The sequence below is a fragment of the Labrenzia sp. THAF82 genome (assembly GCF_009363435.1).
Taxonomy (GTDB): domain Bacteria; phylum Pseudomonadota; class Alphaproteobacteria; order Rhizobiales; family Stappiaceae; genus Roseibium; species Roseibium porphyridii.
The window spans coordinates 4,823,226-5,745,971 of the sequence record NZ_CP045354.1 but is presented as its reverse complement, the minus strand read 5'-3'; the positions used below and the strand labels follow the sequence as shown (position 1 = coordinate 5,745,971).

816 protein-coding genes, 3 tRNA genes, 1 other RNA gene, 36 pseudogenes and 3 riboswitches (2 of these 859 running past the window's edge) are annotated in these 922,746 nt (G+C 55.2%); of the genes and pseudogenes, 482 read left to right on the top strand and 374 right to left on the bottom strand.

The annotated features are described in order from the left end of the window. The 4 genes in view from FIV00_RS26390 to FIV00_RS26375 are tightly spaced (at most 59 nt apart) and all read right to left on the bottom strand, a layout consistent with a single transcriptional unit that may run on beyond the window. Positions 1–258, bottom strand: partial view of an FAD-dependent oxidoreductase gene (locus FIV00_RS26390; protein ID WP_152503499.1) — the beginning only. Its footprint begins 1,110 nt before the window's first position; the window shows 258 of its 1,368 coding nt (coding positions 1–258); its start codon is at positions 256–258; its stop codon lies off the left edge, out of view. Between the two features lie 47 nt (positions 259–305). Next, the gene (locus FIV00_RS26385) at positions 306–1,049 is read right to left on the bottom strand and encodes an ABC transporter permease (protein ID WP_247649448.1); all 744 of its coding nucleotides are present in this window, start codon (positions 1,047–1,049) and stop codon (positions 306–308) included. A gap of 59 nt (positions 1,050–1,108) precedes the next feature. After that, on the bottom strand, positions 1,109–1,930 hold the full coding sequence (locus tag FIV00_RS26380) for an ABC transporter ATP-binding protein (RefSeq protein ID WP_152503497.1): 822 nt from the start codon (positions 1,928–1,930) through the stop codon (positions 1,109–1,111). Beyond that, positions 1,908–2,939: an ABC transporter substrate-binding protein gene (locus FIV00_RS26375; protein ID WP_152503496.1), complete on the bottom strand. Its 1,032-nt coding sequence runs from the start codon at positions 2,937–2,939 to the stop codon at positions 1,908–1,910. The genes FIV00_RS26380 and FIV00_RS26375 overlap by 23 nt, the downstream gene beginning before the upstream one ends. A 135-nt stretch (positions 2,940–3,074) precedes the next feature. Between FIV00_RS26375 and FIV00_RS26370 the strand changes: the two genes are divergently transcribed. Next, positions 3,075–3,980, top strand: a complete 906-nt coding sequence (locus FIV00_RS26370; protein WP_152503495.1) for a LysR family transcriptional regulator — start codon at positions 3,075–3,077, stop codon at positions 3,978–3,980. 321 nt (positions 3,981–4,301) lie between these two features. On the opposite strand, the gene FIV00_RS26365 is transcribed toward FIV00_RS26370, so the two are convergent. Further along, a complete protein-coding gene (locus FIV00_RS26365; protein WP_209006718.1) occupies positions 4,302–6,413 on the bottom strand; it encodes a mechanosensitive ion channel family protein in 2,112 nt (703 codons plus the stop codon). 360 nt (positions 6,414–6,773) lie between these two features. Here FIV00_RS26365 and FIV00_RS26360 point away from each other — a divergent pair, with 360 nt between their 5' ends. The 3 genes from FIV00_RS26360 to FIV00_RS26350 are packed head-to-tail and all read left to right on the top strand — an operon-like array spanning position 6,774 to position 9,010. Next, entirely contained in the window at positions 6,774–7,199 is a 426-nt protein-coding gene (locus tag FIV00_RS26360) for a DUF805 domain-containing protein (protein ID WP_209006717.1), read from the top strand. A gap of 42 nt (positions 7,200–7,241) precedes the next feature. Next, a complete protein-coding gene (dapE, locus tag FIV00_RS26355) occupies positions 7,242–8,417 on the top strand; it encodes a succinyl-diaminopimelate desuccinylase (protein ID WP_152503493.1) in 1,176 nt (391 codons plus the stop codon). An 11-nt stretch (positions 8,418–8,428) separates the two neighbouring features. Then, complete coding sequence (locus tag FIV00_RS26350) at positions 8,429–9,010, top strand: hypothetical protein (RefSeq protein WP_247649447.1); 582 nt, start codon at positions 8,429–8,431, stop codon at positions 9,008–9,010. Between the two features lie 63 nt (positions 9,011–9,073). Here the strand turns inward: FIV00_RS26350 and dapD are convergent, their stop codons facing one another. After that, entirely contained in the window at positions 9,074–9,925 is an 852-nt protein-coding gene (dapD, locus tag FIV00_RS26345; RefSeq protein ID WP_152503491.1) for a 2,3,4,5-tetrahydropyridine-2,6-dicarboxylate N-succinyltransferase, read from the bottom strand. A gap of 264 nt (positions 9,926–10,189) precedes the next feature. Here dapD and FIV00_RS26340 point away from each other — a divergent pair, with 264 nt between their 5' ends. After that, on the top strand, positions 10,190–11,095 hold the full coding sequence (locus tag FIV00_RS26340) for a DMT family transporter (RefSeq protein ID WP_152503490.1): 906 nt from the start codon (positions 10,190–10,192) through the stop codon (positions 11,093–11,095). Here the strand turns inward: FIV00_RS26340 and FIV00_RS26335 are convergent. Continuing rightward, the gene (locus tag FIV00_RS26335; protein ID WP_152503489.1) at positions 11,079–12,305 is read right to left on the bottom strand and encodes an MFS transporter; all 1,227 of its coding nucleotides are present in this window, start codon (positions 12,303–12,305) and stop codon (positions 11,079–11,081) included. The genes FIV00_RS26340 and FIV00_RS26335 overlap by 17 nt on opposite strands. Next, positions 12,302–12,712: a VOC family protein gene (locus tag FIV00_RS26330; RefSeq protein ID WP_152503488.1), complete on the bottom strand. Its 411-nt coding sequence runs from the start codon at positions 12,710–12,712 to the stop codon at positions 12,302–12,304. The genes FIV00_RS26335 and FIV00_RS26330 overlap by 4 nt, the downstream gene beginning before the upstream one ends. 96 nt (positions 12,713–12,808) lie before the next feature. Between FIV00_RS26330 and FIV00_RS26325 the strand changes: the two genes are divergently transcribed. Beyond that, a complete protein-coding gene (locus FIV00_RS26325) occupies positions 12,809–13,651 on the top strand; it encodes a LysR family transcriptional regulator (RefSeq protein WP_152503487.1) in 843 nt (280 codons plus the stop codon). A gap of 81 nt (positions 13,652–13,732) precedes the next feature. On the opposite strand, the gene FIV00_RS26320 is transcribed toward FIV00_RS26325, so the two are convergent. Continuing rightward, positions 13,733–14,560: an NAD(P)H-binding protein gene (locus FIV00_RS26320; RefSeq protein WP_152503486.1), complete on the bottom strand. Its 828-nt coding sequence runs from the start codon at positions 14,558–14,560 to the stop codon at positions 13,733–13,735. Positions 14,561–14,665: 105 nt separating this feature from the next. After that, entirely contained in the window at positions 14,666–15,703 is a 1,038-nt protein-coding gene (locus tag FIV00_RS26315; protein WP_209006716.1) for an AraC family transcriptional regulator, read from the bottom strand. 263 nt (positions 15,704–15,966) lie between these two features. Between FIV00_RS26315 and FIV00_RS26310 the strand changes: the two genes are divergently transcribed. Together FIV00_RS26310 and FIV00_RS26305 are read left to right on the top strand one after the other, a co-directional pair. Beyond that, a complete protein-coding gene (locus tag FIV00_RS26310) occupies positions 15,967–19,224 on the top strand; it encodes a hypothetical protein (RefSeq protein WP_152503485.1) in 3,258 nt (1,085 codons plus the stop codon). 160 nt (positions 19,225–19,384) lie between these two features. Further along, complete coding sequence (locus FIV00_RS26305) at positions 19,385–20,014, top strand: class I SAM-dependent methyltransferase (RefSeq protein ID WP_209006715.1); 630 nt, start codon at positions 19,385–19,387, stop codon at positions 20,012–20,014. Positions 20,015–20,048: 34 nt separating this feature from the next. Here the strand turns inward: FIV00_RS26305 and FIV00_RS26300 are convergent, their stop codons facing one another. Next, positions 20,049–21,071: a permease gene (locus FIV00_RS26300; protein ID WP_247649290.1), complete on the bottom strand. Its 1,023-nt coding sequence runs from the start codon at positions 21,069–21,071 to the stop codon at positions 20,049–20,051. Positions 21,072–21,158: 87 nt separating this feature from the next. Between FIV00_RS26300 and FIV00_RS26295 the strand changes: the two genes are divergently transcribed. The 3 genes from FIV00_RS26295 to FIV00_RS30625 all read left to right on the top strand — a co-directional run bounded on the left by FIV00_RS26295 (position 21,159) and on the right by FIV00_RS30625 (position 24,449). Next, positions 21,159–22,019, top strand: a complete 861-nt coding sequence (locus FIV00_RS26295) for a LysR family transcriptional regulator (protein ID WP_152503484.1) — start codon at positions 21,159–21,161, stop codon at positions 22,017–22,019. Positions 22,020–22,294: 275 nt separating this feature from the next. Continuing rightward, the gene (locus FIV00_RS26290; protein ID WP_152503483.1) at positions 22,295–24,010 is read left to right on the top strand and encodes a methyl-accepting chemotaxis protein; all 1,716 of its coding nucleotides are present in this window, start codon (positions 22,295–22,297) and stop codon (positions 24,008–24,010) included. A 121-nt stretch (positions 24,011–24,131) separates the two neighbouring features. After that, positions 24,132–24,449 (top strand): WYL domain-containing protein, encoded by a 318-nt coding sequence (locus FIV00_RS30625; protein WP_371419556.1) that lies wholly within the window; start codon positions 24,132–24,134, stop codon positions 24,447–24,449. A 143-nt stretch (positions 24,450–24,592) separates the two neighbouring features. Here the strand turns inward: FIV00_RS30625 and FIV00_RS26285 are convergent, their stop codons facing one another. Together FIV00_RS26285 and FIV00_RS26280 are read right to left on the bottom strand one after the other, a co-directional pair. Next, the gene (locus FIV00_RS26285) at positions 24,593–25,009 is read right to left on the bottom strand and encodes a DUF6855 family protein (RefSeq protein WP_152503482.1); all 417 of its coding nucleotides are present in this window, start codon (positions 25,007–25,009) and stop codon (positions 24,593–24,595) included. After that, complete coding sequence (locus tag FIV00_RS26280) at positions 25,006–25,425, bottom strand: SRPBCC domain-containing protein (protein ID WP_152503481.1); 420 nt, start codon at positions 25,423–25,425, stop codon at positions 25,006–25,008. Before FIV00_RS26280 ends, FIV00_RS26285 begins: the two co-directional genes overlap by 4 nt. Positions 25,426–25,498: 73 nt before the next feature. Here FIV00_RS26280 and FIV00_RS26275 point away from each other — a divergent pair, with 73 nt between their 5' ends. From FIV00_RS26275 to FIV00_RS26260, 4 genes are all read left to right on the top strand, one after another. Continuing rightward, positions 25,499–26,116: a YafY family protein gene (locus tag FIV00_RS26275; protein WP_152503480.1), complete on the top strand. Its 618-nt coding sequence runs from the start codon at positions 25,499–25,501 to the stop codon at positions 26,114–26,116. A gap of 209 nt (positions 26,117–26,325) precedes the next feature. Continuing rightward, positions 26,326–27,000: a hypothetical protein gene (locus tag FIV00_RS26270; protein ID WP_152503479.1), complete on the top strand. Its 675-nt coding sequence runs from the start codon at positions 26,326–26,328 to the stop codon at positions 26,998–27,000. Positions 27,001–27,077: 77 nt separating this feature from the next. Beyond that, positions 27,078–27,428 (top strand): hypothetical protein, encoded by a 351-nt coding sequence (locus FIV00_RS26265; RefSeq protein WP_152503478.1) that lies wholly within the window; start codon positions 27,078–27,080, stop codon positions 27,426–27,428. Between the two features lie 93 nt (positions 27,429–27,521). Then, positions 27,522–28,199, top strand: coding sequence for a DUF2161 domain-containing phosphodiesterase (locus tag FIV00_RS26260; protein WP_152503477.1), 678 nt, complete (start codon positions 27,522–27,524; stop codon positions 28,197–28,199). Between the two features lie 93 nt (positions 28,200–28,292). Here FIV00_RS26260 and FIV00_RS26255 read toward each other — a convergent pair whose 3' ends face one another. Next, positions 28,293–29,477, bottom strand: coding sequence for a multidrug effflux MFS transporter (locus FIV00_RS26255; protein ID WP_152503476.1), 1,185 nt, complete (start codon positions 29,475–29,477; stop codon positions 28,293–28,295). Positions 29,478–29,846: 369 nt separating this feature from the next. Here FIV00_RS26255 and FIV00_RS26250 point away from each other — a divergent pair, with 369 nt between their 5' ends. Together FIV00_RS26250 and FIV00_RS26245 are read left to right on the top strand one after the other, a co-directional pair. Beyond that, the gene (locus FIV00_RS26250; protein WP_152503475.1) at positions 29,847–30,611 is read left to right on the top strand and encodes an SDR family NAD(P)-dependent oxidoreductase; all 765 of its coding nucleotides are present in this window, start codon (positions 29,847–29,849) and stop codon (positions 30,609–30,611) included. 118 nt (positions 30,612–30,729) lie between these two features. Further along, positions 30,730–31,197 carry a MerR family transcriptional regulator gene (locus FIV00_RS26245; RefSeq protein WP_152503474.1) on the top strand — a complete coding sequence of 156 codons (468 nt, stop codon included), beginning with the start codon at positions 30,730–30,732 and terminating at the stop codon, positions 31,195–31,197. Positions 31,198–31,293: 96 nt separating this feature from the next. On the opposite strand, the gene FIV00_RS26240 is transcribed toward FIV00_RS26245, so the two are convergent. From FIV00_RS26240 to dctP, 6 genes are all read right to left on the bottom strand, one after another. After that, positions 31,294–31,824, bottom strand: a complete 531-nt coding sequence (locus FIV00_RS26240; RefSeq protein WP_152503473.1) for a YbhB/YbcL family Raf kinase inhibitor-like protein — start codon at positions 31,822–31,824, stop codon at positions 31,294–31,296. 102 nt (positions 31,825–31,926) lie between these two features. Continuing rightward, complete coding sequence (locus FIV00_RS26235; RefSeq protein WP_152503472.1) at positions 31,927–32,748, bottom strand: AraC family transcriptional regulator; 822 nt, start codon at positions 32,746–32,748, stop codon at positions 31,927–31,929. A 54-nt stretch (positions 32,749–32,802) separates the two neighbouring features. Then, the gene (locus FIV00_RS26230; protein WP_305773827.1) at positions 32,803–33,588 is read right to left on the bottom strand and encodes an Asp/Glu racemase; all 786 of its coding nucleotides are present in this window, start codon (positions 33,586–33,588) and stop codon (positions 32,803–32,805) included. 23 nt (positions 33,589–33,611) lie between these two features. Then, positions 33,612–34,928, bottom strand: a complete 1,317-nt coding sequence (locus FIV00_RS26225) for a TRAP transporter large permease (RefSeq protein WP_152503471.1) — start codon at positions 34,926–34,928, stop codon at positions 33,612–33,614. Positions 34,929–34,930: 2 nt separating this feature from the next. Further along, entirely contained in the window at positions 34,931–35,479 is a 549-nt protein-coding gene (locus FIV00_RS26220; RefSeq protein WP_152503470.1) for a TRAP transporter small permease, read from the bottom strand. Between the two features lie 69 nt (positions 35,480–35,548). Further along, positions 35,549–36,529 (bottom strand): TRAP transporter substrate-binding protein DctP, encoded by a 981-nt coding sequence (dctP, locus tag FIV00_RS26215; RefSeq protein WP_152503469.1) that lies wholly within the window; start codon positions 36,527–36,529, stop codon positions 35,549–35,551. A gap of 131 nt (positions 36,530–36,660) precedes the next feature. Between dctP and FIV00_RS26210 the strand changes: the two genes are divergently transcribed. Further along, positions 36,661–37,308 carry a GntR family transcriptional regulator gene (locus FIV00_RS26210; protein ID WP_152503468.1) on the top strand — a complete coding sequence of 216 codons (648 nt, stop codon included), beginning with the start codon at positions 36,661–36,663 and terminating at the stop codon, positions 37,306–37,308. 57 nt (positions 37,309–37,365) lie between these two features. Here the strand turns inward: FIV00_RS26210 and FIV00_RS26205 are convergent, their stop codons facing one another. From FIV00_RS26205 to FIV00_RS26195, 3 genes are read right to left on the bottom strand one after another with little or no spacing between them, the layout of a single operon-like run. Beyond that, a complete protein-coding gene (locus tag FIV00_RS26205; protein ID WP_152503467.1) occupies positions 37,366–37,971 on the bottom strand; it encodes an ATP-dependent Clp protease proteolytic subunit in 606 nt (201 codons plus the stop codon). Between the two features lie 44 nt (positions 37,972–38,015). Next, positions 38,016–38,402, bottom strand: a complete 387-nt coding sequence (locus tag FIV00_RS26200) for an SRPBCC domain-containing protein (protein WP_152503466.1) — start codon at positions 38,400–38,402, stop codon at positions 38,016–38,018. Next, the gene (locus FIV00_RS26195; protein WP_152503465.1) at positions 38,399–38,713 is read right to left on the bottom strand and encodes a helix-turn-helix transcriptional regulator; all 315 of its coding nucleotides are present in this window, start codon (positions 38,711–38,713) and stop codon (positions 38,399–38,401) included. Before FIV00_RS26195 ends, FIV00_RS26200 begins: the two co-directional genes overlap by 4 nt. 304 nt (positions 38,714–39,017) lie before the next feature. Between FIV00_RS26195 and FIV00_RS26190 the strand changes: the two genes are divergently transcribed. Together FIV00_RS26190 and FIV00_RS30620 are read left to right on the top strand one after the other, a co-directional pair. After that, positions 39,018–39,482: a DUF302 domain-containing protein gene (locus FIV00_RS26190; protein ID WP_152503464.1), complete on the top strand. Its 465-nt coding sequence runs from the start codon at positions 39,018–39,020 to the stop codon at positions 39,480–39,482. A 254-nt stretch (positions 39,483–39,736) separates the two neighbouring features. Then, positions 39,737–40,072: an NUDIX domain-containing protein gene (locus FIV00_RS30620; RefSeq protein ID WP_371419597.1), complete on the top strand. Its 336-nt coding sequence runs from the start codon at positions 39,737–39,739 to the stop codon at positions 40,070–40,072. 218 nt (positions 40,073–40,290) lie between these two features. Here FIV00_RS30620 and FIV00_RS26180 read toward each other — a convergent pair whose 3' ends face one another. Beyond that, entirely contained in the window at positions 40,291–41,019 is a 729-nt protein-coding gene (locus tag FIV00_RS26180; RefSeq protein WP_152503463.1) for an MOSC domain-containing protein, read from the bottom strand. A gap of 236 nt (positions 41,020–41,255) precedes the next feature. On the opposite strand from FIV00_RS26180, the gene FIV00_RS26175 reads away from it, so the two are divergent. The 3 genes from FIV00_RS26175 to FIV00_RS26165 all read left to right on the top strand — a co-directional run bounded on the left by FIV00_RS26175 (position 41,256) and on the right by FIV00_RS26165 (position 44,062). Beyond that, positions 41,256–41,816, top strand: coding sequence for a GbsR/MarR family transcriptional regulator (locus FIV00_RS26175; RefSeq protein WP_152503462.1), 561 nt, complete (start codon positions 41,256–41,258; stop codon positions 41,814–41,816). 72 nt (positions 41,817–41,888) lie between these two features. Continuing rightward, complete coding sequence (locus FIV00_RS26170) at positions 41,889–42,557, top strand: DUF4166 domain-containing protein (RefSeq protein WP_247649289.1); 669 nt, start codon at positions 41,889–41,891, stop codon at positions 42,555–42,557. After that, the gene (locus FIV00_RS26165; RefSeq protein ID WP_152503461.1) at positions 42,557–44,062 is read left to right on the top strand and encodes a TIGR01777 family oxidoreductase; all 1,506 of its coding nucleotides are present in this window, start codon (positions 42,557–42,559) and stop codon (positions 44,060–44,062) included. The genes FIV00_RS26170 and FIV00_RS26165 overlap by 1 nt, the downstream gene beginning before the upstream one ends. 239 nt (positions 44,063–44,301) lie before the next feature. Here FIV00_RS26165 and FIV00_RS26160 read toward each other — a convergent pair whose 3' ends face one another. The 3 genes from FIV00_RS26160 to FIV00_RS26150 form a co-directional block, all read right to left on the bottom strand. Continuing rightward, positions 44,302–45,066, bottom strand: coding sequence for a hypothetical protein (locus FIV00_RS26160; protein ID WP_152503460.1), 765 nt, complete (start codon positions 45,064–45,066; stop codon positions 44,302–44,304). Positions 45,067–45,367: 301 nt separating this feature from the next. Further along, the gene (locus FIV00_RS26155) at positions 45,368–45,880 is read right to left on the bottom strand and encodes an aggregation factor core (RefSeq protein ID WP_152503459.1); all 513 of its coding nucleotides are present in this window, start codon (positions 45,878–45,880) and stop codon (positions 45,368–45,370) included. A 102-nt stretch (positions 45,881–45,982) separates the two neighbouring features. Then, positions 45,983–46,363 (bottom strand): hypothetical protein, encoded by a 381-nt coding sequence (locus tag FIV00_RS26150; RefSeq protein WP_209006713.1) that lies wholly within the window; start codon positions 46,361–46,363, stop codon positions 45,983–45,985. Positions 46,364–46,586: 223 nt separating this feature from the next. Between FIV00_RS26150 and FIV00_RS26145 the strand changes: the two genes are divergently transcribed. Continuing rightward, positions 46,587–47,378, top strand: coding sequence for a ChbG/HpnK family deacetylase (locus tag FIV00_RS26145; RefSeq protein ID WP_152503458.1), 792 nt, complete (start codon positions 46,587–46,589; stop codon positions 47,376–47,378). Between the two features lie 144 nt (positions 47,379–47,522). On the opposite strand, the gene FIV00_RS26140 is transcribed toward FIV00_RS26145, so the two are convergent. From FIV00_RS26140 to rpmH, 8 genes are all read right to left on the bottom strand, one after another. Then, a complete protein-coding gene (locus FIV00_RS26140; protein WP_152503457.1) occupies positions 47,523–48,386 on the bottom strand; it encodes a LysR substrate-binding domain-containing protein in 864 nt (287 codons plus the stop codon). A gap of 71 nt (positions 48,387–48,457) precedes the next feature. Continuing rightward, positions 48,458–49,207 carry a pyrimidine 5'-nucleotidase gene (locus tag FIV00_RS26135; protein ID WP_152503456.1) on the bottom strand — a complete coding sequence of 250 codons (750 nt, stop codon included), beginning with the start codon at positions 49,205–49,207 and terminating at the stop codon, positions 48,458–48,460. After that, on the bottom strand, positions 49,204–50,091 hold the full coding sequence (gene argB, locus FIV00_RS26130) for an acetylglutamate kinase (protein ID WP_152503455.1): 888 nt from the start codon (positions 50,089–50,091) through the stop codon (positions 49,204–49,206). The genes FIV00_RS26135 and argB overlap by 4 nt, the downstream gene beginning before the upstream one ends. Positions 50,092–50,209: 118 nt before the next feature. Beyond that, the gene (gene yihA, locus FIV00_RS26125; RefSeq protein WP_152503454.1) at positions 50,210–50,857 is read right to left on the bottom strand and encodes a ribosome biogenesis GTP-binding protein YihA/YsxC; all 648 of its coding nucleotides are present in this window, start codon (positions 50,855–50,857) and stop codon (positions 50,210–50,212) included. 10 nt (positions 50,858–50,867) lie between these two features. Continuing rightward, positions 50,868–51,548, bottom strand: coding sequence for a CatB-related O-acetyltransferase (locus FIV00_RS26120; RefSeq protein WP_152503453.1), 681 nt, complete (start codon positions 51,546–51,548; stop codon positions 50,868–50,870). A 201-nt stretch (positions 51,549–51,749) separates the two neighbouring features. After that, positions 51,750–53,585, bottom strand: a complete 1,836-nt coding sequence (gene yidC / locus FIV00_RS26115; protein WP_152503452.1) for a membrane protein insertase YidC — start codon at positions 53,583–53,585, stop codon at positions 51,750–51,752. Between the two features lie 6 nt (positions 53,586–53,591). After that, positions 53,592–53,993 carry a ribonuclease P protein component gene (gene rnpA, locus FIV00_RS26110; RefSeq protein ID WP_152503451.1) on the bottom strand — a complete coding sequence of 134 codons (402 nt, stop codon included), beginning with the start codon at positions 53,991–53,993 and terminating at the stop codon, positions 53,592–53,594. 59 nt (positions 53,994–54,052) lie between these two features. Then, positions 54,053–54,187 (bottom strand): 50S ribosomal protein L34, encoded by a 135-nt coding sequence (rpmH, locus tag FIV00_RS26105; protein WP_006934271.1) that lies wholly within the window; start codon positions 54,185–54,187, stop codon positions 54,053–54,055. Positions 54,188–54,520: 333 nt separating this feature from the next. Between rpmH and FIV00_RS26100 the strand changes: the two genes are divergently transcribed. From FIV00_RS26100 to FIV00_RS26070, 8 genes are all read left to right on the top strand, one after another. Next, the gene (locus tag FIV00_RS26100) at positions 54,521–55,330 is read left to right on the top strand and encodes a TVP38/TMEM64 family protein (protein ID WP_152503450.1); all 810 of its coding nucleotides are present in this window, start codon (positions 54,521–54,523) and stop codon (positions 55,328–55,330) included. A gap of 135 nt (positions 55,331–55,465) precedes the next feature. Next, positions 55,466–56,899, top strand: coding sequence for an NAD(P)/FAD-dependent oxidoreductase (locus FIV00_RS26095; protein WP_152503449.1), 1,434 nt, complete (start codon positions 55,466–55,468; stop codon positions 56,897–56,899). Between the two features lie 51 nt (positions 56,900–56,950). After that, positions 56,951–58,423, top strand: a complete 1,473-nt coding sequence (locus FIV00_RS26090) for a sensor histidine kinase (RefSeq protein WP_152503448.1) — start codon at positions 56,951–56,953, stop codon at positions 58,421–58,423. A gap of 229 nt (positions 58,424–58,652) precedes the next feature. Continuing rightward, positions 58,653–58,729, top strand: a tRNA-Arg gene (locus FIV00_RS26085). A 297-nt stretch (positions 58,730–59,026) separates the two neighbouring features. After that, the gene (locus FIV00_RS26080) at positions 59,027–60,085 is read left to right on the top strand and encodes a DUF4917 family protein (protein WP_209006712.1); all 1,059 of its coding nucleotides are present in this window, start codon (positions 59,027–59,029) and stop codon (positions 60,083–60,085) included. A 118-nt stretch (positions 60,086–60,203) separates the two neighbouring features. Beyond that, on the top strand, positions 60,204–60,908 hold the full coding sequence (locus FIV00_RS26075; RefSeq protein WP_152503447.1) for a hypothetical protein: 705 nt from the start codon (positions 60,204–60,206) through the stop codon (positions 60,906–60,908). 53 nt (positions 60,909–60,961) lie between these two features. After that, a complete protein-coding gene (locus tag FIV00_RS29980; RefSeq protein WP_173006166.1) occupies positions 60,962–61,135 on the top strand; it encodes a hypothetical protein in 174 nt (57 codons plus the stop codon). A 133-nt stretch (positions 61,136–61,268) separates the two neighbouring features. Next, positions 61,269–62,422, top strand: a protein-coding gene (locus tag FIV00_RS26070; protein ID WP_371419551.1) for an IS3 family transposase whose coding sequence is annotated in 2 segments (ribosomal slippage) — positions 61,269–61,515 and positions 61,515–62,422 — 1,155 coding nt in all. Because the reading frame shifts where the segments join, the coding sequence is not laid out codon by codon here. A gap of 318 nt (positions 62,423–62,740) precedes the next feature. Here the strand turns inward: FIV00_RS26070 and FIV00_RS26065 are convergent. From FIV00_RS26065 to FIV00_RS26035, 7 genes and pseudogenes are all read right to left on the bottom strand, one after another. Continuing rightward, positions 62,741–63,343 (bottom strand): 7-cyano-7-deazaguanine synthase, encoded by a 603-nt coding sequence (locus FIV00_RS26065; protein WP_152503446.1) that lies wholly within the window; start codon positions 63,341–63,343, stop codon positions 62,741–62,743. Continuing rightward, positions 63,340–64,569: a PfkB family carbohydrate kinase gene (locus tag FIV00_RS26060; RefSeq protein ID WP_152503445.1), complete on the bottom strand. Its 1,230-nt coding sequence runs from the start codon at positions 64,567–64,569 to the stop codon at positions 63,340–63,342. Before FIV00_RS26060 ends, FIV00_RS26065 begins: the two co-directional genes overlap by 4 nt. After that, entirely contained in the window at positions 64,569–64,934 is a 366-nt protein-coding gene (locus FIV00_RS26055; protein ID WP_152503444.1) for a hypothetical protein, read from the bottom strand. Before FIV00_RS26055 ends, FIV00_RS26060 begins: the two co-directional genes overlap by 1 nt. A gap of 30 nt (positions 64,935–64,964) precedes the next feature. Then, on the bottom strand, positions 64,965–65,720 hold the full coding sequence (locus FIV00_RS26050) for a hypothetical protein (RefSeq protein ID WP_152503443.1): 756 nt from the start codon (positions 65,718–65,720) through the stop codon (positions 64,965–64,967). A 631-nt stretch (positions 65,721–66,351) separates the two neighbouring features. Then, positions 66,352–66,606, bottom strand: a pseudogene (locus FIV00_RS26045) (ATP-binding protein); the annotation flags it as partial. A gap of 71 nt (positions 66,607–66,677) precedes the next feature. Further along, positions 66,678–67,265, bottom strand: a complete 588-nt coding sequence (locus tag FIV00_RS26040) for a mobile mystery protein B (protein WP_152503442.1) — start codon at positions 67,263–67,265, stop codon at positions 66,678–66,680. After that, entirely contained in the window at positions 67,262–67,720 is a 459-nt protein-coding gene (locus FIV00_RS26035; RefSeq protein ID WP_152503441.1) for a mobile mystery protein A, read from the bottom strand. The genes FIV00_RS26040 and FIV00_RS26035 overlap by 4 nt, the downstream gene beginning before the upstream one ends. 714 nt (positions 67,721–68,434) lie before the next feature. On the opposite strand from FIV00_RS26035, the gene FIV00_RS26030 reads away from it, so the two are divergent. From FIV00_RS26030 to FIV00_RS26005, 6 genes and pseudogenes are all read left to right on the top strand, one after another. Continuing rightward, positions 68,435–69,391, top strand: coding sequence for an ArdC family protein (locus FIV00_RS26030; protein WP_152503440.1), 957 nt, complete (start codon positions 68,435–68,437; stop codon positions 69,389–69,391). Then, positions 69,388–69,792 (top strand): DUF2958 domain-containing protein, encoded by a 405-nt coding sequence (locus FIV00_RS26025; RefSeq protein ID WP_152503439.1) that lies wholly within the window; start codon positions 69,388–69,390, stop codon positions 69,790–69,792. The genes FIV00_RS26030 and FIV00_RS26025 overlap by 4 nt, the downstream gene beginning before the upstream one ends. 117 nt (positions 69,793–69,909) lie before the next feature. Then, on the top strand, positions 69,910–70,398 hold the full coding sequence (locus FIV00_RS26020; RefSeq protein WP_152503438.1) for a RadC family protein: 489 nt from the start codon (positions 69,910–69,912) through the stop codon (positions 70,396–70,398). 270 nt (positions 70,399–70,668) lie between these two features. Beyond that, positions 70,669–72,775 (top strand): annotated as a pseudogene (locus tag FIV00_RS26015) (ParB/RepB/Spo0J family partition protein). 177 nt (positions 72,776–72,952) lie between these two features. Continuing rightward, entirely contained in the window at positions 72,953–73,993 is a 1,041-nt protein-coding gene (locus FIV00_RS26010; RefSeq protein ID WP_173006165.1) for a toprim domain-containing protein, read from the top strand. A gap of 322 nt (positions 73,994–74,315) precedes the next feature. Beyond that, on the top strand, positions 74,316–75,242 hold the full coding sequence (locus FIV00_RS26005; protein WP_152503436.1) for a DUF2493 domain-containing protein: 927 nt from the start codon (positions 74,316–74,318) through the stop codon (positions 75,240–75,242). 548 nt (positions 75,243–75,790) lie between these two features. On the opposite strand, the gene FIV00_RS26000 is transcribed toward FIV00_RS26005, so the two are convergent. Both FIV00_RS26000 and FIV00_RS25995 read right to left on the bottom strand, forming a co-directional pair. Then, a complete protein-coding gene (locus tag FIV00_RS26000) occupies positions 75,791–76,459 on the bottom strand; it encodes a phosphoribosyltransferase (RefSeq protein ID WP_152503435.1) in 669 nt (222 codons plus the stop codon). Continuing rightward, a complete protein-coding gene (locus tag FIV00_RS25995) occupies positions 76,434–77,339 on the bottom strand; it encodes a DNA-processing protein DprA (protein ID WP_152503434.1) in 906 nt (301 codons plus the stop codon). Before FIV00_RS25995 ends, FIV00_RS26000 begins: the two co-directional genes overlap by 26 nt. A gap of 714 nt (positions 77,340–78,053) precedes the next feature. Here FIV00_RS25995 and FIV00_RS25990 point away from each other — a divergent pair. The 13 genes from FIV00_RS25990 to FIV00_RS25935 all read left to right on the top strand — a co-directional run bounded on the left by FIV00_RS25990 (position 78,054) and on the right by FIV00_RS25935 (position 86,518). Continuing rightward, positions 78,054–78,395, top strand: coding sequence for a hypothetical protein (locus FIV00_RS25990; RefSeq protein WP_371419555.1), 342 nt, complete (start codon positions 78,054–78,056; stop codon positions 78,393–78,395). 578 nt (positions 78,396–78,973) lie between these two features. Then, positions 78,974–79,297: a DUF736 domain-containing protein gene (locus tag FIV00_RS25985; protein ID WP_152503433.1), complete on the top strand. Its 324-nt coding sequence runs from the start codon at positions 78,974–78,976 to the stop codon at positions 79,295–79,297. A gap of 179 nt (positions 79,298–79,476) precedes the next feature. Next, positions 79,477–79,737, top strand: a complete 261-nt coding sequence (locus FIV00_RS25980; protein ID WP_152503432.1) for a helix-turn-helix transcriptional regulator — start codon at positions 79,477–79,479, stop codon at positions 79,735–79,737. 132 nt (positions 79,738–79,869) lie between these two features. Then, complete coding sequence (locus FIV00_RS25975; RefSeq protein WP_152503431.1) at positions 79,870–80,133, top strand: DNA -binding domain-containing protein; 264 nt, start codon at positions 79,870–79,872, stop codon at positions 80,131–80,133. A 122-nt stretch (positions 80,134–80,255) separates the two neighbouring features. Further along, positions 80,256–80,552 carry a transcriptional regulator domain-containing protein gene (locus FIV00_RS29975; protein WP_173006164.1) on the top strand — a complete coding sequence of 99 codons (297 nt, stop codon included), beginning with the start codon at positions 80,256–80,258 and terminating at the stop codon, positions 80,550–80,552. Between the two features lie 124 nt (positions 80,553–80,676). Then, positions 80,677–81,024 (top strand): DUF2285 domain-containing protein, encoded by a 348-nt coding sequence (locus tag FIV00_RS29970; protein WP_173006163.1) that lies wholly within the window; start codon positions 80,677–80,679, stop codon positions 81,022–81,024. 127 nt (positions 81,025–81,151) lie between these two features. Beyond that, a complete protein-coding gene (locus tag FIV00_RS25965; RefSeq protein ID WP_152503429.1) occupies positions 81,152–81,427 on the top strand; it encodes an AlpA family transcriptional regulator in 276 nt (91 codons plus the stop codon). 18 nt (positions 81,428–81,445) lie between these two features. Beyond that, positions 81,446–82,582, top strand: a complete 1,137-nt coding sequence (locus FIV00_RS25960; protein WP_152503428.1) for a replication initiator protein A — start codon at positions 81,446–81,448, stop codon at positions 82,580–82,582. Further along, the gene (gene parA, locus FIV00_RS25955) at positions 82,579–83,244 is read left to right on the top strand and encodes a ParA family partition ATPase (RefSeq protein ID WP_152503427.1); all 666 of its coding nucleotides are present in this window, start codon (positions 82,579–82,581) and stop codon (positions 83,242–83,244) included. Before FIV00_RS25960 ends, parA begins: the two co-directional genes overlap by 4 nt. Beyond that, positions 83,241–83,477, top strand: a complete 237-nt coding sequence (locus FIV00_RS25950) for a hypothetical protein (RefSeq protein WP_152503426.1) — start codon at positions 83,241–83,243, stop codon at positions 83,475–83,477. The genes parA and FIV00_RS25950 overlap by 4 nt, the downstream gene beginning before the upstream one ends. Then, a complete protein-coding gene (locus tag FIV00_RS25945; RefSeq protein ID WP_152504453.1) occupies positions 83,477–83,995 on the top strand; it encodes a DUF2840 domain-containing protein in 519 nt (172 codons plus the stop codon). The genes FIV00_RS25950 and FIV00_RS25945 overlap by 1 nt, the downstream gene beginning before the upstream one ends. Then, on the top strand, positions 83,992–84,498 hold the full coding sequence (locus FIV00_RS25940; protein ID WP_152503425.1) for a S26 family signal peptidase: 507 nt from the start codon (positions 83,992–83,994) through the stop codon (positions 84,496–84,498). The genes FIV00_RS25945 and FIV00_RS25940 overlap by 4 nt, the downstream gene beginning before the upstream one ends. A gap of 259 nt (positions 84,499–84,757) precedes the next feature. After that, positions 84,758–86,518: a DUF3363 domain-containing protein gene (locus tag FIV00_RS25935; protein WP_152503424.1), complete on the top strand. Its 1,761-nt coding sequence runs from the start codon at positions 84,758–84,760 to the stop codon at positions 86,516–86,518. 57 nt (positions 86,519–86,575) lie between these two features. Here the strand turns inward: FIV00_RS25935 and FIV00_RS25930 are convergent, their stop codons facing one another. Together FIV00_RS25930 and FIV00_RS25925 are read right to left on the bottom strand one after the other, a co-directional pair. After that, a complete protein-coding gene (locus FIV00_RS25930; RefSeq protein ID WP_152503423.1) occupies positions 86,576–87,655 on the bottom strand; it encodes a DUF3800 domain-containing protein in 1,080 nt (359 codons plus the stop codon). Between the two features lie 106 nt (positions 87,656–87,761). Beyond that, positions 87,762–89,141 (bottom strand): hypothetical protein, encoded by a 1,380-nt coding sequence (locus FIV00_RS25925; protein WP_152503422.1) that lies wholly within the window; start codon positions 89,139–89,141, stop codon positions 87,762–87,764. Positions 89,142–89,501: 360 nt separating this feature from the next. Between FIV00_RS25925 and FIV00_RS25920 the strand changes: the two genes are divergently transcribed. Then, a complete protein-coding gene (locus FIV00_RS25920) occupies positions 89,502–91,487 on the top strand; it encodes a conjugal transfer protein TraG (RefSeq protein ID WP_152503421.1) in 1,986 nt (661 codons plus the stop codon). A 10-nt stretch (positions 91,488–91,497) separates the two neighbouring features. After that, positions 91,498–91,929 carry a CopG family transcriptional regulator gene (locus FIV00_RS25915; RefSeq protein ID WP_152503420.1) on the top strand — a complete coding sequence of 144 codons (432 nt, stop codon included), beginning with the start codon at positions 91,498–91,500 and terminating at the stop codon, positions 91,927–91,929. 115 nt (positions 91,930–92,044) lie between these two features. On the opposite strand, the gene FIV00_RS25910 is transcribed toward FIV00_RS25915, so the two are convergent. Continuing rightward, positions 92,045–92,821 carry a hypothetical protein gene (locus tag FIV00_RS25910; protein WP_152503419.1) on the bottom strand — a complete coding sequence of 259 codons (777 nt, stop codon included), beginning with the start codon at positions 92,819–92,821 and terminating at the stop codon, positions 92,045–92,047. 452 nt (positions 92,822–93,273) lie between these two features. Between FIV00_RS25910 and trbB the strand changes: the two genes are divergently transcribed. The 11 genes from trbB (at position 93,274) to FIV00_RS25855 (ending at position 102,782) form a co-directional block, all read left to right on the top strand. Beyond that, positions 93,274–94,257, top strand: coding sequence for a P-type conjugative transfer ATPase TrbB (gene trbB / locus FIV00_RS25905; protein WP_152503418.1), 984 nt, complete (start codon positions 93,274–93,276; stop codon positions 94,255–94,257). Between the two features lie 50 nt (positions 94,258–94,307). Then, a complete protein-coding gene (locus tag FIV00_RS25900; protein WP_371419596.1) occupies positions 94,308–94,586 on the top strand; it encodes a TrbC/VirB2 family protein in 279 nt (92 codons plus the stop codon). Continuing rightward, a complete protein-coding gene (locus FIV00_RS25895) occupies positions 94,586–94,846 on the top strand; it encodes a VirB3 family type IV secretion system protein (protein WP_152503416.1) in 261 nt (86 codons plus the stop codon). Before FIV00_RS25900 ends, FIV00_RS25895 begins: the two co-directional genes overlap by 1 nt. A 9-nt stretch (positions 94,847–94,855) precedes the next feature. Continuing rightward, complete coding sequence (gene trbE, locus FIV00_RS25890) at positions 94,856–97,297, top strand: conjugal transfer protein TrbE (protein ID WP_152503415.1); 2,442 nt, start codon at positions 94,856–94,858, stop codon at positions 97,295–97,297. Then, positions 97,294–98,052, top strand: a complete 759-nt coding sequence (trbJ, locus tag FIV00_RS25885; RefSeq protein WP_152503414.1) for a P-type conjugative transfer protein TrbJ — start codon at positions 97,294–97,296, stop codon at positions 98,050–98,052. Before trbE ends, trbJ begins: the two co-directional genes overlap by 4 nt. A gap of 8 nt (positions 98,053–98,060) precedes the next feature. Next, entirely contained in the window at positions 98,061–98,333 is a 273-nt protein-coding gene (trbK-alt, locus tag FIV00_RS25880) for a putative entry exclusion protein TrbK-alt (RefSeq protein ID WP_152503413.1), read from the top strand. A 3-nt stretch (positions 98,334–98,336) separates the two neighbouring features. Further along, positions 98,337–99,590 carry a P-type conjugative transfer protein TrbL gene (gene trbL, locus FIV00_RS25875; RefSeq protein ID WP_152503412.1) on the top strand — a complete coding sequence of 418 codons (1,254 nt, stop codon included), beginning with the start codon at positions 98,337–98,339 and terminating at the stop codon, positions 99,588–99,590. Further along, a complete protein-coding gene (trbF, locus tag FIV00_RS25870) occupies positions 99,590–100,273 on the top strand; it encodes a conjugal transfer protein TrbF (RefSeq protein ID WP_152503411.1) in 684 nt (227 codons plus the stop codon). The genes trbL and trbF overlap by 1 nt, the downstream gene beginning before the upstream one ends. Continuing rightward, positions 100,270–101,373, top strand: coding sequence for a P-type conjugative transfer protein TrbG (gene trbG / locus FIV00_RS25865; protein ID WP_152503410.1), 1,104 nt, complete (start codon positions 100,270–100,272; stop codon positions 101,371–101,373). Before trbF ends, trbG begins: the two co-directional genes overlap by 4 nt. A gap of 65 nt (positions 101,374–101,438) precedes the next feature. Further along, on the top strand, positions 101,439–102,551 hold the full coding sequence (locus tag FIV00_RS25860) for a TrbI/VirB10 family protein (RefSeq protein ID WP_152504452.1): 1,113 nt from the start codon (positions 101,439–101,441) through the stop codon (positions 102,549–102,551). A gap of 3 nt (positions 102,552–102,554) precedes the next feature. Continuing rightward, positions 102,555–102,782 (top strand): DUF2274 domain-containing protein, encoded by a 228-nt coding sequence (locus FIV00_RS25855; RefSeq protein WP_152504451.1) that lies wholly within the window; start codon positions 102,555–102,557, stop codon positions 102,780–102,782. Here FIV00_RS25855 and FIV00_RS25850 read toward each other — a convergent pair. Further along, entirely contained in the window at positions 102,730–103,710 is a 981-nt protein-coding gene (locus FIV00_RS25850) for a LysR family transcriptional regulator (protein ID WP_152503409.1), read from the bottom strand. The two genes, FIV00_RS25855 and FIV00_RS25850, sit on opposite strands and share 53 nt — an antisense overlap. Before the next feature lie 254 nt (positions 103,711–103,964). Here FIV00_RS25850 and FIV00_RS25845 point away from each other — a divergent pair, with 254 nt between their 5' ends. From FIV00_RS25845 to FIV00_RS25835, 3 genes are all read left to right on the top strand, one after another. Beyond that, entirely contained in the window at positions 103,965–104,726 is a 762-nt protein-coding gene (locus FIV00_RS25845; RefSeq protein ID WP_247649288.1) for an ATP-binding cassette domain-containing protein, read from the top strand. 5 nt (positions 104,727–104,731) lie between these two features. Then, the gene (locus tag FIV00_RS25840) at positions 104,732–105,781 is read left to right on the top strand and encodes an ABC transporter permease (RefSeq protein ID WP_152503408.1); all 1,050 of its coding nucleotides are present in this window, start codon (positions 104,732–104,734) and stop codon (positions 105,779–105,781) included. Positions 105,782–105,865: 84 nt separating this feature from the next. Next, positions 105,866–107,011: a substrate-binding domain-containing protein gene (locus FIV00_RS25835; protein WP_209006711.1), complete on the top strand. Its 1,146-nt coding sequence runs from the start codon at positions 105,866–105,868 to the stop codon at positions 107,009–107,011. A gap of 382 nt (positions 107,012–107,393) precedes the next feature. Here FIV00_RS25835 and FIV00_RS25830 read toward each other — a convergent pair whose 3' ends face one another. Next, a complete protein-coding gene (locus FIV00_RS25830; protein WP_152503407.1) occupies positions 107,394–108,398 on the bottom strand; it encodes a LacI family DNA-binding transcriptional regulator in 1,005 nt (334 codons plus the stop codon). Positions 108,399–108,644: 246 nt separating this feature from the next. Here FIV00_RS25830 and FIV00_RS25825 point away from each other — a divergent pair, with 246 nt between their 5' ends. The 10 genes from FIV00_RS25825 (at position 108,645) to FIV00_RS25780 (ending at position 119,055) form a co-directional block, all read left to right on the top strand. Beyond that, complete coding sequence (locus FIV00_RS25825; RefSeq protein WP_152503406.1) at positions 108,645–109,628, top strand: substrate-binding domain-containing protein; 984 nt, start codon at positions 108,645–108,647, stop codon at positions 109,626–109,628. A gap of 109 nt (positions 109,629–109,737) precedes the next feature. Continuing rightward, positions 109,738–111,240, top strand: coding sequence for a sugar ABC transporter ATP-binding protein (locus FIV00_RS25820; protein WP_152503405.1), 1,503 nt, complete (start codon positions 109,738–109,740; stop codon positions 111,238–111,240). Continuing rightward, entirely contained in the window at positions 111,233–112,270 is a 1,038-nt protein-coding gene (locus FIV00_RS25815; protein WP_152503404.1) for an ABC transporter permease, read from the top strand. The genes FIV00_RS25820 and FIV00_RS25815 overlap by 8 nt, the downstream gene beginning before the upstream one ends. Next, positions 112,267–113,259, top strand: coding sequence for an ABC transporter permease (locus FIV00_RS25810; protein WP_152503403.1), 993 nt, complete (start codon positions 112,267–112,269; stop codon positions 113,257–113,259). Before FIV00_RS25815 ends, FIV00_RS25810 begins: the two co-directional genes overlap by 4 nt. A gap of 1 nt (position 113,260) precedes the next feature. Beyond that, positions 113,261–114,109, top strand: a complete 849-nt coding sequence (locus FIV00_RS25805; protein WP_152503402.1) for a sugar phosphate isomerase/epimerase — start codon at positions 113,261–113,263, stop codon at positions 114,107–114,109. A 67-nt stretch (positions 114,110–114,176) separates the two neighbouring features. Next, positions 114,177–115,019 (top strand): carbohydrate ABC transporter permease, encoded by an 843-nt coding sequence (locus FIV00_RS25800; RefSeq protein WP_152503401.1) that lies wholly within the window; start codon positions 114,177–114,179, stop codon positions 115,017–115,019. Further along, positions 115,019–116,035: a carbohydrate ABC transporter permease gene (locus FIV00_RS25795; protein WP_152503400.1), complete on the top strand. Its 1,017-nt coding sequence runs from the start codon at positions 115,019–115,021 to the stop codon at positions 116,033–116,035. The genes FIV00_RS25800 and FIV00_RS25795 overlap by 1 nt, the downstream gene beginning before the upstream one ends. A 26-nt stretch (positions 116,036–116,061) precedes the next feature. Beyond that, the gene (locus FIV00_RS25790) at positions 116,062–117,501 is read left to right on the top strand and encodes an extracellular solute-binding protein (RefSeq protein ID WP_152503399.1); all 1,440 of its coding nucleotides are present in this window, start codon (positions 116,062–116,064) and stop codon (positions 117,499–117,501) included. Between the two features lie 73 nt (positions 117,502–117,574). Then, the gene (locus FIV00_RS25785) at positions 117,575–118,636 is read left to right on the top strand and encodes an ABC transporter ATP-binding protein (RefSeq protein WP_305773826.1); all 1,062 of its coding nucleotides are present in this window, start codon (positions 117,575–117,577) and stop codon (positions 118,634–118,636) included. Between the two features lie 209 nt (positions 118,637–118,845). Next, positions 118,846–119,055, top strand: a complete 210-nt coding sequence (locus tag FIV00_RS25780) for a tripartite tricarboxylate transporter permease (protein ID WP_152503397.1) — start codon at positions 118,846–118,848, stop codon at positions 119,053–119,055. A gap of 159 nt (positions 119,056–119,214) precedes the next feature. Here FIV00_RS25780 and FIV00_RS25775 read toward each other — a convergent pair whose 3' ends face one another. Then, positions 119,215–120,513, bottom strand: coding sequence for an integrase family protein (locus FIV00_RS25775; protein ID WP_152503396.1), 1,299 nt, complete (start codon positions 120,511–120,513; stop codon positions 119,215–119,217). 245 nt (positions 120,514–120,758) lie between these two features. Next, positions 120,759–121,118 (bottom strand): cytochrome b, encoded by a 360-nt coding sequence (locus FIV00_RS25770; protein ID WP_152503395.1) that lies wholly within the window; start codon positions 121,116–121,118, stop codon positions 120,759–120,761. Between the two features lie 235 nt (positions 121,119–121,353). On the opposite strand from FIV00_RS25770, the gene FIV00_RS25765 reads away from it, so the two are divergent. The 3 genes and pseudogenes from FIV00_RS25765 (at position 121,354) to FIV00_RS25755 (ending at position 123,058) form a co-directional block, all read left to right on the top strand. After that, the gene (locus FIV00_RS25765) at positions 121,354–121,743 is read left to right on the top strand and encodes a transposase (RefSeq protein ID WP_152499389.1); all 390 of its coding nucleotides are present in this window, start codon (positions 121,354–121,356) and stop codon (positions 121,741–121,743) included. Positions 121,744–122,074: 331 nt separating this feature from the next. Continuing rightward, positions 122,075–122,179 (top strand): annotated as a pseudogene (locus FIV00_RS30370) (IS630 family transposase); the annotation flags it as partial. 240 nt (positions 122,180–122,419) lie between these two features. Then, the gene (locus FIV00_RS25755) at positions 122,420–123,058 is read left to right on the top strand and encodes a DsbA family protein (RefSeq protein WP_152503394.1); all 639 of its coding nucleotides are present in this window, start codon (positions 122,420–122,422) and stop codon (positions 123,056–123,058) included. Positions 123,059–123,108: 50 nt separating this feature from the next. Here FIV00_RS25755 and FIV00_RS25750 read toward each other — a convergent pair whose 3' ends face one another. Next, positions 123,109–123,312, bottom strand: coding sequence for a hypothetical protein (locus FIV00_RS25750; protein ID WP_209006710.1), 204 nt, complete (start codon positions 123,310–123,312; stop codon positions 123,109–123,111). A 308-nt stretch (positions 123,313–123,620) separates the two neighbouring features. On the opposite strand from FIV00_RS25750, the gene FIV00_RS25745 reads away from it, so the two are divergent. The 6 genes and pseudogenes from FIV00_RS25745 to FIV00_RS25720 all read left to right on the top strand — a co-directional run bounded on the left by FIV00_RS25745 (position 123,621) and on the right by FIV00_RS25720 (position 130,184). Continuing rightward, positions 123,621–123,935: a LuxR C-terminal-related transcriptional regulator gene (locus tag FIV00_RS25745; RefSeq protein WP_152503305.1), complete on the top strand. Its 315-nt coding sequence runs from the start codon at positions 123,621–123,623 to the stop codon at positions 123,933–123,935. Between the two features lie 49 nt (positions 123,936–123,984). After that, complete coding sequence (locus FIV00_RS25740; RefSeq protein WP_152503306.1) at positions 123,985–124,233, top strand: hypothetical protein; 249 nt, start codon at positions 123,985–123,987, stop codon at positions 124,231–124,233. A 627-nt stretch (positions 124,234–124,860) separates the two neighbouring features. After that, positions 124,861–125,809: pseudogene (locus FIV00_RS25735) on the top strand (IS630 family transposase). A gap of 347 nt (positions 125,810–126,156) precedes the next feature. Further along, a complete protein-coding gene (locus FIV00_RS25730) occupies positions 126,157–127,194 on the top strand; it encodes an IS481 family transposase (protein ID WP_152503393.1) in 1,038 nt (345 codons plus the stop codon). A gap of 739 nt (positions 127,195–127,933) precedes the next feature. Next, a pseudogene (locus FIV00_RS25725) lies at positions 127,934–129,161 on the top strand (IS256 family transposase). Between the two features lie 57 nt (positions 129,162–129,218). After that, on the top strand, positions 129,219–130,184 hold the full coding sequence (locus FIV00_RS25720) for an IS481 family transposase (protein WP_152503368.1): 966 nt from the start codon (positions 129,219–129,221) through the stop codon (positions 130,182–130,184). A 563-nt stretch (positions 130,185–130,747) separates the two neighbouring features. On the opposite strand, the gene ssrA is transcribed toward FIV00_RS25720, so the two are convergent. Beyond that, positions 130,748–131,045, bottom strand: a transfer-messenger RNA (tmRNA) gene (gene ssrA / locus FIV00_RS25715). A 447-nt stretch (positions 131,046–131,492) separates the two neighbouring features. After that, positions 131,493–132,598, bottom strand: a protein-coding gene (locus tag FIV00_RS25710; RefSeq protein ID WP_371419595.1) for an IS3 family transposase whose coding sequence is annotated in 2 segments (ribosomal slippage) — positions 131,493–132,355 and positions 132,355–132,598 — 1,107 coding nt in all. Because the reading frame shifts where the segments join, the coding sequence is not laid out codon by codon here. On the opposite strand from FIV00_RS25710, the gene FIV00_RS30365 reads away from it, so the two are divergent. The 3 genes and pseudogenes from FIV00_RS30365 to FIV00_RS25700 all read left to right on the top strand — a co-directional run bounded on the left by FIV00_RS30365 (position 132,539) and on the right by FIV00_RS25700 (position 134,866). Next, positions 132,539–132,721, top strand: coding sequence for a hypothetical protein (locus FIV00_RS30365; RefSeq protein WP_247649287.1), 183 nt, complete (start codon positions 132,539–132,541; stop codon positions 132,719–132,721). The genes FIV00_RS25710 and FIV00_RS30365 overlap by 60 nt on opposite strands. A gap of 359 nt (positions 132,722–133,080) precedes the next feature. Further along, on the top strand, positions 133,081–133,299 hold the full coding sequence (locus tag FIV00_RS25705) for a hypothetical protein (protein WP_152503391.1): 219 nt from the start codon (positions 133,081–133,083) through the stop codon (positions 133,297–133,299). Between the two features lie 225 nt (positions 133,300–133,524). Next, positions 133,525–134,866 (top strand): annotated as a pseudogene (locus tag FIV00_RS25700) (IS701 family transposase). A gap of 961 nt (positions 134,867–135,827) precedes the next feature. Here FIV00_RS25700 and FIV00_RS25695 read toward each other — a convergent pair. Continuing rightward, positions 135,828–136,660: pseudogene (locus FIV00_RS25695) on the bottom strand (IS3 family transposase); the annotation flags it as partial. 152 nt (positions 136,661–136,812) lie between these two features. Next, positions 136,813–138,071: pseudogene (locus FIV00_RS25690) on the bottom strand (IS110 family transposase). Between the two features lie 138 nt (positions 138,072–138,209). On the opposite strand from FIV00_RS25690, the pseudogene FIV00_RS25685 reads away from it, so the two are divergent. Next, positions 138,210–138,503, top strand: a pseudogene (locus FIV00_RS25685) (transposase); the annotation flags it as partial. Positions 138,504–138,813: 310 nt separating this feature from the next. On the opposite strand, the gene FIV00_RS25680 reads toward FIV00_RS25685, so the two are convergent. Then, positions 138,814–139,623: a hypothetical protein gene (locus FIV00_RS25680; RefSeq protein WP_152503389.1), complete on the bottom strand. Its 810-nt coding sequence runs from the start codon at positions 139,621–139,623 to the stop codon at positions 138,814–138,816. A gap of 5 nt (positions 139,624–139,628) precedes the next feature. Then, the gene (locus FIV00_RS25675; RefSeq protein ID WP_152503388.1) at positions 139,629–140,432 is read right to left on the bottom strand and encodes a hypothetical protein; all 804 of its coding nucleotides are present in this window, start codon (positions 140,430–140,432) and stop codon (positions 139,629–139,631) included. 270 nt (positions 140,433–140,702) lie between these two features. Here FIV00_RS25675 and FIV00_RS30460 point away from each other — a divergent pair, with 270 nt between their 5' ends. The 12 genes and pseudogenes from FIV00_RS30460 to FIV00_RS25620 all read left to right on the top strand — a co-directional run. Then, positions 140,703–140,828: a hypothetical protein gene (locus FIV00_RS30460; protein ID WP_256366670.1), complete on the top strand. Its 126-nt coding sequence runs from the start codon at positions 140,703–140,705 to the stop codon at positions 140,826–140,828. A gap of 272 nt (positions 140,829–141,100) precedes the next feature. After that, positions 141,101–141,217, top strand: a pseudogene (locus FIV00_RS25670) (transposase); the annotation flags it as partial. A 291-nt stretch (positions 141,218–141,508) separates the two neighbouring features. After that, complete coding sequence (locus FIV00_RS30615) at positions 141,509–141,715, top strand: hypothetical protein (protein ID WP_152503387.1); 207 nt, start codon at positions 141,509–141,511, stop codon at positions 141,713–141,715. A gap of 15 nt (positions 141,716–141,730) precedes the next feature. Next, complete coding sequence (locus tag FIV00_RS25660) at positions 141,731–142,042, top strand: transposase (RefSeq protein ID WP_152503298.1); 312 nt, start codon at positions 141,731–141,733, stop codon at positions 142,040–142,042. 102 nt (positions 142,043–142,144) lie between these two features. Then, a protein-coding gene (locus FIV00_RS25655; protein WP_371419554.1) for an IS3 family transposase occupies positions 142,145–143,298 on the top strand; the annotation gives its coding sequence in 2 pieces (ribosomal slippage) (positions 142,145–142,391 and positions 142,391–143,298; 1,155 coding nt in all). A 791-nt stretch (positions 143,299–144,089) separates the two neighbouring features. After that, positions 144,090–144,656 (top strand): tetratricopeptide repeat protein, encoded by a 567-nt coding sequence (locus FIV00_RS25650; RefSeq protein ID WP_152503385.1) that lies wholly within the window; start codon positions 144,090–144,092, stop codon positions 144,654–144,656. Between the two features lie 38 nt (positions 144,657–144,694). Continuing rightward, positions 144,695–145,714 (top strand): hypothetical protein, encoded by a 1,020-nt coding sequence (locus FIV00_RS25645; RefSeq protein WP_152503384.1) that lies wholly within the window; start codon positions 144,695–144,697, stop codon positions 145,712–145,714. Positions 145,715–145,753: 39 nt separating this feature from the next. Then, positions 145,754–146,965: a hypothetical protein gene (locus FIV00_RS25640; protein ID WP_152503383.1), complete on the top strand. Its 1,212-nt coding sequence runs from the start codon at positions 145,754–145,756 to the stop codon at positions 146,963–146,965. Between the two features lie 109 nt (positions 146,966–147,074). Further along, positions 147,075–147,548, top strand: a complete 474-nt coding sequence (locus FIV00_RS25635) for a hypothetical protein (RefSeq protein ID WP_152503382.1) — start codon at positions 147,075–147,077, stop codon at positions 147,546–147,548. A 333-nt stretch (positions 147,549–147,881) separates the two neighbouring features. After that, a complete protein-coding gene (locus FIV00_RS25630) occupies positions 147,882–148,340 on the top strand; it encodes a hypothetical protein (RefSeq protein ID WP_152503381.1) in 459 nt (152 codons plus the stop codon). 205 nt (positions 148,341–148,545) lie between these two features. Then, positions 148,546–149,277 carry a hypothetical protein gene (locus FIV00_RS25625; protein ID WP_152503380.1) on the top strand — a complete coding sequence of 244 codons (732 nt, stop codon included), beginning with the start codon at positions 148,546–148,548 and terminating at the stop codon, positions 149,275–149,277. Positions 149,278–149,414: 137 nt separating this feature from the next. Next, positions 149,415–149,867, top strand: a pseudogene (locus FIV00_RS25620) (IS5 family transposase); the annotation flags it as partial. Positions 149,868–149,906: 39 nt separating this feature from the next. Here FIV00_RS25620 and FIV00_RS25615 read toward each other — a convergent pair. Further along, positions 149,907–150,874, bottom strand: a pseudogene (locus FIV00_RS25615) (IS3 family transposase); the annotation flags it as partial. A gap of 67 nt (positions 150,875–150,941) precedes the next feature. Between FIV00_RS25615 and FIV00_RS25610 the strand changes: the two are divergent. Then, positions 150,942–151,955: pseudogene (locus FIV00_RS25610) on the top strand (IS110 family transposase). A gap of 248 nt (positions 151,956–152,203) precedes the next feature. On the opposite strand, the pseudogene FIV00_RS25605 reads toward FIV00_RS25610, so the two are convergent. Both FIV00_RS25605 and FIV00_RS30610 read right to left on the bottom strand, forming a co-directional pair. After that, positions 152,204–152,320 (bottom strand): annotated as a pseudogene (locus tag FIV00_RS25605) (transposase); the annotation flags it as partial. Between the two features lie 383 nt (positions 152,321–152,703). Further along, a complete protein-coding gene (locus FIV00_RS30610) occupies positions 152,704–153,054 on the bottom strand; it encodes an RT0821/Lpp0805 family surface protein (protein WP_371419594.1) in 351 nt (116 codons plus the stop codon). Positions 153,055–153,870: 816 nt separating this feature from the next. Between FIV00_RS30610 and FIV00_RS25595 the strand changes: the two genes are divergently transcribed. After that, complete coding sequence (locus tag FIV00_RS25595) at positions 153,871–154,260, top strand: transposase (protein WP_152499389.1); 390 nt, start codon at positions 153,871–153,873, stop codon at positions 154,258–154,260. 1,491 nt (positions 154,261–155,751) lie between these two features. Here FIV00_RS25595 and FIV00_RS25585 read toward each other — a convergent pair. The 10 genes from FIV00_RS25585 to FIV00_RS25545 all read right to left on the bottom strand — a co-directional run bounded on the left by FIV00_RS25585 (position 155,752) and on the right by FIV00_RS25545 (position 167,777). Then, a complete protein-coding gene (locus tag FIV00_RS25585) occupies positions 155,752–156,054 on the bottom strand; it encodes a hypothetical protein (RefSeq protein WP_209006707.1) in 303 nt (100 codons plus the stop codon). Between the two features lie 234 nt (positions 156,055–156,288). Next, positions 156,289–157,374, bottom strand: a complete 1,086-nt coding sequence (locus FIV00_RS25580) for an AraC family transcriptional regulator (RefSeq protein ID WP_152503377.1) — start codon at positions 157,372–157,374, stop codon at positions 156,289–156,291. 2,108 nt (positions 157,375–159,482) lie between these two features. Next, on the bottom strand, positions 159,483–159,731 hold the full coding sequence (locus tag FIV00_RS25575; RefSeq protein ID WP_152503376.1) for a hypothetical protein: 249 nt from the start codon (positions 159,729–159,731) through the stop codon (positions 159,483–159,485). A gap of 792 nt (positions 159,732–160,523) precedes the next feature. Continuing rightward, complete coding sequence (locus FIV00_RS29960; protein WP_173006158.1) at positions 160,524–160,907, bottom strand: CesT family type III secretion system chaperone; 384 nt, start codon at positions 160,905–160,907, stop codon at positions 160,524–160,526. A 94-nt stretch (positions 160,908–161,001) separates the two neighbouring features. Then, on the bottom strand, positions 161,002–161,535 hold the full coding sequence (locus FIV00_RS29955; protein ID WP_173006157.1) for a hypothetical protein: 534 nt from the start codon (positions 161,533–161,535) through the stop codon (positions 161,002–161,004). 368 nt (positions 161,536–161,903) lie between these two features. Next, a complete protein-coding gene (locus tag FIV00_RS25565; protein WP_152503374.1) occupies positions 161,904–164,276 on the bottom strand; it encodes a secretin N-terminal domain-containing protein in 2,373 nt (790 codons plus the stop codon). Positions 164,277–164,320: 44 nt separating this feature from the next. Further along, positions 164,321–166,336, bottom strand: a complete 2,016-nt coding sequence (locus FIV00_RS25560) for an EscD/YscD/HrpQ family type III secretion system periplasmic domain-containing protein (protein ID WP_152503373.1) — start codon at positions 166,334–166,336, stop codon at positions 164,321–164,323. Between the two features lie 142 nt (positions 166,337–166,478). Further along, positions 166,479–166,802 (bottom strand): EscF/YscF/HrpA family type III secretion system needle major subunit, encoded by a 324-nt coding sequence (locus FIV00_RS25555; protein WP_152503372.1) that lies wholly within the window; start codon positions 166,800–166,802, stop codon positions 166,479–166,481. Positions 166,803–166,842: 40 nt separating this feature from the next. Further along, complete coding sequence (locus FIV00_RS25550) at positions 166,843–167,085, bottom strand: EscE/YscE/SsaE family type III secretion system needle protein co-chaperone (RefSeq protein ID WP_173006156.1); 243 nt, start codon at positions 167,083–167,085, stop codon at positions 166,843–166,845. Between the two features lie 2 nt (positions 167,086–167,087). Then, the gene (locus FIV00_RS25545) at positions 167,088–167,777 is read right to left on the bottom strand and encodes a Crp/Fnr family transcriptional regulator (protein ID WP_152503370.1); all 690 of its coding nucleotides are present in this window, start codon (positions 167,775–167,777) and stop codon (positions 167,088–167,090) included. A 1,381-nt stretch (positions 167,778–169,158) separates the two neighbouring features. Between FIV00_RS25545 and FIV00_RS25540 the strand changes: the two genes are divergently transcribed. The 9 genes and pseudogenes from FIV00_RS25540 to FIV00_RS25500 all read left to right on the top strand — a co-directional run bounded on the left by FIV00_RS25540 (position 169,159) and on the right by FIV00_RS25500 (position 174,445). After that, positions 169,159–169,488 (top strand): transposase, encoded by a 330-nt coding sequence (locus FIV00_RS25540; RefSeq protein ID WP_152503369.1) that lies wholly within the window; start codon positions 169,159–169,161, stop codon positions 169,486–169,488. 80 nt (positions 169,489–169,568) lie between these two features. Next, positions 169,569–169,880 (top strand): transposase, encoded by a 312-nt coding sequence (locus FIV00_RS25535; RefSeq protein WP_152503298.1) that lies wholly within the window; start codon positions 169,569–169,571, stop codon positions 169,878–169,880. Positions 169,881–169,949: 69 nt separating this feature from the next. Next, a pseudogene (locus FIV00_RS25530) lies at positions 169,950–171,291 on the top strand (IS701 family transposase). Between the two features lie 82 nt (positions 171,292–171,373). Further along, complete coding sequence (locus FIV00_RS25525) at positions 171,374–172,339, top strand: IS481 family transposase (RefSeq protein ID WP_152503368.1); 966 nt, start codon at positions 171,374–171,376, stop codon at positions 172,337–172,339. A gap of 16 nt (positions 172,340–172,355) precedes the next feature. After that, entirely contained in the window at positions 172,356–172,469 is a 114-nt protein-coding gene (locus tag FIV00_RS30605) for a hypothetical protein (protein WP_371419553.1), read from the top strand. Positions 172,470–172,473: 4 nt separating this feature from the next. Next, on the top strand, positions 172,474–172,644 hold the full coding sequence (locus FIV00_RS29950; RefSeq protein WP_173006155.1) for a calcium-binding protein: 171 nt from the start codon (positions 172,474–172,476) through the stop codon (positions 172,642–172,644). A 160-nt stretch (positions 172,645–172,804) separates the two neighbouring features. Further along, entirely contained in the window at positions 172,805–173,098 is a 294-nt protein-coding gene (locus FIV00_RS25510) for a M10 family metallopeptidase C-terminal domain-containing protein (RefSeq protein WP_152503367.1), read from the top strand. 423 nt (positions 173,099–173,521) lie between these two features. Next, positions 173,522–173,698 carry a helix-turn-helix domain-containing protein gene (locus FIV00_RS25505; protein ID WP_247649285.1) on the top strand — a complete coding sequence of 59 codons (177 nt, stop codon included), beginning with the start codon at positions 173,522–173,524 and terminating at the stop codon, positions 173,696–173,698. Positions 173,699–173,713: 15 nt separating this feature from the next. Further along, entirely contained in the window at positions 173,714–174,445 is a 732-nt protein-coding gene (locus FIV00_RS25500; RefSeq protein ID WP_152503365.1) for an IS30 family transposase, read from the top strand. Between the two features lie 261 nt (positions 174,446–174,706). On the opposite strand, the gene FIV00_RS25495 is transcribed toward FIV00_RS25500, so the two are convergent. From FIV00_RS25495 to FIV00_RS25485, 3 genes are all read right to left on the bottom strand, one after another. Next, positions 174,707–175,858, bottom strand: a complete 1,152-nt coding sequence (locus FIV00_RS25495; RefSeq protein WP_173006154.1) for an ATP-binding protein — start codon at positions 175,856–175,858, stop codon at positions 174,707–174,709. Between the two features lie 342 nt (positions 175,859–176,200). Continuing rightward, positions 176,201–178,090: a CHASE2 domain-containing protein gene (locus FIV00_RS25490; RefSeq protein ID WP_152503363.1), complete on the bottom strand. Its 1,890-nt coding sequence runs from the start codon at positions 178,088–178,090 to the stop codon at positions 176,201–176,203. Then, positions 178,087–178,596 carry a FecR domain-containing protein gene (locus FIV00_RS25485; RefSeq protein ID WP_152503362.1) on the bottom strand — a complete coding sequence of 170 codons (510 nt, stop codon included), beginning with the start codon at positions 178,594–178,596 and terminating at the stop codon, positions 178,087–178,089. The genes FIV00_RS25490 and FIV00_RS25485 overlap by 4 nt, the downstream gene beginning before the upstream one ends. Positions 178,597–179,550: 954 nt before the next feature. On the opposite strand from FIV00_RS25485, the gene FIV00_RS25480 reads away from it, so the two are divergent. Next, the gene (locus FIV00_RS25480) at positions 179,551–180,069 is read left to right on the top strand and encodes a hypothetical protein (protein ID WP_152503361.1); all 519 of its coding nucleotides are present in this window, start codon (positions 179,551–179,553) and stop codon (positions 180,067–180,069) included. Here the strand turns inward: FIV00_RS25480 and FIV00_RS25475 are convergent. From FIV00_RS25475 to FIV00_RS25420, 11 genes and pseudogenes are all read right to left on the bottom strand, one after another. Further along, positions 180,046–181,387, bottom strand: a pseudogene (locus tag FIV00_RS25475) (IS701 family transposase). The gene FIV00_RS25480 and the pseudogene FIV00_RS25475 sit on opposite strands and share 24 nt — an antisense overlap. A gap of 583 nt (positions 181,388–181,970) precedes the next feature. Continuing rightward, positions 181,971–182,204 (bottom strand): hypothetical protein, encoded by a 234-nt coding sequence (locus FIV00_RS25470; protein WP_152503360.1) that lies wholly within the window; start codon positions 182,202–182,204, stop codon positions 181,971–181,973. A gap of 155 nt (positions 182,205–182,359) precedes the next feature. Then, complete coding sequence (locus FIV00_RS25465) at positions 182,360–183,289, bottom strand: helix-turn-helix domain-containing protein (protein WP_173006153.1); 930 nt, start codon at positions 183,287–183,289, stop codon at positions 182,360–182,362. A gap of 404 nt (positions 183,290–183,693) precedes the next feature. Further along, a pseudogene (locus tag FIV00_RS25460) lies at positions 183,694–185,035 on the bottom strand (IS701 family transposase). A gap of 69 nt (positions 185,036–185,104) precedes the next feature. Further along, complete coding sequence (locus tag FIV00_RS25455) at positions 185,105–186,382, bottom strand: hypothetical protein (RefSeq protein ID WP_152503357.1); 1,278 nt, start codon at positions 186,380–186,382, stop codon at positions 185,105–185,107. A gap of 517 nt (positions 186,383–186,899) precedes the next feature. Further along, a protein-coding gene (locus FIV00_RS25450; RefSeq protein WP_371419552.1) for an IS3 family transposase occupies positions 186,900–187,987 on the bottom strand; the annotation gives its coding sequence in 2 pieces (ribosomal slippage) (positions 186,900–187,726 and positions 187,726–187,987; 1,089 coding nt in all). Continuing rightward, on the bottom strand, positions 187,932–188,543 hold the full coding sequence (locus tag FIV00_RS30160) for a DUF6880 family protein (RefSeq protein ID WP_371419593.1): 612 nt from the start codon (positions 188,541–188,543) through the stop codon (positions 187,932–187,934). The genes FIV00_RS25450 and FIV00_RS30160 overlap by 56 nt, the downstream gene beginning before the upstream one ends. A 627-nt stretch (positions 188,544–189,170) precedes the next feature. Next, positions 189,171–189,896: a 7-carboxy-7-deazaguanine synthase QueE gene (queE, locus tag FIV00_RS25435; RefSeq protein WP_152503355.1), complete on the bottom strand. Its 726-nt coding sequence runs from the start codon at positions 189,894–189,896 to the stop codon at positions 189,171–189,173. After that, positions 189,893–190,276, bottom strand: a complete 384-nt coding sequence (locus FIV00_RS25430) for a 6-pyruvoyl tetrahydropterin synthase family protein (protein WP_152503354.1) — start codon at positions 190,274–190,276, stop codon at positions 189,893–189,895. The genes queE and FIV00_RS25430 overlap by 4 nt, the downstream gene beginning before the upstream one ends. Beyond that, a complete protein-coding gene (queC, locus tag FIV00_RS25425; RefSeq protein ID WP_152503353.1) occupies positions 190,269–190,958 on the bottom strand; it encodes a 7-cyano-7-deazaguanine synthase QueC in 690 nt (229 codons plus the stop codon). Before queC ends, FIV00_RS25430 begins: the two co-directional genes overlap by 8 nt. 1,168 nt (positions 190,959–192,126) lie before the next feature. Beyond that, on the bottom strand, positions 192,127–192,549 hold the full coding sequence (locus FIV00_RS25420; protein ID WP_152503352.1) for a DUF1499 domain-containing protein: 423 nt from the start codon (positions 192,547–192,549) through the stop codon (positions 192,127–192,129). A 555-nt stretch (positions 192,550–193,104) separates the two neighbouring features. Here FIV00_RS25420 and FIV00_RS25415 point away from each other — a divergent pair. Further along, positions 193,105–193,554, top strand: coding sequence for a MucR family transcriptional regulator (locus FIV00_RS25415; RefSeq protein WP_152503351.1), 450 nt, complete (start codon positions 193,105–193,107; stop codon positions 193,552–193,554). Between the two features lie 520 nt (positions 193,555–194,074). Continuing rightward, entirely contained in the window at positions 194,075–194,794 is a 720-nt protein-coding gene (locus tag FIV00_RS25410) for a response regulator transcription factor (protein WP_152503350.1), read from the top strand. Positions 194,795–194,919: 125 nt separating this feature from the next. Here the strand turns inward: FIV00_RS25410 and FIV00_RS25405 are convergent, their stop codons facing one another. Both FIV00_RS25405 and FIV00_RS25400 read right to left on the bottom strand, forming a co-directional pair. After that, complete coding sequence (locus tag FIV00_RS25405; protein ID WP_152503349.1) at positions 194,920–196,014, bottom strand: hypothetical protein; 1,095 nt, start codon at positions 196,012–196,014, stop codon at positions 194,920–194,922. 448 nt (positions 196,015–196,462) lie between these two features. Beyond that, positions 196,463–197,449 (bottom strand): hypothetical protein, encoded by a 987-nt coding sequence (locus tag FIV00_RS25400; RefSeq protein ID WP_152503348.1) that lies wholly within the window; start codon positions 197,447–197,449, stop codon positions 196,463–196,465. Positions 197,450–197,669: 220 nt separating this feature from the next. Here FIV00_RS25400 and FIV00_RS25395 point away from each other — a divergent pair. Next, positions 197,670–198,815 (top strand): annotated as a pseudogene (locus tag FIV00_RS25395) (IS3 family transposase). 100 nt (positions 198,816–198,915) lie between these two features. After that, on the top strand, positions 198,916–199,209 hold the full coding sequence (locus FIV00_RS25390) for a hypothetical protein (protein ID WP_152503347.1): 294 nt from the start codon (positions 198,916–198,918) through the stop codon (positions 199,207–199,209). Positions 199,210–199,424: 215 nt separating this feature from the next. Here FIV00_RS25390 and FIV00_RS25385 read toward each other — a convergent pair whose 3' ends face one another. Next, complete coding sequence (locus FIV00_RS25385; RefSeq protein ID WP_152503346.1) at positions 199,425–200,411, bottom strand: hypothetical protein; 987 nt, start codon at positions 200,409–200,411, stop codon at positions 199,425–199,427. A gap of 591 nt (positions 200,412–201,002) precedes the next feature. Here FIV00_RS25385 and FIV00_RS25380 point away from each other — a divergent pair. From FIV00_RS25380 to FIV00_RS30600, 3 genes and pseudogenes are all read left to right on the top strand, one after another. Then, positions 201,003–201,951, top strand: a pseudogene (locus tag FIV00_RS25380) (IS630 family transposase). 123 nt (positions 201,952–202,074) lie between these two features. Then, positions 202,075–203,135: pseudogene (locus FIV00_RS25375) on the top strand (IS630 family transposase). Between the two features lie 334 nt (positions 203,136–203,469). Beyond that, on the top strand, positions 203,470–203,706 hold the full coding sequence (locus tag FIV00_RS30600) for a transposase (RefSeq protein WP_152504446.1): 237 nt from the start codon (positions 203,470–203,472) through the stop codon (positions 203,704–203,706). A gap of 233 nt (positions 203,707–203,939) precedes the next feature. On the opposite strand, the gene FIV00_RS25365 is transcribed toward FIV00_RS30600, so the two are convergent. Then, positions 203,940–204,647, bottom strand: a complete 708-nt coding sequence (locus FIV00_RS25365) for a Crp/Fnr family transcriptional regulator (RefSeq protein WP_152503345.1) — start codon at positions 204,645–204,647, stop codon at positions 203,940–203,942. A gap of 630 nt (positions 204,648–205,277) precedes the next feature. Between FIV00_RS25365 and FIV00_RS25360 the strand changes: the two genes are divergently transcribed. Next, positions 205,278–207,530 carry an autotransporter domain-containing protein gene (locus tag FIV00_RS25360; RefSeq protein WP_152503344.1) on the top strand — a complete coding sequence of 751 codons (2,253 nt, stop codon included), beginning with the start codon at positions 205,278–205,280 and terminating at the stop codon, positions 207,528–207,530. A 197-nt stretch (positions 207,531–207,727) separates the two neighbouring features. Here FIV00_RS25360 and FIV00_RS25355 read toward each other — a convergent pair whose 3' ends face one another. From FIV00_RS25355 to FIV00_RS25340, 4 genes are all read right to left on the bottom strand, one after another. Next, a complete protein-coding gene (locus FIV00_RS25355; protein ID WP_152503343.1) occupies positions 207,728–208,543 on the bottom strand; it encodes an extracellular solute-binding protein in 816 nt (271 codons plus the stop codon). 171 nt (positions 208,544–208,714) lie between these two features. Beyond that, positions 208,715–211,837, bottom strand: coding sequence for an efflux RND transporter permease subunit (locus FIV00_RS25350; RefSeq protein ID WP_152503342.1), 3,123 nt, complete (start codon positions 211,835–211,837; stop codon positions 208,715–208,717). After that, a complete protein-coding gene (locus FIV00_RS25345) occupies positions 211,834–213,198 on the bottom strand; it encodes an efflux RND transporter periplasmic adaptor subunit (RefSeq protein WP_152503341.1) in 1,365 nt (454 codons plus the stop codon). The genes FIV00_RS25350 and FIV00_RS25345 overlap by 4 nt, the downstream gene beginning before the upstream one ends. A gap of 514 nt (positions 213,199–213,712) precedes the next feature. Then, the gene (locus tag FIV00_RS25340; RefSeq protein ID WP_152503340.1) at positions 213,713–215,074 is read right to left on the bottom strand and encodes a hypothetical protein; all 1,362 of its coding nucleotides are present in this window, start codon (positions 215,072–215,074) and stop codon (positions 213,713–213,715) included. A gap of 411 nt (positions 215,075–215,485) precedes the next feature. Here FIV00_RS25340 and FIV00_RS25335 point away from each other — a divergent pair, with 411 nt between their 5' ends. From FIV00_RS25335 to FIV00_RS30155, 15 genes are all read left to right on the top strand, one after another. Next, positions 215,486–215,884, top strand: coding sequence for a hypothetical protein (locus FIV00_RS25335; protein WP_152503339.1), 399 nt, complete (start codon positions 215,486–215,488; stop codon positions 215,882–215,884). Positions 215,885–215,996: 112 nt separating this feature from the next. Next, the gene (locus FIV00_RS25330) at positions 215,997–217,742 is read left to right on the top strand and encodes a hypothetical protein (protein ID WP_152503338.1); all 1,746 of its coding nucleotides are present in this window, start codon (positions 215,997–215,999) and stop codon (positions 217,740–217,742) included. 344 nt (positions 217,743–218,086) lie between these two features. Further along, positions 218,087–218,467 carry a hypothetical protein gene (locus FIV00_RS25325; RefSeq protein ID WP_152503337.1) on the top strand — a complete coding sequence of 127 codons (381 nt, stop codon included), beginning with the start codon at positions 218,087–218,089 and terminating at the stop codon, positions 218,465–218,467. A 3-nt stretch (positions 218,468–218,470) separates the two neighbouring features. Further along, a complete protein-coding gene (locus tag FIV00_RS25320; RefSeq protein WP_152503336.1) occupies positions 218,471–218,836 on the top strand; it encodes a hypothetical protein in 366 nt (121 codons plus the stop codon). Between the two features lie 246 nt (positions 218,837–219,082). Continuing rightward, positions 219,083–219,652 (top strand): SH3 domain-containing protein, encoded by a 570-nt coding sequence (locus FIV00_RS25315; protein WP_173006152.1) that lies wholly within the window; start codon positions 219,083–219,085, stop codon positions 219,650–219,652. 198 nt (positions 219,653–219,850) lie between these two features. Further along, positions 219,851–220,342 (top strand): type III secretion system chaperone, encoded by a 492-nt coding sequence (locus tag FIV00_RS25310; RefSeq protein ID WP_152503334.1) that lies wholly within the window; start codon positions 219,851–219,853, stop codon positions 220,340–220,342. A gap of 803 nt (positions 220,343–221,145) precedes the next feature. Further along, positions 221,146–221,331, top strand: a complete 186-nt coding sequence (locus FIV00_RS25305) for a hypothetical protein (RefSeq protein ID WP_152503333.1) — start codon at positions 221,146–221,148, stop codon at positions 221,329–221,331. 493 nt (positions 221,332–221,824) lie between these two features. Then, positions 221,825–223,984, top strand: coding sequence for a SulP family inorganic anion transporter (locus tag FIV00_RS25300; RefSeq protein ID WP_152503332.1), 2,160 nt, complete (start codon positions 221,825–221,827; stop codon positions 223,982–223,984). A 485-nt stretch (positions 223,985–224,469) separates the two neighbouring features. Beyond that, positions 224,470–225,492 carry a fatty acid desaturase family protein gene (locus FIV00_RS25295; protein WP_152503331.1) on the top strand — a complete coding sequence of 341 codons (1,023 nt, stop codon included), beginning with the start codon at positions 224,470–224,472 and terminating at the stop codon, positions 225,490–225,492. Between the two features lie 6 nt (positions 225,493–225,498). Continuing rightward, the gene (locus FIV00_RS25290) at positions 225,499–226,431 is read left to right on the top strand and encodes an ornithine carbamoyltransferase (RefSeq protein ID WP_152503330.1); all 933 of its coding nucleotides are present in this window, start codon (positions 225,499–225,501) and stop codon (positions 226,429–226,431) included. Between the two features lie 139 nt (positions 226,432–226,570). After that, positions 226,571–227,197 carry a LysE family translocator gene (locus FIV00_RS25285; protein WP_152503329.1) on the top strand — a complete coding sequence of 209 codons (627 nt, stop codon included), beginning with the start codon at positions 226,571–226,573 and terminating at the stop codon, positions 227,195–227,197. A 293-nt stretch (positions 227,198–227,490) separates the two neighbouring features. Next, on the top strand, positions 227,491–227,946 hold the full coding sequence (locus FIV00_RS25280; RefSeq protein ID WP_152503328.1) for a hypothetical protein: 456 nt from the start codon (positions 227,491–227,493) through the stop codon (positions 227,944–227,946). A 1,345-nt stretch (positions 227,947–229,291) separates the two neighbouring features. Further along, the gene (locus FIV00_RS25275; protein WP_152503327.1) at positions 229,292–229,789 is read left to right on the top strand and encodes a hypothetical protein; all 498 of its coding nucleotides are present in this window, start codon (positions 229,292–229,294) and stop codon (positions 229,787–229,789) included. A 120-nt stretch (positions 229,790–229,909) separates the two neighbouring features. Then, entirely contained in the window at positions 229,910–230,068 is a 159-nt protein-coding gene (locus FIV00_RS29940) for a hypothetical protein (RefSeq protein WP_173006150.1), read from the top strand. A 478-nt stretch (positions 230,069–230,546) separates the two neighbouring features. After that, the gene (locus FIV00_RS30155) at positions 230,547–230,696 is read left to right on the top strand and encodes a hypothetical protein (RefSeq protein WP_209006706.1); all 150 of its coding nucleotides are present in this window, start codon (positions 230,547–230,549) and stop codon (positions 230,694–230,696) included. Between the two features lie 482 nt (positions 230,697–231,178). Here the strand turns inward: FIV00_RS30155 and FIV00_RS25270 are convergent, their stop codons facing one another. The 6 genes from FIV00_RS25270 to sctV form a co-directional block, all read right to left on the bottom strand. Then, entirely contained in the window at positions 231,179–232,186 is a 1,008-nt protein-coding gene (locus tag FIV00_RS25270) for a DMT family transporter (protein ID WP_247649284.1), read from the bottom strand. 140 nt (positions 232,187–232,326) lie between these two features. Continuing rightward, the gene (locus tag FIV00_RS25265) at positions 232,327–233,049 is read right to left on the bottom strand and encodes an HAD family hydrolase (RefSeq protein ID WP_173006148.1); all 723 of its coding nucleotides are present in this window, start codon (positions 233,047–233,049) and stop codon (positions 232,327–232,329) included. Positions 233,050–233,125: 76 nt separating this feature from the next. Further along, positions 233,126–234,319, bottom strand: coding sequence for an L-tyrosine/L-tryptophan isonitrile synthase family protein (locus FIV00_RS25260; RefSeq protein WP_173006147.1), 1,194 nt, complete (start codon positions 234,317–234,319; stop codon positions 233,126–233,128). 683 nt (positions 234,320–235,002) lie between these two features. Next, a protein-coding gene (locus FIV00_RS25255; RefSeq protein WP_371419551.1) for an IS3 family transposase occupies positions 235,003–236,156 on the bottom strand; the annotation gives its coding sequence in 2 pieces (ribosomal slippage) (positions 235,003–235,910 and positions 235,910–236,156; 1,155 coding nt in all). A gap of 77 nt (positions 236,157–236,233) precedes the next feature. Beyond that, on the bottom strand, positions 236,234–237,025 hold the full coding sequence (locus tag FIV00_RS25250) for a hypothetical protein (RefSeq protein ID WP_152503323.1): 792 nt from the start codon (positions 237,023–237,025) through the stop codon (positions 236,234–236,236). 572 nt (positions 237,026–237,597) lie between these two features. Next, entirely contained in the window at positions 237,598–239,667 is a 2,070-nt protein-coding gene (sctV, locus tag FIV00_RS25245; protein WP_305773825.1) for a type III secretion system export apparatus subunit SctV, read from the bottom strand. Between the two features lie 237 nt (positions 239,668–239,904). Here sctV and FIV00_RS25240 point away from each other — a divergent pair, with 237 nt between their 5' ends. The 13 genes from FIV00_RS25240 (at position 239,905) to sctU (ending at position 250,174) form a co-directional block, all read left to right on the top strand. Continuing rightward, on the top strand, positions 239,905–240,360 hold the full coding sequence (locus FIV00_RS25240) for a hypothetical protein (RefSeq protein ID WP_152503322.1): 456 nt from the start codon (positions 239,905–239,907) through the stop codon (positions 240,358–240,360). Between the two features lie 130 nt (positions 240,361–240,490). Next, the gene (sctI, locus tag FIV00_RS25235) at positions 240,491–241,081 is read left to right on the top strand and encodes a type III secretion system inner rod subunit SctI (protein WP_173006145.1); all 591 of its coding nucleotides are present in this window, start codon (positions 240,491–240,493) and stop codon (positions 241,079–241,081) included. An 81-nt stretch (positions 241,082–241,162) separates the two neighbouring features. Further along, positions 241,163–241,915 carry a type III secretion system inner membrane ring lipoprotein SctJ gene (gene sctJ / locus FIV00_RS25230; RefSeq protein ID WP_173006144.1) on the top strand — a complete coding sequence of 251 codons (753 nt, stop codon included), beginning with the start codon at positions 241,163–241,165 and terminating at the stop codon, positions 241,913–241,915. Positions 241,916–242,105: 190 nt separating this feature from the next. Continuing rightward, a complete protein-coding gene (locus FIV00_RS25225) occupies positions 242,106–242,861 on the top strand; it encodes a hypothetical protein (RefSeq protein WP_152503319.1) in 756 nt (251 codons plus the stop codon). Further along, positions 242,858–243,529, top strand: a complete 672-nt coding sequence (gene sctL, locus FIV00_RS25220) for a type III secretion system stator protein SctL (RefSeq protein WP_152503318.1) — start codon at positions 242,858–242,860, stop codon at positions 243,527–243,529. The genes FIV00_RS25225 and sctL overlap by 4 nt, the downstream gene beginning before the upstream one ends. Next, the gene (sctN, locus tag FIV00_RS25215; RefSeq protein ID WP_152503317.1) at positions 243,526–244,908 is read left to right on the top strand and encodes a type III secretion system ATPase SctN; all 1,383 of its coding nucleotides are present in this window, start codon (positions 243,526–243,528) and stop codon (positions 244,906–244,908) included. Before sctL ends, sctN begins: the two co-directional genes overlap by 4 nt. After that, positions 244,905–245,384, top strand: a complete 480-nt coding sequence (locus tag FIV00_RS25210) for a YscO family type III secretion system apparatus protein (protein WP_173006143.1) — start codon at positions 244,905–244,907, stop codon at positions 245,382–245,384. The genes sctN and FIV00_RS25210 overlap by 4 nt, the downstream gene beginning before the upstream one ends. Then, positions 245,384–246,175: a hypothetical protein gene (locus FIV00_RS25205; protein WP_152503315.1), complete on the top strand. Its 792-nt coding sequence runs from the start codon at positions 245,384–245,386 to the stop codon at positions 246,173–246,175. The genes FIV00_RS25210 and FIV00_RS25205 overlap by 1 nt, the downstream gene beginning before the upstream one ends. After that, positions 246,175–247,260: a hypothetical protein gene (locus FIV00_RS25200; protein ID WP_152503314.1), complete on the top strand. Its 1,086-nt coding sequence runs from the start codon at positions 246,175–246,177 to the stop codon at positions 247,258–247,260. The genes FIV00_RS25205 and FIV00_RS25200 overlap by 1 nt, the downstream gene beginning before the upstream one ends. 22 nt (positions 247,261–247,282) lie before the next feature. Then, positions 247,283–247,921 carry a type III secretion system export apparatus subunit SctR gene (gene sctR / locus FIV00_RS25195; RefSeq protein WP_152503313.1) on the top strand — a complete coding sequence of 213 codons (639 nt, stop codon included), beginning with the start codon at positions 247,283–247,285 and terminating at the stop codon, positions 247,919–247,921. Positions 247,922–247,937: 16 nt separating this feature from the next. Further along, positions 247,938–248,207: a type III secretion system export apparatus subunit SctS gene (sctS, locus tag FIV00_RS25190; protein ID WP_152503312.1), complete on the top strand. Its 270-nt coding sequence runs from the start codon at positions 247,938–247,940 to the stop codon at positions 248,205–248,207. A 6-nt stretch (positions 248,208–248,213) separates the two neighbouring features. Continuing rightward, positions 248,214–249,062, top strand: a complete 849-nt coding sequence (gene sctT, locus FIV00_RS25185; RefSeq protein ID WP_152503311.1) for a type III secretion system export apparatus subunit SctT — start codon at positions 248,214–248,216, stop codon at positions 249,060–249,062. Further along, positions 249,059–250,174 carry a type III secretion system export apparatus subunit SctU gene (sctU, locus tag FIV00_RS25180; protein WP_152503310.1) on the top strand — a complete coding sequence of 372 codons (1,116 nt, stop codon included), beginning with the start codon at positions 249,059–249,061 and terminating at the stop codon, positions 250,172–250,174. Before sctT ends, sctU begins: the two co-directional genes overlap by 4 nt. Before the next feature lie 421 nt (positions 250,175–250,595). On the opposite strand, the gene FIV00_RS25175 is transcribed toward sctU, so the two are convergent. Then, positions 250,596–251,087 (bottom strand): type III secretion system chaperone, encoded by a 492-nt coding sequence (locus tag FIV00_RS25175; RefSeq protein ID WP_152503309.1) that lies wholly within the window; start codon positions 251,085–251,087, stop codon positions 250,596–250,598. A 559-nt stretch (positions 251,088–251,646) separates the two neighbouring features. Further along, a pseudogene (locus tag FIV00_RS25170) lies at positions 251,647–252,789 on the bottom strand (IS3 family transposase). Between the two features lie 98 nt (positions 252,790–252,887). Between FIV00_RS25170 and FIV00_RS25165 the strand changes: the two are divergent. After that, a pseudogene (locus tag FIV00_RS25165) lies at positions 252,888–253,004 on the top strand (transposase); the annotation flags it as partial. A 247-nt stretch (positions 253,005–253,251) separates the two neighbouring features. On the opposite strand, the pseudogene FIV00_RS25160 reads toward FIV00_RS25165, so the two are convergent. After that, a pseudogene (locus FIV00_RS25160) lies at positions 253,252–254,265 on the bottom strand (IS110 family transposase). Between the two features lie 67 nt (positions 254,266–254,332). Between FIV00_RS25160 and FIV00_RS25155 the strand changes: the two are divergent. Further along, positions 254,333–254,680, top strand: a pseudogene (locus FIV00_RS25155) (DDE-type integrase/transposase/recombinase); the annotation flags it as partial. A 237-nt stretch (positions 254,681–254,917) separates the two neighbouring features. Here FIV00_RS25155 and FIV00_RS25150 read toward each other — a convergent pair. After that, on the bottom strand, positions 254,918–256,174 hold the full coding sequence (locus FIV00_RS25150) for an IS110 family transposase (RefSeq protein WP_152503308.1): 1,257 nt from the start codon (positions 256,172–256,174) through the stop codon (positions 254,918–254,920). Between the two features lie 136 nt (positions 256,175–256,310). Here FIV00_RS25150 and FIV00_RS25145 point away from each other — a divergent pair. From FIV00_RS25145 to FIV00_RS30590, 5 genes and pseudogenes are all read left to right on the top strand, one after another. Beyond that, a pseudogene (locus FIV00_RS25145) lies at positions 256,311–256,601 on the top strand (transposase); the annotation flags it as partial. A 141-nt stretch (positions 256,602–256,742) separates the two neighbouring features. Further along, positions 256,743–257,803: pseudogene (locus FIV00_RS25140) on the top strand (IS630 family transposase). 716 nt (positions 257,804–258,519) lie between these two features. Further along, positions 258,520–259,296 (top strand): annotated as a pseudogene (locus FIV00_RS30355) (IS481 family transposase); the annotation flags it as partial. A gap of 36 nt (positions 259,297–259,332) precedes the next feature. Beyond that, the gene (locus tag FIV00_RS30595; protein ID WP_371419592.1) at positions 259,333–259,791 is read left to right on the top strand and encodes a transposase; all 459 of its coding nucleotides are present in this window, start codon (positions 259,333–259,335) and stop codon (positions 259,789–259,791) included. Between the two features lie 21 nt (positions 259,792–259,812). Beyond that, the gene (locus FIV00_RS30590) at positions 259,813–260,217 is read left to right on the top strand and encodes an IS110 family transposase (RefSeq protein WP_209006704.1); all 405 of its coding nucleotides are present in this window, start codon (positions 259,813–259,815) and stop codon (positions 260,215–260,217) included. A 248-nt stretch (positions 260,218–260,465) separates the two neighbouring features. On the opposite strand, the pseudogene FIV00_RS25130 reads toward FIV00_RS30590, so the two are convergent. The 6 genes and pseudogenes from FIV00_RS25130 to FIV00_RS25105 all read right to left on the bottom strand — a co-directional run. Next, positions 260,466–260,582 (bottom strand): annotated as a pseudogene (locus FIV00_RS25130) (transposase); the annotation flags it as partial. A 542-nt stretch (positions 260,583–261,124) separates the two neighbouring features. Beyond that, positions 261,125–262,102 carry a diaminobutyrate--2-oxoglutarate transaminase gene (locus tag FIV00_RS25125; protein WP_247649282.1) on the bottom strand — a complete coding sequence of 326 codons (978 nt, stop codon included), beginning with the start codon at positions 262,100–262,102 and terminating at the stop codon, positions 261,125–261,127. 65 nt (positions 262,103–262,167) lie between these two features. Then, positions 262,168–262,416 (bottom strand): hypothetical protein, encoded by a 249-nt coding sequence (locus FIV00_RS25120; RefSeq protein WP_152503306.1) that lies wholly within the window; start codon positions 262,414–262,416, stop codon positions 262,168–262,170. Between the two features lie 49 nt (positions 262,417–262,465). Beyond that, positions 262,466–262,780: a LuxR C-terminal-related transcriptional regulator gene (locus tag FIV00_RS25115; protein WP_152503305.1), complete on the bottom strand. Its 315-nt coding sequence runs from the start codon at positions 262,778–262,780 to the stop codon at positions 262,466–262,468. A 334-nt stretch (positions 262,781–263,114) separates the two neighbouring features. Beyond that, positions 263,115–264,456 (bottom strand): annotated as a pseudogene (locus FIV00_RS25110) (IS701 family transposase). Positions 264,457–264,525: 69 nt separating this feature from the next. Continuing rightward, positions 264,526–265,359, bottom strand: a complete 834-nt coding sequence (locus FIV00_RS25105) for a pentapeptide repeat-containing protein (RefSeq protein ID WP_152503304.1) — start codon at positions 265,357–265,359, stop codon at positions 264,526–264,528. Positions 265,360–265,669: 310 nt separating this feature from the next. Here FIV00_RS25105 and FIV00_RS25100 point away from each other — a divergent pair. The 4 genes and pseudogenes from FIV00_RS25100 to FIV00_RS25085 all read left to right on the top strand — a co-directional run. After that, positions 265,670–266,695: pseudogene (locus FIV00_RS25100) on the top strand (IS110 family transposase). Positions 266,696–267,030: 335 nt separating this feature from the next. Next, positions 267,031–267,783 carry an IS6 family transposase gene (locus tag FIV00_RS25095; protein ID WP_152503303.1) on the top strand — a complete coding sequence of 251 codons (753 nt, stop codon included), beginning with the start codon at positions 267,031–267,033 and terminating at the stop codon, positions 267,781–267,783. Between the two features lie 244 nt (positions 267,784–268,027). Beyond that, the gene (locus FIV00_RS25090; protein WP_152503302.1) at positions 268,028–268,684 is read left to right on the top strand and encodes a hypothetical protein; all 657 of its coding nucleotides are present in this window, start codon (positions 268,028–268,030) and stop codon (positions 268,682–268,684) included. A gap of 181 nt (positions 268,685–268,865) precedes the next feature. After that, positions 268,866–269,937: pseudogene (locus tag FIV00_RS25085) on the top strand (IS701 family transposase); the annotation flags it as partial. Positions 269,938–269,975: 38 nt separating this feature from the next. Here the strand turns inward: FIV00_RS25085 and FIV00_RS25080 are convergent. After that, a pseudogene (locus FIV00_RS25080) lies at positions 269,976–270,254 on the bottom strand (transposase); the annotation flags it as partial. A 132-nt stretch (positions 270,255–270,386) separates the two neighbouring features. Between FIV00_RS25080 and FIV00_RS25075 the strand changes: the two are divergent. Then, positions 270,387–271,645, top strand: a pseudogene (locus FIV00_RS25075) (IS110 family transposase). 234 nt (positions 271,646–271,879) lie between these two features. Here the strand turns inward: FIV00_RS25075 and FIV00_RS25070 are convergent. Together FIV00_RS25070 and htpG are read right to left on the bottom strand one after the other, a co-directional pair. Next, positions 271,880–272,694, bottom strand: a pseudogene (locus FIV00_RS25070) (IS3 family transposase); the annotation flags it as partial. A 138-nt stretch (positions 272,695–272,832) separates the two neighbouring features. Continuing rightward, a complete protein-coding gene (gene htpG, locus FIV00_RS25065) occupies positions 272,833–274,698 on the bottom strand; it encodes a molecular chaperone HtpG (protein WP_152503301.1) in 1,866 nt (621 codons plus the stop codon). A 567-nt stretch (positions 274,699–275,265) separates the two neighbouring features. On the opposite strand from htpG, the gene FIV00_RS25060 reads away from it, so the two are divergent. Continuing rightward, entirely contained in the window at positions 275,266–275,550 is a 285-nt protein-coding gene (locus FIV00_RS25060; RefSeq protein WP_152503300.1) for a DUF1467 family protein, read from the top strand. Positions 275,551–275,659: 109 nt separating this feature from the next. Then, positions 275,660–276,244 (top strand): recombinase family protein, encoded by a 585-nt coding sequence (locus FIV00_RS25055; RefSeq protein WP_152503299.1) that lies wholly within the window; start codon positions 275,660–275,662, stop codon positions 276,242–276,244. On the opposite strand, the pseudogene FIV00_RS25050 reads toward FIV00_RS25055, so the two are convergent. The 8 genes and pseudogenes from FIV00_RS25050 to FIV00_RS25015 all read right to left on the bottom strand — a co-directional run bounded on the left by FIV00_RS25050 (position 276,235) and on the right by FIV00_RS25015 (position 285,192). Beyond that, positions 276,235–277,576: pseudogene (locus FIV00_RS25050) on the bottom strand (IS701 family transposase). The gene FIV00_RS25055 and the pseudogene FIV00_RS25050 sit on opposite strands and share 10 nt — an antisense overlap. A gap of 69 nt (positions 277,577–277,645) precedes the next feature. Beyond that, a complete protein-coding gene (locus FIV00_RS25045; RefSeq protein ID WP_152503298.1) occupies positions 277,646–277,957 on the bottom strand; it encodes a transposase in 312 nt (103 codons plus the stop codon). 80 nt (positions 277,958–278,037) lie between these two features. Then, complete coding sequence (locus FIV00_RS25040) at positions 278,038–278,427, bottom strand: transposase (protein WP_152499389.1); 390 nt, start codon at positions 278,425–278,427, stop codon at positions 278,038–278,040. Positions 278,428–279,481: 1,054 nt separating this feature from the next. Continuing rightward, complete coding sequence (locus FIV00_RS25035) at positions 279,482–280,534, bottom strand: TRAP transporter substrate-binding protein (protein ID WP_173006140.1); 1,053 nt, start codon at positions 280,532–280,534, stop codon at positions 279,482–279,484. 64 nt (positions 280,535–280,598) lie between these two features. Beyond that, positions 280,599–280,820, bottom strand: a complete 222-nt coding sequence (locus FIV00_RS25030) for a DDE-type integrase/transposase/recombinase (RefSeq protein WP_209006703.1) — start codon at positions 280,818–280,820, stop codon at positions 280,599–280,601. 623 nt (positions 280,821–281,443) lie between these two features. Further along, positions 281,444–281,953, bottom strand: coding sequence for a GrpB family protein (locus tag FIV00_RS25025; protein ID WP_152503296.1), 510 nt, complete (start codon positions 281,951–281,953; stop codon positions 281,444–281,446). A gap of 462 nt (positions 281,954–282,415) precedes the next feature. Beyond that, positions 282,416–283,063 carry a rhombosortase gene (gene rrtA / locus FIV00_RS25020; RefSeq protein ID WP_152503295.1) on the bottom strand — a complete coding sequence of 216 codons (648 nt, stop codon included), beginning with the start codon at positions 283,061–283,063 and terminating at the stop codon, positions 282,416–282,418. After that, positions 283,060–285,192 (bottom strand): VIT and VWA domain-containing protein, encoded by a 2,133-nt coding sequence (locus tag FIV00_RS25015; RefSeq protein WP_152503294.1) that lies wholly within the window; start codon positions 285,190–285,192, stop codon positions 283,060–283,062. The genes rrtA and FIV00_RS25015 overlap by 4 nt, the downstream gene beginning before the upstream one ends. 140 nt (positions 285,193–285,332) lie before the next feature. On the opposite strand from FIV00_RS25015, the gene FIV00_RS25010 reads away from it, so the two are divergent. Beyond that, entirely contained in the window at positions 285,333–285,953 is a 621-nt protein-coding gene (locus FIV00_RS25010) for a TetR/AcrR family transcriptional regulator (protein ID WP_173006139.1), read from the top strand. Positions 285,954–286,139: 186 nt separating this feature from the next. On the opposite strand, the gene FIV00_RS25005 is transcribed toward FIV00_RS25010, so the two are convergent. The 7 genes from FIV00_RS25005 to FIV00_RS24975 form a co-directional block, all read right to left on the bottom strand. Further along, the gene (locus FIV00_RS25005; RefSeq protein WP_173006138.1) at positions 286,140–286,997 is read right to left on the bottom strand and encodes a GyrI-like domain-containing protein; all 858 of its coding nucleotides are present in this window, start codon (positions 286,995–286,997) and stop codon (positions 286,140–286,142) included. 367 nt (positions 286,998–287,364) lie between these two features. Beyond that, the gene (locus FIV00_RS25000; RefSeq protein WP_152503291.1) at positions 287,365–288,276 is read right to left on the bottom strand and encodes a calcium/sodium antiporter; all 912 of its coding nucleotides are present in this window, start codon (positions 288,274–288,276) and stop codon (positions 287,365–287,367) included. Next, positions 288,276–288,875: a histidine phosphatase family protein gene (locus FIV00_RS24995; protein ID WP_247649281.1), complete on the bottom strand. Its 600-nt coding sequence runs from the start codon at positions 288,873–288,875 to the stop codon at positions 288,276–288,278. Before FIV00_RS24995 ends, FIV00_RS25000 begins: the two co-directional genes overlap by 1 nt. Further along, on the bottom strand, positions 288,875–289,933 hold the full coding sequence (locus tag FIV00_RS24990) for an ABC transporter ATP-binding protein (RefSeq protein WP_152503289.1): 1,059 nt from the start codon (positions 289,931–289,933) through the stop codon (positions 288,875–288,877). Before FIV00_RS24990 ends, FIV00_RS24995 begins: the two co-directional genes overlap by 1 nt. Positions 289,934–289,942: 9 nt before the next feature. Continuing rightward, complete coding sequence (locus tag FIV00_RS24985) at positions 289,943–291,688, bottom strand: iron ABC transporter permease (RefSeq protein WP_152503288.1); 1,746 nt, start codon at positions 291,686–291,688, stop codon at positions 289,943–289,945. Positions 291,689–291,765: 77 nt separating this feature from the next. Beyond that, positions 291,766–292,803, bottom strand: a complete 1,038-nt coding sequence (locus FIV00_RS24980; protein ID WP_371419591.1) for an ABC transporter substrate-binding protein — start codon at positions 292,801–292,803, stop codon at positions 291,766–291,768. A gap of 110 nt (positions 292,804–292,913) precedes the next feature. Then, positions 292,914–293,750, bottom strand: coding sequence for a MurR/RpiR family transcriptional regulator (locus FIV00_RS24975; RefSeq protein WP_152503286.1), 837 nt, complete (start codon positions 293,748–293,750; stop codon positions 292,914–292,916). A gap of 202 nt (positions 293,751–293,952) precedes the next feature. Between FIV00_RS24975 and FIV00_RS24970 the strand changes: the two genes are divergently transcribed. The 6 genes from FIV00_RS24970 to FIV00_RS24945 all read left to right on the top strand — a co-directional run bounded on the left by FIV00_RS24970 (position 293,953) and on the right by FIV00_RS24945 (position 299,855). Then, the gene (locus FIV00_RS24970; RefSeq protein WP_152503285.1) at positions 293,953–295,308 is read left to right on the top strand and encodes an aspartate aminotransferase family protein; all 1,356 of its coding nucleotides are present in this window, start codon (positions 293,953–293,955) and stop codon (positions 295,306–295,308) included. Continuing rightward, positions 295,305–296,387 (top strand): anhydro-N-acetylmuramic acid kinase, encoded by a 1,083-nt coding sequence (locus tag FIV00_RS24965; protein ID WP_152503284.1) that lies wholly within the window; start codon positions 295,305–295,307, stop codon positions 296,385–296,387. Before FIV00_RS24970 ends, FIV00_RS24965 begins: the two co-directional genes overlap by 4 nt. 31 nt (positions 296,388–296,418) lie before the next feature. Then, entirely contained in the window at positions 296,419–297,780 is a 1,362-nt protein-coding gene (locus FIV00_RS24960) for an FAD-dependent oxidoreductase (protein ID WP_152503283.1), read from the top strand. 82 nt (positions 297,781–297,862) lie between these two features. Further along, positions 297,863–298,480, top strand: coding sequence for a GntR family transcriptional regulator (locus FIV00_RS24955; protein ID WP_152503282.1), 618 nt, complete (start codon positions 297,863–297,865; stop codon positions 298,478–298,480). 179 nt (positions 298,481–298,659) lie between these two features. Further along, the gene (locus FIV00_RS24950; protein ID WP_152503281.1) at positions 298,660–298,881 is read left to right on the top strand and encodes a hypothetical protein; all 222 of its coding nucleotides are present in this window, start codon (positions 298,660–298,662) and stop codon (positions 298,879–298,881) included. After that, a complete protein-coding gene (locus FIV00_RS24945) occupies positions 298,878–299,855 on the top strand; it encodes a nuclear transport factor 2 family protein (protein WP_152503280.1) in 978 nt (325 codons plus the stop codon). Before FIV00_RS24950 ends, FIV00_RS24945 begins: the two co-directional genes overlap by 4 nt. A gap of 105 nt (positions 299,856–299,960) precedes the next feature. Here the strand turns inward: FIV00_RS24945 and FIV00_RS24940 are convergent, their stop codons facing one another. From FIV00_RS24940 to FIV00_RS24930, 3 genes are all read right to left on the bottom strand, one after another. Next, on the bottom strand, positions 299,961–300,980 hold the full coding sequence (locus tag FIV00_RS24940; RefSeq protein WP_152503279.1) for an adenylate/guanylate cyclase domain-containing protein: 1,020 nt from the start codon (positions 300,978–300,980) through the stop codon (positions 299,961–299,963). A gap of 12 nt (positions 300,981–300,992) precedes the next feature. Further along, positions 300,993–302,387 carry an L-serine ammonia-lyase gene (locus FIV00_RS24935; RefSeq protein ID WP_152503278.1) on the bottom strand — a complete coding sequence of 465 codons (1,395 nt, stop codon included), beginning with the start codon at positions 302,385–302,387 and terminating at the stop codon, positions 300,993–300,995. A gap of 239 nt (positions 302,388–302,626) precedes the next feature. After that, the gene (locus tag FIV00_RS24930) at positions 302,627–304,753 is read right to left on the bottom strand and encodes a bifunctional diguanylate cyclase/phosphodiesterase (protein ID WP_209006702.1); all 2,127 of its coding nucleotides are present in this window, start codon (positions 304,751–304,753) and stop codon (positions 302,627–302,629) included. A 616-nt stretch (positions 304,754–305,369) separates the two neighbouring features. Here FIV00_RS24930 and FIV00_RS24920 point away from each other — a divergent pair. The 11 genes from FIV00_RS24920 to hemP all read left to right on the top strand — a co-directional run bounded on the left by FIV00_RS24920 (position 305,370) and on the right by hemP (position 315,895). Then, a complete protein-coding gene (locus FIV00_RS24920; RefSeq protein ID WP_152503277.1) occupies positions 305,370–306,140 on the top strand; it encodes an ABC transporter ATP-binding protein in 771 nt (256 codons plus the stop codon). After that, positions 306,137–306,844: an ABC transporter ATP-binding protein gene (locus tag FIV00_RS24915; RefSeq protein ID WP_152503276.1), complete on the top strand. Its 708-nt coding sequence runs from the start codon at positions 306,137–306,139 to the stop codon at positions 306,842–306,844. The genes FIV00_RS24920 and FIV00_RS24915 overlap by 4 nt, the downstream gene beginning before the upstream one ends. A 5-nt stretch (positions 306,845–306,849) precedes the next feature. After that, positions 306,850–307,722, top strand: coding sequence for a branched-chain amino acid ABC transporter permease (locus FIV00_RS24910; RefSeq protein WP_152503275.1), 873 nt, complete (start codon positions 306,850–306,852; stop codon positions 307,720–307,722). A gap of 14 nt (positions 307,723–307,736) precedes the next feature. Further along, complete coding sequence (locus FIV00_RS24905) at positions 307,737–308,702, top strand: branched-chain amino acid ABC transporter permease (RefSeq protein ID WP_152503274.1); 966 nt, start codon at positions 307,737–307,739, stop codon at positions 308,700–308,702. A gap of 94 nt (positions 308,703–308,796) precedes the next feature. Continuing rightward, a complete protein-coding gene (locus FIV00_RS24900) occupies positions 308,797–310,002 on the top strand; it encodes an ABC transporter substrate-binding protein (RefSeq protein WP_152503273.1) in 1,206 nt (401 codons plus the stop codon). Positions 310,003–310,139: 137 nt separating this feature from the next. Next, positions 310,140–310,661, top strand: a complete 522-nt coding sequence (locus FIV00_RS24895; RefSeq protein WP_247649280.1) for a GNAT family N-acetyltransferase — start codon at positions 310,140–310,142, stop codon at positions 310,659–310,661. 84 nt (positions 310,662–310,745) lie between these two features. Continuing rightward, positions 310,746–311,924, top strand: coding sequence for an NAD(P)/FAD-dependent oxidoreductase (locus tag FIV00_RS24890; protein ID WP_152503272.1), 1,179 nt, complete (start codon positions 310,746–310,748; stop codon positions 311,922–311,924). 99 nt (positions 311,925–312,023) lie between these two features. Next, the gene (locus FIV00_RS24885; RefSeq protein WP_152503271.1) at positions 312,024–313,079 is read left to right on the top strand and encodes a LacI family DNA-binding transcriptional regulator; all 1,056 of its coding nucleotides are present in this window, start codon (positions 312,024–312,026) and stop codon (positions 313,077–313,079) included. 62 nt (positions 313,080–313,141) lie between these two features. Then, the gene (locus FIV00_RS24880; protein WP_152503270.1) at positions 313,142–314,755 is read left to right on the top strand and encodes a glycoside hydrolase family 43 protein; all 1,614 of its coding nucleotides are present in this window, start codon (positions 313,142–313,144) and stop codon (positions 314,753–314,755) included. A gap of 103 nt (positions 314,756–314,858) precedes the next feature. Beyond that, entirely contained in the window at positions 314,859–315,323 is a 465-nt protein-coding gene (locus FIV00_RS24875) for an Rrf2 family transcriptional regulator (protein WP_152503269.1), read from the top strand. Positions 315,324–315,682: 359 nt separating this feature from the next. Beyond that, entirely contained in the window at positions 315,683–315,895 is a 213-nt protein-coding gene (hemP, locus tag FIV00_RS24870) for a hemin uptake protein HemP (RefSeq protein ID WP_152503268.1), read from the top strand. A gap of 61 nt (positions 315,896–315,956) precedes the next feature. Here the strand turns inward: hemP and FIV00_RS24865 are convergent, their stop codons facing one another. The 4 genes from FIV00_RS24865 to betI form a co-directional block, all read right to left on the bottom strand. Further along, positions 315,957–317,240: an adenylate/guanylate cyclase domain-containing protein gene (locus tag FIV00_RS24865; protein ID WP_152503267.1), complete on the bottom strand. Its 1,284-nt coding sequence runs from the start codon at positions 317,238–317,240 to the stop codon at positions 315,957–315,959. Positions 317,241–317,380: 140 nt separating this feature from the next. After that, positions 317,381–318,844 (bottom strand): betaine-aldehyde dehydrogenase, encoded by a 1,464-nt coding sequence (betB, locus tag FIV00_RS24860; protein ID WP_152503266.1) that lies wholly within the window; start codon positions 318,842–318,844, stop codon positions 317,381–317,383. Positions 318,845–318,892: 48 nt separating this feature from the next. Beyond that, a complete protein-coding gene (betA, locus tag FIV00_RS24855) occupies positions 318,893–320,551 on the bottom strand; it encodes a choline dehydrogenase (RefSeq protein ID WP_152503265.1) in 1,659 nt (552 codons plus the stop codon). Between the two features lie 19 nt (positions 320,552–320,570). Beyond that, positions 320,571–321,173: a transcriptional regulator BetI gene (gene betI / locus FIV00_RS24850; RefSeq protein WP_152503264.1), complete on the bottom strand. Its 603-nt coding sequence runs from the start codon at positions 321,171–321,173 to the stop codon at positions 320,571–320,573. A gap of 192 nt (positions 321,174–321,365) precedes the next feature. Between betI and FIV00_RS24845 the strand changes: the two genes are divergently transcribed. The 3 genes from FIV00_RS24845 to choV all read left to right on the top strand — a co-directional run bounded on the left by FIV00_RS24845 (position 321,366) and on the right by choV (position 324,272). Next, a complete protein-coding gene (locus tag FIV00_RS24845; RefSeq protein WP_152503263.1) occupies positions 321,366–322,310 on the top strand; it encodes a choline ABC transporter substrate-binding protein in 945 nt (314 codons plus the stop codon). 79 nt (positions 322,311–322,389) lie between these two features. Continuing rightward, positions 322,390–323,232: a choline ABC transporter permease subunit gene (choW, locus tag FIV00_RS24840; RefSeq protein WP_152503262.1), complete on the top strand. Its 843-nt coding sequence runs from the start codon at positions 322,390–322,392 to the stop codon at positions 323,230–323,232. Beyond that, positions 323,229–324,272: a choline ABC transporter ATP-binding protein gene (gene choV / locus FIV00_RS24835; protein ID WP_152503261.1), complete on the top strand. Its 1,044-nt coding sequence runs from the start codon at positions 323,229–323,231 to the stop codon at positions 324,270–324,272. Before choW ends, choV begins: the two co-directional genes overlap by 4 nt. A 128-nt stretch (positions 324,273–324,400) precedes the next feature. Here choV and FIV00_RS24830 read toward each other — a convergent pair whose 3' ends face one another. Then, positions 324,401–324,613, bottom strand: coding sequence for a cold-shock protein (locus FIV00_RS24830; protein ID WP_141188395.1), 213 nt, complete (start codon positions 324,611–324,613; stop codon positions 324,401–324,403). 376 nt (positions 324,614–324,989) lie between these two features. Between FIV00_RS24830 and FIV00_RS24825 the strand changes: the two genes are divergently transcribed. Continuing rightward, a complete protein-coding gene (locus FIV00_RS24825; protein ID WP_152503260.1) occupies positions 324,990–325,331 on the top strand; it encodes a BA14K family protein in 342 nt (113 codons plus the stop codon). 168 nt (positions 325,332–325,499) lie between these two features. Here FIV00_RS24825 and FIV00_RS24820 read toward each other — a convergent pair whose 3' ends face one another. Continuing rightward, positions 325,500–325,955, bottom strand: coding sequence for a YaiI/YqxD family protein (locus FIV00_RS24820; protein ID WP_152503259.1), 456 nt, complete (start codon positions 325,953–325,955; stop codon positions 325,500–325,502). After that, positions 325,952–327,175, bottom strand: coding sequence for a TIGR03862 family flavoprotein (locus FIV00_RS24815; RefSeq protein ID WP_152503258.1), 1,224 nt, complete (start codon positions 327,173–327,175; stop codon positions 325,952–325,954). Before FIV00_RS24815 ends, FIV00_RS24820 begins: the two co-directional genes overlap by 4 nt. A 217-nt stretch (positions 327,176–327,392) precedes the next feature. On the opposite strand from FIV00_RS24815, the gene FIV00_RS24810 reads away from it, so the two are divergent. Continuing rightward, complete coding sequence (locus FIV00_RS24810) at positions 327,393–328,586, top strand: HD domain-containing phosphohydrolase (RefSeq protein WP_152503257.1); 1,194 nt, start codon at positions 327,393–327,395, stop codon at positions 328,584–328,586. Here FIV00_RS24810 and FIV00_RS24805 read toward each other — a convergent pair. Continuing rightward, positions 328,583–329,371: a glycosyltransferase family 2 protein gene (locus tag FIV00_RS24805; protein ID WP_152503256.1), complete on the bottom strand. Its 789-nt coding sequence runs from the start codon at positions 329,369–329,371 to the stop codon at positions 328,583–328,585. The genes FIV00_RS24810 and FIV00_RS24805 overlap by 4 nt on opposite strands. Before the next feature lie 80 nt (positions 329,372–329,451). After that, positions 329,452–331,122 carry an alpha-glucosidase gene (locus FIV00_RS24800; RefSeq protein ID WP_152503255.1) on the bottom strand — a complete coding sequence of 557 codons (1,671 nt, stop codon included), beginning with the start codon at positions 331,120–331,122 and terminating at the stop codon, positions 329,452–329,454. 603 nt (positions 331,123–331,725) lie between these two features. Between FIV00_RS24800 and FIV00_RS24795 the strand changes: the two genes are divergently transcribed. From FIV00_RS24795 to FIV00_RS24765, 8 genes are all read left to right on the top strand, one after another. Continuing rightward, positions 331,726–332,892, top strand: coding sequence for an acetyl-CoA acetyltransferase (locus tag FIV00_RS24795; RefSeq protein ID WP_152503254.1), 1,167 nt, complete (start codon positions 331,726–331,728; stop codon positions 332,890–332,892). 322 nt (positions 332,893–333,214) lie between these two features. Continuing rightward, positions 333,215–334,396, top strand: a complete 1,182-nt coding sequence (locus FIV00_RS24790; protein ID WP_152503253.1) for an AraC family transcriptional regulator — start codon at positions 333,215–333,217, stop codon at positions 334,394–334,396. 66 nt (positions 334,397–334,462) lie between these two features. After that, entirely contained in the window at positions 334,463–335,845 is a 1,383-nt protein-coding gene (locus FIV00_RS24785; RefSeq protein WP_152503252.1) for a S41 family peptidase, read from the top strand. A 277-nt stretch (positions 335,846–336,122) separates the two neighbouring features. Further along, on the top strand, positions 336,123–337,028 hold the full coding sequence (locus FIV00_RS24780; RefSeq protein WP_152503251.1) for an AraC family transcriptional regulator: 906 nt from the start codon (positions 336,123–336,125) through the stop codon (positions 337,026–337,028). A 116-nt stretch (positions 337,029–337,144) separates the two neighbouring features. Next, the gene (locus FIV00_RS24775) at positions 337,145–337,435 is read left to right on the top strand and encodes a putative quinol monooxygenase (protein ID WP_152503250.1); all 291 of its coding nucleotides are present in this window, start codon (positions 337,145–337,147) and stop codon (positions 337,433–337,435) included. Continuing rightward, the gene (locus tag FIV00_RS29915; RefSeq protein WP_173006136.1) at positions 337,435–337,773 is read left to right on the top strand and encodes a hypothetical protein; all 339 of its coding nucleotides are present in this window, start codon (positions 337,435–337,437) and stop codon (positions 337,771–337,773) included. Before FIV00_RS24775 ends, FIV00_RS29915 begins: the two co-directional genes overlap by 1 nt. A 5-nt stretch (positions 337,774–337,778) precedes the next feature. Next, the gene (locus FIV00_RS24770; RefSeq protein WP_173006135.1) at positions 337,779–338,234 is read left to right on the top strand and encodes an SRPBCC family protein; all 456 of its coding nucleotides are present in this window, start codon (positions 337,779–337,781) and stop codon (positions 338,232–338,234) included. Then, on the top strand, positions 338,231–338,671 hold the full coding sequence (locus FIV00_RS24765; protein ID WP_152503248.1) for a DUF3995 domain-containing protein: 441 nt from the start codon (positions 338,231–338,233) through the stop codon (positions 338,669–338,671). The genes FIV00_RS24770 and FIV00_RS24765 overlap by 4 nt, the downstream gene beginning before the upstream one ends. 22 nt (positions 338,672–338,693) lie before the next feature. Here FIV00_RS24765 and FIV00_RS24760 read toward each other — a convergent pair whose 3' ends face one another. Further along, the gene (locus tag FIV00_RS24760) at positions 338,694–339,785 is read right to left on the bottom strand and encodes a hypothetical protein (protein WP_152503247.1); all 1,092 of its coding nucleotides are present in this window, start codon (positions 339,783–339,785) and stop codon (positions 338,694–338,696) included. Between the two features lie 130 nt (positions 339,786–339,915). Then, entirely contained in the window at positions 339,916–340,272 is a 357-nt protein-coding gene (locus FIV00_RS24755) for an invasion associated locus B family protein (protein ID WP_247649279.1), read from the bottom strand. A 432-nt stretch (positions 340,273–340,704) separates the two neighbouring features. Here FIV00_RS24755 and cysG point away from each other — a divergent pair, with 432 nt between their 5' ends. From cysG to FIV00_RS24720, 7 genes are all read left to right on the top strand, one after another. Next, the gene (gene cysG / locus FIV00_RS24750) at positions 340,705–342,168 is read left to right on the top strand and encodes a siroheme synthase CysG (protein ID WP_152503245.1); all 1,464 of its coding nucleotides are present in this window, start codon (positions 340,705–340,707) and stop codon (positions 342,166–342,168) included. A 21-nt stretch (positions 342,169–342,189) separates the two neighbouring features. Then, positions 342,190–342,489, top strand: coding sequence for a DUF2849 domain-containing protein (locus FIV00_RS24745; protein ID WP_152503244.1), 300 nt, complete (start codon positions 342,190–342,192; stop codon positions 342,487–342,489). Positions 342,490–342,544: 55 nt separating this feature from the next. Continuing rightward, a complete protein-coding gene (locus FIV00_RS24740; protein WP_152503243.1) occupies positions 342,545–344,203 on the top strand; it encodes a nitrite/sulfite reductase in 1,659 nt (552 codons plus the stop codon). Beyond that, on the top strand, positions 344,190–344,951 hold the full coding sequence (locus FIV00_RS24735; protein WP_152503242.1) for a phosphoadenylyl-sulfate reductase: 762 nt from the start codon (positions 344,190–344,192) through the stop codon (positions 344,949–344,951). Before FIV00_RS24740 ends, FIV00_RS24735 begins: the two co-directional genes overlap by 14 nt. Positions 344,952–344,985: 34 nt before the next feature. Continuing rightward, the gene (locus tag FIV00_RS24730) at positions 344,986–345,519 is read left to right on the top strand and encodes a DUF934 domain-containing protein (RefSeq protein WP_152503241.1); all 534 of its coding nucleotides are present in this window, start codon (positions 344,986–344,988) and stop codon (positions 345,517–345,519) included. A gap of 373 nt (positions 345,520–345,892) precedes the next feature. Then, positions 345,893–346,495 (top strand): TetR/AcrR family transcriptional regulator, encoded by a 603-nt coding sequence (locus FIV00_RS24725; RefSeq protein WP_152503240.1) that lies wholly within the window; start codon positions 345,893–345,895, stop codon positions 346,493–346,495. A 1-nt stretch (position 346,496) separates the two neighbouring features. Next, on the top strand, positions 346,497–347,378 hold the full coding sequence (locus tag FIV00_RS24720) for an SDR family oxidoreductase (RefSeq protein WP_152503239.1): 882 nt from the start codon (positions 346,497–346,499) through the stop codon (positions 347,376–347,378). A gap of 189 nt (positions 347,379–347,567) precedes the next feature. Here FIV00_RS24720 and FIV00_RS24715 read toward each other — a convergent pair whose 3' ends face one another. The 7 genes from FIV00_RS24715 to FIV00_RS24685 all read right to left on the bottom strand — a co-directional run bounded on the left by FIV00_RS24715 (position 347,568) and on the right by FIV00_RS24685 (position 354,028). Further along, on the bottom strand, positions 347,568–347,975 hold the full coding sequence (locus tag FIV00_RS24715) for an MAPEG family protein (RefSeq protein ID WP_152503238.1): 408 nt from the start codon (positions 347,973–347,975) through the stop codon (positions 347,568–347,570). 57 nt (positions 347,976–348,032) lie between these two features. Beyond that, complete coding sequence (locus tag FIV00_RS24710; RefSeq protein ID WP_152503237.1) at positions 348,033–348,416, bottom strand: VOC family protein; 384 nt, start codon at positions 348,414–348,416, stop codon at positions 348,033–348,035. 110 nt (positions 348,417–348,526) lie between these two features. Beyond that, entirely contained in the window at positions 348,527–349,774 is a 1,248-nt protein-coding gene (locus FIV00_RS24705) for an RNA polymerase sigma factor (protein WP_152503236.1), read from the bottom strand. Continuing rightward, entirely contained in the window at positions 349,743–350,135 is a 393-nt protein-coding gene (locus FIV00_RS24700; protein ID WP_152503235.1) for a YciI family protein, read from the bottom strand. Before FIV00_RS24700 ends, FIV00_RS24705 begins: the two co-directional genes overlap by 32 nt. A gap of 175 nt (positions 350,136–350,310) precedes the next feature. Next, on the bottom strand, positions 350,311–351,705 hold the full coding sequence (locus tag FIV00_RS24695) for an aspartate aminotransferase family protein (RefSeq protein ID WP_152503234.1): 1,395 nt from the start codon (positions 351,703–351,705) through the stop codon (positions 350,311–350,313). A 42-nt stretch (positions 351,706–351,747) separates the two neighbouring features. Further along, positions 351,748–353,154, bottom strand: coding sequence for a glutamine synthetase family protein (locus FIV00_RS24690; protein WP_247649278.1), 1,407 nt, complete (start codon positions 353,152–353,154; stop codon positions 351,748–351,750). Positions 353,155–353,320: 166 nt separating this feature from the next. Beyond that, positions 353,321–354,028, bottom strand: coding sequence for a GntR family transcriptional regulator (locus tag FIV00_RS24685; RefSeq protein ID WP_209006701.1), 708 nt, complete (start codon positions 354,026–354,028; stop codon positions 353,321–353,323). Positions 354,029–354,192: 164 nt separating this feature from the next. Between FIV00_RS24685 and FIV00_RS24680 the strand changes: the two genes are divergently transcribed. From FIV00_RS24680 to FIV00_RS24660, 5 genes are all read left to right on the top strand, one after another. Then, positions 354,193–355,581, top strand: coding sequence for a glutamine synthetase family protein (locus tag FIV00_RS24680; RefSeq protein ID WP_152503232.1), 1,389 nt, complete (start codon positions 354,193–354,195; stop codon positions 355,579–355,581). A 148-nt stretch (positions 355,582–355,729) separates the two neighbouring features. Continuing rightward, positions 355,730–356,824: a polyamine ABC transporter substrate-binding protein gene (locus FIV00_RS24675; RefSeq protein ID WP_152503231.1), complete on the top strand. Its 1,095-nt coding sequence runs from the start codon at positions 355,730–355,732 to the stop codon at positions 356,822–356,824. A 210-nt stretch (positions 356,825–357,034) separates the two neighbouring features. Further along, positions 357,035–358,153: an ABC transporter ATP-binding protein gene (locus FIV00_RS24670; RefSeq protein ID WP_152504440.1), complete on the top strand. Its 1,119-nt coding sequence runs from the start codon at positions 357,035–357,037 to the stop codon at positions 358,151–358,153. 4 nt (positions 358,154–358,157) lie between these two features. Beyond that, positions 358,158–359,087 (top strand): ABC transporter permease subunit, encoded by a 930-nt coding sequence (locus FIV00_RS24665; protein ID WP_152503230.1) that lies wholly within the window; start codon positions 358,158–358,160, stop codon positions 359,085–359,087. Further along, the gene (locus FIV00_RS24660; RefSeq protein ID WP_152503229.1) at positions 359,084–359,908 is read left to right on the top strand and encodes an ABC transporter permease; all 825 of its coding nucleotides are present in this window, start codon (positions 359,084–359,086) and stop codon (positions 359,906–359,908) included. Before FIV00_RS24665 ends, FIV00_RS24660 begins: the two co-directional genes overlap by 4 nt. A gap of 10 nt (positions 359,909–359,918) precedes the next feature. On the opposite strand, the gene FIV00_RS24655 is transcribed toward FIV00_RS24660, so the two are convergent. Beyond that, entirely contained in the window at positions 359,919–360,161 is a 243-nt protein-coding gene (locus tag FIV00_RS24655; RefSeq protein WP_152503228.1) for a DUF6460 domain-containing protein, read from the bottom strand. Positions 360,162–360,461: 300 nt separating this feature from the next. Here FIV00_RS24655 and FIV00_RS24650 point away from each other — a divergent pair, with 300 nt between their 5' ends. Beyond that, a complete protein-coding gene (locus FIV00_RS24650; protein ID WP_152503227.1) occupies positions 360,462–361,157 on the top strand; it encodes a CoA transferase subunit A in 696 nt (231 codons plus the stop codon). 12 nt (positions 361,158–361,169) lie between these two features. Then, positions 361,170–361,796 carry a CoA transferase subunit B gene (locus FIV00_RS24645; protein ID WP_152503226.1) on the top strand — a complete coding sequence of 209 codons (627 nt, stop codon included), beginning with the start codon at positions 361,170–361,172 and terminating at the stop codon, positions 361,794–361,796. Positions 361,797–361,984: 188 nt separating this feature from the next. Here the strand turns inward: FIV00_RS24645 and ftsH are convergent, their stop codons facing one another. From ftsH to FIV00_RS24625, 4 genes are all read right to left on the bottom strand, one after another. Beyond that, positions 361,985–363,811: an ATP-dependent zinc metalloprotease FtsH gene (gene ftsH, locus FIV00_RS24640; protein ID WP_152503225.1), complete on the bottom strand. Its 1,827-nt coding sequence runs from the start codon at positions 363,809–363,811 to the stop codon at positions 361,985–361,987. Positions 363,812–363,910: 99 nt separating this feature from the next. Further along, positions 363,911–365,599, bottom strand: coding sequence for an iron ABC transporter permease (locus tag FIV00_RS24635; RefSeq protein ID WP_152503224.1), 1,689 nt, complete (start codon positions 365,597–365,599; stop codon positions 363,911–363,913). A gap of 111 nt (positions 365,600–365,710) precedes the next feature. Then, entirely contained in the window at positions 365,711–366,754 is a 1,044-nt protein-coding gene (locus tag FIV00_RS24630; RefSeq protein WP_152503223.1) for a Fe(3+) ABC transporter substrate-binding protein, read from the bottom strand. A gap of 483 nt (positions 366,755–367,237) precedes the next feature. Next, positions 367,238–371,749 carry an ATP-binding protein gene (locus FIV00_RS24625; protein ID WP_152503222.1) on the bottom strand — a complete coding sequence of 1,504 codons (4,512 nt, stop codon included), beginning with the start codon at positions 371,747–371,749 and terminating at the stop codon, positions 367,238–367,240. A 267-nt stretch (positions 371,750–372,016) separates the two neighbouring features. Here FIV00_RS24625 and FIV00_RS24620 point away from each other — a divergent pair, with 267 nt between their 5' ends. From FIV00_RS24620 to FIV00_RS24595, 6 genes are all read left to right on the top strand, one after another. After that, complete coding sequence (locus tag FIV00_RS24620) at positions 372,017–372,403, top strand: phasin family protein (RefSeq protein ID WP_152503221.1); 387 nt, start codon at positions 372,017–372,019, stop codon at positions 372,401–372,403. A gap of 367 nt (positions 372,404–372,770) precedes the next feature. Then, on the top strand, positions 372,771–373,283 hold the full coding sequence (locus FIV00_RS24615) for a phasin (RefSeq protein WP_152503220.1): 513 nt from the start codon (positions 372,771–372,773) through the stop codon (positions 373,281–373,283). A 191-nt stretch (positions 373,284–373,474) separates the two neighbouring features. Further along, positions 373,475–373,551 (top strand) — tRNA-His (locus tag FIV00_RS24610). A gap of 164 nt (positions 373,552–373,715) precedes the next feature. Then, positions 373,716–375,164, top strand: a complete 1,449-nt coding sequence (locus FIV00_RS24605) for a c-type cytochrome (protein ID WP_152503219.1) — start codon at positions 373,716–373,718, stop codon at positions 375,162–375,164. Between the two features lie 320 nt (positions 375,165–375,484). Beyond that, on the top strand, positions 375,485–375,910 hold the full coding sequence (locus FIV00_RS24600; RefSeq protein WP_371419550.1) for a globin family protein: 426 nt from the start codon (positions 375,485–375,487) through the stop codon (positions 375,908–375,910). A gap of 188 nt (positions 375,911–376,098) precedes the next feature. Further along, a complete protein-coding gene (locus FIV00_RS24595; RefSeq protein ID WP_152503218.1) occupies positions 376,099–376,584 on the top strand; it encodes a hypothetical protein in 486 nt (161 codons plus the stop codon). A 45-nt stretch (positions 376,585–376,629) separates the two neighbouring features. Here the strand turns inward: FIV00_RS24595 and FIV00_RS24590 are convergent, their stop codons facing one another. The 3 genes from FIV00_RS24590 to FIV00_RS24580 form a co-directional block, all read right to left on the bottom strand. Beyond that, complete coding sequence (locus tag FIV00_RS24590) at positions 376,630–376,935, bottom strand: GNAT family N-acetyltransferase (RefSeq protein ID WP_152503217.1); 306 nt, start codon at positions 376,933–376,935, stop codon at positions 376,630–376,632. A 144-nt stretch (positions 376,936–377,079) separates the two neighbouring features. Then, positions 377,080–377,784 carry a pirin family protein gene (locus FIV00_RS24585; protein ID WP_152503216.1) on the bottom strand — a complete coding sequence of 235 codons (705 nt, stop codon included), beginning with the start codon at positions 377,782–377,784 and terminating at the stop codon, positions 377,080–377,082. 131 nt (positions 377,785–377,915) lie between these two features. Next, on the bottom strand, positions 377,916–378,482 hold the full coding sequence (locus FIV00_RS24580) for a DUF3291 domain-containing protein (protein ID WP_152503215.1): 567 nt from the start codon (positions 378,480–378,482) through the stop codon (positions 377,916–377,918). Positions 378,483–378,653: 171 nt separating this feature from the next. On the opposite strand from FIV00_RS24580, the gene FIV00_RS24575 reads away from it, so the two are divergent. From FIV00_RS24575 to FIV00_RS24565, 3 genes are all read left to right on the top strand, one after another. Beyond that, on the top strand, positions 378,654–379,502 hold the full coding sequence (locus FIV00_RS24575; RefSeq protein ID WP_209006700.1) for a sulfite exporter TauE/SafE family protein: 849 nt from the start codon (positions 378,654–378,656) through the stop codon (positions 379,500–379,502). A gap of 119 nt (positions 379,503–379,621) precedes the next feature. After that, complete coding sequence (locus tag FIV00_RS24570) at positions 379,622–380,323, top strand: AzlC family ABC transporter permease (RefSeq protein ID WP_152503214.1); 702 nt, start codon at positions 379,622–379,624, stop codon at positions 380,321–380,323. Next, positions 380,316–380,651, top strand: coding sequence for an AzlD family protein (locus tag FIV00_RS24565; RefSeq protein ID WP_209006699.1), 336 nt, complete (start codon positions 380,316–380,318; stop codon positions 380,649–380,651). Before FIV00_RS24570 ends, FIV00_RS24565 begins: the two co-directional genes overlap by 8 nt. Here the strand turns inward: FIV00_RS24565 and FIV00_RS24560 are convergent. Next, a complete protein-coding gene (locus tag FIV00_RS24560) occupies positions 380,648–382,198 on the bottom strand; it encodes a bifunctional aminoglycoside phosphotransferase/ATP-binding protein (RefSeq protein ID WP_152503213.1) in 1,551 nt (516 codons plus the stop codon). The genes FIV00_RS24565 and FIV00_RS24560 overlap by 4 nt on opposite strands. A 128-nt stretch (positions 382,199–382,326) precedes the next feature. Here FIV00_RS24560 and FIV00_RS24555 point away from each other — a divergent pair, with 128 nt between their 5' ends. Next, a complete protein-coding gene (locus tag FIV00_RS24555) occupies positions 382,327–382,707 on the top strand; it encodes a hypothetical protein (protein ID WP_152503212.1) in 381 nt (126 codons plus the stop codon). Positions 382,708–382,928: 221 nt separating this feature from the next. Further along, positions 382,929–384,596, top strand: a complete 1,668-nt coding sequence (locus FIV00_RS24550; protein ID WP_152503211.1) for a thiamine pyrophosphate-binding protein — start codon at positions 382,929–382,931, stop codon at positions 384,594–384,596. 32 nt (positions 384,597–384,628) lie between these two features. On the opposite strand, the gene FIV00_RS24545 is transcribed toward FIV00_RS24550, so the two are convergent. The 3 genes from FIV00_RS24545 to FIV00_RS24535 form a co-directional block, all read right to left on the bottom strand. Further along, positions 384,629–386,158 (bottom strand): MFS transporter, encoded by a 1,530-nt coding sequence (locus FIV00_RS24545; protein WP_152503210.1) that lies wholly within the window; start codon positions 386,156–386,158, stop codon positions 384,629–384,631. 98 nt (positions 386,159–386,256) lie between these two features. Further along, the gene (locus tag FIV00_RS24540; RefSeq protein WP_152503209.1) at positions 386,257–388,980 is read right to left on the bottom strand and encodes a bifunctional acetate--CoA ligase family protein/GNAT family N-acetyltransferase; all 2,724 of its coding nucleotides are present in this window, start codon (positions 388,978–388,980) and stop codon (positions 386,257–386,259) included. 135 nt (positions 388,981–389,115) lie between these two features. Beyond that, the gene (locus tag FIV00_RS24535; RefSeq protein ID WP_152503208.1) at positions 389,116–389,949 is read right to left on the bottom strand and encodes a universal stress protein; all 834 of its coding nucleotides are present in this window, start codon (positions 389,947–389,949) and stop codon (positions 389,116–389,118) included. 155 nt (positions 389,950–390,104) lie between these two features. On the opposite strand from FIV00_RS24535, the gene FIV00_RS24530 reads away from it, so the two are divergent. The 5 genes from FIV00_RS24530 (at position 390,105) to FIV00_RS24510 (ending at position 396,653) form a co-directional block, all read left to right on the top strand. Beyond that, entirely contained in the window at positions 390,105–391,892 is a 1,788-nt protein-coding gene (locus tag FIV00_RS24530) for an ATP-binding protein (protein ID WP_152503207.1), read from the top strand. Further along, on the top strand, positions 391,889–393,286 hold the full coding sequence (locus tag FIV00_RS24525; protein ID WP_152503206.1) for a sigma-54 dependent transcriptional regulator: 1,398 nt from the start codon (positions 391,889–391,891) through the stop codon (positions 393,284–393,286). The genes FIV00_RS24530 and FIV00_RS24525 overlap by 4 nt, the downstream gene beginning before the upstream one ends. Before the next feature lie 256 nt (positions 393,287–393,542). Further along, positions 393,543–394,559, top strand: coding sequence for a C4-dicarboxylate TRAP transporter substrate-binding protein (locus FIV00_RS24520; protein ID WP_152503205.1), 1,017 nt, complete (start codon positions 393,543–393,545; stop codon positions 394,557–394,559). Between the two features lie 85 nt (positions 394,560–394,644). Then, positions 394,645–395,286, top strand: coding sequence for a TRAP transporter small permease subunit (locus tag FIV00_RS24515; RefSeq protein ID WP_152503204.1), 642 nt, complete (start codon positions 394,645–394,647; stop codon positions 395,284–395,286). Continuing rightward, positions 395,283–396,653: a TRAP transporter large permease gene (locus FIV00_RS24510; protein WP_152503203.1), complete on the top strand. Its 1,371-nt coding sequence runs from the start codon at positions 395,283–395,285 to the stop codon at positions 396,651–396,653. The genes FIV00_RS24515 and FIV00_RS24510 overlap by 4 nt, the downstream gene beginning before the upstream one ends. A gap of 89 nt (positions 396,654–396,742) precedes the next feature. Here the strand turns inward: FIV00_RS24510 and FIV00_RS24505 are convergent, their stop codons facing one another. Further along, positions 396,743–397,354, bottom strand: a complete 612-nt coding sequence (locus tag FIV00_RS24505) for a DUF805 domain-containing protein (RefSeq protein ID WP_152503202.1) — start codon at positions 397,352–397,354, stop codon at positions 396,743–396,745. 168 nt (positions 397,355–397,522) lie between these two features. Further along, positions 397,523–399,088 carry an exodeoxyribonuclease VII large subunit gene (gene xseA, locus FIV00_RS24500; protein ID WP_152503201.1) on the bottom strand — a complete coding sequence of 522 codons (1,566 nt, stop codon included), beginning with the start codon at positions 399,086–399,088 and terminating at the stop codon, positions 397,523–397,525. Positions 399,089–399,343: 255 nt separating this feature from the next. On the opposite strand from xseA, the gene FIV00_RS24495 reads away from it, so the two are divergent. The 4 genes from FIV00_RS24495 to FIV00_RS24480 all read left to right on the top strand — a co-directional run bounded on the left by FIV00_RS24495 (position 399,344) and on the right by FIV00_RS24480 (position 404,302). Continuing rightward, positions 399,344–400,102 carry a 16S rRNA (uracil(1498)-N(3))-methyltransferase gene (locus tag FIV00_RS24495; protein ID WP_152504436.1) on the top strand — a complete coding sequence of 253 codons (759 nt, stop codon included), beginning with the start codon at positions 399,344–399,346 and terminating at the stop codon, positions 400,100–400,102. 4 nt (positions 400,103–400,106) lie between these two features. Then, positions 400,107–401,870 (top strand): adenylate/guanylate cyclase domain-containing protein, encoded by a 1,764-nt coding sequence (locus FIV00_RS24490; protein ID WP_152503200.1) that lies wholly within the window; start codon positions 400,107–400,109, stop codon positions 401,868–401,870. A 146-nt stretch (positions 401,871–402,016) separates the two neighbouring features. Beyond that, positions 402,017–403,390, top strand: coding sequence for a glutamate--cysteine ligase (locus FIV00_RS24485; RefSeq protein ID WP_152503199.1), 1,374 nt, complete (start codon positions 402,017–402,019; stop codon positions 403,388–403,390). A 147-nt stretch (positions 403,391–403,537) separates the two neighbouring features. Beyond that, positions 403,538–404,302 (top strand): DUF937 domain-containing protein, encoded by a 765-nt coding sequence (locus FIV00_RS24480; RefSeq protein WP_152503198.1) that lies wholly within the window; start codon positions 403,538–403,540, stop codon positions 404,300–404,302. A gap of 141 nt (positions 404,303–404,443) precedes the next feature. Here the strand turns inward: FIV00_RS24480 and FIV00_RS24475 are convergent, their stop codons facing one another. Then, positions 404,444–404,764 (bottom strand): DUF1127 domain-containing protein, encoded by a 321-nt coding sequence (locus tag FIV00_RS24475; protein WP_152503197.1) that lies wholly within the window; start codon positions 404,762–404,764, stop codon positions 404,444–404,446. A 265-nt stretch (positions 404,765–405,029) separates the two neighbouring features. On the opposite strand from FIV00_RS24475, the gene FIV00_RS24470 reads away from it, so the two are divergent. Together FIV00_RS24470 and FIV00_RS24465 are read left to right on the top strand one after the other, a co-directional pair. Continuing rightward, positions 405,030–405,905, top strand: a complete 876-nt coding sequence (locus tag FIV00_RS24470; protein ID WP_152503196.1) for a LysR substrate-binding domain-containing protein — start codon at positions 405,030–405,032, stop codon at positions 405,903–405,905. Between the two features lie 158 nt (positions 405,906–406,063). Continuing rightward, entirely contained in the window at positions 406,064–406,954 is an 891-nt protein-coding gene (locus tag FIV00_RS24465) for a LysR substrate-binding domain-containing protein (protein ID WP_152503195.1), read from the top strand. Between the two features lie 39 nt (positions 406,955–406,993). On the opposite strand, the gene FIV00_RS24460 is transcribed toward FIV00_RS24465, so the two are convergent. Then, positions 406,994–407,911: a DMT family transporter gene (locus FIV00_RS24460; RefSeq protein WP_152503194.1), complete on the bottom strand. Its 918-nt coding sequence runs from the start codon at positions 407,909–407,911 to the stop codon at positions 406,994–406,996. Positions 407,912–408,066: 155 nt separating this feature from the next. Next, positions 408,067–409,044 (bottom strand): threonine dehydratase, encoded by a 978-nt coding sequence (locus FIV00_RS24455; RefSeq protein ID WP_152503193.1) that lies wholly within the window; start codon positions 409,042–409,044, stop codon positions 408,067–408,069. 163 nt (positions 409,045–409,207) lie between these two features. On the opposite strand from FIV00_RS24455, the gene FIV00_RS24450 reads away from it, so the two are divergent. Further along, positions 409,208–409,978: a helix-turn-helix domain-containing protein gene (locus tag FIV00_RS24450; RefSeq protein ID WP_152503192.1), complete on the top strand. Its 771-nt coding sequence runs from the start codon at positions 409,208–409,210 to the stop codon at positions 409,976–409,978. Between the two features lie 30 nt (positions 409,979–410,008). Here the strand turns inward: FIV00_RS24450 and FIV00_RS24445 are convergent, their stop codons facing one another. After that, positions 410,009–411,145, bottom strand: a complete 1,137-nt coding sequence (locus FIV00_RS24445) for an alpha-hydroxy acid oxidase (RefSeq protein WP_152503191.1) — start codon at positions 411,143–411,145, stop codon at positions 410,009–410,011. Positions 411,146–411,164: 19 nt separating this feature from the next. Beyond that, positions 411,165–411,941 carry a FadR/GntR family transcriptional regulator gene (locus FIV00_RS24440; RefSeq protein ID WP_152503190.1) on the bottom strand — a complete coding sequence of 259 codons (777 nt, stop codon included), beginning with the start codon at positions 411,939–411,941 and terminating at the stop codon, positions 411,165–411,167. A gap of 196 nt (positions 411,942–412,137) precedes the next feature. On the opposite strand from FIV00_RS24440, the gene FIV00_RS24435 reads away from it, so the two are divergent. Continuing rightward, the gene (locus FIV00_RS24435) at positions 412,138–413,436 is read left to right on the top strand and encodes a DUF3422 family protein (RefSeq protein ID WP_152503189.1); all 1,299 of its coding nucleotides are present in this window, start codon (positions 412,138–412,140) and stop codon (positions 413,434–413,436) included. A gap of 59 nt (positions 413,437–413,495) precedes the next feature. Here FIV00_RS24435 and FIV00_RS24430 read toward each other — a convergent pair whose 3' ends face one another. Beyond that, positions 413,496–413,891: a cytochrome c family protein gene (locus FIV00_RS24430; RefSeq protein WP_152503188.1), complete on the bottom strand. Its 396-nt coding sequence runs from the start codon at positions 413,889–413,891 to the stop codon at positions 413,496–413,498. A gap of 178 nt (positions 413,892–414,069) precedes the next feature. Then, complete coding sequence (locus tag FIV00_RS24425) at positions 414,070–415,011, bottom strand: LysR family transcriptional regulator (protein ID WP_152503187.1); 942 nt, start codon at positions 415,009–415,011, stop codon at positions 414,070–414,072. 153 nt (positions 415,012–415,164) lie between these two features. Between FIV00_RS24425 and FIV00_RS24420 the strand changes: the two genes are divergently transcribed. Genes FIV00_RS24420 through FIV00_RS24410 form a run of 3 tightly spaced genes read left to right on the top strand, consistent with a single transcriptional unit; the run spans position 415,165 to position 418,264 of the window. Beyond that, on the top strand, positions 415,165–416,661 hold the full coding sequence (locus FIV00_RS24420; protein WP_152503186.1) for an FAD-linked oxidase C-terminal domain-containing protein: 1,497 nt from the start codon (positions 415,165–415,167) through the stop codon (positions 416,659–416,661). Positions 416,662–416,669: 8 nt separating this feature from the next. Then, positions 416,670–417,860: a glycolate oxidase subunit GlcE gene (gene glcE, locus FIV00_RS24415; RefSeq protein ID WP_152503185.1), complete on the top strand. Its 1,191-nt coding sequence runs from the start codon at positions 416,670–416,672 to the stop codon at positions 417,858–417,860. Between the two features lie 44 nt (positions 417,861–417,904). Next, entirely contained in the window at positions 417,905–418,264 is a 360-nt protein-coding gene (locus tag FIV00_RS24410; RefSeq protein ID WP_152503184.1) for a DUF4870 domain-containing protein, read from the top strand. 73 nt (positions 418,265–418,337) lie between these two features. On the opposite strand, the gene FIV00_RS24405 is transcribed toward FIV00_RS24410, so the two are convergent. After that, entirely contained in the window at positions 418,338–418,967 is a 630-nt protein-coding gene (locus FIV00_RS24405) for a hypothetical protein (RefSeq protein WP_152503183.1), read from the bottom strand. A gap of 246 nt (positions 418,968–419,213) precedes the next feature. Here FIV00_RS24405 and glcF point away from each other — a divergent pair, with 246 nt between their 5' ends. Next, positions 419,214–420,551 carry a glycolate oxidase subunit GlcF gene (gene glcF / locus FIV00_RS24400; protein WP_152504435.1) on the top strand — a complete coding sequence of 446 codons (1,338 nt, stop codon included), beginning with the start codon at positions 419,214–419,216 and terminating at the stop codon, positions 420,549–420,551. A 10-nt stretch (positions 420,552–420,561) separates the two neighbouring features. Here glcF and clcA read toward each other — a convergent pair whose 3' ends face one another. The 3 genes from clcA to FIV00_RS24385 all read right to left on the bottom strand — a co-directional run bounded on the left by clcA (position 420,562) and on the right by FIV00_RS24385 (position 423,718). Continuing rightward, positions 420,562–421,917 carry a H(+)/Cl(-) exchange transporter ClcA gene (clcA, locus tag FIV00_RS24395; protein ID WP_152503182.1) on the bottom strand — a complete coding sequence of 452 codons (1,356 nt, stop codon included), beginning with the start codon at positions 421,915–421,917 and terminating at the stop codon, positions 420,562–420,564. A 175-nt stretch (positions 421,918–422,092) separates the two neighbouring features. Continuing rightward, entirely contained in the window at positions 422,093–422,848 is a 756-nt protein-coding gene (locus FIV00_RS24390) for a L,D-transpeptidase (RefSeq protein ID WP_152504434.1), read from the bottom strand. 249 nt (positions 422,849–423,097) lie between these two features. Then, positions 423,098–423,718 carry a DUF2927 domain-containing protein gene (locus FIV00_RS24385; protein WP_209006697.1) on the bottom strand — a complete coding sequence of 207 codons (621 nt, stop codon included), beginning with the start codon at positions 423,716–423,718 and terminating at the stop codon, positions 423,098–423,100. 378 nt (positions 423,719–424,096) lie between these two features. Between FIV00_RS24385 and FIV00_RS24380 the strand changes: the two genes are divergently transcribed. After that, positions 424,097–424,846, top strand: coding sequence for a protein phosphatase CheZ (locus FIV00_RS24380; protein WP_152503180.1), 750 nt, complete (start codon positions 424,097–424,099; stop codon positions 424,844–424,846). Positions 424,847–424,993: 147 nt separating this feature from the next. After that, a complete protein-coding gene (locus tag FIV00_RS24375) occupies positions 424,994–425,668 on the top strand; it encodes a DNA-3-methyladenine glycosylase I (protein ID WP_152503179.1) in 675 nt (224 codons plus the stop codon). Between the two features lie 12 nt (positions 425,669–425,680). Here FIV00_RS24375 and hisG read toward each other — a convergent pair whose 3' ends face one another. The 3 genes from hisG to hisS are packed head-to-tail and all read right to left on the bottom strand — an operon-like array spanning position 425,681 to position 429,277. Next, positions 425,681–426,649: an ATP phosphoribosyltransferase gene (hisG, locus tag FIV00_RS24370; protein ID WP_152503178.1), complete on the bottom strand. Its 969-nt coding sequence runs from the start codon at positions 426,647–426,649 to the stop codon at positions 425,681–425,683. Positions 426,650–426,652: 3 nt separating this feature from the next. After that, complete coding sequence (locus tag FIV00_RS24365; protein WP_152503177.1) at positions 426,653–427,807, bottom strand: ATP phosphoribosyltransferase regulatory subunit; 1,155 nt, start codon at positions 427,805–427,807, stop codon at positions 426,653–426,655. 3 nt (positions 427,808–427,810) lie between these two features. Continuing rightward, positions 427,811–429,277 (bottom strand): histidine--tRNA ligase, encoded by a 1,467-nt coding sequence (hisS, locus tag FIV00_RS24360; RefSeq protein ID WP_152503176.1) that lies wholly within the window; start codon positions 429,275–429,277, stop codon positions 427,811–427,813. 399 nt (positions 429,278–429,676) lie between these two features. Between hisS and FIV00_RS24355 the strand changes: the two genes are divergently transcribed. From FIV00_RS24355 to FIV00_RS24340, 4 genes are all read left to right on the top strand, one after another. Then, positions 429,677–430,807, top strand: coding sequence for a glycosyltransferase family 2 protein (locus FIV00_RS24355; protein ID WP_152504433.1), 1,131 nt, complete (start codon positions 429,677–429,679; stop codon positions 430,805–430,807). Between the two features lie 22 nt (positions 430,808–430,829). Further along, positions 430,830–432,317, top strand: a complete 1,488-nt coding sequence (locus FIV00_RS24350; RefSeq protein WP_209006696.1) for a glycosyltransferase family 39 protein — start codon at positions 430,830–430,832, stop codon at positions 432,315–432,317. Between the two features lie 102 nt (positions 432,318–432,419). Further along, on the top strand, positions 432,420–433,217 hold the full coding sequence (locus tag FIV00_RS24345) for a ChbG/HpnK family deacetylase (RefSeq protein WP_152503174.1): 798 nt from the start codon (positions 432,420–432,422) through the stop codon (positions 433,215–433,217). 198 nt (positions 433,218–433,415) lie between these two features. Continuing rightward, positions 433,416–434,105, top strand: a complete 690-nt coding sequence (locus FIV00_RS24340) for a Crp/Fnr family transcriptional regulator (protein ID WP_152503173.1) — start codon at positions 433,416–433,418, stop codon at positions 434,103–434,105. Here the strand turns inward: FIV00_RS24340 and FIV00_RS24335 are convergent. Continuing rightward, positions 434,102–434,536: an Rrf2 family transcriptional regulator gene (locus FIV00_RS24335; protein WP_152503172.1), complete on the bottom strand. Its 435-nt coding sequence runs from the start codon at positions 434,534–434,536 to the stop codon at positions 434,102–434,104. The two genes, FIV00_RS24340 and FIV00_RS24335, sit on opposite strands and share 4 nt — an antisense overlap. Positions 434,537–434,674: 138 nt before the next feature. Between FIV00_RS24335 and FIV00_RS24330 the strand changes: the two genes are divergently transcribed. The 3 genes from FIV00_RS24330 (at position 434,675) to FIV00_RS24320 (ending at position 435,922) form a co-directional block, all read left to right on the top strand. Continuing rightward, positions 434,675–435,121 carry a group III truncated hemoglobin gene (locus tag FIV00_RS24330; RefSeq protein WP_209006695.1) on the top strand — a complete coding sequence of 149 codons (447 nt, stop codon included), beginning with the start codon at positions 434,675–434,677 and terminating at the stop codon, positions 435,119–435,121. Further along, positions 435,115–435,336, top strand: a complete 222-nt coding sequence (locus FIV00_RS24325; protein WP_152503170.1) for a hypothetical protein — start codon at positions 435,115–435,117, stop codon at positions 435,334–435,336. Before FIV00_RS24330 ends, FIV00_RS24325 begins: the two co-directional genes overlap by 7 nt. Positions 435,337–435,577: 241 nt before the next feature. Further along, positions 435,578–435,922, top strand: a complete 345-nt coding sequence (locus FIV00_RS24320) for an acyl-CoA thioesterase (RefSeq protein WP_152504432.1) — start codon at positions 435,578–435,580, stop codon at positions 435,920–435,922. 6 nt (positions 435,923–435,928) lie between these two features. Here the strand turns inward: FIV00_RS24320 and FIV00_RS24315 are convergent, their stop codons facing one another. The 5 genes from FIV00_RS24315 to FIV00_RS24295 form a co-directional block, all read right to left on the bottom strand. Beyond that, positions 435,929–436,225 carry a hypothetical protein gene (locus tag FIV00_RS24315; RefSeq protein WP_152503169.1) on the bottom strand — a complete coding sequence of 99 codons (297 nt, stop codon included), beginning with the start codon at positions 436,223–436,225 and terminating at the stop codon, positions 435,929–435,931. A 41-nt stretch (positions 436,226–436,266) separates the two neighbouring features. After that, a riboswitch (SAM-I-IV-variant riboswitch) is annotated at positions 436,267–436,391 on the bottom strand. Positions 436,392–436,492: 101 nt separating this feature from the next. Further along, the gene (locus FIV00_RS24310; RefSeq protein ID WP_152504431.1) at positions 436,493–437,182 is read right to left on the bottom strand and encodes an ABC transporter ATP-binding protein; all 690 of its coding nucleotides are present in this window, start codon (positions 437,180–437,182) and stop codon (positions 436,493–436,495) included. A gap of 20 nt (positions 437,183–437,202) precedes the next feature. Continuing rightward, a complete protein-coding gene (locus tag FIV00_RS24305; protein WP_152503168.1) occupies positions 437,203–438,441 on the bottom strand; it encodes an ABC transporter permease in 1,239 nt (412 codons plus the stop codon). Further along, positions 438,438–439,451, bottom strand: coding sequence for an efflux RND transporter periplasmic adaptor subunit (locus FIV00_RS24300; protein ID WP_152503167.1), 1,014 nt, complete (start codon positions 439,449–439,451; stop codon positions 438,438–438,440). The genes FIV00_RS24305 and FIV00_RS24300 overlap by 4 nt, the downstream gene beginning before the upstream one ends. An 82-nt stretch (positions 439,452–439,533) precedes the next feature. Beyond that, positions 439,534–439,746: a SlyX family protein gene (locus FIV00_RS24295; RefSeq protein ID WP_152503166.1), complete on the bottom strand. Its 213-nt coding sequence runs from the start codon at positions 439,744–439,746 to the stop codon at positions 439,534–439,536. 206 nt (positions 439,747–439,952) lie between these two features. On the opposite strand from FIV00_RS24295, the gene FIV00_RS24290 reads away from it, so the two are divergent. After that, on the top strand, positions 439,953–440,657 hold the full coding sequence (locus FIV00_RS24290; protein ID WP_152503165.1) for a glutathione S-transferase N-terminal domain-containing protein: 705 nt from the start codon (positions 439,953–439,955) through the stop codon (positions 440,655–440,657). A 32-nt stretch (positions 440,658–440,689) separates the two neighbouring features. On the opposite strand, the gene FIV00_RS24285 is transcribed toward FIV00_RS24290, so the two are convergent. After that, entirely contained in the window at positions 440,690–442,480 is a 1,791-nt protein-coding gene (locus FIV00_RS24285; RefSeq protein WP_152503164.1) for a DCC1-like thiol-disulfide oxidoreductase family protein, read from the bottom strand. Between the two features lie 123 nt (positions 442,481–442,603). Here FIV00_RS24285 and FIV00_RS24280 point away from each other — a divergent pair, with 123 nt between their 5' ends. The 4 genes from FIV00_RS24280 to FIV00_RS24265 all read left to right on the top strand — a co-directional run bounded on the left by FIV00_RS24280 (position 442,604) and on the right by FIV00_RS24265 (position 445,496). Beyond that, positions 442,604–443,242, top strand: a complete 639-nt coding sequence (locus tag FIV00_RS24280; RefSeq protein WP_152503163.1) for a VOC family protein — start codon at positions 442,604–442,606, stop codon at positions 443,240–443,242. A 165-nt stretch (positions 443,243–443,407) separates the two neighbouring features. Beyond that, complete coding sequence (locus tag FIV00_RS24275) at positions 443,408–443,917, top strand: SRPBCC family protein (RefSeq protein ID WP_152503162.1); 510 nt, start codon at positions 443,408–443,410, stop codon at positions 443,915–443,917. Positions 443,918–443,946: 29 nt separating this feature from the next. Beyond that, positions 443,947–444,300, top strand: coding sequence for a YciI family protein (locus FIV00_RS24270; protein ID WP_152503161.1), 354 nt, complete (start codon positions 443,947–443,949; stop codon positions 444,298–444,300). Beyond that, positions 444,297–445,496 (top strand): RNA polymerase sigma factor, encoded by a 1,200-nt coding sequence (locus FIV00_RS24265; protein WP_209006694.1) that lies wholly within the window; start codon positions 444,297–444,299, stop codon positions 445,494–445,496. Before FIV00_RS24270 ends, FIV00_RS24265 begins: the two co-directional genes overlap by 4 nt. Positions 445,497–445,599: 103 nt before the next feature. Here FIV00_RS24265 and FIV00_RS24260 read toward each other — a convergent pair whose 3' ends face one another. The 9 genes from FIV00_RS24260 to FIV00_RS24220 form a co-directional block, all read right to left on the bottom strand. Further along, positions 445,600–446,577: a TAXI family TRAP transporter solute-binding subunit gene (locus FIV00_RS24260; RefSeq protein WP_173006132.1), complete on the bottom strand. Its 978-nt coding sequence runs from the start codon at positions 446,575–446,577 to the stop codon at positions 445,600–445,602. Positions 446,578–446,594: 17 nt separating this feature from the next. After that, positions 446,595–448,724 (bottom strand): TRAP transporter fused permease subunit, encoded by a 2,130-nt coding sequence (locus tag FIV00_RS24255; RefSeq protein ID WP_173006131.1) that lies wholly within the window; start codon positions 448,722–448,724, stop codon positions 446,595–446,597. A gap of 1 nt (position 448,725) precedes the next feature. Then, on the bottom strand, positions 448,726–450,366 hold the full coding sequence (locus FIV00_RS24250) for a sulfatase-like hydrolase/transferase (protein ID WP_371419590.1): 1,641 nt from the start codon (positions 450,364–450,366) through the stop codon (positions 448,726–448,728). 116 nt (positions 450,367–450,482) lie between these two features. Then, positions 450,483–451,376, bottom strand: a complete 894-nt coding sequence (locus tag FIV00_RS24245; RefSeq protein ID WP_173006130.1) for a LysR family transcriptional regulator — start codon at positions 451,374–451,376, stop codon at positions 450,483–450,485. 116 nt (positions 451,377–451,492) lie between these two features. Further along, complete coding sequence (gene groL, locus FIV00_RS24240) at positions 451,493–453,136, bottom strand: chaperonin GroEL (protein ID WP_152503156.1); 1,644 nt, start codon at positions 453,134–453,136, stop codon at positions 451,493–451,495. Between the two features lie 55 nt (positions 453,137–453,191). Beyond that, the gene (gene groES / locus FIV00_RS24235; protein ID WP_152503155.1) at positions 453,192–453,479 is read right to left on the bottom strand and encodes a co-chaperone GroES; all 288 of its coding nucleotides are present in this window, start codon (positions 453,477–453,479) and stop codon (positions 453,192–453,194) included. Between the two features lie 299 nt (positions 453,480–453,778). Continuing rightward, on the bottom strand, positions 453,779–454,354 hold the full coding sequence (locus tag FIV00_RS24230; protein WP_152503154.1) for a hypothetical protein: 576 nt from the start codon (positions 454,352–454,354) through the stop codon (positions 453,779–453,781). A gap of 108 nt (positions 454,355–454,462) precedes the next feature. Beyond that, complete coding sequence (locus FIV00_RS24225) at positions 454,463–455,950, bottom strand: sigma-54 dependent transcriptional regulator (RefSeq protein WP_152503153.1); 1,488 nt, start codon at positions 455,948–455,950, stop codon at positions 454,463–454,465. Positions 455,951–456,138: 188 nt separating this feature from the next. Then, positions 456,139–456,903 carry a hypothetical protein gene (locus tag FIV00_RS24220; RefSeq protein WP_152503152.1) on the bottom strand — a complete coding sequence of 255 codons (765 nt, stop codon included), beginning with the start codon at positions 456,901–456,903 and terminating at the stop codon, positions 456,139–456,141. Between the two features lie 358 nt (positions 456,904–457,261). Here FIV00_RS24220 and FIV00_RS24215 point away from each other — a divergent pair, with 358 nt between their 5' ends. Beyond that, entirely contained in the window at positions 457,262–458,788 is a 1,527-nt protein-coding gene (locus tag FIV00_RS24215) for an EAL domain-containing protein (protein WP_152503151.1), read from the top strand. A 24-nt stretch (positions 458,789–458,812) separates the two neighbouring features. Here FIV00_RS24215 and FIV00_RS24210 read toward each other — a convergent pair whose 3' ends face one another. The 5 genes from FIV00_RS24210 to ileS all read right to left on the bottom strand — a co-directional run bounded on the left by FIV00_RS24210 (position 458,813) and on the right by ileS (position 466,066). Next, positions 458,813–460,138 carry a pitrilysin family protein gene (locus FIV00_RS24210; protein WP_209006692.1) on the bottom strand — a complete coding sequence of 442 codons (1,326 nt, stop codon included), beginning with the start codon at positions 460,136–460,138 and terminating at the stop codon, positions 458,813–458,815. 2 nt (positions 460,139–460,140) lie between these two features. Next, a complete protein-coding gene (locus FIV00_RS24205) occupies positions 460,141–461,532 on the bottom strand; it encodes a pitrilysin family protein (RefSeq protein ID WP_152504428.1) in 1,392 nt (463 codons plus the stop codon). Between the two features lie 232 nt (positions 461,533–461,764). Continuing rightward, complete coding sequence (locus tag FIV00_RS24200) at positions 461,765–462,469, bottom strand: hypothetical protein (protein ID WP_152503150.1); 705 nt, start codon at positions 462,467–462,469, stop codon at positions 461,765–461,767. A 76-nt stretch (positions 462,470–462,545) separates the two neighbouring features. Further along, positions 462,546–463,082 carry a signal peptidase II gene (lspA, locus tag FIV00_RS24195; RefSeq protein ID WP_152503149.1) on the bottom strand — a complete coding sequence of 179 codons (537 nt, stop codon included), beginning with the start codon at positions 463,080–463,082 and terminating at the stop codon, positions 462,546–462,548. Between the two features lie 23 nt (positions 463,083–463,105). Further along, entirely contained in the window at positions 463,106–466,066 is a 2,961-nt protein-coding gene (ileS, locus tag FIV00_RS24190; protein ID WP_152503148.1) for an isoleucine--tRNA ligase, read from the bottom strand. A gap of 370 nt (positions 466,067–466,436) precedes the next feature. Between ileS and FIV00_RS24185 the strand changes: the two genes are divergently transcribed. Continuing rightward, complete coding sequence (locus FIV00_RS24185) at positions 466,437–467,723, top strand: glycosyltransferase family 87 protein (protein WP_152503147.1); 1,287 nt, start codon at positions 466,437–466,439, stop codon at positions 467,721–467,723. An 82-nt stretch (positions 467,724–467,805) separates the two neighbouring features. Here the strand turns inward: FIV00_RS24185 and FIV00_RS24180 are convergent, their stop codons facing one another. After that, positions 467,806–468,804 carry a bifunctional riboflavin kinase/FAD synthetase gene (locus tag FIV00_RS24180; RefSeq protein WP_152503146.1) on the bottom strand — a complete coding sequence of 333 codons (999 nt, stop codon included), beginning with the start codon at positions 468,802–468,804 and terminating at the stop codon, positions 467,806–467,808. Positions 468,805–468,980: 176 nt separating this feature from the next. After that, positions 468,981–469,427: a MaoC family dehydratase gene (locus FIV00_RS24175; protein WP_152503145.1), complete on the bottom strand. Its 447-nt coding sequence runs from the start codon at positions 469,425–469,427 to the stop codon at positions 468,981–468,983. A gap of 253 nt (positions 469,428–469,680) precedes the next feature. Between FIV00_RS24175 and FIV00_RS24170 the strand changes: the two genes are divergently transcribed. Continuing rightward, positions 469,681–470,064, top strand: a complete 384-nt coding sequence (locus tag FIV00_RS24170) for a response regulator (RefSeq protein ID WP_055675225.1) — start codon at positions 469,681–469,683, stop codon at positions 470,062–470,064. 184 nt (positions 470,065–470,248) lie between these two features. Further along, positions 470,249–470,914 (top strand): chemotaxis protein, encoded by a 666-nt coding sequence (locus FIV00_RS24165; RefSeq protein WP_152503144.1) that lies wholly within the window; start codon positions 470,249–470,251, stop codon positions 470,912–470,914. Between the two features lie 197 nt (positions 470,915–471,111). Here the strand turns inward: FIV00_RS24165 and FIV00_RS24160 are convergent, their stop codons facing one another. Continuing rightward, positions 471,112–471,987, bottom strand: a complete 876-nt coding sequence (locus FIV00_RS24160) for a TIGR01459 family HAD-type hydrolase (RefSeq protein ID WP_152503143.1) — start codon at positions 471,985–471,987, stop codon at positions 471,112–471,114. Between the two features lie 113 nt (positions 471,988–472,100). Between FIV00_RS24160 and mutL the strand changes: the two genes are divergently transcribed. Continuing rightward, entirely contained in the window at positions 472,101–474,011 is a 1,911-nt protein-coding gene (gene mutL / locus FIV00_RS24155; protein ID WP_152503142.1) for a DNA mismatch repair endonuclease MutL, read from the top strand. A gap of 65 nt (positions 474,012–474,076) precedes the next feature. Further along, entirely contained in the window at positions 474,077–474,955 is an 879-nt protein-coding gene (locus tag FIV00_RS24150; protein WP_152503141.1) for an alpha/beta hydrolase, read from the top strand. Positions 474,956–474,984: 29 nt separating this feature from the next. Here FIV00_RS24150 and FIV00_RS24145 read toward each other — a convergent pair whose 3' ends face one another. Continuing rightward, positions 474,985–475,458, bottom strand: coding sequence for a nucleoside deaminase (locus FIV00_RS24145; RefSeq protein WP_152503140.1), 474 nt, complete (start codon positions 475,456–475,458; stop codon positions 474,985–474,987). A gap of 134 nt (positions 475,459–475,592) precedes the next feature. On the opposite strand from FIV00_RS24145, the gene FIV00_RS24140 reads away from it, so the two are divergent. Together FIV00_RS24140 and rsmD are read left to right on the top strand one after the other, a co-directional pair. Next, a complete protein-coding gene (locus FIV00_RS24140; protein ID WP_371419549.1) occupies positions 475,593–476,999 on the top strand; it encodes a pseudouridine synthase in 1,407 nt (468 codons plus the stop codon). Continuing rightward, complete coding sequence (rsmD, locus tag FIV00_RS24135) at positions 476,996–477,553, top strand: 16S rRNA (guanine(966)-N(2))-methyltransferase RsmD (RefSeq protein ID WP_152503139.1); 558 nt, start codon at positions 476,996–476,998, stop codon at positions 477,551–477,553. The genes FIV00_RS24140 and rsmD overlap by 4 nt, the downstream gene beginning before the upstream one ends. A gap of 1 nt (position 477,554) precedes the next feature. On the opposite strand, the gene FIV00_RS24130 is transcribed toward rsmD, so the two are convergent. The 7 genes from FIV00_RS24130 to FIV00_RS24100 all read right to left on the bottom strand — a co-directional run bounded on the left by FIV00_RS24130 (position 477,555) and on the right by FIV00_RS24100 (position 486,727). Further along, positions 477,555–478,415, bottom strand: coding sequence for an MBL fold metallo-hydrolase (locus tag FIV00_RS24130; protein WP_209006690.1), 861 nt, complete (start codon positions 478,413–478,415; stop codon positions 477,555–477,557). A gap of 213 nt (positions 478,416–478,628) precedes the next feature. Continuing rightward, positions 478,629–478,970 (bottom strand): hypothetical protein, encoded by a 342-nt coding sequence (locus FIV00_RS24125; RefSeq protein WP_209006689.1) that lies wholly within the window; start codon positions 478,968–478,970, stop codon positions 478,629–478,631. Positions 478,971–479,085: 115 nt separating this feature from the next. Then, the gene (locus FIV00_RS24120; RefSeq protein ID WP_152503138.1) at positions 479,086–479,937 is read right to left on the bottom strand and encodes a patatin-like phospholipase family protein; all 852 of its coding nucleotides are present in this window, start codon (positions 479,935–479,937) and stop codon (positions 479,086–479,088) included. An 82-nt stretch (positions 479,938–480,019) separates the two neighbouring features. Then, positions 480,020–483,199, bottom strand: coding sequence for a bifunctional diguanylate cyclase/phosphodiesterase (locus tag FIV00_RS24115; RefSeq protein WP_209006688.1), 3,180 nt, complete (start codon positions 483,197–483,199; stop codon positions 480,020–480,022). A 272-nt stretch (positions 483,200–483,471) separates the two neighbouring features. Next, entirely contained in the window at positions 483,472–484,377 is a 906-nt protein-coding gene (locus tag FIV00_RS24110) for an alpha/beta fold hydrolase (RefSeq protein ID WP_152503137.1), read from the bottom strand. A gap of 80 nt (positions 484,378–484,457) precedes the next feature. Further along, positions 484,458–485,735: a phosphoribosylamine--glycine ligase gene (purD, locus tag FIV00_RS24105; RefSeq protein WP_152503136.1), complete on the bottom strand. Its 1,278-nt coding sequence runs from the start codon at positions 485,733–485,735 to the stop codon at positions 484,458–484,460. Positions 485,736–485,932: 197 nt separating this feature from the next. Continuing rightward, a complete protein-coding gene (locus FIV00_RS24100; protein ID WP_152503135.1) occupies positions 485,933–486,727 on the bottom strand; it encodes a PEBP family protein in 795 nt (264 codons plus the stop codon). A 216-nt stretch (positions 486,728–486,943) separates the two neighbouring features. Between FIV00_RS24100 and ubiA the strand changes: the two genes are divergently transcribed. Beyond that, positions 486,944–487,888 (top strand): 4-hydroxybenzoate octaprenyltransferase, encoded by a 945-nt coding sequence (gene ubiA / locus FIV00_RS24095; RefSeq protein ID WP_152503134.1) that lies wholly within the window; start codon positions 486,944–486,946, stop codon positions 487,886–487,888. Between the two features lie 63 nt (positions 487,889–487,951). On the opposite strand, the gene FIV00_RS24090 is transcribed toward ubiA, so the two are convergent. Next, a complete protein-coding gene (locus FIV00_RS24090) occupies positions 487,952–488,542 on the bottom strand; it encodes a DUF6101 family protein (RefSeq protein ID WP_209006687.1) in 591 nt (196 codons plus the stop codon). 430 nt (positions 488,543–488,972) lie between these two features. On the opposite strand from FIV00_RS24090, the gene FIV00_RS24085 reads away from it, so the two are divergent. From FIV00_RS24085 to lpxK, 6 genes are read left to right on the top strand one after another with little or no spacing between them, the layout of a single operon-like run. Continuing rightward, complete coding sequence (locus FIV00_RS24085) at positions 488,973–490,316, top strand: TldD/PmbA family protein (RefSeq protein WP_152503133.1); 1,344 nt, start codon at positions 488,973–488,975, stop codon at positions 490,314–490,316. Continuing rightward, positions 490,303–491,121 (top strand): 3'(2'),5'-bisphosphate nucleotidase CysQ, encoded by an 819-nt coding sequence (locus tag FIV00_RS24080; RefSeq protein ID WP_173006129.1) that lies wholly within the window; start codon positions 490,303–490,305, stop codon positions 491,119–491,121. The genes FIV00_RS24085 and FIV00_RS24080 overlap by 14 nt, the downstream gene beginning before the upstream one ends. A 32-nt stretch (positions 491,122–491,153) precedes the next feature. Then, a complete protein-coding gene (locus tag FIV00_RS24075; protein WP_152503132.1) occupies positions 491,154–491,393 on the top strand; it encodes a DUF4170 domain-containing protein in 240 nt (79 codons plus the stop codon). 26 nt (positions 491,394–491,419) lie between these two features. After that, positions 491,420–492,118 carry a lysophospholipid acyltransferase family protein gene (locus tag FIV00_RS24070; protein ID WP_152503131.1) on the top strand — a complete coding sequence of 233 codons (699 nt, stop codon included), beginning with the start codon at positions 491,420–491,422 and terminating at the stop codon, positions 492,116–492,118. Continuing rightward, entirely contained in the window at positions 492,111–493,409 is a 1,299-nt protein-coding gene (locus tag FIV00_RS24065) for a 3-deoxy-D-manno-octulosonic acid transferase (RefSeq protein WP_152503130.1), read from the top strand. Before FIV00_RS24070 ends, FIV00_RS24065 begins: the two co-directional genes overlap by 8 nt. Further along, on the top strand, positions 493,406–494,428 hold the full coding sequence (gene lpxK / locus FIV00_RS24060; RefSeq protein WP_152503129.1) for a tetraacyldisaccharide 4'-kinase: 1,023 nt from the start codon (positions 493,406–493,408) through the stop codon (positions 494,426–494,428). Before FIV00_RS24065 ends, lpxK begins: the two co-directional genes overlap by 4 nt. Before the next feature lie 15 nt (positions 494,429–494,443). Here the strand turns inward: lpxK and FIV00_RS24055 are convergent, their stop codons facing one another. The 3 genes from FIV00_RS24055 to FIV00_RS24045 form a co-directional block, all read right to left on the bottom strand. After that, positions 494,444–494,659 (bottom strand): DUF2093 domain-containing protein, encoded by a 216-nt coding sequence (locus FIV00_RS24055; protein ID WP_152503128.1) that lies wholly within the window; start codon positions 494,657–494,659, stop codon positions 494,444–494,446. Between the two features lie 98 nt (positions 494,660–494,757). Then, the gene (locus FIV00_RS24050; RefSeq protein ID WP_152503127.1) at positions 494,758–494,985 is read right to left on the bottom strand and encodes a hypothetical protein; all 228 of its coding nucleotides are present in this window, start codon (positions 494,983–494,985) and stop codon (positions 494,758–494,760) included. After that, entirely contained in the window at positions 494,982–495,209 is a 228-nt protein-coding gene (locus tag FIV00_RS24045) for a hypothetical protein (protein ID WP_152503126.1), read from the bottom strand. The genes FIV00_RS24050 and FIV00_RS24045 overlap by 4 nt, the downstream gene beginning before the upstream one ends. 277 nt (positions 495,210–495,486) lie before the next feature. On the opposite strand from FIV00_RS24045, the gene tldD reads away from it, so the two are divergent. The 3 genes from tldD to FIV00_RS24030 all read left to right on the top strand — a co-directional run bounded on the left by tldD (position 495,487) and on the right by FIV00_RS24030 (position 499,632). Beyond that, positions 495,487–496,911 carry a metalloprotease TldD gene (gene tldD, locus FIV00_RS24040; RefSeq protein WP_152503125.1) on the top strand — a complete coding sequence of 475 codons (1,425 nt, stop codon included), beginning with the start codon at positions 495,487–495,489 and terminating at the stop codon, positions 496,909–496,911. Positions 496,912–496,925: 14 nt separating this feature from the next. After that, on the top strand, positions 496,926–497,540 hold the full coding sequence (locus FIV00_RS24035) for an HAD-IA family hydrolase (RefSeq protein ID WP_152503124.1): 615 nt from the start codon (positions 496,926–496,928) through the stop codon (positions 497,538–497,540). Positions 497,541–497,844: 304 nt separating this feature from the next. Next, on the top strand, positions 497,845–499,632 hold the full coding sequence (locus tag FIV00_RS24030; protein WP_152503123.1) for a monovalent cation:proton antiporter-2 (CPA2) family protein: 1,788 nt from the start codon (positions 497,845–497,847) through the stop codon (positions 499,630–499,632). A gap of 64 nt (positions 499,633–499,696) precedes the next feature. On the opposite strand, the gene FIV00_RS24025 is transcribed toward FIV00_RS24030, so the two are convergent. Beyond that, positions 499,697–500,257, bottom strand: coding sequence for an invasion associated locus B family protein (locus tag FIV00_RS24025; RefSeq protein ID WP_371419548.1), 561 nt, complete (start codon positions 500,255–500,257; stop codon positions 499,697–499,699). Positions 500,258–500,772: 515 nt separating this feature from the next. Here FIV00_RS24025 and coxB point away from each other — a divergent pair. From coxB to FIV00_RS23990, 8 genes are all read left to right on the top strand, one after another. Further along, positions 500,773–501,723 carry a cytochrome c oxidase subunit II gene (coxB, locus tag FIV00_RS24020; protein WP_371419547.1) on the top strand — a complete coding sequence of 317 codons (951 nt, stop codon included), beginning with the start codon at positions 500,773–500,775 and terminating at the stop codon, positions 501,721–501,723. 78 nt (positions 501,724–501,801) lie between these two features. After that, a complete protein-coding gene (ctaD, locus tag FIV00_RS24015) occupies positions 501,802–503,397 on the top strand; it encodes a cytochrome c oxidase subunit I (protein ID WP_152503122.1) in 1,596 nt (531 codons plus the stop codon). Between the two features lie 144 nt (positions 503,398–503,541). Continuing rightward, on the top strand, positions 503,542–504,477 hold the full coding sequence (locus FIV00_RS24010; protein ID WP_152503121.1) for a heme o synthase: 936 nt from the start codon (positions 503,542–503,544) through the stop codon (positions 504,475–504,477). A 4-nt stretch (positions 504,478–504,481) separates the two neighbouring features. Continuing rightward, complete coding sequence (locus FIV00_RS29910) at positions 504,482–504,643, top strand: hypothetical protein (RefSeq protein ID WP_173006127.1); 162 nt, start codon at positions 504,482–504,484, stop codon at positions 504,641–504,643. An 11-nt stretch (positions 504,644–504,654) separates the two neighbouring features. Beyond that, positions 504,655–505,257, top strand: coding sequence for a cytochrome c oxidase assembly protein (locus FIV00_RS24005; protein ID WP_152503120.1), 603 nt, complete (start codon positions 504,655–504,657; stop codon positions 505,255–505,257). Between the two features lie 49 nt (positions 505,258–505,306). Further along, a complete protein-coding gene (locus FIV00_RS24000) occupies positions 505,307–506,179 on the top strand; it encodes a cytochrome c oxidase subunit 3 (RefSeq protein WP_152503119.1) in 873 nt (290 codons plus the stop codon). Positions 506,180–506,264: 85 nt separating this feature from the next. After that, positions 506,265–506,654 (top strand): DUF983 domain-containing protein, encoded by a 390-nt coding sequence (locus tag FIV00_RS23995; protein WP_152503118.1) that lies wholly within the window; start codon positions 506,265–506,267, stop codon positions 506,652–506,654. 29 nt (positions 506,655–506,683) lie between these two features. Continuing rightward, positions 506,684–507,433, top strand: a complete 750-nt coding sequence (locus FIV00_RS23990; RefSeq protein ID WP_152503117.1) for an SURF1 family protein — start codon at positions 506,684–506,686, stop codon at positions 507,431–507,433. Between the two features lie 47 nt (positions 507,434–507,480). On the opposite strand, the gene FIV00_RS23985 is transcribed toward FIV00_RS23990, so the two are convergent. Both FIV00_RS23985 and FIV00_RS23980 read right to left on the bottom strand, forming a co-directional pair. After that, complete coding sequence (locus FIV00_RS23985; protein ID WP_152503116.1) at positions 507,481–507,969, bottom strand: peroxiredoxin; 489 nt, start codon at positions 507,967–507,969, stop codon at positions 507,481–507,483. Positions 507,970–508,091: 122 nt separating this feature from the next. After that, positions 508,092–508,913, bottom strand: a complete 822-nt coding sequence (locus FIV00_RS23980) for a protein-disulfide reductase DsbD domain-containing protein (RefSeq protein WP_152503115.1) — start codon at positions 508,911–508,913, stop codon at positions 508,092–508,094. Positions 508,914–509,094: 181 nt separating this feature from the next. Here FIV00_RS23980 and FIV00_RS23975 point away from each other — a divergent pair, with 181 nt between their 5' ends. The 5 genes from FIV00_RS23975 to FIV00_RS23955 all read left to right on the top strand — a co-directional run bounded on the left by FIV00_RS23975 (position 509,095) and on the right by FIV00_RS23955 (position 516,182). Further along, the gene (locus FIV00_RS23975) at positions 509,095–509,691 is read left to right on the top strand and encodes a YqgE/AlgH family protein (RefSeq protein WP_152503114.1); all 597 of its coding nucleotides are present in this window, start codon (positions 509,095–509,097) and stop codon (positions 509,689–509,691) included. Positions 509,692–509,881: 190 nt separating this feature from the next. Continuing rightward, the gene (gene thrC, locus FIV00_RS23970; RefSeq protein ID WP_152503113.1) at positions 509,882–511,288 is read left to right on the top strand and encodes a threonine synthase; all 1,407 of its coding nucleotides are present in this window, start codon (positions 509,882–509,884) and stop codon (positions 511,286–511,288) included. A 4-nt stretch (positions 511,289–511,292) separates the two neighbouring features. Further along, positions 511,293–512,582 (top strand): pitrilysin family protein, encoded by a 1,290-nt coding sequence (locus FIV00_RS23965; protein ID WP_152503112.1) that lies wholly within the window; start codon positions 511,293–511,295, stop codon positions 512,580–512,582. A 20-nt stretch (positions 512,583–512,602) separates the two neighbouring features. Beyond that, positions 512,603–513,241: a GNAT family N-acetyltransferase gene (locus FIV00_RS23960; protein WP_152503111.1), complete on the top strand. Its 639-nt coding sequence runs from the start codon at positions 512,603–512,605 to the stop codon at positions 513,239–513,241. A 106-nt stretch (positions 513,242–513,347) separates the two neighbouring features. Continuing rightward, on the top strand, positions 513,348–516,182 hold the full coding sequence (locus FIV00_RS23955; RefSeq protein ID WP_173006261.1) for an EAL domain-containing protein: 2,835 nt from the start codon (positions 513,348–513,350) through the stop codon (positions 516,180–516,182). 41 nt (positions 516,183–516,223) lie between these two features. Here the strand turns inward: FIV00_RS23955 and FIV00_RS23950 are convergent, their stop codons facing one another. From FIV00_RS23950 to ispH, 4 genes are read right to left on the bottom strand one after another with little or no spacing between them, the layout of a single operon-like run. Then, on the bottom strand, positions 516,224–517,147 hold the full coding sequence (locus tag FIV00_RS23950) for a diacylglycerol kinase family protein (protein ID WP_209006685.1): 924 nt from the start codon (positions 517,145–517,147) through the stop codon (positions 516,224–516,226). Positions 517,148–517,178: 31 nt separating this feature from the next. Further along, positions 517,179–517,634: a ribonuclease HI gene (rnhA, locus tag FIV00_RS23945; protein WP_152503108.1), complete on the bottom strand. Its 456-nt coding sequence runs from the start codon at positions 517,632–517,634 to the stop codon at positions 517,179–517,181. Continuing rightward, entirely contained in the window at positions 517,631–518,596 is a 966-nt protein-coding gene (thrB, locus tag FIV00_RS23940; RefSeq protein ID WP_152503107.1) for a homoserine kinase, read from the bottom strand. The genes rnhA and thrB overlap by 4 nt, the downstream gene beginning before the upstream one ends. A gap of 4 nt (positions 518,597–518,600) precedes the next feature. Continuing rightward, complete coding sequence (gene ispH, locus FIV00_RS23935) at positions 518,601–519,599, bottom strand: 4-hydroxy-3-methylbut-2-enyl diphosphate reductase (protein WP_152503106.1); 999 nt, start codon at positions 519,597–519,599, stop codon at positions 518,601–518,603. Between the two features lie 191 nt (positions 519,600–519,790). On the opposite strand from ispH, the gene FIV00_RS23930 reads away from it, so the two are divergent. The 8 genes from FIV00_RS23930 to FIV00_RS23895 all read left to right on the top strand — a co-directional run bounded on the left by FIV00_RS23930 (position 519,791) and on the right by FIV00_RS23895 (position 527,276). Then, positions 519,791–520,375, top strand: a complete 585-nt coding sequence (locus tag FIV00_RS23930) for a hypothetical protein (RefSeq protein WP_209006684.1) — start codon at positions 519,791–519,793, stop codon at positions 520,373–520,375. Between the two features lie 143 nt (positions 520,376–520,518). Then, a riboswitch (glycine riboswitch) is annotated at positions 520,519–520,611 on the top strand. Between the two features lie 176 nt (positions 520,612–520,787). Next, positions 520,788–521,939 (top strand): glycine cleavage system aminomethyltransferase GcvT, encoded by a 1,152-nt coding sequence (gcvT, locus tag FIV00_RS23925; RefSeq protein WP_152503105.1) that lies wholly within the window; start codon positions 520,788–520,790, stop codon positions 521,937–521,939. A gap of 27 nt (positions 521,940–521,966) precedes the next feature. Then, on the top strand, positions 521,967–522,338 hold the full coding sequence (gene gcvH / locus FIV00_RS23920) for a glycine cleavage system protein GcvH (protein WP_152503104.1): 372 nt from the start codon (positions 521,967–521,969) through the stop codon (positions 522,336–522,338). A gap of 3 nt (positions 522,339–522,341) precedes the next feature. Beyond that, positions 522,342–522,827 (top strand): OsmC family protein, encoded by a 486-nt coding sequence (locus tag FIV00_RS23915; protein WP_152503103.1) that lies wholly within the window; start codon positions 522,342–522,344, stop codon positions 522,825–522,827. A 247-nt stretch (positions 522,828–523,074) separates the two neighbouring features. Then, entirely contained in the window at positions 523,075–524,421 is a 1,347-nt protein-coding gene (gcvPA, locus tag FIV00_RS23910; protein ID WP_152503102.1) for an aminomethyl-transferring glycine dehydrogenase subunit GcvPA, read from the top strand. Further along, entirely contained in the window at positions 524,418–526,010 is a 1,593-nt protein-coding gene (gcvPB, locus tag FIV00_RS23905; protein ID WP_152503101.1) for an aminomethyl-transferring glycine dehydrogenase subunit GcvPB, read from the top strand. Before gcvPA ends, gcvPB begins: the two co-directional genes overlap by 4 nt. Positions 526,011–526,132: 122 nt before the next feature. After that, positions 526,133–526,600 (top strand): MarR family winged helix-turn-helix transcriptional regulator, encoded by a 468-nt coding sequence (locus tag FIV00_RS23900; RefSeq protein ID WP_152503100.1) that lies wholly within the window; start codon positions 526,133–526,135, stop codon positions 526,598–526,600. A gap of 22 nt (positions 526,601–526,622) precedes the next feature. Further along, the gene (locus FIV00_RS23895) at positions 526,623–527,276 is read left to right on the top strand and encodes a cysteine hydrolase family protein (RefSeq protein ID WP_152503099.1); all 654 of its coding nucleotides are present in this window, start codon (positions 526,623–526,625) and stop codon (positions 527,274–527,276) included. 51 nt (positions 527,277–527,327) lie between these two features. On the opposite strand, the gene FIV00_RS23890 is transcribed toward FIV00_RS23895, so the two are convergent. Then, complete coding sequence (locus tag FIV00_RS23890) at positions 527,328–527,996, bottom strand: glutathione S-transferase family protein (RefSeq protein WP_152503098.1); 669 nt, start codon at positions 527,994–527,996, stop codon at positions 527,328–527,330. Positions 527,997–528,091: 95 nt separating this feature from the next. Here FIV00_RS23890 and FIV00_RS23885 point away from each other — a divergent pair, with 95 nt between their 5' ends. Continuing rightward, positions 528,092–528,544 (top strand): MarR family winged helix-turn-helix transcriptional regulator, encoded by a 453-nt coding sequence (locus FIV00_RS23885; protein ID WP_152503097.1) that lies wholly within the window; start codon positions 528,092–528,094, stop codon positions 528,542–528,544. A gap of 222 nt (positions 528,545–528,766) precedes the next feature. Then, positions 528,767–530,044, top strand: a complete 1,278-nt coding sequence (gene tyrS, locus FIV00_RS23880; RefSeq protein WP_152503096.1) for a tyrosine--tRNA ligase — start codon at positions 528,767–528,769, stop codon at positions 530,042–530,044. Between the two features lie 5 nt (positions 530,045–530,049). Here tyrS and FIV00_RS23875 read toward each other — a convergent pair whose 3' ends face one another. From FIV00_RS23875 to FIV00_RS23860, 4 genes are all read right to left on the bottom strand, one after another. Beyond that, positions 530,050–530,610 carry a DUF4166 domain-containing protein gene (locus FIV00_RS23875; protein WP_152503095.1) on the bottom strand — a complete coding sequence of 187 codons (561 nt, stop codon included), beginning with the start codon at positions 530,608–530,610 and terminating at the stop codon, positions 530,050–530,052. Between the two features lie 154 nt (positions 530,611–530,764). Beyond that, positions 530,765–530,968, bottom strand: a complete 204-nt coding sequence (locus FIV00_RS23870) for a 4-oxalocrotonate tautomerase family protein (protein WP_152503094.1) — start codon at positions 530,966–530,968, stop codon at positions 530,765–530,767. A 3-nt stretch (positions 530,969–530,971) separates the two neighbouring features. Continuing rightward, the gene (locus FIV00_RS23865; protein ID WP_152503093.1) at positions 530,972–531,358 is read right to left on the bottom strand and encodes a nuclear transport factor 2 family protein; all 387 of its coding nucleotides are present in this window, start codon (positions 531,356–531,358) and stop codon (positions 530,972–530,974) included. Next, on the bottom strand, positions 531,355–531,969 hold the full coding sequence (locus FIV00_RS23860) for a glutathione binding-like protein (RefSeq protein ID WP_152503092.1): 615 nt from the start codon (positions 531,967–531,969) through the stop codon (positions 531,355–531,357). Before FIV00_RS23860 ends, FIV00_RS23865 begins: the two co-directional genes overlap by 4 nt. 160 nt (positions 531,970–532,129) lie before the next feature. On the opposite strand from FIV00_RS23860, the gene FIV00_RS23855 reads away from it, so the two are divergent. Together FIV00_RS23855 and FIV00_RS23850 are read left to right on the top strand one after the other, a co-directional pair. Further along, positions 532,130–532,504 carry a helix-turn-helix domain-containing protein gene (locus FIV00_RS23855; RefSeq protein ID WP_152503091.1) on the top strand — a complete coding sequence of 125 codons (375 nt, stop codon included), beginning with the start codon at positions 532,130–532,132 and terminating at the stop codon, positions 532,502–532,504. Between the two features lie 15 nt (positions 532,505–532,519). Continuing rightward, complete coding sequence (locus FIV00_RS23850; protein WP_152503090.1) at positions 532,520–533,236, top strand: alpha/beta fold hydrolase; 717 nt, start codon at positions 532,520–532,522, stop codon at positions 533,234–533,236. Here the strand turns inward: FIV00_RS23850 and FIV00_RS23845 are convergent. After that, positions 533,233–533,844 (bottom strand): TetR/AcrR family transcriptional regulator, encoded by a 612-nt coding sequence (locus tag FIV00_RS23845; RefSeq protein WP_152503089.1) that lies wholly within the window; start codon positions 533,842–533,844, stop codon positions 533,233–533,235. The two genes, FIV00_RS23850 and FIV00_RS23845, sit on opposite strands and share 4 nt — an antisense overlap. Before the next feature lie 58 nt (positions 533,845–533,902). On the opposite strand from FIV00_RS23845, the gene FIV00_RS23840 reads away from it, so the two are divergent. After that, positions 533,903–534,370 (top strand): nuclear transport factor 2 family protein, encoded by a 468-nt coding sequence (locus FIV00_RS23840; protein ID WP_152503088.1) that lies wholly within the window; start codon positions 533,903–533,905, stop codon positions 534,368–534,370. Further along, positions 534,360–535,193: an ergot alkaloid biosynthesis protein gene (locus FIV00_RS23835; protein WP_152503087.1), complete on the top strand. Its 834-nt coding sequence runs from the start codon at positions 534,360–534,362 to the stop codon at positions 535,191–535,193. Before FIV00_RS23840 ends, FIV00_RS23835 begins: the two co-directional genes overlap by 11 nt. Positions 535,194–535,343: 150 nt before the next feature. Here the strand turns inward: FIV00_RS23835 and FIV00_RS23830 are convergent, their stop codons facing one another. The 4 genes from FIV00_RS23830 to FIV00_RS23815 form a co-directional block, all read right to left on the bottom strand. Next, complete coding sequence (locus FIV00_RS23830; RefSeq protein WP_209006683.1) at positions 535,344–536,483, bottom strand: site-specific DNA-methyltransferase; 1,140 nt, start codon at positions 536,481–536,483, stop codon at positions 535,344–535,346. A gap of 140 nt (positions 536,484–536,623) precedes the next feature. After that, positions 536,624–537,301, bottom strand: a complete 678-nt coding sequence (locus FIV00_RS23825) for a DNA-3-methyladenine glycosylase I (RefSeq protein WP_152503086.1) — start codon at positions 537,299–537,301, stop codon at positions 536,624–536,626. A gap of 194 nt (positions 537,302–537,495) precedes the next feature. After that, entirely contained in the window at positions 537,496–538,302 is an 807-nt protein-coding gene (locus tag FIV00_RS23820; protein WP_152503085.1) for an amino acid ABC transporter permease, read from the bottom strand. A gap of 148 nt (positions 538,303–538,450) precedes the next feature. Then, positions 538,451–539,251, bottom strand: a complete 801-nt coding sequence (locus FIV00_RS23815; protein WP_152503084.1) for a transporter substrate-binding domain-containing protein — start codon at positions 539,249–539,251, stop codon at positions 538,451–538,453. Positions 539,252–539,448: 197 nt separating this feature from the next. Between FIV00_RS23815 and FIV00_RS23810 the strand changes: the two genes are divergently transcribed. Beyond that, positions 539,449–540,960, top strand: coding sequence for an AMP nucleosidase (locus FIV00_RS23810; RefSeq protein ID WP_173006126.1), 1,512 nt, complete (start codon positions 539,449–539,451; stop codon positions 540,958–540,960). A gap of 112 nt (positions 540,961–541,072) precedes the next feature. Here the strand turns inward: FIV00_RS23810 and bfr are convergent, their stop codons facing one another. The 3 genes from bfr to mutY all read right to left on the bottom strand — a co-directional run bounded on the left by bfr (position 541,073) and on the right by mutY (position 543,636). After that, the gene (gene bfr / locus FIV00_RS23805) at positions 541,073–541,558 is read right to left on the bottom strand and encodes a bacterioferritin (protein ID WP_152503083.1); all 486 of its coding nucleotides are present in this window, start codon (positions 541,556–541,558) and stop codon (positions 541,073–541,075) included. Between the two features lie 221 nt (positions 541,559–541,779). Continuing rightward, a complete protein-coding gene (locus tag FIV00_RS23800) occupies positions 541,780–542,262 on the bottom strand; it encodes a fasciclin domain-containing protein (RefSeq protein WP_152503082.1) in 483 nt (160 codons plus the stop codon). Positions 542,263–542,568: 306 nt separating this feature from the next. Further along, entirely contained in the window at positions 542,569–543,636 is a 1,068-nt protein-coding gene (gene mutY / locus FIV00_RS23795; RefSeq protein WP_152503081.1) for an A/G-specific adenine glycosylase, read from the bottom strand. Between the two features lie 205 nt (positions 543,637–543,841). Here mutY and FIV00_RS23790 point away from each other — a divergent pair, with 205 nt between their 5' ends. From FIV00_RS23790 to FIV00_RS23755, 8 genes are all read left to right on the top strand, one after another. Next, on the top strand, positions 543,842–544,369 hold the full coding sequence (locus tag FIV00_RS23790; RefSeq protein WP_209006682.1) for a DUF721 domain-containing protein: 528 nt from the start codon (positions 543,842–543,844) through the stop codon (positions 544,367–544,369). A 198-nt stretch (positions 544,370–544,567) separates the two neighbouring features. Further along, entirely contained in the window at positions 544,568–545,203 is a 636-nt protein-coding gene (locus FIV00_RS23785) for a thioredoxin domain-containing protein (protein WP_152503080.1), read from the top strand. A gap of 87 nt (positions 545,204–545,290) precedes the next feature. After that, the gene (gene smc / locus FIV00_RS23780; protein WP_152503079.1) at positions 545,291–548,749 is read left to right on the top strand and encodes a chromosome segregation protein SMC; all 3,459 of its coding nucleotides are present in this window, start codon (positions 545,291–545,293) and stop codon (positions 548,747–548,749) included. 369 nt (positions 548,750–549,118) lie between these two features. Then, positions 549,119–549,505: an AtpZ/AtpI family protein gene (locus FIV00_RS23775; protein WP_152503078.1), complete on the top strand. Its 387-nt coding sequence runs from the start codon at positions 549,119–549,121 to the stop codon at positions 549,503–549,505. Between the two features lie 55 nt (positions 549,506–549,560). After that, on the top strand, positions 549,561–550,310 hold the full coding sequence (locus FIV00_RS23770) for a F0F1 ATP synthase subunit A (protein WP_152503077.1): 750 nt from the start codon (positions 549,561–549,563) through the stop codon (positions 550,308–550,310). Between the two features lie 72 nt (positions 550,311–550,382). Next, positions 550,383–550,607, top strand: a complete 225-nt coding sequence (locus FIV00_RS23765) for a F0F1 ATP synthase subunit C (RefSeq protein WP_055111220.1) — start codon at positions 550,383–550,385, stop codon at positions 550,605–550,607. Between the two features lie 82 nt (positions 550,608–550,689). Next, positions 550,690–551,241, top strand: coding sequence for a F0F1 ATP synthase subunit B (locus FIV00_RS23760; protein WP_152503076.1), 552 nt, complete (start codon positions 550,690–550,692; stop codon positions 551,239–551,241). Positions 551,242–551,251: 10 nt separating this feature from the next. Further along, on the top strand, positions 551,252–551,731 hold the full coding sequence (locus FIV00_RS23755; RefSeq protein WP_152503075.1) for a F0F1 ATP synthase subunit B: 480 nt from the start codon (positions 551,252–551,254) through the stop codon (positions 551,729–551,731). A gap of 82 nt (positions 551,732–551,813) precedes the next feature. Here FIV00_RS23755 and FIV00_RS23750 read toward each other — a convergent pair whose 3' ends face one another. After that, on the bottom strand, positions 551,814–552,473 hold the full coding sequence (locus tag FIV00_RS23750; RefSeq protein ID WP_152503074.1) for a ribonuclease HII: 660 nt from the start codon (positions 552,471–552,473) through the stop codon (positions 551,814–551,816). Positions 552,474–552,518: 45 nt separating this feature from the next. Continuing rightward, positions 552,519–553,652, bottom strand: coding sequence for a PA0069 family radical SAM protein (locus FIV00_RS23745; RefSeq protein WP_152503073.1), 1,134 nt, complete (start codon positions 553,650–553,652; stop codon positions 552,519–552,521). Positions 553,653–553,763: 111 nt separating this feature from the next. Here FIV00_RS23745 and FIV00_RS23740 point away from each other — a divergent pair, with 111 nt between their 5' ends. Together FIV00_RS23740 and FIV00_RS23735 are read left to right on the top strand one after the other, a co-directional pair. Beyond that, entirely contained in the window at positions 553,764–554,456 is a 693-nt protein-coding gene (locus FIV00_RS23740) for a glycosyltransferase (protein ID WP_152503072.1), read from the top strand. 456 nt (positions 554,457–554,912) lie between these two features. Continuing rightward, a complete protein-coding gene (locus tag FIV00_RS23735) occupies positions 554,913–555,725 on the top strand; it encodes a 2-keto-4-pentenoate hydratase (protein WP_173006124.1) in 813 nt (270 codons plus the stop codon). Between the two features lie 64 nt (positions 555,726–555,789). On the opposite strand, the gene FIV00_RS23730 is transcribed toward FIV00_RS23735, so the two are convergent. After that, positions 555,790–556,707, bottom strand: coding sequence for a DMT family transporter (locus tag FIV00_RS23730; RefSeq protein ID WP_152503071.1), 918 nt, complete (start codon positions 556,705–556,707; stop codon positions 555,790–555,792). A 234-nt stretch (positions 556,708–556,941) separates the two neighbouring features. Next, complete coding sequence (locus tag FIV00_RS23725; protein ID WP_247649276.1) at positions 556,942–558,231, bottom strand: D-alanyl-D-alanine carboxypeptidase/D-alanyl-D-alanine-endopeptidase; 1,290 nt, start codon at positions 558,229–558,231, stop codon at positions 556,942–556,944. Positions 558,232–558,580: 349 nt separating this feature from the next. Between FIV00_RS23725 and FIV00_RS23720 the strand changes: the two genes are divergently transcribed. Beyond that, positions 558,581–559,777: a hydantoinase/carbamoylase family amidase gene (locus FIV00_RS23720; protein WP_152503070.1), complete on the top strand. Its 1,197-nt coding sequence runs from the start codon at positions 558,581–558,583 to the stop codon at positions 559,775–559,777. A gap of 339 nt (positions 559,778–560,116) precedes the next feature. On the opposite strand, the gene FIV00_RS23715 is transcribed toward FIV00_RS23720, so the two are convergent. Continuing rightward, positions 560,117–560,548 (bottom strand): GrpB family protein, encoded by a 432-nt coding sequence (locus FIV00_RS23715; RefSeq protein ID WP_152503069.1) that lies wholly within the window; start codon positions 560,546–560,548, stop codon positions 560,117–560,119. Between the two features lie 122 nt (positions 560,549–560,670). On the opposite strand from FIV00_RS23715, the gene FIV00_RS23710 reads away from it, so the two are divergent. After that, positions 560,671–561,117, top strand: coding sequence for a VOC family protein (locus tag FIV00_RS23710; protein ID WP_152503068.1), 447 nt, complete (start codon positions 560,671–560,673; stop codon positions 561,115–561,117). Between the two features lie 322 nt (positions 561,118–561,439). Here the strand turns inward: FIV00_RS23710 and FIV00_RS23705 are convergent, their stop codons facing one another. Further along, the gene (locus FIV00_RS23705; RefSeq protein ID WP_152503067.1) at positions 561,440–562,327 is read right to left on the bottom strand and encodes a LysR substrate-binding domain-containing protein; all 888 of its coding nucleotides are present in this window, start codon (positions 562,325–562,327) and stop codon (positions 561,440–561,442) included. A 325-nt stretch (positions 562,328–562,652) separates the two neighbouring features. Here FIV00_RS23705 and FIV00_RS23695 point away from each other — a divergent pair, with 325 nt between their 5' ends. Next, positions 562,653–563,513, top strand: coding sequence for an SDR family oxidoreductase (locus tag FIV00_RS23695; protein WP_152503065.1), 861 nt, complete (start codon positions 562,653–562,655; stop codon positions 563,511–563,513). A 270-nt stretch (positions 563,514–563,783) separates the two neighbouring features. Here FIV00_RS23695 and FIV00_RS23690 read toward each other — a convergent pair whose 3' ends face one another. Further along, positions 563,784–564,668, bottom strand: a complete 885-nt coding sequence (locus FIV00_RS23690; protein WP_152503064.1) for a hypothetical protein — start codon at positions 564,666–564,668, stop codon at positions 563,784–563,786. A 408-nt stretch (positions 564,669–565,076) separates the two neighbouring features. Between FIV00_RS23690 and FIV00_RS23685 the strand changes: the two genes are divergently transcribed. After that, positions 565,077–566,399 carry an adenylate/guanylate cyclase domain-containing protein gene (locus tag FIV00_RS23685; protein WP_152503063.1) on the top strand — a complete coding sequence of 441 codons (1,323 nt, stop codon included), beginning with the start codon at positions 565,077–565,079 and terminating at the stop codon, positions 566,397–566,399. Between the two features lie 269 nt (positions 566,400–566,668). On the opposite strand, the gene FIV00_RS23680 is transcribed toward FIV00_RS23685, so the two are convergent. Next, a complete protein-coding gene (locus tag FIV00_RS23680) occupies positions 566,669–567,865 on the bottom strand; it encodes a CynX/NimT family MFS transporter (RefSeq protein WP_152503062.1) in 1,197 nt (398 codons plus the stop codon). Positions 567,866–567,978: 113 nt separating this feature from the next. On the opposite strand from FIV00_RS23680, the gene FIV00_RS23675 reads away from it, so the two are divergent. Then, positions 567,979–568,890, top strand: coding sequence for a LysR family transcriptional regulator (locus tag FIV00_RS23675; RefSeq protein ID WP_152503061.1), 912 nt, complete (start codon positions 567,979–567,981; stop codon positions 568,888–568,890). Between the two features lie 265 nt (positions 568,891–569,155). Here FIV00_RS23675 and FIV00_RS23670 read toward each other — a convergent pair whose 3' ends face one another. From FIV00_RS23670 to moaB, 3 genes are read right to left on the bottom strand one after another with little or no spacing between them, the layout of a single operon-like run. Continuing rightward, on the bottom strand, positions 569,156–570,124 hold the full coding sequence (locus tag FIV00_RS23670) for a glutathione S-transferase family protein (RefSeq protein WP_152503060.1): 969 nt from the start codon (positions 570,122–570,124) through the stop codon (positions 569,156–569,158). A 42-nt stretch (positions 570,125–570,166) separates the two neighbouring features. Continuing rightward, positions 570,167–570,667 (bottom strand): GNAT family N-acetyltransferase, encoded by a 501-nt coding sequence (locus FIV00_RS23665; RefSeq protein ID WP_152503059.1) that lies wholly within the window; start codon positions 570,665–570,667, stop codon positions 570,167–570,169. 3 nt (positions 570,668–570,670) lie between these two features. Beyond that, positions 570,671–571,228 carry a molybdenum cofactor biosynthesis protein B gene (gene moaB, locus FIV00_RS23660; protein ID WP_152503058.1) on the bottom strand — a complete coding sequence of 186 codons (558 nt, stop codon included), beginning with the start codon at positions 571,226–571,228 and terminating at the stop codon, positions 570,671–570,673. A gap of 187 nt (positions 571,229–571,415) precedes the next feature. On the opposite strand from moaB, the gene FIV00_RS23655 reads away from it, so the two are divergent. From FIV00_RS23655 to FIV00_RS23630, 6 genes are all read left to right on the top strand, one after another. Next, the gene (locus tag FIV00_RS23655; RefSeq protein WP_152503057.1) at positions 571,416–572,642 is read left to right on the top strand and encodes a PLP-dependent aminotransferase family protein; all 1,227 of its coding nucleotides are present in this window, start codon (positions 571,416–571,418) and stop codon (positions 572,640–572,642) included. Between the two features lie 38 nt (positions 572,643–572,680). Then, positions 572,681–573,325, top strand: coding sequence for a ceramidase domain-containing protein (locus FIV00_RS23650; protein WP_152503056.1), 645 nt, complete (start codon positions 572,681–572,683; stop codon positions 573,323–573,325). Positions 573,326–573,436: 111 nt separating this feature from the next. After that, positions 573,437–575,728: an NADP-dependent malic enzyme gene (locus FIV00_RS23645; protein WP_152503055.1), complete on the top strand. Its 2,292-nt coding sequence runs from the start codon at positions 573,437–573,439 to the stop codon at positions 575,726–575,728. Between the two features lie 87 nt (positions 575,729–575,815). Continuing rightward, positions 575,816–576,133 carry a chorismate mutase gene (locus FIV00_RS23640; RefSeq protein ID WP_152503054.1) on the top strand — a complete coding sequence of 106 codons (318 nt, stop codon included), beginning with the start codon at positions 575,816–575,818 and terminating at the stop codon, positions 576,131–576,133. A gap of 99 nt (positions 576,134–576,232) precedes the next feature. Continuing rightward, positions 576,233–577,354: a PQQ-dependent sugar dehydrogenase gene (locus FIV00_RS23635; RefSeq protein WP_209006681.1), complete on the top strand. Its 1,122-nt coding sequence runs from the start codon at positions 576,233–576,235 to the stop codon at positions 577,352–577,354. Between the two features lie 338 nt (positions 577,355–577,692). Further along, positions 577,693–578,988 (top strand): DEAD/DEAH box helicase, encoded by a 1,296-nt coding sequence (locus FIV00_RS23630; protein WP_152503053.1) that lies wholly within the window; start codon positions 577,693–577,695, stop codon positions 578,986–578,988. Positions 578,989–580,208: 1,220 nt separating this feature from the next. Here FIV00_RS23630 and FIV00_RS23625 read toward each other — a convergent pair. Then, complete coding sequence (locus FIV00_RS23625) at positions 580,209–581,885, bottom strand: electron transfer flavoprotein-ubiquinone oxidoreductase (protein ID WP_152503052.1); 1,677 nt, start codon at positions 581,883–581,885, stop codon at positions 580,209–580,211. 310 nt (positions 581,886–582,195) lie between these two features. Here FIV00_RS23625 and FIV00_RS23620 point away from each other — a divergent pair, with 310 nt between their 5' ends. From FIV00_RS23620 to FIV00_RS23600, 5 genes are all read left to right on the top strand, one after another. After that, on the top strand, positions 582,196–583,089 hold the full coding sequence (locus FIV00_RS23620) for a uracil-DNA glycosylase family protein (protein WP_152503051.1): 894 nt from the start codon (positions 582,196–582,198) through the stop codon (positions 583,087–583,089). Positions 583,090–583,344: 255 nt separating this feature from the next. Beyond that, on the top strand, positions 583,345–583,983 hold the full coding sequence (locus FIV00_RS23615; protein ID WP_152503050.1) for a PilZ domain-containing protein: 639 nt from the start codon (positions 583,345–583,347) through the stop codon (positions 583,981–583,983). Positions 583,984–584,171: 188 nt separating this feature from the next. After that, entirely contained in the window at positions 584,172–584,795 is a 624-nt protein-coding gene (locus FIV00_RS23610) for a PilZ domain-containing protein (RefSeq protein WP_152503049.1), read from the top strand. A gap of 121 nt (positions 584,796–584,916) precedes the next feature. Continuing rightward, a complete protein-coding gene (locus FIV00_RS23605; RefSeq protein WP_152503048.1) occupies positions 584,917–585,774 on the top strand; it encodes a S49 family peptidase in 858 nt (285 codons plus the stop codon). Between the two features lie 48 nt (positions 585,775–585,822). Further along, entirely contained in the window at positions 585,823–586,008 is a 186-nt protein-coding gene (locus tag FIV00_RS23600) for a hypothetical protein (protein WP_152503047.1), read from the top strand. A 46-nt stretch (positions 586,009–586,054) separates the two neighbouring features. On the opposite strand, the gene FIV00_RS23595 is transcribed toward FIV00_RS23600, so the two are convergent. Then, positions 586,055–587,446 carry an MATE family efflux transporter gene (locus FIV00_RS23595; protein WP_152503046.1) on the bottom strand — a complete coding sequence of 464 codons (1,392 nt, stop codon included), beginning with the start codon at positions 587,444–587,446 and terminating at the stop codon, positions 586,055–586,057. A gap of 343 nt (positions 587,447–587,789) precedes the next feature. Between FIV00_RS23595 and FIV00_RS23590 the strand changes: the two genes are divergently transcribed. The 4 genes from FIV00_RS23590 (at position 587,790) to gltS (ending at position 592,751) form a co-directional block, all read left to right on the top strand. Continuing rightward, a complete protein-coding gene (locus FIV00_RS23590; RefSeq protein ID WP_152504412.1) occupies positions 587,790–588,731 on the top strand; it encodes a glycine--tRNA ligase subunit alpha in 942 nt (313 codons plus the stop codon). 215 nt (positions 588,732–588,946) lie between these two features. Further along, entirely contained in the window at positions 588,947–589,501 is a 555-nt protein-coding gene (locus FIV00_RS23585; protein ID WP_152503045.1) for a LemA family protein, read from the top strand. 12 nt (positions 589,502–589,513) lie between these two features. Continuing rightward, on the top strand, positions 589,514–591,448 hold the full coding sequence (locus FIV00_RS23580; protein WP_247649275.1) for a DUF2207 domain-containing protein: 1,935 nt from the start codon (positions 589,514–589,516) through the stop codon (positions 591,446–591,448). Between the two features lie 82 nt (positions 591,449–591,530). Further along, positions 591,531–592,751 carry a sodium/glutamate symporter gene (gltS, locus tag FIV00_RS23575; RefSeq protein WP_152503044.1) on the top strand — a complete coding sequence of 407 codons (1,221 nt, stop codon included), beginning with the start codon at positions 591,531–591,533 and terminating at the stop codon, positions 592,749–592,751. A 46-nt stretch (positions 592,752–592,797) separates the two neighbouring features. On the opposite strand, the gene FIV00_RS23570 is transcribed toward gltS, so the two are convergent. Then, positions 592,798–594,333 (bottom strand): bifunctional diguanylate cyclase/phosphodiesterase, encoded by a 1,536-nt coding sequence (locus FIV00_RS23570; protein ID WP_152503043.1) that lies wholly within the window; start codon positions 594,331–594,333, stop codon positions 592,798–592,800. A gap of 262 nt (positions 594,334–594,595) precedes the next feature. On the opposite strand from FIV00_RS23570, the gene glyS reads away from it, so the two are divergent. Beyond that, positions 594,596–596,683, top strand: a complete 2,088-nt coding sequence (glyS, locus tag FIV00_RS23565; protein ID WP_152504410.1) for a glycine--tRNA ligase subunit beta — start codon at positions 594,596–594,598, stop codon at positions 596,681–596,683. Between the two features lie 48 nt (positions 596,684–596,731). Here glyS and FIV00_RS23560 read toward each other — a convergent pair whose 3' ends face one another. Continuing rightward, on the bottom strand, positions 596,732–597,967 hold the full coding sequence (locus FIV00_RS23560; protein WP_152503042.1) for an MFS transporter: 1,236 nt from the start codon (positions 597,965–597,967) through the stop codon (positions 596,732–596,734). Positions 597,968–598,345: 378 nt separating this feature from the next. Here FIV00_RS23560 and nadA point away from each other — a divergent pair, with 378 nt between their 5' ends. The 4 genes from nadA to FIV00_RS23540 all read left to right on the top strand — a co-directional run bounded on the left by nadA (position 598,346) and on the right by FIV00_RS23540 (position 602,607). Continuing rightward, on the top strand, positions 598,346–599,428 hold the full coding sequence (nadA, locus tag FIV00_RS23555; RefSeq protein WP_152503041.1) for a quinolinate synthase NadA: 1,083 nt from the start codon (positions 598,346–598,348) through the stop codon (positions 599,426–599,428). Positions 599,429–599,541: 113 nt separating this feature from the next. Continuing rightward, positions 599,542–601,143, top strand: a complete 1,602-nt coding sequence (locus FIV00_RS23550; RefSeq protein ID WP_152503040.1) for an L-aspartate oxidase — start codon at positions 599,542–599,544, stop codon at positions 601,141–601,143. A 12-nt stretch (positions 601,144–601,155) separates the two neighbouring features. Beyond that, entirely contained in the window at positions 601,156–602,019 is an 864-nt protein-coding gene (gene nadC, locus FIV00_RS23545; protein WP_152503039.1) for a carboxylating nicotinate-nucleotide diphosphorylase, read from the top strand. A gap of 81 nt (positions 602,020–602,100) precedes the next feature. After that, a complete protein-coding gene (locus FIV00_RS23540) occupies positions 602,101–602,607 on the top strand; it encodes a YqhA family protein (RefSeq protein WP_209006679.1) in 507 nt (168 codons plus the stop codon). 18 nt (positions 602,608–602,625) lie between these two features. On the opposite strand, the gene FIV00_RS23535 is transcribed toward FIV00_RS23540, so the two are convergent. From FIV00_RS23535 to FIV00_RS23515, 5 genes are all read right to left on the bottom strand, one after another. Further along, a complete protein-coding gene (locus FIV00_RS23535; protein WP_152503038.1) occupies positions 602,626–603,873 on the bottom strand; it encodes a cell wall hydrolase in 1,248 nt (415 codons plus the stop codon). Between the two features lie 274 nt (positions 603,874–604,147). Further along, positions 604,148–605,134, bottom strand: coding sequence for an NAD regulator (locus tag FIV00_RS23530; protein ID WP_152503037.1), 987 nt, complete (start codon positions 605,132–605,134; stop codon positions 604,148–604,150). 2 nt (positions 605,135–605,136) lie between these two features. Further along, positions 605,137–605,652: a tyrosine phosphatase family protein gene (locus FIV00_RS23525; RefSeq protein ID WP_152503036.1), complete on the bottom strand. Its 516-nt coding sequence runs from the start codon at positions 605,650–605,652 to the stop codon at positions 605,137–605,139. 52 nt (positions 605,653–605,704) lie between these two features. Next, positions 605,705–606,367, bottom strand: a complete 663-nt coding sequence (locus FIV00_RS23520) for a YfbR-like 5'-deoxynucleotidase (RefSeq protein ID WP_152503035.1) — start codon at positions 606,365–606,367, stop codon at positions 605,705–605,707. Between the two features lie 24 nt (positions 606,368–606,391). Beyond that, entirely contained in the window at positions 606,392–607,282 is an 891-nt protein-coding gene (locus FIV00_RS23515; protein WP_152503034.1) for a folate-binding protein YgfZ, read from the bottom strand. Positions 607,283–607,453: 171 nt separating this feature from the next. Here FIV00_RS23515 and FIV00_RS23510 point away from each other — a divergent pair, with 171 nt between their 5' ends. The 4 genes from FIV00_RS23510 to FIV00_RS23495 all read left to right on the top strand — a co-directional run bounded on the left by FIV00_RS23510 (position 607,454) and on the right by FIV00_RS23495 (position 612,342). After that, positions 607,454–608,785 carry a dihydroorotase gene (locus FIV00_RS23510; RefSeq protein ID WP_152503033.1) on the top strand — a complete coding sequence of 444 codons (1,332 nt, stop codon included), beginning with the start codon at positions 607,454–607,456 and terminating at the stop codon, positions 608,783–608,785. A 229-nt stretch (positions 608,786–609,014) separates the two neighbouring features. Next, the gene (locus FIV00_RS23505; protein ID WP_152503032.1) at positions 609,015–610,241 is read left to right on the top strand and encodes a L,D-transpeptidase family protein; all 1,227 of its coding nucleotides are present in this window, start codon (positions 609,015–609,017) and stop codon (positions 610,239–610,241) included. A 157-nt stretch (positions 610,242–610,398) separates the two neighbouring features. Beyond that, a complete protein-coding gene (locus FIV00_RS23500) occupies positions 610,399–611,661 on the top strand; it encodes a DUF3419 family protein (RefSeq protein WP_152503031.1) in 1,263 nt (420 codons plus the stop codon). Between the two features lie 21 nt (positions 611,662–611,682). Next, on the top strand, positions 611,683–612,342 hold the full coding sequence (locus FIV00_RS23495) for a class I SAM-dependent methyltransferase (protein ID WP_152503030.1): 660 nt from the start codon (positions 611,683–611,685) through the stop codon (positions 612,340–612,342). Between the two features lie 39 nt (positions 612,343–612,381). On the opposite strand, the gene FIV00_RS23490 is transcribed toward FIV00_RS23495, so the two are convergent. From FIV00_RS23490 to FIV00_RS23470, 5 genes are all read right to left on the bottom strand, one after another. Continuing rightward, a complete protein-coding gene (locus FIV00_RS23490; RefSeq protein WP_209006678.1) occupies positions 612,382–613,908 on the bottom strand; it encodes a caspase family protein in 1,527 nt (508 codons plus the stop codon). Continuing rightward, the gene (locus tag FIV00_RS23485; RefSeq protein ID WP_152503029.1) at positions 613,898–614,974 is read right to left on the bottom strand and encodes an OmpA family protein; all 1,077 of its coding nucleotides are present in this window, start codon (positions 614,972–614,974) and stop codon (positions 613,898–613,900) included. The genes FIV00_RS23490 and FIV00_RS23485 overlap by 11 nt, the downstream gene beginning before the upstream one ends. Before the next feature lie 174 nt (positions 614,975–615,148). After that, a complete protein-coding gene (locus tag FIV00_RS23480; protein WP_152503028.1) occupies positions 615,149–616,222 on the bottom strand; it encodes an agmatine/peptidylarginine deiminase in 1,074 nt (357 codons plus the stop codon). A gap of 89 nt (positions 616,223–616,311) precedes the next feature. Continuing rightward, complete coding sequence (locus FIV00_RS23475; protein WP_173006121.1) at positions 616,312–616,905, bottom strand: GNAT family N-acetyltransferase; 594 nt, start codon at positions 616,903–616,905, stop codon at positions 616,312–616,314. A gap of 67 nt (positions 616,906–616,972) precedes the next feature. Next, a complete protein-coding gene (locus FIV00_RS23470; RefSeq protein WP_152503026.1) occupies positions 616,973–617,917 on the bottom strand; it encodes a homocysteine S-methyltransferase family protein in 945 nt (314 codons plus the stop codon). Between the two features lie 185 nt (positions 617,918–618,102). Here FIV00_RS23470 and FIV00_RS23465 point away from each other — a divergent pair, with 185 nt between their 5' ends. After that, the gene (locus tag FIV00_RS23465; RefSeq protein WP_152503025.1) at positions 618,103–618,720 is read left to right on the top strand and encodes a TetR/AcrR family transcriptional regulator; all 618 of its coding nucleotides are present in this window, start codon (positions 618,103–618,105) and stop codon (positions 618,718–618,720) included. An 89-nt stretch (positions 618,721–618,809) separates the two neighbouring features. Here the strand turns inward: FIV00_RS23465 and FIV00_RS23460 are convergent, their stop codons facing one another. After that, positions 618,810–620,144, bottom strand: coding sequence for an MFS transporter (locus tag FIV00_RS23460; RefSeq protein WP_152503024.1), 1,335 nt, complete (start codon positions 620,142–620,144; stop codon positions 618,810–618,812). Positions 620,145–620,244: 100 nt separating this feature from the next. Beyond that, positions 620,245–620,895 (bottom strand): hypothetical protein, encoded by a 651-nt coding sequence (locus FIV00_RS23455; protein WP_209006677.1) that lies wholly within the window; start codon positions 620,893–620,895, stop codon positions 620,245–620,247. A gap of 182 nt (positions 620,896–621,077) precedes the next feature. Between FIV00_RS23455 and FIV00_RS23450 the strand changes: the two genes are divergently transcribed. Then, the gene (locus FIV00_RS23450; protein ID WP_152503023.1) at positions 621,078–621,716 is read left to right on the top strand and encodes a LysE family translocator; all 639 of its coding nucleotides are present in this window, start codon (positions 621,078–621,080) and stop codon (positions 621,714–621,716) included. Between the two features lie 74 nt (positions 621,717–621,790). Here FIV00_RS23450 and FIV00_RS23445 read toward each other — a convergent pair whose 3' ends face one another. The 5 genes from FIV00_RS23445 to FIV00_RS23425 all read right to left on the bottom strand — a co-directional run bounded on the left by FIV00_RS23445 (position 621,791) and on the right by FIV00_RS23425 (position 624,778). After that, on the bottom strand, positions 621,791–622,063 hold the full coding sequence (locus tag FIV00_RS23445; RefSeq protein WP_006933467.1) for a hypothetical protein: 273 nt from the start codon (positions 622,061–622,063) through the stop codon (positions 621,791–621,793). 189 nt (positions 622,064–622,252) lie between these two features. Then, complete coding sequence (locus FIV00_RS23440; RefSeq protein ID WP_152503022.1) at positions 622,253–622,663, bottom strand: TIGR02301 family protein; 411 nt, start codon at positions 622,661–622,663, stop codon at positions 622,253–622,255. A gap of 38 nt (positions 622,664–622,701) precedes the next feature. Continuing rightward, complete coding sequence (locus FIV00_RS23435) at positions 622,702–623,805, bottom strand: DUF3179 domain-containing protein (protein WP_247649274.1); 1,104 nt, start codon at positions 623,803–623,805, stop codon at positions 622,702–622,704. 32 nt (positions 623,806–623,837) lie between these two features. Continuing rightward, a complete protein-coding gene (locus FIV00_RS23430; RefSeq protein ID WP_152503021.1) occupies positions 623,838–624,260 on the bottom strand; it encodes an NUDIX hydrolase in 423 nt (140 codons plus the stop codon). A gap of 26 nt (positions 624,261–624,286) precedes the next feature. Further along, positions 624,287–624,778, bottom strand: a complete 492-nt coding sequence (locus tag FIV00_RS23425) for a hypothetical protein (protein WP_152503020.1) — start codon at positions 624,776–624,778, stop codon at positions 624,287–624,289. Positions 624,779–624,924: 146 nt separating this feature from the next. Here FIV00_RS23425 and FIV00_RS23420 point away from each other — a divergent pair, with 146 nt between their 5' ends. Both FIV00_RS23420 and FIV00_RS23415 read left to right on the top strand, forming a co-directional pair. Further along, positions 624,925–625,677: an SOS response-associated peptidase gene (locus tag FIV00_RS23420; protein WP_152503019.1), complete on the top strand. Its 753-nt coding sequence runs from the start codon at positions 624,925–624,927 to the stop codon at positions 625,675–625,677. A gap of 60 nt (positions 625,678–625,737) precedes the next feature. Further along, the gene (locus FIV00_RS23415; RefSeq protein WP_152503018.1) at positions 625,738–626,595 is read left to right on the top strand and encodes a methyltransferase; all 858 of its coding nucleotides are present in this window, start codon (positions 625,738–625,740) and stop codon (positions 626,593–626,595) included. 11 nt (positions 626,596–626,606) lie between these two features. Here the strand turns inward: FIV00_RS23415 and FIV00_RS23410 are convergent, their stop codons facing one another. The 4 genes from FIV00_RS23410 to FIV00_RS23395 all read right to left on the bottom strand — a co-directional run bounded on the left by FIV00_RS23410 (position 626,607) and on the right by FIV00_RS23395 (position 633,233). Beyond that, positions 626,607–628,373 carry a caspase family protein gene (locus tag FIV00_RS23410; protein WP_173006120.1) on the bottom strand — a complete coding sequence of 589 codons (1,767 nt, stop codon included), beginning with the start codon at positions 628,371–628,373 and terminating at the stop codon, positions 626,607–626,609. A 200-nt stretch (positions 628,374–628,573) separates the two neighbouring features. Beyond that, the gene (locus tag FIV00_RS23405; protein ID WP_152503016.1) at positions 628,574–629,005 is read right to left on the bottom strand and encodes a glyoxalase superfamily protein; all 432 of its coding nucleotides are present in this window, start codon (positions 629,003–629,005) and stop codon (positions 628,574–628,576) included. Positions 629,006–629,337: 332 nt separating this feature from the next. Continuing rightward, positions 629,338–630,798: a chromosomal replication initiator protein DnaA gene (dnaA, locus tag FIV00_RS23400; protein ID WP_209006676.1), complete on the bottom strand. Its 1,461-nt coding sequence runs from the start codon at positions 630,796–630,798 to the stop codon at positions 629,338–629,340. A 1,022-nt stretch (positions 630,799–631,820) separates the two neighbouring features. After that, the gene (locus FIV00_RS23395; protein ID WP_152503014.1) at positions 631,821–633,233 is read right to left on the bottom strand and encodes an FAD-binding oxidoreductase; all 1,413 of its coding nucleotides are present in this window, start codon (positions 633,231–633,233) and stop codon (positions 631,821–631,823) included. A 170-nt stretch (positions 633,234–633,403) separates the two neighbouring features. Between FIV00_RS23395 and fabI the strand changes: the two genes are divergently transcribed. From fabI to FIV00_RS23380, 3 genes are all read left to right on the top strand, one after another. After that, positions 633,404–634,222, top strand: a complete 819-nt coding sequence (gene fabI / locus FIV00_RS23390; RefSeq protein ID WP_152503013.1) for an enoyl-ACP reductase FabI — start codon at positions 633,404–633,406, stop codon at positions 634,220–634,222. 85 nt (positions 634,223–634,307) lie between these two features. After that, positions 634,308–634,952 carry a histidine phosphatase family protein gene (locus tag FIV00_RS23385; RefSeq protein ID WP_152503012.1) on the top strand — a complete coding sequence of 215 codons (645 nt, stop codon included), beginning with the start codon at positions 634,308–634,310 and terminating at the stop codon, positions 634,950–634,952. 198 nt (positions 634,953–635,150) lie between these two features. After that, entirely contained in the window at positions 635,151–636,320 is a 1,170-nt protein-coding gene (locus FIV00_RS23380) for a DUF3095 family protein (RefSeq protein WP_209006675.1), read from the top strand. A 6-nt stretch (positions 636,321–636,326) separates the two neighbouring features. Here FIV00_RS23380 and FIV00_RS23375 read toward each other — a convergent pair whose 3' ends face one another. Then, complete coding sequence (locus FIV00_RS23375) at positions 636,327–638,603, bottom strand: bifunctional diguanylate cyclase/phosphodiesterase (protein WP_152503011.1); 2,277 nt, start codon at positions 638,601–638,603, stop codon at positions 636,327–636,329. 296 nt (positions 638,604–638,899) lie between these two features. Here FIV00_RS23375 and aroC point away from each other — a divergent pair, with 296 nt between their 5' ends. Continuing rightward, complete coding sequence (gene aroC / locus FIV00_RS23370; protein WP_152503010.1) at positions 638,900–639,985, top strand: chorismate synthase; 1,086 nt, start codon at positions 638,900–638,902, stop codon at positions 639,983–639,985. A 21-nt stretch (positions 639,986–640,006) separates the two neighbouring features. On the opposite strand, the gene FIV00_RS23365 is transcribed toward aroC, so the two are convergent. Further along, positions 640,007–640,768 carry a sulfite exporter TauE/SafE family protein gene (locus FIV00_RS23365; protein ID WP_209006674.1) on the bottom strand — a complete coding sequence of 254 codons (762 nt, stop codon included), beginning with the start codon at positions 640,766–640,768 and terminating at the stop codon, positions 640,007–640,009. 95 nt (positions 640,769–640,863) lie between these two features. On the opposite strand from FIV00_RS23365, the gene FIV00_RS23360 reads away from it, so the two are divergent. Both FIV00_RS23360 and yghX read left to right on the top strand, forming a co-directional pair. Then, a complete protein-coding gene (locus tag FIV00_RS23360; protein WP_152503009.1) occupies positions 640,864–641,727 on the top strand; it encodes a LysR family transcriptional regulator in 864 nt (287 codons plus the stop codon). A gap of 163 nt (positions 641,728–641,890) precedes the next feature. After that, positions 641,891–642,778 (top strand): YghX family hydrolase, encoded by an 888-nt coding sequence (yghX, locus tag FIV00_RS23355; RefSeq protein ID WP_152504403.1) that lies wholly within the window; start codon positions 641,891–641,893, stop codon positions 642,776–642,778. Positions 642,779–642,828: 50 nt separating this feature from the next. On the opposite strand, the gene FIV00_RS23350 is transcribed toward yghX, so the two are convergent. From FIV00_RS23350 to FIV00_RS23270, 18 genes are all read right to left on the bottom strand, one after another. Next, positions 642,829–644,361 (bottom strand): MFS transporter, encoded by a 1,533-nt coding sequence (locus FIV00_RS23350; RefSeq protein ID WP_152503008.1) that lies wholly within the window; start codon positions 644,359–644,361, stop codon positions 642,829–642,831. A 22-nt stretch (positions 644,362–644,383) separates the two neighbouring features. After that, positions 644,384–645,271, bottom strand: a complete 888-nt coding sequence (locus FIV00_RS23345) for an alpha/beta fold hydrolase (RefSeq protein ID WP_152503007.1) — start codon at positions 645,269–645,271, stop codon at positions 644,384–644,386. A 63-nt stretch (positions 645,272–645,334) separates the two neighbouring features. Next, on the bottom strand, positions 645,335–646,438 hold the full coding sequence (locus tag FIV00_RS23340) for a patatin-like phospholipase family protein (protein WP_173006119.1): 1,104 nt from the start codon (positions 646,436–646,438) through the stop codon (positions 645,335–645,337). A gap of 188 nt (positions 646,439–646,626) precedes the next feature. Further along, positions 646,627–647,148, bottom strand: coding sequence for a hypothetical protein (locus tag FIV00_RS23335; RefSeq protein ID WP_152503005.1), 522 nt, complete (start codon positions 647,146–647,148; stop codon positions 646,627–646,629). A 58-nt stretch (positions 647,149–647,206) separates the two neighbouring features. Then, a complete protein-coding gene (gene ribB / locus FIV00_RS23330) occupies positions 647,207–648,526 on the bottom strand; it encodes a 3,4-dihydroxy-2-butanone-4-phosphate synthase (protein ID WP_152503004.1) in 1,320 nt (439 codons plus the stop codon). A gap of 72 nt (positions 648,527–648,598) precedes the next feature. After that, positions 648,599–649,711: a class I SAM-dependent methyltransferase gene (locus FIV00_RS23325; protein ID WP_152503003.1), complete on the bottom strand. Its 1,113-nt coding sequence runs from the start codon at positions 649,709–649,711 to the stop codon at positions 648,599–648,601. 3 nt (positions 649,712–649,714) lie between these two features. Continuing rightward, positions 649,715–650,947 (bottom strand): class I SAM-dependent RNA methyltransferase, encoded by a 1,233-nt coding sequence (locus tag FIV00_RS23320; protein ID WP_152503002.1) that lies wholly within the window; start codon positions 650,945–650,947, stop codon positions 649,715–649,717. A 136-nt stretch (positions 650,948–651,083) separates the two neighbouring features. Then, positions 651,084–651,452: a VOC family protein gene (locus FIV00_RS23315; RefSeq protein WP_152503001.1), complete on the bottom strand. Its 369-nt coding sequence runs from the start codon at positions 651,450–651,452 to the stop codon at positions 651,084–651,086. A 57-nt stretch (positions 651,453–651,509) separates the two neighbouring features. Continuing rightward, positions 651,510–652,250, bottom strand: coding sequence for a TlyA family RNA methyltransferase (locus tag FIV00_RS23310; RefSeq protein ID WP_152503000.1), 741 nt, complete (start codon positions 652,248–652,250; stop codon positions 651,510–651,512). A gap of 62 nt (positions 652,251–652,312) precedes the next feature. Beyond that, the gene (locus FIV00_RS30455; protein WP_256366668.1) at positions 652,313–652,447 is read right to left on the bottom strand and encodes a hypothetical protein; all 135 of its coding nucleotides are present in this window, start codon (positions 652,445–652,447) and stop codon (positions 652,313–652,315) included. A 27-nt stretch (positions 652,448–652,474) separates the two neighbouring features. After that, positions 652,475–653,101, bottom strand: coding sequence for an SCO family protein (locus tag FIV00_RS23305; RefSeq protein ID WP_152502999.1), 627 nt, complete (start codon positions 653,099–653,101; stop codon positions 652,475–652,477). A 24-nt stretch (positions 653,102–653,125) separates the two neighbouring features. Further along, positions 653,126–653,632, bottom strand: a complete 507-nt coding sequence (locus tag FIV00_RS23300) for a copper chaperone PCu(A)C (protein ID WP_152502998.1) — start codon at positions 653,630–653,632, stop codon at positions 653,126–653,128. A gap of 494 nt (positions 653,633–654,126) precedes the next feature. After that, positions 654,127–655,551, bottom strand: coding sequence for an MFS transporter (locus tag FIV00_RS23295; protein WP_152502997.1), 1,425 nt, complete (start codon positions 655,549–655,551; stop codon positions 654,127–654,129). A 166-nt stretch (positions 655,552–655,717) separates the two neighbouring features. Further along, complete coding sequence (gene dxs, locus FIV00_RS23290) at positions 655,718–657,637, bottom strand: 1-deoxy-D-xylulose-5-phosphate synthase (RefSeq protein ID WP_152502996.1); 1,920 nt, start codon at positions 657,635–657,637, stop codon at positions 655,718–655,720. Between the two features lie 391 nt (positions 657,638–658,028). After that, complete coding sequence (locus FIV00_RS23285; protein ID WP_152502995.1) at positions 658,029–659,192, bottom strand: helix-turn-helix transcriptional regulator; 1,164 nt, start codon at positions 659,190–659,192, stop codon at positions 658,029–658,031. A gap of 312 nt (positions 659,193–659,504) precedes the next feature. After that, positions 659,505–659,753: an exodeoxyribonuclease VII small subunit gene (locus FIV00_RS23280; RefSeq protein ID WP_152502994.1), complete on the bottom strand. Its 249-nt coding sequence runs from the start codon at positions 659,751–659,753 to the stop codon at positions 659,505–659,507. Between the two features lie 140 nt (positions 659,754–659,893). Then, positions 659,894–660,823, bottom strand: a complete 930-nt coding sequence (locus FIV00_RS23275; RefSeq protein WP_152502993.1) for a histone deacetylase family protein — start codon at positions 660,821–660,823, stop codon at positions 659,894–659,896. A gap of 541 nt (positions 660,824–661,364) precedes the next feature. Then, entirely contained in the window at positions 661,365–662,366 is a 1,002-nt protein-coding gene (locus FIV00_RS23270; protein WP_152502992.1) for an L-threonylcarbamoyladenylate synthase, read from the bottom strand. Positions 662,367–662,591: 225 nt separating this feature from the next. Here FIV00_RS23270 and FIV00_RS23265 point away from each other — a divergent pair, with 225 nt between their 5' ends. From FIV00_RS23265 to FIV00_RS23245, 5 genes are all read left to right on the top strand, one after another. After that, positions 662,592–664,373, top strand: a complete 1,782-nt coding sequence (locus FIV00_RS23265) for an acyl-CoA dehydrogenase (RefSeq protein ID WP_152502991.1) — start codon at positions 662,592–662,594, stop codon at positions 664,371–664,373. A 23-nt stretch (positions 664,374–664,396) separates the two neighbouring features. After that, entirely contained in the window at positions 664,397–665,140 is a 744-nt protein-coding gene (locus tag FIV00_RS23260) for a crotonase/enoyl-CoA hydratase family protein (protein WP_152502990.1), read from the top strand. A 67-nt stretch (positions 665,141–665,207) separates the two neighbouring features. Then, on the top strand, positions 665,208–666,071 hold the full coding sequence (locus FIV00_RS23255) for an NAD(P)-dependent oxidoreductase (RefSeq protein ID WP_152502989.1): 864 nt from the start codon (positions 665,208–665,210) through the stop codon (positions 666,069–666,071). Between the two features lie 188 nt (positions 666,072–666,259). After that, a complete protein-coding gene (locus tag FIV00_RS23250; protein WP_152502988.1) occupies positions 666,260–667,780 on the top strand; it encodes an ankyrin repeat domain-containing protein in 1,521 nt (506 codons plus the stop codon). Positions 667,781–667,946: 166 nt separating this feature from the next. After that, entirely contained in the window at positions 667,947–668,753 is an 807-nt protein-coding gene (locus FIV00_RS23245) for a mechanosensitive ion channel family protein (RefSeq protein ID WP_152502987.1), read from the top strand. A 35-nt stretch (positions 668,754–668,788) separates the two neighbouring features. On the opposite strand, the gene FIV00_RS23240 is transcribed toward FIV00_RS23245, so the two are convergent. Both FIV00_RS23240 and FIV00_RS23235 read right to left on the bottom strand, forming a co-directional pair. Next, entirely contained in the window at positions 668,789–671,635 is a 2,847-nt protein-coding gene (locus FIV00_RS23240; protein ID WP_209006673.1) for a cation:proton antiporter, read from the bottom strand. 66 nt (positions 671,636–671,701) lie between these two features. Next, positions 671,702–672,631: a DMT family transporter gene (locus FIV00_RS23235; protein WP_173006117.1), complete on the bottom strand. Its 930-nt coding sequence runs from the start codon at positions 672,629–672,631 to the stop codon at positions 671,702–671,704. 223 nt (positions 672,632–672,854) lie between these two features. Between FIV00_RS23235 and FIV00_RS23230 the strand changes: the two genes are divergently transcribed. Beyond that, positions 672,855–675,014, top strand: a complete 2,160-nt coding sequence (locus FIV00_RS23230; RefSeq protein WP_152502986.1) for a malate synthase G — start codon at positions 672,855–672,857, stop codon at positions 675,012–675,014. A 208-nt stretch (positions 675,015–675,222) separates the two neighbouring features. Here the strand turns inward: FIV00_RS23230 and FIV00_RS23225 are convergent, their stop codons facing one another. Next, positions 675,223–675,855, bottom strand: a complete 633-nt coding sequence (locus FIV00_RS23225; RefSeq protein WP_152502985.1) for a hypothetical protein — start codon at positions 675,853–675,855, stop codon at positions 675,223–675,225. A 214-nt stretch (positions 675,856–676,069) separates the two neighbouring features. On the opposite strand from FIV00_RS23225, the gene FIV00_RS23220 reads away from it, so the two are divergent. The 4 genes from FIV00_RS23220 to FIV00_RS23205 all read left to right on the top strand — a co-directional run bounded on the left by FIV00_RS23220 (position 676,070) and on the right by FIV00_RS23205 (position 679,329). After that, positions 676,070–676,630 (top strand): TetR/AcrR family transcriptional regulator, encoded by a 561-nt coding sequence (locus FIV00_RS23220; RefSeq protein WP_152502984.1) that lies wholly within the window; start codon positions 676,070–676,072, stop codon positions 676,628–676,630. A gap of 81 nt (positions 676,631–676,711) precedes the next feature. Beyond that, positions 676,712–677,530 carry a PHB depolymerase family esterase gene (locus tag FIV00_RS23215; protein ID WP_152502983.1) on the top strand — a complete coding sequence of 273 codons (819 nt, stop codon included), beginning with the start codon at positions 676,712–676,714 and terminating at the stop codon, positions 677,528–677,530. 35 nt (positions 677,531–677,565) lie between these two features. Further along, a complete protein-coding gene (locus tag FIV00_RS23210; RefSeq protein ID WP_152504401.1) occupies positions 677,566–678,474 on the top strand; it encodes a carbohydrate ABC transporter permease in 909 nt (302 codons plus the stop codon). Positions 678,475–678,477: 3 nt separating this feature from the next. Next, the gene (locus FIV00_RS23205; RefSeq protein ID WP_152502982.1) at positions 678,478–679,329 is read left to right on the top strand and encodes a carbohydrate ABC transporter permease; all 852 of its coding nucleotides are present in this window, start codon (positions 678,478–678,480) and stop codon (positions 679,327–679,329) included. A 36-nt stretch (positions 679,330–679,365) separates the two neighbouring features. On the opposite strand, the gene FIV00_RS23200 is transcribed toward FIV00_RS23205, so the two are convergent. Further along, on the bottom strand, positions 679,366–679,995 hold the full coding sequence (locus FIV00_RS23200) for a cysteine hydrolase (RefSeq protein WP_152502981.1): 630 nt from the start codon (positions 679,993–679,995) through the stop codon (positions 679,366–679,368). Between the two features lie 427 nt (positions 679,996–680,422). Between FIV00_RS23200 and FIV00_RS23195 the strand changes: the two genes are divergently transcribed. Continuing rightward, a complete protein-coding gene (locus FIV00_RS23195) occupies positions 680,423–680,779 on the top strand; it encodes a GNAT family N-acetyltransferase (protein WP_209006672.1) in 357 nt (118 codons plus the stop codon). Positions 680,780–680,786: 7 nt separating this feature from the next. Here the strand turns inward: FIV00_RS23195 and FIV00_RS23190 are convergent, their stop codons facing one another. Then, the gene (locus FIV00_RS23190) at positions 680,787–681,239 is read right to left on the bottom strand and encodes an Lrp/AsnC family transcriptional regulator (protein ID WP_152502979.1); all 453 of its coding nucleotides are present in this window, start codon (positions 681,237–681,239) and stop codon (positions 680,787–680,789) included. A 117-nt stretch (positions 681,240–681,356) separates the two neighbouring features. Here FIV00_RS23190 and FIV00_RS23185 point away from each other — a divergent pair, with 117 nt between their 5' ends. From FIV00_RS23185 to FIV00_RS23170, 4 genes are all read left to right on the top strand, one after another. After that, complete coding sequence (locus tag FIV00_RS23185; RefSeq protein ID WP_152502978.1) at positions 681,357–682,328, top strand: nucleoside recognition domain-containing protein; 972 nt, start codon at positions 681,357–681,359, stop codon at positions 682,326–682,328. Between the two features lie 919 nt (positions 682,329–683,247). Then, positions 683,248–684,273, top strand: coding sequence for an ABC transporter substrate-binding protein (locus FIV00_RS23180; RefSeq protein ID WP_152502977.1), 1,026 nt, complete (start codon positions 683,248–683,250; stop codon positions 684,271–684,273). Positions 684,274–684,279: 6 nt separating this feature from the next. Next, entirely contained in the window at positions 684,280–686,490 is a 2,211-nt protein-coding gene (locus tag FIV00_RS23175) for an iron ABC transporter permease (protein WP_173006115.1), read from the top strand. Next, positions 686,487–687,560: an ABC transporter ATP-binding protein gene (locus tag FIV00_RS23170; protein WP_152502975.1), complete on the top strand. Its 1,074-nt coding sequence runs from the start codon at positions 686,487–686,489 to the stop codon at positions 687,558–687,560. The genes FIV00_RS23175 and FIV00_RS23170 overlap by 4 nt, the downstream gene beginning before the upstream one ends. Before the next feature lie 107 nt (positions 687,561–687,667). Here FIV00_RS23170 and FIV00_RS23165 read toward each other — a convergent pair whose 3' ends face one another. Beyond that, positions 687,668–688,609, bottom strand: coding sequence for a LysR family transcriptional regulator (locus FIV00_RS23165; protein ID WP_152502974.1), 942 nt, complete (start codon positions 688,607–688,609; stop codon positions 687,668–687,670). An 85-nt stretch (positions 688,610–688,694) separates the two neighbouring features. Between FIV00_RS23165 and FIV00_RS23160 the strand changes: the two genes are divergently transcribed. The 4 genes from FIV00_RS23160 (at position 688,695) to FIV00_RS23145 (ending at position 691,108) form a co-directional block, all read left to right on the top strand. Next, a complete protein-coding gene (locus FIV00_RS23160; protein WP_371419546.1) occupies positions 688,695–688,922 on the top strand; it encodes a DUF1127 domain-containing protein in 228 nt (75 codons plus the stop codon). Between the two features lie 404 nt (positions 688,923–689,326). Further along, positions 689,327–690,568, top strand: coding sequence for an MFS transporter (locus tag FIV00_RS23150; protein ID WP_152502973.1), 1,242 nt, complete (start codon positions 689,327–689,329; stop codon positions 690,566–690,568). Further along, the gene (locus FIV00_RS29895; protein WP_173006114.1) at positions 690,561–690,713 is read left to right on the top strand and encodes a hypothetical protein; all 153 of its coding nucleotides are present in this window, start codon (positions 690,561–690,563) and stop codon (positions 690,711–690,713) included. Before FIV00_RS23150 ends, FIV00_RS29895 begins: the two co-directional genes overlap by 8 nt. Positions 690,714–690,757: 44 nt before the next feature. Then, positions 690,758–691,108, top strand: coding sequence for a putative quinol monooxygenase (locus FIV00_RS23145; protein ID WP_152502972.1), 351 nt, complete (start codon positions 690,758–690,760; stop codon positions 691,106–691,108). Between the two features lie 34 nt (positions 691,109–691,142). Here FIV00_RS23145 and FIV00_RS23140 read toward each other — a convergent pair whose 3' ends face one another. The 3 genes from FIV00_RS23140 to FIV00_RS23130 are packed head-to-tail and all read right to left on the bottom strand — an operon-like array spanning position 691,143 to position 695,464. After that, entirely contained in the window at positions 691,143–692,354 is a 1,212-nt protein-coding gene (locus tag FIV00_RS23140; RefSeq protein ID WP_152502971.1) for a mandelate racemase/muconate lactonizing enzyme family protein, read from the bottom strand. A gap of 9 nt (positions 692,355–692,363) precedes the next feature. Continuing rightward, positions 692,364–693,851 (bottom strand): aldehyde dehydrogenase family protein, encoded by a 1,488-nt coding sequence (locus FIV00_RS23135; protein WP_152502970.1) that lies wholly within the window; start codon positions 693,849–693,851, stop codon positions 692,364–692,366. Further along, on the bottom strand, positions 693,851–695,464 hold the full coding sequence (locus tag FIV00_RS23130; RefSeq protein WP_152502969.1) for a GMC family oxidoreductase: 1,614 nt from the start codon (positions 695,462–695,464) through the stop codon (positions 693,851–693,853). The genes FIV00_RS23135 and FIV00_RS23130 overlap by 1 nt, the downstream gene beginning before the upstream one ends. Positions 695,465–695,649: 185 nt before the next feature. Here FIV00_RS23130 and FIV00_RS23125 point away from each other — a divergent pair, with 185 nt between their 5' ends. Continuing rightward, on the top strand, positions 695,650–696,537 hold the full coding sequence (locus FIV00_RS23125; protein ID WP_152502968.1) for a LysR substrate-binding domain-containing protein: 888 nt from the start codon (positions 695,650–695,652) through the stop codon (positions 696,535–696,537). 23 nt (positions 696,538–696,560) lie between these two features. Here FIV00_RS23125 and FIV00_RS23120 read toward each other — a convergent pair whose 3' ends face one another. Together FIV00_RS23120 and FIV00_RS23115 are read right to left on the bottom strand one after the other, a co-directional pair. Beyond that, positions 696,561–698,930, bottom strand: a complete 2,370-nt coding sequence (locus tag FIV00_RS23120; RefSeq protein WP_152502967.1) for a fatty acid cis/trans isomerase — start codon at positions 698,928–698,930, stop codon at positions 696,561–696,563. Between the two features lie 7 nt (positions 698,931–698,937). Beyond that, positions 698,938–699,168, bottom strand: a complete 231-nt coding sequence (locus FIV00_RS23115) for a DUF3329 domain-containing protein (protein WP_209006670.1) — start codon at positions 699,166–699,168, stop codon at positions 698,938–698,940. 199 nt (positions 699,169–699,367) lie between these two features. Between FIV00_RS23115 and FIV00_RS23110 the strand changes: the two genes are divergently transcribed. The 5 genes from FIV00_RS23110 to FIV00_RS23090 all read left to right on the top strand — a co-directional run bounded on the left by FIV00_RS23110 (position 699,368) and on the right by FIV00_RS23090 (position 704,360). Continuing rightward, on the top strand, positions 699,368–700,693 hold the full coding sequence (locus FIV00_RS23110; protein ID WP_152502965.1) for an FAD-binding oxidoreductase: 1,326 nt from the start codon (positions 699,368–699,370) through the stop codon (positions 700,691–700,693). A 1-nt stretch (position 700,694) separates the two neighbouring features. Beyond that, entirely contained in the window at positions 700,695–702,029 is a 1,335-nt protein-coding gene (locus tag FIV00_RS23105) for an FAD-binding oxidoreductase (protein ID WP_152502964.1), read from the top strand. Positions 702,030–702,280: 251 nt separating this feature from the next. Further along, the gene (locus tag FIV00_RS30585; protein ID WP_371419589.1) at positions 702,281–702,652 is read left to right on the top strand and encodes an N-acetyltransferase family protein; all 372 of its coding nucleotides are present in this window, start codon (positions 702,281–702,283) and stop codon (positions 702,650–702,652) included. A gap of 72 nt (positions 702,653–702,724) precedes the next feature. Then, positions 702,725–703,225 (top strand): ClbS/DfsB family four-helix bundle protein, encoded by a 501-nt coding sequence (locus FIV00_RS23095; RefSeq protein ID WP_152502963.1) that lies wholly within the window; start codon positions 702,725–702,727, stop codon positions 703,223–703,225. 103 nt (positions 703,226–703,328) lie between these two features. After that, the gene (locus FIV00_RS23090) at positions 703,329–704,360 is read left to right on the top strand and encodes a VOC family protein (protein WP_152502962.1); all 1,032 of its coding nucleotides are present in this window, start codon (positions 703,329–703,331) and stop codon (positions 704,358–704,360) included. Here the strand turns inward: FIV00_RS23090 and FIV00_RS23085 are convergent. The 3 genes from FIV00_RS23085 to FIV00_RS23075 are packed head-to-tail and all read right to left on the bottom strand — an operon-like array spanning position 704,357 to position 705,904. Continuing rightward, complete coding sequence (locus tag FIV00_RS23085; protein WP_152502961.1) at positions 704,357–705,055, bottom strand: GNAT family N-acetyltransferase; 699 nt, start codon at positions 705,053–705,055, stop codon at positions 704,357–704,359. The genes FIV00_RS23090 and FIV00_RS23085 overlap by 4 nt on opposite strands. 1 nt (position 705,056) lies before the next feature. Next, on the bottom strand, positions 705,057–705,380 hold the full coding sequence (locus FIV00_RS30345; protein ID WP_152502960.1) for an antibiotic biosynthesis monooxygenase: 324 nt from the start codon (positions 705,378–705,380) through the stop codon (positions 705,057–705,059). After that, entirely contained in the window at positions 705,377–705,904 is a 528-nt protein-coding gene (locus FIV00_RS23075) for a MarR family winged helix-turn-helix transcriptional regulator (RefSeq protein WP_152502959.1), read from the bottom strand. The genes FIV00_RS30345 and FIV00_RS23075 overlap by 4 nt, the downstream gene beginning before the upstream one ends. Positions 705,905–705,992: 88 nt before the next feature. Between FIV00_RS23075 and FIV00_RS23070 the strand changes: the two genes are divergently transcribed. Together FIV00_RS23070 and FIV00_RS23065 are read left to right on the top strand one after the other, a co-directional pair. Continuing rightward, a complete protein-coding gene (locus tag FIV00_RS23070; protein WP_152502958.1) occupies positions 705,993–706,355 on the top strand; it encodes a helix-turn-helix transcriptional regulator in 363 nt (120 codons plus the stop codon). A gap of 3 nt (positions 706,356–706,358) precedes the next feature. After that, a complete protein-coding gene (locus FIV00_RS23065) occupies positions 706,359–706,856 on the top strand; it encodes an SRPBCC domain-containing protein (RefSeq protein WP_152502957.1) in 498 nt (165 codons plus the stop codon). Between the two features lie 63 nt (positions 706,857–706,919). Here FIV00_RS23065 and FIV00_RS23060 read toward each other — a convergent pair whose 3' ends face one another. Next, the gene (locus FIV00_RS23060; RefSeq protein WP_247649272.1) at positions 706,920–707,282 is read right to left on the bottom strand and encodes a helix-turn-helix domain-containing protein; all 363 of its coding nucleotides are present in this window, start codon (positions 707,280–707,282) and stop codon (positions 706,920–706,922) included. A 68-nt stretch (positions 707,283–707,350) separates the two neighbouring features. Between FIV00_RS23060 and FIV00_RS23055 the strand changes: the two genes are divergently transcribed. After that, complete coding sequence (locus FIV00_RS23055) at positions 707,351–708,244, top strand: DMT family transporter (protein ID WP_152502956.1); 894 nt, start codon at positions 707,351–707,353, stop codon at positions 708,242–708,244. 77 nt (positions 708,245–708,321) lie between these two features. Here the strand turns inward: FIV00_RS23055 and FIV00_RS23050 are convergent, their stop codons facing one another. After that, positions 708,322–709,308: a J domain-containing protein gene (locus FIV00_RS23050; protein ID WP_152502955.1), complete on the bottom strand. Its 987-nt coding sequence runs from the start codon at positions 709,306–709,308 to the stop codon at positions 708,322–708,324. Between the two features lie 199 nt (positions 709,309–709,507). Further along, positions 709,508–709,975: an RT0821/Lpp0805 family surface protein gene (locus tag FIV00_RS23045; RefSeq protein ID WP_152502954.1), complete on the bottom strand. Its 468-nt coding sequence runs from the start codon at positions 709,973–709,975 to the stop codon at positions 709,508–709,510. An 81-nt stretch (positions 709,976–710,056) separates the two neighbouring features. Between FIV00_RS23045 and pdxH the strand changes: the two genes are divergently transcribed. Next, positions 710,057–710,692, top strand: a complete 636-nt coding sequence (gene pdxH, locus FIV00_RS23040) for a pyridoxamine 5'-phosphate oxidase (protein WP_152502953.1) — start codon at positions 710,057–710,059, stop codon at positions 710,690–710,692. Positions 710,693–710,708: 16 nt separating this feature from the next. On the opposite strand, the gene FIV00_RS23035 is transcribed toward pdxH, so the two are convergent. From FIV00_RS23035 to FIV00_RS23030, 3 genes are all read right to left on the bottom strand, one after another. Then, the gene (locus tag FIV00_RS23035; protein WP_152502952.1) at positions 710,709–711,683 is read right to left on the bottom strand and encodes a magnesium transporter CorA family protein; all 975 of its coding nucleotides are present in this window, start codon (positions 711,681–711,683) and stop codon (positions 710,709–710,711) included. 149 nt (positions 711,684–711,832) lie between these two features. Then, positions 711,833–711,976, bottom strand: coding sequence for a hypothetical protein (locus tag FIV00_RS29890; RefSeq protein ID WP_173006113.1), 144 nt, complete (start codon positions 711,974–711,976; stop codon positions 711,833–711,835). A gap of 285 nt (positions 711,977–712,261) precedes the next feature. Next, a complete protein-coding gene (locus FIV00_RS23030; protein WP_152502951.1) occupies positions 712,262–712,666 on the bottom strand; it encodes a hypothetical protein in 405 nt (134 codons plus the stop codon). A gap of 230 nt (positions 712,667–712,896) precedes the next feature. On the opposite strand from FIV00_RS23030, the gene FIV00_RS23025 reads away from it, so the two are divergent. Further along, entirely contained in the window at positions 712,897–713,880 is a 984-nt protein-coding gene (locus tag FIV00_RS23025; protein ID WP_152502950.1) for a DUF1499 domain-containing protein, read from the top strand. A 1-nt stretch (position 713,881) separates the two neighbouring features. Here FIV00_RS23025 and FIV00_RS23020 read toward each other — a convergent pair whose 3' ends face one another. Next, positions 713,882–714,784, bottom strand: coding sequence for an MBL fold metallo-hydrolase (locus FIV00_RS23020; RefSeq protein WP_152502949.1), 903 nt, complete (start codon positions 714,782–714,784; stop codon positions 713,882–713,884). Positions 714,785–715,008: 224 nt separating this feature from the next. Between FIV00_RS23020 and FIV00_RS23015 the strand changes: the two genes are divergently transcribed. The 8 genes from FIV00_RS23015 (at position 715,009) to phoB (ending at position 723,763) form a co-directional block, all read left to right on the top strand. Next, positions 715,009–715,488: an SRPBCC family protein gene (locus tag FIV00_RS23015; RefSeq protein WP_152502948.1), complete on the top strand. Its 480-nt coding sequence runs from the start codon at positions 715,009–715,011 to the stop codon at positions 715,486–715,488. Between the two features lie 189 nt (positions 715,489–715,677). Next, positions 715,678–717,033 (top strand): ATP-binding protein, encoded by a 1,356-nt coding sequence (locus FIV00_RS23010; RefSeq protein WP_152502947.1) that lies wholly within the window; start codon positions 715,678–715,680, stop codon positions 717,031–717,033. Between the two features lie 473 nt (positions 717,034–717,506). Beyond that, entirely contained in the window at positions 717,507–718,544 is a 1,038-nt protein-coding gene (locus FIV00_RS23005) for a substrate-binding domain-containing protein (protein ID WP_152502946.1), read from the top strand. 83 nt (positions 718,545–718,627) lie between these two features. After that, positions 718,628–720,100 carry a phosphate ABC transporter permease subunit PstC gene (gene pstC / locus FIV00_RS23000; RefSeq protein WP_152502945.1) on the top strand — a complete coding sequence of 491 codons (1,473 nt, stop codon included), beginning with the start codon at positions 718,628–718,630 and terminating at the stop codon, positions 720,098–720,100. Beyond that, on the top strand, positions 720,100–721,449 hold the full coding sequence (gene pstA / locus FIV00_RS22995; RefSeq protein ID WP_152502944.1) for a phosphate ABC transporter permease PstA: 1,350 nt from the start codon (positions 720,100–720,102) through the stop codon (positions 721,447–721,449). Before pstC ends, pstA begins: the two co-directional genes overlap by 1 nt. Positions 721,450–721,496: 47 nt before the next feature. Further along, a complete protein-coding gene (gene pstB, locus FIV00_RS22990; RefSeq protein WP_247649271.1) occupies positions 721,497–722,258 on the top strand; it encodes a phosphate ABC transporter ATP-binding protein PstB in 762 nt (253 codons plus the stop codon). A gap of 34 nt (positions 722,259–722,292) precedes the next feature. Next, positions 722,293–722,991: a phosphate signaling complex protein PhoU gene (gene phoU, locus FIV00_RS22985; protein WP_152502942.1), complete on the top strand. Its 699-nt coding sequence runs from the start codon at positions 722,293–722,295 to the stop codon at positions 722,989–722,991. A gap of 73 nt (positions 722,992–723,064) precedes the next feature. Then, on the top strand, positions 723,065–723,763 hold the full coding sequence (gene phoB / locus FIV00_RS22980) for a phosphate regulon transcriptional regulator PhoB (RefSeq protein WP_152502941.1): 699 nt from the start codon (positions 723,065–723,067) through the stop codon (positions 723,761–723,763). 83 nt (positions 723,764–723,846) lie between these two features. On the opposite strand, the gene FIV00_RS22975 is transcribed toward phoB, so the two are convergent. After that, positions 723,847–724,383: a GcrA family cell cycle regulator gene (locus tag FIV00_RS22975; RefSeq protein WP_152502940.1), complete on the bottom strand. Its 537-nt coding sequence runs from the start codon at positions 724,381–724,383 to the stop codon at positions 723,847–723,849. A gap of 440 nt (positions 724,384–724,823) precedes the next feature. Here FIV00_RS22975 and FIV00_RS22970 point away from each other — a divergent pair, with 440 nt between their 5' ends. The 5 genes from FIV00_RS22970 (at position 724,824) to FIV00_RS22950 (ending at position 732,986) form a co-directional block, all read left to right on the top strand. Continuing rightward, positions 724,824–726,023 (top strand): aspartate aminotransferase family protein, encoded by a 1,200-nt coding sequence (locus FIV00_RS22970; RefSeq protein WP_152502939.1) that lies wholly within the window; start codon positions 724,824–724,826, stop codon positions 726,021–726,023. After that, positions 726,020–726,949, top strand: coding sequence for an ornithine carbamoyltransferase (gene argF, locus FIV00_RS22965; RefSeq protein ID WP_152502938.1), 930 nt, complete (start codon positions 726,020–726,022; stop codon positions 726,947–726,949). The genes FIV00_RS22970 and argF overlap by 4 nt, the downstream gene beginning before the upstream one ends. Positions 726,950–726,961: 12 nt before the next feature. Beyond that, the gene (locus FIV00_RS22960) at positions 726,962–727,936 is read left to right on the top strand and encodes an Hsp33 family molecular chaperone (RefSeq protein WP_152502937.1); all 975 of its coding nucleotides are present in this window, start codon (positions 726,962–726,964) and stop codon (positions 727,934–727,936) included. 218 nt (positions 727,937–728,154) lie between these two features. Next, on the top strand, positions 728,155–729,570 hold the full coding sequence (locus FIV00_RS22955) for an efflux RND transporter periplasmic adaptor subunit (RefSeq protein WP_152502936.1): 1,416 nt from the start codon (positions 728,155–728,157) through the stop codon (positions 729,568–729,570). Between the two features lie 11 nt (positions 729,571–729,581). Beyond that, a complete protein-coding gene (locus tag FIV00_RS22950) occupies positions 729,582–732,986 on the top strand; it encodes an efflux RND transporter permease subunit (protein WP_152502935.1) in 3,405 nt (1,134 codons plus the stop codon). Here FIV00_RS22950 and FIV00_RS22945 read toward each other — a convergent pair whose 3' ends face one another. Further along, the gene (locus FIV00_RS22945) at positions 732,987–733,628 is read right to left on the bottom strand and encodes an alpha/beta family hydrolase (RefSeq protein ID WP_152502934.1); all 642 of its coding nucleotides are present in this window, start codon (positions 733,626–733,628) and stop codon (positions 732,987–732,989) included. A gap of 112 nt (positions 733,629–733,740) precedes the next feature. On the opposite strand from FIV00_RS22945, the gene FIV00_RS22940 reads away from it, so the two are divergent. Further along, positions 733,741–734,592 carry a sterol desaturase family protein gene (locus FIV00_RS22940; RefSeq protein ID WP_152502933.1) on the top strand — a complete coding sequence of 284 codons (852 nt, stop codon included), beginning with the start codon at positions 733,741–733,743 and terminating at the stop codon, positions 734,590–734,592. On the opposite strand, the gene FIV00_RS22935 is transcribed toward FIV00_RS22940, so the two are convergent. The 5 genes from FIV00_RS22935 to FIV00_RS22915 all read right to left on the bottom strand — a co-directional run bounded on the left by FIV00_RS22935 (position 734,586) and on the right by FIV00_RS22915 (position 740,003). Then, a complete protein-coding gene (locus FIV00_RS22935) occupies positions 734,586–735,437 on the bottom strand; it encodes a transporter substrate-binding domain-containing protein (RefSeq protein ID WP_209006669.1) in 852 nt (283 codons plus the stop codon). The genes FIV00_RS22940 and FIV00_RS22935 overlap by 7 nt on opposite strands. Before the next feature lie 149 nt (positions 735,438–735,586). Then, a complete protein-coding gene (locus tag FIV00_RS22930) occupies positions 735,587–737,053 on the bottom strand; it encodes a M81 family metallopeptidase (RefSeq protein ID WP_152502932.1) in 1,467 nt (488 codons plus the stop codon). 89 nt (positions 737,054–737,142) lie between these two features. Beyond that, positions 737,143–738,183, bottom strand: a complete 1,041-nt coding sequence (locus tag FIV00_RS22925) for a DctP family TRAP transporter solute-binding subunit (RefSeq protein ID WP_152502931.1) — start codon at positions 738,181–738,183, stop codon at positions 737,143–737,145. Between the two features lie 30 nt (positions 738,184–738,213). After that, entirely contained in the window at positions 738,214–739,497 is a 1,284-nt protein-coding gene (locus tag FIV00_RS22920; RefSeq protein WP_152502930.1) for a TRAP transporter large permease, read from the bottom strand. Next, positions 739,497–740,003, bottom strand: a complete 507-nt coding sequence (locus FIV00_RS22915) for a TRAP transporter small permease (protein WP_152502929.1) — start codon at positions 740,001–740,003, stop codon at positions 739,497–739,499. Before FIV00_RS22915 ends, FIV00_RS22920 begins: the two co-directional genes overlap by 1 nt. 183 nt (positions 740,004–740,186) lie before the next feature. On the opposite strand from FIV00_RS22915, the gene FIV00_RS22910 reads away from it, so the two are divergent. Next, the gene (locus tag FIV00_RS22910; RefSeq protein ID WP_152502928.1) at positions 740,187–741,113 is read left to right on the top strand and encodes a MurR/RpiR family transcriptional regulator; all 927 of its coding nucleotides are present in this window, start codon (positions 740,187–740,189) and stop codon (positions 741,111–741,113) included. Positions 741,114–741,250: 137 nt separating this feature from the next. On the opposite strand, the gene FIV00_RS22905 is transcribed toward FIV00_RS22910, so the two are convergent. Next, positions 741,251–741,703 carry an Lrp/AsnC family transcriptional regulator gene (locus tag FIV00_RS22905; RefSeq protein WP_173006112.1) on the bottom strand — a complete coding sequence of 151 codons (453 nt, stop codon included), beginning with the start codon at positions 741,701–741,703 and terminating at the stop codon, positions 741,251–741,253. Positions 741,704–741,852: 149 nt separating this feature from the next. Between FIV00_RS22905 and FIV00_RS30580 the strand changes: the two genes are divergently transcribed. Continuing rightward, positions 741,853–742,131, top strand: coding sequence for a DUF1127 domain-containing protein (locus FIV00_RS30580; protein WP_152502926.1), 279 nt, complete (start codon positions 741,853–741,855; stop codon positions 742,129–742,131). On the opposite strand, the gene FIV00_RS22895 is transcribed toward FIV00_RS30580, so the two are convergent. Next, positions 742,120–742,193, bottom strand: a tRNA-Gly gene (locus tag FIV00_RS22895). The two genes, FIV00_RS30580 and FIV00_RS22895, sit on opposite strands and share 12 nt — an antisense overlap. Before the next feature lie 157 nt (positions 742,194–742,350). On the opposite strand from FIV00_RS22895, the gene FIV00_RS22890 reads away from it, so the two are divergent. Beyond that, positions 742,351–743,151, top strand: coding sequence for an ion transporter (locus tag FIV00_RS22890; RefSeq protein WP_152502925.1), 801 nt, complete (start codon positions 742,351–742,353; stop codon positions 743,149–743,151). Here the strand turns inward: FIV00_RS22890 and FIV00_RS22885 are convergent. Beyond that, positions 743,148–743,696: a YigZ family protein gene (locus FIV00_RS22885; protein WP_152502924.1), complete on the bottom strand. Its 549-nt coding sequence runs from the start codon at positions 743,694–743,696 to the stop codon at positions 743,148–743,150. The genes FIV00_RS22890 and FIV00_RS22885 overlap by 4 nt on opposite strands. A gap of 6 nt (positions 743,697–743,702) precedes the next feature. Continuing rightward, positions 743,703–744,839, bottom strand: a complete 1,137-nt coding sequence (locus tag FIV00_RS22880; RefSeq protein WP_152502923.1) for a 2'-deoxycytidine 5'-triphosphate deaminase — start codon at positions 744,837–744,839, stop codon at positions 743,703–743,705. A 129-nt stretch (positions 744,840–744,968) separates the two neighbouring features. Beyond that, positions 744,969–745,048: riboswitch (SAM riboswitch) on the top strand. 44 nt (positions 745,049–745,092) lie between these two features. Between FIV00_RS22880 and FIV00_RS22875 the strand changes: the two genes are divergently transcribed. Both FIV00_RS22875 and FIV00_RS22870 read left to right on the top strand, forming a co-directional pair. Beyond that, complete coding sequence (locus tag FIV00_RS22875; protein ID WP_152502922.1) at positions 745,093–746,292, top strand: O-succinylhomoserine sulfhydrylase; 1,200 nt, start codon at positions 745,093–745,095, stop codon at positions 746,290–746,292. Between the two features lie 206 nt (positions 746,293–746,498). After that, positions 746,499–747,299, top strand: coding sequence for a Stf0 family sulfotransferase (locus tag FIV00_RS22870; RefSeq protein WP_173006111.1), 801 nt, complete (start codon positions 746,499–746,501; stop codon positions 747,297–747,299). Between the two features lie 54 nt (positions 747,300–747,353). Here FIV00_RS22870 and FIV00_RS22865 read toward each other — a convergent pair whose 3' ends face one another. After that, positions 747,354–747,962 (bottom strand): CDP-alcohol phosphatidyltransferase family protein, encoded by a 609-nt coding sequence (locus tag FIV00_RS22865; protein WP_152502921.1) that lies wholly within the window; start codon positions 747,960–747,962, stop codon positions 747,354–747,356. A gap of 148 nt (positions 747,963–748,110) precedes the next feature. Here FIV00_RS22865 and apaG point away from each other — a divergent pair, with 148 nt between their 5' ends. Further along, positions 748,111–748,512, top strand: a complete 402-nt coding sequence (apaG, locus tag FIV00_RS22860) for a Co2+/Mg2+ efflux protein ApaG (RefSeq protein ID WP_152502920.1) — start codon at positions 748,111–748,113, stop codon at positions 748,510–748,512. 41 nt (positions 748,513–748,553) lie between these two features. On the opposite strand, the gene FIV00_RS22855 is transcribed toward apaG, so the two are convergent. Together FIV00_RS22855 and FIV00_RS22850 are read right to left on the bottom strand one after the other, a co-directional pair. After that, the gene (locus FIV00_RS22855) at positions 748,554–749,630 is read right to left on the bottom strand and encodes a S9 family peptidase (protein ID WP_209006668.1); all 1,077 of its coding nucleotides are present in this window, start codon (positions 749,628–749,630) and stop codon (positions 748,554–748,556) included. Positions 749,631–749,648: 18 nt separating this feature from the next. After that, positions 749,649–750,062: a tellurite resistance TerB family protein gene (locus tag FIV00_RS22850; RefSeq protein ID WP_152504394.1), complete on the bottom strand. Its 414-nt coding sequence runs from the start codon at positions 750,060–750,062 to the stop codon at positions 749,649–749,651. 216 nt (positions 750,063–750,278) lie between these two features. Here FIV00_RS22850 and FIV00_RS22845 point away from each other — a divergent pair, with 216 nt between their 5' ends. After that, a complete protein-coding gene (locus FIV00_RS22845) occupies positions 750,279–751,937 on the top strand; it encodes a lysine--tRNA ligase (RefSeq protein WP_152502919.1) in 1,659 nt (552 codons plus the stop codon). Between the two features lie 57 nt (positions 751,938–751,994). Here the strand turns inward: FIV00_RS22845 and FIV00_RS22840 are convergent, their stop codons facing one another. Then, positions 751,995–752,894, bottom strand: a complete 900-nt coding sequence (locus FIV00_RS22840; protein WP_152502918.1) for a thermonuclease family protein — start codon at positions 752,892–752,894, stop codon at positions 751,995–751,997. Between the two features lie 297 nt (positions 752,895–753,191). Here FIV00_RS22840 and FIV00_RS22835 point away from each other — a divergent pair, with 297 nt between their 5' ends. Continuing rightward, the gene (locus FIV00_RS22835; RefSeq protein ID WP_152502917.1) at positions 753,192–753,536 is read left to right on the top strand and encodes a DUF952 domain-containing protein; all 345 of its coding nucleotides are present in this window, start codon (positions 753,192–753,194) and stop codon (positions 753,534–753,536) included. Then, positions 753,533–754,627 carry a quinone-dependent dihydroorotate dehydrogenase gene (locus FIV00_RS22830; RefSeq protein WP_152502916.1) on the top strand — a complete coding sequence of 365 codons (1,095 nt, stop codon included), beginning with the start codon at positions 753,533–753,535 and terminating at the stop codon, positions 754,625–754,627. The genes FIV00_RS22835 and FIV00_RS22830 overlap by 4 nt, the downstream gene beginning before the upstream one ends. A 2-nt stretch (positions 754,628–754,629) precedes the next feature. Here FIV00_RS22830 and FIV00_RS22825 read toward each other — a convergent pair whose 3' ends face one another. Further along, positions 754,630–755,982, bottom strand: a complete 1,353-nt coding sequence (locus tag FIV00_RS22825; protein WP_152502915.1) for an MATE family efflux transporter — start codon at positions 755,980–755,982, stop codon at positions 754,630–754,632. A gap of 155 nt (positions 755,983–756,137) precedes the next feature. On the opposite strand from FIV00_RS22825, the gene FIV00_RS22820 reads away from it, so the two are divergent. Then, positions 756,138–757,106, top strand: coding sequence for a histone deacetylase (locus tag FIV00_RS22820; RefSeq protein WP_152502914.1), 969 nt, complete (start codon positions 756,138–756,140; stop codon positions 757,104–757,106). On the opposite strand, the gene FIV00_RS22815 is transcribed toward FIV00_RS22820, so the two are convergent. From FIV00_RS22815 to FIV00_RS22785, 7 genes are all read right to left on the bottom strand, one after another. Continuing rightward, positions 757,033–757,311, bottom strand: a complete 279-nt coding sequence (locus FIV00_RS22815; protein WP_152502913.1) for a DUF6460 domain-containing protein — start codon at positions 757,309–757,311, stop codon at positions 757,033–757,035. The two genes, FIV00_RS22820 and FIV00_RS22815, sit on opposite strands and share 74 nt — an antisense overlap. Before the next feature lie 499 nt (positions 757,312–757,810). Then, on the bottom strand, positions 757,811–758,947 hold the full coding sequence (locus tag FIV00_RS22810) for an AraC family transcriptional regulator (RefSeq protein WP_152502912.1): 1,137 nt from the start codon (positions 758,945–758,947) through the stop codon (positions 757,811–757,813). Positions 758,948–759,102: 155 nt separating this feature from the next. Further along, a complete protein-coding gene (locus FIV00_RS22805; protein WP_152502911.1) occupies positions 759,103–761,313 on the bottom strand; it encodes a 3-hydroxyacyl-CoA dehydrogenase NAD-binding domain-containing protein in 2,211 nt (736 codons plus the stop codon). 19 nt (positions 761,314–761,332) lie between these two features. Then, complete coding sequence (locus FIV00_RS22800) at positions 761,333–761,713, bottom strand: cupin domain-containing protein (RefSeq protein ID WP_152502910.1); 381 nt, start codon at positions 761,711–761,713, stop codon at positions 761,333–761,335. A 3-nt stretch (positions 761,714–761,716) separates the two neighbouring features. After that, entirely contained in the window at positions 761,717–762,925 is a 1,209-nt protein-coding gene (locus tag FIV00_RS22795) for an acetyl-CoA C-acetyltransferase (protein ID WP_152502909.1), read from the bottom strand. Positions 762,926–762,952: 27 nt separating this feature from the next. Next, positions 762,953–763,591: a glutathione S-transferase family protein gene (locus FIV00_RS22790; protein ID WP_152502908.1), complete on the bottom strand. Its 639-nt coding sequence runs from the start codon at positions 763,589–763,591 to the stop codon at positions 762,953–762,955. A gap of 105 nt (positions 763,592–763,696) precedes the next feature. Then, entirely contained in the window at positions 763,697–765,493 is a 1,797-nt protein-coding gene (locus tag FIV00_RS22785; RefSeq protein ID WP_152502907.1) for an acyl-CoA dehydrogenase C-terminal domain-containing protein, read from the bottom strand. A gap of 293 nt (positions 765,494–765,786) precedes the next feature. Between FIV00_RS22785 and FIV00_RS22780 the strand changes: the two genes are divergently transcribed. Beyond that, a complete protein-coding gene (locus FIV00_RS22780; protein WP_152502906.1) occupies positions 765,787–766,530 on the top strand; it encodes a VOC family protein in 744 nt (247 codons plus the stop codon). A 79-nt stretch (positions 766,531–766,609) separates the two neighbouring features. Further along, entirely contained in the window at positions 766,610–766,930 is a 321-nt protein-coding gene (locus FIV00_RS22775; RefSeq protein WP_152502905.1) for an EthD family reductase, read from the top strand. A 117-nt stretch (positions 766,931–767,047) separates the two neighbouring features. On the opposite strand, the gene FIV00_RS22770 is transcribed toward FIV00_RS22775, so the two are convergent. Beyond that, on the bottom strand, positions 767,048–767,509 hold the full coding sequence (locus FIV00_RS22770) for a MerR family DNA-binding transcriptional regulator (protein WP_152502904.1): 462 nt from the start codon (positions 767,507–767,509) through the stop codon (positions 767,048–767,050). Between the two features lie 481 nt (positions 767,510–767,990). On the opposite strand from FIV00_RS22770, the gene FIV00_RS22765 reads away from it, so the two are divergent. The 4 genes from FIV00_RS22765 (at position 767,991) to FIV00_RS22750 (ending at position 775,185) form a co-directional block, all read left to right on the top strand. Beyond that, complete coding sequence (locus FIV00_RS22765) at positions 767,991–772,094, top strand: peptidoglycan-binding protein (RefSeq protein ID WP_152502903.1); 4,104 nt, start codon at positions 767,991–767,993, stop codon at positions 772,092–772,094. 159 nt (positions 772,095–772,253) lie between these two features. Continuing rightward, the gene (locus FIV00_RS22760) at positions 772,254–773,183 is read left to right on the top strand and encodes a sulfite exporter TauE/SafE family protein (RefSeq protein WP_152502902.1); all 930 of its coding nucleotides are present in this window, start codon (positions 772,254–772,256) and stop codon (positions 773,181–773,183) included. Further along, positions 773,180–773,959 (top strand): TIGR02186 family protein, encoded by a 780-nt coding sequence (locus FIV00_RS22755; protein WP_152502901.1) that lies wholly within the window; start codon positions 773,180–773,182, stop codon positions 773,957–773,959. The genes FIV00_RS22760 and FIV00_RS22755 overlap by 4 nt, the downstream gene beginning before the upstream one ends. Positions 773,960–774,069: 110 nt before the next feature. Beyond that, a complete protein-coding gene (locus tag FIV00_RS22750; protein ID WP_152502900.1) occupies positions 774,070–775,185 on the top strand; it encodes an AI-2E family transporter in 1,116 nt (371 codons plus the stop codon). A gap of 173 nt (positions 775,186–775,358) precedes the next feature. On the opposite strand, the gene FIV00_RS22745 is transcribed toward FIV00_RS22750, so the two are convergent. The 3 genes from FIV00_RS22745 to FIV00_RS22735 are packed head-to-tail and all read right to left on the bottom strand — an operon-like array spanning position 775,359 to position 779,195. Next, the gene (locus FIV00_RS22745) at positions 775,359–775,946 is read right to left on the bottom strand and encodes a hypothetical protein (protein WP_152502899.1); all 588 of its coding nucleotides are present in this window, start codon (positions 775,944–775,946) and stop codon (positions 775,359–775,361) included. Positions 775,947–775,956: 10 nt separating this feature from the next. After that, entirely contained in the window at positions 775,957–776,694 is a 738-nt protein-coding gene (gene pdeM / locus FIV00_RS22740; RefSeq protein WP_152502898.1) for a ligase-associated DNA damage response endonuclease PdeM, read from the bottom strand. Next, a complete protein-coding gene (locus FIV00_RS22735; RefSeq protein WP_152502897.1) occupies positions 776,691–779,195 on the bottom strand; it encodes a ligase-associated DNA damage response DEXH box helicase in 2,505 nt (834 codons plus the stop codon). Before FIV00_RS22735 ends, pdeM begins: the two co-directional genes overlap by 4 nt. A gap of 117 nt (positions 779,196–779,312) precedes the next feature. Between FIV00_RS22735 and FIV00_RS22730 the strand changes: the two genes are divergently transcribed. The 4 genes from FIV00_RS22730 to FIV00_RS22715 all read left to right on the top strand — a co-directional run bounded on the left by FIV00_RS22730 (position 779,313) and on the right by FIV00_RS22715 (position 783,499). Next, on the top strand, positions 779,313–780,527 hold the full coding sequence (locus FIV00_RS22730; RefSeq protein ID WP_152502896.1) for a DUF4189 domain-containing protein: 1,215 nt from the start codon (positions 779,313–779,315) through the stop codon (positions 780,525–780,527). Between the two features lie 71 nt (positions 780,528–780,598). Then, positions 780,599–781,621 (top strand): ligase-associated DNA damage response exonuclease, encoded by a 1,023-nt coding sequence (locus FIV00_RS22725; RefSeq protein ID WP_152502895.1) that lies wholly within the window; start codon positions 780,599–780,601, stop codon positions 781,619–781,621. Between the two features lie 41 nt (positions 781,622–781,662). Continuing rightward, a complete protein-coding gene (locus FIV00_RS22720; protein WP_152502894.1) occupies positions 781,663–782,106 on the top strand; it encodes a DUF4440 domain-containing protein in 444 nt (147 codons plus the stop codon). Beyond that, entirely contained in the window at positions 782,099–783,499 is a 1,401-nt protein-coding gene (locus FIV00_RS22715; protein ID WP_152502893.1) for a right-handed parallel beta-helix repeat-containing protein, read from the top strand. Before FIV00_RS22720 ends, FIV00_RS22715 begins: the two co-directional genes overlap by 8 nt. On the opposite strand, the gene FIV00_RS22710 is transcribed toward FIV00_RS22715, so the two are convergent. Then, the gene (locus FIV00_RS22710; protein ID WP_152502892.1) at positions 783,442–784,119 is read right to left on the bottom strand and encodes a TetR/AcrR family transcriptional regulator; all 678 of its coding nucleotides are present in this window, start codon (positions 784,117–784,119) and stop codon (positions 783,442–783,444) included. The two genes, FIV00_RS22715 and FIV00_RS22710, sit on opposite strands and share 58 nt — an antisense overlap. Before the next feature lie 287 nt (positions 784,120–784,406). Here FIV00_RS22710 and FIV00_RS22705 point away from each other — a divergent pair, with 287 nt between their 5' ends. Next, complete coding sequence (locus tag FIV00_RS22705; protein WP_152502891.1) at positions 784,407–785,258, top strand: MipA/OmpV family protein; 852 nt, start codon at positions 784,407–784,409, stop codon at positions 785,256–785,258. A 92-nt stretch (positions 785,259–785,350) separates the two neighbouring features. On the opposite strand, the gene FIV00_RS22700 is transcribed toward FIV00_RS22705, so the two are convergent. Continuing rightward, on the bottom strand, positions 785,351–785,989 hold the full coding sequence (locus tag FIV00_RS22700; RefSeq protein ID WP_173006109.1) for a PAN domain-containing protein: 639 nt from the start codon (positions 785,987–785,989) through the stop codon (positions 785,351–785,353). Between the two features lie 92 nt (positions 785,990–786,081). Further along, positions 786,082–788,145, bottom strand: coding sequence for a DEAD/DEAH box helicase (locus FIV00_RS22695; protein WP_152502889.1), 2,064 nt, complete (start codon positions 788,143–788,145; stop codon positions 786,082–786,084). A 310-nt stretch (positions 788,146–788,455) separates the two neighbouring features. On the opposite strand from FIV00_RS22695, the gene FIV00_RS22690 reads away from it, so the two are divergent. The 3 genes from FIV00_RS22690 to FIV00_RS22680 all read left to right on the top strand — a co-directional run bounded on the left by FIV00_RS22690 (position 788,456) and on the right by FIV00_RS22680 (position 793,211). Further along, complete coding sequence (locus FIV00_RS22690) at positions 788,456–790,777, top strand: methyl-accepting chemotaxis protein (RefSeq protein ID WP_152502888.1); 2,322 nt, start codon at positions 788,456–788,458, stop codon at positions 790,775–790,777. 90 nt (positions 790,778–790,867) lie between these two features. Beyond that, the gene (locus FIV00_RS22685) at positions 790,868–792,523 is read left to right on the top strand and encodes a cisplatin damage response ATP-dependent DNA ligase (RefSeq protein ID WP_152502887.1); all 1,656 of its coding nucleotides are present in this window, start codon (positions 790,868–790,870) and stop codon (positions 792,521–792,523) included. 148 nt (positions 792,524–792,671) lie between these two features. Further along, a complete protein-coding gene (locus tag FIV00_RS22680; RefSeq protein WP_152502886.1) occupies positions 792,672–793,211 on the top strand; it encodes a hypothetical protein in 540 nt (179 codons plus the stop codon). 44 nt (positions 793,212–793,255) lie between these two features. Here FIV00_RS22680 and FIV00_RS22675 read toward each other — a convergent pair whose 3' ends face one another. Continuing rightward, positions 793,256–794,125: a thioesterase family protein gene (locus tag FIV00_RS22675; RefSeq protein ID WP_152502885.1), complete on the bottom strand. Its 870-nt coding sequence runs from the start codon at positions 794,123–794,125 to the stop codon at positions 793,256–793,258. Positions 794,126–794,581: 456 nt separating this feature from the next. Between FIV00_RS22675 and FIV00_RS22670 the strand changes: the two genes are divergently transcribed. Together FIV00_RS22670 and FIV00_RS22665 are read left to right on the top strand one after the other, a co-directional pair. Further along, the gene (locus FIV00_RS22670; protein WP_152502884.1) at positions 794,582–795,268 is read left to right on the top strand and encodes a response regulator transcription factor; all 687 of its coding nucleotides are present in this window, start codon (positions 794,582–794,584) and stop codon (positions 795,266–795,268) included. 209 nt (positions 795,269–795,477) lie between these two features. Beyond that, positions 795,478–797,970 (top strand): bifunctional diguanylate cyclase/phosphodiesterase, encoded by a 2,493-nt coding sequence (locus FIV00_RS22665; RefSeq protein WP_152502883.1) that lies wholly within the window; start codon positions 795,478–795,480, stop codon positions 797,968–797,970. A 29-nt stretch (positions 797,971–797,999) separates the two neighbouring features. Here the strand turns inward: FIV00_RS22665 and FIV00_RS22660 are convergent, their stop codons facing one another. Beyond that, positions 798,000–801,521: a PAS domain-containing hybrid sensor histidine kinase/response regulator gene (locus FIV00_RS22660; protein ID WP_152502882.1), complete on the bottom strand. Its 3,522-nt coding sequence runs from the start codon at positions 801,519–801,521 to the stop codon at positions 798,000–798,002. Between the two features lie 275 nt (positions 801,522–801,796). Here FIV00_RS22660 and FIV00_RS22655 point away from each other — a divergent pair, with 275 nt between their 5' ends. From FIV00_RS22655 to FIV00_RS22630, 6 genes are all read left to right on the top strand, one after another. Continuing rightward, positions 801,797–802,969: a pyridoxal phosphate-dependent aminotransferase gene (locus FIV00_RS22655; protein WP_152502881.1), complete on the top strand. Its 1,173-nt coding sequence runs from the start codon at positions 801,797–801,799 to the stop codon at positions 802,967–802,969. Between the two features lie 61 nt (positions 802,970–803,030). Next, positions 803,031–804,224, top strand: a complete 1,194-nt coding sequence (locus tag FIV00_RS22650; RefSeq protein ID WP_335343006.1) for a PAS domain S-box protein — start codon at positions 803,031–803,033, stop codon at positions 804,222–804,224. A gap of 19 nt (positions 804,225–804,243) precedes the next feature. Continuing rightward, complete coding sequence (locus FIV00_RS22645) at positions 804,244–804,849, top strand: response regulator transcription factor (RefSeq protein WP_152502880.1); 606 nt, start codon at positions 804,244–804,246, stop codon at positions 804,847–804,849. 144 nt (positions 804,850–804,993) lie between these two features. Beyond that, positions 804,994–805,335, top strand: coding sequence for a response regulator (locus FIV00_RS22640; protein ID WP_152502879.1), 342 nt, complete (start codon positions 804,994–804,996; stop codon positions 805,333–805,335). A 251-nt stretch (positions 805,336–805,586) separates the two neighbouring features. Further along, positions 805,587–806,300, top strand: coding sequence for a Crp/Fnr family transcriptional regulator (locus tag FIV00_RS22635; protein ID WP_152502878.1), 714 nt, complete (start codon positions 805,587–805,589; stop codon positions 806,298–806,300). Between the two features lie 124 nt (positions 806,301–806,424). Beyond that, complete coding sequence (locus tag FIV00_RS22630; RefSeq protein ID WP_152502877.1) at positions 806,425–807,507, top strand: MerR family transcriptional regulator; 1,083 nt, start codon at positions 806,425–806,427, stop codon at positions 807,505–807,507. Between the two features lie 48 nt (positions 807,508–807,555). Here FIV00_RS22630 and hemN read toward each other — a convergent pair whose 3' ends face one another. Then, the gene (gene hemN, locus FIV00_RS22625; protein WP_152502876.1) at positions 807,556–808,920 is read right to left on the bottom strand and encodes an oxygen-independent coproporphyrinogen III oxidase; all 1,365 of its coding nucleotides are present in this window, start codon (positions 808,918–808,920) and stop codon (positions 807,556–807,558) included. A gap of 102 nt (positions 808,921–809,022) precedes the next feature. Here hemN and FIV00_RS22620 point away from each other — a divergent pair, with 102 nt between their 5' ends. Both FIV00_RS22620 and FIV00_RS22615 read left to right on the top strand, forming a co-directional pair. Further along, positions 809,023–809,763, top strand: a complete 741-nt coding sequence (locus FIV00_RS22620) for a glutathione S-transferase family protein (protein ID WP_247649438.1) — start codon at positions 809,023–809,025, stop codon at positions 809,761–809,763. 112 nt (positions 809,764–809,875) lie between these two features. Further along, complete coding sequence (locus FIV00_RS22615) at positions 809,876–810,925, top strand: AbrB family transcriptional regulator (RefSeq protein WP_152502874.1); 1,050 nt, start codon at positions 809,876–809,878, stop codon at positions 810,923–810,925. A 132-nt stretch (positions 810,926–811,057) separates the two neighbouring features. Here the strand turns inward: FIV00_RS22615 and FIV00_RS22610 are convergent, their stop codons facing one another. The 4 genes from FIV00_RS22610 to glyA all read right to left on the bottom strand — a co-directional run bounded on the left by FIV00_RS22610 (position 811,058) and on the right by glyA (position 816,381). Continuing rightward, positions 811,058–813,385, bottom strand: coding sequence for a methyl-accepting chemotaxis protein (locus FIV00_RS22610; RefSeq protein WP_152502873.1), 2,328 nt, complete (start codon positions 813,383–813,385; stop codon positions 811,058–811,060). Positions 813,386–813,420: 35 nt separating this feature from the next. Continuing rightward, on the bottom strand, positions 813,421–813,789 hold the full coding sequence (locus FIV00_RS22605; protein WP_152502872.1) for a response regulator transcription factor: 369 nt from the start codon (positions 813,787–813,789) through the stop codon (positions 813,421–813,423). Positions 813,790–813,823: 34 nt separating this feature from the next. Further along, positions 813,824–814,957 carry a nitrogen regulation protein NR(II) gene (locus tag FIV00_RS22600; protein WP_152502871.1) on the bottom strand — a complete coding sequence of 378 codons (1,134 nt, stop codon included), beginning with the start codon at positions 814,955–814,957 and terminating at the stop codon, positions 813,824–813,826. A 101-nt stretch (positions 814,958–815,058) separates the two neighbouring features. After that, positions 815,059–816,381 carry a serine hydroxymethyltransferase gene (glyA, locus tag FIV00_RS22595; RefSeq protein WP_152502870.1) on the bottom strand — a complete coding sequence of 441 codons (1,323 nt, stop codon included), beginning with the start codon at positions 816,379–816,381 and terminating at the stop codon, positions 815,059–815,061. 104 nt (positions 816,382–816,485) lie between these two features. Between glyA and FIV00_RS22590 the strand changes: the two genes are divergently transcribed. Continuing rightward, complete coding sequence (locus tag FIV00_RS22590; protein ID WP_152502869.1) at positions 816,486–817,379, top strand: LysR family transcriptional regulator; 894 nt, start codon at positions 816,486–816,488, stop codon at positions 817,377–817,379. Positions 817,380–817,403: 24 nt separating this feature from the next. On the opposite strand, the gene FIV00_RS22585 is transcribed toward FIV00_RS22590, so the two are convergent. Beyond that, positions 817,404–818,297: a DMT family transporter gene (locus FIV00_RS22585; RefSeq protein WP_247649437.1), complete on the bottom strand. Its 894-nt coding sequence runs from the start codon at positions 818,295–818,297 to the stop codon at positions 817,404–817,406. A gap of 359 nt (positions 818,298–818,656) precedes the next feature. On the opposite strand from FIV00_RS22585, the gene ccoN reads away from it, so the two are divergent. The 9 genes from ccoN (at position 818,657) to FIV00_RS22540 (ending at position 827,449) form a co-directional block, all read left to right on the top strand. Beyond that, the gene (ccoN, locus tag FIV00_RS22580) at positions 818,657–820,312 is read left to right on the top strand and encodes a cytochrome-c oxidase, cbb3-type subunit I (RefSeq protein WP_152502868.1); all 1,656 of its coding nucleotides are present in this window, start codon (positions 818,657–818,659) and stop codon (positions 820,310–820,312) included. A gap of 13 nt (positions 820,313–820,325) precedes the next feature. Then, a complete protein-coding gene (gene ccoO, locus FIV00_RS22575) occupies positions 820,326–821,060 on the top strand; it encodes a cytochrome-c oxidase, cbb3-type subunit II (protein WP_152502867.1) in 735 nt (244 codons plus the stop codon). A gap of 5 nt (positions 821,061–821,065) precedes the next feature. Then, the gene (locus FIV00_RS22570) at positions 821,066–821,221 is read left to right on the top strand and encodes a cbb3-type cytochrome c oxidase subunit 3 (RefSeq protein WP_152502866.1); all 156 of its coding nucleotides are present in this window, start codon (positions 821,066–821,068) and stop codon (positions 821,219–821,221) included. A gap of 3 nt (positions 821,222–821,224) precedes the next feature. Beyond that, positions 821,225–822,103: a cytochrome-c oxidase, cbb3-type subunit III gene (gene ccoP / locus FIV00_RS22565; RefSeq protein ID WP_152502865.1), complete on the top strand. Its 879-nt coding sequence runs from the start codon at positions 821,225–821,227 to the stop codon at positions 822,101–822,103. Between the two features lie 189 nt (positions 822,104–822,292). After that, positions 822,293–823,756 carry a cytochrome c oxidase accessory protein CcoG gene (ccoG, locus tag FIV00_RS22560; RefSeq protein WP_173006107.1) on the top strand — a complete coding sequence of 488 codons (1,464 nt, stop codon included), beginning with the start codon at positions 822,293–822,295 and terminating at the stop codon, positions 823,754–823,756. 7 nt (positions 823,757–823,763) lie between these two features. After that, on the top strand, positions 823,764–824,279 hold the full coding sequence (locus FIV00_RS22555) for a FixH family protein (protein ID WP_209006667.1): 516 nt from the start codon (positions 823,764–823,766) through the stop codon (positions 824,277–824,279). Between the two features lie 10 nt (positions 824,280–824,289). Next, positions 824,290–826,539: a heavy metal translocating P-type ATPase gene (locus FIV00_RS22550; protein ID WP_152502864.1), complete on the top strand. Its 2,250-nt coding sequence runs from the start codon at positions 824,290–824,292 to the stop codon at positions 826,537–826,539. Between the two features lie 5 nt (positions 826,540–826,544). Beyond that, complete coding sequence (ccoS, locus tag FIV00_RS22545; protein WP_152502863.1) at positions 826,545–826,694, top strand: cbb3-type cytochrome oxidase assembly protein CcoS; 150 nt, start codon at positions 826,545–826,547, stop codon at positions 826,692–826,694. Positions 826,695–826,780: 86 nt separating this feature from the next. Continuing rightward, positions 826,781–827,449: a class I SAM-dependent methyltransferase gene (locus tag FIV00_RS22540; RefSeq protein ID WP_152502862.1), complete on the top strand. Its 669-nt coding sequence runs from the start codon at positions 826,781–826,783 to the stop codon at positions 827,447–827,449. 35 nt (positions 827,450–827,484) lie between these two features. Here FIV00_RS22540 and FIV00_RS29885 read toward each other — a convergent pair whose 3' ends face one another. Next, complete coding sequence (locus FIV00_RS29885; protein WP_173006106.1) at positions 827,485–827,634, bottom strand: hypothetical protein; 150 nt, start codon at positions 827,632–827,634, stop codon at positions 827,485–827,487. A gap of 359 nt (positions 827,635–827,993) precedes the next feature. On the opposite strand from FIV00_RS29885, the gene FIV00_RS22535 reads away from it, so the two are divergent. Then, positions 827,994–828,479 carry a response regulator gene (locus FIV00_RS22535; protein ID WP_247649435.1) on the top strand — a complete coding sequence of 162 codons (486 nt, stop codon included), beginning with the start codon at positions 827,994–827,996 and terminating at the stop codon, positions 828,477–828,479. 35 nt (positions 828,480–828,514) lie between these two features. On the opposite strand, the gene FIV00_RS22530 is transcribed toward FIV00_RS22535, so the two are convergent. Then, positions 828,515–828,739 carry a hypothetical protein gene (locus FIV00_RS22530; RefSeq protein WP_152502860.1) on the bottom strand — a complete coding sequence of 75 codons (225 nt, stop codon included), beginning with the start codon at positions 828,737–828,739 and terminating at the stop codon, positions 828,515–828,517. A 199-nt stretch (positions 828,740–828,938) separates the two neighbouring features. Between FIV00_RS22530 and aroQ the strand changes: the two genes are divergently transcribed. Beyond that, the gene (aroQ, locus tag FIV00_RS22525; protein ID WP_152502859.1) at positions 828,939–829,385 is read left to right on the top strand and encodes a type II 3-dehydroquinate dehydratase; all 447 of its coding nucleotides are present in this window, start codon (positions 828,939–828,941) and stop codon (positions 829,383–829,385) included. Between the two features lie 46 nt (positions 829,386–829,431). Here aroQ and FIV00_RS22520 read toward each other — a convergent pair whose 3' ends face one another. From FIV00_RS22520 to urtA (FIV00_RS22490), 7 genes are all read right to left on the bottom strand, one after another. Further along, entirely contained in the window at positions 829,432–830,145 is a 714-nt protein-coding gene (locus FIV00_RS22520) for a sugar transferase (RefSeq protein WP_247649270.1), read from the bottom strand. Between the two features lie 273 nt (positions 830,146–830,418). Beyond that, positions 830,419–831,726: a UDP-glucose/GDP-mannose dehydrogenase family protein gene (locus FIV00_RS22515; protein ID WP_152502857.1), complete on the bottom strand. Its 1,308-nt coding sequence runs from the start codon at positions 831,724–831,726 to the stop codon at positions 830,419–830,421. Between the two features lie 171 nt (positions 831,727–831,897). Next, a complete protein-coding gene (gene urtE, locus FIV00_RS22510; protein WP_152502856.1) occupies positions 831,898–832,593 on the bottom strand; it encodes an urea ABC transporter ATP-binding subunit UrtE in 696 nt (231 codons plus the stop codon). A gap of 3 nt (positions 832,594–832,596) precedes the next feature. Further along, positions 832,597–833,343 carry an urea ABC transporter ATP-binding protein UrtD gene (gene urtD, locus FIV00_RS22505; RefSeq protein ID WP_152502855.1) on the bottom strand — a complete coding sequence of 249 codons (747 nt, stop codon included), beginning with the start codon at positions 833,341–833,343 and terminating at the stop codon, positions 832,597–832,599. Between the two features lie 4 nt (positions 833,344–833,347). Then, the gene (gene urtC, locus FIV00_RS22500; RefSeq protein WP_152502854.1) at positions 833,348–834,592 is read right to left on the bottom strand and encodes an urea ABC transporter permease subunit UrtC; all 1,245 of its coding nucleotides are present in this window, start codon (positions 834,590–834,592) and stop codon (positions 833,348–833,350) included. Further along, positions 834,589–836,211 (bottom strand): urea ABC transporter permease subunit UrtB, encoded by a 1,623-nt coding sequence (urtB, locus tag FIV00_RS22495; protein ID WP_152504389.1) that lies wholly within the window; start codon positions 836,209–836,211, stop codon positions 834,589–834,591. Before urtB (FIV00_RS22495) ends, urtC (FIV00_RS22500) begins: the two co-directional genes overlap by 4 nt. 228 nt (positions 836,212–836,439) lie before the next feature. Further along, positions 836,440–837,723 carry an urea ABC transporter substrate-binding protein gene (urtA, locus tag FIV00_RS22490; protein WP_152502853.1) on the bottom strand — a complete coding sequence of 428 codons (1,284 nt, stop codon included), beginning with the start codon at positions 837,721–837,723 and terminating at the stop codon, positions 836,440–836,442. Between the two features lie 358 nt (positions 837,724–838,081). Between urtA (FIV00_RS22490) and FIV00_RS22485 the strand changes: the two genes are divergently transcribed. From FIV00_RS22485 to FIV00_RS22470, 4 genes are all read left to right on the top strand, one after another. Beyond that, positions 838,082–841,471, top strand: a complete 3,390-nt coding sequence (locus FIV00_RS22485; protein ID WP_152502852.1) for an ATP-binding protein — start codon at positions 838,082–838,084, stop codon at positions 841,469–841,471. Continuing rightward, the gene (locus FIV00_RS22480) at positions 841,461–842,375 is read left to right on the top strand and encodes a DNA-binding response regulator (RefSeq protein ID WP_152502851.1); all 915 of its coding nucleotides are present in this window, start codon (positions 841,461–841,463) and stop codon (positions 842,373–842,375) included. The genes FIV00_RS22485 and FIV00_RS22480 overlap by 11 nt, the downstream gene beginning before the upstream one ends. 131 nt (positions 842,376–842,506) lie before the next feature. Continuing rightward, a complete protein-coding gene (locus FIV00_RS22475) occupies positions 842,507–843,229 on the top strand; it encodes a FadR/GntR family transcriptional regulator (protein WP_173006105.1) in 723 nt (240 codons plus the stop codon). Positions 843,230–843,349: 120 nt separating this feature from the next. Then, positions 843,350–844,552, top strand: a complete 1,203-nt coding sequence (locus FIV00_RS22470; RefSeq protein WP_152502849.1) for a DegT/DnrJ/EryC1/StrS aminotransferase family protein — start codon at positions 843,350–843,352, stop codon at positions 844,550–844,552. 65 nt (positions 844,553–844,617) lie between these two features. On the opposite strand, the gene FIV00_RS22465 is transcribed toward FIV00_RS22470, so the two are convergent. Further along, complete coding sequence (locus tag FIV00_RS22465) at positions 844,618–847,053, bottom strand: FAD-dependent oxidoreductase (protein WP_152502848.1); 2,436 nt, start codon at positions 847,051–847,053, stop codon at positions 844,618–844,620. A 185-nt stretch (positions 847,054–847,238) separates the two neighbouring features. Between FIV00_RS22465 and FIV00_RS22460 the strand changes: the two genes are divergently transcribed. Then, a complete protein-coding gene (locus FIV00_RS22460) occupies positions 847,239–848,756 on the top strand; it encodes a trimethylamine methyltransferase family protein (protein WP_152502847.1) in 1,518 nt (505 codons plus the stop codon). Positions 848,757–848,795: 39 nt separating this feature from the next. Here FIV00_RS22460 and FIV00_RS22455 read toward each other — a convergent pair whose 3' ends face one another. From FIV00_RS22455 to FIV00_RS22440, 4 genes are all read right to left on the bottom strand, one after another. Further along, positions 848,796–849,770, bottom strand: a complete 975-nt coding sequence (locus tag FIV00_RS22455) for a LysR family transcriptional regulator (protein WP_152502846.1) — start codon at positions 849,768–849,770, stop codon at positions 848,796–848,798. A gap of 125 nt (positions 849,771–849,895) precedes the next feature. Further along, complete coding sequence (locus tag FIV00_RS22450) at positions 849,896–850,903, bottom strand: YeiH family protein (protein WP_152502845.1); 1,008 nt, start codon at positions 850,901–850,903, stop codon at positions 849,896–849,898. 80 nt (positions 850,904–850,983) lie between these two features. Then, complete coding sequence (xsc, locus tag FIV00_RS22445; RefSeq protein WP_152502844.1) at positions 850,984–852,765, bottom strand: sulfoacetaldehyde acetyltransferase; 1,782 nt, start codon at positions 852,763–852,765, stop codon at positions 850,984–850,986. A gap of 31 nt (positions 852,766–852,796) precedes the next feature. Further along, positions 852,797–854,413: a GMC family oxidoreductase gene (locus FIV00_RS22440; protein WP_152502843.1), complete on the bottom strand. Its 1,617-nt coding sequence runs from the start codon at positions 854,411–854,413 to the stop codon at positions 852,797–852,799. 127 nt (positions 854,414–854,540) lie between these two features. Here FIV00_RS22440 and FIV00_RS22435 point away from each other — a divergent pair, with 127 nt between their 5' ends. The 5 genes from FIV00_RS22435 (at position 854,541) to FIV00_RS22420 (ending at position 858,865) form a co-directional block, all read left to right on the top strand. Further along, on the top strand, positions 854,541–855,773 hold the full coding sequence (locus FIV00_RS22435; protein WP_152502842.1) for a TRAP transporter substrate-binding protein: 1,233 nt from the start codon (positions 854,541–854,543) through the stop codon (positions 855,771–855,773). A 122-nt stretch (positions 855,774–855,895) separates the two neighbouring features. After that, positions 855,896–856,024, top strand: a complete 129-nt coding sequence (locus FIV00_RS30450; RefSeq protein WP_256366665.1) for a hypothetical protein — start codon at positions 855,896–855,898, stop codon at positions 856,022–856,024. Then, entirely contained in the window at positions 856,021–856,686 is a 666-nt protein-coding gene (locus FIV00_RS22430) for a TRAP transporter small permease (RefSeq protein WP_152502841.1), read from the top strand. The genes FIV00_RS30450 and FIV00_RS22430 overlap by 4 nt, the downstream gene beginning before the upstream one ends. A gap of 12 nt (positions 856,687–856,698) precedes the next feature. Then, on the top strand, positions 856,699–858,060 hold the full coding sequence (locus FIV00_RS22425; protein ID WP_152502840.1) for a TRAP transporter large permease: 1,362 nt from the start codon (positions 856,699–856,701) through the stop codon (positions 858,058–858,060). A gap of 31 nt (positions 858,061–858,091) precedes the next feature. Beyond that, complete coding sequence (locus tag FIV00_RS22420; RefSeq protein ID WP_152502839.1) at positions 858,092–858,865, top strand: IclR family transcriptional regulator; 774 nt, start codon at positions 858,092–858,094, stop codon at positions 858,863–858,865. 90 nt (positions 858,866–858,955) lie between these two features. Here the strand turns inward: FIV00_RS22420 and FIV00_RS22415 are convergent, their stop codons facing one another. Next, positions 858,956–859,582, bottom strand: coding sequence for an HAD-IA family hydrolase (locus tag FIV00_RS22415; protein ID WP_152502838.1), 627 nt, complete (start codon positions 859,580–859,582; stop codon positions 858,956–858,958). Positions 859,583–859,950: 368 nt separating this feature from the next. On the opposite strand from FIV00_RS22415, the gene glp reads away from it, so the two are divergent. Continuing rightward, positions 859,951–861,210 carry a gephyrin-like molybdotransferase Glp gene (gene glp, locus FIV00_RS22410; protein WP_152502837.1) on the top strand — a complete coding sequence of 420 codons (1,260 nt, stop codon included), beginning with the start codon at positions 859,951–859,953 and terminating at the stop codon, positions 861,208–861,210. A 108-nt stretch (positions 861,211–861,318) separates the two neighbouring features. Here glp and FIV00_RS22405 read toward each other — a convergent pair whose 3' ends face one another. Together FIV00_RS22405 and FIV00_RS22400 are read right to left on the bottom strand one after the other, a co-directional pair. Continuing rightward, a complete protein-coding gene (locus FIV00_RS22405) occupies positions 861,319–861,816 on the bottom strand; it encodes a plastocyanin/azurin family copper-binding protein (RefSeq protein ID WP_152502836.1) in 498 nt (165 codons plus the stop codon). A 134-nt stretch (positions 861,817–861,950) separates the two neighbouring features. Then, on the bottom strand, positions 861,951–862,730 hold the full coding sequence (locus FIV00_RS22400) for a Crp/Fnr family transcriptional regulator (protein WP_152502835.1): 780 nt from the start codon (positions 862,728–862,730) through the stop codon (positions 861,951–861,953). Between the two features lie 280 nt (positions 862,731–863,010). Here FIV00_RS22400 and FIV00_RS22395 point away from each other — a divergent pair, with 280 nt between their 5' ends. The 5 genes from FIV00_RS22395 (at position 863,011) to FIV00_RS22375 (ending at position 871,019) form a co-directional block, all read left to right on the top strand. Further along, positions 863,011–864,084, top strand: coding sequence for a cytochrome-c peroxidase (locus tag FIV00_RS22395; RefSeq protein ID WP_152502834.1), 1,074 nt, complete (start codon positions 863,011–863,013; stop codon positions 864,082–864,084). Between the two features lie 12 nt (positions 864,085–864,096). Beyond that, on the top strand, positions 864,097–865,239 hold the full coding sequence (locus FIV00_RS22390) for a cytochrome-c peroxidase (protein WP_209006666.1): 1,143 nt from the start codon (positions 864,097–864,099) through the stop codon (positions 865,237–865,239). Between the two features lie 11 nt (positions 865,240–865,250). Then, positions 865,251–865,847 (top strand): arsenate reductase (azurin) small subunit, encoded by a 597-nt coding sequence (locus FIV00_RS22385; RefSeq protein WP_152502833.1) that lies wholly within the window; start codon positions 865,251–865,253, stop codon positions 865,845–865,847. Positions 865,848–865,858: 11 nt separating this feature from the next. Next, a complete protein-coding gene (locus FIV00_RS22380) occupies positions 865,859–868,534 on the top strand; it encodes an arsenate reductase (azurin) large subunit (RefSeq protein ID WP_152502832.1) in 2,676 nt (891 codons plus the stop codon). A 94-nt stretch (positions 868,535–868,628) separates the two neighbouring features. Beyond that, positions 868,629–871,019 carry a HEAT repeat domain-containing protein gene (locus FIV00_RS22375; protein WP_152502831.1) on the top strand — a complete coding sequence of 797 codons (2,391 nt, stop codon included), beginning with the start codon at positions 868,629–868,631 and terminating at the stop codon, positions 871,017–871,019. Between the two features lie 70 nt (positions 871,020–871,089). On the opposite strand, the gene mog is transcribed toward FIV00_RS22375, so the two are convergent. The 10 genes from mog to urtA (FIV00_RS22325) form a co-directional block, all read right to left on the bottom strand. Then, positions 871,090–871,611 carry a molybdopterin adenylyltransferase gene (gene mog / locus FIV00_RS22370; RefSeq protein ID WP_152502830.1) on the bottom strand — a complete coding sequence of 174 codons (522 nt, stop codon included), beginning with the start codon at positions 871,609–871,611 and terminating at the stop codon, positions 871,090–871,092. Positions 871,612–871,615: 4 nt separating this feature from the next. Further along, positions 871,616–872,632, bottom strand: a complete 1,017-nt coding sequence (moaA, locus tag FIV00_RS22365) for a GTP 3',8-cyclase MoaA (RefSeq protein ID WP_152502829.1) — start codon at positions 872,630–872,632, stop codon at positions 871,616–871,618. Further along, positions 872,625–873,170, bottom strand: coding sequence for a DUF2478 domain-containing protein (locus FIV00_RS22360; protein WP_152502828.1), 546 nt, complete (start codon positions 873,168–873,170; stop codon positions 872,625–872,627). The genes moaA and FIV00_RS22360 overlap by 8 nt, the downstream gene beginning before the upstream one ends. Before the next feature lie 124 nt (positions 873,171–873,294). Beyond that, complete coding sequence (locus FIV00_RS22355; RefSeq protein WP_152502827.1) at positions 873,295–873,669, bottom strand: zinc ribbon domain-containing protein; 375 nt, start codon at positions 873,667–873,669, stop codon at positions 873,295–873,297. A 10-nt stretch (positions 873,670–873,679) separates the two neighbouring features. After that, positions 873,680–874,909, bottom strand: coding sequence for a formamidase (fmdA, locus tag FIV00_RS22350; protein WP_152502826.1), 1,230 nt, complete (start codon positions 874,907–874,909; stop codon positions 873,680–873,682). Between the two features lie 50 nt (positions 874,910–874,959). Then, the gene (gene urtE / locus FIV00_RS22345) at positions 874,960–875,649 is read right to left on the bottom strand and encodes an urea ABC transporter ATP-binding subunit UrtE (protein ID WP_152502825.1); all 690 of its coding nucleotides are present in this window, start codon (positions 875,647–875,649) and stop codon (positions 874,960–874,962) included. Between the two features lie 9 nt (positions 875,650–875,658). Next, positions 875,659–876,414: an urea ABC transporter ATP-binding protein UrtD gene (gene urtD / locus FIV00_RS22340; RefSeq protein WP_152502824.1), complete on the bottom strand. Its 756-nt coding sequence runs from the start codon at positions 876,412–876,414 to the stop codon at positions 875,659–875,661. Positions 876,415–876,423: 9 nt separating this feature from the next. Then, positions 876,424–877,587 (bottom strand): urea ABC transporter permease subunit UrtC, encoded by a 1,164-nt coding sequence (gene urtC / locus FIV00_RS22335; RefSeq protein WP_152502823.1) that lies wholly within the window; start codon positions 877,585–877,587, stop codon positions 876,424–876,426. 10 nt (positions 877,588–877,597) lie between these two features. After that, the gene (gene urtB / locus FIV00_RS22330; RefSeq protein WP_152502822.1) at positions 877,598–878,524 is read right to left on the bottom strand and encodes an urea ABC transporter permease subunit UrtB; all 927 of its coding nucleotides are present in this window, start codon (positions 878,522–878,524) and stop codon (positions 877,598–877,600) included. A gap of 168 nt (positions 878,525–878,692) precedes the next feature. Next, positions 878,693–879,862, bottom strand: a complete 1,170-nt coding sequence (gene urtA, locus FIV00_RS22325) for an urea ABC transporter substrate-binding protein (RefSeq protein WP_247649434.1) — start codon at positions 879,860–879,862, stop codon at positions 878,693–878,695. Positions 879,863–880,395: 533 nt separating this feature from the next. Between urtA (FIV00_RS22325) and FIV00_RS22320 the strand changes: the two genes are divergently transcribed. The 30 genes and pseudogenes from FIV00_RS22320 to FIV00_RS22175 all read left to right on the top strand — a co-directional run. Continuing rightward, complete coding sequence (locus FIV00_RS22320) at positions 880,396–883,797, top strand: ATP-binding protein (protein ID WP_152502820.1); 3,402 nt, start codon at positions 880,396–880,398, stop codon at positions 883,795–883,797. Next, a complete protein-coding gene (locus FIV00_RS22315) occupies positions 883,784–884,713 on the top strand; it encodes a DNA-binding response regulator (RefSeq protein WP_209006665.1) in 930 nt (309 codons plus the stop codon). The genes FIV00_RS22320 and FIV00_RS22315 overlap by 14 nt, the downstream gene beginning before the upstream one ends. Positions 884,714–884,948: 235 nt before the next feature. Further along, positions 884,949–886,202, top strand: coding sequence for an ABC transporter substrate-binding protein (locus FIV00_RS22310; RefSeq protein ID WP_152502819.1), 1,254 nt, complete (start codon positions 884,949–884,951; stop codon positions 886,200–886,202). 84 nt (positions 886,203–886,286) lie between these two features. After that, entirely contained in the window at positions 886,287–887,438 is a 1,152-nt protein-coding gene (locus tag FIV00_RS22305) for an iron-containing alcohol dehydrogenase (protein WP_152502818.1), read from the top strand. Beyond that, positions 887,438–888,868, top strand: coding sequence for an aldehyde dehydrogenase family protein (locus FIV00_RS22300; RefSeq protein WP_152502817.1), 1,431 nt, complete (start codon positions 887,438–887,440; stop codon positions 888,866–888,868). The genes FIV00_RS22305 and FIV00_RS22300 overlap by 1 nt, the downstream gene beginning before the upstream one ends. Positions 888,869–889,012: 144 nt before the next feature. Continuing rightward, a complete protein-coding gene (locus FIV00_RS22295) occupies positions 889,013–889,852 on the top strand; it encodes an AraC family transcriptional regulator (RefSeq protein WP_152502816.1) in 840 nt (279 codons plus the stop codon). Between the two features lie 206 nt (positions 889,853–890,058). Further along, a complete protein-coding gene (locus FIV00_RS22290) occupies positions 890,059–891,072 on the top strand; it encodes a branched-chain amino acid ABC transporter permease (protein WP_152502815.1) in 1,014 nt (337 codons plus the stop codon). Between the two features lie 3 nt (positions 891,073–891,075). Then, entirely contained in the window at positions 891,076–892,143 is a 1,068-nt protein-coding gene (locus tag FIV00_RS22285; protein ID WP_152502814.1) for a branched-chain amino acid ABC transporter permease, read from the top strand. Then, positions 892,140–892,955, top strand: a complete 816-nt coding sequence (locus FIV00_RS22280) for an ABC transporter ATP-binding protein (RefSeq protein WP_371419545.1) — start codon at positions 892,140–892,142, stop codon at positions 892,953–892,955. The genes FIV00_RS22285 and FIV00_RS22280 overlap by 4 nt, the downstream gene beginning before the upstream one ends. After that, complete coding sequence (locus FIV00_RS22275) at positions 892,942–895,113, top strand: ABC transporter permease (protein WP_209006664.1); 2,172 nt, start codon at positions 892,942–892,944, stop codon at positions 895,111–895,113. Before FIV00_RS22280 ends, FIV00_RS22275 begins: the two co-directional genes overlap by 14 nt. Before the next feature lie 2 nt (positions 895,114–895,115). Next, positions 895,116–895,943 carry a phosphoenolpyruvate hydrolase family protein gene (locus FIV00_RS22270; RefSeq protein WP_371419544.1) on the top strand — a complete coding sequence of 276 codons (828 nt, stop codon included), beginning with the start codon at positions 895,116–895,118 and terminating at the stop codon, positions 895,941–895,943. Between the two features lie 21 nt (positions 895,944–895,964). Next, positions 895,965–899,453 (top strand): flotillin family protein, encoded by a 3,489-nt coding sequence (locus FIV00_RS22265; RefSeq protein ID WP_152502811.1) that lies wholly within the window; start codon positions 895,965–895,967, stop codon positions 899,451–899,453. Then, entirely contained in the window at positions 899,454–899,891 is a 438-nt protein-coding gene (locus FIV00_RS22260) for an SRPBCC family protein (protein ID WP_152502810.1), read from the top strand. Positions 899,892–899,927: 36 nt separating this feature from the next. Next, a complete protein-coding gene (locus FIV00_RS22255; RefSeq protein WP_152502809.1) occupies positions 899,928–900,386 on the top strand; it encodes a nuclear transport factor 2 family protein in 459 nt (152 codons plus the stop codon). Between the two features lie 18 nt (positions 900,387–900,404). Next, positions 900,405–900,848, top strand: a complete 444-nt coding sequence (locus FIV00_RS22250) for an SRPBCC family protein (protein WP_152502808.1) — start codon at positions 900,405–900,407, stop codon at positions 900,846–900,848. A gap of 3 nt (positions 900,849–900,851) precedes the next feature. Next, on the top strand, positions 900,852–901,655 hold the full coding sequence (locus tag FIV00_RS22245; RefSeq protein ID WP_152502807.1) for a xanthine dehydrogenase family protein subunit M: 804 nt from the start codon (positions 900,852–900,854) through the stop codon (positions 901,653–901,655). Further along, positions 901,655–902,137 (top strand): (2Fe-2S)-binding protein, encoded by a 483-nt coding sequence (locus FIV00_RS22240; protein ID WP_152502806.1) that lies wholly within the window; start codon positions 901,655–901,657, stop codon positions 902,135–902,137. The genes FIV00_RS22245 and FIV00_RS22240 overlap by 1 nt, the downstream gene beginning before the upstream one ends. Then, positions 902,137–903,594: pseudogene (locus FIV00_RS22235) on the top strand (xanthine dehydrogenase family protein molybdopterin-binding subunit); the annotation flags it as partial. The gene FIV00_RS22240 and the pseudogene FIV00_RS22235, both read left to right, overlap by 1 nt. A 431-nt stretch (positions 903,595–904,025) precedes the next feature. After that, positions 904,026–905,048 (top strand): xanthine dehydrogenase family protein molybdopterin-binding subunit, encoded by a 1,023-nt coding sequence (locus tag FIV00_RS22230; protein ID WP_152502804.1) that lies wholly within the window; start codon positions 904,026–904,028, stop codon positions 905,046–905,048. A gap of 3 nt (positions 905,049–905,051) precedes the next feature. Further along, positions 905,052–905,933 (top strand): MoxR family ATPase, encoded by an 882-nt coding sequence (locus tag FIV00_RS22225; RefSeq protein WP_152502803.1) that lies wholly within the window; start codon positions 905,052–905,054, stop codon positions 905,931–905,933. Next, positions 905,930–907,033 (top strand): VWA domain-containing protein, encoded by a 1,104-nt coding sequence (locus tag FIV00_RS22220; RefSeq protein WP_152502802.1) that lies wholly within the window; start codon positions 905,930–905,932, stop codon positions 907,031–907,033. Before FIV00_RS22225 ends, FIV00_RS22220 begins: the two co-directional genes overlap by 4 nt. Then, on the top strand, positions 907,030–907,905 hold the full coding sequence (locus FIV00_RS22215) for an amidohydrolase (RefSeq protein ID WP_152502801.1): 876 nt from the start codon (positions 907,030–907,032) through the stop codon (positions 907,903–907,905). The genes FIV00_RS22220 and FIV00_RS22215 overlap by 4 nt, the downstream gene beginning before the upstream one ends. 44 nt (positions 907,906–907,949) lie before the next feature. After that, positions 907,950–908,798 carry an N-acyl homoserine lactonase family protein gene (locus FIV00_RS22210; protein ID WP_152502800.1) on the top strand — a complete coding sequence of 283 codons (849 nt, stop codon included), beginning with the start codon at positions 907,950–907,952 and terminating at the stop codon, positions 908,796–908,798. Between the two features lie 62 nt (positions 908,799–908,860). Beyond that, the gene (locus FIV00_RS22205) at positions 908,861–910,471 is read left to right on the top strand and encodes an isochorismatase family protein (RefSeq protein ID WP_152502799.1); all 1,611 of its coding nucleotides are present in this window, start codon (positions 908,861–908,863) and stop codon (positions 910,469–910,471) included. 68 nt (positions 910,472–910,539) lie between these two features. After that, positions 910,540–911,262 (top strand): SDR family NAD(P)-dependent oxidoreductase, encoded by a 723-nt coding sequence (locus FIV00_RS22200; protein WP_152502798.1) that lies wholly within the window; start codon positions 910,540–910,542, stop codon positions 911,260–911,262. A 1,706-nt stretch (positions 911,263–912,968) separates the two neighbouring features. Then, positions 912,969–913,481: a GNAT family N-acetyltransferase gene (locus tag FIV00_RS22195; RefSeq protein WP_152502797.1), complete on the top strand. Its 513-nt coding sequence runs from the start codon at positions 912,969–912,971 to the stop codon at positions 913,479–913,481. 89 nt (positions 913,482–913,570) lie between these two features. Continuing rightward, positions 913,571–914,008 carry a hypothetical protein gene (locus FIV00_RS22190; protein WP_152502796.1) on the top strand — a complete coding sequence of 146 codons (438 nt, stop codon included), beginning with the start codon at positions 913,571–913,573 and terminating at the stop codon, positions 914,006–914,008. Further along, complete coding sequence (locus FIV00_RS22185; RefSeq protein ID WP_152502795.1) at positions 914,005–916,167, top strand: Hint domain-containing protein; 2,163 nt, start codon at positions 914,005–914,007, stop codon at positions 916,165–916,167. Before FIV00_RS22190 ends, FIV00_RS22185 begins: the two co-directional genes overlap by 4 nt. A 221-nt stretch (positions 916,168–916,388) precedes the next feature. After that, the gene (locus FIV00_RS22180) at positions 916,389–916,682 is read left to right on the top strand and encodes a hypothetical protein (protein ID WP_152502794.1); all 294 of its coding nucleotides are present in this window, start codon (positions 916,389–916,391) and stop codon (positions 916,680–916,682) included. Positions 916,683–917,693: 1,011 nt separating this feature from the next. Further along, positions 917,694–922,746, top strand: the 5' portion of a protein-coding gene (locus FIV00_RS22175; protein ID WP_173006101.1) for a DUF4214 domain-containing protein. It continues 3,212 nt past the right edge of the window; the window shows 5,053 of its 8,265 coding nt (coding positions 1–5,053); it begins with the start codon at positions 917,694–917,696; its stop codon lies beyond the right edge, outside the window.

The window sequence follows — 922,746 nt, the reverse complement described above, 5'->3', positions numbered from 1 at the left end:
TTCGCTCACAATTCCGGTGGTGACGATCTCGTTGCCTTCGTTGACCATATCGTCGAGCACAAGCACCATTCCGCCGGAGGCCATGCCGCCCAAGTGGTGATAGCGCTCAAGTAGGGTGACGGACGCACCGTTGCGCGCGGCAGACACCGCTGCGGCATGACCGGCAGGGCCTGCGCCAATCACGACGACATCACAGTCTGCAACCACGGGGAGTTGCGCCCCTTCCACCTGTACGGTTGTTGTATGACGTTCTGTCATAAGCTTGTTCCTTGTTTCACATTCTGAACAGCTGATGCTTCGAGCAGCTACCAGCGAATGACGAGTTTCTCTGTGACCGAAACGGCAGTGAACAGCAGCACCGACAGGCCCGAGGAAACGAAAACGGTTGCGTATAGAAGCGGAGAACGGAAATTGAACGTGCTGTCGATTATCAACGCACCGAGGCCGACATCAGCCCCGATCCATTCGCCAACGATTGCACCAATCACGCAGGTTGTTGCCGCGATCTTCAGCGCTGAAAACAAAAATGGAAGCGATGACGGCAGTCTCATCTTCCAGAACACTTCTGCCTTGGATGCCGACAATATCCTGGCCAACTCCAAGGTCTGAGGGGATACGGCTTGCAATCCCCGAACCATATTGACCAAGGTTGGGAAGAAGCAGATCAAAGCGGCAATCACCACCTTGGCAGTCATGCCCGCACCGAAAATCAAGACCAGGATCGGCGCAATGGCCAGGATCGGGATCGTGTTGATGAAGACGGCAATCGGGAAGAAGGCCCTTTCGACGGTCCGGCTGTGAACAAATGCAACTGCAATCAGGATCGCTGCCAAGTTCCCCACGACAAACCCTGACAGGCTTTCGATCAAAGTCGGCCAGAAGTTTCGCAGAAGCAGCGAAAATTCGTTCACAAACACAGCCAAAACATCTGTCGGTGCAGGCGCGATATAGGTCGGAACTTCAAACAACCGGACACCGAGTTGCCAAATCAGCAACAATGAAACTGCAGTGCCGAGCGGAATGGCAACGTTGCCCGCGCGTTTGCGCATCTCGTTCAGCCGTTCAGCTCTTTCTTCGTCAGCATCCAGAGATATCTGAACCAGGGACATCAGCAGTCCTCCAGAAGTTGCCGAAGCTGCCCGCAATAGCGGTTGAACTCCGGTGTCTCACGCAAGGCGATCTGACGTCCATCCGGCAGGTCGATGTCGACAACCTCCTTGACCCGGCCAGGGTTGGCGCGCAGCATCAAGACCTTTTGTCCGAGGAAGACAGCTTCGGGTATCGAGTGTGTCACGAACAAAATGGTGACGCCTGTTTCCCGCCATATGTCACGCAGCTGAATGTTCAGATGATCGCGCGTCATTTCATCAAGCGCGCCGAAGGGTTCGTCCATCAGTAAGAGCTTTGGTTTGCAAACCAATGCGCGCGCGATCGCAACGCGTTGACGCATGCCTCCGGAAAGCTCATGGGGCAACGCATCCTCACGGCCCTTCAATCCGACAAGTTCCAGAAGCTCGCTTGGACTCTTGTCAGATTTGGGTAGTTGAACGCCCCGCTTGCGGCCAATTTCCAGCGGCAATTGCACGTTTTCGATCGCACTGCGCCAAGGCAACAAGGTTGCGTCCTGGAAAACAAAGGCGAATTCCCGAGCCAACCTTGCCTCTTCAGTGGTTTTGCCGAGAATCTCAACATTGCCTTTTGCAGCAGGGACCAAGTCGGACACCAACCTCAACATGGTTGATTTACCGCATCCTGATGGTCCCAATATTGTCCAGAATTCGCCTTCGCCGATTTCCAGGCTGATGTCTTCAAGGGCAGTGAAACGTCCGAATTTCACCGAAGCGTGGGAGAGGCAGGCCGCAATCTCGCGGCTTGCCAAATCCTGTTGCGGCTCAACGGCCGCAACCTTAGCCAAATGTTGGACGGACATCTTTGGTGGCTTCCAGAATGTCCAACGTCATGATGTCTGACAGTTCCGGCGCACCGTTGGTGAATTGGCCCAGGCTGTCGTAGGTATCGATCTGTTCCTGCCAGTTATCTGCACTCATGATGCCCCAGCCGCCAGCCTTCGTCTTGTCGTTGAAGGAGAAACCAAGGACGAGGTCGACCGCGTTCATTTCGCTGGCCTTGTCGAGATTTGGATACCGTTCGACAAGCGCATCGACGCCGGCTGTCGGATCTTCATACACGGCACCCCATCCCTTTGAGATGGCCCGAATAGCACCGACGATTTTGTCGCTGTTTTCCTGCAGTACGCTGTCGGTCGTGTAGTAGGGATTTGCGTAGAGCTGGATACCGGCATCCCAGAGTTTCATATCCACGCGCTCGTCTCCAAGCACGGAGAGCGCGCCAACATTGGTTTGCCACCCGGTTGCCACGTCGACCTGCCCAACCTTGAGCGGCGCCATGTCACCGCCCATGACTGAGACTTCAACCTGGCTCTCGTCAATGCCGTTTTTGGCCAGGAGCGCGCGCAGAAGGATGCGTGCGGTTCCTTGAGTAGCCACCTTCTTGCCTATCAAGTCTTCCGGTTTGCGCACCGGATTGGCTTCCATGGAGAAGTAAGTGAAGGGGTGTTGCTGATAGCCAGCCGCGACACATTTGATCGGCAGTCCCGCGGAGCGCGCCAGCATCAGAGACGGAGAGGACGAAATCGAACCGAAGTTGTTCGCGCCCGAAGCAACCGAAGCCACACCATCAATGTTTGGGCCGCCAGGAACAATTTCCAGTTCGAGCCCCTCCTCGGCGAAATAGCCAAGTTTGTCGGCCATCACTTCGCCGAGAATACCGTTGGATGCAAGCCAGCCGAGTTGCATCTTGATTTTGAAGTCGGCTGCCGTTGAAGGGCCGATTGAAAGAAATGTTCCCGTTGCCGCCAATCCTGCGGCTGTGCCAAATCCCTGAAGAAGATGCCGGCGGTTTAGTCCCCTGTTCGTCATGTTTCCCGTCTCCTGGTAGGTAATTTTTGTATCTCCCAGTTTTCTTTTCAGCCTAGACGGAGCGTTAGCGCTGCGAATAGAATTTGTTTCGGCGCATAGCGATGCCTTTTTTGCATCACCTAAGGACCTCCTCGAATGCACAGCAAGTTTTTGAGCTATTTTGATGAAGTCGCTCGGCAAGGATCGATCCGGCGGGCTGCAGCTGTTCTGCACGTGTCCTCGTCCTCCGTTAATCGCAAGATCCTTGATATCGAAGAACGATTGGGGGTCAGATTGTTTGACAGGCATGCAGAAGGTGTTGAGTTGACAGCGGCTGGTGCTGTCGTGCTGGAACACTGCCGACAAACAATCTTCGACTATGAAAAGATCATGCATGTCGTCGCCGACATTCGAGAGATGCGCGCAGGGCACATCGATATTGCATCCTTGGACTCTGTAGCGCTCAGTTTGTTGCCTTCAACGATTGATCAATTTTCCCGTGACTATCCGAGCATCACCTATACGATCCGCACGGCTCAGCCGGACAACATTGTCCGGGCCGTTGCGGAAGGAGAGGCGGGGATCGGCATTTCATTTAGCAATGACCTGCACCCCGGTGTCCGCGTGCACACTGAGAAATCTGCACCGATTGGCGCGATACTGAACAACGACCACCCGCTTGCAGAACGCGATGCGCTGGAAATCGAAGATCTCATCCCATTTCCTTTAATACGGTCCTACGACGCGCTGTCGGAACGATCCCTGGTCAATCTTGCTCTTGCCGACAATACCATCCCGCTCAAGACGGCCTGTTTCACGAATTCGCTTCCGCTCGCAAGGTCGATGATCTTGAAGGGTCATGGCATTGGGCTCTATTCCAAGATCGGTTTTCTGGATGAAATCGAAGCAGGAAAACTGCGTTATATTCACTTGAAGTCGAACTTCTTGAAGGACCTGAAAATCGGCCTGCTTATCCCGTCGCGCAGCAATCAGACGCCTGTCGAAAACGCGCTTTGCCGGATACTCTCCAAGTCTCTTAGAATACTTCGTTTGGACTCTTAAGCTCTCAGAATTTGCTTCTGCAGCCAGCTCAAATGTCGAAACTGAAAATGTGCATCACCAGCACATACGAAAAGATATCGATCTCTCTGCAGATAACCGGCTAGAAGTTTTGTTTTGACGCTTTTTCCCAAAATACAACAGGCTGCATCCGGCTTCAAAGTTGTCGACAGAATTTGACCCTAACGCGACCGCATCAAACGTCGCATGGGCATTCTGAGGCATAGGTCACCAATTGCAGATCCTGAATTGGTGACCAGTTTGGTTCGAACAAACGCTGCTGTCGCTACAGTCCGAGAATTGGGCTGCCTTGAACCCGCTGCGCTATTGTGCTGCGGGTTTCGTTTCCGTGGCAGCGGCGGCTGCGGCACCGGCGGCGACGGCTTCCTTCTGCTTGTCGTCCAGGTCCGTGTTTTCGGGTAGCTGTACACGCACTTCCTTGCGGGCAAACTGGATGCCGTTTTCCTCAAAGACCTGTTGGACGCGTTTGTAGATCTCCTTGCGCACACCGAACTGCTTGCCGGGTTTCGTGGTGAACTTGCCGCGCACGACGATGCCGACATCGTCGACATCGGCAACGCCCTGGCCTTTGAAAGGTGCCAGAATGTCTTCTTTGAACTCCTCCATCTCCATGATGTCCTGGCCGATCCGCTTGAAGAGCTTGCGCACCTTTTCAACGTCCGTATCGAAGGGCACGGTGAATTTCAGCTTCATGATCACCCAGTCGCGGGAGAGGTTGGTGAGTTTCGGAATCTCGCCGTAAGGGACGATATGAACCGCGCCGCGCGTACCGCGCAGTTGCAGCGAGCGGATCGAGATCTTCTCGATGGAACCCTGGGTTCCGCCGGTGTCGATGAACTCGCCAAGACGGAATGCATCGTCCATCAGGAAGAAGATGCCCGAGACCACGTCCTTGACCAGTGTCTGTGCGCCAAACCCGACCGCAAGACCTACGACACCTGCACCCGCCAGAAGCGGTGTGATGTTGATGCCGAGCTGACTGAGGGCCAGCAATGCCGTCAGGACCAAAATGGTGATCTGCAGGATAATCCGGATGAGCGGCAGGATGGTTGCTGTGCGCGACTTACCGGCTCCTCCCATTTCGGCGTCGTCATCTTCCGACTGGGCCGGCGGCGAGTCCTTGGCCAACTGATGAGCAACCCAGAGATTGGTGATCTCCCAGGCGAGATAGCCCGCGGCAAGGATCAGCAGAAAGATGACGCTGTTGCGCGCAACGGCCGACCCGTCATTGGCACCGAGTGCCAGAAGGTTGAGACCGTAAATGCGGCCGACCATGAGAACTAGGAATGCAAGGAGTGCGACACGGGCAATGCGAACATAGCTGTGCCGGGTCTGCATGTGTGCGGCCTCGGCGACCGGTCCGTCACCCTGCATGGGGGGCACGACATGAGAGACAATGCCGCGCACCATCGTGTCAAGGAAAGGTGCAAAGACCACAAGCGCGATTACGGCCAGCGAGCGACCAGCGGTGAGGGCTTCGACACCCATGCTGGCTGTGAACTGAACAAGAAGCCAGTTGAAGGCGATAAAGGCCATGGAAAAATACGGCCAGAACCGGGCCATGCGTTCCAGGCCGGACGTCGCGTCGCCGTCATCGCCAAGGATGATGTTGGTCAATCCGTGACGCGCTTTCCAGATCACGGCAATGATCCAGGCGTTGACACCGAAACCGACAAAAAAGCGGAAGGTTCCACCGGCATCTTGCCCTGCGACCTGCATGATGTTGCGCAGGAAAAAGGCAACGCCGACCACGGCAAAGAGTGTGGTGAAGCTGCGGTAAAGCGACTTGGCTGTTTCGTCGTCTGCGGTCACGAGGCGCAACTCGCTTCTGTGTGGCGCGAGTGCGAAACGCAATAGTGCGGCTACGAGGCGCGGCAGGAAGACGATCCAGAAAACGGCTTGCAAGGCAACGCTGCGCGTGGCCGGATCAAAGACGGCCGCGCGCGCAACGATTACGGCCACGATTGCAAAAACCAGCAAGCCGCCGAGATCGAGCCCTGCACGCGTCGACACCAGCTTCACGGTTTCAAAAAGACTTTCCGGTGACCGTGCCTGGATTTTGTCGCGCCGGGCGGCGGTAAGGCGGTTGACCAGAAACTCTGCGGCAAAGCCTGCGGCGAGGATCAGCGCGATAGAGCCGATCAGGATATGAATAGGACCTCCGACGGATCCTGCGAGCAGCGCCGCGATGCCTGCAAAGAGACCGGTAAAGAGAGACGGAAGGTTTTTGAAGTGACCCAGGACCATGTCACCGAATCCGCTGAACGCTGATTGAAGCTGCTCGAGCAGACTTGGTTGAGGTTCACCCAGTGATGTGACCGAGGTCTTGTTGGCGGCACTTTCTTGCAACAGCAGCATCAGATCGGTGAGGGCTTCCACCTGCTCGGGGTCGAGATCCGAAACGAGTTTTTCCATCGCCGTTGGCTGCAGTGGTTCAGGCAGCGACGAGGCTGTGTCCTGGGCGTGTGCCGGTAAACTGGTAAAAAGAGCGATGGTGAGAAAAAGTGTGAGTGCACAAGATGTTATTTTGGCTTTCCAGACGCCGGTCATAAGCATACCCCCTCGGTGGCTCTGACTGTTATGCCTACAACTTAGACATGCCCGATCAGCAAAATCCATAAAATTTCCCTCGCGTTATTCCCCTGATCGACATTTCTTTGCCTGCGGATCGGCGACGGCCTCGGAAATGCCGCAGCAGGATCGCATGACAGAGCTTGATCCGGGCAGCTTATGCGTCTACCTCCTTGCCAGAACGATCAATGAAAGCGGCACTGAATGAACACCCCTCCGCGGAGCGCTAACATAACCCCCGGCCCGATCTGGGCACTGTTAAGTCCAATCGGGCGTATGGGACGGGAACCCTATTGGCTCAGCTTTGCGCTGGTGTGGATCATCATCGGCATCGCCATCCGGCTTTGGTGGATTTCCTCGCTTGTCGAAATCACGCCTGAAACGGTATCGCCAGCTGCCTTTGCGGAATCAAATGCGCTGTTTCCAATTCTCTTTTTCGTGTTGCAATGGTTCGAGTTGGCACTTGTGATCAAGCGGCTGCAAGACATCGGTCAAAGCGGGTTCCTCGCATTGCTGATCTTCGTACCCATTTTGAACGTGCTCATGGTGGTCTTCTTGGGGTTTGTTCCAAGTCAGTCAGACGCAAACCGCCACGGGCCGTTGCCAAACAGCTATTGGCGCAAAAGCTGACTATCCTCGATGACACCGAATTGACAAAAGAGCCTGAATTCCATGCCTTCCAACGCCGTCGCCATTGCCCAGGATCTGATCCGTTGTCCTTCGGTCACGCCAGCTGAGGGCGGGGCCTTGACGACACTTGAAAATCTGCTGACGTCGGCCGGGTTTGAAGTCACTCGGGTCACCTTTCAGGATGAGGATACGCCGGACGTCGAAAACCTTTTCGCAACGATCGGTTCCGGGAAACCGCATTTCGTGTTTGCCGGGCATACGGATGTTGTGCCCGCCGGCGCCGAAAATGACTGGAGCCACGGGCCATTTGCCGGAACTATACATGACGGCGTTTTGTTCGGACGTGGCGCTGTCGACATGAAGGGTGGCATCGCTGCTTTTGCAGCCGCCGCGATTGATCTGGTGCAGGAACTCGGCAAGGACTTCGGTGGAACGATTTCATTGCTGATCACAGGCGATGAAGAAGGTCCTGCGGTTAACGGCACCGTCAAACTGTTGGAATGGGCCAAGGCTGAAGGTCATGAATTTGATGCCTGCATTGTCGGCGAGCCCACCAATCCGGCCAAACTGGGAGATGCCATCAAGGTTGGTCGCCGCGGCTCTCTTTCAGGGATCGTGACCGTGTCCGGAACCCAGGGGCACGCCGCCTATCCGCATCTTGCCGACAATCCCATACCCGGCCTTGTGCAGCTGCTTGCTACGCTCAACGCACTTGAGCTGGATAAGGGCAACGAAAGATTTCAGCCCTCCAATCTCGAAGTCGTGACAGTGGATGTCGGCAACACGGCTTTCAATGTAATTCCGGCTCGGGCCGAGGCACGCTTCAACATTCGCTACAATGACGAGTGGACTCTGTCGACGCTGCAGGCCAAGGTCCGGGAGACGCTGGAAAGTGTGGATCTCGGGTCCTTGAACCTGGAGCTTGTGTTCAAGAGAGATGCCAGCGAATCCTTCCTGACGCGGGACGAAAAACTGATTGCTGACCTCAGCGATGCGGTCCGGGAAGAAACGGGGCGTGTTCCGGAACTCTCCACGGGTGGCGGAACATCCGATGCACGGTTCATCAAGAATTATTGCCCAGTGGTTGAATTCGGCCTTGTCGGTCAGACAATGCACAAGGTGGACGAGTGCGTTGCAGTCGATGACCTTGACCAGCTGACGACGATCTATAAACGATTTCTGGTCAGCTATTTTGCACAATCTGCGGGAGCGGACTGACATTGATCACGATGGGTGAAATTCGTGCAGCGCTTGACGGCTCGTGGCTTTTGCTGCGCAGCCGCCCGGAAGGCATGGCGTTTTTTGACCAATCCCTTCAAGGCTTCTGGAGATCGTTTCTTGTGATTTTTCTGCTCGTGCCAGCGTTTTTGGCAAGCGGGCTGACTGAGAAGAAGCTCTTTCTTATCCAGAACCTCTATCATCCAGACCTCTTTCCCGACGGTGCCTATTGGACGGCTCAACTGGTCGGTCTCAGCATGGACTGGCTCGCTCTGCCGCTGCTTCTTGCCGTGGTCGCGGTCCCCATCGGCATTTCGCACCGGTATGTGCCGTTTATTGTCGTGCGCAACTGGACCAGCCTTCTGGCATCCATGCCTTATCTGATCACCTATCTCTTGTTCCTGATGGGTTTCATCTCGCCTGCGATTACGGTTCTCCTGTCGCTTAGCTGTTTGGTGGCAATTGTCTGGTACCGGTACCTGATCGCCCGCATTGCGCTGCAGGCAACCATCAGTGTTTCCATTGGCGTGGTTGTGCTTGATCTGCTGCTGACACTTGTCATCGGGCAGCTTGTCGGCCTCATGTGGGGATAGCAAAAAACCCGCCGTTGGAACGGCGGGTTCGATGAAAGATCAGCAATGGCTCGGCGTTGCGCTTCAGTCGCGCAACAGCTCATTGATCGCTGTCTTTGAGCGTGTCCGTTCATCAACGGTTTTGACGATCACGGCGCAGTAGAGGTTCGGTGCCGCCTCGCCGTTGCCCATGAGGCTCGAGGTCGGCATGGAACCGGCAACGACCACCGAATAGGGGGGCACTTCACCATATGTGACTTCGCCAGTCATGCGGTTGACGATCCGGGTCGACTTGCCGATGAAAACACCCATGCCGAGAACGGACCCTTCGCGGACGATACAACCTTCAACCACTTCGGAACGCGCGCCGATAAAGCAGTTGTCTTCAATGATGACGGGGCCAGCCTGAAGTGGCTCAAGCACTCCGCCGATTCCAACGCCGCCAGACAGGTGCACGTTCTTGCCGATCTGTGCGCAGGATCCGACTGTCGCCCAGGTGTCAACCATCGTACCTTCATCGACATAGGCACCAAGATTGACAAAAGACGGCATCAAAACGACGCCCTTGCCGATAAAGGCGGAGCGGCGGACAGTGCAATTCGGCACTGCACGAAAACCGGCGCTCTCAAATTCGTTTCCACCCCAACCGTCAAACTTGGAAGGAACCTTGTCCCACCAGGTGGCATCTCCCGGTCCACCCTTGATGATGTCCATCGGGTTCAGACGGAAGGAAAGCAGAACCGCCTTCTTCGCCCACTGGTTGACCACCCAGTCACCATCCTTTTGTTCCGCGACCCGCAGCTCGCCTCGATCCAGAAGGGTCAATGTGGTTTCAACCGCATCGCGCACCTCACCGGTTGTTGAGGTGTCGATTGTCGCGCGATCTTCAAAGGCCGCGTCGATGGTTTGAGACAGGGAAGCGAGATCCTGGGTCATGTGTGCGAAGGTCTCCGAAGGTTGGTAAAAGCTGGCCGGACCTAAGCTGGCTGGCAAGGTGCTGTCAAGCACAGCCGCGCCTGTAGCTGTTCCAGGAGCGGCGCTCAGGTGTCCCTTCCGATGCTTTTTGTGCCCGGCAAGTGAAACAGGGAAATCTGTAATAGTTGAGAAAAAATAATCAAATGAGGAAAAGAGTGGCAATTTTTAGTGACTGTTAGATGTGTATGATGATGCAAATTCAATTAATTTGAGGAAGCCGGTTCCATGGAGTTATGGATTCCGATCACTGTTGCCGCAGCGTTCTGCCAGAACCTGCGTACTGCCATGCAGAAACACCTGAAGGGCCAGCTCGGTACGACAGGTGCGACCTTTGTGCGGTTTGGTTACGGGCTTCCCTTCGCGTTCCTCTATGCGCTCGTGCTGCATTTCGTGTTTGGCTTTCCTGTGCCTTCACTCAACGCCACAATGCTGATTGCCGGCGCACTGGGCGGTCTGGCTCAGATCCTGGGCACGTTCCTGCTGGTTTATCTGTTTTCGTTTCGAAATTTTGCGGTCGGAACGGCCTATTCCAAAACGGAACCAATCCAGGCGGCCCTGTTCGGGTTTCTGGTCCTGGGGGAACATATCTCTCTTGCGGTATCCATCTGCATCCTGATCGGCATTATCGGCGTCGTCATGATCTCGCTTGCCCGCGTGCCGTTGACCGTTTCTGCGGTCCGCTCGTCGCTGGCCGGGCGCCCCGCGCTTATCGGTCTGGCGTCAGCGGCGTTTTTCGGCGCATCCGCGGTTGCCTACCGAACGGCATCCCTTTCCTTGGAAGGGACGGGGGTGCCGATGCAGGCCGCCTGTGCCCTGGTCTTTGCGACGCTGTTCCAGACGATCGTGATGGTCAGCTGGATGTCGCTGCGCGATCCGGATCAACTGAAAGCCAGCCTAAAGGCCTGGCGCGCTGCCGTCTGGGTCGGCGCATCCGGTGTGGCCGGTTCAATCGGCTGGTTCACGGCAATGACGTTGCAAAATGTCGCCTATGTTCGCGCGCTTGCTCAGATAGAGCTGGTGTTTACATTTCTTGTGTCCTGGTTGGTCTTCAAGGAAGTCATTTCGCGTTCAGAAATTTTCGGCTGCCTGATGATCGTTGCGGCTGTTGTCGGGATCATTCTGCTCGGGTAGCGGAGCGGCGGGCCCTGTTTTCCGGTTCCAGGTCGGGGGACGTATGCGTGGTGTTGCCATAGCTCGGCGTGTGCACGGCGAGCTTGGGAGCCAGAAGCACCGCCAGCAGGGCCAGCAGGGCAAGCATCAGGAACGCGCTGTGTAGTCCGGCAAAGCTGGCAACGAAACCCACCAGCGGCGGACCCAGTAACATCCCGCCATAGGCCAGTGTGGAGACAGCGGCTATTGCGTGGCCGGGTTGTATCCTTTCGTCATTGGCAGCGCGCGCAAAAACCAGCGGCATGACGACGGCATAACCAATTCCGACAAGGCTAAAACCGATCAAGCTAACTCCCAGCGCACTGGAAGATACGGTCAAGAAAAGACCGGCGCAGGCAATACCGCCACTCAGTCTCGTGGTCAGCGCAGGGCCGAGCGATGTGACGATACGGCTTCCCGCCAGTCGGGTGGCAACCATCGCAGCGCTGAATGCCGCATAACCGAGTGCTGCCTGTGCTTCACCTGTACCGGTACTGGCCTTCAAGAATACAGCACTCCAGTCTGCCATTGCGCCTTCACCCATTGAAACAGAAAAGGCGACAAGGCCAACAAGAAGCAGGGTCAACGAGGGCCATTCAAACCGGGATGCTCCCTGGTTGGCAGTGGTTGGCCAAGGCCGTTCGTCCTGAGGTTTCCCGATAGCGGCAAGGGTGAGTGCGGCGCCCAAGACAGAAATCGACGAAAAGTGCGTGAAGGTCGATATTTCCAGGCGTACTGCGAAGTATCCCGTTGTCGCCCCGATCCCGGCCCCAAGGCTGAACATGGCATGGAAAAATGGCATCAGGGAACGACAAAGACGCCGTTCCACCTTGGCACCCCAGCCATTCATTGCAAAGTCCATGGCACCGTGCAGCATTCCGAAAAGAAACAGGGCGGCAGCAAGCGTTGGCAAAGAGCTCGCTAGCGACACGGTGACGAGCGCCGGACCATAACCCCATGCGCAGATAGTGGTGAGTTTCTGGACGCCCAGCTTTTCCGACAGCATTCCGGCAACTGGAAACGAAACAATTGCACCACCGGCAAGGACAAGCAAAAGGACGCCGAGCGAGGAGCTGTCCAGCGAAAAGGTCTCCTTGATCGCGGGAATCCGGCCTGCCCAAACCCCAAACAGAAGACCGTTGAACGCGAATATGAAAACAACCGCCCACCGTTGCCGTGCGACGCCGGTCATTGCTTGGACATGGGGGCGCGGCAGATTTCAATCAGGTTTCCATCCGGGTCGGTTACCATGGATTCAAAGAAACCATCTCCGGTCTGTTCCGGCTGCTTGATCACGGCAGACCCCAGATCGCGGGCTTCTTTTGTGAGCGCGATCACATCGTCATCGCTCTCAACCGCGATAGCAAGATGATGCAGGCCCACATGATGAATATCATCGTGGTCTGGTGTGGCGCGTGCAAGAACGCCAGGCATCTGCATGAGCTCCAGCACAGTCTTGTTTTTGAAACGCACCATGTACGAGCGGAAGTTTCTCTCGTCCTGGTACATTTCTCCGGCCTGCGCCTGGAAGAGGGCGACATAAAAGTCTTTCAGTCTTGAAATGTCCTTTGAAAAGAAAGCGATGTGATGGATGTGCATGTGCGGCTCCTGACCGAAAGGGGTGTCGAACTGGACAAATGCTTAGATATCGGTCACAGATTGATCAACAAAAGTTATTGAACTGGTGTTTCAAATTTGAATGACTTGAATTGGGATGATCTGAAGATATTTCGATTGGTGGCGTCGCTTGGAAGCCTTACCCGAGCGGCTGACAAGGCCGGTATTTCTGCTGCGACGGCCGGCCGTAAAGTCCAGAGGCTTGAAGGACATCTGGGTGCGGATCTCTTCAGCAAAACGCAGGCGGGCTACGAGCTGACACAATTCGGGCAGCAACTGCTGGAGCGCACGAGCGCAGTCGCCAGGACCGTCGGGGAATTGAAAAGCTGGCGAGACCGGGTATTGAATCTGCCTCTTGTCACCATCGCTGCGCCGGTGGAAATTCAGTGGCTTCTCTACAGAAGATTCCGTGAGCTCTGGAACCCGAGCGATCCTTTTCGCGTGGCCATCGAGGACTGTGTCGACGCTCACCTTCTGTTGCACAACAAGTCAGTTTTGCTGATTACCCCGGACGCACCGACAACCGGAAATTTGAAGACGGTCCAGATCGGAACGCTCAAGGGGCGGCCTTATGTTGCAAAGGCATTCGACCAGAAAACCGACTGCAACTGGATTGGCCTTCATCAACGACCTGGCTCCATGACACTGTCGCAACCCGCTTCATTTGAAGCTGAGGATTGGGTAACGACATGGGCAGCTTCTTTTGATGGGCTTGTTTCACTGGTTCGTGGAAATACGGGACGTGCGCTGCTCCCGGATTTTGTTGGCGCTGAAGACGAGACCCTGGTTCTGGCCGATGACGATGTTCGTTCGTTTGCTTGCCCGCTCTACCTGGCAAGTCACGGAGACGCCAGCGCGAGGATGGAAATCGGCGTGCTCAAGCGTCGGTTGAAAAGCCTGCTCTCAACTGTATTGAAATAGTAGCACCAGTGAGTGCTTGCCTGCTGAAACCGACCCGGTGTTCCGGGTCGGTTTCGTTTGCGGGAACCATTTTGGGTCTGTTCAAGCAGCATCGGTCCATGCACCAGCCTGAGCGGCCTTGACGGTGAACTCCGAAAAATCCCTGGGTTTTTTGCCGATTGCACGTTCGACTCCGTCCGCCAGGTGAGCGTTGCGGCCGTCCAGCGTCTCGCGGGCAATGGCTTCAAAGACGTCTGCTATCGCCGGCCCGGCAACTTCGGCGACGCTTGCACGGAACTCATCGAAGCTGATCGGAATGTGCCGGATTGGGCGACCAAGAGCCGATCCGAGTTCGTCGGCCATTTGCGAGAAAGTCATCAAGCGCGGGCCGGTCACTTCATAGAGTTCACCGGAGTGACGGTCTTCCGTCAGCGCCGCCACGGCAACATCTGCAATATCGTCAATATCGATGATTGGTTCCAACACGTCTCCGCCCGGCATTGGCAATACGCCCGCGAGGACCGGCTCACGCAAATAGCCTTCTGAAAAATTTTGCGCAAACCAGGAGGCGCGGATCAGCGTGTAGTCGACACCGGACGCACGGACGGCTTCTTCTCCCTGCATTGCATGGTGTTCCCCGCGTCCTGTCAGCATGACGAGGCGTTCGACACCTGCTGATTTCGCGGCAGCAGTCAAGGCCTCCACCTTTTCAACGGCGCCGGGGACAGCAATGTCGGGGAAGTAGGTGACATAGGCACGGTTTACGTTTTCAAGCGCCGGCATCCATGTTTCCGGATTGTCCCAGTTAAATGGGATGTCAGCGCCACGCGACCCGTGCCGGACCGGCAATCCTTTGTGTTTGAGGAGCGATGCGACGCGTGAGCCTGTTTTGCCGGTTGCACCTATGACGAGAGTTGGTCTTGACTGCATTTGATATCTCCTTCGCTAGAAGCAATTTTCGAAGGAAGGAATAGGAAAATGGGGTGCCGGTCGTATTGACCTTGCGTGTCACAGTTTTGGCCTGTCATGCCAATTCTAGGCCTGTGCACTCCGGCGGAAGGAGGCGGGGGTTTCGCCTCGCCAACGCTTGAAGGCACGCGTAAAGGTGCTTTGTTCAGCAAAGCCTGTCAGAAACGCCACTTCTGCGAGAGCATAGTCCGTCCTTAAAAGCAGGCGGACGGCGAGTTCCTGACGGGTTTCATCGACAAGGTCCTGAAAGGCGCGCCCCTGCGCTGCAAGACGCCGTTGCAATGTGCGCGCACTCAGACCCAGATGCGACGCTACGTCTGCAATACTTGGCACTCCCTGGCTCAACGCCCGAAGGATCAGGGGACGTACGCGTTGTTCGATCTCTTCATTGGCTGGCAAAACCGCAACTTCCTGATCCAGATAGGCATCGAAAAATGCGGAAATACTGGTATCGCCAAGCCGGTTCGGCGCATTCAGGTGTTCAGGTGAAACTTCAAGTGCGTCCCGGTCCGAGCTGAAATGAAGTGGACAACCGAAAAATGCGCGGTGCGCCGAAAGATCATCGGGAGCTGCATGCTTGAAGTGGACAGCCTTGGGCACAAAAGGCTGTACGCTGACCTCGCGGCTTATTTGCGTGATGGCTACGATGGTCTGTTCGTTCGAAATGCGCATACCCAGGCGGCGGTCACCTGTCCGGTGCAGCACCATGAAGTGCCTGCCCTCATCTTCTTCAAGCTCATTTGTGCTGACACTGGTTAAGACGCGCCCGTAGCGTTCTGAACGCTGGTAGGATCCTCTCAGATCAATGGCTGATTTCCAGGCCAGACCAAAAGCACCGTAGTCATCGCAGCGCATTGACGAGCCGACTCGAATACTGACTGAAGCACCCTCGGGGTCTTCCCGAACCACTCTTTCGCAAAGTGCATAATAAGCGTCGTCGGCAATCATGAACTTGGGATCGATCGCGGCATCCGGATCGACTCCGACGGACCGCAACAAGTGATGCCGGTGCCGCGCCTGATCCGCTTTCGAGCGCGATCCGACATCCACGACTTTTTGAACGAATACTGCCGATATTTGCCCCATGCCCAAACTATAGGGCAACGAATTGAGAGTTCGAGAGCGAACATGGTTACAAGGATTTGAGGACAAGGATTACAGACCTATTGGTTTCCATAGGTTGGCCCTGTCTGATGGCTTGACTAAGCTGAATTTGGGACTGGGCTGTGCCGTTTTTGCAGTCCTTGACTGGCTTTTGAATACCTTCTGTCGGCGAGCTGAGGCGCTCTACAAATTGCCTGGAGACCAATCGCTTTCAGAGCTTTGAGCCTGTTCATTTTCAATGAAACTGATGGAGGCCTCGAGCCTTGAGATTTTGTTTTTTGGTTCTTTTCTTTAGTGTCTTCACTTTGCTTGCGGCACAGGCGCAGGATCCCGATCAGGCCAAGCTCGATGAGATTGCTGCCGACATGAAGCGGGTGACCGAAGCCATTGTCGATGGCAGTATGTCGATCGAGGAGGCCAGCAAACTGCTTGAAGAGTTGGCGGACCTCGATTTCAAGATCCGAACCGGCATTGACATCGGAGCACCTCAACCGGACGAGGTCGAAAGTGAACCTCCGATATTTGCTGCTGATCTCGGACTGGATCCGAACATGGGGTCTGTCGTTCCGGCTGGCTCTTTGGTGCGGGTGGACAATGTACCGCTCGACTTTGAAGGCAAGATCTGGCTTCGGCCGGAGAAGGGGCCGGATCAGGAAATTGGTGGGCAGCTGGACTTCGACCGGCTGGAATTGGATCCGGGGTCCGGCGCGTCTGCGTGGCTGATCCGGTTACCGTTCGACGTTGAAGGGCCGGCCTATCTTGATTTCGAAGGACTGGCACATCCCGCTATTGCATTCGAAGTCACCGGAGCAGAACCCTTGAGCGGCTCCATCGGGGATCGTTTGGCAATACTGGACTATTTGCTTCGCTTGCGGCTTTCCCGGCTCGGCTGGACGGAAGAAAAGGCGGTCTCGGATTTCCAGAAGGCACCGGCTTCGCTACCCGTCGAAGTGTCCCAGCTGGCAATGTACTATTTCGCGATGTTCTCTGATGAGAACCCAATCAATCTTGTTAGTCTGCTGGAAATCGAGCGAGAGCTTTCACCGCAACCGGAGCGCTTCGATCAGGATCTGGCACGCCTGTTCGATTTGCATTTTCCCGCAGCTCTTCTGAGAGATCGCGGAGGCCTCAATCTGCAGTCCCCTGTAATTCAACATGCATCGATGCGACCGGTCGCCAAAACAAGAGTATGGCGGGCGTCAACAGGACCGGAGAAAATCTCCTTTGAGCGACTTTTGGAGATGCTGAAGGACAGGGACCTTAAGGAAACAGACAAGAAAGGCTATGACGCCGTTGGCAATTCCCTTTCTGCCACCGGTGCTGGCGCTGTCGCGGGAGGAGGTATTGGTGCGCTGGTTTCCGATGTCCTCTTTTCGGCAGTCAGCAACAAGCTGCGCGAGGAATTGCACAATTTGCCGAAGCATCTTGAGATTAGCGCAGATTTGGAACGTGGCGCGCAGCGCAAGATTAATGACAACAGCTGCATGCCACTGGTCGTGAAGGTCACCGCGTATTCTGATCCGAAAATCGACCTCGTCTACAGTCAGGGCGGTGCGGATGCGGAGCTGATGGCAAAAATCATCATACCGCTTGTTGAGGCAGCGCTTAACCATCCAAAGCTCAAGGGCACGCTCAAGACGCGTCTCAAATCCGCTCGTGCAAATCAGCTGCTGAATGCTGCAGATGGTTTTGAAAAGAAAGTTGGCAATCCATATGGGCGCATTGAACAAGCCACGAAGGCTCAACTTCTCAATATGGCAATCAAGGAAGCCCTATTGGAACTTGAAAAAAGCGGTGGCCCTGCATTTGAAATCCGACGCACGCCAGCCAAGGTCTGGGGTCCGATAACACTGACGCCTGAGCAAATCAGCAAGCATGTTGAGCTTCGAACGCATCGGGGGCCCGTACGCATAGGTAAGGATGGCTGCATTACGGCGTGTTGGCAGGGGAATGAGGAGGCCTTTTCTGTATCTGCGACACTGCGCGTCAACAAGGACAATGCATTCGGGTATGGCTATCGCGTTGCGCCGAGCCTCGCGCGTGGTCAATTCGCCCCGGCCACCGGCCGTATCAAGCTTGAGGAGGCCACGATTGCACCAGGCGGCGGCATGTCGGTCGCACTGGAAATGGACAATGCCCTTCCAGGCACAGTCCGGTTCGGCGTGATTGGCGACAAAGGCAGTATCGGTCCGGTTGTCGGGCAAACCGGTACCTTCATCGCGCCTGAGACGATCGAGGGGTGTTCGCAACAGATCACTGTGACGGCCCAGTTGGAGCAGGATCCGGACAGCATGTGTGCACCGGCTCCGGTTTTCACCCGCGCAATTGATGTGCGTGATCCGGATGCAAGGGTGTTCCTGCCTCAGGAACTGGTTTGTCAAGGCGCAGAAACCCTGCCTTTCTCTGTCGGTAGCCCTAGTGGTGAGGCCGCTTGTTCGGTTGCGGGTGCCGGGTCGGTAAGCGGCTCTGGCAGTGCGTTCACCTATAGCTGTCAGCCCGGCAGGAAGGCGGCAAGCGTCAGATGCACGGATGCCAAGGGTGGCAATTCAAAAAGCTGCGCCCCTGTCATGAACATTCGTTATGTCAAACAACCCGGCATAGCAGCTGCAGCTTATGTGGCAGCCGGTGCCAGCAACAACGCGAACTGGCAGCCCTCCTTTTCGGCAAAGCAGCTGCTGAAACCCCGGCTTCGCGTCCTGGCAGATACGGAGCCGCCAAGGCCGGATGAACTTATGATGCCGGGCGGAGATCGTCTGGCAGCGGAATACCGTGAGCCGACGGCTGAAACAGCCGAGCATTTCGAAAGCGTCGTTGCGCCCGTTCGCGCGGAAGAAATTTCACTTTCCCGTTCTGCGCACAGACACAATGCCAATTGGCATCACTCAGAACAGAGCAGCAGCACTCTAACGGCAAATTTCTTCAACACCGACACGCCGGGTCTGTCTGTAAGGGCTTCCATCAAAGAAGACATCCAGACCTTCGAAAGCAACGATGATGCGAAACGGGCAACGGATATACCAAATTCAGAAGTGGATTTTGTGGCCTTTATCCCGATTGACGACGGCGGACCTGAAATCAATGCTGTTGCCATGCTGAATGGTGAAGTGAGCGGACGCGCTGGTTCTATTCTCGTCATGGGCTACAGCGACGATCCAGTCGGACTGTCGTTGCTCCCGCTCACAACGGCCGTACGCATCATTCCTTCCACGCAAGAAGGGCGGCGTGCAGCCCGTTTTGAGAATAGCGTGCTTGGTGGACAGGCACTCGCACCAGCTGCGCCCCACCTCGGACGCAAGAGAGGTTTGTCAACTTTCGTTATCCCTGAAGCTCCTGTCGGAACGCCTCGTGGAATTCTGGTGCAGATCGAAGGCAACAGCGGGCCACAAAACGTGACGAAACGCCAACCAGGTATCCTGAGAAACAGTCCGGCCCTGCTCGGGCGCGGAACCATGATCACTGTCGAGGCCCGCAACTCTATCAACCTCGAGTTAGAGCTTTTGGGAGTGTTCAGATCTGAATGAGTGGTTTGAGCGGATGTTGCGACACATAGGATATTGCCCGCGCTAACAATACTGAACACCTGCCATGCCTTCACGAGACGGCAGAAACCACATATGTCTGTTGGTGAGTTCTGACACACTAAGGGCCGCTTTCCGCTTCGTTTCAACCAAAGAGACAGAAGTGACTGGCAAGCGGGCTGCGACCTGGACACCTGGAATGGCCGACGAAGAAACGATACGGATCTACGATGACAAGGCGGGTGACTACGCCAAGCGGTTTGTTACGGATGCTCCCAGTGGCTCATTGTCGAAATTCATGTCGCTTTTGCCTGCCGGTGCAAATGTCCTTGATTGGGGATGCGGTCCGGCGGCGTCATCATTTCACTTGAAGGCTGCTGGCTTTAACCCGGATCCTGTCGACGCATCTCCGGAGATGGTGGCGATTGCAAATGATAGATTTGGTCTTTCGGCAAGGGTCGGCACGTTTGATGATCCTGTCCCCGAAGGGCGTTTTCAGGGCGTTTGGGCGAATTTCAGTCTGTTGCATGCACCCCGCCATGATCTTCCGTCGCATTTGACGAAATTGAACAAAGCGCTCCTTGGAGATGGCGTTTTTCATATCGGCATGAAGCGTGGCAAAGGGGAAAGCCGGGACAGGTTCGGTCGCTTTTATACCTACTATGAGACAACAGAACTGGCCGGTCTTCTTGAAGACGCCGGATTCGAAATCACGCATCAAACGGAAGGTGAAGAGGCCGGCATGGCAGGCAGTGTCGATCCGTTTGTGCTGATCCTGTCGCGAAAAATCTGAGATGGGCAGATCAGGCTTTGTAACGCCATCGAGACTACACAATCCATTGAAACGCATAGCCTGCGGCAAGTGACCCGAGAACAGCCAGGATCAGGTATAGCAAGAATGGTTTCAGCTTCAGAATTGGGGCAATTGCCATCGCGCCCCAGATGCTGACCACGCCGCCGGAGACCAGAAAAGCCATCGCTGCGCCGGGCGCCATTCCGTTGTCGATCAAACCTCTGGTTAGCGGCAGGGCCGCGTATCCATCGATATAAGCCGGTGCACCAACAAAGACGGCTGCCGGGATCGCCCACCATTGGTCTTCACCGACGTAAGCGGCAAGCGCGTCCGGCGTAAGCGCAGCGTTCAGGGCATATTCGGCTGCGAATGCGGGAACCAGACAGATGACGATCAATCGTGATGTTGCCAGAAACTGCGCGGCGAACGCGCTCCTGCGCGAGGGTGTCTGCCAGACCCAAGGATCATAACTGACGTCACCGGCACAACGTTTGGTACTCAGCCGTTGAGCGAGCCCGGTATCACGCAACGCAGATTTGGCCCAGGGGCGCTGGGCAAAAAGGGCTGTTATCGCGCCGCCGAACAGTCCAAGGCCAAAGGCGGCAACAGTTTTGCCCACCGCAAAGGATAGTCCGAGTGTTGCAGCCGTTGTTGCAAGCATCGCCGGGTCGGTGACCGGAGACGAAAGCCAGAACGCCATGATCGGGGCAAGGGGCACGCCGGCAGCAAGCAGACCTGCCATCATCGGCAGCACCGTCACACCGCAAACCGGTGTAATTGCTCCGATCAGGGCAGCGGCGAAGATGGTTTTCCCGGTTCGCCCGTCAAATACGCTGGCAATATGGGCATCCGCTCCGCTGGCGATGATCCATGCCGTCAAGAGAATTCCCGGGATGACAATGGGAGCCACACTGATCAAACCCCAGGAAACGAAGACAGCCACATTCAAGGCCTGTTCCGGCCAGTTGAAACCCGCGGCGATCAGGATCGCAAGACCACAACCGTAAACGGCCAGGTACCTTCTCTTTTGCGTCATCGGGACTGCGTGATCAGCCATGGCGAATTCTCCTTTGGCCTTGCAGCCTAAGGAACAAAGAGACATATATGAAACGGATAGTTTTAATACCAGATATTGAAAAAACAAATGCAAAACCTCGACAGCGAGTTGCTGCGTACCTTTCTGGCAGTTGCCCATACGGGCAGCGTGACAGACGGTGCGGCGAAAATTCACCGTTCGCAATCGGCCACCAGCATCCAGATCAAGCGGTTGGAAGAAATTCTTGGTCAACCCGTTTTCGAGCGCCACGGGCGGGGCGTTGTGTTGACCGACGTCGGGCGGACGCTCGTACCCGTCGCGCAGGATGTTACCTCACGCCTTGATGCCGTGTTGCGCGATCTTAAAGATGTCAGGATTGAGGGCAAACTTCGTCTCGGAATCCCCGACGATCATGGCCGGGCAAGGCTGACGCGGATCATCGCAGACTTTGCTCGCCAGCACCCGGCAGTGGAACTCGATGTTACTTGCGCGATCAGCGCAGGGTTTCCTGAGGCACTTCACAAGAAAGATCTTGATCTGGCCATCTATGAGGTCAGTGCCTCAGGCCCTGGTGAAGAAATTCTGGCCGAGGACCCCACATGCTGGGTATGCGCACGCGACCATGATTTTTCAGGCGTCGATGTGCTTCCGGTCGCCCTGTTCGATGTTTCCTGTTGGTGGCGTGACGCTGCTATCAAGTCTCTGGAAGACAGCGGCAAGTCCTATCGCATCGCCTATTCCAGTCAAAGCGTCTCCGGCGTTGTCGCCGCGGTCGAAGCGGGAATTGCAATAGGGGTTCTGGGTCGCTCCTCTCTCCATGCAGGACTGAAAGTCGTCAATCAAGCCTACAATCTTGCTCTGACGCCGACATCAAAACTGGTCATGGCGTCAGCCGACCTCAATGACAGCAAACCACGGGCAACGATGAAATCCACCATTCGCGCCGCGTTTCTTGATCAAAGCTCATAGAAACAAAGCGGTGCGATACCCTTTTTGCGATTTCAGCCTGAGCTTGAGGCGGTTTCAGATCTGAATTGCCGATGCGTAAAAGCGTGTTCGCGCTCCTCGTATTGTAAGAAATACGAAGAAAAAGATCACTGAACTGAAGGATTGCACTCATAAGTTAGTTGGATTGGGGATATTCTATTTTTGAGGGTGGGTTGGTTTTATTTGCTCCAAGTATTTACACTTAATTTAGGACAATGCCTTCAAGTTCTGCCTGTAGATTCTCTAGGGTGGGCTTCATGCGAAATTTCTTTTCCTCACTGAGCGTTACATCATCTCTCGCTTTGACCAGTGCGACCTTGCTGACGCTTTCAATGTTGATTGTGGGTGCGATCGTTTATCAGGTTGCCTCCAATCAGGCTCAGACGACCGCCATGCAAAAGCAGGATGCCAACCTGCGGATTGCTGCCACGATCATGTCGAAAGAAATCGACGGCACGAAACTGGCTTGGACGGCGGATGACAAGGTCAAGCGCGTTGAATTGCCGGCGATTCCAGAGTTCGCTGACCACACGATGATCGATTCCATCGGCAGAATGACCGGTGAAACAGCAACGGTCTTTGCCTGGGATCCTGAGTCTCGAGACTTCTGGCGCAAGTCGACAAACATTATCAAGGGCGACGGCAAGCGAGCTGTCGGCACGCCGCTGGGTCAGAACGGCGCCGTCTATCCGGTCGTGACCAACGGAAAGACATTTCACGGCCAGGCGACAATCCTCGGCAAGGACTACTACACGGTCTACCAGCCAATTTTCACCGCAGGCGGTGACATCATCGGCATTCTCTATGCCGGTGTTCTGAAGTCGGCAGTCCAGGCCAATGTGTCGGAGATCATGTCCCGGTTTCTGCTGCTGGCCCTGCCGGTTGTTCTCGTAGCTGTTGGTCTTTTGGTGTTTGTCATTCAGCGCCAGCTGCGCCCCATTGGCCGACTGACCAATGTGACAGAGGAAATTGCAGCAGACGCCACTGATATGGAGATACCGTTCACGGATCGTGAGGATCAGATCGGCAAGCTTGCTAATGCGTTGTCGACACTGCGGGCAAGGTCGCGGGAGCGTAATGCGCTGAGCGACCAGCAACAGCATGCAGAGGCTGCTGCGACGGAGCGCCAGGACCAGGTCAATCAGTTGGTCGAGCAGTTCCGGGCAAATGTCGCGAGCGTGCTTGGTCACGTGAATGAAAATGTTTCACAACTCGACCAGACTGCCGAAAAGCTGTCCAAACTGTCGGAAGAAAGTTCCGGTCGCGCGACCGAGACCCAGTCTTCTGCTGAAGAGACAACAAACAGTGTTCAGATGGTTGCCAGTGCCGCAGAAGAGCTTTCCGCATCCATTTCGGAAATCTCGCGCCAGGTTGCCCAGACAAGCGACGTGGTTGAACGCGCGACCGAGGAAACGCAGAACACCAATTCCAAGGTTGAGGGCCTTGCGGCATCTGCAACCAAGATCGGTGAAGTTGTCACTCTGATTCAGGCAATTGCCGAGCAGACAAACCTCCTTGCTCTCAACGCCACTATCGAGGCTGCCAGAGCGGGTGAGCACGGCAAGGGTTTTGCGGTCGTTGCATCCGAGGTCAAGGAACTGGCGACCCAGACATCGAAAGCCACCGAGGAAATCGGCGCCCAGATCGCCGCCATCCAGGACGCAACCAAAGAGTCTGTCCAGGCCATCACGGGCATTACGGAAATCATGGCCGAGGTAAACACCTATACAAACTCCATTGCAACGGCGGTCCAGGAGCAGGGATCTGCGACACAGGAAATCACGCAGAACGCCCAATTGGCGGCCAATGGCACGACATTCGTGTCCAGCTGCATGACGGATTTGTCTGGTGCTGTTAATGAGACGTCCAACTCGGCCAGCGAAGTGCTTCAGGCGTCCGGAAGCCTGTCCAGCCGGACTGCGGAACTTGAAACTGAAGTGGACACGTTCCTGAAAAACGTCGCAGCGGCTTAGTTCAGCAAAAACTGACCTGAGTGCCTGCTGGTCAAACCGGCAGGAAAGGATCGAAACCGGGGGCAACAGCCTCCGGTTTTTTGCGTCTTATCGACCGGCACATGAATGGAGAGATCTTCATATGCCCATTGAGACGGCGTTCAGTTCGCTGCGACTGCTTTCGCCCTTTCTGCCAGTCCTCTCAGGTTGCCGAACGTTTCGACAGTGCATTGCTGTGGCACGCCAACAGGGCGCGGTATCGCCTGCAACTGAGCTACATAGATCGGGACGGAAGTGCCAAGGACCGTATGGTTTGGCCCTTGCTGATCGCCTTCTTGGGCAGGACGAGGTACTCGTGGGCTGGTGTGAGAAGAGAGGAGACTTCAGGCATTTCAAAACGGACCGGATCGAAGAGCTCAAGGTCCTCGCGGAGAAGTATCCGGCAGGCGGGCTGCCCTGATGAAGGTTTGGGAGGAAGCAACTTCCAGGCAAAATCAGGGGTGAACCAGCTCGCGCACGGGCCGGCGCATTCGGTGACAAACCACGAACCCAATGCACCCTGCGCGGTTGGTATGGAAAGCGCCTCTTTCGTCCCGGCAGTCCTCAAATGGCCCGAACGCGATTGTTGCGGGCGTTGTGCTCCAGTTCAACCAGGCCCAGAAGTTCCATTGTCGGGCTCACATAGTTTGCGAAGCGACCTCGGTAACCCTTACGCAGGCCGTAATAGCCACCGACCGGATTGTCGTCCGACCTGGCCCAATGCTCCAACGTTCCCTCCTTGGTTGGTTTGCCTTCGTCGGCATTGCCGAGCGGCATCCAGTCACCATGGGCCTTCAGCATGGCATGGGCATCTTCCAGGGCACGCAATTGATAGGAGAGACGTGTCTTGCCAACCTGCACGACGAGTGCGGGAGGATCCAGTGTCTCGTCTTTCCAGACTTCAAACTCCGAGGAATGTGGTGGCGTCTTGAGGATCCAGGGATCGTCCTGCGTACCGGATCCATAGGTTACATCGGTCATTGCGTTTCTGCCTTTGTTTTCAAAGCCTCGGCGAACTTGATGAAACTGGGTGTCAGGTCCGGCATTGATTTGGTGATCATGCCGGACATCGGCCCAGTGAAAACCTCTTTCATTGAAAAGGTGCATCCACCTGTAGCTGGGGTCAGGCTGAATGAGCGTGTGCCGGTGAAAAGTCCAAACGGCATGCCACCTGTCCAAACCATGCGGCCTGGCGGTTCAAAGGTTTGAACCCTCAGTGCGAATGTCCTCTCCGGTGCCACTTCGGATCTGATTTTTATTTTTGCACCAGGTGCCATGTCACCTTCAAAATGCAGAAGGCCGAAAGTCTCTGGAACCCTGGGTAGTTCCTTGGTCAATATGTGCCAGACAGCGTCTGGCGATACAGAAATTTCGATCTGAGTTTCATAGGTTTTCACGGCGTATCCTCAACTTGACGCCTGAGCCCTAGCATTTCTAATATGACATCTTCTGTCATGTTTGAAAGACTGCATGCGCGCTGCCCGTCTCCTCCAGATCCTGTTGTTGCTCCAAAATCGGGGCAGGCAAACCTCCGTGCAGCTTGCCGAGGAATTGGAAGTCGCACCGCGAACCATCCTCAGGGATGTCGATGCCATGACGGAAGCCGGGCTGCCCATTATCGTCTTCCAGGGCAATCAGGGCGGCATCGAGCTTGGTTTCAACTATCGCACCCGCTTGACCGGACTGGCGGAAGACGAGGCCAAGGCATTGGGGCTTATTCTCGCTGCGGAAAACCCGATGATCGATGCTTTGGGGTTGAGGCAGGCAGCCAAGCAGGCACGCGCCAAACTGATCGAGAGCTTCCCTGATCGGACGCGCGAACACATCGCGGCAATGACGGCGCGATTCACTCTTGTGCCTGAAACACTTGCGGATGATCCTCGTATCCGCGCGCTGGCTCTGGCGGTGCAAGACTGTAAGACGGTTCGGATACGGTTCACCTCCAGCGCCGAACAGACAATTCATCCAACAGCCATGGAAATGACCGCACAGGCCTGGAGGGTGAAAGACGAACTGACCGGATTGTGGATTGAACAATTCGACTGGGGGCGGGTGAATATCTCTGCAAAGCGCTTTTCGTCAGAATAGACTTCAGCGTATGCTCTTTTTCACAAAAAAAGGGCCGGAAGATGCAGATCAAGAGACCTAATTTCGCCGAACTAAGAAGGCTCGGCCAGTGTGCACTGCCAATTCGGTTTTGTGCATTTGGCTTGTTTATAGCTCTGTTGGTTTTGCCTGATAGCGTTGCTGCACAAAGTGGCTTTTCCTTCGGTGCTGACAATCAGGGAGCCCCGATCGTGCGCCCCGGCTTTGGCGATGCCGGGCTAACAGACAAAAATGATCGCCCTGAGCCCGGTACGGCTGGGCGCGGCGACTATGCAGCCTTTCTCGGACGCCTGTCCATAATTGAGCCGGCAATGGATGTTGGCGGGCTCTGGACCGTTTTCCGAGTGACCCAACTTTTGTGCAACGCGCTTCACACGGGTGAGGCGAGCCTTGCAGAAGTTGCCCCAAAAGGCTTTGTTCTCGCGCGCGCCGACATTCACGAACTCGGGTTTGGAGGGGACAACTGGAACAAGGACTGGTACGCGATCACGGTCACTGGAGATGCTGAAAAGGATGAAGCCGCTGGTCATCCGATTTGGCGGGTCAAATATGGCGAAGACGGACGCTTGAGCTCTTGCGGTGTTTCAATAGGCTCCCCTTCAGCGAACCAGGACAGCGACGCGGATGAGGCCGCCAGGGAGGGTGCGATCCGGTTCATGTATACCGGGTTGCCGCAATCACTCTTCGGGATCATCACGGAGCCGCGCTTTGCCGGCCTTTATCCTTTGAGCCCTTTTGAGGCGATAGAGATGGCGACCCCTTGCGGCGGCAGCTGGTGCCGGATCTCCACCATCTACAATTTTCAGCCTGACTATTGGCAGGTCTCAAGCATCATCAATTTCGGACTTGCTGTGAAGGCGGAATGAGAGGTTTCGTTGACGCGTCTGAGAGCGATCCACTCTTTAGCCTTGCTTGATAAGGTGAAATTTAAGCGAGACTTGCCATGCCCACCTTCGTGAAAGCGCTTGCCAGCTGCGTTCTGCTGCTCCTTCTCGGATCCCATGGGCTTGCCAAAGATCTTTTGACTTCGACTGAAGCCGAAGAGCGGGTGGAAACCAGCTACTTGAAAGATCAGCCAATCGACTTGCGCGTTCGGCGGGAGCTGACCATCGAACGACCGTATGGATGGGTTGTATATGTCGCGCCTGCGAGGCTTCTTGAAACTGGAAACGACAATGATCTCGCGCCGGGAATCGGACCGCTTTATGTTTTGAAGAACGGCACGGTCATACCACTGCCAACCCACCTGCCGCCTGATGTCTCCATCAAGCAGTTTGAAAAATCACTCAAGTGACAGAGAACGAAGCAGGTCTGTAAGAAGCGCGGAATGTCATTGCAACCAACGTCATCGATTGCCCGGGCTCTTCCCTCTTATTAGGTTGTCGGAATGAGTCGTATTTTGGAAACGGACCTTTATGGCCCCGTAAAGGACTTCCTAAGCAATCAGGGCTACGAGGTCAAAGGGGAAGTGGCATCTGCAGATATCGTCGCTTGCCGCGGCGAGGATGAACCGGTCATCGTCGAACTCAAGACGGGCTTCACGTTGAGCCTTTTCCATCAGGCGATTGATCGTCAATCGATCACAGATGCTGTCTATGTTGCTGTCGCGCGAGGCAAAGGCCGCCGGTTTCAGGCAGCCCTCAAGAGCAATGTCAAACTTGCCCGGCGTTTGGGTGTGGGGCTCATCACTGTGCGGGTGTCGGATGGTCTTGTGGAAGTGCATCTCGATCCCGGGCCCTATGCACCGCGCAAATCCAAGCCGCGCAAGGCGCGCTTGCTTAGGGAGTTCTCGCGCCGTGTCGGTGATCCGAACAAGGGCGGCTCAACGCGAACCACATTGGTGACCGCCTATCGACAGGATGCGATGCGTTGCGCCACATATCTTGCTGCCAACGGGCCGAGCCGAGGTGCTGAAGTTGCGAAATCAACCGGCGTTGAACAGGCAACCAGAATGATGGCAGACGATCACTACGGGTGGTTTGAAAGAGTGGAGCGAGGCGTTTACGGGCTAAGCCCGAGAGGCCGGGAGACTGCCGAGAGCTGGACGAATGACGTTGCATCTTAGGTCTCCGCGATCAAAGGGTGAGTCGGGCAGCAAATCGTCCTTGCCTGATTAATCTCCAGCATTTCCAGCAAAGCTGCCGGATGCGATCTGGAACTATACCGGTGATTTCAATCTTGCTGCGCAAATGGCAAGGAACAGGCCAGCCAGAACGGCAGCCAGCATCAGCACCAGAAGCGCCCGCGCGCTGTCGGTCTCCGGCATCAGAAAGCCGGTCGCAGCGGTCAGTATGGCACCGGCTGCCACGACCATCGCACCGCTTATGCCGGCTGCGCTGCCCGCAAGTTCTTTGCGTATCGACATCGCACCGGTATTGCTTCCCGGCATCGTGATGCCATTGCCGATGCCAACAAAAATCGTGCTGGCAAAAAACAACAAAGGCGAAGTGTGACCAGCACTGAAAAGCACTAGGCCGACTGTCAGCCCCGCGCAGGCTACCAATCGACCTGCAATCATCATCGTGGTAAGCTCGAACCTTGAGCCGTAGCGGCCCGCGATAAAACCGCCAAACATGAAACCTAGCGTTATTGTCCCGATATAGATGCCGAGTTCAGCTGTCGAAACACTGAACGCGGCCATAGCGACAAGAGGCACCCCGGTCAAAAAGATGTAGAACGCGCCGACGGTGAATGCGCTGCAAAGTGAGTAGGCCCAAAACAACGGTTCCCGCATGAGAGCACTTGTTTTGGCCGGTGCAGCATCTGGCTGGTTCCGATTGATCCGTCTCGTTTCGCCCAGATCGAACCAGCAGATCACAAAAAGAATGAACCCGGACGCTGCATAGAAAACAAACGTCGCGCGCCACCCGAATGCTGTATCGAGCACACCCCCGACCACTGGCCCGAGCATGGGCGCCAGGGCCATTGACATGCCAATGTATCCAATCAGGCTGACCGCTTGGCCTTCAGAGCGGGTGTCTCGGACGATGGCCATGGAAAGCGTGTAACCGGCAGTCACGCCGCCTTGCAGCATTCGAAAAAACAGGAAGGTGCCGATGTCTTGCGACAAGACACAGCCGACGGAGGAAACTGCAAAGACCAAAACGGTGACCAGCAACACGGGCCGCCGTCCAATCCGGTCGGACAAGGGCCCGACAATGAGTTGAACAAAAGCAGTGATCGCCAGATACCCGGAAATGGACCAACTGACTGTGGCGAAATCCGTTTCCAGATCCACAGCAATGCCGGTCAGCGACGGCATGAACATGTTGAGCGACAGCGGCGAGAAACCTGTCAACAGGATCAGCGTGAGCAAATGAGGTGGAGTCTTGATCTTGTTCATATTGGGTCAGAGCGCCGGAGACATAAAAAAACCCCGAACTTAGCCGGGGGCGCGGAAGGGCGGACAAGGAAAGCCTTATCGAACCACGCGTTTCACAAACACCACGCTGAGGACTGGAATTGCCACGTATTGTCTCCTGTTGAAACAAGGCTAATCACATGTCTGCCCTATTCACAACCGTAAGCTCAACACGGCTTTTGGTTTGGTGGTTCTCCAGATCCACCCTTTGCAGCGCGTCACGCTGTTGGTCGGTTTGTGAAAGACATATGCAAGCAATAAAAAAAGAGCTTGACCCTGACACTAGTGTCAAGCCGCTAGGCCTGTCTGCTCATCAAGGCAACAAAGCATTGCAGACAGGACAAAAGAGAAATGAAACCGAACGACATCTGGCGGGATAGGGTCGCAATAATAACTGGCGGCAGCTCCGGCATAGGCAGAGCAACCGCACTATCGTTGGCGGAACAAGGGGCGAAGGTGCTGATAACGGGCCGCAACGAAAACAGGCTTGCCGAGGTGGCAAGTATCAGCGATGCAATTGAAACCTTGCGGGCCGACAGTGCAGACATCGAGAGTGGCGCACGCATCGTTGCGGCTGCTACCGATCGGTGGGGTCGCCTTGATCTGATCGTCAACAATTCAGGTGCCGGTCAACCTCTGCCTATCGAAGCCTATGATGCCGACGTCATTGCGAACATGTCCGCGGTAAATCTCGTGGCGCCGTCATTGTTGATAAAGGCGGCATTTGCGGCTCTGGCCGAAAGCAAGGGAGCTGTGGTGAACATTGGGACAGCGGTCTCTCGCAACGCTGCGCCGATGCTGGCGCACTATGCAGCAACCAAGGCGGCGCTGGAGCATTTGACGGCGTCTTGGGCCATTGAACTGGCGGGAGACGGTATTCGGGTGAACGCCGTTGCGCCAGGGCCGGTCAAAAGCGGAGCCTTGACCGGCATGATGGGATTGCCGGAAGAGATGGCTCAACAAATCGAAAAACAGGAAGCTGATCAGGTTCCGCTCGGCCGCAGAGGCGTGGTTGCCGACATTGTGCCTTGGATATTGCGATTGGGCAGTTCGGAAAACCAATGGCTGACTGGCCAGACGGTGACCATAGATGGTGGTTGGAGTTTGCGAGGCTGAGAGTGTTCGTGATCCGGGTGGACGGGTCTCATTCGCCCGGACCACCTGAAGCACGGACCACTTGAAGCACGGACCTGAGATTGACACATGTGTCGGGATCGTTCGAAAGGGGATTGAGATGCAGGCCAAAGAAGCAGCGGAAAGCCTCGGCATTACACAACGCATGTTGCGCCACTATGAGAATGAAGGCTTGATGGAGGTGGCGCGCACGGAGAACGGCTACCGACACTATAGTGAGGCTGACCTGCGCCGTGCAGCGCGTATCCGGGACTTTGTGGCAATCGGGTTTTCCACCCGCGAAATCCGCGCTATGCGCGCCTGTCTGTCGGATGAGGGAGCCGGTCCGTGTGAAGGTGGCATCGACAAACTGTTGGAAAAGCTTGAGCATATCGACCGGCTCAAGGCCGATCTGGACGAACGCCGTGCTGCAGTTCTGGAACGTCTTCAGGTATTGCGCCAGGGTCTTGCCGCTGCTGACACACAAGATGAACCACTGGCAAAAGCGGCTGACCGTCTTGCTTCCATGTATGGGCGTACTGAAACGGACCTTGGCGAACCAGGTCAAAACCGTGCAATGCTGGACTGACCGGAACCACTGATTTCCAAAGTGAACTCCGGTTCTCAGAAGGACGCCCATTGCTCGGATGCAAGCGCTTCGGCCTGAAGCCGAAGCGCTGATTACTCAACGATTGTAAACCGCGGTGATGGTTGAAGAGGCGAGGCTGTTGGCATTGACCATGAAGCCTGCCAGTGCGTTGCTGACGGAATTGTCCAGGTCCAGTTTCGTGCCCAGTGCATGAACAGTGAATTGGTAACGATGCACCTCTCCAGGAGGCGGGCATGCGCCGCCAAAACCGGTCGCACCATAGTCGTTGGAAAGTTCGATGCTGCCTGACGGCAATGCTTCACCTCCCGGCAACTCCGTGACACCGACTGGGATGTTGAACGCGAACCAGTGCCACCAACCGGAACCGGTCGGAGCATCCGGATCGTAAACGGTCACAGCAAAGCTTTTGGTGCCTTCCGGGGCACCTGACCAGGTGAGCGTCGGCGCGGTGTTGCTGCCTTCACAGCCAAAGCCTTGGAAGACATAGGCATTGCTGAGCTGTTGGCCTTCGGCGATGTCGGGGCTGGACAGGGTGAACTCGTTTGCCAGTGCCGGGCTGATCATCGTCGCGGCCAAAAGGGCAGAAAGAACCATATTTCGGATCATGTCGATTTCCTTTCCGGAAAGTTGCGAAGTTGATGAGGCCAAACTTAGTCTCCACAACAAACAGCCGCTTCCGGTTGGCAATCAGGAAATGTCGAATTTCGATCAATCTGGCGATAATCGAATGTCTTTTGGCTTTATTCCGAATCTTTTGCGAAAAGCGTCTGAAAAATGAGACGGCGTTTTAAACCCGCATTCCAGTGCGATCTCGGACACTTGTGCATCCGTCGTTTGCAGCAGACTCAATCCGTGTTCCAGGCGCGTGTTCAGGAGGATCTTTGCAAATCCCTGGCCTGTCGAAGCCAGCCATCGGCGCATTGTTGCTTCGCTCATGGCAAAGTGCTGCGCAACTTCCTTTGCCATCCAGGGATGGCTCAAATCGGCTTCGATCAAGCTGCGCACCTGACTGATCGGCTCATCCTGAACTTGCGTCGGCAACAGAAATCCTTTGCTGCGTAGCCATATCAAAGGTTCAATCAGCCGATGCTGCCTTATGGGTTCCGGCAGATGTTCATTTGCCAGCGTTTCCTGGATCAATGTCAGGATTTCAGATGGGCAATGGTCTCCAGCACGCACGATCTGCACATCCGAAGCAGCCTTTGGCCTCGGCAGATCCGAAAAAACGGCATCGACCAGATCATGCGTGAAACATACCCCTAAGGCGCGATAGTCATCATCCATCACCGGACGGTTTTCCATTGTGACGATGGAACCTGGCGGGAAGATCATCAGGTCGCCTTCCTCGCCCAGCATCTCACCCTGTCTCGGACTCACTATGAATTTGCTGCCGCGTTGAATGAAGAAGAGAAAAGTCAGTCGGAAATAGAGCTCCGTAAAGGTCGCCGTTGTGGCTTGTGTGATCGGATAGATCGAAACCTTCTGGGTTTCGGGCTGGTCGACATCGCCTGTCTTTATTCTTCTATTCATCTGTGCGCCTGAAACTCGATTATGCCCGGCGCACTATAGAGCAGTTCATCGGTTTCAGGCGACGTCGCGCAAGGTTGCCGGCAGACCGTTAGACAAGAGCGCACCGCCTCCGGGAGCGACTTCTGTCAGATTGAGGTTGCGCAAGATCTGTCGCGTGGTCGCCACGGCCGCTGACAGCGTTGGCAAACCTGACGCACGCTCAATCATTTCAATGGACGGCAGCGATGGCATCTGCACACAGGCAGAGGCAACGATTGCATCAGCACCACGCACATCCAACTTGCGCCACAGCTCGGAAGGGGCAGTCGGATCTTGTGAGGCAACATCCAGATTGTCGGGAATTTCCAGTGCCAGGAAGTCTTGCACCTCAATGCCCTCGTTTTCTATGTAGTCCACCACCATCCTGGTCAGCGGTTTCATGTAGGGGCAAATGATGGAGACCTTCTTTGCTCCCAATTCCTTCAAGCTGTCGATCAACGCGCCGGCTGAGTTTAAAACGGGTGTGACGCATCCGTTTTCTGCTGCCGCCTTTTCCAGCTTTACGCGTGAGTGTCGATGGTAACCAGGGCCCATCGACATGATGGCAACCAGGCAGGCGTAAGCCTGCACTTCGACCGCGGCATCAGACAGCTCCACGGCGCAGCGCTCGCTATCGTAATCCATCGCTTCAAGTTCTTCTTTTACGACGCTCTTCATGCGCATCCGGGAAGAATGAAAGGTGAAGCGGTCTGGAAGGATTGTTTCGCGAGCTTTCAGCAGTGCTGGAATTTCAGTTTCCATGGTCACGTTTGAACTGGGAACGATCAATCCGACGCGGCGGTATTGTGTGGCAAAGGACATGTTACTTCCTTTCAATGATGGATTTACAGAGCAGGGCCCATGACGGCTTCGGGCAGCCAGGTGGCAATGCCGGGGAAGACGCAAAGCAGCACAATCGCTATCACCATGCAGGCGACGAAAGGCAGTGAGCCGCGCAGGATTGTCCTGAGCGAGATATCAGGAGCGATACCGTTGATCACATAAAGGTTCAGACCGACGGGCGGGGAGATCAGTCCGATCTCCATATTGATTGTCAGGATCACAGCAAACCAGATGGGATCAAATCCAGCCGTTGTGATGATTGGCAAGAGGATTGGTGCCGCCATCAGGATCACGGCAACAGGTGGCAGAAAAAAGCCGGCAATGATGAGGAAGATGTTGATCGCGATCATCAAAACCCAAGGGTTCACATCCAGTGTGCCGATCCAGGTTGCGATGCTCTGCGTGATGAAGAGGCTCGACAACATGTATGAAAACACGCCTGCCGCCGCTATGATGAACAGGATCATCACGCTTTCTTTTGTGCTGTCCTGCAGGATCATCCAGATCTTGCGAACGTCCCACAATTTGTAGATCGCAATTGCAATGACGAGGCACAATACGGCACCGACAGCAGCAGTTTCAGATGGAGTGGCGACACCGCCATACATCGTGTAAAGCACACCGATAATGATGGCGATGAACGGCAATACTCTCGGCAAAACCTCGAACTTAGCGCGCCAGGAATAGGTTCGAGCAGTCAGCAATGACGTGTCACCGGACCTCCAGGTTGCATAAAGCGACCAGGCCATGAAAAGCCCGACCAACAAGAGCCCTGGAAACACTCCGGCCAGAAAGAGGCGACCAATCGAGGTTTCTGTTGCGATGCCATAGACGATCATCGTAACCGAAGGCGGGATCAGGATACCAAGCGTTCCGCCTGCTGCGATGGAACCTGTTGCAATTCCTTCAGGATAGCCACGCTTGCGCATCTCTGGAATCCCCATCTTGCCGATGGCAGCACAGGTGGCGGGGCTTGAGCCGGACATAGCTGCGAACAGCGCACAAGCGCCCAGGTTCGATATCACCAGGCCGCCCGGCACACGGGTCAGCCATCTTTCCAGAGCTTCGTATAGGTCCGCACCGGCGCGGGTCGAGGCGATGGAGGCTCCCATGATGATGAACATCGGGATGGATAAAAGCGCAAAACTGTCGAGCTTGCCGAAGAAGATCTCCGGCATCAGCTCAAGTGACCGCATTCCGTCGAAGACGACCAGAAAACCCGCCGAAACAATCATCAATCCAACGGCGACTGATACGCCCGAGAACAGAACAAGGATGGTGCACACGCCGACCAATGTGCCAAGAATGAGAGGGTCCATGGCTACGCCTCCAGGCCGAATGGCGTCTCGGATTTTGTCAGCAGCGCGACAAAATCTGCGGAAAGTTGCAACAGCAACAGACCAAATCCGACAGGGAGCGAAAGATAGGGAATCCATAGCGGAACGGCTGTAACCGTGTCCGATGTCCAACCCCGCGACAGAGCAAAGTGCCAATACTCGTAGCCATAAAACAGCATCACCGCAGTGATGATGATAGATCCGCTAAGTGTGAAACACGCCAGGCCGAAGCGCGCCTGTGCACGGAGCGCCATTGGGATCAGATCAACGTTCACGTGACCCCGCTGGCACTGCACGAAAGGCAGTCCGACCAGGGTCGCGGCAATGACGAGATAAACGACGATCTCTGTCTGCCAAACGGTTGAGCCATTCAAGACAAAACGAACGAAAATCATTTGGCAGGTCAGGAGCACTGCACCCAGTATCATTAAGGCAGACGCCCAGCCCGCAACGGTTGATATCTTTTGAACGATACGGACAAACGGATTTGTGCTTGCGGGTTGCACATAAGTGGAGGGAGCATGGCTAGCCATGTCGCGCGTCCTTTCAGTCTCGGGAGAGAAAGCCGGGACCCCGAAAGGAAGCCCCGGTATGGCCGGGTGTCACTCTACGGCCAGAGCCTTGTCCAGCAGGTCCTGGCCACCTGGAACATCATCAACAAAGGCCTTGTAGGACGTGTTCTGTGCAAGGGCTTGCCAAGCCGCGAAGTCTTCCGCTGTCATTTCCGCGATCTCGACACCTGCTTGCCGGAAAACCTCGACCGATGCGGCATCCTGCAGCTTGGCCTGTTCCAGGTAGAATGCTTCGGCCTTCTTTGCGGCATCAAGCAGAGCGGCTTGTTGCTCGCTTGTAAGACCCTCGAAAGTCGATTTGTTCATCAGCAACGGCTGATACAGAAACCAGAGAGCAATGTCGGAAGCAGGGGTGTAGCACGAGACCTGTTCAAAGATGCGATAGGACACAAACGAAGAAGACGATGTGTTCGCTGCATCCAAGACACCTGTCTGCATGGCCGAATAAATTTCGGATGACGCCATTGACGTGATCGATGCGCCTGCGCCCACGAGCATTTGTTCGAAGGATTTGCCAGCTGCACGCGTTTGCAGGCCTTCAACGTCGTTGGGATTGGTGATGCATTTGTCTTTGCCGACAAAACCACCGGCGAGATAGCCATGGACAAGCACCATGACGTCATCTTCGGCCATCTTTTCCTCCAGCGCCGCCATAAACGGAGACTGGCTCAGACGTGCAGCGTGGTCGTGGTTCTTAACCAGACCGGGCATGAGCGTAAGATTGAACGAAGGCTGCTGACCACCTGCATAGGACAGCGGGAAAACAGTCATATCCAATTGACCGCGAGATAGAGGCCGATACTGCTCCCTAGGCTTGAAGAGCGATTTCGACGGGAAAATCTTGATCTCCAGATCAACATCTGCTGCAGCCACTTCATCCGCAACGATCTGGGCCACCTCGTGGCGCACATCGCTCGTCGACCACTGATGGGACAAGCGAAGTTCCTCAGCCTGGGCTGTACCTCCCAGAAGCATCAGGGTCAGCGTCGAATATTTCAAAAGATTGTTCATGACGGGTCCTCCTTATGGATGCTTAAATAATTTATATGTATACATATAGCAATTAAAAATATTTATATAAGATTTTTTTGTATGGAAATGGCGGTCGACAATCTGTAGAAGAATCGAAGAAAGGACGGAAAATGGCGCGCGCATCCGACAAGCTCATCGAGCAACTAAAACATGAGATTTTCAGTGGTTTGCTGAAGCCGGGTGATCAACTCGAAGAGGCGGACCTGGCCAAACGTTTCGGTGTTAGCCGCACACCGATCCGCGAGGCCATAAGGTCGATGGTTGATACTGGCCTTCTGGAAACCCGGCCTCGTAAAGGGGCAATAGTGCGCGTTCTGACGGCCAAGGAGCTCAGCGATCTCTTTGAAGTCGCTGCCGAACTCGAAGGCATGGCTGCCCGACTGGCAAGCGAAAACCTGACCGCATCACATCGGGAAACGATCCAAAGTGGATTGCAGCAATGCGTGGACGCAGCCGAAGCAGAGGACATCCCTGAATACGCGAAAGCGAACCTGGCGTTTCACTCAGCCATTCATCATGCCAGTGGAAACGAATGGCTTTGCAATCAACTGGAGCAGATCCAGGCGCGCATCAATGTCTACAGGTTGATGCCATATAAAGTGGTCGGCCGATTGGAAAAGTCCGTTGAGGAGCACCAAGCCATCGCGGACGCGATTTTCGGCAAGGACGGCAAATCCGCAAATACGCTGATGCGTGACCATATGATGCTTCAAGGTGCACGGTTGCCAAGTCTCCTAAGAGCTATGGAAGAATTCTGAAATTTCAGACGGCTTTCTTTCTCGATTTTTTTCGTTTGAGGCGATCCAGGCGACCGCTCAATCAACCAGGTCCTGTTTCGACAGGATGCGGTCGACCAGGCCCCAGTCCAGGGCTTCTTCCGGCGTCATGAAGTGGTCCCGGTCCATGGCACGTTCAAACTCTTCAAATGAGCGGTTGCAGTGCTCGGCATAGAGACGTGTCATGTGCTGTTTTGTGCGTAGGATTTCTTCCGCATGGATTGCCATGTCGGAGGCCTGACCCTGGAAGCCACCTGATGGTTGATGGATCAAGATGTTGGCATTGGGCAGTATAGCCCGTTCGCCTGGTTCACCGGCCATCAGCAGAAACGACCCCATGGAACGTGCCGTTCCCATGCAGAGTGTGTGAACGGGCGCTTGGATGTGGTGCATTGTGTCGTACATCGCGAAACCGCTGGTGACCATGCCGCCGGGCGAATTGATATAGAGCTGAACGGGCTTCTTCGGACTTTCTGCTTCCAGAAACAACAGCTGTGCGCAGACAAGAGCTGACACGGTGTCGTTCACCTCACCGTTGAGAAATATGATCCGCTCCCGAAGCAGTCGGGAATAAATGTCGAAAGACCGTTCGCCTCGACTGGATTGTTCCACGACCATAGGGACGAGTTGTGCCGCTTCGCGCATGGGCGAACTCCTGTGTCTTGTTGATGTCGGTTGTCAGTACGGTGTCAGGCAGCGCACATCATGATCGGCTCGTTGTTGTTTGCGGCCTTTGTTTCCATCGGTATTTGCGTGTCGGCGAGACGATGAATGATCTTGAGAACACTGCGGCCATTTCCGTCCGGCCTCAGTTGAAATGCCACAACACTTTCAAGATATGGCGGGGTGCTGTCCTTCATTCGGTAGGAGACCTCTTCACCTCCAACCTCCGCAAGAGGTTCAGCCTCCACGAGGTCTTTGCCGGGCAACCACTGCTCTCTGAATTCCGGGATCGTAATGGCGCGCCAAACCTTTTCCGGCGGAGCATCGAGTTTGTACTCCAGAATGAGATCGGTTGCCTCATTGCCGGCAAGGATTTTTGCTACAGCATCTGCATCCGGTTCCTGGTTGCTCATTGATCCATGTCCTTCAAAAGGGTTCTCAACGCATCGATGCGTTCTGGCCAATAGGCGCGATATTTCGCCAGCCAGTTCGCAATAAGAGCCAGACCGTCCGGGTCGACTTCGTAGTTGACGAACCGCCCGTTCCGTTCCTGCCTTACAAGCTTGGCCTGGTGAAGGACCGCGAGGTGTTGCGACATTGCAGGTTGGCTGATCTTCAAGCCCTCGCGCAAAGAACTCGCATTCATGCTTCCAGTCGCCAATTTCTCAAAAATTGCGCGCCGTGTCGGGTCTGCCAAAGCTTTGAATATGTCATTTTCAATCATGACAACACATAAGCATGGACTTATGTAATATGCAAGCACGTTTGTTCCGGTGCGTTTCAGGGTGCGAGCCCGGCACGTGAGGCGTCGTTTTGGTGCCCCGTGAGAATGTAGCGAACGCGGGGGTTTGGCCTATGACGCAAGATTGATCAAGCACAGCAATGGCAGGTAGGTGCCGTTTCCGGAGGCGTTGGACAATGCTCGCCAAAGCTTGCAACTCCAGCCTTATCATCACCACGAAGTTTTGATTGGTTTGGCGCGCGAATTTGCGGTGCATTGCAACCGTTCAATAATTTATCTGGAGTCGATGATGTCTAAAACTACTCTTGCAGCGATCGTTGGCGCTGGTCTTATGGTCGCCAATGCGGGGACCGCGCTGGCGGAAGACAGCACGCTTGTCAGGGTTTCAAGCCCACATTCTGTTTCGGAAACGATCGACAAGTTGAGTGCCGCGGTCGAGAACGCCGGTGCCAAGGTCTTTGCACGCATTGATCATGCCAAAGGCGGCAAGAGTGTCGACATGGAGATACCCGACAACGAGGTTCTTATTTTTGGTAATCCGAAGCTCGGAACGCCAATTATTCGCGACGCGCAGGCAGCCGGCCTTGATTTGCCTATCCGCGTGTCAGCAATCGAAACACCTGATGGAACCATCATTTTGTATCGCTCACCGGTTGCCTTCGCCGGTGCGCACGGTCTGCCGGAAGATCATCCGTCCGTCGTCGCCATGACCGGTGCGCTCAAAAAACTGACGTCAAAGGCGGCAGAATAGCGGTCTGAAACACTCTGCAATGCCAGACATCCGTCTGCCTTCAAACGCAGGCGGGTGCGTATAGCGGGACACGTTCTTTGAGCCATAACGGTGTAGAGGTGTCCGGAGCAGTGATCTGAGCTCAAGATAAGGCTTGTCTAGGTCGCATTGAGAATTGGTTTCAATAGAACATTAGAAAAGTTTCGTTGTCGCAAAGTGGATCAAAAATAATTCTTTATCATCGAGCATCATTGATCTCGATTTTACGAGACAATGTGCCCCACATAAAATTTCCCAATTTTTGGGATCTTCCTGGTGGTGGCATTGAAGCCTGTGAAACTCCCTTCGAAGCAGTGCAACGAGAAGTAGCCGAGGAACTTGGGCTGGCGATTGACTCCAAGAACATTGTTTGGGCCAAAACGTACACAAACACCGTAGGGCTTTCTTCTTACTTCTTCGCGGCTCCCGTTAGCTGCAGACAGATAGATAAGATTGAATTCGGCGAAGAGGGGCAGAGATGGGATCTAATGCCTTCTGCGCAATTCTGTACAAGTGAAACAGTTGTTCCTCATTTTCGGGCCCGTGTCGCGGAATTCTTCGCACAGCTCTGAATGAATTCTAGCTACGATTCTTCTTCAATGGTTGCGTTGTTTTGATTAGGCAAACTTCTTGCAACCTCTACCGTCCGAGATTTATTCCACCGAGAAACATTGCTCGGGTGGAAGGGCGAAGTTCTCTGCTAATCTAGGAGATCAAGCATCTGAGAAATATCTCTCCAGAAACTGAGCTTTTTGGCTCGAGTAGCTGTTTTCAAGGAAAGATTAGGCGGCTAAATTCCTAGCTCCTGGTTGTTTGCGCGTAATGCCCTTTCAGAACCGATCTCCACATCTTGCCCGACGGCAATTGTGCCCGCCTTTAGAACTCTGGCATAAACGCCAAAGTCGACCTCAAAATCACGAGCGATCGACTTCAATATTCGAGGGTCGAATTCCAGGTCCTCCTGCTCAGCTGTCACCATTCTGCACCGTTCTGTTTTGTGAGTGATCAGCAGTCGTGTGTCGCCGATCGTCAGGACGCTTCCCACAAGGTCACTTGCGCTCAGATGACCAATATCTTCCAGAATGACGTTGGCCCGAAATCGGCGCACGTCTATCTTGGAACCCGGCAGGGACTTTTGCAGTTTCTCAAGGTCTGAGGAAAGCAGCAGGTGAACCGGGCTGTCGTCAAAATGCGATTGCTCTGTTTCACGACGAATTTTCACCGGCTGTCCAAGGCATTGAGAAAGGCGGTGATCGATGTCATCTGCCACGACGTCGATCGCTCGCCCGTCCGGGAATTCAACTGTCGGTGCGTCACCCTTCGTGACTGCGCGCAAAGACAGAAGGTTGTCGATCCGCGTGAACCTTCGTGTGTTTTTGCCGCTGCCGAATTTACCGGTTTCATCGATGATGGCGTATTGGCGGTCGCCGACAACACCTCTTTCATCAATTGCGAGAGATTGGCGCTTTTCGCCCAGAAGGGATTTGACCGGATATCGCCAAAGCGCCTGAATTCTCACATCTGACCTCTTCGGGAAATTGAACTATTTTTGCCGCTCACGGTGAGCTGAAGGAGATGGTGACGTAGATTGCATAGAGAAGTCCAGGAGATTGCAACCCTGGCAGTCAGATGTAGGGGATCTCCAGTGCATATCTTGCCATTGTAAAGGGGCGAGGTTGAAGGACCTCCACTTTGATAATCTGCTGTCAATCTGAGGGGATTGACATTCAGTCGGTTTAATCAGATATTTCTGTCATGACAGAAATTGCCGACAAATCTGAAAACTCCTCGAAGGAAAAGTTCATCCTTTATTGGGGAGACATGGGTAGCCAATGGGGCGTTAATCGCTCTGTAGCGCAGATCCACGCGTTACTCTATCTCAGCGCAGCACCTTTGAATGCTGAGCAGATTTCAGAGGAACTCGGCATTGCCCGATCTAATGTGTCCAACTCTCTGAAGGAACTTGTCGGCTGGCGCCTCATTCAACGGGTTCCGGTTGCTGGCGACAGGAGAGAGCATTTTGTCGCCGAGACCGACGTATGGGAAATGGCGCTACTGATCGCAAGGGGGCGCAAGGAACGGGAAATCGATCCAGCTATCCGTGCAATTGAAATCTGCGTCGACCAGGCGGGTGGAGAAACAGGTCTTGACCCTGTGGCCTTGAAACGCATGCAGGAAATGCATGACTTCTTGACAACGGCTGACCGGTGGTCAGCTCAAATGCTGAGTGTTCCCAAATCGAAACTCGCCACTTTGATGAAGATGGGTGACAAAGTCTTTTCACTCTTGAAGATTGGCGGCAAGTCCAAGAGTTAGCCGTTCTTTTTATTTAGATAGTTATTTCTCTTTATACAGAAATAACGGACACAACAGGAGGGAGTGCATAAAGTGAGGAAGGACAACTCAGCTTTACGCGATGTGGCAAACCCGATGCCGAAAACGTATCAGGATCGTCGCTTTAGCGACCTTCTGGGCGACGCGGCCTGGTCTGCACTTCCATCTTCGGTCAAACGCCGATTTGGCAAACGGCTCAGCAACGGCGCGAGTGTCGTCTACCAGGGGCGGGTGGTCTCGATCCGAATGAACCTTGTCGGGCGATTGCTGGCCCAGGTTGCGCGTTTGGTAGGTGGTCCGCTGCCCTTCGACCTGTCGTCGGCCAATCAACCCGCGGTCGTGTCGGTAACCGAAGACATTGCAGGTGATGGTCAGTTCTGGGTCCGTCAATATGGACGCGCCGCTGGCTTTCCTCAGGTCATTCACAGCTCGAAGCGTTTTGGCGGACCGACAGGCATCGAAGAATACATTGGGGCAGGGATCGGGATCGCCTTACAGGTAAGTGCCTCCAAAGAGGGGCTCATTTTTGAAAGCGATCATTACTTTGTGCAGTTAGGTGCAGCACGTTTGTGCCTGCCGGTCTGGTTTGCGCCCGGCAAGCTGACCATCACCCACCGTGATCTTGGAAAGAAGAGTTTCGTGTTTTCGCTGTCTTTGAAGAGCCGTCTGTTCGGTGAGCTGATCCAGCAGGACGCGCTCTTTCATGATATGGAGGACGACTGATGGACAGTCCCTTGCTCTGGTCTTTGATTTCCGTTCAGATTTTCATGGGTGGTTTTGACACGATTGTGCATCACGAAGGCAGCGAGCGGCTGGCCTGGCGCACATCCCAGAAAACGGAATTGCGTTTGCACAGTATCCGCAATTTCTTCTACGCAATAATCTTCCTGTGTTTCGGTTGGACCGAGCCGCATGGGTTTTTCACAGTAGCCCTGTCATTCATTCTCGTCCTTGAAGTGCTGATAACGCTTTGGGACTTTGTCGAAGAGGATCTGACGCGCAAACTGCCCTGGACCGAGCGCATCAACCACACTTTGCTGGCATTGAACTACGGTGCAATTCTAGCTCTGGCCGCGCCGGTTCTCTGGGAATGGTCATTGCGTTCCACCGCGATTTACCCAGCCAATTATGGTTGGTGGAGCGTGATGGCAACTCTGGCAGCCCTGGGGGTCGGCCTTTTCAGTGCGCGTGATTTGTTGGCGGCTACCAGAAGCGAAAGACTGGAAAGGGGGAACGCGGCTGCCCTGGCCGCAGGCCTGCCGCCGCGCCAGCATATTTTGGTCACTGGCGGGACGGGGTTTGTCGGCAGGCGGCTTGTGGAATGCCTCGTCGTTTCCGGCCATTATGTCACCGTTCTGACCCGAAATCTGAAGGGTCTTGATGAGCTTGCGCATCCCGTTCGCGTGATTACGAGCCTTGATCAAATTCACAACGCAGACCGTTTGGACGCTATCGTGAACCTTGCAGGAGAGCCTGTGGCAAACGGCCTCTGGACGGCAAGAAAACGGGCTCGGATCGTCAACTCACGGGTTAAGACCACGAAAGCACTTCAAGAGCTCATCAGACGATTGGACCGCAAACCGGCCTGTCTTGTCAGCGGATCTGCGGTTGGCTGGTACGGTCTTCGCGGAGATGAGCTTCTTACGGAAGACGCCGATCCAGATCCCGCATTCGTCCATGAAGTATGCGATCAATGGGAACGGTCAGCGGCTGCAATCGGCCAGTTAAATGTTCGTGTTGTCATCCTCCGGATCGGTCTCGTCCTTGGCGTGGAAGGTGGCATGCTCGCGAGGCTCTTGACGCCATTTGAGTTCTTCGGAGGAGGTGTGATGGGGACGGGCCGGCAATGGATGTCCTGGGTCGAGCATGATGACCTGATCCGCGTCATTGTTCGTGCGATGTCTGACACCAGCTTGAGGGGCGTTGTCAATGCCACAGCGCCTGAACCCGTTCGGAACGTTGAATTCACTCAGGCACTTGCTCAAGCGCTAAACCGGATCGCGTTACTGCATTTCCCCGCATGGCTTTTGTCCAGCACGCTTGGGGATTTGGGCCGGGAGACCATGCTGGGAGGTCAGCGCGTTGTTCCGGCCAAACTGACAAGGTCAGGTTTCAGGTTCCGCCACCCACAAATGGAACCGATGCTGTTGGCAGTTACCGGAGCCAGGAAACCGCGGCCAGGCAGCGTGGGTCAAGATGGCCGGTCTCCAGCGAGATCTGCACCATAGGTAAAGCTTCTTGTTGGCCTGCTGCGATAGAAGGCGTCACGGGGTGCCCGATGAGACAGCGCCTTTGGTGGGTGCGGCCATGATTTGCAGAAAAACGTGTCGTTTGGTGTGACAATGAAGTGTGACAGTGAAAACCAAGGTTTGGATGTTTGATCCGTCGGTCCGATATTTTGCTTGTCGCAGCTGTTGAGGGCACGCTGAAATCGGTTATGCCGTGTGAGCGGCACTCACAAATCGAGCTACAAGCCGTTGCATAGGATGTCATCATATTCCGGTCGGCCAAGTGCGTCTGGCGCAGCCAGAATACGTTCCGTGACGCAGTCGCGTTGAAGCCAGCTGCCAATCCGCTTCGCCGCATCCGGGTGGTCTTCCAGAAACGCGTTGTCGTAATATACGGTACCATCCTTTGAGCCGAGCTCCATACGAAGACTCGCCAGATGAACTGCCACCAGGGCACCGGTGTTACGATCAATGATCTCAAGTGCCTTGTTCAGGTCGCCACCCGCCAGAACGATCATTGCAAGCACGCTTCCGATATCGAATTCCAGCCTAAGGCCAACGGGCCATTCCAGAAGGCGGCCCTGTTGAAGACAGGCTTCCAGAAAAGCATCGAAGAATGCATCAACCGCCTCTTTCTCGGTTTCCGGCCATACGTCGCGATACCCTTTCAGCCGTGTCAGACAGACTTCCAGATCCAGGTAAGAGGGTGGTTGGCAGTGTCCGATCAGGTCAAAGTATTTTGGCAAAAAATATTTGAATTCAGTCTCTATCTGGTCCCTGTTGTAGCCGTGTGCGGAGTTGGTGTATTCCGACAGCAGATCGACACCGATATCCTTCAAGGGAAGGCTGGATAGTTTTGCGGCAACCTCAGGTGTCATGCATGAGGGGCAATCGCAGTAGACAATCGTCCCGGTAAGGCGGTACCGACCGAAAACCACGTAGGAATTATCGATGGCGTCTTGGAGAGGCGCTGTAATGACCGGTTCTATCTTATCCCAAAACATAACCGAAGCACTCCTTTGCGCGGTCCGCTAAAGGCCGTTTGCATGCCCGTGTAAGGTCCGGCGGCATCCCTAGGATCGCCCGATAAAGGGGATTGACCGCGCTGTGAAAGCCCGCAAACCAATCTGGGTTTTTTCGCTGATTGCGCCTTGAGCACAATCGTTCACCGAGCGGCCGGAACGCAGATTATTATGAACGCATACCTTAGCGCCAAGGACTTTTCGGGTCGAGAGAACCCGGTTTCACGTTTGCGGCTAACAGCAGGCGAGGTGTCCCGATATCGTGGGTAGGCTGTGTTGTGCGCTAACACGCACGGGTGACGCTTGCGCGTGCAACGGAAGAAAACGTCGCAAAGGCTTTCTCTTTGTCGTTCCGGTATATGACCGTCGCCCCTTCGATTTCAGAGCCGGAAACGGTGATGGCCCGCTGTCCCTTCGTATCATCAACATCGATCGTGAAGGCGATTGCCGCGCCTGGGGCAAGATCTGAAATGCTCAGTTCGATCTTTGTCTGGCCGTCCAGCACATCGGGTACTTTTGCCAGAGCATCGGCCCCCTCGATCAGTTCGAACGGTTGGAACACTTCGACGCCGGCCCCTTGGTTCGTGACGTCAAAAATCAGACCGGCCGAAGACGTTGCAAGGTCAAGTGTGATGGATGAATTGGTTATGGAACACACTCCGATGTTTTCGAACCGAAACGCGTCCTTGGGAGCGCCTTCTTTAAAATCGACGCGCAAATCGGCTTGGGCGGCACTCGACAACAAGAGCGCAGCGGTTGCAATCGACGTTACCGCGAGGTGCTTTGTGAAATTCATGACGGCCTCCAGCATAAAACAAACAATGCTCGAGATACGTCCCGCTGCTGAAAGCGGATCATCGCATAGCCACCGGTATTGGCATAGTTGCCGCTCGTAACCTTACGGGTTGAGAACGATCACCTTGGTCTGGCCACCATTGCAGGTGTAACAGCAGCTTGAGCAACGGTTCCGGTTCTTGTAACCGACGCCCCAATAAAGGTTCGACCGGTTGCGAACCCAGGCGCCGTAGCAGATCTTCTCGCCGCTCCGGCACGAGATGCTGATCGTTTTGACGGAGTAATCGTCGAGCACGTAAATCTTGTTGTTGCCGGGCCAGACATGTCCGCGCCGGCTGTCTGAATAAAGTTCAACATCCACGATTTTTGAATGCTTGCTTTCAAATCGCCACATCAGCGTTTCTGCCGAAACAGGTACAACGCCGGTGACGAGATAAACAAATGAGAACACCAAAAAAGCGGCGCTCACCAGCCCCTTGCGCATATTATCCCCCCAATGAAACCTCACCGGCAGTTTTAGTTTCTTTCGTGCCGGCGCAGTTCAAGAGTATGAGGTTATTCAAAGGCTAACGCAAGGGAATGAACTGACTGCAGCGGTCTGAACAGCAGGTTCAAAGCATGCGGTGTGACAATATATGGCAATCATTTTTACCCTGTTTTGTGCGGTACGGGCTTAGGCTGCAATCAGTCAATGAGGATTAGAGCCTTTGTCTTCAGCTGTCAGATTGCTTGTAAGAGCTGATGATGCGGGATCGTGCCTGGCATCAAATGAGGGGTGCCTTGATGCCTGCCTCAACGGGATTGCCCGCAGCGTTGAGGTCATGATGCCATGTGCATGGGTTCCGCACGCCGCCGAAATTTTCAATCAGCGGCCTCAAATTGACATCGGCATCCACCTGACGCTCACAAGCGAGTGGGATCGCATCAAGTGGCGTCCCCTGACGGCCGCCAGGAGCCTTGTCGATAGTTCCGGGAATTTTCATCCGCTTCTGTCACCGCGGGCAAGGGACGAACGCTGCGCCTTGCAAGATGTTGATTGGTGTTTCGACGAGGTCGTTGCAGAATTTCGAGCGCAAATCGAACTGGGCGTACGTACGTTTCGCAGCGCAAGTCACGTCAGTGCTCATATGGTCAGGCATTTTGCAGACTTTGATCCCCGGTTCAGTGAAATCGTGAGCAGCCTTTGCGAGGAGTTCGGCTTGAAGGATGATGCGTTCGGACACGGGCTTCCACGCTTTCAAGGGTATCCCCCGACACCGCGCATGACTGATGATCGTGTATCGGCGTTTTGCGAGAACTTGGCAGGATTGAGTACGGGCACCCACATATTTATCGATCATCCAGCCGTTCAATCCGATGAACTCAGCATGTTGGGGCATCGTGGTTATGAGGACGTCGATCAGGACAGAAGGACGTGCCTTGAAACGCTAAAAAGCCCTCTTGTCCGTGAAACGATCCAAAGACTGGGAATTGACTTGATCAGCTACCGTGACCTCTAGGTTTTTTTAATGGTGCCTGCTTTCTTGCAGTCTAATGCCGTACCTTGGAAAAGGCCGACGTTTGATAGCCCCATAGACCAGCACAAGTTTTCTGGAAAAGGGATATTCGCCGTCAGTTTGAACCGAGACAAAACGGAGCGTAATTCAGTCTGTTGTCTGGAGCCAGTCTCGAAAAGCTGCCACTGGCCGGGTCAGCGTTCGAGCAGGTGATCGGGCGAACCAGTAACCGGTCTCCAGCTCAAGCACCTTCCAGTCCGGCATGATCAAATGCCCGGCCTCAAGTTCCTGCGAGACAAACCGCCTGTCGATCACGATAGCTCCCATTCCTGCTATGGCAGCCTGGATGGCAAGGTCTCGGCTTTGCAGGACCATTCCGGAATTCAGATCCGGGTGGCTTAGGCCGGCAGCATCCAGCCAGATCGTCCAATCGTTGCGTCTGGACGCGCTGTGGAGCAGCCTCAATTTGAGCAGAATGTCCGGATCGGCCGGATCCTTGCCGCTTAACAGGGCAGGTGCAAGAGCAACAGCCAAATGCTCTTGCCAAAGCAGGTGGCTTTCAACGCTGGGCCAGTTGCCGGTTCCCAGCCGAATGGCACAATCGTAGTTCTCGCGGTCGAGATCGACCATGCGCGTTGAGGCTGACAGCAGCAACTCAACATCCGGTTGGCTCGCCTGAAAGGAGGGCAAACGCGGGATCAGCCAACGGGTAGCGAATGTCGAAACCGTGCTGATCCTGAGTTCGGTACGTCCACGCCGCTTGAAACTGTCGACGGCCTCTTCAATGCGGTCGAACGCATCACCAAGGCTCAGTGCAAGCCGTTGCCCTTCCTCCGTTAGTGTCAGGCCGCGCCCATCCCGATTGACGAGTGTCGCGCCAAGCTCACTCTCAAGCTTGCGCATCAGGTGTGACAATGCGGAGGGAGAGACACCGAGTTTTTCCGCTGCCATAGCGGCGCGGCCATGGCGGGCCAACAGGGAAAAGGCGTGAAGTGCGCGCAGGGACGCCATGAGCGGTTGAACTCCGTCGTTGAGTTTTCCTCAATCTAACGAAGTTGGCACCTGACCACCAGAGCCGCAGATCAGGCTTGTGCCAGAGCACCCAGGACGGATTTTAAGAATCCGGTCAGATCATCGGTAGCGAAGTCCACGTGCGGATAGGGATCGCCTTCCATGTCCCAACTTTCGCGAAAGAGTTCCCTGGAACCGGTTGGCACGATCAGTGTCGTGCACATGCCGAGTTGGTGCGGCACTTTCAGGTTCTTTGAAAGGTCCTCGAACATGGCTGAGCGGGCAGACGACACGCCGGTTCGCTCCAGAAACTTGTCGTAGGTTTCCCGGTTTGGTTTCGGAATCAGGTCCGCTGACACAATGTCGAAGATATCTTCAAAATGATCGGAAATGCCAAGTGCAGCTGCGGTTCGCTCCGCATGCGGGCGGTCGCCATTGGTGAAAATGAACTTCTTGCCCGGCAAGGCTTCAATCGCGCCACCGAGTTCCGGGTTCGGCGCCAGGTTTGAATAATCAATGTCATGAACGAAGCGGAGATAGGCATCAGGGTCGATGCTGTGCTCGCTCATCAGGCCACGCAGCGTCGTTCCATGTGCGTGATAAAGCGCTTTCTGGTGCGCCATCGCCTCCTCACGCGGAAGTCCCAGCAGGTCTTGAACAAACTGCGCGATCTGTTCGTTGATCTGCGAGAACAGGTCCGCATCATGGGGATAAAGCGTGTTATCGAGATCAAAGATCCAGGCTTCGACTCCCTGAAAGAGGCGGAGGTCATGACGGTGCGCGTGCGGGCCCTCATGGGGCAGGGGGCGTTTTCCCGTCACGGTTTGATCAACGTTCCGGCACCGCCATCTGTGAACAGCTCCAGAAGCACAGCATGCGAAACCTTGCCGTTCAGGATCACAACCCCTTCCACGCCCCGGTCGAGCGCTTCTATGCAGGTTTCGACCTTGGGTATCATGCCGCCTGAAATCGTGCCGTCGGCGATCAACGCCCGAGCATTGGCGACCGTCAGCTGTTTGATAAGCTGGCCGTCCTTGTCGAGAACGCCCGGCACATCTGTCAGGAACAGCAGACGCGTGGCATTCAGCGCCCCGGCGATAGCACCGGCTGCGGTGTCGGCATTGATGTTGTAGGTTTCTCCGTCTTCGCCCGGGGCAACCGGTGCTATGACCGGAATGATATCTTCCTTCAGAACCAGCCTGAGTACTGTCGGATTCACATTGGCCGGTTCGCCGACAAAACCCAGATCCACAACGCTTTCGATATTGCTGTCGGGATCGACCACGGTTCGCTGCAGTTTGCGCGCCGTTACGAGATTTCCGTCCTTACCGCATAATCCGACGGCCCGGCCACCCTCGGAATTGATCATTTGAACGATTTCTTTGTTGATGGCGCCGGCGAGCACCATTTCAACAACTTCAACCGTTGCCTTGTCTGTGACCCTCAGGCCGCCCTTGAATTCGCTGACGATGTTGAGCCTTTGCAGCATCTTGCCGATCTGCGGGCCGCCACCATGAACCACGACCGGATTGACGCCTGATTGACGCAGCAACGTGATGTCGCGCGCAAACGCCTGGCCCAACTCTGGATCACCCATGGCGTGGCCGCCATATTTCACGACAATGGTCTTGTTGTCGTAGCGCTGCATATAGGGCAGCGCGTGAGCAATAATGTGGGCGCGATTGGCGGTTTCGGGGGTGGTCATAGGTGTGGAATACTCAACAACTTCTCGGAACGGAACGCGAAGGATCCCTGCTATAGCCGGTTTGCCCGGTGTTCACAATCTCCAGCTCCGCGTGCTTGGCGGCACAATCGTGCTGTTACTATTGATTGGCCAGCAGGCAGAGTTCGGCGCGCAGCTCATCGACCCCGTGGTTCTTCTCTGAAGATGTGGCGATGATCTGCGGGTGCGCGGCGACACGTTTCGCAAGGGCCGTCTGTGTGTCCGCGATCAGACGTTTCAGCTGTGGCGGCTTGATCTTGTCGGCCTTGGTCAAAACCACCTGATAGACAACAGCTGCCTTGTCGAGCAGGTCCATCGCTTCTAGGTCGTTTTTCTTGATGCCGTGGCGGCTGTCGATCAACAGGATGACCCGGCGAAGGTTAGGGCGGCCCCTGAGGTAGGAAAACACGAGTTGGGTCCAGGCTTCGACAAGCTCTTTTGGCGCTTGGGCATAACCATAGCCGGGCATGTCGACGATCGTCAGTGGTGTGTCCGGCGCGACAAAGAAGTTCAGCATCTGGGTTCGCCCGGGCGTCGACGATGTCCGTGCCAGTCCCTTTCGCCCCGACAGGGCGTTGATCAGGCTGGATTTGCCCACATTGGAGCGTCCTGCAAATGCAATTTCCGCTTCCGCCGCATCCGGCAGATTGGCCATGTCGGTTACGCTGGTCAGAAACTCCCAGGGGCGAGCAAAAAGCAATCTGCCCGCCTCCAGATCTTCAGGAGAAAAGTCTTGATCGTCTGTCATGACCGGCCTTCTACCCTGCTTCAGCTTTCACGTCGAGATCACCTTCTGGCTCGCACTCAGCGCGTTCCAGGGCGGCAATGTCGGCACCCCTGATGGCTCTCAGATGCCGGCTGACCTTGGCTATTGGCCAATTCCACCAGGCAATTTCCAGCAGTCGCTCAATTGTTGCTTCGTCAAAGCGAAGCCTGACGACGCGTGCCGGGTTGCCTACGACGATTGCGTAGGGCGGCACATCCGATGCGACCACGGAATGGGCACCTATGATAGCGCCTGAGCAAATTGTGACACCCGGCATTACCGTGGCATTGGTGCCGAACCAGACATCGTTCTCAACAAGCGTATCACCACGCAGGTGGTCGAAAATGCTACCCGGTTCGAATTGCTCATGCCAGGCCTCATCAAAGATGTGGAAGGGATAGGTCGAAAACCCGGTCATCGCATGGTTGGCGCCGTTCATGATGAAGGTGGTGCCCTGTGCAAGCGCGCAGAACCTGCCGATTTTCAACCGGTCACCGATGAATTCAAAATGATACCGTACGTTGCGATTCTCAAAATCGGTCGCGTCCTGTGCATCATGGTAATAGGAATAGTCGCCAACCTCGATATTCGGTCGCGTGATCGTGTTTTTAAGGAAAACCGTGTGCGGTTCGCCTTTGAATGGATGAAGTGTATCAGGGGATGGGCCGTGCATGTGACCTCCAATTGGCAAGATTCAAGGGAAGAGAGAACTGCGCTGATTGCGCGGACGACCTGCCGGCCGGCGACTTCGCCTTGTTGGTCAGGTCTTGCTTCATCGGATCATTGGTCGATGCACTCCTCTAAGAACAAAAAAGGCCCCGCCAGTTGGCGAGGCCTTGGTGTTTAGCAGTTCAACCAGGACTTGTCAGCCCCTCTAGCTCTTGTCGTTTGCGGCCGGTTTCTTTTTCTTGAACATGGCGCCGAGATTGTCCCAAAGCTCAACTTTGGCACCTTGCCGGCGCATGATCACATATTGCTGGGCAATCGAGAGCGAGTTGTTCCAGGCCCAGTAGATCACCAGTCCGGCTGGGAAAGATGCCAGCATGAAAGTGAACACGACAGGCATCCAGGTGAAGATCATCTGCTGAGTGGGATCGGGCGGAGCCGGGTTCATTTTCATCTGGACGAACATGGTGATGCCCATGATCAGCGGCCACACGCCGAGCATAAGCAGTTGCGGTGGGTCCCAGGGGATCAGTCCGAAGAGATTGAAAAGTGAGGTCGGATCTGGCGCCGAAAGATCCTGGATCCAGCCGAAGAAGGGCGCATGGCGCATTTCGATCGTGACGAACAGGACCTTGTAGAGCGCAAAGAAGACGGGGATCTGAATCAGGATCGGCAGACAGCCTGCCAACGGGTTGATCTTTTCCTGCTTGTAGAGCTCCATTAATGCCTGCTGCTGCTTTTGACGGTCGTCCGCGTATTTTTCGCGTATTTCGGTCATCTGCGGCTGAACAAGTTTCATCTTGCTCATCGACACGTAGGACTTGTTGGCGAGCGGGAAGAAGACCAGTTTGATCAACACCGTCACCACGAGAATGGCCACACCGAAGTTGCCGATCAGGTGGAAGAAGTAGTCGATGGCAAAGAACATCGGCTTGGTCAGAAAGTAGAACCAGCCCCAGTCGATCAGAAGTTCGAACTGCTTGATGCTGAGGGCTTCCTCGTAAGCATCCAGGAGCTTGGTCTCCTTGGCACCTGCAAAGAGATAGGAGCTGGTTTCTCCGCTGCCACCTGCGGCAACAACCACGCCATTGCCGAGATAGTCGGCCTGGAAATTTCCGGTCGCTGCCGAATGGCTGAAGCCGGGTTGGAATTCCTGACCCGGAACGGGAATCAGTGTTGCGGCCCAGTATTTGTCGGTGATGCCGAGCCAACCCTGGTCGACTTTGGCCGGGCGGACAGAGCCTTCGTCTTCAAGGTCGGAATAATCGACTTCCTGAAGGCCTTCTTCACCGAAGACCCCGAGAAGCCCCTCATGCAGGATCCAGATGCCGCTGGTTTCCGGAATGCCGTTGCGGGCAATCAATCCATACGGATAGAGCGTGACCTCGTTTGACGAGGCGTTCTCAACGGATTGATCGACGGTGAACATGTAGTTCTCGTCGACCGAATAGGTCCGCTTGAAGGTCAGGCCTTCGCCATTGTCCCAGGACAGCGTAAGAGGCGTGGTTGGCGTGAGGGATGCAGAGCCTTCAACGGACCAGAGCGTGTCAGGTCCCGGGAGTGTGACCTCGGCACCCGGATCGGCGACCCAGCCGTAGTCGGTGTAATAAGGCGTGGGGCTGCCCTTGGGCGAAAACAGCACAATGGTTGGGCTGCTCTTGTCGACTGTCTCGTGATAGTCCTTCAAACGCAGGTCATCCAGCCGGCCGCCGGTCAGACTGATCGATCCTTCAAGGCGGGGCGTGTCGATGACCACGCGCTGGGAAGCGGCAAGGGCCTGGTCGCGATTGGCGAAATTGACCTGCCCGCCCGCTGTTTGACCCGGCGCAGTGGTTCCGGCGCCTGGGGTGGCCGTTGACGGTTGCGGTGCATCCGGATTGACTCCGGTCGCTGTCGTCTGGCTTGTGCCTTGCGCGCGCTGCTGGGCCTCAAGGTCTGCCTGTTGGCGTTCTTGATAAGGCACGGCGATGAACATCTGCCAGCCAATCAGAACAATCAGGGACAGAACGACCGCGAGAATCGTATTTCGGTTATCTGACGTCAACTGGAGTTACCCCTGTTTCCTGCGCGATGTCGTTTGCGCTTGCTTTGGTCCCCGGCGCGGCTTTCCCCGTCCGCGTGGCGTCCCCGGATCCAAGACTTGGCCTAGGCCAGATTTAAGGTCTGCAACGAGATTTTGAAAGGGAAGAGTGAGCGCACTTGAGCGTGCAACCAGCACAAAATCGGCGTTTTGCGGAATTTCTTTGGTGTCGAGCTCGGCAATGGCCGCCCTGAGGCGCCTTTTGATCCGGCTGCGTGCGACGGAATTACCGGTCTTCTTCGTGACCGTGTAGCCCACACGCGGTGCATCATTGCTCTTTCGCTCCAGCCCCTGAACGACAAAAGCGCGCCGACCCAGCCGGCCGCCTTTGGCGACCGCCAGGAATTCGGAGCGCTTTTTAAGTGTGTCCATAGCCGCGGATTGGTGTTGGCAGACGCCGCCAACCCGGCGCGCTGCGGGCAGGGCGCCGATTAAGCGCTAAGGCTCTTGCGGCCCTTTGCGCGGCGGCGAGCAAGCACCTGACGACCGTTTTTGGTGGCCATACGTGCGCGGAAGCCGTGGCGGCGCTTGCGGACAAGACGGCTCGGTTGATACGTACGCTTCATTGTTCTTCCCCGCGCTGCTTACTGCGCGGCCCTTGTTCATTTATAAATTCTATGGAGGAAGCACTCGAAGCGCTTGAAGAGCGCGGCTCTATAAGCCTTGGGTCCGAATGCATGTCCCGATCGAGCGCGCTTATACGGTCCATGCAGCCGCAAGTCAACTTTGCGTGTCAAAATTCTGAAGAAATTCACCCGATCACGTACAGGTGAACCGAAGGCGGGAAAGCGTCACTTATCGGTGATCCACGCTTCTTTTTAGAAGATTTAAGGTACATCTGCATATTTGTAACAAGTCACGGGCAAGCGCCCAGCAAAAAAGATAAAGCAGGAACAGGTATGTCGGGGGACGAGGCCAAAACCATGACAGCAGAAAAGGACCAGGACCCGCCAGTCGTTTCAACGGCGGATCGTTCTGTGTTCGCGTCCGTCAAGAGATGGCTTCCGGTTGCCGTGCTCGTTGGACTGATGGTGCTGGCATTTTCGCAAGGGCTGCACAAGCAGTTGACCTTGTCCAACCTGATCATGGAGCGACAGGAACTTGCGGCCTTCGTCGACCAGAACATCGTTCTGGCGATTCTCGCCTATGTCGCGATCTACACCATTGCTGTTGCACTTTCCTTTCCCGGTGCATCGCTCCTGACGATTGCCGGTGGCTTTCTGTTCGGCTGGATAGTCGGTGGCTTTGCAACGGTCTTTGGCGCCACGATCGGTGCCTGCGCGCTGTTTCTCGTGGCCCGTTCATCGATCGGCGAGGTTCTGACCAAACGTGCAGGGCCGTTCTTGTCGAAACTTGCCGAAGGGTTTCGCAAGGACGCCTTCAACTATCTCCTGTTCCTGCGGCTGACACCCCTTTTCCCCTTCTGGCTTGTCAATATTGCGCCGGCGATCTTTCAGATGGCTTTGCCGTCTTACGCGCTGGCGACCTTTATCGGCATCGTTCCGGGCACTTTTGCCTTTGCCTTTATCGGGTCCGGGCTCGACAGTGTCATCGAAGCCCAGGAGGCTGCAGATCCCGGCTGTGCAGCTGCCGGCACATGCCAGGTCGATATTTCCGCACTCGTGACGCCGCAGTTGCTTGCCGCCTTTTTCGCCCTCGGACTGGCCAGCCTCATTCCCGTCGTCATGAAGAAATTGCGCGGGCGGTGAGAAAGCGGATCCCGGATGAAAAACCGAGCCAGGCCTTTCGGGCATGCCGACCAGATCGTGCCGAGCACCAAGTACACGGCTTGATCTCTCCCACCCTAGCCAGGGCAATAAAAACTCAATTAAATGGATACTGATATGGCAAATGTGCTGACCCCGGATATTTGTGTGATCGGTGCCGGTTCCGGTGGCCTGTCGGTTGCGGCCGCTGCAGCTGCATTCGGGGTCGACGTTGTTCTCATCGAAAAGGGCCTGATGGGCGGTGATTGCCTGAACTATGGCTGCGTACCGTCAAAGGCGCTGATTGCCGCCGGCAAGGCGGCGCAGGCAAACGTCAAGGGCGAAAAATTCGGCGTGCATGCAGGCACACCACCGACCATAGAGTTTGCCGAGGCAAACGATCATGTCCGCAATGTCATCGCCGCAATCGAGCCTCACGATTCGCAAGAAAGGTTCGAGGGCCTGGGTGTGACGGTTCTGCGCGACGAGGCAAGATTTACTGCGCCCGACACAGTTGTTTCAGGTGAGACGGAAATCAGGGCACGCCGTTTTGTGGTGGCAACCGGCTCAAGCGCGCTTGTTCCTCCGATCCCTGGCCTGGACGGCGTTCCCTACCTGACCAATGAGACGCTTTTCGAGTTGCGCGAAAAGCCGGATCACCTCGTCATTATCGGCGGTGGCCCGATCGGGTTGGAAATGGCCCAGGCGCACAGGCGGCTGGGCGCTAAGGTGACTGTCTTTGAGGCCGCAAAAGCTCTTGGCAAGGATGATGCGGAACTTGCCGGGGTCGTGCTGGCGCAGCTGAAAAGCGACGGTGTCGAAATCCTGGAGGAAACCGGCGTTGAAGCAGTTTCCAAGACGGACGCTGGTGTGACGGTGAAAGGCAAGACCAAATCGGGCGAGGAGATCGAGGTTTCGGCTAGCCACTTGCTGGTTGCCGCTGGTCGCCGTCCGAATGTCGACAATCTTGGACTGGAGCAGGCAGGTATCGACTTTGACCGGCGCGGCATCAAGGTTGACAAGGGACTGCGCACGACCAACCGCAAGGTCTATGCAATCGGTGATGTTGCCGGTGGACTGCAATTCACCCATGTGGCGGGATTTCAGGCCGGTCTTGTCATTCGGTCTATCCTCTTCAGGTTGCCGATTGCCATGAACGATGATGTTGTTCCATGGGTGACCTACACCTCTCCGGAACTTGGTCATGTCGGCCTCAGCGAAGCTGACGCGCGCAAGAAGCATGGCGACAAGATCAAAGTGCTCACGGCGGAATATGACCGCAATGACCGGGCTCTTGCCGAAGGGGAGACGATCGGAAAGCTCAAGCTGATTGCCGGACCCGGCGGGCGGCTGCTGGGTGCCGATATCGTCGGTGCTCAGGCCGGGGAAATCGTCAACCTCCTTTCGCTGGCTGTGTCAAAAAAGATGGCGATGAAAGATCTTGCCGGGTTTATCTCGCCTTATCCGACCCTGGGAGAGCTGGTGCGCCGCGCCGCAATTTCCTACTATGCGGATGCACCGAAAAATGTTTGGGTGCGCCGCGCAATCGGTTTGCTACGCAAATTTGGATAGTCGATTGCTGCAAGGGCCGCGTATTGGCCGACGAGTTTGGGAAGATCAGACATGAAGCATGAGGGCGCACCGCAAGGGTCGGTTGTCCCATCCAAAGATGAAGCCGGCTCCTCCGGCCAGAGCGATCTTGTCGGTCGCTATCTGTTCGGTGGCCTTTCGGGCAAGCTGTTGATGATGACGGTTCTGTTCGTCATGCTTGCCGAGGTATTCATCTATGTTCCGTCGATAGCAAACTTCCGCAACACCTGGCTGATGGATCGCTTGACGACCGCGGGCGTGGCCGCCTCCGTTCTGGCAGAGACCAACACAATCGCGCCGCGGCTCCAGGAAGAGCTCTTGCGCACCACGGGCGCCGTTGCGATCTCACTTGACCAGGGAACGCGCCGCAGCCTGATTGCCATGAGCGACGTGCCCGGTGACGTCGATGTTGTCATCGATATGGCCAACGTGACCCCCTGGGCATCCATTGTGGGCAGTTTCGAGGTGCTCTTCTATCGTGGCAACGGTGTCATGCGGGTGATTGGCGCCGGGCAGATGGGGCACACCGAGCGTGTCGACGTCGTGCTGCCGATTGCGCTTCTTCAACAGGACATGCTGGCCTTTTCCGGGCGCATTTTGGCGTTGTCCCTGGTGATCTCGGTTATCACGGCAAGCCTTGTCTACATCACGCTGCGTGCACTCTTCATCAGGCCGCTGCGCCGGCTGACGCGGTCCATGGAACGCTTTGCTGAAAGTCCTGAAGACAGTTCGCGCATCATGCGCATTTCAGGCCGTCGCGACGAACTTGGGGACGCGGAAATCCGCCTTGCCGCCATGGAAGAGGCCCTTTCAAGGGCGTTGCACCAAAAACAGCGTCTTGCCGATCTTGGTCTCGCGGTTTCCAAGATCAATCACGACCTGAGAAACCTTCTGGCCTCCGCGCAATTGTTCCTGGAACGCCTGGAACATGTACCTGACCCGACGGTCAGCCGACTTGCGCCCAAGATCCTGGCAACGCTTGACCGCGCCGTCGGTTACACGCAGGCCGTCATGTCTTACGGCAAGGCCCAGGAAAGCGCTCCGCAACGCAGGCTCCTTGCGTTGCAGCGGGTAGGGGACGATGTCGCCGACGTGCTTGGCCTGGTGGATCATGAGAACGTGGCCTTTGAAAACAAGGTGCCGGTCGAAATCGAGATCGACGCGGATCCTGAGCAGATTTTCCGTGTTCTTCTCAACCTTGTTCGCAATGCAGTTCAAGCCCTGGAAACCGAAAAAGACGAAACGCTGGTGCGGCGGATCACGCTGGAAGCCGAGCGCAGGGGAACATGCGTTCATGTGACCGTATCCGACACCGGCCCCGGCATCCCGGACAACATCAAATCGGCGCTCTTCAAGGCATTTCACTCCGGGTCCAAGCAGGGTGGCATCGGGCTTGGCCTGGCTATCGTCGCGGAGCTCCTGAAGGCGCATGGCGGCAAGATCAAACTGGATGACACAAGGCCCGGCACCTGTTTCTGTCTCGAAGTGCCTGATCGTGCAATCTGAGGCGCAGGCTGTGTACAATCCTTGGCTTCAAGCGGTGGATCGAAGGAAATCAAGGGCTTTGCTTGGGATGTGACAATTCCTTGAAAAAAAGTTCAAAAAGTTCCTTGCATTCCCCGCCTGTCCGCAGTAGGTAAGCGCCCTGTCCGGGGCACACAAAGCGGCCCTGAACACCGCAAGACGATCATCTGAAAATGCCAGTCTGGCCGATGATATGATCTTCGCTCTATAAGCACCGGTAGCTCAGCTGGATAGAGCACCAGACTACGAATCTGGGGGTCGGGGGTTCGAATCCTCCCCGGTGCGCCATACTTCTCAATGACTTAGCTTAATTTCACCGTTTCAAAATTTGCAATTGAAACGGTTTTTGAAACGGTTTTGACAAGAGGGTGCTCTTACGTAATATTTCGAGTTAGCGGATATGTGGAAATGTCGTGGCATCAAGAACCACTATTGGCGAACTGATCTGAACTGCCCAAAAATGCAGTGTCCGCTTTGCGCCCTCATTGCCGCCATTCCGGTCCATGATACGCTATCCCAATAGCTGTCGTCGGTTTTGTGCGTGCATGTAGCAGGGAACGTCCCTATCGAAGGGGGTATTTCGAAGTGTTGACTTTTGAACAGGCAATCGCGGATTCGGCACAATTTTCGAAACGGCACCTACTATTGGGCAATGGCTTCAGCATCGCCTGCCGGTCGGAAATCTTTCACTATGGTTCGCTCTACGATCAGGCCGACTTCTCCAGAGCACCCGAAATCGAGGCCGTTTTTGCTGCGCTTGGCACCAAGGACTTCGAAGCGGTTATCCGCACGCTGGAAAGTGCGGCTATTGTCCTCCCTACTTATGTTGCCGATGACGGGGCTGCGCCAGCCAAGATGCTTGAACATGCCGAGATGTTGAAAGAGATCTTAGTTCAGACCATCGCCGGCAACCATCCGCATTTACCGTCGGATATTCCCGATGAAAAGTTCTGGGCGTGCCGCCGGTTTTTGTCTCACTTCCTTGTCGGTGAGAAAGCAGGCTGTGTTTTTACGTTGAATTATGATCTCCTTCTCTACTGGACGCTCATGCATGAAGATTCGCCATTAGGTGAAGCGATAAGCCTCGCTCGGAGCGATGGCTTCGGCAACGATGAGGATGAACCTGACGCGGACTATGTCGTGTGGCAGGGGGAGACAAACGCCCATAGCGCCAACGTCATGTTTCTACACGGTGCACTGCATTTGTTCGATTCCGGTAAGGACCTGCTCAAGTACACTTGGATCAGGAAGGGTGTGCCTTTGATTGAGCAGGCCCGAGCTGCGCTTTCCGCAAACAAGTTTCCGCTGTTTGTCGCCGAAGGCACCAGCACACAGAAAAAGGACAAGATTCGACACATCGCGTATCTGTACCAAGGCCTCAAGCAGCTCACGAGCAACGTGACTCAGGGAAAGCACTGCTGGTTCATTTTCGGACATTCATTGGCGGCAAATGATGATCACATTCTCACCAGGATTGGGCGCGGCAGATTCAAGAAGCTATACGTTGGCATCTATGGCGATCCACAAGAGATCTGGAACGAGCAGATAATCGCACGAGCCGGCTGGTTAGCGAGCCTACGTAATGAGAAGTGGCCGCTCGAAGTCGAATTCTATCAGGCGGAAAGCGCACAAGTCTGGGGCTAGAAGTCGACACGCTGACTAGGCTGTGACTAGGTCATCTGCCATTTCGTTGCCACGGTGGCGCCTGTCGAAAAGGACGTTTCGAAGCCGCAATACATAACGCAAAGACACGGGAGGAGGAATGGAAGACGAGTATCGACAATGGGGAGTGAATGAGGACGGCGAATTTAACGAGCCTACACTCGCATATAAACAGGATCCAACGATGGAGACCTATCTGACGCTACGTCGAGCCCATCCGGACGCAGAAATCGAAATCTCTGCTTCAAATGGGCTCGACACTTTGTTCCGAATTGAACCGGAACTGCAAAAGCACGGGTTTGACCCCTCCGATATTGCTGGGATTCTCGATGCAGACCCTGAAGCGATCAGCAAGGTTGCTTTGCAATGCATGGAAAAGCTTGTCGCCGCCAAACAACTGGCGGCTAAGGGTGAGACTCACTTAGTTGGACGAGGAAAGGCGGTGCCACCTGCGCTTGTTGACTGGATAATCATAGTCGCTCTCGACGGAATGAGTTGGACTCAACAATTAGAGATTCCTCGCGACCTGATTGTCCTAATCCAAAATCGCTTGGGCGGGATTCATGGGAGATATTATCGGAACAGCGAGTTAAATGAGCGAAAGAAAACTGCGCTCATTATTGCTGGGCAGATGCTCGCTCGCGGTGAAAAACCCGGCATTCGTCGGCTGGCACGTCTCCTCGGATTAGAGGCGAGTAGCGTCTCTCGTTGGTTCGCGGAAGGCGAATTCGATCGGGAGTCTCAGCGATATGCGTCGTGGTTTGATGAGAATGGCAATTTAAGTCCACCGTTGCACCGTAAATGACGTGCGCAACACTGTTGCTCACCTGTAGTCTCTTCTTCGTGAAGGAGACACAAATGATCGAAAAACCTCCAAAACCCGAGAAGCCCGCCGAACAGCTTCACTTCCGTATCAATCAGTTTGAAGTTTTGGCAAGCGGGCGATTTACGGTAGTGGCCGTCCTCGGTGCTATTTTGTTGGCAATTATTGTAACATTACACGCCAAATTTCCTTATCGATATTTGGCATAGCACTTCCTGGAGCTGACAACCGAGAGGTAGCGTTCATAGCGGCCTTACCGAAATGAGCTACTCCCCGGAAATCGGACACTGACGTAAGCTACAATTTGTTGTCTGCTGGTCTTCGAGAATTAGGAGATCAGAGATGTCGAAACGCAAGCGGCACGCGCCGGAATTCAAGGCGAAGGTCGCCCTGGAAGCCCTGAAGGGCGAGGAGACGGTCTCGGAGCTGGCGAGCCGGTTCGGGGTTCATCCGACCATGATCCATCAATGGAAGCGTGCCCTGCTGGAAGGAGCTTCGGACGTGTTTGCACGTGGCGGCAAACGAAAGCCCGAGATTGACGAGGACCAGGTGAAGGAGCTCCATGCCAAAATCGGGGAGCTGGCGGTTGCCAACGATTTTTTGTCCAGAAAGCTCAAACCTTGGGGCATGAAGTGAGGCGCGGCATGATCGAGCCGAGGCATCCAGACTTATCGGTCGGCAAGCAGTGTTCTCTGCTGTCGATCTCGCGCTCGTCTTTCTATTATACGCCGAAGGGCGAGAGCGAGATGAACCTCGCGCTGATGCGCCAGATCGATGAACAGTTCCTGGAGGCGCCGTTCTTCGGTGTCCGGCAGATGACCTGGCACCTAAAGAACGAAGGTCATCCGGTGAACGAGAAGCGGGTCCGGCGACTGATGCGGCTCATGGGCCTGATGCCGATCTACCAGAAGCCCAATACAAGCAGGCCAGCCAAGGGACACAAGATCTGGCCATATCTGCTCAAGGGATTGCGGGTGGAACGGCCGAACCAGGTCTGGGCGTCCGACATCACGTATTTACCGATGCGCCGCGGGTTCCTCTACCTGGTCGCGATCATGGACTGGTTCACCCGCAAGGTGCTGGCCTGGCGCATCTCCAATACCCTGGAAGCCGACTTCTGCGTCGAGGCGTTGAATGAAGCGATCCACAAATTCGGCGCGCCGGAAGTCATGAATACGGATCAGGGATCACAGTTCACCTCGTTTGCATGGACGGACCGGCTACGGCGGATGGGCGTGCGCATCTCGATGGACGGCAAAGGACGGTTCCTCGACAATATCTTCGTCGAGCGGCTGTGGCGTACGCTCAAATACGAGTGCGTCTACCTGCACGCCTGGGAAACTGGATCGCAGGCCAGGGCCGGTGTTCGAAAGTGGGTGGATTTCTATAACCAGAAGCGCCCACATTCAGCACTTGGCGGCAAGCCGCCTGCCGTGGTCTATTGGCAGCGCATTGAACAACACCAACCCGATCAGCAGGTGCAGAGAGTAGCTTAATTTACGCCAAAACCTGTCCAATGAATGGGGAGTAGCTCAAAAGCTTCCATTTTTGCCGCCTAGCCTGGAACACGACAATGAGCAGGGCCAGTATTACTCAATGCGGCAATCAAAAGCCGACAATTAGCTTTTGGATCTATACTTGACGGACTGTTCTTGGTATGCTCACCGATCTGCGTTGCGTCACCATTTCAGTCACAAGGCGCTCATTTCGATAACACTAAGCGCGGACATTCGTTGCGATGCAGTTGAATATCCAAATACGGTAAGAATTCATAGAAAGTTGAACTGGTTCGGCCGATTTATCTGATACTGAGATTACCGTCTCAACCCAATTGTTTCCAGTTCAGTGAAGAGTTTAATCGTTTTCTTGCATCCTCTGCATTGGCCGCACGCGACTGAGGAAAGATGGCACGAAAAAGTCCATCCCAATAAATCTCGATTAATATCCGAGGCGATCACAAGTTCTTTTGTCGACATCTTCGCCGCGGGAGCAGTCAGACGAAGTTTTGGGTTCTGCGCAATCAGGACTTTGTTCATCGCTTCGAGAAAGTCTTCGGTTCCGTCATTGTGCACATTATCAGTTCGAACCGTCCCAATGATCAATTCTGTTAAACTCTGATCCGCTAGGGCCATCGCCGCCAGAGTAATCAACATTTGATTTCTGAATGGCCAGTGCTCTGGTACGCTTTCTCTTTGGCTGATGGACGGTTTGCCAGTTAGGTCGCCTGAGCCCAGGTGCGCCATTGGCGCTTGGACGAATTTATGCTCGGTCTTGAGTAAAGAAGCTAAATGAATAGCAGCTGCAAGTTCGCCTTTCGCTGGAGCTTGGCCATAATCAACTGTGACAAGAAGTTCAGGTTTTAGCCACACCGCCAGGCACGTTGACTCCACCCCACCCGAAAAGAGCAGCGCTCTCATTGCGACCAAGCTTGCCAAGCAACACGATAAATGGCGCTGGCAAAGTCGTTTGTTATGAAACAGCCAGTTGATCCTCGAATCATAGTTAGATCCGCCGGCTTCGGATTTTGAGAGAAGGCGACAACTGGAATACGCTGATTGACCGCCCACCCAATTTCAAAAAGAGTACCGGGATCACATCCGTCCAGGACCGCGAACACAGCGCTGCAATCGGCTAGTCCGCTCAGGTCCTTCCGGACAACTTCCGATATCTTCTCTAGGTGGGCTTCAGAGTCTTCATAATCACCTAAAAGTCCCGCCTCATGATATGGTGAGAAAAAGCGAACGCCCAATTCGTCTAGTGATCGGCAGGCTTCTAGAACAAGCCAAAGCTCACCCATTGTGAAGAACGGTCCTGCTACATATACTTTTGCGGCTTCATTCTTAACAATGACCGCATCCAACCTCGCGGTGTGATCGTCCAGAAGAACTGATGGTTTTCTGGTGTCACAATATCGAGCGACACAACGTGATGCAGCATCAGCAGCCTCTGCGGGTCCTAAACTACGTTCAGCCCAATGATACGCGAAAGCAGCGCTGAAAATATCACCTGATCCGATCTTGTAGACGCGATCTGTTCGATAAGGTGGTACCGTCGCTGTCACTTGCCCGTCTATATATACTCGGCAGCCCTGCGGTCCTGATTTCACCAAAATGACTGATGCTGACTCTGAAGATTGGATGTTCTTGACCGCCAACGCTTCGCTTTCGTCGCAGCCTAAACGCTTTACTTCTTGGGCGTTCAATACAATTGCTAGATGGTTTGCTGATGAACCATTTTGGCAAAAGGAAATTGGTTCGTTCGGATTTTGCGGATCAAAGACTACTTTGTTCCCGCGGACAACCGCATCACCTTCCATAAATCCGAAGCGTAAAATGTTTTCGCCAGTGATTTTTATTGGTGGATGCTGCGTTGGATGCGCTGGAACAAACTCTGGCTTTGACAAAGGATGGAAGTATGTGAACGTGATAAGTGCATCTGAGGTCGTTGGAAAGTGCACCAGATGAGGACTTGGTAAGCCGTATTTGGCTGTAACCTGGTCTGCCGATGGGCAGTAATAGTGCCACTCTACATCTGTCCCCGTCGATGCGATAGCGAACGCTGCACGACCACCTGAGCCGAATTGCTCATCGCGCGCAGGCGACACGCAAACCTCTCGATAGTAGCCTCCTACCACCAACATCATCAGACACGCTCAATAGTAACAGTTACCTGCGAGCCATTAATGGCTGAGATTTCGGCTTCATAAATTTCGCCGTTCTGGAGGCAGTTCACAAGAACACCCAGCTGGCTTGATCCTGTTATAGTACCAGCCACCTGACCAGTCGAAGCATCAATCACTACCACGCTCGTTGATTGTCCTTGCGTCTGGAGTTGCACGCTCAATCGATCCCCTTCTGTCAGTGTGTTAAAAACACTTGCGTTTGGACCGAACAAATCAACCTGAAATCTGAGATCGCAAGGATCCTTGCCGGAACCATTCCCGCTGCCTGAGCCCGAAAACGGAGACCAACCGCCGCTTGAACCACTTCCCCCCAATTTCATCTCCATTTCGGTTGTCCGGAACGAGATGACACTTAGTCAGTCGGTAAAAGCTACGCGAGTTAAGCTCGATCCGAAGGTACGCATGTCCAACCACATAACGCTATCAAGAACGGAAGCACGAACATGCAAGTTATCCGCGAAGATAAGGAATTTACGCTCCAATTCCAAGTAGTGATTTGGCAGGCGACAATCATTACAAAAAATTCCAAGAAACCAGCCCGCTCGGAGTACATGAATGTCTAGGATGGCAACTTCGTCTGTATCCAGCCAATTCCGGGTAATCCAGCTCGCGGTTTTTGGGCCGACTCCATCGAGCTCCTGAATCTTGTCGCGAAATCCTACAGCATCTGACGAATCGAGTTCTATCCGCGGTAGCTCGACCATTGCCTTTGCAATCCGACGCGCCCTTTGGTTGGGAAACCTGTAGCGTTGAGGGCGTCCGTGAACCACAGCAGGCGAATCAAGAAGTTGCAATAAGTGGTGTTCCGAGACTTGGTGCCCAGGTTCAAAAACACCCTTGTCTTTTAATTTTAGAAAGAATGCGGTTGCGACCTCCAGAGTCACTCCAAATCCACCGAGCAAGCAGAAACCAATTTCCTCTGCAAGCGAACCATGGCGGTTCACGAAGTCGATTTCGCTAGTGTCCGCTGTGGCGCACCGCATCGACCAGTACGCCGGACTTAGGAGTTCATCCGGGCGACCATATTTTAATCCTGGCATGACCTGCTGGTCCGGGTGATAGGGCGGCCGCAATTCGGGCTCGCATGATAGGATTGTCGGATCGAGTGACATATTTTACTCGCCATTTAGATCAATGCATATTATATGCTTTTATGATGCAAGCAAGCGATTGGTCAAAGAATGATTTCGCTAGGAGACTAAAGCGAGCGAGAAGCTTGAAGGGGCTTACGCAATGCGATTTGGCTGACCAACTGAATACGCGCCAAGACTCGATCTCTCGCGCGGAAGGACGTGTAGTACCTCGAGAACCGTTGCGTTCGAACATGGCAGCCTTCGTTTGCGAAGTCGAATCAGAAAAAGTAGACTCAAATAGTGAGCTTGTTCAGCTGGTTGCCTCGTCTCCAGAGTTGCGGGCATTGATTCAGCGTATCGTAATTGAACTAGATGCATAAATATGCGTTTTTGTCTGATTAGTGGTACCATGTGATTGCGCCCGTGCAATCTTGGAGGTTCCTAACCTCTAGTGTTAAATCGATGCGTTACATACAGCCTCTAAACGGAGATTCATACGAGTTGGATTGCAGGCCAAAAAAGCAACGTATGAGCGCTTTTGAGCAGAGATTCAATGAGCGAATAATTAGTTAAAGTAAGAAAGTTTCATTGCGTCTTGGGTGTACGAACGACAGCTTTCAGCATTTGATATCAGTAAACTGCCAGTCCGCTTCCGGCCCCCAATTCGCCTGCAGCGGTGGAGTTGGCGCACAAGCGCCTCGTTGATTCCGCTGCTGGCGAAGTTGAAGCCGTTCAAGTCGCGGTAGGCTGGAAATCGGGCCACCTTGAGCTGATAGGCTCCGGATCGAACCTCTCGTTCCGCCGTTCCCGCTTTGAGAAGCTGTGATAGGATCGGAATCGCTGCCTCGAACGCCGGCGATCCCTGATCGGTCAATTCGCCGACAGCCTGTGCCACGCCGTGCAGTTTGGGTGAGTGGGTCTCCATGCGATGCTCATGCACGAAACTCAGCAACGGTCGGAAGCTGGCATCGCCGAACCGGAACGAAACGGCGATCATCAGCTTCTCGCGAACGCCAGCAGCGGCGCGAAATCGTGATTGTCGGCAGCGCACAGCGCGGCGATATATTCAGCGCGAAGAGTTCCGATGTCACGCAGGGTTCCACCGCCCCAACTGAAAGGCTCGCTCCCGAGCCGGGCGATGAGAAGATCCGCTATGAGTCGTGCGTGACGGCCATTTCCATTGGGAAAGGGGTGAATGGCAACGAGCCCGTGATGAAGTCGAACCGCGATTTCATCGGGCGAGAAGGAGCCGTGCTCAATCCAGTACTGGACGTCGCGCAGCAAGACGCCGAGTTGCAGATGGATATGCTGGGGGTCGATGCCGATATTCTTTCCGGTTCTCCGGACCGAGCCAGCCCATAACCAGACATCCCCAAACATCCTTTTGTGCAGCTCGAAAACAAAGCCTTCGGTCAATAGATCCGCATTGCGGCGGCGATCAATCCAGGCGACTGCATCATCGATATTCGCCTGCTCAGCTTCATTGAGGTCGGCACGAGTCGTGATCCATGTCTGCAGCAGTCCCTCTCGCTCTTCTGCATCAAGGGGTGTTGCATCGTCGGGCTGTGCAAAGACGTCGCTCACGTGGTCTCCCAGAGATCGCGATCGCGCAACGCCGTCTCGACATAGGTCTGGATGCGCTTCTCCAGGTCGCGATCGACCTGCTGATCCTCGAGCGCCATGGAATGCGAGACGCGGCCGAGCACCTTCAACGCAATTTCGCGCGCCCTTTGATCGACCATCTCGGTGAGGCTTGTCCTGGGCACGAGCGCATAGACAAGCACGCAATCCATCGCCTCAGCAGCGCGGCGTAGCGTGCTGAGCTGGATCGTGCCACCCGCCTCAGAGCGCTCGAGGCTGACAATGCCCTGGGCGGTCATGCCAAGCCTTTTCCCGAGCTGGGCGCCCGTCATGCCGATCGCGTCGCGAATGGCGCGGACCCACCCTTTTGGTGGCCTGGTGAAGCGATCGATTGGCTTGATCGACGCCAGTTTGCTGTCGAGCCGGTCTCGGGCTCTGTTCCGAATCGTGGTTTTCATAAACTTGTGACTTTGTTCAAAGCGAAGAATTATCAAGTTGCAGCTTGATACAATAATTCAAATGATAAAGCCAGAAGTTTATAAAATGGATAATTTTTGAAAGTCATAACTTTACTTTGGACGGTAATACTCAGGTCGAAGGGATGCGTGTTGGTGCCTTAAAACCGCCAGCGCACGAGCAGGCATTCTTCGGAGTAGCGTGATCGACACATCGCTCAAGCAATGCGAAACCATCATCTAATGTGCTAGGGAGAAATGGTTCCACGTCACCAGGATCTGGCATCCTGCATCCTGCATCACGCAGAGGCCTGAGGCTTTTGCGAGCTTGGCAATTGAGGCGAACCAGGATTTTAAGCGCTATTTTGAACGTCAGTTGGTCCGGGTCGCGACGTGAGCAGCGCGTAGCTTGGCTGGACGTTGTGTGAGAGAAAGAAGATCTGCTTCGACCCTTGCCCGCCCGTTTCCGGCCCCGTTTCGTGGTTGCGCGAGCCAACTGCACAGATGGTGTTCGCTTTCTGAAATTCTGCGTTCCGCCATTACGTCTTTACGATTATGCGGGGGAAGGCCTTCCTCCTGGTCGGCACTGTGTTGCCGGCCACCCCTTCTGCGGGGAGACCCCGCAACGCCCCCTGAGAGTGAGAGTGCGGACTGGGTTTGCCTTGACGGGTTGGAAGCTGGAGAAGAGGTCTTCAGCGCCCTTCGCGGAGAACTGCAATGTCCAGATATGATCGCATCCGACGCGCCGGCTCGGCGAGGGCGAACCTTTACAACGAAATCACCAACAAGATCATCGCCGAGCTGGAAGAGGGCCGCGTGCCCTGGGTGCAGCCCTGGGGCACGTCCGCTGCGAAAGCCCCGCTCGGCTTGCCGAAGAATGCCAGCACGGGCCGCAGCTACAGCGGCATCAACGTCCTTCTTCTCTGGGGCGCCCTCGTCCAGCACGGCTTTCCCGGTCAGGGCTGGCTCACATTCCGGCAGGCTCTTTCCCTTGGCGGAAACGTACGCAAGGGCGAACGCGGCACCACCGTCGTCTATGCCGACAACTTCGTTCCCGAGGACGAGAAGAAGCGTGCGCGCGAGACCGGCGAGGAGGCGCAGGCCATCCCGTTCCTCAAACGGTTCACCGTGTTCAACACGGCGCAATGCGAGGGCCTGCCCGACGACATCGCCGTCACCATCCCGCCGCCGCCACCCGGCCTGATCGAACCGAAGGTCGAGGCGCTCATCAGGGCGATCGGCATTGATTTCCGCATCGGCGGCGACAAGGCGTTCTACGTTCCGACCGACGACTATGTGGTCGTGCCGCCACCGCAGGCCTACTTTGAACCGATCAACTGGCACAGAACGGCCCTGCACGAAATCGGTCACGCCAGCGGGCATCACTGTCGCCTCAACCGGGATTTGTCCGGCTCCTTCGGCTCGAAGAAATACGCCTTTGAAGAACTGATCGCCGAACAGATTTCCGCTTTTTGCTGCGCGTCGCTCGGCATCGTCCCGACCGTGCGCCATGCAGATTACACCGGCTTTTGGCTCGACGTCCTGCGCGAGGATTCCCGTGCCATCGTCCGTGCCGCCTCGCAAGCCAGCAAGGCGGCGGACTGGATCCTGTCCTTCCTTTCGGATGAGACTGGTGCCGCCGATACCGCTACTTGCGACAGGAGGGCGGCATGAACCTCCTGACACCTAAACTGCGCGAACGCCTGCTTGCCAACGGCCGTGAGCGCGACGTCGACCATCTGCCGGTCGTCAAGTTCTTCAATCCCTTCGGTGCCGGCGTCTGGCTCGCGTCCGAGCTGGATCCGGACGTCGACATTCTGTTTGGCCTTGCCGATCTCGGCTATCCGGAATTGGGCAGCTTTTCACTCGAAGAACTCGCATCCATTCGCCTCCCGTTTGGAATGGGCATCGAGCGCGACATCCTGTTTCAGACGGACACGCCGGTTTCAACGTGGGCGGACGCGGCCCGGCGAGCCGGAAGCATCCGAGGGGCTGAGCGCACCCTTTGTGCCGGGCGCCGAAACGATGAAGCGTACAATCGTCATTCCGTCGATACGAATGACCGGAAAGCCTGAATTCCGGCTGCCCTGCTTTACGGGTCTGCGTCGCTCTCAGAGGAAGAGGGCGGCGCGGTGCCTCGTGACGGGTTGAGAGCATTGGCAGAGTGCCGGCCACCCGTCGGGAGACGTGACATGACCCGACATCAAAAGACATTTGGTCCGGAACCCCAGTCTGTACCGCTCTCGGCCGCGGAGCAGGGCGTCATTTACGAAGCGCGCCAGATCCTGCTGCGCCACCTCAACCGGAACCCGGTCCTGTCGTCCTGGCAGGCGGTGCTCGATTATTGCGCTCTCACCATCCGCGGCGAGGTGGAGCGGTTCCATGTGCTTTATCTCGACAAGAAGAACCGGCTTATCTCGGATGAATGCCTTGCGACCGGAACCGTCGATCACGTTCCGGTCTATCCCCGCGAAGTTCTGAAGCGGGGCCTTGAACTCAACGCGACCGCCCTGATCCTTGTACACAACCACCCGTCCGGCGACCCGGAACCTTCACGCGCCGACATCAAGATGACCAAGGAAATCCAGACGGGCTGCAAGGTCCTTGGTCTGACGCTGCACGATCACATCATCGTCGGCATCGGCCAGGAGGTCAGCCTGAGAACGCGCGGTCTACTCTGATTGTGTTCTTCCGGTCTGGCTGTGCCGGGCGTGCCCGCCAGCATGCACGGACTGAGATTGAGGGACAAGCAGCGAAGCGGCCCGGTCAGGAGGCCTGATTTCCGCCGAGCCGGAGATACGGCTTTCCGTATTCCCGGCTTTACGCGTCTATCCTTTTCCGGTTCTCCGGTTTTGCGGCGCTGCCCTCCCAGAGTGAGAGGGTGGCGTTTTGCTTTGTGACGGTTTTTGAGTTGAGAGAGAGGCTCTCGGCGCCGTCGCGGAGAAAAGACCATGGCAAGTGCCACTCAGAAAATCACTCTCGCATCCTCAAGGGACATTCCCTTCAACAAGCTGGTGCTCAGCCAGTCGAACGTGCGACACATCAAAGTCGGCGTGTCGATCGAGGAACTGGCCGAGTCCATCGTCCGTCGCGGCCTGATTCAGAGCCTGCATGTCCGGCCTGTTCTTGATGGGGAGGGCGCGGAAACCGGACTGTTCGAAGTGCCGGCCGGCGGGCGGCGATTCCGGGCTCTGGAGCTTCTGGTCAAGCAGAAGCGGCTCAACAAGTCCGCACCGGTGCCTTGTGTGGTGTCCGATGCCAATGACGGCATCCTGATCGATGAAGTCTCGCTGGCGGAGAACATCGAGCGTGCGCCGCTCCATCCGCTCGATCAGTTCCGCGCGTTCCTGTCCTTGCGCGAAAAGGGCATGAGCGATGAGGAGATCGCAGCCGCTTTCTTTGTCTCTGCTCAGGTGGTGAAGCAGCGCTTGCGGCTCACGTCGGTCGCGCCGTCTCTACTCGACGTCTATACCGAGGACGACATGACGCTTGAGCAGTTGATGGCCTTCACGGTGTCTGCTGACCATGGCCGCCAGGAACAGGTCTGGGAGGCGCTCCAGCACAGCTGGCAGAAGGAACCCTACCAGATCCGCCGCATGCTGACCGAGAATATGGTCCGCGCCGCCGACCGCAGGGTACGCTTCGTCGGTCTGGAGGCGTACGAGACGGCTGGCGGCACTGTCCTGCGCGATCTCTTCGAAGACGATCAGGGCGGCTGGGTTGAGGACGTCCCGCTCCTGGAACGCCTCGTTGCGGAGAAACTGAAGACTGAGGCTGAGACGCTTGCCGCAGAGGGATGGAAGTGGATCGAGGTTTCCGCCGATTTCCCCTATGGGCACGCGCAAGGTCTGCGCCGTCTGCAGGGGACGGCCCTGGATCTGACAGACGAGGACCAGGCAACACGCCAGGCTCTGCGGGACGAGCAGGACCGGTTGGAAGCGGAACACGCGGAGACAGACGAACTGCCCGATGAGGTGGACGTCCGTCTCGGCGAAATCGAGGAAGCGCTGGAAGCCTTCGAAAACCGTCCCTTGCAATACGACGCAGTCGAAATCGCCCGTGCCGGTGTTTTCGTCAGCATCCGCCATGACGGTCAGCTCGCCGTTGAACGCGGGTTCGTGCGCCCGGAGGATGAAGCCACTGAGGAGTGCGAAAGCGGGGGGGGGTTCCGGGGAAAGGGATGAGGCCGGCAACGTAACAAACCCGGCTACCCATCACACCGTGATTTCCGTCGGCGGCGAAGTGGGTCAGCCGGAGGATGAGGTGGACGATGGCATCAAGCCACTGCCGGACCGCCTGGTGACAGAGCTGACCGCCGAGCGAACGCTGGCGCTCCGCAACAGGCTGGCCGACAGTCCGTCCATTGCCTTCCTGGCCGTGTTGCACAAGTTCTGCCGGGACGTCTTCTCCCGCTACATCTCCTCCAACCCGGCCATGGAAGTCACTGTGCGCAACACTGGCTTCTCCCAGCAAGCGCCCGGCATGAACGAGTGCCCTGGGGCGCAGGCCATCGAGGAACGCCATAAGGAATGGGAGGCGCGCTTGCCGGCAGACGAAGCCGCTCTCTGGGATTGGCTCATCTCGCTCGACGGAGCCGAGCAGGCGAAACTTTTCGCGCATTGCGCTGCCTTTGGGGTCAACGCCCTCTACGAGAAGGCCGATCGATATGGTGGCGGCACAGTCACGGCACATGGCATCGAGCAGCGTCTTGCCGAAGCCAACCGTCTCGCAAGGGAAACCGGGCTGGACATGGTGGAAGCCGGCTGGCAGCCGACGGTCGAAAACTATCTCGGCCGTGTCACCAAGGTCCGTATTCTGGAAGCCGTTCGCGAGGGCGCCGGTGAAGACCGGGTACAACGCATCGATCATCTGAAAAAGAACGACATGGCTCGCGAGGCAGAACGTTTGCTCACCGGCTCCGGCTGGTTGCCGGAGCCGCTTCGGCTGACAGGTGAGCCTGCCGATCAAGCAACTGAAGCTCCTGTTGCCGATGAAAGACCCGGTGAGAGGGTCACAGAGCCTGTCGAAGACGAGGCGGTCGTGATCGCTGCGGAATAGCCACCTCGGGCTGGCTTTTTCCCACCCAGACCTCTTCGGAAAATCAAGCGCCCGGCCGATCCTGCGTGATCGCCGGGCGTTTCCATTTCCGTTTGCTAAAAGGAGCTCACCCATGAATAGTCAGCCTCCCGCTACCACGGCGAGGACCATGCCTCCGTCCTCACAGGAAACCAGCTGATGTCCCGTCAAGATGCGTCGGATCTGGCACACTGCCTTGGCCGCGAGGCCGAGGCGGTGTGCAGGCATTATCTTCCTGCTGGCTGCCAGCAGGGCAATTATTGGCGTGTCGGCGATGTCCGGGGCGCGCCCGGCCGCTCGATGTTCGTCCGCTTGCACCAGACGGCGAGAGGCCGCGCCGGGAAATGGAGCGATGCGGCGACAGGGGAACATGGGGATCTGCTCGACGTGATCCGCGAGACGCTCGGTCTGACCGATTTCAAGGACGTTGTGAAAGAAGCTTGCCGATTTCTCAGCCTGCCAAGACCCGTGTCGGAGCCGGAGCTTCCGGAGAGAATGCAAGACGGGCAGCCTGCGCCGTCTGGATCGCCCGAAGCCGCGCGGCGTCTCTTTGCCATGGCGCAGCCGATTGCCGGAACCATCGCAGAAATGTATTTGCGCAATCGCGGCATTACGGCTTTTAACGAAACCGGAGCCCTGCGCTTTCATCCCCACTGCTACTATCGTCCGGACGAGACCGGTCCGACCAAGGGTCTTCCGGCCATGATCGCCTCCGTCACCGACCTTGCCGGCCGCCAGACCGGCGCACATCGCACCTGGCTCGCTCCGGACGGATCGGGCAAGGCTTCTGTCAATCTGCCAAGGAAGTCGATGGGGAACCTGCTCGGGGCTGGCGTGCGGTTTGGCAAGGCGGAAGACGTGCTCGCAGCGGGCGAGGGATTAGAGACGGTGCTGTCCGTGCGCACCGTCCTGCCACGCTTGCTGTCGTTGGCAGCACTGTCGGCGGGACATCTCGGTGCCATCCTGTTCCCCGATGATCTGAAGCGCCTTTACATTCTGTGGGATCGAGATCCGGCCGGCGACCGCGCCCGGGACACCCTGATTACCAGAGCGAATGCTGAGGGGGTCGAGGCGGTCGCGCTGACGCCAGTGCTGGGGGATTTCAACGAAGACCTGCAGCATCTGGGCGCCGTTGCCTTGAGGACGGCTCTGCTGAACCAGCTTCATCCTGAGGACATCGGCCGTTTCCTCGCTGCGTGAGGCCATGGAAAGGAAAGAAGCCTGGTCCACAACGGTTCCAGCGCTGCCGTCACTCCTGTCAGGTCTCCTTTGCCAGAAGGGAGGCCGCCCTCGGCCTTCTTGAGAGGGCAGGCGGCCCACAAACGGACCTTTCGGGCAATGGCCGCGCTCCGGCTATTTTCCGCCGCACGCCAGTGGCGCGCTTTGCATCGCGAGACAAAATAGCCGGGCTTGACCATCCGGAGCCTTCGCTTTGCTCAGGTGCCCGGCCGGACCGCCCGTGGGCTGGTCGCTGCCACGAAGGCCGCGATGGGCGCGGCACTTCCGGTAAAGGACACCCGATATGCCTTACCAAGACCGCGACAGGGAATTTGAACCGGCCCAGGTCTCTTCACCCACCGACCACGTACTCACCGAACTCCAGCTCCACGGCTGGCGTCCTTTCCAGGACGAACCCGACCCGAGGCCTCTACCGGAAGCCAACGCTGTCGCCTCGGCCGTCGCCGATATCTTCGATGCCCTGGTCGCCACGCTTGGCGAAACACGTCTTGAACCCGACCTCGGTGAACTTCTCTGGGGAACGATCAATCTCTTTCACCGTGCGGCCACCCGTATCGAACGGGACCTCGAGGGCAACGAACAGGCGCAAAAGCGTCTCCAGCGCGAACAGGACGGCAGCGAGGTGAAGTCCGTTGAGCTCGAGCGCCTGACGGCGGAAGGGCAGAGCTTGATCGAGCGCCGGAACGCGCTGGAACTCTTCCGCGATCTCGCCACGGAAAGCTTCGAGCAGCATCAGGGCAAACCGTGGCTGCCCCGCAACGGCTCGCAGGTCAGCCATCGCAATCTGACATCGGCGATAATCGACAGCCGGGACTTCCTGGCCGCGAAACGCCGGGCGGAAATCGAGATCCTTCTACCTGCCGGTCCCAGGATAGCTCTCACCGGCGGGACCGACTTCAACGATCACCGGCTGATCTGGGCGAGACTCGATCAGGTCCACGCCAAGCATCCCGAGATGGTGCTGCTTCACGGCGGTTCACCCAAGGGCGCTGAACTGATCGTCGCGAAATGGGCGGATCACCGCAACGTGCCCCAGGTGGCCTTCCGACCGGACTGGGCAAGACACGGCAAGGCCGCTCCGTTCAAACGCAACGATGCGATGCTCGACACACTGCCGATCGGCGTCCTGGTGTTTCCTGGAACCGGGATCCAGGAAAACCTGGCCGACAAGGCGAGAAAGCTCGGCATTCCGGTTTGGCGGTTCCGATAGGCTCTTGCAAATGGCGACCAGGCGGACGAAGCGTTCATCTATGAGCCCCCTAAGAATGGCGGCTTTGGCGCCGTGAACGGACTGTCCGGTTCTGGAAGTTCGATAAGTAAGGCGGACGTTCTCTCAGGTTGGAAGCGCGGTTGCTAACGGCCCAAAGCCGCCGTTGACACGCTCCGCCGCCAACGTCCGCTTCGCGCCCCCGAATCAGTCGTTCGGTGGTTTGAAAAGTTATCTCCAAGGCAGTCAGTCTTGCTGAAGACAGCCAAGGTCACTTTCAGGTAACCGTCTCGAGTTTGAGGTTTGAGCGTGTCATACTGAACTTCTGACAACGTGCCGGTAGTCTGTTTCTAATTCTGAGACAACCCGCAGGAATTTCGCGTTTTGATCAAGTCAGGCTGACAAGTGCCAACTGTAAAGTCTGGTATTTAAATGCCACTTGAATCGCAGACATTCCGAATTCTCGCTCGAACTACGTAAAATCAACCTCTGTTCTCAAGTTAAATCATTCTTGCAACAGAGCGTCCGATCGCACTTATTTCGCTACAGAGTTATGGCTCAATGTCGAAGTCATCAAAACCTAATGTGCGCTCTGGGACCCGCCTTGCCACGAACAATCCGAAAACTGATGCAGTGGGGTGAGCCCTCTTTACGATGCGGCTACAGGCAACGAAGGTCGCACCGGTGACGAGCACATCGTCTAAGATGACTACAGTATTGCCGATTGGTTTGCGATTGGCCTCCTCCTGATTCCAGAGTAATCCATCCTCCAGTATGTCCGGCCCCGGTCGGTCGTCGGTTAAGTGAGCGGCCGGTCGGGATTGGGACGTGTTCAAAAGGCACCGAGCATCAATATTAGGGGCGATACCCTGGGCAATTCGCTCGATTCTATCGTCATACATAGGATCAATTGGGGCTTTGGACGGGGGAGCCGGAATGATTGTGAGGTTTGGAATCGCCACGGGATCCAAATTGGCGCAGATTAGGCTCGACACCTGAGATATTACCCGATTCTTATGCTGCCACTCAGCCGTCCCACGTTTATCAGGTGTCTTTTTTAGGTTGCTGATAATGCCGTTGGTGGTGCTATGTTTCCAACCCTTTCGCGCGGTGTATTCTCCAAAAAATGCACACTGATCATCAGGGCCAAGATAATAGTGATCCGGCCGCTCAATTTCACCGATGGTTCGGGCTTTATTGGACCAACTCTCGTCTGACATCGTCATAGTCCCTGACGCGAATGGCGCCTTGCTCTTTGAATTTATGCGGCCATGTCAGGCGATCGTCCTCAAAACAACTATTAAGGATAAAAAGTTTCCTACCTTGTTTCAGGGCTTCACGAGCCTGTGTCAGGGTGCCGGAGGTCTCGCCAGCTTCAACGATAATTGTCGCCTTAGTCAGCGCAGACATGGTGCGATTCCGCTCCGGGAAAAAGAACCTGTTAGTTCTCGGATTTTGGGCTTCGTACCGTTCAACTGGAATTTGACTTACGAGAAGATATTTCTCAGATAACAGACGCTGCAATGATGCGTTCGACTTCGGATAATTGTGACCGAGCGGAGTTCCTATCACACCGATAGTTTGACCTCCCTCTGCTACTGCTGTCTCGTGTGCGACAGTGTCGATTCCCTCAGCAAGCCCCGAAACGATTGTAAATTCGTCTTCTAAAAGTTTGCGCACAAGTTGACGAGCTCGACGTTTCCCATCGTCTGTCGGCTTTCGTGTTCCGACAACTGCAACAGACGGTGTGTCAATCAAGTCCCACCATCCTTGGAAATAGAGTAATTCGACGGGGTAGGTGGCATCCCTAAGCCGCTCCGGATATTCAATTTCACCACGGAGCCGAATATTGAACCAACCGTCCACTTTTTCGCGTAGTTTGTGCACGACCCGGTGACCAACAGCACGCGCCTCTTCCTCCGGCACAAAGTCTGATGGTCTCGCATTCGGGCGCCCAGAAAACTTGCCTGCTATTGTCTTAAAGCTCGCATTGTGATCCGACCAAAGCGCTTCATAAGCCCCAAGTTCCAGAGCTGCATCAATTGCGTCGATAAAGGGACCGGTTCCACGTTTTGGGGAAAACAAAGTCGCACTCGTCATATTTCTGAACCTCTTGATGTCACTAACAATGGGCACCTAAAATAGAACAAAAGGGGAACATTGAAAAGAACATAGTAAACTCATAAGCGAGATGGCTCAGACATTAAAGTATCCATGAAACCTAAAAAGAATTTTGCACGGATACATGAGGAACGACAGCACAGCGACTGGCGGCAATTATGGCAAAACGTCTGCGCGGCTAGTGGCGCCGCTGGGAAACTTCCTAATGCCAACAACGGCAAAGAGAAGTAGGTCAATATGCGTCAATTTCAAGGGTCGGCTGCTTCATAGCCTTGGCGATTGAAACCTTCCTGTCCGGTTTCGACCTCATGCTGGTCGTTCATTGAAGCCGCAGCGAATTCAAACTTTCCGCCCATCCTGTGAATTTGCTGCGCCTTAAGTGATTGTCCGCTCTCGGGCGCAGTTTTCAATGCGGCGCACGACCGAAATGGCGGCGCGAAGCTGTCATTTGTTGATCGTGCAGCATCCGACCGCACTGGGCTCAAAGCAAACTTTCCTTCTCGCTCCTTTACCCAGAGTATGATACCGAATTGCTGTGCCGTGGTGGTGGTGGAGGCGCGATTGTTTGAAGCTCATCTTAACGAGACACCACCACGATAGTCTTATCGATCATCGTTGCACTCGTCGCGATCGGTGCTTTTTTTTTGGTTGCTGTTTGCGCTTGCTGCTTTCGCGCTACCAGTTTTCACTGGCGTGGCAGCAGGAACGTGGGCCTACCAATCTGGCGCAGGCCTGCCGGGCAGCGTTCTTATCGCGCTTGTCAGCGCGGTGCTTGTGGTCGGCATCGGTCATTTCCTGATCCTGGTCGCCCGACCTGTGTGGCTGAAATTTGCTGTGACGCTCGCGTTCGTCGTACCCGCTCTGATTGTCGGCTATTGCGCGACCCATGGCATCGCGAAACATCTGATACCAACTGAGACGTGGCAGCTTGTTTTCTCAGTAGCGGGCGCAATCGCGATCGGCATCTCTGCAATTTTTCGCATAACTTCTGTCGCCAAGTCACGAAGGATAGGACACAAGCCAGCGAGCGCTTAACCGCTCATCTTGGTAGTGTGTGGCCAATTGCCGAGACTGTCCGCTTGCCTAAGTCTCACACAGGCTGCGGCATACTTTTTCATCGGCTTCTACCAGCAGCTGAGAGTGATTAACAACCTTCGCTGTCGTGGGGATGACTCTGCCCCAGATACCCCCAGCTTCAGGACCGGAGATGGCTTTCTTGCTGATATTGGGCGCTCAATAGGTTTCCGATGAGACAACCCAGCACGACTTAAAGTGACGTCTAGGTTCTTTCGTGTCAGCCAACCTCGAGAGCGCCGCGTTGCCACCATCTCCTTGAATATCTCCTGTGGACCGACCGCTCCAAATGGCCTCTTTAATGGACAGATCTGGCCGAAGAGCGGCTCCGCCTCGATTTCCTATCGCAATGACGCCCGTCAAGTTTCCTCCCCTGACGGCTTCGCCGCCATTCCTCGCGCACCAAGAAACGTGTCGGATCGCCATCCTCCGCTGTTGCTGCGGTCGCAAGCGATGCGCCGCCAATCGTCTCCGGCCTCTTCGATCGCCATCGAGGCCGCATGGTGCGGGCTCGAACCCAGTGATCAAGGAGAACTCCCATGGCAACCATCGGTACCTTCAAGAAATCCGGCAACGAATTCACCGGTGAAATCGTCACTCTCAACGTGCAAGCCAAGAACGTCCGTATCGTTCCTGAAACCAGCCAGACCAGCGAAAACGCCCCTAGCCATCGCGTGCTGGTTGGCCGCGCCGAAATCGGAGCCGCCTGGTCCAAACAGTCGAACGAGGGACGCGCCTATCTCAGCCTCAAGTTGGACGACCCGAGTTTCACGGCCCCGATCTTCGCCAACCTCTTTGATGACGAAGAGGGCGACGGCTACAGTCTCATTTGGTCCCGTCCTACGCGTCGAAGCGCCGAGTGACCTCATCAACGAGCCTCACCAAGAACCTTGGTGAGGCTTATCTAACAAACCGAATCAGTTTCTTTCGCTCGCGCAGGCTGCGCAGAAATTAGCCGCTCACAGCTGGAAATCACAAACAAGAACGACTAAATTAGTCGTAGTTCTGGCGAGCCAAATGCCCGCGGTGACAGGTGATCATCATGATCACCGCTCGACAATCACGGGCTGCGCGCGCTTTGCTAGGGTGGACGCAGGAGACACTTGCCGACAAGGCTCGGGTTTCCTTGACCGCTCTGAAGCGACTTGAGTCTGAAAGCGGGCTCGCAGTGTACGAAACCACACGTGATCAGGTCCGGCGTGCATTTGAGGCCAATGGCATCGTCTTGCTGAATTCGGACAGGGGAGAGGGAGTGATGATCGTTGATGACGCAAGGGATCAACACCGAGGCACTGTCGGCTGACGTTTCGACCTAGCCACGGTCAGGCCTCAAGTTCCCAAGTCTTTTTGTTTCTCTGTCCACTAAGCAGCAAATGTGGTCAGACTGTGATGAACCCTCTTTGGGTGTGTGTCGCCCGTAACACTAGGATTTTCGATGCGTGAGCCCAAGTTCTCGGTTGAGCCGCCTGGAGGTGACGAGATCACGGACTATGATCGCGAGCACCTGAAAACTTATCTCAGGCTGTTGGACGCCGACACAGACGGCGCAGACTGGGAGGAGGTTGTGGAGATCGTGATGGGGGTCGATACAGCCGTCGATAGCGAGAAAGCCAAACGCATGCATGCATCACATCTTGCGCGCGCCCGCTGGATGACAGAGAGCGGATTTTTGGGTCTTTTGAAAGGCGGCAAGCACTGACTTTCCGGTTGTGATGCGCGCTTTGCATCACCCCATGCTCGCTGGGGAACACGTGTCGCCACAATCTGAACGAGTTCTTTAATTGAATACACGCATTCGGCAAATTCGTTGGAGTTCGGCCTATGGCGGAAGACAGGAATTGGCGAAGTGCGAAGGCCTACGATTATGTGGACCAGCTCGATCCAGCCTCTCTTGCCTGGGAGTTTTTACGCAGAAACCGGAAATACAAGGAACGCTATGACAAGCTTTCCGAGAAAGAGCGGGGATCGTCCAACGACGAAATGACCCGGCATTGGGGACTGCGCTTTCCCGATCGATCCAAATCAATCAGCAAAGCAAGCGCGTGTTTTCTTCTCACCGCATTGGGATCCTGGAACACTTCTTTTGGTTCCCTGCAGCCAGGCACAACAGCCGCCTAACCCAGTCCTTGCGCTCCCGAAGACGACCACATTCGAAGCATCTGAAGGGCATTACTTCCATATCAAGTTTAAAGCGGCATGTTTTCCGGCTCTTTATTCCGGAGCGCTTCCTGCAAAGGGTGCTGTGGCAGCCACCATCTGGTTTGATCCTCTTTTGGAGGATCGTCTGGAAACGGTTCGTCGGTTTGCCTTTGCGCTCAACGGCAAGACACTCCCGCCCGATCCCCGTCTAACGTCCTACCGTCTCAGAAATCTTCGGCAGGCGCTCCAGGTGTTGGATGGCCGCATGGAAGGCGCAACCTATCAGGATGTTGCCCAGGCCGTGTTCAAGACGAAACCCGTCAGCGCGACGACCTGGAAGACCATGTCTGAAAGAGATGCCGTCATGCGCCGTTATCGTGAGGGCACGAAACTCGTCGGAGGCGGTTACAGACGTCTCCTGTCACGCCGGCGTTTGGGGCAGGGGCCTTGAAACGGAGGGGGTGCGGAAACGGTCTTCTCTCTTCGCACTCCCACCCCGCTGACCTTCTCCGCCATCGTGCTCGTCAAGAGTCCGTTGCTATCCAGCGGCTTTAGAAACACTGACGGAGACCCATTTCATGCCCGCAAATCCGACCGGCTTGCCGCCCCGCTACCTTAGAACGCCGGAAGCCGCCCGTTTTCTCGGGCTGTCCGGCCGTACTCTTGAAAAACACCGCACCTACGGGACCGGCCCTTCCTATCGCAAGCTCGGTGGCCGCGTCGTGTATTCCCTGGAGGATCTTCAGGCATGGGCCGATCGCGGCGCCAAGACCTCCACCTCGGATCCGGGCGCTGGCACTGTCCTGCCTGCCAAACGGCACCAGCGTGCATCAGTGGACACAAGTCGACGCTAGCGCCTCGGATCGACCGTTATGGCGAATACCTCCGAAAAGTCGGAAAGAGCGCAGTTGGAACTTTTCCGGGCGCTTTCCCGTACAGCAGACCCCCGCGATGCGCAGGACCTGATGGCCTATCCCTTCTTCAGTCTCTCCAAATCCCTCAGAACAGCTCCGATCGATTATGTCTCTGGATCTGTCTCGATCCGGGTTGAAGCCGTGCCGCGACACGGGATGGCGACCATCTGGGATGCGGATGTTCTGATCTGGGCATCCAGCCAGCTTGTGGAAGCCCATGACAAGGGGCTGCGCACCTCGCGCCTTATGACGGCGACCCCTTATGAAATCCTTACCTTCATTGGCCGCGGCACCTCCGCGCGCGATTATCAGCGTTTGAAAGCCGGGCTCGACCGGCTGCAATCCACGACCGTCTGCACGTCAATCCGCCACCCGGTCAAAGGGCAGCGTCACCGCTTTTCCTGGATCAATGAGTGGCGGGAGCAGATAAGTGAAACCGGGAGACCCAATGGAATTGAACTGATCCTCCCCGACTGGCTCTATCGGGCGGTCCTCGACAATGCGTTGATCCTCACTATTGACCGGGCCTATTTTCGATTGACCGGGGGGCTGGAACGCTGGCTTTACCGGATTGTCCGCAAGCATGGCGGCAGCCAGCCGTCCGGGTGGCGCTTTGAGGTCCGGCATCTTTACCAAAAATCCGGATCCCTCGCGCCGTTCAAACGGTTTGCCTTTGAGATAAGGGAGATGATCCGACGACAACCGCTTCCCGGATACACCCTGTTTTTGGAAGTAGAAGCGAGCGGCCGAACACTACTTTCCTTCGAGCCCTCCCGAGCCTGTGGACCTTCTGTGGAACCGTTCGTGCTTTCGGGAACCCAAACTATCGTGCCATCGGGAACCGGACTATCGTGCTATCGGGAACCCATACAGGACTTAAGTCACAGATCCGAAACACCTAATCGCGTCCTTAACTTAGAGTCTAACAAAGACTCTAACGTTTTTTTGGAAACTGGGACTGGGGACAACACGTCCGACGGCGCGGCATTGCGCTCCAGAAGCGGCTCCCGAAAGGTCTGGAAGTCCCGCTTCTCTGATGCAGACGGAGCTAACCCTAGCCATTCGCCCAGCTCAGCTTCGGACGACGAGCAATGATTGTCGCCTTCTTGAACCAGAAAGGGGGTGTTGGGAAAACGACCCTGGCTCTGAACCTTGCCGGTGCTTGGGCAAGAGACGGGAAACGGGTCACCGTGATCGACGCGGATCCTCAAGGATCAGCGCTCGATTGGTCAGAGGCGCGTGGCCGGGAGGGGTTCCCAAGACTGTTCGGCGTTGTCGGTTTGGCGCGCGACACGCTCCACCGGGAAACACCCGAGCTTGCCCGCGGCGTTGATCATGTCGTGATCGATGGGCCGCCGCGTGTTGCCAGTTTGATGCGCTCAGCGCTTCTGGCGAGTGATCTGGTGCTGATCCCGGTTCAACCCTCGCCGCTCGATGGCTGGGCGTCTGCCGAAATGCTGGCGCTCTTGAACGAGGCGCGGATCTATCGACCGGAGTTGTTGGCGCGATTTGTCCTCAATCGCTGTGGCGCGCGTACGCTGATTGCAAGAGAGACGGCCGACAGTCTCGCAGACAGCGATCCCTCTCTTCTTGCCACATCCATCGGGCAGCGCGTTGCGTTTGCAACGTCGGTACAGACCGGCCGTCTGGTCTTTGACGGTGATCAGAAAACACCGGCAGCGCATGAGATCGCAGCACTGGCATCAGATGTTCTGCACCTTGGCACCAGGCTGGGGACAGGGAGACAATTGCCATGAAAAGCAGAACCTTTGCTTCTCGCCCGCGTGACACGGACAGCTGGATCAAGGCTGCAGACAAAAAAGACCGCACACAACACAGCGACGGATTTACCGAGCGACTGACCATCGACGTGACTCCGGATCAGCGCGCACGGATCAAAATCGCAGCCTTTGAGCACGGCATGACCGTCGCCGACATGCTGCGCGATCTGCTGGCGCGGGAATTTCCACCAAGCGAGGGAAGCACATGATGAGCCAAAAACCGCACTTCGAATGGCCGGCCCACAAACTGCCCGACGATCTGCCGGCGGACATCACGCTGGTCGAGTTGACCTGGAAGAAAGGGGCGATCGAGCACTGGATCCGGTTCGGGCGACCGACTTATGAGCACATGATCAATCGCGAGAAACGGTTGGTCGGATTTGTGTCCGGGAGTGTTTTCGCCTTCGTGCGATGGGCAGCAAATGGCTACGGCACCATTGTCTCCAGGATAGATGTCTTGCAGGCCGTTGAACGAGCCGCGCCATATCAGACCGTCCCCTTCGTGCGACCCGGCGGTGCATTGCTCCTGAAAATTCACGGATGGTCAAGGGTCGAACAGGTCTTGAAAATAATCGATGCGATCGAAGCAATGGGCATCGATCCGGTTGATGTCTCGACCGACTACTGGCGACATGCGCACCACCGTTTGAGTGTCGGGGAAGAACCCCATCCCTATTCCCGGGCTGAACACCGTGCCTGGCTGAAACGGCAACGGATATTATCATGAGCGGACGTCACAGGATCGGCATTGCGACGTTGCTGTCTGTCGGCCTTGTGATCAGCCCGATGATGCTGGCATGGTCGCCCCGCCTCATCTGGAACGCCTCCGCAAGTGTCCCCATAGGGCTCTATGCAGCGCGCCCCGTCGAGGAGATCAGGGTCGATGATCTGGTGACCGTTTATCCATCCGATGACCTCGTTCGTTTTCTAGACAAGCGTGGCTACGTGAATCCGGGCACGCCGTTGATCAAGTATGTGGCCGCGCTATCTGGCACGACGGTCTGCCGGAAGGACAACACGATCATTGTCGGAACTGAGGTTCGCGGAAGAGCGCAAAAACAGGACAGAGAAGGTCGTGCATTGCCAACCTGGCAGGGGTGTCAGGTGCTCGGTCCCGGTGAGGTTTTCTTCTTAAATCATGCAAGACCAGACAGCCTCGACAGCCGGTATTTTGGTCCCCTGCCGGTAAGCACAATCGCAGCACGACTGACGCCTCTTTGGATCGATTGATGTGGTGGATGCATTTTTGACGGTGCGCACTCTAAAGAAAGAGCAGCGGGCACAAGCGAAGGATTGGTCAGGGGAGAAGTACCGCAGTTGAGGGATGGCGAGATAAAAGGCGCACGCCGCTCGAACCACAAGTCATTGAAATGACATGGGTTCAGGCGTGCCGGTCGGTTGGGGCGCGTGCCGTTGCCAAAGAATTGTCATTTGATTTCAACGCTGTTTGCGGCACTGCGGCCGGATCCCGCGATGAGGAAGAGACGTGATGAGCAGCGACGAGCGCGATTTCCGTATCCGTCCTGGCCGCGTTCGCGACAAACGGTTTCCGCGCCAGAAAAGTTTCATCAGCAAGGTGATCCGCGCGGCCAAGAAGTCCGGGCATGTCTCGGCGTCCGGAGCCGGTGGCCGTGGGTCCGGCTATGGCCGATCGAGCTTCGGCCGGGGCCGAACGCGCTTCGCTCGCGCCCGTCTCTTCAACCCCTCCAGGCGCGTGGTCGTAAAGGCCCGAGTCGTCCGTCACAAGGGCCGTGCATTTCGTTCCGCGCCACTTACCGCCCATGTCGCTTATCTCAAGCGCGAGGGCGTCACCCGCGATGGCGAACGCGGCATTATGTTCGACGTGGCAAATGACAGTGCCGACGACCGAGCCTTCGCCGAACGATGCGAGGACGATCGGCATCATTTCCGTTTCATCGTGTCGCCAGAAGAGGCGGTCGATTTGGAGGATCTCAAAGTGTTTACCCGCGATCTTGCCGGCCAAATGGAAGCTGATCTTGAAACCAAGCTCGACTGGATCGCCGTCGGTCATTGGAACACAGACAATCCGCATATCCATCTCCTGGTGCGCGGCGTCGACGAAACCGGTGCCGATCTCGTCATCTCACGTGACTACGTCATCCGCGGGTTACGCTCACGCGCCGAGGAACTGGTCTCACTCGAACTCGGCCCAAAGCCGGAACACGAAATTCGCGCGACACTTGAGAAGGAAATCACGGCAGCGCGCTGGACGAGCCTCGATCGCGAAATTCGTTTCACCGCCAACGAGACAGGCTATGTCGACCTTCGCCCGAACGCCGATCGTATGGCCAACAAGGAAACGCAGCAGCTGATGATTGGCCGTCTGCAACATCTGGAAAAAATGGGGCTTGCTGCCCCCGCCGGTCCCGGTGAATGGTTGGTCGGGCTTGAGGCCGAACGCAAGCTACGCGATCTCGGTATGCGCGGCGACATCATCAAGACCATGCATCGCGTCTTCACCGAACGAGACCAGGACCGTGGCATCAGTGACTTCGCGGTCGAGACCGGAGAAATGGGCGCACCGATAATCGGCCGGCTGGTCGATCGCGGCCTGCATGACGAGTTGACCGGCGAAGCCTATGCCGTGATCGATTGTACCGACGGGCGCGCCCATCATGTCCGCTTCCGAGGCATCGAAGCCTTCGATCACGCACCACCTCCCGGCGGCATCGTCGAAGTGCGGTGGTTCGGCGGGTCGAACGATCGTCTACCAATCCTCGTCCTGTCATTGCGCTCTGATCTCGATCTCAACGCGCAGATCAGCGCGCCGGGCGCGACCTGGCTCGATCATCGGTTGGTCGAACAACATCCCATGCCGCTCTCGATAGGCGGGTTCGGGGGTGAGGTCAGCCAAGCGATGAAAAGACGCGCCGAACACCTTGTCGACGAAGGGCTTGCGCGTCGGCAAGGCCAACACATTATCCTGCAACGCAATCTGCTCAGTACTTTGCGCCAGCGTGAACTGGACTCAGTGGCCGGAAAGCTCGCTGATGAGACCGGATTGTCCTATGTGAAATCCGCGACCGGCGAGCATGTCACGGGCACCTACCGCCAAAGACTGACGCTATCGACCGGCCGTTTCGCAATGATCGACAACGGCTTCGGCTTTCAACTCGTGCCCTGGTCGCCGTCGCTTGGGAAAAGGCTGGGCCAGAAGGTCTCCGGGTTGGTGCGCAGCAGCGGTGGGATCGACTGGAGCCTCGTTAACAAAAAGGGGATGAGTCTGTAGATCGTGGTAAAAGGTGGTTTTCACTTCTGGACAGGCTAAGTTGCTTTTCATCGCGATTCAGACTTTGGGCGGCCCAAAAAAGTTGGCGGCAAAGTAATCAATAACTTCGGAGGCTTGGGTCCCTTCACGGAAGCGCCGCTGCTCTTCGAAGTCTATGGAAGGCATGAGGTGGATAAATTGGTTTTCGGCATAAAGGGACATCAAAATTTCGGGGTCTAAACCACCCGAGCGCAGACCGGTCATATTGTTTGCCGCCTCAATCGCAGCACCAATCATGACGTCGGCTAGTTGCACAGCGGGGCTCGCCTTAGAGTCAACCTGGGTAACTTCGGTCAGCTTCAACGGAAATTTGATGGAGGCGATCTGGGTCTGGCGAAACTCGATATCCTGATCATGATCGATGAAGCGCTGTAGCAATTCATTATATCGTAGAAGGTTCTTGGACTGGTCATGCTCGACCCGGTAGGGTCCGTCGCTCATCACCTCCATGCGGCTGATTAGCGATTGCAACACAACCAGGGCAGCATCAGTATCCACACCAGGATTTGCTAGCGCTTTGAGGCACTCAGGAGCCGCGAACTGGGCCAACGGTCCCAAAGCTTCTGGAAACTCACTCCACTGCGTCGCTCGTGCGGCCTTTACCAATGTCTTGAGCGCGGGCGGAGTTTTCTCTTTGACGGCATTCTGGAATGCGATGAGCAAGTTGTCGAAGGCAGGTTGCCCAAGGAGGGATGGCCCCGCGAGAGTGAGCAGCGATGCCATCGCATAGTTTTGGCCGTCCGCGTAAAAATTCATGCCCCGTTCATAGTAGAATGGCTCGACGGCATAATCGACGAACATCAACACCAGCAGATAATGCTTATCACAGATGTAGGTCACACTCTTGTATTGAGTCAGAAGGTCGCGTTGCAGAGACAGCAATCTCTGATGATTGCTTTTTCGCCGCGAAAGCGAGCGATACTTGAGTTCTGGCGCTTGCAGCCTCGGAAAGTATTCTTTGATGAGTCGAGCGGCCTCTTCATCACTTATCGCGACCGCCGAAGCACCTTGGAAACGCTGATCGGAGTTTAAGATGTCGTATCCAGTATAGCCGCTCTCGTCGATACGAAAGCATTCCGCGTCAGTACTCTTTGACACAATCGCTCCACCGTATTGAGATTTCTAGGCGTGTTGTACTTCTCCACTCTAGTTATTGCATTTAATTGTGATCAACGATGGATTTGCGGCCATAGGATCGCGTCTGTCAGTCCTCGGGCTCGGGCTCGGGCTCGGGTTCAGGCGGAGGCGGTGCCCAACCGTCAGATTGAAAAAAGGCAAACACGTCTTCATATTTTTCGTTGCGGCGCATGCGACGAAGGTGTTGATAGAAGCGGTTCCGCGCTTCAGCGCTTGGCTGGTCAGCGGCTACGGCGTTACGGAGAACGCCAAGCAGAAGTGTATCGGTCTCAGCAGCGTCCCAGTTTTGGCCGTTATCGACAACCGCGTCGAGAAGTTGGTCGATTCTGTGGCCGTCGAGGCGGCCAGCGAACGGGGATATAAAGTCGCGGAAATGCGCCTCCGATCCGCGAAAACTCCCAGAATTTTGATACAATTCAATCGCCCTCGGCCAGAGCTCTATGAGCGGCTGCGTAGCAATCGCGTTAGCGAGATGCTCGTCATTTAGGTCGGCAATCACTGTAAGGAGTGGGGCGCGGAATTGCGGCAACGTCACGCCTGCAAGGATACGAAAATCGGGGATCGTAGCCGGATCTGCGTTATCGACTGTCGCTTGCAAGGCCATCCGTGTTGGTTCCAACAGAAGCGGCCAGAAATCCGGAAATGCGGCAATAAATGCGATCGCACGTGGTCTGTGCTCGGGATCAAGAGTGTCGATTAGCCTGACGATTGCTGGTGAGACATCCGGCCATGCCTGCCCCGCGCGTTCGCGCACCGCAACAAGTGACGAAATGATCTTGCTTTGTTGAAGTTCCCATTGGGCCGGCACACCCTTGAGGAGGGATTTTGCCAACACCGTGCCGAAATTGCGGATGTTCTGAGTGCGGACACGCTCAAGATAGCGTTGCTCGACATAGTCGAGGATGCGAGTGTGGGCTGTCGGGAAACCGGGCGACTGAACATCAACATCATAGAGGTCGAAAATCGCCTTGCCCTGAAGAGGCTCCTGCGAGAGAACCAGATCAACCGCGTTAACCAAGTGAAGGCGCACCAACTCAGGCGACGGCTGGAACAACTCAGCTTCTGCCGAGAACGCAGGGTGGGCGCAGAGGTGCCTATCTTCCCGGAGGCGCACCAATTGCGTTCGGGCAATGCGATTGACGACCTGGGTATTGGCGGTCGCGTCTTCGACGATATCCCCCTCAAGTTGAAGTAGCTTTTTGACGTCGTTGGTGGCAGTGGCGTTATCCCATGAGGTAACAAAGGCAGTAGCCGCGGCATCGCCCATAGCGCTCAACTCGCGATACTTGGTGATGAGATCATATACGAGTGAGACCCACACGGAGGTCATTGAAGCGCGAAGTGCACCCGACTTGTAGGCTTTCACTGCATCAAGAAAATAGATCCTTGACTGCGGGTTGCGAATTCTTGTTAGCAAGATGTCGACGTCAATAAATTCGGAGTCCAAGGCGTCCTACCTGATACGAGCTGTAGAAGTTAATCTATAGGCCAACATCCATTCTTTGTCTTTATATCGGTGCTAGAACAATTGCGGGCGAAGATTGGGGTCACACTATTGCCGGCCAAGAATCCCTCAGAGTGCGGCGTTGGACTTTGATCCTTCTGGCCTCCGGGCCCAAAGTTTGGTCAGTTATTTCCAAGTTCCCGGGAACGGCTTCACTCCCATACCCAGCAGTTGGTCTGGCGGCGACTTTAATCCCGGAGCACAGTCGATCTATCCCATGTGTACGCCGATGCCGCCGTTCTTTCGACGGACCTCATGCAGTGCTTGTCACCCATCTCAGTTGTGCGTTGGTCTAGTCCGATCATGTCAGCAACCAAGATCCTCTGGGGCCAGATTGTCGTCGTATTCCTGATCGTCCTTAGCACCACATGGGGCGCGACGGAATGGGTTGCCTGGCGGTTGGGATTTCAGCCGCAACTCGGAACGCCTTGGTTCGATCTTGCGGGATTCCCATTCTATTACCCGCCGGCTTTTTTCTGGTGGTGGTATGCCTTTGAGGCTTATGCAATGCCGATCTTCATCGAAGGCGCCCTGATCGCGGCTTCAGGCGGTTTTCTCTCGATTGGCGTGGCAATAGCGATGTCGGTTTGGCGCGCGCGGGAGGCCAAGAACGTTTTTACCTATGGATCCGCGCGATGGGCCGATGCTAAGGAAATCGCCAAGAGTGGATTGCTCGGATCGGATGGAGTGGTGTTGGGGAAGTTCGCAGAACACTACCTGCGCCACGACGGTCCTGAACATGTGCTCTGCTTTGCGCCAACGCGGTCCGGCAAAGGTGTTGGCCTGGTCGTTCCTACGCTTCTGACCTGGCCGGGCTCGGCCATCGTCCACGACATCAAGGGAGAGAACTGGGACCTGACCGCCGGTTTTCGATCTCGGCACGGTTGTGTGTTGCTCTTCGATCCAACCGACCCCAGGTCGTCTGCCTACAACCCGCTGCTCGAGGTTCGCCGCGGCGACTGGGAGGTTCGTGACGTGCAGAACGTCGCCGATATTCTCGTCGATCCGGAAGGATCGCTTGAGCGGCGGAATCACTGGGAGAAAACCAGCCACTCGCTTTTGGTCGGCACCATCCTGCATGTTCTTTATGCCGAACCGGACAAGACGCTCGCGGGCGTCGCCTCATTTCTCTCTGATCCGAAGCGGACGATCGAGTCAACGCTAAAGGCGATGATGACGACACCGCACCTCGGCGATGCTGGAACGCATCCGGTAGTCGCTTCCGCGGCACGGGAACTTTTGAACAAGGCCGACAACGAGCGCTCCGGCGTACTCTCGACCGCCATGTCGTTCCTCGGACTCTATCGCGATCCCGTTGTCGCAAAGGTGACCCGGCAGTGCGATTGGCGCATCGCTGATCTGATCGACAAGGAACAGCCTGCCACGCTCTACCTCGTCGTGCCTCCCTCCGACATCGCGCGCACCAAACCACTCATCCGGCTCGTGCTGAATCAGATCGGACGGCGGCTGACTGAAGACCTTCAGGAAAAAAATCGGTGTCAGCGCGTACTGCTCATGCTCGATGAATTTCCAGCGCTTGGCCGGCTTGATTTCTTCGAGAGTGCGCTTGCCTTCATGGCTGGCTATGGGCTCAAGTCTTTCCTGATAGCGCAGTCCCTCAATCAGATCGAAAAGGCCTACGGGCCCAACAACGCGATCCTCGACAACTGCCATGTCCGCGTGAGCTTCGCAACCAATGATGAGCGAACCGCAAAACGGGTTTCAGATGCGCTTGGCACGGCAACCGAGATGCGTGCTATGAAGAACTTCGCGGGCCACAGGCTGGCGCCCTGGCTCGGCCACCTCATGGTGTCCCGGCAGGAAACCGCGAGGCAGTTGCTCACGCCCGGCGAGGTCATGCAGCTTCCCGCGACAGATGAGATCGTCATGGTCGCGGGCCTGCCACCTATCAGGGCCAAGAAAGCCCGTTACTACGAAGACGCAAGGTTCAGCGAGAGGATCGCGGCACCGCCCGAACCGTGCGCAACCGTGCCACCCGAAAGAAGCGATAGCTGGGTCGGCCACGTCATCGCGCCCGCTGCCAAGCTCGCCTCGGAAGAAAACGCGGGCACCACGGACAACGCCAATGGCGGAATACGACGGCAACCGGAACTGCCTCAACACGAAGACATCGTGCAGCAGCCCGAGGAACCGAAGCCGTACAGCGAATTCGATTTGCTCGAGGACGATGCGGACGAGCCCGCGAAACAGGCCCGGGTATTTCGTCAGCAGGGACGTCAGATCGCCCGGCAGGCGTCTCTTGATCCCAAGGACGGAATAAAATTGTGAGGACCATGGCATGCGCAGTCGGATGAATGTTTACTTTCCCCCAGAGATGCTGAAGCAGATTGCCGATCTCGCCGATCGCAAGGGCCTGTCCCGCTCAGCCATCGTTGAAGCGGCTGTTGCCTCGTTCTTGTCTCCCGACGGTTCGGATCGAATGGAAGCGGCGTTCACGCGCCGGCTCGACCGCCTCACGCGACAGGTTCAACGCCTGGAACGTGATATTGGGATCAGCGTCGAAACACTGGCGCTATACATCAGATTCTGGCTAGCCATCACGCCACCGCTTCCAGAAGATGCTCAATCCGCAGCACAGATCAAAGGTAGGGAACGCTTCGAAGGCTTTGTCGAAACGCTTGGGCGCAAGCTGCAGAAGGGGCAGAGTTTTCTGAAAGAGATTCCTGATGACGTCGAAGCGAATACATCAGGTATCGCGTCGAATGATTAGTATATCCGATTGACTGTGACCGGAGCACTACTTGATGACAGTTTAGAACCAACACCAACAGTTGCTGCAGTAAAGCGACTGGTGATTTCTGGGTTCGATTGTTGACCTCTCCGGGTCAGCGACCGTCCGGGCCAGATTTCCCGCCATAGGGTCGTGGAGGCAAGCCTTTCGCCATCCTGTCGTCGGCCAGCAAGTCCTCATAGCTTTCCCGCCCGAGTTCCTCCCAAGACGTTGTGCCAATCGAAAGGTTTAGGATGTTCAATCCTGCAGCGGCCCTGAAAATGAGCTCTTCAGCAGGTTCGAGCGTAGGGCCTGGCTGCCGCTTGACCGCAGCCCATTGTACCCGATTAATGACAAACGCAGCGAAGTCGGCCAACTGTATCCCGACCAACTCCGTCGACCTGCGGAAGTTTGCCTTCGGGCCCTCGATAACGTCCGACCAATTTGGCAGCTCCCGCTCGCCACCAGCAGGCATTAATCCCTCGTCGATGTAGAGTGGGACAGGCAGGTTAAAATCTGTCGGACTCGCAGCTTTCATCGTACGCAAATGCTTCGAAGTTTTCGAGCAGAGCAGCAGCAGACCGAAGTGTGATATGTCATCAAGTCTCCAGTCGCCAACCCGTTTACTATCGAGTGAACGCCAGATGTCGGGATGGTCGTTAAGCGTGCTGTCGCTAACCGTCTGGTGCACTATCGGCAAACTGAAGCTCTTCATCAGATTGGCCATCAGTTCCATCATTTCGGCGCGCTTCCCCGGCATGACAGATTTCCACGGTCCCTGGCCGCTCCAGATCTCGGTGAAGTGCAGTTCCTCGGCAGCGAAGTCTCTGCGCACGCCGTCAAGAAAGACCTCCATCAGCGCGTTGACCTCATCGGCGACGATCGACGGCACGATGACAGCTGTCCAGGACTTACGCGATGGAGGCAAAAAAACCGAGCCAGAATCCGCCCCAGGGTTTCCAGAGTCGTCAACGTAGACCGCCCCTTTCGTCGGCGAATGTCTTTCCTTTTGCGCCAAAGTCCACTCCGGTGGGTCACCGCATGAATAACGCTGATCGTGTACCTAGTGGAATTTACCCTATATTTTTGATGCCTTCGATTTCAAAAACGGTAGTTCGCATCAAACAGAAAGTTTCATCCCTCTGCCGGCGGCTCGTCCTTTTGCTAGAGGCCCATTTCTTGTTCGGTTCAGCTAGCAGTTCAAATTGTTTCCGCCGTTCCCCTGTCTTTGCACGCCACACCGCGACACTGCCCATAAGGGTGTTGCGTCAGCCTGATTCCTGCATTTTCTAATCATCCTCGACTTGGATCGCAGACGCGATCTCCACACCATTCGGAGGCAACATGCCGGCGCTATCTTCCAGTTCAGAGCTCTCCTCCCGCGGCGCACGCATGCTGCGCACGGCTTTGGGACCTGCCATTGCACGGTTCCTGGAAGACCCGACCATTGTCGAAGTCATGCTCAATCCGGATGGCCAGCTTTGGATCGATCGGCTGTCCGAGGGACTGGCCCGGACGGGGGACGCCCTGTCTGCCGAAGACGGTGAGCGCATTGTCCGTCTCGTTGCCCATCATGTTGGTACGGAAGTTCACGCGAGCACCCCGCGCGTCAGTGCGGAGCTGCCGGAGACGGGTGAGCGGTTCGAGGGTTTGTTGCCGCCTGTAGTAACGGCTCCGACCTTTGCGATCCGCAAACCCGCAATCGTGGTGTTTTCGCTCGACGACTATGTCGCCGCCGGCATCATGACCTCAGATCAGGCGGTGGCCTTGGGGTCAGCAGTCGCGGCCCGCCAGAACATCCTCGTTGCCGGCGGCACGTCGACAGGAAAAACCACATTGACCAACGCGCTCCTTGCCGAGGTGGCAAAGAGCGCTGATCGCGTGGTGCTGATTGAAGATACACGAGAGCTGCAATGTGCAGCGCCTAACCTGGTGGCGCTTCGCACCAAGGACGGTGTTGCGACGCTGTCCGATCTTGTTCGATCCTCTCTGCGCCTGCGTCCAGACCGCATTCCAATTGGCGAAGTGCGTGGCTCCGAAGCGCTTGATCTCTTGAAAGCCTGGGGCACGGGTCATCCAGGTGGCATCGGAACCATTCATGCCGGCACGTCCATCGGCGCACTCCGCCGCCTCGAACAACTGATCCAGGAAGTGGTGGTCACAGTGCCCCGCGCGCTGATCGCGGAGACCATCGACTGCGTCGCCGTGCTGTCCGGCCGCGGTTCAGACCGCAGCCTTGCTGAACTTTCCTCGGTCGAGGGGCTCACAGCCGGCGGTGACTATTGCCTCAGTCCCGCCTGCAAATCCCCGAAAGGAACTCTCGTATGATCCGTCCCACCGCACGCTCATGCTGCAAGGTCTTTGGGCACTTTTCGACATTGGGTGTTGTGGCGATGCTGGCATCGCACGCTCATGCGGCTGGCTCGTCCATGCCCTGGGAAGCGCCGCTTCAATCGATCCTGGAATCGATCGAAGGGCCCGTCGCCAAGATCATCGCCGTGATCATTATCATCATCACCGGTTTGACGCTCGCTTTTGGTGACACGTCGGGCGGTTTCCGGCGGCTGATCCAGATCGTTTTCGGCCTGTCGATCGCGTTCGCCGCGTCGAGTTTCTTTCTGTCGTTCTTCTCGTTTGGCGGCGGAGCGCTGATCTGATGCAGGAGATTCCAGGTTTTGTCGTTCCGCTCCACCGCGCCTTGTGCGAGCCGATCCTGCTCGGCGGTGCCCCGCGTGCGATCGCCATCCTGAACGGGACACTTGCCGCTGCGCTGGGTCTCGGCTTACGTCTCTGGCTTGTTGGATTGATCTTGTGGGCCGTCGGTCATGGCTGTGCGGTCTGGGCGGCAAGGCGGGACCCGCAGTTCGCCGATGTCGGACGCCGCCATTTGCGCCTTCCGTCCCATTTGAGCGTGTGAGGGACTGCCATGATGAACCTCACTGAATATCGGCGCACCTCTGCCCGCCTTGCCGACTACCTGCCCTGGGCTGCGCTCATTGGCGAAGGCCTCGTCCTCAACAAAGACGGCTCCTTTCAGCGGACGGCCCGTTTTAGGGGTCCGGATCTTGACAGTTCGGTTGCCTCGGAACTTGTCGCGGTCGCCGGCCGTTTCAACAACGCTCTGCGCCGCCTCGGATCCGGCTGGGCGATTTTCGTGGAGGCGATGCGGGTTCCCTCAAAAGCTTATCCCGAGGACAGGTTCCCCGATCCGGCGTCGGCGCTCGTCGACACCGAACGCAAGGCCATGTTCGACGAAGAGGGCACGCATTACGAGTCCTGCTCCTATCTCACTTTCCTTTATATGCCCCCGGTCGAAGAGGCATCCCGTACCGCGCAGTTTTTCTTTGAAGGCAATGAGACGGGCAGCGGGGCCAAGCCTCAGGAACAGCTTCAAGGATTTGTCGACCGGACGTCGCGCATTCTGTCGCTTCTGGACGGCTTCATGCCTGAATGTGCCTGGCTCGATGATGCCGAGACGTTGACCTACCTGCATGCCACGATCTCGATCCATCGGCACAAGGTGGGGGTTCCCGACGTTCCGATCTATCTCGATGTGCTGCTTGCCGATCAGCCGCTCACCGGTGGGCTTGCTCCAAGGCTCGGAAACGCCCACCTGCGTGTTCTAACCATTGTCGGGTTTCCGGGTACGACGACGCCCGGGCTTCTCGACGAGCTCAACAGGCTTGCCTTTCCCTATCGCTGGTCAACCCGCGCGATCCTGCTCGACAAGGTCGATGCCACCCGCCTGATTACCCGCATTCGCAGGCAGTGGTTTGCCAAGCGCAAGTCGATCGCAGCCATCCTCAAGGAGGTCATGACCAATGAAGCTTCCGTCCTGGTCGACACTGATGCTGCCAACAAGGCGGCCGACGCCGACGAGGCGCTGCAGGAACTCGGTGCCGGCATTGCCGGTCAAGCCTATGTGACAGCGACCCTGACTGTCTGGGACGCAGATGCAAAACGAGCAGACGAAAAGCTCCGCCTTGCCGAGAAGGTCATTCAGGGCCGGGATTTCACGGTCATGCCGGAGACGGTAAACGCGGTCGAAGCTTGGCTCGGCAGTTTGCCGGGGCATCCTTATGCCAATGTTCGCCAGCCGCCAGTATCAACCCTCAATCTCGCCCACATGATCCCCCTCTCGGCCGTGTGGGCGGGGCCGGAACGGGACGAGCATCTGGTGAGCCCCCCACTGCTCTTCGGCAAGACCGAAGGCTCGACCCCGTTCCGGTTCTCTCTTCATGTCGGGGATGTCGGTCATACACTGGTGGTTGGTCCGACAGGGTCCGGCAAATCCGTGCTTCTGGCGCTGATGGCCCTGCAATTCCGGCGGTACCCGAACGCCCAGATCTTCGCCTTCGACTTCGGAGGATCGATCCGGGTGGCTACACTCGCCATGGGCGGGGACTGGCATGACCTCGGCGGCAGCCTGACCGACGGCGACGCAAACAGTGTGGCCTTGCAACCGCTCGCCCAGATAGAGACCGCCGCCGATCGGTCCTGGTCCGCCGACTGGATCGCTGCCATGCTTGCCCGCGAAGGGGTCGCCGTCAACCCTGAGGTCCGCGATCACATCTGGAGCGCGCTCACCTCACTCAGCTCTGCGCCTCTTCTCGAGCGCACCCTGACAGGATTGTCGGTCTTGCTGCAATCGCTGGAGTTAAAACAAGCGCTCCAGCCCTATTGCATCGGCGGTCCCCATGGCCGGTTGCTGGATGCTGAAGAAGAGAACCTCAGCCATGCGCCCGTACAGGCCTTCGAGACCGAGGATCTGATCGGCACCAGCGCTGCGCGCCCGGTTCTTGCCTATTTGTTCCATCGGATCGAAGCCCGGCTGAATGGGCGCCCCACCTTGCTGATCATCGACGAAGGGTGGCTGGTGCTCGACGACGACGCTTTTGCCGGCCAGCTTCGGGAGTGGCTGAAAACCCTTCGTAAAAAGAACGCTTCCGTTGTCTTTGCCACGCAGTCGCTCTCAGACATCGATGGATCGCCCATCGCGCCTGCGATCATCGAAAGCTGCCAGACACGGGTCCTTCTGCCCAACGAGCGGGCGATTGAACCGCAGATCACATCGATCTACCGGCGCTTTGGCTTGAACGATCGTCAGATCGAGATCCTCAGCAGGGCGACGCCAAAGCGGGACTATTACTGCCAATCCCGGGCTGGCAACCGGTTGTTTGATCTTGCTCTTGGAGATGTCGCGCTCGCCTTTTGTGCCGCATCCTCCAAAGCCGATCATGCCGCGGTCGAAAAGCTTGTCTCAGTGCGTGGCCAGGCTGGTTTCGCGGAAAACTGGCTTCGCGCGCAAGATCTCGGCTGGGCGGCCGACCTCATCCCCAAACTGTCAAACCTGGAGACGCCGTCATGATTGTCCGTCGAACCCGTGCCTCCCTGATCGCAGCTGCATTGGCCATACCGCTCACGTTGTCTCCGACCGGCGTTCCTCCAGCACACGCCTGGAAGGTCGTTTTCGACCCAAGCAACTATACGCAAAATGTCCTGACAGCCGCGCGCACCCTGGAGCAGATCAACAACCAGATTGTCTCGCTTCAAAATGAAGCACAGATGCTGATCAATCAGGCGAAGAACCTCGCAAGCCTTCCCTTTTCGACTTTGCAACAGCTGCAGCAGTCCGTGCAGCGCACGCAGCAGCTTTTGAATGAAGCGCAGCAGATTGCATTCAATGTCCAGCAAATCGATCAGGCGTTTCAGACGACCTATGGCGCCGCGTCGCTGTCCGATACGGATCTCGATTTGATCGAAGCGGCGCGCGAGCGCTGGCAAAACACCGTCGCAGGTCTTCAGGACGCGCTCCGGATCCAGGCCGGCGTCATCGGCAACATTGATGTCAATCAGGCACAATTGAACGCTCTTGTTGGCCAAAGCCAGGGCGCGAGCGGTGCGCTGCAGGCGACGCAGGCTGGGAACCAGCTGCTTGCGCTGCAAGGCCAGCAGCTGGCCGACCTTACCGCGGTCATTGCCGCCAATGGCCGCGCCCGTGCGTTGGCCGATGCGGAGCGCGCGGTCGCGGCAGAGCAGGGGCGGGAACAACGCCAACGCTTTCTGGCTCCGGGGTCCGGCTATCAGCCTGGCAACGCCAAAATGTTTTACAGCGGCAACTGAGGCGCGTAATGGATGGCAAGACCCTCGCACGGATCGGTGCGATCATCTTTGTCGCAATCGCTCTGACGGCGACAGCTCTTGAATTTGTGCGCGAACCTGAAGCGCCGGCAGCGACCACCTCTCAGCCCGCGGTCACACATCAAGACAAGACTGATCCTTTGCGCCGGGAGCTGCGCAGGTGCCAGGCACTCGGTGCCGCTGCAACCCGTGACACGACGTGCCTGACGGCCTGGGCGGAAAACCGGAAACGGTTTCTTAGGCAGACCCCGGAAAGGCGATAGACCATGGGGGACACCGGCGTCATCGACCATTTTCTGGAAGTGTTCACGACCTATATCGATTCAGGCTTCGGCCTTCTCGGCGGTGAGGTGGCTTTCATCGCAACCACCTTGATCGTGATCGATGTGACGCTCGCGGCGCTCTTCTGGTCCTGGGGCGCTGACGACGACATTCTTGCGCGTCTCATCAAGAAAACGCTCTTTGTCGGCGTCTTTGCCTATCTCATTTCCAATTGGAACGCGCTGGCCCGCATCGTCTTCGACAGTTTCGCAGGGCTCGGGTTGAAGGCCAGCGGTACTGGCCTTTCAACGACCGACTTGCTTCGTCCGGGCAAGGTCGCCGAGACCGGCCTGACCGCCAGTCGGCCGCTCTTGGAATCCATCTCCGATCTGATGGGCTATTGGGCTTTTTTTGAAAACTTCATTCAGATCGCGTGTCTTCTGTTTGCCTGGGCGCTTGTTCTGCTCGCCTTTTTCATTCTCGCCATCCAGCTGTTCGTTACGCTGATCGAGTTCAAGCTGACGACATTGGCCGGCTTCGTGCTGATCCCGTTCGGGCTCTTCGGCAAATCCGCCTTCATGGCGGAACGGGTGCTCGGCAACGTGATTTCCTCCGGTGTCAAGGTACTGGTGCTTGCCGTTATCATCGGCATCGGCTCAACGCTCTTTTCTGAATTCACGGTTGGTTTTGGCACCAACCAGCCAACGATCGATGAAGCGATGGCCATCGTGCTGGCGGCGCTCTCCTTGCTCGGTCTTGGTATCTTCGGGCCCGGCATTGCCGGCGGCATCGTCGCCGGTGGCCCGCAACTTGGAGCCGGGGCAGCTGTCGGAACAGGTCTGGCCGCAGGTGGAACGATGCTCGCCGGCGCGGGTCTTGCCGCAAGGAGCGCCGGCGCTGCGCTTTCCGCCGGCAAAACCATCGGCACGGCTGGCACCGGCATGGCGCGAGGGGCGGCAAGGTCTGACGTATCCGCCTCGGACGGGTTGTCGGGAGCATCGAGCAGGACTGCCGGTTTAGGCGGGGCCGCGAAGGCCGGTGGTGTTTCCATGACGTCCCCGCTTAGACGGGCAGGGGCGCAGGGCGACGGATCAGAGAAAAAAGACCTCTCGTTATCTGCCGGCATGCCGGGCTGGGCCCGCCGCATCAAACGATCGCAGCAAATCGGCCAGGGCGTCTCGGCAACAACCCATGCCGTGCGCTCCGGGGATGCCGCGGGAAGCGGCGCATCGATCGATCTGTCCGAAAGGGACCGCTGATGTTCAAACGGCCGCAATCCCACTACGGCAAGACACCGGCACCCGAAACGCCTTATCAAAAGGCAGCCCAGGTCTGGGATGAGCGCATTGGGTCCGCGCGTGTTCAGGCGAAGAACTGGCGCTTGATGGCCTTCGGCTGTCTGTTGTTAACGGCGGGCTTTGCGGCTGCACTTGTCTGGCAATCGACGCGCGGCACAGTGGTGCCCTGGGTGGTCGAGATCGACAAGCTCGGCGAAACCCAGGCGATTGGACCCGCCCACACAGATTATCAACCCTCGGATCCGCAGGTCGCCTTTCATCTGGCCCGCTTTATCGAAAATGTCCGAACCATTCCCGTCGACCCGATCATCGTGCGCCAGAACTGGCTGAGAGCCTATGACTTTACCACCGACCGCGGGGCATTGGCGCTTAATGATTATGCCCGTACCAGCGACCCGTTCAAGAAGGTTGGGGAACATCAAGTGGCTGTTGAGGTGACCAGTGTCATCCGGGCATCCCCAACAAGCTTTCGCGTTGCCTGGATCGAGCGGCATTTTGAAAACGGCCAGCTTGCGTCGACCGAGCGCTGGACCGCCATCCTGACAATCGTCATCAAGCCGCCGCGTTCCGCCGATCGCCTGCGCAAGAACCCACTTGGGCTTTATGTCACCGCCCTCAATTGGTCGAAGGAGCTCGGACAATGACGTCTCAGGGTTTCGGTAAACCCGCAAGGGCGGCGCGCCGCAAAGCCTCCTTTGCGGGTTTCCTTCTTTCCGTAACCGTGGTTTCGGCCTGCAGCTCTTATAAGCCGCCTGAGATCAGTTACGACACGGATGTACCACCACTGCGCTCCGTGCCGATCTCTCAAAACGACGAGAGCCCCAAACCGTTGCATCTTCCTCCGGCCTGGAAGGTCGCCCACGGTGGCAAACCCGCCACGTCTGTGAAGGAACGGCTCGAAAATGCCAATGCGGCTGCGCGCGTCGAGCCGAGTCGCGAGGGCTATTACAATGCCATTCAGATCTATCCCTGGAGCGAAGGCGCTCTCTATCAGGTCTATGCCGCTCCGGGTCAAATCACCAACATCACATTGGAGCCTGGTGAACGTCTCGCTGGGGCGGGTCCGATTGCCGCCGGCGACACCGCGCGCTGGATCATCGGCGATACGGAAAGCGGCAGCGGTGAGAGCCGGCGCGTGCACATCCTGGTGAAACCGACCCGGCCGGACATCAGCACTAATCTCGTCATCAGCACCGACCGGCGGGTTTATATGATCGAGCTCAGCGCCGAGGAAAGTTTGTTTATGCCGTCGGTCGCCTGGGCCTATCCCGAGAAGCCAGTTTCCGAGAAGCGGGTCATTTCAGCGGCTCCGACGATTCCGGCTAAGGCGTCTCGCCGATACCGGTATAGCATCTCAGGCGATACACCGCCCTGGACACCGCTCGCCGTCTTCGATGATGGCCGCAGGGTCTATATCGCGTTTCCCCGGGGCATCATCCAGGGAGAAATACCACCGCTCTTCGTGATCGGTGCAGAGGGTGAGACAGAGATCGTCAACAGCCGTGTCCATCAGCGTTTCCTGATCGTGGACCGGCTGTTCGCGGCAGCGGAACTGAGACTCGGCAGCGGGCGCAAGCAACAGGTTGTCAGGATTGTTCGAACAGATGGAAGACGTCGTGGCCCATTTTCTGGGTCATTTGGGAGAGACGATTCCGATGGTGTGAGCAACGACGAGGCGGCAATGCCGCCGCACGGCGCCAAACAATCTGGGCACATGTGGTTGCACGGAGGTCAAAACTCGTGACCAAGGAAGACACCCGCACGGACGAGAAAGACCACAAGGGACCTTCTGTCGATACTGCGGCCGCAATGCGATTGCGGGCTGAACCCCCAAAGGTCGTGAGGTTGTCGCGCCGGGCCTTGATTGTCACAGGCGTTGTCGCATCGCTTGCCTTGGGAGGTGTTGTCATCTATGGGCTTTTGCCGCCATCGACCGAGACGAGCCAGGACGAGCTCTTTTCGATCGACAACCGTCCGACCGCAGATGGCTTGGCAAATTTGCCGCGAGATTATTCTGGTCCAATCCTCGGGCCCCCTCTACCGGGTGATCTTGGGCGGCCGATTCTGAAAGCCCAGGCGCGTGGAGAACCTGTTGCGCCGCCTGTGATCGCCTCTCCTGGTTCTGATCCGGAGGCACAGCGCCGGCTCGCGGAAGCCGAGGCCGCAAGGACGAGCCAGGTGTTTTTTCAAACACGTCAGAACGCGCAAACAAGGCCCGCAAATGGCCGCGCACCGGAAATCAACTCCCAAGGCCTTTTCGGACAACGGGCAGAGATCGCACCACGGAATCCCGATAGAGATTTCCTTCTTGCCGCGGCCGACCGGCGGACAGTTGCGCATGACCGGGTTGTGCCGCCCGTGTCTCCTTATGTCCTTCAGGCTGGATCCGTCATTCCCGCTGCGCTGATCACCGGCATTCGCTCCGATCTGCCCGGGCAGATTTCAGCCCAGGTGACCCAGCACATCTATGACAGTCCGTCCGGGGAGATCCTGCTCGTTCCCCAGGGAACCCGTGTCATTGGGGAATATTCGAACAATGTCGGATTTGGACAGCGGCGGATCCTGCTTGTGTGGACACGTCTAATTTTTCCAAATGGCCGCTCTATCGTGCTTGAACGGCTTCCCGGCGCTGACCTTCAAGGCTATGCCGGTCTTGAAGGCGGCGTCGACAATCACTGGTGGGACCTGGCAAAGGCCGCGGGTCTCTCAACGCTCCTTTCCATTGGCGCAGAGCTTGCCGCCAGAGATGACGACCAGCTTATTGAAGCCATTCGAAGCGGCGCACAGGATACGATCACTGAGGCCGGTCAGGACATCATAGAGCGTCAGCTTCAGGTCGCACCGACCCTGACCATCAGAACGGGTTTTCCGGTTCGGGTGATCGTGACCCGTGATCTTATCCTGGAACCCTATCGAGGTTGAATGATGGCAACAAAGTTGAAGCTGACCCGTATCCCGGATGACAAGCCGGTCAAGCTCACTGTCGAACTTCCCGCCGACATTCATCAAGATCTTGTTGTTTATGCTGAGGTCATGGCGAAAGAGAACGGTCAGCAAACACCTGAGCCTGCCAGATTGATTGCACCGATGCTGCAGCGCTTCATGTTGACCGATCGGGCTTTTCTGCGCCTGAAAAAAGAGCGCCGGTCGTGAGCGAAGAGTGGTGGGCAAGCCAATCGGAACTGCCGCGTCGGACCTTGCCTGCTAGCATATGGGCGTTGCTGATGAGGCACCGAAGGGCAGGATTGTCGTTTCCAGCGAGCCAAATCGCGCAGAAGCGCAACACATCAGGTTCACTTGCAAGTGGTCTTACGGTGAAGTTTGGAAGTTTGACGCATGACCAGGCTTCGGTCGTTGCCGTCAAACCCTGTCCCAGACTGACCAGGTTCATGAGAGTGTCTGACGTAACGCTCCTGGTCTCGATAACGGGAGATACGCCGTGGCTCTCTAGGCGACGCACAATGAGATCATGGAACTCCGGACCAGGAGGAAGTCTGCTTGTAATGAAGCGTTCCTCCTTGAGATCCGACCAGTCGAGCGTTTGCCGATCCGACAGTCTGTGGTCATCCGGCATCGCAATTTGTAAATGTTCGCACCAGAGCTCTGCGCACTCACAGTTGTTTGGCGCACATGTGCCTGGCGCAAAGACGATATCAATATCGTGGGAGCGGAGCGAGGTCATGTGCTCCTCGCGGCCACCATCGCGAATATCGAGCTCGGTCTTTGGATAGTTTCGATTGAAAGCGACCAACAACTTCCGCAGAAAACCGCCAGCGAGTGAGGTCAGGACCCCGATCCGAACGAAACCTGTTTCTGCGCGGCCGGCCAATCCAGCAGACCGTTTCGCGTGATCGAGCTGTCGGAGTGCTGGCTGCACTTCAAGCAAAAACCGTTTACCAGCATTTGTAAGACGGACACCTGAGTGACTTCGCTCAAGTAGAGATACACCAAGCTTGTCTTCCAGTCGTTTGATGGAACGGCTGATCGAAGATTGACCAACGCCGAGTGCTTTAGCCGCTCGGCGCAGGCTCGCAAATTCAGCGGCAGCTTTGAAGGCGCGAAGTTCTGAGAGCTGGGGCATGGCCAAAAACCCTCTGACATTTTGTTTCTGACTTCGGTTTAGGAGACGAAATACTCTGCTTGTTTACAGTTTTTTCTGTTTTCGTTTGCGTAAGCTCATCCGCCAAACACCTGTGACAAGCGGAACCCGTTATTCGATATTTACAATGCACAATCGATGGTGTAACTAAGGACAATCGATTGTGCAACAATAATTCAAGCAATCGTTGATCATGTCGGGAGGAGGTCGCCGACAATGGGAGGAAGCAAGTGGAGATGAAGACGCCTGTTCTTCAGATGAAGAACATATGCAAGTCTTTTGGCGGGCTAAGAGCGCTGATAGACGTAAATTTAGAACTCTATCCGGACGAGATACTCGCCATTGTGGGCGATAACGGTGCAGGAAAATCGACGCTAATCAAGGTGTTGACTGGGGTTTATCAAGCCGACTCCGGGAGCACCGAACTTAACGGGCAGCCAGCGAACATCAGAAGCCGCCAAGATTCTCTGAATGCCGGGATCGCTACAGTCTACCAAAACCTTGGTCTTGTTGATACGCTGCCAGCTGCCCCAAACATCTTTTTAGGTGATGAGCCGACGAAGAAGATCCTGGGTCTTCCCTTCATCGACAATAAGAAAATGCGCCAGGACGCGGAAGAAATCCTGCGCACAAAGGTCGGCGTGGAGTTGCCTAACCTTGATGATCCGACCCGAAATTTTTCCGGCGGCCAGCGCCAAGCGGTAGCGATTGCCCGGGCAGTGCGGGCCAATGATCTGCATGTCCTTATCATGGATGAACCAACAGCAGCACTTGGTCCAGAAGAAACCCGAAAAACGCTTGAACTAATTAAAACAGTGCGTGGGCGTGGCACTCCAATCATTTTGATTAGCCACAATCTGGATCACGTTTTCAGCGTGGCAGATCGCGTTCAAGTGATGCGCGGCGGGAGACGCGCCGGTGTTGTGGAGGTCGCCCAATCCAACAAGAAAGAAGTGCTTGGATTGATCGTCGGCTCCGACCTGCAGGAGGCGTCGTAGTTTCAATGTCAAATCTAGAAAATCAATCCACCATCGACGCTGTTCTTGGCCACCAGACCACTTCCAAGAGCGAAGGCCGAAAGATCGAGCTCCCTTGGGTTCAACGTTACTTCAATGTCGCTGGCCCATTGGTGATGATCATTGGTTTGGGCCTTGTCATGGCCATTTTCGAGCCGCGGTTCTTTGAAATCGCAAACTTGATGATCATCTTGCAGGACGCTGCCATTTTTATGGTGCTCGGCATGGCGATGACATTGGTGATCACTGGTAAGGGCATTGATCTTTCCATTGGCGCTGTTGCCGCCCTATCGGCTGTGATTATGGCCATGTTGATCAAAGACGTTGGTATGAACGTCTATCTCGCGATGGTGGTGGGTATGCTGGTGGGCACCACCTGTGGTGTCGTCAACGGTTTGGTCATTACCAAATTACGGGTCCCAGATCTGATGGCGACCTTGGCAATGGATGTAATTTATCGTGGTTTGGGTCTTGTTCTGGCGGCTGGAACAGTGCTTGCGCGATTTCCCGATCCAATACCGTTTCTTGGCCGCGGCCATGTGTTCGGGGTGTTTCCTGTTGCTGCTGCTATTGGGCTTTTGGCGCTGGGCATCGGGTATGTGCTCTATCATCATACCAAGCTTGGGCGCTATGCCATTGCGATCGGGGCAAATAGGGAAGCTGCACAGCTCACCGGGATTAATGTCGACAGGCAAAAGATCTACCTTTACGCCTTGATGGGCCTGTGCGCTGCGATCGCAGGTATCCTTCTAACTGGGCGCTTGAACGCAATCCAATCGACTGCCGCTGTCGGCTTCACATTGCATACAATCGCGGCGGTCGTTGTCGGCGGAACGGTTCTGTTCGGCGGGCGCGGCACGATGTTTGGGACGCTTGTTGGCGTTCTGCTCCTGTCAATGGTCACAAACTCTCTTGTGCTTCTGCGGTTCCAGTTCTTCTGGCAGCTGGTGGCTGCGGGCGTGATCATCATCGCTTCGATTGCTTCTTATGCATACCTGCAGCATCGCAACAACGCGGATGCTCGACAGGATGAATAGCCGCGCAATACCGCGCAGCTTTGCGGGCCGCTGGAGGAGCGGCGGCTTGCGTTGAAAGAGGTTCAAACCTAGGGAGGAGATACCATGTTTAGAACCAAAACCATGCTTGCAACCGTGTTGGCTTCATGCCTATCCATCGGTGGGGGGGCGGTCCTAGCTCAAGAATTACCGCTTAAGCCTTTGCCCGACGATGACGAGCGTTACTTCTGGTGGTACCATCAAGTTCAATCGGACGAAGTCCTTGAAAACATGCAAAAGGTTGTTGGCGCTCCGGCGGTCTCCGTTGCAAATCCACCTGAGGAGCCCGTGAAGATCGCTGTGATCTATCCAAGCCAAGACGTATCCGATTTCTGGTTGCGGTCCTATTTGGCCATGGAAGCGCGTTTTAAAGAAATGGGCATGCCCTTTGAAGCAACCCAATTCGCAACAAACATGGGCGACAACCTCTTGATGTCGACCTATTCGGAACAGGTCGCCCGCGCAGATGACTTTGAGTATGTCATCTTCGGCCCATCTGAACTGCAAACGCAGCAAGAAGACATCAAGCTGATCATGGATTCAGGGAAGAAAGTCATCGTCCTGAACCACGACACACCTCTTCAAGATTGGGGTGACAATCAGCCGATGATGTACAGCACCTTTTCGCATCTCTTCGGAGCGCTCAATATCTGCAACTGGGTCATTGAGAACCTTGGTACAGAAGGCACTTATGCTATGAACCGCGGCGTGCCAGGTAGTGTGGATGATCAGCGCTCTGGTGGGTTTCAGAAGTGTCTTGAGGAAAAATCCGACTGGAAGATGGCCTATGAGCATTTTGGGCTTTTCCAGCGAGAAGGAGGTTTCAACGGAGCGCAGCTCATTCTTTCCGGCTATCCGGAAGTGACCTACATTCACAACGCCAACACGGCGATGGCCATGGGTGCAATTTCTGCAATTCAAGCGGCTGGTGCACAAGATCGCGTTAAAACCTCGGCATGGGGCGGGACTGGCGACGAGATCGAAGCTCTACGCAAAGGCGAGTTAATGGCTACCCCGATGCGCATGAGCGATGACGTGGGCGTTGCTTTGGCGGAAGCCATCCGCGCTGACATAGAAGGTCGCAAGGATGATATCCCATTGGTCTTCCTTGGTCGGATTACCATAGTTGCTTCGGATTCAGGCCCCGAAATTGTCGACGAATTCGAGAAGGAAGCATTTCGTTACACTGGTATTGGAACACTTGAGCGTTAACTCTGGGACGCCACAAACTTGGGGCGCGTTTGAAACCGGCGCCCCACTTCTTTCCATTGAATGTTAGCCTAGAGTACGTCGACGTTCCCAAAATGGAAAAAACGTTGTGTTTTAATCATCGGCCGAAGCTCCAGGGATGACTTTGTGTTGCACGGAGGCATTGATTGACATGATCCCTGTGCAAACAGGGACGAGTGCATTCGGACTACGGTTTCGTGCGCTGGAGCAAGTTTCCGTGGGCACACGAACTGCAAAACTAAGCGTCATTAATCTGGATGCTATGCTGGGGAGACTATAGGTTTAGGAGCAAGTTTACTTCTCGTTTCTGCAAAAAATCAGTTGCTAGGTAAGAGTGAAAACAAGAATTAATTACGATTAACGCCTACCGATTTGGTAAGATAAGTTCCGGCTCAATGTGGGTAATCTGAGGGTCGGTATCGTCCTGATCAAGGTGTAAGTATGCGCGTTTAACCATCTCTTCTGCACGCTGACGCATCATGGGGACAGGATGGTGCAAGAGACGGCCGAATGGATCGTAGTCAAATGAACCAATAGCACAGTCATCAACTTCTTCAGTTGGCAATTGGACGAGAAACTCGAGTGCGCCTTCAAAGCATCCAATCGAGTTGATAAGCAAAACAGATGGTAACGATTTTCTTTTGTGATAGAGTTTTTCTAATGCATCCCTCGCGGCTGCTCGCTGGTAACCGCAAGCCAGAACCTGCGATTTTGAAGTGCGATGACCTCGTTTCTTGAGAGCTTGCTTGAAACCGCGCACACGTTGTTCTGTCGCCGGCAAATTGGCGTCCCCACCTAAAAAGACAACATCACTAAGGTCTTTTGCATTGCTGTCATTCAGCAAAACTTCCAGGAGCCTTTGAGCGCCGCCTTTGTTTTCAGACACGACCGACGGTGCCTGGCTGCAAGGCTGGTCGACGAATACATGAGGAACTTTGGCCTTCTGGCACATCTCACTAAGCAAATCTGGTTCAGATATCCCGACCAGCATCAGGGCGTCGACAGATGAGTTTATGAGGCCGCGCACAGCCTCTATTTCCTGGTCGCGCTCACGCTTCGCCGAGACAATGACGGGCAGGGCCTCGCGGGCGCGCGTCTCGTTTGAAAAACATTGGCCGATTGAGGAGAAAAAACGATTGTCGTGCTGGGGCAGGATCATTCCCACCAGTCCAGATTTCGCACTCCGCAGTGCTCTCGCTTGCAGATTGACTGAATAATTCAATTCATCGGCAATTGCGCGAATGCGATCAACCGTTGTTTCACTAATCCTGCGGGACTTCCAAGTGCCATTTAATGCCGACCCCACAGTTGAAGCCGAAACGCCTGCCTTCTTAGCGATATCGTAGATGGTCTGTTTGGTATTCGTCATTACCTCAGTTCACAGTTTCGAACTTGCTGATTGTACTTAAATTATACCTTGACACTATCGATTGCGCAAATCTTCTTGACTCTCTACGCACACCCATTCTATGAAGTAGCACTATCGATTGTGCAGAAGAAATTACCATTGTGCACAATCGATAGTGCAAGTCGTACCTTGACCGTTTTCAGGAGGAAATATGGGTGCGGCAGCTGAGACAGAACTGGGTCGAGTTGGCTCAGAGGGAGGAAACTCATGAAAATTCGTAATACGCTTCTATCTGGATTCGCGCTGGCAGCATTGATGATGACACCCGCCGCCGCTGAAACCAAAATGGGTATCGTTGTTAAGATCGGAGGTATCCCGTGGTTCAACGCCATGGAGACCGGCATTCTTGAACGCGCTGAAGAACTCGGTGTATCCGCCGAAATGATTGGCCCAACTTCGGCAGATCCCGCGCTTCAAGTCCGCGCAATCGAAGACCTGATTGCGAAAGGCGTTGACGTTATCGGTGTCGTTCCCAACGACGAAGCTGCTTTGGAACCGGTGCTGACGAAAGCCCGCGAAGCAGGGATTAAGGTCGTTGCCCATGAAGGACCTGGTCTAAACAGCGTTGATTGGAATTTCGAATTGGCGTCTGCCACAGGCTTCGGCGAAGCGCACGCGGAGTTGCTTTGCGAAAGCGCGGAAGAGGCTGGGAGCTACGCCGTCTATGTTGGTTCGCTGACTGTGCCGCTTCACAATGCATGGGCCGATGCGGCCGTTGCCTGGATGGACGAGAACTGCGACAAGCTCAAAAAAGTCGGCGACCGCTATGGCGTTGCTGAGAGTGTCGATGACAGCCGCTCAACGGCGCTGGACTTAATGGCGGCAAATTCTGATTTGCGCGGTATTCTTGCGTTTGGCAGCCAGGGTCCGATTGGAGCGGGGCGTGCAATCGAAGAGCGCCGACTTGCTGGTAAGGTTCATGTTATGGGGCCATTTTCCCCAGGCCAGGGTCGCCAGCTTGTGAAAGACGGCGTGATTGCAGGCGGCTTTATGTGGAACCCTGCCGAAGCCGGTCGAGTGTTTGTAACGCTTGGTAAAATGCTCGCGGAAGGCGTTGAAATCAAAGAGGGCATGAACATTGAAGGCCTTGGCTGGATAAAACCTGATTCATCAACGCGTAACATCATCACGGACAATCTCGTTAAGATCAACGCGACCACCGTGGACGAACTGGCTGAAAAAGGCCTCTGAGCCGCACAGACTCTCTAGCGCGCCGCCGTCAAAATAGGCGGTGCGCACTTCCGTTTTTTCTAGCTGTGAGCGCCGGTGCAAGTCCGCCGGCGTGCGAGGTGGTTTCGGTATGGGCCGGTCTAGTGAAGCCTACGCATTGAAAATGCAACATGTGTCAAAGCGTTTCGGCGGTGTTCAGGCGTTAGACGACGTTTCGATTGATGTGCGTGTTGGGGAAGTCCATTGCCTTGCAGGCGAGAATGGTTGCGGAAAAAGCACCTTGATTAAGATCGTTACCGGGGTCTACGAGCCCGATGATGGGACCCAGATTGAGGTTTTTGGAGAACAAGTCACTGCCAATAGTCCAACCCGCGCCAGGGCGCGCGGGATAGCCGTCATCTGGCAAGACCTTGCCTTGTTCCCTCATATGACTGTGGCCGAAAACATCGGATTTGATGAGCTGGTCGGCGGCCGCCCCAAGCTTGCAGATCTCAAAAGCATCCACAACCGTGCCAAAAGAGTGATGGAGCGGCTGAATGTGTCACTCGATCTAGACGCCCCTTTGCACACATTGCCCATCGCGCAGCGCCAAGTTGTGGCGATTGCGCGCTCACTCATGAGCGATGCCCGGTTGATTTTTATGGATGAACCCACTGCATCGCTTACTCAAAGTGAGACGGACGCCTTGCTTGCGATTGTTCGTAACCTGTCCGCTGATGGTGTGGCTGTCGTGTTTGTCAGCCACCGGCTGGCTGAAGTGCTGGATATCGCCGAGCGCGTTACGGTGGTACGGGACGGCAAACTAATAGGTGTTTATCCGACCGAAGGTATGTCCCAAAGCCGATTGGGCGAGCTAATGACAGGCCACACGCTCGAAACAGAAATCAATGCACAGGATAGAACCAAAACCGAGAGAGTGTTGCACGTTGAAGGATTGACCCGACGCAACGAGTTTGAAGATGTTTCGTTTTCAATCGGTACAGGAGAAGTTGTTGGATTGATTGGACTAATCGGTGCCGGACGCACTGAGTTGGCCCATGCTCTGATTGGCATGTCACGTGTTGATGTAGGGACTATCTACCTGGATGGTAAGGCGATCAGACCACGGAACATTCGCGAGGCAATCAGGCTTGGGATCGCCTATGTTTCTGAAGACCGACTGACACTTGGCCTCGTGCAACCTCAGTCGATTGCTGACAACACAGTTTCAACTGTACTTGACAAAATCCTTGCTGCGACAGGACTGATCTCCAGTCGGGAGAAAACGGACCTCGTCGGCACCTGGATCCAACGTTTTGCAATTAAGGTTGGCTTGCCTGAGGACGCTGTCTCGACGCTTTCTGGCGGAAACCAGCAACGCGTAGTACTGGCAAAGTGGCTCGCCACTAAACCCAAGCTTCTCATTCTCGACAGCCCGACTGTTGGTGTCGATGTGGGCGCTCGTGCGGGAATATTCAAAATCGTGCGCGAACTCGCCGATGAGGGTCTGGCGATCCTCTTAATTACGGATGAGATTACGGAAGCCTATTTCAACGCTGATCGTATCCTACACATGGCCGATGGTCGCATTCGGTCGCAATTTGACCCGCACGGAACATCGGTGGCGGCGCTCGAGGAGCAAGTCTATGCATAGATTGCTCGCGACCCATACGGTTGAAGTCCGATTGTTCGTTGTCCTGCTGATGATGATAGTTGGCCTCGGTCTGACGACGGATACATTTCTGACCGTTGCAAATCTGACGTCGCTGCTCAACAACAACTCTGTCAACTTGATCTGGGCGGTTGGGCTCTTGGTCGTTCTGGTGGCTGGCGGAATTGACATTTCCTTCGCGGTCGCGGCCTCCGTGGTTCAGTATATTGCTGCCCAAATTTTTGGCGCAATTGGAGGCGGAAATTGGGCAATAGGCTTTCTGGTCGCCGGCACTCTTGGCATCGGCCTTGGCCTCATTAACGCAGCTCTCATTCATGGGTTTCGGATCGTCTCGATCGTAATCACGATCGCTACGTTCAATGCCTATTTCGGTTTGCTGATGTTTTTCACCAAAGGGCGAAGCATCTACACGCTGCCTGACTGGTGGGCAGACCGGATCTTTCTTTTTGAGTATCAATCAGCATCCGGAGTCTGGTCAGAACTCAATTTGTCTGTTGCGGTGATGGTCGTCTGTCTCGTTGCGACAGCAATTCTCATCAATCGCACGAATATCGGCCGACAACTTTACGCCTTCGGTGACAATCCTGAGGGCGCTCGGCGTGCCGGCGTAAATATCGGGATGATGCAGGCAATTGCTTTTGGGTGGTGCGGATTGATGGCCGGCGTCGGCGGCCTCATGCAAGTAAATATCGCGAAGGAAGTTGTTCCAAACGCCCTCTATGGGCGTGAGCTGGATGTTCTGGCGGCAGTTGTTTTGGGCGGCGCACGCCTTGGGGGCGGCAAGGGCACGGTTTTCGGATGTGTTCTTGGCGTAATGTTCGTCGCAATCACGCAAAATGGTCTCAACCTGCTCGGTGTTTCTCCTTTCGCGTTCCAGATGATCATTGGTGCTACGATCCTGATTGCGATTTCGACGTCCAACATCAAGCTGAACCTGCCCGTCTTCTTCACATCACAATTAAGTCGAGCCGCACCTTCTAAACAAGATCAATCGAAGGGGACGGACCGATGACCTTCTCAAAGAAAGTCCGAGCGCTGGTGGGATCTGAGAATCTCTTTCTGCTTGGCGCACTTGCAACTGTGTTTGTTGGTTTTTCCTGGTCCACACCCCTCTTTTTGACCGCGTCGAATTTCGGGTCAATGGCGTTTCAGTTGCCGGTTCTCGGGCTTTTGACCTTGGCCATGATGGTGCCAATTCTTTCTGGCGGTCTGAATCTCGCGATCATATTCCAGGCCAATATCTCCGGGCTGGCACTTGCCACAGTGCTTCTGCATTTTGGCGGACCAGAAGCAGGTGTTGGGGCGTTCCTTCTCGGTGTCTTGGCGGCGCTCACCGCAGGGGCACTTTCTGGTGCTCTCATGGGGCTGGTGGTTGCTTATCTGGGAGCCCATCCCATCCTCGTGTCGCTCGCCATGATGATTTTCTTGCGCGGACTGGGTGAGTTCCTAACAAAGGGCGGAGACATTTCCGGCTTTCCACCCTTTATGAAAACGATCGGCCATGGGTCTCTGCTCGGCGTGCCTATACCGCTACTGGTCTTCCTTGCGGCCGCCTTTGTTTGGCACATCATGCTCCGCCATTCAAAGCATGGGTTTTCTGTCTACATGATCGGCTCCAACATCAAGGCATCCGAATATTCAGGGCTGAACACGCGCCGTACATTGACGATGATCTATACGATTTCTGGAATCGCCTGCGCGATTGCCGGGATCTTAATGGCGGCCCGTTTCAACTCAGTACGTGTCGGACATGGGGAAGCGCTTTTGCTTGTGACGGTTCTCGCCTGTTTTCTTGGCGGTTTGGACCCGTTCGGAGGCTTTGGCCGCGTTGTGCCCGTTATTCTGGCGCTCTGTATTCTCCAAGCGCTTTCGTCAGGACTGAATTTGGTCGGTGCGAACCAACACTTGTCCACCGCGGTGTGGGGACTGTCTCTGATCGTCGTCATGGCTCTGCGCTGGCTCGCAGATTACATAAACCCATCAGGACGAAGGAGGACATAGGGTGGAGGGATTTGGCGTTCATACGAGTATGTGGACCATGAAATGGGACCATATCGGAGCCGAACGAGCTGTTAGAGCTGCGGTCGACTATCAAATGGATTTCCTGGAAATTGCGTTGCTTGATGCGCCGTCTGTCGATGCAGAGCATACACGCAAGCTTTTGGAAAAACACAAGATGAGGGCGGTCTGCTCCCTTGGCCTCCCGCAGGCCGTTTGGCCATCCAAAAATCCGGAAGGTGCGATTGAGTTCCTAAAGGTGGTTCTGGATACGGCCAAGGAGATGGGGGCGGAGGCGGTCTCTGGCGTGACTTATGGCGGCATTGGCGAGCGCACAGATCTCCCCCCTACGGAGGCCGAGCTTACGAGCGTCGCACGTGCCTTAGACGCGACCGCGAAGCACGCAAAGTCTCTCGGTCTGTTGTTTGGCATTGAGCCTGTCAATCGATACGAGACCCACCTCCTGAACACAGGATGGCAAGCGGTTGAAATGATCGAACGCATCGGGTCGGACAATATATTTGTGCATCTTGATACCTATCATATGAATATTGAGGAGAAGGGCGCTGCCAATGGTATTCTCGATGCGCGTGAGCATTTGAGATACATCCACCTTTCAGAGAGCGATCGTGGCACGCCCGGAGAGGGATGTTGCGACTGGGATGAAGTTTTTGCCGCATTGGCAGCAATTGACTTCAAGGGTGGACTGGCGATGGAGAGTTTCATCAACATGCCGCCGGAAATAGCGCACGGCTTGTCTGTCTGGCGCCCGGTTGCTCCAAATTTCCAGGCAGTGATGGACAAAGGGCTGCCTTTCCTGCGCAATAAAGCGGCGCAGTATCGTCTTGTTTAATCACGCATCCAACACGGGGTTCCTCCCAAGGAGCGCGCTGGCCATATTTGAGAGCAAGCACGCTTTCATGTGGCCAGCGTTTCTTGTGGTTCTTGTGGTGTCGCTCTTTCCGCTCATTTATGCTCTCATCGTCAGCTTTCAAAGCGTGAGAATTGTTCCGCCGTTGCCACCGCGATTTGTCGGCTTAGATAACTACGCTGAGATCCTTCAATCTGCGCGTTTTTGGGGTGCGATTGGCACAACCGCAACGATTGTTGTGGTGTCTGTCGCCATCCAATATGTGATCGGTTTTGCGATTGCGCTCGCTCTTCATCACAACATCCCCGGGGCCTCGCTTTATCGGGTTACTTTCCTGTTACCGATGTTTCTTGCGCCGGTCTGTGTCGCACTGATCGCAAGAATGTTGTTTCATCCTGTTCTGGGGCCGGTAAATGACCTTCTGTCATTCTTTGGCGCGCCGGGTGTGTCGTTTCTGACAGAGCCATCGCTCGCAATTAGCGTTTTGATCCTGATCGAAACATGGCAATGGACACCCTTTGTCGTCCTGATCATGCTCGCCGGCTTGCAGGGGTTGCCTGGTGAGGTTTTTGAAGCGGCGCGGGTGGACAACATTTCCGCCTGGCGTCGGTTCCGTGATCTGACCTTGCCGATGCTCCTGCCGCTCAGTATAGCCGTCATTTTCATTCGGCTGATCGAAGGCTTCAAAATCATCGATACCGTCTTTGTATTGACAGGGGGAGGGCCGGGCACTTCCACCGAAACGCTGACGCTGTTTGCATATAACGAGGGGTTTAAGAAGTTCAATATCGGCATGACCTCCGCATTGAGTTTCCTCTTCCTAATCGTCGTTATTGTTTTTGGCACACTCTACCTTGCCGCTGCACAGCGCCTGGTGCGGAGGTACAAGTGATGAGCGAGCTTCAGTTCAAACGGGCCGCCATTGCCTTAACGCTCTTTTGGCTGTTTTTTTGCCTCTTTCCCGTTTGGTGGATTGTCGTAACAGCCTTTAAACCGCCTCACGCCGTGAGCGAAGGTGCCACATATCTTCCCTTTATCGACTATCAGCCAACATTGCAGGCCTTCAAAGATGCGCTGTCAGGTCTACGAGGAGATTTTGCGGGCCCGATCTTAAGTTCCGTGATTGTGTCGGTTCTCTCGACGATCCTGTCCGTCCTACTCGGAGCTATGGCGGCATACGCCCTGGTGCGATTTGAGTTCCGTGTACGTTTGCTCGCCGGGGGTATCTTTGCATTTGTTTCAATCGGCGGTTTTGCCGTTCTGACGGAGATCTTTGCGCTAAAGGTGCCCTTTGCGGTTCTCATTGTTCTCGTCTTTGCTTTGGCCGTTTCCGTCTGGGCCAATCAGAGAAACCTTCCTGGCCCCGTTCTCAAAAACGATGACGTAACATTCTGGTTTGTGTCCCAGAGGATGTTTCCTCCAATCGTATCGGCGTTCGCTCTATTTTTGCTTTATGCAGAAATGAACAAAGTCGGGTTTCGAATGCTTGATAGCTTGCCAGGCCTTGTTCTCGCGTACACGGCCTTCGGACTTCCCTTTTCTGTTTGGTTGATGCGGGATTTTTTCGAAACTGTCCCGATCGAAGTCGAAGAAGCAGCAACTGTCGACGGCATTGGACGAGGACGTATCTTTTTCCAGATCGTCCTTCCAATGGCAAAGCCGGGGCTGATTGCGACATCGATGATCATCCTTGCGTTCATTTGGAATGAGTTCCTGTTCGCGTTGCTTCTGACATCATCGAAATGGCAAACATTGCCGATCCTGATGGCTGGTCAAAACTCCAGCCGCGGAGATGAATGGTGGGCCGTTTCGGTCGCAGCATTGATCTCCATACTGCCCATGATTGTGGTCGCTACATTCCTGGGACGCATGATGCGGTCCGGCTTACTCGCGGGCTCAATCAAGTAATCACCACGTCTGATGGAGGATAAGACATGAAAAAAACTCTACTTGCACTATCGATGGCGCTGCTGTCATCAACAGCCTATGCGGCCTGCTCGCCGGACTATTCTGGCGTCGAGTTGACCGTTTCAACGCAGAACGGCCCATTCATCGCCTCGGCGCTTCAAACCGCAGCCGATAGCTGGGAGAAAAAGACTTGCGGGAAGGTCAAATTGGTGGAGTTCCCATTTGGTGAGCTTTATCCGAAATTTCTGACAGCGATGAGCCAGCAAACGGGCGACTTTGACGTTATCGGGTTTATCCCGGCCTGGGTGCCTGACTTTGCTCCCTATCTCTCGACAATGCCTGAGAGCATGCAATCTGGACCTGCCTGGGAAGACATCCATCCTGTTTATAGGGAACGTCTCATGTCCTGGGACGGCGAGATAAAATCCGCCACGATGGATGGCGATATGCACATGCTCAACTACCGTGCCGATCTATTTGAATTCCCAGGAAACAGAGAGGCTTTTAAGGCAAAATACGGCTACGACTTAGCCCCGCCAAAGACTTGGGACCAATATTACGACATTGCGGAATTCTTCAAGGCTTCCGATGCCGTCGAGTATGGCACGGCTGAAGCCTATGCCCGGGGTGGGCAACAGTTCTGGTATTTTTTCAGTCACGCAGCAAGCTACACAAACAACCCCAATACACCAGGCGCGATGTTCTTCGATCCGGACACAATGGATGCTCAGATCAACAATCCGGGCTGGTTGAAGGCGCTTGAAGAGTATAAGCGCGGACTGGACTTTAATCCGCCAGGCGCCCTGAATTTCGGTTCAGGTGACGTGCGCCCACTCTATGCTGGTGGAACCGTCGCCATGAACATCGATTGGGCTGATTCGGGCATACTCGGAGCAACCGAAGGCAAGATTGCCGGTAACGTGCGCACTGCGGTCCTGCCTGGATCCAAAGAGATATGGAATTCTAAGACAGGCGACTGGGACGTTTTTGACCAACCCGTTGCGTCGCCTTTTCTTGCGTTTGGAGGCTGGCAACTCGCGGTTCCTTCCGACAGCGGAAACCCAGAAGCAGCTTGGTCATTTGTTGCTGAAGTTACGAGCCCTGAGGTTTCCGGATCTGCAATCGTCACCTCGAACACTGGCGTAAACCCCTACCGGTTAAGCCATTATGAGGACATCAAGAATTGGGCATCCGTGTTCACGGCGGACGAGGCAATGAGCTATCTGGGTGCGCAAAGGGCATCGCTGGATTCACCGAACGTTGCCTTGGACCTGCGTTTGCCGGGGTTCTTTTCCTACACAGAGATTCTTGAAATCGAGTTGTCCAAGGCTCTGTCCGGACAAGTCGAACCGCAAGAAGCACTCGATACGATTGCAGCCGAATGGAACAAACTGACCGATGAGTTCGGCCGGGACAAGCAACGCGCTGCCTATCGATCAGCCATGGGGCTGCCTGCGGCGGACTAAGTGGGGGCACAGGCAGCTCCTCGCTCCGGGCGTACCTCCCACGCCCGGAGCCCAACGACAAAAGGCCAAAGCTTTGCAACACATAGAGTTCAACCAAGTTACCAAATCCTTTGGCGCTGTTGAGGTTATTCCACCATTGGATCTCTCGATCCAGAACGGGGAATTCGTTGTACTTGTCGGTCCATCCGGATGCGGGAAAACGACGACCCTGCGCATGTTGGCGGGTTTGGAAAGCGCATCCTCTGGCTCCATTCGAATCAATGGTGAAGATGTCACAGACAAGGCGCCTGGCGATCGCGATTGCGCAATGGTTTTTCAAAACTATGCGCTCTATCCTCATATGAGCGTCAAGGACAATATCACCTACGCGATGCGTGTTCATAAGGTGGAAAAAGCCGAGATTGAGCGCCGTGTTTCTGACGCTGTCAGTATGCTTGGACTGAAGCCCTATGTTGACCGGAAACCACGCAATCTTTCCGGCGGACAACGCCAGCGCGTCGCCATCGGCCGCGCGTTGGTCCGTCAACCACAGGTCTTCCTGTTTGACGAGCCATTGTCCAATCTCGACGCCAAACTACGCGTCGAAATGCGAACCGAAATCAAACTGCTGCAACGCAAGCTAGGCACGACAGCTGTCTACGTCACGCACGATCAAGTTGAGGCGATGACGATGGCCGACCGTGTTGTCGTTATGCGATCAGGAATTGTCGAGCAGGTCGACAAACCCGTGGAACTTTATGACAGGCCCGCCAATCAATTCGTCGCAAGTTTCATCGGGTCGCCAGGTATGAACTTCTTGAAAGCGACCGTTGGCAACGGAAGCGTTCGGTTCGGCAGTCAACACCTGAACCTAACGCCAGAAGACGCTTCGCGTATTGGAGAGCACGGGGAGGTGATCTTTGGCATCCGACCAGAGCATTTCCGACAGGCAAGTCACACGTCTGAACTGTCTTTTCATTGTTCGGTCGTCGAACCTTTGGGAGCACACACATTGGTATTGGGAACCGTGGGTGATCAGAAGATTATGGCCCAGGTTGATCCACGGTTCGAGGCCGACGTTGGCAACACGGTTTCCTTGGATGTCGATATGACACAAGCTCATTATTTCGACGCAACATCTGGGCAACGACTGTGACACACCCGTGCAATTGCTTGCGCATTCAGAGTTCGTTGAGAGGGAAACTTGGATTTTAACTTAAGTCCGATGTGCGAAGCCGATTTGAACCAAGGGGTTCCTCCAAGCCACGATGCGTTACCTCGGAATCGTGGCTACTTGGCCGATGGCCACTACAGCAGCCAAACGTAGTGGCCGTCGGCTTCTTTTTTGTGCACTGAAGCTATCCCATGGAAAAAGCTAAGGCGGCCGACGCTATTGAAATCGAAATTACCGCTAGTTCAAGGCGTGGCGTCCTTGGCGCTGTCGTGCTCGTCTTTCCGAAACATCTTCTGGCAGAATTTGCTAGCGGTTTTGCGCCAACGGAATACGACATGCTCACTATCTCCGGTCTGACCGCAGTTGTTGTGATCTCGACTGCTTCCGTGGTGCTTCCGTGAGCAGAAAGAAGCTCCCAACCGCAATAGTCCGATATTGCTAAGCATTTGATATTTTGTTAGAATGTTGGCGCACCCGAGAGGATTCGAACCTCTGGCCTCTGCCTTCGGAGGGCAGCGCTATTTCCGCCTGACGTCCTATCGGAGGATCTTGGGGTTTAGCTACACCGAGCTTCGTCCGAACTGAAGCCAACCCTGTATTTTACGATTTGTCTGAAGGAGACCCCCAAGCGCTGCAAACATTGTGTCGCTTATTGCTTGTTGTTGCACTCTAAGATGATCCTCAAGCAGCTTGTGCCTGGTTATATAGCCGGCATTCACTCCGGGTACCGAATGGTTCATCAGCATCCGCGCATCGAGCTCTGAAACACCGGCTGGTGTTGCGATCGTTCGATAAGTTTGGCGCAAGTCGTTACCCCATTTCGACAGAACGCGCCTGTCTTCCTTGTGCTCGACAAGATGGCCAGTGGCACTATCGGCGGGGAAAAGCCAGGTTTCTGCTTCATACGGATACATTTGCCGGCCAAAACGAATAGCGCGGATGAGGCATTTTATCATTTGACGCGAAAGCGGGATGTCAAACGCACGATCAGCGCCTCCTTTGGGTCGTGGAATGTGCAAGGTTCGGCGGCGCAAATCCAAATCGGTTATTTTGACAGCTTTCAATGCCGCTGGCCGGCAAGCGGACAAAAGCGTAAAGAGATGAAATTCACGGCGGAGGGGATTGTCTAGTTGGGCCGCCTGAAGGAACCATTTTTCTAGGTCGCTTAAACCCATGCCACTGTTCCGACGCTTCTCGTAGTTCCAGTCAACACTGTCCACTGGATTATCTGAAGGTAGATAACGGTGGATCTTACGGGCATGATTGTAAATAGCCCGAAGAGTTCGCATACTCCCATTGGCTATGTAGGGGCCATGTAATTTGCCAACCTCATCGTGTTTGGCCGCAACGAGGCCGGGTTCTTCACCCAACACTCGCAAGGTCGTATCCAGCCAGCCGACGAAGATGCGTTCAACGTGATCTCTGTAGCTTTCGATCGTGCGATCGCTCCGTTTCTTGCGCTCCATAGCCAGTCGGTATCTAGCCCAGGCTTCTTTCAGTGTGATAGAAGTTGAGACCTCCCCACTGACTGGATCAACACCTGCGGCTGTCGAAGCCTTTGTGGGTCTTTCATTCTCCTTTGGATGAACCCCTCGACTAATTTGAGCGAGATATTCCTTGGCGAGTGAGCGTGCCGCGCGCGTGGAGAGTGCACGCGTGTCACCTAATGCAAGACGAACTGTAGAAACCCTCTTTCCGCGCTTTCGAAGATCCGCCTGGATCATGAAGGTCTTCTTGCGCGTGCCGACCATCAGAAAGAAGCCTTTCAGATCGGTATCACGGACAATGTAGCGGCCATGGTAGGGTGTTGACAAACGTTCTATCGTTTTGTCGTTCAAAAGGATACGCATGTTGCTCATATCATGGCACCAAGAAGAATTGAAACGGTTTTGACGAAACGAATAATCTAATGGGATAGTTACGCCAGAACCACCTAACCTTCGATAAGGTGCTGAATATAAACGCTAAAAATAGGCCAAAATATGATCTGGAGGGTCGTCGGATATCTTGTCGAATTGAAATTTGTGAACTAACAATCAAAATGGACCACTCAGGTGTGGCTGATCACAAACGCCTGGACACAATGTTGCGAGGCTTCGCCAATCTATAACATTCTGTTCAACAAGCCATCCTTCTTCAATATCTGATGCCGCAAGACCAACCCGACATGACACTGGATCGCGACGAGAAGGTACCATCCCGCTCCTATATGAGCCCACTTGGCGATGTCACGAAGTCCGCTATCTTTCGGAAGAGGCCTGGGCATCTCCCAAACATCGAACAGATTGACGCGGTAATTGCCCCACATCACATAAAGCCAACCAGTGACAGGCATGACAAACATTGCGAAATAGAATACTTGCTCGACACGATGAATGAATTTTTTCTCGGTATCTGAAAGTATTGAAGCCCAGGGCGGAAGATTACCTATCTGTCTGTTGATAATGCGAACAATAGAAAGCATTAGGGCCAATGGTCCAATAGATTTGTGCCAGTCATAGTAATCGATAGTTGTTAATGCCTGCAAGACTTGATTTGAATCCAATTGTCATCATAATATAACCACCAATATATTACATAGAAAAAAGTATGACTAACGACTAGGCCGTGTGGACGGATTGACTCAGGTATCGGTTTTGGGATTCTGAATTTGATTTTAAAGTGATTCATAGGTTGCCGACGTGATTTGGAGGTCGGCGATGTGTACCAAGATGACAGACCGGGATTTCGAATTGGCACTGGAGGTTTTCCAGGCTTGCTTGCCACGGGTTGGCGCGCAGGCAAAGAATGACCGACTGTTTTTGGAGGCGCTGCACTATTTTACGCTTCACAACATCTCCTGGCGCGCTTTGCCCGAGCGGTTCGGCAACTGGAACAGCGTCTGGAAACGCTTCGACCGCCTTGGCAAGGCAGGTATGTTCGAGGACTATTTTTCCATTCTGGCCGGGCTTGATGAAGGCGCGCATCTGATCGCCATGTTCGACAGCACCGTCATTCGCGCCCATGTTTCTGCGGCAGGCGCCAAAGGGGGCAGGAAGGTCAAGCGCTCGGGCGTTCGCGCGGCGGGTTCGGCACCAAAATCCATCTGAAAACGGATCGGAACGGCCTGCCGCTTGGCTTTGAGCTGACCGGTGGCGAAGCCTCTGACAGCTAGCAGTTTACGGAACTCGTGGAAACCGGCCTCGACATCAAACATCGGGCCATCGTTGCCGACAAGGGCTATGGCAGCAACGCCAATCGCGAAGTTACGCGAAAGGCCGGGGCCGCGCACGCATCGAACAAATGATGGGGAAGCTCAAACGCTTTAAACGCGTCGCCCTGCGTTGCGAGAAAACCGCAAGAAACTTCCGCTCCATCGTCGCAATCGCCGCGACCTTCATTTTGATCAAATCCGTCCACACGGCCTAGAACAAAGCTTAGCGAACAATACCCGCGCTTTGGGACGTAGTCGGTGATTTGATGGATGCCTTCAAGCCAGACGAATGCGCAAACTACTTCAAAGCCGCCGGATATGAACCGGATTAATCTGGATGTGCTCTAGCGCGTCACAAATAATACTCGGCAGCGTCATTCAACCCTTGAACGCAAAAACCCAAAGGAGGCATATGAGGCTGACAAGAAACCAAACTGAGGGAATAAACTCAAAACCGGACGCTCTTTAGCACTGCTGCCAATCTGTTCGGAAAAATGTGACCACTCCATCCTATTGTAAACCGCTGACACAAACAGTTAGTCAGAAACTATGATGCTTGACAGGATAACCCCGTGACAATCTCCCGCCGAAACGTACTGCAGACCGGATATGGTCTTGCTCTTGTCGTCGCCCTGACCTCTGGCCCAAGTGTTGCTTTGGCTCATAGTGTAGATGGAAAAGATCTCCACACATCAGGTCCGCTTGGTGACAAGACACTTGGCGATAAGAAGGCACCAGTCACAATCGTGGAATACACATCCATGACTTGCAGCTACTGTGCCGATTTCCACGTGGAGACTTATCCAGCGCTGAAGGCAGAATTCATCGACACGGGAAAAGTCCGCTTCATCTTAAGGGAATTTCCGCTTGATGCAGTCGCATCAGCTGCCTTCATGCTGGCCCGGAGCGCACCAAAAGAGACGTATTTCGACATTATCGACCTCATGTTTCAAAAGCAGCGCAGTTGGGCTTTCACTGATAATCCATACAATTCTCTTCTGAACTTTTCCAAGCAAATTGGATTTACACAAAGCTCCTTCGAAAAGGCCTTAAGAAAACAGGAATTGCTGGATGCAATAAACGCTGTGCGAGACCGTGGGATCAATGAATTCGGTGTTAATTCGACCCCGACCTTCTTCGTCAATGGAAAAATGCATCGCGGCTTTCTCTCAAAAGGTCAATTTGATACGCTGATCAAAGATGAACTTTGATCGGTATTGCCAACTTTTTCCGGCGGTCTTTGTCCCTTTTTGGGCCGTTTTCAGGCGTTCATCTCGTCGGTACGGTTCTGCCCAAGGCCGAACACATCTGCTCTTGCTTGCCGGTGTGAGGTCGCCGTTAGAATGTGTCGACGCGGTCGGAAGATCGTGTTGATCTGATCGTTGGTCGACAGGAGCCGCTGCGCTTGGCAGGCCAATTCAAATATCCAGAACACGACCAGTGTATTTGGGAAACCCAGAATCAAGTCAATCTTCTCTTGGGTCTCCGCTGCTCTATTCTCAACGCAGATTCAAGACGACATGACTGGGCAGGTGCATCTAACCTTTGATCAGATTATGTCGCACATATGGCAGCATAACAGCCTAAGAGCAGGCAAATTCCAAACAGCCCCAAACAACTTGGTAATGCGCCTCCTAAACCAGCGCCTGGAAAAGGGGGGCGACTAAATGAAAAGTTTGCGACACTCTCCTGCTGAGTGCCGATTGTCACAGGTCAATTCGGTGTCAGTCCTTTAGATATGGATCATCGGCAGCACATCGTGGCGAGGGCAAGATGAACTACTCACTGAAACTTCAACATCAAATCAAGGCAGCCTCTGACGCATTTGCGACCATGCAGGACACCCATTTCGCAGCCTGGAGCTTGACGGTTGAGGAAAGTGCCGTCGCCCGGCTTGGCCTGCAGGGCTATGGCGTTCATGACTGTGCGGACATTCTTCATATTCGCCCAGAGGCAGCAGAACTCCATCAGAACAGCGCCTTCGCCAAGATTGGCGTTTCCAGCTGGTCCGATCTGATGCGCCATTTGACCGAACAGCTGCTCAACGGCGCGCAACGCCAAACACCATGCCCCTTTGTATGGACCTGAAAACTCGAAATTTCTTAAATCAAAATTAGACTTGATCAGGAACGCAAACATGAAAGCACTTTCGCCCAACGGCACGGAAATAGTCGCAGCAAGTGAACTTGTTCCCTCGCATGCCCGCTTGAGGCCCGCAGCGTTTGATCGTGACGAGAAAGGCGCGCTTCAGTTTCAATATGATCCCTCCGGGTCCGACATGTTTTGGGACAAACAATTCATTACGACAAACGACGAAGGCAAAAGAATATTTGTCGATGAAAAGGGCCAACTGTGGAGTGAAGACCAGGTCATCTTGACTGATTGAATTGGGCTCTGAATTCCATCGGAAAAGAGCAGTCTTGCGAGCTGTTCGGGAGAGAGTCAACAGGTTTATAAGGGTTAACTGTAGCTTCATCGCTCTTAACATGAGCGAAGCACTATCATGCCTCCTCATCACTCAGTGAGTGTGAAACTACAGAACTAAATTATCTTTTTGTTTTGAATGGCACAGAATTCGCGAGACTGCAGTGCAAACTTCAGTCGATCTCAAGTTTTTACGATGATTTCGAGAAGGTTTTCAGTGATTGAAATACAATAATTACAATGACTTCGATAAAAATCTGACGGCAAAAATAAAAATGAAAGACATGCTCTCGGAAAACTTAGTTAGTGTCAAAAAAGGCGGAGAAGAGGAAAAATCGGCCGAGGTCCTATCACCGATTTTTGTAACGCGAGAGAAACGATAGTGTAGCAAACTTTTGGGCCAGTCGGGGCTAACCACGCGCGTTGATTTAGGTCTCCGTGTCCCGATTGAAATCGTTACTGCAATTACTCTTGCCCATCATGGTCTGCTTGCCTCAGAACTTGAGCGTTTTGTTTTTCGATGGATCGAATGTGATGTGATATTTCGGGTTCTTTCTGTTTCAAACTTCCAGCAATGGAGTTTGATTTGATGGGGCGGACAGAGTGCGGCGATCTTCGAGGTCGGGTTTTAAGAGCTTCGCAGGAGGGCATTTCTGCGCGACAAGCTGCGGCGAGGTTTGGAGGAAATGCTTCGAGCGCGATCCGCTGGATTGCATGCGCCGGACAGGGCAAGACGGAGCCCCGCAAAACCGGACGCAAGAAAGCTTCCCGTTTGATCCGCATGAGGCCTCAGTTTTGCACTGATCGAAAACCAGAAGGACAGCACCCTCGACGAGATGGTTGTGCGTCTGGCTGAAGGCTGTCACACGAAAATCGGTCGCAGCATGTTGAGCAAATGGCTACGCTCGCACGGGTTCACATACAAAGAAAACCGCACACGCACTGGAGCAGGAATGCCGAGGCTTGATGAAGCGGCGTCAAGCCCGGTTTGAAAGCCAGCTCGATCTCGATCCGGTCAAACTTGTCTTCATTGACGAGCCCGGCTTGAATACGAAGATGGCGCGGCTGCGTGGAGGGTCTTTGAAGGGAGAGCGTTGCCGGGCAGGTGTTCTACATGGTCACTCGCTGCCCTCTCGGCGCTGCAAGGCATCGCCGAGAGGGGCAAAACGACAACCGTCGCCGTAGCCTTGCGCCTGAGCGGCATGACGGCGCCTATGATGCTCGACGAGGCCATGAACGGGGTGGTTTTCCTCGCGTATGTCGGGCAGGCATTTGTACCAACCCTGTCACGCGGTGACATCGTCGTGATGGACAACTTGCAAGCACACAAGGCTGCTGGCGTCCGGGAGGCCATTGAAAGCGCCGGCGCTGAGCTGCGTTTTCTGCCGTCCTATAGTCCCGACTTCAACCCGATCGAGATGGCGTTCTCCAAGTTCAAGGCAATGCTGCTTGCCAAGGCAGAGCGCACGATCGACGCTCTTTGGGACACCGTTGGCGACCTCATTGACCAGTTCGAACCACAAGATTGTGCGAACTAACAGGATACGAACCAACGTAAATTGGATGGGTTCTATTTTTTGATTGGCGAAATACGCTTCCATTTTGCGTTTCATCATCCGTTTCAAGAAGCCAAGATCGTATTGAAGAGAGAGAACGCGGAAAAACATCCGAGCCCGCAGCGTCAATGGATCGGGTCGATCGAAGAAGCTTGAAATACGTCCATAAATGCTAAACGCTAACCAAAACATACCAAGTGTTGCGATAAGGCGGAGACCATATATTGTAGAAGTTGAGACTTGATCTGACATCTCGGTTTTCGAGCTGAGGGTTACCGGCTTTGATGGTTGTGACCAAACAATCATCTCAAGCCCAAAAGGTAACGCTCATGTACGAGAGTAACGAGCGGATCATCAAACACAAAGTCGGCCTTCTGAACTTGGCCGAAGAGCTTGGCAATGTGAGCCAGGCCTTCAATGTGATGGGACTGTCCCGTGACACGTTCTACCGCTACAAGTCAGCCGTTGAGGATGGCGGCGTTGAGGCGCTTCTGGACAAGAGCCGGTGCAAACCCAACCTGAAGAACCGAGTCGACGAACAGGTTGAGGCCGCTGTCCTAGCCTATGCCCTTGAGCAGCCTGCCCATGGACAGGTTCGTGTTTCAAACGAGCTGCGCAAACGGGGCGTCTTTGTCTCACCCTCGGGGGTGCGGTCCATCTGGCTCAGAAACGATCTTGCCAACTTCAAACAACGTCTGAAAGCCCTGGAAGTCCATGTGGCCGAAACAGGCACGATCCTGACCGACAGCCAGGTTGCCGCTCTTGAGAAGAAGGCCCAGGACGATGAGGCCTGCGGCGAGATCGAAACGGCCCATCCCGGCTATCTGGGCTCTCAGGACACGTTCTATGTCGGCACCATGAAAGGCGTCGGCCGGATCTATCAGCAAACCTTCGTCGATACCTATTCCAAGGTGGCTTGCGCCAAGCTCTACACAACAAAGACGCCGATCACGGCCGATCTTCTCAACGACCGGGTGCTGCCGCTGTTTGAGGACCAGGATCTGCCTTTGCTGCGCATCCTGACCGACAGGGGCACGGATTATTGCGGCAAGGCCGAGAGCCATGACTACCAGCTCTATCTGGCGATCAACGACATCGATCACACGAAAACCAAGGCAAAATCACCGCAGACAAACGGTATTTGTGAGCGCTTCCACAAGACGGTCTTGCAGGAGTTCTATCAAATCGCATTCCGAAAGACCGTCTTCGAAACCATCGATGACTTGCAAAAGGAGTTGGGCTTATGGATTGAACAATACAACCACGAACGCACGCATCAGGGCAAAATGTGCTGTGGCAGAACGCCCATGGAAACCCTGATCGAAGGAAAACAGGTTTGGCTCGACAAGAAAATAGGCCGAACCTGATCTGACAAACACAGCCTCAAAGGCGGTAACCGTCAGATCAAATCAAAAATTCTACAAATATAGGTCATACATGGCAATGCCCTTCGGTCTTCTAGTGCGATTTGATGAGCTTTTTTCTTAAATTGGGAGCCGGTATGCAGTTATGCGTTGCAACGCTGTGCCTTTTGATACCACAGCTTATTAGCCAACGTATAACTATGTGGCTGGCATATATGTTAGTTTGCACACAGTGATCTTGCATCCGGATTTTGACATCATAATTGCGCTCGAACTCAGAGCGATCAAAGGAAGTAATTTAGACGTGGACTGAGGCATCGATTCAGATCTTAATTCTCCTTTGTCGGGTGCGCGCGAAATCGCAGTGGTTCCCCAAGCACCTCTTGGAAAAACGGGATCACAAAGTGCTTCGGTGAAAAATCATGATTGACAGTGAAAGTTTTGCATGCGTTTGAAACCACCCTCCATAATTGTGTTCTTGATTTCCTTGGTCTTGTTTGCATTTGCAGTGCTGCCACTGGTTGGTATCACTGTACCAGCCCTCGGGTTGTCCGTTACCAATCTCTTGATAATCTCATGGGTAATTTTAGCAGCAGGCACGCTATTCAAGGGTTTGTGAATGCGGCACTGCCATGTCATAGCCCTACTTCAGTTGCCGTTCAAAAAAGTGTTTAGCACAAATTCGCATTCTAACCAGTCAGCGCTAACACCTCTATTTCGTTCCAAATATGTCAACAACAACATGGATGACACTACCATCATCGAATTTTCCGATCGAGACGGGGTCAAGGACCCGCTGAGCGAGTTTCTTCGCAAAGGCGCTCGAGAATTGCTGCTGGTCGCCGTTGAAGCCGAGAGAGATGCCTTTTTGGCCGAGTTTGCGGAACGTCGAACAGTCGATGGTCGTGCGGCAGTTGTTGGCAGCGGGTATCACCCGGAGCGCGCAGTGCAGACCGGGATTGGGCCGATTACGGTCAAAGTGCCAAAGGTGCGGGCGAAAGACGGCCATCCGGTAGCGTTACGCTCAGCGCTTGTGCCGCCGTATGTTCGCAAGGCGAAGTCCATCGAGGCCGCGCTGCCCTGGCTTTATTTGACGGGCATCTCCACCGGCGAGATGGACGCGGCGCTGAAGGTGTTGCTCGGCCCCGAGGCGACCGGCTTTTCCGCCAAGACAATCTCACGCCAGAAGGGCCAGTGGGCTGCGGAATACGAGAATTGGCGCAAGGTCGATCTGAGCCGTGATGAATGGGTCTATATCTGGGCAGACGGAATATACGGCGGGTTGCGCGGATCCGATGATCGGCTCTGTGTGCTGGTCGTCATCGGCGTCAACACACGCGGAGAAAAGCACTTTCTGGCGATTAAGGACGGCGTCCGGGAAGGCACCCAGAGCTGGCGTGAGGTTCTGCTGTCTTTGAAAGGCCGCGGTCTTGCCGCTCCAAGACTGGCGACGGGGGAAGTAGCCATGGGGTTCTGGGTGGCACTGGAGGAGGTCTTCCCAGCCACGCGCCAACAACGCTGTTGGATGCACAAAACTGGCAACGTGCTCAATTCCCTTCCCAAGCGCACCCAGCCCAAGGCCAAGAAAATGCCGCATGATATCTGGCAGGCAGAAAGCACGAGGACGCACATGCCGCCTTTGATCTGTTCATCAGACATTCGAGGCCAAGTACCCCAAGGCCACACAATGTCTGATAAGGGATCGCGAGGAACTACTGACTTTCTACGACTTCCCAGCCCAACACTGGCAAAGCATCCGGACGTCAAATCCAATCGAAAGCACCTTCGCCACGATCCGACATCGGACAAAGCGCACCAAAGGATGCCTCAGCCGGGAAGGCATGCTCCACATGATGTTCAAGCTGGGTCAGTGCGCTGAGAAAAGCTGGCGAAAACTGCGCGGCTTTTCTCATCTCGCCGACGTCATCGAAGGCGTCGATTTCATCAACGGCATCAAACCATCAAACTAGGTGTTTGATCCCAGAATTTGATGGTGCAGTCTTTTCTCCCGAATGGAAGGATGCACTATGGGACAGGTTTTACACGGGAGCGCCACAACGACAGAGGCGATCCGTCGAGCAATACAAAATAGTCAAGAGAGCCTGAGGGCGCTTTCGAAGCGATATGGCATCAATCAAAAGACTGTCGCCAAGTGGAAGCGCCGAACTTCTACGGCCGACCTGCGGACCGGACCGAAAGAGCCACGTTCGACGGTTCTGTCCGTCGAGGACGAAGCGATCATTGTGGCTTTTCGTCGCCACACGCTCTTGCCACTGGACGATTGCCTTTACGCCCTTCAGCCGACGCTCCCGCATCTGACCCGTTCTTCGTTACATCGCTGCTTGCAACGTCATGGCATCAGCCGCTTGCCCGAAGTCGGAGGCGACAAACCAGCAAAGAAAAAGTTCAAGCGCTACCCGATCGGCTATTTCCATATCGACATCGCCGAAGTCCGCACAGCCGAAGGCAAACTCTACCTTTACGTTGCGATTGACCGCACGTCCAAATTCGCCTTCGTGCAGGTCGTCTGCAAGACAGGCCGGACATCGGCTTCAGCCTTCCTCGTGGCTCTCATTGAGGCCGTGCCCTACAGGATCCATACCGTTCTCACGGACAATGGTATCCAATTCACCTTTCCACCGCGCTATGCCGATGGACCGACAGCACGGTACATGACCCATATGTTTGACATGAGATGCAGGGAAAACGGCATCGAGCATCGTCTCACGAAGGTGAAACACCCCTGGACAAACGGCCAGGTCGAAAGGATGAACCGGACCATCAAGGAAGCTACGGTCAAACGCTTCCACTACGATCATCATAGCCAGTTCGAAGCCCATCTCCAGGACTTCATCAACGCCTACAATTTCGGGCGCAGACTGAAAACTCTGCGCGGGCTAACGCCCTATGAATACATTTGCAAGATATGGACTTCAGAGCCTGGACGCTTCAGACTTAATCCGATCCATCAAATGCCGGGACTGAACACCTAGGATCAAGCCGCCGCATGATGACCGCCTGGAAACTACTTTTGACAATCGCTCCGCGGAGACAGCCGGTGCCTTTGGTCGCATTGGTTATCTGCCACGGTGATCTGCTTTTCTTCTGCAAATAGAGCCATCAGTTACATCTAATGTAGTGTCGCCGCTTGCGCCGACCTTGGAGCGGCTCCAGTAAGCATGACCGTGAGCTGTCAATTCTGGGATGGGTTTGCGGTACGGCTCAAAATAAACCGGTCTCGCGTTTGAGTTTGATTATGTTGTTGACGAATTTGACTGGACCAGCAAACTGCCTCGCAGTCGAAGTATGCGATAGGCCCCGTTCCAATAGTCGCGACAATACGTTTCTGCAATTCCAAATGAGTTGGATAGCCCATAGAAACTGCCTAGTTTCATTTCTATAACAAGCAATATTAGATCAGAATAAATGGGCACTTCGAATCCGAGCAACTGCAATATGCTCGATAAGGTTTCTATGACTACGTGTAATGCAGTGCATATCAATCAAAATGAACCGGACTACTGAGGTGGATGTAAAAAGGAGGGGTGGCCGGGCCCTGTTGCCAAGCCCCGGCCGGGCTCCGTTTAGGCAGCTACCGCTACCCGCTCATTGTGTTCGTTGGCACTTTTCAGGCTAGCGAAAGAGTTAGTATCTTTTGCATTTACTAACGTTGAACCGATAACAGTGGTGTCTCACCGAAGCGCGTCTTAGCTTTTTGTCTGCCTGTCGATTCTGTTTCAGACCCGTCAAAGACACACTACTGAACAATGTATCTTTGGTGGAGCTGCCGGGTACCGCCCCCGGGTCCAGATCAGCAATCAGCCTTGCCGAAGTACGCTCATGAGTCTCAGACCGAACCTGACCCTACCGTGAGCGTCGATAAAGTGTGGGCAGTTTCAGATCTTGCCCAGGAACAGGGAGCGTAAATTAAGCATTGGGGGGTATAATTTACGCGCCTTCACCACTTCCGTAAGCGGACAGTTCGCATGTCGGTTATATTACATGCAGCGTATCGGCTGTGTTGTTTGATGCAGGGGCGCTGTTTTTCTCGCCGAAAATCTTAGTTTTGCCCAATCCGCAGTACCGCTTTGTTGCAAAAAAGGCGAGTGCGGTTGTGGGGGGCGCACTCTCCTGTTTTTCAATCGAAGCCGCTTAGGGAAGAATCGATTGATGGGGACATGCTCACCCGAACAGCGGTGCTAATGCTCCCAATCGACAAGCTATGAATTGCCGACAGGTGGGATGTAGACCTTCTACCTATTTGAGCTACTCCCCATTCATTGGACAGGTTTTGGCGTAAATTAAGCTACTCTCTGCACCTGCTGATCGGGTTGGTGTTGTTCAATGCGCTGCCAATAGACCACGGCAGGCGGCTTGCCGCCAAGTGCTGAATGTGGGCGCTTCTGGTTATAGAAATCCACCCACTTTCGAACACCGGCCCTGGCCTGCGATCCAGTTTCCCAGGCGTGCAGGTAGACGCACTCGTATTTGAGCGTACGCCACAGCCGCTCGACGAAGATATTGTCGAGGAACCGTCCTTTGCCGTCCATCGAGATGCGCACGCCCATCCGCCGTAGCCGGTCCGTCCATGCAAACGAGGTGAACTGTGATCCCTGATCCGTATTCATGACTTCCGGCGCGCCGAATTTGTGGATCGCTTCATTCAACGCCTCGACGCAGAAGTCGGCTTCCAGGGTATTGGAGATGCGCCAGGCCAGCACCTTGCGGGTGAACCAGTCCATGATCGCGACCAGGTAGAGGAACCCGCGGCGCATCGGTAAATACGTGATGTCGGACGCCCAGACCTGGTTCGGCCGTTCCACCCGCAATCCCTTGAGCAGATATGGCCAGATCTTGTGTCCCTTGGCTGGCCTGCTTGTATTGGGCTTCTGGTAGATCGGCATCAGGCCCATGAGCCGCATCAGTCGCCGGACCCGCTTCTCGTTCACCGGATGACCTTCGTTCTTTAGGTGCCAGGTCATCTGCCGGACACCGAAGAACGGCGCCTCCAGGAACTGTTCATCGATCTGGCGCATCAGCGCGAGGTTCATCTCGCTCTCGCCCTTCGGCGTATAATAGAAAGACGAGCGCGAGATCGACAGCAGAGAACACTGCTTGCCGACCGATAAGTCTGGATGCCTCGGCTCGATCATGCCGCGCCTCACTTCATGCCCCAAGGTTTGAGCTTTCTGGACAAAAAATCGTTGGCAACCGCCAGCTCCCCGATTTTGGCATGGAGCTCCTTCACCTGGTCCTCGTCAATCTCGGGCTTTCGTTTGCCGCCACGTGCAAACACGTCCGAAGCTCCTTCCAGCAGGGCACGCTTCCATTGATGGATCATGGTCGGATGAACCCCGAACCGGCTCGCCAGCTCCGAGACCGTCTCCTCGCCCTTCAGGGCTTCCAGGGCGACCTTCGCCTTGAATTCCGGCGCGTGCCGCTTGCGTTGGTGCCGTGGACATGGCTGGTGCAGCGAGAGACCGCTTCCACGTCGTCTGGCAAAACTCCGACAGCTTGCGCCATGAGATAACCGCCGGAGAGGCGGACGATCTTTTCGCCGAATGCTTCACTTTGCGCAGGTCGGCGATGATTAAGGCCTTGCTGCCGCCGAGGTTGAGTCCCGCCAGCACGTTGACTTTGTCCTGCACGAAGACCACGTTCTGGTGGCCAGTATTCTTTGGGTGAGGGAAAACCGCGGAGTGCTGGATGGGAGTGTGCGAGGCATCCGTGGCTGGCGTTGAAAGTTGACTTTATCGAGAATTGATTGACCGATTCCTATTGTCCCGTTCAGCGTCGATCTGCTTTGATTTTGTTGCTTTTGTTCTTTTCAGGTGGGAGAAGTCATCTTGCTGATCCAGCCCTCGATGACATGATTTGCATCTAGGCCGTGTGGACGAATTTGAGATGTATTTCGCCGGGAAATGCATTGTTCAAGACCAAGGAAATCCGGTGCAGGGGATGCTGGCGCATCCTCAAGGCAGATTTTCGACGGGATTGAGCGATGCAGGCCCGGCACTTCGGGTGTGGCATCAAGCTTCTATTTGGCGCGAAAAGCCTTTTGTGCGTATCACCGATACGCGCTTCAAGTCTTTTCATGCCAACTCTTGATTGGTGTCACACGAAATACGTCTCAAATTCGTCCACATGGCCTAACGTCCTGCGTTCGAGCGCCGCTCATGATGACAAAATTCTGGCCAAGAGGGCAGTGCGTGCCCGCTCACGATTTACGAGACCCGACGCACTAAGAAGAATTATAAGACTTAGCCCGACTTTGGCAGGTTTTTGTGAGTTTTGATTTTGGAGGATTCCCCGACGGAGTTTTCGGTGCTTCATATAAGACCGGCTTTAGGAGGTGTCGGTCATGGATGGGAATTGGCAAAGTGATCTCGAAGGTTGGTTAGCGCCGTTTTTGGTAGCGCTTCGTCACAAGACGCGTGCCCGGATGTGTCCGGCCTATATTGAAGGTTTGATCGGTCCAGGAGACCGCAAGAGCATTCAGCCGATGGCGGAGAGGACGGGCGCAGCCAGTTACGATCAGTTTCACCATTTCATTGCGAGCAGTCCCTGGGATCCTGCTCCAGTCGAAGCCGCATTGCTCAGCGAAGCTGACCGACAGGTTGGCGGGAACGATGCATGGCTGATTATCGACGACACCGCACTGCCCAAAAAGGGGAACCACTCGGTCGGCGTGGCCCCGCAATATGCTTCGGCATTGGGGAAACGGGCGAACTGCCAGACGCTGGTATCCGTGACGCTGGCTTCGAATGAAGTGCCTGTCATGGTCGGCTTGCGGCTCTTTCTGCCGGAGAGCTGGATCTGCGATACCGCCCGGCTTGATCACGCCAGAGTTCCTGATGATGTTCGTGACTACAAGACCAAGCCCGAGATCGCCTTGGCGGAAATCGACCGGGTTCGTGCAGCAGGTGTGCGTTTTGGTTGCGTCCTTGCCGATGCCGGATATGGCTTGAGTGCTCCTTTCCGGCAGGCTTTGAGCGCACGCGGGTTGACCTGGGCCGTTGGCATCCCGTTCAAGCAAAAGGTTTATCCCGCAGACGTGAAGATGATCTTCCCTGTCGCCAAACGCGGCCGCCCGCGCCAGCGGCACATTCCCGATACAAAGTCGATCACAGCGCAGGCCATGTTGGAAACCGCAAAGTGGCAGAAGGTCAGTTGGCGGCGCGGGACCAAGGGAGCCCTTTCGGCACGCTTTGCAGCTGTGCGGGTCCGGATCGCAGACGGTCCACCTCAGCGCATTCGCGACATGGGTGCCCAGCACCTGCCGGGAGAGGAGGTCTGGGTCGTCGGCGAGCACCGCTCGACTGGCGAGCGCAAATACTATCTGTCCAACTTTCCCGCAGAAGCGACACTCAAACAACTTGCCGGCGCCATCAAGGCGCGTTGGATCTGCGAACAGGCACATCAACAGCTCAAAGAGGAACTCGGTCTGGATCACTTTGAAGGACGATCGTGGACTGGGCTTCACCGGCACGCATTAATGACGATGATCGCCTTTGCCTTCCTGCAATCCCGACGCCTTAAGCAAGCGACAGGGGAAAAAAAGAATCTCCGGACCTCTGCCACAACCAACACTGCCTGCAGTCCGGACGGAAATCCTGAAAATCATTCAAAAACCTCCGCCCGAAAGATGCCCTCATTGCCGGAAATCTATCTTTGAGAAAAACCTGCCAAAGTAGTGCTAGTTCGGTTCCGGGGCCCTTCAACCCAAAAAGGTCGTAAACTATCTCCGGATCGGACACGTGAGGAAATGGCGACCCCGGCAGGATTCGAACCTGCGACCATTCGCTTAGAAGGCGAGTGCTCTATCCAGCTGAGCTACGGGGCTATACTTTGGGGCAGATCATGAACAGGATTTGTATCCTTGTGGCGGTGAAGGTACAAATCCTGTCCACAATCTGGGGAACGAGGTAAGAGGAGGACCAGTCACGCCGTTCCTCGGGGATGATATAGCCCAAATTCTACCGGGTTGAAGGCCTTACATTAAGAATACTGCTGACCAAGAGTCCAGAGCGCCATGGCCTGTGCCGTTTGTCACAGGGGACCGGCGGCTGGATGCGTTATTTGAAGAATATCAGCGAGACGAGGCTTGAGTGAGTCAAAAGTATCCTCTCAAGGTCGGCTCGCTGCTGTTCCCCTCTTGGATCAAACTTTGAGCGCCCGTTCCTCGTGAATGGGCGTTTTTTTGTGACACTCTCTACGCTAGGGTTGGTAAGGTCTCCAAGGGCTTCGCACCGTAAAGCGTCCGGAAACCGGCAATGGCCCACACACAGTCGCGTGTGCGGGGTGCAGCGACATGATCTGATACGGGCAGCAGAGATCCAACCTGCACAGCTCACCCGGCAAAGCCGATTGCTGATGTGAACCCGGTGGCGGGACGGCGGCACCCGGTAGCTCAGCCAGAATTGAGCTTTCATACGTGCTTTTTTGATGGGTCTGACACCGCATCGACAGGCAGACAAAAGACCTAGAGAGCCGCATAAGCGTACTCTGTGTTTGTTATGGGAGAGACATGTTGTTGACTAAAACGCCGAACTTATACACTTTCAAACATGCAGAAAAGCTTCAGCATGACAATGACCTGATGCCAAGTCTGCTAATCATTCCGACCATAGGACCTTGTCAGATCTGATGTAGGCTGGAACACCTCGAAGGATGAAGAGATCCGTCAGCACGTCAATCACGTCGGTGGAGTTCAGCTTTCGCTTAACCCGGATTGCCAGGCACTCTCGGGAATACTCGTCCAGGATGTTCAGAGCCTGGAATGCCTTTCCTTCATTGGTTCAGCAGTGCACGAAGTCATAGCTCCAGTCATGATTGGGATACTCTGGTCGCAACCGGACACATGATCCGTCGTTCAGCCAGATCCGCCCTCTCTTCGGTTGTTTCATTGGCACTTTCAGCCCCTCTCGTTGCCGCAGACGCTCGACGCGCTTGTCATTCACATGCCAAACAGCGTCTCTGAGCAGAGCTGCAATACGCCTGTAACCGTAGCGGCCATACTCACGGGCGAGTGCGATCATATCCGCCACAAGACTTTCTTCGTCAGCACGCCCTGCTGCTGGGCGTTTCCTCTGCGTGGACCGGTTCTGACCCAGAACACGACAGGTTCGGCGCTCTGACACGCCGAGATGCTGACGAATGTGATTGATGCAGGCGCGACGACGGGTGGGGCTCAGAAGTTTCCCTTGGCGCCCTCTTACAAGATCAACTTGTCCAGGGTCAGGTCAGACACTGCTTTGCGCAGCCGTTCGTTCTCTTTCTGAAGGCGTTTGAGTTCTTTCAGTTGGTCGGCTCCCATCCCGCCATACTGCTTGCGCCAACGGTAATACGTCTGTTCGGTGATGCGAACGTGCCGAATGGCATCGATCCTCGGCATGCCTTGGCCGACAAGGACTTCAACCTGCCGCAACTTCGAGACAATTTCTTCTGGCTTGTGACGTTTCGTAGCCATTTTGATCCTCCGTTTTTCTAAAAATAACGGTGGACCACTTCAAAGGGGGAGGATCAGGTGCGCGTCACCGTCCTTAAGACGAGATCTTTGGGTCGTTGAGCAGAATGCCTGAACATTATCTACGAGGTCAGATGCCTGCCTCTACGGCCCGATCAGAGAAGGGTCCTTCTGCTTTCGATCACCCCTCAAAGAAGGGGCGATAGGGCTCGCCGCGTTTGATTATCCCGTGGATGGTTCGGGCCATCTTGGCGGCAATTGCGGTATAGGCCTTTCGGCGTAAATGTGTGTTTTGTCGATCCTTGGCGATGTAACGCTCGAACTTGTCCCTAAAGCTGTTGGTGCGTTGATTGATCGCGACCTGCCCAGCCATCCAAAGGGTGCGCCGTAATCGGGCGTTTCCGTATTTTGACAGCTTGGTCTGACCTCGGAATGTGCCAGACTGGATCGTCGCCAAGTCCATGCCACAGAACTTCAGGAACTGGCGGTGATGTTGAAACCGGCGTAGGTCTCCGGCCTCTGCCAAGATGGTGAGCGCATTGATGGCACCTATCCCGGGGATGGATGTCAGAAGAGTGTAGTCTGCGTTTTCCTTCAGCAGAGCTTCGGCAAGCCCTTCAATCTGATTGCGTTGCGCAATCAGGCTTCGCCCTTCTGCCAGAACCATCCGGAACATCTTTGCGGCATCGGAATCTGGGGCGATTGGTAAACCGACGGAGGTTTTGGCGGTCTCATAAATATCTGCGAGCAAACGCTCTTTTGAGACCTTGCGGCCAACAACCTCCCAAGCGTCGGCAATGAATGCCTCTTGGCTCATGGCAGAAATAAAATGCGGTGATGGGTAGCGTTCCAGGAAGGCAAAGAACCAGTCACTGCGTGAACTGCGATGAAAACGTTCTGCTTCGGGAAAATACAGCGGCAGATAATGGGTCAAAACCCGGTGCCAAAGCTCGGTCTTCGAGCGCGAGACAATGTCGTGGGTCTTGGAGAGTTCCTGAAGATCGTTCGTGCCGCACAGCACCGGGTCATGGTAGAACTGTTCGTTCCCGATTTGCATCATATGAAGAATGACCTGTGCGTCCTTCGGGTCGTTCTTGTCCCAGCTGTTGTTCAAGGCTTCACGGGTACGTGCCAGTGAAACCGAAGAGACAAGCTTCACCTCAAAACCTGCGCTTCCAAGCCTGTAGGCCAGGGCACGGTGATAATTGCCGGTGGCTTCGAAAGCGACACGAACAGGACGGCCATAATCGCGAAGCAGCGCGATCAAGCGGTTGAAATCGTCGAGCTGGTTCAAAACGGTCAGGCGGCGTCGACGCTTTCTGCCGGGAATGGACAGCAAGACTTCGTGGCGTGACTTGGCAATATCAATTGCCACCAGAACAGGCTCGGTCTGTGCAATACTGGCATCGGTCATAGTCGGTCTCCCTCGCGGTATGGTTTGGTGCAAAACCACTGTAGGGACCTGAGACCCGGCTATGATCACCTGCTCCGCAATTTGAGAGCTGCACAGGCAATCATAGCCTCTAAATCAACATCATTCCGAAGGTGTTATGGCCCGGAATTCGTTGTTCAAGCCGTCAGGGACTGGATCAACGCTGTGGGTGCGAAGACCGCATACATCGAACCAGGTTCGCCATGGGAGAACGGATACTGCGAGAGCTTCAACGTCCGCTTCCGAGATGAGCTGCTAGACGGAAAAACCTTCTACAGCCTGAAAGAAGCGCAAATCCTGATTGAACAATGGAGGAAACATTACAATACCAAGCGCCCGCACAGCGCCCTGGGCTACCGACCACCGGCACCAGAAACTATAGTCCGGATGGACCGCAGCCCAGTCATGCACTAAAAATCAAAACGGACCACTCAGGTGGGGCTGATCAGGATTTTAGATGTCGGCGGCAGGAAGCAGCTCGAACAGCATCAGGCCGAGTGTGGCGTTGATAAGATAGCGCTTGCGGTCTTTGATCTTTTTGTTCTTACTTGGCAGGCGAAGCGCAGAATTGCTGAGAGCCCGATTGGCAAATGCCCCGTAAATCTGAGATCAACTCTCTTGATTACGGCTCCGTGTTGCCCTCCAACATATGCTCAGCGTCGGCCGGAATCACACTTCCGGCCGGCTCTTATTAAGCTTTTTGATGCCTGCTCACTGAGCGTCATCAGGACAGGGATGTTCGCCAGTTGCCCTTGGCAAGCCAGAGACCCAAAAGACTGGTCGCTGCGAACATCGCGAAAGCGGCGATCAGACGCTGGTGTGACCAGTCAACTTCATCGGCAAAACGGGACATCTGGAAAAGGAGCAGAGGCAGCGGAAGGATCAGAAATGGAGATCCGATACGTGCTCTCTCGCGAGCGCCTTCCCAAGCCATGGAAACCATCATAAGGCCGAGTGCGACGATCCAGCCGGCCGTCGCCCGAGCCGTGAGGGTCGTCACCTCAAACGCATGATTGGCGGTAAAGTGCTCTGGTCGGACAAAAGAGTACAAGCCTTCAAGCGTAAACAAGCAGCCAATTGTACACAGTGCGAGACGCAGGGCCTTTCCCATGGGTTCAAGCGCTGGTAAGGACACTTGCCGGCGGACCTGATAAAAAAATAGCGCCAAAAAGATTGGCGGTGGAAGCAGGTAACTTGCGTACCAGAGCATAAAGCTGCCGGAATCGATCCGAAACTTGTCCCAGTGGATCCAGGTCGCCGCCAACTCGATCGACGTGAAGACGATGGCTGGCCATATGATTACCCTGACCATTTCCCAGCGCCGGGCGACCATCGCCAGAACGAAGATCGGCGCAACCGAGGCATAAAACGCCCCTAGGATAGCCGCCGTAACGGTTGGTTTGATGGTCCAGGCAAAATTCGAAGCGGTGTCTTGCGGTGCAAGGGTAATTGACAGGATTGCCGCGAGGCCGAAAAAAACTTCCGCCCCAAACCACAGACGTAGCGGCAGGGATACGCTGGATCCGGTATTCATCTTGTTCATCCTTTTCGAGAATTTTCTTTGCGTGCCATGATACCTGTCAGGACAAATCCCCCCGCGAGGCTCGAGATTACGAGGCAACCAAACCAGACGAGGGACGAGAGCCCCAGAGGTGTAAACAGGTTCGGATGCATCAGGCTTGCGGCAAGCGCAAGTAAAGGGAACATGGTAATACCGACTGCGGAAATGAAGCATTCGTCCTTGTCGGCCGCAGTCATCAAAAGAGTTATGGCCGCCAGTCCCAGCAGCGGACCACCATAGATCTGGGCCAGCATGAGGCTCAATTTCCATGGCCAGATGGTCACCATGTAACCGGGCATGAACAGCAGCTGCAGGGAAACGGCGAGAGCGAAGACGCCAACACCGCCCAGAAGAAAGCGGCTCAGTGCGGGTAGGGGAGAGCGCTCGCCTGAGTTTGTGCCCTTGCGGGCGCGCAGGATAAAAAACAGCCCGGCAGCAGGATAGACGGAATACGCAAAAAACCAGAACCATGTCGATCTCAAACCGGTATCAAATTGGTCGAGATAGAACAGAGTTACAATCCCAAGTGATCCGGTCCAGATTGTAGCGACTACAGTCGATAATCGGACCTGTTTTGCCTCTTGCGCGAATCCGGCGAGCAACATCATGGTTCCACCCGCCAGATAAAGACTGGCGACCGTCCGAGCATGCAGTGGCGGCAGCGTCAAGGGCACAGCCCAGGAAATCAGCTCGGGCGCGAAATATCCCATTCCTCCGACAAAGAGCCCGAATGAACAAACGGCGAAAAAATATATCCTGTGCGCGGTGGAAATTCTGTTCATGCGATCTCTCCCATTTTAGTCTCGGTTCCGGAATGAAAGTGTCGCCCAAACCGGTGTCTGCGGCAACGATCCAATGCGCCCGGTCAAATCCCAGTGACTGGTTGAAAAAGTATTGTAGGTCGATCCGGTTTGATAGCTGGAGGACTTTATCGTCAGCCTGTGATGAACACGGCCCTCCTGTTCCGTTCCCTGTTGTCTGCAGCCCGCGTTTTGTGAGCGCTTTTCGTTTTCGTTTCAGTCACGATGAGGAGATCATCCTGGATCTTTTGAGTGGGTGAAGTATCCATTTTCGGAGAAGCGCTCGCAATTGAGGAAGCCACAGTTACCAGGGCGAAGATGGAGATGAACAGCTTGCTCAACATGGAGCCGATTCCTTTCAAGCGGGACGATAGCTGACCGATGCCGCCACCCTAGACGACCGCATGCCGCCTGCCCTGTGCCGCTTGACACACCATCGAGTGCTACCCGATGTTTCTGGATACATCTATCCGCCAGTATGTCTTATGGAGTTGGAGTCGATCCATCAGGAGCCAAAGACGAGACAGCAGCACCCGGCGCACGAGAATGTGTCCTACTTATTCAGGGTCTTAACCCTTCGGTAATCGTCCCCAAAAACCAACGGGTTGAAAATTTGACTTCTCCGGCCTTTGATGCGCTTGGAGAACGAGATGAAGAAGTCACGATTTACGGAAAGCCAGATCCTGGCCCTTTTGAAGCAGGGCGAGAGTGGCGTTCCTGTTGCTGACCTTTGCCGGGAGCACGGGATCAGCAACGCGACCTATTACATCTATGGACAGCTCTCCCGATGCAAGGTTTTTGAGATCTGATCGAAGCCGGCATCTGGGTGCCAACATCTATCCGGCGTCACCAGAACGGTGCTGGTGCGCCCAAATGGGAAATCTGCGTGTGTGAAGGCCTCGACAAGTGACCGGCTTCGATGAGCCATTATAATACTCAGGTTCCCTTCACACCGGATTCAAACCAGTCGTCACATTTCTCGCAGTCTTGCACCTCTCTGCCGTGCCCCTCCTGTTTAAGCGGTACGGAACTCCGTGTTTTGTCGCAGCATGGCAAATATGATCCGCGCGTTCTTGTTGGCGATTGCGACGATCGCTTTGGCAGCCCCTCGTCGCTCCTTCTGCGGCAGGCGCCAAAGGGGGCAGGAAGGTCAAGCGCTCGGGCGTTCGCGCGGCGGGTTCGGCACCAAAATCCATCTGAAAACGGATCGGAACGGCCTGCCGCTTGGCTTTGAGCTGACCGGTGGCGAAGCCTCTGACAGCTAGCAGTTTACGGAACTCGTGGAAACCGGCCTCGACATCAAACATCGGGCCATCGTTGCCGACAAGGGCTATGGCAGCAACGCCAATCGCGAAGTTACGCGAAAGGCCGGGGCTGTCCCGGTCATTCCATACAAATCAAACCGGCGCGGCATTCCGAGGCACTTCGCCAAAGCGCTCTACCGGGGCCGCGCACGCATCGAACAAATGATGGGGAAGCTCAAACGCTTTAAACGCGTCGCCCTGCGTTGCGAGAAAACCGCCAGAAACTTCCGCTCCATCGTCGCAATCGCCGCGACCTTCATCTTGATCAAATCCGTCCACACGGCCTAAGCAGAATTTCACTATTGGTAAATGAGCTACTCCCCGGAAATCGGACACTGACGTAAGCTACAATTTGTTGTCTGCTGGTCTTCGAGAATTAGGAGATCAGAGATGTCGAAACGCAAGCGGCACGCGCCGGAATTCAAGGCGAAGGTCGCCCTGGAAGCCCTGAAGGGCGAGGAGACGGTCTCGGAGCTGGCGAGCCGGTTCGGGGTTCATCCGACCATGATCCATCAATGGAAGCGTGCCCTGCTGGAAGGAGCTTCGGACGTGTTTGCACGTGGCGGCAAACGAAAGCCCGAGATTGACGAGGACCAGGTGAAGGAGCTCCATGCCAAAATCGGGGAGCTGGCGGTTGCCAACGATTTTTTGTCCAGAAAGCTCAAACCTTGGGGCATGAAGTGAGGCGCGGCATGATCGAGCCGAGGCATCCAGACTTATCGGTCGGCAAGCAGTGTTCTCTGCTGTCGATCTCGCGCTCGTCTTTCTATTATACGCCGAAGGGCGAGAGCGAGATGAACCTCGCGCTGATGCGCCAGATCGATGAACAGTTCCTGGAGGCGCCGTTCTTCGGTGTCCGGCAGATGACCTGGCACCTAAAGAACGAAGGTCATCCGGTGAACGAGAAGCGGGTCCGGCGACTGATGCGGCTCATGGGCCTGATGCCGATCTACCAGAAGCCCAATACAAGCAGGCCAGCCAAGGGACACAAGATCTGGCCATATCTGCTCAAGGGATTGCGGGTGGAACGGCCGAACCAGGTCTGGGCGTCCGACATCACGTATTTACCGATGCGCCGCGGGTTCCTCTACCTGGTCGCGATCATGGACTGGTTCACCCGCAAGGTGCTGGCCTGGCGCATCTCCAATACCCTGGAAGCCGACTTCTGCGTCGAGGCGTTGAATGAAGCGATCCACAAATTCGGCGCGCCGGAAGTCATGAATACGGATCAGGGATCACAGTTCACCTCGTTTGCATGGACGGACCGGCTACGGCGGATGGGCGTGCGCATCTCGATGGACGGCAAAGGATGGTTCCTCGACAATATCTTCGTCGAGCGGCTGTGGCGTACGCTCAAATACGAGTGCGTCTACCTGCACGCCTGGGAAACTGGATCGCAGGCCAGGGCCGGTGTTCGAAAGTGGGTGGATTTCTATAACCAGAAGCGCCCACATTCAGCACTTGGCGGCAAGCCGCCTGCCGTGGTCTATTGGCAGCGCATTGAACAACACCAACCCGATCAGCAGGTGCAGAGAGTAGCTTAATTTACGCCAAAACCTGTCCAATGAATGGGGAGTAGCTCAGGTCTCCGGGTTTGTCCGCTTACCTATCGACGCAACGTTGCATATTCTGCAATTGCTATAACCTTGTGCGGGAGAGCGAGCCAAGCTTGTATCAAGACTTTTTGTATAGAGCTTCTTCCTGAAACGGCTTTTATTCGACGGAGTTTCAGGGCATGTTGTCCGTGAAACTGCCGGCAAGTCCGGGGCGCTGACCATGTCGCACTGGAAACGCTCAAGAGATGCGTTTTGTCTTGGGTCGTAGCCCAATCCTGCAGTGCTCAAAGCGGTTTTTTGAACGCGAGCCGTTTCGGTGATGGCATGTTTCTCCGGACGCAGCGACGTACCCGTTTGACCGTCTTCGAGCGTAAAAACTTGCAGTCAATGTGCTGTTTAGGACAATACGAAGCTAGCCAAAACTGGCTTGACAAGGGTGTTGAGACGTCTTGAATGTATAAAATAAACCGAAAGAAAGTTTAAAGTAGCTTCGGCGGGAGTGCAGATAACGGTCTCACTAATATCATGGTTAACAATGCATTTAGGCTTCAAAAGGCTGACAGTCAGGCGGAGCGTCAGGCCTGGAATTGCAAGCTCTACGATCATCGGTTGGCGTAATTTTTGCTTGCTACAATTGATCGGCACGCGGTGAATCCCGAAGCGCCGAAAAGCATGCAGATCTCTTTTTATGCTTCCTTGTACTATTCGACACACCTGCATCAGTAAAGGTCGTGCGACCATTGAATTTGAGCACGTAGGTTAATAAATAGGACGGAAAATTGTCGATTCTGGATTTCGAATGGACAGCGGTCTCAAAGGCTGGAGGGGCGATTGAGCAGTTACTACCCGTTCTTGACAATATGTTCGAGTCGCTCAAGGAGCAGGGGGTCCTAGACGACTCTACACATTCGGCGCTTCGATCTGGTATTCTTCCCAAATTTGCCTTGAGCATTTCCGATGCTGAGCTGGAGCGTCGTCTCAGGGAGGGGTACGACTTTCTCTGCGTGGGCGATGTTGGGAAAGCGGCTGTGAGTTTTGAGCGGCTATGCCGGCTGGACCCTTTAGAGGGTCGGTATCTTTATGCTCTCTCGACAACGTTCCAGATTCGCGGGCAATTCGAGGTTGCTGCTAAACTCTATGTAATGTCGATCGCTTTGGGTGTGGGTGGGGCTGATCCACATGTCCGTCTTGGCGAGTGTTTGATGGCCTCGAACGAGTTCTCCGAGGCGAAAGATGTGCTCGATCATGCGATCGAGCTTGCTGGGAGCGATCCCGCGCAATCTGTTGCGGAACGTCGTGCGCGCAAACTGCGGACGATCGTTTCGGGCAAAGTGCTGGCAAGTTGAGTCTGTAATCTACTTCTCGAGGATAAGGAAAGAAAAACATGGAAGAGCTGATCAAGAAGACCGAGCAGGTTGCAGGGCTTGCAATCGGCGCCGGGCTGGACGTTGCTAGGGGTGACTACTTTGGGGCTGCCCAACGCGTTGCGGTCGGCGTTGGTGCTGGCCTCGCGGCTGACGTGCCTTCTGCTGCGACGGCGCAAAGTTCCGCGGGGCAAGCAAACTACGTCGCTATCCTTGGTTCATTCTCGGGCCTTTTCGATAAGAAGGCCGATGCAGTAGAGGAGCGTGGTCAGGCGGTGATTTCCAAGAGCCTGGACGACTTCGCGAACAACATGGTCGTGAGTGCGAACAATCTGGTCGCGAAGTCCCGGACTGTCCTGGCGGCGAAGGTTGAGAAGCTGGAAAGCGTGATCAAGAAAACCGAGGACATGGTCCGAGAGCAGAAAAAAGCGAATTTCTGGTCAAAAATCGGAGCGGCCTTCAGTGCGCTTGGTGCAGTTTTGTCGATGGCGCTTGGTGCGGTTCTGTGTGCGACAGCCGTTGGCGCTCCGCTTGGTGCAATGGCGATGGCGGGTGGGGCCATGGTGTTGTCGGGCGTTCTTGGTGTGATCATGACGGCGGATTCCATCACAGCCTTGCGCAACGACGGCAAGGGTTTCCTGCCCGAAGCCGCGCAATACGCCATGATGGGGGCCATGCTGGTCTGTGCGGTTGTGTCCGTTGCCGGAATGTTTGCCGCGGGTGCCTCTGCGCTTGCGGAATCCGCGAAGCTAGTGATGGTGCTGGGGATGGCGACTGCAGCAAACCAGGCGGTCGGCGCAGTTACGTCCATTATTTCAAATGCCGCCACTATGAAAGCCGCGAACAGGCAGGCGGATGCGGGTCGTCTGAATTCGGACGCGACATTCCTCCAGGCTGTCACGGAACAGCTCAAGGAATACACCGATATCTTTATCAAGAAGTATGCCGAGGAAAGCCGGAGAATGAACGGATTGGTCGGAGAAAACCTGAAATCGCTCAATGACAATGCAAGAACGTACTCCAAAATGCTCTACGCATAAGTCCGGCCTCCTACAATTTCTGAAAGGTCAATTTTCATAATGGCTACACAAGTAATCAACGACAGCATGTATACAGAACATTTTACAGCAAACCAGATTGGGTCTGTGCCGCGCTCCTACGATACGCTCGCATCGACCGCATCCGCTGCGATGGGAGTTGCAAGGGCCAAATCAACCGCGCTCCCTATAGAAGCTGCGCTTCAATCGAAATTGACCGCGCATTTGCCGGATGCTTTGGCAGTGGAGGCTTCTGACGAGATTCTTAGCCGTCTCAAGGATTACCGAAAGGGTGTAAGCAATACGTCGGATCGAACGAGTGCGCCGGGCTCGACCTCTGTTTTTTCCGGGTCGGTTGCCGAATTCGATGCCGCGCGGCGTGCCTCAGCCGCGCTGGTGGAAAGCAACGCGCTGGATTGGAAATCTGCTCGCGACCAGCAGGTGGCCGATCATAATCTCACCGAAGGTCTAATGCTTCGCAAGTCGGTCAAGGAACGTGAATCCGCTGAAAAAGAGAGGAAATCGACGCTCATCCGGTCGTCTCTACAGATCATCGGCGCCGGCGTGACTATTATTGCGGCCGGCGTTGCCTTGAAATGGTCGTTGCCTTCTCAGTCGAGTAGTGCGTCTGGAAAGGGGATTGACACCCCGAATTGGTTGAAAGTTCCAGGAGGTGCCGCCACCGCGCCGACGCCTACTGGGGCAACGGCGCCGACGCCTACGGTGGCAACGAAGCCGAACACCACGCCAACGGCGCAGCCGACCGACGCTGTCGTGCCGGCTCCTGTGAACAAAGCCAATGCGTCTGTGCCTCGGCCGGTCAAGACCGCCGACGCTTCTGCCTCAAATACTACTCAAGCGAAGGCTCCTGTCGACGACGGCGCTCCGGGGACGGGTGGGGCAAACGGCAAAAACAGCGGTTCGGACAATTCGCTTGATGCCGATACCGCGCGTTCTTTTGAGCGGAGCGCCAAACTTCAGCTCATGGGGCCAGCGATCGGCGCTATTTCCCAGCTGATGAATGCTATGGGTGAGCTTTTGTCCATGAACGACCGCGAAGGGTCCAGACTGGCGACAGCCGATGCGACGGAGTTGGGGGCTCTGGCTGAAAAGATTCGCGGCGAAGGCGAATTCGAGCGCTCACATGCTCAGGCAAGGATTCAGAACGGTTTCGATCCCCTGGCAAAAGCGATCGAGGTGCTCAATCAGGTCAAGATTGACAGGTTGCGCGCGATTGCCAACCCGTCGGCCTGACGAGATAACACCATCCTCCCGCGCCCTCTTGCGGGGTTTCGGGAGGGCTGCCCGCTGGTTGATGGCGCCGGTTGTTTTGTTCGGCTACGCTGAAAGGACAAGCTTTAAGATGGTTCCAGCGTTCGACGAGGTTGTTTCCGATCTTTGCTGTCATCTTGAAATCGAGTTGCCCGCGCTTGCGGCCGGCGAATTTTTAGCGCTTGCGGCCGGATCAGAGCAAGTCTTGCTGAAAGATGGGCCGTGGGGGCGTGTGATTGAGCTTGAGGCGGAAGTCGGTTTTCTGACGCGTTCGGAAGCATTGGAAGTTGCCGAACTTGAGGGATTGCTGAAGGCCAATCTTGCTCAGAGCCTGCAGCGCGATGTGCTGGTCTGCCTAGGCGTGGCCGAGGGCATGGGGCCGCAGCGCGTGCTGGTGAAGGGCTTCTATCGCTATGATGAGACAGACATCTCGCGCTTGGTGCATCTGGTTTCCGAGGTTGCGTCGAGCGCGGAGGTGTTGAAGGGGCTTCTGTACGGAGCGGTGCGTGTTGGCGAGAACAAAACAACGCAGGAAAACCAAGGGGCGCTGATATTTCAGCCATAGGGTATTGACACATAAATTTGTACATTCAGGTTGTTCAGTGCAGGGCTGTATTCAAGACGCGTAAGTGCGGGAAGCCTGTCGTGTTCTCAAGCTATCACAACGTGGTAGACAGTCCTTTCTTGCACGATCTGGAGGACACAAATCGTGCATAGAAAAGCGGCGTCAAAGCCTTTGACCCATGGGAAAGCATAGATCAAAGGCTTTTTGGTGCCCGATTGACGCCTGAAAGCAAAATTTTATGGGCCCGTAGCATAGAGCCTTTCCTACTTTGAAAAAGGCGGAGCCGTGACACATTGGCGAGACGTGACGAACAATGAAGATGAGAGGAATGCAATGCCGTTGCCGGTAGCTCAAGTCGCTGGAAACCGTTACGAAGGCGCCGAAAACCAATTTCCGGAGGATATCGAGCTGGTTCTGGGTGTGGCGAACACCAGAGCCCGAGCGGGCAAGCTGTCTGATGCAATTTGCCTATATCTGCTTGGGGCGAAGATCGACCCTCTTAACTATCGCGTCCATCAGGGCCTGACCAACTGCTTGCTGATGCTTCGTCTTTTCGAACAGGCGGTCCCTTTCGCAAGTCTGATGATCGGCCTGGAGCCACGCAACCCGCTTGGATACTACTTTTCGGGCCTCGCTAGATTTTCATCAGGTTGTCACCAGGAAGCGATCGAGGATTTCGAAGCCGTCCTCAGCCTTAAAGATCAGGTCGCTGACAGGGCGATACTTTCGAAATCAGAGGTGCTTCTGTCTCGACTGAAGAGCGCTTGCGATCCGCATATCCGAGTCGTTTGATTGTTGGCTCATGTGCGAGGGGAGCATCTGTTACAAATGTAACAGCCAAGATATCAAAATCATGGCAACAATATATTCGAGAAGCTTCTCTCGCGAAATGGCGCCATGTCGCTGATGTAGACGTTGAAAAGCGTACCCAAAACATGGCGCAACTGTAATTCCATTTATTCGCTGCATACTCAGAAAGCAATATAGGGTCCAAACGATGTTATCAACTATTCAACTGAGCGTCCCAGTCCCTATGACGCCAAAGTCATTTCGCGACAAAGATTTGAGAGGAAAGGCTTCGCAAATTCTTGGGGGTTTTTTTAATTGCCCATCTACCTTGATACGAACGTGCGTTGATCTTAAAGACGATGTCTTATATGGATCGGAACTCAAAGAATATAAGACTTATATTCGCAGAAATGTGAAATTCCAGCTTTTAGATCCGGAATTCAAGTCTAATGAGCTTTCTCCAAAGCAGAGAGAAATACAAAAAAAGACGTTCCGTGACCGAAAACGGGAGTTAAATAGAAGCATTAAGGAAGCAAATAGAACTGCTCGTTCCACCCAGAATAAATTGATCAGCATAAAGAAAAAAGAAATTTCATATGTAAAAAAGGCGCAGATAGAGGCTTTAAGAAGCGGGCTCAACGATAAATGTCTTGCGAATAGAAGGGTGGCGATAAGAGAAAAAGCTGCGGCGCCTAGAGAAGCAGCAGAAGGAGCTGTGAATTTTTGGATTGATGCTAACAATCCAACTCGCGAAATGGCAGTTAAAAGGTTCAGCGGCGTTGAGAACGCTTATGTGACAGAAGAAGACGAAATCAAAAAAAATGAAGCCTACTCCGCAATGAATGTCGCATTTAACACGGCCGAGGTCGAAATTCTTGCACTGGTAAATGAGAAGTACAACTTGGTCGAAGCCGACAAAGACGAAGATGAGTCTCTCTAGCCTTGCGCTGTGTCTAAGGTCGTCATGTCGTGATTTGAATCATGACAGTCTTTCGCTTATTTCTAGGCTTAGGATCCATAAAATAGTTATGCAAATCAGTTGAAGTCTGATGCAAACTCCTGAACATGAGTTTTACGATGTCAGATGGATTTTTCTGGCTCAGTGGTGAGCAGTTTTCAAAGTTGCAGCCGCTTTTGCCGACCGACTCGCGGGGCAGGGCCCGTGTCGATAATCGGCGAGCGATCAATGGGATCATTCATGTCTTGAAGTCAGGCGGCGGCTGGGTCGATGCACCGGAGGTCTATCGACCAAGGAAGACCCTCTACAATCTCTTTGTCCGCTGGTCCGAGAAAGGTGTCTGGACGGGCGTATTTGATACGTTGTCGCAAATCGGCGGCCCCGCGCTCGAAGTGATGATCGATAGTACAGCCGTTCGAGCACATCGGGTCGCCCATGGCGGCAAAGGGGGGCAGGCTCATGCTTTGGGCCGAGCGCGTGGTGGTCCGGGAACCAAAATCCACGCTCTGAGCGATCACAGGGGCAGATCCATCGCCTTTTACCTGACCGGAGCCGATGTCTCGGACTTCAAAGGGTAATCATCCCATTTTTTGTGGGTTAAAAACTGGACTTTAGGCCGCTGTTTTCAGTTTCATTGCGGGTGTAATTCCGCCAATGGCCATGTTGGGCCGCCCATCGTTGTATGTCCATAGCCATCGTGTGGCGTGGTCCTGCGCCTCCTTGATCGCCTCGAATATGTATTGTCCGAGCCATTCATGGCGGATGGTTCGGTTGTAGCGTTCGACATAGGCGTTCTGTTGCGGCTTGCCGGGCTGGATGTATTCCAGCCCAATGCCTCGTCTCGAGGCCCATATCTGCAGTGCGGCACTGACGTTTTCCGGGCCATTGTCCACCCGAATATTCAACGGCCGGCCGCGCCATTCGATAATCCGCTCCAGAGTGCGGATTACCCGTAGGGCCGGAATGGAAACATCTACTTCAATGCCCAACCCCTCCCGGTTGAAGTCGTCCAGCACGTTCAGAGTCCTGAAGCTACGCCCATCGGCCAACTGATCCGACATGAAGTCCATTGACCAGGTGACATTTGCCTCGTTTGGCACAACCAACGGCTCCGGCTTTTCCCGAACCAGACGCTTCTTCGGTTTGATGCGCAGGTTTAACTCCAGAGCACGATAAATCCGCCGGACGCGCTTGTGGTTCCAAGCAAAGCCTTTGACATTGCGCAGGTAAAGGAAACACAAGCCGACCCCCCAGGTTCGATGTGTTGTCGTCAGCCGAACCAGCCAGTCTGCAATCTCGGCATTCTCGTCACCCAGCTTGCGTTCGTAACGATAGCAACTTTCGCTGATCTGGAACGTGCGGCAGGCAAGCGCAATGCTTACACCTCGCAGCCGAACTGCGTTAATGGCCATCTCCCGACGCTGAGACGGCCTCAAGGCTTTTTTCCAAGAGCGTCCTTCAGCAGTTCGTTCTGCATCGCCATCTCGGCATACATTTTCTTCAGGCGGCGGTTCTCCTCGGCCATGGCCTTCATCTCCGCCATCAAGCACGCATCCATACCGCCATACTTGGATCGCCAGTTGATGGGATGGACGGCTCTCCCTCTATACTTAGCGCTGGAAGTCTTGAATATGGAGGAGAAGACAATGAGACTGCACTATCTTGGGATTGATCTGGCGAAGAATGTGTTTCAGCTGCACGGCGAAGATGCCGAAGGCAACGTTGTCTACCGCAAACGCCTTGGGCGTTCGCAGCTTCTCGAGGATATCGGTCGATTGCCGGCTTGTCAGATCGGTATCGGGGCCTGTACTGGCGCATTCTATTGGCAGAGAGAGTTTGAAGCGCTCGGCCACTCGGTTCGGATCATCGCCCCACAATACGTCAAACCTTTCGCCCGGCATCAAAAGAATGATCAAAACGATGCAGCTGCTATCTGTACGGCACTGCGTCAGCCGAACATGCGGTTCGTTCCACCAAAATCGCTTGGTCAGCAGGACATTCAAGCATTACATCGTGGACGCCAACGGCTCGTCAATCATCGAACTGCCCTTGTCTCTCAGATGCGCGGATTGCTTCTGGACCGTGGCCTTGCCTTCGGTCTGTCAATTACTCGCGCCAGACGCGAGATCCCGCGTTTGTTGACCATGGAACGGGGCAGGCTGGGTGATCTGTTCGCCTCTCTGCTAGAGCAGCTCTTTGAGATGTTATGTGAACTGGATCGGCGTGTTGCCTGATTTGATCGTGAGATCAATCGGGTGTTCCGCAGCAATGAAGCCTGTCAGCGTATCGCCAAGATCCGTGGCGTGGGTCCCAAAACGGCGACTGCTATTGTCGCGGCGATCGGAGACGGAGCCGAGTTCAAGAACGGTCGTCATCTGGCCGCGTGGCTTGGTCTGGTTCCAAAACAGCATTCGAGTGGGAACAGGCAAATGCTCCTGGGCATATCAAAGCGTGGTGACCGACATCTTAGAACGCTGCTGGTTCACGGAGCACGTGCGGTTCTGCGAACGGCACCAAAGCACCACGATGCGGTCAGTCAGTGGGCCATTGGTCTCCAGGAGCGACGAGGGGCTGCCAAAGCGATCGTCGCAATCGCCAACAAGAACGCGCGGATCATATTTGCCATGCTGCGACAAAACACGGAGTTCCGTACCGCTTAAACAGGAGGGGCACGGCAGAGAGGTGCAAGACTGCGAGAAATGTGACGACCGGTTTGAATCCGGTGTGAAGGGAACCTGAGTATTATAATGGCTCATCGAAGCCGGTCACTTGTCGAGGCCTTCACACACGCAGATTTCCCATTTGGGCGCACCAGCACCGTTCTGGTGACGCCGGATAGATGTTGGCACCCAGATGCCGGCTTCGATCAGATCTCAAAAACCTTGCATCGGGAGAGCTGTCCATAGATGTAATAGGTCGCGTTGCTGATCCCGTGCTCCCGGCAAAGGTCAGCAACAGGAACACCACTCTCGCCCTGCTTCAAAAGGGCCAGGATCTGGCTTTCCGTAAATCGTGACTTCTTCATCTCGTTCTCCAAGCGCATCAAAGGCCGGAGAAGTCAAATTTTCAACCCATTGGTGTTCGGGGATGATTACCGTCCCAATTGTAACAGACGAAAATGAATTCGGTTTCAATGGGTCAAAATAATACTGCCCTTGCAAAGCAAGATCCTGTTCGAAAGGGTCATTGAGGAGCATGTCACAAGGCAAATCGCGCATATGCCCAGTAGTGCGACGCGGTGGCACAGCTGAAGTCGGGACAGGTGTTCAATTTTCAGGCGAGCCGAATTGCGCAAACCCCTGGACCCAATGACCTGGACCAACATGCACCTTTCTTCGCCGCTAAGCCGGAAAAATTAAAGCCAACGAATGGGATCGTATTTTCAAAGAGGTAAAAGTACGCTTGGTATCAAGTTTCGTTTGCGTTCATTTCGACCACAGCAAATCTACGTGCAGAGTCTCTACATGCAGTTCCGTTGTAAAGTCGAATGCCGGTAATCGTGTTGGCGGTTGTCTGAAATGCAATGCATTCCGGCCCTGAGAGCTCAGCAGTCCCAATTTTCAAAAACGTCCCGGAGTTTCCGCTGACTGGACTAAACCATGACTGCTCTGGGGCCTGATCAACTGCTCGGGACGAAAAACTCAAAACAGCCTTGTCAAGCTTTTGAGCGATTGCCAACCAATCGTCATCCTTGATGTCGTTTCGAGACGGATCGGCCGGGGAGGCAATCGAAACAGCCTCAACTGCGGATGCATCCATGTCGGTGTTTAACATGGGCGCGTTGAGAGCACAGCCCGAGACAGCGGCGCCGACCGCCAGTTTAAACCCGACACTGGCATAGTTTTGCTTGAACCTAAGAAAATTTGAACGCACGCAATGAACCTTCGCTTCTTCGTTACCGGGCTCCGTCAACGATCGGGCACTAACCTGGCCTTTTGGCAGATTGCTTCGGCTGCAGAAGCGAATCAGCTGTAGGCGCGGACCTTCCAAACGTTCACGGTTCCGAAGCAGGAATTTCGCGCCATTTCCTATGGAGGTCGGCGTATTTTTGGTTGCGACGCCTGCTTCCAATGCGCCGGACAATCTGAGCATAAGAAGTCGCTACTGAAGACACCCTTCCATCCAAAGACGACATTCCGACACGTGCTAAAGGTGAGGACTGGTCGCCCATAACATGTAAAATGCCAGTCAAGACGCGAAGTGCCTGTACTGAATGGCACTCGACCTGGGAATTGGATCGACTTGTGCCGTTTGCCGGAGGCATCGGCTCCGAAATTTCGAACAGGCCAACTATAGATTTGGAGGGGTACGAGGCTGACGAAACGACGAATGTTTCATCGACAGTTGCCGAACGGCCTCATCGCGGCGCGGGACAACGGGAACGCTCTACCGCGATCAAGCGCCGTGGCAAGCCGAGATTAACTTTATCCGACATTCATTAGAAGTGGCGCTGAACACCGTCCGGTGATGACATCCCTAGGCCGTGTGGACGGATTGACTCAGGTATCGGTTTTGGGATTCCGAATTTGATTTTAAAGTGATTCATAGGTTGCCGACGTGATTTGGAGGTCGGCGATGTGTACCAAGATGACAGACCGGGATTTCGAATTGGCACTGGAGGTTTTCCAGGCTTGCTTGCCACGGGTTGGCGCGCAGGCAAAGAATGACCGACTGTTTTTGGAGGCGCTGCACTATTTTACGCTTCACAACATCTCCTGGCGCGCTTTGCCCGAGCGGTTCGGCAACTGGAACAGCGTCTGGAAACGCTTCGACCGCCTTGGCAAGGCAGGTATGTTCGAGGACTATTTTTCCATTCTGGCCGGGCTTGATGAAGGCGCGCATCTGATCGCCATGTTCGACAGCACCGTCATTCGCGCCCATGTTTCTGCGGCAGGCGCCAAAGGGGGCAGGAAGGTCAAGCGCTCGGGCGTTCGCGCGGCGGGTTCGGCACCAAAATCCATCTGAAAACGGATCGGAACGGCCTGCCGCTTGGCTTTGAGCTGACCGGTGGCGAAGCCTCTGACAGCTAGCAGTTTACGGAACTCGTGGAAACCGGCCTCGACATCAAACATCGGGCCATCGTTGCCGACAAGGGCTATGGCAGCAACGCCAATCGCGAAGTTACGCGAAAGGCCGGGGCCGCGCACGCATCGAACAAATGATGGGGAAGCTCAAACGCTTTAAACGCGTCGCCCTGCGTTGCGAGAAAACCGCCAGAAACTTCCGCTCCATCGTCGCAATCGCCGCGACCTTCATCTTGATCAAATCCGTCCACACGGCCTAGTGTCAGGCTGCCTAAGCATCGGCATGCGACCGGGCACCTTGGGATAACCGTTGTGCGGCAGATCAACGCACTGGCTGGACCCGTTGGTTCGGCCAGTGCTTAAAGGTACGCTATCAGGCAGAGTGTTCAGCGCTTTTCCCTGTCTGCCCAGTCCAGGACCAGGCATCGACCTGGGAAAGCGCTGGAAGCTCATAATGGCTATTTTTTCACAGCCTGCGGAGTATATTCTGGGTAATGATCACGAGAACCGTTCGCCTCTTCGGCAACCGCCCTGCGGTCGGATTTAGTACAAGGCTCCATTCAGATTTAAGTTTTGCTAGTGTGAATCTTATAAAGAATTTCTTGCGAAAGACCCGTCTCCGTAGCGATTTCTTCAATTTTTTCAAGAAATCTATCGTCCTCATGGACCTGATTTTGAACTCTATGTTCTCCACGGCCCCGGCTTCACTGTGACGTTTCGATACCTCAACTGTTTTCACAGGCACCGCATTCGCGTTACTATTAGGATTAAAAGGCTCGGGCTGAACGCTGGGCATTCCTTTGGTCTGCTAAGACCCCTTGGTGTTATCGCGCAGCACTTCAACCTTCGAGACCTTCCTTGAAGGCGCTGACAGCCTTCTCATCTTAAGTTTATGTTCTTGAACGGCCTCCATCCCCGGGAGCCAGTGCTAGAGGACGATGTTTTCGCGGGGCTGCCTGCACCAGCGGGTGCCCCGCCAAAGCTTATTCCAAAGATCCGCATATTTGTTTTCACTTTTCAAGATTGAGCGCTCGATCGTCGCTAGTATTCACTAGAGCAAATCGCATGTGGCCGGAGCCGCTTTCCACTGTCTGAAACCGGGCTTCCAACGCAAAACGCGACGCTGATTATTCCGATTAAACTCGACACGCCTTAGCGTGGATGTCCCTTGGCTGGCGCGCCTTGAAGCCGCGTTCTGTGTCGTACGAGACTCGCCCTGTCATTTCCTGTCGGGAGGTTCTGGTGCCGGCCCGATGGATGTGGACTGCGTCCCGCGTTAGGTGTTTGCGCATTTCTTCGGAATGATGCGGCGATCATTGCGATCTCCTCAGGAAAAACCGGGCACACGCCACGCGATTTGCTTTAAGTATCTGTGGGCAAAGGTGTCTGGCGACAGAGGCGATTTGAGCCTCTTCCGGGGAGAGGGTCCCGTTCAGCTCCACACGAAGGGGGTTGGCGCGTCGCTGTGAAGCTGATCGATAAAAAAGCGCAACAAATCAGACCAGCGCGAAACGCCCACCTTGAGAAAGACTTTGCTCTGATGGAGTTCCGCGATATCAACGCGGATCTGAAGAATATCCGCACACTCATAAACACCATAGCCTTGCAGGCCGAGCCGCGGGACTACACATTCCCCTATCGTCGGCTTCCAGGCTGCGAAATGGGTTTCTAGTATAATGGAAAACGCGTGCGAAGCGGCCTTGACCTGCTGTTGGAGTTTCACCGGGTGGTTCATTTTACCCTCGCCGCGAAGTCTTACCGATGCCATGGGCTTCAAGGTCTAGGCGCTACCTTTGCCTGTAACAACCGGCACCCGGAAGGCGCGCGGCAGGAAGAGGGCCGTGCAGGGGAAATAAATCTCCGGCACCGGGCCGATATGGTCGGCCGATTACGCAGCGTGACGCAGTCCGGCTGCCCCGAAAACCGTTCGACGGGTAGATGTAATGCCGGAACAGGGCACCTGGTTGGCTCAGGGGGTTTGGGAATGCACTTCGAGTAACCAATGTTCCAAGTTTGACAATTTCGCCTGACAGGCTTGGTTGCTGAGTTCAGTAGGGGTCAAACCAAAACGCGCCTTGAAGGCTCTGCTGAAATTGGCTCCGTTAGAGAAACGGAACTCCTGTGCCACGGATGTCACCGATCTTGACCCGCGAGCATAGACAATCTGGGTGAATGCTGCTTTAAGACGCTGCTCTTTGATATAGGTTTGCACGCCTCCCGTTTGTTCGAAAATATCGTGCAGCCTTCTGCGTGAGACGTTCAGAAACGCAGACACGGCATCAGATGACAGATCCGGAGATCTAAGGTTGGCGCGGATATAGTTTTGTGCGGCTACGAGACGAGACCTTTTGATCGGCGCTTCAGCTGCCTCTATATCTATCGGCCGCTGGGATATGCAAGCGCGCATGATTGCAATAGTAGCTTCCGCGATCGCCTCAGCCTCGTCGCGTGCGATGGTTTCAATCGTATTGGCGAGAGCCATCAGGTAGTGACCCAACAGAGTATGAACCGTTTTACCGTTTACACAGCCATCGTTGCCAAACAGGAATCTGTCGAGGCCGGTTACTTCTTCTTCGGCCAAAAGCAGAACAAGAAACTCGCAATCGGTTATGCGACCGCAGACGCTTCCAGCAGGTTCGGAGATAAGGGCCTCGCCAGGAGATTGACGCAAGAGCGATCCATTCGAAACGTATCGTGCCGTTCCACGAAGCGGAACGGTAATGGCCCACGGAGTGGGATTAAGTGCCAATGTCTGTATTTTTGATCGAGGCCGCAGCCGAAACGCCTCCGACTGAAAGCGTATGAACGGTAAGTTCCCCAATAAATATGCTGCCCCGGAATTGCGGAATCCTAGTCCCGCATCCCTACCGTCGCAGGCAAGAACATTGCCAAAGAACGCGAATTCGTTTTGCACAAATTCAAGCTGGTCCTTTTTTGTGAGGTTGTCGGTGCTCCAGGAATAGTCCGGCGCAAGTAACCGTTGCCCTTGTGAGCACGTGCCCTGTGACAAATTCGATTGATATTCAGCGCTCGATCCGCGATTTTGAATAAACATATTATATATATCCGTGCAAAAGTGTTGTTTCAGTCGGCGACGGTCCACAAGGTTTCGGCGGTCCCGTCGCTTAAGATCGGCGATAGCGCAATCCCGGCTACCGACAAGTCAGGAAACAAAAATCCATGTCAATCTCGTCTACTTTGCTCGACTGACCGCAGTGACTTGCGGCTTGTTGTTGTCCGAACATTATGGCAACAACCGATACACGCTCGATAATCCTGCCTATAACCCGACCCTTCAAGCCGCCACAGACCGGCATTGCACAATAGGACAAGGCTTCTGCGTGCATCGTCATGCGTTTCCTGTGACGATGTTTCCTTGCCGGATCCTTCGCAGTTAGCGAACCATCCTGACGTTCCCGAGGTCCACTTCCTTGCAGGCTCACGAGAAAAGTGTTGACAGTCTCTCATGATACTAAGCGGCACAAATCGTCTGGGTGAGACAAAGCAAAGCCGATGTCATTTCATTTGTTTATAGTCTCGAACAGGTTTTCCAGCCTGAGTCGATCAAGTGCGCCCGGAAACAGAGAGGCACCTCTCTTTCAACCGATCGCGGAGCCCCGTTGCCGTGAAATTAGAACATTGGCGAGTGAATTACTGTGATGCGTATCATACCGCGCATGACCGCAACCGCGCTGCCATGCGCCAATAGAAAAGGCTGGCACAACAGGCTCGTTGCCGGATCTGAGTTGTGATGTGATACGGCAGACCTGGTCGACAGGCACGATGCGGCCTCCGCGTTTTGATCATGCGTTGCCTACCTGCACCTTGAAGTTCGTAGACTGTACACACCACGTCGATAAGCTGTTTGCGGTCAAGGCGCTACCGCTCCGGAATTGAAGAAATGGCATCCACAAATTCGCCGAAGTGATTTTGCTACGCGCCTCGTTAGTTCGAATGGCCTGCGCATACCGAAGGCGCAGCTCTCAATAGCGTCGTCGTCGACAGTCAGTTAGTTTCTCTTTCGAAGCCTTCATTTATATGATGATCGAGCTGCTTCTGTGCTTGCTCTGCCAGAAGTGCCATCGGCATTGTCTGTAAGTTTCTTAAGTTTTTGGAGGTACTCGGGCACCGGCTTGCCCTTCCGCTCGAGTTTGTCATTTGATCTATTTGTTTGCGAAGGGATCGCAGACCCATCTACAGCTAAGGAGAATGTCGGCTCCTCCTCGGGGTATTGACAAGCATCCTCAGATCGGTCTGGCGTCTTCGGCTCTTTCAGCGCACAATTGATATTGTCTTCTGGACGCAGCGCGGAGCCGCTGCGCAGCTTAACGATACATTGTGCTTAGCGATACATTGTGCCTCGATTGGCGCTGGCATTTTCTTGGACAATGCAAGGCGGTGTGCGGTTGCGCGATTTCCGGTACTCTTTTCCAATATGCCGCAGTTTTCCGGATCCAGACGAACCGGCCGCTCTCTCCAAAAACTGGAAAGCTTGTTATTCCCCGCGAGCTCCGAGCCGCGTCCCGTCGTATGGTGGAAATTTTGAGATTGAGCTTGACCGATGTCCAAATTCATTTTTTGTGCACCCGCTTTCGCCATCCGTTGTTAAATTTATCGACTGGTTCACTGGCCTTTTCTGCAACGAGCGTTCAAACGCCTGACAGCGCCTGAATTCAACAACCAGTGGAGAAAACTATTAGCTGATTATGAACAGGTGACTTCCTAATAGGCATCTCGATGAATGTTTAATCGATTTAGACCCCATTTGTTCGACACGCTCCCGCCGTCTTACAAGCGATCACGCGTGTTTCTTGCCAATCCGAGAAACGGTGATCCAGTAAAAAAGCGCATCTACACAACACTGCTGCACCGCGTCCCAAGAAATAATGACACCCCGCAGCTCACAAGATAGTTGGCTCGCAGGTGCCACTAAACATATAATGATCCGTCTTCATAAGTGACATAATTGTTATTTGATACACTTTCCGTAAAGTAGCGACCTATCTTAACAAAAATACTGATTGAAATCACAGATTTGCTTCAAACAAAAGTAGAATTACTACAAATTCAGTTAACTAATCTGCCAGACGTCCGATTATGTTTATTCCGTTTACGAAACGGCGATCAGTTGCTAAATTTTCCATCGGTCGACTGCTAAGGCGATTAGGTTTCCGTCACGACATGCTCAAAGCCTGAATTCATGCTTAAAAGATGGGCGCGATATGCGTTCATTAAAATCACGAAGGATTGAAACGGAATGACTGACAGCGGCCCTTCGCTGCATTCATCAGTTCTTTCTTCAACGTGTCGCCTTCTCTTTGATGAGAAATAGCTTGCCGATTCCGGGACACTCTTTTCAGTCGATCTCAATGCTTGCAATGTTTGAAAGCGGCGGAAGCGACGCAGGATCAAGTCTCCGCTTCTATCAGGGCGCTTAATTCCTGGAATAACAGCACTCAAACCGTTCTAGCGCCATTGATGAAGAAGGTTGGGGTATAGGTGATCCCAAGGTCACCCCGAATACGGGACCTCCAAGTATTTATGGTACCAAGCAAAGGTTGATCAGCAAGACATCCTTAAAGGCTTTTTGCGTAACTCCAATTTGCTTCGAAAATACCAGCAGTGGCTGATACGCATTCACCCGTTGTGCCCAAGTCTGTTGGCTCGCAAACATAGCTCCTATGACCACGCGCCAGCATCGCCGCGGCCATCAATACGGAAGCAGAACGATAGACGAACACTAGTACCGAATCCTGTGCTTGACAGAGGTCTGAAGAGGCCAACACAGAGCGACTTTCAGGACTTTTTCTATTAGGGGAGGTGCCGTATTTGGGGTTGCCAAGGACAACAAGCACGTTCGAAGGGACCTGAATGTCCATGCTTTCGGCCTCGGTCGTATGATCGATCCGCGTGAAAGTTTTCGCAACGGCATGTTCGGCAGAATCAACTTGCCTGTCAAACTTCTTTTCAACCAGACACGGACATTCGACGCGGAACGAATGCTAACTTTCAACTGCCGCTGCACCCAACCAGGATGCCAACGCGGTCGTCAAAAAGAAGTCAACAGCCAAGATAGCACCGAACAGAAATATCTCGTTATATAGAGGGTGGCGTGTCCGCGGATACAGTTCACTGGCAGCTTCTCACCGGGATCGCCGACTAGCGACTCATTGAATTTGAGTAGCTCTCACACTCCATTTGAGATCAATGGGAGCCTTGCAACTCGATCAACCGGTCCAGAGCAAGCTCGATCGTTTGCAGGGTTTGACGGTCAACCCCTAGCGAAACGACTAGAACGACCTCGCCTCTGGAACTCATACCGGCATTGACCGGCGCTGCGAGTACGGGATCCCAGCCTGAAAGCGAAAGGAATTCCCTGAGGCCGTCAGCCAGCAAGCGCCCTTTGTCTTGCGCCAGACTTAGCAATATCCGATCATCGTCGGGTACAGGCGTGATCGAAAAGGTGCCAGCTTGATCGAATTCGAAGGAAACACTCCCGTCCTCGACAGGAAGAATGTCGCCTAAACCGAGATTCCTGGAGAATTCACGAATCGCGGTGAAAGACCGATCTGAAAACACTGAATGCATCGCGAGAATGTTCCTTTGGGGGCAGCACCCTGTACAGAGAAAAAAATTACCTGGCCAAGTGGTATTCCACTCGCTGAGAATTAATTGTCTGCACCTAACTACGGCACGTGGGACGAATTGACGGTTCGAAGAGCCAATCAATTGCATCAAAGCCGGCAATGCCCGCGATTTGACCCGCACTAACCTCGCATTCCGCATGCGAGTAGGCTGCAATTCGATTGACCAACATGTCTTGTGCTTCGCCGAACATCTCGTAGGCATTAGAATCTACGCGGAGATACCGGTAGAGAAGATGATTTTTATCCCTGAAAATAGCGAGTGCGGCATTTGGGATCTCGGTGCGCGCCTTTAGAAACATGCCTTGACGCGAGACCTGGAAGACTTCTTGGCAGAAATGCTTGAATTCAGCGGCCTGTGGTTTGCTCGACATGCAAGCCTTCTTGGCGCTAAAGACATTTTCAGCAGCATCGCGCCCTGTGACCTCCCGCGATGTTTCCGGAACAGCATGCGCCGCAACAATCAGGACAACGAATGTGGCCAGAAACAAAAGCGCAAATGCCTGGAGGAAACACAAAAAAGGAAATTCCCTCGAACGTCGCGAGTGGATCGTTTCGAAGATAATAGACATTGCAACTCCTTACTCTGGTTTTGAGCCGATTTCGTTCAGATGAGTGCAACGCGAAACGCGTGTCACACAGACAGAGCACGGAGTTCAATGATGAAACCAAGTGCACGCCATCGGCACCTGCATATCTGTGCCAAGCCAGCCTTCAAGTGCGCTGTCCATGTCTTATATCGGCACTGCGGCCGCTGCTGTGATGTGCCGTTTGGCACAGGCACGTCGCGAATGCGGAAACCGTCTAACGAAATTGCCACACTTGCTGAAACAGTGGTGCCGACTAATAAAATCAGACACTGGCTACAGGTGAAAGAGACCGGACTTGCAGGTTTAGGATGGAAGCCGCCCCACTCCATGACGGTAGCGGGGCGCAAAGATCAATAGATCTTCGTATTTCCAAGCACGTTAAGGAACGGCAGTTTTGATGGCTTCCCTATCTTTGCTTCCGGCTTGAAGTCGGTAAGCTGTTCGGAAGTATCAGAGAAACCTGCATTCAGACCGACCGAGCGAGAACGCAGAAGCCTCGTAACCTCGTCCAGTTGGTGCGAGCGCCGCACCACACGAGGTGTGATCATCACGAGCAATTCGGTCCTGTCCTTCACCTCCTCTGTTTGCTTGAAGAGATTGCCGACTACTGGGACCTTTGAGATCATAGGAGCCTTGTTGGTGACTTGCTCCCTGCGGCTCTGAATCAAGCCACCGAGAAGAGCCATTTTTCCGGATTCGATCACTACATCGGAATTGATGGTGCGTTGAGAAATCACGGGAGTAAGGTTCTCGCCGCCGCCACTGGCCTTGGCAGAGCTAACCTCCTGCTGAACGTTCAGCAACACCGAGTTATCCGGGCGAATATTGGGTGTGACCTGCAGAATGACACCTACGTCCCTCACTTCGATCTGGTTAGTTGTTGTGGTTGTGCCGGTCTCGTTCGCGTTAGTTTGCTGGACCAGGAACGGAATCTGATCACCGACGGACAATCGCGCCGCTTTGCCATCAAGCACCGTGAGATAGGGTGAGGATATCACTCTGACATCGGTCACCGTTTGCAGAGCCTCTAGAACGAAGGATGCAGTAGTTCCGTCGACGGAATCGACGTCAAAAAGCGCAACTGCACCAGGTTCCCCGGTGTCTACAGGGTCTGGGAATTTCGACGACCTTACCTTTATTCCTTCACCGTTCAGGAAAGCTTGCACACCATACTTTAGTCGGTCATTCAAAGCGACTTCGACGATCGTCGCTTCGATGACCACCTGGGCCAGCGGGACGTCAAGCGTGCGAACAACTTCGCGAATGCGTTTGAATTCCCGAAAGTTCGAGCGTACAAGAAGGGCGTTGTTCCTGACATCGGGAACGATCGATACGCTGTCATCTGCTTGGCCTCTTGCATTTCCCAACTGGTCCAGTTTTCCTGCGAGTTTCCGTTTCGCAGCCTGCTGGATCCCATTGCCATAGCCAGCCCCACTCCCATCGCGACCTGTTCCGCGAATAATCGCTGGTGCGGAAATCGACGAAGCGTCTGCACCTTCCGGATTCGGTTCGTCAACCGGAATTGATGCCGTCAGAAGATCCCCTGCACGCGGGTCAGGTTCATATGCCGGAAGTGCCCCGCCTGTGGTCGCGAAAATCGCATTCAATTGAGCTGCAATTTCTTCCGCCGGTAGGTTTTTGAGAGGAATAATGCGCAATGAGGTCGCATTCTGGTTTTCCTTGTCCAGTCCCCGAACGAGAGTCCGCATGTTGTTCATGACCTGTTGGCTCTTTGCCACAACAAGAATAGACTGCTGTTCATCCAGTGGAATTACCAGCGGGATTTGCGTTCCAAATTTTCCGGAATTCTCAAAATACCCGACCACAGCATCCGCAACCACTTCGGGCGGGCTTTCGCGCAGCGGTATAACGGCGATAAATTCGTTCTCACCCGAATTGCCGACGATGGCACGAACCAGATCGACGACAGCCTTTTCATCTGACGGGTTCACCCGCAGCACAAGCGAATTGCTGGAAGCCACAGGAGTGATCGAAGCACCCGGCGGCAAAATCTGCGCGACCGCCTGAGCTATATCCTCAACATTGCCGTTATCCAGCTGCAGTACCCGTGTCTTGATGTCGCCGATCTCACCAGCAGCAGCATTCAGCTCCATTGCAATTATCGTGGCAGCCGGGCCGATATGGTACACGCCGTTGATAATTTTCATCACATAGCCATAGTGCGCGAGAATATCGCGCAGGATGGACGGTATAGAGGATCGCGGAACCGGTGTTTCAGTCTTGAACGTTACAAATCCGGAAAGTTCTTCCGACGCAACGAAATTCGCCGACAGCATTCCTCCGAGCAGCTGTCTCACCACATAGCCCAAAGGTTCGTTGTCGAATGTGATCGTCACGGCTTCGTTCGGGTTGGACATGCCTGCCCCAACCTGCCCCAGTTCGGTGATATTCCGGTTTATCTCGTTGGCGCCGACAGAAAACGTCGTCGGCTCGTTCTGCAAAACCCCAACAAAGCCGATGCCCTGTCTGGTGGGATCCGTGCCGTTGACACGCGAGACATCCAATTCGCCCGTTTCGACGTGCTGCAGATCATTGGCCAGAACAGAGTTCCCAGAGAGATCTAAGAAGTTTCTCTGGTTTTTGCCGATATCGTCTCCTTCATGTTTGGCGGTTTTTGCGCACGCCGCAGCGAATACCGCCACCAGAACGATAGCCGCCATTCTTTTGAAAGAAGAAGTTCGCGTCACTTGCGCTGCTTGCATTCTATATTCCAGTTTGAGCAGGATGCTCCCAAGAAAACTGCTAACTAATTGGACTTGGAAGTACTTGAATTATATTGAACCGGATTAAAACTCATTACTTTCCAGTCCATGTCTTTCGGGTAAATGAGGGGCGTGATGTAATTGTCATACTTGAAAATTGCCCCCAATTTCCCGATACTCAGTAGCTTGCTGTATTCATTAGGCGATGTACCTTCATGAATTTTTTTCCCGTCCGGCGTCTGGATGAAACGCTCGGAACCGCGGACCATCGCGCCTGAAACAGCAATTCCGGGCGGAACGAAGTCTCGAACGAGGTAGCGAATGAAAAAGGGATTCCGAGTCATCTCGACTAAGGAGTCAGAGTTTAGAACGGAGTTACGCTCGCCGATGTTTTCCAGACGCCCCGAGCAACTTCTTGCACGAGTAGGGTTGAGCACCGCTTCCAGGACGAGCAGCTGAACGGTCTGATCCAGATCGACCAGGGTCTTAGTCTTGCTCGCACTTAACTGGTCGACAAGACCGACGACTTCCACAAGGTCGGATACCGTCAGCCTCGAGTTCTCCCAACAGCGCAAAGCCGGATCGGTCGGATTGGAGACGAGAGGCAGTTGGACGGTGCTGCTGTACCCGCCACCGGAGCGGAACAGCCGAGTTGTGCTTTCACTGGACGCCGTACCGAATGGCCTAGTCTTCACACCGGTCAGGCTCGCGCTGACAACAGGCAACTGTTGGTCGCCTTTGTCGGTCACCTCGGAATCATCAACCTGCAGCAGGGCAGCAGCGTCCTCGTCGAACAACAATTCACCTGCGCCGAGTTTACCGTTCTTAAGTTGCTCCAGACTAAGGCTGGAAGCACCGGCTGAACCACTCCAACCATCGGGATCGAGAAGCGTCGACTGGGAGGAAATCACCTTGCCGTTTTCATCGACGATCTGCACAAAGGATATCAACGGAATTTTTTCCGCATAGCGCCGCGCATAGGTCTGGATGAAGCCGATCCAGGCATCGAGCTTGTCGGTGGTGACTACGCCACTCGCTTCGATTCGCTGCTGGGACAGCTGAAGCAAGACTGCTTCGTTGAGTCTCGCTCGTTTGGCTAGCTCCTTTACTTCTCCCAGATAGGAGTTTGCGGTACTGACACGAAATTCTACCGCTGATACTCCGAGAATCTCGCTGGTAACATAGTGACGGAACCGATCCGCGTCACTTTCTGAAAGAATCGTGCCATCTATCGAAACAACTCCTTCGTCAGAGACCTCGAATGTAACATCGACATCGAAGTTGTTGATCGCAGCCGCAATTTGACGGCGAATAGAAGAAAGTACCCAAACCCTCGGCTTTATCGGCAGATTGATGTCCTCAACGATGTTCAGGATCGCACTACGCTGGACGAATTCCTCTACATGACCGCTGACATAGATGGTGCCGTCCACTTCGGGAACGACAGTGACCGAGCTGGAGAACGGTAATTTCTTTATGCGAGCCTTCAGGGAAACCATGAGTTCCTCCCGATCCGCACTTGCAATACCAGTGTCGCTTCCGAAAAAGCTGGAGCTAGCACTCACCGCCGTACCGAGCACCCCACATAATACAAGAAATATCGCTCCGTGCCTGATCCAGGATCGGTTCAGGTTGCGTGTCGACCATCCGCCGAACGGCGGTCGCCCGGTCTGCTTTTCCTGAGATTGCGAGGTGAACAACACAGCCCAGTTGTCGTCTTCCGCGCCGACAGCAAAGTCGGTCGAACCAATGGTAATCACTTCCAGGGAACCGAGCTTACGCCAATCGTCGGCGCCAGCGTCGGCAACAAGACCGTTTTCGCCCACCACTTTGCCGGCGCCGCCCGCAATACTGGCCTTACCGCCTTCAACTCTTACGCGGGCGTGCCCGGTCTTCAGACAAACGTCGACGAACTGTAGATCGTCGTCCGGACCGGATCCTAAGACATACTCCCCGTCTTCCAGTAGTACTTCAACGCCGGCCTGCGTGCCCGTGATAGCTTTCAGAATCAGCGGACCGCCGGCCCTCTGAGCTGATTTAATGTCCTTCAAGCCAATCATTTCAATAATCCGGATACTTAGGCGTAGACCCACGACAATTTGGTGGATGGGAATTACGCCTCAGGGTTTAGGCCAACGCCCCCGGCATTGTCCGGGAGCGCAGACTGCAACGGTCAGGAGATGGCTCTGACCTACGTCGCCGCTAGACGACGTTTCGAGCGATTGTCTTTAGGGAATCGGAAACCGACTTAAGCATGTTGGTCCGCAGGTTGGTCACCGCAGACCAGGAGTTCATGGCCATCTGCATGGAGAACATCTTTTCCGTGTCGGACAGGTTGGTATTTTGCTCAATGTTTCTGATGTCTTCCTCGATTGCCGCAATCTGGTTCTGCAGCTCGGTCTGACGAAATATCAGATCGAAACCGTCTCGAAACTCAAATTCCTTTCCGTCTTCAGCGCCGCCCGGCAGCGTTGGCGTATCGGGAAACGATGCCGGAACATTCCAGCTTCCTGACGTATCTTGCATTTTAACTTCCTTCTTTACTGCGTTGCATTGCCAAAAAACGTCAATATCTGCTTATGACGTCGCAAGCCGCAACCAACGCCTTGTGTATGACCTTGGCCTGCTGGAACTCCTCGCGATTGAGACCGTTCTTCATTTTCAGCTCGATGAGAGACGCCTTTTTGGCCAGATCATTGGCGATCTGTTTTCTGAGGTCCCCACCGCCTTTCGCACACAGACGCTCGTCGAGGTCGGTCATTCCGAAACCCGGCATAGTGTCCTCTTCAAGTACTCGCCCTCTCTCCATCGTTAACCTCCTGATGCGAAGCATTCTTGCTCAAGCTGACTCGGCTTCAGCAAAATAATTTTCCTGTCAACCACCGTTATAAGTCCACTTTTCTGCCATTTTTTAAGTATTCTATTTACATTTCCACGAGTACCACGCGCCATGGAACCTAAATCACTTTGCGTTACCATTGGCCCTAAATATTCATACTGCGCTCCATCTATATCTATTCTCTGCCCCATCATTCGCGCCAGGCGTATGATTGAAAGCGCGAGCCTCGAAGTCAGATTTCCCAGATACAAAACCTTTGTCGCTTCTATGTAGGTTTTGTATCTTTCAACAACCAAGTCGTTAAGCGCACCCATAAGCTTGGCACCATCAGAACCTCCGCTGTGGAACAGATCGGCGCGCAATGTGAAGTAGCTGACGGGACCGATAGCAGAAGCCGTATCTTGGTAGACTGAACGATCAAGGACTCCCAACTCACCAAAGCTGTTGCCCGGCGGTACAACCGCGTAGAGAATAGAGGTGCCGTCTTCGAGGATATAGGATAAACGGACATAGCCGCTCAAAACGATATAAAATACGTCAGCGGGGTCGTCCTGCAGATAGATCACGCCTCCGTCCGGAAGAGCGTTTCGCCGAGCATTCGCCAACAAGTCGGCTTCCAGCTCACCAAGCGAAAACTTCAATTCTTTTGGCCAGTGAAACATGCCATTTATCCGTTGCTATAATTACCGCATGGGCTTGCGTCGCTATCCTCGCGAGGGTTTCGTAAATCGGTCTCCCGTTTTGACAAGCTCGCACCACGTTCATCAGCCTCTCCCCGATAGTGGGTCTGTCCGCTCATGTTCTCCGCGTCAGTGTTCTCCATCTACCGCCACCACGGGCACCATTGACACAGGCTCGCCGGCACACCTGCCCACAGCTCCGCAGCATCGACTTTTTGTTAACGACTTGTTAACTACTTTCAACTTTCGCGTTGAGTATTTGCTTGCGCTCAGTAATAAGGGCGAATACCTCTCACAATTGAAATTAATGCAAAATTTTTGAGCCTGAGAACCTTTTTCTGCTAGTTTGCACAATGCGCCAAGAAATTTACCCACACAGACAACCTCGCACACTCTCAACCACCGGATAGCGCAGCAAGCGCAACACCTAACCCGAAATCACTATAGTGCTCACCTCACCACGCCGTTTGTCGATCGCAAGACTTATTTAGGGGACGCATGCCGAAATAACGTGTGACTGTCGGCACAACGCAGCACAGCGCGAACCAATGAGTCCCCCAAAAAAGATGTCAGTCCAAGCTCCGCCATCGATGTACTATTTGGCACCGCAAGATCATTAGAATGTCTGTAAGAATTCCTCCCGCAATCAACGGAACAGAGTTAGTTTGGTCCCGAAGAGAGCCGCTCCAGAAAAGAGCTTTTTGCAGAAGTTTGCGAGATCACGCGGGCCGTTCATCTTGGTCACACGTATCAAGCAGATGCGCGTGAGGCGTCGGGGTTACGGACTCGGCGCCTCATCACATATCTGGGCTGACCATCAACCCTGCGAGCTCTCAAAACGGTCCAAATCTCACCCGAATGGCGGGTATGTCTGCTAGGTCGATGCGGCTTATACGATTGGCCAGTCCGTCTGGCTAAGACTCCTTCAGGATCTCGCACTCGGCAAACGGAGCGTACAGTGAACAGTCAGAAATTCCAAATCCAGCCGGAAACGCAAGGGTCCCTGCCACAGAAGGTCGATGAGCAGGATACGCCCCATTTCGAAGACGAGTTCAGAACGTTATTTTGGTGCATCGGCCGCATGTCAGCTCGCCAAGAAAGTTTGTTGCGGGAAGTGCGGTCCTTGAAGCGCGAGCATCGGGAAAGCTACCCGAAATGGAGGCGCCGGCGGGAAACCGTGTCCTTTTCACTTTTGGCGGTCGCACTTGGAAGCTTCCTCGCATTTCTTGTCCTGGAATCTAGGTTTCTCGGTTTGATATGATCTGCAATGGAAAATGTTGCAACCACACATGATTGATTAGCCACGTTTACTAGTGAGAGCCGATCGACTGTCTCTCTCTGGGGTCGTGGCTGAACGGCTTGCTTGCCACGGGTTGGCGCGCAGGCAAAGAATGACCGACTGTTTTTGGAGGCGCTGCACTATTTTACGCTTCACAACATCTCCTGGCGCGCTTTGCCCGAGCGGTTCGGCAACTGGAACAGCGTCTGGAAACGCTTCGACCGCCTTGGCAAGGCAGGTATGTTCGAGGACTATTTTTCCATTCTGGCCGGGCTTGATGAAGGCGCGCATCTGATCGCCATGTTCGACAGCACCGTCATTCGCGCCCATGTTTCTGCGGCAGGCGCCAAAGGGGGCAGGAAGGTCAAGCGCTCGGGCGTTCGCGCGGCGGGTTCGGCACCAAAATCCATCTGAAAACGGATCGGAACGGCCTGCCGCTTGGCTTTGAGCTGACCGGTGGCGAAGCCTCTGACAGCTAGCAGTTTACGGAACTCGTGGAAACCGGCCTCGACATCAAACATCGGGCCATCGTTGCCGACAAGGGCTATGGCAGCAACGCCAATCGCGAAGTTACGCGAAAGGCCGGGGCTGTCCCGGTCATTCCATACAAATCAAACCGGCGCGGCATTCCGAGGCACTTCGCCAAAGCGCTCTACCGGGGCCGCGCACGCATCGAACAAATGATGGGGAAGCTCAAACGCTTTAAACGCGTCGCCCTGCGTTGCGAGAAAACCGCCAGAAACTTCCGCTCCATCGTCGCAATCGCCGCGACCTTCATCTTGATCAAATCCGTCCACACGGCCTAGTCCTACTTTGGCAGGTTTTTGTGAGTTTTGATTTTGGAGGATTCCCCGACGGAGTTTTCGGTGCTTCATATAAGACCGGCTTTAGGAGGTGTCGGTCATGGATGGGAATTGGCAAAGTGATCTCGAAGGTTGGTTAGCGCCGTTTTTGGTAGCGCTTCGTCACAAGACGCGTGCCCGGATGTGCCCGGCCTATATTGAAGGTTTGATCGGTCCAGGAGACCGCAAGAGCATTCAGCCGATGGCGGAGAGGACGGGCGCAGCCAGTTACGATCAGTTTCACCATTTCATTGCGAGCAGTCCCTGGGATCCTGCTCCAGTCGAAGCCGCATTGCTCAGCGAAGCTGACCGACAGGTTGGCGGGAACGATGCATGGCTGATTATCGACGACACCGCACTGCCCAAAAAGGGGAACCACTCGGTCGGCGTGGCCCCGCAATATGCTTCGGCATTGGGGAAACGGGCGAACTGCCAGACGCTGGTATCCGTGACGCTGGCTTCGAATGAAGTGCCTGTCATGGTCGGCTTGCGGCTCTTTCTGCCGGAGAGCTGGATCTGCGATACCGCCCGGCTTGATCACGCCAGAGTTCCTGATGATGTTCGTGACTACAAGACCAAGCCCGAGATCGCCTTGGCGGAAATCGACCGGGTTCGTGCAGCAGGTGTGCGTTTTGGTTGCGTCCTTGCCGATGCCGGATATGGCTTGAGTGCTCCTTTCCGGCAGGCTTTGAGCGCACGCGGGTTGACCTGGGCCGTTGGCATCCCGTTCAAGCAAAAGGTTTATCCCGCAGACGTGAAGATGATCTTCCCTGTCGCCAAACGCGGCCGCCCGCGCCAGCGGCACATTCCCGATACAAAGTCGATCACAGCGCAGGCCATGTTGGAAACCGCAAAGTGGCAGAAGGTCAGTTGGCGGCGCGGGACCAAGGGAGCCCTTTCGGCACGCTTTGCAGCTGTGCGGGTCCGGATCGCAGACGGTCCACCTCAGCGCATTCGCGACATGGGTGCCCAGCACCTGCCGGGAGAGGAGGTCTGGGTCGTCGGCGAGCACCGCTCGACCGGCGAGCGCAAATACTATCTGTCCAACTTTCCCGCAGAAGCGACACTCAAACAACTTGCCGGCGCCATCAAGGCGCGTTGGATCTGCGAACAGGCACATCAACAGCTCAAAGAGGAACTCGGTCTGGATCACTTTGAAGGACGATCGTGGACTGGGCTTCACCGGCACGCATTAATGACGATGATCGCCTTTGCCTTCCTGCAATCCCGACGCCTTAAGCAAGCGACAGGGGAAAAAAAGAATCTCCGGACCTCCGCCGCAACCAACACTGCCTGCCGTCCGGACGGAAATCCTGAAAATCATCCAAAAACCTCCGCCCGAAAGATGCCCTCATTGCCGGAAATCTATCTTTGAGAAAAATCTGCCAAAGTAGTGCTAGGTGTTTGATCCCAGAATTTGATGGTGCAGTCTTTTCTCCCGAATGGAAGGATGCACTATGGGACAGGTTTTACACGGGAGCGCCACAACGACAGAGGCGATCCGTCGAGCAATACAAAATAGTCAAGAGAGCCTGAGGGCGCTTTCGAAGCGATATGGCATCAATCAAAAGACTGTCGCCAAGTGGAAGCGCCGAACTTCTACGGCCGACCTGCGGACCGGACCGAAAGAGCCACGTTCGACGGTTCTGTCCGTCGAGGACGAAGCGATCATTGTGGCTTTTCGTCGCCACACGCTCTTGCCACTGGACGATTGCCTTTACGCCCTTCAGCCGACGCTCCCGCATCTGACCCGTTCTTCGTTACATCGCTGCTTGCAACGTCATGGCATCAGCCGCTTGCCCGAAGTCGGAGGCGACAAACCAGCAAAGAAAAAGTTCAAGCGCTACCCGATCGGCTATTTCCATATCGACATCGCCGAAGTCCGCACAGCCGAAGGCAAACTCTACCTTTACGTTGCGATTGACCGCACGTCCAAATTCGCCTTCGTGCAGGTCGTCTGCAAGACAGGCCGGACATCGGCTTCAGCCTTCCTCGTGGCTCTCATTGAGGCCGTGCCCTACAGGATCCATACCGTTCTCACGGACAATGGTATCCAATTCACCTTTCCACCGCGCTATGCCGATGGACCGACAGCACGGTACATGACCCATATGTTTGACATGAGATGCAGGGAAAACGGCATCGAGCATCGTCTCACGAAGGTGAAACACCCCTGGACAAACGGCCAGGTCGAAAGGATGAACCGGACCATCAAGGAAGCTACGGTCAAACGCTTCCACTACGATCATCATAGCCAGTTCGAAGCCCATCTCCAGGACTTCATCAACGCCTACAATTTCGGGCGCAGACTGAAAACTCTGCGCGGGCTAACGCCCTATGAATACATTTGCAAGATATGGACTTCAGAGCCTGGACGCTTCAGACTTAATCCGATCCATCAAATGCCGGGACTGAACACCTAAGGCGGAAGACCCGCAAGTGGACACCAATGTATTCACAGGTACTGATGCTGCGGAATCCTTTACGGGCGAGAAAGATCGTGACGTCGTGCACGCGGGCACAGGAAACGATATCATCAGCGGGCAGGGGTGATGACATGATTTACGGTGAGCGCGGCGTCGACTTCCTGCTTGGCAATCACGGGAACGATTTGATGAGCGGTGGTAAGGGCAATAACAGTGTTACGGGCGGGATCGGCAACGACATCATTTTCTGTGACGCAGGCAATGATCGGATCTCGGGCGTTAGCGGAAACGATACGCTGTAAGGCGTTTCGGCCAATGATGAAGTCTTCGGTGGGGACGGCGCCGATTATCTGAGCGGCAACAGCGCAAACGACACACTTTTGGCGGCGACGGTAACGATGTTCTCTATGGCAACAGTGGCAACGACGAAATCATCGGTGGTGAGGGCGATGACGTGATCCGTTGTGGCATGGCACCGATGTGCTTACAGGTTGCGCGGGCAACGATGCATTTGTCTTCATCGATACCAGTTCAGCAAATGACACGACAATAACCGATTTTACCTCGGGTGAAGATGTGATCGATCTGACCGCTTTCGGTTGGGAGGTTACTTCGAACGCTCGGTACTCGAAGAGAGATACAGACGATGGTCTGCTTTTGAACTTGGAGAACGGCAGCTCCATTTTGCTGGTAGGTGTCGCGACGCCGGAAATAACCGCGGAAGACATCATCATTGAAGCCCGTATTGCCAAATGATTAGGTGGGCTATTTCAATCGGCAAATGAAGGGGCAATTCGAAATGCCTGCGAACGCGCGAATTTTCGGCTTTAACTTCAAGGCCTTTGGGCATCCAAGATTTCATTTGCCGGCTTTTGGGTTCGGGTCAAGCGGCCAAGAGCTATTGACCTGGCGTGGTGCGGGAACACCAACTTCACCAAAATCAAACCCCATTTAACCGTGACATGAGAGTGCTCCGCGCGGAGCGTGTCTCAGCCTCCTATGGTTTATTGGTGCAGAAATGCTGAGCGTTCAACCTGGCTAAGCTGCCTTTTGTTTTCTTGCCAGCGAACCTGAAGAGCCTAGATTCAGATTCGAAGTGCAACACCTGCGATTTGAGCAGGTGACATGGGAAGACATTACAGACATCTTGATTTGGAAGAACGGTGCTGGATTTGTGCGATGAGAAGCCTTGGGCACAGTCTTGATGACATTGCGGCTCAGCTCGGCCGGTCAAAATCGACGATTGACCGGGAGTTGAAACGCAATTGCGGTGCGGATGGCTACAAACCGGATCAGGCCGACCGGATCGCCTGGGCGCGCAAGTTGCGCGGCCACCTTCTTGAGCGCCACAGCTAGCTTCGAGCCTGCGTCGTGGCCCGCCTTGGCAGGGGATGGACCCCGGAACAGATCTCGGGCCGGCTGCGACTTGAGGGATCACAGCATACGCTCAGCCCGGTGTCCCTTTACCGGTATGTCTATAGCCCACATGGCCGCAAGGACAAGCTTCACCGGTATCTGGCTCAACGGAAGGCCAAACGAGGCTACCGCCGCCGCAAAGGCAGAACGTCGCGAATGGACGAGGCAAAACAGCCGATCTGGCTGCGTCCGACAAAGGCGCACACTCGTGCCGAGGTTGGTCATTGGGAAGGCGATTGCATGCATTTCCGTAAGCAGAGCGACATTCTCCTGACCCTTCAAGACCGCAAGACCAGGTACTGGATGATGAGCAAACTGCCGCGCAAAGATGCCGATACCACTGCTGACACGATCCGTTTCCAACTCAAAGGACTGCCGGAAAAAGCCCGAAAGACGATTACTCTGGATAACGGCAGCGAGTTCGCCCGACATCACAGGCTGGAGCAGGAAACAGGACTGCGTGCCTTCTTCTGTGAACCGCATTCACCCTGGCAACGCGGGTCGATTGAAAACGGAAATGGCCGCGTCCGTCGCGATCTTCCGAGAAAAACAGACCTTCAAAATTGGACCAATGATGACATCGAGACACTCACATTCATCCGGAATTCAACACCCAGAAAATGCCTGGGATACAGAACGCCAATCGAGGCGTTCGCTAACGAAATCGGTGTTGCACTTGAAGTGTGAAGCCATCATCTTTGAAGCCGTTTGAAACAAAAGCAAAGAAGACTCGATCAAAATATCCGAGACCCGATAAACCTATTTATCCTAACTGCAACAAAAACATTGCAATTTATTCTAAACTCGAAAGGAGAGGGAAAACATCACGTGCACCAACGAATTTCAGTGTGGGGACAATAAAAAACGAAGAAGCGTTCTTCCAACGCACGCAGCTGGACGATTGAACGCCCTAGGGTGATATCACTCAACCTCTTCTAAGTCGGGCTCTCAGACAGCTTTAAAAATCGGCAGCCTGAGAGTAACGCGGCCACCCATCGGCTGATTGCTTAGCGTTATGAAACCACCGTGGGCGTCCGCTAGACTGTTGGCTATGGCCAGTCCTAGACCGGCTCCACCGGTTTTGCGGGCGCGGGAGGTCTCTGCCCGCACAAAAGGTTCAATCAGGAGCCTTGCTGTGTCATCCTCAAACCCTGGGCCTCGATCGTCAATGTGGATGTCAACCATGTCCCGGTCCTGTTGCAGGGTGATGCTGCACTCGCGCCCATATTTTATAGCGTTTTCAACCAAGTTTACCAGAATACGCCGCAGGGCTACTCTGTCTGCGAGCACTTGACCGCAGCCCTGTCCGGAAACTTCATCATAGTGCACGTCAAAGCCGATCGAGCGCAGGTCCCCGACCTCTATGGTCAACCATTCGGCGATGTCGATAATCTGTTGGTCAAGCGATCCGAACCCGGCGCGCGCTGCTAACAACGCATCGTCCAGAAGGGCAATCATGTCATTGATGTCTGCTATCGCGCGTTCGCGTTCGCTTTCGTCAGGGACAGTCTCTACCCTCAGCCTCAACCGCGTCGCAAAACTGCGAACGTCGTGTTGTATACCGCCAATCAGTGCCATGCGCGTGCGCGTCAACGTCTGGAGCCTGGACTGAAGATGGAGGAAGGCGTTGCGCAGAGATCTTATCTCGGGGGTCGCAGAGCGAAACCTGGGAAAATCAATGGTTTCACCTGCTGGGTCGATCCTTTCGACCAGTGACGCGAACTTTCTCAGCGGCAAGACTTCCCGGTGAAAAATCAGAATAGTGAGAAAAGCTAATCCCGCGCCGATAATGCCCGCCGCAGTCCCGGTTGGGAGGCCAAGAGGAGAAACGACGATCGGCACGAGCGAGCGCACGACGAGCATGTAATGCTCGTCTATGGCAAGCCAGAACGTCAATGCGCTTGCTGGATAAGTAAATCCCTTTCGACCGAAGAGCGATTCGAATGCATCTCTGAACGGGCTGTTCCAGGATAGATTTTCTTCAACATGAAGCAAAGCGTCGCCAAAAACTACGGAATACGCCTGCACGTTCGGGCGTGTATAAACAGGCCCTTGCCCGTCGAACAGGAGTGCGTGTCTTGGCAGTATGTCGAGTTCCAAGAATGGAGATCGAATTGCAGTAAGCAGGTAGTCCCTATTCTGCGGTTTCGTTGTATTTACCAGTTCGAGTATAGTGGCGACCCTATGTGGCGATGGATTTACCTGGGTCGCTTTTATACCCTGTTGAATATAATGGTAGGCGACAAAAATCGTCCAGAACATTAATAAAGAAGTTACAACGATTAATATCGATCTCAAGGACATTAGTGGACCTGTTTTCTGGCGTCTGTGGACGATAACGTTTGGGGCTCGGTGTGTGTCCGATTTCGGACGGAGCAGTAGAGACGTGGCGAGGGTCTGCGTAAGGCTGGGCTCTGAACCGGTTAAGCATCTGATTCAGCTTTATTGAGGCGACAACAGGTCCGCTTCCAGGTCACTCCTGGACGTGCTTAAAACCGTCCCAGCTTCCGAGGCTGTCCATAGGCCGATCTCGATCGGCTGTTGCCTGCCTCTGAGCGAAATTGTCCGCGTTGAGGGAATGTTCGGACTGAATTCGTCTGCCTTCGCCGCAGCGATCAGGTCCCTGGATAGAACCACACAAACCTCGAACTGACGGGCGGCGTCCTGCAAACGGCTTGCGGCATTAACACTGTCTCCTGTTGCCGCGACCTGTTGATGGTTCTCATGCCCCAGCCGGGAAATTACAACCGGACCGAAGTGACCTCCGACCCGAACGGACCTGATGTCGGAGCCGGGCCCTGTGGTGGACAACCAGGCCTCAACTTCCTTGACAAGTGCAAAGGCGCACCGGCAGGCCCTCGCCGCGTCCGCCCGGCTTTCCTCAAGTATGCCGAACCCGATCATGGCACCGTCCCCCATCAGATCAAGAACCACACCTTGGTTCTTCGTCGTCTCTTCGACGACAACGGTGTGGAAATTCTTGAGCACCTCCCGAGCACGCGCGGGACCGTATTTTTCCGACAAGCTGGTGTACCCGGTGAGATCGATGAACAAAATGGCCGCGTTTTGCTGACGAGGTTCACTGAGAAAGTCGGGATCGTCGGAGATGCGTGCAGCCAAGTCAGGAGCGTGGAAGCGGCTGAGTGCTTCACGCGCCCGCGCCATGCGCCGATAACGGGCCCAGTCGAAACCCTGTCTTATCACCGCCACCGCGATGACGGGTGCTACGCTCGCGGCGATCGGCAAAACGCCGTTAAACCAATAACCGTTTGCATAGGCGAAGACCGTGAAGAAAAGCCAGCAGGTAAGCGCTGTGATATAGAGCACTGTCGCCGTGGCCAGGGGGAGAAGACCTATGGCAAGCATACCAAAAACTGTGAAGACGAGCGCAACAGCGCCGTCTGTCCGTCTTATGGAACTGTCGCGCACAAGTCCTGTACCCTGGAGCAGGTTGGAGATCCCAGTCGCCAAAACTTCGGCCCCTGGAAGGATAGGATCGAAGGGCGTATTGAAGCGGTCGCCGACGGCGGTCGCCGTTATTGCCAAAACCACAAGTTGTCGGTCGAGGTCAATGCCCGGAGGGGTTTCGTTGAGCAGCCGTGCGGCACTGAGCGTCTTGATGCTTTTCCCGGGGCCGTAGTAACGTAGCGGCAAGTGCCAATTGAGGTCGAGTGGGACCAGATTGCCGCCGACACGAACGGCTTCACGGGTAAACGAGGGCTGGCGGTCGAGGAATAGCCCGGCCGCACGCAATGCGAAGGACGGTGCAAGACCGGCTGACGTCTGAAACGCCATAGGTAGATACCTTGGCGTACCGCCGCCATCTTTCGAAACATTCACGAGACCTGTGTGTGCAGCGTCAACAAACAGAGGCAAAGGTGTCAGTTCCCTTTCCGGAGTGGGAAACGGCGAAGTACCGGCGTCTTGATCATTGAACTGTCCCGCTGATGCGATCAGGGAAGGAAGTTTTTTCAAGGATTCCGCAAGTCGCTTGTCCTCCGCCTCTTGTGTGGCGCCTGCGAGCAAGATATCGACGGCGAGTGCGCTGGCGTCGGCGGCTGCGATTTTTTCCACGATCGCGGCAATGTCGCTGCGCTCCACAGGGAAACGACCAAGATCGTCAACCGTCTCGTCATCGATCGCGACAATAATCACGTCTGCATGCGGGCTTTGAGGCCCGTTCACAAGAATACTCAGGTCCAGAAGATAAGTTTCCAGTCTGTCAATCAGGCTGGAGCGGCCGCTGATATGAATCTGGGCCAGCCATATCGCCCAGATGATACCGCACGCATAGACGACGGTGAAAAGACCAGCCTGTAACCTCGTATTCATTGCCCGAAACGCGCGAGAAGCGCTTCAGCTCTAAGTGTTGACCAGCGTTCCGGCGCAAAAGGAAAACCGGGTGCAACGTCGACGCCTTCTTGCGCGGTTAAAAGCACGGACTCCGATCCATTGGCTCGGGAAACGGCAACCTCTCCTCGTACTACAAATACGGACGTCTGCTCCGAAGTGACATCCACGATGTACTCGGTGCCTCTGACGGCAGCTATCGCATGCGGTGTGCGGATCTCGAATGGTCCCGCCCCCGGTTGCAGCTGAATTAGGACGGCATCTCTATCGACCAGGACGACTTCCGGACGTCCTGCACCGGCAGTTACCTCAGGTGCTGTGGCTGTTTCGGCTTCCAGCACGAGGCCGTTTGCGCATTGATACACGGTTCTGGTCGGGTCCACGGCCTGGGTCGCAACGCAACCGGTAACGGTTTGCGCCGACCCGGATGAAATCGCTACGGCGATCGTTAGCGACGCTAGCGATAGAAACCTTAAGGTTTTTCTCAAGTCATTTGTCCCGAAATGTGGGTTTGTTGTGCCAAACCGATCGAAAGTTAGTTACGCAATTCGAAGATGTATGAAGAATCTGGTATTTTTCAACGAAACCTCCCGTTCTTTTCACTGCTTCGTGACTGAAGTCTCCCAGTCTGACCCGACCCCTGTCAGGCTCAGGCCGTGTGACATCTCTCGCTTTTTGCAATCGCCCGAGAGACGCGGCGATCACTCGGCATTCCTTCTAAAGAATCGCGCGCGCTCGAAACGCAAATCGCCTTTGCCGTAATTTTGTACAAAACTCCAAACACTTCTGATCGACTTTATCGCTGGGCAAAGGTATTTCAAGCGCTTGACGGTTGCGTAGTCGCAGAGGGGACACCCACCGTGGAACTCTGGGTTGTTGGATGCGGACTGTCGGGCTGCAACAGACGCAAAACAGCAAGACGCGTATCAAAAGTTACATTGCAGAAAAAACACTCAATTGTACAGACACTGCGCAAGTTCGTAATACTTGTCGTCGGATCAATGAGACGAAGCTGGACAGACTTAAGTTTAGGGAGCAAGTCCGTTGCTGGTTACGCCCGCCCCAAGTCTTGCTTTCATATGGAAGAAATGCCGAAATTCCAGATGTCGATTCCGTGCCGGATACACGTAAGGTCAGTATTGAGAACCTTGACGATCCCTTTGCCGCCGTTCAAGATCCTTTGGACGAGGGAGAGTTCCGTGAAAGACAGGTGCGTCGGCAAGACCCGTCTGATCTGCCAGCTCAGCCTGAAAAAAGAAAAACAGAAACCTGCGTCTCACGCCGCATTAAGAAGCAGAAACATCCTCTCGTATTCGTTGACGCCCAAGCGGTGAATGAGGCCATGGCCTCGGGCCAAAAGGCATTTCGAAGATCGCAACGCACGGAGGCCAACCGAGCAACCGACCGGCTACAGTTTGCTTGGGCGCAAAAGAAGAGGTCGTGTGACCAAGGCTGCCAAAGCTCTTCAAAACAGCCAAACGACGCTTGAGAACAACAAACCGCGCTATGATGAAAAGTCGGAAGCCGTGCTCACAGACAGTTTGAAACTGAAGGCGAGCACCAGCAGTCTCTTTGTGAAAAAGACCAAGGCAGTTCGCTTGGCGCTAAAAGGTTCTTCCGTCAACAAGAAAGCCGTTCGCACCGAAAATTCCGCTAAGGAAGTGCGCTTTCGCGCCGAGGTACTAACGGCAGAAATTGGAAGGGAGCAGTCGCGTGCCGCATCGGTGGAGCATACCGAAGCGCAAGACCAATCGGCTGATGCGGAGACAGCGGGCCGCAAGACGAATCGTAACTTTCTTCAGAGTACATTCGGAATGCTTACCAAGAAGTTTGGTTCGAGTACAAAGGATATTCAGACGGAAGTTCCTCAAATCTCTGTCAAGAATGAAGACACGGGATCGGAACACACAATCTCGCACTACTTTGGCAGGTTTTTCTCAAAGATAGATTTCCGGCAATGAGGGCATCTTTCGGGCGGAGGTTTTTGAATGATTTTCAGGATTTCCGTCCGGACGGCAGGCAGTGTTGGTTGCGGCGGAGGTCCGGAGATTCTTTTTTTCCCCTGTCGCTTGCTTAAGGCGTCGGGATTGCAGGAAGGCAAAGGCGATCATCGTCATTAATGCGTGCCGGTGAAGCCCAGTCCACGATCGTCCTTCAAAGTGATCCAGACCGAGTTCCTCTTTGAGCTGTTGATGTGCCTGTTCGCAGATCCAACGCGCCTTGATGGCGCCGGCAAGTTGTTTGAGTGTCGCTTCTGCGGGAAAGTTGGACAGATAGTATTTGCGCTCGCCGGTCGAGCGGTGCTCGCCGACGACCCAGACCTCCTCTCCCGGCAGGTGCTGGGCACCCATGTCGCGAATGCGCTGAGGTGGACCGTCTGCGATCCGGACCCGCACAGCTGCAAAGCGTGCCGAAAGGGCTCCCTTGGTCCCGCGCCGCCAACTGACCTTCTGCCACTTTGCGGTTTCCAACATGGCCTGCGCTGTGATCGACTTTGTATCGGGAATGTGCCGCTGGCGCGGGCGGCCGCGTTTGGCGACAGGGAAGATCATCTTCACGTCTGCGGGATAAACCTTTTGCTTGAACGGGATGCCAACGGCCCAGGTCAACCCGCGTGCGCTCAAAGCCTGCCGGAAAGGAGCACTCAAGCCATATCCGGCATCGGCAAGGACGCAACCAAAACGCACACCTGCTGCACGAACCCGGTCGATTTCCGCCAAGGCGATCTCGGGCTTGGTCTTGTAGTCACGAACATCATCAGGAACTCTGGCGTGATCAAGCCGGGCGGTATCGCAGATCCAGCTCTCCGGCAGAAAGAGCCGCAAGCCGACCATGACAGGCACTTCATTCGAAGCCAGCGTCACGGATACCAGCGTCTGGCAGTTCGCCCGTTTCCCCAATGCCGAAGCATATTGCGGGGCCACGCCGACCGAGTGGTTCCCCTTTTTGGGCAGTGCGGTGTCGTCGATAATCAGCCATGCATCGTTCCCGCCAACCTGTCGGTCAGCTTCGCTGAGCAATGCGGCTTCGACTGGAGCAGGATCCCAGGGACTGCTCGCAATGAAATGGTGAAACTGATCGTAACTGGCTGCGCCCGTCCTCTCCGCCATCGGCTGAATGCTCTTGCGGTCTCCTGGACCGATCAAACCTTCAATATAGGCCGGGCACATCCGGGCACGCGTCTTGTGACGAAGCGCTACCAAAAACGGCGCTAACCAACCTTCGAGATCACTTTGCCAATTCCCATCCATGACCGACACCTCCTAAAGCCGGTCTTATATGAAGCACCGAAAACTCCGTCGGGGAATCCTCCAAAATCAAAACTCACAAAAACCTGCCAAAGTCGGGCTAGCCTGTATTGCCGCGACACCTGTTTCATCTTCGCGCGAGACCAGATCGCTGTTGAACTCGCGAGCCAGTTCGTCGGCGATCCTCCTAAAGAGCTTCCGAGCGTTGAACATAATTCGATGCAATCGTCTTGGCTCCGATTAAGAGGTCAAATTCAGTGATCTCTTCAATATTTTGACTATTCATATTAATACTGTATCTGGAAGAAGATAATTCTTTAACGTCAATTTTTCCTAACACGACTTCGTTGATCAAAGCGTTTCTGTTCATTATTAATTATTGGAAAAGCGTGTTTGCTTCTGATGCATTTTTGCGACCTACGTTAATCTGGTCAAAGTATTGGATTTGATCAGTGACGACTGATACATTTAGAGAATGACAACAATACATAGTTCAATACCCAAAAACTATTCGACCATGACAAGAGAGACATCGGCGAGCGGCAGGTTGCAGAGGCTTTTTTCAGCTCGAGACGCAGCAAACTGCTGCCTTGTCGCGGTATCCAGTGTATTTTTCAGGCGCGTCGAACTGCTTCAGGCCTGGAGACAGTATTCGCTTTCCAGCCCATCAGACATCCTAAGGCGAAAACAACTGGCATGAAGAGTGCAAGTGCAAAATAGCCGCCAAAGCAAAATCCTATGATCGCACCCGATATTGCCGCCACAACCATGCCAACCAGAACGACACTATTGTCTCTTTCGTCCAAATCCATGTTCGGCGACCGGTCGTGCTCTTGCGAGGTACCCATTTTCTCACCTTTCTTTCTCACCTTTCAGTATCCCGGCGATACACCGCCACAGGCCCGGAGATCCTTCCCGGACGGGTGTTAATGTTTCGAGAAATGAAGGCAGCAGCCTCTAATCTCATGTGGGCTCCGCTCTGTGCACGGTTCTTCACAAACGGCTAGGGGCTTGCCACGCTGTTTGACCACCATTGTGCAAGACTGCTGGGCTTCGCCATCCGGGGAAGGTATCCGCAGATACTGGATTCGCGTGCGTCCGACGGACTGAAGCCGAATTCTTCACGGAACTGCTTGCAGAATACGGCGTGGTCGGAAAAACCAAGAGAATAGGCCACGGTGCTGATCAATCTGCAATCTTCACTGCGGGCCAGCGCCCTGCATGCGGCCACGAGCCTTTTGCGGGTTATCAGCCTCGCCACACCGCCATAGGGAGCGAGCAGATAGTAGAGCTGGCGCCTCGACATTCGCAACGCATTGCAGATCGATTGCGCACCGAGCGCCGGCGAATGGAGGTTTTCTCGGATATAGTTCAGGACGATTGAGACTCGATCGCGGGGAATCTGCGCGAAGGCCGGGCGCTTGCGCGGCTGCCTCAAAACCGCCCCAAGCAAGTGGGAGAAGGTCTCAATCCACAGGGATGTTTCTGATATAGTCAAGGCGGTAAATAGTTTTTCCGAACTCAAGACGAAGTCGCTGAGGATACGGGCAGCTGGACCCTCGAGGCGAACATTGAGAAGGGCATCGATGTCCTCTTCCATATCGAAGAAGAAATCCCTGTTCAGCAACAGGTTGATACATTCTATCCGGCTAGTCGCGCCGCTGAATGAGCCAGCGAGAGAATTGATCAAAATTGTTCCAGGAACGACCTCGACCCGGGTTTCGCCAACGCGGCTTTCAATCGCTCCTTGTTTGACAATCGTCAGACACCAGTTTTTTGCAGCTAAATCCGCATTCAGACGGTTTCTAACGAAGCGCATCGGCTCGGACTTGAACTCAGCCACCTGAACCACACCGAGGTCGAATCCGCGCCAGCTCGCTCTGAACCCGCCGTCAGCCGGCAACGCCGGTGTAACATCAAACAGAGGCGACATTACTTTCCGCCAGAATTCGAATTGCCGATCACTTTGGAGAAGCTCGGTGGAGAACCGTTTGGGCCGCAGGAGCTTCTGCATTCCCAAATGCCTTGCGGGACTCTTTGCCGTGTGACGACTACTCATATCTGCGACCCTCAGAATGTAGCCCAACTTCTCGCGCGAAGTTTATCGCGACAAGCCTAGGCAAATCATACAAAGGCAGACAGGACCCGAATCATAACAAACGCAATCAAGCGTTACACGCTGCCTCTTTTCAGTACTCTAAGAAGACCGCGTATTGCTGCCATATCTCTGGCATATTCTTTTGTTGCAAAATGTATCTGCGCGAAGCGCCTTGAAGAGACCACAGCTCCAACCGCCACCCCGAATAGACCTACTAGCACTACTTTGGCAGATTTTTCTCAAAGATAGATTTCCGGCAATGAGGGCATCTTTCGGGCGGAGGTTTTTGGATGATTTTCAGGATTTCCGTCCGGACGGCAGGCAGTGTTGGTTGCGGCGGAGGTCCGGAGATTCTTTTTTTCCCCTGTCGCTTGCTTAAGGCGTCGGGATTGCAGGAAGGCAAAGGCGATCATCGTCATTAATGCGTGCCGGTGAAGCCCAGTCCACGATCGTCCTTCAAAGTGATCCAGACCGAGTTCCTCTTTGAGCTGTTGATGTGCCTGTTCGCAGATCCAACGCGCCTTGATGGCGCCGGCAAGTTGTTTGAGTGTCGCTTCTGCGGGAAAGTTGGACAGATAGTATTTGCGCTCGCCAGTCGAGCGGTGCTCGCCGACGACCCAGACCTCCTCTCCCGGCAGGTGCTGGGCACCCATGTCGCGAATGCGCTGAGGTGGACCGTCTGCGATCCGGACCCGCACAGCTGCAAAGCGTGCCGAAAGGGCTCCCTTGGTCCCGCGCCGCCAACTGACCTTCTGCCACTTTGCGGTTTCCAACATGGCCTGCGCTGTGATCGACTTTGTATCGGGAATGTGCCGCTGGCGCGGGCGGCCGCGTTTGGCGACAGGGAAGATCATCTTCACGTCTGCGGGATAAACCTTTTGCTTGAACGGGATGCCAACGGCCCAGGTCAACCCGCGTGCGCTCAAAGCCTGCCGGAAAGGAGCACTCAAGCCATATCCGGCATCGGCAAGGACGCAACCAAAACGCACACCTGCTGCACGAACCCGGTCGATTTCCGCCAAGGCGATCTCGGGCTTGGTCTTGTAGTCACGAACATCATCAGGAACTCTGGCGTGATCAAGCCGGGCGGTATCGCAGATCCAGCTCTCCGGCAGAAAGAGCCGCAAGCCGACCATGACAGGCACTTCATTCGAAGCCAGCGTCACGGATACCAGCGTCTGGCAGTTCGCCCGTTTCCCCAATGCCGAAGCATATTGCGGGGCCACGCCGACCGAGTGGTTCCCCTTTTTGGGCAGTGCGGTGTCGTCGATAATCAGCCATGCATCGTTCCCGCCAACCTGTCGGTCAGCTTCGCTGAGCAATGCAGCTTCGACTGGAGCAGGATCCCAGGGACTGCTCGCAATGAAATGGTGAAACTGATCGTAACTGGCTGCGCCCGTCCTCTCCGCCATCGGCTGAATGCTCTTGCGGTCTCCTGGACCGATCAAACCTTCAATATAGGCCGGACACATCCGGGCACGCGTCTTGTGACGAAGCGCTACCAAAAACGGCGCTAACCAACCTTCGAGATCACTTTGCCAATTCCCATCCATGACCGACACCTCCTAAAGCCGGTCTTATATGAAGCACCGAAAACTCCGTCGGGGAATCCTCCAAAATCAAAACTCACAAAAACCTGCCAAAGTAGGGCTAGTTCTTTTGCGCCGAAAAAGCCGTTAGCATTCGTTTCCAGAAAGGCCGTTTGCGTGTCGCGTGCACATTTTCGCTACCGCCGATGTAGTGCCGGAGAGGGCCTGTTTCTTGAACTGACCTATCTATCAAGCCCGTGGAACGGCGTGCCTTCCTGAAGAGAGATTTGGAGCGGCGCTGGCGGGTAGAGTTTGCACCAGCCGATTGCAACTCGGCGTTCCTGATTAGGGCCTGCCCAGCAGAGGCCGAGAGGCTCCTAGCCACATTAGGCGACAAATCGTCCAGCTGCGTCCGTCGAAGGAAGGCTTCTTTTTCCTTTTCATAGAGATCAAGTGCTATTTCGTAGGCCTTCGTAAGCTTGTTTACTTTATCTTGAACTTTAAAATAATCCTCGAGGCTTTCAGCTTCAGGATACTTAGGTTCATCCGGTTTGCGACATTTGGATCGAATCTTTTGTGCTTCTGTTTCAAGCGGGTTCAAATTGTCTTTTAGAGCTTTTAATTGGCCTTTCAACGAAGTAACAAACTGAAGAGAACCGTCCGTTTTATGTTCGGCCTCTGCGAGGACCTTTTCCATCACCTGAAAGCCGCAACTGAGTTCCATCGTGGTATGCTCGGTGAGGAAGCTCTTGTATTCCTTCGATCCGAAGAAGGCTCTATCCTGGGCGATCTCTCTCCTCAACGATTTGATAGACGAATCATCGCGGTGGATTTTCTTAAGAACCTCCCTTGACTCTCGCTCAACTTTTAGCCTCTTTGCTTTGAGCTTTTGGGCTTGGTCGGCAAATGCGCCATTGGTAACTTGCCGACGCTCTCGCCGAGCACTCAATTCTTCGATTTGTCCGCGCAATTGATCCAGCCTTTCATTTAAGAGCTGAAGTTCCTCGCCGCGGCTCGCAGCCCAATTCTCTATGCGAGCGTTCCACCACTCAATTGTCCCGACCGATTCCAGACTACTCGCTTTCTCCATTTTTCGAACATTGTTCGAGTCCAGCTCCAGGGCTAGTCTCCGCTTGAAGCTGAGCACCATGTATTTTGATGAGGCCTCTCGCGCAGATGAAGTTTTGCTCTTCTGGGTCGAAGACCAGAATCCCAGTTCATTCAAACGCGTATTTAGAATTGTCAGTTTCTTACGTTCCGACAATTTCAGCTCGTCGCTTTCAACCAGTTTTTTTTCTTCTTTTCGCTCCAATTTTTTCTGCTTTATATTCTCCGTTTTATTGAAAGAAATTTTTTTCCTAGCGAATACATCGGCTGCAGTGCAGTTCAGTTCATGCACGATCGAAGTGTCCGCGAACCTAACTTTCCGCCCCGGTCCTTTTCCCCCTCTTTTCTTTTTGAGAGCGGGTTTTAGGGCAATGCCCGGATCTGTCTCCTGACCCGGTTGAACCGGATTGCCAACCGATGAGACGTGTCTGGACGTGCCCAAGAATCTGACACTACCATTATTGACTTGATTTGATATCTTTAATTCGAAATATTTTATAAGTTTAGAGACTGAAGTGTAATCGTCGTCAATTTTAGGGGGCATTGTAAATACTCTATTGGTGAGGCATGTTTCTTAATTAATTTAGATAAAATCGTGGGCGGGCTTTGTGCCGTAAGATACAGGTAAGAGCTATTGTCAAAAGCAGTGTCCAGGCACCGTGTTGCACAAATTATCAGGTGGCATGTCGCGGTCCGCTCATAAATTTTCTTTGATGTGCATCCAAAACCCGGATTTGCAGGGGTGGTTTTTCTTTAGGCTCGAGAGGTATGGTAATCATCCCATTTTTCGCGGGGTCGATAACTGGACTTCAGGCTGCAGCTGTCAGTTTCATTTTCGGCGTAACGCCGCCGATGGCCATATTTGGCCGCTCATTGTTGTATGTCCATAGCCAGCGTGTGGCGTGATCCTGTGCCTCCTTGATCGTGTTGAATATGTATTGTCCGAGCCATTCATGGCGGACGGTTCGGTTGTAGCGCTCGATATAGGCGTTCTGTTGCGGTTTGCCGGGCTGGATGTATTGCAGCCCGATCCCGCGCCGTGAAGCCCACATTTGCAACGCCGCACTGACGTTTTCCGGGCCATTGTCCACCCTGATGTTAAGGGGCTTGCCGCGCCATTCGATGATCCGCTCCAGCGTACGGATTACCCGTAGGGCCTGAATGGAGATGTCCACCTCAATGCCCAACCCCTCCCGGTTGAAGTCGTCCAGCACGTTCAGAGTCCTGAAGCTACGCCCATCGGCCAACTGATCCGACATGAAGTCCATTGACCAGGTGACATTTGCCTCGTTTGGCACAACCAACGGCTCCGGCTTTTCCCGAACCAGACGCTTCTTCGGGTTGATGCGCAGGTTTAACTCCAGAGCACGATAAATCCGCCGGACGCGCTTGTGGTTCCAAGCAAAGCCTTTGACATTGCGCAGGTAAAGGAAACACAAGCCGAAGCCCCAGGTACGGTGTGTTGTCGTCAGCCGCACCAGCCAGTCTGCGATCTCGGCATTCTCGTCGCCCAGTTTGCGTTCATAGCGATAGCAGCTTTCGCTGATCTGGAAAGTCCGGCAAGCAAGCGCAATGCTCACGCCACGCAGACGGATTGCATTCATGGCCATCTCTCTACGTTGAGACGGCCTCAAGGCTTTTTTCCCAGAGCATCCTTCAGCAGTTCGTTCTGCATTGCCATCTCGGCATACATCTTCTTCAGTCGGCGGTTCTCCTCGGCCATCGCCTTCATCTCAGACATCAACGAAGCGTCCATCCCGCCATATTTGGAACGCCAGTTGTAATACGTCGCGTTGCTGATCCCGTGCTCCCGGCAAAGATCGGCGACTGGGACCCCGCTCTCACCCTGCTTCAAAACTGCCAGGATCTGGCTTTCCGTAATTCTTGATTTCTTCATGTCGTTCTCCAAGCGCATCAAAGGCCGGAGAAGTCCAATTTTCAACCCGTTGGTTTTTGGGGACGATTACCGTATGTCGCGTGATCGACGACCTCCTCGAGTTAGGGGGGGGCTCCGCATCGGTGGCCAGGATAGTTAGTTTCGTAAGGTACTTTGCGCCGTGCGAATTGTTCTTTGAATGGGCGCGACCGAGAATGTTGTCCAGATGCGTCCGGTAGAGGATCGTCGCGGCCCGTGGGTAGTCTTGTTGCAAATGCTCCGCCAATTTGGAAGAATGTGCCAATGGGCACCATCCCAGCTGTGTGGGTGCGTTTCGATAAGTTTGGCGACCAGATCCAGACGAGGCCAATCGAGAAAGAATTGCAGTGCAATCTCTGGCTCTGCTTTTTCGAGCGCAAATATGTAAGCGTTCTTCCGCTTCTACATCCTCAAAATCCGGCAACTGTTTGAGATATTCTCGCGGGATGTCGGCGGATAGAACTTCATCGAAACAGCGCCAGCGTAATGCTTGTGCAGCAGAATTCTCGCTGAGGGCGTCAAGAAGACGCGCCTCCAAAGAAACACGCTTAGGTGACAAGGCGTCGCCGAAGGCACGCGTACCCAGTCGAGTGCATCGCTAGCGTGCCCAGCCGTCAAAAGATTGACCGCTATTCCAAGCGGATGTTGCATATGCCTTGGCTTTAGTTCCTCCAAGCGCCTTGTACCATTCGATAAAGCTTTTGCCACGCTCCAATCCGGAAATTCGTAGGTCAAGCAGCTTCGTGATCGCCTCGGGGCTGGATTTCTCTGCCAGTGTGGCCTTTATCAGTCGCCGGAAACCTGCATTGCGTTCCGCCTATGTCAGTATTATCTGTGCGAGCTTTTCAGCGCCGAGCTCTTCAAGCTTGCTGACAGAAATTGCTGGTTTGGGGGGGGCAAGTTATTTTGTTCGACCAGCAAGGTGCCCTGCTTTGGATGGATTTTCAGGCGTTCATTTCTCCGGTGTAGTCGTGCCATAAGCCGAATACATCAGCCCTTGCGTGCCGGTATGAAGCGGTCGACAGGGTGTTTAGACGCGGCCGGAAGGCCGTGTTGATCTGATCGTTAGCCGACAGGAACCTCTGCGCCACTTGTTTTTGTCGTCTCACGCTGTGCTTGGACGGGATATAAATGGGTGGCGAGAAAACAGACTTCAGCTTGTCTATCAAACACCCCTCAAGTTGCCCCAGAGCATCGTGTGCAGCTGCGGCAGTACGGTGGCGGCGTACCATCGGTCGGTGGTTACCTTGTCGACAAGCCAGCGCATGCGCTCCAAGATACTTGCCAGGTCGATGGCACTGTCGCTAACCCCGGCCTCGGGCGGCGTATGATTTCCCGGTTGCAAATAGCAGCCAAGTCTGGGGTAGCGTGCGGCGACATTGCGAGCATAGGCGTAGTCTATCTCGTCGAAGACCGCAACCTTCAGCACGGTCTGAGTCTCGGGCCCCGCCGCGTCGACGCATTCGGCGAACTTCTGCCAATCGGTCACCATGCCGGAGGACGGCGGTTTCGGGCTAAGGCTCAAGACGTCGAGTCTGGAAAACCAATCTCTTGCAAGACTTCCCTGGGTCTCAAGGGCAAAGCGGTAGCCCTCGCGGCGGCCGAGATCGATCAGCGACCCAAGCGGCTGGATGGCCGGGTTGCCACCTGACAATGAGACCGTCAGGGGTTTACCACCGGAGAGGATTTCAACCTGCATCATAACAGCTTCCGGCGTCATCGTACGCCACTCATCGCGATAGGAGCTGTCGACGGCGTGAAGGGTGTCGCACCAGGAACAACGATAGTCGCAGCCGCCGGTGCGCACGAAGACGGTCGGTTGCCCGATCAGGATGCCTTCCCCCTGGATTGTCGGTCCGAAAATCTCGTTGACCCGGATCAGCTCGCTCATGCCACCCGCACTTCAGGATAGAAGAGAGGTCTGAATTCGGCGCAGGTCTTTGGGGTTTCCTTTACCCTCACAGCCGAAGTTTCAGGCCAGCGCTGGTGGCACCAATCGTAAAAGTAGCGCGCCATGGCTTCGGCTGAGACGCATTCGTCGCCAAGGACGTCGTTCAGGTGTTGATGATCGAGGGTGTCGTCGACAAAGCATTTGAACTCGGAAAGCTCCAGGTAGTCGCGCACGAAGCCAACGGCATTGAGCTTTTGGGACGCCAGCTCCACCTCGACCACATAGTTGTGCCCGTGAAGGCGCGCGCAAGGATGGTCTGGCGCGAGGCCGAAGATTTGGTGACTGGCGGAGAAATGGAACTCCTTGGTGATCCTAAACATGGCAGACCTCCTCCCAGAAAGTCTGGTCGGTGTAGTCGGTCGGGTCGACGCTGCCAGCAAGGTGAAAGGCCTCGCGCCTTTCCACGCAGGTGCCGCAACGCCCACAATGACGTTCACCGCCTTTGTAGCAAGACCAGCTGGCCCGGTAGTCTACGCCGAGTCTCAAACCCTCAGCGGCGATCTCCGCCTTGGAGGCATGGACATAGGGCGTATAGAGCTGGATGTCGGCGACGCCATCCAGCGCCTTACGCTGCATCGCCTCGTAACTTTGTGTGAAACTCGGCCGACAGTCAGGATAGATGAAATGGTCGCCGCCGTGAACCGCGGTCGCTACCGCCTCTGCGCCGCGGGAGGCAGCGATGCCGTAAGCGATCGCCAGCATAATCGCGTTGCGGTTCGGTACGACTGTGACTTTCATTGTGTCCTCGGTGTAGTGGCCGTCGGGCACATCGATGTCTTCGGTGAGCGCCGAGCCGGTTAGCTGATGACCAATATCTGATATATCGATCAGGATATGCTCGGTACCAAGCGAACTAGCGCAAGCACTGGCGAAGTCGAGCTCCTTCCTGTGTCGTTGGCCGTAATCGAAGGAGATCAGCCCGGAGAGATGTTGTTCGCGCGCGACCTTGTGCGCAAGCGTGACAGAATCCATCCCGCCCGAGCAGATGACAAGTGTATTCAATGATGTGGTTCCTTGTTTTCGCCGGTATCGGATATGCTGCGGCCGGTGTTTCGCCCGTCGGCGATCGAAGCGCCGCTAAGAGTTTTTGACAAAAAGGGAAGGATTCCATTTTTAGAGCATGCCGTATCATATTGGACTGTTTTGCCGGCGACGATTTTGGTTAACAAAAAGGCATGGCGTACGCCGTGAAATCGTCCAGTGCAACCAACGAAGCAGGTGGCTAGAATTTCCCCACCCCTTTCAAATTTTGCGTTCCGAAATCCTGGGTGCGACCCGAAACTGCCTATTTCCGATTTGTTGCGACAAACGTTGTCTGAAAGACATTGTTGGAGACTGTTCGGCATCCACAATTCGCAGTCGTTCCTTTATCCCTGAAAAGCGTGATGTGATGTGTCAAATCGGACACCGGCACAGCGTTGGTGCCGTTCCGCAAATCAGACAACGTATCAGCGTTTGTCTCAACAACCGGGCGGGACATGGGTTTCGCAAAATCTCTAAATCTTCGGGATTGCCTACAGGTGAGAATTGCACCAGATCGCCGCATCATGAGCTCTGGCGAGTTGCCGTCGGATTGATGCAATGTATTGGACCGTGATCCGGTCCCGCTTTGCCGGGTCCGCATGGACACGATCGTAGAACGCTGTCTCCGGCTTTGCCGCGACAGCCGGTTCGATCGTGCCTTCGTCATTGAAAACCAGTCTAGCAATCGCCTCCGGTTCGGTGCGTGCGTTAGTGCAGGGCTATTACGGCTCCCTTATGATCGGCGGAGATGCGGGCTTGCTTTTGCCGCGTTGGGCTTGCACTGAATACCGTTTTGCGGGTCTTCTTTCTTCGAAATATCGAATCTCATCTCTGAGTATTATGTCGTGCATTTTTTGGGAAAGGCTGTGTCTTATAGAAGAGAAGATATTAATCACTAAAGTAACTCCAATATTCGGATCTCTAGTTCATGGAAGGCGACACCCACCCAAGACAATGATACATCCGCACCTGTGATTGACCTTGCCGATATCAGTCGGTCGAGGTTGCGGATGCGCGTCACTCTGCTTCTGTTGCAATGTCGCGCCGCATGAACCGATATGGACAGTGGAGGAGGGCTCTCGCTGTGACATACGGCACCCGAAATGGTGACGCCAGGCGAACTTCATTGATGGTCTGGCCGCGGGCGTCAACGCCGCTCTGAGCTGCTCAACCAGAGCTGTATCCGCTCCCTGTTCGAGTCGAGATCGGAATAACCATAGACTAGATGGCCATAAACATACAGATTGCCATTCTCGGCCCAGACTTGCGTAAGGTCCGGAAAGCCGAAAAACTCGGTGCGATGCACGAACACTGCAGGAAGCTTCTCCTGTGTCTCCGATAAGCGCTGCGTACGTTCTGTGACCGAGATCCGATGCAGCAGCGTTCTTACATCGACAGCTTCCACAGGTCGGACAGCATAATAGCCACCTGCAAGCTCATAGTCGCCCGGAGGCTCCGCGCCCGGGAGTGCCGGGACATCGGCAACCGTCACCGGTCTGAGGCGAATGAAAAGCGAGAGGGCGATCCCGGCCGCGATGCATATGCTGAGAGTGATCGCGAAAACCTTCATTGCGTAACCGTGCGTTTGGGATAAGGGCGTGTTTCAAAGTCCTACGAACGGCAAACCTCCTGCATGTGGCGGTGCGGTGCAATGTCTCTGGGTCAGATAAAGAGGAAAATGGTAGCCCCAGAGAATTAAGGTCCGATTTACTGTCATCGTCAACGAATTCTTAGATTGCTGCCATATTGTTAACGCTATGCGCTTGGCGGGTATGTATTAAATAGCACACTTAGTTTTATTTTGCTATATTTGATCGCTATTTAATGTAATTTGTATTTTTTTGAATATTATTCTTTTTTTAATTTTATTATTGAGAAGAGTCCTTTAAAAAAGTAACACTATTATGTGTCAACTATGACTTAAGTGCCCGAGATCTGGGCGGGGCGATGAAGCCTTCCGATTGAGTTTCTGGTGAATTTCACCTTCACGGGGCAGTTCTGCACCTAACGAAGGGCGTGGTTCGGCAATTGGGTAAGTCGTTGCCAAAGCGCTTTGATAATATCATTCCGCGTGAGAGCAGGGGCCAGGACAGGGCAATTGAGTTCGAGGGTGAGAGAAAAAATCATGACCGAAACCTCAGAAAACGCCAGTAACCCTATCACGAGTTTCGTGGATGCGACGACCGATATTGTTTCAGCTCCCTTTTGCAACAAAAACAATGCTGCCGGCGAACTGCCTGGCCTGCCTGGCAACATTCATGCCGTCCTGTCGTCTGTCTCCCGATCGCCGCCAAAACCGGAAGCAGAAGAACTGGATGCTACGCTGCCAATCTGGACGCCGATATCGGGAGACGCCCTGATCTGCCTTAAGGATGGAAAGACGTTCAAGCGACGCTTGCGAGCGCGGAACATCCTTACACCGAAAGAGTGCAGCACCAGGTATAGACCGCCCTCGGACCACCCTATGGCCGCGGCAGATTACATCGCTATTGGTTCGAAGTTCGCTGAGTCCATGGAGTTCAGTCAGACACGGATAGAATATATTGTGACCCGGTGCCGATCTTGCTTTGGTTGATCCGTTCAGCCACAGCCAAAGGTCCGGTCTCTTCGGGTGTGGGCTATTATTACCGGGTTGCGTATCCCACAGCTGCCTTGTCGGGAGCGTGGGTCGCAAGCGGTAGGTAAGCAACGGATGCCTCCGGAGCCGAGGTGCGCTGCGGCCGCCTCTAACTGGAGAATGGGCGGACCCCGCCCTGAAAAGTTCCAGGGTTCTGGCGAGACGTCGGCGCAAGACCGTCTCGCCGGGCAATGGCACTGGACCGGACGATGTGCGGCGCCCTGCGGGGGATACGTGTCTGTCTGCGTTGCAGGTGGCAAGATTGTCATGGACATCCACGTCAACTGTTCCGGAAGTTTTTCCGGTCATGGCGGCACGTGCACTCCTCGAGCGGTCCACCTCGCGGTGGGCGCAGTGCCGTGCATCACTGTCTTCGCACGACGGGCCCGCCTAAGTCATGATGAGATCGAGTCGGGTTTCGGCAACGAGCCGGAATCTTATCTAAAAGTTCAAGCAAAAAGAGTGAACGCGATTTGGCATGGACAATGAAAAATACACGATCCTGATCGTCGACGATGATCCGGAGATCTTGAGGCTTGTTGGAGATATCCTGCGCAATCAGGGCTTCGACGTCGAGCAGGCCATGAGCGGTCGGGACATGAACGATGTTCTTCAGCGCGTGAAACCCGATGCGGTTGTTCTGGACATGATGTTGCCGGGAGAAGACGGGTTGTCCATCTGCCGGCGTCTGCGGGCGGACGACACGCTGCCGATCCTGTTTCTGTCCGCGAGAGGGGATGAGGTCGACCGCGTGGTCGGGTTGGAAATCGGGGCCGACGACTATATCGTCAAGCCCTTTGCCCCTCGCGAATTCGTCGCACGCATCCGGGCGCTGTTGAGGCGCTCCCGTCTGGATAGGCAGCCGGCTTATTCGAGACGGTTCGCGTTCGACGGTTTCTTGGCGGATCTGGATGCCAGGCAGCTCTATACGGAGGAGGGCAGGGTGGTTATGCTGACCAGCGCTGAATTCGACCTGTTTTCCTGTTTTGTCCTCCGGCCTCGCCGGGTTCTTTCAAGAGAACAGATCCTCGACTGGACGAACCGGGACCCGTCCAATCCGCTTCAGGACCGGAGGGTTGATATCCTGATCGGCCGATTGCGGAAAAAACTGGCGGCGGCCCACCCTGAAAGCAATCTGATAACCACCGTGCGCAACAGCGGCTATCTGTTCACCGCTCGGGTCAAGCAGGTCGGCTGAGCTGTATGAACCTGGTTTTGGTACAATACCAAGGCGGATGAGTGAGCGTTCGCGCCGTCCGGGCGTGGTCGAAACAACGCCCGGACAAAGTCATTGTTTGTGGCCGTTTTGTGACAGCCTTTTGATCAATGCAGATTGTGGCTCATCGCGGCATCTAGAAATTTGAAGCGGATCCCGTCGTTCATCTCCTGGCGTTGGTCCTGCGACATTTCCCGGACGTGTTCGGTGAACCCTGTCACGAGATCGTTCAATGATTTATCCCTCAAGTCGGGCCGCCCCAGCAACCAGTCCTGCAGGGCTGGCCCGAAAATGGCGCAGGCATTGGGCAGGCCAACCCCCTGCGCATTCGGCAGGCCATCGGGAACCTCGGATTTGCAATTTTGAAGGTTCACATTCACCTCAAAAAAGCTGTTCCCTTCCGTTGTTGTCCAACCCTGCCTAAAATCGGCAAACTTTGCCGCGCTTGCGGTTCGCCTTTGCTTAAAGGTCCCGAGCGTGTCCAAAACACAAACCTCGTTACCGCGATGCAGAACGTGCACATAGTGCTCATCGACCAGGGTCGTTCTGATAGTGATCTCGGTAGCAGTTTGGTCGATCTCTCCTGAGTTTGGGTCAAATGGCCCGAGATACTTTATTTCTTCGACATTTTTGCCGCCAGTTTCGGCGTAGCTTTTGAGTTCGACATTGCTTATGTAACGGTTGTTAAACAAAAGATTTTCGAATTTATTCTCGAAAGCTTCTACTATTTCCGAAAACCATTTACCTTCTTTAAGGCGTTCCGCAGCCATATCCCACGCTCTTGATGCGCCTTGATAAAGGCCTCCAGAATTTCCCAGGTCGAGCTCTTGTTTGGCTGTATGGTAAGAAGCAAAAGCCACTGCCTCCATATTCAGGAGCGTCGTTCTCGGCCCTGTCGCAATTTCAAACAGTTTACTTAATCGCTCGTTGATTTGCGGTGAAAGTGTGCTCGGCAGGTCACGCACCGCGTTAAGCGCTGTTTGCCTCACGAGTTTGTCGTCATGAGCAATCAACTGAACGAGAGCATCCAGTGCATCTGTTGCATGACGATTCTCGCGGTCCTCAGCAGCCACCTTCAACGCCTCGATGGCAGTGCTATCCAGGACGAGTGTGCATTCCGCTTTCGTCCCGGCTTGAGAAGCATCCATCCCAACCAGAGTGTTATCTGCAGGCTGTAAGTTGAGAGTTGTGAGGATGGACATTTCAAACTCCATGTTAATTTTGGCCTTAAAGCCGCCGGATGATGATCCAGCCCAGTTGCATCTCACTTTTTAGGCTGTAGCCGATCTGTTCGGAGTGCTTTTTATTCCAGTCATTAGATCAATTGCCTCCACTCGATGGCGCCGTTGAGCAGTGGTCAGCGACAATAGGTCCGACCTAAACACCACAAGCGTGCCGCATTTCAAGCCCACTTTTCGAGTATTGGAACCAAGGGTTCCAATGCAGAAGCGGTGTTGATCTCTCCGATTAAATGCGACACGCTCTGGAATGACGTCCCATGCGGGCAGGCCAAATCAAGTTGGCTTTTCCACCGACCTCAATTGACTGTAAGGTTCGGTGGCTGTTTCAATTAATGGGCTTCCAGGTGCTTTTCACTAGTCTGTCTTGCACTACGATTGGGAAGAGTCTCGGAGACTTTATTGCGCCTGCCTAACTAAGCTGGTTACCAAAGCCCAGTTGAGCCCGTTTTTCCCAAATATAAATTGTTTTGCTGATTTTGTTTTCCTTGTCTGCTGCCAGTATTTCTAGTCTTTCTGCTTTGTATTCGTAGTTTGACTTGGTCGGACTAAGAGAGTTCTTATAGTCGTCAAAATCCTTTGAGTCGATAAAATCAAGAAATTGCGCCTCCGCCTTCTGAGCTTTGATTTCACGCATTATTGAACCGTGGTGCTTCAGAATTTCAATTGTTTTCTTATCCTCATCTTTAACCTTTTGATTCAAGTCATTAAATCTGGCGATCGCATCGGTTGTTCCTCCACTTAGGAGCGCCTTAAACTTTTCCGTCCTATCCTTTTCAAGCCGGGCTCTTTCTTCGGCCTGATTTTTCAAAATTGCCGGTTTTGCGACCTGATCAGCCTCTACAGGCTTCTCGATAGTTTCTTCCCGGGAAACTACTGGCGCAGCCGCCTTACACTCCGGGAGTGCCGAGGACGTTTCCTCTTTGGTAGTATACCGCTCCACTAGGGCCTTTGGGCTGGAGGCGGGCAACACTTTACCGTCCCTGATGGTATGACCCAGGAGCCAATTAAGCGTGTTTTTCGCGTCTTCAGCAAGATCGGATCTGTCGACGGCCGCCTTGGTAAAATTCCCCGTTCTCTTCTCTTCCTCGCTCAAAGCGGAGAGAGTTGATTTTCGCGATGTTACCGACACACGCATTCCCTGGCTGCCGGCCTGCGTCGCACCCGAGACCGAGAAAAAGTTACGCCAATTGCCCGAGCGCAGAAATTCGAGGAGGCTCGAAACGCGGGATTTGGAAACAGATCTCACCGACCCGTTCAGGGAAACGAACTTATCCTGGCAAAGCGATTTCTTCGGAGATCTGTGAGCGGTCACGGTTCTGACTTTCTGAGACCCTAAACCGAAAAAACCGGGTGGGATCAGGCTTCGCAAAATAATTCTTTCCATCTGATACGACATTTTATCCTCCTGTTTTCATTCTTTGCAATAGTGGCTATTAAGTGACAAAGCGCTTTCAAAAAACAAGCGACAGTTGATAAATAGTGTACGTCTTTGTTGCGCAACGATGTGCTATTTGGATCAGGATTTGTTTGAATGGCTGAGCTACTCCCCGGAAATCGGACACTGACGTAAGCTACAATTTGTTGTCTGCTGGTCTTCGAGAATTAGGAGATCAGAGATGTCGAAACGCAAGCGGCACGCGCCGGAATTCAAGGCGAAGGTCGCCCTGGAAGCCCTGAAGGGCGAGGAGACGGTCTCGGAGCTGGCGAGCCGGTTCGGGGTTCATCCGACCATGATCCATCAATGGAAGCGTGCCCTGCTGGAAGGAGCTTCGGACGTGTTTGCACGTGGCGGCAAACGAAAGCCCGAGATTGACGAGGACCAGGTGAAGGAGCTCCATGCCAAAATCGGGGAGCTGGCGGTTGCCAACGATTTTTTGTCCAGAAAGCTCAAACCTTGGGGCATGAAGTGAGGCGCGGCATGATCGAGCCGAGGCATCCAGACTTATCGGTCGGCAAGCAGTGTTCTCTGCTGTCGATCTCGCGCTCGTCTTTCTATTATACGCCGAAGGGCGAGAGCGAGATGAACCTCGCGCTGATGCGCCAGATCGATGAACAGTTCCTGGAGGCGCCGTTCTTCGGTGTCCGGCAGATGACCTGGCACCTAAAGAACGAAGGTCATCCGGTGAACGAGAAGCGGGTCCGGCGACTGATGCGGCTCATGGGCCTGATGCCGATCTACCAGAAGCCCAATACAAGCAGGCCAGCCAAGGGACACAAGATCTGGCCATATCTGCTCAAGGGATTGCGGGTGGAACGGCCGAACCAGGTCTGGGCGTCCGACATCACGTATTTACCGATGCGCCGCGGGTTCCTCTACCTGGTCGCGATCATGGACTGGTTCACCCGCAAGGTGCTGGCCTGGCGCATCTCCAATACCCTGGAAGCCGACTTCTGCGTCGAGGCGTTGAATGAAGCGATCCACAAATTCGGCGCGCCGGAAGTCATGAATACGGATCAGGGATCACAGTTCACCTCGTTTGCATGGACGGACCGGCTACGGCGGATGGGCGTGCGCATCTCGATGGACGGCAAAGGACGGTTCCTCGACAATATCTTCGCTGTGGCGTACGCTCAAATACGAGTGCGTCTACCTGCACGCCTGGGAAACTGGATCGCAGGCCAGGGCCGGTGTTCGAAAGTGGGTGGATTTCTATAACCAGAAGCGCCCACATTCAGCACTTGGCGGCAAGCCGCCTGCCGTGGTCTATTGGCAGCGCATTGAACAACACCAACCCGATCAGCAGGTGCAGAGAGTAGCTTAATTTACGCCAAAACCTGTCCAATGAATGGGGAGTAGCTCAGGCCGACTTATTTTGATTGGTCAGCAAGGCATCCTGTTTCAGGATGGGCCGCGTTTAGAACGTGTCGCATTTCAGCATAGAAGTCAGCATCGCTTTTTGCGTTGAAATTCTTAGTTTCAGCAAATGGAAAGCGACGCCGGTGGAATGCGGTTTGCGCCAGCCACTGCAAGAATTTTCCGACGGACCGCGCGGAAATCCGCCTCGTCCTTCAAAGGATTTAGCGCAAATCGCTCCCGTTGAGCGTCGCGAAGGCGATATCTTTCCCGAGCCTATGCTTTTTGGGTGGAAGCAGTTTGCGCACAAATCAAGAAGCAGTCCTGATCATCCAGTGGCCCTGGAAGCATTTCAGGTGTGAACAGCTATCCAGCTGGCTACTTATGCGCGTCTCCCGTTCCAGGAGCTGTTCCACCCCTGGACGGTAGACGCGGTCAGGAAGGGCATAAGGTCCTTCCTGTGTAAATGAAGAGCAATCTTGCTGATTTGAATTACTCTCGTTAGGTTAATAATCTCGCTAAACCGAAAAGCTTAGATCAGACCTTGATTTCGACTACAACACATTCTCTCGGCAAACTACAGTCTATCTGGGTCAAACATTCCATTTTTTGTATTTGCAGTAGAACCCCTAAGATTTAATAGAAATTCTGCCGTCTCTTCTGGATCACGTCCAGAATCTAAAAGCCTTAATGTGCTGAACAAATTCTGCGAGTTTGTTTGATTGGTTGGGTCAACAGTTTGCTGCTGCGGGGGCACCTGCTTGGATTGCGGGGCTGGTACTGCCGAGAAGCGACAATTCACATCATCCAACGTAACGTGCAGCGCAGGTGTCGTAAGAAGCAAAGGTTGTGGTGGCATACTCAAACGTTTTGGTTGAGCAGGCTCATTTTCAGTCGGATCTGCTCGGGGTTTGTCGCTATCCCCTTGTGCTGGGTCGTTCCTGCGAGGAAGCCTGGAATTGGGTGAACGAATGGCCAGATTAATAGCTTTGACTAATTCTATGTAAGCTTGCGCGAAATCACTGAATGCCTCCAGCATCTGCTGAATATTGCCTGTGAACTCATGAGCGCAAAAATCTCCCGCTTTAAACCGTTCATCCCATTGTTCTATGCTGCTATTGCAAAGATTCACGTAAATTTTATACGTGTCCACAACGCCTTGAAGTTTCCGCTCAATATTGTGGACTTCGTCTATTGCATTATTACCTTTCGCTTGCTGTAATCTGCTCTTCAGATTTTTAGCTTGATTTTCAAGTCTACCGATAGTTTTGTTCGCCTCTTGAATGTATTCGTTGAGTTTAGTCTTCCAATTATTGTAAGCGGCATGGTGCTGCTCCAACGTCATCTCGGACTCAAATCCGGTTATGGTGACAGTTCCAGTCGATTGATCATAGATTGCGGAACCGGCCGCACTGGCCGGCTGTTCACGTGTGTATTCCCTATTGTATTGAACTAGGCGCGAAAAAAATGACGAATTGTTTTGATTTGCAACCGGTGTGCACCACCAATTTTTGGCCGTATCAATTTGATTGATAGAAGCTAGCGTCAAGAAGTTTTCTGGCATTTGTATTTCTCCTGTTTCAAGGGCGCAAATGGGATAATGAGCACGGTTTTACTTTCTTAATTTCCGCCGATTTACCACCTTGCCGTTGTAAAGAGCATGTGAAGATTAGAGGGGTTGTGTTAAATGGTTCAATAAAATCCAGTTTTTGTTGATCAAGATTCTTGGAAAAATCCGTCGTTCTGGCTAAACGCACTCCAAAAATTGAGAGGGGTATCAAATCGCAAGAAGCACCACGCCCTGAAACGTGGAGGCCTGCTAAAGCTCGCCTTTGTTTTGGCAATGAAATAGCAATCGTATTTGAACACTTTGCCCGGAGACCCGCGATATCATTGTTGAAATGGCCTTGTAAAAGACCGAATACGCCATCAAGCTAGCTGTCTTCGCGCTGTTTATTGGTCCGTGGCTTGCGGTATGTGTGGAGCTTGAATATGCGGGAGGATTTTGCACTTGGATAGACGACAATGTGCCGTTTCAAAAATACTTCTGGCGTGAGCCTGGAAAGTTAGAGCGTTTTGTTTTTCGATGGATCGAATGTGATGTGATATTTCGGGTTCTTTCTGTTTCAAACTTCCAGCAATGGAGTTTGATTTGATGGGGCGGACAGAGTGCGGCGATCTTCGAGGTCGGGTTTTAAGAGCTTCGCAGGAGGGCATTTCTGCGCGACAAGCTGCGGCGAGGTTTGGAGGAAATGCTTCGAGCGCGATCCGCTGGATTGCATGCGCCGGACAGGGCAAGACGGAGCCCCGCAAAACCGGACGCAAGAAAGCTTCCCGTTTGATCCGCATGAGGCCTCAGTTTTGCACTGATCGAAAACCAGAAGGACAGCACCCTCGACGAGATGGTTGTGCGTCTGGCTGAAGGCTGTCACACGAAAATCGGTCGCAGCATGTTGAGCAAATGGCTACGCTCGCACGGGTTCACATACAAAGAAAACCGCACACGCACTGGAGCAGGAATGCCGAGGCTTGATGAAGCGGCGTCAAGCCCGGTTTGAAAGCCAGCTCGATCTCGATCCGGTCAAACTTGTCTTCATTGACGAGCCCGGCTTGAATACGAAGATGGCGCGGCTGCGTGGAGGGTCTTTGAAGGGAGAGCGTTGCCGGGCAGGTGTTCTACATGGTCACTCGCTGCCCTCTCGGCGCTGCAAGGCATCGCCGAGAGGGGCAAAACGACAACCGTCGCCGTAGCCTTGCGCCTGAGCGGCATGACGGCGCCTATGATGCTCGACGAGGCCATGAACGGGGTGGTTTTCCTCGCGTATGTCGGGCAGGCATTTGTACCAACCCTGTCACGCGGTGACATCGTCGTGATGGACAACTTGCAAGCACACAAGGCTGCTGGCGTCCGGGAGGCCATTGAAAGCGCCGGCGCTGAGCTGCGTTTTCTGCCGTCCTATAGTCCCGACTTCAACCCGATCGAGATGGCGTTCTCCAAGTTCAAGGCAATGCTGCTTGCCAAGGCAGAGCGCACGATCGACGCTCTTTGGGACACCGTTGGCGACCTCATTGACCAGTTCGAACCACAAGATTGTGCGAACTAACAGGATACGAACCAACGTAAATTGGATGGGTTCTAATACCAACCATCAGATGAATTGACACATGTTTGGGCTTCCCGTTTTGGCGCGAATATGCTTCCAGATAGCAAACGAGAGGAGTTTGCCATTGGAGCCGCGATTTCGCTTCGAAATGACTTTGACGGATGCGCCCTTCGCCAGTTGGCGAAGCATTGCCGGGATGCCAAACAGACACGCCGCTTACTTTCACTGGCCGTTATCCATGATGGCGGGAGCCGTACGGACGCGGCCCGCACGGGCGGTGTGACGCTTCAGGTCATTCGGGATTGGGTGTTGCGTTTCAATGCATCTGGTCCCGATGGTTTGAAGGATGCTCCCAAGGCTGGTCGCCCCTCAAAACTTAACGAGCAGCAGCGGCGTGCGTTGATCGAGATTGTCGAACGCGGCCCGTATCCCTCAGTGGATGCAGTGGTGCGTTGGCGCCTGAAGGATCTGGCCGCGTGGATCCAGTCCGAATTTGGCATTGCTATTGACGAGTGTACCGTGTCTCGAGAGTTGAAGAATGCTGGATATCGGCGTTTGACCGCCCGCCCGCAGCATCTGGCACAAAACGAGTTTGCCGTCGAGGATTTTAAAAAAGCTTCCCAACCGAACTGGCGGAAATCCGCAATCGGCTTGAAAGCAACACCCCTTTAGAGGTTTGGTTTCAGGATGAGGCACGCGTGGGGCAGAAAACCAAACTCACAAGGCGATGGGCCAAACGCGGGACACGACCACGTGCCCCCAAGGATCAGTGAACAAAGTCAGCCTGGATATTCGGAGCCATCTGCCCGGCACGTGGCGTCGGAGCTGCACTGGTCCTTCCCAAATGCAAAACGGCGGCCATGCAGTTGCACATTAAAGAAATCTCGTCGCAGGTCGCTCCAGGAGCTCATGCCGTCGTCATCCTCGACCAGGCTGGCTGGCATACATCGGGCAAACTCGAAATCCCAGACAACATCACGCTTCTACCATTGCCGCCGAGGGCTCCCGAATTGAACCCGGTCGAGAACCTCTGGCAGTTCATGCGCGACAACTGGCTGTCAAACCGGATCTTCAAATCCTACGAACAAATCGTCGATATCTGTTGTCGCGCATGGAACAGGGTAATTGACCAACCCTGGACCATCATGTCCATCGGACTACGAGATTGGACGCATCGGTTCTGAATTATGACGGTTGGTATAAGTGAGTTTCCTCAGACGCATAACTGCGCTGGCTAATAGCCGCATCTTTTTTGCTATCTGTAGGAGCGCTTTATTGCACTGCTTTGTTCCATTCGGCTTCGGTCCCAGGAAATAAGTGTGCGAATGAGTTGAAGCTTGATTCAAACTTCTGGGTGACGTGTGCGCGGGCAACGGCAGAATGTGGGCGTTTGGGATCGTTGATGATTCAATTCATTGGTTGGTTGGATAGGGGCAACAGTGAGCCATCGGCGGATTGGTCAAGAGACCTTTGGGTTTTGTGAAATAGCCCGCTGAATGAGATCGGTCGGTTGTTGGACTGGCCGTTGGTGAAGAGCTCTCTCGCGAACGTATCCCATGTCGCCAAGAGCGAGCCAGCTGGGTCTATATTGGCCCGTTTCAAGGCGATGCTGCCGGCATATGGTACAATCTATCGGACTTCAAGCTTGCGGCGGCCTTGGACGATCGAATTTCGTGGCGTCGCTTCTGCGCGGCTCACTGTCAGAATTTTCGCCAGAGTGCTCAACATTCGTACGTTTCCGAAAAAACTTTGTGATCCATGAACTGGAAAATGTATTGTTCGATGGCATAACTAAGCAGTTGAAGGCCAAAGTGGCCTTACTCCAAGGTTTCGAAGCAAGTTCTAATGTGAGAATGCCGCCATCTTGAACGGCATGTGTATATAAACCCGAGGCGGTTTGCGATATCCGGTGCTCGAGTTCTGCTATTGGCGGATTTAGAAGATCTCGCTGTGTCGAAGACGTGTTACGGGTCTTTCGCCAAGGGCGATCAGAACCTGTCCGGGTCGGCGATTTTTGCCAGAGCTGACCGGTCGAGGATGAACAGCCAACCGTCCTGCATGTTGACCAGGTCGACCTTTTGCCATTTCCGCAAGCACCTGTTCACGTTTTCTCGTGTATTGCCGATCATCCCGGCCAGTTCCGATTGGGATTGCGACAACTTCTTGAGCGGGCGGTCCTCGGACGCGGGCGGGGCTGCTGACAAGCGAAGGAGCAGTTTAGCGAGGCGAACGGGCAGATCCATGAAAGAGCCTTCGATCATGCGTTCGTCGGAGCGCCTGACCCGTTGGCAAAGCAACTCGATCAGTTTTATCGACAGGTCGGAATCCCTTTGCAGGACTTCAAGCAGGTTTCGGCGTTCCAGTACGACCAGTGTGCAGTTTGTCAGGGCCTTGGCACTGGCCGATCGCTCCTCACCGTCCAGCAAGGCAATTTCGCCGAACACATCACCGGCCTTGAGATCTGTCAAGGTGACCTCGCCGCCGCTCGGGGTGAACATACTGACGCGCACAACGCCTTCAGCGATCGCCATCATGCTCTGCCCCGGGGTTCCCATTGTGAAAATTACATCGCCGGCGGCGAACTTTTTAAGGAATGAAAACCGGGCAAGATCGTCCCGCGCCTGCGGGTCGAGAGCGTCAAAAATAAAGCTTCTTCCGAGCAATTTGCTTTTGTCGTGGGCGCTGTCTGTAGTCATTCCAGTCTCGCGATCCTCTGTTGGGGAACTCCTTCGAAGACGACAAGTATATCACCTTCTCCCGTGCTTGACAGAGAGTATTCAGGCCGCTGCGGTGTGTCGAGTGTGACGCTGCAACCTCAGGCTTCTTGTGGTGTCGCGGATTTGGGATGGTTGCTGTTTTGCAAGAAATCATTTTAAGGATCCGAGTTCAGTCGCCCCGCACAAAAGTCGCGTCGTGGTTCCAGCCGTGCAGGTTTTGCCGGTGATACTGTCAGTCATTTGAGTGGCGACAGATTTGTCCTAGCCTGGATTTCACACCGGATCACCGGATGTCGAGTTTCAGGCGTCGTTTTTTTGTGACCGGTCTGGCTGACGTCGTTAAGGCCGAGCGTTCCTTGCGCTGCGTTCAGCGGGGTTTGCCTGTCTTGCGATGTAACCAGGTTTGTTGGAAGAAAGTGCGCTGTCCTGCGGCTTGACCTGCCGGTGACAAACATCTGTGCGTTGTCCGTTCAGGCGCTTTCCTGGTTGCTGCGTGCAAAGCCGTGCGCTCCCTGCTCTGAGTTCAGAAACGGTTAACAAACATGGTTAACAGCTGCCTTCCAGTGCGAAAATTCTCGCGAGCGCCGTGCACGGATCGAAAGGTGTCACATGAAATTCAAATATCGAACAACCGCGAGCGGATCTGGCCGTATTGGCAGAAAATTTTGCCCGCATGCACAAGCAACGTTTGCAAAGCCCCAAAAGCGCGGCGGCTTGCACAGATGTGCGGTCGCAGGGTCTCTCGCCGCATTGATCCTGCAACCGTTGAATGCCGGCGCGCAAGATCTTGCCGTTGACAACAGGCGTGAAACCATCAGCTCGGAAGCAGCTTACGATACGATAAGAGTTGGTGGCCGGGACAAGGATTCCTACCTCGACATTGTCGACGGCGGTAATATCCAAGCCTCGGAAGCCGTTGTTATCGGTGATTATTCGCCGATTGACGGAAAAGACAACGAAGGCATTGGCACCGTAACCGTGTCTGGAGCGAACGCAGGGCTGACGTCCGGTGGTGATGTTGTGGTTGGCGGTGTGTCAACAGGGACGCTGGTGGTTTCTGAAGGGGGTACGGCCGCTGCGCAACGGATTGTCATCGGAAAGGAAACCACTGGCGCAGGCTCGCTGGTGATCGGTGCGGCTTCCGGTGAGACGGCGGCAGGGGCCGGCTACCTGGAAGGTGCGGGAGGGGCTCCCGCGCAGATCGTCTTCGGCGCTGGCGACGGCACGATCATTTTCAACCATAGCCATCAAAGTTACGCGTTCGATGACACGGTGACGGGGAAGGGGGAACTCCTGCATGAAGCAGGTACCACCAGGCTAACCGGCGATATGTCCGGCTTCTCAGGTACCGGTTATGTTTCCGGGGGCATGCTTTCTGTTGATACGGAACTCGGCGGGTCGGTGGTGGTTGAGGACGGGGGAACGCTGACCGGACGCGGGTCCGCCGACGACCTGACCTTTGAGGCTGGGTCAACCTACAATGTGGATCCGGACAAAGGCATCCTTAATAGCGCGGGTTCAGTGAGTATCGGAGCGGGCGCTACTCTGGAAATTGTATATGGCGACGTTACCACAACTGACATTTGGACCCCTGTCGTGGTATTGACCGGCCAAACAGTGACTGGAGAATTCGACACGCTCGTCGGCGAAGAGGACTATCTGTTTGTTGACCCTCAGGCTGGTTATCTTCCAGACGCGGTGACCGTGTCCGCCGTTCGCAACGACAGAGGCTTCGATGCGTTGGCGCGCACCGCCAACCAGAAGGCAACCGCAGGCGCGCTGGACACGCTGGCAAAGGGCAATACGCTTTACGACAGTTTTGCGACTTTGGACGCTTCCGACGCGGATTTCATTCCCGCCTACGTTGATCAGTTGTCCGGCGAGATACAAGCATCCGTCCAAGGCGCGACCCTGACCGCGGCCGGGCGCGTCGGCGATATCGTGAGGTCTCGAGCGGCGGTTCGGTTGAACCTCGGGAGCGGCTCGCAACGGCTCGATGTGCCGGATGAGAAGAAACTGACAGCGTTGGCTCCGGGCTGGGACGTCTGGACACAGGGCTACGGCACGTTTGGACGTGTGAAAGGCGACGGCAACGCCGCTTCGTTCAAAACGCGTAATGGTGGTGTTCTTGCCGGGGTTGAAGGTTCAACGGCCGGCGGTCTTGTTGCTGGCATACTTGCAGGTCATGAACTGGCGAGCATCGCGGTCGAGGGAGATCGTTCGAAGGCCGATGTCGAGAGCTTCATAGTCGGCACGTATTTCGGCCGGGCTTTCGGTCCCTTTGAAGTGATCGCGGGCAACGTTCTGGCCTCAAACCAGATCGAAACGACCCGTGAGGTCGCTTTTTCGGACTACTCCGATAAGCTGACGGCCGATTACAGATCCTCGACCTTGCAACTCTTCGGTGAAGCGGGTTTTGCGGTTGAGACGGGTGTTGCCAGATTTGAACCCTTCACAGGTCTCGCTCTTGCGTACCTCGATACGGATGCCTTCAAAGAGAACGGCGGCGATGCGGCGCTCAAGGTTCGGGCTTCATCTCAGGCACTGGGCACAAGTACAGTCGGGCTTCGGGTGCACCGTCATTTCGCGAGCCTCTGGCAGGGGGCAAGCCTGGACGTACATGGCAGCGTTGCGTGGCGTCACAGTTTTGGTGAGGTCACACCTGTTGTGACTTCATCTTTCGCCGGGAGCGATCCATTCAATATAAGCGGGGTCCCGATTGACGAACACACACTGCTTGTTCAGGGGGGGGCGTCATTCGACCTGACCCGCCAGCTTTCCGTGACGACTATATATGCGGGTGAATTCAGCAACAATGCCGCCGTCAATTCTCTTCGAGCCGGCGTTAGCCTTAAGTTCTAGGGTTGGGATAGGAAACGGATCTGGCCTATGTTTGTGCACAAATTGCTCCTTTTCAAGACGTGAAAAGGCAACGAGGGAAGGGGTGCCGTCTTTCAAGCCTTCAGGGTTACTGAAAGGACAAGTTGTCCGCAGACCCTGAGGCGCGCGGATCCGGCTGGCAAGGTTGGCAATCGAACCTTGTCCAGCCGCGCCGGCGATCAGCGAATCCAACCCTCAGAGGCCATAAGAATGCTGGCTTCCTCAGAGACGAGGAAGTCCAGGAACTGTGCAGCTTCGTGGTCTGCCTTGGGAGATAGGACAACGTTCACGTCCCGGTAGATCACGCGTTCTGGTTCGAGTTCGACCATCTCCAGATCGTCTTTTGTAGCCGGCCAGTTTGGCCAAGTGATCCAAGCGTCAACCTTGCTGCGTTCGAATTCACGGTAGCTGGCGCCAGAGCCGAGCGCGTAGGAAACAATGTTGTTCTTAAATCCCTGCAGATCCTCAAGCTTGCCGAGTCGTCCCGCGACATCTTCCCAGACCCCAGTGCCAGAAGTGTTGTAGACGCCTGCGCCTTCCGTCACCACAATGCGCACGTCCTCAGCCAGCAAATCGTCGAAACCGCGAATATTCTTAGGGTTACCTGCTTTGACCGCTATGACCGCCGGGCGAAGGTAAACCGGCCTGACCTCGTTGAGTTCGAATGCGGTGTAGGTCACCAAGAACGCTGCCATGGACTGTTGCGACGTTCCCCACAGTATATCCGCCTGTGCCTGGGCCTGGGCGGTCCAACTGGCCTCCGGCCCGGCGATGATTACTACTCGGAAGCCGGTCTTTTCTTCAAAGGCCCTGGCGACCTTTGAGAAAGCCGAATGAGGGCCGCCGGCACCGAACAGGCGCACGACACCGTCACCGGGCGCGTGCTCAATCGCGGGATCGTGAAATCCGGTCGTCCCAAAGCGGTCCTGAATCGTGTCCGACAGGGCGGGTGTCGCAATGAATGCAAGGGCGGCGAGCATGGGTGAGAATCGCATGGTGTCTCCTTTAGACTGCGTATGGCCGAAAGCCGAAAGGCTTAGCAAACTCCTTTTGTCGATCAGGTTGGTGCTTCCGAACCTGTTCTGTTTGAAATAGCGTGATATGCGCGCAATCCAGGGCCAAGTTCCACGTTCCCCTGCCCCAACACCAGCGGTTTTCTATTCGGGTCATTGTTGCGCCTCCAACCGCGCTTTTTGTTTTCGCTCTGCGGCCAGAGATGTCAGGCCAAAGTCGTCCAGAATTGTGTAAAACGCCGGCACGATGAAAACGATTAGGATTGTGGTCGCCATCAGGCCGAAGACGACGGAAGTGACCAACGGAACGAGAACCTGCGCCTGCGGACTGGTTTCGAACAAGAGTGGGAGCATTCCTGCCGTCGTCGTCAGCGAGGTCAGAAAAATCGCCCGAAACCGCGCCTTGACGCCGAGAGGGGCGATATCGGCAACGCTGTCGAGATCCGGGGAATGTTCGTTTTTGATAAACTGGACCAGCAAGATCGAGTCGTTGACCACAATTCCCGACAGGGCGATCACGCCGAGCATGCTTGGTAAGGAAAATTCAATGCCCAGCAGCAGATGGCCGAGCACGGCACCGGTCAGCGCGAAGGGGATCAGGGACATCACGACCACGGGTTCGGCGTAGCTCCGGAACTGAAAGCTTAGCAGGATGAACACCATCACAAACCCGATCCCGATGGTCTTGCCCATCGAGCCAAAGGTTTCGGCGCTTCTGGAATTCTGTCCCGCCGTGTCCGCCCTGAGGCCCGGATGGCTGGCAAGCAACCTGGGAATGAAGCGCAGTTCCGTATCCTTGACTATCTCGTTGGCATTGGCAACGCCAAGAAGAACATCCCCGGTCACTGTAACCGAAGGACGGCGGTCGATGCGCTCGACACGGGCGAAGCCGCGCTCCGCCCCGATCGTCACGACGTTGCCGATTGGCACCCGGACGCCGCTTGGCGTCTTGATCGTGAAGGCCTCCAGGTCGCCGAAACTGTCGCGGTCCGCGAGTGCCAGACGCAGATCGATCTCCAGTCTCTCCGACCCGATCTGGACCTCGTCGGCGACAATACCATTGTAGGCGCCGGCAAGCTGGTCGGCGATCGCTTGTGCGTCGAGACCGAGCGCGCCCGCGCTGTCCCTGAGCGAGAGCGATAGCTCGTGCTTGCCGAATGCAAGGTCGTCCGAAATGTTGTAAACGCCGTCATAGCTTTGAAGCCATGACTGAAGCTCTTCCGACGCCATGTCGAGAACATTGATGTCCGTATGGGACAAACGCAACTCGATGGCTCTGCCGGCGGGGCCGACGGCAGCCTCGGCAATCACGATTCGGCGGACATCAAGGGTGTTTGGCATCTCGCGTCGCCAGGCCGTCAGGATACCTTCGTTGGTGGCTTTCCTGAGCGCGCCTTCGACAAGATCAACCGATACCGTAGCCAAGTGAGCGCCATTGGTGCCGGCATCGCTGTTCTCGTTGTACCGGACGAGCACATTTCTGAGCAGAGTTTGCGTATCCGATTCTTTCGGCGCCAGCGCAGCATCCATGCGTCGCAGCGCTCCAATGACTTCCGCCGTAACGTGCCGGGTTGCCGTCAAGTTGGCACTGGCAGGAAGCTCGATCCTGGCTTCGAGTTGATTGCCCTCGACATTCGGGAATGCCTGGAACTTGATCGTCCCGCCTGCAAACAGAGCCAGTGTGCCTAGGAAAAGCATCACGCACAGGCCGACCGAAAGATAGCGGTTTCGCACCGACCAGAGCGCGCTGGGACCGACTGCCTTGTCGAACAACTGTCGAAGCAGGTTGTCCGCATATTGCCCGATTCGACCGGGCTGTTCGGACGAAGCGCCATGAGACAAATGATTGGGCAGGATCAGAAAGGCCTCTATGAGGGAGATCGCGAGAACCAGCAGCATTACGACGGGTATCACACTAAGCAAGTCGCCCAGATCGCCGCTCAAAAAAGAGAGCGATCCGAAGATCGCCGCAGTCGTCAGGAACGAGGAGACGACCCCCGGGGCGACCTGACGCGCTCCTTCGATCGCAGCTTCCTTCGCTGACAACCCCTGAAGCCGTTTGGTTGCGATGTTCTCTGAAATCACGATGGCGTCATCCATCATGATACCGACCACAATCAAGAGAGCGACCATCGTCAGCATGTTGATGGTGATGCCGAGTAACGCCATGAACGCCAGCGCCCCAAGGAAGGACACGGGAAGCCCCATGCCGATCCAGAAAGCCTGGCGACCTCCGAAAAACACCCACATGGCCAACACCACCAGCACCAGACCCTGGATACTGTTCGCCGTGAGCATGCGCAGCCTGTCCTTCAAGGCGACGGAGCCGTCGTTCGTCACCGTCAGCTCGACGCCAGGCGCCGCACGCAGCCGCTCTTCGGCGGCGAACGCCTGAACGCGATTCACCACCTTTATGAGATCGTCTTTCCGGCTTTTCGAAACGTCGAGGACAGCCGCCAGACGACCATTGAGCCGTGTCTCTACCTCTTCTGCCTCGAACGTGTCGGTTATGGTGGCTATGTCGCCCAAGCGGATCTTTCCGCCCAGTGACGAAGAGGCGACGACGATCGATGAATAGGCGTGAATCGCGCGTCTTTCGTCGGCGAACCGCAGCAGTATCGAGCCCGTTTCAGTTGTGATCTGGCCTGCCGGGACGTTGATGTTCTGGCGTTCCAGGGCATTGGCAATTTCTGGAAGGGTCAGACCCAGTTGGCGGGCGGCGGCGTCACGAACCTCAATTCTTATCTGGCGATCGGAAAAACCCGCGACCGTAACCTGCGGGATCCCGCCAAAGCCCAACATGCGGTCCTTGACACTCTCCGCATAGTTTTTCAGCTGAACCTTGTCCTCGATCCCCGTTATCACGACCGAAGCTGCCCGGCTCTGGCGCCCGGCCTTCTCGATAACAGGATCTTCGACGCCAGCGGGAAAGTCCGAAATCGCGTCGATTTCCTGGACGACATCCCGTAGCAGCTGGTCGATATCGGCCCCCTCGCTCATACGGACAGTCGCCTGTGCCACGTTCTCTTGCGAGACGCATCTCAGTTCGCCGATGTTTTCGACACCTTCGAGAGCATCCTCAATCCGGTGACAGACAGCCTGCTCGACATCACCTGAGGCTGCGCCCGGAAAAGCAATGCTGACCGAGACTTCCTTGAACGGGATCTGCGGAAATGTCTCCATCACAAGGGAAGGTGCTTTGATCAGACCAATGACAATGAGGCCAGCCATAAGCAGATTGGCGGCGGTAGGATGCTGAGTGAAATACCGGATCATCGGGCGGCCGCTCCGGTCTTGTCTGCATTGCCAGCCGAGGAGAGATCGTCCTGGCTCAGGAGACTACCTTCAACCGGATGGAGCAGCATGCCTTCAATCGCGGGAGAAAGGTCGCTCACAACGACTCTCGTGCCAACCGGCAGGGCAGATTTGAGCACCACGACGTCGTCGTGCTGAAAGGCGATCCGGGCATCCGCGAACGCAAGGCGGTTGTCTTGCGATACAATCTTGATCTTGCCGTTGAGCACCGCGTCGCGGGGGACAATCGACCTGTCGGCGATCTCAGGGCCGGCGAGCTCGACCGTCGCGAACATGCCCTTGACCAAGGGTGTTCGCGTTCCCGGTCGGGCATCGTCGTATGGATTGTCGACGCCGACTATCAGTCCCAGCGATCGGGTTTCCGGATCGACTGTGTCGCTTATGCGCTTGACAGTCGCCGGCCAGGCGCCGCTGGAACCGATCCGGACGACGGCGGAAATTTTTTCCAGTTCGCTTCCGATGTCACGGAGTCGTGCATCCGCTTCCGGTCGTCCCTCGAAAAGAAGACCCGCAAACTGTGACATGCTGACTGGGTTGAGCTGCACATCGACGCTGGCGGCTTCTGTACCGTCTAGTTCGCCTATGGAGGTCCCGGCGGCAACGAATTTTCCGATTTCTATATCGACCCTCGCCACCCGCGCATCGAAGGGAGCCCGGATGACCGTGCGCGCACGGTTAAGTCGGGCTGTTTCCAGGCGCAGTTCGCTTTTACGCTTTGCCTGCTCCAGAGCTTTCTTCTTGACCGGGTTCAGAGCGATCTCGTTCTGGAGATTCTGGACGGCCGTTTCCTGCTGCAGGACGTTGGCCTGCTGGTTTTCCACTTGCTGGTCGGATATGACCTTGCGATCGAGAAGCGTTTTGAGGCGATTCAGTTCACGCACTTCAAGATCCAGAGCGGCCTTCGCGATTTCGAGCGACTTCTGCTGCGCCTGAAGACCGACCGCAAGTTCTTCCAAATTCACCTCCGCGCTCGCGATTTCGCTACCCGCTTCAGCAATTTCGAGGTCGAAATCCTCGGCGGACAGGGTTGCGAGAACGTCACCTTCGGAGACGAAGGCTCCCCGCTTCAAGCCATCGCCCACATGAACGACCCGCGCAGATACCTGCGCGATCAAATCTACTGTGCGGGAGGGGGCGACGGTGCCGAAACCCGTTATGCGCGGTATGAAAGACTGGGGATCAGCTGTCACGACGCGGGCCACGGTCGCCGTTTCAGCGGGCTGTGAGCGCGTCGGCGTGTTCTTGCCGCTAACGGCGAGTGCCAGAACGAGGATGCCGATGAGGACAGGCAGGATGGCCAGGATTTTTCTTGAGAGGGTCAAGAGCGTAAATTCCGCTGTTCAGGATGTTCATGCTTGACGCAAATCGTGTTTGACCGGGATCGTGCGGCCGCTGTGTTCGTGCGCGCCGTTGCGGGTGGCGAGAGCCGCCCGATCGGTCGACCCGAAACCCGCGGGAAAAGCTTCCATGCGATAGATCTCATACCTCCGTAACCTAGTCTACGCGATGAAGCGACGCTTGTGACGCACAGCACTCTGTCGAGCAGGACCGAGAGGATCGTCGGCGCCAGGGAAAGCGACTGCTTGAAGCAAAGCAATTCGCGCTCAAACCAAGGCCAAATCCTTATTGTCCTCGGACCTTCAGCAAATCGCATTTGATCGGAATCGCTTTCCACTTTCTGGAACCAGGGGTTCCAACGCGAAAAGCGATGCTGATTTTTCCGTTGAAATGCGACGCGCTCTAAGGGGCAGGTTCTTCAAAGGACCTCACCCAATGACCTCCGGCGCCTTTGCATGCCTCGAATAGCAGGCGCCAATGAGGTTGGGGTGAGGTGTTCTAATCCTTGAAAAGGCTTGGCATGAAGGACGTATCCAGAAGTTCCGCCTCTTCTCTTTCCTCGATTTCCACGTAGTCCCCGCTGACACTCAGCAACTCGGTCGATTGCTGGAGGCGGGCACTGTCCGATGGGAAGACACGGTCATCAAGGTTTTTGTGAAGGGCAATGAGCCCGTTGCAATAGACCACCAAGGCCTTGGCAGGAGTGCTTTCGCCTTCAAAGCGACGGACCAGCTTACGGCTATCGCCATGTGACGGCGAACTCTTGGCGCAGAAATTCAAAAGATCTGCAAGCAACTCCGGAGCCTGTCCTGAGACTTTGCGTTTTGTGTCCCGCGCCCCGTCCTCGTATTCGTCGTTTGACGAGTCTTTTCCTTCATCCCCGGGATCGTCGCCGGAGCCGCCGCCTCTGGACCGACCTTCCGTTTCATCTTCTGCGGACTTGACAAATCCCGGGAACATCTCCTCGACCTGCTCAAGGAGGCCCCCGCAGCCTTCCAGCGCTGTTCTCAGCGTCTTCAAGCAACTCAGCTGATTCATGAGACCACGTAAAAATGCACGGTCAGCTCGGCCGGAAACGGTGGCGAGATCGTCACCGGCCGCCTTGAGGAATACATCGCTCAATCTATCGAAATCGAGTGTTTTGCAATTTTTCAGCAAGGCCTCGTAGAGTTTGGCGATTTTCATGCCGCCGTCGATCATGTTGTTATACTGGGCGCGAAGTACCTCAGCGCGCGTACCGAGCCGTTGCTCTGCCTGCCTGGCATGCAATTGCATCGCAAAGTCCGCGCGCACGCCATTGACTGTTTTTTTGTCGAAGAACCGGTCGGCGGCTTGTTCGAGCAACAGCGCAAGTCCGCTGCGAGCGCTTGTGCCCTCAAAATGCATACGGGCGCCCTGCAGCAGCATGTACCTTTGCCGATTGGTTGCGCCGCTGTCCTTAAGTGCTTCGCGAATGTCGTTCAGCGCCTTTTCCCTGGCCGAGCGCGGTTCGCCGGAGCCGAGCTGCTGTTCGTTGGCAATATCCTCGAATGCCTTGAGCTTCTCAACAAGAGCCAGGAGCTGATCGTGTGACGGTGCGTCCTGAAGCCTCGCGTAATACTCCGCGATTCGCTCGACGACTATCCGGGTGGATGGCCGCGTGTCACGGCGCTCGATTTGGCCGATCTGACGTTTGCCGGCCCGCTGGGAAAGCAGAAGGCCGATTTCTTCCTGAATGTCGGTCAGCGGGGAGGAGTTTTGCGAGACCCTCACGGTATCGCCTTTCCGAGCGGCCGTCAGGGCTGGGTCGAGAGCCGTCAATCCAATCAATGCGCGGTCGCGCGAATAGATGACATCGTTTGAAATCGGGGTGGTCGCCACTATGGTACATGCCTCCGGACCGTGGAGCCTGATGCCCTTCGGAACAAAAAGTCCTGGACAGTCTTCGGCACCGAATTTGAACAAGTCGCATTTAAAAGGAGACGTTTTCCCTTTCCGGAGCCACGGGCTCCAACGCAAGAAGAAAAACCAATTTTTCCGTTTAAGCGCGACGCACCTTTTGAACGCGCGCGCCGAAACTATACCCGCAAAAAACGTCCCGCGCTGTGCTGTTTGACACAGCGCGGGACGGTGCGGCGTGAGAATCTGTAAGCCAGTTGGGTGCGGCGCATGGGTGTGCGGACTGTTGGTGAAGCGAGGTCGTCTGCAGCTAACGGGTGAAGCTTTGATATTCCGCCGTTTCGGTCGGTTGCGCGGCGCTTGCGCCGGTCGGGAAGTTCCCTGGAGATGTCGATGGGTATGGACGAATACAGTCAGTTGCGGGCGCTGGAAGCGTTGGATGACACGGGTGTGAGGATCGGTTTTTTCCGTGGTGAAATTCGCCGGCGACGCGCTGGGATGCGTCACGTCCTGCCCCAGATTGAGCGCAATCTGCGCATGCTGGCCGCTTCGCCGCTGTTGAGTTCCGATGCTGGATTTCACAGTCTGCTTCACGGAATTGCGCTGGCCGGAACGCTCGAGGATTTCGCCGACCGTTTCGCCGACTTGCATCGATATGTCTCTTCCCGCGCCAGTCAGGCAGCCGGCGGCGATGATCCAGGCGGCCACCTGGCCCAGTCGGCAGGCGATGCCGCGGCGCTTCGCTCCGGAAGGGGGGCGGCTGGTGGTGGGCGTCAGCGCCTGCGGCTCTGAGCCGGGCGTTGGCTTGCTTCTGCTGACTTCATGTTTCGAGAGAGGGGGCGTCGCCAGACGCGGGCTTTCTCATCCAAAATACACAAGGGGCCGGGCAGGCCTGAAGGATTGAATGGAAATGCGTAATCCGTCCGAGAATTCCAGCTTTTTCTCCAAGGCGTTCGCGTCGCCCACCGCGCAGACGTCGGATCCGCTGCCGACGCAGAACATAACGGGGTCGGGCGACTTCAATTCGACAACGCTCAAAAACAGGGAGAACGCTGAAAAGATCTTTCCTTTCAAGGACGGGTCCAGCGAAGAAACCCGCTTGCCGCCGCCGCTCGACGAGAATGGTAACGAGATTGATTTGCAGACCGTCGATCTCGATCAAATATCACCGGAACTGTTTAATCAGAGTTTCCATTCGGCGCACCAGCTTGAGCTGCTGAAGCGCTTCGACGGAGATTTGGCGCTCGGTACGGGAGACGAAAGGATCGATGTGCTTGAGGGTGACGACGGGCGAACCGTCCTGATCCTTCAGGATATCACCAAGAACGATCTGGCGCAGCTGAGCATCAAGGATCAGACGCGCATCGTGAATTATCTGACGCGATCGGACGTTCCCGATGAAGTGAAGCAAAAGCTTGCGTTTCAGTGGGAGGCCGAGGTCGGTGGAACGGTGGAACAAAACCGGGAAACAGCGGCGGCTTTGGTCGAGGCGGCGAGAGAGAAGATTGAGGCTGCCGACAGCAAGTTTGACGAACCGTTTCTCACGCAACTTGATATTATAGACGAGAAAATAACCGAAACGGCAATTTTCTCTCTCGGCACTCTGCAAGCCGAGGCTGATGGAGTTCTAGAACGGTTTGAGCGCGTTTCTTCGTTCGAGAAAAGCGTGAGTCTTTCATACCAGTTTCCTGAGGAAAGTAACAGGGCTGACACATTTGCAGTAAATAGCTCTGATTTTGACGCCTCGATGAAAGAGACATTAACACAGCTTGTTGATCAAGAAAAACGATTTGTTGATTTAAAACGACAGCGCTTAAGTATAGCTAAAGCTGATAATCAATTTGATCTTCCTACATTGGTCGCCGCTTTTCAGATTACGTACAACATAGAAAAAGACATTGTTTCTGCACAAAAAACGCTCGAACTCGAGCAAAATAATGAGGTAGTCAAGTTTTATAGCGACCTTCAGAGGATGCTCCAGGAGGTGCAGAAAAAGTTCGACCCTTCCAAGCCGGAAGAGAAGAGAAATATTTTTGGGTCTACTGCCTCGTCCGCTAATACTACTGGTGTATTTGTTCCGCGCAAACCGGGGCACCAAGCTTCTATTGTAGCGCTAAGTCCAGAGAATATTGACTTTGATTTTCAAGGAGTTAATTTTGACTTGATAGTATCCGACTCAAATCAAAATATTTCCACAAGAGATGCGCGAACTCTAGCTATGTTTTCGCGGTTAACGGCTGGGTCTGGGAAAAGCAATGCGACGGGCCACCCAATTGAGGAAATCAACTCCATCGAGCGGCCCCTCGATAACCTATTTTCAGGTACGTTGGACCAATTTAGATTGGACATTGATATCGACAATAAACCGGATAATATTATAGATAACTCCACGAATATTGACATTGACTCTGATGGCAAATCTCCGGACGGTAGCATTTTTCTAGTGAGGGAGACCAAGACACAGGCTGAATGGAACTTATATTCTACTCAAGTTGCAGATGCTATAACGCTGTTGAACCAACGGACGCAAATTCTAACAAACGACATTACTACGGCGAACCAGGAGGGTAACCGTCACTTCGAGCAAATGAACAATGCTCTCCGGCGCTCGATCGACATGATCAATTCAATCGCGCGGACGGCAGGTTAAAGCGTTTTGCGTTCATTGCGAACATACATGCATCGCCTAATGCGTTCAAATATTTTCTTTTAGGCAGCGTTTGGCAATTCAATAACTAAGCAAGATATTCTATTGCTCGTGAAAAATCTGGATCTCACTTTTGTATATGTGTGACTTGACCGGTTTCAGACCGCGAAGGCGAGGAAAGGTTGTCTCTTCCGGGCGCGCAGGGCGCTGGTGCGAAACAATGCCATCGACGGATCCGTGAGAATGCAATCGCCGAGAAACTTTCGGAGCGTTTTTCGGCGGGCCGGGGCTGCGTTGGCACCCGGAGTTTGGATTTGAACTTTTACTCTTGAACAAGGACGGGTCCTATGCGGACGCAGCGATTTGATTTTGGTCTTGAAAAAATTTCTCACCGGCGCGTCGACGACGAGAACCACCTCCCCGCGGAGGGGAAGCCCGCGCCGGTCTATCTTCCCGACGGACTCCAGCTCGACGAGCTACTGGCTCTGCCGTCCCTCGATGAGAGATTGACGCGTTTGCTGCAACCGGAATCTCTGGACGCCGGTCTGCTCGAGCCGCGGATTTTGTCGCAGACGCGAAAGGAAACAAGCTGGGCCATGCAGGCCTGTGCCGAACGGGCCGGCGGTCAAGGGTCAGCTGCGCTTTCCGAGGCCGCCGCGGTGTTTCAAGAGGAGGCGCGGCTGGACGACGAAGTTCGTTCGTTCCTGGCTGCTTTGCTGAAAGGGTAACTCATGCTTGTACAGCAAAACCTCCTGTCCAAAAGGCAGGTCGACTACATCACGTTGCTGATCTTTCTTCTGGCGCGTCACGGCAAGATAGACCGTGCCCGGGTTCTCGTGGACGCTCTAATCGCGCTTGGTGTGAGGGGGGAAAAAACGCTGGTCGCCCGTATTATCCTGAAGTTTCTCTCCGCGGACTATCAGGAAGCGCTCCAGGAGCTCGAGGACGTCGAAGACGGGCTTCTTCCCCGAATAGCGTCTGCGAAACGCAATGACCTGCGCCGGACGCTGACCTATATCCGCGCACGGTGTTGCTGTGAATTGGATCGTCGTTCCGAAGGCGAGAGAATCGCACGAAAATTGTTGGCTGAGCAGTGATTGAGCCATTATTGAAATTCTTACCTTCGCTGGGTTCCGGGCTGGAACTTCAGTCGGGATACATTTTGAAACAAAAATATATTGGGGTGTGGGCGCACGGATATAAGTCGGCGTGTAAGCTGACTAGGGTTCAGCCTATACGACATGCTTTATATCGGGGCATTTAAAAGGCAAGAATTGCTGCCGGATAGAGCTCGAGGCGATGATTTTCCCGGGGGGGGGGCTTTGCAACTGGAGTTTTCAGAATTGAGATACATTAAAAACATTGTAGCCGCGGGTGCGTTGATGCTCGCTGCTTTGGCTGGAGTAGCCCCGGCTATCGCCGCGACACAGAGCGCGGTGACAGTAGCGAATTTGAACATGCGTGCCGGACCTGGTACGGCCTTTCCTGTAGTTCATGTGCTGCCGGTTCATGCCGGTGTCACTATCTACGGCTGCAATGCCGGAACGAGCTGGTGTGACGTCGGCTTCGGGCGTGAACGTGGATGGGTTTCTGCCAGCTATCTGCACGTCGTCTACGGCGGCCGCCCCGTTGTCGTGACCGCGGAACTGGTGCCGTTCATCGGGCTGACGGTGGTTACCTTCAATCAGACGTATTGGAACGTTCACTATCACGGGCGGCCCTGGCATGGACACTGGCACCAGTACTCGCGTTTCGCGGCCGGCGGTTGTGGGGATCGTGGCTGTGCGGGGGTTGCAGTCGGGCCTCGAAGAGTTGCCGTGGGTGGCTGCAAAGGTGGCAAGTGCAAAGGCGTTATCGTGAGGCGAACACCGAATGGTCCGGTCGTTCGTAAGAGAGCGGTCTCGAGGCCGTGATCGCAAGCCTCGCTAGGAGCGTCCGAGGAAGTCGTATCGCTTCTCGGGGCTATGGAGGCGTTGTCTGCTGGGTACGGCTGAAGCCCAGATTAAGCAAGTGTCTTGCCTGCTAGCCTTTTTGATACCCATTGTTTCGCGCGGGGTAGGCTCTCAGGCATGCGGGATTTAAAAGCAATTGTTCAATAGAAGGATCGCGTGATGCAAAATGAAATGGAAATGCGTCGCCTGGCGGACGAACTTATTGCCGGCTTTGGGCGTGTGGTCGGGATCGAAGAAGTAGCTTTTGATGATCAGGGGCGATGCGATCTGTCGTTCGACGATCAACCGATGGCAATATGTGTTGATGCGGCCATGGGGCACCTGCATCTTGAGGCGCCGATTCTTGAAATCCCAGTAAGTCCGAGCAAGGATTTCTATCAACGAGTCCTTTCCGACAACCTTGTCTCGTTTTCAAATGGTGTTGGATGTCTTGCCGTCAGCATGGAAGACAATTGGATTCTGTGGCTTGACAGAACACCAATCAAAGACCTTCCGCAAAGCGCATTTGAGGATTGGCTCGCGAAAGGAATTGAACGGGCGGAGTTCTGGGCCAAAGAAATACAAGGCTGGGTGAATTCGGCCGACCCGTCGATGCCGGCTGAACAAGCGCCGATACAAATGGCTCAGCCTGAGGTGGTCTTCAGGCCATGATTTGACTGGTGCGGTTGGAGTGCCGTCGGTGCAGTATGTGCGAAAACGGATTCAGGTGGCCAGTAAATTCGTGATCACCTGGAATCGTGTCATGCGCCGAGAGCACTGCCGAGATTCACACTGTTGCAAGATGTTGGTCCGTGCGCGTGATATTTTGATGACGACGCCTTCAACTTCTCGGCCGGGTGGTTGGATTTCCAAACGACCTACCAACAACGCCATTCCCTCGGCACCATGCGGCGGCAGGTGCCGACGGACCTGGTGAACAAATCGGTATCGCTGCGGGTTTGGTCACTGTTTGTCGCGTCACTCTCTACACTATGTGCAGGAACTCGGGTTCCTCGATTTCCGCGGAGGTATTGAAGCCTGTCTGGCGGGTGTCGCCGGTCACAGCGTTTCAAAACGGCGCATGCGATATTAGAGCAAGTCGCAGTTCTGGATCGTGTTTGTGACTCTCCTTTGCGTGACATTACAGCAATGTGTTTTTCACGCCCTTAGTAACGCAGGGCATCGTTGACCTGGAACTCAGGCGTCATTCTTGAAAGCAGAAGGGCTCCAACTTTCGCGGTGCTTGCCTGCCTTAACTAATGGCCTGTTTGCAATCTCGATTGCCCCATCCGAGCAGGAATCCTCCCACCTGTTCCGGGGCTTTTGCGATGGGTGGAAGCGCTTTGCTTCCGCCCATCAAGAAATCTCTATAGGTGCCTGGTGCCGAACAATCCGGGGTTACAGCACTTTCTTTGGTCTAGGCAGGACTTCGTAATACTGGAGCGAATTTAGAACTTAATAAAAGGAGACTAGCGATGGAAGAAGACAGAATAACAGTGCTAGATGCGCTTAAAATTTCAACAGTAATAATAATCGGTTTCTTTTCATTTTCTGCGTTTTTCTTTTTGTTAACAGCTTTTTTCTATGGTGGAGATGTTTGGGTCGCTACGCATCGAGTGTTCTGGGCTTCAATCGAACCCCTATTCTTCTGGAATAGCTGATAGATCGCAAGGAATACGTGCTGGAGGTTAAGCCTTTCCCAACAGTTGTTTCGATTGGTTGTGCTAACTTTTGAGAGCTGATGGCAACGTCTCAATCGGATTTGCTATCTAGATCCACTAAGCACCTTGACGCAACATGAACTCAATTTAAAGTACCGCTAGCGCAGAACCCATGGACCCTGGAAAAGTAGACGAGCACGGCGTTCAAATTCGTCCGAATTCCGGTCAATCCACCAGATGGAGATATCTGGATTTTTACAATTGCAAAGTCTTGAACCAAGTCGGGAAAGCCCCGGGCTCGTCACGATGGCACTTTGCTGGAAACAATAGCATTTACCGGTAAGATTCGGTTTCTTGGTTAATTGACGCACGAGCTTTCAAATTTTATGTCTCAGAGATCGGAACCATCGGTCACTCTGGCTTAAATCCTTTCAGGATATTCCGTAACCGGAGCTCCCGGTAAGACAAAATTTTTGACGGTAAGGAGGCTTTCGTGCAGCAAACGTTCCAGACTTTCGTTGGCGCGATTTTTGCCGGTTTGGTGACGGCTGTATTTGCGATCTCCTTTGCGGCGATAATCTACGCTGGCGATCTTTCCGAATTTCTCGACAGGGGGATTGCGCTGACCTTAGTCGGTTGCATTGTTTTGGCCATTGTGGGCATCTTCACGCTCTCGTTTCGGGGATCGATACTAAGTGCCCAAGATGTTCCCGCGCTCATTCTTGCAAGCGCCGCAGCAACGTCCATCAGCAACTTCGGTCTAACAGGAGAGGAGGCTTTTGCGTCAACAGCTGCGCTGGTGGCGACGGCCTCCGTCGCTACCGGCTTGGCGGGCCTGCTGGTGGGCAGACTAAAGCTTGCCTTTCTCGCGCGTTTCGTGCCCTATCCCGTGCTTGCAGGGTTTCTATCTGCGACCGGGCTCCTGCTGGTTATCGGAGGACTAAATATCGCCATCGAGGCACGTGACAGCGGCATCGGTATTGCTGGCCTTTTCGCCCCTTCACTATGGCAAAATTGGATGCCCCCCTTAGTCTCTGCAGTCTTGATCCTTGTTTGCACACGCTTTTTCAAAAGCCGGTTTGTGCTTCCAGTTTCTCTCATCGCTGCGGCGCTTGCTCACTATTGCATGTTCTGGGCGTTGGACATGAGCCTAGAGGACGCCCGTGCATCAGGATTTCTGCTGGGACCTTTCGACCAGGATGGCTTTTTCTCGAAGATCGATCTTTCAACAACAACGCAGGCAAACTGGTACGCGGTTTTTTCGCAAGCGCCCGTAATAGTAACCATCGTAGTCAGTTGCTTGATTGGCGCTACCTTGAATGCTTCCGGCCTGGAGCTGGCTTTTCGGAAGGACTTCGACGTCAATCGCGAAATTTCGGGGGTCGGACTTGCGAATTTCTTTGGCGGCTTGGTCGGGAGTATCCCCGGCTATCATTCGTTGAGTGACACTGTTCTAGCTAACAAGCTCGGCTTGAATGGCGCTCTAGTTGGCTTGAGTGGTGCAATAGGTTGCGCTGCAGTGTTGATTTGTGGAGCCAGCGTTTTATCACAGCTGCCGGTCGGCCTTTTTGCCGCTGTGATACTGTTCCTAGGGTTTGACCTTCTCTACACGTGGCTGTTCGAAGAGCGGCGACGACTAAATCCGTTCGACTATTCGATTGTGCTTCTTATGACCGTTGTCGCTGTGACCTACAGCTTCATGACGGCGATCGTAATTGGACTGTTGACCTCTAGCATCTTTTTCATTTTCTCGTATGCGAAGCTGGATCTGATAAGGTCGCTCAGCAACCTGGCGACAAGGCGGTCTTTAATCGAGCGGCCGGATCACGAGCGGCTTATATTAGACAAATGCGGACGCAGAGTTCAGATCGTGGAGCTATCTGGATTTCTGTTTTTCGCCACGGCTTATTCACTTAGGGAAAAAGTCAAAGCCTTGCTGTCAGGGGCAGACAAGGACGTTGATTGGCTTGTTTTGGATTTCACGCACGTCAGCGGTATTGACGTGTCGACGCTTCGCATTCTACAGCGCATTGGGGGTGACCTCTCAGTGAATGGGACCAAACTGATACTGACATGTATCGAAGACAAGCTGGGTACGCACATGACTGAGCTCAGTGAAAGCTCAAATACTGTTTGTTTCGAAACTCTCAACGGGGCACTCGAAGATCTCGAACAGACACTGCTTTCGGAGACACCCGTTGAAGTTATCGTGGAAGTGGAAACCGATATTTCTTTTCTTGAAACTCTTATCGAAGAAAACCAGATACCCGATTTCATCGAGACGCTTGAACTTGTCGACGGTGAGAGGCTTGTGGAAGCAGGTGCGCTTTCGCGGAACATCTATCTGGTCCGTTCTGGAAGTCTCAGTATTCTCTTGCACAAAGACGGTGAGGTGCCGAGGTTGGTCGCGCGTATTCGAGCAGGGGGGCTTGTAGGCGAGATGGCATATTATTCCGAAGGCCGCAGATCTGCCAGCATAATATCGGAAGGTGCGTGCAAGCTTGTTCAGATCGACATGAATTTCATGAAACGTCTCGAAGAAACCCAGCCCGAAGCAGCCTCCCTTTTCCACAAACTGGTTGCCCGCAATCTTGCGCGAAGACTGCAGAGCACAACTCAGCTTTTGCATGAACTAGGGGGGCTGAAAATATGAATTTAGACAATGCCGATGTCCGCATGCCGCGACGAAGGTCCCAAGCATGCTCGTTTAAATCGCCTACAAATAGATGGAAGCGACGGTTTCCGGTGTCATTCAGCCAAACGACGGATCACGTATTTCGGATACTCGGACTTTGCTCAGCCCGCGTGACCACATAAACTATAACACTCCGTCAAAGGGTCCGTCTCTTGGACGTGCATTTCGCTGATCCAACCGTACTAATACGCCGATAGCGAAAATTAAGTTCACGGACCTCAAAAGACTATTGCAGAACATCACCCGCTTCAAAAAATCGGTTTGGCGAAATGTAGCAGCCCAGTGTTGAATGTCACATGTCATGCGCTCCCGAGACTTCTAGACTACTTTCAGAGTATGGAAGATAAGAGCCCGCTAGCTTCTGAGGCGGCGTTAATAGCACAATAGAAATACTCTGCTGTTTCGGCCGATATCTTCCAGCGCGATATCGCTGAGGAGCCTTTATGGAAAAGCGGAAAATAGAGAAGCACAGGTTTAGCGATGAAATCGTCGATGAACTTGTTCCCCTAACCAAAATCGGTAACTGGCGTATCGTCCTGCTTGTTGCAGAAGATTACGTGATCATTGGATTCTGCATAGCACTGTGCCTTTCAGTGAGCTGGCTGTTCTACCCTCTTGCATGGCTGGTCATTGGCAGCAGGCAAAGAGGCCTTGCCAACATCATGCATGCTGCGGCCCATGGGACAGCAGCCTGCCACCCGGCTTGGAACTACATGGTAGGTACGGTGTTTGCCGGTTATCTAGTCGGACAACAATTCGTCAGGTACATCCAGACGCATGTGGTCCGGCATCACGGCATGTTCGGCACCGAGTCTGCGGATCCTGACTATCGTCAGCAGATTGAACTCGGTTTTTATCTGATCAAGAACCCCAGGCAGTTTTATAATAAGTTCGTCAGAAATGCGTTGTTGGGGCTGATGATCCCGAAATACATCCTTTATATCGTCAAGGATCGTTTCCTGAGCTTTCGAGAGTCCGGCTTTCCAGAGGTGCGGAGCATCGTAACAGCCCAACAGGATCGCATTTTCTTCACAATCCAGTGGTTGGTGATTCTGACCGCATCCGTCTACTTCGGCTTCTTTTGGATACTGATCGCTTTCTGGATCGTGCCTCTGTTTACTTCTGCAATGATCATAGGCTGGTTCATCGAGCTGTCGGAGCATTTTCCGCTGATGGAAAGCGGAGAAAAAGACATCTACATGAGCAGAAATCGCCAAGGCAACTTCATCGAGCATTTCCTCGCTGGTGTTCATAACGACGACTATCATCTCGAGCATCATCTGAACCCACGAATTCCGATGTGGAACCTGAAAAAGGCGAGCAAGATCCGGGCAAAGGACCCTGAGTACCAGAGGTGGAATAAAAGTTGTGCAGGAATATTTTCGAGAGGTGAAGGAGCTATGTACGGAGATACTCTGTTTCAACACATTGCCAAAGAGCACCTTATTGAACGGCGAAAGGCTTGAGTGATCATGAGGAATCTGATTTCAATTCTCGACCTTGAGGCTGAAAGCCTTGCGGCGCTCGTGTCAAAGGGCGTTGAATTCGCCTCCTGCCCACCTGAAACGTACGACAAGTGTTTGAGCGAGAAGCTGGTTGGGCTTTATTTTCCGCAGAGGTCAACGCGGACACAGACCGCGTTTCATCGAGCGGTACAACTCCTTGGCGGTCAGACGATCGCCTATTCACAAACAAGCCTGCAAGTGGATTCGGGCGAGACGCTCTCGGACACAGGTGCTGCCCTCGGGCTTTACCTCGATCTGCTCGTCATAAGGACCAATGGCGATCCGAGGGAGCTGATCACCATAGCGGAAAAAACTGATATGCCGGTGATCAATGCTTTGTGCCGTGATGAGCATCCGACACAGGCCATTGCGGATTTGATTACGCTGCGCGACCAATTCGGTCGGCTTGAGGATATCCGGATCTTGTATCTGGGTGCTGCCAACAACACTATGTATTCGCTCGCTCTGGCGGCCGCCATGACACCCGGACTTCAAATGACACTGGTTACACCGGGTGCATTCAGCCTTGGCAGCGAACAACAACAGTTGCTTGTCGCGCTGGCTCACGATAACGGATCACGTATTGAGCAGTTGTACTCGACCGATGACATTTGCGATCGCTTCGATGCGGTCTACACTACACGTTGGGCCTCCATGGGGGTCGCTCCAAATCTGTCCAACTGGCAGGAGAAGTTCAACGGCTTTCGCGTCGATCGCGCATTTCTCGGTCGAACCCTGAGTGCTGGCGGCGTCTTCATGCACGATCTGCCGGCGCAGAGACGGGTCGAGGTGACCGATGATGTTCTAGATGGTCCGCAAAGCATCGTCTGGAAACAGGCGCGCAACAAGATGATAGCTTCCATCGTCGCGCTACGACACTGTCTAGGGGCGGATACCTAACATCGGGCAACTGATTTTTCAACGGCGGTTGCATCGTGACGGCGGCTATGAAACCAAAATCCTTGCACGGTGCCGAGCAAAAAGAGCGGGTGGTCGGCGCGATTGCTGTCCATTCGAAATACCGAATGTCTGGACATCCATGCAAGACCTTACGACAGCCTTGATCGTTCCCGTAGGAGTATTCGCGCTGACCCTTGTCGCGTCGCCGGGCCCGAACAATTTGATGCTCTCAAGTTCTGGTACGAATTTCGGTTTCCGGCGAACCGTCCCTCATATGCTGGGAGTGAGTCTCGGCTCGCCCATATTGCTGCTTGTGCTTGCTTCAGGCGCCAATGTTCTGTTCGAGTACAACTCGATGCGAGTCATCTTGCGCTATCTCTGCCTTGCGTATGTCTTTTGGCTTGCGTTCAAGATCGCCACGTCACCCCATCCAAAGGATACAGACCGCGCCCGGCCGCTGACTTTCCTCCAAGCTGCAGCCTTCCAGTGGGTCAATCCAAAGGTCTGGAGCCAATACGTTTCGGTGCTTGCTGTCTTTGTTCCTCAACGGGAAGATTTTTGGGTTTCGGTAATTGTTATTGCTATTGTGTTCTTGGCAGTGGGGCTGCCTGTTGCTGTGCTGTGGACGATGCTTGGCCAAGTTATCTCACGTTTTCTGAACGGCACTCTGCGGCTCAGATTGTTCAATGTCGCAATGGCTGTTCTTCTGGTCTGTTCCGTCGCGAGGAGCATAGTAGACATGCCTCTCCTGGGTCCCGGGTCCTGAAACGCCTGGGATGGAGTTTTATCGCTAAAGAACTCTTGCGCCTGGGCAACGCAGGGCTTGGATTCAGTAAAAAGTGCAGGCTGGTGTAACAAAAAGAACTCCGCAGAATGGCATAGGGAGTGATCATGGACGAAAATATAGTCCGATTGATAACCTTTCTGAAGGAAGTGTGAAGGTCAAATCGCTCAGCGTACCTTCTATTGCAGTTGCCAGGTTTGGTGTTAGACTGATTACAATGGTATGTCAGTCGATTGTCTCGATGCTGGCTGCCCAGCGGGTGAGGAACTATTGTGGTGAATTCAAAGTCAGATAGCGGTTTTTCGCGAGCCTTGCCGTTGCCTGCTCCTCAAGATCATGCCGAGAATACTCAGCAGCCATTATGCGGTAAAACCGTCAAGCGGGTAACTGGGCCGATTGACGGTTCTTCACGCCAGGCGCGGGGCGTAAAGTTTGAGGTCTTGAGGGTGGGCGGCAGTCGTCCGCTGGGCAGTTGTATATCGCTGACAAACGTGGAAAGGGATATCAGGGACTATAAGGCAGATGATGGATTGGATCTGGTGCAGAGGGCGCTGGAGGATATCGGCAAGCTGAAAGGCCAGGCGAAGAACCAGTCGTTGTCGCTGAAGATCGAAGCGATCGAAGAAGAGTTCATGAAGCTCAAGCAGAGCGGTATGCACAGGGGCGATGTTTATAATTTCGCAACCGACGTCCGCAACTGGCTCGAGAAAGAGCTTAAGTCTTCCGATTAGCAGACAGACCAAGTGCGCAGGGCTGAATTCGGACCGATGCGGCGGCGGAGTTAAGGAGCGCAATGCATGCAGCAGGGCTTTTTTTGAGATTCTGTCATAGTCCGACCTCTCTTTTTACTTTAAATTCAATGATTTAGATTTATCCCGTTATGAAAGTGTCATGTTGAGAGCGTAGGTGATCAGCTGTCGTTTTTCTGTAGCGCGTGAAAGCGCCGTGAACCTTGAACGACAGGGAAACAGGCCACGATTCTATGCGGCTGACCTAGGTAATTTCAGACGTTTAGGCGTCATTGTTCCAGAAGGCACTTTCAAGCGCTTCCCTCGTTACAATGGACGAACCGTCGCGCTGGTGGGTATGGTTGCCGAGGTCACCACTGACTCGCCCAGGGACAACGACGGGCGCTCTGGTAGAATTCTATCGTCACACGACCCCGTCTTCAGGACATGATTGGAAGCCTTGCGCTCCGCGCGCGAAAGAAGTGGAAGTGGTGCCGAACACGAAAGGATCCGTTCCGGAGCGCCGAGCAGTCTACCATTCAAAGCGATCAAGCAGGTGGGCGTGTGCCAGACCAACGGCAGAGAGCCTGGGCAGAATGACGCGGCGCCGGTTGGCGGCGAAAGGCATGCGCTGACGGAATTTTCAACGGCTATTGCGGCCGTATCGGGATCGGGTCGCCTTGCCGAGACTGAGGCCATCAGGATCGCCGCATTGCGCAGGAGGCCAGAAAAGAGGTCTTCGAGCAGGTAAAGGCTTCAGGCGACGAGGGACGCGTCGTGAGTGCGGACCTACAGGCTTTGCTGTCGATCGAGTTTCCGGTTCTTTTTTGTAGAACTGCTCGCCGAACGTCCGCAACTTGTTGAGCTGCGCCCTGAATTGCAGGACATCCTTTTCACCCTGCTGGAGCAGGACATGTTGACGGCGGACACGCTGCAACTCTTTAGCCTTGGTCATTCCAGTGTGTGCCGGATACCGGCAGGTTCACTTTACGCGAAAACGCTTGAGTTCGAGGCCCGAAGGTTTTGTGACCTGCTGCAACAGGCTGCCCCGACAAGCAGAATGTGGCCAGATTTGAGGATGTTTTTTCCGATGGGCTGCAGGCGGGGAATACTCCGCGAGCCACAACCTTCAGTTACCCGAAGAGGCCGTTCAGCGAGCCCTTGGCGCGGCGCTTGCGGACGTCGGGCAATACCTGCGATCGTCCGAGAACCTGAATGAGCTGAAAGATGACCTTGAGGACTCGATGAGGCTCTTGGTAGGTTGCAGGCGCGCCACGGGGAGAATTCCGGTAGAGCCTGCAACGCTGCGCCGGGCGCACACGAACTTCTCGCGCGAATAGGGGATCGTTTGGGCCGTCGCGATTATCTGCTCGTGAAGCTGAGCATTCATGCCGCCATCCTGGGTGCGAAGCCAAAGCCCCTTGACACGAACTATCTGGGGGTGAACGCATTCGATGCGCTGGAACATGCGGAAGATATCAGGCGAAAGATTGCGGACGCCGGAATTGCCAACTCACTGGGCCTTGCTCAGGAAGATCTGGCGCCGTTGATCGACGTCTTTCTGGTTCGCGCTCCCGAACGGATCGCACAGGAGAACGCAGCGGCCGCGGCCGGTGATCGGTCTGCCACTTATGATGCGGCGTTCCTGAAAGAGTTGATGTCCGACCTTGGCGACCTTTTGGGTGGCAATGTTGCGCGCGAACTGAACCTGACTGAAAGGGACCGGTGGCTCGATGAACTCCTGTCGAGTGTCCGCAGCGTTCCCATCCAGCAGAAAATGAGTGTAACATTCGTCACAAACGGGACGACACCGGGCTTCATCGGTTTCGTCGCGTCCTTGTTGTAGTCCGCGCTTGGCGCGCTTGGCGTTTCCTTCTCGAGGTCCGTCTCCTATGGTCAAACCATCGAAATCAAGCGTGGTGCGAAGCAATACGAGGTTCGGATCCTCGAGGGTGAAGGGTCCGTGATGACTGCCGGGATATCCGCAAACGCCCAGGTCTGCGAACTCGGCGGTTCAACCAGCAGCGCGGATGTCGGCAACAACGGTGTCTGCATCAAATTCCCCTCAGTGGAGGATGTTCAGAAATTTCTGATCGAAATGTTCCCCGAAGGCGTGGTTTCTTAGGAAACTTGGCTTTATGACGTCAAGGGATTTGAGAACGTAGTGCTAGACACGGATCTTACCCGACTTGATGGCGAACTCCACGGACAATTTGGAATTGGCGTCGGTGAGTTTAAGGTAAGTGCCGTTTCTGCAGGAGTGGGGATCGGAACGAAGTCCGCCGGTTCAGTGTCTACCTATCGGTCGAGGTACTTTACCGAGCAAAAACGGAAGACGTTCAAAGAATTCTCTTTGACGACAACGGCCGGCTTGCTGAATTCCAGTCTCACGAGGGGGAACGTCGCTGAGCGTGCGGCGGATCAAAGAAGCAACGGTCTAAAGACCGGCATAGCGACCACCGATTTGGCACTTGTCCCAGTCGAACCGGTCGACCCGTCTGATGCGTTGCAAGTAGGTCCGCAGCTTCGACGGCGTCCTTACGGATTGTTTCAGGATCGCTGCGGTCCCGCTGACAGGAAGGGATCCGATCAAGGTACTGGAAATGTTCAGGAAAACCAGTTTGTCGATTGATATCGATCCGTTTGTCGACAGCATCCGTGCCGACGAAGACTTTAGAAAAGCGCTGGAGACGGAGCTTCACAAGGCCATCGGCGGCATTACACCCGCAATGAAACTGAAAACAGCAGCCTGAAGTCAAGTTTTTAAAACCCAACAAAAAATGGGATGATTACCACACGGCAATAGGAGGCCGAAATCCTGCTGCTCGAACGCTAGGGAAAACGAGCGGCTGACCTGCGCAGTCTCGTCGACACTCTTTTCGCAGATCCCAAAAGTTACCGGCCTGAAGCGATCAAGATCGCGCCTAAACGGGATGTCGCCAAGACCAAAGCCGTCAACTTCGCGCTTTTTTACGTGGCCCGAACAGGACGCGCCGAAAATCGCTAACCGACCGCCTACTTGCCTGTGCCTTCCTAGCGCTGTTTTGGTGGAAATTTAGAGGGATTAAAGCAAATCGCATTTAGCCGGAATAGATTTTCACGTATCGGAACTTGGGGTTCGAATGCAAAAACGATGCTGATGTTTCCGTTTAAATGCGACTCTCTATCAAGAGGTGGGCTCCACAGTGAGGGCAATTCTTTGGTGGTGCACATGACAAGGTGTCACTTCACAGTCTCATTCGATACGATCCCTGAGCGTTCCGAAGGATTGAGGTGGGGTTAGCGGGAGGTGCACGCGGCTGATAGCCCGTCGCGGAGCGGAAAGAGAGGGCGCAGGCGTTTTTCGCTTGCTCGCCCCGGCCCCAGACGTATTGTTTCCCCGCCAAACGATGAACAGACCGGATGCGACGATGAGCGCAGAGCCAAACAGCATGGATTGGCTCAATTGTTCACCGAAGATGACCACGCCTAGAAGAACGCCGAAGAGCATCCTCGAGTATCTGAAGGGGGTAACGGCCGAAAGCTCGCCCGTGCACATTGCTTTCATGAGGCACCAATATGCGGTGACGCCGGCGCCTACGGCACAGGTCAGGACGAAGACAGTGCCGGCATCCAGGCGGATAAAGGGCAAAGATTGCCAGGCGGCCACCAGCACACCCGAGGTCGCGACGGACAGAAAACCGTAAAGTCCGAGGATAGATGCGCTGAGTGACGAAGGTGCGGCACGGCTCGCCAGATCGCGCCCGGCGAAACCGATCATGCCGATGATTGCAAGCATCGAAAGCATGGAAAATCCTTCCGAGCCGGGCTGAACGATCATGATGACGCCTGCCAGCCCGACAAGAATAGCGGCCCATCTGCACCATCCCGCTTTTTCGCCGAAAAAACGCGCCGCTCCTGCTACGACCACCAATGGCGTTGCCTGCAGGATCACCGTCGCAACCGACAAGGGCATGAGAGAAATCGAAAGTATGTAGAACAGGCGGCCGGTGATTTCGAAAACCGCCCGAATACGCATGGGCCGCGACACCACGTCTTTGCTGAACAGGCGTTCCTTGCGGGCCAGTGCCATGCCGGCGAAAACCAGAGCGCCGCCCAAGCCGAAAAAGATAAGTATCTGCCCGACCGGCAAAGCGCTGGAAACCAGCTTGATCAAGGTGTCTTCTATGGCAAATGCACCCATGGATGCGATCATCCAAACGCAGCCCATGAGGTTTGACTTGCTGTCTGATGAGGGTCTCAAGGGTACGTCTGTCCTCTCGTTTTCTTTTGGTTAGCTGCGCAAGCGCGAGCGCAGGGCGTTGAATCCATGTCGCTGTCGGTTTTCGTCCGGCCAGTGTGTCGGAATGCCGCGCGTCCAGGCCTCGGTTGCCTATCAGACTGTCAGGTGGCCGTTGCCACGTTGGTTTGGAAAAGTTTTTCCAGAGTCGCAGGCAGGTCTTCCGGTCGGCTTGCCCTGGCGTCGACCCTGCATCCGTGCAGCCTGTCGACCAGGTTCCTGTCCGGGGCAGTGGTCGGTTCCGTCACGCCCCATTCCGCGAAGATGCCGGGCAGCGCGCAAGCATTCGCGGCGAGTAAGTCGTTCCGGTAATCTCCGATCATCACGACTGCCTTCGGCAGGGGAGCGATGCGGCGCATCGTTTCGAGCAGATGATCCGGATGCGGCTTGCGGTTTCGGCATTCGTCGCCGCAGCACACGGCATCGAACAGCTGTTCGATCTGCAGACGGCTCAGCAGACGCTGCGTGGCAACGACCGGTTTGTTGGTGCAGATGGCCAGCCGATAGCCTTTGTGGCGCAACTCGTTCAGAGCGTCTTCGATACCGGGAAAGAAACGTGAACCGGAAACGGAACATTCTTGATACAGCTTCGAGAACCGGACAGTGTCGTCGGGCATCCTCGGCAGGTCTCGCCCGTCCAGGGCACGCTCGAGAACCCGTTCGGGGCCATCGCCGATAAAAGCCGACACGTCACTCACGCTGTAGCAACGGGCGCCGTGGCTTTCGATTATGTGATTGACTGCGTCGGTAATTGCAGCGGCCGAGTCTACCAGGGTTCCGTCGAGATCGAATACGACGGCGTGGGTATGGCGTGTGGCTTCGCTCAATCGATCCTCCTGCGACCGTCGGGGTCGAGTTCCGGTTGCCAGCGCCAGGAGACGGAGTCGGCAACCGGTTTGAAGGTCAGTTCGCCCAATCTTCTAGATAGTGCATGGTGTAGCCGTCCCGGCCGACGATCCGGGTGTAGTCCTGGCGGCCGCAAACGAACATTTCAGGTTCCACCGTCATGTAGTGAAGATCGGTCTTTTCGCAGTAACGAATCACACCGATACCGTGATAGGGGAGCAGGTTTGCCCTGAACTTGTACTCGGGGTAGAGTCGCAGACCGAGCGAGGAAATTTTTTTCGTGTGGATCGTGGCCCTTAGCGAATTCGGAAAGAAGGCGTCTTCCCATTGCAGGTCAGCGGCAGCAGCCTTCAAGGCTCGGTATTCAGCAAGGCCGGTCCGGGCCCGATGATAGAGATCCTCCGTTGCCCTGCCATCGTGCGCGCCTCCGAACTGGTCCCGAAGGGTCTTGTAGTCGAGTTGGCGCTTTGCGGTGTTGAGGCTTGCCGCCATGCTGGCGAGCCAGACTTCATAGGAATCCTGGCTAAGTCCGTCGGCCAGCGGATTGGCATTGAACTGGGCGGACCAATATTCGAAGCTTTTCTGGAAGTCCTCGAAACGACCCGACAGGATCTGGGACATGTCGTGCAGTTTGACGGTGTCGCTGCAGCCGATATCGTCTACGAGCTTTTGCAGGAGGTCGACATAGCGGATTGCTTCCACGGAAGTCACGCCGAACGGCAAACCGTAGAAGGTGCTGTCCGTAATCAGGTGGAAGACGGCGCCCGCCGGATGAATCTGACGTATCATTTCGGCGATATTTGCCAGATGGCGCAGTGTGACTTCTTCAGCGGTTGTCGGCACAGTGAGCTGCAGCCGCTTGACCGGATTGCGGATGACGCAGAACACCGGAAGCAGAATGCTGATTGGCGACCCGGTTTCACAGGCTTCCATGATCCGGCCCATCCAGACCGGACTTTCGCGATAGCGGCTTCGGGAGTTGAACTGGATCGTCCGGTGATTGATGAGGTCGAAAATGCGCTCATGAACCGGCTTGCCGGCGGCCGTTTCTTCAAAGCGGTCCCAATCGAGCCGTCGGATACCGACGCAATCCTGAAGAACTTGCGCATCTTCCGCCGTCGTCTGCCTCGTGTTTTGAGGCTGAAGCCGTGGGTCTTCCTCCGGCCAGGTGTATTTAAAGCTCAGCCTGGCATCGCTGATTGCCTCGCCATCGCGTCCGACATCAATGTAAGATGGTGCCATGTAGTTCATGCGACTGGGTCCTTCGAAAAGCATGTGCAAAGATTTGCGCCTAGAGCCGGTTTCGGGATGCAGACGGCCTGTACGGCTTTGCTTTCTTCCAGACAACATGTATTGCACCTGCAAGTCCGGTACCTGTGTCGCGCGACACTGGGCGGTTTTTCAGCCCGGGCAAGCGGCGCAACAAAGTCTGGCGGGAGCCTTTAGCCTACCGAAGGCCGACTTTTCAGGCTTTTCGGACTGCGTCGCGCGTCTTGTCCGATACCCCGCATCGATCTGCGACGCGCTTCTTGTCGAAAAGCCTGAAGAGTCGGTCAGATGAGTCATAATCAATCAGCCTTGGTATAAGCGTGATGACATGGTGCTTGCGGCCCTTGCTCTTCTGGCCCATCGCCGAGCGGCAACACGTGGCAACTCCGGGAAGGGGCATAGGAGCGGCATGAAGGCCATCGCGAGCGTTTTGCAATAGTCAACCCCGGTAAACACGAGCGGGAGAGCCTCATTAAAGGATCTCCAGAAACACCTAGCCAAAACGGCGATGGCCGCCCTTGCGAGTGCAACCGGGCCGGCCATCGGTATTTTAATTGGATTGAGAAAGGGGCTCTTGTAGGTTAGCTAACTAAATGAACATTTTTAGAAAATTTGAGTGCTCAAACTGAGCTACTCCCCATTCATTGGACAGGTTTTGGCGTAAATTAAGCTACTCTCTGCACCTGCTGATCGGGTTGGTGTTGTTCAATGCGCTGCCAATAGACCACGGCAGGCGGCTTGCCGCCAAGTGCTGAATGTGGGCGCTTCTGGTTATAGAAATCCACCCACTTTCGAACACCGGCCCTGGCCTGCGATCCAGTTTCCCAGGCGTGCAGGTAGACGCACTCGTATTTGAGCGTACGCCACAGCCGCTCGACGAAGATATTGTCGAGGAACCGTCCTTTGCCGTCCATCGAGATGCGCACGCCCATCCGCCGTAGCCGGTCCGTCCATGCAAACGAGGTGAACTGTGATCCCTGATCCGTATTCATGACTTCCGGCGCGCCGAATTTGTGGATCGCTTCATTCAACGCCTCGACGCAGAAGTCGGCTTCCAGGGTATTGGAGATGCGCCAGGCCAGCACCTTGCGGGTGAACCAGTCCATGATCGCGACCAGGTAGAGGAACCCGCGGCGCATCGGTAAATACGTGATGTCGGACGCCCAGACCTGGTTCGGCCGTTCCACCCGCAATCCCTTGAGCAGATATGGCCAGATCTTGTGTCCCTTGGCTGGCCTGCTTGTATTGGGCTTCTGGTAGATCGGCATCAGGCCCATGAGCCGCATCAGTCGCCGGACCCGCTTCTCGTTCACCGGATGACCTTCGTTCTTTAGGTGCCAGGTCATCTGCCGGACACCGAAGAACGGCGCCTCCAGGAACTGTTCATCGATCTGGCGCATCAGCGCGAGGTTCATCTCGCTCTCGCCCTTCGGCGTATAATAGAAAGACGAGCGCGAGATCGACAGCAGAGAACACTGCTTGCCGACCGATAAGTCTGGATGCCTCGGCTCGATCATGCCGCGCCTCACTTCATGCCCCAAGGTTTGAGCTTTCTGGACAAAAAATCGTTGGCAACCGCCAGCTCCCCGATTTTGGCATGGAGCTCCTTCACCTGGTCCTCGTCAATCTCGGGCTTTCGTTTGCCGCCACGTGCAAACACGTCCGAAGCTCCTTCCAGCAGGGCACGCTTCCATTGATGGATCATGGTCGGATGAACCCCGAACCGGCTCGCCAGCTCCGAGACCGTCTCCTCGCCCTTCAGGGCTTCCAGGGCGACCTTCGCCTTGAATTCCGGCGCGTGCCGCTTGCGTTTCGACATCTCTGATCTCCTAATTCTCGAAGACCAGCAGACAACAAATTGTAGCTTACGTCAGTGTCCGATTTCCGGGGAGTAGCTCAAACATCAAGATCTTCTCGCTCAATCGAAGACGCCACGTGAGTGTTGTTCAAGACAGATGTGTTATTCTGGCTAGCGACCGCTGGAGACCTGTCCACCAAGTTTTGATTCTGTACGTTTTTAGTCGAAGTATATACATCAATTAGAACTTCCTTGAAGACAGTGTTAGCAACGTTTCTGGAATGCGCATCAAAGTTTGGTTGCTTACCAAACCATTTAGTATATCTGGGAAGCTTTCTCCTGGCCGCCCTGGCGATGTTCATCCCCTCATCTTTCAGGAGCTGTTTTAAAGTTTCGCTTCGGAGCCATTTAACTCGTCGTTGAGCATCCTTCGGAAACTTTTTAAAAGCTTCAGAATGTACGTCGAGGTTTTCTACATCCAAATTCTCGAGTACAGGGCCATTAAGCTTGCTATTCTCCTGGAGCTTTTTAAATTCGATCTCTCCGATTTTTGATAGGACTTTAGGCACCAACCCTGTGTCTTTCAGGTCCAATTGCCCATCCGGAGACCCATCGGCAACAGCTCTAAGCGCTTGATCAATGAGCCCTTCGTTGCAGAAAACGTGATGTTTGATATGCTTCCTTACGGCATCGACAGCGGACGAATTCCTGAGGGCTTCAAGATCCCTCTCAAACCTGACACTGTATTTTACGGGCATGCAATTTAAAAATTTTTTATACAGCCATGTGTTTTTCAGGATACTTGGCATGCCCGGCTTGAAGCTGACAGGTCCGAATTTAGACCGCCGTGTTGACCTGATGATATTGTCGACTTGGTTTTTGTGCGACAAGACAGTATCCAGTCTCGTCGATTGGGCTCTATTTGGCCCGAAACTATTAACTGTCGAAGGGGGCATCGTTGCGCTCCTATTCCTATCCTCGATATGAGCGTACGCTGCTCAAGGCGTTTTCGGTGTTTCATTTGATACATTGCGCTCAGAAAAAATGGATCTGTCGGGAGAGTACCATCGTCGCAGATCCGGTGTCGGCCACCAGCCGCCCATGCGAAGGCTGAAGGTCGGGGGATGAGCCGCTGACCTGATTGTGCCGCTAACTCTCCCGATCAATTGGCTTTGGTATTACCTTGCGTAGAGATGGTGTCGGAGCGATCACGGTCCGAGCAGGTGTTCGAGATCGGGGCGTTTTCGGCTTCGCGCGGATCGATATGCAGCACAGCCGAGAGGCTTCCGTTGAACTACGTCCCGGCTACAGGGGGCATCGGCTTGCTCGTGGTCGTGTAATCGCCCTACGCGCTGTTCCCGGTGTGAAGTTTCATACCAACCTCAAAAACTAGGTTCCCTTTTGAGGTTGGAATTAACGAGGTCAGGCGTGCGCCGAGGCGACACCAGATCGTCCGCAGATCCTATTCGTCTATCTGAAGCAGAGCCGATTGATCGTCGACGCTGATGCGGTCCAGGGGCTGGATGTTGACGTCCGCCGCCAGTTCCTGAAACGAGAGTACCGGAAGGTCGGGGAAGTCACGTTCAACGATTTTACGAACGAACCTGCGCAGATCCATCGGGGCGATGACGGCGGGAGGCGTTGCCGACAGGCTGCTGTCGCTCACGGTCTGCTTGATCGAGGCCATCAGCTGCCGGTGCATCTCGGGCGCTAGGGCGAGATAGGACGCGCCTGAAGTTTGGCGGACCGCGGCCCTGATCTCGTCTTCGACGCTTTTGGAAAGAAGATATGCGGGCACGATGTTCTGGCCGCCCGAGAACTTGTAGGTGATGTAACGGCTGAGGGCGGTCCTCACATGCTCAGTAAGCATGATCGGATCCTTTTCCTTGGCGCCCCATTCAACCAGACACTGCAAGATGGTGCGCGTGTCGCGGATGCAGATCTCCTCGCTGACAAGCCTTTGCAGAACGTCAGCGATTGTGGTGATCGGGAGAACGCGCGAGACTTCCTTGACCAGTTCCGCAAAATCGGTCTCCATCTGGTTCAGCACGTACATCGTTTCCTGGATCCCGACAAACCCCGAAGCGTGATTTTTCAACACGTGCCCCAGATGAAACGTCAGCATTGATGTTAGTGTGAGCACCTGGATCCCGGCGGCTTTTGCAGTCGGCTCGTGTTTCATGGCGACCCAAAGGCTTTTGGTCCGGGGCAGAAACGCTTCACCGACCTCGTAGGGAATACCGAACATGTCGAGGTTTGCCTCGGTTTCCCGGGCGATGAAAAAGCCCGGTCGTGCGCGGCCTGCCGCAACCGGAATTTCGTTGACCATGATCCGGTATTCGCCCTCTCTCAGGTTGTCGTTCAGCCTGAGGTTGATTCCTGGAAACGGAACGCCAAGGTCGAAATAAAGAGCCTTGCGAACGCGTGCGACTTCCTGATCGAGAATCTCCGGGCGAATTGCACCGCGTACGGCTGAGGAAATATCGACCATAAGAGGGATCGTTAGCTGGAACGTGATGGCCTTGGATCTGTCGGCTTCATCCTGGGTGTCGTCGATCCCAGGGAATGAAGGCACGTTGCCGTGGCCTGAAACAGCGGGAGCGAAATTGGGAAGGTCGTTGGAAGCGCGCGAACTTCTCGCGTTTTTGCGGTTGCGCATGATGATGACACCGCTTGCTCCACATAGCAGCGACAGGACAAGGAATACTTCCGGCGGAAAACCGGGAATAGCCGCAAAGCCGAGCAAGATACCGCAGGCGATCAAAAGGGCCTTTGGTTCCTTCACGAGCTGGAACGTGATGTCGCTACCGAGGTCCTCGTTCTCTTCCGACGACACGCGCGTGACGATGAAGCCCGCGGTGATCGAGATAAAGAGAGCAGGGATCTGTGCGACTAGGCCATCGCCGATTGTCAGCAGCGCGTAAATGTCTAGAGCCTCGGAGGTGCTCATGCCGCGCTGGTTGGTGCCGATCAAAATGCCGCCAATGATGTTGACGGCGATAATGATAAGGCCAGCGATTGCGTCGCCCTTGACAAACTTCATGGCGCCGTCCATCGCGCCGTAGAGCTGGCTCTCTTTCTCGAGCTTGACCCTTCGGCGCTTGGCTTCATCCATCTCGATGAGGCCTGAGCGGATATCTGAATCGATCGACATCTGTTTGCCCGGCAAGGCGTCGAGAGAGAAGCGAGCGGAGACCTCCGCGACGCGTTCCGAGCCCTTGGTGATGACGAGGAAATTCACGATCGTGACGATAAGAAAGATTACGATGCCGACGATCAGATTGCCGGAGACCACGAATTCGCCAAAGGTTTTGACGATCTGGCCGGCGTCGGCCTGCAGGAGGATGAGCCGCGTGGTGGTGATCGACAGCGCCAGCCTGAACAACGTTGTCAATAACAGAATTGATGGAAAGGCGGAAAAGTGCGTCACGTCGGACAAGTAAACAGCAACCATCAGAAGGATCGCCGATATTGCCAGGTTCACGCCGATCAAGCTGTCGACAATCAAAGTCGGAAGCGGAAGGATCATCATGAACACGACACACAAAAGCAAGAACGCTAACACAACGTCGCTGCGCTTTGACAAAACCACTAAAAATCGAGACATGTTAAAATTGGGCCAAGAGTTGTTTTCAAAGGCATTAGCAAAGCCTAACTCTGGCGCGTTTGGGTGTGTCGTTTAGCACAGCGCGGCGTTGATTTGCGCATTACCTTTCGAGAGCGCTCCACATTGTGAGTAATTTCTCGCAGAGGCATCTTAAAATTGAATATGACCCAGCTTGCTGAAATTAAAAAGGTTTTTTCGACCGATGAGCTTCGATTGCTTGTTGAAGTTGGTTTTGTCTCTATCTCGAAAGGTGAGCCCGGCGCGGCTGCCGAGGTCTTTGAAGCGGTCAGGTTACTGCGTCCAAAGCAGGATGCCGGCTACATCGGGGGCGCTTTGGCGGCTCTGATGGCGGAGGATCCGAACGCGGCAGTTCAGCTCTTTGGTGGTGCGCCTGACACGCCTGCCGCCAGGACGTTCAGAGGGTTGGCGTTGTTGAGGTCCGGAGACGTCCGTCAGGGGCGGGGTTGTCTGCGGTCGGTTGTTGACAATGCGCCGTCCAGCGCCTTCGCGCAACTGTCGGAAGAGCTGTTGAGTGAGGATGCTCGTTCGGGGGGTGTTGTCGGGTCCTCTTTCGAGAGTTATCGAGATTATCCGGTGGAATTGGGGGGCGGTTTGTAGCGGCCTTTGCGCCTGTTTATCCAGGCGTTGCTTTGTTCGGAAGGGCGGTGCCGGTCATTCGGCCTGTGTTGCTCAGATTTATTGTTTTGATAGCGGTGTTTCGCTTTCATGCTCCTTAGGGGACTGTCAGATGATTTCCAACGATGATGTTGCAAGCTTTTCCATGCAGATGCAGGCTGCTCAGAACGGGTCGATCGCGGATGCGTCCGGTGCTGCCGCTGCTTCGGTCAGCCGTTTTGAGGGGGCCATGAAAGTCGCTCAATCTGATTCCTCTCCGGAGGCTAACGTGGATGCGCTCGACAGGCCGTCAAGGGTCTCAGAGGTGCCTGATACCGATACTGCCCCGTCGCGTCAAGGGCCTGTGGTGGACAGCAGGATTGGTGAAGGCGAGACTCTTGCTGGCGGCGAGACTTACGGCGATCTCTCAGTTGAAGCTGCGGCTGCTCGGGCCGCCGTCTTGGAAGTCGGGCAAGTTTCCGCGGCGGGCGAAGTCGATGACAACAAGGGGGATGTCATTCTGGACGGCTTGAGCCGGTTGCGGAGTGCCTTCGACGGCCAAGCCGACAGGGTTGTGGACGCTTCGTCCTCGTCTGTTAGTGGCACCGAAAAGCTTATCGATGCCCAGATGGAAATAGTCAAGTATTCCTTGCTTATGGATGTCACCTCAAAGCTGGTCGGAAAATCCACGCAGACCTTCGATACTCTCATGAAGGGTCAATAATAAGGCCGGTCCATAGATATGACTTTTTTCAAAAAGAAAGAAAACGCAATTCGTTTGCTGCTATTGTTCGGGTGCATTCTGATGGCTGGTTGCCGCCAAGACCTTTACACTGGCCTTTCCGAGCAGGAAGCCAATGGGATGCTATCGGTTCTTATGGCCAATGGCATCAGTGTTGAAAAGCGCTACAACGGAGATGATGGGGTATCGCTGCTCGTGGATGAAACGGACTTGGCGCCTGCGATCGGCATTCTGTCGGAAAACGGTTATCCAAAGACCGCACGCGACAGCATTGGCAGTGTCTTCCAGAAGAGCGGTATCATGTCTTCTCCGTTTGAGGAGCGTGTACGTTACATTCATGCTCTTGGCGAGGAAGTATCCGGTACCTTGAACGAAATCGACGGTGTTCTGACCGCGCGTGTGCATATCGTCCTTCCGGAAAAGCCGGAGCTCGGTGAAGATGTCGTACCCTCGTCAGCCGCTGTCTTTATCAAGCACAGTAAGAATGTCGACCTAGATTTCATCACGCCTCAGATCAGGCGACTGGTGAGTAATTCAATTCAGGGTGTTGAATATGACAGCGTAACCGTCGTGCTTGTTGAGGCTGAACCTCCTCAAGTCATATCCGGCGGTCGGGTCAATATCCCGGTTGCCGAGCTGGTGCCCGGCCTTGGAGTGCGAGCCAGCGATGTCGACAAGTTCTGGGGGGTGGTCGCGGTGTTCGTGACAGTTCTGGTTGCCCTGGTCGCGTCCAATATTTCTGCTCTGCTGGCGTTTTTCAGGGTTCGCAGAACGTTGAAGGCCCGTGAGGCGGGAGAAATCAGTCCGGTGGGGTAGGGGGCTTTGTGTGTTGCCGACAAGGTCGGTTGGGGTGTCCGTAGCCGCAAGGCTCGAGCTGGCTCATCACTCTGCTCGTTTTCTACCTTTTGCCACGCCAACGTCTTGCTCAGGATTTTTAATCGACTGCTTAAGAAACCGTTTCGAGACACGTACAGGCCATGCGTACACCGGAACGAGGTGTTTTGAATTGACCGAAAGTCCCAACTTGCACCATGAAAATGCATTTGCGCGCAATGTCCAACTTGCGACCTTTTTGAGAAACCCGGTTGGATTTGTGCATCGCGACCACCTGGAGGAAATCGGTTTGGAATCCGGTTCCGTGTATCTTCTTTCCAGGCATCCGGGTTTTTCAAGAGCGCTCAACCGTGTCGTTGGGCATCGTACGGGAACAGACGCGCTGATGGTGACGAAAGATTGGCTGGATAGCCTACTGAAATCCGGAAAACATCAGACCGCTTTCGACCTCGCTGTGTGCAGGCTGGAAATTCTTATCGTAGTCGCGCAAAAGGTCGCGTCTATTGAACTTTATCATCACTTGCGCAAATGCGTAAAAAAGAGCCGGCGAAATTTGTTTGAAACGTTTCTTGGTACGCAGGCTTTCGTCACATCTTTGCGTGAAGCGCCAAACAGGTATCCGCATCTTGCGGAAAAGGGCAAGACCCTGCGGATCGACGATCTGATTGATTCTTTGTCCGCTGGTTCAGGACATGGAACGTCGGTTAATGGGGACGAGGCAGCTTCTGACGGGATCAATCCTTTGGTCTGGATCGGATTGTCGACATTGTATTCATTCCTGAAAGCCACGGACAGCGTCAGTGCTGCATTGTTCGTTCTGAGGTTCCCTAAATCCACCGAAACAAAATACTTTTCCGTATCAACCATGACCACTCAACAGAGGCATGAAATCTCCAATCTGCTCCAACACCGAGGGTCGGCAGGATGAATTTTTTATACAATCCGCAGAAAATCGGCCTGGCCGTCGCGCAGGGTGAAGGCGTGATCAAGGCAAAGGACCTTGAGGCGCTGGGGTCGGCAAGTGAGATCGTTTCCTCCGCTGAGGCGCGCGCGGCGGAGATCATAGCCGCTGCAGAAACCGAATTCCAGAACCAGAAGGAGCGCGGCTATGCTGAGGGGCGGAAACACGCTCAAAAGGAAGCGTTGACATGTTTGCTTGAAGAAGATGCCTACTTGGATCTGAAGCTTCAGAACCTGGAAAACAGGTTGGCGTCACTGGTCAAGTCCAGTGTTCGCAAGGTTCTCTCTGAGTTTGATGATAGCTGTCTTGCGGTGTCGGCCACCAAAAGTGCTCTGCGGCAGATGCGGGATGAACTTACGATCCAGATCCGACTGGCGCCCGAAATGGTTGAAGCCATTGAGCCAGTCGCGCGGGCCTTTGAAGAAAGATACGCCGGGGACAAGTCCATCGATCTTGTTGAGGACGAGGCTATCCCCGCACCCAATGTAGTCGTTGAAACCGCGACAGGGCGCATCGAGTGCAACATTCTGGCAGAGCTCCTAGTGGTTGACGATGCGATCGACAACAGCGTGCATGGGCTTTACGGTGACCGGAAGATGAACGGTGTCCAGGCTCTGCAGGAGGCCCAGTCTTGACGTTTGGGGCACAGTCCGAATATCGACGGGCGCTCGAAGAGCGACGCAGTAAGATCGACGCGAGGTTCGATGACATCGTGTCGAAGCTGAGCGCCTCGGTGGATCGGAAAAATCTCTATTCCGTCAACGGTAAGGTAAGTAAGGTTATCGGAACGGTCGTTTATGCCGTGGTTTCCAATGTGCGGATCGGTGAGATTGTCGAACTATACACCCGCTCAACCGGTAACCGGCTCGAGGCCGAGGTCGTAGGGTTCGCGAATAACGAAGCTCTGCTTTATCCCTTCGGAGAGACGCAAGGGGTATCCCCGCAGACCGAAGTCCGTGCCACCGGTAAGGTCCAGAGCGTTCCCGTCGGGCACCAGCTTCTGGGACGAGTGATTGACGGATTCGGGAACTTTATCGACGGTAAGTCCGACGAATGCACTCCGAAAACGTGGTACCCGGTCTATCAGAACCCTCCGGATCCGATGACCCGGCGCGTGATCGACGCACCGATTACGACTGGGGTCAGGGCCATCGATGGCTTGCTTACAATTGGCGAGGGGCAGCGCATCGGTATTTTCGCGGCGGCCGGTGTCGGGAAATCAACTTTGCTTTCCATGCTTGTTAAGCGTGCGGATGTGGACGTCACAGTCATGGCTCTGGTCGGCGAGCGTGGTCGCGAGGTTCGTGAGTTTATTGAGCGGGAACTCGGGCCGGCGGGGTTGAAGAAAACCGTTCTGGTCGTCTCCACGTCTGATAAAAGCCCGATGGAGCGCGTGAAGGCTTCATATACCGCGACGGCTATTGCCGAGTACTTTCGCGATCAGGGCAAGAAAGTCCTCTTTTTGATGGACTCAGTCACCCGGTTCGCACGCGCCTTGCGGGAGATCGGGCTGGCTGCGGGCGAACTGCCGACACGCAGGGGGTTTCCGCCGTCGGTTTTCGCTTCCCTTCCAAAGTTGCTGGAAAGAGTGGGCATGAACGACAAGGGGTCAATAACGGCAATGTACACCGTTCTTGTCGAAGGCGATGACATGAACGAGCCGGTTGCCGATGAAACACGCTCGATCCTCGATGGCCATATTGTTTTGTCGAGCAAGCTGGCCGCAGCCCATCATTTCCCAGCGATCGATGTCTTGAACTCAAAGAGCCGGGTGATGAACGCCGTCATCAGCGAAGAGCATGACGATCTGGCCGCGCAAACACGGAACCTGCTCGCTGCATACGCTGACGTCGAATTGCTCGTGAAAATCGGCGAATACCAGGCAGGAAGCGACCCTGTTGCGGACCGGGCCGTCGAACGGATCCGGGAGATCAACGACTTCCTGAAGCAGGGGGATGAGCCTATTGAGGATCTTGATGAAACGCTTGAAAGATTGCGGAGTGCACTGAATTGATCGAGAAACTGAAAGTCCTCCAGCGGGTCAAGGAAACGAGGGAATTCGCAGCCCTCCGATTGATGCGTGCGAAAAAGAACGAGCTCCAGGAAGCCAACAGGGTGAGGGCCGAAAACGAACGATCGTTCCTGGAGAGCAAACAAACGCTTCCGGTTCGCGAGGATGGAATTTACGAGGACATCTTAAACAAGGTCGTTAACCTCGATTTGCTCGATATCGTTGGCGAACGTGTTTCGGACCTTCACCTGCGCCACCGAAAGACTGAGCAAGATCTCGATCAATCGATGCGCAAGCAAGAAGAAGTGACAGAGGAGACGGCTATTGCAATGCGCATGTATCAAAAAGCACAGCAGAGCAGAGAGAAATATGACGCCATGATCCGTGAATGTGAGGCTGAATTCACGCGCGTTCTAGAAAAAGATGAAGAAGCTCGGATTGAAGACGTCGCAGCCTTCCGGCAATCAGGGAACATATAATGGACAAGAAACTTGCTTCAACAGCCTTTCTGAGGGTTCCCGGGTTCGGGTTTGGCGCGTCTCCGGAAATGAACGGAGGGATGTTTCTGCGTGCGGACGTCCTCAAAAGTGCCCAATTGGCCAAGGGCGGTTCCAAGGTTGGAGCCAAGGACGGTTCGGGTGAAACTCGGGAGGGTTTGGCATCCTCCAGCAGGAGCAGCGGTATATCTTCCAATCAGAGCGGCGCTTTGTTTCAGAAAATCATGGGGCGCGTCAACACTGCAGGCGGAAAGGATGACAGCACAGGTGATCGCGGTTCTCGTGAACATGGCGACGAGGTAACGGTTGTCCTGTTCGACGCACGGCCTGCCGCTGCCGGTTCTCCGGCCCCGGCGCAGGTAACGAAGCCTTTGTCGCCTGAACTCGACAGCCAGGTTCAGCAGATCTACGAAAAGATCGTGTCGCGGATGGACGCTGCGAAAAGACCTGGTCCTGTTGTATCCAATGCTCCGGTGAACTTCAACATTCCTGTCGACGCGGGCTCGCAGGGATTGCACCGGCTGGAGGTTAGCTTTTCCGACTCCCAAGTGACGGTGAAACTATTCTTTCCCGCTGGTGAGGCCGGCCAGAACCTCGTGAATGCAGCCGGCCAGCTCGGGCATCTTCTGCAGGGGCATTTGCCCAACAGGCGCATCAAAATCGTCCAGGCGATATCTCAATCAGAGGAAAACGGCGAGAAAGTATATGCCGAAAACGAATTTCAGACGAATGAGCACCTCGTGCGATCGCGGCCTTCATCGGGTGGGGCGTGATGTCGTTCGAGAGTTGGTCTCTGCCGAAGTTTGAAATCAGGCAGGACGATGTCGTCATTTGGAACGCCGCTATGTCCCGATCGGGGCAGCCGATTGCGCTCGCTGGTGGCGCGCATTTTACCTTCACGCCCCGCACCGATATTTCTTTCCTCAACGGTATCCTGACATCCGTTGTCTCCGAAGGACAGGTCTGCGCCTACATCGGAATGGAAGACTTTCCGTTTGGAAAGCTTTCCGGAGCCAGCCTTTCGATAACCGACCTTCGCGACATGCCGGAGGATCTTGCCATTGCGCTGCGTCAAGGCATGATCCAGACCGTGCTGGACACTGTAGGCGCCGAGCTGAGAACCTCTTTCGAGGTCGGCCAAGAGCAATGCGTGTCGGAAGTCTCTACCGGAGAGCAATTTCGGGATCTCAGCTGGTTTGAGGTGGTTTTGCAGCGGGAACCCGAGGGCAGGATTGTATTTGTTCTCGGGCTTGCTCCAGCAACCGTTTGCGGGCAGCTTGCTGAGCGCATTCCCGAACCCGACGGGATCGGATCGGAGCTCGGGCGAATGATCCCGGTTCAGGTCGAACGTTTGGTAGGGACAGCTGAGCTCTTGTGGTCGGAAGTAGCCAACCTGGCACCGGGCGACTGTATACTGATATCGCCTACGGAAGCCGACGGTCATCTCGCCATCGTCGCGAGCGACAGTGTTTTCGTCTTCGCGCAAGCGGAAGAGAGCTGGGCATGCGAGAATGCAATGCCCTTAAAACAATTACTGATTAGGTCGAGCGGAATGGCCTTTGTTTTCGAAGGCAGCGGCGACCGTGACACCGGCCTGGCTGAAGATGAAGCCCGGTGTTTCAACGTCGGAGCGCCTCTCACGATAGGGCTGTCGTTCCGGCTGAGGTGCGCAACCCTGTCGGCGAGTGACATTGCAGGCTGGAAACAGGGTTCGATCGCGGATCTGCCGGACTGCCTCAAAGTCAACGACGCCTGTGTCAGGGTTGTGTCCAACGACACAACGATTGGCCAAGGGGATCTGGTACGTGTCGGAGATAGCATTGGCGTGAGGTTAAACCGCGTTTTCCTGAACAACTGAAAATTCCTGGTGTTGAAAATTTATGGACCCACTAAGTCTAATCCTTGCGCTGGGGGCGGCCGCGCTCGTTCCTTTCCTGGCAGTCGTGGCGACATCCTTCATCAAGATCGCTGTTGTTTTGATGCTGGTGCGCAATGCACTTGGTGTTCAGCAAATTCCCCCTAACATGGCGCTGAACGCACTTGCCATTATCCTGTCGGGCTATGTGATGGCACCCGTATTTGTCCAGACGTTCATGATCGTGCAGGAAGGAAACTTCAATTTCGGGAACCTGCAAGGCCTGCAGGAGGCCTACACCGCCAGCAAGGGGCCGCTGATCGAGTTTTTGGACAAACACGCGGCAGATCGTGAGAAACTATTCTTCCTGAAAGCAACAGCACAACTTTGGCCGGCCGAACTCGCCGACACTGTCGACGAGAATAGTATCTTCGTGATTCTTCCAGCCTTTACGGTCAGCCAGCTCCGAGAGGCTTTCGAAATAGGTTTTTTGTTGTACCTGCCGTTCATTGCGATCGATCTGGTCGTATCGAACATTCTGCTGGCTATGGGCATGATGATGGTCTCGCCCTTGACTATTTCGCTGCCTTTCAAGCTGTTTCTCTTCGTCATGGTGGATGGCTGGTCCAGGCTCATCTTGGGTTTGGTAAAAACCTACATCTAGAGGAAGTACCTGATCGATGGCACCGGCCGACGCGCTCCATGTCACCACCGAGGCAATGTTTCTGGTGTTGTTGCTCTCGATGCCGCCAATTTTGGCAGCTTCGATCGTAGGACTTGTTGTCAGTCTTTTGCAGGCTCTGACGCAAATCCAGGAACAGACACTTCCGTTCGCCGCGAAGCTGATCGCGATCGCAATTACGATGGCGGCAACCTCCGGTTTTCTTGGAGCTGAAATATTCAATTTCACCGCGAATTTGTTCGATACTTTTCCCGAACTTACGAGATAGCGGCCGATGTGGGATGTGATTGCGGCCTTTCAGACTTATGAGAAGCTCATGATCTCTCTGGCGATGTCCTTGCCGAGAGTGTATGCATTCGTTGCCATCTCGGGAGTTTTGAGCACAGGCGCCGTGCCGAGGCTCGCGCGCAACGGCGCCATATTGATCCTGGCACTTCCCCTCGTACCGGTCAATCTGGCGCATATTTCAATCATCGGGGACTCGCTGCCGACACTCGCTCTCTACTTTGCGAAGGAGTACGCGATCGGATTTTTGTTAGGTTATATGATCGGCTGGATTTTCTGGTCAGTGACGGCGGCTGGCGACTTCATGGATAACCAACGCGGAGCTGCAATTGCGTCCAGCATCGATCCTTTGCTTGGTCAGGAGACAACGCCGCTTGGTAACCTCTTTTCCCAGGCCTTTCTGACCTACATGTATTCGATTGGAGGCATTCTTGTTATCCTCGGGCTTTTGTACAAGAGTTTCGTGGTCTGGCCCGTTACCAGAATGCTGCCGATCGTTTCAGATCAGTTTCCTGTTTTAGTCCTTGAGATTTTGGACCTCGGCATGCGGACCATGTTCATACTGGCCGCGCCTGTTATCGCGTTGATGTTCCTGTCGGAGCTTGCGCTCGCTCTGGTCAGCCGGTTCGCTCCGCAAATCCAGGTATTTATCCTGTCGATGGGTATCAAGAGTGGGATAGCAATGCTTGTCCTGGTTTTTTACATCAAGATTCTTTTCCCCTATGCAGCCGAGGGTCAGGCCCTGTTTTTTGACAACACCAATCGTCTTTATGAAATTTTCGAAGCTGGAACCGACATATTGTCAAACATTTCGGGTGATACGGACAATCAGCAATGAGTCAGAAACCGACAGGCGAAAAGACGGAACAACCGACGCCGAAGAAACTCAGAGATGCACGAAAAAAGGGTCAGGTTGCCCGCAGTCAGGATCTAGTGACCACGGTTTCGCTTCTTGGTGTGATCGCCTACATCTGGGTCGTCTGGGACTACATGTTTTTCAAGTTTGTCGAGATGCTGGATATCGTTGCCGCGTTGCACGGGACTGACTTTAGCACAAGCGCCTATGGCGCGATGCAAGCCATTTTCGACGTGGCGGTGGTTGTTACGCTGCCGTTGCTCAGCGTTGTTTTCGTACTAGGCGTTGCGGGTAACTATTTTCAGTTCGGATCGCTCTTCGCATTCGAAAATCTGAAGCCGAAGATTGAGAACATCAGCCCTGCAAAGGGATTGAAGAAGATATTTTCGATCAAGCAATTCGTGGAATTCCTCAAATCCCTGATCAAAATTGTATTCCTCTCTGTTCTTCTATTCTTTGTCATCAAGGATGCGATCGGTCCCTATATGAATGCTGTGCAATGCGGTATGCAATGTCTGATGGCAGTTACCAGCTCTATGCTCCTGACCACGCTGCTATTCACGGCTCTTGCGTTTGCCATTGTCTCCGCGCTGGATTTCATCTTTCAGAAATTTCAGCACAGAAAAGAGCTGATGATGACCAAAACTGAGGTGCAACGCGAATTCAAGGAGACAGAGGGTGATCCCCTTATCAAGGGCAAGCGCAAGCAGCTGGCTCAGGAAATGGTGCTAAGCGACGGTATCGAGCGGACTCGGAATGCCACGGCCGTTATCGTCAATCCGACCCATTTTGCTGTTGTCATTGACTACAAGCCAGAGATCGCACCGTTGCCTTTGATCGTCGCAAAGGGCAGAAACCTGCATGCCCATGAATTGAGAAACGAGGCGGAGAAGCATGGTGTTCCCGTGTTCAGAAACGTGTTACTCGCTCGCTCGCTGTACGCAGATTCCGATGTCGGCACCTTCGTCCCCGACGAATGGTTCGAGGTTATCGCCAAGATACTTGTCTGGGTCGACAAGAACCGAGAGACCCTTTACACGGAGCCGCTCAATCACGGGGTCATCGACATGGAAGGCGGTAATTTCCTTCAATAGCTTACTGTTCATTTGGAGCAGGAAACTCAAATTGTTTCGATTTCCGCTGTCTGTCATCGTGGCGTTATGCTCAGGGAAATCAATCGCTTTTGAGCGCGTCTTCCGCGAACACCTCTATTTGAAGACTTGGACCACAAAAACACCGATCCACTTAAGTCTGGCGTGTCGCCGAAACGTGTAGGAAGCCATCGCACGAATTTGTTCCGCTGCCTCGCGTATCTAGCCGATTCCGCGCAACTACCTGCAACAATACTTCTAGATGCAGTCGCAAATTATTGGAACTGCTTTTCACTTTCTGGCACTAAGGACTCCAATGCAAATAAACGATGCTGATATGATATTTCCGTTTGAACGCGACACACTTTGGTGGACTACTCGCATGTTCTCAGTCAAACAAGTTCCTGTTTGTCGAAGCTGGTGCTCAGGGCTTCAGAACGACGGCGCCCGTCTCGTTTGACGGAAGCGAACCGCCGTCTTCGGCGTAAGCGACTTCGTCCGCGTCGAAGTTTTCAAGCCAATCCGAGACGCCGATCGACTGACGACCGAAATCGCTGACCTGTTCGACAAAACCGTCGAGGGACCAAATCTGCAGCGTCAACAGGAAAACGCCGGCATCGTGCTCCATGCCAAGGCAGGACATGTTCTCGATGTTGAATGCAAGCGTTTGTCTGAGCAAGGCGGCCCGGCGCGCTATCGGCATGGAAGGTTCCAGTTGTCCCACCGGAGACAGCAGGCGCACGCATCCGACCTTTTCGTCGAAACATATCGCGACGACGCCCTCGTCTCCGAATTCAGCGCTTACGACATCGTCCGGTCCAAGGGACAATTCGCCTAAATCCGTCTGTCGTGAGAATTTAGCCAGCGCGTTGCTAACGTCATGCCGCGTTATCATGCGTGCAGCAACACGGTCCACCAGGCACGGCTCCGACCCAAAATGCGCGCGTTGGTGTGTGCGTAAATATTCATTCAGTATGTTTCTCGCAATCCAGTGTCTGTAGACGATGATCTTTCGGCATGCGGGTTCGTATGACTTAGAGCTCCGGGTAGTGGAAAAGTCCGCGCAGGTCTTTCACACCACAGTCACTTTCCGCCCTCGGGATCGAAATCCGTCGCGTAATCACGAGCTTCGATTCGAATTTCTATTCTTGAACAGGAGCAATTTGTCCACAAACCGAGGCGCAATTCAATCTTATACAGGCCCTAGAGCATGCCGCGTCAATTTGGACTTATTTGACTGCGACAATTTTGGTCTTCGGCGAGGCGGGTTGCGCGCCGTGGTGTCGCCTGCCACAAGCGCAAGCCAAGCAAGCCGGTGGCCAAAATTGTCCGGCCCCTTGTTAAGCGAAAGCCAGAAATCGCGCGCGTTTACTGACCTGCTCCCCCGATTGTCCGCTTTCATAAGTTAGCTCTGTTCACGGTGTGGAGTGCTACCCAATGTGCCCCCGGGACAGGCTAGAGTTTTCCGGACCAAATCAGGAACACGGGCTGGCTGCGTGTTCTGATTTTATCAGGTGCCATCGGCACCTTATTACCGATGGCGCCATGAGGTCTGTATTCATTGTAGTCCTTGCGCCAATCCTCCAACTTTTCCGCCGCATCTGCAAGGCTCAGGAACCAGTGGACATTTAGACACTCCGCCCTGAACCGCCCATTGAATGCCTCGATGAACGCGTTGTCCGTCGGTTTTCCAGGCCTTGAGAAGTCCAACGTGACGCCCCTTCGATAGGCCCAAAGATCAAGTTCCCGGGAGATGAACTCGGAGCCCTGGTCAACCCGGATCGTCTTTGGGTAGCCAATCCAGGCGCAGACAGTTTCCAGCGTTCTCACCACATCCTCGCCCCGATAGCTGAAGCGCGGTTCAAGCGCCGGCACATAGCGGGAATAGGTGTCGATCACCGTCAGAACGCGGATCTTCCGACCGGTCGCGAGCGGGTCATGCACGAAGTCCCCTCTCAGCGAATGCGAGCATTCGCCTACCGGGCAGCGCATCGCCCAGACATCGTTCGGCCCGACTGCTTCCTGCCTGTCTTCGCGCAGCTTTGCCTTCACCCGGCGCTTGGGATGTTTGTTTCTCAGTTGCAGACCCAATTCGTTGTAGATCCGTCGCGTTTTCTTCTGATTGATCATCCAGCCCTCCCGGCGCAGCAAAACATGCACGCGCCGATATCCGAACCGGACGCGCGTCTGGCAGATCTCTTTTTTCCGCTGTTCCAAAGCGGCCTTGCCGGGTCGACGGGACCTGTAGCGATAGGTCGTCGGATCAAACCGGATCACCGCGCAGGCGCGGCGAATGGATACCGACCAGTCCGACCGCATCTCGTCGACTAGCGTTCTTTTCCGGGCAGGCCTCAGAGCTTTCGTTTGACGATGTCCTGGAGCATTTCCTTGTCGAGAGACAAATTCGCGACGATCTTCTTGAGCCGGGCATTCTCCTGCTCCAGCTCACGGAGCCGCTTCATCTCCGACGGCATCAGGCCCGCGTACTTCTTTCGCCAGTTGAAATAGGTCGCCTGACTGATCCCCGCCTCACGGCAGATCTCCGCAACAGGAACACCTTCTTCGCCACGCTTGACGATGAATGCCTTCTGCGCATCCGAAAACTTTGATGCCTTCATCAATTCCGCTCCTTCCCAGCCAGGAAAATCGTCGCGGAAAACTCTAACCCAAATCGGGGGCATTTAGCGGGAGCACATCAAATTGAAGGAAACAGACGATGAAGCGATCCAGGTTCTCTGAAGAACAGATCATCGGTATTTTGAAGGAACATCAGGCGGGCATATCGGCCGCCGAGCTTTGCCGGGAGCACGGGATCAGCAACGCGACCTATTACATCTATGGACAGCTCTCCCGATGCAAGGTTTTTGAGATCTGATCGAAGCCGATATCTGGGTGCCAACATCTATCCGGCGTCACCAGAACGGTGCTGGTGCGCCCAATGGGAAATCTGCGTGTGTGAAGGCCTCGACAAGTGGCCGGCTTCGATGAGCCATTATAATACTCAGGTTCCCTTCACACCGGATTCAAACCGGTCGTCACATTTCTCGCAGTCTTGCACCTCTCTGCCGTGCCCCTCCTGTTTAAGCGGTACGGAACTCCGTGTTTTGTCGCAGCATGGCAAATATGATCCGCGCGTTCTTGTTGGCGATTGCGACGATCGCTTTGGCAGCCCCTCGTCGCTCCTGGAGACCAATGGCCCACTGACTGACCGCATCGTGGTGCTTTGGTGCCGTTCGCAGAACCGCACGTGCTCCGTGAACCAGCAGCGTTCTAAGATGTCGGTCACCACGCTTTGATATGCCCAGGAGCATTTGCCTGTTCCCACTCGAATGCTGTTTTGGAACCAGACCAAGCCACGCGGCCAGATGACGACCGTTCTTGAACTCGGCTCCGTCTCCGATCGCCGCGACAATAGCAGTCGCCGTTTTGGGACCCACGCCACGGATCTTGGCGATACGCTGACAGGCTTCATTGCTGCGGAACACCCGATTGATCTCACGATCAAATCAGGCAACACGCCGATCCAGTTCACATAACATCTCAAAGAGCTGCTCTAGCAGAGAGGCGAACAGATCACCCAGCCTGCCCCGTTCCATGGTCAACAAACGCGGGATCTCGCGTCTGGCGCGAGTAATTGACAGACCGAAGGCAAGGCCACGGTCCAGAAGCAATCCGCGCATCTGAGAGACAAGGGCAGTTCGATGATTGACGAGCCGTTGGCGTCCACGATGTAATGCTTGAATGTCCTGCTGACCAAGCGATTTTGGTGGAACGAACCGCATGTTCGGCTGACGCAGTGCCGTACAGATAGCAGCTGCATCGTTTTGATCATTCTTTTGATGCCGGGCGAAAGGTTTGACGTATTGTGGGGCGATGATCCGAACCGAGTGGCCGAGCGCTTCAAACTCTCTCTGCCAATAGAATGCGCCAGTACAGGCCCCGATACCGATCTGACAAGCCGGCAATCGACCGATATCCTCGAGAAGCTGCGAACGCCCAAGGCGTTTGCGGTAGACAACGTTGCCTTCGGCATCTTCGCCGTGCAGCTGAAACACATTCTTCGCCAGATCAATCCCAAGATAGTGCAGTCTCATTGTCTTCTCCTCCATATTCAAGGCTTCCAGCGCTGAGTGTAGAGGGAGAGCCGTCCATCCCATCAACTGGCGTTCGAAGTACGGCGGCATGGAGGTGGCTGATGCCAAAAGGCTGAAGTCTCTTGAAGAAGAGAACGCAAAGCTGAAGAAGGTCTACCGGATCTACCGGGAAGAGCGTCTCACGGTGCGCAAGCGCGGCGGCTGGAAACGAGCCCTTGGAACGCGAGCGCCCATAGCGGTACCACAGGCAACCAATCACCGCTGGTCCCGTATCCTGTGTGTCATTGATGACTTCAGCCGCGAATGTCTGGCGACCGTGGTCGACAACTCGATCTCCGGTACCCGGGTTGCACGGGAGCTGGACGGGATCGCTGAGCGCCGCGGTCGCTATCCCTTGATGGTGGTCAGCGACAACGTCCTATAGTCGGGAATATCTGGCTGTTTAGGTCAGCAGGTCTTGGGGCATCCGGGATCCCGGATGCCTTGATAGGTTTGCCCAGACGGGTCCTGCCGTCAAGAAATGATCTCTTCCATAGCAAACACAGAGTACGCCTGTTGGCGGCTCTCACCGTCCTCAATACGAGATCCGAAGTCCCAAGCAGAAAGCCCAAACACTATCTACGAGGTCAGTGCACTGCCTCCACGGCTCATGTCAGAGAGAGGTCCTTCCGCCTGGGCTCATCCCCTCGAAGAAGGGACGATAGGGTTCGCCGTGTTTGACTACGGCGTGTGCGGTGCGCGCCATCTTGGCCGCAATCGCGGTATAGGCCTTGCGACGCAGATGGGCATTGTGTCTATCCTCTGAGATGTAGCGTTCGAACTTGTCGCGGAAACTGTTAGTTTTCTTCAGCACCGCGGTTTGGCCGGCCATCCAGAGCGTTCGTCGCAGCCGAGCGTTGCCGTACTTTGAGATTCGGCTCTGGCCGCGGAACATGCCTGACTGGACGGTGGCGAGATCCATTCCGCAGAACTTCAGGAATTGACGGTGATGCCGGAAGCGGCGTAGGTCACCAGCTTCGGCCAGGATGGTCATAGCGTTGATCGGGCCGATCCCCTGGATGGTTGTCAGCAGTTTGTAGTCGGGCAGATCAGACAGCAGCTCAACGGCCCGAGCCTCGATCTCGTTGCGTTGCCGGATCAGGTTGCGCCCCTCGGCTAGCACGAGACGGAACATACGAACGGGATCGGAATCCGGGTGAACCGGCAGGCCAACCGTGTCGACGGCTGTGGCGTAAATATCTGAAAGCAGGCGTTCTTTTGAAACCTTGCGACCAACAACCTGCCAGGCATCGGTGATGAAGGCATCCCGATTCATGGCCGAGATCATGTACGGTGATTGGTACTTCTCCAGAAATGCCAGGAACCAATCCGTCCGGGAACCTCGGTGAAATCGTTCGGCTTCAGGAAAATACAGCGGCAGGTAGTGGGTTAAGATGCGGTGCCACAGCTCGGTCTTCGAACGTGAAACAATCTCATGTGTCTTTGACAGTTCCTGGATGTCGGCAGTACCAGCGACCAGCGGATCATGGAAAAACTGCACGGCACCAATCTCCAGCATATGCAGAATAACCTGGGCGTCTTTCGGATCGTTCTTGTCCCAGCTGTTGTGCAGGGCTTCGCGCGTTCGAGCCAAGCCCACGGAGGAAACGAGCTTCAGTTCAAACCCCGCCCGACCGAGATGGTGGGCTAACGTCCGATGATAGTTGCCGGTTGCTTCGAACCCGATCCGCACCGGCAGACCGTGATCGGCGAGGACCAACACGAGACGTTGGAAATCATCCAATGTGTTGGTGACGGTCATGCGGCGACGCCGTTCCTTGCCGGGAACACCGATCAGCACTTCGTGCCGGTGCTTGGAAATGTCGATGGCGACAAGCAAGATCGAGGCGGTAGTATCGATGGCGGTCATAGCCGGTCTCCTCAGCGGTGTGGTTCACGCAAAACCACTGTTGAGACCTGTGATCGGTTATGGCCACACGCTACGCAAATTGAGGGCTGCGCATGTAGCCATAACTTATCAGCAGCGCATATTCCCGTCGTGCTACGGAACCAAACTGACCAGCATGGCGGTCCTCAAATGGTATCAGGTGACAGGTGTCGACGGGCATTACATCGCACCGGGAAAACCGATGCAAAATGGTTTCGTCGAGAGTTTCAACGGTAGCTTCAGGGATGAGTGTCTCAACGAGACGTTGTTCTCGTCGCTTTCTGAAGCCCGATCCCAAATCACCGCATGGAAAGACGACTACGACCGAAACAGGCCCCACTCATCCCTGGGCAATCTCACGCCCTACGAATTCGCATCAAAAACGACATCGCAAACACAGGCCGCATGAGGTCAAAAATCAACCGAAGGACTCCGCGCTAAACCGGATGAGGAACGGGTCTGATACCAACCATCAGATGAATTGACACATGTTTGGGCTTCCCGTTTTGGCGCGAATATGCTTCCAGATAGCAAACGAGAGGAGTTTGCCATTGGAGCCGCGATTTCGCTTCGAAATGACTTTGACGGATGCGCCCTTCGCCAGTTGGCGAAGCATTGCCGGGATGCCAAACAGACACGCCGCTTACTTTCACTGGCCGTTATCCATGATGGCGGGAGCCGTACGGACGCGGCCCGCACGGGCGGTGTGACGCTTCAGGTCATTCGGGATTGGGTGTTGCGTTTCAATGCATCTGGTCCCGATGGTTTGAAGGATGCTCCCAAGGCTGGTCGCCCCTCAAAACTTAACGAGCAGCAGCGGCGTGCGTTGATCGAGATTGTCGAACGCGGCCCGTATCCCTCAGTGGATGCAGTGGTGCGTTGGCGCCTGAAGGATCTGGCCGCGTGGATCCAGTCCGAATTTGGCATTGCTATTGACGAGTGTACCGTGTCTCGAGAGTTGAAGAATGCTGGATATCGGCGTTTGACCGCCCGCCCGCAGCATCTGGCACAAAACGAGTTTGCCGTCGAGGATTTTAAAAAAGCTTCCCAACCGAACTGGCGGAAATCCGCAATCGGCTTGAAAGCAACACCCCTTTAGAGGTTTGGTTTCAGGATGAGGCACGCGTGGGGCAGAAAACCAAACTCACAAGGCGATGGGCCAAACGCGGGACACGACCACGTGCCCCCAAGGATCAGTGAACAAAGTCAGCCTGGATATTCGGAGCCATCTGCCCGGCACGTGGCGTCGGAGCTGCACTGGTCCTTCCCAAATGCAAAACGGCGGCCATGCAGTTGCACATTAAAGAAATCTCGTCGCAGGTCGCTCCAGGAGCTCATGCCGTCGTCATCCTCGACCATGCTGGCTGGCATACATCGGGCAAACTCGAAATCCCAGACAACATCACGCTTCTACCATTGCCGCCGAGGGCTCCCGAATTGAACCCGGTCGAGAACCTCTGGCAGTTCATGCGCGACAACTGGCTGTCAAACCGGATCTTCAAATCCTACGAACAAATCGTCGATATCTGTTGTCGCGCATGGAACAGGGTAATTGACCAACCCTGGACCATCATGTCCATCGGACTACGAGATTGGACGCATCGGTTCTGAATTATGACGGTTGGTATAAGGTCATGACAACACCAGGCAAAAGCATAAGGATTGCAAAGGCTATGAACGTTTGTCGCCGCCCCTTCCTGCGTCTGCGAACCGTTCAAGCACATGGGAACCCATTGCGACTGAGCGTAGAATTTCCCTTCAGGGAATCCAGCAACCATAGCCGCTGTAGTTGAGCACTCAATGAGTCATTTCGACACCAACAGTCTTATTTGCTACAGCAACCAGTCTAGGTGAATTTTATTATTCTTTACAAATCAATTATATGGAGATTTTCAAGTGTTGAAGCATGTTATTTTCAGACAAAACTGGACTCATAACAAAAACCAGAAATATTCATTCAATATTTTTCTAAAAATGATAAAAAAAGTCGATCGAAGTATTGTAGACTTCTTTTATTCGATCTCTAAAAAATTTATCTAAGGATTATTAAAAATTTGGAATTTCTTTCACTTTATGTCGTATAGGTCCTGTTTTTTGGAGGCAATCAGGATATTCACAGAAACTTCGCACTGAGTCGCTATTTCTGCGACGCTCTGCGTTCGAGAATATTCAGTATCTAAACTATCGTAAATGATCGGAAACCATCTAGACTGGATGAAAACCGGGGTTCAAGGTCGCATCTTTCTGCATCTTTGTGCTGTAATCATCTGGTGTTTGATCCCAGAATTTGATGGTGCAGTCTTTTCTCCCGAATGGAAGGATGCACTATGGGACAGGTTTTACACGGGAGCGCCACAACGACAGAGGCGATCCGTCGAGCAATACAAAATAGTCAAGAGAGCCTGAGGGCGCTTTCGAAGCGATATGGCATCAATCAAAAGACTGTCGCCAAGTGGAAGCGCCGAACTTCTACGGCCGACCTGCGGACCGGACCGAAAGAGCCACGTTCGACGGTTCTGTCCGTCGAGGACGAAGCGATCATTGTGGCTTTTCGTCGCCACACGCTCTTGCCACTGGACGATTGCCTTTACGCCCTTCAGCCGACGCTCCCGCATCTGACCCGTTCTTCGTTACATCGCTGCTTGCAACGTCATGGCATCAGCCGCTTGCCCGAAGTCGGAGGCGACAAACCAGCAAAGAAAAAGTTCAAGCGCTACCCGATCGGCTATTTCCATATCGACATCGCCGAAGTCCGCACAGCCGAAGGCAAACTCTACCTTTACGTTGCGATTGACCGCACGTCCAAATTCGCCTTCGTGCAGGTCGTCTGCAAGACAGGCCGGACATCGGCTTCAGCCTTCCTCGTGGCTCTCATTGAGGCCGTGCCCTACAGGATCCACACCGTTCTCACGGACAATGGTATCCAATTCACCTTTCCACCGCGCTATGCCGATGGACCGACAGCACGGTACATGACCCATATGTTTGACATGAGATGCAGGGAAAACGGCATCGAGCATCGTCTCACGAAGGTGAAACACCCCTGGACAAACGGCCAGGTCGAAAGGATGAACCGGACCATCAAGGAAGCTACGGTCAAACGCCTTGGGCGTTCGCAGCTTCTCGAGGATATCGGTCGATTGCTGGCTTGTCAGATCGGTATCGGGGCCTGTACTGGCGCATTCTATTGGCAGAGAGAGTTTGAAGCGCTCGGCCACTCGGTTCGGATCATCGCCCCACAATACGTCAAACCTTTCGCCCGGCATCAAAAGAATGATCAAAACGATGCAGCTGCTATCTGTACGGCACTGCGTCAGCCGAACATGCGGTTCGTTCCACCAAAATCGCTTGGTCAGCAGGACATTCAAGCATTACATCGTGGACGCCAACGGCTCGTCAATCATCGAACTGCCCTTGTCTCTCAGATGCGCGGATTGCTTCTGGACCGTGGCCTTGCCTTCGGTCTGTCAATTACTCGCGCCAGACGCGAGATCCCGCGTTTGTTGACCATGGAACGGGGCAGGCTGGGTGATCTGTTCGCCTCTCTGCTAGAGCAGCTCTTTGAGATGTTATGTGAACTGGATCGGCGTGTTGCCTGATTTGATCGTGAGATCAATCGGGTGTTCCGCAGCAATGAAGCCTGTCAGCGTATCGCCAAGATCCGTGGCGTGGGTCCCAAAACGGCGACTGCTATTGTCGCGGCGATCGGAGACGGAGCCGAGTTCAAGAACGGTCGTCATCTGGCCGCGTGGCTTGGTCTGGTTCCAAAACAGCATTCGAGTGGGAACAGGCAAATGCTCCTGGGCATATCAAAGCGTGGTGACCGACATCTTAGAACGCTGCTGGTTCACGGAGCACGTGCGGTTCTGCGAACGGCACCAAAGCACCACGATGCGGTCAGTCAGTGGGCCATTGGTCTCCAGGAGCGACGAGGGGCTGCCAAAGCGATCGTCGCAATCGCCAACAAGAACGCGCGGATCATATTTGCCATGCTGCGACAAAACACGGAGTTCCGTACCGCTTAAACACGAGGGGCACGGCAGAGAGGTGCAAGACTGCGAGAAATGTGACGACCGGTTTGAATCCGGTGTGAAGGGAACCTGAGTATTATAATGGCTCATCGAAGCCGGCCACTTGTCGAGGCCTTCACACACGCAGATTTCCCATTTGGGCGCACCAGCACCGTTCTGGTGACGCCGGATAGATGTTGGCACCCAGATATCGGCTTCGATCAGATCTCAAAAACTTTGCATCGGGAGAGCTGTCCATAGATGTAATAGGTCGCGTTGCTGATCCCGTGCTCCCGGCAAAGCTCGGCGGCCGATATGCCCGCCTGATGTTCCTTCAAAATACCGATGATCTGTTCTTCAGAGAACCTGGATCGCTTCATCGTCTGTTTCCTTCAGTTGGGAACAGACTAACCTCAAAACCAGGAACTTTCAGGGGAGCAGGTCAAACGTTCCCCAACTCAGAATTCTGTGTATTTCATGATGTTAAGTTTCCGGAGAAAGGACAGATTTGGTCCGATCAAAGATTTGTGCAACACACCCTAAAGCATCGGCCTTGGTGGTGGTTTTTGGAATTGAAAGAAGTCAACGAAACTTGACAGTTGCTCCCAAAAAAGAAACAATCTGTCCGGCAGCGAAAGTGATGACACGCACATCAAAACAGCTTGGCTGTCTCTGCTGCCAAGCTTTCTAAGCCATCGAGCAAAATCGTTCGAGGCGTCGTCAGGGGAGGCAACAACTTGAGAGTGTTGCTATTCGGGCCACAAGTTTCAGCGATCAAGCCCGATTTGAAACACGCCGAAGAAATCTTTCTTGCCAGTGCAGCCTCTCGGAACTGCAAGCCGAGCATCATTCCACGACCAACAACTTTGATGCCGCGATGACGGTTCTGCAAATAGTTCAGACGTGAGTGAACTAGTTCCGCTTACTTTCGAACATCTTCTATGAAAGTAGTATCCGACCAGTAAGTTTCGATAGCACTTGTCGCCGCGATAAAGGAAAGGCAAGATCCTCGGAAAGTGCCGTTATGTTCACCAGGGCGCCAGCAGTCCAATTCACGTCGCAACAGCACCAACGCCATGGGCAAGCCGTAGCCACCGATGGATTTCGAAACGCAAACGATATCAGGGCAGATACCGCTGGCTTCGAAGGCAAAAAAGTCTCCGGTACGACCACATCCGGTCTGCACTTCGTCGACGATTAGCAATGAACCCAATTTACGGCAGAGCTGCTCAAGAGCTTTCAGCCAGGACGGGGAAGCGACGTTGAGACCGCCTTCGCCCTGCACAACTTCTACGATGAATGCAGCTGGCGCGACCCAGCCGGAATTGGGATCGGCGAGCATCTGTTCAATTAGCGCAATAGTGTCGAGATTGCTATGAAAGCCGTCGAAGGGTACGCGTGTTACATTTGATAGTGGCACTCCTCCCACGGCACGTTTGGATTGCTCGCCGCAGGTAGCCAAGGCGCCCAGGGTGACGCCGTGGAAACCATGAGTGAAGGCAAATATGTCATGTGCTCCAGTTACTTTGCGCGCCAATTTCAGAGCGGCTTCCACCGCATTCGTACCGGTCGGTCCAACAAACTGCAGCTTGTAGTCCTCCATCCCGCGCGGAGCGAGGATCTTATCGACGAATGTACGCATGAAGGTTTTCTTCGCAGTGGTGTGCAAATCGAGTGAATGCACGATGCCACCCTCGTTTAGGTATGCGATGAGCGCCTTGCGGATGGCTGGATTGTTATGGCCATAGTTGAGTGATCCTGCGCCGGATAGAAAGTCGATATAGCACCGGCCATCTGCACCGAAGATGTATGAACCTTCGGCTTTGTTAAATTCCATTGGAAACTGCCGAAAGTATGTTCTGACCTGCGATTCGCACTCTTCAAACACTTTCGTTTCCATATGTAACATACCTTCGAGCGTTAAGTGGGTTGGTTGCTCTTTTCCGATGGAATTCAGAGCCCAATTCAATCAGTCAAGATGACCTGGTCTTCACTCCACAGTTGGCCCTTTTCATCGACAAATATTCTTTTGCCTTCGTCGTTTGTCGTAATGAATTGTTTGTCCCAAAACATGTCGGACCCGGAGGGATCATATTGAAACTGAAGCGCGCCTTTCTCGTCACGATCAAACGCTGCGGGCCTCAAGCGGGCATGCGAGGGAACAAGTTCACTTGCTGCGACTATTTCCGTGCCGTTGGGCGAAAGTGCTTTCATGTTTGCGTTCCTGATCAAGTCTAATTTTGATTTAAGAAATTTCGAGTTTTCAGGTCCATACAAAGGGGCATGGTGTTTGGCGTTGCGCACCGTTGAGCAGCTGTTCGGTCAAATGGCGCATCAGATCGGACCAGCTGGAAACGCCAATCTTGGCGAAGGCGCTGTTCTGATGGAGTTCTGCTGCCTCTGGGCGAATATGAAGAATGTCCGCACAGTCATGAACGCCATAGCCCTGCAGGCCAAGCCGGGCGACGGCACTTTCCTCAACCGTCAAGCTCCAAGCTGCGAAATGGGTGTCCTGCATGGTCGCAAATGCGTCAGAGGCTGCCTTGATTTGATGTTGAAGTTTCAGTGAGTAGTTCATCTTGCCCTCGCCACGATGTGCTGCCGATGATCCATATCTAAAGGACTGACACCGAATTGACCTGTGACAATCGGCACTCAGCAGGAGAGTGTCGCAAACTTTTCATTTAGTCGCCCCCCTTTTCCAGGCGCTGGTTTAGGAGGCGCATTACCAAGTTGTTTGGGGCTGTTTGGAATTTGCCTGATGAGGAGGGCGGCCTCCTGCCTTGGCGCGTGAAGTGCCTTTATGCGGTTGTTACGAGCCGCAGTGTTGAGAGCCGTCCATGAAAGAAGTTTTTACAGTCGGAATTGACATTGCCAAGAACGTTTTCTAGCACTACTTCGGCAGATTTTTCTCAAAGATAGATTTCCGGCAATGAGGGCATCTTTCGGGCGGAGGTTTTTGAATGATTTTCAGGATTTCCGTCCGGACGGCAGGCAGTGTTGGTTGCGGCGGAGGTCCGGAGATTCTTTTTTTCCCCTGTCGCTTGCTTAAGGCGTCGGGATTGCAGGAAGGCAAAGGCGATCATCGTCATTAATGCGTGCCGGTGAAGCCCAGTCCACGATCGTCCTTCAAAGTGATCCAGACCGAGTTCCTCTTTGAGCTGTTGATGTGCCTGTTCGCAGATCCAACGCGCCTTGATGGCGCCGGCAAGTTGTTTGAGTGTCGCTTCTGCGGGAAAGTTGGACAGATAGTATTTGCGCTCGCCAGTCGAGCGGTGCTCGCCGACGACCCAGACCTCCTCTCCCGGCAGGTGCTGGGCACCCATGTCGCGAATGCGCTGAGGTGGACCGTCTGCGATCCGGACCCGCACAGCTGCAAAGCGTGCCGAAAGGGCTCCCTTGGTCCCGCGCCGCCAACTGACCTTCTGCCACTTTGCGGTTTCCAACATGGCCTGCGCTGTGATCGACTTTGTATCGGGAATGTGCCGCTGGCGCGGGCGGCCGCGTTTGGCGACAGGGAAGATCATCTTCACGTCTGCGGGATAAACCTTTTGCTTGAACGGGATGCCAACGGCCCAGGTCAACCCGCGTGCGCTCAAAGCCTGCCGGAAAGGAGCACTCAAGCCATATCCGGCATCGGCAAGGACGCAACCAAAACGCACACCTGCTGCACGAACCCGGTCGATTTCCGCCAAGGCGATCTCGGGCTTGGTCTTGTAGTCACGAACATCATCAGGAACTCTGGCGTGATCAAGCCGGGCGGTATCGCAGATCCAGCTCTCCGGCAGAAAGAGCCGCAAGCCGACCATGACAGGCACTTCATTCGAAGCCAGCGTCACGGATACCAGCGTCTGGCAGTTCGCCCGTTTCCCCAATGCCGAAGCATATTGCGGGGCCACGCCGACCGAGTGGTTCCCCTTTTTGGGCAGTGCGGTGTCGTCGATAATCAGCCATGCATCGTTCCCGCCAACCTGTCGGTCAGCTTCGCTGAGCAATGCGGCTTCGACTGGAGCAGGATCCCAGGGACTGCTCGCAATGAAATGGTGAAACTGATCGTAACTGGCTGCGCCCGTCCTCTCCGCCATCGGCTGAATGCTCTTGCGGTCTCCTGGACCGATCAAACCTTCAATATAGGCCGGGCACATCCGGGCACGCGTCTTGTGACGAAGCGCTACCAAAAACGGCGCTAACCAACCTTCGAGATCACTTTGCCAATTCCCATCCATGACCGACACCTCCTAAAGCCGGTCTTATATGAAGCACCGAAAACTCCGTCGGGGAATCCTCCAAAATCAAAACTCACAAAAACCTGCCAAAGTAGGACTAGGAGAGCAGGTCACGATCGGCGAATTTTTCTTCCATATTGGCTCTAAGCTTTTTCTTCAAGTATTCGATTGGCACGCTGGCAAAAAGCTCACATATTCTCAAGTCTTCGTTCCCGTTTCGAGACCTTAGCCTAACCTCCGTGTCGTTATCTAACGACACGCCTTGAAAAGTTTCTTCAAATCCTCCGCAGTATTTGATCCCTAATGTATTTGCGCCTATTAGGTCCAACCCAGCTGCTTTGAAGGCGGTAACATTCGCGGCGACGAGAATTGCATTAATCGCATGGGCATTTCTCAATGTTGCGTTTTCGAAATTTACCCCCGTGGCAACTATATTGCTCATGTTGGCCATTGAAAAATTTGCATCTTTGAAGTTCGCATTTTGCATATCGACATAAGCTAAATTCGCGTTCAAAAATGACGCTTTCGTGCCTGTGGAATTTTTAAAACTTGCTCCCTCAAGATTGGCACCTTCGAAACAAGAGCCTGTCAAGTCACAGCCATCGAAAATTGCGCATCTGAGATCTAACTTCGAGAAATCGCATGGGCCAAATTCAATCCCGCTTAGATTCAAATTATGAAGCGACCGACCGCGTTGATTGAGACGCTTCAGCGTTCCCAAAAGTGCTTTAGATCTATTTTCAGATAACTCAGTGTTTTCGATTAAGGCCTTTTTTCTTACACTACTCTCGTTATTTCGTGCTGCAAACTTATCAAGCTTCCACTGCCATCGTTCTTTTTCTGTTGAACCGTCGCGATAGAAAAGCCATTCGCCAATTGACGACGAAAAACTCCCAATGGTTTTTGTTAATGTACCTCTTATCAAAAGCATTCCCTCTTTGGACTATTTGTCTTTGTGCTAACCGGAATTGCTAGTTCGCCGGAACAATTTTTTCCTCCGTGAACGTCGTTTTTCAGTATTACGAAACAACTAGTCTAATCATGATCAACATCGGTCTTTGACAAGATCCCCGCGCAAAAAAACGCGATGTAACAATTGTTACAGGCAGAGCTAATTCGCCTATGTTATTCACCCCAAAGATCGTAATTTACTTCTGAAAAAGGGCTTGATGATGTAGACGCCTGCCGCTGGCTCAGATGTGCCAAGGTAGGTTTTGTTTCAATGCTATTTTGAGGCGTCGATGTCAGAAGTTCATACAATTGGTTTGGATTTGGCGAAATCGGTATTTCATGCTCATGGGGCAGACTCATCAGGAGGAGTTGTTTTCCGCAGGCGCTTGCGGCGTAGCCAGGTTTTGAGTTTCTTTGCGGCCCAACCAAAGTGCTTAGTTGCGATGTAGGCCTGTGGCAGTGCCCACTATTGGGGACGCGAGCTTACCCGTTTGGGACACGAGGTTCGGTTGATACCGCCCATTTACGTGAAACCATTCGTGAAGCGTCAGAAGAACGATGTTGCAGATGCGGAAGCGATTTGTGAAGCCGCGACCCGCCCGACGATGCGATTTGTTGCTGTCAAGAGTGAAGAGCGTCAGGGCATTGCCGTCATATTACGGACGCGCGAGCTATTGATCCGGCAACGTACACAGATCATCAATGCGCTGCGGGGTCATCTGGCGGAATTTGGGGTCATCGTCCCTAAAGGCGTGAGCAACACTGGTAAGTTGATGGATCACATCTGCGACCCGGCAATGGCTCTTCCCGAAACGGCCCGTGATGCTTTGAGCCATTTGACCGATAGCCTGTCCCGGTTGGATGATCACATTCAGGGTCTGGATCGCGAAATCACGCGTCGTGCGAAGGCGAGCGGGACGGCGAGGCGACTGATGACAATTCCCGGGATCGGACCTTTGATTGCAGTTGCCATAGTAGCCTTGGCGGCTCCCCCTGCAACCTTCCGGCGTGGTCGAGATTTTGCAGCTTGGCTCGGTCTTACGCCAAAGCAGAATTCGACAGGAGGAAAACAGCGATTGGGAGCCACGACAAAGATGGGAGAGCGCTCATTGCGACGATTGTTGATTATTGGCGCAAATAGTGTGGTCAGCTGGCGAGCAAAGAAGGGGGCAATGTCAGGGTCGTGGCTCGAACGTATGCTCGCTCGCAAGCCTGCGATGCTGGTTCGGGTCGCTCTGGCCAACAAGATGGCACGTATTGTCTGGGCGGTGATGTCAAGCGGTCAGACATATAGGGCTCCGGCTGCTCAAGCTTAAAACGGGAGCAGCTACGGGGACGGCGGCGCAAGAGAGGTCTTTAGAAGTTTGGCGTAACGATCTTGGGATGAGGTCAGGAAAACCAGTTTGCGACACAGTGCCTTTGAGCACGTGGGCTTGATTTTGGACCTGACACTCGAACACCATACGGGCCCGCGGCAAGTCAAAAGCCGCATCAAAGGCCGGACACATGTCAGCACCCGACCGTGCGATCAAATAACCAAAAAAATCCTCTTGCAATCAGGGCGTCTACACATGTCGCAAAGTTTTTCGTGTTAACCACGCCTTGAGGTTTGGCTGTTGAAAGAGCGGTCCTGTCATTGGAGTTCCGCGTCATGATTCTGAGGGCCATCGTTGAAAAACTGAAACGCCAATCGAAGGATGACTTCAAAGGCAGACAGTTCGAGGCTTGGTTGATCATCCAGGCGGTGTCCTGGTACTTGCGTTATCCTCTGAGCTATAGAGACCTGGAAGAAATGTTCCTGGAAGGCGGCTTTAAGGTAGACCACAGCACCATCAACAGATGGGTTTTGGCGTATGCGCCGCTGATCGAAAAACGGCTACGCCGCTTCCGCAAACCGCATTGCGGCTCGGTCCGCATCGATGAAACCTATGTGCGCATCAAGGGCCAATGGCGCTATCTGTATCGGGCCATCGACAAGCATGGACATCCGGTCGATTTCCTGCTCACGGCAAAGCGCAACCTGAATGCCGCCAAGCGGTTCTTTCAAAAAATGTTGCGGGAGGCCCCACTGCTGTCACCGGGCAAAATCGGCACCGATGGTGCTGGCACTTTTCCTCCGGCCATCGGCGACGCGGTTGACGGTGGCCTGCTTGCTTCGGATCCGGTGCATTATGTGACCAAGCATTTGCAACAAGGCATAGAGAGCGATCATTTCAGGGTGAAAAAGAACATGCCGAAGGTCGACGGGTTCCGCTCGTTCAACTCAGCCAGAAGAACCATCGCCGGCTTTGAAGCCATGCTGTGGCTCAAGAAGGGCTTTGACTTTACCGGTCAATGGAGTGTCCGCGAACATAACGATCTGCTGGCAGTGATCTTCGGAATTGAAAAAGTTAACGAAGCCTGAAAAACGCTCCCAAAATGGGAGAATTCTGTCCGCCAGTGAGGGTTGCGACAGGCCCTCTCATCGCACGAATCCGGCACCGTTCTTCCAAATCAAGATGTCTGTAATGTCTTCCCATGCCACCTGCTCAAATAGCAGGTGTTGCACTTCGAATCTGAATCCAGGCATACTTTGTAACATAAGTTACAAAGTAATATTGATAATATTGTTATTTACATATAAATATACTTCAAAACAGGATGGAAAAATGGGTGAAATTTCTATAGGCGCAAGTAAAAGAACTGGTGTTAATGCGCCTCAGGCAGAGTCTCGTCAAAAAACTTCTGGTTACTTCAAAGGCTTCAATATATCTTCGTTCATGGGCAAAGCAAGACGCGGCTTCAAAAAAACTAGGAACTTCGTCAACGATAGAATCGCGGAATTACGAAATTTGTCGCCACGCTTTAGATGGCGTGAGCGCAGTTTCACCTCCCTGGTAGAGATGAGTAATATTACCGCGAATGAAACTTGTTCAAGATCGGATATCGCAAAGTTAGACAGCGATTCTACGCACGATAAATTAACTTTGTATTTCAAGTGTCTTTCAAACAAGTTCAGCCAACTAGGCGAAGCCCAAAGTTCCTCTAATGTGGAAGAACACACTGCAGAATTGAGGGGCTTCACAAATCAGCTAAAAGCACAATACGAGGATACTGAGGATGGATGGAATCCGTCAGAGGATCGACTTAATACTATTGTTGGAGAGATCGATAAATTGCGGGAGAGATTTCCAAATGAACTAAGTCGCATTCCAACTAATAGTCGAGAGCATAAAGAATACAAAAAATATAAGGAAAATGTCTCTGAATATTTGAAGGCCGTCCAGTCTCTGGACGATTTTATCCAAAATGTGTCCGGGTGGTAATCGGAGCTTCTCGAGTACAACACCGCGGCCAACTGAGACTACTCCCCCTGCCTTCACTACACGGGTAAATTTAGCAAGACGCGCCGGCTCATATGTCGGCGCGTCTTCCTAGTCCTACTTTGGCAGGTTTTTGTGAGTTTTGATTTTGGAGGATTCCCCGACGGAGTTTTCGGTGCTTCATATAAGACCGGCTTTAGGAGGTGTCGGTCATGGATGGGAATTGGCAAAGTGATCTCGAAGGTTGGTTAGCGCCGTTTTTGGTAGCGCTTCGTCACAAGACGCGTGCCCGGATGTGCCCGGCCTATATTGAAGGTTTGATCGGTCCAGGAGACCGCAAGAGCATTCAGCCGATGGCGGAGAGGACGGGCGCAGCCAGTTACGATCAGTTTCACCATTTCATTGCGAGCAGTCCCTGGGATCCTGCTCCAGTCGAAGCCGCATTGCTCAGCGAAGCTGACCGACAGGTTGGCGGGAACGATGCATGGCTGATTATCGACGACACCGCACTGCCCAAAAAGGGGAACCACTCGGTCGGCGTGGCCCCGCAATATGCTTCGGCATTGGGGAAACGGGCGAACTGCCAGACGCTGGTATCCGTGACGCTGGCTTCGAATGAAGTGCCTGTCATGGTCGGCTTGCGGCTCTTTCTGCCGGAGAGCTGGATCTGCGATACCGCCCGGCTTGATCACGCCAGAGTTCCTGATGATGTTCGTGACTACAAGACCAAGCCCGAGATCGCCTTGGCGGAAATCGACCGGGTTCGTGCAGCAGGTGTGCGTTTTGGTTGCGTCCTTGCCGATGCCGGATATGGCTTGAGTGCTCCTTTCCGGCAGGCTTTGAGCGCACGCGGGTTGACCTGGGCCGTTGGCATCCCGTTCAAGCAAAAGGTTTATCCCGCAGACGTGAAGATGATCTTCCCTGTCGCCAAACGCGGCCGCCCGCGCCAGCGGCACATTCCCGATACAAAGTCGATCACAGCGCAGGCCATGTTGGAAACCGCAAAGTGGCAGAAGGTCAGTTGGCGGCGCGGGACCAAGGGAGCCCTTTCGGCACGCTTTGCAGCTGTGCGGGTCCGGATCGCAGACGGTCCACCTCAGCGCATTCGCGACATGGGTGCCCAGCACCTGCCGGGAGAGGAGGTCTGGGTCGTCGGCGAGCACCGCTCGACCGGCGAGCGCAAATACTATCTGTCCAACTTTCCCGCAGAAGCGACACTCAAACAACTTGCCGGCGCCATCAAGGCGCGTTGGATGGTAATCATCCCATTTTTCGCGGGGTCGATAACTGGACTTCAGGCTGCAGCTGTCAGTTTCATTTTCGGCGTAACGCCGCCGATGGCCATATTTGGCCGCTCATTGTTGTATGTCCATAGCCAGCGTGTGGCGTGATCCTGTGCCTCCTTGATCGTGTTGAATATGTATTGTCCGAGCCATTCATGGCGGACGGTTCGGTTGTAGCGCTCGATATAGGCGTTCTGTTGCGGTTTGCCGGGCTGGATGTATTGCAGCCCGATCCCGCGCCGTGAAGCCCACATTTGCAACGCCGCACTGACGTTTTCCGGGCCATAACACCTTCGGAATGATGTTGATTTATAGGCTATGATTGCCTGTGCAGCTCTCAAATTGCGGAGCAGGTGATCATAGCCGGGTCTCAGGTCCCTACAGTGGTTTTGCACCAAACCATACCGCGAGGGAGACCGACTATGACCGATGCCAGTATTGCACAGACCGAGCCTGTTCTGGTGGCAATTGATATTGCCAAGTCACGCCACGAAGTCTTGCTGTCCATTCCCGGCAGAAAGCGTCGACGCCGCCTGACCGTTTTGAACCAGCTCGACGATTTCAACCGCTTGATCGCGCTGCTTCGCGATTATGGCCGTCCTGTTCGTGTCGCTTTCGAAGCCACCGGCAATTATCACCGTGCCCTGGCCTACAGGCTTGGAAGCGCAGGTTTTGAGGTGAAGCTTGTCTCTTCGGTTTCACTGGCACGTACCCGTGAAGCCTTGAACAACAGCTGGGACAAGAACGACCCGAAGGACGCACAGGTCATTCTTCATATGATGCAAATCGGGAACGAACAGTTCTACCATGACCCGGTGCTGTGCGGCACGAACGATCTTCAGGAACTCTCCAAGACCCACGACATTGTCTCGCGCTCGAAGACCGAGCTTTGGCACCGGGTTTTGACCCATTATCTGCCGCTGTATTTTCCCGAAGCAGAACGTTTTCATCGCAGTTCACGCAGTGACTGGTTCTTTGCCTTCCTGGAACGCTACCCATCACCGCATTTTATTTCTGCCATGAGCCAAGAGGCATTCATTGCCGACGCTTGGGAGGTTGTTGGCCGCAAGGTCTCAAAAGAGCGTTTGCTCGCAGATATTTATGAGACCGCCAAAACCTCCGTCGGTTTACCAATCGCCCCAGATTCCGATGCCGCAAAGATGTTCCGGATGGTTCTGGCAGAAGGGCGAAGCCTGATTGCGCAACGCAATCAGATTGAAGGGCTTGCCGAAGCTCTGCTGAAGGAAAACGCAGACTACACTCTTCTGACATCCATCCCCGGGATAGGTGCCATCAATGCGCTCACCATCTTGGCAGAGGCCGGAGACCTACGCCGGTTTCAACATCACCGCCAGTTCCTGAAGTTCTGTGGCATGGACTTGGCGACGATCCAGTCTGGCACATTCCGAGGTCAGACCAAGCTGTCAAAATACGGAAACGCCCGATTACGGCGCACCCTTTGGATGGCTGGGCAGGTCGCGATCAATCAACGCACCAACAGCTTTAGGGACAAGTTCGAGCGTTACATCGCCAAGGATCGACAAAACACACATTTACGCCGAAAGGCCTATACCGCAATTGCCGCCAAGATGGCCCGAACCATCCACGGGATAATCAAACGCGGCGAGCCCTATCGCCCCTTCTTTGAGGGGTGATCGAAAGCAGAAGGACCCTTCTCTGATCGGGCCGTAGAGGCAGGCATCTGACCTCGTAGATAATGTTCAGGCATTCTGCTCAACGACCCAAAGATCTCGTCTTAAGGACGGTGAGAGCCGCATAAGCGTACTCTGTGTTTGTTATGGGAGAGACATGTTGTTGACCTAAATGCCGAACTGATACACTTTCAAACATGCTGAAAAGCTTCAGCATGACAATGACCTGATGCCAAGTCTGCTAATCATTCCGAATATAGGACGTTGTCCACCCTGATGTTAAGGGGCTTGCCGCGCCATTCGATGATCCGCTCCAGCGTACGGATTACCCGTAGGGCCTGAATGGAGATGTCCACCTCAATGCCCAACCCCTCCCGGTTGAAGTCGTCCAGCACGTTCAGAGTCCTGAAGCTACGCCCATCGGCCAACTGATCCGACATGAAGTCCATTGACCAGGTGACATTTGCCTCGTTTGGCACAACCAACGGCTCCGGCTTTTCCCGAACCAGACGCTTCTTCGGTTTGATGCGCAGGTTTAACTCCAGAGCACGATAAATCCGCCGGACGCGCTTGTGGTTCCAAGCAAAGCCTTTGACATTGCGCAGGTAAAGGAAACACAAGCCGAAGCCCCAGGTACGGTGTGTTGTCGTCAGCCGCACCAGCCAGTCTGCGATCTCGGCATTCTCGTCGCCCAGTTTGCGTTCATAGCGATAGCAGCTTTCGCTGATCTGGAAAGTCCGGCAAGCAAGCGCAATGCTCACGCCACGCAGACGGATTGCATTCATGGCCATCTCTCTACGTTGAGACGGCCTCAAGGCTTTTTTCCCAGAGCATCCTTCAGCAGTTCGTTCTGCATTGCCATCTCGGCATACATCTTCTTCAGTCGGCGGTTCTCCTCGGCCATCGCCTTCATCTCAGACATCAACGAAGCGTCCATCCCGCCATATTTGGAACGCCAGTTGTAATACGTCGCGTTGCTGATCCCGTGCTCCCGGCAAAGATCGGCGACTGGGACCCCGCTCTCACCCTGCTTCAAAACTGCCAGGATCTGGCTTTCCGTAAATCTTGATTTCTTCATGTCGTTCTCCAAGCGCATCAAAGGCCGGAGAAGTCCAATTTTCAACCCGTTGGTTTTTGGGGACGATTACCGGGGCTGTACTGCGGGGTGCGAGAAGTAGCAGGTGGGGATAGATCACCGAAAGGAGATCGTGTGAGATCACAATGCCTTCGCCATCACCGCCCCAAAACGGCGGACAAACTCTGTCGGCTCAAGCGGGTCCTCGCCTTCAACAATTCGGGCCTGATCCAGCAGCAAATGCGCGGCGTCTTTTAGAAGGTCATCCGATTCAGCACCGTCCGATTTGGCGCGCTCGGCCAGCCGGTTGATGATCTGGTGGTTCGGGTTCAGCTCCAGCACCCGGGGCATGCCCTGCTGCAACTGGCCGTGCCGCTTAAGCAGCCGTTCCAGGTTGACGTCGATATCTCCCTCGTCGGCGATAAGGCACACCGGACTGTCCGTGAGACGCTTGGACGGGCGCACATCCTTAACCACATCGCCAAGCTCCAGCTTGATGGAGGCGATGAGCGCGGAGAGGGCTTCCGTCTCCTTGTCGTCCTTGACAGTGTCGGTTTCCTCCTCCGAGCCGATCTTGTCCAGATCCGCGGACCCGCGTGTGATCGACCTGAACGACTTACCCTCGAACTCCGTGACGTGCTGCAGCCAGAACTCGTCCACGTGATCGGACAACAGCAACACTTCCACCCCCTTGGCCTTGAAGCCTTCCAGATGCGGAGACTTTGCGACCTTTTCGGCGTCATCTCCGGCGATGTAATAGATCGCGTCCTGTCCGTCCTTGCACCGGCTTACATAGTCGGAAAGGCTCGTCATTTCGCCGCTTGCGGTGGAGGCAAAACGGCAAATTTCGAGAATGCGGTCGCGTAAGGCGGAGTCCTCGACCAGCCCCTCTTTCAAAACCGCGCCGAAGTTGGTCCAGAACGCGGCGTACTCCTCCGGCACCTTGTTGGCCTTTTTCTTAAGTTCGGTCAGCACCTTCTTGGTGATCGACATCCTGATCTTCGCCAGCGTCGGGTCCGTCTGAAGCATCTCGCGCGAAACATTCAGCGACAGGTCCTGTGAATCGACGATGCCGCGCAGGAACCGCAGGTAGGCCGGGATAAGATCCTTGGTCGTGTCGGAGATGAAGACCCGATTGACGTAAAGCTTCACATGGCTCTTGCGCTCGGCGTCAAAGAGATCGAACGCGGCCGCCGACGGCACGAACAGCAAGGTGGTGTGGTTGACCGCGCCTTCGACCTGGTTGTGCATGACATGCCAGGGTTCATCGAAGGCGTGGGACGCAGCGTGGTAAAACTCGGTGTACTGCTCCTTGGTGATTTCCTTCGACGGGCGGGTCCAGATCGCCGATGCCGAGTTCAGCGTTTCTTCGCCGAGCTTCACGGGAAAGCCGATGTGTTCGGAGTAAGTCCGGATAATGTGCCGGACCCGCGCATCTTTCAGGAATTCCTTGGCGTCCTTCTTCATATACAGAAGGACGGTGGTGCCCGCGGTCTCCCGCTCCACCGGTTCGATCGAGAATTCACCCTTGCCGTCCGACGACCAGAGCCAGCTCTTGTCTTCGCCCGCCTTGCGCGTCAGCACATCCACGCGCTCGGCGACCATAAACGCGGAGTAAAAGCCGACACCGAATTGACCGATCAGGCCGACCTGGTCCTGCTCTTCGGACTTGACCGCCTCGATGAAGGCGCCAGTCCCGGATTTTGCGATCGTTCCGAGGGTTTCCAGCAGGTCGTCATAATTCATGCCGATGCCGTTGTCGGAGACTGACAGCGTCTTGGCCTTTAGATCGATCTCGAGCATGATCGCGAGTTCGTCCGCTCCATCTCCCAAAGTGGCGTTTGTCAGCGCGGCGTATCTGCGCTTGTCGCACGCATCCGACGCGTTGGACACCAGCTCCCGAAGGAAGACTTCGCGGTTCGAATATAAGGAACTCGCCACGATATCGAGTAGCTGACCCACCTCGGTCTGAAACGAGAATGTCGTTTTTGTGGTTTCGTCGCTCATGATCCGTTTCCTTGCGTTCTATATCCGGTCAGCTGAAAGCGCTGCGAATATATGAAAACGGATCGATTGTTCAAGAAGGTGAGACCAACCCTTTTTTCGATGAAATGCCTATCGTTACCGGTTGATGGCGCTCGATTGACAACCTCTGCCTCCAGAAATAACCTCCGGATTGAAACTGGACATCTTGCATAAGGCGGGTCTCAGTTTATTGCCAGTATTTTACAATTGGCTATTGACGCAAGACGGCCTAATCCAGTCATTCGTTCTGATTGCAAAGAATGGCCGGTATCCGCCCGCTCGAGACATCCGATCAGCTCGCAACGAATGGCCGTATTGGAGATCTGGTTGCGATCGCCTCACGTGTCACAAAAAGATCCGGACTTGCCCAATGATTTTGAGTGTAAAAATTCTCGAACTATGCATGGCGTAGGAATTGGGAAAGTTCACTCAGCGCGAGGTTTTTGTGTATATCCAGCTTGCCTTCAGAAATCGAACCTGTCAGTCAGACGCAAACCTGAAACGATTCAAACGGGCCCTGAAACCAAATTGGAAATGGAATAGAACAGGATGTCAGTGACGCTCAGCATAGCTCTGTTTTTCATGATATGGTGGATCGTTCTTTTTGGGATCTTACCCTTTGGCATCAAACGGAGCCAAGAAGAAGCAGGGGATGTAATCCCCGGAACTGCGGAAAGCGCACCGGATCAACCTTTGTTGTGGCGGGTCATCATTTTAACGACGGTAGTGACCTGCATCTTGTTTGGGGCCTATTCGTGGATGCGTGCGTCAGATTTCAGTCTGGACGATATTCCATTTTTTGTTCCTCCGAGTCTGAGCAGCGAGAAGCACTGATCCAGGCAAGGTAACCGCATGAAGGTCGCGGGACGGACCGTGTGTCCGAAACCGAAAACTGTCCTTTATTCGGCTTGTCTAAAATTGCATGGCGTGATTAATTCCGGACATGAAAATCGGATATATCAGAACATCGACCGACGACCAGTCAGGTGCCGGTCAACGGGACGCGCTCAGAGCCGCTGGATGTGAGCGCATTTTTCATGACAAGGGTGTTTCGGGAGGGGCGGTTAGTAAGCCGCAGCTCGAACACGCATTGCAGGCAGCCTCCGAAGGAGACGCTCTGGTCGTGACGCGGCTTGACCGGCTGGCGCGGTCGATGAAGTTCCTGATTGAAGATGTCGAACGGATCGGGGGGCTTGGTATTGACTTCGTATCGCTACGTGAAGCGATCGACACGACAACGCCGGGCGGGCGACTGTTTTTCCATATCAGTGCGGCCTTTGCCGAATTCAAACGGGATGTGATCCGGCAGAGAACGAAAGAGGGCATGGCTGCCGCGAAGAGGGCAGGGCGGCCGGTTGGCCGGCCACCGTCAATCACCGATGATCGCTGGCCCGGCATCCGCCAGATGCTCGATGGCGGCATGACGATCACGGCCGCTGTGCGGACCGCCGGCGTCCCGCGCCAGGCGATCTACCGGCGGCTTGATACTGATGCTAGCACTACTTTGGCAGGTTTTTCTCAAAGATAGATTTCCGGCAATGAGGGCATCTTTCGGGCGGAGGTTTTTGAATGATTTTCAGGATTTCCGTCCGGACGGCAGGCAGTGTTGGTTGCGGCGGAGGTCCGGAGATTCTTTTTTTCCCCTGTCGCTTGCTTAAGGCGTCGGGATTGCAGGAAGGCAAAGGCGATCATCGTCATTAATGCGTGCCGGTGAAGCCCAGTCCACGATCGTCCTTCAAAGTGATCCAGACCGAGTTCCTCTTTGAGCTGTTGATGTGCCTGTTCGCAGATCCAACGCGCCTTGATGGCGCCGGCAAGTTGTTTGAGTGTCGCTTCTGCGGGAAAGTTGGACAGATAGTATTTGCGCTCGCCGGTCGAGCGGTGCTCGCCGACGACCCAGACCTCCTCTCCCGGCAGGTGCTGGGCACCCATGTCGCGAATGCGCTGAGGTGGACCGTCTGCGATCCGGACCCGCACAGCTGCAAAGCGTGCCGAAAGGGCTCCCTTGGTCCCGCGCCGCCAACTGACCTTCTGCCACTTTGCGGTTTCCAACATGGCCTGCGCTGTGATCGACTTTGTATCGGGAATGTGCCGCTGGCGCGGGCGGCCGCGTTTGGCGACAGGGAAGATCATCTTCACGTCTGCGGGATAAACCTTTTGCTTGAACGGGATGCCAACGGCCCAGGTCAACCCGCGTGCGCTCAAAGCCTGCCGGAAAGGAGCACTCAAGCCATATCCGGCATCGGCAAGGACGCAACCAAAACGCACACCTGCTGCACGAACCCGGTCGATTTCCGCCAAGGCGATCTCGGGCTTGGTCTTGTAGTCACGAACATCATCAGGAACTCTGGCGTGATCAAGCCGGGCGGTATCGCAGATCCAGCTCTCCGGCAGAAAGAGCCGCAAGCCGACCATGACAGGCACTTCATTCGAAGCCAGCGTCACGGATACCAGCGTCTGGCAGTTCGCCCGTTTCCCCAATGCCGAAGCATATTGCGGGGCCACGCCGACCGAGTGGTTCCCCTTTTTGGGCAGTGCGGTGTCGTCGATAATCAGCCATGCATCGTTCCCGCCAACCTGTCGGTCAGCTTCGCTGAGCAATGCGGCTTCGACTGGAGCAGGATCCCAGGGACTGCTCGCAATGAAATGGTGAAACTGATCGTAACTGGCTGCGCCCGTCCTCTCCGCCATCGGCTGAATGCTCTTGCGGTCTCCTGGACCGATCAAACCTTCAATATAGGCCGGGCACATCCGGGCACGCGTCTTGTGACGAAGCGCTACCAAAAACGGCGCTAACCAACCTTCGAGATCACTTTGCCAATTCCCATCCATGACCGACACCTCCTAAAGCCGGTCTTATATGAAGCACCGAAAACTCCGTCGGGGAATCCTCCAAAATCAAAACTCACAAAAACCTGCCAAAGTAGGACTAGGCCGTGTGGACGGATTTGATCAAGATGAAGGTCGCGGCGATTGCGACGATGGAGCGGAAGTTTCTGGCGGTTTTCTCGCAACGCAGGGCGACGCGTTTAAAGCGTTTGAGCTTCCCCATCATTTGTTCGATGCGTGCGCGGCCCCGGTAGAGCGCTTTGGCGAAGTGCCTCGGAATGCCGCGCCGGTTTGATTTGTATGGAATGACCGGGACAGCCCCGGCCTTTCGCGTAACTTCGCGATTGGCGTTGCTGCCATAGCCCTTGTCGGCAACGATGGCCCGATGTTTGATGTCGAGGCCGGTTTCCACGAGTTCCGTAAACTGCTAGCTGTCAGAGGCTTCGCCACCGGTCAGCTCAAAGCCAAGCGGCAGGCCGTTCCGATCCGTTTTCAGATGGATTTTGGTGCCGAACCCGCCGCGCGAACGCCCGAGCGCTTGACCTTCCTGCCCCCTTTGGCGCCTGCCGCAGAAACATGGGCGCGAATGACGGTGCTGTCGAACATGGCGATCAGATGCGCGCCTTCATCAAGCCCGGCCAGAATGGAAAAATAGTCCTCGAACATACCTGCCTTGCCAAGGCGGTCGAAGCGTTTCCAGACGCTGTTCCAGTTGCCGAACCGCTCGGGCAAAGCGCGCCAGGAGATGTTGTGAAGCGTAAAATAGTGCAGCGCCTCCAAAAACAGTCGGTCATTCTTTGCCTGCGCGCCAACCCGTGGCAAGCAAGCCTGGAAAACCTCCAGTGCCAATTCGAAATCCCGGTCTGTCATCTTGGTACACATCGCCGACCTCCAAATCACGTCGGCAACCTATGAATCACTTTAAAATCAAATTCGGAATCCCAAAACCGATACCTGAGTCAATCCGTCCACACGGCCTAGCAATCGAACGAGCCGCGCGGGTAGAAAGCACTCATGTGTCGCCTAATGCAAGGCGAACGGTAGAAGTCCGTTTACCATGCTTTCGAAGATCTGCCTGGATCATGAAGGTATTCTTACGCGTGCCAACCATTGGGAAAAGCCCTTTAGTTAGGTATCCCGGACAATGTAGCGGCCTTGGCGGGTGGAGGCAAACGTTCAATCGTTTTGTCGTTCAGAAGGATACGCATACCTCTCATGTCATGGCGCGCGGAATATTGAAACGGTTTTGAAACGGTTTTGGCGAAACGAAGGATCAAAATAGGCTGCTACGCCAGAGCCGCTTAAACCTCGATAAATTTCTGAATTATAGAGATAAAATTAGGCAGCTTTATGATTTAGTGTGCTGGCGGACATCGTGTCGAATTGAAGTTAGTGAACTACGAATCTGGGGGTCGGGGGTTCGAATCCTCCCCGGTGCGCCATATTTCCCATGTTGAACGTCAGACGAAATTGACCTTCGCGTCATAAACTGACTCAACGTCCCCATTTTGCTTCCGCGGACTGTTTCGATTGATCTGACTTCCCATTCGGAAAATCAGGGCTGATTTGCAGGTTCAGACGGCGAAGCCGCCTGTTTCTGCTGAACTGCCACTTGGCGAACGCTGGAGGGGGCGAGGCAATGCTATTCGACAGGGGTAGTGCGGCCCGCAGGCTCAGCCGCGGACACGGCCCTGTCTAATGGGATTGCCGGAGGGGAAGGGCGGCGGCTTCCCCTTGACGGCCATGGGCGTTTGGCTTGCCCAAATCCCGCTGGCCCAAGAAGTAAGAGCAGCGGGACCATCGGCCCTGCCTCAATTCATGTCGCAATGCAGAAGATGGCCGGTCAGAGCCCTTTGTGGCCCGGCTTCGTGTTGTGCAAGAGGCTCGTCTCAGCCCCCCGGGCGCAGAAGCCCAAGGATCGCGCTGGGACGGTCGATCAGGGGCGCTGCATTGGTGTTACGGTTAAGGCGTCCCAGGTGTCTTCTTGTGTTCGCGCGGCCTGCAAGCTGTCCCAGACCTCTGCCACAAACGGGTCAGCCGCGGCCATCTCGGAGACAAGCGTGTCCCAGGCTACCCGGAGGCTGTCCAGGGTCTCGGGGCTGTAAATGCGGACGTCCACGCCCTGTTCTGCCATTTGCTCGACCGCGGCGGCTTGTGAGTATTCCATCCGCAGGACCGAACGCATCGCGTTGGTTCTGGCCGCCATGTCGATGATCGTGCGCTGGCTGTCTGTCAGGCCGTCCCAAACGTCGCGGTTGATGACCAACTCAATCATCGTCGAGGGTTGGTGCCAGCCGGGGAAATAGTTGAAAGAAGCCACGTCCGGAAAACCAAGCGCAAGATCCACCTGGGGAAAGCTGAACTCGGTCCCGTCGATGACGCCACCTTCAAGCGATGGAAAGATCTCTCCGCCTGCGATCAGCACGGTATCCGCACCCAGGCTTGCCAGCACTTCCGAGGCAAGCCCGGACCAGCGCAGCTTGAGCCCGGCAAAATCGTTGGTCCCTTCGATGGGTGAGTTGAACCAGCCGCCCGATTCCATGCCGGTGAAGGTTAGTGGCATAGTCACGAGGTCAAAGCCCGCATCGTCATACATGCGCTGATTGAGCTCGAGCCCGCCGCCTTCGTAGAACCAAGCCATATAATCGAGCGCTTGCGGCCCGAACGGCATCGACGTGAAAAACGACGCAACGGGCAAGGACCCATGAAGGTAGGCCGCAGCGGTATAGCCTGCTTCGATCTTGCCGTCAGAGACCGCTTGTTGAATGTCGAACGGTGGGACAATCGCGCCAGGTTCCGCCAGCTCGATCTGGATTGTCCCGCCGGAGGCTGCCTCGACCTCTGCTTCGAACTGCCGGATCGTATTGATGACCGGAAGGCTGGTCGGAAAAGCCGATTGCAGGGTGATTGTGACATCCTGCGCAAGGCTCGGCCCGCTCATGGCCATAAAGGGTAAGACAGCTAGGGCCAGTTTGGTCATCTTTGTCATGTCGTCCTCCGGGATTGGTGCGTTCGTTTTTTGAGGTGCGCAATTGTCGATGCGGCGCATTGGGTCATGCTATTTCGAAGAGCTGGCTGATGAACTGGATCTCGCCGTGGATGCCTGGATTTCTGTTCTGGATGTAACCGCGTTTGATTGTTCTTATCGTCTCGATCCCGCTCAGTGTCGCTTTGGCTGATTTCAAAGACCGAAAGCTCTGACGATACCCAAGCAGCCGCTTCATAGCGGCATGATCGCTCTCGTTCAGGTTGCTCCGCGACTTTTTGTCGATCATGCTCGGCTACTGGCTGTACTATCACTGACATCTCTACCTCAAATTCGCGTCTTGAAATGAGCTTCCGCTACAACTCTAAAGATCGCAAGGGCCGGAAAAGCTGGCCTTGGCGAAACGCGCAGCATCACGCAATTTGGGCTCTATACCCGCATTCGCCGGACTCACATCGAACGGCTGCTTCTCGATCTGGGTTAGAAATGCTTGGCGTTTGGGTCAGATTTGACTGATGTGATTTGTCGGCTTGTAGCAGCCTATATTTTCAAAAGAGTCAAAGTCTGGCGACGTTCGACACCCAATACCTGAGCTGAAATTCACGGTTTCAAGATTTGCAATTGAAACGGTTCTGGGCAAGCGGGCGCTTCTCCGCGTTTTTTCGAGTTTGCAGTTTTGTGAAACTGAAGACGCATCGAAAAGATAAACGGCGCAACTATTTGAACCACCCATGAAAGCGGTGTCTGCTTTCGCGCTTCCATATTGGTCGTTCACCACGTTGAAGCCTACGCCTGAAGAAGACATTCATTTGAGGTACAGCAAATTCACAGGATAGGCGGGGAGCGGAATTTTGTTGCGGTTTGAACGAAATTCCGCACCGCGGGACAAAACAAACTTCGCCCAAATGTCCGCTAAGTGCCATCCTCAATCTTACGAAATAGCTTTTCCAAAAAGGGAGTTTTTCCGTTCAGATATTCCGCGATGCCACTTTGGTTTTCTTGCTCGAGGCGAAGCTTTAGTGCCTTGTAGGTATCTCGATCTTTTGGGCATTTGCGTAAATGATCGCGTATCTTCAACATTCTAAGAATCTGCGAGTGCCCTATTTGACAGATATGCAACTTGTGAGTTCGAATACCCCCGACATCCCGCTTGAAGAAATGGTGACCATCCATCAGATCGCCGCCACGCTGATATCCCAAGGTGCCCAGAATGTCTTCCCAATCGTCTAAGTCAGTGGTTTCGGCAACGACTGCGAGGATATCGATTTCTGGTTTTGCGGGCAGCCCGATGACAGCGGTACTCCCAACATGGTGGAGGCTACTACAGGCCAAGCCAAAAACAGGCCGTAGCCTCAGAGCTTCCTGTTCAAAGAGTCCAGGCCATCGTTCGTCGTATTCAGTGATAACACTGGTGAGCGCCATTCCTAGAACATAGAACTTTGCGGCCCTGCGTTAAAGTAGCCATTCAGTTCATTGCAAAAAAGTGCCTTGAACGGGCTCGAAGTGGACGTTTGTTGCACGAGACACCAATGACCGCTTTGGGCCGAAATCTACCGCGAACTCGTTATGGGTGAACGTCTGCTTCTACAACTTTTTTGGACGCAACCCGTCATTCCGCATGCGGTCCCCAAACTGTCGTTATGTAGTCGATGCTTCAGCGCCACTGGTTGCCCTGCTGCATTCGCAGCGAGGCGAAGACTAACGTGTAACCAAGCAGAAGGAGTGAGCCACTCGCGTGCTGCGGATACACCGCCGCGGGCGCTTGCAGAGTGAGAATGCGGATGGTTTGCCGTGCCGGGATGAGGATCGGAGAAGTGACCTTCGACGCCCATCGTGGAGAACCGCAATGTCCAGACAAAAACCCAAATCTGGCACCCGTCGCGCCTAGTTGGGTTCAAAGGCGCTGACGTAAGATCGTCTCAGTCTCCAACAGCCTCTTTTCACATAGTCCGAAGACAAAAGCAGTGTGCCTGAGAGGAGCCCGGTGAGGTGGGCGCCGATATGGGGGGGCCATTCGAGACTGCTTGAAAAGACCGAGCCAAACAGAGCTTCATAACCAGTTTTTGCGAACAGGAGGCCGAGGCCAACAAGCCATATCCGGCTGCGTGTTTCACGCCACATTGCAATCATCGTGACCAGGTAAAGCGCATTCAGGATTGCCGATAAGCCGCAATAGAACTGTGTCTTGAGATCACCAAGAAACAAGACGGAAGAAATCAGACTGCCGGAAAGAACGAAGCAACCCAATATGAGCCTGCGCGCCCCACCATGCGGGGAGGTTTCATAAAGAAATCCGAGTGCGATCAGGGCACCGACATTCATGAGCAAATGCTGGTGGTCCAGGTGAACGAAATGGCCAGTCACGAGCCGCCAGAACTCTCCGTTTTCAATCAGCTCCCGGTCATAGATGAGGGCCTCAGGTTTACCGCCGAGTACAGCAAAGAAAGCCAGGCAAATCGCAGCCAGGGCGAAGGAAACCCATGGCAGCTTTGAGCCGCCATGGGAGAGAGAGGAAAGAATACCGGTCATCATGCGTTCCGACGACGCATTTTGAGGCCGATGGTCAATGCAGAGAGTGCCAACAGCAGACCCAGGATGCCCAGTGATCCGGAGCCACCGCCACCACCACCCGAGTGGCTTGGTTGGTTGCCCTTGAACATTGGCTTCTTCGTGTCGACACGGGTCGATTGGACCGGCTTCGACTTGCGCTCCTGTTGGGCAACCTGCTCGGTGGCAAGACGCTCTTTGTTGGTCTGGTCAATCGCAAGTTCTTCAAACCGCGCTTCTTCAACGATCAACATCGACGTATAGGGAGACAGAATTCCGTATTCCTTCGACGTGTCGACAATGGACGTTTTCAGGTCCGCGTCCGGGCCAAGAAGAGCGAGGGTCTGCATGTCCTTTTCGATTTGCGCATAGCCCCATAGACGTTCGATTTCAGGGTTGCGTTTGGCTGTTTCGGGAAAGGTGAAGCTGGTTTCGTAGCTGACAGGAGACCCTGAGATTTCGCCAGTGAGCTTGAACGAAGCCTCGCCGTTTCCCCAATAGTGACCAAACAGAACCAACTGCTCACCGCGATAGAGCGACGGATTGTTGCGCCGCCTGATATCGTTGATGCGCAGCGACCCGTCCTTCTGTGTCAAATCCAGTTTCAGGCCATGGAGCGCTTCGTGCGTAACCTTTGATGTTGCCTGCAGGAGGGTGCCGACAATGTCGTCAGCATTCGAAACTCTGAGCGCAAAGCCGCCGGAAGCATCCGTCATCGGTTGAAGCAAGGGTTCATTGGCGCTGTTGCCCATGATCGCAGTGAACAGACGAACATCCTTTTGCTGCGCCAGCTCCAGGAATTTTTTGGTCTCCGTGGTGCCCACATTTGCAACGCCGTCAGTCACCAGGACAATGGCGCCCGTGCGATCGGAATCCAGGGCATCGAGACCTCTCTTCAGCCCGGCATAAAGGTTGGTGCCGCCACCGGCTTGAACGCTGTGGATGCTGTTCAGCGCATGTGTGATCTGGTCGGGGGATGCCGGAGTGAAACCGTTTGTAAGCTCAGTTGTATCGTTGTTGAAAAAGATGATCCGGAATCGGTCTTCTGGCCTTAGTTTTCCGAGCGCTTTCGCGACGCCTTCGCTCAACGTTGCGATCTTGCCTCCCATGGATCCTGACTGGTCCAGAACAAAGATCCAGTCACGCCCTTCGGTGATAGGCTTGAGATCCATGCCTGGTGTTAAAGTCAGCATGAACGTTCCGCGACCGGATGGATCTGTCTTGTAGGGCACCAGATCGACGCGCGCCGGTTGATTTTGCGCTTGCCGCCAATAGACGACGATGTCCTGATCCAGTGTCACTGGGATGCGGCTTGCCGTTGCTTCGCCCTCGTTGATGCCGGTTTCATCGAAGGGCTGGGACGGTTGCAAATCCAAGTCGGCGTCTTTCGCCAGACCGTCTGCCAGGTCCGTATTACTCATGTGAATGCGCCAGCTCCCATCCTGCTCCTGTGTAATTTGAGCTCCAGGGTGCTTCGGCAGGCGAACGGCTTCGACCGGATAATCCGTCCGCAAATGCAAATCAAAACTGAACGTCCCGGTTACGGTTTGCTTGGCGGTCCAGAAGGCGAGTTTTTCCTCGTCGACGCCGCCTTCTTCGAGCGGATAAAGGTATCGGCCAATACCTGTGTCGAGTTTTGCCGGTTGGATGTAAGAGAAGCGAATATCAACGTCATCGTTGCCGCGCACCGGCCAGACACTGATGTCGAAAGTCTTGTAGTCATCCTGCTCCGCAAGCGCGGTGTTCCGGCCTGCCTGTTTCTCACCTTCATAGATTTGACGGGCCTTGTCCTTCTCGACGACCTCGGCCGATACCGGTTTTCCGTCAATCCAGTAGGTAAACTCCGAAACAGCGGCCTTGTGCGGAACTGGAAACGAATAAGTCGCTTCCATGTCGCTTGTGTGCGGATTGCTGAACGTTTGATTGACCGTGGTCATCACGTAACCGTCTTCCACCACCACACTCACCTTGTGATCGAGAAGATCCAGCGACTGCGATTGATCAGATGGCGTGAGCAGGCCAACAGCATTGGCCGGTGATACAGCTGAGACGCTCAAGCAGAGCCCTGCAGCAAATGCCGTTGCGGCACGCCAGTCTCTTGAGATCTGAACCATGATGAATACTCCCGTTCGTGAAGTTTCGAAGTGCAATGACTGATAAATGATCAGTGCTCATTTAAATAAATTGAACGATGTTCAATTTCAAGATAAAATATGAACATTGTTCATTTTTTTGATGATTCTTGGAGGAAGACGTGGCCCGACGGTCTGATCATACGCGCGAAGAGCTGTGGTGGCTTGCCATCGATGCATCAAGGAAGATCGTTGAAAAAGAAGGCCTTAGAGGCCTTCGTGCCCGACAGATTGCGCGTGATATCGGGTATACGATTGGGACTTTGTACAATTTGTTCGAGGATCTCGATGATCTCATCATGCATATGAATGGGGAGACTTTGGATCAGCTCATGGAGGTAGTTTCAAAGGTCGAGCTCACGCAGAACCCGACTATGGATCTGGAACGGCTCGTGCATTGCTATTTGAGTTTCACACATGAAAACCCAAAGCTGTGGAACGCGATCTTTGAACATAAATTGCCCGAGGACCGGCCGGTGCCCGAATGGTTTTCAGAGAAGGTCTCCAGGCTGCTTGCCATCATCGAAAGCACGCTCGCACCCATTCTGTCGGATCGAAGCGAAACCGAAATTCATCAACATGCGCGTGTTTTGTGGATGAGTCTTTTTGGCATGACTGTCCTGGAAGGCTCTGGTCGACTTCAAGACGGTGAAACCGCGTTTACCCTGGCAAAAACACTGATCAAAACCTATGTCGACGGCCTGAAAAGCGGACAGGATATGAGCGCCGGAAGTGAGCTTTGAGCGATGACGACGCAACCAGCTCGCATGTCAGAACAGGACTGAAACGGAAGATTCTTGCGAATTCAATGCACGACGGAAAGGTGGGTTTTGTTGGTGTGCGTCGAACGTCCGGTCGGAAAGAAATTTGGATTTAGAACCACAGCAAATCAGGGGACTGCATTGCCCTCATGCGCTTGATGTCTCGACCTATTGCAATGGAAGCCGGATATCTGTTCTCAGGTCTGACGACGGCGTCGCTCTTGGATCATTCAGATATACCTCTAGTGGAGGCAGATCACGTGGTTCCAAGCCGGAATTAGGCAGCCAATGCCCATACAGCCAATCATAAGCTGACTTGAGCGTCGGATACGGTCCTGTGTGTTCCAGAACAGCATATTTTCCGCCGCTGACATCGAAATAGTCAAAACCATTCAACTGGTCTGGAAATCCACTCAGGATTGAAACTGCAACATGAGACCGCAGCTCTGCATCCGGTTTGGATTCTGGCAGATCGTGGTAGATGCAAAACAGCTCGCCAACGTTATCCATCAGAGAATTGGTCATGAGCGAGCAGCCTAGTTTTTTGAAAGCGCTGCCAATCAGCCGGTAAGGACCAATATGTGCAACGCCTGCCGCTTGAGCGCCTTCAAATTCCATCACGGTGACAGGATACCTACCATCTTCTTTGGGATTTACGGTCAAGAAACTGTTGATCTTTTTACCTTGCTCGCGAAATGCGTTCGGGGAAACACCGTGCGTGAGTTTGAAAGCACGGGAAAAGCTCGCCAAGTTCTTGTAGCCAACTTGCTCAGCAATAGCCCGAATAGGAGTGTTATCCTCAATCAGCGCATTGGCCGCTTTGTTCAGCCGCAGCCTTCGCACAACTTCGGACAATGTTTCACCCGTCATTGCACGAAAGACACGATGCCAGTGATACCTGGACATGCAGGCTACGTCGGCGAGTTTGTCGAGGTTCAGATCCTCATCCAGGTTCTCATAGATGTAGGATAGGACGCGATTGAGCCTATCTTCATATCCAACAAACGGGCGGTCGTCCGCTGCCATTCCAATATCTCCCGAATTTGCTCCGAAAAACATATTTCGGGTCGAGTATGCTTGTATTGCTGAATCTGAATTGTTCGCGACGTCTTAGCCGCCATTTGTGCCCAACGCTGCATCGGCCGAAATGAGCGCACGGCCGACCTTCGCCGCACAATGCACGAAGGTCCGAATTGTCCGGCCGCAAATTCTCTCTATCGCAAAAGGTACCTTGGCGGCGTCGGCAGTTTATGAGCCATTTTGGATCAATGACTAAGGTGCCCCGAATGGCGAAACTGCGCGTCGCTCCAATTCAAATGACCGGTCCATTTGTCTGGGTCGATCATCTGGTCTGTCGCAGGCACCGCGTCTGCGTGGTGCTCAATGTTGACAGTTAGATTGCGAAGATTGCCGCATAGCTCGCCAGCATGACCGATGCTTCCCTGCGGCTGAGCGTGAAACCCGTGCGCAGGAAGAACAGCGACGCCGTTGTCGCTAGGATCATGACCGGTATCCAGAAATCGAGAAAGCTTTGCGCCACAGCCACAGGAGCGACAAAGGCAGCGCCTCCGATCACGAGGCTGCCGTTGAAGACATTGCTGCCCAGAATCCCGCCGAGGATAACGCCGGATTTTTGCTTCAGAGCTGCGGCGACACAGGCAGCCATCTCGGGCAAGGATGTACCGATTGCCACAACCGTCAGTCCGATCACGGCATCGGACGCACCGAGCATGCCGGCGATTTCGACGGCGGCCTCTATGAACACATGCGCCCCGACAGGCAGTGCAACCAACGCAAGGCCGCATTTGGCAAGGCAAGGAAACAGACCCTTTTCGCTGGTGTCCGGAACCTCATCCCGGAATTCAAGGCTGCGCCACCGCAGGGTCAGGTAGGTCAGCATTGCCATGACCAGCAGCAGCGCATCCATCCTGGAAACAGACCCGTCATACGCGGTTGTCCAGAATAGAAGCGCTCCAACGAGCATCGCACTGCCGTCGATCCGAAGCACATCCCGGTCGATGGTCAAAGGTGCGATCAGTCCGGCCAAGGCCAAAACGAGCAACAGATTGGCAATATTGCTGCCAACTATGTTGCCGACCGCGATATCGGGTTTGTTGGCCATCATTGCGTCGGCCGCAACAAAGAGTTCAGGAGCGGATGTTCCGAAGCCCATGACGACAAATGCCACGACAATCGGAGAGACGCGCAGCCGGTTGGCCAGGCCTGCAATCCCGTCCACAAGCCAGTCACCACCATAAAAAAGCAGGGCGCAACCAGCGACAAGGAACAACATTTCCATCAGCATCAATCGGGTGCTCCGAATTCCAGGCTATCGGGCAAATAATTGAAGAGTTCCAGTCGGGGAGGTTTGCCGTTTCCCAGTCGCAAGGCATTCAGGCTGGCCGGAGCGACCGGTATCACGCAAGCAGGAGCAAGACCGAGGTAGCGCTGCAAGATCGCGCGGATTACCCCACCATGGCAAACGACAAGCAGGTTTTGGCAGGGGGTTTGGCGCTCATCTTCGATGACAGAGCAAATGCGGTCCGCAAAGGCGTCCCACTCTTCGCCTCCAGGCGGTGCGAACGTGCCCGCGCGCCATCCAAGATAGGCAGCATCGTCTTCGGCCCGAATGTCATCGATCGGGCGCCCGGTCCAGTCCCCGACATCAATTTCCCTCAGGCCTTCCGTGAAACGAGGTTTTTCCGCGCCTATTCGCTGAGCCGTTTCGGTTACCCGCCTGAGATCGGAGGACACCGCCCGGCAGTGGCCAATGCCTGTGATGACACTCCGCAGTGCATCGGCTTGCGACTTACCGAGTTCGGACAACCCGATGTCGGCCTGTCCCTGAAGACGCCTTGAGGCATTCCATTCTGATTGTCCGTGTCGTACGAGCAGCAGTCGCATCAGCCCAGCCTCTCGCCAGTGCGGCTAAACCAGCAATCCGGTTCAGGCGGCAGTGAAAACTGAACTGTGTCGCCAATTCGCACAGATGGCGCGCTGTCCACGATGGCTGTCAGGCGCAGGCCATCACGCAAGCCCGTAACCATGGTGCGTCCGGCAATAGTGCTGGTTTCAACAAGTTCCATTGGCAAGGTCATCGCGCTTTCCGTCTCGCTTACCGACATCTTTTCGGCCCGGTACATAGCCAGGCAATCATCCGAGGGCGGGGACAGCTGCATGGCCCGCCCACCGACCTTGTAGCCACTTCCGTTCTTGACCACAGGGACCATGTTGTTGGGAGGTGTGCCGACAAATGTCGCAACGAATGCGGTTTCAGGGGTGTTGATCAAATCGGCTGGCGTTCCGAATTGTTGCACCGTGCCGTGGTTCATTACCGCAACATGGGTGGCCATCGTCATGGCTTCAATCTGATCATGTGTGACATAGACAGTCGTTGCGCCGGTTGCGCGATGCAGACGCATCAGTTCGGTACGCATTTCGACCCGAAGTTTGGCATCGAGATTTGAAAGCGGTTCGTCAAACAACAGAACAGACGGTTTGGGTGCAATTGTGCGGGCAATGGCAACCCGCTGTTGCTGGCCGCCCGAAATCTCGTTTGGATACCTGTCGGCCAGTTGATTGATTTCAAGCAGGTTCAGAACTTCGTTGATCCGGGCCGCGCGCTCGACCTTCGGCATCTTCATGACCTTCAACGGCCACTCAACATTGCCGCGCACGGACATGTGTGGCCAAAGTGCGTATGACTGGAAAACCAGTCCTGAATTGCGTTTCGCCGGATCGACGGCCCAGCTCCGGTCTCCGTCCGACACGGTTTGGCCGTCAAATATGATTTGCCCTTCAGACGGCAATTCCAGACCTGCCAACATGCGGAGCAAAGTTGTCTTGCCGCAACCGGATGGCCCCAGCAGAACAAGGAAAGCGCCATCGGGGACCTTGAGCGATACATTTTTAACAGCCTCGAAAGCACCGAAGCGTTTGCACAGATTGCAAATTTCCAGCATGGACTACCTTCAGTTCTTCAGCCAGGGCTGCGATTTGGCTTGTAGCCAGTTTGCTATCAGCGTGGCTGCGATGGATATGAACAGGATGACGACTGTGATCGCGTTGGCGAATTGTCCGAACCCTTCAGACGCATAGCGATAAGCCAGAACAGACAGTACCGGCATCGTTGGCGTGAAGAGCAGAACAACCAGCGACAGATCACGGATGATTTTCACAAAGATCAAAATGCCGCCCGCCGTCAGGCCGCGTATCGCAAGCGGCACGGTGATGGCAGACAACCGGCGGGCAAAGCTTGCTCCCGTGATGCGTGCGCTTTCCTCCAGTTCGCCGCCAACTTGCTGGATGACGGCGCGTCCTGTCTGCACCGAAAAAGGCAGCAGATACGCAGTCGCCGCGATCACGAGCAACGCGAAGGTTCCATAGAGCGCTGGAAACGGCCCGATAGGAGCACCCAGATAAGCGATGTACGCAGCACCAAATGCGATCCCGGGCACCAACAGTGGAAGAAAGCTGACCTGTGTGATGACAGCCGACATCCAGCCCTTGCGAAACCGAGCTGTGGTGTAGGACGCCAGGAGCCCCACGAACATGCCCGTGAAGGCCACTGCCAGGCCGAGACCCAGGGTAACGGTTAACGCCCGCACGATATCTTGGTTGTGAACAATGCCCGGAATGCCCTGTGCGATCGACTGACTGCTCGGACCGATCCAGTAATGCAGCGTCCAGTTTGAAAACAGATTTGCAGATGATGGAGCAAGGCTTGACGCGGACAAGATGACGACCGGCAGAATGGTGGAGCTGATCAGGATCACCATGGCCACGGCGCAGAGCGGCCAGCGTGCACTACGCAGGTCGAAACGTTTTGCACGTCCTCCCTTTCCGGTGATCGTGGCATAGGACCTGCGCCCCGACACAATCCGGTTTCCGGCCCAGAGGAAAGCGCCGGATATGAGTACGAGCAGAATGCCGATGACATAACCTCTTCCAACCTGACCTACCTCGATCATGCCGAACAGGCGGGTCGACAGGGTTTGCATTCGAACCGGCAGTCCAAGCAGCGCCGGTGTTGCGAAATTTGAAACCGCACCGGCAAAACAAAGCGACCCTGCAGCGACCAGGGCAGGGGTCGTGACCGGCAGAATAATACCCATAAGGATCCGGCCACCTTTGGCACCCGCGATCTGTGCGGCTTCCACAAGGTCGGAGTTCACGGTGGCGAGTGCTGCAGCGATAATCGTAAAGGCGAGGCTGAAATAGTGCAGGGTCAACACGATTAGCGTCGGGGTGATGCCCCATGCCAGCCAGTCCGGAATATCCAGACCCATGCCTTGCAGCCAGCCAACCTGGCCTCCGACCCTGTCATTGCGGAAGAGTGCGCCCCAGGCGAGAGCTGCCGCGAAGGACGGAATCATAAATGGCAGCGTGGCCATGACACCGATTGTCTTGCGGAACGGCACGTTGGTCATGACGACAAGCCAGGCAAGAAAACCGCCGAGAAGGACACAGCCTGACGCCACCACAACGCCGATCAGAAGTGTGTTGCCCAGTGGTTTATAAAACAGATTGGTCGACAAGCGCCCCGTCAGCACGTCCGACCACGCTTTCACGGTGTCAGGCTGCAGCGTGAACAGGACTGTTCTGAGAAGCGGCAAAACGATCAGCGCGATCAACAGTGCAAGCACGACAGTTTTCAGCACCGTTCCGTGCTTGAAAAGCACACGTCTTCCCTGCCTGTTCATGGTGACATCCACCATCAACGTCATCCTTGTTGGTCATTTCAGGGTAGACAGGAAACAGGCGTATGGCCACGCCTGCTCCTGGTCGGGGAGTTTTATTGCAGTGTCAGGATCAGGTCGCCGATTTCGGATCTGATCTTGGCGGTCTCGTTCGGTGCAATGCGCCAGGCGGTAAAGTCGCTCAGTGAAACTGCGTCCGGGTGCGGCGGGATATCAGTGCGTGTCACGTAATCGCCGGCAACATAAAACGGTGCAAGGCCTGCACCACCGGTCTCACTTTCGTCTCCCATCAGGAAATCGATCACAAGCCGTGCTGCGGCAGGGTTGTTGGGTTCTGCGGCCAGCGCAAGCACGGCAGGAAAGATGATGCCGGGTGCAGGCTCTACACTGTTGGCCACTTGAAGCGCCCAGCCTTCTTCCTCGTTGTCCCGGCGGTCGGAATAACTGGTGAAGCCGACAGGTGGGTTTTCCTGCCCCTTTGCGCCGACAGCCACATTCACATCATCGGTGGAGCCGACAAGGATCACATCGTTTGCAAAGAGATCCATGATGAATTTTTCACCGGCATTGGCAGCATCTCCGAGTTCAATTGCTTTTCCGAATTGCTCTTCATAAGCGGCGGCCATTGCGTCGGAACGCAATACGATTTCTGTCATCAGATCGAGGTAGTCACCTCTTTGCAGGGGATCGACCATGACCACCCGGCCGCGCCAGTCGCCGGTTGTCAGTTGCCAAAGATTCGTGACCGGCGCACCGTCCGGGTTGGCTTCTTCGTTGTACATCAGCACTTTGGTCGACAAACGTTGCGCCAGCAGCGGCGATCGGTACTCCTGCGGGACACGATCGGCGACGCGCGGCGGCACAAAGGGTGCGATGATGCCGGTCTCCAAGAGTTCTGTCAGTACGACGGGAGTATCGGAAATGTAGATAACGTCGGCATTGGTGACGCCAGCCTGCGCTTCCGCCTGGAGGCGTGCGATCTGTTCTGTGGACGAGATGTCGAAACCTTGCAGGTCAATATCTGGATAGGTCTCTTCAAACGCGGCCTCCACTTTGCCTATCCGGCTGGTAAAGGAATAAACGGTCACTTTGCCTTCCTCCTGGGCAAGTGGCAGCAATTCCTCAGGTCCCATTTCGTTCAGATGCCCATCAGCCAAGGCAGCTGAAGACAAAAATATACCGATCACGCCGAGGCGTGTTGCTCCGAGAACATTCATGTATCCCTCCCTAAGGGTTTCTTTCGTTATTCAAAACGCTCGATCAGCTGTCCCAGTCGATCGAGTTTTTTCAGCGATTCCTCTTTCGCTGTCAGTCCGGCCGCGATGACGATGGCGTTGCAGATTGTCATCGGTACGGTCAGGGTCTGGAAGGCATCCTGATCACCTGAGCGTGGTGCGGCCAAAAGGCGGTCGGGGCGCGGCGTTAGCAATGCGCCCGACTTGCCGGAAATCATGACTGTCTTTGCACCCACTTCTTTTGCGGTTTCCATCAACGCCGCATAGCCGCGAGGCGGTCGACGGAAGGCAAAGCTCAAAACAGCATCGTCTGAATCCAGACCCAGCATTTGTTCGGCGAGGCCGCGCGGATCTGTATCGAGCTGGTGGGTGTCTTTGCCGAAACGGCGGAACCGTTTGACCATCATGAGCGCGAGCACTTCCGCGTTGCCGTAGCCATAGACAAAGATCCGTCTCGCGCTCATCAAGATCTGTGCAGCTTCTGCGATCTGCTCCGGTGTAATGAATTCTTCGATCCGTCCGAGTGCCTGAGTTTCTTCCCTGGCCAGTTCGCCAAGAATTGTATCGGACGTGCTCTCTGCGATGGTTTTTTCAAACCGGGTTGCGGTTTCGCGGGTCGCGATGAATTCGTCGCGCAATGCGTCACGAAAGGCTGCGTAACTTTCAAACCCCAGCTTTTTGGCAAGGCGCGACGCCGTTGCTTCATGAACGCCTGCGGCCCGGGCAAGTTCACCGGCCGTGCCGAGCGCTGCGGTTGTCGGGCTGTCGATCACGTTCTCAACGAGCCTGCGCTCACTGGGTGTGAGTGTGGTTGCCTGATGTGAAATTTTCTCAAACAGCGACATGATCTTCCTTCGTCAATCTGCAAGTAAAATTGCATGATTCAGATTAGATTGCAATATTGCTTGCAGATTCATTTTTCCTTCCGATACAGAAGGCCCCGATTGTCTTCAGCCGATTGCGGGTCTAGCGTGACAGTCTGGGTGGAGTGGCAATTTGAGTCGCTTGTGACCCTGGAACCTTCACCACTTTGCAAGTGAGGCCGCAATGGCGCAGCTCCCCAATTCCCTTGAGGCTCGAGATACGGCCTTTCAGCTTCATTCTTATGCCAATGCCCGCCGACAGGAAGAAACGGGCGCATTGGTGATCGAAAAGGGCGAAGGGATCTACGTCGAGGACATTTCCGGCAAACGATACATTGAGGGAATGGCCGGCCTTTGGAGCGTCGCGGTCGGGTTTGGCGAAAAGCGTCTTGTGGACGCAGCAACACGGCAGATGGAGAAGCTGCCCTACTATCACACCTTCACATACAAGACCCACGGGCCATCGATCGAACTTGCCGAAAAGCTGATCGAGATGGCGCCGGTTCCAATGTCGAAAGTGTATTTCACCAATTCAGGATCAGAAGCGAATGACACAGCGATAAAGCTGATCTGGTACCGCTCCAATGCGCTCGGCCAGCCGGACCGCAAGAAAATCATCTCGCGCGTGCGCGGCTATCACGGTGTGACGATTGCATCCGCCAGCCTGACGGGACTGCCCAACAACCACAAATCCTTTGATCTGCCGCTGCCGCAAGTCCTGCACACCACATGCCCGCACTACCGGACCATGAAAAGAGACGGCGAAAGCGAGGCCGACTTCGCCCGGCGCTGTGCCGTGGATCTGGAAGACCTGATCCTTGCTGAGGGGCCGGAAACCATCGCCGCTTTCTTTGCGGAACCTGTCATGGGTGCGGGCGGTGTCGTTGTGCCACCGGACGGCTATTGGCAGGCCGTACAACCGGTCTTGAAGAAATACGGCATCCTCTTTGTTGCCGACGAAGTTATTTGCGGCTTCGGCCGCACAGGCAACATGTTCGGCACGCAGACTTACGGCCTTGAACCAGACATGATGACCCTTTCAAAGGCCCTCTCGTCATCTTACCAACCGATTTCCGCGCTATTGATCAACGATGCTGTCTACCAGACGATCGCGGACGAAAGTGACAGGATCGGCGTACTGGGCCATGGCTATACCGGAAGCGGGCACCCGGTTGCGGCAGCGGTCGCACTGGAGAACCTAAAGATCATCGAGGAGCGCGACCTTGTCGGTCATGTGAGGAACGTTGCACCGGTTTTTCAAAAACGTCTGGCCGAGCTGGGAGAAAACCCGCTCGTGATCGAAACCCGCGGTGTCGGTTTGATCGGCGCGGCGGAGCTTTCCCATGACGCCCTTGCGCAGACGCCGGGTGCGCTTGGAGCAAGAGCCAATGCCGCGTTTCAGGAAAAGGGTCTGATCTCCCGTGCCATGCTTGACGCGATGGCTTTTTGCCCGCCATTGATCATCACAGAAAACCAGATCAACGAGCTTTTCGACATTGCAGAAGCAGGTCTCAAGACAGTATCGGACAGTCTGAAATGAGTTGGTCCATCGTCGGAACGATCAGCGGCACGTCCGCGGATGGCATCGATCTGGCTTCCATTGAGACCGACGGCCAGCGCGTGACGAAGTTCGGCCCGGCAACAACCACTTCCTATAGGCCTGAAACGCGCCGCAGTGTATTGGATGCCGCTGCAAAAAAGGGGACGGACCGGGAGCAGTGGCCTGAAATTGCAAGGGCTGTCACCGATGGCCATGCCACGGCAATTGAACGTTTCTTGAACGACAACAAACTGTCTCCTGACGCTGTCGTGTTCCACGGCCAGACTGTGTGGCACGATCCAAAGGCAGGAGAAACGATACAGCTGGGTGACCCGCAGTCTCTGGCTGATGCGCTGGATCTGCCTGTGATCGGTGATGTGCGTCTGGCCGATATGGCTGCCGGAGGAGAAGGAGCGCCACTGGTACCTGTCTATCATCAGGCACTTTGCAAGACGCTTTTGGGTGAGCGCAGGGAACCGCTTTGCTTTCTCAATATCGGCGGTGTGTCGAACCTAACCTATATTGAGGGTGAAGACCTGTTGGCCTTTGATATCGGGCCTGGCAACGCATTGCTCGATGACTGGATAAACCGCCACGGTGCTGGAGAATATGATGCTGGCGGTGAGATTTCCAAAGAAGGCACTGTCGACGAGAAGCGGCTGGCCCGCGCGCTCAATCATCCGTTTCTTTCCGAGCCTGGGCCAAAGTCTCTGGATCGCTACAGTTTTTCCGGAGAATTTGCAGATGGACTGGGTCTGGAAGATGGTGCAGCAACCCTGCTTGCTTTTACGGCCGAAGCCATAGCCAAGGCCGAGACATTGTTGCCGCAACCTGCAAAGCTCTGGCTGGTCTGTGGCGGTGGGCGTCACAATCCTGTGCTGATGAGCGCGCTGTCGGATTTGCTTTCAGGAGAAGTTGTCTCCTCCGACGATCACCACATCAATGGAGATGCGCTTGAAGCACAGGCGATGGCGTTTCTGGGTGCTCGTCTGAAAGCGGACTTACCTACAACGTTTCCAGGCACCACCGGCGTGAGCCGGCCCACCATTGGCGGGAAGCTTTTTCATCCGATGACGTAAGCAGACAGATGACGAGTGAATTGGAGACAGCGTGAAGAGGATAACCGAGCCCGCGCGCGAAATTGACGTTATTCATGAAACCGACGTGCTGGTGGTTGGTTCGGGTCCTGGCGGTCTTGCAGCAGCGCTTGGGGCGGCTCGCGCCGGTGTGGATGTCTCACTGGTCGAGCGGTTCGGGTGTTTTGGCGGAAACATTACAGCGGTCGGTGTTGAAGGGTTTGCCTGGTACAGGCATGAGCAAACAATCGACACGGAAGGGGTTGGCAGGGAATTTGAAGATCGGGCGCGCGCTGCTGGAGCAGCAACGCCGGAACCGCAATCAGACAGCCACGCAATCGACGCAGAAGGCTTCAAACTGGTTGCCGACAACCTTGTGGAAGAGGCCGGTATACACCCGATGCTGCACAGGTCTTTCGCTGCGCCAATCATGAATGGCGATGAGATCTGCGGCATCATCACCGAAAGCAAGGCGGGCAGGGAAGCGATCCTGGCAAAACGGGTAATCGATGCCACCGGGGATGCCGATGTCGCGTTTCGTGCCGGTGCCGCCACGAAGAAAACCCCGGTCGAAGAAATGCAGGCGGCCTCGGTGATGTTTTCCATGACAGGTGTCGACAAGAAGAAATTCATGGACGCCGTTAAGGCCGACCCACAAACCTATAAGGACTGGGAAAGCGGGGAATGGTCGGTGGAAACAACCGGCAAGGAAGACCGGATGTTTTCACCCTTTCTGCGCAAGCCGTTCGAACAGGCCATGGACGCTGGACTCATTCCGGCATCCCTGTCCACCATCTCCGGCACGTGGGGGGCCGTTTATGACAGTGGTGACCTGACCTATTTGAATCTCGTTCACCTCCCTGAGTGCGATGGTACCGACCCGGCCTCGATGACACGGAATGAAATTGAAGGGCGGCGCCAGGCAATGCTGGCCGTGGAAGCCCTGAAGCGCTTTCAGCCGGGCTGCAGCGGCGCAAAACTCAGAAATTTCGGAATGACTGTCGGGATCCGCGACACCCGGAAAATTCTGGCCGCCTATGACATGACTGAGACTGATGTTCGTGAACAAGGCCACTTCGAGGATAGCATCGGCATCTTTCCGGAATTCATCGATGGCTATGGCATCTTGATCCTGCCGACAACGGGCCGCTATTTTCAACTGCCTTACAGGACGCTGCTTCCAAAGGGCGTTAAAAACCTTCTGGTTGCCGGCCGGGCGACAGGTGGTGACAAGGTCAGCCACGCCGCCACACGTAACATGATGTGCTGCACCGTGACCGGGCAAGGTGCGGGCGTTGCCGCTGCGCTCTCGATCAAGCACGGCATGGATCTGGCCTCAATGGACATTGTCCGTCTGCAGGCAGAGCTAGCGCGTCAGGGTGTGCGTTTGCACTAGGCGATGCCAATTGTTCAAGCTGAAGCCATCAGGTTCCGGTGCGTCTCTTGCGCAATGTCCGGCAAGCGGCTAACCAGATTGCATGAATGGATCTGAAATCTATCGGCGGCTTATTGGCCTTATTGAAGAACGGGTTTTGAAACCCGGTGATCGCCTGCGAGAGGCCGATCTTGCCGAGGAATTCGGCGTCTCTCGCACACCGATCCGCGAAGGATTGAAGCGTCTGGAAGCACAGGGGCTTGCCGTCCATGAGCCAAACAGGGGAATGGTCGTTCCGACGCTCGATCACGGGCAGATCAATGAGGTCTATTTCATGCGCGAGGTCCTGGAAGGAACAGCTGCAGGACTGGCGGCCAAACATGCCTCTCGTCCCGAAATCGAGATACTGCAGGACCTTGTCGAGGCAGACCGCAAGCGCATTGCGGACAAAGAGGGCCTCGTGCGTTCAAACAGGGAATTTCATCGCCGCCTGTGTCTGGCGTCGCACAACCGATATCTGGTCGATCAGATCGAGCACCTGCGCCTTTCACTGATCCTGATGGCAGGCACGACGCTTGATACGCCTGAGCGCCGTGAAACTGCGGTTGAAGAACATGCGGCCATCGTTGAGGCAATCGCCGAGGGCGATTGCACAGCTGCCGAAACTGCTGCGCGCCGTCACATTTCCCACGCGCACAAGACCCGCCTGCAACAGAATTGATGTTCTTGTGCGCAACGCTTCATTTGGCTTGTGAGCAGACCAACTGTTCGCCTGGATAAATCTCTTCCAGGGCAGCTCAAAGCGCTAAATACAGGCTGCTGTAGTCCTCGCGTATGACAGGCTGTCGGCGTCGCACCTTCTATCCTCGTGTTCATCAAAATTGGAACAGGAGGTTTCAAATGGACCTGCAAGCACTCACCGCCGTTGGGCTTCACCAGCACAAAATGAACAGCTTCGATCCTGCCGGAGAAGAGGAGTATTATGCGCAATCTGGCAAAATGACCGGCCTTGTGGATGGTATGGTTGAGGCGGTGGCCAGCTTGAAACGGTTTGTCCGGTTCTTGCGATCATCAGAAGCTGCAAGGTTTCGAAGACTGGAAAAACAAAGGGCTGCAATTTGACACTGGACCCCGCAGATGATCGTTCTGCCATCATGCAAGTTATTGAGGCTGAAACGGAGGCCTATCTGCAGCGTAACTACGAGGCCTGGCAAAGCTATTGGCTCGAGTCCCCTGAAATCCGGCGTATACAAACGCATGTACGTACCGGTGTCACCGTCACGGCCGGCGCTGAAATACGAGCGCAGATGAAGCGCATCACGTCCGGCCCGTTCGAGTGGCAACCACCCTGGAGATTCCAGCGCAAGAATTTCAATGTTGTGTTGAGCCCTGAAATGGCATGGGTCAGCTACGATCAAATCGGAGATATGTCCGATATTCCGAAAGCCTGCCCCGGACAGTATCACGAGGTAAAGATCTTGCAGAAGGTCAAGGGTACCTGGAAGATCTCATGTGTCGTCAGCACTCAGATACACGTCAACCATGTCAACGCCCCTTTGGTGGAGGTTGACGAAACTGGACGGTTGCTCTGGCAAAACGAAGCGGCCAAGGAACGGCTTCCCCATCATCCAAGGCTTTGTGCAAGGTCTGGCAAGCTCTGGGCAAAAGAACCGGAAGCCCTGAATGAATTACGAGACGCAATAACCTGGATTGCCCAGATGCGGGCCCATCACACGCCGCGTGTCGGTGAAGAGGCGGTCACCCGTGTCGTGGCGCTGGGACAGGATGATGAAGGTTTTGCGCATGTTTGCTGGGCTATGTTGAGAGACGGGAAGCTTCTGGTAACGTTTGACGATTCTGAGCGTCTCAGTTTGCAGATAACCACTGCCTCCGAGGTTTATCGCCTCTCTGAAACACAGGAGAAACTGTCACGTCATCTCGTCGACGGTCAGGACCTGACAACAGCAGCCCTTGCCCTCGAAATGAGCCCGAATACGGCGAAAACCCACTTGCAGCGCATCTATGACAAAGTCGGTGTCAGGTCACAGCCCGCACTCGTACGCGTGCTGCTCAGTGCCGACAGACATGATGTGTGATGTGTTGCGGCAGGTAAGAAACTGACACAGCCAGAAAGATTGCAATTATACGCGCAAACTAGCCTCAATGTTTGCTTGCCGGTTCAATACTCAAACAATTGCCATTCAGGTCTTCGTTGTCCAGAGACGCAGCGGTTCCTGTTTTCCGTGGGCTTCATAGTCGGGCAGCCGGCGAAGGCTTGTTCGGGCCTGTTCAGGTAAATGTTTTACGAGCGCATCCGAAAGCACTGTGTCGCTGCCAAGAGTTTTCGAGGCGCGTTCTATTCTCGCCGTGGTGTTCATCGTGTCGCCGAGCAGGGCAATTTCTTTCTTCCAGTCACCGATTTCACCTGCGGCTACCTGGCCGCAATGGAGGGCGACACGCAGGCTTGGTTCGGTGCCGAACCGTTTGCGATAGCGGCTGGCATGTGTGGCCAGCGTCCTATGCATTTCCAGTGCGCAACTCAGGCAGTCAGCCTGTTTCACCCCGCTTTCCAGCGGCCAGGTCACAATCACCGCGTCGCCGACATATCGGTGGACAGCGCCACGCGTGTCTTCGATGGGGCCGGCAAGGTCAAGGGCGACATCTTGCAGAAATACATGGAATTCAAGTTCGCCGATCTTTTCGGCCAGGGCGGTCGAACCGACAAGATCTGCAAAGAGGACGACACGGGTTTCAAGTCGGGGCGTGTTGTAGCGCCCCGACACCAGCGAAAGTGTTGCTTCCGAACCCAGCAGCCGGGTGACTTCCACAGCGCCGGACATGAAAAATGCAACGGTCGCGGATATCAGGAAGACTTCAGAAAATTCAGGCTCCTGCCAGGGCAGGACGTCCCCTACCAGGACACTCGAGATGCCGAGACCAAAGAGGATAACCAGACTGTAGGCAAGGGTTCTTCCAATCAGGAGTGCAACGGGTGGAAGGCGCCGCGCAGCGCGCAGTCTGGAGTTCGAGAAACCGATAAACTCAAAACATGTGCAACCGCAACCGATGATCGTGCCTGTAAGCGCACCATATGCCGCTTCGATTGCGAAGTTGTTTTCGCCTGCGCGAACCACACCAATCATGAGACCGGCCAGCCCCGACAAGGCAGTGATCAGCAGAATTTTTCGCAAATTCCGGCTAAGTCTGTTGGCGGCGGGCATTCCGGCGTCGGCTCAGCATTCAACGATGTTGACTGCCAGTCCGCCTTTCGACGTTTCCTTGTATTGTTCCATCATATCCATACCGGTCTGCCGCATGGTTTCTATACAACCATCAAGCGGAACGAAGTGTGAGCCATCACCGCGCAAGGCAAGGGAGGCCGCCGTAACAGCCTTCACCGCACCAAGTGCGTTTCGCTCAATACAAGGGACTTGAACAAGACCTCCAATGGGATCGCAGGTCATACCGAGGTGATGCTCCAGGGCAATTTCCGCCGCATTTTCGATTTGCTCGTTGGTGCCGCCAAGTGCAGCGCACAGACCTGCGGCAGCCATAGCTGAGGCAGAGCCGACTTCTCCCTGGCATCCGACTTCCGCGCCTGAAATGGAGGCATTCGCCTTGATGATGCCGCCGACAGCCGCAGCCGTCAGGAGAAATGTGCGAATGCCGGCCTGGTCGGCGTCCGCGCAATGATCGAGGTAATATCGCGTCACGGCCGGGATGACGCCTGCAGCGCCATTTGTCGGCGCTGTCACAACCCGGCCTCCGGCGGCATTTTCCTCATTAACTGCCATGGCATAGACCCCGAGCCAGTCGACGACATTATGCTCGAAAGGCGGGTTCGTCCGGCCTTCGCGGATGAGTTTTTGATAAATGTCGGCTGCTCTGCGTTTGACCTTCAGTCCACCGGGCAGGATGCCCGTCAGAGTGATGCCGCGATTGATGCAGGCGTCCATTGCCGACCAGAGCCGGTCGATACCCTCTTCGACCTCATGCTGAGGTATGTCACTGCACTCGTTCTGCAGTTTCATTTCCGCAATCGACAGCTCTGCTTCTTTCCCCATTTCCAGCATCTCTTTGGCGCTGGTGAAGGGATGCGGTACATCCTGGCTGGCGAGCTCATTCACTGGTTCGTTTGTGGTTTTGCGCAGTTCCGCTTCACTCACCACGAAACCTCCACCGATCGAGTAATAGACAAACGTATCGATAAGAGCGCCGCTTGCATCCAAGAGATGGAATGTCATGCCATTGGCATGGAGAGGCAACGAAGGGCCGTAGTCGAAAATCACGTCACGGTCCGGATCGAACTGCAGTTCGGGAAGTCCCGGTATCTGGAGTGTCTTCCTTTGCGCCAACACGTCAAGCTGCGGTTCAACGTCATCGGGATCAAGCGTGTCCGGTTTGGCACCGAGCAGTCCCAGGCAGACAGCCTTGTCCGTGGCGTGGCCTTTGCCGGTGAATGCGAGCGATCCATGAAGTGTCACTGTAAGACGCGAGGCCTTGGCCTCTGCACCGGCAAGACCCCGGACCCGGTCAAGGTAACGAGCTACAGCCACCATTGGACCAACCGTGTGTGAGCTGGACGGCCCAATGCCGATTTTGAAGATGTCGAAGACGCTTATGAACATGTCACCAGAGCCATCAAGGAAGAAGAAATATGGGGTTTGAACTACGTATTGACACTACCAGATAGAGTATGTGGCTGGAGCGTTCAAACGCGAAAATTTGTGCCATTTGCGACATAGCACGAAACAGTCGTGCGCTTGTGCCGGGTTTTTCAGGAAAAAACTGCAAATACCCGAACGAACCGGGAAAGCACCCGACTTCGCCTTCTTCAGGCGATGACTGTGGTTCGTTTCTGGCGCGCCTACATCGTCGCGATACGCGATTGCGTATGGAGCATGGAAAGAAACCGGTCTTCCGGAACAGGTTTTGAATAAAGGTAACCCTGAAACCGATGACAACCGTTCTCAGACAACCATCGGCGCTGTTCGATGGTTTCGACACCTTCCGCCACAACATCTGCGCCAAGTGCCGACGCCAAGGAGAGGACCAGCTTCACGATCGCACCACCGGCTTCAACATCTTCCATGAAAACCCGGTCTATCTTAATGCCGTCAATCGGGTAGTTGTGCAGATAGGCAAGGTTGGAGTAACCGGTTCCGAAATCATCAATGACAATCCGGTAGCCAGCTTCTTTCAAACTGGAAAGTGTTTCCAGTGCATTTGGTATGTCACCCAGCAGCACACCCTCGGTGATTTCAATCGAAAGCATTGAAGGGTCGCACCCTGTTTCTATTGGCAGGGCCTTCATCTTGCTGACAAAATCAGGATCTGAAAGCTGGCGCGGTGAAACATTGAGCGCCAGCGGAAGCGGCAGCGACATTTCCGCCAGACGCGCCTGCATGGAACAGACCTGCCGGTTGACCCATTCACCGATCTCATTGATCAGCCCGGTTTCCTCCGCAACGGGAATGAAGTCATCGGGCGCTACAAGGCCTCTTTCGGGATGTTGCCAGCGGATCAGGGCCTCGGCGCTGATCACCCGATCTGTCTGCGTGCAGGCTATCGGCTGGAAATGAAGCGTGAATTCATGTTCGCGGATAGCGCGTTCAAGATCCTTTTTGATTGCCAGGTGCTGATCTCTCAGCAGGCGCATGTGTTGTTGAAACTGGACGCATTTTTCTTTCGGGTCCGTTTTCGCCTGATAGAGGGCAAGGTCCGCGTGCCGCATCAATTCATCAATGGTCTGGCCATCGCCCGGAAAGTGCGCGTAACCGATGCTCAGTCCGATATGTCGGGGTTTGCCGTCGATCAGTTGCGGCGCCGCGAAGGCTTGCAACAGGTCCTGGCCGAACCAGTCCGCGCTGCGGCCACCGGGCTTCTCGATGTGGCAGATCAAAAACTCGTCACCGCCAAGACGAGCTGCGATATCGTCCGGGCCGGCGAGTTCCGTCAACTTGTTGGCGATCAGCTGCAGCAACGCATCTCCGGCTGCGTGGCCGAGCGAATCGTTGACCATTTTAAAGTCGTCGAGGTCGACCAGATAGAGCGTCGCACTCTGTCCCCAATCGGACGCCGTCTTGAGCACCTGAGCAAGACGCTCTTTCAGGTAGGTTCTGTTTGAAAGGCCTGTCAGCGTATCGTGGCTGGCAAGATACTGGGCTCTCTCCTTGGTTTCATGCAATTCGGTGACGTCAATTTCGCTGACTAGATAGGCCTGTTGGCCAGAAACCGCATCGTGGCATGTGCGCACTGTCAATTCATGCCAGCGATTGCCTCCGCGGGTTTTCACACGCGAGACACGCCTGGACGACCGTTCTTCCTCGAGGAGTTGAATGAGGTGAGCTTCTTCGCCAGGATCGACAAATTGGTCCGCGAAAGTGGTTTCAAACGTGCAGCAAACCGCACGCGATGCGGTGTTGCGGTAAATCGGATGGCCGTCCATCGAAAACAGCGAAATCATGACAGGTGTATGCAGAAGCGCTTCTGCACTGCGCAGTGTTTCAGGTTGCTGCTCGTGGTGGGGGCGGCCTTCGCAGAGCATTGCAACACGCCCATCGAGAAGATGAATGCCGCTGAAAACAACTTGGAGAACCTGAGCCTTCCCTCGGGGATAGAGTGTCCAGATTTCCGAAAAGCTGACGTCGCGGTTGGTGAAGTCCTGTTGGTACTGCCTGAGCCGCTGATCCACTGAATGAGACATGTCGGCACCCAGGTCGCGGGACTTGAGTTCCTCGAGCGTCGACGCGTCATAGACTTCAAGCGCTTTGCGATTGGCCCACAAAACCCGTTTCTGGTCGAAATCAAAGATCCACACGGCTGTATCAAGCCGGTCATAGATTGACCCGATCAAACCAGTATCAATCAAATGACCGGCGGTGGTGTCCGTCGGCAGATGCCCGGCTTCAGCATCAAGGTAACGCAGGTTTACTGTATCGGCCAGTTTGGTGCCTCGCGATTGGGTGCCAAATGCTAAATGGACTGGGCCCACAAGTCCGAGTGAATCACCAATTCAGTTTAGCTGGCGTAAACAGCTGCGCAATTCCAAATAAGAAGAACTGCAGAGAAACCGGACCTTATCTGTACACAAAAGACGCTTTTTAAAGCAGAGAGGCCGGGTATTGTAATTTTTGTCAGTATCAAAAAAGCCGAAGTCTCTGACTTTCCAAGGAGAGTGTCATCGAAGTCTGTCACTCATGTGCACTTGCTCATCGCCAGACTGATCGAAGAAGTCCCCCTTCAAGAGTGACATGAGCCAAGGCAATGATGGGCGTTTTTGGGTGCGCTCTTTCGCTTGCAGCAACTATGCGCGAAGTGCAGGCGGTAGAAACCACCAGGTGGCGGTGTTGCTTCTTGTGCGCCGTAAGTTTTTGATGACCAGTGCAGTAACTGGATTGAACGTTCCAGAGTTCTTGGGAATTTGAAAAATCTTGCCCTTTCTGTAGTGGAACCTGGAGATTTTGAGTTGATTGCCCTGACAATGAAGTTAGAAGGGCTGAATGCCGCGCTGATGCGGGCCGTTTTGCGCCCTGTTTGAAGAACAGTTCGCCGATACGCTGCGGTCAATGAAAGAAAAAAACAGGCCGTGGGATCGGCGGGGAGCATGAATGCTTGAGCTTGAAGAGCTCGTTATGGATTTCAGCGGATTCAAGGCGGTCAATGGCTGCTCGTTCCGTGTCGAGAAGGGCAGTATTACTGGGCTGATCGGTCCGAACGGCGCGGGCAAGACCACCTTGTTCAATTTGATAGCCGGTGCTCTGCAGCCGACAAACGGGCGTATTCGGTTCCTCGGCGAAGACGTCACTCCGCTGGCAAGCCACCAACTGTTTCACAAAGGCCTGGTGCGCACCTTTCAGATACCGCACGAATTCCACAAGCTTACCGCTCTGGAAAACCTGATGGTGGTGCCGCCGTCACAGCCTGGGGAGCGCCTCTTTTCCAACTGGTTCGCTTGGGGAAGCGTCAGGGTATCAGAGTCAGATGTCGAGAAAAGAGCGTATGAAACACTTGAGTTTCTGGAGCTGAGCCATGTCGCTCACGAGCCGGCCGGCAACCTTTCCGGCGGGCAGAAGAAGCTTCTAGAACTGGGTCGGACAATGATGACCGACGCCAAACTGGTTCTGCTTGATGAGCCGGCTGCTGGTGTCAACAGAACCTTGTTGCGCAAACTGGAAGCAAAGATTGATATCCTGAATAAGGAGCGCGGTTACACTTTCATTCTGATCGAACACGACATGGAAATGATTGAAAAACTCTGCGCGCCGGTTGTGTGTATGGCAGAGGGTCAGGTCCTTATCCAGGGGGATTTTCAAACCGTACGCTCGAACCCGCAGGTGCTGGAAGCTTATCTTGGCGAAACCACGGGAGATGCTGCATGAACGCACTTCTTTCGATGGACAAAATCACGGGTGGCTACGGTGAAGCCGACATCCTGCAGGACGTGACCATCCATGTGGATCAGGACGAGATCGTTGTCATCGTTGGTCCAAACGGAGCCGGGAAATCCACAGCGATGAAATCCGTCTTCGGTCTTTTGAACATCCGGGGCGGCAAGATGCTGTTCGACGGTGACGACATCACCGGATGGGCACCCAACAGGATCGTTCAGCGTGGTATCTGCTATGTACCCCAGGTCGACAATATCTTCCGGGAAATGACGATCCACGAAAATCTCGAAATGGGCGGGTTTCTGAAGCAGGGTGACCTCTCGGCCGCCTATGATCGCGTCTATGCGTTGTTTCCGGACCTGAAAGAACGACGCAAGACACTGGCCGGAAGTTTGTCGGGCGGCCAGCGCCAGATGGTGGCCATGGGCCGGTCCCTGATGCTGGACCCGAAGCTGCTGCTGTTGGACGAACCGACAGCAGGTCTGTCGCCGAAATACATGGAACAGATTTTTCAGATCTGCCGCGATGTGCGTGATACCGGTGTTGCCATTTTGCTGGTCGAGCAGCACGCCAAGCAGGCACTCGCTTTTGCCGATCGTGGCTATGTCCTTGCAGCTGGTAAAAACAGGCACGAAGGCTCCGGGGGCGAACTCCTTGCCGACCGTGAAGTCGCTGAAATGTTCTTGGGAGGCTGACCGGAATGGACCTCTTGGAGCTGATAAATTTCTATCTCATTCCGGGTATCGTGCTGGGATCCATTTATGCGCTCGGCGCTGTTGGCATCACGTTGATTTTCGCCATTCTGCGCTACGCCCACCTTGCGCATGGGGATCTGGCGACGCTCGGTGCGTTCATCGCTCTGGCCGTTGTGACAAGTTTGGGCATATCGCCACTTGTGGCACTGCCATTTGCCATCATTGCAACGGGAGCCGTCGCAATTGGCATCGACAAGGTCTTTTATGAGCACCTGCGCGAGCGCCCGAAAATCGTCACTGTGATGGCCTCGCTCGGCATTGCGCTTATGGTCAGGTCGGTGGTTCAGGTCGTCTGGGGTGTCGACACTCAAACCTACACGCGCGGGATTGTGCGACCGGAAGACTATTTCGGCCTGCGCATTCGCGACCGTGAAATCTATACGGTTCTGGCGATGGTCGCTCTTGTGGGTGTCCTGCAACTGTTTCTGACCCGGTCGAAATGGGGCAAGGCGATGCGTGCCATGTCGGACAATCCGAACCTTGCGCTACTGTCCGGCATAGACAACAAAAAGGTGGTCATGCTGACTTGGGGGATCGCCGGTGGGTTGTGTGCGGCTTCAGGATTCTTCCTCGGCCTGAACACCGAGCTGAAATCCATGATGGGTTGGCACATGCTGCTGCCGATGTTCGCAGCTGCCATTCTTGGGGGTGTTGGGCGGGTTGAAGGCGCCGTGCTTGGCGGACTGATCGTCGGCATCGCGGAAGAGATGTCGGTTCTCTTCATTCCAAGCGAATACAAGGCCGCAATGGCCTTTGCCATCTTGTTGTTCATGCTGCTTGTGCGCCCCACGGGGCTGCTCAAGGGCAAGGTCTTGTAAGGGGAGGGCCGGACATGGAAATTCTGGGTCTTGTCAACTACGCCCTCTTCATGGCGATCTTTATCGCGATCTATGCGCTCCTTGCGCTTGGTCTTAATATCCAATGGGGTTTCGCCGGTCTCTTCAACGCTGGTATTGCCGGGTTCTTTGCTGTTGGCGCCTATACATCTGCAATCCTGTCGACGGCCGCCGATGACGGGCGTATTGGCGGTTTCGATCTGCACTTCGTGCTTGGCTGGTTCGGTGCGATGCTTGCCGCTGGGCTGATTGCATGGCCGATCGGTAAGATATGTCTTCGCTTTCGTTCGGACTATCTGGCAATCGCCACCATTGGCGTTGCCGAAATCATTCGCCTGGTGATCAAGTCCGAACCGGCGCTCACAAATGGTGCGCGGGGCATATCCAGCATTCCGCGCCCGGCTGGCGACATTGGCTACATGGAGTCCCAGATTGCCTATCTCGTCATCGTGCTTGCGGTTCTGGCCGCAGCGTATTTTCTGGTGGAGCGTCAGTTCAATGCTCCCTGGGGGCGCATGATGCGGGCGATCCGTGACAATGAAAGCGCGGCCAAGGCGATGGGCAAGGACGTTGAGTTCCGCCGTCTTGAAGCATTCATTTTCGGCGCAGCCCTGATGGGGCTCGCCGGGGCGATGTTCGCCCATTTCAACCGCTCGATCACGCCTGAGGCGATCGACCCAATGGTTGCCACGTTCCTCGTCTGGATCATGTTGATCCTCGGCGGGTCAGGCAACAATCGGGGCGCGATTTTGGGTGCTGCGGTTGTGTGGATCATTTGGTCTGTTTCAGAGATTGCAACGGACCGACTTCCGCATGAATATGCGGTCCAGGCGAAATACATCCGCCTGTTCCTGATCGGCCTGATGCTGCAGCTGGTTCTGCGGTTTCGGCCAGAGGGCCTGTTACCGGAGCCTTTGCGAGGCGACAGGCGGACATCGCAATCGGGTACGGAGCCACACTAGTCCGTTCCCAGGTCCCGTGCCTGCAACACTGCGACACGGGGGCAAAAGAACCCAAAGACCCGGCAAAGACCGGATTTATGAGGAGGTACTCATTATGAAAACCAAGCTTATTGCGCTTGCAGCTGGCCTGATGACCGCGACTGCGCTTGCGTCTGTTCCTGCAAAGGCAGATGTCAAGATTGGCCTGATCGGCGGTATTTCAGGACCGATCGCCGCCATGGCGCCAGCCATGGTCGACGCTGCGCAGCTTGCGATCCAGCAGGTGAACGAACAAGGTGGCATCGGCGACGGCGAAAAGCTGGTCGGCGTTGTCGGCGATAGTGCCTGCAATCCGCAAAATGGTACGGACGCCGCCACCAAAGCGGTCAACATTGAAGGCGTTGCCGGCATTGTCGGCCCGCATTGCTCCGGCGCAGTTCTGGCGGCCGCCGGGTCCGTCACCATTCCTGCAGGCATCACGCTGATCACCCCGTCCGGCACGTCTCCGGAAATCACAAGCCTTGAGGACAAGGGAACTGTTTTCCGCACTGTGCCGTCCGATGACTATCAGGGTCGTGCCTTGGCGCGTACCTTGAAAGAACAGGGCTATGGCAAGGTTGCGGTTGCTTACCTCAACAACGACTACGGCACCGGCCTCGCCAATGCGTTCAAGGCCGAATATGTCGATGAACTCGGCGGTGACATCACCCAGTTTGCGGCCCATGAAGAGGGCAAGGCGTCTTATCGCTCGAACCTTGCTGAACTTGTGAAGGGTAGCGCTGACACGCTGGTCATCTTCGACTATGGCGATGGCACAGGCCTCACGATCCTGCGTCAGGCACTGGAAAACGGCTTCTTCGACAAGTTTGTCGGTGGTGACGGCATGAAATCCGACGCCATCATCAATGAACTGGGTGCTGAAAACCTCGGCACGTTTGTGGCCTCTTCACCGGTCGGTGAACAGTCTCAGTCGCTGGATGTCTTCAACGAAGCTTTCAAGGCTGTCGGCGGCGATCCGGATGCGATCTTCGTCAGCACGTCCTATGACGCAGCTTTCCTGATGGCGCTTGCGCTTGAAAAGGCCGGTGGCGACAAGGCCGGTGCGGCTGCTGCCATGGTCGAGGTTTCCAACGGCGAAGGTGAAGCCATTCTGCCGGGCGAGTGGAAAAAGGCGAAAGAGCTGATCGCAGCCGGCACTGCCATCGACTACAAGGGTGCTGCGGGCGACCATAATTTCGACGCCAATGGCGATGTCCCGGGCACTTACGCGCTCTGGGAAGTCGGCTCCAACGGTTTCGAGATGCTGACGGAAATGAAGTAAGCCCTTTCAAGCAATAAGGCGAAGCAACGAAACCGGCGGCCTTAAAGGGTCGCCGGTTTTTTGCTGTCCTTGGCTTTGCAGAGTGTCTTGACCCGCAGACTTGAATTTCGCATGACAAACATGTTCCGGAGGTGCATGTGAACCATCAAATTGCAAACGTCAGACGTATCGGAAGCAATGAAGTTGAGCTTTTCAAGCGCATCCGATTGGAAGCTCTCCAATTGGAACCGGCGTCTTTCGCAAGCAGCTATGAAGACTGGACAAAACTTTCAGACGATGAATGGCGCCGACGTCTGGAAAGTCCCGTATTTGTAGCTTTCCTCAATGAAGAGCCTGTGGGCATCACCGGTCTGCTTCGACAAAGCGCAAGCAAGATGGCGCACCGTGCCACGATTGCGATGGTCTATGTCCGTGCAGGTCTGCGCGGCAAGGGGGTTGCCAAGGATCTTCTGGAGGCTGTCGTAGCATATGCGGTTGCGCATGGCGTGCAGCAGCTGGAACTCTCCGCAAGTGCGGAAAATCAGTCGGCTCTTCGGTTTTATCGGCGTGAAGGCTTTGTCGAAGCAGGTCGAATCCCCGGTGGTTTCGTGCACGAGGGCCGCCAGGTAGATGACATCATCATGGTCCGAAGACTGGAAGCGATCGAGCTAGGCTCATAGCGACAATTGACCGCCGACCTTTGATCCGGCAGGAGATGAAGTTATCTCTTACCGCTGCCTCTGAAAGCCGCTATACAGCCGCCCATGCGTGATCTGGATGTATTGGTGCTCGGCGGCGGAGCCGCGGGATTGATGTGCGGGATTGAGGCGGCCAGGCGTGGGCGCAAGGTGATGGTGTTCGACCATGCCAAACGACCCGCCGACAAGATCCGCATTTCCGGTGGCGGGCGGTGCAATTTCACCAATCTTCATTGTACGCCTGCGAATTTCCTGTCTCAGAATCCGCGTTTTTGTGTCTCTGCTTTGAAGCGCTACACACAGCATGATTTTCTGGCACTTGTTGAGCAGCACCGCATTGCCTGGCATGAGAAAACGCTTGGCCAGCTCTTTTGCGATGAGAGTGCAAAGGACATCATCCGGATGTTACTTGACGAACTGGAACGCGCCGGTGGCAAGCTTCAGTTGGAAACGGATATCAAAGCCGTTGAAAAACCGGATGACAGGTTTTCCGTTTCAACCTCCAAAGGACCTCTCAGGACGCAGTCGCTGGTTGTTGCAACGGGTGGGCCCTCCATCCCGAAAATGGGGGCGACAGGGTTCGGCTACGATCTGGCAAAACAGTTCGGCTTGAAAGTTATCGCGCCGCGCGCCGCTCTCGTTCCCTTGACATTTTCTGATGCGAACAAAGACCTGTGTGGCCGCCTGGCTGGTGTTTCACTGGACGCGAATGTGTCGTTTCAGAAAACGACCTTCCGCGAAGGGCTTTTGTTTACACACCGCGGGCTCTCTGGTCCGTCGATCCTGCAGATTTCATCCTATTGGGAGGAAGGCAAGCCGATTTCGGTCAATCTTGTTCCCGAGGCGGATGTGTTCGATGTCTTGAAGACAGCGCGGCACGAGGTGCCAAGACAGGACCTCAAGACTGCTCTTGGCTCACTTCTGCCGAACAGGCTGGCAGATGAACTCGCAGAAGTTTACAAGCTCAAGGGCCGGCTTGCGGACCAATCCGACAAGGTTCTGCGCCGGGCCGGTGAACAAATGAACCGCTGGCAACTGACACCTGTCGGAACAGAAGGGTATCGAACCGCGGAAGTGACGCTTGGCGGTATCGACACCAGGGAATTGTCGTCAAAGACCATGGAGGCCAGCAAGGTGTCAGGCCTTTACTTCATTGGCGAAGTGGTCGATGTCACCGGGCATCTTGGCGGATTTAACTTCCAGTGGGCCTGGTCTTCGGGCCATGCAGCGGGGCAGGTCGTCTGACCCAGAAATAATTAATAGCTACAGCAGTTTACGCAGATGCGTATTTTTTGATGACCGCACCTCATTCGTCGGTATACTTGCGCCGGAGAAGAGGTCGGAATGAAGCGCGTAACGATACACGATGTGGCCGAAACAGCCGGCGTTAGCCTTGCAACCGTTGACAGGGTGCTGAACGGACGCCCGGGTGTGCGCAAGACAACCATCGAAAAGGTCCAGAAGGCTGTCGACACGTTAAACTACAAGCCCGATGTGTTTGCAGCCGGGCTTGCGAAGAAGCGCCTTTACCGTTTCCATTTCCTGATCCCCAACGGTCCGAATGCCTTCATGGAAGACCTGACCCGCGAAGCTGCCACCCATGCGCAATCCTTGAGCAGCGACCGGATGCATGTCCATGTCGAGCCGATTGATGCGTTCGATGGCCACCGTGTCGCCGGGACCCTGGCCATTCTGGACAGTTCGGTTTGCGACGGTGTTGCGGTCGTTGCTCCGGCTTTCCCGGAAGTGCGCGCGGCAATTGACAGGCTTCAGGATCGTGGAGTGCCGGTGGTCACGCTTGTGTCGGATCATCCATCTTCGACACGTCAACATTTTGTGGGCATCGACAATGTGGCCGCCGGCAGGACAGCAGGGCGGCTTCTTGGGCGTTTCCTACCAAGTGAGCCGGCAAAGATTGGTCTTATAGCGGGCTCACTCGGGTTGCGGGATCATGCGGATCGCTTTGCCGGTTGTCGGTCCGTGATCGAGGCGGATTTCCCTCATCTGGAGCTTTTGAAAGTGCGCGAAGGGCGCGATGACAACGCGCGCAACCAGGATCTGGTTCAAAGGCTTTTGAACGACCACCCGGATGTGGCCGGTCTTTACAACATTGGCGCAGGAAATCGTGGCGCGATTGCTGCTTTGCAGGCCTCGGGGCGTGCGCGTGACATCGTCTTTGTGGGGCATGAACTGACACCCTATACCAGCCAGGCCCTGAGATTGAACATTCTTGACGCCGTGATAGCGCAGGATCCCGGGCACGAAATTCGCAGTGCGATCCGGGTTCTGAAGGCGCTCAGCGATGGCGCACCGATCATTGTGGGGCAGGAACGCATCGGTATCGATGTGTTTTTGAAGGACAATTTGCCGGAAAGTCCCGAACTCACCCAACCAGTCTGAGAACAACGCCCAACACTCCGTGAGACCGTGGAATATGAGCGTGAGCATTTTGGAGACAATGAATGAGTAACGCACCTCAGGATATTCAAAACCCCATCCTGCCCGGATTCAATCCCGATCCGTCCATTTGCCGGGTGGGAGACGACTACTACATCGCAACGTCAACCTTCGAATGGTTTCCTGGCGTTCAAATCCATCATTCCAGGGACTTGAAAAACTGGCGGCTCGTTACACGTCCGTTGACCCGGCCCGAGCAACTGGACATGCGCGGCAATCCGGATTCCTGCGGTATCTGGGCACCCTGCCTCACCTATGCCGATGGTCTTTTCTGGTTGGTTTACACAGATGTGAAACGCAAGGACGGATCCTTCAAGGATGCGCACAATTATATTGTTACCGCTCCTGACATCGAGGGTCCCTGGTCAGATCCTGTCTACACAAATTCCTCAGGCTTTGATCCGTCGCTTTTCCATGATGAAGACGGACGCAAATGGTTTTTGAACATGATCTGGGACCATCGGGTGGGCCACAATTCCTTCGCCGGCATCGCGCTTCAGGAATACGATCCCGTCAAACAGGCATTGATCGGACCCATCCGGAATATTTTCAAGGGCACTCCGCTCGCCCTGACCGAAGGCCCGCATCTTTATAAGCGTGATGGTTGGTATTACCTGCTGACCGCAGAGGGAGGGACTGCCTATGATCACGCGGTGACACTGGCCAGATCCCGGCAAATTGGTGGGCCATATGACGTCCATCCTGAACAACATGTTGTCACGGCACGGTTCGATCCGGACAACCCGATCCAAAGGGCTGGGCACGGTGATTTTGTCGAAACCCAGACTGGTGAAACCTATCTGGTGCATTTGATGGGGCGGCCACGTCTTGGTCAGGATCGTTGTCAGATGGGTCGAGAGACCGCGATCCAGAAATGCGTCTGGGGCGATGATGGATGGTTGCGGCTGGAAGCTGGCGGTGTTGCGCCACAATCGAGCGTACCAGGACCGAACCTGCCGGAACATGTCTTCCCAGAGGAAATCGCTCGACATGAATTCGACAGTCCTGAACTCCCGGATGTTTTTCAGTGGCTGCGCACACCCTATCCTGACCGTTTGTTTTCGCTCACGGAGCGGCCGGGTCATTTGAGGCTTTTTGGACGCGAATCCGTTGGCAGCTGGTTCGAACAGGCGTTTGTTGCCAGGCGGCAGACACACTACAACTACGAGGCTGAAACTCTTGTCGATTTTCAACCGGAAACGTTTCAACAGACAGCCGGACTGATCGCATACTACGGTCAATTGCAGTTTTTCTATCTTGCTGTAACGCATGACGAGGTTAAGGGGCGCGTTCTGACAATTCTGAGCTCTCCCGGTGACGATCCGGAGGGACATATCAAAGCGCCTCTGCAAGAAGCCGTTTCGTTGCCGGAAAGCGGTCCCGTTGCATTGAAAGTCACAGTTGAGGAAATGGCTCTGCGATTCTGGTATCGGACATCCGGAAGTGACTGGGACCGGATCGGTCCGGCATTTGATGCAACTCTGTTGTCCGACGAAGCTGCGGGCCGCGGTGCTCATGGCAATTTCACCGGTGCTTTTGTCGGAATGCACGCGATGGATACGTCCGGTCAGGCCAAAACGGCAGACTTTGACTATTTCAGCTATCGAAACCTTGTCTGAAGTAACAGGGAAGCAATGATAAAGTGGCGGCTAGGACGAAAAGTCGCCTCTAATACTCAAATTTTGAATTGACCTTTGTGACAGCGCACCGCATATCTATGCCATGCGCTTGACACAACAAACCAACTATGCCGTTCGTGCGCTCATGTATTGCGCCGTGAACCCGGACAAACCAAGCAAGGTCGCAGATATTGCCGCCAGCTTCGACATGTCCGAAACCCATCTGTTCAAAATCATGAAGGTGCTGGTCGATGCCAATCTGATCAGAACCATTCGTGGACGAAATGGCGGCGTTATGCTTGCCCGCTCGGCCGAGCAGATCACAGTCGGTGAGGTGGTGCGTGCTGCGGAAGAAAGCTTCCTGCTGGCAGAGTGTTTTGACAGCGGCCGCAAGGATTGCCCATTGATCGTGTCCTGTGGTTTCAATGGTCTCCTGCATGAAGCGCTTGAAGCGTTCATGGAAGTCCTCGACGGAAAGTCGATTGCGGATTTGTCGGAAGACCGGTTTGGCATGCGCGACCTGTTGAAGATCGATAACGCAAAAACACCGATCGCTGCCAACGCCTGATACTTAGACGCTCATGAAAACGCAAAAGGCGCTACCAATTGGTAAGCGCCTTTTTTGATATGCCTTTGGAGAAAAGGCCGGGCTGGCTTGCCGCTGAGGGAGAGGAGAGGGCGGTTGGCTGGCCTGGCATTTTTACCCCCGATTGCTCGGGGGTCCTGTCCGAAACGAAACCAGAGGACGCGATTTCCAATTCCGTTTCGATCAGGCATTGCTTTGATAGGAAAACTTGAGTATGAGTGTCAAGTATAAAGTGGAGTTAAAAACTCATCTTTTGTTTTTGCCGTCGAAATCGCCCGCTGTTGCTCCTCTAGGAGGCCTTAGCGGGCAGCACAATAAGGGCCAAGGACCGTTTGCGCGCCATGACACTGATCGCTAACAGCCAGAAGCAACGTCTGTCTCTCGCTTCCTCCAGCCGGAACAGGCCACCATTGCCTGCAAGCTCGAAAAGAGAAAAAACTGAGCTGGATACCCGTGAGCTATTCGGAAATCTCCGTCAGATCGAGATCCAGCACAACGACGAAACCTACCGGCTATCCATCACCAAACAGGGCAAGCTCATTCTGACGAAATAGCAGTACCTGAGCCGACAAGAATGCGGGTCGCCTAAGTCAGTGTTAGGCGACCGAATGTTGATCAGGCTGCAAAAATGGCAACTGGCTTGCCAACACCGCGCAACGCATGTTCTCCCATCTCATTCAAATCCGTGCGCAAGTCTCCTGATAAGGATGCACGAACAGGTTCGGTCAGTAGAAGTTCCCGGCCAAGTGGTTTGCAAAGTGATTCCACTCGGCTGGTTTCATTCACCGCCCGACCAATCACTGTGAAGTCCAGACGTTCTTCGCCTCCGACATTGCCAAAGAAAACTTCGCCCCGGTGCAGACCGATACCGATCTTCAGTGGGTGCCAGAGTGCCGGATCCGGCAATTCATCCAATGGCGCCTCATTCAGTTCATCTATTGCGTTCAGCGCTGCCTTGGAGGCTTTCACCGCAGCGTTGGCCGCTGCCGTTTCCCCCATCGCTTTCTGATCGAAGACGGCAAGGATGCCGTCCCCCATGAATTTCAGGATGTCGCCGCCATGGGACAAGACGGCTTCGGACACTCGGTCGAAATATGCGTTGAGGATCGCTGTGACTTCCGGGCCGCTGAGCCGATCGGCGAGCTGCGTGAACCCGCGCATATCCGACATGAAAACGACGGCTTCGATTGCCTCTCCGTCTCCACGGCGAATTTCCCCGTCCAGGACACGTCGACCTGCTATCGGGCCGAGATACGTGTCAGCGACGTTGCGTGCTATCCGCTGGACGATGTGACGCTCGACATGCAGCGCCAGAAGATCGATCAGGCCACGGATTTTTTCCTTGCCATCGACAGGGAAACCACCGGGCTTGGTGGATGCGAAAGTCATCGCGTTGAACGTCTGTCCGGTCGCGCTCAGGGGCACCGCGGCATAGACAGTGAAGCCTTGCTCCGCAAGCTCGCCCATGAGAGGCGCTGAGTTTCGACCTTCTTCCGATTCAAGGTCAACCTTGATCGTCTCACCCTGCATGATGACTTTGTAGAGTGGATTGCGGGTGAAGGCCTCTTGATTGATGGCATTTGAATCTGCTGCGATCTCGTCGCAAATTTCGTCTTTGCTGCTCCAGAACCACGAAAAGCCGATGACACGCGGATGAAGCGTCCCGATGTGAAGGGTACAGCGGTCAATGCCGAGATCGGCCGCCTTGCAGCGCCACATGAACTCTTCGAACATCAGCATGACATTGTCGATCTTGGTGGCGTCGTGCAAAAGCCAGCCGTGAAGATCGTCAAGTGTCTGTTTTGCTGGAGCGCTGGAAGGACCTCGTTGGGAGCGGTTCAGAAGATGCACATGCGGGGCATAGCTGCGTGGGGTGGGGTCAAGCATTGCCTGGTTCATGCGGGCTCCGATGGTGTCGCCGGGATCAGATGGGTCAACAGGACATATAGTTCAAACTCAGGTTCGCAAAATAGCTGGGCAAACAAAATCCCCGGCGTTTCGTGCCGGGGATGATCGAGAGTGCCACTTGGTCGTTGTGGTCAGAATGCAGCTTCGACCCCGCCCATTTCCACATAAACGCTTTTGATCTGGCTGTAATAGTCGATCGCGGCATGACCGTTTTCGCGACCGATACCAGATTTCTTGTAACCGCCAAACGGCATTTCGATGGGGGTGAGGTTGTAGGTATTGATCCAGCAGGTACCTGCTTGCAAGCGGTCGATGACCCGGTGCGCGCGCTGAATATCGCGGGTGAAAACGCCGGCGGCGAGGCCGAACTCCGTGTCGTTTGCCCGGTCAACGACATCCGTCTCGTCGTCAAAATCAAGAACGCTCAGCACCGGACCGAAGATTTCTTCACGCGCGATGGTCATGTCGTCGCTGACATCCGCAAAGACCGTTGGTTCGACGAAATAGCCATCAGGGAAACTGTCTACCTTTGCGGCATTCCCACCGCAGACAAGCCGGGCCCCTTCATCCTCACCGACCTTGAGGTAGTGCATCACCTTGTCCAGCTGCTGCCGGGAAACCAGTGGTCCGATGGAAGTCGCTTCGTCCAGTGGATCACCAAGAATGGCTGTCTTGGTGCGTTCCGCGAGCCGCTTCAGGAATTCTTCCTTGATGCCGCTATGAACGAAAACCCGGGTGCCGTTCGAACAGATCTGACCGGTTGAATAGAAGTTTGCGTTGATTGCTGCGGAAATAGCGTTCTCGATATCCGCATCGTCGAAAATGATCAGCGGTGACTTGCCGCCAAGTTCCAGGGTCGTTTTCTTGAGATGTTCACCGGCAAGGGCCGCGACTTTGGCACCTGTTGGCACAGATCCTGTCAACGACACCTTGGCAATGTCCGGATGGGCCACCATTTTTGCGCCGACGTCTCCAAAGCCCTGCAAGACGTTGAAAACACCGTCCGGCAGACCGGCTTCCGAGAAAGCTTCCGCAAGCTTCAGGGCGCTCAGTGGCGTCACTTCGGAAGGTTTGAAAATCATGGCATTGCCGCAGACAAGTGCAGGAGCGGCTTTCCAGCACGCGATCTGGATCGGGTAGTTCCAGGCACCGATACCGAAGCAGATACCCAGCGGTTCACGCTTGGTATAGGCAAAGGAACCGCCGATCTCGATATGTTCGCCTGTCAGTGTCGCGGCAAGGCCGCCATAGTATTCAAGACAGTCGGCACCCGATGCGGCATCGGCAATCAGCGTCTCCTGAAGGGGTTTGCCTGTGTCCAGAGTTTCAAGGATCGACAGTTCGCGGTTTTTCTCACGCAGGATTTCTGCAGTGCGGCGCAAGATGCGGCCACGCTCGGCCGGCGGTGTCGCCGCCCAGACTTTCTGACCCTCTTTTGCGGACTTTATCGCCGCGTCGACAATCGCGTCATCGGCCGAGACGATGCGTGCAATGACTTCTCCGGTCGCCGGATAAAGCGAATCGAATGGCGTGCCGGACTGGCTTTCAAGGTATGAGCCACCGACATAGTGCGAGGCTTGAGGTTGGGCGCGCATGAAATGGCTCCTGATCTTTTTTTGGTACCGGCGCACCGGTTGGTCGCTTCAGCGTTGGGACGTTTCCCAGTCCGGATGGATCCAGGGTTCCTGATTGGATGCCGGAAGAGGGTCGATGCCCAGAATATGGTCGGAGGCTTTCTCTCCGACCATTATCGAAGGTGCATTCAAGTTGCCATTGGTGATTAACGGAAAGATGGAGCTGTCTGCAACTCGCAATCCATCGACGCCGATCACACGGCATTCAGGATCGACGACCGCCATCGGATCGTCTTTTGCACCCATCCGACAGGTGCCGCAGGGGTGATAAGCGCTTTCCGCGTGTTCCCGGATGAAATCATCCAGCGCTTCATCGCTTTGCACATGGTCACCCGGCTGGATTTCCTTGCCGCGGTAGTCCGCAAAGGATTCCTGTCCGAAGAGCTCACGGGTCAACCTGATGCATTTGCGGAAATCTTCCCAGTCTTCCTCGTGAGACATGTAGTTGAAGAAGATTGAGGGTTTTGAGCGCGGGTCGCTGGACGTCAGTTTTACGGCCCCGCGTGACTTTGACCGCATCGGACCAACATGGGCCTGGAATCCGTGGCCCTCAGCGGCGGCCTGTCCGTCGTAGCGGACTGCAAATGGCAGGAAGTGATACTGGATGTCGGGATATTTCACCCCGGCTTTTGAGCGAACGAAGGCGGCGGCTTCGAACTGGTTTGACGCGCCAAGGCCTTTCTTGAAAAACAGCCACTGTGCTCCGATCACGGCCTTTGAGATAAGGTTCCAGTGCTTATAGAGCGTGATCGGCTGAACGCAAGCCTGCTGAATGTAGAGCTCCAGATGGTCCTGAAGGTTGGCACCAACACCCGGCCTGTCGGCGACGACATCGATTCCAAGCGCACTGAGGTCAGCAGCTGCGCCGATGCCTGACTGCATGAGGATTTTGGGGGAATTTATGGAGGAAGCCGCCAGCACGACTTCGCGTTCCGCGCGCGCTGTACGAATTTCCCCGCCTGTCTCGAATTCCACGCCGACTGCGCGATTGTTTTCGATCAGGACCTTGCGCACAAGCGCGCCCTTGATCAGATCAAGGTTTCCGCGTTTCAGAGCCGGCTTCAGATAAGCATTCGCTGCGGACCATCGGCGTCCCCGATGGACCGTCATCTCCATATCGGCAAAGCCTTCCTGGCGCTCGCCATTATAATCGCCTGTCACACCGTAGCCGGCTTGTTCACCCGCATCCTTGAATGCCTGGAACAGGGGGTTCCACTTTGATCCCCGCTGGACATGAAGGGGACCGTTGGTCCCGCGCCAACCTGTCTGGCCGCCGTGGCTCGTTTCCAGTCGCTTGTAGTAGGGCAGAACATGCCGATAACCCCAGCCGGCGGCCCCCATTTCCTCCCAGGTGTCGAAATCGCAGGCATGACCGCGAACATAGACCATGCCATTGACGGAGGACGAGCCACCGATGACTTTGCCCCGGGGTGTGGCCAAGCGTCGACCGCCCAAATGCGGTTCGGGTTCGCTGGAATAACCCCAGTCGTATAGCGACATGTTCATCGGGTAAGAAAGAGCCGCTGGCATCTGAATCAGCGGCCCAGCATCTGTGCCGCCAAATTCCAGTACCAGAACGCGATTGGTGCCGTCTTCCGACAGTCTGGATGCCATGGCGCAACCGGCCGAGCCCGCACCAACAATGATAAAATCGAACGTGTCCGTCATCTGCGCTCCGCGCGGCTAATCATGTGTTTGAAGTTCGTGCGACATGCGCCGCGATTTGCGTTTCGACATAGTCTTCGACCATGGCGATTGCCGCCTGTCGGTCGGTCTTTGTGTCGCTGAGAGCCTGGCGGATCCAGACACCGTCGATCATGGAGGCGGTACCTTCGGCAACGCGTCGCGCCTCATCCCGTGGCAGGAAGGCGCGCAGCGCGTGCGTGAGATTTGAGGCAAGCCTGGCTGCATAAATGCGCAGCAAGCGTCGGTTGCTGTCTGTCGTCCGGGACTGAACATAAAAGGCCAGCCAGGCCGCAATGACCGTCGGCTGGAACTGATCAACGGCAAAATTGCCTGCAATGATGGCGGAGATGCGCTGCCGCGGCGTTTCCGCCATCGCAAGGCCATCGCTGATTGCGCGGCCGAGCTCCGTCAGAAGATGGCGCATCGTCGCTGCAAGTAATTGATCTTTCGACCCGAAGTAATGGTGCACCAGACCACCAGAAACGCCGGCGCGTTTGGCGATCTGAGCCATCGTTATGTCACTGTATCCGCGCTCATGAATAGCATCGACAGTTGCGTCAATAAGGCTTCGCCGCCGCTCCGCTTCCATTCCGACCTTGGGCATAATGATCTCCACATCTGAGCGAAATCTATTTTTAATTGACTAATCAATCAATGAAAACTTGCAAATTTTCCCGGTGGATGTTTGGATCGCGTTCATTCAAGCTGTAGTGAGGGGAACGAGACAGCTGAACGCTGGGCAGTACTCACTTTCCACTGCACATACAAAAAGCGACTTTCCGAAGGAGGTACTCAAATGAAAATTGCAGCGAAACTCGCTGGGGCACTTGCAATTGGACTGATGATGTCCGGAACCGCACTGGCAAATGACCCGGAAGCCTGCAAGACCGTTCGTTTCTCTGATGTAGGCTGGACCGACATCACAGCAACGACCGCTGCCACATCCGTCGTGCTCGAAGCGCTTGGCTATGAGCCGGAAGTGAAAATCCTTTCCGTGCCGGTTACCTACGCCTCCTTGAAGAACAAGGACATCGATATTTTTCTCGGCAACTGGATGCCGACCATGGAAGGTGACATCAAGGCGTATCGCGAAGACGGTTCCGTCGAGACGGTCCGCGCCAACCTTGAAGGCGCGAAATACACGCTTGCCGTTCCGAAATACACCTACGACAAGGGCCTGAAGAGCTTTGCGGATATTGCCAAGTTCCGCGACGATCTCGACGGCAAGATTTACGGCATCGAGCCGGGCAACGATGGCAACCGCCTCATCATTGGAATGATCGACGAAAACCTTTTTGAACTGAAGGGCTTTGAAGTCGTCGAGTCCTCCGAACAAGGCATGCTGGCTCAGGTCGCTCGTGCGAACCGCCGTGAGAATGACATTGTCTTCCTCGGTTGGGAGCCGCATCCGATGAACGCCAGCTTCGAAATGGCGTATCTTGAAGGTGGCGATGACATCTTTGGCCCCAACTACGGTGGAGCGACCGTCTACACAAACGTGCGCGCTGGCTACACCGGCGAGTGCCCGAATGTGGGCAAGCTTCTTGAAAACCTTGAGTTCTCGCTGGCCATGGAAAATGAGATCATGGGCGCTATCCTGATTGATGGCGAGGATCCCAACAAGGCAGCCGCTGCGTGGCTGAAGGAGCATCCGGCAACCTTCGAAAACTGGCTTGTCGGCGTAAAAACGTTTGATGGCGGTGACAGCTTCGCTGCCGTTAAAGGGGCACTTGGCCTCTAACCTGAAGCGAAATCAGCGCCGGCGTGGATCACCCCGCCGGCGTTTTCCTTTTTAAGAACAAAAAGAACGGAGAGGCGGGTTGGACTGGCTGACAGACAATAAACTGCCGATCGGCCCATGGGCACGGTCCGTGGTCGACTGGTTGACTGACAATGCCTATTGGGTATTCGACGGCATCTCGTTATTCCTGGAAACACTGATCGATGGGATCTTGTGGTTGTTGCAGACGCCGCATCCTCTGGTCATTGTCGTTGTGGCTGTGGCCATCGGTTACGCGGTTCATCGCACGCTCGCCTTCGCGGTGTTCGTTGCCGTGTCGCTGCTGCTCATCATCAATCAGGGCTACTGGGAAGAAACAACCGAAACGCTGGCGCTGGTCATTGCGGCCTCAGTCGTATGTATGGCAGTCGGCGTGCCGATCGGTGTGCTCGGCGCTCATAATCCGCGCTTTTATGCAGCGATCCGCCCGGTGTTGGATCTCATGCAGACAATCCCAACCTTTGTTTATCTTATCCCGGCACTCATTCTTTTTGGGCTTGGTATGGTGCCTGGACTGATCGCGACAGTGATCTTTGCCATTCCGGCTCCCATTCGCCTGACCCAGCTTGGTGTGTCCTCCACCCCTACAGCGCTTTTGGAAGCCGGTCAGGCATTCGGGGCAACGAAACGCCAGCTTCTCTGGAAGATCGAACTGCCCTACGCGCTGCCGCAAATCATGGCCGGCCTGACGCAGACCATCATGCTGTCGCTGTCGATGGTGGTGATTGCCGCACTTGTTGGCGCTGACGGTCTCGGTGTGCCGACCCTCAGGGCGCTGAATACCGTCAACATTGCACAGGGTTTTGAAGTCGGTGTCTGCATCGTTCTGATTGCCATCGTGCTTGACCGGTTTTTCCGGGCTCAGGAAGGAGGCAAACGATGAGTGTAGAACAATCGACCCCGGTCGTTTCCTTCAAAGATGTCGACATCGTCTTTGGCGACAAACCCGCGAGCGCTCTTCCTCTGATCGATGCAGGGAAAACACGGCAGGATATCCAGGCTGAAACAGGTCAGATTCTTGGTGTTGCCGGTGCGAGTTTTGACATTCATGAGGGTGAGGTCATCGTCCTCATGGGGTTGTCCGGTTCCGGCAAGTCAACGCTCTTGCGGGCCGTCAACGGACTGAACCCGGTCATTCGCGGTGAAGTCCAGGTTCATGACGGCAAGCAGTTCGTGAACCCGGAAACCTGTTCGGAAAACGATCTGCGTGAATTGCGACGACACCGGATTGCGATGGTGTTCCAGCAGTTCGGCTTGCTGCCATGGCGTACGGTCGCCGAAAATGTCGGCTTTGGTCTGGAACTTGCCGGTATGTCAGCGAAGGAACGACTGGCCAAGGTTGAGGAACAACTGAAGCTGGTAGGGCTGTCCGGTTGGGGCGAGAAATTCGTTCACGAACTTTCCGGCGGCATGCAGCAGCGCGTCGGCCTGGCCAGGGCATTTGCAACCGACGCTCCGATCCTGTTGATGGATGAACCTTTCTCGGCGCTGGATCCGCTGATCCGTGACAAGTTGCAGGACGAGCTCCTTGATCTTCAGAAGGAACTCAATCGAACCATCATTTTCGTGAGCCACGATCTCGACGAAGCCGCCAAGATCGGTTCGCGTATTGCCATCATGGAAGGCGGAAGGGTCATCCAGCTGGGAACTCCTCAGGAGATCGTCAAATCGCCGGCAACTGAATACGTCGCCGATTTTGTCAGTCACATGAACCCGCTGAATGTTCTGAGGGCGCGTGACATCATGGTGCCTCCAGGGAGCCTTGCCGGATCGCTGGCCAGTGCCCTGTCCTGTGAAGATGGAACGCCGATCCGCGAAGTCGCCAAACTGAAAAAGTCGAGCACCGAACCTGTTGTCGTTCAAAAGGACGGTGCGATTGTCGGTGTGATCGGGGAAAACGAGCTGCTCGATTGCATGCTCTAAAGAAACCGAACGCCGTTGTCATGCTGAAGTTGCACGCGTGATGTGGCAAAACAAAAACGGGGCCAATCGGCCCCGTTTTCGCGTTTTCGACCCATAGCCACTCGATCTGAGCGGCAAAGCCTCTGAACTTAGAGAAGCTCGAGCTGAGCAGCCTGCTTGCCGCGGCCGCGACGATCGTCTTCGGCGACGAACGAGATTTTTGCGCCTTCAACCGGCGTACCGATACCAGCCTGCTCAAATGCAGTGACGTGAACGAATACGTCCTTGCCGCCGTTTTCAGGCGTGATGAAGCCGAAGCCGCGGTCGTGGTTGAAGAATTTGATTGTGCCGTTCTCACGCATGGAGAAACCTTTCCGTTGGTTAAATGCGCCCGTCCGTTTCCGGCAGAGCGCGGATAAACGAGAAGTCAAATAAGAAACGGAAAGCTTTGTAATTCAGAGCGTAGCTTGATGAAGCCGTTGCCGAAGTCGTCAGTCTCACCGGGTCTTTCGTCATGTCCCGTACGACGCAGCTTGCGCCGACGCTGCATAATGTAAGGCGCGCAGCCTGTTCCGACAAGTGAAAGATGCGTAAGTTGGTCAAACAAACGTTTTTCAGCCCTTTTTTTGGAAAGTGACAGCTTGTGACCCCGGTCACAGAGACAAATTGCTGCCGTGGCTATTGTCCATTCATGAACTGAGGCACGCAGGGGCCTCGGAAAAACGAAGGGACACCGTCATGTTCAAGAAAGTAGCTAACACCACAATCGCGCTGGCTCTTGTTGCCGGTGCAGCCCTCACCACTCAGCCGCAATCTGCAAATGCCGCCGAAGGCTGGCAGGTCGGCGTTGGCATCGCAGGTGGCCTTGCTGCCGGTGCGATCCTTGGCTCCGCATTGTCGCAGCCGCGCTATGTTGCACCGCCGCCGGCCTATTACCCGGCACCGGCCCCGGTCGTGACCTACCGCCCGGCGCCCTGGTCTCCGGCTTGGTACAACTACTGCAGCCGCAAGTATCGCTCGTTTAATCCGAACACCGGCTACTTTCTGGCGTATTCAGGTCAGTACACGTTCTGCCGATAAACAAAATACCCGTCATTGGAACGGGCTTGGACAAAGCAACATAAAGCCGGGGCGTAATCCCCAAGAATGGGTTTCCGGCTCTACTCCCTGCAAGGTATTCCTCCCAACCTTGCGGGGAGTTTTCATTTGATCAGCGGTTTGCAGCCGGATCTGACAAAGGCGTTAGCCTTAAGTTACAGCGCGCTTTGCTGCCCGCATGATTGTTTCCAACTGATTTAAGAACCGCGATCTGTCGGCTTTGGTAAAGGAGGGGCCACCTTCCCGGATTTCACCAATTTCGCGCAAGTGCGTTTTCAAGTCCCGCATCGCGAGACGCATACCAATCCCGTCTTCACTGAAAGGCTTGCCGGTCGGCCCGATTACCAGTGCGCCTGCCTTGACGCATCTGGACGCCAGCGGCACATCAGCTGTCACGACGACGTCGCCTGTCTGAGCGCGCTCCGCAATCCAGTTGTCTGCTTCATCCGGGCCTTCCGGCACGACAACTCGCTCGACCAGATCACCTTCCGGCAAACGCATCCAGCTGTTGGACACAAACTTGATTGCAACATTGTGCCGTTCACCAACACGGACGGCTTCGTTCTTTACCGGACAGGCATCGGCGTCCACATAAAGCACAGTCATGCGCGTTCGCCCTCCTCGATATTGCTTAGATAGTTTTGAATGCCGATTGCGGCCTGTCGACCGGTGGCAAAACAGGCTTGCAGCAGATAGCCGCCGGTTGGCGCCTCCCAGTCGAGCATTTCGCCGGCCACAAACACACCAGGTTGAGCGCGCAACATCATTCCATCGTCAATGTCGCCAAGTGCGATGCCACCAGCCGATGATATCGCGCGGTCAATGTCGTAAGGGGCGGAGCACAGAACGGGCAAGGCCTTGATCCGCGCGGCAAGGCCTTCTGGATCTTCGGGAAGGGGGCCAACTTCGCGCAAGAGCGCTTGTTCGACGGGGTTCAGTTTCAGCGCCTTTTTCAAAAAAGTCGAGACGGATTGTTTGCGCCGCGGCCGGGAGAATTTCTGGCGCACCGTGTCTATCGACATAGCTGGGCGCAGATCAATCAAGAGCTCTGCGGAGCCGTTGCTGTTGATCTTCTCGCGTAATTCTGCGGAAAGGGCATAAACCGCACCGCCTTCGATCCCCTTTGCTGACAGCAGCGCTTCTCCACTGCATTGGCTGCCATCGAGGCTCAGAGCAATGCGCTTCAAGGGCGAACCCGCAAACCTGTCTTTCAGGATCTCACTCCAGGCGACGAGAAAGCCGCAATTGGAGGGCTGAAACCGGGATATGTTGATCTGGTGTTCTTCAAGCGCCGGGATCCATACCGCATCTGAACCCAGCCTTGGCCAACTTGCCCCGCCAAGGGCAAGCAGAAGGGCGCGACAAGGAAAGGTTTTCGGCTCTTCACCCTCGGCTTTCAAGAGTGCCGCGCCTTCTGCGGTCAGTCCGGTCAAGGTGTGACGTGTCAGCAGTTTGACACCGCGTTGGTCGAGCCGCCGAAGCCATGCACGCAGCAGGGGCGAGGCTTTCATGGACTTTGGAAACACCCTGCCGCTGCTGCCGACAAAGGTCTCTTCGCCAAGGCTATGACACCAGTCGCGAAGATCATTTGGCGAAAAAGCACGGATCATGGGGTCCAGGAAGTTGCGTGCCTCGCGATACCGACCCAGAAAAACATCAATGTCTTCGCTGTGGGTCAGGTTTAGACCGCCACGTCCGGCCATCAGAAACTTGCGGGCTGGCGAAGGCATCTTGTCGGCAACGGTTACCTCAAGGCCCTCGGCCGATAGTTGCTCGGCAGCGAACAGCCCGGCCGGTCCGGCTCCTATGATCAGAACATCGGTCATGGCGCTTTATTAGTTGGACTGGCCTTGCTTGGCCACCGGCATTTTCATGTTCAGCAAAGACTTGCATCTCAGGCGTGGGGCAGCTTGCTTCCAAGTGCTCTGCAGCCGTGCCTTTGCGCAAGACGATCTTCTCAAGTTTTTGTTATCCGTCTCATGAGACTATCCGGTCCAACGGTTGGATGTTCCGGCCTGAGCTGAAGTGGCAAGGGTATTTGGCATGGAAAAAACCAGGGACCTCATCGTCGTCGCCGACCCGGATCCCAATGTTCAATCCGGTTTCCAGAAACTGTTTGGCGGTCAGATGGAAGTCGCCTGCTTTTCTGACTCTGACTCAGCTTTGATTTTCCTGAAGCAGCAACCCAGTGCTGCCATCGTCTGTTCCTGCTTCAACTTACCGGGTCGCGGCGGGTCCGCGTTTTTGAGAGCTTCGGAAATCATTGCGCCAATGGCGGCAAGAGTGATGTTGACGCGGGAGCGTTCTGCAGAAGCTGTCAAACAGGCGCTGAATGAAGGCCACGCTTTCATGTTTCTGGACAAGCCGAGTCAGCCGGCAGATCTCGTTGCGGCCATGGAAACGGCACTTGCGCATCACCGTCAGCTGTTCAAGGACCGGGCGTTGCTTGAACGAACACTCGCAGGTTCTGTCAAACTTCTCATAGACATGATGGCCCTTTTTCACCCCGAAGCCTTCCGGCGTACGGGCGTCGTGCGCAAACAAGCCTTAAAGCTTGCCAAGGCATTGGGCATGAAAAAGACCTGGGAACTTGAAATGGCGGTCATGCTGTCGCCCCTGGGTGAAGCGCTGCTGCCCAAACAGGTCCTTGCCCGCTATCGCGCCGCCCGCAGCCTGACCGAACAGGAGCGTGATGTGCTCGACAAGTCTCCTGCCCAGACGCAGGAACTTTTGAAAAACATCCCGCAATTGGAGCGGGTGTCGGACTATCTCTATTTGTCCGCACGCGGGTACGATGGCTCCGGTTTTCCAAAGGACGGGCCGACGGGATCAGATATTCCCCAAATCTCCAGAATACTGAAGTTGCTGACAGATCTCTGGTATGCCAGTCCCGAAGCCGGACCGGATGCTGCAGCGTTTGAGGCTGTGACCATCAATCGTCGGAAATACGACCCCAAGCTGTTGGAGCTGGCCAAGAATGTTCTGATGGACGATGTTCCCGAAGAACGGAAAAAGCATGTGGCTGAATGCCATATCCGGTCGCTGCGGCCCGGCGATATCCTTGTTGATGATGCATTGACCGAAAGCAGCCATGAATTGGTTCTGTCTCGTGGGCACACCTTGACCCCGACGACGATCCGCCGCCTTGAGCATTTCCATCAGACAACGGGTGTTCGCCAACCAATTCGTGTCGAGCGCCATGAAGTTGTACAAAAAGCCGTACCTGATCCGGCTTAGGGTGCGTTCTTTTTATTCCGCAACTCGGCCTCATAGGCCTTGGCGACACGCAAGAAACGGGCATGGGCATAATTCATGGACAGGATTAGTCCCCACCAGCCGTATTTCCGGTATCTGCGCACGAAATAGGCTTTAAAAAAGCTGACGGGAAATTCCGTTATCAAGCGGCTTTTAGGCAGTCGCCTGCCGCGGCTTCGCATGTCTTCCACCTGCATGGCGGAATAGCGGTTGTATTTTTCGACCTGAAAATCAAGAGATCGGATCGACCGGTGCGCCATGATGCCTGACAGGTTTTCGATCTTGGCACCAGGTTCAGGCCGGACGGTGTCGTGAACCGTGGAGTCTGAAAACCGTCCTTTGCGCCGGTCATAAAGCCGTATCTGGTGATATCCGTAAGCCCACGGTGCTGGTGTGCTTTCGTGCGCGTACATATCCCGGATCATGATCCGCCAGCCATCGGCGTCATTGTAAGTTTGGTCAGCGAATTTCGCCTTGATCTCCGCCGCCAGTTTCGGTGTCACCTCTTCATCGGCATCGAGGTTCAAAATCCAGTCATGTTTGCACTGGTCTTCGCCATGGCGCTTCTGTGGACCGTATCCAAGCCACTCGTGAAACACCACGCGAGCACCAAGGTTTTCGGCAATTGCAACGGTGTCGTCGCTCGACCCGCTGTCGACCACAATGACCTCATGCACCCAGTCGATCACGCTCTCGATCGGCCGGGCGATGCGGTCGGCCTCATTTCGGGCGATGATGAATACGGAGAGGGGAAGGCGGCTTGTCATCGGTGTTCCGGCTTGTTGATCGCCGGAAGACCCCGGCGCGACTATTTAGCCGCGCCGGACACTGATTTGAAGAACAGATATCAGGATTTTACTCGTGCAAACAGTGCATCGTGCCCAGCCAAGGCGACCTTGGTGCCTTCAAATGTGCCGGAAAAACCGGGTGCGTCGAGGTTTTCAAGATCAAGCGCGCCAACTTCGACAGTCGCTGCCGCCGACCCCAAGTTGAAGGCGCACAGGATGGTTTCGTCATTGTAAGAACGCGTAAACACAAGAGTTTCGCCAGCGCTGTCGAGAAAGTGCATATCGCCCTTCTTGAGAGGAGCGTGCTTCTGCCGCCATGCGTAAAACGCACGATTACGGTTCAAAATGGACGCGTCATCCTTGTCCTGTTCAAAGGCCGCAAGCTCAAGATGTTCAGGCGCGACAGGCAACCAGGGTTCAGCTTCGGAGAAACCGGCATACCCGTTGTCTCTCACCCAGGGCATCGGAGTTCGACAACCGTCGCGGCCTTTGTAATCGGGCCAGAAACGTATGCCATAGGGGTCTTGCAGTTTCTCGAAAGGTACATCGGCCTGCGGCAGGCCCAGTTCCTCGCCTTGATATAGGCAGGGCGTGCCGCGCAAAGATGCGCAAAGGGCGGTTTCGAAAGGAGCAAATCTGGCAACATCCTGACCGGCGCCCCACCGGGTGCCCACCCGTTGCACATCATGGTTGGACAGAGCCCAACTGGCCCAGCCCGATCCGATGCCGTCGTTCATTTCTTCCACGATGCGGCGAATATAGGCAGCCGAATGCTGCGGCGTCAGCAGATCGAAGCTGTAAGCCATATGAATTCGCTTGCCGGCTTCCGTATAGGATGCGGTCAGTTCCACAGCCTGTCCGTCGGCACCGATTTCGCCAACTGATGTCGCGCCTGGATATTGGTCGAGCAAAGCCCGCAGTCTTTCCAGGAATATCAGGTTTTCCGGCCGTGTCTTGTCGTAAACATGGTCCTGGTAGCCATATGGGTTGGACGGATCCACGGTGGATGGAAGTTCGTGCGCGCTGAGTGGTGGATTGTCTCTCAGTTCTTTGTCATGCACGTAGAAATTCACCGTGTCGAGGCGGAAGCCGTCGACACCTCTGTCGAGCCAGAACTTGGCGACATCCAGAACCGCATCCTGAACGTCCATGTTGTGAAAGTTGAGATCCGGCTGGCTGGCGAGGAAATTGTGCATGTAGTACTGGCGACGGTGGCTGTCCCACTCCCAGGCGGGGCCGCCGAAAATCGAGAGCCAGTTGTTGGGCACGTTTCCGTCCGGCTTTGCATCAGCCCACACAAACCAGTCGGCCTTCGGATTGTTTTTTGAAGACCGGCTTTCAACGAACCAGGGGTGCTGGTCGGACGTGTGCGAGATCACGAGGTCGATGATGACTTTCAGACCGCGATCATGCGCGGCGGCAAGCATTCGGTCAAAATCCGCAAGTGAGCCGAACATCGGATCGACATCCACATAGTTGGAAACGTCGTAGCCGAAATCCGCCATTGGGGACGTGAAAAACGGAGACAGCCAGATGGCATCGACACCAAGCGAGGCAACATAGTCCATACGTTCGGTCACACCGTTCAGGTCGCCGATACCATCGCCATTCGTGTCGTTAAACGAGCGAGGGTAGATCTGATAGATCACAGCTCCGCGCCACCAGTCCTGGTCCTTGATCGCGTTTTCAGACATTTCGACCTCCTGGCCTGTTTCGACTTCTTCGAACATTGCCGGTCTCCCTTCCGCCGACTGAGCATCCGTTTCTGCTCGGTTGGCTTGAAACGGGCTTGGTAAATCTGGACGGTTCATTAGAATTCAAAGCGCTTTGAATGGCTATATGCCGCGGATCGCAAGGTCAAGGTGTCGCTCACAAAAAGTCGTGAGATTTTTTTCAAGTCGGATGAGAGATCCGACCTTGAGACGAATGTACGCAAAATCAAAAACCGGCCCTGCGAAGTAGAACCGGCAAAATGACAGAAAGGTCTTTAAACAGCATTCGGTCAGAAACACCTGCGAATACCCGCGTGTTCATGACGCTGAGATGAATGCCCTGCGTGAAGGGCATTTATATGAGCAGAAACCGAGGATTGGTGATCTCTGATCATAAAAAAGCGTGCCTCGAGAGATAATACAAAATCAATTAATATATTGAAAAATAACATAAAAATAAAAAGTTATGACGTTTAGGTAACTTTCTTCTTGCAAAGCAGCATGGAAGCTGGAACTGTCCGGCAATGCCAAATTCAGTGAAGCGGTGAATGAGCCGGGCACGTATCCGTGCCGTTGTGATGCGACAAGCCGCTTTGCGCGAGGAAACCTGGAGGAAGTGTCATGACGGCAGCAATGGTGGGATGGGCACATATGCCCTTCGGCAAGCATGCGGAAGAAACAGTCGAAAGCATGATCGTCAAAGTCGCCGTGGACGCCATCCACGATGCCGGCATTGCGCCGGAAGATGTCGACGAAATTTTGCTGGGGCACTTCAATGCCGGTTTTTCCGTTCAAGACTTTACAGCCTCACTTGTCCTGCAGGCCGATCCGGCCCTTCGTTTTAAACCGGCAACACGGGTTGAGAATGCGTGCGCGACGGGTTCGGCAGCAGTTCATCAGGGTGTGAGAGCCATCGCATCCGGAGATGCCCGCTTCGTGCTTGTTGTTGGTGTCGAACAGATGACGACGACCCCGGGCCCGGAAATCGGGAAGAACCTGTTGAAGGCCTCCTACCTGAAGGAAGAAGGCGATATTCCAGCTGGATTTGCCGGAGTTTTCGGAAAGATAGCAGATGCCTATTTCCAGAAATTTGGCGACCAGTCCGACGCGTTGGCCAAAATTGCCGCCAAGAACCACAAGAACGGCGTCAACAATCCCTACGCTCAAATGCGCAAGGATCTAGGTTTCGAGTTCTGCCGCGCCGAAAGCGAGAAAAACCCGTTTGTCGCTGGTCCTCTGAAGCGGACCGACTGTTCATTGGTTTCTGACGGCGCTGCGGCACTTGTGCTGACGGACCCTGCGACGGCACTTGGCATGAAAAAGGCGGTTGCGTTCCGCGGTATGTCGCACGTGCAGGATTTCCTTCCGATGTCCAAGCGCGACATCCTGAAATTTGAAGGCTGTTCCAAGGCCTGGGGCGAAGCTCTCGGCGACGCGAACCTGGCGTTGGAGGATCTTTCCTTTGTTGAAACCCATGACTGCTTCACAATTGCGGAGTTGCTCGAATATGAAGCCATGGGTCTGACTGCTGAAGGTGAAGGCGCTAGGGCTGTTCTTGAAGGCTGGACTGAAATGGACGGCAAGCTGCCGGTCAATCCGTCCGGCGGGCTGAAGGCAAAGGGGCACCCGATCGGCGCAACAGGCGTCTCCATGCATGTTTTGACGGCTATGCAGTTGACCGATACGGCAGGTGACATTCAGGTCAAGAATGCTGAAATCGGTGGTATTTTCAACATGGGCGGTGCCGCGGTCGCCAACTTCGTTTCCGTGTTGCAGGCGATGAAATAAGTCAGACAACCTTTAACTCAATGGGGATGATTTCGATCATCCCCATTTAAGCGCCATGGCACGCGATCGCCGATCCATTTGGCCATGATGCGGCAGTTTCAAGACCGGCTGTGTTAACCTCCGCCAGTTTCCAAAATAGCGAGTTGATTGATTGAAGCAGCGCTGCCCGTCGATTTCTCTTGCAACTTAGGCGATTGAACTGGTTCAAGGGTCTTGGCAGCACGAGAGTGCGGCGGGACATGATCTTGCCATCTCGCTTTGTCATCAGGCGGCGCGGATGCAATGCGTCCTGAATTAAGGTGACCGGTCTCAGGTTGTTCGAATGGATGTCTCGCAGCACACGCTGGTGTTGATTTCAACGATGGCGATGACAGTGCCGTTGTTCGGCGCACTGTGCTGTTTGCTGCAAGATCGGAACAAAACTCTCTTTCGGGTCCTTGCTGCGTTTTTTCTGGCAGCGGCAGTCACGGAGCTGCCCACGGCCTTGCAGATGGTTGTCACCGGCGCGGGTATTGTCACACTGCTTGAAGCGCTCTGGTTGACAGCCATGGCATGCGTCACGCCCCTTATCTGGCTCTATGTCTGGATACTGACCTCAGAAGACGAAGCCCTTCCGAAAAATCTCTACCGGCATATGGTTTTGCCAGGCTTTACTCTGCTGACAAGCGTTTCCATTGTGCTTTATTTGGTGGTGGCGGATCTCCGGTTCTTCGGGCTTTCGGAACAAGTGCTGCAGCAGGTGGCAGTCGCGATCAATTGGGTGTTCTGGGTCCTTGTGACCGTTGCAATCAAGCTCCAATGGGGCGTTTACATATTGCTGGTTTATAGCCGGCTTGTGTCTTATCGAGTTCGCCTGAAAGACCTTTTTGCAAGCACTGAACGAAAAGAGCTCCGCTGGATTGCCTTTGTGATTGGCGTCAGCGGATTCTACTGGGTCCTCAGCCTGATCTCGTCACTCCTGAGCTACATGGTCCCGGACTATGACGGACTTCCAAGCCTTGTCTATTTTCTGCTGAACCTGACGCTTCAGACGATCATGGCTGTTTGGGGCTTGAGGCAACGACCGGGACTGAGACCTCAAGAAAACCTAACGCGGGTACCCGAGCAGCGCTACGCAAACTCAGCGTTGACAGAAGAAGCAACGGATCGCATTGCTGCCAAGCTGCGCAAGGCAATGACAACCAACAAGCTCTATCTCAATCCAAACCTGTCGCTCTGGATACTCGCCCGGCACACAGGCGTGAGCGAGAACTACATTTCCCAGGTTCTGAACGAGGTGATCGGTCAGAATTTTTTCGACTTTGTGAACAGCCACCGCATCGAGGCAGCAAAGATCAATCTGAGGGAAAGCGACGAGACGATCCTGACGGTCGCGCTTGATGCCGGTTTCAACTCCCGCTCGTCCTTTTACACCGCGTTCAAAAAAGTGACAGGGCAAACACCGACAGCTTATCGAAAGGCACAAGGTGCGGTCGACAAGTTGTCGACAAATCTGTCCGTCTGAGCTGAATCGGACGACATATCCCGGCAGCAGGGCCTATCCGGCGAAATCTCAACCGGAGAAAGCTTTATGAAACGACTACCCATTTTTCTAGCAACAGCAGTCTATGCAGTCCCCGCAATCGCGGACCTTCCAGCCGAACTCAACGGTTTCTGGCAGACCGATGGATATGGCACGGTCGCAAAAGTACAGGACGGCAATATCAAATTCTATCAATCGGCCGGTGACATCTGCATCGAGGAGAGCGGAGATGCTGAAGCGCTTTCGGCTTTGATCGACAACAGCAATCTTGTGCTCACCAAGGACGGACGCACCGTCACTGTAACGCTGCCGTTTGCGCAACATCAGATCCGTGCAGAAAGGCTCGATGCGCTACCTGATGCCTGTCAAACCCAGTCCGAGGACACGCCCGAAGCCAATTTCGCAGCCTTTGCCGCGTTTCTTGAACACAACTATCCCTTCCACGACATTCATGGCGTTGACTGGCAATCAATTGTCGCAACCGCTCGGGAAAAAATCAGATCTGAGATGTCGGATGAAGAGCTGTTTGAGGTGTTCAAGCAAATGATGGCGCCTCTGCAGGATGGGCATCTGGACCTCACTGCCCGGATCGATGAGGAAAATGTCCGTTTTGAACCTTATCTCGGCGATACGCTCAGTCGGTTGTTTCAGGAAGCAAAGGACAAAGGTGTTCCTGAAAAACAGGCAGTCGAAGCATTTTTTGGACCGCTCTGGTACGAAAGCATCCCTAATACCATCTTGAGCGGCCAAGGCCGGGTCGTTGGAAATCAACGGATACAATATGGCGTCTTGAATGGCGACACAGGCTATTTGGCGCTCGCGACCGTCGGATATTTTGATCGGCGCGGTGCGTCACCGGATGAGGAAATGGCAGCGACAAACGCCATCATGGAAGAAATAATGCAGTTCTTTCAGACCTCCGGCGTGCGGTTCGTCATCATTGATCTCAGCGCGAATTTCGGTGGCTACAATCATTTTGGAGGATATGAGTTCGTTGCCCGCGCAATAGCAGAACGCTTTGCATCTGAACCGGTTCAAGCCTTTACGAAATATGCTGCCGATGCTGAAAAGTCGCCCCGCACGGTGGTGACCCTGACGCCGAGTAACGGAACCCGGTTCGAAGGTCCGGTCCATGTTCTGACGAGTGACATTACGGTCAGTGCTGCCGAGGTGTTGGTGCTGTCGCTGCGGGCCCTTCCAAATGTCAGGCATATCGGGAAGGCCACGCGAGGGGCGGCATCCGACGTTCTCGGGCGGACCTTGCCGAACGGCTGGTATCTGTCCTTGGCCAATGAAGTCCACGTGGACAACGACGGGCGTTTCTGGGAAGGCCGCGGCATCGAGCCCGATGTCGAAATGACCGTCTTTGAACAGGCTTCACCCGTTGAAGCGCATGCGAACCTGATCAGGAAACTGGCGACCCAGAACTGATAAAGTCTGGGGTTCTGACCAGAGCAGTCGCAAAAGCCGCTGAGTGTTTGCCTATGGCTGGCAGTCAGCGCGCTTGCACTGCTCGATTTTCATTTAAAAAACTTAACCTAAGCGTCTTCTGGCCGGTAATTTCACGGGTCTTGGCGATTAGAAGACCCGGAACAGGTGTGCGGATTTGACGCCTGGGCGACACTTGCGGGCAAAACATACCGTTGGTTATGTTTTGCCCGCAAGTGTTCGTGACGCGGACCGATCCACTGAAGCTGAGACAGATCCCATGACCGGCAAACAACAACGGCTCGTTGACGAGAGCGAAAACGGTATCCTCCTTATACCGGAAGGCCTTCGCGTGTTTGCCGGGGCGAAGGCTGTCATGACTGCAGGGCAGGCGGGAATTTTTCACAAGTTGCTGGATAAGGACGCCTTCGGAACGGAGTTTTTCACGAATGCACCGTGCCTTGCCTATGTCCTGCGAGGGCAGGAAACCTTTTTTGATGCCGATGGCGCGAAGACGGTCGTTGCATCCGGCGACACATTGCTGCTTCCCAGGCACCATCACATGGTCTCGGATTTCCGAGCGGAAAAAGGGCCATTGGAGGCATGGTTGTTCTTCTTCAGCGACGCCGTCATTGACGAATTCCTGAAGGCGACGTCCCTGGCAAGCGTTCCCGCTTCCAAAAGCCGGACAGCATTGTTTGAAGGGTCTGCAAGCCTGCGGGCTTACATCGATGCGCTTCCGAAGGTCTATGGCACGGTCCAGTCACCGCCTGCATTGGTAAAAGCGAAGCTCCTGGAAGTTCTGTTTCTTTTGCACATGCATGATCGAAAGAGGCAATTACAAAGCTTTCTCGCCAATGAGAATGCGGGGCGCTCCCGGCGGAACATCAAGCAGCTGATGCGCGTTTATGCCTTGGCGGACCTTTCCATCGCAGACTACGCAACCCTTTCTGGGCGTTCGGTTTCTTCCTTTCAACGTGATTTCAAACGGGAGTTCGGCGAAGCTCCAAGCGTCTGGCTACGAAGAGCGAAGCTGGAGCATGCCCACGAAATGGTGATCAACAGCCGCGTTTCAATTTCCGAAATCGCTCATGCAGCGGGCTACGCCGATACGTCTCATTTCATCAAGGCCTACAAGAGCTGTTTTCAGCAGACGCCCAAGCAACTGCGCCAGAGCCTGGCCTGACCTTGCCGGGGAGCAAGGAAGAAAGCGCCGCATAATCCCTATTTTCGCCGCGAGTTTTCTATCCGGCACCTGTGTGGACGGAAATACTGTGCGCATCACAGTGAAGGAGACCACGAATGACCACATGGGTAACTCTCGAGATGACCGTAAAGGACGGAGCATTCGAGGCACTTTCGGAGTTCTTGAAAGCCAATCTCGCAAATGTGCGCGGCTTCGATGGTGCACTGAGTGTCACACTATTTTATGACACAGCCACACGCGCATTTCTCATTCATGAAGAATGGATGAGCCGGGAACATCACCAGGCGTATCTGGCCTTTATAGAAGAGAAGGGCGTCATGGCCGCATTGCTCGGCTTCATGGAGGGGCCGCCCTCGGTAACCTACTACAAGAAGCTGGTGATGTGATGATCCACGGAACCGATGTAAGCCGTCGCACGTTGCTGATCGCTTTGCCGCTCCTTGCCGCAGCAAGTCAGGCAAAGGCCTGGGGGCCTACGAGCGCTCCCGTATCCATGGGTGAGCCGGTTTATCGACGAGACAGCATCGTTTCGTCTGCCAGGACCGCAGATTTGCTCAGCCGCTTGCGAAAAACCGAAGGCTGCATGCGTGCGGATGGTTTCATGGACGAAACCGGCGTCATTTCAATCTGGCAGGAATGGGTATCTGTGCAAGCTTCAACGGCATTCTGGCGTCGGCACGGCACCGAAGACGGAACATCCACCTTGCGAAAACTAGAGCTCTGAGGCCAATGACCACACACGTGCAACTTGTCCATGACTATCCCTTTCCTGCACGCGACGTGTGGCGGGTTGCGACAGACCTCGACCATTTGAAGACAGTTACGGAGGGCCTGTTGGCCTTTCGTAACCTGCCGCACGGTGAAATCCACCAGGGCCAGGAAATGCGCGTGGAAGTTTCGCTGTTCGGCAGACTTCCTTACCAGCCGTATGAAATGAAAGTCGTAGAATTTGATGATGCCAACATGGCTTTTACGTCAGAGGAGAAAGGAGCAGGTGTGAAAACCTGGCGGCACAGTCTGTCTGTTGCAACAACGCCGACAGGAAGCCGACTGACCGAACGCATCGAAATCGATGGCGGACTTTTGACACCGCTATTTGCAGCGTGGGCGCGATACATGTACCGGCAACGGCACCCACGCAGACTTCGCATTCTTGAAACGTCTGTCAGCAGGAGAAATGGATGACGACCGGTCTCGCGCTGATCGTGGCAGGTATTCTTTTACCGGTTGCCGGGTTGCACTTTCTCTGGGCCTTGGGCAGTCCTTGGCCTTTCAAATCGGAAAAAATGCTGGCGCAGGCTGTTGGTGGCCCCGGTCTCAATCCAAAAATCAGTCCTCTCACCAAATGCGGTGTTACGATGGTAGCGGCAGGTGCCATTTTGACGTCGGCTATTCTCCCGCTTTTTTATGCCAATGTTCTGCCGGACCCGCTTCCCCAAAAGCTGGTTTTCTGGCTGCTGTTTGTTCAGGCCGCCGTTTTCCTGCTGCGTGGATGCCTTGGCTATCTGAGCGTTTCGGCCATGCCTCAGATCGAACCGTTTCGCACCTACAATCGGCGCTTCTTCAACCCATTGATAATTGCGCTCGGGTTAGCTTGTGCCGTCATTCTTCTGGCTCAATGAGACAAGGCCTCCCTTAAGGGGTCTAGTTGGCAGCTGTGGCCGCAGCCGCGTGGAAATCCGGGTCGGTCAACTCCGGAGGCGAAACCGGCGCGCCGCCACCTTCGCCGACATAAGTATCGGCGACACCATAGACAAAGATCCCGCCGGAATTCCTCTTGACGATTGCCACCCGCTCTATCAGCTGAAAATCGCCGGCCTCGCAATTGGCATAACTTGTGTAGAGATCTTTGCCACCTTCGGTTAGTCGCTCGGTACCGGACGAAAAACTTCCATCTGTGCAGGACTTCTGACTGTCTGCGACCACCAGAGACATCAGTTCCTCTTCCGATTGATAGCTGCCAGGTGAGAAAATATGCGCAACGACAGTACGCGCATCATTGGCGGCAACAGCATGCAGTCCATTGAGGTCCTCTTCACGCTGGCCATCGGGAATGAGCTTTAGTCCAGAGAGTCCTGCGCTTCCCATGAGGTTAAAGAGTGCCTGGGTCGCTTCCACCGCGAGCTGTGGGTCCGAGGCCGCGTTTGTTGGCGCTGTCCCTTGAGATTCAGGCTTTTGCCCCAGACCACCAGAGGGACTTGCTGCTGCAGTATCGCCCATACCCGGTGCAGCTCCATACCGGGCGATGTTTTGTTCGACGCATTTTGCAAGTCGGGCCATCAGTCTGGATGTTCCCGTCAGGCGGAATTCATAGTTGTAGGCACCATCATAGACATAGAGTGTCCTGCCACGGCGAAAGCGGGTGATGATGTAGCCGCCTTGGGGCATCTGCATGCGTGCCAGATCTTTGGATGTCGCCTTCGCAACTCCGCTTTGCCATCCGCCTCTGTCGATACGGTACTGAAGGGGAATGTCCGAACCGACTTCCATGTCCCAATGGGGTGCGGAAAAGCCGATTGCCCAACTGTAGCTCGTATCAACCTGCACATAGAGCGTGATGCCGCTTTTGTAGGTTGCCGATGCAACGCAGGTGGAAAACCTTCCGCTGTCGTCTTCGGTAAACGCGCTCCCGTTCCAGCCGCCAAGACGGAAGTTTTCCACGATGGCCGCCGCGGCAATGCCCGTGCCTGCGAATATGATTGCGCTGGCCATCGCCAGCAGTCGAAACAGTCGCATCAATCCCCCCAACAAATCACTGCTTCGTCAGGAGCGGAGCAGCCAGTGTTCTGGAAAGGCTAAGCGAATTCCGTAGCGGCATCAAGAAAGCGTGGGCCCTGCGTTCCGGCTAGGAATTTTTCGCAAGGAGCTACTGGATGGCCTCCATCGCCCGGGTAAAGCCGGTCAGTGGAACATTGATTTTTTGCCGCCTTTCGGCGCTCGGGGCAAAATCGATTTCCAGGTTGGCGCCCGCTTTCATGGCGTCAATCATCTCCGGCGTTGCTTCAATATTCAAAAAACACCCGCGTTGATCGCATGTCCCGACATCAAGTTCGCCAAGTGCAGTCCCGTCTACAGCCAGTTTGACTTTGCCCGGCAGATAGAAACCAAGCGGGGCTTGCATTTGCAGTATGGGCGCTTCCTTTTGAGCGGGAAAAACAATGTCTACCTTGAAGAGAAGCTGACCGCTTTCCTTCACTCTGATGCTTTGTGTAGCTTCGCACACCAATGCTTCCAGGTTACGCGAGGGACCTGCGCAGCGAGTTTGCCAAAGGCCGTCCTGACGCTGCTGTTGAGCGGAGACAGGGCTCGCGAAAGATGCTCCAAATAGCGTTGCGGCAAGGAAAAGTTTCATTTTGAAATGAGGCATTTGAGTCTGCTTTGTCGGATTGAACGCGCCCGACACTTTCCATAGCCGTTCGCGTGTTTCACGTCATCCATTATTGCTGGAATGCTAAGCTTTAAGGGGCTTCAAAGAGACTGAAACGATACGAGACTCTGAGGGCAGCTTCCCTTGTTCAGGAATTGAAGTCGGCGAAACAGGGGTTTGGCAAAAAACTATTCCGCTTGATGGGAAAGCTTTGAAAACCGGTGCCCGGCGTGTCTGGTCGGCACCCATTACATTTAAGCCATCAAACTGGGATTGGAGACCCTGAAGATGGCCACGCGCCTGACCACTACATCAAAATCACGCAAAAGGCCGGAAGACCGGCTCGACGTGTTCCCGACCTTCATGAAGGTCGCTGGACAGCGTGTGCTTGTGGTTGGGCATGGAGCGGAGGCTGCCGCGAAAGTTCGTTTGTTGGGTGAGACCAATGCAAGCATTGTCGTCATCTCCGCCTCCGTTGAAGCCGATCTTGCAGAAGCTATTGAGCGTTTCGACGCAGAACACGTCAGCGAAGATTTCCGCCCCGCGCACTTGAATGGCGCTGCGCTTGTGTTTTCGGCGCGAGAGGATTGGGCCCGGGACAAAGCGGTGGTTGATGCGGCGCGCATCATGGGTGTTCCGGTCAATGCGGTCGACAAACCAGAACTTTGCGACTTTTATACCGGTGCACTCGTCAATCGTGCCCCAATCGCAGTTGCGATCACCTCCACCGGCGTTGGTCCGGTACTCTCTCGTCATATTCGCGCCCGTATCGAGGCCATGTTGCCACGTGCGACAGGTGACTTGGCCCGGCTTGCCGAGAGTTTTCGGGACGCGGCGACGAAGGTTATCCGTGACGGCGCGTTGCGCCGCAATTTCTGGGCGCGGTTCTTTTCCGGGTCAGTGGCCGCAAATCTTTATGCCGGCAAGGCCGATGTTGCCAGGTCCGAGGCGCAACGCCTTTTGAACAGCATGGCCGACGAACCAGGGTTTGTTTGGCTGGTAGGTGCGGGCCCCGGTGCTGAAGATCTCCTGACTTTGCGCGCGCAGCGCTTGCTGCAGGAAGCGGACATCATCGTTCATGATGCGCTCGTTCCCGCAGGTGTCATTGCCATGGGGCGGCGGGACGCGGAGCGAATTTCTGTCGGCAAGCGCAAAGGTGCCCATTCGGTGCGCCAGAGCGAGATCTGCGATTTGCTGGTTGAGCTTGGTCGCAGTGGCCAAAAGGTCGTTCGGTTGAAGGCCGGTGACCCGATGATATTCGGACGCGCTGCCGAGGAAATGGATGCGCTTCGCGAAAACGAGATCGGATTTGAGGTTGTGCCAGGTGTGACTGCGGCCTTTGCGGCTGCTGCATCTGCACAGATCCCGCTGACACTACGCGGTGTGGCTTCCAATCTGGTTTTTGCGACAGGCCACAACGCGAAATCCGAAACGCTTCCGGACTGGGCCGGATTGGCACTGAAGGGCGCAACCGTTGCCGTTTACATGGGTCGGACCGTGTCAGCCGCCGTCGCGGCCAAACTGATTTCTGCTGGAATGAATGCCCGGACCCCGGTCGCGGTCATCGAGAACGCAGCCCATCCGGATGAGCGCCAGTTCTCCGGAAACCTGTCAGAACTCGCTGTTCTTTCGAACCGTACGGAGATCGACGGACCGGTCCTGATTGTCATCGGCGAAGCCGTTGGGCACGCCGCTTTGGAAAACGCCGAACCTCTGGCGCTGCAAGATGCAGCCCGGTTCGCTGCAGCCTGATTGTTGAAGAGAGTGGACGCAATGAAAGTCATAACTGCCAACCGTCTTTTGAATGGTGATGTCGTCTGGCTTGGAGACAACCGAAGCTGGGTTGAACGGATCACCCTGGCCAAGGTCTTTGAAGGTAAGGACGAAGTTGCCGATGGGCTCTCCCAAGGGGCTGAAGGTGAGAAAAACCAGGAAGTCGTCGGCGTCTATGACATGGCCGTGACGGTTGAAGAGGGTGTGATTGTCCCGGTCCGCTTGCGCGAAAAAATCCGTGCAGCCGGCCCGACCACGCATCCAGATTTCGGCAAACGGGCGCAAGCCGTATCCGCCTGACAGGACCTTAAACGGGCAGCGCCTGAAACGGCAGCGCCCAGCCAGGAGTAAGAAGATGTACCGTTACGATGAATTCGATGCCAGCTTCGTTAACCAGCGCACGGAGCAGTTCAAAGACCAGGTGCGGCGCCGGCTGTCGGGAGAACTCAGTGAAGACGAGTTCAAGCCGCTGCGTTTGATGAATGGCCTTTATCTCCAGCTGCACGCCTACATGCTGCGGGTTGCGATCCCTTACGGAACCCTCAATGGCCGGCAGATGCGCAAGCTTGCCCACATCGCTCGGACCTACGACAAGGGTTACGGCCACTTCACCACCCGTCAGAACATTCAGTTCAACTGGCCGAAACTGGAAGACACGCCAAAAATCTTGGAAGAGTTGGCCGAAGTGGAGATGCACGCGATCCAGACGTCGGGCAACTGCATTCGCAACGTGACTGCAGATCATTTCGCGGGTGCTGCGGCTGATGAAATTGCTGATCCGCGCCCCTACGCAGAAATCTTGCGTCAGTGGTCCTCGCTGCATCCGGAATTCTCCTTCCTGCCGCGCAAGTTCAAGATCGCGATCACGGGTGCGCCCAATGATCGCGCCGCTGTTCAGGTCCATGACATCGGTTTGCAACTGGCACGGAACGCCGAGGGTGAGATCGGCTTTGTTGTCTTTGTTGGCGGTGGTCTTGGCCGCACGCCCATGATTGGCCGCAAGGTGCGTGATTTCCTGCCGGAAGAGGATCTTCTGGCCTATTCCGAAGCGATCCTGCGCGTCTATAACCGCTACGGCCGCCGGGACAACAAATACAAGGCGCGCATCAAGATCCTGGTTCATGAAACCGGATTGGATGAGCTGAAGGCTGATATCGAAGCGGAATTTGAAAAGATCCGTTTCGGTGTGCTGCGATTGCCTGATGAGGAAGTTCGCCGGATCGAAGCTTACTTCACACCGCCACCGCTTGAAGTCGGTGCTTCGACATCTCAAGCCGTGGAAGCTCGCAAGGCTTCTGATGCAGCTTTTGCGCAATTCGTGGTGCACAACCTCAACCCGCACCGGGTGCCGGGTTATACGTCGGTGACACTGTCCATGAAACCGATCGGTGGCATCCCAGGCGATGCGTCGGATGCGCAGATGGACGTGATTGCAGACCTTGCAGAGAAATACGGTCAGGATGAAATTCGCATTTCTCACGAGCAGAATGTCATTCTTCCGCACGTCAAACTGGAAGATCTTCCGGCTCTGTTCGATCAGCTCGTGGCAGCCGAAATTGCTGAAGGCAATGCAGGCCTCGTTACCGACATCATCGCGTGCCCGGGCATGGACTACTGTGCGTTGGCAACTGCCCGCTCCATTCCGGTTGCACAACGTATTTCCGAGCGTTTTGGTGCCGCTGGACGTCAGGCGGAAATCGGAGAGTTGAAGATCAAGATTTCCGGCTGCATCAATGCCTGTGGCCACCACCACGTTGGCCACATCGGCATTCTTGGTCTGGAAAAGAAAGGCGAGGAATTCTACCAGGTCACGCTTGGCGGTTCCGCGAACGAGAATGCATCCATTGGCGAAATCGTCGGACGCGGTTTCTCGTCTGATGAAGTGGTCGATGCGATTGAAAAACTGGTCGACACCTATGTCGATCTCAGATCCGGCAAAGAAGAAACCTTCCTGGAGGCCTATCGCCGGGTCGGGGAGGCACCCTTCAAGGAGGCTCTTTATGGGGCTGCATGAGACATTCAGCCTCGGTGTTGATCCGGAGCTGGGCCTTCAGGCGGAAGTTGCCACTCTGAATGCCCAGTTCGAGGATGCGACGGCGCAGGAAATTCTGATGTCTTCCATCCGGCATCAGTTTGCCGGTGATATTGCCATGGTTTCAAGCTTTGGTGCGGATTCAGCGGTGCTTCTGCACATGGTCGCACAGATCGATCCATCAACACCGGTTCTGTTTGTCGATACGGTCAAGCTGTTCCCGGCCACGCTGCTCTACCGCGAGGAGCTGATCGAGACACTGGGCCTGACGGATGTGCGGACGCATAAACCGTTGCAGGAAGAGCTTGCCAAAAGCGACCCGGCCGGAATGCTCTGGATGACTGATACTGACGCTTGCTGCCACATGCGCAAAGTCGTTCCGCTGGAACGGGCACTGAGTGGATTTGGGTCCTGGATCTCAGGTCGCAAACGTCACCAGAGCTCCACACGCTCCAATCTCGACACGTTCGAAATCGATGATGGCCGCGTGAAAATCAATCCGCTTGCTGATTGGACTGCCACCGAGGTTCTGGACTACGCACAATCTCATGATCTTCCACCGCATCCACTGGTCGCTCAAGGTTATCCGTCGATTGGGTGTCTTCCTTGCACAAGCAAGGTTGCACCGGGCGAGGACCCGCGCGCCGGGCGTTGGCGCGGCCAGGACAAGACGGAATGCGGCATTCATTGGCCAACGCATGGCAAAGAAATTGACGGTAGTGGCATCTAACAGTTGCCGGGATACGAATTTGAGGACGCAAGAAATGGCTACGATCTACAAGGACGGTGAGTTTGTCGAAGAAACCTGGAACCGCGCGGATGCGGAAACAGGTGAAACGATTGAAGGTGATGCGATTGTTCCGCTTTCGCTCTTCGTCGAAGAGGCAGACAGGTTTCTGACCCGCTCAGCGAAGACTGCCGTGCTGGTTGAAGCTGGCGATGACGTTGAGCCCTTGCAGCCGCATCTCGACCGACTGGCATTCGTCGCAGTTGATTTCCCGAGTTTTGCTGACGGCCGCGGGTTCTCTGCCGCACGCGTTTTGCGGGAGCAACTGGGCTATCAGGGCGACATACGGGCTGTTGGCAAATACATTCTCGACCAGGTTCCCCTGGCCCGTCGGTGCGGCGTGTCCTCGTTCGAGATCTCAAAACCAGAAGTCTTGAAGGCCTTGAAGGCCGGTGAATGGCCTGAAGTCACAAAATACTTGCAGCCTGTCGGAACCGTTGAAGAAATTCCAGTCGGTACTCGCCCTTGGGCGCGCCGGTCCTTCCGCGACGTTGCGGTTGCCGCCGAGTAACAAGATTCAGTCTCCCGGTTTGTGCCAAAACCGGGGATTAATGTCTGTAACAGGTGCGCACTGCGTTCTCGCGCACCTTCAGATCTATAAAGTTTGACCCGGTTACAGGAAGCTGTAACCGGGTTTTCTTTTCCGTTTTTTTGCAGCGAGAGCAATACAGCGCGTCAAGATGTTTGTACTGACAGGTAGCCCAAGCCTTTGTTTCTAATTTGAATTTGAAGAAGTCGCTCTCTTCATCCAACTGATAACGCGAGTGTGAGAGTCCTGTCGATTGACAATAAATAGACCGGTCTATTATTTATTGAGCTACCGATAACAGCCTCTCGCCCAACCACCTCCCTGGCGCATCTGCTTTTTTGGAAAGTCTGAACAAATGGCACGAACTCGAAACGAAGCCGCATATGAAACCGCCAGAAGCAAATTGTTGGACACCGGTCTGGATTTGATCCGGGAAAACAGTTTCGCCAGCGTTGGTATCAACGATGTCTTGAAAGCTTGTGGCGTTCCAAAAGGGTCTTTTTACCATTACTTCGACACCAAGGAAGCTTTCGGCATCGCGGTTGCCCGTCACTACAACGCACAGGAAGTGGCAACCGCGCAGAGCATTCTTTCTGACGTTTCGGTACCACCTCTCAAGCGCCTGAAATCCTTTTTTGAAGGAGCCCGCCAAGGCATGAAGGATCGTGCCTTCGCGCAGGGTTGTCTGATGTGCAACCTGTCGACGGAGCTTGCAGATGAAAAACCGGAGTTTCAGGCTGAGCTGGACACGCATTGGCAGGCAATGGTTCGCGAGTTGACGGCTTGCCTGAAAGAAATGGACACATCCGACATCGGCCTTGGCCATCTCTCTGCCCATGAGGCTGCGGACTGGCTCATGAATTCGTGGAGTGGCGCGCTGACCAGAATGAAGGCGTGCCGCGACGACGAACCCCTGGCGCTTTTCATGCGCACAATCTTCAAGAATGAAGGAATTTGAAATGGCAGCTCCGAAAACCGTTTTGATTACCGGCGCCAGCCGAGGGATTGGTCTTTTGACCGCCAAACGTTTGGCGGACCGTGGGCACGTGGTCTATGCAGGCATGCGGGGACTGACAACACGAAACGAGGGAGCCGCCGCTGAACTTGCGGCATATGCCCCAGGCGCTTCCGGAACGATTGTCCCCATCGACCTTGATGTAACCGATGCGACAAGTGTCGACAGAGCTATCGAGGGCATTGAAAAGGATCGCGCGATTGATGTCCTGGTGAACAATGCCGGCGTGATGCCGGTCGGCCTGACCGAGGGTTTCACCATGAAGCAGGCAGAGGATCTGTTCGACGTGAACGTCTATGGCGTCATGCGGACAACAAAAGCAGTGCTTCCGCAAATGCGGAAACGTAGAACCGGTCTTGTTGTCAGCCTCAGTTCGGTAGCTGGCCGGTTTGGCATGCCGTATTTCGGTCTCTACTGTTCCAGCAAATGGGCGATGGAAGCCTATTGTGAGGCTTTGCACTACGAGCTTGAGCCATTCGGCATTGAATCGGTTCTCGTGGAACCGAGCGGTCACGGCACCGACCTCGTAACAACGGCACCGGCACCGGGAGATACAAGCACGGTGGGAGAATATGGCGATCTCTCAAATGGGCGAGACCGTTTGCTCGGCATGTTCCAAGGCATGTTTGATCAACGAGATGCGAGCACGGATGCCAACAATGTGGCAATGAAGATAGTTGAACTTGTGGACATGGACGGCCCTCGTCCCATCCGCACACAGGTTGGCCATGACATGGGCGTTTCCGCACTCAATGATGCCGTCGCTCCCATCCAGGCAGAACTCGTGAACAGTCTGAAGCCGATCTATTCCGGGGCAGCACAATAAGCGTACTGAATTAGGTTTGCTGAAATCTCAAGCATGTTTTGGAATGGAATAGGCCGCATGGTGCGTAGAGTTCGCATATGACCTTTAAGCGCCGCGAGGGATATCCTTCGCGGCGTTTGTTCTGATCAAAGCTTGAAACTCAAAATGCAGGTTCGGCAACGTGCATTCCGCCTGCAGCTCTGGACAGGCTCAAGCGCTGACGCCAGCGAGCGCCCACAGGACAAAGCCTGGGAAAATGAGCATCGGTGCAAGCGTCAGCAACATGCCGACGGCTCTGCCGTTGCCAAACCCGGAATTCACCAGTGTGCCGTAGTGAACGAGCCTGCCCAAAAGAAGGGAACAGCCGCCAGCCCAGAGAAGTGAGGTTGGAGCTCCGCAATATTCTGCGGCAGCCATTGCAAGCAACACGATCGGAACCGTTTCGGTGAAATTCCCGTGCGCGCGCATACGCTTGAGCAGCAGTTCATCGCCGCCATCCAGAAAATGCGTTTCCGTTTTCAGACGCCGAAGACCGACGGCAACCGTCATGGGGATCTGTACCAGCGCCAATAGGGCTATGAACAAGAGTGTCACTGGAAATGTAGAAACAATGTTCATGTCAAAACTCCTTCGGGAGTAGGGTGGCCGACCGGTCTGATCGACCCACCGGGACGCTTATTCCGCCGAAGGCGCTTCATAGGTGATCAGGGCGATTACGCCGCCAACCGGATCAACAAGTGTTGCCATTCGGCCGACACCTGGCACGCTCATCGGCTCGCTTGCGATTGTTGCTCCGAGTGACTTGGCCTTTTCAATGCGTGCATCAACATCATCGACCGTGACGTATGGCAGCCAGCGGGAGTTGTCTGACTGTTCGGGTGGAAAACCACCAATCTTTTCGTCGCCATTGGCAATCACCGTGTAGGTCATGCCGGGCATTTCCATCTCTTCCGTGCCCCAGCCCAGAAGGTCTGTGTAAAACGCTTTGGCTTTTGATCCGTCGCCGCTGTGCAGCTCCATCCAGCTGAAGGCACCATGTGTTTGCATCGGATTGCTCATATCTCTTGTCCTCGTCGTTTGAAGTCCACCTGAAATGGCCAGGTGTTCTAAGAACGAATGAAGTTCGGCGATTCCGACAGGGTGTCGTATTTTTTTGAAAAAAGCAGGCGTCAGGCGCCTTTGGAGAGTTTCCGCAGTTTCTGTTCTATGTGCAGCCGTTCAGCATCCGTGCCTGCCAGATCAAAGGCGCGCTTCAAGGCATCATAAGCGTCCTGTGTGCGGGCGAGGTCCGTCAACAGCGAGCCTTTGACTGCAAAATAGCCGGCATATCTCTCAAGCGATGACTGTAGACCGTCCAGTCTTTCAAGTGCGAATTCCGGTCCGTGAAGTTTGGCAAGCACAACAGTATGATTGAGCGCGACCACGGGTGAGGGGCGAATGTGCTGCAGGGCTCGATAGAGCCGTTCGATTTCTTGCCAGTCTGTCTGGTCATAGGAAACTGCACGTGCGTGCGTGGCCGCAATGGCTGCTTCGATCTGAAGGTGACCAGGCTTCGCACGACGCAAGGCTGCTTCGAGAAGAACGGTTCCTTCAGCAACCAGTTTCCTGTCCCACAGGGATCGGTCCTGCAGTTCCAGCGTCACCGCCTGGCCGTCGGCCGTCAGCCTTGCAATTCGTCTGGAATGCTGGATGAGGCAGAGGGCGAGAAGACCGCGCAATTCCGGTATTTCGGGAAAGAGGCGCACAAGTAGCCGGGCAAGGCGGATGGCCTCTTCACACAATGGTTCCTTAATCAGGGCAGTTCCCTGAGAGGCGGAATAACCTTCGTTAAAAACAAGGTAAATCGCATTGGCGACGGTACTCAGGCGGTCGGCCCGTTCGGCGGCATCAGGTTCTTCATAGGAAAGTCTGGCGGCCTGAAGCCGTTTCTTCGCACGCGTGATCCTTTGTTCCATTGTCTTTGGCTGCACCAGAAAAGCACGGGCGATTTCTTCCACCGTCAGACCTGCGACAACCTTGAGCGCAAGGGCAATCTGCTGGTCGCGGCGCAGCACTGGATGACAACACGTAAAGAGGAGCCGCAGGATATCGTCGCGGTAGACAGAACGATCAAGCGCTTCCGTCAGGTCTTCTTCCGGATTGTTTTCTTCAAGTGCCGGTTCCAGATCTTCCGGCGCTGATAGGGTTTCCCTTCGCCGTTTGCGCAGTGCGTCTATGGCGGAATTCCGACCGGTGACGATCAGCCAGGCAACAGGATCCTTTGGCAGGTCGTGTGATTGCCAAATGCGAACCGCCTTGAGGGAAGCTTCCTGAAAAGCATCCTCGGCAAGATCAATGTCGCCAAATGCCCGGTTGAGCGCAGCCAGAACGCGCGGACGGGCCGCTTTAAGATGCGTCGATAACCAGGCGCTCGGCATTCTGGAAGTCTGCCCCTTCGAAATAGGCTACAGGTCGGATCTCGACGCGGCCGTTGTCAAAAGGCAGTTCTTTCACGGCCTCGATTGCGTCTTCCAGGTTGGCCGTGTCAATCAGGTAGAAACCCATGAACTGCTCTTTGGTTTCTGCAAATGGCCCGTCGGTAACGACAAAGTCGCTGCTGTCCCTATTGACCGTGACAGCCGTTCCAGTCGACATCAGCTTGGTCGCCGCAGCAAAGGTCCGGTCGGACTTGGTGCGTTCGTGAAACGCCCCATGCTTCTTCAGGATTTCCTGATGCTCTTCCGGTGAAAGCGCGTCGTAGAAATCTTCACTGCCGTAAATCAAAACGGAAAAGAGCATTGCTGAGTTCCTCCGGTTCCCTAGGTTCGATCAAGGGACGTTTGTGCCTCAGCTTATCCGACAGGATGGGTCAAGAAAATCTCCGGAACGGTGATTTGTTGCAGGGCTTGTTTCATCCTGTCTATCAACACGGCACGAGCAATGGTCGTCTCGAAATGTCGATGAGAAGTTTTTCCTATCCCAGCCACCCGTCACGCTTCAGGATCTGATGTGTGTCATCAAGGGTTTTTGAGGCGGTCTCGATCAGGAAGTCGGCTTCTTCGTGGCTAAGCACGAGTGGCGGCGAGATGATCATACTGTCACGGACAGCGCGCATGACCATGCCGTTCTGGAACGAGGCATCGCGGCAAATGGTGCCAACGGTTCCAACATCCTTGAACGGTTTGTGAGGGGCGTCTTTGTTTGGAACAAGCTCCAGAGCTCCCATGAGCCCGGTCATGCGGGCTTCACCGACAAGAGGGTGTTCACCCAGTTTTCGCCAGCGTTCCTGCAGATAGGGGCCGATATCGTCTCTAACTCTTTCAACGAGGCCTTCGCGTTCAACGATTTCAAGATTGGCGAGCGCAGCAGCTGCGCAAACGGGATGCCCGGAATAGGTATAACCGTGGTTGAAGTCTTCACCCGCGTTCATCAGCCCTTCCGCAACGCGATCAGACACCAGGACGCCACCCATTGGCAGATAGCCCGAGGTCAGGCCTTTGGCGATTGGCATCAAGTCGGGTTCCATGCCGTAATAAGATGATCCGAACCAATCACCGAGACGACCGAAACCGCAGATGACTTCGTCGGACACAAAGAGAATGTCTCGTTCGGCGAGTATACGGCGGATTTCAGGCCAATAGGTCTCAGGTGGAATGATGACGCCACCGGCCCCCTGGATCGGCTCGGCAATAAAGGCGGCCACCTTGTCTTCGCCGATTTCGTCAATCGCCTGCTCAAGCTTGCGGGCGGCGGCAATGCCGAAATCGTCCGGGCTCATGTCGTGGCCTTCGCCAAACCAATAAGGCTGATCGATATGATGAACACCCTGAACCGGCAGGTCACCCTGCTTGTGCATCGCCTTCATGCCACCGAGGCTGGTGCCGGCGAGTGTTGACCCATGATAGCCGTTCCAGCGGCCGATGATCGCCTTCTTGTCCGGCTTTCCCTTCATGTCCCAATAGGTTCGCACCATGCGAAAGACCGTGTCGTTCGCTTCAGACCCGGAGGAACAATAAAACACCGTGTTGATATGCTCTGGCGCGAGCTTGGCCAGTTTTTCAGACAGGGCAATCGCCGGCGGGTGGGTGGTCTTGAAAAACGTGTTGTAATAGGCAAGTTCGTTCATCTGCTTGAAGACCGCATCGGCGATTTCTCGCCGTCCATGGCCAACTTGTACGCACCAGAGACCGGCCATTCCGTCAAGGATCTTCTTGCCGTCAGAATCCGTCAGCCACACGCCATCGGCATGCGTGATGATGCGGCTGCCTTCTTCGTTGAGGCTCTTCATATCCGAAAAGGGATGCCAGTGATGGGCAGCATCAAGCTCCTGCAGAACCTTGGTCGGATAGATGTTGGAATGGGCCGTCATGGCGTGAACTCCAATGGAATGAAATTGGCGGGATCGAGGAGGTCAAACATTGAGCAGGAGATATTCCCGCTCCCATGCACTGATCACTGACATGAAGGTTTCGAATTCCTCATATTTGATCGCCCTGTATGTCGCGACGAACTGCTCGCCAAAGACTTCGACCATCTCCTCGGACTTTTCAAACTTGGCCACGGCCTCCGGCAAGCCGCGCGGCAGCGACCTTGCTCGCTCGGAGCAATCGTCCGATTTGGGGGCGTCAGGCTTCAGCTCGTTGATGATGCCGAGATAGCCACAGGCAAGACTGGCGGCTATGGAAAGATAAGGGTTCGCATCGGAGCCGGGGATCCTGTTTTCAAGCCGCCTTGCATCAGCGCTGGAATAGGGAACCCGCAGCCCGACTGTGCGGTTGTCGTAGCCCCAATAGACGTTGACCGGAGAGGTCGAGGTCTTGGAGAACCGCCGGTAGGAATTGACGAAGGGCGCCATTATACAGGCGACCTTGGGCAGATATTTCTGGTGACCTGCAATGAAAGACAGGAAAGCCGGTGTCTCTTCACCATTGTCCCCGGCAAAGATGTTCTGGCCCGTCTGACTGTCGAGCACGGATTGGTGAATATGCATGGCCGATCCGGGTTGGTTCGACATGGGCTTGGACATGAAGGTGGCGTACATGTCATGCCGCAGCGCCGCTTCACGGATCGTGCGTTTGAAAAGGAACACCTGGTCGGCCAGCACGAGCGGATGGCCGTGGCGCAGGTTGATCTCCATCTGCGCTGCGCCTTCTTCGTGGATCAGAGTGTCGATCTCAAGGCCCTGTTTTTCGGACAGGTCGTAAATGTCGTCGATCAGATCGTCGAATTCATTCAGGGCGGAAATGGAATAGGACTGCCGCCCCACCTCAGGACGGCCGGAGCGCCCGCGTGGCGGCTCAAGAGGGTAGTCCGGATCAGTGTTCGGGCGAACCAGGTAGAATTCGATCTCTGGCGCGATGACAGGGTTCCAGCCTTTGTCCTGATAAAGCTTGAGGATGCGTTTCAAGACGTTGCGTGGCGCGGTTTCAACGGGCGCACCGTCTCGGGTATAGGCATCGTGGATCAGTTGAGCGGTCGGGTCGGCCTCCCAAGGAACCGTGGTCAGTGTGCTGTAGTCGGGACGAAAATAGAGATCGCCATCGGTCGGGTTATGTTGAAACCTGTCGTCGTCTTCCGGGTAGTCGCCGGAAATGGTTTGCGCGAAGATTGAGGCAGGCATGGTCATGACCGAACCGGAGAAGAACTTCTCGGTCGGCATCATCTTGCCACGTGCCACACCGGCAATATCGGGAACCACACATTCGATATCCTGGATATTGCGGGCATGCAGCCAGTCGCGCGCTGCGTCGACATCCGGGACACCCCGAAGACTGTCGACGGGATTGGCGGATTGGCTGCCTGGGTTGTCTGCGCTCACGTGAAGCTCCAATGGTCTAATGCGGTTTCGCGGCAGACTGGGCGGGGTGACCTGGTTGATCGGCCCGGAGCCGACCGCCGAATTCACGTTTGGAAAGGTCATCGCCTGCGCGAACGTTTAATTTGTGATCACAAAATGACATGGCCTGACGGAAGGATCAACAGGCTCATGCGTCCGTAAGAATTTCCTTGCCCAGCAACCCCATGCCGTCGCTGATGTCGGCTGTCACTGCCGACCGGAGGGCAGGCCCGTTTTTCTGTTCAATTGCACGAATGGCCTCCTTGTGTCGATCTTCCAGGTTCGCCGTGCCGACGCGCCCATAGACCGTACGCATGAATGGCGCGAATTGCAGCCAAAGGCTGTCGATCAACGGCAAGAGCACCTTTGACAGCGACGCTCTGTAGATCCGGAAATGAAAGGCATGGTTAAGCCTCATGTAGGCTTCGGCATCGCCGCCGATCAGATGGCGGTCAATCTCGTCATCGATTGAGATCAACGCCTTAACGTCCAGCGTCCTGAGATGAGGCAATGCAAGCTCTGCAAGTTCCGGTTCAAGCAACAAACGCGCTTTTAGAAGTTCGTCGAAACGATCTGGCGTCATGTCGGGCACCTGCACACGGCCATTGGGTTTGACTTCCAGCGCATTTTCCGCCGCCAGCCTTTGCAGGACTTCGCGCACAGGCATCGGGCTGACGTCAAGCTCTGTGGCGAGCCCGCGAATTGTTACCGCCTTCCCAGGAATGAAGCGGCCGGACAAAAGACCATTGCGCACCGAGTGATCGACCTGTTCACGCGTAGCGCCCCGTTTGCTTGGAACGGGACTTCCGTCCCTTTTCTCAATGCCTGATGGCCATGCAGTTTGCCGGACGGACAAGGATGGTCTCCAATCAGCCAAATGAAATCGCTGCTCGATCTGCCTTGACAGGGTTTTCCGAAAGTGATCACATTTTTGAAAAGGACGCAAACAAAAGCTGTCGGTATGGTCATGACGTGGAGTGACCTCGCGGTGACAAGGCAAGGGGCGTAACAGAGCACTCAATGAACGAGCTTCCCCATCAGATCCTGGAACACCCTGCGGAGCATGGATGGAAGGCCGGATTTGAAGCCTTCCTGGCTGCTCACCCGGATCTGGATACGCTTGAAGTCATCCTTCCCGATACCAATGGGGTCCTGCGTGGCAAGTGGCTGCCGGGCTCGGCCCTGCCGAAAGTATTCGAAGGCGGCGTTGCCTTCCCCTATTCACTGTTTGGTCTTGATGTCTGGGGCCGGGAAGTTGAAGCAACCGGCATGCATCTGGAAACAGGCGACAAGGATGGCGTCTGTTGGCCCATCCCCGAAACCCTCAAGCTGGTTCCCTGGGCGGACCGCAAAACAGCACAGGTTCTGCTGTCGATGTATGACCGCGACGGCGAGCCGTTTCTCGCAGACCCGCGTCATGTACTGGAGAACATGGTCGCACGCCTGAAATCCGAGTACGGCGTCTCGGCAACCTGTGCCTTTGAACTGGAGTTCTATCTTTTCCAGGAGAGTGACGGCGATTGGACCGAACAGCCCAAACCGTTGTTTTCAACGCACCTTGGTCCAGCTCGCCAGAACATGTATGCCTTGTCCGACCTTGAAGCGCTGCTGCCGGTTGTCGACGATTTGCGCAAGGCCTGTGAAGCGCAAGGCATACCGGCTGATGCCGCGGTTTCTGAAGCAGCGCCCGGGCAGTTTGAATTGAACCTGCACCATCGCCGCGACCCCCTGCTTGCTGCCGATGATGTTGTACTCCTGCGCCGCCTTGTGGCCGGTGTTGCCAGAAAACACGAACTCAAAGCTTCATTTATGGCCAAGCCGTTTGTGGAATGGCCAGGCAACGGAATGCATGTGCACGTCTCCATGGAGGATGAGAATGGCAACCTGTTCGCCGACCCGGAAACGGGAGGCGAGCGACTTGGATATGCCATCAACGGGCTGCTGAAAACCATGCCTGAGGCACTGTTACTGTTTATCTCGACCTTCAACGGCTTCCGGCGCATGCAACCGGGATCGTACGCGCCGGCGTCGATCTGCTGGGGCTATGACAACCGCTCGGTTGCCTTGCGTGTTCCAGCTTCCAGTCCTGAAGCCGCGCGTGTGGAGCACCGGATCGCCGGAGCCGACGCCAATCCGTATCTTGTTCTGACGGGCATTCTTGCCGGGATGATGGAAGGGCTGACCTTGCAAAAGGATCCGCCGGCACCTGTCACCGGCAATGCCTATGAAAAGCGGAAGAAACGGCTGACACCGTGGATGGATGAAGCCATCGATGCGTTTGAAGCGTCCAAGCTTATGAAAAAAGCTGTCGGCAAGGAAATGCACAAGGTGCTGACGGAGATTAAAAGAGAGGAATTGAACGAATTCGGGCGGGAGATCTCGTCGCTGGAGCGCCAGACCTATTTGTGAGCTGACGCTGCACAAAATCGGCGCTGGACAAAATCCGGTGCCATCGCCAATCTGCAGGACAGACAAGATGCAAAAAGCGCGAATGTCCGTTTTTAATCAGGGACTAGGCCCCAACCGGGCCAACACAAACTCTGAGGGGAGTTTTCAGATGACGTTAAGAACCATGTTGACCGGTGTTGCTGTTCTCAGCCTGATGAGCGGCGCTGCACTGGCGCAGGACCGGACTGTGAATGTCTACAACTGGTCGGACTATATCGATGAGACGGTCCTTGAGGATTTCACCAAGGAAACCGGTATCAAGGTCGTTTATGATGTCTTTGACAGCAACGAGGTGCTGGAAACCAAATTGCTGGCAGGCGGAACAGGATATGATGTGGTGGTTCCGACAGGGACTTTCCTGGCGCGCCAGATCCAGGCAGGTGTCTTTTCCGAACTTGAAAAGGACAAATTGCCCAACCTTTCCAACATGTGGAAAGATATTGAAGACCGCGTCGAGAAATACGACCCGGGCAATGCCTACTCCATCAACTACATGTGGGGCTCAACTGGCATTGGTTATAATGTCGACAAGGTAAAGGCGGCCCTGGGTGAGGACGCGCCAGTGGACAGCTGGGACCTTGTCTTCAAGCCGGAAAACATCGAAAAGCTAAAAGAATGCGGCGTCCACATGCTGGATGCTCCCGCGGAGATGATCCCGGCTGCACTCAACTATCTGGGCCTTGATCCGGACAGCAAGGATCCGTCGGAAATTGAGAAGGCAGGCGAACTTCTGAAATCGGTCCGCCCGTCTATTCAGAAGTTCCATTCGTCGGAGTACATCAATGCGCTTGCCAATGGCGATATCTGCGTGGCGATCGGCTGGTCGGGCGATGTGCTGCAGGCCCGTGACCGTGCAGCGGAAGTCGACAATGGCGTGACTATTGAATACGCCATTCCGAAAGAAGGCGCACAGATGTGGTTCGATCAGATGGCTATCCCTGCGGATGCGCCCAACAAGGCTGAAGCACACGAGTTTTTGGACTTCATCATGCGTCCGGATGTCATGGCCAAGGCGTCCAATGTTGTCTATTACGCCAACGGCAACAAGGCGTCTCAGGAATTTTTAAACGAAGACGTTATCGGCGATGCGGCGATTTACCCAGACGAAGCAACGGTTCAGAACCTCTTCACCACGACGCCTTATCCGCCGAAGGTGCAGAGGATTGTGACGCGCACCTGGACTGGCGTCAAAAGCGGCCAGTAACTGAAAAGACCGCCGGTTCTGGAAAGACCCGGCGGTTTTTGGTTTGGTGTGCTGAGGGGCCTCACGTTTTCCGGAAGAACCGGAAGCAAGGGTTCGCACGTTGCATGGATCGGCCTCGTGCGTTCGTGAGGACGCGTTAGGAAGGCGATCAATCATCCGGTGGGGGATATTGTGGCAAAAAAATCAGTAGGGCCGGTGCGCAGGGAGTTCATGCCCTGGGAAAACCCCGATCATCCTCCCTTCATCGAATTTCGCAATGTTACCAAGAAATTCGGTGACTTCACGGCTGTGAAGAACCTCTCTCTGAAGATCTACGAGAAAGAGTTTTTCGCGCTGCTGGGAGGTTCCGGCTGTGGTAAGACCACCTTGATGCGCATGCTTGCCGGATTTGAAACGCCGACCTCCGGTCAGATTTTTCTCGACGGACAGGATCTTGCAGGCATTCCACCTTATCGCCGTCCATCCAACATGATGTTCCAGTCCTATGCGCTTTTCCCGCATATGAGCGTGGAAAAGAACATCGCCTTCGGTTTGAAACAGGACAAGATGCCTGCCTCGGAAGTGGAGGCCCGGGTGTCGGAAATGCTGAAGCTGACCAAATTGGAGCAATTTGCCAAGCGCAAGCCACATCAGCTTTCCGGCGGCCAGCGCCAAAGGGTGGCGCTGGCGAGATCCTTGGCAAAACGGCCAAAGGTCCTGCTGCTCGACGAGCCACTTGGTGCGCTTGACCGCAAGCTGCGTGAGGAAACGCAGTTCGAACTAATGAACCTGCAGGAAGAACTGAAAATGACCTTCCTGATCGTTACGCACGATCAGGAAGAAGCCATGACCGTTGCTGACCGGATTGCGGTGATGGACAAGGGCGAATTGATTCAGGTCGCAACGCCTGCAGAAATCTATGAAGCACCCAATTGCAAATTCGTTGCCGACTTCATCGGTGATGTGAACCTGATCGAGGCGAAGGTGACGGAGAAGACCGACACGCTCACCCGCATGACATCGGTTGTCGACAGTTTTGCCATCGAATGCGATCAGGCGACGGATGCCGGTGTTGGTGAAACCGTCTGGTATGCCATTCGTCCGGAAAAGGTCCGTATCGCCGAAGGCAACGCCGAACCCGGCGGTGTCAATCAGATCGGAGGCGTGGTTTGGGACATCGCGTATCTGGGGGACGTCTCCATCATTCATGCCAAGGTGGGTGAAGACGATCACGATACGCTTCGATCAACTTTCGCAAATGTCTCACGCATCGTGGAAAAACCGATCACCTGGGATGACAACGTGGTGCTGACGTTCGACAGGGACGCCGGTGTGATACTGAGAGGGTAGGGGGATGGCGGAAGAACACGTCGCACCCCCGGTCAGGCGGGGTTTGGGAGGCTGGCTACTGATTGCCATGCCCTACATATGGCTGCTGATCTTTTTCCTTGCGCCGTTCCTGATTGTCTTCAAGATTTCCTTGTCGCAAGTGGCGATTGCAATTCCGCCTTACGTTCCGACTTTCGACCTTTCGGAAGGCTGGCAGGCCTTTACAGACGGACTGGGCGAGCTGTCCCTGGAAAACTATGTCTGGCTCACCGAGGATGCGCTTTACTGGAAGTCCTATCTTTCCTCCGTCACCATTGCCGCGGTCTCGACCTTCCTTACGCTGTTGATTGGCTACCCGATTGCCTATGGCATGGCACGCGCACCGCAATCCTTGCGCCCGACGCTGCTAATGCTTGTCATTCTGCCGTTCTGGACAAGTTTTCTGATCCGTGTCTATGCCTGGATCGGCATCCTGAAGAACGAAGGTTTGCTCAATCAGTTGCTGCTGTCACTCGGTCTGATCAATGAACCGCTGGTGATCCTCAACACCAACATCGCAGTTTATATCGGCATTGTGTATTCCTACCTGCCGTTCCTGGTGCTGCCGCTTTATGCCAGCCTTGAACGTCTGGACGGCAGTCTTCTGGAAGCAGCTGAGGATCTTGGCTGTCCGCCGTGGAAGGCATTCTGGAAGATAACGGTGCCGCTTTCACTGCCTGGCATCATCGCAGGCTGCTTCCTGGTGTTCATTCCAGCCGTGGGCGAGTTTGTTATCCCGGATCTTCTGGGGGGCTCCAACACGCTGATGATCGGAAAGACGCTCTGGGTTGAATTTTTCAACAATCGGGATTGGCCTGTTTCCTCTGCTGTTGCCGTTATCTTGTTGCTGATCCTGGTGATCCCGATCGTTCTCTTCCAAAACCAGCAGCAAAAAATGTCGGAGAAAGAAGGATGACGCGCGGTCCGACCTGGTTCAACGTCACGTCTTTGGTCGTCGGGTTTTCCTTCCTTTACCTGCCGATTGTGCTTCTGGTGATCTATTCCTTCAATGACAGTCGATTGGTGACAGTCTGGGGCGGATTCTCAACGAGGTGGTACGCTTCTTTGTTGGAAAACGACCAGCTGCTTGATGCGGCCTGGGTGACACTGCGTGTTGCATTCACGTCTGCCTGTATCGCAACGGTATTGGGCACTCTGGCTGCGCTGGTGCTTGTCCGGTCAGGCCGCTTTGTCGGGCGCTCGCTCTTTTCCGGGATGATTTTCGCACCTCTGGTGATGCCTGAAGTTATTCTGGGGCTTTCCCTGTTGCTGCTGTTTGTTTCGATGGATCAGGCGCGCGGTTTTTGGTCCGTGATGCTGGCGCATACGACCTTTGCCATGTGTTATGTCGCGGTGGTCGTTCAGTCTCGCCTGGTGGGTTTTGACAAGTCCATGGAAGAAGCGGCCGAAGACCTCGGGTGTCCACCTGTCAAAACCTTCTTCTTGATTACACTGCCGATCATCCTGCCAGGTGTTATCGCCGGCTGGATGCTGGCCTTCACCCTGTCATTGGACGATCTCGTCATCGCAAGCTTTACCACGGGACCTGGCGCAACCACATTGCCGATGAAGATCTATTCCCAGGTTCGCCTGGGCGTGACGCCTGAGATCAATGCTGTCTGTACGTTGCTTGTCGGTCTGGTCACCATCGGCGTGATTGCAGCGTCAATCGTTACCAAGCGCCAGCAGTCGCAGCGGGAACGTGACGAACGTGCTGCGTTTGGAGCAGATAGCTGATCTTTGCTGTTCAGGCCCTGGGGGGCTTGAACAGATAGATCACCAACCAGACCGGCACCACAATGAATGCTCCTAGGATCATGTTCGGGACGGCCCAATCCCAGAATTCCAGCAGGTAGATCCAGAGCTGCATCGGACTGAGGCCAACAGAGCCCAAAATGTCCACGGCCGTAATGTTGACAAAAGACAGTCCCGCCCCGACGAGCAGGGAAATGACAGCGATTTTGAAGACTGTCGACAGGAACTGATACACAGCTATCGTTTTCTTTCAGAGTAAGTTTTGCTGGCGCTGTGCAGGAAACCACCCCAGCCCCTTGCATCGGCACTTCAGAATTCTTTGCTTTAACAATTTACATACCATAAACAACTTGGCAGAAAATCGGGAAGACACGCCGCAAACCGCTCGATTGAAGGCTTGGTAAACGCGCCAAATCGATTAAGTGACAGTGCATTCATGTTTTTCGCTGCAATGCGGCAAAGACATCTTGACCACGGAGAACCAAGCAGCGAATGTGCCGCTCACGCACCATGCGGTCTTTATTGGGAGTGAAAGATGAACAAAATTTATCCGGACGCAAAGGCGGCGCTTGAAGGCCTGACCTTTGACGGCATGACTGTGATGGCCGGTGGGTTCGGCCTGTGCGGCATTCCGGAAAACTTGATTGTGGCGCTACGGGACTCCGGCGCAAAAGACATCACCGCTATTTCCAACAATGCCGGCGTCGACGATTTCGGTCTGGGGCTGTTGCTGCAGACCCGTCAGATCAAGAAGATGGTGTCGTCTTATGTCGGTGAAAACGCGACATTCGAAAAACAGTACCTGAACGGTGAGCTGGAACTGGAATTCAACCCGCAGGGCACGCTGGCCGAACGCATTCGCGCTGGCGGTGCCGGTATTCCGGGTTTCTATACCAAGACCGGTGTCGGCACGCTGATTGCTGAAGGCAAGGAACTGAAGGATTTCAACGGCGAAACCTATGTATTGGAAACAGGGCTTGTCTCCGATGTATCGCTTGTGAAGGCATGGAAAGCCGACAAGGAGGGCAACCTCGTCTACCGCAAGACCGCGCGTAACTTCAATCCAATGATGGCAACGGCCGGCAAGATGTGTGTGGTCGAAGTGGAAGAACTGGTTGAAGTGGGCGAACTGGACCCGGACAACATCCACACCGCTGGCATCTTTGTTGACCGCATCATTGTGGGCAATCACGAAAAACGTATCGAAAAGCGCACGACGCGCGCAGCCTAAAGGAGACACATCATGGCTTGGACACGTGATGATATGGCACAGCGCGCTGCGCAAGAGCTTGAAGACGGTTTCTATGTAAACCTCGGTATCGGCATACCGACACTGGTTTCGAACTACATTCCCGAAGGTGTTCATGTGACCCTTCAGTCGGAAAACGGCATGCTCGGCATGGGCCCGTTCCCGACGGAAGATGAAGTTGACGCCGACCTGATCAATGCCGGCAAGCAGACCATTACCGAACTGCCGCAGACGAGTTATTTTTCCTCAGCCGACAGCTTCGGCATGATCCGGGGTGGTCATATTGATCTGTCGATCCTCGGTGCGATGGAAGTGGCTGAAACCGGTGATCTCGCCAACTGGATGATCCCGGGTAAGATGGTGAAGGGCATGGGTGGTGCCATGGATCTGGTTGCCGGTGTCAAACGGGTTGTCGTGATCATGGACCATACGTCAAAAGCGGGTGACCCAAAGCTCTTGAAAGAGTGTTCGCTGCCCCTGACAGGAGTTCACTGCGTCGACAGGATTATCACCAATCTCGGCGTTTTCGATGTCGTGGAAGGTGGTTTGAAAGTTGTCGAGCTTGCACCTGACGTGACACTCGACGAGGTCAAGGAGAAAACCTTGGCGACACTGGTTTAGTCGCTGTAAATCCGGTTTTTCAAAACATCTTCTGAATGAAAAGCGCCCGCAAATCGCGGGCGCTTTTTTGTGCATTGCGACGGAGACAACCCGGTCTCGTGAAAGCGGGCACGAAACTCAGGGCAACAGAGCCTTCAAGGTAGAACAAGCGGTCGCGTTTTTTCAGTTACAGCGCAACCGCATCGTGGTCATTGGGCCGCGGTGCTTTCCTGTCGTTCGGCAAGCGGGCGGATCGCCGGAAAATCCTGATCGGTTAAAGTTTCTTTTGTCAGGAGCAGGTTGGCACCTTCATCAAGTTCCGTCCGGTGTAAAGTGAGCAGTTCCTTGGCGCGGGCAAAAGCCGTTTCGACACGGGTTTTGATTGCCAGGTCGATCTCGCGCTGTGTCTCATTCGAAACTTCAACGACATCTCCGGCTGGCTGACCAAGGAAATTCTGCCGTTGAGCGGAATAGACACGGTTGCCGAGATCGCCCTCCATGCCGTAGCGCATGACCATGTCCCGGGCGATTTCCGTTACTTTCTGCAGGTCGTCCGAAGCACCGGTCGATATTTCGCCAAAGACGATTTCTTCTGCGGCCCGACCGCCCATCAGGACGGCCATCCGGTGTTCCAGGTCCTGGCTCGACAGAAGAAACCGGTCTTCGGTTGGCCGTTGCATAGTGTATCCTAACGCACCGACGCCACGGGGTATGATCGAGATTTTATGAACCGGATCACACCCTTCAAGATTGGCTGCCACCAGCGCGTGACCCATCTCGTGAAAGGCGACCGTATTGCGCTCCTTGTCGGAAAGAATGCGGCTGCGTTTCTCAAGGCCCGCAACCACACGTTCCACGGCTTCATTGAAATCCTGAAGGGTAACAGCATCTGCCTTGCGCCGCGTTGCCAGAAGGGCGGCCTCGTTGACGAGAGTGGCGAGATCCGCTCCTGAAAAACCTGCGGTGAGCTGGGCAATCTGATCGAGATCGGTGTCCTCGGCCAGAATGATTTTCTTCACATGGACGTCCAGGATTGCCCGGCGGCCAGGCTTGTCCGGTCGGTCGACCAGAACCTGTCTGTCGAAACGACCTGCACGCAAAAGGGCGGGATCCAGAATCTCGGGCCGGTTGGTCGCAGCCAGCAGAATGATGCCGCTGGAAGGATCAAAGCCATCAAGTTCCGTCAGGAGCTGATTGAGCGTCTGTTCCTTCTCATCGTTTGTACCCATCGCGCCGCTGGAGCGCGCACGGCCAAGGGCGTCCAGTTCATCGATAAAGATGATGGCAGGGGCGGCCTTGCGGGCTTGCTCAAACAGGTCGCGCACGCGGGCTGCCCCGACGCCGACGAACATTTCGACAAATTCCGAGCCGGAAATGGAAAAGAAAGGCACGCCGGCTTCGCCTGCTACTGCTCTTGCAAGCAGGGTCTTACCGGTACCGGGAGGGCCAACCAACAAAATGCCCTTTGGTACATGAGCGCCCAAGCGACCATAGTCTTTCGGGTCTTTTAGAAAGTCGACAACTTCCTTCAGCTCCTGTTTGGCTTCATCGACACCGGCCACGTTGGTGAAGCGGACATTGACGTCTGTTTCCACATAAACCTTGGCCTTGGACTTGCCGACGGTCATCATGCCTCCGATACCCTGTTTTTCCGCAAAGCGCCGGATGAAGAACATCCAGAGCCCGAAGAGCAGCAACACGGGCAGGACCCACGAAAGGATGTCTTTCAAAAACGTGCTTTGGACAACACCCTCGAATTTGACGTCGTATTTTGTCAGCTCTTCAGCGAGTGGAATGTCGACGCGGGTGGTGACAAAATACTGCCTCCCATCCTTCAGCGGTTCCTTGAACTTGCCCTGGATCGTGTTTTCCTTGACGGAAATCTCTTCGATTTTCTTGTCTTTGAGATACTGCTCGAACTGGCTGTAGGGAATGGGTTCGACATTCTTGTATGTCGTCCACCAGCTCTGAAACAGGAGCACCAGCATCATCGCCGCAAAGGCGTACCAAAGATTGATCTGGTGTTTCTTTTCCATGGAAGAACGTCCTGAGAATGCGCAGAAAGAATGGTGCCATTGGGACGACAAGACCACGTGCTGTCAAGGTTGCATCATCGACGAACCCGAAGGCTGTTGTCAGGTCGCGGGACCGACCTGGCGAGTGGACAGTTTTGTCCGGAACGATGATGCGCTGGAGCGAGCGAGGTAAATAACAGGGATCAGCCCGACAAGCACGATCGCCAGGGATGGCAAGGCCGCTTCTTCAAACGCTTCTCTTGACGCTGCTTCGAACACGGTTGTCGCAAGTGTTTCGAAATTGAAGGGCCGCAGAAGGATGGTGGCTGGAAGTTCCTTCATGCAATCAACGAAACTGAGGAGCGCCGCAGATAGCAGCACCGGCTTCAGGATCGGAAGGTGTACTTGTGTCAGAGTTTGGCCGCTGTTTCTTCCAAGCGTTCTGGATGCCATGTCCAGATGAGGCGTAATTCTGCCGAAGCCACCCTCTACCTGTCCATAGGAGACGGCCAGAAACCGGACAACATAGGCATAGACGAGACCTGTACCGCTTCCGAGCAGCAACAGACCAGTGTTGATGTTGAACCAGCTTTCCATTCTCGCATCGAGGAAATTGTCGAAATTGGCGAGTGGAATGAGGATGCCGATTGCCAGCACCGTTCCAGGGATCGCGTATCCGATTGAGGCAAGACGAACGGCAGTCTTCAAAGGACCCTTTGAGTTGAGGCGCAGGGCATAGGCAAGAGACACTGAGATAACGACAGTGAGCAGCGCCGCAACAGCTGCGAGGCTGAAACTGTTCCAGACCGTTTGAAGAAATCCATCGGAGAAGAGGTCGTCGAGGCGTCGGCTTGCACGGTCGGCTAGAAGAAGACCCGGGACGATGAAGCCGACGATGATCGGTGTCAGGCAAAGCAAAAGCGCAAGTGCTGCCTGCCAGGCATTGAGGTCGAAACGGGTAGGAGGCCGTTGCTTGGAACCACCACCACTGTCAAAACGCTGCTTGCGGCGGCCGAACCGTTCCAGCCACAACAGCAGGAACACCATCAGGAGCATCGCCAATGCCAGTTGAGCCGCACCGCCCAGGCTCGATCTGTTGAGCCAGGTGTCGTAAACCGAAAAGGTCAACGTTTTGACGCCGAAGAATGTCACCGCGCCTATGTCGTTCAGGCACTCCATAAGCGCCAGGGAGACGCCAATGGCGATGGCCGGACGCGCCAGCGGCAGCGCAATGCGGAAAAACAATCCATAAGGTGAAGCACCCAGGGTACGCGAAACATCCAATGTGGACGCTGACTGGATCAGAAAGCTCGCGCGGGTGGTGAGATAGACATAGGGGTAGAGGACAGCGCCCATAACGAAAATCGCGCCACCTAGGGATCGGATTTCAGGAAACCAGTAATCTCTGGACGTTTTGAAACCGAAAACATCGCGGATCAGGCTTTGAACTGGCCCTGTATAGTCGAGGATCTCCACATAGGCGAAGGCGACAATATAGGTGGGAACGGCAAGTGGTACCAGAAGCGCCCAATCTAGGATCCTGCGCCCCGGAAAATTGCACATCGTGACGAGCCACGCAGTCAGGACGCCGGTAACGCCGGTGGTCAAGCCGACACCGAGCATCAAAAGCAATGTGGTTTGCGTTGCCCCTGGCAGAACAGTGCGCAAAAGGTGAACCCAGACCTCTGTTGCCGGTGTGAAGGCGATGACAACAATGGCACCAAGCGGCAACAGCACCAGAGACGCAATCAATAGTGCGGCGACTTGCCAGAAACGGTCTACAAACGTGAGGGAGGGCGTGCGCAGCAAAGCGGGTCTTCTAGTTGATAATGCTTCGCAAAAGCTCTAGCGGCAAAATGACAAAAATGCAAAAAACGCCGCTGGAAAGCGGCGCTTGATGTTGATGCCAATATGTCGGGATCAGGACGCTGGACCGTCGTCAAATCCGACTTTGTCGACAAGCTCACTGGCGGTCTTGCGGTTTTTGGCCACATCGTCGAGCGAGAGCGTATCGGGCTTCAGTTCACCCCAGCTCTTGACCCGCTCGGAAACCTCGACACCCGGGGTCACCGGATATTCGAAATTGGACTCAGCATAGATCTTCTGCGCGTTTTCCGACGTCAGGAACTCGATCAGCTTAACAGCGTTGTCCTTGTTTGGCGCATGTTTGGCCAGAACGACGCCGGCAAGGTTTACATGGCTACCGCGATCGTCGGTGTTCGGGAAAAGAATGCGGACGCTTTCCGCCCATTCCTTTTGCTCCGGCTCTTTGTCATTGGTCTCCATTTTGCCCATGTAGTAGGTGTTGCCAATGGAGATGTCGCATTCGCCAGCAAAGATGGCTTTCACCTGCGCGCGGTCGTTGCCGGCCGGCTTGCGAGCAAGGTTGTCGCGAACACCTGCCAACCACTCTTCGGTTTTTTCTTCGCCGTGGTGTGCGACCATCGATGCGATCAAGCCGATTGTGTAAACATGCTGACCGGAACGGGTGCAGAGTTTACCCTTCCATTTCGGATCAGACAGCTCTTCGTATGTGATGCTGTCCTGGTTGACGCGATCCTTGGACGCGTAAATGATCCGCGCACGGTTGGTCAAACCAATCCAGTGACCTTCCGGATCACGGTATTGGGCTGGAATGTTCTCATTCACAACGTCGGAAGCAACTGGCTGAGTGACACCAAGCTGTTTGGCGCCGTCCAGGCGACCGATATCAACAGTCAGAAGAACGTCTGCCGGTGAGTTGGCACCTTCGGCGGCCATGCGCTCGCCAAGGCCTTTGGAAGCAAAGACCACATTGGTTTTGACACCGGTTTCAGCCGTAAATGCATCCAGCAGCGGTTGGATCAGGAACGGTTGACGGTAAGAATAGATATTCACTTCACCATCGGCAAAGGCCGGAGCTGCGGCAAAGGTTGCTGTGGTCATTGCGAACGCACCTGTAAGGGCGCGAAGAGTGGAGCGCATGAAACTCTCCCAGTTTCTGGTTGGTTGTTCCGTTTCGACAAGTCCTGCTCATCGAGTGCCCGGAATATGTCGCGATACCGTGCTCAAGTCAATAAATTCAGTAAAATCAATAGTTTAGAATGATTCAAAACTAACTGGAGTTTTTGTCTCCACTATTTGACCAAAAACGAGAACAAAAACAGGAGTTTAAAACTCGACTTTTATTGTAACTGAGTGGTGTCCGTGGCATGTGAGAGTGTTCACGAAAACGTGAGCATGGTGTGCGGCAATTCGTTTCAGCAGCGGTAGAGAGCGACCGAAGGCTTGTCTTGCCATGTTTCCAGCAACGTCAGAATGTGTGTTGGCCCTGCACAGGCCAAGTACTCGGCTGCTTTCGCGACAACCGGCAAATGCGTCGTCGCTACGGCGCGCACAAGCTTCGGAGCACAACTGCCTGGTTCTCAAACTCAGGCACAATTTGCAGCTCAAGTCCTGTCGCAGACGCTATTCCGACAGGACCCGTTGCGTCGGGAAAATGATTTCCACCAATGTACCCTGGTCAGGTGTGGAATCGATATGGAAGCTTGCACGGTTGGCCTCGACCAGCGCCTTGGTCAGAGGAAGACCCAGTCCTGTGCCGCCACCGCGGCTGGCTGTGTGCAGTTGCCGGAAGGGTTCAAGCGCCGCAGCAAGTTGCTTTGCCGTCATGCCCGTACCGGTGTCGCGTACACGCAAGGCAACTTCACCATTGCTTTCTAGCGCCGTCGACAAAATGACCTGTCCGCTGGACTTGTTGTACTTGATGGCATTCGACAGCAAGTTGAGAACGATCTGCCGCAGGGAGCGCGGATCGGCAACGACCTCTGGAACCGAGTCCGGTAGGCTTGCCCTTATGATAACCTTCTCCCGGTTGGCCTGTGGCTGCATCAGCGCCACGCACTCATTGACCACATCGTTTGTCGAAACGGCCGTGAACTTCAAATCCAGCTTGCCCGCCTCGATCTTGGAAAGATCCAGCAGATCGTTGATCAGGCTCATGATGTGAGAACCGGATGTTCGAATGTCCTTCAGGTAGTCCTTGTAGCGGTCGTTTCCGATAGCGCCGAAACGCTCTTCCATCATCACTTCGGAAAACCCAATGATCGCGTTCAGGGGCGTCCGTATTTCATGGCTGATCTTTGCCAGAAAGTCGGACTTGGCAGAGCTTGCGTCTTCGGCCTGTCGCTTGGCCTGCGTCAGCTCTTCTTCAGCCGTTTTCCATTGGGTTATGTCGCGGAGTACCGCACAATACTTTGCTTCATCCTGACCGTTCGTGATGCGGCCCATGGTCATGAAGAGCGGGATCAGACCTCCGCTGGGCACTTTGCCAAGCACTTCACGGCCGTCATTGAGAATGCTGGCAACACCGTTTCGCGACAGCCCGTCCAGATAGTCCGCGGCCGCCCGATGGCTTTCCGGTGCCAGAAACTCGGTAAAGGGAGCACCAATCATGTCAGCGCGGTTTGCGCTGAAAAGCGCCTCAGCTGAACCATTGACCTTGAGGATAGTCCCGTGCTGATCAAGCACAAGCACTCCGTCGGTTGCCGTTTCCAGGATGGTATCCATCTCGGCAATCTGGTTCCGGGCCGTGTCGAGTTCGCCGCGCACTTCGGCAAAGAAGTTGGGTGATGTCGGTGCCGCGGCAGGCAGTGTTGCCTTCATTGGACGTTCGGTAATCGAGATCATCAGACCATAGCTTCCGTTCCAGGGAACAGAATGCATGTGAGCATCGACATTCAGAACGCCGCCATCGGCAAGACGAAGCTTCATTGCCTCATCGACTTCGCCGTCCATGCCTTCCGCATCCGGCAGTTCTTCGGTGTCGTCAATGAAAAGCGCTTCCAGACCGCCGGCTTCCGACAGAGCTGCAGTCGTCTTGTAGCCGATCATGGTCAGAAGAGCCTTGTTGGCATAAAGCACCTCGCGCTCATGCACGATAGAAATGCCGATTGGCAATCGGTCCAGGAGACTGGGATCGATTGGTCCCGCTTCAGGCAGGTCGGGCGGCAGCTCTTCTTCAGGCTCTTCAACGGGATCCGGCTCGTCAAAGTCTCCGAGGTCGCCTTCAAGCCGCGCACCGAGTGCTTCCGCGATCTTGCGGAATGCCTGGCGTTCAGGACGCGAAAGGCCAGATGTGTCAACCGGCACCACGCGAGGTTTCACGGTTGCGAGCGGAATGACTTCACCGGTTTTTTCCGGTTTCGGCTCCGGTTCGTCATCGCCGTCGGCCTCAGCTGCCTTGTCTTCCTGCTCGAACGCCGCCGTTTCTTCAAAGAAATCCTGCTCGTCGGTGTCGCTTTGCTCAGCGTCGTCTTCGGCAGCGATTTCCAACGCATCGGTGTCGTCGCTCAGCGCGTTTCCGTTATCGTTGTCTTGCTCCCGGCTCGTCTCTTGCTGCTCGCCGGGCGTCTTGGCGTCCGCGTCGCCATCGTCAAAAAGGTCGGCCGTTGATTTTTCGTTGGCTTTGTAGGTTTTTGCCAACGATTTTACAGCGCTTTCGATTTCGGCCGGTTTGAGGGCCGCAGGTCCGGAAATGCCAACTGGCTCTTCGTCCAGAACTTCGGTGCCAGCCTCGCTCCGGCTTTCTTCGTTTTCTATCTTTTGTTCCGGAGATGCTTCGTCATTGGTCTGAGCGTCCAACTCGGCGGTGTCACCGTCATCTTCATCAATGGCATCGGTTGCGGTTGAGAGACTGTCCTCAGCCGATTGATCATCAGGCACTTCCGCCTCTGTGTTGTCGTCATCGTCGTCGAGAGGGGCATCAAATTCGGTTGTGTCACTGATGTCGTCTTCAGTGTCGGAAGAGGACGCAGCGCCTCCCAAATTTGCGTCCTCAACCAAACCGGCGTCAGTCGCGTCAGTCGCGTCCGTCTCAGTTCCTTGCGCGTCGCCCTCATCCAATGCCGCGGCCACCTGCTGCAACTCCTCAGTCAGGGAGAGCGGGGTGTCGGTCATTTCATCTGAATTGTCAGGCTCCGGTGGAGTTGTCGGCTCTTCAGCCGTTTCCTTGTGAGACTTGCCGGTAAATTTTGCCAGCGAACCAACAAGCGCAGCCGCGCTCGCGCCAAGAAAAGTTTTGCCGGCAAAGGTATCTGGCTGCGCCGGTTTCAAATCCTGCAGGTCGTCAGGTTCAGATTTCGACGCCGTGTCCTCTGCAGCAGTCCCTTCTTCCACGGTATCCAGATCTTCGCTGTCCTGTCCGCGAGTATCTGGGTTCTCGTCACCTTGTGGATCTGTGTGAGCTTCCAGTTCCACTTCTTCACTTGAAGGTGGAATGTCGCCGGTTTCTTCCGGAATGTCTCCACCGACAATTTCAGTGCTGTCGTCAGAAACTTCTGCATATGTGTCCGCAATGGTTTCTTCATTTGATGCAGAGATCGCATCTTGACTGCCGTCTGCCGCGTCCTCGACGAATTCATCCGTGTCGGCGACGACGGCAGCCGTCTCACCTTCGAAGTCGCTTGCATCGCCTGCAAGTAAGGCTCCGGCTGCGGCAACAACCAAGCCGTTCTGGTCTTGAACCGCGTCGGCTGACCGGCAAACACCAAACCCGCGATAACCCTCAAACTTCCGATTTCTGTCAAAAGCGGGCAGGGCGGCCATGTCAACGGGAACGCGCAATGCCGCTCCGGTCACAGGCCAGTCGACGGTTTTTCCGCTCCAGGTGTCGCGTCGGTCGAGGGCTCTCGAAATCTGACCACGTGGGTCAAGATCGAATGCGCCGGCGACTTCAGCCCACGTTTTGCCGACAATGTCTGTCGCGCCCGGACCCAAGACGTCGGCAAACTCATCGGAGAGGAATGTAAAGCGCTGCTCGATGTCCATCTTCCAGGCAAAGCGTACCGGTCGCCGGAGCGGCTGAAACACAAATTCCCCGGAGTCCTCAGAGCTGTCCTCAATGTCTTCATGCTCAGGTTCTGCGGTAGCCGCGATAGTATCGCTACCGGGGCCGTCATCTTCCGCGTGATCAGCCCCGCTCGCACTTTCGGTTGCCTCGGCTGGTGGCTCGCCAGGTTCGGCCATTGCGACAGCATCGTCAGCGGGTGTTTCCAGCTCGAAATCGGCGCTATCTGCGTTCGTGTCAACTTCTTCAGCGTCGGCCCTCACCCATGCAGATGCGTTGCTTTCAGCCTCTGTGTTGTGATTATCTTCAGTGTCTGAATCCGGTAGCGTGTTTTCGCTTTCCTGGTCAGCTTGAGAAGGCTCTTCATCATCGATGGCCAAATCGTCATCGGTTTGCGGCGTTGACGCCGAACTCGCGGCAAGCGCAGCTGCACCTGCTCCTGCAGCCAAGAGCGCTCCCCCAGAAACGGTCTCAAGTTCAGGCTCATCGACCTCTGATCCGTCATCGATCAGCGGCGTATCTCCGAGGACGATCAGTTTCTGACCGGTGTCCAGACCGAGAGCGGCACCTTCATGCAGTCCGTCATTCATCTTCAATGGTCCGAAAACCGCATTTTGGCCGTCCGGCAAGTCGGGGTTTTCCGGGGTGCCTTCCAGCGTGCCAATGCGGTGTTCGATCTGGTCACCGGACATTACGAACGCGGTTGTTGAACTTGACGCGATCATCTGAGCAAACGTGTCAACGGGATCCTTTGTCGTGATAAGGCCCTTGTCGCCACAAACGATCAGGGCTGCAGTCTCACCGGTGTCGAGCTCCAGCTTCTTGCACTGGCAGGTCAACAGCATGACCCTCAGCCCGCGGTAGAACCGAAGCCGGTCGATGCTGAACTTGTCCGTTGCACCGCTTTCAGCGATGCGCGCGATGTGAGGGCGTGCCGGTGAACGCTCAAGGGACGCAAGTCCTCTCAAGTCGCTGATTGAGTGCGCGGAGAAAAACGACGCACCTGCCGCGTTGGCCCAAAGAATGCGCGCGCCGTCCGACGACCAAAGCCAGGCAGCTTTTTTGTCGGCGACGAGCTGGACCAGATCATCCTTGGCTGTCAGTTCCAGGAATGATTGGGTCGTACCGTCCATGGCTCAGCTCCAAACTGGTCTGCAACACCGGGTGACAGGGCACGCGGCTGCCGGATTTGCCGCAAGTGGTAAACACTCCGTTAATACAAGCAATCGCCTACGCCGTCCATGTAAAGCAATGTTGTTAAAGGGCTTACATGAAGGCGTGGTTAACCCGAAACGCTGCTCGTTTGCCCGATTGCCATCGCCATGTTACGAACTTTTGGTAAGCAACGTCTTCAACGAGCCCGACCCGAATTTTCTTCCGTCGACCTGAGGAGTGCAAACATGAGCACAGACAAGACCGGTTTCGAAGTCCCCGAACAGATGCGCGATTTTGCCGAAAAGAGCGTTGATCAAGCTCGCAAGGCATTTGATGACTTCATGGGCGCTACCCAAAAAGCCGTCGTCAATGTGGAAGACAGTGCAAACGCGATGCAGGCAGGCGCTGCTGACGTGAACAAGAAGGCGCTGACCTACGCCGAGGAACATGTCACTGCCGCCTTCAAATTCGCACAGGATCTGGTCAAAGCCGACAATGTCGAAGACATGATGAAGTTGCAGCAGGATTATCTGCGCAATCAGATGGAAACACTTGGCGAGCAGACCCGCGAATTCTCCAACAGTGCCACCAAGGCCGTTCAGGACGCCACCAAGGCAGCACAGAAAAAATAGCAACGGCACTTAACTGACTGACTGGCGCGCTTTGGAGTGCCATGCGCGCCAGACCACAAGAATGGGCTTGTTGAGCCTGACATGATGCCTTGTCGTGCCCGTGACCTGCTTTTTGTCGTTCGATGACGGATTCCAATTTTGGAAACACGCACCACATCGGCGCTGTTTTCTCCCAGTCAAAACTGGCGGAAGCTGTAATTTCGTCGAAAAACCTTGCGGAAACTCGTTGTGCAGTGCAAAAAAATGTTGCAATGCAACAAGACCTGCACTATGTAGTGTTTGCGGATGACGACAAGGTCCGCCGACAAATGGATCGGCGGAGAGAATTTGCACCAATGATCGCATCCGGACTCTAGGAGATGAGATCATGACTGAGACTACTACAGCTAAAGCTGCTCCGAAATCACGTGCCGCTAAGGCCAAAGCTGCACCGGCTGCCGGCGTTGCTTTCCCGGATTTCGAAGCTTTCGCAATGCCTAACATGGAAGTTCCGGCTGCGTTCCGTGAAGCCACTGAAAAGGGCATCGAAAACGCACGTGAAGCATATGCAAAAGTGAAAACTGCTGCAGAAGACGCAACTGACCTGATGGAAGACACATTCGAAACGTCTCGCCAGGGTGTTGTGGAATTCAATCACAAAGCCGTCGACGCTGCTAAAGCCAACGCTGATGCTGCTTTCACTTTCGTGAAAGACATCATGTCCGCGAAAACCGTTGCTGAGGCTATCGAGCTTCAGTCTTCTTTCGCACGCCAGCAGTTCGATGCAATGAGCGCGCAGACCAAGGAAATGCAGGATCTTGCCACCAAACTCGGCACTGACGTTTCTGCTCCGGTCAAGGAAGCTTTTGAAAAATCCTTCAAGGAATTGAAGGTCAACTAATCCAAGTTGATACTGCGGTCAGACCGCGGAGAACCGACATGTGCCCGGGGCTTTGCCTCGGGCATTTGCTTTTCAACAGGCAGGTTTTTTCATCAAAATTCGCGCTTGCCGGAGAAGAGAAACGGCGTTAGAAGACGCCTTGCAAATGGCGGTTCGGACGAGTATTGTCCGCCCCACTTTGACGACCTTATGCAGACGTAGCTCAGTTGGTTAGAGCGTCGGATTGTGGCTCCGAAGGTCGGTGGTTCGAATCCACTCGTCTGTACCATCTTCAATAAAACGCCTTACAAAATGCCGAGTCGATGCAAATAGCTTCGATTGCATGACCACCCTGAGTACAACTTGTTACAGTTTGCTCCAGCGTTGGCATAAGTGTGCGACGTGACGAGTTTATAACCAAATGGAATTGCTCTTCAAATCGCGAGTAGTTTCATGTCAAAAAGCACCGCAATAATTGTGTCTATTGGCCTTCTGGCTCAATCGCTATCGTTTGCACCCTCCGGTTTTGCCGCCTCGGGTGAAAGCGCAGCACTGCGAGACATCAGTAAAATTCAAGTTGATGAACGGCGACTAACAGAGGCTGTCGCGTCAAGAACGTTGACTTGGCTGACGGGAAACTCGGCGAACAACGACTATATATCGGTCGGCCGATTGGCCAATTTTTTCGGGTTCGTGGGACTAAGGGTTGCGAGCCGGCACAGTCTCAAGCGAAGCCGGATCGCCCAAGAAACACTGTCCGTATTGAACGAGCGGCAGCGCGCTGCAATGGTGTCGCTGGTACACGACCAAATGGACGCGTTGAAAGAAGCGCAACAAGCGCGCCATGAGATGAACCGTGCCTTGGAGGGACTGCTCGCATTTGAACCGGTTACCAAGGAGCGCTTCATTGAACTCGGGCGCGATTACGGGTCAAACGAAGCAGAGCTTGGACGTGTGCTTGCGCAAACGTTTGGAGACATTGCCCAAACACTTTCGACCGACCAGAAGCAGGCACTGACAGCCATTCGCGTGGCACACGTATCAGGAGAAGCTCAGCAGGGCAGCGGCGCAGGCGGCCTGAGATTGAAGAAACTTTCAAAGGCGGACAAAAAGGAGCTGGTGAATGTTTCAGCCAGATTCTTGAGTTGGACGACTGGATCCCAGGAATTCAACGATTTTGAAGTCGTCGGCAAACCAAGTCAGCATTTTGGCTTTGTGGCATTGCGAATAGATTCCAACCATGGCGTGAAGCGAGGGGCCGTTGCCAAGCAGGTGATGGAAATACTCACCCCCTCCCAGATCGATCGGCTGCGGGACGCTGCCCAGCATAATGCTCGTGAATTTCCTGAATTCCTGACCGTAAGAGCTCAGCTTATGCGAGTTCTTGAAACTTCCTTGTCCGGTCAACGTATCGACACGGCCCGTGTTGCGCACCTTGGGGCTGAAATTGGAGAGATCGAGGCGAGTATGACCTGGTCTCAAGCCATGGCGATGTTGGATGTCAGAAACGGTCTGTCGGAGACCCAGTCCGCAGAGTTGCTGGCAATGAGGGCGAAATATACCGCTCAAACCGACGCCGTTAGCATTGAAGATCCGGTCGAGAGGGGAAGGCAGCTTTTTGCGCAATGTGCACTTTGCCACAATTCCAGCAATCAACAGTCAGTCGGCCCTTCTCTCGATGATGTTGTTGGCAAGCCGATCGCGAGTGACCCCGCCTTCGATCGCTATTCACCAGCACTGCTCAAATACGCCAAGGCCGAGGGCACATGGAGCGAGGAGCAACTGGATGAATTTCTCCGGTCTCCAAAAAACCTGGTTCCAGGAACAGTCATGGGTTTTGACGGCTACAAAATGACCGAAGACCGGGCGGCATTGATCGCTTATTTGAAATCGCGAAAATGAGTTTTTTCGAGAACCTGGTTTTTTGTCGGGTGCTCGAAGAAAATGAAAATTTCTCTCCTGAGCGCACAAGGCATCCGCCTGCCTTTAAGCGGCAAGGTCTGTCATCTCTCTTCGTTTCGTGAGAGCGCACTTTCAAGAATGTTCTGATCCTTGAGCGGATAGCCAGAGCTGTCGGTGTTTGCGCCTTTTCATTGCCAAACACAAAGGACCAAGGCAATGTCTTGAGCGAATGAGGAGATCACCTTCGGCGTAAGCAGGTTGTGCAGTCTTGGCACCGAAAAGCCTTTGTCGCCTTTGGATGTTTGGCGAGAAATGACCCAGTGCTGACACCAGAGAAAATCCAACTCGTCCAGAACAGTTTTGTGCTTGTCGCCCCGATTGCCGACGAGGCCGCTGAAATCTTTTACAATCATCTGTTCGAGATCGCTCCGGAACTTCGTTCAATGTTTCCGCAAGACATGTCCGGACAAAAAGAAAAGCTGATGCAAACTCTTAGCGTCGCCGTGAACAACCTGCATCGATTGGAAGCGGTCCTGCCAACGCTAAAGGATCTGGGACAAAAACACGTCTCCTATGGTGTCAAAGACAAGCACTACGACACTGTCGGAGAGGCCTTGCTTCATACGCTCAAGATAGGTTTGGGAGACGCCTTCACTCCGAAGTTGAAAGAAGCCTGGACCGATACCTTTGCAGCTGTCGCGGGCCACATGAAAGACGCCGTGGCAAATGTGTCTGATGCAGACTAAGCGAACGGCCACCTGTGGGGCGCAACGCGCCGTCTTTTGTGAAACAATCAAGGATAGCCACAGCTAGCTGTCCCGACTTGGGCAATTGCTGTTGCCTGAGGTTCGGGACTCAGGCGTGATATTGCCCTTACTGCGTCAGGAACGGCTGCATGAGCCGGTGCGCACAAACTGGCAATGGGAAACAGTCAATGTATTACGATAGGCCCAGCCTCGGGCAGCGCCTGGCCCGTCTGCCCGGGCAGCTTCTACTCGCATTGATCAACGCAACGGCACTTCTGGTTATCGTCGCCTGCGTGCTGGCAATCGTCGTGTTGAACCGTGTGGACAACGCCGGATCTAAAATAGCTGGAAATCTGACCGACGCAGCGCTCGCCCGACTTCAGGTATCGCCGGAAGAGTTCAAAACGAAACTGGCTGCTTTGGACAGCAAGATCGAACAGATCTCCAATCAACTTGCCAATCCGGATGAACAGGATCATTGGGAGGTTGCGCAGCAACTCAAGGAACTCAATCGCAACCTCGCAGATGTGAAAACTGCCGCGCAAGGCCTCAGCGAAACTGGGCCGCAAGTGACGAATGCCATTTTCAAGCAGGCCGGAACAACTCTGACCGATGCTCTTTTCGCACTAAGAGGGTGTGCAAACGATCCTGAGCAGGTGACGCCTGGCAGCTGACATTGGATTGGAGTTCGCTGAAAGGAACTTCAGTCGAATATGTCTTTAGCCATGAATGACATCAGACCATTCGGGGTGTTTTTGCGATTGCGCCTTCACATAAGGGCAGAGCGGTATGATCTTCACCTGCTTCCTGCGCGCATCCTCGATCAAACGCTCGACAAGTGCCATTCCAACACCAAAGCCTCTCATAGTGTCTGGGACGGCCGTGTGATCGGCGATAATGAGGCTCTCATTGACAATCGAAAATGTAAGTTCGGCGGGCTCATCAATGCTATCGACCTTTGCCGCATATCGCCCCTTGGTGCCGTCTGTCGACAGCGTGATGATAGGTGATTGTGTCTCTGACATCTGGCAATCCTGGATTTGGCAAGCTTTAGAAGTGCTACGACAAACGGAAAACAGCGGACCAGTTTGAGCAGGTGTCAGCCAGGTCCTGCTTTTTCAGAGCGATGGGAAAGGAGTGACGCGGCTCGGCGGCCGCGCCCTCCAGGGTTAGGTTGACAGATCGAACAGCAAGAACTCGGTGTTTTGCGAGGCGGCGAGCGACACTTCACCTGCTTCCAGCAGACCGAGCCCGTCGCCGGCCGAAAGTTTCTGCCCACCAACGCTAAGCGCACCCTTGATGACCTGCAGCCAGACCTTTCGTCCCGGCCGGATGTCAAATGCAACGCTCTTGTCTGCTGTCAGCAGCGAGGCATAAAGGTCTACATCCTGGTGGATCACCACCGAGCCCGAGCGGCCGTTCCGGGACCCAATCAGCCGAAGATTGTCCCGCCTTTCGGCATCGGGGAAGGTCTTCTGCTCATAGCCGGGCGTCAGGCCGTCTTTCTCGGGAACAATCCAGATCTGAAGGAAATGGACCGGTTCCTTGTCAGAGTGGTTGTATTCACTGTGGCGCACTCCGGTCCCGGCGCTCATACGCTGAAGGTCTCCCTGCCGTATGACCGAGCCGGTTCCAAGCGAATCCTTGTGCTCCAAAGCGCCGGATACGACGTAGGAAATTATCTCCATATTCTCGTGCGGGTGTGCCGGAAAGCCTGCACTCGGAGCAACCTTGTCTTCGTTGATCACCCGCAACGAGCCAAAACCAATGTGTTTCGGGTCGTAGTAGGAGCCAAAGGAGAATGTGTGCTTGCTTTTCAGCCAGCCGAAATCGGCATTTCCGCGTTTGGCGGATGGTCGAAGTAGTTGGTTCATCTCTCGATCCTTTCCCAGTTCCTGGCACCGGGTTGCTTTGCCGGTGCGTCGTTGGGCTAAAGATCGTTGTTATGTACTATTTTACAATCATGCCAAAAATTGACAATTAGTCATCAATTTATGAACAATACCTATTGAACTGCTTTGGGTAGATCGGCACGCAATCTATTGCGCTCGGCAATTTCCTTTGAGCGGGTGCCATCCACGATAAGTTCGTGGCCTCTCGGGTCGAAGGCCACCTTGAACGTAAAAGCTGACGGACATGGCCCATTGTCACCCAGCAACTCATGGTGTTCGACCGCTTCGGTCCAATCCGGCTGATGGTTTTCCGGCACCCACCATAAGGCATAAGCCGGATAGTCTTCGGCGTCCTTCACGAACAAATGGCCTAGGCGAAGGATTTCCGCATGGGGGCCGCGATAGACAGCAGCAAGCGCACTTTCCAGATCCTGCCAAAGGGAGATGGTGGATGGAGCCCAACCATCTCCGTTGTCGACCCAGAATTTGGGAAAAACATGTTCACCCCAACTCTGCGTCCCCGGTTCGTCTTCGTATCCCGAGCGGGCAATGAAACCCTCCGCGCGTTCCATTGCAGCCCAGACAGCTGGTTCGTTGGCAAAAAAGGCATCATTGGAAGGGTCGTCCGCCCGCGTGCGAAACTGGGCGAATGTATAGAGCGCGAGCCAGTGGCCGAACATGTCTCCTCCTCGTCCGGTCAATTCCCTTCGAACACTGTCCGCATTCGTGTTCGACTTCAAGGCCGAGCGTTGCTCATAAGCCGGATTGAAAGGTTATTTGGCTGGAAAAATCACTCAGCCTGGTCTAATCGCACATGTCACGCCCGGTGCGGGAACCCAGGCACCCGCGACATGAACAACAAGGACGCCGGTTTGGAAGATCTCAGCCTATTGTCACTTGGCCTGTTGGCTCTTGCACTCCTGGCCACAGGCGTGGTTGCCGGCATCATTGCCGGGCTCCTTGGGGTTGGCGGCGGGATCGTGATTGTTCCTGTTCTTTATTACATGTTCACGGCCCTCGAAATCGATCCTTCCGTGCTGATGCATGTTGCAGTCGGTACGTCTTTGGCAACCATCCTGGCAACCGGCACATCCTCGGCGCGCGCGCATTTCAAGCGTGGCAGTGTCGACATGGACCTCCTGAAACGGTGGTGGTGGGCCATTGCAATCGGTGTGTTCGCCGGAGCCTCGCTTGCGGGCAACATTTCCGGTGGAGCGCTGACACTCGTCTTTGGCATCGTCGCCCTGGCGGTATCAGCCAACATGATGTTTCGAAAGGACGGTTCCCATCTGGCCGACAAACTCCCCGGTTCGCCCCTCAAGGAGGTGCTCGGTTTCCTGATCGGTGGAATATCGGTCATGATGGGCATTGGCGGCGGCACGCTTGGAGTGCCGACCCTGACGCTGTTCAATTATCCGATCCGAAAAGCCGTAGGAACGGCAGCTGCAATTGGCCTGATCATCGCCGTGCCTGGAACATTGCTATCGATCTGGTTTGGATGGGGTGTTGAGGGACGTCCTCCGTTCTCCCTTGGCTATGTCAACCTGGTGGGCTTCCTGTTGATCATTCCGGCATCCACACTTGCCGCCCCGCTTGGTGCGAAAATCGCCCATGCGATCGATCCCTCCAAGCTGAAGCTGGTATTTGCGCTCTTTCTAGGGTTCACCGGACTTCGGATGATCTATGGAGTTCTGGTTTAAATCGGCGAGCAGATTTCGTGATGGTTGGATCAAAAGGATTCATTGGTCCTCAGTTCGATTATGGGCAATAGTCTCCCATCCTCGGGCGGCACGGTCCGCCTCTCAGTTCTTGGACAGCAATGCTGGAAAAAAATGTAACCCTCAGTCTCAAAGGCTGCATTCAGGGCGCTTTGCTCTGCATTCCGGTGTTCCCCGGCATTATCGCATTGAGCGCCGTTTTCGGCACGGTCGCGGCCCAAAAGGGACTGACCTTCCTGGAAACACTGATGATCAATTCGCTCGTCTTTGCGGGTGCCAGCCAGTTCGTTGCAATGGAGGTCTACAACGAGCCGCTGACCTGGGGATTGCTGATTGCAATGGTCGGCGTTACCGGGGCCGTCAACATGCGCATGCTGTTGATCGGGGCAAGCCTCAGGCCCTGGCTCGGGCAGGTGCCGGGTTATCAGACTTACCCCGCTCTGTTCTTCCTGACGGATCTGAACTGGCTGCTGGCCATTTCCGAATATGAGAAGGGAACGCGCGACTGGGGTGTTTATCTCGGGAGCGGCCTGACTGTCTGGGCTGTCTGGTCTCTCTCGGTAATTCCAGGCTATTTCGCCGGAAGCCTGATCACGGACCCCAAGGCATTCGGTCTCGACGTCATCCTGCCCGCCTTCTTTGCCGCGTTGCTTGTGCCGCTCTGGAAGGGAAAGCGCCAGACGGTCAGCTGGCTCATTGCAGGCGGTGTCGCCTGGCTGACATGGATTGCTGTTGGCGGTTACTGGAGCATCTTCACCGGGGCGGTCGCAGGCGCTATTGCGGGAGCTTACCTGGATGAGTGAGGCAATCGCAGCTAGTGGCATTCTGCCATCGGACTGGATGTTCGCTTTTGCCGTGATCGGGATGGTGGCAGTCACCTATTCCCTTCGCGCCGGCGGGTATTGGCTTATGGGCCGTTTGTCGATCACACCGCGAGTTCGGCGTGGTCTGGAAGCGCTTCCAGGCGCAATTATCGTGTCGACGATCCTTCCGATCGTGCTGAAGGGCGGGATCGCCGTCGGCCTCTGTCTTGTTGTGGCCATCGCCGCACAAGTGAAGCTCAAAAAGGAATATGCAGCTGTTTTCTGCGCAGCTTTGGTCGCAGCTGGTCTGAGAGCTGTTGGCGTCTAGGTTGTCCTGAGAATTGCCTCAGCGCGCTCCGCAGTCTCCTTAAGGCTGCCTCCGGCATCCACTTTCTTCCAATCCAATTGGCCCAGTTCATATCCCAGCTGGCTCTCGATCACATCTGTCGTCGCATCGGATGCATCATCCAGTCGCCTGGTGACACGTTCTTTCAAAGTCGCTTCCGGTGCAGTCAACCAAAGGCCCTGAAATTTCGCCTCCACGCGATCAGCAACGTCTTCAATACGTCGGCGCTCGCTTTCGGAGGCAAAGACCGCGTCAAATATGGCCGAATGACCGGCGGCCAGCACACACTGAATAGTGTCGTCCAAAACGTGATAGACCTTGTTAGAGGCGTCTCGTGTGTAGGCCTCCGGCGGGGCTTTCTCGGTTTCTGGAATGTTCAGGATTTTCTTTCGCATGACGTCTGTCCTAAGGACGCGTGCCCCAGGCGCGCGGCCAATGGCTGGCGCAAGAGCATAAGCCAAAGTGGTTTTGCCAGTGCCCGAGAGGCCACCCACAGCCACAAGGCGGATCATGGCCGGTGACAGAAACTCCAGCGAATAACGGAAATATTTCCTGGCTTGTTCCTGCTGGCCTTTCCGCAGGTTTGTATCCGACTGCGCAAGTGCGGCACTGGCTGCGATTTTCGAACGAATGGCCGCGCGCATCATCATGAAGAAGGGCAAGGCGGCGAGACCTTCGGGATGATCGTCCAATCGGCTCTTGTCGAGATATCTGTTGAAGACGCGATTGGCTGCAATGGGTTGCCCGCGCTCCCAGAGGTCCATCAGGAGAAATGCAAGGTCGTAAAGAATGTCGCCGGTTGCGATGGCGTCGGAGAACTCCACCGCATCGAACAGCACCGGCTTCTGATCGATCAGGACGATATTGCGCAAGTGCGCATCGCCGTGACACCGGCGGATGAGGCCCTGGTCACCGCGGTGAAGGATCAGGTCCCGCAGCGAGGAGAGGACCGTTCGAGAGGTCTCCGTCAGATGACGAACATCCTCTGCAGGAAACAGATCAGGATGCTCATGGAAGGCAGCATCATTCTGTTCGACATAGCTGGCAAGTTCCTCAAAAAAGCCGTCACCGTCACGAACCGGGGCTTCGTTATGTGCAGCAAGCATCATATCGGCAAGGTCTTCGCACAACGCGTCGCCGAACGGTGCCTTGTCCGCTTGCACGTCCAGCTCGTTCCGGCGTTCAAAACGGTTCATCTGAACCGCCCAGTCGATGGGAGGACCATCGCCGCCGAACGAAAGTGTGCCATCAGCGCATTCCGTGATGGCAAGCGCCTGCAAATAGACTTGTGGAGCATTTGGTTTGTTGAAAGTGATTTCAGCTTTGCAGGCCTCTTCTCTGAGGGCCAGTGTCGAATAGTCCAGGAACGGAAATTTGACGTCGCGCTTCACCTTGTAGGCTTTGCTGCCGACAAGAAAAATGACGTTAGCATGAGTATCGATCCGCTTCACATCCGGACGCTCCGGATCGTCAGACTTCAAACCCATGAGAAACTCAAAGACTTTGTCCTGGGTTTGCGAATGGACCATGTCGTCTCCTTTATCTCGCCTGCCGATAGACCTTGCCCCAGGTCTGTACTGCTGCGTTTGATCCTTCTCAATGTGAGGTGACAGCGATGTGTCACAAATAATCTGGATTGTCAGTAATGGAGGCTCTCATGAGCGAATATCCTGCTTTGAAGAAGATCAGGCTTAACCTGGCCAGGACCAAAGAGTTTCCGCAAGGTTCCGCACGCCATGGCTACGAGTTCACTGCACCTTTGGATGATACTGGACATATCGACGCTGCCTTGTGGAAGAAAGAGCGCGATCATTGCCGTGTGCGTCGATTCTGGGGCGACGAACAAGAGGATATCGGACACCTGATTCACCGGCCTGGCGGATCATGGGCTTTTCATTATGACATTGATGGAGACGACGATGATGAGGCGGGCTACCGTTTCGGGGCTCATGCATTCAATCCTGGCGAATATGTCTCCATCAAGGACGAAGACGGTGAGCTTCACACGTTCCAGGTGGTAACGGTTCTCTCGATCTGAGATCTGCGACATATTCGTTGGACAGAAGCGCCGGTTTGCCGGCGCTTTTTTTGGTGCGCGGCGGAGAGCCTGCATGGCGGCAATAAGGGGAGCTTCACGAAAAGGTCAATCCAATCAGGAATGATCTCATTGCCAATTAATCTGATTTCAGCGTCTAACGGCTCGATCTTTGTTACGCTATAGAATGAACAGAGATTGCTTTGAACTGGGAGCCGAAAGACATGAGCCAGATGACCGGTGGAGAACTTTTGGTCGGCGCGTTGGAGCGACACGGGGCCGACCGGGTGTTCTGCGTCCCCGGTGAGAGCTATCTGGCGGTTCTCGATGCTCTGTTCGACGCATCGATACCGGTCACCGTTTGCCGCCAGGAGGGCGGTGCGGCCATGATGGCAGACGCGCATGCGAAGCTGACGGGCAAGCCCGGAATATGCATGGTGACCCGGGGACCGGGCGCGACGAATGCCTCAGCGGGTGTACACATTGCCGCGCAGGATTCCACGCCGATGATTCTGTTCATCGGTCAGATCGAACGCGGTATGCGTGAGCGCGAAGCTTTCCAGGAGGTCGACTACAGGCAGATGTTTGGCGGTATTGCCAAATGGGTTGCCGAGATTGACCATGCTGACCGGGTGCCAGAATTCATCTCGCGTGCCTATCACGTTGCGACATCGGGCCGTCCGGGGCCAGTGGTGCTTGCGCTTCCTGAAGACATGCTGGTGGAAACCGCCGACGTCACTCAGCCAGCGGCCTGGACCCAGACCGAAACATACCCGGGTCTCACGCAGATGGCAGATCTTCAAAAACGTCTTTGGGCAGCCGAGCGGCCGATTGCCATTCTTGGCGGCAGTCGCTGGTCAGAAGACGCCGTCGCTGCCTTTACGCGCTTTGCAGAGCGCTTTGCTCTTCCGGTCGCCTGTTCCTTCCGCCGACAGATGTTGTTCGACAATCTTCACGACAATTACGCGGGGGACGTCGGGATCGGTATCAATCCGAAACTGTTGGCGCGCATCAAGGGCTCCGATCTCATACTGCTTGTCGGCGGCCGGCTTTCCGAAATGCCGAGCCAATCCTATTCGTTGCTTGATATCCCGTCTCCGGCGCAACAGCTGGTCCACATACATCCCGATGCCGAAGAGCTAGGGCGAGTTTACGTTCCTTCGCTTGCAATCCACGCAAGCCCAACCGCCTTTGCCAAGGCGCTGGAGGCAGTGCAGCCTCCCAATGAGTTGAGAAATTCCGGCCAGAGCGAAACCGCGCATCAGGACTATCTCGATTGGTCAGGGGCACGACCGAAAACGCCGGGTGAACTTCAGATGGCCGGGGTCATGGACTGGTTGGAAGCAAATCTTGCTGAAGACACCATTTGCACCAACGGTGCCGGCAACTATGCAACCTGGCTACACCGCTTCCACCGTTTTCGTCGGTTTGGAACACAGGCTGCTCCAACTTCCGGTTCCATGGGATACGGCCTTCCGGCGGCGGTTGCCTCGAAGCTTGCCTATCCTGAGCGGGAAGTGGTCTGTTTTGCGGGCGACGGATGTCTGCAGATGACCATGCAGGAGTTTGGCACGGCCTGTCAGGAGAGCGCCAACATCATTGTGCTCGTCATCGATAACGGCATGTATGGCACTATTCGCATGCACCAGGAACGCACCTATCCTGGCCGCCCTTCGGCGACAAACCTGGTCAATCCGGATTTTGCTGTCTTGGCCAGAAGCTACGGCGCTTTTGGTGAGACGGTAAAAACCACGGCAGAATTCGGTCCGGCCTTTGAGCGCGCACGAGCCTCTGGCAAACCGGCAATCTTGCACCTCAAACTGGATCCGGAAGCGATCACTCCTGCAGCCAGCCTCAGCCAGATTCGAACAGCTGCCTTGGACAAACACTAGTCAGCGCAAGCCTTTAAAGGCCGCGCAGTGCGTCAGGTCTGCTCCGGTTCGGTCTTCAGCTTTTTTTCATCCACGCTGAGTGAAACGACTACACCAACCGCGGCGACCACGAGGCCGAACCAGAAGGCTGTGTGCAGCCCTTCGGCAAAACTGTCGCGAACAGCGGCAGTGACGGTCACTGCATCTTTACTGTTTAATTTATCGATGATCGCAGCGACCGCTGGATCCTTCAGCGTTCCTGCCGCCAGCGTGTGTATGTCCTGAGATCCAAGCTTTATCGTTGCGGCAGCCAGGGCATTTTCAACCACTCTGGTTGCGGAGAGGAACATCATCGACGTTGCAAATGCGATACCGATAGCGCCCAACCCCAAATGGAACATGAAGGACAGTCCGCCGGCCAGGCCAGCTCCCTTTGCCCCAACCGCATTGACGGCTGCCGTTCCAGCTGGACCGAAGACCAGTCCGCCCCCCAATCCGACCAGGACCATGATTGGGACCAGGGCCAGGTAGCCCCAGGCGGTTTGCAGGAAGAGCATTCCGACGCAGCCTGCCATCAGGAAGGCGTGGCCGAGCGACATCAGTTTCCGGGGTCCAACGGAATTGTAGTAGTTCCCGACGGCAAGGTTCATTGACGCGACGACGACAGCCAGGGGCAACATGCCCATCGCGCTCCAGAAGATTGACCAGCCGAGAACCTTTTGCATGTATTGAGGCAGATAAAGCAGGCAAAGAAAAAGGACGATGGCAGGCAGGCCGTTCAAGGCAAGTGTGCGGACAAATTGGTGATTGCGCATCATGGACACCGGGATCATCGGATCCCGCACAGCCTTCTCGATCAAGGGAAACAGAACGAATAGGGCACAGGCGATTGCAAACAGCGAAAGCGTGACCCAGTCGGTCCAACCGTTATCTGCACCAACGTCCAACCCGAAAAGCAGACAGAAAACGCCGCCCGCAAGGACAGCCATTCCTGCAAGGTCCACCGCCTCGTCGGTATTGTGTTCCTTTTCCCTTTCAATGAAACGCGCAATCAAGACCATGGCGATCAGCGCAAAAACCAAATTGAAAACGAAGAAACCGCGCCAATCGCCAAATTCGGCCAACGTGCCTGCGATGAAGGGCGCTGGAACGTTGCCGCCGGCAACCGTGCCCATCAGGATTCCCATCGCCTGAGCCCGTTCGTCTTCTTCGACTGACGTTGCCGCTAGCGCAAGAATGCAGGGCCAGACGAGCGCCGACCCTATTCCTTGTAGGGCTCTGGCGACGATTAGGGCCGTCACGTTGGGTGCCAGGATGCAGGCAAGCGAAGCAAACAGGAAAATGGCGAGTCCGATAAGCACAAATCTGCGATGACCGAGCATGTCACCCAGCCTGCCGCCTGCCACCAAACCCATTGAAAGCGTGAGTGCGTAGGCGTTGAGCACCCATTGAGTGGTGGTGATGTCGACCGAGTATTCCTGCTCGATTGGCGTCACAAGCAGCATAGCACCGGTAAAGTCGGTCCCGATCAGGAAAGAGGGGATAGAAACAGCTGCAAGAATTCGTTTCGCTTTTCCATTCATTTGCCTTCCCCCAACGCGATTGACATCACGTTAGGTTAAAAGCGGAAAAAGCGAAATGCTGAAAAACGCCAAAGGCGTATGCGCTCTGAAAGATGGATCTAGTCTGGAACGTCGGCCACCGGCAGCGTCACCAGGGCTATGCCTGGATCGTCCGGTGACGTTCCAACGGTGAAACCGAGGGCATGGCACATGGAGATCATCGAGGTGTTTTCCTTCAGAACCTCACCCTTGATAGTGGTGATACCGTCGACCTTGGCATAGCGGATGATCAGCTGCATCAGGGCCCATCCAAGACCGACACCCTTAAGGTCGGATCGCACCATGACGGCGTATTCTCCGGTTTGATGGTCCGGGTCGGCATGAAGGCGCACGACGCCGAGCAAACGGCCATCTTCCGGGTCTATCGCGGCAAAAGCGATCGCGCGGGCATAGTCAAGCTGTGTCAGTCTTGCCAGAAACCTGTGAGAGAAATCGCGCACCGGTGCAAAGAACCGCAGCCTCAGATCCTCAGGGGTAATGGCCTCGAAAAACGACTTGAACAAGTCTTCATCTTCTGGCCTGACAGGTCGTATGAAGACGTCCTGACCGTCCTTCAAGGAGATCGTCTGTTCCCATTCCTTTGGATAAGGGGTGATCGCCAGACGAGATTTACCGGTCCGGCCAGGGCGATTTTCGGGGTGACAAAGGGTCATGCGCGCGTCCAGGGCGATGAGGCCGGACGGCAATGCGACAATCGGATTGATATCCAGTTCCTGAATTTCCGGAATGTCGATTGTAATTTGCGAGAGTTTTACTAGTGCTTCGGCCAGAGCGGGGGTGTCGAGAGGAGGACGGGCAGGGCCGCCTTCGAGCAATCTTGCAATCCGTGTGCGTTTGATTTGAGCCTGAGCAAGGTGAAGATCGAGCGGTGGCAACTCCAGCGCAATGTCGACGCTTTCCTCTATCGAGGTTCCCCCATGCCCGAACACCAGGACAGGGCCGAATTCATGTGTTTCGGCAAGCCCCATATAAAGTTCGAGCCCGTGCCTGTCTTCCAGCATCGGATGAACGGAAACACCTGCAATTCTCGCGTCCGGGAAAGCGTTCCGCGTGTTGTTGATCAGTTCTTCAGCCGCTTGTCTTACCGCTTTCGGGCTTTCCAGTCCGAGCCTGACACCATCAATGTTGGATTTGAACGGCAGATCAGGCGAAATCAGTTTGGCCACGCAGTGTTTTGCTGTTTCGAAAAATGACCTGGAGAGTTCCCCGGCTTCGTCCGCGGTAGCCGCCATTTCCGTGGCCATGATTGGAAGGTCATAGCACTCGAGCACCTGACAGACTTCTTTTGGTGTAAGCCAGGTGCGATCTGTTTTCAGGGCAGCTTCAACAATACCACGGGCTTTTCTGGTATCCGGGGTGAAGCTACTGGGCAGGCTTGGGGGAGCTGCCATCAGAAATTCCCGGGCCTGTGCGTCATGTGCCAGATGCATCAGACTGCGGGCGGCTTCGGCCGGGCTGGCATAATTCGGGATTTTTGCATCGGAAAGATGCGCTCGCAGTGCACCGTCACCGCCGATCAGACCTGCCACCAAAGCCTTGCGTCGACCGGTTCGTTTTCGGTCCAGGGTTGCGGCATCGGTTATGGCCTTGGCAATTTCCGGCAGCGACTGGAATGCACTTGCGGATTGCAGCACAAGCGCACCGTCGACCTGGGTGTCTTTCAGCACGGTGGTAATCGCGCGCGTGATGTCGTCTGGCGTCATGTTCTCGCGCAGCACCAGAGTTCCATTCGCCGCCGGGGTCTTATCAAGGTCGTCATACGTGCGGCTGAGGACTTCGAGACTTTCCCGGGTCTCCGTTCCGAGCTCAGCAAATCTAGCGCCAAGATCCATCAACCTGTCGACGGCCAGACTGGCGAGGCTGCGTCCATTTGCAAGAACAGCCAGTCGGTCACAACGCGGCACCCGAATTTGTGAAAGTGTCTCCAGGGCCTCGAACATTTCATCGAGATCATGCACGCGCAACAGGCCGGTTCTGCGAAACGCCGTCTCATAGACAAGGTCTGTTCGGGCAAGACGTCCGGCATGGGTGCGACCGGTTCCGCCGGTGTCATGGCTCTTGCCCGATCTGAGCACGATCACCGGTTTGCTGCGGGCAGCCGCCCGTGCGGCAGATATGAATTTCCGTGGAACCGCTATGCCTTCCAGGTGCAACACGATCGACCGCGTTCGATAGTCCTGTGCAAAATAGTCGATCAGGTCGCCGACATCGACGTCGACACGCTGGCCAAGCGAGACAATGGATGAAAAGCCGGTGTTGTGATTTTTGGCCCAGGAAAGCGTTGCATTCAGCACAGCCCCGGAGCGGGAGAAAAATGCGACATCACCCTTGTTGGGCGTTTCAGCGCTCAAAAGCGCATTCAGTTTGCTCGCCGGAACGGCAATGCCCAGGCTTCCAGGGCCGATAATGCGCAAATTGGTTTTTCTGGCGGCTTCCCTGCATTCCTGAATGAGCGCTTCGGGCCAGCTTTCGTAGCCTGGCGAAGGTATAAGGACCGCTCGAGTGCCGCCGTCGGCGAGCTTCGCAATCGTCTCGGGCAAGGATTCGGCCTTTGCGAGATAGATCACCAGATCCGGCATGCGCTCCAGGTCGTCAAGCAGTGCAACGCGCTGGCCTCCGAAGGCAACGTCTTGCTCGATACCAACCAGCGTGACCCTGTGCGCGGCCTCGATATCATGCAGACATGCGATCAGCTTTTCGGTAAGCACGCCTGGATGCCGACAAGGCCCGAGAACGGCGATTGATGTCGGAGCGAAAAAGCCTTCAAGATTTCGAATGGTCACCTGCGCGGTCCCTTCATCGACCGTAAGACGATGCAATGCGCAACAATCAACAGACTTCGATTAAACACTTAAGACAAAAATACCCGCGGGCCAGTTCTTATAGGCTCCGCGGGTATCTTGCATCATTTGTGGCTCCTAGTGTGCCATCAGGACCGGTACCGTCATGGATTCCAGAATTTCCCTGGTGGCGCCGCCAAACAGGAATTCGCGCATCCGGCTGTGTCCATACCCGCCCATGACGACAAGGTCGTTGCCGCTTTCCGAGACATGATTGAGCACCGTGTCCGCAATGCCGGTTTGAGGATTTGTAATCACCTTGATGGTGACCTTCATGTTATGGCGCGCCAGATAATTGGCAACATCAGCACCCGGTTGTCCGTTCGCCGCGGTAGATGATTTCTCGATGACCAGGAGCGTGATTTCATCGGCTTTTTCCAGGACAGGAAGGGCTGAATGGATGGCTCTGGTTGCAGTGGAACTGCCGTCCCACCCGACAAGCACGTTTTTCGGCTGAAAGCTGGTGCTGCCGATATAGGGCACGAGCAGAACCGGCACGCCGCTCTCAAAAAGCACGGTTTCGATAAGGAGCTCGCGCATCGGTTCAGGTCTGTCTGGATTGGCCTGTCCGATCACCACCATGTCGGTTGGTCGGCAATGCACAAGGACATTTTCCAGAGGTCCGCCGGTCAGAATTTCCGAAACCCGGCTTTCGTTGTTGACGCCGGCAAGACGGGCCAGCTCGTCAAATTCTTTCTTGGCCTCGTTGGCCGCGGCAATGGCTTGATCGTGCGCGGCCTGAAGATAGTCGACCGGCATTGGGGCTGCAGCGAAGGCTGGCACGACCGGCTCGAAGGAAACCGCAAGTCCGGTGACATGGGCATCGTGATTTCGGCCAAATTCGAGGGCGTATTTGGCAGCAGGCTGATCACCTGCCAGATCCAGTATCGTCAATATGTCTTTGATAGGCATCTTATCCCTCCTAAGGGCACGGTTCCGCTGGTCGAACCTGTCTGACTGATGTTGTAAAGGACAGCCTGAACGTGCGTCCTTGACGCGTATCAAACTTTTACGTCAGCTGAAACGCCCTGTTGGCGCAGACCGAAAAAATCCGTAAAAATAGGTGCATGTCAAAACGCTGGTTCTATCTGGCCCTGCCGCCGCTTCTGCTCGTTGCGATCGCATTCGTTCTGGTTCAACTGGTTCAGGAACTGGATGAAGCGAGTGTGGACCGTAAGGCTGCCGAGCGATTGACGCTCTATCGACAGACCATATTGGGCGAGTACCAGAAATACCGGTATCTTCCTTATATGATTGCACGCGATCCGCGTGCGACATCGGCACTTGGTCTCGGTCAGCCCGTGAACAGTGCCAACCGCTTTCTTCAGGAAATGGCTGAAAATTCCGGCGCAGAACTTCTCTACGTGATGAATAGCGACGGAACCACCCTTGCAGCCAGCAACTGGCAAGAGCCCCTGTCCCTTGTAGGTCGGAACTATGGGTTCCGGCCATATTTCAAATCGGCGATCCAGGGTGAAGAGGGACGGTTTTTCGCGATCGGAGCAACATCGGACGAGCCAGGCCTCTTTCTGGCACGACCAACACCGGTGGCCGGCTCTCCAATTGGAGTGGCTGTGGTCAAGGTGGACATGGGGCCGCTGGAAGATGCGTGGGCGGAAGGTGGTGAAACGGTTTTCGCGTCAGACGCCAATGGTGTGATTTTCCTGTCCAGTCACGCGGATTGGCGTTACCGCACGATCGAACCGCTGACCAAGGACGTGCGCGAAACAATTGACCTGACACGTCAATATGCAAGCAGAAGCCTGGAACCTGTCAGTGATCAGGCTGTGAGGGCACGTGAGCTTGTCACGATTGACGGCAAGGCCTTCCGGCACAATGCAGCCGATGTGGGTCTACTTGGCTGGACACTTCATTTTCTGGTGCCTGTTGAAGAAACCCGCAAAAGCATCCTTCCGATCTGGGCATCGGCCATCACCCTATGCCTGGTCTACGCGGTCATTGTCCTTGTGCTCAGAGGGCGAAGGTTGCGCAAGACGTCTGTCTTGTTGCGTCAGGAATCCGCGGACCTGAAAGAACTCAACACACGGCTTGTCGGCGAAATACAGGAACGAAGACGCATTGAGCGAGAGCTGCTTGAGGCACAAAGAGGGCTTGCCCGTTCAAACAGGCTTGCTGCTGTCGGCGAAATGTCGGCAGCCGTTGTGCACGAACTGAGCCAGCCGCTTGCAGCGCTGCGCATGTTCGTCGCCGGAACGCGAAAGTTTCTGGAAAAGGGGGACACGCAGACAGCTGCCGAGAACCTGGTGGAGATCGATTCTCTGCAACTGCGAATGGCCAATCTGACACAGGAGCTGAAGCGGTTTTCGCGTCCCGGAGAAAGCCGGATCGAGCGGATCGATCTGAGAGAAAGCATAAGAACTGCGGAAAAAATCGCGCGCCCGCGTTTTGAGGAGACTGGGGTATCGCTTGTTTTGGATCTTCCCGAAACACCGCTGGAAGTGGAAACAGCGCCGCTGCGTATAGAACAGATCCTTGTCAATCTTCTGCGGAACGGAGCCGATGCAACAGCGTCCGAACTGGCCGGCCGGGTTGAGCTGAAAGCCGCACTCGCCGACGGAGATGTTCGACTTCAGATCGCCGACAATGGACCGGGCGTTCCGGAAGATCTGAGAGAGCGCATATTCGATCCGTTCTTCTCCACCAAAACGAGTTCCGGTGGCATGGGGCTGGGACTTGCGATCTCCATGCGGTTGGCTGAGGATCTTGGCGGCAGCTTGTCAGTCCGGGCGAACACCCCTAAAGGGGCTGTCTTCGAACTTGAGCTGCCGGCGTTCTCGGCAGTCTCAGATAGCAGCAGAGCAAAAGCCGAGCCGGAATCTGAAGCCGCTGAATGACAGACAAAACCGACAATACGCCCGTCCTGGTGGTTGATGACGATCCGTCAATGCGCGCAGCCCTTCGTCAATGGATACGCCTCGCAGGATTTGACACCACGGAAGTGGCAACAGCAGACCAGGCTATGGCGAAACTGTCGCCAGAGTTCGGGGGCTGTGTTGTTTCCGATGTCATGCTGGAAGGCGAAGACGGTGTTTCTCTTCTCAGGCGCATTGGCGAGCAGGACGCAGAACTGCCTGTGGTGCTGATCACCGGACATGGCGACGTTCCCATGGCCGTGGAGGCGATGCGTGCGGGTGCGTATGACTTCGTCGAAAAACCCTTCGATCCCGATCATATCGCCGAAGTTGTCCGCAGGGCCTGTGACAAACGATCTCTGGTATTGGAAAACCGGCAGCTGAAAGCGCAACTTGCCGAAAGTGTCGGCTTGCAAAGTCGCCTGATCGGCAACAGCCCCGTGATACAGACACTGCGTCAGCAGATCCTTCATTTCGCGCGCACGGATGCGGCTGTCTTGATCACGGGAGAGACAGGAACGGGCAAAGAAGTCATTGCCCAGGCGCTGCATGATTTCAGTCCGCGCAAGGACGGGCCTTTTATGGCAATCAATGCCGCGGCGCTGCCGGAGGCCATGGTTGAGGCTGAGCTTTTCGGCCACGAGGCCGGCGCCTTCACCGGGGCCGACAAGCGACGGATTGGCCGAATAGAATCCGCAGGTGGCGGAGTTCTGTTTCTCGACGAGATTGTTTCCATGCCGCTTGCATTGCAGCCCAAGCTGCTTCGCGTTTTGCAGGAAAAACAGGTGGACCGGATCGGCGGTACGCGTCCGGTGGAGGTCGATATACGACTGATCAGTGCCGCAAATCTGGACCCGAAAGAGGCCGTCGCCGAAGGCCGTCTCCGCGAGGATCTGCTGTTTCGTCTGAACACCATTGAACTGAAAGTGCCGCCACTGCGTGAACGTGGACGCGACAGCCTGCTGCTTTTTGACACCTTCCTGAACCGTTTCGCCCTTCAATACGGCCTTGATGTTCCGCTCACCTCTGCCCGTGACGAAGCTTTTTTGCAGACCTATTCCTGGCCCGGCAACGTGCGTGAGTTGCGCAATGCCGCAGAACGCTTCGTTCTAAATGCCGGGGTTGGTCCGCAGCCCCTGGAAGCGCTGGTAACAGGCCACCGCGAGGGAACCGTTCCTTCAGAGGAAGGTGGTCTGAAGGAACTGATGGACACCTATGAGCGCAGCCTGATTGAAAGTGCCCTGCGCCGCCACGGCGGTCGGATTGCCGATGTCATGCAGGAACTCAACCTGCCGCGTCGAACATTGAACGAAAAGATGACGCGTCACGGGCTCACAAGGGATCAGGCGGGACCTGTCGAACCTGTCGTCAATTGATGATCGGCGGAAATCCGCCGATGCACGAGCACTCTCGGCAAGATCTTGCCTAGGTGCGTTGCAGCAAGCGGCACAGCGTGCCACTAAAATCGCAAAAAACCTTGAATGAGCTGTTGTCAATCCAAGCTGGCACGGGTCATGCTTTACGACAAGCGACTTGGCACGGGTCTGTACCGCGAATTGGGTTCAGGCTGAGCAGCCAAGGAGTGAGCAGGGCCGCAAACGAACACGCGGCTCATTGATCTGGGAGGATTGCATGCTCTTTTCACTCAAGTCCGCAACTGCTGTGTCCGCAGTTGCGCTCTCTGTAATGTTCGCGACAGAAACTTTCGCCGCCGACGTCACCTGGAATGTCTCGCTGTGGGGCAAGCGCCGCGCGTTTACCGAGCACGTTGAGAAGCTGGCGCAGGAAGTTGCTGCCAAGACCGACGGCAAGTTTGAAATCGTTCTGCACTATGGTGGCGCGCTTTCCAAGTCTCGTGAAAATCTTGACGGTATCTCATTCGGTGCATTCGAGATGGCGCAGTTCTGTGCGTCCTATCATGCCGACAAAAACCCGACCCTGACGGTTCTTGAGCTGCCTTTCCTGGGTGTTTCCGACCTGGAAACGGAAGTGAAGGTGTCCAAGGCGCTCTATGATCATCCGGCCGTCCAAAAGGACCTCGGCCGCTGGAACGCCAAACTGCTGATGCCTTCCCCGATGCCGCAATATAACTTTGCCGGCAAGGGCGACGTCCCGGGCTCGATTTCTGACTTTGACGGCATGCGTGTTCGCGCACTCGGCGGTCTTGGTAAGCTGATGGAAGCTGTTGGCGCAGTCCCGACATCTGTCACAGCCTCTGAAACCTATCAGGCAATCGATTCAGGCACAGTGCAGGCAGCCGGCTTTGCTCCGCATGCGCATCTGTCCTTCAAGGTGGTTGAAGTTGCCGACTGGTGGACCAAGAACCTCAACCCCGGCACTGTTCATTGCCCGATCGTTGTCAACGTGGACGCTTACAACGCGCTTCCCGATGACTTCAAGGCAGCGCTCGATGCTTCAGTCGACCCGGCGCTTGCCCACTACCTCGACACCTATGCCAAGGTTTACGACAAGTGGTGGCCGGAACTGGAAAACCGGGGAGTCACTCAGGTTGAGTTCACCGACGAAGAACTGGCAGCCTTTTCTTCCAAGGCCGGCCCGATCCATGAAGCATGGGTTGCAGAGCAATCTGCGAACGGTCTTCCGGCGCAGGAACTGCTCGACATGGTCAAGAAGACCATTGCTGAATAAGCCGGCACGTTCGGTTTGACCCTTCTGCTTTCTGGCGCCGGGCACTTGTCCTGGCGCCAGAAAGCCCTGCTCGGGGCTGAAACTCATGATGACAATTGATCCCGGTGGACGTTCCGACCAGGAACGGCCGGTTACCTATATCCGTTTCGATGGCTGGCTTGCTCGCGTGGAAAACGCCTTCAACATGTTTGCCGCCTTTTCGATCCTGGCCTTGATGCTGTTGGCTGTCGCTCAAGTCGTCGGGAGAGTGTTCAACACACCGGTGCCCGGCTTTATCGACATCACAGAACAGGCGATGGCCATTTTCGCATTTGCCGGTGTTGCCTACTGCCAGCGCGTTGGCGGTCATATCCGAATGGAAATCGTGCTTGGCAATCTGAGTGGCCGCACGCTTTACATCTGTGAATTGATCGGTGTCATTCTGATCGCATTCACCGTTGCGCTCCTGATCTGGGGGAGCTGGTATCACTTCGAACGTGCCTGGAACATCGGCGACAGTACGATGGATATCCGTCTGCCGACCTGGCCCTCCAAACTGGTGATACCGGTCGCTCTCAGCTTGCTGTTCCTGCGCCTTTTGATGCAGATCTACGGTTATGCCCGTCTGATCGCCGATCCACGCCGGACGCCAATTGCCGTTCCGGTCATCGAAGGAGTTGAAGAGCACGCCAAACACGAAATTGAAGAAGCTTTTGGTGAAGACACAAAAGAGGGAGGCTCCAAATGACGCCGTTTGACGTTGGCCTCCTTATGACCGGAGTGCTTCTGGTTCTCGTCATCCTCGGGGTGCGGGTCGCATTCGCGGCAGCCTTTACCGGGCTGGTCGGTTTGATCATCCACTTTTCCATGAAGATGGGTTTTGAACGCGGGTTTTTTGTCGCTCTGCAAATGGCCGGGACCATTCCGCATTCCAAGTCGGTAACTTACGCGCTGTCTGTTTTGCCGACCTTCATTCTCATCGGGTTTCTGGCCTTTTACGCAGGTTTCACCAAACAGCTCTTTGAAGCGGCCAAACGCTGGCTCGGATGGCTGCCAGGGGGCATGGCGGTTGGTACCGTGTTTTCAACTGCGGGATTTGCAGCCGTCTCGGGGGCTTCTGTTGCAACAGCTGCCGTCTTTGCACGCGTTGCCATTCCTGAGATGCTCAATGCGGGTTACTCCAAACGCCTTTCGGCTGCAGTGGTGGCCGCCGGTGGTACGCTTGCATCCTTGATCCCGCCATCAGCGATCCTGGTGATTTACGCGATTCTGGTGGAACAGTCCGTCGGCAAATTGCTGATCGCGGGCTTCCTGCCTGGCGTCTTTTCCGCGCTGATCTATGTCGGCATTATTGTGGCGGTATCCGCTTGGCGCGGCGATGCGCCTCCGGTTAAGGGCTATACCTGGATGGAGCGTATTGAGAGCGTTCCCGGCACGCTTCCGATCATCGCCGTTGTGGCAATCATCTTCTGCTCCTTCTTCTTCGGTTGGGCAACGCCGACGGAAGCAGGTGCTCTCGGTGCATTTGTCGTGTTGATGGTTGCATTTGCCAAGGGCATGAAGACCAAACAGCTTGGGCAAGCCCTCCACGAAACGGCAAAACTCACGGTCATGATCTTCACGCTGATCTGGGGTGTGCTGGTCTATGTGCGTTTTCTCGGCTTTGCCGGTCTGCCGGAAGCTTTCAAAGACTTCATTGTGGCGTTGGAGTTTTCGCCCTGGATCGTGATGATCTGCATACTGCTTGCCTATGCCGTGCTCGGCATGTTCATGGATGCAATCGGCATGCTGATCCTCACACTTCCAGTCGTCTACCCGGCCGTCATGGCTTTGAACGGCGGCGAGAGTGTCTCCGCAGCTGACAGCGCCTTTGGCATGTCGGGTGAAGCTTGTGCGATCTGGTTCGGAATTCTGGTGGTGAAGATGGCGGAGCTCTGTTTGATCACACCGCCAATTGGATTGAACTGCTTTGTCGTCTCAGGCGTCCGGCCGGACATTCCGGTTCAGGAAGTCTTCCGCGGCTGCATTCCGTTCTTCGTTGCTGACGTTCTGACCATCGCAGGTCTTCTCGCATTCCCGTCGATCATCACGATCCTGCCCACGCTGATGGGTTAGCGGCAACTGGACAGAAAAAGAAAGACGCCGCCGGAAAATCCGGCGGCGTTTTTGTGACAGTGCGAAGTGCGCACAGACGACAATTGCTCCTAGTCAAAAACGCGCGGCCGCGAATTGTGAGTGTCGAAGCGGTTGTTGCCAGGCGTGCCTGGAATGAACCCATTCACCACAAAAATATAGAGCCCATAGAAGATGTTTACGACGGGTACGAGCAGGAGCAGCAACCAGAAACCGGATACGTCTCTGTCATGATTTCGTCTGACCAGTATTGACCAGTAACTCACCGCCGTCACCAGGAGTAGCGAGCCACAGATCATGCCGGTATTGGAACCGTAGAGCGCAACGATGACGCTCCAATCGCGTGCGCTTTCGCTCATTTGATCGGCGCGCGACATCAGATCCATGAATGCAGGATAGGCGCTCCAGACCAGCGTTGAAATCAGCACCATGTCGATGAAAAAACGAATGAAGCCTATGGTCCAGTATTCCATGCGACCAAGACGGCCCTTGAAGCTGAAGAAGATGGAAAGGCCATGTGTCAACGCCTTGCCAACAGAGAAACTGTCGTTGTCTTCAAAGGCTGCGGGACCTTCAGGTGCGCTCTGGTAAGCATTCGCTGTCACGGCAGCAGGCTGCGGAGATGCCCACGATTGCCCGGTATTCGGCACAAGGCCTCGTCTTCCGAATTGCTTGCGTTGCATTGAAAAGGCAGCCCCTGTTGTCACTCTTTCAAATTGAACAGGGGGCTACGTTACGACAGTCAGTTTAATATTGACGTAAAAGATGTAGTTAAGTTTTTATGTATCTAATATTAGCTCAATTTCGTCTGATCGATATCAGGTTTCCCGGCAGGATTTGTGAGCTGAATTCTAAAATAAGCTTCCTTGGTCAGCAGGCTTGCTTTTGGATGTTGTCGGTTTTTTCGTTTTGGCCTTGGGTTTGCTCGTTCCACTGTCGCTCATGACCATTGCTTCGACCGCACCATCAGCCAGTTCGATTGAGAGTGCTGCTCCTTGAGCAAGCTCGGCCGCAGATCGGACTGGTTGTCCGCTTTCATCACGCACGACTGCATATCCTCGCGCCAGAACATCTTTGTAAGAGAGCGATTTCAGCAGCTTCTGCAAACCGTCGAGACGCGTTTTTTCTTCTCGAACCCGTGCAAGATAAGCCCGGTCTAGCCGTTCTGAAAAGCCGTTCAGGCGTTCGTTGCCGAGCGTGATCTGTTGAGCGAGCCGGGCAGGCGACAATCGTCCCGAGGCGCCGGAATAGGCCTGCCGTTTCTGACTGACGGCAACCTGAAGCGCACGCTGCTGCCGACCGCTGATCTGGGTAAGATCCTGTCTTGCCTTTGAAGTCTGCCGGGACAAAAGGAAGGGTGACAACCGGCCCGACAGATTTTCAAGATGTGTGCGATGGCTTTTGGTGCTGACGATCAACGCCCGTTCCAGGCTGTTTGCCAGCGTGTCGAATTTCTGGCGCGGCAAGGCCAGCAGGTCTTGAGGCGCCGGCAAAGCAGCGCTCGCGGCCCGAAGTTCCGTCCGGCGCGACGTGACAAAGCGGACAAGCCCAGAATTCAGTCGACGCGCCCTGTCATCCACCATCGCCATGAGCTCGGCCTTCACCGGAACCGCGATCTCCGCAGCACCGGTTGGCGTGGGTGCTCGCAGGTCTGCGGCCAGGTCGATCAAGGTCCAGTCTGTTTCATGCCCGACAGCAGATATCAGGGGTATCTGACTGTCCGCAGCTGCGCGCACCACTGCTTCTTCATTGAAGCCCCAAAGATCTTCAATACTGCCGCCACCGCGGGCGACGATCAGAAGATCCGGTCTGGGGATCGGGCCGTCCGCTGATAAAGCGTTGAAACCGCGAATGCCATTGGCGACCTCCGCGCCAGACGTTTCACCCTGAACGCGAACAGGCCAAACGACAACATGCAGCGGAAACCTGTCGCTGATGCGATGCAGAATATCCCGAATGACGGCGCCAGTCGGTGACGTGACCACGCCAATGACCTTTGGCAGCGGAGGCAGCGCTTTTTTTCGTTCTTCAGCAAAGAGCCCTTCAGCGGCAAGTTTCTTTTTCCGCTCTTCAAGCAGCGCCATCAAAGCACCAGCGCCAGCAGGCTCGAGCGCATCGATGACCATCTGGTACTTGGACTGACCGGGGAAGGTCGTGATCTTGCCTGTCGCGATGACTTCCAGACCTTGTTCGGGCTGGATCTTCAGTTTGGAGGCAACGCCGCGCCAGATCACGCCGGACAAAACGGCCCGGTCGTCCTTGAGGTCAAGGTAAATATGCCCAGACCCTGGCCGCGAGATACGTCCGAGCTCTCCCCGTACGCGCACATAACCGAACGCATCTTCCATTGTCCGTTTGATGGAGAACGAGATTTCGGAAACCGAAAATTCGGCAACGTTGGAGGACTGTTCGCTCACGATTGATTCCCTCTTGATAGAAGGAAATTGTCTGCTTGCAGGCAGGGGGTCAAGGGGAAGCACATTCGGACACTCCCGGAATGAGGCGATCCTTTTGTCATCGAAACCGAAAACGGAATTTTCGCCAGATGCGTTTTTCCGATGGGCGAAGCGAAAAGGCACTTGCCGCACTTATCTGGTGACGAATCAAATAGAGTGAAATCTGCATTTGACCGCGCCTTGAAACCCTCACAATCGAACGCCTACGTAAGAACCATGGGAAAATATGATTTCAAAATGCAGCGGCTTTTTTTGCGGCATATTCTTGCAGATGGCGCGCGGATCGAAGCTGATCGAGGCCAGGCAAACTACCTGATGAATGTGTTGCGTCTGAAAGACGGCGACTATGTTCTTGTGTTCAACGGCAGCGATGGTGAGTGGCTGGCCAAGATCTCAAGCAACAGCAGACGGGACTGTGCGCTGCAGTTGATGGAGCGGACCCGGGACCAGACCGAGCGCAACGATCTGATGTACATGTTTGCGCCGCTCAAGCATGCCCGGTTGGACTATATGGTGCAAAAGGCCGTGGAAATGGGGGCGGGCAGTCTGAAACCGGTCATGACCCAGCACACGCAGGCGAGCCGCGTTAACCTGGAACGCATGGAAGCAAACGTCATTGAGGCCGCCGAGCAATGTGGTGTGCTTTCCATCCCGGAGGTGTTGGCACCGCAACCTCTCAAGGACGTGCTTGACGTCTGGAGCCAGGCACAGCCGGGGCGCAAGCTCCTATTTTGCGATGAAGGTGAGGGCACGGACAATCCTCTGATGACCCTTGCACAGCTCAAGGAAGCAGGCCCCAATCCGCTTGCGGTTCTGGTTGGTCCCGAAGGCGGTTTTTCTGATGAAGAAAGACAGGAATTGCGCGCCATGGAATTTGTCGTTCCAATTCCTCTCGGACCGCGTATTCTGCGGGCAGACACTGCGGCTGTCGCCGCATTGACGGTAATTCAGGCAACATTGGGAGATTGGAGATAACCTGATGTCCCAAGAAATCCTCCCGAACAAGCAATCTTCGACGGATACCCCAATCCAGGAGATTGCGGATACGGAGGATTTTGGCACGGCGACAGGTGCTGGTGCTGAGAGGACCCGCTTTCGCTTGCCGGTCGGGATTGCGCTCGGGCTTGTGTTTTCCCTGCTGCTGGTTCTGATCTGCGGAATTATCATTGCTTATATGTCTTCGGCTGATCGCCGGATCGCCGGGCGCTTGCTTGACGAGCAGGGACAGGCTGTCCTCAGAGGCAACGAAGCGGTCCTCAACAAGTTCTTCAAGGAACAGGAGCTTCTGTTCCATTCCATTGCGGTTCAGGCCGAAGACACTGGGAAACAGCTTCGACAAGCAGATCTGCTTGCCTATTACAAGCTGCTGCCCAAGGGGGCTGCGCTTGAGCTCGGCCGCGCGGTCATGACGGAAGAACCTTCCGATCAATTGCCGCAAGTCAGTTGGTCGGATTTTCGCTACCGGAATGGTTTTGCCACCGCGGTCAAGCTGGCAGAGCTCGATCTTGGCAATGGTCAGACACTGATCGGCCTTTACCCGCAGCCCGTTTTCGCCGATGTCGCCGACACCATGGAATGGGAGGGCCGGCAACAGGTCTTTGTCCTGTCCGGCAAGGACAGGGCGATCGTTGTTGACGGCGTTCCGGAAAGCGAATTTGAGGCAAGTGCCGAACAGCCGCTGCCAAGGCTTGTGGATCTGAAGAGTTCGCCCTTGCACCGTGTCTGGGAGGACAATGAAAGAGCCCATGACATGGGCGGGTCCATTGAGGGCAGGGTCTTCCCGGGTGACCATCGTATGTTCACGGCCATCTATGTCGACATCGCAAACGGGCCTGCGAAAGGCTGGATCCTTGGAACGCTCTACCAGGCCGATGAATTTGGAGCTGCACTCGATCAAACTCAGATCGTCCTTTATGCGGCACTGGTGGCTCTGGTTGTTGGCGCAATCCTGTCCTTCATTGTCGGAAGAATGCTCGGCAGGCCGCTCAGCAGGCTTGCCCTGTCCGCCGCCGAGTTGCGGCAACTCAAATTCGACGCAGCAGACAGGTTGCCACGTTCTCGGCTGGCCGAGTTGGATGACGTGAATCAGGCCTTTAACGGCTCGATCGGAGCCTTGAACGCTTTCGCCAAATATGTGCCCAAGCAGCTTGTTTCCCGGTTGATTGAAGAAGGAATGACCAGCACACGCAACATCGAGATCAAGGAGATGACCATTGTCTTTACCGATCTCGCAGGCTTCACCGACTTGGCGTCTCACATGAGCGCCAAAGAAACGGCGGGGTATCTGAACGGCTACTTTGAAACCGTGTCTCAGGCGATAGCCGAAAGGCAGGGTACGATCGACAAGTTTCTGGGTGATGGCGTGATGGCCTTCTGGGGTGCACCTTCCGAACAGCCGGATCACGCAGCCATGGCAATTGCGGCGGTCAAAACGCTCGCCGACAGAATTGAGCAGGCCACGGGGCGCACAATGCGGGTGCGGATCGGCGTTCACACCGGCAAAGTCGTCGTCGGTGATATCGGCTCTTCCGCCCGGATGAACTACACAGTGATCGGTGATGCGGTGAATGTTGCTGCTCGGCTCCAGGAGTACGGCAAGGAAGTTGATCCGGACGCAAAGGTGATAGCGCTCGCAAGCGGTGACACGATGGCCAACCTTCCTGAAGGAACAACCGCGACCAGCCTTGGAACTGTTCAATTGAGAGGCCGCACAGCACCGTTATCGGTCTTCAGGATCGCGTGAGATCTACGCGGTGTCGTTTCCCTGCTTGCATTCTTCTTTCAGGACTCCTAAATCACCGAAGCTCAATTGCGCCCGGTTCAGGGCACAGCGGATCATTGCGGTTTGGGGGCAAACACACGGGCCGCACAGGAAATTAGGACAAGTTCATGGCCCGCGACACGGTCGACTCCACTCCAATTGAATCTGTGGCTGAGCTGGCCGCAACCCTGGAAGAGGGCTGTAAGCCTGAAGACCAGTTCCGCATCGGTACCGAGCACGAAAAGTTCCTTTTCTGCGAAAAGCAACTGTCACCGATCCCGTATGAGGGTGACAACGGCATCGAGGCAGTTCTGACCGGCATGGAAAAACTGTTGGGCTGGGACCGGATTGAGGATGATGGCAAGATCATCGGTCTGGCGGATGACCGCGGTGGCGGCGCTATTTCGATTGAACCCGGTGGCCAGTTCGAATTGTCAGGCGCTCCGCTGGACAGCCTGCACCAGACCTGCCGCGAGGCCAATCAGCATCTTGCCAATGTCCGCAAGGTGGCTGAGCCTTTGGGGGTCGGGTTCCTCGGAATTGGCATGACGCCGACATGGGCTCGCGCCGATGTCCCGCGCATGCCCAAGTCCCGTTACGACATCATGACCAACTACATGCCGAAGGTCGGCTCTCTTGGTCTCGACATGATGTACCGTACGGCAACCATTCAGGTGAATCTGGATTTTGCGTCCGAAGCCGACATGGTCAAGAAAATGCGGGTCGGTCTGGCTCTGCAGCCAATTGCAACATCGATTTTTGCCAACTCTCCCTTCACCGAAGGCAAGCCGAACGGCTTCAAATCGTTCAGGGCTCAGATCTGGACCGATACGGACGGTGATCGCACTGGAGATATGCCGTTTGCTTTCGAAGATGGCTTCGGGTTTGAGCGCTACGTCGAATGGGCGATCGACGTGCCGATGTACTTCGTCAAAAGAGGCGCGACCTATTATGACGTGACCGGCACGACTTTCCGCCAGTTCATGAACGGTGCGCTGGAAGGCAAGGTGCCGGATGCAACACCGAGCCTCGGAGACTGGAACAACCATCTTTCGACACTGTTCCCCGATGTGCGGTTGAAGAAATACATTGAAATGCGGGGCGCTGACGGCGGTCCCTGGCGGCGTATTTGTGCACTTCCTGCCCTGTGGGTCGGTCTTCTCTACGACGACGGTGTACTTGATCAGGCGTATGAACTGATAAAGGACTGGACGGCGGAAGAGCGTGCAAACCTGCGCAGTTCCGTTCCCAAAACAGCTCTGCAGACCCCGTTCCGGAACGGAACGATACTGGACGTTGCACGCGATGTTCTGGCGTTGTCTCAGGAGGGCCTGAAACGTCGGAACAGGTTGAGCGACGGTGATCTTGACGAGCGTGTACACCTTGCTCCGATTGAAGAGGGATTGGCGTCTGGCATGTGCCCGGCCGATGTGCTGCTTCAACGCTATAACGGGTCCTGGGGTGGTGACGTTACGCAGGTTTTCCGGGACTACGCCTACTAGGCTCCGGATCTGAACTTGATTTTGAACACGTGGGGATAGAACGGGCCCGCGATGCCCTCTGATTGACCTTATGCCCGCAAAAGGTCACTCTGTTTCCGGTAGGTCTTGTATCTCAAGGCCTTGAGGCGCGATGACCGGAGCAGAGCGATGACTGGTAGCGACAGGGCGGCCCCACCGTTCGACGTTTTTTCCTTGAGTGAGGACGTGAGAAACCGCTTCGGCTGGTCCAATGACGACCTGAGCAGCGTCATGGAACAACTGATGCCCGCCGCGCTGAATGGATTTCGGTACTTCGGCAGTGCTGTTCCAGGCTTCTCCGATTTTCTTAGTCAGACCGCGCCCGGTACCACGGGATTTGAGAATCCGTTTTCAAACTACGCCAGCCTGTTTCAGGCACCCTCCGATGCGGCCCTGACGCCTTTTTTTGGTCCTGAGACCGTACAAAAGGCTCTGGCCGCTCAAGTATCCTCAATCACGGGTTTGCAGCAGGATGCCATCAAGGAAATGATGCCGGTGGCAGCCACGCTGGCCATGGGCCAGATCGCCCGTCCATTTGTTCACGGCGAAGCGCGAAACCTTCTTGATGCGTACTTGCGTGGCTTTGCTCGTGGCCGGCCGAAGCCTGCTCCGTCTCCCGTTGACTACCTCCAGGGCTACGCAGACGCCATGCAGTCCTTCTGGGGTGCTTTTTTGCAGCCGGCACACATTGTTCAGGACAGCGAAGTGGAAGAGCCTGAAGACACTCAGGAAGAGGAGCTGCCGCCGGAAGATGACGACGTGGAAAAGGACACGTCTGAATTCGACGAAATGGTATCTGACTGGATGTCCGCAGGTCGGGATTTTCAATCCAATCAGTTCAAGGCGTTTGACAGTTTTTTTGAAAAGGCATCCAAGGATTTCGGCGACCGTTAGCCGTATTGGAACATCCGGTATGCTTATCGCTCTGGCCATGACCGCCTGAAAGCGAAAAAAGGCCCGCCATGGGAAGGCGGGCCAGTTGCGTCAGCAAGGCTTGCCGACAGGGGCTGCTAAATCAAGTTCATAGGGCCGAAGCTATGCGGCCAGCGGGTCGCGTGCTGCTGCCGATCCATCCACGACCTTGAGGGAGGGTACTGTGTGCTGCGCGTTCGCCGCCTTCATGGTCAGGGTCCGGTCGAGTTCGGCGGAGCCGTTCAATAGAGATGTCGGGTCAGAATAGAACGGTCGGGCCAAACCCCGTCGAACATCGCTCCGGGTCAAGCCGATGTCCTTCAGTTGTTCGTCGGACCAGTCTTTCAGTTCCGCAAACTGGCGCCTGTGCTTGGATACACGCCATGCACGGGCAACCATCTGCCCGAAGAGAGCGAAAAGCGGGTGGTTAGCTGTGTGAGTCATGGCAAAATTCTCCTGTGAGCGGCCGGAGGAATTTCCAGCAGCTTGTTCCGCGCCGTCGTTGGCTGTCCGTGTGTTAGGAACAATTCGAAGATGGGTGATTTGCTGGCATTAATCCAACGAATGTTTGTGATCAAAATCATCATTTGTTGTGATGATAGAAAAATTGCCTTGGAATTCCACGTGCAAATTTGAAGCGTCCCAAAAGCATTTTTCATTTGAATGAATGTCATGTAAAACATGAGCGTTGTTTATAAATGAGGCGCTTATGCTCGACCTGGATCAGCTTCGAACTTTTGTGGCCATTGCCGAAAGCGGAAGCTTCACGCGGGCCGCGGAGAACGTGCACAAGACCCAGTCCGCTGTCTCGATGCAGATGCGCCGGCTTGAAGAACGTATTGGCAAGCCACTCTTTGTCCGGGTTGGCCGGCAATCCCGCCTGACTGAGCATGGAGAACGTCTGCTTCACTATGCGCGCCGCCTGGTGCAGCTGAACGACGAGACCCTTGCTGCCTTTGACGATACTGAGCTTGCCGGACTGGTAAGGCTTGGGACACCCGACGATTATGCCGATCGCTTTCTGCCTGAAATTCTGGCGCGATTTTCAAGATCCAACCCAAAGGCAGAAGTCAGCGTCGTGTGTGCGCCGACGCCTAATCTTGCCGACATGATTGCGGAAGGCGAACTGGACGTGGCCATTATCACGCACGTTCAGAAGAAGGGGCGCAAACACGTCGACCTGGTGCGGCGGGAGCCGCTTCTCTGGGTGGCTTCAGCGCGCCATGCCGTCGAAAATGAATCTCCACTGCCGCTTGCCCTGGGGCGCGCGACCTGCGACTGGCGCAAGGCGGCGATCAATGCGCTCGGCGATCAGATGCGCGAGCATCGGCTGCTCTATTCAAGCTGGAACTCTACTGCAGTTGGCGCTGCAGTCCTGGCCGGTCTGGCGATTTCCGTCCTGCCGGAATCCGCGCTGAGATCCGGGATGCGGGTCCTCACTGAAGCTGACGGGTTTCCGCGTCTTCCGGATTGCGAGATCGGGATCATGCGATCCTGGCACAACAGTTCCCGGGTGACAGATGCCCTGGTTGAGCACATCGTTTCGTCGCTGGACAATCTGTCTGTGCCGCAGGCCGCCGAGTAACAGCGGGCGAATTAGATTAATTCTAAAGTTTCAAGCGTTTACCATAAAATTTCTGGATTTTTGCATTCAAGTTTCCGATTGAAACGAAAGAATGTGTGATGTATCTTCGGCTAATCAATTCGTAACTCATATCGTTCGGCACATTCGCAGGATTTCGCATGAATCACGCGCTAGATATCGATCAGCTGCGAACTTTTCTGGCTATTGCTGAGCTGGGAAGTTTCACCAAGGCCGGGGAAGCTGTTCACAAGACCCAATCAGCTGTCTCCATGCAAATGCGTCGTCTGGAAGAGCGTGTCGGACAACCGATCTTCATCAAGGACGGCCGCCAATCGCGCTTGACCGAGGATGGCCAGCGCCTGGTGGAATTTGCCCGTCGCATGATCCTTCTCAACGATGAAACACTGTCCGCGTTCAATGGCCATAAGGAAGTCGGTCATGTGAAGTTGGGCGTTCCGGACGATTATGCCGACAGGTTGCTGCCCCAAGTGCTGGCGGCCTTCAATCGGCTTAACCCGTCAATCGAGGTGCAGGTTGAGTGTTCCGGCAGCTCGAAATTGACCGAAGCGATCCGGGAAGGCGCGCTCGACGTTGCCATTACCACATCAAGTGACACTATGGATCTGCGCGGCGAAATCATTCGGCGCGAGCCACTCTATTGGGTAACGTCCACACAGCATTCGGCGCACACCCAGGAAGTAATCCGTCTCGCGCTCGGCCCGGCAACTTGTGGATGGCGGCGCCTATCCATGGATGCGCTCGACCGTGCCGGACGCAGTTACCGCGTCTCTTACACAAGCTCAAGCGCTGCAGCCCTGGTCGGTGCGGTTCAGGCCGGCCTGGCGGTGACAGTTTTTCCTGAAAGTGCAATTCGGGACGGTATGCGCATCCTGGAGGAAAGGGACGGTTTTCCGTCCCTGCCATATTGCGACATTGCCCTGTTGCGCTCTGACAGTGCGCGCGAAGCCATGCACGACACGCTTTGCAATCATTTGATCGCAGCAATCGGCAATGTCGGGAATGGAACCAGCCAGGTGGCTGCGGAATAAGCCTGAAAATATACACTTTCGGTGGGTGCGCGGTGATCTTTACCGTGCGCGCAGCATCATGAGATTTCCCGCGAGCACAAAGATCAGGCCCGTCGCGGCAAGAACGGTCCACTGATAGTCCTCAAAGATCGTCGAGAGCGTCAGCGCCACCACCGGGAACATGACGGTGGCATAGCCAGCGCGTGCCGAACCGATGCGTCCAAGCAATGTCAGATAGGACGCAAACGCTATAACCGAGGCGACAAGGGCAAGATAAACAAGTGTGCCGAGATAGGTGAAAGACCATTCAATGGCAAAGCTTTGGCCGCGCACAAGCGATGCGATCCCAAGGAATATCATACCGTAGACCATGCCCCAGGCAGTTGCAGGTGTTACGCCGATCCCTTGGCGCTGTGTGTCTGCGGAAAGCATGTTGCCAAAACAAAAACTGAGCGTGCCTCCAATACACATGGACAGTCCGAATAGCGTTGCGGAGCTGTATTGCGCGCTGGCAAGCGTTGGCCAGAACATCAGTCCGATCCCTGCAAATCCGAGGATACCTGCAGCGAGCGACAGCAGGTTTGGCCGCTGACCGAACAGCAAAAGCCCCAGAAACAGGTTAAAGATCGACGCGGTGGAGAAGATCACCGCGAGCAGGCCGGAGGGCAGATGCGAAGCCCCATAGTAGAAGAGCGTGAAATTCGTCGAAAACAGAAAGGCACCGAGTCCAGCGAACCGAAGGTGGTCTTTGAGCGGAAAGGACAGATCATGTCCTCTGTATTTCGCCCAAGCCATCATGATCGTTGCGGCCAGCACGAACCGCCAGAAAACCGACACTTCTGGCGCTACCGTTGCGACCTGGCCTTTCATTGCAATCCAGCTGAAGCCCCACGCAAGCACGGTCGTTGCATAAAGACCATAGTCGGTTGCGTTGAAGCCATGTGACTTGGAACCGGCAGCAGGGGATGCGACGCTCATATGATTTGCCAATCGGAAGAAGAATGTGAATCCAATGTGAGTGCATGGCTGGATCAGCACAAATGATTGTTTTTGATCTATCCATCACGAGATCCGATGACTTCTCGTTTTGCTTTCTTGACCTGAGACCAGATGTTGAATGTATGGCTCTGAAATCAAGCCATGGGTGTTTTTCCGCCCAAGATCGTAAGCATGACTTTTTCGTCAATATTGCCGCCTGACAGAATGATGCCCGCCTTCTTGCCCTTCAGATGCACAGCATCCTTTTTCAGTGCAGCAAGTGCCGCAGCACCTGCCCCTTCAGCAAGATTATGCGTGTCGGCAAAGAGTAGTCTCACCGCATCCGCAGTTTCATCTTCTGAAACCGAGACGATGCGATCAGCTCCTTTCCTCAGAATATCGAGCGCTGCCTGCAGCGGTTTGCGGCAGGCCATGCCGTCGGCAAAAGTCTTCGCGGTTTGTGTCGTGACGATTTTTCCTGCGTCATGCGAAAGCTTGTAGGCCGGTGCGCGCTCACTCACTACCGGAACGATTTCAGTTTTCAAGTTGAGCAGATCTCGGACGGTGATCAGTCCGCAGGCACCTGACCCCATGCCGACTGGTACGTAAACGACATCCAAATCCGCACAGCTGTGAAAAAGCTCAAGTGCATATGTTGCAACGCCCAGCACAATGTTCCGATGGAAGGAGGGAACCATCAGATAGTTTCGCTCCTGGGCTGTTGTTTCGGCGACTTGCCGACTGATATCGAAATCGCGACCTTCGATCAGAAGCTCTGCGCCGAGAGCTCGCATGGCCTTGTTTTTTCCCTCAGCGTTGCCCTCGGGAACGACAAGCGTTGCGGGCAGGGCGAGTAATCGCGCAGCCAGCGCCATTGACTGGCCATGATTGCCGCGGGTTGCCGAAATGATGCCTTTGGGACGACCATGGGTCTCAATGTGCTTTTGAATATAAACGATCGAACTGCGCGCCTTAAATGCACCTATCGCTGTGTGGTTCTCATGTTTGACGACGACTTCCAACCCGAAACGCTTCCAGAGCAATGGCCAGGAATAGGCGGGTGTCTCAGGCACGATCTGGCGAACGAGAGGCAAGACCGCCTGCAGATCTTCAAGTTTAAAGAGCCTTGTCATATTTTGTCTTTCTATGAGGCGCGGTTGGGATCCGGCTTGGCAGCGCAACTGGTTCTGCCAAGCGACAGGTTCACGAGAATGCAGATGTGATTGTCGAAGTCTTTCAGGATCCTGAACCACAACGTGCTTGAGCTGCCGTCGCAGTTGGATCAGATTGCCTCTGATGATTGTCCGTGAACCAAGATCGATATTTGTAGCCGGTCACCAGGTTAAATGGTTTGCACCGGGGGCTTATGACACAAGCTATGTCGCTGCCGGCGACAGCATCGGTTTTGCATTTGATGCACAGACGGGCAGTCACGCAATCAGAACAGACAGGTCCGCGGCGTTTTACAGGGATCCGAACACTTTTGCCGGAGTGCCAAATGGCTGTGATGTCCGGTCGAGTTCGCGCTCTGGAGGTGAGTATCTTCTGGTGAGCGGCCCTCAGATTGCGGTCAGCGCAAAAAAATATCGGTCCAATATCCGCGCTGATCGAACACGTGCACTGGCGGATCAACTCAGGTACTGGGTGATTTCCGGTCAGATGCCGGACGTGTTGGCGGCTGAAAACACATTTCGGCAGATAAGTGCCGTGGTCGCAAAACCCAAACGGGATCCGAAAGCCGCAAGATGGATGACACCGAGACGCTTCCGGCAACTGACCGAGACAGTTGAAGCCAAGCTGGAGGGACCGCTTACGGTGGCAGCGTTGGCAGAGGAGATCGGCGTTTCGGCAAGTTTTTTGAGCCGTGCCTTCAAAGCCTATTGCGGTCAGTCGCCCTATGATTTCATTTTGAGCCGGCGCCTGCAGCGCGCGCGTCAACTTCTTGAGGCAACGCAGCATTCGATTGCGACAATTGCGCTGGCGTCAGGGTTCTCCTCCCAGAGCCACATGACATCGGTCATGAGAGCAAGACTGGGAGTGAACCCTACGATGATCCGGCGACCCTGAGACGGGTGTCGCAAGGACGCCGATTCAAGGCTACATGACGAGGTTGTGGCGTCCCACTTTGCTGATGTCTGTTTCGCCACATAGTCCCATGGTGACGTCCAATTCCTTGTGCATGATTTCAAGAACCCGGGTCACACCCTGCTTGCCCATCGCTCCAAGGCCGTAAATGAATGCCCTGCCGATGTACGTGCTGTGAGCGCCCATCGCTATTGCCTTGAAGATGTCCTGCCCGGACCGGATGCCGCTGTCGAAATGAACTTCGATTTTGTCTCCAACTGCATCAACAATGTCGCCGAGCACTTCATAAGACGCCAGCGCTCCGTCGAGTTGACGGCCGCCATGGTTGGAGACGACGATTGCATCGGCACCGAGTTCAGCTGCGATTTTGGCATCATCGACGTCGTTGATGCCTTTCAGGATCAATTTGCGGTCCCAGTGCTTCTTGACCCATTCGACCGAAGACCAGTCGAGTGTCGGATCGAACTGGCTTGCGGTCCATTCCGAAAGTGATGACATGTCCTTCACGCCCGTGACGTGACCATGAATATTGCCGAAGCCATGTCGCTTGGTCTGCAGCATGTTCCAGCACCAACGTGGTTTCAGGCAAAGGTCCAGAAGCACATGCGGTTTCGGTTTCGGTGGCGTACTGAGACCATTCTTGATGTCCTGATGGCGTTGACCGAGAACCTGCAGGTCGAGTGTCAGAACAAGAGCGGAGCAGTCGGCAGCGAGTGCCCTTTGCATCAGACTTTCCGAAAAGCCCCGGTCCCGCATCACATAGAGCTGAAACCAGAATGGATTTTTCGTATTTTCGGCAACATCTTCGATCGAGCAGACGCTCATGGTCGATAGGGTGAAGGGCACACCGAATTCTTCGGCAGCCTGTGCTGCCAGGATTTCGCCGTCAGCATGCTGCATTCCGGTGATGCCCACGGGCGCCAGTGCCACAGGCATGGTCACATCCTGACCGATCATCGTCGTCTTGACCGAGCGATTGTCGATATTGCGGGCAACACGCTGACGCAGCTTCTGTTTTTGCAAAGCCGTTTCGTTTTGCCGGTAGGTGCTTTGTGTCCACGAACCGGTGTCGGCATAGTCGTAAAACATCTTCGGGACCTGGCGTCTTGCCAGAGCCTGCATGTCTGCAACATCGGTCACAACGGTCATAGAAAATCCTCCGGGAAAGTCACGCGCGTGTAGAGCGCTTAAGGGGGGCGGTTCGTCGGAGGCCGGCCAGGAGTTCCCGTTCGTCGAGCCCCTCTGCCTCAGCCAGCGTTCCGCGTACATAGTCGATGTGTTCTTCGGCAGCGCGACGAGCGCCGGTTGGGTCGTTTTCGCGAATGGCCTTTGCGATTGCACAATGCTGGTTGAGCAATTCAACACGGGCATTCGGTAAATGGTAAAGGCGGCCACGATTATAAAAGACACCGTTTTCAAGCAACCGGTAGCAAGATCGCAAGGTGTGCAGCATCACCACGTTATGGGCCGCTTCTCCAACCGCGTGATGAAAAGCCACGTCCAGCAGGGCTTCAGATTTCAGATCCTCCGCCTCATGCGCGGTCTCCATCTTTGCGACAATGTCGTCCAGACGTGCAATGTCCGAAGGCGCTGCACGCATTGCGGCCTGAGCGGACGCCTGACCTTCGATGCTTCTGCGGAACTCAAAATAATCGCTGATTGCTGAAGGGTGACGGGCGATCAGCTGAACGATGGCGTCGGAAAAGATAGGTCCGATGAGATCACAGACGAAGGTTCCGCCCCCGCGTCGGGCTTCGATCAGCTGCCGTTCCTCCAGCTTCTTGAGGGCGTCGCGAAGAATGGGTCGCGAGACGCCAAGCTGTTCCGCAAGGTCGCGTTCCGCTGGTAAGCGATCACCGGAAGACAGCACGCCTTTGAGGATCAGGTCCTCAATTTGGGCAACAACAGCATCGGCTGTTTTCTGATGGTCGACAGGCTGAAACATTCAGGTTTTATCCTTTGAACGGGGGGCAACATAGCGGTGGATTTCAAATTGGTCAACTTTTTTGTCCAATTTCATGTTGCTGAATTGACGCGGCAGACTGCCAATAACTGCATGCGGCAAAAAACGCGGTTGGATTACCCGTTTCCCTAAGGGCAATGTAGAGGCACGGGTTTTCTGTCAAAGTGAGGGGGGTACTTTGAAACAGGTTTCGGAAAACGGTTCGTCGCTTCCCAACTTCCGGACGTCGCCATTGCGTGAACGTGTGTTGGGAGAAGTTCACGCACGGCCATTCAGACCGATCAGCAAGCAACGGACCATTTTGCACTATGCCTTCTTGACCAACGCGGACGAAGCGGCGGCAGACCATGAATGGCTAAAGGAGTTTTGCATCTCGCGTGGCGGCCACGGCCCTGCGCCCGGAGCGCGCCATTATACGCTCGACTTCGGGGGTGGAACGCTCAGCTGGGAACAGCATGCGGAATTCACCACCTACACCTGGGACGGAATGGCCAATCCCGGAGCAATGTTTGCAAGCGTGCCGGCGTCGCATCCCTTCGGCGTTGCTTTCAAAGCGCCAGGCGACCTTCTTGTCGCAGTTCGGCTGGAAGTCAGAGGAACGCCGGAAACTACGAGTTGGCGTGAAAATTTTGATGAGGGAAGTCTGACCGTATCTCGGCTTGAGGACGGTGCTGCAACCGTCGCCACTGATTTTCGACAGGACGGAGATGGTCTGACCCGGTTTGCGTTGTTTGTCGATTCACTGAGCGACGTGCAGTCGGGCGCGGTTGTTCAGCGTCTTCTTGAAGTCGAAACCTACCGCACTCTGGCAATGCTCGGCTTCTTTGAAGCGACTGGTCTGCAGCCGGAAATCAGACGGTTTGAAATTGAGTTGGCTGAACTCACCGAGGAGATGAAAGACGCGTCCGCACTTGGGACCAACCAGGACCTTTTGGACAAGTTTACGGCCCTGGCGGCAGCGCTCGAGGCCGGGGCAACGGCGAGCACGTTCCGGTTCGGCGCGAGCCGGGCGTATGCTGAAATCGTCAAGGCCAGGTTCATGACGCTCCGGGAGGAAGCTGCTCCGGGAGATCTGTCTATGGCAGCGTTTCTCGCGCGCCGCCTTGCGCCGGCCATGAGGACCTGCCAGGCAATTGAAGACCGTCAGGCGATGCTCTCGCGCAAACTGGCCAGAGCGACGACACTTCTGCGCACACGGGTCGATGTCGATCTGGAACAGCAGAACCGCAGCTTGCTGCAATCGATGAACCGTCGCGCGCGCCTCCAACTTCGGCTGCAGCAAACCGTCGAAGGGCTCTCAGTTGCAGCCGTCAGCTACTATGTCGTCGGCCTGATTTCCTATCTTGCAAAGGCAGCCAAGGAATCCGGGCTACCTGTTCCAAATGCGAGCATCATGACGGGTCTCGCTGTTCCGGTGGTGATCATCGTCATCTGGTGGACTGTAAAACGGATACGCATGCATCACGGTGAGCATTAGCAACGAATAAGGCCGGGCTCATGGCCCGGCCTTGTCGTTCTTTGCGAGAAGCGGAGACCTTACTCGGTCGTACCGTCTTCTTTGTACTGCGCCATATAGGCAATGACGTCCACAAGATCTGCCTCTTTGCGCAGACCGGCAAAGGCCATCTTGCCCTTTGGAATGACTTCTTTCGGTTTTGTCAGATAGGCTGTGAGTGTTTCTTCATCCCACACCTTGCCATCGGCCATTTCGACCAGTGCCTTGGAGTATTTGTAGCCTTCAATGGCACCCCAAGGGCGTCCTACGACACCGTTCAGCTGTGGGCCGACCTTGTTTTTCGCGTTCTCGCCTACGGCGTGACAGGCGGCACATTTCTTAAATACTCTAGCGCCTTTTTCGGCATCGCCCTCGGCGCTTGCCTGAAAAGTAAGGGCCAGAAACGCTGTTCCGGCGATCATCAGCAATCGCTGCATGGTTTACTCCCTCAAGTTGGGTAAATTGAAACCCGTCACCACACAATAGGAACTCCGGCCGCGATGCAAGCGACCGAAGGTCCCATTTACGTGAGCATTTTGTCGCTCAGGGAGAATACCTATAGACCAATTTGAGCATTTCTTTGCCGGTAATTTGACCGCTTTTGTTCGGCTGTCATCAACCGGCTTTTGCTCTGCTGGGCAATCGCAACCAGTCCTCCAAACCGGTGTCCCAGTAAGGCTCCGAACCATAAAGCCCTGCGAGGAAATCGATGAAAACCCTCACCTTGGCTGGGAGGAACTGCCGGCTCGGGTAGACTGCATAAAGGCCAACGTCACGGGACGCGCGATAGTGTGGTAGCAGGATCTGCAGTTTACCTTCACGCAACTCAGGTCCGACATCCCATGTGGATCTCAGTGCAATGCCGACCCCTGCCAGAAGGCACTCGCGGATCACTTCATTGGAATTCGTTTTGACCGGCGCGCGCGTGCGGACCGTTTCAATCCCATCCGGTCCCGCCAAGCGCCAGGGGTCCTGGTTGGTGGCCGCCAGCGTTACGTGTTCGCTCAAGTCTTCGATTGTCTCAGGCATTCCATATCTGGCGATATAGGACGGACTGGCGCATAGAACCCGGTGCACCGGAGAGAGCTTGCGTGCGACGAGACTTGAATCAGACAGTTCCGCAATTCGGATTGCCAAGTCATATCCATCGCCGACAATGTCTACAAAGTCGTCCGATAGGTCCAGATTGACCGTCAGATCCGGGTTCGCGGTCAGAAAATTGCCGAGGTGCGGGGCAATGTGAAGGCGTCCGAATGATGTTGGCACGGCAACCTTCAGGCTTCCCCTCGCTCTGGCCGAACCGCGGGAAACGAAGCTTTCGGCTTCTTCAACCGAAGCAATGATGGCAACGACCCGTTCGTAAAAACCTTGTCCCGCCTCGGTCATCGCGATTTGTCGCGTTGTCCGCTGGAGGAGCCGCGTGCCGAGTTTCTCCTCGAGACGTCGAATGCGCTTCGAAACCACGGCCGGAGACAGGTTCATTTCTCGTCCGGCTGCCGACATGCTGCCAGCACTCACCACTCGGGCGAAAATTTCCATGTCCGTCAGATTGCTCATTTTCAATCCCACCGAAAAATATTTATTATTTTCCGAACATTTCCCTCCGCCGCGATACTTGTCAGACTAGGGACGTGTTGCTTTGCCAGCTCTGGATACGCAGTAAGTATCTTTCCGGATCAGCGCAGGGCTAAAAATCGAGGAGATTAGCCCGTGACAACGATCGCAATGCCTGCACCGGATCCGGAAGTGCTTGCCAGGCGCCAGGAGATATTGAAAGCCCTCCAGGCCATAGTGCCAGGAGAAGGCGTGATCCACGACGAGCGCGAAATGCGGGCATATGAGACCGATGCCCTCACGGCATATCGCCAACTGCCGTTGATCGTGGTCTTGCCAGAAACCGTGGAACAGGTCTCGAAAGTTCTGAAGTATTGCCATCAGAATGATGTGAAGGTGGTGCCGCGCGGTGCGGGCACATCCTTGTCCGGCGGCGCATTGCCGCTGGAAGACGGCGTGCTTTTGTCGATGATGAAGTTCAATCGTGTGCTTGACATCGATTATGACAATCGTGCTGTGGTCGTTCAGCCGGGCGTCACCAATCTCGGCATCACGCGCGCGGTTGAACATGAAGGTTTCTATTACGCGCCCGATCCTTCCTCCCAAATTGCCTGTTCCATCGGCGGTAACATCGCTGAAAATTCAGGCGGCGTGCATTGCCTGAAATACGGCCTGACCACAAACAACGTGCTTGGTCTTGAAATGGTGTTGATCACAGGCGAAGTGATCCGGCTCGGTGGTAAGCATCTGGATAGCGAAGGCTATGACCTGCTGGCTTTAATGACAGGATCGGAAGGACTGCTGGGTGTCGTCACAGAGGTGACGGTCAGGATCCTGCAGAAACCGGAAACTGCGCGCGCCTTGCTGATCGGGTTTCCGAGCAGCGAGGATGGCGGTCGCTGCGTTGCAGATATCATTGCAGCAGGCATTATCCCGGGCGGTATGGAGATGATGGACAAGCCTGCCATTCATGCAGCAGAGGACTTTGTCAATGCCGGTTATCCTCGAGACGTCGAAGCGCTTCTGATCGTTGAACTTGATGGTCCGGAAAAGGAAGTAGACTTCCTGATCGGCCGCGTGGAAGAAATTGCCAAAGCCAACGAGGCCAGCCACATCCGCATTTCTCAAAGCGAAGAAGAACGGATGACTTTTTGGGCCGGCCGGAAGGCCGCATTCCCTGCTGTTGGCCGGATCTCACCAGACTATCTTTGCATGGACGGAACGATCCCGCGCCGCGAGTTGCCCAAGGTTCTCTCTCGGATGCGGGAGTTGTCGGACAAACACGGGCTTGGCGTGGCAAATGTTTTTCACGCCGGTGACGGCAATCTGCACCCGCTTATTCTTTACGATGCGAACAAACCCGGAGAACTGGATGCCGCTGAAGCATTTGGTGCCGATATCTTGCGGCTCTGTGTCGAAGTCGGCGGTGTTCTCACAGGCGAACACGGCGTTGGCATTGAGAAACGGGATCTGATGACGGACATGTTCTCCGAAGAGGATCTGAAACAGCAGCAACGGGTCAAATGCGCATTCGACGAGAAGCATTTGCTCAATCCGGGCAAGGTGTTTCCGGTGCTGCACCGCTGCGCTGAACTTGGCAAGATGCATGTTCACAAGGGGCAATTGCCCTTTCCGGACATTCCGCGGTTTTGAGGGATCACATGGACGCAACATTCAAGCCGCAAACGGCGAAAGACGTGGAAGTCGCCGTGAAGTGGGCGGCTGCCGAAGACCAACCCCTGGAGATCGTGGGACAGGCTTCCAAGCGGAACCTTGGACGACCGGTTCAAACCGCCCACGTGCTCGACTTGTCGGAACTCTCCGGGGTCGACACTTACGAACCGGCGGAGTTGGTTTTGACCGTCAAGGCAGGAACACCGATTGCCGAAATCGAAGAGCTGGTTGATCAAAATGGGCAGGAATTGTCCTTCGAACCAATGGACTATGGTCCGCTTCTGAATGTCGCTGCCCGCCAGGGAACCGTGGGTGGCGTCCTCGCAGCGAACCTGTCGGGACCGCGCAGGCTGAAGGCAGGAGCAGCACGGGATCATATCCTTGGCATGGAAGCTGTTTCGGGCCGTGGCGAAATTTTCAATTCCGGCGGCAAGGTGGTCAAGAATGTCACCGGTTACGATCTGCCGCGCGCACTTTGCGGTGCATTCGGTACTTTGGCTGTGGCAACGACGGTGACATTGAAGGTCAACCCGAAACCGGAAACTTCGGCGACGTTCGTGCTGTCCGGGTTGGATGCTGGACGCGGTATCAGTGCGCTCTGTAAAGCAATGGGCTCGTCTGCAGAAGTCTCCGGCGCTGCCCATCTTCCGGCCGGAATCGATGGCGACATAAGCAGGACACTGTTGCGTCTGGAAGGATTTGAAACGTCCGTTGACTATCGGTTCAAGACACTGGAAGGCCTTTTGAAAAGCTATGGCCCTGTCTCCCGGATTGAAGAGCGAGACAGCAGGAAACTCTGGCAGACGGTCAGAGACGTTCGCCCGTTCGCTGGGGTAGACAATCCAGTCTGGCGGATTTCCGTTGCTCCGACGGTTGGCCCAAAATTGGTCGAAACCCTTGAAGAAGAACTGAAAGTCAGCGCGTTTTTCGATTGGAGCGGCGGGCTCATCTGGTTGATGTGCCTGGACGGACTTGTCAATGATCAGCAAATCCGGGCTGCTGTTGACGCGGTTGGCGGTGGGCATGCCACGCTTGTGCGGGCAGTCCCATCCATCAGGTCAAGCGTCGCCGTTTTCCAGCCGCAACCAGCACCTCTGGCAGCGCTTTCCAAACGGTTGAAAGAACAATTCGATCCAAAAGGTGTGCTAAACCCTGGACGTCTGGTCATGGGCGTGTAGTTTGTTTTACATTTCCAATCGTATTTTTAATTGCGGAGCGTGAAATGGAAGAACAATCCGATGTTGCCGGCTACATGGAGCCGGGCGGCAAGAACGCCACACTTGTCTATATCCTTTACCTGGTAAATATCATTGTGCCATTCACCGCGATTGTCGGCGTAATTTTCGCCTACTTGAATCGCGGCAAAAGCACGGGCTGGGTCGAAAGCCACTACACGTATCAGATACGCACTTTCTGGATCGGGCTGCTGTTCGGCATCGTCAGCGCGTTGCTGACCATCGTGCTGATCGGTTTTCTGATGATTATCGCAGTGCTCATTTGGATGATCGTGCGTTGCATCAAGGGGCTTCAGCTGGCGGGTCGTAACGAGCCCGTGCCCAACCCTGAAACCTGGATGTTCTGATCCGGCTATCTGCTAACGACATCGACACCCCCAAACCTATGGTAAGGGGTGTCGGTGCTTGCCTGAGATGATGTCAACTAGCCGGAAGGCATTTGACAGTGACCTTGTAGCCATAGCCATCACGCTGATGGGTGGTGTTCTTCAAAGACCACTTGTTTTTCTTTGCCTTGTTTTTTCGGGCTGCGACCGCGTCCAGCTCAAAGTAGGCTTTGGCCGACACCGTCCAGGTTTTGCCGAGGGCCACAGATTTCTTCATGCCACTCTTGATCTTCTTGTCCAGATTGAGCGAGCAGGCCTGAACCGGGTCCCAACCTTGCCACTTGATTTTCTTCAGAGGGATCGTCGGCTTGTAGGAGATTGAAACGGTGCGTTTCGATCCTGAACCGACATCGCGATTCTGAAAACTCTTGCTCCAAAGCGACCCATCGCCCTCGAAGTAAAGCACGTTTTTGAACGAGCCAACCTTCATCGCGACAATGCGCTCGCCGTTGGTCGCCTTGCCGTAGAGGCGCAGCAGGAAGCGATGCGACTTGGATTTGATCTTGGTGTAATTGTAGGAGCTGGCGGAAACTTCGACAGGAATGACGTCGATGCCGTCGCGTTTGACTTCAACCTTCTCAATCCAGTCCTTGGCCAGTGCACCTGTTGCGAGGCTGGAAAAGGCTACGGTTATAAAAAGGGTCTTGGCAATTTTCTTAAACATAAAAAGTCCTCAATCGGGGTTAATCGGCCCACTGACGAGCACTCTAGGTGTTCGGGTTTGAACTGTTTCTGAGCGGGGCGTTTATCTCGTATTCACATTCCATTCGCCTGGGCCGAGAGGTGTCGGCCAGATCGATGCATTGTCCAATTGGGCAAAACGTTTGTGCCGGAAAGGCATCTTGTGCCCCTATTTGTGAGCCCGTACCATCTGCCGGCGATTGTCGAAGGTGAGGGAAACGGGAACGCGATGCAGACAAATTTCACTGCGGAACAGCTGAAAGACCGGCATGTTGCGGAATCTGAAAAAATTCTGCGCAAATGCGTGCATTGCGGTTTTTGTACCGCGACCTGCCCAACCTTCACATTGCTGGGCGATGAGCTGGACAGTCCCCGTGGGCGGATCTACCTGATCAAGGACATGCTGGAGAACGACCGGCCGGCAGACGAGAAGGTCGTCAAGCATATCGACCGTTGCCTGAGCTGCCTGGCCTGCATGACAACCTGTCCTTCCGGGGTGCATTACATGCATTTGGTCGATCATGCCCGGGCGCATATTGAAAAGACCTACAAACGCCCCTTGTCCGACCGTCTGATGCGTTCGGTTCTTTCGTTTGTCCTGCCTTATCCAAACAGATTCCGGTTCGCTCTTATAGGTGCCTATTTCGGACGGCCGTTGGCCGGGCTCTTGAAGTCATTCGGTGGTCCCTTCACCAAAATGGGCGCAATGCTGGAACTGGCACCGTCAAGAGCGCCGATGCGTGGCCAGTTGGAGGGGCCAGGTGTTTTTTCGTCAAAACAGAAAAGCCGCAAAGGACGGGTGGCACTGTTGAGCGGATGCGCCCAGCCAGTGCTGAACCCCGGCATCAACGATGCAACCATCCGGCTGCTACAACGTTCCGGTTATGAAATTGTCTTGCCGAAGGGTGAGGTCTGCTGCGGTGCTTTGGTGCACCATATGGGCAAGGAAGAAGCCTCGCTTGAAAATGCCCGTCGCAACGTGGACGTCTGGTCGGCGGAAGCTTCGGGCGAGGGACTTGATGCAATCCTCATTACCGCATCAGGCTGCGGCACGACGATCAAGGACTATGGCTACATGCTGAAAGATGACCCTGCCTACGCTGAAAAAGCTGCGCGGGTTTCAGCTCTTGCAAAGGATGTGACCGAGTTTCTGACCGGGGTTGATCTTGGCGAGCCGCAGGTGCGACAGGACCTGAAGGTTGCCTACCATTCGGCCTGTTCCATGCAACATGGCCAGAAAATCACACGCCAACCAAAGGACCTACTGAGCGCCGCGGGTTTTCAGGTGAAAGAGGTGCCTGAAGGACATTTGTGTTGTGGGTCGGCTGGAACCTACAACATTCTTCAGCCGGAGATCGCCCAGAAGCTGCGCGACAGGAAGGTCGCCAATATTGAAAGCACCGGACCCGATGTCATCGCAACAGGCAATATCGGCTGCATGACCCAGATCGGTCTGGGCACGCACATACCTATCGTGCATACGGCGGAACTGCTGGACTGGGTTTACGGGGGGCCGGAGCCCGAAGGTCTCGCTCCGGTTCTGCACGCACCTGAAGCCGCAGAATAGCTGAGCCGATTTAGCTCTCGCGGGTGCCGAGCTGCACCGGGGTTTTGTCTTTCTCGTCGTCGACGCTTTCACCCGCCAGTCTGAGTGTCCGTTCCAGAAGCTGTTCGTAAATGGGTCGGCCACCGAGGTGATGTGCCGTCAATGAGGCTGTCGTGCAGGTCACCAGAACCGGCATGATCAGCGCATAAGCGCCCGTCAACTCCATCACCAGCACGACGCCTACGAGCGGGGCGCGGACTGAGGCTGCAAAGAAACCGCCCATGGCAGCAACAGCACAGGCAGCGCGGAAATCCGATTCGATCGGCAGCCATTCAACCGAGGCGACGCCAAACGCGAGACCGGCGCAAGTGGCGATCGATAGCATGGGCGCAAAAATGCCGCCGGGAACGCCGGAGGCATAGGAAAACAAAACCCCGCCGAAACGCAGCAAGGTCAGCAGCAACAGCGCATAGACACCGTAATTGCTGGCAATCAGATGATGAACAAGATCCTCGCCGCCGCCTGTTGCATCCGGAAAGGCATTCAGAAGAATACCGGTCAGTGCGCCGATAGCCAGGGCGGGAAGCCAGCGCAACCCTTTGGGAATGCGCAGGAAAAGGTCCATTACCGTGATCAGCGCATAATTGAAAAAGACACCGAGTGCGCCGAGAAAAATCCCGAGAAGGCCAAGCAGCAGAAAACTCCAGACGGGAATGTAGCTGACTTCAACGAGAAGGATAGGGCCTATATGTGTCAATTCCTCCATCACGGCGGCGCTGAGGATCGACGCTATGATAACCGCCATGTAGGTCCGGTAGGAAAAGGGAAACTGCCGTCTTGTCTCTTCAACAATGAATAGGATCGCCGCCAGGGGAGCGTTGAAAGCGGCAGCCAATCCGGCAGCTGCACCGGCTGCCAGCAATCCCTTGTGCTCGGGCGCGGTCACGTTGCCCGATTTTGAAATCGCCTCGGCTGTCATTGCCCCCATGTGGATAGTGGGGCCTTCGCGACCTAGAACCAGGCCGGAACCGAGTGCAAGCAGACCGCCAAAAAACTTGGCCACGAGAACCCGGGCCCAGTTGAGGGGCCGTTTGTCTTCCATAGCGCCTTCAATTTCCTGAATGCCGCTGCCAGCAGCTTCCGGGGCGACGCGTTGAACAATTAAGAACGCACCCGTTACACAAATCGCCGATATGCAAATTGAAACCAGATAGGGCAGATAGCCGGAGCCTAGCGAAGCCCTGAGAGCACCATATTGGGCAAACATAAATTCCAGCCCGGAATGAAACCCCGTGGCCAATCCTCCGACAAGCAGACCGACAAGCGCCGCCTTCACAAAATAGGCCGCGTCGGAACGTGCAGAAAAGGATTTGGAAGGTTCTGTCATGCCACGGGCCGGAAAAACTTCGGTTGTTGCTCATTGGGGAATGAGCAGTCTGGAAAGACAAACTGCAGACAAACCAGCCTGTGCGCAAGGCTTGCGCAGGATTGCAAAAAGAAAACGCGCAGGAAGACACCTGCGCGTTTCTTGATCGACGAACTCTTTTTAGAGAATTCAGGGCTCAGATTACGTGCACCCTTGTGCCAACTTTAACCCGCTCATAAAGGTCCATCACGTCTTCGTTGCGCATGCGGATACATCCAGAAGATACAGCATGCCCGATGGTCCACGGCTGATTTGATCCATGGATACGATAAAGTGTCGAACCCAGGTAGAGCGCACGCGCGCCGAGCGGGTTTTCCGGTCCGCCAGCCATGAAGGCAGGCAATTCCGGGCGACGTTTGCGCATCGCTGCCGGTGGGCGCCAATCCGGCCATTCGGCCTTGCGCGTAACCTTGTGGGACCCAGCCCACTCAAACCCCGGCTTGCCGACACCGACACCATAGCGGCGGGCGGTCCCGTCATTTTGCACCAGGTAAAGGTAGCGTGCGTTGGTGTCGATCACGATCGTGCCCGGCTTGTGCTTGCCGTGATAGTCAACAACGGTTGGCAGGAATTGCGGGGCAACCTGACGGCTTTGCGGCTGACGCGCCTGGCGTTGCGGTTGCTGACGAACCGGCTGCTGGCGTGGTGACCACCAGTTAGCCCGGCGAACCTGCGGCTGGACCACCTGGCGACGTTGCACAGGCGCGGCCACACGGCGCTGCGCGCGGGGCTGAAGTTGCAACACCCAGGGTTCAGTCAGGTTGGGGCTCAAAACGAGCGGAGGTGGCGATACCTGACCGGCCAACGCCTTGGTGCCCGGAAAACCGGTAACAACGACCAGGGCGCCAACGGCAACCAAAGCCAGACTCGAAACTTTTTTCATAAGGAACATGGCAGCACTCATAAACTTGTCATCGACCACGTTCACCGGCATTTACAAGTACCGGTTAACGGATTGGCAAGGATGATAAGCGCTGCCACTCAGTCAAAAGTGAATCTGACTTAGAGAAACGAAGTAATTGTTTCTTATGGTTATTTCTTGGTTGAAGAACAGGCTTAACAAAATACTATCGATCGCATTGCGACGTAGTGAATCAATTCAATCGATATTGAATCTTTTGCTCTTTCAAGGAAACCTTGGTTAACGAACACGGCGTCGCGCATCCCGAGCAACAATCGGCAAGATGTCCTTGGTCTGTTGTTTTGACATACCGGGTCTTATGCGCGGGTCGTAGAGCATATTGAGAATCAGCTGGTCGAAAACCGTAAACCTGCTGTGCCGGGAAGAATCGTTAAAGACGGAATGGGTCAGGGCGGCGTCGTCATTCATGGGCCCCAGCCCTTGAAGAAGTTCTTCGACAAGGCAGCGCCGAAATAAAAACTCGCCTTCGTCCGAAACGATGACCGCAGCCGATCTCTTGATGCCATTTCGACCTGAGACAACACGGACAAGGCATCTGCCGGGTACCCTTGCGCGATCATTTTTATAAATGTCTTTGCGCACAACAGGTTCGTACTGAACCCTGTCGACAACATAGACCTCAAAATTTGCGCTTGCCCGGTCGTTCGTGATCGCCGTCGTCAGGCCACCCACTCTTTTGCCGATTTCCTTTACGAAGCGGTTCACGGTCTTTCGACGGTCGCGGGCGGAAAGATTATGAACATAGAAAAGCACCGGACGCGTGAACTTCTTCACCAGATAGGGCCGCCAGCTCCAGCTGCGATATTCTAGACCAAACACCGTCTTTTCGAATCCATCCATGATTTCTTCCATGGAAAAGGATTCATTCGCCGACTTTGCCGGAGACGATAAAAAGAATCCGGTCATCAAAAGAATCAGCAGATTGGCGTGCAGGTTTTTCATCTGGGAATGGGCCGCTTCACCATCACATTGGGGCAGGCAGGAGCCGGACCGGTTTTGCAGTGTCGTTCGTTGTCATACGCCAAGTCATTCCCTTGTTCTTGTCGCGGGAGGATAGCCAAAGCACCTCAATGAGGAAAGCGATTAAACGGTTTCCCGAGTGCAAAGCGTCGGTCCATTTGCTCCCAGAACTGAAAAAACAATTCTTTAAACTTCCGCTGTTAAAGATGGATCTCGCAGCGATTTCAATCGCCAAAGGGGCTAGGGACGGGAGTAAGCATGGCCGCGGTGAAAAGATCCTTTCGAGCGGAAAGCTTGATACGTATGAATGCAGGGGCGAACGACGACCCCGGATATGCTGAAGAACGCCGTCACCAGGAAGTCTTGGCGGAAATTGCCAGTCTGAAGGCCATGATGCGCAAGGGTGCTGGAGAACAGCAGGCCCTCGACCCGGAGGAAATGGGTGCGAAATTCATGTCTGAGTTCCGCAAGGAACTGTCGGAGGCTGCCAAGCTGAAGGTCGAGCTGGACGCAATGTATGAAGCGATCGCTCAGACCAAGAAGGAAATCGCTACACTGCATCACACGACGGGTTCCAAGGGCGAAGAAATGACCCGGGTGACCAATGAGCTCGATGCTGTCGTGGTTGGAACGGAAGGCGCGACTGAAACGATTCTTGCTTCGGCAGAATTTATTGACGAGACCGCCAACACGCTGTCTGCACGCGTTGACGCTGCGGATGCCGAACTTGCGAATGACATCCAGGAAAAGGTCATCAGCATCTTTGAAGCCTGTAACTTCCAGGATCTGACCGGACAGCGCATCACCAAAGTGGTCGCGACACTTCGATTTGTGGAAGACCGGATAATCCAGATGATGGATATCTGGGGCGGCATCGAAACCTTCAAGGAATTCGAAGTCGAAGAGCGAAACCTCAAGGAAGGCGACGCTGCTCTTCTCAACGGCCCGGCGCTGGAAACGGACGCCGACGTTGCGACGCAGGACGACATCGACGCACTGTTCGCCTGATCAGCAGTCACATTGCTGGAGAAACGAAAAAGCCTGGCTGTCTGCCGGGCTTTTTTTTGTTTGCCTCCAACGGTTTTGTTGCTGCCTTGCCAACACGTTCAAATTGGCCTAACAGATAGAGAACAAACAGTGAATATTGAGCGGGCCATGACCGAACAGAAAAGCACATCAGCAGCAAAGCCTGAACCGGATCCGGATACCGGGTTGATTGTGGGGGCGGATGGGCTAAGCCGTTGCTGGTGGTATGGCGGTCTGGAGGACTACCAGCGCTATCACGACGAAGAATGGGGCTGGCCGGTAGATGACGATCGTCGGCTTTTTGAAAAGATCTGCCTGGAGGGGTTTCAATCAGGCCTTTCCTGGCTAACCATTCTGCGCAAGCGCGAAGGGTTTCGCGCGGCATTTGCAAATTTTGAATTCGAACGCGTGGCAAAATTTACCGACAAGGATGTCGAGCGTTGCCTGAATGACAGTGGAATTGTTCGCCATCGCAAGAAAATCGAATCGACCATCAACAATGCAAACAGAGCGCTCGAACTGAGAAAGGAATTCGGTTCCCTGGCAGCCTATTTCTGGTCATTTGAACCCAAGCCGGAAGATCGCCCGGAAAAAATTGATTTTCCAACTGCAAAAACGCTCGGCAAGACCGCCGAAAGCACAGCGCTGTCCAAGGATCTCAAAAAACGCGGCTGGAGCTTTGTGGGTCCGACAACGGTTTACGCCTTCATGCAATCCATGGGCATGGTCAATGATCATCTGGAAGGATGCTTCTGCAGGGAAAATATCGAGAAGGCCAGGGCCGACTTCAAGCGACCGGTCTAAAGCTGGTTTAACCTAACTGCCGACCTTTTCCTGCAAAGGTGCGAACAACTTGTTTTCCCTGGAGAAAACATAATCCAGTGTCTCGACGGTGACAGTGTCGGCGCCTTCCGCGATCAGCAGCTGTGCGCAATCCGCAACAGCATCTTTCGGGCACAGCACACTGACATGGTTCATGTCATCGCTTTCAGAAAAACGCTGCAAGGCCCCGACGTGGCTTACGGCTCTTAGGGCTTGTGTCCGATCATCGACCACGGCTTTGACCAGCTTGACATCGCGTGCGGCCTCTTCCGCGGCAATCCGGTCGAGAATGGCGCGGGCTCCCGTCAATGCCTCGTCTGACCAGTCTGCGTTTAGGGACGCCACCAGGTTGGCCTGGCTTTTCAACATGACACCGTCAGAGAGTATCTTCAGATTGTTGGCCTGAAGCGTGGAGCCGGTGGTGGTGATGTCGACGATCAATTCCGCAGACCCGGCCGCTGGTGCACCTTCCGTCGCGCCCGCGCTCTCCACGATCCGGTAATCGGCTATGCCGTGATTTGCAAAGAAGGATCTGGTCAGGTTGACGTATTTCGTGGCAACTCGAAGCCGGCTTCCATGGCGGTTTCTGAAATCAGAGGCAACATCGGAAAGATCCGCCATCGTCTCGACATCAATCCAGGCCTTTGGAACAGCGACCACGACATCCGCCGGCCCGAAACCAAGTGGTGTAACGACGTGCACGGTCGTGCCCGGATCGGCGATATTCTCGTGCACAAGGTCCAGGCCGGTGACGCCGAAATGAACCGCACCGTCTGAAAGCGCACGGGCGATCTCCGAGGCGGAAAGAAACGCGATCTCGACACTGTCGAGGCCTTTGATGGCGCCGCGATAATTGCGGGCGCCGCCCGGTTGCAGAACTTTTAGACCTGCACGGCCGAAGAAATCATGCGTTTTTTCCTGCAAGCGGCCCTTGGAAGGGATGGCGATGATCAGTTTGCTCATGTGTCAGCCCTCAACGCTCGCTGCAATCCGGTCCAGCCACATGGAGAACCCGATTGCCGGAACATCCTCCTCAGCACCAAGCAGATTGACCAGCTTGTCGTAGCGACCGCCGCCGACAAGCGGACCTTCCACGGTTTTTTCGGAAGCGTGTATCTCGAAGACGAAACCGGAATAGTAGTCCAGACGCCGGCCGAACTCGGCAGCAAAACTCAGGCGCGTGGGGTCGATGCCCTTTCGGTCAACAGCCATCATCCGCTGCTCGAATGCAGCAAGTGGCTTGTCGAGGACAAGGCCGAAATCCTTGCCGAACTGGCGAAGGACCGATGCAGCATGTGCACCGTCGGACTTCAGCGTGAGATACGCAGAAAGCGTTTTTGCTGCTTTGTCATGACCGCGAGCACCTCTTGCAAGCGCAGCCTGTTCGAGAAAACGATCTGCGATTTCACTGGGGGTGCGCCCACCGACAGCGGATATCCCTGCTATGGAAAGAAGATCTTCAACAACCGCGTGCGCTGCTTCAGGATCAGCACCTTCCATAGCGGATAGAAAACCAAGGCGGACATCCCGGCCTTCATCGTCGGAAACGGTACCACCCGCCATTCTGTCGATTGCAGCTGTAAGCTTGTCGGTTTCACCAAAGAGGTCGCGCAGACGTCGGCGCCAGACGCTTGGAAGCTCCAGTCCGTCGAGAACGGCGGCAAAAAGGGTTTCATCACCAACGCGAATAGTGTTTTCCCGGACCCCGAACGTCTCCAGCGCATTGACAGAGAGCGCCAACAGGTCAGCATCGGCTTCGCTTGTGTCGGTCCTCCCCAGGCTTTCCGCCCCGAGTTGAGGTATTTCGCCGAGGCCGGCTGGTCGCTGCCGAAACACAGGGCCATTGTAACAATAGGCAGCAGGCAGGCTCACCTGATCTTGCGCCAGGTGATGACGGCAAACCGGTATGGTGAAGTCAGGTCTGAGGCAAAGATCTAGACCGTCCGAACCGTTGGTCAGATAAAGCCGGCGTCGAATATCTTCGCCTGTCAGATCCAAAAAGACATCCGCAGGCTGAAGGATCGGCGGATTGACTTCCGTATGACCGGCCGCCTTGAAGAGTTCAAGCACCGCATCGATTTTCGACGGATCGGGTCTGTTCATCTGTGCCGAGCCATTCATGGCTTACTCCTCGCCGGCCCGTCTGCGATCATCGGCTTGCCCATCCAACAGTTCCTTCACGGTCGCGACAAGTTCAGATACCTTAACCGTGACCTGAGCCGGGCGGCTTTCGCGCCAGGTGATGTTGTCTGCGATTTCTTCCGACAAACGTTTGCCTTCAATAAGGTCCTTGATCTGGATCTCCCCGGCCTCGCGCTCATCCGAACCCTGGATGATAGCGATGGGACAGCCACGCCGGTCAGCATATTTCAGCTGATTGCCGAATTTCTTCCAGTTGCCCTGATACATCTCTGCGCGAACACCGGCGGTGCGCAGATCCTGAACCATTTTCTGGTATTTCCCAAGGGCAGCCGTGTCGCCATCCATGACGGTCACCAGCACCGGAGCTACCATCTCAGCAGTGCCGAGCTTGCCCAGGTTCTTCAATGCCGTCATCAGTCGGGAGACACCGATAGAGAACCCGGTTGCCGGTACATCGCGTCCGGTGAAGCGTTTGACCAGGCCATCGTAGCGTCCGCCACCACCAACGGAACCGAACTGAACCACTTCGCCCTTCTCGTTGGTCACATCAAAAAGGAGCTCGGCTTCATAGACAGGGCCGGTATAATATTCCAGACCACGGACAACCGATGGATCGATCTTGATCCGGTCTTCGCCATAGCCGCAACTGGCAAAGATAGCAGCCATTGTGTTGAGTTCAGTGATTCCGTCGTTCTCAATGCCGCCTGTTCCGGAGAGAAAGGCAACAAGCGTGTCTATTGCGCCCGGCTCCAGACCAGCGCCTTTGGTAAAGTCGCCGCTTTCGTCCTTGCGGCCTTCGCCGAGCAGAAGACGGACGCCCTCAACACCGAACTTGTCGAGCTTGTCGATGGCCCGCAAGACGGTGAGGCGTCGTTCTTCGTGTGTTTCACCGCCAAGGCCCACACTTTCCAGAACGCCGTCCAGGACTTTGCGGTTGTTGACGCGGATGACATAGTCGCCGCGCGGAATGCCGAGGGCTTCCATTGTGTCAGCCATCATCATGCACATTTCCGCATCTGCCTGCACACCAGGAGCGCCGACTGTGTCGGCATCGAATTGCATGAACTGACGGAACCTGCCTGGACCGGGCTTTTCATTCCGAAAAACCCAGCCAGAGCGGTAGGTGCGATACGGAAGCTGAATTTCGTTGATGTTTTCAGAAACGTGCCGGGCAAGTGGTGCCGTGAGGTCGTACCGAAGGCTCATCCACTGTTCGTCTTCATCCTGTACGGAGAAGACACCGGCGTTCGGTCTGTCGGTGTCGGGAAGAAATTTTCCGAGACAGTCGGTGAACTCAAAGGCAGGTGTTTCGACAGGGTCGAAGCCATATTGCTCATAGACTGCGCGGATATTGGCCAGCATCTCATCCGTTGCGCGAATGTCGTCAGCAGTGCGGTCAACGAAGCCACGCGGCAAGCGGGCTTTCAGTTTGTTCGGTTTCTTGGCCATGAAGTCTTTTGATCCTGGCGAGTTCCCGGCGGGTCGGCGTCAGTCGGCAAACCGCCCGGTATTTGTGATGTTGCGGTTGTCCTATAAGAAACAGGTCACAAGGGCAAGACGGGCGAAAGCGCCAGATGTCACAAGGATTTGCTCACCTTGGCCCTCGGATTGACGCAAAGCTGTCGGATTGCCTTGTTTGCTTCACAGTTCCCGTTAAAAGGGCTCTGCCGGGGCGGACTGAGACCAGGGACATTGCGGCCAAAGGCTGAAGGCTCCAGTTCTTGTTTTCGAGTATTTAATCTCTGGCGGGCTATGGTCCGGGGCAAATTGTGAGAATTGCGGCTGCTTGATCTGCCAAGGCGGATAAGATGACAGCGGATAAGGTTTGAGATGGACAGTGCAGTGCAAATGGAAGACAGCAAGGCCAAGGACGTTGGTATGCCGGCAACTGCACAGTCCGCCGAACTCAGTGTAATCCTGCCGAGTTTCAACGAAGCTGCCAATATTCCGATCCTTGTCGGGCTTCTGGATACGGCGCTGAAGGGCGTTCGCTGGGAAGCGATTGTTGTCGACGATAACTCGCCGGATGGAACAACCAAGGTTGCGCGCGACATTGCCGCAAGAGACGCCCGGGTCCGCGTGATCCGCAGGATTGGAAGACGCGGCCTGTCCGGAGCCTGTATCGAGGGCATACTCGCATCTTCAGCTCCATTTGTCGCCGTAATGGACGCCGATCTGCAGCATGATGAAACCATGTTGCCCAAGATGCTGGATGCCTTGAAAAAGGATGACACCGATCTTGTGGTCGCCAGCCGGAAAGTTGACGGTGGAACGGTGGGCGAAGGTCTGTCTTCGATACGTGCGTGGGGTTCCAATATCGCAAATGGTCTGGCGCAGAAGCTTCTCAATGTGACACTGAAGGATCCGATGAGCGGTTTCTTCATGGTCAGGCGCGAAAAGGCGGAAGCTCTGGCACCACAGCTTTCACCGCAAGGTTTCAAGATCTTGCTTGACCTGGTGTCCAGCTCGAACGGAGCGTTGAAAATCAAAGAGCTTCCGTTCACCTTTCGCGAGCGGCAACATGGCGAAAGCAAGCTCGATACGCTTGTGACACTGGACTATTTCGGCCTGCTCCTTGCCAAATATTTCGGTGATGTTGTCTCCGTTCGTTTTCTGATGTTCGGGCTTGTCGGTGCCAGTGGCCTTGTCGTGCACCTTGTGGCCCTGCGTCTGTTCCTGCTGGGCGACATGGAGTTCAATCTTGCTCAGACAGCAGCGTCTTTTGTTGCGATGACATCCAACTTCTTTTTGAACAACCAGCTGACCTATCGCGACCGGCGCTTGAGCGGCGTACAGGCCGTGATAGGCCTGTTCACTTTCTATGCCGTTTGCTCTGTGGGTGTGTTGGCCAATGTGGGTGTAGCGAACCTGATGTATGCCGATCCGGCCTATTGGTGGTTCGCAGGCACGGCAGGCGCGGTCATGGGAGCTGTCTGGAACTATGCGGCGAGTGCGGCTCTCACCTGGCGCAAAAACTGATCCGATAAAGATGACTTCACGGATGGACACAAGGAACGAGCCGATTTACCTGCGGCCGGCCGGTCTGGTGATTATCGTTGCGTTGCTGACAGCTATGAAGCTGTTTGCTGCATCACAGGCTCATTTCGTTGAGGACGAAGCCTATTACCGGATCTGGGGGCTCAATCCGGCGCTCAGCTATTTCGATCACCCTCCGATGATCGGCTGGTGGATCGCGATCGGACAAGCGGTGTTCGGTGACACGGTTTTTGCAGTCAGAGCCATGGTGGTCCTGTCCGGTCTCATCGGTTCTTTCGCTCTTTGGCGCACCACCTCGATTTTGTTCAACCGCACTGCCGCCGGCTGGGCGGTCTTGTTCCTCAACACCAGCCTGCTTGTTGGCATCGGCGGTATTCTGGCAACGCCGGACGCTCCTTCGGTCTTGTTCTGGGGTCTGAGCCTTTGGGCACTGGCCGAACTTAGTCGCTCTCACAACGCAAACTGGTGGCTGGTGGTCGGCCTGATGGCTGGCTGCGGCCTTCTTTCCAAATACTCGGTACTCTTTCTGGGTGCAGGCATTGTGCTTTGGCTTCTCTGGGTGCCGGGCGCACGGCGATGGTGGAGATCTTGGCAGCTTTGGGCCGGCGGACTGATCGCACTGTTGTGTTTTGCTCCTGTGCTTTACTGGAACCAAGCGCATGAGTGGGCAAGCTTCTACAAGCAGTTTGGCCGGGCGGGTGCAGGCGGCTTCACGGCAAAATATGTCTTTGAGTTTTTCGGAGCGCTGATCGGCCTGCTCAATCCATTGATTGCAATTCTCGCCGGCTTCGGCGCCTACCATATGGTGAAGGGCTTGAAAGCGAGAGAAGGCGCGCCCTCGCTGCTGCTCTTGAGCGTCGCTCCGTTTCTGCTCTATCTGCTCTATCACTCCTTGCACGCAAGGGTGCAGGCCAATTGGCCCGCGCCTCTTTTTCCCGCCTTTGCGATCATGGCGGCGGTGTTCGTGGCTAACGTCAAAATGCGCACACGAGTGTGGCAACGGGTCGGGGGCGTCGGGGTCCTTTTGGGGATCGTTGTTGCGTTGATCGTTCAATTGCATGCGGTTGAGCCGATCACCGGACAGTTCGCGCGGAAGGATCCGACTTTCCAATTGCGCGGGTGGCCCGCAATTGGTGCTTCGGTCCAGGCGATTGCCGATGCGGAAGATGCCGCCTTTGTTGCAACAACGAGTTACGGCCTGAACGGTCAACTGGACTTTCTTTTCAAAGACAAGTTGCCGGTATTCCAGGTGACCGAACGTGTGCGGTATCTGATGACGCCACCACCCGACACAGTTCTGCTGGAAAAACCAGGCCTTTATGTCACCGAAGATCGCCGAAACCAGGCAGATGAACTTCAGAAAGTCTTTGAAAAGGTCGAAGAAGTCGCAGAACTGGAGCGCATGGTTGAGGGGGTTCGTTTGGAACGGTTGATCGTTTACAAGATTGAAGGTCCGACCGGACCTGTTTTGGAGCCGGTCCGTTACAGATAGGACACGTGCGGCAAATCGCTTGAGTTCACAACGGACTTGCATTGCGCGGGCGAATGACGCAGGGATGTGGCTGAATAATTGCTATTTGCCCGCCGGAATTAGATGAAGCGAATAACACTTGGTGCCTTGGATTATGGTCTCGCTTTCGGGGTTGACCGCGCCCTGCGCGAACTCGCTGAAAAGGGGCGCTTGAGTGCTGTCGGCGCACTTGTCGCAACAGAGCTTTGGCCCCGCGAGTTTCGTCCGCTGCAGGAAACGGCTGAAAAAGTCGGGAACCGGGTTCTCTTTGGGGTAACGATTGCCTTCAGTGGAGATCGAGTGGCACCAGTCAGTTCGCGCATGCAGGAAGTTTACGGTGAGAGGATGTTTAGCCGTGAAAAGCTGAATTTCCGCGCCTTGACCCGTCTGATGCCAGATGAACTACTGCTGGAAGAAGCCAAGGCACAACTGGCAAGGTACAGCGTGTTGATGAAGCGTCAGCCTGACTTCATCGCCGTTCGCGAGGGTCTGCTTTCCAGTATGTCGATTGCACGCCTTGTTCTGAAGGCCGTTGATCATGCTGACTTTGAAAAACCGCCTCTTTTGATTTCGCCCGTTCCACCGGGTTTGAAGGCACTGCGGTTGTCCCGTCTTGCCAAAGCCCACAACATGAAGCTTTTGCCAAGAGCGGAACCTTTGCCGCAAACGGATGATCGCGAAAATCTGCAGCGTCTTTTGCACAATCACTTCGATGGCATGAGCGATCTCAGCTTTGTCGCTGCAATTCCCGGCAGGGCCGATGATCGACTGAGACGCGAAGAGCCACGAAAAAAAATCGCGATCAGGGAATGTCAGTACGAGGTTTTGGCCAGTACGAGGTTTTTCCATACTCTGGACAAAAAGGACGTGTTTTTGAACTAGGATCGCTATTTCAACGAAAAAACGGCCCTGCGGGGAACAGAGCCGTTTTTCGTGGAGGCCTGGAAGGGGGGAGGGGCGACCCCGCTTCCATGACTTTAGATATAGGGTTATTTTGCTTGATTGCACGTGATGAACATCACAGGATTGCGACTGATCCAAAAAAGTTCGTCGCGGCAGCGCTGTTGGCAGGGGGTAGGTGTGGCGGAAATTAAAGATTTTTTGAAGAACAGCTTTTCACTTGAGGGGCTGGATCCGGAATTGGCTGTCGGGCTGTCTCGGCTTGCACGGCCCATGAAGATTGCTGCTGGAACAATTCTTTTTGAAAACGGCGACCCGGGCAATGGTTGTTATGCCGTGCTGGAAGGGTCGTTGAAGGTGTCGCTATTGTCCGTCGAGGGCGACGAACAATTGCTGGCCGTTCTCGGGCCGGGCGACCTTGTCGGCGAACTGGCGCTTCTGGATGGCAGGCCCCGCTCGGCGACAGTGAGCGCATTGAAAGAGGCGCAACTCGCCTTCATTGACAAGGCGGCGTTCCAAAGGTTCTCGGACGAGCACCCGGCTGTTTATCGTCATATGCTGTCAATTGTCGGCAAGAGGCTACGGCACGCCAATGACGTTTTGGCCGCACGCTCGTTCCTGCCGCTTCCCGGCAGGGTTGCGCAAACTCTGCTGCAATTGGCAGAAACCTTCGGCAAACCTCTCGACGACGGCCGAATGCTGATCCACTACAAGCTCAGTCAGGCCGACATCGCCAATATGGCCGGCGCTGCGCGCGAGAATGTCAGCCGCGTGCTCAATGACTGGAAACGGGCCGGAACGATCAGCCGGATCTCTGGCTATTATTGTCTTGAGCAGATCGAGTTTCTCGAACAGGCTTCAACGCTTTAGCCAGTGGCGTCCAACAGTCTTGCTTTCTGTGTCCCTGCGAGGATTGAAGCCAGGGTCTGTCCATTCAGGCTGTCCAGAAATGCTTCTGCAGCCTGTGCCATTGCACTCTTCAACGCGCAGCGTGGCAGGAAAGCGCAGGCTGCAGTTGACCCGGGTTTCAGGCAGGCGACCACGCCAAGGTCTGGCTCGATCAGCCGAACAACATCGCCAAGCCGGATTGCTTCCGGCGATTTTGCCAGCCTGATGCCACCGCCACGACCGCGAGTGGTTTCCAGATAGCCGCCCTTTGCAAGGTGGGCGACGATCTTCATCACATGCGATTTTGCCAGCCCCAGCTGATTGGCAAGCTTTTCGACGGTCTGCGGATTGTCTGACTGTCCGGTGGCCATGAGTATTCTCAAGGCAAAATCACTGGCCTGACTGAGGCGCATGGCAGCTTCCCGTAAAACATTCATCTCAGATGTTGATTTTAGTATGAGCTTGTGTCATTTAAAAGATGCATCTTAAATGAATGTTTGGAGAAGATGATGCAAACCGGCAAACCCTCTAGCCGTCGCGACAGACGGCCCGTGATCGACAAGGGCGATCGCCTGCAACGTTATGAACACGTGAACGAACAATCGATTCACGTGATGGTCCAGACATTCTATGGCTGCGTGCGCGAGCATCCGCGACTAGGCGAAATCTTTAACAGTCGGTTGGACGGCAAGTGGGATGAGCATCTGCCGAAAATGGAAGCGTTCTGGCAGTCTGTTCTCATGAAGAACGGCGCTTACAAAGGAAAGCCTGTACCGGCTCACCTCAAGCAAAAAGAACTGGTGAGTGCGGACTATGCCTTATGGCTTGGTGTGTTTCGCCCTGTTGTGCGCGAGCTGTTCGTGCCCGACCTTGCTGACGAAATCATCGCGGTTGCAGAGCGTATCGCGCAAAGCCTGTGGCTGGCGACTTTTGGATTTGCCGGAGCAGTGCCCCCACCTGAACTCACCTCGAAACAGGACTGGATCGGATCATGTTGATCGCAATCGTGCTCGTTGCCGAGGTGCTTGTCGTTGTCTGGTTCGCCGTTTTTTCCCTGATGTTGCTGTCGATGTATTTGGATTCGCGCGACCTGCCGATGCCACGGCACGATACGGCGGGCCGATCCCTGATCGGCAGTGCAAAGGCAGCGTTCATCACTGGAATGTTGGCACTCGCAATCCTGACGGTGATTGAGATCCCCGGTTTTGCTTGAAAAAGGAGTTTCCTTCACATGCGCAAGAACTTGCTGCAGCGCGGCCTGCCGATTGTCCTGATCTGGATCGCTGCACCATTACCCCTCTGGATCATGGCAATCATGATGCTGGTGATTTGAGTGACTTTGATCAAGTAGGACTTGTGATCTCTGCCGCGGAGGGTAGTCTCGACCTGTCTGAAAAAGGAGGGGCTCGGCCGTGACCGAAAACAAACCGAATGGCGATCTGACATTGCGAACAATGGCGATGCCAGCTGACACCAATGCTTCAGGTGACATTTTCGGTGGCTGGGTTTTGTCGCAAATGGATTTGGCCGGCGGTATTGCTGCCGGTCAAAGAGCAGAAGGCCGCGTCGTTACGATTGCGGTCGACAAGATGAAATTCATTCGTCCCGTTCATGTCGGTGACGTTTTATGTGTCTATACGGAAGTGATCCGCGTTGGACGTTCTTCCATGGAAATCAGGTTGGAAGCCTGGGCTCTGCGGCATCGGTATGGACACCGTGAAATGGTCACCGAAGCCATATTCACGATGGTAGCCGTCGACGACGGTGGCAAGCCGCGTCCCGTTCCCAACAACGATTGACCAAATCTAGCGTTCAGACGGGTGACGGTTGACAATGTCAGCGAACAGATCCTCGTCGACCGCACACGTGCAGCCATTTGCCCAAAGCTGCAGAAGGCTCTTCAGCCGGTTCAAACGTTCATCCGGGTGCAGGGCCGCCTTGTGTCGGGGCAATCCACCGACAATACGCAAAGACTTGATGCGTGCCAGAACACAGTCTTCGGCAGCCCGCTGCCAGATTGACGCTTCGGCGAGTTCGGCATGAGCGCCAAGATGATGCTCGATCAGGTCTGCCGCACGACCGGCAAATGGCTGTTGAGACAAAAAATCCTCCATCGGTTGCCCGAGGAGGACTGGCGCATGCTATTGAACCGCTTGGTTGCCGGTTAACCCGATGTGAGGGTCTTTCCAGCCGCATCCCTATTGCGGGGACCACCTTGCCCGGTTCGGCAGGTTGGCGAGGGCGCCAGCCCTTCTCTTGATGATAACGGGCTTATGACATGTCTTCTCGCCAATGGCAAGCGGCGAGCCGATGACAAATTCATTCGTGATTTCAATGTTACCAGCGCTGAGAAGGCTCTGATAGCTTCGTTATTGTTTTCGGTCGTAGTCAATTCGCCCGTCGACCAGATGAACACGCCGTTCCATGCGATTGGCCAGATCCATATCGTGCGTGACAGCGATAATGGTGGTCTGCTGGGTTTCGACGATCTTCTGCAGGCTTTCGAAAACCTGTTCGGTAGCAACGGAATCGAGGCTTCCCGTGGGCTCGTCTGCGAGTATCAGGTCTGGCGAATTTGCAAGCGCTCTGGCGACAGCCACACGCTGGCGTTGACCACCGGAAAGTTGCTCTGGTCGACGGTTCAGAAAGTCCTCAAGTCCTAGCCCGGCCAGAAGGCCTTCCGCATGTTCATGCTGCTCCCGTGGCGGCAGCTTTCCAAGCCGCTGCATCGGGATCATGACATTTTCCAGCGCTGTGAATTCCGGCAAAAGAAAATGAAACTGGAAGACGAAGCCAATCTTTTCCAATCGGATGTGGGCAAGTTCGCTGGAAGACAGACGGTCGGTTTCCGTTCCGGCGATCCATATCTCGCCCTCGGACGGCCGGTCGAGCAGGCCTAGCAGATAAAGCAATGACGATTTTCCAGAACCGGAAGGTCCGGTGATCGCGACAAACTCCGAATGACCGATCCGCAGGCTGACATCCTGAACCAGAGTTACAGGGACGACGGCGGGCAATATTCGGGTCAGGCTACGTGTTTCCAGCAGCAGGCTCTCCATCGGCACGGCATCAGGTGCAGTCACGTCGCCCCCCGTATGATGTCAACGGGATTGAGACGGGCAGCCTTGCGGGCAGGGATCAGGCCGGCAATTGCGGAAGAAAACAGCGCCAGAAAGCAGGCGATCACGTAATGCAGCGTCGAAAAATAAATCGGCAGACTGGTCACCTCAACATCCGTCGTAAGTTCGAACTTTACGGTTGCGAGGTAGCTGGAAAGTCCGAAACCGAGCACTGACCCGGCGATCGCGCCAAGCACGCCGATCACGAGGCCTTCAAGGACGAAAATCTGCTGAATGTCCCTCTCCGGAAATCCGAGTGATTTCAGGATCGCGATGTCTTTTGCCTTTTCATGGACGATGGTGGACACGATGTTGAAAATGCCGAAGCCTGCCACGACCAGTATGGCACCGACGACCGTATACATGATGATGTTGCGCACGAAGAAGGCTTCCATCAGTCCTTCATTCGCTTCCTCCCAGGAAACTGCCTTGTATCCGAGCTGGCGTTCGGCGCGGGAAGCGACATCGTTTGCCTCGCCAATATTTGAAAGACGAATGGAGATGCTGTTGATGATGTCGGGTTTTTCCAGAAGGATCTGGACAGCTTTCAGGGGCGCGTAAGCAAAGCCTTCGTCGCTGGCGGTGATGCCGGTGTGAAAAAGTCCGACGATCTTGAACCTTTTTGCCACACCGTTTGCCGATGTCAGTGTGACAGTGTCCCCGATATCTGCGCCGAGTCTTTGAGCAGCCTTCCGGCCAAGCACAAGACCATTTGAAGTCACCTCAAGATCCTTAAGAGACCCCTGGCGCATGTCGTCCTCGATCTTGGAGACTTCAAGTTCATAACGCGGCACGACCCCGGTCAGGGTCAGGCCGATGTCCTGTCCGCTGTAGCGCAGCACCGCCTGGCCGCTCAATCGCTGTGCCATGGAACCGTTCACCCAATCGCGTAACGATGCCAAAGCCTCTGTCGGATTGCGGATACCGCGCAGATCTTCCTTCGGTCTGAGTCCGTGAAATGCAACTGCGTCAAACCGTTCGCTGGCGGGTTGCAAGGCCGGAGCACGTTGTTCATCCTGGATCTCGACATGCGGAATTGCTTCGATCAATGTTGACATGAAATCCCGTTGAGAGCCTTCCATCAAGCCAGCCATGGCAACTGAAAAGCCAACCCCGAGTGCGACGCCAAGCGTCGACACCACCGTCTGACGCATGCGGTTGCGCACATGAGTTGCCGCGATCCTGAGCAATAGAATCATGGCTGTTTCCCGGCCTCGGTCCGGACGGTCTGCCCCGCTTTCAGGTCTGAATTATAGGGAAAGACAATTCTTGAGTTCGGGTCCACACCGTCCAAAACTTCTACAGCGCGTGTGCCACGGATTCCGGTATCGACCTGTAGAAGCGAGACAGTGTTGTCTTCAGCAATCGCCTGCACGTTTGCACCATCAAAGGCGGCAAGCGGCAAAAGCAAAGTGTCGCTTTCCTCAGCCGTGACAATATTGATTTCAGCGGTCATTCCGATGCGCAAGGGTGTGTCGTCCGGCAGATCCAGATAGACACGGTAGTTCTTCAACACGGGATCGCCCATGGGCGTGATCCGTGAAACAGTTGCCATCAGGTCCCGATTTGGAAACGCGTCTGCCTTGATGAGTGCTTTCTGACCTTTGACGACTTTCGGAATGTCTTCTTCATTGACTTCCGCAATCAGCTGCAGCGGTTGGGGTTGCCCAATCCAAAACAGAACATCTCCAGGCTCTGCAACTTCACCGACCGAACCATCCTGACGCAGGATTACGCCGTCCATCGGAGCGACGATACTGTAGTCGCGCAAGCGCTCCTTTTGTGCTGCAATCATGGCATTGACGCGGATGAGTTCGCTTTGGGCTTTGTCGTAGACCTGTTGGCTGACCACCCGTCGTTCCAGGAGCTGCATGGCGCGTTGTCTGTCGGACTTGGCAAGAACCTGTCGTGCTTCCAGCTCGGCCAGTGTCGCACGGGCATCGCCACTGTCCAGCTCGGCGAGCTGGTCTCCCTTGGCGACTTCCATGCCTTCGCAACCGCAGAGAGAGGTAATGCGCTCACGGATAATGCTGGTGACTTTGGCCCAACGAACGGGTTCAACAACAGCCGTCGCGTAGACGACTTCCGCCGCACTGCCTCTATAGGGCGCAACGACTTCAACAATAGGCGGGCGCGCATTCCACCAGGAGATGCCGGCAATACCGGCAATCAGGACGATTAGAAAACCCAGATATTTCAAGACACGCATGAAGCACCTTCTTTGAAGCTTACGTCAGCATAGTGTCTTTGCAAAAGCGGGCCTTGGAATGGATCAAACGCCCCAAATTTCCTCAGTAGTGAGGTGGTTTGTCGATCTGGTGGCCCGGCAGCACGTTGTCCATCAGCTCTTCCACCTGATCAGTCATGTTTGCAAGGACACGTTTCATTCGCTCGATCTGTTTGCCTTGCTCGATCACAACGGTATTGAGTTCGTCGATGGTGTTGTTGGCGTGAGCGAGATCAATTTCAAGCTTTTCAATACGCGCTTCCCTGTCGTCCGACATCAAATTCTCCATGAAAAGGCCTGGCCCTGAGCTCAGCTTAAGGGGCTCTCCGTTTGAGCGCGCGAGCTATAAGGTGTTTGCGAGCTTCTGTCTTCTCTAATTATTCATCGCCAACAGGCGATGGGTTTTAAATACGATCGCGATGTCCTATATGCGCAGCTTAATCCGGCAAAGACCACTGGAACAGAATTAGAAGAGAGCATTTTATGACTGCGTTGACCGACTACCCAATCACCCGGAAATGGCCTGCTCAACACCCTGACCGGATCCAGCTCTATTCATTGCCGACACCGAACGGCATCAAGGTATCGGCGATGCTGGAAGAAACGGGATTGGCATATGAAGCTCATAAAGTCGATTTCGCGACCAATGACCAAATGACCCCGGAGTTCCTGTCGCTCAACCCGAACAATAAGATCCCGGCGATCATCGATCCCAACGGCCCGGATGGTAAGCCTCTGGCTCTGTGGGAGTCGGGCGCCATCCTGATTTATCTCGCAGAAAAGTCGGGCAAGCTGCTTCCGGCCGATCCGGCAGCGAAATATGAGACAATCCAATGGTTGATGTGGCAGATGGGCGGACTGGGTCCAATGACCGGCCAGCTTGGCTTCTTTCACAAGTTCGCCGGCAAGGAATATGAAGACCGTCGTCCGTTCGAGCGTTATCGCGACGAAGTCAAAAGGCTTCTCGGTCTTCTGGACCGCCAACTCGAAGGGCGGCAATTCATCATGGGCGATGACTATACAATCGCGGATGTCACCAGCTGGCCCTGGGCACGCAACATCAACGGGTTTTATGAAGCAGCCGAGGTGACCGGATATCTGGATCACAAGAATGTGGTTCGCTGGGTTGAAACCTGCCTGGCGCGGCCTGCGAGCGAAAAGGCAGTCAACATCCCTCCAAGGAACTAGCTTGCTGGCCACTGAGAGATAGAAAAAATCGATTACCCGGCGCAGTCATGGTTCCAGACCTGCCGCGTTTGAATATGTTTTGGCAGCCCGGGTGGTTGCGATCTTTCAATCTGGAAATAGATGACAAAGCTTTGCAGCACGGGCTTGTCCGGATTCAATCGGGCCCAGTCCCGGCAAAGATAGCGACCGTAACTCAGCGCGAGAAATTGAGGTCCATCCTCGTAGGACTGGTCTTCAAGGTTCGACAGGAATTTGCGCCACCTGTAATTCCCATAAACTTTTGAAACCAAATCCGGTTTTCCAAAGTTTGCCAGCCCCACCTTGCCGTTGTAGACATCCACGATCATCCCGTCTGCAAGTTCACCCTCAATGACTGGCCATGGACTGGTCATCTCCGGAAAAGGGGCAAACATAGTCCAGTGCTGATAAAGGCCGAGCGCTTGGCGAACCATCTTGAAAGAAGCAGGTAACGGAGAGACGCCGCTCCATGGTAAGGTGGCGAGGTTCTGCACTGTGATGAAACACAGGAAAATCACAGCCAGCAATTGGGTCACAACGCCGAACTGTGGGGGTGAGGTGCGCCACGCAAACCATTTGCGGGATATCTTTGAGAGTTTTTTCCGGTTGCGGCCAACCAAGTCGTAGAGCCGGTCGCCGACATTTCGAAATATGGCGCGTTTGAGCAGCCAGCCGATAGGAAAGAAGATCGGTGACGAACAGAAGACAAGGGCAAGTGCCTGGAACTTGTAGTGGTGTTCATTGCCGTTGGTGACGACCCATGAGTTTCGTGCTTCCAGCTCGGCACCGATGTCAGGGTCATCCTGCGCAGGACGGGTTTGCGTTGCCGGCAGAAACAGAAACACCCGCAAGAAGCAACAGGTCTTCTCGCAGAAATCGCATCCTCGATCGAACCACAAATGTAGGCCAGCATTGGCGCGCTGAGGCAACCTCCTGGCGATGGCATCCCACATCCAACCAGGCATGAAGGTAAGGTTCATGATGATGGAGATGAGCGGGAAAAACCCAATTTCTAGAAAAAGAAGAAACGCCAAATGCATGGACATGAAGGCCAGCATGAAAGTCATTCGAAGAGTTCGGTGAAACAAGGGTGAAAAGATTAGGAACGGTCCGACCAGCTCAAGCAAATAGACATAGTAGGTTAGCCCTGTCATCAGATCCTGAAATTGCCTGAACCAGAGTGAAAAAGCTGTCACCAGATAGTCAAGCTGAAGGGCATAGTGCACCGCCGTGCCGTCTTTGAACCAGATCGGATGTGTCTTCAAAAGCGCGCTGAAGAAATACATCGACATGCCTTGTAGGAGCAGGGCACCTGTGGCGAATGAGGCATATTCGTTTTTGACAAAGCTTTGCGTTTTGTCCAGCGCGGCATCAACGGAATAACGGGCTCCCAATGGCAAGAACAACGCCCAAAAGAGTAAAAGAAGGGAAAGATTGTCTTCGCCGGAGAGGATAAAGGTGTTCCTGTTCTGCACCGACAGCATCAGGCCCCAGGAGATGACCGTCATGAAACGCGTACGCCAACCAGCGATCAGACAGAGAGCCGCAAAGCCTGAGATCCCGAACAAAAGTCCTTGAAACCAAGCTGCCCCATTTGCCAGATGGAATGACCAAGTGGTGACATAAAGATGATCGATCTGAACAGATCGCGGCATAACACCTGCATCTGTGTAATGTTCGACCAGATCCCGACTTCGCATCGCGAGATCAATCAGGATGTAGACGCCAAGTAGAATGCGAAAAAGTGCAAGTGTGCGCAGATCAATGCCGAAGATCGTACGAATTGGCGCGAGTTCGATTTTCAAAGGGGCCACCGCTGCCGAATGACGTCGTCACCTAAAATAGAATTGGCACAGATGATGGCAGCGTATGGTTAACAATCTTGAATTTGGGCTGTCTCGATTCCTACCCGCAAGAGGAACCTCTGCATGCTGAAACTTGACCACTTGACCGTCATCGCGCCGACACTGGCCGAAGGTGTTGCTCATGTCCGGGACTGTCTTGATCTGGACGTGCCGTTCGGCACACGGCACGTCTATATGGGCACTCACAATCACAGGCTCCAGCTTGGCGATCGCGTCTATCTGGAAATAGTCGCGGTTGATCCTGATGGACAGCGGCCACACCGGTCGCGATGGTTCGGACTGGATGATCAGGAAACTGTCAGGATGAACTGGGACGAAGGCCGTCGCCTCAGGGGTTGGGTTGCCAGCACTGCGGATATCGGCGCTGTGCTCTCAAAGTATGGAGATCACCTCGGAGAAGAAGTTGCGCTTCCCTTTAAGCAACCGGAGTTTGCGTTTTCCATCCCCAAAGACGGGACACTACCATTCGAAGGGGCATTGCCGTCGCTGATCGATCATCGTGGTGCCCCGACTTCCATGGCGGAAATACCAGATTTGGGAGCACGCCTTCTTGCGCTGAAAGTCGAGCATCCTGACCCGCAATCACTAGAAGATCTTTATCGCGCACTAAACGTCGAACACCCGCCGTCGGTTCGGTTTGGCGAACGTGTTCGATACTGCGCGGAGATCGAAACTTCGTCAGGCCGCAAGATGCTGATGTAAAGTATCCTTACATCTGCCTCCTATCGGAAAAAGCCTGAAAGTACCGAGCGCCCGGCAAAGTTTTTTTCAATTTCAAAAAAATGTCCGTCGATGTCCATCGGGACCCAAACCGTTCGTCATGTCAGTGAAAGCAAGGTGCTTTCAAGAACAGACTGAGAGGACATCATGACGATTTGGACTTATTTGGCCGGTGGTGTCGGCGCTCTGACATTGATCGCTGCTGGAACTTTGCTGTTGCCAAGGCAGATACATGTTGAACGCCAGGCCGTGATGGCAACGAGCCCTGCAACGATCTTGTCCCTGGCAGCTTCCAATGCCGGGTATCAGAAATTCAATCCTTATCTAACCGCCGATGCCAACCTGAAGATCACTCCCTTCGGGCCTGAAAGCGGGGTTGGGTCCGGTTTCCGGTTCAACGGCAAAGACGGGAAGGGCAGTCAAACCGTAGCAGCAGTGACTCAAGATACCGTGCGCTACAACATAGATCTTGGTGCAATGGGTAAACCAGCCCAGGAGATCTCGGCTGTGGAAGCACAGGGTGGAACGCTCGTCACATGGCGCATGGACATGGACCTTGGTTACAATCCGGTCTTTCGGGTCTTTGGGCTCTTTATGGATGGAATGGTCGGCAAGACCTTTGAACAGGGTCTCGACAACCTGGCATCTGCCGCGTGATCATCGGCTTGAAAAATTGAGGAAACAAAATGCGTTATACATTCTTGCTTTATACGGACCCGGCCGACCTTGCGCACATGACTGCTGAAGACTGGGAAGCCGAAAAGGAAGTCTACGGAGCCTATATCGGTGCCCTGCAGGAAGCTGGTGTCTTTGTGGACACCGATTGGCTGCAGCCGGTGCAGACGGCGACAACCCTTTCTCTGAAGGCGGGTGCAAAGGAAATCCAGGATGGTCCCTTTGCCGACACCAAGGAAACACTTGGCGGATATTTCGTCGTAGACGTTCCGGATCTGGATGCGGCAATGGTTTGGGCAGAAAAATGCCCGGCTGCGAAAACCGGAAAAGTCGAAATTCGAGCATCCGCGATGGGGGGCAATTGAGCGATGCTGCCCGTGCTGCCGAAATGGCGGCGCGGGCTTCTTATGGGCGTCTGCTCGCTCTTCTGTCAGCGCGCACGAGCGATATTGCCAAGGCCGAAGATGCTTTGGCGGATGCATTTGCCAAGGCGCTTGACCATTGGCCGACCAATGGGGTGCCCGGCAATCCGGATGCATGGCTTTTGACGGTTGCGCGCAACCGTTTGACAGACGTGCAAAGGCGTAGGACGCGCTTTCCAACCGAACACGAGTTGCCCGACATGCCGGAAGAAGAAAGTTCTGATCCTGAATTTCCAGATCAACGCCTGGCTCTCATGATGGTCTGCGCACACCCTGCGATCGCCGCAGATTTGCATACGCCCTTGATGCTTCAAACAGTCCTCGGACTTGATGCCAAGCATATAGCGCGCCTCTATTTGATGTCTCCGGCCGCACTTTCAAAGCGGCTTGTACGTGCCAAGACAAAAATCCGGGATGCGGGCATTCCCTTCAAAGTTCCGGATCAGGACGTATTGCCCGAACGGAGCAATTCCGTTCTTGAAGCGATCTACGGTCTGCATGCTCATGATTGGCTCGATCCGGCAGAAACGCTGGGTGAGGAAGCGCTCTACCTTTCGGATCTTTTGTGCAAGTTGCTGCCGGATAACGCAGAGGCTCTGGGTCTTTCTGCGCTGATCGCCTTCAGCCATGCGCGCGTAAATGCCCGACTAGTCGCTGGTGTGCTTGTGCCGACGGATGAACAGGACACCAAGCTTTGGAATGACGAATTGATCAGCTACGGCAAGCGACACTTGTCGCGTGCCTATCGTTTGAAAGCGGTGGACCGGTTTCAGATAGAGGCGGCAATCGAAGCCGTTCATATAGAACGGAAACAAAGCGGTGAAACGGACTGGAAGGCGCTCAACAAGCTCTATCATGCCTATTTGACCAAAGTGCCAACGGCTGGCGGACTTGTTGCACAAGCTGCGATTACCGGCCGATTGCATGGCGCAGAAGCTGGGCTTGCGGCCATCGAGGCGATTGAGGAAAGTGTCGGTCCGGCATTCCAGCCTTTCTGGGCTGTCAAAGCCGACTTGGAAGCCAGGGCAGGCCGTAACAATGAGGCTCTTGCCTGCTATGAAAAGGCGATTTCACTGGCAACTGACCTGCCCACCATTGAATTCCTGAAACAGAGGCGGATCACGGTGCTTCCGAATTGATCATGCCAAACGATTCTAGAGAGCCTGCCTGACACGCAGGTTGAAGTCGCCGGCATCACGCGTTGCATTAGTGACGCCGCCGACGACCTTTGGAAGCTGCCGGTTACAGCGCGCCGATTTCCTTGTAGTAGCGCTCTGCGCCTGGGTGCAGCTTGATGGTGCCTTCCGCTTTTGCGGCATATTCGGGTGTCAGAGCTTTGGCCCAAGGGGCATCGGACGCGATGCTGTCGACATTCTCCCAGAAAGCCTTGGTCATGTTGTAGACCAGCTCTTCGTCAAGATCGGTGCGAACTGCAATGCTGACTCCGGTATCGTTGGATTTGACGGGGCCGTCATTGACTTGATTTGCATAAAGGCCTGCAGGCACTTCTGTGCGGTGGCGGAACTTGCCGAGAAACTTGTCGACCGCGTCACCGCTATCATCTTCCGGTCCGATGAACCGCACCTTCTCAGTTTCCGTGAACTGTATGAACTGCTGGCAGGGGTCGATACAACCATTGACATACATGTCGATCTTGCCATCCAGAAATGCCTGAAAGCCAGTTTTCCAGTTTGCCTTGATCGCATCATAGTCTTCGCCTGCAACAAGGCCTGTGGTCGATTGGATCCAGCCTTTGGCAGCATTGTAGGCTCCGCCGCCTTGCGGCCCCAGAAACACGGTTGTTCCTTCAATATCATCGAGATATTCGATCCCGCTATCAGGGCGGACCGCAAAGTGATAAGCTCCCCAGGGAAAAGCCATGAGCTGGCTGATGTTTCCGGCAAGCTCCTCGTGGTTTTCCACGTCCTTGTACATTGCCCTCTTGTTACTGAGTAGCGAGTGGATGGTCGGAGAGCCCATCGACATGTCGAGATTGCGTTTGGCAACTTCGAGCATGTGGACAGTTGCGGCGCCGCCAGCAGCGACCTCAATCGTGACGTCATCCAAATTCTCGGTCACGATATTGGCAAAGGTAGCCATCGTGATCGCCTGGCCGAGGCTCGGCGCGATGGTGGCCATCTTTAACGTGACTTCCTCCGCCCAACTGGATGAAGCAATAAGGGTTGTAGCGAGAACAGTCGCAAGACTTAGTCGGCGCATGAGGTTTCCTCCCTTGATCATGCATATTCCTTTGGTGCCTTTGGTGTTGAAAGCCGTGACAGATGAAAGTGACGCGCCAGCAATGCGATGCCGGCGACAGTTGCGAAGCCGGCTACCAAAAGACTTGGTACGAGCGTGAGCAGACCCAGTGCGGTCCTGACCAGTCTTTCAAACGGGCTGAGAGTGCCACGATCAAAGCCCGTTAATGCGGAAGCGAGCATCCACATGGCGAGCACGAAGGCGACAATGACCCATGCGAATTCGAGCCATCCAACCGTCGCGATATCGAGCATGGCGCGACTGTTCGGGAGGTCTTCTCCAAACCAGACAAAGAGGACCTGCAGCTTGTAGAGAACCGCTGGATGATAGACGAAAACAAACGGGATCAGAAATCCGGCGATGCCAATGCGGGCTGCCTCAAAACCCGTCCGCACGGGGTCTGCGCCCGCGATAGGGGCTGCAGCAAATGCAGCCAGCGCAACTGGCGGCGTTACTGTTGACATGACGGCAAAGAAAACCACGAACAGATGCAATGTGAGCGGTGGAATGCCGATCGCTTCAATGCCGGAACTGAGCGCGATCACGATGATGAAGTAGGTGGCACCGGGTGGAAGGCCCATTCCAAGCACGATGGAGCCAAGCGCAACGACCAGCAAGACAACTGGAAGCGGCCCGCTCGCCAGTTGTGTCAGCAACAGTGCAAGCCTGCCTGAAAAACCGGATACCTGAATCAACCCAACGATGAGGCCGATGGCGGTAACAATGACAACGATGGCCGCGGACATGCGCCCCGCGCTCACGAATGCCGACCAGAGACTGCCTGCAGAACGGAACGCTGGAAAGAGAACCAGTGCCGTCACAAGGGCTGCCACCAGACCGTAGAAACCTGCTTTGGGTACAGATGGCTGGACGAAAAGGAAGTAAGTCAGAACACCTAGCGGAATGATGAAGACCAGGCACTGGAAGAGTTCCATGCGGTTGAGCGCAGGCCGGTCTTCGGCCCTGAGTGTCCCGATCCCCTGTTTTCTGGCCTCGAAGTAGATGGTCAAAAAGGTGCCGAAATAGTAAAAAATCGCCGGCAGGATCGCCGCAACGACGATGTAGCGGTATTCGAGGCCGATTTGGCCGGCGACGAAAAATGCGACAACACCCATGACCGGTGGCATCACCTGACCACCTGTGGAGGCGGCGGCTTCCACAGCGCCGGCAAAGGCAGGCCGGAAGCCCGATTTCTTGATGACAGGGATTGTCATCACACCGGTGGAGACGACATTCGAGATTGCAGCGCCCGACAGCGTCCCGAACAGAGCGGAGCTGGCAACCGCAGCATGGGCTGCGCCTCCGACAAAGCTCCCGGTCAAACGATTGGCTATCTTTAGAAGCAAATCACCTGCGCCTGAAGCCATCATTACGGCGCCGAACACGATGTAAATGAGAACGTTTCCCGAGACGACCTGAAGCGGCTGGCCGAACATGCCCCCTGTTTGAGCCCAGAAGTTCTGCACCATTGAGCGCAGATTTTGCGCAAAGGTTGCATCGGAACCGGCAAGGATCCCGGTCCAGCCGGGCAAGTCTCCCCGAATGAAGAAATAGACGACCCAGAAGGCGCAAAACGCCACAATGAACCCGCCGAACATGCGCCATGTCAGATAGAGAGTGATCAATGTCGCGAGCGGAAACATCACGTAGTCGATCGGTTGGGCGGAAGGAAGCGCGCCGCCATCGGTCGCAAAAATTTTGACAATCCATGCTGAAAAGGCGGCGATGGCCAGCAGCGTTAGAACCCAGTTCAGCCATTGCAATGCGGGTTTGCTATGAAGTGTGAGAAGTGAAATCGCAAAGGCGAACAGGATCGGGAGACCCAGTATCAGGCCGGTGGGCAACAGAAAGGCCCGTTCAAAACTTCGATACCCGCCACCAAGCCAGTGTTCGCGATAAAGCAACCGTTTGTCGCGTCTGGAAAGTTCATCAAAGCCGGGCGTGGTCATTTCAATGACCCAGCGAACAAACTCGGAGATCGGGCCCGAAGCCGCGTAAAGCAGGATCACCATCGCAAAACAGAATGCGAGCACTTCCGATAGGTGGATTGCGAAGCGACCAGAAGGAGGACGACTGGTCTCTGTACTGTCGGCCTGGACTGCACTCATCTCACTCTCCCGCTTCCTTGCGTTCATCGAGATGATTTTGAAGGGCTGGACCGCGATAAGCCTCCGTCAATTCTGCCGGAACTTCGGTGCCGTCCTTGAGAAATGGGAGAATTCCCTTTCGCCGGGAACGGCCACGCATCGCCTTGATGTCGTCTTCCGATTTGGTAACTCGTTGCGCCAGCCGCCGTCCCCATTGCGCCAGGTAGCCATAGAGACGATCGATTTCCGCAGTGTGCTCGTTGCCTTTCGCAAGGTCGACAAACTCGTCAGGATCGGTCACGAGGTCAAACAGCATCGGGCGAAAACCGCCTTCTGCATGCATGAGTTTGTAGCGGCCGTCGAACACCATGAAGAGGCGTGCGTCTCTGGGTTCGAGCTCAAGTTTCACGCATTGAGGCGTTGGCGAATAGTCAAATTCGCTGATGACGAATTCACGTGTCTGGGTCGCTTTCCCGTGCAGGAATGGTTCCAGGCTACGACCTTCGAGAATGTGGTCCGGCACGTTGCCGCCAGCCGCTTGGACAAAGGTTGGTAGCAGATCAATGGCTTCCACCAAGGCATCACATGTCGTGCCACGGGTTCCTTGAGCTTCATCGCGGGGATCATGGATGATCAGCGGCACTTTGACCGACTGTTCATGAAAGAGGTCTTTTTCGCCCAGCCAGTGGTCGCCCAGATAGTCACCATGGTCGGACGTCAGGACGATCATGGTGTCCTTCAGTTGTCCACTTTCTTCCAGATAGTCGAGAAGGCGGCCCAACTGATCGTCGCACTGTTTTATCAGCCCCATATAGGCAGGGATGACTTTTTCACGAACAGGGTCCTGCTGAAAAGCTTCCGATATCTTGCCTTCCATATAGGCCGCATAGACCGGATGAGCGCCCTCACGTTCAAGCGCGTGGCGTTTTGCTTGCGGTACATGATTTTTGCCAAACATATTGTGGTAGGGAGCCGGCACGATGTATGGCCAGTGGGGTTTGATATAGCTGACATGCGCGCACCAGGTTCCCTTGGCCTGTTCCATGAACGCGATTGCCTGAGAGGTCAGCCAGGGTGTTTCACTGTCTTCTTCGCGAATGTTGGCGGCCTTGTCGGCATTGTCGAACATCCATCCACTGGCGATCTGATTGTCACTAATCCCAGCGTTGGCAAAATCCGCCCATGGGTTAGGGCTCTCGTAGCCTTTGGATTTCAGATACTCGTTATAGGGTGACCGCTTTTCATCATAGAAGCCATCCGGCCCTTGGCCCCAGAGGCCATCGTCTCGGACCCAGACATCGAAACCGCATTCTTCCTGGCGTGCTCCAATGACGCTGTCAGGGCTGAGGCCGAGACGGGACATGCCTTCCTTGTCGGCTTTCATGTGGGTTTTGCCGATGAGCCAACACTCCATCCCGAGCTTGCGCAGATGGTCGCCCATAGTCATTTCGCCGATGCGCAACGGAAACCCGTTCCATTGTGCGCCGTGCGAGGATGCATAGCGCCCGGTATAGGTGCTCATCCGGCTTGCACCACAAATCGGCGACTGCACATAAGCGTTCGTGAACCGGACGCCCATGGCCGCAACACGATCAAAATTCGGAGTGTGTAAATGTGGATGACCGGCGCAGCTCAAGTAGTCAAAGCGCAACTGGTCATACATGACAAAGAGAATGTTCAGCGCTGTCCCTCCCAAGATCGCCAGATGGGAGAGAATAAGGCGAATTACTCATAGCTTACAAATCACCGTTTTTCTCTTTCGGTAATTTTGGTTATGAGTCAGTTCCACTCCCTGCAATGCTCAAGAACGAGGTCTGAAAAGGCAAAGGCAGCCGGTGTAAGAATTCTGTCTTTTGCGCTGGTAATGGCAATGGAGACTGTCGGCAATGTCTCCTCAATCGGCACAAGGCCGATGTCCCACTTTGCCCGAAGTTCGGGAATTGGCAGACTTGGAAACGAGCACAAGAGATCGGTTCCCTCAAGCATGGAAAGGATGCTTAGAACGGAATCCGAGCGGGCAAAAGGTTCGGGCGGACGAACGCCCCTTCTTTCAAAAATCTCGTAATAGACCGGGCGACGCTCCTTTGGTCCGATCATGATCCAGCGACCGTCTCTGAGATCCAGTGGATCTGTTACGCTTAAGTACCGTGATTGACTGCCGGTAAGGATTGAAACCGGTGTTGAGAACAATTGCGTTGCCTGAAGCCCTGGAAGGTCGCTGGGAGATGGTGAAGGTCCCAAAACAAAATCGGCTTCCCCGCGCCGCAGGGGAGAAAAGGCTGCGGGGGCGTGACCGCCGGTGATACCTATTTTTACATTTGGAAACCGGTGTTGAAAGCGACGCAGGACGGCTGGAACAACCTTCAGCGCAACAAGCGGCGATACGATGATATCGATCGTTCCGACATAGTCCCCCTGGATCTGGGCGACCTCTTCGCGAAGTTTCTTGATATCGCCGAAGATCTTCCGGCAACGATCGACAATAAGTTGCCCCTCACGCGTGGGCACGACGCCATAGGAGGCCCGAAAGAAGATGGGCGTTCCAAGCTCCGTCTCGGCAGCTTTCAATGCCTTGGTAATTGCCGGCTGGGTCTTGTTCATGCGGGCAGCAGCTGCTCCCAGGCTGCCAAGCTCGGCGATCGTGACGATCAACTCCACATGCTGGGGTTTCAACAAGCTCTCCACTGATCAATCACATCAGTCGCCGAGAATAGAAGATCGCAATCGCCAAAGCAAAAGGGCGAGCCAATGGCTCGCCCTTAAGTCTTGGATCGTCAGGGTCGACTGGCTTAGAAGCCCATGCCGCCCATGCCGCCCATGTCGCCGCCCGGCATTGCCGGTGCTGCTTCTTTCTTCGGCAGCTCAGCAACCATGGCTTCGGTTGTGATGAGCAGGCCGGCGACGGAAGCTGCGTCCTGCAGAGCAGTACGGACAACTTTGGTCGGGTCGATGATGCCGGCTTCGATCATGTTGACGAATTGTTCGGTCTGAGCGTTGAAGCCGAATGTGTCATCGCCATTTTCCTGGATCTTGCCAACAACGATGGAGCCTTCGACACCAGCGTTTTCAACGATCTGACGAAGCGGAGCTTCCAGAGCGCGCAGAACGATCTTGATGCCGGCTTCGATGTCGGAATTGTCGGAAGAAAGAGCTTCGACAGCTTTCTTGGCGCGCAGCAGAGCGGTACCGCCACCTGGGACGATGCCTTCTTCAACAGCAGCACGCGTCGCGTTCAGAGCATCGTCAACGCGGTCTTTTTTCTCTTTCACTTCGATTTCGGTTGCACCGCCAACGCGGATAACTGCAACACCGCCAGCAAGCTTGGCCAGACGCTCCTGGAGCTTTTCACGGTCGTAATCGGAAGTGGTTTCCTCGATCTGTGCCTTGATCTGACCAACGCGGCCGTCAATGTCTTCCTTGGAACCGGCACCGTCAACGATGGTGGTGGTTTCCTTGGTGATGGCAACTTTCTCGGCTGTGCCGAGCATGTCGAGGGAGACGTTCTCCAGCTTGATGCCGAGATCTTCGGAGATCACGGTGCCGCCGGTGAGGATCGCGATGTCTTCCAGCATGGCCTTACGGCGGTCGCCGAAGCCCGGAGCCTTGACTGCAGCGATTTTCAGGCCGCCACGCAGTTTGTTGACAACGAGGGTTGCCAGCGCTTCGCCTTCAACATCTTCAGCAATGATGATGAGCGGACGGGATGACTGAACAACAGCTTCCAGGATCGGCAGCATGGCCTGCAGGTTGGAGAGTTTTTTCTCGTGCAGCAGGATGTAAGGCTTCTCCAGGTCAGCCAGCATTTTGTCAGCGTTGGTGACGAAGTAAGGAGACAGGTAGCCACGGTCGAACTGCATGCCTTCAACGACTTCGAGCTCGGTTTCCAGAGACTTGGCTTCCTCGACGGTGATAACACCTTCGTTGCCGACTTTCTGCATGGCTTCGGCAATGTCCTGACCGACCTGCTCGTCGCCATTGGCGGAAATGGTGCCGACCTGTGCAACTTCTTCAGAAGTCGTGATGGTCTTGGAAGAAGCTTCCAGAGACTTGACAGCTTCAGCAGCAGCAAGATCGACGCCGCGCTTCAGATCCATCGGATTCATGCCGGCAGCAACTGCTTTTGCGCCTTCCTTGACGATGGCTTGAGCCAGAACAGTTGCGGTTGTTGTGCCGTCACCAGCGATGTCGTTGGTTTTGGAAGCAACTTCACGCACCATCTGTGCGCCCATGTTTTCGAACTTGTCTTCCAGTTCGATTTCCTTGGCAACGGAAACACCGTCTTTGGTGATACGCGGAGCGCCGAAGGCTTTGTCGAGAACAACGTTACGGCCTTTCGGGCCGAGGGTTACCTTTACAGCGTTTGCCAGGGTGTCCACGCCTTTGAGCATGCGCTCACGGGCGTCGGAGGAGAATTTTACTTCTTTAGCAGACATGTAGTCGTCTCACTTAAATTGGAATGATGAAGAGATCAAAAAGCGGTTCGCTGACTTAAGCGATCACGCCCATGATGTCGGATTCCTTCATGATCAGGAGGTCTTCACCGTCGATTTTAACTTCGGTGCCGGACCACTTGCCGAACAGGACGCGGTCGCCTGCCTTGACGTCGAGAGCTACGATCTCGCCATTGTCTTTGCGAGCACCATTACCGACGGCGATGATCTCGCCTTCCTGCGGTTTCTCTTTTGCGGTGTCCGGAATGATAATGCCGCCAGCGGTTTTCTCTTCAGAGTCTACGCGGCGAACAACGACACGGTCGTGCAGTGGACGAAATGCCATAAGACTAGTTTCCTCTCATGAGCGCGCCCCACGCAATTGGCAGCGCGCGAGACATGATTTCTAGGTTGATTTCGCATGAAGGGCCTTCCCTTCATGAGGCTACTAGCACTCCTCAAAGGCGAGTGCTAACGCGCCCACGATTTATGTACCGAAGGCCGTCTTGTCAATGCTTTGTGATGATAAATTGTACGCTTTTGGGTGCCAGGCCACCCTTGCGGACAAGGGTTCGTCAGGGCGAAGGCCTTTAGCGCCTCAAAAAGCTAGCCGAACGTTGTTCTTTGGCCCGCAGGTTTCAGTGGTCAATTGGCCTCGACAACCGTGAAAGGCAGGTTAAAGGCAGCCTTCTTTCCACCGAATGTGTCGCTGAAGCTCGTTTCGAGCTGATAATCGCCTGCCGGCAATCCACTGAACTGGAAACTCAACCCGGCAGAGAGCTCCCGTTTCTTGGATCTGCTGGTCCCGGTAAATGAGGCGAAATTGCTTTGTTCGGCAAGCACCTGTCCGGACAGGTTCAAAAGACGGTAGCTGGCAGTGAGTTCATAGGTGTACCCATCCGCAGTTTCCTGAAAGCCATATCCGACAGGTTCCGCATAAACATTGATGGTATCCCCATCGGCAAATTTCGCTTCGCTAAGCGGCGTATATTTGCCATAGCCTGTGCTTGCATCCTGGGAAAAGCTCACGATGGTGAAGGCAAGTTCCGAACTGTCCCAGGCTGTATCAAAAGCGGTTAGAGCCTGGAGAAAAGACTGCGAAGGTTTGGCCACTTGCTCTGATTGAGCCTGCGCAGCCAATGTGCCGGCCAGTGTTCCGGTCGCAATCAGGATTGCAGCCGCAAGCCGTCCGGTTGCACGTCTACCTGCCAGTGTTTTCATAAGTACCCACACGCCCTTTAATCTTGTCTGTTCTCAGGGTTGTGGCCGATATAGACCGACTTTCCCTGATAGACAAGAAAATGTGTGCAATGCGGTAAATGTAGACGGTTAAAGACTGCGCGCCGTCCAGGACTGGCGTTTGCGGTAGATAGTTGAAGGGCTGATCTCGAGGGCGGCTGCGGCCATTGCGATGTTGCCGTCAAAGGCGTCCAGAGCATCTTCGATGATCCGCCGCTCCTGAGCCCAAAGCGGCTCGATTGCGCCGAAAGGCCGGCTCGGAACCGGCACGCGAGCTCTTTCCCTGGACAGATCAATAATGGCGTTCGGGCGGCTGCTTTGGTCGCGGATCACTATCGGAAGCATATCGAACGTGACCGCTACTCCGTCGTTCATCACGACAATCTGCCGAATGGTGTTTTCCAGCTGACGAACATTGCCCGGCCAGGCATAGGCGATGATGCGTGCTTCCGCATCTGCGTCGAACCCTTTGAAGGATCGCCGCTCTTCACCCGAATACCGGTCAAGAAAGGCAGCAGCCAATGGCAGGATGTCGTCTCGTCTCTCGCGCAAAGGGGGCAAATGGATCGGCAGCACGTGAAGTCTGTAGTAGAGGTCTTCGCGGAACCGGCCAGCTGAAATTTCGGCAACGGGATCGCGATTGGTGGCGCAGATGATCCGCGCATCGACCTTTCGCGTCTGGGTGTCGCCCAGTCTCTGGAATGTGCCCGTTTGCAGGAACCGGAGCAATTTGCTTTGCAAGAGCAGATCCATCTCGCCGATTTCATCGAGAAACAGGGTTCCGCCGTCTGCCTGTTCCGCCGCGCCGGCCCGATTGTCGGTGGCGCCGGTGAACGCCCCACGCATATAGCCGAAGATTTCGCTCTCGATGAGATCACGTGGGATCGCTGCGCAATTGAGGGTCACGAACCGGTTTGACTGGCGCTCGGAAAGATCGTGGACAGCGTTGGCGCAAAGTTCTTTGCCGGTACCGGACTCACCGGTGATGAACACTGGCGCTTGAGAAGGGGCCATTCGGCTGATTTGTTCGTGTACATCCCGCATTTTAGCAGAAGCACCGATCAGCCGCGAATGGCCGGTAACTTCAATGTCTTGTATGTTAACCCGTTCAACTGGGACAGGTCTTTCAACAACGGCGGGAGCCGGCATCGGCTCGATCGGAGCCGGTGCGCTCTTGATGGCCGGACGGCGTTGTTCCAGTTGGAAGGAGACCTTCGACGCCAGTGCGTCAAGCGAGAAGGGCTTTGTCAGAAAGTCATGAGCGCCCGCGCGCATAGCGCTGACAGCGCGCGACACAGACCCTTTTGCCGAGACAGCCATTATCACCGATTTTGGGCAGCGAACGGCATAAGCCTCAAGAGCTTCGTCACCGCCAATTGTCTCAAGGTCAATAATCAGGATGTCAGTTGATTTGTCTGCGAGATCCTGAAGGCAGGAGGCAGAATCCGTATAAAGGATAGGATCGGAGCAGGCATGAGCCAGTTTGGCACAGACCGCTGCCGTGCGGGCAGCTTCCGAAGCTGATGCGTCCAGGACACGTACAATTACAGGCAACTCAGTGCCCTCGTTACTCCCCATTGCTGGGCAACTCCCATCGCTCGATCCGGCACTTTCGAATATCGAAAGATTCGTCAACCTGATAATTCTCCGAACAGGGTAAACAAAGCGTTGTCAGATGACGCATTTTGCAGTTTCACGGCGAAATGGGTCATTTCAGGAGCAAACAGACGGATTGAACGGCAGCGAATGCGCAGGAAAACGCGACGTCAGAGGGTTGCAGCCAGAACACCGACCAAAAAGCAGGCAATGCCGATCACCATCACCATGTGGAAGGGAACCTGACTACGAAGGAGCTGTCGGTAAGAGATTTCCAACTCGCGCCAGACTCCCGGCTGGTCCTCAGACGGATCCGCTTTTGCGCCGGAGACAGGTTCACCCTGTTCCTGAAGTCTTGTCAGTGTTTCAAGGGACTTTGACGTATCAGTGGCCAGACTGTCGAACTGAATAGTGAGTGTGTGAACTCTTTCCGGTCCTGATGTGTTCTTGTCAGCCGGTTCAAAAAAATGCGGTGTGTAGCTGCCCTTTGGGATAGCAATCCGCACCGGGTCGTTTGAGCCGGAACCTTCATAGTATTTTTCGAGGCGGCGTCGCAATCTGGCGGCTTCGACGCGCACAATCGGGTCGGTCACCGGATTGAAGTCTTCGGGCCGACCAAGTGCTTCGACCGCAATTGTATAGCCTTTGATTTTTTCCCGCTGGTCGTTGAGCGTGGCGCGGACCACAAAGCCAAGAAAGGATCTTAGCTGCGGTGCGGATTGAAATTCAGGGCTCTTGAGTGCTTTGACGAGTGCCTTTTCAATCTGATCGTCAGAATGACATCCCGGACCGCTTGCTTCGTTACGCAAAGCCGATTGCTGGCTGCGCTGCGGTGGGCGATCTGCTTCTTTGGCCGCAATAGCGCCGGGGCCTCTGTCTGGAGCTCGAACGGCATGCGGCAAAGGACGCCTGGATGTTTGCCCGGAAGCACGCATGCCAGCCCTCTCTTCAAATGCACTCTATCAAACGCCGCGACACCAATTGTTTACCCAAGTTAACTCTAACGGAAGCCTGGAGAAATGGAAAGACCAAAGGCACTCTATGGGATGGGTCGCAGTTCTTTGCACGGTTAAGTGGTTTTCGCCGGTTTAGGGTGGCTGGCATCAAATTGCCTGCCGATTTTGAATTCCCGCAGCGCATAGTCGGGGACAAGTTACGGATTCTACGTCAGAAAGCGGGTTGCGGATTCGGTGTCGGCTCTTTCTTAAGGCATGATTAACAAGTAACTCTTGATTCGGATCGGAACATTCGTACGCCATGGGTCGGACAGGGACCATATTTGTTGCAGTATGCATGGCCGTGATCGCATTGTCCTCGGCGACCGTGCTGATCTTCCAGTTTGGCAGGCCGTTCGGGGAGGCTGTGTCTCTTTCTCTTGCGCTGATGTGCACGATGATCCTGATTCATCTTCTGATCGGGCGCGCCCGCGATCGCGGTGCTGTTAGCGAGGCCGTTGATCGCCTGGAAGAACGCATGTCCGATATCGATGAGGATGTGGGCAATCTGGAGGGCCGTCTGACCGGAATGGAACAGACGGTGCCGCGCCGCACACGCGCCGAGATCGATCCACTGTTCGCGGAGGTTGAAGTTCTTGGAACCCTCGTGAAGCAGATGGCTGAAGCGATGGCCGATCTGGAGACCAGGGTAGAGGATCAACAGTCCTTGGCACCGCCGCCCTCTATGCAGCAGTTGCCGCGCTATCCTCAGTCCCAGCCGGCGCCGCGCGGCTTTGGCGGTGATGTTCCGCCTCCTTATCAAATGTCCCCGGGTCAACCTCCAGTGCAGCAGCCTGGTGCGCATGCACCCGGACTTGAGCAAACGGGACCAGCTGCGCCTGCGCATACCTATGCGCCCATGCACGGCGAAACAGCGGACCTTGACCGGAACTATGGTGTTCAGGCACCGAATGCCGGTGATGTGCCCTCACATCTTGGGCACCCGCAAGCGCGACCGGATGACGGTTACGCATCCGAAGCCGATCTCCCAGGTGAAGCAGGCGGATTGCCACAGGAACAAGCTGCCTATCAGCCGAACATGGCGATGCGGGAGTTAATCGCCTCCGCATTGAACGCAAACCGCGTGGAACTGCATTTGCAGCCAATCGTGTCGCTGCCGCAGCGCCAGGTAAAGTTCTATGAGGCTTTCACCCGTCTTCGCGATGTGGATGGCAACACAATAGAAGCAGCGGTATTCCTGCCGGAGGCCGTACAGTCCGGTCAAATCGCGCGTATCGACAATCTGCTGCTCTTCCGCTCGGTCCAGGTCATTCGACGCCTGATCTCACGCAACAGGAACGCGATCCTCTTCTGCAACATCTCGTCGCTGTCGCTTGTCGACGAAACATTCTTTCCAGGCTTCCTCGAGTTTGTGAAAGCTAATCAGGACCTTGCAGATGTCTTGGTGTTCGAATTCGCGCAGCCGGATGTCGCTGTCATGGGGCCGCGTGAACTGGAGAGCCTGAGTGCACTCTTTGAAACCGGCTTCCGTTTTTCCATCGACCGGATCTCCGATATGAAGATGGATTTCAATTCACTGGCAGGGCGCGGGTTCAAGTATGGCAAGCTGAATGCGGATTATTTGATCGGGCGGCGTGAAGCAATCCACGGTCACATACATCCATCCGATTTTGGAGACTTGCTGCATCGCTACGGTATGCAGTTGATTACCGACCACGTTGAAACGGAGAACCAGGTTCTGGAGCTTCTCGATTTCGACGTCAAACTGGCTCAGGGAAATCTGTTCTCGCCACCTCGTCCCGTACGTGCCGAGGTTCTTCAAGGAGCGCCCGCGCCAGGTCCGAGAAGATCGGCAGCGGGCTGAACCCGCTGCCAATAGTCATTTTTCTCAGCCCTGTTTCGGACCAACAGTAACAACGGTTGGTGCTTGTTCTGCAAGCAGCCGTTTTGCCACCCTGCGAACATCTTCAAGAGTGACCGCATCAATTTCGCTGTTTCGGCGATCGAAGTAGTCAATGCCCAGTTCCGCGTTCTGCAGAGCGACCAACTGCCGTGCGATCTTCCCGGAACTGTCGAAACGCAAGGCATAGGAACCTGTAATGAACTGCTTCGCGCGGCGAAGTTCGTCGTCTGTCGGCCCATCGTCCGCCATGCGGCGGAATTGATCAAGCATGACGCTCACTGTCTCGCCGGCCCGTTCTGCCTTGGTAGCAGCTGAGCCGATCAGCAAGCCGGTATGGCGATAGGGCGACAGGGACGTGTTGGCGCCATAGGAAAGGCCACGCTTCTCGCGCACTTCCTGATACATCCACGAGGTGAACGAGCCTCCGCCCAAAATGTGGTTCATGACATAGGCGGCCTGATAGTCCGGATCGTCCCGTTTTAGGCCGGGCAGGGCGACCAGAATGGTCGTTTGAGGGACGGCCAGTTCTTCAGCGATCTCATCGCCTGCTGTCGGTGTCAGTTCTGCAACCGCCTTCAAGTCGCCGCTCTCCGGCAGATCGGCAAAGACCTTGTCCAGCAACGGCTCCAGCGTTTTGGCATCAATTGCACCGACGACACCGATTGTCAGACCCTGCTTTGCCAAAAGCCTCCCGTGTTGCGCATTCAGATCATCCGCGGTCAGGGCACCGATGGTAACCGCAGTGCCGAGCGTTGGCCGGGCATAGGTATGGTCGCCAAACATGGCTGCAGCGAGAGATCTGCCGGCAATTGCGTTCGGATCGGTTTCGCTTCGCCGCGCCCGTGTTTCCAGCCGGGTCTTCATCCGTTCGATTGGCGCTTCGTCAAAACGCGGCGTGTTGACGGCCAGCGCAAGGAGATCGCCCGCTTCAGGAAGTGTTGAGGTCAGAGTTCTGAGGCTCCCGTAAAACCGGTCTTTGCCCGTACTGAAGCCGATGCTGATGGCAAGTTCCTCAAGCTTCGCCTGAAACTCTTCCGAAGAAAGGTCGCCAGCGCCTTCGTCCAGGGTTGCGGCCAGAAGCCGGGTCAGACCTTCCTTGCCAGCCGGGTCTTGCGACGAACCGCCGTCAAAGGAAAAGTTTACGGCAATGATCGGGACTGTGTGATCTTCAACCAGCCAGGCCTCGATGCCTTGAGGGCTGGTCACCCGTTGAATCTCGACGGCTTCTGCAAGCCGGACCAAGGCAAAAAGTGTCGCGAACGCAAACGCGATGGTGGGCAATACGCCCTTTGAGAATGTGTTCTGCATCATGGTCAGGACTTGTCCTTGAGTTGTTGGTCATCGCTGAGGGCGGCTGCAGGCTCTGTAGGAGTTTCGATACGCAGTTCTCCAACAACCGGCATGCCTTTCAGATACGTGCGTGCAACGTCAAGCACATCGTCAATGGTGACGGCCCTGACTTGCGATGGCCATGTCTGGACGTCTTCAATGGTCAGTCCGGTGGTCAGCGCACTGCCGAAGAGACGAGCCAGCCCGGATTGACTGTCCTGCGCATATATCGCACTCGCAATCATACTGTTTTTAGCGCGATCAATTTCTTCTTCGGTAACACCACCAGACAGCAGCTTTTGCAGTTCCAGTGCAATCAGCTCTTCCATTTCCTCAAGCGTGTGACCGGGGCGGGGGGAGGCGTAAAAGCCGAAGCGACCGTCATCCAGCGCACCGCTTTGATAATACGCACCTGCACTGATGGCGACTTCCTGGTCCAGAACCAGTGACTTGTACAATCGGCTGGACGGGCCCTGGCCAAGAACGTATGCGAGAATGTCCAAAGCTTCCGGTATGCGGCCTTCACCCGTGGACTGGCTTGGCACGACCCACGTCTGGGAAATTGATTCCTGGCGCACACGTGGATCTGAGACGGCAATCCGGCGTTCTCCGGACAGCGGTGGTTCCTTGGGACGTAGGCGTTCTCCAGGCTCCGCGCGTCTCGCAATCTTGCCATAGGTCTCGTCGGCAAGCTTGCGGACATCTTCAACGGTAATATCACCGGCGATCACGACAACGGCGTTGTTGGGTGTGTAGAAACGATCGTAGAAAGCGATCGCGGCCTCTTTGTTCAGGGCTTCAATCTCGCTCTGCCAACCGATGACAGGTGATCCATATGGGTGGTTGACGAAGGTTATTGCATTCAGCGCTTCGCGAAGGCGTGACCCGGGTTCGCTGTCGACGCGCTGGCGTCTTTCTTCCAGCACCACCTTGCGCTCAGGGGTCACCACCTCATCCGACAGCACCAGATTTTCCATCCTGTCTGCTTCAAGAGCCATCATCAGTGGAAGGTGCTCTTTGGCGACCCTTTGAAAATAGGCGGTGTAGTCCGCGCTGGTGAAGGCGTTTTCCTGTCCGCCACGTTCCGCGATCATTTTTGAGAAAACGCCGTCAGGGTTGTCTTTCGTGCCTTTGAACATGAGATGTTCAAGAAAATGGGCAACACCGGATTGTCCCTCCGGTTCATCTGCCGATCCGACCTTGTACCAGATCATGTGGGTAACGACTGGTGCACGCCGGTCCGGTATGACAACAACCTGGAGACCATTCTCCAATGTGAAGCTTTCCAGATTGGGCGCAATCACCATGCTTTCAGCCGTGCTGGGATTTGCGTTCGCACCGGGAGCCGGCAGAACGGCAGCTGTACCGAGCAACATTGCTGGCAAGAGCAGCGATTTGAGTGATCGTATTAGGCGAAAAGTAAAAAAATCCGGACGCTGAATCTCGATGGGGTTCACGTGCAACTCCGTGTTTTTTAGGGCCTTCAGACGCAAAAAGACCTTCGGACGTCTCCATCCATATAGGAAGGAGGTCCCGAAGGTCCCGTTACTTTTTCGTCATCAAGCCCTTACGGCTGCATGAACTGTGGGTACTTAACCGTAACGTGTTCTAGTTACAGTAACTTGAGTCACCTTCCAGACACCGGGGATCAATCGGCGCGGAATCGTACTTGTCGAAGTTCGTCGGTTTACGCTTGTTCTTCTGCACGACATCCGGCATCGGGGCGTCAGGAGAAGGCGTTGAGTAATCTGCCGGCGGCTCGGTCAGGTAACGACGGGTTGCAAGCCCATTCTTGTCGAGGCCAGCCTGCTGTGCCTTGAGCTTTTGCAGGCGCTCCCACTCGTCACGCTGTTCCTGACGGGTAAGCTTCTCGCCTTCCGTAATCTCGTTTTCGCGTCGTTCGGCAGCAAGATCGCGATTCAGGCCGGTAACGCCTGTGACGGTAAAACCGCGCATCTGTTCCGGGGTCAGAGGTTCGCGCTGCATACGGCTTGAACCCGCGTAGAGGTCCTTCAGTTCCTTGAGCTGCTCATTGTCTTGTTGCTTGGGCCAGTTTGCATCGTTCACACCGGCGACGTTGGTTTCCGGTTCAGGAAGCTTGGCCGGCTCGGATGGCATCGCCAGCGGCGCCCGTGGCTTGTAGTCGATCGGTTTTTCGTTCGGATCGACAGCACCAAGGCCCTTCATGACCGAATTTACCAGAGCCACGTCCGGAGCCTGGGTTGTACCGTCAGCTGCCTGACATGCCGCCAGTCCGGCAAGCAGCACCAGAACAGAAGACTTCTTCGCCAATCCAAAAATGGTCCGCACCACAGCAGACTCCCCGAATTTCTCGTCTCAATGAATCGGCAGCGTCCTGCCGAGATTGCGTCCGTCCTGCCTTAAACCGCTATTTTGCGGCTGAATTAGGACCATTTCGAAAACTGTCATACAGGAGACCGACGACGCCCGCAACGATCCACACGTCTGCCATGTTGAAGACGTACCAGGAAAAGGTGCCGACATGAAAGTGAACGAAGTCGACAACCGCACCGTAGGTGAGCCTGTCGATGCCGTTTCCAACGGCACCGCCGATGACCAGTGCCAGAGCAAGGGCCACCAGTTTGGTGTCGCATCTTGTCGACCAGATCCACAATCCGATTGAGACCACGACCGTCAGCCCTGCGAGCAGCCAGCGTCCGAGATCGCTGTTTTGCTGAAAAAGGCCATATGAGATGCCTCTGTTCCAGACAAGAACGATATCCAGGAACGGAAGTGCCTGCACCGGGCCATTCGCCGCAATGTCGAAGCCATGTACGAGCCAGATTTTGGTGCCTTGATCGACAAGCACACAGATGAGCACAACAATCAGGACGAACGAACTGAGGCGGCCCCAGAAGAGAGGCCGCCTGCTGGTATTGACAGACGTGTTGTCCAGTTCGCTCATCTCAAGTCCGGCAAGTTGACGTTTCAGGCATCTGCGTGGGCGGCATCCCACTCACGCAAAGCAGCCGCGTCCCGCAAAGTGACGTCCGGATAATCGGCATCGGAACCAACTTCCGGAAGGATTTTCCACGACCTTGCGCATTTGGTGCCTTCTGCAAGCGCCGGAACAACCGCGACGCCTTTGGTATCGTCCAGTGTGAATGCGCCTGAAGGAGCAGCCGTATCTGTCAATGTCAGCTGACTGGTGATGGCAATATCGGCCATGTCCTTGCCTGCAAGTGCCGCCATCAGATCCGCATCCGTAACATGAACCACCGGATGCGCTTCCAGGGACGAGCCTATGCGTTTTTCGCGGCGCTCGATTTCCAGTGCACCTGTCACGACACGGCGGACCGTCTTGATCTTGGCCCACTTGGCTGCAAGCGCTTCGTCTTTCCACTCCCCGGGCACTTTCGGAAACTGTTCCAGGTGGACACTTGCGTCGTCACCATAGCGGGACACCCAAGTCTCATCCATGGTGAACGGCAACATGGGTGCCATCCAGGTAACGAGACAATTGAACAGTTTGTCGATCACAAAGAGCGATGCCTTGCGACGGGTGGAAGAGGCCGCGTCGCAATAAAGCGCATCTTTACGGATGTCGAAATAAAAGGCCGAAAGTTCCACTGTCATGAAAGTGAACAACTGGTGGAAGATCTTTTTGTAATCGAATTCCCAATAAGCCTCGCGAACCATCTCATCCAGTTCGACAAGTCTGTGCAGCATCAGCCTTTCAAGCTCGGGCATGTCCGCAAGTGAAACGTCTTCACCTTTTGCATGGGCCAACGAGCCCAGCATCCAGCGCAACGTGTTGCGCAGTTTGCGATAGCTGTCGACATTGGTCTTGATGATCTCGTTGCCGAGGCGCTGATCTTCCCAATAGTCTGTGGAAGCGACCCACAGGCGCAGGATATCCGCCCCGTACTGCTTGATGATATCTTGCGGGAACACCTGGTTGCCAAGAGATTTGGACATCTTGCGCCCATCCTCGGCCATGGTGAAGCCATGTGTCAGAACCGCGTCATAGGGTGCACGTCCCCGCGTTCCGCAGCTTTCAAGAAGTGAGGAGTGGAACCACCCGCGGTGCTGGTCGGACCCTTCAAGATAAAGCACGTAGTCATTGCCGCCGTCGACTTTCCGCTTCGGTGCAAGGTCTGCCCGGTCTTCTAGAACGAAAGCATGTGTCGATCCGGAATCGAACCAGACATCCAGAATGTCGGTCACCATGTCCCAATCGTCGGCCTTGAAGTCGTTACCAAGGAAGCGTTCCTTGGCCCCTTCTTCAAACCAAGCATCAGCGCCTTCAGACTTGAAAGCCTCGAAGATGCGCTTGTTGACGGCTTCGTCCTTCAGGATCTCGGCAGTCTCCTTGTGGATGAATACCGTGATGGGAACTCCCCAGGCACGTTGACGCGACAGGACCCAGTCCGGGCGGTTCTCGATCATCGACCGCAGACGGTTCTGACCTGCGCCTGGCACAAAGCGGGTCTCATCGATTGCGGTGAGTGCACGCGTACGCAATGTGTCGCGTTCACCATTCAATGCCTTGTCCATATAGACAAACCATTGCGGGGTGTTGCGGAAGATTACCGGTTTCTTGGAGCGCCAGGAATGCGGGTAGGAGTGATTGAGCCGTCCCAGGCCGATCAGATTTCCCGCATCCTTCAGTTTTTCGATTACTGCCCTGTTGGCTTTACCCTTTTCACCCTTGTGAGTGATCACTTCGCAGCCATCGAAGCCCGGAGCGTCCTTGGTATAAAACCCGTCATCTGCAACCGTGAAAGGGATCGCGGTGCTGATGCCGCGTGCTTCCAGTTCGGCACGCTTTTCCATCCAGATTTCAAAGTCATCCGCACCGTGACCCGGCGCAGTGTGAACGAAGCCGGTGCCGGCATCATCAGTCACGTGATCGCCATCAAGAAGCGGCACATCGAATTCATAGCCGCCAAGGTCCAACTCCGCCAGCGGATGGGCGCAAGTCAGCGTTGCCAGTTCATCCGCGGTTACTTCACGCAAGCGCTCAAAATCGGTGATCCGCGCGTTCTTGAAAACGTCATCGGCAAGTGCGTCCGCCAGGATCAGCAGATCGCCCTTCTGGACCCAGTTGTCGTCCGGCAATCCATCCTGAGTGACCTTGTAAAGGCTATAGGCGATGCGTGATGAATAGCAGATTGCCCGGTTTCCTGGGATGGTCCACGGAGTGGTGGTCCAGATCACAACAGACGCATCGAGCAACTGTTCAACGGCCGCCTGATCGCTTCCTCCGGCAGTCACGATCGGAAACTTCACCCAGATCATATCTGACTTGTGGTCGTGGTATTCGATTTCAGCCTCCGCGAGGGCCGTTTTCTCGACGACAGACCACATGACGGGCTTGGAACCGCGATAAAGCTGACCGGATGTCGCGAACTTCATAAGCTCCTGCGCGATCACGGCTTCGCTTTCAAAACGCATGGTCAGATAGGGATTATCCCAGTCGCCTTCGATACCGAGGCGTTTGAATTCCTTTTTCTGGACATCAATCCAGTGCTCAGCGAATTCGCGGCATTCCCTGCGAAATTCGTTGATCGGCACTTCGTCCTTGTTCTTGCCTTTGGCACGGTACTGCTCTTCGATTTTCCATTCGATGGGCAGGCCGTGGCAGTCCCAACCGGGCACATAGTTGCTTTCATAGCCCAGCATCTGCATCGAGCGGGTCACGATGTCTTTGAGCGTCTTGTTCAGTGCATGACCGATATGGATGTGACCATTGGCATAGGGAGGGCCGTCATGCAGGATGAATTTGTCCCGTGTCTTTCCCTGCTCACGCAGTTTCTTGTAGACGTCGAGCTTCTCCCAACGGGCCAGGATTTCCGGCTCTTTCTTGGGAAGGCCTGCTCGCATCGGAAATTCGGTCTTGGGAAGGTTGAGCGTTTCTGAATAGTCGCGTTTATCTGTCTCGGTCATCGTAAGGTCGATCCGGTCGTTCGGGCACCAGCCCGCAGTCATGTGTCAGGAAGATTGCAGGTCCAATGCGGCGCTGCAACTTGAAACAGGAAGAACCCGGTCCCTGGCGCCGCGCGGTCGCGTCAGCCGAGGGCCGGGCAGGTAATTCGCGCAATCGCGTTCATCAGTGCGCCATGAATTATGTAAGCCTGAGTGTGCATGGAGTGGGACATAGCAGTACTTTGGCTGCGAATAAAGACAGATTGGGAAATGTCCCTGCAAATTGCACATTGAGGCAATTCATTCTTCGCCAAGTAACCGAATATAGACGTCTTTCGGCCATTGTGCCGGCCAACATGAACAAACGACAGGTTTTGGACACGGGAAGGTCATGACGGCTCAGACTGAGATCAACAGCGAATTGGCTGCTGCCGACCCGCAGAACCCGGGACTTTGGCACCGCGGCGCCACGCGCGGCGACTGGCTGAGCTGGGACCGGATTGGCTTTGCCTGCCTGTGTTCTGCCATCGGCTATTCCCTGGCTCTCGCCTGGATGCTTTTGCTTCCGAACAGTTTCGGCTCCGCCAATGGCACTTTGCTGATGGACTACCTGAGTTTCTGGCTCGCGGGCAAGCAGGTGCTCTCTGGTACACCGGAGCTTGTTTATCTGCCGAAAGAGTTCGCAGCCTTGCAGGAATCCTACACCGGTTCCGACACGGTTTTCGGCTTCTTCTATCCGCCGACATTCCAGTTGTTACAAAGCCCGTTCGCCTTATTGCCTTATAAGGTTGCTTTTGCTGCCTTCGTCGGATTGACCACCGGATTGCTGTTTCTCGCGTGCCGCATGATCACAGGGAAATGGTTGCTTGCTGCCTGTCTCATTCTGGTTCCTGCCTGTGCCAACAATGCGTTTCACGGGCAAAATGCAGCTTTGACAGCTGCGCTCTATGCCTTCTTTTTGATTGGCATCGAGAGGGGCAAATTTGTTTGGGCCGGAGTGGCGCTTGGTCTTTTGACGATCAAGCCACAGCTCGGAATTCTGGCGCCCGTTGCACTGATTGCCAGCTTGAACTGGCGATCCTTTGTCAGCGCTTCCGTCACGACATTGGGCTTGGCCGGTCTGAGTGCTGCAATCGTCGGCATAGGCGTTTGGGTGGTGTTCTGGCAACAGGCCCCGGTTGCTGCGGCAATGATGGAACTGGGCGGCGTCGAGTGGGGCAAAATGGTCTCAACTTATGGCAGCGCCCGGCAACTCGGTTTGGGGCACATGAGCGCTATGTCAGTGCAAGCAGTTGTTGGGCTTGGTGTCTTGGCCTGTGTTTGGCATGCGTGGCGCAAGTCCGAGGACATGACCGTTCGCGCTTCGGTTCTCGTCGGTGGAGCACTTTTGGTAACGCCCTTCGCGCTCTCCTATGACTTTACGTTGCTGGTTGTTCCCTGCGCCTTCCTGATCCGGGACGGTTTGAAGTCCGGATTTTTGCCATACGAAAAAGTTTTGCTGGCTGGTGTCATTGCTCTTTCAGCGTCCACAAGCCCTTTGGCGCTTTATGTTGGTTTGCCGGTTGCACCGCTGTTGCCCTTGATTGTGCTTTGGCTCGGTATGCGTCGTCTCGGCAATGATCTTGAAACCCGCGATGTGCCGACAGACATCTCAAAGGTGCCCGCAACTGTCGCCTGATCGTCGCATCCAACAGTAGGTAACGTTACTACGGCCTTCAGTGACAACTGCTCGCAGGTGCAAAGTGCACGCGCGGGCTGTGTCAGGGCGCAAGATCCAGCAATTTCATGTCGATATCAGACAACGGTTGCATGGAGGCCAGCGCAGCGCGCGCCTCTTCGCTGTCTGTGTCCATCTGGGTGACGAGCGCTTCTACGCTATCGAACTTTTCTTCCCCCCGAAGGTAAGCAACAAGATGCACGCGCAGGGTTGCGTCATATAAGTCTCCGTTGAAATCAAACAAATGCACTTCAAAGAGAGTTGCGCCGTTGTCGAATGTCGGTCGGCGTCCATAGCTGGCAACACCGTCATACCATTGCCCGCCTGTTTTGACCTTGACCGCATAGATCCCGCGCTGCAGCGGTGTGTCTTCTCCCAGATTCAGATTTGCGGTCGGGTAGCCGAGATCTCGTCCGCGCTTGTCGCCGTGCTGAACCGACTTTTCGAAGAACCAGCGATAGCCCAGAAGCGCGTTGGCCTGAACAATATCACCGCGTCGCAGGCTGTCGCGAACCCGTGTGGAAGAAATGACCTCTGCGCCTTCATCTTCTTCTCTTTGCACAATCGTGACACCGAAGCCGTGATTGGCACCGGCATTGCGCAGGTAGTCGGGCGTTCCCTGCCTTGCACGGCCGAAATGAAAATCGTAACCGGTCACGGCGTGAGAGATGCCAAGAGTGTCGATCAGGATTTCCTGAACAAAGGCATTGGCTTCGATGCCGGCAAATTCCTTGGTGAAAGGCAAGATAAGCGCGCCGTCCAGACCACAGACCTTCAGTAGGCCAAGTTTTTGTTCCGGCGGCGTCAACCGGCTGACAGGTTTGGCCGGATTGAAGACGGTTCGGGGATGCGGCTCGAAACTCATGGCAAACACCGGGTGGTGCGTGCCGTGTCCGAGGCCAAGCGCTGCTCCAAGCACAGCGCGATGACCCCGATGAACTCCATCGAAATTTCCAATCGCAACGATGCCGCCCTTGAGCTCCTGAGGGAAGGTATCAAGACTGTCGGCAATCAGGAACTTTGATGGATCTCTCAGGCTCATCCAGGTAACTTTCGCAAAACGTTTCGGCAAGACCGACCGATAAGACCAGCTGTCCGCAAAATCGGCGGTCAGGAGAGCAGGGACTTAGCCAGGCTGACCGCCCGTTCGGCGAGGAACCTGCCGCCAAGACTTTGAAAGGTCAAGATGGAGCAGACCACGACAGGTGCGTGTTGGCTTCAAAGGCCTGAGCGGTCTTCATCGCGGCTGGGAACTTTCACCAGCGCTTCACCTTCCAGTACGACAGTATCGTCAACGCTGCAGATGCATGACAAACGGGCGCGATTTCCCCTTTCCTGAAGCTCCTCGACTGTTACGGTGACCTTGACGTCGTCACCGATCTTGACGGGTGCTTTGAAGTTCAATGTTTGCGACAGATAGATGGCGCCCGGGCCGGGTAAACGGGTTCCCAGAACCGCGGAAATAAGACTGGCGGTATAAAGCCCGTGCGCGATTCGGGTCTTGAAGGGCGTTCTGGCGGCAAAGTGTTCGGAAAGATGAATTGGATTTCTATCGCCGGATACTTCGGCGAAACCGACAACATCGGAAGAACTGACATGTTTAACAAGTTCTTCGCTCATCCCGGTCTTGAGATCTTCAAAACAGAGTTTTTGCAGTTCCAACATTGGGTTTCCGCCTCGAATTCAAGTTTTTTATGTTGGCAGGACGCTAGGCTGGCCAAGGTTTTCTGGCAATTATGCTTTGGGCTGAGAAAAAAAAACCTGCGTTATTAACGGTCTTTTCAGGGGCAGCGTCTAGATTGCTTGGAGTGTGGGGAGGTGAGGACACAGATGAATGTGTCACTCTCCTTCAAAGTCATAACGCGTATCCACCGGCCCACGGCCAGGGGCCGCGCAAATTGACAGTATGGAGTAGACAATGGCCCTTGATCTTCAGATGCCGGTCCTCGTGGTCGATGATTATAAGACCATGATTCGCATCATTCGGAACCTGCTCAAGCAGCTTGGCTTCGAAGACATCGACGATGCCGCGGACGGTACCGAAGCATTGGAAAAAATGAAACAGCGCCGTTACGGCCTGGTGATTTCCGACTGGAATATGGAGCCGATGACTGGCTACGAACTGCTCAAGCAGGTTCGTGCCGATAGCGGTCTCAGCAAAACACCGTTTATTATGGTGACAGCGGAATCCAAAACCGAGAACGTCATTGCCGCCAAAAAAGCCGGTGTGAACAACTACATCGTGAAGCCGTTCAACGCGCAGACGTTGAAAGGCAAGATCGAAGCCGTTTTCTCGGAATAATCTCTCGCATATGGCGGGGTAAGCACTTCCATGGTGCGTCTCCGCCAGTGCCAGCCGATGGTTGTGGCACATCTCGATCCGCTGGGCAGGTGGATCGGGCGTGACATGCCGCACCCTGTCGGACGAGCGGGCCTTTGGGGGGCTCCGCGCATCGAATGATGCCGTGAAAGAAAGGCGCGAAAAAATGAAACAAGAAAATATCGCCCGCGTAATCGATTTCCTGCAGGAAAACAAAAACCGGGAAAGTGAAGTTTCCCTGACAGATGTCATGCATCTTGCTGAGATGATGTCCGGTTCGATGCATGATTACCTCGAGACTGTTCAGCCGGCGGTCACTGACGAGCTGACGATGATCGCGAGGGAAATTAAGCGCATGAAGGAGGAAATCTCCCAATTGCGTGCCAATGACATGACCGGCAACAAGATCCCGGATGCCGGACGTGAACTTGATGCGATTGTTGAGGCTACGGAAGAGGCCACCAACTCCATCATGGAAGCTGCAGAAGACATCATGTCTGCTGACACCAGCGATCCTGAAGCCTATCAGGAGCTCGTCTCCAACAAGATGATCGGGATCTTCGAGGCATGTACTTTCCAGGATATTACAGGCCAGCGAATTTCAAAGGTCGTGTCAACGCTCCGTTACATTGACGAACGGGTGAGCTCTTTCATCGAGCACTTGCGTCTTCCGGAAGATCTGGATGCCGAGCTGGTCGAGACAGACGAAGAACGCCGCCAGCGGGAGTTGATCCTGCACGGACCGCAACACGATGGCCAAGGTGTGTCTCAGGACGACATCGACGCCATGCTAGGCGATGCGCAGGCAGATATCGATAAGCTCTTCGACTGATCGAAGCTTAAAAAGAATTCTCAAAAAGGCTCTCCATGTGAGAGCCTTTTTCGTTTCAAGTCCGTCAAAAAAGACGTTGTGTAAGCCAGTCGACTGTTGCTCTTTTCAAGTGAGCTATCATCGGTAGGCAGCAAGAGTGTTGAAAACCTTCCCCGACATTTCAAAATGCAGACCGGCGATTGGGTCCGGTTTGCCGCTTACCACCACAAGCGCGGAAGGGCAGCCCGGGCACGTAAACCTTCTTCGGTCAGACGGCGGCGGATCAGGTGTTCCTCGGGATCATCGCTTGGGCCGAAATCCGAAGCGTGAATACCGGCAGTTATGAACAGCACATCAATGTCCTGCGAAACCGCACCGCGAATATCGGTCGGCAAACCGTCACCGACTGCAAGGACGTCTTCCTTTGCGATCGTCGTGCCGGCGAGCTCCGAAAGCCGATCCAGTGCTGCCTTGTAGATCGGACCGTGAGGCTTGCCGAGTATGGCAACCTCACCGCCAAGGTCTTCGTAAAGCCTTGCCAGAGCGCCGGCGCACCACACCAGACGGTCGCCGCGCTCAACAACGATGTCCGGATTGGCGCAGATCATCGGCAGCTTGCGGTCGACCAGTTTCTGCAAACGGTCGCGATAATCATCCGGTGTTTCCGTTTCATCATCCGTCAGACCGGTGCAGCTGATAGCATCTGCCTCGTCGTCATTTTGCGTGAAGGTCGCTTCCAGGTTCCAGTAAAGAGGCTGGTCCCGATTGGGGCCGATGTGTAACAGCGTTTTTGTACCTTGTGCTTCCAGAACACTGCGCGTGACGTCGCCTGAAGTGACAATGCCGTCATAGGCCTCTTCCGGCACGCCGAGACTGGCGAGCATTTCACCAACCTGTTTGGCAGGACGCGGAGCGTTGGTTATCAGCACGACCTTGCCGCCGGTTTCGTCCCTGTATTTTCGCAACGCCTTGTGGGCATCTTCAAAGGCGGCGACCCCGTTGTGCAAAACGCCCCAGACGTCACACAAGATGCCCTTATAGGAAGGGGCAAGGGCACGGAGCCCGTCAACAAGAAGCGGTGCAGAAACGGTCATGGCGGGTCACTCGGATCACGGTGTGTCTGATAAGCTGATGAAAGAATCGAGGCAAACTCGGCGCGGACCATATAGGATCGCAGCGCGGTAAGAAACCGAGTAAAGGGAGTTTCATGAAGGTCAGGCAACTTGGCGAACAGGTGATCAACCAGATCGCCGCCGGGGAAGTGATTGAGCGTCCGGCCAGCGTCATCAAGGAGCTGGTCGAAAACGCGGTCGATGCCGGAGCCGGGAACATCGAGATTGTCACGGCTGCCGGCGGCAAGACCCTGATGCGTGTGGCTGACGATGGACTTGGGATGAGCCGCGACGATCTGGAACTGGCTGTTCGCCGGCACTGCACTTCCAAGATTTCGGATGATGACCTCTTCGATATTCGCACGCTCGGGTTTCGTGGCGAAGCATTGCCCTCGATCGGGTCCGTCGCTCGCCTTGCCATTCAGACACGCCACGAAACGGAAGATCATGCATGGGCCATCGCGGTTGAAGGTGGCAAGCATCAGCCGATTATTCCCGCTGCCAGAGCCAAGGGCACCCAGGTTGAGGTGCGCGATCTGTTCTTTGCGACACCTGCACGCTTGAAGTTTTTGAAATCCGATCGTGCCGAGGCGGCAGCGATCACCGAGATCGTTAAACGCATCGCCCTGGCTTATCCAACGGTCGGGTTTTCACTTTCAGGAGCAGATCGCCAGGCGCAAAGCTGGCCGGCAGCTCGAGGAGATGAGCCGCACCTTGCTCGAATTGCTCAAATTCTCGGCCCGGAGTTTGTCGACAATGCCATGGAAATCGACGCTGAGCGGGAAGGTGTCAGGTTGTCGGGGTTTGCCGGGCTTCCGACACATCACCGGGGCAATGCCCAACATCAGTTCTTTTTTGTGAACGGCAGACCCGTAAAGGACAAACTGTTGTTGTCCGGCCTGCGCGGTGCCTATGCAGATGTTCTGGCGCGTGATCGGCATCCGGTCGTTGTTCTGTTTATTGAACTCGATCCCGGTCAGGTAGACGTCAATGTTCACCCAGCAAAGGCGGATGTCAGGTTCAGGGATGCGCAATTGGTGCGAGGACTGCTGGTTGGTGCCATAAAGCGCGCACTGGTTGATGCCGGCCACCGTGCTTCGACCTCAAATGCAGCGATTGCCCTGGACGCAATCAGATCTCATGGCGACACTCAGGCAGGGTATGGATTTGCCGCTTCGCCAGCGGGAGGAACAACAAATACTGCATATGCCGGGCGGGGTAGCGGATTTGCTCGTGCAACTGCAGCAGCCAACTGGAACCCGGAAGCCTTTCGGCCACTTGAGGAAAATGAGGGACCGGTTTCCGGATTTTCTGAAAGTGCCCAAAGAGCTTTCCAAACACCCGGACAGGACGGGTTCGCGGGGCTTATGACGCCTTCCGCGGACGCCAGAGCGCACGAAACACCGGTGGAAACGGAAAAGACTTTGCTGCCCCTCGGAGCCGCAAGGGCACAGGTCCACGAAACCTACATCATTGCCCAGACAGGTGATGGGGTTGTCATCGTGGATCAGCATGCCGCTCATGAACGCCTTGTTTATGAACGTTTGAAAGAAGCGCTGGCGAAGAAAAGTGTTGCACGGCAAATGCTTCTGATCCCTGAAATCGTCGAATTGCCTGAAGAAGACGCGGCCCGGCTCGCCGAGCGTGCCGACGATCTGGAGGCCGTAGGCCTGTCGCTTGAGGCATTCGGTCCTGGTGCTATCGCCGTCAGAGAAACGCCGGCGATCCTCGGCGACATGGATATTCAAGGCATGGTCCGCAATCTTGCTGACGAACTTGCCGAATGGGACACGGCAGATGGTCTGAGGGACAAACTTGACCATGTTGCCGCCACGATGGCCTGCCATGGCTCCGTTCGCGCCGGTCGGCGGATGCGTGCAGAGGAAATGGATGCCTTGTTGCGGGACATGGAAGCAACGCCGCTATCCGGGCAATGCAACCATGGTCGGCCAACCTGGGTTGAGTTGAAACTCACGGATATTGAGAAACTCTTCGGCCGCAAGTGACCGCGATGCCGACGCCGGCAACAACACACAAATGAGAATTCCGGAAACTGATTTGAGATACGTGCATGTCCGAAGCTGAAAACGATCCGGCCCTGAATGCCAGGGCAACACCATCCGGTTCGGGAAAGCGTGTCCGCAAGCTGTTGGTCAATCTGACTGTCGTCGTGGCGATTGCGTACACGATGGCAGCAGGCTTCATGTATCTGAACCAGCGCAGCTTTCTGTTTGTACCGACGGGAGAGTTGTCTGACCCCGCGGAGGCCGGGCTTGACCAGGTAGCAGTTGAAACTGTGACCATGGCAGACGGCACACAAATCAGCGTCTGGTCAGCTGCGCCAGCGGTCGAGGGTGCTCCGACGGTTCTTTATTTTCACGGCAATTCCGGAAATGTGTCCACGCGCGCATCTCGCTTCAAACAGATCCTCGACAGTGGCTTCGGGCTCTACGCGCCCAGTTATAGAGGCTATGCAGGCAGCGAAGGCAGCCCGACGGAAGTTGATTTGATTTCAGATGGCCGGGAACACTTCCAAGCCGTGGCAGCTCTTACGGATCGGATCATCATCCATGGCGAGAGTATGGGAACAGGCGTTGCAACCGCGATAGCTGCAGATCAGCCGGACACAGATTTGCTTGTCCTTGAAGCGCCATATACGGCGTTGGTCGACAGGGCATACGAACAATATCCCTGGTTGCCCGTCGGGCTGCTCATGATCGACCAGATGCCGACACGCGAGCGTATTGGAAATGTCCAGGTGCCGATCCTGATCGTCCATGGCACGGAAGATTTCGTGATTCCCGTTGAACACGGAAAACGGTTGTTTGAACGCGCTGCAGATCCCAAAGAGATCCTGATCGTCGAAGGTGCGGCCCACAACAATCTCTGGTCACAAGGTCTGTGGCCGGCGGTTCTTGATGCCTGGGAGAAGACCAAAGCCGATGAATAAATCCTCCGTACCGGCAAGACCGGTGCGCATCAGTTTCGACGCCTTGAGTTGAAGAAAGCTCTCAGAAGTTTCGCTGCCTGAACCTCGCCTATACCGGAATAAGTATCGGGAGCATGATGGCAGGTCGGCTGATCGAAGAAACGAGCGCCATGATCAACCGCGCCACCTTTCTCGTCGCCAGCGCCGTAGTAGAGCCTGCGTATACGGGCAAACGAGATAGCGCCTGCGCACATGGTGCAAGGTTCCAGCGTCACGTACAGATCGCAATCAAGTAGTCGCTGTGAATTCAGCAATGCACAGGCTTTGCGGATGACCAGAACTTCGGCGTGCGCCGTGGGGTCGTTGAGTTCAAGGGTTCGGTTGCCGTCCCGCGCGAGGATACTGGTTCCTCTGACCAGCACGGCGCCCACCGGCACTTCTCCGCGGCTGGAGGCTTTTTCCGCCTCTTCAAGCGCAAGATCCATGAATGTCTTGTCACGTTGGGGGTGCTGACCGCTGGTCATTTATTGTCTCAGGGCCCTTTTGGAGAGGCGAAGAAAGTTCGTGTTTAATCGCAAAAGCCGATACAGTCAGCCCCGTAATTTCTTCTTTTCGACCGAGCTATGCGCCTGGGTGTCAGCGCCTTTGCAGCCTGTGAATGCAACAAGCGATTTCAGAAAAGGCAAAGCTCTGCTATGACGCGGCCATGACGACAAGAAAAACTCCCCCCAAGCGCCCCGGTTCGGTGAACCCGCGAGCGCGCGACAATCGTGCACCTTCAAAACGGCGTGGGCCACAAGGTGCGAAGAAAGACGGCCCAAAGAAAAGCGCGGCTATGCCTGCGCCGCGCAGCACGACCGACGAAACCGGCTCTCGAGGCGAGCGGATTGCCAAGGTTATGGCGCGCGCAGGCCTGTGTTCGCGCCGCGAAGCAGAAACCTGGATTGCCAACGGCCGGGTTGAACTGAACGGTCAGGTTCTCACCACACCGGCAGTCACGGTGACGCCGGACGACAAGGTCCTTGTGGACGGAACAGCTCTACCGACCCGGGAAAGAACAAGGCTTTGGCTTTATCACAAGCCGCGTGGGCTTGTGACGACGAACAAGGACCCTGAGGGACGCCCTACTGTCTTCGACAGGTTGCCGGACGATCTGCCTCGTGTGCTGACAGTTGGGCGGCTCGACATCAACACGGAAGGTCTGTTGCTCTTAACCAATGACGGCGGGCTCGCGAGGGTTCTTGAACTCCCTGCCACCGGTTGGTTGAGACGGTACCGTGTTCGTGCCTTTGGCAAAGTCACGCAGGCCGATCTGAATGGGTTGCAGGACGGTGTTGCTATCGATGGTGTTCTTTACGGTGCGATCGAAGCTGTGCTTGACAAGGAGCAGGGCGGAAACGTCTGGATGACCGTCAGCTTGCGGGAAGGAAAGAACCGGGAGGTGAAGCGTGTGCTTGAACATCTCGGTCTTGCCGTGAACCGACTGATCCGCGTGTCCTATGGACCGTTTCAGCTCATGGATCTGCCGGAAAATGATGTTCGCGAAATTCGCGGGCGCGTATTGCGGGATCAGCTTGGCGAGGCCTTGGCCGAAGAGGCTGGAGCAGACTTCGACGCACCGATCTTTCATACACCCAAACAGGAAGCTGAAAAGACGTCGGCCACAAAACGGTCTGGCGGTGGCAGAGACGACCGCAAATCCGGCGGCCGACGCGAAGAAGGCCAGGGCAAGTGGCTGACGGCGCGTGAAGGCAAGACAGAAACAGACCGGAAAAAGGCTGCCAAGAGCGAACGTGCGGATCGCAAACAGGGTAAGGCGCCACGCAAGAATAGCGGTCAGCGTCAGGAAAAGGTGTCTCCACGTTCCCGTTTCCGCATGACTTCAGCACCCAGGCCCCGCAAGGACATGGACCAAGAGCGACGCAGCCCTCCTCAGCGTCGGATTTGGAGTGAGGATGGCCTCGTTGACGACAAGCAGCAGGAAAGCCGAAGCACTCGAGACAAAGAGGAGCGGCGTGGCCCACCCAAGGGCGGTCGGGGACCGCGTCGCGGAGACCGTTCGTGAGAATAGTCGCAGGGCGCTTCAAGGGCGCCGCGATTGCGGCGCCCAAATCTCAGGGAACCCGTCCGACAAGCGACAGACTGCGCGAGACGATCTTCAACATTCTCGCGCACGGCTTGGGAATGGAATTCGAAGGCGCGCGCGTTCTGGACTTGTTTGCCGGAACCGGAGCGCTCGGCTTTGAAGCCATCAGCAGAGGAGCGCGCCATTGCACCTTCATAGAAGAGGGGGCTGAAGCGCGCGGAGTGATCCGGCGCAACATGGAAAGTCTGGGGCTTAACGGAGCGGCGAAAATCTTCCGACGGGACGCAACCCGCCTGGGCGAACCTGGTACGATCGAACCGTTCGACATTCTCTTTGCCGATCCGCCTTATGACAAGGGCCTCGGTGAAAAGGCACTGCAGTCAGCTGGTTCCGGAGGCTGGCTCAAGACGGACGCAGTCTGTGTACTGGAAGAGCGGGCAAGTGCCGACATTGAAACACCCGAAGGCTTTGCCGAAGTTGACCGACGGCAAGCCGGGGACAGTCAGGTTCTCTTTCTGCGCTATGCGCCCTAACTCACGCGCCGCCAGGCATCATGATGTATGCGGTTGGTTTGGTAGGCAGACTGGCACGGCTGACAATGAGTTTGGCATTTTCTGCGCGAACAATCTCATACCCGGCTTCTGCGGCGCGCCCGGTAAACGCCTGAAGTGCACCGGCAAAGTGAAAATGCATCGGAATAACCATGGCCGGACCGATGCTTTCCAGCACATCCATGAGACTGTCCAGACGCAATGTCGATGTGTTGTCCACGGCGGCAAACACAATATCTATCTGCCCCAGTCTGGTCAGGTCTTCCTTTGTTAGCCTGTGGTGCAGGTGACCGAGATGGGCAATGCACAGGTCGGCAATCTCAAAAACAAAGATGGAATTTCCGAGCCGTCGGGTTTCACCGTCCCAGCCACGTATATTGGTCTGGATATTGCGGATCCGGACATCTTCCACCGTCATGTCATGGTCCATTGCCCCGCCATCCGGGTTCCAGCCATATAGAAGATGCTCGATGCTCGGGTCCGGATTGAGCGAATAGTGCGTGCTGTGCGCACCGTTCATCGTGGCAACGGTCGGTGGCAGAAATGGACGAACGCTGTCGTTGTAGTCCGTCGCAATTCGCACCCCCTTGGGTGTTTCCAATTCGAAAGTGGAGTGTCCGATATAGCGAATCTGGACTTCGCCCGCCTGCAGCGATGCGTTCCAGACCCTCGCTTCACCAGGGAGCAATTGCCGGTAGGGGGCGTCTGCAACCAATTGGCAAATGGCCATTGCTGGCTGAACAAATGCAACTGCCATAATGCAACCGATCAGCATCGAAACCGAGCGGATTTGGCCAAGGCCGTGAGCCAACGTCTTAAATAGGTCCGGAACGTCCCGGGTCATGATGCGCTCTCCCTGAAGACTGCCATGACCTTAAGTTAGCGGGTCGGACTGTCAGGGCAAGCGACTAGAGACGTATCTGTGTTGCTTTGGCGAGAACTTGATCGTTTTTCTCGATGCTGCCAAAAGAAAAGGCAACCGTTCGCACGGATTTGCGAAGGCGGTTGCCTGAGGTGGGGGCGGGTGGGAGGAAGGACCAGCCCCGGAACTGAGTGTTCAAACCACGTAAAGGCTGACGGGGGCCTTTCCCCCTTTGGGCGTGGATTGCCGTTCGATCTCCAGCGCCTTCTTGTCATCTGTTGCCTGCATGTGAATCATCTCGCCGGCATGGCCAGCTTCCAGAATCATGGCTTGCTTGCTGCAATGGCTGGCAAGCGACAGGCCCAGCTTGCGAAAATGTGACCGACGATAACAATAAACAGCCAGGGCTGCGCGTTGGCGCTCCGGCAGCTGATCGCCCACGTCGGAGACTGCACTCAGCGTTGCTTCGAGCAATCGCTTCAGCAAATCTTCGGAAACAGGGCAGTCTTCCAAATCTGTAGAACCAACTGGCCGCATAGACCTTCTCCTAATAAGATAGGAAAAGTATTTATGCGTTTTATTAATGAACTATTAAATAAAGTAATTGTGATAACAAGAGTGATCGTTCTTGTTAAATATGCTCATGTTGCTCTCAAGTAACGAGCGCTGTTTCTTTTATCAGTGCTGACAGTTGTTCCTTTGTTTGATCTCGCAATGGCTCCGCCTTGTTCAGAATGCGATCAGCTTTCAAGAAATCAAGAACACGGACGGTGTCGTGCGGTGGGCGAACCAGTATATCTGGCTGATCCAACTTGAGTTTTTGCTTTGTGATCGTTTGCATAAGGATCTGTGAGGAGCCGAAGAGACTGTCCAGCATGTTGATGTCGTCGCTGTTTGGGCGTGGTATCGGGGCGCCGACGACATCAACGGCGATGACAATATCGCATCTATCCCGCAAGCCATCAAAAGGTAACGGGTTCACAACGCCGCCATCGATCAGATGACGTCCATTGTGACGTACCGGCCTGAAAACGGCGGGTATTGCAATCGAAGCTGCAATCGCAGGAAGAAGAGGCCCCGAATCGAAGTCGACCTCCCGACAGCCGAAAAAGTCGGTTGCGATCAGCCTGAGGGGGATATCCAGGTCTTCGAAGGTGCCTGGAAGAAATTCTGAAATGAACACCTCCAGGACGCCTTCCGGGTCGAACTGAACCGGTCCTGAGCGGAACATATCAGCAAACTTCTTCGGCCTGAGTTGCCAAAGGCGGGAAAGGACCGCATTTCGATCCGAGAACGTCTTGAGAGTAATTTCTCGAATTTGCTCTCCGCTACGGCCGCTTGCATAAGCGGCCCCCATGATCGCGCCAATGGAAGTGCCGGCGATTTGTGTCGGTCTTAGACCCAGATCGTCCAGGGCTTCTAGAACTGGAATATGAGCGAGACCACGCGCGCCACCGCCTCCAAGCGCAAGCCCGATCTTGGGGTGGGAAGTGTCGGATTGCATAAGTATCGTCCTGTTGTGACTACACTCAAGCACATGGGGAGTGGCGCATGCATTGCCAAGCCAAAGGCCTTGAGCAACGCTCTTAAAGGACGAAGTACAAGTCGTCGCTCGATTCCGAAATCCAGTTTGTCACCTGATCGAAGACCATGGGTTTGGCAATCAGGAAACCCTGAATGGAGAAGTCGCCCATCATGCGCAACCGGTCGTATTGCGCCTCTGTCTCGACGCCCTCGCAAACCACGCCAATATTCAACGAGCGGGCCAGATGTATCAGCTGATTGACGACAGCTTCCTTCTTTGCGTCCTGAAGCATCTGGCGCGTAAAGGAACGGTCGATCTTCAGACCGTTGATCGGAAGATCGGCAACATGCGTCAGGGATGCGTAACCCGTACCAAAATCGTCCAGTTCTATATGGACGCCGAGATCATAGAGTTCTTTCAGAGCCTCAAGGTGTCCTGATCCATTGTCATTCAGAAACACCGATTCCAGAACTTCTGCAGTGACCTTTTCTGGGCTGACGCCATGGCGTTCCATTGCGGCGCTGAAGTGTTCAACCAGTTTGCCAGAGGCCAGATGAGCTGGTGATACATTGATGGAAATTCTGCCGAAGTTGATGCCACTGTCGAGCCAGCTCTTTGCCGCCGCCAGTGCTTTGTCGATGACGATCTCGCCAAGGATGGGGGCAAGGCTGCTTTTCTCGACAACAGGTAAAAACTCGCCGGGTGAGAGCTCGCCCCTCTCTGGATGGGTCCATCGTATCAGTGCTTCAACGCCGGTAACCGCCTGGCTTCGCAAATTCACCTGAGGCTGGAAGACGAGATAAAACTGATCGTGTTTGACGGCATCATGAAGCTCAAGCTCGATTTGGGCCTCGGTTTCGCTCTCCGCCTTCATGTTTGTTTTGAAGAACGTGTAGCGATCTTTGCCGTTTTCCTTTGACTGGTAGAGCGCCAGATCCGCGTTTACCAGAAGGGTGTCGAAACTGTCTGCATCGTCCGGACAGAGCGCAATCCCCATACTGACGGTAGGCCAGAAGCGATTGCCATTGAATTCCATCGGCTGGCGCATGAGACGCCTTGCGCGCTCACAAAGCTGATTTGGATCGGATGTGCTGCTGTCCGCAAGAATAACAAACTCGTCTCCACCCCACCGATAAGGAGTGCCGAGACCGCGGCAGACTTCCCTGAGCCGCCTGCCGGTTTCTTCAAGGCAATGATCCCCGGCAAGGTGACCGAGCGTGTCGTTGACGCGCTTGAAGCCATCCATGTCCACATGAATGAGAAAGGACGGTTTGTCGTCTCTGGCAAAGAGCGACTTGGCGTCCCGCTGGCATCCGGCACGATTGGACAGTTTCGTGAGCGGATCGAAATAGGCAAGGCGCTCCGCCCTTATCTTGGCCTCTCGGGTTTCCTTTTCTCTCTGGACCCGGTCCGAAACGTCGTTTGCAATCGCTACAAACAGATTGCGATCGTGGTCCTTCAGGATCTGAACCCGAAGATCGACCGGGTACTCACTGCCGTCTTTGCGTCTGTGTTCGCTTTCGATCGACAGGTTGCCACGCACCCCCTTGAGCAAGGGAGTTACATGCCTGCGCACGGTTTCCTGATCATAGAGCGGGTTGATGTCCCAGATCCGGCGTGACTTCAGCTCGTCGAGATCAAATCCAAGATTGTCGATCGCACACCTGTTTGCGTATTCGATGCGGAAGGTATCAACGTTCAGAATGTAGATCTCGTTCAGAGACGATTCCAGAATGTTGGCCAAAAGCTGGCTCTGGCGTTCCGCCTTCTGGCGGTCGGTGATGTCATGGATAATCCCGACGATCTTTGTGGCGTCGCCATCTGGTCCGGCCATGACATAGCCGCGAACATAAATGCTGCGGCAGTCGTCCGGCGCAAAAATCAGGGAATGTTCGAACTCGAACTCGCTTCGGTTTTCAATCGCCTCTCGAACCACCTCAAGGTTCCGCAATCGTTCCTTTTCAGGCACAAGATCGAGCAGTTGTTGGCGGATTTTGCCCCCCGGCTGGTCGGGCGATATGCGGGTGATCCGGAAGAACTCTTCAGACCCATTGAAAAGGTCGGTTTTCAGGTCACGTTCCCAGCTGCCAACTCCGGCGATGCGTTGGGCTTCGAGCAGTTGCGAAGCGCTCTCTTCCAATTGCCGTGTATTTTCTGCGACCATGCCCGTCAGGCGTGAATGGGTGGTTTGCACGGATCTTTGAAGTCTGGAGAGCAATCGGCGGATCACGATCCAGGCAAGAAGTGCAATGCCGCCACCGGCTGAAAGCGTGAGCAAGGCCCCTTGAAGAAATGCCCAGAAATGATCGGTGATGTTCTTCACCAGGATCAGCTTTGCGTCATGTCCGGGCATCGCTGCACGTACAGGCAGTTCGTGGACAATGAAAACCTGTGAATTCTGGAAATAGAACCGGTCCAGATTGAGCAGACCGGTCGCCGAATTGGTCAGCGCACTGAAATTGAATTCGGTTTTCATCGGTTCGCCCAGGACGCGAGAACTGATCTGCTGACCATTCAGGCTTTGGGGAATGTCCATCTTGCTTAAGTTGACGAGTTCAGCGTCGACTGCGGCCCCGGCAACGACAAGCGAGCGCTCAATGTCGACGGCGAGTTTCAAGTATCCGAAAAGGTTGCCATCGACGGTCCAGGCCTGGAAGACACTGACCACAAATTTTCCGTCGATACTCAATTCTATGTTGCTCGTGTTGCGTGTCAGATTTGCACTCAAGTCATTTTGAAATGCCAAGTGGGCCGGCTCTGCAACAACGGGGCTTCTCGAACTGTAAATCGGTTTCTGGTCCGCACCATAGATTGTGAATTCTGCAACACTGCTGCCTTCCGGAGCAGCCAGCATAATTTTGTCGGCGATGGCACGGATTGTGCCGGTGTCATGCCGCTGGATGGCATTTTGAAGATTCTTATCGGAACTGATTTCACGGACCGCGCGATCAAGCATCTGCGTTCCAAACGCGCGTTGCTGCGTCAGCAGTCGCTCGGTTGTCCGGATGACGGCTTCCTGAGGCTCAAGCAGGTTGCGGTAGCCTGAAGCGATGTTTTGAATGCAAAGGACGGCGACGATCAACACGAGGAATGAAAGGAAAACACCGCGCAACGGTCTTTCAAATTGGGAATCGTCCACGCTCCATTTCGCAAGGAGCTGATCCAGGCAAGCGCTCAGACCACGTCGGCAGGGTTTGCCCGCACGCAGCTGTTCCTTGTCCTCGTTTACTTGCTCGCCCACACTAGCCACCCGCACCGCCGGTTCTAAAACCGCACAATCCCCCGGCTGTGATGTTCGTATTTGAAGTAACTGCAAATTCGCAGTCTGTTTTTGTGAACACTCACCGCCTAATTCTTCAATAAACTCTATTGGTTAAATTGTTTTGAATGCATTTGTTAAATAGTGTTAAGAGCAAATGGCTCTCAGTCGGAAAAATTTACCCGAAAACTATCTTGAAATGAAAAAATCAGGCGGCAATCTAAAGTAGTAGTGAAGGTCAGGCTGGTTTTTGCTCAGCCTGTAAAGAATTTCCGCAATGCGTCTGCGGTTTCTTGCCAGGCTTCTTCTGGGAGAAAGTGACCACCGGGAACTGGATGGCCCTCTGCATGTGGGCACCAGGATCTCCAGACGTCGAGCGGGCTCTCGACACTGGTGGCAATGCCCTTTTCGCCCCAAAGCGCAAGCAAAGGGACCAGGATCTGGTTGCCGGCCTGGTGGTCAAGACTGTCGTGCTCGAAATCGATCGTGGCACCGGCCCGGTAGTCCTCGCAGGTTGCTGAAATGCGATCCGGATCTCGAAACCAGGCTCGATTGTCGTCCAATGCTTCTTCGGAAAAGCAATCAAGGTTCTTGTTGCCAGTCCAACTGGCGAGTGTGTGTTCCAGAAAGCGGACTGGAGACGCAGCAATCAGCTTTTCGGGGAAAGGGGCTGGTTGGGCCAGGAACATCCAATGGTAGACCTTGAGCCCAAATTGCCGGTCGAGTTTTTCCCAGTAGTCGAAGGTTGGCAAAATATCGAGCACGGCCACGCGGCTGACAGCGTGCGGATGGTCCAGCGCCAGGCGGTAGGCAACGCGACCACCACGGTCGTGTCCTGCAAGATGGAATTTATCGAAACCGAGCAGACGCATCAATTCTACGATGCTATTGGCCATAGTCCGTTTTGAATAAGCGTGATGGTCCTGGCTTAGGGCCGGAATGGACGAACTGCCATACCCCGGCAGATCGGGAAGCACGAGCGTAAATCGCTCAGCAAGAAGAGGTGCAACCTTGTGCCAACAGGTATGTGATTGCGGATAACCGTGCAAAAGCACCAAAGGTGGGCCGGATCCGCCAACACGGCAGAACAACTGTGCTTCTTCCGTTTCCACAGTTTCACTCTTGAAACCTGGAAACAGGTCAGGAAATTCGTTAGCCAAAATGAGTCCTCCGCCTGCCGGTTTAAGCTATCGGAGGTGGGGAGTGCCTGCCAAGTCCAATACATTGACGGCTCTGCAACTCATGAACTGGTTTCGCGGTCGATTGCTCGCCAGCCGATATCGGTTCGGCAAAATCCGTCCGGCCAATCGATCTGGTTGACGGCTTCATAGGCATTTTGTTGTGCTTCGCGGACATCGTCGCCAAGTGCAGTCACATTCAGCACCCGGCCACCATTTGAGCAAAGCGTTCCGTTCTTCAACTGCGTTCCGGCATGAAAGACCTGAAGCTTCTCACTTCCGAGTTGGTCAAGTCCACGAATTTCGGTGCCTTTTGCATAGGACCCCGGATAACCCTTTGCTGCCATCACCACGGTCAGGGCAACGCTGTCGTGCCAATCCGCACTGGTCTTGCCGAGTGTCCCGTCAGCGCTCGCCTCCAACAGGTCCAAAAGATCGCTTTTCAGACGCATCAACAGGACCTGGCACTCCGGATCGCCAAAGCGCGTATTGTATTCAATCAGCTTTGGTCCGTCGCTTGTAATCATCAATCCCGCATAGAGAACGCCCTTGAACGGGGTGCCGCGTCCGGCAAGCGTCGTGATTGTCGGTTTGATGATCCGCTCCATCACGTCCGCAACAATCTCGTCGGTCAGAACTGGTGCGGGTGAGTAAGCGCCCATGCCACCAGTGTTTGGGCCTTCGTCGCCATCAAAAGCACGCTTGTGATCTTGCGCCGTCGCCAGAGGCAAGGCGTCGGTTCCATCGGAAAGAACAAAAAAACTGGCTTCTTCTCCGTCCAGAAATTCTTCGATTACGACTTCCGCACCCGCATCACCGAATGATCCGTCAAAACAGGCCTTCACGGCGTCCTCAGCTTCGTCCAGCGTCATAGCAACAACCACGCCCTTGCCAGCCGCCAGCCCGTCAGCCTTGACGACAATCGGTGCGCCTTGCTGCCGGACATAGGCCAGTGCACCCGTTGCGTCTTCGAAACGGCCATACCCTGCTGTCGGAATATTGGCTTCGTCGCAAACGCCCTTTGTAAAGGCTTTGGAGCCTTCAAGTTGGGCTGCGGCCATTCTCGGCCCAAACGCCTTTATGCCGGCAGTGTCGAGGTCATCCACAAGTCCGGCGACCAGAGGAGCCTCCGGCCCGACAACGACCAGGTCGATGTCGTGGGTTTTGCAAAACGTGACAACCGCCTGGTGGTCGGAAACATTCAGATCGGTCAACTCCGCAACATCTGCGATACCCGCATTGCCGGGAGCCGCGTAGAGTTTTGTCAATCTGGGAGACTTTGCCAGTGCCCATGCAAGTGCATGTTCGCGGCCGCCGGATCCGATCAGAAGGAGTTTCATGAATTGCAGGTCTCTGAGAGTAGGTGACGCTGGAAGGACGACTTGCCTGAAGGGCTGATCGCCAACATTGAGCGGGGTCTAGCATGCACGGTTGAAGCCTGCAATCGGACCGCTTTGCCCCGACCTGGCGGATGCCGGTTTTTCAGTGCTGGAAGACAACCCAGGCACAGTGTGCGCCTGGGCCGGTCGTACGAGCGTCAGCCGCCAAATGTTGCGCGGCAATAGACAATATTGTCCTTCTTCAGATCCTTGCCCCAGATAAGCTTCGCAGAACTGTCCCACTGGATCTGGTTGTAGCCGTCCTTGGGTCCGACATCGCGGGTGCTATAGACACTCGCCTTCGGCCAGTTGCTGTCGTCAAACCCTGGGTCTGTCCAGTTCCCCGGAACCTCGACGCGGGTCTGCGCGCAGACCGCCTGAGACACATCGGGATTGCGTTCGCGTGCACAGGATGCGTCTGCAGGAGCGGCTTGTACCGTCAGGCATCGCCAGTCGCCTTCTGTGGCGCCAATCAGTTTTCCGCTGGCAACGTCCTTGAATTGTGCGATGGCGCCTCCGTCGCCCAATTGCTGGCGCCGGGAGCCGATATATTCAAGTCCGGTTTCGTTCTCCATGAAATCGCGAAACTCGAAGGCAATCGTCATCGGGAAGTCTGAGCCGAATTCAAAACGCTCGGCATTGAACGAACGCTCGGTTCTGATTGAGACGCTGTCTTCCAGTAGCGGCTTGCCATTGATGTAAAGTTTGAACCAGTTGTCGACCCAGACTTCACCGAGCACTTGTCGAGAACCACCGGAATCTATCTTGCTTTCGTTGACTTCCTTGCCTCCGCGTTTTGGTGGCCGGTCGTCACCTGGACGCGGAGGTGGTTTGCCATCCCCGTGCTTGGGTGGGGGCGGTGGCTTTTGAGCAAAAGAGCTGGTCGGGAGGGTGCTGAGGCCGATAGCTAAGGATAAGAAAACACTGACTGCAAATTTTGGAGAAAAATACACACTGCACTCCTTGGTTACGGCGAATCGGCAACCGAATATCTTTCAGGAACCGAGCAATTCCGCCGTTTTTCGACAAACCCACACCAAGACAGTGTCACTATGACCCCTTGCAGGATGAATTTCATCCAAATAATCGGTAGAAATGCCGGGGGCGATCCAACTTTGTTCGAAATTCGCGTTGGGCAACCGGTCAATGCAAACCGAGTGTGAAGTGTCATGATTTTTTCCACCAAGGATACGGGGCCTGTCGCTGATGCGGTGAAAAAGCACTGGGTCGACACAAGCCTGCCGTCGTCCTTGCGTCCATTCGCGCGGCTGGCACGTTGGGAACGGCCGATCGGTTGGTGGTTGCTGCTATGGCCCTGTTGGTGGTCTGCCGCGCTTGCGGCAATTGCTGCCGGTCAGGGCTGGCCGAACCTGTGGCACCTTGCTCTCTTCTTCATCGGAGCGGTGGCAATGCGTGGTGCGGGCTGCACCTACAACGACCTGGTTGATGTTGATATCGATGCACAGGTGGAGCGGACCCGTTCACGGCCAATTCCAGCCGGGCAGGTCTCAAGACTGCAAGCGAAGGTGTTCCTTTTCCTTCAGGCTATGGTTGGCCTGATCGTGTTGCTTCAGTTCAACACGTTTTCGATTTTGCTCGGGATCGTGTCATTGCTGCCGGTCGCGATTTATCCCTTCATGAAGCGGTTTACCAATTGGCCGCAGCTTTTTCTGGGTCTCGCATTTTCCTGGGGCGCATTCATGGGATGGGCCGCCGAATTCGGTTCGCTCACGTGGGCGCCGGTGTTCCTTTACGTGGGCGGCATTTGCTGGACAATCGGCTATGACACGATCTATGCGCATCAGGACAAGGAAGACGATGCTCTGGTCGGCGTGAAATCCACCGCACGCCTTTTTGGAACGCGAACCAAACCTGCATTGATTGTTCTGTATGCTCTGGCCACGCTGCTTTTTGCGACCGCAGCTGTCTTGGCCGATGCGGGGCCAGCCGCCTTTATCGGAATTCTCGCCGGCGTCATTCACCTCGGCTGGCAGATCGTCGCGCTGGATATTGACGATGGTGATCAGTGTCTCCGCTTGTTTCGTTCCAATGGAACCTATGGCTGGATCCTGTTCACAGGGTTTGTCATAGATGCCTTCGTTACCTGGCTATAAATAAGCAATGGCTCCGCTTTGCGGAGCCATTTGGTGCCTGTCCTGATCTTTCGAAACCCATGCCTAGGTGCGGGCGATGATCTCGCGTTCGCTGCTATGGCAGACCGAGGTTGTGGCTGGCCTTCCGACCACTCTCTTGTTCAAGAACCTTGGTCTTCGGCCGGTCAGCATCCGCAATTGACGGCGAGGGGCCGGTTGCGCTGCGGGAACGGCACGAAATGCGTCGATCGGTTTCACCTTGCCGCCCAGATCGCATACAAGCATCGGCAGATTGAAGACCTGTGCCCACCGGCTCCAGAGGATCGCGAGGTCATCGGAGTTTTCAGTCTCCGCAAGCGTGATGGATAGGGCGCTATCGTGATGTTTGAGAATCAGGGCAGCCTGGATTTCGCCTGGCACGTCGCCTGGAATTATCCGGACCATCACACCATCGAATGCTTCCGTCGGCACGACGAGGTTGACCGGAACACCTGCAACACGGCGCTTGATGATTGCTCTTTCGCGATCAAGAACAATGTCCGCGGGAAGAGAAGGTGTTCCCGGACGCGATTCCAGTCGTTGCTGAAAGCGTACCGGAAGACAACCGGGATGCGGCATTGTTTCTGCCGCTGTCCCGGTTGCTGCCGTTTCCTGTTTTTCTGTTTGACGTCTCAAGTAACTCTCCACCGGACCTTTTGGTCTCTCGATGTCTTTCAATCTAAGGGGGAAAGGTCGTAAAGCGCTTAAGAGACAGAGTTAAAAAAGTCTGTTTTTAAAGAGGGTTACTGGTTTGTAAGTGGCACGGTAAGACCTGATTCAGACCTGTGTCGGGAACGTGTTGATACTACTTTAGCGAGAGTGCGAGTGGTGCTCAAAACGCCTAGTGTTTCTGCGGACTTCCATTGATCTGCCCTAGAAGCAGCACACATAGGAGGTGTCGAACCTGTCACGCCGGTGCAGCATCGCAGTGTTGCGCCGGAGTGAATGCCTTCCGGCGTTTCTGGTTCGGAATGAAACAGATTGTTGGCATCTCAAGCTGGCTGTTGCAGCTGAACGGTGCGAAGCGTAAACAACAGCCAGACCTGATGGCACAAGAGCGGATCAAATGTCGGAACTGATCGATCAAAGTGAATTGCAGTCTCGCGCAGCACGGCTAGTGGAAGCTGCGCGGCAAGCAGGAGCCGATGCCTGCGACGCTGTCGCAGTCACCGGAGTATCGCTCTCGGTTGACGTGCGCGAAGGCAAGGTTGAAGAAACCGAACGTGCCGAGGGTGACGACGTCACACTGCGGGTCTTTGTCGGCAAACGTACCGCAGCCGTTTCAGCAAACCGTCTTGACGATCCGGCCAGTCTTGCCGAACGCGCAGTTTCGATGGCCAAGGTCGCGCCGGAAGACCCCTTTGCCGGTCTTGCGGACCCGGAGCTGCTGGTGAAGGAATTCCCGGTACTGGAGTTGTTGGACGACAAGGAACTGACGGCCGACGAACTGACGGACATTGCGCTTGAAGCGGAGGCAGCAGGTCTCGATGTGGACGGCGTCAGCAAGTCCGGCGGGGCTTCAGCGTCTTGGCGACTTGCAGGAATAGTGCTTGCAACAAGCCATGGTTTCGAAGGGTCTTATATATCTTCGCGATACGGCATGTCTATGACAGCAGTCGCAGGCGAAGGCACCGGCATGGAACGGGACTATGATTTCGACAGCAGGACTTTCTTCGCGGATCTGGACCGTCCAAAAGAGGTTGGACTGCGTGCCGGTGAACGCGCGGTACGCAGGCTGAATCCGCAAAAGCTTTCGACCCGAACCGCAAATGTCATTTATGAGTCTCGCGCAGCGCGCAGCATCCTCGGGCACCTGGTTGGTGCAATCAACGGAGCTGCGATTGCGCGCAAAACAAGTTTCCTGAAAGACCGAATGGGTGAAGCGGTGTTCGCGCCGGGCATTCGTGTCGTCGATGATCCCTTCAAGCGCCGAGGTGCAGCGACAAGGCCTTTCGATGGAGAAGGTACACGCGCTGATGTGCTTGAAATGGTCAGTGACGGAGTGTTGCAACACTGGTTCCTTGATGGCGCCTCTGCACGTGAACTGGATCTGAAACCCAACGGCCGCGCTCACCGAGGCGGCAGTGGTACATCTCCCGGTCCGACCAATATCACGCTGATGCCGGGCGAAAAATCGTTGGAAGAGCTTATGACGGACGCTGGCGAAGGCCTGCTTGTCACCGACCTGATTGGCCATGGCGTCAACGGAGTGACCGGAGACTATTCCCGTGGTGCCGCCGGTTTCTGGTTTGAGAACGGAAAAATTGTCGAACCTGTCAGTGAAATCACCATCGCAGGAAACCTGAACGACATGTTCAAACGCCTTGTGCCTGGCAGCGATCTGGACAACCGGTATTCGAGTGCAGCCCCGTCTGTCATGATCGAAGGGATGGCACTTGCTGGAAGCTGACACGGGCAATAATCACTCCTGGCTCGACCTTGATCTGCGACTTCTGGAAGACGCGGCGCATAAGGCTGGAGAATTGGCGCTCAGCTATTTCGGATGCGACCCTGAAACCTGGTTCAAAGGGAACAACCGCTCTCCAGTGTCTGAGGCGGATCTGGCAGTTGACAGGTTGCTTGCCGAGGAATTGCGCGGAGCACGGCCTGACTATGGCTGGCTTTCGGAAGAAACGGCAGACGACAAAAGCCGTCTGGGTTGCGAGCGGACTTTCATTGTCGATCCGATAGACGGAACAAGAGCATTTCTGGCAGGTGGAGACGAGTGGACGGTCTCTCTGGCGGTTGTCGAACAGGGGCGCCCGACCGCTGGCGTCGTCTTTTGTCCGCGCCGAAACGAATTGTTTGCCGCGCGTGCCGGAGGCGGGACCACTTTGAATGGAGAAAAAATTTCCGTTTCTCCGAAGCAGAGTGTTGAAGGGGCAACCTTGTCCGGGCCACATTCGATTGTTGCCAACAAAGATGTGATGGCGGCTGGATTTAGCGGTACGGAAATCCTGCGCTCGCTGGCCTATCGCCTGGCGATTGTGGCAGCTGGACGCGTCGATGTCGGCGCCGCACGGGGCGGGCCAAGCGATTGGGACCTTGCAGCAGCTGATCTTTTGGTGCAGGAAGCGGGCGGCAGGCTGACCGACCTTTCCGGCCGGAACCTTGTTTACAACCGGACCAAGACCGGACATCCAGGATTGATTGCTGCACCGGAAGCGCTGATCGAACCGGTTCGAGCGGTTCTTGGTGAAATGATCAGATCCTGAGCGGATTGCATCGACAAACAGTGAGGATATCCATGAGCGAGACCGACAGCCCCAAACAGCTGCTGCATCTGGTGTTCGGCGGTGAGCTGGAGTCGCCTGAAGGACTGACCTTCCGGGATTTGGATGAATTGGATATCGTCGGCATTTACCCGAACTATGCTGAAGCCTCCAAGGCCTGGAAGGCCAAGGCGCAGGCAACGGTCGACAATGCGCACATGCGCTATTTTGTGGTCCACCTGCATCGCTTGCTGGACCCGGACACAACGGCCTGATTGGTCGTTCTTAGGCGACAAGAAAAATGATCAAACGCCTCGGCCGTCAACCTTGGGTTCTCTCTGCAGTCGGTTCTGTGCTCGCCGGTTATCTCAAGCTGGTCTATCACACCAACCGGTTCACGATTGAGCCGAAAGGCGTACATGAGGAAACGGAAGCTGATCTGCCGGTGATCGTTGCCATGTGGCACGGTCAACATTTCATGGTGCCGTTTGCCAAGCCTTCCAGCTGGCCGGCGAAGGTCATGATTTCAAGATCCGCAGACGGCGAAGTGAATGCGATCGCTGCTCGAAAACTCGGTCTTGGTCTTATCAGGGCATCGGGTGGCCGAAACGCGCGCCAAATCAAGAAGCGCGGAGGCATGCGCGGATTTATCGAAGCTCTGCGGGCTTTGAAAGACGGGTTCAGCATAGCCATGACTGCTGACGTGCCAAAGGGACCTGCGCGCCAATCCGGTGTCGGCATCGTTCAACTGGCGAAACACTCGGGCAGGCCGATCCTGCCTGTGGCGGTTGCCACCAGTCGCAGTATCGAACTGAACAGTTGGGACAAGGCCAGCGTGAACCTGCCTTTCGGGCGAGGCGCAATTGCAACCAGCGAGCTGATCTGGGTGCCGTCGGAAATCGAGGACGATGCGCTCGAGGCCTACAGACAACAGGTCGAGGACGGGCTGAACAAGGCGACGACACGTGCCTATGAGATTGTCGGAAGGGCCGATGGCTGATCCGCGTCCCGTTCTTGTGACAGCCTATCGGGCTCTAGCGGCAGCCCTGACCCCCTTGTTCCACGTTCTTTTCTGGCTGCGCAGTCGGTCTGGAAAGGAAATCCCCGAGAGAAAGAGCGAACGGTTCGGCAAGGCGGATGTTGTCCGCCCAGAAGGTAAACTGGTCTGGATTCACGCTGCGAGTGTGGGCGAGACCGTCTCGGTGCTGCCTTTGGTCGATGCCTTGATCAGCGACGGCAACAAGGTTCTGCTGACCACGGTGACGGTTACGGCTGCGGAACTGGCACAAAAGCGCTTGCCGGCCGGGGCGAACCATCAATTCATGCCTTTCGACGCACCGGCGCCGATTGCAAGCTTTCTGGACAAGTGGCTACCTGACCTTGCCATGGTGGTTGAATCTGAGATCTGGCCCTGCCTTTTCGATGAAATGCGCCGCCGGCCCATTCCCTTTTTGCTCGTGAATGGTCGTCTGTCTGACAAATCACATCGGAACTGGTCGATTTTGCGCGGCGTAGCCCGGTATCTGTTTCAGTGCCTGGACTTTGTTTTGGCACAGAGCGAGGCAGACGCTGAAAGGTTTCGGCATTTGGGTTGCCGTAAGGTCGAGATGCCGGGCAATCTTAAATTCGATGCAGAAGAGCCAGCGCTTGATGAGAGCGCCTTCAGGACATTGAAGGGTCAAGCAGGTCAACGGCCGATCTGGCTGGCAGCGCTAACCCACCCCGGCGAAGATGATTACGCATTGGACGCATTTGATGAACTTCGACGCGCGAATTCCGATCTGCTTCTCATCCTTGTCCCAAGGCACCCTAAACGAGCTGATCAGATCTGCGAAATGTTGCAGGTTAGGGGCCTGACCTTTTCCCGCCGCAGCTCCGGTGAAGAAATTTTGCCCGAAACACAAGTCTATCTTGGCGATACACTCGGCGAGATGGGACTTTTTTATCGACTGGCCCCGGTCACATTTCTCGGTGGTTCCTATACTGAAGCGGGCGGGCACAATCCGGTTGAGGCTGCATTGTGTGGATCGGCTCTCGTGACCGGCCCAAGGGTCTCCAACGCGAGAGCTGTCTACAAAGACTTCTGGAAACATGAGGGGGCATTGAGAGTGTCTTCACCAGACAATTTGAGCGCAAGTGTCGAAGCTCTGTTCAAAGATCCGGAAGCTGCCAAACGTCAGGCAACAAGGGCACGCGAACTCGTCGAGGCAGGTCGGGGCGCTCTGGACAAAACGCTTGCAGCGTTAAAACCCTACTTGAAATCGACGGACGCAGCGGGAGGTGCGGCGTGAGCAAAGCGCCCGACTTCTGGTGGCAACAAGGGTTCTCTGTTGCCGGCGCTCTTCTGGCGCCTTTTGGCTGGATTTACGGTCTTGTTGCGGGTAGGCGCATGTTGGCCAAGCCGAAAGCGGAGAGCCGACTGCCCGTCATTTGTATCGGTAATTTCGTAGTCGGTGGCACCGGGAAAACTCCGTTCGCAATCGAGTTGGCTTTTCGGCTGCGCGAGGAAGGCTATACGCCTGGCTTTCTGTTGCGTGGGTATGGCGGTAGCACCAAAGGGCCAGTTTTGGTAGATCCTGATCTGCATGATGCTGCAGAGGTTGGCGACGAAGCTCTGCTCCTTGCCCGTCACGGTTCGACGGTCGTTTCGGCAATCCGTCCGCAAGGGGCAAGGCTGGCCGAAGAGCAGTCAATCGATGTTCTTCTGATGGACGACGGGTTTCAGAACCCTACACTCAAAAAGGATTTGAGCCTGATACTGGTGGATTGCACCGTTGGCTTCGGGAACGGCCGCTGTTTGCCTGCAGGTCCCTTGCGGGCCCCGGCGGACAGGCAGATCCTGAAAGCCGATTGCCTTGTTCTGGTTGGGGACGGAAACGAAGCGGAAACCGCCATTCATCTGGCAGGTCGCAAAGGCTTGCCGATTCTGCACGCGCATATTCGCGCTCAAAAGGACAAGGCACTTGAAGGTCAGAAGCTCTTTGCTTTTGCCGGGATAGGCCGACCGCAAAAGTTTTTCGATGCGTTGAAAGGCCTCGGTTACCAGGTGAAGAAAGCGCGGGCCTTTGCAGACCACCACCTCTATAGCCAGGCGGATGTCAGAACTTTGCTGACTGAAGCCGAAGAGGAAGGACTACAGCTCGTTACCACGTCCAAAGACATGGCGAGACTGGAGACGACTGAAGGGGAGCTCTTTCACTGGATCGCATCGACCGCAATCGTCGTGGATGTGCGCATGGACATCGACGACGAGGACCGGTTGATGAACCTGATCCGTGAAAAATTGCGACTGCGGAGCTTCAAGACCTGAGCGAGGTCTGCGCGTCTAGCGCGTTTCCAGATACCGTTTCATGGAAGCTTTGGCATCTACATAGGCTTCCTGCCGGTCTACGGACCAGTATTTCAACTCATCAAGCGGAATTGCCGTACCGGTCACAGCGCATCGCACGAATGTGCCGGGTGTTTCCACTTGGTAGTCGCCATCCAGGTATCGGACGCGGGCCTCGCTTGGAATGCGCGGATTTTCGTAACGGTTCATCATTGCGTCTGCTGCTGTGTTGCAAGGTCAAGTGTGCCGGAAGACTTGTACGGTAGATCGACCACCAAGGGCAAGTCACGGCTTTGTTCGCTTTGACGGCATCAGAACATCGGCGTGGTACGACGGTCTCTTCCAATGAGATATCGGCAGCGGGACATCACCACAGCCCATTCCGGCAATATTTCCTGTGCTTTTTGCATTTCGTGGCCACGATCGTTCTGACAGGTTTCCATGTCCTGCCAGCGTTTTGCTTCCACCGAAACGTCCTGACAAATCAGCAGCTCTGGCTCACAGGCAACCAGATGCATCGCGATGAGTACTGACTTCATGAGGCTGCCTTGCCGTTTTTCAAGGCCGATGACCCGGACAGTCTGAAGTCAACGGACACCACCATGTCGTCGGTTCGTTCGGAGGGACGGGGAGGGCCCGCAACATTTCCCGATTTGCTGAGCGCTTGAAGAATGAGTGGATGCAGTCCGTCGCCACGCTTGGCAGCTAGAACATGAAAAGAACTGTAGGTCTCGCCGACGAGATCCTTGGGTCGCTTGGGCATGCGCAAACGTCTTCCTTTTCGCGACAAGCGCGAATTTGTATGATGAAATTTTGAGAGAGAGCTGGCGAGGCCGTTTCTGAAGCGGTCAGGCTGACTGAGGATGCGAAGAATCCTTAAAGGTGAATTTTAAATTCAAGTTTAAAATCTCGCAAGTGGATTTCGAGGAATTCAGGGTGAATTGCGTGCCAAAAACCCTATGTTGGGGGTAACGCCTTGCATGACGGTGGAAATGCCGCCGGAAAGGCAACGGCCTCAAACGACTATGCAGGAAACAACAATGACCATTTCCACGGCAGATCTCATTGAATCGTCAGGTCTTGGGCTGGAAACAGCCAAACGCCTCACCAAGGACGCCTTGGACGGGGCGGATGACGGTGAGCTGTTTGTGGAATACCGGCAGACGGAAGGGCTGGTGTTCGACAACGGCCGCCTCAAGGGAGCCAATTATGATACGGCTCAGGGGTTCGGCCTCAGAGCAGTTGCCGGAGAAGCGGCGGGATATGCCCATGCTGGAGACATATCCGAAGGCGCGTTAAAGCGTGCGGTCGACGCGGTAAGTGCCGTCAAAAAGGGGTATTCAGGCAGCTATGCTGCGGCTCCAGCAAGAACAAATGTGTCGCTTTATTCTGACGCCAACCCGCTTGGTGGCCCGAGCTTTGAAGACAAGGTCAAGCTGCTGCAGGAGATAGACGCATACGCGCGATCCGTCGACCCGCGTGTGCGCCAGGTGACAGCATCGCTTGCCGGGTCCTGGCAGGTTGTTGAGATCCTGCGGGCCGATGGTCATCTTGTCCGTGATGTCCGCCCGATGGTGCGCTTGAGCATATCCGTTGTCGCGGGAAATGACGACCGACAGGAAAGCGGCTCGTTTGGATGCGGTGGCCGCGAAGGTTTCGACCGGTTTATCACGACGGAAAACTGGCAGGGTGGCGTGGACGAAGCCTTGCGTCAGGCCCTGGTGAACCTGGAGGCTGTACCGGCACCGGCAGGCACGCTCGATGTCGTGCTTGGTCCGGGTTGGCCGGGTATTTTGCTCCACGAGGCCGTCGGTCATGGTTTGGAAGGTGATTTCAACCGAAAGAAAACGTCGGCGTTTGCCGGGCTCATGGGCGAAAGGGTTGCGTCTCCCGGTGTCACGATCGTCGATGACGGCACCATACCGGACCGCCGCGGTTCGTTGAGCGTGGACGACGAGGGAACACCTGCCAGCCGTACTGTTCTGATCGAAGACGGCATCTTGAAGGGTTACATGCAAGACCGTCAGAATGCACGGTTGATGGGAATGGAACCCACAGGCAACGGCCGGCGTCAATCTTACGCTCATATTCCAATGCCGCGTATGACCAACACAGTGATGATGGCTGGCGACAAGGACCCGGAAGAGATCCTGAGTTCTGTGAAGGATGGTATCTACGCAGTCTCGTTCGGCGGTGGTCAGGTGGATATCACGTCAGGCAAATTCGTCTTTTCCTGTACAGAGGCTTACCGAGTCGAAAACGGCAAGGTCGGCGCACCTCTGAAAGGGGCAATGCTAATCGGCAACGGCCCGGACGCGCTGACACGCGTTTCCATGATTGGCAATGACATGAAACTTGATCCGGGCATGGGCACTTGCGGAAAGCAAGGGCAAGGCGTACCGGTCGGTGTTGGCCAGCCATCCATGCGCATCAATGAAATGACGGTCGGTGGAACAGCAGTCTGACCCGGAGGTTTAAGGTGCCGGGCGTCGCATTCGTTGTCTTCGACATGGATGAGGTTCTCTATGACTATCGTCATCAAACGCGGCTTGATTTACTCGAGCAGTTAACCGGGAGGCCGGCTGCTGAAATCGATGCAGCGGTCTGGGGTGGACCTCACGAAGAAGCCGCAGAGGCTGGTCAACCGGGAACTGCCGAAGCCTATCTGGCACAATATGGCCAATTGCTCGGTTATCCGATCGACTTTGACACCTGGTGCGATGTCCGGCGTCGGATGATGCGGCCGAGACCGGATGTGCTTTCGTTGGTAAAACGGATCACCGCCAAAGCCGACACCGCGCTTCTGACGAACAATGGAATGATGCTGAAAGCGGCGCTTCCCGTTTGTGCACCCGAAGCGTTCGAAATCTTCGGCAGCAAAGCCCACGTTTCTGCAGAATTCAGACTGCGAAAGCCTGATCCGCGGATCTACCGGGCCATTTGTGAAAAATATGGCTACGAACCGGGCCGCTGCGTCTTTGTTGACGACAAGTTGGAAAACGTTTCCGGGGCTGAAGAGGCCGGCCTCATCGGACACCATTATTCATCGTGTGGGGCGCTGGAGGCTTTTCTCTTGGACCACAAGTTGATCTGACGTCGGCGACGCAAACTGAGTGGTTTTCTCGAAAGCGTGGAGGCGGTTCTGCGTTGTTGACATGGCCTCCCTGACCGCGAAATTGCCGCGCCTGCCGCGTTACCGGGCTCCTGGCGCAGCGCGCATTGAAATAGCGCTTTGTCGAAAGCTGAGGTCGACGCATCGTTCTGTGGCAGAAAAAGCGAAGCAATAACCTGTATTGCAGCCATTTTGAGACAGGTTAAAGCCTGCAAATTTGCTACAGTTAAAATTGTCATCACAGTTTAACTGATTCCGGTCGCCGCAATCCGGTTTAGGAGAAAGAATGGCCAGCGAGGCAGCACCTCCGTTTTTTGCTGAATCTATCGTGTTTCTGGCTGCGACAGTTGTAGCCGTTCCGATTGCAAAACGGCTGGGACTGGGTTCGGTGGTTGGCTACCTGGCCGCCGGTGCAGCGATCGGGCCGCATGGACTTCAACTTCTGGGTTCTGGAGAAGACGTTCTTCATGTGGCCGAGCTAGGCGTTGTCTTGCTGCTCTTTGTCATCGGCCTGGAACTCGACCCTCAAAAACTCTGGCGAATGAAGCGCGATATATTTGGTCTTGGGTCCGCCCAGGTGATGCTCACCGGTCTGACCTTGTTGGGCGTTGGTCTGATTTCGGGGGTCTCGTTCTCCACTTCCCTTGTCGCAGGATTTGGATTGGCGCTGTCTTCAACAGCCTTTGCTTTGCAAATCCTGCAGGAGCGTGGACAATTATCATCAAGCTATGGCCAACGAGCTTTCGGCATCCTGCTCATGCAGGACATTGCGATCGTCCCTCTTTTGGCAATGGTGGCCATATTGGCGCCGGGCGAGGGGCCATCGACGGCAGCCCAGATATTCAGGGAGATCATTCTCGTTCTGGCTGCCGTGGCCGCGGTTATTCTCACAGGCCGGTATCTGATCTCACCGATATTCCTGTTTCTCGCGGCCAGCCGCGCGCGCGAAGTCATGTTGACGGCTGCGCTTCTGGTTGCCCTGGGCAGTGCGGGGATCATGCATACCGTCGGCCTGTCTATGGCGCTCGGTGCATTTCTGGCAGGCGTGCTTCTTGCCGAATCAAGTTTCAGGCACACACTCGAAGCTGATATTGAGCCGTTCCGCTCATTGCTGATGGGATTGTTCTTCGTGGCGGTCGGTATGTCGCTCGACGTTTATCTTGTCATGGAGAATTGGGTCATCTTGGCCGTTGGGGTCCTACTCGTCATGGGCATCAAGGGCTTGTTCCTCTGGGGTCTGTCCCGAGGCACCGGATCACCAAACTCCGATGCAATGCGCATAGCTGTGACGCTGCCCCAGGGTGGTGAATTTGCTTTCGTTCTATTCACGGCTGCCGTCAGCAACGCCCTTCTGGACTATCAAACGGCAAACCTTCTGAATGCCATCGTGATCCTGACGATGCTGCTCACGCCAGTGGCCTGTCTAGGTCTCGACAAACTTGCGGCCCGAGCCAAGGCGAAGGGTGTTGAAAACCCGTCAATTGAAACCTTCGAGGAGGCCACACCGACGGTTCTCGTTGTCGGTTTTGGCCGATTTGGGATGGTTGCCGCTCAGATCCTAACATCCGAAGGTCTTGAGATTACAGCGATCGACAATCGGCCCGACCGTATCGATTACGCCCGCAAGCAGGGCTACAAAGTCTATTACGGAGATGCGACACGTGCAGACGTCTTGAGTGCTGCTGGCGCCGGCAAAGCCGCGTTGATTGCCATGTGCATTGAAAACGACAAGGTGATGGGCAAGGCAATCGATCTTATTCGGAAAGACTTCCCTGAAGTGCTGATTTTCTGTCGCGCAACCGACCGTGCACATGCTCTGGATCTTACAAAACGCGGCGTCGACTTTCAGATCCGTGAGACCTTCGAGTCGAGTGTCGTGTTCGGCAGAGCGGCTCTGGAAGCGCTCGGGACACCTCTCGATCGGATTGATCAGATCGAGGAAGATGTGCGGCACCGGGATGAAGAACGGCTGGCCATGCAGCTGACGGAAGGCATGTATGCCGGGATGGACCGTCTGCATAAGGTCACCCCGCGAAAAACTGTCTCTGACGAACACGACGAACCGGCAGAATAGAAAAAAGCGCCGAAGGGCGCTTTTTGTCGTCGTGAATTAAGAGGATTGTTCGCTTTTGGCGGCCCTAGGGCAGAGCGTCAAACCCGGCTGAGAAACCGTTCAGCGAAATCGGGATACCGATCCCTTCTTCCGGTGTCTGGAAAATGATGAACGTGGCCTGTCCACCCCCTTGCAGTTTGGTCAGCAGGTCTTCTTCCAAAATGACTTCAGCAATACAGCCGTTCGGCAGACAGCGGACAAACCCCGCACGCCCGATATCGGCATTGTCGACCCGCAGACCGAGGCCCGAGGGCAAAAGCACGCCAAGCGGCGCAAGGACACGCAGGATACGTGCCTGTTTGTCGGCGGTTTTGAGGATTATCACCGAAAGACCGACATTCTCGCGGTCTGCTGCCGTCACATTCTGGATCAGGGCGCATTGTTCTCCGGTCGAGCCGGGAGGCGTATCGCAGCGCATTTGCCAGTCGCCATGCGCAGAGCGCACCTCGCCTTGAGCCGCGGCGGGCAACGTTGCGTGTGAAACGGCGCTGAAAAGAATTCCGGCAATGGCGGCAAACTTGGCAATCGACAGTTTGGAGCGTCCGGTCTTGCGGGCAGCCAGGGACTGCGTCAAAAGGGTTGACAAGAAAACCTCCAGTCAAGCGTTATATGATCCGTGAGCCGCTCCCGCATCCGGAAATCGGCTGGCCTGCGAATCATGAATATGATCCCGAGCCGACCTTGCCGCATGATAGCGCTTGATTCTAGTCCGGCGGGGTTTCAATCGGCAGCGATAGTTGCATTTTTTGTCGAAAATCAGCCTGTCCTTGACCCTTGTCAAATGGCCAAAGCCTTTCAGGGACTGTGAAAAGTTGGAAATTCCGTTGCAGCCCGGCGTTTCTTGTGGTTTTTGTGCGACAGCAGGGTGTTGGTGGGGTGATGCGGCACATCGCCGCTCTGCACAGTAGAAACCATCGCCCTCAATACCAGTTTGTGGTTATAGTCCGGCCATCAGATAATCCTGTCGGGTGTCCGGATGCGGCAGATAGGGGCTTGCGAAGCTGCGCCAAGCCCGCTACTGCCGCACTGGATTGGGCCGGAGTGTGTATCCGGTATTGATGCATGTGCCGCGTGAAGCGGCTGAGGGAAGGGAGCGCGGACGTGAAGGCAATCTTCAAGCGTCTCATGACTATAGCCGGAATGGCGGCGACATTTGCTGGGGTGTCCACTGCGGCCCTGGCGGCCGAATCCGGCATGACGAACTGGCAGCTCGGATTTCAGCGGTCTGTCACCGAAGTGATGGACGACATCACATGGTTCAACAGCTTCACGTTGATAATCATCACCGTCATTACACTTTTCGTGCTGGCGCTGCTGATTGTTTGCATGTCGCGTTTCAGTGCCAAGGCGAACCCTGTTCCCTCGCGCACGTCGCACAACACGATGATCGAGGTCGCGTGGACGGTTGTCCCGATCCTGATCCTTGTTGTGATCGCCATTCCCTCCTTCCGTCTGCTTTACAAGCAGTTGGATATTCCCGAGTACGACATGACCATCAAGGCGATCGGTTATCAGTGGTACTGGGGCTATGAATACACCGACGAGGGTATGGGCGAACTTTACTTCGACTCCCTCATGGTGGGCGATTCTTCAGATCCTGCAGCCGATCTTGCTGAAAGGCAGGAAGTCGCTGATGCGCGCGGCGTTTCGATTGCGGAAGTTCCGCGCTTGCTCGCAGTTGACTACGATCTGGTCGTTCCGGTTGACACCACTGTTCGCCTGCAGGTGACCTCTGAAGATGTGATCCATGCCTTCGCGATGCCGTCCATGGGCCTCAAGATCGATGCGATCCCCGGCCGCTTGAACGAGACATGGTTCCATGCTCGTGAAGAGGGCGTTTTCTACGGTCAGTGTTCAGAGCTTTGCGGCAAGGACCACGCCTTCATGCCGATTGCCGTTCGTGTGGTCTCAAAAGACCAGTTCCAGACTTGGGCATCCGCGGCTCAGGATGATCTGGACACGGCAAACGAACAGCTGATGGCGTCGATTGCCGATGCAAAGAAAGTCGCCGAAAGCGGCCAGAATGAAGAAGTCTCGGTCGCAGCGAAATAACGCTGCGACTTTTCTTGTTTGGCGATGCGCGCGATGAGACGCAGCGCCGCTGAGAAAGTTTGAAAGAGGGAGCCCCAAATGGCTGCGACCGAAGCACATGCGGCACATGACCATCCCTACGGATGGCGTCGCTGGGTCTATTCGACCAACCACAAAGATATTGGCCTGTTGTATCTCTTCTTTGCGATCTTTGCCGGGATCGTAGGGGGAGCACTCAGCGTCGGAATGCGCATGGAGCTGCAAGAGCCGGGGATGCAGATCTTCGCTAATGCGCACATGTTCAACGTGTTCACGACGGCACACGGTCTGATCATGATCTTCTTCATGGTCATGCCCGCCATGATCGGTGGTTATGCCAACTACTTTGTGCCGATCATGATCGGTGCGCCGGATATGGCGTTCCCGCGCATGAACAACATTTCCTTCTGGCTGCTTCCTCCGGCATTCCTGCTTCTGGTTCTGTCTCTCTTCGTTGAAGGGCCTCCAGGCGGAAACGGTGTTGGCGGCGGCTGGACGATCTACCCGCCCTTGTCGACCTCCGGCCAGCCCGGTCCGGCAATGGACCTTGCTATCCTGTCCCTGCACATTGCTGGTGCGTCGTCGATCCTGGGTGCGATCAACTTCATCACCACCATCTTCAACATGCGTGCTCCGGGCATGACACTGCACAAGATGCCGCTGTTTGCCTGGTCCGTTCTGATCACGGCGTTCCTGCTGGTCCTGTCGCTGCCTGTTCTGGCCGGCGCGATCACCATGCTTTTGACTGACCGTAACTTCGGTACCACGTTCTTCACGCCGTCCGGTGGCGGTGACCCGATCCTGTTCCAGCACCTGTTCTGGTTCTTCGGTCACCCTGAAGTGTATATTCTGATCCTTCCGGGCTTCGGCATCATCAGTCACATCATCTCGACCTTTGCCCGTAAGCCGATCTTCGGTTACCTGGGCATGGCCTATGCCATGGTTGCCATCGGTGTGGTCGGCTTCATCGTGTGGGCTCACCACATGTACACGGTTGGCATGTCTTCAGAGACCCAGGCCTACTTTGTGGCAGCCACAATGGTGATCGCGGTTCCAACCGGGGTGAAGATCTTCTCGTGGATTGCGACCATGTGGGGTGGTTCGATTGATTTCAAAACCCCGATGATCTGGGCTATCGGCTTCATCTTCCTGTTCACCGTTGGCGGTGTGACGGGTGTGCAGCTGGCAAACGCCGGTCTCGACCGTGCGTTCCACGACACCTATTACGTTGTGGCTCACTTCCACTACGTTCTGTCGCTCGGAGCCGTCTTTGCGATCTTCGCAGCCTGGTACTACTGGTTCCCGAAAATGTTCGGCTACATGTACAACGAGACGATCGGCAAGGCGCATTTCTGGATTACGTTCATTGGCGTGAACCTTGTGTTCTTCCCGCAGCACTTCCTGGGTCTGAATGGCATGCCTCGTCGCTATGCCGACTACCCGGACGCGCTGGCCGGCTGGAACTATGTTTCCTCCATCGGATCGTACATCTCGGCTTTCGCAGTCCTGGTGTTCATCTACGGCATTGTCGAGGCGTTCTCCAAAAAACGCGCCGTTGGCAACAATCCGTGGGGCGAAGGGGCGACAACCCTGGAGTGGACGCTGTCTTCTCCTCCGCCGTTCCACCAGTTCGAAACGCTGCCGCGCATCAAGTAAGCGTGGTGTGGAGGATAGTCTCCATCGCATGATCTGCACCGCGCCGGACCCCGGCGCGGTGCCAGTTTGAAAGCCTGACAAGTTCGGTAAGTGCTGGAAACCGGCTGAGAGAACAGGCTGACATGGAAATCAAAGGACGCGCCTATGTCGCTCGTTGAGCGCCAGGAAACAATGAACCAGGACAGCGCCGTTTGGGATGGCGGGATGGGATCTGTGAGCGACTATGTGGCGCTCCTGAAGCCCCGTGTCATGTCGCTGGTCATCTTCACGGCATTCGTTGGCCTCATGCTTGCCCCTGGCAATGTGCACCCCGTGCTCGGTATCGTCGCGATCTTGTGTATCGCAATCGGTGCCGGAGCATCCGGTGCTCTCAACATGTGGTACGACGCAGACATCGACGTCGTCATGACTCGCACGCGCAAGCGTCCGATCCCGGCAGGGAAGATCACACCGGACGAAGCACTTGCCTTCGGCATCACGCTTTCGATCGGTTCGGTTCTGACGCTTGGCCTTCTGGTGAACTGGTTTGCCGGTGCTTTCCTTGCCTTCACGATCGCCTTTTATGTCATCGTCTATACGATGTGGCTGAAACGTTCGACGCCACAGAACATCGTTATTGGCGGTGCGGCTGGCGCGTTCCCACCGATGATTGGCTGGGCATCCGTCACAGGCAGCGTCAGCCTGGAAAGCTTCGTTCTGTTCCTTATTATCTTCATGTGGACGCCGCCGCATTTCTGGGCTCTGGCTCTTGTTAAAAACGGTGACTACACGGCAGCAAAAGTGCCTATGCTTCCGGTGGTCGCAGGGCCCACCAGCACGCGCCACCACATACTGATCTATTCAATCCTCTTGGCGCCGGTAGGTGTCGCCCCCTATCTGCTCGGATTTGCGAGCCTGTTCTACGGCGCAGCGTCTGCAACGCTCGGTATAATCTTCGTTGCCCTTGCCGCAGATATCTGGCGCAAGCGGGAAGGCGACGCCGCCAAGGCCGCGTGTTGGCGGCTGTTCAAGTTTTCGATCTTCTATCTGTTCATGCTGTTCGCTCTTCTTCTGGGCGAAAGCCTGATCTCGGGGGCCTGATCGCATGGCCGCCGAAGAACAGGGCATCAAGCTGACAGACGAGCAAAAGAAAAAGCGCCGTGCGCGCTCGATTGCGATAGCAGCCGTGTTGGTTGCCATGGTTGTGCTCTTTTACATCGTTACCATCATCAAGCTGGGACCGAGTGTAATGGACAGGGCGCTCTGATGGAGGAACGCATGAGCCGGGAAGCGGATCAGGATCTGGCCCGTAAGAACCGCAAAGTTGCGGTCATTTGCGTCGGGATGTTTGCTTCGATGGTGGGAATGGCCTACGCAGCCGTACCGCTTTATGACCTGTTCTGCCGGGTCACCGGATTCGGTGGCACTACACAGGTTGCAGATGCCGTCAGCGATGTCGTGATCGACCGGAAGATCACCATCCGTTTCGATGGCAATGTGAACCAGAGTCTTGCCTGGGCATTCAAGCCTGAGCAACGGTCCGTAACCCTCAAGATGGGCGAGTCGGCGCAACTTGCTTACCTCGCAACGAACACGGGCGAGGGACCGAGCGTTGGCACATCCACATACAATGTATGGCCGCCCGCTGCCGGAGCCTATTTTAACAAGTTGGACTGTTTTTGCTTTACAGAGCAGGCACTTGAAGCTGGCGAGACCGTCGAAATGCCGGTCGTCTTTTTTGTCGACCCTGAGATGGACAAGGATCCTGAACTGAAACACGTGAAGGAAATCACTTTGTCCTATACTTTCTTCCCGGTAGAACAACCGGAACGCCCTGTAGCAGCCCGAGCCGAAAAGCCCGGTGCTGAGACGAAATTGTGAGAATGGCGCGTGAGCGCGATTGAAATGACTGTGTTTGGGGAGCTTGCCGATGGCTGAGGCACATACCAAAAACCACGACTACCACCTGGTGGAACCAAGTCCGTGGCCGTTTCTAGGAGGAGTGGGCGCATTTGTGTTTGCTCTTGGAGCCATCGGCTTCATGAAGTCGGTACAGGGCACAGAGTTTGTTCTGTTCGGAATGAACCTGACTGGCTGGGGCCTGTTCGCCATTGGACTGTTGGTCATTCTCTATGTGATGTTTGGTTGGTGGCGTGACACCATCAATGAATCGCATCAGGGTCACCACACGCGTGTTGTGTCTCTGCATCTGCGCTACGGCATGTTGCTCTTCATCGCTTCGGAAGTGATGTTCTTCGTTGCCTGGTTCTGGGCCTATTTCGATGCCGCGCTCTTTGCTGGAGAAGCGATCCAGTTTTCGCGGGTCGAGGCGACTGGCGGTCATTGGCCACCCGATGGCATCGAAACATTCGATCCCTGGCACCTGCCACTGCTCAACACGTTGATCCTGCTGTGCTCCGGCACAACGGTGACGTGGGCGCACCACGCTATGCTGCATGAAGACCGTGAAGGCCTGAAATGGGGATTGACGCTGACGGTTCTGCTGGGCGTGCTCTTCACCATCTGCCAGGTCTATGAATATGGCCACGCTGCGTTTGGCTTCAGCGGCAATATTTATGGCGCGACCTTCTACATGGCCACAGGCTTCCACGGCTTCCATGTGGTTGTTGGTACGATCTTCCTGGCTGTCTGTCTGGGCCGTGCGCTCGCGGGTCAGTTCACCAAGGAAAAGCACTTCGGTTTCGAAGCTGCTGCATGGTACTGGCACTTCGTTGACGTTGTCTGGCTGTTCCTTTTCGTCGCCATCTATATCTGGGGCGCGGGTACACCTGCCGCCCATTAGGGCGACAAACTAAGAACGACACTTGCGCCCGATCCGGTCAACCGGGTCGGGCGCAATCTTTTAGTGCTCTGGAGTAAGGAAGGCGATGGAAGACAAGGCGCATTTTCCTCCGGTCAATCCGGTACCCGCCGGCCTTTCGGGTAAATGTCCGCAGTGTGGCCAGGGCAATCTTTTTGATGGCTTCCTGAGCGTGAAGAAATCCTGCATGTCTTGCGGGCTGGACTATGGTTTCGCGGATAGTGGTGATGGACCTGCAGTGTTTGTCATCATGTTGGTCGGTTTTGTCGTCGTCGGATTGGTGCTTTTTGTCGAACTCTCGTTCCAGCCACCAGTCTGGCTGCATCTGTTGCTTTGGCTGCCGTTAACTGTCGTACTTGCCGGGTTGGTGCTTCGTCCATTGAAAGGTCTTATGATTGCCCTGCAGTTTCGCCACAAGGCCGCTGAAGGTCGCCTTGACGACGATCAGCACTCCTGACTGAAAGGATTGTCCCGAGGATGGGGCCTATGAGGAAACTCATTTTTCCAACCATTGCGACGTTGATTGCGCTGGCCATTCTGCTCAATCTCGGCTTCTGGCAGCTCAACCGGCTGGCCTGGAAAGAAGCTTTGATCGACAGAGTAAAGGCAGGTGTTTCCAGTCCACCGGTTTCGGCACCTGGCCCAACTGAATGGATGACGCTCTCAGAAGACGACGATTATCGTCGTGTTGAGGTCAGTGGCGCCTTCCAGAAAGGCTCTGCCTATTACTACACGGCGCTGACAGATCCGGTTGGCGCTATAGGCGGTCCCGGGCTGATGGTCTATGTGCCGTTCAAATCGGATGAAGGTTGGACGGTTTTTGTCAATCGCGGCTTTCTGCCCCAGGGGTTAGATGACAATCTCCGAGCTGAAGCACTTGACCTGCCTGAAGGCGAAGTCACCCTGACCGGGTTGTTGCGTCTCAGCGAGAAGCCAAATTGGACGACTCCGGAGCCCGATGAGAACGATCTCATCTGGTTCGCGCGTGATACGGCATCGATGGCTGAGCTTCTGGGGGTCGATGCCACGGGCCTCGCGCCCTATAGCGTTGACTTGGATGCGGCGTTTACGCCTGCCGCCGGCATGCCTCAGGCTGGCGAAACGATCGTTAGGTTTAAAAACGATCACCTCGGTTATGCGCTCACCTGGTTCGGTCTCGCGGCCACATTGGTGGGCGTCTATTTGACCTGGGCCGCCAGCGTTTTATGGCCTCGAAAGCGCAGGGACAGCGCATAAAAGAGAGCCCTTCCGGGCTCTCTTAACTTGTCGGATATCGCGAAGCTCTAGCCGAGCGCTTCCAAAATAGCGGCGGCACCCGTTTTAGTAGCATCGCCAGGACTGTCTTCAACGGCCAGAAAAGTCACTTCTCCGTCTTTGGCGATTAGTGCGAAGCGTTGTGAGCGCAGATGACCGAAGATGGGTGCTGGGCCGAGCCCGAGACCAACGGCTTCGACAAACTCAGCGCCGGTGTCAGCCAGAAACGTGATCTTGCCGCCGGTGTTCGAACCCTTTTCCCAGGCATCCATCACAAAGACGTCGTTGACGGAAACAACGGCGATCTCGTCAACGCCCTTGTTCTTGAGTGTCTCTGAATGTTCGACAAAGCCAGGCAGGTGGTTCATGTGGCAGGTTGGCGTGAAGGCCCCGGGCACACCAAAGAGCACCAGCGTCTTGCCAGTCGTCAGCGCGCTTGTTGTCGTTTCGCCCGGACCGTCCTCGGTCATGATCTTGAACGTTGCCTCCGGGAGGCGGTCCCCAACCTTAAGTGTCATAACTAAATCCCTTGTCCGATGGCTGCAGAAGAAAAATGCAGCCCGGGCCAGAGATAGGGCGGAATCCGGTTCCAGTCGAGGGACACGGCACCAAAAATGAGCGCTTGTGGTTTGACGGCTGTTTATTCCACCCAAGCGGGATCAATCGGTTGCAAAAATTCCGTCGCCCTGCCACCGGATTTCAGTACCAGCCGGAGTGTCCTGTCGTCGCCCTGAGTGGACAGACCCTTGGTGGACAGATGCCAGGTCGCCGTATCTGCATCGTGGTTGAACAATTTGGGCAGCCCGATGAATGATCCGTGTGGACCGGCAGCAAAGAGGTCCGGCTGTTCCTCAATGCCAACGATGGCATCGATAACCAGCGCTTTCTTGTCTTCAGACAGGCTCACATTCTGGATCTTCAACGTATCGTCGCCTGAAGACGCCGGAACATTGTCCAGGTCGCGCTCGATCAGTTTTGCTGCGAGCTTGTCTTCTTCCATGTCCGGGCCGAAATCCAGGCTGAGAACAGCGTCACCCGGAACACAGATGTCCTTGCAGATGCCGAAGAAGAGCTCGATGGAGAAGCGAACCTCACCGGAAGGGTCTTCAGGGGTCACTTTGATCGGCAACACGATGCCGTCGTGATAGACGATCGATTCAGAAAACCCGTCATTGTAGCGCTCAGGCACCGGATAAAGAATCTCGATGTCTTTCAAATTGGCGGTGTTCGAAAGCGTGATTTGCGGCGGAATGCCGGCTTCGCCAGGGTAGCGCCAATAAGTATGCCAGCCCTGTTCCATGAGAAATTCCAGACCGGCTAGATAGGAGCCGTCCTTCAGAGCGCCAGAGGCAATCAACCGCACGGCGCCACCTTGGACCTCAGTCCAGTCGGTCATGGCGGCTCGCGCCGGAGTAAGGGCCGTCAGAAAGGCGAGCGAAAGGAAAAGCGCAAATCGTTTCATGCTCTTTTGCTACACGACTTTCCGGGAGAGGTCATCGGCCAGATACCTAAATCCGGGTCATATCCTTGTGACGCTGCCGTGAACCTTGAAGCCTGTGAAATTGGAAACTGACATTAACAAACACAACCAAAGGGGCTACACTTCTAGTAGGCAGAGGGCGTCAACAGCAAATGAGGTACGAATGGCTGTAACCGAAGCAACAGATACCCTCGAAGGACAGTTTCTGATTGCGATGCCGAGCATGGCAGACAGCCGGTTCGAACACTCTGTGATTTATGTATGCTCCCACTCAGATCAGGGGGCGATGGGACTGGTTGTGAACCAGGTTGCCAGGCACCTGTCTCTGGAAGAACTCTTGATACAACTGGATATCGTCAATGACGACAGCGCCATCCGGCTGCCGGCCAGCGTACGTGACATGAACGTTCACAAAGGTGGCCCGGTTGAAGTTGAACGCGGATTTGTCCTTCACAGCGACGACTTTATGCTGAACCAGTCGACATTGACAATCGACAACGGCATCTGCCTGACAGCAACACTTGAGATTCTCAGAGCTCTTGCACAGGGCACCGGCCCGGAGCAAGCCATGTTGGCTCTCGGGTATGCCGGCTGGTCACCGGGCCAGCTTGAAAACGAGATACAATCCAACGGCTGGCTTACGGCACCTGCCGATCCGGACATCCTCTTTGATCGGGAATCCGATAGAAAATGGCACCGTGCTCTCGGCAGTCTGGGCATTGATCCGGCAATGCTGTTTTCCGACGCCGGACACGCCTGATCCCTGTCCCACCACAGTCAAGATTTTAGCCAAAAGCGACTTGCGCTTGATTGTTATGGCGCGTAAGTCGCATGTTTGGCATGGTTTGTTTCAAATCCGCTGGCTTTGAAGTAGTCTTCATGTCTGGCAGATCGGGCAAGGGGCTTAAGGGCGCCCCGAAACAAGATCAAATCGAAAGGAAAGTTGCGCGGTGAAATACACGAGCACCCGTGGTGAAGCACCAGTTCTGGAATTTTCCGATGTCCTGCTCCAGGGGCTTGCCCGCGACGGTGGTTTGTATTTGCCGGAAACGTGGCCGCAATTCGATGCCGAAACCATAGCGTCCTTCGCCGGGAAGCCCTATGAGGACGTTGCCTTCCAGGTAATGCAGCCTTTTGTCGGCGGTGACATCCCGGATGACGATCTGAAGTCCATGATCAGCGAAGCCTATCAAGGCTTCCGGCATCCCGCAGTGACGCCGTTGGTCCAGACCGACGCGAACACTTTTGTTCTGGAACTCTTTCACGGGCCCACGCTGGCGTTCAAGGACGTCGCCATGCAGCTGCTTGGCCGCATGATGGATTATGTCTTGGCCAAGCGCGGTCTCCGCGCAACGATCGTGGGCGCGACCTCGGGCGATACCGGTGGTGCCGCCATAGATGCGTTCCGGGGACGAGAGAGAACCGATATATTCATCCTGTTTCCGGACGGTCGGGTGTCCAATGTCCAGCGGCGGCAAATGACGACACCTGAAGATGCCAACGTGCATGCTTTGGCACTGACCGGGAACTTTGACGACTGCCAGGCAATCGTCAAAGGCATGTTCAATCATTTCTCGTTCCGTGATCGGGTCGCGTTGTCCGGAGTCAACTCGATCAACTGGGCACGAATTCTTGCGCAGATCGTCTATTACTTCGTCGCCGGAGCTGCTTTGGGATCTCCGCATCGGAAGGTTTCTTTCACAGTGCCGACGGGCAATTTCGGCGATATCTTTGCCGGCTATGCAGCGATGAAAATGGGACTTCCGGTCGAAAAATTGATCGTTGCGACCAATGTCAACGACATTCTGGCGCGCACTCTTGAGACTGGACGCTATGAAAAGCGCGGCGTGACGCCGACGATTTCACCATCGATGGACATTCAGGTTTCCTCCAACTTCGAGCGCCTCCTTTCGGAAGTGTGTGGCAAGGACGGAGCAGTCGTTCAGCGCATGATGAACCAGCTTGCGCAGTCCGGCAGCTTCACGATCGATGACGGTCCGCTTGCCGATATGCGACGCTCCTTTGGCGCCGGGCGGTGTGATGAAGCACAAACGTCTTCAACGATTGCACGGGTCTGGGAAGACGCGGGATACCTTCTGGACCCGCACACCGCTATCGGTGTGCATGTTGCAAAGGAGCAGAACGATGGTTCTGTTCCCATGGTGGTTCTGGGAACGGCTCATCCGGCCAAATTCCCGGATGCAGTCGAAAAAGCGGCTGGCATACACCCGGAATTGCCGGAAAATCTGAAAGACATGATGAGCGCGGAGGAGCGCCAGCAAATATTGGCGGCAGATCAGGACGTGGTGGAGCGATATATCGAAGATCACGCCCGGGCCGTCACCGCTGGGGTGTGACTATATGAAAGTACAAACAACTGTTCTTGAAAACGGGATGACGGTCGTCACCGACCAGATGCCTTACCTGAAAACAGCGGCGCTTGGGATCTGGGTCCGAACGGGGTCTCGAGCGGAACTGGTGAACCAGAACGGTATCACCCACCTTCTTGAACACATGGCTTTCAAAGGCACGAAATCGCGCACGGCGAGAGGTATTGCCGAGGAAATCGAGGCCGTCGGTGGAGAGCTGAACGCCTCGACCAGTATTGAGCACACCAACTACTACGCCCGCATTCTAGCTGAAGACATGCCGCTGGCAGTCGATATTCTGGCAGACATTCTGCAGAACTCCACATTCGACGCTCAAGAACTGATGCGCGAACAACATGTGATCCTGCAGGAAATCGGTGCGGCCGCCGATTCCCCTGAAGATCAGGCATTTGATCTGTTCCAGTCGACAGCCTGGCCCGACCAGCCGATCGGCAGGCCCATTCTGGGCACGCCGGAGACGGTGCAGGGCTTCAATCGGGACGCGTTGAACACCTATCTGGCGGAACGGTATCGGGCTCCCGACATGGTTCTGGCCGCAGCCGGTGCCGTTGATCATGACGAACTGGTTGCGATGGCCCGGGAAAAACTGGGCGGTTTCAGCAGCGAAGCTGCTTCGCAGGAGTCTGAAGCCCGCTATCGGGGTGGCGAGACCTTGCGCACCAAGGATCTCATGGAAGCTCAGGTGCTCATGGGCTTTGAAGGCAGGCCTTATAAGTCCAAGGATTATTACGCCATTCAGATCCTCGCTTCTGTGCTTGGTGGTGGGATGTCCTCGCGGCTGTTCCAGGAGATCCGCGAAAAACACGGGTTGTGTTACGCAATCTACAGCTTCCATTGGGCGTTTTCCGACACCGGTCTGTTCGGGCTTCATGCTGCGACCAGCCACGAAGACCTCGGCGCTCTGATGCCGATGATTGCAGATGAGCTGGTTTCCGCCACACAGACGATTACGGACGATGAAGTGGCCAGGTCACGCGCGCAGATCCGCGCCGGCCTGATGATGGCGCTGGAAAGCCCTGCGGCACGCGCCGGGCAGATCGCACGGCAGATCCTCGTTCATGGACGCGTCCTGGGTCCGGACGAAATCTCGGCCAAGATAGATGCGGTGACTGCTGCGGATATCCGGCGCGTCGCGCACGAAACCTTTGTCGGCGCGACGCCGACACTGACTGCAATTGGGCCAGTTGATGGCATCATGACCGCAGCAGAGCTTGCGGACAGGCTACAACAGGGACCGGTTCTGCAGGCAGCTTCCATGTAATTGGCTGGAGGCGTGTAAGCATGGCACTGCTACGGCCGGGAACATCGCCTGACGCCGAACTGCTGATCGAAGCCGGCGGTTACTTTCTGCGTCCTCCGATCATGTCCGACTATAAGGAATGGTCGGAGCTGCGCGCCGAAAGTAGGAGGTTTCTGAAGCCCTGGGAACCTTTATGGCCTTCCGACGATCTGACAAAGTCAGGTTTTCGCCGCCGTCTGCGCCGTTATGCGAAGGATCGTAAAGAAGGCCGCAGCCTCTCATTTCTGCTGTTTCGAGCCAAACAACACCAGATCCTCGGTGGCCTGACGCTGAGCAACATTCGCCGTGGTGTGAGCCAGACAGCGACCCTCGGCTATTGGATGGGGGAACGGCATGCGGGGAAAGGTCATATGTCTTCCGCGGTCGCCATGATCTTGCCGTTTTGTTTCGGCGTTTTGAACCTTCACCGAATTGAAGCGGCGTGTCTTCCGACCAACATGCCGTCTATCCGACTACTCGAGAATGCAGGGTTCCACAGAGAAGGCTATGCGCGCAACTATCTGTTAATTAACGGGACCTGGCAAGATCATCTCTTGTTTGCCTGTTTGGCGGAAGATCACGCATCGCGGCTGGAAAAGGTGGCACCGAGTGTTGACGGTATCTTGAAAGAATTCTTGTGAGATGCGCAACAACCCGGTAGTTCTTCGCCCCATGTCGCATACGTTACCGGACACACACGTCAGCGTTCTGAAACGCATTGTCATAGCACTGTGGTTGATCTTCGTGATGCTTGTCGCCTTGCCGGCTCAAGCTCTTGAACCGATCCCCGTGCCGATTGACATCGAAGCGCTGGATATCACCAATTCCGTTGAGCTTCACAGGGAAGCGGGGACGCGGCTGCAGGTCTCCACGGCACCCGGTGCTGACGGGATTGTCCGCCGGATCGAGGTTCCCTCGCTAGATGGCACAAACACAAATTGGGCTGTTTTTGCTCTGGCCAACACCAGTGACGAACAAATCGACCGTTTGATTGTCGCGCCGAACTACAAACTTGTCAGTTCCGACATCTTCTGGCCGGACCTCGGCTCCTCGCGTATCGCCACGATTACCCCAAGCCAGGGCATCGCCCCGCAGCGTCAGAAAAGTCTGGAGGCAGATGTTTTCCTTGTGACGCTCGACCCGGGTTCTATCGTGACTTTTGTCGCGGAACTGACAACACCCAATCTGCCTGAAATCCGCATCTGGGAACCGGATGTCTATAAGGAAACCATCAACGCCTACACGCTTTACCGAGGCATTATTCTGGGTATTTCAGGCTTGCTGGCGCTCTTCCTGACGATCTTGTTCGTCGTAAAGGGAACGGTCATGTTCCCCGCAACAGCAGCACTTGCCTGGTCGGTGCTCGCCTATTTGTGTATCGATTTCGGCTTCTGGGGCATGGTGTTCAACCTGGAAGGTGGCGGCAGCCAGCTCGCCAGAGCCTGTGCGGAAGTGATGCTTGCGGCCAGCTTGATAATCTTCCTTTATGCCTATCTCAATCTCAATCGTTGGAACATTCACTATTCTCACCTCGCATTGACGACATTGATCCTCATTCTGGGGCTCTTGGGCGTTGCCGTCTGGGATCCGTCGGTCGCCGCCGGTATTGCGCGGCTTTCATTGGGTGTGATTGGCGTTCTGGGTTTCGTGACAATCGCGGTGCTGGCCTTTCAGCATTACGACAGAGCAATCCTGCTCATCCCCACCTGGTGTCTGTTGATTGCCTGGCTGATTGGCGCCGCCATGTCCGTGACCGGATATCTTGGCAACGACATCGTTCAACCGGCACTGGGTGGTGGTCTGGTTCTGATTGTTCTTCTGATCGGCTTTACAGTGATGCAGCACGCCTTCGCGGGCGGAGCCATCGCGCAGGGCCTGATCTCCGATGTGGAACGCAAAGCCTTGGCGCTGACCGGGGCAGGCGACATCATCTGGGATTGGGATATCGACCGGGACCGGATCTTTACCGGCAACGAAGTTGAAGACCTTCTGAGCCTCAAACACGGCACGCTGGAAGGACCGGCCCGCGATTGGCTGGACGTGCTGCACCCGCAGGATCGCGACCGGTTCCGCGCGACGCTCGACGCTGTGATCGATCAGCGCCGTGGTCGTGTGATGCAAACGTTCCGGCTGAGATCTGAAGATGGTCATTTCCGTTGGTTCCGGCTGCGTGCGCGGCCCATCATAGGTTCTGACGGCGAAGTCATCCGTTGCGTCGGGACGCTCTTGGATGTTACCGAAGAACGCACGGCGGAAGAGCGGCTGCTGCATGATGCGGTCCATGACAACCTGACCGGGTTGCCCAACCGAGAGCTCTTTGTCGACCGCCTTCGTACAAGCGTTGTCCGTGCGAAGGCTGAGGAAACGTCCAAACCGACAATTCTGGTTTTGAACCTCGACAGGTTCAAACAGGTCAATGACAGCATAGGACTGTCGGCCGGTGACAGTATTCTTTTGACAGTCGCGCGGCGTCTTGGCCGTCTGATTGGCCAGCAGGACACATTGGGTCGGCTGTCAGGCGACCAGTACGGTCTGGTGCTCTTGTCGGAACAGGAGCCAGACAGAATTGTCGCGCTGGCTGATGCTTTGCGCAAGGCGGTCCGTGCACCGATCACCTTCGGCGACCGGGAGATCTTTCTGACCTGTTCGGTCGGCATCTCGTTTTTTGAGGGCGGCAAGCAGGGTGTTGAGGACATGCTCACCAATGCCGAGATTGCGCTCAATCACGCAAAGCGTCTTGGTGGGGACCGCCAGGAGGTCTTCCGTCCGATCCTGCGCCCACTCGACAAGAACATCGTTGATCTGGAAGCAGATCTCAGAGAGGCGATCAAGAAGGAGACGCTTGGTGTTTTCTTTCAGCCGATCATTCGTCTGGAAGATCAGGCCGTCGCCGGATTTGAGGTTCTTGCTCGCTGGAACCATTCAAAGCGCGGCAAGATTTCTCCATCGGAATTCATTCCGGTTGCCGAGCAGTCCGGTCTGATCAACGAACTCGGCATGTATATGCTGGACAAGGGCGCGCAACAGCTTGCGCATTGGCAGCGAGAGTTTCCGATGCAACGCCCGCTGTTTGCGTCGGTCAACCTGTCCTCGCGTCAGCTGCTCAAGCAGGACTTGATCAACGATGTGAAAGCGGTGTTGTCCAGAACGTCCCTGGAACCGGGGACGCTCAAGCTTGAGCTGACTGAGTCCCTGCTCATGTCGAACCCCGAATACTCCGCGAAGGTTCTGGAACGGTTGCGGGGTCTCGGGGCTGGACTGTCGCTTGATGATTTCGGCACCGGCCATTCTTCGCTGTCTTACCTGCAACGGTTTCCGTTCGACACGATCAAGATTGACCAGTCCTTCGTCAAACCCAACGGGTCGTCAGCGCGGCCTGTTCTACTCAGGACCATCGTTGCCATGGGGCATGATCTGGGTATGCAGGTGGTTGCGGAAGGGGCTGAGAGCGAAAACGACGCCCTGGAGCTTTATCAGCTTGGCTGTGAATATGCGCAAGGCTTCTTCTTCGGGGAAGCGGTCTCCGCCTCTGAGGCCACGAAGATCCTGCGCAAAATGCCAGCAGAAGCTGAAAGCGCCTGACAAATGGTCCGCCATTGAAGCGATTGTCATGCGTGCCGGGATTAAGGCACGAGGATTGGCACCGTCTTGTCAGACGCCTGGATTTCCAAGGGCGTCGCCCCAAAAGGGTCGCCGTCCACCTGCGCTGCAACTGTTCTGCCTGCCTTGATCGATGCAACGTTGAACGGCCTCACAGTGGCCCCCTTCGCCTTGTGCAGACGCCCGCTTAGTAGAGCCATCGTATAGCGTATGGACGACCATGGGTCGTCTCTTTCCAGTACCAGCATGTAAAGACCTGGATCGGTGGCACCACCAGGTGAGATCACAAACGGGCCACCATAGCGGTGTGCATTGCATGCGACAGCGAACTTGCCACTGAAATGTTCGCCGTCCAGCGTAACGTCCAAGGGTGCGCTTTTGCGTCTCAGTCCAATGCGGATGGCGGTAACCACATAAGCAAGCTTGCCGAAACGGCGCTTCAGAGAAAGCGGGACGCCGTGAACAACTTCTGCATCGAACCCGGCCGACGCCATAAGGGCAAAGGGCCTGCCATTGGCAATGCCGTAGTGCAGAGGCTTTGTCTTTTGGCCAAGGATCATTTCGGCGACAGCAGCAGCGGTGCGTGGCAATGACAGCTCCAGTGCCAGCACATTTGCCGTGCCGGTGGGGATCACGGCGAGTTGTGGCGGGGCAGGGTGATCCTGGAAACCGGTAAGCGCTTCGTTGATCGAACCATCGCCGCCTGCAACGACGAGTGTCTGGACCGCCAATGCAGGGTCAGCACATGTTTCGCCAATCTCTCCGGCACGCTGCGTCAGGCGGATTTCCGTCGAACGCCCTTGTCGTTCCAACCGTTGTCGAACGTCCTTGAGAAACTGGGCGTCATACCCGCCAGATGTCGGGTTCGCCATTATCAGCACCTTGCCGTTTGAACGCGGCTCGGGCCGGCGTGGTTCAGCCGGTGCTGCCCCCTTGGTATCGCTCACTCGAAATCCTCTGTTGCACGAACAGATCTTGTTATTGGTCGCCGCTCTTATAAGGGGCCATGCCCCCGCGTGCCAGCTCATCGGCACGCTCATTGTCGGGGTGGCCGGCATGACCCTTCACCCAGTGCCAGGTGACGTCGTGCCGTTCTCTTGCTGAGTCGAGAGCTTGCCAAAGGTCTGCATTCTTCACTGGCTTGTTCGCGGCGGTTCGCCAGTTCTTTCGTTTCCAGCCTTCAAGCCATTCTCGAATGCCACTGCGCACGTAGGTGCTGTCTGTGTAAAGGTCCACAGCGCAAGGGCGTTTTAGCGTGTTGAGCGCTTCGATTGCCGCCATCAGTTCCATGCGGTTGTTGGTGGTTTCCTCTTCGCCGCCCTGCAGCTCACGTTCGTGTCCGCCGAAACGCAATATCGCTCCCCAGCCACCTGGTCCGGGGTTCCCGGAGCAGGCACCGTCGGTATAAATCGTAACGCGGTTCTCGGTGCTCATCTTTCCAGTCCATAAGCCTCGGTGGAACTGACCGTTTGGTGAAAACGCAGTTTCTTGACGTATTCCATCGGGTCTTTCGGCGTGACCAATGCACCCGGCGGGACGCTCAACCAGTCATAGAGCCGTGTGAGCAAAAAGCGCAGGGCTGCGCCTCGGCAGAGGATTGGTAACGCCTCATACTCTGCCTCGTTCAGTGGCCGAACGCCTGAGTAGCCTTTCAAAAGCGCCCTGGCTTTGGTCACATTGAAGGAGAGGTCCTGCTCGAAGCACCAGGCATTGAGACAGATGGCAATGTCGTAGGCGAAAGCGTCGTTGCAGGCGAAATAAAAGTCGATCAGACCCGAGAGCTCATCGCCCAGAAAAAAGACATTGTCAGGAAAAAGGTCAGCATGAATGACACCGCCTGGCAAATCCGAGGGCCAGACTTTTTCAAGGTGTTCGAGTTCAGTGGATAGTTCGGCTGTCAGGCCCGGAAGAACGCTGTCGCTGCGGTCTCCGCATTGCTCGAACAAAGGGCGCCAGCCGCTCACATCCAGAGCGTTTTTTCTGAAGCCGTCATAGTCTCGACCGTCGATATGCAACTCGGCCATGGATTTGCCGAGTTCACCACAATGCTCAACGCGGGGCCGTTTGACCCACATGCCTTCCAGAAAGGTAACAAGCGCTGCCGGACGCTCGGCCAGTGTGCCCAACAGCTTGCCTGACTTGGAGGCAACTGGGGTCGGGCAGGACAAACCCTTTGCTGCCAGGTGTTGCAATAGGTTGAGGAAATAGGGGAGGTCATCCGGATTAACCCGCTTTTCGTAGAGGGTCAGAATAAAAGACGCCTTATCCGTATGAACCAGGAAATTGCTGTTTTCGACGCCTTCCGCTATGCCCTTGAAGGAGAGCAAGCGCCCGACATCATATTGGCCGATGAAGTCGCTCAGCTCTTCATCGGTGACTTCGGTGTATACGGCCATTCTCTTACCCGGTGGCTGCCTGGGCCGGGGCAATCATGTCCCGCAATTCCCTTGGCAGATTGAAGGAAATCGTCTCTTCCGCCGTATGAACGGTTTCAACGGTTACATCGAACCGTTCGGCGAAAGCAGTGATGATTTCCTCTACCAGAGTTTCGGGGGCTGATGCACCAGCCGTCAGGCCCAAAGTCCGAACGCCTTCGAAATCCTGCCATTGAATGTCGCTTGCACGCTGGATTAGCACGGAAATCTTGCAACCTGAACGCTCTGCGACCTCACGCAGCCGCTGCGAATTGGAAGAGTTCGGCGCTCCGACAACAATCATTGCATCCACTTTTGGCGCAACATGTTTGACGGCTTCCTGCCGATTGGTCGTCGCGTAGCAAATGTCTTCCTTATGCGGAGCCACGATATCGGGGAATCGCTGCTGCAGCACCGCAACGATGCCGGCAGTGTCATCGACCGAAAGCGTCGTCTGGGTGATGTAAGCAAGAGGCCGGTCGCTTTTGGGCACATAGGCATGAGCGTCATCTTCGGTCTCGATCAGGGTGACCGTGCCTTCTGGCAATTGACCCATGGTTCCGATCACTTCAGGGTGGCCTGCGTGACCGATCAGGAGAACCTCGCGGTCACGGCGGAAATGGATTTCCGCTTCCTTGTGCACCTTCGAAACCAGCGGGCAGGTGGCGTCGAGATAGAACATTTTCCGCGCCTGGGCATCCTCAGGAACGGACTTGGGCACACCATGCGCTGAAAATATAACCGGTCTGTCGCTGTGTTCTGCAGGAATTTCCTCCAGCTCTTCAACGAAGACTGCTCCCTTTGCCTTCAGTCCGTCCACCACGAATTTGTTATGAACAATTTCGTGACGAACATAGACCGGCCGACCGTATTTCGTCAGTGCCAGTTCCACGATCTGGATGGCCCGGTCGACGCCTGCGCAAAAGCCGCGCGGAGCACAAAGCTGAAGGCTGAGAGGCTGTTTTTCCTGTTTGGTCTCGGTCATGGTCCACTTTCGACAAACCCATATGGCCGCAATAAGGGCTTCGCCTCCCTCCCTGTCAAGGGAGGTGCGCTCAAGTGCGCATAATTTCGGCCATAATCTCCTGCTTCATGCATTGTCGCCATCAAGTCTCGCCAAGCATTGCGGGACCTGCTAATAAGCCCCGCCAAGTCGCGTTGCATTCGAATGGGAAAATGATGATCAGAACGTTTCGAGCCGTGTCCGCCACCAAGATTAAGCTTGCCTTCGGGGCGGGCCTGTGTGCCGTGGTTTTGAGTGGGTGCGGTGGAGCGGACAGCGTTGCTGGAAAAGTGATTTCAGGTGGCCGTGAGCCGATTGAAGTGTCGCCGGAAACGTTTGCTCCGCCTGTGCCATGCCCGCCGATGCAGCTGAAACCCAATACGTATCTGATCATGAACTATGTGCGTGGCAAGCAGGACGAGCGTTCGGGTTTGCGGTATCAGGCAACTGTCGAAGACTGGGCTGTGACCTGCACAAGTGAAGCAGATGGCGGGCGTCGCATGAAGCTCGGCTTCTCAGGCGATGTGACGCCAGGACCCGCATGGCAAGGCGGAGATATTGTGCTTCCACTGCGGGTCGCTGTTGTCCCCGGCGGAGAGGACGAGAAACCGCTGAGCTCCGAAATCCTCAAGATCCCGGTTTCGATCGCAGCTGGAGCACCTGCCGAAACCTGGACCCTGATTGAAAACAAATTCACGATACCGGCCGGTGCGAGCGTCAAGGTTGTCTTCGGCTTTGATGAAGGCCGCCGCCGCTAGAGGACCTCTTTCGTAGGATAAAAAAAATAGATTTTGCACGGGCAAACAACAGTTGCGACACGTCGCATATTGACAAGACTTTGTCCGGCTCGCACAATCGCGCCCTAATCAGGGTCGTCCCCTGGTTGGCGTGGTAGCACGCTAAAGCTTATGCGGGAGAGGCCGGATGAAAAGATGCCGGCGCCGAAGGAGCAACCGCCCCGGAAACTCTCAGGCAAAAGGACCGCCTAGGCTAAAACGCTCTGGAAAGCAGTGATCCGTTCAAGCGGACTGCTCACCGAAGGAGTAACCGCTCCGCCGCCTCAGGCGGTCAGCGGGAAATCTCTCAGGTACTCGGACAGAGGGGGTGCAGACAAACCAATGCCTGTGACGGGCGGTTTGAGACTGCGCAACCCCGAACTCGAGGACCGTTATGGCGGAACCCGTTGCAGATACCGATCTGAAACAAACGCCTCTTCACGACCTTCATGTGGAACTTGGTGCGCGTATGGTACCCTTTGCGGGTTATTCCATGCCTGTGCAATTCAAGGCCGGCATTATGGCCGAACATCAGCAAACCCGTTCTAGGGCCGGCTTGTTCGATGTGTCCCATATGGGTCAGGCGTTTCTGATTGGACCCGATCATGAAACCACCGCGCGCGCGCTGGAAGCATTAACCCCGTCGAACTTTGTCGAACTTGGGCTCGGTCGTCAGCGGTACACCGTTCTGTTGAACGACAACGGCGGAATTATCGACGACCTGATGGTTACCCGCTCAATATCGGCTGACGATGACGGTCGGCTCATGCTGGTTGTCAACGCCGCGCGCAAGGATGTCGACTACGCCCATTTTCGTGCCAGACTTCCGGAAAATATCAGGCTTGAAGTGGTCGAGGACCGCGCATTGATCGCCGTGCAGGGGCCGGAAGCCGTTGCTGCAGTCGCTGCACACGCGCCCAAAGCGGCAGAGCTTGCTTTCATGAGCGCATCCTCCATGGAATTTGACGGTATCGACTGTCACATCGCCCGTGCCGGGTATACCGGCGAGGACGGCGTCGAAATGTCCGTTCCCGCGGGTGCAGCCGAAGCAATTGCCCGCGCACTTCTGGCAGATGACAGGGTCGAGCCCATCGGGCTTGGTGCACGTGACAGTTTGCGTCTTGAGGCAGGCCTTTGCCTTTATGGCCACGATATTGATGAAACAACCTCTCCGGTGGAAGGCAATATCACGTTCTGCATGCAGAAACGCCGCCGCGAGGAAGGTGGATTTCCAGGAGCGGCGCGCATCCAGGCCGAACTCCGTGACGGGTCTGACCGGGTTCGTGTCGGATTGCGGCTCGATGGAAAAGCTCCGGCCCGAGAAGGTGCTGAAATAGCACTGCCCGGAGCAGATGTGATCGGAACCGTGACTTCGGGTGGTTTCGCGCCGACCGTCGGCGCTCCGATTGCCATGGGCTTTGTACCGCGCGCGCAGGCTGAAACGGGAACGCAGCTTGAACTCATCGTGCGGGGGCGTCGCTTGCCTGCCACTGTTGCTGACATGCCATTTGTGCCCAACCGCTATTACCGCAAACCAAAATCCTAAAAAAGCTCCAGAGAACGGACGAGAATTATGACCACTTACTACTCCAAAGATCACGAATGGATTGCCGTGGATGGCGATGTCGCCACCGTTGGCATCACGTCCTATGCCCAGGAACAGCTTGGTGACGTTGTCTTTGTCGAACTGCCGGAAGCAGGCAAGACGTTGTCTCAAGGCGACGAGGCCGCCGTGGTTGAATCTGTAAAGGCCGCAAGTGAGGTATACGCACCGATCGATGGTGAAATTGTTGAAGCGAACGACGCGCTTGCAGACGAACCTGCCAAGGTCAACGAGGATCCCGAAGGCGCTGCGTGGTTTTTGAAGATGAAGGTCGGCAATGCGGACCAGCTGAGCGAACTTATGGACGAGGCAGCCTACAAGGCATTCGTGGAGACACTGTAATTCATGGCGGGGCACCACTATTCAGCTAAGATTGAATGGGCATGTGACGGTGACTACGCCGCCAATGCCTATTCTCGTGGGCATATCTGGCGTTTTGACGGGGGACTGGAAGTCCCGGCAAGTGCATCGCCCACGATAGTGCCCCTGCCGCATTCCATAGAAGGGGCCGTTGACCCGGAAGAAGCCCTGGTGGCTGCCATTTCGTCTTGTCACATGATGTCGTTTCTGGACCTTGCCCGCAGGGCAGGTTTCAACGTTGCGAGCTACCGAGACGACGCGCGCGGTGAAATGAGCCGTGTGGCCAGAGGCAAGATGGCGATTACCAAAGTGGTTCTGAAGCCGGAAATCAACTTGGTTGCCGCGGAAGCCCCGGATCCGACCTGGCTTACGGATCTCCACGAGAAGGCGCATGACATCTGTTTCATCGCCAACTCCGTGAAATGTGAAATCGTGGTGGAGCCCGAACCCCTTCGCCTGACGGCACCATGACAACGCGGCGGACGGCCAATGGGGCTCAACGTGCTGGCACAAGCTGTACGAGTGAGGCAAGGGTCGATCGCCTTTAGACCGGTAAAATGCAGCGATGACGGAACTGACCTGAAACGCTGCATGAACCGTAGAAATTGAACCGCTCTGCCGACGAGTGGAAGCGGCTAGCTGAACAGCTGGCCGGACAGGTCCGGAGCAGGATCCGGACACCGTTTGCAGGGTCTGACAACTCTTTGGGAGCTGCCTGATGCGCTATTTGCCATTAAGCAATACCGACCGTGGTGACATGCTTGCACGGATCGGTGTCAATTCGATTGACGACCTGTTTGCCGATATACCGGAAAACGTTCGTCTGGAAGGCCTCCTGGACCTTCCGAAACGCGCAAGCGAAATGCAGGTTGAGCGCAAGCTCTCTGCAATGGCTGAAAAAAACACCTCGGCTGGATCGGTGCCGTTTTTCGTTGGGGCAGGGGCTTACAAACACCATGTTCCTGCGACAGTTGATCATCTGATTCAGCGGTCTGAATTTCTGACGTCCTATACGCCCTACCAGCCGGAAATCACCCAGGGCACTTTGCAGTATCTGTTTGAGTTTCAGACACAGGTTGCCCGGCTGACTGCGATGGATGTTGCAAACGCGTCCATGTATGACGGTTCAACCGGCACCGGTGAAGCTGTCCTGATGGCCCACAGGGTCACGAAGCGCAACAAGGCGGTGCTTTCAGGTGGCCTCCATCCACAATATCGCGAAGTCGTCGAAGGCTTGTCGAACATGTCGGGTGACAGGGTTGTCAGTCTACCAGCCGATCCTATGGGAACTGAAGATATCCTCTCCCAGATTGATGACGAGACATCCTGTGTTGTTGTTCAGTCACCCTCATTCTACGGCCAGCCGATCGACCTGAAGCCGATTGCTGAAAAGGCCCATCAGCACAAGGCCTTGCTGATTGCAGTCTTCACTGAAGTGGTTTCGCTTGGGTTGATCGAACCCCCTGGAACGCAAGGTGCGGACATTGTCGTGGGCGAAGGTCAATCGATTGGCAACGGTCTCAATTTCGGCGGGCCTTATGTTGGCCTCTTTGCCACACGCCAGAAGTATGTTCGCCAGATGCCGGGCCGTCTATGCGGTGAAACTGTCGATGCTGAGGGCAAGCGTGGTTTTGTGCTGACGCTTTCAACGCGTGAGCAGCACATTCGTCGTGACAAGGCGACATCCAACATCTGCACCAACTCCGGACTTTGCTGTCTGGCCTTCACCATTCACATGGCGTTGCTTGGTCAGGCGGGACTGACGAAGCTGGCGAGGATTAACCACGGCAATGCGGTAAGGCTCAGAAAATTGCTCAGCGCCGTGCCCGGTGTCGAAGTGCTGAATGCGGCCTATTTCAACGAATTCACTCTGTCTTTGCCCAAAGTTGCCGAAGACGTTGTTGAGCAACTCGCCGAACGCGGCGTCCTTGCAGGTCTGCCGGTGTCGCGCCTCGAACCTGAGAACAAGGACTTGGCCAATCTACTGGTCGTTGCTTCGACTGAAGTCAACACGGATGAAGACCGGGCTGCCTTCGCAGCCGCGCTGCAGGAGGTGCTGGCATGAGCATGAATACGCAAGGACGCCCCACCGCACCAGGCGAGGCAGGAGAAAGCTTCCGGCCGAAGACTTTCACAGGAAACCGCGCGCTCGATATGGAAGAGCCGCTGCTCTTCGAATTCGGGTCACTTGAAACGACCGGCGTCGATCTTGACGAGGAAGACGGGATCGAGTTTGAACTCGGCGCGTTTGAACGCAAGGCGGACATTGGTCTGGCCGGCCTCGCCGAGCCGGAAGCCATGCGTCATTATGTTCGCCTGTCGCGCAACAACTACGCAATCGACAGCGGTCTTTATCCGCTCGGCTCTTGCACGATGAAGCACAATCCACGGCTGAACGAGAAGATGGCCAGGCTGCCGGGCTTCTCCGACATCCATCCGCTGCAGCCCGTTTCATCTGTTCCGGGTGCGCTGGAACTGATCGACGAGCTCGCCCACTGGCTGATGGTCTCGACAGGGACACATGCAGTGGCCATGAGCCCCAAGGCGGGTGCACATGGTGAACTCTGCGGCATGATGGCGATCAAGGCTGCACATACGGCTGCTGGGCGGGATCCCAAGATCGTGCTCGTGCCGGAAAGCGCCCACGGCACCAATCCGGCGACCGCTGCCCTTCTTGGGTTCAAGGTTGTTTCCATCGATGCCAAGGAGGATGGCACCGTTGACCTGGCAACCTTGAAAAACACCATTGCCGAGCACGCAGAAAACATTGCCGGGATCATGCTGACCAATCCGAATACCTGCGGATTGTTCGAACGGGACGTGAAGGAAATTGCCGACCTGATCCACGACGCAGGTGGCTTCTTCTACTGTGATGGCGCCAACTTCAACGCCATTGTCGGCAAGGCACGCCCGGGGGACCTCGGTGTTGATGCCATGCATATCAACCTGCACAAGACCTTTTCAACGCCCCATGGCGGTGGTGGTCCAGGGTCCGGTCCGGTTGTGCTGTCGGATCGCCTGGCACCCTACGCACCGCTTCCCTTCATTCGAAAGTCCGATGCCGGTCTTGAATTGGTTGAGACGAATGCGGCAACGTCAGACGATGAGCAACCTTTTGGTCGCATGACAGCGTTTCATGGGCAGATGGGCATGTATGTCCGGGCGCTGTCCTACATGATGAGTCATGGTTCTGATGGCCTGAAACAGGCTTCGGAGGATGCAGTCCTGAATGCCAACTATATCCGTGTCGGCCTTCAGGATCTGATGAGCCTTCCGTTTGGTGTCCGCCCCTGCATGCATGAAGTGCTCTTCGATGACAGTTTCCTGAAGGACAGCGGAGTGACCACGCTCGATTTTGCCAAGGCAATGATTGACGAGGGTTATCATCCGATGACCATGTATTTCCCGCTGGTCGTCCATGGTGCAATGCTGATCGAACCGACGGAATCTGAAAGCCGGGCGTCGCTCGATCTGTTTGTCGCGACTATGCGTGACCTGGTCATGAGTGCTCAGCGCGGCGAGACGGAGCGGTTCTCAGGAGCGCCGTATCTTGCTCCACGTCGCCGTCTTGACGAAACCGGTGCTGCCCGCAAGCCGGTCCTGAAATGGACCGAACCGGAACCTGCGCAAGTGACGCCGGAAGCTGCGGAATAAGCTGCATTTTCAGGTTTCCATAACTGAGAACCCCGGCTTTTCGCCGGGGTTTTTGTTTGGCTGAACTTCCCTATTGACAACTAGTCTGTCAAAATGACAATATTATTGTCAAAGAGAGTTTCATGGATAAATCAACCGAACTTTATGAGATCATCCGTTTGATCCGTCCGGTGCACAGACGCCTGGCGCGCGCCGTGGAGGCAAAGCTTCAAGGCACGGATGTAACAGTCGGCATGCGTGCCGTATTGGAAGTGCTTCAGGAGGCAGGTCCGCTTTCGGTCCCCGAAGTTGCCAGAACGCTCTTCCTTGCCCGCCAGCAGATCCAGTTGCTGATGTACGCGCTGGAAGATCAGCATCTGGTAGAGCGAAAACCCAATCCGGCGCACAAGCGCTCACCGCTTTTTGCCCTGACCGAGGCAGGTGAAACGGTTTTTGGTGATATCCGCACAAGGGAGAACGATGAGATCAACGCGGTCTGCGAGCTGTTCTCCGCAGAGGATCTTCAGTCCTCCCAACGGGTTCTTTGCGCCATGCTCGATCATTTTGCCGAGTTCGAGGACGATCCGGATCGGCCCAAAGCGCTTGAATGAAACGACATCAAGGAGGTCCATCATGTCCCTAGTATTGAGTATCGTCGGATTTGTGATCGTCGGTCTTCTGGGGCTCTTTTTCTATTTCGCCTATTTTGTCCGCAAGCTGGGAACACCGACCAAGGGGGCCAGGATCGATAAACGTGTCCGGCCGAACGAAGCTTTGGTTGTTATCGACGTGCAGGAAGATTTCACCCGCAACACTGGCAAGACTGCATTCGATCCAGAAGTGCGCGACGCCGCTCTTGATGAAATCAACAGGATGATTTCTGTCGCGCGTTCGTCCGGTCACGAAGTGGTGTTTGTCAGGAACGTGTTTCGGGACTGGCCCGTCATCCAACTGATGAAACTGGTCGCAAACGGCATTGGAACGCCTGGCCGGGAAGGGCTGAAATTCGATCGCAATCTTGAAATTCGCGATGCGCCTGTTTTTGAAAAATCTATCGGTGACACTTTTTCGAACCCGGATTTCGAGAGCTTTCTTGCAAAGCGTGAAATCGGCCGATTGACACTTGTCGGTCTCGACGCTTGTCATTGCGTCCAGCTAACGGCCAAGGGAGCACTGTCTCGAGGCTATGACGTTGAAATCCGCGAACCGGCAACTTTGACCGCAACGCCGGCCAAATGGACATCCCTGAAGCAGGACCTCACCAAGGCTGGAGCTGCGATCGCCTGAAAGGCGGGTTGAAAGTTAGAGTTATGCTGTTGCCGGTGCCGTGCTTTCGAACTAGTTCAGGAGGCGGGACAGCCAACTGTCCCGCCTGCGCAGAAATGCCTTGAGATCTTCCTGATATGTTCCGGCAACGGCGGCCATCACTGAGGGGCGTTCGGCCAAGTGTCGTCGCCACTTCCCCGTCTTTTTCAGACCGTCCAGGACTTTGAGATCCACAAAGTCATCAAGGACGTCAAAATATCTGAAAACCGGTGCGAAGGCCGCGTCGACCAGAGAAAACGACCCGCCCGCAAAAAAGGGTCCCCTGAGGTCGATTTGATCTTCCAGATGACAGAATTTCGCCCGTAGAGCCTCTTTAGCGGCTTCGAAATCCTGTTCATGTTTCGCGTTGTAGAGCGAACCGATGCCGTTCAGGATCTGTGAGGCAAACTCAACATAGGCCCGATGCCTGGCGCGTTCGACCGGCCCTTCAGGGTGAAGTTTGCCCGGTTGGGTTTCGTCCAGATATTCAACGATTGGAGCGGACTCAAAGAGATAGTGTCCCTCTTCGGTCTTAAGCAGAGGCACCTTTCCAAGCGGTGAGGCCTTTTGAAACCAGTCAGGTTTGTTTGCCAGGTCAATGTAAATCCGATCGAACGGAATGGATTTTTCCGAAAGAACAATGGCCGCCCGCTGAACGTAGGGGCAGAGGGTATGGCTGATGAGAGTTTGAACTTCGATCATGTGATGCTCCAATTTCATGCAGTTGCATATAAGTAAATGCAAGTGCATGAAAATTCAAGATTGATGCATCTGCATTTAAATTGCATTGTCGGACCATGACCAAGAGATCAGAAGAGTTGCCGAACGAAGTGGCGATAAACGCATGGGCACGGCTACATCGTACAAGCAGCACGGCCCTCGAACGCGTCGAAGACAGATTGAAAAAATCGGGTCACCCGCCGCTTTCCTGGTACGATGTGCTGCTTGAACTGCGGCGGGCCAAGGGACAGGGATTGCGTCTGATCGAGATTGAAAAACGCACCTTGCTTGCCCAGTACAACGCCTCACGGCTTGTCGACAGGATCGTTGCAGCCGGTTACGCGGAGAAGCGGAAAGCGCAGGAAGATGGGCGGGGCGTTCTGGTCTATCTGACGTCAGCAGGTGGAAACCTGCTTGATGAAATGTGGCCGACCTACCAAACCGCGATCCAAGAGGATTTCGCCGACAGGTTGACCGAAAGGGACATCGAAACGCTCTTCAAGATCCTCGCAAAACTTTTACCCGACTGAGACGGTTAGCGGATAAGCCACTTGACTCATCCTTTGTCATCTTGCATCAAGCTCTCATGATCAAGACCAGCGCATCCTTTGTGTATTTTTATTACGTCACCGACATACCGGCGGCTGCGTAGGATCTTGCTCACAACATAGACACCTCAAAAGCCGCCGCGTCAGGCGGCTTTTTGGTTTCTAGGACCCAAGCTTCCTGGCGGGGGAACCAGGAAGCGAACTATGACCAAACATATGATCGAAGCCGGGAAACCTGCTTCAAAACTCAAATCGGAAGCGCTCGCAGTGCTTCTTGAGCGTGGGCTCGTGCATCAGTGCACGGACATCGAAGCCCTCGACAACACCCTGTCGCAGGGGCCGATTACTGCGTACGCCGGTTTCGATGCGACCGCGGCCAGCCTCCATGTCGGGCATTTGATGCCGCTCATGACAATGCGTTGGCTGCAGAAACTCGGACATCGCCCGATCATCGTTCTTGGCGGAGGCACAAGCCAGGTTGGAGATCCGAGCTTCCGCAAGGACGCAAGGCCGATGCTCGAAGAACGCCAGATCGCGGCGAACATCGCCTCCATCCGTCGTTCGGTCGAAAGGCTGGTCGACATGGAAGGTGCAGATGGGGCTCTGTTGGTCGACAATGCGGAGTGGCTGAACGAATTTCGCTTCCTGGATTTCCTCCGCGACTATGGCTCTCAGTTCACGGTCAATCGGATGATGACGTTCGACAGCGTCAAATCCCGGCTTGAAGCACAAATGCCGCTGACGGTTCTGGAGTTCTGCTACATGATGCTGCAGGCCGTTGATTTTCTTGAGTTATCCAAACGTCACGATTGCCGTCTACAGGTTGGAGGGTCCGACCAGTGGGGCAACATTGTCAATGGCGTCGAGCTGGGGCGTCGCGATGGCCGCAAGCTTCATGGACTGACCGTACCGCTTCTGACAACGGCAGGCGGGTCCAAGATGGGCAAGACTGCAGCCGGTGCGGTTTGGCTCCACCCTGAGCACCTGTCGCCCTTCGGGTTCTGGCAATTCTGGCGCAACACGGCTGATGCCGATGTTGGAAAATTCCTGCGTCTTTTCACCGAATTGCCGATCAAGGAAGTCGAGCGTCTGTCAGAGTTGCAGGGCGCTGAGCTGAACGAAGCAAAGAAGATACTTGCCACTCAGGTAACGACAATTGTGCACGGCCCGGAAGAAGCGCTGGGTGCTCTGCGGCAGGGGGATGCGCTTTTCGCGGGCGAGGGCGATATTTTGGAGCCAACCCACAAGTTGCCGCTCGCCCGATTGGCTGAGGGACTCGGCCTTTTGGAACTGGTCGTCGCCCTGGGATTTGCCGGATCGAACGGTGAGGCCAGGCGGTTGGTCGAAGGAGGGGCGGTGCGTCTCAACAATCACATTGTCGATGATGCGCGCCGCCGTATCGGAACGGGCGACCTGGGTGCAAATGAGCGTTTGTCCCTTTCGGTCGGCAAACGGCGCAAGGCTCTGGTGGAGTTTGACTGAACCCTTCAGGTTTTCTCGGTTTCGTCCAGAAGCACGGAGGGCTCAAGCCAGCCCGCATACCCAAAGACCTTCCCGACAATTGGGAAGGTCACCTCGACGAAAAACGAGTACTTACCGTTTTTGACCCGCTCACGGCCAATCGCCTTGGGGGAAAGCCACAGGGGAATGGAAAGCGGTCCGAGATAGACTTTTTCCGGTGTCAGGTCGATACCGTCCGGTGTTGCGATGACGCGCATCTTGAACAAGAACGGGCCAAGGCGTTCTTCCATGCAGGGAAAGTTGTCCCGCTTGCCGACCATCATATCTGTTTGAAACGGTTGTTTGCCAAAGACGCGCGTCCACCTTTCACCTCCTTCAATGGGGGCAAAGTGTGTTTCAACGGCGACGCCCTTCCGCGCCTCCGGGAGCCTGGCGAGATAGCAGATCAGTCCGGCAACCGCTGAGCGGCCGCGTGTCACATCGGCAGAACCGGTCGCCACACGGGCAAAGCTGTGCATCCTTCGGATTTCGGGTGGTACCTGATCGAAGTCGGCACCAAGAATTGTCTGGTAGAGCGTGCGAGTCATGGGAAGGTCTTGACGGCAAATTGGCACATTGGTTGAGATGCTGAAGTGCTACAGCCTTGGGATGAACTATGCCAGACCTGTTTTGATGAAGGTGTCTCAGACTGTTCGCAAATGGCAATGAAGCCGGAACAGGCCCGGCTTCATTGATCTATCGTTATGTCCGCCTCGCGCGGTACTCTTTCACTGGCAACCCGCCAATGCCCCAGTTTTCCATTTCGACTTCCTCAATCACCACGAAGGTTGTCGAGGGACTTTTGCCCAGGACGTTGACCAGCAGATCCGTTGCACCCTTGATGAGCTTTGCCTTCTGATCAGGTGAAACCCCTTCGCGGGTGACTTGAATATTGACATAGGGCATCGATCACCTGGCTCCTTTTTCACGGGCTTTGATCTGGAAAATTTTTGCCATGATCTTCCAAGTGCCTTGATCCCGGACAAGGGTCAGTAGATCCACGAAATCCTTGTCGCCAATAGAACAGCGAACACGCGCGAACGCTGTGTTGTCTCCTGCCAGCTGGATCTCGTCCACGACATCATTGCGCCTTTCGCCACGCGACGCAGGCGACTGTCGCCGGGCGACCACAGGGACGTAGTCTTCCATGGTTCTATAGAGCAGGGGTGTTTCATCCGCTGTCGCGTATATGGCCCTTGGATGAAATACCTTTTGCAGCAACGCGGTGTCGCAAAAGTAAAGCGCATCGAAATACTCGGAAAGAACCGATTTGATGGTGCTGGTTGGGTCGCTCATGCTGCAAGGCCCTCTTCCTCGAGCGTCCTTTGTGCAGCTGGCCGCGCTTTAATCCGAGCAATATAGTCAACGATTGCCGGCCATTCGCTCAGAGAGACACCGATGAAGTTGCTCCAATTCAGGATGACGAAGGCATAGGCGTCGACAACCGAGAAGGCGTCGCCCAACAGATAGCGACCACCACCGTCGAGCAGATTGTCAAAATCTGATAGTTTGGCGTTCAACTTGTCGAGATTTTCCCGGGTCTGCGCTTCTGAAAAGTCCTTGCCGGAAAAGTAGGGACTGAAGGCCTTGTGCAGTTCCGAGGACAGGAAGCTCAAGAGTTCCAGCTGCCGAAAACGGTCCAGAGGATTTCCGGCACTGTCTGATGAGAGTTCCGGAAAATTTTCTCCGATCCAATGAAGAACAGAAACATTCTCGGTCAGCACATAGCCGTTTTCAAATTCCAGGGCAGGCACATAGCCCCGAGGGTTGGTCTCGGAAAAGGAAGCGCCGCTTTCCGTAAGACCGGCTTCTGTGTCGACCTTTTCAAGACTGTAGTTTGCATTGGCTTCATTCAAGAGCAGGTGTGCGGCCATGGAACAAGCGCCGGGTTTATAAAAGAGTTTCATGTTTCAGGTTCCCATATTGCGGTTTGGAGGTCCTGAAAGTGTGAGATCTGATATCTATTGACAAGTAGGTTTCTATTGGTAACTTGAATTTTCGAGTTACCGCCGGGAAACCTGATTTCGCCGACGTGACTTGGAAACCAGGGCAAGTGAAAGAGATGTCATGCCGTTGAAAATGCGCAAGAACCAGAGCCCGAAGCCGCCAGAACCCTGCATGTTGACTGAGTGTATGCAAGTGATTGCCGGGGCATGGGCGCCGAACGTGATCTGGAGCCTGCGTGCGGGACCGAGACGCTTCAACGAGTTGAAAAGTGATATTCCCCCAGTCTCTTCCAAGGTCTTATCTGCACGCTTGTCTGAACTGGAAAGCCGGGGTGTTTTGCTCCGCCACGTGCGCCCGACGTCACCGCCGTCCGTCGAATATGAGCTGACCGACCTCGGTCTGGAGCTCATTCCAGCTCTTGAAGCGATTGTGCAGGTGGGGCACAAACTCAAACAGTTGCAGGGGTATCAGTTTGAGCAAGACGCGGCTGAATAGACCCGGGATAGCCTTATGACTTCCAAAACATATGTTTTTGTGCACGGCGTCTGGCATGGCGGTTGGTGCTGGTCTCGCGTTGCAGACATTCTGCGTAAGCGTGGCCACAGCGTCAGCGCACCGACCCAAACAGGTCTGGGTGAAAGAGCACATCTTTTGTCCAAGGACATAACCATCCGGACTTTCGTTGAGGACATTGTCGCGCATCTTCAGTTCGAGGATTTGAGAGACGTTGTTCTGGTCGGTCACAGTTTCGGAGGAATTCCAATTACCGGCGTTGCCGATCTTCTTCCGGACAGGATCGCAAAACTTGTCTATCTTGACGCGATCATGCTGAATTCAGGTGAAACCTGGATGGACCTGTTGCCTGAGGATATGGCGCGTGACCGCACGGATTTGGCCAATCAAACCAGTGGAGGTTTGAGCCTGCCTCCAGCTCCTCCCGAGAGTTTTGGCGTGACACGCCCGCAAGATGTGGCCTTTCTCCAGCCAAGGCTGACCCCGCATCCGTTTCGAACCTTCACAACCGCGCTGAACCTGAACAATCCGATCGGCAACGGCATTCCGGCCGCATATATCGAATGCACGGATCCGCCGTATCGACCGGCGAAAGTGGCCCTGGAACGGGCGCAAGGCTTTGGATGGCCTGTGACCCGGATTGCATCCGGCCACGATGCGATGGTGACAGAGCCATTGGCTTTGGCGGATATTCTGGAGAATGATCTACCCTAAGCCTCCCGCAAGGCGGCAGCCAGCATATTCGCCTGGGTGTGCAGCACTGTTCTGCTTGCGTTTTGCCCCCTGACGATCATTCTCCAATAAAGAGGTGCTGGTAGGGTATCCAAGATCAGGTCCCGATCGACGGTTTGACCAAGCTCGCCCCGCGAAACGGCCCGGTTGATCAGGTCTTGAAATCGTGCGCGCCGTTCTGCTGCAAGATGATCAAGTACGGACGTTATCTCGCCTCCACGAGCGCGCTCTGCTTCAAGGTCAGGAAGGATTCTCCTTACAAGCGGATGTCTCAAGACGCGTCTGAGATTAAGCAGAAAAGCCTGGACATCTTCCTGCAGTGATCCGCAATCCGGGGTTTCCACCAAGGGAATTGCGGTCTCCTTGATTGCATCGCTACAAAACAAGAGCTTTGAAGGCCAACGTCGATAGATAGCCGCTTTGCCGGCCTGCGCACGCGACGCGACCCTTTCCAGGCTGATGGCCGCATATCCTCGTTCCGCCCATTCTTCGAACAACGCTCTGTAGAGAGCCTGAGTCAGCTCGGGCCTTTTCAACGCTGCACCGGCAGGTTTTCGTGATTTTTTTTCGTCGATACGGTTGCGTTCCATCGAAACTCTCCTAAATAGGATGAGACGGTAGCGTTCCGACGTTGAAAGGTAAAGTCAGATGACGACGCAACAACCTCAATTGACAGATTTCGCAGCCTTGTTGCGCAAGGCTCTCGGTGATGCGCTCAAACCGGGTTCAGAAACGCTTCTCGATATGGTCTGTGACGAGATCGTTTTTGAATTCCCCTATGCGCCAGAGGGTGCAATTCGAAGACTGGATGGCAAGGCGGCACTTGCGCGTTATCTGCCACGGGTTGGCAAGCTGGTTTCTTTGCACACTTTGGCTTTGCATCAGGTGACCGCCAATGCGGATCATTCTCGATTTGTTGTTGAGTTCAGTTGCACTGGAGAAAGCAAGGTGACCGCCTCAAGATACGATCAGGACTATATTTCGGTGATCGAACTGAGAGACGGATTGATCAGCACATACAAGGACTATTGGAACCCACTTGTGGTTTTGGCTGCGGCCGGAAGCACGGAGTCGCTTCGTCAGATCTTGCAGAACGAGATGCAAGATGAGCGCTGAGTATCTTGTGACGGGCGGCACGGGGAAAACCGGCCGACGGATCGTCAATCGCCTGCAGGAAAGTGGCTTCACGGTTCGTGTGGGAACGCGAAACCCCGCAGTAGCCAACCACGTGTTGCATGACTGGGAAAACCATGACGGCTTTGCTGCCGCCTTGGATGGGGTCACAGGCGTATATCTACTCGCACCGACCGATCGCGCTGATCATCTTGAGCTCATGAAGCCGTTCATTGACCAGGCGCTTGCGCTCGGTGTGAGCCGATTTGTTCTGTTAAGTGCATCGTCGCTTCCGTTAGGTGGGCCAATGATGGGGCAGGTGCACGACTATCTGCAGAAGGCAGCGCCGGAATGGTGTGTCCTTAGACCCACGTGGTTCATGCAGAACTTTTCAGAACAGCAGCACTTGAAAACGATCCGCGAGAACAATGAGATTTATTCTGCGACGGCTGATGGACGCGTACCTTTCATTGATGTGGACGATATCGCAGAAGCAGCACTTGCTGCACTGACTGGGAAATCCGCGGTGAACAATGACGTGGTGCTAACGGGCCCTGAAGCACTTTCATACGAAGACGTGGCCAGGATACTCTCAGCTGAGACCGGACGTGAGGTTCGCTATGTCGAGCAAAGTGAAATGCAGATGATCAATCGCTTCACCAGTCTGGGAATGCCGCGCAATTACGCCGAGATACTGGCGGGAATGGACGTCAGTATCTCACAAGGCAGCGAGAACAGAGTGACTGATGACGTGAAAAAACTGACCGGCACTCAACCGCGCACATTTGCACAGTTTGCGCACCTAAATCGACAGTCGTGGATCTGATTGTCCCAAATCGAAAGTGCCTGACACAGGCGATAGTCTGCAACACGTTCAAAAGTAGGGAACCAAAAGAAAAACCCGCCCTCGTTTCTGGAGGGCGGGGAAAGTGGGATCCCGCGGGGAACGCGAAGTCTCTTCTGCTTTTTATATTCGTCAGGCCTGCAGTCTTGATCTGATTTCCTTGCGGAGGTCGTCAATCGGAGCTTTTCTGCTGCCTTCTATTGTGTGCCAGAACGTCCAGCCATTGCAGGCTTCCTGGCCTTGAACCAGAGCACCCACTTTGTGGATGGAACCAGTGTGATCTCCGGACTTGAGCGAACCATCTGCCCGAACGACTGCAAGATGTTTGCCTTTGGAACAGGTCAGTTCAGTGCCCGGTTGCAGGAGACCGTTTTCGAGCAATGTGCCGAAAGGAATGCGCTTCTGGGCACGTTTGCCCTTTTGCATTTCCAAAGCGCTCGCATCACCCGTTTCAATGGCGTCAATGCGCTCCATCGCGGCATCGATATAGTCCTGCTCGCGTTCAACACCAACAAAGTTGCGGCCAAGTTTCTTGGCGACAGCGCCGGTGGTGCCGGTTCCGAAAAACGGATCGAGCACGACATCGTCCGGTTTTGAAGAAGCGGTCAGAACCCGGTAGAGCAGCGCCTCCGGCTTTTGGGTCGGATGCACTTTCTGGCCGTCGGCACCTTTCAAGCGCTCTGCGCCTGTGCAAAGCGGCAAATGCCAATCCGAACGCATCTGAAGGTCTTCGTTGAAGACTTTCAACGCATCATAGTTGAATGTCGGCTTCGCATCCTTGGATTTGACAGCCCAGATCATCGTCTCGTGGGCATTGGTGAACCGCTTGCCGCGAAAGTTCGGCATCGGGTTGGACTTCAGCCAGACAATGTCATTCATGATCCAGAAGCCGAGATCCTGCAGGATCGCGCCGACACGGAAGATGTTGTGATAAGACCCGATCACATAAAGTGAACCGTCAGGTTTCATCACCCGGCGAACCGCCAGAAGCCATGCTCTGGTGAAGGCATCATAAGCCTCAAAGCTCTCGAACTGATCCCAATGATCGTCACACGCGTCCACCTTGGACTGATCCGGCCGGTGCAGATCGCCACCCAGCTGGAGATTGTAGGGTGGGTCGGCAAAGACCAGGTCGACAGACCGGGACGGCAGCTTCTCAAGGGCGGCTACGCAGTCGCCCTTCAAGATCGTGTTCAGCCAGGAAGCAGATGCTTCCGTCGAATTTGTTGGATGGGGTGCCGCGGAGGACACCCCGGTACTCAGTACACTCATTGCGACGCAATACCTCACGCAATTTCGAGTGTCATGGTTACCGGGTTTGGTAAATCAGCGGTTAAACGACCAAAACAAAAATTCTTATTGAATCAATGCTTTGTTTACAATCGTAAAAGTTAAATGAGAAGTTAATGACATCATCCGACCGAAAAGGCCAGAATTCTGCTGATTTCATTCATGCTGCGACCGGAAGTTGCTTTCCATTCGTTAAAAGCAACCTGCGCGGCATTTAGATTTTTTTTCGACATGCGGTCATTCTCAATGACACTTTCACGGATAAGGGCATTAACCACATCGCCCGTGAGGATGAAACTTTCCTTGCCCATGAAGCGCAGGGCGATTTGTCCTGTACTCCCTCCCAGGCGACTGCCGCGCTTCTTGATCGTCTCCATCAATCCGACCTGATCGCTTGGCGGATACTGCGCAAAAAATCGGGACGCGCTCCCGTGTTCTGAAGCAAGATCCTTCAGGAAGATGGCGTTGTGCTGGACCGACTTGATTTTAGCGCCATTTCGCACAATGCGCGTATCTTTCATGAGGGCTTCATAGGCTTCGTCAGGCAAGAAGGCGAGCCGGGCGACATCGAAGCCTTCGAACGCCTCTTCGAAACCCGGCCATTTCTGGTCGATGACCTTCCAGCTGAAACCTGCCTGAAAGACACATTTCGTGAACATGGAGAGCCAGCGGTCATCGCCGATCTGTTCAAGTTCATCTTCGGATTTTGGTTGATTGTGCTCACTCAGGAGCATCTTCAAATTGTCCGGGCCGCCCTTTTTTTCCTCTGCCAGCGTTTCAATTTCTTCAAAAGAACGCATTCCTTTTATCCCCCAGGTGCAGCGCATTGCTCAAGTCGACGTAAGATTCCACAGAACTGCACGTTGGCAAAGCGTGGTGTGCCGTTTCAAGCCGCGACCAGCTGAAAGTCGAAATATGCCTGTATGACAGAGTGAAAGGTTGTTGGGCCTCGACACCAAATCAAGAACCACATGTCGAATTCGCCAAACGGGATTTATCGTTCTCCGACAGTGCGGGTGCGCTCAAATCTGCGCAGTGCCAGCGAAAGCGTTATGGTCATCATCAGGTAGATGAGGGCAACGATGTTGTAAGTCTCGAAATACCGGAAGGAACCGGCGGCATAGACCTTGCCGAGTTGGGTGATGTCGGCAACGCCAAGAACAGACACCAGCGAACTGTCCTTGATCATGGCGACAAAATCGTTCCCGAGTGGCGGGAGAATTGTCTTTAGCGCCTGGGGGAACACGATCAATCGAAACCTGAGCCACCGGTTCATGCCAAGCGCTTCAGCTGCCTCGATCTGTCCCTTGTCGACTGCCTGAATGCCGGCTCGGAAAACCTCGGCAATAAAAGCTGAATAACCGATAGTCAGTGCCAGGATAGCGCGCCACAAAAGCGGGAAGTCGCGCGTGCGCAGAGGTTCCTGGCCGAGGGGTTCCAGGACCGCATTAATCAGCGCAATCAGCAGCGGGGTCCCGACAAAGGCGATGTAAAGCAACAAGACGATGATCGGCAATCCGCGCACGATCTCGACATAAAATCTTGCCACTTGCCTGAGAATCAGGGAACCGGACAATGAGGCCAGCGCCAGAAGAAGACCAAGCACAGACGCCAGGAAGAAGCCGACAAGCGTGACGAAGATCGTCAGACCAATCCCACGAGAGACCGTCGCCATGACCTGGCTGTAGATATCGTCTGTTGCGATTTGTATCAGCATGAATACCGCTATGCCGCAGGCGGCGACCAGCCAGTAAGGGAAGTCTTGCTGTGAAGCGCCGGTTTGCTTGGATTTGCGGAACATGGCTCGGTCTTTGGTTGGATATGAGATAAGTGCCACCGGCCTGGAAAAACTGACAAGCCAGTCGATAAAAAACAGCCGGCACCGGAATACTTTCCCCGATACCGGCCTAACGGCGGCGTCTCTACTTGGTTAGAGAACGCAGGGGGTGCTATTGCCCCACTTTATAGTCGAAGAACCACTTCGTATTGAGCGCATCAATGGTTCCATCGCTGCGCATGCTGGCAATTGCTGCGTTGAAGGGGCCGACGAGTTCGGAACCTTTCGGGAAGATGAAGCCGAAATCTTCCGTGCCCATCGGATCGCCGATCAGCTTGAACGTGTCCGGGTTGGCAGCGACATAGCCTTGTCCCCCGGTGCTGTCTGTCAGAACGAGATCGACATCACCGGTCTTGAGTGCCTGAACAGACGCGCCGAATGTTTCAAAGAGCTTGATACGCGGGTTGGCCTCGTCTCCATCCAGGACATCATAAACAGTCACGTAAAACGGTGTTGTGCCCGGTTGCGCACCGGCCAGAAGGTCATTGTTGGCAGCAAAACTCTTGGGATCGGTGAAGCGGTCTTCATCTTCTCTGACCAGCATGAACATTTCGGAGCGCATGTAAGGGTCTGAAAAATCCACTTGCTGTGCACGGTCTTCACGAATGGTGATGCCGTTCATGGCGAGGTCATATTCACCTGCACTGATTGCGGGGATCATGGCATCCCAGCTGGTGTTTTGGAACGTGACTTTCACGTTCAGTCGTTTGGCGATCTCGGCAATTGCGTCATATTCCCAACCGATTGCATCGCCAGACTTGGGATCAACGAACTGAAGAGGCGGGTAGGTGTTTTCCGAAGCAATGACGACTTCCTTGCCGTCAAGGTCGGGAAGGCTGTCGGCAAGGGCAGTGTAGCTGACACCAAACACCGCGGCAGCTGCAAGTGCAAAAGAAACTATGGACCGTTGCATGGGAAACTCCTCGTAAAAATTCATGATGACAATACCGGCTTCACATCGTCGGGAAAAGTGCATCTGATTTGCCTGGAACTATAAGCGCAGATTTTTTCTCTCTGCGAAAAAAAATTCAAAAACAGATGCCGGATCTATTGACCCGGACATGAGTTGGCGGGACTGTGTCGCCCATAACAACAATAAGGAGACGGTTTATGTCCAACAGTATCAGCACGAATTTTCAACTCGAAGTCCGGCGCGTGCGGCTGGCGCCTTCACATCCGCTCGAGGTTTTTACCGACGCCGACAAGGCGGTCGACCGGCTGATTGAAATATTTGAAGACAACACTGCATTTTTGCGTTCCCAGTTTCAGAACCTTCTGGAAGGCAAGGAAATCACCGAACGCGTAAGAGCGTTTTATCCGCAAGTGCGGATCGTGACCGACAGCCATATACGTCTGGACAGTCGCTTGTCTTACGGTTTTGTCTCCGGGCCGGGGACACACGCCTCAACCATCACACGGCCTGATCTTTTTCGAAATTATTTGCGCACGCAGCTTTCGCTCCTGATGAAGAACCACGATGTGCCAATTCAGGTCGGTGACAGTGAAATGCCGATCCCACTGCATTTTGCCTTCTACGATGGAACGCATGTGGAGGGTGGCGCCGCAGCGGCCAATCTGGAACGCCCGCTGGCGGATATATTCGACTTGCCTGATTTGACTGTGATGGACGATTCCATCGCCAATGGCACTTATGAGCCAAGCGACGGGATCATGCCGCTTGCGTCTTTCACGGCACCGCGCGTTGACTATTCGCTGCACCGTCTTCAGCACTATACGGCAACGGCTGCCGAACACTTTCAGAACTATGTTCTTTTCACGAACTATCAGTTTTACATCGACGAATTTTGTCGCATGTCCCAGGAACTTCTGGCAAATCCGGATAGTGGATACGAGGCTTTTGTTTCACCTGGTAACCTGGTGACCAAGGCAGGAGATTGCGAGCCCTGCAGCGGCACCGAGCCTGCGAAGCTGCCTCAGATGCCGGCCTACCATCTGAAGCGGGCCGATGGCAGCGGCATCACTATGGTCAATATTGGCGTCGGTCCGTCGAATGCCAAAACCATTACGGATCATGTGGCAGTACTGCGGCCGCATGTCTGGCTGATGCTTGGCCACTGTGCCGGTCTCAGAAACAGCCAGACACTTGGCGATTATGTGCTTGCCCACGGTTATGTGCGTGACGACAACGTTCTCAATCAGGATCTGCCGGTTTGGGTGCCGATCCCGCCTCTGGCGGAAGTGCAGGTCGCACTTGAGGATGCGGTTGCCGAGATCACTGGCATTGATGGCTATGACCTAAAACGTGTCATGCGAACCGGCACTGTTGTGTCACTGGACAACAGGAATTGGGAACTTTGGGATCAGCCTGAACTTGTCAAAAGGTTCTCGCAGTCCAGGGCGATCGCGCTTGATATGGAATCGGCGACAATTGCGGCCAATGGATTTCGTTTCAGGGTTCCTTATGGAACGCTTCTGTGTATCTCTGACAAACCGTTGCATGGAGAATTGAAATTACCGGGCATGGCGACCGATTTTTACAAGCGGCAGGTTGCCCAGCATCTGGAAATCGGCATCAGGGCAATGGAAAAGATGCGCGACATGACGGCCGAACGGCTGCATTCCCGCAAACTTAGAAGTTTTGCCGAAACAGCTTTCCAGTAGGATGTTGGAGGTTCGAAGGACCAGCTCGGTATGTAATCTGACTGGTTGGTCGAAAACGCCTAACTAAAGGACAAAAAGGCCACGCGTCATCAACGCGTGGCCAAAATTTTGTTTATTCGGCTTCGTCCGCAGGAACGGCATTCAACATGCCATAGCGCTCGATACCGATTTTTTCCAAAAGGTCCAACTGTGTTTCCAGGAAGTCGATGTGACCCTCTTCGTCTGCAAGAAGTTCTTCAAACAGCTGCATGGAGACATAGTCGCCTTCGTCGCGGCAAATGTCGCGGGACTTGGAATAGGAAGTGCGAGCGTCGTATTCACCCGCCAGATCGGATTCCAGGACTTCCTTGATATTCTGTCCGATCCGCAGAGGTGCGACCTTCTGCATGTTCGGATGGCCCTCGAGGAAAATAATGCGATCCGTGATTTTGTCGGCGTGCTGCATTTCCTCAATGCTTTCTTCACGCTCTTTTTTGGCCAGTCTCGCAAATCCCCAATCGGCGAGGAGGCGGTAATGCAGCCAATATTGATTGATCGCGCCGAGCTCCAGAAAGAGAGCCTCATTCAAACGCTCGATGACCTTCTCATTTCCCTTCATGGGATGCCTCCTGTAGTTGAATCTGATCGCACTTTAGAATTATTCTAGGGTGCGTGTCCAGACAATCAAAGACTGAAATCGGAATAAATTGACGCACTCCGGTTTATGAGTGGAATTGCGCCTCCGGTAAAGTGAGACAAACACCTTGCACCGCTGCAGATCAAAAAAGCGCGGTCTTCAGACAAGACCGCGCCTCTTTTCACTTGGATCTTTCGAGTGGATTACGACTTCGGGATGATAACCGTGTCGATGACATGGATGACGCCATTTGACGTTTCAATGTCTGCAGTCACGACGCTGGCGTTGTCGACTTTCACGCCGTCGGTTGCGTCAACGGAGATCTTGCTGCCTTCCACGGAAGCAACTTCTGCTTTCTTGCCGGCGATATCCGATGACATCACTTTGCCCGGGACAACGTGGTAGGTGAGGATTGCAACGAGCTGATCTTTGTTTTCCGGCTTGAGCAGGTTCTCAACTGTGCCTTCAGGCAGTTTGGCAAAAGCTTCATCGGTCGGAGCGAAGACAGTAAATGGGCCTTCGCCCTTCAGTGTGTCGACGAGACCGGCAGCTTGAACGGCGGCAACCAGTGTGCCGAAGGATCCGGCTCCGACTGCGGTGTCAACAATATCCTTCTGGCCGGCTTTGGCAGCTGACAACGGCAGGACGAGAAGTAGGGCAAAGACCAGTTTCTGAACGAATTTCATGACGCACTCCCTTGGTTTCACAAAGACACAGCTAGCCTGTTCCCGGAAAGGACGTTTCCCGAGGATTTTCAGGTGCTTGGTTGAATTCTGTGTCGCTCCTGCTACGACGGCCCGCTCGATTTGGATGAGGAAAAAATCGGGCTGAATTTATCCGGATTTTTGGTTGATCCAGAAGCGGTCGTAAAACGTGGTCGTTCTCGGTTCGGTTGTAGATCTGTTGGAATTGCCAGGCGATGGAGCCTGAAAGCGTCCGCCTTGCCGAGGTCATTGTGTGCGGCTGTCCAAAAACGCGTTGGCGTCTCAGAACTAGGAAAGGGCTGATACCAGCACTTTACGCATAACCGTTGGGAGCGCTTCGTTTTCAAGCGCATCAGGTTCAGACCACCAACTGTCCTCAAGTTTTGGCAATGTGTCACCGGCAAGGTCAGCCCTGAAAATCGTGAGTCGCAAATGAAAATGAGTGAAAGTGTGTTTGACTTCGGATGGCCGTTTTTTCCAGTTTGCAGGGAAGGGGGCATCTTCCAGGGATGTTTCAACATCAAACTGCTCAGCCCAATGGGTTCCGGGCACTTCTGTCATACCGCCAAGCAGGCCGCTTGGAGGCCGCCGACGCAATAACACAGCGCCGTTGCCGGCATTTACGGCAACAAATGCCGCACCAATCCGGGTTGGTTTCTGCTTCTTGGGAGCCTTTCGCGGCAGTGTTTCAGCAATTTCGGTTCCCTGGACCTTGCAGTTGGAAGTCCAGGGGCAAAGCGCGCAAGCTGGCCGCCTCGGCGTACAGATGGTGGCACCGAGATCCATAACCGCCTGCGCAAAGTCACCTGGGCGCACATTCGGGGTCAACTCGCCCATACGGGCTTTTACAAGAGGTTTGGCATCGGGCAACGGCGTTTCGATCTGGTCCAGCCTTGTTATGACGCGCTCAACGTTGCCGTCGACAACAGCCGCATGACTGTCAAAGGCAATGGTTGCTATGGCCGCTGCAGTGTAGGGCCCGATCCCTGGCAATTTTAGAAGTTCCGCTTCGGTCTCGGGAAATCGCCCATCCAACTGGTCGGCGACAGTGTTTGCGCATTTTTTGAGGTTGCGGGCACGGGAATAGTAGCCGAGCCCTGCCCAGGCTTTCATTACATCTTCCTCGCTTGCAGCAGCGAGGTGCTTGATGGTCGGCCAGGTTTTGACGAACTTCTCGAAATAATCCTTCACGGCCGCAACAGTTGTCTGCTGCAGCATGATTTCCGACAACCAGACGCGATAGGGATCCGGAACTTCACCAACAGCTCGGTCCTGCGGTGAAATTCTCCAGGGAAGGCGTCGCGCATGGCGATCGTACCAGTCAAGCAAGGTTGAAGCGGCAGAAGCAGATGTCATGATATCACGTGGGTTCTCAAGGCAGATTCACGGACTGAACCTATGGAAAGCCTGGGGACAACTTTGCTGGTAATCATCAGTGAATTGGATTGCACCAAGTATTCGTCGTCATTTTGTCGTATTCTATTGGAACACTTCATCCCAGGCTCCAAGCTGAGTATTGAAATCTGATTTCATCAGTTTGGTGAGGAGGTATGTCATTCGCGTGGTAAAGGCAAACGCTCACCACACGCCCAAAGGGGCGAAACCGCTTGCCGATCTTGTCGGCAAGGCGATGACGCCTGCCTGCAGGAAGCGAGGGTTTGCCTCTGTCGACATCGTGGCAGCCTGGGCAGACATCGTCGGAGAACGCTACGGCGGTAGGGTTCAGCCTGATCGCCTGATCTGGCCGAGAAGGCCGGACCTCAGTGACCCCGACAGACCGCCGGAACCGGCAACACTTGTCGTTCACACGGATGGGGCGACTGCGCTGATGCTTTCCCATGACAGCGCGCAAGTGATCGAGCGCATCAACACCTTCTATGGCTGGGCAGCCGTCGGTCGCCTCAAGATCTTGCAAAGACCGGTTCAAACGAGACTGCAAAAACAGCCCAAGCGACTGCGCGAACTGACGCAATCGGAGGAAAAGCGCCTGGAAGAGAGTCTTGAAGGTGTTGAAAACGACCGTTTGCGACAGGCTCTCAAGAAACTCGGTGCTCAGGTTATCGCCCGCAATCCGGACAAGGCCGCTTAAAAAGTCTCTCCCTAGAATAGGCAAAAACCTGCATTTCGCGGCGATCTGCGATAACAACACCGTGATGCAAGCGCTTGTTACGTCCTCTCTCTTGCCACATTTGATAAGCCTTGTTGACGCGGCGTGTCCGAAGGGGCACATGAGACGTTGGAACGGGCACTTGCGAGTGCCGCTTTGACTTTTGACAGGACAATGTTCGTGACCCAGAACCGTAGACAGTTTCTAAAAACCACTGCCTTGGCGACAGCCGCATTCGGCCTGGCCGGCAGTCTTCCTGCCCTTGCCCAGTCCGTCAACGTGGACGAGCTCATGAAACCCGGTCCATTGGGTGAAAAAGCGCTGGGTGACGAAAACGCACCGGTGACCATCATCGAATATGCGTCCATGACGTGTGGTCACTGTGCAAGTTTCCACAAGCGCACCTGGCCGGATCTGAAAAAGGAATACATCGAGACTGGAAAAGTCCGGTTTGTGTTCCGTGAATTCCCGCTGGATCCGGTCGCTGCCGCCGCCTTCATGCTGGCGCGTTGCGCGCCTCAGGACAAATACTTCGAGATTGTGGATACCCTGTTTGAAAACCAGAGATCATGGGCATTCACCGACAATCCGTACCAATCCATGCTCGATTTTTCGAAACAGATCGGATTTACACAAGAGTCCTTTGAGGAGTGCTTGACAAACCAGGGCTTGCTTGACGCAGTTAACGCTGTGAAAGACCGTGGTGCGAACGAGTTCGGTGTAAACTCCACGCCAACGTTCTTCATCAATGGCGAAAGAGTGTCCGGGGCACTGTCGATTGAAGAGATGGGCAAACTTATCGAGGAAAACCTCTAATCCGGCTTTTAAACAGCCGGAGGCGCAAGCCTGCCTTGATCCAATCCTGTTCTCATCGGCGCTCACTCCTTGGGAGTGTTGGCGCCGATGAAGTTTTCGAAACTCCGTATCGTAGGCTTCAAGTCCTTCGTTGAACCGATGGAATTCATCATCGGGAATGGCCTGACCGGTGTGGTTGGGCCCAATGGCTGCGGCAAGTCCAATCTGGTGGAGGCTCTCCGCTGGGTGATGGGCGAGAACTCCTACAAGAACATGCGGGCGTCCGGAATGGACGACGTTATCTTCTCGGGAAGTTTGAACAGGCCTGCACGTAACACCGCCGAAGTCACTCTGTTTCTGGATAATCCGGACCGCACGGCACCGGCGGCTTTCAACGACGCAGACCTGCTTGAAGTCAGCCGGCGGATCGAACGCGAGCAAGGTTCCAACTACAAGATCAACGCAAAGGATGTCCGTGCTCGTGACGTGCAGCTGCTGTTTGCCGATGCCTCCACTGGGGCACGGTCCCCGGCAATGGTTCGTCAGGGACAGATTGGCGAACTGATTGCCGCCAAGCCGACATCTCGTCGTCAGATCCTGGAGGAAGCAGCGGGCATATCGGGGCTTCATTCACGCAGACATGAAGCCGAGATCCGTTTAAGAGCGGCTGAGCAGAACCTTGAACGGCTTGAGGACGTCCTGGTTCAGATCGATTGGCAGCTTGACAACCTGCGCCGACAATCACGCCAGGCGACCAGGTACCGCAACCTTTCTTCTGAAATCAGGTCTGCTGAAGCCTCGATTCTTTATATTCGATGGACCGAATCCCGCGATGCTCTCGCAACGGCCGAAAGTCATTTCGCCGAAGCGCAGAAACAGGTCAACGAGGCCACAGGTCTTCAGGCTGAGAGCGCCCGCGTTCAGGCAATAGCTGCACATAAACTTCCGGAACTAAGAGATGATGCCGCCAAGGCCGGAGCTGCCCTTCAGCGTCTTGTGCTTGCACGGAACGAACTGGATGCAGAAGAGCGGCGGGTCAAAGAGCGTCTGCAGGATCTCGAACGCAGGTTGGTTCAGCTGGCAGAGGACATCCGCCGCGAACAGGCAATGGTCTCCGAGAACGACGAAGTGCTTGAGCGTCTGGGTGAAGAAAGAGCGGAGCTTCTTGAAGAAAACGAGCTGGTGCAGGAGCGCACGGAAACCGCGCGCGAGAAGGTTGCCGAGGCTGAAAGTTCCGTTCATGAGCTCGAGGCGACACTGTCAGACCTGACGGCCACAGAGGCGCGCGCGCGCGCAGAGCGGCAACAGCTGGAAAGAGCCGTTGCGGACAGCCGCCAGCGCGCCGATCGCTTGCTTGCCCAAGCGCAGGACGCGCAGCAAACACTGCAAGAACTCGATGCTCAAATGGCCGAGCAGGACGGAGTTGCAGAAAATCGCGAGGCGCTAGAACTCGCAGAAGAAGCACTGGCCGAAGCCGAAGCGGCGGTTGAAGAGGCTGAAGCGTCCACCCGGGAAGCCCGTGAGAGCGAACAGGCCGCACGTGGCCCCTTGAGCGAGGCGCAACAATCGCTGCAGGGGCTCGAAACGGAAGCACGCACTCTCGAGCAGGTTCTGAATGTTCATTCCGAACAGGATCACACACCCGTTGTTGAACAGATCCAGGTTGAACAGGGGTTTGAAACCGCGCTCGGCGCTGCACTTGGTGAGGACCTCGACGCGACGCTTGAAGATGCGGCTGCTGTCAAATGGGGCCAGGCGCTGCCTGGCGAAGACGACCCGTCACTGCCTGAAGGCGTACGGCCATTGTCGGCAGTTGTTGTTGCTCCGGTTGAGTTAAGCCGCCGCCTGGCGCAGATAGGCATTGTCTCTCAGGAAGAGGGGTTGCGGTTGCGAGCTGCGCTTAAGCCCGGGCAACGGCTGGTTTCCGCAGAAGGGGATCTTTGGCGCTGGGATGGGTTTGTTATTGCAGCCAATGCCCCGACACCGGCCGCACAACGACTTGCGCAGAAAAACCGCCTCGCGGAACTGGCGGACGAGATCGACGCTGCGAGACGTCTGGTCGGGCAGCATCAAGAAGCACTGGAAGAAGCTGTAAATGCGATTCGCCAGACCGTAGAGCTTGAACAGGCTGCAAAAGGCAAAGTTCGGGATGGACAGCGCGTTGCAGCCGCGGCGAGGGAGGCCTTGGGCGCGGCAGAACGGGCCACGTCGCAGCTTTTGGCCAGGCGGGAAGCTGCCCAAGAGCGAACCGAACGCCTTGGCGAGGAAGCCGAGATCGCGCGCGAGCAAGCTCTGGAGGCCGAAGAACGGTATGAGGCCGCACCTGAAAGCTCGAGCTATCGAGATCGCATAGAAGAGCTGCAAGCAAAGGTCGGTGCTGCTCGAGGTGTATTGGCGGAGGCGCGTGCCGTTTCTGAAGGGCTGACACGCGAACAACAGATGCGCGACAGGCGTCTGGAGTCGATCGCCCGGGAATATGATGGTTGGAAAACCCGGGCCGCCAATGCCGCGCAGCAAATTTCCACTCTGACCGAACGGCGTGAAGAGGCGGAAGAAGAGCGGGCAGAGCTAATCGAAGCGCCCGAGGATATCGAACTCAAGCGTCGCGAATTGTTTTCCGCAATTGCCAATGCGGAAGAAATCAAGAAGGAAAAGGATGATCGCCTTTCCCAGGCTGAGCTTGATCTATCGGATGTCGATCGTGCAGCAAAGGCTGCGATGGAGGCGATGGCCGGAGCGCGGGAAGAAAAAATCCGCGCCGAGGAACGATTGGATGCAGCGCGCGAACGCAAAGGCAATCTTGAACGCAGGATCGACGAAGATCTTGAAGTGACGGTTGCGGCGCTGCCGGAAATCGCAGGCTTGAAAGACGGAGCTCCCTTGCCGGATCCCGAAGCGATGGAACGCAAACTGGAGCGGTTGAAAGCCGAGCGAGAGCGTTTGGGAGGGGTCAATCTCCGGGCGGAAGAAGAACTCAAGGAAATCGACGAACAGAAAACCACTCTGACATCAGAGCGGGACGACCTGATAGAAGCGATTCGCCGTTTGCGCACCGGCATATCCAACCTCAATCGGGAGGCGCGCGAACGTCTGCTTGCTTCCTTTGAAGTTGTCAACGGCCATTTCCAGCGACTATTCACGCATCTTTTTGGCGGGGGTACCGCAGAACTTCAGCTCGTGGACAGCGATGATCCGCTTGAAGCCGGATTGGAAATCGTTGCCCGTCCGCCGGGCAAGAAGCCTCAAACGATGACCTTGTTGTCCGGTGGTGAGCAGGCGCTGACTGCTATGTCGCTGATTTTCGCTGTATTCCTGACCAATCCGGCTCCGATTTGTGTTCTCGACGAGGTTGATGCACCCCTCGATGACGCCAATGTCGAGCGTTACTGCGATCTACTGGACGAAATGTGCGCAAGCACGGAAACCCGATTTGTTGTGATCACCCATAATCCGATCACCATGGCTCGCATGAACAGGCTGTTCGGCGTAACCATGGCCGAAAGAGGGGTGTCGCAACTGGTATCCGTCGATCTGGAGACAGCCGCAAGGTTTCGCGAAACCGGCTAAGGCCTTGGCGACAAAAGGTCTGTTCGTCCGCGCGGTTTCTCAATCGCCTGCCCGTCTTCAGATCCCCCGATACCGCATCGCATCAATTGGTGGCGGTTCCGCGATCTAGTGCATGTCTCAGCCACACCAAATGATTCATTCGGCGTTGAAATCGCCCCTGAAACGCATTTGGTGCGCACTGCCGCAGGATCAGCATGCAACTTAGGTCTGGGTAATTTGGTGTGACCACAAAAAGATAATATTTTTCAATTAGATAAGGAATATTGATGGCTTCTTGACACGGCATGAGGTGCCGACTATGGTGCGCGCGGCTTACGGGGCTCTCCCGTTGTTGTATCTGACATGTCGGCGTGGTGAGGACTTAACAGCATGTCTTCGCAAAACGGCGGTGACGAAGATCAGAACGGCGACGCACCGGAAGCGGGTCTGTCGGAACGGCGGGCTCAATTGAACCGGATGCTTGATGACCGGCGTGTCGAGGAAGAAAAAGCCGCGCGCAAGTCACAGAGCAACTCATCCGGATACGCACAGGCGATGAAACTGTCTTCGGAGTTCATTGCAGGTGTGTTGGTGGGGGCCGGGATCGGTTGGGTGGCCGACCAATGGCTAGGAACAGCGCCTCTGGGGCTGATTGTGTTCCTTCTGTTGGGCTTTGCAGCCGGTGTTTTGAATGTTCTGCGCTCGGCCGGTGTTGTCGAGCAGCCAGGGTCTAAGGGCACCAGCAAAGAAGACGTTCACAAGAACAGACCGGACTAGATTTTGTCGCGCCTTTCCGGCGCTGTGATAATGAACGAGCGAAGAAGGCTGGCCGGTGGCGAACGATCCGATCCATCAGTTCCAAATCCAGAAAATCTTTCCGATTGAAGTCGGAGGCATGGATTTCTCTTTCACCAATTCTTCGTTGTTCATGGTTTTGACCGTGGCAGCGACATCTGCATTTCTGATCTTCTCGACCAGTGGTCGCGGCCTGGTGCCGACCCGGGTGCAGTCGGTCTCGGAAATGATGTATGAATTCATAGCGGGAACGCTTCGAGACGCGACAGGGACCGACGGGATGCGATTCTTCCCGCTTGTGTTCTCGCTCTTTATGTTCGTTCTCGTCGCCAACCTCTTCGGGATGTTCCCGTACTTCTTCACCATCACAAGCCACATCATTGTCACCTTCGCCTTGGCGATGCTGGTGATTTTGACCGTGATTTTTTACGGCTTTATGCGGCACGGGATGAAATTCCTGAAACTTTTCGTCCCGAGTGGTGTTCCTGGCGCACTGATCCCGCTGGTGACAATGATCGAGGTTATCTCGTTCCTGTCCCGCCCGATCAGTCTTTCCGTTCGTTTGTTTGCGAACATGCTCGCTGGGCACATCACATTGAAGGTTTTCTCCGGCTTCGTCGTCAGTCTTGGTGCCATGGGTGCTGTAGGCATCTTCGGCGCGGTTCTGCCGCTCGCCATGACGGTCGCTTTGACGGCGCTGGAATTCCTTGTCGCCTTCCTGCAGGCCTACGTCTTTGCCGTTCTGACCTGCATGTATCTGAACGACGCAATTCATCCTTCACACTAAGGGTAATCCAAATCACACGGTGATAGAGCGCCGTGCGTGAGAAATCTGCAAACACATCTAGGAGCACGTGTCATGGAAGCAGAAGCAGCAAAATACATCGGTGCGGGTATCGCATGCCTGGGCATGGGCGGCGCTGGTATCGGCCTCGGCACCATCTTCGGTAACTACCTCGCAGGCGCCCTGCGCAACCCGTCCGCTGCCGATGGCCAGTTCGGCCGTCTTATCTTCGGCTTCGCCGTGACGGAAGCTTTGGGCATCTTCTCCCTTCTGATCGCCTTCCTCATCCTGTTCGCTTAATCGCTCTCAAGCAGCGACATTTGATGCGACTCCGGTGGCGGCGCTCCAATAGCGCCGCCTAGCCGGATTTAGGAGACAGGAAATGGCAGGCGAAACGACCACTGAAGGCCATGCGGCCATCGCGGAAGCAGCCGGCGAACACGGCGTGGGCTTCCCGCCGTTCGATGCGACGACTTTTGCGTCCCAGTTGTTCTGGCTCGCAATCACTTTCGGTATTTTCTATTGGATCATGAAGAACGTGGCGATGCCGCGGATCGCTGGGATCCTGGAAGACCGCAAAGACCGTATCGCCGGAGATCTTTCCGAGGCCAACCGCCTGAAGGAAGAAACCGACGCAGCGATCGCCGCATACGAACAGGCGCTTACGGAAGCTCGCAACAAGGCTCATGGCATTGCCCATGACACGCGGGCCAAGCTGAAAGCCGAGCAGGATGCGCGCCGGGAAAAAGCTGAAACCGAACTAGGCGAAAAGCTGAAAGCGGCGGAAGCGCATATCACCGGCATCAAGACTGAAGCTCTGTCCCAGATCGAAGAGATTGCCGGAGACACCACATCAGCTCTCGTTGAGCAGCTGATTGGTAAGGCTCCGACAAAAACAGATCTGAACAAAGCGCTGAAGTCGGCGATGAACTGAGGAGACGATCATGGACGCAACATTTTGGGCCCTGGTCGGTCTCGTTCTCTTCTTCGCTCTGATCGCCTATCTCAAGGTTCCCGGCAAGATCGGTGGATCGCTTGATGATCGCGCTGACACTATCCGCAAGGAACTGGAAGAAGCACGCAAGATGCGTGAAGAAGCTCAGGCTCTCTTATCGGAATATCAGCGCAAGCGCCACGAAGCTGAAGGAGAGGCTGAAGCCATCATTGCTGAAGCCAATTCAGAAGCAGAGCGCCTGACGGTTGAAACCAACCAGGCTCTTGAAGAGATGATCGCGCGCCGCACAAAGGCAGCTGAAGACAAGATAGCTCAGGCAGAAAGCCAGGCAATCTCTGAAGTCCGCGCCAAGGCAGCCGACATCGCCGTTGCAGCAGCCGAGGAAATCCTCACTGCAAAAGTTCAGGACAAAGTCGCCGACGACATCCTGATCAAAAGCATCGCGCAGGTAAAAGAGCGCCTGAACTAAAGCTTGGGTTCTTCTGAGTTAAGATAAAAAGCGGCCGCTCGAGGCCGCTTTTTTTATGCGGCCGCCGTGCCCGCTCTTCACATCAACCGCGCGACATCTCTTCGGCCAGCCGGACGGGCTTGAAACTCATCCTGTGGTGGACCGTCGGGCCGAGTGTCTCAAGAGCTTCCTGATGTCTGGGCACGCCATATCCCTTGTGCTGGGCAAAGCCATATCCCGGAAACTGATCCTCGAGCTGGACCATCATTCGGTCCCGCGTAACCTTGGCAATAATGGATGCGGCAGCGACACAAAGGCTGCGACCGTCCCCCTTGATCAACGCCTGACCCGGCTGCGACAGGCCGGGTGGAATATCCCTGCCGTCAATCAAGACATAGTTGGAGACTTTCGGCAGTCCGTTGACGGCTCTAACCATTGCGGAAAGCGTCGCCGTGCGGATGTTGAGACGGTCAATCGTCGCTGGAGACGCGCTGGCGACACAAATCCAGGCGCTCGAAACAATGTCCAGATACAATGCTTCGCGTCTGGCCTCGGAGAGCTTCTTGGAATCGTCCAGCCCATCCGGCACGCGCTCGTAATTCAGAACGACTGCAGCGGTGACGACCGGTCCCGCCCATGGCCCGCGTCCAGCTTCGTCAACACCGCACAATAGCCCGTTGAATTCTGCAGCGTATTTGTGCTCAAGAGACAGATCCGGGCGATCGGGAAAAGCAAGATCGAACAAGGATGGGGTGCCAGTCATGTCGATCAACCTGCCGTTTGCAAGAAATCACTTCAAGCCGCGATCTCAAAAGAGATCCAGTTGCACACCACCTTTTTGAGGTTGTCTGAAGTCGTCCAGGTTCAGTTTCTTCCTGCGCAGGCTGAGGCCCAAACGTTTCGCGGCAAGAGAATAGCGTTTGGAAATCTGATCTGCATAGGGACCTCGTCCTCTCATGCGTTCTCCCCATCTGGCATCGTAGTCCTTGCCGCCACGCATTGACCTGATGAGGTTCATGACGTGCCTGTACCGATCAGGGCAATGTCTAAGCAGCCAGTCACGGAAGAGTTCAGAGACTTCAAGGGGGAGCCGCAAAAGAACATAAGCGGCTTCCTGCGCACCATGTTCGGTAGCAGCTTCCAGTATGCTTTCAATCTCGCTGTCGGTGAGAGCTGGGATGATGGGAGCCATCATAACCAGGGCAGGGACGCCAGCTTCGTTCAGGGCTTTGATTGCGCCAAGACGTTTGTTTGGTGCGGACGCGCGGGGTTCCATGGCACGGCACAGTTTCTTGTCCAGCGTGGTGACGGACAGCGCGACCTTGACCAGATTGCGCTCGGCCATACGCGCGAGGATGTCAATGTCCCTGGTCACGAGTGCAGACTTTGTAACAATCGCGACCGGGTGAGAGCAATTGTCGAGAACCTCCAGGATTTCCCGCATCAACTTGTATCCGCGTTCCAGCGGTTGATAAGGGTCGGTGTTCGTGCCGATGGCAATCACGCGGGGAATGTAGCCCGGTTGTGACAATTCCCGTTCCAGAAGCTGTGCGGCATTGGGCTTTGCAAAGAGACGGGTTTCAAAATCCAACCCAGGAGACAGTCCCATATAGGCGTGGCTTGGTCGCGCAAAACAGTAGACACAGCCATGCTCGCAACCGCGATAAGGGTTGATCGAACGGTCAAAGGAGAGATCGGGCGAAGAATTGCGCGTTATGATCGTTCGTGCTCGCTCTTCCTGTACCTCGGTCTTCAATGGGGGCAAATCCTCAAGACTATCCCAACCATCATCAAAGCCTTCGTAGGATAGCGGTTCGAACCGACCGGATTTATTAAGGGCTGAGCCTCGGCCCCTTCGTCTGTCTTCAGTCAACCGAGGAGCGCTGTCTTCGGTATTGTCTGCCTCATGCTGCGCTGCAGCGAATTGCAAGGGCGTGCTCATGAGCGTATCTGGCGAGTAAATGAGAACATAATAGGAACATTAGCCAATTTCCGGGCGTTCTCAAGCCCATTCACTCGCACTTTGAAAAAAAATCCTGTAGAACTTCGGAACATGATTAGCGTCATTATTCCGACATACAATTCCGAAACCGAGTTGGTTCATGCCCTCTCGGCGCTGGTGCCCGCAGCCGCGGAAGGCGTCGTGCGCGAAGTCGTGGTCGTGGACGGAGGCTCAACGGACAATACCGGCCAGGTTGCGGACGCAGCCGGTTGTCATTGGGCGGTCTTGAAGAAATCAAAGGCTGAACGCCTCGCACTGGGTGCTGAGATCGCCAAAAGAGGCGACTGGTTGCTGTTCCTGCAACCGGAAACGCTGCTTGAAAGCGGTTGGCACCACGAAGCACAGGCGTTTGTCGAGCGAGCAGCCCGCGCACCTAACGGACCCCGCACTGCAGCCAGTTTCCGACTGCGATACGAAGCATTCGGGCCAGGTGCTCGTCTTGGCGAATCCGTCGCAGCTTTCCGCTCCCAGCTTCTCGGTATGCCTTACGGAAATCAGGGACTGCTGATTTCACGCCAGTTCTACCAAAAACTCGGTGGACACAGGCCTTTGCCGCAGCTGGAAGATCTCGACATTGCAAAACGTATTGGTCGTGGCCGAATGGTGTTTTTAAGGGCTGCCGCGGTCACATCCGGCGAACCGCAGCAGGAAGGTCTCATTGCGGGCCTGCGCCAGTCGCTCGCCCGCTTCTGCGTCGGAATCCTGCGCATTCCGGCAAGGGTCGCGATAAAACTCCACGGTTAGTGGCAGGCAGCGGCGATTTAGGCGGCGAACTGAAATAACAAAGCATTCCCTGAATTGGTCAGATACTCCAGAGCGGGTTTGTCATCTAATTTTCAGCTGCCAGGAACCATCCGGGTTTCTCTGGCCGTTGCACCTTGAACGCAATCCAGGCCCGAGGGACATGAGCGCATTGTTCCTTGCAACTGTGTCCTGGGCCGAATACTCAAAAATGAAGAGTAGCTGATGTCCGCCTTCGGGCCGGGAGGAGGAGACAGTCTGCCAGTGAGCCGGAAAACGGCAATAACGGACGGTAGGTTGAACTACGTGGTCGTCCAACTCGCGGCTTTTTGCGGTTATTGGAATGGAGTGCCGTCAAGGCCCGGGAGCCTCTAGCGACAAATGCATGGTCGCCTCGCAGTTGTAATGGGCGGCCAGAGCGGCGACTGTCTTGCAGGGACACTGTGAGGAGTTATCTAGATGTCGGATACGATGGAAGATGCCGCGATTAAGGCCTATGCCGCCGAACTGCTTGAGGCCTATGACACGGGCAACCAAATTGCGCCAATCACCGATCGTGACCCGGCCTTTGACGCCGAAACGGCGTATTCCATCGCCCACAGGGTCTCCGCACTGCGCGAGGCCCGGGGCGAGCGGAGGGTGGGCCGCAAGATCGGTTTCACGAACCGGACGATCTGGCCGCTCTACGACGTCACGGGCCCGATGTGGGGGCCGGTGTGGGATACGACCCTGCATGATATCGGTGAAGGGTCGCACAGATTGCCGAAATTGCCCGAGCCGCGGCTTGAGCCCGAGATTGTCTTCGGCCTGAAGTCCGCACCTCGAGCGGGGATGAGCGAGACCGACCTTGCCGGGTGCATCGACTGGGTGTCACACGGGTTTGAGGTCGTATTTTCGTCTTTCCCCGGCTGGCGCTTTTCCGACGCGGACTGTGCCGCCGCTTTCGGCTTGCATGGCGCGCTCTATCTCGGCCCAAGACTGCCCCTGACGCGATCCGTTGTCGAACAATTGCCGCGCTTTCGCGTGGTGCTTGAGGGGTCGCGCGGCAAGCGGCTTACGGGCTGCGGCGCAGACGTTCTGGACAGTCCACTCACAGCGCTCGGTCATCTCCTGAACACACTGGCAGCTGACACCGATGCACCGCGGCTGAGCGCGGGAGAGATCGTCACCACCGGTACCCTGACCGATGCCGCACCGATCAAGCCCGGTGACCACTGGACCACCCGGCTCGATGGCATCGATCTGCCTGGAATAAAGATCAACTTTATCTAAAGCGCATCTTCCAAATAACGGATCATTTGATGACGGAACGTGGTTCATTCGGCGATCCGTCCAGCTATTTGCTGGCCCTGGCGGCAGCCCGTTCCCGCTGCGCGACATAAAGGCCAGAGCCGAATATCACCGCAGCTCCGATAAATGTCATCTCGTCGGGAATTTCTCCCAGGAACCAGAACGCCAGCAGAGCCGCCCAGATCAGCTTCAGGAAATCGAAGGGCATGACGGCGGTTGGCTCGGTTTCCTTCAAGGCCTGGCTCAGGCTGACTTGGGCGACCGATCCGGCAAAACCGATGAACAGCAGCCAGCCCCAAGCCCAAAGGGTTGGGTCCTTCCAGACCCAAAGGGCCGGGCCGACCGAAAACACCGACAGGAAAATCCCCATCCAGGCGACGATGGCGACGCTGCTCTCCGTGCGCGACAAGGTCTTAACGATGATCAGAGCAAGCGACCACAGCAGCGCCGCGGCGATGACCAGCAGGGAACCGGTCTCCACGACGGCCAGGCCCGGCCGCAGGATGATCAGCATGCCGACGAAGCCGAGGCCGATCGCTGTCCATCTTCTCAGCCTGATCTTCTCCTTGAAGATCAGGACGCTCAGGACCGAGGTAAAGATCGGGGCCGTGAAACCAAGCGCGGTGACCTTTGCGAGCGGCGTTATGGCCAATGCCGTGAAGAACAGGAACATCGCCGCTATGTTCACGACCCCGCGCAGCGCATGAAGGCCGAACCGGCGTGTCCGCATTTGCACAAAACCTGGCCCGATCAGCAAGGGCACAAGAAAGGCGAGGCCGAACAGGTTGCGAAAGAAGGCGATCTGAAAGGGGTGGAGCTCGCTGGACGCGACCCGGACAGAAAAGTGCATGACCGCAAAGGCGACGGTCGAGGCACACATCATCACCACACCCCGAATGACCGGCGACTGGCTCTTCCAGGCGGCACCGAGCCCCGCAAAGCCTCCAGGAGTGAAGGGTTTCACAGGTGAACACTCTCGTCTTGCACCTGTCGGAGTACTACTGGCCTGAACATGGCGCCGGATTCCGGGAATGCGGCGGTCGGCCTTGAGGGGACCGCGTTGCCAAGATTTGCCTGGCGGTGCCTTTTCAACAGACCCGGGCCGAGGACACAAAACCGGATACCATCAACGCGCCGTGGACGACGTGATTTTGTTTTCAGGTGGGCATGCATTGGCAAAGCGCTGTTCCGAAAGACCCTAGAGACCGAGCTCAAGGGCCCTGAGCAGGCGGAACCGGGCCTTTCCCGTCTTGCCGCCGAGCGAGATCACGAAGGGCACCATGCCGTGTTTGGTGGTGTTCACGTATCCTGCCAAGGCTTTGACACCGGGGATCGTGCCTGTCTTGTAGCGCGAGCCGGCCTTGGTCCTGGGGAGCAGCTCGGCGTGCGGCGCAAACTCGGCCAGCACCCTGGCAAGGCCTTGGGTAGAGAAGCGGTTCTGTGTACTGATGCCCGAGCCCTCCTTGAGGACGATGCCTTCGGTGATGCCATGCTCGGCAAGGATCTCCTCCGCGACTTGTTGCGACTTTGCAAGGCTGACCGGTCCGCCGAGACGGTGTGCGCCAACCTCAAGAAAGATCTGGTTGGCGACATAGTTGTTCGACCCCAGCAGCATCTGGGTCAAGATCTCCGGCAGGGAGCGGGACTGGCGATGCACATGCACGGGCTCAAGTCCTTCGGGGATCGATCCGATCGATATCTCGCCTTCAACACTGCCGCCGGCCTTTCCGATAAAGACGGCGAGAAGCTCGCCGGCGTAGCGCACGCCGACGGAAGGGTCTTCCTGGGCAAGGCTGATGCGGCCGCGTCCCTTTGGGCCGCGTTTACGAAACTGGCTCACCGCCAGGGGCGTGATCGGGGTTTGCTTTTCTGCAGAGCGGACGGATTTTCCCGTTTTAACGGCATGGATCGTGTTGAAGTTAACCGCAAGCGCCGAGTTGAGGGCGTCATACGCCCTGCCGGTGTCCTCGATGCCGGGGATGCGCAGCTCTTGAGGGAAATAACTTGCGTCAAGAACCATGCCTGCGAACGACTCCTTGCCGGTTGCGGCGACAAGTTCGGGCGCGAGCAACGCAAGCTCCTCGGAGACAAGGAAGGGATCACCGCCGCCGCGCACATAAAGCACCCTGTCGCTATCCAGGTAAAACCGGGTCTGGAACCGGTGGTCACTCCCCAGAACCTCCATCGCTAGCCATGCGGTGACGATCTTGGCGACGGACGCAGGGACGAAGGACTTCCCCGCGTTTTGTGCCACCAGTTCATTGCCCTCGCCATCCAGCACCAGCACGACACCCGACGGTGCAACGCCGGCGACCTTTTCATTGATGCTGGCCAACGCTGGCACGCAAAGAAGAACAACGGCAAGGGCGAAGGCAAGCAGGCGCATGAAGGCTCCAGTCAGCCGCTGTTCCGGCGGCCGGTAGTCGAGAATACGGCTTCGCAATTCAATCGGAACTTCGACCGCTTGTGAATAGTCCATGTAAAACATGTCGAATTTGATCCGTTTTTGACGAATGCGGCGATTGCCTTATTCCCGTCTATTCAGCGAATTTGCTGCGTCTGGAACAAATGTCAGCATTCAGAACACGAATCCAAATTGTTGAATGACCGACTAGGGGCGCGTTTCAGAAGTTCCCTGGGGCTAAATGTCAGCGCAACCGGAATGTTCTGGGAAGAGCGCATGAGGGACTGCAAAGCTGTGGGTGCCATGGCCGTTTGGCTCGCTTTTGGATCACTTAGCTTGAAAGCTGAGCAAATCGGCTGCAGCCTCAAGAGAGCACTTTCCAATTGCGGAATGTCGGGCAAATTCAGAGAGTTTTCAGTTTGGGAAGGTCAAGATGAACGTTCTGCCAGACAGGTTTATGAGAGATCTTCACACGCTCCGCTCCTTCGGTGCGAGTGGGGTGGGCAAGGGAGTGGTGCGTCCGGCGTTTACCGAACCAGACGTGGCTGCCCGAAAGTGGCTGATCGACCAGTTGGAGGCGGTGGGCCTGGCCCCGCATGTGGATCCTGCGGGCAACGTCTTCGGCCTGACCGATGCTCCCTCCATGCTTTTGGGGTCTCACACCGATACCCAACCCGAAGGGGGCTGGCTGGATGGGGCATTGGGTGTCATCGTCGCATTGGAGATCGCACGTGCTGCGAAAGAGGCGGGTGGTCCACCAGTGTCAGTCGTGAACTTCCAGGATGAAGAAGGGCGGTTTGGCGCGCTGACCGGATCCAGCATTTATTCAGGCAAGACCAAACTTGCAGAGGCCGACGAATTCACGGACATGAACGGCGTCTCTTTCCGCGATGCGCGATCTTCAATGGCAGATGTTGCAGAGGCGTTCGTTTCACATAACCGGTTCACGGGTTTCATCGAACTCCATATCGAACAGGGCAGCACACTGCACGACGCAGGCGAGGCGATTGGTGTTGTCACCGGCATTGTCGGATCCCGGCAACTGCAGGTCACCCTGACAGGTCAGCAAAACCACGCCGGCACCACGCTGATGCACCAGCGAAGAGATGCGTTTCAAGCGCTGTCGGCATTCAACGCCGCACTAAACGACCGCCTTCGAAACATTGTAACACCGCGCACAGTCTGGACGATTGGAAGGATACAGCTGCGGCCCAATGCACCCTCCATTGTGCCTGGTGAAGTGGTGTTCGACGTGCAGTGGCGCGATGTTGATGACGATCGGCTGGCCCGGATCGAAGCTCTTGTTCGCGATCTTGTTGCCGAGATTGCCGTGGACCACGGAATGCAGGTTGAAATTGTGCCGATCAAGGCGCTGCAGCCGGTGCCAATGGACGCCAACTTGCGCGCGGCCTTGAGCGCCGCAGCTGAGGCGCAGGCCCCAGGAAAATGGCGCGAGATGCCGTCCGGCGCCTTGCACGACGCTTCAAACATGGCGCGATTGATGCCATCGGCGATGTTGTTTGTTCCGTCGATCGACGGGATCAGCCACGATTTTGCCGAGGACACGCACGAAGCCGACTTGATAACCGGCCTGCGTGTGATGGCGGACGCTGTCAGCCGGTTGAACTGAAACAGTTGTCAAACCGGAGCCCCCCGTTACTCAAACGCTTGTGCTCTCCGATAAACTTGACGCCGGACAATAGACTTCCCGAGGCCGGCCTGGTCCTTCGGGAGCAAAAATTTTGTCTCAGAACCAACGGGAAAAGCTTCTCTGGTCGGCGGAGTCTTCAGGCAAATTTACCATTCGATCTGACTGATCGAATGGCCGCCTCCTACCCAACTCGTAAATATGGTGCGTCTCAAACGAACATCTGTTTTCAGGCACAGGCTTCAACGCGGCGTATGTCCGATTTGGGGCACATTTCTGCCGTCGGCGGCATTCTCAGCGAGAGTCAGTTTTTTGCCCAGATTAACTCTTCAACCGGTCACTTTCCTGCATGGAAAGGACTTCCTGAATGAAGCTCGCTTTGGCGGCAGTGTAACTGCCGCGGTCATTTGAATGCGCTGCTGCAAGGCGGTTCTTTAAACGACTATACTGCTCTCTGAGTTGAGCATTCACCCTCATAATGTCACGGAAACTCAGATACGCATTCCATTGCGGGTCGCCGTCAATCATTGCGTGGAGATGGATGCTACGCACGTCGGGTGATGTTTCGAAGACAAACAGATGGCCGCCCTCGTCAGTCTTGTTTCCCCTGTATGAATAGCCAATCGAACACAAAGCGTTTTCCAGGAAAGATAGCAGTTCTGGCCGCACTATCAGCAGCGCTATGTCAAGGACTGGCTTTGCGGGCAAGCCATCAACCGATGTGCTGCCAACATGTTCAATTTCATTCGGCATTCCTCAAAATGCACTTTCTTCAGTTTGTTTTGTCAACGGAAGTCTCTCCGCAGTCTCGCTTTCCAAGCGCAGGTAATCTTTGATTTTCACCTGCGGCTGTTGGGCAAGTCCGGAGTGAGCCAATGTTGACCGCCAAAGCGCTTGTGCCTAGCTTTGGTTTTGGGGCCGACCTTTTGGAGCACCGTATGTTTGATCATGTCGAGTATTCTGTAGGCGATTTCTCAGCGGCTCATCGGTTTTATGTTCCAATTTTCGAAGCAATTGGTGCGCACGTAGCCTTCTTGGACGAGGAACTCGGTGAACTTGGTGTAGAAAATGAAGGTATCGTTCAGTTTTTGATTACCAAGGGCGCGCCGACTCAACCCAAAATTCATATTTGTTTCAGAGCGCCAGACAAAGAGGCTGTTCAGAAAGCCTATGATGGCGCAATTGCCGGGGGTGGCGTCTGTAACGGTAAGCCAGGGTATCGGGACCACTACGCACCTGGCTACTACGCCGCGTTTGTGTTTGATCCGGATGGGCACAATGTTGAAGTTCTCTTTCGGGAGACTGCGCCCGGAGCATCCTAACGCACAAGCGTTGCGTCGAGGACGTCGTGGAAGACCTGTACTACGAAGATGTCCTGGAAGCTTTGGTGTGTTGTCTCGACCGGATGAAAAACCGCTGATCGAGGATCGTATCACGATGAAGGCCGAGATAGATGGCATCACCGTTGAAGCGGACGTTTGAGTCATTTGCAGCAAACAGCCAGTTTGATCCCATAGTGATCGATGCTGCGTAGTACGTGAAGGTCTGGTTTCGAGTGTTCGAGAGTATAGGCTGGTTGGTCTAAGCGAACCGAACTGAACTGAACCGCCGGTTCACAATACGTCATGCCCTTTCTTGAACAAATTATGCTCCGCGCTGCATGGCTTCGATAATCCAGTTTCGAAAAGCTGTTACTTTCGGCAATCGCCTTGTGCCCGGTGCCTCCACAAACCAGTAGGACACATCTGTGGGAAATCGTCCGGGAAGTGCTGCAACGAGTTGACCGGTCGATATCGCATCCACTGCCAGCGTCTCAAGAGACAAGTACACACCTTGACCCGCAGCCGCTGCATCGAGGCACAGCGAGGCATCAGAAAAAACCGGTCCGTCCCCCAGGACAGTTTCCGATGTTTGGTTGGGCCGAAGCCAGACATCCCAATCAAACAATTGGTTCTTCTTTTCCCGGATGATTGGCAAGTTAGAGAGATCGGCAACCTCTTTTATGTGTTCTGCGAGGGCGGGTGCGCACACCGGAAACACGCGTTGAGGTGAGATTTCTTCAACCTCAACGTCTGGCCAACCTCCACGACCGACACGGATGCAGGCGTCCACGTCCCCAGGCGACGGCGTGACATGCGCGCCCGAGGCATCAATCCTAACACGGATGTCTGGTCGCAGCTTTGCGAACTGGCCAAGTCGCCGCACGAGCCATTTTGCGGCAAAGACAGGGGCAACGGAAATTGTGACGGCATCCTCAGGTTTGGCCTGGCTCAAAGCGATCCCACGGGCAAGCGTGGAAAAACCGTCGGTCAAATGAGATGAGAGATCTTGACCGATGCTCGTCGGAACAAGTCCTTTTTGCGTTCGCTCAAAAAGCCGACGCTCAAGCTGGGCCTCGGCCTTCAGGATCCGTTGGCTCACGGCCCCGGGTGTTACGCCAAGCTCATCAGCCGCCAAACGAAGCGAGCCAAGACGCGCGACGGCTTCCACAGCCCGCAAAGCAGAAAGATTCATTTTGGGAAGGAGAGCCATATAGCTTTTCTATACCCAAAGCGAGAATATTTCGATCAGAATCTGGAACTTGCCGTGTTAGCTCATTGGGCATGTTGATCATCTATCTCACTCCTTCCAAAAAATGGTTCACACGACTGCTTCTGCGCTTACATCGGCTGTGCTCCGTTGATCATCAGACCGAATATGAACGCTGGCGGACCGATCCATTCTCCCATCCGGATATACGTAGAATGGGCATGCGCGAGCTCGCGGACTTGCCATTCCCAACCAAGGTCAGCTGCGAAGCGCAGGTCGCTGCAAGCCAAGACACGACAAAGTCGATACAAAAAGAAAGGTTCACCAAATGACACATCATCCGGCATTTGCGAGGGACAAAGTTGCGCTGATCACTGGCGGGGCCGCCGGTATAGGCTTTGCCTTGGCAAAACGCTTTGCTGAGATGGGACTGAAGCTCGTCCTGGTGGACAATCGCGCCGATACACTCCGCTCGGCCGTAACGGCGTTGACGCGAACCGAGGTTATGACAGCTGTTGTCGATGTGTCCGACCGCGTTGCTCTGCAAGAGCTGCGAGAACAGGTCAATGCGCGATTTGGCGGTATTGACGTTCTTGTCAATAATGCGGGAATTGAGCCGTCAAGTGATGCGTTAGGCCCCCTTGATAAATGGCAAAATGTTATGGGTGTGAACCTTTGGGGCATCATCCACGGATGCCAGGTGTTTGTTCCCGATATGATTGCCCGCGCTCGCCCTGGCCTGGTGATCAACACAGGATCCAAGCAGGGCATAACAGCCCCTCCTGGAAACCCGGCCTATAATGTCTCCAAAGCGGCTTTGAAAACATATACCGAGGCTTTGGAACATCAACTGCGGAATGTTAATGGCCCGCGCATTAACGCCCACCTTCTCATCCCTGGCTTTGTATTCACGGAACTCACTGCAGGCGACCGCGCAGAGAAGCCAGCAGGAGCTTGGACCCCAGACCAAACTGCCGCCTTTGCGCTGCAAAGTGTCAAAAGAGGGGATTTCTATATCCTGTGTCCAGACAATGATGTCGACCGGGAACTGGACGAAAAGCGTATGGTCTGGGCCATGGGAGATATCATTGAAAACCGCCCGCCCCTCAGCCGTTGGCACGAAGACTGGACGGCTGTCTACGATGCGTACATTGCGCAAGGCGATATGCCAAGAAGTCCAGACAGATAACGGTTCTTCCGGCGAGTTTCACAATCCTGTCAAAGCAGACATTGCCGCAGCTGCAGCGAACGGCAGCTCCGTCATGCAACTTGGTCATTCGTTCTAACGGGAAGTTATAGCCACATTTTTGGTTGAAACATTGATCGGCTTAAGCCTGGATTGGCGGTGCATTTTTGCCGTTCAGTACACTCGCAGCGAAGGTCGGTTTTGAGTTGGTGTGGAAGTAGTCGGGAATTGCGTGCCTTCTCGCAGCGAAAAATGTCCCGAGACAACTCAAAATCAATTCAATCCGTTCAAGTAACCTGACGCAGAACCGCTACCGGACATGGAGAAAAAGACGCCTTTGTCACGCACTGCGCTGTTTGGTTTCTGCCGGACCTTGTTCCTCAGAGCCTCTGCCGTAATGGAAACCCCAACCTCGAGATTTGAATGGTGTTCACCAAGGCTCGGATCAATCAGGCCATGCTGGTAACGGTCGACAAGCGCTTCAGGGAGGTCAACCAGCCAGAAGTTTTCATCAGAATGGCAGGACAGAAGGATCGTATAGGGTTCAATCCCGTGTTCCTTGATCATCGCCTCAATCAGGACCATGCCGTCATCAGGTGAAAGGCCGACTTCCTCTCGAACGGCCTTGGGTGCTGCCGTGAATCTGTAGGCAGGTGGCGCCCTGCGCGGCAGTCGAAAGAACAAGGGTGGCTTTTCAAGCAGGCTGGGGCAGAGAGCCCCAATTTTTTCGACGAAGACTTTTCCGACGCCGTAATCATCGCCCTGAAAGGCAATCATGTGTTCAACCGATTTGTAGGCAATGTGTTCATGCCCTGCGAATTCGGCGAAATTCACATCACCGATCCAAACGTCGTTCTGGTAATCGACATCCAAAAGCGTGAATTCACATCCGGTGATCCCGATGCTGAAATTCCATTGATGCTCAAAAAGACGATTTACCTCTCCCGGATTGCGCATCAGGATCTTGATCCCAATGACGCCAAATGGCGCTTCGCGTGAGATCATCTTTTGAACGCCGCCATCCTGAATATCAAACACCGTGGAGGTGTTCCACAAGTCGATAAGATGAGACTGGAACTCTGCGCCTATCGCATCAATCAGTCTTTCAACGCGGCCCTTGCTTGGTGACACTTCAGTCTCCGGTCTCTGTTTGGTCACTCATTCTTCCAGACCAATATATGTCATCTACGTATTGTCAGGAACGCCCTCCTTTTGAAAAAAGCACTCCTGAAGAGGTTTAGTGGATCCGATCCACAATGAACGGCTAGTCCACGCCAAACTTGTGAATTCAATCCGACTGCGATGAATGACGGCTTTCAGAAGCAAAGGGAATACCGACTCCCGCCCGATACGACAGTTCAAAGCAGCTGTATTGTTTTTGGTACGGTGAACTTCTGGTTAGGGCCTAGGGAGGGTCTTGGGTGCGGTGCGCTGAATTTGAAATTCGAGCAGGAAGCGGACGTATCACACAATAGCAATCAGAGTGCTTTTTGTGGGCGAAGCCAACACGCAATAGGTGAAACACGTTGAAATTACTCAGTCACTTTGTAGTTTGAAATTTGGTTTATGACGGTCATGCTCCGGGTCATGAACAGCGACACCAAAGAGACAGAATCCGACCAGATGTTCTACGCTGCCGAGCAGGCGGGATTGAAGCTGGCCATCAAGGGCAGGATCATTACGGTCGTGTTCGTTGCGACCTTTATGGCGCTCACCCGCGGTGCCGAACGGGCGCCGGACTTCATCCTTGGCGGTTTGGTATTCGTAGCGCTCGGGCTGCTTCATTTCCGCATTATCGGATCGTCCATTGACCGGCCCTGGGTGAAATACGTCTTTATCACCATCGATGTTTTCTTGCTGAGTGCAGCAGTGGCCTTCCTGCCCGCCGAACCTGTAAGTCAGGTACCGCAGGTAATGATCTTCCGGTTTCAAGTGTTCCCCTTCTATTTTCTCATACTGGCCGTTGCCGCGTTCAGTTTTTCACCGGGCCTTGTTTTCTGGTCGGGTGTGGCGGGCGCGGTCGGATGGATGGCGGCATTTTTATACATTCGCTCGGGTATGGAGCGGATTTTGGAATGGGGTGATATCCCGATGAATCCAACGCCGGAAGAATTTCTCGCCGTCTTTCTGGACGTAGATTTCGCGGCCTCGGGCACGCGGTTGCAAGAGGCTACGATCTTTTTCGTCGTGGCAACGCTCATTGCTATCGTCATGCGACGGGCACGTGGTGTTGTTCTTCGCCAATTGGAGGCAGAACGGGGCGTTGCGTCGATTTCGCAATTGTTCGGCCGCTTTGTCCCCAAATCGGTTGCCGATTCCATGATCCAGCATGAAGGAGCATTGGCCCCGGTGGAAAGGGAAGCAACGGTCCTTATTGCGGACGTAGCGGGGTTCACGGCGCTGACCGAGACCAAAGGAGCGCAGGCTATTGTTGATACTTTCAACGCCTACTTCGAAGCCGCCTCTGAAGTGATCGGCACGCACAACGGGGTCGTGACCCAATTTATCGGCGATGCTGTGCTTGCTACCTTCAACGTGCCCGCAGAAGATCCGGAGCACAGACAACATGGGATCGATGCCGCTGTCGATCTATTGAAGCTAGTGCAATCTACCACGTTCGCAGGCGAGAGGTTGGAGATTCGGGTGGGTGTAAGCACTGGCCCCGTGATTGCTGGAAATGTCGGTGGTGGAGGTCGGGCTGCCTATACCGTCTATGGTGAGGCGGTCAATCTCGCCTCGCGCCTAGAAGCGTTAAACAAGGAACAGGGAACGTTGATCCTGGTTTCTGGGACAACAGTTGCAGGGGCCAATGAGAGCGGTCTCTCGAAAGTCGGCCAGGTCGATGTGCGCGGCATCAGCGAGCCTGTGGACATCTACAGCTTGGCATAGAAGAGGTTACCCGCCGTGTTGGACCATATGTCCGTCTGGGGGAAAAGTCATTTTCCGAAGCAAGGTTGAAGGGCCGTTTCGAATTGCGCTTGCCATTCGTTGTTGTTGGGGTGACAGACTGTACTGCATCCCCGCAACGAGCTCTAACTGCTTCACGCTTACCTGCCGAGGTCAGGTGCTCGTTGCGATTGGGTCAAACGGCCGAACTGCGGACAATGGCAACCTTGGTCGTCACTTGGTCATCGACCACTTTAGACAGCCAGCGTCACTTATCGTGCCCAGATGTAGGCGGGAAACCGGCGCTCTCCTGCCAGGATCAGAACGGCAACCCCGAACACCAAGGACGGGATCAGAGAGATTTCCAGCCAGCCAAGGTGTTCAGCGAACCAGCCACCTATCATAGGCAGTGGAAATGCAATGCCGTAGCCGATCAAAGTCATTCCCGCAGTCAGCTGCGTGACAGCTCTTCCTTTTGCAATGACGGCTGGCAGCGATACCAATAGGATGAGTTCCACCGATGCTGCGAACCCAGTGAGCAGAGCACCCAACCAAGAAGCCCATCCGGAGAGGAAGGTAAATAGAGCAAGTCCAATCACGGCCAATCCGGCAGATGCCGCTATCGGCCTCCGCCTGCCAATCCAACCTGGACTTGCCAACACTACGAAAGAAGCCAGCAAGGGTGTTACATTGTAGAGCAACAGTAACCAGGCAAGTGCTTCGCGCTCACCTCGTGCATCCAGTATCACGCCAATATATGAGTTGATGACAAAAAACAGGACAACCGATCCGGCAAGAAGCAAACCAAATTGCCATACGCGGGTGTCGTTCCAGTTTGGCAATGATGCAGTCGATGCCAGATCCTTCACACCGGCTTCGGGCGCAGTATTGGTATCTTTGGGTGCTCGTACGAATGTCACGGCCAACGAAATAAGCAAGATGGGAACAGACCACAAAAACAATGCCATGCGCCAATCTTCTCCGGCCAGCGGCAGCACCAAAGGCAAGGTCAATCCAGCCCCAGACACTTCCCCAACCATCATACCGTTCAGGTAGACGGCATTGCCGAGTGCAATGTGACCGGGCGTCCACACTCTGGTCGCCGCAGGTAAAGCAGTCTGGAATAAGGCAACGCCAAATCCCATAAGAACAGAAACCGCAAAAAGCATCAGACTCGAAGGCGCATATCCGCGTGCGGTGGACGCCACCGCCATCAGCAAGACGCCAAAAATAATTGCAGCTTTCAAACCGAAGCGTCCGATCAGAAGTGTCGCGGGAATCGCGCCAAAGGCAATGGCGACCACAGGCAACATGGTCAAAGCTCCGATACCCATAGCTTCCAACCCATAGGATTCCGCAACACGGGTTGCCAAAGGTGGTGTGGCCAAAACCGGCACGCGCAGTGTCCAGCCGACCAGCCACAAGATAGCCAGTGTGAAAATCGGAAATGATTGAGAGCGCCGTCGCACAGTTTGCTCCTCTAGTGGCAATTCGAGAGCGTGGATCGGCTGACAATACAATTCCTAATAATTTGCGGTAGATGTGTTAATTTGAGATCTGATATCTAATTTTTGGAAAGCAAATGAATAGATTTGCCGAGATTGAAGCATTTGTGGCCGTCGTCGAAACAGGCTCGTTTTCAGCTGCAGCTGAACGCCAGGGCGTGGCGATTTCAGCAGTCAGCCGCAGGGTCGACGAAATGGAAGCACGTTTTGGTGTCAGACTTACGCTTCGCTCGACGCGCGGCGTAAAGGCCACGGAAAGAGGGAGAGAATACTACGCTCACTGTCTGCGGCTGATATCTGATCTGAACGAAGCAGACAGCGCGATTTCCGGTCAAGACAGACCAATCAAAGGCCTCATTCGTGTCGCTTGCCCACCCGCCTTCGGTGTGCGCTACCTGGCACCACTTGCCAATCAGTTTGCAGCGTCAAACCCCGAGATCCATTTCGACATTGAATTGAGTGATCGGCCCGTCGACTTGATCGAAGGGGGATTTGATTTCGCAATACGTCTCGGGCATTTGGATGATCCGGCGCTGACTTCGGAACCACTTTTTTCCGTCCGCTACGTCGTCGCAGCCAGCCCGGCCTTTTGGGATCAGTATGGTCGCCCAACCACACCAGAAGATCTGACTGGGTTTCCAGCGCTCGCGTATCGTGTTGGACCCGATCCCGCGCGCTGGCAGTTTTCACGCCCGAACGGGCAAAAACTGGATGTGCGGCTATCACCGCGCATTGTCACCAACAATGGAACCGTCCTGGTTGATGCGGCCAAAGCAGGTCTGGGTGTTTGCCTGGAACCCAGTTTCGTTTGTAACGATGCAATCCTGGAGGGGACGTTGGAGACAGTACTGGACGATCACCGCACCTATGGACGAGACGCAAAACTGGTTCGCCCGGCAGCCAGACCGCTGTCTCGGCGAGCCGAAGATTTCCTAGATACTCTTCGAGGTGAATTCGCGATAACGGCCCCTTGGGAGATCGGGGAATAGAAATACTCCTGCTGCCTTATCAATCGGCCTGACGCGTATTGCAGACAATTGCCCGGAAAGCAGTATGGGTCACTTTGGCCTTTCAGACGCCGGTCGACCAAACGGACAAAGTCGCAATGTCCGGGGTGACGCTGATATTGAAGCTCCGCAAACGAGCGCTGAAAATAGGACGGACTTTCTCCAACGCCAAATGGCGGTTAAACGCGCCAATTCTGCCTCGCCTTCGTCAAGCCTGCTGCCATCCGGCGATTGATGAGCCTAAGGCCTAGGCTGCTTCTAGCGGCTCATAAAAGTCGACGATCGGTCCAAGCGGAACAATACCGTTCGGGTTTCGCAGCTCGCTTTTGGAGTGGTAGCCTCTCCGGTAAATGTCGAGCTTGACCGTGTCGGCGACACCTTTTAGGGCAAAGAAACGGCGGGCATAGGCCCACAGATGCGGGTAGTCGATCAATCTGCGTTTATTGCATTTGAAGGCGCTCCAATAAGCGGCATCAAACCGTGCCAGCGTCGGAAAGAGACGTATGTCGGCCTCCGTGATCCTTTCTCCCGTCAACCAGGAGCGAGTCTCAAGCACATTTTCAATCCGATCCAGCGCTTCGAAGACCTCGGTTACCGCTTCATCGTAAGCTGTTTGCGAGCGTGCAAAGCCTGCGCGATAAACACCATTGTTGAGTTTCGGATAAATGAACGCATTCCAGTCGTCGATGTCGCTCTGCAGCTCACGCGGGTAATAGTCGACCGGATTTTCAGCAAAGTCCTGAAAGGCACTGTTGAGCATGCGAATGATTTCAGCCGACTCGTTGCTCACCAGCGTATCGGTTCTGGTGTCCCATAGAACGGGTACTGTGACCCGCCCTGTATAGTCAGTGGTGCCCTTCGCATAGATCTGGTGCAGGGCTGCGGCGCCGGAGAGGGCATCAAAATAGCCGCTTTGCGGGTCAAACACCCAGCCGTCCTCTGTGCGTTTAGGGGCGAGGATGGAAATTCCGATGTGATCCTGAAGCCCTTTCACCGCACGCATCAACAAGGTGCGATGTGCCCAGGGGCAATTCCAGGCAACATAGAGATGGTAGCGGCCGCTTTCTGCACCAAACCCGGCTTTCCCCGTTTGCCCCGCGGAGCCGTCCGGTGTGATCCAGTTCCGGATCTGCGCTTTCGATCTTTCGAAGCGATCGCCATCAACGCTGTCTCCTGTTGCATCGGGATCCCAGATGCCATCGACGAGCATGCCCATTCAAATCTCCTTTCCGGCTGATTTAGGCCGCTGCTGCTGAAGTTACAGGGGGCAGGTCATGCGAATGGAAGGAAATTCGACATCTCCAGGCAAAAGAACGAGAACTCGCTCGATACTTTCAAAACCGCAAGCGCGGTAAAAACGCTCGCCATTCAGTGTCGAATAGCAATTCAGTTCAGAAAGACCGTGGGACTTCGCGTCGCTAAAGCAACGTTGCATCAACAGGCGGCCAATTCCCTGACCAGTGAATTCAGGATCCGTGCCGAAATGGCGGATGTTGCCGTTGTTTTCCGTCTCTCCACGCCCTGTCGGGGATGCCTTTGTCCAGCCGCCGGCACCGACCAGCTGACCGTCTTCAGTTTCCGCCAGATAATAACTTCCGGAGCTCAGTAGCTCAGGTCTTGCACGCGTGATCAACGGCAGAGCCTTGGCAAGAGTTGCTGCATCGTAAGCACTCTTGAGCAGAGCTGTGTAACTTTTGAGAAGCAATGCTGAAACAGCCGGCTCATCGTTCAGAACTGCGACCCGAATGAGAAACGGCAATTCTCAAGCCTCCTGGAGTTTGCCGCGTTTCAAATGTTCATCGAGCCGCGGCATGATCTCAACGAAGTTGCACGGCATGTGCCGATAGTCGAGCTGCCACTTCAAAATTCCGTCCCATGCGTCCTTGCAGGCTCCTGTTGATCCGGGGAGCACGAATATGTAGGTCGCTCCGGCCACACCGCCTGTTGCCCGGGACTGGATGGTCGACGTTCCAATCTTGTCATAGGAAATGCGATGGAACACTTCGGAAAATCCGTCCATGCGCTTTTCAAACAGCGGCTCCATGGCCTCAGGTGTCACGTCCCGACCGGTAAAGCCGGTCCCACCGGTAGAGACAATGACGTCAACACCCTTGTCCGCGATCCAGGCTTTTGCGATCTCTTGAATGGCCGGAACGTCATCCTTGACGATCTTGCGGTCTGCCAGGGCATGGCCGGCGCTTTTGATCCGGTCTGCAAGCGTTTTGCCCGACTTGTCTTCATCCAGTGAACGTGTGTCGGACACCGTCAGTACGGCAATATTGAGCGGAATGAACGGGCGGCTTTCATCGAGACGTGACATGAATAACTCCTTTGCCCCAACACTTAGGCACTCAAGACCCCAGGGTCCAGTTCGGTTGTGCTTGTGTGACTTGCATTGATGTTCGCGTAATAAAATTACAAAAAATAACAAGATTGAGACACTTGCAAAACATATAGGTCAGTATTATTGACTTAATTTGTCTCTTTTGAAAGCCAGTGAGCCCGCCATGACCACCTGGGAAAGCCTTTACGCCAAGCGCGCCAGTCGAATGCGCGCGTCGGAAATTCGTGAACTGTTGAAGTTGCTGGACCGTCCGGATGTGATTTCGTTTGCAGGCGGTATTCCTGACCCTGAGCTGTTTCCCGCCGAGAGTTTCCAGAAAGCCTATGAGGAGATTCTGGGTGGTACGGAGGCGGCAAAGGCACTTCAATACGGAGTGAGCGAAGGCAGTTTGCGCCTGAGAACGTGGATTGTTGCTCATATGCGCGAACTTGGTGTTGATTGCGCGCCAGAAAACATTCTCATCACGTCCGGGTCGCAACAGGCATTGGACTATCTCGGCAAGCTGTTTTTGTCCCCGGGGGACACCGCGCTTGTCCAATGGCCCACCTATCTTGGCGCGGTTCAGGCCTTCAACGCATATGAGTTGCAATTTGACCGGCTGGACCCGGGAACCAACCGTGCCGCAGCGGACTATGCGAAAAAGGCGGATGAAACCGGTGGGCGGGTCAAGTTCGCGTATCTGTCTCCTGACTTCGCCAATCCGACTGGCTTGACTGTCGGTCTTGAAGACCGGCACCGCATTTTGGCTCTGGCTGAGAATTTGTCCTGCGCGGTTGTCGAAGACGCTCCTTATGAAAGTCTGCGATATGACGGTGACGCGGTGCCGCCGATGCTGGCTTTGGACTGTCAAAAAACCGGCGGTATCGAGAATAGCCGAACGCTCTATTGCGGCAGCTTTTCCAAATCCCTGTCTCCGGGCCTGAGGTTAGGCTGGATCTGTGCAGCCTCGGAAGTGATTTCCAGGCTGGTTCTGATCAAGCAGGCAAGCGACCTCAACACACCCGTTCTCAATCAGGATGCCATGGCGAGGGTTGCTGAACGCGAGTTTGCCGCCCACACGGCCAGAACAAACCGGATCTATCGGGCACGGCGCGACGCCATGCTTGAAGCGCTTGAAAAGCACATGCCGGAGGAGTGCCGTTGGACCAGACCTGAAGGGGGTATGTTTATCTGGGTGGAGTTGCCGGCTGGATGCGATGCTGCCGAGTTGCTGCAGAGCTCGGTTGAAAGAGCCAAAGTCGCCTTCGTTCCAGGGCGAGCGTTCCATCCCGATGGCAGCGGTGCAAATACGATGCGGCTGAGTTTTTCCTGCGCTGATGAAAGGAAAATTGAAGAAGGTGTTTCGCGGTTGGCCCGCTTGATTGCTGAAACTGTCACGTCCAAGCTGTAGGCAGATCTGAATGGAAGCAGCAGATTGGTGCGTCACTGATGGCATTGCATGAACATGTCGACAACTATTGTGAGCGGGTTGGGCCCGATTTCTGGTCCGAACCGGTCAACGCCATCACAAACGCTGCTTTTCTGGTTGCCGCAATTGCCGCGTTTTTCCTGTGGCGGCGAAAGACACCGCAGGACTGGCCGGCATTTGTCCTGATTGGTGTTGTTTTTGTTATCGGTGTCGGCTCATTCCTGTTTCACACCTTCGCCACCCGTTGGGCGGCCCTCGCAGACGTTTTGCCAATTGCCATTTTCATTCACGTCTATTTGTTTTTTGCACTGAAACGGTTCCTTTCCGTCAGTTGGTGGCTCGCATTGCTGATTGTCGTCGGGTTTTTCCTGGCAACACCGTTTGTCGCTCAAGCAATCGCCCCCCTGGTCGGCTCCTCTGCGGGATATGTGCCGGCTCTCGTTGCGATTTTCGTCGTAGGGGCATTGTTTAGAGCGCAAAATGCTCGGCTTGGTGCACAGGTTCTGATCACGGGCATCGTCTTCGCGCTTTCATTGGCTTTCCGCATGTTGGATGAGCCAATCTGCAACCACTTTGCCGTTGGAACGCATTTCCTGTGGCATATCCTGAATAGCATTGTGCTCTTTGCACTGTTGCGGGTTCTCATTTTGCATCGCGCCGGATAAAGCTCAGAGACAATTCATCAAATCGCTGCAATAGTTGGCTGGGGGCCATGCCGCCGCGAGTTGCAGAAAAAAGACTACCGAATGAAATATGCCAGGGAGACAGGGACAGTCATGAGCGACAGCAAATCCAACGAAAGCGATCTGACAGAAGCCGCCCTGTATTTTCATGAGCATCCAAGGCCTGGAAAACTTGAAATCCACGCCACCAAGCCATTGGGCAACCAGCGCGACCTGGCGCTCGCCTATTCACCGGGTGTTGCAGCCCCCTGCCTCGAAATTGCCGAGGATCCCGCAAAGGCTGCCAACTACACGTCCAGGGGCAACCTTGTCGCTGTGATCTCGAACGGAACCGCAGTTCTTGGTCTTGGAAACATCGGGCCGCTTGCCTCCAAGCCCGTGATGGAAGGCAAGGCTGTCCTCTTCAAGAAATTCGCGGGCATTGATGTGTTCGACATCGAAGTCGCGGAGAACAATGTCGACAAGTTCGTTGACGCCGTTTCGGTTCTGGAGCCGACTTTTGGCGGCATAAATCTGGAAGACATCAAAGCGCCCGAATGCTTCATGATCGAAGCCAAATTGCGCGAGAAAATGAACATCCCGGTCTTTCACGACGATCAGCATGGCACGGCGATCATCGCCGGCGCAGCCGTTCGAAATGGTCTGCACCTGGCCGGCAAGAAAATCGAAGATGCCAAGATCGTCGCCTCCGGGGCCGGCGCTGCCGCACTCGCCTGCCTGAACATGCTCATTTCCCTTGGCGCAAAGCGTGAAAACATCTGGGTCACTGATATTGAGGGCGTCGTCTATGAAGGACGCGAAGCGCTCATGGATGAGTGGAAGTCTGCTTTTGCTCAAAAAACCGATTTGCGCTCTCTGGACCAGGTCATTGAGAATGCGGATGTCTTTCTGGGATTGTCCGCAGGCGGCGTGCTGAAACCGCATATGGTTGAGAAAATGGGCAAGGGGCCCTTGATCCTTGCTCTCGCCAACCCGAATCCGGAGATCATGCCTGAAGAGGCGCAGAAAGTGCGTAGTGATGTCGTGATGTGCACCGGGCGCTCCGACTATCCAAACCAGGTCAACAACGTTCTGTGTTTTCCATATATCTTCCGTGGCGCGCTCGATGTTGGAGCAACCACGATCAACGAAGAAATGAAACGCGCTGCGGTTGAGGCAATTGCGGGCCTTGCACAGGAAGAGCCCTCAGACGTCGCTGCGCGTGCTTATGGAGGCAAGACCGAAACCTTCGGCCCGAACTACCTTATACCTTCACCGTTCGACCAGCGCCTGATCCTGCGCATTGCACCAGCTGTTGCCAAGGCTGCCATGGACACCGGTGTTGCAACGCGTCCGATCGAGGATTTTGATGCTTATTACGACCGGCTGAACCGCTTCGTGTTCCGGTCAGGCCTCATCATGAAACCGATCATCCACAACGCCACCAAGGATCCGCAACGGATCATATACGCGGAAGGGGAAGACGAGCGGGTGTTAAGAGCCGCGCAGGTTCTGATCGAGGACAAGATCGCAAAGCCCATTTTGGTTGGCCGGCCCGATGTTCTTCAGCAACGTTGTGAACGGTTCGGTTTGAAAATCCGCCCTGAGGTCGATTTTGAATACGTCAACCCGCAGGATGATCCCCGCTATCGCGAATATGTCGACGAGTATTTCGAGTGTGTCGGCCGCCTCGGCCTGCCGCCTGACGCAGCAAGAACCGTCGTGCGCACGAACGCCACCGTCATTTCCGCATTGGCGGTCCGGCGGGGCGAAGCGGACGCCGTCATCTGTGGGCTGGAAGGGCGTTACACCCGTCACCTGAGGGATATCAAGCAGGTCATTGGTGTTTGTGAAACGGCACGCGATCTCTCGGCCATGTCTTTGTTGATCAACAGCCAGGGCGCTCTGTTTCTGTCAGATACCTTCGTAACCGAAGATCCGACGGCGCAGGAAATCTCGGAAATGGCTATCCTGGCGGCCCAGGAAATCCGCCGGTTCGGTATCGAGCCCAAAATCGCTCTTCTGTCGATGTCCAACTTTGGGTCTCGCGAGACAGCGTCCTCGCGCAAGATGCGCGAAGCGCTTGAACTCATCTGGGAACGTCATCCAGAGCTGGAAGCAGACGGTGAGATGCATGGCGATTCTGCTCTGAGTACCGCCTTGCGTGAACGCGTCATGCCCAACAGCAAACTGACGGGTGAGGCGAACCTCCTGCTGTTTCCGAACCTCGATTCCGCCAACATTGCCCACAATCTGTTGAAGGTGGCCACACAAGCTCTGCACGTCGGGCCGATCCTTCTAGGAACTGCGCAACCAGCTCATATTCTGACGCCGTCCGTAACCTCTCGGGGCGTCGTGAACATGTCAGCGCTGGCCAGCGTGGAAGCACAAACCCGGACAAGCTGATCGCTGCTTCAATTTGCGCATTCCCTTTGCTGACGCGAGCCGGTACATCCGGTTCGCTTCTGTTCTGTCCACCAAAGCGTCAACCAAGTGAAACACCCAGCAGATTGCGTCGACAAATCCGACATCCGCACAGCCATCGACAAGCTCGATGACGATCTCCTGCAGATTTTTGCCCGCAGGCAAGAATATGTGCGCCGTATGGCGGAACTGAAGAAAAGGCCTGAAGAGGCATTCGACCATGAACGTATTGAAACCATGGTTGCTGCAATCAAAGAGCGGGCAGCGGCGCTGGGTCTGGAAAGCGACCAGGCCGAGCTGATCTGGCGCACCCTGATTGATTGGAATGTCGCTTACGAAAAGCGGACAATCTCCGCGCGTTTGGCCGGCGACGCGGTAACCTCGTGAGGTGACTTTTCCGTTATTTGCATGGCTGACGCTGTCAACTGGCGGCAAAGTGCCTACCTATGTGGTCACTTGTTGGTCAGCTCAAGGACGGAACACCTCATGAAATTCAGGACGTTTTGCCTGCCTGTACTTGCCGCGATGTCCATTTCCCTGACGGGGGCCACAACGCTTCCAGTGGCAGCTCAATCTTCATTCAATCTGGAGACTGTTGCAGAGGGACTGTCCTATCCCTGGAGCGTTGCCATGCTGCCGGACGGTGGCTTTCTGGTAACCGAGCGCGACGGTGCCCTCAAGCACGTCGATGCCACCGGCAGTCAGCGGATCGTCGAAGGTGTGCCGCAGGTGTTCGCTCAAGGCCAGGGTGGTCTTCTGGATGTTGTGCTTAGTCCGGATTTCGAAAATGATGCCACTGTGTACCTGACCTTCTCGCAAGGGTCTCCGGAAGGGGCCGGAACATCTTTGTTCAAAGCCGTGCTGGAGCAAACTCAAAGCGGCGGCTACGCGCTGAAAGGCGAGACGATTTTTGCCGGCAACAACAAGGCTTACGGGGGGCGGCACTTCGGCTCCAGGATTGCCTTTGCTCCGGATGGCACGTTGTTCATGACGATCGGCGACAGGGGGGACGGCGACAGGGCCCAGGTGACTTCGGACCACACTGGCTCCGTGTTGCGCCTGACAACCGATGGCTCGCCGGCACCTGACAATCCCTTTGTCGGCGACGACAGCTACAAGCCGGAAATCTGGTCAATTGGTCACCGTAACCCGCAAAGTGCTGCGATCAATCCGGCTACGGGTGTTCTTTGGACCGTAGAGCACGGAGCCCGTGGAGGGGATGAAATCAACATTCCGGAAGCTGGCAAAAACTATGGCTGGCCGATCATTTCCTATGGACGTCATTACTCGGGCGGCAAGATTGGCGAAGGCACTTCCAAACCCGGTTTGGAGCAACCCATTCATTACTGGGATCCGTCAATTGCACCTTCAGGCATGGCTTTTGTTACAAGCGATACCTACCCTGACTGGAAGGGTGACCTGCTGGTAGGGGCATTGCGCGGCCAGCATCTTTCCAAACTGGATCTGAGCGGCAACGAAGTTGTTGGCGAAGAGCAGTTGCTCACGGATCTTGGTGAGCGAATCCGAGATGTGCGTCAGGGTCCGGATGGTTACATCTATGTTTTGACAGACAGCGATGATGGTCGTCTGATCCGGCTGGTTCCCTGATCCGTTAACGACAGGTTTGAACATTAAAGGGATTTCAGGCTGTCTGGCTTGACTTTTGCAGCTGCTAAGACGATATAGCAGCCAGCAATCGCTGCCGCGTGAGCAGACAGCGCGCCGAAGATTTCTGGAAGCCAACCGGTTTCCTGGCTGCCGCTTCCCGATTGCCCAAACATGAGCCTAATGAGGGGCTCAAACAGTTCCCAATTCACGCGAGGGTCTGGCGGCATGGAGCCTTCATTGTATTGAATCCGGCTGCCGCGCTTCATAACAAACCGCAGGGCAGGTGCCGTGCGGTACCGCAAGCGTGTTTCGTTGCGCTTGCAGTCAAGGAATTCAATTTGACCGATTTTCACAGCCTGGGACTTTCCGGCGACCTTCTTACTGCTGTTTCTGAAAATGGCTATGAGACACCAACGCCGATCCAGCAAAAGGCAATCCCGCTCATTCTTGAGGGCAAGGACCTGATGGGCCTTGCTCAGACTGGTACCGGCAAGACCGCCGCTTTCGGACTTCCCCTGATCGACCAGCTCGTGGCCGATGGAACCCATCCACGCGCACGCGGCACGCGTGCGTTGGTGCTTGCGCCGACACGCGAACTTGTCAATCAGATCGCAAAGAACCTGATTTCGTTCCTGAAAAAGACACCACTTCGGGTCACTTCTGTTGTTGGTGGTGTGTCCATCAATGGACAGATCAAACGCCTTTCCAAGGGTACGGACATCCTTGTGGCGACACCGGGACGTCTGCTCGATCTCGTTGATCGTGGGGCGGTTGATCTTGGTACGGCGTCCTATCTCGTCCTTGACGAAGCAGATCAGATGTTGGATCTCGGCTTCATTCATGCACTTCGCCGGATTGCCGGCCTGGTAGCCGATGAACGCCAGACACTTCTGTTTTCCGCCACGATGCCGAAACAGATCAATGAACTTGCCCAGTCCTACCTCAAAGATCCGGAGCGGGTTGAAGTCGCGCCTGCCGGCAAGACTGCCGACAAGATCACACAATCAGTCCACTTCATGGATCGAAAGGCCAAGGGCGATTTCCTGGTCGATCAGTTGAAGGCCAAGCCGGATGGCATGTCTTTGGTCTTCTGCCGCACCAAACACGGGGCAGAGCGACTGATGCGAAAACTGGCGCAGTCCGGCATCGCAGCCGGGTCCATCCATGGCAACAAAAGTCAGAACCAGCGCGAACGGGCCATTCGGGATCTCAAGTCAGGTGCCATCAATGTTCTCGTTGCAACGGATGTCGCTGCAAGAGGGATCGATATCCCTGGCGTCAGCCACGTCTATAACTTCGAGTTGCCTGAGGTTGCCGAAGCCTATGTGCATCGGATTGGCCGGACAGCCCGCGCAGGCGCGGAAGGTGAAGCCGTTGCGTTGTGTGCACCGGAAGAAATCGGCCTTTTCAGGCAGATCGAGAAATTGATCGGTATCGATATCGCGGTTGCCGGCGGAGACGTGCCACCCATGTCTGCAGCAAGCAAGGTAAAGCGTGGTGGAGGCAATCGAGGCAACAAGCCTTCGACCAAGAAGCCCTACCGCAAACAATCCGCTTCGGGCGACAACGACAACAGGGCACAATCCCGGCGCTCGCGCCGTAGACGGACGTCAAATCGGCAAAACGCCGCCTAAGACTTCTGTTCTGGGAATTTGTGTTTTCACACAGACGTCTCGATTTCATGAAAAAGCACCGGGAAGTGGCCTTCCCGGTGCTGTCCTTGTGGTCGATGGGTTTCAGAAGAGCACAGGCTACTCTGAATGAATTTTTCGGAGTTCTTTAATTCTTGAGCCAGAACCGCCGCGTCCTCACTCGAGACTTAATGTCCCTCCTGTCCACAAGGTATCCAACCGCATAGCACGGTCCGACCTCTTGATCGTTTTTGGGGATTGCCGCAGGAAAACCGCGAAGAGATTGTTGGTAACGCTCTGAACGTTATTACAAATCAAATTAGCCCCGTTAAAAGTAAAACTAAATTAACCATCCCAACTGCGCAATCATAACTGTTCCGTGACGTTTTCGGGTGTGGATAAGTTTAAAGATAAATAAAAACAAATAGTTATGGTGTAGATGGGTCCCGTGATGGAGCAGCTCGTCACGTGAGCAGGCGAGTCACGAGTGTTTCCGTGTTGAATAAGTGCTGTAAATTCAAAGAATTGCACTTAGTATTTCTGTAATTTATTGTGATATAAAAAAAATTTATGGATTATATTTGCAGCGTTGGTGCCTTTATCTAATTGTAAATAAAAGAGAAAATGAGTTACACCTACTGTAAATAGTGCCAAGTAACCTTTACGGCAGCTTTTAGCCGTGGGAAGCAGGTGTGGGGAAACACTAGGTCGTCTCTCGTTTGGTTAGGAGAAAAAATTTGACCAATTGGTATAAAGAGACCTTCTGGAGTTATAATTAGTTTTTATCCTGTGAAATTTCCAGTTGACGTTTCCGTAACGTGAAGCTACATCAGCGGCCAATGAGGTTTGGTTAATCGAATTTAATTATTCGGCCGAACCCAAATAATCCAGACAACATCTGGGATATTGTGCACGTTGGCTCCATCTGGACCTTCGACTTCACTACATAATCGCCTGTCGTCATGAACGCTGGCGAAGACCTTGTGGCGCGGGCGTTTGCGTGACATGCGAAGGAGTGGATTTTCCGCTCCTCAGCGTTGCGCAATGGACAACCGCAACAAGCCGGCCCCCCACTGATACCGGCTTGATACGACCCATCGGCCGCAAGACTGCAGCACCGGAAAGACCTCTTTCCGGTGCTGTTTTGTTTCTGGGGAAAGGGGCTGCGAGCAAAAAAAGCCACGGACCTGCCGTGGCTCAACTTTGATTGTTGGAAGTTTCAGCTACATGTTCGGGTAGTTGGGCCCGCCGGCTCCTTCTGGTACGGTCCAGGTAATGTTGCCGTTCGGGTCCTTGATGTCACACGTCTTGCAGTGGACGCAATTCTGCGAATTGATTTGGAACCTCGGGGCGTCTTCACCTTCTTCCACCCATTCATAAACGCCGGCCGGGCAGTAACGGTTTGAGGGGCCGGCAAAAATGTCGTGCTCGGAAGACTTCTGCAGAACGTCATCCTTCACCTTCAGGTGGATCGGCTGGTCTTCCTCGTGATTGGTATTGGATAGGAACACAGACGAAAGTTTGTCGAAGGAAATCACGCCGTCTGGCTTCGGATAGTCAATCTTCTTGCAGTCCTTGGCCGGTTTCAGCGTCTCGGAGTCTTTTTTGCCGTGTTTCATTGTTCCAAAGAAGGAAAAACCGAACAACTCGTTGGTCCACATGTCCAGGCCACCAAGGCTTATTCCAAGCCAGGTTCCGAATTTCGACCAGAGCGGTTTTGCGTTGCGCACCTTTTTCAGATCGTCGCCGATAGGGCTGTTGCGCCAAGCCGTATCGTAATTTGTCAATTCTGAATGGGATTCTCCACGCCCGATGGCAGACATCACTTCTTCGGCGGCCAGCATTCCGGACAGCATCGCGTTGTGCGAACCCTTGATCCTGGGCACATTGACGAGACCAGCTGAACATCCCATCAAAAGGCCACCTGGAAATGACATCTTCGGCACGGACTGATAGCCGCCTTCCGTAATCGCACGCGCACCATAGGAAATACGTTTGCCGCCCTCAAAGGTTTCACAAATGGCAGGGTGCGTTTTGAAGCGCTGGAATTCATCAAACGGTGAAAGCCACGGATTTTCGTAGTTGAGATGAACCACAAAACCGACCGCCACCTGGTTGTCTTCCAGATGATAGAGGAACGAGCCTCCTCCGGTCTTGCCGTCCAACGGCCATCCAAATGAGTGCTGCACCAGGCCTGGCCGATGTTTCGACGGGTCAACCTGCCATAGTTCCTTGATGCCGATACCGAATTTGGCTACGTCGCTATCTTTGTCGAGATCGAATTTCTCGATCAGCTGCTTGGCGAGCGATCCGCGCGCGCCTTCTCCGATCAGCGTATATTTGCCTCTGAGTTCCATACCGCGGGTGAACATGGCATTCGGTTTTCCATCGCGGCCAATACCCATGTCGCCAGTGGCAACACCGACGACGTTTCCTTTGTCGTCGTAAAGCAATTCTGCAGCGGCGAAACCGGGATAAATTTCCACGCCAAGAGCTTCAGCTTTTTCAGCAAGCCAACGGCAAACATTGCCAAGCGAAACAATGTAGTTGCCATGGTTGCCCATGAGTTTGGGCATGAACATATTTGGCAGACGCATTGAACCGGCCGGGCCGAGCACCAGGAAGTGGTCTGCTGTTACGGGCGTCTTGATGGGCGTGTCCTCGTCGCGCCATTCCGGAAGAAGCTTATCCAGTGCGATTGGGTCGATTACAGCGCCCGACAAAATATGAGCGCCAACTTCCGATCCTTTTTCCAGGACCACGACACTCAATTCCTCGCCCTTTTCGTTGGCGAGCTGTTTCAGCCTGATCGCAGCTGCAAGACCTGCCGGGCCTGCGCCCACAATCACGACATCGACATCCATGCTCTCGCGTTCGCCAAGCACGTCTTGTTCGCTCATCTTTTTCTCCCTCCGCCCAAAAGGGGCACGGCTACGCCCATAACGCCCTTTTGCCTCATTTTGCAGCGCAAAACACGACAATTTTTGTCTTTAAGAGGCAATTTGAGTTCAGTTCACTCCATTTGAGGCCCAGATAGACCAAAGCAGGGTCTGGGCGTCAAGAGTGGAAAGTAACGTTTACGTAAACGTAATATACAATTCTATCGTCGAGACTGTGCATACTCGTTGGATAACGATGGCCGGGCAGCGAAGTGGGGCCAGGCGCTCTTGCTCTGTTGCGCTCGCTGACTAAACTCGGCCGCCAGAGGTAATGGTAGTGCAGCAAAACCCAATCGACACGTCTCACTTGGAAGCCCTATTGGATTTTTACTCCAGTGCGGGCGTGGACTGTTTTATGGGTGATACGCCACTTGATTGGTACGAGTTGACCAGCAAGCAGGCAGAGCAGTTTCGGCAAACGAAGGCAGAGACAGCTCCGTCAAGTGTTTCACCCTCAGCGGTTGTTGCAGAGCGACAGAGGGACACGCGCCACGCCCAAGCGCCAATAACTCCGGCTGCACCTGCGGCAAAGCAGAGTGAACAGCTTGCTGCGGTGCTGCCTGATGCTCAAATTGTCGCGGCGGCCAGGGATATCGCTGCATCCGCAACATCTCTTGAAGAGTTGCGTGCATGTCTGGAAGCCTTTGACGGGTGCAATTTGAAACTAACAGCCAAGACCCTTGTGTTTGCCGATGGTCACCCTGATGCGAGGTTGATGTTCGTCGGCGAGGCACCTGGGCGGGATGAGGATTTGCAGGGCAAGCCCTTTGTGGGCCGGTCTGGACAGCTTCTTGATCGCATGCTTGACGCGATCGGTATGGAGCGATCGTCAACATATATCGCCAATGTCGTGCCTTGGCGCCCGCCTGGCAACCGGACGCCCACGCCGCAGGAAACCGAGATCTGCAAACCGTTTATTAAACGGCAAATCGAACTTGTGAACCCGGATGTCCTCGTGTTTCTCGGCGCAGCCTCAGCCAAGACCTTGCTTGGCGTTCAAGATGGTATTCGCAAGATGCGTGGTCGGTGGATGGCATATCCTGGTAGCGGCAAGGAAATTGCGGCGATCGCCACATATCATCCGGCATATCTGCTTCGCAGCCCACTGGAGAAACGTCTTTCGTGGCGGGATTTTCTGGCGATCAGACAGAGCCTGAAAAAATAAAGTGCTCGTTCAGGTTCGGTTTGCGACCTTCCCTAGGTAATTCTTCTAGTCGTAAGTCGGCCAAGTGTATCAATTTGAAATCAACTTGAGGGATACACAGTAGGATTCTCCTTTTCGTCGTAATTTGCAAAGTTTAACTGTCGGGTTCGTGGAAACATTTAGACCCTGTTAAATCGGATATGACCTAATATTTGACACTTGAAACTCTTCCGCCCGCGCGCGGCATGCTCGTGCGCCAGGACCAGGGAGGGCACGTTGTCCGAGACAGTCAAAGACGGTCGTGAAATCACGGGTCAGCCGGTTCTTGTTCTCGATTTCGACACGCTCGCGTGTGAGGAAACCACCGCGTCGAAATTCAACAAGTCCGGCTGTGAGATCCGCTCCGGCAAGTTGACCGAAATCGGTCAATTGGTAGGAATTCGCCTTGCTGACATGGAGCAGATGATCAAAGGCCGTGTCGAGAAGGTCGAAGACGGCAGTGTTTATGTGTCCTTCAAGGTCGAAGACAAGAGCAAGGTCGAAAAGCGCAGAGAGCCGCGCAAGTCGGTATCTATTCCGGCTTGGGTCAGTGGACACAAGTTTGATGATGGCGTCAGATGCGACATCGTCGACGCCAGCAAGTCCGGGTGTCGATTGTCGAGCACAGGCCTTGAAGCTCTGCCTGAAAACATCAAACTGCAGATTGCCGGCCTCGATATGCCGGTCAAAGGTGAAATTGTCTGGCGAAACTCCAGCTTTGCAGGTGTGAAGCTGACCTGGCAATTTGCCAATGGCGGGGACATAACCGAAACCCGCATCAAGCCTCCTGACCTCGCTGGAAAGGCAGGCGTGAAAGACAAACCCAAGAGCAATTCAAGTGGATTTGGCGTCAAGCGCCGTAAGGAGGCGGATTGAAACTTTTTCGTCCCTCAATCGGTTTCGGGAAAGAGGGCTTAAAGCCTACCTGCTGAACCTGAAACGCAGAGTTTGAAATCGGAAAAAGAGAGCCTGTGCCAGGCTGGCAAGAGTGTGTTAACCCCCTGCGTTAACTCAGAATTCAGTTACGAACCTGTAAGATCCCTGTCAATATTGCGGGGGATAAATTGAACAACTTGGCCATTGCGACGAACGCTGCGGAAGGGATGTCCGCACTGATCGTCGATCTTGCAGATATGTCTTGTTTCGAAGTCGCTGCTCGCGAGTTGACGGATGACGGCTGCTGGATCGTTTCCGACAAGGTTGATCTTCTGAAAGAAGAAGTCGGGCTCCGCATTGACGGATTCGACAAGCTATTGCATGGCTCAGTCATTGCCTATGGCGACAATGAAGCGCAGATCTCCTTTGTGGTCAACAAACCCGCCTCAGAAGACAAGCGCCGCGAGATCCGTCGCCCGGTCTGGATCACCGCCATTGTTTGCGGCAAAACCAACCCGGTTTCAATGAAATGCCGGATTGTGGATGCCAGCCGGTCTGGCTGTCGCCTCGAAGGGGAACATCTCACACGTCTGCCTGACAACATCGACATATCCATACCCGGTCTGGATTTGCCGGTCGCGGGACGGATAGTGTGGCACAAGAATGGTCAGGCAGGCGTTCAACTCAGTTGGCCATTTGCCACTGAAACAGTTCCGCAACCGAATGAGCTGATCCAAAAACTTCGGGAAGAAAAAGCCACGCCAAAACCGAAACCGGTTCGAAAAAAGAAGATCAGTGCCTTCGGGGCATGAGCATACATTGATCATTGGTTGATACCGGTCGGCCGATTTTCCCGGTATCGCAGCCTTTGAAAGTCCGGCCCCGATACATATATCGGAAAGAGTTTGTGAACTCTGTCAGGACTTATTACGCGTGCTTTCTTCTCTTCGCCGCTATCTCCCCAAACGTTTCCGAAACGAAAAACTGGTTGTTCCGGTCGTCCGACTTCAAGGGGCCATCGGTATGAACAGCCCGATGCGCACTGGCCTTTCTCTCGCAACAGCCGCGTTGCCGTTGGAAAAAGCCTTTTCGATCAAGAAAGCTCCCGCCGTCGCGATAATTGTGAATTCGCCTGGTGGGTCTCCTGTCCAGTCCCGGCTCATATTCAAGCGCATTCGCGATCTTGCAAAGGAAAATGAAAAGGAAGTCCTGGTTTTTGTTGAGGATGTCGCCGCTAGCGGTGGCTACATGATTTCGCTTGCTGGTGATGAGATCTTTGTTGACCCCTCTTCGATCGTCGGCTCCATCGGCGTTGTCGCGGCCGGCTTCGGTTTCACGGAACTGATCAAGAAGGTGGGCGTTGATCGCCGGGTTTATACCGCTGGGGAAAAGAAAGTCACGCTTGATCCCTTCCAGCCCGAGGTGCCGGAGGACATTGAATATCTGAAGACACTTCAACAGGAAATCCATGACACCTTTATCGACATCGTCAAGTCGCGCCGAGGTGACATTCTGACGGACGATCCGGACTTGTTCACCGGCAAGTTCTGGACAGGGCGGAAAGCGGTCGAACTCGGCCTGGTCGATGGAATCGGCGATTTGCGCAGCGTAATCAGGGATCGATATGGCGACAAAGCCGAGCCGAAGCTCGTGGCAGCGCCAAGAGGACTGTTCGGCAGGAAAGCCGGATTGGGTGTCGCTCTGTCAGGCAAGTCTTTGACGGAAGGTCTTGGACAGGACCTTATTGCCGCCGTTGAGGACCGGGCGCTCTGGATGCGCTATGGCCTTTAAAAAGGCACAATACGGATGTGATCTTCCGGTCGAGAAGGGGAACAGAAGATGACGGAATTGATTGGTGTGGCGGCATTGGCCGTTGGTGGCTATTGGATTGTGCAACGGGTCAAGCGCAAGATGGCCGAAGTTGAAAATCAGATCTCCAAAGCAGCTGCCAACGCAGATCCCAACGGACGTGGAACCAAGCTGGTGCTTGATCCGGTCAGTGGCAAATACCGGCCTGGCAATTGAAGTAAGCAGGCGGAGCGAAGTGCCCCGCCCACAATTTGTTTTGACATTATTTGGCTGCTGAAGCGACAAACAGCCCCCAGCGCGCGGAGTTTGTTCGGGCAGTTGACCTGAGAACGGCCACCGTCAGCAAAAGCAGCAGACATTCGGCTGCTGGACCGGCAAGCCATATGCCGACCTCCCCGAAATACTGCGGCAATATGAACAACAGCGGCAGAAAGAAAAGATAGGGCTTGATCAGACTGATCAATGCAGCGCGTCCGGCATCGCCAAGAGCCTGGAAATAGGCCGCAATAACGAAGAATGGTCCAGTTACCAGCATCATCGCAATGTTGATCGGCATGATCCTGTCCAACTCCCCAACTATCCTTGCATCCTCGACAAACAGGAAACCTATTTGCCGGGCAAAAAACGTCAGCAAAACCTGGGCACCAAGGCAATAGAAGAACGCAGTTAGGAGCCCAAGGCGTAGTGTGTTGTCCGACCGTTGCCACTTTTCGGCACCATAGTTGTTGCCGATCATGGCTTGCAGCGCCTGGGTCAAACCCAGGAGAGGCAAGAACACAAACGTCATGATACGGGTCATGAGACCGAATGCGGCGACAGTGGCTTCGTAGCCTTCAGTTCCGAAATGCTGAAGGGAGGCGAAGGTTGCGGCCGATCCAAGGGCAATTCCTGCAAAGTTCAGGCTTTGCGGAGCACCGAGTTTGAGGATTGAAACCCAGTGCGCGGTGAGTGGATGATTGCGAAGGACCTGAGGTTTCAAGACGCTATTGGAGCGTAATCGAAACCCAATCACGAAAACAAACGCCAACATTTGCGCAAGCGCAGTTCCATAGGCAGTTCCGGCAACGCCAAAGTCCAACACGGCAACCAGCAGAAAATTGAACGCAATGTTGGATAGCGAGACAAAGAGACTGACACCCGCCATCTGAATGACATATCCCTCGCACCTCAAGGCATCTGATTGCACAGACAGTACAAACAGGAGGGGCGAGGTCCATATTGTGATCGCAAGATAAATATGGGCCATCCGGGCAATCGGCTCAGACCCCTCTGCAGCCACAAGGATGAGCGGGTATCCGATCATTGTGAAAAGGAAAAGCGCCGTCGCACCTGCGAGCAGGGACAGGCCGTGAGCGCCAACAAAAACGCCTTGAGCGAGGGGTATCCGCTCACCACCGAGTGCACGGGCGAGGACACTGGACATTCCGCCCGAAATGAGCGTCGCTGCTGCGACGAGCAGCATGTAGGCCGGAAACATCAAGGTGACGGCGCTAAGCGCTTCCGGCCCGACAAAGTGGCCAAGAAACATAGCATCGGCAACGGTCAGAAGTCCGTTTGTGCTCATGACCAGAATGATTGGTAAGGCAGTCTTCAAAAGAGTGGGGACAAGTGGTCCTTGCGTAAACGCATTGGTCTGGGACATGTCGGCTGACATTCCGTTCTCCAAAATCTAGCGCTTCACTTGAGAGGGGGAGCTCGCATTGCCGCCTGCACGAAACGCGTGGAGGAACGAAAGTCTTCTGTTCCAGATCTTCACCTGGACATCAAGTCCGCGAGCAGCTGGCGCCTGGAGCCGGACCCGTTGGTAATTTGTCCGTCGGGAACCGTCAACCCTCAGGAGGAGTGGGCTGACTGTTTCTCCATAAATGCGGTGCTGCGCTCACCTTGACCTTGCGGTCACATCGTGGCACCTCTCGCACCGCATCGGCAGGACGTCCTGCCGCCAAAAGCCTCTTGCGGAATGAATACCCATGTCGACAGAAACCGTGCCGGCGCACATGCGCCCGGAAAATTCCTTTCAAGGCCTGATCCTGACATTGCAGCGTTTCTGGGCGGACCAGGGCTGCGTTGTTCTGCAGCCCTATGACATGGAAGTCGGCGCAGGAACGTTTCATCCGGCAACCACATTGCGCTCGCTTGGACCAAGGCCCTGGAAAGCTGCCTATGTACAGCCTTCGCGCCGGCCGACCGATGGTCGTTACGGTGAAAACCCGAACAGGCTGCAACACTATTACCAGTTTCAGGTTATCCTCAAACCGTCTCCTGACAATCTGCAGCAACTGTACCTGGACTCGCTTTATGCTATCGGGCTCGATCCCAAGGTGCATGACATCCGCTTTGTCGAGGACGACTGGGAAAGTCCGACGCTGGGCGCATGGGGGCTTGGGTGGGAGTGCTGGTGCGACGGCATGGAAGTCTCTCAGTTCACCTATTTCCAACAGGTTGCCGGTTTCGAATGTTCGCCAGTCTCCGGGGAGCTGACCTATGGTCTGGAGCGCCTCGCGATGTATATTCAGGGCGTCGATAACGTCTACGAGCTGAATTACAACGGCATGGAAGGCGACGAAAAAGTCACCTATGGCGATGTCTTTCTTCAGGCGGAACAGGAATACTCCCGGCACAATTTCGAACATGCTGATACGGAAATGCTGTTCCGGCACTTCAAGGACGCGGAAACGGAATGCCGTTCGCTACTCGATGCAGGCGCGAAGGCCCGTGAGGAGGCCGGAGCCAATGTTCACCAGGTCGTGCTGCCGGCCTATGATCAGTGCATCAAGGCAAGTCATGCCTTCAATCTTCTTGACGCACGCGGCGTTATTTCCGTGACGGAGCGCCAAAGCTACATTTTGCGTGTTCGTGAATTGGCCAAGGCATGCGGTGCTGCCTTTCTGGAAACAGAAGCCGGCGGCGTCGGATATCACAACCAGGCTGCCGAATAGCGTCGTTCTACGGTTGCAAGGCAGGGCATTGTGACCGGGCAGAAAGGTCTCCCTGTGTTCTGGCCAGCTCGTTGGCAGCTTCATATGAAGGTGCCGAATAGGGGCCGCTTGCCGTCAACAGAAAGCAGCGGCGTCCTTCCGGGCCCTTCACTCCGCGTGATGACAATCCGTGTCGCAACGGATAGCCTCCGCGAGACTTTTTAGGAGGTTTTGATATGGCCTGGTTTTTTCTGGCGCTTTTGATCGCGCTGTCTGTACTTGTCATTTTTCTCTACAACGCGCTCGTGAAAAAGCGCCAGATGGTAGAGGAAGGCTGGAGTGGTATCGAAGTCCAGCTCAAGCGCCGCAGCAATCTTGTTCCAAATCTTGTCGAGACGGTAAAGGGCTATGCCTCCCATGAACAGGAAACGCTTGACGCGGTAACACAATTGCGCACGAGCATAAGCTCAATTCCAGCAGATAACATCGCAGGCCGGGCAAAGGCGGAAGGCGAACTTACAAAAGCGCTGGGGCGTTTGTTTGCTGTCGCGGAAGCCTATCCTGACCTGAAGGCGAGCCAGAACTTCACTGATTTGCATCAGTCGCTGGATGAGATCGAGAACGCCATTCAAATGGCACGCCGGTATTACAACGGTGCGGTCAGGGGCTTGAATGTCGCTGTTGAAAGTTTCCCGTCAAACCTGATCGCCAGCCAGTTCAAGTTCGACAAGGCTGAATATTTTGAAATCGAAGACGATGCCGAACGTTCGGTTCCCAAGGTTACGTTCTGAACCGTGGGAAGGATGATGAAGAGCCTCATTGCATCTGGTCTTGCATGGGTCGGGCTTCTTGTTGCAATGGCGAGTGCCGGTGCGGACGAGAGAATTCTGAACTATGTCTCAGACATAGAAGTTGCAGCCAGCGGCGCGTTGACCGTCACTGAAACCATTACGGTGCAGGCCGAAGGTGACCAGATCAAGCGCGGTATTTTCCGGGATATCCCACTGACTGCCAAGAGCGCAGGAGGGCGCAGCTACAGGGTCGGTTTCAAGTTGCTTTCCGTATTGCAGGACGGGCGTGCAGCAGCGCATTTTACCAAGGAGAATGGAGCCGGGGTCCGGATCTATATCGGTGAAGAGAGCATCCTGCTAAGGCCTGGAACCTATACCTATACGATCCAGTACGAGACTGACCGGCAGATACGCTTTTTCTCATCTCATGATGAGCTCTATTGGAACGTTACCGGCAACGAATGGGCATTTCCAATTGACAAGGCATCGGCACGCGTCGTTTTGCCTGAAGGGATAAGGGTTACCGACTGGACAGGTTACACCGGTTTCTTCGGAGCAACTGGACAAGACTTTTCGGCGCAGCCTGAAGATAATGGCCGCGCAGTTGTTTTCAGCACGACACGCCCGCTTTCGCCAGAAGAAGGTTTGACGGTGGTGGTGACCATGCCAGTCGGGTCGATCACGCAGCCAACCGGTACCCGGAAGCTGTTGCAGCTTGCCAGCGATTTCAGGATCGAGCTGATAGGCGGTGCGGGCGTGTTGCTGGTTTGGCTGTATTACCTTTGGGCCTGGCTCAGGGCAGGGCGTGATCCGGCAAAGGGCGTTATCTTTCCCAGATTCAAACCACCGGCAGGAATGTCTCCTGCGCTTGCGAGATATGTCTTTAAGCGCGGCTTCAGCGGTGGTTGGGTCGCGTTGTCTGCGGCCTGCCTCAATTTGGCAGTGAAGAGGCGTTTGAAGCTTGATGACAGCGACGGAGACATGACGATTTCGCTGATTTCAGAGGGATCGGAAGGCCGAAAGCCAGGTGAAGGTCTGCCAAGGGGGGAGGCGGCTCTTGAAAGGTGGCTACATCGCAGAGGCGACCCACTTACGCTGAATGAGCGGAATGGCAAATCGATCCAGTTGCTCGGCAGCACATTTACAAATGCCATAACTTCCGAGAACCACAACGTCTATTTCAGGAACAATGGCGGCTACCTTATTCCCGGCATCCTCCTCAGCCTTCTCACCATTGCAGGCCTTTTTGTGTTTGTTCCGGTCGCAGAGAACGAGCGGGAATTCCTGATCCTGCTGCTTTTCTTCTCTGTATTTGCCACCGCATTTGCCGCGGTCATCGGATTGCTCATCCTGCAAGGTGCCCGGTTGATCTGGAGATTGATGCTCACCTTCGCGCTTTTGAGCGTGGCTCTTTTTGGCGCATCGCTTTTGGCGGGTCTTGTGACAGGCGCATTGAGCACCATGCAGGCCGTTCCCGTTGTTGTTGGGATCTTGATCTCAGGGAACATTCTATTCTTCTCCATTATCGGTGCTCCAACACGTCACGGCCGAGCCATACTCGATGAAATCGAAGGGTTGCGGCTCTATCTCACGGTCGCTGAAAAAGACCGTCTCAACATGACTGGCGTTCCGGATATGAGCACCGTTCATTTTGAAACTCTCTTGCCCTACGCGGTTGCGCTGGACGTTGAAAAACCCTGGGCCGAAGCGTTTGAAAGCTGGCTTGCGAGTGCAGCTGGTTCGGCCGCCTCCGCGTCCTATAACCCTCATTGGTATTCCGGCAGTTCCTTCGATGCCCGCGACATTTCAAGGAGTGTCGGAGCAACTGCAAGCGCAATGGCAGGATCCTTCCAGTCCTCATTGCCTGCCCCTTCTTCATCGAGTTCGGGTTCATCCGGCGGGTCGTCGGGCGGCGGTGGCGGCGGCGGGGGTGGCGGAGGCTGGTAGCCGAACTTGACTCCACCTCTACAGAGGTTTGAATGAAACTCGATCTCGGGCCGTCAGGTCTAATAGCTGTGCAGGGAATGCAATGACTGGGGACGCGCTGTCATTCGACGAATTCGTAAGTTTCAATCTGGCAATTCTGGTCTATTTCCTGGGCGTCAGACTGAACAAGAAAATCCCGTTTTTGCGCCACTATAATATTCCGGAACCGGTCTCCGGCGGACTGTTGGTCGCAATGCTGGCGCTGATTGTCTATCTCGCCTTCGGCAAGGAAATCGGGTTTTCGCTGCAGTCCAGAGATTATCTGTTGTTTGTCTTCTTCACCGCAATTGGACTGAATGCGCGGTTTACCGATTTGGCCAAGGGTGGCAAACCGTTGCTGATTTTGCTGTTCCTGACCGTCGGCTACATGTTGCTGCAAAATGCAGTTGGGACGGGGATCGCAGCTGCGCTCGGGCTTCCCACAGGGTTCGGATTGCTGGGTGGCACAATCTCGCTTGTCGGCGGGCACGGCACGGCAATTGCCTGGGGTCCGAAATTGGTTGAGGACTACGGTGTCATGGGAGCCGTTGAAATCGGCGCGGCGACAGCCACACTGGGTCTCATTGCGGCAAGCTTGCTTGGCGGTCCGGTCGGCAACTATCTGATTGAACGAAAAGGCGCAAAGCCTGATCCGAACCGGCCTGAAGAAGCGCCGATGATCGGTATCGAAACCGAACGGGAAGCGGTAGCACAGGTTACGCACACGGGACTGATGCGCTCCTTGCTTGTCTTGAACATTGCCATCGCTTTGGGCGTTGGTCTGCAGGAAGCACTGGTGACCGGGATCGGTCTTGATTTGCCGATTTTTGTTTGCTGCCTTTTTTGCGGCATCGTTCTATCCAATACAGTGCCTTTGGTATTCAAGAACATGACCTGGCCGGCCAGAAGCCAGTCACTGGCAGTCCTCTCGGACCTGGCGCTGGGCATATTCCTGACCATGTCGCTCATGAGCTTGCAACTCTGGACAATTGCAGGTCTTGCCGGACCGATGATGCTTATTCTCGCAACGCAGATTGTGGTGGCCGCGCTCTTCATCATTCTGGTGGTCTATCCGATGATGGGGCGGAACTACAATGCAGCCGTATTGGGAGCAGGCTTTGCCGGTTTCGCTCTTGGTGCGACACCAACGGCGATTGCCAACATGACAGCTGTAACAAAACGCTATGGCCCAGCCACCCAAGCGTTTTTGATCCTGCCACTGGTGTCAGCATTCTTCGTCGACCTTGCAAATGCAGCGATCATTATCCTGTTCTTGGGTGGATGACTTCCAAGGCCGCTATGCGCAAGGCCTCGCAAAAAAGAGGCCAGGCTCAGGCTGCGCTCGTTTTGCTGGTGAACGGCAATCGTCCGTCGATTTGCGAGTCCAGCAGCGACGCAGCATCTTCAGCGGTGACTGCAGCTGCGTAGAGGAACCCCTGGCCGTAGTGACAGCCATTGGAGTTGAGGGCCTCGTGGACATCCGTTTCCTCCACGCCCTCGGCGACCGCATCGATATCGAGCCCCTTTGAGAGCACTAGAATTGCTTCAACGATCGCAGCGCATTGCTTGTCCGTGAGCATCCTCTCGGTGAAGGACTTGTCGATCTTCACTTTTTGGATGGGGAAATCACGCAAATAACTCAGACTGGAGTGCCCGGCTCCGAAATCATCCAGGGCAATGGAGACGCCGGTCTCGGTCAGTTCCCCGAGTATCCGCTTTGCTGCCTCAGGATTTTTCACCAAAGATGTTTCCGTGATTTCCAGGACGAGGCTCTTGGGTGGATAACCCGAGGCCTGGAGTATCGACTGAATCTGATCCGGCAAGGCGGGGTCCTGCAACTGCACGGGAGAAAGATTGAAAGAGAGGTAGAGGTCTTTCGGCCAGGTTGTTGCGACACTACAGGCTTCGGCAAGCAAGTGTTGTGTCAGCTCCGAGATGATCCCGCAGTCTTCGGCAATTGGAATGAACTGCAGTGGCGGAACTTTTCCAAAGTCCGCATCTGTCCATCTGGCCAGCGCCTCAAAGCCGGCAATACGGCCGGAAGTCATGTCCAGAATAGGCTGATAATGGACTTTGACTTCCTTGTCGGCGATTGCCTTGCGCAAGCGCTGTTCCAGAAGCGTACGGTGCAGGATGGATGCATCCATGTCGACTTCGAAAAAACGATAAGTCGAACGGCCCGACGACTTGGCCCGGTAGAGCGCAATGTCAGCCCTGCGCAACAACTCCGTGATGGCGTGCCCATCATGCGGATAAAGAGCAATGCCAATGCCGGACCCTATTGAGATCTGCCGTTCGCCAAATTCAAACCGGTCGTTGATGCGCGTCAGGAGCCGGCGCGCGAAGCCTGCCGCTTCCGACTTGTCCTTGAAGACTGGCGAAACAATTGCAAACTCATCGCCGCCGAGACGGGCAACAATTCCATCCTTGCCGAGCGTTTCTGCCAGCCGGTCCGCAAAGCTGCGGAGCAGCGTGTCACCGAACGCATGCCCATAGACATCGTTGATGGGTTTGAACCCATCCAGATCCAGCATCATGATTGCGCGGAAACTGTCCGGCTTAAGATCCCTGCTGAGGTCGCTGAAAGCCTCCAGCAGCCTACGGCGGTTGGGAAGCCCGGTCAGGGGATCGTGCTGTGCAAGGGCCAGAGCTTCGCTATGTGCGGAGGAACGCGCTTTCAATTCTTTGCGCAGTCGGCGTGTTGCCCAGGTTCCTACAGCTAGCCCCACGAAGGCGACGGCCAAAAGTGAGCTGGTGATGACTTTCAGGAGAAATTGATCGTTGTTTGTTTCCGTGTTGAAAAAAATATCCGGAAAAATTTGCAGGAAGACAAAACTCGCAAGTACAAGTGCAAGTAATACAACCATTGATCGTGCCAGGTAACGGTTGTCCGCAACTTCTCGTTTTATCACCTGAGGGGCCTCAATACATCAAATTCTTTAATGCAGCTCGAGTTTCACATGCATTTCTTGAAGAAGAGTGAAGCATTTAAATGGAATCGACCAATGCTCGTCAGAAGTACTTAGGATACGTTTGCCGGGAAAAGGGGTGACAAGAGGCTGCTGTCTTGCTAACGGACGCTCACACATGTCCGGTGATGTCTCACCAATGCCAAAGGTCCGAAATTCCATGCCCGATCTTCTGCTTGAGCTTTTCAGCGAAGAAATCCCAGCCCGTATGCAACGTAAGGCGGCTGAAGACCTGAAATCTCTCGTGACCAATGCCCTGGTGGAAGCTGGCTTGCCCTATGAAGGCGCCAAGGCATTTTCGACTCCTCGCCGGCTGGCTTTACATGTGGCCGGTGTCCCGGTCGGGTCGAAAGCGACGCGTGAAGAACGCAAGGGACCGCGCGTCGGTGCGCCGGAAAAGGCATTGGAAGGCTTTCTGCGTGGAGCGGGATTGTCTTCTATTGATCAGGCCTCTGTTCACAATGACCCGAAGAAAGGCGACTTTTACGTTGCCGTCATTGAAAAGCCCGGCCGGACCGCGCTCGACATCATTGGCGACTTCATGCCGGGTCTTTTGCGAAATTTCCCGTGGCCGAAGTCCATGCGTTGGGGAACAAAACCGACGCGTTGGGTCCGGCCTTTGCATTCGATCGTTGCAACATTTGGTCCTGAAACGGAAGAACCGGATGTTGTGCGCTTCGAATTTGACGGCATTCAATCCAGCCAGACCACACGTGGCCATCGCTTTTTGGCTGACAAATCGTTCGATGTACGCCGGTTCGACGACTATGCGACGGGCCTTGAAAAGCACAAGGTGGTTCTGGAGGCTGATCGCCGCAAAGAGATTATTCTCAACGACGCCAAGGACCGGGCACTGGCACTGGGGCTGGACCTCGTTGAAGACCCGGGACTTCTGGAAGAAGTTGCAGGGCTCGTCGAGTGGCCTGTTGTACTGACAGGCAGTTTCGACGAAGCCTTTTTGGAAATTCCAGACGAGTGTATCCAGCTTACAATCAAGGTGAACCAGAAATGCTTCGTCATGAGGGATCCGGGAACGGGACGGCTGGCAAACAAATTTGTGCTGGTTTCCAACATTGTTGCTGAGGATGGCGGCAAGCTGATTGTTGCAGGCAATGAAAAGGTCATTCGAGCGCGCTTGTCGGACGCCAGATTCTTCTGGGAGACCGATCTGAAATCCAGGCTCTCGGACAATTTGCCGAAGCTGGGAGAAGTCAAGTTTCATGAAAAGCTGGGCAGCGTCGGAGATCGGGTCAGGCGACTGATGACCTTGTCATCTCAGCTTGCGCCGATTGTCGGAGCCGACGAAAGCAGAGCAAAGCGGGGTGCGGAACTGGCGAAGGCCGATCTTGTATCGCAAATGGTGTTCGAGTTTCCAGAGCTTCAAGGACTGATGGGGCGCTACTACGCGGAAGCGCAAGGGGAGGATGCATCGGTTGCTGCGGCAATCGAGGAGCACTACAAGCCGCAGGGCCCAAGCGACACGGTACCGATGGACCCGGTGGCGATTGCTGTCGCCCTTGCGGAAAAGCTCGACCTGCTCGCCGGTTTCTGGGCGATCGATGAGAAGCCAACCGGATCCAAGGATCCTTATGCGCTTCGTCGTGCTGCTCTCGGTGTCATCAGAATTGTGTTGGAGAACGGCATTCGCGTTAGGCTTGGCGAAGCAATCCGGTCAGCAGCTGATTTGCATTCCGTCTCGATCAGTGACCCTGAAGGTATGACAGAAGACCTGCTGGCGTTTCTCGGTGACAGACTGAAAGTACACCTGAAGGACGAAGGTGCACGACATGACCTTATCGATGCGGTCTTCGCGCTCGAAGGCCGCGACGACTTGTTGATGGTGGTCAAACGCGTCGAGGCGCTGGGGAAATTCATTTCCTCCGACGATGGTACCAACCTGCTTGCAGGGTATAAACGTGCGGTGAACATTCTACGCGCAGAAGAGAAGAAGGACGGAGCGCCGGTTGCTGGAAAACCGCATGCCGACCATCTTCAGGAACAGGCCGAGATCGACCTGGCTGCCGCCATTGGCACCGCCCGTGCCGATGCGGCGGAAGCCGTTGGGCGTGAGGATTTCGAAGGTGCCATGGAAGCGCTCTCCCGACTGCGTGCACCGGTTGACAGGTTCTTTGAAGATATTCTGGTCAATGCGGAAGACAAAGTCTTGAGAACCAACCGTTTGCAGCTGCTCGCCGAGATCAGGGACTCGACGCACGTCGTCGCGGACTTCTCAAAAGTAGCGGGTTAAATTCGCCGAGACTGACAATGGAAAAGGCGGGCCTTGGCCCGCCTTTCCTTATTCTGCAGCTTCCTGTGCCAGCCGCTGCACCGGTTTTTCCTCGATGGGCCAATGGATGATCGCCGCAAAAATGCCAAGGACGATGCCGCACCACCAGATCGCATCGTAAGACCCCGTCTCATCGTAGAGTTTGCCGCCCAGCCAAACGCCCAGGAAAGAGCCGATCTGGTGAGACAGGAAGACAAAGCCGAACAAGGTTGCCATGTAACGGGGACCGAACATCACGGCGACGAGCCCTGATGTCGGCGGGATCGTGGACAGCCAAAGCAGCCCCATGACGCCGGCGAAAACCAACACCGAAAACGGTGTGATCGGCAGCATGATGAAGACAAATATCGCAATGGAGCGTCCGATATAGATCAGCGACAGGAAGATCGGCTTCGAATAGCGTCCTCCTATGTAACCGGCTGCCAAAGATCCCACGATGTTGCACAGTCCAATGAGCGCAATAGCGGTCGCACCCCACGCCGGGTCCAGTCCGAGATCGGCAATATATGGTGGCAGATGCACGGTGATGAACGCAACGTGGAAACCACAGACAAAGAAGCCGATTGTCAGCAAGATGAAACCACGCGTCCGGAAGGCTTCGGCCACTGCGGCGCTCAGCTTCTGATCATTTGCCGGGTTTTGTTCTTTCGGAAGATCCGATTTGCCGCGTAAGGCAATTGCCAAAAGTGGGACAAGCGCGACCAGGCCTGCGAAGACAAGCAATGTCTGCTGCCAGCCGATATTCGCTATCAACGCCCCGCCAAGCGGTGCGAACAGGAACTGTCCGAGCGAGCCTGAAGCTGTTCCGATCCCGAATGCCAGGGACCTTTGCTCAGGCGACACGGCGCGGCCGAATGCGGCCAGTACAAGCGAGAAGGACGAAAACGCAATGCCGAGGCCGATCAGGACACCAGCTGATACATGGAGTGCGACGGCACTTTGAGCATCTATCATCATCAGCAGGCCGCTGGCATAAAGCAGTGCACCGAAGGTCATTGTTTTCCAGGTGCCAAAGCGATCCGACATCATGCCCGCGACCGGCTGAGCTATGCCCCACATGAGGTTCTGAATGGCAATGGCCAGGGCGAATATTTCTCTGCTCCAGTCGCGTGCTTCCGTCATGGGCTGGAAAAAAAGACCCATGGCCGAACGCGGACCGAAAGAGAGCAGGGCAATCAGGCAACCGCAAGCAATGATCAGCGGAACATTGGGACCCGGCCGGGGCAAGCTGGACGTGGCGGACATGGACACCTCATATCGTGAATTTACGATAGGGTAAGTGAGGGGGCGGTCATCGCAAAACGCGTATTTTTGATCGATTGATCAACAAGCCGAATGTGTTCTGAAATGGACACCTTCGGTCCGACAGGTGTTTAGCTGGCTACTTGTCCTAACGTCAGAGTTGTCGTTAACGCCCTGAAATCTAACGGAAATGAATCTAAGTTCTAATTTTTAAGGAAAAACGATGGATTTGAGTGAAAAATAGGCCTATATAAACTCTGAAAGAGCAAAAGGGTCAGGGTCTTCGTGCCCGTTTTCTTTTGCGCGATATATGCTCAGTCTGAGTATAATACAAAGCGGGCAGAAATGCTGATGCAAGACCCGCGCATTAGGGAGGTCGCCATGACCATCGCCCAGACATCTGCACCGGTCGGAACCCCGATCGCCAATGGAACGACAGCATTGGAGCGTTACGGCAAGATCGAGCGCCCTGATCTGAGCTATACGCCCGAGGTCGCGAAGGTGACCGCGCCGATCTATGAAAAGGTCAAGCACATCATCCCGGCCATTGAGTGGCCGGCACTGGCGCCGACTATTCATGCGATCAACCAGCTCAAGAAGCAGCGCAACGCTGTTATTCTCGCACACAACTACATGACACCAGATATCTTTCACGGGGTTGCGGACATTGTAGGTGACAGCCTGCAGCTGGCGATCGAGGCGACGCGCACGGACGCGGATGTGATCGTTCAATGCGGTGTGCATTTCATGGCCGAGACTTCCAAGATCCTCAGCCCGGAAAAAACCGTTCTGATCCCGGATATGCGTGCCGGCTGTTCGCTTGCTGAATCCATCACCGGTGCGGATGTGCGCGCGCTTCGGGAACGCAATCCCGGTGTACCCATCATCACTTACGTGAACACGTCCGCAGACGTGAAAGCTGAATGCGACATCTGCTGCACGTCATCCAACGCGCTTCAGGTTGTCGAGAGTTTTGGTGTCGACAAGGTATTTCTGATTCCGGACAAATACCTGGCAGCCAATGTCGGGAACAAGACCGATGTGGAAGTCCTCGTCTGGGATGGCGCTTGTGAAGTCCATGAACGCTTCACCGCCGAGGAACTGCGTGACTATCGCAAGATCGAACCGAATGTGAAGATCATTGCGCACCCGGAATGCCCTCCGGAGGTCGTCGCCGAGGCTGATTTTGCAGGTTCCACGGCACACATGATCGACTGGGTGAAAACCCGGCAACCGGAAAAGGTCATGATGATCACCGAGTGTTCCATGGCTGACAATGTTGCCAGCGAAACGCCTGAGGTGGATTTCATTCGTCCGTGCAACTTGTGCCCTCACATGAAACGGATCACTTTGGACAAGATCCTGGAATCTTTGCTGGAGATGAAGGAAGAAGTCGTTGTGGACCCGGCGATCGCTCAAAGAGCGCGAACCGCGGTTGAACGGATGATCAACTTGAAAATCTGACCTGCTTCGGTCTAAACCGCATAAAGCGTTCTGCTCAGGATCGGTCGGTGTAACAAGCGACGGCCGATCCGGAAGCTTTTCGGGCCAAGCCCATTCTGTTCCAGGAAGTTCCCATGGAAGTCTCGGTTGAGGATTTTGCACCTGCCTATATTGGCAAGGATGTCGATGATGTCGTCATTCTCGGCGGCGGCCTTGCCGGTTTGTTTTGTGCGCTGAAACTCAGCCCGCGCCCGGTGACCGTGATCACCAATGCACCCATCGGGCAAGGTGCATCGTCCGCCTGGGCACAGGGTGGTATTGCCGCGGCAATCTCTGAACCCGATTCTGTTGAAGAGCATCGCGACGATACGTTGGTAGCCGGTTGTGGTATCTGCGAGGAGAAAATCGTCGAGCAAATGACCCGTGAAGGCAGTGACCGGGTTCACGATCTGCTGTCCTACGGCGTGCCATTCGATAAGGACCTGGAAGGACGTCTGAAGTTTTCGCGCGAAGCGGCCCATTCTCACAGCAGGGTGGTTCGAGTGCGAGGGGACATGGCCGGCCGGGCGATTATGGATGCGCTCATATCAGCCGTTCGCAAGACGCCGTCTATCCGTATTCTTGAGGGCTATATCGGCGAGAGTTTGCTGGGCAAAGGCCGCTATGTGACCGGTGTTCTGGCGCGGCGGCGCGGTGGCATTGAACGTTTGGCCTTTCCGGCCAAGGCGGTGGTGCTTGCTTCCGGTGGTGTCGGTCACCTGTTCGGTCTGACCACAAACCCTTACGAGACCAATGGGCACGGACTTGCGATGGCGGCAAGAGCTGGCGCCGTGATCGCAGATGCCGAATTTGTCCAGTTCCACCCCACAGCGCTGGATGTCGGTAAAGATCCGGCCCCGCTTGCCACAGAGGCCCTTCGAGGTGAAGGCGCTATACTTGTGAACAAGGCTGGCGAGCGGTTTATGGAAAAGGTCCATCCAGACCTGGAGCTCGCCCCTCGTGACATTGTTGCCCGGGCGATCCATGAAGAGGTTTCGGCCGGACGCGGGGCATTTCTCGACTGCCGTGAAGCGATTGGTGCAAAGTTTCAGGAAGAGTTTCCAACGGTTTTCAAGGCAGCTACGGCCGCCGGCATTGATCCGTCAAAAGACTTGCTGCCCGTTGCGCCAGCGGAGCACTATCACATGGGTGGTGTCCTGACAGACGCAAATGGCCGGACATCTCTGGACGGTCTTTGGGCGGCCGGTGAGGTGGCTTCAACAGGAGCTCACGGTGCAAATCGCCTTGCGTCCAATTCTCTACTCGAGGCCGTCGTTTTTGCTGCAAGGATCGCAGAAGACATTCAGGGTTTGATGCCGACGCCTCGAAGCGCCTATTGGAACGAAATGGACGATGCACCAGGTCTTCCCAGTCAGCGCAACGTTGAGGAACGTGACGCCATCACTGTTTTGCGAACCACCTTGTCCAAGAATGTCGGAGTGCTTCGAGACGCCGGCGGCCTGAAGGGAGCCTTGAGCGATATTGTGCGCGCCGAAAAGATTTGTGTGCGTCAATCGATCAGGAACATGATGGTCGCCGGCAAGATAATTGCGGCCGCGGCGCTGAAACGGGAAGAGAGCCGGGGAGGCCATTTCCGCAAGGATTTCCCTCAGGAAAATCCCGATCTTGCAAAGCGTTCCTATACAACCTTGAGCGAGGTCGAGACCCTGACCGCCGAAGCTCTGGAAACTGCTTGACCGGAGGAGCGCATGTCTCCCAACACACTGCCTGAACTCCCGCGTCTCATGATCGATGAGGCGGTCAAATCCGCACTTCTTGAAGATTGGGGCAGGGCGGGTGATGTCACAAGTCAGGCAACACTTCCTTCTACTGCGACGGCCCGCGCGGTGATCGCAGCACGAAAGCCTGGTGTGCTTGCGGGTGCTGGATGTGCTGAAAGCGCGTTTCGGCAAACCGATACAAGGTTGCAGTTCGATCTGGCTCGCAACGACGGGGATCGGCTGGCACCGGGAGACATCGTTGCGCATATTGAAGGGCCGGCGCGGGCGTTGCTTGCTGCTGAAAGGGTTGCCTTGAACTTTCTCGGGCATCTGTCGGGCATTGCCACGGCTACATCCTTGTTTGCCGATCAGATCGCTCACACCAAAGCCGATATTGTCTGCACGCGAAAAACCACCCCGGGTCTTCGCGCTTTTGAAAAATATGCGGTCAAGTGTGGTGGCGGAGCCAACCACCGTTTTGGGCTGGATGATGCCGTGTTGATCAAGGACAATCATATTGCGGTTGCCGGTGGAGTGACAAACGCGATCGAAGCAGCCAAGGCCTTTGCCGGACACCTTGTCAAAATCGAGGTGGAAGTCGACACACTGGCACAGCTTGAAGAGGCCCTCGCTGCAGCACCGGATGTGGTCATGCTCGACAACATGCCGCCCGAAACGCTTGAGAAAGCAGTCGGAATCGCAAACGGCAAGGTGCTTTTGGAAGCGTCTGGCGGCATAGAACTCGACACCGTCAGGGCGGTCGCAGAAAGCGGCGTCGACCTTATTTCTTCAGGCTGGATCACACATTCAGCGCCGGTTCTGGACCTCGGGCTGGACATTGAGCTGTCCTGATGCCGACAGGCATTGGTTGATCGGCTTTAAAAAGCACTCTAGCGTGCGTTGCAATAAGTCAGATCCGTTGCGTCAGGGCGCATGATGAGCGAAGAGCACAATCACAACAACAGCACAGTAGAAAAAGACCTCGTCATCCGACTGACACGCTATGCGCAGATTCCCATGCTTTTGGGTCTTGCGGTCGGTATGGTGCTGTTTCTGATCACGTTCTTCGTGGACATCTACCACGCGGTCGAAACATACGAGTTTTTGGACCGCAAGAAGACGATCCTGCTGATCCTCAATCTTCTCGACATGGTTTTCATTGCCAATCTGCTGATCATGGTCGCGACCAACACCTACAACACATACCGGCTCAAGAAGTCGGTACACGGCGACGACTACATTCAGCAGGGAGAACGGGCCTACCGACGGATGAAACACCGGATCGTCTCGACGATCATTATTATCTCGTCGATCCACGTTTTGAGCGAATTGCTGGAGTTCTCGCAGATCAGCATGCTGCAAGTGGCAGCACTGCTCGGCTTTCACCTTGTTCTGCTTGCCACCTATGTGGTCACAAATGTCTTCCGGTCAAACGACTGACGAAGCTGAACGTCCGGATCAGTTCCAGCCGCCCGCGTAGGTCTTGTAGAAGATATGAAGTCCGACCTGGCCGCGTTTGGCCATGGACCGTGCCCAACGTGGGCTCACATACGTTGCGTGATAGTGCGTCGAGGCATCGACCATCTTCAGGTACTGTTTGCCGTTCAAAACGTCCTTGGTCAGACGTTGCGCCGTCTTCCAGGCAGCCGGACTTGAGATGCGATCCTTGATCCCGTCACAAGCGAAGGAGAACTGGCAACGATTGCGCTTGTGCTTGTTCTGGTAGACCACGCCACAGATGGAATTCGGATAGGCCGGGTTTTTGACCCGGTTCAGAACGACCTGAGCAACTGCCACCTGTCCCTCTTCGGACTCGCCGCGGGCTTCGAAATAGATCGCCTCAGCCAGGCAGCGCTGCTCCTTGCGTTGACCGACGGAAAGCGGCAGCGGCTTTTGCGCCCACCAATGCGGGTTCTCAGGATCTTCTGGCGGGGGCAGTTCCTGCTCGTATTTCGCTGCACCAAACAAGGCGTCGAAGGGCTCTTTGGTCTCTTTGACACTGTCTGGGGCATACGCGGAAACGAGAGAAAAGCTGGCTGCAGCCGCATTGCGTGCCATCATGACCCGTTGTAAATCGAGCGGCCCGTCTTCCAGGAGTCCATCTTCGCTGGCTTTGGCCAGCCGGGTGGATTCCTTGCTGTCGAGCGGTGCCGGTTTGACGAAAGCGACACGCGGCAGGTCTTTGTGTTTTTTCTCGGTCGAGATCAGGCTCGACATCGCAAAGACGTTCCCGGCAGCCTGATCGACCATCTGCCGATCGGGAGCCATGGTGATCAGCCGGTCCCCCTTGGAGGATGCATTGGTTTCAATCCGGTCTGGAATCTCGGTCGGTTGAACGCTTCTGGCAACCTCATCAAGACCCATCACCGGTTTGGCTTCGAATTCCTCGTCTGCCGATGTCAGCGTCAGAACCGGCGCACTTGTGTGGCTCGGAGGAGTTGCCGTTGCCAGCGACAATTGCGGTGAGACCTTGGAGGTAAAGTTGCCGGGCTCCAAAGCCATCATCCAGCGTGGTGAGGCTTCATTGCGAGCGTTGATGAGTGCGAAGATATCCTGCTCGGCGACCGACCCGCCCAGCCCGATGAACAACAACGGACTGGCAACAAGAACATATTTAATCCGCCGCATGCGCGCACGGACCGGGCCGTATTCCTGAGTCACTTTTGCAGAAAACCGCTTTCTGTTGCGGGACTTTGGGCCAGACATACGCAGCCAACTCCAACTCGTTACACATCGTCCCGGTTAACCGGACGATCGGTGCTAACGCCGTGTAAACGGCAATACTGCAATTGAAGATGTCTGCTTAACCTTGAAAGAGCGTTAATAAGCGAAGAATTCGCGGAATTTCTCGGCGTTCGAACTCAAATGCGCGAAGTTATGGTTAATATTGCCAAGTAGTTTTTGGTGCTGAATGTCGGAAATTGACCCAAGACGTCAAAGTCTTAGGCACAAATTAAAAGCCGATTCGACCAACTGGCGGTTATCGTCCTCCGCCAACGCGCAATCCAGGTGCAGGGCGCTCGCTCATTAGTTGATGACGAAAACGGAACAGGGCGGCCGGCCTTCCACCGGTCGCCGTCGAGGTTGCTCCGGTCGGTTCCACCAGATCAGCGTTTTCAACAAGACGCCTGAAATTCTGTTTGTGCAGGTGACGCCCGGAAATTGCTTCGACGGATGTTTGCAGGTCTGTCAGCGTGAAAGTTTCCGGCATGAGTTCGAAAATAACCGGCCGATATTTCAACTTCCCGCGCAGACGGGAGATCGCTGTTGCCAGAACGCGTCGATGGTCGAACCTCATGGGCACGCCAAGGAAAGGAAGATCGCCGCGGGCTTGCGCCGCGGCGCGGCCGTCCGTTCGGGCTTCCTGCACCAATCCGGCTTCATAAAGCAGCTCATAGCGCTCGAGCGCGCGTTCCTCGTCCCAGCTTGTCGTGCCGGTGCCGAAGGCAAGGTGAATACGTTCGCTGCGGGCAAGTGGCCTTGGGGGTTCTCCGGGCGCCGGTGGTTCCTGGGCCCAGGCGTCGAGCGTCGGCAGTATTTCGTTGTCGAGAAGTGAGGGACGTCCGGTTCGCCAGTCCTCCCAGGGAAAATAGTCATACCAGGAATGCCAGGCGGAGTTGTGTTTGGCCAGTGTTTCCTCGGAATTTGGCGTCTGCCTTGTCAAGGCGAGGTAGCCAACGGAAACAACATGGGGTCCTTCGTCGCCGGCAACGCGGTGACGGCCCCGATCTCCAAATGTGTAGAGTTGTTCGACATAGCCGAGCCGCAAGGCGGTCTGCTCTTCCACCCAGGCCCTCAGACCGATGTCAAAGGTACGGTGTCGGATCGGGTCGAACGGCCCGAAGGGAAGTCCGTTGAGGGGCGAGTCCACCGTGTCGTTGACGTGGACAATCTGGGGCATGCCGTTGGAAACCGACACGATGACGGCATTCAATCCGATTTCGATGCTGGCTTGCCGATGCGGCATGGCTACTCCTGAATGTCGATAGGCATGAGAAACGGCGCTCCTTCAAAGGCGTTGGCACCTCGTCCAATCCCGCGAATGGCATCGATCATGCGTCCCTCGCGGCCCAACAACTTGTCAGCCATGGCAACGATGCGTGCATTTGGCGTCGCCGACGGTGAGCGCTCCCGCAGCAGGGCTGCGAGCGTATATTCGTTTGCCGTCGGGTTGAGCGTGCAGGCCGCAACATAGGCTCCTGCCGTAGATCTGCTGATCCCGGCCCAGCAATGAATAACCAGCGGCGCCTGCCTGTCCCAGGAGTTAACAAAGGCAAGCAGATCTTCAACATGCCGTTCGCTTGCCGGGATCAAACCTTGGACAGGGTCAACAATGTCATTGAAGGCCAGGAAGAGGTGCTTGCCGGGATCAATGCCGGCCGGCGTCGGTACTTCCATCTCCGCATTGATTAGCGTGACCAGTGATTTTGCGCCGGTCTTATTCACCGTATCCGTCAGCTTGGATAAGGAGCACACGTGAAGCATGGCAGTACCTTTTTAGTGTCTGCCAACAAACTAGGGTCATTCGCGCTCAAGGTCACCCGTTTGCTTTGTGTTCGCTTCGTTTGTTCCCAGCTTCGCGCAGGGCTTCGATCTCGTTGAAGCGTTCCATGAATTTTTCCTGGGCCTTGGCCACCGGCATCGGCTCAAGTCCGTAGTGCAAATTGCCATCCTTGTTGAGTGGAAAGCCACGGGGCCGCCCAAAGATCTTGGCTGCTTCCTGCTCATCGAAACCGGCGAGTTCGACGGCCTCGAAGTAAGCGCTGATGATGTCCGCTCGTTTGGCGAGTTTTTTGACTGTTGCGGGGATGTCCGCAGGCAATCCGAAACGCAAGTGAATTGCGCCTTGCAGCCGGGTTTCCACGGCCTTGTAGGCTTCGCCGATAACCGCTTTGAACGGTGAAATCATGTCTCCGATCACGTATTCCGGCGCGTCGTGCAGCAATACGGCAAGCCGCCAGTTTGCCGTCAGATCGGGCCTGAGTTGCAGCGCTATGTCTTCAACGATCAGCGAGTGTTCGGCCACTGAAAATGCGTGATTGCCGAAGGTTTGGCCATTCCAGCGAGCGACCCGGGCAAGGCCGTGCGCAATATCTGAAATCTCGACGTCGAGCGGAGAAGGGTCAAGAAGATTCAGGCGTCGTCCCGACAACATGCGTTGCCAGGCACGAGGGGGCTGGTCGGAGCGGGCAGCGGGCATCGGTCCTCTGGACAAAGAGCGGTTTCAGTCCGCGGCGCTCGTTTCAGGCCAAGTGAATTTTGCCCATTCAGGCAGAATCACGTCGACTTCCACATCGCCGCATAGAAGTGGGTTGCCGTTGTCCTTGGCCTGCGCAACCTTGTCAAGGCGGATGAGTGCCAGCCCGACAGACCCTTTCTGACCGACGGCAGTTGACCCCAGTGTCCCAACATTTTTGCCTGCGGCGGTAAGGTCAGTTCCCTTGTCAAAGAGAGCAGAGCTGCTTTCAACCTTGACGAACCGCTTGCGAGCCGTGCCACGATGCTGGACCCGCGAAACAACCTCCTGGCCGACATAGCAGCCCTTGGTAAAGGAGACGCCGTTCAGCTGGTCGAGGTCAGCATCATGCGGAAAGATGTCAGAATAGTCGTAGTCTTTCAGTCCCTCCGGCACGCCATGTGCGATCCGATGTGCATCATATGCAGAAAGGTCCGCGGCGACACCATCAAGGGATTGCGAAAGTTGGTCGATCTGACCGACAACCCGTTGGCCGAGTGCCTCCAGACGGGGATCATTGACTGAAAAAAGACCCTTATCTGCAGCTTTTCCATTTCCCCAAACAGCGAAGACACCAATTTCGGCATCAACCGCCTCAAGGTCGACTTTCGCCCGCAAGCGGTAAAAGGTCAGGCGTTTGAGCAGGTCGGTGGCCACGGCACTCGGCGCATCCACATAGTAAACGTCGTCGACCTTGTAGATCAAAAAATCGAAGAGGATCTTGCCTTGAGGCGTCAGCAGAGCTGCGGACGCAGCGCCGAGCTGGCCCAGATTGTCGATATCCGACGTCACCAGATTCTGCAGAAAATGTGTGGCTTCATCACCGGCGACCTTGATCAGCGAACGATCGGTCAGATGAGCATAAATTGCAGACGGCACGGCATCTTCCTTTTGTCGGACAAGAAATTTCGTCTTTGCCCCAAATAGGCGCTCTCCTTGGTGCGGGCAAGAGTGGAAACCGGGTGTGGCGTCTGGCTCTTTTTATGGGGGCCGCGTATAAGCCCCATGAGACCAGTCAGATTGCCCTGAACGTGATACCGGAGGAGCCCAATGAGCGCGACCTATGACCTGATCCTGCAAGGCGGAACCGTAGTCAACCAGGACGGCGAGGGGGTTCGGGATGTCGGGATAAGAAATGGTCGCATCGCCGGCATCGGTTCATTCGATAGAGCTCAGGCTGGAGAGGTGATCGACTGCACAGGACTGCATGTCCTGCCGGGAGTGATGGACACACAGGTTCATTTCCGCGAGCCCGGACTTGAGCACAAGGAAGACCTCGAAACCGGATCGCGCGCTGCCGCAATGGGCGGAGTGACGACTGTCTTCGAAATGCCCAACACCAACCCTTTGACTACAAGTGAAGCAGCGCTTGCCGACAAGGTCAGCCGTGGTCACCACCGAATGCATTGCGACTTTGCGTTCTGGGTTGGTGGCACCCGGGAAAACGTGAAGGACATTCCCGAGTTGGAGCGTCTTCCGGCAGCTGCAGGTATCAAGGTCTTCATGGGGTCCTCGACCGGAGATCTTTTGGTCGAAGACGATCAGGGTGTCAGGGATATTTTGTCGGTAACAAGACGTCGCGCGGCGTTTCACTCTGAAGACGAATTTCGCCTGCGCGAGCGCGAGGGAGAGCGCGTTGCGGGCGATCCGAGTTCGCATCCGATCTGGCGGGACGAAGTCGCGGCTCTGAAATGTACCGACCGTCTTGTCACCATCGCCCGGGAAACAGGCGCGAAGATCCATGTTCTGCACCTCTCGACGGCGGAGGAAGTGGACTATCTGATCACCCACAAGGATGTGGCCTCTATTGAAGTTACTCCGCATCATCTGACATTGACGGATGAGGCCTATCACCGTCTCGGATCGCTGGTGCAGATGAACCCGCCGGTGCGCGCGCCGCGTCATTCGGAACGTCTTTGGTGGGGTTTGCAGCAGGGCATTCTCGATATTCTCGGCTCAGATCATGCGCCACATCTGCTGGAGGAAAAGCAGAAGCCCTATCCTGCCTCTCCGTCGGGTATGACCGGTGTTCAGACACTGGTCCCCATCATGCTCGATCATGTAAACGCCGGTCGACTGAGCCTCGCCCGATTTGTCGATATGACAAGCGCAGGCCCACTCAGGCTGTTCCAGACTGCCCGCAAGGGTCGGATCGCAATCGGCTATGATGCCGACTTCACCGTTGTGGACATGAAGCTCAAGAAAACCATCCGGAACGAGTGGATAGCTTCCAAGTGTGGTTGGACGCCATATGACGGTAAGGACGTGACCGGTTGGCCCATTGGCACCATTGTGCGAGGTCAGCGCGTCATGTGGGAAGACGAGCTCACAACGCCGTCCCGTGGTGAAGCGGTCGTCTTCCAGGATGGCCTGAAGAAATAGATTGGAAAGGCGCGACGTCTCGCGTCTTCGGCGCGGCAATCCTCACATCTTGGAGTCAGAGCTGTACAATTTGTGATGTGAATAACAGATCGAGTCCCGATAGTGTGCGACGGATTGGGGGAAAGGGTGAAGGAAACCAATAAGTAACCGTGTTTCCTAACCCGATCTAAAAAGATCTCGGTTAAACACTAGGTCGAGCTTGATAGGTTTTGCGTTGGGGAGCTCTGGGATGTCGTCTTGTAGTAAATATAGCCGCGGAAGGCGGACACGCGCTCTGCTGGGTCTGGCAAGTGCAGCACTTCTGTCAGCTACCGCCGTATCCGGTGCCTGGGCACGTGATACTGCAAAGGATGCCGAAAAAGCGGCAACCGAGCCACCATTGCATATGCTGGTGTCGTTGAACGAACAGCAGATTCAGGTTTATCGCGGGCTCGATCTGATCGAAACGTCGCCGATCTCTTCGGGAAAGCGCGGGCACAGCACGCCCACGGGTGTTTTTTCGATCCTGGAAAAGCGCCGCAAACATTTTTCCAATCTTTATGACAATGCACCAATGCCGTTCATGCAACGACTCACCTGGTCAGGTATTGCGCTGCATGTGGGCAGATTGCCCGGCTATCCGGCCTCTCATGGATGCATTCGCATGCCGCGTCCTTTTGCCAAGTCGCTTTACAGCATGACGGACAGGGGCATGCATGTCGTGGTCACCAGGGATCCGGCAAAGCCGCAAAGCGTCCGCCACAGCGTCTTGCCACAGCCTTTCGTTCCGGAAACGAAAGTTGCAAGCCTGTCGAGCAGGAACATTCAGGCAGATTCCGCCCTGCGTGGCGCCATTCAACCTGCAAGCCTGCAGGCCTCGCTGCCTGTGGCTGAGCCGGAAAATCCGTATTTCGACAAGCCTTTGCGGATGATCATTACACCTCAAAAAGCGCCGAGCCGCACAAGGGTGCTGCAACGTCTTCTCAATGAGATGGGCTACGATGCCGGTCCGGTCGATGGTATCTTTGGCCGCAAGACACGTGCTGCCGTGAGCCTGTATCAGGAAGGTGCGGAGCTGCCGGTAACCGGCAATGTGACCGATGCGCTTGTGGCAATGATCTATGCCGAGGCCGGATATGAAAAGCCGCAGAATGCAATGCTGCGTGTGCGCCGCAAGTTCCGTGATGTGTATTCAGCGCCTGTAACGCTGAAAAACATAGACAAGGACATCGGTACGCACGTTTATACTGCGCTCGATTTTGAAAAGGGCGACCAGACTGTCGACTGGATAGCTGTTTCAGCTGAAGGCGAGCGCGGCGGCAATTCAAAGGACTTGCTTGACCGTGTCGTGATGCCGGAAAAAGTCGCGCTCGAAATCTCCAAGATGCTGACGCCAGGGACATCCCTGACCATCACTGACCGGAATTTCAAGCGCAACACAGGTCTTGGTACGGATTTTGTGGTCGTCACCCGCTAGTCGGCTGTTCGACCAGACGTGAAACCGAAGATCCCCGCTCCGGCGGGGATTTTTATTGCCCAGACAATCGAACAATTCTCCAGAAACGTCACCAAACTGTCGTGTCTCTGCCGTATCGGAAAGCAGGTTCATTTCACAGGCGACTCGGGAGAGGGCAATGGCGAATGGCACGCTGTCGGCGTCCAAGAAACGGCTAAAGAACGCGGTTCACCGATCCGGGGCAACCTCTCGCGAGGGAATCCTTGAGCGCCTGTTCACCTTTGCTTTCAAAGGCCTTGTCTATCCTCAGATCTGGGAAGATCCGGACGTGGACATGAAGGCTCTGCGACTGACACCTGAAAGCAGAATGATCACCATTGCATCGGGCGGCTGCAATGTCATGTCCTACCTGACCGCCAATCCGGCAGAAATCACCGCAGTTGACCTCAACCGTGCTCACGTGGCTCTCGGCCGGTTGAAGTTGGCCGCCGCCAAGTATTTCCCGAACTACGAAACGTTCTACCGGTTCTTCGGCGAAGCGGATGAAAAAGCCAATGTGGCGGCCTATCAGCGGTTCCTAAAAGACAACCTTGATCCGGAAACCATCGCTTACTGGGAAGGGCGTGACCTGGCAAATTGGGGCCGCAAACGCATTACGTTGTTCTCCCGAGACCTCTATCATCACGGCCTCCTCGGATATTGCATCGGCCTGGGTCACCTTGTGGCAAGGCTTTACGGCATCGACCCCAAGCACATGGTCAAGGCAAAATCGCTCGAGGAGCAGCGTTCGTTCTTCGATACGGCACTGGCACCTCTTTTTGACAAGCGACTGGTGCGTTGGGCGACCTCGAAAAAAATGTCTCTTTATGGGCTGGGCATTCCGCCGGCGCAGTATGATGCGCTTGTCTCAGCTAATGCTGATGGAGACATGTCAGCGGTCTTGCGCCAACGTCTCGAAAAGCTCGCCTGTGATTTTTCCATGCAGGACAACTATTTTGCCTGGCAGGCATTCGGGCGTGGATATGCATCGGACAGGGACGGGCCTGCCGGAGAATCTGGACCGTTGCCGCCTTATCTGAAGCGAGCTCATTTTGAAGAAATTCGCGAACGCGCCGGCAGGGTGAGGGTTCTGAACCGGAACTTCACCGAGCACTTGCAGGGTGTTGGCGACGACATGCTGGATGCCTATGTGCTTCTTGATGCGCAGGACTGGATGACCGATCATCAATTGAATGCTCTTTGGAGCGAGATCACCCGGACGGCCCGGCCAGGTGCCAGGGTCGTGTTTCGCACTGCTGCCGAACCCTCTTTGTTGCCCGGCCGCGTCGCTGACGCGATACTTGATCGTTGGACCTATGAAGAAAAAGAAAGCCTTGAACTCGGTCGACAGGATCGCTCGTCCATCTATGGCGGGTTCCACCTCTATGTGTTCAACGGGTAGACAACGGGTCCAGAAACGCAAATGAGCGGAAGCGTTGAAACTGCCCGTTTGATGGATTCTGTCTATCGCAACCAGCGCTATTTTTATGACCTGACGCGGAAATACTATCTTCTCGGTCGCGATCGGTTGATCAGCGACATGCAACCACCGAGAGGCGGCACGGTCCTGGAGCTGGGGTGCGGCACAGGTCGGAACCTCGTGTTGGCTGCGCAGGCATATCCGGATGCAAGATTTTACGGACTTGATATTTCCAGAAACATGCTGGAAACCGCAGAAAAGAACATCAAAAAAGCCGGTGTGGCAGATAGGGTCAGCTTGATCGAAGGCGATGCCGCTGATCCTTTCGCGACAGAAGGTTTGGGTGTCCCGGCATTCGACAGGGTTTTTTATTCCTATACGCTGTCGATGATTCCGGTCTGGCGAGAAGCGCTTGCCGCCGGCAGTGGCTGCCTCGCCGAAGAAGGGCGCATTCACGTGGTTGATTTCGGTCAGCAAGAGAGACTTCCGGTCTGGTTCCGGAAGGCTTTGTTCAAGTGGTTGAAGTCATTCCACGTCAGTCCGCGTAGTGAGCTGAAATCCGAACTTGAGGCGCTTGCGAAACGAAAAGGCGCGGGCCTCGAATATCGCCAGCTCTATCGGGGATATGCAGATTATGCCGTTCTCACAAAGGTCCAAGACTAGAAAACTATCCGTTCGGTCCTGAAGGGTTCGCGCGAAAACCTATTCACATCCGCTACGAGCCCAGTCCCTGAGTGCCGACTTGAATCCGCCCCCATATGGGTGCGCTTTGTCGGCTGCTTCGGAGTTCTCTTTCAAATAAGTTTGGGCCTGTTCGCAAAGGTTGTCCTGCTCCCATTGGTGGCAGGAGGCACAACTCTTGTTTTTCCAAGCATCCTCCGGCAGGCCCTCTATCGGCGGAAAGCGGGGAGAGCCTTGAATGAGCTGGGCAATGCTGCGGGTGGCAATCTCGGCATCGCCAATGCCCAGGGGGGCGTTGAATGTGATCCGTGTTTCCTGATCAGGTTCTGGCTGCTGGGGCTCTTGCGTCACGACAGGCTGCGGATCTGATATCGGATCCGTACGCTGCGCGTTGGTCTCGATCGATTGCAACTCCAGACGAGCCAATTCAGCAAACGCGCCCTCCGGGTAGGCGCTCAGATAGTTCTCATAAGCTTCTGCGCTGCCGGTCTTGCGGGCTTCTTCGATGAGGTCGCGCTCTGTTTGGCCCGGGGATACCGGTTCGGGTTGTACGGCCGGTTCCGGCTGCTTTGCAGTTTCCACGTCCGGTGCCGGCTTTTGGGCTTCTGCCTGCAGTTCCTCCAGCATCAACTCCTGAAGCAATGCCCGGGCATCCTTTGTGAACACACTGTCCGGGTTGGCCCGCAAAAAGAGGAGAATTTGAACCGGGTCGCGGCTCAGTCGAACTGAATCCCAAAGCTGACGCATCTGCAGGAGCTGTGCCGGCGGTGCCTCGGCTGCAACGAATTGAAAGTCAGTGGTGAGCGAAGAGGTGTCCCATGGGGTTTGGAGCCCACCAGTCTTGCTGAGGACGTCGACACGCACCTTCTTGAAAAGCGCTTCAACCGGAAGTCCAGGTTCTGACATCCGCTGAGCAAGGGCTTCGGTAAACGGGCTGTTCGATCCGACACCGTCGATTGCAATTTCGCCCGGGGCCGTCGAGTACGAAAGAAACGTGCCTTTGGGCGCCTTCATCTCTGCGAGACCATTGTCGTTCAGATCCGCGATTGTCGTGAACGGGTTGTTCCGGCAAGCGTCGAGAATGACAATATTGGTTCGGTTTTTGGCAGAAAACATCTGCCAAAGAACTGCTTGGGCAGGCACGCCAACCAGGCTGAGATCGGCGGCGTCGTTGAGTGCGATGTCAACCGGCAGAAGAAAATTGGAGCCGAAAGACTGCACGCCATGGCCTGCATAATAGAACAGCCCCGTTGCGTCTTCGCCGGCGTCTCGCAGTTTGCTGCCGAAGCTAGCAATTGACTGAACCATTTCAAGCTGAGTCGCCTCGGTGACGAGAATGACTTCAAAACCGACCGCTTCAAGTGAAGACGCCATCAGTTCGGCATCGTTGAGAGGATTGTCCAGTGGCGTGACATTGCTGTAAGCGGCATTGCCGATGACAAGCGCAATACGCCTTTCTTCCGCCTTTGCAGGCAGGATCAGGGCCACCAAGATTATAAGGGCAGCCGAGACTAGCGAAGCAGTGCTGGCTTTGTTTCTATTCAACAATGGAGAACTCTATACGGCGATTTCGACGTTTGCCTTCCGGCGTGTTGTTGGATGCGACCGGTTGGGTTTCTCCATAGCCGACGCTTCTGATCCGATTGTCGGGTATGTCCTTCGCAACGAGATAGTCCATGACCGCAGTTGCCCGGCGTTGCGACAATCTCATATTGGCTGAAGCGCGACCAACACTGTCGGTATGGCCGGCGACTTCAATCACCAGTCCGGGGCAACGCGCGACAATGTCGACAAGACTGTTCAGGAAGGGTTCGCTTCTCGGGTCCAGACTGGAACTGCCGCTGGTGAAATAGATGTTGTCGGTGCGTGAAAGAATTTCAAAACGTCCTGCGCATGCCTCCAGGTCAAAGTCACCCTCTGGCTCCAGTGCTTTGGCGGCCGCCGGCTCTGAATTTTCGGCCGGTTCAGCAGCGGCTGCACGGGCGTCGTCATCATCCTGGTTCTTGGCAAAGACGAAATCGAAGGAAACCGTAGCCGAGGGCACGATCACGACGTCTGCCGCTTCCTCCAGCTTTTTGACACCGCCATCAAGGCCAAAATCGGACGCAGCGACAGAGATCGGCGCTGTGCTTGACACGGCGACCAGGTCATCGCTCATCAGCGTCACGGCAACTTCGCTCTCAAGGGTCTTTTCTACACCGTGAAGCTTCAAGGAAAAGGTCAGCGGAATAATCTTGCGCTTGCGCTCGGGCAAATCGCTCAACACCGTTGGGTCGATATTTGTAGAGATGACCGCCGAGGGAAACTCGAACGTCTCAAAGAAAAGGAAACGCATCCGCACGTTTCTCAGGTCGATCTTGGTATCGATTGAATCGAGAAAGATGCGAACGGAAGCGTCGCCGTTCTCTTCAATCTTACCTTCGAACTCGGCAAAGCTGCTTGATTCAACCTGCGTCAGGTTTTTGACAGACTGGAACCTGAGCGACGACGCGTCGGGTTGAAGCGTCCAGCCGTCATCGAAAATTCCGTCTGCCTGGGCAGGGGCGACAGGCGATGCCAGGAACGCGATGCCGGCTAGCAACAGAACCGCGAAAACGGCTCGTAACTCTGACATGTGTCATTCCTTCCCTGATCGCACGCGCAAGCGCGCTATCCATAACATCCCTTCCCTAAGGAAACTGTAATAAGATACTGGAGTAATGCAACTCTTCTTGAATGTATCTGAGGTTGCATGACGGTCTTTGGCGTCACTTGGGTGGAGGGGGGCGAAGCTCTTGGGGACCTAAGCTCAGGCCAACGGCAGTTGCTGTGTCGCACAGTGGATGCCGCCACCGATTTCACCCAAAGCATCAACATTCAGCGTGATGACCTGGCGATCCGGGTAGTGTCGCTCAAGCGCTTCTACGGCGATGGCATCGGTTTCCTCATCTCCAAATTGAGGGGCTACGACGCCCCCATTGCAAACGTAATAGTTTGCATAGGAGGCGACGAAATCGACAGCTTGTACACGGTGGTCATATGGCTCGGGTATGACATCGATCTGCAGCTGCGCCGCGAGAAGCCGGTCATGGGTTTCAAGCGCAGCCTGATGAAACGGATCGGCTTCCTCCGGTTCGTCGGGCAGATTGATCAGCACGCGTCCGGGACCGGTAAACCGGGCGAGGCTGTCGATATGATAGTCGGTGATGTCTTCACCCCAGACACCGGGTGACCAGATGAATCGTTCCGCGCCATAGGCTTGCAACAAACGGTCCTCAATTTCTGTCCGGGACAGTCCAGGGTTTCTGTTGTTGTTGACCCAGGAGCTTTCATGGGCAATCAGCAGACCATGGCCATCGTGTTCGATCCCACCGGCTTCTCCGGTGACACCGCTGGAAACAAGTTCCATTGCCAGTCGCTCGGCGATCCGGGAGGCAATCAGGCCGTCATTCGCATGAACCTGTTTGTTGCCCCATCCGTTGAATTGGATATGACTGACAACTCGTTTCTGCGCTGAATCGAAGGCAAACAGCGGCCCGGAATCCCGGCACCAGAGATCTTCAGTCGGCACATCCCAAAGCTCGACACCCGACGACAGGAGCTTGCGAGCATTTGAGTGGTCTCTCGCTGCAGCCAACATCACGACCGGCTCAAACGCTGCGATCGAATTGGCGATGTCAGCAATGGTTTGCTTGAGCTCACGCAGAAATGCCGCATCGGGGTGAACCTGGCGGCTGACCGGCCATTGCATGAAAGTCAGTTCATGTGGCGCTTCTTCCGGCGGCACATACAAATCTGGTTTTTGCATTGCCAAGAGTGGCTGTCCTGTAAAAGCGAGCGTGCTCAGCATCGCACCCGTTTTGAGAAGTTCCCGACGTCGCATGCCGTTTTTCCGCTCGTTCTCATTGCGACCTGTTCTAGCAGATCCGGGCCTGAATTGCGTCAGAGTTTGAGGTTCAGGCCCGTCAATTGCTATCGGTTCTTTTCCAGAAGCAGAACATCGCCTGTGTAATAGGGTTGTACCGGATGTAATCTCACACGGGATCTTGCGGTTTCTCGAAAGCCAAGACGCTTGTAAAGTCGCGCTGCGCCCGAGTTCTGCCCATAGACTTGAATGCTCAAGCGAGAAAACCCGGATGTGCTTGCGGCGGTATCAACCGCCTCCATCAACAAAGAGCCGAGACCGGATGAGCGATGGCCCGGAAAGACGGCCAGAGCATTGATGTACCAGGTTCCGGCAGACTTCATTTCAAGTTCGACAAATGGGGCGATTGGATCCGGCAGGCTGTCGATGTCTTCATCAGGGGCTTCAATTATCGGGTAACTCAGCACCATACCGAGCACTCGTCCGGCATTCTCTGCCACCATCGCGTTTTTATATGAAAACCCGCCGCTCTCTCTTTGCGCCCGCTCTGTTCCGATCTCAAGTGGTGTGCGGTTCTCAGCTGTATTTTGTGACCACAGCCAGTGAGGAATGCCTTCGCCAGCGATATCAATGAGTTTGGCAAGGTCCTGTGCATCAGATGAGGTCGCAGGCCGAACAATGATTTGTTCCAAATCGATCATGTTTTGTGTCCGTATGTCAGTGTTGTTTGAAATTGCTGAAAAAATTTCAGTTGCGCTCGGCTCGTATTCAAGCTGCCGGCTGAAGTAGCTCATGTTTCGAGATACAGGAGACGTGGCGATGGTCGGTACCGCAACAGCCTCCGATCAGACACAGATTGGGAAGCGTCTTGAGAAGTTGAAGGTTCAACTGGCCGAGCTCCTCAGGATCGCCATCATCCAGGATTTCAGCTGCGTCGAGTTCTGCATGGCTTTGCCGCGAAGCATTCGCCCGAACTCCGCCAATTCTCTCGAGCCAGGCTGCTTTGGTGTCGAGTGCATGCTGAAAATGGTCGGGATGTGCGCAATTGATCATGTAGTAGACCGGTGCTGCATCGGTGGCGTGATCGACAGCTTCGATAGCCTCTCCCAAAGGTTGACCAGACGGCAACCGGCCATCTGTTTCCAGGGTGAACGCGATGGCAACTGGTACGTCGATCTCTTGTGCGGCTCGGGCAATCCCGATTGCTTCGCTTGAGTGCGTGAGCGTCATTGCACTGATCATGTCCACGCCGGCCCGCCCGAGTGCATGGATTTGCGGTGCATGGATCATGAACGCATCTTCTGCCGTGAGTTCGGTCGAAGTGGAATAGGCATCTCCGCTTGGGCCAATCAGACCGTTGATAAGAATTGGCAGTTCTTCCGTTTCGTGCCGGTTGCGAATATCGCTCACAAATTCAACTGCGCGGCGGTTGGTCTCCAAGACTTCTGCCACGGATGTTTGCAAGGGGCCTGCCCAGGCCAGACCCGCCCGCCAGGTGGGTGCATCCAGAACGAACCCTCGACCGGATGTCCGGGCAAGATCAATGAAAGTTTCATAATACGCGGTCAGGTCATTTCGACCGGTTTCGGTATCCAACAGCACAGCAGCGGAGAAGCAGGGGAGCTCATGGCCCTTTTCAAAAATCATGAAAGTCTCAAGTCCGCCGTCGGTCAGGAAAAAACGATCAGCCTCGGCAAGTAATTGAATTCGCATTTATTCCATCCTTTGTTTGATGGACAAGAAGTATGTGGCACGCCGATCCGTCGGTAGTTGTCGCGTGGTCAGGTTGCTCAAATAATTTTTGTGCAGTAATTTCAATGGTTAAGGAAGATTGATGTCACGGCGGTAGCTGTTGGAAACGCTTGAACTGGACTCACGGTACAGTTGGGAAGGGGCAGATGACCGAAAAAACCGACACACGTACCCGGATCCTGGATATTGCAGAAGCAGCAGTGCTTGAAAAAGGCTTCGAGGCGACGTCGATCGACGAGATCGTTGCCGGCGCACAGATATCCCGCGGTGGTTTTTTTTATCACTTCAAGGACAAGAACGCGTTGGCACGCGCAATGCTTGAACGATACATCGCTGTTGAAGACGCACTTTATGACGACTTGTTTGCCCGGGCGCGCGAACTGAGCGACGATCCGCTTCATTCAATGCTGATCGGTTTGAAAATGTTGGCAGAGATGCTGGCAGATATGCCCAATGGCCATCCGGGTTGCGTAATCGCTGCGACTGCTTATCAAGATCGTCTGTTCGACAACGGTGTCCGGGAGCTGAACCGCCAGGCAATATTGAGCTGGCGTCGGCGCTTCCGCGGCATGTTCGAAGAGATTGCATTGGTGTACCAGCCAAACGAGGATGTGAACCTTGACGCTCTCGGCGACATGGTTTCAAGCGTTGTCGAAGGTGGGCTGGTTCTTCAGCGGGCCCTTCGCGAGAACAACAGTGCTTCGGAGCAAATCATGTTGTTGCGCACCTACCTGAAGCTACTGTTCTCGCCGCGTGCAAACTGAAGTCTCGTCAATGCTGTGACGATGAAGCAAGGGATGAGGCACCCGTAGCTTTGCAGACTTGCGAGAATCTAAACGGATAATATCCGGCTTCATTTACTGGAAGCCTCAGCTCCACTTTCGTTGACCCGTCTGAAACTGACCGAAATCATGGCCGCAGTTGCAATAACAACAGCGGCAAGCGGGAAGACCCAGGCGCCGGCCCAATTGTAGAGCAGGCCACCTGCAAGTAAGCCGAATATGCTGGCAGCGGCCCCAAGGCTGCTGGCAAAACCCTGAACAGCACCTTGAAGCCTTCTTCCGGCGAATTCGGACAGAACCGCAGTGAAGGTTGGCCACATCAGTCCGTTGCCAACGGCAATCAACAGGGCCGCAAGATAGATCGCGGTCGAACTTTCCCAGAACAGCAAAATAAATCCGAGGCTAAGTATCAGGCCACCCACCAGGAGCAGAATATTCTGAGGTACCAAGCCTGAGACTCTTGAGAGCAGGGGCCCCTGCACGATCATCATCCACAAGCTGAGGACAGCGAAGAAAACCCCGGTCTCGGTCACCGTCCAGGAGAGTTGTGTCGCAGCGTGTACCGGAAACGCGATATAGAAGAAACTGAAACCCAGCATGACCAGAAAGTTGACTGTCAGAAGTGCGGGCATCAGCGGCAGACGAAGAATATCCCGGTTCGAGGTCTCCTCGCGGCCTTTTAGTTGGTAGACTTCCTTTGTGTCTTGTCCGAACACTTTGCAGGCGTTGCGAAGGCCTGGTTTGGATTTCAGGACCTCGGCATGGCTTTCCTTCAGCCCAAGAAGAATGAGGGCGCTGGCAATGATCGAGATTGCCAGCGCCGCGAGCACCGGCACGATCTCGCCAAATACGGTTGCTCCCAGAAGACCGGCCAAAGCGGGGCCCAGAATGAAACCGGCATTTGTCGACATTGCCATCTTGCCAAAGTCTTTGGTGCGGTGCGCGTCATCGGTGATGTCGGCCAGATAGGCATTGGCAACAGAAACATTGCCACCCGTAAGACCATCAGCGGCTCTTGCAAGAAACAGGATGATCAGGGGCAGTGTCAGACTGAATTGTCCGAGAAGGGCATTGTCGACGTCAAGGAGTGAGCTTGCAGGCATTGCGAATGCAGTCAGAAAAATGATCCAGGACAGCATTGTTCCAAGTTGACTGAGCAGCAGAACCTTTCGCCGGCCGACCTGGTCAGACCATCTTCCGAGAATAGGAGCTCCGATCAACTGGAACACGGAATAGGTTGAAGCCAACGCTCCATAAATGATGGCGTTGCCACCCCATTGGGCCACGAGGAAAACCATGAACGGCACAACGATTGAAAATCCAAGTGTGCCGACAAAATTCACCGAGAGTATCGGGAGAAGCGAGGCGCGGCTTTGCGGCTCATAATCTGCGGTTTCTATAGCCAATATGTGCCTCGTGGCCGATAGCAGGAACAGGCGCGAGTATGACCAAGGACAAGGCGCATGGAAAGCGTGTGGTGAAGTCACCCTTTTAAGGGTTTCTCAGTTAATCCCCTGCAACGAAATAATGCAGCGTACCGTCCGGGCCGATACCGACACGATAGAAACTCCAGGCTCCGAATTCCTGCATCTCGGCAAAGTCACCTGCTGTCACGATACGGAACAGCTCGACCTTTTGTTCCGGTGTGAGGTCATGCAACGGGTAGCGGGCAAAATAGGGCCAGACATACATTTCCTGAGGCGTGCCTTTGTCGACGTGTATGAAGCCCGCATCCAGAACGTCGGCCAGGATGGCCAGAATTTCAAAACCTTCGCCGTCGCCTGAACTCTGTTTCAAAAACTCGATCGGATCACCGATCTCTCCAAAGGAGAGGGTCGGCGGCAGTTCGTTGCTCTCAAGAACCATGCGCAAGCGTTTCATATCGCCAAGCAGCGCAGCTTCTTTCAGTTGTGAATGCATCCGCGCGACAGGCTTTGGCAAGTAGTCTGTGCTGTAGAGGACTTCCGGCAAAGGGAGATCTGTGTCTGCCTCGGTTGCCTTGACCTTCGGAGCGTCGGGCGGTGCCGTGCCGGACTGCGTGTCAGATGTGACTGGTATGGTTTCCGTCTGCACTGATAGTGCCTTGGCCGCCATCGCGCCGTTCGCACCCAAGGCAGCGAAGAGGGCAAGCCCTGTTGCCGAGAATATTCGTCTCATCGTGACTGTCTCCCGATGCCGCCCTACCCGAATTGACTAGGCCTTTCCTTAAACAATTCGTGCGAATGTGGAAACAGCGCCAATGTGAATTTCTCGTGCCTTGTCATGAAGCTGACGGCCCTTTATCGAAAGGTGCAATCTTCACGATAGCGAGATCAGTGGTCTGGGGGGTTAGACCGGTCGTGTCATTTTTTGAATATGCGCTGATAGGGTTTGTTGTCGGCATACTCACAACAGCGCCCGTCGGCCCAGTCAACATCATGGCGATCCAGCATGCTGTTCACAGCGGCTTTCGCCAAGGCGTCTTTGTTGGCCTTGGTGCTGTTGTGGCCGATACGATTTACGCAGCTGCCGCCATTTTCGGTGTGTCCGCGGTCATCAATTTCATTAAGGGTCAATCAGGCCTGATCGAGCTTGTCGGCGGAGCACTGCTGATCATATTCGGCTTCAAGATCTGGCACACCCATCCGCACCTGAACAACAAGGGCAACGGGTTCGAAAGAGGATTTCTCGGAGATGCCACGGCCGCGTTTTTTATGGCGATCACCAATCCAGGGGCAATTCTGGCGTTTATTTTTATCTTCGGCAGCCTGGGCGACTGGCGGCCACAGCATGGTGATCATGTCGGTGCATTGATTATGGTCGCCGGTGTGGCAGCAGGGGCAACGTCATGGTGGGTATTCATATCGGCAACGGTCTCCCACTTCAGACACGCCATCGATGACAAGTGGCTTGATCGGGTGAACCACATCGCGGGCGTTCTGCTGATCGCGTTCGGGCTGCTGCTTTACGCAAACCTGGCGCTCGACGCTTTCGGATAAGGGTATTTGCGAAAGAGAGACTGAATCAAAAAGGCCGGACAATCCGGCCTTTTTCGTCTTCAATCTCAGGCGGACTATTGAAGGACGCGGTTCACAGTATAGTCGCCTTGCAGGATGCGATCCGGCAGTCCTTCGGCAAGCTTTGCAACAGCATCTTCACCATAGGCGGCAACGAGATCCGCGAGGGCTGTGAACATCGCCGCATGCGCGACTGCGTCTGCGTCGACACCATTGGCAATGGCTTCTGCCCATGCGTCGGAAATGAAGCCCAGAGCAGCACGCCTGATGTCTTCGTCTTCGGCAAATTCGGCTTCCATTGCCGCATCAGCATAATCGTCGTTTATCATTCGCTTCCTTACCGGTTCTCTCCGTACGCTGCGTAACAACCCCAGCGTGTTCCTGCCCCGAATCTTGTGTTTCGATCCTAGCACGGCGTACCGCGCTGATAAGTAACCGTGAACGCAAACTTAACGTCCACCCACAAATTTGATGGAAAAGGTTTACGAAGTCGTAACTTTTGAAAGTTTTCTGTGGAATTATCGGCCGTATCGACTGGTGACGTCGGTGATAATTGTTTCGCCTTCGCTCAGGTACTGTCCCATTGCGATACGCGCAGCGTCTGTGCAGTCCCGGTAAGCAACTGAAAAGCCACGATAACCTTGGTTAAAACGTTCGATAAAGCGTCGGCGTCGGTTTTCGTCCAGCGTTTCAGCGTCCAGAAAGTCTTCCATCTGGTCCCGCCAGCTCGGGGTGTCATTTTCACCGCACAACGGCCTGAGAAAATGAAGCGCACCGAAGATTTCAGACAAGCGCATCAACTGCTGCTCGAACGGCGGCTCGTCAAGAGAACTCTCCTGCGCCAATACAACTTCTGAAGGTAACGACAGCAATAGAATCGCAAAAAGGGCGGCACGGGCCGAGGCAAATCGCTTGCATCCGTTCTTCATGAGCGGATCATGCGCAAGTGAGCTGCCTGCTGCAAGCGCTATGGTGATTTGATCCCAAGAATTGGCAGTTGAGGGTGAAAGGCGTGCACCACGAAGGCGAAAGTCACGTCATGAACAAGCGGCACTTCATCGGCCCCTGAGGTCTTCACAGCTTCAACAGAACCGACCGCGCGGCCCGCATCGGTTTTGCCTTTGTCCAGGATAGAGGAAACTTCACCTGTCCAGCGCAGCGATACGTTATCTGCAAACTCAAGCGTTCCGTTCTGGCGGATATGCTCCAGAGTTGCCGCAAAAAGCGTGTCGCCGTCATGGAGGATCACCACCCTTGCCATCGGATTTATATTGTCCGGCAGATCGCCTTTATAGAGCGGATAAGGCGCAGAGCGGCTGTCATACCCGAGATAGGGATTGTGGCCATAGTTGCGTCTTGCAGGTACGGGCCGTGCAAGGACCTCGGCATTCGGATGTGCTTCCTTGAAGTCTGCAAAGGCAACGACCCGCGATGGGATCATTTTCAGCTCCCGGCCGGCATGCGTCCCTACAATTCCTTCGCCCGTAAACTGCTGCCACCATGTCTCGGATTGGCGGTCATACATAACAAGGTCGGAATTGCGCAAAAGACCGGTTGTTCCGAAGTCCAGCAGTTCGCCATCAAGCCTGCGGTCGAAAACAATGGAGGAGTTGCAGAGTGGACAATATGTAACCGCAACCGGGAGATCGCCGATGCGATCATTGACAATTTCGTGCCAGATGAGGATCTGCAGCGGATAGGCCTTAACAACGTCACCGTGTTCCAGACGGATCACCGGTTCCCTGCCGTCCAGCCAGGTTATCGAACTGGCCGATTCAAATCGCGGCTCATCGATCGACGGTATACCGTCTTTCGGTGGACCGCCGGAAAAGATGTCTTTGAAGTCGACGGTGGATTTTGAAAAGTCGGTGGTAAAACCGCCCCGCTGCCATCGTTCAGGACTGGCATGACCTGAACTGGCAAAGGTGAGGGCGAGAAGGCTGACAAGTGTCATGGATCGCAGGAGCGTTGCTCCAGTAGTTCCAAATGGCCACATGGTCGTGTCTCCGAGACGCAAGTTGGTTCCGCGCCATCGTCCGATATTTTTCAGCGGAAATGGAATCACAGTCACTGCAAAGCTGCGTGAAGCGCGTGGGCAGAACGTCAGACCAGCATCAGCCGCCGTATTCGTTCCGGCGTACCGGGCGTTGTCGGTCTGTTTTCCAGATCATCGGTGTGAACCCACGCAACATCAGCGGCGTCGTCACCGGCGAGCGCCGATCCGGAGAGATAGCTGCCACGGAAGACTGTCAGGATGAAATGAGTCACCACCTTTCCGTGCTCGTCCCGGTCAATGGAGTCGAAAGTCTCAACCGGTTCCCCAAGAGCGGCTTGAACACCGGTTTCTTCAAGCAGTTCTCTTGCGGCAGCTTGTTTCAGGGTCTCGCCCAATTCAACAAGACCGCCGGGAAGGCTCCAATGGCCGAGATAAGGCTCCTTGCCGCGCTTGATCATGAGGGCCTTGTTATCTTTAAGGCACAATACACTGACACCGACACGGGGCGCATCTGGATAGAACCGGGACATTCAATGGCCTGAGACTGTAAATAGGATCAGGCGAACAGGGCGTCAATTTCCGCCTGAGCACCGTCGCCTTCATGTTGGGTTGCTTCTGGCTCAACATGACCGTGGATCACCGCACCGGCAACAGATATCAGAGGTTTGATCTCATGGGTCGCTCTATCCGCGATTTCTGCGGCAACAGCGGCAGGGTCTGCCGCTTCGCGCAGCTGACTCTGTATTTCACCCACCAGGTTGTTGATGTCTGCGACCTGTGCTTCCAGATGCTCACGCAGGTAATTGGGCGCGGCGTGATAGGCCGCAATGGCCAGGTTCTTGTCCTTGAAGGTCGAGTTTTCGAAATGACCTTCATAGTCCAGGGGTTCCCAATCAAGAACATCTTCGGCGCAATCAGGCATAGCCGGAAGCATTTCCAGCAACATCATCACTTCGTTGAAATGATTGAGATAGTCCGTGGCCAAACCAGTCTGGGGATTGATATTCGCCTGTTCCAGCCTTTCGGCTGCCAGCTCCCCGGCGCCCAAAACTGGATCCAAACACTCCATACCCGACCCCCGTTATTGACTTGATGCTCAGACTACTTCTTTTTTGTTTCCAATTGCCTAACTTGGCATCAACTTGTAGCGCCGTGTTTTGAACACGAACCGCTTCCGGATAGGGGATACCTAAAATGTGCGGCCGACTTGCCCTCACTACGCCGCCGGACGCCGTTCGGAGTTTTTTTGAATATTTGGACCAGCCGAACTTTCCACCTCGATACAACATTGCACCAACTCAACCACTGGCGATCGTCCGCCAGGACTTCGGGAAGCGTCGGTTTCACCTTTTGCGTTGGGGACTGATACCGTCCTGGGTCAAGGATCCCGCAAGCTTTACGCTGCTGATCAACGCAAGGGCAGAGACAGCAGCGGAAAAACCTTCGTTCCGCGCAGCGATGAGGCATCACCGTTGCCTGATCCCGGCGTCAGGTTTTTATGAATGGCGCAGAACCCCGGAAGGCAAGCAACCTTATTGGATCCACCCTGCCAAAGGCGATCTCATGGCATTTGCAGGTCTTTGGGATACCTGGTCAGACCCCGATGGTGGCGACATGGACAGCGGTGCAATCCTGACCATGCAATCCAATCGGATGATGTCTGGCATTCATCATCGAATGCCCGCCATTCTGAAGCCGGAGGTTTTTGATGTGTGGCTCGATACGGCCAATGTGGATGTGCGTGAGGCGAAGAAACTTCTGGTTCCGGTTGAGGATGACTTTCTGGTCGCTGATCCTGTTTCAACGCGGGTGAACAAGGTCGTCAATGACGATGAAGACGTTCAGCGGCCTGTCGGCGAAGACGAGATGGTTCTGGCGCCCGGGAGGTCCGAAGAACCCAAGCCGTCAAAACCTGCCAAGGATGACAGCCAGCTGGACCTGTTTTGAGGAGATTTCCCGTGCAAAGCGCAATGGATGCTTGTAGGGGAGGGGCTCGAAGGAGTTCCGATGAGCGATGATGACAACACGCCGGCAAAAAGCGATGAGGCAGACAACGAAGCCCTGGCTGAAGCGTACAACAAAGGTCTCGAGCTTCAAAAATCCGGTGATCTGACTGGTGCAGAAGCTGCCTTCCGATTGGCTTTGTCGCTAGATCCGCAGGACACGGGAGGCGTCACCATACGTCTTGCGGCCATGGGCGCTGAAAACTCCCCTCAAAAAATGCCTGACGCCTATGTGGCGACCCTCTTTGATCAGCACGCGGATGTCTTCGATGAGATCCTGGTCGATGAACTGGGGTACTGCGTGCCTTTGTTGGTGCGCGACCTGATCGACCGTCTGGGAATTGGCCCATTCGAGCGCATGCTTGACCTCGGTTGCGGCACTGGATTGACAGGTGTCTCTCTTGCAGATTGCACACATCATCGGACAGGGGTCGATCTGTCGGAACGCATTGTAGAATTGGCCTATGACCGAGAGGTCTATGATGACCTTTATGTTGGTGAAGCTGTTGAGTTTCTGACGGATTTTGAAGATGAGGAGGGTTCCAGGCCGCACTGGGACCTGATCGCCGCCACGGACGTGCTGCCGTATCTGGGGGCGATCGAACCGTTCCTAAACGGTGCGTCAAGCCGGCTGAATACGCGTGGATACCTGACATTTTCCACGGAAACGCTCCCTGATGAGATGCTGGCGGGTCGGCCATATATGGTCGGACCCAAGAACCGGTTTGCCCAAAGCGAAACTTACGTCCTCGCCGGACTAGGCGCAGCCGGTTTTGATGTTCTTGCCATGGAGCCCATTACGGTTCGCCTTGAGGAAGGCGAACCCGTCCCCGGGCATCTCGTGATGGCACGTTTGTGCTAAGCAGTGACGCTTTACTTTGAAAAATAGAATTCGCGGCGCAATGCCGAATTGTGCCAGGGAGATTGCGAGCCTTGCGTGGTAGCGTAAACGTCGGCCTTGACGCGCTTGAGCATGATTTCAATTTCCAGCGCCGGCGTTTCGATATGTTTCAGCAGGGCCTCGGTAAATGGGCTGTTCTGGCCTTCCCCGTCCAGGGCGACATCACCAGGGGCGGTCGCAAATCCGATCAGGATATTGCCATCGCCCGCACGGGGTGCTGCGAGACCGCGGCCAACAGAGGCACTGCGGCTAAGGGTCCGAAATCGTCTGGACAGGGGATTGTCCCGACAGGCGTCGAGCAAAGCGATCGACAGCCGGCCGGGGGCGTTCATGTAGTTCAGGACTGTGCCGAGTTCGATTGTCTCAAAATCGACTGCGGTTGCGTCTTCAAGCTTGGCGTCGATTGGGATGAGAAAGTTTCTGCCATCCATTTGCATGGCATGGCCGGCATAGAAAAAGAGCGCAACATCAGCGTCCTGAATGTTTCGCACAAAGGATCTGATGGTGCTTTCCATGGCGACCTTGCTTTGGTCGAGACCAAGGATGACCGTAAAGCCAAGCCGTTTCAGGGAAGCCGTCAGACCTGCCGCGTCATTCTTCGGATTGGGCAAAGGAGTTGTGTTCTCATAGGCCGAATTGCCGATGACCAGAGCAACGCGCTTTCCGTCGGGCAATGACGACAGGTCAGGCAAATTCGGGGATGAGGCAGGTGGACGTGTTTTTGCATCAGGGCCGATGGTTGGAATAGCTGGAGTCCCAGCTCCGGGCGAGGGAGGCTTGGCAGCTGCAAGATACCGGCCGTGTGCCCAGCCTCGCATGCCGTTGGAAAGCTCAATTTCGAACCAGGCGCCCTGCTGGGCAAGCATAGAAACCTCGGTCCCCTCAAGTAAGCGCGCAATTTCCGTATGACGGGATCCAGCACCTGTCCGCAGCGATAGAAAGCTGTCGCCACTGTCGCTCAAATCGCCGACAACGCCAGGGCGAGGAGGTGCGATCGACCGTTTTGCAATTGTCGGCGATGTGTCCGGAGGATGCGCAATGACAGGTGGTTGCGGTGAGGGCGCATACGAGGGCGCTGTGGCTACGTACTTGCTGTAGGCCCAACCGCTGCGCCCGTTTGCCATTGCGACATTGAGCCAGGAACCATTGCGACCCAGGATTGTCAGCGGCGTATTGGGGGCCATACGCGCGATTTCCTGATAACGCGTCCCGGGACCTGTGCGCAGTGAAAGGTAATTGTCGCCACGGGGATCGAGGCCACTGACATATGCCTGGGAAGATGGTCGCCCTGGCGAGGGCGTTGCGCCTTGTTGCAGTGCTGTCGCAGCAAAGAGGGCCTGCGAGGCCCCGCCTGTCATGCCGGTTGCGGACCAGACTGCGAATTGAAACCGCTGGCCGTTGTGAAAATAGCTGTCGCCAGGAATGACCCCAGTAGAAACCAGACGGGCCTTATAAGAATTTCCGGCGGGCTGTCTCATCCAGCCTAGCGTTACGGCATACCAGCCGTTGTTGGATTGAAAGACGGTGACTTGCGGAAGGCGGTTGGCAAACCCGCTAGCCAGCGAAATTGCGGAATTTGCATCAGGCCGGCTGGCCACCACCAACCAGCCGGAATTTCCGCCTGGCATGACAGAAGCAGCGGCGGTGGAGACCAGGGGTGTCGCCAGCAACGCGAACAAGACGCATAAAAAGTGAAGCCGGTAAAACAGCTTCGAGGCAGCGGCGATCTGCTCGGTCATGTCTGACGTCCTTGGGTCACGGGTACGGATTTGGCCAAAGACACCGCTGCCGACGGGTCGGTGTGCCAAGTCCATCAAGTTGTCTCAAAGGTTACTATGCCATGGCTCACGCAGGTTTTCAGGTCCGATCTGACGAAGGACGACGGCACGGTGCGGCCCTTGCGCGAACGCAATGTCGCACCGTGCATTGGTATCGGACGTCAGCCTGATGTCTTCAGTCGCAGATATGGTTCACCATTGGAGGTTTTTTTAACTGCGACACCATCTGCCGTAATCACGCAGGTAACGCGGCTGCGGAATGAGGAGAAGCTGTCGAATGTTACAACGTCCACCGGTGTGTCGAACTGAAGCGTGATCCGGTATTGCCCCGACGATCCCAGCTTGGAAAGCGATAGGATTTCGCCTTCAAAGGGCTGAAGCATGTATGTCCCCGTCACCCGGTCCGACACGGAAAAGGAAAGTGGGTTTGGCTTCGAGAGTGCCGCGCAGGCGGTGTTCCAGTCCTTGTAGCCATGTTGCACGGACAAGATTTCCAGTGCCTGGCTGTGGGAAACGGTTTGGCCTTTGGCAGCGAGCGCGATGCGCAACCGCTTCGCCTGAGTTTTCAGGTCAGCGACGCTTGGAGGCGACATGAGATATACCTTTCAAGAAAGGCAGGCGATGTCGACGGGGCCCGCATTGCCATCAGCCTGCACAGTCCTGTGGAAGCTCATGCATGTCCGCGAATGGGTCGCGCGAGAAACTTCACCAAAGGCAATTGCCCGCGGGCGGCTGGTGTTCTCAAACCGGAGCCGTCAATAATCGCCGACTTCGACTGAGTCAATGACCAAAAAAGAAAGCCGCTATGGCGGCTTTAAGGAGAGGGAGGTTTAGATGAACCGGCAGGCTTTAGCTGCCGCCGGAAGTTTGTGCGCAATCGGATGGCCCCGATTGCGCAGTCTGCCGGGTGCGACCCCGGATCAGGTTAGGTGTGAATCAGACGTTTCAGGAGTTCGACTTCCTGGGCAAGCACGTTGTCGTCCTTCACCATGGCTTCAATTTTCCGGACAGCATGCAACACAGTCGTGTGGTCGCGATTGCCGAACCTGCGGCCAATTTCCGGCAAAGACCGCCCTGTCATGACCTTTGCGATATACATCGCGATCTGGCGTGGACGCACCAGCGTGCGAGCGCGGCAGGACGACAGAAGGTCTGCCTTCGTGACACTGAAATGCTTGCAGACCACCTGCTGAATTTCCTCAACCTTGATTGAGCGCGGCTCGCCTATCCGAACCAGATCATGCAGGGTTTTTTCAGCAAGCTCCATCGTTACGGACTGTTTGGTCAACTGGTTATGTGCGAACAGTCTGTTCAGGGCACCTTCCAGGTCGCGTGCAGAAGAGATGACGTACCGCGCAATATAGTCGGTAACCTCCTCTGGAACGGAGAAGCCGGGATGTGTCCGCCGCGCAGAGGCGATCCGTTTTCTCAAGATGTCATGACGCAACGCATAGTCCGTCGACTGGATGCCGACAACCTGGCCCCTCTGGATCCGTTGGCGCAGGCCGTGCCCCAGTGTATCGAGATCCTCCGGAGCGCGATCAGACGCCATGATGATTTGGGAGGGAGATTCCATCAGCAGCTCGAGTGTCTTGCTGAATTCCCCATGGGCCTGCTTGCCATGGAGAAACTGAAGGTCGTCCACCAGAAGCAGATCGATGGATCTCATGGCCTGACGGAGCACTGGGAAGGCCGGGGTCCGAAGTGCAGGTACCAGATGGTACATGAAGAACTCTGCAGACAGATACGCGACCTGACGTCCGGTTTTTCGCGCCTCGGTTGCCGCTGCCTGCAGCAGATGAGTTTTGCCGATCCCGGTCGTTGAATGAATGTAGAGAAGGTCCAGCGTGCCTTCGTGGCCCGCAGCCATCTGGCGCACGGCAGCGCAGGCAAGGCTGTTTGAAGCGCCTTCAGCGAACGTGTCGAAAGTAAGTTTCGGGTTCAGAGCTGCGCCGCTCAGGAAATCGGTTGCAGCGTCTTCACCTGTGTCCGCCAGACAGGGGATGGCAGCAGTGCCGACAGTCGAGCCGAATTGCGGCGTACTGCTGAATGGGGCCGGACGACCACTGATCCTGCGAGCGGTGATAGCTTTTGGTGGGGTCTTGCTAATCTGCCGGGGGCGCAACGCGCCGCGAACGGTTAGTTCAATGCGGTTGATTTCGCCCTGTTCGCGTTTCCAAAGTCCAACGAGTTGTTTTTCGTAGTTGCTTTGGATCCAGCTTTTGAGAAAACGGGTTGGAACAGACAGTCGAACTGCGTCGCCTGTCGTCTCTTCGTGTTTTACGCGTCCGAACCAATTGGAAAAAACATCATCTCCCAGTTCGTTTCTCAATTCCTTCTTTACACGATCCCATTGATCCGAGCTTGCTAGGTTCTGAACCTGCATAGTGGCCTCCATTTGAGGGAACGTGCATCTTGCTCCCCCCCGTGCACTGTCTAATGGGCTGCGATATTCCGCCTTCGCTGCCCGTTGCTTTTGTTAGGTCTTTGGACCCTTTTTGGGCCTCCTGACCGGTGGCTTATTAACGCCTATGAAACACCATTAACCTTTTACTTACCATGTTTACAAATAGCTTATTCTTATGAGGTCATAGACGTTTCATATTGTAATTTTTGTAGATGACGATTACGGCGCATGTAAATTTTACATAGCGAATCTTGCATTACGTTGGCGTCAGGAAATTGAATTAAGTCCTGATCGAGTTGATCTCCTTCTGCATCTTCAAGAATGCCTTTGGGCATAAAGACAGTTTTAGGAAATTATTAACTTTTCGGGATTTTTTCTCAAAGTTTTCAAAAGCTGCTTGCAAAAATCGGGAATTTAAGCAGTGAAAATCTAGCAATAGCGCAAATGAGCTAGAGATTTTTAACGATAGCTCAGTCCAGACGATTTTCGTGTGAGGAAGCGAGCTACCCGAAAATTGCAACCAGCATATCGCGAGGTTGCGACTCGCGCAGACGAAGCTGGGGACAATTTCGGCAGCCGGGTGAGACGCTTTAAGGAAAAGCGAGTTGAACCTCGACTTGAGTGCCGTTTGCAGAAACGTCAGTGGGATCAGATGTCTGCGTGCCGGCCAACAAGGAACTTTGCTTCTTGTTTGCGAACATGTGCAGGAATTTCTTATCCCCAGGCGAGCACATAATTATGGCGTCTCGCCAGTATTACCAATTGATCGTTTGTTGGTTTGAACGGTTGGTGCTTGTTCAGTCGCGATCTGAAATCTTGAGCAACACTTTGAGCTCTTTCCAAAGGACAATCTCAGTAATTCAAGCTGACTACTGTCCATCTGAAAATGAATTCGCCCAAATCTTGTTTCGTTTAAAAGAAACAGAAGTTCAATTTGAAAGCCGCTGCCGGCGAGACCGGCAGCTGCTGACACACGAATTCGAGTTGGCTTCAGCCAGGCTTCACAGAACCCGTTTGGGATTGAGAAGGCCCTTTGGATCGAATGCCGACTTAATTCTCTGCATCAGATCCAACTCGATGTCTGTTTTCACTTCCTTCAGCAGCGACCGCTTCAGTCTGCCAATCCCGTGTTCGGCTGATATGCTGCCGCCAAAGTCCTGAACAATGCCGTGAACGATGGCATTCATGTCGTCCCAGTGCGCCAGATAGGCTGCCTTGTCTGCGCCCACTGGCTGGCTGACATTGAAATGGATGTTGCCATCACCGATATGTCCGAACGGCACAGGCCGGCAGCCAGGCACAAAATCCTCAACGGCCGCGGCAGCTTTGTCCAGGAAGTCCGGGATCAAGGCAACTGGAACAGACACATCGTGTTTGATTGATCCGCCTTCAGCTTTCTGAACCTCCGACATACCATGCCGGATGTGCCAGAAATCCTGGACCTGGCCGAGGTTCTGCGCAAACGCCGCGTCTTCCACCAGCCCGTCTTCGAATGCATCCCCCAAGATGCCTTCAAGCAAATCACGAACCGGAAAGGCGTCTGACCCGCTGGAGAGTTCCATGAGAACGTACCAGGCATGTGACCCTTCAAGGGGATCACGCGCTCCGTCCAGGTGGTTCAGGCAAAACTCGACCCCGATGCGAGGCATGATTTCAAAGCCGGTCAGGACGGGTCCAGCCTGCGCTTTTGCAAGGGTGAACAGCTTGAGAGCCGCATGAGGGTCCGGCAGTCCTACGAAAGCTGCTTCCATCTTCTTGGGCTTTGGAAAAAGCTTCAGGGAAGCCGCGGTAATAATCCCCAGGGTGCCTTCGCCGCCGATAAATAATTGTTTCAAATCATAACCGGTATTGTCCTTGCGAAGGGTCCGGAGCCCGTTCCAAATCTCACCTGTCGGCAGGATAACTTCGAGCCCGAGAACGAGGTCGCGGGTGTTGCCATATGCCAATACGGAGGTGCCGCCGGCATTGGTGGAAATGTTGCCGCCGATCTGGCAGGAGCCCTGTGCGCCGAGCGAAAGGGGGAACAGCCGGTCGACTTTTTCGGCCTCGTTTTGCAGCGTCTCAAGCACAACGCCGGACTCCACAATTATGGTGAAACCAACTGGATCGACTGCACGAACCTTGTTCAGTCGAGACAGCGAAAGGACGATCTCATCCCCGGTTTCCTGCGGGATTTGTCCACCGACCAGACCTGTGTTGCCGCCTTGCGGAACAACCTTCAAGTCATGTTGATGGGCATATGTCATCACCGCGCTCACCTCTTCAGTCGAGCCGGGACGCAGCACCATTGATGTGACGCCCTGATAGAGATCGCGCCACTCTGTAAGGTAGGGGGCTTGGTCGCTTGCGTCAGTCAGAACATGTGCCTCGCCGATAATCTCGGCGAAGCGGTCGGCGTGGGGGGAACGCTCCATGCGCGGGTTCCTCGTTAAGTTTGACAGTGAAATTCGCGCGACAACATAGTGTGAGATCGGGCTGCCGTCGACGGCTCATTCCGTCGCCGGGTCTCTTGAAGGAAGAAATCCCTTGTGCCATAGGATGCCAGCCCATTCGGGCGGTAATGAAATCCTTTTCGGAGATGACGATGGCGGAAACGCGCGGACTGATGAATGGCAAACGTGGCCTGATCATGGGCGTGGCAAACAACAAATCAATCGCCTGGGGCATCGCCAAAGCACTGGCGGATGCTGGCGCGGAGCTGGCTCTCACCTATCAGGGTGATGCCCTGAAGAAGCGTGTTGAGCCGCTGGCAGATCAGTTGGGAGCCATTGTTGCCGGACATTGCGACGTAACCGACGCAGCTTCGATCGACGAAGTCTTCAAGACGCTTGAAGACAAGTGGGGTAAAATCGACTTTCTCGTTCATGCCGTTGCTTTTTCCGACAAGGCTGAGCTGACCGGGCGATTTGTCGAGACGAGTTCGGACAACTTTGCACGCACCATGGACATTTCCTGCTATTCGCTGGTCGCCGTGACACAGCGAGCAGAGAAGCTGATGGCCGATGGCGGATCGATCCTGACGTTGACTTATTATGGCGCTGAAAAAGTCATGCCACACTATAACGTCATGGGTGTTGCAAAGGCAGCGCTGGAGACGAGCGTCAAATACCTGGCAATGGATCTTGGTCCGCAGAACATTCGTGTCAACGCGATTTCGGCCGGTCCGATCAAAACACTTGCTGCATCCGGTATCGGTGACTTCCGCTATATTCTGAAGTGGAATGAGTACAATTCACCTCTGCGCCGCACCGTGACAATTGAGGAAGTTGGCGATAGTGCCCTGTTCCTGCTGTCCGACCTCGGTCGCGGGGTTACCGGAGAAATCCAGCACGTTGATTGCGGCTACAACATCGTTGGAATGAAGGCAGTGGATGCTCCCGATATATCGGTCGTAAAAGACTGAATTGGATCAATGGCCGGCTTAGTCCGGCCATTTTTCTTTGCACGGTCTTCCCGCTGCCAAGCCCAAATTTTGTTCTGGATCTTTTATGACAACCGCCATTCCAAATCCGGTTTCGAGCGTCCTGCCCAAGCTACATGACCCTGAGTTTCTGGTTTTTGTTCGCCACGGACAGACAGACTGGAACTTCGAAGGACGTATGCAAGGTCATATGGACATTCCTCTCAACGCAACGGGGAAGGGGCAGGCAACCGGCAATGGCGCTCGCCTGAAATCCTTTCTGGAAGCGGAAGGCATTAGTCACCAGTCTCTGGATTTCGTTAGTTCGCCTCTCGGCCGCACAAGGGCCACGATGGAGTTGATGCGTCAGGCGCTGGAACTCGACGCAGAAACCTACAGGCTTGATGATCAGCTGAAGGAAATCACCTTTGGTGCGTGGGAAGGTTTCACCTTGGAAGAGTTGGCCGACGAAGAGCAGGATTTGATCCTTCAGCGGCGGGCCGACAAGTGGAGATTTGTCCCCCCTGATGGCGAAAGCTACAAAATGCTTTCGGAGCGGATCGGCGCCTGGCTGAAAACGGTCAACCGCCCGACAGTCGTCGTCTCACATGGTGGCGTGTTCCGCGTGTTGCGTGGTCACCTTGAAGGGTTGGACACCAAGCGGATACCGAAACTGGATGTCCCTCAAGACAAGATCTTTGTCTGGCGCCGCGGCGCGTTTGAAGAAATCTAGCTCCAAGACCTGGCGGGCAGGATCCTGCAGAGGGCAAAGCCAGGGTTGGACCGACGGCTCTTTTGAACGCAACTCTTGTCCAGGCACTCTTCAAAATTCGACTGCCGAAACACAAATATTTGACCAAGACCGGGCCGGTCGCCTGATCGGCAACGCGCTTAGCAACGTAGCCTACCAAAGGTTACAGGGGCAGAAATCGTGTCTGCAGATGATTTTTACAGTGAATTGCCGAGTTTTTCCGACTTCAGCACCGTTGCTGATTTGAAGGATTACCGCCCGGTCCCAGACGACTGGTGTGTTCTTGCGGCAGACATCGTCCGTTCGAGCGATGCTGTTGCCGAGGGGCGATACAAGGACGTCAACATGGTTGGCGCTGCCGTCGTGGCTGCTGTGCTCAATTGTGTCGGCAGAGAGCGGGTCCCTTTTGTCTTCGGTGGCGATGGTGCGATGCTGGTTGTTCCGGCAAGCGAAGTCGCAGCCGGTCGGGAAGCGCTGGCAGGGGTTGCGGATCTAGCCCGACAGGTCATGGAACTTGAATTGCGTGCAGCTGCGATCCCCGTTGCCCACATCCGGGAGCTCGGGGGCGACATTCGATTGCGCAAATACCGACTGAGCCCAGGCAATCACCTTGCGATGATTGTGGGAGATGGTCTGGCAATGGCCGACCGGATCCTGAAGGATCCTGACGCTTGTGCGCCGTTCGCCGTATCACAGGAAAACACGCAGCTGCCACCCTTGGATGGTTTGTCCTGTCGGTGGGAACCGCTTCCTGCACAGAACGGGCACATTGTGTCATTGATTGTCAAACCAACCGGACGCAAATCGCTCCCGGAAATCATGAACGATGTTGCCGGTGTCATTGGCTTCAATCCACTGATAGACGACGCAAGAACAAAACTGGCTGAAGAACCCCGGCTGAAATTCAGATTTCCACCTCGTGGTCTCAAACTGGAAGTCAATCTGACATCCGCCGGCAAGACGTTCAGGGGATGGTCGATGGCACTCGTTGAATGCGTGTTTTTCGTCTATGGCTATGCGACCGGCAGGCGGGTGGGGCCTTTTGATCCGAAGAAATACTTCAACGAACTCAGCCTGAACTCCGATCATCGCAAGATCGGGGACAGCCTTCAGCTCGTGCTGGATGTCACTGCCGAACAATTGGCGGCAATCAGGGACAGTCTTGCAAAGGCCTACAAGGCCAGGGAAGCCGTGTTTGGCATGCACGTCTCGGATGCTGCTTTGATGACCTGTTTCGTCGAGGATATCGGCAAAAGCCAGCACATCCATTTCATTGACGGCGCAAATGGCGGATTTTCCATGGCGGCGGCTGAGTTCAAGGAGCGTGAAGCGGCGCTCAGCGCTCCGTAGAAACGACTACCGGGAACGGACCGAGCGGATCGACTTTTGGTCGGGCAGCTGTGCCTTAACAGAAAAATTCTGTTTGAGGATGAGCGTTGCCAGCTCGTCTTCTGGGACGGCCTTGGAAATCAGGAAGCCCTGAATGACATCGCAGCCGTTTTCCAGCAACCACTGTCGCTCGGCTTCCGTTTCGACACCTTCTGCCAGGACGCTGATATCAAGGCTCTTGGCAAGGTTTATCAAGGCACTGGTAAACTTCTGCAGGGCAGGCTTGTGATCGACCCCGGAAATGAAGCTCCGGTCGATTTTTACGCGATCGACCTTAAGATCCCTCAAGCTTGAAATGCTTGAGTGCCCGGTACCGAAATCGTCCAGCTCGATGTGGAAGCCGAGGTCGGACAGGCGCGCGATGTTTTCCTTGATAGGCGCGGCGGTGATCTCGTCGATCATGACCGCCTCCAATATCTCAAGGCTGACGGTTGCCGGTTCCAGCCCCATGTCACGGACTTGTTTGTAGAGTGCGTCGACCGCCTCCGCGCTGGCCAGAAGACTGGCGGATACATTCAGGCCAAGGTGGAAATTCCGTTGTGTTCGGCCACTGAGATTGTCGGCAAGGCGAAGGGCGTTGGTGCGCACCGTCGTTTCGATGAGCTCCATGTAGCCGGCTTCGACTGCTGCAGGCAAAAATGAACCTGGATAGCGCACCTCGTCGTGGTCGATCCAGCGAACCAATGCTTCCGCACCAACGATCTCACCCGTGTGAATATCGATTTGCGGCTGATACCACGGCAGGATGACGCCTTCTTCGATGGCCTTGAGCAATTCCTTGGCAATTTCGCCGTGTTCCTCAAAGGCTGCGCGCATTTCCGGCGTGAAGAGATCGAAGGTACTGTAGCCCTTCTGTTTGGCGGACCTCAACGCAAGGGCCGCATCTGTCAGGGTGTGGCTTGTAAGGCAATCGCCTCGCCGGCTTATAAGTAGGCCGACATTCGCTTCGATCTTGACCTTCTGATCGGCAACAAACCGTTCTTTTCGGATTTCCTGAATCAGTTCTTCGGCAAACTCTTTGAACTTTCCTGCGTCCGTCAGCTCTGGTCTGAACAGCAGGAATTCCGTGCCGCCCGTGCGACTCAGGAAGTCTTCCGGGTCCGCGATTTCACCGAGCTGCCCGGCAACACTTCTTAGGATCGAATCCCCGCATTGATCACTGAAACGATCATTGACCTTCTTGAATTGCCGCAAATCGAGCAACAGCAACCCGTATCGCGCATTCGGGGCCGGTTCGGGAAGTGTCTTTATTCTTTTGAGAAGCGCACGACGATTTGGCAGGCCGGTAAGCGGATCATGATAGCCGAGGCTTTCGATTTCCTGTTGGGTCCGTTCCGCGAGTGCCCTTGTCAAAGCAACGGAAATTGCAAAGGCCGCGACAATCACAAGCGCGCCGATCAGTCCGGCGAGAAGAACGTCGAGCTGCATTTCGGTCCGTCGCTTGACCAGATCGCCATTGAGATAGTCCAGGCTCGACTGCCAAAGTGCCAGTGTTGCAAGCATCAGTTCCGGATGCACCTCGGCGATCGGGCCTGCGGCGACATCCTTGCCGGTCTTTGCAAGGATCGTTGATCGAAGAAGTTTGCTGCCTTCCGATTGGAAGGCGAAATTAGCCTGCCGGAAAAGTTGCGTCTTGCTTTGCAGCGCCGCAGAACCCGGTCCCTCCAGCTTGTCGATGAAGTTTGCCGTGATTTGTGAGGCTGTATCAGCGGCAGCCTTGAATTTCCCACCCTGTACGGTGATCAACATCTTCTCCCAGACGTTGACCTTCTTGCGTGTGAACAGTCTGCGGGCATCGTCGGTCATCTTGGAAGACTCGATGATCACCGAAAAAAGCAGGTTGTTGACCAGGTTTGGGAGCGTCGAAGCCTCGTAGGATACCGACATGTCGAGCATTGCAACGCGGGAAATACTCACACTCAGTTCCTGTGCGTACCCGAGAGATGTCTTCACATCGGGTTCGTTGAGGAAAATATCGAGTTGGCTTGTAAGAGGGTCAGCAAGGTTTTCGCCGCCGAAATCGATCAGTTCTTGCCTGAGGTTCGGGGGAACTTTGCCGAGAGAGCCAGTGACGGATTTTTCTTGCACAAGCGGGCCAAGCGCTTGAATGAGATGCAGTCCGCGCAGACTTTGATCAATGGCTTCGACGTTTTCAAATTTGTTTTTGAACCACAGCGAGGCGAACAGCAGGCAGGGCGCCAGCAGAAAAACCATCAAACCTGTTAGCCAACCCCGAATGCGCACTTCTGTGTCTCATATTAGCCCCAGTTCCCAAAGTAATACCGATAGAGCCTTAAGGATTGGCAAATCTGGTATAGATTTTTTTCCTGTGCAATCAAATGGCAGTAAACCATAGATTGAGAACCGCAATGGAACACTAGGTGACTTGCGGGCAGCTATCCGTTTTCAATCGATTTTGAAGCAGCCAGTGGCAATAGCGCGAAATCGCCTGTTGTCTCGGGCGATGGGCTTGAGCTTGATCCTCTGATGGCGTATCGCTCAGCGCCTGACGATTTTCCTGATATTTCCGGATACTTACCATGTCGCATAACAGTTTTGGCCACCTATTCCGTGTCACTACGTGGGGCGAAAGCCATGGACCGGCAATCGGCTGCGTGATTGACGGTTGTCCGCCGCTTGTCCCGCTCACTGAAATCGACATTCAAGGATATATGGATCAGCGCAAGCCTGGCCAGTCCCGTTTCACTACCCAGCGACGTGAGCCTGATGAAGTCAAAATTCTCTCCGGTGTCATGGTCGATGAGGACGGTGTGCAGAAGACAACCGGAACGCCGATCTCCTTGATGGTCCAAAACACGGATCAACGGTCAAAGGACTATTCGGAAATCAAGGACCGTTTCCGACCCGGACATGCTGACTTCACGTATGACGCAAAATACGGGATCCGTGATTATCGCGGCGGCGGCCGTTCTTCTGCTCGCGAGACCGCCATGCGGGTTGCAGCGGGAGCGGTTGCGAGGAAAGTTTTACAGGGCGTTACCATTCGAGGTGCCTTGGTCCAGGTTGGTCCACACAAGGTTGACCGCAACAATTGGGATTGGGCGGAAATCGCAAACAATGCATTTTTCGCGCCCGACAAGCAGGCGGCTGCATTTTGGGCCGACTATCTTGACGGAGTTCGAAAAGCGGGGTCCTCGGTCGGTGCCGTAATTGAAGTGGTCGCCGAAGGTGTTCCTGTTGGATGGGGAGCGCCTATCTACGGAAAACTCGACACTGATCTTACGGCTGCGATGATGTCGATCAATGCAGTCAAGGGTGTCGAGGTCGGCAATGGTTTTGATGCGGCTACTTTGACAGGGGAAGAGAATGCTGACGAAATCCGGGTCAATGACGTCGGGCAACCGGTCTTCCTGACCAACAATGCTGGCGGTGTGCTGGGAGGGATCTCCAACGGTGACCCCCTGGTTGTCCGGTTTGCCGTAAAGCCGACATCGTCCATCCTGACAGAACGCAAGTCGATCACCCGGCAGGGTGAAGAGGTTGACGTGATGACCAAGGGCCGTCACGACCCCTGTGTTGGCATTCGTGCAGTTCCGGTCGGAGAGGCCATGATGGCGTGCGTTTTGGCGGACCACTTCCTGCGGCACCGGGGCCAGGTCGGCTGACTTGTTGGCTGGTCTTGTTCACTACGTGAGAAAAAGCCTCAAGACACCCGCGCAGGACAGCATGATCAAGAGCCCGAGACAAAAGCTCTTATAGGCACTTTGCAGCCTTTGGCTGAAGAGGCGGCTTCCAACATAGACGCCGACCAGAACGGCAGGTGCCAAGGCAATGCCGCGTTTGAGAGATGTCTCGTTCAGAACATCAAAATAGAGCAGTGCGACGAATGACACCGCCATGCTCGCGAACAGGTACAGCACTAAAGAGGCACGCATCTTTCGCGCCTCATGCGCAGTGCCAAGAACGTAAAGCGCGATGACCATCCCGCCAACAGACGCAAGCCCAGTGGCGATGCCGGAGACAATTCCCGTTACAGATAACGCGCCGCGTATCTCGAACAGCTTCAGATTTACTTTGAAGAACTGAAAGACCGACAGCGCCAGCACAAGCGTAAGAGCAACGGCTTTTGAAATTTCAGAGGGAATTGACGTTGTGGCCAGCAGTCCCAGCGGTGTGCCGACGGCACTTCCGGCGGCAAGTGTGAGGGACATTCGCCTGTCCGCATCCCTGAAGCCGCCGCGGAACATCACGAGGCTTGCGGTCGTCTCTAGCAAGAAGCAAATCGGTATCAGGTCTACGGGTGGCAGAAACACCACCATGCTTGCCATCACGACAGCCGAAAGACCGAAACCGGTAAACCCGCGCACAGCGCCAGCGAGGAAGGCAACGGCCAGCGAAATCATAAAGAGAGACGGTGGTAGCCCAATCCAGTCGGCAAGTGCCTGCATAGTGTTCCAGCCCTTCAAGTGACAATGAGTTCTGAGGCATGCAAAGACGCAGGTAAACGCTCGATTTTGCATAGTCAGTCTGCAAGAATGCAGACATGAACTGGGAGAACCTTAAATTTTTGCTGGCCTTTTATCGCGCCGGCACGCTTGTCGAAGCTGCTCAAAGGCTCGGCGTCGATGCAACCACGGTCTCGCGCCGCCTCGCGGCGCTTCAAGACGAAACCGGTGTTGCATTTCTGGAGCGTTCGTCAGGAGGTGCGCTCACGCTGACGCGGGCTGGTCAAAAGGCAGTGCAGCATGTGGAAATGGCCGAAACGGCCCTCGTGAAACTGGATGAAGACCTGACCGGTGCGCGGTTTGCCGAGGAAGGCATTGTTCGCATTTCCTCGGTGCCTGTGGTGGTCAACAGCTTGCTGATACCGCGTGCCAGCGAGTTTGCGTCCAAACACCCGGGTATTGAGCTGCACCTGGCCTCTGAAGGGCGCAATGTTAGCTTGCCGAAGCGCGAAACAGATATGGCAATTCGGCTCGGTCGTCCGGGCGAGGGCGGGCACAATGTCAAGGCGAAAAGGATTGCGGTGCTGAACCATGCGATCTATTCGCCCTCTTATAATAGGTCGATGGACCTGCCCTGGGTTCAGTACCACGAGGACATGAGCTTTCTGCCTCAGGCCCGCTGGGTGGCGGAGAACGGCTCTTCGACAAAAAGCGAGCTTTCGAACGTTCGGCCCTATGATCTTGAAGGTGTGATCGAAGCCGTGGCGGCGGGATTGGGCAAGTCGGCATTGCCAACACTTATCGCAGAGAAGGATGAGCGCCTTTCCAGGCTGGCGAAGACCGAACCAGAACTATTGCGCGAGGTCTGGCTGCTGCAGCACGCCGATCAGGCGTCACTTGCGCGCATGAAAACCGTCAGCCATTGGCTTGAGGAGATTTTCAGCGTGAAACCTCATATATGAGTTTGGTTTCCGGTCGCCATTTGCTCGTCTGGTGCGCCGATTGATACAAAGCGTTACACAATTCTTGGGTGCGCAAGCTGGATCTCGAGAATGAGGCTTCTAGTTGCCTGAGGGCAGAAAGCCCGAATTTTCAGGGAGCATGGACATGAATGACATGACACCGGTGCGCCGCATGACGGCCAAGGATTTCCCCCAGGAATTGCTGGATCTTTACGATTATTACGCTCATGGCAAAATAACCAAGCGTGAGTTCTTGAGCGGAGCAGCCAAGTTTGCGGTTGGTGGAGTAACTGCAACGATGCTGCTCAGTCAGCTCTCGCCAAACTATGCGCTTGCGCAGCAGGTAGAGCCTGACGATGCCTCGATTGTGACGGAGCGCATCACATATCCGTCGCCGAACGGCCATGGCGAGGTGAACGGCTATCTGGTGAAGCCGGCCGGAGCAACCGGTAAGCTTCCGGCCGTGCTTGTGATCCACGAAAATCGGGGTCTTAACCCCTACATAGAAGACGTCGCCCGAAGACTTGGCAAGGCCGGTTTCATGGCGCTGGCACCTGACGGTTTGACGTCCGTAGGCGGTTATCCCGGCAGCGACGACAAGGGACGCGAACTTCAGCGCACGGTCGACCGGGAGAAATTGCTCAATGACTTCTTTGCCGGATTTGAATTCCTGCTGAACAACGATGACAGCACAGGCAAGGTCGGAGCGGTTGGCTTCTGCTATGGTGGTGGTGTCGTCAATGCAATCGCGGTCGCTTATCCTGAACTTGCCGCCGGAGTACCGTTTTACGGGCGCCAGCCGGACCCGGCAGACGTAGCAAAGATCGAAGCACCACTGATGTTGCAGTTTGCCGAGCTGGATGAACGTATCAATGCGGGCTGGCCCGCATATGAGGAGGCTCTCAAAGCCAATGGCAAGGAGTATGTCGCGCATATGTATCCGGGCGTAAACCACGGCTTCCACAACGATACGACGCCGCGTTTCGACGAAGCAGCTGCAAGACTGGCAGAGGACCGGACGGTGGCGTTTTTTAAGGAAAAACTGATGTAGGTTTCAGAAGGAAATCCAGCAGAAAACCCGGGCGGGAAGCCCGGGTTTTTTTATCTCTGCTCAAGTGTATCGGGCACTGATTCAGATTTGGCCTTTTGCGAGAAAGACCAAATCGAAAATATTGCTGCCAGAAGCACCACGCCCGCTCCCAGGTAATAGCCAGCGGCGATGGCTTCCGTTGTGATGTCTTTGAGTTCGGCAAGAGCTTGCGGCCAGTGGTCTCGAAGCTGATCAGTTGCTTTGGTCTGCGCCTGCTCTGATTGGAAAAGAAGCAGCTGCAGCTCTTGGCGTTTGTCAGCGACCGGCTCCAGCTTTTCCGCAACCATTGAAATCCGGTTTTTTTCAATGAGATTGATAACGGAGCCGATGCAGGCAATTCCGAACACGCCCCCTGTCTGCCTCAGAGTTTGCAATATCGCCGACGCGGTAGCGCGCTGTGTTTGGGATACGTGTGACAACCCTTCCGTGGTGACGGTGCTTGCCAGAAGGCCAAGCCCAAACCCAATCAGCATCATGCCCGGGACCAGCCAGATGATGTTGTTCAGCTCAAGAACGACGGCTTGCGAGAAGAAGCCTACCGAGATGGCAAGTGTCCCGGTTACGGCAAGTAGCCTGAAAGGGACTTTGTCAAACAGATACCCCGAAACCTGTGCCATCACTATGATCGTGAGCACCACCGGCATCATGGAAAGGCCGGTTTGAAATGGGGAAAAGGCAAGCACGTTTTGAATGAAGACAGCGCCGTAGACGACTTGACCGAGCATCGCGAACTGGATACAGAACAAGACAATGCCACAGCCGAAAAATACACGGCTCTTGAACATTGAAAAGTCGATGATCGATGCTCCTGTTGCGGGTTTGCGGAAAGGCAGAACGCCAAGAGCAAGCAATCCGGCAACCGCAAGGGCGAGCGAAATCGACACCGCCATGGTTCCGTCACCGAAGCTTTGAATAGCAATTGTCAGCGTGAGAATTCCGGCGACAAGCAAGAATGCCCCTTTAAAATCAAATGGTATGTCACTGCCTTTGGGAGCGTGTCCGCTGAACAAGACTGCGCTTGTGAACGTCACCAGTCCAATTGGAACATTGATCAGGAAAACCATGTGCCACGACAGGTGCTGGACGAGAAAACCGCCAAGCAGCGGACCGGCGGCCAGAAACAGCAAACCGCTCCCAACGTAGATCGACATAGCTCTGCCGCGCAGATCTGCCGGAAAAATGCCGAAGACAATCGCAGTTGCAGCTGGCTGCATGAGGGCTGCTCCAATGCCCTGGCCAATCCTTGCGAGAATGAAAACCTCCCCGGTTGGCGCGATCGCGCAAAGGAGGGAGGAAGCTGTAAAAAGGCCAACACCTGCTGTAAATGAGCGGTAGTGACCAAATCTGTCACCTGCCCAACCGGCACAGATCAATGCGGCAGCAAGAGCAAGCGTGTATCCGTTGACAACCCACTGCAACTCCATCGGGCCGAACGCAAAGGCACGTTGCAGCGGTGGGAGAGCAATCCCGATGACCGTTTGATCGATCATGATCATACCGATCGCTCCGGTCATGTTGACCAGGATGAGATACCGTTTGTCCATCGCCAATGAGCCTAACCGGTGCCTAAATACCGTTCATGAAGTCAACAATGGCATGTTGGGAGGCCGGTTCGTCAAGGATGGGACAGTGGCCCCGGCCCGAGACTTCTACAGCCGTCATGCGCGGAGCGATGTCCTGCATCTGTTTGATTGTCGCAGGCGCGGTTACATCGGATAAAACACCGCGAATTGAAAGAACCGGCAAGTTCAGTTCTGCCGCTTTTCTATGTGCAGCCCACAGATCACGGGGTGTCTCTTTGTTTTCGGCAAGAGCTTTTCCAAGATTGTCGTCATAGCGGTGATGCCACTTTCCGTCCTTCAAGCCATACATCGACACTGCCATGCGCTCATAGTCCGCGTCGCTCAAGCCTTCGAATTGAGCACCGACATGTTCTTTCAAGGTCGCCACAACTTTCGACAGATCTGCTTCATCAGGAAGCTTACCCGCGTAACCAAAAATGCGGGCCATGCCGGCAGTCTCGATTGTGGCCCCCAAATCATTCAGGATGGTTCCGGCCAGCATGTCAGGATGATCTTCGACCATAAGCATTGCGAGCAGCGCACCAAGTGAAGATCCGAGCAGAACAACGGGCTCTTCTTCAAGGTGTTGCCAGAACTCGTAAATGTCACGGATGTAAACCACTGTGTTGTAGTTGGAATAGTTCGGGTCGTGATCCGAAGTGTCCCGTCCGCGCAGATTCAGTGTGTAGATCCTGAAATTGTTCGCCAGCAGATTGGCGGCGGGATCTAGATCGCGGATATTTCTGGTCAGGCCCGGCAGCGCGATGATGGCCGGTTTTCCAGGAACTTTCTCTCCATATACGCGATAGGTCAGAGAGAGACCGTCTGACGTTGCGAAGGTCATGGCTTTATAGTTGCCGGAATCGTATCTGCTCTCAACTGAGCCGGTCATGTCTGTACTCCTGCCGGAAAAGCAAATGTGTGGGCTGAATGCACAAATAAATGAGCCTGTGCCCTAGGCTGCCGTGTTCCGGCGTTGAGACTTGCTCTTTTTCTTCGACGCAGATGCAGCATCGATTTCGCTCTGAATTCGGTTGTGGATGATGTAGTTGATTTGAAATGCGTTTTTGTCCAGCGCGTAGTCCGCGGACTTATAGCCGCTTTCGATTCTCTTCCCGATGGTCGTAGGACTGAAGTCGATCACATTGCGCAGCGCGGCTCTTTCTGCCGGTATTGTGAATATGTGGGAAATTGCTCGGAGGCGCATGAGGCTCTTGAAAGTATCACGCTCCCGGAGAGGAGAATCTTCCGGTAGATCCTGTTCAAGGTCCCAGAGCATCTCTGCAAACTCATATGCCTTGTCGTGACCTTCGAAGGTCTTCCAGAACTTGTCTTCGTATACAAGTTCGGTCATTCGGTCGATGGATTGGCCAAGATCCTTTGGCACATCCCCAAGAGCGCCGAAAAGCTCGATCACAAAGATTGGTAGATGGGCAGTCTCATGCTCGTTTAGAATGCGCACAAGGGACTGGATTGGGGTATTGTCGTAAATACCGCCGTCCCAATAATGCTCACCGTCAATTTCAATCGGCGGGAAACTTGGGGGCAGAGCACCGCTCGCCATGATGTGCTCGGGTGTCAAAGTGTGTGTCCGGTTTGAAAACCGCTCAATTTCACCTGAAACCACATTTGTGGCTGTCACGACCACCGTTGGCGCGTCGGGGGCGTTCAACCGGTCGAAGTCGATATAGCGCTGCATCGTTTCGAGTGCGGGCGAAATATCATAGATGCTGGGCCGCCGCCCCATGCCGAAAAGGGTGCCATGCAGTTTGAAGAAACGCGGGTGGCCCAGACTTGTGTAGGCGGTGTTGTAGTGTTGGAAGAGCGGAAAGGGATGCTCATGGCCGAGATAGTCCCACATTTCCAGAAGCGTTTCATGCGCTTCGCCATATAGGGGAGCTGCGAGCACGGCTGCGTTCAGTGCGCCAATCGACGTCCCGGTCAGGATCTCGGGCCGGTAACCGAGTTCGTAAATTCGTTTGATCGCGCCAGCCTCATAGGCTCCGAGTGCGCCTCCGCCCTGGAGGACGAGACCAACTTTTTTCGCTTTATCATTCATGACTGACCCATCCGGCAACAGAAGACGCATTGGCAGCGGTTGCTGCAGCGCAATAGAGTGATGGTCAGTCTGCGCGAGCATTATGGATGGCCTGTTAACAGCTAAGGTAAATTTGACTTAACCTGATAGAAAAACAGGAGAAATTTGGGTAGGTAATTGAATTCTATGAGCAAAATCAGGTTGCGCAGCTAAGCAGATTTATAGCGGCGTATTCGCTGAAATATCTCATCGGGATCGGCTGCAAGTGTATGCAGATTGACAATGACTGTGTCGCGGTCCGTTTCGTTTCGCCTGCAGCGCCAGTTCCGAAGCATGAGTTTCTTCCATGGCGGCAAGGCCTGATCTTTTTTGATTGCCTCTTTGAGCGGACAATTCAACTGGATTTCCAGGCGAACAAGAATGATGTTTCGAACCGATGTGCGCTTGATGTCGATCTCATGGACTGCTGCCCAGTTTATGAAGCCGATCCGCTCGACAAAAAGCCCGTCTTCATTTGCACCGAGCTGGGGATGTCCCTTTTCGACCATGGGATAGTGCCAATAGGCAATACCGAGCGGTACCAGCGCTGCTAGCGAAAGCAGCGGCAGGTCGGCTGCGATGCCGACCACCACCATGATCAGGCCCAGCAGCATGCAGCCATAGACAAGACCCTCGCCCTGGCTGCGATTGTAGCCGATAGCAAAGGGAACTGGACCTGTGGTTTCGTGCAATTGCCTTTCAGCCTTTTCCTGCGCACTGGATCGAGAACCTGAGAGAAGCTCGTCGTGCTTAACCGTCGAGAATTTCCGTTTCGTCGATCTTAATATCAAAGCCCTCCAAGCCGACATAGTGCCGTTCCCTGGAAGACAAGAGACGAATTGAACTGACACCGAGATCCTTGAGGATCTGTGCGCCTAGGCCAATCTCCCGCCATTGCTCCTGCCTTGACTGTGCTGAAGTATGCTCTTCATTATCGGCGGCCTCAAAGTCCGACCGTGTTCGTTTCGATTGGCGTGCCACGCCCGCAGAGCCTTCCCGCAAATAGACGATAACCCCACGCCCGCGTTCGGCGAAGTGTTCCATGATCTGATCGAGAGGCTGTGTTTCGCCAAAAACGTCATCAAGCACGGATTCAAGTTGCAGGCGCACGGGGACGCTTCGTCCGTCGAGGATATCGCCATAGACAATCGCCAAGTGATGCATCGGATCATAGGGCGTTGAAAACGTCATTGCATAAGCGGGGCCGGCGATGGTGTCTATGGGTTGTTCGTTGACCCTCTCGACCATGCGCTCAGTCCGCTGTCGCCAGGCGATTAAGTCTGAAACAGACACCATTTTCAGATCAAATTCCGCCGCGAATTCGGCGACCTGCTGGCCGCGCTTGACGGTACCGTCGTCGTTGACGAGTTCACTGAGGACACCGACCTCCTCCAGCCCGGACAAGCGGCAAAGGTCGACGGCGGCTTCCGTGTGACCGGACCTTATCATGACACCGCCTTCCTTGGCGACGAGTGGAAAAATATGTCCTGGCCGAACAAAATCCTCGGCAGCGGCATTCGGGTTGGCAAGGGCGTGTACGGTAGAGCTGCGCTCTTCGGCCGAGATGCCCGTTGTCAGTCCGTGCCGGTAGTCGACGGAAATCGTGAAAGCAGTCGCGAGCGGTGCATCGTTTTCTGCAACCATCGGGTCCAAACGCAGGCGGCGAGCCTGGGCAACAGTCATGGGTGCACAAATGATTCCAGACGTATGCCTGACCATGAAGGCCATCTGTTCCTGCGTTATCTTGGACGCTGCAACAATCAGATCGCCTTCGTTTTCGCGATCATCATCATCAGTCACGACCACCATTTCACCACGTTCGAACGCGCGGATTGCTTCTGCGACACGGGCCTGGGACACGGGATGCTCCTTGGTTGTAGACAGTCCGAGAAAGTCGTTGGGTGTAACCTCGCCATTGGTGGCAATGGCGATCTTGCGGGCCATGTCCCGCGAGACCCAGACATTCGGGTCATTGCAAAGGGCGGTTACAGAAGCGGGAGACAAGTTAGCCCGTCGCGCGAATGCGCTGCGGTTTTCCCCGGTCTGCAAGAGCCATTGATCGAGTCTCATGCTCGAGGATATAGGCCAGATTTCTTTCAGTCACAAGGTAATGACAGGCAAATTTTCAGTAAGCCTGAAAATCTAATTGCCTTTGACGTACTCTGCCACACGCGACACGAATGCCGGAACCATCCATCTCTCCTGCAAACCCTGAGCTGAGCAAAGACCAGTCAGGTCTTCTGTCAGATATGAGGAATAATAGGGTTCATGGAAAAGTTGCGGAAACAGCGACAGCAGGCCGTCATAATCTGGCACATCACCGGTTTGAAGACTGTCTACAAAAAGGAAGGACCCGCCCGGTTTGAGCACTCTGGCAACTTCCGCAATAACTTGCCGTCGTACCTTTGGAGGTAATTCGTGAAAGAGAAACACGCAAGAGACGATGTCCAGGGAATTGTCCGCGAAAGGCAGCTCTTCAGCCATTGCCGTGACGTAGCTGGCTCGCCGGGACGTTGCTCGGTCGCGGGCAACGTTGAGATAGGGCTCGGAGAGGTCGAGCCCGGTGCCCTTCAGGCGCGGAAATGATTTGAGCGCTGGACGCAGGAGTCCCCCGGTGCCGCAGGCCAAATCCACGTAAGCCACATGGCGCTGATCCTTGCGCTTCAGGATGTGTGCAAAGGGAACAAGCGCGCGGCGGCGCATGGCAGCTGTTGCGCCGGAAAAAAGCACATCTACCTGGAAATCATAGAGTTTGGCGCTGTCCTCAGAAAGCCAGCCATCGGTCTGGAAGTGAAAATTCTGGCGGTAGTAGCGGGGCAGGGCAGCAGCGAAACCTTCCGGGCTTTCATTCACTTCCTGATGTGCACCTGTCGCGCGTCGGCGCGCAACTTCCGGCACGTCCTTGAAAAAGGCTCGGCTTGTGGCGAGTAACTCGCCGGGTGTCATGGTGCCGTCCGACGGCATCGGATACAGCCCGTCTTCGACGGCTCTCAGGTCATCTGTGAAGAGCCGCAGGATATCGGCAAGCATTCGCCGCTGGCTCGGTACTGGCCCGTCGGGCGTGACTTTAGGTGTATCGGGTAGGTCATTCTGCAGGCGTCGATTCATGCGCCGCATGGCCTCTGAGTGGAGCGTGTAGAGCGTGACACGGCTCCCTTGGGCAAGGGCGTAACGTGATCTGCGGGCGAGCTTCAGGATGGGTGGACGTGACAGATCACGTTCTCTCGGTCTCAGGTTCTCGTCCGTTGGGCTCATTGCTCACTCCCGTGTCAGCACCGCCACCACTTCAATATGGGGCGAATAGGCGAACTGGTCCACCGGTGTGACGGTTTGCAGCACAAAACCACTATCGATCAGGATCCGGAGATCGCGGGCCAGGGTTGCTGGATTGCAAGACACGGCAACCACCTTTTTGACCTTCGAGTTTGCCAATTGTTCAGCCTGCGCCTGCGCACCGGCGCGTGGTGGATCGAACACGACTGCGTCGAAGGGTTCGAGTTCGTGGGCAACCAGCGGTCGTCGATAAAGATCGCGTTTCTCGAAGGTAACCTTCTTTAGCCCTTGCGGTTTTCGAAGTGCCTTGTCGAATGCGGAGATTGCAGCAGCGTCACCCTCGACAGCATGGACGTTGGCAACCCGCGCAAGACGAAGCGCGAAGGTTCCAACGCCAGAAAAGAGGTCCGCAACCGATTTTGTGTTTCCAATGCCCTCCAGCACCAGCTTCGAAAGGGCAACTTCGGCAGACCGTGTGGCCTGAGTGAATCCGCCGGGCGAGGCCACAATTCCAACTCCTCCCATGTCGAGGAGTGGTGGCCGCGTTTCAAGAAGAATTTCGCCATTGACGGTCAGTCGCGCCAGGTCAAGCTCCACGGTTTTTTGAGACAGTGAGGGGATCTTGCGTTCATACGTTTTGTCCGCCTTTTCAATTGCGACATCGAGCCCTGCCGTCGTGGAAAGAACGGTAAGACGCAGCTCGCCCTTCTTGGGCAGCAGTTGCGCTGCCAGAGACCTGAGGCCGGGCAGGGCACGCACAATGTCCGGGTCGAGAACAGGGCACTCGTGAACATCTACCAGACGGTGACTGGACTTCTCGTGGTATCCCAAAAGAGTGTGCCGACCGGCTCTTGTCGCGGTGAACACAGCTCTGCGTCGTCCATCCACTGTCGCTGCGACAACGTCTTGTACCGCAAAATCAATGCCGCGATCGCTGAGCGATTTTTCGACAAGGCTCCGTTTCCAGGCGAGATAAGGCGCTTCGGACAGGTGTTGCAAGGCGCAGCCACCGCACTTTTCATAGTGACGGCAGACGGGTTCTATCCTGTCCGGAGATGTCGTTTGCCAATGTGGATTTTTGGCGCGTCCGTTGACGACGTCCGCCAGGACTGTTTCGCCGGGCAAAGCGCCGGCTACATAAATCTGTCCGTCTTCGGTGACCGCAATGCCATCGCCGCGATGCCCCAGGCTCGAAACTTCAAGTTCTCTCTCTCTCATGGCTGAGCGATAGCGCCAACCTACCCCGGGAGCAAGCCCTGAAAGGTCTGCAGCAACACCGCACGAAGATGAGGATCACCCAGTGTTCACTTGTGAAACAGGACAAGGGACGGGTCGTATCCAATAGGTGCAAAGTTCAGGTTGGCTCTCCAACCTCCACAATGTGGCGATCCGGGTCATAGAAACGAAAAACCCTTTGTCCCCAGGTCTGCCTCTCTATCCCGTGGATCAGCTCCACATGCGGTGCAATGCGATCAAAAGCTGACCAAATGTCCGGGTCCTCGAAATAGAGTACGAGATTGTTCTTCCCGTAGGGCTCATTTACCTCAAGGGTCTCAGAAAACACTGTCTGCAGCAGAGAATGTCCTTCATGAAGGGCAAAGCCATTTGAAAAGCGCACAAAATTGCCGTGATCTTCGATGACTTTCAGAGACAGAACATTGCGATAGAAAGCTCTGGATCTCTCCATATCCGTCACGAATGGGAGCGGGTTGATGAACTTCATGAGGCTTTTGAAATCCGTTCTGGGCGCGTTCGAACCAAACTTGGGACGCTTAAATCGTCATGACTGCTTTTGGCCGTAAAGCAGATATTCTGTGTTGCCGTCTCCACCCTTGATGGGGGAAGGCACCGTGTCCAGTGCGCTCCAGCCCTGTTGGCCCGCGAGCCAAAGACGAAGGTCTTTCGCAGACCGTGCCGCGATGCTCGGATCTACCAATCCGCCCTTTCCGATCTTGTCCTTGCCGGCCTCGAATTGGGGTTTGACAAGGAAGACGCCTTCAGCACCGGGGGCAGCAAGGTCGAGAGCACGCGGAAGCGCGAGTTTCAGGGAAATGAAACTGACATCAGACACAAGAAGGGATGGTTGCTCGCCCTGAAGATGGTCGACTGTGAGATCACGCGCGTTAAGACCATCAGTCGCTGCAACCCTTGGATTTTGCCGCAGACTTTCGTGCATCTGATCGTGCCCGACGTCAATTGCGTGGACCTTGGCCGCACCGTGCTCCAGGAGAACCTGAGTGAAGCCGCCTGTTGATGCGCCAATGTCGAGACAGATCTTGCCGTTTGGGTCGATGCTGAAGGCATTGAGACCTTCGATGAGCTTCAAAGCCGCACGAGAGACGTAAGAAGCTGCTGGATCATCTACCGAGACTTTCGCTTCCGGACTTATCTTTTGGGCCGGTTTGTTGCAGACGACATCCTCAATCGACACGGTGCCGCGCAACACCGCGTCGCGCGCGCGGGCTCGACTGGGAAAAATACCAAGATCCACAAGGCGTTGGTCCAAGCGCTGTTTTGACATGAGCAGCTATTTAGCGATGTGTCGGCGGAAAGGGAAGTCACCGCTCTTGAAGGGCGGCGACGTCAGAAACAATTGGCGATCATGGAGATCAGCCTGTCTGCATAAACCCGTTCACCGGAATAGAACCACAATCCGATAGCGAGCGCGACAAGCACCGTCGCGCCTGTTGCCAATCCGAAATAAAGTGGCATTCGCATGTGGGTCCGTGATCTCCGGTATCAACCTTAAGAAGTTGCTGGAGCGTTCTTGATCAGACGCTGCAGCTTCTGAAGGGCGTTCTCTTCTGCCTCACCATAGGCAATCGTTCCGACAAATTTATTGTCGGCATCCATCAGGTAGACAGCTGCTGAATGGTCCATGGTGTAATCGCCGTCGTCAAGCGGTACTTTTTTGGCATAGACACGATAGGCCTTGATCATGGCATCGATCTGTTCGCGTGAGCCGGTCAACGGCATGATGCGCTCGTCGAAAGCCCACACATAGTCTCGCATAACTTCAGGCGTGTCTCTTTCCGGATCGACTGTAACGAAGGCATAATTCAGTTTGCCGGCATCTTCACCAAGTGCCTCAAGCCAGCCCTGGAGCTCGGCCAAGGTCGTCGGGCACACATCCGGGCAATAGGTGAAACCGAAGAACAGCACGAGTGGTTTGCCGGCGAAGGTTTCATCGGTAACTGTCTCACCGGAGCCACTGACGAGCTCAAAGGGCCCCCCTATTGCGGCCAACGGCTCAATCAGGCCGCCTGAGTTGTTGTTGCCCGCAGTCTGCTGATAGACGAGCGCTCCGGATACAACGGCCAGGACGGCAACCGCCGCCCAAGCCAGATACCGGAAGAGTTTCAAGCCAGACATGGAATGTCCTCTTCTTCAAGACGCTTAGTTCTTGCTGTGATCCATTTTGCCATGGTCCATGTGACCGGCCTCCATGGATTTCGCACCCATTTTGGCAATCGCCAGCTCAACGGCAACGTCACCAGCTTTCTCAAAGGTCAGAACAACAGGAACGGTTGCGCCCTCTTCGAAAGACTGGTTCAGACCCATGAACATGATGTGCAAGCCACCTGGCTTCAAGGTTACGGTCTCGCCTGCGGGGATATCGATGCCGCCTTCAAGCTCACGCATCTTCATCACACCGTCCGTGACGGCCATTTCATGCAGTTCAACCTTGCCTGCAACATCGGAGGAAGCTTTGACCAATCTGTCGGCTTCAGCACCGGAATTGACGATTTCGACGAAGCCGCCGCCGGCTTTCGCTTTGGGTGGGGTCGCCCGTGTCCAAGCATGGCTGATGCTCAGATCGCCAGCTGTGTAGTCGCCTGCTGTCGCAGCAAGCGAAACAAATGTAAGCGCCGTCGCTGCGGCGATGGATTTCCAGAATTTCATAGCATTTCCTTGAGGTCTGAATTCGTGTTGATTTTCAGATCAGGGAAACTGGGGGTGCGCGGATTGAATTGAACCGGCCGGCATCGGATTTCCAACTGTCCTCGTAAGCCCAAACCCAACTTGGGGTGCCGGATGCTTGATTGGGCTCGGTAAGGCAGGCATTGCCGGCGAGACAAGGGCCAAGAGCACAGCCATGAGCACAAACCGGACCACACTGACAGGAGAGCGCGTCGTGTTGTCCAACTAAGTTTTCAAGCTGTCCTGATGGCTGACACAAGCTCGTAAAGCCTGCCGCCGCCGCCGCATTTGGCGAGAGGGCGGTCGCAAGGACGGTGATGCAGAGCCGCATGGCAAAGGCAAGAGCAGCAAACGCGACCAATGGGTGGCGTTCCTGGCGCAGCACTTGCAGTTGTGAAACACGCGAACTCATGCCTCGGCTATACGCCTAATCCTTGATCAAGTCGAGGGACGAAACAGCGCAGGTCACGCCGCCATCAGGTCGGTGATTGTGGCTCTGTTGTCTTGTCCTTTGCAGACGTTGTTGCGTTTTCAGCCGATGCGTTCGTTGCATCAGGATCACTTGCGGCCTGCTTTGTTTCTTCAGTGCCGTCCGCCTCCTCAGTGGCTTCGAAATTGTAGATGTCATCCTCATATGCGGGGAATTCTTCCGGCGGAATGACATATTCCTCGGCTTCAGCGTCCAGTGGCTCTGACGAAATGACGGTACCAACCTGAGCAGTCGATGCATATTCGAAGTCTGTCTTCTCGGCTGCCGGAAGCGCTCTGCGGCGGACAACGCGTGTCAGGATGAAGGTGACCATAATCAGATTGGACCCAATCACCATGTAGAACAAACCGGACGGACCGGTGTTGCTCATGACTGTGGAAGCGATCAACGGGCCCGCGATTGAGCCGATGCCGAAGGAGAGCAGCATGCCGGAGGATGTCTCGACAAAGTCCTCCGCCGCCGCATGGTCAAAGGCGTGTGCAACCGCAATTGCGTAAAGCGGTTGTGCGGACATGCCAATCAGTACGCCCATCAAGGCGGCTACGACAAAGGTGCTTGGAGATACCAACACGATCGCAAGGGATGTGGCCGCCGTTGCAACACCAAGGCCGATCAGAACCCGGCGCCGGTCGAAGAGGTCCGAAAGACGACCGACAGGCCATTGGGAAATGAGCCCGCCGCCAAAGAGCGCTGCTGCGAACAAAGCCGCCTCGTTTGTCGACAAGCCGATCTGAGATCCATAAAGAGGTGAGAGCGTGAGGATCGCACCCTGTGTCGCCCCGATAAAGACAACGCCGACAAAAGCTGCTGGTGAGTTCTTGTAGAGCTGGATCGGCCGGAAGCGGACCAGCGTGATCGGCGCAGGCTGCGTGGAAGTTGTCAGCGATACGGGCATAACCGCAAGACTGACGGCAACCGAGGCAATCGCAAAGGGAACGAACGTCGCAATGTTCATGGTCGCGATGGAGATCTGACCTGCCATGAGAGCGCCGAACAGCACGACAATATAAAACGACATCACTGTGCCGCGGTTTTCGTTGGTGGCGCTCTCGTTCAGCCAGCTTTCTGCAATCATGTAAAACCCGGCAAGGCTGAAACCGGAAATCATCCGAATGACGATCCAGGCGTATGGGTCAATAAACACCGGATGCATGATCGCAGCCGCTGACATCAGCGAAACCAGAGCGGCAAAGGCACGGATATGCCCGGCGCGCATAATGATCAGGGGTGCTCCCAGACAGCCAAGCACCATACCGAAGAAATAAGCCGAAGACATTGCCCCGATTTCGAAATCGGAGAAATAGTATCGATCGGCAGCCAGTGGCAGCAATGTCGTTTGAAGCCCGTGCCCGAAGATGAACAGGGCAACGGAAAACATGAGTGCGGACACTGAAAGAAGCGTCTGAACCATGGCTGCCTCCCGCGTGCTGAAAACAATACAAAAAGCGCCGGATGAAACCGACGCAAATGCTACTGGCAATCAGCCTTTTCAGTTCTGAAGACGCGTGTCAATCAAGATTCATTTCCGGCCCACAAGCGCGTTGCCCGGATGCCCCAATACCGCGTCGCTGTGACGCTTATGCACGCTGTGGTGCAGTCAGGGCTTCTGTCCCGAGAGCCGCGAAAACCGTACGCATGATGCCGTCGCAATTCAGGCCCGCTGCCGCATACATGGCATCGGGCTTGTCTTGATCCAGATAGGTGTCCGGCAAAGCAAGCGTGCGAATTTTTAGCCCGTTGTCCAGCAGGCTCTCCTCGGCGAGACGGGTTAGAACATGACTGCCGAAACCACCGTTTGAGCCTTCTTCGACGGTAACGAGAACCTCATGCTCCCGCGCCAGGCGGCGGATGAGGTCCATATCGAGCGGCTTGGCAAAACGCGCGTCGGCTACGGTTGTCGACAGGCCTGCAGCATCCAGTTCATCTGCCGCTTTCAGGCACTCGCTCATGCGTCCACCGAAGCTAAGCAGGGCGACCTTGGTGCCCTCGCGGCGGATGACCCCTTTGCCGATCTCAAGCACACTGCCGCGTTCCGGCATATCAAGTCCGACACCTTCGCCGCGCGGATAGCGGAAGGATATAGGTCCCTGGTCGTAGGCGACTGCTGTCGCCACCATGTGCCTCAATTCCACTTCGTCCGCAGCTGCCATGACCACGAAGCCCGGAAGGCAGGACAGAAAGGCTGTGTCGAATGCACCGGCATGTGTCGGGCCGTCAGCACCCACCAGACCCGCCCGATCAATCGGGAAACGGACCGGAAGTCCCTGGATCGCGACGTCATGAATGACTTGGTCATAAGCCCTTTGCAGAAACGTGGAATAGATCGTCGCGAAGGGTTTGAAACCTTCCGTTGCCATTCCGGCAGCGAAGGTCACAGCGTGCTGTTCGGCAATGCCGACATCGTAAGTGCGTTCAGGAAACGCTTCGCCGAAAAGGTTCAGGCCCGTGCCGTCGGGCATTGCAGCCGTGATCGCAACAACTTTTTCGTCTGCTTCAGCTTCCTTGATCAGGGACGTGGCAAATACATTTGTGTAACTCGGCGCGTTTGCCTTCGGCTTGGCCTGCTTGCCCGTCACCACATCGAACTTGGCAACACCGTGATACTTGTCCTTGGCGCCCTCGGCCGGCCCATATCCTTTGCCCTTTTGTGTAACGGCATGGATCAGAACGGGACCGTGATGTGTGTCTCGAACGTTTTTCAGAATCGGCAGAAGATGATCCAGATTGTGGCCGTCGACCGGGCCGACATAGTAGAAACCAAGTTCTTCAAACATGGTGCCACCGGTCCAGAAGCCGCGCGCATATTCTTCAGCGCGAGCAGCCTTTTCAAAGACCGGCTTTGGCAGGTTCTTGGCGAGATTTTTGGCAGCGTCCCGAAGGGTCTGGTATGTCGGGCCTGAAACAAGCTTTGCAAGATATGCGGACATGGCACCGACTGGCGGCGCAATCGACATGTCGTTGTCATTCAGGATCACGATAAGGCGGGATCCAAGGTGTCCGGCATTGTTCATCGCCTCGTAAGCCATTCCGGCAGACATGGCACCGTCACCGATTACCGCGATGACATTGTTGTCTCCACCGTTCAGGTCGCGTGCGGCCGCCATACCGAGTCCGGCTGAAATCGACGTTGAAGAGTGAGCGGCCCCGAATGGATCGTAGACGCTTTCCGCCCGTTTGGTGAAACCGGAAAGGCCTTTTCCCTGGCGCAGCGTGCGAATGCGGTCGCGTCTTTCCGTCAGGATCTTGTGCGGATAGCACTGATGTCCAACATCCCAGATGATCTTGTCGTCCGGTGTGTTGAACACGTAATGCAAGGCAACTGTCAGCTCGACGACACCAAGGCCTGCTCCCAGATGTCCGCCGGTAATCGAAACGGCGTCAATGGTTTCTGAACGCAGTTCGTCCGCGAGCTGAAGCAAGTCCGCTTCATTCAACTCGCGAAGTTCAGCCGGCGAAGAAACTTTGTCGAGCAGTGGGGTTTCGGGTCTGGAAGTCACTCTTAAGACGGCTCCAAGATTTCAGGCATGGCGGGCAGGCATACACCAACGGGATATAGCGCGCAAATGGTGGTGTTGGAATGCGCCATTTTAGCCTTGTGGTTCCTTCGGATGAGAAGCTGTGTCGATCGAATTTTCAAAATAGGGTCGCACTGGTGCAAATGCTGCGCAACTTTTGACGAAATTATACGTAATCACCCGTTTGGGTGATGCATCTTTGCTGGATCTGGCCTAATGAATTTAGCGTGGTCGATGGGGCCACGTGCACAGTGATCAACTTGGGGTCGCATCTCGCGGCCCCATTTTTTTGTTCAATTCAGTGTCTTGAAGTCACTATATAATATTATTTTCAATAACTTACATAATATTTGAGCCAGGTCGCTGACCTTTCCTAAAACAGTCCGGCGAGCCTGTAGATCAGGCTTGCGAGTTGCAGTTGTGTGTGCGCGCCTGTCTTTTCATAGATGCGCCTGAGATGGGTTTTGGCAGTGTTCCGCGTAATGCCCAGGTGCTCCACGGTCTCGTTCATTGATCCGGTCATTGTCAGGTTTCGGGCCAAATGGGCTTCTGACTGGGACAGATCGTATCTGTCCTGCAGAACCTGCTCGAGTTCTTCCGGCAAATCCGCCGGTTCGCTGACGCTGACAAGAAACCAGGGTGTCGATGTGGAGCCGCTGTCCGCCAGTGCCGGAGGAACCATTTCGATCGCAACTCTGCGAGGCACGTTGTCTGCCGTGGTTACGTAGACGGATCGGGTCTGATCCGCGTTACCTGGAGACTTGGAGTTTTGTTGCGGTGATTTGCACTCTGCCGACAAGTCCTGAAGGGCGGCTTCGATCAACTTGTTTTTGACGACAAGTTTGCCGCGCCTCGGCTCAGCAGCATCGATATCTGCAAACGCGGTTGAACCGGTAGGTGTTGCTGCAAGGATGTTTCGATCAGCACTGATGAGAATGACGGAACGGTCCAGAGATGAAAGCAGAACCTGCTGCATCAGATTGCCGACGCGTTCCTTTTCAAGCTGAAAATGCAGGCTAAGAGCCGGTGAGATTGCTTTGGTCAACCGCCGGAATGTCTCACTGGCAACTGCAACATCAACTGTTTCGGGCGTGTGTTCCACGAAGAAGCATCCAAAGAGAATGGTTGTTCTGTCGCCTCGCCAGACAGGAGAGATCAATCCAGGCGCTTGTTGAAAGGGGGGGACAGCGTCCGCCGCGGACAATTGATCCGCTGCACCTGGCTGATCCTGACTGGAAACTGCATTTGATCCAGGCGTGTGCCGGTTCAGGGCAGTTTTGCAATAAGGATAATAAAGGGACGCTTCGCTGATCAGGAACTGGAGCGCAGTTCGCCCGCCCTCTGTTTCAATGCGCTCAAGCACAGCTCCGAAATCTCTCGCAGGTGCTTCGCCGCCAAACCCGGAAAGCGGGTCACCATCATCGTCAAATTCGGAGAGAAAACACTTGCAGCCGAGGCTGGAATCGATTGCTTCAAGAATCCGGGGCCATGCCTCCGATTGTGTTGAGCACTCAAGGACGCGTAAAAGTAGTTCCACTTCATCTGTTTTGCTAAGTGCAGGCATACAGTGTTTGATCTACTAATTATTACATAGAGTCCTCTTGAGGTCGCAAATATTGATATCAATTCGATATAAACATTGCAATATAAAACGCTTGTTTTGACTGTGAGCTCTGTTGGAAGCTCGCGTAACGTCGCGTAGATCTGTCGTTGACCAAGCAAAGGGATCAACTTTGCAAGTGTCCTTTGAAGAGGCAGTGTCTTCGAAAGTGCAGGTGTGACGGGCGGCAGGGCGTGTAAGGCTGAAACCCCCAGTGTCGCAAAGCGTCTTTACGGCAAGGGGTGAATTCTATTGCGGATCGAGCGTCTCGCTACCGCTCGGCTCTCCGTTTTGTCCGAGCTGAATTTTCTCAACCTTGGCTTCGGCAGATTTCAGCAGTGTATCGCAGTGTTTGCGCAAAACGTCTCCGCGTTCATACATCTCTATGCTGCGCTCAAGCGGTACATTGCCCTGTTCCAGTTCTCTGACGATCGTCTCCAACTGCTTGAGTGCCTCTTCAAAAGAAAGGCTGGCAATGTCGTTTGCAGCGTCGGTCATCAGAGCGGTTCCTGGTTTGCGTCCAGCGCCAAGCAGCGCCTTGGTGCAAACTTGCGGGCTTGGCCGCCAAGGTCAAGACCCTGCGGACCTATGACTTGAAAGATCCCCGTGCTTTTGAGGCCACAGACCTGAAACGCCTGTCACCCGGTCATCAGAGTCATGACATGGGCTGCGGTTGAGCGGGCCAATCCTTCAAGATCATACCCTCCTTCGAGTACGGAAATCACGTGGCCGTCGCAGTGCTTGTCCGCAACATCCATGAGCGCTCGCGTGGCCCAGGCGAAGTCTGCCTCAACCAGATTGAGCCCTCCCAGAGGATCTCGTGCATGTGCGTCGAAGCCGGCTGAAATGATCACCAGTTCGGGCGCATAGTGATCAAGCCGGGGCAGTACGATTGCCTCGAAGGCTTCCTTGAATCCCGCGCCGTCTTCACCGGGAGCCAAAGGCACATTTACAATTGTGTTTGCTTCACCGGTTTCGGATGCGGCGCCAGAGCCCGGATAGAGAGGCATCTGGTGTGTGGAGCAGTACATGACACTCGGGTCATCCCAGAAAATATCCTGGGTTCCGTTTCCGTGATGCACGTCAAAATCGATGATCGCCACTCGGTCGATGCCATATTTGTCCTGCGCATATCGAGCAGCAACTGCAACATTGTTGAAGAAGCAAAAGCCCATCGAACGGTCTTTTTCCGCATGATGTCCCGGTGGGCGCGAAGCCGAGAAGGCGTTGTTGACCTTTTTGGTCAGCACTTCGTCCACCGCTCGGCACGCGCCGCCGACGCCGCGCATTGCTGCTTCCCAGGTGCCTGGCGACATGGTCGTGTCAGCATCCACACGCGCGGTGCCTTCCTTGGGAGCGAGCCGGTGCAGATGATCCACATAACTCATCGGGTGGGCACGTGCGATATCTTCAACGGCCCCCATTGGAGCGAGATCACGCTCAACAGACTGGAATTTTTCGTGCTCCAGAATGCGATCGATCGCGCGTATCCGGTCGGGTCGTTCCGGGTGCCCAACCGGTGTAAGGTGATCCAAGTAAGATGTGTGGTGCAGGATGAGCGTGGACAAAGGGGCGTTTCCGGACGTTATTTGATTAAATGTTGTCCGGGCATCAGAACTGTTGCGTCTGAAGCTGTCAATTAACGATAGGTATCAGAACGTGCAGAGGCCTACAGGTGCTTTCCGCCAAAAAAAGAGGCCGGCAATATTGCCGGCCTTGGTAAAGGTGCGAGCACCGCAATGCCCGAGGGGAGGTCCGCTGCATCTCAATTCTGATTGTTAAACTACGTGATTCCAGTAAGGGAATGCGAGCTTTTTACCGTAATCCCTCTGCATGTCGGTGTTGATAAGTATGTTGGATGCCCAATTTTGACCGTTCTTATTAGGCGGTTTGCTTAAGAGAAGTTACGTCATGATGAGAGCGTATCTTTAAAACTGGCTGACGTTTCTTGCCGTGTCATGAACTTAACTTAAGTTGATTAGACACATTTTCACGCCTCGGCAGACGTGCGGGAGCTGCTGATTTTTAAGGCTTTTTTAACGAGTGGTAAAGAAAGCGGCAAAATTTTCATCGCCAGGTTGCTGAGCTTTCGATGTGAAAGTCAGACCTTCAGCCGGTTCCTCGCGGGGCGGCCGCGCGACGCAACCGGTCGTTGATCGCCTCACCCAGCCCAAAGTTGGGGATAATTTGTGCGCGAATGACGTCCGCACCGCTTAAATCGAGCGTCCGCATAGCGTGAAATAGGTTTGCAGCCGCTTCGGCGAGGTCGCCAGACGGACTCAAATTGAATTCGGAAAAGGCTCCATCTGCGCCCGGCAGTGGGTCCGGACCGAATGACAATAATGCGTCTGTTGGACTGGCCTCGGTCGCGTTCATAATCAGCTTGGCATCTGGTGCGTAGTGCGACGACAGCATTCCCGGAGCAGTCGGTGCATTTTCTTCCGCATTGGCTTCAGTGCATTCAAGGTGCTCGTCGAGAACCGCCTCGATGTCCTCGCGCGCAAGGCCGCCCGGACGAAGCAGGAGCGGTTGGTCGTCCACGAGGCCGACAATCGTGGATTCGATCCCCACAGGACAGGGGCCAGTGTCGACAATGGCTCCAAGTGCAGGACCAAGATCCGCGATGACGTCCTCTGCCCGTGTCGGACTGATCCTGCCTGATCGGTTTGCGCTTGGTGCTGCGAGAGGTCGCCCTGTCTTTTCAGCGAGGAAGCGCATGACCGGGCCTTCCGGGACACGAAGTGCTACGGACGCAAGTCCGGCAGTTGCCAGATCGGAGATTGTCGAGGATGGTCTCCGGGGGACAACCAGTGTCAAAGGGCCTGGCCAAAAAGCTCTTGCTAGGCGGATTGCCTTGTCGTTGAACTCTCCGTGCTCAAGTGCCGTTTCAGTTGACGGCAAATGAGAGATCAGCGGGTTGAATTGTGGTCGTCCCTTGGCTTCAAAGATCTTTGCGCAGGCGACCCCATTTGTTGCATCTGCTGCAAGCCCATAGACGGTTTCCGTAGGAATTGCAGCAAGGTCCCCGTTCAGCAACACTTCCGCGACCGCGTCTGCCTGCGGTGCGGATTGCCAGTCCGGCAAATTGGTATCGAGGGTCCAGCGCTGCATCCAACACCTAATGATCCATAGATTTCAGAAGCCGGCGAACGGTTAACACAAAAAGTCGGTGACCTGCCGCAGGGGCATGGGTTGACGTTAACGTCAACTGGTCTATTGTCCTGTCCAACTGCTGTACACACGCGCCTTTTGCGGAGAAGCCCGCTTCGCGTCAAGCTTAAAACAGCGAAAAACAATAACGAACGTCGCAAACCGGCCGTTCGTGGGAGGACCTGAATGTATCGCGCACCAGTCGAGGAAATTGCTTTCACCTTGAAGCGTGTCTGCGGCCTGGAGGATCTGCAGGACAATCCGCATCACGCTGAGTTGGGGGACGACCTGGTTGATGCGATCCTGAATGAGGCCGGGCGGTTTGCATCCGAGGAAATTGCGCCACTCAACTCCGTTGCAGATAAGCATGGCACACCTTTGGTGGACGGAAACGTATCGACACCTCCTGGCTGGCGCGAGGCGTATCATGCATGGATCGAAGGTGGTTGGAACGGCTTGACGGCAGCACCGGAGCATGGCGGACAGGGATTGCCCCAGATGCTTTCGGCAGCGGCGATGGAGATGTGGAACTCCGGCTCAATGGCATTCGCCATAGGTCCGACGCTTACTATCGGCGCTGTTGAAGCGATGGAAAAGCATGCGTCCGATGAGTTGAAAGCCAAGTATCTTGAGAAGCTGGTTTCTGGCGAGTGGATGGGCACGATGAACCTGACGGAGCCTCAGGCAGGATCGGATCTAAACGCACTCAAGGCCAAGGCAGAACGTGCCGACGACGGCAGCTATCGCGTCTTTGGGCAAAAAATCTTCATTACCTACGGCGACCATGACCTGACCGAAAACATCATTCATATGGTGCTGGCACGTTTGCCGGACGCTCCCGCGGGTACCAGGGGTATCTCGCTGTTTCTGGTTCCAAAGTTCCTGGTCAATGATGATGGTTCGCTGGGTGAGCGAAACGACGTCAAGGTCGCGGGCGTTGAGCACAAGATGGGCATTCACGGTTCACCCACCTGCACCATGGTCTATGGCGATGAAGGTGGTGCCAGGGGATGGCTGATCGGCGAAGAAAACCGGGGTCTGGCCTGTATGTTCACCATGATGAACAATGCACGCCTGGCTGTTGGGATCCAGGGACTGGGTGTTGCAGAACGTGCCTATCAGCACGCCCTGGGTTACGCCGTCGATCGGCGGCAGGGCAAGGCACCTGGAGACAATAGCAAAGGCATGAGCCCGATCGCGCGTCATCCGGACATCAAGCGCATGTTGCTTGGCATGAAATCGCGGACGCAGGTTGCGCGCGCCGTCTGTTACGCCTGTGCGCATGCGATCGACATGTCCAACGTCGTGGACAACGAGGTTGAACAGGCATTCTGGAACGATCGTGCCAGTCTGCTGACGCCAATTGCAAAAGCACTGTCGACGGATTTCGGTGTTGAGGTCGCATCCCTCGGGGTGCAGATCCATGGCGGTATGGGCTTCATTGAAGAGACCGGTGCAGCACAGCATCTTCGTGATGCTCGCATCGCACCGATTTACGAAGGGACGAACGGGATCCAATCCATCGATCTTGTTCTGCGAAAGCTGCCTCTCGCCGGTGGAGAGCACATCAAGGGATTTATCGACGAGCTCAACGGGATCGCCAGCGAAGTTGCTGCATCCAATCGTCCTGAATTCGGAGCCGCGTCGGAACGTCTTGTCGCCGGCATCAAGGATCTGGAAGAGGCAACAGACTACATGCTTGCCGCATTGTCGGAAGGCAGGGTTGCCGATGCGCTCTCCGGTGCAACGCCTTACCTGCGCATCGCAGGGCTGGCACTTGGTGGCGCATTGCTTTGCAAAGGCGCTCTGCGCTCTTCAGAAGAACCTGCTGCCAGAATGGCGGAACGCACGCTTCTGGCACGAAGCTACTGCGAAACGCTGTTGGGCGAAACCGCGGGTCTGAGATCCGACATTCTGCTGTCAGCCGAGGCGATCACGGCCTTCGACGCAGAAGCCTTGGCCTCCTGAAAGCGCCGATTGGAGAATTTGGGGTGATCCTGAAAACACTTGAGAACGGCGTTCAGACATTGCGTCTGAACAGGCCGGAGAAAAAGAACGCCCTGACAGGGCAGATGTACAACGATCTTGCCGAAGCTTTGGAGCAGGGCAACAGCAATACGGATGTGCGCTGTCACCTGATCTGCGGCCAGCCCGAGGTGTTCACCGCCGGAAACGATATCGGCGATTTCCTGCAATATGCGGGCAAGGTCGCCATTTCAGACACACCGGTCGTCCGATTTCTGCGAGCTTTGGTTCGAAATCAGAAGCCTATTGTTGCATCGGTTGACGGCATTGCCATTGGCGTCGGCACGACACTGCTGATGCATTGCGATATGGTGTTTGCAAGTCCGCGTGCGCTGATCCGTTCACCCTTCGTCGATCTGGGCCTGGTGCCCGAGGCCGGTTCCAGTCTCCTGGGGCCGCAATTAATGGGGCATGCGCGGGCATTTGAATTGCTCTGTCTGGGCAACGCATTTTCAGCTGAAAAGGCGGCACAAACCGGGCTGGTCAATCAGGTTGTCCCTGAAGATGTCGACGCGGTTGCTCTCTCCTGTGCTTTGGACATTGCCTCAAAACCACCGGAAGCCATGGCTTTGTCCCGCAAGCTGCTGCGCGGGAATGTTGATCAACTGTCCGACCGGGTGGAAGAAGAGATTCAGATTTTTGCAGCCCGATTGACCGCACCGGAAACGATTGCTGCCTTTCAGGCATTCATGATGAAAAAGAAGGCCTGATCGAACGTCCTGGCACCAATTGGATGTCGTGGCGAATTTTGGCTGACACACTGTGGAGGAGGTCTTCATGTCCCTGAAGGGAAAGACACTTTTTATCACCGGCGCTTCTCGTGGCATTGGAAAGGCCATCGCATTGAGGGCCGCCCGTGATGGCGCGAACATTGCGGTCGCCGCCAAAACTGCGGAACCTCACCCGAAGCTGGAAGGCACGATATTCTCAGCTGCAGAAGAAATTGAGGCTGCCGGTGGCAAAGCGCTGCCAATCGTCCTTGATGTGCGCGACGATGAGGCGGTCAAGGCCGCAATCGACAAAACGGCTGATCATTTCGGCGGGCTCGACATACTGGTCAACAATGCCAGTGCCATACAGCTGACACCTCTTCAGCAAACGGACATGAAGCGGTTCGATCTGATGCATCAGATCAACACGCGTGGCACGATGGCTTGCTGCAAGCATGCGATTGAACACCTCAGACAGGCCGACAATCCGCATATTCTCATGTTGTCTCCACCCCTCGACATGAAGGAAAAGTGGTTTGCTCCCTTCACGCCTTATGCGATTGCCAAATATGGCATGAGTCTTGTTGTGCTCGGCTTGTCGGGAGAACTCCGGTCCAAAGGCATCGCCGTCAATGCGTTGTGGCCGCGCACAACAATTGCGACTGCTGCAATCAAGAACATAATCGGCGGCGACAAGATGATGCAGCAAAGCCGAACACCAGATATTCTCGCCGACGCTGCTTATGAGGTTTTCACCTCTCCATCGCGAGACTTTACGGGCGAGTTCCTGATCGACGATACCTTCCTTGCAAGTCGTGGCGTATCCGACTTCGACCGCTACCGCGTTGACCCGAGCCTCGCGCTGGCTCCGGATTTCTTTGTTCCAGATGATAGCGAAGCGCCATGCGAACTGGGGCCGATTGCTGAGTAAGCCAGGCTTGAACACTAGTTCGAACGGGCTTGCTTTTTTGGGTCCGTTCGGGCAATTTTTCGGAGCCGACGAGGGCGGCGACCGGATCCGCGGAAAGCGCAAGCACCCTGACCATTGACGACATATGCCGGTTTTTCACCTGCGCCCGAAAACAGCGGATCGCCCGGGCCCGAACCAGGAGAAAAGCCATGTCCAATGGACCTTTGTCTTCCCTCGATAGCCACAAAAAGGCTGCACGGCAGCTTAAAAAGGCACATGCCAAAGGTGATGCCGATGCACGTGCGCGTGTTGCCGCGCACGTTGATCCGAAAAAAGCACTTCGGCACGCAGATTTTCTGCACGTAATCGCCTGCGAAGCGGGTCAAGACAGCTGGCCGAAGTTGAAATTTGTGCTGGAAAGCGCCGCGATGAGCAGGGCTGAAAAAGCTGAGCGGCTCAAAATGGCGCTCTATTTCGGTCAGCATTGGATTACCGAAAAACTGCTCCAGGATACCCCTGATCTCAAAGACGAAAACTTTGGACTGCAAATTGCGCTCTACGATCTGGCGTCTGTGCGCAGCGCGATAGAGGTCGATCCGGATGCCGCAACCCGCATTGTTGGCATTCGCTCGCCTTTGTTGCATCTCGCTTTTTCAAAGGAAATCCATCGCAGTCCGGAGAAATTGAGGGACATGATGTCCATCGCCGAACTGCTGGTCGCACATGGTGCGGATGTCGATGATCGGTATCCGGCGCAACCCGGCCAGGAGCACAAGCTGTCGGCACTGTATGGTGCGATGTGTCATGCCGATAATTTCGAGCTTGGAAGATGGCTCCTGGACCGTGGAGCTGACCCGAATGATGACGAGAGCCTCTACCATAGCACCGAGCTTGGTCAGACACGGGCACTGTCGTTGCTGTTGAAACACGGTGCCAAACCAAACGGAACAAATGCTTTGCCGCGCGCCCTGGACACAGAGAATGTGGATATGGTGCGTCTTTTGCTGGAGGCGGGCGCCAACCCGAATTTGTCCGTGCCGGATCATCCGAGCGGTGAACCGATGGACACCATTCCATCCCTTCATCAGGCGGTTCGGCGTGGACGGTCGGTTGCGGTGATTGAATTGCTTCTTGAGTTCGGAGCTGATCCGTCGGCGATTTGGAAGGGGCATACGCCCTATGGTCTTGCGCGCATCTACGGGAACCGCGCAGCTGCCAGATATCTGGAATCTCGGGATCATGCGCCCGAACTGTCGGCAAACGAGCAAGTTTTGGCCAAGTGCGCAGACGGGGTGCCTGAACCTGGCAAGCTGCGTGTTCAAGACCTCAATGACGAGGACAGATGCCTTTTGACCAATCTCGTTGGTGAGCCTGGAAGGCTTGACCACGCGAAGGCGCTGGTGAAAGCAGGGCTTGACCCGGACATGATCGACGGCATGGGAATGTCGCCGCTTCATATTGCCGGTTGGAACGGTCTGGTTCCTGAAACCACGTTTTTCCTGTCCTTCAAACCGGATCTGGACAGGACAAACGGATATGGAGGTGATGCACTTGATACGGTGCTACATGGATCGGAATTCGCACCACAAAGGCCGGAAGCCGACCACATCATGTGCGCAAAGTTGCTGCTTGAAGCGGGCAGTATCCTGCACCCCAAGTTTCTGACCAATTGCGGCAACGAGGAGATGGCGCAGTTCCTTGAGGACTGGAGCGCAGAGGCTCAGAGCTGACCTCAGGGCAGATGGTGCTCACTTGGCGGTCAGCCAAGAGATGGAACAGGTATCTGAAGCCAACAAAACCTGTTGCAATTGCCAAGCACATGTTCTGGAAACTTGGCAATTGCACTGCTACGAGTCACAGTTATTCAAACCGATTGAATGAAGTGGAGTAATACCGATGGAAGGTGCAATGGACCAGATGGGCGTCTACATGCCGCTCATCATAAATGCGGCAAAAGCCCTAATTGTCCTGATTATCGGCTGGTTCCTGGCTGGTTTCCTGGCAGGCATTGTCAGAAAACGGATCGTCAGTCACCCGCAGATCGACGATACGATTGGCGGATTTGCGGCTTCCATCGTTCGCTGGTTGGTGCTTCTGGTCACTGTCATTGCGATCCTTCAGCTGTTCGGCATTGAGGCAACGAGCCTTGTTGCGGTTCTCGGTGCAGGTACCCTGGCTGTCGGTCTGGCCTTGCAGGGAACCCTCAGCGACATCGCAGCCGGTGTCATGCTGATTATTTTCCGGCCTTACAAGATCGGTCAGTTCGTCGACGTTGGTGGCACATCCGGAACGGTGAAAGACCTCAATATTTTTGTCACCGAACTGGTAACACCAGACAATGTGCAGATCATCATGCCCAATGGTAAGGCCTGGGGCGCGGTGATAACCAACTTTTCTGCACACGACACACGGCGTCTCGATCTGACTTTCGGCATCGACTACGGCGATGATGCAGACAAGGCCACGCAAATCATTCTGGATGTCGCGAACGCTGACGATCGTGTGTTGAAGGACCCTGAGGCCTGGGTGCGGGTCACCAATCTCGGCGACAGTTCAGTGGATCTGGGCGTGCGTCTGTGGTGCAACGCGGGCGACTATTGGGAGCTCAAGTTCCACATGCTTAAAACGGTGAAGGAAGCCTTCGACGCTGGCGGTATCTCCATTCCGTATCCGCATGCGGTTGAAATCCAGAAGGCCGGTTGATCCGGAAAAACCGGTCCGACTTGAAGGAGATCGCATCACCCGGATGCGGTCTCCTTTTTTATTGCCTGATCGGATGTCTCAGGCTCTGAAGTTTCTGAGCGCCCTTCAGCGTCAGTGATCTTTTCTTCCGAGGGCTCGATAGCTGGTTCTTCAGCGGCCGTAGCATCATTTGCTGGCTCCGGTGCAGCCGCCTTGCTGCTCTCGGTCAATTCAGGGGCGGTATCACTGGATTCTGCATTGACCTTGTCAGCGTGCTCCGGTTCCGAACCGGCCGGTTCGGGCTGTTCTGTTGCCGGGGCTTGCTCGTCATTTGCCGGCTCAGTGTCCGGATCGTCTTTGGTGAAGACTGGAAACACCGGATCTTCCACGTCATGCTCGGGCTCATCGATGTTCATGAGCTGACGCTCCTGCGCAAGGCTGACCACGTGATCGCGCAGATCCGGGTGCTGTTCCATCAATGCCTTGAAATCGTGAGCCTTCAGATAGAGAAGCTGGCAATAGCCAAGTGCAAAAACATCTGCGCTGCGGCGGCCACCTGTCATGAGCGCAATTTCACCGAAAACATCACCACGTCCCAGACGCACATTGTGTGTCGGTGCTTGCACTTCCACGGCACCGGAGGCAATGAAATAGGCGGCGTCACCCCGGTCGCCTTTCTTGATCAGTTTTTCTCCAGGCGTTGCAAACTGAGGCCGCATCATGCGCCGGATCGCCTTTTGCCGCTTGCGCGGAAGGTCTGCGAACAGCGGATGCGCACTGACAAGTTCCCGGGTCTTCAGCCCAAGGTCGAGCTTCGGTCGAGTGTGGCTGGATCGGCGGGACCGTTCCACATCACGGAGCAGGTTTCGATGAAGTTCCGTACCGATCAGCATCTGGTCGCGGGCGTTGTCGAATGCGGTCTCTTCCAAACGGACACCGGCCTTGCGCAGGAACTGATCTTCCAGGGCGTCGGCATAGTCCGGGTATTGAAGACGCAATGCATCGATTGCCTGCATGGTCTCGTCCTGACGAATAGCCAGCGTGTCCTGCAAGATGTCTGCAACACGTTCGCCAAGCAGCGGCCGGATATGCAGATTGTTGAAGTCGATCAACTCGTCCGCAAGGATGCGGTAAACCAGCAGGAACTCGAATCGGTCTGCCAGCCGGTTTGCCAGTGGTCTCGCAATGCGCAGCCGTCGTTGAAGCATCTGCGCAATTCGAAACCCGAAGCCAAATTTCAAAGGCTTGCGAACCGCTTTGTTGTATCCCGAGCGACCGTCGCTTCGGGTCAGGTCACCAACGCGCCCGGTCAATGTCAGAAAGCGCGAAACCGACCGGCCTGAAATTGTCTTTTCATGAAAATGTTGAAGTACAAGCTGCTGTTCCCGGTCTGCCAAAGCAATCAGCCCGATGCGTACACGATCCCAGTCGCTGAGTTCTTCAAGCTTGTTGGTCTCGGCTGCAGCTGCCGCAGCACGTTCCTCATAGTCCTGGAGGACCTTTTTGGTAACACGCGGCTCAATATGATAGCTCTCCGCTGCATCTTCGATTTCCTGACGCACATCGGAGAGTGACAGCGCCAGGAACTGTGTTCTGACCGCTTCATCAAGTGCATTCAATCTGTTGAGACCGAGCAGACGGATCAGCGGCTTCAAGCTCGTTCCATAGACCAACAGAGTGAAAAGAACAAAGCCGGTCGCCAGCTTCGTAATGAATGTGGAAACGTCCTCACCCAGCCCCGTATGTTCTGAGACGCTGAGTGCGAGCGTCAGGGTGACTGCGCCGCGCATGCCGCCCCAAAGCATCACCGTCTTGTAGCGGTTGTTCACAGATTGCCCGGCTCGCAGTTTGCTCAAGACCGGTAAGAGGCCGAAGATCACCACCGCACGCGCCGCAAATGCTGCAAGCACAACAACCACCAGAAGCAGGATGTCGATGGGCGTGAAGCCCTCGACAAATCGCGGAATCAGAATTGCGGACAACAGGAAGATGAGAGATGCAGCCCAGAACGCGATTTGTTCCCAGACTGAATGCAGGAACCGCCAGTTCGCAGGTTGAATGCGTGCAGGACCATAAAGATTGAACACCGTTCCTGCACAGACGACGGCAACGACCGCCGATACATCGGCGAACTGGTCGCTGAGCACATAGGTTCCATATGGCAAGGCAAGGCTGAGCGTAACCTGGGCCAGAGGCAGATCACGCATAAGCGGCAGCAAGGCGACCGCTATTCGTGCGAGCACGGTTCCGACGACAATGCCGCCAATGAAGGACCTGACAAAGGCGATGAACGCCTCGTTTGCCGACATGGACTGACTGCCGGTTAGAATGTCCAGAATGATGACGAAGATTACGATGGCCGCAGCATCGTTCAGCAGGCTTTCGCCCTCAACAATCCTGCCAAGTCTGGGTGGCGCGCCAATGTCCCTGAAAATGGCGACAACCGCGACCGGGTCTGTCGTTGCAACGATAGCTCCCAGCAACAGGCAGGCGAGCAGGGAAACACCTGCAATATTGGCCAGGCTGGTCAGGGGATACAACGCGAAACCTATAAAGGCCGTTGCCACAAAAACCGCGACAATGGCCATGACCAGAATGGGTCCGATATCTTCGAACATGCGCCGCACGTCCAGCGTCAGCGCCGTCTGAAAAAGCAAAATAGGCAGGAATATATAGAGGATCATCTCCGAGTTCAGCGGCGGATCGACAAACACTGCCGCGATTTCGTTGAGTGCATCCGTGTGCGACGTATAAAGCAGATAGGTTGCCAGGATACCGATCAGCGTTCCGACCATGGCAAGAAGCACACTGGGCGCAAGTCCAAGGCGCCGTGCTATCGGTTGAAGCACGGAAATCGTAATCAATAGCAGCGCAAAAACGCCTGTAATCAGTGGTGTATCCATTACGGCAATGTGCCCCGCGAATGCGGCAATTTCAAATAACCGGTCGAATTAATTTATGAATTTCAGTTAAGGTGACGACGCGCGCGCAGCTTTTCGCTCCGACAGCCCAATGCCACCGAGGACGAGCACCAGCGCCAGGCCGTGGTGCCATTCAAAGGGCTCGTTCAGGATCGAAACCGCCAACACGGCGGCAAAAATCGGGACCAGGTTGATAAAGACACCGGCACGGGCCGGGCCGATCAGCTCAACACCACGCATGAAGAAGATCTGCGACAGGCATGAGGGAAAGACGGCGATATAAAGCACGACCAGCCATCCCTTGGTGGTGGGCCACTGCACGGTACTTGCACTGATTTCGTAAAGCAGGCCCGGCACTGAGGTGACAACGGCAATGCCGGACAGAATTGCGAAGAACACAAGTCCGGAAACCTGCGGCCTGTTTCTGAGGGCCAGGGTGTATCCGGAGTAAAGAACACAAGCGATGAACATGACGCCGTCACCAGGATTGACGGCAAGTGCCAGCAATGTCTCCAGTTTACCTTGTGCGGCAATCAAGGTAACGCCTGCCAGGGTCAACAGGATCCCGCACACTTGCAACACCCGAACCTTTGCTCCAAAGGCGATCACGGAACCGATCAACACCAATATGGGCATGGAGCCCTGGATGATGCCGAGATTGACTGCTGTCGTCTGACCCGCAGCGATATAGAACAGCGAATTGAAGGCAACAAAGCCAAGAGCTGCCATCAGCACCATGCGCGGAAAGAAAAAAGGTTTGATGACCGGCCAGTCTGCCCGGATGCGCGGCCAGAGCAGAGGCAGCATGATGGACGCGACAATCACCCAACGCAGAAACACAACCACCATCGGAGATACTTCGCCGACTGCAAGACGGCCAGCGACCGTGTTTCCACCCCAGAACAGTGTGGTCAGGCCGAGCATGACAATGGCATTGCCGAATGTCAGGTCGCCAAATCGTTTTGCCAGAGCGCGCATGAGATCCTGTCGGGAGTGAGCTGGAAAGCGAGAGGTAGCGGATCGAAGGACGTTGCGAAAGCATAATATCCTCGAATGCAGTTCTATATTTTTGGAGATAATGAATTGGATTGTTTCCAAAAAAGAAAAAGTGATGCTTGAAGGACGACAATTGACGATTGCGGGCTTTGACCCCAAAACACTGGGTAAAGCAAAACAAGCACGTTCTGAGTGGAGAATACCAATGACAGGCCGGATCGATGTCCACGGGTTGAAAGTTGCCCAGGTTCTATATGACTTTGTCAATGAAAAAGCCTTGCCGGACAGCGGTGTCGAACAGGAGCATTTCTGGAAAAGCCTGTCCGCACTGATCCATGATCTGGCGCCAAAGAACAAGGCATTGCTGGCAAGGCGTGATGAGCTGCAGGCAAAAATCGATACCTGGCACAAGGCCAATTCCGGAACCCCGGATATGCCTGCATACAAGGCTTTTTTGACTGAAACCGGCTATCTGGTGCCCGAAGGACCGGATTTTGAAGTCGGTACACAGAATGTCGATCCGGAAATTGGCGAGGTTGCCGGGCCCCAGCTCGTGGTTCCGGTCATGAATGCACGTTACGCACTGAATGCCGCCAACGCGCGCTGGGGGTCGCTCTATGATGCTCTTTATGGCACCGATGCCATGGGGTCGCGCCCGCAGCCGGGTGGATTTGATGCCGCGCGTGGTGCAGACGTCATTGCTTATGCCCGCCGCGTTCTGGACGAGACTGCACCACTTCTGTCCGGCAGCTGGTCAGACATCACCGGGCTAGCTGTGAAAGACGAAAATCTGGTGATCTCGGTCGATGGCGGTTCCACGGGACTTGCAGATAGGTCCCAGTTCGCAGGTTTCGCCGGCGATCCAGCAGACCCCTACAAGGTTCTGCTGGTTAAGAACGGTCTTCACCTCGAAATCAATGTCGACAGTCAGCATCCGATCGGCAAAACCGACAAGGCGCGCATTTCGGACGTTGTCCTGGAATCCGCCATGTCGACGATCATGGACTGTGAAGACTCTGTCGCTGCTGTTGACGCTGAGGACAAGGTTGTCGTCTACACCAACTGGCTTGGCCTGATGAAGGGAGATCTTCAGGAGACCTTTGAAAAGGGTGGTGAAACGGTGACGCGGCGCCTGCATGGCGACCGGAACTATACAGCGCCGGATGGCAGCGCCCTGAAGCTACATGGCCGTTCTCTGCTGCTGATCCGCAATGTCGGTCACTTGATGACGATTGACGCTGTTCTTGACGAGCACGGAAATGAGGTTCCAGAGGGTCTGCTGGACGGCATGATCACGTCTTTGATCGCGCTGCATGACATTGGCCCCAACGGCGGCGGAACCAACAGCCGTGCAGGTTCTGTCTATATCGTAAAGCCCAAGATGCACGGACCTGAAGAAGTGGCTTTCGCGTCGGAGATATTCAACCGCGTGGAGGATGCACTCGGTCTTGAGCGAAACACGCTCAAGATGGGCATCATGGACGAAGAACGGCGCACGACGGTTAATCTAAAGGAGTGCATCCGGCAGGCAAAAGACCGTGTCTTTTTCATCAACACAGGTTTTCTGGATCGAACCGGTGATGAAATGCACACATCCATGGAAGCCGGTCCAATGATCCGCAAGGGCGACATGAAAGCAGCCACTTGGATTGCAGCCTACGAGAACAATAATGTTGATGTCGGACTTGCCTGTGGTTTGCCGGGGCACGCTCAAATCGGCAAGGGCATGTGGGCCATGCCTGATCTGATGAACGCGATGCTGGAGCAAAAGATCGGACACCCGGTGTCAGGCGCGAATACGGCCTGGGTTCCTTCTCCGACTGCGGCAACACTGCATGCCATGCACTACTACAAGATTGCTGTTCAGGACCGGCAACAGGAATTGAAGACCCGGGATGCGGCCAAGCTGGAAGACATCCTGTCCATTCCCGTCGCCGAGCGGCCCAACTGGGCACCGGACGATATCCAGGCCGAGCTCGACAACAACGCGCAAGGCATTCTTGGATATGTCGTCCGCTGGGTAGAGCAGGGGGTTGGCTGTTCCAAGGTGCCGGACATCAACAATGTCGGCCTCATGGAAGACCGGGCCACATTGCGCATTTCCTCCCAGCACATCGCCAACTGGCTGCATCATGGTGTTGCCAGCAAGGAACAGGTTCTGGAGACCATGCAGCGTATGGCTGCGGTCGTTGATGGTCAAAATGCCGGCGACCCGCTCTATCGGCCGATGGCTGCTGACTATGAAGGCTCAGTTGCCTTCCAGGCGGCGTGCGAGCTGGTCTTTGAAGGCACCAAACAGCCCAACGGTTATACAGAGCCGGTCCTTCATCGCCGTCGGCTTGAGTTCAAGGCCAAGGCGGCCTGACACGCGAGCTTTGTTCAAGACGAGAAGATCGTGTGCGCGGTCCTACCGATGAGGAAAGGACTGCGCGCAAGACTATTTGCGTATGCCTGGGGGAGACAGCACTCCTAAAATCCCGCTTAGGGTTTTTCAACCTCTTGCTCTTTGCGTCCAGTCCCTTTGCAAGATATGCCGTCCTCAGCAGATTGGAGCTGTAAAAACCGATATCGCTCTAACCATCAGGTATTGAGCAGGTCTCAGGCTCATAGCCTGCAGCCAGAACGGCCAATGTCGGGTGCGGCGTAAGGACCGTAGCCTGCCGAGCGTCAAACGGCAGCGCGACGGCTGAGCCATACGCACCGGATTCAAATGGATAAAGCGAACGATTGAACACCAGGTGCGGTTGATCCCGATAGAGAACAAAAACGTAGTCGGGAAGGTCACGCAGCACGGCCTCGTGACGGATCTGAGTGCGTGCGCGTGTAACCCTGGCGGAATGCAAAGCCATATCGATTTCTTTGTGTCCGGATGAGCCGCCATGTGCTCTGGACCAGGCCTTGACCCAAGCGCGGTAGGCTTTTGGTCGGCAATAAGCGCAAGGCCGGTGACCAGCGGCAAGCGCGATCGCTTCATCAATGAAAAACAATGGCGTCCATCCACGCGCCGGCCTGGGTCCGTGATAACGACCGCGCGGATGAACGAGATCGCAAATGATCCAGTGCTTGTGTTTCCAGCGGCTTGTACCCAAGCGGCCCTGTGCATCAAGGTCAAGAATGCCGCGATTGCCGGTGAACGTTCCGCGGAAGGAAGCTGAAACGATTTCTCCTGTTGGCAGGACTCGATTTTGTAGTGGAGCGTGTGTCACTAGTGTTGGCCCATGATTGAAATGCGAAGACAGTGCCCGTCCCATCCGATCCGGTATGTTTTCCGCTGGCCAGGCACGTATCCCGACTTTGTCCTGACAGGGCTAAAATTACTAGTGAAGACGTACTTGTTCCCCTTTATCAATCCATCGAATCCAATCTGGACTTGGTTGGACTTGACAAGCGGACAAGTGTCCACTTAAGTAAGAGAAACAGATGACCCGAAGCGACGCGCAGGAAAATCGAGGCACAATACTTCAGGCATTTGCCAGTCTCTTGCGGCCGGGAAATGCCAAGCTTCCAACGATGTCGGACGTGGTCAGGCAAAGTGGTTTGGGAAGAGGGACAGTCTATCGCCACTTTCCGGAAATCGGAGATTTGATCTTTGCCCATTTGGACACGGGATATCGCGCCGTTTGTTCAAGTTATGAACCGGAATGGATCAAGGGAGATGCAGACGTTATCAGAGCGAAATGCGAAGCGTTCCTTCTGAGTTACTATAATTTCAATCGCGACAATCACAGCATTCTGGCAACGCCTGAATGTCTGATTTCCGAGGGCCGCCAGCTTGCGAAAACTGAACTTCGCAGAAAGATCTATGTCACGCTGACACGCATGTCGGAAACACCGTTGAAACCGATTGAGCTGAACAAATGGACGGACGTGATCGCCTGCTGCGTGGAAACGGAACACATCGGTTCGAGTTCAATTCTGGAAGCGCGACCGGATATTTCCGTCGGAATTGCAATGACACTTCTGGATGCCTGCCTGAAGTGAGCTGACGGCAATCTCATGATTGATTTTTTTTGAAGCCTGGCCGGTTGCCGGGGAGGAATTCTTTTGCCTTGCGGAGGTAGCATGAGACGCTGGATTTTCCTATTTTTCGCAGCTTTTGCACCGGTTTTGGGGGACACTGCCCAAGCTTGTGGGGCCGCAAGTGATTGCAGTTTGGAAACAGGTACCTATCGCTACGAAGCACCTGAAAACATCAGTGACCAATTGCCTGTTGTGGTCTATTTCCATGGCTACGGCAGCTCGGCAAAAAACACGATTGAGGTAGATCGCAATCTCGTCAACGCTGCGCTTGCACGCGGGTATGTGTTTCTGGCGCTGAACGGAATGACCCGCAGTTTTGAGGGGGCCAAGAACGGTTGGTCAGTGCACGACGGGCAAACCCCGCTGCGCAACGAAGCCGACTTTGCCCGCGCGGCGGTTCAGGACCTTGCCGGCAAACTGCCGTTGGATTTGAGCCGCGTTCTTCTGACAGGCTACTCAATGGGCGGTTCCGCCGTCCTGGACACGGCCTGCCATTCACCGCAGGGCTTTGCCGGATTTGTCGTTCTGAACGGTGCCATGTGGTCCCCACTTCCCAAAGCCTGCTCCGCACCCGTTCAACTTTTCCAGATCCATGCATTCTCAGACACCGTGATGCCACTTGAGGGCCTGAGCTACGGACCTGTCAGCACAGGTGATGTTTTCGCCGGGCTTAGGCTGGTGAGAGAGATTTCTGTTGAAAGCCATACGCCGGACGGATTTGCCGTCTCAAATGAGATGCGTTGCCGTTTCTGGCAGGACAGCGCGGTTCGCTTTTGCCTCTATGACGGTGACCACACCTGGCCGGTCGACTGGATGCAGACGGCTCTCGATTGGTTCGAGCAGCGGTCCGTCAAGCCGTGACTCATATCTCAATGGCTGCCCGCGCTGATCGTCAGATGTCTTTCAGATCACTACCCACCGTGCCACGAAATGTGAAAGCCTATTTTTTTCTGGCACCTGCGATCCTGGTATTTTCCGTTCTTGTTCTTTATCCCATCGCGCATTCGATCTGGATTTCGTTCTTCGACATGACAGGAGCGGATCTGTTCAGCGCATCGAACAAAGCTGAGTGGGTAGGTCTGGCAAACTACCTTGAGCTTCTTGGAGATCCCCGGTTCCATGTGTCTGTTCAAAATACGCTGCTCTGGTTTCTCCTCTTTATGCTGGCGCTTCCGGCTGGGCTTGGGATCGCTCTACTTGTCAATCAGACTGCTCCGGGAATTTGGTTCTACAGGTCGCTCTTCTTCTTTCCATTTGTCATCTCTCAAGTCGTTGTCGGCCTGATTTTCACCTGGTTTTACGACCCCCGTTTTGGATTGGTCGGCAAACTCTGGGAGTGGTTGGGAGCAACACCTCCTGCAATTCTGGGAGACCCGGATCTCGTCAATTTCGGCCTGATCGTAGCGGGTCTTTGGCCCCAGACGGCCTTTTGCGCCCTGATTTACCTGACCGGTCTTTGCAATCTGTCACAGGACCAGATCGAAGCGGCAAGACTGGACAACGCAAAGGGATGGAAACTGCTGCGTTACATTATTCTTCCGCAATTGCGTTCAGCAACGTTCATTGCGTTTCTTGTGACGGCCATAGGAGCCCTGCGATCTTACGATCTCATCGTCATCATGACAGATGGCGGACCTTACGGCTCATCACGGGTGCTTTCCTATTTCATGTATGAGCAGGCCCTGTCTGAATACGGAACCCGCCAGGGATATGGAGCCGCCATTGCCGTTGTGCTCTTTCTGCTGACCATGACCGTGCTCAGCATCTTCGTCTGGCGAACGCTCAAGTCAGAGGCGGAAGAATAGGCAATGTTTCCAAAACCCATCAAACAGGCGTCGCCTGTCTCACGGCTCGTCTACAATCTGCTTCTGCCTGTCTGCGTTATCGTCTGGTTGCTGCCGATACTCGCGGTGTTTGTGACCTCAATTCGCTCACAGGCCGATATCACACGCGGCAACATTATGGGCTGGCCATCGGAGATCCAGCTTATTCAGAACTATGGTGCTGTCCTGACTGAGTCTGATTTTGTCTCCCATTTCCTGAACACGATCAAAATCACTGTTCCTAGCGCGCTCTTGGCCGTCTGCATTGCCACTCTGGCGGGATATGCGCTTGCAATCCATCGGATCCGGATTGGTGCGACGGTGTTTTTGCTTTTTCTGGCTGGAAATTTTGTTCCGTTCCAAATCTTGCTTGTCCCGATCCGCAACCTTGCTCTCGAGACGGGGCTCTATGACACGGCGACCGGGCTTGTCTTGTTTCACGCCGCATTTCAAACCGGTTTCTGCACGCTGCTGGCTCGAAACTTCATCAAGGAACTTCCGTTCGAGTTGATCGAAACCGCAAGGCTGGACGGTGTTGGTGAAAGGCAGATTTTTTTGCGCATTGTGTTGCCATTGATCAAGCCGGTTCTGGCCGCAATGATGATCCTTGTCTTCACGTTTGTCTGGAATGATTTTTTCTGGGCGACGTCACTCACGCAGAGCAACGACACACGCCCGATCACGGCTGCAATTCAGTCCTTGAATGGACAGTTTGTCAGTCGTCATCATCTGGTTTCCGCCGCGTCGCTCCTGGCTGCTTTACCTCCGGTCATTTTGTTTTTTTTGATGCAAAAACACTTCACGGCCGGGCTTACGCTCGGCGCGAGCAAGGGATAGTGGGTTCCGACCATTGAAAGCGTGTTTCGAAGGTGGCTATCCAACTCCAAGGTGGTTGAGTGCTTCAAGTACGTTCGTTGTTGACTGTCTCGCACCCGACTGAAGGTACTCCATTGCCTTCAGTGCAGCTTCATGTGCCTCCAGTGAGGACCCGGCAACGCAATCTTCTATGACGCGACAGAAGTAGTCCGACTGGTGCCCATCTACGAATGTGTAGTGAATGCAAACGTCGGTCAGCCCTCCGCACAGCAGCAAAGTATCTACTTTCAACCCCCGGAGAAGGATTTCAAAGTCTGTTCCGAAAAAGGCCGAATATCGGCGCTTTGGAACGATATAATCGCCTTTTTGAAACCCCAATTCTTCTTTTGCGATATCCGTCCTTGGGTCACCTTCGAGACAGTGAATGTCCTCGTCTCCATCTAGTTCCCGCCCGAAATCAACCAGATCTGGCCGATGGACTTCCTGGACAAAGATCACTGGTACGTTCGCCAAGTGCGCTGCATCGATGACCTCTCGTGCAGCCAGCATGCGCTCCTTGTAGCCGGGCATATTGTCGATCGACCGAACCTCACTTGCATCGATAAATGTGCTTTTCTGAATATCGATGACGATCAGAGCCGGTTGGCCTTCAATTAGCTTGCGAGTTTGCTTTGCTGTGTTGACCATGGTTACCCCTCCAGAACGCTTGCCGCGTTACATCTCCTTGGATGCGCATTCGGCGAGAGTCGATGAAAACAATCACACATCGCCTTCCGTTGGAAAGACCATTCCAGAAAACGAAAACCACTTAGGGTAAGAAAGAACCAAGCCATGACAACTTTCCTTTTGGCAGGTCGTCCTGGCGCGCTCTGGAGATGCCGGGTCGTCCCGAAGAGCAATGGTTTTGGGTACCATTGATGGAAGGCAATTGGCAAATGGATTGGGGTTGATGAAGAAGAATTGCAACGACTTTTCAGGAAGTGAGAGATAGTCCAATGGTCGCGGACAGTTTTGATTATCGCGGCGGCAAGCCCGCCGATGCGGCCTCCTGCGCGCGGATCATTCGGGGCGGATCATTCGGGAATGGAGCGCCGACACTCCTTGGATGACAAAAGTGGATGACCTTGAGCCCATGACGGCCTATTGGCGTGAAAGGTTCGGGAAGGATTGTGTCTGGGTCGCGGAAATAGACGCGCACATTGTCGGATTTTGTGTTCGGGAGGAGGACAACATCGGTGCGCTCTACGTTGCAAGAGATGCGAGGCGGCTAGGTGTGGGAAAGAAGCTGCGGGATCTGGCAAAGGAAAATCGCGAATGGATCACCGTTTGGGCTTATGAATTGAATACGAGGGCGCGAAAGTTCTATCGCCGTGAGGGGCTTGTTGAAGTGTCCCGAGAGACCGAGCACTACGAGGATGGAGTGAGCCTCGTCGATATAGAACATCGCTGGATAAGACCATCTTCCCGATGAAGACCTTTCAGAGGCTTAAGGCGGTTTCCTCTTTGGCAGACTTGATGACCACCATTGTAAAGAAGCGGGCGACGTTGCTTTGGTCGCGAAACAGACGCTCGCACAGTCGGTCATATTCTTCCATGTCCTGCAATCGCAGCATCAGGACGACATCGCTTGCGCCTGTAACTGCGTAAGCGTTGGAGACAGCTTCTTCTTTTGTCACGATGTCCAGAAAACGGCGCATGTGCTGTTCGCCATGCAGTTTCAGTTCAACGGTAACAATTGCCTTGATGACCCGTCCAGCTTTGGCGGGGTTTAAGATGGCAACCACGCGGTCGATAAAGCCATTTTTTCTAAGTCGCTGTACACGGCGTAGACACGAAGAAGGTGAGAGGCCGACCTTGTCGGCCAATTCCACATTCGTGCGCGAAGCATCGAGCTGCATGAAGTTCAAAATTTTGCGGTCTATTCGGTCCATCGGAAAAGCCTATTCATCTGATTTGTCTTTGCAATAAAATTGCAAAGAAATGCAATTTTAGACCACAAATTCGAAGTGAGCCAAGCTAGGACTGAGGCAACTGTTTAGGAGCTTTGGATGTCCGTCATCGTCAAAATTTTTCGAAAAACGCTTGAACCTATTGAGATCTACTGGGTCCTGGCGCGCATAATGATACCTATAACGATCGCTGCCGAGTTGCTCTCCAGACTGGGAGTGATTGAAATGGTCGCGCCGATCTTTGCTCCGGTTATGAACCTTGTCGGCCTCCCATCAGAGCTTGGCCTGGCTTGGCTGACCGCGATGCTGGTCGGGATTTGGGGGGCGGTGCCGCTTCTCTTCACGCTGGTGCCCATCTCATCCTTGAGTGTTGCCGACGTCACCATCTTTTCCTCACTTGTTCTGTTTGCACATGGGCTGCCGGTTGAACAGAAAATCATTCAGATGGCCGGCCCCGGCATGGCCGTCACGACAACTTTGCGCATCCTGGGAGGACTCCTCTACGCCGTTCTGTTGCATACGGTTCTGGAAATGACAGGATGGCTGTCCGCACCCGTCGCACCGGCCTGGATACCCTTAAGCACCACACCGGACTGGCTCGAATTTTTCTTCGGATTCGCCCAGACCATGATCTGGATGCTGGTCGTGCTCGTTGCTCTTTTCTGGCTCCTGGAGGTCTTGAAAATGACCGGGGTTCTGGCTTGGATCATGTCGGCCTTGTCGCCTGTTTTGCGCCTTGCGGGCATTCGCGGCGAGGCAGGCTACCTGACTGCCGTCGGTTTGTTTTTGGGCATCTCTTATGGTGCGGGCCTGTTGATCCGGGAAGCGCGATCAGGCGCGGTGTCACCTCGGCAGGTTTTTGTGTCCTGCGTGTTTATGGGGTTTGCGCACAGCGTCATTGAAGACACGCTTTTGATGATTGCTCTGGGCGCGGACGTCTACGGTGTCTTGGTCGGTCGGCTTTGTTTCGCCATTGTCGCAACGGCCCTCATTGCCGCATTGCTGCGTCGACTGTCTGACAACGCCTTCTTTCAGCACATGTACAGGCTTGAGGGAGCGAAAACCGGCTGAGCAAACCCTTGTCAGGAATTGCCAGGGAAACAAAGAAGGTTGGTAGGGCGTGCCTGGCCTTGGAGATGGAGACCCTTGCCTAGGTTAGGTAGAGGTTTACTGAACCACTCTCGAGATGGGCGTGCTTCTTTGAAGTCATGCACCCTGCAATCAAACAGTCGGCTCATTCGCCTGATTGCCATTCAAGGCGTTTAGACGTAGCGCTCAATCAACTGAACCTGCGTGCAATACGGTCGACGGCCTTACCAACTGCCGGGTGTCAGTCCGTGACGAACTCATCTTCTGGTACTGTGATCTGGCGCATGTATTTTGCTTACTAATCTTTTTTTTCTAAGAAACTCAGTGTTTTGGATGAATTTAGTTGCAAAGGCTTCAAGCTGGTGCTGATAATCGATGACGGTAGGATGTGCCTGTCGCCGATGGTGTCGGGATTCTGAGATCAGCGATGCATCCAAAGCGATTGAACAACAACGTCACCTCTGAAGCGTCGGTTTCCGGGACGGATGACAAGGGAGAAGCCAAAGGGGTGTAGCGTAAAAAACAGGGAGAGACCTGACGGCCGGTGGAGGTTGAATTGCTCGTTCGGGCAACGATAGCCGGGAGGAAGCCAACAAGGGCCGATGCAGGGAATTCCGCAAGAATTCCATGTTGCCTGGGTGTTCGAACATGATGGTTTTGGAAGCCCAGGTACTGCCCGGTGCCAAGGGGACTGCCTGACAAACAAGGAGAATGATCACACAGTTGGGCACTGCCCAATTGCCTGCAAGCGGACCGCAGTATCGGTTTTACCGCAGCAAACTGCGGGAATATTGAGCCAGAGTGGTGCTTGCCTTGCCCCAAGAGACGTCGTGAAACGAAAATGGGGTGCAAAAGAAAGCCGGAAAACCGGTTGGAACATAATGTTCAGGGAGGAACAGGAATGAACAGAAAAGCCGCAGTCTTCGCAGGGTCACTTGTAGCGTTCGCAGCCAGCGCATCAATGGCTCACGCCGACAAGCTCACTCTTTATTGCAGTGCGCAGGAGGATTGGTGCCAGTTGATGGCGCGCAGTTTTGAAGATGCAACCGGCATCGACGTCAATATGACACGCAAGTCATCGGGCGAAACCTTCGCACAGATCCGCGCCGAGTCTTCCAATCCAAAAGGAGACGTTTGGTGGGGTGGAACCGGTGATCCGCATTTGCAGGCCGCTGAAGAGGGCCTGACCGCAGAATATGTTTCTCCCATGCGCGACCAGCTGCATGATTGGGCGATTAGCCAGGCTGAAAGCGCAGGAAACCGGACAATCGGAATTTATTCCGGTGCACTCGGATACGGCTACAACAGTGATCTGCTGGCGGCGAACAATCTGCCGGAGCCGGCATGTTGGAAGGACCTCCTGAAGCCCGAGTACAAAGGCCATGTCCAGATGGCGAACCCGAATTCGTCAGGCACTGCCTATACGACGCTTGCGTCCATGGTTCAGATATTCGGTGAGGACGAGGGCTTTGAATTCATGAAGGGTCTCCACGCCAACATCAACCAGTACACAAAGTCGGGTTCCGCTCCGATCAAGGCTGCGGGTCGCGGAGAAAACACCATCGGTATCGTCTTCATGCATGACGCCGTCAAGCAGGCTGTCTCCGGTTTCCCTGTGAAAGTCGTGGCACCATGCGAGGGAACTGGCTACGAGATTGGCTCCATGTCGATCATCGATGGCGCCCGGAACATGGATGAGGCGAAGAAGTTTTACGATTGGGCTTTGAGCCCAGAGGCACAGAACCTTGCGCTCGAGGTCAATGCGTTCCAGGTTCCGTCCAACAAAGGCGCGGAAACTTCGGAAAGTGCTCCTGACATGAGCCAGATCAAGCTGATCGACTACGACTTCAAGAAATATGGGTCGTCCGATGAGCGCAAACGCCTTTTGCAGAAATGGGACGAGGACGTCTCCACGCTGCCGCAGTAAGTGACTTTGACCAAACCAAATAAAGCTCCCCCGGTTCTGATCTTTTGGATCATTGCCGGGTGGGTGGGCTTCTGTCTGCTGCCCTGGTACGGCATCGAGGACGGTTTTTGGTCGTTCGAATGGCTGATCGACGGCTACCCGTTCGACGAGGACTACGCGCCTGCCGCGTTTTTGATCGCGCAAGGCGAAAAGCTATGGCTGGGCCCCCTCTTGATCCCGCTGGTGCTTCCGCTGTTTGCATTGCGGTGCTCAAAGTCGGATCCGACCTACTCCCGTTTGCTTGTGCTTGCCGGCGCAATAGGCTTTGCGTGGATGATTGCCCAAGGCTTTTCCATTGGTATCCGCGGATACAATTTCGAATGGATGAATGCGGCTTTCGGTCCGTTGGACGATCGGCAGTTTGGCATGGGATATGGCGCAATGCTGTGCGCGTCTGCCTACCTGTTTCTGCTGACGCAAGGCATCGCCGCACGCGGCGCTGTCAACGGAGATGTCTTTGTCGTCAGTGCAATTGGCGGCGTCATCGCGATTGTCACGGCATTTGTCTTCTTTCCGATTGCGAAAATGTTGTTTGCTGCCTTCGTCACAGACGACGGCGCTTACTCGATTTTGGTTTTTTTCGACAAGTTCTTCGACGACCGGATTTGGGGCCTCGGCTGCCTGGCCGGTGCGCGTTGCGGAGCTGCATGGAACTCCCTTTTCCTTGCCGTTCTGGTTGGATTGATCACAACGCTTTTGGGCCTGGCATTTGCGCTCGTCGTGACACGTTCAGGCTTCCGTTACAAACGAGTGATGCGGGCGCTTACGGTGCTGCCGATCATCACGCCACCTTTCGTCATTGGCCTTGCGCTCATATTGCTGTTTGGACTTTCCGGTACGGTTACGGTCTATATATCTGAATTGTTTGGTGTGCAGCCGACGCGTTGGCTGTACGGCCTGCCCGGCGTGCTTATTGCCCAGACGCTGGCCTTCACGCCGATTGCCTTTCTGGTCCTCATCGGTGTCGTTGAAGGGGTTTCCCCCTCAATGGAAGAAGCAGCGCAGACCCTTCGGGCAAACCGTTGGCAGACCTTCAGAACGGTTTCCTTGCCGCTGATGCGTCCCGGGCTTGCAAACGCGTTTCTGCTTGGTTTCATCGAAAGCATGGCCGATTTCGGCAATCCGCTGGTTCTGGGCGGAAACTTCGATGTTTTGTCGACCGAGATTTTCTTTGCCATTGTCGGTGCACAATACGATCAGGGGCGTGCTGCGGTTCTCGCAATGGTTCTGCTCTTTTTCACGCTCTCGGCTTTCTACGCCCAACGAGCCTGGCTGGGAAAAAAGAGCTATACGACCGTCTCAGGCAAGGGAGATGCAGGAGTGCATCCGCTTATGCCCAAAGGCCTTGCAGTTCCTGTTCTGAGCATTGCGCTTGCCTGGGCCGCGTTCACCGCCGTGGTCTATGCGATGATCATTTATGGCAGTGTTGTTGAACTGTGGGGTGTCAACAATTCTCTGACGTTCAAACACTATGTGACGGCGTTTTCGGTTCGGTTTGCTGAAGAAGGGATACGCTGGACCGGGGCTGCCTGGGACAGTTTCTGGACGACGATAACGATAGCAGCCATTGCGGCACCGCTGACGGCGGCCGTTGGATTGGTGACGGCCTATCTGCTGACACGGCAGAATTTCGCCGGCAAGAACTCCTTCGAGTTCGGCACCATGCTGTCCTTTGCCATTCCCGGCACCGTTATCGGGGTGAGTTACATTCTGGCATTCAACGTTCCTCCAATAGAAATCACCGGAACGGGTATTATTCTCGTCGTGAGTTTCATCTTCAGGAACATGCCGGTCGGCGTGCGTGCAGGGATTGCAAGCATGTCGCAGATCGACAAGTCGCTTGACGAGAGCTCACTCACGCTTGGAGCCAACTCATGGCAAACCTTCCGACGAGTGATACTGCCCTTGTTGCGGCCCGCAATCCTGGCCGCTTTGGTCTACAGTTTCGTGCGGGCGATGACCGCCATTTCCGCGGTCATATTCCTGGTGTCCGCCGAGTATGACATGGCGACCAGCTACATTATCGGGCGCGTTGAAAACAACGACTACGGTCTTGCCATTGCCTATTCCACGACACTGATCTTCGTCATGCTGGCAGCCGTCGGTCTGCTGCAGTTGCTGGTTGGCCGTGTACAGATCGGGCGTCGCAAACACATCGAAATGAAGGGAGCGACATGAGCGAAACACACATTCGCAGCAAGGCCGCGCCGGTCAGGTTCGAAAAGGTCTCCAAGGTTTTCGGAAAGGATGTGGTCGCTGTCGACAACATCGATCTGGATATCGAAGCGGGAAAACTTGTGACGCTTCTGGGCCCATCCGGTTGTGGCAAGACCACGACACTGCGCATGATCGCAGGCTTGGAGATGGCCAGTTCCGGGCGCATACTCATCGGGGACACAGAGGTTACGAAATTGCCGGCAACGGATCGTGACGTGTCGATGGTGTTCCAGTCCTACGCTCTGTTTCCGCACATGAGCGTTCTGGAAAACGTGATGTACGGACTGACTTTTTCTGGTTTCGACAAGGCCGAAGCGCGCTCCCGGGCGCTTGAAGGGCTGGAACTGGTCGGCTTGAAGGGCTTCGGAGAGCGCTTGCCAAGCGAATTGTCCGGTGGTCAACAGCAACGTGTCGCGGTTGCCCGTGCACTCGTGCTGGAACCTCAGGTGCTGCTGTTCGACGAACCCCTGTCGAACCTTGATGCGAAATTGCGTCGACAGGTCCGCGAGGACATTCGGGCAATCCAGCAGGATCTTGGCCTGACTGTCGTTTATGTCACCCACGACCAGGAAGAAGCGCTCGCGGTTTCAGATGAGATTGTCGTCATGCGCAATGCATCGATTGCTCAAATCGGCACGCCGCGGGAGCTCTATGATCAACCGGTCGATGCCTTCGTTGCCGATTTTATCGGCGAGGCAAATTTGATCTCCTGCCAGATAACCGACGTCCAGAACGAAACCGCGACTGTGGATGTCTGCGGGTATCGTTATATGCTGGCCTCGCGCGGTTTATCAAAAGGTGCGGCAACCATTGCCGTTCGACCCTCTCGGCTTGTTTTGGGGGAAGCGGAAGGCATGCCGGCGCGTGTTGCCAAGGCAACCTATGTCGGCGTTCGAATGGAATACACTCTCGAGGGTGAGTTTGGTCAGGTCTTTGCGGTGCAGGACAACGTGGATCAGACGCTTGAGGTCGGCTCGGATTTGAGACTGTCTTTCGCCAAATCGGGTCCAGTGCTCCTGGCCGCCGACTGATTTTTTGCCAGGCAAATGAGCAAGCCGTTCCCTTGTTGAAAGTTGCAGTGAATTCTATTCGATGCTCCATTTCGTTTGGACCAGTTTGCTATCGTTTTTCGCTCAAACTAAGAGCGTGATGTGTCGCTGCCGATCTGGTTCTTTGGAAGTCTTGCAACCTCAAGAAGCGTTTCTCTGAGCCAGAGATGTCTTGCATCCCGGTTCATGCGGGGGTGCCAGTTGGCGACGATATCCAGGTAGGGCAGTTCGAGCGGTGTTCGAATGCGTGCAAAACTGTGCTTGAAGGATCTAGCGATCCGTTCGGGAATGAACGCGGTTAAGCTCCTTGATTTCATGAGATGGATCAGCATCGCAAATGTGGGTACCGCCAAGACAACATGTCGGCTCATTCCCTTCGCGGCGAGAACCTCGTCGATTGGCCCGCGAAAGCTGGCCCCGGTCGGGTCCACAAATGCGTGACGATGTTCACATAGCTGTTCCAATGACAATTCGTCATTGTTTTTGACGTTTGAATAACTGGATAAACAGACAAAGTCGTCCGTGTAGAGCGCGCGTGCTGGCAAGTCGGGCAGAGCCAGGTCGCGGTCACTCAAAATCAGGTCTATCTCACCTTTTTCCAGCTGATCCAGAATTCCCGTCGCAGGCCTTGGAAGAACCGAGACCCGGGCCCGGGGAGCGACATCCAGTACTTTTTCAGTGAAGGCATTGAAGATTGTGTGCTGCAGATAGTCGCTGCCGCAAACTCTTACAGTGAACTCTGAGTTGGCCGGATCGAACGCGTCAGGGGCCAGAAGCACACGAATCTCCTCCAGCACCTCGTTGACTTTCAAAGCAATTGCGTCGGCCTTTGGTGTCGGAATGATGCCGTGTGAGGTTCGAACAAAGAGATCATCTTCGAACACTTCGCGAAGCCGCTTGAGCATCCCGGAAACCGTCGGTTGGGTCAAAGAGAGCTGAGTGGCTGCTCTCGTCACACTTCGTTCGCTGTAAAGCGCATCGAACGTAACGAGCAAATTTAGATCGACACTTCTGATATTGATGTTTCGCATATCACTTATTGAACAATACGTTTTGACCAATAACAAGTCAGAGGTAAAAATCTGACCCGTCTGAAACGATGGGTATCAAGGTGAATTGGCTAGGGAAACGACCACAACAGCAACACTGCAAACTGCGCAGAACGCGTCATGTCTGGGCGTTTTATTGAAACGATTCCTCGCCTGGAAGCAGAAGAGGCGAGACTGTGGTGAGCTGCGCAGTCTTAGCAACGCGATGCTCCGGGATCTGGCGATTGATCGCAGCGAGATCGATTCACTTGTTGTCTCCAGGCAACACGGTCGTCGACGCAATCGAGGCGATTGAAGCCCATCGGTGGGTGCTCACAATGCGTGCTTTTCACGCTGCAGACTTGAGGGTCGTGAATTGATGGCAGAAAACCTTCGCGTTCTCTGGCTTGCAGCTTCTCTGCTTATGGGCAGCCCGGGGCCAGCAACACTGGGTTTGGCAGCTACGGGATCAGCATTCGGCTTCCTTGGTCGCTTTCCATATCTGGTTGGTGTCATTGCTGGGTCAACTCTGCCATCACCACTCACGTGAGTTGTTAATGAGTGCAGAAAGCAGAAAAATATAAATTAAAACAGATGCTTGAGAGGCACTCCAGAGTTTGCACTTTGGAGTGCTTAGCCCGGAATTCCCAGCTATTTCGAAATATCGGTATCCCGGTTTCTGGCAGAAACTGAAACCGCCATCATCAATGGAGATATGGAATGCAATCGACAAATGGCACTGTCTTGCGGCACCTCAGCGACCCGAAGCTTGTACTGGTCGCAGGCTCGGTTGTCGCTCTTATCGCCATTGGTATGCGGCACTCTTTCGGGCTGTTTTTGGATCCGGTCACGAGGGAAGTCCCAAACATCGATCGTGAGACATTCGGTTTTGCAATCGCATTGCAGAACCTTATGTGGGGTTTGGCACAACCCTTCGCAGGCATGCTGGCTGACCGTTTTGGAAGCGCGAGGGTTATTTTCACAGGTGGTGCGCTTTATGTGCTGGGTCTGATATGTGCTTCTGCCGTTTCAAGCACACTTGGATTGGTGCTGGGGTTAGGTGTGCTTGTCGGTATCGGACTTAGCGCAACAACCTATGCTGTGGTCCTTGGAGCAGTCGGACGGAAATTTCCTCCTGAACGACGTACGTCGGCGCTCGGCATTGCCTCGCTTGGCGGATCCTTGGGGATTTTTCTATCTGTTCCCGTCACACTGAGCCAGATTGATAACCTGAATTGGTCCCTTGCCTTTGTCAGCTTGGGGCTCATCGCTGTGACGATTTGCTTGTTGGCTCCGATGCTTTCAGGGCGCGCTGAGGTGCAAGGGACGGAGCAATCGCTGACGGAGGCACTCTCCGAGGCGCTTGGGCATAAAGGCTTTGTTTTGCTGGTACTGGGTTTCTTTGTGTGCGGGTTCCAGCTTGCGTTCATAGGAACGCATTTGCCGGCTTATCTTTTGGACAGAAATCTGGGAGCCTGGCTTGGCGGCGCTGCTCTTGCGACCATTGGTGCAACAAACATCGCCGGAACGTTCATATGCGGTGTCGTCGGCGATCATGTCAGCAAGAAAAAGGTTCTTGTTGGTCTCTATCTGGCCCGGGCAGCTGCTGTCGCCGTCTTTGTGCTGCTGCCACCTTCCGATGTTTCAACTCTTTTGTTCGCGGCAGTGATGGGTTTTACCTGGCTTGGTACAGTTCCGCTTACCACCGGCATCGTTGCCCAGGTCTTTGGCCCCAGATATCTCGCGACACTGATTGGCATCGTATTCTTCATGCATCAGATTGGGAGTTTCCTGGGTGCCTGGCTCGGTGGGCTCGTATTCGAGCAGACAGGCAACTACGACATCATGTGGTGGTGCGTGGTTCTGGCCGGCATCATGGCTGCCTTTCTGCACCTTCCGATCGATGAGCAACCACTGACTTCCAAATTCAGCAGACTTCAGGGAGCCGTGAGCAATGCCTAGCTGGTCGCTTGTTCTATGGGGTTTGGCGTGCCTGCTCGCCCTGTCTGCGCTCATCACCCTTTGGGCCGCATTGATCAATGTTTATCAGAGGCACTTTCTTGACCTTTCAATCATGCGGTTCATTTGCATGGCCGGTTTGAACTGAGGTCAGATTTTTCTTCAACGTCCGACAAAGTGAAAGGTAACTGGATGACCTCGAACAAACCACAGCAGGGCCCGATCTTGCGGCTGTTCCAGGCCAGGGTCAAAGATGGAAAGGAAAAAAGCCTTCTTGCACAATTTGCCACGACGTCAGCTGAGGTCGTGCGCAGTGAGCCCGGAAACAAAGGGTTCTTCTTCGGCCGCGAAGTAAGCGTGGAAGAAAACAGGCTCATATTTGCGTCTCTGTGGTCCGACATGACGTCTGTCAAACAGAAGTTTGGTGATCAATGGGATCAATCCTTCCTGCCGGAGGGCTATGACGATCTGATCGAAGAGCACTCCATTCAGCACATAGACTTGTCATCCGGTTGGTTTGTGCCACCGGGCGAGCCGGATTGAATCGTAACTAAAACCGGCGGCCAAACGGACCAGGTCAAAGCGGCAGCGCCGGGCTCTCCTGCAGGCCGAGATGGAGCTCATTGCCCTCGTAAGGGTGTGATCTTGCAACCTCTTCGTTCAGTTCGTGGCCAAGGCCCGGTTCGCTGGATGGGATCACATAGCCGTCTTCCCAACAGATCGGTTTTGCCAAAAGGTCAGCATAAAAACCATCGAACGTGCGGATTGACTCAAGGACCAGAAAATTGGGGCTGCAGGTCGCCAGTTGAATGTTGGCAAGCGCAACAAGAGGCCCGCAGTAGAGATGCGGTGCGACCTGGGCAGAATGGCACTCAGCCATGGCCGCGATTTTCTTGGCTTCCAGAAGCCCGCCGACCCGGCCAAGGTTCATCTGCAAAATGCTGGCTGCACCTGTTTCCAGAACGCGTGAAAACTCATACCTTGTACAAAGGCGCTCACCGGTTGCTACCGGGATGGACGTATATCGGGCAACTTCAGCCATGTCTTCCGGCTTTTCTGGCGGGATAGGCTCTTCGAACCAGAGTGGGTCATAAGATTCTATGCGCCTGGCGAGCCGTTTGGCTCCTGAGACGGTAAACTGACCATGCGTGCCAAAAAGCAGGTCGGCCTTTGACCCGACAGCCTCGCGAATGGACTTGCAAAAGGCTTCGGACCGGTCCAGGTCGTCGAGACTTGGCTGATGGCCGTCATAAATCGTGTAAGCGCCAGCAGGATCGAACTTGACCGCCGTGAACCCCTGTTCAACGGCCTTGCTTGCCGCGTTCGCTGCCAGAGACGGATCGTTATAGACATTCGGCTGGTCGGGATCTGGATAGACGTCACCGTCGGCTGGATAAAGATAGGTATAGGACCGCAGCCGCTCGTGAACTTTGCCGCCGAGCAATTCATATGCGGGTTTTCCGGCAGCCTTGCCGATAATATCCCAGCACGCCATCTCAAGTCCCGAGAGCACGCCCATAACAGTGACATCCGGTCGCTGCGTATAGCCAGCGCCATAGGTCTTGTGCCAAAGCTTCTCAATATGGTGCGGATCGGTGCCCAGGAACTGGCGCTCGAAAACGTCCTTCGCCATTTCAGCCACAAGGTGAGGCCCGAAAGTGGCATTGTAGATCTCGCCGTAGCCCGTGATCCCGCAAGCGGTAACCAGTTTGACGAAAATGAAATAGCGTCCTCCATGACGGGGAGGAGGGTTCGCGACGACAAATGTCTCGATTTGGTCGAGTTTCATGGATCTCGCCTAGCTGGCATTGCTGATAGTGATGGATTTCACTTTGGTATAGGCATCGAGCCCTTCCCAGCCCTTTTCACGGCCATAGCCGGATTTTTTATTTCCACCGAATGGCAGTTCCAACCCGCCGGCCCAGTAATCATTGATTGAAACCTGACCACAATCCATTGCGCCGGCAACCCGCATCGCGCGACCGACATCTCTTGTGTAGACGCTTGAAATCAGACCGAAGTCGGTGCCGTTGGCAAGCCTAATTGCTTCCTCTTCCGTGTCGAACGTTTGAACCGAGAGCACCGGGCCGAAGATTTCTTCCTGCACGGCAGGATCGTTGGGGGAGAGGTCGGCAATCACGGTCGGCTCAAAGAACCAGCCTTTGCCGGTTCTTGTATCTGTCGTGACATGGCCGCCGGTCAGGATATTGGCACCCCGTGCCCGGGCCGCCTCAACATGCCCTTGGATCCGCGACAGGTGCAGGTCGGAATTGATTGCGCCCATATCGGGATGCGACAAGCCGTGTCCGGGTTTGATACGGGCCGCTCTTTTCGTCAGTAAGGCAAGCACCTCATCGCGCAAGGATGAGTGCAAAACCAGTCTTGATCCAGCGGAACAAATCTGACCCGAATTGGAGAAGATTGCCCAATACGCGCCATCTGCCACCTTCCCGGGATCTGCATCTTCGAAGGCGATCAACGGAGACTTGCCGCCAAGTTCCAGCGTCAGGCGCGTGACATTCGGCGCCGCGATCTGAGCGACATTGACACCGGTTGAAACCGAACCCGTGAAGGTAAGCTGTTTGATACGCGGGTCCCGAGCCATCATTGCGCCGACATCGGTGCCGAGGCCGGTCACGACATTTACAAGCCCATCGGGCACGCCAGCTTCTGAAAGCAGTTCTGCCATGACCAATGCGGTGAAGGGTGTTGTTTCGGCAGGTTTGGCAACAACTGAACATCCGGCGGCAAGAGCAGGGGCAACGCCGCGCGCAAAGGTGGATGTCGGGTAATTCCAGGGAATGATATGCCCTGTCACGCCGACCGGTTCACGCACTGTAAAGGCGGTCTGCTCAGGACCCAAATTGACAGATCTGCCATCAAGCTTGTCGGCCGCACCTGCGTAATATTCAAAAAGGCGCGCGGACGCCTGGACGTCGCCGGATGCCTCTGAAAGCGTCTTGCCGCTGTCGACAACTTCAATCACCGACAGTCGGTCGGCATTTTCGCGAAATAGACGAGCAACGTTGTTGAGCACACGGCAACGCTCCGCAGGTGTCACCTGCCGCCAGTGTCTGGCGGCCCTTTCAGCGGCATCAATGGCGTGATCAAGGTCCTGGGCACTGCCTAGTGAAAACTCGGCAAACGGTTCGGCAAGCCCCGGGTCAAAGCTCTGCATCTTCCGGTTTGATGCGGGGGTCGGCTTTCCGTCTATGAAATGCCCTTCGGGAAGCGATCTCAGCTGTCCGCCGGACAGGTAGTCGTCTGCAAGTGATTGGGCCGTCATCAAATAGCTCTCTTCTGATCTTCAAGAATGAGATCGGCCCCCTTCAGGGCCAGCATCATGGTCGGGGCGTTTGTGTTGCCCGAGGTGATATTCGGAAAGGCCGAAGCATCAACGACACGCAGCCGCTGCACTCCATGAACCCTCAGGCGGCTGTCGACGACGCTCGATCCAACGTTTTCTCCCATCCGGCACGTGGAAACCGGGTGGTAGACGGTGCTCGCACGAGACTTGAAATCAGCAAGAATTCCTTCGTCATCGAGCTTGCCGAGATCAGGTGCAACAGGCCCTTCGACAAGCCCGCTCAAGGCTTTGCTTGCCATCAGATTCTGGCAGAGCCTGCCCCCGGCGATCACGGCCAGGCGGTCTTCTTCGGTTGAAAGCGAATTCGGTTGAATGACAGGTGCAACTGTGGCGTCAGCGCTCTTGATAGCAATACGCCCCCGACTGGTCGGGCGAGTCGGCTGCGCGCAGATGATGAAACCGTTGAACGGATCGATTGCCAGCCGGGTCTGATCCTTGTCAGCCGTCAACTGATAGCTGATCGGGTTGAAATAAAGTTGCTGGTCTGGCCGGCTCAATTCACGTCTTGATCGGAAGAATCCGCCGCACTGGTTGACTGAAAGCGACAAAGGGCCCTTGCGCGTCAAGGCATATTGAATTGCCGCGAGTGTCCGACCGATTGCCGGACGCAGCACGGCGTTCAGCGTCGGCTCCTTGGCGCGGAATGTGAATTTCGTTGACAGGTGATCCTGCAGATTGCCACCGACATTGTCATTGGCCTGGATGATCGGAATGCCGAATTCGCGCAGCAGATTGCCCGGGCCGACACCGGAAACCTGCAGAAGCTGCGGTGAGCCGATTGCTCCGGCAGCCAGGATCACTTCTCGTCGTGCAAAAAGTTGAAGGCCATCACGCAGTTCAATGCCAATGGCTTTCGCGTTTTCAAAGAGAACCCGCTTGACCAGTGCCTTGGTGCGCAGACTAAGGTTTCGGCGTTTCAGGGCAGGGTGCAGGAAGGCCCGCGCTGAAGAGCAGCGCCGTCCGTTGCTGGTGTTGATCTGATAAACACCGCCACCTTCCGGATTGTCGCCGTTCAAATCCTCAGTCCAGGGCAATCCCGTCTCCTGGACCGCAGCACGAAAATGGCGGTTGATGCTGTGGATCTGATCGGTGACGTTTTGCACTCTTATGGGGCCGTCGCCATTTTCCCTTCCATCCGCCGACACTTTTGTTTCGAGCTTTTCGAAGACCGGTTTGACGCTTTGCCATCCCCATCCATGCGCGCCTGCTGTTTTCCAGTCTTCAAAGTCACCTGGCAAGCCACGGCAATAGACCATGGCATTTATCGAGCCTGATCCACCGACAATGCGCCCTCGTGGCCAGCAACCACTGCGTCCGTCCAGGCCCCCGTCAGGTTCTGTCTGATATTGCCAGGTGCGTTTGGCATCTCCGTTCAGCTTGCCGTAGCCAAGAGGTATCGAAACCCACGGAGATGCGTCCGAACCACCAGCCTCGAGCAAAAGCACGGAGATGTTGGGATCCGCGCTCAGGCGTTCGGCCAAAATGCATCCGGCGGAACCCGCCCCGACAATGATGAAGTCAACCATTTCCATGCAATGCGCCGTTGGATTGTTCGCACGTTCAACAAATTTCGTCGAGCAGATAAAAAATATGAAGCGAAAAATTATTTGGTGTAACTTCGAAAAAATTTGTAAGAAAACGGGTCTGCGGACGAGCCCGCTCCTTAGCTTGTTGGATCCTTTTCTCTTGGAAGAGCAACAAAAAACGGAATACTCATATGCCGTATGACCTTCCGCCACTGTCCTGGTTACGGGCTTTTGAGGCAAGCGCACGTCTTGGCAATTTCACGCGTGCCGCGGAAGAATTGCTGATCACACCGGCCGCGATCAGTTATCAGGTACGCCAGCTTGAACAGCAGCTTGGCTATCCGCTGTTTGAGAGGCTGCACCGAACTCTTGTGCTGACCCGATTGGGTCAAACCTATCTGCCCACAGTCGAAAAGGCCTTCTCGGATCTCTCCATTGCGACTGTCTCTGTATTCGGCGATCGCAATAGGCAACCGGTCCGGTTCCGATGCCTCAACAGTTTTGGTCAGCTCTGGATGATCCCGCGTATCAGGCGATTTCAGGAGCTTCATCCTGACGTTGATCTCCAGATGATTTCAGCGTCTTGGGCTGAAACGCTCAATCCTGAACTGTTCGATATCGATATCCGTTTCGGCGATGGCACCTGGACCGATGGCATTGTGGAATTTCTGCAGAACGACCCGATCATTCCCGTTTGCCATCCTGACTTGGGACTGCCTGCAACAAAGCATGACCTTGAAGCTCTGGGTGCTGCACCTCGGCTCGACATCATGGGGGTTATCGATACCTGGGAGAGTTTCTTTCGCGGCTATGGGCATGAGGTGCCATCGCGCAATGGCCTCCAGGTCGATCAGACGCTGTCAGCTCTTGAACTCGCCGCGTTGGGACACGGTCATGCACTTGTTCTGGAATCGCTTGCACAGCCTTATCTTGATGCGGGGCGGCTGGTCCGGTCCTGCGACCGGCGCATCAACAGCCGCCACAGTTATTATCTGGTCACATCCAGACCTCGGAAGGCCCTTGCGCCGGCAGCTCAGAACTTTTGCGTCTGGATGATCGACGAACTTCGCCATCCGTAGTCGGGTTCTTTCAGGAGGCGGTGTCAGTCAACGGAAAAGGTGTATTCGAAAAGCCGTTCGATCGGGTCAAGCGGTTTGGGATCGCGGTAGCGGTTGATATCCAGCAGGCCGGCTTGAAGAGTGTCCTGGGCATTAAGGCTTGCCTGGGCCAGATCAAGCATGCTCCAGAAATCCGGGTCGGTGCGCCGGATGCCGAACCGCTCAACAACGCTTAAATATTCCCGTTGCGTTCGAATGCCCTTAACGGCATCCACGAAGGCAGACACTTTGGTGTCTGGCACCTTGAAGATGAAATTCGGATAGCTGCTGAACTGGCCCGGAAGAACGGTCAGGCTGTCATTTTCAGGGTCCCTGCGAAGATCCTCATTAAAAATAAATGCGACATTGCTGTGGGCCTTGTCATGAACAAGCGTGAAGACCTTCGTTGCGGCATCCGTTTCCACCAGCAACAATGCGATGTCCGGTAGAAATTTGGCAAAAGGGGCCGGGGTCGCGGCAAGTGGGCGCAATCGACCCTCGATTGTCTCGTTCGTGGCACATTGATCGGCTGAACACCGGTTGATTGGATCAGTAACGGGCCAGAGTCGCGGTTCGATCTTCAAAAGCTCGGTCAGGAATTCGCTCTTGGGCTGACCTGTTTGAAAGCCAATTCCCGTCGGTGAAGTGGTATCAAGCTTGCGTTCCTTCCATCGGTCTACCAGCGAAACCAGGGGACCCTGATACCAACTCTCATGAAGGGGATCACGCAGGTCGCGGGGCAGAAACGCCAGAAAATTACGCTCTCCTTCACGGCGCAGGCCGTCCATATAGATCCGCGTTGTCAGCTGATGTTCGACATTGCCGAAGACATCAAAGCCTGCCACCAGATTGTAATAGATCCGTTCAAAAAGCGGAAAATCGATCACCCAGGCAGTTTCCGGAACGGCACCGCTAAACCCGGGAACGACAGACGCGGAGGAGAAGTTTCTAAAAACGGTCAACCGGGCATCGATGTTGTTTCCGTCACCGTCCCAGATGTCCTGATAGGTTGGCCCACCATTTTGCGCAGCCTTTGCCGCGTAGTGGGCTTGGCGCAATTCCTGGTACTTGATAGGGCCGAGCGTGAGGAAGCTTTTCAATCGGTCCGAGATCTTGCCTTCAACCTTAGCAAGCGGCAGTTCAAGGATCGGAATGGCTTCGTCAAGATAGGCGGGATCGGTTACCGACAGGTCCGCATCCGGGGCGAGAAAAGCCACCCAGAACCGGTCCTCGATGACATTGACAGCAACCTGGCCGTAGCAGACCGGACCACGAATGAAGGACCGGACGAAGTAAAGTGCATCGTCGAGCAGAAACTGATAGCGACTGCGGGCTGGAATGGCCCGGAAAGTGGACAGCGGATTTCCACCTGCATCGATCGAATAAGGCGGAAGCGCGTCAATTTCCCAATCGCTTTCAAGGAAAAGATCTCTATAGCGCTCCAAACGCTTTGGACCGATTTCGTAAACGATGTGCTCCTTGTGGAGGATCGTGTCATTGAGAGGAACGAGCCTGTAGGAGAAGTCACCACCTGGATCGTCAAATGGTCGCCGCGATGCAATTTCGTCCGGTGGTTCTCCAGCAGGCGTCCGTGAACGGATAAGTCGAAAGAAAGTCCTCGACGTGTCGCCTTCCAGATGCAGGTGAGCCAGAAAAAGGTGCTCATAGATATAGCGAGCGGACAGTTTTGACTTCAGTTGCCCATTGTTCAGGAAGGACTCGATCGTTTCGATGTGATCGAGTGTTGTTTTTGGCAGGACAGTTGCTGTCTCGTCTGACGGCGCACCATCCATCGCCCATGAGAGCAGCCTTTGATAGTCCGCTTCCGGGAGGGGAGCTGTTGCAAACGGCATTCCGCCCAAGGGGTGGTCATCCAGATAGTCGCCAATTTCTGACGGCATCGGACAGCTGTTCTTTCGAAGCGGGCTGATGTTCAGTCGATCGGGCAAGGCTGCACCGAGCGTAAAATCGTTGTTGCGTCCCGCGCGCAGCAATTGTTCAAGAACCGACGGCCCTTTGTTGCTATCTGCGACAGCAAAGAAGTCCTTTTGCCGCCATTCGGGAACGGCCCTTGCATCAACCCCGAGGCGCGTCATGGGGGCATCGTCAAGCCGTGTTGAATCATAGACCTTTGTTTTGCTCGCTCCTCTAACCCAGCCGTCAGGAGAGGAAAGCTTGAGCTGGCATGGCGCGTCATAGCAGCCGTGGCAGACAACACAGCGCTTGTTCAAAACATCCTGAATGGCAATTTGCGACGTACTTGTCTGTTGTCCCTGGGCCAGTGCTCCTGCAAGCGGGATTACCATTGGAAACGCAACCAGAACCACAAACTTCGGAATTAATGCGTTCAGGTAACGGAAACAGATCTCGATCATCTGGGGACTACCCGTCGTTATCATCCATACGCGGTCGTGTTTTGCGCGAGGGATCATCCGGGCCCTTGTATCCGATCAGATAAGCCCAAGCTGCATAACCAGTGATCGCACCGATAATATAGACCCAGGTTATGTTCCCAAGATAATATTCCATTCCGGCCCAGGCTCCGCAAAAGAGAACCAGCAGGATCCTTCTCCAGAGTGGATCAAACCAGGGATGCTCAACAGGTCCAAGCACAGTTTTGCCTTTCCTTTGGATTAAAACGCAACGGGCGTCGCCCGTATGTCGTTAAGGGAGCCTCAAGAGCTTGCAAAATCAAGCAAAACCTGAGCCGACTACCTCTATTTCATCTTGAAAATGGTCGCTGAACGAGAGATGTTGACGTAAGTTGAGGCGCTACAACCAACCCGTATTCAAGAGGAGCCTGCGTTCGGACATGCTGACAGCGCTCGACCTCCTGACGGCAAATGACGACCCTGGCAAGCATGCGCCTTCCTACTACGCGGCAACAGCCAACAGGCAGACATCACATGCACCGCTGGAAGGCGCGCGCACTTGCGACGTCTGTGTGATTGGTGGCGGTTATACTGGTCTGTCCGCTGCTCTTCATCTCGCCGAGCGCGGACAAAAGGTGATGTTACTGGAGGCCAACCGCGTCGGGTGGGGGGCCTCAGGCCGCAATGGTGGACAAGTCGGGTCCGGACAACGTGTCGAGCAGACTGTTCTGGAAGCCCGACACGGAAAGTCTCACGCCCGATTGCTATGGGATCTGGCCGAGGAGTCCAAGGCGCTTGTGAAGCAGCTGATCGTGCGCCACCAGATCGCCTGCGACTACGCGCCGGGTATTTTGCACGCGGATCACCGCAAGAGCTTCCTTGAGGAGAGCCGGGACTATGTCGAGCATCTCCGTTTCCAATATGGCTACGAGGACATCCGGTACATTGGTCCTGAGGAAATCGGAGAGCATGTCGGCAGCCCAAAATATTTTGGCGGCACACTCGATCAGGGTGCGGGTCACCTTCACCCTTTGAATTTTGCGCTCGGACTGGCCCGTGCCGCAGAGGCTGCAGGGGCAGTTCTTTTTGAAGAAACCAGAGTGACAGAAATTGAAAGCAGCGGACAACCGCGCGTACTGGTTAAAACAGAGCGCGGCGAACTACGCGCGGACAATGTCATTCTGGCTTGCAATGGTTATCTCGGCCGTCTTGAGCGCAAGACGGCAGCTCACGTGATGCCGATCAATAACTTCATCATCGCAACCGAGCCCTTGGCGGCCACGGAGGCTGAACAGATCATTCGCGGCAACCTTGCCGTTGCCGACAGCAAGTTCGTCATCAACTATTTTCGTCTGTCCAGCGACAAACGTCTTCTGTTCGGCGGAGGCGAAAACTACGGCTACCATTTCCCAACGGACATCAAATCGTTCGTACGCGCACCCATGCTCGAGATTTTTCCTCAGCTTGAGGATGTCGGCATTGATTATGGTTGGGGTGGCACACTCGCAATCACACCGAAGCGGATGCCTTATTTTGCCCGGCTGGCGCCGAACATGTTCACCGCCTCAGGCTATTCCGGGCACGGCGTTGCGATGGCAACGCTTGGCGGTCAGATCCTTGCGGAAGCCGTCAGCGGTATTTCAGGACGTTTTGACGTATTTGAAAAGCTTGATGTTCCCGCGTTTCCGGGAGGCGACAAGCTTCGCTTTCCGTTACTTGTTCTAGCCATGACCTGGTTTTCATTGCGCGACAGACTGGGTATTTGAAATGGACATCAGACCCTTCCCAGCTCAAACAGATGACCGCCGAACACTCGGAAGCTATTGGGAGGTCAGCGTCCCCCAACCCAGACAGGACCGGAAACTTCATGGCAATGCCCTCTTCGACGTTGCTGTCATTGGTGCCGGGTTTGCAGGCCTGAGCGCTGCCTTGCGCCTCGCCGAAATGGGGATCTCGGTGTGTGTTCTTGAAGCTGAACATGTCGGCTTTGGCGCGTCGGGCCGTAATGGCGGTTTTTGTTGTCTTGGCGGCACGAAACTCGATGCACGACAGCTGGTCAATAGGTTCGGTCTGGAAGAAGCGCGCAAGTTTCTGGCCTTCCAGGTGGCCGGTATCAATCTTGTTGCGCAGCGTCTGGACAGCTGGGGTGTTGATGCCGACCGTCATTCAAAGGGCGAGATGTTATTGGCGCACAGAGCGAAGGACGTTGCTGACCTCAAGTCCGAAGCTGAGTTTCTGAAAGCCAATTTCGGTATCAGAACCAGATTTTTGTCTCGTGAAGAATTGTTTGAACAAGGTTATGGCGGGCCGTCATTTCACGGTGGACTACATGTGCCATACGGCTTCGCCCTGAACCCGATGGCCTACGTACAAGCGCTTGCTGACCGGTTGCGCAGAGCCGGGGGGAAAATTTTCGGCAAAACGCCAGTCGGTTCAATTGACCGGGACACCGACCGTTGGCGCCTTGAAACAAAAAACGGGTTCGTGCGCGCCAAGAAAGTTGTGCTCGCCGGCAATGGATACTCAGATGAAACCGTCCCGGCTTGGTTGCATGGGCGCACGATGCCGGTCATGTCGTCCATTCAGGTCACGCGACCCTTAAGCGAAACAGAGTTGGCAGAACAGGGCTGGACCTCCGACACGATGGCCGCCGATACTCGGATACTTCTTCACTATTTCAGGCTCTTGCCCGACAAAAGGTTTTTGTTTGGAACACGCGGCGGCATAAATGAAGATGCGTCCTCGATAAAGGCCATGCAGAATCGCGCACGCGCGGATTTCGAAACTATGTTCCCTTCCTGGGCGAATGTTCGATCAGAGTTCAGCTGGCACGGTCATATCTGCATCGCGCGCACCCTGACGCCGTTTGTTGGAGAGGTGCCGGGTCTCGATGGTGTTTACGCCGCCATGGGCTGGCACGGCAGCGGCGTCGCCATGGCGTCAATTTCGGGCGAGAAACTTGCCGGGCTGATATCGGGAAAGCTGCGCCAGGAGGATTTGCCTGCCGCGCTGCAAAGACCCTTCACAAGGTTTCCCATTCCAGCGCTCCGCAAACTGTACCTACAGGGTGCGTATTGGCTTTACGGCTTGAAGGACAGGTGACCAAGTTGGCTGTGATCCGCGCTGCAAGGAAGTCTGACACTAACGCTGTCAATTCGATCTGTTTGCGAACGGGAAACGCGGGCAAAGACGCGACAAGCCTATATCAGGACCCGGACTTGATCGGGTTGATCTATGCAGCCCCTTATCTTTTCGGTGATGACGCGCTCTGTCTAGTCGCTGAAGATGAAGAAGGTGTCTTAGGTTATGTGGCAGGTGCGACGGACAGCCGATCTTTTGAGCACCATTTGGAAATGAATTGGTGGCCCGAGTTGCGTAAGCGGTATGCTGAGCCGCAAGGTGATCCGGCTAAGTGGACGCCAGATGACAAGCGCATAAATTTTATCCACCATCCGCGACCGGTTCCAGGTGATATTGTGCTGGCCTATCCTGCGCATATTCACATGAATTTGCTGCCTCAAGCGCAGGGACGGGGGATCGGCAGTCAGTTGCTGGCGTCCTGGGTGGCCAGCGCAACGGAAAAGGGTGTCCGCGCAGTGCACGCAGGTGTAAGCGCAGCCAATCAAGCTGGTTTGAATTTCTGGACTGCGCGTGGATTTGATCCGGTTCGTGAAGACCCGCATGGCGGCTCGCTTGGCACGATCTGGTGTGGCCGAATTCTTTAGGCACGATTGTTCTGCATCAAGGCCCGGTCTGGGAAGTTTTTCGAATATGCATACAACCCTGAGGAGGTTGTCATGGCCGCAACATCAAAACAGCAATTGCTCGATCTCACCGCCAAGGAATGGCAAAAGCTTTTGAAGATCCTTGATGAACTTCCTGCGATCTTGCGTCTTCAGAAAGACGAAGATGAAACCTCGCCGAAAGATATCATCGGACACAGGGCGCATTGGATCGAACTGTATCTCGGCTGGTTCAGAGATGGGCGTGCGGGTAAGGAAGTTTACTTTCCGGCGAAGGGATACAAGTGGAACGAGACCAAGCGCTACAATGCCGACTTGAGGCAACAGCAGGCAGGGCTCACTTGGGACGCGGCACGATCCATACTTGAATCCAGCAATGCCGAGCTGCTTGCCTTGATCGAAAGCCTCTCGGAAGAAGAGCTTTATGGCGGCCCAATGAAGGGCGCGAACAACAACTGGACGACAGGGCGCTGGGCCGAGGCCGCAGGTCCCAGCCACTACAGGTCCGCGGCCAAGTATCTGCGCCAGAAAATGCGCGCCGCCACGGTCAAGTAACGCTTTATGGGTCGGCAACATAGCGTCCGAGGGGGTTGATGCCTTGCCGGACAGATCAATGCATCTTAGCTGAGAACTACCGAATGTTCTGATAGGTGCATTGATGGCCCATGGTGATTTTGTCTGGTGTGATCTCTCGACGTTTCGCTCTGAAGTTACCAAGAACTTTTATACGGCCGTGGTCGGCTGGGACTATGTTCGTGACCGGCAGCCAAACGGAGATCCCTATTTCATTGCTGCAAGCAGAAACCGTCAGCAAGCCGGATTATTTGATATGCCGGCGAAGTTTCGGGAGATCGGACTGCCAAGTTTCTGGATGTCCTATATCGAGGTCTCGAACATAGAAGACACCGTCGCACGTGCAGAAGAATTCGGTGGCAAAATTGAACTCAAACCCACGCCTTATCTCAAAACCTCGCGCATTGCTCTTATCCGGGACCCGTTGGGAGCTGGTTTTACGGTAATTGAAAAGCCTGCCTTGCCTGTCAGAGATGATGTGGCCGGTGCTGGAAGCATGGTTTGGAATTCTCTTTACGTCTCCAATGCCGCTGCTGTCATTCCATTTTATGAGGCCTTGTTTGGCTGGACCTTTTCGATTGGAGATCAACCGGGTCACTTCATCCTGGAACTGGGGGAGCGGCATATCTCGGATGTTGTCGAAGTTCCCGAAGACATTCGCGGAGCGTCTGAGTTCTGGGGTGTTTTTATCGGGGTCAATGATCTGAATGTCGCCAAAGACGCGGCTAAGCATACTGGCGGCAAAGTCCTTTATGAAACACCGGAGGATCGAAGTGTGCTCATCCAGGACCCTGATGGTGCGGCCTTGTTCCTGCGGGAAACCGGCGCGGATGCCAGGCACTCCGGGAAGCAGAAAGTCCGTGAAACTGCAGGTTCGAAGTGGAAGACCCTTCTGGCACTTGCCATCTTGTGGATCGCTGTCGTCTTTGAGGTCTATTTGGTCTGGGGCATTCTCTTCCTGCTGTGGGTCATTCCAGCGTTAAAGTCTGGAGAAACATATCTGGTCGAACCAATCAGGAAACTGGAACATCCGCTTCTCTATTGGGCGCTTGTTTCCACCTGGATTATTCTGAGTGTCGTGACGATCGCATACGGTCTTTGGCCTGCAACACCTTAGTCGAAATTGCCTTCCAATCGCCGGACCACAGCAACATTCACTTCGCTCCAGATCTCAAAACCGAGTTTCCGATAAAGTGCGATCGCGCCTTCATTGTCCGCATAAGCATGAAGGAAAGGGGTGTCGCCACGCTCCCGAATTTTGGATGCGACCCAAATTGACAATTCGGATGCAAGGCCACGTCCTCGAAAGTCCGGATGTGTGCAGATGCCGCTGATCTCGGTATAGCCATCGAGATTGAGGCGCGTTCCGGCCATCGCCGCAAGACGGCCATCCAATTTGACACCGTAAAACTGCCCGAGTTCCGGTGTGCGCTTGGTGAACGGACCCGGTTTCGTCAGTTCGGCAAGGCTGACCATCTCGTCAATGTCCTGTTGTTGCAGGGAAACAATCGTGACTTTTGGAGCTGCTTCCGGTCGAGGGGTCTTTTCAGTCATCAAAACGCCGAGTGCCGTCATCTCGATTTCCAAGTCGGATGGCAGAGCGATTTCATCAACCTGAAGCAAATAGACAGGTGGGTCTTTGGGCGACAAGAGACTGGCAAGCGCTGCAAGCGCTTCGGGTGAATTGTCCCTGGATGCTGCAAACGGAGACACGTCCGGATCGAACCTCAACGCAAGGTCCTCGCCACGCGAAAACTGGTTTTGGCGAGATGTCAGAGCCGACCAGACGACCCGATTTAACAGAGCGTTCATATCATCCCTCGCAGTTGCGGCTGGTGCATAGCTCATAATGTTGTGCTGTCTGGTCCCATCTTTTCAGAACTGTTCGGGCAGCGTCCGGCACGTAGGAACGTTCGTAGTCCTGCCCCAGAAACGCGATGATGTTATTTCGCGATCGAAAACTCATGACCGTGATGAATTCGATCTCCGTTTCCAGGTCACGTTGAAGAACTTCAATACCTAGGTAGCCGGGTATCGACTTTGCTTCGATCCCGGGAATGACCACACTCGTCAGGATCTCGTAATAGGCCTCTGCATTATCCGGCGTTGTCCAGCCATGCCATATGCGTTTGATCATTCGCTTTCCCCCGATTTCCGCATGGTGTCCCAGTCTGGAAAGGGCGGGGGAGGGTGTCGGTCAGCAAGTGCAAGCTCAGACAGTGTCTGTTCAAGTTGGGACAGCTGTTCAAGAAACGAACCATGCAGCTCACGGCAGGCGTCTTCCACGGCCAGAGTGACTGCGGGCCAATGCTGTTTCTTGAGTTTTTCGACCAGTTTGCTACCATCTGCGGTCAGCTCAATGGTGCTGACCCGTTTGTCGGTCTGATCAGTTCGAGGCTCAACCAGGCCTGCACTTTTCATCTTCTTGATCATGCGCGTGATGCCGGGTTGGCTTTGTCCAAGAGACTTGGCCAGATCACCGATGCTCATCGGCCCATGCAGATCCAGGGCTGCCAGAACCGGGTTGTATGGCGTTGGTAAATCCTTGCCGACAAGCGATATCGCGAGCTCCTGGGTCTGAGACTGAAGCTTTTCACCAATCCTCTTCAATCGGCTGCCAAGCGTTGCATATCCTAGGGTGCGGACGATGTCTTCGACCATAAATGCCTCCATTTATATAACAAGATATATAACTAATTATTTTTTTCAATAGTTGACACTGTTTCATATTGAATATAACTAAAAAGTTATGGAACAAGTTGGTTATATAAAAGAGGCTGCGCAACTGGACACCGTCTTTGCCGCCCTTGCGGATCCGACACGCAGGGCGATCCTGACGCGGTTGGCGAGCGGTGAAGCGTCGGTCAACGAGATTGCTGCTCCGTTTGAAATGAGCCAGCCGGCAGTTTCAAAACACCTGAAGGTCTTGGAACGGGCCGGACTGGTCATGCGTGGTGCAGACAGACAACGTCGCCCAGCGAGGCTGAACGCCGCGCCGATGAAGGAGGCGATTGCCTGGTTGGAAGAATTCAGGAAGTTCTGGAGCTCAAGTTTCGACCAGCTCGATGATCTTCTGAACGAGCTTAAAAACACCGATGAGTTAGGGAGTTAGGCAATGGCAATGCCGGAATTTATACTTGAAAGACGTTTCAACGCGCCTCGCGACATGGTTTGGCGGACTTGGACAGAGCCTGAATTGCTAGCTCGCTGGTATGGGCCGGGTGTGGAAACGGTCGTGCACAAACTGGACGTCCAGCCGGGTGGCCTCTGGCTGAATGAAATGAGGTTTGGTGAAAACTCTCACTTTCAGCGCGTGGAATATAAGGAAGTCGTTGCTCCTGAAAAGCTGGTGTGGCTTCACTCGGTCTCGGATGGCGACTGGAATGTGGTTTCAAATCCGATGATGCCGGACTGGCCAAAGGTGTTGCTGACAACCGTAACCTTTTCGCAAACCGGAGATCATACGGACGTTCGACTGGTCTGGACGCCACATGAGGCGAATGAAGCGGAGATTGCCTGTTTTGCCGGCGCGATCAGCGGACTCGACAAGGGTTGGGGCGCAGGTATGGATCTGCTCGCGGAGATGTTGGCAGAAATGCAACGCAAAGGCTGATCAAAAACGGTTGTCGCGCAGAAACACGTGCTCGACATCATCTTCATCCAGACTTCAACCAGATCAGGATCGCTTTTCCTGGTCTGGTTTTTCGTTCTGTAGGTGCTGTGCCCAGGTCATTGACCACGTGCCAAACGGCTCCAGCATACCGAAGAGTTCCAGACCCAGCGGTGTCAGTTGATATCCTCGCTCGCCGCGCTCGATGAGCAAACTGGCTCTCAGTTCCTTGAGTCGACGGTTGAGCACAGTCGGTGACACGCTCTCACACCGGTCCTGCAGTTCTCTAAAGGTCATCGGTCCTCCCGAAAGCTGCCAGATGATGCCCAGCGCCCAATTGCGTCCGAGGAGGTCAAAAAGTGCCATGATCGGCTTGCCGGAACGCGAGCCGCGCACGGGTTGGCCTGGTTGAGGTGATGATACAGGCAATTTACCCTCTTGCTATCTTTTGTGTAGCGAACTAATGCTACGTAAAAGATAGCACGCGGATAACTACCATGCTTGGAATTGTTGCGGCTTCAACCGCTCTTTTTGCCTCTATTGGGTGGGCAAGTGGAATTGTGTTGGCACAGATGCCAGCCAAAGCGTTGGGCGCGTTTGAGTTTACCCGCATTCAGCTGATATTCTGCGCAGCTCTGATGGGGGTGCTGAGCAGTTTGTTCGACCTCTGGCCGAGCATTGACTGGCAACACTGGCCAGCCTTTTTGGTCAGCTCACTTGGCGGAATTCTGCTTGGAAATCTCGCGATGATCGAGTGCCTGCGTCGTGGCGGGCCGCGTCTCACCGAGCTGCTTTTGTGTTTGAAAGCCCCCGTGGTCGCCGGGCTCGCCTATTTCTGGATAGGTGAAACAATCGGGCCAGTGGATTTATTGGGTGGTGTGCTCATTCTTGCCGGTCTCGTGATAGCCATTCGTTTTGGCAGCCAGGCTGAGAGGGAAGAGGGCGTTGCTGGAAAGCGTTTGTTGAGTGTTGTGTTACTGGGGCTATTGGCAGCAACTCTTCAAGGGGCGGGTTTTCTCGCGGTTAAACCAGCGCTGACCGCTGGTGCTGAGCCAGTCGCGGTGACTGCCATTCGGCTTCTAGGTGCTGCAGCCGTGATCTCACTGGCGAGTATCTGGCCCTCTCAGGCCGTGAGGGCGGATACGGAAACCTCGCCCTATCTTCTTTTCAGAACGATCATGCCCGGCGTCATCGGATACGGGATTTCATCGTCGCTGCTGCTATATGCCTTCGCCAATACACAGGCAGGAGTTGCCGCAGTGCTGGGGTCGCTTTCGCCCTTGTGCGTGTTGCTGATCCTTTGGGCAACAAAGGGAAAAAGGCCTGGCCTGGAAGCGATGGCAGGAACCGCAATCGCTGTCATAGGCACTGCAGTTATCGTGCTCTATTGACCGCCGACATGAAAATGCCGCCCTGAGGGCGGCATTTCTGATCGCTTGCACCTATTGGCGAAGGTTTCGTTTCGGTCTCAGTCGAATTCCGGACCGCGGGCCCGATAAGGTGTGATTTCCTTCCAGGCTTTCATGAGCGTTTCCAGCTCTTCGTCATTGTGAGGCGGCATCACGATCTGCAGCTTGACCAGAAGGTCGCCATGGCCACCGGTCTTGGTTGGAAGACCCTTGCCTTTCAGTCGCATGGTTTTCCCACTGGAGGCGTTTTCCGGGATTGTCAAATTGACCGCACCCGTAAGTGTTGGAGTGCGGACTTTTGCTCCCAGAACCGCCTCATAAAGCGCCAGCGGCAAATCAAGATGCAAATCCGAGCCTTTCACTTCGAACAGCGGATGTTGGCGAAAGCGGATTTCGACCATGGCATCGCCGGCAGGCCCGCCATTCTCACCTGGATGTCCTTGTCCCTTGAGACGGATCTTTTCACCCTCGACGACCCCTTTGGGCAAGGTCACATTCACGGTCTTGCTATTGGGTAGCGTGACCTGCGTTTTGCCGGAGTTGACGATATCCTCGAGCGATGCACGCGCGATGATTTCAGCGTTTTTGCCTTTGGCTTTAGGGGCGGATCTGGTGTGCGCGCCTCCGGCGAAACCACCGCCAGGCCCCGCTCCAGCACCGGCGCGACCGCGAGAGCCACCCTTGCCGAAGCTGCCGAAAATGTCGTTCAGAATGTCGTCAAAAGCGCCAGAGCCGCCTGAGTTCTTGAAGCCTCTGGACCCGCCAGCAGAGCCGAAGTCCTGATGGCCGGTGAAGCCTTCAAAACCACCGGCGTGGAATTTCTGCTTGCCCTCTGCATCAATCTCTCCGCGATCGAACTGGGCGCGTTTTTCCTTGTCGCCGACAATCTCGTAAGCTTGGTTCACTTCGGCAAAACGCTGTTGTGCACCCGGATCGTTTTTATTTTGATCGGGGTGGTACTTTTTGGCCAGTTTCCTGAAGGCCTTTTTTATGTCGCCCTCGCTGGCGGATTTCGCCACCCCGAGGACGCTATAGGGATCACGCATTCGTCTCACCAGGTTTCTAAAGATTTTCCGGCCTACCAACCCACGCTAAAACGCTCCGGACACAGTGCCTGCTCCGAAGCGTGCGATACCAAGGGGTCAAGTCCAACCGGACTTATCTCTTATATCGGAACGAACAGGTGGAAATTCCAGCCCCGTCCATGTCAGAAGCTCTTTGCTTTTAGCGTCTTTGTTCGAAGGATCAAGCACCTGCGACGGAAAGTGTTGTTACGGCGAATTTCTGCGTCACGTCGCGGCAGGCGGTTCCGGAATAGAGTTTTATACCCGTAATGGTGTTTGCAGTCGTTTTGAACGACAGGCAACCGGTCTCATTCAGGTCGGACGTCACGATGCTGGACAGCGTTCCGGAATTTCCGCTCACTGAATTGAGCCAAGGCAGTGTCAGACCGTTTGTATCTCCGCTTGCAGTCAGGTCAGGTCCGATTACGTCCAGGTTTTCCGCAATAATTGAACGATCGTCCTGATTGATGTCAGAATAGGCCTCATCTGTTGTGGAGGCGATCGAGCCGGTCAATATCGTAGGGGTGTCAACATTGTTGCTGCCGACAGGGACCGACACCTGGCTGCAACCAGCAACAGCTGCCCCGACCACGAACAGGACGGCGGCAAAGGGCTGGATCTTGATACGCCTGGCAGTATATGAACGCATACGATACATCTATTGGACAGCCCCCACGTGATGGCAGTCTCATGCCGCGCTTCAGGCTGTCGTTTCCTTCGACAGGTACCCATGACAGACCTCAAAGATCCTCATGAAGAGTTAACAAAAGGTGACTTCACCGAAGTCACACAGCCATTTGATCTTTTTTCTGAATGGCTTGAGGATGCCAAGGCGTCGGAACCAAACGATCCGAATGCCTTTGCGCTGGCAACGGTCGACCAAACCGGCATGCCAAATGTGCGGATGCTGTTGCTCAAGGGCTTCGATGAACGCGGTTTCGTTTTTTACACAAATTTTGAAAGCACAAAGGGCAAGGAACTCCTGCAGGCGGGCAAAGCGGCCATGTGTTTTCACTGGAAGTCGCTGCGCAGGCAAGTGCGCATTCGTGGTCCTGTTTCTGAGGTGCCGGCTGATGAAGCCGACGCATATTACCAGTCACGGCCGCGCGGCAGCAGGATTGGCGCTTGGGCCTCCAAACAGTCGCGGCCGCTGGAAAGCCGGTTCGCACTCGAAAAGGAAGTTGCTAAATTCACCGCCAAATTCGGCATTGGCGACATCCCACGCCCGGACCACTGGTCCGGCATGCGCTTGGAGCCTGTCTCCATTGAATTCTGGCACGACCGGCCATTCCGGCTGCACGACCGGGTGCTGTTGACACGAGAGGCTCCCGGTCAGAAATGGAAACGGGAACGGCTATATCCTTGAGGTTTCAGTCGATCCGCTAAAGCAGCTTCTTCCATCGGAAGACAAGAAAGGTTGCCACGATCGAGAGCAGCATGAGCCCGATTGAAAACGGGAAGCCAAGTTCCCACCGCAATTCTGGCATCTTGTCGAAATTCATGCCGTAAATCGATGCGATCAGGGTCGGGGGCAGGAAGATAACTCCGAGGACCGTGAAGATCTTGGAAATCTGGTTCTGTTCCAGCGTGACCAGGCCGACGGTTGCGTCGAGCAAAAACGCCAGCTTGTTGTCCAACGCATCGCCGTGCTCCTTGATGGAATGAATGTCCCGGCCGAACATCTTGACTTCGGCGATTTGGTCTTCGCTCAAATCAAATCGCTTTGCATGGGTGTTCATGTATATGAGCATCCGGGCAAGGCTTGTACAAACATCGTGCATCTTGGTGACGTGAAGGCCGATCTGGCCCAGCTGCCGTATGGCATCCTGATAGCTGGCGGTTTTCCGGGTGTTCAGTCCATCACCGAACACCTGTACAGCGAGTTCGTCATACCTTGCTGATGCCGCTTCCATTTCGTCTGCACAACGGTCGACGATGATGTCGAGCATCGCAAATAACACCGCCGGTCCGCGATGGGCGATCGTTCTATCGCTCTGGATTTTGCGAGAGAGCAGGGCAATAGACTTTGGTTCGCCATATCGGACGGTAACCAGGCGTTTCGCGTTGGCCACAAAGGTGACGGACGATAAGGTGGGATCGATTGTGCGGGTGGCGATCGGAAGCTGGGCAGTCATGACAACCGCTCCAGGCTCCAGATAAAGGCGCTCAGACGTTTCGATCGAAGCGATCTCTTCGCGCGTCGGTATTTCCGCTCCCATCAACTTCTCGGCGGCCTTTTGCTCATCTTGTGATGGGGCGACCAGATCGATCCAGATGGATGTTGTTGGCAGCGGCGTGCCCGGAGCAAGTTCTATGCGCTCCAGGCCGTTTACCGAGGGGCAGTAGGCTATGATCATTTAAGCTGTCTCCGCTGGAACACTCATTGCGTCCGGATCAGCGGCAGTGTGCCCAAGTGATCATGCGGCGGCAACCTTGTCTGCCTGTCCCTGATCCTCAGATGAGGATGTTGGCGGCATTGTGGGTTGGCGCTTGCAGTGCCAAAAGCTTACTTCTTCTTTTTCTTCTCTGTGCCTGCGTTTTTGCAGATTGCAGCTGCAGTAATCGCGGCGATGCCGACCGGCTTGTACTGATTGACAAGTTTCGCTCCAGAAGAAGCGATTGTGGACGGTCGGGAGATTTGTTCAGACATTTGTCAGGTCCGTTGTAGTCCAGTGCCCGCGATACTGGTTTACGCGTTGATGTTGTGCGGGCGCGCTGCATTTGGTGTCCAATTGCGGCAAACGGAAGGCAGATTGAAAAGTCGCCCACATTTGATGCCTGGACCCAATAAGTATGTGCTTATTGCCGCGTTCAGGCCAGTCAAATACCATAACAGGATGTAACGATAATTCTGCGAATTTGAAGAAAGCAGGTAATCTTTTATTTACCTGTTTTGAGATCCGTCAAGTAAAGGCCGATAGGTGCAAGTTGGTCGCTAAATAAAGTAGGTTCTGTGGTTCCTCAGAGGTAATCCGCGTGTCGTGCGGATCAAACCATGGCTGCAGCGAAGCACTGTCAAGATCAGTGCAGCGCCTGCAAATGCCAGACCTGCAAAAATGAGTAACGACGACAAGGAAGCCCCCAGTACGATCAGGAGGCAACCGGTCAGCAAACCGATGACCAAAAGTGCAATGGTTGTGCGAAGATAGTGGTAGTGAGCCTGAAACTCTTCGTTTTGCGTTTCGGCAAACAAGATTGCGAACAAAAGGGCGATTGGACACAGCATGACCGACAGTGTCATCAGGTAACACAGAAAGATATTGCCGCGGCCGGGCAGGAAAAACGAGCGCAACCGACTACCTGGACTTCGGCCGCGGTTCTTAGCGTCAGTATTTCGCACCAGATTTTCCACCGGATGACCTGTGCCCTTGACCGGCATCCTTACCTCGCGCCTCTTTAGCATTTTTTCAGTGCCGCTGAATCAGGCGTTTACCCAACCCTCTTTTTGCAAATTTATGCTTTGCTGCCCCTGAAAGTGAAGTTCATTTTTGACATTTGTTCTGTAAAGAAAGAAACAATCAGAACATCAGTGTTGGCTTTCGCGCTCAAGGGCCAACGAATTGGAAAGCTATGAAACGTTACGCCGCCTACAAAACAAGGTCAGCACCGGCAAGCCGAATTGTCGGCGCGGTTGCGCTTGCATTGGCTGTAACCGCCTATCTGTCCAAGCGTTTCGGTTTCGTTGATGCAGATGTTTTCGCACTTTCTCTTGCAGGAGCCGGAGTGGCAGCACTCCTCGCAATCGGTCTCGCGCTGATTGCCTTTCAACGAATTTGGGCACATGGCGGACCGGGCCTTCCATCGGCTTTGACGGGCATGTTGCTTGCAGCCATTGCGCTTGTCGCACCCGGTATCATTCTGGGCATGCTGGTCCTTCAGGCCGGACCAGACGACTTGTCGACTAACCGTGTCGACCCGCCGAATATGAAAATTCAATCTCTCTCGGAAGAGCAACCTTTTTTGGGCTGGTTCAATACGTCGTTGGAAACACATCTCTGGCCCGCGATCACGCAGGTAACCGGTTCGGAGCCAAAGACAACCGGGCGCTCCAGGCAATACCCGGATATCGTCCCGCGAAGATACAGAATACCTCCCGCACAGTTGCACGCAGCTGGCGCAAAAGCCGTCGATACATTGGGGTGGGTCGTTGTCGATGAACTGCCGCCCGATCTCCTTGATGCCCCAACAAGATTGCAGGCAGTTGGAACGTCACGGCTTCTGGGCCTCAAACATGACGTCAGCTTGCGCATCCGCCCCGACCCACTTGGTGCGTTGCTGGATGTTCGAGCCCGGTCCCAGACACCTCTCAAGGACCTGACCGGAAACGCAGACAATATCCGGCTGGTATTTGCCGAGATCGACAGGGTTCTGCTGGAGACATATGGTGATCTGGCTCGTCTGTCGGTCGACGAAGATGAGCTGGAGGACGAGCCGGAAATCGTGCCGTTGCAGGAGCCGCGCGACACGATACCACTGCCTGGTTTCAAGCCTTACTTTGAAGAGGAAGAGGCTCCCGAAGTTGACGATTTCGGTCTGACCGATCTGGAAGGCTGATTTAAGCGCGCCTGCCATAGCGGCTGTTGAGGCCGAGCCCGGGTGAAGCGGTTGCTTCGCCGCGCCCTACCAGATCTTCCAGGTGAGCAAAAACCGACAGCCCCGCGGCTGGATGCAGGGCCGGGTTCACATCAGCGTAAAGCACTGTGACAATTTCCGGAATGCTCTTATCGCCGTTTGCCAACTGGCTAAGAATTGATTGTTCGCGCGCGAGCCTGTGCTGCTTCAAGTCCTGCACATACTGACTTGCTTCTCGGATTATGCCTCCATGGCCCGGGCAATAGAGCTGTTCCGGGCGCGCCAGAAGCTTGTCCAACGATGTCATGTAATCGCGCATGTTGCCGTCAGGCGGTGCCACGATGGATGTCGACCACCCCATCACATGATCGGCCGACAGCAGGAGGTCAGCGCCATCAAGCGCGAAACACAGGTGATTGGCCGTGTGTCCGGGCGTTGAAACGGTTTCCAGCGCCAGGCCCGCAGTGCGAAAGACTTCGCCATCCTCCAGTTGCTGATCCGGGGCATATTCCTTGTCGCCGCTGGCGTCGAGAGGATTGACTTCATTTTCCAACAAGTCTCGTGCCGCACGGTGGACACCGCAGCCGACAATCTGTGCACCTGTTCTTTGTTTCAGCAGTCTCGCGCCCGGAGCATGATCGACATGGGTATGACTGACGAGGATCGCTTCTATGGTGGCTCTGTCTGCAGCCTTCAGGATCGCGTCTACTTGCAGTTCGTCTGCCGGACCCGGATCGACGACAACGAGCCTGTCGGTTCCAAGCAAATAGCAATTTGTGCCGAAAAATGTGAAAGGTCCGGGATTGTTCGCGGTCAAACGCCGGACACCGGGAACGATTTCGATGGCCTGTCCGTAACGGGGGGTGAAGTCTCTGTCGTGCCGCAAGTCCGAGGTGCCTTTTGAATTGAGCTTGGGATCAAAGAATACTTGCGTCGCTTTCCACCGCAATTCAACGAAGAAATCTAGCCGGTGACTCGGGAATAATCAGGCACTTTCACTCGTCATCTGTCTGACGTTTGAATCAGCTAGGGAAACCGGACTTTGCCAATTCGGGCATTTCTATGAAAGATTGTCACTTGAACAAGATTGAACAGCCTTGGCGGAGCGTGATGTCGCACGAAACTGAATGCCGGTTTGACAGCTTGCTGGACATGCCGAGGGAAAAGGCATTTTCCATGCTTGTCGATCGGTTGGATTTGTGGTGGTCATCTCCGTTCGCAGACGTCGCGCAAGGAAATGTGGAAGCCGGTATCGAACCTTTTGCCGGCGGCACTTGCTATGAGATCGACAGTACGGGTCAACAACGCGTCTGGGGCACCGTCCTTTCGATCGAGCCGCCGCTCTTTATTCGCATCGCATGGCAGGTCACCATCGATGGCACCGAAGTCGCGGATCCGGCGACCGCAAGTCGTGTCATGATCAATTTCCGGGAAGCTGGCGAGGCAACACGTCTTGAAGTGGTGCACAGCGAGTTTTTAAGGCACGGAGAAACCGGCGCTGAATATCTTAATCGAATGCGTAGGTCGGAGGGCTGGCCGGACACGATTGCCAGACTGAAGTCCGCAGCTCGTTCAGGTAGCTGGCGATGACCAGGTCTTTATTGGCGCAACAAATTAAAGTGTCGCCTCTGTCGCCGGAATGACATGCTTACCGTGCTAGACGGTGCTCAGGCCCGTTTTTCAAATTTCCGATTTCGACCTTGTCAAACTCCTACGACGTCGAAATAGTGTCGGCAATTCGGGACACCGATCTCAGGTTCACAATCACTTATCGAATTCATGACCGATTCCCACTCGTCTGAAGAGGAGGCCGCCGAGGCCAAAGCAGCAGCCTCGCCGCTGACCAGAATTGGTGAGGCACGCTGGATCCTGCTGACCGCCCTGTGCGCGGTTGTCTATGGCATCTTCACCTATGGTGTTTCGCTCTGGTCCGGCATCGTTGCAATGCTCGCCCTGACCTCGGTTGCGGCTTTCGTTCCAAGACGTTCGGTAAACCGGCGGGTTAAACTCAAGGCCCAGCGTGAAATCCGCAAAATGTGGCCCGGCACGGGAATGAAGGTGACCGTCGACGCTTTGCCAACGCCATGTTTTGTGGCGGATGGACGTGGCATTACGCGCTATGTCAACGCTCAGGCGCAATCTCTTTATCAAGGCGTAAAGCCCGGGGACCCACTTTCTTTTTCACTCAGGGCACCTTCACTCCTGGAAGCGTTTGATCGGGTTTGCAGCACCGGTCAAACCGAGCGGATCAGCTGGGTCGAGAAGGTCCCGACAGAAACCTCTTATGAAGCTCACATTGCTCCGATCTATATGCCAGGCAGCAACACTGCCGAACGCCCACAAAGCCTGCCTGACTTTATATTGGTCGTTATTCAGGACCTGACGGAAAACCGCCGCTTGGAGCGCATGCGCAGCGATTTCGTCGCAAACGCAAGCCACGAGTTGCGAACCCCTCTGGCCTCCCTCACCGGGTTTATCGAAACCTTGCAGGGACCAGCGAAAAACGACCGGGAGGCGCAAGACCGTTTCCTGTCGATCATGCTGGATCAGGCCGGTCGGATGCGTCGATTGATCGATGATATTCTGTCTCTGTCGCGGATCGAACTGAAGGCTCATGTCCGTCCTGACAGTGTTGTCGACCTTTGTGAAGTCGTCCGCCACACATCGGATGCCTTGTCTCCTCTCGCCAAGGATCTCAACGTTACCATCCGGCTGAACATGCCTGACCAGGCGGCGAGGGTGATGGGTGAACGAGATGAACTCATTCAGGTGACGGAAAACCTAATCGAAAACGCCCTGAAATACGGGTCGGAGGGTGAGTTCGTGGATGTCTCGTTGTCCGCTCAGTCGGATGCGGCAGCTGCTACCGGCTGGGAACTCTCCATTCGCGACTACGGTGACGGTATTCCGACAGAACACCTGCCGCGTCTGACGGAGCGGTTTTACCGTGTGGATGTTGAATCCAGCCGTGCATTGAAGGGAACAGGGCTGGGTCTGGCAATCGTAAAGCACATCCTGACCCGCCATCGCGCGCGCTTGGACGTTGAAAGCGAACCTGGAAACGGTGCCGTTTTCAAAGTGTTTCTGCCATCGATAATCGAAGGCGAGGGCAAAGATGAGGCCGCGTCCACTTAAAGAACAGTTTCGCATGAGGGTTCTGACTTGAATCATCCATTGCACAGCAGAGCCGCCGTCAGACCCTTTCTGCAAGTTGGCAGAGACCCGTCCAGCGAAGACGTAGCTCTCCGAAAGATTGAGATGAAGGCTGGGTCTTGAACCCGAGTGTCCATGTTTTGCCTATGACGCAATCTGGCTCGGATCGAGCTAACCATGGCATCTCATTCAAAGTTGGCGATGAGTCTCGCTGATGATCAAAGCCAAGGATGCGTTTATACGGCGAGCAACGAGTCGTAAAATGACGGTCATATTGACATAAAACTTTGATGAAACGAAAAAATCTCTTTTATTTCAGTTATTTAAATTGTCACAAAACTGAAAAAGAACTGTCATAGAACTCTCATCCATGGGCCCTAGGGTCCCGGCATCGCTCGCGCATTTCTGCGACTTGCGATCCTCTACAAACCTTGACATTCAAAGGGAGTGGTCAAGTGAAATTTACGACCCTCGTAAGCGCAACTGCTCTGGCTGTTGCTTCTACCGCATTTGTTGGCTCAGCTCAGGCTCGCGATCAGGTTCAGGTTGCTGGTTCTTCCACCGTCCTGCCGTATGCTTCCATTGTTGCTGAAGCCTTTGGCGAAAACACCGATTTCCCGACACCGGTTGTGGAATCCGGTGGTTCTTCTGCTGGCCTGAAGCGTTTTTGTGAAGGTGTTGGTGAAAACACCATCGACGTGGCAAACGCTTCGCGCAAGATCCGCGAGAAAGAGATCAAAGCCTGTGCTGAAGCTGGTGTTAAGGACATTATCGAAGTCCGCATCGGTTACGACGGAATCGTCTTCGCGTCTCAAAAAGACGGTCCAGCCTTCACGGCGTTCCAGGCAGCAGACATCTTCAACGCTCTCGGCGCCAAAGTGCTGAAAGACGGCAAGATCGTCGACAACCCATACAGCAAATGGGCTGAATTCAACGCTGACCTGCCGGACGTCGATATCGCTGCTTTCATTCCCGGCACCAAGCACGGTACCCGTGAAGTGTTCGAAGAAAAGGTTCTGGCAGTAGGCTGTGAAGCAACCGGCGCCCTTCAGGCAATGCTCGACAGCGGCATGTCAGAAGACGACGCGGAAGATGCTTGCATCGACGTGCGTGCAGACGGCAAGTCCACCGACATCGACGGCGACTACACCGAGACGCTTGCTCGCATCGACTCCAACCCGAACGGCATCGGCATCTTCGGTCTCGCATTCTACGAGAACAACACCGACAAGCTGAAAGTTGCGACCATGGGTGATGTGGCTCCGTCCACGGAAACCATTTCTACCGGTGAGTACCCGGTTTCCCGTCCGCTGTTCTTCTACATCAAGAAGGCGCATATCGGTGTTATCCCGGGTCTGAAAGAATATGCTCAGTTCTTCACAGCAGACGAAATTGCTGGCCCGTCCGGCCCGTTGGCTCAATACGGCCTCGTTGCCGATCCGGAGCTGGCTGCCACGCAGGCATCTATCGAAGCTGAAGAAACAATGAAGTAAGAGAGCCTCGGCTCATTCAGAAAGGGGCGGCAATTCCCGTCGCCCCTTTTTCGTTTCCGGACATACACACTCTGGGGGACCATATGTCCTTGTTCTGGCTCGTCGTGATCGTGCTTGCCATATCTTTGGTAGGCTACATCGTGGGGCGCGCACGTGCCTTGACCAGCGCTTCTGGAGAGATCAGCCAACTGCACTCTCTTCCGTCCTACTATGGGGCGAATGTGGCCATGAAGGCCGCCGTTCCTGCGTTTCTGGTTTTGATTGTCTGGCTGCTGGCGCAGCCGTTTTATATTAACAGCACTATTTCCAGCACAATTCCCGAAACAGCCATCCAGGAAGGCTCATCGCTGGGCCTTGTCATGGCCGAGGTGCGCCGCGCCGCGACCGGTCTGGAGAATGCGGTGGCAGCTGGTCAGATGAGTGAAGAGTTTGCGCGCAACGCGCGTGCCGATTTCACCGATATTACCGCCCGTCTGAAAGCTGCCGGGCAAATTGTAACGTCCGATATCACGCAGCCGGTCATGCGGGCAGCACAGTCCTTTCGGATCATGGCGGCGACCGGCAGTCTTTACATGTCGATTGTCGTTATCCTCATCGCGATTGCCGGCGCGCTTTGGGGCCTGAAGGAAACCAACAAGGATTTCCGCGCCCGAAACACGGTGGAAAAGGGGATACGGGTCATCCTGTTTTCTGCGGCTCTGATCGCCATTTTGACGACCGTGGGGATCGTACTGTCACTGGTTTTCAACACGGTTGAATTCTTCAGGCTCTATCCGGCGAAGGATTTCTTCTTTGGCCTGACCTGGTCGCCGAGCTTCTCCGGTCGTGGCGGTTCGTCAGAACTCGGTATCATTCCACTGCTATGGGGCACATTCTATATTTCGATTGTCGCTCTTGTTGTCGCGGTTCCCATCGGCCTCTTTGCAGCTGTCTATCTGTCTGAATATGCCAGCTCGAGGGTTCGCTCTGTCGCCAAGCCACTTCTTGAGATCCTGGCCGGTATCCCGACCATTGTTTACGGTCTCTTCGCATTGCTGACAGTCGGGCCGCTTCTCTTGTCGGTATTCGGCGACAATGGGCTCGGTATCATGCAAGCCGGTACGGCCGTCATGACGGCAGGTCTCGTCATGGGCATCATGCTGATCCCGTTTGTGAGCTCGCTCTCCGACGATATCATCAATGCAGTTCCCCAGGCGATGCGTGACGGCTCTTACGGTCTTGGTGCAACGAAATCGGAAACGGTAAAGCAGGTCATTCTTCCCGCTGCTCTTCCGGGTATCGTCGGCGCAATCCTGCTCGCGGCCTCGCGTGCAATCGGCGAAACGATGATCGTTGTACTCGGGGCTGGCGCAGCCGCGCGCCTGAGCCTCAATCCTTTTGAAGCCATGACGACGGTGACTGCGAAAATCGTCAGTCAGTTGACCGGCGATGCCGACTTCGCGTCCCCGGTTGCTCTGGTTGCCTTTGCCCTCGGCATGACGCTCTTTGTGGTGACACTTGGACTTAACATCGTCGCACTCTACATCGTGCGCAAGTACCGGGAGCAGTATGACTGATGACCGACGCAACACTTCCTCCCGCAACGTCCGAGCCCTCCAGCGCGAAGTCTGTTCAGCCAAAGTCGCTTTATGCGATCGATGAACTGACCCGTAAACGGAACGCGGCGGAGAAGCGCTTTCAAGCCTACGGCATTGGAGCGATTGGAATAGGCCTGTTTTTCCTCGTTGTCCTGGCCATCGCCATCATTTCCGAGGGCATTCCCGCTTTCACCAAGACGGTTGTCGAGGTGGAGTTCACGCTGACACAAGAGCAGTATGACGAAGCGGAGGGCCAGCTCTTCAAGACCAAGGCCTATGCGCAGATCTTTATCGAAGCTCTGCAAAGTCAGCTTGAGGAAAAGGGTCTCGACGTTCCCTTCGACGCCAGCACTATTGAGCGAATTGTCGGCAAACCCGGCGGCGACATCAGGTCGTTCTTCAAGGCGGATGAGAGCCAGCTTGGACAGCCCGTTTCGTTTGAACTGGCAGCTTCCTCACGCGTTGACGGTTATCTCAACGGACGTGTGACCCGCGAGAACATGACCGACAGCCGCTTCTTGCAGAAAGCAGATCTGGACCTCGTCGATATCCTGGTCGAGGCCAATATCATCAGGTCTGTCTTCAACTGGAGCTTTATCACCGGAACGGATTCAGGCGTCGACAATCCGGGTGGGGCGGGCATTGGAGCATCGGTGATCGGCTCCTTCTTCATGATGCTGGTGGTTCTGTTTCTGTCGCTCCCCATTGGTGTGGCAGCCTCCATTTATCTTGAAGAATTCGCACCGCAGAACAAGTTCACCGATCTGATCGAGGTGAACATATCGAACCTGGCTGCTGTTCCTTCCATTGTGTTCGGCATCCTGGGCCTGGCTGTGTTCATCCAGTTCATGCATCTGCCGCAGTCGGCACCGCTGGTCGGCGGCCTTGTGCTGACACTGATGACGCTCCCCACGATCATTATCTCAACACGCGCCTCGCTGAAGGCGGTGCCTCCGAGCATTCGCGACGCGGCACTTGGCGTCGGCGCTTCGAAGATGCAGGCGATCTTCCATCATGTGCTGCCACTCGCAATGCCGGGTATTCTGACGGGAACCATCATTGGTCTGGCACAGGCGCTGGGTGAAACTGCACCTCTGCTTCTGATCGGGATGGTCGGCTTTGTTGCGCGCGGATATCCAGACGGCTTCGTGTCGGGCTTCCTTGATCCGAACTCTGCCATGCCGGCTCAGATCTACACCTGGGCAGCCAGGGCGGATTACGCATTCTACGAAAAAGCTTGGGGCGGTATCATCGTCCTGCTGATCTTCCTGCTCACAATGAACATTCTCGCGATCATCCTGCGCCGCAGGTTTGAGCGCCGCTGGTGAGGATTGATGCGATGAACGAGATGCCGAACATTGAACAGGCGATAAAAATGACCGACAGCAAAATCTCTGCAAACAAGGTTCAGGTCTATTACGGCGACAACCAGGCCATTAAGGACGTGGATATTGAAATCCAGCCGCGTTCAGTGACAGCCTTTATCGGACCATCTGGTTGTGGCAAGTCGACGTTTCTGCGAACCATCAATCGCATGAATGACACCATCGACATTTGCCGTGTCGAAGGCTCGATCAAGATTGACGGCGAAGACATCTACGATCCCAAGGTCGATCCGGTGCAGTTGCGCGCCAAGGTCGGCATGGTGTTCCAGAAACCGAACCCGTTTCCGAAGTCGATTTATGACAACATCGCCTACGGTCCGCGCATTCATGGTCTGGCAAAAAACAAGTCAGAGCTTGATGACATCGTCTCTTCCAGCCTGCAAAAGGCAGGTCTCTGGGAAGAGGTGAAGAACCGGCTGGATGAGCCCGGAACCGGCATGTCCGGCGGTCAGCAGCAGCGCCTATGTATTGCCCGCGCGATTGCCGTCAGTCCTGAGGTGATCCTCATGGACGAGCCGTGTTCGGCTTTGGATCCGATTGCGACCGCGAAGGTGGAAGAGCTGATCGACGAATTGCGCGAGAACTATACGATCGTGATTGTGACGCACTCCATGCAGCAGGCAGCGCGTGTGTCCCAGCGTACGGCATTCTTCCACCTTGGCATTCTGGTTGAAGAGGGTCCGACACAGGACATCTTCACAAACCCGAAAGACAAGCGTACTCAAGATTACATCACTGGCCGCTTTGGCTAAGAAATTCTTTCGAGATTACTAAAGAGGACAAAGTATGTCTGAGCATACAGTCTCTGCCTATGACGAAGAACTAACGGAAATGGCCGGCAAGGTCGCCGAAATGGGCGGTTTGGCTGAAAAGGCTTTTGCCGATGCCGTTTCTGCACTGGTGTCACGGGACCTGGATCTGGCCAAAACCACCATCGCCCAGGATGAACGGCTTGATACGTTGCATCAAGAAGTGGAAGCAAAGCTGATCGAAATGATCGCGCGCCGTCAGCCCATGGGGCAGGATCTGCGGGAAATTACGGCTGCCACACGTATCGCCAATGATCTGGAACGTGTTGGAGACCTGGCCAAGAACGTTGCCAAACGCGCTATTGCGATCGACAACAGCCTTGGGTCTAAAAAACTTGCGATTGGTGTCGAGCACATGACCGAGCTTGCGCTGAGCCAGCTGAAGCAGGTCCTGGACGCTTATACGCGCAAGGATCCGGAAGCAGCGAAACGCGTGCAGGAAGCCGATGCGGAAGTGGACGCGATCTACACGTCGCTGTTCCGCGAGCTTCTGACCTACATGATGGAAGATCCAAGGGTCATCACGCAGTGTGTCCATCTCCTGTTCTGCGCAAAGAACATTGAGCGCATCGGTGATCACGCGACCAACATTGCGGAAAACGTCTTTTACATGGTGACCGGTGAGCGGCTTCCGGAGGAACGGACCAAGCTGGACGAGACCACCAGCGTTTCCTAACTGCCGAGCGAAATTGCGAACGAACGATCCGGCCGGCGCGCCTGTGCCTGCTGCATGATATGGAGCGAGATGTATGCCGAAGGTACTCATCGTTGAAGACGAAGAACCGCTTAGTCTTCTGTTGAGATACAATCTGGAAGCGGAAGGATACACAGTTGAATCGTGTATTCGTGGCGACGAGGCTGAAATCCGGCTGCGGGAAAGCGTACCGGACCTTTTGCTGCTTGATTGGATGCTTCCGGGTCTGTCTGGGATCGAGCTTTGCCGTCGCCTGAGGGCCAGGGAAGACACCGAGCGACTGCCCGTCATCATGCTGACGGCACGCGGTGAAGAGGCCGAGCGCATCAGAGGACTGTCGACAGGCGCGGACGACTACGTCGTGAAGCCGTTTTCTGTACCTGAATTGATGGCGCGGGTTCGCGCAATCCTGCGCCGGGCAAGTCCTGAAGTGGTGTCCACAATGCTGCGGTCCGGAGATATCGAGCTGGATCGTGAAACACACAGAGTTCGCAGGAATGCAAAAGAAGTCCATCTTGGACCCACTGAATTCCGGCTGCTGGAATTTCTAATGACATCACCCGGACGGGTCTTCTCACGTGAGCAATTGCTTGATGGTGTTTGGGGGCATGACGTCTATGTCGACGAACGTACCGTCGATGTTCACGTCGGTCGCCTTCGCAAGGCGCTGAACAGGGGCAAAGCCAGGGACCCCATCCGAACCGTCCGTGGTGCCGGATATGCGTTCAACGATCAGTTTTCGGTGGTTGCGTGACGAAGTGACGACCATCAAGCGCAAAATCACAACAAAAAGCCCGCCAATCTGGCGGGCTTTTCGTTTTCGATGCTGTTTGATCGCTATCCCGCGCGGGCGATCACTTTGCGATCGCGGCGACGATCTGCAACCGGCTGATAAGCGATCTTGCAGTGGTGCGCGCAATAGGGAACACCGGCGTCGGACTGACGTCCGCAAAAGTAAAAATCGTCAGTCGCAGGATCGCCAATCGGCCATTTGCATGTCCGTTCGGTCAGGGTCAGGATCGACGCGCGCTCTGAAATTGGTACCAGCTCGGCGATTGGCTCAAGGTCTGGCTCTGCCTCGACGATAGGTGTCGGTGCGATGTCCGCCTTCAGGGCTGTTGCACCGATGGTCTGCGGCTGCGGCGTTGGTTTCTTTGGTGCGGAAGTCCCGGTTGCTGGCGCGTTGGTGCGTGGACGGCGAGGCTTGCTGCTGGACGATGAGGACTTTGCGCGACCTGACAGTCCAAGCCGATGTACTTTGCCGATAACGGCGTTCCGGGTTACGCCACCCAGCTCACCCGCAATCTGGCTTGCACTCAAGCCATCGCTCCAAAGCTTTTTGAGAAGCTCAACCCGTTCGTCTGTCCAACTCATTGCCGCACCTTTTCATTTGACCGTTTTGCCGGCCATTAACCTCGTGCTAGGCATGCGCAGGCACGCCCACTATGGCATATCTAGTGCCTAATAATGATTAGCCCCACGAGATCTCGTGTTTGAATATCAAGAGGTTACAATAACGTTAATTTGTCAGGCAACCATTCGCCGGAAACCAGTTGGGGATGAAGCGACTTTTCCCCAAGTATGGCGAGGCCCTTGAGACTTTTGCTGAATCTGGGCTCGGAGGCTGCAGCTAGCGGAAACGCGCCATTTCCATTGACAGGCCTTGGGGCCACGGGTGTATAAGAAAGCCGCAGCGTGCCGCCTCTTGGGGCGGCATGTTGCATTTTGGCCTGACACAGTAACTTTGACATCGTTGCCCATGTCGGGCGCGAGCGTTGCTTTCGTGCAGGCGTTCTAAGGAGACAAAAGAGGTTATGTCCGAGACTGCATTATTCGGTAACTACGCAAGATCGAACCTGTCGTTTGATCATGGGGAAGGTGTCTGGCTTGTCGCGAAAGACGGCCGACGATTCCTCGATTGCGGTTCCGGTATTGCCGTCAATTCCGTAGGGCATAGCCATCCGCACCTCGTATCCGCGTTGCAAGAGCAGGCTGCCAAACTCTGGCACGTATCCAACTTGCATCAGATACCCGAAGGTGAGCGCCTTGCGCAGCGCCTTTGCGATGCTTCCTTTGCCGACAAGGTGCTTTTTGTGAATTCCGGCGCCGAAGCGATGGAAGCTGCCATCAAGTGCGCGCGCAGGTACCACTTCGACAAAGGTCAGCCGGAGCGCTTTCACATCGTAACCTTCGAGGGCGCGTTCCATGGTCGGACCCTTGGGACCATCGCTGCGGGTGGCCAGGCCAAGTATCTGGAAGGATTTGGCCCGAAGGCACCGGGTTTCGATCAGGTGCCTGCGAACGATCTGGATGCGCTCAAGGCTGTCCTTGGACCTCAGACGGCAGCGATCGCGCTTGAACCCGTCCAGGGTGAAGGCGGTATTCGGGAAATCCCGACGGACTTCCTGCGCACTGTGCGTCAGCTGTGTGATGACCACGGTATCTTGGTGATCCTGGACGAAATCCAGACCGGCGTCGGCCGCACGGGCAAGTTTTTTGCGCATGAGTGGAGCGGCATTGAGCCGGACATCATGGCCGTTGCCAAAGGCATTGGCGGCGGGTTTCCGATGGGGGCCTGTCTCGCAACCGCGGACTGCGCAGAAGCGCTGGCACCTGGAACGCACGGAACGACTTTCGGTGGCAACCCTCTTGCGATGTCGGTCGGCAATGCTGTGCTGGATGTCGTGCTTGGTGACGGCTTTCTGGAGGACGTTCAACAGAAGGGGCTCCATCTCAAGCAAAAGCTTGCAGGCCTCGTGGACAGTCATCCCAAAGTGCTGGACCAGGTGCGAGGCAACGGTCTGATGTTGGGCATACGGTGTGTTGTGCCTGTCGGTGAATATGTGGGTGCCGCGCGTGATGCTGGCTTGCTGGCAGTGCCCGCGGGCGACAACGTCGTGCGCATCATGCCGCCGCTCACAATTAGCGAAGAGGAAATCTCAGTTGCCGTAGAGCGCCTTGAAGAGGCTGCGCAGGCGATTGAAGCGAAACTGGTGGAAGGAGCGGCAGAATGACCGCGAACGGAAGCTACCGGAATTTTCTGGATCTGACCCAATTTGACGGCGACGAGTTGCGCGCCATTCTCGACACCGGTCGCAAGATCAAGTCCAGCCGCAATGGCGTACGTCGTGGCGAAGGCCCGCTTGCGGGCAAGGTGCTGGCCATGATCTTCGAACAACCTTCGACACGCACGCGCATTTCCTTTGATGTCGGCATGCGAGAGCTGGGCGGCGAAACCCTGATGCTGACCGGTGCTGAAATGCAGTTGGGCCGGGGAGAGACCATTGCAGATACGGCCAAGGTCCTGTCTCGTTTCGTGGATGCCATCATGATCCGTATCCTCGACCATCATGAACTCAATGAACTGGCCGAAAACGCAACTGTTCCGGTTATCAACGGTCTGACCAAAGTGTCGCATCCGTGCCAGATCATGGCAGATGTCATGACGTTTGAAGAACATCGCGGATCAATCAAGGGCAAGAGTGTTGCCTGGACAGGTGACAACAACAATGTTCTGGCGTCGTGGGTTCACGCAGCACCGCGGCTCGACTTTGAACTGCGCATTGCAACACCAGCCGAATTGGCACCGCCGCAAGACCTAATCGATGCGGCCCGTGCCAAGGGTGGTTCCATTCTCGTGACAACAGACCCATATGAGGCGGTCAAGGGGACCGACTGTGTCGTGACCGACTGCTGGGTGTCTATGGGCGATGATGATGCGGAATCGCGTCACAATCTGCTCAGCGCCTATCAAGTGAACAACCGTCTGATGTCGGAAGCGAACAGCGACGCTTTGTTCATGCACTGCCTGCCGGCTCACCGCGGCGAGGAAGTGACGTCGGAAGTGATGGATGGTCCCAACTCTGTGGTGTTTGACGAAGCCGAAAACCGACTCCATGCCCAGAAGGGTATTCTGGCCTGGTGTTTCGGCGCAAGTTAAGGCAATTCCATCGTGGCATTGAATCTTGATGAACTGGGCATCACGCCCGCAGGGCTGGATGCTGTCCGGCCCTTTGCTGTTGAAACTCTGGATGTCAGGGGCCGTGCCGTTGCGCTCGGTCCTGTGCTGCAGACCATCCTGGGACGGCATGACTATCCTGAACCGGTCTCTCGCCTCCTGGCCGAGGCCATCGTCCTGACATGCTTACTGGGGACGTCGCTGAAGTTCGACGGGCGGTTCACCCTGCAAACACAGACGCAGGGTCCGGTTTCCATGCTGGTGGTCGATTTTGCATCTCCGGATGCTATTCGCGCCTGTGCGACCTATGACGCCGAAAGGGTCGAGGCGCTCATGGAAGCTGGAAAGGCGACGCCGGAAGCCTTGCTTGGCCACGGACACCTGGCCATGACAATCGATCAGGGTCAGCATATGCAGCGCTACCAGGGTCTCGTGGAGCTGGACGGTGTTTCGCTGGAAGAAGTTGCGCGGCGGTATTTCGAACGGTCCGAGCAGATCCCGACCGAAGTCCGCCTGGCCGTAGGTGAACTTTTCACGAGACAGGAGGGCGAAGGCCCCAACCGGACCTGGACTGCAGGTGGCGTGGTGGTGCAATTTCTTCCTGAATCCCCTGAGCGGATGCGCCAGGCGGATCTGGATCCGGGCGATGCACCCGAAGGCACTGAAATTCACGAAGTTGAAGAAGACGACGCCTGGGTCGAAGCCAAGCTGCTGGTCGAAACAGTCAAGGATGTCGAACTGACGGATCCTGAAGTCAGCGTCGAGATGCTGCTGTTCCGATTGTTCCACGAACGCGGCGTACGCCTCTTCGAGCCGCAGCCTTTGTTGGATAAATGCCGCTGCTCGCGCGAAAAGATCGAAGGCGTGCTGGCTGGCTTCAGCGCTGAAGAAATCGAACAGATGACAATTGATGGAAAGATCGTCGTCACCTGTGAGTTCTGCAGCACCAAATACGAGTTTGACGACTGATCGAATGCATGAACGGGCGCAACTCTCAGTGCGCCCGTTGCCCTTTCGGATGCACGAACCTCGCTCCCAGCAACATTCTGTTACACTTTTCAACGTGCCAAACGTCAGGTCCGCGCTTATGTGAGACTTGAATTTTGCATCGCGAAGGAAATCTATCCTTCGAACCGGCGAAGCAAAGCTTAGCCTTAGAAGCGTCTTGACCTCCGGGTGCACAGAATATGCTGCAGTCTATTAAATCCGATTCCGCCAATACGCAGGTCTCTGAAGTTCTGCCACCTGAGGACAGGGGGCAAGACCAGCGGCCCGGGCGGATCGCGATTGTGCTCAAAGCCCTTCTTCAGGCTGCGCTCGCATTTGCCATTCTGTTCGGTGCGGTAACAGGGATGAACTCGCTTGTCGCAACCAAGCCTGATGTTCCCAAGAGGCCTGTCCAGGAAAAAAGTTACGCTGTAACCACGGTTGAGGCTGTCCGCGGCGACCATGCCCCGATGATCAACGTCTTCGGTGAGACAATGGCAGGACGCGAAGTTGATTTGAGGACGCTGGTTGCCGGTGAGGTGGTCGAGGTTCATCCGAACCTGAAAGCGGGGGGGCATGTTTCGCAAGGAGAAGTGCTGGTCGCAATTGATCGCTTCGACTACGAAGGCGCGGTGACCGAGGCGGAAGCCAACCTGGCTGAAGCGCAGGCCGCTCTTGTGGAAAGCGAAGGTCGGGTGCGGCTGGAAAAGGCAAATGTTGTCCGGGTCACGGAGCAACTGGATTTTGCCGCGCGTGACCTGGAACGGGCACAGGAGCTATTGGGACGAGGGGCCGTGACCGAGCGGACTCTCGATGAGCGAAAGCTTCTTGTCTCCCAGCGGCAGCAGTCGCTGGAACAGACCGAAAACTCTCTTGCGTTGGAAGAGGCCAAGGTGGTTCAGCAAAAGGCTGCGATCAAACGGCTGGAGTGGCGCATGGAGAATGCAGAGAGGCAGCTGAGCAACACGATCCTGAGGGCGCCGTTCGACGCGATTGTGCGTTCGGAAGAAGCTGAACTCGGTCGGCTTGTCAGCGTTAACGATGCAGTTGTTTCGCTCTATAGCAGCGACGAATTCGAAGTGCGGTTCACATTGTCGGACAACCAGTATGGCCGACTGCTTGCGGAAAGTGGCACGGTTGTCGGGCGGCCTGTGGACGTGACCTGGTATCTGGGCAACGTTCCTGTCAGCTATCGGGCCGTTGTGACACGTATCGGTGCCGACGTTGCCAGCACAAGAGGTGGTGTCGATTTGATCGCCTCTATCGAGAGTGAAGGCGTGGATGTGCCACTTCGCCCAGGTGCATTTGTAGAGGTTTCCGTGCCTGATCAAACTTATGCCGACAGCTTCCGGATCCCCGAAACAGCCTACTATGGCGAAGGAACCGTCTACGTTGTCAAGGATGACAGGCTTGAACGGCGTGAGGTGATGGCGCTTGCCATTGATGACGGCTTCATCCTGGCAAAAGGAGATCTTGAACCGGGCGAAACATTGCTCGTGACACGTATCCCCGAAGCAGGAGAAGGCCTCCTCGTTCAGGACGTTGCATCCGGTGGTGAGGCCGCTGGCCCGCAAAATGTCAGTCAGACGGACACTGCTTCCGGCGAAAATCGGTAGGAGGGCGACTGATGGTTTTTGAAGGAAAGTCCCGCGGTCTTCTTGAGGTCGTCGTTCGTCATCCGAATGCGGCCAATCTCATCATGGCCGTCATGGTGCTCTTCGGCGCATATGGGCTTGCAAAGCTCAACACCCAGTTTTTCCCCACAGTCAAAACTGAAATGATCACCGTTTCGGTCACTTGGCCCGGCGCAAGCGCTGAGGATGTTACGTCGAATATTCTGGAAGTTGTCGAGCCGGAATTGCGGTTTTTGGACAGTCTCGATGAAATCGTTTCTTACGGACGCGAAAGCAGCGCGACGATCAGAATGGAGTTCTTGGAAGGTGCCGACATGCAGGTGGCGCTATCCGATGTCGAACAGGCCATTTCGAACATTACAACATTGCCGATAGATTCAGAAACACCTGTCATATCCTCCAATACCTTTACCGATGGCGTTGCGACGATCGCGTTGCGGGGTCCTTTCTCCGAGGATGCGCTGAAGGTGTTTGCCAGGCAGATCCGGGACGATCTTCTTGAGCGCGGGATCGACAAGGTGGAACTGAACGGCTACCGATCGCCGGAATATCTCGTTGAGGTGCCAGAACGGGAATTGCGCCGGCTTGACCTGACCATTTCCGATGTCGCCAGCCAGATTTCCGGAAACACAATCGATCTCCCGGCGGGCAGTCTTGACGGTGCTGTGGAGCGTCAGATCCGCGCTTTGTCTGAGCAACGCTCGCCTGAGGCCGTTGGCCGAATTGACGTAAAGTCCTTCGCAACGGGCGAAAAAACGCTGGTCAAAGACATTGCGGATGTCAGCCGCGACTTTGACACGGGAGAGAACCAGGGGTTTTCGAACGGAATTCGCGCAATAGAACTGGAGATCCTTCGGGCGGAAAACACTGACACCTTGAAGGCAGCGCAGATCGTTGACGACTATCTGGCCGAAATCAGCCCGCAATTGCCGCAATCTCTCGAATTGTTGAAATACGATGTCCGAGCAGATGCGGTCAAAGGACGAATAACACTTCTTGTCGAAAACGGTCTGACCGGCCTGGTGCTCGTTGTTGGGATCCTGTTTCTGTTCCTGAATTCCAGGATTGCCTTCTGGGTCGCCGCCGGCATACCCGTTGCGATGATGGCGACCTTGGGGATCATGTGGCTGATGAACGAGAGCATCAACATGATTTCCATGTTCGCGCTCATCATGATGTTGGGCGTGATTGTTGATGACGCGATTGTCGTTGGCGAGCACACCGCAACGCGGCAGGCCATGGGCGACACACCCGAAGACGCGGCCATCATCGGGGCGTCGACCATGCTTGCCCCGATCTTCGCCGCCAGCGCCACAACAATCGCCGCTTTTCTGCCGATCCTTCTGATCAGTGATGTGCTTGGGCAGATCATGGGGACCTTACCCGTCGTGGTCGTCGCGGTGGTCCTTGCCTCGGTAATCGAGTGTTTTCTTATTCTGCCCGGGCACCTCTCCCACGCACTCGGAAGTCGTCCGGGTTGGAGCTGGTGGCGTGTGGCCATTTTTGCTGCTGCACCGGCGTTCTTCCTGACAGGTTTGGTAACACAGCCGGATCTTTCCGTGCCGCCTTTCCTGGATGTGATTGATGATCCATTGCGCGCTCTGAAAGATGCTGTCGGGATATTCGCCTTCGAAGTCATTCTGATTGCCAGCTGTTTCTTTCTCGCTGTCGCGATTGAAACATTGCTGGCTGCCTTGCGGCGCGGCAAACGGCGTGATCAGGGTGCAGAAAGACCAAGCTTGTTCCGGCGCGGGTTTGATGGCGGGTTCAACTGGATCCGCGATTACCCATTCAGGGCACTGGTGTCTGCAGCCGTGCACTGGCGGTACGTCACATTTGCAATTGCGATTGCTGCCTTGATACTTGCCGTCGGTCTGGTGCGTGGCGGGCGTGTTGGCTTCACTTTCTTTCCCTCTCCTGAGGCTGAAAACCTCACAGCGTCCGTGTTCTTCCATGCCGGCATACCTGAAGAGCAGGCAATCGAAGGTATCTTGACCATCGAAAAGGCCCTCAAAGACGCTGAAGCAAATCTGACCGAGGGAACGGATCAGTCCCTGGTCAAGGCAACATATGTCACGCTCGGGTCCGCCGGAAACAATCGCGGCGACAATATTGCAAGCATTTCGGTTCAGTTGACGCTTTCGGAAGAAAGGACTGTGAGAACACCGGAAATCGTGCGTGCCTGGCGAGCGGCGCTTCCCGCCATTCCTGGCACCTCGCGGATCGCCATCGCAGAAAGGCGGGGCGGCCCCCCGGGACGGGATCTGGACATCCGTCTCACCGGGGCACCGCTTCAGGATCTGAAGGCAGCTGCTCAGGAACTGCAGCAGGAACTGTCAGCTTTTCCGGGTACCAGTGGCGTAGAAGACGATCTGCCCTATGGCAAACCCGAGCTTCTGGTTGAGCTGACCCCCCGTGGCCGCACACTCGGATTTACGGTCGAAAGCGCAGCGCGGCAAATCCGCAATGCGTTTGAAGGAAATATTGCCAGACGCTTTGCGGAAGGGGATGAGGAAGTTGCCGTCCGAGTGAAACAGGTGTTCGACCAGAATGGGACGGCGGCGCTTCGTCAACTGTCGCTGAAGACGCCAGCGGGCGAGTTCGTGCCCTTGACTGAAGTGGTCAATCTGACAGATGCGCAAGGCTTTTCCGTAATCCTGAGGAGGGATGGCAAGACGGTTGTCACGGTTGTTGCGGATGTCGACAGCACGATCACTTCCAACAATGAGATCATCGCCGAACTCAACAAGGCATTTCTGCCGGAACTCGCACAAAAATACGGTCTGGAATACTCCTTTGCAGGACGTGCCGAGGAACAGTCGAATGCCTTCTCGGATCTCCTGACCGGGATAATGATGGCAGTTGCAGGTATTTACATCATTCTGGCGGCGATCTTTGCCAGTTACTCCAGACCACTTGTGGTTATGTCGATCATCCCGTTTGGCATCGTCGGGGCGATTGTTGGCCACTATCTGATGGGCTTCAATCTCACAATCCTGAGCATGATCGGGCTGCTGGGGCTTGCCGGTATTCTGGTCAACAACTCGATTATTCTCGTCGCCCGGTTCGAAGAGCGCAGGAAGCAGGGAGAGGAGCTCTATTCGGCCGCTGTCGGATCAAGCTGTGATCGGTTGAGAGCGGTTCTTCTGACATCCATGACCACCATCGGTGGTCTGCTGCCACTGATGTTCGAAACCAGTCTTCAGGCCCAGTTCCTGCTGCCTATGGCAATTACCATTGTGTTCGGGCTGGCAACGGCAACCGCGCTTGTGTTGGTTCTCGTGCCTGCGCTGATCAAGATCGGAGATGACCTTGCCGGGTTGGTTCTGATGCGTCGTGGCCGTGCACAATTACCGGCCCCGACTTCGGGTGGGCGCGGGATCACTCCTGCTGAGTGATCAAAGGCGATGGGCGAAGTCTGCCGTTGCCTTGGCCGCTGCTGCGATGTTCCCATCAAGCGTTGCCGGGGATCTGCCGCGTGGGCCGAAATCGTGGTTTCCGTCCTCCAGATAGGAGATGAACACATGATCCGGTAGCTTGATCTCGTCCAGTTCGGCTCTATTGCCAAAGGGGTCCCGCTCTCCCTGTAGGATCAGAACCGGTCGTTTTGCGTCTTCGATTGGTGCCATTCGCCAGTCTGCGTCCGGTTTTCCCGTCGGATGGAACGGGTATCCGTAACAGCAGATCCCTTTCACCCGACCGGGCAGAGACCCGCCGCCGCCGAGCATCGCAGCGACCCGTCCGCCCATGGATTTGCCTCCAATCAGCAAAGGGCCTTCGGTTTCCGTCAAGATCGTCTGCAGCGCAGTCTGGAATTCACTGATCAGTTTGTCCGCGCGAGGTGGCGGACGTTTTGAACCGCCGGTCCGCCGTCCGGCCATGTAGGAAAATTCGAACCGGGCAACAGCCACGCCTTGGGGAACCAGCGCTGTGGCGAGCTTTTCCATGAAGGTTGAATCCATCGGTGCCCCGGCGCCGTGAGCAAGCAACAGGCTGGTGTGGGCAGGCGTGTCGGGGCGGGTCCAGAGGAAGGCGCTCATGATGATGTGATCTGTCGCAGGGGTATTTGATGTAAAAGGCGGTAGTATCTGGCGTATAGAGCCTGGGATGCCTTTGCAAGGCGCATGATCCATTCCGCAACGACGAGGCGCAATGTTTGAACAGCTGGATATCAATCAGGTTCGTATGGCCTGTTTTGCCGGCATTTTCCTGCTTATGGCTCTGCTCGAGGCGGGGTTGCCGCGGCGGCAGCTGAAAAGCAGCAGGCTGAAGCGCTGGCCAACCAACTGGGGCATCATATTTCTGGATGCCCTGCTGGTGCGCCTCATATTCCCGATTGGCGGCGTGGGGCTTGCTCTTCTGGCGCAGGAACAGGGTTGGGGACTTTTTAGCCTCTTGGGTTGGGGCGGTCTGGTTGCCGGCCTGTTGACATTTCTTGTGCTTGATTTTGCCGTTTGGGGCCAGCACGTCGTTTCGCACAAGGTGCCGATTTTTTGGCGAATCCACCGGATGCACCACGCTGACAGCGAAGTCGATGCTACCACGGCACTGCGTTTTCACCCGATTGAGATCCTTTTGTCCTTTGTCTGGAAAGGCCTGGTGATCGTCGCTCTTGGCGGACCTTGGGAAGCCGTGTTGGTCTTCGAGATCGTGCTGAATGCTTCAGCTGTCTTCAGTCATGCCAATTTTCGCATCCCCTCAAGACTGGACAATATCCTGCGCTTTGTCATCGTCACACCGGACATGCACCGCATCCATCATTCGGTTCTGCGCCGGGAAACCGATTCCAACTACGGCTTCTACCTATCCATCTGGGACAGGCTCTTCGGCACTTATGTTGAAGAACCGGAAAAAGGCCACGACGGCATGGAAATTGGCCTGGGTCCTGCGCTGACACCACGCGCGCACTCCTTTCCCTTCAGTCTCGCAATTCCTTTTCTGGCAAATGGCGATGCCAAGCCGGAGACGAAAAGCGCATCGGAAGAAAAGGCGGACCGTCAGTAAAAACTCTGCGGGAAGTACCGCAGGTAAAGCTCACGGAAGATACCTTTTTGATGCAGCTGACGGAGCGCATAAGTCAGCGCGGCAGCGCGCTCCGGGTCGTCCGAGCGAGTGGCGATTGCCAATCCTTCATCGAAATAGCCTGGCTCCAACCAGGGACCGCCTGCAAAGGCGCAGCAACCATCGGCGGCCTGGCTCGGTAACCAGAATGAAAGGCTGAGCCCATCGCCGAAATGTGCATCTGCTGCGCCAGATATGACTGCATCCCGTGCGGCTGTTTCCGTCTCCAGGCTGACAATCTCGGCTATCGGCCAGAACCTGTTGGCAAAGGCTTCATAGCGTGTGCCTGCCTCGACGCTGATTTTAACGCCGTTCAGCTTCTGCTCGTCAAATGTCGCCACCTTGTTGGCAGCAACGATGAACCGGGCGGGCAGTTTCATATAGTCTTCGGTGAAATTCAGGCGCCGTGTGCTCGCCAGATTGCGCGACAGGCCGGAAATGATGGCATCGCCTTCATCCTCATCCAAAGCGGGCAAAAGGACGTCGAAGTCCTTGATACGCAGTGCGCAGGAACTGCCCAGCTCCTGGCAGAGCGCGCGTGCCAAATCGACGTTGAAACCTGTCAGGCGACCTTGCGGGTCGCGAAAGACGAAAGGTGGATATCCATCCGTTGCAAGAAACTGGATCTTGTCCGGGATCGAACCGGGACGATCATGCACCGCTTTCGGATCCCAGAAATTCGGCACCCGGATTGCCTCGTCCTGAGCACTTGCGGATTGGACCATGATCGCAAGAAGGCACAGGCATGCACCCAGAAAACCAATGGAAGTTTGTTGTCCTATCCTCACGCGGAATTCCCGATGCCTCGCTTGATACAGCGCAGTGGCTGCCTTGCTGCCAAATCAATTGTGGGCGCAGAGTATCGTGTTCAGGGTCAGCTTGTCAGCACGCAATGTCATTTCATGGCCGGACATTAAGTCCAGTCGACTATGATCCCTCAAGCAGCTTCCGTCTCATGAGGATTTTCGACAATCGGCCAGATCGGCCGTTCCAGTCTTGTGTAGGCATTGTTCCTGGGGTCACTCGGATAGGGGCCATCGACGGCACAATATAAAATATCCGTAGCAATGGTTTCGAAAGCGCTGTGAAAATGGTTCGTGGATTTCACAACGAGCGTTTTTTGAGCGGTGACGTCGATGCCGAGATTGGTAAAGAGATCCGGCGAAAAAGTCTGTGCCCGGTTCGAATTCAAAACCACAACAATGCCATTGATATCGATCACCGCGCAGTCTCCAAGGGGTACAACGGACTGACCAAAGCTTTGCACAGCGTTGCGCTGTGTCTTGAGCACACTGACGTTGCCATCGACCGGGTCGCCGGCATCCGAGGCGGTTTTCCCGCCGAACCTGAGGTCAAGGCACGCGCCTTCTCCTGCTGCATGACACAGACGGACAGCCATAGGGTCCCAGATCGTACCGAACGCAATGTCCGTCAGTCCCAGATCGAGTGCCCGGCGCAGCAATATGGTTGAATCACCTGCAACACCGCCGCCGGGATTGTCCCAGACATCGGCAATGACAACGGGTCCTTGTGGATGTGCTGTTGCCTTTGCCAGGGCAGCACTGGGCGACAGAAATTCCGGCCGCGTCGTTCCACGAAAGGAAAACAGTTCCAATCCGAGTTTTTCTGCGAGCTGGTCTCCTGCTTGTTTCTCGTTGTTTGTGGTCACAAGGATCTTGGCACCGAGATCGGGAGAGTCTCCTGCCATGAAACCATGGATCACGGACAACGACAGAGCTGCTCCGGACTGTTCATGACGGACCATCTTGTCAATGAAGCCGCGCATGGGAGCACGGCTTGTCGGCAGTATTTCGATCATGCGCACATCGAACACAGACAGGACCGGTTCAATTTCGCCGCGTGCGGCCCGCAGTGTGAGCTCCACACATGCTTCGCCTGTTTCAGCAAAATCCGTATGCGGGAACTCCTTGAAAACCGTAATGATATCGGTGTTCTGGATGCGTTTGTCACTGAGGTGACTGTGTGGATCAAACGTCACGCCAATTTTGGCGGCAGGTCCGGCAATCTGGCGAGCCGCAGCGATCAGGTCGCCTTCGCAGTCGACACAACTATCGGCGATCATTGCGCCATGAAGTCCGAGAACGATGGCATCAAGCGGCAGGGCGGCGTGAAGTTGCCCCAGAATTTCATCGCGCAGATGTGTCCAGGTTGACGTGTTGACCAGCCCGCCGGGTTCCGCCCAGGTCGCTGTGCCTTCGATCAGCGTGATTTCACCGGCACGTGCGCGTTTGCGAAGCGCTGGAAAGACCCCGCTGCACAGGGTTGGGGTCTCGGGATGTTTCCCAGGCGGGGCATAAAAGCTTTCTTTAAAGTCGGCGAGATCCGTTCGGAGCGGAGAAAAAGTATTGGTTTCAGTCGCGATGGAAGCACAGAAGACGCGCATTGAAGTGTCCTGTCCAATGAGAGGCGTTTCTTGTTGTTGTTGCAAAAAGGATGGCCGGTGGGGGCTTTATCTCCCACCGGCCGTTTTCATTAGTCGAGGTAGGTTTCAGCGTTTGCCTTGGCAACTTCCGCCTTGAACAGAGTCAGGAGCTCAACCGCCTTTTCATCGAGGTTTTCATTCACGTGGCCTTCAAATGCCGGTTGCGTCGCTGCGGCCATGGCTTCACGCTGAGCATCGTCCAGTGCGGTGACTTCCATGGCATCCATAAGTCCGGCGAGACCGCGTTCGGAAGACTCGATAATGCGCGACAGGCCTCGGCTTGCGGTGACACAGTTTTCCGCCGCTGCATGAAGCGTTGCACGCTCTTCATCGCTGAGACCTTCATAAAAGGCCCTGTTGATCATGAATGTGTATGGTGAAAACAGGTGGTTTGTGAGCGTCAGATACTTCTGTACCTCGGAAAAGTTGGCAAAGGAGATGATCGGAACCGGGTTCATCTGACCGTCGATCACACCGGTTTGCAGACCGGAGTAAACCTCACCCCAAGAGAGTGGATAGGCTTCTGCACCAAGCGCTTGAATGATCGTCTGGTGCGAAGGCAGGGTCATTGTCCGGATACGGATGCCCTCAAAGTCTTCAAGGTTCGCAATTGGTTTTTGCGAATTTGTCACCGCGAAAAAGCCGCCGGTGTCCGGGAAGCCGAGGACAACCACATCGCCCAACGACGCTTCGATGTCGGCAGCTAGTGCTTTGCCGAAATCGCCATCAAACACCTTGTAGGTCGCTTCGTTGCCTGCAAACGCAAACGGGAGGTTCAGAACATCAATACGCGGATAGTAACTGGCGAGTGCCCCGGTCGATGTGAGAGTTGCCTGGATGAGACCGTCCCGAACCTGTTGAACGTGTTCTGCAGCCGAACCGAGCTGGTTCGAGCCGAAGACCTCGACGTTCACACTGCCATTGGTTCCTGCCTGGACCAGATTTGAAAACACTGCGGTGCAAGCATGTGCCGGATTTTCAAATGGATCAGTCTTGTTGTCGTGGCCGAACTTGATGGTGCCTCCGGCACCGAGCGCTGTGCTTGCCGTCATGGAAATGGCAAGGGCCAGTCCTGTTGTAAGTAGTCTCATGTTTTCAGTCCTCTCTGGTTTCTTATGAGGTCAGTTGGCAAATCCAAGGAAGCGTGGCAGCAGCAATGCTGCGTCTTCCCAGAATGCGAAGATGAAAAGGATGCTGATTTCGGCGATCAGGAAGGGCATCAGCTTGATCGATATGCGTTCGAGCTTTTCCCCCGTCACAGAGGACAGGACGAAAAGACAAGCGCCGACAGGCGGTGTCATCAGCGATATGTTCAGCGCAAGGACGAAGATAATCCCGGCGTGAATGGGCTCCAGGCCGACCTGCTCGGTCAGTGGCACGAGGACAGGCGCAAGGATGATCAGGATCGCGGTGATGTCCATCACCATGCCAACCAGCAGCAAAAGCCCGATGATGATTGCAATAACTGCGTAGCGGTTGTCGGAAAGGCTTAGAACATTCTCTGCTATCAGTTGCGGAATGCGCTCAAAGCTCATCCACCAGCCGAGAATTCCCGCAAAGGCGATGATAACGAAAATGACACCGGTGATCCGGGCAGTACGCACCAGCATCTGGTAGAAGGCTTTAAGCTTGAGTGTGCGATAGACGAAAACACCGATGAAGACAGCATAGGCGACCGCGATGGATGCGGCTTCCGTTGGTGTGACAACACCACCGAGTATGCCGCCCAGAATGATAATCGGCATGGCCAGCGCCGTAAGTGAGCTGACAAATGTCGACCAGACTTCCTTCAAGGTCGCACCCCGCGCCGCCTTGGGCAGGTTTTCCCGGTTTCCGCCAATCACGATGACCGTCATGCAGACCAGGCAGATGACAAGACCGGGCAGAATTCCGGCTGCAAACAGACCCGCAATCGAAACGCCCATGAGCGAGCCATAGACAACCATGAGCCCGGAAGGAGGGATTGTCGGACCGATGATGGATCCGGCTGCGGTCACGGCACAGGCATAGTCGCGCTTGTAGCCTTCCTTGACCATTGCCGGCACGAGCGTTCGTCCAAAGGCGGCTGCATCTGCAGTTGCAGAACCGGTCAATCCGGCAAAGAAAACAGAGGCCAGCATGTTGGTGTGCGCCAGACCGCCTCGGAACCGGCCGACCAGAACCTGTGCCAATTTGACGAGCCTGTTGGTGATTCCGATGCCGTTCATGATTTCACCGGCCAGGATGAAAAACGGCATGGCGAGAAAGGGAAAGATATTCAAACCGTTGAAGATCTTGCTCGGTCCGATGGACAGGAACTGTGTGCCCCCCATGTCGATCAGGCCGACGACACCGGCAAGACCGATGGCAAAACCGATCGGCATGCCGAACAGGATCAGTAGAACAAATGCAAGGCCCGCCCACATCACACGGCTTCCTCTTCAGTCGGGAACTCCAGGTGAGTGCCGAGATCCCGAACGAGAACGAGAGCAAGCTGAACGCTGCAAAGTGCGGCAGATACCGGTATGGCTGCATAAAAAGGCTCGAGACTGAGCCCGAAAATCATTGCCTGCCGACTTCCGCCGCTGTGGGCGAAGCTGAGGCCAAACCACAGAACATAGACAAAGAGGCTCAGCGCGAGCAGATCCATGACGACAAGCACGGACCGCTGGAACGGCTTGGGCCACAAGTTTAAAAAGGCTGTGAGACCAATATGTTCGCGGCGGGCAATACCGCAGGAAATCGCCAGCATCGCCGCCCAGATCATCAGATAGCGTGCCATGACCTCGGGCCAGGGGAGTTGCCAATGAAAGTAATATCGGTCGACAACGCCCAGCCAGACATCCAGCACCAGCAACAGCATCAATAAGGCAACCACGGCTTCGGTGATCGTGTTGATCCGTGCGCTAGCGAGACGTGCCCACGTTTGCATTCCACCCTCCCAGATACGTAACTGAAGTACATAGTGTGGAGAGAAAATTACAAAATCAAGCAAAATTTCTAACTAAAGTACAAAAATGATATCAAATTTGCACTTAATTCTGTATCTTGAGTCTGGATTTCAAAAAGAAATGTACTTAAATTACAAATTGAAATGATGGCGTGGGAGCAGGAAATGTCGGATAGCGAAAGCGCGGAAACTGAACTTCCCAAACGTGGACAGGCTGCCGTTGCAGATCTGATTTCCGCTTTGAACCGCATAGACGGCCAACTCGCCTCCCGCGAACAACGCGTTGCAGATTACGTCAAAGCCAATATCGACAGCATCAGCACGATGACCATCGCTGAGCTTGCGGGGGCTGCCGATGTTTCCACCCCCACCGTGATCCGGTTCTGCAGATCTCTTGGGTGCGATGGTTTCAAGGAATTCAAATTGCGTTTGGCGCAGAACCTGGCCGTTAGCCTTCAGTATATTCGGCCGGACGTGGGTGAAGAGCCGGCCAGCATGGAAAATTCTATCGACCATGTACTGGCGGCAATCTATGCGACGACCAACGCCATGCGTAAACAGCTCGATCCAGCGCAACTGGAACTCGCCAAGAGGGCAATTGTAGGCAGCAAGCAGCTTCTTGTCGCTGGTATGGGCGGAGGGTCATCCGTGCTTGCGCAGGAGGGGGCCAACCGGTTTTTCAGGCTTGGCATCACGTCAATGGCCGTCAACGACAGTTACATCCTGCAAATGCGGGCCGCAACGCTGGGGCGTGAGGACACGCTGCTCCTGTTTTCGGCAAGCGGTGAAACCGATGCGATTGTTGCAGCTGCAAAGGTTGCCGGAGCTTATGGTGCAAATACTATTTGCATCTCAAAGCCCGGAAGCCGGCTTGCGAGTGTTGTCTCCATTCCGATCGTTGTCGATCTGCCGGAAGATCCACATATCTTCAAGCCGACTGCAAGCCGCTATGCATACCTCGCAGTTTTGGATGCGATCGCCATGTCGGTCGCTTATGAAACCAGAGAGGAAACAACGGAGAACCTGCGCCGGATCCGCTCTTCGCTAACGGCGTATCACGGGCGTACTGCTCCTCAGCCTTTGGGCGACTAGGCAAGGCAATCGCCAGTCCATTAAGGGGGCATTCGCCATCCATCCCGCGCAGTCTACCAGGCACATGAAGCCTTTTGTGTGTGAAAGACAATGCTCAAGACACAGCGCACTTGCTGGCCATGAGCGCGAAACGGGTGTCAGTCTCCCGCCATTGGATCATATGATCTCAGCACCACGATCGTGTCGAAGCCCTTGATCTCCTCTGCATAGAAGTGCCTCTCGGTGAATGCGGCATAGGCTTCCATGGAGGCGCATTCGATGGTCAGCACCAAGTCGGCCTTGCCGGTGACATGGTAAAGCTTTTTCACTTCCGGCAATGTCAACAATTTCTCGCGGGCTCTGGCATTTCGCTCCGGCTGGCCCCGTACCATTTCCAGCATGGCGAGCAGGGTGACGGTGGATCCGGTCACTTCGGGTGCCAGGACGGCAATTTCCTTTTGGATAGCGCCTATCTCCCGGAGTCGCTGGACCCGGCGCAGGCAAGCGGCCGGCGACAGGCCGACTTTTTCGGAAAGCTCCTTGCCGGTCTGGCGCGCATCGAGACTCAACAGACGCAGCAAGCGGTGATCGAAGTCATCAAGCGGTTCCATAAGTTTAGTTCCATTCAAAGTTTTCTTGCGAGAAAATATCATGAATTCCTCGTTTATGCGAAAATTTCCTGAGGGTGTGAGAAAATTGCGCACTCTGCGCAGGAGTGTCCTTTAGCCTTCGCTACAGTCAAGACGAAGGAGCACTCGAGATGAGCGATCAAACGGCAAACCTAAGCCTATTCCAAACCGCCAAAGCGTCATTCCCGGATCTGTTGCAGACCTTTGTTGGGAGGCTTCAGCGCCAATCGAAGTGCCGCAGAGACGCGCAAAATCTGGCCCGAATGCCGGATCATCTGCTGCGTGACCTCGGCTTAAGCCGATCAGAAGTCTCAAAGTTAGTTGGGAGAGAGCTGACCGATGTGCCACCCAATTGCGGTGACACCGATGCGCAGAGGATACTGAGGCGGTTGAACTGCTGGAGCGGGTGAAGGGAATCGAACCCTCGTCTTAAGCTTGGGAAGCTTCTGCTCTACCATTGAGCTACACCCGCGGGGGCTTCGGCAGCTTTCTGCGCCGAGCGGGCGGGTCTGTCAACTCAAGAAGTTGGATATCGACGGTCTGTTGATCTTGCACTGCGGCAAAGAAATCGCCATGTTCGCGCGGGCGCAAAATGCGCCAATGATGATGGCACACTCCAGGTCGGATATATGCGAAACAAGGTCAAGGCGCTCGTCACCTCGCGCAATTGGGAATTCTGTATCATCGGGATTATTGTCCTGAACGCCATCACGCTGGGCTTGGAAACCAGCAAGACGGTGATGGATCAGATTGGCGGACCGCTTGTGTTTGTCGACAAGGTGATCCTCGGGATTTTCGTGGTCGAGCTGATCTTGCGCCTTTATGCGCATGGCCTGAAATTCTTCAAGGATCCCTGGAGTATTTTTGACTTTGTGATCGTGGCGATTTCGCTTGTACCAGCCAGTGGAAATCTCTCGGTGTTGCGTTCGTTGCGCATCTTGCGTGTCCTGCGACTGATTTCGGTCGTTCCCTCGCTCAGACGCGTGATCGGAGGCCTGATTGCAGCACTTCCAGGCATGGGGTCGATTGTTGTTCTCATGGCGCTGGTTTTCTACGTTTTTGCTGTTATGGCGACCAAGCTCTTCGGGCAAACTTTCCCCGAATGGTTCGGCGACCTCGGAGCGTCGCTTTATACGCTCTTCCAGATCATGACGCTGGAGAGCTGGTCCATGGGCATCGTGCGTCCGGTGATGGAGGCTTATCCTTATTCCTGGCTGTTCTTCGTGCCCTTTATCTTGTGCACGGCATTCACGGTGCTCAACCTCTTCATCGGTATTATCGTATCGGCCATGCAGGAAGAACATGATGCCGAGGCCGATGCGAACCGGCAGGCGATCCATGACGATACCGGCCTGATCCTGGAAGAGGTGAAAGCGCTGCGGACCGAACTGAAAGCGCTCAGGGCCGAGGTCGACAGGACCAAATCTTAAAGGATCTCGAGCGTCTCCTGCGGACCTTCAACGAGAAGGCGCACACCGTCTTCCGTGTAGTGGCGCGCAACTACGCTTAGTCCAAGTGCTTCGACGCGCTTTTCCAGGTTTGAACTGGAGGCGAAATCCGCGCTGAACTCCTTTTGGGCCAATTTTCTGAATGGCACGAGTTCAGCGTTGTTGATGGCGTCCTGAGCTGCGCCGGAATAGGCCCTCGCAAGGCCACCGCCGCCGAGTTTGGTGCCACCGAAATAACGCACGATCAGCACCGCGCAGTTGATGAGTTCCGCCCCTTGCAGAATGCGCAAGGTCGGCATGCCTGACGTGCCGGCGGGTTCACCGTCGTCCTTGCCGCTTTCTTCGACCCTGTCATCTTCCAGAAGCCGTCTGTGAGCCGTGACTACATGATTGGCCTTGCGATGTTCTTTGCGAAGGTCGTCCAGTCGTTGGTCAAACGCTTCAAATGGGACCAGATGCGCAAGAAACCGGGATTTCCGATCCTCCAGAAAACCCTCGAACTCGCGAGTGACGGTCTTGAATGCCATGCCGGTCTATGCGGGCGACCTGAAGTGTTTGGAAAGTTTGAGCGCCTGGCCCTGATAGTTGGAGCCGATGCCTTCGCCATAGAGCGTGGCCGGGCGTTCTGCCATGTGCTCATAGACAAGGCGGCCAATTGTCTGGCCGTGTTCCACGATGAAGGGCACGTCGTGCGACCGGACTTCCAGAACGGCGCGTGAGCCGACGCCGCCGGCTCCGGAATGGCCGAAACCGGGATCGAAAAACCCTGCATAGTGGACGCGGAATTCGCCGACCAACGGGTCGAAAGGCACCATCTCCGCAGCATAATCAGGTGGCACATGCACGGCCTCCTGGCTCACCAGAATATAAAACGCATTCGGATCAAGGATCAGCTCTCCGCGCTGGCGGCGGTGGATCGGTTCCCAGAAGTCGAGTGGGTCCTGAGCGCCGACAACATCGACGTCAATCAGGCCGGAATGATGCTTGGCACGGTATCCGATCAGGCTGCCGGGACCATTGCCTTCAAGATCGATTGAAAGTTGAACGCCGTTGCCGATCCGCTCGTTCCCCCCACTCATGAGCGTGTGGGATTTGTGCACCTCTTCCAGAATGTCGTCGGCAATCAGCGATTGGCCGCGTCGGAAACGGATCTGGCTTAGCCGAGAGCCTGAGCGGACCAGGATCGGGAAAGTGAGCGGTGATATCTCGGCGTAGAGCGGGCCTTGGTAGCCGGCAGGGATGGTGTCGAAGGCTAGGCCGTTGTCGGTGATGACACGGGTGAAGACGTCGAGACGACCCGTGGAACTTTTCGGATTGGCAGTTGCCGAAATGTCTGCTGCAAGGGCAAGGCTTTCCTGCAAGGGCACAATATAGACGCACCCGGTTTCAAGAACCGCGCCTTCTGAAAGGTCGATTGTATGAAGCTTCAGCTGCTCCAGCCGGTCGGCAACCCGGATTGCCGGACCGGGCAGAAAGCTCGCGCGCACCCTGTAGGCCTCGCTCCCAAGCCTCAGGTCGAGGCTGGCAGGCTGGACCTGGCCGGTGACCGGAGGGTTGGCAGACGATATTTCACCGGCTGCGAACATCTCCTGAATGATGCGTTCGGGCAAAATGCCGCTGGCTGAAAGTGCTGCGCTACCGTTCAAGACCTGACCCGCCGTGACGTTCATTTGGATTTCCCGCAAATTCCTTGCCTATCGTCCTTAACGGATAGGGCGGCTCGCGCCAACAGGCTTTGTGGTGGATGGCAGGCTTTTCGCCGATGGAGATTGACCTTCGAAACGTTTTCCCTTAACAGACAAGCTCTTCGTGGTGATTTGGGCCGGCCGGCTTGCAGCCACGTTAAACAAGTCGCTAAAAAGGCCGGAGGTGCAAACCCCGGTCTTGAGGCTGGGGTTTTTTGCGTTTGGAGCATTGGAAGACATGACTGAGACCACCAAGACCGGAAACAAGAACTGGCGTCCTGCAACCGCATTGGTGCATGGCGGCACCATGCGGTCGCCCTTCGGTGAGACCTCAGAGACGATCTACCTGACACAGGGGTTCACCTATAGCGGAGCAGAAGCTGCCGAAGCCCGCTTCAACGGCGAGGATCCAGGCTATGTCTATTCCCGTTATGCCAACCCGACTGTCAGCATGTTCGAAGACCGGATCAAGGCGCTCGAAGGGGCAGAGGCCGCACGTGGGACCGCAAGTGGCATGGCGGCTGTCAATCTGGCGCTGATGGCGTCGGTCAAGGCGGGCGATCATGTGATTGCGGCCAAGGCGCTGTTCGGGTCATGCCGATACATTTGTGAGACGCTCTTGCCGCGGTTCGGAGTTGAGAGCACGCTGGTGGACGGTACTGACATTGATCAGTGGAAAGCAGCCGTTCGACCGAACACCAAAGCGCTGTTTCTGGAAAGCCCAACCAATCCGACGCTCGAAGTGATCGACATTGCCGCGGTCGCCGATATCGCAAAAGAAGCAGGTGCGCGGTTGATTGTAGACAATGTCTTTGCGACGCCGCTTTATCAATCGCCGTTGAAGCTTGGTGCAGACGTTGTTGTCTATTCGGCGACAAAACACATTGACGGTCAGGGCCGTTGTCTGGGCGGGGTTGTCCTGTCAGATGAAGAATGGATCGTCGACGAGGTCATGCCCTTCATCAAGCATACCGGCCCCCACATGAGCCCTTTCAGTGCCTGGGTTCTTCTCAAGGGGCTGGAGACGTTACCGCTGCGCGTTGCGCGTCAGACCGAGAGCGCCGGTCAGGTTGCCGATTTTCTGGCGGACCAGTCCAAGATCAGCCGGTTGATTTATCCCGGGCGCGCCGATCATCCGCAGGCTGAGGTGGTTCAGCGTCAGATGACAGCCGGATCAACGATGGTTGCCTTTGAAGTCAAGGGTGGCAAGGAGGCTGCCTTCCGCTTCACCAATGCGCTGGAGACCATCAAGATCTCCAACAATCTTGGGGACGCCAAAAGCCTGATCACACATCCGGCCACCACGACCCACCAGTCGATCGGTGAAGAAGCGCGTGCGGAGCTGGATATATCCGACGGCATCTTGCGGCTGTCGGTTGGCCTGGAGGATCCGCTGGATCTTCTGGAAGACGTTGAAAAGGCGCTCAGCGCGGTTTGATGAGTTCGTTGTGCCAAGATGAAAAGCCCGGTCAAGTGCCGGGCTTTTTTCATCGGAATGCCATCCAGCTCCGTTGTGAGGGAGCAACACCTTGCGCTGGAACTGCTGCCAGGGAACCAAAACACAGTGAATTGCCGTGCAAGGTATGCCAAGGAAACCCTTTGGATGGGCGGAGAGCTTTCCCGTTGAATACCTAAGGACAGGAAATGGCGCAGATGGCGGTTCAGTCCCGGTTCGATTATCAGGCCTATATCATTTGTACTTCACCGCGCAGCGGCAGCACTCTGTTGTGCAGACTGCTGGCGGCAACAGGCGTTGCCGGAAGGCCGGAATCCTATTTCCACGTGCCGACACTTGCGGCCTGGCAGAAATCCTTGAACCTTCAGACTGTTGACTACGAAGATAAGGCTTCGGCTCTGAAGGCAGTTTTCAACCGCGCTCGTTCCAAGGGAATGGGGGAGAGCAATCTCTTCGGCCTGCGATTGCAGCGGAAAAGCGCGAGCTTCTTCTTTGAGCAGCTGGAGTACATTCACCCAGGAGTTTCAGGTGATCTGGCGCGCTTCGAGGCGGAATTCGGCAAAACATGTATTGTCCACCTGACACGGCAGGACAAGCTCGCCCAGGCGATCTCGTTGATCAAGGCAATGCAAACCGGCCTTTGGCACAAAGCGCCAGATGGAACCGAGCTGGAAAGAACCTCTGAACCGCAAGAACCGGACTACGACCGGGATCTGATCCGTAAGATCATTGAGGAAGTCACGCACTATGAAGATGCGTGGAGCAACTGGTTTTCGCGAGAAGGACTTGATCCCTACCGGATAACCTATGACGAATTGGCGACTGATCCGGAGACTATCCTGGCCGATCTCATCACGCATCTCGGTTTTGATGGCGCTGTCGCCAAAGGCATTCCGCTACCTGTGGCAAAACTTGCGGACAAAGTCAGTGAAGAATGGAAGACACGCTATCTTTTGGACGAAGGGCACAACGACACAAGAGCCAAGTGACATTCAGCCCTAGGGCACCATCCTCGAGGAAGAGTGCATTCAGGCGCTCAAGCCCTAGTCTTTCAAGGCTGCGACGCCAATCATGACACGGGCCGCGGCTGAAACGAAACAAACCAACGCAAATCCCCAGGCCAAAACGGGGAACCAGGCGGGAAAGAGGGCCATCAATAGGAATAGGGCGATGGTTTCAGCCCCTTCAGCCAGGCCGCCGAGATAGTAGAGAGACTTGGAACCGCGTGCGTCCGTCGTCAACTGTTTGCGTTCCGCCATGATTGCGAAGGCCAGAAAGGCTGAACCGTTGGCGTAGAAGCTGCATAGAAGGGCTGCTGCAGGAAGAGCGTTGTTTGCAGGGTCCAGCATGGCAAAAGCAAGCGGGATAGCGCCATAAAAGAAAAAGTCGAGTGTGATATCGAGGTATCCGCCGAGATCGGTCTTGCCGGAGGCACGTGCAATTGCGCCATCAAGACCATCTGCCAGACGGTTCAAGCCAATCAGAAAGAAGCCGGCAAGCGTCGCGCCGCAAGCGATCGCCAGGGCTGCGACAAGACCCAAGGCGAAACCGAACAGGGTCACCGCGTTTGCACTGATGCCGGCAGCCGCCAACGCCTGACCCATTTGGTTCAGGGGCGGATCGATCAGAGGACGAATTCGGGCATCGAACATGTTGATGGTCACATAATTGGAAAATTCAGCGGTCTACATGCAAAATCCACTCGGAAATCACAAGTCAGTCCCTTTCACGCTTACGTCATACGCCTTATAAGCCCGTTTTGAATGAACGGGTCCTCACCCGGAAGCAAAAGGATTAATCGTGTCGGGCAGTTACAGCGCCACAACCGAAGGAATCGAAGTTTCCGTCGAACCATTTTTTCTGGACGATGAATCGCGCCCGGAAGAAAGTGAATTTATCTGGGCCTATATGGTCGAGATCCACAATGGCGGCAACGAACCGGTTCAACTGAAATCCCGCTACTGGCAGATTACCGATGGCCTCGGACGGCAGGAAGAAGTGAGCGGACCGGGCGTCGTCGGAGAACAGCCGGTTATCGAGCCTGGGGAAACCTACGAATACTCCTCTCACTGCCCGCTGGCGACGGACAGCGGTATCATGGCGGGTGCCTATGAGATGGAGCGGCCCGACGGAACACTCTTCAACGTGACGATACCGGCGTTTTCACTGGACCTTCCTGACAGTATTCGGAGCTTGAACTGACGCGAAGCTACAGGACCTGAAACCAGAGCATAAGCGACCTGTCAGTTTTTGGTCTGAGAACGCGCTTGCTGCGCAATCCACGTCGTCAGTATATCCAGCGTTTCGGGCGCATAGGCGTACTGCCCCAAAGCGAGAAATGCTGCCTGGGACCACCATGGCATCTGGCCTTCAAGCTGGTAATTGAACCACTCTGCACGCAAAAGACTGTGCGTTCCGCCATTGATCACGTCGCTGCGATTTGCAGCATGCCCGGACTCCAAGAGACGCCGGTAGCGGCTTGAATTGTAGTCGGGGTCAACATTCAGATCTTCGCTTCCGTGCAGGGTTAGCACCGGAATCTTAATCTTCGTCAGATGGTCCGAAGAGTCTGCCGACAGGTTTTTTCGAACGAACCGGAAGCGACTGGCGCTCATGGGATCGGGTCCGGCAAGCTCGAGGTAGTCCTGGTAGTCGAAATCTTTGGCGATCATTTGTCGATTGGCAGCGGCACTTTTTTCCAGCGCTGCTTCTATCTCGTCCGCAGAAACGCCAGCGCTTTCAAGACGGCGGCGCTGATAATAAAGACCTTGCCGCTGCCAGTTGACGGCGCCGCCAATGATGATAGCGAATTCGGCGTTTGTGTTGCCTGCGGCAAGGTCCGCGATCACCCAGCCTCCCTGAGAGAAGCCAAGAACGCCCTTGCGGACCCCTGAAAGGTCCTCTTCCAACGCCAACGCTGTCAGCGCGGCTTCTGCAAGGTCTGCGCGTTCGGAAAGTGAATATTGCAGCCAGTCACCGTCGCTTTTGCCGATCCCTGGTTTGTCCCAGCAAAAGACAGCGATGCCGTCGTCAACGAGTGCATTGATGAGCGGCAGATAACCGCCATTGGCAAATCTGTCTGTCGGCCCGTCGCCGTGGATCAGAAGCACAAGCGAAGTCGGGTGTTCAGCCGGAAGGATCAACGACCCGGAAATCTGGTGTCGCTGGTCCTGAAAACTGAGCTCGCGTGTTTCAAACCTTGAAAGGTCAAAATCTCCAAGGCCGGAGAGAAAGACAATCAACGCAGCAATGGTCACCACCGAAAGAGCGGCAAAGCTTATTGGAAAGATCCTGCTGCATTTTTGCCTGGGTTTTTTCAACCCGTCGGTTCGCCTTGTTTAAACCGAGCGATGACGCGCAATTGCTCCACGTTCGATTGCTGCGACGGTCAGTTTGTCGAGACTGAACCGGTCACGAAGCAGTTGGAGGATGCGCAGCTCTTCCTGTTCAACGTGAAGATCGGCCGCTGCAACTTCGACAGCAAGCGCATAAGCCGTGTCGTAAAGCTTGGCCGGAAGCACGTCACCCACCAGCTCCAGCACCAGTTTGAGACCATCGTCTTCCTGCAGGATGTCACCGCAGCGTTGCGCGGCCGGGATGATCCGTGCGCTGTCATACCCTTGGAAGACCGGGAGCATCTTGACCACATCGCCAATCGTCGCCAGTTCCATATCGGTCATTTCGTTGTCCGACGCCGAGACGATGACCATCACATAGATGAGGGCTTCCTGTACGCTGATCGGCTCATTCATAGTCACTATTCATTCTCCAGTGGCGCCGGTTATGTTCGATTTCGAAGGCCCGGTGTATAGGCTTGGCGTGAAAGCTTCAAGTCGTGGACTTGCGACATGTGATTGCACATGAATGCTGCTTGATCTAGTGTCGCGCCGCAGCATTTGGCCCGAGGCCCCAAAAAGCCTTCCGTTATGCTGCGCAATTCATCCAAACAAACAGAACGAATTCAAAAAATGACCGACCAATCCCTGCCTCCGCTTGACCTTTCGCAAGACTTTGTCGAGGCGGCCCGGAAATCGAAAGCCTGGCCGTTCGAAGAAGCGCGAAAACTGGTCAAACGTATCGAGAAGCGGGATCCGGAAAAGCCGGTTCTGTTCGAAACCGGCTATGGCCCGTCCGGTCTGCCGCATATCGGAACTTTCGGTGAAGTGCTGCGTACAACCATGGTGCGCACGGCTTTCCGTTTGCTCACTGAAGACAAGATACCGACGCGTCTCCTGTGTTTCTCCGATGATATGGACGGAATGCGCAAGATCCCGGAAAATGTTCCGGATCGGGCAGCACTTGAGCCATATCTTCAAATGCCTTTGAGCGTCGTTCCCAATCCGTTCGGCGGGGATTTCGACAGTTTCGCCGCTCACAACAATGCGATGTTGCGCCGGTTCCTCGATACATTCGGCTTCGACTACGAATTCGCGAGCGCGACGGAGTATTACAAGTCCGGCAAGTTCGACGAAGTGCTGATCCTGGCGACACAAAAATATCAGAAGATCATGGACGTCATGCTGCCGACGCTGGGCGAAGAGCGTCAGGCAACCTATTCACCTTTCCTGCCGATCTCGCCGAGTTCGGGGCGCGTTCTTTACGTGCCGATGAAAGAGGTCAACGCGAAAGACGGCACCATAACGTTCCAGGATGAAACCGGTGAGGACATCACTTTGCCGGTGACCGGGGGGCAGGTGAAGCTTCAGTGGAAGCCGGACTTTGGTATGCGCTGGGCGGCACTTGATGTCGATTTCGAAATGTTCGGCAAGGACCACATGACCAATGCGCCGATCTACGACAAAATCTGCAACATTTTGGGCGGAAAGGCTCCTGAGCACTATGTCTATGAGCTGTTCCTGGACGAAAAGGGAGAAAAGATCTCCAAGTCCAAGGGCAACGGCCTGACCATTGACGAATGGCTGACCTATGCAGCGCCTGAAAGCCTGGCGCTGTATAATTATCAGAAGCCCAAAACGGCAAAGAAGCTCTATTTCGACGTCATTCCGAAAGCGGTCGACGAGTACTACACGTTTGCTCAGAAATACGAGCAGATGCCGGTTGAGCAAAAGCTGCAGAATCCGGCCTGGCACATCCACTCCGGCAACATTCCGAAGATAGATTTGCCAGTGCCTTTTGCCATGCTGCTCAATCTGGTGTCAGCTTCCAATGCGGAAAACAAAGACGTCCTCTGGGCCTTCATCTCGCGCTATGCACCAGGTGTCACACCTGCGACGCATCCGGATCTGGATGCGCTCGTTGGTTATGCGATCCGTTACTTTGAGGACTTTGTTCGACCGGCCAAGTCGTTCAAGGCTCCGGACGAAACCGAGCAGGCCGCGCTTCGTCAGCTGGACGAAAAACTGGCAGCGCTGCCGCAGGACGCCGATGGCGCAGCCATTCAGGATGCCGTGCTCGATGTGGCGCGTGCAATTGAGCGGTACCAGGATCCGAAGAAAAAAGGCCCTGATGGTGGTCCCGGAGTTTCGGTTGTCTGGTTCTCCGCGCTCTATCAGCTTCTGCTCGGCCAGGAAAAGGGCCCGCGTTTCGGCTCGTTCGTGGCTCTTTACGGCATAGCCGAGACCCGGGAGATGATCCGCAAGGCACTCGCGGGCGAACTCTCGACCTAAACAGGAAAGGCGGCGTGAATGCCGCCTTTCAAATTCTCAAGACTATGGTCGCTGCGCTCATTGCTGGGGAGCAATGGCCGGATTGCCAAGGCCGAAAAGCGATGTGTCGTCTTCCGGTGCTTCGGGATCGGCTCTGAGGCTCCATTCGACGATTTCAGGCTCGATCACTTCAAGGCCGGGCAGTGCGGCAGTCGGATCGTTTTCCCATTGTGTGGCAGGCAGGTCTTTCAACCATTCTGCCTGCCATTTGCCGATCTTTCGCTCCTTGGCCTTGAGTGCCAGTTCCTGCAGGTGGTCGGGGGCATTCTCAAGAGGATCCGCCCATCCATAGCGGACCAACCGGGTACTGAGATCTATCTTGCCTCTGCTGCAGGTTGCCAGGATTTGCCGGGGGCCGAGTTCTTCGATCTTTTCGCAGTTGACCTTGAATTGGCGGATCAATCCGCGCAGAAAAGTTCTGGCGCGCGCTCCGCAAGGCCAGGTGCCGCCGAGGCGGGAGACACAGGTCTCTTCCGGCTCGAGCGGAATAATGTGAGCCAGCTTGACCGTAATTTGGTTCGCACGCAGCCGGCCACCGTCCAGGACCTGCACCCTGACAAGTTCCAGAGGGCCGTCCGGGATCGGCTCGACCGGCGGATCCTTTAGTTCCAGATAGCGTTTGGAAGGCGCAATACGCTTCAAGCCACCACTCACTTTTGGCGCGCTGACCCCGTCAGGTGAGACGTCCCGAATGTTTCCTGGAAGAGGAGCGGGTGCCGCCGGGGCAGGTGAAGAAGTTTGCGCACTGGAGATTTCGTTTTTGGTCTCTGCCACCAAAGCCTTTGCCAGTTGGCCGTCATGCCCAGCGGCTGTTTCGTCGGAGGATGAGCCAGGCGGGTCGGCCAACAACAGCACCGCAAGCAGACCGCCGGCGGCGGTCAGCACAAGAGCAGGTACCAAGACTGACCTCAGATTCATTCCGCTATCACTCGCTTTTCAGACACGGCGAATGATAGCGCCAAACGATTTGAATGCCGAGTGTGCAAATTGGAACAACGCTCTTTAGACGAGACAGGTGCGAATTTCGTATTTTGCTGTGTTGCTGCGTCTCTCATGGCAGAAGTTTCAGCGTTTATCCTTAAAAAAATGTCGTGCCGTGAACAAGTGGCTAATGGTCAGCTTGTTCGACAGAATTCACTTGAGTAGTGTCCTGCCGGCGGAATTGACGGCAGGATTGGAATAACCCGCGCTGCCGTCTCGCGAAAAGGCACACGGATGACCCTGATTTTCAAGATCGTTCCACGATCTCTTTGGCAGACCGCGATCCAGGAAGGACGCTTTAAAGGCGCTCCTGTCGATCTTTCGGATGGTTTCATACACTTTTCAACTGCGGATCAGGTGCGAGAAACGGCACAAAAGCACTTTGTCGGTCAGGAAAACCTGCTTTTGGCAGCCTTTGACACTGATGCCCTTGGTGAAGAGCTGAAGTGGGAGCCTTCGCGCGGCGGTGCCTTGTTTCCGCACCTTTATTCGGATCTTGACCCAGCGTCTGCTGTTTGGGTCAAGGAGCTGCCTCTCGGCAAGGATGGCGATCATGTCTTTCCGGAGTTGGGAAAATGAGTTTGCCGTGGTTGGACAAGGCAGCACTGAAGGTTCTTCGCGGTTTGGACGCAGAGACCGCGCACAAGATGACGATACTTGCGCTGAAGTCCGGTGTCCTGCCTGGCCAAAGACGTCGGTCTGACCCGCGTCTTGCGGTGAAACTATGGGATTTGACCTTCCCGAATCCTCTCGGCATGGCAGCAGGTTTCGATAAGAATGGCGAGGTACCGGATGCGCTTCTGAAGCTTGGGTTCGGTCATGCGGAAGTCGGATCCGTAACACCAAAGCCACAACCTGGTAATCCGCGTCCGCGCGTCTTTCGATTGCCTGCCGATCAGGGCGTTATCAATCGCTATGGATTTAACAATGACGGACACGAAGCGCTGCGCAAACGTCTTGATGCAAGGCGAAAACTTTCCGGCATTGTCGGTATCAATGTTGGGGCGAATAAGGATGCTGAGGACCGGATTGCCGACTATGTCAGCGGCATTTATGCCTTTGCCGACATAGCAACCTATTTCACCGTCAATATTTCATCGCCGAATACACCCGGCCTGCGCGACCTGCAGGCGCGATCGGTTCTGGCCGAGCTTTTGACGGGCGTGATTTCTGCGCGTGATGAGTGCACTCAGAAAATTGGCCGTCATGTGCCCGTGCTTCTCAAGATAGCTCCAGATGTTGCAGATGAAGACCTTTCCGACATCGTCGAGGAAGTCCTGGCGAAAAGCGTCGATGGGTTGATCGTTTCAAACACCACAGTTAGCCGAGATGGCCTGAGCGGACATGGGCCGTCAGCTGAATCCGGAGGCCTCTCGGGCCGTCCGCTTTTCCGCAAATCGACGATCATGCTCGCCAGGGCACGCAAGCTTGCAGGACCCCAATTGCCGATCATTGGAGTTGGCGGCATCGATAGCGCCGAAACCGCGTGGACCAAGATCACTGCGGGAGCAGATCTCTTGCAGCTCTATTCTTCGCTAGTTTTCAAAGGACCTGCATTGGTTGGTGATATTCTGGACGGGCTGTCGGACAAGCTTGAAGAACAGGGGCTTTCCTCGCTGAGGCAGGCGAGGGATGCCAACATGGACGCATGGGCAGGTGAAAAAGCCTGACATCAGCCTTCTTTAAAGGTTTCAGCTGCGCGTTTTTGACAGGCAGCCAGCATGGTGAAGCCCCGAGCGCCGAAAAACAGCAACAAGGCCAGCCAGAGACCATGATTGCCGAGATACGGGAAAAAGGCGTAGTAAGCAGCAAGATAGAGCACCAACGATAGGAGCATCATGTTGCGCATGGTGGAAGACCAGGTCGCACCAATAAAAACTCCGTCCATCTGAAATGCCAGCACACCGAACAGGGGTGTGAGCACCGCCCAGGCCAGGAAAGTTGCCGCTGTCTGCCTGACTTCCGGCGAAGTCGTCATGAAATCGATCATGAACGGTCCGAAGGCCCAAAAGAGCATTGCAAGAAGCCCGGCCAGTGCAAAGCTCCAAAGTGCCGTCAGTTTGAGTGTCCGGTCGAATGCGGGTCTGTGTTTCGCTCCAACGGCGCGTCCGGCCAGTTGTTCAGCCGCTGTGGCCAGACCATCCAGGAAGAACGCGGCAACCATGATGAATTTTTCAAGCAACGCATTGGCGGCCAGCACAATGTCACCCTGATCGGCCGAGCGTGCCATGAAGAACGCAAAGGCGTAGAGCAGCGTGAAGGAGCGGATCATGATATCGCGGTTGATCGCCATCATGCGCAACAGCAGCCGGCGATCGAATACTATGGCTGCAGCTGGCCAGTTTCCGTTCCTCGTTGCCGCAAAAATCAGAACAAGTCCGAAAATCGTTGCCGATATTTCGCTCAAGACGGTGGCAAACGCCACGCCTTCCACACTCCACCCGAGCCCGACCACGAACCACAGACTGAGAGCGATGTTGAGGCCGTTCAGAACCAGTTGCAGCAATAACCCGGTTCCGGCTTTGTTCAGTCCGATGAACCACCCCAAAATGGCATAGTTGGCCAGCAGAAAAGGAGCGCTGTAAACACGAACGTCGAAATAGCGGCTGGTTGCAGATTGCACGTCCTGGCTGCCGCCCATGAACCAGAGCCCGAATTCTTTAAGCGGCAATTGGGCGAAGATGACCGCAAGGCCACTCAAAAGAGCAATGACAAGGGCCCTGAGCAAAGTAGCCCGGACTTCCCGCTCGTTCCCGGCTCCCAAAGCTTGTGCCGTGAGGCCGGTTGTGCCGGAGCGCAGAAAATTGAATGTCGTGAAGGCAAGGTCGAAGATGATCCCGCCGATCGCGATGCCACCCAACAGCGCAGCGTCACCCAGCCGCCCGATGACCGCCATGTCGACCAGTCCGAGCAACGGTGTCGACAGATAGGCAAGTGTCATCGGCGCGGCGATTGCCAGCACGGAGCGGTGCGTAACGGAAAATGCAAATTTGGACGGCACGGGTGTGACACTACTGTGTGGCATGGAGATCTCTGACTGGACTGACGCTCTCTTTGTCCCGCTTAACCTGTTTCGTCAATCCACGAGCCTGCATACCCGATATTCCAGCATCCTTTGACGAAAGCGACTGTTCCGAAGCAGGGGTGTAAGACCTGAACGTCTGACGTATATTGCGGCCCATGTTACTGCCGATTGTTCATCATCCTGCCTATTGTGCTGATCTTCCTGCAAATCATCGTTTCCCGATGGACAAGTTTCGGGCAGTGGCCGATTTGATCCGGCAAGAAGGTTTTTTGGAGCAGGGTGACTTCCACCGGCCGCGGCCAGCTCCGTTCGAGTGGGTCGCTCTGGCTCATGATCCTGCTTACGTAGATCAGGTCTTCAATGGAAAGGTTCCGGACAAGATTGCTCGGGAAATCGGCTTTCCGATGCGGGAGGACATTGCGCTGCGCGCACGCTGCGCGACAGGTGGAACCGTGCTGACATGCTATCTGGCCTTAGAGCACGGCATTGCCTGCAACACTGCCGGAGGCAGCCACCATGCACGCCAAGCACACGGTGCCGGTTTCTGTGTTTTCAATGATGTGGCTGTTGCACTCAAGGTGATGCAGGCCGATGGAGCTATCGGTAAGGCATTGATCGTTGATCTTGATGTTCATCAGGGCGATGGAACCGCCGATATCTTTCAAGATGATCCGGATATTTTCACGTTCTCCATGCATTCCGAGAAGAACTATCCAGTGCGAAAGGTTCCTTCGCATCTCGACATCGCGCTGGCTGATCTGACCGGTGACGACGCCTATCTGATGAGGCTCACTGAAGTGCTGCGGGACTTGTTGGAGCGCGAAGCCTGGGATCTGGTCGTCTATAATGCCGGTGTCGACCCTTATGAGAACGATCGTCTGGGCAGGCTTGCACTCACCAGAGAAGGTCTGCGGCGACGCGACAGATTGGTGATTGAAAGTGTACGCTCTTTTGGAATTCCGATCGCAGGTGTGCTCGGCGGAGGTTATTCAACCGACATCGATGAACTTGCGGATCGGCACGTCACTCTGCATCGTGCCGCGAGGGCGGTCAGTTCCTGGTCCGGCCCATCGAGAGAAGGCGAGATACCAACCAGATCGGAACAACCACGATTGCGCCGATGACGAGGTAATTTCCCAACCTGCCGATTGCATTGAAGCCCATATCCCAGAGACGTTCGAAAAAGTTGAGAACCATGTAGACCAGGTCGATCGGGTCCAGGTTAAGTGCGGACAAGACGATCCCGACCACGAAGGAAAGGAAAACAAGCCGCAACAGCACCTGAGCGGGAGAGCCTCCGAGAAAACGGCTCAAGCCGGTGTCTGACATGCGTTTCTCCTGATCCTGCGTTAATTTCTGAATTGTTCCGGAAGTTAGGAATAATCGTACCGGATTACAATGGCAGGCCTTCGGATGCGTTCAAAACCCCGAATAATTGTATGTGGTGGCGTAAATGGTAAAATCCTTTACGCGTCAGGCCAATTACTTACTTCGCATTATGGGTAATGATGATTCTAGGTTGGATAAATCGGTGGCAGAGCGAAATCCCACAATCGCGGCCAACTGACCAACCTCTACCTGTGGTGAAAGACATTCGTCGGCCCGGCGCGGAAAAACGGGTTTGGCAAACAAAACGATCACGCTGCGGGATGGGCCGGAAAAATATCGAAGACGGAACGGTCTCTATGCATGTCGTAGTCCGAAACCGTTTTTGGAGATAGGTAGCTGAGCGGGAGTTTTCGCTACCTGACGGCAAATAGAATGTTCTTAGGCACGGTGGCTCACTTGCCCGAAAGTACCACCGTGCCCCAATTCTTCCAATTTCTGATCAGTCAGCTGTAATCGCTTCCCGCAGGCGCGGCCGGGTGGCGTGCGCACTTTTGTTTTTTGGTGAAGGCTGGGTGAATTGCTTGACACTGTCGTCTGAAGCGGGATCGCCATTGATCGACAGAGGTTTCTCCGGCGCTTCCCGAACCTTGCGGGGAGAAACTCCGAACCACGCCTTCACAGCGCGGGAGAATGTACTGAGTTCTGAAAAACCCAAAAGATAGGCTATTTCCTTCATGGGCAGATCCGTGCTGCGCAGGTACCTTTCTGCGGCCGATCGGCGGATTTCTTCGCTGAGTTTGCGGAAACTCGTGCCTTCCTTTTCCAATAGGCGCTGCACGGCACGTTGCGACATTCCGAGTTTTGCTGCCACATGTGGCAGAGTGCAGGAGCCGTCGGCCAGATTGGATGCGACTTCATTCGCAATTCTGGACAGCGGTGCTTCCAGTTCACCGAACCGGTCCAGTTCGCTCAAAGCCGATTTCAGGATGATATCGTAAAGATGGGCGTCGTTGCGGCGAAGCGGACGCGACAACAGAGCCTTTGGCAAGGCGATCCTGTTGTGAGGTGCGTTGAAGCGGATGCGGCCTTGGTACTTTTTCTGAAAGGCGGATCTGTTTTTGGGTTCCGAAGTCGCCAATTCGATCATGATCGGTGGCGTTTTCATATCCAGAGCATGTTCCAGCTGCTGCGTCGCCCAGCCCATCCGCGCAAACATGTTCTGCCGCCATTCACCGCGACCTTCCAGGATCGGCCATTGAACGTAGCCACCGGTCTCATCTTCTTCGAAGGTCATGCGGTAGGCATTGGTGCGGATCGAAATAAACTTCACCCAGGCCTGACATGCATCGCGCAGGGTCGGCGCACAGGCAAAAAGATAGTCGAATATGGAAAAACAGCCGATATCGACATTGTTGAACAGGTCGAACATGACGGCATCGTTGCCAAGTTTCTCGGCAATATACTCAAAGACACCATGCCAGGCTGTTATGGGAACAACGCCCTGGGGGTCTTCCAGGCTCGCAAGGTCAAAGTTGTAACGTTGCGCCAGATAGGGCCAGTCCAAATCTTCGTTTGAACAAATATCGCGCAATACGCGGAAAACGTCCGCGCGCGCCCATTCGCCATCAAGCGACATTCCCAACTCCAGCCGACGTGCACAGCTCTTTTACGAAATGTGCATGACAAGTCGTGAAGGATCAAGTTTTGACGTGATTTGCTAACACATATCACGTGCAAAATACGTAAAAATGACAATACCGCCCCTGAAAAGAGGCGGTATCTGCGCGAAGATTAAGCGGCGTCCTTGTCCAATTGAGGCGTTTTCGGCGGGAATCTCCCATAAAAACTCTGATTGTCCTTGGCCATGTCCCGGAGCAATTTGTTGGGTTTGAAACGCGGGCCCCATTTGCGGGTGAACTTTTTGCAAAGCTCCACGAAAGCCGGGGTGCCCATCATGTCGATATAGGACAGTGTCCCACCGGAATAAGGTGCGAACCCGAAGCCGAGGATCGAGCCGACGTCAGCTTCACGCACATCGGTCAGGCATTTCTCTTCGAATATTCGCGCGGTTTCCAGAGCCTGCATCACCAAGAGGCGCTGCTTCAATTCTTCAATGTTGAAGCTTTCTGCGGACTTCGGCTGACCGGTAACCTCCGGAATGCCAGGCCACAGGCTCTTTTCCTTGCCCTTGTAGTCATAGAAGCCCTTGGCATTCTTGCGTCCGAAGCGTTCGCGCTTGACCACCATTTCTTCCAGAATGTTGTCCAGAGGTCCTTCGACGTATTTGACGCCGAGGTCCTTGCGTGTCGCCGAAACGATCTTCCAGGCAAGATCCAGCGCCACTTCATCGCCGAGCGAGAGCGGCCCAACAGGCATGCCGGCCATTTTGCCCGCATTTTCGATCATTGCCGCTGGAACACCGTCCGCAAGCATCATCAGGCCTTCGCGGATATAAGTCATGACAACGCGGGATGTATAGAAACCGCGACTGTCGTTGACCACAATCGGTGTCTTCTTGATTGCCTTGATGTAGTCGAGAGCCAGGGCGAGGGCCCGGTCCGAAGTGCGTTTTCCAAGGATCACCTCAACCAGCATCATCTTGTCGACCGGCGAGAAGAAATGGATGCCGATAAAGTTTTTCGGCCGCTTGGAAGCTTGGGCCAGGGACGTTATCGGCAGTGTTGACGTGTTTGATGCAAAGATTGCGCGGGACTTCATGACCGCTTCGGCCTTTTCCGTCACGGTCTTTTTGATATCCCGGTCCTCGAACACCGCCTCGATAACGAGATCGCAGTCCGCAAGCGCATCGTAGTCGGTGGTCGCCACGATCTTGGCCAGCAGTTTTTCCTTCTGGTCTTCGCTGGCCCTGCCTCGCTTGATCGCCTTGTTCATCAGCTCTTCGGTATGAGCCTTGCCCTTGTCCGCAGCCTTCTGATCCCGATCGATCAACACGATATCTATTCCGGCTTGAGCCGAAACATAAGCGATGCCGGCTCCCATGAAACCGGCTCCCAGAATGCCAACTTTCTTGATCTTGTTCGGCCGTTGGTCGAGCGGGCGGCGTGCCAGCTTGTTGAGTTCCTGCATCGACACGAAGAGTGAACGGATCATGTTGGCAGCTTCAGGCGTTTGCAGAACCTTGGCGAAGTAACGGCTTTCCACCTGCAATGCGAGATCCATCGGCAGCTGCAGTCCTTCAACAACAGAATACAGCAGGTAGCGCGCACCTGGATAATTGTCGTGGGTCTCGCGCCGGTAGATTGCATTCGCTGCAGGCCAGAACTGGAACCCAGCTGGAGAGTAGATCTTGCCATTGGGCAGCTTGTAGCCCTTCTTGTCCCACTCCTTGACCGGATCGATTCCGGCTTTCAGCATCTTTTTGGCAGCTGCGACAAGTTTTCTTGTGCCGGTCACCTCATCGACCAGTTTCATTTTTTGAGCCTGCGGAGCGCGCAAGGTTCGTCCCTGCAGCAGGAATTGCATGCCTTGCTGGCCATCTGTCATCCGCATGACACGCTGCGTGCCGCCAGCGCCTGGGAAAAGGCCGACCTTTACCTCCGGCAAGCCCATTTTCAGGCCCTCATCGACAACCCGTGCATGACAAGCCAGGGCAAGCTCCGTTCCGCCACCCATGCAGGTGCCGGCAACGGCGGCCACGAACGGCTTGCCGCAGGTTTCCAGTTTCCGATAGGCCAGTGACAGTTTACGCGAGCCTTCAAACAAGGCCTTGGCGGCTGCCTCCGGATCGCTTCCGCGCTTGACATGGAAGTCCTTCAAGAGACCCTCCAGCATCGTCAGGTCCGCGCCTCCCGAAAAGGCTGCCTTGCCGGATGCAATGACAGCGCCCTTGATGGCGACGTTGCCGGCAACTTCATCAATCAGGGCGTCCAGCTCGTCCATGACCGAAAGATCAATGACGTTCATCGATTTTTCCGGCATGTCCCAGGTGATCAGCGCCAAGCCGTCGGTATCGGTCTCAATAGTGAAATTCTTGTAGTTCATCTGACAATCCTCCTCGGTCTCAAGCGCCGTTGGTCAAGTGGGCGCGCTGTTGCGCTGCCGACTTCGTGCCTTCCACGACCACGTCGCCCGTGTGTTTGGTTTCTGCAGGTTCAAAAAGCATCACCCAGCATTCGTTCTCAGCCAGCGGGTTGTGTTCCACGCCTTTGGGAACCACATGCAGTTCTCCGGCGGACAAAACCACATCTTCGCGATCGCGGTACTGAATGGTCAGACTGCCTTTGACAATGAAGAACAGTTCGTCCTCGTCGGCATGGTCGTGCCAGACAAACTCGCCTTTCAACTTGGCTAGTTTGACACTCTGATTGTTGACATCGGCAACAACCCGCGGCGACCAGTAGTCGGTAATCTGGCCGAACTCCCTGTCGAGATTGCTGATCATCGCTCAGACCCGCTCGATGATTGTGGCCGTGCCCATGCCCGCGCCAATGCAAAGCGTTACCAGAGCCGTGTTGAGGTCCCTGCGCTCCAGTTCATCAAGCACGGTTCCAAGGATCATGGCTCCGGTTGCACCCAGAGGATGCCCCATGGCGATGGCTCCGCCATTGACGTTGACGACGTCAGGATCGAGATCGAAGGCCTGCTGATAACGCAGGACAACGGAAGCAAACGCCTCGTTGATCTCGACGAGGTCGAGGTCCTTCATATCCATCTTGGCGTTTTTCAGAAGCTTCTCGGTAACATCCACCGGCCCGGTCAGCATCAGGGCAGGTTCGGAACCGATATTGGCGAATGCCTTGATGCGTGCCCGCGGCTTGAGTCCAGAGGAGCGCCCCGCCGTGCTGGAGCCGATCAGGACTGCGGCAGCGCCGTCCACAATGCCGGACGAGTTACCGGCGTGGTGCACATGTTTGACGTTTTCGATTTCCGGATGCGCCTGAATACCGACGGCATCAAAACCACCCATTGCGCCCATCAGTTCGAAAGATGCATTGAGCGCGGCGAGCGACTGCATATCCGTTTCTGGCCGCATGTGCTCGTCTCGATCGAGAATGGTAATGCCGTTGATGTCCTTCACCGGGACCACCGACTTGGAAAAGCGTCCTTCGTCCCAGGATTTTCCGGCGCGTTTCTGGCTTTCCACGGCATAGGCATCGCAATCGTCGCGAGAGAAGCCATATTTGGTGGCGATCAGATCCGCGGAAACACCTTGCGGCATGAAATAGGAAGGAACGGCGACCTGTGGTTCAATTGGCCAGGCACCTCCAGAAGCACCAATGCCAACGCGGCTCATGCTCTCCACACCACCTGCGACCACCAGTTTGTGTTGACCAGCCATGACCTGGGCGGACGCCATGTTGACCGCGTCCAGCCCAGAGGCACAAAATCGGTTGATCTGCATGCCGGGAACCGACGTCGCATATCCGGCGGCAAAGACAGCTGCACGGGCGATGTCACCGCCTGCTTCTCCGACCGGATCTACGCAGCCGAGCACGACATCATCGACTTTTGCCGTATCCAGTGAATTGCGATCACGAATGGCTTCCAGAGCTGTTGCTGCCAGACGTACGGACGGAACTTCATGCAAAGCACCGTCCTTTTTTCCGCGGCCGCGCGGCGTGCGCACGTGGTCGAAAATATAGGCTTCGGGCATCAGATCCTCCTCAAGATCAGACGATCCTCACTTGGCGTCCGGCAGGGGATGGCCGGGCATGAGGTCATAGGGGTGTTTCCAACCGGGCAGGGCCTTGATCCGGTCCAGCCAGGCAATGACGTTTGGATAGGGTGCGAAATCAATGCCGGTCTCGTCTCGGACATAAAGGTATCCGCACAGAGAAAAGTCGGCTGTCGTTGGCTTCGACCCGATGGCGAATGCGTTGTGTTCGAAGTGATTGTTCAGGATGGCGAGAGCAGACTTCACACGTCCGTCGAGCCAGCCGGTTACTTCGGTTTCACCGGTCTTGATCAACGCGCGCAGGAAGCGAAGCGGGCCGATCATGCCGGAGACTTTTTGATTGTCGAAGATGGTCCAGCGCAGAACTTCGCGGCGTTCTTCTGCGGTGTCGCCACCGAATTTGCCGAACTTTTCCGTGAGGTAATCCAGAATGACGCCGGACTGGGTCAGGACATTCGATCCTTCGACGAGAACCGGAACTTCACCCATCTCATTCAGTGTCGTGCGAAATTCTTCCGTACGGGTTTCTCCATTGAAGAAGTCCACCCATTTGGGCTCCCAATCGGCACCGCACAATTCCAGCATCAAGGCCACTTTGTAGGAGTGACCCGATTGTGCCATGCAGTGAAGAACGAATTCAGCCATAACTTGATTATCTCCCTGGCAAATCAGTTGAGGGGCGAGACTAACGCGCCGCGTCACGATTTGCGCGGGTGAATTTCCGACCCTCGCAAGAGGGGCCGAACGAGATCAGAACGCTTCGGAGGCAACCGACATCATTGTGTCCGAGCCGGTCGAGATTCTGGCAAGATGAGCTGCCGTTTCCGGCATTGTTCGTTCCATGAAGAAAGTCCCGAAGGCGATCTTGTTCTCGAGCCAGCTGGCCTTGTCGCCAGCACCTTTGGACAGCTGCTCCTTCGACGTCTTGGCAATCTGGGCCCACATGTAACCAAGTGCCACCAACCCGAAGAGATGCATATAGTCAACCGAACCGGCTCCGGCATTGTCGGGGTTTTTGGTGGCATTATTCATGAACCACATCGTGGCGGCCTGCAGATCGTCGACACCTTTTTTCAGCGGAGCGGTGAAACCTGCCAGGTCTTCATTGTCCTTGTTTTCCTTCAGGAACGTGTTGACCTCGTTGAAAAAGCTCATGATTGCCCGGCCACCGTTCGCCGGCAGCTTCCGGCCGACGAGATCAAGTGCCTGAATTCCGTTTGCCCCCTCATAGATCATGGCAATACGGGCATCGCGGACGAACTGCTCCATGCCCCATTCGCCTATATATCCATGGCCGCCATACATCTGTTGTGCGTTGACCGCATTGGCGAACCCCGTGTCGGTAAGCACGCCCTTCAGAACCGGGGTCATCAACCCCATCATGTCGTCGGAAAACTGTTTCGATGCGCCGTCGTCCGAGCGATGCGAAACATCGCCGTGAAGCGCAGTCCAGATCACAAGCGCCCTTGCCGCTTCGTTGAACGAGCGGATCGACATCAGCGTCCGGCGCACATCCGGGTGTACGATAATGGGATCTGCCGCCTTGTCGGGGTTCTTGGGGCCGGTCAGTGCACGACCCTGCAAACGGTCGGTGGCATAGGTGGCGGCATTTTGATAGGCGACTTCCGATTGCGAAAGGCCTTGAACGGCGACGCCAAGACGCGCTTCGTTCATCATGGTGAACATGGCCCTCAGGCCCTTGTTCTCTTCGCCCACCAGCCAACCGCTCGCGTCGTCGTAGTTCATTACGCAGGTTGCGTTGCCGTGAATACCCATCTTGTGTTCGATGGAGCCGCAGGAAACGCCATTATTGTCACCCACCGACCCGTCTTCGCCGACATGATTGCGCGGCACAACAAACAGCGAAATTCCCTTCGTTCCATCCGGTGCACCTTCAATACGTGCAAGCACAAGGTGAACGATGTTTTCAGCCATGTCGTGTTCGCCGGCCGAGATGAATATCTTGGTTCCGGAGATCTTGTATGAGCCATCGTCCTGGGGAACCGCCTTGGTGCGGATCAGACCAAGATCGGTGCCACAATGGGGTTCTGTCAGGTTCATGGTGCCGGTCCAGGTTCCGGCGATCATGTTCGGCAGATATGTCTGTTTCTGGTCATCCGTACCGTGCAGCGTCAATGCCGCGACTGCACCGGCCGTCAGTCCGGGATACATGGAAAAGGCCATGTTTGCGGACGATGCGAATTCATTGAATATGGTTGCAAGTGTATGAGGCAGGCCCTGACCGCCATAGTCGGGATCAGCTGCAAGAGTGCCCCAGCCGTTCTCGCAGAAAGCACGGTAGGCCTCTCCAAATCCTTTGGGCGTTGTTACAGTTCCATCTTCATTGCGTGTACAGCCTTCCTGGTCACCGCTCTGATTGAGGGGTTGCAGCACCTCCTCGGCAAACTTGCCGCCTTCTCGCAGGATCGCTTCCACAAGATCCAAAGGGGCGTCGCTGAAGCCCGGAAGGTTGGAATAGCGTTCGTACCCAAACACGTCCTTTAAGAGGAAGAGTGTGTCATCGACGGGTGCTGTATAACTCGGCATGGAAATCCTCCCAGATTTGCCGGAATGCAATGTGAGCTTACGTTTCCGTAAACGTCATCTTGAGGTTTATATACGCGTCTTGATTCCGTCCGGCAAGTGGTGTCCCAAGGGAAGGCATGACAAAAAAATACGCCCAAAACATGCTAATTGGAATGATTTTGAGGGTTCCTCAGCACAGATCTGTGTTTTGTTGACGTAATTTTGAGGTCATCGCGACCTCCATCCATCCCAAGGTCACAGGCACCGATGAGAGCGAATTGGCAAAGTCTAGGATCAAAGGAACGGATTGCCGTATGCCCAAGATTGATTGGATCACGCTGAAATGCCGGGACCCGGAAGCGCAACGGCGCTTTTACTGCGATGTCCTTGGAATGAAGGAGCAGGGGGACGGCACTGTCGGCTATGGCAAGGAAGAGGCAGGCTTAAAGTTCGAGCAGGCAGCGACTGCCTATTGCGGATCTAGCGAAGACCTATATTGGAAAATTGCCTTGTCCGTACCGGATCTTGATCTTGCTTGCCAGCAGCTCGCCGAAAAAGGGGTGCGGGTCGGAGCACCCGAGCAATTTGGCGATATTGGCTATCTGGCACACTTCAAGGACCCTGAGGGGTTTCCGGTCGAGCTGATTGCACACTGCTTCAAGGGTGAGCGTAGCCCCAAGGAAACAGAGGCGGGCAAACTTGGGGGCGGTCCGGCCCTGAACCTTTTGACACTGCGCTGCCGGGAAACAGCGACAATGTTTGAAAGTTGTGACGCCCTCGGCATGAAGCTGCTGGCGACCATGCCGGTAGAAGCACATGGTTTCACGCTCTATTTCTTTGCTTTTACTGAGGAAGACCCGCCTTCATCGGATCCATTGGCACTCCAAAACCGCAGTTGGCTCTATCAACGGCCCTATACCGTCCTGGAATTCCAGCACCGTCCGTCACTTGAAGCAGCCAGGCTTCCAGGTGCCGGACAGGCCGGTTATCGAGAAACTGTTGTAACTGGTCTGGATAAGACCCTTGTGGCGAACGTGTTTCGCGTTCGCGGGTCTTAAGTTCACGTTCGCTTCCAGCGGACTTACTGATAAGTCTTCTTCGGAAGCTTTTTTGCACCGCGCCGATAGGGAGGCCGCTTTGTCACAAGTCGTGCTGACAGTACTGTATCCTTGGCCGATCAACGCCGAGAAATTCAATGCCGACTATGAAGCTCATCTGGATTTGCTGCATGAGAAGGCGAGGATCCCTTCAGGTCCGAAACCTTACTCCGTGGTGAGGTTCCTGGCAGGGCCCGATGGCAATCCGCCCTTTTACCAGAGCTTTACAATGGCATTTCCATCAGCCCAGGCACTACAGGAAGCCATGTCGACAGTCGGAATGCAGGAAGTCGCGGCTGACGCTGAACGCATCTCGACCGGTGGTAAGCCGACAATCCTGATCGGCGAGCCAAAACACTAGAAGCTCTTGTGTACAGAGCCGCAATAGCTGAGCGGTCGAGTCTCGATCAAGACGGAACTAGGAAAAACCGCCGGCCAAAGGCTCGGCGGCTTCCAACATCGTCTGAAGCTTTGAGCCTTAGGCTTCTTCGGCTTCTTTCTGCTTGAGCATCCCGGAAACGATCTCGACGGTCCGGGACAATTCCTCGATAGCCTGTTCGATGTCTTTGCGTTGCTCTTCAAGAACGGTGATCTGTTCATTGAACTTTGACAGCGCCACACGCAGCTGCGTGACCTGACCGTCGCGCAGGTCATAAAGGTCAAGCATGTCCCGGATTTCGGACAGGGAGAAGCCGACGCTCTTGCCCATCAGAACCAGTTTGAGGCGTGCACGGTCGCGGCGGTTATAGATCCGGTTCAAGCCATCGCGTTTCGGATTCAGCAGTCCCTTGTCTTCATAGAAACGCAGGGTCCGCAATGTGCAGTCGAATTCCTTGGCCAGATCGCCGATGGTGAATTGCGTTTTCTTGGTGCTGTCATCATTTGCAGAGACAACGTCAACCAGATCGTCTTCGTTGAGGATCGAAAGCGCTTCGCTCATAGCAGTTTGTACTCTTCAGTGTCGCCGTTTACCGGCTCATTGTTGATGCTTTTTCGAATGTCGCCCTGCAGAATAGATCCGCGGTGCGATCTCAGGTGACGTCCGGAAGACGGGTTGAGACGGGTCACAGGATCAAACCCCTGTTGACACTTTCGTTCCCAAAAAACCATCCGCTCAAGCTGTCAGCCTGATTTATGGCGCACTCTTTACCTTACGTTTGCGTCAAGGTCCAGTCGCGTAAGGTCATCCGGCAAAAAAACGTTAACGGCCGTTTAGGCGATTCGGCACGAATCCTTGGTTTGTCCTCAGTCTTTTCAATCGAAAACAGTCGGTTTTCGCATTTAGCAAGGCCGATTAACGCCCTGTTTACCCTAAGTCTACAAAGTCTTTCAAAACGCTGCGCTTGTCCCGTCTTATGACGGATTCCCGGTGCAGCCTGCTCCATCAGCGGCCTGAATGGCCGTAAGCCCAGGGTCAAGATATGCCGGCTTGGAAGAAAAACGAGGCAGGACGCCGCGGTCGTGATGTGTATGAGAGCGACGACTATTACGACGCTCCCCGCCGCGAGCATGCAAGTAGCAGAATTGAACGGCTGACACGCACTGCGACCGCCTTGGGCAACCGATATGATTCACAGATGGTTGATGAGCGGGACGAGGATCTCGACGCTGTAGCAGATGAACTGGATCGTCTCCTGTCGGACCAGGACCGCACGGTTGGCAGGCCCGGAAGAGCCGCTGGCAAGCCTCGCCGGACCACCCGTCCGGCGCTGCGCCGTCAATCCCGTGCACCTGAACCCGGCCTGGATGATGTCATGGGAGCACTGGACCGGCTGGACGAGCAGGTGCAGGGGCTTTCAGGATATGAGGCACCGTCGGATCCTTATCGCGATGCCCCGCGTCCGCAGCGCCGGCCGGGCCGATACGCCATGGACGCGCTTCGCGAAGAAGAAGCATATTATCATCACGAAGACGATGACGATGGCTACGTCGACGACCTTGATTATGGTCACGAACCTGTCCGCCGTCGCGGAGGCCATCCGCAGCGCGACGCCTCCATGCATATTTACAAGGATCTTGGCCGTCGTATCGACGCATTGAGAGCTCCGCATGAGCAGGCGTTGAACCAGGTGCGCGAGGAACTGGGTTCACTGCGGGATGCGCTCGGTGGAATTTCGCGTGGTACCAGCGAAACGGTTGGCCGGCAGAACGCAGAACTTCGGCGTCTGTCCGACATGGTCGAACGTATGCGCGCCGACAAACGGAACGACTTGCTTGCAAAAGAGATTCGCAAGGAAGTTGCCGACCTGAAATCGATGGTTGGCCGCACAAATGTTGAAGGTGCACTGGAAACGCTAGAGCACGGCTATGCGCACATTCTGCAGCGTCTTGATGAGCTGTCCCGGGCATCCGTTGACCCGAGAGTGTTGCGCGGTGTCACCGCGCGTCTGAATGAAATTGAAGACGCTTTTGCGGCCCTGCCGCGGTCAGAGCACATGGTGGTGCTTGAGGACCGCGTCGTAAGCATTGCTGAGCGTATGGAAGAATTGCTTCAGCGCAAAGGCCACGCCGAAATCGAGCCGCTACGGGCAGAGCTGCGTGAAGTCCGCGGGTTCGTTGAGCAGATCGACATCAAAGGCCTTGTCGAGGGCATCGACGACAGGATGAAGTTCGTCTCTGGGCGGCTGGATGATCTTGAGGTGCTTGCGCGCGAGCAGCGCGGTCTCGACAGCCGTCTTTCCGCAATGGAAGAGCGCATGCCGGAGCCGGAAACCATTTCCCGGCTCCAGGGGCGACTTGAAGATATTGTCGGCATGATGTCCGACGACAGGGCAGCGCCAGCCAACCATGAACATCTGTCTCAGGTCGACAGACGCCTGAACGACATTGTCGACCGGTTGGAACGCATGGAACAGGCTCCGTTGCCGGCAACCGACACTGGAGCGTTTCAGTCGCTGGAAAACCGACTTGAAACAATATCCGGCAAGATCGACGCCATTGAAAAGAAAGCGTCCCGCCCTGTGCCCGTTCTGGATGCGGCCAATATGCGTGCAGGCGGCGCAGGCGGTCATGATGACAAGTTCATGATCCAGCTTCAGGATCGGCTGAACGATCTGACTGCGCGTCTCGATCAGCCGACGGAGGGCGTTACCACATCCGATCTGGACAAGCTGCGCGAAGAAATCGGTGCAATGCGTGCCTCAGTTGAGGCTCCGGGCTCCACGGAAGTCCTGGAAAAACGTATTTCCGACCTGGCTCAGATTGTCTCCAAAGGAGGGGACGGAGCTGACGACAGCCGTTTCGATCAACTGAGCTCGAAAGTGGCTGCTCTGGCAGAGCAGATTGAAAACACCTCTGTGAATGCAGCCAATGGCGATCAACTGTCTCCTGTGCTGGAACGCATCGAGAAAGGCCTTGAGCAAAGCCGCGACGACATTGCCGGGATCGCCAGGCAGGCGGCTGCCGAGGCAATTGCGACGACGCCAGCGCCGAAAAACGAGCAATATGACCAAGCCATCAATGCTTTGCAGGGGGACCTGAGGCAACTTCTCGATGCAGCTGAGGGCAGCGAGGAGCGCACGCGCAATACATTTGATGGCGTCAAATCCGTTCTCGGATCCTTGACCGAACGTCTGGATAACCTGGAACGGACGGAAGCGCAGGATCAGGGCGCACCCATGCGTGAGCCTGCAGGTGCAAAAGCCGCAGCTGAGTTTTCACCACTCACGCTTGACGACACGTCGACGCTTTTCTCAGGACCTTCAAAACCAAAGCTAAGCGAACCGCCTCAAGCCGAATTTGCCGCCAAGGCCGAAGAAAAGGCCAGCCCGGAAGAACGGGCGCGGGACCGCAAGGCAGACTTTATTGCCGCTGCCCGGCGCGCTGCACAGGCAGCCTCTGCTGAAGCAGCCCAGCTTGAAAAGAAACAGAAGAAAAACGCTGACCCAGACCCAGCCGATGAACAACGCGGCAAGGCGCGTGTCGGCTGGCTCCGCAATGTGTTGAAACGCGACAAGTCCGCGGCACCGGTCGAGGATAAGGACGAACAGCTCGACGAGCTTGAACTTGGCACTGAGGATATCGCCGACCGGGACTTCGAAGCGCAGGATACCACTGTGCTGCCGGGCGACCGGCCTGCACCTGAGACCCCTCAAGGGTCCGGTTTCCGCCGCCGCGCCATTCTCTATGCGGCAGCAGCTGTGGTTCTGGTTCTCGGTATTCAGGTCTACAGGATTGCAACGACGTCCTCAGATGAGGGCAATCAACTTGCCGCTGTACCCCAGGAAACACAGGAGAGTGTTGAAACTCCTCCGGTATCGGCACAAGCAGATGCCGTTGTTGCACCGGCAACGTCGGTCGCAGATGCGGCTGCTACACCTGATGAGGGCGCCCCACCCGCGGTCGCGACCCGCTCGGCGGGTGACGCGCCAGCGGCAGCACCTCCCGTCGAAGCAAATTCGGTGCAACCTGAAGTGCCCGCGATTGCAGCTTCAACGCCGGCTCCGGCTGCAGCGACATCGACTGCCGCACCTCAGAACGTTCAGAGCGCAGATTCAGAAGGACCGATGTCCGCTGATGCAGAACTTGCCTTTGCACCGCCAGCAGGTGTTGCCGGCAGTTTCGGTCAGCAGGCTGTCGATAACTCAACGGGCTTCAAACCGACACCCCCTTCGGCAAGCGACACTGCAAACGCGCCTTCCGCGCTCATCGCAAGTCTGCCGCCTGAAGGGGTCGGACCGATGGCACTGCGCAGTGCGGCAGCCAGCGGCAATCCCGCGGCTGAGTTCCTTGTGGGCGTGAAATATACGGAAGGTAACGGCGTTCCGGCCGACCTTTCCAAGGCCGCGACCTGGTACCAGAAGGCCGCCGACAAAGGTCTGGCTCCGGCGCAGTACCGTCTTGCCAGCCTTTATGAAAAAGGCCGTGGTGTCGACAAGGATCTGCCGAAGGCAAAGGCCTGGTACGTCAAGGCGGCGGAAGCCGGCAACGCAAAGGCCATGCACAACCTTGCGGTTCTTTATGCCGAAGGCGGCGGCGAGCAGCCTGATTATGCGGCAGCTGCCAAGTGGTTTGAGCAGGCAGCCAATTTCGGCGTGAAAGACAGCCTGTTCAATCTCGGCATTCTTTATGCCGGAGGGATCGGCGTCGATAAGGATCTGGTTGCCAGCTACAAATGGTTTGCAATCGCTGCTGACCAAGGAGATCCGGAGGCGGCAAAGCGACGTGACGATGTCGCCAACATGATGGATCAGGAGACGCTGGCAAATGCCCGCCTCGCGGTTGAGAGTTTCAGGCTGGAAACGCCGAATCCAGCGGCAAACAAGGTCACCATGGAACAAGGGTGGGCCGACAATGCATCGCTTCCTGCAGCACAGGCGGCTGTTAAGGCCGTCGACAACACGGCGATGGTTCGCGAAGCGCAGGACAAGCTGAATTATCTCGGTTTCGACACCGGCACACCAGACGGTCAGATGGGGCCACGCACCAGAAGTGCCATTCGCGCATTTCAGCGTAGCCTTGGACTTCCGGAGACCGGTGAAGTGGACAGCAAGCTTATCGACGAACTCAAGAGCCAGGCGATCTAATCGGGAACTTTACCGTTTCCGCCAGAAACTGGCCTAAAAAAGCTCTATCGAACCGAAGAAGCCTGTTGCCCGGTTGACACACCGGGCAGCACGGGTCTTTAACCAATTTAATGTAATTGATACGCAGTTTTACCTGCAATCTGTCCCGGCGTTGACCCTGTGCAATTATACCTGCCTATAGCCGAAATACCGGTCAATATCTTCGTGATATTTGCCATGGGCGGGGCAGTGGGTTTTCTCTCTGGTCTTTTTGGCATCGGTGGCGGCTTCCTGCTGACGCCTTTGTTGATCTTCTCCGGCATTCCGCCTGCTGTTTCCGTGGCAACTGTGACGACCCAGGTCGTGGCGTCCTCCGCTTCGGCGGTGGTGACCTATTGGCGACGAAAAGCGATCGATTTCAAACTGGCGGGCATATTGCTGGCGGGAGGTGTTTTCGGCTCGCTGATTGGCGTAATTCTGTTCGACGTCCTGCAATCCGTCGGGCAGCTGGATCTCGTTATTTCGCTTTCCTATGTGACCTTTCTGGGCGCGATCGGCGGTTTGATGCTGTTTGAATCCGTGCGCGCGATCCGCCGCCGCAAATCCGGGTCCGCGCCAAGTGCGCGCAGGCCCGGTCAGCACAATTGGATCCACGGCCTGCCGCTCAAGGTTCGGTTCAGACGGTCGAAGCTCTATGTCAGTGTGATCCCGGTTGTTGGCCTTGGTGCGATCATAGGCTTCCTGGGAACGATCCTCGGCATTGGTGGCGGGTTCATGATGGTCCCGGCGCTGATTTACCTGCTAAGGGTCCCGACCAGTATTGTCATCGGAACATCGCTGTTCCAGATCCTGTTCACGATGGCGGCGGCGACGATTTTCCATTCCATGGGAACCAAGACGGTCGATATCGTCCTGGCGCTCACACTGATGATTGGCGGTGTGATCGGCGCACAATTTGGCGCGCGCATGGGGCAGAACCTGCGCGGTGATCAACTGCGTCTGTTGCTTGCGTTGCTGGTTCTGGGTGTTGGATTGCGCTTTGCCGTCGACCTTTTGCTTGTTCCGGATGATTTCTATTCCATCGCGATCCGCAAGGGGGCCGGGTCATGATGCGCCTGGTTCTTCTGCTGTCCCTGATGCTGTTCCCGGTTGGTGTGCACGCGCAGAACCCTTCGAACGAAGATCTGGTCACGGCGCTTTCCTCCGATGTTGTGTCGATCCAGTCCAACTTCACAGGAACTGAAATCGTCATATTCGGACAGGCAAGCCATATTGCCCGTCAGCCGAACGACCCGAGCGGCTATGAATTGGCGATTGTCGTTGAAGGACCGCCGCAGGACATCACCACTCGTCGAAAAGGCCGGTTTCTGGGGGTCTGGGTCAATCGGGAGGCCGAGCGTTTCCAGGCCGTACCGTCCTTTTATGCGGTGGCGAGTTCGGTCGATATCGGACTAATGGCCGACAGGACTGTCCTTGATGAACTTGGCATCGGTCTCAACCACATCAATCTGGCGGTTTCGGGTGTCTCGAACGTGCCGCTCTCTGATCGTGACGACTTTCGAAAGGCGTTTGTTCGTCTGCGTCAGGAGGCCGGGCTCTATTCGGAACAGGAAACATCGATCGAGTTTCTCACCCATACGATGTTCCGCACCAACATTCCTCTACCGGCAAACATCCCGGTTGGAGACTACAAGGTAAAAAGTTTCCTCTTCCACCACGGAGAGGTCGTCTCGCAAACCGAAGAAAGCCTCGCGGTCGCCAAGATCGGTTTTGAGCAAATTACGTTCGAACTCGCCCAGAACTACCCGTTCTTCTACGGTGTGCTGGCGGTCATGCTGGCGATTTTCACCGGTTGGCTCGCAGGTGTGATTTTCCGCAAAGACTAGGGTCGGCACCCTGATTTCGAGATGGCAGAGCGCCACTTGGGGCTGGCGCTGTTGTCTATCATCGTTATTCTTCGGTGCCGGTGGAACATCCAGAAGCGCGTGGGGCCCAGATGAGTGATGAACCTTCGACTGAAACATCGGGTGGCATGGATGCCAACTCAAATCCGTCGGTTGATGCCAGGGTAATCGACATAGCCATCCGGCTTGGTGTTTTGGGGCTGTTTGCCTATTTTTCTCTGCAGTTGATAGCACCTTTCTTTCTGTTTTTGCTTTGGGCAGTGGTTCTGACCGTGGCGCTATACCCGGTTTACGCCTGGTTGGCCGGCAAGCTTGGTGGACGCAAGATACTCTCAGCCGTGTTGCTCACGCTGTTTTGCCTCGCCGTTGTCATTGGGCCGGTTGCTGTGTTGGTCGTCAGCCTTGTTGAAACCTTGCAGTCCTGGTTTGAAGCGGTGTCGGGCGGCAAACTGAATTTGCCCACGCTGCCGGAGCGGATCGCAGGCCTCCCTCTGGTCGGTGAGAAGATTGCCGAGTTCTGGGGGTTGGCGCAGCGCAGTCTTGAACTGTTTCTGACAAAGGTTGGGCCGATGCTCGTTCCCGCCGGCAGCCGTATCTTGTCCGTGCTGGCCTCCCTGAGTGGAAGCGTCCTCTTCTTTGTCGTGTCGATCATACTGGCCGGATGCCTTTTCGTACCCGGGCCCTCGCTGGCCAAGGGGGCGAAGCGTTTTGCGGACAGGATCATCGCGACGCGCGGTGCGGAATTTGTGGATCTTGCAGGCGCAACCATCCGCAATGTCTCTCGCGGTGTCATCGGCGTTGCCGTCATTCAGGGACTTCTGACGGGCGTTATTCTAATCGCATTTTCAGTGCCGCTTGCGGGTATTCTGACTTTCGTTGCGCTCGTGCTTTGCATTGTCCAGATAGGGCCTGCGCTGGTCATCCTGCCGACAATCATCTGGGCATGGAGTGCCTGGGATCTTGTGCCGGCGCTTCTCTTCACGGTGCTGATGGTTCCGGTCATGCTCGTCGACAATGTTCTCAGGCCCATCCTGATGTCACGGGGCCTGGATACGCCCATGCTGATCATATTGATCGGTGTCCTGGGCGGAACGATTGCCCACGGTTTGTTGGGGCTCTTTCTCGGGCCTGTCGTGTTGGCTGTGTTTTATGAATTGGTGATCGCTTGGGTGAAAGTAGGTGAAGAGGAAAACACACCTGAGGCGTAAACAACCTGTTGCTGGGAATTTGGTTTTGAGGGCGACCATATGAGCAAAGAGCTCGACAGTTTTGTGCGCAAGGAGCTGCGCAAGAACGTAATCCTGATTGTCGTTGTGATCGCCGTTCTGATTTTCGCCGGCTATCGCTTGCTATGATGCGAACAGAAAACAGCTCCGCCTGGTTATTGGCGCAGTTTCTCAACGAGCCGATCGGCTTCGACGCCGAGAAATGATGGATCCGACACATCTATCAATGGCAACCCATAACGCGTTGCCGCTTCAACAATGTTGTCGTTGTCTGTAAGTGAGCGCCGAATGAATTTCTCTATCAACTGTTTCGTTGGCTCATCCTGATCCGAATAGAGACTTTCAGCTTCCATGCGCTGCCTCAGAAATGCATTGCTCGCATAAAGCCCGACTGTGAGGGTGCGGGGTAGTTGCATTTCGGCAATGAATTCCGGGCGAAGTGCCGATCCCTCAATCACACACCCTGAACCCGATTGACTGGCGGTGCTGATCCTGTCTTTGAGGTGCGGCCACATGTTTTCATGATGAACTCGCAGAAACCAGTAAATAGTTTCCTCTGACAGTTTCGAATAAAATTCGGCGACCTGTTTCCTGACACTGGGCCAAGGTCTGCCCGGATGCCTTCCCATTTTGTCCGTGGATAGAGCGGGCCAGCCAAGGTCTTTGCCGATACGTGTTGCAAGAGTAGATTTTCCGGCGTGAGATGTGCCGAAAATCAGCAAGGTGGAGTAAGTGTTGGTCACTCTTTGATCGTCAGTCTGCGACAAGCCGCGACGCTGTGAACGGAAACAGTCGGTCGTTGCCCAACATGAAGACAGAAAATTTCCTGCGCTGGAAAATCAAGGCGTATGCCTCGTCGGTCACATTAAGGCCACCCGTCAATGCACCGAACGCGGGCAAAATCAGGCGGGTGCCATCTGTTGCAAAGCAGGCTCGACGGATCGAGCGTCCAAACCGCCGCACTCTGGCGGCGGGGTGCAAGTGACCACAGACCTCACCCACGGCGTCGACCGCTCCAACACCTTCGATCGGCTCATGCCGAAAGGTCAAAGGTCCGATGGCAACATCGTCGACTGTTTCACCGCAAAGCCGGACGGGAGCCACCGGGTCATGATTGCCTGTGACCCAGATCCATTCCCGTCCGAGTTGCAATGTTGTCAGCATGGCACGGTATGGGGCGGGCAGGCGGTCCGATCCGTCCGGATCATGAAAACTGTCGCCGAGGCAGATCACACGGGCAGGATCGAAAGCATCGATAACACCTGCGAGTTTTTCCAGCGTGACGCCAGTGTCGTAAGGCGGCAGCATGATGCCGCGCCGGGCATAGCTGGAGCCTTTTTCAAGATGCAGGTCGGCCACAACGAGGGTTGCCTCATCCGGCCACCACAAAACGCCGCTGTCGTGGAGACCCACCAGTTGTCCATTGATCTGAATGTCATGACACACCGGCGCAGCTGTGTATTTGCGCAAATGTGACGTGAGTGCACTCATTCCATGGCCTCCAGAACCAGCTCCTCTGCCGTCTCTTCCAATAGCGAATCCATCGCTTCCCCGTAGACCGGTTCCTTGCCTATTTCCAGGAGAATGGGCACGGCGAGTGGAGAGACGTGCTCAAGGCTAGTATGCGTGATTCGTCCCTGAATACGTGTGAGAAGTTCCCCCAGACGCGAGATATCCAAAAGTCCTTCCGCCGCATCGTTCCAGGTTGCTTTCAGCAAGATGTGATCCGGTTCATGAGCGCGCAGAACATCATAGATCAAGTCAGTCGATACGGTGACCTGCCTGCCGGATTTCTCTTTGCCCGGATGCCGGCGCTCAATGAGGCCGGCGATCACCGCACAGTTGCGAAACGTGCGTTTCATCAGACTGGATTCAGCCAGCCACGCATCAAGATCGTCGCCCAGAATGTCTTGTTCGAACAACTTCTCCAGCGGGATCTTTCCTGACGAAAACAGAAGCGACAGGTCGCCAAGACCCCAAATGGACAGCGCATAGTCGTTCGCAACAAATCCCATGGGTCTTGCGCCCATCCGCTCTAGCCGTTTGGTGAGCAGCATGCCGAGCGTCTGGTGCGCCAAACGGCCTTCGAACGGATAGCAGACCATGTAATGCTTGTTGGATCTGGGGAAGGTCTCGACCAGCAATCCGTCCTTGGCTGGCAGCACGGACTTGTCGCGCTGGATCTCCAGCCAGTCGCGCACCTGATGCGGCAATTCTTTCCAGGAAGGCGGATCTGCAAGCATCGCTCTGACGCCTTCGGCCAGATACGTGGAGAGCGGAAATTTGCCGCCCATATAGGACGGGATCATCGGGTTTTCGCTTTTCGACCGGGAAACATAGGCCTCGGTTTCCTTGATACCTTCGAAACGGACGATCTCCCCGCCGAACAGGAAGGTGTCGCCCGGTGTCATCTGGTCGATGAAATACTCCTCGATTTCTCCCAGAATTCGACCACCACGCCCGACAGGCGTGCGCCGGCCATCGGCCTTCGACCGAACCAACCGCACCTTCAGCTTGGGAGCCTCGACAATCGTGCCGACATTCAGCCGGTATTGCTGCGCAATCTTCGGGTGCGAAATGCGCCAGAGTCCATCCTTCGCCTTGCGCAGCTTTGCGTATTGTTCATAGCTTTTCAGCGCGTATCCACCAGTGGCAACAAAATCGAGCACCCGCTCGAAAGTCTCCCAGTCGAGTTGCCGATAGGTCTCCGAAGAACGGATTTCATCAAATATGGCAACCGCGTCCAGAGGATCGGCGCAGGCGAGGCCGAGCAGATGCTGGGCAAGAACGTCCAGGGCGCCCTTGCGCAGCGGAGGCGTGTCTTGCTCACCCCTTTTTGAAGCAGCAAGTGCCGCCTGGCATTCAAGCACCTCGAACCTGTTGGATGGAATTAAGATGGCCTTGGAGGGGTCGTCCATGCGGTGGTTGGCACGCCCGATCCTCTGGGCAAGGCGGCTGGCTCCCTTCGGTGCGCCGATATTGATGACAAGATCGATGTCGCCCCAGTCGATGCCCATATCCAGGGAAGAGGTGGCAACAACCGCCCGCAGACCACCCGACGCCATTGCAGCCTCGACCTTGCGTCGCTGGCCGACATCCAGTGAACCGTGGTGCAGCGCGATCGGCAAAGTATCCTCATTGATCCGCCACAGTTCCTGGAAAACCATCTCGGCCTGGCTGCGCGTGTTGACGAACAGCAGCGAAACATTGTGCGCCTTGATCATTTGGTAGATGTCAGGGATGGCGTAACGCGACGAATGACCCGACCAGGGAAGACGCTCTTCTGAAACGAGGATGGAAATATCCGGCTGGGCACCGCCGCTGACCTTAACCACATGCGACAAGTTTCGTTTTTCCGGATCGGTCTGATCGACAAGGTAGGCCTGAAGGTCCTCAGGCTCTGCCACTGTCGCGGACAAGCCGATTGTTCTGAGGCCCGGTGCAAGGCGCCGCAACCTGGCAAGGCCCAGAGCCAGCAGATCGCCGCGCTTTGAAGTCACCAGCGCATGGAGTTCGTCCAGGATGACCGTTTCAAGGGATCCGAACAGACGCGCGGACAACGGATCCGACAACAACAGAGCGATCTGCTCCGGGGTCGTCAGCAGAATGTCCGGTGGATTGAGTTTTTGTCTCTGGCGTTTGTGAGAAGGTGTGTCACCGGTCCGGGTTTCCAGCTTGATGGGCAGGCCCATTTCCGCAACCGGTGCTTCAAGATTGCGGGCAATGTCGACGGCGAGCGCCTTGAGCGGTGAAATGTAAAGCGTGTGGATACCGCGTCCGGCCTGTCCAGGCTTGCGTTTGCCCTTTTGCTCCAGTTCCACCAGGCTCGGCAGGAACCCTGCAAGCGTTTTGCCTGCACCTGTTGGTGCGATCAATAGGGTGGAGTGACCTTGCTCCAGATGGTCAATCAGCTGCAATTGGTGCGCACGCGGCGCCCAACCGCGCGAGGCGAACCAGTTCTGGAAGCGGTTGGGTAGGAGTGGGGCATCCATGACACCGTTTTAGGATAGGCCGGAAAAAAAGGCGAGTGGTCCGCCCTTATTTGTTCAGCTTGTGTTCAGCTTCCCAATGGTCAATTCTCACTTAGAAATTTCGATTAGGAGGGTTACTTGAAATCGTTTGTTTTTATGGGGTTTTTGGCTGCAGGAGTGGTCTCGGGCCATGGCATCTCGGCTGCCTCGGAAAGTCTTGCTTATCAATGCAATCTCGGCGACGGTTTCGCATTCGTGCAAACGATCCCCGAAGAGGGGCGAGCAGTCTATCAAGGTGACACTGGTAACCTGAACCTTGTTCCGGACGGGCGCGGTGGATATTTCAATGACCGCGAGGAAGTGTCTTTTGCGGACCAAAACGGTCAGCCCGCGCTTTATCTCGGCGACGTCGCCTTTGCCTGCCAGCTGGCGGCTCCGCGCCCCACAGGTAGTCAGACCCACGCGGGGGGCGCTGTCGGCGGAAATGAGACGCGCCTGAATGCTCAGGGTCAGTCGCTCGGTGGCAAACTTCGCGATGGGCCAGGCATGAATTTTCGCCAGACGGGAAGTCTTGCCGAAGGAACATGGATCACCATCCTGACAAACACTGGCGTTCGGTTTAACGGCTACGACTGGTTTGAAGTTGCAACTGACCGTGGACAGCGCGGTTTTCAGTGGGGCGGTATCATGTGCTCCAATGGCCAGCAGCTCGCGGGCATTTTCGAGCAATGCGGTGCCCGGTCCGTACAGAATCCCCAACAGGCTGCAAATGCTGCACAGCAACTGAATGTTCAGGGACAATCTCTTGGCGGAAAACTTCGTGGCGGTCCGGGAACCAACTATGCACAGGTTGGAAGTCTGACCGAGGGAACCTGGGTCACGATCCTCAGAAACACTGGCGTTCGGTTTGACGGTTATGACTGGTTTGAAGTTGCGACCGATCGTGGCCAGCGCGGTTTCCAGTGGGGTGGCATCATGTGCTCCAACGGACAGCAAATATCAGGCATTTTTCAGCAATGTGGCAGTCAGCCTCCGCAGCAACCGGTGCAAAACAGGTCAACCGGCTCAGCCGGCGGCTGGATGGCGTTCGCGCTCGCGCCGAACGGCGCGTATGGTCACGGAGCTGCACCAACACAAGCCGGAGCCGAGCAGTTCGCCATGAACTATTGTGGTGGGCCGCAATGCCGGATCGCCGACACAACGCAGGCCAGATGTCACGCGCTTGCGATCGCTCCCGGCAGCAACGGTATCGGAGCTGGAGAGAGTGAGCAGGCGGCCCAGGGTTTTGCGATGGGGTGGTGCGCCAACAACGGCGCCTCCAACTGCCGGATCGAATACACCTATTGTCAGTAGTCTTGAATTCCAGGCGGTTTTCGGACCGCTTGGATATGGCTTTGACAAAAGCCGAACCTAGTTAGATCCAGATGTCCGATCTCCTCACGCTCACGCCGGAAGGGCTCTTTTGTTCCCAGTCCGGTGCGCATATTGACCCGATAAGACCGGTCGAAAAGGCCATTATCACGCATGGGCATGCCGACCATGCTCGGGCGGGTCACGGCGCGGTTCTGGCCACACGTCAGACGCTGGACATCATGGCGATCCGCTACGGCGAGAATTTTTGCGGCGCGGCTCAGTCTGTGGAGTGCGGCGAGACACTCACCGTCGGCGGCGTCACTGTGTCGCTTCACCCAGCTGGTCATGTTCTTGGGTCCGCCCAGGTTTTGCTGCAAAAGGGAGGTCGGCGGACAGTGGTCTCTGGAGACTACAAAAGACAGAGTGACCCGACCTGCGCCGAATTTGAGCTTATTCGCTGCGACACTTTCGTGACGGAAGCGACCTTCGGTCTGCCGGTGTTCCGCCATCCTCCGGCAGCGCAGGAGATCGACAAACTCCTGTCCTCCCATGATCTGTTCCCCGAACAGGCCCATCTCGTTGGAGCCTATGCGCTTGGCAAGGCGCAAAGGGTCATCGGAGAATTGCGCGCAGCGGGTTACGAGAAGACGATTTATCTACACGGCGCACTGGAAAAACTGACCGCGTATTACCAGAGCCAGGGCATTGATCTGGGCTCCGTGGAACCCGTCGCAAAACGGGGTAAGGAGCTTCAGGGAGAGATCATCCTGTGTCCCCCTGGCCAGCTTGCGGACAGATGGGCGCGGCGGTTCGGCGACCCCGTGACTGCCATGGCCTCCGGTTGGATGCGTGTGCGCGCCCGTGCACGCCAGCGCGGCGCTGAATTGCCCCTGATCCTGTCTGATCATGCCGACTGGGACGACCTTTGCCGGACCATTCTTGAAACGGGTGCCGAACAAATCTGGGTGACGCATGGCGCCGAAGAAGCGCTTGTCCACTGGTGCGAATTGAATGGACGAAAGGCACGTCCACTCAATATGATAGGGTATGACGATGGTGAGGATGCCGACAATGCGGTGGCGGCTGAGGTGTAATGCCGAGCAAACGCAGCGGGCAGTCCTTCGGGGAGGCAGTCATGGCGGATGACGGTGGTTTTGCGGGTGCTGGCAACGACCCGGCAGTTGGCGCAGGTGCCGGAGCGAACGGCGATGCCGAAGTGGCCATTGCCGAACTCTTTGATGATTACCAGTCAGGTTTCAACGACTACGACGTGGATCGCATCTGCGATTGTTTCGCAATGCCTGCAATCATCTGGCAACATGAAAAGGGGCACGTCTTTGCCGATGAAGAAGAGCTGATTGAGAACATAGAAGCGCTTCTGAAAGCCCTCGAGAAAGAAGGTGTCAGTCATTCGGAGTTTCGTGTCGCTTCCAGCCATGTCAGCGGATCGGCAGCTCTGGTGACGCTGGACTGGACGCAAGAGAATTCAGACGGTGAGCCCGTCTTTGAATTCACTTGTCACTACCAGCTTATTCAGGACGGCTCGGACTGGGTGATTGCCTGCATAATCAATGATTGAACGCTTCTTGTCTCCCTTAGTGCGTAGATTGGCATTTGTCGCTTTGCTGCTTTGCCTGTCCGGTCCTGCGCTGTCGGAGGTAAAGGGCGGCGCACGATTTGGTGCATTGACCGGAATTCCGACAGAACTTCGGGATTGCGAATTGCCCGAAATCGGCACTGGAACGGTTTTCCTCAACAATGGATGCCGCTATCGCCGCAGCATCACGATTGAGCAGAGCGATGTTGTTCTCGATTGCAGAGGGGCGACAATCACGGGCATGCACCGGCGCGGCATCGTCATTCGCCCAGGTCTTCGCAATGTCACGATCCGCGACTGCCGATTGCATGACACTGGCGGTATTCTGATTGAGGGCCAAACGCCGGAAGATGACGCACCAGCGCGTGATGCTGCCCGAGCCGCTTCGTCAAGCGGGGTTGTGCTGGAACATCTCACGATTACCGAATCCTATATGACCGGCGTCTTTGTCGACCACTATGTCGTTGGCGCAACGATCCGGAATTCCATTGTCGCAGATGGACATCATGTCGGCATCTATCTGGAACACGGATCGCAAAAAAACACCGTGTCAGGAAACCTGATACGCAACAACGGCCTCTTCACCAACCAGGGTATTCGGCGGATAGGTCCCACCCGCCGCGAGGGGCTGTCGGTTGACGGTTCCGCATTCAACCTGATTGAGAACAACGTCTTCGACAGCAATGCGTTTGGTGGGATTTTTCACTACAAGAATTGCTGGGAATTTCACACGACCAACCCGGAAAGCCGGCCGCGCTTGCAGGGCTCTGATGGCAATGTGATCCGAGGAAACACCTTTAAGAACATGGACATCGGCATCTGGGTGGCTTCTCGCCAGGCGCGGGATCTGGTGATGTGGGATTGCGGCGACGAAAGCCCCTATGAAAATCCGGTTTCATTGGAGCTCATGATGGGTGACAGGTCTTGGGGCAAGTCCGACGAGTTCCTCGGTTACCACTTCAACCCGGAACTGATTGCCGGTTTTGTCGACAAGCGCGCGCTTTCGCCCCGCTGGCCGTTTCCGATGAAACTTCACCTTTTCGAAGATTTTGCGAAGGACAATCTCTACCAAGGAAATTGTTTTGAAAACCTGCAGACCGGTATTCGTATCGAAGATGACGGCAACGTGGTTGATGACAATCTATTTGTTGGGGATTTCGAATACCTTTATCTGGGGAGCCCGTTCCGGGCAAAAAATCTGAACAGGCCCATTGTCGGAACGGTTATTGAGAACAATCGAAACTATTCACCCTCAGGCCGAGATTTCCTCCAAAACAGTTTCCTGGCGCAAGGCGAGCACGATCAAACCTTGATCCATCAGCCAAAACCGTCAGAAGCCGGCGCCGTTACAGATACGTCCTGCCCAACCGGCTGAACGACGGTATTCAGACTGCCATATATACCTGCGCAAAGATGATCGAGCATCTTCTCGCGGCTTTCACCATCAGAGACGCTCCCGACAGCAGCGTGCAGGACGGAGCGGACCATGTTCATGATGACCACGACCGCTGGCTTTAGTTGATCGCCTTGTTGCACATCAGGCCTTTGTGACAGGAAGTTCAAAACGATCTGCGCCATTTCACTTTGGAAACCGTCTTGATCGACCAGCTTGGAACGGGCAGGGATCCACGCATCGAACTCCGCATGAAGGCGCGGTGTTTTCATATGCATATCCAGATTTGCCACGATGATTTGCCTGATCGCATCCTTCAGCGGCATGAACTGGCACCGGTCCATAGCTCCCTTGACCACGGCAAGCACCTCTTCGTGGTGCTTTTTGTGTACCGCCAGAATGAGGGAATCCTTGTTAGGGAAATACTGGTAGAGGGACCCAATGCTGATGCCGGCCCTGTCCGCGATCTGATTTGTGGTTGCAGCTTCAAACCCGTGTTCGGCAAAGATCTGCCTGGCAGCTTCAACAGTCGTTTCAACCATCATGCGCGAACGCAACTGTTTGGGCTGGCGCCGCGGTTGCGGATCCAATTGCAAAGGCACAGACAACTCCTTCTTCCTGTCGACCGTCTCTAAAAGGGAACGAGATTGGACAGAAATGTGACCAGAACGCGAGTAGCCTGAGAGGCATTGCTCGCCGAAGGCCGTTAAGTGGGAATTTAGTCGATAAAAATCAATCGGTTAAATCGAGAGTACCTAAAATTGAGACAGCGAAACAGAGCATTGGGAACGCGAGTATCTGAAATTTCGTTCTGAAGCCAAAGTCCTCCTGCCAACCGGCGCTTGCTCAACGAGCGCCGCATCTTTTGACTTGGACGGAGGTTACACAGTTGCGCAACCGCAAGGAATTATCACTGACAACCGGATTGATGCTGGCGTTAACCGGTTGCTGCGCAGCACCGGCATTGGCCGCCGATCTGCAGGCGGATATGCCTGAGAACGTTGCTCTGGAAGAGGATGAGCAAGGGGGCTTTCATGGCATTGTCGTCCTTGGAGCCGGCGTTCAGTCGGACTTCGAGGGGGCCGCGGAGTATGCTGCGGTGCCTCTGCTTTACGCCAACCTGACCGCATTCGGCCTTGGTTTGGAAATCGAAGGCCCGGAGGCGTCGTTAAATCTCAGGCCTGACGCAGCTTTCCAATTCGGACCTTCGATCGGATACGACATGGGACGTGACGGAACTTCCAACAAGGTGGTTGATCGCCTGGACAAAATTGACGCTGCCTTCGAAGTTGGCGGCTTCGCGGCCTACCAGTTCAGCTCACTCTTGGCGCAATCAGACGTCTTTGAGATTTCAGCCGAATTGATGGCCGATGTCTCGGGTGTTCACGACGGCGTATCGGGTTCCCTTGGCGCAAGCTACATGTACGGTGTCACGGAACGACTGCGTCTGGGAACGGAGGTTGCCGTCGGATTTGCAAGTGACAGCTACATGGACACGTATTTTGGCGTGACAAGCGGCGGTGCAGCACGTTCCGGCCTTCAGGCCTATACCGCCGGTGGAGGCGTGAAGGACGTCAGCCTGGGGGCGACCGCGAGTTTCAACGTCACTGAACGTTGGGGGATCGTTGGAAGAGTGGGCTATTCCAGACTTCTGGGTGATGCTGCGGACAGCCCGATCGTCAAGAAGGAAGGGTCGGCTGACCAGTTTTCAGGCGGCATTGGAATTTCCTATTCCTTTTGATGGAGATGCGGAGGCGTGTGCCTCCGCTTTCCATGCGAGAAGTCGGACATTCGGCAGCGAGATAACCAAGGAATTTCCCGGTGGATCAGCTCTCAGTTTCTGAGCCGCGGTGCGTAATAATAGTGATCGTAGGGATGTCCGGGATAGTCTGTCCTGAGAGACCCGACGTCTTCTTCAGCCACGGGCTGCACATAGCACGCGCCATTCGTGCGATCGAAATCAATGCTTTTGCACCAGGCACGCTGGACACAGATCGACTTGCAGATTTCGAGCGTCAGCGCAGGGTAGGTTTCCTTGTTGTGGCCGGGAATTCCGGCGTTCGGAACAAGACCGAATCCATCGGCGGCGGCTGGCGCTGAGGCTTGTGCAATCCCTGGAGCATCCATGTGGTCGAGCTCCTGCTGCAGATACGATATCCGGTCGTTGTACATTCCTGCATTGCAGAAATAGTTGTCTTCACAATCGTCTCGGGAGGCAAGCCATTCTGCGAATTCTCGCGCCATTTCAGCACGCGATGGCGGGTCAAGAACCGCGTAAAGCTTGTCGGATATTTCGCCTAATTGAGCATCGCGTCGCAGCAGATCTTCATCAGCGCAAATGAACTGCTCATTGTTCGTTCGGGCTGCATGGCAGTCCATGTGAAAATCGGGTTGATCTGACGCGTATGAGATCGAAACTTCGGTCCCGAGCGTCAGGCTCAAAAACACCATTCCAGCAACAGCATACTTCATTGAGGCCCCCATTTTTTTATCCAGCGTACTGGACGAAACAAGGGGCCGCAATTTGGAGAAAATGACAAAGGCTGAGGCCTTGTCGACTGACCTTATGGCTTCTTTGACTTTGTTGCCTTCCTCGCGGCACGAGACGGTTTGTTTTTCTTTGAGGCTTTCTTTTTGGTCTCTGATGACTTGGCTGAGGATCTTGAGCGAGGCTTGCCGCGTTCCTCACCGGTTTTGGGGCTACGTCGCGGTTTTTCGCTGCTATCAGCTCCATCGAGTTCCCGTGCGAGCGCCTTCATATCCAATGGCTCAAATGCCGGATGGTGCGGGGCAGCGTCATCATCTGCAAAGCGGCGGCGCTTTTTGCCTCGGGGCGCTTCATTATCCCGCTTCGGTCCGCGTTTGGGGCGTCCTTGCTTCAAAGTGTCTTCCCGGCCCATGCTCTCATAGTCGGGGGCATCAGCGTGACGAGGCTTGCGCCGCGGCGGCGCGTTCCGGTTTCCGCGCGAAAAATCCTCCTTGGGCGGTGAGGGCACTTTGCCACCTCGTGCATCGAGAAGCTCGATAGTGACATTCTCTTCGCCCGTACCGTCGCGTTTGATGACTTCGGAGAACCTCTGGCCGTGGCTGCCTGCAATCTCAAAATAGAGTTGGTTCTGAAAAATCTTGATCGCGCCGACTTCCCGCTTGGTGACGTGACCCGCGCGACAGATCATCGGCAAGATCCAGCGTGGTTCGGCACGTTGCCGATGGCCAAGTGACAGCGAGAACCATACTCCGTCTTCGAACTTGCCGGTAATTTCCGCGCTGCGGCCTCCACGCGATCCGGCGTCCCGGCCTCGAAGTGCGGTGTCCTGAAGGTCGGACACATCTTCTGGGGCAGGCAGGCGTGATTGACGCAGTTTGACGAACGCAGCGGCCAGCTTTTCCGGGCTGTGGAGCGCCAGAAGTTCCATGGCGACTGCCTGTTCTTCTTCTTCAAGCTCCGCGCTCAAAACCGGATCGGCAAGCAGTCTTTCCTTGTCTTTCTGGCGGATTTCATCAGCTGTCGGGGCGCCTTTCCAGGTGGCCTTGATACCGGCAAACTGCAGCACACGTTCTGCCTGTCGCCGGCGAGGAAAGGGCACCATAAGCACGCAGGTCCCTTTGCGGCCTGCGCGGCCTGTCCGTCCAGACCGGTGCAAAAGCGCGGCCTTGCCGGTTGGAAGATCTGCGTGGATAACCAGATCAAGGTTCGGCAGGTCGATACCGCGTGCGGCCACATCTGTTGCTACACAGACCCGCGCACGGCCATCTTTCATCGCGGCAAGCGCGTTTGAGCGCTGTTCCTGGCTGAGTTCGCCCGACAGCGAGACGATGGAAAAGCCTCGGTTTGCAAGCCGTGAGGTCAATCGGCTGACAGCTTCTCGCGTTGAGCAGAAGACAATGGCCTTTTCCGCCTCATGGAGGCGCAGAACGTTTATAAGAGCATTTTCACGTTCATTTGGTGCCACGGGATGCGCGACATAATCGATGTCGCCATGCTGTTCCCTTGAATTGATTGTTGACAGACGCACGGCGTCCTTCTGGAAGCGTTTGGCAAGTTCGGCGATCGGCTTCGGCACGGTTGCAGAAAACATCAGAGTACGCCGCTCTCTCGGCGCTGCATCCAATATGAATTCGAGATCTTCGCGAAAGCCCATGTCGAGCATCTCGTCGGCTTCGTCAAGCACGACGGCCTTAATCTGCGAAAGGTCCAACGCACCGCGTTCGATATGGTCGCGCAGACGGCCCGGCGTGCCGACCACGATATGGGCACCACGATCAAGCGTGCGGCGCTCGGTGCGCGGGTCCATGCCGCCAACACAGGACGCCATCACCGCGCCGGCTTCCGCATAGAGCCAGGACAGTTCCTCCTTGACCTGAAGCGCAAGTTCGCGGGTCGGCGCGATTGCCAGCGCAATGGGGGAGGCTGCAGGACCCAGGCGTTCCTCGCCCTCAAGCAGTGTCGGCGCAAGGGCCAGCCCAAAGGCGACCGTTTTACCGGAACCTGTTTGCGCAGAAACAAGAAGATCTGCTTCCGGCGGCGCTTCGCTCAGAATGCTTTCCTGTACGGGAGTGAGGCTTTCATAGCCCCGTTTCGCCAGCGCGGCCGACAGGGCCGGGGCGAGAGACGTCAATTCGGTCATCGAGATCTTTCAACTGCTCCGGATCATCTGCATGCCAGTCAGCAGTCTACCGGATCGGGCCAATCTAGTATCGGCCAAGGGATGGGCGCGGCTTATACAGCGATTTTGTATAGGCGTCCATCCCGGTATTTCGGTCGCGTATTAAGGGGCATCCAGATTTTTTGCGATGTGAATTTGTATGCAACCGACAATGCAACCCGCAAAAATACCATAGGTATACAATTTCAGGTTTCTCAGCTTCTGGTTATATCAAAAATTAACCAGAACAAGCGCAGATTTACGCCGGGATTGCTGGATTTGGGGAATTGCGATGTTGAAATCGATTCGCGTTCAAATTGCGTTGTTAGCTATCGTTCCGTTGCTGGCCTATATGTTTGCCAGTTTTCTAGCGCTGCAGGAAGCGGGGCTGGAACGCACAACGGCTTCCGAGATCTTGCCAATTGCCAAGGTCGCAGAAAAATCAGAAGAAGTTTTGCACCAATTGCAGAAGGAGCGAGGGTTAACTGCAGGCCTTCTTGCTTCCGGGTATGGGGCCAAAGAAAGTGATCTCCTTTCAGCGCAGCGATCTGCAACCGACACTGCATTGAGCGACCTTCGCAGCATGGTCGCCGGGTTTGATATTACCCGCGAAAAATTGCAGAGCGAAGTTAAGCACATCGTTGCAGGGTTGGATGAAATCAGCGCTCATCGTGCCGGAATAGACGGGAAATCCGTCACCGGTGGTGACAATCTCAAGTTTTATTCCACCAAGGTTCGGGATCTCATCACCATCGTCCAGGAAGCGCAGCACGCAAGTGCCGACGCTGAATACGCGAGCCTGATGACGCCTTTCCTGTTGCTGACCGAAGCGACTGAAGCTGGTGGATTGGAGCGAGCGATCGGCGGTCAGTTGTTCACGACAGTTGCCAAGACCGGCGAAGTACCAGCTGACAGATATTTGGCCTATTTCGAACGCCTGTCGATCGAAACCGCTTTCCTCGAAAACTTCAAGCGTATTGCGACGCCCGAAGAACTGGAGGCATACAACAGCAATGTATCCGGACCTGTTGTCGCCCAGGTTGACGCCTGGCGTGAGATCCTGCGCTCGCTGCCTGACACAAAGAATGGCCAGAACATCGATGGTCTGGTTTGGTTCGGGAAGGCGACCGAGCGATTGAACCTGATCAGAGAGACGGCACTTGGGATGCTGTTTGCTGCAGAAGACCGCGCTGCGGAGATGGCCAACGATGCTTCGTCTCACTTCATGTACGTGCTTGCTGAAACCGTCATTGTCGTTTTGATCACACTGGCAATCTGTGTCTGGCAATTGCGCAATGTCGACAAGCTTCTGGCGCAGCTGACCCAAAATCTTGTTCGAGTTGCCAAAGGTGACACGGAGTTTGCGATGCCTTTCACCGACCGCAAGGACGCCGTGGGCGATCTTGCCAGAGCAGGCAGTGTTTTCCAAGAAAATGCCCGCGTCCGCACCTCACTTGAAACGGAAGCGGTGAAGGAACGTGATCGCGAGCGGATGCGGCAGAACCACATTGAGGACCTGATCAACAAGTTCCATGCATTGATGGAAAGCGTTACAGCGGATGTGAACGCAAAGACCGGAGAAATGACCGAGATAGCCTCGAAAGTCCGCGATATTTCACAGGATGCTTCGGGAGCTGCAACGCAGGCAAAGGAGGCCTCGACATCCTCCTCGAACAACGTGCAAACCGTGGCCGCGGCCGCAGAGGAAATGTCGGCCGCCATTCAGGAGATCATGAACCAGGCGGATCGAGCAAACACTGTCATTGGCGAGGCGACCGACGTCGCGCAGCGAACCGACACGAATGTTTCAAGCCTTGCGGACGCGGTTGATAAGATTGGAACGGTTGTTGAAATGATCCGGGCCATTGCCGAACAGACCAATCTTCTGGCACTGAATGCAACCATTGAGGCAGCCCGTGCTGGCGAGGCGGGCAAAGGATTTGCGGTAGTCGCTGCGGAAGTGAAGGAGCTTTCAACGCAGACTGCACAAGCAACCGAAGAAATTTCCAACCAGATTTCGTCTGTTCAGGGCCTCACAAATGAAGCAGTTGAATCAATCCGGCGGATTTCCGGCTCCATTGAAATGATCAATGACGTGACTGGGGCAATCACCACCGCAGTTGGGGAGCAAAGTGTTGCGACCCAGGAAATTTCACAAAGCATTACTATGGCGGCGACAGAGACCAGCAACGCCGTGAAAAGCGCTGAGACGGTGGATGACGCAATCCACGTCACTGCCGGTGAAGCGGAAGCCGTCGACCGTATTGCCGGAGAGGTTAAACGTGTTGCAGCCGAGATGGCGCAGGGTATCGAAGGCTTCCTGCAGGAAATGGCCCATGATGTCGAGGAGCGTCGCCGTGCGAACCGAAAACAGGAATCCGGTCAAGAAGTTACTCTGATCACGGAAGATGGACAGCAATACACCACCAGGCTGATGAACAGCTCGGAAGGTGGTATTGGTGTCATGACTTTCGATGGCGCTCATGTCGGCATGCAGGTGATTTTCGAAGAACCCTCAGGTGACCGCTTTCCAATGGCTGTCAAATGGGTCCGGGACGATGTTGCCGGTCTGCAGTTTCTCAAGGCAGAAGGCATGAAGGCGGCAGCAGCCTGACACTCTGACAAACTTGACGCTGAAGCGGATTGAAACACTTAACCGGGAAAGACTTGCAACACACAAGCTTTCCCGGTTGGTATTGGCACTATGCGTTCCTTTTCGAAACTGCTCGACAGGCTGTCGCTTGAGCCCAGACGTCTCGCAAAAGAGGCTTTGCTGGTCAGATATTTCCAGGAGACTGCAGACCCGGATCGCGGTTATGCCCTCGCGGCCTTGACCGGTGGACTGACCTTCAAGAACGCCAAACCGGCCCTCCTGCGTGCGTTGGTGAGCGAGCGCACAGACCCGGTACTCTTTGCACTTTCCTACGATTTCGTTGGAGACCTGTCGGAAACCATTGCGCTTATGTGGCCTGCGCATGCGAATTCGCAGGCAGATAGTGAAGAGGCTGCTGCGCCTGACCTTGCTGATATCGTCGACCAACTTGAACACGCCGGCAAAACGGACGTTCCGCGCCTTTTGATCAACTGGCTGGATACGCTGGACGAAACCGGTCGATGGGCCTTGCTGAAACTCGTCACGGGTGGTTTGCGCGTCGGTGTGTCGGCGCGCCTTGCAAAGTCATCGGTTGCAAAACTTGGTTCGTTGAATGTCTCGCAGGTCGAAGAAGTCTGGCATGGATTGTCACCTCCTTACGAGGCGCTTTTTGCCTGGGCGGAAGGCAAGACCGAACAGCCTGATATTGATGATCCTGCGCCGTTCCGGCCTGTTATGCTCGCGCATCCACTTGACGAGGCCAAAGACCTTGAGCTGCTGGCAGCAGAAGACTTTGCCGTTGAATGGAAATGGGATGGAATCCGGGTCCAGGCGGCGTCGGGTAAGAACCGTGAAGGCGAACCGGTGAAACGCCTGTTCAGCAGAACCGGAGAAGACATTTCAAAGGCATTCCCTGACATCATGGATGTCCTTTCCTTTGACGCCTGCATCGATGGAGAACTTCTGATCGTTTCACAGGACAAGGTACGCCCGTTCTCGGATTTGCAAAAACGCCTCAACCGAAAGACCGCCGGCCCTAAGTTGATGCGGGACTATCCTGCAGCTATTCGCGCATACGATCTGCTTTACCTGGAGGGCGAAGATCTCCGCAGTTTGTCGTTTCGCGAGCGGCGCAAGAAACTCGAGGCCTTCGTTGCTGCATTGTCAGAGCCACGGATCGACATCTCCGACATGGTTCCGGCATTGTCCTGGACGGAGATAGCAGCAGCCAGGGCAGAACCAGGGCACTTGCTAAAGGACGGCAACGCGGAAGCCGTTGAAGGTGTGATGCTCAAAGGCTGGGAGACGCCTTATGTAACCGGACGGCCGAAGGGCCTCTGGTTCAAATGGAAGCGGGAACCGAAACTGGTCGACGCCGTGCTTATGTATGCGCAACGTGGTCATGGCAAACGGTCTTCATTTTATTCTGACTACACATTTGGTGTTTGGCGTGAAGGAGATGAGGGCCCGGAACTCGTTCCTGTCGGAAAGGCCTATTTTGGGTTTACCGACGAGGAGTTGCGTGAAATCGACCGATTTGTCCGCAACAATACAATCAATCGCTTTGGTCCTGTTCGCGAAGTCAGTCACGACCTGGAAAAGGGATTGGTTCTGGAAGTTGCTTTTGAGGGGTTGAACCGCTCTACGCGACACAAGTCAGGCATTGCCATGCGATTTCCGAGAATTTCGAGACTGAGATGGGATAAACCCCCTTCGGAAGCAGACCGTATCGAAACCCTTAAGGCGCTGTTGCCGGTGGAGGGGTAACACCCAGGTCTCCGTGGGGTGCAGACGGCCTGGGACGGATGAAGGTCTTGAAAAATCGGCAATTGGCCGTGCTTTGGACACGGAAATGTGGCACCAGTTGAGTGCGCGTGTGTCCGAAGACGCCGTGTTCTGTAACTGGAGACGCATAATGTCAAACCGCAACAGGTGGTTTCTTTCTCTTTTGAGCGGCGCTGTAGCCGCAACGATTTTCGCCACTTCAGCTGGAGCCGAGAGCCAGGTCTCTGCGGAAGACATCGAAGCGGTTACAGATGGTGCAGCCAATCGCTATTCGCTTGTCGCAGTTGACGACGATATTTTGAGGGTCGACCGGCAAAACGGGACCGTGTCTGTCTGCAAGGAACAGAATGCCTCCTGGCGGTGCAATCCGGTGCCTCTCGCGGAAGATGCATATCTTGCAGAGATCAATGATCTTGCTGAAGAAGTTGATCGTCTGACGGCGCGTCTGCAAGAGTTGGAAGACGGCGCAAGTGGTGGCGCAACAGTGCCGCCAGCAAAATCGCCTGAAAAGGCAGACCCGGAGACCGGTTCTGAAAACGAGACCTCGCGCCTGAATGAAAAGGACGAGGAAGAGCTAGAGCGCATGATGACATTCACCGAAAGCGCGATGCGCAGGTTTTTCGGCATGGTGCGTGAGCTGCAGCGCGATTTGGAAGGTGAAGGAAACTAGACTTCCTTCACCTCAGTTTTCGAGACTTTCCTGCGTTGCCGGCGTCAGTCGATCAGCATCTTGTTGATCGTCTGATGTGCCTCTTGCGGCAAGGCAACTGCTTTGCGTGCCTCAAGATCCATTGTGAGCGCAACAACGTCAAGCGTGGCCGCCAGGCGGCCGGTGCGGCTTTCGAACAGGTGGTGGCGCATCGAAAACGTTTTCGGACCCACACCGGTAAATCCCGTCGCCACGATCACCGTGTCACCCGTTTTTAAAGGCGTTGCCCAGGTCAGTTTCATTTCCACCGCAACACGACCAAAACCGTTTTCGGAAAGATATGAGTGTGTCATCGGCGTGCGTTGCCAGACATGAGGAACGCCATCGGTACAGCACGACAGCGCGAACTGGTCATCCGCCTTGTTATCAATGCCGATATCACGCGGCAGGACGGTGCCGCGATAGCAAATCTGAGCACCCTTTGACTGCACTCCCGGCAACGTCGCTCGAAGGCCGGCAGGACCGGCCGAGAGGCCTCTTGGTGAAGCCTCGGAAATCATCGGCGTCTGAAAATCCGAAAATCTCTGGCGGAGGTTTTTGGCTGAACTTGCATTCGGCTCATAGCCATCCAGAGCCGTGGCTGCCAACATTCCGGTGCCGCCATCCCGCAACTCGTGAATGACGGTCAACATGTGCGGACCGTCAAACGCAACACTCGACTGAACGGTGATGAGATCGCCGGTACGCAACTCCTTATGAAACCTGACGTGCCGGACCCTTCTTGCGCCGACAAGGGTTTCGCTCAGACCCGAAATGAGTCGAAACTGACGATCCGCTTCTTCGAACCGGCTGAAATAGAACTGTACGTTAAGGTGGTCGTTTTCATCGCATTCCCAGCGATTGACAAACGAAAATAGCGTTGCCTGAATTGTCATTATTTAAAGTCGTATGCCCAGTGATTTTGATTATGTGTGCAATCGCTTGCAAGTTCATTTGTTGCTGTCTTTGCGTAAATTATCAACAGCAAATGTAGTCTGTGGAAAAAATACACTCTAAGGTGAATGGATACTGCTACTATTCGTAAATTCACTTCGCATGCGCGAAATAAACTCTGGGTTGTTGCGGTGACTGTGCTACATGACGGAATTTATACTTAGGTTATTCAGCGTAAGGTTAGGTCTTTATTCCATGCCTTGGTGCATCTGCGAATATTACGGGTTCGCCAAAAGCATGGTTTGACTTGCGAGTTCTCCTTGTTGCAAACATACTGAACTAAAGGCCGCAAGAAAGAGTGTCACGCTCGATAACCAAATGGTCTAAGGCACAGGGAGGTTCCAATTCGTTGGACGGGGGACTGTGCTGCGGAAGGACCGTTGAGGGAGGAAAACAACGTGTCGGCGACAACGTACAAGTTTATCATCGCAGACGATCATCCCTTGTTTCGTGGCGCCTTGCGTCAGACGCTGGAAACACAGTTTCCAAATGCATCGATAGAAGAGGCCGGTGCGCTTGAAGACGTTACAACGCGCCTGGAACAGGATGGGGATGCGGATCTGATACTTCTGGATCTGACCATGCCTGGCATGCGGGGTTTCTCCGGGCTCATGTATTTGCGGGCACAGTTTTCCGGAGTGCCTGTCGTTGTTGTTTCTGCCAATGAGGACCCGCAGGCAATCCGGCGGGCGATTGAATTCGGTGCATCGGGGTTCATCCCGAAGTCGCACGGCATCGAAGTCATCCGGCAGGCGATTTCCGAAGTTATGACCGGAAATGTCTGGACACCGCCGGATGTTGATTTGTCAGCGGATGACGGCGGCAGCGATCTCGTGCAGCGTCTGTCCACACTCACACCGCAGCAGGTGCGGGTTCTGATGATGCTTTCAGAAGGTCTTTTGAACAAGCAGATCGCCTACGAGCTGTCGGTATCAGAGGCAACTGTGAAGGCCCACGTTTCGGCAATCCTGCAAAAACTCGGCGTTGAAAGCCGCACCCAGGCAGTGATTGAAGCGTCGAAGATTGAAGCGGGGCAGTGGCAGCTTGGCGGCGAAGAAGAAACGGAAGCCGCAGAGGCGCGCTAACGCCGTGGACGCTTTGGCTTAAAGACCAGAATTGTTGCCGGTGTCAGTCGGCGCAAGTGCGGCTCAGCTTACGCACGGTTTCTCAAGTATTTCGAATTTTCCATCGATTCTATTCGGGTGTCTTTACCGGACCTTCAGGGTATTCCCCTATAGCTCGTTCGGCGGGGAGATTCCGCGCTCAAGTATCGAGTAGCAATCGCGGAGACAAGATGCGCTTTGGCGCCCACTGGAAACTGGTCTTGCTGACGATCGGCAGGGCATTCCTTTCGACTGGCAGGACAGTCCAGGGAGAGCTTAAAGATCGCACGGTCACACCGACCGGGCAGCAGGATTCAAATCAGATCAGGGCCTTTCTTCTGTCCTTCGGATATCCTGTCGTTGAGGAGGACGTTGCACGCAAGGTTCGTGCAGCCCAGATCGCCAGCATTGCCCGCCTGACACCGTTCACGGTATTGGCGAATTTGATCAATGCAATTGTCATTGTCCCTGTTTTCCTTGGCATTCTGCCAAGCGTAGTTGTCTTTGGATGGCTGGCGGCCGTGGTTGGTCTTTTGACGCTCACAACGAGTAAATGGATCAGTGCAAGCCGGTCTCCTATCGAATCTGCTTCCCGGCGTGCACTTGATAAAGCGGTTTCCCACGCGACAATCTTCAGTGCTTTGTGGGCGGTCGTACCAATCGCTGCATTTTCGACCGGCGATGCGAACGCTATCTGGATCGCGTCTTGCGTGACCACGGGCATGATCTGTGGTGGCGGCTTTGCGCTTGCAACAGTTCCTCAGGCCGCCATCCGATGGGTGGCCATTATTTTCATTGCCTCGGCCGTATCGCTTTCCATCGATCCGAGTGCATCCACGTGGCCGTTATTGTTTCTGCTTTCAAGTTATGGGGTTGTGATCGTTTGCAGCGTTGCGTCCGCAGGGTGGTTGTTCGCATCGCATTTCCTTGCCGAGGCCGAACTTGAACACCGCGGGGAGTTGATCGCACTACTTCTGAATGAGTTTGAAGAAAAGGCCAGCGACTGGATCTGGGAGGCCGACAGTCAGGGCACGCTGCGCAATATCTCTGAGCGTTTTGTGCACGCCAGTGGCAGAACACAGGACGAACTTGAAACATTGCGCATGGTGGATCTCGCCTATTCACTCGACGAAACCGAAGCACGCGATGTCGTGGGCGAGTTGGAAGAGGCGCTGGAGCTGCAAAAAACATTCCGCGACCGGGTTATCGGAGTGGACGTAAAGGGCGAAGAGCGCTGGTGGTCCCTGTCTGCCCGTCCGGTTTATGACGATCATGGGTCTTTTGCCGGATATCGCGGTGTGGCGTCGGATATCACTGAAACACGGCGTGCTAACGCACTTGTCTCACACCTTGCCGAACACGATTCCCTGACAGGGATAGGCAACAGGAGCTGGTTCCTGAAGCAGGCCGAGCAGTTGCTTGAAGAACAGGCTAAGACCGGGCGAACGACCTTGACGCTGTTCCTCATCGATCTGGACAACTTCAAGGTTGTGAACGACACAAGCGGGCACCCGGCAGGAGATGAATTGCTGCAACAGGTCGCGAGCCGCTTCTCGGCAATCAGTGAAGGCAGAACGGTTCTTGCAAGATTTGGTGGTGATGAGTTTGCCGCCCTTGGACAGTTCGTAAGCGATCAGGCGGCAAGTGCTTTCGCCGAAGAACTGGTGAATGTGACCCGCAAACCGTTCCGAATTGGCCGCAGAGATTTTGCGATTGGCGCAACGGTTGGGTTCACGCGCCTTCGCGATGACGCCGATACCGTTGATGACCTGATGCGGAAGGCAGATATTGCGCTTTACAAGGCCAAGGAAAGCGGACGCGGCAGAGCACTTGCATTCGAAGCCGACATGGAGCGGGAAGTCCGTGAGCGCCGCGAAATGGAAGCCGATCTGCGCGAGGCTTTTGAATACGGCAAACTGGCAACCGAGTTCCAACCGATTGTGGATGCGCGCACCGGCAAGGTCGTATCCAGTGAGGTGCTTGTTCGCTGGTACCATCCGACACGCGGTGAAATTGGCCCAGACACGTTCATCCCGATCGCCGAGCACGCAGGCCTGATATTGCCTCTGGGGAATTGGGTTCTCAAACGCGCTTGCGCAGCGGCTGCCCAGTGTCCTGAGTTGAACAGCATCGCCGTCAACCTGTCGCCGGTTCAGTTCATGGATCCCAATCTCGTCGAGCAGGTTACTGCCGTGCTGGCTGAAACTGGATTTCCGCCTGAGCGGTTGGTTCTAGAAATTACAGAATCTGTCTTTCTGAAGGACTTCGGTACGGCGTCGACCAAACTTGCCAAATTGCGCGAACTCGGCATTCGTATTGCGCTTGACGATTTCGGAACGGGCTATTCGTCGCTTTCTTATCTGCGGCAATACAAGTTCGACAAGATCAAGATCGACAAATCCTTCGTGGACGAAATCGGTGAGCGCAGCGACGGGCTTGCCATCATTTCGGCTGTGATTGCGCTTGCCCACAATCTAGGACTTGAAGTGACCGCGGAAGGGGTGGAGCGCAAGTTTCAGGTCGACGCTTTGCGTACCCTTGGATGCGACACAATGCAGGGCTACTATTTCGGCAAGCCGAACGCGAATCCAATGAAGATCACCGATGTAGCGACGGAAGACTGGGATCAGCCTGTTTCTGAAGAGACTTCACCGGTGGCCGGGCTTTTGAAACCGGCGGGTTGATCAGGCTCCAGACTACAAAGCCTCGCAATTTATTCCGCTGCCTGACCTGCCTGACAACGTGCCAGATGCGCCCTGAGCGCAGCCGGCTTGACCGGTTTGTTGAAGAAGCTGATGTCTTTTTCGCCAGCTTCGGTTCTGACGGCCCGGCTTCTGTCGGCTGTGATCAGGATCGCAGGGATCTGGTTCCCGAATTTCCATCTCAACCTGACAATGGCTTCGATGCCCGTACCATTGTCCAGATGGTAGTCGGCAAGGATCACATCCGGTGTCAAACCGGCTTCATTCAGTTTGGCCGCTGCTTCTGTATCGTCTGCGGCAGTGAACACTCTGCAATTCCAGCTGGAGAGTAGGTGCTGCATTCCGCTGAGGATATCGGGTTCGTTGTCGATCGCCACCACGCAAAGTCCGTCCAGCTGGCCCAAAGATGCAGGCAATTGCTGAACTGGTGTGAGGTCCGGCAACGCTGCGGACCGCGGCAGTTCGACCGAAAAACAGGAGCCCTTGTAGGCTTCTGAACGCAATTCCACGGGATGTTTCAGTACATGTGAAATACGTTCAACGATTGAAAGTCCGAGCCCGAGCCCCTTGGCCACGCGCATTCCGTCATCCAGTCGATGGAATTCCTGAAAAATCGCCTTTTGCTTGCTTTTGGGAATGCCCATGCCGGTGTCGTGAATTTCAACCAAAATGTGCTTGCCGCGCCTGCGGCAGCCAACAAGCACCCGGCCTTTTTGCGTATATTTCAGCGCGTTTGAAACGAGGTTCTGCAGCAGGCGACGCAACAGACGGCGATCGGTCCGAACCGAGAGCGAGGTTGGAACAATCCTCAGCTCCAGCCCTTTCTCCTCGGCAACGGGCTGAAAATCCAGGGCAAGTCCGCGCAATATTTCATCCAGTCGAAAGACGGTTGGCTCCGGCTTCAAGGCCCCGGTATCCAACCGCGAAATATCGAGCACCGCGCCAATGATATCTTCAACAGATTCCAGCGCTGTTTCGACATTGCGGACAAGCGAACCGTCTTCACCGTCCTTGAGTTTGTCCACGAGGACCGAGGCATAAAGACGGGCGGCATTCAGCGGCTGCAGGATGTCGTGGCCTGCTGCTGCAAGAAATCTCGTCTTGCCGATATTGGCTTCTTCTGCGGCGTGCGTGGCCTCAACGAGGCGTTCATTGACCGAGGTCAGCTCTTCGGTGCGTTCGCGCACGCGGCGTTCCAGGGTTTCGTTGGCACGTGCCAGGGCGTCCTCGGCCATCACACGTTCGGTGATATCGGTATAGGTTGTCACGATGCCGCCATCGGGCATGGGGCTGATGCGCACTTCGAACACGGTGCCGTTGGACGCCAGACGCTCCTGAAAAGTCTCTTGGACGAGCACGAGTTTTTCTAGCCTGTCGGCCACGATTGCCTCAACCGGGCCGGGTCCATGTTCACCGCGCTCCGCGTTGAAACGCAGGATCGCGTCCAGCGTTGTGCCGACTTGGCCGTATTCCGCAGGAAGACCAAGCATGTCGCGGAACTGGCGGTTCCAACAGATCAACCTCAGATCCCGGTCGAACACGCCGATGCCCTGCCGAACCTGGTCGAGCGCCGTTTGCAAAAGATCCCTGTTGTACTGGATCGCCATGGAGGCGTCGTCGAGAAGCTTGACTGCACCCTTCGTGGAAGGGTCGTGCCGCTTCAACATCAGCGTGAGCACTAGGCGGGAGGACGCTGCCCCAATCGCGCTCGCCAATAGCTGCTCTGAAAACCTGAGCAGGTTGGCATCGGCCAGCATGTTTGGGTCCAGTTCCTTGCCACGTTCGCTGGCGAACCGCTGGAATGAACGTTCGGTTCTCACATCTCCAAGATAGCGCGCAACTGTTGCCTGAAGGTCGCCCGCAGTTACTGATGTGCGCCAGTATCGCAAGTTGGGCGAGGGGGCGAGTTTTGCAGGGACGAAAACGTTTGCCTGTATTGTCTCTGCCGGAAGCGGCTTTCGAATGAACGACGCACCGACAAACAGGCAGATATTGACGAAAAGGCTCCAGAGTGTGCCGTGTATGAACGGATCGATCTCAATGCCGAGAAGCGCCTGGGGCTGCAACCATGCAATGCCGAAAGGGCCGGTTTCCAGGAACCCGTCGGAAAAGAGGCCGGACTTTGCGAAAGTCGGCAGCAAGAGCGTGTAGGCCCAGACAATGAAGCCGCCGCATAGACCGGCAATAGCTCCGAGCGAAGTTGCCCGGCGCCAGAACAGCGCACCGACAAAGGCCGGTGCGAATTGCGCAATGGCTGCAAAGGACAACAGGCCGATGGATACGAGCGCTGCCGTGTTGCCTGCCGCTTTGTAATAGGCATAGGCAAGCAGCAAGATGCCGAAGATCGCAAGCCGCCTTATGGTCAGGAGCCGCCTGCTCATGTCGCGGCCGTTTGCGTTGACAATGTCTTCTTCGCTGTGACGACGCAGCAGCAATGGCACCACAATATCGTTGGAAATCATAATGGAAAGCGCAACGGTGGCGACGATTACCATGGCGGTCGCCGCGGACAGACCGCCAATAAAGGCGAACATGGCCAGCCAGTACTGACCCGCATCGATCGGAAGCGCCAGAACATAGGTGTCCGGGTTGATGTCCTGTCCGAACCTGAGCATGCCAGCCGCGGCAATCGGAATAACGAACAGGTTGATCAGCACCAGATAGAGCGGGAACATCCAGGTGGCGCGGCGCAGCTCCTCGTCGGAATTGTTTTCCGTCACGGTGACATGAAACTGGCGTGGCAACAAAATGACGGCAAAGGCCGACAGGCAGGACATGACGAGCCAGTTGCCGATATTGATCGGCTGGTCGAATACCTGCGCGACTTCAGGAGCTTCCGAGATTGCGCGGACGAGGTCGAGCGGACCTTCGAACATGAAATAAGTCACCCAGATGCCGACCGCCAGAAAGGCGAGCAACTTGACCACCGCTTCAGCCGCAATGGCAAGCATCAGCCCTTCCTGGTGCTCGGTGGCATCTATGTGCCGGGTGCCGAACGCCCAACTGAAGATTGCCATGCCGAGCGCGATCATCAGGGTGATATCGTCAAAAATCGGCGCAAAAATAAAGCCGGGCGAGATCAGGGATCCGGCCATGGTGGTGATCGACAGAGACAGGGCTTTGAGCTGTAGAGCGATATAGGGAATGACCCCGATGACGGCGATCAGCGTGGCGAGTGCCGCAACCGACTGGCTCTTGCCGTATCGGGCTCCGATAAAGTCGGCAATAGAGGTGATGCTCTCTGTCTTGGAGATCTGGATGATCCGCTGCAGCAGCGGATAGCCAAGTGCGAAGACAAGCAGTGGACCGATATAGATTGTCAGGAATTCAATGCCGGTTCGGCTGGCATTGCCGACCGAGCCGAAAAATGTCCAGGAGGTGCAATAAACTGACAGCGACAAGGCATAGATGAACGGTCGGCCACCCGAACGCGACGAAAAACGCCGTGTCATCCGGTCGCCGTAACTTGCAATCGCGAACAGACACAGGATGTAGGCCGTTGCGGTTAAGATCACGAGCCATCCATGCAGCATGGTCTGGTTTTGTCCTCCCGTCCGGTTTGGCTTTCACGCCTTGTGTTTACTGCCCTGTCGTCTTTGCGCAGTGACATTCAGCTTCGCAATTTTGTGATCGGACCACAGCTAAGTGGTTCTGTCCATTCGCCTTGTGAACAACATCGGCATTCCTTGCCTTTCACACGGTTTGAATGCGCGATTGATCAGCATTCGTGAAGTCTTCTTCACATCCTTTCATAAAACAAATGGCGGTAAAGAAAGTAAGCTTGCGGCAAGGAAAGCAAGGAGCCAGCGTGACCAGCCTGATAGACCAACTGAGCCCGGAAGCCAGAAACGCGCCGGAAAGCGGAATTGTTGAAGTGTTCAATGCCGGCTGGGGCAGGGAAGATCTGATTCCCCTTTGGGCCGGGGAGGGAGACTTGCCAACGCCCGCATTCATATGCGACGCGGCAAAGGCTTCGCTGGACCGTGGCGAAACCTTCTACACCTACCAGCGCGGCATCCCGCAACTGCGCGAAGCGCTGGCGACCTATCATTCAGATCTCTACGGCCGACCGTTTACGCCGGAACGTTTTTTCGTGACCGGGTCCGGCATGCAATCCATCCAACTCGCGGTCCAGGCTGTTTCGGGCGCGGGCCAGGAGGTTATCGTTCCTTCGCCGACCTGGCCAAACATCACTGCGGCGGTGGAAATTCACGGCGCACATGCGGTTCGCGTCCCCATGCGACAATCCGATAGCGGCTGGCAGCTTCACCTGGATGACATCGAGGCCGCCATCACGCCAAGGACATCTGCACTCTTTTTGAATTCGCCATGCAATCCCACCGGGTGGGTGGCAGACCGTCAGCTTCTCGAGGACTTTGTAGCGCTTGCGAGAAAACATGATCTCTGGATCATTGCCGACGAGATTTACGCCTTGTTCTACTATGGAGACGGGCGCCGGGCTCCCTCGTTCTATGATGTGGCGGAGGAAGAGGACAGGATCCTGTTCGTCAACTCCATGTCCAAGAACTGGGCCATGACCGGATGGCGCATTGGCTGGATCTCGGCACCGCCAATCCTCGGCCAGGTGATCGAAAACCTTGTTCAGTACTCGACCTCTGGTGTGCCGTCTTATTCTCAGTGGGGTGCGGTCGCCGCTTTGAGCGAAGGGCATGACTTCCTGAAAGAGCAGGTGGCTAGAGCTGAAAGAGGTCGGCACTGTGTTGTTGAAGGATTGAGACAGATTGACCGGGTGAACATTCAGGCCCCGGAGGGTGCGTTCTATCTGTTCTTCTCCATCGACGGTGTTGAGGACACGCGCCAATTTGCCCTTGACCTCGTCCGCCAAACTGGCGTCGGTCTCGCGCCGGGCACCGCTTTTGGCGTTGGCGGTGAGAACCATCTTCGCCTGTGCTATGCCCGTCGCACAGACCATCTGGAAACGGCCATTGATCGAATTAATTCTTGGCTGACAGCGATTTAGATGCCGGATGGGTTGTTCGGATACGTAAAAGCCCTTAAACCTTAAATGGCGTGGAATCCATTTGAGTGTCGGTATGGGGCAGGACGGCGTTATAGAGCGGGAAGAGGAGAATGCAGCCGTATCGGAAGCACGTCTTGCAAGCGTGTTCGATACAGCCGCAGATGGCATCGTGGTCATCAACGAGCGCGGCCAGATCCTTGCTTTCAACAAGGCCTGCGAACAGTTGTTTGGCTACGAGGCTGCGGATCTGCTGGGCCGGGATGTCAGCCGCATCATGCCCCATCATTACGCGAGCCAGCACAAGCAATATATGCACAACTACATTTCCACCGGTGAGAAGAAGATCATCGGGATAGGCCGGGAAGTGCAGGCGCAACACAAGGACGGCACGGTTTTCCCAATCGAACTGTCAGTCGGGGAAGCCGGCACGCATTTTGGGCGCCAGTTCATTGGTATCTTGCGGGATCTGCGACCGCGCAAGGCCATGGAAGATCGCTTGTCCAAGACCCAGGCGCAACTGTTGCACATGACCCGGATCAGCGCTCTGGATGAGATGGGTGCAGCTATTGCTCATGAGCTCAATCAGCCTTTGACGGCTGTTCTGCTTTACCTGCAGTCCGTATCTCGCAAGGCCAATGCTGAAGACTCGCTGGATCCGCTTATTGTGGATGTAATCGGCAAAGCGGTCCGCGAAGCCGAACGTGCCAGCGAAATCATCCAGCGCATGCGCCAGCTGGTGGAAAAGAAAGCTCCTGAACGGCAAACCATCCAGGTTGAGGAGTTCATCAAGACCTGTGTGGAAATGGCAGAGCTCGGAAGTTCTGACGGATACGCTTATTTGCACACGAATGTTTCCACAGAACTGCCGATGCTTCAGGCAGACCCTGTTCAAATCCGACAGATTTTGATCAATCTTCTTCGCAATGCACGCGAAGCAGTGGTAGACGTGCCGCAGAAAAAAGTTTTCCTGTCCGTTTCCCGGATTGGCGACACCTTGGAGTTTAGGGTTACTGACAATGGCCCGGGTGTTCCTGAAGAGCTTGCAGGCAATCTGTTTCGAGCCTTTTCAGGTGCAAAACACAAGGGTGTCGGTCTGGGATTGGCAATCTCTCGGTCAATCGCGCAAAATCACGGCGGTGATTTGAGGCTGGAGAATAACAAGGATGGCGGAGCGTCATTCGTTTTGACATTGCCGGTCGAACCGAAAGACGAAGATACGGTTGAGCCATCCGGTTCTGCCACGACAGAAGATTAAGAGCGAGGAATACGTCCACATGAAAGCTGACGCGGAGGCCATTTACATCGTTGATGATGACCCTGCGGTGCGAGACGCGCTGTCTGTCCTTTTCAATATGGAAGGATATGTGGTCGAGACCTTTTCCGACGGAGACACATTTGTCGAATCGGCCAGCAAGGCGGTTCCGGCATGTGTCATGCTGGATGTGCATATGCCAGGCCGGTCGGGCATTGAGATTTTGAAGTCTCTCAATGCTGAAAATTACCCGGCACCGATATTCATCATCTCGGGTCAAGGCGACATTCCGATGGCGGTCGAAGCCATTCGGAACGGGGCTTTTGATTTTATCGAAAAACCCTTCTCTGCAGAAACGGTCTTGGAACGTGTGCGCGACGGGATCTCGCGTATGAAGCAGCAGGGCGATGTTGCAAGTCCAACGTTTCAGGGCGCTGAACTTCTGACACGGCGTGAACTTGAGGTGCTCAAGGAGATCACCGACGGTGCTTCGAACAAGGAAGCAGGACGAACGTTGGGCATCAGCCCGCGGACGGTTGAAGTGCACCGAGCGCGCATCATGGAGAAGCTCGGGGCGCGGAACGCGGCCGATCTGGTGCGCATAGTCCTTGGACATCCAACTGCGTAAAGCGGCTGTAACTTCGAATAAATCTGCCGGTTGCTCTCAAAGCTTTGATGCATGCTGGTATTTGTGCGTACATCCCGAGCGGTAAAATTGGAGTATCTGTAAGGCAAGGTCAGGTAATTGTGCCCGACTATAGGATTGCAGTACGTGGTTGTTCATATTGTAGAGGATGATGAAGCGGTTGCAGATGCGCTTGCCATGGCGCTCGAAGATCTCGACCATCGTCCTAGAACATATCCAGACGGCGAGACATTTCTCGCCCGGGCGCGCATCGCGACGGACGACTGGGTCTTTGTTGACCTTGGACTTCCGGGCAGAAGCGGTGCAGACGTGATCCGCGACCTGTTGGATTCCGGACAGCCTCCCAACATTGTAGCCATTTCCGGAAAATCCCGAACCAATCTTCTGCGTCAGCTTCGAGAGTTGCCAGACCTGAAAGTTTTGCGCAAACCGCTGTCGATCGAGATGATTTCGGACGCAATGGGATAAGAAAAAGTCCTTATCCAGCGACAAAAAATCGCGCGTCTTTTCATCTCATATGTAGTTCCTCTTACGCAGTCGACCGAATTTCGTCCCTCTACTTCTGTCTCTAAAGTTTACTCATGCAAACGGCGAGCGTCGGACGGGGCGCTTGCATCAGCAACGGGGCAGTTTGGGGTTCGGACGATTGGATCCCCTCACAGGAAAGCACCTGCTGGTTTGCGGATCAGATCCGGGCATTTCTGCTCGAAGGAGGGAAAATGGCATATTTCGACGCAAGCAACCCGAGCCAAGGTGCATCTTTCGCGCACAGCGCCGCACCGGTCTTTTCTTCGGAAACATCCTCCTTCTCGGCCTTTGGTGCAAAGGCAGCGCAGTATGACACCCATTCAGTGGTCTACTACGAGGGCGACCCGAGCAAACGGCTCTATGAACTCGTCAAAGGGTCGGTGATGCTCTACAAGCTCCTGCCCGACGGTCGGCGTCAGGTCGTGGAAGTGCTGCGTCCTGGTGATATTTTTGGCCTGGCGGGTGGTGACGAGTATGATTGCACCGCCGAAACACTTACCGAAGCCGAAGTCAACGAAATCGACCTGAAGCAGGTCGAGCGCTCCAACGAACTGCAACGCACCCTCAGCACCTGCCTGACAAATCAGATGCGCGTTCTTCACGAACATGCCGTGCTCCTCGGGCGCAAGTCGGCGGTTGAACGTGTCGCCAGTTTCTTGATGCACCTTGTTCCCGCTCGTGGCGGTATCGGATGCGTTGGACCTGACAATGAAGAACAAGACGGATTTGATCTTCATCTTCATATGACCCGGCAGGAAATCGCAGATTATCTCGGACTGACCATCGAGACAGTCAGTCGTGTCGTGTCCGACCTGAAACGCCGTGGTGTCATCAGGGTCGACAAGGCAGACAAGATCCATCTGAACAAAGTTTGCAGCCTTTGTCAGATGACTGGCATGCACTAGCTCCCACTCGGCATGTTCCTCCCTGGGGCTGCGGTTTCCGCAGCCTTCTTTTTTTGTTTTTTTGAAATAATGACTTGAGCCGAACCTACGGTCATAGCTTAGGGAGCCTGTTCAGGAGGTTCCCATGGATAAGACAAGCCCTCAGGACGTATTGTTGACAGCGGCAGAGTGCGCCGCACGAACCGGAATTTCGGTGAGAACTCTCCGGGTCTACGAAGCAAATGGTCTTCTGTCACCTGTTCGATCTCAAAAGAACTGGAGGCTTTACAGTTCTGGCGACATAGCCAGGCTGAACGAAATCCTGAGCTTGAAACAGCTTGGCCTCAGTCTGTCGGCCATTGCCGAGATCCTGGAAGGGCGAATGACGGATGTCGGCCATCTGTTGGACATTCAAAAAACAATTCTGACTGCCCGACAGGAACAGGCTGAACGCGGACTTCGTCTCGTTGCCCAGCTTCAATCCAAGAGCCTGGCTGGAGAAGGTTTGTCGATGGGTGATCTCCTTGACTTGGCAAAGGAGACTAAAATGAACGAAGCAGCAGATGAATATGCCTGGAAGCGATATGACCAGGCGCGTCCCCGGACGGAAATCGAACCCGATCGGGACAACCTGCAGGCATGTGCTGGCGAATACCGCTTTGAAGACGGTATTGCAATCAGGATCACATCAACCGGCAATGGACTGCGTGGAGAGTTGCTTGGACAACCGGAGTTTGACCTCTTTGCGGAAGCGCCAGACAGGTTCTTTCTGAAAGTGACACCGGCACAGTTCACGTTTTCAAGAGATGAAGAAGGTGAGGTTGAGGGGTTGGTCCTGCACCAGGGTGGCTTCGAAATGAAAGCTGAAAAGTGCGCCGAAGGTGTCTTTGCCGCGACGAAAGCCGACCTTGAGGACAGAATTCGGAACAAGACGCCTTTTGCCGGCGGTGAACAGAAACTGCGTCGGCTGATTGGTGAACATCGCGAGGGAAAACCGGACTATGTCGAGATGACGCCCGTTTTGAGGTCACTCGTTGAAGAACAATTACCGGTCGTGGTCAAAGAGCTTGAGCGTCTTGGCCCGATGAGATCGATCGAGTTTCGCGGTGTTGGGGTTGATGGCTTCGACATTTACATCGTCGAGTTCGAGAACGGGCGAATGGAATGGGGCATGTCTCAGTGCCCTGATGAGACGCTCAACGGCCTCTTTATGCGACCGGTCCCTTAAGTCCAACGTGAAAGAAGAGCCCGGAGTGTCCGGGCTTTTCACGAAAACTCAGATGGCTGCAGAATGTCGTGCCTTGCCCTCTGCAAGGTAAGCGTCGAAGGCGGCTGCCGCGAGCCTGACATAGGGGCGACCCGCATCCGTTACTTCGACCTTGGCACTATCGTTTGCTCCAAGATCCAGTCGAACAAGACCATCCCTTGCAAGGTCCTGAAGTGCGTCGATTGCGTCCGAAAGATCATGTGTCGACAGGCCGAATGCATTGCAGGCCGGCTTGAGATCGCAGGAATAGTTGGTCATCAACTCTTCAATGATGTGACCGCGCAGCCGGTCGTCGGCGGACAGCGCAAGTCCCTTCGACACCGGCAGCTTGCCGGCTTCAACATTGCGGCGCCAGTTGCCGACATCCGGCATGTTCTGAATGTATCCGTTCGACACCTTGCCGATGGAAGATACACCAAAGCCGATCAGTTGCTCGCCCTGGTCCGTTGTGTAACCCTGAAAATTCCGTTTGAGCGATCCATCCATCAGCGCGATAGCCATGCTGTCATCCGCTCGTGCGAAATGATCGAGTCCAATGGCAACGTAACCGGCTTTCAGCAGTTCGGCTCTCGCCAGATCTGCCAATTCGATCCGTTCAGCAGCTGTCGGCAGGGTGCTTTCGTCGATCAGCTTCTGGTGCTTGCGCATCCAGGGCACGTGGGCATAGCCGAACAGCGCGATGCGACCCGGTGCCAGCGCAAGGGTTTTTTCAACCGTATCAAGGATGGTTTCACGGGACTGGCCGGGCAGCCCATACATCAGATCGAAATTGAGGTCGTCTAGACCGGCTGCACGGAGATTTGCTGTCGCGCGCTCGACAACCTCAAAGGGTTGAACTCTGCCGATCGCTTTTTGCACATCCGGATCGAAATCCTGAACGCCAAGGCTGGTTCGATTGATGCCGATCGCTGCCAGGGTCTCCGCCAGACCGGCAGATACGAGACGCGGGTCCAGTTCGATTGCGTGTTCCACGTCGGGAGCGAAATTGAACATCACCCGCAACAATGCCGTCAGCTCCACAAGGCTTTCCCTTGGAAGCAAGCTCGGGGTTCCGCCGCCCCAATGTATGTGCCTGACAGGGCCGGCATTTTGCAGTTGAGCGCCGACAAGAGAAATTTCCTTGCCCAATGTCGTTGCATAGGCCTTCAGCGGCGCATCTTGACGGGTTGCTTTGGTGTGGCACCCGCAATAATGACAGAGCTCCCGGCAAAACGGTACATGCAGGTAAAGCGAGAGCGAGTCGGCCGGTGTGACCGCCTGGAGCCAATCTGAATAGGTCTCTGCCGACACGCCATCGTGAAAATGCGGCGCGGTCGGGTAGCTGGTGTAGCGCGGTACATTGCGCAGTGCGTAGGAAAGCGGATCTTTCATCATGGTTCATGTTTCTGATATTTCGCTGGCCCTTTCCTTGATCTTGCTCAAGCGTACGACTGAAGTCAGGCCTGATTTAGCAGGGAGGGGTGTTGCTTGACCGAAATGCCCACATCATCCAACCCAAATCGCCCCGATCAACCCGTCGCCGGCACCTACCGCCTCCACGGATCTCCAGACAGTGCCAATCTGGTTGTGCGCCTTATGCTGGAGGAAATTGAAACGCCTTATCAATATGTTCCGGTCGACCGGCTCCGGTCTGAGCAGAACTCCGCAGCCTATTTGAAACTCAACCCGCAAGGTCTCATTCCGGTGTTGGAAGTGCCGGGGCAGGATGCCCCCTTATTTGAAACTGGCGCTATTCTCCTTCATCTTGTGGACGCACACGGACACCTCGGTCCGGCTGTCGATTCTTCGGAGCGGGGACGGTTTTTGAAATGGCTTTTCTTCATTTCCAATACACTTCATTCCGAACTGCGCATTTCATTCAAGCCGTACAAATATGTTGCAGAAGGAAAAGCGGCCGATGACCTGTCGGAAGGTCTCATTGGGCAAATTGCCCGGAGTTTCGAATTGCTGGATCGGGAAATCTCGGCAAGTGGCGGTCCCTATCTCATGGGGCAGGATCTGACCTGTCTGGATCTTTATGCAGCCTGCTGCGCGCGCTGGGCGCAGATCTATCGCAACGAGGGCAAATGGGCTCCACTCGGCACGCCAAACCTTAGAAGAATGATCGAGAAGCTGGAGGAACGTCCTGCAGTGAACCGAGCTTGCAGTCTCGAAGGTATCAGGGGTATGCCCTTCAGCGAACCTAAGCCCGTGACTTTGCCCGGCACGACGGCCTAAGTCTCGTCATTTGGTCTTCTACCATTCAGGTTATGTTGATTGAAGCAATCAAGCATGCCAAAGCTGATGGACGGTTCTATAGGGTATCTTCCCTATCAGAAAACGGTTGCTCATGAATTCGATGTCTATCGAGTCGATCTTCGGCCGCGTTCTCCTCACGGTACTGGTTGCCGCACTCGGAGGAACTGCGTTTTATCTTATGGACCTTCCGGCCGCGTGGCTTTCCGGCGCGATGGTTTTTGTTGCGCTTGCAACGCTGGCCGGTGCGCCAACACTGCTGCCCGACAAACTTCGTGACACGCTCTTTGTCCTGATCGGCCTGTCAATGGGAGCTGGTGTCCGTCCCGATGTTCTGGAACGGATAGGAGAATGGCCGGTTTCCATGGCCTTGCTGGTTGTTGTCGTGGTCAGCGTGACGCTGGCCGGATATGTCGTGCTGCATTTTGGTGCGAAGTGGTCACGTGACACGGCTTTTTTCGGCGCCATTCCGGGCGCACTGAACTACGTGATTGCGTTGGCGACGGAGCGTGGTGCGGACTTGCCACGCATCGCATCCAGTCAGTCTCTCCGCCTTTTTGTGTTGGTCGCAATATTGCCCTTTGCCGTCGTGACATCGAATGGTGAGCCGACAGGGGAGGGAATGTCGGTCATTGTTTCCACCCCTCTGGAAATCCTTTTGGGTCTGCCATTGTGTCTGGTGGCTAGTTTCCTGGCCGTAAAGCTTCGGGTGCCCGGCGGTTGGATGACCGGTGCCTTTTTCATGAGCGCGGCGCTCAACGCAACCGGACTGCTAACCGTTGCCTTACCTGAGTTCGTTGTTCTTCCCTGCTTTGTCATGATGGGAGCGATGATCGGCTGCCGCTTCGCCAACATGACATTCCGTCAGTTCATGAGCGTGCTGGGCGCTTCGATCGCCGCGTTTTGCGCTGCTTTTCTAACGTCGATCGCCGGAGCGCTGCTTCTGTCGGAAATGGCCGGCATACCTTTTGGCCAGGCGCTTCTCGCCTATGCGCCCGGCGGACTTGAGGTCATGACACTGCTGGCGTTCATGCTCGATCTCGACCCGGCCTTTGTCGCTGCGCATCAGATTGTGCGCTTCACGAGCATGGTTCTCTTGCTGCCGCTGATAACCGTTCTTGTCCTGGGCAGGCGGCCGACCTGACGTTTCAAAGAAGCAAAGAGTGAAATCGCAGCCTTGTCTGAAAAGAGTGTTCCAAGATTGCACGTCGCCCGACATGGCCAAGAAAAAAGGGCCGTTTTGCAACGGCCCTTTTGATTTGCGAAGCGATCAGTCTCAAGCAGCTGTGCGCAAACTGAGTTGTTCCAGCTGGAACTTGATATCGGCAATATGATCCAGCTTCAGCGGGAACTGAAGTGTGGTGCCTTGATCGTCCGTTACGGAGACCCGTGCCTTGACGGGCTCTTTCAGCCACTCCGTCTCAAACACGACGGGTGTTCCGGCCGGGCAATCGAGTTTGACGTCGATCAAGCAATTGGCTGAAGAGATGCGAACACATTTTGCGGTCATCTGGTTGTCTCCAACGCTCAGATTGGCAGCCCAGTCGACACTATAGATCCGATAGGTCTCGTCATCGGACCGGTTTCCGATCGCGCCGAGGAAAGTTTCGACCTCAGAGCCCAGAAGCACAGCTTCGTCATAGACAACGGAGCTTCCTCTTTTGACAAGAAGTGAGGAAGAGGCGCAGTTTTCAGCGTTGTCCCGCATGACCGATACGCTATCGCGCACCCTCATGGCATTGCTCGACACGGTTTCCATGCTCTGCGCAATTTCCGAAGTCGCGCTTTGCTGTTGCGAAACCGACGCCGCGATGCTGTTGGCAACTTCGCTGATTTCCTGAACAGTCTCGTAAATTTCGCTCATGTGCTGTTCGGCGCCCTGGGCAGTGCGCTGAACGGCACCAACCTGATTGCCGATTTCGCCTGTGGCGCGGGCGGTCTGTGCGGCGAGCTCCTTGACTTCGGAGGCAACCACCGCAAATCCCTTACCCGCTTCACCTGCACGCGCCGCTTCAATCGTCGCATTCAAGGCCAGGAGGTTGGTCTGGTCAGCAATTTCGCGAATGAGATCAACAACACTTGTGATCTGATCTGCTGCGCTGACGAGCTCGGCAAAATTCGAGCGGGTTTCTTCCGCCTTTCCGGACGCCTTCGTGGCGATTTCCGCCGAGTGGTCTGCGTTTCGCTGAATTTCCTGAATGGAGGAAATCAGTTCTTCAGCGGCTGACGAAACGGTTGCGACCATTCCGGAAGTTTCCGAAGCATCCTGATCAAGTGTCAAAGCCTGAGACGTTGAATGATCTGCATTCTGGGTCAAGTCTTCGGCGGTCGTGGACATTTCGGTGGAGGATTCGGACATGCGTTTGAAGATGCCGCGAATGGTGTTGCCGAAGATCCCGACCATCTGGTCGAGTTCATCCCTGCGCCGTTGCGAAGTTTCGCGATCTTTATCCTGCTCTTCGCGCATTCTGTGACGCTCAATCAGACCGTCCCGGAATACGATGACTGAACGGGTCATTTCTGCGACTTCGTCCTTGCCACGCGGTTCAGCAACAGGTGTGTCGAGCTTGTTTTCAGAAAGGTCATGCATGGTTTCCGAAAGCTGAACGATGGGGCGGCTGATCATGCGACCGAGAACAACGGCGGCTGAAAGGCCGAGCACCAGTCCAATCAACGTTCCTGCAATCGAAAACAGAATTGCGCTGGATGTCTGCGCGTGAACCAGGTCTTCGATCTTGTGTTCGGCCTCGACTGCAAAGTTTTTGATCATTTCCAGATCATCGGTGATGATCTTCGCCTCAGACAGCATGACGTCCGTTTCAAGACGTTTGATGTCCCGATCAAGTGTACGGTAGTCGCTCAGAGCAGCAACGTAGACTTCAATCTGTTGAACAGCGTCGTCCACGAGTGCCTTGTCTTCACCTTTCAGCGCCGCCATGGAGTCGCTGGTTAGATCTTTCTTCACACGCTCGATTTCTGCGAGGGCATAGTCCAGTTCGCTTTCATCGTGTGAATAGACATATCGGTTGGCATGATCGCGGGCGATCAGCAGGTGAACGGTGGCATCCGTGACGAGATCAAGAGTTTCGCTCGGGGTCCCGCTTGCGAGCTCGCCTTCCAGTTTGTGTTTGAAGACCGTCAAGATTTCCGACTGAAGCTTGTCTCCAGTTTTGTGGAGCTGTGTGTCCACGATAACGCGCTGCTGTTCACGCTCCTCGGCGAGTTTCTGAAAGTTTTCCCAATAGATCTCGATATGCTTTTTCGCATCCTTGAGGCGCTCAACCTCTTCCGGAACATGCAATTTCTTGAGCTTTCCCTCGATCAGTTGAGCGAGTTGCGAGTGTGCAGTGTCAACCCTGTCCAGGTTCTCATGTGTCGGATTGGTGACGTAATTTATCGCCGAGATTTCCATCTCTGAAAACCCTTGCGTGATGTCCGCGGCGGCAGCAAGCGCATTGCCATGCTCTGAGAATTCGGAGAATTCATGATCGAGCGTTTGGAACATCAAGGCGGACTTTCCACCGAGAAAGAGCATCACAACGAGTAATGCGCCGAAGGCAAGCAGAAGCTTCTGCGTAAGCCGCATATTGTAAAACCAGGCCACGATTACCCCTCCGAAAGCGTGGTTGAATGTCTTGATCAGCTCGAGGTGAGATCGCGCACTGTGTCGATCAGAACTTCGTTTGTGAAAGGCTTCTTCAGAACTGCGTCGGCCTGCGAAGACGGAAGATGAAGTGCTTCCTTTGCAGGAATGCCTGCGCCCCCGCCTGACATGGCGACCACCTTCGGCCCTGCCGGTGCAGACTTGAGCGCAAACACGACATCTGTGCCGTCTGTTGCGGGCATCATGATATCCGTGATCACGAGGTCGAATGTCCGGCTTGAAGCGATCTCGAGACCTTTTTGACCGTCCTCGGCCTCGACAACTTCATGCCCAGCTTTACGCAAGGTAGCCGCAATCGCGTGGCGAACCGGCTGCATATCGTCAATCAGCAGAATTTGACACACGGTATTCCCCTCCAAGTACTACCTATAAACAACCTTACGTAATGTTGGGCAGATCTAAAGTAAACATACAACCATATCCACGTCCGTCTGGTTGTATTAAGCCCTCACTAAGATGAATTATTCCACCAATATTATTAATAATTTGCAAAGCGACAGGAAGACCAAGTCCGGAACTATTTTTACTTAGACTTTTTGAGTAAAATGGTTTGAATATTTTATCCCTATCAGACTTTTCGATGCCTGGCCCATTATCGGAAATGGAAATCTGGAGTCTGGTGTTTTCAGTTTTCTTGAGTTCTATACGTATTATCCCTAGATGCTTTGTCGCTTGGGACGCGTTGGTGATGATATTGATTAATACTTGTGCAAACAGAGTTTCATTGATGGGTATAGCCAGATCTGCTGGAACGTTCCGAAAGTCGGACTGAATACTGACAGTTGTCGGCAACATGAGCTGCACCAGTGAGATTGTACGGACCAGCGCGTCAGGAAGCTGAGTCGAATCGGCACTGTCTTGAAATTCCCCGCGTGAGAGCCCGAGCAGATTGTTTGAGAGGTCTGCAGCCTGGTGCGCGCTATAACGTGCCATATCCAGGTCAGCCCTGATCGTGGGGTCGGGGATGTCAGGCAAATGAAGAGAAATCAGGCTCTCTATGGGATGCAGCAGATTGTTCAATTGATGGGCGAGTGCGCCTGACGCAGTCCCAAGCGTTTCTAGCCGGTTCTGTGTCTTTTCGCTTTCTTCTCTAAGTCGTTCCTGGGTGATGTCGCGCTGAATGCCCAAATAGGCGGAAAGTTGTTCGGATTTGTCGAAGATAGGTGCCATGCGCAACGCATTCAGGAATGGCTCCCCGTCTTTCCTGTAATTCAGCAGAACGATGTCGATTGGTTTCTGCTCTTCGATGGCCTTTCGAATTCTGGCAACGTCATCCCTGTTGGTATTCTCGCCCTGAAGAAACCTGCAGTTCCGTCCAAGTGCTTCGTCTGAGCCATAGCCGGTTGTCTGCGTAAATGCCGGGTTCACATAGGTGAGTGGCAGATCGGGCTGGGTTACATCTGAAACGCTGATGGTGTCTGGCGAACCTTCAAGGATCGACTTTAGGAGATCCGGGGCTCCTTTGATCAGGTGCCCCAGGGCTGCGTATCCGTCGTTGCTAGAGTCCGGCATATCCGTGTTGCCCCCGATGCACTGAAGAACTTGCAACGCAAAGGGTATTCACAGACTGGACAAAACGGAAGGCACTTGATGGTTCAAGTCCACGGTCTGGATTACGTCAGCACATAGTGCAAAGCTCCGAAACTGCCACGCCATTCCGCCACCCGCCCGGCCATTGCTTTCGGATCGTTTGATCGCAGAGCCTCGGCTATCAGGTGCGCCAGCTGCGGCATATGGGTATCGTCCATGCCCCAGCGCACCAGTTCGGGTGTGCCGATTCTCAGGCCGTTCATGTCACCGGCAACATTCGCGACAGGCAATCCGATGCCGCACGCCAGAAAGCCGGCCTTGCGAAGTTTCTTGGATGCAGTCTGCCCGCCACCAAAAGGAGCCGCCTCAAGTGCGAATTGATGTGACGCGGTAAAGCCATTGCCGGTCTTGAAGACCGGCATGCCTTCTTCGGCAAGCGCTGCGGCAAGCGCCTGCGCGGTGTCCGTCACTTTCCGGGCATAGGCAGTCCCGAATTCGCGCCAGTCCAGCAATGTAATCGCCAGCGCTGCAGACTTTGCCACGTCGAAATTGGCCGTCATGCCCGGGAACGCGATTGCATCAAGCCTCTGAGCCAGGTCCGCCTCGTTCGTGACGATCAGTCCACCGGCAGGGCCACCAAGGCTTTTGTAGGTGCTCATAGTCATGAGGTGAGCCCCTTCAGAAAGCGGATCGGCAAATACACCACCGGCAATCATTCCACATTGATGTGCTGCATCGAACAGGACCAGGGCACCGACTTCGTCTGCTATCTCCCGAATGTCCGCAACGGGATGTGGAAAGAGGTTCAGGCTCATCCCGATGGTAATGAGGTTCGGTTGCTTTTCCCGGGCAAGCTGCCTCAAACCGTCAATGTCGATTGTGTAGCCGTCTGCATCAACCGGGGCTGTATGAATTTCGAGACCGTAGAGACCGGCGCATCCCGGTTGGTGGTGGGTCACGTGGCCACCGACCGATGCCGGTGGAGCGATAATGACATCGCCCGGACGCGTGGTGGCCATGAAGGCGTAAAGATTGGCCATGGCCCCGGAAGCGACGCGGATTTCGGCATGGCTCGATCTGAAAACTTCGCAGGCCAGTGCGCTAGCCAGCACCTCTATCTCTTCTATTGCTTCAAGACCCATCTCATATTTGTCACCTGGATATCCAAGCGACGGCCTGGAACCGAGACCGCTTGCCAACAGAGCTTCGGCCCGTGGGTTCATGACATTGGTTGCAGGATTGAGATTGAAACAATCCTTTTCGTGGATTGTCCGGTTTTCTTCGGCCAAGTTTTCGATGCGTGAGACGATTTGCTGCGAAGTCAGTTTCCTGGAAGCGTCCGTGATCCCGTCGATCCGTGAAACGACTTCTTCGGGCAACCAGGGATGTGTGTCACGTGCACTCATGTCTCAACTCCAGTTTCTCGTCTCTATCAGATTGCATCGAGACCTTGCTTTTAGACAAACTAGATTTTAGAAATTTAAGGGCTAGAAAAAATAGGCCTTAGACTATGTCAGTTGCCCCTCCGGTGCCCCGGCTGCCGTCTCTCAACGCGTTGCGGGCGTTCGAAGCTTCCGCAAGGTTGGGCGGGTTCTCCCAGGCAGCACAGGAACTGAATGTGTTGCCGGGAGCCGTTGCGGCCCTGGTCAAGAAATTGGAAGAAGATATCGGGGCACCGCTTTTTGAACGCCGTGCACGGGGCGTGCGTTTGACACCGCTTGGCGAAAGAGCACTACCCGGTTTTGTCGCCGTTTTTGACAGTCTGGGTCAGACCGTACGTGACCTTCGACGAGAAGCAGCGCCGCGCAAGGTTCACATCGCCGCATTGCCGGCGCTCGCGGAACTCTGGTTGGCACCCCGTCTCCCCGCGGTCCGGGCGAAGCACCCGGACATGGATATTTCCGTGACGGCTCTGGAGGTTCCGCCGAACCTCAAGCGTGTTCCGTTCGATTTATGCCTTTTTTATGCGGACGCGGCAGACCGTGGGGCAACTGTCATTTCGTCAGATGAGCTGCTGCCTGTGTGCACTCCGGAAATTGCCGCGACGCTTAAGTCACCCATGGATCTCGACAAAGTCACTTGCCTGACTGACAGCGCCTGGTCGGATGACTGGCGCATCTGGGCATCCCGTTCGGTAAACGGTTGGGAGTTTGTTCCCAAAGGCCCCATCTATTCGCTCTACTCCCTCGCTGTTCAGGAAGCTCTCAGCGGTGCCGGCGTTCTTATGGCGCACAAGAGCCTGATTGAGGAACACTTGCGTTCAGGTGATCTGGTGGCTCCGTTTGCAATGTCGGTGCGCCTCGAGAGACCGATGAGCCTGTGGAGCCTTCCGGGAGGGCGAGGCAACAAGGCGGTCGACGATGTCACGCTGGAATTGAAGAGACTGGCAACGCTGAACGATTAAACAAGACCGAACGACGACAGCTGATCACGATTTGCCGCGAACTTTGCCCCCACGCCACAAAATGAACAGTCCCGAACCGACAATGATGCCGCAACCGATCAGCATTTGCGTATCGACTGTTTCTCCAAACCAGACAACACCCAGTAAGACACCGAATAAAAGCCTGGAATAGCGGAAGGGTGCGACCGTGGCGATTTCACCCGTCCGCATCGCCTTCATCAATGCCGTATAGGCAAAGATGCCGAAAAACACGGCGGCCAGAAGGGCGAAAATACTGTTAGGGGGAGGTGCGACAAATACCGGTTGTTCCCAAAGACCAAACAGGAGCCCCGCGATCAGTATGGTCACGAAGCCGTAAAACCCAAGCACATTTGTGCTGAGCGACGCAGGTGCAGCCCGGCTGGCCAGGTCACGTCCGGAAAATCCGAGCATTCCAATGACAGCAAGAAGCGACAGGGGGGTAAACGATCCGCTGTCAGGTTTCAAAACGATAATGACGCCGACAAGGCCGACGAGAATGGCCGTCCAGCGGCGCCAGCCAACCTTCTCGCCGAAGAAAAGGGCTGCGCCCAACACCACAAAAATTGGCGTCGCCTGCAGAATGACGGTTGTGGCCGAGAGCGGAGTGAGGGCAAGAGCGAGAATATAAAACAATCGTCCGACAAGCTCAAAACCAAACCGCACCTGCATTACCGGCGATATGACTTCGCGCCTGAATACGTGCTCGCGATTAAAGGCCGCCAGCGCCCAGAAAGCCAATGCGCCGCCGAGGCCAAACAAGACAAGAATTTCGCTGACAGGAAGCTGAAGCGCAGCCTGCTTTACAAAAGCATCCTCCAGTGCGAACGCCGCCATGGCGGCGATCATCCAGAGGCTGCCGGCAAGATTCGGCGGCAAGGGCGTTCTGTTCTCGTGCATCGACGGCAAGAAGCATGTCCTGGTTTGGCGGCGTCGGCGGCATTTTAACCAGCGCCGACGTGAGGAAGGGCAGTGACGAAGTAGCACAGCTTCCTGGTGGGCGCGCTGAAAATTCGTGTTTCAGGGACGAAAGTGGTCGGCAATTCCTGATTGGAAAGAGGGCAAATTATTGCGCTTTGCGGGGCCTGAACCAGGAGCTGCGACATTGTGCCGGTCAGGTGCGACAACCTGCACTCAACCTTTTGTCTAGAGGGACTGTATGACCCCATTGATATGAATCAACGCGGCTCGGGAAAGTCGTGTGCATGGTCGTGCCATCGTTGGCACCTTGTATGGATTCTAAGGACTGGGGCGCTGAAATGGCACAAAATAAGGCCAAAATGATCTCGCTCGAGGAAGGCGGTTTTGCGATCTTCCTCGTGGTGCTTGCTTTTGTCTGCTTGATCGTAGCGGGCAAGACATTTGATCAGGTCATGGCATTTCACGCTGGCATCGGCACTTTGTTTGCCGCTGTGGGCGTGTTTTTTATCTTCAAGAACTACTTCGACGACGGCGGGGAACCGATCCCGGCTGAAATCGACGGAAAACCGAACTACAACATGGGACCGGTCAAATTCGGGACCATCGCAGCAATGTTCTGGGGACTGGCCGGCTTTACGGTCGGGCTCGTGATCGCGTTGCAGCTGGCATGGCCAGCGCTGAATTTCGATCTTCCCTGGACCAATTTCGGGCGCTTGCGTCCCTTGCACACCTCAGCCGTGATTTTCGCCTTTGGCGGCAACGTGCTGCTGGCCACGTCAATGTATGTGGTGCAAAGAACCAGCCGGGCTCGCATGCCGGGCAGGATCCTGCCCTGGTTCGTTATTCTCGGCTACAACGCTTTCATCGTTATTGCCGGCACTGGATACCTTCTGGGCGTGACCCAGAGTAAGGAATACGCGGAACCGGAATGGTATGCCGATCTGTGGCTGACCATTGTCTGGGTCTTCTATCTGTTCCTGTTCCTCGGCACGCTCTGGAAGCGGAAAGAGCCGCATATCTATGTGGCCAACTGGTTCTATCTGGCGTTCATCGTCACGATTGCCATGCTTCACATCACCAACAACCTGACGATACCGGTGTCGATCTATTCGACAAAGTCCTACATCGTCTGGTCGGGTGTACAGGATGCAATGGTTCAATGGTGGTACGGCCACAACGCGGTCGGGTTCTTCCTGACAGCCGGCTTCCTGGCCATCATGTACTACTTCATTCCGAAGCAGGCTGACCGGCCGGTCTATTCTTACCGCCTGTCGATTGTCCACTTCTGGGCGCTGATCTTCCTCTACATCTGGGCTGGTCCGCACCACCTGCACTACACGGCTCTGCCGCAATGGGCTTCGACCCTGGGTGCAACCTTCTCCATCATCCTGTGGATGCCGTCCTGGGGTGGCATGATCAACGGTCTGATGACCCTGTCGGGTGCCTGGGACAAGCTGAGAACCGATCCGGTTCTGCGTATGATGGTTGTCTCGGTTGCATTCTACGGCATGTCGACCTTTGAAGGTCCGTTGATGAGCCTGCGCTCGGTCAATTCACTGTCGCATTACACCGACTGGACCATTGGCCACGTGCATTCCGGTGCTCTCGGCTGGGTGGGTTACATCTCCTTCGGCGCGATTTACTGCCTCGTTCCCTGGCTGTGGAACAAGAAGCAGCTCTATTCGCTGAAGCTGGTGAACTGGCACTTCTGGCTGTCGACGCTCGGTATCGTTCTCTACATCACCGCGATGTGGGTGTCCGGTATCATGCAGGGCCTGATGTGGCGGGCATATGACAGCCTCGGCTTCCTTGAATACTCGTTCGTGGAAACCGTGGAAGCAATGCATCCGTTCTACATCATCCGTGCTCTCGGTGGTGCGCTGTTCGTGCTCGGCGCCGTGATCATGGCCTACAATCTCTGGATGACCGTCCGTCATGGCGAGGCTGAAGAAGCCGACGCTGCGCCGGCTGGCTCCCTGGCTCCGGCCGAATAAGGGAGGGACAAAAATGTCTGCATGGAAAAAACACGAAGTCTTTGAGAAGAACTCCTTTGTTCTGCTGATAGGCATTCTGGTGGCGGTCGCCATCGGCGGTCTGGTCGAGATTGCACCGCTCTTCTACCTGAAGAGCACAATCGAGAAGACAGTTGGAATGCGGCCCTATACGCCGCTCGAGCTCAAGGGGCGCGACATCTATATCCGTGAAGGGTGTTACCTTTGCCACTCGCAGATGGTGCGCCCGATGCGGGATGAAATGGAGCGCTACGGTCATTTCTCGCTGGCGGCGGAGTCAATGTATGACCATCCGTTCCAGTGGGGGTCCAAACGCACAGGCCCGGACCTTGCCCGCGTTGGCGGCAAGTATTCCGACGCCTGGCACACGGAGCACCTGATCAACCCACGGTCTCTGGTTCCCGCGTCAATCATGCCCGGCTACCCGTTCCTGGCGGAAAACAAGCTGGACACGCGTGACACTCAATCGGCCCTGACGGTCAACAGCATCGTTGGTGTGCCTTACACCGAAGAGCAGATTGAGAACGCAGCCAGCGATCTGATGGGACAGGCTCGGCCGGACACGGATGCAGCTTATGCATTCGAGGAGCGTTGGCCGACGGCTCAGATCCGCGACTTCGATGGCAATCCCGACGCCGTCACCGAGATGGACGCTCTCGTCGCCTATCTCCAGGTGCTCGGCACGATGGTGGACTTCTCCATCTACGACAACAAGGCAAACTCGAGGTAAGGGCGATGAACGAAACGTATACCGCTTTCGCAGGCTTCGCACAGACCTGGGGCCTACTCTACTTCATGATCCTGTTTGGCATCGTCCTGGCCTATGCGTTGTGGCCAAAGAACCGCAAAAAGTTCGACGATGCAGCTCAGATCCCGTTTCGGGAGGATTGATTGATGGCTGACGCACACAACAAGGAAGTCGACCAGGTTTCCGGGGTCGAGACCACCGGCCACGAGTGGGATGGCCTGAAAGAACTGAACAATCCCTTGCCGAGATGGTGGCTGTATCTCTTTTACGTCACCATCGCCTGGGCGGTTGTTTACTGGATCCTCTATCCGGCTTGGCCGTTGGTATCCAGCTACACGAAAGGTGTCCTCGGCGCTAACCAGCGCATGGAAGCGATCGCCGCTTATGATCAAGGTATTGCCGATCGGTCCGAGTTTGCCGACAAGATTGTCGCCACCTCGCTACAGGACATTTCGGCTGATCAGGAGATGCTGCAATTTGCGTTGGCAAACGGTCAGGCTGCCTTCGGCGACAACTGTGCACCTTGCCACGGCAGTGGCGGTACCGGTGCTGAGGGCTATCCGAACCTTCAGGATGATACCTGGCTTTGGGGCGGTACGCTGGATGACATCCACACCACCTTGCTCCATGGCATCCGGACCACCAACGACGACACCCGCTTCGGTGACATGCCGGCCTACGGTCGCGACGAACTTCTGAGCAAGGACGAGATCAATCAGGTCTCGAACTTCGTTGCGTCCAAAGCCGGACTTGATACGGACGAAGGTGTTGATCTGGCCGCTGGGCAGACACTCTACGAAGACAATTGCGCAGCGTGTCATGGCGACAACCTGGAAGGAATTCAGGAAGTCGGTGCACCGAGCTTGATGTCGGCCAATTACCTTTATGGCAAATCGCTTGATGCCATCAAGGCGCAGGTCACGAACCCAAGGAACGGCGTGATGCCGGCATGGTCGGATCGTCTCGATCCGGCGACCATCAAGTCGTTGACCGTTTACGTCCACTCCTTCGGTGGTGGTCAGTAAATCTGTCAGGCCGGACCTGTAATTCACAGGACTGATGCGACAAAAACGCCAGAAGGCCTGAATGATTTGATCCGGCGCAAAGTGTGACGCTTTGCGCCGGTTTATTTTGAAATCCGGATGCTAAAGATCATGAGCATCTGAAAGTTCAGATCCTATTGGGGCAGGATCGCGTTTAAGAGGACGGGCGGCATGTCTACGGACACCGAAACGCATGAAGGCTCGCAATCCGAAGAATGGTTTGCGTCAGCCAAAAAGATCTATCCCATGGCGACCCACGGTCTGTTTCGCAGAATCAAGTGGGCACTGCTTTTCATTACTCTGGGCATCTACTACTTCCTGCCTTTCATTCGCTATGACAGGGGGCCGAACGCACCCGGCCAGGCTGTCCTGGTCGATATGGAGCATCGGCGGGCCTACTTTTTCTTCATCGAGATCTGGCCGCAGGAAGTCTACTACCTCACGGGTCTGCTCATTATCGCTGCAGTGACCTTGTTCTTGATGAACGCTGTCGCAGGCCGGATCTGGTGCGGCTATCTGTGTCCTCAGACGGTCTGGACGGATCTGTTCCTGTGGGTTGAGCGAAAGGTAGAGGGCGACCGGCGTGAGCGGATCGCGCTCGACAAACAGCCCTGGACCGCCGGAAAGGTTGGCAAAAGGGCTACAAAACATTTCTTCTGGCTGATGATCGCCTGGTGGACGGGTGGAGCCTGGGTTCTTTACTTCAACGATGCCCCGACGCTGGTCTGGCAGTTGCTGACGTTCCAGGCACCCATGATCGCGTATATCTGGATCGGGATCCTGACCACCACGACCTATCTGTTGGCAGGTTTTATGCGGGAACAGGTGTGCATTTATATGTGCCCCTGGCCACGTATTCAGGCTGCACTGACCGATGAAAAAGCGCTCAACGTTACCTATCGCTGGGACCGCGGTGAACCGCGCGGGTCCCTGAAGCAAAACAAGAAATTGGTTGATCAGGGGCTTCCGGCAGGTGATTGCATCGACTGCTACCAGTGTTTTCAGGTCTGCCCGACCGGGGTCGATATTCGCAAAGGCATGCAGCTAGATTGCATTCAGTGCGGTCTCTGTATCGACGCGTGCGACAACATCATGACGAAGATAGGAAAGCCTACGGGCCTGATCGCTTATGATACTGACGAAAACATTGAACGCCGGATCGAAGGCAAGGAGCCGGTCTACGAGATTGTCCGGGTCCGGACGGTTATTTACGCAGCAGTCATAGCACTGGTTGGCGCAATCATGCTGTTCGTGCTGCTCAACCGTGATTTCGCCGATATCAGCGTTCTGCACGACAGAAATCCGATCTTTGTGGAACAGTCCGACGGATCTGTGCGCAATGGTTATACGGTTCGTCTTTCGAACAAACGCCGCCACGAGCGCCACTTCATGCTTCATGTGGAGGGCATGCCGCCCGAAACGCTTGTTGAGGCTGTAGGTGTCGACGAAACCTTTGCCGGCCGGCCCTTCATCGAAGTTGGTCCGGACACCACACGGGAAGTTCGGATATTGGTGACATCGTCACCCTCTGAGGACATGCCTCATTCGACACCTGTCGTCTTTCGGATCACGGAAAGCGTGATGGGTGAGGTTGTGACCGCCAAAGACACGTTCAAAGCCCCGGGAAATCCTTGAGGAGATAATGATGACCATGGTTCAGTCGAACATGAAGGATCCAAAGGCCATCACCGGCAAAACGGTGCTGGCTTGGTTGATAGGATTTTTTGGCGTTATTTTCACGGCCAATGCGATCTTTCTTTACCTCGCTTTCGGTTCATTCCCGGGGGTGGTCGTAGAAAGTTCCTATGAGGCCGGACAGGCCTACAATCGGGAAATTGCGGCTGCAAAGGCCCAGGAAGAATTGCGCTGGCAGGTGACCAACGAAGTTACGCGGACGACAGGTGCAGGTGCCAAGGTTCAGGTTACGGCGTTGGATGCGAAGGGCACGCCTCTTTATGGTGTGGATGTCAAAGCCGCGTTGCGGCGACCGGCTCAAGGGGAGGGGGATGTGGAACTCTTCCTGAATGCAGATGGCGGCGGCAGGTATACGGCAGACGTTTCTGACCTGCCCGCGGGCAACTGGAACCTGGTGTTGGTAATCGAGCAGGACGGTAAGCGGATGTTCAAATCCGAAAACCGGATTTTCCTGACGGATTGAGGCGACGGTTTTGACGGTTCATCAGCGCGATTGGCAGGCCTTTGTCACCCCGGGAAAGGACGGCGCGGTTCATATGGACCTCGCCGTCGACGGCATCACCTGTGCTGCCTGCATGGGCGAAATTGAGCGCGGTCTGCATCGTCTTCCCGGAATTCGCAATGCGCGGGTCAACCTGACCAGCCAGCGTCTCGCGGTCGATTGGGTTCAGGATGAAACCGGAGCCGATGAGATAGTCGCCGAGTTGGAGCGCCTCGGCTATGCGGCGCATCCCTTCGATCCGGCAAGTCAACGCGAACGCCAGGACAAAACCGGCAAGCAGTTGTTGCGTTGCCTGGCGGTCGCGGGCTTCGCCGGCATGAACATCATGCTGCTGTCCGTTTCCGTCTGGTCCGGAAACGCAACTGACATAACCCCGGAAACGCGCGATTTTTTCCACTGGTTGTCAGCATTGATTGCCTTGCCGACCGTTGCCTATTCGGGCCGTCCATTTGTGAAAAGCGCGTTCAAGGCGCTCGCTGCCGGGCGGTTGAATATGGACGTGCCAATAGTGATCGGTGTTTTTCTTGCGGTTGCGCTTTCAGTCGTGCAAACGATCCAGCATCATCATCATGCCTATTTTGAATCTGCGGTGATGTTGCTCTTCTTCTTGTTGATCGGTCGTTATCTCGACCACAACATGCGCGGGCGCACGCGGTCCTTCGCTGAGAACATCGCTGCATTGAAGGCTGAAGTCGCAGCCCGGATCAATCCGGATGGCACCGTCCGCGAGGTTCCGCTTTCCAAGATCGAGACTGGTGACCTGGTCATGGTCTCCGGCGGTGAACGTGTCCCTGTCGACGGAGTTGTGGAAACGGGCGCTTCGGAAATCGACCAGAGCCTCGTGACGGGGGAAAGCGTACTTGTTCCCGTAAATCCCGGGCAGCGTGTTTATGCGGGTACCTTGAACGGGGCAGGAGCCTTGCAGGTGCGTGTTGAGGCAGCGTCCGGTGCGACGCTCCTGGATGAGGTCAATCGGCTTCTTGAAACCGCATCACAGGCAAAGTCGAAGTATGTGCGCGTTGCGGATCGAGCAGCCCGGCTTTATGCACCGCTTGTGCATGGCGCAGCTGCCATCACTTTCCTTGGGTGGCTGCTTGCGGGACTGGCGTGGCAACCCGCGCTTGTGATTTCCATTTCGGTTCTGATCATCACCTGTCCCTGTGCACTCGGGCTTGCGGTGCCCGCGGTCCAGGTCGTTGCCTCAGGACAGTTGTTTCGATGCGGTGTCCTTTTGAATTCAAGCGATGCGATCGAACGTCTGGCTGACATTGATACCATCTTGTTCGACAAGACAGGCACCTTGACACTGGCTGAACCGGAACTGTGCAGTGAAATAGACACAGAAGACGACACTGTGCTTCTTGCCGGCCGGCTTGCTCTGGCCAGCCGGCACCCTTTGTCAGCAGCACTGGTCAAGGCAACGGGCGCAATCACACCGCTTGCTGAAGTGACTGAGGTTTCTGGCGCAGGACTGGAAACAGAGGTTGCCGGCAAGACGCTCCGGCTCGGCAGCCCGATGTTCTGTGGTGCGTCTCACCAGCAGATCGAGCAAGCCTTGTCCGAGACGCCCGGTGCATCGCTTCTTGCAATCCGCCACGGTGATGCGCCGGTTCGGCTTTTGACCTTCCGTCAGAGCCTGCGGCCTGATGCGCGCGCCGTCATTGATCAGCTGAAGGCGGATGGGTTCGCGCTAGAGATTGTCTCAGGTGACACGGAGCCGGCCGTCGCCGACTGCGCACGGGCTCTTGATGTGGAGGCCTGGCAGGCAGGCATGAAACCTGCCAGCAAGATTGCCCGGTTGGAAGCACTTCAAGCTGAAGGCAGGAACGTGCTGATGGTGGGGGATGGCCTCAACGATGCGCCAGCATTGGCGGGCGCAAATGTGTCGCTGTCTCCGGTCTCTGCGGTGCATTTGAGCCAGGCTGCTGCGGACGCGGTCTTTCTGGGCGAAAAGCTGCAGCCCGTTGCGGATGCGCTGCGTCTTTCAAAGAGAGCCCGAGCGGCGATCGAGCAGAACCTTTGGATATCTGTAGTCTACAACATCATTGCCGTACCGATCGCCGTTGCCGGCTTCGTGACACCGCTTATGGCCGCTGTCGCCATGTCTGCGTCTTCGTTGGCAGTGACGGCAAATGCGCTGAAACTGCGCTTCGGTGAGACCGCCAATTCACGTGAACCAGTGCCGGTTCGCAAGTCCCAAGACCAGCTGGCAAAGGGATAACGCTCATGGATGTGCTCATTTTCCTGATCCCGATAGCCTTGTTCTTGGGGGCGCTTGGCTTGGGCGCATTTCTTTGGTCTCTCAAGAGCGGCCAGTATGACGATCTGGAAGGTGCAAAATGGCGCATTCTGGACGATGACGATCTGCCCGACTGAACGGCGCTCTATTTGATAGCGTGAGCTTGTACTGACGACTACACTGCTAAGACTTGGTGCTAACGGCCAGCCTTGGGATGTTGTGCGTGGGAAAGTTTCCCGAAGAAAACAAACCCGGTTACGCGGTCTATTCTCGAAGAACTCTCGCGCTCTACGACGCATTGGTTCTGGGGTTTTCCAACCGTTTCATCTGGCGCTGTCCAAGCAGGCATCTCATTGGACATCACGTGGCCAACTTGTCGGCTCGCCATCTTGATATCGGCGTCGGAACTGGCTTCTTCCTCGACAAGGCCAGGTTTCCTGCAAAGTCACCGCAAATTACTCTGCTTGATCCAAACAGAGAGTGTCTTGAAAGCGCGTCGGAACGCATCAGCAGGTACAAGCCGAAATCCGTTCATGCTGATGCAATGGTGCCATTACCCGACGCTCTTGGTCACTTCGACAGTATCGGCTTGAACTATCTTCTGCATTGCCTGCCGGGCTGCATGGCTCGAAAGTCGGTTGTCTTCGATCACCTGAAACCCCATCTTTCCGAAAGGGGAACAGTCTTTGGATCAACCATCTTGCAAGTCGCAAATCCGCGCCCTCTGCTCGCGCGCAAGCTCATGAGCATTTATAATACAAGAGGCGTGTTTGCGAACGCTGACGACACTCTGGAAGCATTGCGAGCGGAACTCTCTGCGCGGTTCGCCGAGGTGTCCATTGAGATGATTGGATGTGTTGCCTTGTTTACTGCCAGATTTGCAAAAACCTGATGGGCAAGTTGCTGGTTAAATGCGAGTCCGCTGGCCTAGGCCAATGCGTTTGACATCGCCATGCCTGCTGCCAGCAATACCAGCGCGACACCGGCAATCAGTAAGAGATTCTCGCGCTGAAAAGATCTCTGACGCACATCAACGTCCGGTTGCTCGGCAGCAAACGTTTCTTCGTTTTGGAACATTTCTTGTTGCAAAGGCATATGACGGACAACCGGTAGAATGTATGTTTAAGGCTTTGACGATACAGCGTTACCATGACGCTCAGAATTGAATCTCGCGTTAAACCGATAGGCGACAAAAGATTAATGTGGCGCAACATTACCGAGAGATGAAACCGTCCTTTTGCATCCAAACGGTTTTGTAAACGCCTTGCCAATCCATGCAGGCACTTTGGCCACTGCAATTCATAGCAAGACAGTCACAAGCCTCTGGCTAACTCATTGTTCAGACTTTCATGTCAACACTGTCAGGAAACATGGAGGACTAGGTGAGCCTGGATCTTGCCTCGCTGACATTTTTGTTGGTCGAAGACAGTGCATATATGCGGACGATCCTGCGCACGATGCTGCAGGGTTTTGGCGCGCGCCGAATTGTCGAGGCTGAGGACGGTGCTTCCGGCCTCGAGGCGATGGACCGCGCCAATCCGGATATCTTGATCCTGGATTGGGTCATGCCCATTCTGGACGGCGCCGATATGGTTCGCATGATCCGCAGTCCCAACAATCCGTTTGCTTATATCCCGATAATCATGGTGACGGCGCATACGGAACGCAGCCGGATCGTTGAAGCACGCCGGCTTGGCGTGCATGAGCTTTTGTCCAAACCGATTTCTGCGAAGTCTCTGTATCAGCGCGTCTCGAGCGTCATATTGCATCCGCGTGACTTCATCAAAACCGCCACCTACTTCGGTCCTGCACCGCGGGAAATCCGCAATCGCCAGAAAATCTGGCAGGGAGGACCTGGTCAGCCACAAGGCCAACCACCGGGCCAGGATGGTCCAGTCGAAAACGTTACCGCAATCGGTTGATTTTCAGGATATTTGTGCCGCCAACCTGGCTACGGTTAAGCGGCAGCGCCGGCTCTTGCCGTCTGGTACGTCTCACCGCTTTGTGCAACGACAGAACTTCTGTCTTCCACTGCATCGGCAAATTGGGCCAGCACATCAAGATCAACAGTATAGTGGTCCAGAAGGAACTGAGACAGAACGTCAATGGGGAGGTGCTGATAGCCCTCGATGGCTGACATCAGAGCTTCTAAAGTGTCCAGCCGTTCACGCAGCTTGATCATGATTTCTCGCTTAGGTGATTTTCATACACACTGGAGATTTATGGTTAATAGTGCGTAAATCTGGCGAGTGCAAGTGCACGTCTAAGTATGCTTGGTGTAATCGGGAGCCGTCCACAATCTTTTGTGGTAGTTCAATCAATTTCGCAGGAATGTCTGCAGGAATCTTGCCGTTTTTGACGGTGAATAGGGAACATCTTACATGGCGAAAGTTGTCTACATACTGAACGGACCGAATCTCAACCTTCTTGGGAAACGGCAACCTGAGATATACGGTTCTAAGACGCTTGATGATGTTTGCCGGCTTTGCGAAACCATGGGTTCGGAAGTCGGGGTCGAAATCGTATTTCGTCAAAGCAATGCTGAACATGAACTCATAGACTGGATCCATGAGGCCCGCGAGAAGGCCGATGGGATTATCATAAACCCGGCCGCATATTCACACACGTCAATTGCTATCCTTGACGCGCTCAACACCTTTGACGCACCTGTTGTCGAGGTTCATATCTCGAATATCCATAAACGCGAGGACTTTCGCCACCATTCCTACGTTTCAGGGCGTGCGGATGCAGTGTTGGCAGGGTGCGGCGTTGACGGGTATCTGCTGGCCGTCCGACATCTTGCGGGCCTGCTCAGGTCAAAAGCCTGAAACTGTCCATCTGGAATATGGAATCTAGCGGTTCAGATCGGCGCACTCAGTAGCCTTTGCCACTGAAAAACTCGGTTCGCACGGTTTCGAGAATGATCTTTATGTCGAGCAGCAGCGACTGGTTTTCGACATAGTGAAGATCGTGCTCCAGCCGCATGCGTGCCTGATATTCTTCCCGGGTCTCACCTCTAAAACCGCTGACCTGTGCCAGTCCTGTAATGCCGGGAAGAATTTTGTGGCGATCCATGTATCTTGGATCAAACTCTTCGTAAGGAACGCCGGCGGCGAGCATACCGGGCACATGCGGGCGAGGCCCAACGAGAGACATGTCCCCCCTCAATACATTGATCAGCTGGGGCAGCTCGTCGAAATTGCTCTTCCGCAGGAAGGAACCAACAGGTGTCACTCTGGGGTCATTCTGAACGGTTTGCACGACACCGCTATCGTCGCACATATTCTTGTACATCGTCCGGAACTTCAGCACTTCGAATGGCACGCCGTTCAAGCCATGTCGCTGCTGCTTGAAAAAAACAGGTCCTCGGCTCGTCAGTTTGATTGAAAGCGCAATCAGCACAAACAAAGGCATCAGCAGGACGAGCCCGACGCTTGCTCCGACAACGTCGAGAGGTCGCTTCAGGAAGCGTGACCGGTTCTTCCGCGCAGATCGGAACCGTCGCGGCTGCAGACCGGAAATTCCGGACAGCTTGATCGGTCCGCTGCGATGATCGTCAGCGTCATATGAGACAGTTTCGTTTGCCAAAATCCGTCAGCCTCGCGCGGTCGCGTGCAATGGGAGAACAACGGTAACATTGTACCTGTTGGGTCCTGTGCGCGCCACGAAATCGTAAACAACTGGTTAACAGAACTCGTAAAAGTTCTTCTTGTTAAGGATTTGGTTACCACGCAGAATTTGATTGCGCAATAATCCAAAGTTAAATGTGATGTGAAATTTTGGTAACGTTTTCAAAGGTGTGAGTCAGAGCGGTTGCAACCAAAGTACAACCATTCTGAATACTGTCACCGTCAATACAACTTAGTAGCTTCTACCAATGCTTGTGTATTCGAAGCCGCGGCTACCCATATAGTCAGAGGTGTAAATGTTGCGCAGGTCCACCACTTTCGGCGCGTTCAGAAGCGTTTTCATGCGCTCCAGATCCAGTGCCCGGAATTGATCCCACTCGGTGACAATGACAACGGCGTCCGCGTTTTCGATGGCGTGATAGGGCCCATCGCAGAACAGAACACCCGTCATGAGCTTCTCTGCTTCTTCCATACTTGCAGGATCAAAGGCGCGGATATTGGCACCGGCATCTTGCAATTTTTCGACAATGTCGAGGCTGGGCGCTTCACGCATGTCGTCCGTATTCGGCTTGAAAGCCAGCCCGAGCAGGGCAATGGTCTTTCCATCGACATCTCCGCCCAAGAAATCAATCACCTTGTCAGCCATCTTCTTTTTTCGGGCTGAATTCACCTCAATCACAGAGTCGACCACTTTCAGATCGGACTGGGCGTCTGCGGCGATCTTTGACAGAGCAAGTGTGTCCTTGGGGAAACAGGAACCGCCGTAGCCTGGGCCAGCGTGCAGAAACTTTGAACCGATGCGGTTATCAAGTCCGATGCCACGCGACACTTCCTGAACATTGGCACCGACCTTTTCGCAAAGATCTGCGATCTCGTTGATAAAGGTGATCTTGACGGCGAGAAATGCATTCGCGGCATATTTGATCAATTCAGACGTGCGCCTGCGGGTGACAATGATCGGCGTTTCGTTGAGGTAGAGCGGCCGATAAAGCTCACGCATGACGTCCACGGCCTGTTCGCTCTCGGTTCCCACAACAACCCGGTCAGGGCGTTTGAAGTCATTGATTGCTGCGCCTTCGCGCAGGAATTCCGGGTTCGAAACCACCGCGAATTCAGCATCAGGATTGGTTCGCTGAATAATGGCTTCCACTTCGTCACCTGTACCAACCGGTACGGTCGACTTCGTGACGATAACGGTAAAGCCTTCGATCAAGGCTGCGATTTCTTCTGCGGCAGCATAGACATAAGTGAGATCCGCATGGCCATCACCGCGCCGCGTTGGTGTGCCGACAGCGATAAAAACCGCGTCCGCCTGTCTGATTGCGTCCTCAGGATCGGTCGTGAAAAAAAGACGTTCTTCAGAAACGTTTTTTGCGACAAGGTCCTGCAAGCCTGGCTCATAGATCGGGATCTCACCATTGTTCAATGCATCGATCTTGGAGGTGTCCTTGTCAATGCATGTCACGACGTGACCAAAGTCGGCAAAACAAGTTCCGGACACCAGACCGACATAGCCGGTTCCAATCATTGCAACGCGCATTGTTCATTCCCGCTTTTGGAGGCTTCTCGGCGAACGCCAATCATCGAAAGTTGCGAACCGATTACATCCTGCAGCCGGAAAAGGCCAGACCTGAATGGGGAGACGGTCAATTTGCCCTTACGCTTTTGCAACGAGCCTCTGCAGTATTTAGGCTGGGCAGCCGTCAAGATCTCAGACTGTAAGGAAACGCCTGACTTCGGCCTCGCAGAGGTCAGCACCGGACCCGGAGAGAACGATTTCGCCGCGGTCCATCACGGAATAGTCGTCTGCTAGATCGCGCGCGAACTCAAAATACTGTTCGACAAGCACAATGGCCATGGTGCCTTGATCCCTTAGCCAGGAAATCGCCCGTCCGATATCCTTGATGATAGACGGTTGAATACCTTCAGTCGGCTCGTCCAAGACCAGAAGCCTTGGCCGGGTAACAAGTGCACGTGCAATGGCGAGCTGTTGTTGCTGACCTCCGGAGAGATCTCCGCCGCGCCGGTTCAGCATGTCTTTCAGGACCGGAAACAGTTCGTAGATCGTTTCCGGGATATTTCGATCCTGGCGTTTCACTGGAGCGTAGCCGGTCTCCAGGTTTTCCTTCACCGACAGGAGCGGAAAAATCTCACGGCCTTGGGGCACGATGGCAATGCCGCTTTTTGCGCGCGCATGCGCTGGCAGCGTGGAGATGTCGGTTCCATCCCACACGATCTTGCCAGAGCTTATGCCATGCTGGCCGGCAACTGCGCGCAAAGTCGAGGTTTTGCCAACACCATTGCGGCCCATCAGGCACGTCACCTTGCCGATTTCGGCGTTGAGCGAGACGCCCTTGAGCGCCTGGGCAGCACCATAGTGAAGATCGATTTTTTCAACTTGCAGCATGTTTCAACGGCCCAGATAAACTTCGACAACCCGCTCATCCGCGGATACATGATCAAGCGACCCTTCCGCCAGCACCGAACCTTCATGAAGCACGGTAACTTTGACATCCAGGGATCGCACGAAGACCATGTCGTGTTCGACGACCACAACGGAATGGTCCTTGGCGATATCTTTCAACAGTTCCGCGGTTTCGGCGGTCTCCGCGTCGGTCATTCCAGCCGCAGGCTCATCAACCAGCAGAAGTTTCGGGTCCTGCGCAAGCAACATGCCGATCTCGAGCCATTGCTTTTGGCCGTGACTTAGGTTGGCGGCCAGTTCATAGCGTTTCGACCCAAGCCGTATGAGATCAAGGAGGTGGTCAATGCGTTTCTTTTCGCTCTGAGCGATGACGTGAAACAGGGTTGAAAACGGGCCACGTGGAGCTTTAAGCGCAAGCTCAAGGTTGTCCCAAACCGTGTGACTTTCGAACACCGTTGGTTTTTGAAACTTGCGGCCAATCCCGAGCTCGGCAATCGATGCTTCGTCTTCACCTGTTAAATCAATGGCACCATTGAAAAAAACTTCTCCAGTGTCTGGGCGGGTTTTGCCTGTAATCACGTCCATCATGGTCGTCTTACCGGCTCCATTGGGACCAATAATGGCACGCATTTCCCCTGGAGCAATGATCAATGAAAGCTCGTTGAGCGCCTTGAAGCCGTCAAAGGAAACGGAAACGCCATCGAGATAGAGAAGGCTTGTTGCTCGGGCCATCGACTTACTCCGCAGGCTGTGGTTTGGCTGCGCCAGAGGCGTTAGGTGCAGTGTTCTCGGATCTAGGGGAGACGTTTGCAGCAGCACCTGGAGAGTGGGGCGCAGGGCTTGGCGGTTGATCGGAACCAGCTTCATATCTGGCGGATATCTTGCGTTGCCTTAATGCGGTCCAACCGGAGCTAAGAGTGCCGACAATTCCCTTCGGCAGGAACAGCGTGACCACGACGAAAAGTCCACCAAGAGCAAACAGCCAGATGTCCGGTAGTGCCGCGGTGAACCAGGTCTTGGCAAAGTTAATCAGAACTGCACCGAGAACTGCACCGACCAGTGTTCCTCGTCCGCCAACGGCCACCCATATGACCACCTCGATGGAATTCGCAGGCGCAAACTCGCCTGGATTGATGATACCGACCTGCGGCACATATAGCGCGCCTGCAATCCCTGCCATCATGGCGGACAGGGTCCAAACAAACAGTTTGTAGTGTTCGACCCGGTATCCCAGAAAACGTGTTCGGCTTTCCGCGTCGCGAACAGCTACGAGAACCTTGCCGAGCTTTGAACGCGTGATCGACCGGCAAATCAGGAAGCACAAGACCAGCGCAAGGCCTGAGGCTGCAAACAGGCCGGCGCGGGTCGTGTCGGCCTGAATATCGAAGCCGAGAATGTCCTTGAAATCAGTCAGACCATTGTTGCCGCCGAAGCCCATGTCATTGCGGAAAAAGGCAAGCAGGAGGGCGTAGGTAAGCGCCTGGGTGATGATGGAAAGGTATACGCCGGTAACACGCGAGCGGAACGCGAACCAGCCGAACACGAAGGCAAGAGCACCTGGCACCAGCAGCACCATCAGCGCGGCGAACCAGAACATGTCGAAGCCATACCAGTACCAGGGCAAGTGCTCCCAGTTCAAAAACACCATGAAGTCTGGAAGGACCGGGTCGCCATAAACGCCACGGGTACCGATCTGACGCATGAGATACATGCCCATGGCATAGCCGCCAAGCGCGAAAAACGCGGCGTGGCCGAGCGAGAGAATGCCGCAATAACCCCAGACCAGATCAACTGCCAGGGCAAGCAGCGCATAGGTCAGGTACTTGCCCATTAGCGTCACGGCATAGGTCGGCACATGGAAGGGCGATGTCTCCGGAACCAGAAGATTGCCAGCCGGAATGAGGACAATCGCTGCTCCGAGTATCGCCAGGAACAGTCCGGCTTTTGCGTCCATCGCACGGAAGAGAAAGGAAGACATCATGCTTCAACTGCCCGGCCCTTGAGGGCAAAGAGGCCTCTTGGACGCTTTTGAATAAAGAGAATGATGAAGACGAGCACGAAGATCTTGCCGAGCACGGCGCCGGCATAAGGCTCAAGAAACTTGTTGACGACCCCGAGTGTCATCGCACCGACGAGTGTGCCCCAGAGATTTCCGACCCCACCGAATACGACAACCATGAAACTGTCGATGATGTAGCCTTGGCCGAGATTGGGAGAGACGTTGTCGATCTGGCTGAGCGCGACACCCGCTATCCCGGCAATGCCCGATCCGAGCCCGAAGGTCAGTGCGTCGATCCATGGGGTGCGAATGCCCATCGAGGCGGCCATGCGCCTGTTCTGTGTAACCGCGCGTGTATAAAGGCCAAAGGGAGTTTTCTTGAGAACCAGCATCAGTCCTGCAAAAACCAGCAATGCAAAGACGATGATCCACATCCGGTTATAGGTGATTGTCATTTGTCCAAGCTCGAACGCTCCAGACATCCAGTCAGGATTGCCGACTTCCCTGTTGGTCGGCCCGAAGATCGAGCGCACGGCTTGTTGCAGGATCAGTGAAATGCCCCATGTTGCGAGCAAGGTTTCAAGAGGCCGACCGTAAAGCCAGCGTATGACGCCGCGTTCGATCGCAATCCCAATCAAGCCGGCGACAATGAAGGCAAGCGGAAGCGCAATAAAGAGCGAGTATTCAAACAGCCCCGGCATAGAGGTGCGGATCACGTCTTGAACCACAAAAGTGGTGTAGGCGCCGATCATCACCATCTCGCCATGCGCCATGTTAATGACGCCCATCACACCAAACGTAATGGCAAGACCGATTGCCGCCAGCAACAAAACCGATCCCAGCGACACCCCGTACCAGATGTTTTGGGCCGCATCCCAAGCGGCAATTGACTTTTCAATCTTTGTAACGGCGTCGCTTGCAGCGGATTGGACCGCGCCTTCAGACGAGGCTCTGACACTTAAAAGCAACGAAAGGGCATCTCTGTTGCCCATGTCCGACAGAGTGGCAACAGCGTCAAGCTTTTGCGTCTCATCAAGATCTGAATTCAAAACGGCTGCCGCACGAGCCTGCTCCATGACACGGCGCACACCTTCGTCTTCTTCTGCAGCAAGTGCGACATCAAGTGCTTCAATGCCGTCCGGATCCTTGGCCTTGAAAATTGCCACAGCCGCCTGTCGCCGCACCTTCGGGTCCGATGCCATCAGCGTCAAGGAACCAAGCGCCGACCGGATCACCCGGCGCAGCTTGTTGTTGACCTTGATTTTTTTGACTTCGCGTCTTCCGGCTTCCCCTGCTGTCTCGAGCGTCAATGGATCCGTCAGGTTATAAGACTTGCCTTGCTTTTCAGCGATGAAGACGGCGCCGTCGGACTTGCGAAAGAAGAGATCGCCTTCGCTGAGTGCTTTCAGCGCTGGTGCAACAGCAGGATCGCCCGTTGCAGCCAGGGCGCCGATCTGCTGTTCCGTTTCGGCATATTTGCCTTTGGCAAGCTCGTTAATCAACGGGCGGAGCGTTTCCGGCTCGGACTGGGCAAGTGCTGGGCTCGTGATGGCGCCAGTGACAAGACCCAGGATCAGGAATAAGGATTTCAAGAAGGACATGTGTCCACCGGCGTTGTGAGCTTGAGATGGCGGTCTCTCTTTGAGGAACCGCTTGGTGGTGCCCGCAAAGCGGGAAACCGGTGCCTTGGATGTCGGCGTGTTCATCCAATTGAGACTGTTGGATATCGATGGGCGGGAAAGATCCTTTGAGACCTTTGTTGTCCGCGTCACGAACCGAGCCGATAGGGCGGGCCAAAGTGAAGGCCCGCCCCTGTTCTGGTGGATCCCTTAGGAACCGGAGCCGGTGCACTCGCCGGTAGCAGTGTTGAAGCTGCCGCAGGACATCGGAGCACGCCAGTCGGAAATCAGGTCCTTGGAGCCTTCCAGGTAGTCGGACCAGGCGTCGCCGACGACGAGGCCGGAGGTTTCCCAGACGGTTTCGAACTGGCCGTCATCCTGGATTTCACCGATCAGGACCGGCTTGGTGATGTGGTGGTTCGGCATCATTGCGCTGTAACCGCCAGTCAGGTTCGGCACCGTCACACCGACGATGGAGTCAATCACGGCATCGGGATCGGTCGTGCCGGCCTTTTCAACGGCCTCAACCCACATGTTGAAGCCAATGAAATGGGCTTCCATAGGGTCGTTTGTCACGCGCTCTTCGTCGCCGATAAAGGCATGCCAGGCGTCGATGAATTCAGCGTTGATGTCGGTGTCTGCGGACTGGAAGTAGTTCCAGGCAGCCAGATGGCCGACGAGCGGCTCTGTGTCGAGGCCTGCAAGTTCTTCTTCACCGACCGAGAATGCAACGACCGGAATGTCCTCGGCCTTGATGCCGGCATTCGCAAGCTCCTTGTAGAAAGGAACGTTGGCATCGCCGTTGATGGTGGACACAACAGCGGTCTTCTTGCCAGTGGAACCAAAGGTCTTGATGTCGGAAACGATCGTCTGCCAATCGGAGTGACCGAATGGCGTGTAGTTGATCATGATGTCTTCTTCAGCGACACCTTTCGACTTCAGGTAAGCTTCCAGGATCTTGTTGGTTGTCCGCGGGTAAACATAGTCCGTGCCAGCCAGGACCCAGCGCTCGACACCTTCTTCATTCATCAGGTAGTCAACTGCAGGAATGGCCTGCTGGTTCGGTGCCGCACCGGTGTAAAAGACGTTGCGCTGTGATTCTTCACCTTCGTATTGAACCGGATAGAACAGAAGTGAGTTCAGCTCTTCAAAAACCGGCAGAACGGATTTGCGCGAAACGGAGGTCCAGCAGCCGAAGACCGCATCGACACCGTTGACTTCAATCAGTTCACGCGCTTTTTCCGCAAAGAGAGGCCAGTCCGATGCGGGGTCGACGACAACCGCCTCGAGTTTCTTGCCGAGAAGACCACCCTTTTTGTTCTGCTCTTCAATGAGCATCAGCATAGCGTCTTTCAGCGTTGTTTCCGAAATCGCCATGGTGCCGGAGAGCGAGTGCAGGATACCAACCTTGATGGTTTCTTCTGCAGCTGCGCCGCCGATCATTGTGGAGGCCATCAGGCCTGCCAATGCGAGTTTGGTAAAAGACTTTTTCATATGAGTTCCCCTTTTCGATGACGTCGCCGGTTCCCGGCCGGCGAATGGCGGCTGGAAGGACTGCCGCTGTCGGGGAAGGATCGTGCGCCGGAACTGTTGCAGCGCAACATACGTCAATTGACGTAAGTGACCAAAACGGGGTTGCGACGAAGATAAGGCCGGTTCGGCACGAAAAATGCTGAGTGTTTTGGCTAACCAGGATAACGGGGCGGGAAAACGGGCTGATGAGGACGTGTGTTTGCCGAAAAAGCAGGCAAGTGCTGAATTATGAGGCAGTAACTTGCTTCATGACGGTACGCACACACGCAGTTTTTGGGTTGAAGAAGCCGAATGCTGTCTTGGCTGCGAGGCCCGCCAAATGAATGCCCGTCAACGCATTCTGCCCATTCGGCGCCAATACAACAAATGGGTCAACAACCAGACGCTTGAAGACTATGCGTTGCGCTTCACCGCCAAGAGTGCGCGCAAGTTTTCCTCGCGCGCGATCTCACAAACAGCGATTGGAGCCATTTCCTTCCTGGCACTCGAGGCCATCGGCGGCGCCATCACGCTCTCACATGGAACGGCAAATGCTTTTCTTGCCATTCTGGTCGGCAGTCTTGTTCTTCTCGTAATTGGATTGCCGATCAGCCGGTATGCAATGCGCTACGGCGTAGATATCGATCTTCTGACCAGAGGCGCGGGTTTCGGCTATATTGGTTCAACGGTCACTTCGCTCATCTATGCCAGCTTCACCTTCATCCTCTTCGCCATTGAAGCGTCGATCATGTCGAGCGCGCTGGAATTTGCTTTCGGCGTCCCGCTCTGGCTTGGCTACATCATCAGTGCAGTGGCGGTCATTCCGCTCGTTACGCATGGCATTACCTGGATCAGCCGGTTTCAACTGGCCACACAGCCTTTCTGGATTATTCTCAACATTCTGCCCTTCGTTTTCATCGCCTTAACGGATTGGCAGGCCGTCGGTGAGTGGCTGAGTTTTTCCGGTATCGATCCAGCAACAGGCGCACCGGCGATGACTGGAGGAGGCTGGGACAACATCAGCCTCGTCAGCTTTGGTGCTGCCTCCGCAGTTATTTTGGCATTGATGGCCCAGATCGGCGAACAGGTCGACTTTCTTCGGTTTCTTCCCGCTCAGGATTTCGCCCGGAAGCGGCACCGCCTCGCTCTGTTTCTGGCTGGACCCGGTTGGGTTGTTCTGGGTGCTCCCAAAATGATCGCGGGGTCCTTCCTAGCGGTGCTTGTTTTGTCCCATGGGGTGCCGGTTGAACACGCGGATGAACCGGCGCGTATGTATGCTGTTGCTTTCGGCTACATGATCCCGAACGAGACCTTGGTGCTGCTGTTAATGGCGGCGTTTGTCGTCGTGGCCCAGCTCAAGATCAACGTCATGAACGCCTATGCAGGATCGCTTGCATGGTCGAACTTCTTTTCACGCCTGACCCATGCTCACCCGGGCAGGGTGGTGTGGTTGGTCTTCAATGTCGGTATTGCACTGCTCTTGATGGAGCTCGGCATCTATGGGCTTCTGGAAGAAACACTTGGTATCTTCTCCATTGTTGCCATGGCTTGGCTGTCTGCCATCTCGGCAGATCTGTTCATCAACAAGCCATTGGGCCTGTCGCCTCCGGGCATCGAGTTCAAGCGTGCGCATCTTTACGACATCAATCCGGTCGGCACCGGGGCAATGTTGTTGGCGGCGGGCTTGGCCCTTGCGGCCCATTTTGACATGTTCGGTGAGATCGCAGCAGCACTCGCAACGTTCCTGGCGATGGGGATCGCCTTTGTTACAGCACCTCTGATCGCCTACTTGACCGGGGGAAGCTACTATCTGGCGCGAAAGCCGAGGCAGAGCTGGCAGAGCGCCGATCAGATCGCCTGCTCCATTTGCGAAAACCCGTTCGAGCCCGAAGACATGGCTTATTGCCCGGCCTATCGCGCTCCAATCTGTTCGCTATGTTGCTCGTTGGACGCTCGATGTCACGATTCCTGTAAACCGAAAGCGCGCCTTTCCTATCAGGTGGGGGCTGTCGCAGGAACGGTCTTGCCCGAAAGAATGCTTGTCCATTTCCGGTCCCGGCTCGGGCGCTATGCCCTTTTTTCGTTCTTATCGGTGACCAGCATCGGCTTGGTGCTCTGGATTATCTATGCGCAGGCAGCAAGCCGGCTTGGCGATCCAACCGGGATTATTGCCCAAACCGTTGCATTGATTTTCTTCGTTTTCGCCATCGTTGCGGGCATCGCCTGCTGGTTTCTGGTTCTGGCCCACGACACCCGCCGAGTTGCGGAAGAAGAGTCAGTACGCCAGAACGCGCTCCTTCAAAAGGAAATCGACGCCCACGGTGTAACGGACGCGGCCTTGCAGAAGGCAAAGGAAGACGCTGAAGCGGCCAATCTTGCCAAGAGCCGCTATGTGGTCGGACTGAGCCATGAACTCAGAACGCCCTTGAACGCGGTCATGGGGTATGCGCAGGTCCTCGAGCGGGATGAAACTCTCCCGCCCGCGCGCAAGCCTGCCGTCAGCACTATACGCCGAAGCGCAGAGCATCTTTCTGGACTGATTGACGGTCTTTTGGATATCTCCCGCATCGAGGCGGGACGATTGCAGATCTATTCCAATGAAATCAACCTTCACGAATTTCTGGACCAGATCGTCGACATGTTCCGCATGCAGGCTGCCGCCAAAGGGCTCGGTTTCAACTATGTCAGGGCTCGCAACTTGCCGGTTTTCGTTCGGACAGACGAAAAGCGGCTGCGGCAAATTCTAGTCAATCTGCTCTCGAACGCGATCAAATTCACGGACGCGGGTGAGGTCTCATTGTCCATCAGCTATCGGTCCCAGGTCGCCAGCTTTGTTGTGAGCGACAGCGGCCCTGGCATTGCTCTGGAAGAACAGGGAAAGATATTTGAACCGTTCGGCCGCAGCAAGGCAGCCAGCGGTGCAAGGACGCCCGGACTCGGGCTCGGATTGACGATCACCAAATTGCTGACTGAGACGATGGGAGGTGCGATCGCGCTCGCCAGCGAGCCGGAAAAAGGCGCTTCATTTGAAGTCCGGCTCATGCTTGCGGCCGTGGATCGCCCGGTTGATACCGTTCGCCTTGAACGCCAGGTTCGTGGCTATGAGGGCCAGCACCGCACAATCGCAGTAATCGATGACAATCCGGACCATCGCGCCTTGGTGAGCGATATTCTCAAACCAATAGGCTTCACCGTTCTGGAAGCAGAGGACGCAAAAACCTGCCTGGGCAATATCCTTGAGAAGGAACCCGATCTTTATCTCATCGATATCTTGATGCCCGGCATGAATGGATGGGAACTTGCAGAGGCCCTGCGGGACCGGAATGTGACTGCACCGATTGTCATGTTGTCGGCCAATATCGGTGATCAGGCTCTGCGGCCCGATGGCCCTTCTCATCATGATGCGACGTTGGCCAAGCCATTTGATATTGGCCAGTTGTTCGACCTTTTGCAGAAACACCTGTCGCTGATCTGGACTGAAAAACCAAATTTTGAAAACCGAATTCCTTTGCCTGCTACGAAATTGCGCTCACCTGGAGCCGATCAGGTGGCGGATCTGATCTCGCTTGCAGAGATCGGGTATGTGGAAGGCATCGAAGCGAAATTGACCGAGCTTGCCGAAACGCCGGAATTCCGCCCACTCACCGAAACCTTGCAGGGACATCTCACGCGTTTCGACTTCAAAGCCTACAAAGATTTCTTGAGCGGATTGGAATTACATGACGGATGAGCGCCGCGATACGGTTCTGGTCGTTGACGACAGCCCGGAAACGCTGGGCTTCGTCACTGAAGCGCTGAAGCAGACCGGCATTGCCGTGCTGGTTGCGACGAGCGGTGAAGCCGCGTTGTCCGTGTGCGATAAGGTGACACCCGACACGATATTGATGGACGCAGTCATGCCTGGCCTTGACGGGTTCGACACTTGCCGCAAGATCAAGGACAATCCTGCATTAAAGCATGTGCCGATTATCTTCATGACAGGTCTTTCTGAGACTGAACATGTGGTCAGGGCCCTGGAATCGGGGGGCGTGGACTTCCTCACCAAGCCCATTGACGTTGATGAGTTGAAAGCACGCATCAAGGTGCATCTGAAAAATGCGCGCTCTGTGCAAAGTGCGCATGTTGCACTTGATGCGGCAGGGCGCCATCTCGTGGCAGTGTCGCGAGAAGGGGCAGTCCTCTGGTCGACGCCACAGATCCAGAACCTTCTTGCCCGCACTGGCACTGCGGAAAACAGTCTCTTCCGATTGGGCCGGGCATTGGGCGACTGGTTGGACGGCGCCGGACAGGCAAACGACCGGCGCAAAAGCTTCATGCTTGGACTGTCGGAAGAGCTGTCGGTTCAATTGCATCCGCTTGGCCGCGTCGGACCTGATGAAAACCTGTTTCGGGTGACTGCTGAAAACGAAGCCGGACAGATAAGCGCCTTGCAGGAGCGTTTTGATCTCACCAATCGGGAAGCAGAGGTGTTGATCTGGATTTCCAAAGGCAAGTCGAACAAGGACATCGGTGAAATCCTCGGTTTGTCCCCGCGCACGGTGAACAAGCATCTGGAGCAGATCTTCGTCAAACTCGGCGTTGAGAACAGGGCATCTGCCGCCGTCAGGGCAGCAGAAGTGATCTACGCACTTTAGACAGGTGTCATTCAACTGTAATGTCTTTGAAACATACGGAACGCCCCTAGGTCGACAAGTGGGCACCCTTCGCCTATGCATACATTAAAGCCGTGGAAAAACGGCACTAGACAATGCATGGAGGAGCGGGGATGCCGCAATTTAGGGAGGTGCAGCGGGCGTCTCTTTTGCCGGATCAGATAGCTGCTGACATCATGGCCAAGATCACCGATGGCGAATTGGTGCCCGGTGACTCATTACCGACAGAGCACAGCCTTGCCGACACTTTTGGCGTTAGCCGCAATGTCGTGCGAGAAGCCATCGCGAGGCTGCGTTCGGATGGCGTCATCGAATCCCGCCAAGGACGCGGTGCCGTCGTCAAACCGGTGTCGGAGCGTGAAACGTTCCGTGTCGATATTCGTGCGCTCGGCAAGTCGGACAATCTTGCCGATCTGTTCGAATTGCGCGGCATCCTGGAAATCGAAGCTGCAGGGCTCGCAGCTGAACGCCGAAGCGCTGAAGACCTTCAGGATATGCGAAATGCACTTGCCGAGATGGAAGGACAAGAGCAATTCGATGAAGAGCGATTGGAAGCAGATGCCGCGTTTCACCGCGCACTCGGAAATGCAACGGGAAACACCTATCTTTCCGGCATCATCGGATATATTTCGTCCCGGCTGAAAGACACCACCCGGGCGACGTCCAGCCTACATGCAAGGAAAGATCTGGTCGGCATTACGATTGCAGAACACCTGAAAGTTCTCAATGCAGTCGAGGCGTCTGACAAATCCGCTGCACGCGATGCCATGGCCGCTCATGTACGTGGCGCTGCCTCGCGGTTGAAGGTCAAATCCAAGCTGGCAGGCAGGCGCTAAGCATTTCCTGTTTGCGCAAGGTGAATTATCTGCTTGCACATCGCGCGCGCGCCAGCACTATTCGTTTTCAATAAGGATCATTCGCCGGTCATTTTGACCGCTGACGAGGCGAGGTGGATTTTGAGAGCGTTCACAGGGCAATTTACGCAACAGGAAGCCATTCCAGACGAAGCGATCGCGGCTGCGGTGGACGTTTTGAAATCCGGCCGCCTGCATCGCTATAATACCCTGGGCAGCGAGTTGAGCGTCGCAAGTGAGCTTGAGCGAGATTATGCAGCCTTTCAAGGTGCAAAATACTGCCTTGCCTGCGCCTCTGGCGGTTATGCCATGTCGATTGCACTGCGTGCAGCTGGCGTTGTCCCAGGTGAAAAGATCCTCACAAACAGCTTTACCCTAGCCCCGGTTCCAGGTGCGATTGCATCTGTTGGCGCAGTCCCTGTTCTTGTTGAGATTACACCGAACCTTGTGATCGACCTGAACGATCTGCGCAAGAAAATCACCGACAGCAACGCGAAGTTCCTGCTGTTGTCGAACATGCGCGGACACCTGTGCGACATGGATGAACTTGTTGGGATCCTGAACGAGACCGGCGTGACGCTTCTTGAAGACTGCGCTCATACAATGGGCGCACGCTGGGACGGGACTCTGAGTGGAAATTTCGGCCTGGGGGGGTGTTTCTCGGCACAGACCTATAAACACGTCAATTCCGGGGAAGGAGGACTTCTGACATCTGATGATCCTGACTTCATGGCCCGGGCCATCATGCTCTCTGGCTCATACATGCTTTATGAGCGACATGGTGCAGCGCCTGCAAGGCAGCACTTTACCGACGCGCGCCTTGATACCCCGAACATGTCCGGCCGGATGGACAATCTGAGAGCAGCAATCCTGAAGCCTCAGATTGCAACGCTGGAAGCAAACATTCAGCGCTGGAATCAACGTTATGATCTTTTCGCCACGCACTTGGGCCGCTCGGCTACAGTTGTCGTGCCAGAGCGCTCATCGAAAGAGTTTTATGTCGGCAGCTCTATCCAGTTCCGTATTCCAGAAATTGCTGAGCCTGATGCGAGGCAGTTTGTGGCTGATGCCAAATCATTGGGTGTGGAACTGAAATGGTTCGGCGACAGGGACCCCGTTGCCTTTACCTCAAATCATCACAGTTGGCGGTATTTGGAAAGTCAGATATTGCCGCAGACCGACGACGTTCTCGCAGGTTTGTTCGACATGCGGATCCCGCTTACGTTTTCACTGGATGATTGCCGGCAGGTCTCGGAAATCATCGTGCATTGCGCCGACGGTCTCGTCCTCGACGGCGCAGCCTGACACTTGAGTTCACAGGGTAACTCCCTTTGAAAGCGCAATACCGGGTCCACAAAAGGTCTAACGGATCAGCTCCGCATGAGTAGATGTCCGGGATCATATGGTGAATGTGGAATGACGGTCGCCGTGATCAACTCGCCGCACAGATCGAGCGTCATGGTGTTTCCGACTTCTGAACAGGCCGGGTCAACAAAGGCATAGGCCAGGTTCAGTCCAACCCTGTGTCCCCAGTCGCCGGACGTCACCGTACCGACGACTCGCGCATCCATCATGAGCGAGGCTCCCGGTGGCGCCGGCGCATGCTCGGCTTCAATTCTCAGCGTAACCATCCTTTTGGTTGGCCCATTCGCCATGTGTTCTTGAAGGGAGGCCCTTCCAATGAATGTGTCCTTGGACATTTTCACAAATCGATCGAGGCCGGTCTCAAAGGGATTGAACTCAGTCAGAAGATCCGCCTTCCAGTGGAAAAAGCCTTTCTCCAGGCGCATGGTCTCCACCGCGCGCGCACCAAACAGCTTCATGTCAAACGGCGCTCCTGCCTTTCGGAGCGCAAGATATGCGCCATAGAGCGACGCATTCGGAACATGGATTTCATAGGCCAATTCACCGGAGAAGCTCACTGACATGACTGTGGCAGGCGCAAATCCGACAAAACACTCGCGGACGCTAAGCCACGGAAAGGCTTCAGCGGACCAGTCGCCTCGTGCGCATCCGGACAGGACCTTTCTTGCATTCGGTCCGGCAAGAACAAGGATGGTCTGATCATTGGTCAGGCTTTTGATCTCAACATCTTCGTTGTCTCGAAGGTGCTGCTGCAGCCAGTCCATGTCATGGAATTCACTTGCAGCGGCAGAGCCATACCAGACGCGGGCTGGGCCGCGATCGCTCCTTGGCAAGTTTGCAAATGTTGCTTCGCATTTGATCCTGCCATGATGATTGAGAAGATAGCCAAGTCCGACACGGCCATCGCGCTTTGGAACAGTGCCGCAGACGAGACGATCCAGAAAGGAATGCCAGTCGGCGCCTGAAATCTCAATTCTGTTGAAACCATTGACTTCGCAAAGGCCGACGTTGTCCCGGACGTTTTCAACCTCGTGCTTGACCACCTCAAACGTTTCGTCAAACCCGTAGCCAAGTGAGGGATGAAAGGCTTCATTTGGCTTGATGTAGTCGACGCGTTCCCAGCCATTGACCACAGTGAACTCTGCACCCTCGACCTTCAATATGGGCGTGAGCGGGGTTGTTTTGGCCGGTCTTCCAGCAGGTCGGTGTTCATGTGGAAAGTGAAAACGGAATTCGTTCTGATAGTCTTCGATCGCTTTCACTGATGTCAGCTCGACATTGGCATGCCCGGTAAATCTTCGCGGGTCGATGCACCAGGTATCGTAGCAGGCCTCGCCGTGAACGATCTGCTGGGCCAGAAGCCATCCGTGGCCGCCACCTTCTCCAAGGCCAGCTCTGAGGCCGATTATGCAAAAGGCGTTTCGCTTGCCCGGAATGGGGCCGACAAGCGGTGCCCCGTCAATCGTATAGGTTATGGGGCCGTTTATTACCGAGCGGATTCCGGCACTTGTAAGCGCGGGCATTCTTGCAAATGCGCCTTCCAAAACATCCATGATGCGATCGAGATCGTCTGGGCACAGCGCGTTGACGAAGTTTGGGTCAATGCCATCCATGCCGAAGGTCTTGCAGCCTTGCTCGTAAAAACCGATCAGCAGTCCCTGTTTTTCCTGGCGGCAATAATAGTCGCTGATGGGGCACCGAATGAGCGGCATCCGGTGACCTGCCGCAACAATCTCCGGAATGTCTTCGGTAAGAAAATACTGGTGTTCCATGGAGGCGACCGGGTGGTGCACATCCATCATGGCGGCGACTTCATTGACCCGATAGCCGCACGCGTTGACAACGACATCGCAGTCAATATCTCCGTGTTCGGTATGCACCGTCCATGTGTCGTCCCGGTGTTGGGTTAAAGCCGTTACGGGGGTGTTGCGGTAGATTTCAGCGCCTGCCTTGCGGGAATGAAAGGCGAGGGCCTGGCACAATTGAGCAGGGTCGATGTCGCCGTCCAGGGGATCCCACAATCCACCCAGGAGATTATCCTTGGAAACCAGCGGGTGACGGCGGGCGCATTCGTCTGCGTCAATAACTTCAAAATGCACGTCCATTGCACGAGCCATGGAGGCGAAATGCCGATAACCCTGCATCTGGGCTTCGGTATTCGCCAGCCGCATACCTCCATCGCCATGATGATAGTTGATCGGGTAATCAGGGTTCTCCGCAAGTTCCTTGTACAGGCGGATGGAATGACTTTTGAGGCCGACCATCGTTTGGTTCATGCCAAAATTCGTCACTTGGGCTGCTGAATGCCAGGTCGTGCCACTTGTCAGCTCATTGCGTTCGACGAGGACAACGTCGCTCCAGCCTTCTTGCGTGAGATGAAAGAGCGTTGAGCATCCAGCAATGCCTCCGCCGATGACCACGGCCCTGGTACGCGACTTCATTCAGTTAAACTCCAAATTCGGTGAAGCGCCCATAAAGCCGAATGCCCAGACTGCCGACAATGTAGCGATCTATAATTTCGAGAAATTAGAAATATAAAGACGATTTTTTCAAAATTTTCTCAATTTCATTGCACCGGCTTTGTGGATCTTCTGAAATTGCCTGCAAAGGTTCTGGAGGGTCCGTCATGGCGGGAGGTCTGAGGAAGAGAGGTGGCCGCAAGGAGCGATTGGCAATGCGGGCCGCAAAACCTTTGATCGACCCGTGTCCGCCCGGTCAGCTGGGGGGGCGGTACAGGCCGCTCGAAGACCATGAACTGCGTCAGGTTTTTCAAACCGCACTTGACTTGCTTTCGCATCTGGGAATGGGAGAGGTGCCAGCTCGGCTTCGAACCGATATGCTGGCTGCGGGCGCAAAGCAAGCGAGTGGCGACAGACTGTGCTTTCCCCAAAAGCTTGTTGAGGCTGCGATCGCTTCGGCCGCCAAATCCTTCACTTTTCACGGGAGGGATGAGCAACGGTCGATTGTGGTCGGTGGTGACCGGGTCTATTTCGGAACGGGAGGCGCGGCAGTTCAAACGCTTGATATGGAAACCGGTCTTTATCGACCGTCGACGCTTGCGGACCTTCACAATTTCGCCCGGCTTCAGGACGTGTTGCAGAATGTCAGCTGGTTTACCCGCTGCTGCGTTGCAACGGATGTTCCGGACAATTTCGATCTGGATGTGAACACCGTTTATGCGCTTCTCAAAAACACCACCAAACCGATCGCGACCTCTTTCACGTTGCCGGAACATGTGAGCCCAATTGTGGAGATGCTGGATGTTGCTGCCGGTGGTAGCGGTGAGTTCGCAAAACGACCGTTTCTGAAGGCGCATATCAGCCCGGTGATCTCTCCTCTGAAGTATGGTGAGGACGCCGTTGGGGTGGTCTATGAATGCATCCGTCACAAGATACCGATGACGTGTATCACGGCCGCCCAGGCAGGTGCGACGGCACCGGCGACATTGGCTGGTTTTCTGGCGCAATCACTTGCGGAAACTCTTGCGAGCCTTGTCATGGTGCACGCCATTTGCCCCGGGTTTCCGATGATCTTTTCCAACTGGCCACTTGTTGTGGACCTGCGCACAGGTGCCTTTTCAGGGGGTGGTGGCGAAACAGCCCTTTTGAACGCCGCTTCCGCACAATTGACGAACTGGCTTGGGCTTCCCTCCGGCGTTGCCTGTTCCATGACCGATGCCAAGGCTGTCGATGCACAGGCCGGTGTTGAAAAGGGCATTACATCGCTTGCGGCAGCACTGGCAGGTGGCAACCTGATTTACGAAAGTTCGGGCATGACGGCATCGCTGCTGGGGGTAAGTTTTGAGGCCTTCGTGCTGGATGATGAAATGCACTCTCTCACTTATCGCACCTTACGCGGCATAGAGGTGACTGAGAAAAGTCTCGCCTTTGAAACCATTCGAGACGCAGTTCTGGGAGAAGGACATTTTCTAGGCTGCGAAAACACTTACCAGGCCATGGAACGGGACTATTTTTACCCTGCACTCGCGGATCGGGACGAGCCGAGAACCTGGGCGCAAAACGGCGCACAAGATGCCTGGGGGCGGGCGCGTGAACGCGCAACGGATATTCTCAACAGCCATCACCCGGTTTATCTCGACAAGGAAGAAGACCGGTATATCAGAAGCCGCTTCAAGATCCTTTGAAGGTCCGCTGGAACTTCCCAGTTATTTCAATCCCAGAACCTAGTCGAGCAGCCTGAAGCTTTCCGCCAGCCAGGACGCATTTTGTTGAGTGGGTTTGATGAGCTTTTCCTGGATAAGGTCGCGCACGGACGTCTCCACCAGATCCAGCACTGAACGGGAACAATCGTCGTTTGCCAACACTGCCAGCGTGCGCGCAAACCCTTTTCCCGGAAAACGGTGCATCTCAATATGCGTGTGAAAGCGCCGGGCTCTTGAAAACAAAAGGGGTGTGGTAACGGCCCAACCTGTCCCGGCTGCGACCATCGCAAGCAGCGTCTGGTTGTTGTCGCACTCGAACCGGTGCGCGGGCAAAACGTTTATCCGCCGCAGTTGAGCCTCGATCTGCCGGGCAATCACGAGATTGCTTGAAAATCTGAGAAATGGCAGGTTTGTTTTGCCGTTCAAGACCTCGGCGGGCGGCCATTCCAGGCTCTTCGGCAATACCATGACAAACGGGTCACGCAGCAGTGGCCGCTCAACGCAATCAGGAAACCGCTCATTTGAAGTCGCGGTAATGCCGATATCAAGGTCCCGATTCTTCAGCATCTCCACGATCCTGTGGCTTGAATCAGTGTGATAGACGAAGTCGCACTTGGGCATGCTTTCAAACAGCGAGACGGCGAGCGAGGGAATGACGTCGCTGTCGAAATCTTCAATTGCTCCCACTCTCAGGAAACTTGCATCGGACGTGTCCCCGACAGCGGCCTCGGCTCTGGCCTTGCGCAATGCATGCAGTGCATCGTCAATGTTGCGAAGGAAAACCTTGCCCTTTGGTGTCAGGACTAGCGGACGCCGTGAGTGGTCTATCAATTGAACGCGTAAAGAACCTTCAAGGTTGCGCAAATGGTGTGAAACGGTGCTTGGCGACAGGCCGGTTTCAGTCGCAACAGCCTGAAGCGACCCGCGGCGGGCGCATAGTTGGAAAAGCTCCAGGGCCTTCAGGCTGAGATCCTTGATATCCGGGCGTTGAGGCATTGGTCTCCTGGTATCGGTTCATCAAGTTCAATTGATCCCGACACTCAGACTAGCACTGCAATACCGTCGATAGTGCGCTCGAGGACACCGAAAGTCCAAAAAGCTGTTCAGAAGCATATGAAGCCCTAGTCGATCAGGCGAAGGCCAATCAAAACATAGCCTCCCAGAAACACCGTTTCAGCAACGATGAGCGCGATGGCAACACCGCCGACGTCGAGCATCTTTTTCAAGGAGGTCTTGAGACCAACCGCTGCGATGGCAATCAGAAGAAACCATCGAGACAAATTGCCGGCGGCTTCGGAGATGAAGGGCGGGATCAGGCCGATTGAATTCAATATCGCCAAGATCAGAAAGCCAACGACGAAGCCAGGGAGGAGGGGAGGTTTGTTGCCGGTTGTTGCCTTGCTGCTGGAGCGATAAGCAAGTGAAAAAATCAACACCACCGGCGCCAGCATGGCGACCCGTATCAGCTTAACCAGAGTGGCGTTTTCGCCAACTTCAGGGCTTATCGAAAACCCTGCCCCGACAACCTGAGCAACGTCGTGGATGGTCCCACCCAAAAAGACGCCGCTGTCACGGGTGCTGAATCCGAACAGGTTCGACAGCATCGGGTAGAGCACCATGGCAATCGTCGAGAGGACCGTCACCGAAAGCACGGTGAAGACAAGATCCCGTTGGGATTTGTCGTGTTTTGGCAGGACCGCAGCAATGGCCATGGCTGCCGAGGCCCCGCAAATTGCGACCGACCCACCCGTCAACAACGCAAAGCCGATGGAGCGTCCGACAAGACGGCAGACAATCAGCGCAAATACGATTGTCACGAGCACGCCTGAGATCACGAGCGCGATCATCGGGGTGCCAAGCCCTACCAGCATGTCGGCACTGATCCTGGCGCCCAGCAGCGCAACACCGAGCCGCAGCACCGTGCGTGCCGAGAGCGAGATGCCAGGCTCGGTGCGTGTGCCTTCCTCCGCAAGAAAGTGCAGGGAAAGCCCCAGAAGCAACGCCATGAGCATGGCTGGTGCACCGTAATGCTCGGACAGGAATTGCGCCGATATGGCAATCAGGACAGAGACGGCGATGCCGGGAAAAAGCGACTGTAATTGTGCGGTTGTCGGGACAAATGATTTCATTGCGCCAATCCTTGATTGCGCATTCAAAAGAAACTGGAACGCGGCAGTGGTTTCGCCGCCGCGCTTAGTGTTTCAATGGATCAGGCAGCGCCTTGTTGCGGGCGCATATCGGCCTTGTCGATACCGGCGACAACGACCGGCTTTTTCATCGCATCCCGCCGGAACGGTTCACCGAGTTCCTGGTTCAGCAGCACTTCAATAAAAGTGGTTTTGCCTTCCTTCATCTGACGTTCGACAGCCTTGTGTAGTTCGTCAGTCAGTTCTTCCTGCGACTTGACCAATACGCCTTCCGCCGAGCAGGCTCGTGCGATGCCGGCATAGGATGTATCGCGATCAAGCTCCGTACCGACAAAGTTGTTGTCGTACCACAGCGTCGTGTTCCGCTTTTCTGCCCCCCACTGGTAGTTTCGGAAAATCACCATGGTGATGGGCGGCCAGTTGTCTCGTCCGCATGCAGTCATCTCGTTCATCGAAATGCCGAATGCGCCGTCCCCGGCAAAGCCGATCACAGGCGTATCGGGGTTGCCGATTTTTGCGCCGAGAATAGATGGAAAACCGTATCCGCATGGACCGAACAGGCCAGGTGCCAGGTACTTTCGGCCTTGCCGGAAGGATGGATACGCATTGCCGATTGCGCAGTTGTTGCCGATGTCGGAGGACACAATCGCGTCCTCAGGAACTGCCTGCATGATCGCGCGCCAGGCCTTGCGTGGGGACATCAGATCAGCGTCGCGTTCGCGTGCACCCACATTCCATTCGGTGCCCGGATCGTCATCTTCATGATCGAGGCTTGAGAGCTCCTGCGCCCAGGATGATTTCGTCACCGAAATCAGGTCACGCCGTTCCTGCCGACCCTTATCGCCTGCATTAGGGGCCAATTGTGCCAGAATTCCACGCGCAACCTTGCCAGCGTCGCCTTGAATACCGACTGTAACCTTCTTGGTCAGACCGATGCGGTCGGCATTGATGTCGACCTGAATCACTTTCGCCTGTTTCGGCCAGTAATCGATGCCATAGCCCGGAAGCGTCGAGAAAGGATTGAGCCGGGTGCCAAGTGCGAGCACGACATCAGCCTTGGCAATCAGCTCCATGCCCGCCTTGCTGCCGTTGTAGCCAAGAGGACCAGCCGCCAAGGGGTGTTGGCCAGGGAAGCTGTCATTGTGCTGATAGTTGGAGCAAACCGGGGCTTCCAGTCGTTCGGCAAGTGCAACGACATCCGGGATCGCGCCACCCAGCACCACTCCGGCACCAGACAAGATCACCGGAAATTCGGCTTCCGACAAAAGCTTGGCGGCTTCGCTGACCGCTTGTTCACCACCGGCAGGACGTTCAAACGCGACGACCTGTGGCAGATCGACGTCGATCACCTGGGTCCACATATCACGCGGAATGTTCATTTGCGCCGGTGCGCTGCAGCGCCACGCCTGCATGATGACGCGGTTGAGAACTTCCGGTATCCGGCTCGGATCGCGCACTTCTTCCTGATAGCAGACACTGTCGGCAAAAAGCCTCATCTGCTCCATTTCCTGGAAGCCGCCCTGACCGATGGTCTTGTTGGCTGCCTGCGGTGTCACCAGCAAGAGAGGCGTGTGGTTCCAGTAGGCTGTCTTGACCGGTGTCACGAAGCCAGTCACGCCGGGACCGTTCTGTGCAATGGCCATCGACATCTTTCCGGTGGACCGGGTAAACCCGTCCGCCATCAGACCGGCATTCGTCTCATGGGCACAGTCCCAGAAATTGATTCCAGCCTGCGGAAACAGGTCACTCACGGGCATCATCGCTGACCCGATAATGCCGAATGCCTGCTCGATCCCATGCATCTGCAGTACTTTGACGAATGCCTCTTCCGTCGTCATCTTCATAGTGCGTCTCCTGATTTCAAAAAAATAGTGATCAGATCGAACCCGCGCGGTCTTCCAGGATCATGTTGCTGGCTTTCTCGCCGATCATGATGGCGGGAGCGTTGGTATTGCCGCTGACGATTTCCGGCATGATCGAGCAATCGGCGACCCTGAGACCGCGAATGCCGTGCACGCGAAGCCGGGAATCGACGACCGATCCCGGCCCTTGCCCCATCTTGCAGGTTCCCGTCGGGTGATAGATGGAGGAGGAATTACTGCGGGCCCAATCAAGAGTTCCCTCATAGTCCTCCAGATCGAGATCATTGGATGGGCGGAATTCCTCCGAGATCTTCGATTTCAACGGGCTGTGCCGGGCAATTTTCCGCGCCACTTTCACACCCTCCACGATGGTGCGGCAATCCAGCTCCGTTGACAGGTAGTTCGGATGGATTTTCGGATAGGTTCGCGGGTCATTGCCGCTCAATTTGATTTCGCCGCGGCTTTCCGGGCGCAGCTGGCAAACCGACATGGTGAAAGCGGAAAACGGGTGCACTCCCTCGCCGGGGCTATCTGCGGACCAGGGCTGCACGTGAAACTGGATATCGGGTGTTTCGACATGCGACCCGGTTCTCATGAAACCCACGGCAAGACTGGCGGCCATGGTCATGGGGCCCGCGCGGAACAGTGCATATTTGGCAAATATGCGTGCCTGATTGAAAAGGCTGCGCACTTCGTCATTCAGGGTCGGCTCGTTGCATTTGAAAACCAAACGGGCCTGCAGGTGGTCCTGAAGATTCTTGCCGACGGCCGGTAAGTGGTTCTGCACCTCAATGCCGTTGTCTTTGAGATGTTCTGCGTCGCCGACACCCGACAGCATGAGAATCTGTGGCGACCCGATTGCACCGGAGGACAGCACCACCTCACGAGAACAGTGGACTGTATGCTCTTTGCCGGTGCCGTTCAGATACGTGACGCCGGTGGCGCGACCGTCCTCAATCTCGATCCGGCGGACCAGTGCCTTGGTGATGATCTGCAAATTCGGCCGTTTGCGGGCGGGTTTCAGGAATGCAGCAGCAGAGCTGCAGCGCCGGCCATTGCGGGTCGTCAGCTGAAAATATCCGACGCCTTCCTGAGTTGGGCCATTGTAGTCAGGGTTGAACGGATAACCTGCTTCCTGGGCAGCTGCGACCCACGCGTCGCAAATCGGCCGTTGCAGGCGCATGTTCGAAACGGAAAGTTCTCCTCCAACGCCGTGATAATCATCTGCTCCGCGTTCCTGATTTTCAGAGCGCTTGAACAGTGGCAGAACGTCATCCCAGCCCCAGCCTTCGTTGCCCATCTGCCGCCAGCGATCATAGTCTTCCTTTTGACCGCGCACATAAAGCAGGCCGTTGAGCGAAGATGATCCCCCAAGCACCTTGCCGCGCGGCCAGTCGATGGTTCGCTGATTGATTCCAGCATCCGGTTCAGTGCGATAGCACCAGTCGACCGAAGGGTTGTGCATGGTTTTGAAATAGCCGACCGGTACGTGGATCCATGGGTTCCAGTCACGCGGACCCGCCTCAAGCAGGATCACTCGGTTCGACGGATCTTCGCTCAAACGGTTTGCCAGCACACATCCAGCAGAACCGCCGCCAACGACGATATAATCGGCTTTTTGCGCTCCCATCTACCAGACCCTCCAAAAGACGCGAATTGGAACCGAATGAAGTTTTCCTTGCGGTAGCAACAATAATGATTAAAAATGATACTGCAAGTCTCAAAAATTGCCGAATATGAACACGGAGGAGGAGTTCATGAAAATTTCGGATAAGCTTGATGGGGTTTCTCGTCGGGAGTTTTTCCAAGTCGCCGGGCGATACGGTCTGTCTTCCACACTGTTTGCAGCAAGCGCTCTCGGAGGCACGGTTTCTCTGAGCGCACTGGCTTCAGCAGCGGAGTCCACTTACGAAAAGCGTTACAAGAAGGAAGCAAAGCATAATCTGAAGTTCGGAGCTGCGGGTTTCAATGCGCGCAACTTGTTGATCGAACGGGCAGGGTGCTTGGAATTTGCGCGTGACCTGGAAGAGCGCACAGATGGTGAAATCAGAATTGAATTCATCGGTGACAACCAGATCTGTGGGCAGTTGAACTGCGTTGAAAAAACACAAAACGGCATCGTGGACATCTACGCTGCGTCGACTCAGAACTCTGCAGGTGGCGCTCCCTACCTGAACGTTCTTGACTATGCCTATGTGTTCCCGGGCCGTGCTTCTCAGTATCATTTCCTCTACAGCCCGGAATCTCAGAAGATCCTGCGCGATCCGCTCGAAAAACGCCATGGCCTGAAGTTCCTCTTCAGCCACTGCGAATTGCGCGGCATCCAGCTTGGCCAGTCTTTTGCGGACAAGCCGACGGTTACGAAACTCGAAGAACTGTTCGGAACCAAAAACCGCGTTACCGGCACCCAGCTGGGGCGTATTGCCATGCAGCTTCTGAACCTGAACCCGGTTCCGGTTGCCTGGGAAGAGACCCTGGATGGCTTGAAAACAGGCCTGATCGACGGCGCGGAAACCTGGGCTTCTGCAGTTGCCTACGCCAACATGTCGCCGGTCGTTTCGCAATCGGTTGACCTGCGTTTCTTCTGTGGCACCGAGCACACTGCCATGTCCGCCAAGGTCTTCGACAGCCTTGATGCAAATCTGCAGGATGCGGTTATGGAATCGGCCTATCTGGCGCAGGTTCATGTTCAGGCTGCCAACGAGGCGGCGCTGGTCAAGACCGTCGGATTCTCTGATCCGGTCATGCCGGGCACGCTCTTTGCCGAGAACGACGTTCGTCCGGCCTTCCTGGCTGATGATCAGATCAAGATGGCTGAGGAAATGTGTTCGCCGGAATTCAACCCGGAGCCTTGGGCACAATGGCGCGAGCGCATCAACAACTGGGCTGGCGGCATGGATACCTACGCGGAACTCTATCGTGTGGCCCGCGAAGTGCCGGCCGACATGAAGCCGGAAAACGTAGAGCCTCGCCGTTGGTGGAAGGGCTGACGAGAAGAAAACAGCGGCGGCGGGGTGGAGGACCTCGCCGCCCTTTTCACAGATGGGGCCTGAGGGGAACTTCATATACGTTTCCAGGGAACGCGTTTTCAGAAACGTGTTTCAAGAACCCCATGGCACGTGCCGTGGGCTCCATGGGTTACGTTGCAGATCTGGTGCCCGGACGAGCCGGCATTGAAACGGAGTGGTCACCAGCTGCAAAAGTCCAGACACGGTCTGGCTTGGGAGGAGACATGTCATGAGTATCGTCAGCGAAGCTGCCGAGATCTTCAGTGCTGTTTTGTCAAACGATGCCTGGATGATCAGTGAAGCCCTGAAAACCGATGCAGCTTGGGTTGTCGGAGCCTTTGTTACCCTCATTGGCGGCGCCCTGATCGTGCTTGTCTATCACTATGTGCCCTGGATCGAGCGGAGCCTTGAAGCCACAATCATGACGTCGACCTATCTCCTGATAGGTGCGATCATATTCGTTGAGGTCTTCCGGCGATTTGTTTTGAACGTACAGGCACCTTGGTCGACCACGCTTCCTCCTTTCCTGTTCCTGATCATGACGTGGATGGGCTGCGCTTATAATGTGAAGCTCAGGACGCATTTGGCGTTCTCCGAATTCCGAATGGCTATGCCGCGTCCCGCACAATTTTTGTGTCTTACCCTGGACGCCCTTTTATGGCTCGGCTTTTCCTGGGTTGTTGTTGTCACCTCCACACAGGTTGCGGCGAACTCTGCTGCAAATTTCCAAATCATGCTCGGCACCGACAACGTGCTGCAGTGGTGGTTCCTGATTTCCGTGCCGCTCGCATTCTTGCTGATTGCGGCCCGGGCAATGGAGAACTGGTTGATTGACGTGAAAAACCTGATGACCGGAAAGCCGCTTACCGGCGCCGTCGCGATTGGCTCAGACTGAGGAATTCAAGACATGACTGACGGTACCTGGACCACTCTCATCTCAATCGGCGTCACAGTCTTGTTCATGCTCGGCGTGCCGGTGTTTCTCGTTATCGGATACTGGGTGATCGGCATGAGCTTTGTGCTGGGCCTTCCCCTTATCAACACAGGTGCGGCGCTTGCTGACGTATTTACTGACGGTTTCGCGCTTCTTGCCATGCCGCTCTTTATTCTGACTGGTGACCTGATCAACCGATCGGGGATTGCCAAACGCCTGTCGGACTTTGCTTATGCCTGCCTTGGCTGGCTGCGCGGCGGTCTCGCGATGGCCAGTCTTGGAGCGTGCGGATTGTTTGCCGCCATATCGGGTTCCAACTCAGCGACAACGGCAACAATCGGATCGATGCTGCATCCGGAAATGGTCAAGGGCGGCTACGACGAGCGCTTTTCAGCGGCGACGGCCGCCGCCGGTGGAACGGTGGGGATCATTATCCCGCCGTCGATCATCTTCATCGTCTATGGATTCCTTTTGAACCTGCCGATTTCCGAGTTGTTCCTCGCTGGAATTGTCCCCGGTGCCATGATGGTCGGCGCCATGATGCTGGTCGCATTTGTCATTTGCAGCAGAAATGCCTGGGGTCATCTCATTCAGCTGGATTTCATCAGGGTGTTCAAGACAGCAACCGGTGCGTGGCTGGGCTTCTTTGCCATCGGTCTCGTGCTCTGGGGCATTTACACCGGCAAGTTCTCACCGACAGAAGCTGCGGGCGTTACTGTCGGATTCTGCGTTCTGGTCGGTTTCATAAGTTTGCCGCTGTTCAAGTTGCTGGGCTCACCATCTGAAGAGCGCAGCTACAAAGAACGGAACATCGGAGAATACCTGGTCGTCAAAGGTTTCGGCCCGCTGGAGCTGCCACGCATCACGATGCGTTCTGCGCAGATCGCCGGTATTCTCGCACCGCTGATCGCTGTGTCTGTGGTGATGCAGCAAATACTGTCCGTGCTTGGTGCACAGCAGATCATCGGCGATTTCGTGACGGGCATGGGGGGCTACTACGCCGTTCTGTTCACATCGATGATGATTGTTTTCGTCGCAGGAATGGTGCTTGAAAGTTTGCCCGTGACGATCATCCTTGCGCCAATCCTTGCTCCGGCAGCCCATTCGGTCGGTGTCGATCCACTGCAATTCGGCGTCATCTTCCTCGTTGGTGCGTCAATTGGCTTCGTCACCCCGCCATACGGACTTAACCTCTATGTCGCATCGGGCGTAACGGGCGTTCCCTATTTCCGTCTTCTGAGGTACACGGTGCCATATCTGATCTCGCTCCTGGTGGTCTGGTTTATTGTCGCTTTGGTCCCGACCCTCTCGACAATCCTGGTTCCAACCGGTTAAAGCGGAGGCAGGACAGGGGGAAGGGGACTGCATGGTGGACGAAAACGGCAGGGAAAATGCAATTCCAACCAATCTGCGTTTGCTGTTCGTTCTCGAAGAATTGGCCGAAACAGGCGTTCCGGTCACCCCCACCGAGCTGAATTCCAAACTCGGGTTGCCCAAGCCGACCATCCACCGGCTGTTCACGACGCTGGAAAGTGAAGGGTTCATCCAACGGGAGATTGACGGAAAGGGTTACTCGCCCGGTCTTCGTTTGCGGAAGATGTCGGCCGGTATCCTGTCGTCGTTGCGCATTCGTACGGCGCGTCTGGCAATCCTGGCAAAGCTCGCAGAAGAGATCGGCGAGACCTGCAACATCGCTATTCCTGACCGCGATGCCATGATTTATCTGGACCGCGTAGAGACCAAGTGGCCTTTGCGCATACAGCTGCCGGTCGGCACACGAGTACCGTTTTACTGTACCGCTAGCGGCAAGATGTATCTGAGCAGTCTTGATCGCAGGCATCTCAGGAACTATTCGGCTTCAACAAAACTGGACGCCATGACCGAGACAACGATCTCGGATCCTCAGGTGCTGATCGAAGAGGTTGCGAAAGTTCGCGAGCGCGGCTTTTCAACCGACAACGGCGAGTTCATGGAAGGCATGATTGCTGTTGCCGTGCCAATCATCGAAGCCAACGGCCGGTTGGTTTCAACCCTGTCTTTTCACGCCCCGGAACAAAGATTGCCGCTCGATGACGCGATCAATCATGTCGACAAATTGAAATCAGCCGCGGCTCAGCTCTCCAGCCTTCTTGCCGATTGAGATCCATTCTCAGTTTTATCATTCAATGTTGAAGTCCGGTTTTGTGTCAAAAACGTGAAGTATCCTATCTAGTACCGAAGCACTCTTGGGTCAGTTCAATCGGAACTCGATGGCTTCGAAATCTGAAATCAACGGACACGCGGGTCTTGTGTCGGTTGGACTTGCAAAGCCGATCGCAATCACATCACTTCCAGCGTTCAGTCCAGCCTGAATTCCCGCAGGAGCGTCTTCAAAGACAAGGCACTGGTCGGCGGTCGTACCAAGTCTTGTCGCAGCAAGGTGGTATCCTGACGGGTCCGGCTTGCCGTGTTCGATATCTTCCGCACACACGAGAACTTCGGGTATGGGCAGACCAGCAGCCGACAACCTTCTGATAGCGAGATCGCGGCCTGCAGACGTAACGACTGCCCAACGGGTCGACGGCAAACGGCTCAAGAGTTCGGCTGCACCCGGAACGGGCACGATACCGCAGACATCGGCGGTTTCCTCCGCCTCAATTTTTGCCGCTTCCACCTCACAATCAGTACCGGCTTTCGCGAAGTCCCGCAGTGTATCGATGGTCCTTCGGCCATGTGAAACTGCGAGCAGGGCATCGGGATCGACGCCGTTGGCAACAGCCCATTCCGTCAAAATCCGCTCGATTACCACACGCGAATCCACCAGCGTTCCGTCCATGTCGAACAAGACAGCCGAATAAGCTCGATCTAGCTTCATCATTTTTGGGGAATGTTCCTTCTGCAATAAGTTTTAAAATTTTGCCCAAACAACGGCTCGGCATGAAATCGCGTTGCGACGCTATCATATGTTCCGTCCCAGGAAGCCTTGAAAGTGAGACGCCTCCTGCCGGAAGGTGCATGGATTCTGATTGCACCGATGGCGCCTGGTAGAGCGAGACGCGCACATCAGATGAGATGGCACTCATGCCTTGCTCAAGTCGGCGAACCTATTGCTCAGCTGTCGATTGTGGAATGGGCATCGTTTCAAAGAAACGGCCTTTGACGCTCGTCAAAGTAAAACAGGTGGGTCTGAGTTAGCTTGTCAGGATCTTGAAAAACCAAGCAGTTATTCAGCCCGGAACCAAGTCCATGGAAAGCAAAGCCAAGTTTGATTGTTGTGACAACGCCCAGGAAAAACGGCTTTCGAGCGTCAATGACACCGTGTCACGGGCTGTCAGCCTTTGCAGCAAGATCACCGAGTTTGAAGACGTTCCATTGCCGGACGCCGCCGGCAGGGTCAACTTTGGTGAAACGGTCTCGCTTTTCTCCTTGCCAATTCATGATCATTCGGCGGTTGACGGATATGCGCTGGGTGGAAGCGGGGAAAAAGCGTTCAAGATTGTCGGGCGAATGATTGCCGGAGACTGCCCGAAAGGCCGGATTGCCCCGGACGAAGCTGTCCGCATCATGACCGGCGCTCCAACGCCAAACGGAACCCAATCTGTGGTGATGCAGGAACACGCGAACGTTGCGGATGGGCATGTTGTGCCTAACTTCGACGTGCCCGAAGGCGACAACATTCGCCGAACAGGCGAAGACGTTCAAGTGAACCAGTCTCTTGTCCGCAGCGGCACACGCCTCGATGCGCGCCATACTGCGTTGATGACGGCAAGCGGCTATCAGACGGCATGTGTTGTCAGGAAAATTCGCGTGGCCGTGCTGTCGACAGGCAACGAGCTGCGCGATACGGGCGTTGGAATGGGCCCCGGCCATATTTTCGATACCAACCGGCCGATGCTGCGCACACTGCTAAATTCGAACGCCGTGGAGACAACCGATCTGGGCATCATCAAGGATGACCTCGGCGCGATTGCGGAGACGCTCAAAGAGGCAGCACGAGATCACGATCTCATAATTACATCGGGCGGAGTGTCGGTCGGTGAGGAAGATCATTTGAAATCTGCCGTGGTTGCCGCCGGAGGCAGCATAGAAGGCTGGCGTATGGCAATTAAGCCCGGTAAGCCGATTGCGCTCGGAAAAATCGGCAAGGCGGTATACCTCGGTTTGCCGGGAAATCCGCTTGCCTGTTTTGTTGATTTTCTGTTGGTCGGCAGGCCGGTTCTTGAAGCCCTGGCCGGTGCTGTGCAACGTGCGCCATTGATCCTGAACGCCAGAGCTGCCTTTAGTTGGCAAAGAAGGCCAGGTCGGCAGGAATTCTTCCCCTGCAATATAGTCGGAACGCCACAGGAAGGTTTTCCGCTTCTTGAAAAGACGGGCAGGGCCGGCTCTGCTCGCCTCATGCCTCTGATCGAGGCAGACGGCCTGGGGGCGGTTCCTGCTAGCTGTTCAAGCATAGAACCCGGATCTGAGCTGCAGTTTTATCCGTTCAGAGCCGACATGGGTCTCTAAAGATAGCAGCCGGCCCTTGAAGGATCTCAGGGCCGGCTGTTTTTTCAAACTGCCCCAAAGCCTACCCGGAATATTGCAGCTGAAACGCAGAAACGCGAGTGAAGCGGGCTAACGCGGGAACTTTGCGTCCAGTTTTGCAAGCAGCTCCTGGAGCTTTTCGTCGTAACGACCTGAGAGTTTCCTGGTCCAGCTTTCCGGCGGATTTTTCCAACTATCTGGGTCTCCGACAGCCAGCAGCATGACCATGCCATAGCGGCCATGAACCTTGCAGGTCAGGACATAAAGTCCAGGCACGTCCATTGTCATGGTTTCGGTTGCGGTATTGGCAACGGAAATCTTTTCAACTCCGTCGGGTATCAGTCCCTTGACGCTTACAACAGTGTGCTGGCCCCTGGAATTATTGAATGTGACCCGTTCTCCCGTCTTCAGTGCAACGAAATTCGGCTCAAACCGAAACATGTCCAGCACCCGGTCGGCCAACGGGTCGCTGATTTGATCGATCTTCGTGTTGGAAGTTGTGTCTTCGGCATAGGCGGGTGACGTCGCAAGGACAAGGGCAGCCATAACGGAGGCTACCGCAGCATGTTTAGAGAATGCGCTTGGCATGGTTGAGTTCACTCCAGGTTGACCTGGCTACCTGTCAAGAAGTGGCGTTCACGACGCTTGTTGACCGCGATGGCTTGGCGGATTGAAAGTGTGGACAGAAGAACAGCCCAGTTGGGTGCATTGAGTGAGCGCTGCTAAGCGCCACGTTTTCTGGGACGTCCCCCGTTGGCAATCAGACGCAATCGGCGAACGTCCTCAATGGTGACCAGATCGGCTTCGGGAAGGCTGATAACCCCTTCATTCGTCAGCGTGGTAAATCCTCTGCTGACGGTTTCTGGTTGAAGTCCGAGATAGTCGGCGATGTCGCGGCGCCCGAACGGAATGGTGATCGAATTGAATTGATGTCCGCTTCGCGGCAGCATCCGGCTTTTGAGCTCAAAAATGAACGCGGCAATGCGTTCGATCGGCGTCTTCTTGGCAAGATCATTGCTGTGGTCGAGAAGGCGGAAAAGAAAGTTGTTTGTCTGATCGATAAAATGGTCTCTGGCCGTATCGGAACGACTGAGAAGTTTCTCGAAAACCGGGTATTCCATCAACTGGACCGCGCTGGGTGTCAGTGCCGTTATCGTGCCATCGAACTGGCGTTGCAGTGTCGCGAGATTGATGTAGTCACCAGGCAGGAAAAGGCCAGTGATCGTTCTTCGGCCGTCGCTGAGGTGGGCAACGATTGCGACCGCGCCGGTCAGGATGCCGATAACGGGTGAATTTGGTAGTGTCTCGGGGTCTAATTCCTGTCCGGTCGCAAGCGCATATTTATGCGCACCTTTCGGGAGATCTATTCCGAAAGTCGTTCGAAGAGCGGCGCAAATACAGTTTTGGGAATGAAAACCGCAGCTGTGTTCCAGACTGCACAGATTGCCGGCATCTTGATCTTCAGTATAGCTCTCCGCCGACAGTCCGTTCATTGTTCTCATATCAGGCCCCTACTGTTGGAGGGACTATATGGTCTGTCTTCGAATACATAATTGAGCAATATCAATCGTCACAATTGTTTGATAAATATATATTTTCGAATGTTTGAATATTAAATTTACTTCAAATCTCTACGTATGATTACTCAAAAAAACAGACGATTGATTGCAATCAGTGCTGATGATTTTCACAAGTGAATACTCGCCGTGATGGGGGAGTTGAGCGGTCGCCGAATTCAGTGGTGATCGCGTTCTAATACTCCTCTCCACTACGGAGGGTCCTATGCGCCTTACTGCAAGTATTGCAGCTCTGCTATTAGCCACCACGGCCGCCTGGTCCGCAGATCAGGGTCCGGTTACGCCGATGGAGGTCAATCCCGAGCTGGCCGAACTCGGCAAGCGTCTTTTCTACGACACGCGCCTGTCCGGCGACACCAATCTTTCCTGTTCATCTTGCCATCAACCGGATCTCGCCTTCACCGACGGCGAAGCCCTTTCAACGGCCTATAGCGGCTCGGAAGGTTTTCGGAACACGCCCACGCTTGCCAATGTTGGCCAGCGCGCGGCCTGGATGCACGATGGCCGGCTCGGCACGAACCTGAATGATGTATCCCGTGAAATGATCACGGAAGATTACATCATGAACATGGACATGCGGATGATGCAGGAGCGTCTGAAGCAGGATCCTGTCTATGTCGAAATGTTCAAGGCTGCCGGCAAGGGCGAACCTTCAAACGGCGGCGCGCGATCTGCGCTTCAGGAGTTCCTGAAGTCGATCGCCTCTTCTGGCTCCCCGTTCGATACCGGTGAAATGAGCGAAGCCGCGAAACGCGGTTACGTGAACTTCAAGGGCAAGGCTGGCTGTACGGCCTGTCATTCCGGTGACCGTTTCACCGACGACCAGCCGCACAACATCGGGGTTCCCGACAATCCGGACATTTGGTCCGACCCGCTGCGGCACCAGACATACGTCGCCTATGCGAAATTCATGGGTGTCGAAAACTACATGAACGTGCGCACGGATCTCGGAGCCTACATTCGCGATCACAAGGAAAGTTCGAAACGAACCTTCATGACCCCGACCTTGCGCGAGCTGACCTACACCGCGCCGTACATGCACAATGGCACGCTGGCAACGCTGGAAGACGTGGTCGAATTCTACAACCAGGGCGGTGGAGATGATCCGAACAAGGATTCTCGTCTGAAGCCGCTTGAACTGACCCGGGGCGAAAAGGCTGACCTGGTTGAATTTCTGAAGGCGCTTTCCGGCGATAGCTACAACCAACCCGCCTATGTCTGGGAACAGGATGACTATGCATTTGAAGTCGTTCCCGACTGGAAAAACGCGACCAACTGAGGAGACAGGATCATGTCAAAAGCCATGAAGAAAACCGTCTCCGCATGGGCTCTCGCAGGTGCATCAGTGCTTGCAATCGCCACCGGAGCAATTGCCGCCGATCGGCCGGCAGACCTTGCGCCGCTGGGTGATCCGCCCATTCCGGCAGACAACCCGCAAACACCTGAGAAGATCGAACTCGGCAAGATGCTGTTTTTCGATCCGCGTCTTTCCGGTAACAGCGCAATGCCATGCTCGGCATGCCACCTGCCCGATGCCGGGTGGGACTTCCCCGACAAGATCTCGCTTGGATATCCAGGCACGGTTCACTGGCGGAACTCCCAGACAATCATCAACTCGGCCTATTACGGCAACCTCTTCTGGGCAGGATCCTCCAAGTCGCTGGAGGCACAGGCTAAATCGGCAGCCAAAGGGGCAGTCGCCGGGAATGGCGAAGATGACATGCTCGAAGCTCGCCTGGCTTTCGTGCCGGAATATCGTGAACGGTTCAAGGACGTCTTTGGAACCGAATATCCGCGCCTGAGCCACGCCTGGATGGCAATTGCCGCATTTGAGCGCACACTTGTTCAAACAGACACGCCATTCGACAACTATATGCGCGGCGATGATGCGGCTCTGGACGATGCTCAAAAGCGGGGTCTGGAACTGTTCACCGGCAAGGCAGGCTGTTCCCAGTGTCACAATGGAGCATTGCTGAGCAACCAGAAATACTACAACCTCGGCGTTCCGGCCTATGATGGCTGGGAAACTGACGAGCTTGCCCAGATCACCTTCCGCTATGAGCTTTATGCGAAGGGATCGACGGAAGAAATGTACCGGACCTTCAAGGACGATCCGGGTGTCTACTTCCGTGCGAAGGACAAGAACCATCTCGGCAAGTTCCGCGTCCCGTCGCTGCGCTACACAAAGTACACAGCACCATACATGCACAACGGCATGATCGAAACGCTGGAAGACGTCATCGAGTTCTACAACCAGGGTGGCGGTGAAAACGAGTTCGCTGAAACCAAGAGTGAGCTCATCAAACCTCTCGGCCTCAATGACGACGAAAAAGCCGATCTGCTGGCCTTCCTGGAAAGCCTTTCCGGTGAACGTATCGTGATGGAGGAGCCAGAGCTTCCCGAATACGACGTCCTTCCGGCGGCTTCGAACTAAGGAGACGGATTATGACGAAACATCAAAAACCGATCGATCCGGCCCTGATCGAAGCCATAAACGGCCCGAAGGACGTTGCCAAGACAGGCAAGCGGTGCCTCATGAACAGACGTCAGTTTCTTCTGACGTCGGGCATCACCACGTTCACGGTCATGGTCGCTCTGAAGGCAGGCCCTTCGTCTGCAAAGGTTCCGGCGGTGGTTTCGACCTACGAACGCAAGCTGATCGGCAAGCTCTCGGAGCTGAAAGAGGATGAGCCTCTCGACTTCACCTATCCGGATGATGGTGCCTATTCGGAATCCATGCTGGTCAAGCTCGGCCGTGAAGCCGGCGGCGGGATCGGTCCCAACAAGGATGTGGTTGCCTTCAACTACACCTGTACTCACCAGGGCGGACCGCTTCAAGGCACTTACAAATCCGAGGACAAGGTGCTGGGGCCGTGCCCGTTGCACCTGACCACATTCGATCTGACGCGCCACGGTATTTTCATTTCCGGACAAGCTTACCAGAGCCTGCCTCAGGTGCTGCTCGAGCTGGATGGAGATGACATCTATGCCGTTGGAATGTTCGGCCTGATCTATGGCCGTTACGACAATCTCAAGGGCTGAGGAGACCGATAATGTCCACACCCTACTATATCCCAGAGACGAATATTCCGCTGCCTCCGGTGGATGCGGATGTGATCTCGACCGCTTGCGACTACTGCATTGTCGCCTGCGGTTACAAGATCTATCGCTGGCCGGTCAAGGGCGGCAAGGTTGGCGGTGAGAAGGCCGAGGAAAACGCTTTCGGCGTCGACTTCCCGGTCGATCCGCTCGGCCCCTGGGTTGCACCCAACCAGTACAATGTCGTGCTGCATGATGGCGAACCACATCACGTCATCATCATTCCCGACAAGGATACCGAGCACGTCAATCTTCTCGGCAACTCATCCATTCGCGGCGGGGCTCTGGCGCAGAAGGTCTACAATCCGCAGACCCCGACCCGTGACCGGTTGAAGTCTCCGATGATCCGCATGTTCGGCGTCCTGATGCCGGTAACTTGGGACTTCGCGATGGAAATCGCGGCGGAAGTCGGCAAACATGTGATCAAGACACACGGTGAAAATGCCTACTGCGTCAAGACATTCTCGTATGGTTATATGGAAAACACATATGCCATCACGAAATACGCCCTGAACAGTGTCAGCACCGCCAATTTCACCTTCCACGACACGCCGTCCGACGTGACGTCCACACCCGGCTTCCGGGATGCGGGCTTCGATAACTTCGGACCATCTTACGAAGACTGGAGAGACGCCGAAACGCTGCTTGTTTGCGGCACCGACCCTTATGAAACCAAGACCATCCTGTTTACGGACTGGATGATGCCGGGCATTCAGAATGGTCAAAAAGCGATCTTCATGGTTCCCCGCAAGACCGGCGGTATTGCCTACGCCGAAAAGAACGGCGGCATGTGGCTCGACATTCAGCCGGGCACAGACTTGCTGGTGGTCAACGCCATCGCCCGCGTCATCGTGGAAAATGGCTGGGAAGACAGCGACTGGATCCAGAAATGGGTCAACAACAAATGGGAAAGCTCGTCAGGCTTCGGTCAGGGCACCCGCAACACGCCGTGGCAGTGGCGCACCACTTGGGGCAAGTTCCAGACCGCCGGTTTTGAAGACTGGAAAGAATGGCTCCTGTCCCAGGACGAGTTCGCTCCGGAAACGGCTGCCGAGATCGCCCAGATCGACGTTGAGAAGATCTACACCGCTGCAGAATGGATGGCGAAACCGAAGGAAGACGGATCACGTCCGAAGACATCGGTCATGATCGAAAAGGGCTTCTACTGGTCGAACAACACCGGCAACACCCAGGCCATCTCCGCTCTCGGCATCATCGTCGGGGCCGGTGGACGTCCCGGGCAGGTGATTGGCCGGGCTGGTGGTCACCAGCGTGGTGGTCTACGTGGCGGCAAATACCCGCGTAACAAATCGCCTGAAAAACTGCCTGGCCGCCGCCGCCGTGCGATGGATACGGACCGGTATCTGATGTCCGGCCACACGCGCTTTGCGCACGTGATCGGCAACACCTGGATACAGTCCATGTGCGGATCGCAGTCTCTTGCGGCGAAGTTCAACGAGCTGACTGTGCAAAATCCGCATCAGATCCGTTCGTTCGACAAGCAGGAGATCATCGATACGCTGAAGCGGCGCGTTGACAGTGGTGGCATGGTCGTCGTCAACCAGGATATCTATCTGGTGGATCCGATCGGCGCACGCTATGCCGACATCGTTTTCCCGGCTGCCGGTTGGGGTGAAGATACCTTCACCCGCGCTAATGGCGAGCGCCGTATTCGGCTCTATCCGAAGTTCTACGATGCACCGGGTGAAGCCAAGCCGGATTGGTGGATCATTGCCAAACTGGCAACCGCGATGGGTTACAAAGGCTTTGATTGGAAGAACTCCAACGAAGTGCTTGAAGAAGGTGCCCGTTTCTCACGAGGAAGCCGCAAGGATTTCTTTAACGTCAAGGTTGTCGCACAACGTGAAGGCAAAACCCTGCACGAGAAACTGGCGGAGTTTGGCACCAACGGCATCCAGGGACCGGTCCTTCTGCAGGACGACGGCACGCTGGTCGGTACCAAGCGTCTGCATGACACTGAACGCAAGTTGCCAGCCGACGGACCGTCCGGAGCAAACCGCCTCGGCAAGAAACTGACCCATTTCAACTCGCAGACCGGCAAATGCAACATCCAGAAGTCACCTTGGAGCCTGTTCTCCGACTACTGGGCATGGCTGAAGCCGAAAGACGATGAGTTGTGGGTCACGTCTGGTCGTATCAACGAGCGCTGGCAGTCCGGTTACGACGATCGCCGTCGTCCGTACATCGTTCAACGCTGGCCCGAAAACTGGGTGGAAATCCATCCCGATGACGCGGCGGCCAGAGGCATCGAGAACGGCGATTATGTCATGCTCTATTCTGACCGGATTCCGGTTCAGAAAGACACGATCATCGGTGTGGAAGGCGATGACTTCCAGTTCGAAAAACTGATGGAGCATGGTCACATCGAGTTGACGGAAGCTGCGATCACAGCTGTCGCCATCGTGACACCAGCCGTGAAGAAGGGGCTCCTTTACATGGACTTCCTGCACACGGCTCAACCAGCCAACGCCTTGTCCGGGCGTGTGGTCGACTGGATCAGCGGTAACTACAACTACAAGATGGGCGTCGGCCGGATCCGTAAGATCGGCACATCGCCCTACAAAACAAGCTACCGTTCAATGTCCTTCGCACGCCGTGACATCGCCTAAGGGCGTTGCGAGAGACTGATCAAGATCAAGGCGGGGACGAGAGTTCCCGCCTTATTGTTTTTCCAAGCATTTTAACGACAAAGGTTCTTCTGAAATGGCCCAGCCTAAACCTTCGATTCCCTTGAAGCCTGAGGCGTTGGCACTTGGTAGCGATCTTGAAAACACCATGCTTCAAATCGTGCAATCAGGTTCGCCCGCAGAGCAGTGTCTGGCCATAAAGGCAGCTGGTCAGTGGGGGCTCCCGTCAGCGCGCAATGTGCTGCTGGAGGCAACTCGGAATGACGACCCCGATGTGCGGGGCGACGCGCTGCAAACGCTGGTAAAGCTTGGTGAGAAGGGATTGGGAGAGACCTTCCTCTGGAGCCTTCGGAACGATCCCGTAAGCGAATCCAAGATTGCGGCACTGAGCGGACTTCAAGCGGAAGACCGCGAGCTTGCGGCACCGCTTTTGCGCAAGCTATCGGTTGAAAGTTTCGACGACGAAATTGCCTGGGAAGATGAAAACGCCGACTGGGATGACTGGCTCGACGTTCAAAAGGAAGCGATCCGGACGATCGGCCGCCTGGGGATCGAGGAAGCACTCGATGATCTGATGACGGCGGCAAAGGATGAATTTGGCCAAGAGCTCTGGCGCGAGGTCTTTGAGGCTTATGCCGGTCTTGGTCGCCCCGGGTTCCTCGCGCTTCTCGATGCCGGGCAGAGCGCGTCGGAACGTCAGCGCTCCCGGGCTGCCCGTGCCCTTGGCACCTCCTCTGACCCCCATGCCTTGAAGGCCTTGGGTGGATTGTGTCAGGACAAGAGTGTCGATGTGCGTTTGGCCGCGCTCGAAACCATGTTGGAGCGCGGAGCCCCCTTGTCTGACGCTCAGTTGATCGAAGACCCGTCTCCGCTCATTCGATCCATGACAGCGGCAAAGTCGCCCACAATATCGGTCGATGACCTGGTCAATCTGGTTGTGCATGATGACGACAGAACCGTCAGGCTGGCCGCGATCCGTCGTCTGAGCGAACGCAACTTGAAATCAACCCAACTTGGCAAACTTGTCGATCTCACCGGTGCGAAACTGCGTGGTGAAAGAGAAGACTTTGTATCCGCCCTGGTTGACGTTCTGGGCCGCAGCAAAAGCGAAGAGGCGTTTCAAGCACTTCAGGAAATCAAGACGCATAACCCAAAACCGGAAGTTCAACGGTCTGTATTGTCGGCACTCGCTTATTTCCAAAAGCCTGAGGTCCTTGAGTATCTGGCTGAAGGGATAACTTCAAAGAGCCAAATGGTGCGACTTTCCGCGCTTGCGTCAGTGTCGGCCTTGTCCGATGGCGACGGCGAGGTTGCCGATAACGCTGCCGCTATTCTGCTTTTGGCTGCACAAGGCGATCTGGTGTCTGAGGAAATGGACACCGAGAATGAAGAAAAGCAAGGTGGAGAAGAGGAGCAGAAGCAGTTTGGCGCGCGCGCACGCGATGATGACGGCGGTACGAAAAACCGTATCGTGTTGGACCGGGATGGAAACATTATTCCTCAGGACGAGACGGATGAGCCGGTCAAACTGAGCGACTATCGCAAACCGGAACCCAAGAATGATGACGCTGAAGACGCCGACCAAACCCAAGCGCAAAGTGTTGTCCTTGATAGGGGTGAAGGCGAACAATCTGAGGAGACGGCTGAAATTGTCGCATTCCCTCAAAGCACGCTGGCAGCAATCCTGCAAGGTGATGTCGAACAAGCTGAATTTGCGGAAGAGAAGATCGACTTGTCCGACGAGGACCTGAAGTTTCTGGAACTCGCGCAATCCACATTGAAAAAGAAGCGTGTTCGGCCCGACGTTGCATCAAATGCGGCCCAGGAAATCCGTAGAATTGCCGTCAGGCTGATTGGCGAGCAAAAACTGACCGTATTCACACCGGTCTTGCTGGCGGCGATGGAGTCCCGGGACGACGAATTGCGCGTTGCTGCCTTGACGGCGCTTGCGACACGAAGCGGCAACGGCGTAACCCTGTCTCAGGCGGATTGGTCGTTTCTTGTGAACTTGCCACCAGATAATTATGCACCGTCAAGGGCAGCCTTTCTCGATCTCTTGTCCTTCGCACCAGACGCCGTTGCGGCTCCGCGCTTTGAGGCAGCTCTCAGCGGCAACGACCCGGCCGATCAGGCGGCTGCACTAAATGCTTGCATGACATTGCAGACTCTTCCGACGCAAATTGGTGAATTGCTTCGATCTGATGATCGAACGACACGGCGCGCAGCCCTGAAAGGGATGTGTGCATCCGCCGATGGGGACGCTGCCGATGCTCTGTTCGAGGCTGCATTCAAAGAAAGTGGCGCGCTCTGGTCAGAGCTCTCGGCCGCTATCGGAAAACGAGGGGTTTGTGATCTGACCACCAGCATCATGACCAAGCTGCAAGACGCCTGCGCAGTCAGTGGAGCAGGCCGTATCATCGCGCTCGAAATTCTTGCTGATCTCGGCAAAACGGCCCGGGCCGAATAAACCTTCGATGCGAAACGCATGCGCCCGCGGACCAAAATGGACCGCGGGCGTTTTGACATGCGAGCCGGACCTATTTGCCAGGTCGGTGAGCCTTCAACACAGATGGATCGGTTTCGATGTAACCTGCACCGATCAGGTCAAGGCAATAGGGGACTGCGGCAAAGACCGCCATCAGACAGACATCGATGCTTCCAGGTGAGCCAGGCAGATTGAGCAGAAAAGTCTTGCCGCGAATTCCGGCTGTTTGCCGGGAAAGGATAGCCGTTGGCACAAAGTCCAGACTGCGCCGGCGCATCAACTCACCAAACCCCGGCAGTTCTTTTGTGAAGACAGCTTGTGTTGCTTCCGGAGTAAGGTCCCGTGGAGCCGGACCGGTGCCACCGGTCGTCAGCACCATGTCGAATGCCTTGGCATCGCACAGGTCGATCAATGTGTCGCGAACGCTTTCAAAGCCATCCGGAATGATGATCCTTTCACATTCAAACGGTGTTGTGACGGTCTTTTCCAGCCATGCCTGAATAGCCGGTCCACCCCGATCTTCGTACTCGCCCTTTGAGGCGCGGTCCGACACCACGAGAATGGCAATACGCATCGGCTTATCCCCCAAGGGTCGACATGGAGCGAACGATTCCGCTAACCCCGGTGTCGTTGATTTGAAACGCATGTCCGCGTGGCTTGTCGAAGACCTTTTGTCGAATGAGCTGCGCCACTTTTTCGTTGCCGTTCGATTGACGCAAAGGCTCCCTGAGAGCCAGGCCGCCTTCATGCCCCATACAGGTATAAAGATCGCCGGTGCAGCTCAACCGGATGCGGTTGCAGTCAGCGCAAAAGTCGCAGGACATCGGCGTGATGAACCCCAGCTTGCCGCCGGTCTCCTTTAGCCGAACATATCTTGCGGGACCGCCGGTCGTCTCTGACAAGGGTTCGAGCGTCCATTCCGTTTCAAGTCGTCCGCGCAATTCCGCAAGAGAGAGGAAACTTCGACTGCGACACGCTGCAGCCCCGCCAAGTGGCATTTCCTCAATGAGGGTAAGATCCATATCCTTTTCATGGGCAAAACGGATCAAGTCATTGAGCTCGGTCTCAAAGACGCCTTTTTGGGCGACGGCATTCAGTTTGACTTTCAGGCCGGCCCGTTTTGCGGCCTCCAATCCTGCGAAGACGCGCTCGATTTTGCCCCAGCGCGTGATGGTTCTGTATCTATCGGCATTTAACGTGTCGAGAGAGACATTGACCCGGCGCACACCACAATCCACAAGCTCACCGGCGTAAGCTGCCAATAGTGATCCGTTCGTGGTCAGGGTGACTTCATCAAGTTCCCCTGTTTCCAGATGTTGGGACAGGTTCTTGAACAGGCTGGTCACATTCTTGCGGACAAGCGGTTCTCCTCCAGTCAGTCTGATTTTGCGCACGCCATGACCGATGAAGATCGTCGCAAGCCGATAAAGCTCTTCAAGCGACAACAGATCCTTGCGTGGAAGGAAAGTCATGTTCTCTGCCATGCAATAGGTGCATCGCAGGTCACATCGATCTGTTACAGACAGGCGCAGATACGTCGCGGTCCGGCCGAACTGATCGTTCAGCGTACCGCAAGCAGGATCAAGACTAACCATTGGCCGCCACCGCCGCGGGTTTGCCGGAAACCGTCAGGCACCAGGCCACGGTTACATCCAGGTCAGCTGGAAGATCGACAGCCAATTCGCCGGCAAAATTACGCCAGGCCTCCAGGTACGGCTCTCGAACCACGGTCAGAACCGGAATGGAGAGCTCCATGGCCTTGCCGATCAACTGTCGAAAGCCCTGGCCATCCTGTTCTCCTTTTCCGAATCGATTAAGGACAAGGAGGTCGGGTTTCAGGTCGATTTCAATCTGCAATCGAGCCGTGATATCGGCGAGACTGCGCGGATCGAGCCGGCAGCCCTGCGATCCTCGCCCCAGCGCCTGCGATATTTCGATCGTCTCGCCACTCGATATGAGTTCAAGCCCCATATCGGCGCAGCAGGTATCACCATATTCGGCGCGGCGTTGTACGACCCCGGATACACAAAGCCCCTCGGCCTGAAGCAGTTTGACAAGCGTTTCCAGGAGGCGATCTACGTTTTCGCCTCGGTTGGATCTGATTGCTCCGCAGAGCGGTGTGTCTTCAACCATCTGAATTGTCCAATGAGACTGTCAGCCCGTTGTCAAAAGCTGACGGATTGCGCTCAAGTTCAATTCAAGTTGTGAGCCGCTTCCAGCTGTGTTGCCATGACCTTAGTCAAAGTTGAGAAATGCTCTAGTGGCTGATCATCCAGGGCCTTTTTGAAGGAAACGTCTTGCTGCCGTCTGCCTTGTAAACAGCACTTGAACGAAAGCTGTTTTTGGAACTCGAACAGCAGGAACAACCAGCCGGGTGACGTTTCCTGCGCTCTTTGGCCCCATCTTCTCTATCCGACTTGGTCGAATGAACGGGGCTGTGGCGGGACGTTTCATTTCGTTGATGTGCTGTCCGATCGCTCGTTGAGAGAGTTGACATGTTCGGCGCTTGCAGGAAAGCGCGTGGCGCCTCCTGCTTGCAGACCGGACATTCGATTGGTTCTGAGTGAGCCGACATCGGTCGCAGCGCCGTTATCGGCCCACATTGTGCACAAAGGTAGTCATAAACCGGCATAGCATTCTCCTCAAAGGTCTGGAGCCAGCGGAATATCAACGGACCCGTCAATGAACTTCATTGGCCCTTCCGAGCCTGGCATCATGTCGAAGTCGAAAATGTCGGTTGGCAGCCACAATGTGGCGCAGGCATTTGGTATGTCGACTACGCCGGATATGTGCCCCTGAACGGGTGCTGTACCCAGAATGGCGTAGGCCTGAGCGCCCGAATATCCAAATTTCTTCATATATTCTATGGCGTTGAGGCAGGCCATCCGGTAGGCGATATGAACATCCAGATAGTGCTGGGTTCCTGCTTCATCGACTGAAATGCCTTCGAAGATCAGGTAGTCGTCGTAGCTTGGAGTGATCGGTGAAGGCTTGAAAATCGGGTTTTTGACACCGTATTTCGCTACACCGCCCTTGATCAGGTTGACGCGGATATGCAGCCAACCGGCCATCTCGATCGCGCCGCAGAAAGTGATCTCGCCATCACCTTGGCTGAAATGCAGATCGCCCATGGAAAGGCCTGCACCGTCGACATAAACCGGGAAATAGATTTTTGAACCACGTGACAGATCTTTGATGTCGCAATTGCCACCATGCTCGCGCGGCGGCACGGTGCGCGCGCCTTCTGCGGCAGCCTTTTCCTTTGCTTCGCCTTTCAACTGGCCCATGTGAGCCGACTGAGTGTTGGGAAGCGCTGCCAACGGCGGAACACGGTCGGGCTCCGTTTCGAATAGGGCCTTCTCACGCGAATTCCACATATCCAGCATTGAGCGATCGGGCAGACAGCCGATCAGTCCGGGATGAATAAGCCCAGCATAACTGACGCCCGGCACGTGCCTGGAGCGCGTGAACATACCTTCAATGTCCCAGATCGATTTTTGTGCCTCCGGGAAGTGTTCCGTCAGGAAACCGCCGCCGTTTTGCTTTGAGAAGAAGCCATTAAACCCCCAGAGCATTTCTTCCTTGGCGCCGATATCGAGAATATCGACGACGAGGAGGTCTCCCGGTTCTGCACCTTTGACGCCGATAGGGCCGGAAAGGTAGTGGACCTGTTCAAGTTCGACATCCCTGACATCGGCTGCATCATCGTCATTCTTGATTTGCCCACCAGTCCAGTCGTAGGTCTCGATCTTGAAATCGTCACCCGGTTCAACCCAGACCGCCATGGGGATGTCCGGGTGCCAGCGATTGTGTATTTTCTCGTTTGTATGCGGAGACTCACTCAAATCTACCGAAATCAGCGTATCAGCCATGGGGTTCTCCTCTTGGAAGTGCGCATGCGTTGGCGCGGTTGGAAACGGAGTTAGACGGAAAGGAATGCTGCGACCTTGTCTTCATCGACACTGTCGCGGGGTTCATCGTGGACGAGCCGGCCATTTTCCAGAACGAGCACGCGGTCGGCGACGTCCAATGCAAAGGAGAGCACCTGTTCGGAGACAACGATGGACAGGCCACGCTCATCGCGGATACGCCTCAACACCCTTGCCATTTCCCGGATAATGGAAGGCTGAATGCCTTCGGTCGGCTCGTCCAGCAGAAGCACTTTGGGATTTGTTGCAAGTGCCCGCGCGATAGCCAATTGTTGCTGTTGACCGCCGGAAAGGTTGCCTCCGCGGCGTCCGTTCATTTCAAGCAAAACCGGGAACAGCTCGTAGATGTCTCCTGGCACCTTGGATTGGCCGCTGATCGTCAACCCGGTTTCGATGTTCTCCTGCACCGTCATGGTTGGAAAGATCATCCGTCCCTGAGGTACATAGGCGATGCCGCTGGCCACTCTCTCGTAGCTTCTCATCGACGTGATATCGATGCCGTCAACGGCAGCCGCACCATCCTTGGTTGGAACGATACCCATCAGGGATTTCATCAGCGTGGTCTTGCCCATGCCGTTCCGTCCCATGATGGCAATGATTTCGCCCGGAGCCACCGTGAAATCGAGCCCATGCAGGACCTCGCTTTGGCCGTAGGCCACGTGGTAATGCGCTACATTCAGCATGTGAGCCTCCTAGTGACCGAGATAGACATCGATGACCTTGGGATCTGCCTGGACCTTGGCCATTGACCCTTCCGACAGGATCTTGCCCTGGTGCAGGACGGTGACGCGGTGGGCGATGTCTTCGACGAACTTCATGTCGTGTTCGACCACCATCACCGAGCGCCCTTTGGTGATTTCATTAAGAAGTTTTGCGGTCTGTTTGCGTTCCGAGACGCTCATGCCGGCAACCGGCTCATCCAGCATCAAGAGCTCCGGGTCCTGAATGAGCAGCATGCCGATTTCCAGCCACTGCTTCTGACCGTGGCTCAAAAGAGCGGCTTGCATGTCCAGAAGAGTATCCAGGAAGACCATCTCGGCGATTTCTCTGACGCGAGACCTGACTTCCTCGTCGCGCTGAAAGGTGAGAGCGCCAAAGACGGTCCGGCCACGTGGAAAAGAGAGCTCCAGGTTCTCAAAGACCGTAAGATCTTCATAAATGGACGGGTTCTGAAATTTTCTGCCGACACCCTCCCGCACGATCTCGTGCTCTCGCATGGCTGTCAGTTCCTTGTTGCGAAACTTGATCGACCCGTCGGTTGCCTTGGTTCTTCCGCAGATGAGATCCAGAACCGTTGTCTTGCCGGCACCATTTGGGCCGATGATGACGTGGATTTCGTTCTCGTCGATGTAAAGATTGAGATCGTTGACCGCCTTGAAGCCGTCGAAGGACACGGTCAGGTTCTCGATGGCGAGCAGGAAATCCGTGTTGTTGTTGAGCGTGTTCATGACTGCGTCCTACTCCGCGGGTTTGGCTGTTGTGTCCGCACTGAAAGGTGCCACCGGCGTTGGCTCGTCCGGCTCAGTCTTTCGTCCCTTCGGAACGATGAAGCGGTCCACAAGCGGCGCGAGATAGCTGCGGTAGAGACCTGACAGTCCGTTGGGGAAGACCAGAACCACGGCGATGAACAGAGCTCCGAGGCCGAAGAGCCAGAGTTCGGGAAACGTCTCGGAGAATGTTGTCTTTGCCCAGTTGACGAGCAGCGTTCCGTAGACGGCTCCAAAGATCGACAGGCGCCCACCAACCGCGCAAAAGATGACCATCTCGATGGAAGGGACGATGCCGACGAAAGACGGCGACATGAACCCGACCTGCAGGGTGAACATCGCGCCCCCAATCGCGGACAGGACGGCTGCGAAGCAGAAGACGAAGATCTTGATATTGGAAACGTCGTAGCCGGAGAACCGGACCCTGTCTTCCTGGTCCCTGACTGCAACCAAAAGCCTGCCGAGCTTGCTCTTCAGAACGATTTGGCTGAGCAGCAGAACCGCGATCAGAAGGCCGCCATTGACATAATAGAGGATGTATTTGGCTTCATCGGTCCGTATATCCCAGCCTTTGAGAGTGCGCAGGTCCGTGATGCCGTTGACGCCACCCGTATAGCCCTGTTGACCGATGATGAGGATGGTCAGGATTGCAGCGATTGCCTGGGTGATGATGGCAAAATAGACCCCGCCCACACGGCGCTTGAACATGGCTGTGCCAATGATGAAGGCAAACAGAGCCGGAACTGCGATGATCGCGACGATCGTGAAGGTGAGGCTGTTGAATGGTTGCCAGAACCAGGGTAGTGCCGTGATCTGGTTCCAGTCCATGAAATCGGGGATGCCCGGTGTCGACTGGATGGCGGTGGCCTCCGGTGTTGAGGCCTCCAGCTTCAGATACATGGCCATGCAGTACCCACCGAGGCCGAAGAAAACGCCTTGCCCGAGGCTCAGAATTCCACCCTTGCCCCAGCAAAGGACAAGGCCGATTGCGACAAATGCGTAGGTCAGATACTTGCCGAACAGGTTCAGTCTGAAGATGTCCATGGCGAGCGGCATGACAACGAACAGCACCGCTGCAATCACCAGGAGGCCGAGCATTTCCTGCCGGGACATGAAGGATTTCAAGCTGGTCATCGTTACCTCCTCAGCGGCGGATTTTCAGGGAGAAAAGACCTTGAGGGCGCAGCATCAAGATGCCGACAACCGTCAACAGGGTGAGCACCTTGGCCATTGAGCCGGACAGGAAGAATTCCATTGTCGATTGCGCCTGACTGATGGCGAAAGATGAGGCAATCGTGCCCAGAAGGCTGGCCGCGCCGCCAAATACGACGATCAGGAACGTGTCGACGATATAGAGCTGACCCGCGGTGGGTCCGGTTGAACCGATCATGGTGAAAGCGCTGCCTGCGATGCCGGCGATGCCGCAGCCAAGAGCAAAGGTGTGCCGATCGACTTTTTCGGTGTTGATACCGACTGCACCCGCCATCACACGGTTTTGCACCACGGCGCGCGTCTGCATGCCCATGCGGGACCTGAACAGGATGAAATAGACGCCGATCGCGATGAAGAAGGTGAGCACCATCACGAAGATCCCGTTGATCGGGATCTCGATGATGTCTGTCAACGGAACCGATCCGAGAAGCCAGTTCGGAAGGGTGACACCCACCTCTCGAGCACCGAAAATCGACCGGTATGCTTGCTGCAGGATCAGGCTGAGGCCCCATGTCGCCAGCAACGTATCGAGCGGCCGCTTATAGAGGTGTCTGATGAGAGACCATTCAACAAGCGCACCTAGCGACCCGGCGGCGACAAAGGCCAATATCATGGCAAAGAAGAAGTACACACCGAAGAGGGATGGCGCGTAAGCTTCGACAAAATTGGAGCACAGGTACGTCACGTAAGCGCCGAGGATCATGAACTCGCCATGAGCCATGTTGATGACGCCCATCTGGCCGAAAATGATGGCCAGGCCGAGGGCCATCAGGACAAAGACGGAAAACAGGATCAGTCCGGCAAAACCCTGCATGGCAAAGATTGACCCGAGTTCTGTCCAGGTATAGTCGGCGAACATTGCGCACGTCTCCATGCTTTGGGGCGGCGCAAATGCCGGTGCCCCTGCTGTGGGAATGGGTTAGGATGAGGTTGTTGAGGCGGCGCTGCGCAGGCTGCATCCACGCAGCGCCCCGGGTTGGCCCGTCTTTAGAACGGGCGTTTCCGTTCCTGGGGAACAGGCGTCGGCTTACTGGTAGCCTTCCGGGAACGGATCCGGTTCCATCAGGTCCGCGGTTTCGTAGATCATTTCGTACTGACCGTCGGTTTTGGCGAGACCAATTCTGGTCTTGGACCAAAGGTGATGGTTTTCATGCACGCGGACATATCCTTCCGGTGCGGTCGTCAGCTCAATACCAGGTGACGCGAGGCGAACCTTGTCGATATCGAAGCTGCCCGCCTTCTCAACGGCGGCTTTCCAGAGCCACGGGCCGAGATAGGCTGCTTGCGTCACATCGCCGATCACGATGTCGTCGCCCCATCTCTCCTTGAAAGCCTTGACGAATGCCTGGTTGTTTTCATTGTCGAGAGACTGGAAGTATTTCATCGCAGCGTAAGCGCCTTCGATGTTTTCTCCACCGATGCCACGAATTTCATCTTCGGTCACCGAAATGGTCAAAAGCAGAGGCTTCTCTTTTGTCATGTCGATGCCCGCAGCCTTGAGCTGCTTGTAGAAGGCGACATTTGAACCACCGACCACGATTGCGTAGATCACATCAGGCTTCTTCAACTTGATCTTGTTGATCACCGAATTGAATTGGGTGTGGCCGAGCGGATAGTACTCCTCGCCGACAACCTTGTGGCCCAGCTTTTCGATGTGTTTGCGTGCGATCTTGTTGGACGTGCGCGGCCAGATATAGTCCGAACCGAGCAGATAGAAGCTCTTGGCACCCTTTTCCTTGGCGACCCAATCAATCCCGGCAATGATCTGCTGAGTGGCTTCCTGGCCGGTGTAGATCACATTAGGTGACTGCTCCAAACCCTCGTAGAAGGTGGGGTAGTAGAGCATGCCGTTGTACTGTTCAAAGACCGGCAATACGGCCTTGCGGGATGCGGAGGTCCAGCATCCGAACACGGCGGCTACCTTGTCGTTGACCAGAAGTTTTTTCGCCTTTTCCGCAAAGGTTGGCCAATCGGAAGCGCCGTCTTCCTGAATATATTCGATCTTGCGTCCCAGAACGCCGCCCATGGCGTTGATTTGCTCGATTGCAAGCTTTTCCGCCTGTACCGAACCGGTTTCGGAAATTGCCATTGTCCCGGTAACGGAGTGCAGGATCCCGACTTTCACGGTGTCTTCAGTAACGGCAAGACCGGTCGTGTTGACATCTTGTGCGAATGACGGCGTCAAAGCACCGGTCATCGCGAGTGTTGCAGCCGACACTGTTCCGGCAAGAACTGCCCGGCGGGAGAGCCGGTTTTCAATCAGGTTTTTCAGGCGTCGCATCAGGTGACCCCTCCATGTTTGAGGTTGGAGCAGGGCACCACATGGCGCCACCGCATGGAGGGAAGGCTCGCTTGAATTTGTGCACTGCCGCAATGCGTCAGTTGCTGTGGGTCAATTGACTGATTCCAAGCGCAGAGAAATTATGAGATCGTTTTACGTTTGTATGGGTCGAATTGTTTGGGGGGTAATACGTTGAGGTTTTTCATCTCTATTGATGATGAGAGAATATCAAGAGTGAATCTTAAATATAGTTTTGAATACAACTTTTAAGGTAAAAGTTATTTTCAAAATTTTTAGGCATGTATTTTGCTTTTGAGAAAGGTGAAGGGAAGATTTGTTGTTTCGTCAGCGCGCTCTGCCGTGAGATTGTGCGAAAGCAGCAGGTCAATTGATTGCATTGCACAAATACTAAGCGTGACTGACCAAAGCAGTTTCGCAAGGCGGGGTATATGGCAGGTCATCAGCGGGTCGTTCGCTTGCGTCGAACTTATAACCAGTGGGTCGCTAACCAGACCCTGGAAGACTACGCCCTGCGCTTTACCGCCAAAAGCGCACGCAGGTGGTCCCCGGTGTGGGTCGCCAATACCGCGCTCGGCGCGATTTCGTTCTTGGCACTGGAGGCGATCGGAGCTGCCATCACCTACAATTACGGCTTCACAAATGCCGTATCGGCAATCCTTTTGGTGGCATTGCTGATTTTCATTACAGGCTTGCCGATCTCCTACTACGCAGTGAAATACGGCGTAGACATCGACTTGCTGACGCGCGGGGCCGGTTTCGGTTACATCGGATCCACGGTTACCTCGCTCATCTATGCGAGTTTCACTTTCATCTTCTTCGCTCTGGAAGCGGCGATAATGGCAACGGCGCTTGAGCTGTTTCTCGGCATTCCGCTCAACATCGGCTATCTCGTCTGTTCGCTCGTTGTCATCCCGATGGTGATATACGGCATTACTTTGATTAGCCGTCTGCAAGTCTATACGCAGCCCGTGTGGATCGCCCTTCAATTGCTGCCATTCGTGTTTCTCGCCTGGCAAGGTGTTGCGCCGATTGAAGACTGGCAGAGTTTTTCAGGGCGCTTCGGGAATGAAGAGGGGCAGTTTGAACTTCTGCTCTTCGGCGCGGCCAGTGCGGTTCTATTTTCCTTGATTGCACAGATTGGGGAGCAGGTTGACTTCCTTCGATTTCTGCCACGTCAAAGGCGGGGACGACGCGGCAGCTGGTGGCTTGCATTGTTGGCTGCAGGGCCGGGATGGATCGTCGTTGGCGCTATAAAGTTGCTTATGGGCTCGTTCCTGGTCGTCGTTGCCCTGCAAAGTGGATTGGCGCCAGACAAGGCTGTCGAACCGACGCATATGTATCTTGTGGCTTTCAGCAAAGTCACAACGCCGGAAGTGGCCATCGCCCTGACCGGCGTCTTCGTCATCGTGTGTCAGATCAAGATCAATGTCACCAACTCCTACGCGGGCTCAATTGCCTGGTCCAACTTCTTTTCCCGCCTGACACACAGCCATCCTGGACGGGTCGTTTGGCTGGTATTCAACGTGGTAATCGCGTTAACGCTCATGGAGCTGGGTGTCTACAAGGCGCTGGAGCGCACACTCGGCCTTTATTCAATCGTCGCGGTCGCATGGATTGGAGCGATCTTCGCCGATCTGGTGATCAACAAGCCGTTGGGTCTGAGTCCTCCGCATATCGAATTCAAACGGGCACATCTCTACGATATCAATCCAGTCGGGCTCGGGTCGATGACCGTTGCAAGCGTGGCCGCATTTATCGCATATGCGGGCTTCTTCGGTCAGACAGCGCACGCCCTGGCAAGCTACATTGCGCTTTTCACCGCAATTCTCCTCGCTCCTCTCATTGCCTATCTGACAAAGGGCCGGTTTTACATTGCCCGGGAACCTGAAGATGTGGTGTCCGAAACAGGCGTAAAACAACATCGGATCCAGTGCTGTATTTGCGAGCATACGTTTGAACATGAGGACATGACCAATTGTCCGGTCTATGCAGGGCCAATCTGTTCTCTTTGTTGTTCCCTGGACGCGCGTTGTGAGGACGATTGCAAGGAAAATGCTCGGCTGGGTGATCAGATTTCAATGTTTCTGCATGCTTTGTTGCCGGCAAACGCTGCCAGCAGGCTCGGGTCGCGGGTTGGCAAATACCTTGGTGTGATGTTGATCGTCGTGGCGTCACTGGGCGGCATTCTCTCGCTTGTCTTTGTCGAAGCGAAGTCCGTCGACCAGGATGGCGTTGCAAGAGCGCTGACACAGGTCTTCTTTATTCTCCTCGTAATCTCGGGTGTCATGGCCTGGCTCTTTGTGCTTGTTCACGAAAGCCGGAAATTCGCCAATGAGGAGACCCGGCGTCAGACAAGTCTCCTGATGAAGGAAATCAGGGCGCACAAGCGCACGGATGCCAAGCTGGAAAAGGCAAAGGAAGCAGCTGAATCGGCCAATCAGGCAAAGAGCAGGTATGTGGTCGGGATCAGTCACGAGCTGAGGTCACCGCTCAACGCGATTGCCGGTTATGCTCAGCTGATGCGCAAGGATCCGACGATCCCGGCACATCGCCGCGACGCGGTCAAAGTGATCCAGCACTCAGCCGATCACCTCGCAGGACTGATCGAGGGGCTCCTCGACATCTCCAAGATCGAAGCCGGTCATCTGACAATTTATCGCGAGCGGTTCAACCTGCACGATTTCCTCAACCAGATTGTCGATATGTTCCGATTGCAGACCGATGCCAAGGCGTTGACGTTTTCCTTCAAGCCTGCAGACAATCTTCCTCTCTTCGTCTTCGGCGACGAAAAACGACTGCGGCAGGTGCTGATCAACCTACTTTCCAACGCAATCAAATGGACCGATCGGGGCAGCGTGAGCCTGATCGTCAACTATCACAGCCAGGTTGCAGAGTTTTCGATCGTTGATACCGGCATCGGTATCGCGGAGGAAAACCTTGGTCGGATCTTCAATCCCTTTGAGCGGGTGGAAGAAGAAGGGCAGGCAGGCGTACCAGGAACCGGCCTCGGCCTGACGATCACCAAGCTCTTGAGCGAAATCATGGGTGGTGACATTCAGGTTGAAAGCGAAGTTGGCAACGGCAGCACATTCAAGGTTCGCATGTTGTTGAGCGCAGCCGACGCACCGGCCAAGGTGGCAAGGGCCGAAATGCGGATCAATGGCTACGAAGGTCCGGTCCAGACGGTCATGGTGGTTGATGATGATGCCGCACAAAGAGCTCTCATCGAGGATTTTCTGAGCCCGCTCGGCTTCAAGGTATTGTCCGCTCCAGGCGGCCAGGCATGTCTGGAAATTGCGGAGGTTGAAAAACCGAACGCATTTCTCTTGGATATCAGCATGCCGGGCATGAACGGCTGGACCCTTGCCAGAACGTTGCGGGAGAGGGGGCATAGCGACGCGGTGATCATCATGATCTCCGCCAATGCGGACGAAAGCGGGCGCGAGCCGCTGCACCGGATCTTCCATGATGACTACCTGGTCAAGCCGGTGCGGCTGCAAGATCTTCAGGAAAAGCTGCAACAGGGACTTAAGATCGTTTGGCGGACCGTTCCGGCAGAGCCCCGCATACAACCGGGTTTCCCAAAATCGGTCTCAGAGCCGGTTTTCGAGCGGGGCAGATTGCCCTCGGTGGAAAGCTTGGAAATGCTGAAACAATTGAGTGGTCTTGGATATGTGCGCGGCATTCGCGCCAAGCTTGATGACATTGAAGCACACGAACCCCACGCCGCGGAGTTTGTGGTGCATATGCGTCGTCTCATCCGCGAATTCGATCTGACACAATATGACAAGGTACTTGAAAGGCTCGGACATGATCATGAGTGCTCCTAGTCCAAGCGAAACGGTGCTTGTGGTCGACGACGCGCCGGCATCGCTGGGAATGCTGACAGATGCATTGGAAGAGGCCGGCTATACCGTGCTGGTCGCTCAGGACGGGCGCAAGGCGCTCGACATTGCCTCGCGGGTGACGCCAACCGCAATCCTCATGGATGCGATCATGCCGGAACTTGACGGGTTCGAAACGAGCAAACGGATCAAACGACTGGATGCGCTCCGCGATGTTCCGGTCGTGTTCATGACGGGGTTGAGCCAGACGGAACACATTGTCAGGGGGTTGGAATCGGGAGGGGTCGACTACGTAACCAAACCGGTCGACCCGGAAGAGTTGATTGCCAGGCTCCGGGTCCACATCTCCAATGCTCGCAGTTCTCACAGCGCCCATGTGGCTCTGGATGCATCGGGCAGGTTCCTGATCTCCGTAGATCTTTCCGGCGCGATCTGCTGGGCGACACCGCAGGCCATGGTCTTGATCGACGGCGGCAGCCACCATGAGCCGGATTATGTCGGCCAGCTGCCCGCAGAAGCGGTAGAGTGGTTGCGCAGCTATCTCCTCAACGTCGGCAAAGCAGCGAACAATGACAGCAATGTCGTTGCCGACATGGCAGGCCTTTCGCTGCGCTTCAGCTATGCAGGGCAAATTAGTTCGGGCGAGCATCTGTTGAGGGTCGCCGAAATGGTTGACGGCAACCCGACCGACCTCCTGCGCAAATCCTTTGATCTGACCGAGCGCGAAGCAGAAGTGCTCGTGTGGATCGCACACGGAAAATCGAACAAGGAAATCGCGGCCATCTTGGAAATGAGCCCCAGGACAGTGAACAAGCACCTGGATCGGATCTTCGGAAAGCTGGGCGTCGAAAACCGAACCTCCGCCGCCGTCGTCTCGCTCAAGAAAATTCTGGAGCGTTGAAGAAAGCCATCAAGCTGATGCCTAAGCTAGACAAAATGGCGATCAGGCCTGTTTCAGGTGAAAAACACCGCAAAAACAGACTGAGCGTTATATGACGCTTACTCTCCGAGATAGGTCCCAATTCTTCCTTGACGCATGCTGACCGGGTTGCCGTAGACGCATCCTGAGCGGTGAAAATCTAAGGAAATTTCTCCGCCTGCGTCCAGAAGCGGCTGGAATTCGTTGGGAGGAACGGATGAAGAAGCAACTCCTGGCCGCGGTATCAGCGGCTGCATTTCTAACGACAGGTGCCGCCTATGCGGCAGACCCCTTGAAAGTCGGCGTTCTGGCCACCTTGGAAGGAACCTATACGGTTCTCGGAGAAGATGGTGTGCGCGGTCTCAGAACGGCGCTGGCCGTCCGAGGCGAGCAGGCAGGTGGTCGAGATCTAGAACTCATCATCCAGTCGACCGATGCGTCACCGGACAGTGCCGTACGCGGAGCTCGCAAACTGGTCGAGCAGGACAAGGTGGACATTGTCATAGGTCCGCTTTCTGGATCTGAGGGGATCGCGATCCGCGACTACTCGAAGACGCAACCACAGGTGACTTTCCTGAACGGGATTTCCGGAGCACAGGAAACGACTTATGTCACCCCGTCCGACAACTTCTTCCGTTTCAACACAGACGGCGCGCAATGGTCGGCCGGCCTCGGCGACTATGTGTTCAATGACAAGGGATGGGAAACGGTCGCCACGATCGGTGAAGACTATTCCTTCATCTACACACAGGTCTTCGGATTTGCACTTGAATACTGTCAGGCCGGTGGCGAAATCACCGATCGCTTCTGGGTGCCGCTTGGAACCAAGGACTTCGGATCGATCATTGCCTCGCTTCCCGATGATGTGGATGCAATCTATCTCGGTCTGGGTGGGGGCGATGCCGTCAACTTCCTGAACCAGTATCAGCAGGCTGGCGGCGACGCCAATCTGATCGGCGGATCCATCATGGTGGACGGCACAGTGCTGAACTCCAAGGGTGACGCCAAAAAGGCTCTGATCGGAACGCCGTCTTCAGGACCTCAGGCAGACACCTGGGACGACGAAGGCTGGCAGGCTTATGTGAAAGCCTATCAGGATGCGTTCCCGCCCGACAAACGCTTCCCGAGCCCGTCTCTGCTGGCAACCGGCTATTACAACGCCACGACAGCGGCCATGACTTGTCTTGATGAGGTTGGTGGTGATCTGTCCGATGGGCATGCCGCGTTCCGTGCCTGCCTGAGCAATCTTGAACTGGATGCTCCGAACGGCAAGATCAAGCTTGATGGAAACCGTCAGGCCATCGGTGCCAACTTCGTGTCGGAAGTAACCGAACTCGATGATGGATCACTGGTCACGAAACTGGTGAAAATCAAGGACAATGTCCCTCAGACACTCGGCATCGATCCCGAGGTCTTTGCAAAGATCGGCCTCCCGAGCCGCGACGTGCCTGAGTGTAAGACTTCTTACTGACGGCGACTGCACCGGGCAGAAGTTCCTGCCCGGTGCCGATTTATCTAATCGCGCTCCAGTGCAGCGTATCCTCGAGATCAGGCCATGACGCTCATCACATACGTCACGCGAGTTCATTTCGCCGACGGCGTTTTGGAAGAAGCGCTTTGGTCCGAAATTGAAGTCAATCGCAAAAAGCGTCCCCTGATCATCACGGACGAACCGCATCTGAACAGCGAGCTTTTTGAGCGCTTGCTTGCCGGTTTGCCAGTGCGCACTTCCCTTGAAGTTTTTAGCGATATTCCCGACATTCCGAACGAAACAGCGGCCAAGGAAATTGCGACGGTGTTCCGCCAGACTGAGCGCGACCTGTTGATCGCATTTGGCCGCAATACGGCGATTGACCTGGCCAAGATTGCAAGAATTTCAATCGCCCATACCGAGCCTCTGGAAACCTTTTCCTATGCCAGCGGCGGATCGAGGCGGATCGGCACAAACCTGCCTGATCTTTATGCGGTGCCTAGCATTCAAGGGTTTGGTGCAGCCGTGAGCGCACATGCACCGGTTATACTGACAAGCGGCGAACGCACCCGTCTGATGTGCAAGAAACTGGTGCCGACCATGACGATCTGCGATCCGACGCTGACCTTGGGTGCAGGTCGGATTGAGAGTGCCAGTGCCGGGGCTGATGCCATGGGCCGGTGCATTGAGGCGTATCTCTCTCCCGGGTTCAACCCGCCCGCTGACGGCATAGCTCTCGACGGCCTCGGCCGTGTTGTCAGCAACCTTCATAAGGTTCTGGACGAGGACACTGTTCAGGCCCGCAGAGAATTGATGGCTGCCAGTCTGAATGGCGCGTTGGCACTTCAAAAAGGCCTCGGAACGATCCATGCGATTGGATGCGCCCTGGAAACGGTGGCCGGCAGACGACTGGATCCCGGTGCTCTCAGCAGGTTGCTCCTGCCGGCGGTTCTTCAGTTCAACGCAGATGCCGCACAGGAAAAATACATCACGCTGAAGCAGGTTCTCAAATCGGGAGAAGATAGGTCGCCTGCACGCTGCGTTGCTGATTTTCTTTATACGCTGCCACTGCCGGAAAGCCTTGCCGAGATGGGTATCAACGAGGAAGAAATCAGGATTGCGGCCGATCTTGCCGCATCGGATCTGGCAGCGGTTCAAAGCCCGAGAGCGCTCAGCAGCCCGAGCCTGTTTTCGATCATGAAGTCGGCTCTATCGAATGAAATTCAGGTGAATTGATGATGCCTCTCTTGATTGACGGCGCTTGGGTCACGACAGCGCATGCGGAGGAAAACCGCAATCCGTCAAATACGAATGACGTGATCGATCTTTATGCCCATGCGGGCAGGGCCGAGACGCAGGCCGCGATAGAGGCGGCAGCCCGCGCCGTTCCGGCCTGGGCGTCCACCACCCCGCAATTCAGGTTCGACATCCTGAACCGTGTGGCAGACCAAGTGATCGGACGGAAAACTGAAATCGGGACGCTTCTGTCGCGTGAGGAAGGCAAGACACTGCGCGAAGGGATCGCGGAAACCGAACGGGCTGCCAATATCTTTCGTTTTTTCGCCGGCGAATGCCTTCGGCAAGCCGGCGAACTTCTTCCGTCCGTCCGCCCCGGTGTGTCGGTTGAAGTCACGCGTGAGCCACTTGGTGTTATCGGGATCATCACGCCCTGGAATTTCCCGATGGCGATACCATCCTGGAAGATTGCCCCGGCGCTTTGCTATGGCAACACCGTGGTCTTCAAGCCAGCTGAACTTGTCCCAGGATGTGCATGGGTGCTGGCTGACATCCTTCAAAGTGCTGGAGTTCCAAAGGGTGTTTTCAACCTGGTCACCGGGCAGGGATCAGTTGTTGGAAATACGATCCTCGAAGCTGAAAATGTTGAAGCCGTCACCTTTACCGGTTCTCAGGGCGTGGGCTCTCACGTCGCGCAGGCTTGCATCAGGCATATGCGCAAGCTGCAGTTGGAAATGGGTGGGAAAAACCCCCTTGTCGTGCTTGACGATGCCGATCTGGATCTGGCGGTCGACTGTGCTGTCGATGGAGCCTTCTATTCAACGGGCCAAAGATGCACGGCCTCTTCCCGGCTCATCGTGACGGAGGGCATCTATGGAAGGTTCATCGAAAAGCTGACCGAAAGATGCCGGGCACTAAAAGTTGGCGATGCATTGGACGCTGAAACCGATATCGGGCCGGTGGCCAGCGCTGCGCAACTGGAAACAGACCTCAAATACATCGAGATCGCGCGCGCTCAAGGAGGCAACCTGCGTGCTGGAGGCGATCTCGTCAAAGGTTCGAACGAGGGCTATTTTCTGCGGCCCGCGCTTTTTACCGATACCACCAATGACATGCGCATCAATCGTGAAGAGGTGTTCGGGCCGGTTGCTTCCGTCATCCGCGTTCGCGATTTTGAAGAAGCGTTGGCTACAGCCAACGATACAGAGTTCGGACTTTGCTCGGGCATAATGACAACGAGCCTCAGATATGCATCCCAATTCAGGAAAGAATCCCGTGCCGGGGTAGTGATGGTCAATCTGCCGACAGCGGGTGTGGACTACCATGTTCCCTTTGGCGGAAGGAAGTCATCGAGCTATGGCCCGAGGGAACAGGGACGTTATGCAGCCGAATTTTTCAGTACAGTAAAAACAAGTTACATCCGTGCCTGATCGCTGCATTGCAGCATTATTTGTAGTCTTTTTCCATAACTCTAAGTCTCTTTGTGAGTCATTTCGTATTGCCAATATCGATTTTTACGGAGGATACTTAAAAGAAAACGTTTACATCGATAAACGTGCAAGTCATCGGGAGGAATGATGATGAGCGAGGCGATCTCCGTTCACCACGGTGAGTTCGGTCGGGCAGCGCTTTATAAGCTGGACAAGCCGATCGTGACGCACGCACATCGAGAAGGTCATTTGATCTTCTATTTGAGCGGTGCCGAAGCAAAGGTCAGCGTATCGGGAAAGTGGGTGCCGGCCGACAAACACACAGGCGTGGCCGTCAGTCCCTGGGAACAGCACAGCTTCCATTTGAAAAATGCATCGACTGCAGAAGCATGTCTGTGCCTCGTGCTCTACATCAAACCAATCTGGTTTCTGGAAAACAGCCAGTCTGCGGAGTTCGCGCTGAACTTCGGAAGATCTCATGTCTCCATGACGCCGGATGTCATGAATTGGGTGAAGCGGCTGACGTCGCTGCTGCTGGATGGCGGCAATGATCATCTGTTTGATGGATATCTCTACCGCACAACGCTTCAGTGTTTCGAGCAATCCTGGCGCAATGCCGATCGCAGTTCGGTGCTGGAAGACAGCAAGCGGCGTTTTACCGATTATCGCGTCCGTCGTTCTCTGCGTCTCATGCAGGAGAATTACACTGAAGAAGTTGAGGTGGAGTGGCTTGCCCGTGAAGTCGGACTGTCGCGTCCGCATTTCTTCAAGCTTTTCAAGAAGCAAATGGGCATCACACCCAATCTCTATTTGAACACGCTAAGGGCGGAGCAGGCGATTTCGGATCTGATGACGACCGACAAGTCGGTCACAGAAATCAGTTATGATCTCGGCTTTTCCTCGCAGGCAAGCTTCACGCGGTTCTTCTCTTCCAATGTCGGCATTCCGCCAAGCGACTATCGCAGGGTTGCTCATGTCGAATAGCGCCTGACCGCCAATCTGCATCGGCATCAATAATGCCGATGTTGGGCCATCCGAGAAGACTATCGGGTACGCCGAATTCCGAAACTAAGCCGTAGCCTTTCTTCAAGAGCGGAAGACTTTGTCGTCAACAGCGCTTTGGGAGGGTGTCGCATTATGCGGCAATTCGAATACAGCACCGGGACCTATCTCTTGTGCGAGGTCCGCACATGAGGGCCTTCGCATCACGGCATCCTGGATGGACGATTGTCATCCTGCTGGCGGTCGCAGTCCTGATCTGGCTGATTTTTGCGATCTGGCCGAAGGGGCTGGTCGATGTGATTGGCCGCAAGAAAGTGTTTCTCAACGCCTTGTTCAACGGCATCACACTCGGTGGACTGTATTTTCTGGTCGCCAGCGGGTTCACGCTCATTTTCGGCCTCATGCGCAACGTCAATCTCGCGCATGGATCCCTTTACCTGCTCGGCGGATATATCGGCTACTTCGTTGCGTCTTCCACAGGGTACTGGTTGCTGGCCTTTCCTGTCGCGTTTGTGCTCGTGGCGGCCGTCGGTGTCCTCATGCAGATTTTCATCTTCCGCCGCATGGAAGGACAAGATCTCAGGCAGACACTCGTCACCATCGGAATTTCGATCGTCATGGCAGATCTCATGCTTTGGGGCGTGGGTGGAGATTTTTACAACATCACGCCACCAAGCTGGTTGAGCGGTCCGATGGAAACGCTTCTGGTGACAGGTGTGAAACGCTCTTCCGGCGATCTCATCTACCTGAAGTACCCCGTTGTCCGTGTGGTCATCTTCCTGGCCTCCGTCGTCATTGGAATTGCCATGTGGCTGATCTTGAACCGGACGCAGATCGGAATGATGATCCGTGCCGGCGTCGATGACCGGGACATGCTGTCGGCGACAGGTGCACGCATTCAACTTGTCTTTGTCGGTGTCTTCGCCTTTGGCGCAGGTCTTGCGGGTATCGCAGGTGTTGTCGGCGGCACGTTTCAATCCGTGGCACCGGGCGAAGACATTCGCTTTCTGCTGGCCTCGCTTGTGGTCGTGATTGTCGGCGGTATGGGGTCGATCACCGGTGCCGCGCTCGGCGCATTGCTGATCGGTCTGGCCGAGCAGTTCGGCTCTGTCTATTTCCCGACTTATGCGGTTGTTCTGACATTTCTGATCATGGTGCTGGTGCTTGCTTTCCGCCCGCAGGGCCTCATGGGGAGGTCTTGATCGATGGCGCTGGCGGAAACCAATTCCACATCCAGAACGCATAATGCACAGGACAGGGTCTGGTTCGAGCGGATCCCGGCAAGCTATTGGGTTGTCGGCATCGTCCTCTTGATCATGCCCGCGTTTGCAAGCGACTTCGCACTTTATCAGGTCTTCGGCTGGACCTTCATCCTTGGCATGATTTCGCTCAGCCTGATGTTCCTGGGCGGTTATGGCGGCATGGTTAGTCTGGTTCAGATGTCCATTGCCGGCCTTGCCGGTTACATGGTGGCTATTTTCGGTGACAGCGCGATCACCGATATCAGTATGGGTTGGCCCTGGTATGTCGCGATCCCGTTGGCGCTGATCGTGGCCATGCTTTTCGGCACGATTGTTGGCTCTCTCGCAGTGCGGACCGAGGGCATCTATACCATCATGATTACGCTCGCAGTGGCTGCGGCGTTCTTCTATTTCACGCGCCAGAATTACGTCGTGTTCAACGGGTTTTCCGGCTTCAACGGCGTTTTGCCGCCCGATCTCTTCGGTGTCGACTGGCGGCAAAGCAAACCGTTCTACTACTTGACCTTGTTCTGGGCGGCCGTTGCCTATTTTTCGGTGCTTTATATCTCCCGGGCTCCATTCGGGCTCGCACTCCAAGGGGTGCGCGACAATCCGCGACGGATGGCGGCGTTGGGGTACAGCGTCAACGCACACCGGATTGCAGCCTACGCATTTGCTGCACTGATCGCTGGGACGGGAGGCATTCTACTCACCTGGCAGTCCGCGCAGATTTCGCCGGGTACCGCGGGCATCGGACCAGCAATCGATATTCTCGTGATTGCTGTCATCGGCGGTATGAGCCGGCCGATCGGCCCCTTTATCGGAGCGTTCATCTATGTCCTTCTGAAGACATTTGCCATTGATGTCCTGCTGTCAGTCGGATTGAGCGGAGAACGTTTTCAGCTGCTCATCGGTCTCGGTTTCCTGGCAATTGTCTTCTTTTCGCCGGACGGTCTTCTCGGGCTCTGGGATCGTTGGCAGGACTACCGCAAGCGCGACCCGCTCCTTGATCGAGGGGAGGACATGCGTTGACCCTGCTTGATCGTGCCAGTTCCTCAGTTTCCGATCGCTTGAGCGCAACCGGGACAGCCAATGCGCTGGAACTTCGCAACGTCAGCAAGATGTTTGGCGCGCTGGCAGCGCTCTCAGATATCGACATGACGGTCAAGCCCGGTGAGAGGCGTGCGGTGCTTGGGTCCAACGGTGCCGGCAAGACAACGCTGTTCAATTGCATCACGGGCGACTTCGCCCCGACCACGGGATCTATCCGGTTTTTCGGCGAGGAAGTCGCAGCGTTTCCGGCTCAGGAACGCATTCGGCGTGGTTTGCGCAGAACCTATCAGATATCCCTGCTGTTCACCGGCTTGAGCGTTCTGGACAACGTCTATCTGGCGTGCTGCGGTGTCTCGCGCGGTCGGTTTTCTTTCGTCCGGCCTGGACGGGATGACGCGTTGATGGCCAGCGCGGAAAACCTTGTTCAGGTGGTGCACCTGGATGAGTTGCGCGACACCAAGGTGGCAGACCTTTCCTATGGTCAGCAGCGGCAGCTGGAAATTGCCATGGCGCTGTCCGGCGCACCGCGTTTCATTCTGTTTGATGAACCTGCCGCGGGATTGTCACCCACTGAACGGCGCGAACTGATCGAGATACTCACCGGTCTTCCCAGCCACATGGGGTTCATCATCATCGAGCACGACATGGATGTCGCCCTGCGCGTCGCGGAGTCCGTCACGATGATGCACAACGGACGGATCTTCAAGGAAGGCAAACCGGCTGAAATTGAAGACGACGAAGAGGTGCAGGCTCTCTATCTCGGCGGCGAGGAGGGGCTTGGACATGGCTGACCGCTCCGCACCCGCGCTCGAAATCAGAGACCTGAATGTCTACTACGGTCACTCACATGCCCTGCAGGGTGTCGACCTGACACTTGACCACGGTGTGTTGTCCGTCGTTGGACGAAACGGCATGGGCAAGACCACAACCTGCAAGGCGATCATGGGGCTTGTGCCGGTAGCTGCTGGCACAATCAGCCTGGCAGGCCGAAATCTTGCGGGATTGGGCCCGGCGGAAATTGCCCGCCTGGGTGTTGGATATGTTCCGCAAGGTCGCCGTTTGTGGCGTTCGCTGACTGTTGACGAACACCTGAAACTGGTGGCTCGCAGAGGAGGCGACTGGACCCCAGAACGCGTTTACTCCGTCTTTCCGAGGTTGGCCGAACGTCGATCAAACGGGGGCGCGCAGCTTTCCGGCGGTGAGCAGCAAATGCTGGCAATCGGACGGGCACTGCTTCTAAACCCCAAGCTCCTCGTGATGGACGAGCCGACCGAAGGTCTGGCGCCTGTCATCGTCAATCAGGTTGCCGAGATGCTTGTGCGGCTCGGGCAGGAAGGCGACATCGACGTTCTGGTGATTGAACAGAACATCGGGGTCGCCTGTGCAGTTGCCGATCAGGTTGCCATTATGGTCAACGGCAAGATCAACCGGATCATGCCGTCAGCTCAACTGGCCGCAGATCGGGACCTTCAGCAGGCGCTTCTTGGTGTTGGCCGTCACGCTCACGACGAGACCCCGGCGCCTGCAAGGGTCTCGGAGTCAGCGACAGGAACCCCCAGCGTTCCTTCGGTAGCCAGGATTTATGTTTCCAACCCGAAGATCCCCACACGCTGGTCGAAGCCGGTTCCGGTCAGAGTGATTGAAAGTTCGGCGCGAACAAGCACCGCCGCCGCGGTTCCCTCTGCATCTGTGACGCCCCTGTCTGCGCAAAGAGCGAGGGCTGGGGCAACTGTCTATGTGGCAGGAACGCTGGATACCAAGGGTGAAGAGCTTCGCTACATGCGCGATGTCTTGAAAGCAGAAAGCCTGTCCGTTCAGTTGATTGATCTTTCAACGAGCGGCAAGCCTTCGGGCGCGGAAGTACCTCCCCACGCGGTCGCTGCATTTCACCCGCGCGGGGCGAGCGGTGTTTTCACCGGAGATCGTGGTTCTGCAGTCGCTGCGATGACACTTGCATTTGAGCGCTGGATGGAAGCCCAGTCAGGCGTTGCGGGGATCATCTCCGCCGGCGGATCCGGAGGAACGGCTTTGGTCACCCCGGCCATGCGCACGCTGCCGGTTGGCGTTCCCAAGATCATGATTTCAACGGTCGCAAGCGGAAATGTCGAGCAATATGTCGGCCCGTCGGACATCATGATGCTGCATTCGGTTGCCGATGTTCAGGGGCTGAACTCAATCACGCGCGAAGTGCTTGGCAATGGTGCCGGTGCGCTCGCAGGAGCTGTCAGGGCACGCTCGAAACGCAAACCTGTTCTGGATGCCAAGCCTGCTGTCGGCCTGACCATGTTCGGCGTTACGACACCTTGCGTGCAACAGGTCACCGCGGCCTTGGAAAATGACTTCGACTGCCTGGTCTTTCATGCCACAGGCGTGGGCGGCCGCTCCATGGAAAAACTCATGGACAGCGGCATGCTGGCTGCCATTGTCGATCTTACGACAACGGAAATCTGTGACATGGTCGCTGGCGGTGTCTTTGCCGCCAACGAAGACCGTTTCGGCGCTTCGATCCGCGCCGGGCTGCCATACATCGGCTCGTGCGGCGCACTGGACATGGTGAATTTCAATGCGCCAGACACAGTGCCGGAAAGATATCGCGGACGCATTTTCTATGAGCACAATCCGCAAATCACCTTGATGCGAACAACGGTTGAGGAAAACGTCGAGATGGGACGCTGGATTGGCCAGCGCCTCAACGAGATGACAGCGCCTGTGCGGTTTTTCCTGCCTGAAGGCGGTGTGTCCCTGCTTGATGCACCAGGCATGGCCTTCCATGACCCAGCCGCTGACGAAGCACTGTTCAAATCCCTTGAAGACACTGTGCGCCAGACGAGCGAGCGCAGGTTGATCAGGGTACCTCACAACATCAACGACCCCGAATTCGCCGATCTGATCGTCACGGCGTTCCGGGGCTTTCATTCCAGCCGGCGCAGCCGAGCAGCAGGAGACTGAGCATGTTTGATCGCAGGGAACTTGTTTCCAGGTACCGCGGCATGATCGCCAGGGGCGAGCCAATCATCGGCGGTGGCGCAGGCACCGGACTGTCAGCCAAGGGCGAGGAAGCAGGCGGCATTGACCTGATCGTTATCTACAATTCCGGCCGGTACAGGATGGCGGGGCGGGGCAGTCTTGCCGGGCTTATGCCTTATGGCGACGCCAATTCAGTGGTGATGGAAATGGCGGGTGAGGTTCTGCCGGTGGTGCGTAACACACCGGTCCTTGCAGGCGTCTGCGCTTCGGATCCTTTCAGGCTCATGGACAGGTTTCTGGACGAAGTGAAAATGGCTGGTTTCTCTGGTGTTCAGAACTTTCCGACGGTTGGCCTTATCGACGGAAACTTCCGGGCAAATCTGGAAGAAACCGGCATGTCCTATCAGCTTGAAGTGGACATGATCCGGATGGCTCATGAAAAGGACCTTCTGACCACGCCTTATGTCTTTTCAACCAAGGACGCGGCCGCAATGGCTGCTGCGGGAGCGGATATCATCGTCTGTCACCTTGGGCTGACGACCGGTGGCAGCATCGGTGCTGAAACATCCCTGAAACTGACGGACTGTCCGCAGATCGTCGATGAATGGTCCGAAGCAGCTCTTGAGGTCAATCCGGATGCCATTGTTCTTGTCCATGGCGGCCCGGTCGCCATGCCGGACGACGCGGAATTCGTTCTGAAGAATACGCGCAACTGTCACGGGTTTTACGGTGCGTCTTCTATGGAACGCCTGCCGACCGAAATCGCTCTTGTCGAACAAACCAAAAAATTCAAGGAAATCCGCGGCTCTTGAGCTGTGGAGGGAGGATCGAAAATGGCTGGTCAGCTCATCGGACAACTGGTGCTGTGGCTCATTCTCGCGGTCATTGTGGTCTTCATCCTCTACTGGGTGATGCATTGGCTCTATCGACGTTCGACCAAGGAAGTTGCCTTCGTTCGGACCGGTTTCAGGGGAGAAAAGGTCGTGATCGACGGGGGCGCATTCGTCTGGCCGATCATTCACGACATTACACCGGTCAACATGAATTCGCTTCAGATGGCGCTGACCCGTGAAAAGGAAGACGCCCTGATCACCAAAGACCGTCTGAGGGTCGATGTCGATGCGGAGTTCTATGTGCGTGTCGGTCAGACAAAGACGGCCGTCAGCCTGGCTGCGTCCACATTGGGTCGCCGGACACTGGAGCCTGAACGCATCCACTCGCTGCTTTCGGGCAAATTCATATCCGCACTGCGCACCGTTGCGTCCGAGATGACCATGGAGGAACTGCATGAGAACCGGCACGTCTATGTCGACAGAGTTCTTGAGGCGGCCCAGGTCGGCCTCGACAAGAACGGCCTGGAGCTGGAAAGCGTTGCTATCACAGACATCGACCAGACCGGCATTGAGTACTTCAACCCATCGAACAGGTTCGACGCTGAAGGCCTGACGACAGTCATCAGGGATATCGAGGACAGAAGAAAACTGCGCAACGACATCGAGCAGGATTCGATGATCCGAATTCGCACCCGAAACCTGGAAGCGGAAAAGCAAGTTCTCGACATCGAACGCGAAAGCGAGAAAGCGCGTCTGGAACAGGAGCGGGAGATTGAGTTCAAGCGTGCGCAGCAGCACACCGATCTGGTGCGCGAGCGGTCCGAGCGTGAAAAAGAAGCCGAGCAGGCTTCACTGTTGAGCCGCGAGGCCATCGAAACGGCGCGGATCGAAAACGAAAGGCTCATTTCCGAGGCGCGCATCGCATCGGAACGCGAAGTCAGGCAGAAGGAGATCGAGCGTCAGCGTGTGATCGACGAAGCCGAAATAGTAACCCGCGAAGCCGTCGAAAAAGCAAGGATCGGTCAGGAAAAGAACCTGACCGAAGAGCGCATTCGTACGCAGCAGACAACGGAAGCAGCCGACATTGCGGCAAAGGAAGCCGTTGAAAAGGCGCGTATTGCCCAGGAACGCACCCTGACCGAAGCCCGGATCGCCAAGGACCGTGAAACCGAAGCGTTGGAAATCGAGCGCCGCAAAACAATTGAGGAAACCGATATTGCCGCGCGTGAGCTCGTGGAAAAGGCAAAGATTGCTCAGGAAGAAGCGGTAACGGAAGCGCGCATCGCCTTTGAGCGTGTCACGCGTGAAAAGGAAATCGAACGAAATCTGGCAATTGAGCAGGCGGAAATCGCGTCGCGCGAAGCCGCGGAAAAACTGCGCGTTGCTCAAGAGCAGACTGTCAACGCTTCAAGGATCGAGGCGGATCGCGAAACACGACGCCTTGAAATCGAACGGCAAAAGGCCCTCGAAGAAGCCGAGATCGCAAGTCAAAAGGCAACCGAGGCCGCTCGTATCGCACGGGAGAAGTCTCTTTCAGCGGAGCGTATCGCATCTGAACAGGCCACACGAGCACTCCAGATCGAACAGCAGCGTGAAATCGAAATTGCGCAGATTGCTGCTCGCGAAGAAACCAACAAGACGCGGATTGCCCAGGAAGAGCGGATCAGAAATCTCGAAATCGCCTCCAACAAGGCGATAGACGAGGCAGAGATCACGGCCCGTGAAGCCGTCGAGAAGGCACGGATTGCGCAGGACAAGCAGCTCTCCTTTGAGCGGATCGCGGCGCAAGAGGCAACGGACGGCCGCGACGTAGAACGTCAGGCAGCGCTGGATGCCGCCAATATTGCCGCCAAGGAGGCGACAGAAGCCAAGCGCATAGCACAGGAAAAAGTCATCGCCGCTGAACGGATCGGGTTCGAGCAGGAAACACGTGCACTTGAAATCGCCCGCAACAAGGCTGTTGAAGAGGCGGAGATCGCCGCACGTGAAGCTGTTGACGCCACGCGCATCGCTCAGGAAGCCAAGATCGCCTTGCAGCGTATCGAAAGCGAGGAAGCCACCAGAGAACGGGATGTCGCCAGAGCGAAGGCCGTTGAAGCGGCAGAGATTGCGAAGGCCGAAGCGACCGAGGCAGCCCGTATTGCCAAAGAGAAAAAGGTTGCCGCGGAACGTATTGCCTACGAACAAGATCTGAGAGAACGCGAAATCGCGCGCAACCGTGCCGTCGATGTTGCCAATATTTCTGCGCAGGAACTGGTCGAAGCGGCTCGCATTGCGCAGGAAAACAAGTTGCGCACAGCGGAAATCTCCAAAGACGCCGAAGTCAGAAAGCGGGAGATCGAACGCACCGAGGCAATCGAGACTGCGGAAGTTGCCTCACGCAGATCCGTCGAACAGCTTCGGATTGCCAAGGAACAGGAAACGACGGCGGAGAAGATCGCCCGCGACGAGAAGATCCGGGCTCTGGAGATCGCCCGCAACCAAGCAATCGACGAAGCCCAGGTTGCCGCAGATCAGGCGATCGAGGCCGCAAGGGTGGCCAAGGAGAAATCCGTCGACGCCGAGCGTATTCTTGCCGAGCAGGAACTCGACGCGAAGAAGCTGGAACGCAAGAAAGTGCTCGAGCAGCTTGAGATCTCGCGCGTTCAGGCATTGCGCGAAGCCGAAATCTCCAGTCAGGAAGAAATCGAGCGGGCTCAGATCGCATCCGAGCGTGGTCTCGATGATGCCAGGATCGGTCATCAGACAGAGCGCAGACGCCTTGAGATCGCGCGTGAGAAGGCCGTCGAAAGTGCCCAGATGGACAAGGCCATCGAGCTCTACAAGAAATCGCTTGATGAAAGCGCAGCCGCTGTAGAGGCCGAGGCCGCCAAGGCTCGGGCAACCGAAGCTGCAGAAAAGGTCAAGACTGCGCAGGAAACCGAAGTCGCGACACGTCGCAAGTCGGTCGATGTGGTTCTTGCGGAAAAGGAAGCAGAAGAAAAGCGTATTGCTGCCGATGCAGAACGGGTTCGCAAGGCTGTGGAGGCCGAGGCCCAAAAACTCATCAACGAGGCCGAAAACGTTCTCACCGATGCAGCGCGACACTCGCTCTTCAAGCGCAAGATGTTGGAGCATGTGGAAGGAATTGTCTCAGCATCCGTGAAGCCGCTTGAGAAAATCAATGACATCAAGATCATGCAGCTGGGCGGGAGCGGAACATCCGGCCTTGGATGGGCGGATGGAAATGGAGCAGGCACCGTCACCGGCGGTGGTGGTGGCGGAGGTGGAAGTCCCACAGACGAGGTCATCAACTCAGCTCTCCGGTATCGGGTGCAAGCGCCGATGGTGGACAGTCTGCTCAGCGACATCGGGATCGATGGGTCCAATCTCGCCAAATCGGATGTGATGAGAACCGCCAACGATATGACCCGAGCCGCCAATGAAATGAAGCGGCTGAAGGCTGATGACAAACCCAAGGGCCAGAGCACCTCCAAGGAGGGCAAATAAATGGCACGGGTTTACACCTCATCCGTGATTGATGCCCCGGCGGCCAAGGTCTGGGAACGTATCCGGGACTTCAACGGATTGCCGAAATGGCATCCGCGGATACGCGAAAGCCGCATTGAAGAAGCGCTGCCGGCCGACAAGATCGGTTGCATCAGGAACTTCAATCTTCAGAACGGCGACAACATTCGCGAACAGCTGCTCGGTCTCTCCGACTACGACCTTTTCTACAGTTATTCGATGCTCGAGGGGCCCATGCCGTTGAGCGACTACATCGCGACCTTGCGCCTGACGCCGGTCACGGAGGGCGACCGGACATTCATTGAATGGTCGGCGGAGTTTTCCTGCGAACCGGACGTGGAAGACGAGTTGGTCACCGGTATCGGCACCAACGTCTTTCAGGGCGGTTTCGAAGCCTTGAAGAGACATTTCGGAGCCTGAGTTGCCGATTTGATCGTCAAAATGTGAGGAAAGACGATGAGTTTCCAGAAAACGTTTTGCGCACTTGGGATGATCTTCGGAACGTCCAGCGCATTAGCACAAGACCTGCCGCCACTCGAAATTCAGCCCAACGCGGAACGTGTGACCTTTGAACATATCGATGCACTGAACGCCTGCGACTGGAACCGGTTGATGGCGCAATATCCCGAAGAGGTTCTGTTCATTCTTCCAAATGGTGTCTGGATTGAAGGACGGCGCAACATCGGAGACGTTTTTGCCGGGTTCTGCAAATCTCGAGAAGAAGGTGGCTTTAAGGGCGCGACCTTCATCGCGGAAAAGGTCAAAACCATTGGCGACACAGTGAATGTCTCCTGGCGTGTCGAGGCAGACTATCTGGCTGAGCCCTACAAGGGGGCGGATGCATATGTCACGCGCGATGGGCTGATGTACGTGCAGGTCACGACTTTTGATCCAGCCGACATGAAATTCAAGTGAAAACAGAAAGTTAGCCTTGTGGTCAATGTTGTTCGCAGCACAATAGTGAAGGCACCGATCGAAGCCGTGTGGGATATCCTGCGCGACTTCAACGGCCACGACCGCTGGCATCCGGCAGTGGCGTCCAGCCAGATCGAGCGCGGCGGGAGCTCCGACAGGGTTGGGGCTGTCCGTCGTTTCAAGTTGAAGGACGGTTCAGAACTCAGGGAGCAGCTTCTGACGCTCTCTGATCTGGAACAGACCTTCTCTTACTGCCTTCTGGATACGCCCATCCCGCTTTTCAACTATGTCGCCCATGTCCGTCTGTCACCGGTCACGGACGACGACACCACGCTTTGGGAGTGGCAAAGCCGGTTCGATACCCCGGCGGGTCGCGACAAGGAGCTGGCAGCTCTCGTTGGCGATGAAATCTATGTGGCCGGCTTCAAAGCCGTATCGGACTTTATGGGACTGGAGGCGTAACAAATGGTGACGATTACAACAGTCGAAACGCTCCAGGAAGCAGCAGCAAACGGAGGCCAGGGAACTGCGTTCCTTGGCGGAGGTACCTTGCTCATGCGCGGTGTGAACTACGGCGATCAGGACGTTTCGCACATCGTGCGGCTACGGCAGCCCCAATGCCTTGCAGGCGTGTCGCTGGAGGGGGAACGTGTCCGGCTCGGAGCATGCGCGACCATGGCGACAATACTAAGATCCACCGATGTCGCTTTTTTGCACGCTGTGGCCCGTGCCGTTGGCGGGCCGGCGATCCGGAACATGGCGACAGTCGGCGGCAATGTCTATGCCCCGCATCCTTATGGAGATCTTGCGGTTGCGTTGCTGGCATTGGACGCAAAACTGCGCATGTCGGATGGCAGCGAAATGGAGTTGGAGCGTCTGCTCGCAACGCGCGACACGGAAACACGTCTGATTGAATCTGTTTCAGCTGTGCGTCCTTCCGGCGATGATTTCCGGTTTCTGAAAGTCACCCGTGTCAAACCGCGAGGGGCGTCAGTGCTCAGCATCGCTGCCTGGTTGCCGAGACGTGCAGGCCGCATTTCCGGCGCACGCATCGCATTTGGCGCGATGGCTCCTACGCCGGTTCGAGCGCCGACTGTGGAGGCCGCGCTCGAGGGCGCCAGTCTCGATCAAAATGGCATAGATCGCGCCCTTCAAAGCGTTGCCAACGACCTGAACCCGCCAGACGACAGTTTGGCCTCCGGTTGGTACCGCATGGAGGTCGCGCCCGTGCATCTCAAACGTCTTCTTCTCGGGCAGGGAACACGCTGATGTCCAAGACACCCGTACAGTTTTCACTCAATGGCTCCCCGTCAGCGGTTTTTGTCGATGACGCGCAGAACCTTCTTGATGTTCTAAGGCGCGGTGTTGGCGACTTGTCGCCGAAATACGGCTGCGGCCAGGGCACCTGCGGGTCTTGCACCGTGCTGATCGATGGTGAGCCGCATTTGAGCTGTCTGACGCTGGCCGAAACCGTTGAAGGCCGCGCGGTGGAAACCACAAATGGCCTGGCGACCGGCCCTCAGCTCCATGCGCTCCAGGAAGCCTTCATGGAAAATTTCGCGGCACAGTGCGGCTATTGCACGCCTGGAATGCTGATGGCTGCCAAGGCCTTGCTTGACCGGACCCCAAGGCCGAGCCGCGAAGAAGTTATCGAAGCCATTTCGGGCAACATCTGCAGATGTACCGGTTATGAACCCATAATCGATGCAATCATGGCCGCGAGCGGTCAACCGACACGGAGGACCGGTTGATGTCTTCCGTGGAGTTTCGCAAAGACCTTTTCAACGATGAACGTGACGACAATCTGCAGGAGATCGGCAAGCCGACACGCAGACAGGATATCCTGGGTCACGTAACGGGCCGCTCGCCCTACTATGACGACCACCTTTTTGATGGCCTCTTGCACATGCGGTGTGTGCGGTCTCCCCACCATCATGCCCGGATCAGGTCTATCGATACCGGCACGGCGGAACGCATGCCCGGCGTCATCAAGGTGGTTCTCGCCCGCGATGTTCCGAACAATCTCAACACCTTGCTGTCGTTGATCAATTTTGGCAAAGACGAAGAGAAACTCATACAGGATACCAAGGTTGCCTATATCGGCGAACCTGTCGCGGCCATCATTGCCGAAACCGACCGTCAGGCCCGCGACGCCTGCGCTGCGGTCAAGGTGGACTATGAGGTTCTTCCGCATGTTCTGGATCCGGAAGAGGCGCTTTCACCCGACGCTCCGGTTGTGAACGAGATCTATCCGAACAACACGTTCGACTACCACGACCTCTACGATCATCAGAAGCTCAGGTTCGGAGACGTTGAAAAGGGCTTTGCGGAGGCGGATCATATCGTCGAGGGCGAATATCAGATGTCGCCGATCGAACAGGCTCCGATCGAGACCTGCGGTGCAATTGCAGCGCCCGAAACCAATGACAGATACGTCTGTTATACCTCCACGCAAGCGCTGTTCTTCTCACTTGGGACCACTGCAAAGCTGCTGAATATGGCCTCGTCGCGGCTTCACTTCATCGGCGGAACAGTGGGTGGTGGTTTTGGCGGCAAGGTCGACAGCATTGTGGAACCACTGTCTGTCCTTGGTGCTGTATTGACCGGACGGCCTGTGAAGTTCATGTGGGACCGCACCGAGGAAATGCAGGTCGGAGCCCCGCGCGGCGCGGAGCGCTGGCGGATCAAGGATGGCGTTGCAAGAGATGGCCGCATTCTGGCTCGAGCCTTCACCGGTTTCTTCGATGCCGGCGCTTACACCCGGCTGTCTTCCTACGCGATCATCAAGTGCTCGGCGCATTTGCCGGGGCCTTACACCATCCCCAATGTGGCCTCGAACGTCTTTTGCGTCTTCACCAACCGCACGCCCGCGACCGCAATGCGCGGCTTCGGCATCACGGGTGTCGATTTTGCGATCGAGTGTCACATGGACAAGGTCGCGGAAACCGTCGGCTTGAACCCGATCGAATTGCGGATCCTCAATGCCTATCGCGACGGCGATATGAAGCCGCATCGCAGACTGGCAAAAAACACGGCCCTGATAGAGTGCTGTCAGGTCGCGGCGCAAAAGTCCGGATGGAGCATCGGGGCAGATGCCACACGGCAGTCTTCTCTCTTGGGCGGTGGGGGCTCAAGGGCGGAGATCCCGGAAACAGTTACCGACAGTGCGGGACGAATAGGAGAGCGGAGGCGCGCACCAGTCCCGACGGCCCCTGGAGAAGGCGCTGCCAGCAAGGGGCATGTTCGTGCCGGGACACAAGGTATTCCAATCGTTGCTGCTGCTCCTCAGGACGAAGACATGGTCATCGATCCGGCTCGCACAGGTTACCGGGGACCGGCTTCCACACCGACAAGCATACCTGATGCTGCCATGACGCAGGATCGTCCTCCTCCGCCTGCGGCAGCTCCACCGCCGGCAAGCCGGCCTGGCCCCGTGGCACCTCCAGGCAGTCCGCAATATCAGCAAGCGACGCCACCCCCTCCTGCAGCGCAGGCAGCTACTGAGCCTCCTGCTGCGCAACCCCCGGCAGCGCCGCAACCACCGGCACCACAGCCCTACAAACCGGAGAAACCATTTTCACGCGGTGTCAATCGGCCTGGCGTTTCCAGGTTCTTGTCCGGTTCAAGGAGACGCTGATCATGACTGTTCACAAGGGTCGTGGCTTTGCCTGCATCAATTACCCGATTGGCATGAACCTGGGTGGCGATCCGAGCCAGGCACTGGTCCATTCAACACCGGACGGAAAGTTCATGGTGTCCTTGTCCTCGATCGACCTCGGACAGGGCATGAAGTCGGTTACGCGACAGATCGCGGCAGAAACGCTCGGGGTTCCGGTGTCGGACGTCTATGTCGACACCGCCGACAGCGACACGGGTCCGCACTGCATGGGTTCCTTCGCATCCCGTGGCACGCACCGGGTCGGCAATGCCGTGATCCGGGCGGCAACGGAAGCTCGAAAGGCGTTGCTGGAAGCTGCCGCTGAAGAGCTGGAAGTCAACGCTTCGGACCTGGACACCGATGGTCAGGGAAACATTCACGTCAAAGGGGCTCCCAGTCGAACCATCACGGTAGCCGATACCGCAATTGCGGCGCAATTCAAGCAAGGGCGGACCTTGTCGGGCAGGGGAATTTTTCTGATCCCGCCCTCAGATGTTGACCCCGATACAGGTGAAATGACGCCGGTGTCGTGTTTTGCCCATGCCGCATTGGTTGTTGATCTGGAAGTGGATGACGAAACCGGCGAGGTAACCGTCAGGGAAATAAACTCGGCCTATGAAGTTGGCCGCGCGCTCAATCCGAGACTTGTCGAACAGCAACTGATCGGTGGGGCGTGGATGGGTGTTTCCCACGCACTCTATGAAACGACGGAACCCTACTATCCTGATCGCCGCCACGCTCCCGGAGACTTCAATGCCTATTTGATGCCCGGCCCGGGTGAAGTGGTCGATCACAACATTGCTGTCCTGGAACGACCCGCAGAAGACGCTCCTTTTGGCGGCAAGGGCCCCGGTGAAATGTGTGCCAATCCGGTACTGCCTGCCATTGCCAACGCCGTCTATAACGCTGTTGGCGTTCGTTGCGACACGTTGCCGATCACGCCGGAAAAGGTTCTGCGCGGATTGATCGCCAACGGTGGTGCCCGGCCGCAGGGAGTGCGTTGATCCATGCCCGTGAAGCCGTCCATCGTCGGAATTGACGGTCCAGACCGCCTGAGAGACGCGCTGAATGCCGCCCAGTATATTGCGGGCGACGACCTGTCGACGGCGGCTTACCTGGCTTTGGCCCTTGGCAAACCCTTGCTGCTGGAAGGAGCGCCTGGTGTCGGCAAGACGGAAGCCGCCAAGGCCATTGCCTCGGTGCTGAGCCGCCGCGTAGTGCGTCTGCAGTGTTTTGAAGGCATTGACGCAGCATCTGCTCTTTACGAATGGAATTACACACGCCAGATGCTCGCCATTCGCCAGGCGGGCGATGATTATATCAACATCTATGACGATCAGTTCCTGTTGCAGCGACCCATGCTGGAAGCGCTTCGCTCCCCGGATGATTGTGTTCTTCTGATCGACGAGATCGATCGGTCTGACCAGGAATTCGAAGCTTTTCTTCTGGAATTCCTGTCCGACTTTGCCATCTCCATTCCGGAAACAGGTACGGTGAGGGCACAGCGCCCTCCCGTGGTGGTTCTGACATCCAATCGGACGCGGGATCTGCATGAAGCGCTTCGGCGGCGCTGCGTTTATCACTGGATCGACTATCCGGATATTCATCTGGAGTCGCGGATCGTGATGGCACGGGCCAGCTCAGTCGCCGAAGCAACTGCTGCCGCCGTTTCAGCAGCGGTGGCCAAACTCAGGACAGAGCCGCTTGCCAAACCGCCCGGCGTTGCTGAAACCGTGGAATGGGCCGAGGCTGCAACTCTGCTTCATGATCAGGGGGCGACATGGCCGGAGGCGTTCCGGCGTGCGATCGGCGTCGCGCTCAAGGACCATGACGACCTGGCTTTCCTGGAAGAGCGTTTGGACAGCTTCATGCCGCAGGAGGCCGCATGACGCTTCCCACCGCGACCAGGCCATTTGTCGAGTTTCCAGCGATCCTTCGGGCGCACGGATTTCCTGTCGCACCGGATCAGACGATGGGTTTCGTTGAAGCCGTGGGCCTGCTGGGGCCGCGAGACATGCGCGATATCAGAAATGCGGCAATTGCCATGCTGTCCGTGCCCAGAGAGCGCCATGTTGAGTTCGATGCTTTGTTCCGGGCCTATTTCCTCGGTCAGGGTCTTGCCACCTCAATTGAAGATGAGGACGAGGAGGACGATCTCGAAGCCTTTGAGCCGACCGGAGCTCAGGTAGATGTTGAAGAGGGGGCGGAGGAAGACGAAGCCGGCGACCTTGCGACCTCCGCAGAGCTCCTGAGCTGCCGGCAATTCGTACCGGCAGACGCGGGTGATGCGCTGAGACATCTCGCGCGGCGTGCGGAAAGGGATCTGCCACGGCGCGTATCCTATAGGCGGAGTTTTTCGCAGCGTGGCGACCGCATCGATATGCGCAAGGCATTGAGACAGGCGTTGCGCCGGGATGGCGAGGTCCTCGACCTGCCGGTGACCCGCAGGAAAACACGACAGCGCCGTATTCTGCTTCTGGTGGATGTCTCCGGGTCTATGACGGACCAGAGCGAAGCGACAATGCGGTTTGCGCACGCGCTGACCCAAGCCGCTGATCGCGTGGAAACATTCACATTCGGGACCCGGCTGACGCGCATCTCGCAGTCCCTGCGTATCAGAAATGCCGATCAGGCTCTTCAAACGGTCGGCGCCAGCGTTGCAGATTTCGATGGCGGTACGCGCATAGGAGACGCGCTTCAGGCGTTTCTTTCAGTTCCACGATTTGCCGGTCAGGCAAGAGGTGCTGCCGTGTTGATCCTGTCAGATGGTCTGGAACGCGGAGACCCTGCAACGCTTGTTGAAGCGGTCCGAAAGCTGTCGCGCCTGTGTTGGCGCCTGGATTGGCTGACACCCCTTGCCGCAGACCCGCAATACGAACCGCGAACAGAAGCATTGTCGGCCAGTCTGCCCTATCTCGACAGCCTCGTACCGGGCGACAGGATCGAGGTGCTCTGTTCACATGTTCTCAGCCTATCGAGGTCTTCATGATCGATGCCCATCATCATATCTGGTTGCAGAAGGATCTTCCGTGGCTACTGGGTCCGGAACAACCACGCATTTTCGGCCCATATGAAGCAATCAAACGCGACTATCTTGTCGATGAGTTTCAGACCGACCTGAGCGGAACCGGGATAACCAAGTCGGTATACGTGCAGGCCAATTGGGCGCCCAACTGGTTTGAAGATGAAGTTGCCTGGGTGCAAACGGTTGCCGATGCTTCGGGCTGGCCTCATGGCATCGTGGGTTATGCCGATTTCACGGTCGAGGATGTCCGGCCGCAGCTGGACAGGTTGAAACGCTACCCACTCATGCGCGGATTGCGTCAGCAGCTGCACTGGCACGAAAACCCGCTCTATCGGTTTGCTGCCAGACCGGACCTGCCTGCCGACCCGCTGGTTCAAAAGAACATTGCATACCTGGCCGACTATGGCTGGAGCTTCGATTTGCAGGTGTTTCCTTCGCAAATGGATGATGCTGCGAACCTGGCGCAAAACTGTCCGGATGTTCAATTCGTGCTGATGCATGCGGGCATGCTGGAAGACACCAGCCAGAACGGCATCAAACTGTGGCGCAAAGGCATGAGGCGCTTGGCGGAGTGCGAAAACGTTGCGACCAAACTGTCGGCATTCGGCACCTTCATTCACAAGAATGATCCGGAGTTCATCGCCTTCATGATCAAGCAAAGCGTCAGCCTCTTCGGTGCTGAAAGATGCATGTTCGGATCGAATTTTCCGATCGAAAAACTCTGGACGACATACGGCGATCTCTTTGCTGCCTTTCAGGACGGGGCAAAGGGACTGACCAAGGCAAAAAGGCAGTCAATTTTCAACGATACGGCCGAACGGATTTACCGGCTTTAGCCGGTGTCTGCCGGGCGGTCTTTCATTCCATGGGAGTAATAAAAATGGCCCTTACCATTCACGTTCTGGACTACGGAGATATCGAGCTGGAGACATCGTTTCTCGTGCTCGGTCACGAATGCGGCCGGGTGCGCAGAGTGCCTGTCTATGGATTTCTGATCCTGGGCGGCACGCACCCGGTTCTCGTGGACACGGGCTATCGCGACAACGCGATCATGGAAAGCCTCGGTATGCGGGGCCTTCAGTTTCACGACAACATGATTGAGAACCAGCTTGCCAAACACGGTCTGAAACTTGGCGACATTCGCTACATCCTGCACACCCACCTGCATATCGACCATGCCGGTAAGGACGACAAGTTTCCGATGAACACCACCGTGGTTCTGAACCGGAAGGAAATGGAATTCTCCGTCTCCGGCATCATGTATCCGCAATATCCGAAGCCCGACATTCTGCACCTCGTCGAACGGATCTACGAACCGGAGGCAATGCGCTTTCTGGATCTGGAGATTACGGGTGCGGAAGAAATCATCCCAGGTGTCTGGTGTGAAGCCGCCGGTGCACACACCGAGGGGTCCATGAATGTCATTGTTGAAACCGCTGAAGGTCTCGCCTGCATCTGCGGCGATGTCATCTATGACTTCAACGACCAGATCGTGAACCACGTTTACACCAACAACTGGATGGAGCCCCGTGTGACCGGAAACCATGCCGGTTCGAAGCGAGAGGAAAAAGGCGCCATCAAGAAGCTCCTCAACAACTACACCTTCCTGCTGCCGGTGCATGACAAGCCCGCGAAAATTCAGAACCAGCAGGTGGTCGGGCGGCTCGGGATGAGTGTGCCGGGACCGATGACGGAAACCGTGCCGGAAAGGCAATGGTTTCCGATGTGATTGGAGCCGGTGAGAACGGCTTTGAAAGCCGCGCCGGCAAAGGGTGAAATTGGGAGGAGCCCATGGGCCACACTGTTGTTGACCCGAAATTCCGGGACCTGATGGACGAATTTGCTCCGGTCAATCAGATCGGGACAGGATTTGTGTTCACGGAGGGGCCGATCTGGCACCCGGCGGAGAAGTATCTCCTGTTCTCCGATATGCCCGGAGACGTCAGACGGAAATGGACGCCGGAAACCGGCGTGAGCGAATATTTGCGGCCCTCAAACAAGGGCAACGGCATGACCTACGACGCGGAGCTGAACCTTCTCGTTTGTGAACATGCGACAAGTTCCGTTGCCCGGTTTCGAACAGACGGCACCCGCGAGGTTCTTGCCTCTCACTTTGAAGGCAAGGAACTCAATTCACCCAACGATATTGTGGTCAAATCCGACGGGACAATCTACTTCACCGACCCGACCTATGGACGGCTTGAACATTTCGGTGTGCCGCGGCCTCTTCAGCAAGGGTTTCAGGGCGTTTACATGCTGCCTGCGGACCATCGGCCGGGCGATGAAGCGATCCTGGTGTCGGACCGTTACATGTTCACGCAGCCGAATGGCCTGTGTTTTTCACCCTGTGAACGGTGGATGTGGGTCAACGACACGGACCAGGCGAACATCCGGATGTTTGATGTCGGCGAGGATGGCCGGCTCAAGAACGGCCGCGTGTTCGCCTCGGGCATCAAGGACCCGCTCAAAGCCGGTGTTCCGGATGGCATGAAGGCTGATATCAATGGCAATGTCTGGGTGACGGCGCCAGGTGGCGTCTGGGTCTATTCGTTTGAAGGGCTGCTGATCGGCAAGGTGGACGTGCCCGAAATGGTGGCGAACCTCCATTGGGGCGGTGACGACTGGCAAACACTCTTTATGTGCGCCTGCACATCCGTCTACAGCGTCCAGACAAAAATCAGGCCGCGCAATGAGCCCTTCATGTACGCAACGCCAACAGCTGGCGGCGGCAATGCCCAACCAGGGGCACCGGTTGCGGCAACGGCAAATGCCGGAAACGATCTTCTGGTTTCGGCGTGCCCGGCAATCGACACGAAGAAAACGGCGCTTCTCATTCAGGACTTGCAAAACGACGTCATGATGGACGGCGGTGCTTTCGCTGAAACCGGTTCACCGCAACATGCACGCGACCAGAATGTCGTTGCCAACGCGATTGCGCTTGCGGAGGCCGCACGCCGAAAGGGCATGCCCGTCATTCACATTTGGATGGTCTGTGAGCCTGGCCACCCGCTTTTATCCCAACATGCGCCGCTCTTTCAGGGGTTGAAGGGAGAAAATGCCCTTGTGCGGGGAACATGGGGCGTTGCACCGGTCCCGGGTCTGGAACCGCGACCGGGAGACCTCGTATGTGAGAAGATGTCCATGAGCGGTTGGGAGACGTCGCGTCTTGAAAGCTATCTTCACCACGCCGGCATCGACACGATTATCAACACAGGATCCTGGACCAATATGAGCGTGGAACACACGGCCCGCACCGCGGCAGACAAGGGGTTTCAGGTCATTGTGCCGGAAGACGCCTGTTCCACCATGAATGCGGACTGGCATCGGGCTTCAATCAACTTTGCCATGCAGAACGTCGCCAGTGTGACCAGCACATCATCAGTGGTCTCGGCGCTGTCATGAGGATAGTCTCGCCATAAGGCCAAGCGACCGGATCATGGCGGCACGGGTGCTGCGTTCAGGAGATCATCATGCGAGAAATTGCGATTGTTACGGGCGGCGCCCAGGGCATAGGTCTGGCATGTGCCAAGCGCTTGCGGGAAAAGGGCGTTGAAATCGCATTGTGGGACATCGATGAAACTGTAGTGAATGCCGCAGCGTCAGAGATCGGCGCTGTTCCGATCTGCGCCGACATCTCCAATTGGGCCTCGGTCACAACGGCGATGGACGAGACCGTATCCAAGGTCGGCGAGCCCTCAATTCTGGTGAACTCGGCAGGGATCGCGGGCCCGAATGCGGTGATCGAAGACTACCCGCTGGAAGACTGGCGCCAGATTTTTGACGTCAACACCACCGGCTCATTCCACATGTTGAAGGCCGCTCTTCCGGGAATGAAGCAACGCAACTATGGGCGCATTGCCCTGATCGCCTCGGTTGCCGGCAAGGAAGGCAATCCCAACGCGTCCGCCTACAGCGCATCTAAAGCTGCGGTGATGGCTCTTGCCAAGAGCGCAGGCAAGGAATGCGCGTCTTTCGACATCGCCGTCAACGCCGTCACCCCGGCTGCCGCTCGCACGCGCATTTTCGATCAGATGAGCAAAGAGCATATCGACTACATGCTCTCCAAGATCCCGAGGAACCGGTTTCTGGAAGTCAAGGAAGCCGCCGACATGATCGCCTGGCTCTGCGACCGCGAAAACAGCTTCGCCACCGGCGCTGTGTTCGATCTATCCGGCGGAAGGGCGACTTACTGACGGATGTTGGAAAGCGTTTCAAAGGAACCGGCAATTGCGAGGATAAGGATCATACCGCAATCCGGTATTCTCATGGACAACGGACAACGCTCCAGGAAGCCAACCTCGGTCATTGAGACCGCGCGACCTCTGCCCGGGAAGTCTCAACGACTTTTTCAGAAGCCGGCGGTGAACAGTGGGCTGGTGCTGTGGACCGACGATTTTCTTACAAGTGTTGCCACGAATTAGTAGCGCTCCAGGTCTCATAAACTAGGGTCGTTTGAATGTAGACTCGTGCCCTCGCGTCAGTGTGGCATTTCAACTCAAAAGTGCGATCGGGCGCTTGTCAAAAGTTGCCAAGGCGTTAATCATTCGCGCTGTAACCTGTGAGAGACGTCTGGTCGATCGGGTTGGATAAGCCGGTCTCTTTGATAGGTAAAAAGGTTGCTTTTGGATGCGCTGACATAGGGCATGTGAGTTGTGGAAAGGGCAATCCAGCTATGGTGACAGTTCGGATTCATTTGCGGAAGTCTCTAAGCTCCCGGCTAGGGGAGCAAGTCAAATGCCTAACAATAGTTAGTGCAGCCTTATGTAATCCCGAGATCTCGATTGCGCTCGCAAAAACAAATGCATCAATCCGAATTGCAATCGATCGGACAAAGATTGGTGCTTTGGTATAAATTACGCGCCTGCGGGGCACCAATATAAAGCAGCATGAAATAAGCATGGGTGGTACTGTGAGAAAAGCTCAATAAAAATGTATACGGTTTCCTTCAAAAAAATATTAGATGGGTTTAAATTAGATTTTTTTTGTTATTGCAACAGTGTTTATTTTTCTAGTATTGGCATCGATGCTTTACATAGGTAATCCTTTGATAGCGTTTGGACCGGTGAATTTTATTGCAATTTTTCTAGTCGCCTACAGAATTAACCTCTCCAAGTTTATGACATTTTATGGATTTTTTTGGTCATATGCATATTTTTTGATTATCTTATTTGCAATTTTAGTAAACCTTATCTCTGAATTACTAAATTTGACACTAATTTCAGCATTTATTGTATTTTACGCAGCTATTTGCGTTTTCATGTCATGCATTTGTTTTAATAAGCGGAATTTCAACTTTTTAGACTTACCAAAAAAAGTTTTTAACAAAAACAGATTGATAGCTCAGTTGTGGGTTAGCGTTATTTTCTTTTTGATGCCGATATTTTTGCTTTACTTATTGAAAATTTTCTATCCATTAGAATTGAAAATTGATGAATTAAATTCAAAAGGTATTTTTGCTCTATTTTTATTGGGAGATTTTTCTAATTATTTTTCCTATTTGGTATCAAGCTCGCTCGCTTTTTGGTTTTACTCTCCATTCTACTATGCAGTCTATGTAAATACTGCGCGTTACATCAAAAACGCTAAATCAGAAAGTGGCTAGTCATACGTTTCAACTCAAAAGAGTTTTTACGTGCTTGTCAAAAATCACTAAGGCGTTAATCATGGGCGCTGCAACCGGAGAGAAGCGTCCGGTCGTTCAGGGTGAATGGGCGGTTTTTTGATTGGCCAAACACAGCGCTGTTTGAGGTGCTGAAATGGGGCAGGTGAATTGCAGAATGGGCATTTGAGCTCCGGCGATCATTCGTGCGTGTCTGAGGTGGTATCTCAGCTACCAGAAGAGGCTTTGCCGCCGGATGACCCTGGGCAAGTCGGTGGAGTTTAATCCGGGCAAGCGCCCGTGTCCCCGCGTCCAAAATCAAACATGACCGTGCGGCTTGCCAATGGGTCTGAGAGCGATTGTCGTGCCGGAGTGTTTCTGGCGCAGGAAGCGCATCGAAACACGATCTTTCGCGACATTCCGTTTTCAGAAGACAAGGCACGGGCGGTCTTCGAGAAGGCCATAGCAGAACCGGGCCGGTTTGGCTTGATCTACGCCGTCCCAAGCGATGATGAGCTGCTTTCGGAAGACGGCCTACACGGCTTTGCCTCGGTGCATGCTGGCGAATACTTCTTAGGCACCGGCGCTTTAATTGCGACGGTGCAGACGCTGAACATTTCCCGGAGGCTTACCGGCACGATGCTTGGTGGGAAAGTGGCACTTCGATTGGTGCAGGCAGTGCGCCACTGGGCCAAGGAGCGAGGCTGTGCGCATTTTATGGTGCATGTGACGAACGGTGACAACGCGGAAGAGGCTGACAGGTTCTTCCGGCGATGTGGGATGGTGACTGTTGGGGGGAATTACTTGTCATGATTTAGTTCTTTTTAGAAAGAACTCAAAGTCGAGCAATTTTCGAGTATCAGCTAAATCAGACGCTGAAGGGACGAGCATAGGAGCAACGATTGAAAGTAGAACTAAGAAAATGGCTAAAATTCACTTTCCTGGTTGGCGTTGTCTTGTTTTTTGTGTCTCTATTTTATTTGATTCCTGCGTTGATAGATCAACATTCGCCAGTTCATCTCGCCGCTCAAAGTTGTGACGAAGTTAAACTTGAAGAGAAGTTCTGTGAACAAAGATATTTCGACGATGGATTGATAAGACTTTCCGTCAGATCCAATAGTTCAAATAATTGCTGTTTAGTTCAAAGAGAAAATTTGGATACAGGGAATCTATCTTTCAGAATTAAATTATGCGCCAAAGACTCAAGAAAAGAACTTAATTGCAGAAATTATCAAGGTTACGGAAGTGAAGATTATTGGATTATCGATGGTGAAAGAGTTTATCTAGATCGAAATTGGCCAGGTAATATTATTAATTCCTCTACTTGGGAAGTAAAATGACTGACTATGCTATTCCAATCGTTTGGACTAACTATCCAATTGCTACGCCGTCAGGCCCTGCGGTAGGTGGTCTCGGTCACGCCGGTGTTGTGATCGTTCAAGGTTCAACTGGCAATACTAGGTATTTTGAGTTTGGAAGATATGGTCGGGATGAGAAAGACAATCCGATAGGAAAAGTGCAATCACATGGTGTTTCAGACTTAAGAATAGTCGATGGAAAAATCGACGGTACGAGCTTCCAAAACATGGTGTCTCGGCTGAATGAAGTTGCGGGAAAAGGGACACCAGCTACCGGTACTATCCTTCCATTGGACGAGGGCGGTTATCAACGGGCACTAGAGTTTGCAACTCGCGCTTTGAGGGATGCCGACGGAACATTGGGTCCGTATAGTTGGGAGTTTGACAATCATTGCTATTCATTCGCCAAAGCGGTAGCTGCACACGGCGGTTCTTGGATTGATTGGTTTGATGGGTTCGGACCGTTCGACAATATTCCCACAGGCGCAATGTTGAACTTGATGTCCGCCAAAGGGGGTTTTGTAGTTGGTAGTCACAAGGACGTTTTGATTGGAAGCGCCAATAGCTATATCTCTGCGCTTCCGGATAAATGCTTTTCCGGATCTACAAGCATCCTAACAATTGATGACGAGATTAAGCCGATACGCAAAATCTGTATTGGCGACGTTGTCCTTTCTTTTGATCCTTTTGCAGATTTTGGCCGTGGTTTCTTGGTTCCCAAAAAGGTCGTGCGGACTTTTACGAACATTACGGAGGAATGGCTCCGGCTGACGTGGGTTGAGGATGGCGCGGAGCGCGAACTTGTCACCACGCCTTCTCACCAGTTTTTGGCGACTCATGGTGGTTTCCGGGAGATTGAGAGCCTTGTTTCGGGCGGCAAGGGCAGGGTTGTTCTGGCTGACGGGTCTGAGGCAGAGGTTACATCCGAGCGTATTGTTTATTGCGCAGCAACGGCCGACATGTTCGAGCAGGCGGAAGGATACGCCTATCCGGAGAATGGCAATCTCGCGCTGAAGCCGGTCTTTAAGCAAGGCTGGAAGACCTACAATTTCGAGGTTGAGGATTTCCATACCTATGTCGCCGGCGGTGTCCGTGTTCACAACGATTCCTGGAACGATGGCGCGGGTTTTGAGTTCCAAAAGGAGGATTACGGAACCGGAAATGCATACGCCATCACTGATCTTGAAGGTATCGTTCCGGTCAACGGATATGCGGTAACTGCCTACAGGCTCTCGCAAAACAGTTCCTACGATTCAATGCCTCAGGGCCGCGCGGAAGCGGTTGCATTTGGCGCGGCGGCAGAAGGGGCAAGCAATCGCCAGGTCAATGCAGCCTCTTGGAGTGAATACAAGGCAAAGAGTACGGAGGGTCTCAGCGACAAGGCTGCTGCAGCCTGGACCACTGCGCATTGGAGCGCGAAAGAGTTCTCGCGTTTCGAAGCTTCCATCAAACATGGCCGCGATCAAGGCCGTGAAGTTGCAAAGCAGATTAATGACCAGAACGACCGCAATTCTGGTCGCGATAGTGAGGGCTCGCGTGCAGATTCGAGCCGGTCAAGTAATCCTGCTGATCGTGGGATTGGTCGTGGGGATTATGACAATGACGGTGAGGTAAGTGCCCGGGAATTCCGTCGTGCGGAAAATGAAGGGCAATTTGAAACTGGCAACAAGGCGAAGAACAACGACAGCGACGGCAATTCCGGCGGCAATGGCGGATCTGGCGGCAAGCCTGTGCTGCTTGATCTTGACGGCGATGGTTTGGATGTCACGGCCTTGGACCGCTCCACCATATTCCTCGACACGGGTGGGGACGGGTTCTTGCGCCGGACGGCGTGGGCGGACGCTGGAGACGGCGTCCTTTTTTATGATCCGGACGGACGTGACGGGATTACGGAAAAACGTCAGTTTGTCTTTACCGAATGGGACCCGACGGCAACGAGCGATCTGGAAGCGCTGGCCTCTGTGTTCGACAGCAATTCCGACGGCGTTCTGGATGCGGGCGATGCGGAGTTCGGCAAGTTCAAGGTTCTGGTGACGCTGGCGGATGGCTCGACGGTGGCCAAGACGCTGGCCGAGCTTGGCATTACGGCGATCGACCTGACGGCGGCGGCGGCCAATTCAGACCTCCGCCTAGCGGCATGAAGCCAATCGGTTTCAAATAGCATTTACGCTACAAATATTGCCGCTGCGTCAGTGTGTCATTTCAACTCAAGAGTGTTTTTACGTGCTTGTCAAAAGTCACTAAGGCGTTAATCATGGGCGCTGCAACCGGAAAGAGGCGTCCGGTTGATCAGGGTGAATGGGCCGGTCTTTTGGCCGGTCATTCAAAGCGCGGCTGGGTGCGCTGATATGGGGCAGGTGAGTTGCGGAACGGACGTTTCAAATCCGATGACAAGTCGGGTGCATCTGAAGGGGAGCTTCGGGTGCCGGATGTGCTGCCGAGCAAGCAGATGCCGTCTGGTGGCGGCGCGACTGAGCACAGGGCTTTGTCTTCAGCACCAGGATCAAACATGACGGTTCGTCTCGCGAACGGATCGGAGAGCGACTATCGCGCCGGGGTGTTTCTGGCGCGGGAAGCACATCGAAACACGATCTTTCGCGATATCCCGTTTTCAGAAGACAAGGCACAGTTAGTCTTCGAGAGAATGACAAGTTAACTCGACCAATTCATGAAATTCTCTTGGATTGGTCACTTTATTTATTATTTAGAATAACGGGAAGTTTAATGGAGATGTATAACTGTGAATGGTGGCTCTATTTTCTTTATTATTCTGTATATATGATATTACTATTTTTGTTTATTATTTATAATAAAGAAGCTTTATTTAATATATATTTAGCGTTTTCAGAAAAGAAGCCAAAGACGGTATTTTTCTTTCTTTTTTTATTAATTTTTCCGCTTCTGGGTGACGTCTTCGTCAAAAAAATGAGTTCACTGGTCTGTGGGGGCTAAGGCTATGGGCGAAGTTGCTACAACTGGATGGTCGATCACCGGTGGAGTAGGTGCATTTTCATTTACAACTGGCTATCTTTATCATGATGGAACAACCTACTCAGTAGGTTCGGGACAGTTTGCGTATGGTGGCGTCCCAGTTCCGAAAACAAGCTTTACGTTTGGCTTGTGGGCTTCGCGGATCAATTCTCGATACACGCCGGAAGAAATCGAAGGCGTGGCAATGGATTTCGATGCCGTGCTAGGGCTTGGTCCTGGCATTTCGGTGGGAACAAATGGGGCTACGGTTGGTAGGGCAAACGTAGGCCTGGGATTTAGTATTGGCCCGTCATACACGGTTGTTAGTGATCCGTTTTCTGCTTTGCCCACATTGCCTTCGGGTTCCGTCTCATCAATGCGCTCAACTGAGCAAATTGGTTCGGTGATCCAAGGTTATGAAACCAATGCTTTAGATGTGCTTGGCGAACAAGGCGGTTGGGAATTCTATGCATCACTTGCGGACAAATACGCAGGTTATCCCGAATATCCGACTGTAACAAAGCCTGAAATCCCACCCGTTTACTCTGCGGGATGGATGAGCCAATGGGATTTCAGTAATACGTGGGGTGCGCTCACCGGAGCGCGAGCGGACAGTATTGAGGTACTGCTCCGTACCCCTATAGGTGCTCCCTCCGGTGATAGGAATGTTCTGAGAGTTCCTCGCGGATATGAAAACATGTCACGTGAAGAAGCTGAACGCATAGCCAACCAGATCGAAAAAGGTTGGTTACAGGGACTTTCCGAAAACGCGCTCGCGAAGGCGGTCGTCGAAGGCTACGATCTAAACGGCCCCGAGACTGTCGTTGATCTGCCAAGGGCGCACTACGCGGGTAGAGGCGACGGTGGCAGTTCCTATGGCAATCCTGACGCTGGTGGCACGAGCGCCGCCTCCGGAGCCAATCGAAACACCGGTACCGCTCAAGCCAGCTCTAATCCTACTGGCTGGCATGCGATTGACATCCCTGCCTCTGCCCATTTGCCTACACCTGAACTAACTGGTGCTTACCGTCAGAGCGATTCACCGGCTATTCCCCGTTCGAAGCCAAGTGCCAACGACCGCGGTGATGGTGGCAACCGGGGCAATGATAACTACAGCGGCGGGAACAGTAACCCGAGCGGGTCTTCCAATAACGGCGGGGGAGGTTACCAGGGTAGCTACTCTGATAGCTACAACGGCGGTGGCGGCCATGGTTATAGCGGTAGCGGTGCGGGTGAGAGTTTCTCCGACAATATGAGCTGTTTTGCCGCCGGGACCTTGATCCTCTTGGCTGATGGTCGTGAAAAACCGATTGAGCAAGTCCAGCTTGAAGACCAGGTGATGGCGTTTGACGGTTTTGGCGCGCTGGAGCCTCGGGAAGTCACGGATCTCTTCATCCATGGCAAACGCAAGGTGCTGGATGTTGACGGCGTTCTGACGACACCGGAACACCCGTTCCTTTTGCCGGACGGCAGCTATCAACCGATCGGCAAGCTGAGTGTCGGTGACCAGATCGTCCGCGCAGATGGCACGCATCACACCATCGCGCGTATTGCCGAAGTCGATGGCGTTCATACCGTCTATAACTTCACCGTTGAAGGTCTGCACACCTATATCGCGGCAGGCTTCCGGGTCCACAACATCAAACCCGTCATCCTGGACCTCGACGACAACGGCATCAACGTCACCAAGTTGGACCGCTCCACCATCTTCCTGGACACGGGTGGGGACGGGTTCTTGCGCCGGACGGCGTGGGCGGACGCTGGAGAAGGCGTCCTTTTTTATGACCCTGATGGACGCGACGGGATTACGGAAAAACGTCAGTTTGTCTTTACCGAATGGGACCCAACGGCAACGAGCGATCTGGAAGCACTTGCGTCCGTGTTCGACAGCAATTCCGACGGCGTTCTGGATGCGGGCGATGCGGAGTTCGGCAAGTTCAAGGTTCTGGTGACGCTGGCGGATGGCTCGACGGTGGCAAAAACGCTGGTCGAGCTTGGCATTACGGCGATCGACCTGACGGCGGATGCCACCAATATCGAGCTTGCCGACGGCTCTGTGATCACCGGCAAGACGACGTTTACGAGGAGCGACGGTACGACGGGCACGGTCGGTGACATGCTGCTGGCCTCCGAAGCGCAGGGTCACCGGGTTGAGCAGGTCGAGAGTGTCGATGGCACTGGCACGCGCACGCTTGTCTCCACCGCATATGCGGCCGATGGCAGCAAGGCCTATGAGATCCAGTCTGCGACGAGCGCCGACGGATCATCGATCACCAACCGGTATGACGATGACGGCGATGGGGTGACGGACCGCATCCAGACCATCGTGACGGTGCAAAACGCTGATAACAGCGAAACGGAAACGGAAGAGACCCTTGCGGGCAGCGATGCGGCAACGGCTGTGCTCAAGTCCCGTACCGTGACCACGGTGAGTGCGGACGGCCTGACGGAAACGATCGAGCGCGACACGATGGGCGGCGGCTGGTTCAACCAGCGCGAAGTCAGGACGGAACAGGCCGATGGCAGCCTGACGATTGAGATCAGCGATCTGGCCGAGAACGGCACGGTGATCAAAAGCCGCAGCGAAACGGTCTCCAGTGATGGGTCTGTGCGCGTTGACGGAATTGACGCGGATGGCGACGGCCAGGCCGATACGGTGGAAACGCAAGGGATTGCAGTCCACGCAGATGACAGCCGCACGGAAACGGTTGCGGTGACCAATCAGGATGGCTCCCTGCGTGCCAAGGTGACCGAGGAGGTGGGGAGCGATGACCGCTCGAAGGTCATCAGCCGGGATCTTGATGGCAATGGGCAGATCGACCAGCGGGAGATCCTGGATATCACGGTGACGCCGCAAGGCGGCAGCACCTCGCGGCTGGAGATTCGAAACGGCGATGGCTCGCTCAAATCGTCCTCCATCACTGTCACGTCGGATGATGCACTGACGAAGACAACGGAGCTGGACCAGGACGGGGATGGCGATATTGACCTGAAGACGGTTGATGCCACGACGGTGAATGCCGATGGCAGCCGGGAGCAGGTGATTACCCAGTTGAATGGCGACGGCTCCGTGCGTGCCATGCGCAAGGAAACGCTCGGCAGCGACAAAGTCAGCTCCGAGACCTTTGTGGATCTGAACCAGAATGGGAGTTTTGATGCCGGTGAGCGTGTGTCCTTTGTCTCGGTCGACGATACAACCCTGGCAAGAACGGCGACCAGCTGGACCCGCAATGCGGATGGATCTGCCTCGGCAAAAGTGACGAGCGTGACGTCTGCGGACGGTCTGAGCAGCAGCACTGAAAGCGATCTGGATGGCGATGGCGACATTGATCTTCAGGTTGAAGACGTAACGGTTCTGAACGGTGACGGCTCTTCCAAACGCACGGTGACGACGAAGAACCAGGACAACTCGCTGCGCACTGTTGTGGAAACCGAGACGAGCGTCGATGGTCTGACCCGGACGGTGCGGGAGGATGTCGACGGCAAAAGCGACGGCGCGTTTGAAAAGATAAGCGTTACCGCGCTGGAACTGGAAGCCGATGGCGGCAGCAAACAGACGGCCACTGCCTATGCCGGTGATGGCACGACCGTGCTTTCAAAGACCGTCACGACGGAAAGCGCTGACCGGCGCATCATGACGGTGAGGCAAGACCGGGACGGGGACGGCGCTGATGATGTGGTCTCTGAGCGGGTTGAGGCTGAGGACGGCTCCAGGACGCTGACGGAGACGACTTATGCCAATGACGGCACGGTGCTTGGTCAGAGCGTCAGCACCACCAGCGCCAATGGCCTGGAGACGACGACGCAAACGGATCTTGACGGCGACGGAAACGCGGATGTCGTCAGCCGCAGCACCACAGTGCTGAATGCCGATGGCAGCCAGACGACGGTTCAGCGAACCGAAAACGTCGACGGCTCGCTGCGGAGTTCTGCGACGGTCACCGTCAACGATGATGGCCTGGAGACGGTGACCCGGACCGATGCGGACGGCAACGGCACGTTTGAACGGGTCATCCATGACGAAACCGTTCTGGACGCTGATGGCGGCACCACCCGCACGGTTGAGACCCGCTCGCAGAGCGGGGCAGTCATCAATCGAACCCAGACCGAGATGAGCGATGACGGTCTGGACCGCGAGATCAGAACAGACCGGGACGGCAATGGCAGCTATGATCTGATCGAGACATCATCCACGGTTCTGGAGGCCGATGGCGACACGGTAACGACGACGGAGACCCGCGAAGGCGGGGTTCTGCGCAGTTCCACGACCCAAACGGTCTCTGACAATGGCCGTTCCAATATCACAGAAACCGACATCAATGGTGACGGCAAGACGGATACTCGCATCACGCAATCGGTTGCCGACAGCGGGCTTGCGACGGACCATGTTCAGCACAAGGCCGCCGATGGCAGCGTGCAGAGCCAGGTCCGCACGGTCACCAGCGCCAACGGCCTGTCGGCAACGTCTTATCAGGATGCTGACGGCAATGGGGCTTATGAGACCCGCACGGAAACCGTCCGCACATTGAATTTGGATGGCTCGACCACGACAACAACCAGCGTCAAGGCACAGAACGGTGCGCTGCAGTCGAAGTCTCAAAAGACCGTCAGTGATAACGGGTTGACCGTCACGCGTACCCAGGATTTTGACGGCGACGACAACGTTGACGAGACCTCCGTGCGCGCAACGGCGATTGCTTCGGACGGTTCGATCACCACCACGGAAACGGTAACGGCCCGGAACAACGATACGCTGATGCGTTCCGTTGAGACCACGAGCGGTGACGGGCGCTCGGTGACCCTGTCGGTGGATGCGGATGGCGACGGCGTCAATGACCGGGTGACGACGACGACGCTGGCAGACGACGGTGTCACGACGACGGTTGCCGAAGCTTTTTCGGGGTCCGGCGACCCGATCTCCAGGACCACCACCACGGCAAGCGGCAATGGGTTGGAGCGGACAGTTTCGTTTGACCTGGACGGCAATGGCGTCGCCGAGCGGGTGATGCACGACACGACGGAGATTGCCGCTGACGGGACAACCACCCGCAGGGTTGATCACGAAACAGGCTCCGGTCGGCTCATCGCCCGAGAGGAAATGACGTCTTCCGATGACGGCCTGATTGTGACAACGGCGCTGGATCTGGATGGACAGGGCGGCAATGACTTTGTCACCACCAAAACAATCAGCTTTGGCCATGACGGGTCGCGCGAAGAAAGCTGGGTGACCCGGGGTCCGGGCGGCCAGAAGGGCAGCGCGGTGGTGACCACCAGCGCGAACGGGCTGGAAACGGACACCCTCATCGATATGGATGGGGACGGCAGCATCGACCGGGAGACGGCGCTGGTTCTGGGTGCGACCGGTGGCAGCACTGAGACGATGGACTTTAACGGCGTGCGCAGCACGGTGACCAGCGTCAGCGCCAATGGGCGTTCGCAAACGACGACCATTGACCGCAAGGATGGCCAGGGCACGGATCTGCGCATCCAGACCTCGGTCGATCTGAGCGGTGACAAGACCACCACCTGGACGGATCTGACAGATGGCGGAGCAACAGAGGCCGTTATCCGCCGGGAAGCGGCCGCCAATGGCACAAGCGATCTTTACCGGCTTGATATTGACGGCAATGGCAGTGACGACATCACCCGCAAGACGGTGGTCGATTATGACGCCTCGGGCAATGAAATCCGCGTCTTTGAAGAGCTTGAGGGCAGTGCCGGGGTTCTGGCGTTCAAGTCGACAACGATCA

Bases quoted from the DNA above. Each gene is read 5' to 3' on its own strand.
- FIV00_RS26385 (WP_247649448.1), bottom strand. From the start codon at position 1,049: ATGCGCAAACGCGCGGGCAACGTTGCCATTCCGCTCGGCACTGCAGTT.
- FIV00_RS26380 (WP_152503497.1), bottom strand. From the start codon at position 1,930: ATGTCCGTCCAACATTTGGCTAAGGTTGCGGCCGTTGAGCCGCAACAG.
- FIV00_RS26375 (WP_152503496.1), bottom strand. From the start codon at position 2,939: ATGACGAACAGGGGACTAAACCGCCGGCATCTTCTTCAGGGATTTGGC.
- FIV00_RS26370 (WP_152503495.1), top strand. From the start codon at position 3,075: ATGCACAGCAAGTTTTTGAGCTATTTTGATGAAGTCGCTCGGCAAGGA.
- FIV00_RS26365 (WP_209006718.1), bottom strand. From the start codon at position 6,413: ATGGAAAAACTCGTTTCGGATCTCGACCCCGAGCAGGTGGAAGCCCTC.
- FIV00_RS26360 (WP_209006717.1), top strand. From the start codon at position 6,774: ATGAACACCCCTCCGCGGAGCGCTAACATAACCCCCGGCCCGATCTGG.
- dapE (WP_152503493.1), top strand. From the start codon at position 7,242: ATGCCTTCCAACGCCGTCGCCATTGCCCAGGATCTGATCCGTTGTCCT.
- FIV00_RS26350 (WP_247649447.1), top strand. From the start codon at position 8,429: ATGGGTGAAATTCGTGCAGCGCTTGACGGCTCGTGGCTTTTGCTGCGC.
- dapD (WP_152503491.1), bottom strand. From the start codon at position 9,925: ATGACCCAGGATCTCGCTTCCCTGTCTCAAACCATCGACGCGGCCTTT.
- FIV00_RS26340 (WP_152503490.1), top strand. From the start codon at position 10,190: ATGGAGTTATGGATTCCGATCACTGTTGCCGCAGCGTTCTGCCAGAAC.
- FIV00_RS26335 (WP_152503489.1), bottom strand. From the start codon at position 12,305: ATGACCGGCGTCGCACGGCAACGGTGGGCGGTTGTTTTCATATTCGCG.
- FIV00_RS26330 (WP_152503488.1), bottom strand. From the start codon at position 12,712: ATGCACATCCATCACATCGCTTTCTTTTCAAAGGACATTTCAAGACTG.
- FIV00_RS26320 (WP_152503486.1), bottom strand. From the start codon at position 14,560: ATGCAGTCAAGACCAACTCTCGTCATAGGTGCAACCGGCAAAACAGGC.
- FIV00_RS26300 (WP_247649290.1), bottom strand. From the start codon at position 21,071: ATGGCTGATCACGCAGTCCCGATGACGCAAAAGAGAAGGTACCTGGCC.
- FIV00_RS26295 (WP_152503484.1), top strand. From the start codon at position 21,159: ATGCAAAACCTCGACAGCGAGTTGCTGCGTACCTTTCTGGCAGTTGCC.
- FIV00_RS26290 (WP_152503483.1), top strand. From the start codon at position 22,295: ATGCGAAATTTCTTTTCCTCACTGAGCGTTACATCATCTCTCGCTTTG.
- FIV00_RS30625 (WP_371419556.1), top strand. From the start codon at position 24,132: ATGCCCATTGAGACGGCGTTCAGTTCGCTGCGACTGCTTTCGCCCTTT.
- FIV00_RS26285 (WP_152503482.1), bottom strand. From the start codon at position 25,009: ATGACCGATGTAACCTATGGATCCGGTACGCAGGACGATCCCTGGATC.
- FIV00_RS26275 (WP_152503480.1), top strand. From the start codon at position 25,499: ATGCGCGCTGCCCGTCTCCTCCAGATCCTGTTGTTGCTCCAAAATCGG.
- FIV00_RS26265 (WP_152503478.1), top strand. From the start codon at position 27,078: ATGCCCACCTTCGTGAAAGCGCTTGCCAGCTGCGTTCTGCTGCTCCTT.
- FIV00_RS26260 (WP_152503477.1), top strand. From the start codon at position 27,522: ATGAGTCGTATTTTGGAAACGGACCTTTATGGCCCCGTAAAGGACTTC.
- FIV00_RS26255 (WP_152503476.1), bottom strand. From the start codon at position 29,477: ATGAACAAGATCAAGACTCCACCTCATTTGCTCACGCTGATCCTGTTG.
- FIV00_RS26250 (WP_152503475.1), top strand. From the start codon at position 29,847: ATGAAACCGAACGACATCTGGCGGGATAGGGTCGCAATAATAACTGGC.
- FIV00_RS26245 (WP_152503474.1), top strand. From the start codon at position 30,730: ATGCAGGCCAAAGAAGCAGCGGAAAGCCTCGGCATTACACAACGCATG.
- FIV00_RS26240 (WP_152503473.1), bottom strand. From the start codon at position 31,824: ATGATCCGAAATATGGTTCTTTCTGCCCTTTTGGCCGCGACGATGATC.
- FIV00_RS26235 (WP_152503472.1), bottom strand. From the start codon at position 32,748: ATGAATAGAAGAATAAAGACAGGCGATGTCGACCAGCCCGAAACCCAG.
- FIV00_RS26230 (WP_305773827.1), bottom strand. From the start codon at position 33,588: ATGTCCTTTGCCACACAATACCGCCGCGTCGGATTGATCGTTCCCAGT.
- FIV00_RS26225 (WP_152503471.1), bottom strand. From the start codon at position 34,928: ATGGACCCTCTCATTCTTGGCACATTGGTCGGCGTGTGCACCATCCTT.
- FIV00_RS26220 (WP_152503470.1), bottom strand. From the start codon at position 35,479: ATGGCTAGCCATGCTCCCTCCACTTATGTGCAACCCGCAAGCACAAAT.
- dctP (WP_152503469.1), bottom strand. From the start codon at position 36,529: ATGAACAATCTTTTGAAATATTCGACGCTGACCCTGATGCTTCTGGGA.
- FIV00_RS26210 (WP_152503468.1), top strand. From the start codon at position 36,661: ATGGCGCGCGCATCCGACAAGCTCATCGAGCAACTAAAACATGAGATT.
- FIV00_RS26205 (WP_152503467.1), bottom strand. From the start codon at position 37,971: ATGCGCGAAGCGGCACAACTCGTCCCTATGGTCGTGGAACAATCCAGT.
- FIV00_RS26200 (WP_152503466.1), bottom strand. From the start codon at position 38,402: ATGAGCAACCAGGAACCGGATGCAGATGCTGTAGCAAAAATCCTTGCC.
- FIV00_RS26195 (WP_152503465.1), bottom strand. From the start codon at position 38,713: ATGATTGAAAATGACATATTCAAAGCTTTGGCAGACCCGACACGGCGC.
- FIV00_RS26190 (WP_152503464.1), top strand. From the start codon at position 39,018: ATGATGTCTAAAACTACTCTTGCAGCGATCGTTGGCGCTGGTCTTATG.
- FIV00_RS26175 (WP_152503462.1), top strand. From the start codon at position 41,256: ATGACAGAAATTGCCGACAAATCTGAAAACTCCTCGAAGGAAAAGTTC.
- FIV00_RS26165 (WP_152503461.1), top strand. From the start codon at position 42,557: ATGGACAGTCCCTTGCTCTGGTCTTTGATTTCCGTTCAGATTTTCATG.
- FIV00_RS26160 (WP_152503460.1), bottom strand. From the start codon at position 45,066: ATGTTTTGGGATAAGATAGAACCGGTCATTACAGCGCCTCTCCAAGAC.
- FIV00_RS26155 (WP_152503459.1), bottom strand. From the start codon at position 45,880: ATGAATTTCACAAAGCACCTCGCGGTAACGTCGATTGCAACCGCTGCG.
- FIV00_RS26150 (WP_209006713.1), bottom strand. From the start codon at position 46,363: ATGCGCAAGGGGCTGGTGAGCGCCGCTTTTTTGGTGTTCTCATTTGTT.
- FIV00_RS26140 (WP_152503457.1), bottom strand. From the start codon at position 48,386: ATGGCGTCCCTGCGCGCACTTCACGCCTTTTCCCTGTTGGCCCGCCAT.
- argB (WP_152503455.1), bottom strand. From the start codon at position 50,091: ATGACCACCCCCGAAACCGCCAATCGCGCCCACATTATTGCTCACGCG.
- yihA (WP_152503454.1), bottom strand. From the start codon at position 50,857: ATGACAGACGATCAAGACTTTTCTCCTGAAGATCTGGAGGCGGGCAGA.
- FIV00_RS26120 (WP_152503453.1), bottom strand. From the start codon at position 51,548: ATGCACGGCCCATCCCCTGATACACTTCATCCATTCAAAGGCGAACCG.
- rnpA (WP_152503451.1), bottom strand. From the start codon at position 53,993: ATGGACACACTTAAAAAGCGCTCCGAATTCCTGGCGGTCGCCAAAGGC.
- rpmH (WP_006934271.1), bottom strand. From the start codon at position 54,187: ATGAAGCGTACGTATCAACCGAGCCGTCTTGTCCGCAAGCGCCGCCAC.
- FIV00_RS26100 (WP_152503450.1), top strand. From the start codon at position 54,521: ATGTCGGGGGACGAGGCCAAAACCATGACAGCAGAAAAGGACCAGGAC.
- FIV00_RS26095 (WP_152503449.1), top strand. From the start codon at position 55,466: ATGGCAAATGTGCTGACCCCGGATATTTGTGTGATCGGTGCCGGTTCC.
- FIV00_RS26090 (WP_152503448.1), top strand. From the start codon at position 56,951: ATGAAGCATGAGGGCGCACCGCAAGGGTCGGTTGTCCCATCCAAAGAT.
- FIV00_RS26075 (WP_152503447.1), top strand. From the start codon at position 60,204: ATGGAAGACGAGTATCGACAATGGGGAGTGAATGAGGACGGCGAATTT.
- FIV00_RS29980 (WP_173006166.1), top strand. From the start codon at position 60,962: ATGATCGAAAAACCTCCAAAACCCGAGAAGCCCGCCGAACAGCTTCAC.
- FIV00_RS26065 (WP_152503446.1), bottom strand. From the start codon at position 63,343: ATGAGAGCGCTGCTCTTTTCGGGTGGGGTGGAGTCAACGTGCCTGGCG.
- FIV00_RS26060 (WP_152503445.1), bottom strand. From the start codon at position 64,569: ATGATGTTGGTGGTAGGAGGCTACTATCGAGAGGTTTGCGTGTCGCCT.
- FIV00_RS26055 (WP_152503444.1), bottom strand. From the start codon at position 64,934: ATGGAGATGAAATTGGGGGGAAGTGGTTCAAGCGGCGGTTGGTCTCCG.
- FIV00_RS26050 (WP_152503443.1), bottom strand. From the start codon at position 65,720: ATGTCACTCGATCCGACAATCCTATCATGCGAGCCCGAATTGCGGCCG.
- FIV00_RS26035 (WP_152503441.1), bottom strand. From the start codon at position 67,720: ATGAAAACCACGATTCGGAACAGAGCCCGAGACCGGCTCGACAGCAAA.
- FIV00_RS26030 (WP_152503440.1), top strand. From the start codon at position 68,435: ATGTCCAGATATGATCGCATCCGACGCGCCGGCTCGGCGAGGGCGAAC.
- FIV00_RS26025 (WP_152503439.1), top strand. From the start codon at position 69,388: ATGAACCTCCTGACACCTAAACTGCGCGAACGCCTGCTTGCCAACGGC.
- FIV00_RS26020 (WP_152503438.1), top strand. From the start codon at position 69,910: ATGACCCGACATCAAAAGACATTTGGTCCGGAACCCCAGTCTGTACCG.
- FIV00_RS26010 (WP_173006165.1), top strand. From the start codon at position 72,953: ATGTCCCGTCAAGATGCGTCGGATCTGGCACACTGCCTTGGCCGCGAG.
- FIV00_RS26005 (WP_152503436.1), top strand. From the start codon at position 74,316: ATGCCTTACCAAGACCGCGACAGGGAATTTGAACCGGCCCAGGTCTCT.
- FIV00_RS26000 (WP_152503435.1), bottom strand. From the start codon at position 76,459: ATGTCAGACGAGAGTTGGTCCAATAAAGCCCGAACCATCGGTGAAATT.
- FIV00_RS25995 (WP_152503434.1), bottom strand. From the start codon at position 77,339: ATGACGAGTGCGACTTTGTTTTCCCCAAAACGTGGAACCGGTCCCTTT.
- FIV00_RS25985 (WP_152503433.1), top strand. From the start codon at position 78,974: ATGGCAACCATCGGTACCTTCAAGAAATCCGGCAACGAATTCACCGGT.
- FIV00_RS25980 (WP_152503432.1), top strand. From the start codon at position 79,477: ATGATCACCGCTCGACAATCACGGGCTGCGCGCGCTTTGCTAGGGTGG.
- FIV00_RS25975 (WP_152503431.1), top strand. From the start codon at position 79,870: ATGCGTGAGCCCAAGTTCTCGGTTGAGCCGCCTGGAGGTGACGAGATC.
- FIV00_RS29975 (WP_173006164.1), top strand. From the start codon at position 80,256: ATGGCGGAAGACAGGAATTGGCGAAGTGCGAAGGCCTACGATTATGTG.
- FIV00_RS25965 (WP_152503429.1), top strand. From the start codon at position 81,152: ATGCCCGCAAATCCGACCGGCTTGCCGCCCCGCTACCTTAGAACGCCG.
- FIV00_RS25960 (WP_152503428.1), top strand. From the start codon at position 81,446: ATGGCGAATACCTCCGAAAAGTCGGAAAGAGCGCAGTTGGAACTTTTC.
- parA (WP_152503427.1), top strand. From the start codon at position 82,579: ATGATTGTCGCCTTCTTGAACCAGAAAGGGGGTGTTGGGAAAACGACC.
- FIV00_RS25950 (WP_152503426.1), top strand. From the start codon at position 83,241: ATGAAAAGCAGAACCTTTGCTTCTCGCCCGCGTGACACGGACAGCTGG.
- FIV00_RS25945 (WP_152504453.1), top strand. From the start codon at position 83,477: ATGAGCCAAAAACCGCACTTCGAATGGCCGGCCCACAAACTGCCCGAC.
- FIV00_RS25940 (WP_152503425.1), top strand. From the start codon at position 83,992: ATGAGCGGACGTCACAGGATCGGCATTGCGACGTTGCTGTCTGTCGGC.
- FIV00_RS25935 (WP_152503424.1), top strand. From the start codon at position 84,758: ATGAGCAGCGACGAGCGCGATTTCCGTATCCGTCCTGGCCGCGTTCGC.
- FIV00_RS25920 (WP_152503421.1), top strand. From the start codon at position 89,502: ATGTCAGCAACCAAGATCCTCTGGGGCCAGATTGTCGTCGTATTCCTG.
- FIV00_RS25915 (WP_152503420.1), top strand. From the start codon at position 91,498: ATGCGCAGTCGGATGAATGTTTACTTTCCCCCAGAGATGCTGAAGCAG.
- trbB (WP_152503418.1), top strand. From the start codon at position 93,274: ATGCCGGCGCTATCTTCCAGTTCAGAGCTCTCCTCCCGCGGCGCACGC.
- FIV00_RS25895 (WP_152503416.1), top strand. From the start codon at position 94,586: ATGCAGGAGATTCCAGGTTTTGTCGTTCCGCTCCACCGCGCCTTGTGC.
- trbE (WP_152503415.1), top strand. From the start codon at position 94,856: ATGATGAACCTCACTGAATATCGGCGCACCTCTGCCCGCCTTGCCGAC.
- trbJ (WP_152503414.1), top strand. From the start codon at position 97,294: ATGATTGTCCGTCGAACCCGTGCCTCCCTGATCGCAGCTGCATTGGCC.
- trbK-alt (WP_152503413.1), top strand. From the start codon at position 98,061: ATGGATGGCAAGACCCTCGCACGGATCGGTGCGATCATCTTTGTCGCA.
- trbL (WP_152503412.1), top strand. From the start codon at position 98,337: ATGGGGGACACCGGCGTCATCGACCATTTTCTGGAAGTGTTCACGACC.
- trbF (WP_152503411.1), top strand. From the start codon at position 99,590: ATGTTCAAACGGCCGCAATCCCACTACGGCAAGACACCGGCACCCGAA.
- trbG (WP_152503410.1), top strand. From the start codon at position 100,270: ATGACGTCTCAGGGTTTCGGTAAACCCGCAAGGGCGGCGCGCCGCAAA.
- FIV00_RS25860 (WP_152504452.1), top strand. From the start codon at position 101,439: ATGCGATTGCGGGCTGAACCCCCAAAGGTCGTGAGGTTGTCGCGCCGG.
- FIV00_RS25855 (WP_152504451.1), top strand. From the start codon at position 102,555: ATGGCAACAAAGTTGAAGCTGACCCGTATCCCGGATGACAAGCCGGTC.
- FIV00_RS25850 (WP_152503409.1), bottom strand. From the start codon at position 103,710: ATGCCCCAGCTCTCAGAACTTCGCGCCTTCAAAGCTGCCGCTGAATTT.
- FIV00_RS25845 (WP_247649288.1), top strand. From the start codon at position 103,965: ATGAAGACGCCTGTTCTTCAGATGAAGAACATATGCAAGTCTTTTGGC.
- FIV00_RS25840 (WP_152503408.1), top strand. From the start codon at position 104,732: ATGTCAAATCTAGAAAATCAATCCACCATCGACGCTGTTCTTGGCCAC.
- FIV00_RS25835 (WP_209006711.1), top strand. From the start codon at position 105,866: ATGTTTAGAACCAAAACCATGCTTGCAACCGTGTTGGCTTCATGCCTA.
- FIV00_RS25830 (WP_152503407.1), bottom strand. From the start codon at position 108,398: ATGACGAATACCAAACAGACCATCTACGATATCGCTAAGAAGGCAGGC.
- FIV00_RS25825 (WP_152503406.1), top strand. From the start codon at position 108,645: ATGAAAATTCGTAATACGCTTCTATCTGGATTCGCGCTGGCAGCATTG.
- FIV00_RS25820 (WP_152503405.1), top strand. From the start codon at position 109,738: ATGGGCCGGTCTAGTGAAGCCTACGCATTGAAAATGCAACATGTGTCA.
- FIV00_RS25815 (WP_152503404.1), top strand. From the start codon at position 111,233: ATGCATAGATTGCTCGCGACCCATACGGTTGAAGTCCGATTGTTCGTT.
- FIV00_RS25810 (WP_152503403.1), top strand. From the start codon at position 112,267: ATGACCTTCTCAAAGAAAGTCCGAGCGCTGGTGGGATCTGAGAATCTC.
- FIV00_RS25800 (WP_152503401.1), top strand. From the start codon at position 114,177: ATGTGGCCAGCGTTTCTTGTGGTTCTTGTGGTGTCGCTCTTTCCGCTC.
- FIV00_RS25795 (WP_152503400.1), top strand. From the start codon at position 115,019: ATGAGCGAGCTTCAGTTCAAACGGGCCGCCATTGCCTTAACGCTCTTT.
- FIV00_RS25790 (WP_152503399.1), top strand. From the start codon at position 116,062: ATGAAAAAAACTCTACTTGCACTATCGATGGCGCTGCTGTCATCAACA.
- FIV00_RS25780 (WP_152503397.1), top strand. From the start codon at position 118,846: ATGGAAAAAGCTAAGGCGGCCGACGCTATTGAAATCGAAATTACCGCT.
- FIV00_RS25775 (WP_152503396.1), bottom strand. From the start codon at position 120,513: ATGAGCAACATGCGTATCCTTTTGAACGACAAAACGATAGAACGTTTG.
- FIV00_RS25770 (WP_152503395.1), bottom strand. From the start codon at position 121,118: ATGCTTTCTATTGTTCGCATTATCAACAGACAGATAGGTAATCTTCCG.
- FIV00_RS25765 (WP_152499389.1), top strand. From the start codon at position 121,354: ATGTGTACCAAGATGACAGACCGGGATTTCGAATTGGCACTGGAGGTT.
- FIV00_RS25745 (WP_152503305.1), top strand. From the start codon at position 123,621: ATGAACTACTCACTGAAACTTCAACATCAAATCAAGGCAGCCTCTGAC.
- FIV00_RS25740 (WP_152503306.1), top strand. From the start codon at position 123,985: ATGAAAGCACTTTCGCCCAACGGCACGGAAATAGTCGCAGCAAGTGAA.
- FIV00_RS25730 (WP_152503393.1), top strand. From the start codon at position 126,157: ATGTACGAGAGTAACGAGCGGATCATCAAACACAAAGTCGGCCTTCTG.
- FIV00_RS25720 (WP_152503368.1), top strand. From the start codon at position 129,219: ATGGGACAGGTTTTACACGGGAGCGCCACAACGACAGAGGCGATCCGT.
- FIV00_RS30365 (WP_247649287.1), top strand. From the start codon at position 132,539: ATGAACCCCGAACCGGCTCGCCAGCTCCGAGACCGTCTCCTCGCCCTT.
- FIV00_RS25680 (WP_152503389.1), bottom strand. From the start codon at position 139,623: ATGAATACCGGATCCAGCGTATCCCTGCCGCTACGTCTGTGGTTTGGG.
- FIV00_RS25675 (WP_152503388.1), bottom strand. From the start codon at position 140,432: ATGAACAGAATTTCCACCGCGCACAGGATATATTTTTTCGCCGTTTGT.
- FIV00_RS30615 (WP_152503387.1), top strand. From the start codon at position 141,509: ATGATCCGCGCGTTCTTGTTGGCGATTGCGACGATCGCTTTGGCAGCC.
- FIV00_RS25645 (WP_152503384.1), top strand. From the start codon at position 144,695: ATGGAAGAGCTGATCAAGAAGACCGAGCAGGTTGCAGGGCTTGCAATC.
- FIV00_RS25640 (WP_152503383.1), top strand. From the start codon at position 145,754: ATGGCTACACAAGTAATCAACGACAGCATGTATACAGAACATTTTACA.
- FIV00_RS25635 (WP_152503382.1), top strand. From the start codon at position 147,075: ATGGTTCCAGCGTTCGACGAGGTTGTTTCCGATCTTTGCTGTCATCTT.
- FIV00_RS25630 (WP_152503381.1), top strand. From the start codon at position 147,882: ATGCCGTTGCCGGTAGCTCAAGTCGCTGGAAACCGTTACGAAGGCGCC.
- FIV00_RS25625 (WP_152503380.1), top strand. From the start codon at position 148,546: ATGTTATCAACTATTCAACTGAGCGTCCCAGTCCCTATGACGCCAAAG.
- FIV00_RS30610 (WP_371419594.1), bottom strand. From the start codon at position 153,054: ATGGATGCATCCGCAGTTGAGGCTGTTTCGATTGCCTCCCCGGCCGAT.
- FIV00_RS25595 (WP_152499389.1), top strand. From the start codon at position 153,871: ATGTGTACCAAGATGACAGACCGGGATTTCGAATTGGCACTGGAGGTT.
- FIV00_RS25585 (WP_209006707.1), bottom strand. From the start codon at position 156,054: ATGAACCACCCGGTGAAACTCCAACAGCAGGTCAAGGCCGCTTCGCAC.
- FIV00_RS25580 (WP_152503377.1), bottom strand. From the start codon at position 157,374: ATGTTTATTCAAAATCGCGGATCGAGCGCTGAATATCAATCGAATTTG.
- FIV00_RS29960 (WP_173006158.1), bottom strand. From the start codon at position 160,907: ATGCATTCAGTGTTTTCAGATCGGTCTTTCACCGCGATTCGTGAATTC.
- FIV00_RS29955 (WP_173006157.1), bottom strand. From the start codon at position 161,535: ATGTCTATTATCTTCGAAACGATCCACTCGCGACGTTCGAGGGAATTT.
- FIV00_RS25565 (WP_152503374.1), bottom strand. From the start codon at position 164,276: ATGCAAGCAGCGCAAGTGACGCGAACTTCTTCTTTCAAAAGAATGGCG.
- FIV00_RS25560 (WP_152503373.1), bottom strand. From the start codon at position 166,336: ATGATTGGCTTGAAGGACATTAAATCAGCTCAGAGGGCCGGCGGTCCG.
- FIV00_RS25555 (WP_152503372.1), bottom strand. From the start codon at position 166,802: ATGCAAGATACGTCAGGAAGCTGGAATGTTCCGGCATCGTTTCCCGAT.
- FIV00_RS25550 (WP_173006156.1), bottom strand. From the start codon at position 167,085: ATGGAGAGAGGGCGAGTACTTGAAGAGGACACTATGCCGGGTTTCGGA.
- FIV00_RS25545 (WP_152503370.1), bottom strand. From the start codon at position 167,777: ATGTTTCACTGGCCAAAAGAATTGAAGTTTTCGCTTGGTGAGCTGGAA.
- FIV00_RS25525 (WP_152503368.1), top strand. From the start codon at position 171,374: ATGGGACAGGTTTTACACGGGAGCGCCACAACGACAGAGGCGATCCGT.
- FIV00_RS29950 (WP_173006155.1), top strand. From the start codon at position 172,474: ATGATTTACGGTGAGCGCGGCGTCGACTTCCTGCTTGGCAATCACGGG.
- FIV00_RS25505 (WP_247649285.1), top strand. From the start codon at position 173,522: ATGAGAAGCCTTGGGCACAGTCTTGATGACATTGCGGCTCAGCTCGGC.
- FIV00_RS25490 (WP_152503363.1), bottom strand. From the start codon at position 178,090: ATGAATACGAGGTTACAGGCTGGTCTTTTCACCGTCGTCTATGCGTGC.
- FIV00_RS25470 (WP_152503360.1), bottom strand. From the start codon at position 182,204: ATGGGTACCTCGCAAGAGCACGACCGGTCGCCGAACATGGATTTGGAC.
- FIV00_RS25465 (WP_173006153.1), bottom strand. From the start codon at position 183,289: ATGTCGCCTCTGTTTGATGTTACACCGGCGTTGCCGGCTGACGGCGGG.
- queE (WP_152503355.1), bottom strand. From the start codon at position 189,896: ATGAGCGAGCTGATCCGGGTCAACGAGATTTTCGGACCGACAATCCAG.
- FIV00_RS25430 (WP_152503354.1), bottom strand. From the start codon at position 190,276: ATGTTTAGGATCACCAAGGAGTTCCATTTCTCCGCCAGTCACCAAATC.
- FIV00_RS25420 (WP_152503352.1), bottom strand. From the start codon at position 192,549: ATGAAGGTTTTCGCGATCACTCTCAGCATATGCATCGCGGCCGGGATC.
- FIV00_RS25415 (WP_152503351.1), top strand. From the start codon at position 193,105: ATGACCGAAACCTCAGAAAACGCCAGTAACCCTATCACGAGTTTCGTG.
- FIV00_RS25410 (WP_152503350.1), top strand. From the start codon at position 194,075: ATGGACAATGAAAAATACACGATCCTGATCGTCGACGATGATCCGGAG.
- FIV00_RS25405 (WP_152503349.1), bottom strand. From the start codon at position 196,014: ATGTCCATCCTCACAACTCTCAACTTACAGCCTGCAGATAACACTCTG.
- FIV00_RS25400 (WP_152503348.1), bottom strand. From the start codon at position 197,449: ATGTCGTATCAGATGGAAAGAATTATTTTGCGAAGCCTGATCCCACCC.
- FIV00_RS25385 (WP_152503346.1), bottom strand. From the start codon at position 200,411: ATGCCAGAAAACTTCTTGACGCTAGCTTCTATCAATCAAATTGATACG.
- FIV00_RS25365 (WP_152503345.1), bottom strand. From the start codon at position 204,647: ATGACTACAGACAGCGCCCACGACAAAAGCAAATTGCTCGGAAGAAGC.
- FIV00_RS25360 (WP_152503344.1), top strand. From the start codon at position 205,278: ATGAAATTCAAATATCGAACAACCGCGAGCGGATCTGGCCGTATTGGC.
- FIV00_RS25355 (WP_152503343.1), bottom strand. From the start codon at position 208,543: ATGCGATTCTCACCCATGCTCGCCGCCCTTGCATTCATTGCGACACCC.
- FIV00_RS25350 (WP_152503342.1), bottom strand. From the start codon at position 211,837: ATGATCCGGTATTTCACTCAGCATCCTACCGCCGCCAATCTGCTTATG.
- FIV00_RS25335 (WP_152503339.1), top strand. From the start codon at position 215,486: ATGGGTATGGACGAATACAGTCAGTTGCGGGCGCTGGAAGCGTTGGAT.
- FIV00_RS25330 (WP_152503338.1), top strand. From the start codon at position 215,997: ATGGAAATGCGTAATCCGTCCGAGAATTCCAGCTTTTTCTCCAAGGCG.
- FIV00_RS25325 (WP_152503337.1), top strand. From the start codon at position 218,087: ATGCGGACGCAGCGATTTGATTTTGGTCTTGAAAAAATTTCTCACCGG.
- FIV00_RS25320 (WP_152503336.1), top strand. From the start codon at position 218,471: ATGCTTGTACAGCAAAACCTCCTGTCCAAAAGGCAGGTCGACTACATC.
- FIV00_RS25310 (WP_152503334.1), top strand. From the start codon at position 219,851: ATGCAAAATGAAATGGAAATGCGTCGCCTGGCGGACGAACTTATTGCC.
- FIV00_RS25305 (WP_152503333.1), top strand. From the start codon at position 221,146: ATGGAAGAAGACAGAATAACAGTGCTAGATGCGCTTAAAATTTCAACA.
- FIV00_RS25295 (WP_152503331.1), top strand. From the start codon at position 224,470: ATGGAAAAGCGGAAAATAGAGAAGCACAGGTTTAGCGATGAAATCGTC.
- FIV00_RS25290 (WP_152503330.1), top strand. From the start codon at position 225,499: ATGAGGAATCTGATTTCAATTCTCGACCTTGAGGCTGAAAGCCTTGCG.
- FIV00_RS25285 (WP_152503329.1), top strand. From the start codon at position 226,571: ATGCAAGACCTTACGACAGCCTTGATCGTTCCCGTAGGAGTATTCGCG.
- FIV00_RS29940 (WP_173006150.1), top strand. From the start codon at position 229,910: ATGACTGCCGGGATATCCGCAAACGCCCAGGTCTGCGAACTCGGCGGT.
- FIV00_RS30155 (WP_209006706.1), top strand. From the start codon at position 230,547: ATGTTCAGGAAAACCAGTTTGTCGATTGATATCGATCCGTTTGTCGAC.
- FIV00_RS25260 (WP_173006147.1), bottom strand. From the start codon at position 234,319: ATGAACTACATGGCACCATCTTACATTGATGTCGGACGCGATGGCGAG.
- sctV (WP_305773825.1), bottom strand. From the start codon at position 239,667: ATGATGATCCTTCCGCTTCCGACTTTGATTGTCGACAGCTTGATCGGC.
- FIV00_RS25240 (WP_152503322.1), top strand. From the start codon at position 239,905: ATGACCCAGCTTGCTGAAATTAAAAAGGTTTTTTCGACCGATGAGCTT.
- sctI (WP_173006145.1), top strand. From the start codon at position 240,491: ATGATTTCCAACGATGATGTTGCAAGCTTTTCCATGCAGATGCAGGCT.
- sctJ (WP_173006144.1), top strand. From the start codon at position 241,163: ATGGCTGGTTGCCGCCAAGACCTTTACACTGGCCTTTCCGAGCAGGAA.
- sctL (WP_152503318.1), top strand. From the start codon at position 242,858: ATGAATTTTTTATACAATCCGCAGAAAATCGGCCTGGCCGTCGCGCAG.
- FIV00_RS25205 (WP_152503315.1), top strand. From the start codon at position 245,384: ATGGACAAGAAACTTGCTTCAACAGCCTTTCTGAGGGTTCCCGGGTTC.
- FIV00_RS25200 (WP_152503314.1), top strand. From the start codon at position 246,175: ATGTCGTTCGAGAGTTGGTCTCTGCCGAAGTTTGAAATCAGGCAGGAC.
- sctR (WP_152503313.1), top strand. From the start codon at position 247,283: ATGGACCCACTAAGTCTAATCCTTGCGCTGGGGGCGGCCGCGCTCGTT.
- sctS (WP_152503312.1), top strand. From the start codon at position 247,938: ATGGCACCGGCCGACGCGCTCCATGTCACCACCGAGGCAATGTTTCTG.
- sctT (WP_152503311.1), top strand. From the start codon at position 248,214: ATGTGGGATGTGATTGCGGCCTTTCAGACTTATGAGAAGCTCATGATC.
- sctU (WP_152503310.1), top strand. From the start codon at position 249,059: ATGAGTCAGAAACCGACAGGCGAAAAGACGGAACAACCGACGCCGAAG.
- FIV00_RS25150 (WP_152503308.1), bottom strand. From the start codon at position 256,174: ATGACCGCCATCGATACTACCGCCTCGATCTTGCTTGTCGCCATCGAC.
- FIV00_RS25125 (WP_247649282.1), bottom strand. From the start codon at position 262,102: ATGGAAACGAAAGTGTTTGAAGAGTGCGAATCGCAGGTCAGAACATAC.
- FIV00_RS25120 (WP_152503306.1), bottom strand. From the start codon at position 262,416: ATGAAAGCACTTTCGCCCAACGGCACGGAAATAGTCGCAGCAAGTGAA.
- FIV00_RS25115 (WP_152503305.1), bottom strand. From the start codon at position 262,780: ATGAACTACTCACTGAAACTTCAACATCAAATCAAGGCAGCCTCTGAC.
- FIV00_RS25105 (WP_152503304.1), bottom strand. From the start codon at position 265,359: ATGCTTTTGATAAGAGGTACATTAACAAAAACCATTGGGAGTTTTTCG.
- FIV00_RS25095 (WP_152503303.1), top strand. From the start codon at position 267,031: ATGATTCTGAGGGCCATCGTTGAAAAACTGAAACGCCAATCGAAGGAT.
- FIV00_RS25090 (WP_152503302.1), top strand. From the start codon at position 268,028: ATGGGTGAAATTTCTATAGGCGCAAGTAAAAGAACTGGTGTTAATGCG.
- htpG (WP_152503301.1), bottom strand. From the start codon at position 274,698: ATGAGCGACGAAACCACAAAAACGACATTCTCGTTTCAGACCGAGGTG.
- FIV00_RS25060 (WP_152503300.1), top strand. From the start codon at position 275,266: ATGTCAGTGACGCTCAGCATAGCTCTGTTTTTCATGATATGGTGGATC.
- FIV00_RS25055 (WP_152503299.1), top strand. From the start codon at position 275,660: ATGAAAATCGGATATATCAGAACATCGACCGACGACCAGTCAGGTGCC.
- FIV00_RS25040 (WP_152499389.1), bottom strand. From the start codon at position 278,427: ATGTGTACCAAGATGACAGACCGGGATTTCGAATTGGCACTGGAGGTT.
- FIV00_RS25035 (WP_173006140.1), bottom strand. From the start codon at position 280,534: ATGACAAAGATGACCAAACTGGCCCTAGCTGTCTTACCCTTTATGGCC.
- FIV00_RS25030 (WP_209006703.1), bottom strand. From the start codon at position 280,820: ATGATCGACAAAAAGTCGCGGAGCAACCTGAACGAGAGCGATCATGCC.
- FIV00_RS25025 (WP_152503296.1), bottom strand. From the start codon at position 281,953: ATGGCGCTCACCAGTGTTATCACTGAATACGACGAACGATGGCCTGGA.
- rrtA (WP_152503295.1), bottom strand. From the start codon at position 283,063: ATGATGACCGGTATTCTTTCCTCTCTCTCCCATGGCGGCTCAAAGCTG.
- FIV00_RS25015 (WP_152503294.1), bottom strand. From the start codon at position 285,192: ATGGTTCAGATCTCAAGAGACTGGCGTGCCGCAACGGCATTTGCTGCA.
- FIV00_RS25005 (WP_173006138.1), bottom strand. From the start codon at position 286,997: ATGGCAGCGGACGACCGCCCGTTTGTTGGATATGAAGATAGGCTCAAT.
- FIV00_RS25000 (WP_152503291.1), bottom strand. From the start codon at position 288,276: ATGCTGATGGAAATGTTGTTCCTTGTCGCTGGTTGCGCCCTGCTTTTT.
- FIV00_RS24995 (WP_247649281.1), bottom strand. From the start codon at position 288,875: ATGCGACTGCTGCTCGTACGACACGGACAATCAGAATGGAATGCCTCA.
- FIV00_RS24990 (WP_152503289.1), bottom strand. From the start codon at position 289,933: ATGCTGGAAATTTGCAATCTGTGCAAACGCTTCGGTGCTTTCGAGGCT.
- FIV00_RS24985 (WP_152503288.1), bottom strand. From the start codon at position 291,688: ATGGTGGATGTCACCATGAACAGGCAGGGAAGACGTGTGCTTTTCAAG.
- FIV00_RS24980 (WP_371419591.1), bottom strand. From the start codon at position 292,803: ATGGGACCTGAGGAATTGCTGCCACTTGCCCAGGAGGAAGGCAAAGTG.
- FIV00_RS24975 (WP_152503286.1), bottom strand. From the start codon at position 293,750: ATGTCGCTGTTTGAGAAAATTTCACATCAGGCAACCACACTCACACCC.
- FIV00_RS24970 (WP_152503285.1), top strand. From the start codon at position 293,953: ATGGCGCAGCTCCCCAATTCCCTTGAGGCTCGAGATACGGCCTTTCAG.
- FIV00_RS24965 (WP_152503284.1), top strand. From the start codon at position 295,305: ATGAGTTGGTCCATCGTCGGAACGATCAGCGGCACGTCCGCGGATGGC.
- FIV00_RS24955 (WP_152503282.1), top strand. From the start codon at position 297,863: ATGAATGGATCTGAAATCTATCGGCGGCTTATTGGCCTTATTGAAGAA.
- FIV00_RS24950 (WP_152503281.1), top strand. From the start codon at position 298,660: ATGGACCTGCAAGCACTCACCGCCGTTGGGCTTCACCAGCACAAAATG.
- FIV00_RS24940 (WP_152503279.1), bottom strand. From the start codon at position 300,980: ATGCCCGCCGCCAACAGACTTAGCCGGAATTTGCGAAAAATTCTGCTG.
- FIV00_RS24935 (WP_152503278.1), bottom strand. From the start codon at position 302,387: ATGTTCATAAGCGTCTTCGACATCTTCAAAATCGGCATTGGGCCGTCC.
- FIV00_RS24920 (WP_152503277.1), top strand. From the start codon at position 305,370: ATGCTTGAGCTTGAAGAGCTCGTTATGGATTTCAGCGGATTCAAGGCG.
- FIV00_RS24915 (WP_152503276.1), top strand. From the start codon at position 306,137: ATGAACGCACTTCTTTCGATGGACAAAATCACGGGTGGCTACGGTGAA.
- FIV00_RS24910 (WP_152503275.1), top strand. From the start codon at position 306,850: ATGGACCTCTTGGAGCTGATAAATTTCTATCTCATTCCGGGTATCGTG.
- FIV00_RS24905 (WP_152503274.1), top strand. From the start codon at position 307,737: ATGGAAATTCTGGGTCTTGTCAACTACGCCCTCTTCATGGCGATCTTT.
- FIV00_RS24900 (WP_152503273.1), top strand. From the start codon at position 308,797: ATGAAAACCAAGCTTATTGCGCTTGCAGCTGGCCTGATGACCGCGACT.
- FIV00_RS24890 (WP_152503272.1), top strand. From the start codon at position 310,746: ATGCGTGATCTGGATGTATTGGTGCTCGGCGGCGGAGCCGCGGGATTG.
- FIV00_RS24885 (WP_152503271.1), top strand. From the start codon at position 312,024: ATGAAGCGCGTAACGATACACGATGTGGCCGAAACAGCCGGCGTTAGC.
- FIV00_RS24880 (WP_152503270.1), top strand. From the start codon at position 313,142: ATGAGTAACGCACCTCAGGATATTCAAAACCCCATCCTGCCCGGATTC.
- FIV00_RS24875 (WP_152503269.1), top strand. From the start codon at position 314,859: ATGCGCTTGACACAACAAACCAACTATGCCGTTCGTGCGCTCATGTAT.
- hemP (WP_152503268.1), top strand. From the start codon at position 315,683: ATGACACTGATCGCTAACAGCCAGAAGCAACGTCTGTCTCTCGCTTCC.
- FIV00_RS24865 (WP_152503267.1), bottom strand. From the start codon at position 317,240: ATGAACCAGGCAATGCTTGACCCCACCCCACGCAGCTATGCCCCGCAT.
- betB (WP_152503266.1), bottom strand. From the start codon at position 318,844: ATGCGCGCCCAACCTCAAGCCTCGCACTATGTCGGTGGCTCATACCTT.
- betA (WP_152503265.1), bottom strand. From the start codon at position 320,551: ATGACGGACACGTTCGATTTTATCATTGTTGGTGCGGGCTCGGCCGGT.
- betI (WP_152503264.1), bottom strand. From the start codon at position 321,173: ATGCCCAAGGTCGGAATGGAAGCGGAGCGGCGGCGAAGCCTTATTGAC.
- FIV00_RS24845 (WP_152503263.1), top strand. From the start codon at position 321,366: ATGAAAATTGCAGCGAAACTCGCTGGGGCACTTGCAATTGGACTGATG.
- choV (WP_152503261.1), top strand. From the start codon at position 323,229: ATGAGTGTAGAACAATCGACCCCGGTCGTTTCCTTCAAAGATGTCGAC.
- FIV00_RS24830 (WP_141188395.1), bottom strand. From the start codon at position 324,613: ATGCGTGAGAACGGCACAATCAAATTCTTCAACCACGACCGCGGCTTC.
- FIV00_RS24825 (WP_152503260.1), top strand. From the start codon at position 324,990: ATGTTCAAGAAAGTAGCTAACACCACAATCGCGCTGGCTCTTGTTGCC.
- FIV00_RS24820 (WP_152503259.1), bottom strand. From the start codon at position 325,955: ATGACTGTGCTTTATGTGGACGCCGATGCCTGTCCGGTAAAGAACGAA.
- FIV00_RS24815 (WP_152503258.1), bottom strand. From the start codon at position 327,175: ATGACCGATGTTCTGATCATAGGAGCCGGACCGGCCGGGCTGTTCGCT.
- FIV00_RS24810 (WP_152503257.1), top strand. From the start codon at position 327,393: ATGGAAAAAACCAGGGACCTCATCGTCGTCGCCGACCCGGATCCCAAT.
- FIV00_RS24805 (WP_152503256.1), bottom strand. From the start codon at position 329,371: ATGACAAGCCGCCTTCCCCTCTCCGTATTCATCATCGCCCGAAATGAG.
- FIV00_RS24800 (WP_152503255.1), bottom strand. From the start codon at position 331,122: ATGTTCGAAGAAGTCGAAACAGGCCAGGAGGTCGAAATGTCTGAAAAC.
- FIV00_RS24795 (WP_152503254.1), top strand. From the start codon at position 331,726: ATGACGGCAGCAATGGTGGGATGGGCACATATGCCCTTCGGCAAGCAT.
- FIV00_RS24790 (WP_152503253.1), top strand. From the start codon at position 333,215: ATGGATGTCTCGCAGCACACGCTGGTGTTGATTTCAACGATGGCGATG.
- FIV00_RS24785 (WP_152503252.1), top strand. From the start codon at position 334,463: ATGAAACGACTACCCATTTTTCTAGCAACAGCAGTCTATGCAGTCCCC.
- FIV00_RS24780 (WP_152503251.1), top strand. From the start codon at position 336,123: ATGACCGGCAAACAACAACGGCTCGTTGACGAGAGCGAAAACGGTATC.
- FIV00_RS24775 (WP_152503250.1), top strand. From the start codon at position 337,145: ATGACCACATGGGTAACTCTCGAGATGACCGTAAAGGACGGAGCATTC.
- FIV00_RS29915 (WP_173006136.1), top strand. From the start codon at position 337,435: ATGATCCACGGAACCGATGTAAGCCGTCGCACGTTGCTGATCGCTTTG.
- FIV00_RS24770 (WP_173006135.1), top strand. From the start codon at position 337,779: ATGACCACACACGTGCAACTTGTCCATGACTATCCCTTTCCTGCACGC.
- FIV00_RS24765 (WP_152503248.1), top strand. From the start codon at position 338,231: ATGACGACCGGTCTCGCGCTGATCGTGGCAGGTATTCTTTTACCGGTT.
- FIV00_RS24760 (WP_152503247.1), bottom strand. From the start codon at position 339,785: ATGCGACTGTTTCGACTGCTGGCGATGGCCAGCGCAATCATATTCGCA.
- cysG (WP_152503245.1), top strand. From the start codon at position 340,705: ATGGCCACGCGCCTGACCACTACATCAAAATCACGCAAAAGGCCGGAA.
- FIV00_RS24745 (WP_152503244.1), top strand. From the start codon at position 342,190: ATGAAAGTCATAACTGCCAACCGTCTTTTGAATGGTGATGTCGTCTGG.
- FIV00_RS24740 (WP_152503243.1), top strand. From the start codon at position 342,545: ATGTACCGTTACGATGAATTCGATGCCAGCTTCGTTAACCAGCGCACG.
- FIV00_RS24735 (WP_152503242.1), top strand. From the start codon at position 344,190: ATGGGGCTGCATGAGACATTCAGCCTCGGTGTTGATCCGGAGCTGGGC.
- FIV00_RS24730 (WP_152503241.1), top strand. From the start codon at position 344,986: ATGGCTACGATCTACAAGGACGGTGAGTTTGTCGAAGAAACCTGGAAC.
- FIV00_RS24725 (WP_152503240.1), top strand. From the start codon at position 345,893: ATGGCACGAACTCGAAACGAAGCCGCATATGAAACCGCCAGAAGCAAA.
- FIV00_RS24720 (WP_152503239.1), top strand. From the start codon at position 346,497: ATGGCAGCTCCGAAAACCGTTTTGATTACCGGCGCCAGCCGAGGGATT.
- FIV00_RS24715 (WP_152503238.1), bottom strand. From the start codon at position 347,975: ATGAACATTGTTTCTACATTTCCAGTGACACTCTTGTTCATAGCCCTA.
- FIV00_RS24710 (WP_152503237.1), bottom strand. From the start codon at position 348,416: ATGAGCAATCCGATGCAAACACATGGTGCCTTCAGCTGGATGGAGCTG.
- FIV00_RS24705 (WP_152503236.1), bottom strand. From the start codon at position 349,774: ATGCCGAGCGCCTGGTTATCGACGCATCTTAAAGCGGCCCGTCCGCGC.
- FIV00_RS24700 (WP_152503235.1), bottom strand. From the start codon at position 350,135: ATGCTCTTTTCCGTTTTGATTTACGGCAGTGAAGATTTCTACGACGCG.
- FIV00_RS24695 (WP_152503234.1), bottom strand. From the start codon at position 351,705: ATGACGGCCCATTCCAACATCTATCCGACCAAGGTTCTGCAGGAGCTT.
- FIV00_RS24680 (WP_152503232.1), top strand. From the start codon at position 354,193: ATGAACGAGCTTCCCCATCAGATCCTGGAACACCCTGCGGAGCATGGA.
- FIV00_RS24675 (WP_152503231.1), top strand. From the start codon at position 355,730: ATGACGTTAAGAACCATGTTGACCGGTGTTGCTGTTCTCAGCCTGATG.
- FIV00_RS24670 (WP_152504440.1), top strand. From the start codon at position 357,035: ATGCCCTGGGAAAACCCCGATCATCCTCCCTTCATCGAATTTCGCAAT.
- FIV00_RS24665 (WP_152503230.1), top strand. From the start codon at position 358,158: ATGGCGGAAGAACACGTCGCACCCCCGGTCAGGCGGGGTTTGGGAGGC.
- FIV00_RS24660 (WP_152503229.1), top strand. From the start codon at position 359,084: ATGACGCGCGGTCCGACCTGGTTCAACGTCACGTCTTTGGTCGTCGGG.
- FIV00_RS24650 (WP_152503227.1), top strand. From the start codon at position 360,462: ATGAACAAAATTTATCCGGACGCAAAGGCGGCGCTTGAAGGCCTGACC.
- FIV00_RS24645 (WP_152503226.1), top strand. From the start codon at position 361,170: ATGGCTTGGACACGTGATGATATGGCACAGCGCGCTGCGCAAGAGCTT.
- ftsH (WP_152503225.1), bottom strand. From the start codon at position 363,811: ATGGAAAAGAAACACCAGATCAATCTTTGGTACGCCTTTGCGGCGATG.
- FIV00_RS24630 (WP_152503223.1), bottom strand. From the start codon at position 366,754: ATGCGCTCCACTCTTCGCGCCCTTACAGGTGCGTTCGCAATGACCACA.
- FIV00_RS24625 (WP_152503222.1), bottom strand. From the start codon at position 371,749: ATGGACGGTACGACCCAATCATTCCTGGAACTGACAGCCAAGGATGAT.
- FIV00_RS24620 (WP_152503221.1), top strand. From the start codon at position 372,017: ATGAGCACAGACAAGACCGGTTTCGAAGTCCCCGAACAGATGCGCGAT.
- FIV00_RS24615 (WP_152503220.1), top strand. From the start codon at position 372,771: ATGACTGAGACTACTACAGCTAAAGCTGCTCCGAAATCACGTGCCGCT.
- FIV00_RS24605 (WP_152503219.1), top strand. From the start codon at position 373,716: ATGTCAAAAAGCACCGCAATAATTGTGTCTATTGGCCTTCTGGCTCAA.
- FIV00_RS24595 (WP_152503218.1), top strand. From the start codon at position 376,099: ATGTATTACGATAGGCCCAGCCTCGGGCAGCGCCTGGCCCGTCTGCCC.
- FIV00_RS24590 (WP_152503217.1), bottom strand. From the start codon at position 376,935: ATGTCAGAGACACAATCACCTATCATCACGCTGTCGACAGACGGCACC.
- FIV00_RS24585 (WP_152503216.1), bottom strand. From the start codon at position 377,784: ATGAACCAACTACTTCGACCATCCGCCAAACGCGGAAATGCCGATTTC.
- FIV00_RS24580 (WP_152503215.1), bottom strand. From the start codon at position 378,482: ATGTTCGGCCACTGGCTCGCGCTCTATACATTCGCCCAGTTTCGCACG.
- FIV00_RS24575 (WP_209006700.1), top strand. From the start codon at position 378,654: ATGAACAACAAGGACGCCGGTTTGGAAGATCTCAGCCTATTGTCACTT.
- FIV00_RS24570 (WP_152503214.1), top strand. From the start codon at position 379,622: ATGCTGGAAAAAAATGTAACCCTCAGTCTCAAAGGCTGCATTCAGGGC.
- FIV00_RS24565 (WP_209006699.1), top strand. From the start codon at position 380,316: ATGAGTGAGGCAATCGCAGCTAGTGGCATTCTGCCATCGGACTGGATG.
- FIV00_RS24560 (WP_152503213.1), bottom strand. From the start codon at position 382,198: ATGGTCCATTCGCAAACCCAGGACAAAGTCTTTGAGTTTCTCATGGGT.
- FIV00_RS24555 (WP_152503212.1), top strand. From the start codon at position 382,327: ATGAGCGAATATCCTGCTTTGAAGAAGATCAGGCTTAACCTGGCCAGG.
- FIV00_RS24550 (WP_152503211.1), top strand. From the start codon at position 382,929: ATGAGCCAGATGACCGGTGGAGAACTTTTGGTCGGCGCGTTGGAGCGA.
- FIV00_RS24545 (WP_152503210.1), bottom strand. From the start codon at position 386,158: ATGAATGGAAAAGCGAAACGAATTCTTGCAGCTGTTTCTATCCCCTCT.
- FIV00_RS24535 (WP_152503208.1), bottom strand. From the start codon at position 389,949: ATGCCTATCAAAGACATATTGACGATACTGGATCTGGCAGGTGATCAG.
- FIV00_RS24530 (WP_152503207.1), top strand. From the start codon at position 390,105: ATGTCAAAACGCTGGTTCTATCTGGCCCTGCCGCCGCTTCTGCTCGTT.
- FIV00_RS24525 (WP_152503206.1), top strand. From the start codon at position 391,889: ATGACAGACAAAACCGACAATACGCCCGTCCTGGTGGTTGATGACGAT.
- FIV00_RS24520 (WP_152503205.1), top strand. From the start codon at position 393,543: ATGCTCTTTTCACTCAAGTCCGCAACTGCTGTGTCCGCAGTTGCGCTC.
- FIV00_RS24515 (WP_152503204.1), top strand. From the start codon at position 394,645: ATGATGACAATTGATCCCGGTGGACGTTCCGACCAGGAACGGCCGGTT.
- FIV00_RS24510 (WP_152503203.1), top strand. From the start codon at position 395,283: ATGACGCCGTTTGACGTTGGCCTCCTTATGACCGGAGTGCTTCTGGTT.
- FIV00_RS24505 (WP_152503202.1), bottom strand. From the start codon at position 397,354: ATGCAACGCAAGCAATTCGGAAGACGAGGCCTTGTGCCGAATACCGGG.
- FIV00_RS24495 (WP_152504436.1), top strand. From the start codon at position 399,344: ATGGGAAAATATGATTTCAAAATGCAGCGGCTTTTTTTGCGGCATATT.
- FIV00_RS24490 (WP_152503200.1), top strand. From the start codon at position 400,107: ATGTCCCAAGAAATCCTCCCGAACAAGCAATCTTCGACGGATACCCCA.
- FIV00_RS24485 (WP_152503199.1), top strand. From the start codon at position 402,017: ATGGCCCGCGACACGGTCGACTCCACTCCAATTGAATCTGTGGCTGAG.
- FIV00_RS24480 (WP_152503198.1), top strand. From the start codon at position 403,538: ATGACTGGTAGCGACAGGGCGGCCCCACCGTTCGACGTTTTTTCCTTG.
- FIV00_RS24475 (WP_152503197.1), bottom strand. From the start codon at position 404,764: ATGACTCACACAGCTAACCACCCGCTTTTCGCTCTCTTCGGGCAGATG.
- FIV00_RS24470 (WP_152503196.1), top strand. From the start codon at position 405,030: ATGCTCGACCTGGATCAGCTTCGAACTTTTGTGGCCATTGCCGAAAGC.
- FIV00_RS24465 (WP_152503195.1), top strand. From the start codon at position 406,064: ATGAATCACGCGCTAGATATCGATCAGCTGCGAACTTTTCTGGCTATT.
- FIV00_RS24460 (WP_152503194.1), bottom strand. From the start codon at position 407,911: ATGAGCGTCGCATCCCCTGCTGCCGGTTCCAAGTCACATGGCTTCAAC.
- FIV00_RS24455 (WP_152503193.1), bottom strand. From the start codon at position 409,044: ATGACAAGGCTCTTTAAACTTGAAGATCTGCAGGCGGTCTTGCCTCTC.
- FIV00_RS24450 (WP_152503192.1), top strand. From the start codon at position 409,208: ATGATTGTCCGTGAACCAAGATCGATATTTGTAGCCGGTCACCAGGTT.
- FIV00_RS24445 (WP_152503191.1), bottom strand. From the start codon at position 411,145: ATGACCGTTGTGACCGATGTTGCAGACATGCAGGCTCTGGCAAGACGC.
- FIV00_RS24440 (WP_152503190.1), bottom strand. From the start codon at position 411,941: ATGTTTCAGCCTGTCGACCATCAGAAAACAGCCGATGCTGTTGTTGCC.
- FIV00_RS24430 (WP_152503188.1), bottom strand. From the start codon at position 413,891: ATGCAGCGATTGCTGATGATCGCCGGAACAGCGTTTCTGGCCCTTACT.
- FIV00_RS24425 (WP_152503187.1), bottom strand. From the start codon at position 415,011: ATGAGCAATCTGACGGACATGGAAATTTTCGCCCGAGTGGTGAGTGCT.
- glcE (WP_152503185.1), top strand. From the start codon at position 416,670: ATGGACGCAACATTCAAGCCGCAAACGGCGAAAGACGTGGAAGTCGCC.
- FIV00_RS24410 (WP_152503184.1), top strand. From the start codon at position 417,905: ATGGAAGAACAATCCGATGTTGCCGGCTACATGGAGCCGGGCGGCAAG.
- FIV00_RS24405 (WP_152503183.1), bottom strand. From the start codon at position 418,967: ATGTTTAAGAAAATTGCCAAGACCCTTTTTATAACCGTAGCCTTTTCC.
- glcF (WP_152504435.1), top strand. From the start codon at position 419,214: ATGCAGACAAATTTCACTGCGGAACAGCTGAAAGACCGGCATGTTGCG.
- clcA (WP_152503182.1), bottom strand. From the start codon at position 421,917: ATGACAGAACCTTCCAAATCCTTTTCTGCACGTTCCGACGCGGCCTAT.
- FIV00_RS24390 (WP_152504434.1), bottom strand. From the start codon at position 422,848: ATGTTCCTTATGAAAAAAGTTTCGAGTCTGGCTTTGGTTGCCGTTGGC.
- FIV00_RS24385 (WP_209006697.1), bottom strand. From the start codon at position 423,718: ATGGATGGATTCGAAAAGACGGTGTTTGGTCTAGAATATCGCAGCTGG.
- FIV00_RS24380 (WP_152503180.1), top strand. From the start codon at position 424,097: ATGGCCGCGGTGAAAAGATCCTTTCGAGCGGAAAGCTTGATACGTATG.
- FIV00_RS24375 (WP_152503179.1), top strand. From the start codon at position 424,994: ATGACCGAACAGAAAAGCACATCAGCAGCAAAGCCTGAACCGGATCCG.
- hisG (WP_152503178.1), bottom strand. From the start codon at position 426,649: ATGAGCAAACTGATCATCGCCATCCCTTCCAAGGGCCGCTTGCAGGAA.
- FIV00_RS24365 (WP_152503177.1), bottom strand. From the start codon at position 427,807: ATGAATGGCTCGGCACAGATGAACAGACCCGATCCGTCGAAAATCGAT.
- hisS (WP_152503176.1), bottom strand. From the start codon at position 429,277: ATGGCCAAGAAACCGAACAAACTGAAAGCCCGCTTGCCGCGTGGCTTC.
- FIV00_RS24355 (WP_152504433.1), top strand. From the start codon at position 429,677: ATGGAAGACAGCAAGGCCAAGGACGTTGGTATGCCGGCAACTGCACAG.
- FIV00_RS24350 (WP_209006696.1), top strand. From the start codon at position 430,830: ATGGACACAAGGAACGAGCCGATTTACCTGCGGCCGGCCGGTCTGGTG.
- FIV00_RS24345 (WP_152503174.1), top strand. From the start codon at position 432,420: ATGAAGCGAATAACACTTGGTGCCTTGGATTATGGTCTCGCTTTCGGG.
- FIV00_RS24335 (WP_152503172.1), bottom strand. From the start codon at position 434,536: ATGCGCCTCAGTCAGGCCAGTGATTTTGCCTTGAGAATACTCATGGCC.
- FIV00_RS24325 (WP_152503170.1), top strand. From the start codon at position 435,115: ATGTTGATCGCAATCGTGCTCGTTGCCGAGGTGCTTGTCGTTGTCTGG.
- FIV00_RS24320 (WP_152504432.1), top strand. From the start codon at position 435,578: ATGGCGATGCCAGCTGACACCAATGCTTCAGGTGACATTTTCGGTGGC.
- FIV00_RS24310 (WP_152504431.1), bottom strand. From the start codon at position 437,182: ATGGAGAGCCTGCTGCTGGAAACACGTAGCCTGACCCGAATATTGCCC.
- FIV00_RS24305 (WP_152503168.1), bottom strand. From the start codon at position 438,441: ATGATTCTATTGCTCAGGATCGCGGCAACTCATGTGCGCAACCGCATG.
- FIV00_RS24300 (WP_152503167.1), bottom strand. From the start codon at position 439,451: ATGCGTGTCTTGAAATATCTGGGTTTTCTAATCGTCCTGATTGCCGGT.
- FIV00_RS24295 (WP_152503166.1), bottom strand. From the start codon at position 439,746: ATGTCGGACGACAGGGAAGCGCGTATTGAAAAGCTTGAAATTGATCTC.
- FIV00_RS24290 (WP_152503165.1), top strand. From the start codon at position 439,953: ATGACTGCGTTGACCGACTACCCAATCACCCGGAAATGGCCTGCTCAA.
- FIV00_RS24280 (WP_152503163.1), top strand. From the start codon at position 442,604: ATGCTGAAACTTGACCACTTGACCGTCATCGCGCCGACACTGGCCGAA.
- FIV00_RS24275 (WP_152503162.1), top strand. From the start codon at position 443,408: ATGACGATTTGGACTTATTTGGCCGGTGGTGTCGGCGCTCTGACATTG.
- FIV00_RS24270 (WP_152503161.1), top strand. From the start codon at position 443,947: ATGCGTTATACATTCTTGCTTTATACGGACCCGGCCGACCTTGCGCAC.
- FIV00_RS24260 (WP_173006132.1), bottom strand. From the start codon at position 446,577: ATGCGCCGACTAAGTCTTGCGACTGTTCTCGCTACAACCCTTATTGCT.
- FIV00_RS24255 (WP_173006131.1), bottom strand. From the start codon at position 448,724: ATGAGTGCAGTCCAGGCCGACAGTACAGAGACCAGTCGTCCTCCTTCT.
- FIV00_RS24250 (WP_371419590.1), bottom strand. From the start codon at position 450,366: ATGTATGACCAGTTGCGCTTTGACTACTTGAGCTGCGCCGGTCATCCA.
- groL (WP_152503156.1), bottom strand. From the start codon at position 453,136: ATGTCTGCTAAAGAAGTAAAATTCTCCTCCGACGCCCGTGAGCGCATG.
- groES (WP_152503155.1), bottom strand. From the start codon at position 453,479: ATGGCATTTCGTCCACTGCACGACCGTGTCGTTGTTCGCCGCGTAGAC.
- FIV00_RS24230 (WP_152503154.1), bottom strand. From the start codon at position 454,354: ATGAAAACACTGGCAGGTAGACGTGCAACCGGACGGCTTGCGGCTGCA.
- FIV00_RS24225 (WP_152503153.1), bottom strand. From the start codon at position 455,950: ATGGGGAGTAACGAGGGCACTGAGTTGCCTGTAATTGTACGTGTCCTG.
- FIV00_RS24220 (WP_152503152.1), bottom strand. From the start codon at position 456,903: ATGCGTGCTTCCGGGCAAACATCCAGGCGTCCTTTGCCGCATGCCGTT.
- FIV00_RS24215 (WP_152503151.1), top strand. From the start codon at position 457,262: ATGGCCGTGATCGCATTGTCCTCGGCGACCGTGCTGATCTTCCAGTTT.
- FIV00_RS24210 (WP_209006692.1), bottom strand. From the start codon at position 460,138: ATGATGCAGAACACATTCTCAAAGGGCGTATTGCCCACCATCGCGTTT.
- FIV00_RS24205 (WP_152504428.1), bottom strand. From the start codon at position 461,532: ATGTTGCTCGGTACAGCTGCCGTTCTGCCGGCTCCCGGTGCGAACGCA.
- lspA (WP_152503149.1), bottom strand. From the start codon at position 463,082: ATGAGCGAACTGGACAACACGTCTGTCAATACCAGCAGGCGGCCTCTC.
- ileS (WP_152503148.1), bottom strand. From the start codon at position 466,066: ATGACCGAGACAGATAAACGCGACTATTCAGAAACGCTCAACCTTCCC.
- FIV00_RS24185 (WP_152503147.1), top strand. From the start codon at position 466,437: ATGACGGCTCAGACTGAGATCAACAGCGAATTGGCTGCTGCCGACCCG.
- FIV00_RS24180 (WP_152503146.1), bottom strand. From the start codon at position 468,804: ATGAGCCTGAGAGATCCATCAAAGTTCCTGATTGCCGACAGTCTTGAT.
- FIV00_RS24175 (WP_152503145.1), bottom strand. From the start codon at position 469,427: ATGTTGGAACTGCAAAAACTCTGTTTTGAAGATCTCAAGACCGGGATG.
- FIV00_RS24170 (WP_055675225.1), top strand. From the start codon at position 469,681: ATGGCCCTTGATCTTCAGATGCCGGTCCTCGTGGTCGATGATTATAAG.
- FIV00_RS24165 (WP_152503144.1), top strand. From the start codon at position 470,249: ATGAAACAAGAAAATATCGCCCGCGTAATCGATTTCCTGCAGGAAAAC.
- FIV00_RS24160 (WP_152503143.1), bottom strand. From the start codon at position 471,987: ATGACCGTTTCTGCACCGCTTCTTGTTGACGGGCTCCGTGCCCTTGCC.
- mutL (WP_152503142.1), top strand. From the start codon at position 472,101: ATGAAGGTCAGGCAACTTGGCGAACAGGTGATCAACCAGATCGCCGCC.
- FIV00_RS24150 (WP_152503141.1), top strand. From the start codon at position 474,077: ATGTCCGAAGCTGAAAACGATCCGGCCCTGAATGCCAGGGCAACACCA.
- FIV00_RS24145 (WP_152503140.1), bottom strand. From the start codon at position 475,458: ATGACCAGCGGTCAGCACCCCCAACGTGACAAGACATTCATGGATCTT.
- FIV00_RS24140 (WP_371419549.1), top strand. From the start codon at position 475,593: ATGCAACAAGCGATTTCAGAAAAGGCAAAGCTCTGCTATGACGCGGCC.
- FIV00_RS24130 (WP_209006690.1), bottom strand. From the start codon at position 478,415: ATGACCCGGGACGTTCCGGACCTATTTAAGACGTTGGCTCACGGCCTT.
- FIV00_RS24125 (WP_209006689.1), bottom strand. From the start codon at position 478,970: ATGCGGCCAGTTGGTTCTACAGATTTGGAAGACTGCCCTGTTTCCGAA.
- FIV00_RS24120 (WP_152503138.1), bottom strand. From the start codon at position 479,937: ATGCAATCCGACACTTCCCACCCCAAGATCGGGCTTGCGCTTGGAGGC.
- purD (WP_152503136.1), bottom strand. From the start codon at position 485,735: ATGAAACTCCTTCTGATCGGATCCGGCGGCCGCGAACATGCACTTGCA.
- ubiA (WP_152503134.1), top strand. From the start codon at position 486,944: ATGATTTTTTCCACCAAGGATACGGGGCCTGTCGCTGATGCGGTGAAA.
- FIV00_RS24085 (WP_152503133.1), top strand. From the start codon at position 488,973: ATGTCGGAACTGATCGATCAAAGTGAATTGCAGTCTCGCGCAGCACGG.
- FIV00_RS24075 (WP_152503132.1), top strand. From the start codon at position 491,154: ATGAGCGAGACCGACAGCCCCAAACAGCTGCTGCATCTGGTGTTCGGC.
- FIV00_RS24070 (WP_152503131.1), top strand. From the start codon at position 491,420: ATGATCAAACGCCTCGGCCGTCAACCTTGGGTTCTCTCTGCAGTCGGT.
- FIV00_RS24065 (WP_152503130.1), top strand. From the start codon at position 492,111: ATGGCTGATCCGCGTCCCGTTCTTGTGACAGCCTATCGGGCTCTAGCG.
- FIV00_RS24055 (WP_152503128.1), bottom strand. From the start codon at position 494,659: ATGATGAACCGTTACGAAAATCCGCGCATTCCAAGCGAGGCCCGCGTC.
- FIV00_RS24050 (WP_152503127.1), bottom strand. From the start codon at position 494,985: ATGAAGTCAGTACTCATCGCGATGCATCTGGTTGCCTGTGAGCCAGAG.
- FIV00_RS24045 (WP_152503126.1), bottom strand. From the start codon at position 495,209: ATGCCCAAGCGACCCAAGGATCTCGTCGGCGAGACCTACAGTTCTTTT.
- tldD (WP_152503125.1), top strand. From the start codon at position 495,487: ATGACCATTTCCACGGCAGATCTCATTGAATCGTCAGGTCTTGGGCTG.
- FIV00_RS24030 (WP_152503123.1), top strand. From the start codon at position 497,845: ATGGCCAGCGAGGCAGCACCTCCGTTTTTTGCTGAATCTATCGTGTTT.
- ctaD (WP_152503122.1), top strand. From the start codon at position 501,802: ATGGCTGCGACCGAAGCACATGCGGCACATGACCATCCCTACGGATGG.
- FIV00_RS24010 (WP_152503121.1), top strand. From the start codon at position 503,542: ATGTCGCTCGTTGAGCGCCAGGAAACAATGAACCAGGACAGCGCCGTT.
- FIV00_RS29910 (WP_173006127.1), top strand. From the start codon at position 504,482: ATGGCCGCCGAAGAACAGGGCATCAAGCTGACAGACGAGCAAAAGAAA.
- FIV00_RS24005 (WP_152503120.1), top strand. From the start codon at position 504,655: ATGAGCCGGGAAGCGGATCAGGATCTGGCCCGTAAGAACCGCAAAGTT.
- FIV00_RS24000 (WP_152503119.1), top strand. From the start codon at position 505,307: ATGGCTGAGGCACATACCAAAAACCACGACTACCACCTGGTGGAACCA.
- FIV00_RS23995 (WP_152503118.1), top strand. From the start codon at position 506,265: ATGGAAGACAAGGCGCATTTTCCTCCGGTCAATCCGGTACCCGCCGGC.
- FIV00_RS23990 (WP_152503117.1), top strand. From the start codon at position 506,684: ATGAGGAAACTCATTTTTCCAACCATTGCGACGTTGATTGCGCTGGCC.
- FIV00_RS23985 (WP_152503116.1), bottom strand. From the start codon at position 507,969: ATGACACTTAAGGTTGGGGACCGCCTCCCGGAGGCAACGTTCAAGATC.
- FIV00_RS23980 (WP_152503115.1), bottom strand. From the start codon at position 508,913: ATGAAACGATTTGCGCTTTTCCTTTCGCTCGCCTTTCTGACGGCCCTT.
- FIV00_RS23975 (WP_152503114.1), top strand. From the start codon at position 509,095: ATGGCTGTAACCGAAGCAACAGATACCCTCGAAGGACAGTTTCTGATT.
- FIV00_RS23965 (WP_152503112.1), top strand. From the start codon at position 511,293: ATGAAAGTACAAACAACTGTTCTTGAAAACGGGATGACGGTCGTCACC.
- FIV00_RS23960 (WP_152503111.1), top strand. From the start codon at position 512,603: ATGGCACTGCTACGGCCGGGAACATCGCCTGACGCCGAACTGCTGATC.
- FIV00_RS23955 (WP_173006261.1), top strand. From the start codon at position 513,348: ATGCTTGTCGCCTTGCCGGCTCAAGCTCTTGAACCGATCCCCGTGCCG.
- rnhA (WP_152503108.1), bottom strand. From the start codon at position 517,634: ATGAGCACCGAGAACCGCGTTACGATTTATACCGACGGTGCCTGCTCC.
- thrB (WP_152503107.1), bottom strand. From the start codon at position 518,596: ATGGCCGTATACACCGAAGTCACCGATGAAGAGCTGAGCGACTTCATC.
- ispH (WP_152503106.1), bottom strand. From the start codon at position 519,599: ATGACCGAGACCAAACAGGAAAAACAGCCTCTCAGCCTTCAGCTTTGT.
- FIV00_RS23930 (WP_209006684.1), top strand. From the start codon at position 519,791: ATGATGATCAGAACGTTTCGAGCCGTGTCCGCCACCAAGATTAAGCTT.
- gcvT (WP_152503105.1), top strand. From the start codon at position 520,788: ATGGCGGAACCCGTTGCAGATACCGATCTGAAACAAACGCCTCTTCAC.
- gcvH (WP_152503104.1), top strand. From the start codon at position 521,967: ATGACCACTTACTACTCCAAAGATCACGAATGGATTGCCGTGGATGGC.
- FIV00_RS23915 (WP_152503103.1), top strand. From the start codon at position 522,342: ATGGCGGGGCACCACTATTCAGCTAAGATTGAATGGGCATGTGACGGT.
- gcvPA (WP_152503102.1), top strand. From the start codon at position 523,075: ATGCGCTATTTGCCATTAAGCAATACCGACCGTGGTGACATGCTTGCA.
- gcvPB (WP_152503101.1), top strand. From the start codon at position 524,418: ATGAGCATGAATACGCAAGGACGCCCCACCGCACCAGGCGAGGCAGGA.
- FIV00_RS23900 (WP_152503100.1), top strand. From the start codon at position 526,133: ATGGATAAATCAACCGAACTTTATGAGATCATCCGTTTGATCCGTCCG.
- FIV00_RS23895 (WP_152503099.1), top strand. From the start codon at position 526,623: ATGTCCCTAGTATTGAGTATCGTCGGATTTGTGATCGTCGGTCTTCTG.
- FIV00_RS23890 (WP_152503098.1), bottom strand. From the start codon at position 527,996: ATGATCGAAGTTCAAACTCTCATCAGCCATACCCTCTGCCCCTACGTT.
- FIV00_RS23885 (WP_152503097.1), top strand. From the start codon at position 528,092: ATGACCAAGAGATCAGAAGAGTTGCCGAACGAAGTGGCGATAAACGCA.
- tyrS (WP_152503096.1), top strand. From the start codon at position 528,767: ATGACCAAACATATGATCGAAGCCGGGAAACCTGCTTCAAAACTCAAA.
- FIV00_RS23875 (WP_152503095.1), bottom strand. From the start codon at position 530,610: ATGACTCGCACGCTCTACCAGACAATTCTTGGTGCCGACTTCGATCAG.
- FIV00_RS23870 (WP_152503094.1), bottom strand. From the start codon at position 530,968: ATGCCCTATGTCAATATTCAAGTCACCCGCGAAGGGGTTTCACCTGAT.
- FIV00_RS23865 (WP_152503093.1), bottom strand. From the start codon at position 531,358: ATGAGCGACCCAACCAGCACCATCAAATCGGTTCTTTCCGAGTATTTC.
- FIV00_RS23860 (WP_152503092.1), bottom strand. From the start codon at position 531,969: ATGAAACTCTTTTATAAACCCGGCGCTTGTTCCATGGCCGCACACCTG.
- FIV00_RS23855 (WP_152503091.1), top strand. From the start codon at position 532,130: ATGCCGTTGAAAATGCGCAAGAACCAGAGCCCGAAGCCGCCAGAACCC.
- FIV00_RS23850 (WP_152503090.1), top strand. From the start codon at position 532,520: ATGACTTCCAAAACATATGTTTTTGTGCACGGCGTCTGGCATGGCGGT.
- FIV00_RS23845 (WP_152503089.1), bottom strand. From the start codon at position 533,844: ATGGAACGCAACCGTATCGACGAAAAAAAATCACGAAAACCTGCCGGT.
- FIV00_RS23840 (WP_152503088.1), top strand. From the start codon at position 533,903: ATGACGACGCAACAACCTCAATTGACAGATTTCGCAGCCTTGTTGCGC.
- FIV00_RS23835 (WP_152503087.1), top strand. From the start codon at position 534,360: ATGAGCGCTGAGTATCTTGTGACGGGCGGCACGGGGAAAACCGGCCGA.
- FIV00_RS23830 (WP_209006683.1), bottom strand. From the start codon at position 536,483: ATGAGTGTACTGAGTACCGGGGTGTCCTCCGCGGCACCCCATCCAACA.
- FIV00_RS23825 (WP_152503086.1), bottom strand. From the start codon at position 537,301: ATGCGTTCTTTTGAAGAAATTGAAACGCTGGCAGAGGAAAAAAAGGGC.
- FIV00_RS23820 (WP_152503085.1), bottom strand. From the start codon at position 538,302: ATGTTCCGCAAATCCAAGCAAACCGGCGCTTCACAGCAAGACTTCCCT.
- FIV00_RS23815 (WP_152503084.1), bottom strand. From the start codon at position 539,251: ATGCAACGGTCCATAGTTTCTTTTGCACTTGCAGCTGCCGCGGTGTTT.
- FIV00_RS23810 (WP_173006126.1), top strand. From the start codon at position 539,449: ATGTCCAACAGTATCAGCACGAATTTTCAACTCGAAGTCCGGCGCGTG.
- bfr (WP_152503083.1), bottom strand. From the start codon at position 541,558: ATGAAGGGAAATGAGAAGGTCATCGAGCGTTTGAATGAGGCTCTCTTT.
- FIV00_RS23800 (WP_152503082.1), bottom strand. From the start codon at position 542,262: ATGAAATTCGTTCAGAAACTGGTCTTTGCCCTACTTCTCGTCCTGCCG.
- mutY (WP_152503081.1), bottom strand. From the start codon at position 543,636: ATGACATCTGCTTCTGCCGCTTCAACCTTGCTTGACTGGTACGATCGC.
- smc (WP_152503079.1), top strand. From the start codon at position 545,291: ATGAAGTTTTCGAAACTCCGTATCGTAGGCTTCAAGTCCTTCGTTGAA.
- FIV00_RS23775 (WP_152503078.1), top strand. From the start codon at position 549,119: ATGTCTTCGCAAAACGGCGGTGACGAAGATCAGAACGGCGACGCACCG.
- FIV00_RS23765 (WP_055111220.1), top strand. From the start codon at position 550,383: ATGGAAGCAGAAGCAGCAAAATACATCGGTGCGGGTATCGCATGCCTG.
- FIV00_RS23760 (WP_152503076.1), top strand. From the start codon at position 550,690: ATGGCAGGCGAAACGACCACTGAAGGCCATGCGGCCATCGCGGAAGCA.
- FIV00_RS23755 (WP_152503075.1), top strand. From the start codon at position 551,252: ATGGACGCAACATTTTGGGCCCTGGTCGGTCTCGTTCTCTTCTTCGCT.
- FIV00_RS23750 (WP_152503074.1), bottom strand. From the start codon at position 552,473: ATGACTGGCACCCCATCCTTGTTCGATCTTGCTTTTCCCGATCGCCCG.
- FIV00_RS23745 (WP_152503073.1), bottom strand. From the start codon at position 553,652: ATGAGCACGCCCTTGCAATTCGCTGCAGCGCAGCATGAGGCAGACAAT.
- FIV00_RS23740 (WP_152503072.1), top strand. From the start codon at position 553,764: ATGATTAGCGTCATTATTCCGACATACAATTCCGAAACCGAGTTGGTT.
- FIV00_RS23735 (WP_173006124.1), top strand. From the start codon at position 554,913: ATGTCGGATACGATGGAAGATGCCGCGATTAAGGCCTATGCCGCCGAA.
- FIV00_RS23725 (WP_247649276.1), bottom strand. From the start codon at position 558,231: ATGTTTTACATGGACTATTCACAAGCGGTCGAAGTTCCGATTGAATTG.
- FIV00_RS23720 (WP_152503070.1), top strand. From the start codon at position 558,581: ATGAACGTTCTGCCAGACAGGTTTATGAGAGATCTTCACACGCTCCGC.
- FIV00_RS23715 (WP_152503069.1), bottom strand. From the start codon at position 560,548: ATGCCGAATGAAATTGAACATGTTGGCAGCACATCGGTTGATGGCTTG.
- FIV00_RS23710 (WP_152503068.1), top strand. From the start codon at position 560,671: ATGTTGACCGCCAAAGCGCTTGTGCCTAGCTTTGGTTTTGGGGCCGAC.
- FIV00_RS23705 (WP_152503067.1), bottom strand. From the start codon at position 562,327: ATGGCTCTCCTTCCCAAAATGAATCTTTCTGCTTTGCGGGCTGTGGAA.
- FIV00_RS23695 (WP_152503065.1), top strand. From the start codon at position 562,653: ATGACACATCATCCGGCATTTGCGAGGGACAAAGTTGCGCTGATCACT.
- FIV00_RS23685 (WP_152503063.1), top strand. From the start codon at position 565,077: ATGACGGTCATGCTCCGGGTCATGAACAGCGACACCAAAGAGACAGAA.
- FIV00_RS23675 (WP_152503061.1), top strand. From the start codon at position 567,979: ATGAATAGATTTGCCGAGATTGAAGCATTTGTGGCCGTCGTCGAAACA.
- FIV00_RS23670 (WP_152503060.1), bottom strand. From the start codon at position 570,124: ATGGGCATGCTCGTCGATGGCATCTGGGATCCCGATGCAACAGGAGAC.
- moaB (WP_152503058.1), bottom strand. From the start codon at position 571,228: ATGTCACGTCTCGATGAAAGCCGCCCGTTCATTCCGCTCAATATTGCC.
- FIV00_RS23655 (WP_152503057.1), top strand. From the start codon at position 571,416: ATGACCACCTGGGAAAGCCTTTACGCCAAGCGCGCCAGTCGAATGCGC.
- FIV00_RS23650 (WP_152503056.1), top strand. From the start codon at position 572,681: ATGGCATTGCATGAACATGTCGACAACTATTGTGAGCGGGTTGGGCCC.
- FIV00_RS23645 (WP_152503055.1), top strand. From the start codon at position 573,437: ATGAGCGACAGCAAATCCAACGAAAGCGATCTGACAGAAGCCGCCCTG.
- FIV00_RS23635 (WP_209006681.1), top strand. From the start codon at position 576,233: ATGAAATTCAGGACGTTTTGCCTGCCTGTACTTGCCGCGATGTCCATT.
- FIV00_RS23625 (WP_152503052.1), bottom strand. From the start codon at position 581,885: ATGAGCGAACAAGACGTGCTTGGCGAACGCGAGAGCATGGATGTCGAT.
- FIV00_RS23620 (WP_152503051.1), top strand. From the start codon at position 582,196: ATGGTAGTGCAGCAAAACCCAATCGACACGTCTCACTTGGAAGCCCTA.
- FIV00_RS23600 (WP_152503047.1), top strand. From the start codon at position 585,823: ATGACGGAATTGATTGGTGTGGCGGCATTGGCCGTTGGTGGCTATTGG.
- FIV00_RS23595 (WP_152503046.1), bottom strand. From the start codon at position 587,446: ATGTCAGCCGACATGTCCCAGACCAATGCGTTTACGCAAGGACCACTT.
- FIV00_RS23590 (WP_152504412.1), top strand. From the start codon at position 587,790: ATGCGCCCGGAAAATTCCTTTCAAGGCCTGATCCTGACATTGCAGCGT.
- FIV00_RS23585 (WP_152503045.1), top strand. From the start codon at position 588,947: ATGGCCTGGTTTTTTCTGGCGCTTTTGATCGCGCTGTCTGTACTTGTC.
- FIV00_RS23580 (WP_247649275.1), top strand. From the start codon at position 589,514: ATGATGAAGAGCCTCATTGCATCTGGTCTTGCATGGGTCGGGCTTCTT.
- gltS (WP_152503044.1), top strand. From the start codon at position 591,531: ATGACTGGGGACGCGCTGTCATTCGACGAATTCGTAAGTTTCAATCTG.
- FIV00_RS23570 (WP_152503043.1), bottom strand. From the start codon at position 594,333: ATGGTTGTATTACTTGCACTTGTACTTGCGAGTTTTGTCTTCCTGCAA.
- glyS (WP_152504410.1), top strand. From the start codon at position 594,596: ATGCCCGATCTTCTGCTTGAGCTTTTCAGCGAAGAAATCCCAGCCCGT.
- FIV00_RS23560 (WP_152503042.1), bottom strand. From the start codon at position 597,967: ATGTCCGCCACGTCCAGCTTGCCCCGGCCGGGTCCCAATGTTCCGCTG.
- nadA (WP_152503041.1), top strand. From the start codon at position 598,346: ATGACCATCGCCCAGACATCTGCACCGGTCGGAACCCCGATCGCCAAT.
- FIV00_RS23550 (WP_152503040.1), top strand. From the start codon at position 599,542: ATGGAAGTCTCGGTTGAGGATTTTGCACCTGCCTATATTGGCAAGGAT.
- nadC (WP_152503039.1), top strand. From the start codon at position 601,156: ATGTCTCCCAACACACTGCCTGAACTCCCGCGTCTCATGATCGATGAG.
- FIV00_RS23540 (WP_209006679.1), top strand. From the start codon at position 602,101: ATGATGAGCGAAGAGCACAATCACAACAACAGCACAGTAGAAAAAGAC.
- FIV00_RS23535 (WP_152503038.1), bottom strand. From the start codon at position 603,873: ATGTCTGGCCCAAAGTCCCGCAACAGAAAGCGGTTTTCTGCAAAAGTG.
- FIV00_RS23530 (WP_152503037.1), bottom strand. From the start codon at position 605,134: ATGCCGCATCGGCAAGCCAGCATCGAAATCGGATTGAATGCCGTCATC.
- FIV00_RS23525 (WP_152503036.1), bottom strand. From the start codon at position 605,652: ATGCTTCACGTGTGCTCCTTATCCAAGCTGACGGATACGGTGAATAAG.
- FIV00_RS23520 (WP_152503035.1), bottom strand. From the start codon at position 606,367: ATGCCCGCTGCCCGCTCCGACCAGCCCCCTCGTGCCTGGCAACGCATG.
- FIV00_RS23510 (WP_152503033.1), top strand. From the start codon at position 607,454: ATGAGCGCGACCTATGACCTGATCCTGCAAGGCGGAACCGTAGTCAAC.
- FIV00_RS23505 (WP_152503032.1), top strand. From the start codon at position 609,015: ATGTCGTCTTGTAGTAAATATAGCCGCGGAAGGCGGACACGCGCTCTG.
- FIV00_RS23500 (WP_152503031.1), top strand. From the start codon at position 610,399: ATGGCGAATGGCACGCTGTCGGCGTCCAAGAAACGGCTAAAGAACGCG.
- FIV00_RS23495 (WP_152503030.1), top strand. From the start codon at position 611,683: ATGAGCGGAAGCGTTGAAACTGCCCGTTTGATGGATTCTGTCTATCGC.
- FIV00_RS23485 (WP_152503029.1), bottom strand. From the start codon at position 614,974: ATGTCAGAGTTACGAGCCGTTTTCGCGGTTCTGTTGCTAGCCGGCATC.
- FIV00_RS23480 (WP_152503028.1), bottom strand. From the start codon at position 616,222: ATGCGACGTCGGGAACTTCTCAAAACGGGTGCGATGCTGAGCACGCTC.
- FIV00_RS23475 (WP_173006121.1), bottom strand. From the start codon at position 616,905: ATGATCGATTTGGAACAAATCATTGTTCGGCCTGCGACCTCATCTGAT.
- FIV00_RS23470 (WP_152503026.1), bottom strand. From the start codon at position 617,917: ATGCGAATTCAATTACTTGCCGAGGCTGATCGTTTTTTCCTGACCGAC.
- FIV00_RS23465 (WP_152503025.1), top strand. From the start codon at position 618,103: ATGACCGAAAAAACCGACACACGTACCCGGATCCTGGATATTGCAGAA.
- FIV00_RS23455 (WP_209006677.1), bottom strand. From the start codon at position 620,895: ATGAGACGAATATTCTCGGCAACAGGGCTTGCCCTCTTCGCTGCCTTG.
- FIV00_RS23445 (WP_006933467.1), bottom strand. From the start codon at position 622,063: ATGATAAACGACGATTATGCTGATGCGGCAATGGAAGCCGAATTTGCC.
- FIV00_RS23440 (WP_152503022.1), bottom strand. From the start codon at position 622,663: ATGAAGAACGGATGCAAGCGATTTGCCTCGGCCCGTGCCGCCCTTTTT.
- FIV00_RS23430 (WP_152503021.1), bottom strand. From the start codon at position 624,260: ATGTCCCGGTTCTATCCAGATGCGCCCCGTGTCGGTGTCAGTGTATTG.
- FIV00_RS23420 (WP_152503019.1), top strand. From the start codon at position 624,925: ATGTGCGGCCGACTTGCCCTCACTACGCCGCCGGACGCCGTTCGGAGT.
- FIV00_RS23415 (WP_152503018.1), top strand. From the start codon at position 625,738: ATGAGCGATGATGACAACACGCCGGCAAAAAGCGATGAGGCAGACAAC.
- FIV00_RS23410 (WP_173006120.1), bottom strand. From the start codon at position 628,373: ATGACCGAGCAGATCGCCGCTGCCTCGAAGCTGTTTTACCGGCTTCAC.
- FIV00_RS23405 (WP_152503016.1), bottom strand. From the start codon at position 629,005: ATGTCGCCTCCAAGCGTCGCTGACCTGAAAACTCAGGCGAAGCGGTTG.
- dnaA (WP_209006676.1), bottom strand. From the start codon at position 630,798: ATGCAGGTTCAGAACCTAGCAAGCTCGGATCAATGGGATCGTGTAAAG.
- FIV00_RS23395 (WP_152503014.1), bottom strand. From the start codon at position 633,233: ATGGAGCGTTCCCCCCACGCCGACCGCTTCGCCGAGATTATCGGCGAG.
- fabI (WP_152503013.1), top strand. From the start codon at position 633,404: ATGGCGGAAACGCGCGGACTGATGAATGGCAAACGTGGCCTGATCATG.
- FIV00_RS23385 (WP_152503012.1), top strand. From the start codon at position 634,308: ATGACAACCGCCATTCCAAATCCGGTTTCGAGCGTCCTGCCCAAGCTA.
- aroC (WP_152503010.1), top strand. From the start codon at position 638,900: ATGTCGCATAACAGTTTTGGCCACCTATTCCGTGTCACTACGTGGGGC.
- FIV00_RS23365 (WP_209006674.1), bottom strand. From the start codon at position 640,768: ATGCAGGCACTTGCCGACTGGATTGGGCTACCACCGTCTCTCTTTATG.
- FIV00_RS23360 (WP_152503009.1), top strand. From the start codon at position 640,864: ATGAACTGGGAGAACCTTAAATTTTTGCTGGCCTTTTATCGCGCCGGC.
- FIV00_RS23350 (WP_152503008.1), bottom strand. From the start codon at position 644,361: ATGGACAAACGGTATCTCATCCTGGTCAACATGACCGGAGCGATCGGT.
- FIV00_RS23345 (WP_152503007.1), bottom strand. From the start codon at position 645,271: ATGACCGGCTCAGTTGAGAGCAGATACGATTCCGGCAACTATAAAGCC.
- FIV00_RS23340 (WP_173006119.1), bottom strand. From the start codon at position 646,438: ATGAATGATAAAGCGAAAAAAGTTGGTCTCGTCCTCCAGGGCGGAGGC.
- ribB (WP_152503004.1), bottom strand. From the start codon at position 648,526: ATGAGACTCGATCAATGGCTCTTGCAGACCGGGGAAAACCGCAGCGCA.
- FIV00_RS23325 (WP_152503003.1), bottom strand. From the start codon at position 649,711: ATGAGCCCAACGGACGAGAACCTGAGACCGAGAGAACGTGATCTGTCA.
- FIV00_RS23320 (WP_152503002.1), bottom strand. From the start codon at position 650,947: ATGAGAGAGAGAGAACTTGAAGTTTCGAGCCTGGGGCATCGCGGCGAT.
- FIV00_RS23315 (WP_152503001.1), bottom strand. From the start codon at position 651,452: ATGAAGTTCATCAACCCGCTCCCATTCGTGACGGATATGGAGAGATCC.
- FIV00_RS23310 (WP_152503000.1), bottom strand. From the start codon at position 652,250: ATGTCAAAACAGCGCTTGGACCAACGCCTTGTGGATCTTGGTATTTTT.
- FIV00_RS30455 (WP_256366668.1), bottom strand. From the start codon at position 652,447: ATGCGAATGCCACTTTATTTCGGATTGGCAACAGGCGCGACGGTGCTT.
- FIV00_RS23305 (WP_152502999.1), bottom strand. From the start codon at position 653,101: ATGTCTGGCTTGAAACTCTTCCGGTATCTGGCTTGGGCGGCGGTTGCC.
- FIV00_RS23300 (WP_152502998.1), bottom strand. From the start codon at position 653,632: ATGAAATTCTGGAAATCCATCGCCGCAGCGACGGCGCTTACATTTGTT.
- FIV00_RS23295 (WP_152502997.1), bottom strand. From the start codon at position 655,551: ATGGTTCAGACGCTTCTTTCAGTGTCCGCACTCATGTTTTCCGTTGCC.
- FIV00_RS23280 (WP_152502994.1), bottom strand. From the start codon at position 659,753: ATGACCGACGCTGCAAACGACATTGCCAGCCTTTCTTTTGAAGAGGCA.
- FIV00_RS23270 (WP_152502992.1), bottom strand. From the start codon at position 662,366: ATGCAGCGCTGGACCCTCGATACCAATTTGCCGGACTGGCAATCCGCA.
- FIV00_RS23265 (WP_152502991.1), top strand. From the start codon at position 662,592: ATGTATCGCGCACCAGTCGAGGAAATTGCTTTCACCTTGAAGCGTGTC.
- FIV00_RS23255 (WP_152502989.1), top strand. From the start codon at position 665,208: ATGTCCCTGAAGGGAAAGACACTTTTTATCACCGGCGCTTCTCGTGGC.
- FIV00_RS23250 (WP_152502988.1), top strand. From the start codon at position 666,260: ATGTCCAATGGACCTTTGTCTTCCCTCGATAGCCACAAAAAGGCTGCA.
- FIV00_RS23245 (WP_152502987.1), top strand. From the start codon at position 667,947: ATGGAAGGTGCAATGGACCAGATGGGCGTCTACATGCCGCTCATCATA.
- FIV00_RS23240 (WP_209006673.1), bottom strand. From the start codon at position 671,635: ATGGATACACCACTGATTACAGGCGTTTTTGCGCTGCTATTGATTACG.
- FIV00_RS23235 (WP_173006117.1), bottom strand. From the start codon at position 672,631: ATGCGCGCTCTGGCAAAACGATTTGGCGACCTGACATTCGGCAATGCC.
- FIV00_RS23230 (WP_152502986.1), top strand. From the start codon at position 672,855: ATGACAGGCCGGATCGATGTCCACGGGTTGAAAGTTGCCCAGGTTCTA.
- FIV00_RS23220 (WP_152502984.1), top strand. From the start codon at position 676,070: ATGACCCGAAGCGACGCGCAGGAAAATCGAGGCACAATACTTCAGGCA.
- FIV00_RS23215 (WP_152502983.1), top strand. From the start codon at position 676,712: ATGAGACGCTGGATTTTCCTATTTTTCGCAGCTTTTGCACCGGTTTTG.
- FIV00_RS23210 (WP_152504401.1), top strand. From the start codon at position 677,566: ATGTCTTTCAGATCACTACCCACCGTGCCACGAAATGTGAAAGCCTAT.
- FIV00_RS23205 (WP_152502982.1), top strand. From the start codon at position 678,478: ATGTTTCCAAAACCCATCAAACAGGCGTCGCCTGTCTCACGGCTCGTC.
- FIV00_RS23200 (WP_152502981.1), bottom strand. From the start codon at position 679,995: ATGGTCAACACAGCAAAGCAAACTCGCAAGCTAATTGAAGGCCAACCG.
- FIV00_RS23190 (WP_152502979.1), bottom strand. From the start codon at position 681,239: ATGGACCGAATAGACCGCAAAATTTTGAACTTCATGCAGCTCGATGCT.
- FIV00_RS23185 (WP_152502978.1), top strand. From the start codon at position 681,357: ATGTCCGTCATCGTCAAAATTTTTCGAAAAACGCTTGAACCTATTGAG.
- FIV00_RS23180 (WP_152502977.1), top strand. From the start codon at position 683,248: ATGAACAGAAAAGCCGCAGTCTTCGCAGGGTCACTTGTAGCGTTCGCA.
- FIV00_RS23170 (WP_152502975.1), top strand. From the start codon at position 686,487: ATGAGCGAAACACACATTCGCAGCAAGGCCGCGCCGGTCAGGTTCGAA.
- FIV00_RS23165 (WP_152502974.1), bottom strand. From the start codon at position 688,609: ATGCGAAACATCAATATCAGAAGTGTCGATCTAAATTTGCTCGTTACG.
- FIV00_RS23150 (WP_152502973.1), top strand. From the start codon at position 689,327: ATGCAATCGACAAATGGCACTGTCTTGCGGCACCTCAGCGACCCGAAG.
- FIV00_RS29895 (WP_173006114.1), top strand. From the start codon at position 690,561: ATGCCTAGCTGGTCGCTTGTTCTATGGGGTTTGGCGTGCCTGCTCGCC.
- FIV00_RS23145 (WP_152502972.1), top strand. From the start codon at position 690,758: ATGACCTCGAACAAACCACAGCAGGGCCCGATCTTGCGGCTGTTCCAG.
- FIV00_RS23140 (WP_152502971.1), bottom strand. From the start codon at position 692,354: ATGAAACTCGACCAAATCGAGACATTTGTCGTCGCGAACCCTCCTCCC.
- FIV00_RS23135 (WP_152502970.1), bottom strand. From the start codon at position 693,851: ATGACGGCCCAATCACTTGCAGACGACTACCTGTCCGGCGGACAGCTG.
- FIV00_RS23130 (WP_152502969.1), bottom strand. From the start codon at position 695,464: ATGGAAATGGTTGACTTCATCATTGTCGGGGCGGGTTCCGCCGGATGC.
- FIV00_RS23125 (WP_152502968.1), top strand. From the start codon at position 695,650: ATGCCGTATGACCTTCCGCCACTGTCCTGGTTACGGGCTTTTGAGGCA.
- FIV00_RS23120 (WP_152502967.1), bottom strand. From the start codon at position 698,930: ATGATCGAGATCTGTTTCCGTTACCTGAACGCATTAATTCCGAAGTTT.
- FIV00_RS23110 (WP_152502965.1), top strand. From the start codon at position 699,368: ATGCTGACAGCGCTCGACCTCCTGACGGCAAATGACGACCCTGGCAAG.
- FIV00_RS23105 (WP_152502964.1), top strand. From the start codon at position 700,695: ATGGACATCAGACCCTTCCCAGCTCAAACAGATGACCGCCGAACACTC.
- FIV00_RS30585 (WP_371419589.1), top strand. From the start codon at position 702,281: ATGAATTGGTGGCCCGAGTTGCGTAAGCGGTATGCTGAGCCGCAAGGT.
- FIV00_RS23095 (WP_152502963.1), top strand. From the start codon at position 702,725: ATGGCCGCAACATCAAAACAGCAATTGCTCGATCTCACCGCCAAGGAA.
- FIV00_RS23090 (WP_152502962.1), top strand. From the start codon at position 703,329: ATGGCCCATGGTGATTTTGTCTGGTGTGATCTCTCGACGTTTCGCTCT.
- FIV00_RS23085 (WP_152502961.1), bottom strand. From the start codon at position 705,055: ATGAACGCTCTGTTAAATCGGGTCGTCTGGTCGGCTCTGACATCTCGC.
- FIV00_RS30345 (WP_152502960.1), bottom strand. From the start codon at position 705,380: ATGATCAAACGCATATGGCATGGCTGGACAACGCCGGATAATGCAGAG.
- FIV00_RS23075 (WP_152502959.1), bottom strand. From the start codon at position 705,904: ATGGTCGAAGACATCGTCCGCACCCTAGGATATGCAACGCTTGGCAGC.
- FIV00_RS23070 (WP_152502958.1), top strand. From the start codon at position 705,993: ATGGAACAAGTTGGTTATATAAAAGAGGCTGCGCAACTGGACACCGTC.
- FIV00_RS23065 (WP_152502957.1), top strand. From the start codon at position 706,359: ATGGCAATGCCGGAATTTATACTTGAAAGACGTTTCAACGCGCCTCGC.
- FIV00_RS23055 (WP_152502956.1), top strand. From the start codon at position 707,351: ATGCTTGGAATTGTTGCGGCTTCAACCGCTCTTTTTGCCTCTATTGGG.
- FIV00_RS23050 (WP_152502955.1), bottom strand. From the start codon at position 709,308: ATGCGTGATCCCTATAGCGTCCTCGGGGTGGCGAAATCCGCCAGCGAG.
- FIV00_RS23045 (WP_152502954.1), bottom strand. From the start codon at position 709,975: ATGCGTTCATATACTGCCAGGCGTATCAAGATCCAGCCCTTTGCCGCC.
- pdxH (WP_152502953.1), top strand. From the start codon at position 710,057: ATGACAGACCTCAAAGATCCTCATGAAGAGTTAACAAAAGGTGACTTC.
- FIV00_RS23035 (WP_152502952.1), bottom strand. From the start codon at position 711,683: ATGATCATAGCCTACTGCCCCTCGGTAAACGGCCTGGAGCGCATAGAA.
- FIV00_RS29890 (WP_173006113.1), bottom strand. From the start codon at position 711,976: ATGTCTGAACAAATCTCCCGACCGTCCACAATCGCTTCTTCTGGAGCG.
- FIV00_RS23025 (WP_152502950.1), top strand. From the start codon at position 712,897: ATGAAACGTTACGCCGCCTACAAAACAAGGTCAGCACCGGCAAGCCGA.
- FIV00_RS23015 (WP_152502948.1), top strand. From the start codon at position 715,009: ATGTCGCACGAAACTGAATGCCGGTTTGACAGCTTGCTGGACATGCCG.
- FIV00_RS23010 (WP_152502947.1), top strand. From the start codon at position 715,678: ATGACCGATTCCCACTCGTCTGAAGAGGAGGCCGCCGAGGCCAAAGCA.
- pstC (WP_152502945.1), top strand. From the start codon at position 718,628: ATGTCCTTGTTCTGGCTCGTCGTGATCGTGCTTGCCATATCTTTGGTA.
- pstA (WP_152502944.1), top strand. From the start codon at position 720,100: ATGACCGACGCAACACTTCCTCCCGCAACGTCCGAGCCCTCCAGCGCG.
- pstB (WP_247649271.1), top strand. From the start codon at position 721,497: ATGACCGACAGCAAAATCTCTGCAAACAAGGTTCAGGTCTATTACGGC.
- phoU (WP_152502942.1), top strand. From the start codon at position 722,293: ATGTCTGAGCATACAGTCTCTGCCTATGACGAAGAACTAACGGAAATG.
- phoB (WP_152502941.1), top strand. From the start codon at position 723,065: ATGCCGAAGGTACTCATCGTTGAAGACGAAGAACCGCTTAGTCTTCTG.
- FIV00_RS22975 (WP_152502940.1), bottom strand. From the start codon at position 724,383: ATGAGTTGGACAGACGAACGGGTTGAGCTTCTCAAAAAGCTTTGGAGC.
- FIV00_RS22970 (WP_152502939.1), top strand. From the start codon at position 724,824: ATGTCCGAGACTGCATTATTCGGTAACTACGCAAGATCGAACCTGTCG.
- argF (WP_152502938.1), top strand. From the start codon at position 726,020: ATGACCGCGAACGGAAGCTACCGGAATTTTCTGGATCTGACCCAATTT.
- FIV00_RS22955 (WP_152502936.1), top strand. From the start codon at position 728,155: ATGCTGCAGTCTATTAAATCCGATTCCGCCAATACGCAGGTCTCTGAA.
- FIV00_RS22950 (WP_152502935.1), top strand. From the start codon at position 729,582: ATGGTTTTTGAAGGAAAGTCCCGCGGTCTTCTTGAGGTCGTCGTTCGT.
- FIV00_RS22945 (WP_152502934.1), bottom strand. From the start codon at position 733,628: ATGAGCGCCTTCCTCTGGACCCGCCCCGACACGCCTGCCCACACCAGC.
- FIV00_RS22940 (WP_152502933.1), top strand. From the start codon at position 733,741: ATGTTTGAACAGCTGGATATCAATCAGGTTCGTATGGCCTGTTTTGCC.
- FIV00_RS22930 (WP_152502932.1), bottom strand. From the start codon at position 737,053: ATGCGCGTCTTCTGTGCTTCCATCGCGACTGAAACCAATACTTTTTCT.
- FIV00_RS22925 (WP_152502931.1), bottom strand. From the start codon at position 738,183: ATGAGACTACTTACAACAGGACTGGCCCTTGCCATTTCCATGACGGCA.
- FIV00_RS22920 (WP_152502930.1), bottom strand. From the start codon at position 739,497: ATGTGGGCGGGCCTTGCATTTGTTCTACTGATCCTGTTCGGCATGCCG.
- FIV00_RS22915 (WP_152502929.1), bottom strand. From the start codon at position 740,003: ATGCAAACGTGGGCACGTCTCGCTAGCGCACGGATCAACACGATCACC.
- FIV00_RS22910 (WP_152502928.1), top strand. From the start codon at position 740,187: ATGTCGGATAGCGAAAGCGCGGAAACTGAACTTCCCAAACGTGGACAG.
- FIV00_RS22905 (WP_173006112.1), bottom strand. From the start codon at position 741,703: ATGGAACCGCTTGATGACTTCGATCACCGCTTGCTGCGTCTGTTGAGT.
- FIV00_RS30580 (WP_152502926.1), top strand. From the start codon at position 741,853: ATGAGCGATCAAACGGCAAACCTAAGCCTATTCCAAACCGCCAAAGCG.
- FIV00_RS22890 (WP_152502925.1), top strand. From the start codon at position 742,351: ATGCGAAACAAGGTCAAGGCGCTCGTCACCTCGCGCAATTGGGAATTC.
- FIV00_RS22885 (WP_152502924.1), bottom strand. From the start codon at position 743,696: ATGGCATTCAAGACCGTCACTCGCGAGTTCGAGGGTTTTCTGGAGGAT.
- FIV00_RS22880 (WP_152502923.1), bottom strand. From the start codon at position 744,839: ATGAACGTCACGGCGGGTCAGGTCTTGAACGGTAGCGCAGCACTTTCA.
- FIV00_RS22875 (WP_152502922.1), top strand. From the start codon at position 745,093: ATGACTGAGACCACCAAGACCGGAAACAAGAACTGGCGTCCTGCAACC.
- FIV00_RS22870 (WP_173006111.1), top strand. From the start codon at position 746,499: ATGGCGCAGATGGCGGTTCAGTCCCGGTTCGATTATCAGGCCTATATC.
- FIV00_RS22865 (WP_152502921.1), bottom strand. From the start codon at position 747,962: ATGTTCGATGCCCGAATTCGTCCTCTGATCGATCCGCCCCTGAACCAA.
- FIV00_RS22850 (WP_152504394.1), bottom strand. From the start codon at position 750,062: ATGAATGAGCCGATCAGCGTACAGGAAGCCCTCATCTATGTGATGGTC.
- FIV00_RS22845 (WP_152502919.1), top strand. From the start codon at position 750,279: ATGACCGACCAATCCCTGCCTCCGCTTGACCTTTCGCAAGACTTTGTC.
- FIV00_RS22840 (WP_152502918.1), bottom strand. From the start codon at position 752,894: ATGAATCTGAGGTCAGTCTTGGTACCTGCTCTTGTGCTGACCGCCGCC.
- FIV00_RS22835 (WP_152502917.1), top strand. From the start codon at position 753,192: ATGACCCTGATTTTCAAGATCGTTCCACGATCTCTTTGGCAGACCGCG.
- FIV00_RS22830 (WP_152502916.1), top strand. From the start codon at position 753,533: ATGAGTTTGCCGTGGTTGGACAAGGCAGCACTGAAGGTTCTTCGCGGT.
- FIV00_RS22825 (WP_152502915.1), bottom strand. From the start codon at position 755,982: ATGCCACACAGTAGTGTCACACCCGTGCCGTCCAAATTTGCATTTTCC.
- FIV00_RS22820 (WP_152502914.1), top strand. From the start codon at position 756,138: ATGTTACTGCCGATTGTTCATCATCCTGCCTATTGTGCTGATCTTCCT.
- FIV00_RS22815 (WP_152502913.1), bottom strand. From the start codon at position 757,311: ATGTCAGACACCGGCTTGAGCCGTTTTCTCGGAGGCTCTCCCGCTCAG.
- FIV00_RS22810 (WP_152502912.1), bottom strand. From the start codon at position 758,947: ATGTCGCTTGATGGCGAATGGGCGCGCGCGGACGTTTTCCGCGTATTG.
- FIV00_RS22805 (WP_152502911.1), bottom strand. From the start codon at position 761,313: ATGAACTACAAGAATTTCACTATTGAGACCGATACCGACGGCTTGGCG.
- FIV00_RS22800 (WP_152502910.1), bottom strand. From the start codon at position 761,713: ATGATCAGCAATCTCGACAGGGAGTTCGGCCAGATTACCGACTACTGG.
- FIV00_RS22795 (WP_152502909.1), bottom strand. From the start codon at position 762,925: ATGCCCGAAGCCTATATTTTCGACCACGTGCGCACGCCGCGCGGCCGC.
- FIV00_RS22790 (WP_152502908.1), bottom strand. From the start codon at position 763,591: ATGGCTGAATTCGTTCTTCACTGCATGGCACAATCGGGTCACTCCTAC.
- FIV00_RS22785 (WP_152502907.1), bottom strand. From the start codon at position 765,493: ATGCCGAGTTATACAGCACCCGTCGATGACACACTCTTCCTCTTAAAG.
- FIV00_RS22780 (WP_152502906.1), top strand. From the start codon at position 765,787: ATGCCCAAGATTGATTGGATCACGCTGAAATGCCGGGACCCGGAAGCG.
- FIV00_RS22770 (WP_152502904.1), bottom strand. From the start codon at position 767,509: ATGAGCGAAGCGCTTTCGATCCTCAACGAAGACGATCTGGTTGACGTT.
- FIV00_RS22765 (WP_152502903.1), top strand. From the start codon at position 767,991: ATGCCGGCTTGGAAGAAAAACGAGGCAGGACGCCGCGGTCGTGATGTG.
- FIV00_RS22755 (WP_152502901.1), top strand. From the start codon at position 773,180: ATGATGCGCCTGGTTCTTCTGCTGTCCCTGATGCTGTTCCCGGTTGGT.
- FIV00_RS22750 (WP_152502900.1), top strand. From the start codon at position 774,070: ATGAGTGATGAACCTTCGACTGAAACATCGGGTGGCATGGATGCCAAC.
- pdeM (WP_152502898.1), bottom strand. From the start codon at position 776,694: ATGAGTGCACTCACGTCACATTTGCGCAAATACACAGCTGCGCCGGTG.
- FIV00_RS22735 (WP_152502897.1), bottom strand. From the start codon at position 779,195: ATGGATGCCCCACTCCTACCCAACCGCTTCCAGAACTGGTTCGCCTCG.
- FIV00_RS22725 (WP_152502895.1), top strand. From the start codon at position 780,599: ATGTCCGATCTCCTCACGCTCACGCCGGAAGGGCTCTTTTGTTCCCAG.
- FIV00_RS22720 (WP_152502894.1), top strand. From the start codon at position 781,663: ATGGCGGATGACGGTGGTTTTGCGGGTGCTGGCAACGACCCGGCAGTT.
- FIV00_RS22715 (WP_152502893.1), top strand. From the start codon at position 782,099: ATGATTGAACGCTTCTTGTCTCCCTTAGTGCGTAGATTGGCATTTGTC.
- FIV00_RS22700 (WP_173006109.1), bottom strand. From the start codon at position 785,989: ATGAAGTATGCTGTTGCTGGAATGGTGTTTTTGAGCCTGACGCTCGGG.
- FIV00_RS22695 (WP_152502889.1), bottom strand. From the start codon at position 788,145: ATGACCGAATTGACGTCTCTCGCCCCGGCCCTGTCGGCCGCGCTGGCG.
- FIV00_RS22690 (WP_152502888.1), top strand. From the start codon at position 788,456: ATGTTGAAATCGATTCGCGTTCAAATTGCGTTGTTAGCTATCGTTCCG.
- FIV00_RS22685 (WP_152502887.1), top strand. From the start codon at position 790,868: ATGCGTTCCTTTTCGAAACTGCTCGACAGGCTGTCGCTTGAGCCCAGA.
- FIV00_RS22680 (WP_152502886.1), top strand. From the start codon at position 792,672: ATGTCAAACCGCAACAGGTGGTTTCTTTCTCTTTTGAGCGGCGCTGTA.
- FIV00_RS22675 (WP_152502885.1), bottom strand. From the start codon at position 794,125: ATGACAATTCAGGCAACGCTATTTTCGTTTGTCAATCGCTGGGAATGC.
- FIV00_RS22665 (WP_152502883.1), top strand. From the start codon at position 795,478: ATGCGCTTTGGCGCCCACTGGAAACTGGTCTTGCTGACGATCGGCAGG.
- FIV00_RS22660 (WP_152502882.1), bottom strand. From the start codon at position 801,521: ATGCTGCATGGATGGCTCGTGATCTTAACCGCAACGGCCTACATCCTG.
- FIV00_RS22645 (WP_152502880.1), top strand. From the start codon at position 804,244: ATGAAAGCTGACGCGGAGGCCATTTACATCGTTGATGATGACCCTGCG.
- FIV00_RS22635 (WP_152502878.1), top strand. From the start codon at position 805,587: ATGGCATATTTCGACGCAAGCAACCCGAGCCAAGGTGCATCTTTCGCG.
- FIV00_RS22630 (WP_152502877.1), top strand. From the start codon at position 806,425: ATGGATAAGACAAGCCCTCAGGACGTATTGTTGACAGCGGCAGAGTGC.
- hemN (WP_152502876.1), bottom strand. From the start codon at position 808,920: ATGATGAAAGATCCGCTTTCCTACGCACTGCGCAATGTACCGCGCTAC.
- FIV00_RS22620 (WP_247649438.1), top strand. From the start codon at position 809,023: ATGCCCACATCATCCAACCCAAATCGCCCCGATCAACCCGTCGCCGGC.
- FIV00_RS22615 (WP_152502874.1), top strand. From the start codon at position 809,876: ATGAATTCGATGTCTATCGAGTCGATCTTCGGCCGCGTTCTCCTCACG.
- FIV00_RS22600 (WP_152502871.1), bottom strand. From the start codon at position 814,957: ATGCCGGACTCTAGCAACGACGGATACGCAGCCCTGGGGCACCTGATC.
- glyA (WP_152502870.1), bottom strand. From the start codon at position 816,381: ATGAGTGCACGTGACACACATCCCTGGTTGCCCGAAGAAGTCGTTTCA.
- FIV00_RS22590 (WP_152502869.1), top strand. From the start codon at position 816,486: ATGTCAGTTGCCCCTCCGGTGCCCCGGCTGCCGTCTCTCAACGCGTTG.
- FIV00_RS22585 (WP_247649437.1), bottom strand. From the start codon at position 818,297: ATGCACGAGAACAGAACGCCCTTGCCGCCGAATCTTGCCGGCAGCCTC.
- ccoN (WP_152502868.1), top strand. From the start codon at position 818,657: ATGGCACAAAATAAGGCCAAAATGATCTCGCTCGAGGAAGGCGGTTTT.
- ccoO (WP_152502867.1), top strand. From the start codon at position 820,326: ATGTCTGCATGGAAAAAACACGAAGTCTTTGAGAAGAACTCCTTTGTT.
- FIV00_RS22570 (WP_152502866.1), top strand. From the start codon at position 821,066: ATGAACGAAACGTATACCGCTTTCGCAGGCTTCGCACAGACCTGGGGC.
- ccoP (WP_152502865.1), top strand. From the start codon at position 821,225: ATGGCTGACGCACACAACAAGGAAGTCGACCAGGTTTCCGGGGTCGAG.
- ccoG (WP_173006107.1), top strand. From the start codon at position 822,293: ATGTCTACGGACACCGAAACGCATGAAGGCTCGCAATCCGAAGAATGG.
- FIV00_RS22555 (WP_209006667.1), top strand. From the start codon at position 823,764: ATGATGACCATGGTTCAGTCGAACATGAAGGATCCAAAGGCCATCACC.
- ccoS (WP_152502863.1), top strand. From the start codon at position 826,545: ATGGATGTGCTCATTTTCCTGATCCCGATAGCCTTGTTCTTGGGGGCG.
- FIV00_RS29885 (WP_173006106.1), bottom strand. From the start codon at position 827,634: ATGTTCCAAAACGAAGAAACGTTTGCTGCCGAGCAACCGGACGTTGAT.
- FIV00_RS22535 (WP_247649435.1), top strand. From the start codon at position 827,994: ATGCGGACGATCCTGCGCACGATGCTGCAGGGTTTTGGCGCGCGCCGA.
- FIV00_RS22530 (WP_152502860.1), bottom strand. From the start codon at position 828,739: ATGATCAAGCTGCGTGAACGGCTGGACACTTTAGAAGCTCTGATGTCA.
- aroQ (WP_152502859.1), top strand. From the start codon at position 828,939: ATGGCGAAAGTTGTCTACATACTGAACGGACCGAATCTCAACCTTCTT.
- FIV00_RS22515 (WP_152502857.1), bottom strand. From the start codon at position 831,726: ATGCGCGTTGCAATGATTGGAACCGGCTATGTCGGTCTGGTGTCCGGA.
- urtE (WP_152502856.1), bottom strand. From the start codon at position 832,593: ATGCTGCAAGTTGAAAAAATCGATCTTCACTATGGTGCTGCCCAGGCG.
- urtD (WP_152502855.1), bottom strand. From the start codon at position 833,343: ATGGCCCGAGCAACAAGCCTTCTCTATCTCGATGGCGTTTCCGTTTCC.
- urtC (WP_152502854.1), bottom strand. From the start codon at position 834,592: ATGATGTCTTCCTTTCTCTTCCGTGCGATGGACGCAAAAGCCGGACTG.
- urtB (WP_152504389.1), bottom strand. From the start codon at position 836,211: ATGTCCTTCTTGAAATCCTTATTCCTGATCCTGGGTCTTGTCACTGGC.
- urtA (WP_152502853.1), bottom strand. From the start codon at position 837,723: ATGAAAAAGTCTTTTACCAAACTCGCATTGGCAGGCCTGATGGCCTCC.
- FIV00_RS22485 (WP_152502852.1), top strand. From the start codon at position 838,082: ATGAATGCCCGTCAACGCATTCTGCCCATTCGGCGCCAATACAACAAA.
- FIV00_RS22480 (WP_152502851.1), top strand. From the start codon at position 841,461: ATGACGGATGAGCGCCGCGATACGGTTCTGGTCGTTGACGACAGCCCG.
- FIV00_RS22475 (WP_173006105.1), top strand. From the start codon at position 842,507: ATGCCGCAATTTAGGGAGGTGCAGCGGGCGTCTCTTTTGCCGGATCAG.
- FIV00_RS22465 (WP_152502848.1), bottom strand. From the start codon at position 847,053: ATGAAGTCGCGTACCAGGGCCGTGGTCATCGGCGGAGGCATTGCTGGA.
- FIV00_RS22460 (WP_152502847.1), top strand. From the start codon at position 847,239: ATGGCGGGAGGTCTGAGGAAGAGAGGTGGCCGCAAGGAGCGATTGGCA.
- FIV00_RS22455 (WP_152502846.1), bottom strand. From the start codon at position 849,770: ATGCCTCAACGCCCGGATATCAAGGATCTCAGCCTGAAGGCCCTGGAG.
- FIV00_RS22450 (WP_152502845.1), bottom strand. From the start codon at position 850,903: ATGAAATCATTTGTCCCGACAACCGCACAATTACAGTCGCTTTTTCCC.
- xsc (WP_152502844.1), bottom strand. From the start codon at position 852,765: ATGAAGATGACGACGGAAGAGGCATTCGTCAAAGTACTGCAGATGCAT.
- FIV00_RS22440 (WP_152502843.1), bottom strand. From the start codon at position 854,413: ATGGGAGCGCAAAAAGCCGATTATATCGTCGTTGGCGGCGGTTCTGCT.
- FIV00_RS22435 (WP_152502842.1), top strand. From the start codon at position 854,541: ATGAAAATTTCGGATAAGCTTGATGGGGTTTCTCGTCGGGAGTTTTTC.
- FIV00_RS30450 (WP_256366665.1), top strand. From the start codon at position 855,896: ATGGCACGTGCCGTGGGCTCCATGGGTTACGTTGCAGATCTGGTGCCC.
- FIV00_RS22430 (WP_152502841.1), top strand. From the start codon at position 856,021: ATGAGTATCGTCAGCGAAGCTGCCGAGATCTTCAGTGCTGTTTTGTCA.
- FIV00_RS22425 (WP_152502840.1), top strand. From the start codon at position 856,699: ATGACTGACGGTACCTGGACCACTCTCATCTCAATCGGCGTCACAGTC.
- FIV00_RS22420 (WP_152502839.1), top strand. From the start codon at position 858,092: ATGGTGGACGAAAACGGCAGGGAAAATGCAATTCCAACCAATCTGCGT.
- FIV00_RS22415 (WP_152502838.1), bottom strand. From the start codon at position 859,582: ATGATGAAGCTAGATCGAGCTTATTCGGCTGTCTTGTTCGACATGGAC.
- glp (WP_152502837.1), top strand. From the start codon at position 859,951: ATGGAAAGCAAAGCCAAGTTTGATTGTTGTGACAACGCCCAGGAAAAA.
- FIV00_RS22405 (WP_152502836.1), bottom strand. From the start codon at position 861,816: ATGCCAAGCGCATTCTCTAAACATGCTGCGGTAGCCTCCGTTATGGCT.
- FIV00_RS22400 (WP_152502835.1), bottom strand. From the start codon at position 862,730: ATGAGAACAATGAACGGACTGTCGGCGGAGAGCTATACTGAAGATCAA.
- FIV00_RS22395 (WP_152502834.1), top strand. From the start codon at position 863,011: ATGCGCCTTACTGCAAGTATTGCAGCTCTGCTATTAGCCACCACGGCC.
- FIV00_RS22390 (WP_209006666.1), top strand. From the start codon at position 864,097: ATGTCAAAAGCCATGAAGAAAACCGTCTCCGCATGGGCTCTCGCAGGT.
- FIV00_RS22385 (WP_152502833.1), top strand. From the start codon at position 865,251: ATGACGAAACATCAAAAACCGATCGATCCGGCCCTGATCGAAGCCATA.
- FIV00_RS22380 (WP_152502832.1), top strand. From the start codon at position 865,859: ATGTCCACACCCTACTATATCCCAGAGACGAATATTCCGCTGCCTCCG.
- FIV00_RS22375 (WP_152502831.1), top strand. From the start codon at position 868,629: ATGGCCCAGCCTAAACCTTCGATTCCCTTGAAGCCTGAGGCGTTGGCA.
- mog (WP_152502830.1), bottom strand. From the start codon at position 871,611: ATGCGTATTGCCATTCTCGTGGTGTCGGACCGCGCCTCAAAGGGCGAG.
- moaA (WP_152502829.1), bottom strand. From the start codon at position 872,632: ATGGTTAGTCTTGATCCTGCTTGCGGTACGCTGAACGATCAGTTCGGC.
- FIV00_RS22360 (WP_152502828.1), bottom strand. From the start codon at position 873,170: ATGGTTGAAGACACACCGCTCTGCGGAGCAATCAGATCCAACCGAGGC.
- FIV00_RS22355 (WP_152502827.1), bottom strand. From the start codon at position 873,669: ATGCCGGTTTATGACTACCTTTGTGCACAATGTGGGCCGATAACGGCG.
- fmdA (WP_152502826.1), bottom strand. From the start codon at position 874,909: ATGGCTGATACGCTGATTTCGGTAGATTTGAGTGAGTCTCCGCATACA.
- urtE (WP_152502825.1), bottom strand. From the start codon at position 875,649: ATGCTGAATGTAGCGCATTACCACGTGGCCTACGGCCAAAGCGAGGTC.
- urtD (WP_152502824.1), bottom strand. From the start codon at position 876,414: ATGAACACGCTCAACAACAACACGGATTTCCTGCTCGCCATCGAGAAC.
- urtC (WP_152502823.1), bottom strand. From the start codon at position 877,587: ATGACCAGCTTGAAATCCTTCATGTCCCGGCAGGAAATGCTCGGCCTC.
- urtB (WP_152502822.1), bottom strand. From the start codon at position 878,524: ATGTTCGCCGACTATACCTGGACAGAACTCGGGTCAATCTTTGCCATG.
- urtA (WP_247649434.1), bottom strand. From the start codon at position 879,862: ATGACCGGTGCTTTGACGCCGTCATTCGCACAAGATGTCAACACGACC.
- FIV00_RS22320 (WP_152502820.1), top strand. From the start codon at position 880,396: ATGGCAGGTCATCAGCGGGTCGTTCGCTTGCGTCGAACTTATAACCAG.
- FIV00_RS22315 (WP_209006665.1), top strand. From the start codon at position 883,784: ATGAGTGCTCCTAGTCCAAGCGAAACGGTGCTTGTGGTCGACGACGCG.
- FIV00_RS22310 (WP_152502819.1), top strand. From the start codon at position 884,949: ATGAAGAAGCAACTCCTGGCCGCGGTATCAGCGGCTGCATTTCTAACG.
- FIV00_RS22305 (WP_152502818.1), top strand. From the start codon at position 886,287: ATGACGCTCATCACATACGTCACGCGAGTTCATTTCGCCGACGGCGTT.
- FIV00_RS22300 (WP_152502817.1), top strand. From the start codon at position 887,438: ATGATGCCTCTCTTGATTGACGGCGCTTGGGTCACGACAGCGCATGCG.
- FIV00_RS22295 (WP_152502816.1), top strand. From the start codon at position 889,013: ATGATGATGAGCGAGGCGATCTCCGTTCACCACGGTGAGTTCGGTCGG.
- FIV00_RS22290 (WP_152502815.1), top strand. From the start codon at position 890,059: ATGAGGGCCTTCGCATCACGGCATCCTGGATGGACGATTGTCATCCTG.
- FIV00_RS22285 (WP_152502814.1), top strand. From the start codon at position 891,076: ATGGCGCTGGCGGAAACCAATTCCACATCCAGAACGCATAATGCACAG.
- FIV00_RS22270 (WP_371419544.1), top strand. From the start codon at position 895,116: ATGTTTGATCGCAGGGAACTTGTTTCCAGGTACCGCGGCATGATCGCC.
- FIV00_RS22265 (WP_152502811.1), top strand. From the start codon at position 895,965: ATGGCTGGTCAGCTCATCGGACAACTGGTGCTGTGGCTCATTCTCGCG.
- FIV00_RS22260 (WP_152502810.1), top strand. From the start codon at position 899,454: ATGGCACGGGTTTACACCTCATCCGTGATTGATGCCCCGGCGGCCAAG.
- FIV00_RS22255 (WP_152502809.1), top strand. From the start codon at position 899,928: ATGAGTTTCCAGAAAACGTTTTGCGCACTTGGGATGATCTTCGGAACG.
- FIV00_RS22245 (WP_152502807.1), top strand. From the start codon at position 900,852: ATGGTGACGATTACAACAGTCGAAACGCTCCAGGAAGCAGCAGCAAAC.
- FIV00_RS22240 (WP_152502806.1), top strand. From the start codon at position 901,655: ATGTCCAAGACACCCGTACAGTTTTCACTCAATGGCTCCCCGTCAGCG.
- FIV00_RS22230 (WP_152502804.1), top strand. From the start codon at position 904,026: ATGACTGTTCACAAGGGTCGTGGCTTTGCCTGCATCAATTACCCGATT.
- FIV00_RS22225 (WP_152502803.1), top strand. From the start codon at position 905,052: ATGCCCGTGAAGCCGTCCATCGTCGGAATTGACGGTCCAGACCGCCTG.
- FIV00_RS22220 (WP_152502802.1), top strand. From the start codon at position 905,930: ATGACGCTTCCCACCGCGACCAGGCCATTTGTCGAGTTTCCAGCGATC.
- FIV00_RS22215 (WP_152502801.1), top strand. From the start codon at position 907,030: ATGATCGATGCCCATCATCATATCTGGTTGCAGAAGGATCTTCCGTGG.
- FIV00_RS22210 (WP_152502800.1), top strand. From the start codon at position 907,950: ATGGCCCTTACCATTCACGTTCTGGACTACGGAGATATCGAGCTGGAG.
- FIV00_RS22205 (WP_152502799.1), top strand. From the start codon at position 908,861: ATGGGCCACACTGTTGTTGACCCGAAATTCCGGGACCTGATGGACGAA.
- FIV00_RS22200 (WP_152502798.1), top strand. From the start codon at position 910,540: ATGCGAGAAATTGCGATTGTTACGGGCGGCGCCCAGGGCATAGGTCTG.
- FIV00_RS22185 (WP_152502795.1), top strand. From the start codon at position 914,005: ATGACTGACTATGCTATTCCAATCGTTTGGACTAACTATCCAATTGCT.